This is a genomic window from Arthrobacter sp. YD4, from assembly GCF_030410515.1.
Taxonomy (GTDB): Bacteria; Actinomycetota; Actinomycetes; order Actinomycetales; family Micrococcaceae; genus Arthrobacter.
This window is the reverse complement of sequence record NZ_JAUHHD010000001.1, coordinates 57672-923299: the sequence shown is the minus strand read 5'-3', so window position 1 is coordinate 923299 and position 865628 is coordinate 57672. Positions and strand designations below refer to the sequence as shown.

The window sequence follows — 865628 nt, the reverse complement described above, 5'->3', positions numbered from 1 at the left end:
GGACGAACCTCTGGTGTGTCAGTTGTACTGCCAAGTGCACCGCTGATTAGCTACGTTCGGATGGGATAACCGCTGAAAGCATCTAAGCGGGAAGCTCGCTTCAAGATGAGATTTCCATACACCTTGCGTGTGAGAGGCCCCCAGCCAGACCACTGGGTTGATAGGCCGGATGTGGAAGCGAGGACTAAAGACTCGTGAAGCTGACCGGTACTAATAGGCCGATAACTTACACCACACACCACCCCCGCCAGCATCGACTGGACCACAGCGGGGTGGGTATGAAGAACAAGACTGCTTGCGTCCACTATGTGGTTCCCAACCAACAAACCCACCACCGGGTTGTGTTGCACGGAACCGAACCATAATTGAATACAACACCACCACCTGCCCCAGGGCAGGAGTTGTAACCACAGACTTCCCACCCCAGGAAAAAGCCACCCCACACAGGGGCGGCACGACCAGGGGAGCGGGTAACAGGGTTACGGCGGTCATAGCGTGGGGGAAACGCCCGGTCCCATTCCGAACCCGGAAGCTAAGACCCACAGCGCCGATGGTACTGCACCCGGGAGGGTGTGGGAGAGTAGGTCACCGCCGGAACATCATTTAGGTCGAGAGCCTCCAACCACCAGGTTGGAGGCTCTCCCACTTTAACCACCACCACGGCTGCCTAACCTGCCAGCCAGGATCGGCCGCCCACTCACAACCGGACCCCTCCCGGGAATCCCTTCCGTACATTCGGGTGCTCCCCGGAACTCCCTCCCTCACACCCAGCGGGTATCCGCAGACCAACCACCCAGGCAGCGCCCCAGTATCGCCCTGACCTGGGGGAGCGTCCGGTGGAAACCGGCGGCAGCTGAGGGAGCGCCTGGGGAAAGTGGGCAGTATGTGAGGGAGCGTCTCGGGAAACCGGGGTTGGTCGGCGGGCCGATGACGGCACCGGTGCGCCCTTCCCGCACGCCGTCCCTGCCGGTTCCTCAGTCCTCCAGGGAACCGACTATTGATGCGCCGGTTGGGAGTGATGATGCTGATGCGTCCGCTGAGGGCTGAAATGGGCCGTCTAAACCCCTCCGAAGTCGTGATTTTGACCAAAAAAGCGCGAAAACACGCGGAATTTTGTCTCCTCGCGGGCGCCTAGCTGGTAAGTTTTCGAAGAGTGGCTTGCTCGCGCACTGCGGGCAGGCTTCAGAAATTAGATCAGTCCAGGAGGACATACATGGCTAAGAACCGTAGTGAACTTGTTTCAGAGGTAGCTGGCAAGGCCGGCACCAGCCAGGCAGCCGTCAACTCCGTGCTCGATGCACTGTTCGAGGTTTTCGAGACCTCTGTCGCCGCGGGCGAAAAGATCACCATCCCGGGCTGGCTCGCCGTCGAGCGCACCGACCGCGCTGCCCGCACCGGCCGCAACCCGCAGACCGGCGAGACCATTCAGATCGCCGCCGGCCACAGCGTCAAGCTGACCGCAGGCTCCAAGCTGAAGGCCGCCGTCGCCAAGAAGAAGTAGTCTTCTTCCACGCTTGAAGGAGCGGCAACCCCTCACGGGTTGCCGCTCCTTTGCGTTTAAACCTCGCGCCAGCGGCCGCGGGCCCGTGACGCCGGATTCGGCCCGGCGGCGGCAGTAGCGGACAATGGAACTGTGCCTTTTGCTACGAGAACCCAGAGCCCGGCAGCGTCCTCCCGGCAGGGCGGACCGGCTGGCTCCGGCGCCCCCGGCATCACGCAGCCGTGGCTGTGGGCCGGGCTGGCGGCACTCTTCGCCGCACTGATCACCGGGCTTCTGTTCTCGGGCGCGGCGGGTGCCCGCGCGGTCTCCGACCCCGGTGCCCTGGTCCGCTGGGGCCTGCCGGTCACCAAGGCGCTGCACAACATCTCCATCGCCACCGTCATCGGCGGCCTCATCTTCGCCGTCGGCATCCTGCCGCGGAACTCCACCCGCAAGGCCTCCCGGGACAAAAACGCCCCGGAACACCCGGCCTTCACCCGGGCGCTGTCCGTCACGGCGATCGCCGGCGTCGTCTGGACGCTGTCTGCCGTCGCGGTCTTGGTTCTCAGCTACGCCGACATCGCCGGCCAGACCCTCGCTGGCGACCCGCAGTTCACCAAGTCGCTTGTCTACTACATGACGGACATCGACACCGGCCGGGCCTGGCTCGCCGTCGTCATCATCGCCGCCGTCGTGACCACCGCCCTCTTCGGCATCCGCTCCCGGGGCGCGCTGGCCATCACGCTGGTGATCGCCGCGGGCGGCCTGATCCCGCAGGCGCTGATCGGCCACTCCGCCAGCTCGAACGACCACGAGGGCGCGATCAACTCCCTGGCCCTGCACCTGGCCGGCGTGTCCGCCTGGGTGGGCGGCATCGTCATGCTCGCCCTCCTCTCCCAAATTCTCACCAGCTCCGGCGGCAAGGCCGACATCACCGAGCCCACCCTGCGGAGGTTCTCCGCACTGGCCGGATTCGCCTTCGCCCTGGTCTTCGGCTCCGGCATCATCAACGCCAGCATCCGGGTCTCCAGCTGGGCCGACCTCTTCGGCTCTCCCTACGGGCAGCTGATCATGGCCAAGGCCGCCGCCACCCTGATCCTCGGCGGCGTGGGCTTCATGCACCGGCAGTGGGTGATCCCACAGCTGGGCGCGACGGGCCACGGCAAGACGGCCCGCCGGGTGCTCTGGCAGCTGATCGCCGTAGAACTTCTCATCATGGGCGCCACCTCCGGCCTGGCGGTGGCCCTCGGCCGCTCCGCGCCGCCGCAGCCCACCACGTTCGCCCCCGACGCCTCCCCGGCGTTCATCCTCTCAGGCTACGAGCTGCCGCCCGAGCTGACCCCGGAGCGCTGGCTCACCGAATGGCGCTTCGACTGGCTCTGGGTGGCCGTGGCCGCCGCCGGCCTGGTCTCCTACCTGCTGGGCGTCCGGAAGGTCACCAAGCGGGGAGACTCATGGTCCTGGTTCCGGACGGCGAACTGGATCATCGGCCTGATCGTCCTGACCTACATCACCTCCGGGCCGCCGTCGGTCTACGGCCGGGTGCTGTTCTCCGCGCACATGGTGGACCACATGGCCCTGACCATGGTGGCGCCCATCTTCCTGGTCCTCGGCGCCCCGGTGACCCTCGCGCTGCGCGCCCTCACCGCGCGTCGGGACAGCTCGCGCGGCCCGCGGGAATGGCTGCTGATCTTTGTGCACTCGAAGTTCTCCCAGCTGGTCACGCACCCGCTCTTCGCCGCCGCGAACTTCGCCGGGTCCATCATCCTGTTCTACTTCTCGGATGCGTTCGGCTACGCCATGCGCGACCATGTGGGCCACGAGCTGATGAACCTGCACTTCCTCCTGACCGGCTACATCTTCGTGCTCACCATGATTGGCATTGATCCGCTGCCGCGGCGGGCCGCGTACCCGATGCGCTTGGTGCTGCTGCTGGCCACGATGGGCTTCCACGCCTTCTTCGGCGTCTCCATCATGGGCGGCACCGGGTTGCTCGCCGCGGACTACTTCGGCAACCTCGGCAGGGCCTGGGGACAGTCGGCGCTGCTGGACCAGCAGACCGGCGGGGCCGTGGCCTGGGGCATCGGCGAGGTACCCACACTGCTGGTGGCGATCGGCGTCGCCGTCCAGTGGTCCCGCTCCGACGCACGCGAGTCCAAGCGCACCGACCGCGCGGCGGACAGGAATAACGACGCCGATCTCACCGCTTACAACGATATGTTTGCCAAGCTCGCCGAACGCGACGCGAAGCTGGCCGACCGCAACTCCAAGCTGGAAGGACGCTGATGAGCGAAACAGTACGCACCCACCACCGGGTCCGGGCCTCCGAACTCGTGGGACGCGGCTGGTTGAACACCGGCGGCAAGTCCCTGGACCTCGAATCCCTGCGCGGCAAGATCGTGCTGCTGGATTTCTGGACCTTCTGCTGCATCAACTGCCTGCACGTCCTGGACGAGCTGCGCCCCCTCGAGCAGGAGTACTCGGACGTCCTGGTGACCGTGGGCGTGCACTCGCCCAAGTTCGAGCACGAGGCGGACCCGGTTGCCCTCGCCGCCGCCGTCGAACGCTACGAGATCCGCCACCCGGTCCTGGACGACCCGGAGCTGGAGACCTGGAAGGCGTACACCGCCCGTGCCTGGCCCACCCTGGTGGTGGTCGACCCCGAGGGCTACATCGTGGCGCACCTCTCCGGTGAGGGGCACGCCGACGGCCTGGCCGTGCTGATCCCCGAACTCATCGCCGAACACGAGGCCAAGGGCACCCTGCACCGCGGCGACGGCCCGTACGTGGCGCCGGAACCGACGTCGGGCACCCTCCGCTTCCCCGGCAAGGCCCTCTACCTGCCCGCCGGCCGCGGCTCCGAGGCAGCCGGCGACGCCGGGTCCTGGCTGGTCACCGACACCGGCCACCACCGCCTGGTGGAACTCTCCACTGACTTCGAGACGGTGCTGGGCACGTACGGCTCGGGCGAGAAGGGGTACGCCGACGGCGCCCCCGCCGACGCCCGCTTCAACGAACCCCAGGGCCTGGTGCTGCTGCCCCAGGACGTGGCCGACCAGGCCGGCTACGACGTCGTGATCGCCGACTCGGTCAACCACCGGCTCCGCGGGCTCTCGCTCCGCACCGGAGAGGCCACCACCCTGGCCGGCAACGGCATCCAGCGGCTCCTCGAGACCGGGCCCGCCCGGGTGGACGAGGAAGGTGCCGCCTACGGTGCCCCGCTGGAAGCCGACCCGCTGAAGGTGGCGCTCAGCTCGCCGTGGGATGTCGTCTGGTCCGCCAAGCTCAACGCCGTGGTCGTGGCCATGGCCGGGGTGCACCAGATCTTCGGCTTCGACCCAGCGACCGGGGCCGTCACCATCGTCGCCGGCAACGGCCTCGAGGGGCTCCTTGACGGCCCGGCCGCCGAGGCCTGGTTCGCCCAGTCCTCCGGCCTCGCCGAGGACGCCGACGGCAACATCTGGGTGGCCGACTCCGAGACCTCCGCGCTCCGGAAGCTGGTGATCGGCGAGGACCGCAGCGTCACCGTCGAGTCCGCCGTGGGCAAGGGCCTGTTCGACTTCGGTTTCCGGGACGGACCGGCCGCCGAGGCGCGGCTGCAGCACCCGCTGGGCGTGACCGTGCTTCCCGACGGCTCCGTGGCGATCGCCGATACCTACAACGGCGCGGTCCGCCGCTACGACCCCGCCACCGGTACCGTGTCCACCTTGGCCCGCGGCCTGTCCGAGCCCTCCGACGTGATTGTGGACCACACCCACGTGGCCGGCGAGGAGCCGCTGCTGGTGGTGGTCGAGGCCAACAAGCACCAGCTGGTGTACGTGCCGATCCCCAAGGAAGCCCAGCAGGTGGACGAGGGTGCCGCCCAGACGCAGCGGCCCAAGAGCCCGGTGGCGCCCGGACTGCTGTCCCTGACGGTCCGCTTCACCGCCCCGACCGGGCAGAAGCTGGACGACCGCTGGGGCGACCCGACGCAGCTGAAGATCTCCTCCACCCCGCCGGAGCTGCTGGTGGCCGGTGGCGGGACCTCCGTGGGGCTGCTCCGCACCCTGGAGCTGGCTTCCGACGTTCCCGAGGGCGTCCTGCACATCACGGCCCGCGCGGCCGCCTGTGACGGCCCCGAGGACGCCGACGGCGAGATCCCGGACCACGCGGCCTGCCACCTGTACCAGCAGGACTGGGGCATCCCGGTGAGCCTGCAGCCCGACGGTGACACCGAGCTGTTGCTGGACCTGCGCGGAATGGACTAAGGGCGACCGGGCCGGTCCGGGTCTGACCCGGACCGGCCCTTTTATGCCTCCGCGCGCTGCTGGCAGGCGGTACAAAAACTAACCGGTCAGCTGCGGGGTGAGCTTCACCGAGTCCCCGTCGACGTCCAGGCGGGCCGTGAAGCTGAAGTCGTGGACGGCGTTCAGTTCGGTGACGGCGCCCGTGAACAGGTCTACCTGGCGGGCCTTGATCCGGGCCTTGCCATCCAGCGGAGCCACCACCCAGCGGCCGCCGAAGGGTTCGATGCTGACCACCGGGTAGTCGGTGATGCTCCAGTCGATGGTGCCGTCCACCACCCGGTTGTTGGTGGCGTGGTAGAACGGGCAGTCCGGCTGGAGCTGCTGCTTCTTGTCCGCTTGGTCCGCGCAGGTGTCCAGGAATTCCTTGACCTTGGCCGCGACGGCGCTCTTGAGCCCGTCGGTGGCGCGGGTCAGCAGGTTCAGCGGCGCCGCCGGGGCGTCCTTGCCGGTCAGCGTGGTCCGGGACGGGGGCGCCGCGAAGTACTGGCTGTTCAGGGACGCCTCGTACTGGCCGGGGTAGAACACGGCGAAGCTGTTGCGGCCGTTGGGCATGTTGACCGGAACCCCGTTGAGCGCGGCGTGGTTGGAGTTGACCACGGTGACGTCCAGGACCGGAAGCGTGGTGGGTACGAAGGACCAGTCCCGGAAGAACAGCCACTGCGGGTCCGAGCCCTGGAGCAGGAACTCCGTGCGCTGGCGGCTGCCGTCGATGCTGTAATCGATCGGCACCATCACCCGGTTACCGCCCCGGTCCTCCGCACGGCCCACCGAGACGTCGGAGAGGCGCGCCGCGGCCGCCTTCAACCCGGCGCCGTCCAGCATGGCGGCGTTGCTCTTGGGGACGGACGCGTGCAGTAGGCCCAAGGCTTTGGCGCCCTCACCCTGGCGCAACGCGTCCAGATATTCGCGAACCGGCTGCTGCGGGCTGGCCAGGGAATTATTAACGACGTTGATGGCGACGACGGCGCCTGCCACTGCCAGCATCAGGCCCAGCAGCCACAGGGCTGCGGTTTTGACGACGGCCTGACTCATCTGCACGATTCTTACGTTACCTGCCGCCCCGCCAAATCCCGGTGTCACGACGTCCGCGCATGACGGCCGGACACCCCCAACTAGACCCCAGAGAAGCTGCAGTCGGGCCACGGCGAAGCCACCGCCAGACCCCTTGGGCGTCAGCGGCGCCGGCTCCGGGAGGACGTGCCGAAGACGCCGCGCAGCAGTTCGCGGCCCAACTGGGTGCCCAGGGACCTTGCCATGCTCTTCAGCCCGCCGCCGAGAGCGCCGCCCAGGGCGCCGGCCAGGTCACCGGCCATGCCGCCGCCCTGTTGCGGGGCGGGCGTGGCCTGCGGGGCGCGCCGGGGTTCGGGAGCGGGGGCCGGGCGGCTGCTCGGGCGGCCGAGGATTTCCTCCTCGATCCGCCGCGCGTCGGCGTCGACGTCGGTGGGCGTGCCAGCCGGCGCCGCCCCGGTCTCCGGCGCGGAGCCCGGTCCGGCGGCCTGGCCGGTGGGCGCGGCCGCCTTGCCGGAGAGCTTCTCGTAGGCCGAAACGTTGTCCACGGCGGTGCCATATGCGGCCAGCAACGATGAGGCCGCCACGGTGCTGGCCACCAGGGCGGGCTCGCTGGGACCCATCACGGACTCCGGGGCGCGCAGCCGGGTCAGCGCCACCGGGGTGGGTGCGCCCTTCTCGTTCATGACGGTGATGACGGCCTCGCCGATGCCCGCTGTCGTCAGAGTCTCCTCCAGGTCGTAGTCGCTGACCGGAAAGGTCGAGACGGTGGCCTTGAGGGCCTTCGCGTCCTCCGGGGTGAAGGCCCGCAGCGCGTGCTGCACCCGGTTGGCCAGCTGGCCCAGGACGTCGGCGGGGACATCCTTCGGGGTCTGGGTGACGAAGAAGATGCCGACGCCCTTGGAGCGGATCAGCCGCACGGTGGTGGTGATGGCGTCGAGGAAGGCCTTGGAGGCGCCGTTGAAGAGCAGGTGCGCCTCGTCGAGAAAGAAGACCAGCTTCGGCTTGTCCAGGTCCCCGGCCTCGGGCAGGTCCTCGAACAGGTCCGCCAGCAGCCACATCAGGAAGGTGGAGAACAGCATCGGCTTGGTCTGCAGGGTGGGGAGCTCCAGGCAGGAGACCACGCCGCGGCCGTCGGGGGCGGTGCGGAGCAGTTCGGCGGTGTTGAACTCGGGCTCGCCGAAGAATTTCTCCATGCCCTGGGCCTCGAGGGTGATCAGTTCGCGGAGGATGACGCCGGCCGTGGCCTTGGAGAGCCCGCCGAGGTCCTGGAGGGCTTCCTTGCCCTCGTCAGAGGTCAGGAACTGGATGACCGCGCGGAGGTCCTTGAGGTCGATGAGTTCGAGGTTGTTCTTGTCCGCGAAGTGGAACACCAGCTGCAGGCTGGATTCCTGGGTCTCGTTCAGATCCATGATCCGGGAGAGCAGGATCGGGCCGAAGGAGGTGACCGTGGCGCGGACCGGCACGCCGGCGCCGTCGCCGCCGAGGGCGAGGAATTCCACCGGGAAGGTCTTACCGGACCAGGGCTGGCCGATGCTGTCGGTGCGGGCCTTGAGTTTCTCGGAGCCGGTGGCCGCGGTGGCGAGGCCGGAGAGGTCGCCCTTGATGTCCGCGAGGAACACCGGTACCCCCGCGGTGGAGAGCTGTTCGGCCATCATGTGCAGTGTCACGGTCTTGCCGGTGCCGGTGGCTCCGGCCACCAGGCCGTGCCGGTTCATCATGGCCAGCGGCAGGCGGACCGGTGCTTCCTTGTGCAGCTCGCCGTCGACGATCGCTGCTCCCAGCTCAATCGTGGGACCCTCCAGGGTGTATCCCTTTTGGAGTGCGGCTACTTTATCTGCGGTGGATTTGATCGCCATGCGGCTAGCTTAGCCGGGTCCGGTTGCCCGGACCCGGCGTCGGCCGGAATTACTTTGCGTCGGTGAGCGCCTTGATGACTTCATGGGCCACGTCCGCGCTGGACTGCGGGTTCTGGCCGCTGATCAGGTTGCCGTCCCGGATCACGTGGGAGGTCCAGGCTCCGCCGTTGTCCACGACGGCGCCCTTGTTCTTGAGCTCGTCCTCGACGAACCACGGGGTGTTCTCGCCGGTGCCGCCGCCGAGTTCCTCCTCGTTGGTGAAGACCGTGACGCGGCGGCCGGCGAAGGCGAAGGTGCCGTCGCCGTCGACCGCGCTGAGCAGGCCGGCGGGGCCGTGGCAGAACGGGGCGATGATCTTGCCGTCGTTGTTGGCCTGGGTCAGGAGCTTGCCGAGGGCGGCGTCCTGGTACAGGTCGGCCATCGGGCCGTGGCCGCCGGGCATGACCACGGCGTCGTAGCCGGAGAGGTCGACGTCGGCGAGCACCAGCGGGGAGGAGAGCTCGCCGTCGATCTTGTCCAGGTAGGAGCGGAAGCCGTCCGCGCGCTCCTGGCCGCCGGCCTGGTCCGCCTGCAGGCTGACCTGGTCCACGGTGGGCTTGGCGCCGCCGGGGGTGGCGATGTGGACGGTGTGGCCGGCCTTGATCAGCTCCTGGTGGGAGACGACGAGCTCCTCGGCCCAGAAACCGGTGGGGTGCTGGCTGCCGTCACGCATGGTGAGGGAATCGGCGGCGGATACGACCATCAGGATGTTGGCCATGGTGTGCTCCTGTTCTGCCGGGCGGACCCGGCGGTGGGGTTATGAGGGGGAGGGTGGTCTCTAGCGGGCGTCGTTGAGCTCGGCGAAGGTGGCGTCATCGAGGACGACTCCGGCGGCCGCGAGGTTTTCCTCGAGGTGCTTGACGGAACCGGTGCCGGGGATGGGCATCATCACGGGGGAGCGGCGCAGCAGCCAGGCCAGGGCCACCTGCGAGGTGGTGGCGCCGAGGCGCTTGGCGGCCTCGTCCAGCGGTCCGCCCGGCCGGGCGAGTTCGCCGGCGGAGATGGGGGCCCAGGGAATGAAGCCGATGCCCTTCTCCCCGGCGTAGTCGAGGACATCCTCGGAGCTGCGGTCGGTCAGGTTGTAACGGTTCTGCACGGTGGAAACGGTGAAGTGCTTGCCGGCCTGTTCCAGCTCGGCCACGCTGACCTGCGACAGGCCCAGGGCCTTGACCTTGCCCTCGTCAAGCAACTCGCGGAGCACGCCGAACTGCTCCTCGGCGTCGACCTTGGGGTCGATCCGGTGCAGCTGCAGCAGGTCCAGGGCGTCGACCTTGAGCTTGCGCAGGCTCAGTTCGGTCTGCTGGCGCAGGTACTCCGGACGGCCGACGGGGATCCACTGATCCGGCCCGGTGCGCGTGAAGCCCACCTTGGTGGCGATCTTCAGGCCCGCCGGGTACGGGTGCAGCGCCTCGGCCAGGATTTCCTCGCTGATGTTGGGGCCGTAGGAGTCGGCGGTGTCGATGAAGTCGACGCCGAGCTCGACGGCGCGGCGGACGACGGCGACGGCGGCGGCACGGTCGGCCGGCTCGCCCCACACGCCGTCGCCGACGATGCGCATGGCACCGAAGCCGAGCCGGTGGACGGTTCCGACGCCCGGCAGGTCGATCGTGGCGGATACTTCCTGGTGCTCTGTTGTCTCGTGGCTCATGGCAAGGCCAACACAGTAAGGGTGCTGAGTATTCCGCCGGTGTGGCGGCCGCAACGGAGATTGGCAGAAATAAGACGGGCACCGCCGTCGTTGCCACCTGTAGGCGCCCGGCCGCAGGATGGCCCGGCATTCCTCACACCGCACTTCCCACACTTTCCGCTACGAAAGGCCGGCTTTTCCGTGACTGTTCCGCTTTCCATCCTTGACCTCGCAATCATCGGCAAGGGCCAGACGGCGGCAGAAAGCTTCGCCGGCAGCGTTGCCGTGGCGCAGCGGGCCGAGGAGCTGGGCTACCGCCGCATCTGGTACGCCGAGCACCACAACATGTCCACGATCGCCTCCTCCGCGACCAGCGTCCTGATCGCCCATGTCGCGTCGCAGACCAAGAGCATCCGGCTTGGCGCCGGCGGCGTCATGCTGCCCAACCACTCTCCGCTGACCATCGCCGAGCAGTTCGGCACCCTGGAAACGCTGCACCCGGGCCGGATCGACCTGGGCCTGGGCCGTGCCCCCGGCAGCGACCAGAACACCATGCGGGCGCTGCGCCGCGACCCGATGAGCGCCGACAGCTTCCCGCAGGACGTGCTGGAGCTGCAGGGCTACCTCACCGGCAACAGCCGGATCCAGGGCGTGGAGGCCATCCCGGGCAAGGGCACCAACGTGCCGCTGTACATCCTGGGCTCGTCCCTCTTCGGCGCCCGCCTGGCCGCGCAGCTGGGCCTGCCCTACGCGTTCGCTTCGCACTTCGCGCCGAACGCGCTGCAGGACGCCGTCGCGATCTACCGCCGCGAGTTCCGGCCCTCTGAGCAGCTCGACGCACCGCACGTGATCGCCGCCGTGAACGTGATTGCCGCGGACTCCGCCTCCGACGCGCAGGAGATGTTCCAGGCCACCAAGCGCGCCCGGGTGTCCCTGTTCTTCGGCAACGGCCGGGTCTTCAGCGACGATGAGGCGGACATGATCCTGGACTCCCCGCAGGGCCAGCACATGGCACAGATGATGAAGTACTCCGCCGTCGGTACCTCCGACGCCGTCATGGAGTACCTGGACGGCTTCACGAAGCACGCCGACGCCGACGAGCTGATCGTGGCGCACCAGAGCCCCCGGGTCGAGGACCGGCTGCGGTCCGTGGAACTGCTCGCCGAGGTCGCCGGGCTGGCCCGGGTCTAGCCCTAGGCCTCCTCGAACGCCGGCTCGCGCCGGGCGCCCTCGGCCGCGGTGACCGGGAAGATGTGCGGGGCGGTGAAGCCCGCCTTGTCGAAGGCCTCGAGCACCCCGCGGGCGACGGTCTCGGCGTCGGCGTCCCGGACCAGGGCGATGGCCGCCCCGCCGAACCCGCCGCCGGTCATCCGCGCGCCGATCGCACCGAGGGACTGGGCGGTGGAGACCGCGAGGTCCAGTTCCGGGGTGGAGATCTCGAAGTCGTCCCGCATGGAGACGTGCGAGGCGTTCAGGAACGGGCCGATGGCGGCGGCGCCGTGGCTGCGCAGGGTGGCCACCGTGTCCAGGACCCGCTGGTTCTCGGTGATGATGTGCCGGACCCGGCGGAACGTCACCGGCTCCAGGGTGGCCTCGGCGCGGGGCAGGTCTCCCGGACCCAGGCCGCGCAGGCTGCGTACGCCCATCGCCTCCGCGCCCTCCTCGCAGGAGCGGCGGCGGCTGGCGTAGCCGCCGTCGGAGTGTGAGTGGCTGGTGCGGGTGTCGATGACCAGCAGGCCCACGCCGGCGGACTCGAACCCGAGCGGGACGATCTCGGTCACCATGCTCTGGCAGTCCAGCAGGATGCCGTGGTCCGGTTCGCCCAGCAGCGAGGCGGACTGGTCCATGATGCCGGTGGGTGCACCGACCACGCGGTTCTCCGCGAGCTGGCCGATCCGGGCGAGCTCCTGCCGGTCCAGGCCCGCGTCCCAGAGCTCGTCCAGGGCCAGTGCCACGGAACATTCGACCGCGGCGGAGGAGGAGAGGCCGGCGCCGGCGGGAACGTCGGAGGTGAGCGCAAGGTCCACGCCGGGCAGCTGCGAAACGTCGCGGCCCGCGCTCCTCAGCGCCTCCGCCATGGCCCAGGCGACGCCAAGGGGGTAGCCGGACCAGCCCTGCAGCGCGTCCGGGTCCAGGCCGTCGAGTCCGACGTCGACGACGCCGGGGAAGGAGTCGCTGGCCACCCGCAGCCGCCGGTCCTCCCGGCGGGACGCGGCGACGGCCGCGCGCTTCTCGATCGCGATGGGGAAGGCGAAGCCGTCGTTGTAGTCGGTGTGCTCGCCGATGAGGTTCACGCGGCCCGGGGCGGACCAGATCCCCTCGGGTTGGTGGCCGAACTGGCCGGCGAAGTAGTCGCGTCCCTGCTGGGAGAGTTCAGTCATGGCGGGTGGTTCTTCCTGCTACGTGGTGGGGATGCCGGTGGCGGCGTCGGCGGTGGCGATGGCTTCGCGCAGCCGGGCCGCGGCGGTTTCCGGGGGGATGTCGGCGATGAAGGCGCCCATGGCGGCTTCCGACCCGGCCAGGTACTTCAGCTTGTTCTTCTCCCGCCGGGGCGAGGTCAGCTGCAGCATGAGCCGGATGTCGTCCCGGTGGGCGTTGACCGGGGCCTGGTGCCACGCCGAAATGTACGGGGTGGGGGTGTCGTACAGGGCGTCGACGCCGCGCAGCAGCCGCCCGTAGAGGCCGGCGAATTCGTCCCGTTCGGCGTCGGTGGTGCCGGCGAGGTCCGGGACGTGCCGGTGCGGCAAAATGTGGACCTCCAAGGGCCAGCGCGCCGCGAACGGCACGAACGCTGTCCAGTGCTCACCCTGCAGCAGCACCCGCTCGGAGTTCCGTTCGAAGGCGAGGATGTCCTCGAAGAGGGACCCCTCGTAGTCCGCCAGGGTGCGGATCAGCTGGGAGGTGCGGGGGGTGATGTACGGGTAGGCGTAGATCTGGCCGTGCGGGTGGTGCAGGGTCACGCCGATCGCCTCGCCGCGGTTCTCGAACGGGAAGACCTGTTCGACGCCGGGCAGCGCGGAGAGCGCGGCGGTGCGGTCCGCCCAGGCCTCCACCACGGTCCGCATCCGGGACCGGGACAGGCCGGCGAGGGATCCGGTGTGTTCGGGGGAGAAGCAGACCACCTCGCAGCGGCCCACCGCCTGCCGGCTGCGGCCCAGGCCGATCCGGGCCAGGTCCTCCAACCCATCGGGGGCGTCCGGGCCGGTGAGGTCCGGGCCGAAGGAGGGGGACTTGTTCTCGAAGACGGCGACGTCGTAGCGGCTGGGGATTTCGGAGGGGTTGTCACGCGACGCCGGGGCCAGCGGGTCCCGGTGGGTGGGCGGCAGGACCACGCGGTTCTGCCGGGCCGCCGCGATGGAGATCCACTCGCCGGTCAGCACGTCCTGGCGCATGGTAGCGGTTTCCGGCCGATCCATGGGTTCGCGCAGGTCCGGGCCGCGGTCCGGCGGCAGCGTGGTGTCCGCGTCGTCGAAGTAGATCAGGTCCCGCCCGTCGGAGAGCTTGTAGGCGCGTTTGGTGATCTGTTCCATGCTAGGAGTTCCTTACCGGGGTGCCGCTGTGGGGTGCGCCGCCGCCGGCCCGGCGGACGGACAGGAGCACGCCGTGCTCCGGGTTCAGGACCGGCATCGGCAGGCCCGATCCGGCCAGGAACCGGCCGGTGGCCTCCACGCCGCCGGCCAGCCAGCCCGGCGGTGCGGTCTGGAGGTAGGCGCCGCGGTCCGTCGCGGCGGGGTAGACCGCCTCGACCCGGTACCGGGTGTCCGGGTCCAGGCCCGGCAGGCAGACCCGGCCGGGGATTTCGGCGAACGAGGTGGCCACGGACACCAGGGCGAACAGGGCCTCCCCGCCGTCGTGCGCCACCACCCCGTGCAGCCGCAGCGCCGGGTCCGGTTCGTCCGCCCGGACCATCCGGCCGCTGTGCAGCAGCCCCCGGTACTCCTTGAACAGGGCGATCGCCCCGGCGAGTTCGTCCCGCTCGGCGGATTCGAGGTGCCGGATGTCCCATTCCAGGCCGAAGTGGCCGAATATCGCGGTGACCGCGCGGAAGGACAGGTCGTGGGTGCGGGCCGTGGTGTGGCTGCGGGTGGGTCCGATGTGGGAGCCCACCAGCTCGGGCGGGACCACCATCCCGGTCCAGCGCTGGATGGTCTGGCGCTCCAGGGCGTCGTTGCAGTCCGATCCCCAGACCCGGTCGGTGCGTTCCAGGATGCCCAGGTCCACGCGGGCGCCGCCGGAGGAGCAGCTTTCGATCTCGACGTCCGGGTGGGCCTCGCGCAGGGCGTCCAGCAGCCGGTAGACCGCGCGGGTCTGGGCGTGGACGGAGGGCCGGCCGTCGTGGCCCATCTCGGTCAGGTCCCGGTTCTGGTCCCACTTGAGGTAACTGATCCGGTTCCCGCTCAGCAGGGCGTCGAGCCGGTCGTAGATGTACTGCCAGGCCTCGGGGTTCACCAGGTCCAGGACCTGCTGGTGCCGCCAGCGCTCGGGCAGCCGGCCGGCCGAAGCGGGCCCAGCGGCGGCACCAGCGGCGCCGCCGGTGACGGGTCCTGCGATCCAGTCGGGGTGCGCGCGGGCCAGGTCAGAGTCCTCGTTGACCATTTCCGGTTCCACCCAGAGACCAAATTCCATGCCGTGGCCGGTGACGGCGTCGATCAGCGGGGTCAGACCGTCCGGCCAGAGGTCCTCGTCCACGTACCAGTCGCCCAGGCCCGCGGTGTCGTTCCGGCGGCCGCGGAACCAGCCGTCGTCGAGGACGTAACGTTCAACGCCGAGCGCGGCGGCGGTGGCGGCGAGGTCCAGCAGGGCCGGCAGCCGGTGGTCGAAGTAGACGGCCTCCCAGACGTTGAGCACCACGGGCCGGGGCTTGACGGCGGTGGGGTGCTGCGGGCGGGCGCGGAACCAGGCGTAGAACGCGGCGGTGATGCCGTCCAGGCCGGCGTCCGAGTAGGCGGCGAACAGCCACGGGGTCTCGTAGCTTTCGCCGGGGGCGAGGGTGACCTCGGAGGATCCGAGGAGTTCGGAGGCGCCGATGACGGTGCGGCCGTCGCCGGTGGTGTCCACGAAGCTCTCGTGGTTGCCGCTCCAGCCCAGGTGCACGGCCCAGACCTGCCCGTGCCGGTAGCCGAAGCCGGGGGTGCCGGCGGCCAGGAGCAGCGAGGCGTCGTGGCCGGTGCGGCCGTGCCGGCCGGACCGGACCCAGGTGCCCTGGTGCAGGGGGAGCCGCTGCGGGTGGGATTCCCGGCACCAGCGGCCAGTGAGGTCCAGGACCTCCGCGGCCGCGCGGCCCACGGGCAGCACCGCGGCAAGTTCCTCCACGGTGTAGGGGGAGCCGCCGTCGTTGACCAGGGTGTGGCGCAGCTGCAGCAGCCCGCCGTCGTTGAGCCGGAGTTCGGTGCGCACGGTGATTCCTGCGTCCGGGTCGGCCTGGGTGAGGACCGCGGAGGCGGCGTCGCCGGGATCCGCCTCCACGGAGACCAGCCGCAGCCGGGGCGAGAACGCGGTGCCCCCGCGGTGGCCGCGCAGGCCGGGCCGGCCGCGCCAGCCGGAGGAGGCCTGCGGGACCAGGCCCAGGGTCACCGGAACATCCAGGGCCGAGTGCGGCACCGGGTCGGTCAGGAGCGACAGGTCCGGCAGCTCCGGGCCGAGGTCCGCGCCGAAGTGCAGCAGGGCGGGCTCGCTGGTACGGAAGTCCAGCAGCAAGGCGGTGCCGGAGCGGCGCAGGTACAGCGGCGCGGGCGCCGCCGGAGTGGCCGGGGTCCGGCTCTCCGGGGCAAGGTTCAGGTCCGGGTTGTTCACTGCAGCTCCAGGCGTCGTCAGGTTCGGGGATTCAGAGGGAGGGTAGGGGATGGGGGGAGCGGCTCAGCCGGTGGCCGCGCCCGCGGTGTGCGTGGGGGCCAGCCGCAACCGGCCCACGCGCTCGCCGAGGATGCGCCGGGCCTCGATGCCCAGGAGGTCGTCGCTGATCAGTTCGTCGGCGTCCTCGAGGGCGGCAATGGTGCTGATGCCAAGCGTGCCCCACTTGGTGTGGTCGGCCAGGACCACCACCCGCCGGGCCGCGGCCACGAAGGCCCGGTCCGTTTCGGCTTCCAGCACATTCGGCGTGGTGAACCCGGCATCCGGGTCCACCCCGTGGACGCCCAGGAAGAGCACGTCCAGGTGCAGCTGCCGGAGCGAGGAAGTGGCCAGCGGCCCCACCAGGGCGTCCGAGGGGGTGCGCTGGCCGCCGGTGAGGATCACCGTGGACGGGGAGGAACTCTGGTGGAACGTGTCCGCGATCCGCACCGAATTGGTCACCAGGGTGATCTGCGGCCCGGCCGTGAGCAGCTGCGCCAGCGCCCAGGTGGTGGTGCCGGCGCTGAGGCCCACCGCCATCCCCTCCCGGACCTGGGCCGCCGCCTCCTGGGCGATGGCCATCTTCTCGTCCTTGAGCTGGGTCATCTTCAGCTCGAAGCCCGGCTCGTGGGTGCTGGCCCCGCCGGGGAGCTTCGCGCCGCCGTGGATCTTCTCCACCGCGCCGGCCGCGTCGAGGGCCTCGATGTCCCGCCGCACCGTCATCAGCGAGACACCCAGCATCTTGGCGAGGTCCGCGACGCGGACGATCCGCTCGCGCTGAACCTCGGCGAGGATGGCTGAGTGACGGGCTGCGGCGAGCATCGGGAGTCCTTCTATGCGTTGTCGGGTGAAGTGGCCGGCGGGTGCGGCTACTGCCGGGAGGTGGAACGGACGACGGCGACGCCCCCGGCCGGAAGCCCCAGGCCGCCGTCGAGCCCGGCGTCGGCCAGGACGTCGTAGCCTTCCAGCGGCAGGTGCACGTCCCGGTCCGAGTGGTTGATGCAGAACGTCCAGTGCCTGCCGTCCTTGGCCCGGCGGACCACCTCGACGTCGGCCGGGAGGTCCGGGACCAGGGGAGCGACGCCGGCGTCGGGGCAGACGACGGCGAGCAGTTCCCGCAGCCCCTCGGGGGAGAGGGTGGTGGCGGCGTAGTAGGCCCGTCCCTTGCCGGCGACGTTGCGGGTCACCGCGGGGGATCCGGCCGCCGGGCCGTGGGCGACGGCGGAGAGTACGTCGGCGGTGGTGGCGTGGCCCAGTTCGTTCCAGTACGTGCCGGCGCCGAAGCGGCTGAGCGGGACGCTCTCGCCGGCTCGGAGCGGGAAGAACTCCTCCATCTGCACGCCGAGCAGTTCGCGGAACGCGCCGGGGTAGCCGCCAAGCCTGATGTGGTCATTTTCGTCCACGATACCGGAGAAGTAGGACACCACCAGGTGGCCGCCGGCGCGGACGAAGCCGTCCAGGTTGGCGGCGCCCTCGTCGGTGACCAGGTACTGCATCGGGGCGATGACCAGCCGGTAGCCGGAGAGGTCGTCGGTGCTGCGGACGAAGTCGGTGGGGATCCCGGCCCGGTAGAAGGCGTCGTGCCAGCGGCGGGTCTCGGCGATGTTGGAGGCGTCCACGCTGGGGTGCGAGTCGAGTTCCGAGGCCCAGCGGGCGTCGGTGTCGTGCACGATCGCGACGTCCACCCGGCCGGAGGCTCCGGTGACGGTGGAGCCGGCGATCTCGGCCAGGCTGCGCAGGGCCTGGCCCAGCCGGACCACCTCGCGCCAGACCTTGGTCTCCGTCCCGGCGTGCGGCAGCAGGCCGGAGTGGAACTTTTCGGCCCCGGCGCGGGAGGCTCGCCACTGGAAGAACAGGGCGCCGTCGGAGCCGCGGGCCACGTGCTGCATCGAGTTGCGCAGCATTTCCCCGGGCGCCTTGGCGATGTTGCGCGGCTGCCAGTTGACCGCCGACGTCGAGTGTTCCATCAGCAGCCACGGCTTGCCCTGCGCCCAGCCGCGGGTGAGGTCCGCCGTCGCCGCGAGCTCCTGGTAGTTCCGCACGTCTTCGGCGATCAGGTAGTGGTCGTTGGAGACGACGTCCATCTGCTCGGACCAGCGCCAGTAGTCCACCGGCTGGTGCAGGCCCATGTTGAAGCCCATGAAGTTGGTGGTGACCGGGTGCTCCGAGTGGGAGCGGATGATCTCCGCCTCCGCCTTGTAGCACTCGAGCAGTTCGTCGGAGGAGTACCGGGCGAAGTCCAGCTGCTGGGTGGGGTTGACCCAGGTGCCGGAGGTGCGCGGCGGCAGGATCTCCTCCCAGTCGTAGTAGCGCTGGGACCAGAACGCGGTGCCCCAGGCGGCGTTGAGCCCGTCAAGGGTGCCGTAGCGGTTCTTCAGCCAGACCCGGAAGCCGGCGGCGGCGCCGTCGGAGTAGTCGGGCTGGTTGTGGCAGCCGTACTCGTTATGCACGTGCCACATGACGACGGCGGGGTGGTCCTTGTAGCGGGTGGCGATCTGCTCGGTCAGGGCAGCGGCGGCCCGGCGGTAGTCCGGGCTGGAGGCGGCGAACGCCTGCCGGGAACCGTAGCTGTGCCGCACGCCGTCGGCCGTGACGGGCAGGGACTCCGGGTATTTGTGGCTGAACCACGGCGGCGGGGAGGCAGTGGCGTTGGCCAGGTCCACCCGGATGCCGTTCTCGTGCAGCAGGTCCAGGACCCGGTCCAGCCAGCCGAACTCGTACTCGCCCTCGGAGGGCTCCAGCAGGGACCAGCTGAAGATGCCGACGCTGACCAGGTTCACGCCGGCCTCGCGCATCAGGGCGACGTCCTCGGCCCAGGTCTCCTCCGGCCACTGCTCCGGGTTGTAGTCGCCGCCGAAGGCCAGCTGCGGGGCGCCCTCGGAGCCGAGGCGGGCGGTGATGTAGTCCATCGAGGCCCTGGGGGGCTTGGTGCTGTTGTCCACAATTATCCTTTGCTGGAGCCGAGGGTCAGGCCGGCTACGAAGTGCCGCTGGAGCAGGAGGTAGATCACCAGGGCGGGGATGGCGGTGATCATGGCGCCGGCGGCGATGAGGTTGTAGTTGGAGAGGAACTGGCCCTGCAGGTTGTTCACGGCGGTGGTCAGGGGCAGCCGGTCACCGCTCTGCAGGAACAGCAGCGGCCAGAAGAAGTCGTTGTAGATGAAGATGACTTCCAGGGTGCCCATGGCGGCCAGGGCCGGCCGGCACAGCGGGAGGATGATTTCCCAGTACTGGCGCCAGATGCCGGCGCCGTCCACCAGGGCGGCCTCGGTCAATTCCGGGGACAGGGCCTTCATGTAGTTCGAGAGCACGAAGGTCACGAAGCCGATCTGGAAGGCGGTGTCCACGGCGATCACGCTGATGTAGGTGTTGAGCAGGCTGCCGGAGTCGCTGACGCTGTACGGCAGCGGGAGGAGCTTGAACATCTCGAACAGCGGGGCGGCGAGGACCTGCGGGGGGAGCAGGTTGCCGGCGGTGAACATGATCAGCAGGGTGACGTTGAACTTCCAGCTGACCCGGCTGACCGCGAACGCCATCATGGAGGCGAAGAAGAGCACCAGGATGACGGAGGGGATGGTGATCAGGGCCGAGTTCCAGGCGTACTGGGCGAAGCCGCCCTGGGTCCAGGCCTGGACGAAGTTGTCGAAGTTGAAGGATCCGCCGAAGCTGAAGTAGCCGTACTTGTCCGTGTCCGCCTTCGGCCGGAGTGCGGTGAAGACGGTCCAGGCCAGGGGGATCAGCCACATCACCGCGAGCACGCTCAGGAAGATGTGGAGGCCGAAGCGGGGCTTGTTGCGCTTGCCGGCGCTCTGGCTCCCGGCTCCGGCGGCGGCGCCGCGCCGTGACGGTGCCCGGCCCGCCGGGCGTGCGTCCGTAGGCTGTGCGATGCTCATGCCTCTTTGTCCTTTCCAAAGGCCCGGGACAGGTAGAACGTGATGGGTACCAGCGAGATGACCAGCAGGATGACGGCCAGGGCCGAGCCGACGCCGATCACCTGGCCCTCGCCGACGAGGTTCTGGATCACCAGGGCGCTGATCAGTTCCAGGCCGTTGGTACCGCGGTTGATGACGTAGACGATGTCGAAGGCGCGGAGGGATTCGATCACGGTGATGACGATGATGATGACGTTGACCGGACGCATCGCCGGGAAGATGACCCGGAAGAAGGTCTGCACGGCGTTGGCGCCGTCGATCTGGGCCGCCTCGCGGAGCGTGGGGTCCACACCCTTGAGGCCGGCCAAATAGAGGATCATGACGTAGCCGGCGTGGCGCCAGGTCGCGGCGATCAGCGCGGCCCAGATGTTCACGCCGGAGTCACCGAACCAGTCGACGGCCTGGGGCGTGCCGGCGGTGCCGAGCAGGAAGTTCAACAGACCGTTGTCCCGGTTGTAGAACAGCTGCCAGATGACGCCGATCAGGGCCAGGGAGAGCATCACCGGGGTGAAGAAGATGCTCTGGTAGATCCTGGTGCCGCGGATGTTCTGGTCCAGCAGGATGGCCAGCAGCAGGCCCAGCGGCGTCGCGATCACGGCAAGGAACACCAGCCACAGCACGTTGTGCTGCACGGCCGGCCAGAACGGCGGGTAGTTCTGGGCGATGAAGTCGTAGTTGCTGACGCCCGCCGGCTTGATGTCGTCCAGGCTCAGGCCGTTCCACCGGGTGAAGGACAGGGCCGCCGAAAGCAGCGTGGGGATCCAGACCAGAACCAGCTGGATCAGGGTGGGAAGTCCCACCATGAAGGCCAGGATCCACTTGTCCCGGCCGGAAAGGCGCCGGACCCGCCCCGCCCGGGCAGCGGCTGGACGCCGTGCCCCGGCGGGGCTCGTTTTGGATGGTGTACTCACAAGAACATTTCCTTAGTGCCGATGAAAGGGCCCTGGCAGCGCTACTGCGCGGCGTAGAGGGACTTGGCCTGGGCTTCCAGGTTCTTGACGTCCACGTTGCCGTCCTTAATGAAGGACTGCAGCGCGGGGATCATGACGTTGTTCGCCATGGCCGGGAGCGCGTCACGGTCGAAGAACTGGCTGATGCTCTTGGCGTTGGTGATCACGTCCGCCATCTTCTTGGTCAGCGGCGTGAACTTCGAGGTGTCCGAACCCTTGGCCGTGGCGATGTTGGAGCTGTCCACGGAGGCGTAGACGTCCTGGCCCTCGGGGGTGCCGAGGTAGGCGAGGAAGTCCTTGGCCGACTGGTTCTGGCCGCCCTTCTTGGAGAGCAGGAGGCCGTCGATGGGGGCTTCGACGGCGTCGCGGCCTTCCATCGCCAGTTCCGGGAAGGGGAAGAAGTCGATGTCCGCGGCCACGGTCTTGTCCGTGTACTGCTGGGTGAGGAAGGAGCCGAGCAGGTACATGCCGGACTTCTTGTCGCCCAGGTTCTTGGCGGAGTCCTGCCAGGTCATGCCGAGGGCGTTCGGGTTCTGGAAGGGCAGCATGGCCTTCCAGGTGTCGAAGACGTCGCTGACCTTCTTCTGGTCCCAGGATTCCTTGTGCGCGGTCAGGTCCATGTGGAACTGGTAGCCGTTCAGGCGCATGTTCAGGTAGTCGAAGGTGCCCATGGCCGGCCAGCCGTCCTTGTCGGCGAATTCGATCGGGATGAGCCCGTCCGCCTGCATCTTCTTGCACAGGGCCAGGAGGGCGTCGTACGTGGTGGGGACCTCGTAGCCCTTCTCGGCCCAGAGGCTCTTCCGGTAGAAGAAGCCCCACGGGTAGTTGTAGTTCGGGACGAAGTACATCTTGCCGTCGGCGCCGGTGGAGGCCTTCTTCATGGCGTCCGAGTAGTTGCCGCCGATCTTCTCCCAGACGTCGTCGATCGGGGCGAGCAGGCCCTTGCCGGCGTAGTACTGCATGCGGTAGCCGGCGAACCAGGTGAAGGTGTCGTCCGGGCTGCCCTGCAGGTAGGTGTTGATCTTGTTCTGGAAGTCGTTGTGCGGAACCGTGTTGGTGGTGACGGCGATGCCGGACTTCTTGGTGAACGCGTCGGTGACGGCCTTGTACGCGGCCTTGGGCACCTCGTCGGACGAACCGGAACCGAAGGTGACCGTCTTGTTGCCGCTGGCGGCGGGTCCGCTGCCGCCGGTGCAGGCGCTGAGCAGGGGCGCCCCGGCGAAGGCGACGGCGCCGGCACCGAACGTCTTCAGCAGCGTCCGGCGGTCCCACCCGCCCTGGCTGGAGGCCCGGCGCAGAGCGTCTTCGTGCATGGTCATGATTTCTCCTTTGAAACAGTGCGGGTGGTGTGAAGCAGCTCACATGATTATTCATCATAATCGCACAATAAGGAACGTCAACAGGCAAAAAAGCACATTTTGTTACGCGCTGGGAACATGCTGAAGGTCCGCCCGGGGTAAGCACGGGACGGTGGAGGGTGCGCTACCGGGTTAGCGGCCGAGGTGCCGGACCGACGCGACGGCGCCGAGTTTGTCCGGATTGCGCACCAAATACAGCCCGGTGACGTGCCCGCCGTTGGCCTCGATCACGACGGCGAGGTCCGCGCGGCCGCCGCTGGAGATGACGATCGCGGGCATCGCGTTCAGGAGTGCGGGCTCCACCCGCATGTCCGGGAGCGGCTTGCCTGCGAGGCCGAGCAGGAAGCGGGCAATGTTTTCCGCGCCCACCACCGGGCGGCGGGCGGCCGAGACCTTGCCCCCGCCGTCGGAGAGCAGGACGGCGCCGGGGGCCAGGACGTCCATGAGGGCCTGCACGTCGCCGCCCATCGCGGCGGCGATGAAGCGGTCCGTGACGTCCTTCCGGTCCCGGGCATCGACGTCGTAGCGCGGGGTGCGCCGGGCCACGTGTTCCTTGGCGCGGTGGACCAATTGGCGGACCGCGGCCGGCGTCTTGCCCGTCGCCCCGGCGATCTCCTCGTAAGGAAAGTCGAAGACCTCCCGGAGGATGAAGGCGGCCCGCTGGTCCGGGGAGAGGCTTTCAAGCACCACGAGCATGGCGAAGGAGAGCGAGTCGGCGAGGACGGCGTCGTCCGCGACATCCGGGAGGGTGGCCACCGGCTCCGGCAGCCACGGTCCGACATAGTCCTCGCGCCGCCGCCGCGCGCTCCGCAGGGCGTTCAGCGCCTGGCGGGTGACGATGGTGGCCAGGTACGCCCGGGGGCTGTCGATGCCGTCCGGATCCACGGCGGACCACTTCAGGTAGCTCTCCTGGAGTACGTCCTCGGCATCCGCGGCCGTACCGGTGATCTCGTAGGCGATGGTGAACAGCAGCGGGCGGTGTTCGGCGAAGGTCCGGTGGCTGTCCATGGCGTCACCGCACCCCGGCGGTGTGTTCGGGCAGCGCCGCCTTCGGCCCGCGGGGCCAGCTGAAGGAGCCGGGCCGGCGGGACTCGGCCCGGAGCCAGGACACCGTCATCCGGCACACCTGTTCCTTGGCCAGCGCGGCCAGCGGGCCGCGGAGCACCGGACCGCGGGGGTGGTCCCCGGCGGTGACGGGCTGGATGAGGCCGGCGCCGCGTCCCAGGCTGATGCAGCGGAGCAGAAAGCCGGCGGACGCCGGGGAGGGCCCGCCGCCGTCGAGGTGGGCGGCGATGCCGTCGGCGGCCTGGGCGCCCAGCGGCAGCGCCGACGCGCAGCTCATCCGTAGGTGCAGGCCCTCCGGACCGGCGACCTTGGCGGCGTCGCCGGCGCCGAAGATGCCCGGGTGGTCCGGGCAGGCGAGGGAGGAATCAACCAGGAGCCGGCCGTGCGGGTCGGTGGGCAGGCCGCTGTCCCCCGCCAGGGGCGGCACCGCGAAGCCGGCCGCCCGGACGGTGCAGGCCGAGGGCAGGACCGCGCCGGCGGAGGTGGTGAGGGTGGACTCGTCGCAGGACCGCACGTCGGTATTCTCCACCACCTCGACGTCGAGCCGGGCCAGCCGGGCCCGGACCGCACGCGCGCCGGAGGGCGTCAGGTCCCCGCCCACCACCCCGCGGGTCATCAGGCGCAGGCGCAGGTGCCGGTGGCTTTCGGCGATTTCGGTCACCAGCTCGAGCCCGGTCAGCCCGGCACCCACCACGCTGACGGTGCTGCCGGGGGCCAGACTGCGCAGCCGGGACCGGAGCCGGGCGGCCGAAGGGGCGTCCTGGACACCGAAGCCGCAGCCGGCGTCGTCCCCGGTGCCGGGTGTGGCCGGGGCGTGGCCGCTGCCGACGGCGTACAGCAGCGCGTCGTAGGCCAGGGGAGCCGGGCTGCCGGCCAGGTGCACCAGCCGCCGGGCCGGATCGATCCGCACGGCGCTGTCGACTGTCAGTTCGACCGCCGGGTTCAGGAGGGACCCGAGCGGAACGGCGGCCGAGGCCCTGGTCCGGGCGGCCACTTGGTGGAGCCGGATCCGCTCGATGAAGTCCGCCGCCGGGTTGACCACGGTGACCCGCGCCGCCGGGGAGCGGCCGGCGAGCCGGTTGGCGGCCATGACGCCGGCGTAGCCGGCCCCGAGGATGAGAACGCGCTGTGCTGCCATGTCTAACTCCTGTCCGAAGAACCGCTGTTACACACCAGACACCGCCGGCGCCCCGGGTGTGACAGCCGGGCGGTTATTCGCAGGCGATGCCGTCGCCGTCGCGGTCCAGCTTGCTGCTGTACCCCGGCTGGCCGCGGCGGAGGGGAGCGGCGCCGGCGGCCCGCACGGCCGCGCAGTTGGCGTAGTATGCGGCGGCGGGGGCCGCGGGGACGACGGCGGCGGGGGCCGGTGCGGCGGCGGGCGCCTGCGCGGGAGCTGCCTGCACCGGAGCCGGCTGTGCCGGGGCGGGCTGCGCCGGGGCTGCCTGGGCGGGCGGTGCCGCGGCGGCGGCGGGCGCCTGTTCGTTCGTCGGGGCCAGGGCGCCGGGGCAGTCGCCCAGCACCCGGGCCATGGCGTCGTGCTCGGCCTGGGTGACCCAGAGCGAGTAGGTGGCTTTGACCGAGATCTGCCGGGCCACGTACTCGCAGCGGTAGGCCTTGTTCGGCGGCAGCCAGGTGGCGGCGTCGCCGTCGCTCTTCTTCGTGTTGGTGGGGCCGTCGACGGCGAGGAGGTTCAGCGGGTCATTCGCGAGGGCGAGGCGCTGGGCGGGGCTGAGCTGCTGGGCGCCCTTCTGCCAGGCGTCGCTGAGCGCCACGACGTGGTCGATCTGCACCGCCGAGCTGGTGCTGCTGCCGCGCACGAAGGCGATGGCAGCCGCGGTATAGGGGTCGTTCAGGGTGCCGGAGAGGACCACACAGTCGTGGGTGCCCGGCTTGAGGGCGGTTCCGGTCAGGTCACGGCGGAGGATGTCGTTGCGGGTGTCGCAGCCGTTGCGGTCGACGTCGGCCCAGGCCTGGCCGAACTGGTCGCGGGAGTACCCGGTCTTGGGTGCGCGGCCCTTGACGGGCAGGGTAGCGAGCACGTCCAGGGCCTTGCTGGCGAAGGCGGGCTGTCCGTGCGGTGCCGTGGCCCCTGAGGCGCCGACCGCCGGGACGGTGTCCGGGTCCAGCGGGTTCTCCGGGTCCGCCGACGGCGACGGCGTGGCGGTCGGGGAGGGGGCAGCGCTGGTGGCGGCTGTCGTGTGGACCGCTGCCGGGACGGCGTCGGCGGCCGCAGGGGCGGGCCCGCCGCACGCGGTGGTGGAGACCAGCACCAGGCCCGCGACACCGCAGGCGATCCAGTCGATGACGACGCGGCGTCCCTTGGCTGCGGCGCGTGCGCCGTCGTCGTTCCTGCCCATGATCCTGCTTCCCCCGGTGTGCTGCCTGATGCGTGGCCGCAAAAAGGCCGTCACCAGCCTAGTGGCGGCGGATCCGGCGTCCGGGGTGCCACGCCGCTCAGGCCAGCAGCAGGGCCACCCCGATCATGGCGGGGACGGCCACAACCGTGGTGATCAGCACGGTGTCCTTGGCCACGGTGAGGCCGGTCCGGTAGCGGGTGGCGACGACGAAGACGTTCTGGGCGGTGGGCAGCGCGGAGGTGACGACGACGGCGAACAGTGCCTGGCCGTCCAGCCCGAGGGCGAAGCGGGCGAAGAGGAACGCCATCGCCGGGTGCACAACGAGCTTGAAACAGCTGGCCAGCACCGTGTCCACGCGGCGGCCCGCGGCGGCGTGCAGGGGCCGCGAGCCGTTCAGGCTCATGCCGAAGGCCAGCAGCATGGCGGGGATCGCGGCGCCGCCAATCAGATGGATGGGCTGCAGCACCAGCTCCGGGATCTGCACGCCGGTACCCGCCACCACCAACCCGAGCGCGGACCCGACAATCATCGGGTTGCGCAGGATCATCAGCAGAAAGCTCAGCGGCGTGGTCCGGTGGCCGCTGGTGGTGGCATCCAGCAGGATCAGGAACAGCGGCGTGAAGAACGCGAGCTGGAAGATCAGCAGCGGGGCGACGTACCCGGCGTTGCCGAGGACGAAGACGGCGATGGGGATGCCGAGGTTGGCCGAGTTGGCCAGGGAAGCGCTCATCGAGGAGACCAGGGCCTCCGGCAGCGGCCGCTTGAGCACAAAGCGGACCAGCGCGAAATAGAGTGCCGCGGTGGCGACGGCCCCGACGGCGGTGACCAGCAGCGGGGCGGCGAAGACCTCGTTGAGCCTGGCTTTGCCGAGGGTCTCGAACAGCAGGGCGGGGCTGGCGACGAAGAACGTCAGGGCGCTCAGGACCGAGCGGGCGTTCTCGCCGAGGATGCCGCGGCGGCCGACAACCATGCCGACCAGGACGATCGACCAGACGACGAAGAAGCCGGCCAGGACGCCTAGCATCCGGCCGGTTCCGGGGTCAGGAGGCGGGGCGGTTTCAGCTCAGGGCGGCGTTGTTCAGCGCATGCGGCGGCCGGAGCATCCCGGCGGTGTGGCCTTCTGCGGGGTCGTTGCCGATCTGCACCACACGGTTGTCCCGGTCCACGTGGACCACGGTGGGCGTGAAGGCCTTGGCCTCCTCGGTGGTCATCTGGGCGTAGGTGATGAGGATGACGATGTCGTTCTCGTGCATCAGGTGCGCGGCGGCCCCGTTGATGCCGATGACGCCCGAACCGCGCTCGCCGGCGATGGTGTAGGTCTCCAGCCGCGCGCCGTTGGTGACGTCGACGATGGACACCAGCTCGCCCGGGAGGATGTCCGCCGCTTCCAGCAGGTCCAGGTCCACGGTGACCGAGCCGACGTAGTGAAGGTCCGCGTGGGTGACCGTGGCGCGGTGGATTTTGGACTTGAACATTGTGCGATTCATAACAGCTTCAGTCTAGCGCCGGGGCGCTTGACCCGCTGTGAGCCAGGGAACACCCCCGCGGCCGCCCGGTTCGTATCCGCCGCCGTTCACTCCGCCGGTGAGATCGAGGCCGCCGTCTGCGCCAGCACCTCGCGGGCGGCCAGGATCGCCGGCCGCTTCGCGCTGGAGCGCCGGACCGAGGTGAAGACCGTCCGGTAGGGCCGGCCCGGCAGTTCGATCAGCCGGGCCGTGGTGCCCCGCCCGGTCCAGACCAGGTCCGGCATCAGTGCCACCGCGTTGCCCGACTCGATCAGCCTGATCTGTGCCTGCAGGTCCGCGGTCTCGAAGCGGACGTCGGGTTCGAAGCCGGCGCTGCGGCAGGCCTGCTCCGCCCAGTGCCGGGACGCAGCGCCGCGCGGCTCCATCACCCACGGCATGCCGGCGGTGTCCGCGAGCGAGGCCGCCGTGGGCCGCCCGGGAGCGGCCGGCGGAACGGCCAGCCGGATGGCGTCCCGGGTCAGGCTGACCCGGTCCAGTTCGGCGTAGTGGGGCGCGGCGTGGCCGGGGTACTGCTCGGCAATGACCAGGTCGAAGTCCCGCGCCCAGGTCTCGTGCAGCGCCGTCTCCGGTTCTCGCTGGGTCATCTCGATCCGGACCTCGGGATAGCTCTCGGTCATCCGGGTCAGGGCGTCCGGCATCAGCGCCAGGGCGGCGGACTGGAAAACGGCGATCCGCACGGTGCCGGTCACGGTGGTCAGCGAGGCGGCAAGGTCCGCCTCGGCCTGTTCCAGCGTCTCCAGCAGCTGGGCCGTGTGGGCCACGAGGACCTCCGCCTGCGGCGTCAGCTGGACCCGGCGGCCGGTTTTGCGGAGCAGTTCGACGCCGGCTTCCTTCTCCAGCTGGGCCAGTTGCTGGGAGACCGACGACGGGCTGTACTGCAGCGCTTCGGCCACCTCGGCCAGGGTGCCGCGGATCTGGAGTTCGCGCAGCAGCCGCAGCCGCCGGACATCGAGCATGACAATTCCTTGTGAATTCTAATGTTTATCGGTTAGGAGAAGTCACTTTATCTAATGGGATCCGGCTTGCATACTGGGTCAATCATGTGACCCCCACCACGGACGCCCGCCGCCGGCGGGACGGGGTCCACCCGACGCAGGAGACCGGAATGAGCACCAGCGACCTGACCAGATCGATCATGCGGCGCAAGCCGATCGACGACATCGAGGAAGAAAGCAAGCACAGCGGCCTGTTCAAGAGCCTGGGCCTCTGGCAACTGACAGCCATCGGCGTCGGCGGCATCATCGGCGTCGGCATCTTCTCCCTGGCCGGCCTCGTGGCGCACGGCAGCGAGAGCGAGCCCGGGGTGGGGCCGGCGGTGCTGTTCTCCTTCCTGATCGCGGGCCTTGCCTCGGCGGCGGCGGCCCTGTCCTACGCCGAATTCGCCGGGATGATCCCGCGCGCGGGCTCCGCCTACACCTACGGCTACGTGGCGCTCGGCGAGGTCATCGGCTGGTTCATCGGCTGGGACCTGCTGCTGGAATACATCGCGATCGTGGCCGTGGTGGCGATCGGCATCTCCGGCTACTTCGACGCCTTCCTCTCCGGCATAGGGATCCACATGCCGGTCTGGATGACCTCCACCGTGGACGAGGGCAAGGGCGGCGTGGTGAACATTCCCGCCATCCTGGTCTGCCTGCTGGTGACCTGGATCCTGTCCCGCGGCACCCGGGCCTTCGGACGCTTCGAGCTGATCGCCGTCGCCATCAAGGTGGTCCTGATCCTGTTCATCATCGGACTGGGCATCTTCTACATCAACACCAATAACTACAACCCATTCATGCCCAGCGGCTTCGGCCCCGTGCTGGCCGGGTCCGCCACCGTGTTCTTCGCGGTGTTCGGCTACGACGCAATGAGTACCGCGGCTGAGGAAGCCACAGACGGCAAGAAGCACATGCCCAAGGCGATCGTGCTGTCCCTGATCATCGCCATGCTGCTCTACGTCGCCGCCACCCTGGTCCTGACCGGCATGCAGAACTACAAGGACATCGATCCGAAGGCCGGCTTCGCCTCCGCCTTCAACGGCGTGGGCCTGCCGGTGATCGCCACCATCATCTCCGTCTTCGCCGTGCTCTCGATCCTGACCGTGATGCTCACGTTCCTCCTCGGCGTCACCCGCGTGTGGTTCTCCATGAGCCGCGACGGCCTGCTCCCGGGCTGGTTCGCCAAGACGGACCGGCACGGCACCCCGCAGCGGGTCACCTGGATCGCCGGCGTCGCCTCCGCCCTGCTGGCCGGGGTGTTCCCGATCAAGGCCGTGGCGGACCTGACCAACATCGGCATCCTGGCCGCATTCGTCGTCGTCTGCCTCTCGGTGATCATCTTCCGCTACAAGCGTCCGGACGCCCCGCGCACCTTCCGCCTGCCGTTCATGCCCGTGGTGCCGCTCTTCGGCATGCTGGCCTCGGCCTTCCTGATGGCCCAGCTGCACTGGGAGACCTGGCTGCGCTTCGGCGTCTGGCTGGTGGTGGGCCTGTGCATCTACTTCGGCTACGGCCGGAAGCACTCGCTGATGAACCCGGCGAGCCCGCGGCACCAGGAGGCGGTGGAACAGCACCGGCACGTCGGCTGACCCGCGGCGCCTTCACCTCGCCGCCACACCCGATCCTCCCTCAGATCCGGCGCGCTTCCGGCGAACCCTCCCGCAGTTTCGGCGCGTTGCTGGCTGACGCTCCCTCAGTTCTGGCGGACCCTCCCGCAGTTTCTGCGGGAGGGTTTCGTCGTTTCTCGCGGGAGGTGAGGGAGCGTCGGAACGGGGAGTGCGGGAGGTGAGGGAAGGTCTTAGGAAGGTGCGGTTTTTCTAACCAGTAATCCTCAGAAAACGTCGCTTTATCTTACGTGATACGGATCGCATACTGATGGGAAGAAACGTCCACATCTTGAGAAAGCCCGAGTGCCACCATGACCAACACCTCTACGGAAACCGGCGCCGTCAGCGCCCCCTCGGCCACGACCGTCGCCGAAGCGGCGGCCCTGGCCGATGACTGCATCGCGCTGGTGCGCCGCTGGCTCACCGCCGCCTCCGAGGTTCCCGTCGACGCATCCGCCCAGCAGCTCGCCGGCGTGCTGAAGGACCCGAACGGCCTCGGCTTCACGGTCGGGTTCGTCGACGGCGTCGTCCGCCCCGAGGACCTCCACGTCGCCGCCCGCAACCTCGCCGCCCTGGCCCCCAAGGTCCCCGCCTTCCTGCCCTGGTACATGCGCGCCGCCGTCCGCCTCGGCGGAACCATGGCGCCGGCCCTGCCGCAGGTGGTCATCCCGGTGGCCCGCCGCGTGCTCCGCGAGATGGTCGGCCACCTGATCGTGGACGCCACCGACGCCAAGCTGGGCCCGGCCATCGCCAAGATCCGCAAGGACGGCATCAAGCTCAACGTCAACCTCCTCGGCGAGGCCGTGCTCGGCGAGCACGAGGCCTCCCGCCGGCTCAAGGGCACGCACGCGCTGCTGGCCCGCCCCGACGTCGACTACGTCTCGATCAAGGTCTCCTCCACGGTCGCCCCGCACTCCGCCTGGGCCTTCGACGAGGCCGTCGAGCACGTCGTCGAGAAGCTCACCCCGCTCTTCACCCGCGCCGCGTCCTTCGCGGCCAACGGCGGCAAGGCCAAGTTCATCAACCTGGACATGGAGGAGTACAAGGACCTGGACATGACCATCGCGGTCTTCACCCGGATCCTGGACAAGCCCGAGTTCAAGAACCTCGAGGCCGGCATCGTGCTCCAGGCCTACCTGCCGGATGCCCTCTCCGCCATGATCCGCCTGCAGGACTGGGCCGCCGCGCGCCGCGCCACCGGCGGCGCCCCGATCAAGGTCCGCGTGGTCAAGGGCGCCAACCTGCCGATGGAACAGGTCGAGGCCTCCCTGCACGACTGGCCGCTGGCCACCTGGAACACCAAGCAGGACTCGGACACCAACTACAAGCGCGTCATCAACTACTCCCTGCACCCGGACCGGATCCGCAACGTCCGGATCGGCGTCGCCGGACACAACCTCTTCGACATCGCCTTCGCGTGGCTGCTGGCCAAGAAGCGCGGCCTCGCGGACGCCGGGCACCAGGGCATCGAATTCGAGATGCTGCTCGGCATGGCGCAGGGCCAGGCCGAGGCGGTCAAGAAGGATGTCGGCTCGCTCCTGCTCTACACCCCGGTGGTCCACCCGGCCGAGTTCGACGTCGCAATCGCCTACCTGATCCGCCGGCTCGAGGAGGGCGCCAGCCAGGACAACTTCATGTCCGCCGTGTTCGAACTTTCCGAGAACGAGCAGCTCTTCGAGCGGGAGAAGCAGCGCTTCCTGGCCTCCCTGGCCGCGCTCGACGAGGAGGTCCCGGCCCCGAACCGCCGCCAGAACCGCGCCCTCCCGGCCGAGCCGATGCCGCGCGAGGGTTTCCGGAACACCCCGGACACGGACCCGTCGCTGCCGGCCAACCGCGACTGGGGCCGGGCCATCCTGGGCCGCGTGCCGGGCTCCACCCTGGGCAACGCCGCCGTCGAGGCCGCCACCATCACGGACGAGGCCACGCTCAACGCCGTCATCGACACCGCTGTCGCCAAGGGCAAGGCCTGGGGCGCCCTCTCCGGCGCCGAGCGGGCCGAGATCCTGCACCGCGCCGGCGACGCGCTGGAAGCCCGCCGGGCCGAACTGCTCGAGGTCATGGCCAGCGAGACCGGCAAGACCATCGACCAGGGCGACCCCGAGGTCAGCGAGGCCGTCGACTTCGCCCACTACTACGCCGAATCGGCGCGGAAGCTCGACGACGTCGACGGCGCCACGTTCGTCCCCGCGAAGCTCACCGTCGTGACGCCGCCGTGGAACTTCCCGGTTGCCATCCCCGCCGGCTCCACGCTCGCCGCCCTGGCCGCCGGCTCCGCCGTCGTCATCAAGCCCGCCAAGCAGGCCGCCCGCAGCGGCGCCGTCATGGTCGAGGCGCTCTGGGAGGCCGGCGTCCCCCGCGACGTGCTGACCATGGTGCAGCTGGGCGAACGGGAGCTCGGAACGCAGCTGATCTCCCACCCGGCCGTCGACCGCGTCATCCTTACCGGCGGCTACGAGACGGCCGAACTGTTCCGCTCGTTCCGCAAGGACTTGCCGTTGCTGGCCGAAACCAGCGGCAAGAACGCCATCATCGTCACCCCCAGCGCCGACCTGGATTTGGCCGCCAAGGACGTGGCCTACTCCGCGTTCGGCCACGCCGGCCAAAAGTGTTCGGCCGCGTCGCTGGTTATCCTGGTGGGCTCCGTCGCGACTTCCAAGCGCTTCCACAACCAGCTGATCGACGCCGTCACCTCCCTCAAGGTCGGCTACCCGGAGGACCCCGCCAGCCAGATGGGCCCGATCATCGAACCCGCCGGCGGCAAGCTCTTGAAGGCCCTGACCACGCTCGGCGAGGGTGAGACCTGGGCCGTGGAACCGCGGCAGCTCGACGACTCCGGGAAGCTCTGGAGCCCCGGCGTCCGTTCCGGCGTGCGGCGCGGTTCCTACTTCCACCTCACCGAGTTCTTCGGGCCGGTACTGGGTGTGATGACCGCCGCCACCCTGGAGGAGGCCATCGCCATCCAAAACCAGATCGAGTACGGCCTGACCGCCGGGCTGCACTCGCTCAACTCGGATGAACTGGCCCTGTGGCTGGACACCATCGAGGCGGGCAACCTCTACGTCAACCGCGGCATCACCGGCGCGATCGTGCAGCGCCAGCCCTTCGGCGGCTGGAAGAAGTCGGCCGTCGGTGCAGGCACCAAGGCCGGCGGCCCCAACTACCTCGCCGGGCTGGGCGACTGGACCAGTACGGAGGCCACCGCGGCCCCGGGCCCGCTGAGCCCCGAGGTGGCGCGGATCGAGGACGCCGCCAAGGGCTTCCTCGCCGCCGCCGACGTCGCCCCGTTGCAGCGTGCCCTTGCCTCGGACGCGCAGGCCTGGGCCGACGAGTTCGGCACCGCCAAGGACGTCTCCGGGCTGAGCGCGGAGCGCAACGTCTTCCGCTACCGGCCGCTGCCGGTCCTGGTCCGGCTCTCCGCGGGCAGCCCGCTCGCCGAGCTGGTCCGCGTGGTGGCCGCCGGCGTCCGTGCCGGGTCCACCCTCACGGTGTCCAGCGCCGCGGCGCTGCCCGCCCAGCTGCAGGCCGTGCTCGCCGGGCTGGGAATCGCGGCGACGGTGGAGGACGACGCCGCGTGGCTGGCTTCGGCGGGGCGCCTCGCCGCGGCGCCGAAGCTCGCCGTGCCGCGGATCCGCCTGATCGGCGGCGACCCGGTGGCCCTCGCCGAGGCCACCGGTGGACGCCCGGACCTGGCCGTCTACACCCACCCGGTGACCGAGGCCGGCCGCGTTGAACTGCTGCCGTTCCTGCATGAGCAGGCGGTCAGCATCACCGCGCACCGCTTCGGCACCGCGAACCACCTTTCCGACGGGCTGATCTAGGACGATCCGGCGCCTCCCGGGCGGGCCGGGCGGCGCGTCCGGGGGCGCAACACAGGGGCGGCGCGGGGACCTTTCGGTTCCCGCGCCGCCCCTTTGTGTTTTAGTCCGGGCTTAGCCGAGGTACCAGCCGGGCGGTGCCCAGGACGCGGGAACGGCATGGGCGGAGAAGTCCTCGCAGCCGGAGCAGAAGTAGGTCACCTCGCCGAGCTGGCTGACGGATCCGTCGCGGTGGTGCCGGGGCGGAACGAACGACTCCAGGTGGACGAACTCGTCGGTCCCGCAGCGTTCACAGAACGGAATGCCCACATAGTCGCCGTCTGCACGTGCCGGTGCGGGGTGCGGATCGAGCCGCCCCAGGGCGGGGTGGGTGATTCCCTCCAGCCGTGCCGCTGCCGCAGCGGCGGGGCGGGCCGGGGTGCGGGGGCCGAGCCGGCGCGGGGCCGGCCGCATCGAGGCGTGGGGAGTATTCATGGCTGGCGTCATTGCTGGCCTATCCCGAACGCTGGGTGCCACGGAGGGCCGGGAATACCGGCAGCGACGGCAGGAAGCGTCCGTAGTCTGTGCTCTCTTGACTGAGCGGGGTGGCTGGCCTCTGCTTGACCTGCAAGTAGTGTCAGGATAGGGCAAGTATCCGGCGGGTTCAATGGTTGCGTATCCCTGCCCGGGCGTCCCCCGCATCGGGCAGGTAGTGCGCCCCGGAGGGGCAGGTGCGGCCGGGTATTCCTACGCCGGACGGTGCAGCGCGCGGCCCGTGATGGTGTGGGTCAGCGCCTCGATGACCTCCGTGTTTGCCAGCGGATTCCGGATCAACGTGAAGTCGACGTCGCCCACCGGCGGCAGGTCGAAGCGCCGGGTGATGATCTTCAGATCGTCCGGAACCAGCGACGACGGCATCACGGCGACGCCGATACCCGCCCGCACCGCCGCCAGCACCCCGCTGATCTGCCGCGTGGTGCAGGTGATCCGCCAGGTGCGGCCGGAGGCCTCCAGGGCGTCGATCGCCAGCTTCCTGCTGAGGCTGGGGGCGGGGTAGGCGATCAGCGGCACCGGGTGTCCGGGCGCCAGGGCGGTCTGCTCCAGGCCCACCCAGGCGAAGGAGTCCTGCTGCACCACCGTGCCGTCCTTGGCCCCGGCCACCCACTTCACGAACACCAGGTCCAGCTGCCCGGCGTTGAGCCGTTTGTACAGCTGGTCGCTCTGGCCGACCGTCAGTTCCAGGTTGATCTGCGGGTAGACCTGCCGGAACTCCCGCAGGATCCGGGGCAGTCCCGTAATGGCCAAGTCGTCGGCGGTACCGAACCGCAGGCGGCCGCGCATCGCCGAGCCGGAAAAGTATCGGGCCGCCGAGTCGTGGGCGGAGAGGATGCTGCGGGCAAACCCGGCCATGGCGTCGCCGTTGTCCGTCAGGCGCACGTCCCGGGTGTCCCGGGCGATCAAGGTCCGGCCGGCGGCGGCCTCCAGCTTCCGAACGTGCTGGCTGATTGTGGGCTGGGCAAGCCCCAGCCGTTCCGCCGCACGGGTGAAGCTCAGCGTCTCGGCGACGGCCAGGAAGGACCGGAGCTGGGCGGGCTCAAACACGGGCGTATGTCCCGGACCCGCCGGCAGCCAAGGGGGTGCATTGCATTTCGTGATGGGAGTTATGCATCCAATAACCTTCCATAATCGATTGCGGTCAGCCTAGCGTTAAACCGACTCCCGCAGGCCCACTCTCACGAGGACTTTTCCGTGGCACCCCCACCGCCGTTCCAGGCCGCCGACCCAGACCAGACCCCTACCCGCCGGCCCGCGCCGGACCCGCTGCCGCCGTCGCCGCCCGCCGCCGACGCGGTGGCCCTCCCGCCGTCGTCGCCCGTGACCGAGCCGCTCGCCGTCGTCAGCGAACGGCTGCCCTGGCGGCACACCTTCGTCTCGCTCACGGTCCGGAACTACCGCATTTTCGCGGCCGGGCATTTCATCGCGGTGATCGCCCTGTGGATGCAGCGGATCGCCCAGGACTGGCTGGTGCTGCAGCTTTCGGGTTCGGTCACGGCCGTCGGGGTGACCGTGGCCCTGCAGTTCCTGCCCTCGCTCTTCCTCGGGCCGTGGGCCGGCATGATGGCTGACCGCTTCGCCAAACGCCGGATCCTGATGCTGTGCCAGTCGGTGGCGGCCGTGCTCGCCGCGGCGCTCGCGGTCCTGGCGCTGACGGGCCGGATTGAGGTCTGGCATGTTTACGCGATTGCCCTGGCGCTGGGCCTGGTCACCGTGCTGGACCAGCCCGCGCGCCAGGTGTTCGTCAACGAACTGGTGGGCCCGGTGTACCTCCGGAACGCCATCAGCCTGAACTCCACGATCTTCCAGCTGGGCGGCCTGATCGGGCCGGCCGTCGCCGGGATCCTGCTCGGCGCGGTGGGGGCGGGATGGGCCTTCGCGGGCAACGCCGTCGCATGCTGCTCCACCGTGACCATGCTGCTGGTGCTGCGCAAGGACGAACTGCACACCACGCCTCCCGCCGCCAAGCGCAAGGGCATGCTCAAGGAGGGTCTCCGCTACGCCCTCGCCAAGCCCACGATCTACTGGCCCTGGCTGATGGCCGGGTTCGTGTCCGTCTTCGCCATGAGCCTGCCGGTGCTGCTGGCCGCCTTCGCGGACCACGTATACGACGTCGGCGCCGGCGGGTACGGTCTGCTCAACGCCCTGGTGGCGCTCGGCGCACTGGCCGGGGCCATCACCTCGGCCCGGCGGCGCGAACTGCGGCTGCGCTCGGTCATGCTCGGGGCCGGCATGTACGGGCTGATGCTCTGCCTGGGCGCGGCCGCTCCCTCGATGGTCTGGTTCGGCGCGGCGATGGTGCTGGCCGGATTCTGGTGCCTGATGTTCCTCACCGCCGCCAACCAGCTGGTGCAGGTCAGCGCCAACATGGGGATCCGCGGACGGGTGATGAGCCTGTACATCATGGTGCTGATCGGCGGGCAGGCGATCGGCGGCCCGCTGATGGGGTGGCTGGCCGAGCACGTCAACCCGCACACCGCGATCCTCATCTCCGGCGGGGTCCCGGCACTGGCTGCGGCGTCGGTGGCGGTGCTGCTGGCCCGGCGGGGGCAACTGATGCTCCGGGTGGACCTGCGGAGTCGGCGTCGGCTGCTGCGGATTGTCCGGGTGTAGGTTTTCGCGCCGGAAAAGGACAGCCGCTCCGCGGATCGGCGTAGCGGCTGTCCGAAAAGTGCGCGGTGATCGGCAACCGGCGCGCGACAGCTAGCCGGCCGTGGCCAGGTGGGGATAGTCCGGCTGCCGGTGCTGGAACACCAGGACATCCGGATTCAACACCACGCCTTCGCGGATTTCGATCGCGCGGCGGATGGTCTCATCACCGTCCCACGCCTCCGGACCGGACAGTACCGTGGCCAGGAACGGAAGCAAAGCCTCGCTGATTTCCCAGCTGGCGGAGTTCCAGAGGTACGACGGGCTGTGGTCCACGGCGTAGTAGTCGATGCTGGTGCCGACCGTGAACATCGGCTCGGCAAACGTGGTGGTCCTCGCCCAGCTGAAGCCCATGCCCTCGTCGCAGGAAACGTCGATGATCAGGCTGCCGGGCCGAAACGCGGCCAGGTCCCCGGTGCGCAGGTACGTCAGCGGCGCTGTCGGATCCTGCAGGGTGCAGTTGACCACAATGTCGCTTTCCGCCAGGAACGGGGCCAGCGGCACCCGGCCCCGTTCGGTGATGACCTCACTGAGGAAGGGCGCCTCCGTGTCGTGGTCGAACTGGGCGATCCGCACGGAGTGGATGGGGGAACCCACCGCGGCGACTCCGCGGTTGGTCAGCACCTGCACGTCATGGATGCCATGGGCGTTGAGGGCCGTCACGGCGCCGCGCGCGGTGGCCCCGAAACCGATGACGACGGCGCTCAGCCGCCGGCCGTAGTCCCCGGTGGATCCGGTCAGGGACAGCGCGTGCAGCACCGAGCAGTAGCCTGCCAGCTCGTTGTTCTTGTGGAAGACGTGGAGGCCGAAACCGCCGTCGCTGGCCCAGTGGTTCATGGCCTCGAAGGCGATCAGCGTGAGCTTCTTGTCGATCGCCAGCTGGGTGATCGCCGGGTCTTGGACGCAGTGCGGCCAGCCCCAGAGGACCTGTCCATCCCGGAGCTCGGCCAGATCCTCGGGCTGGGGCTTCGGCAGCAGGACGACGTCGGCCGCGTCCAGTACCTCCGGGCGCGGGGCGACCCGGCCCACCAGCTCCGCCAACCTGTCATCCGTCATGCCGAACCGGCTGCCGTATCCGGCCTCGACGATCATGCGCTCGCGGAGTTCCGGAGCGATGCGCTCAAAATGGCCGGGGTGGACGGGGAGTCGGCGTTCGTCCTGCTTGCGCGTGCTGGCAAGGACACCGAGGGTGAGTCGTTTCGATGACTCAATCACTTTTTCTTGGCGCCCGCGGCCTTGACGGGGGTGCCTTTGTCCAGGGAGCTGGGCGGCGCGGCGGCGGCCCTCTTATCGGCGCGCTTTTCCTTGATGGACTTGGTGGATTTCTTGGATGCTGCTTGACGGGGGGATTTGTCAGCCATGTTCGCTCCTGTAGCGGAACCGAATAGGTTCCAGACTTCGAACGATACAGGTAGCCGCCTAATGGGCCGCGTCGCTTCGTGACGGCGGGAGGGCAGAGGAGGGGGACGTGGAGCGGCTGACGGGAATCGAACCCGCGTATCAAGCTTGGGAAGCTAGCGCTCTACCATTGAGCTACAGCCGCGCAGGGACCGGCCAAAACCCTCGGCTGTGTCCTGCGGAACAACGAGATTCACCTTACCCCAGGCTCGGGAGTTCCCTGAACATCAACGCCCGGTACCGGCTGCATAACTCTTCGGTAAAGACGGGCCGGTGACGGTGCGGCAGCCCCGGCCGCTGGATACCGTGGTGGGGTTAGCTGCGGTCTGAGGGGGAAGCGGGCTACGAGCACCATTAGTCCGACCTTAAGGGAACTTCCGTGGCGTATGCAGAGCACGACGTCGTCATCCAGTACGACGCCATGGGCATCTACGCCTTCCTCCTGGACCCCCGGAATCTGCCCTACTGGCGCGAGGGGATCGAGAGCGTCGCGCTGGTCTCCGGCGCGGTGGGTGCCCCCGGCTCGGTGTACCGGCCGGCGCTTACCGCCGGCAGTTTTCCCCCGGCGGCCGGGGACTTCGAGCTGACGGCCGCCCGCCCCGGCGCGGAGATCCAGTTCCAGGTCATTTCCGGGCGGTCCAGGGTCCACTGCGGGTACTACCTGAGCACCCACGGCGGCAGCACCCACGTCCGCTTCGCCCTGCGCTACCGGCCCGGCGTGGCCTCGTTCCTGCTCTCGGCCAAGATGCGGCGTGACATGAAGGCCCAGGTGGTGCAGCTCGAGCAGCTGAAGATGCTGCTGGAAGCGGAGCAGGCCGCGGCCTGAGCGCCGCCGCCGGATGCTCTGTGACGGAGCCGCCGGCACGGACGCGGGGGAGCCGGGAACCTGCGGTACTTTTGATCCTGTGCTGATCTCTGACCGCGACATTCGTACCGAAATCAACTCCCAGCGGATTGTGCTGGAACCGTTCGACCCCGCCATGGTCCAGCCCTCATCGGTGGACGTGCGGATCGACCGCTTCTTCCGCCTCTTCGACAACCACAAGTACGCGCACATCGACCCGGCCGTGGACCAGCCGGAGCTGACCCGTCTGGTGGAGGTCGACGCAGACGAGCCGTTCATCCTGCACCCCGGCGAGTTCGTCCTGGGCTCCACCTACGAGACGGTCACCCTGCCCGACGACATCGCGGCCCGGCTGGAGGGCAAGTCCTCCCTGGGACGGCTGGGTCTGCTGACGCACTCGACGGCGGGCTTCATCGATCCGGGCTTCTCCGGCCACGTCACGCTGGAACTGTCCAACATGGCGACCCTGCCTATTAAGCTCTGGCCCGGCATGAAGATCGGCCAGCTGTGCTTCTTCCGGCTCAGCTCCGCCGCGGAGCACCCCTACGGCTCCGGCGAGTACGGCAACCGGTACCAGGGCCAGCGCGGACCCACCGCCAGCCGCAGCCACCTGAACTTCCACCGCACCGAGATCACGTCCTAGCCGGCGGCCGGAGCGCTGGGGCGCTTGCGCGGGCTGTCAGTTGACCGGCCGCGCCCGCTGCACCGCGCGCCGGGCCGGCCGCCGGAACGCCCGGACCGCGGGCTCGATGAACTTGGCCGCGAGCGGACCCATGACTGCCATGATCAAGACATAGGCGGTGGCCAGCGCCGCGAGCTCCCGGGGCACCACGCCCGACGCCACCGCCAGGCCTGCGATCACGATGGAGAATTCGCCGCGGGCAATCAGGGCCGCCCCGGCGCGGAACCGGCCCGGGATCGCGATGCCGGCCCGCTTGGCCGCCCAAATGCCGGTCAGCATCTTGGTGGCCGCGGTGAGGATCGCCAGGACCAGCGCCCAACCCAGCACCGGCGGGATGGACGTGGGGTCCGTGTTCAGGCCGAAGACCACGAAGAAGATCGCGGCGAACAGGTCCCGCAGCGGCTCCAGGATGCGGGTGGCGCTGTGGGCCGTGGCGCCGGAAATCGCGATGCCGAGCATGAACGCGCCCACCGCCGCGGAGACCTGCATGGCCGCGGCCAGCCCCGCCACCAACAGCGCCGCGCCGAGGAGGTTGAGCAGGAAGACCTCTGAGTTTTCGCTGTGCACGGCCCGGGAGACGTGGTGGCCGTGCCGCAACGCCACCACCAACACCAGGGTGACGACGGCGAGCGAGATCCCCACGGTCTGCAGCCCCACCAGGAGGCTCACCCCGGTCAGGGTGGCCGTCAGGACGGGAAGGTACACGGCCATGGCCAGGTCCTCGAAGACCAAGATGGACAGGATCACCGGAGTCTCGCGGTTGCCGATCCGGCCCAGGTCCGTGATCACCTTCGCGGCGATCCCGGAGGAGGAAATGTAGGTCACACCGCCCATCACCATGGCCCCCACCACGCCCCAGCCCAGCAGCAGCGCCAGGCCCGCGCCGGGGATGAAGTTCAGAACCAGGTCCAGCACGCCGGCCTGCCAGGATCGGCGCAGCCCGGTGACGAGCTCGGCCGCCGTATATTCCAGGCCGAGCATGAGCAGGAGAAGGATGACGCCGATCTCGCTGGAGAGGTGCGCGAACTCGTGCATGCCCTCGAGCTTGACCAGCCCGCCCGCGCCGAAGAACAGCCCGCCGACCAGGTACAGCGGGATGGGGGACATGCCGATCCGCCCGGCCAGCCTCGCCAGCAGGCCGAGACAGAACACGACGGCCCCCAGCTCGATCAGGGTCACGGCGAGGGCATCCACGGCTTATCCGTTGCGCAGGATGGAGGCCGCCGTGTCCAGGCCCTCCTGGGTGCCGACGGCCACCAGCAGGTCGCCGGGGTGGAGCACGACGTCGGGGCCGGGGGAGGGGAGCACCTCGCCCTCTCGCATGATCGCCACGATTGAGGCGCCGCTGCGGGTCCGGATGCAGGCCTTGCCCATGGGCTGGTTCTGGAACGGCGAATCGGCCGCGATGGAGAACTGCCGGGTGACAATGCCGGGAACCTCGCGGTGGGCTTCTGAGAGCTGCATGGCCAGCCGCTGCCCGCCGAGCAGGTTGCCCAGGGCGGCGGCCTCGTCCGCGGTGAGGGGAATCGAGGCCTGGCAGGTGTCCGGGTCGTCCCAGGTGGAGACGATGAGCTCGGTCTGCCCCTCGCGGTATTCGACGACGCCGATCCGGCGCCCCGAGGCGGTCATGAAATCCTTGCGCCGGCCCAGTCCGGGAAGTTCGGTCTCATCCACGTTCATGCCACCAGCCTAGTGGCCGCGCCCGGTTTTGGGGCCGGGTTCAACGCCTCGGCCGGCGGGACCGCCTAGCGGGAAGGAACGACGGCGATGCCCGTCTTGCCCGGGGCCTTGACCGGCAGCAGCACCAGCAGACCGGCGAGCAGCACCACCATGATCCCGACGATGCCCCAGCGCTGCGCCTGGCCCGGGGCCACAAGGGGCGTGGCGATGGTGATGCAGAGGGTGAACAGGGCCGGGGCGAGGAAGCTCACGGCTCTGCCGGTGGTGGCATAGAGCCCGAACAGCTCACCGGTCTCTCCGGTGGGGGCCAGCCGGGCCAGGTAGGCGCGGGAGGAAGACTGGGCGGGCCCGACGAAGAGGCAGAGGAACAGGCCGAAGACCCAGAAGGTCATGCTGCCGGACCATGATATGCCGAAGAAGGAATATGTCCCGTTGCCCAAGATCAGCAGCGCGGTGCCAGCCACCAGCAGGCCCGTCAGGGAGCCGATGATGACCGCTTTGGGGCCGGCCCGGTCGTCGAGTAGTCCGCCCACGAGTGCGCCGACAGCGGCGACGACGTTGCCGAAGATGGCGAAAAAGATGACCTGCTTGAGGTCGAAGCCGAAGGTGCCGGCGGCGATCACCCCGCCGAAGGTGAACACGGCGGCGAGGCCGTCGCGGAAGATGGCGCTGGCCAGCAGGAAGTAGATGGTGTGCGGGCTGGTTCGGTAGATGGCCTTGATCCGGCGTGCCAGCAGTCCATAGGAGGCGAAGAAGCCCAGTCTGTCCTGCCGCGCGATGGGCACTTCGGGCACGGCGACCATGACCGGGACGGCGAAGACCAGCAGCCAGAGCGCCGAGAAGACGGCGACCAGCCGGATGTTCAGGCTGTCCTCGGTGGAGGCGCCGAACCACTCGATGCTCGGCTGCACGAACAGCTGCAGGACGATCAGCAGCGCCACGATACCGCCGAGGTAGCCGGAGGCCCAGCCGAAGCCACTGATTTTGCCGATGTTGGCCGGCGTCGAGATCTGGGCGAGCATGGCGTTGTAATTGACGCCGGCGAACTCGAAGAAGATATTGCCGAGGGCGATCAGGGTGACCCCCAGCAGCAGGAATTCCGGCCGCGGGAAGACAAAGAAGCACAGCCCGGTGAGCAGCGCAACGGCGGCGGTGTTCACGCCCAGCCAGAGCTTGCGGCGGCCGCCGGCGTCGGACCGCTGTCCGGTGACCGGGGCGAGCACCGCGATGGCGGCGCCGGCGATGGCCAGGGCGGTGCCGAGGACCGCGGAGGCCTCGTCCTCGCCGCCGAAGGCCTTGGACGTCAGGTACACGGTGAAGACGAAGGTCGTCATCACGGCGTTGAACGCGGCAGAGCCCCAGTCCCACGCGGCCCAGGCCAGGATGCGTCCCCTCCCGGCGGGCTGGCGTCCGGAACCAAGTTCTGACGCCGGTGCGGCCTCGGGAGCGGTGGCGGAATTCATAGCCCTGATGTTAGCCGTCCCCGCCGCCCGGACCGGGATGAAACGGGCAGAAAAGAATTTGTACACGCTTGGTAAACTGTTCGGACTGAACCTAACCACATGCGCCGCCTGCTCCAACTTTTTGATAACCGAATTCCTGACGTTGCGGAGATACCAGTGATCACAGTCCTAGCCGTGCACTTCGCTGTGGCTCTTGTGGCGCCGTTTCTCTTCCGCCGGGTTGGCAGGAATGCGTTCTACGCACTGGCGGCGGTCCCCGCGGGCTCGTTCCTCTGGCTGATCCTGCAGCACGACGCCGTGTACGCGGCCCCGGACGCCCCCGCCCTGCTGGTCCCCTGGATTCCCGACCTCGGCCTGGAGCTGGCCTTCCGGATGGATGCCCTGGCCTGGGTGATGTCCCTGCTGATCCTGGGCGTCGGGGCGCTGGTCCTGGTCTACTGCGCCCGGTACTTCAAGAACAAGGACAGCAACCTGGGCGGCTTCGGGGCGCAGCTGCTGGCCTTCGCCGGGGCGATGTTCGGGCTGGTCACCGCGGACGACCTGCTGCTCATGTTCATCTTCTGGGAGCTCACCACCGTCCTGTCCTACCTGCTGATCGGCTACGCCCGGACCCGCCTGGCCGCCCGCCGCTCCGCGCTGCAGGCCCTGATCGTCACCACCGCCGGCGGCCTGGCCATGCTGGTGGGCCTGATCATGCTCGGATCCTTCGCCGGCACGTACCGGATCTCGGCCCTGCTGCAGCAGGCACCGGAGCTGGTGACCGGCCCGGCCGCGCCGGTGGTGGCCACCGCCGTCGTGCTGGTGCTGGTAGGGGCCATCACCAAGTCGGCGCTGGTGCCGTTCCACTTCTGGCTGCCGGGCGCCATGGCGGCCCCCACCCCGGTCAGCGCGTACCTGCACGCCGCGGCGATGGTGAAGGCCGGCATCTACCTGGTGGCACGGCTGGCGCCCGGGTTCGCCGGGACGGACACTTGGCTGCCGGTGGTGCTGGGCCTGGGTCTGGCCACCATGCTGGTGGGCGGCTACCGGGCGCTGCGCCAGACGGACATCAAACTCATCCTCGCCTACGGCACCGTCAGCCAGCTCGGCTTCCTGAGCATGGTGGTGGGCCTCGGGCAGCCCGACGCCGCCCTGGCCGGGATCGCCCTGCTGCTGGCCCACGGGCTCTTCAAGGCCACCCTGTTCCTGGTGGTCGGCATCATCGACCACCAGGCCGGCACCCGCGACATCCGCAAGCTTTCCGGCGTGTTCCAGTCCTCCCGGGCGCTCGGCGTCGTGGCCGTGATCGGCGCCGCCTCGATGGCCGGGGTGCCCCCGCTGGCCGGGTTCGTGGCCAAGGAATCCGTCTTCGAGGCCTTCGTGCACCACGCCGGGACCGGGCCCTGGGGCGTGGTGGTCCTGGCCGGCGTCGTGGTCGGGTCGATCCTGACCTTTGCCTACAGCGCGCGCTTCCTCTGGGGCGCGTTCGCGGTCAAGGACGGCGTCCCGGTGACCCGTTTCAAGGCCATCAAGCCCGCCTTCCTGGCCGCCCCCGCGGTCCTGGCCTTCCTCACGGTGGCCTACGGCCTGTGGCCCGCGCCGGTGGACGGCTGGATCCAGCCGTACGCCGCGCTGTTCGCCGGCGAGGACGCCGCCGACGCCGGGCACCTCGCCCTCTGGCACGGAATCACGCCGGCGCTGGGCCTGACCGCCGTGACCTTCGCCCTCGGACTGGCGATGTACTACGGCCGGGGTGCCGTCGCCCGCGCCCAGGAGCTGGTCCCCGGCTGGATCAACGGCGACCGCGCCTACCAGCAGACCATCGGCGCGCTCGACGACGCCGCCGTATGGGTCACCGGCCGCACCCAGCGCGGTTCGCTCTACTTCTACCTGGCCGTCATCCTCAGCGTCGCCTTCCTGCTCCCGCTGACCGCCATCCTGCTCGCGGGCAAGCCGCTCCCGGCGGACCTCTACGTCATCGACCCGGGGTCCCCGCTGCAACTGGTGGCCGGAGCCGGCATCGTGGTCGGCGCCCTCGCCGCGGTCCGCGCCAACAAGCGGTTCCTGGCCGTCCTGATGGTCTCCGTCACCGGCTACGGCATCGCCCTGATGTTCGCGCTGCAGGGCGCCCCGGACCTCGCACTGACCCAGATGCTGGTGGAAACCATCATCCTGGTGGCGTTCGTGCTGGCCATGCGCAGCCTCCCGGCCGAACTCCGGGACCGCACCGGCGGCCGGTACCGCGTGGTCAGGATCATCATCGGCGCCGGCTTCGGCCTGACCATGATCTTCGTGGCGATCTACGCCCTCGGCGCCCGGGTCGCGACGCCGGTCTCGCTGGACTTCCCGCGGCTGGCCTACGACGGCGGCGGCGGGCTCAACGTCGTCAACGTCACCCTGGTGGACATCCGGGCCTGGGACACCTTCGGCGAGATCTCCGTGCTGGCCCTTGCCGCCACCGGCGTCGCCAGCCTCATCTTCGTCCGCGGCCGTGGCGACCGGATCCGGTCCTCCGGGTCGGTCGACGAGGGCACGGTGGGCCGCCTGGCCGCCCCCGCGCACAGCCGCGACGGCGCCGCGCTGGCCCTGAGCCGCCGGTTCGCGGCGTCCACCAAGGACGCCTGGCTGGTGGCCGGCCGGACCCTCGCCCCCGAGCGGCGTTCCATCATCTTCGAGGTGGTGACCCGCCTGGTGTTCCACTCGATGATCGTCTTCTCGATCTACCTGCTGCTGGCCGGGCACAACCTGCCCGGCGGCGGCTTCGCCGGCGGCCTGATGGCCGGGCTGGCGCTGACCATGCGCTACCTGGCCGGCGGCCGGTTCGAGCTGCGCGAGGCCGCGCCGCTTAGCGCCGGCGCGCTGCTGGGTATCGGCCTGGCGACGGCGGCCGTGTCCGGGGTGGCGCCGCTGCTCCTGGGCGGCGAGGTCTTCCAAAGCGCCATCGTCCAGCTCTGGCTCCCGGTCTTCGGTGACATCAAGTTCGTCACCTCCACCATCTTCGACATCGGCGTCTACATCGTCGTCGTCGGCCTGGCCCTGGACGTGCTCCGCAGCCTCGGCGCCGAAATCGACGAACACTTCGAAGAGCAGTCGGACGCGGCCGCCGGAACCACCCCCGGGGGGAATGCATGAGCGTCAACCTGACCCTGCTGACCGTAATGGGGGTGCTGTACGCCTGCGGCATCTACCTGCTCCTGGAGCGCAGCCTCACCCGGGTACTGCTGGGCCTGATGCTGCTGGCGAACGCCACCAACCTGCTCATCCTCACCACGGGCGGCTACGCCGGCCTGGCCCCGCTATTCGCCAAGGACACCGATCCCGGCGCCTACAGCGACCCGCTGCCGCAGGCGCTGATCCTGACCTCGATCGTGATCTCCTTCGCCGTGACCGCGTTCATGCTCGGCATCATCTACCGCACCTGGGTGCTGGCCCGGCAGGATGAGATCCAGGACGACGCCGAGGACCTCCGCGTCGCCGAGACGCCCAGCTTCGACGCCGAGGACGACGCCGTCATCCCCGAGGAAACCTCCGAATTCCCGTTGCCCGCCGTCGAGCCCGACGCCGGCGGGACCATCCTGGCCGGCGCCCGGCAGATGCCGGCCGGCGAAGCCGCGGCCGAGGAACGGCCCGGCTCCCGCACCACCGCCCCGAACCAGGAAGGAGGGTCCGAGTGAACATCGCCAGCTTTGCCCCGCTCGCCGTCGTCCTCCCCATCCTGGGCGCCGCCCTGACCTTCCTGCTGATCCGGCACTCCCGGGCGCAGCGGACGGTCAGCATCGCGCTGCTCTCCTTGACCCTGCTGCTTGAGTGCTGGCTGCTGGCCTCCGTCTGGGAGGGCGGCACGGCGGCGGTGAGCATCGGCGGCTGGCTGCCGCCGTGGGGGATCGTGCTGGTGGTGGACCAGTTCTCCTCGCTGATGCTGGTGGTCTCCTCCGCCGTGAGCCTGGCCGTGCTGGTCTATGCGACCGGGCAGGGTATGGCCGACGGCGACAGCGATGCCCCGGTCTCGATCTTCCACCCCACCTACCTGATCCTGGTGGCCGGGGTGTCCAACGCCTTCCTCTCCGGAGACTTGTTCAACCTCTACGTGGGCTTCGAGATCCTGCTGACGGCCAGCTACGTGCTGATGACCCTCGGCGGCACCGGCCCCCGGATCCGCGCCGGCGTGACCTATGTGGTGGTCTCCGTGGTCTCCTCGGTGCTGTTCCTGATCGCCATCGCGATGATCTACGGCGCCACCGGCACCATCAACATGGCGGACCTGGCCATGAAGCTGGGGGACCTGGACCAGGGCACCCGGAACCTGCTGCACGTGCTGCTGCTCGTGGCGTTCGGGATCAAGGCCGCCGTCTTCCCGCTCTCCTTCTGGCTGCCGGACTCCTACCCGACCGCCCCCGCCCCGGTCACGGCGGTGTTCGCCGGCCTGCTCACCAAGGTGGGCGTCTACGCGATCGTCCGCACCGAGACGCTGCTCTTCCCCGGCGACACCTTCAACCAGCCGCTGATGGTGGTGGCGCTGCTGACCATGGTGGTGGGGATCCTGGGCGCGCTCGCGCAAAGCGACATCAAACGTTTGCTCTCCTTCACCCTGGTCAGCCACATCGGCTATATGGTGTTCGGGCTGGCGATGTCCTCGGTGGCCGGCCTGGGCGCCGCGGTGTTCTACGTGGCGCACCACATCACCATCCAGACCAGCCTCTTCCTGGTCACCGGGCTGATTGAACGCCGCGCCGGCAGCTCCTCCGTGGACCGGGTGGCCGGCCTGGCCAAGCTCTCCCCGCTGCTGGCCGTGCTGTTCTTCATCCCGGCCATGAACCTCGCCGGGATCCCGCCGCTCTCCGGCTTCCTGGGCAAACTCGGCCTGCTGCAGGCCGGCGTGCTGCTCGGCACCCCGCTGGCGTACGCGCTGGTGGCCGGCGGCGTCCTGACCAGCCTGCTGACCCTGCTGGCCATCGCCCGCGTCTGGAACCGTGCATTCTGGCGCAAGCCCGAGGACGCCGAGCACCCGGACCCGGTGCTGCTCGCCGCCCCGGGCGGTGAGTCCCAGGGAACCGGCGGCGCCGGGACATCCTCCGCACGCCACACGGTGAGCCTGCTGCCGCGCACCATGGTCGGTTCCACTCTGGCGCTGGTCATCCTCGGCGTGGCCCTGACCGTGTTCGCCGGGCCGCTGTTCCGCCTCTCCGGCCAGTCCGCGGCCGAGATGCTGGACCGGTCCTCCTACATCCACGCGGTCCTCGGCGACGAGGTCACGGTCCCGGCCCCGCCGCAGCCCGTGGCCCAGGGAGGCGGCAAATGACCCGCAAACGCATCTCGCTGCGCCAGGAACTGCCGCTGCTGGTCTGGCTGGTGATTGTCTGGGGCGCCCTCTGGCAGGACTTCAGCGCCGGCAACCTGCTCTTCGGGGCGCTGATCGCTGTGTTCGTGGCCCGGTTGTTCTACCTGCCGCCGGTGGAATTGGGCGGACGGTTCAACGTGCTGCGCGCCGTCCCCTTTGGCCTGGTGTTCCTCGGCAAGGTGGTCGCGGCGAGCTTCCAGCTGCTCTACCTCGCCGTGGTGCGCGGGCCCCGGGTGGTCAGCGCCATCGTCGCGGTCCCGCTCCGCAGCCACTCGGATCTCCTGGTCACCGCCACCGGCCACGTCATCTCGCTGATTCCGGGCTCCCTGGTCGTGGAGGTGGACAGGGGTACGTCCACGCTCTATATCCACGGCATCAACGTCCGCGACGCCGAGGACGCCGCCAGGCTCCGCAAGGACGTCCGGGACACTGAGGCCGGCCTGATCCGGATCATGGGCTCCCCGGAGGAAGTTTCCGCCCTCAAACAGGAGGCAGCCGCATGATGCCGATCGTCCTGGCCGTGACCGCCGTGATTCTGTCCCTCGCGGCGGGCGGCGCCATCATCCGGATCGCCCGAGGGCCTTCGCTGCTGGACCGCGTGCTCGCCACCGACGTGCTGCTGGCCATCCTTGGCGCCGCGCTGTGCATCGACATGGCCGTCAACCGGCACCTGAACAACCTGATGCTGCTGGTGGCGATCTCGATCATCGGCTTCGTCGGGTCCGTGACCGTGGCCCGCTTCGTAGCCGACCGCAGGAGGCACCCCCATGAATCCTGAGACCTTCTCCGGGGATACTGTGATCGACGCCGTGTCCGCCGTGTTCATGGTGGTGGGTGCGCTGATGTCCCTCGGTGCCGCGATCGGCCTGCTCCGCTTCCCGGACCTGATGAGCCGGATGCACGCCGCCACCAAGCCGCAGGTCCTGGGCCTGTTCCTGCTGCTGTGCGCCGTGGGCCTGCAGATGCGTACCTGGTGGGTGTGGCCGGTGCTGGTGGTTGCGTGGATCTTCCAGCTGCTGACGGTCCCGGTCTCCGCGCATATGGTGGGCCGCGCCGGCTACCGCACCAAGCACCTCCACCCGGAGTTGCTGAGCGCGGATGAGCTCGAAGCGGTGGTGCAGCAGGCCGCCGGGGAACGCGGCTTCAACGTGGACGGGGAGCCCCGCCGGGACTGATGCCCGGGGGACTCCCCGTCGGAGTGTGGTGCTGGGCGCCTAGACGATGTCTTGGGTCTTGGCGAAGCGGGTGATGGCCCGCTGCGTGCCGCGGTTGGCGAGGACCTGGATGACGGCGCTCACCGAGGCCGAGATCAGTGCGAAGGTCAGGGCCTGGCGCAGCGTGGTGGGGACGTCGTCGTCGTGGCCCTTCGGCGGCTTGTTGCCGGTGGTCTTCTCCCAGACGGTGTCCACGAGCTTGGTGCCGACGAGACCGGCGACCAGGCTGATGCCGGTGCCGAGCAGTTTGATGACAATGTTCATTTCGTGCTCCTTGCGGGTGGAAACAGGACTGCCCCTAGCCTACTGGCACACCGGTCCGGGGCGGACGCCCCTGTCCGCCGCGCGCCGCCTGGCCTACCGTCGGGCATGGACAGAGACCGGAGCGCACCCTGGGCGCCGTTCCAACTGGCGGCCGGCTGCTGCTCGATCGCGTTCGTGGTGCTGCTGGTGCTGGCCCTTGTGCTGGACTTCATCGCGCCGCCGCCGGTCGACGGGGCCGTGCCGACGCTTGAGTTCATCGCCCGCAACAAGCCCGTCTACGTCGCCGAGCAGCTGCTCTGGACGGTCCCCAACATCCTGGCGGTGCCCGTCTTCGCCGCGCTGTTCCTGGCGTGCGCTCCGGCCGCAGAGGGCCTGGCACGGGGCCTGGCGCTGGGCGGCGCCCTGGTGGGCGGGCTGTCCTGGGCGCTGATCATTGCCATTCCGGTCACCAGCCGGGGCTCCCTGGTGCTGGTCTCCCTCAGCGACCGGTACGCCGGGGCGGACGACGACGCCGCGCGGCAGCGGATCAGCGCCGCCGCCGAGGCGGTGATCGCCGAGAACAACACACCCGCCGTCGCCGGGGTGCTTTCCGCGGCGGGCATCCTCCTCATGTCCGTGGCCATGGTGCGGGCAGGGCTCTCCCGGGCGGTGGGCTGGCTGGGCATCGGCGCCGGTGCCCTGGGGCTGCTCGCGGAGGCGCTGCGGTACCTCGTCCCGGCGCTCTACGGCGGCTACGGCCTCCTGATGTGGGCGTGGTTCATGGCGGCCGGGATCGTGCTGATCCGGCTCGGCAGGGAGGGGAGGCGGGCCCCGGCGGCGCGGGTGTAAACTGGGCCAGCCCACACGGGCGACATTCATAACGACAGGGGAGCGCCGCCGTCGGACCCTTCCGGAGGAATCCGGGAACCGTAGGTGGGCGCTGAGAGTGCGGACAGCCGCAGACCCTCGAACCTGATCCGGTTAGTACCGGCGCAAGGGAGTCGAGTTCTCAGGGTGTCCGGAACACGCGGCAGCGGCCGCCGTGGCCGGAATACCCTCCCCTCCTGTACCTCAGGAGGACGACATGACCGATATTTCCACCCCCCGCACCACAGCGGCCGGCAAAAAGAGCTGGCGCGTGGTCGACATTGTCCTGGCGGCGCTGATCGCGATTGCCGGCGGCGTCATCTTCTGGGCCTGGGACCAGGGCTCCAACGTGGTGTCCGTCCCGCTCACCGCCGTCTACCCGCCCCTGACCGGCCTCTACGCCGGCGGCTGGATGATCCCCGCGGTCCTCGGCATGCTGGTGGTCCGCAAGCCCGGCGCCGCGCTGTTCTGCGAGGCCGTCGCCGCCACCGGCGAGCTGATCATGGGCTCCCAGTACGGCACCACCGTGCTGATCTCGGGCATCCTGCAGGGCCTCGGCGCGGAGCTGGTCTTCGCCGCCTTCCGCTACAGCAAGTTCAACCTCCCGGTCTCCCTGCTCGCCGGCGCCGGCGCGGGCCTCTTCTGCGGCCTGAACGACTGCTTCCTGCCCTGGGGCTGGAACATCGCCTTCGAGGCCGGGGACAAGGCCGCCTACATCGTCTTCTGCGCCATCTCCGGTGCCGTGATCGCCGGCGGCCTGGCTTGGATCGCCACCCGCGGCCTGGCCCGGACCGGGGTGCTGGCCTCCTTCGCCTCCCGCAAGGCGGCCACCGAACCCGTCTTCTCCTGACACCCGCGCGCATGAACGCCGACGACGTCCGCCCCGCCGCGGTCACCGCCCGCGGTTGGGGCTGGCGGCACGCCGGACGGTCCCGGCCCGCCATCAGCGGACTGGACCTGGACATCAGCCCGGGCGAACGCGTCCTGCTGCTGGGACCTTCCGGCGCCGGTAAGTCGACCCTGCTGCACGCCCTGGCCGGGGTGCTCGGCGAGGGCGGCGGCGCGGACGCGGACGCCGACGACGCCGACGAGACCGGCAGCCTGCTCATCGACGGGGCCCCACCCCGGGACCGCCGCGGACGCGCCGGGCTGGTGCAGCAGGACCCGGAGACCCAGGTGGTGCTTTCCCGGGTGGGTGACGACGTCGCGTTCGGGGCGGAGAACCTCGCCGTCCCGCCCGCGGAGATCTGGGCCCGGGTAGGGGAGGCGCTCGACGACGTCGGGCTCGGATCCCTGCCCCTGGGCCACCCGACGTCTGCCCTCTCCGGCGGGCAGAAGCAGCGGCTGGCCCTGGCCGGCATCCTCGCGATGCGGCCCGGGCTCCTGCTGCTGGACGAACCCACCGCGAACCTCGACCCCGCCGGTGTGCTGGAGGTCCGCGACGCCGTGGGCCGCTGCCTGGACCGGACCGGCGCCACCCTGGTGGTGGTGGAACACCGGGTTTCCGTGTGGAAGGACCTGGTGGACCGGATCGTGGTGCTGCAGCCCGGCAGCGCGGGCGAATCCGCCGTACTGCTGGACGGGCCGCCGGACCGGGTGCTGGCCGAGGCGCGGGAGATGCTGATCGCCGCCGGGGTCTGGGTCCCGGGCCACGTGCCGGCCACCCGCGCCCGGAGCGCCGGCGACACCGGGCAGGGTCCGGAACCCGGCTTCGAAGCGGGCCGGCTGTTGCTGGCCGCAGAGTCCCTGGCCGTGTCCCGCGACCGTCCCCGCCGGGGCGGCCTGCGGACCCGCTTGCGCGCCGTGCCGCCCGTGCCGGTGCAGGAGGGTATCGCCGCGCAGGTCCGTGCGGGGCGCGCGCTCACCATCACCGGGCCCAACGGCGCCGGGAAATCGACCTTCGCCCTGACCCTCGCCGGGCTGCTGGCCCCGGTGGCCGGGACCGTGTCCGCTACCACCGACCTCAGCGCCGGCGCGGGCATCGACCCCTATGCCTGGAAGGCGCAGCAGCTGATCCCGCGGATCGGCACGGTCTTCCAGGAACCCGAACACCAGTTCGTCACCGGCCGGGTGCTGGACGAGCTGACCTTCGGGCCGCGGCAGCTCGGACGCGGCGCGGACCGGGTGGACGAACTGCTGGAGCGGCTGCGGCTGCGGGACCTGGTGGACGCCAACCCGTACACCCTCTCCGGCGGCGAGAAACGGCGCCTGTCCGTGGCCACCGTGCTGGCCGCTCACCCCCAGGTCCTGGTCCTGGACGAACCCACCTTCGGCCAGGACGCCAACACCTGGGCCGAGCTGGCCTCCTTCCTCTCCGAACTCCTGGACGCCGGCACCGCCGTTGTCTCCGTGACCCACGACGCCGAGTTCAGCGACGTCCTCGGCGGCGACGAACTCAAGCTGCAGGGGGCTGCGGCATGAGGGAGGCCCTGACCCTGGAGGGAAACCGCGCCGTGCTGGCCCGCGCCAACCCGCTGGCCAAGTTCTCCGGCGTCGTGCTGGTCACCGTGGCGCTGGCCCTGTCCATCGACTGGGTCTCCGCGTCCGTGGCGCTGGTCTTCGAGGTGCTGCTCTTCCCGCTGGCCGGGCTCACCCCCGCCCTGCTCTGGCGCCGCGGCTGGCCGTTGATCCTGGCCGCTGCCCTGGGCGGCTGGAGCACCGCCATCCTCGCCCCGGACCGGGGCCGGATCCTGCTGGACGTGGGGATCTGGTCCATCAGCGAGGGATCACTCCAGCTGGGCCTCGGCTTCCTGCTCCGCGGCCTCGCGATCGCGCTGCCGGCCGTGCTGCTCATGAGCTGCACCGACCCCACAGACCTGGCCGACGCCCTCGCGCAGCAGGCGAAGCTGCCGCACCGGTTCGTGCTGGGCACGCTCGCCGCGATGCGGCTGGTGGGACTCATGGCGGAGGAATGGCAGACCATCGGGATGGCCCGGCGGGCCCGCGGCGTGGGCTCGCACGGCAGCCCTGCGCAGCGGGCCCGGGCCATGCTGGGGCAAAGCTTCGGGTTGCTGGTCCAGGCCGTCCGGCGGGCCTCGCGGCTGGCGGTAACCATGGAGGCGCGCGGCTTCGGCGGTGCCCGGCGGACCTGGGCCCGGCAGGCGCGCTTCACCGGGCTGGACGTGTGGGTGGTCCTGGGGGGCGTGGTGATCGCGGCGTCCGCGGTAGCCGCCGCCGTCGCCGCGGGAACCTGGAACATGGTGTTCCTCGGCCAGCAGTGACCGCGATGTATCGCACCGCCCGATTATCGCACCAGCCGACTAGGGGTGTGACGCTACGCGCTTTTGGGTGCATCCGGAGGCGGACGGTAGCTCATCTGTGATATTTCTTGGGTATGACGCTTCCCACTGCAGAACACCTCGGCACGGTCCTCAAGGACGCACGCGGCGAAAAGGGCTGGACCCAGGGCAAGCTTGCCGCAGAGCTTGGCACCAGCCAGAGCGCCGTCGCCCGGATGGAACAGGGCAAGCAGAACCTGAGCCTGAAGATGATCCAGCGCCTTGAGTCCATCTTCGGCCGCACCATCGTCAAGGTGGGCCGGCCCCAGATGACCCACCTGCGCGTGGAGGGCGGCCACACCCTCTCCGGCGCCGTGGACGTCAACAGCAGCAAGAACGCCGGCGTCGCCCTGCTCTGCGCCAGCCTGATCAACCGCGGCACCACGGTACTGCGCCGGCTGGCCCGGATCGAGGAGGTCAACCGGATCGTCGAGGTGCTGACCAGCATCGGCGTCGAGTGCACCTGGCTGAACGCCACCGACCTGCAGATCCGCCGCCCCGCCGTCCTGGACCTCGACGGCATGGACGTCGACGCCGCCCGCCGCACCCGCAGCGTCATCATGCTGCTGGGCCCGCTGCTGGACGAGTCCGCCGAGTACCGGCTCCCCTACGCCGGCGGCTGCGACCTGGGCACCCGGACCGTGGAGCCGCACATGCAGGCGCTGCGCCAGTTCGGCCTCCGCGTGGAGGCCACCTCCGGCTTCTACACCGTCCAGGCGCCGCCCGCCGACGGCGAGAACCGCTCCTTCGTCCTCAGCGAGCGGGGCGACACGGTCACCGAGAACGCCATCATGGCTGCCGCCCACCGCCGCGGCACCACGGTCATCCGCAATGCCAGCCCCAACTACATGGTCCAGGACCTCTGCTTCTATCTGCAGCGCCTGGGTGTGGTGATCGACGGCGTCGGGACCACCACGCTGAAGATCGTCGGCCGGCCCGCGGTGGACATGGACATCGAATACTTCCCCTCCGAGGACCCGATCGAGGCGATGAGCCTGATCACGGCCGGCATCGTGACCAACTCCGAGGTCACCATCCGCCGCGTGCCGATCGAGTTCATGGAGATCGAACTGGCCACGCTGGAGCAGATGGGCCAGCGGCTGGAGGTCTCCGCCGAATACGTGGCGCGCAACGGCCGGACTCGGCTGGTGGATGTCACCACCCGGCCCTCCGAGCTGAAGGCACCCGAGGACAAGATCCACCCCATGCCGTTCCCGGGCCTGAACATCGACAACCTGCCGTTCTTCGCCGTGATCGCCGCCAACGCGCAGGGCCAGACCATGATCCACGACTGGGTCTACGAGAACCGCGCCATCTACCTGACCGAGCTGAACCGGCTGGGCGCGCAGGTGCAGTTGCTGGACCCGCACCGGATCTACGTCAACGGCCCCAGCAAGTGGCGCGCCGCCGAGGTGGGGTGCCCGCCGGCCCTCCGCCCTGCCGCCTGCCTGCTGCTGGCCATGCTGGCCGCCCGGGGCGTGTCCGAGCTGCGCAACATCTACGTGATCGAGCGCGGGTACGAGGATCTGGCCGAGCGGCTGAACACCATCGGCGCGAAGATCGAGTACTTCCAGGACTAAAGACCCCCGGCGCACAATGGGGTATGCGCACCTTCGGCGTCGAAGAGGAACTGCTGATCGTGGACCCCGTCAGCGGGGTGCCGCTGGCGCTCGCGGACGCCATGCTGCGCGGGCTCGTCCGGGACCCGGACACGGGCGACGGCCATTCCGGCTTCAGTTTCGAGCTCAAGCTCGAACAGATCGAGACCCAGACGCTGCCGTGCCGGGAGCATGACGCCCTGCTGCGGCAGATTCGCCGGGCCCGCCGGACCGCCGACGACGCCGCTCGGGTCCACGGCGCCCGGGTCGCGGCGCTGGCCACCTCGCCGCTGGCCGCCCCCACCCACACCACCCCCAAACTGCGCTACGCCACGATGCAGCGGCGGTTCGGCCTCACCGTCCAGGAACAGCTCACCTGCGGGCTGCACGTCCACGCCGCCATCGACTCGCCCGAGGAGGGGGTGGCGGTGATGGACCGGATCCGGGACAAGCTGGCGGTGCTGATCGCCCTCAGCGCCAACTCCCCGTACTGGAACGGGATGGAAACGGGGTTCGAGAGCTACCGCACCCAGGCCTGGAACCGCTGGCCCGCTGCCGGTCCGACGATGGTCTTCGGCAGCCACGCGGCCTACCGCAGGGTGGTGTCGCGGCTGCTGGACAGCGGCGTGCTCTTCGATGAGGGCATGGTGTACTTCGACGCGCGGCTGGCCCGGAACCATCCCACCGTGGAGATCCGGGTGGCGGACGTGTGCCTGCGCGCGGAGGACGCGGCGCTGCTGGCGGTGCTGGTGCGGGCGCTGGTGGAGACCGCCTCGCGCGAGTGGTACGACGGCGTGGACCCGGCGCCGGTGCCGACGGTGCTCCTGCGGATGGCGGCCTGGCAGGCGAGCAACTGCGGGCTGTCCTCCGAGCTGCTGGACTTCGGGACTTTCCGGCCCCGCCCCGCGGCCGAGGTGGTGAACGCCCTGGTGGACTACCTCGCCCCGGTCCTGTCGGACCAGGGCGAGCTCGGCCTGGTGCGCGCCGGGGTGGCCAGGATCCTGGCGGAGGGCACCGGGGCGGAGCTACAGCGCCGTGCCGGCCTCGGCGCCGTCGTCGGCGAGGCGGTGCGGACCACGGTCGGCGGGGACGTGCCCGACGCCGGCACCGCTACCGGGCCGCTTCCGGCGCTGGCGCCCGTCCGCCGCTTCTAGGCGGTACGTTCCAGGCCGCCGCCGGGGATTACTGGATCTGCGCCAGCGCCTGACAGAGGTCCCGGATCAGGTCCTCCGGGTCCTCCAGCCCGACGGAGAGCCGCACCACGCCGTCGCTCAACCCGATAGCGGCCCGTCCCTCCGGACCCATGGCCCGGTGCGTGGTGGTGGCCGGGTGCGTAATCAGAGACTTCGAGTCGCCAAGGTTGTTGGAGATGTCGATGATCCGCAGGCCGTCCAGCAGCGCGAAAGCGGCGTCCTTGGCGGACCGGCCGGCCGGGGGCGCCAGCTCGAAGGTCAGCACGGTCCCGCCGGACTTCATTTGCTTGGCGGCCAGCTCATGCTGCGGGTGGGAGGCCAGGAGCGGGTACTTCACCCAGGTCACGGCCTGCTGCGCCTCGAGCCACTCTGCCAGCCGCAACGCCGAGGCGGAGGCGTGGTTGACCCGCAGCGACATGGTTTCCAGGCCCTTGGTCAGCACCCAGGCGTTGAAGGCGGACAGCGCGGGTCCGGTGTGGCGCATCAGTTGCCGGACCGGGCCCTCGATGAACTCCTTGCTGCCCAGGATCGCGCCGCCCAGCACCCGGCCCTGGCCGTCAATGTGCTTTGTGCCGGAGTAGACCACCACGTCCGCGCCGAAGTCCGTGCAGCGCTGCAGCAGCGGGGTGGCGAAGACGTTGTCCACCACCACGGTGGCGCCGGCGGCGTGCGCCAGCCCGCTCACGGCGGCGATGTCCACGATCTCCTGCATCGGGTTCGACGGCGACTCGAAGAACACGGCGGTGGCCGGCGTCGAGAGCGCGTCACGCCACTGGTCGAGGTCCGGGCCGTCGACGAAGACGGTCTCCACGCCCCAGCGCGGCAGGATCTCGTTCAGGATCACGAAGCAGGACCCGAACAGTGACCGGGCGGCGACCACCCGGTCACCGGCCCCAAGCAGCGCGCCGAGAGCGGTGAACACCGCGGACATGCCCGACGCCGTCGCGAAGCACGCCTCGGTGCCTTCGAGCAGGCGGAGCCGCTCCTGGAAGGTGGCCACCGAGGGGTTGCCGTAGCGGGAGTAGACGAACCGCTCGTCCTCTCCGGTGAAGGCCCGCTCCGCGGCGGCGGCGGATTCGTAGACGAAGCCGGAGTTGAGGAAGATCGGCTCGGTTGTTTCCTGGAAGCCGGTCCGGTCCAGGCCGCCACGGACGGCCTGGGTGTCCGGGCTCCAGTCCGCGGCCTCGGGATTGAAACTCATGCGGTGCGGGTCCCGTCGGTCGGCAGGCCCACGTTCTTCCAGCCGTTGACGCGGCGGACGCCGGCCTCATCCAGCTGGCCCTCGAAGCCGTCCAGCACGTTGTAGACGGTGAATCCCGCCGCCGTCGCAGCCCCTGCCGCCGCGACGGAGCGGGCCCCGGACCGGCAGAGGAAGAGCAGCTCGGCGTCGGCCGGGACGCGCTGCCGGAGCTCGTCCAGGAAGCCCTCGTTCGGCACGCCGCCGGCCCGGGTCCACTCGATGAACACCGGCTCCGCGGCCGCCCCGCCGGTCAACGGGACGCCGATCTGGGCCCACTCGGCCCGGGTGCGGACGTCCACCAGCACCGCGCCGGACTGCAGCCGTTCCCAGGCCGCCTGCGGGGTCAGGTCCCCGGCGTAGCTCATGCCCTCGCCTGCCCTTCGGATTCCAGACGGTCGGATTCCAGGCCGTCGACGGCGCGGGCCACCGCGGCGTCCGCCTCCGCGACGGCGGCCGGCAGCACCAGTGCCTGCGCCACGATCACCGAGGTGCCGTTGAACGTTGCGGCCGGGCTGCCGTGCAGCACATACCCCTCGGCAAGTGCAGCCGAGATCCGCTCGCAGAAGCTGCGGTCGTCGGGGCCGGTCAGCAGCCGGTAGGCCAGCCGCTCCGCGGGCGCTGCGGCCTGCGCGGGAGGGTTGGCCGGGGTGCCGGCTCCGGGGGTGGGGACTGGGGGCGGGGTCGCGTCGGACACGACAAACTCCTTACGTTCACGCTTGCAGCTCGAATGGTCGATTGCCGAGTAGTCACCTGAGGCACCCCGCCGCAAAAGGAGGGTTGCCGACCGGCCAGTCAGGGCTTGGCACCGGTTCTCATTACTCTGCAAAAAACCTAACACCCCGGGGCCCGTGCCCGCGCGTCGGCCCCGTCATGTTCGGTCACGGGAGGCCGCCCGCCGTAGGCCGACCGAGTATCGCGCCGGTCCCGATCGAGTACAAAAAGCCGGTTCCGTCCGCGGTGGCCGAATGCTTTTCGGGTATTGCCTACTCGGGTTTTCCGATAGGGGCGTCACGTTTACTGAAGTGGCAGTCCAAGGTCTCAGCTGGGTCTCCACATACCGCATACGCCTTTCCAGCACCCGCTGCGCGGCCGCTTCCGGCCGTATGCGCAGTGCCGCTGGCGCATGGGTTTTGACGTCTCCGCCGGGATACCGCGGACCGGTTCTTTGACAAGCAATCCTTCCCTCCAGAACCCGGCAGCCTCTGCCGGGCGGGTTGCAGATCCATCATTTTGTCCGGCGCAGCACTGGGGGCGGCCGGCACCTCGAAGAAGAACTGGAAAGATTCATGGTCTCGATTTACGTCTTGATAATCGTCTTGCTGATTGCGCTGCTGGTCGCAGCGGCGGTGGGGAAATCCTGGTTCCACCGCCGCCTGCGCCGTCCCGAACTTCTGCGCCGGATTTCCCTCGCCACCGGCGCGGTGCTGCTGCTGGCCAACGTCGCCGCCTTTGCCCTGGACGCCTCCGAGTTCTGGCAGACCGCTGACCTGACCGCCACCCTGGGCGGACTCACCGCCCTCGCCATCGCGCTGACCGCCCTGCGCACCGGTGGAAGCCCGGCCCGGCAGCCCCGCCGGGTGCTGGCCATCGGCGCCCACCCGGACGACCTGGAGCTGGCCTGCGGCGGAACGCTCGCCAAGTTCGTCGACTCCGGCCACGAGGTGCAGGGGCTGGTGATGAGCGACGGCAAGCGCGGCGGCAACGCCCTGGAGCGGTCGCTGGACGCCCAGCGCGGCGCCACGTTCATGGGCCTGACCGGCATGATCCATCACAACTTCACGGACACCGAGTTGCACCGCCACAGCCAGGAAATGGTGGGCGCCATCGAGCACGCGATCGTGCGCTTCAACCCGGACATCATCCTCACCCACTCCAACCACGACCAGCACCAAGACCACCAGGCGGTGCACCAGGCCACCCTGCGGGCCGCGCGGCAGCACCACTCGATCCTTTGCTACGAGAGCCCCTCCGCCACCCGGGAATTCAATCCCAGCGTCTTCGTGGACATTGACGACTACGTCGACGCCAAGGTCCAGGCGGTGAAGATGCACAGCGACCAGCTCGCCAAGCCGTACATGACGCCCGAACGGGTCCGCGGCATCGCCTCCTTCCGCGGCGGCCAGGCCCGCCGCCGGGTGGCCGAGGCCTATGAACCCGTCCGCCTGCTGAGCACCGAAATGGAGAAGCTGTGAAGCCGCGCGTGCTGGTCACCGGCGTCGGCGGCCCCGCCGGCCGTGCCCTCGCCACGCAACTGACCGAACGAGGCATCCCGGTCCTCGGCACGGACATCCGCGACCTGCCCGAAGTCTCCGGGGTGCCGGTGGTCCGGGTACCCGCGGCCACGGATCCCGAGCTGGTGTCCGCGCTGCGCCGGCTGGTCGGCGCCGAGGGCATCAACCTCGTGATCCCCACGGTCAGTGAGGAACTGCCCCGCCTGGCCGCCTTCCGGGCCGGCTTTGGCCCGGACGTCCGCGTCATCATCGGGCCGCCCGGCGCCGTCGCGCTCGCCGATGACAAGCTCTACACCGCGTGGCAGCTGCATTCCGCCGGCGTTCCGGTTCCCGCCTTCGGGGTACCCCGGGACTTCCGCTGCGCGGAGGAAGCCCTTGAGCTCCTGGGCGGACCCGTCGTCATCAAGCCCCGGGTGTCCCGCGGGGGCCGCGGCGTGACGGTGGTCCGGAGCGGCTCCGACGTCGACTGGGCCGGACTTCCCGGCGGCCTGATCGTCCAGGAATTCATCCCAGGCACCGAGTACGGGCCAATGGTCTTCGGAACCCCGGCGCACAACACCACACCGCCGTTCGCCGTCGTCGTGGAGAAAACCGCGCTCGCGCAGGGCGAGGTCGGCAACGCCCTTAGCACCCGCCGGGTGGAGGCGGGGGAGGCGAACGACGTCGGCAACCTGGCGATGAACGCCGTCCGTGCCCTGTCCCTCACCGGGCCGGTGGACCTCGACGTCCGGCGCCGGGCCGACGGCACCCCGGTGGTGCTCGAAATCAATGCCCGATTCGGGGCGAACAGCCAGCGCGCGCCGGAACTGCTCGACGCCGTCCTCGCCTCGTTCTCCCTCCCGGCCTTCAACCCGGCGTCATTCCGGCAGACGAGGGGAGCGTTCGCCCATGCCCTGGTATGAGAATCTCCTGGCCGGGCTGATGCCCGGCGCCCAGCTGCTGCTGGTGGTGCTCGGCATTCCGGTGCTGGTCTTCGGCCTCCTGAAGCTGCTGGTCCTGCCCTTGGCCCTCTGGTTCCAGGTGCAGGTGACCCGCCGCCGCCGCACCGGCCAGGGGACCCTGCTGAACGAGTGGCCGACCGTCTCGATCATCGTCCCGGCCTATAACGAGGCCACCGTGATCGAGAACTGCGTCCGCTCCATCCAGCTCACCACCTATGACCGGTACGAGGTGGTCCTGGTGGACGACGGGTCCACGGACAACACCCTGGAACTGATGCACGAGCTCGCCGCCGGGGACCCGAGGATCACGGTCCTGACCCAGGAGAACGCCGGTAAGGGCGCCGCGCTGAACCGCGGCCTGAACTACTCGACCGGCGAGGTCCTGATGTTCGTCGACGCCGACGGCATCTTCTCCCGCAGCACGGTCAAGCGGATGCTCCAGGGCTTCACGGACCGCCGGGTGGGCGCCGTCTGCGGCGACGACCGGCCGGTCAACCTCAACCGCGTCCAGACCCGGATGCTCGCGTTCATCAGCCACGTGGGTACCGGCCTGGTCCGGCGGGCACTGACGGTGATCGGCTGCCTGCCGATCGTCTCCGGCAACATCGGCGCGTTCCCGCGCTCGGTCCTGGCCGACGTCGGACCGTTCCGTGAGGACACCGTGGGGGAGGACCTGGAGCTGACCTGGCGGGTGCACCGGGCAGGGTACAACGTGGTGTTCGCGCCGAAGGCCCTGGTCTACGCCGAGTCGCCGTCCACGGTCCACGCCCTCTGGCGGCAGCGGGTCCGGTGGGCCCGCGGGCTGCTGCAGACCATGCGGGTGCACAAGGACATGATCGGAAACCTGCGGCGCGGCCGGTTCGGCGCCTACCTGCTGTTCAATACCGTGACCATGGTGGCGCTGCCGGTCCTGCAGCTGGCCCTGCTGTTGGACCTGCTGCTGCTGGTGGCCGGCGGCCGGAGCCCGCTGGGCGCCGACGCGTGGGCGGTCCTGGGCTGGCTGGGGCTGGTGGTGACGGCGGTCCTGACCCTGTTCGGGCTCTCCCTCAACCGGGCGTGGCCGGACCTGCGGCACGCCTGGACCCTGCCGCTGGTCCCCTTCTACTCCGTGTTCACCGGCCTGACCATGGCGGCGGCGCTGCTGCAGGAGACCCGCGGCAAGCAGGCGCACTGGAACAAGCTGAAGCGCACCGGAGTGGTCAGCGTCCCGACGGCGGCGGCTGTCACCGAGGTCAGGGTGTGAGGCTGCTGGCCGCAACGCTGGCCATGGCACTGCTGGCCCTGTCGGGCTGCTCGAAGCCGGTGCCTCCCCGGGCGGAGGCGCCGGCGCCGGAGCGCACTGTGGGCGTCGGCTACGAAACCGTGGTCGAGGACCCCGGCGGCCTCCCGGCCCTGGCCAAGCGACTCGACGAGGTCAACGCCAACAGCGTCACCATCAGCGTGGGCCGGCTGGACTGGACGGCGTTCCGGTGGGACAAACACCCCGAGATTGAAGCCGCGGGCGGCCGGGACCACGTGGCGGAGGCCATCAAGGCCCTGGGCACCGCGGGCAACGGCAGCAAACGCCGGGTCACGCTCACCATCGACCTGCTGATCCCGGGCTGGATCGCCAAGAACCAGGGCCTGGCCGGAATCAACCTCGACGGCACCCGGTCCAAGGACTTCGCCAGCGTCACCGCCCTGACCACCGGACCCGTGGGCCAGCGGCTGGTGGACTTCGTGGACGAAGTGACCCGCCGCTACCACCCCGACGCCGTGGCGCTGACCGAGCTGATGTTCGACGACAACACCTACGGCGGGGACGACCGCGACTCCTACCTGCGCGCCACCGGCGCGAAGGACTGGCCGCGGACGGCCGACGGCGGGATCGACACCGGGGACGCCAGCATCGGCGCCTGGCGGTCCCAGGCCCTCGCCTCCGTGGTGGCCAAGGCCGCTGCCGCCGCGCACGCCAACGGCGCCAGCCTGGACATGGACGTCCGGGCGCCGTGGCAGGACCCGGCGGGGGACCGGCCGGAAAGCGGGCACGACTACGCCCTGCTGGCCAAGGCGGCGGACCGGCTGGTGCTCTGGAACTACTTCGCGCTCAACGGCAAGGGCCCGGACTACTCGCGGGAACTGGCCGCGGCCATGGCGGCGAGGCCCGGACGATTCGTCATCTCCACCGGGATGTGGGCCCGCTCCGGGACCGTGTCCGCCGCGGACCTGGAGACCGCGCTCGCCGACTCGGTGGCCGGTGGCGCGGACGCCGTCGCGGTCACCCCCTCGAGCATGCTGGACGACGCCGCGTGGGGGGCCCTGCGCAAGGCGTGGGCATGACACCGGCCGCGGGCTGTCCTGGCGGCCGGCAATGTCGTAGGCTCGCGCACAACACGCACCTCTCCACGCTCATCCACAACGTTGGCATCCGCACCGCACTTATTGGCACCGCACGTATCCGCACAATCCTTTGGGGGACAACATGACCACGCACCGCCTCGTACCTTCCGCACTGATCATCGCCGCGGGCCTGGCCCTGGCCGGGTGCTCCGGCGGCGGTTCCTCCGCCGCCCCCTCCACTGGCGCTCAGTCCACCGGCTCCGCGGAAACGACGGCGGCCGGATCCCAGGCAACGTCAGCCGCCTCGTCGTCGGCGCCCAGCCCCAGCGCCAGCCCCAAGGCCTACACCACCGCTGAACTCGGCACCATCCTGGCCGGCCTGAAGGACCGGGAGGGCCACCCCCTGACGGCTGTCCCGGCGGACCAGCTGGAGACGGGCATCGCGGCGGCCAAACAGATGATCTCCGCGGCCGTCATCACACCGCAGGAATGCGCCGCCCTGGTGGACACCAGCGGCCAGATCCCGGCCGGCAGCACCTACACCGGCGGCGTGGCGAAGTCCTCCTCCGGCCAGGCGATGACCACCGTGACCCTGGTGTCCGTCTCGGACCCGTCCGTGCTGTCCAAGGGGGCCGCAGCCGCGAAGGACAACGCCGGCAAGTGCGCCAACTACACCATCGAATTGCAGGGCAAGAAGATCACCGGCAAGACGGAGGTCCTTCCCGTCGAGACCGGCGGGGACGCCTCCTTCGGGTCCCTGACAACGCAGGGACTGCCGGACGGGCAGGCCACCCAGACCGCCGTCGTCACCGGCATCAAGGGTTCCCTGTCCGTCTCCGCCGTGGCGATCGGCCAGGGCGTGGGTGCGGAGTCGGCCGCCACCCTGGCGAAGATCGTCAGCGACGCCCTGGCCCAGGGCTAAGCGGGAACGCGGACGCCCCGGCAGCTACTGGACGGTGGCGAACAGTTCGTTCAGTTCGGCGGTCAGCTGGCGGCGGACGTCGGCGGTGCCGATCTCCTTGCCGTCGATGTGGTTGACCGGCGCCAGCAGCCGGATGCTGGAGATCAGCCACACGGCGTCGGCGTCGTAGAGGTCCTCCGGTACCAGCGGGCCGTAGCCCAGCTCCCAGCCGGCGGCCTTCGCGGCGGCGAACAGGGCGCCCTGCGAGGTGCCGGGGAGGATGCCGCTGTCCAGCTGCGGGGTGATCAGGCGACGTACAGTTCGGGTCCCCCCGTCGCCGTCGTCCGCGGTTTCCAGGTGCGCCAGCAGCACGGTCGACGTCGGGCCCTCCAGCACCCGGCCGTCGGAGGACGTGAAGATGACGTCGTCGGCGCCCTGGTGGTGCGCGTAACGCAATGCGGCCATGTTCACCGCGTAGGAGAGCGTCTTCGCGCCGAGCAGCAGCCACGGCGCGCGCTCGCCCACCTCGCTGTCATAGCCGCGGTCCAGCAGGATCACGTCGATGCCGCTCTCGCGCTGCTCGCGGCCGGCCGCGGGCGGGGTGGAGGCCTGCACCCAGCAGGTCGGAAGGGCGGAGCCCTCGACGCCGCGGGTCGCGATCAGCTTTACCACCACCTCGTCGTCGCCGTCCTCGGGGGCACCCGCACGGAACTCCCGGAGCGCCGTCGCGATGGCCTTCCGCCAGGCGTCCTCCGCCGGAATATCCAGCTCCAGCGTCCGCGCCGAACCGGCCAGTCGGGCCAGGTGCCGCGGCAGTTTGCGGGGCTGGCCGCCCACGGCCAGGAGGGATTCGAAGATGCCGTCGCCGCGGGTGGCTCCCTGGTCCGTGGCCATCAACTGGGGCTTGGAGGAGTCGGCGACGCGGCCGTCCTCGAAAGCGGGATCGAGGAAGACCAGCACCGTGGCGTTGGCGGGAGCGGAGGCGGACGTAGTCATGGCTTCAGCTTAGTGCGGCGCGCCGGGATAGGATTTGGAAATTGCCCGTTCCGGAACTGTTCCGCGGGTCTGGAACTTGAGGGGTTCGCCTGTGCTCTGGCCTTTACCGTTCGTGGGGTCACTCCCGTCCTGGGCGATCCTGATCCTCACGCTGATCGACCTCGCCATCCGGGTGCTGGCGCTGGGCATCATCCCCGGCAACCGCCGCCCCACCACTGCCATGGCGTGGCTGCTCGGCATTTTCTTCGTCCCCTCCGTCGGGCTGGTGCTGTTCCTGCTGTTCGGCAACTTCCGGCTCTCCCGCCGCCGCCGTGCCCAGCAGGAGGCCGTGAACACCCGGATCCGCGCCGGCACCTCGGAACTGGCCGCCGTCGAGAGCCGCTACGACGGCCCGGAATGGGTGGCTTCCGCCGCGGAACTGAACAAGACCCTGGGCTCGCTCCCCATGGTCGACAACAACAGCGTGGAACTGCTGCCCGGCTACCCGGATTCAATCAAGGCGATGGCCGCCGCGGCCCGCGAGGCCAAGAGCTTCATCAACGCCGAGTTCTACATCCTCAGCTCGGACCACGTCACCGATGACCTGCTGACGGCGCTGGAGGAGGCCGCCGAGCGCGGCGTCGAGGTCCGGCTGCTGTTCGACCACCTCGGGACCTTGCGGATCAAGGGCTACAGCAAGCTGATCGCCCGGCTCAAGGCCAGCAAGATCCGCTGGCGGCCGATGCTGCCCCTGCAGCCGGTCCACGGCCAGTGGCGCCGCCCTGACCTGCGCAACCACCGGAAGATCATGGTGATCGACGGCGAGGTGGCCTTCACTGGCTCGCAGAACCTGATCGAGCCGTCCTACAACAACCCGAAGCACCGCAAGGTGGGCCGGGAATGGGTCGAGCTGATGGCCTGCATGCGCGGCCAGATCGTCACCACCCTGAACGTGGTCTTCGCCACCGACTGGCTCAGCGAGACGGACGAGTCGCTTGAGCACCAGCTGGGCCACCGGCCCGAGTCGGTGCCGGGCCACGTCACCGCGCAGGTGGTTCCCAGCGGTCCCGGGTTCATCACGGAGAACAACCTCCGCCTCTTCAACACGCTGATTTACTCCGCGCAGCACAAGCTTTCCATCTGCAGCCCCTACTTCGTTCCGGACGATTCGCTGCTGTACGCGGTGACGACGGCGGCCCAGCGCGGCGTCGACGTCGAGCTCTTCGTCTCCGAGAAGGGCGACCAGTTCCTGGTCCACCACGCCCAGCAGTCCTATTACCAGGCGCTGCTCGAGGCGGGGGTGCGGATCTACCTCTACAAGGCCCCGTTCGTGCTCCACGCCAAACACTTCACCGTGGACAACGAGGTGGCCGTGCTGGGCTCGAGCAACATGGACATGCGCTCCTTCTCGCTGAACCTCGAAGTCTCTGTGATGATGCTCGGCGAGGACATCGTCAGCCGGATCCGCGAGGTCGAGGAGACCTACCGGGGCATCTCCCGCGAGCTGACGCTGGAAGAGTGGATGAAGCGCCCGCGCCGGATCAAGTACATCGACAACGTCGCCCGCCTGACCGCAACCCTGCAGTAAAGGGCTTTCAGCCGGGCTTCAGGAGGGCACCAGGCGGGGCTTCAGCCGGGCGGGAACACCGAACCGAGGGCCGAGAGCACGCCGAAGGCCTTGGTGCGGATCTCCTCGTATTCCTCGGCGGGGTCCGAGTCGGCGGTGATCGCGCCACCGACGCCGAGGCTCAGGGTGGTGCCTGCGGCGCCGTCGTCGTGCATCACCAGGGTGCGGATGGCGACGGCGAGGTCCGTGCCGCCGTCGAGCGAGAAGTAGCCGACGGCGCCGGAGTAGACGCCGCGCGGGGCCGCCTCAAGGTGGTCCAGGATGGCCATGGTGCTGACCTTGGGTGCGCCGGTCATGGAGCCTGCCGGGAAGCACGCCGCCACCGCCTCGGCCCGGGACGCGCCGGGCCGGAGCCGGGCATCGATGGTGCTCACCATCTGGTGCACGGTGGCGTAGCTCTCCACCGCGCAGAGCCGGCTGACGGAGACGGATCCGGGGACGGCGAAGTGGCTGAGGTCGTTGCGCAGCAGGTCCACGATCATGATGTTCTCGGCCCGGTCCTTGGGCGCGGCGGACAGCTCGTCCCGGAGGTCCCGGTCCGCTTCCGGGTCCGCCGACCGGCGGCGCGTGCCCTTGATCGGCTCCGCCCGCATGGCGCCGCCGGCGGTGATCCGCAGGAACCGTTCGGGGGAGGTGCTGGCGACGGTGACGCCGTCCAGGCGCAGGAAGCTGGCGAACGGGGCGGGATTCCGACGCCGCAGCGCCAGGTAGGTCTCCCACGGGTCGACGCCGTCGGCCGGAACCTCGGCGGTGAGGGCGGTGGTGAGGCAGACCTCGTAGCTGTTGCCCTCGGCGATCTGGTGCCCCGCCGCGGCGATCTTGGCCTGGTAGCCGGCCGCGGTGTCCCGGGCGGCGAACACCGGCGGTGTGGCGATTTTCGTGCTGCCCGCATGTTTTAGCACGGGCGTGCCGTCACTGGGTGATCTCGCCGCCTCGTTGATCGCGGTATTTACCGCAGCGCGGGCCATATCCAGCCACCCGGCGGCGTCGGGGTCCTCCAGTGCCAGCAGCCAGACGGCACCCTCCGCATGGTCGAGCACCACGGCCCGGCCGGCGAAAATGAGCGCGGCATCCGGGCTGTCGGCGGCCACGTCACTGCCGCCGGTTTCGCGTTTGAGTTCGTAGCCGAGGTAGCCCAGCCAGCCCAGGGTGAAGCCGCAGCCGTAGTCGTCGGGGGAGCTGAGCGGCCGGCTGTCCCATGCGGTGTCGAGCCAGCGGAAGAAGCCGCCCTCGACGGTGGCCGCGGCGGCGCCCGCGCGGATGCTGGTGCGGCCGGAGCGGTGCAGGACCGACTGGCCATGGCTGCCGCCGTCGTCGGCCAGGATGCTGAAGCGGCCCCGGCCCGCCGGGTCGCTGGTGAGGGAGGAATCGAGCCAGACGGCCCGCTGCGAGCCGCCGTAGAGAGCGTCGAAGAGGCGTGCGGGATCCGGTGCTGCGTCGATCCGCTCGGCGTGCAGGGGCACCGCGTGGCGGGCCTGCCGTTCCGGGTGCAGCAGCGTGGCCAGCGCGGGAAGGTGCAGGAGCGCCTGCAGCACCCGGCCGGGGGCGGCGCCGTCGGCGTGGTTGAGGACCCTGACGTCGGCCCGGGCGGGGACATCGTCGCCGGCCAGCCAGGCCTCTTCCTGCTCGGCCCACTGCTCCCAGTAGGGGGCGTAGGTGTCGCCGTCGCGCTCCAAGGCGCGGTCCTTGCGGGCGCCGTCGGGGGCGTCGGTCCAGATCACGGCGTCGAGGTATGGCGCGGCCTCAGCGGCTGCCGCACCGACACCCTCGACCAGGACGACGTCGGCCGGGCGGGTGATGCGTGCCTCGCCGTCGTAGTGCCGCTCCCAGTCCCAGCTGGTCCAGTGCGCGGTGGCGCCGCGCCGGAGCGGGGCCAAGACGGTGGCGGCGTAGCGGTCGATCCCGGCGGCAAGTCCGTTCCAGCCCGGGTAGATGTCCTCAAGGTGGAAGAGCGAGACCGTGCGGTGGTCCCGCAGCCGGGCCGCGAGTTCAATGGCGAGGGTGGTTTTGCCTGCCCCGGAGCGTCCGTCGATGGCGATGATGACGGGTGCGGGGCTCATGAAATAGAGCGTACCCGCTGCTCCGTGTCGGCTTCTTCCGGGTCCGGGAGGGGCCGGAGGTCGGCGGCGGAGTGGGCCAGCGCGGCCCGGAGGTGGTCGAGGAGGCCGGGCAGGGATGCGTGGATCAGGTCCCAGGTGATGTCGAAGTCGGTGTGGCCGCCGTACCAGGGGTCTTCGATGCCCTGGTCCAGAGGGTCCCTGCCCGCGACGGCGGGATCGAAGCTGCGGAGCATGCGGATTTTTGCCAGGGAAGCGGCGTCGGGAGCCGCCTGCCGCAGCCAGCCGTAGTGGTCAACGTCCATGGCAAGGATGAGATCCCGGGACTGGAACCAGTCGTTGCGCCATTCGCGTGCGATGTGGCCCGCCGAGGGAATCTGGTGGGCGGCGAGCTTGCGGGCTGCCCGCGGATCGATGGGGCGTCCCACCTCGTAGGCGGTGATGCCGGCAGAGTCGACGTCCACGCCGGTCAGCTGCGCCGCGGCCAGGGCCTCGGCCAGCATCAGCTCGGCCATGGGCGACCGGCAAATGTTGCCGGTGCACACCGTGATAATCCGGTACTGGCTCCGCGTTGAGGTCATGACTAAGCATGAGGGATGCGCGGGCCCGTTGACCAGCAAAGGACGCTGTGTGACCGGTCACGCAGACAGAAGTGACGCCGGCCCGCCGGCCGTGTCAGCGGCTGCTGGGAATGGTGATGGATTCGCCGGGCTCGACCGAAAGCACCCCATCCATGCCGCGGATGGAGGCGTTGGCCGCCCGGATGGCGTAGTCGGGGACGCCGAACCGGCTGGTGAGCCCCAGGAAGGAGTCCTCCGGTCGGACGGTGTAGGTTCCGGAGCCGTCGGCCTGCTCGTCAAAAGTCCCGTTGGCGCCCCGCTGCGGCAGGTTCCTGCCCCGGAGATCCAGGACAGCGCCGCTGGCGAGGGTTGCGTCGGGGTTGAAGGCCCGGAGATACGAGGTCTTCATCCCGAAGGCCTGGGCGATCCCGTCCCAGGTATCTCCGTCCGAGCTCGTGTAGCTGATGGGCAGATGGAACCTGTTGGTTTGGGTGGTGCCGCGCAGGGCGGAGGCCGTCGTCGACTGTTGCGGCGTCGCCGACGCCGTTGTCGGCGCTGTTGCCGTTGGCCTATCCGGCGCCGGCGCATAGTCGCAGCCGGTGAGCGCGAACAGGGTTGCGCACGCCGCAGTGATCACACCGAGGGACGCCCGGGCGGCGCCGGAGGTGCGCGTCATTTGCTGCCGGCCGAAGACGGGATCGGGTATTTGAACCCGCGGTGGGATCCCACAAAGCCCAGGCGCTCGTAAAACCGGTGGGCATCTTTGCGGGCCTCGTCCGAGGTGAGCTGCACCAGGGACGCGCCGAGTTCCGGGGCAGCGGTGTCGGTGACCCAGCGCATCATGGCCGTGCCGATGCCTCCCGAACGGGTGTCGCTCCGGACGCGGACGGCTTCCACCAGCAGCCGGGTGGAACCGCGCCGGGCCATGCCGGGGATCCGGGTGAGCTGCATCGTGCCCATCAGCTCACCGCCGTCGTCCGTCACGACGAGCAGCTCGTTGGCGGGGTCCGCGGTGATCTCCAGCAGCGCGGAACGGTAGGCCTCGGTATCCGAGGCGTCGGCCTGGTCGCCTCTTGACGCACTGATCGGGTCGTCGGCGAGGAGCCGCATCAGGGCGGCGAGGTCATTCTCGGTGGCCCTGCGCAGCGTCAGCTCCCGGGCGGAGGTGTGCAGGGTCGCGGGCAGGGTGAGGGACGGGATCACACTGGCAGTCTGCCACGTCGCGGCCCGGCCGGCCCGGTTTCCCTTGGCCGGTGTGGGGCAATTCTTTGCACCCGGTGCGCGCTGCGCAGCCCGGGCAGCCGCCAACAGCCCGGAGCCGCGGTGACTACGGCAGGTCCGGGCCGGACGTGTCTTCCCGTGCGCCGGAGCCGTGGCCGGGATGGGGGTGCGTTCCAAGCGCAACGTCGATAAGAATCTCCGCGGCGGCCCGGGCCTGGCGGGCAGGCTCCGGACTGGCGGAAATGGCTGCCGTCGTCACGGCTCCCTCCGCAAGGATAGCCAGCTGCGGGGCAAGAGTGGCGGGTGCACCGATCTCGGCCGCGACCCGGGCCAGGTAATCTTGGAACTCCGCCTTTTGTGCCCGGACAATGGCGCCGATTCGTCCCGAGGTTCCACTCAACTCGCCAAATGAATTGATGAAGGCGCATCCCCGGAACCCCTCCGTGGTGAACCAGGCGGCCAGGAAATCGAACACGGCCAGCAGGCGGTCACGGGGTACCTGCGCGGATTTCACCTGCGCGACGATGTTTGTCTCCCAGTCCTCCCGCCAGGCAAGCAGGACCTGTTCAATGAGGTCTTCCTTCGAGGGAAAGAGCCGGTAGAGGCGCTTAAGCGAGACGCCGGCAACTGCCCTGACCTCATCCATGCCCACCGTGGTGAAACCGCGCGCGTAAAACAAGGGCCCGACGGCGGTCACGATTCCTGCCCGAACGGCATCCTCTGCCGCCGCCGCCGCTGCGGCGTCGACGGACGACGTCGGCCCTGCGGCAGCTTCTGGCACGGACATGCCTTGGTCCCTTTCGGCTTGCGTGGAAAACGATCGTTCTCTAATGTAAGCGACAGTGGAGAACGAGCGTTCTCCACTGCTTCTTCACCCGGTTGGTAGGGCTCCGGTTTTACCGAGCGGCCACCATCCTCTTGGTTTCACCATACGCTCCTCAACTGCTTCACCGGTGGCCCGCTGGGGGCTGACGCGGACTGACCGAAAAGACATTATGGAGACACTGGACCGCCCGCCATCCGGACAGGATGAAGCCGCAATCTTCCTGGCCGGCTTGTTGGGTGAAGCCGCAGAGGGTAACCACGAGGCCTTTTCCGAGTTTTACCGCCTCACTTCGCCGCGGGTGTTCAGCGTGGTGCGGCGTGTTGTACGGGATCCTGAGCTCAGTGAGGAAGTCATGCAGGAGGTGTTCCTCCTGGTCTGGCAGAATGCGGACAAGTACGACTCTGCACTTGGCAGTCCATATGCATGGCTGGTCACCATAGCGCACCGCAAGGCGGTAGATAAGGTTCGATCGTGGCAGAGCAGCGCCGACCGCGACGCGCGATGGATGACGGCCGAATGGAAGCAGCCATTTGACGAAGTCGGCGAGGTGGTCACGGACAGAATGGAAGTTCGTCAGGTCTCCGAAGCCCTCACGGTTCTTTCACCGCTGCAACGCGAGTCCATTGTCTTGGCCTATTTCGGCAGCCTCACATACCGCGAGGTGGCCGAGAAGCTCGCAGTGCCGCTGCCCACGATCAAATCACGGATCCGCGACGGCTTGAGCCGCCTGCGGACCCAACTCGACGTCGTCTGATCACGCCGAGCTTCGCCGCGGAGCCTCCTGAGCCGTCGGTACGCGCGGGTACGTGCCAGAAGCCACCTGAACCGCCCCCGGAAATACCAGGCCAGGGCGATCCCAAGGACGGCCAACGGGAGTAACTCGGGAGCCAGCGCGAAGGCTCCGAAGAGGATGTCGAAGGCTTCGAATCCGATGGCCGAGCCGGCGGCCAGCCACACCCAGCCGCCGAATGACGTGGCCCGGAGTGCCATGCGGCGGTAAAGCCGGCGGCTCAGGCGATACAGCAAGGCGAGGCGGCGGACGGGGCGGGAACTGAGCGGGCGGTGCGTCGAAGATCTTGGGGGTACGGGGATGTGCGGGGACACGACAATGGACTCCTGGTGGCGGTGGCGAATGACTCGGTGACGAGGTCGCCCAGTGAGCCGCCAGGGAGCAGTCGGCCGAACTGGCTCTGCCGGCGAGGGGTCAGGCCGTGGACTGCTGCTGCTGATGGCTCAGGGGCGATTGCCGTGACCGCCAGGAGCACGGGGGCCCGGACCGCCGGCAGGTGGCGGCCAGGCGGATGAGGCTGGTGGCCGCCTGGGCGGCTTATCGGTAACACCGACGACGGCGCCGCCAATGTAGACAACGAGGCGGTTGAGAAGTGCCTGGAAGGTGTGAGCCATGACGGTGGCCGTCGCAACGACCAGCGCCAAGAGCGCTACGGCCGCGATGGGAGGCAGTCCGGAACCAAGGGTTGCGCGGACCGCGACATCCAGCTGGACAAAACGTTCCAGCAACTCCCAACCCGTCACAGCAGCTCCCCCTAATCGCCCCCACGCTAACATCGGCCGGACGGCCGGACAACGAAGCCTCGGCCAGCAAAAGGTGGCGCTAGCCGAACCTCCTCCAGATTCCCTCGGAGATCACGTCGACGGTGCCGTCGACCACCGAGATGGCAGTCTGCTCGTCGATGGCGTAGGCCGGGGTGCCCAGCTCCTCCGCCCACCGTTCGGCGTCGGCCATGGTGTTGGTCGGGAAGGCGAACAGGTGCGGGAAGATCGCAAAGTCCACCACTCCAAGGGTGCGGTCGTCCGGCGCGGACGGCCAGTGGACGAAGGGCGTTCCGATCCGCGGAGCCATGACCATGCTCCCGGCGCTTACCCCGACCCAGACCGTTTCGGTGAGCGATGGCAGGAGTCCTTCGAGTCCGGACTCGCGGATCCAGTGGGCCAGGTAGCTCGCGTCACCGCCGTCGACCAGGAGCACGTCGGCGTCCCGGACCCATGGGATCCAGCGTTCCTGCCCGATGCTGGGCAGGGCGGTGAGTTCCAGGACGCCGACCGAGGCCCAGCCCAGGCCGGACAGATGTGGCGAGCCTGTCCCTGCGGCTACGAACCGCTGGGCCGATTCCGGGCCGCACGCGGGGTGCCCCCACTGTGCCGTGGGGATGGCCAGCGCGTGGCACTCCTCGATGGGCTTGTCCAGGAGGTCAAGCAGCGCGGAGCGGATGCTCGGATTCGTGACACCGCCTGATGTCAGCAAGAGCTTCAAGAGCTACCTCCGGTAGTAGTGGGTCGAATGATGCGGGAATCGTCGGGCAGTTCACTGCCGGCGGCAGCCTCGGAGGCCAGAGGAAGTCCGTTCGCGCGGGGTAGCCCACGTTCACGCTCACCGAACCCCGACGTGGTCCAGCGCCCTCAGCAGATCGCCGGGATCGGCGACGTCGTAAAAGGCGACGGCCTGGCCCATTCCCAGACCCATGAAGTCGAGACCGGTGTTCTGATACATGCCGACAACGCCCATCAAACCCTGTTGGCCGAACACCACATTCGCATGGCGGCCGTCGCGTGATCGGTCGATCTTGGTGGGCACATTGCCCAGCGGGGAATCCACGACGGTCCGGTCGCCGACGCAGACAATGGCCCTGCGGTCAGTAAGTCCATAGGCTGTGATCCGCTTCCTGCGCCCTTTCACGATGAATCGGCCGAAGATGAAATAAAGGCCCAGCAGGACGAACGGCACACCCCAGATCACGAAGAATGGCTGAGAGGCTGTGCGGATGGCCGTGAATTCCCAAAAGACCGCGAATCCTGCCCACAGAATGCTGAAGGGAATGAGGAATGCATCGGCACCGGTGAAACGAACCTTCGGATCAGGTTGGCTGGCCCACAACAGCTGCTCGCCTTGGCGGAGAAGGGGAAGAATGCGGCTTCGCGGATCGTCCATGCGGGCAGTCTTGCATAGGGACGGCCCGGGTGAAATAGCGGGAGCGGGATATCGAATGCGGATCAGGGCGGGGTCAAAACCCTGCAATACTCTGACGATGGCCGTCACTTTCGAATGCAGGACGCGGACCACCATGCCCCCGGCGGAAATGTTCGATCGTGCGCGCAACATCGACGTCCACATGGATTCCCTGGCGCACTCCCGGGAAGAAGCCATCGGCGGGGTGACCTCGGGCCTCATTTCCCTCGGCGAGGAAGTGACCTGGCGGGCCCACCATTTCGGCATTCCGCTGCACATGACCAGCCGGATTACTGAGATGTACGCGCCTGACTACTTCGTCGACGAGCAGGTGAGGGGTCCGTTCCGGCGGTTCCGGCACGTTCATGAATTCAGGGCGGACGGGGCAGGAACCCTCATGCTGGACCGCATCGAGTTCTCGGCGCCGTTCGGCCCCCTCGGGCGTCTGGTCGAGAAAGCGGTGCTCGCCCGCTACCTCAAACAGCTGATCGAGACGCGCAACCGGCATCTTGCCGGCGGCACGCTCATTGAGTAGCCCGTTTAACCCCACAGCGCCTTCCGGAGCAGGGCCTTCAACTGACCGGACTCCTCGGCGCTGAGCCGGGCCAGGGCGGCGGCCTCGGCCCGCCGGGCGGCCGACGTCGCCTGCCGGAAGACGGCATCGCCGTCGTCGGTGGTGGTGACGGTCTTGGCCCGCCGGTCCTGCTTGCCGGGCGCACGCATTACCAGCCCCCGGCCCTCCAGTTCATCGATCAGGGCCACGATCTGGCTGGGATCCAGGCTGAGGAACTCCGCCATCTCGCGCTGGGTCGGCTCAAGGTCGCTGTTGGCAAGTGCCAGTACCGAATAGGAGCGCTCCTTCAGCCCGAAGTCGGCCAGGGCTCGGTTGTTCAGCACCGAACCGGCGGCATGCAGCTTGGCCAGCAGGAACCCGGCGTCGCCGGCCATGGGCGCGGCCGTGAGCTTCTCCGGTCGGTCCGTGCCCGGTGCGTCTGCGGCTTCGATCGTCATTCCGGCTCCAATGGTCGACAAGATAAATCATTGACTTTCTCAATTATCCATACTTTCATGGATCCAGAACAACGTCCCACGCCGCCGTGCAGGACGCGCGGCAGCTAGCAAAGGAGCGGCAATGAGCCTCGCAGGAAAAGTAGCGATCGTCACCGGCAGCGGTCGGGGGCTGGGCCTGGCCTACGCCCGGGAACTGGCCCGGCAGGGCGCCGCCGTCGTCGTCAACGACGTTGACGAGGCGGTTGCAGCCGACGCCGTCCGCACCATCGAGGCCGACGGCGGCCGCGCCACCGCCGTCGTCGCCCCCGTGGGCAGCTCCGAGGTGGCCAGGCAGCTGGTTCAGGCGGCTGTCGACACGTTCGGCCGGCTGGACATCCTGGTCACCAACGCCGGCATCCTCCGGGACAAGAGCCTGCTCAAGATGACGGACGAGGACTTCGACGCCGTCATCAACGTCCACCTCAAGGGCACCTTCACCTGCGCCCGGGAGGCGTTCGGCTACTTCAAGGAAAATCAGGTTCCCGGCCGCATCATCACCATCGGTTCGCCCACCGGCCAGCGCGGCAACTTCGGCCAGACCAACTACGCCGCCGCCAAGGCCGGGATCGTGGGCATGGTCCGCACCTGGGCGCTGGAGATGAAGAAGGCCGGCGTCACCGCCAACGCCGTCATCCCCGTGGCCGCCACCGCCATGACCAAGACCCTCCCGTACTTCCAGAAGGCCGTCGAAGCGGACGAACGCGGCGATGCCATGCCGGCTTTCTTCCGCCACGAGCTGGGCTTCGGCACCGCCGACGACGTCGCCGGGCTGGTCGCGTTCCTGGCCTCCGACGCCGCGGCCGGGATCACCGGCCAGGCCATCGGCGCCGGCGGCGACCGGCTCCAGCTCTGGACCCACCCGGAGGCCGCCGCCACCGCATACCGCGAGGGCGGCTGGGGCTACCAAGACCTCGTGGAGAACTTCGACTCACTCTTCGGCGACAAGCTGCAGAGCGTGGGCGAGGAGTTCCTGCCGCTGCCGGAGGAGCTGCAGCCCGAGCCGGCCCAGGCCCGCTGAGATGGCCCCGACCCGGTACGAACCCGCCATCGACGCGGCCGCGCTCGACGCGATCGACATGCACGTCCACCTCGAGGTGGACAGCTGCGGCCACAACTCCCTGCCCGAAACCCTCACCGAGGCTTCCGCCAAGTACTTCAAGGCCGAGGACCGGACGCCGTCGCTGGACCGGATCGCCGAGATCTACCGCGAACTGAACATGGCCGCCGTCGTCTTCACCGTGGACGCCCGCACCCAGCTCAAGCACGAACCCAACAGCATTCCCGAGCTGATTGCCGGCGCCGCCCGCAACAATGACGTGCTGATTCCGTTCGGCAGCGTCGACCCGCGCACCGGCCCGGACGCCATCACCGGCGCCCGCCACCAGGCCGTGGACCTGGGCGCCCGCGGCTTCAAGTTCCACCCCAGCCTGCAGGGCTTCGATCCCTCGAGCGAGCAGTTCTACCCGCTCTGGGAGACGCTGCAGGAGCTGGGCCTGCCTGCGATTTTCCACACCGGCCAGAACGGCATGGGCGCGGGGCTGCCGGGCGGCTACGGCATCAAGCTGGCGTACTCCAACCCGCTGCTGCTGGACGCCGTGGCCGCGGACTTCCCGGAACTGCAGATCATCATGGCCCACCCGTCCGTGCCCTGGCAGGACGAGGCGAACTCGATCGCCACACACAAGGCCAACGTCTTCATCGACCTCTCCGGCTGGTCCCCGAAGTACTTCCCGGAGTCGCTGGTGCGGATGTCGAACTCGGTGTTGCAGGACAAGGTCCTCTTCGGCACCGATTTCCCGCTGATCACCCCGCAAAAATGGCTCGGCGCCTTCGCCGACCTGCCGCTCAAGGACGAGGTCCGGCCGAAGATCCTCAAGGCCAACGCCGTCCGCCTGCTCGGGCTCGGTGATTGAGATGGGCGCGGAAACCACGGAACGCCTCTACGGCGTCTGCGACTACTACGACGCCGAGGCGCTGCTCACCGATGCGGAGCGGCGGGTGCTGGGCCGGCTGCGGACCTTCCTCGACGAGCAGGCCAAGCCCCTGCTGGCCGACTACTGGGAACGCGGCGACTTCCCGGACCAGCTGACCGGTCCGCTGATCGACCTGGACCTGATGGAACCGGCCGAGGTGACCGGCCCGCCCGGACCAGGCCACACCCCGGCCCGCGGGATCTACCACGGCTTCCGGATCTTCGAGCTGGCGCGCTCGGACGCCTCGCTGGCCACCTTCTACACCGCCCAGGCCGGCCTCTTCCGGACGGCCGTCACGGTGGGCGCTTCCCCGGAGCAGCGGGCCGAATGGCTGCCGAGGGTGCTGGACTTCTCGCTCAAGGGCGTCTTCTCCCTGACCGAACCGGAGCACGGCTCGGACATCGCCGGCGGCCTGGCCACCAGCGCCCGGCGCGACGGCGGGGACTGGATTCTCAACGGGGCCAAGCGCTGGATCGGGGGAGCCCTGACCGCCGACGTCTTGGCCGTCTTCGCCCGCGACGAGGCCGACGGGCAGGTCAAGGGCTTCCTGGTCGACCGGCAGGCCGAAGGCGTGACCCTGGAGAAAATCCACGGCAAGGCCTCGCTGCGGATGATGCAGAACGCCAACATCACGTTGGCGGATGTCCGAGTGCCCGAGCCGATGCGGCTGCACAACGTCAACTCGTTCCGCGACGTCGCCGCGATGCTGCGGATGATGCGCTCCGACGTCGCCTGGATCGCCACCGGCACGGCCGCCGGAGCGTTCGAGGCGGCCCTCCGCTACGTCACCGAGCGGGAGCAGTTCGGCCGGACGCTGGGCTCGTTCCAGCTGGTCCAGGAAAAGCTCGCCCGGATGCTCGGCAACGTCACCTCCGCCCTCTCGCTGGTGGTCCGGCTGACCGAACAGCAGGACCGCGGCGTCTACCGGGACCAGGACTCGGCGCTGGCCAAGATGCAGACCTCCCTGCTGATGCGCGAGACCGTGGCGCTGGCGCGGGAGGTGGTCGGCGGCAACGGCATCACGCTGGCGGCCGACGTCGCCCGCTTCCACGCCGACGCCGAGGCGATCTATTCCTACGAGGGCACACACGACATCAACGCCCTCATCATCGGCCGCGCCCTCACCGGCCACAGCGCCTTCACCCACTAACCACCCCGTAACCCCAGGAGCCCGCCATGCCCAACCTCGTCGTCGACTTCGACAAGCTGCTCACCCTCGCCGGAACCGACCTCGGCGTTACCGAATACCGCGAAATCACGCAGGAACAGATCAACAAGTTCGCCGACGCCACCGGGGATGACCAGTGGATCCACGTCGACGTCGAACGCGCCAAGGAAGGACCGTTTGGCGCCCCGATCGCGCATGGATTCCTGACCCTGTCCCTGATCATTCCGTTCTGGGGCGAGCTGTTCGACGTCGAGGGCGTCACCACCAAGGTCAACTACGGTTTGGACAAGGTTCGTTTCACTTCCCCGGTGAAAGTGGGCTCGCGCATCCGGATGCAGGCCACCATCGCCGAGGTCACCGAGGTCAAGGGCGGCGCCCAGATCAAGGTGTCCAACACCATCGAGATCGAGGGCCAGGAGCGGCCCGCCGTCGTCGCCGAGTTCCTCGCCCGCTTCTACAAGTAAGCCGCCCACCGGCTCCCCCTCTCGAAAGGACCTGCCGTGGAGAACTTCGGCATCGGCTCATGGCTGCAACGGCGCAGTCCCAAGTCGGGCACCAAAACCGCCGTGATCGCCGGCGAGCGGAACGTGACGTACGCGCAGCTGGCCGAGCGGGCCGCGCGGCTGGCCGACGCCCTGGGCCGCCGCGGCGTCGTCAAAGGCCACCGCGTGGCCTACCTGGGCGAGAACGATCCAGCCTTTCTGGAGACGCTTTTCGCCGCCGGGCTGCTGGGTGCCGTGTTCGTCCCGCTGAACACCCGCCTGGCGCCCCCGGAGATCCAGTTCCAGCTGCAGGACTGCGGCGCCGCCGTCCTGGTCCACGCGGCCAGCCTGGCCGGGCTCGCCGGGCGCGGCGCGGCCGGCACCGGCGTCCGGACCCGCCTGGTGGTCGACGACGGCGGCACGACCGGCGCGGGTACCGGCACCGAACCGGTGTCCGGCACCGAAGCCGGCGGGGGCGGGGGCGCGGGCGCCGCCGTCGAGGACTACGAGCAGGCGCTCGCCGCCGGATCTCCCCAGGCACCGGACGTGCCCGTGACCCTCGACGACGGGGCCATGATCCTCTACACCTCCGGCACCACCGGCAGCCCCAAGGGTGCGCTGCTCACGCACGGCAACATCACCTGGAACTGCCTAAACGTGCTGGTGGACTTCGACTTCTCCTCAGCCGATGTGGCGCTGATGATCTCGCCGATGTTCCACGTCGCCTCCCTGGACATGGGCGTGCTGCCCACGCTGCTGAAGGGCGGCACCGTGGTCCTCGAGGCACGCTTCGACCCGCGCCGGACCTTGGAACTGATCCAGCGGCACCGGGTTACCACCCTCAGCGGGGTGCCCACCACGTTCCAGATGCTCTGCGAACACCCGGACTGGGACACCACGGAGCTGGGTTCGCTGAACAAGCTCACCTGCGGCGGCTCGGCTGTTCCCCTGCGGGTCCTGGACGCCTACGAACGGCGTGGGCTGCACTTCTCCAACGGTTACGGCATGACGGAGACCGCCCCGGGCGCCACCACCCTGCCGGCGGCGCGGTCCCGGGAAAAGGCCGGTTCCTCCGGACTGCCGCACTTCTTCACCGACGTCAGGGTGTCTGACCCGCTGGACCCGGACGCGGGCCCGGCCGCGCCCGGAACGGTGGGGGAGATCCAGATCAAGGGCCCCAACGTCATCCGCGAATACTGGAACCGGCCCGAAGCCACGGCCGAGTCGTACACCCCGGACGGCTGGTTCAAGTCCGGCGACACGGGCTACACGGACGACGACGGCTTCGTCTTCATCTCCGACCGGCTCAAGGACATGATCATCTCCGGCGGGGAGAACATCTACCCCGCCGAGGTCGAGCAGGTGATCGCCGAGCTCGACGCCGTCGGCAGCGTAGCGGTGATCGGCGTCGCCGACGAGAAGTGGGGCGAGGTCCCGCAGGCAGTGGTGTCGCTGCGGGACGGCGCCCGGCTGACCGAGGAGGAGCTGCGCGCGCACCTGGACGGGAAGCTGGCCCGGTACAAGATCCCGAAGTCCGTGGTGTTCGTGGACCAAATGCCCCGGACAGCCAGCGGCAAGATCCGCAAGGCCGAGCTGCGGAAGCTGACCCAGGGCGCGGTCTAAGCCCCTGCCTTAGTGGATGGCGGCCAGCAGCACGCCGACGGCCATGAACAGCACGCCGAAGATGCGGTTGAGGATCCGCTGGCCGCGCGCGTCGTGGGTGAACCGCTGGAAGGTCTTGGCGGCCGCGGCGAAGAAGAACCACATGACCAGGATGTCGATCACGATCACGGTCAGCGACAGCACCAGATACTGCGGCACCAGCGGCTGGTCGGGGCGGATGAACTGCGGCATGAACGCCAGGAAGAAGACGATCGCCTTCGGATTCAGCAGGTTCACCCAGAGGCCGCGGCGGAACATGGACAGCGCCGGCTCGTTCCGCAGGGCCGCGGCTTTCTCCTGGTCCAGGTCCGGCTTGTGGCGGAACTGCTGGATGCCAAGGTACACCAGGTACGCGGCGCCGGCGTAGCGAATGATGTTGAACGCCAGCGGCGAACTGGCCACGAGGACGCCGACGCCGAGGGCCACGATCAGGATGTGCACCACCAGGGCCGCCTGCTGGCCCAGGATGCCCCAGATGGCGCGCCGGAAACCGGAGTTGAGCGAGTTGCTCATGGTGTTGATGGCGCCCGCGCCGGGCGTGAAGCTGATCAGGACGCCGGCGCCGACCAGGGCCAGCCAGAGGGAAAATTGCACCCGCCAAGCTTACGGTTCGCCGCTGCCGGCGCCAGCATCCGGGCCGCTGGTCAGTCCCGGCGCCCGTAACTGAGGATCATGTTGCCTTTGCTGGTCTGCTCGGAGGACTGCAGTTCCAGCCGGCTGAGCGGGTCGCCGTCGTTGAAGAGCTTCCGGCCGCTGCCGGCCACCACCGGGTGGACGATCAGCATCAGGCTGTCCAAAAGCCCGGCGAAGAACAGCTGACGGACCAGGGAGATGCTGCTGAAGACGCCGATGTCGCCGCCGTCGCCCTGCTTGAGGTCTTTCACGAAGTCCTCCAGCGGGCCCTGGATCAGCTTCGAGTTCTGCCAGGCGAGATCCCCGCTGAGGGTTCGGGACGCCACGTACTTGGGCAGTGGGTTGATGAAGGCAGCGAAATCGTCATCGGCCTGGGCGTTGGGCCAGTACTCGGCCCACTGCTGGTAGCCAACCCGGCCCAGCAACCCGGCGTCGATTCGGCCCATCATCTCGCCCATGCCGGCCCCCAGTTCCGCGTCGAAGCTGTCGAACTGCCAGAGGAAGGGGTCCTCCACGACTCCGTCCACCGAGCTGAACAATCCGGCCGTTACCTTGCGCATCCGCTCTCCTCACATCGGGTCAATGCCTGCACCCTAGCGGCACATCCGCGTGGAGGGAATGGGTTCCGGGCGGCCGGGTAGCGTCCGGTAGCCTCCGGCTGCCGGACGGACGGGGTCCCGGGCCTGCGGCCGGGGACCCCGCCGCGTCAGCCGTTGGTGGCGGGAGCGCCGGCGTCGTTATCACCCGTGCCGCCCTGGCCGCCGTCGCCGTCGACGTCACCGGGGCGGCCGTGGCCACCCGGTCCACCCTGCCCCATGTCTTCGGTGCCGGTCACGGTGAAGTTGCCGTCTAGGAGCACCGTCGAGTGGGTGCCGTCGGACTTCGTGATGTGGGCCTCGTAGGTGGCGCCGTCGGCGTCGGTCTCCATCCGCTCGATCGTCGCACCCGGCTGGGCTGCCTTGACCGCTGCCTCCACCTTGGTTGCGGTGTCGCCGGTGAGGACCTCCTCGGTCTTCCCGTTCGCCTGGTGCGGTCCGCTCTGGCCGCCGTTCGATCCGGCGGCCCCGTAGCCGCCCGCCGATGAAGTGCCACTGGTGGAGGTGCTCGAGGTCGTCGATCCGGTGCTGTTCGCAGCCATTGCAGGAACCGCGGCGGCGCCGACCGCGCCGCCGCCGATCACCGCTGCCAGCATGATGGCCGCCGTGGTTTTGTTGATCTTTGCCATGTGTTGCTCCTTTTCTGGAGCCCGGGGTCCGGGCCAGCCGACCTTTGCGGCTTAACCCAGCCTCGCCCGCGCAGATAGGGCAGGACTTTGGCAACACTGTGGCGTTCCTGTGCAGGTGCGGCCGCTCAGGCGCCGGGGGTTCCCTGCGCGCCCTGCGCTCGCGCGGGCGCAGACACACTAGGCGGCAGTTCAGGGAGGGACCCTAGATGGAGGTCTCCGCTTCCTGGTTTCGCTCTGCGTAGTAGGACCTCAGCCCGTGCTTTACGCCCATACGGATGATCCAGTACAAGGCAAAGATGATCACCGCCACCGGCACGACAAATACGACCACGGACACGACGATTGAAAGCATTGTTTCCCCCAGCTAGTTGCTGCAACTCATGTCAGCCTCTCATGGAACTTCCTTGCGGCCGCTGACCACAGTAAGGAGCGAAGTCGCCTGGTGAGGAATCCGGCTTCAGTGACGAGACGAACACTGCACTGAGGCAGGGAGGGCCGATACGGGCAACGAGTACAGCATGACCGAGGACGCCGGCCGGCCCGCGAACCCCTGCATGACTGAGTACGGGTGAGGTATCGACGTCGCCCCCCGCGCAGGTTCAGGACCCAGTGGCCGGCACCGCGGGTCCGGAGTGCGTCGGCGAAGGCAAGGTGTTCTGGGTGGAGCGTCCGAGCCGGTCCTGAGTGGTGATGACGAGGGTGACGCCCCCGACCAGGGCGTCCAGTGCCCGGTCCAACTGAGGTGGCGACGCGTGACCCCGAGACGCCGTGGTCGACAAAAGGGTCATCCCGACGGGCGTCGGATGCCAGACGGTCTGCCTGTTGCCGGTCATTTTGACTGCGGCCGCGCCGAAAAGCGCAGTAGCCGATCAGTCTCGCCTTACCTGACTACAAGGTGTCTCATAACTAACAATGGATACGCCGATTCGCCCAGACAGTTATGTGACGTAGTTATGAGAATCGCGGGCGCCGGGAAGTTTCCTGAGAATCAGCGGAATTAGGGGCATCGCCGTTTCGGGACTGGTCGGCACCGGCGAGACGTCTCGTATCCCATGGGTTTCGAGACTGTTGAGTGTGTAGTGTATAGGGCACCTTCACCGGGCAATTTTGCGGGCGGGGCATACGGGACACCCTGAGCAGGGACCCCGTAACGCCGCAGGTCAGAGGTGGTTTGTCGCAGTAGGGGACCGTCTTACGGGACAGTTAGCGGACGACCCCCTTACGGGACAGCGACGGTCGTTACGTCAGCCGCGCGTACTCTTCAAGATGGGACGACCCCGTGACGGTCCTCCAGCGAACCCGAGGAAAGAGACACCTTCGCAGGTAGGTTTCGGGAAGCTAAAAGTGATCACGAAATATTGGGGGAGGAAATGGGTAGCCGGGGCGGAAACGAATGGCGCTGCGGGACGTGCGGAGAGCCGCATCAAGGGCTGGTTACGGTTTTCGGAGCCCAAGCTCCGGACGTTTGGCTGCAGGCCAGCGCAACTGAACGGAAAGCCGGCGAATTGAGCGGCGACGTATGCGTGCTTGAAGTCGGAGGAGAACGGCATTATTTCCTCAGGGGACACATTGAGATCCCTCTCATTGATTCCCCCGGTGAGGTCTTCAGCTGGTCTGCTTGGGTCTCCCTCAGCCAGGAAAGCACCCAAAAGATTGCTGACAATTGGGATGATCCTGCACGAGCTTCCATGCCCCCGGTGTTCGGTTGGCTATGCAATGAGTTGCCCTACGAGACGCCCACGACCTCAATCGCGACGCACGTGCACAATAGGGTGCCAGGAATGGTTCCCTACATTGAGCTCGACCCCTCCATCGACCACCCCTTAGTTAGAGAACAAGCGTCCGGAATCTCGCTGCATCGGCTGGCCGAAATCAATAAGGCTGTAATGGGCTAGGCCTGACGCTAGTACTGTCCAGGGGCGTCCAGTCAGGGATCCTCAATCGGGCACGTCTGCTTCAGAGCTGAAATTTCACCTCGGCGTTCTCGGACTTGAGTGTCAGCGGAGTGCCTAGATCGAACTGGCCATCTGACGGGAAGGCCAAGTAGACGATCCCTTCGAATGGGCCATCTGAAAGCGAGTTGATATGGGCAGTCATCAAGGTCGTGCCGTGTCCATCTGTCAGCGTAAATCGCTCATGTACCGCTGCAAGAGATGTGGTGGCTCTATGCCTAGATGGAATTCGGGCCTCTGACCGAAGGCAAATGAGGATGTGGGTGTCTGTGGTCTCCACAGTCTGGATCGTGAGATCCATACCGCTCTGACTGACCGCGGTGATTTTGCACGTGAACATGACTGCATACTATGCACGGAGTAATGAGCCGTGGATAGCCCCACAGGCTACTCTTCCACCAGCTTACTGGGAGTACCCCACCAACCCCAATGGCAGGGAAATACTTCACTTGTCCGGTAGAGCATCCGCTTACGGGCCCTTGGACGAGGTGAGTGCTTTAGCGCCGCTTGTGGGTGCGGTGACGTGTAAGGCTCGGCTACTGTCCGGGGCGGTTGATGATGTCGGCGTCCCGTGTCAGGTCTGCTCCCTCATTTAGCGGCAGGGCTTCGATGGCAGGGTCCTGCAGTAGCGCCGCTATGAGTTCCTGGCTGCCCGCGACCACTGTGGAGTCGAAGTCGATTTCGGTCACCATGACCCAGCTTCTGTCCTCCGGCCAGAGGATGTTCGGTGATTGCGGGAAGTGCGGGGAGTGGTGCCAAGGCACATGGTTCACCCACCCGCGGTTGCGGTAGAACTGCGGCGCGGCGTTGAAGAGGTAGTAGGCGCGGCCGGGAAGGCTAAGTGTTCCTCCGTTGATCGCCTCTGCCGGTAACAGGCTCGAGCCGGGGCCCGTGGGCAATGAGGACGAATCGGGAGGAATGTCTGCGGGGATCTTCGTGTCCGTGAATGTGAGTTGGGCGTAGCCGAGGGAACTCGTTAGGCCTCCCCATCCTTCCCAGATGGCGGTCACGCCCTTATTTGGTGTGGACGTATGTTCGCAGAGGCCCGCAGCCAGGGCCGCGAGGATGTTCGGTGCGAGGTTGCCGGTTAGGGGTTCGGAATAGCGCCAGCCCTGATTGTCGAAAATTTCCTGCTGGTCCGGTCGTTGCCCGAGGAGCCGGTGGAATTGGGCTAGCGGGTGCATCTTGGTCCCGAAAGTACTCGCGACGTTAGACCAGCGGACCTGTCGTTCGTCCAGCGGGAAGACGCCACCGCGGTGATGTCCGTGCCAGGCGCCGGTGTCCGTTGGGCGGTCCCGGGTCACCGGATGGAAGATTCTGGCGTAGGCGGGGAAGCCCCGTGGCACCACAACGTGCATGTCACGCCACACAGTGTCCATCAGAGGTTTGAGCCAGTCACCGGGAGCAGTGTTGGGCAACGATTCCATGGCGCCAGCCTAATAGTCGGTACGGGGCTGCCCCGTGAGAGCTTGAGAACCGCGGGTGGAGTGAATCTGGCGTTTCCGAGCGTTGACAGCGTCCGGAAGGGGATCCCCTTACGGACACCGGAACCGGTCACCATCGGTGGATCTATGTGTCTCATAACCTCAGTGCCTCGAAACCCTAGGGTTGTGAGACGGGCTGGCGTTCTTACGGCCGGAGGATAGAAGTGGGGCTCGGCTAAACCGTCCAGAGCCCAGTACCAGAGAGAGCGTCGGGTTACACAGCGCTGGTTGTGTGAGGGTTCCGAAGCTGTTTGTGGATTGCGGGAAGCATTACTTCTACGGCCGCTGTGGTGATCTCCTCGACCCGTTCCTTGGGAAGCCGGCCCCGGGCCGCCAGGGAACTAATGCCCTCCAACATGCCGGTCAGCAAGTAGGGAAGTGGCCCCAGCGCCTGGGGATCCGGCTCCCCTAGGAGGCGTGCCCCGAGGGTGAAGAACCTGGCCGCCGATTGCGCCGCTGCACCACCGCTAGCAGGGTTCAGATCCCGGGAGAACATGAGCTCCATCAACGCTGCGTTGGCTACGGCGAAGTGGACGTGGGTATGGGAATAGACGCTCAACCGCTCGTGCAGATCCGTCGGCACATCGGCCGACACTAAGGCCGCGGTGAGTTCATCAAACCCTTCGGCTGCTATCGCGTCCAACAGCGCCCCCCGATCGGGAAAATGCCGTAGCGGAGCAGCGTGGCTGACCCCGGCGCGCCGTGCCAACTCCCTCAGTGTCACGGCCGCCACGCCCCGCTCCGCCAACAACAGCCGGCCTTCCTCGAGGAGGACCTTACGGAGCGATCCATGGTGGTAGGGCGTTGACATCTTCCCATTCTAGCTTGATGTAGACGTTGACAACAATATTTACAGCGTCTACTTTGGCGCTATGGGACTTCAACGAAATACCGCTCACCTATCCGCGCCCGCAGAGGGACATCGCTCCATGGCCGGGCGGACTGTACTCATCACCGGGGCTACAAGCGGTATCGGGCGTGCCACCGCCACCGCCCTGGCCGCGGCTGGTGCCCGCTTGGTGTTGGCCGTTCGCGATACTGCCAAAGGCGCAGACCTGGCCGACCAATTGGGTGGGAAGCATGTGGTTCGAACGCTGGATCTCTCCGACCTGGCCTCAGTGCGCCGCTTCGCACAGAGCACCACCGAGCCAATCGACACGCTAGTTAACAACGCTGGCGTCGCCTCTTCGACCCTTGAGCGCACCAGCGACGGCTTCGAGCTGCAGTTCGGCACCAACCACCTGGGGCACTTTCTCCTGACCACATTGCTGCTGCCACAAGTCGCCGCCCGGGTCGTTACCGTGGCCTCCCAGGCCGAACGAGCAAGCCGTCTCGATCTGGAGGACCTGAACTGGGATCACCGCGAGTTCCGAGGGGGCCGCGCCTATGCCGATTCAAAGCTGGCCAATCTGCTCTTTACTGCCGAACTGGACCGGAGACTGCGGGATGCGGGCTCACCCGTGCAGGCAATGGCCGCCCACCCCGGGCTGGTCGTCACTGCGATCTACGACGATCCCCAGCGCCGTCGCCGTAATGTCTGGGACCGCCTGCTTCCTCTCGCGGGGCAGCAGCCTGACCAGGGCGCGCTGCCGGTGTTGCTCGCCATTACCGGCGACCTCCCCGATGCGGCGTTCACCGGACCCCGCCACTTCATGCACATGCGCGGTGGCGCCCAAGTGATCGGACGGTCGGCCCGGGCGAAAGACCCGGACCTGGCCCGGCGGCTCTGGACAGCCTCCGAGAAGCTGACCGGGCAAGCTCCTGACAAGTCGGCCTCGACGGTACCGGTGCAAAAGTGACTGGTGATCGGTGCGGCCATGACCCAGCGACACCGGTGATGGGGATTGCCAGTTGGCACCGGCCGCTGATGTGCTTAGCTGCGATCATGGCGGTCTGGGCGATTGTCTCCGTCGTGGGCCTCGCCGCCGACACGCGCACTCTGGGCGGTGATCCACTGTGGGCGAAACCGCTGAAGTTCGCCATTTCCTTCGGTGTTTACGCCCTGACCCTGGCCTGGATGCTCTCCCTTCTCCGCCGTCCGCGGCTCCGTCGCTTCGCTTGGTGGGCCGGTACCGTCGCATCGGCGGCCACTTTGCTGGAAGCAGCTGCCATCAGCGTGCAGGTCGTGCGGGGTACAGGCAGTCACTTCAACGTCGCCACACCACTAGACTCCTCTTTGTACGCCCTCATGGGTGGGGGCGTTGTTCTTATGTACGCGGCAACCGTGGTGATCGGTTCCGGACTGGCTTTCTTCTCGACATTTAGGGATCGAGCACTGTCCGGGGACTGAGGCTAGGCCTGCTCATTGGACTGGCCGGGTTATCGGTAGGTTTCCTGATGGTCAGCCCGCGCGCGCAGCAGCTCGCCGAGTCAGAGCCGCGTGTCCTCGGGTCACACTCCGTTGGTGGGGAGGCCCTCGGCGGGCTACCCCTCGTTGGGTGGAGCACCGTGCAGGGAGACCTCCGGATATCGCACTTCATTGGTATGCACGCCCTTCAAGCTTTGCCTCTGTTGGCAATCCTGCTGGCATCACTCGCCCACGAAAGACTGACTGAGGGAACACGGCTACGAATCACTCTGCTCGTCGCAGCCGAGTGGGCGTCAGTGACTGTACTGACTTTGTGGCAGGCCCTGCGCGGTCAATCGGTGATCCACCCCGATACGCCGACCCTGGTTGCCGCTGGAGCTCTCGTCGCTGCCGGGGTCGTCGCCGCTTTAGGGATATTCCGGCATCACCTTCGCAATGTTCCAAGCCCGGCCACCACAGACCAGCGTAGGAGACGCTGAACGCTCAGACATCTGCGTGAATGCCGTCGGCGGTCCGGCGCCACTAAACAAATCCTCGACGCCGATCTTGACAATTCGATCCCTTTGATGTGATCAACATCGGGGTAGGTATCGCATAACCTTGGCGCCTCAAAACCCTAGGGATTGGAGACACCGGGGAGTGGTTCTGGGAATCCGGAATATTCGAATAATTTTGGGCGTCTCTGCGCCGCAGGGAGAATGAGGTCATGGGTAGTTCTCGAGCAATCACCGCTGTTACTGGGGGTTCCCGCGGGATTGGCGCAGCCATCGTTGATCGACTGGCGGCCGACGGTCACGATGTCCTGATTGGTTTCCATACTGACGAGGCTGCGGCCCTGGAAGTGGCGCAGCGTGTTCGGGCACGAGGCCGGGATGCTGTCATCGCAGCTGTCGATGTCACCGATGAGGCCTCGATCGGCCAATTTTTCCGGGCGGGTCAGGCGCTCGGGGAGCTGACGGGAGTCGTTGCTGCGGCCGGCGCCGTACGCGCAGTGGGTCCACTCGTCGATCTCAACGCGTCTGCTATTCGCCGCGATCTCGAAGTGAACCTTCTCGGCGCCATCCTGACCAGTCATGCGGCGATTGGGTACCTCAGCGTTACGCAGGGCAGCCTCGTCCTCATTGGGTCAGCGGCGTCGACCCTGGGAAGCCCCGGCACGTACGTTCACTATGCCGCGGCGAAAGCAGGGGTCGCCGCCCTCAGCGTGGGTCTCTCCAAAGAGCTCGCCCCTTTGGGCATTCGGGTGAACTGCGTTGAGCCCGGCACCGTCTGGACCGACTTTCACCAGGACCGACAGCGTCCCGCGAAAATCGCAAAATCGGTTCCCTTGGGCCGCGCTGGTGTGCCTGAAGAAATTGCTGGGGCAGTCGCCTGGCTTATCTCTCCGGACGCGGCCTACACGACGGGCGCGACGCTGAGGGTCGCCGGCGGCCAGTAGTTGTCATCTGCCAAGCACAGTTCAGAAGCGTCGGAGACGCCCGCAGCACCGTCCGGTCAGACTGTTGCAAAGCCTTGATCCCCTAAAGCCTGGCCACGACAAGTAGTTTGTCGAGCATGAGATAGCCGTCGCCGGTCCCGGACTCGGTGCTTGGGTGAACGCGTCTGGCGCTGGCGACCTCAGGCGCGGGCGATGATCTCGCCGTTGGGGATCAGGAACCAGCCGTCGTCGGTGGATCCCCAGCGGTGCCAGCCCGCGGAGATCCGGGCCAGGTCCGCGGGTGTGGCGAAGCCGTACTCCACCGCCTGCTCCGCGAAAGAGGAATGCAGCACCCGTTCGCCCCACACCCGGGCCTGCCAACGCCGGGTCTGGCCGGTGGCGTAGAGCCAGTTGCTGCTGGAGGGCGCGACGTCGGTGAAGCCGGCAGACTGCGCCCAGGACACGAGCCGCCGCCCCGCGTCCGGTTCCGCGCCGTTCCGGCGGGCTATCCGCTGGTACAGCTCCATCCATTCGTCGAGTTCCGGGACGGCCGGGTACCAGCTCATGCCGTGGAAATCGGCGTCGCGGGCGGCGACGATGCCCCCGGCCTTGGCCACCCGGCGCATTTCCCGCAGCGCCGCCACCGGGTCGGTGAGGTGCTGCAAGACCTGGTGGGCGTGGACGACGTCGAAGCTTTCATCGTCGAAGTCCAGGTCGTAGAGGTTGCCGGCCACGAAGCGGGCGTTGGCGGTGCCGCGTTCGGCGGCCAGGGCGGAGGCGTGGGCGATCACCTCGGCCGAGCGGTCCAGCCCGGTCACCTCCCCGGGCGCCACCAGTGCGGCAAAGTCGCACGTGATACTGCCCGGGCCGCAGCCGACGTCGAGCACCGAAACGCCCGGGGTCAGGTGCGGGAGTATGAACGCTGCGGAGTTCTCCGCCGTGCGCGACGCGTGGGCGCGGACCACGGATTCGTGGTGGCCGTGTGTGTAGACATCCTCGGGTTGTTCGGCGCTCATGGCCACAGGCTACGCGCTTCCGGCCGCTTCCTCGCCTGCCCGGACCGTGGCGGCGATCATCGCGGTCAGGAACCGGGTGGCCACCTCCAGTTCCTCCGGGGTGAAGCCTTCCATCGCGGCCCCCATGTGGCGGGCCAGCGGCAGGAACATGGCGCCGCCGTCCTCGAAGGCCTTGGCTGTCATCCTCAACTGGACCTGCCGGCGGTCCGTGCCCTGGCGTTCCCGCACCACGTGGCCGGACCGGTCCAGCCGGTCGATGAGGGCTGTGGTGGCGGGGGAGCTGAGGTGCAGTTCCCGGCGCAGCACCCCGGGTGTGACCACCTGGTTCTTGGCGGTGTGCTCCATGATCACGGACAGGGCGTTGAGGTCCGTCCGGTGCATGTCGTTGCGGGCGCCGGCGGCGTCGACGTAGCGGTTGGCCTCCAGGCTGAACTCCTGGAGCAGCCGGACCAGCGGCGACGGCTCCCCGGGGCCGCCCTGCGGTGGAATCTCTGCTGACACTGGCCGCTCACCTCCTCCTGCGTTTCGTCCCCCGGCGCACCTGGCGCCCCACGGAGTTTACTCCAGGGGGCTGGACGGGTCCCGGGCAGGAAATCCGCACCAAGATATCTAGCCAGACACTTATATCCATCATGGAGATAATCTATGATTTACTGAAGTCTACTCCGTACCGCCCCCAGAGAAGGACGCCATGAAATCCAAGCGGCAAAACTCAACCCGTGTACCGTTCTGGCTCCGCTGGCTGGTGCCCGTCCTGCTGGTGGTCACTTGGCTGGCCATCGCCGGCATCGGCGGCCCCACCTTCGGCCGGCTAAGCGAAGTCTCCTCCAACGACCAAGCCTCCTTCCTTCCGGCCGGCGCCGAGGCCACGGAGGCGCAGGATTGGCAGGCCAAGTTCCGCGACTCCAAGGAGATCCCGGCCGTCGTCGTGATCGAAAGCGACGCTGCGTTCACCCCCGCCCAGCTCGGCCAGGCCGCCGCACTCAAGGGCAAGCTGGAGGAGCTGAAGGCCGGCAGCAGCGTGATCGGGCCGATCCCCTCCAAGGACGCCAAGGCTGTGCAGTTCGTGGTCCCGATCGCCTCCTCCGACGAGGTCAAGAACGTGATCAAGGAGGTCCGCGACGAGGTCAAGGCCTCCGCCCCGGAGGGCATGCAGACCTTCGTCACCGGACCGGCGGGTCTCACCGCTGACCTGGTCAGCGCCTTCGGTGGCATCGACGGCATCCTCCTGCTCGTGGCGCTCGGGGCCGTGTTCGTGATCCTCCTGGTGGTCTACCGGTCCCTGCTGCTGCCAATCGCGGTGCTGTTCACGTCCGTGTTCGCCCTCTGCGCCGCCATCCTGCTGGTCTTCGGCATGGCCAAACTGGGCTGGATCCAGCTCAACGGCCAGAGCCAGGGCATCCTGTCCATTCTGGTCATCGGCGCCGCGACGGACTACGCCCTGCTTTACGTGGCACGGTTCCGCGAGGCCCTGACGCACACCACCAACCGCACCGCCGCCGCCCTCACCGCGTGGAAGGCCGCGTGGGAGCCGATCCTGGCCTCCGGCGCCACGGTGATCATCGCCCTCCTGTGCCTGCTCTTCTCCGACCTGAATTCGAACAAGGCCCTGGGCCCGGTGGCGGCCGCGGGCATCCTCTGCTCGCTCTTCGCCGCCCTTACCCTGCTGCCGGCCATGATGGCGCTCCTCGGCCGCACCGCGTTCTGGCCATTCCGGCCTAAGGTGCTCCCCGAGGAGGAGCGCGAGCCGGAATTCGTCACCGGCCTCGAGGGCCAGAAGGGCCTGTGGCGGGCCACCGGCACGCTGGTTTCCCGACGCCCGCGCACCGTCTGGGTGGCTTCGGTCCTGCTGCTGGTGATCGCCGCCGCGGGCGTGCTCCAGCTCAAGGCCAACGGCGTCCCGCAGACCGCCGTCATCCTCTCCGCCTCCAACGCGGTGGACGGCCAGAAGGCTCTGGCGCGCCACTTCGACGCCGGCAGCGGCAGCCCCGCGGTGATCGTCACCGACCAGGCCAAGGCCCAGGACGTGCTGGCCAAGACCAAGGACACCAGCGGCGTCGGCGATGCCTACCTGGTGGCCGACGGGGGCGCCCCGGTGATCCCCGGCGCCCCCGGTGCCGCCACCGAACCGGCGGTCCGTGACGGCCGGGTCCTCATCAACGCCACCCTGAACGACGCGGCCGACTCCAACGAGGCCGAGAACGTCGTCGTCGAGCTCCGCAAGGAACTCAAGACCATCGACAGCGGCGCGCTTGTCGGCGGGGTCACGGCCACGGCGCTGGACACCAACACCACCGCCCAGCGCGACCTCGTCACCATCATCCCGGTGGTCCTGGCCGTCATCCTGGTCATCCTGATGCTACTGCTCCGCTCCGTCCTGGCGCCGGTGCTGCTGGTGGCCTCGGTGGTCCTGTCCTACGGCGCCGCGATGGGGGTCTCCGCGGTCGTGTTCAACCACGTCTTCGGCTTCCCCGGGGCGGACGCCACCGTGCCGCTCTTCGGTTTCGTGTTCCTCGTGGCCCTGGGCGTGGACTACAACATCTTCCTGATGAGTAGGGTCCGCGAGGAGTCCATCAAGCACGGCACCCGGCCGGGCATCCTGCGCGGCCTGGGCGTCACCGGCGGGGTCATCACCTCCGCCGGCGTGGTCCTCGCCGCCACCTTCGCCGCCCTGGGCGTCATCCCCATCATGTTCCTGGTGCAGCTGGCCTTCATCGTGGCCTTCGGCGTGCTGCTGGACACGGTCCTGGTCCGGTCCCTGCTGGTACCCGCCCTGGCGTACGACCTGGGACACCGGATCTGGTGGCCCAGCAAGCTGGGCCGGGCGGAGACGGACCGTGCGGCGCGGGCACAGGTCTCCCAGCCCGAGCCGGAATCCGCAGAGGCGGGAGTCCGCTAAGACCCCCCGGCCGCAGCCGCCGTCTCCGCTCCTGGTTCCCCCCGCCAGGCGGCCGTGGCGGCGGCTGCCTGGTTAAGGGCATCCCCGGCGCAGGGAAACGGCCCTGTCGCCGCCCGGGGTCCCTCGATAGACTGCCCCTGCGCCCGAGCGGGCGCGCACGCCTGCAGGAGGGATCCACCCATGTCTGACAATCACGGTGAGTTTGATCGAACGGCAGCAGAAGAAGCGCGGCATGATGCGGCCGCCCCTGCCGCCGAGGAGACGGGCCTTGAGGCCGACGCCGGCCAGTACGTCGAGGGCGACTACGGCAACGCCGGCGTGACCGGGGAGAACCCGGCCGGCGCCCCGGAGGGCGAATACGCCGAGGGTGACTACGGCAAGGCCGGCGTTGCCACCGGCTCCGCGGTCGGCGCCGAGGAAGGCGACTACCCCGAGGGTGACTACGGCCGCGCCGGCGCCACGGGCCCCGATGCCGTCGCCGGCGTCGAGGGCGAATACGAAGAGGGCGACTACGGCGCAGCGGGCGCCACCGGCCACCGGGCGGCGGGCGAAGCGGCCCGCGGCGACGAGCGTCGCGACGACGAAACCGGACGTTAGGCGCGCAGAAGGACTTTTCAAGCGGGCCCGGCGGGACCGTTCTCGCAGAGCGAAACATCCGCCGGGGCACCCGCCCTGCGCACAGGCGAAATCGCAGTGGCGACGAAATCCGCGGAATCCCGGGGTTTGGCGGGACAAAACCGCCGACCTCAGCGCCGCCGTCGCGGTCGAAATCCGCACCGTTGTTCAAAGTTGAGCGGATGCGACTCAACTTTGGATTGACATCGGAATGAGCCTGCGTAGACTTGAGTGCAGAGCGCTCAACAAGTGGGCGCGCCTCGACAATCGACGGGCTCGATCCCGGGTTCACTCCCGGTCGCCGGGCCTCCGCCCGATGGCCGGGGGCAGCACGTTTCCAAGGAAAGAAGGAAGCCACACATGTCACGAGCAGTAGGTATTGACCTCGGAACCACCAACTCCGTTGTTTCCGTTCTCGAAGGTGGCGAGCCCACCGTCATTGCCAACGCCGAGGGTGGCCGCACCACGCCGTCGGTCGTTGCGTTCTCCAAGTCCGGCGAGGTCCTGGTCGGCGAAATCGCCAAGCGCCAGGCCGTCAACAACATCGACCGCACCATCTCGTCGGTCAAGCGCCACATGGGCACCGACTGGACCATGAGCATCGATGACAAGAAGTACACGGCGCAGGAAATCTCCGCCCGTATCCTCATGAAGCTCAAGAACGACGCCGAGTCCTACCTGGGCGAAAAGGTCACCGACGCGGTCATCACCGTTCCGGCCTACTTCAACGACGCCGAGCGCCAGGCCACCAAGGAAGCCGGCGAGATCGCCGGCCTGAAGGTCCTGCGCATCGTCAACGAGCCCACCGCGGCCGCCCTGGCCTACGGCCTAGACAAGGGCAAGGAAGACGAACTCATCCTCGTCTTCGACCTCGGCGGCGGCACCTTCGACGTCTCCCTGCTCGAAGTTGGCAAGGACGAGGACGACTTCTCCACCATCCAGGTCCGCGCCACCGCCGGTGACAACCGCCTCGGCGGCGACGACTGGGACCAGCGCGTCGTTGACTACCTGCTGAACCAGCTCAAGGTCAAGGGCATCGACCTCTCCAAGGACAAGATCGCCCTGCAGCGCCTCCGCGAGGCTGCCGAGCAGGCCAAGAAGGAACTGTCCTCCTCCTCCAGCACCAACGTCTCCCTCCAGTACCTCTCCGTCACCCCCGACGGCCCGGTCCACCTGGACGAGCAGCTGACCCGCGCCAAGTTCCAGGACCTGACCAAGGACCTGCTTGAGCGCACCAAGAAGCCGTTCCACGACGTCATCAAGGAAGCCGGCATCAAGCTCTCCGACATCGACCACATCGTGCTCGTCGGCGGCTCCACCCGTATGCCCGCCGTCTCCGAGCTGGTCAAGGAACTGGCCGGCGGCAAGGAGCCCAACAAGGGCGTCAACCCGGACGAGGTCGTCGCCGTCGGCGCTGCCCTGCAGGCTGGCGTCCTCAAGGGCGAACGCAAGGACGTGCTGCTGATCGACGTCACCCCGCTCTCCCTCGGTATCGAAACCAAGGGCGGCGTCATGACGCACCTGATCGAGCGCAACACCGCCATCCCCACCAAGCGGTCCGAGACCTTCACCACGGCTGATGACAACCAGCCGTCCGTGGCCATCCAGGTCTTCCAGGGCGAGCGTGAATTCACCCGCGACAACAAGCCGCTGGGCACGTTCGAACTGACCGGCATCGCACCGGCCCCGCGCGGTGTGCCGCAGGTCGAGGTCACCTTCGACATCGACGCCAACGGCATCGTCCACGTCTCCGCCAAGGACAAGGGCACCGGCAAGGAACAGTCGATGACCATCACCGGCGGTTCCAGCCTCTCCAAGGAAGACATCGACCGCATGGTCCGTGACGCCGAGGAGCACGCAGCCGAGGACAAGGCCCGCCGCGAGGCGACCGACACCCGAAACACCGCCGAGCAGCTCGCCTACTCCGTGGACAAGCTGATCGCCGACAACGCGGACAAGCTGCCCGAAGAGGTCAAGACCGAGGTCCAGGGCGACGTCGACGAGCTGAAGAAGGCGCTTGAAGGCACGGACGACGCCGCCGTCAAGGCCGCGTTTGAGAAGCTGCAGGCTTCCCAGACCAAGCTCGGCGAGGCCATCTACGCCCAGGCAGGTGCCGCTGAGGGTGCCGCCGGTGCCGAAGGTGCCCCGGCCGGCGAGAAGGCTTCCGACGAGGACATCGTCGACGCCGAGATCGTTGACGAAGACGAGAAGAAGTAATCATGCCGCACCACGGTAACGAAGCAGAGCACGGCGGCGAGGGCCCGGACGAGAGCCAGAAGCCGGTGGTCCACGACAACCGCAAGGTTGATCCGAAGACCGGCCAGGCCCGGCACCCTGACCAGGAACATGCCGCGGCGGAGTCCGGATCCGGGGACGCCCTGTCCCAGGCCGAGGACATCCTCAACAGCGTGGACGTCCCGGCCGCGGAATCCGTGGCGCAGGGCGTCGACGCCGGGGAGGCGGAGGAACTGAAGAACGACCTCCGCCGCCTGCAGGCCGAGTACGTCAACTACCGCAAGCGCGTCGAACGCGACCGCGCCGTAGCAGGGGAGATGGCCGTCATCGGCGTCCTGAACTCCCTGCTCCCGGTGCTGGACGACGTCGACGCCGCCCGGCAGCACGGCGACCTGGCCGACGGCCCGTTCGCCGCGATCGCCGCGAAGCTGGAGAACGCGCTCAAGACCTACGGTCTGGTGCGCATCGATGAGACCGGCGTGGAGTTCGACCCTACGATCCACGAGGCCCTCATCCAGCAGCCCGGCGCCGACGTCGAAACCGACACGGTCAGCCAGGTCCTCCGCTCGGGCTACAAGTCCGGCGACCGGGTCCTGCGCGCCGCCCAAGTGATCGTGTCCGTCCCGGCGTAGACGCCTCTCCGCGCCTTCGCGGATGAGGGGGCCCGCCCTCTCGTCCGCTGCGGTATCCGCGCCCGCGGTCTTCTCACCTAAGGTGAGGGAACGCACTGCGCGCAGCAGACGATGGGCCCCGGGAGTGGCTTCGGGCCTGTCGGAGCCGGGTGGCTGGGGATCGCAGATCCCCAGCCACCCGGCGAAGGGGCGGGGGCCCATCGTTTGCGAAGCGCACTCTGTACGACTTTTGAAAGGAAACGCCAGTGGCCAGCCAGGACTGGGTCGACAAGGACTTTTACAAGATCCTTGGTGTCGCCAAGGACGCTTCCGACGCCGACATTAAGAAGGCCTACCGGAAGCTCGCCCGGCAGCACCACCCGGACACCAATGCCGGGGATACCGCGTCGGAGAAGAAGTTCAAGGACATCTCCGAGGCCTATTCCGTGCTCTCCGACGCCGACGAGCGCCAGCAGTACGACGCCATCCGCGCGATGGGCGGCGGCGCACGGTTCGCCCCCGGCGGCGCGGGTCAGCCAGGCGGCGGGGCGGGCTTCGAGGACCTCTTCGGCGGCCTCTTCACCGGCGGCGGCGGCCGGCACTCCGGCGGCTACAGCACCGCCGGCGGCATCCCGCCCGAATTCGCCGACCTGTTTGGCGGCGGCGGCTTCGGCGGTGGGCAGTCCTTCCAGCGCGGCCCGCAGAAGGGCGCGGACCGGACCGCCTCCACCAGCATCTCCTTCGCCGGTTCCATCCGCGGCACCACCATCGGCCTGCGCGAACCCGACGGCGAGGTCATCGACGTCCGCATCCCCGCCGGCATCAAGGACGGCCAGAAGGTCCGGGTCCGCGGCAAGGGCCAGTACGGCCCCGCCGGCAACGGCGACCTGATGGTCACCGTCTCGGTCAAGCCGCACGATTTCTACACCCGCGACGGCGACAACCTGCGCATCCACGTCCCGGTCACCTTCCCCGAGGCGGCCCTGGGCGCGGATATTGAGGTTCCGACGCTCGACGGCGACAAGGTCCGGGTCCGGGTTCCCGCGGGAACCCCCACCGGCCGGACGCTCCGGGTCAAGGGCCGCGGCGTCAAGCACAGCAAGGCCACCGGCGACCTGCTCGTCACCATCGACGTCGCCGTCCCCAAGAAGCTGACCAAGGAAGCCGAGGACGCCGTCAAGGCGTTCGCCGCGGCCACCGCCGGCGAGGACGTCCGGGCGGGCCTGGCAGCCAAGGCCCGGCTGTAAGGTCCAGCCATGGACATCGAGTTCGACCAGCCGATCTTCGTGATCTCGGTCGCCGCCGAACTGGCGGACATGCACCCGCAGACGCTGCGCCAGTACGACCGGCTCGGCATCGTCTCGCCCAGCCGCGCCCCCGGGAAGTCCCGCCGGTACTCGCAGCGGGACGTGAACACGCTCCGCGAGGTGCAGCGGCTCTCCCAGGAAGGCGTCTCGCTTGAAGGCATCAAGCGGATCCTGCAGCTGGAGAACCAGGTCGCGGCCCTGCAGCACCGGGTCTCCGAACTCACCGAGGAACTCAGCCGCCGCCGGCAGCCGCTGGATTCCCGGATCTTCGCCGCCGGCGCTGCGGGCGATGTGGTCACGCTCGCCCGCGGCCAGCGGCCCCGCCCCCGCTCGCAGGCCCTCGTCGTCTGGCGCCCCCGCGACAACTCCTGACCCGCCTAGGTAGTCCGCCCGGCGGGACTGAGTAGCCGCCCGCAAAGTCGGGTGGTGAAAAAACAAAGTCGAGTACCGCGACCCCCTGACGGGCCGCTTTCCCTGCCGGTTAGATGGTCTCGGCGGCGCACTGCCGCCACCGGTCGACGCCCTCGGCGGGCCGGTCACGTGCACAAGCCGGGGGGCAGCACCGATGATTCAGCACACCCGTGGTTTAGGGGATTCCACCACTTCCCGACGTATGCCCGCAACGGCGCCGGCGTCCGCACTGAGCGCGGGCCGGCCATGAACTCCGGACTGAACGCCCTGGCCCTCTTCGGCAACTCCCTGCCCGGCCTGCTGCTGCTCACCTTCGGCCAGACGATCGTCGTCGTGTGCGTCTGCACCGACATGGTGCGGGCCGTCTCGGTGCCGCGCTCCCAGCGCCGCTACCTGGCCAACACCGTTTTCCTGACCCTGGTCCCGCCGTCGATCCTGGCCCTGAGCCTGGCCGTGCTGGTGTACGCGGCGTCCGGGGCGTGGGCGCAGACCGCCGGCGGCGTCTTCGTCCTGGTGACGGTGATCTTCCGCTGGCACACGGACCCGGACGAGGACAGCTGGTGGAAGGGCAAGGGCAAGCAGCTCCGCCGCTGGTTCAAGCGGCGGCTGGCCACCGGGCGTATCACCGCGCCGGCCGCCGCCTGAGGCCCTCTCCGGCTAGTCGTCGAAGAGCCCGGCCAGGTCCTCTGCCGTCAGCGCACCGCCGGCCAGCGCGTCGCCCTCCACCACGTCGGCGAACAGCTGAGACTTCTTCGCCTTCAGGGCCATGACCTTCTCCTCGATGGTGTCCTTGGCCACCAGCCGGTAGACCATCACGTTCCGGGCCTGGCCGATCCGGTGCGTCCGGTCCACGGCCTGCGCCTCGGACGCCGGGTTCCACCACGGGTCCAGCAGGAACACGTAGTCCGCCTCGGTCAGGTTCAGGCCGAAGCCGCCGGCCTTGAGGCTGATCAGGAACACCGGGGCGGCGCCGTTCTTGAATTCGCTGACTACGTCCGCGCGGTTCCGGGTGCTGCCATCGAGGTAGCAGAACTCGATGTTCTCCTCGATCAGCCGCTCCCGGACCTTGCCGAGGAAACCGGTGAACTGGCTGAAGATCAGCGCCCGGTGGCCCTCCGCCACGAGGTCCTGGAGCTGTTCGAAGAGCACGTCCAGCTTGCTGGCCCGGATCCCGGACAGGGACGGGTCGATCAGGGACGGGTCCAGGCTGAGCTGCCGGAGCAGGGTGAGGGACTGGAAGATCGTGAAGCGGTTCTTGTTCACGTCCTCGATCAGGCCCAGGATCTTCTGCCGTTCGCGCTGCAGGTGGGTCTGATAGACCTTCTGGTGCCGCGGATTCAGCACCACCTCCAGGACCTGCTCCTGCTTGGGCGGCAGGTCCCGGATCACCTGCTCCTTGGTGCGGCGCAGCATCAGCGGGCGGACCCGGCGGCGCAGCTTGTCCAGCCGTGCCCGGTCCCCGTTCTTCTCCACCGGCCGCTGGTAGTTCTCCGCGAAGCGCTTGGGGCTGGCGAACAGCCCGGGCGCAACGATCGAGGTCAGCGCCCAGAACTCCATCAGGTTGTTCTCCAGCGGCGTGCCGGTCACCGCGAGCTTGAAGTCCGCGGGCAGCTTCCGGGCGCACTGGTAGGCCTTGGACTGGTGGTTCTTCACGAACTGCGCCTCGTCCAGCACCAGGCCGGCCCAGCGGCGCGACGCGTACGCGTCGTAGTCGATGCGGAAGAGCGCGTAGGAGGTGATGACGACGTCGGCGCCGGCCAGCGCGTCGGCGGGATCGGAGCCGCTCTTGGCGAAGGTCTCGCCGATGGCCCGCACGGTCAGGCCGGGGGCAAACCGGGCGGTTTCGGCCAGCCAGTTGCCCACCACGGACGTAGGCGCCACCACCAGGAACGGGGCGCCACCCGCCGCGTCGCCGGAGGCCCCGTCGTCGCCGTCGTTGTCCTCCGCCCCGGGAGAAGCGGCCGCCTCCGCCGCAGCGATCTTCGCCGCGCAGATCAGCGCGAGCGTCTGGACGGTCTTGCCCAGGCCCATGTCGTCGGCCAGCACCCCGCCCAGGCCGTGGCGGTAGAGGAAGCTCAGCCAGTTGAAGCCCTCCAGCTGGTAGGGCCGCAGCTCCGCGTCCAGTGTGCCCGGCAGCGGCAGGCCCTTCACGCCGCCCTCCAGCAGGCCGCCGACGGCATCGCGCCAGGCGGAAGCCTGTTCGTCCACGATCCCCAGCTGCGCCAGCTCGTCCCAGAGCCCGGCCTGGAAGCGGCTGATCTGAAGCGGGGCGTCCTTGTTGTCCTGCAGCTCCCGGGCCTCCTCGATCAGGGCGCGCAGTTGGTGCAGCTCGGGCAGGTCCAGCGAGAAGTAGGCGCCGCTGGGCAGCAGCATCTTCGTCTGGCCGGCAGCGAGGGCGGAGAAGACGGCGGCAAAGGACACCGGCTGGCCCTCCAGCGAGATCTGGATGCCCAGGTCGAACCAGTCCCGCTGCTCGGTGGCCTTGGTGGAGATGGAGACCACCGGGGCCTCCTCCGCCTCGCGGTAGTCGGCGATCTCTCCGGCGGTGTCCACGGTGACCTCGGGCAGCTCGCGTAGCCGGGGGAGGACCTCCTCAGTGAACGCCAGCGTGTCCAGGCCGCTGAGCTCGGCAGAGTCAGCGAGCCGGGGCGTGCCCCAACCGCCGGTGGCCGATTCGCCGAGCTTGGGCACCACCTCCCAGGGCTGTCCCACGGTTTCAAGGATCCGCGCCTCGGCGGTGTCGTCCCGGTAGCCGTGGTCGCCGGGGTGGCGCCAGAGCGGCTGCGCGGTGACCAGGGTGCCGGAGGTGTAATGCCACTCCCAGTGCAGCCGGACCCGGTGGTCCGCGCCGTAGTTTGCCAGCAGGGACAGTGTGGGGACGGCCAGCGTCGGCAGCTCCACCGATTCGTCAGAGGCGGTGACCCGGGCCGTCTGCTTCAGCTTCGGGTAGAAACCGGTGAGGAAGCGGGTCTCGTCCCGGGCCGGGATGTGCAGCGTGGTGCCGGCGGTGACGAACGCCAGCAGTTCCTCGCTCAGCCCGGCCTCGAGCGGCGCGAGCGTGATCGTGGAGCCCTCGGGTGCCAGGCCCGGGAGGGTCCCCGTGTCCCCGGTGACGAAGATGCCGTGCGCGGGGCGGCCGATGGTGCCCACCGCCGCGGGGTCCACCTCGGTGCCCTCGACGGTGATGGTGGGGGCGAGGGCCAGACCGCCGTCGTCGGCGCCGGTTCCGGGGGCGCTGCCAGCGCCATTGTCAGCGCCAGCGCCGGCGGGGGTGCCGAAACGGGTGAGGTTGAGGCCGACGGCGGCGGGGCCGGCCGCCAGGTGCACGGGCGCGTCCGCCTTGCCGTGGACCAGGGCCAGCCCGATCTTGCGGGCCTCCTCCAGCAGGCTCCAGAGGTTCCGGCCGGCGTAGGTGTTCAGGCCCAGCCAGAGCCCGGTCCCGGCGTGCTGGCGGTTCGCCACGGAGGTGTGGGAAGCCAGGAACTCCAGCATCCACTCCACGTGGGCCTCGTTGCACTCCCGGCGGTAGTTCAGGTAGCTCAGGGTGCTCCACGAGACGTCGCCGCGGATCCACTTGCCCTTCGCGCCCATGATGACGGGCCGGGCCTTGAGCTGGCGGACGCTGCGCAGCGGGTCCCGGCGGCCGGTGTAGGAGAAGTGCGGTGCCGGTTCCTCGATCTCGAACTGCAGCGCCAGGGGCACCCCGGCGGTGGGCTGGGTGGACGCCTGCCGGGAGAGCAGCGGGCTGAGGGCCTGCTCCCAGTCCGGCAGGTCCACGGGGGCCGGCTGGCGGGAGAGCCGGGAGGTTTCTGCGGGGGCGAGCAGCTGCACGCGGGTGGCCGGGTTGTCCTCCGCCGCGAAGAGCAGCGCCGCGACGTGCTTGCAGTCCTTGCGGACCGGGCAGCTGCAGACCCCCACGGTGCAGCTCCAGCCCCCGCCCTTGCGGACCAGCTTCGCCGTCGTCGAATACGGCACGGGGGACCCGCCGCGGACCTTGCCCAGCATCAGCCCGGTGGCGGCGTCGAAGGAAATCCCGGAGACGCGGCTCCCCATGGCGTAGGCGAGCCCGGCCGCGAGGGAGCGGTCGTTGATCGCGGGGGTCTGGATCGCCAGTGCCGCATTCTCATCCGGATTCGAAGGCATGGAGGCACTACTTTCGGCAGTTGGTCATCTGATCCATCTTAGCCAGCCGGCGGTGACCCCGGACCGCGGGCGCCCGCGGTCCGGGCCTTGGCCGGGGCGGGGGCCGGCTACATCCGTGCCAGGCGGGCGCGGACGGCCATAAAGATGCCGTAGCAGATCAGTCCGGCGCCGACGGCGGCGAGCATGTACATGCCCAGCGGCTGATCGCGCAGGGCCTTGAGGCCGCCGTCGAGCCCGGTCGATTCGTCCGGGTCCGCCTTGATAGTGGCGATCACGATCAGCATCCCGGTCAGCAGCAGCGCCACGCCCTTGGCCGCGTAGCCGGCGATGCCGGTGATTTTCACGGCCAGGGAGGCGTGCTCGTTGGCGGGCATGCGCAGGTACTTCACGAAGGACTTCCGGAAGCCTCGGATGGCGTAGACGACGCCGGTGACGGCGACGGCGACGCCGATCAGGATCAGCAGCAGGGTCCCGCCGGGGGTGGCCATCAGGTGCAGGGTCAGGTCGCTGGTGGATTGGCGGTGGTCGGCGTGCGCGCCCATGGCCACCGACGCGAGGGTCAGCGCGAAGCCGGTGTAGACGACGGCCTGCAGGGCGGCCTTGAGCTTCTTGGCGACCTTCTTCTTCGTCTCAAGGTGCTCGAAGTCGAACACCGCGTCGCTGGTCTGCCAGATCGCCAGCGCCACGCACGCGGTGAAGGCGCTCCAGAGCAGGTACGGTCCGACGGGCTGCTGGGCCATCTCGGCCACCGCGCCGCTGACGTCCGCCTGGCCCTGGCCGCCCATCGCGAGCCGGATTGCGACCAGGCCGATCAGGAAGTGCAGCAGTCCGGAGACGGCGAACCCGGCGCGGGCGGCGATTTCGAGCGGCCGGGAGTTGGTGACATCCTCCGCAACTTCTGCCGCGTCTTTCAATTCCATGCTGCTGGTCCGTCCTGCACTGTTGAGCTTTGCCGTAATCCTGCCATGCGGACGGCCCCCGCGGCCGCAGGCGATGGGCCCGGATCAGCGGCGCCGGTAGCTGAGGTCGAAGATCAGCCGGCCGGCCTCGTGGGCCTTGTTCTCGAAGCTGGTCAGGATCCGGCCGTCGAACCGCGGCGCCCAGCCGCCGACGTCGTCGACGCCTTCGTTGGGGCCGGTGTGCTCGGTGCTGACCGGGGCCCGGCCCTCCTTGACCGGGGCGCCGCCCACTACGGACTCCACGCCGGATTCCCAGACCTGGGTCAGCGGGCTGTCCGGGCCGCTGCGTTCGCCCTCGTGCAGGTTTTCGAAGTCGGTGGCGCCGGCCATGACCTCCCGGACGTGCACGGCGTAGTTGGACCAGTCCGTGGCGATCCGGAAGATTCCGCCAGGCTTCAGCGCCCGCGCGGCGAGTTCCGCGAACGCCGGCTGGATCAGGCGGCGCTTGTGGTGCCGGGACTTGTGCCACGGGTCCGGGAAGAAGACCCAGAGCTCGGTGACGGAGCCGGCCGGCAGCATGCTGGCCAGGACCTCGGGGGCGTTGGCCTCCACCACGCGGACGTTGGTCAGGCCGCGGCTGTTGATCTTGATCAGCGTGTTGGCCAGGCCGGGGGTGTAGACCTCCACGGCCAGGAAATCGGTGCCCGGGTTCTGTTCGGCCGCGTGGCAGACCGCGTCGCCCAGGCCGGAACCGATCTCCACGATCAGCGGAGCCTTGCGGCCGAACTCTTCCTCGGCGTCGAAGACGTACTCCGGGTGGACGGAGGTGTTGGCGACGTGCCGGGGCACGTCCACGGCCCAGCGGTCCGAATGCTCGTCCCAGGCGGCCTGGCGGCGGCCCTGCAGCCGGGTGCCGCGACGCACGAAGCTCACCGGGCGCCCGCCGTAGGTGCCGAAGGAGGCCTGGCTGCCGGGGGTCACCGGGCGCGGGGAAGGCGCCGGCTGCGGGGATTCTGGGGATTCACTCATCCCCTCCAGAATAGTGGAGCCCCGCACCCAACTGACTCGCAGCTGAGGCCGTTATGAGCGCTCATAACGGCCTCAGCTGCGAGTCAGTCGGGAGATACCGGGGGTGCGCGGCGGCGCCGGGTCCCGGTCAGACGGTGAGGTCCTTGCCCTTGGTCTCCGGGATGGTGAAGACGAACAGGGCCGAGACTGCCAGCAGCGCCACGGCGTAGACGTTGAACAGCTGCGGGGACTGCAGGCTGGTGCCCAGCCACTGCTGCAGGTACGGGGCGGTGCCGCCGAAGAGTGCCACGCAGATCGAGTAGGGCACGCCCACGCCCACCGTGCGGATGCTGGTTGGGAACAGTTCGGCGTAGACGGCCGGGACGATCGCGGCGCTCGCGGCGATGAAGATCAGCATCACGGACATGCTGACGGCCAGCTGCCAGGCGGAATCCTTCAGCAGGGCGGTCATCGGGAAGTGCAGCAGGCCCGCGCCGATCGCGCCGGCCCAGAGCACCTTCTTGCGGCCGACCCGGTCCGCGAGCTTGCCCCAGAACGGCAGCGCGGCGATGAAGACGATGTTGCCCACGACGCCGGCCCAGAGCGCCTCGCCGCGGTCGATCTTCAGGGCGGTGGTGGCGTAGCTGGGGGCGACGACGCCCCAGATGTAGTAGATGACCGTCAGGCCCACGGTCAGGCCGATGACCTGCAGCGCCTGCTTCCGGTGACGGACGATCTGCGGCCAGATCGCGGCCTTCTTCTCGGCCAGCGCCTCACCGGCGAAGACGTCGGTCTCGTGCAGCCGGGACCGCATGATCAGTGCGTACAGGCCCATCGCGGCGCCGATCAGGAACGGGATCCGCCAGCCCCAGGCGTTCATCGCCTCGGTGGAGAGGGCCATGTTCAGGACGGCACCCAGCAGGGTGCCGAACAGGATGCCGACCGTGCCGGAGGTGTAGATCAGGGTGGCCCAGAAGCCGCGGTGTTCCTTCGGCGCCATCTCCGAAAGGTACGTCTGGGAGGAGGGCAGCTCGCCGCCGTGCGCCAGGCCCTGGACCAGCCGGGCCACCAGCAGCATCAGGGACGCGAAGGCACCCACCGCGGCGAAGGTCGGGGCGACGCCGATCATCAGGCTGCCCACCGAGGCCAGGCCAACGGCCAGGGTCATGGATGCTTTGCGGCCGATCCGGTCGCCGATCCAGCCGAAGAGGAAGCCGCCGAAGGGCCGGGCGACGAAGCCGACGGCGAAGATCGCCAGGGTGGAGAGCACCGCCGAGGCGGGGTCAGATTTGCTGAAGAGTTGGCTGGCGATGAACGGGGTAAACGTGGCGTAGATGGCCCAGTCGTACCATTCGACGGCGTTGCCAATGCCGGTGCCGATCAAGGTCTTGCGGGTGGATGTCCGGGGAGCCGTCGGCTGGGACACGGTTGCTGTCATGGGAATCTCCGGGTGGTTCTGGGTGGGATTGCTGCTGGACGGGGGTGCCGGTCAGGGGCGGCCGGCGGGAACGGCGGCCGCGGTGGCTGTGGCGGCCGAGAGGGTGGCGAGCCGGGACAGGGCGAGTTCGGCGTAGAGCGCGGCGCCGTCGGCCAGGACGGCGTCGTCGAACGTGGCGTACGGGGAGTGGTTGAACGCCGACGTCGTGTGGTCGCCGCCGTGCGGGACGGCGGAGAGGCCGATGAAGGTGCCGGGGACCTCGGCCAGGACGCGGGAGAAGTCCTCGGAGCCGCTCAGCGGCGTGGCCCAGCGGGCCAGCCGGCCGTCGCCGAAGAGGTCCCCGATGACGTTTTCCGCGGTGCGCGTCTCGTCCTCGTCGGTGATGGTGAGCGGGTATTCCTGCTGGTAGTCGACGTCGACGTCGAGCCCGTGGGCCGCCGCGATGCCGCGCAGGAGGCGGGGGACGGCGTCCATCATCTTCTGCCGGGACTCCTCCGAGAAGGTCCGCACGGTCGCCTCGATCCGGGCGGATTCGGGGATGATGTTCCGCTTGGTGCCGGCCTGGAGTACGCCCACGGAGAGGACCACCGGGTCGAACATGTTGAACTGGCGGGTGACCATGACCTGCAGGGCCGTGACCATCTCCGCGGCGACCGTGACCGGGTCCTTGGCCGCGTGCGGTGCCGAGCCGTGGCCGCCCGCGCCCAGCACGGTGACGGTGAGCCCGTCGGAGGAGCTGAGCATCACGCCGGGCTTGGTGCAGAAGGTGCCGTGCGGTTCCAGCGCGGAGAACACGTGCATGCCGTAGGCGGCGTCCACGCGCCGGCCCGGGGCATCCAGGACGCCCTCGCGGATCATGTAGCTGGCACCGTCGAAGCCCTCTTCGCCGGGCTGGAACATGAGGACGACGTCGCCGGCCAACCGGTGCCGTTGCTCGGCCAGCAGGGTGGCGGCCCCGGCGAGCATGGAGGTGTGCAGGTCGTGGCCGCAGGCGTGCATGGCCCCGTCTACGGTGGATGAATAGTCGACGCCGGTCTTCTCCTGGACCGGGAGGCCGTCCATGTCGGCGCGCAGGAGCACGGCGGGCCGGCTGGCGGCATCGCTACCAGAGCCGGCGTTCCCCTGGCCGCGGAGCACCGCGGTGACGGAGGTGGTGTCCGTGCCCAGGGTGATCTCGTACCCCAGCCCGTCGAGCTGCTGCAGGACCTTCTCCTGCGTGCGGGGCAGGTCCAGGCCGATCTCCGGCTCGCGGTGCAGGGCGTGGCGGAAACGGGCCAGCTCCGGCTGGAGCTCCCGGGCGTCGTCGGTAATGGTCACAAACTCTCCTGGCGGTTGATTGGGGTGGTGCGTTCGGGTCTATTCTGGAGTGACCTGCGCCACAGAGGCCTGAAGGGCTGGAAATATGCACTCCTAGCCGTGAATCGCAGGATTCATACAGAAGAGGGGAATGGGCCGTGGAGCTGAGCGAGGACGACCTGGCGCTGATCAACGTGCTGCAGATGGCGCCGCGCGTGAGCTGGGGTGACGCCGCGGAGGTCCTGGGCGTCCACGCCACCACGCTGGCAGCACGCTGGGACCGGCTGCGGGCCTCCGGGGTTTCGTGGATCACGGCCCACCTGATCGGTGACCCGCACCAGATGTGCCTGGCCTTCATCGCCGTCGACTGCGAGATGCACCGCCGCGACGAGGTCACCGCGCAGCTGGCCCTGATGCCCGAGGTGGTGACCGTGGAGGAAGCCGCCAGCAAGCGCAACCTGATGCTGACGGTCATCACCCGGTCCTTGGATGACCTGAGCGACCAGGTGATGTCCCGGCTGAAGGAGATCGAGGGCCTGACCAAGTACGAGACCGCCCTGTGCACCCGGCTGCATTCCAGCGGCGGCGCGTGGCGGCTCAACGTGCTGGACCGGGCACAGCAGGCGGCCGTACGGACCCTTGCCGGCGCCGACGCCGGAATGGCGGCGTCCGCGGCGGCGGCTGCGGCGCGGGGGTTGCCGGAGAGTCACCTGGCGCTGCTGCCGTTCCTGGCCCGGGACGGGCGGGCCACGGCCGCGGAGATCGCACGGAGCCTGGGCCGCCACCCGGCCACGGTCCAGCGGCAGCTGAACCGGGTGCTGGCCAGCGGCATGCTGTCCTTCCGCTGCGAGGTGGCCCAGCGCTATTCGTCCTTCCCGGTCACGTGCCAGTGGTTCGTCAACGTCCCCGCCGGCCAGCACGAGGCGGCCGCGGCCGAGCTGAAGACCATGCGCAACGTCCGGCTGAGTGCCTCCACCACGGGGCCCACCAACTTTGTGATCATCATGTGGCTGCAGTCCCTGGCTGACGTGATGACGATCGAACTGGCGCTGCAGCAGAAGGTACCGGGCATCGAGCTGGTCGAAAGCGTGGTGATGCTGCGGACCGTCAAGCGGGTGGGGTGGATGCTCGACGCCGACTCCCGGGCCAGCGGCGCCGTCGTCGTCCCCGCCCAGGGGCTCGCGCCGTAGGCTACAGGTATGTCGAACGCCGCCAGTCCGCGAACCCGCCCGGACCAGGGGCCCGGGGCCGGCGGCATCTTCCAGCGCCGGTACGTCCTGGTGACCCTCGGCGCCTGCGCGCTGGTGTTCCTGGCGGCCTTCGAATCGCTGGCGGTGACCACCATCATGCCGCTGGTCAGCCGCGAACTCGACGGCGCCGGCCTCTACGCCCTGGCCTTCGCCGGGCCGCTGGCCACCGGCGTGATCGGCATGGTGGCCTCCGGCAGCTGGGCCGACCGGAGGGGGCCGGTGGCGCCACTGCTCTCCGCCGTTGGCATGTTCGTCGTGGGGCTGCTGATTGCCGGGACCGCCGCCTCCATGCCGGTCCTGGTCGCCGGGCGGCTGGTGCAGGGTCTCGGTGGCGGTGGCCTGACCGTGGCGCTGTATGTCGTGGTGGCCCGCGTCTACCCGCCGCCGCTGCACCCGAAGATCTTCGCCGCGTTCTCCGCCGCGTGGGTGGTCCCCTCGCTGGTGGGCCCGTTCACCGCCGGGCTGGTGGCGGAGGTGGCGGGCTGGCCGTGGGTCTTCCTGGGCGTGGTGGGCCTGGTGGTGCCGGCGCTGCTGCTGACCGCCCCGGCGTTGCGCGGGCTGCCGAAAAACGAGCCTGCCCCGGACGGAGCGGCCGCACCGGCGGACCCGGCGGGCCAGTCGGAACCTGGCAAGTCGGAACCCGCTCAGGCAGACCGCCAGCCCTCCCGCGTCCCCGGGGCGCTGGCCAAGCTGGGCCTGGCCGCGCTCGCCGCCGCCGCGGTCCTTGCCCTGAACCTCTCCTCGACCCTCCCGGGGATCGGCGGCCTGCTGGCCGGGGCCGCCGTCGCCGTCGCGCTGCTGGCCGTCCGCCCGCTGATGCCGCGCGGCACGCTGACCGCCCGGCGCGGGCTGCCCAGCGTCATCCTCACCCGCGGGCTGGCGTCTGCGGCGTTCTTCGGCGCCGAGGTGTACCTGCCGTATCTGCTGGTGGAGCGGTACGCCTTCGCGCCCACCTTTGCCGGGCTGACTCTTACCGCCGGTGCCGTGGCGTGGGCCTCCGCGTCCGCGGTCCAGGGTCGGCTGGGTCCGCGGCTGGAGCACCGGCGCGCAATCCGGATCGGGGCGGCGATGGTGCTTGTCGCTGTCGTCCTGGCCCTGGCCACCACCGTCCTCGGCTGGCCCGCCGCAGTCGCGATCGCCGGCTGGGTGTTCGCCGGCGCCGGCATGGGCCTGATGTACGCCCGGCTCAGCGTCATGACACTGGCCCTCTCCACCCGCGAAAATGAGGGTTTCAACAGCTCCGCGATGTCCATCTCGGACTCGCTCGGCGGCGCGCTTTCGCTGGCCACCACGGGCATCATCTTCGCTGCGTTCACGACGGCGGGAGCCGGCCCGGCCGGCGCCGCCGCACCGTTCGCCGGGGTCTTCGCGCTCACCGCCGCGATCGGCGTCGCGGGCGTCCTGGTGGCGCCGCGCGTCGCCCGCCGCGGCGCACCCAACTAACTGGCACTTGAAGCCGTTTTGAGCGGCGAAAACGGCCTTAGCTGCGAGTCAGTTGGGATGGGACCTACGGGAGGGTCGGGACCGGCCGGAAACGGGAGGAGGGTCCCGGATGATAGACTGGATGAACTTGATGTGCAGTGATGCCCACTCCTGATCCGGCTGGAAAGCCTCGGCAGACCGCCGGATCGCCCGCGTATTCCTCGGAATGTCCCCGCGGGAGTGGGTTTTTTCATGTGAGAGGCACATCCTGCGTCGATGAACGCGTTCCATTTGGTCCCGGCAATGAGCGGCTACCCGCAGACGGCCCGGTCGACCACCTGACTTTTCTTCGGCGAACCCCTGGTCCAACCGGCGCCGGGGGCCGATATCCGCACGGATACCGCCTGAAAGACCTTTGATACTTATGACTACTTTTGCCGCCCTCGGCACGCCCAAGGCCCTTGCCGACACCCTGACCGCCCAGGGAATCACCGAGCCGTTCCCCATCCAGGTCAAGACCCTCCCGGACACCCTGGCCGGACGCGACGTCCTGGGCCGCGGCCGCACCGGCTCCGGCAAGACCATCGCCTTCGCCATCCCGCTGGTGGCCCGTCTCGCCGAGCGCGAGGCCGCGCATTTCCGCAAGCCCGGCCGCCCCATGGCCCTGGTGCTGGCCCCGACCCGCGAGCTGGCCACCCAGATCAACGCCACGGTGGAGCCGCTGGCCAAGGCCGTCGGCCTGAACACCACCGTGATCTACGGCGGCATCTCCCAGGCCCGCCAGGAAAAGGCCCTCCGCGCCGGCGTCGACATCGTCATCGCCTGCCCCGGCCGCCTGGAGGACCTGATCCGCCAGCGCATCCTGACCCTCGAGTCGGTCGAGATCACCGTCCTGGACGAGGCCGACCACATGGCCGACCTCGGCTTCCTCCCGGTGGTCAAGAAGCTCATGGACATGACCCCCGCCCAGGGCCAGCGCCTGCTCTTCTCCGCCACCCTGGACAACGGCGTGGACAAGATTGTCCAGCGCTACCTCTCCAACCCGCTGACCCACTCCGTGGACGACCCGCAGGCCGCGGTCACCACCATGGAGCACCACGTCCTGGTGGTCAACGACCAGACCGTGAAGAAGCAGCTGATCGTGGAGCTCGCCTCCGGCGCCGGCCGCCGCGTGCTGTTCATGCGCACCAAGCACCACGCCCGCAAGCTGGCCAAGACCCTGACCGATGCCGGCATCCCCGCCGTCGATCTGCACGGCAACCTGTCGCAGAACGCCCGTGACCGCAACCTCGCCGAGTTCTCCTCCGGCGACGTCCGCGTCCTGGTCGCCACCGACGTCGCCGCCCGCGGCGTGCACGTCGACGACGTCGAACTCGTCATCCACGTGGACCCGCCCACCGAGCACAAGGCCTACCTGCACCGTTCGGGCCGTACCGCCCGCGCCGGTTCCGACGGCACCGTTGTCACGCTGACCCTGCCGGAGCAGCAGTCCGACGTGAAGAAGCTCATGAAGGCCGCCGGCGTGGACGTCAGCTTCGAGCGCGTCACCGCCAGTTCGCCGATCGTGGCCGAGCTTGTCGGCGACATTGCCGAGAAGGTCGATCCCCGCACCCGCGCCGCGCTGCTGGCCGCCAAGGCTCCGCAGCAGGGCGGCGGCAGCTCCACCGGCGCCAACGCAGAGCGCAAGCGGGCCCGCCGCCAGGCAGCCCCCACCGCGGGTGGCCGCGGCGGCCGTGGTGGACGCGGAAAGGTGTCCGCCGAGGCTCCCCGCACCGACCTGCCGCGTGCCGAGCGCCGCGCCGTGGCCTACGAGGGCCAGGCCGCTGCCCGCAGCGCCGCCGAGCGGATCGCCGAGCAGAACCAGGACCGGTCCGACGCCGAGCGTTCCGAGCGCCGCAACGCCCGGGGCCGTGGCCGCGCCACCGCTTACGCGCACCACAACGATGTTCCGTCCGCCGGTGGGCGGCCGGCCGCGGGTCGGGGTTCCGACGGCCGTGCAGCCGAGGGCCGGAATGACTCCCGCGGCGGGGCACCCCGTGGCGGATCGGCCGCGGGCCGGGGCGGCGCCCCGCGTACCGGCGGCTCCACCGGCGGCCAGCGCAGCGGACGTCCGGCCACCGGCCAGCGTGCCGCGGCAGGCGCCAAGTCGGGCGGTCGCTCCGGCGGCGGTTCGGCTCCGGTCTGGTCCTCCAACACCGGCGGCACGTCCGGCGGATCCTACGCAGGCGGCGGCAACGGCCGCTCCGGTGAAGGCCGTCCGGCCCGCAGCGGCGGTCCCCGCCGCGCGTCGGCCCCGGCGTCGAACGACCGCCGCAGCCGCTAAGGTTTTCCGCGCGGATTAACGGTCCGCGCTACGGAAACGGAAGGCCGCACCGGGGGTCGCCGGTGCGGCCGCCCGAATCTGCCGCGCCGGTCCGGAACCGGCGCGGATTCCGGATCCTGCCGAGCCGGCAGGTCCTACCAGCCGCGGGCGCGCCACTCCGCAAGGTACGGCCGTTCCGCGCCCAGGGTGGTCGGCTTGCCGTGGCCCGGGTGCACCACCGTGTCGTCCGGGTAGACATCGAACAGCCGCGCGGACACATCGTCCAGCAGCTGGGTGAAGCGTTCCGGATCCTTGTCCGTGTTGCCTACCCCGCCCGGGAACAGCGAGTCGCCGGAGAAGATGTGCGCGGGCCCTGCCGGGTCCTGGTACACCAGCGCCACCGAACCCGGGGTGTGGCCGCGCAGGTGCACCGCCGTCACGTCGAACCCGTCGAAGTTGCCGACGTCGCCGTGGTCCAGCAGCACATCCACGGGCACCGGCAGCGCGGGGGCGTCGTCGGTTCCGGCGGCGGTCTTCGCGCCGGTCGCCTTGACCACCTCGGGCAGCGCACGGACGTGGTCCCAGTGCTGGTGCGTGGTGGCGATCAGCGCCAGCTTCGGCGTCGCCTCGGTGTCCGCGGCGGCGTCGGCCAGCAGCGCCTTGATGGCGGCCGCATCATCGGCCGCATCGATCAGGAGCTGCGCGCCGGAAGCCTTCGCGGTGAGCAGGTACACGTTGTTGTCCATCTCGCTGACCGAAATCCTGCGGATGGTGACGTCGCGGAGCGAATGAATGAGTGAGTCCATGGGCATCAGTCTAGGACCGCCTATTCCCGGCCCTCGGAGACCCAGCCCGGGTTCGCCGCGCGGGAGCCGACGACGGCGTCCGCGGCGGTGTTGAGCCGGTCAAGTTGCGCCGGGCTCAGCTCCAGGGACAGGGCGCCGAGGTTTTCATCGATCCGGGCGGCCTTGCGGGTGCCTGGAATCGGGACGACGGGCAGGCCCAGCGCCTCGCCCCGGGCCAGCAGCCAGGCCAGGGCAACATGCGCCGGCGTGGCGGGACCGTTGGCGGTCTGCAGCTCGGCGGCGACCTCGCGGACCGTAGCCACCACGGCCTGGTTGGCGTCCACGGCATCCGCGGCGAAGCGGGGGATGTTGCGGCGGAAGTCGTTGCTGCCCAGCTTCGAGGCATCCACGGTGCCGGTCAGGAACCCCCGGCCCAGCGGCGAATAGGGCACGAAGCCGACACCCAGTTCGGCGGCCGCGGGCACCACGTTGCGCTCCACGTCCCGGCTCCAGATGGACCATTCGCTCTGGACGGCGGCGATCGGGTGCACGGCATGGGCCTCCCTGAGTTCCGCCGCCGTCACCTCGGACAGGCCCAGGTGCTTGACCTTTCCGGCCTTGACCAGCTCCGCCATGGCCTCCACGGTTTCCACAATCGGAACGCGGAGGTCACGGCGGTGCATGTAATACAGGTCGATGCTGTCGGTGCCGAGGCGGGACAGGCTGCGGTCCACGGCCTCGCGGACGTAGGCGGCGTCGCCCCGGATGTCCGTGTAGCCCTCCGCCGGGTTCCCCACCAGGCCGAACTTCGTGGCCAACTGCACCTCGGAGCGCCGGTCCTTGAGCAATTGGGCGAAGAGTTCTTCATTGCTGCCGCTGCCGTAAATGTCCGCGGTGTCCAGGAAGGTCACCCCGGCGTCGACGGCGTGGTGCAGGGTGGCCAGCGCCTCGGCCGGGTCAACGTCGCCGTAGACCGGGGTCAGGGCCATTCCGCCGAATCCGAGGGGGCTGACGCTGAGGCTGTCGCCGAGCTGAACTGTGGCTGTCATCTGGAGTCTCCTGTCATTGCCGGAACCGCTGTCCCAGCCAAGAACCTCCCGCCCGGTCCCGGTATTCCGGGCGGGTTCCCGGGGGTTGCCAGCGTTCGTCCGGGCCCGGCAGCAAGCCTGCGTGCGATTCTCCCCGGTTACCTCCCGGACCCGGGCCCGCGACACGGCGTGTCCGGCCGGATCGGCGGTTGCCGGTGGGACTAACCGGGCGGGAGCGTACGGGACGACGGCTCGGAAACGGGCGGTTCGGAGTCCTCCGGCCCGCCCGGCAGCAGTTTCAGCCCCGCCGCGCAGCCGACGATCCCCGCTATGAACAGCAGTTTCAGCGGGTTGGCGGCTTCGACGCCGGTGGCCATCGCCCAGCCCACGGTCAGGGCGGCGCCGATTCCTACCCACACGGCATACGCGGTGCCCAACGGGATGCGCCGCACGGCCATGCCCAGTCCGGCCATGCTCAATGCCGCGGCCACGGCGAAGATCAGGGTGGGCAGGGGACGGCTGAACCCGTCGGAGAGGCCCAGGGCCGTGGCCCACACCGCCTCAAGGACGGCCGAGCCGAGCAGGATCAGCCAGGAAGAACCCGATCCGCGGGTGCCGGCGCGCATCACGCCACCAGCTTCAGGCCGGCCACGCACACCACGATCCCGCCGAGCAGCAGGATCCGGGCGGCGCTGGCGGGTTCAACACGGGTGGCCATCGCATAAGCGGAGGTAAGGACGACGCCGACTCCCACCCAGACGGCGTAGGCGGTCCCGGTGGGTATGGTCTGCATGGCGATCGCGAGTCCGCCGGTGCTGGCGAGGACGGAGACCAGGAACAGTGCGCCCGGCAGGAGTCGGCGGCGGCCTGTGGCCTGCGACGTGCGGTGCAACGCGGCGGCCCACACGGCTTCTAGGGATCCGGCGGCAATGAGGATGATCCACGACATGACAACAATCCTTTGGCCAGTCTTGTCGCGTGCCGGGTACTGAACCGTCGTCCGGAGGCCGGGATCCGGCCTTGCCTTCAGCCTAGCAAAATCCGGGGGCTAGGCCTCCGGCTGGACTGGGTTTCCTGAGAGGACGGGTTCACCGAGACGACCGGGGTCAATCAGTCGACAGGGTCGATCGAGACGACGGCAAGGAAGCCGCGGCCCAGGATCTCGGGCGTCGCCGTGTCAGAGCCGACGACGGCGTCGTACCGGCCCAGCGCCTCGCCGTCCGCCGTCGCCTGGCCCTGCAGCAGGATGCCGAACTGCCCCTCGAAGACCGGGTGTGCCCGTTTCTTGGACAGTTCGATGATGGAGGTGAAGCCCTTGAAGGCGCCCCGCCGGCAGATGACATTCAGGTCCCGAATGTCGCCGGTGGGCAGGGCACCGGCCGCGTCGGCGTCGCCGGAGAACCGGAACGGGCGGTACTTTTCCAGCGGGTGCTCGGCGCCGTCGACCGTGAGGAACAGCAGGTCGCCGTTCACCACGGTGAGGACCCGCTCCATCCCGGGGAACGCGGAAAAGTCTCCGGCCTTGCCGACCTCCGCGATGCTTACCCGCCAGTCCCAGCCGCCGTCGGCCGCGTCGAGCGGGAAGCGGGCCAGTTCACGGGTGGTGCCACCGCCGTTGCGCCAGGGGGCGGGTTTGAGGTCGGCGTAACGGATGATGTCCATGGGATCAGCCTAGCCGCGGCGCCGGTGGCCGGGCGCGGGACTTGCTAACGTCGAAGCAACACAGCAACACAGCAACACAGCAGCACAGCGGTGAAAGCGACAATGCGCAGCGGTAGGGAGCCGGAATGTTCGTCAAGGTATGCGGTCTGAGCACCAGCGAGGCCGTCCGGGCCGCCGTCGACGCCGGGGCGGACGCGGTGGGCTTCGTCCTGACCGCCAGCCCCCGTCAGGTGGCGCCGGACCGGGTCCGCGAACTGCTGCCCAGCGTGCCGTCAGGGGTTCCCGCGGTGGGCGTCTTCCGGCACGAACCGGCGGCCGACGCCGTCGCCGCGGCACGGGACGCCGGGCTGGACTGGGTCCAGCTGCACGGCGACCGGACCCGGGAGGACGTCCGGGTGGTCCACGACGCCGGGATGAGGCTGATCCGGGCGATCACGATGTCCGCGGCACCGGAAGCCTTCGCCGACTGGGGCGAGGACCTGCTGCTGGTCGACGCCGCCGTGCCCGGCTCCGGCGAAGCCTGGGACTACGCCTCGGTCCGCGCCCGGGGGCTGGGGGACCGGCACTGGCTGCTGGCCGGCGGGCTGGACCCGGCGAACGTGGCAGACGCTGCCGCGGCGGCCGGTGCGTGGGGTGTGGACGTCTCCTCCGGCGTCGAGGTTTCCCGCGGGGTCAAGGACCCGGCCCGGGTCACGGCCTTCGTCACCGCCGCCAAGGGGCACTGACCGGCCCCATCGGTGCAGGCAAAGGGCCGGGCCACCCAAGGCGCGGTCACCGCGTGATGGTGAAGGTGTCCGTGAAGCTGCCCTCGGCCGGGACCAGTGCGGCGGTCAGCGCGTCCTCTCCCACGGACACCTTCAGCGTGCCGTAGGTGGGCTTGACGTTCTTGCCGGACCACTCCGCGAAGTAGCCGGCCTCGGGATCTTCCTCGCGGACGTCGTGCAGCCCCACCCCGCCGATCCCGACGCCGGCGAACACCGTGCCGCGGCCCTGGTTGAGCGTGCTGCCGGTGCCACCCAGGCACTGTTTCGAGAATTCATCCGGGACCAGGGCGGGGCAGTCCGGACTGTGGCCCAGTTGGTGCGTGCGCTGGTACAGGTGCTGATGGCCGGTGAGGACCAGGTCCACCTTCTTCTCGATCAGCAGGTTGGTGAAGTCCGCGCCGGGCTGGCAGGAGTAGGCGCCCAGGTTGAAACACGGGGTGTGCATGCCCACCACCGTCCAGGGGATGTTCCGTTCCTTCGCCCCGTCCAGCGCGTCCGCGGTCCACTTCCAGCGCTCGCTGCCGCGGCCGTAGTCCAGGGTTTTGCCGTCCCGGAACTTGATCCCGGGGGAGACCATGACGATGCGGACCAGTGGGTTCTCTTGGGGCACGTCGGCGTACCACTGCGTGCCGTACTCACCCACCAGCCCGGGCAGCCGGTTCGGCAGGCACTGGGCGAAGGTGGCGATGTTGCCGTCGTGCCCGTCGCTCTCGTGGTTGCCGGTGACGAGTTCATAGGGGAAGCCGGTGCCCAGGACGCCGGTGACCATGTCGCAGAACTGCTGTTCGAGGCCGGCCTGGTAGCTGAAGTCGCCCAGCGCCAGATTCAGTGCCGGCTTGATCTTCGCGACCGCTTCGAGCACCTTGCGGGCCTTGGAGCCGACGCCGATGTCGCCCTGTGCGGTGAAGACGACGGGTGGCTGAGCAGGAGTGGAGCGGGGCGCCCTGGTCCCGGATGCCGTCCCCGACGGCGTGCCGGACGACGGCGGCTGCGGACTGCCGCCGGTGCAGCCAGCCAGCAGCCCCAGCGCCAGGAGGGCGGAGAGTGCGGCCACGGGGGATCGCCGGCGGCTCACTCCCAGCCACGAACCCACGCGTTCCGCCCTTCAGCAGGCCGTTTCCGGGCAGCAGCCCGGCCTGCCCCTAGGGTAAACCGGGGCACGCGTCCCCGGACAGTGCCCGGCGCCGGCGTCCATACCGGGGCCACGGATTCAGGGGCGGTTCAGGGCCATCCCCGAGGACAGATCCACCGCCGACGGGGGAGAATGGTGCCATGAAGACTCTGCTCAACATCATCTGGCTGCTGTTCGGGGGACTGTGGCTCGCGCTGGGCTACTTCGCGGCCGGCGTCGTCTGCTGCCTGCTGATCGTCACCATCCCCTGGGGCCTGGCCTCCTTCCGGATCGCGTCCTACGCCCTGTGGCCCTTCGGCCGCGCCGTGGTGGACCGGCCCGGCGGCGGCGGTGCCCTGTCCCTGCTGGGCAACGTCATCTGGCTGCTGTTGGCCGGCATCTGGATCGCCGTGGGCCACGTGGTGACCGCGTTCGCCATGGCCGTGACCATCATCGGGATCCCGCTGGCCATCGCCAACCTCAAGCTGATCCCGGTGTCCCTGATGCCATTGGGCAAGCAGATCGTCACGACGGACCGGCCGTTCGCCGGCGTCTACCGCTAGTAAACAGACTCAACCGTCGCCGCAGCGCGGAGGGAGAGGGCAATGCTGGAGAACGCAGAATCCACCGGTGCGGAGGCCGTGCCGGAACAGGACGAGCTCACGCTGGTAATCACCCGCGAGTTCCAGGTGCCCGCCCGTGCAGTCTGGGCGGCGCTGGTCGATCCGGACCAGGCGGCCCTCTGGTGGGGGCCGCGGGGCTTCCGGGCACTGCGCGAAACCATCGACGCGGACCTGGAAATCGGCACCCCGTACCGGGCTTGCCTCCTTGAGGACGCGACCGGCCAGGAACACTGGTTCAGCGGAGTAATCACCGATCTCGAGCCGCCCACACTGTTCGTCTTCACCCATGCCTGGGAAAAGGTGGACGGAACCCGCGGCTTCGAAACCGAGGGCGCCTTCCGGCTCGAGGATATCGACGGCGGCACCCGGCTGGTCTTCACCCAGGGCCCCTTCGATACCGCCGACCACCGGGACGCCCACGGTTCCGGCTGGCGCGAATCCTTCGACCGGCTCGCCGATCATCTCCGCCGCGCAGCCGGCGGGTCCGGGGACCGGTGAGGCGGCCCGGAGCCTAAGCCAGTTCGCCCGCGAGGTTCCGCCGCGCGGTGTCTTCCCAGAGGGACCGCCCGCGCCTGGTGTGGAAGAGCGGCTCCTGTGCCAGCAGTTGCCGGACGACGGCGGCGCGGCCGGCGGCGAAGTCGGCGTCGCCGATGTGCGCGAAGTCTTTCCGCACGGCCGCGAGGTAGCGGGCGTACTCTGCGGGGTCGCTCCCGAGGATGGAGAGGTCGGCGTCGCTGAGGAGGGCCGCGGCGTCGTCGCCCGGCTCGGGCCGGTGGTCCGCCGTCATCCGCACCAGCCGCCCCACCTCCTCCGCCTCGCCGTCGGGCAGGCCGGTGTGGGCCAGCCGTTCCTCGGCCAGGCGCGCGGACTCCTCCTCGTCCTCGCCCGCGATCCCGTGGTAAACCGCGTCATGGAACCAGGCCGCCAGGCGCACCGTCCGGGACGGCAGGCCGGGAGCGGCCAGCCAGTCCAGCGCCTCCAGCACCGCGAGCAGGTGGGTGCGGCCGTGGTAGTTCCGGTGCTCCTCACCCCACCGGTCCAGGAGGTCCAGGAAGAGCGCGTCGTGGCCGGGCAGGGTCTCGTTCCAGCGCGTCAGGAGCGGCAGCTTCAGGGAGCCGTTGCGCCTCCGGGCGGGAATCCGGAGTCCGCTGGCGATCAGCTTGCGCACCAGGACCCGGCCCTCCACCGGGATGGCGCCGGCGGCCACCAGCGCGTCGAAGCGGGCCTCGGCGACGTCGTAGTGGTCGCCGTCGAACGCCCGCTCCGGGATTCCCGCCGCCCCCGCGAACGCGTGCAACTCCTCAAGGGAGCTGTCGGACACCAGGTGCGAGAAGACGGTGCCGTGGGCGGGCCAGAGCGGGGGATCGATGTAGATGGCCATTCCGGCAGTTTACGAGGCGGCCGGCAGGATGTTCTGGTTGCCGCGGAAGACGTTCTCCGGATCGAACTCGCGTTTCACCCGGGCCAGCCGCCCGTAGTTCTCCTCGCCAAAGGCGGCACGGACCCGGTCCCGGCCCTCGTCACCGACGAAGTTCAGCCAGACTCCGCCGTTGGCGTAGGGGGCGATGTCCCGACGGAACTGCTTGACCCAGGCCTTGGCCTCCTCCGCGGCCGCCGCCGACGCCTCCATGCCGTACGGGTGCGTCACCCACTGGGCGCCGCGGTTCTGCAGCGGAGTCTGCGCCGCTGCGGGGCCGGCCACGGCGCCGCCCCACCGGGCCACGAGGTGCTGGGAGTGGGGTCCGGGAAGGCGGCTCGCCGCATCCACGATCACGTCCAGCGCGGCGTCCGGCAACTCGTCGTGGTACTCGGCGCTCCAGTAGTGGTAGAGGTCGGGCGGGTCATCGATCATGCACTGGAAGGCGGTGTAGTCCATGTCGCCCACCAGGTCGACGGCGGGCCCCAGCGCACGGAACGGGGCGGCCTCCTCGGCCCCGGCAGCCGGGTCGCCGGCGTAGAGGTATGCCAGGCCGACGGCGGGTTTGCCCACCATATCCTCGGGAACGAAGGGTTCCGGGGGCGCCGTGAGGAACACCAGTGCCGTGCCGACGGCGTCCGGTGCCTTCAGGGAGATGTCACGGTAGGCGCGGGCCAGGTCGGGTGCGTCTTCGCCACGGAAGAGCATGATGCCGGCGTGCACGGTGGGCCCCAGGTCGTGCAGCCCAAAGGTGAAGCCGGTGGCCACGCCGAAATTGCCGCCGCCCCCGTGCAGGGCCCAGAACAGCTCCGGATTCTCGACGGCGCTCGCCGTGACGCGGTCTCCGTCCGCGGTGACCAGGTCTACCGATTGCAGGTTGTCGCAGGCGAAGCCGTAGGAACGCTCCAGCCATCCCGATCCGCCGCCCAGGGTGAAGCCGGCCACGCCCGTGGTGGAGGCCCGTCCGCCGGTGCTGGCCAGCCCATGCTCCTGGGTGGCCCGGTCGAATTCGCCCCAGGTGACCCCGGCGCCGACCGTGACGGTGCGGTTGTCCGGGTCCACCGTGATGGACTTCATCGGCCGGACGTCCACCACCAGTCCGCCGTCGTTCGTGGACATTCCCGCCACCGAGTGCCCGCCGGCCCGGACGGCGACGTCGAGCCTGTTGGCGCGGGCGTGCGCGAGGGCCTCGGCCACGTCCGCGGCGCCGGCGCATCGGGCGATGACGGCCGGGCGCCGGTCGATCATGGCGTTGAAGAGTTTACGCGTTTCGTCGTAGGCCGTGTCCTCCGGCCGGACCCATTCCATGGCTGTGCTCCTAGCCGACCGGGGCCCACCCCACCCTCCCATGGTAGGCCGGATGGTCCGGCGGAACCATGGTGAGCCGGCGCCCGCGGCGCTTGCCGAAGATCCTCAAATGCGGTCCCAACGCGTCATGGAATCCGCATTTGCGGACTATAGTGGCGGCATGCCTACTTTTCGCGTCTCCGAAGCGGCCCGGTTCCTGGGTGTCAGCGACGACACCGTCCGCCGCTGGACCGAGAGCGGAACCCTGACCCCGCACCGGGACGACGCCGGCCGGCTGGTGGTGGACGGGCTGGAGCTCGCCGGCGTCGCCCGGGACCAGGCCAGGCTCCCCGAGGATCCGTCCCGCGGCGGCAGTTCGGCCCGCAACCGGTTCGTCGGCCTGGTCACCGGCATCACCGCGGACACGGTCATGGCGCAGGTGGAGCTGCAGTGCGGACCATTCCGGGTGGTGTCGCTGATGAGCAGCGAGGCCGTCCGGGACCTCGGGCTGGAACTCGGCTCCGTCGCCACCGCCGTCGTCAAAGCCACCACTGTGATCATCGAGAGCCCGCACGGAAGCGGTCCGCACGACGGCGGCCCGAACGGGAAGACCCAGGCATGAGCCGCCGAACAGCCGCCATCCTCCTGACCGCAGTCCTGGCCGCGGGCACCGCCGGTTGCGGCGCCACCGGCGGCTCCGGCTCCGGGGCACGGGTCCTCACGGTCTTCGCCGCCGCCTCCCTCAAGGCTCCCTTCACGGCGCTAGCCCAGAGCTTCGAAGCCAGCCACCCCGGCACCAGGGTGAGCCTCAGCTTCGCCGGGTCCTCGGACCTCGCCACCCAGCTGGGCCAGGGCGCCCCGGCGGACGTCTTCGCCTCCGCCGATCCCGCGAACATGGCCAAGGTGACCGGCGCCGGGCTCGCCGAGGGCAGCCCGCGGAACTTCGCCACCAACACCCTCACCATCGCGGTGCCGCCAGCCAATCCCGCCGGCATCACGTCCTTCGCGGACCTGGCCAGGCCGGGCACCCGCGTGGTGGTCTGCGCACGGCAGGTGCCGTGCGGCGCGGCCGCAGTGGCCGTCGAAGGCAAGACCGGGATGCGCCTGGCGCCGGTGAGCGAGGAATCCGCCGTCACCGACGTCCTCGGCAAGGTGGCGTCGGGGGAGGCCGACGCCGGACTGGTCTACGTCACGGACGTCCTGGGCGCGGCGGGCAAGGTCAAGGGCGTGCCCTTCCCGGAGGCCGCGTCCGCCGTCAACACCTATCCGATCGCGGCCCTGCGGGGCGGCCGTGAGAAGAACCTGGCGCAGGCCTTCCTCGACGAGGTCACCGGCGCCGAGGGCCAGAAGGTGCTGGCCGACGCCGGGTTCGGGCGTCCGTGAGGCGTCCGGGGGCGAGACGCCACGGCTACAGCGGTATCCCACCCTGGGTGGCGGCGCTCGCCGTCGTCGCCGCCGCGTTCATCCTGCTGCCCCTGGCGGCCGTGGTGGCCCGTGTCGACTGGCCCAACTTCCTGCCGCTGGTGACCTCGGATGCCTCCCTGACGGCGCTGGGCCTGAGCCTGCGGACGGCGGCGGCGAGCACCGTCGTCTGCATCCTCCTGGGGGTGCCGCTGGCGCTGGTGCTGGCCCGCGGCGAGTTCCCTGGGCAGCGGCTGCTCCGGTCCTTCGTGCTGTTGCCCCTGGTGCTGCCGCCGGTGGTGGGCGGCATCGCCCTGCTGTACACCTTCGGCCGGCAGGGGCTGTTGGGCCGCGGCCTGGAGGTGGCGGGCATCCAGATTGCCTTCTCCACGACGGCGGTGGTCCTGGCGCAGACGTTCGTCGCCCTGCCGTTCCTGGTGGTCAGCCTGGAGGGGGCGCTGCGGGCCGGCGGCCAGCGCTACGAGGCCGTGGCCGCGACGCTCGGCGCCCGGCCCGGAACGGTGCTCCGGCGGGTCACGCTGCCGCTGGTGCTGCCGGGCCTGGCCTCCGGGGCGGTCCTCTCCTTCGCCCGCAGCCTGGGCGAGTTCGGCGCCACCCTCACCTTCGCCGGCAGCCTGCAGGGCATCACCCGGACCCTGCCGCTGGAGATCTACCTGCAACGGGAGACCGATGCGGATGCCGCCGTGGCCCTGTCGCTGCTCCTGGTGGCCGTGGCCGTCATCGTCGTCGGGGTCAGCTATCGCGGGCCCGGTACGCCGTCCGCCGCGCCGTCCCGCACCCCGAACGCCGAACCGGCGGAGGCGACGCGATGACGTTCACGCTCGACGCCGTGGTCGCGGACCGCGGCCTGGACGTTTCGCTGACCCTGGGGGTGGGGGAGACCGTGGCCATTCTGGGTCCCAACGGCGCCGGCAAGTCCACTCTGCTCTCCGTCATCGCCGGCCTGGTCCGTCCGGACGCCGGTACCGCCGCGCTCGATGGCCGGCCGCTGTTCCACCTCGACGGCGGCCGCACCGTGTGGACCCCGCCGCACCGCCGCGGGACCGCGTTGCTGGCCCAGGAAGCCCTTCTTTTCCCACACCTGACCGCCCTGGACAACGTCGCCTTCGGCCCCCGCAGCGCCGGCGCCGGACGCGCCGCGGCCCGGGATGCGGCCGCCCGCTGGCTGGCCGAGGTCGAGGCCACGGACCTGGCCGGCCGCCGGCCCGGCGAACTCTCCGGCGGCCAGGCCCAGCGGGTGGCGGTGGCCCGCGCGCTCGCGGCCGACCCGGGCCTCCTGCTGCTGGACGAGCCCATGGCCGCCCTGGATGTCCACGCCGCGCCCCTGCTGCGGCGCCTGCTGAAACGGGTGCTGACCGGCCGCCGCGCCATCATCGTCACCCACGACGTCCTGGACGCCTACATGCTCGCGGACACGGTCGTGGTGCTCGAGGCAGGCCGGATCGTGGAGCAGGGGCCCACCCGCGAGGTGCTCACGCGGCCACGGAGCAGGTTCGCCGCCGGACTGGCCGGGCTCAACCTGATCCCCGGCACCGTGACGGCTGCCGGACTGCTGCCGGACCAGGCCGGCGAAGGGCCGGGAGGCTCGGGTGCCCAGAGTTCCCCGGTGACAGAGCTTGCTGGCCGGCACGAGGACACCCCGATCCCGGGCCAGGCAGGCGTGGCGGCGTTCCCGCCGTCGGCCGTCTCCGTCTTCCCGGACCAGCCGCACGGCAGCCCGCGCAACGCCTTCGCCGTCACCGTCACGGACCTGGAGCCGCACGGTGACCAGATCAGGGTCAGGGCGGGCGACCTCGCCGCGGACATCACCCCCGCCGCGTCGGCGGACCTGTCCCTGGCCCCGGGGGTTCGGGCCTACTTCGTGGTCAAGGCGGCGGCGGTCGCGATCTATCCGGCCTAGGGTGGAGGGAGCCCCACCCGCAACCAGGAGGAATACCGTGCAGCACTCTGAAACAGGCCAAGGACACACCGCGCTGGTGGTCGGCGCCAGCGGGATCGCCGGATCGGCCCTGGTCAACCTCCTCGCCGGCACCGGCTGGGACGTCCTGGCCCTGACCCGCAGCGGTGCCGTCCTCCCCGGTGCCCGCTCCATCGCGGCGGACCTCGGCTCCCCGGAAAGCCTTGCCGCGGCCCTGGCCGGCGAGCGGCCCACCCACGTGTTCTTCACCGCCTGGTCCAGGCAGGACACGGAACAGGACAACATCCGGGTCAACGCCGCGCTGCTGAGGAACCTGCTGGGCGCCGTCGCGCACAGTCCCGTCCGCCACGTTGCCCTCATGACCGGCCTGAAGCACTACCTCGGCCCGTTCGAGGCCTACGGCGAGGGCGACATGCCGGACACGCCGTTCCACGAGGAGGAGCCCCGGCTGCCGGTCGCCAACTTCTACTACAACCAGGAGGACGAGCTCTGGACCGCCGCGGAGCGGCAGGGCTTCACCTGGTCCGTGCACCGCGCCCACACCGTGATCGGCCACGCCGTGGGCAACGCGATGAACATGGGCCTCACCCTCGCCGTGCAGGCCTCGCTCTGCAAGGAACTCGGCAGGCCGTTCATCTTCCCGGGCTCCGAAACGCAGTGGAACAGCCTGACGGACATGACGGACAGCGGCCTGCTGGCCGAGCACATGGTCTGGGCGGCGACCGACGACGGCGCGGCGAACCAGGCGTACAACGTGGTCAACGGCGACGTCTTCCGCTGGCGCTGGATGTGGCCGCGGCTGGCCGCCTACTTCGGCGTCGAACCCGTCGGCTTCGAGGGCGAACCCCGGCCGCTGGAAATCCAGATGCAGGGCATGGAGCAGACCTGGGCGGACCTCGCGGCCCGGAACGTCCTTGCGGAGCCGGACCTGGGCCGGGTCTCGTCCTGGTGGCACACCGACGGCGACCTCGGCCGCAATATCGAGGTGCTGGCGGATATGAGTAAGAGCCGGGTGGCCGGGTTCGCCGGGTACCGCCGCACCCTCGACTCGTTCACGGATCTGTTCGACAGGTTCCGGGCGGACCGGCTGATTCCCTAGCGGGCGCGGACCGGGTGCTGGCTGACGATCGAGACCCGGTTGAAGGCGTTCATGGCGATTGCCAGCCAGCTGATCGCGGAGAACTCGGCCTCGCTAAGCTGCTGCCGGGCCGCCCTCCCCTCGTGCTCCCGGGCCGCCTGGTCCGAAATGTCGGTGATCGCCTCGGCGAGGGTCAGGGCGGCCCGCTCCTTGGCGCTGAACAGATCCGTGTCCCGCCAGGCCGGCAGGACCGCCAGGCGCTGAGCGGTTTCACCGTTCTTGACGGCGTCGTGGACGTGCAGGTCCAGGCAGAACGCACAGCCGTTGATCTGCGAGATCCGCACGTTCAACAGTTCGATCAGCGCCTGGTCCAGGCCGGCCTCGGTGGCGGCCTCCTTGGCCTTCAAACCCAAACCGTTGAGTGCCCGCCACGCGGCCGGGTGCTCCTTGTCCAGAAACAGGCGGCCGGAGGAACTGTTGCGATCGCCGTGCTCTGCGGCGGAAGTCTCATTCATGACCCCAGCGTACCGACACGCCAGACGGACCCGCAGAGCAGCATGTGACAACTTTGTCATATGTGTGACACACTCTGTGTGTAGCACTTATCCGATCCGGTCGTCGGTTCCTTGGGGGAACCGACAGCCGGATCGTTTGCTATGCGGGGGTGGACGGGGAAACGCCAGCCTGCGCGGCACCCGCCGAACCGGCCCTGACCAGTGACGCCCCGGCCGCCACGAGGTCCTTGCCGGTGCTGGCGACAGTGATCCCGGCGAAGTTCTCCGCGTAGGCGCCCAGGTCCTCGTGGAGGGAGCCGACGACGGCGTGGACCGGGGTGGCGCCGCTCCGGGCCAGGATGGCGGCGATGATCTTGCCCTGCCCGGTCTGGGAGTCCAGCCGACCCTCGCCGACCACCAGCGCCTCGCTGGCGGCGGCCAGGGCGTCGAAGCCGAGCAGGTCAAGGACATGGTCCGCGCCGGAGACCAGCCGGGCCCCGTACCGCGCCCACATCCCGCCAGAGAATCCCCCGGCGGCGCCCGTGCGGGCCACGGTCCGCGGGTCGCGGCCCAGGTCCCGGGAGAACCGGTCCGCCAGGGCCTCGAGCCGCAGGGTCAACGCCTCGACCTCGGCCGGTCCGGCTCCTTTCTGGGGCCCGAACACGCGGGCCGCGTCGCCGAAACGGGTGGTCACGTCGCTGAGGACCACCACCTCGGCGCCGTTGAGGCCGCCGCGTTCCTCAATCGCCGCGATGGCACCCGCCCCGCCGTCGGTGGTGGCGGAACCGCCGGCGGCCACCAGCAGGCGCCGCGCCCCGTGCCGGACGGCCTCGGCCATCATCACCCCGGTCCCGTACGTGCTGGCCCGGACGGGATCCCGGTCGCCGGCGGTGGGCAGGTTCAATCCGCTGGCGAACGCGAGTTCGACGACGGCGGTGCCGTCGGAGGCCAGCGCAAAGACCGTCTCGACGTCGTCGCCCCAGGGACCCACGGTGCGGACCCGGACCGGCCGGGCGTCCAGGCTGCGGGCCAGCACCTCGAAGGTTCCCTCGCCGCCGTCGGCCACCGGCAGCTCTACGGCGGTTCCTCCCGCTGAACGGATTCCGGCGGCGATGTGGGCGGCGACCTCGCCGGCGGCGAAGGTGCCCTTGAAGCTGTCCGGGGCGACGAGGATGGCCACGGCCCTAGAATCCGACCTGGTCACGGCCCTTGAGCTGCAGCATCTCACGGGCTTCGTCCGGGGTTGCCACCTCGAAGTTGAGCGCCTCCAGGATCGTGCGGATCCGGGTGACCTGCTCGGCGTTGGACGCGGCGAGCTGGCCGGGGCCGATCCACAGCGAGTCCTCCAGGCCCACGCGGACGTGTGAGCCCATCGCCGCACCGATCGTGGCAAGCGGCATCTGGTTCTTGCCGGCGCCCAGGATGGACCACTGGTAGTCCTCGCCCAGCAGGCGGTCCGCCGTGCGGCGCATGTGCATGAGGTCCTCGGGGTGAGCCCCGATGCCGCCGAGCAGGCCGAATACGGACTGCACGAACAGCGGTCCGCGGGCCAGCCCGCGGGCGTGGAAGTGGGCCAGGTTGTTCAGGTGGGAGATGTCGTAGCACTCGAATTCGAACCGGGTGCCGTTCTCGTTGCCGATGCCGAGGATGGTCTCGATGTCCTGGAAGGTGTTCTTGAAGACCAGGTCGCGGCTCTTCTCAAGACCCTCCCGTTCCCACTCGTGGCCGAACTCGGTGAAACGGTCCAGCATCGGGTAGAGGCCGAAGTTCATCGACCCCATGTTCAGCGAGGCCAGTTCCGGCTTGAACAGCGCGGCCGGCTGCATCCGCTCCTCCACGCTCATGTGGGGCGAGCCGCCGGTGGTGATGTTGATGACGGCGTCGGTGTTGCGCTTGAGCTTGTCCAGGATGGGCGCGAAGTGATCCGGGTCCTGGGAGGGCCGGCCGTCCTTCGGGTCGCGGGCGTGCATGTGCACGATCGCGGCGCCGGCCGCCGCGGCGCCGATCGCGGCGTCGGCGATCTCGTCCGGGGTGACCGGCAGGTGCGGGGACATGGAGGGGGTGTGGATGGCGCCGGTGACGGCGCTGGTGATGATGACTTTGCGTGCAGCAGCCATGGGAATCGCTCCTTCGGGACTCAGTACAGCTTCTCGGTGTTGCCGTCGACCGCGAGGGCCTGGCCGTTGACGTTGCGGGCCAGGTCGCTCGCGGCGAAGGCGGCCATGTTGGCGATGTCCTCGGCCTCGATCAGCCGTCCCAGCGAGGACTGGTTGTGGTACAGCTCGGAGACCTGTTCCTCGGGCAGGTCGAGCATCTGCGCCTTGGCGGCGATGACGGCGTCGATCCTGGGGCCGTTGACGGCGCCCGGGCAGATGGCGTTGACCCGGATCCGGTCCGGGCCCAGCTCGATCGCGAGGGTCTTGGTCAGCCCTACGACGGCCCACTTGGACGCGGAATACGCGCTGCGGCCGGCCATGCCGAGCCGGCCGGCGGCGGAGGAGAGGTTTACGATCGAGGCGTCGGTGCCCTGCCGGAGCAGCGGAAGCGCGTGCTTGATGCAGTAGAACTGGCCGTGGATGTTGACGTCGAAGGTGGCCTTCCACGCGCCGGCGTCGAGGGTCTCCAGCGGGCCGGTGGGCCCGGCGATCCCGGCGTTGTTGACCAGCACGTCCAGGCCGCCGAGTTCCGCGGCCACCGTGTCCATGAGTTCGCGGACCTGCGCTTCGTCGGAGACGTCGCTGACGGCGGCCGAGAGCCCGTTGACCTGCGCTTTCTCGACGGCGTCGGGGTCAATGTCGGTGACGAAGACGCTGGCTCCGAGGTCCTTGAACTTGGTGGCGATGGCCAGGCCGATGCCGTTGGCACCGGCGGTGACCAGAACGCGTTTGGCGGTGAAATCCATGACTTTTTCCTTGCGGTGGGAGTGGGACCGTTCCGCCGGCCCTTGGGGGCGGTACCGGCGGAACGAAGTGTGGGAGGCCGGCTAGTGGGCGGCGGGGACGGTGTCCGGGGTTTCGGTGCCCCGCTTGAGCAGCAGGGACAGGAGCGCCCCGACGATGCACACGGCCACGATGAACCACAGGCCCGAGAGCTTGGAGCCGGTGGCGTCCTGCATGAAGCCCATGACGTAGGGGCCGAGGAACCCGCCGAGCAGGCCGATGGTGTTGACGAAGGCGATGCCGCCGGCCAGGGCGGAGCCGCTGAGGCGGGTTGCCGGGTAAGTGAAGAGGATCGGCTGCAGGGCGAAGAAGTTGAATGCGGCCAGGCAGAAGCCAATCATGCCCAGCAGCGGGCCACCCACGGCGCCGAGGGCGAAGCCGGCGATGATGCCGGTCATGGTCCCGGTGACCAGGAGGCGGGAACGCTTGGCGTCGGTGGCGAACCGGGGCAGCAGCAGGGCTCCGGCGGCGGAGAAGATCCACGGGATGGACGTCAGCAGGCCGATCTGCAGCGGGTTGAGCTTCCCGTAGGTGCCGATGATGGACGGCAGGAAGTAGGACAGGGCATAGACGGCGATCTGGTGGGCGAAGTAGACGCCGACGACCAGCAGGATCTGCTTGTCCTTCATGGCGTCGAGAAGCCGGTGGTTGCCGGAGGCTTCCGCGCCGGCCTTCTCCTCGGCTGCGATCCGGGCCTCGAGGTCGGCGGCTTCTTCGGCGGTGAGGAAGGTGGATTTGCTGGGCCGGTCCGGCAGCTTCTTCCAGACGACGTAGGCGAGGACGCAGGCGGGGAGGCCCTCCACCAGGAACATCCACTGCCAGCCGTGCAGGCCGGCGAAGCCGTCCATGGTCAGGAGCAGGCCGCCGAGCGGGGCGCCCACGATGTTGGCGATCGAGACGCCGAGCAGGAACATGCCGTTGGCCTTGGCGCGGTCCTTGACCACGAACCACTGGGTGAGGAAGTACATGACGCCTGGGAAGAGGCCGGCCTCGGCGATGCCGAGCAGCATCCGCATGATGTAGAACGACCATTCGCCTTGGACGAAGGCCATTCCGGCGGAGATCAGGCCCCAGGTGATCATGATCCGCATGATCCAGAAGCGTGCGCCGACCTTGTGCATGATGAGGTTGGACGGAATCTCGGAGAGGGCGTAAGTCAGGAAGAACAGGCCCGCTCCGATGCCGTACGCGGTGGCGGAGATCCCGAGGTCGATCTCGAGGCGGTCCTTGGCCATGCCGATGTTGGTGCGGTCCAGGAACGCCATGATGTAGGCGCCGATGAGCAGCGGCATGACCCTGCGGAGGATGACGCCGTTGATTTGTTGCGGTGTACGCATCGTCGTTGGTGCGGAAACAACTGACATGGTTCTTCGTCCTTGAATTGGGGTCAGGTTGATGGGACGCCGGGCAGCCGGAAGGCAGCCCGGATACTGGCTGGTGGTGCGGGGTGAACGGGAAGGAAGGTCAGGCGCCTGCCGGTGGGCAGCCGCAGGTGCGGCCGACGTGGAGCCGGTGGGGGCAGACCAGGGAGGTGTAGCTGCGGGACGGGGCATCGATGCGCTGCAGCAGCATGGCGAAGGCCTCCTGCGCCATGTCCTGCTGCGGCTGGACGATGCTGGTGAGGTTGATCAGTCCGGAGCGGCTGTGCGGCAGCCCGTCGCAGCCGGCCACCGCCACATCCTCCGGGATGCGCAGGCCGCGTGCCATCGCGTACTCCATGACGCCAATGGCGAGTTCGTCGCTGCCGCAGACCACGGCGCGCGGCGGGTTGCCGCCGGCGAAGAGCCGTTCGGCGGCCAGTCGGCCGCCTTCGTTGTTGACGCGGGTGCTGATTTTCCGGTCCCCGCTGATGACGACGCCGGCGGTGGCCGCCGTGCGGACGAACGCCTGCTCGCGGGCCAGCGACGCCGTGGAGACGCGCGGCCCGATCACGGTGGCGATTTCCGTGTAGCCGTGGCCCAGCATGTGCTGCATCAGCTCGGTCGCGGCCGCGTCGTCGTCGATGCCGACGAAGTCGGCGTCGAGGAAGTCGGCCCGCCGGGACAGGCAGACGTAGGGGATGCGTGCGGCCCTCAGGGTTCGGAGGGCGCGGGCATCGTCCCGGAGTGAGGCGGCGAGGATGACGCCGTCCACCGCGCGGTTGGCGAGGGTGGCCGTGACCTGGGCCAGGATCTCGGGGTCGTCCTGGGTGGTGGCCACGAAGACTTCATAGCCGGAGTCGGCCGCGGAGGAGATGACCCCCTGGGCCCAGCGCGGGAACATCGGGTTGATGATGTTCGGAAGGATGAGTCCCACCACCCGGCTGCGCTGCAGGTCCGTGGACTGCGAGGACTTACGGGGTCTGAAGCCCAGCTCGTTGGCCACGTGGATGATGTGGCGGCGGGTTTCGGGGGAAACCCCGGCCTTGCCGTTCAAGACGTAGGACACCGACGCGGCGGACACGCCGGCGGCCCTGGCCACCGCCGCCGCGGATACCGGCGAAAGAGGGCGATCCGCGGATGCTGTGAGAGTGCGGTCCTGCATCACGGGCCTCCTTCACTGGTGTTGGCGTGATGTGACGTCAGTTACGCTATTTTGCCGCTTGAGCGTTAAGCAACGTTAAGTTGCCCCCGGCACTCCTCAGCGCCCGGCCTACAAGCCGGGGAGGGTCGTTAGCAGCCCCTCCCGGGCGAAGACCTGCGCACCCTCGGCCGTCAGGCGGATCGAGCGCGGATGGGATCCCCGCCTCAGCCACCCGTGCTCCAGCGCCGTCGTCACCAGGAGGTCGGGCAGGATTCCGGCGGCGTGGTCGAGCCGCTCGGTCCAGTCGAGGCAGGGCCGGACGAGCGGGCGGGACGGGCGTGCCGGGAGTTCGATCCCCAACGAGCGGGCCCACGCGTGTCCGGCGTCCGTGAGATCCCATCCAGTGGGAGTGACCAGCCCCGCGCGCCGCCAGTCCAGGGCCAGCGCAACCCCCAGGGCTCCCGCGAGATGGCCGTAGCAGGTCCGGCCGTGCTGCAGTTCGGCGTCGTTCTTGTGCTCCCGGTAACCCGAGGCGGCCGGGCGGCTCGCCGGGGCCAGGGCGATCAGCGCCTCAATCGACCCGGCGACGGCGGAGTTCTTGAGGCGTACGTAGCGGTGCCTCCCCTGCCGGACCTCCTCGAGCAGGCCGGCGTCCACCAACTGATTGAGGTGCGCCGTGGCCGTGCCCCGGCTGATGCCGGCGCTCGCGGCCATCTCGGCCGCGGTCCGGGCGCGGGTGTCCATCAGGGCCACGAGCATGGTTGCCCGCGACGCGTTTCCCATGGCCTGGGCAATCGACGCGAGATCCTCGGCCCACTGTGACGGCATCCTTCGATCTAATCACGGGCACGGTTTGGCCGGCGGCGAACTGTCCAGCGGTGAGGATTGACCCATGTTCAGCACCATTACGCCCGGCGCCCATTACTTCGGCTCGCTGGTGGCCCTCCTGACCACCGAGAATCCCGACGGCAGCACCAACATCACGCCCATGTCATCGGCGTGGTCGCTGGGGGACCACTTCGTCCTCGGCCTGAGTTCGCTGCACCAGGGGTTCGCCAACCTCATCCGGACGGGCGAGGTGGTTCTGAACCTCCCGGACGAGGCCATGGCCGGCAGCATCGAGCGCATCGCCATGACCACGGGCTCGCCGGAGGTCCCCCGGGAAAAGGCCGGGATGTACCGGTCGGAACCGGATAAGTGGTCCCTGGCAGGGTGGACGCCGATGCCAAGCGAGACAATGGCACCGCAGCGCATCTCCGAAGCCCCCGTCCACATCGAGGCGGGCCTGGAGAACGCCTGGCCGCTGGATGAGGGCCTGCACGCGGTCCAAGTCCGGGTCCGCCGGGTCCATGCCCGGCATGACCTGGTGCTCGATTCCGGCCGCGTCGATGTCGCGGCATGGTCGCCGGTGTTCTATACCTTCCGGCACTACTTCGGGCAGGGCAGACACCTCGGGGAAAACCGCCGGGCCGAGCAGCGGTTTCCCGGCCGGGGCCGCCCCCGCGCGGTAGGCGGGGGTGCGGGGATCCTGCGCCCCTAGACAGCGGTTTCGCCGTGGGCAAACATGGAGCCACAGAGGGTCTGGAAAAAGTTGAGCGGGGTACACTCAACTTAACAATCAGTCCCACCCGGAAGGAGCTCTCTTTGGACGCCAAATTCACCACCAAGAGCCAGGAGGCTCTTTCGGCTGCAGCCATGAACGCCTCGACGGCCGGCAACCCGCAGCTGGAGCCGGCGCACCTGCTCAAGGCCCTCATGGACCAGCGCGAGGGCGTCGCCGTCGCGCTGTTGCGCGCCACCGGCACCGATCCGGATGCCGTCAGCGTCCAGGCGAGCTCCGCCATCAAGGCCCTCCCGTCCACCTCGGGCAGCTCGGTGCAGCAGGCCCAGCTGTCCCGCACCGCCATGCAGGCGATCAAGAACGCGCAGAACGAGGCCGAGCGCCTCGGCGACACCTTTGTCTCCACCGAGCACCTGCTGCTGGGCCTCGCGTCCGGCAACGACGACGTCGGCCGGCTGCTGCGTGAGGCCGGCGCCTCGCACGAGGCGCTGCTCGCCGCCCTGCCCGGGGTCCGCGGCGACCGCAAGGTGGACAACGCCGACCCGGAGAACACCTTCCAGGCCCTGGAGAAGTTCGGCACGGACCTCACCGCCGTCGCCCGCTCCGGCAAGCTGGACCCGGTGATCGGCCGCGACGCCGAGATCCGCCGCATCATCCAGGTCCTCAGCCGACGCACCAAGAACAACCCCGTGATCATCGGCGAGCCCGGCGTCGGCAAGACCGCCGTCGTCGAGGGCCTCGCCCAGCGCATCGTCGCCGGCGACGTGCCCGAAAGCCTGCGCGGCAAGACCCTGATCGCCCTGGACCTGGCCTCCATGGTGGCCGGGGCCAAGTACCGCGGCGAATTCGAGGAACGGCTGAAGGCGGTCCTGGAGGAGATCAAGAATTCCGAGGGCCAGATCGTCACCTTCATCGACGAACTGCACACCGTGGTGGGCGCCGGCGCCTCCGGTGACAGCTCGATGGACGCCGGCAACATGCTCAAGCCCATGCTGGCCCGCGGCGAACTGCGCCTGATCGGCGCCACCACGCTGGACGAATACCGCGAGAACATCGAGAAGGACCCGGCCCTGGAGCGCCGCTTCCAGCAGGTCTTCGTCGGCGAGCCGAGCGTCGAGGACACCATCGGCATCCTCCGCGGCCTCAAGGAACGCTACGAGGCCCACCACAAGGTCTCCATCGCCGACTCCGCGCTGGTGGCCGCCGCGACCCTTTCCAACCGCTACATTTCCGGCCGCCAGCTGCCGGACAAGGCCATCGACCTGGTGGATGAGGCCGCCTCCCGGCTCCGGATGGAGATCGACTCCGCGCCGGAGGAAATCGACCAGCTGCAGCGCCAAGTGGACCGGCTGACCATGGAGGAACTCGCCCTGACCGGCGAGACCGACCCGGCGTCGGTGGAACGGCTCGAGGCCCTCCGGGCGGACATGGCGGACAAGAAGGAAGAGCTCGCCGGCCTCAACGCCCGGTGGGAGTCGGAGAAGGCCGGCCTGAACCGGGTGGGTGACCTGCGCGCCCGGCTCGATGAACTGCGGTCCGCGGCGGACAAGGCCCAGCGCGAGGGCGACCTGGAGGCCGCCTCCCGCATCCTCTACGGCGAGATTCCCGCACTGGAGCGGGAGCTGACCGCCGCCGCCGAGGCCGAGGCCGCCGTGCCGGACAAGTCCGGGCAGATGGTGGCCGACGAGGTCACCGCCGACGACATCGCCGAGGTCATCTCCGCCTGGACCGGCATCCCCGCCGGCCGCATGCTGCAGGGCGAGAGCCAGAAGCTGCTGGAGATGGAACACGTCCTGGGCGAGCGGCTGATCGGCCAGACCAAGGCCGTCACCGCCGTATCCGACGCCGTCCGCCGCGCCCGCGCGGGCATCAGCGACCCCAACCGGCCCACCGGCTCGTTCCTGTTCCTCGGCCCCACCGGGGTCGGCAAGACCGAGCTGGCCAAATCCCTGGCCGACTTCCTCTTCGATGACGAGCGCGCCATGGTCCGGATTGACATGTCCGAGTACTCGGAGAAGCACTCCGTGGCCCGGCTGGTGGGTGCCCCTCCGGGCTACGTCGGCTACGAAGAGGGCGGCCAGCTGACCGAGGCCGTCCGCCGCCGGCCGTATTCCGTGCTCCTCCTCGACGAGGTGGAGAAGGCCCACCCGGAGGTCTTCGACATCCTCCTGCAGGTGCTCGACGACGGCCGCCTCACCGATGGGCAGGGCCGCACCGTGGACTTCCGCAACGTGATTCTGGTGCTGACGTCCAACCTTGGCAGCCAGTTCCTAGTGGACCCGACGCTGGACGCCGCCGCCAAGCGGGACGCCGTCATGGCCACCGTGCACGCCTCCTTCAAGCCGGAGTTCCTGAACCGGCTTGACGAGGTGGTGCTGTTCGACCCGCTGACCGTAGAGGAACTCGCCCACATCGTGGAACTGCAGGTCAAGGAGCTGGGCGAACGGCTCAAGGGCCGCCGCCTGACCCTGGAGGTCTCCGAGGGGGCCCGCGCCTGGCTGGCCGTCACCGGCTACGACCCGGCCTACGGCGCCCGCCCGCTGCGCCGGCTGGTGCAGCGCGAGATCGGCGACCGGCTGGCCAAGGCCATCCTCGCCGGGGAGATCGCCGACGGCGACACCGTGGTGGTGGACACCGCCCCGGACCTGATGGAGCTCACGATGGGCGGCCCGGACGTCTCGGCCCGGCCCGACGGCGGCGCCTCCACCGGCAGCGGGCTCTCGGTCCGCCGCAAGGACTAGCGTCGAAGGACCAACCCGGCCGGACCGCTACGGTAGCAGGGACTCCATGATGACGTTCCCGGCGTCCGAGGCGGCGTAGCAGTCCACCCGCCGGTCTCCCGTACCCCAGCTCGATGAGCTGGGGTACGCGAGTTTGTAGCTCAGGGCGTAGTTGCCGGACTTCTCGGTCAGCTGCGCGGCCTTGCAGGCGTCCAGCGCTTTCTGCTTCAGCACGTCCCGGCCGGGGTAGGCGTCCGAGGCGGCGTAGGACTCGACCTGGATCAGCTGCGCCGAATGCGCGGTGTCGCACGCGACCACGGTGGATTTGGCGGCGTTGGCGTCGAAGTCCTTGAAGCAGTCGCCCAACCGGTAGTCCAGCGGGCTGACATTCTCCAACGGCAGCGCTCCCCGCTCGGCGGTGGGGGAGGAGGAGCTGTCGGCGGGCGCGGGCGCACCCGAGTCCCGGGAGCCGCCCGCCAGTGCGGCGATCCAGCAGATGAGCAGTGCCAGGACGACGGCGGCGGCGACGCCGGCGATCAGCTTCGCCCGGCCGGACCGGCGCACGGCCGCCGTGGCCCGGGCCGCCAGACCGCGGGCCTTGGCGCCGGCGCCCGAGGCACGGAGCTGGCCCATCCGGTCGGCGAGCAGCTGGCCCACCTGGCCCGTGGGGGACGTGCGGCGGGTGCGATTCGTTGCGGTCTGCGGGTCCGGTTCGCCGGAGGGGGAAGCCGCGGGAGGGACCCTTGCGAATGAGGACGTCGGGGGGGCGGCGGGCCGGGGCGGAATGACGGTGCCGAAGGGGGCGCGGGGCGCCTGGGGTTCCCCGTCGCCGTCGGCGTTCACCGGCGGAACCGCGGGGTTACGGGTATTGCCGTCCCCGGCCGTAGCGTCGCTCTCCGGCTTTTCGCTCACTCGGAACCCACCTTTTCAATGCATCTGGCCAGCCTGACGGTCCGGCTGGGCCCCGCTGGTGGGAGGCCCATCAGGAGACTCTATCGAATATGCCACGAAGGTTACGTTCCGGTAACCTCGCGCGTGCGCGGCGGAGAAGGCCGGGGAAGTGCCCTTAGCCTCCGCCGGCAAGCGGTACCTGCCGAAAGCATGTAATCTAGGTGTACGACAAATTGACCAATCATTCCGGGGCCTCACCGATCGCCAAGGTGACCACCTCCGGTCCAAGTACAAAAGGGGGTCACGCCATGGGGCGCGGCCGTCAAAAGGCAAAAGCTACCAAGCAGGCTCGGGACATCAAGTACTACTCCCCGAACACTGACTATTCCGCCCTGCAGCGCGAGCTGACGGGCCCGGGAAGTCGTCCCTCGAGCCACTTCGCGGATGAACCGGTTGAACCGGATTATTCGGCTTACGTGGATAAGTACGCGGACGATGTGGAAGAAGACGACGACGAGGTTGACACCCGTCGCATCGGCTAGTCGTTCCCTTTCCGGCGCGGTCTTTGAGCGCCGGACGTGATTTTCAGCCCGCCGGGCGCACCCTTACTGGGTGTGCCCGGCGGGCTTTCGCATGCCCTCACCGAATCCCGTTGCCGGGACCGTTTGAAAGGAGCCAGCATGGCGTTTCATAAGGCCTACGCCCCGGGCGAGGTGTGCTGGGCGGATCTCCAGACCCCTGACGTCGCGGCGGCCAAGGAGTTCTATGGCGCGCTGTTCGGCTGGCGCTTCGAGGACCTGCCCACCCCGGACGGCCGCAGCTATGCCAAGGCGTTCCTGGGCGGGGACCTGGTGTCCGTGATTGCCCCGCAGAACCCGGCGCAGGGCCAGTCCGGTACCCCGGCCCAGTGGAACGTGTACTTCGCCGTGGACGACGCGGCCGGGCTCGCCGCGGACGTGCCGCACACCGGAGGTGCGGTGGACTTCGGCCCGGAAGCGGTGGGTGACACCGGCACCATGGTCTTCTTCACCCCTCCCGGCGGAGGCGCCACCGGAGCCTGGCAGCCGGGCACGCACATCGGGGCCGCCCGCGCCGGTGAGGCCGGGGCACTGTCCTGGGTGGAGCTCCTCACACCTGAACCGCAGCGCGCCGTCGGGTGCTTCCAGACGCTCTTCGGCCACGAGGTCACCGAGTACCCGCAGGACGACGGCGGCACCTACACCACCCTGATGGTCGACGGCGTCGAGGTGGCCGGAATCGCCACCGTCCCGGCCGCCGAGAAGCACCTGGACCCGGGCTGGCAGGTGTACTTCGGCGTCGACAGCGTCCCCGCGGCCGTGGAAGCGGCCCGCGCCGCCGGCGCCACCGTCCTGGTCGAGCCTGAGGACGTCGAGGAAGCCGGCACCATCGCGACCATCCGGGACCCCCAGGGCGGCGTGATCAGCCTGCTGGAGGTCTAGGCACCTTCCGACGCGGACCTCACGGCCTCCACGCTTAAACGCCGCGGGCGCTCCCCACGATCTTGGGAAGCGCCCGGACGGTGGTTCAGTAACTAGCCGGCGTACGCGTTGACCATCCGCACGGCGCCGCCGTCGACGCCCTTGGCGCCCTGGACGTAATCCGGGCCGGACTTGTCGATCGAGTCGGAGTTCTCCCCGACGGTGCCCATGACCCAGGACGGCAGGCCGCGGGCGTTCAGGTGGGCCACGGCGGCGTCGGCGGCCTCAGGCGAGACGATCGCGACCATGCCGACGCCCACGTTGAGGGTCCGCTCCAGGTCGGCCAGCGGGACGTTGCCCAGCTCGGAGACCAGCTTGAAGATGGCCGGCAGCTGCCAGGTGGAGCGGTCCACGGTGGCCAGCAGGCCCTGCGGGAGGACGCGGGCCAGGTTGGCGGCCAGGCCGCCGCCGGTGACGTGGCTGAAGCCGTGGACACCCTTGGGACCATTGACCGGGAAGGTGCGGGCCAGGTCCAGGCAGTCCGCGGCGTAGACACGGGTGGGCTCCAGCAGTTCCTCACCCAGGGTGCGTTCGAACTCGGAGACCTCGCGGTCCAGCGCCCAGCCGGCGTGGTTGATGACGCGGCGGACCAGGGAGTAGCCGTTGGAGTGCAGGCCGGAGGAGGCCATGCCGATCACCACGTCGCCGGAGCGGACGCGGTCCGGGCCCAGCAGGGAGTCGGCCTCGACCACGCCGGTGGCGGCGCCGGCGACGTCGTATTCGTGCTCGCCCAGCAGGCCCGGGTGCTCGGCGGTTTCGCCGCCCACCAGGGCGGTGCCGGCCACCGAGCAGGCGGCGGCGATGCCGCGGACGATGTCCGCGATGCGCTCGGGGACCACCTTGCCGCAGGCGATGTAGTCGGTCATGTAGAGCGGTTCGGCGCCCACGACGACGATGTCGTCCACCACCATGCCCACCAGGTCGAAGCCGATGGTGTCGTGGATGTCCATGGCCTGGGCGATGGCGACCTTGGTGCCGACGCCGTCGGTGGAGGTGGCCAGCAGGGGACGCTGGTAGGTCAGCAGCCGGGAGACATCGAACAGGCCGGCGAAGCCGCCCACCCCGCCGATCACGGAGGAGTTGTGCGTGGCCTTGACGGCGTCCTTCATGAGTTCGACGGCGCGGTCGCCCGCTTCGACGTCGACGCCGGCGGAGGCGTAGGTGATGCCGGGGGTTCCGGCGTCGTTGGTGTCAGCGGCCGGGGAGGCGGAAGTCATACTGGCTCTTTCTTGTCGGCATCAAGCTGGTCGGCGGGGACGCGGTCGGCGTCGGTGAGCAGTCCTTCGAATTCGGCATCCGGGCCCGGGTCGCAGCCGGTGGCGCCGGCCTTCTCCGCCGGGTCCTCGCCGACCGGGATGGCGGCGTCGGCGTCGGCCGTGGCTCCGGAGGTGGCGCCCGGGGTCCCGGGGGTCGCGGCCATGGCGGGCAGGCTCTTGGCTTCCGTGCGCTCGAGCAGGTTCTTGCCGAGCTTCTCCGCGCCGGGGAGTTCGATCGGGTACTTGCCGGTGAAGCAGGCGGTGCACAGGCGTTCGCGCGGCTGCCGGGTGGCGCCAATCATGCCGTCCTCGGAGATGTAGGCCAGCGAGTCCGCGCCGATGGCCTGGGAAATCTCCTCGATGGTGGCGCCGTTGGCGATCAGCTCGGCGCGGGAGGCGAAGTCGATGCCGTAGAAGCAGGGCCACTTGACCGGCGGGGAGGAGATCTTCACGTGCACGGCGGCGGCGCCGGCCTCGCGGAGCATCCGGACGATCGCGCGCTGGGTATTGCCGCGGACGATCGAGTCGTCCACCACCACCACGCGCTTGCCGCGGATCACGGATTCGAGGGCGTTGAGCTTGAGCCGGATGCCGAGCTGGCGCAGGGTCTGCGACGGCTGGATGAACGTGCGGCCCACGTAGGCGTTCTTGACGAAGCCGTGCGCGAAGGGGATGCCGGATTCCTCGGCGTAGCCGACGGCGGCGGGGGTACCGGATTCCGGCACCGGGATGACGATGTCCGCTTCCTGGGTGTTCTCGCGGGCCAACTGGCGGCCCATCTCCACACGGGATTCGTAGACCGAGCGGCCGGCAATCGCGGCGTCGGGACGGGCCAGGTAGACGTATTCGAAGACGCAACCTGCCGGCGTCGCCTCAGCGAAGCGCTGGGAGCGGACGCCCTGTTCGTCGATGGCGATGAATTCGCCCGGCTCGATCTCGCGGATGAAGCTCGCACCCACCGTGGCGAGGGCGGACTGCTCGGAGGCGACTACCCAGCCGCGTTCCAGCCGGCCGAGGACCAGCGGGCGGATGCCGTAGGTGTCGCGGGCGGCGTAGAGGGTGCCCTCGTCCATGAAGACGAAGCAGAAGCCGCCCTTGATCTTAGGCAGCAGTTCCAGGGCGGTCTCTTCGAGGGACTTGCCCTCCTCACCCTCCAGCAGGGCGGTGACCAGGGCGGTGTCCGAGGTGTTGCCCTGCTTCATCTCACCGGTCAGCTGGCCGCCGTTGCGGTCCATAATCATGGCCTTGAGCTCGGCCGTGTTGGTCAGGTTGCCGTTGTGGGCCAGGGCCACCGTGCCGGTGGCAGTCGCACCCAGGGTGGGCTGGGCGTTGGCCCAGTGGCTCGCGCCGGTGGTGGAGTACCGGCAGTGGCCGACGGCGAGGTGCCCGGTCAGGGTGTTCAGCGTGGTCTCATCGAAGACCTGGGACACGAGGCCCATGTCCTTGTAGACGTTGATCCGCTTGCCGTCGCTGGTCGCAATGCCAGCCGACTCCTGGCCACGGTGCTGCAACGCGTACAGCCCGTAATAGGTGAGTTTTGCTACCTCTTCGCCGGGAGCCCAGACGCCGAAGACGCCACATGCGTCCTGCGGGCCTTTTTCGCCAGAGAGAAGGTCATGAGAAAGTTTTCCGTCGCCGCGTGCCACTGGTCGATTATCTCACGTTGAGTGGGGGTGCCGCTCCGAGGGGATCGAATGTGACCCCTCGGGGGATGAGGGGCCCTTTCGTTGCCTGCCTAGGCGCGGTCTTCGTCATCGGTGTCCGGCACCGAATCGGGGACGGATTCGACGACGGCGCGCTCGGACCGGCGCACGCTGACCCGGTCCAGGATCAGCGCGACGATGGCGCCGACAATCGCTCCGCCGGCGATGCAGAAGGTCAGGAAGAACCCGAAGACGGCGTTGGCGTCGTAGCTCTGGTCGCTGGTGGGGATCCCGTAGGCGATCACCGCGGCCACGACGATGCCCAGCAGGCCGCCCGCGATCAGGAACGGGACGTACTTCGGAGCGCGGCGGACGGTGACGGATCGGCGTTCGGGCGCTACGGGGGTGTCTTCGGGAGCCATGCCTTTAAGCCTACTGTCCTCCGGCCGGTGCGGATCCCGCGCCGATACCGGACCGGCGCGGATTCCGCGACGATATCGGACCTGCGCGGGCCGGCCCCGGGGTGCGCCCGTCCGTTTCCGCAGCGGGAAAAGGGACCCTAGCGTGCGACGGTCCCGGGGAGCAGACTGGTCTGCGGGGGAGGGTGCGGTCCGGACTGTGAGGAAAGCACCATGTCAGTCTCCGCGGAGAACCTCCGGGATCAGCAGCGGGTCATTTGGGACTCCTTCGCCGCCGGGTGGAAAAAGTGGGACGCGGAGGTGCTCGGCTGGCAGGGTCCATTCGGCGACGCCGTCCTCGACGACGCCCGTTTGGGCCCGGACTTTGCGGTGCTGGACGTGGCCGCCGGAACGGGTGAACCCGGCCTGACCGCCGCCTCTCTGGTGCCGCGGGGCACCGTGGCGCTGACGGATATTTCCGCCGGGATGCTGCACGTAGCGGAGGAGAAAGCTGCGGCTGCGCGGCTGGAAAATGTCAGTTTCACGGTCTGCGACGCGGTGGACCTCCCATTTCCGGATGCCTCGTTCGACGCCGTCCTCTGCCGCTTTGGGTTCCTGTACTTCCCGGACCTTCGGGCGGCGCTGGCCCGGATGGTGCGGACGGCCCGGCCCGGTGCCCGGATCAGCGCGGCGGTGTGGGGCCGGGCGGCGCAGAACCCCTGGGCGACTCTGGTCCTGGGGTCCCTCGCCCAGCATGCCGGCCTGATGCCGCCGCCGGTCTGGATGCCCGGAGTGTTCCGCTGCTCGGCGCCGGGATTCCTGCCGGCCCTGTTTCGGGAAGCGGGCCTGGCGGACGTGACGGAGCGGTCCGTCAGCGCCGACCTGATCCACGAGTCCCCGGAGAGCTACTGGCAGTTCATGACGGACATCGCCACCACGGTGTGCCTCGGCCTCGCCCAGGCCGAGCCGGAAGCGCAGTCCCTGATCCGCTCCGACGTCTTCCAGATGCTGGGCCGCTACGAACACGAGGGCGCCATCCGCCTGCGCTCGACCGCGACCATCGTCTCCGGCACCCGGCCCTAGCGGGTGGGTGCCTGATCCCACGGGCGGAGGTGGTGGGTGCCGGGACCGTGGCCGCGGGGTTTTCGGGTTTCCGCTACGGTTCCGGACCGGCGCGTACCGGGTCCGGGGCGCGCCGGTCCGGAATCGGCGCCGCTGTCCGAAACCGCAGCGGATCTGACCCAAGGCGGCGGGTTCATTATTGGCGCGACTTCAGCCTTCTGCGCGGAGCAGGTTCGGCCGCGGGGCGGACCCGAATGCGTCATGGGCCGCACGATCTCATCCTGCGGCGCGGAACCCGTTCTGTGTCGAGGAAGGCTGCAAACCGTTCCGGACTCGCCAGTTCTGTCCAGGTCCAGCGGATGACCCGGCGGCCGGTGGAGCGGATGCGGTCCTCACGCCGCTTCTCCGCGATCACCACCTCCGAGGGGGTCCGGCCCTGCAGGAACTCGGCCCGTTGATACTTCACCGCGCCGTCGAACTCACCGCAGAGGCGCTCCAGCTCCCACTCGAAATCGGTGTAGCCGGCCAATCCGCGGGCGTCCCGGATTTCTGCTTGGAGGACCGGGGCCTGGAAACCCAACCGGTGCATCAGCGCGCGGCTGACCGATTCTCCCGGTGACCCGGACCCGGCATCCGCGAAGTCCACGGCCGCTTTGATTCTTCGCGCGGCCGCTGCCGAGTAGGAATTGCCAATACCCGCCATGAGTTCGTCCTTCGTCAGTGGCGGGAGCTCCGGCCGCGGTGAGAGGACATGGTCGACGACGGTTACCGCCTGTTCGAAGCTCTCGAATGCCGCCAGGTCCAAGACGGTCCGGAGCCGTGAAGTCACCAGCAGCCCGGCCCGCTCCTCCACTTCCAGCCCGTCCGGTTCGACGAAGTGGCGCCTGACGCCGGCCCGCGAACGGCCGCCGCCGCCGTCGAACGTGCACGCGTGCACCACAGCTGAGCGGCCCAGCAGCGGCAGCCCCCACAGGGCCGCGGCCGACTGACGGCAGAACACGGTCCGGGACTGCAGCGTGCTGGCCGCCGCGAAGATCAGCAGCGGATACCGGTCCCAGAACGGCAGGGCATCCCAAACGGACGCCGGAACATAGACACCCTGCCGGATCCGCCGGAGCTCACCGGCACTCGCACGGCGGCCGAGAGTCCGAACATCCCGGCCGAGCCGGGCCGAATCGCTGCTGAGGATGAGGGACGAAGGAGTCATGCGTCCACAGTGCGCCGCCTCCGTCACCGGAGCGACGGAGGCATGCGGCTATGTGGAGAAAGCCGGGGGCGGAGGGCCGCGCCTGGTTTTCGCTATGGTTCCGGACGAGCGCCCGCCGGACCCGGGGTGCGTCCGTCCGAAACCGCAGCGAAAACCGGGATCCCTAGCGGGCGGGAGCCGAACCGCCGCCCCCCGAACCCCGCTAGACCCCCAGTTCGGCCTTCAGCGCGGCGACGTGGCCGTCGGCCTTGACTTGGTACTGCGCCAGCGTGACCTTGCCCTCCGGGTCCAGGACCACGGTGGAGCGGACGATTCCCTCGGTGATCTCGCCGCGAACCAGCTTCTCGCCCCAGGCACCGTAGGCCAGCGCCACGGCGTGGTTCTCGTCGGAGAGCAGCGGGAAGGTCAGGGCGAAGTCGCCGGTGAAGTGGGCCAGGGCGTCCGGGGCGTCGGGGGAAATGCCCAGGACCTCGTAGCCGGAGCCCTGCAGCGAGGCGAGGTTGTCGCGGAAGTCGCAGGCCTCGGTGGTGCATCCGGGGGTCGCCGCCTGCGGGTAGAAGTACACGATGACGTTCTTGCCGCGGTAATCGGCCAGCGAGACGGGCTTTCCCTCGGCGTCGGGCAGGGTGAATTCGGGGGCCGGGGTTCCGGGCTGAAGCTTGACGGGGGCCTGGCTCATGGGAGCTCCTTTGGTCGGGTGGGCCTGATCTGTGGTGCACAACACCGGCCGCCGGGACCCTATTCCGCCGCACCCAACGGCCTCAGGAAGTGGCCCGGTCCGTTTGCCGCAGGGCCCAGTCGAAGGCGGACTCGGCGGGGGCTATGTACTCCAGTCCCACCCGGCCGGTGTAGCCGAGTTCGCGGCTGCGGCCGATCCACCGTTCCAGCGGCAGGTCGCCGGTTCCCGGGGCGCCCCGGCCCGGAGCGTCGGCGATCTGGACGTGGCCGAAGTCCGCCGCGTGCGCCTCGATGACCGCTTCGACGTCGTCGCCGTTGACGGCGAGGTGGTAGAAATCGGCCAGCAGCCGGACGTTTCCGGCCCCGGTTTCCCGCTGCACCCGGCTGATCACGTCCACCGCGTCCGCCGCGCGGCGCAGCGGGTAGTGCGGGGCGTTGCTGACCGGTTCGAGCAGCACGGTCCCGCCGATCCGCCCCACCGCCGCGGCCGCCGCGGCGAGGTTCGAGACCGCCAGCTCGTCCTGGGATTCGGGTGTGTGGCCGTCCTGCCGGTTGCCGTACAACGCGTTGAAGAGCGTGCAGCCGAGCCGCCGGCCGATGCCGGCGACGACGTCGGCGTTGTCCCGGAATTCCGCCTCCCGGCCCGGCCACGAGACCAGGCCCCGGTCCCCGCCGGGCATGTCCCCGGCGTTGAAGTTCAGTCCGGTCAGCTGCACCCCGGCGTCGGTGATGGCGCGTTCAAACCGGGTCACCTCGGCGTCGCCGGGCACGGACGAGGCGAACGGCCACCAGAACTCGACGGCGTCGAAGCCGGCGGCCCGCGCCGCGGCCGGGCGTTCCAGCAGCGGCAGCTCGGTGAGGAGGATCGAGCAGTTCACGGTGAACGTCATGGGGTGCTCCTAGCGGCGCTTGCGCGGGTCGCGGCGCGCGGCCAGGCCCACCAGGGCTCCGACGGCGACGCCGATGAGCAGCCCGGTGAAGGGCTTGTCAGCGGTGGCCACACCGACCGCATAGCCGATGGCCGCACCGATGAGCATCCCGATCCACAGCGACTCGTATTTCACAGGCTCAGGCTAGCAAGCCCGCGGCCGGTGCCCGACGTGTTCCACTGTCGGTGGCCGGGCCTATAGTCGGACCATGGAACAGCGACTCTTGGGCAAGACCGGTAGGAATGTCTCCGTGATCGGGCTGGGGACCTGGCAGCTCGGCGCGGACTGGGGCACCGTGGACGCGGCGGAAGCGCAGGCCATTCTCGGCGCCTCGGCGGAGGCCGGCGTGACGTTCTTCGACACCGCGGACGTCTACGGGGACGGCCGGAGCGAGCAGGCCATCGGCGCCTTCCTCGCCGCGAACCCGGACCTGGACATCACCGTGGCCACCAAGATGGGCCGCCGGGTGGAGCAGCGGCCGGAAAATTACACCTTGGAGAATTTCCGCGCGTGGACGGACCGCTCCCGCCGCAACCTCGGCGTTGACCAGCTGGATCTGGTCCAGCTGCACTGCCCGCCCACGGCCGTCTACAGCAACGCGGAGGTTTACGATGCGCTGGACACGCTCGTGGCGGAGGGCGCCATCCGTCACTACGGCGTCAGCGTGGAGCGGGTGGATGAGGCCATGGAGGCGCTCCGGCACGAGGGCACGGCCACGGTGCAGATCATCCTGAACGCGTTCCGGCTCAAGCCGCTGGACGAGTTGCTGCCGGCGGCGCAGGCGGCGGGCGTAGGCATCATCACCCGCGTGCCGCTCGCCTCCGGGCTGCTCTCGGGCAAGTACACGCCGGAGACCACGTTCGCCCCGGACGATCACCGCAATTACAACCGGAGCGGCTCGGCGTTCGACGTCGGCGAGACGTTCTCCGGCGTGGATTTCGAGGAGGGGCTGAAGGCGGTGGCGGAGTTCGAGCAGTTGGTGCCCGACGGCGTCAGCACCGCCCAGGCGGCGCTCGCCTGGGTGGCGGCGCAGGACGGCGTCAGCACGGTGATCCCGGGTGCCCGCAGCGTGGACCAGGCGCGGGCCAACGCGGAGGCGGCATCCGTCCGGGGCATCGACGCCACGTTCGACGTCGGCGTCCACGAAATTTACGACCGCTACTTCCGGGCGGCGATCCACCCCCGCTGGTAGCGGCTCATCCCGCTGGCACTTCCCATGACGACGCAGCCCATGGCGACGGTGGCGATGACGACGGCGGCGATCCACGGTTTCGTGCGGCGGCTGGCCGCCACGGAACCAGGCCCCGCCTGCAACAACTTCTTCGCCGACACCGTTCCCGCGAACGCCATCCGGCGGCGGAACCTGGAGCTCTACCTGCAGTCGCTGTTGGACCGGCGGCCACCGGTGTTGCTGCTGGGTGAGGCGCCGGGTTTCCGCGGCATGCGGCTCACCGGCGTGCCCTTCACCAACCGGGGCATGTTCACCGGAGCGCCCAACCACTTCGGCCTGTTCGGTAAGGACCAGGCCTACGAACTCCCGCCGGACGCCGCCGGGGTGGCCGCCGAGCCGACCGCCACCGTGATGTGGGAGGTCCTGGCCGAGCTCGACTTCCCGCCCCTGCTCTGGAGCGCCTGCCCCTGGCACACCCACAAGCCGGGTCAGCCGCAGTCCAACCGCACCCCCTCGGCGGCGGAGGCGGCCGCGGGCATTCCCTTCAGGGAGGAACTGATGGCGCTGTTCGGAATCTCCACCGTCGTGGCAGTCGGCAACATCGCCCACCGGAGCCTGCTGCGCAGCGGCGTCCACGCCCCGAAGATCCGTCACCCAGCGCACGGCGGCCGGGCAGGATTCAAGCGCGGGCTGGAGGAATTGTTCGACGCCGGAATGCCCCGGGAGCCGGCCGCCCCGGGGCCCACGGGGCTAGGGTGGTGTAAACGCCAGCCGCGGACGAAAGGCACATCATGAGCGACCCGAACCAGCCCGAAACTGAGCCCGCCGACCTGCGCGGTCCCGGCGACCCGGACGCCGCCCCCAACGAACAGCCGCAGCCGCAGCCGCACCCGGAAGCGGGAACCGCCGGGAACATCCGCGAGGAGCAGATGACCCAGGCCGCGGGCACCGTCCCGGCGGCCTATGTCGGCCCGGAAGACGAGCAAGCGGGAGGCAAGCCCGAAGACGCCGCGGCCGAGGGCACCTGGGACGACGAGGTCTAGCCACGGGGCATCGCGGGTCCACTCACCCGGCCCCGCGCGTGGGCTGGAAGCGCCGCGTTGACGGGCGGCCAAGCTCCAGCCGTTTCATAGCTCCGGCATAGCTTCGAGGGCTAGCTTGTCCCCATGGAAAACAGCACGTCCCGGAAGGGCCGCACCACCACGTCGGCCCGCAGACCCGGGACGCTGCCCTCCCGGACTTTCCGGCTCCGACGGGCTGTCGTCCTGGCGGGCTCGACCCTCCTGCTGGGCGCGCTGCTGACCACCGGCATCCATGCCCTCGCAAACTCCGGCGTGGCGCCGTCGTCGCCCGTGGCTGCGGCCGCCCCGACGGTGAACGCCGCTGCCCCCGCGTCCCCGGCAACGCCGGCCCCCGCGTCCCCCGCCGCTGCTGCTCCGACAGTTGCTCCCACTTCAGCCGCTCCCGCAGCAGCCGCTTCCACTGCCACCCCTGCTGGCACGATCGACGCCGGCCTCGACGCGAAGATCAACGCCATCATCGACGCCAACCCGGAGTACCAAATCGGCGTCGCGCTGCAGGACATCACAGCCGGCGATGCGATGCACCAATACGGCGTGGAGGAGCAGTTCGAAGCCGCCAGCACCGCGAAGGTCCTGGCCGCGGCCGCCTACTACCACCTGGTGGAAACCGGCGAGGCGACCTTGACCGGAACACTTGGCGCCTACTCCGCCGGCTTCCAGCTCCAGGCGATGATCCAGCAAAGCGACAATGACTCGTGGTCGCTGATCATGGACGCGATCGGCCACAGCAACCTCTCCGACTACGCGTCCGCGCTGGGCATCCAGTACACGCCGGAGAGCAACACCCTGGCGCCGGCGGACACGGCACGTATCCTGACCGACCTCTACTCCGGCAAGCTGCTGGACCCCGCGGACACCTCCCAGCTGCTGTCCACCATGCAGGACACCAACGACGAGACCCTCATCCCGGCCGCCGTCCCCGCCGGCATCACCGTGTTCCACAAGTACGGCCTGCTCGGCGGCGAACTGCACGACGCCGGTATCCTCGCCAAGGACGGCCGCGCTTACGCCCTGGTGGTCTACACCAAGGGCGATGACCTGGACAGTGTCCCCACGCGGACCGACATCATCCACCAGATCACCGGCGCGGTGACCGGCGCCCTCTTCTGACTCCAACCTGGGACTTCTTACCGCGCCGGGAACGGAAAGCCGCGGCGGATTCGGACCGGCGCACCCCGGGTCAGGGGCGCCCCGGTCCGAAATCGTCGCGAAATGCGGGAACCGGCGCGGAGAGCCGGAAACTACTTCGCCAGGAAGCCCAGCAGCGCCTCGTTGACCTCGGCGGCGTGGGTCCAGAGCATGCCGTGCGGCGCGCCCTCGATCTCGACGTACTCCGCGCTCGGCAGGGCCTTGGCGAAGCGCCGGCCGGTGGCATCGATCGGCAGGATGTTGTCGGCGGTGCCGTGCACAATCAGGGAAGGCACGTCGATCTTGGCGACGTCGGCGCGGAAGTCTGTCAGCCAGGTCGGCTGGGCGGCGACGGACGCGGTGGGGCTGGCCGAGCTGGCCAGATTCCAGCCGGCACGCATGACCTCCTCGCTGAGCCGCGGGGTGCCCAGGAAGGAGTCGCTGTTATAGAAGTTCTTGAAGAAGTCGGTGAAGAACGCGTACCGGTCCGCGGTGACCGCTTCGAGCAGGCCGTCGAACACAGACTGCGGGACACCGTCGGGGTTGTCGTCCGCCTGCAGCAGGTAGGGCTCCAGCGAGCCGAGGAAAACGGCCTTCGCCACCCGGGAGGAGCCGTAGCGGCCCAGGTACCGGCCTACCTCGCCGGTGCCCATTGAGAAGCCGACCAGGACGGCATCGTTCAGGTCCAGCCCGTTCATCAGGGTGTCCAGATCGGCGGCGAACGTGTCGTAGTCATAGCCGTCGGTGGGCTTGCTGGACTTGCCGAAGCCGCGGCGGTCGTAGGTGATTACACGGTAGCCTGCGGAGAGCAGCGCAGTGGTCTGCTTCTCCCAGGATGAGCCATCCAACGGGTAGCCGTGGATCAGGATGACGGGCTGGCCGCTGCCGTGATCCTCGTAGTAAAGCTCGACGTCGGTGGTGTTCTCGGTGCCAACCTTGATGTAAGCCATGGAGCGGTCCTCTCGGTACTGTCGTGCTCTGATCTGTTCGGTCTGACGTCTCTGCGGGCAGCTGCGCCGCTGAAGGGAAGCGCCCACTGAAGGGAACCAACGACCGGTGGCTGCCGGCCGTTCCGTCACCTTGCAGAAAATACCCCCGGGGGTATACTGAAGCTACGAAGACCATCAACAAGGGAGTAGCGAATGTGCCGTGCAGTGACCTGCAGGAAATGCGGAAAGACCACCTGGGCTGGCTGTGGCCAGCACGTTGACCAGGTGATGCGCGGCGTCAAGGCCGCGGACCGCTGCAAGGGGCACGAGAACGAGCCCAAGACCGGCTTCTTCGCCAAGCTCTTCGGCCGCTGACCTCCCGGTGCGAGCGCCCCTGAATCGAGCGCCCGCACCAGGCAAGTCGCACCCGCCCCTAGCGCCGGAACAGCGCCCCGGTGACCGCCGTCGTCAGTTCGTGGAAGACCTCGATCCGCTCCGGGCTGTCGGCGTCGGATCCGCCCCAGGTGTAGATCGCCACGGCGTAGGCGGCGTTGCCGGAGCTGAGCACGGCGGCGTCGTGCACGAACCCCTCGAGCAGGCCGTACTTGTGGCTGACCGTCACGCCTTCCGGGACCGCGGCGGGGATCAGTTCCTCGTCGTTGGTGTGCTGCATGAAGCCCAGCAGTTCCTCGGTGTGCTCGGGGCTGAGCAACTGCCCGGCGTAAAGCTGCTTGAGCAGTGACGCCATCTCGACGGGGGTTAGCAGGTTCTTTTCCGGGTCGTAGCTGATGCCGATCGATGCCGCGTATTTGATCAGCTCCGGGTAGCCGATGTCGTTCATCAGCAGCAGCCAGGAGTCGTCGCTGCTGGTGTTGACCATCGCCTGGATCTGGAAACCGGCGTCGTAGCTGCCCAGCGGGGTGTCCAGCGAGCGTTTGCCCCGCTCCACCAGCGCGTAGTACGCCACCGCGGTCAGGATTTTGGCGGTGCTGGCGGCGGTGTAATCGGCGGTGTCGCCGAAGCGCTGCGGCTCGCCGCCCCGGGTGTCCTGCACGACGACGCCGATCCGGTAGTCGGGATTCTCGGCCAGAATCCGCTTGATCTCGCCGGAGAGGTCGACGGCGGCGGGCGGCGGCGTGTTGACCTTGACGTCCCGGGCGGGCAGGGGCTGGAGCTGGCTCTTCAGCGTGGCCCAGAAGTCGGTCTTTGGCTCCGGCCCGGTGCGTACCGTTCCCACGGTGATCGCCCCGGCCAGGACCAGGGCCGTCGTGGACCACACCGCCAGGATCCGGCGCCGCGCCCGGACCCGGGGGCTGACCCCAGGGCCGACCCGGCCGTTGCCCGCAGGACCCCCGGTACCCACCCGTGAGCTTTCCGGAGCGGGCTTGCCGGGGGCGGGGGAGTCCATGGTGCGGGGCCTCTCACGTGCTGGCCTGGGCGGCAGGCCGGGGGATGCCTCGAATCTAGGCCCGGGTGGCGGCGAAGTCCACGCCCCACGCGGCCCGGCCGGACAGGTGTGGGCCAACTCCCAGCTTCCCGCCTGGCGGACGCTGCGGGCCGTGGTCGGACCGTACGGTTAGGCTGGCTGCCATGCCTAGGAAAATCACTGTCTCCCTGCCGGATGCCACCCTGCGCGACTACCTCACCCCGGACCCGGACGTCACGGTCCTGGAGTGGGACCTCTCCGGCGAACCGCCCATGCCGCGGCTCGACATTGTGGTGCCGCCGTACATGGGCGGCCCGGCGGTGCTGCGCGGCCTGGAAGGCGTGGAGACGGGGCTGGTGCAGAGCCAGTCGATCGGGTACGACGGCGTGGCGGAGTTCCTGCCGAACGGTCACGTCTTCGCCAACGCCGCCAGCGTGCACGAGACCTCCACCGCGGAACTGACCCTGGCGCTGATCCTGGCCAGCCAGCGCGAGTTCCCCCGCATCCTGAAGAACCAGCGCGAACGCCGCTGGGAGGGTCGGCCCACCGCCAGCCTGGCGGACCAGCGCGTGCTGATCGTGGGCTACGGCGGCGTGGGCAAGGCCATCGAGGACCGGCTCCTGCCCTTTGAGACCATGGTGACCCGCGTGGCCAGCCGCGCCCGGACCGATGACCGTGGACCCATCCACGGCATCGACGCACTCCACGCCCTGCTGCCAGAGCACGACATCGTCATTGTCGGCGTCCCGCTCAGCGACTCCACCCGGCACCTGATTGACGACGCGTTCCTCTCCGCCATGCCCGACGGCGCCCTGCTGGTCAACATCGCCCGTGGCCCGGTGGCTGACACCGACGCGCTGGTCAAGCACACCTCCGCCGGCCGTATCCGCGCCGCCGTCGACGTCACCGATCCCGAACCGCTGCCCGCCGACCACCCGCTCTGGGAGATTCCCGGTGTCATCATCACACCGCATGTGGGCGGTGCCTCCGCCGCGATGCGCCCCCGGATGGGCAAGCTGCTGCAGCGCCAGATCGACCTGATGCTGGCCGGCGAACCGCCCGTCAACGTGGTGCTGAACGGCTAGGCCGCACCGGAGACCGTCAGGAGCCCGCTCCCGGACTCGAAGCGTCCCGCCCGAGCCCGGGTGATGCAGTCTTCGGCCGGGCGCGAACGTGCATCCGCTCGCCCTGCTGGCCGAACAGGCTGATCAACTCGACCGGCCGGCCGTCGGCGCTGGCAAACCAGTGCGGCGTGTGGGTGTCGAACTCGGCGGCCTCGCCTGGGCGCAGTTCGAAGTCTTTGTCGCCCAGGACCAAGCGCAGCCTGCCATTGAGGACATAGAGCCACTCGTAGCCCTCGTGAACGCGCGGATCCGGTTCCTCCCCGCGGGCGTCGCCTTCCAGGACCATCTTGAAGGCCTGCAAACCGCCCGGGCGGCGGGTGAGTGGGACGGCCGTCATCCCGGCGTGGGTAATGGGCTTGAGGTGGATTCTCGGATCCCCGGTGGACGGGGCATCGACCATGTCATCGAGGGGCACCCCGTAGAGCCGCGCGAGGGGGAGCAGGAGCTCCAGATTGGGCCGCCGCTGGCCCGCTTCGAGACGTGACAGGGTGCTGGCGGACACCTCGGAGGCGGCGGCAACCTCGGTGAGGGTGAGGTTTCGTTCGACGCGGAGTGCCTTGAGCCGCGGGCCCACCGCTCCGAGGACGGCGTCGAGGTCGTTTGTCATGCACCCAGTTTGCCAGAATGGCAAACTTCTTTGCCAGTTTATGCGCAGGAGTATCAGGCTGTTGCTATGCCCCGCCCGCGGAGGCGGGGAGATTTAGCGACAGATCGAGAGGCTCAGCAGTATGGAAAACACGCGATGTGATGTTGTGGTTGTGGGCGGCGGCGCAGCCGGTCTCAGCGCGGCCACCACCCTGGCCCGGGCGCTGCGCTCGGTGGTGGTCATTGATTCCGGTGCCCCCCGCAATGCGCCGGCGGCGGGCGTGCACGGGTTCCTCTCCCGGGACGGAATCAGGCCCGGCGAGCTGCTGGCCGCCGGCCGGCGGGAAGTGCTTTCCTACGGGGGTACGCTGATCGACGGCGAGGCGGTCTCGGCCCGGCGCACCCCCGACGGTTTCGATGTGATGACCGGCGACGGGCGCCGGATTTCGGGGCGGCGGCTTCTGGTCACCACCGGCCTGACCGACGAGCTGCCCCCGATCGAAGGGCTCCGGGAGCAGTGGGGCAAGGGCGTGGTGCACTGTCCCTACTGCCACGGCTGGGAAATCCGCGGGCAACGGATCGGGGTGCTGGGCACGGGGCCGCTGTCCATGCATCAGGCCTTGCTGTTCCGCCAGTGGTCGCCGGAAATCACCTTGTTCGTCAACGACACGTTGCAACCCACCGACGAGGAATGGGAAAAGCTGGCGGCACGCTCCATCACGGTGGTGGATGGTGCGGTGGCCTCGGTCGACGCCGCGGACGGCGTCCTGCGGGGCGTCACCCTCCGCTCGGGACACGCCTTCGACCTCCAGGCGTTGGCGGTCGCGTCCCGGCTGGAGGCCCGCTCCCACCTTCTTGAGTCCCTTGGACTGACGTCACAGCCGCACCCGTCGGGGGCAGGCCGGTTCGTGGAGGCCGACCCCATGGGTGGCGCCACAGCCGTCCGCGGCGTGTACGCGGCCGGCAACGTCTCGAACCCGATGGCGCAGGTGGTCACCGCGGCAGCCGATGGGGTCATGAGCGGGGCCCGGATCAACGCGGATCTCATCGACGAAGACACCCGCTGGGCCGTAGAGGGGCGCTTCGGCCCCTTCTCCGCCGCCTCGGAGGACGCAGCCTTCAAGGCCGTGCTGGGGCAGCGGCGCTACGGCTTGGCGGTCCCGAACGGATAGGAATGGGACGACGCCGGGAACCGCCACTGGGGCTGCTACTTCTTCCCGGCCCGGAGGTCGGCCACCACCTTCGCCACCCGGCGCGCCCGCGTCTCCGCGGTCTTCGCGTCGGCCAGCGGCTCCACGTACCGGCGCTGGCTGCTGTAGTTGAGCGTCGCGTAGAACGCCTTCGCCTCCGGGTCCGCCTCCAGCGCGGCGGCCAGGTCCTCCGGGACCTCGACGACGCGGGGCTGGGTATCCACCTCGACGTCGACCTCCACGGTGTCGCCGCCGGCCACGCCCGTCAGGGCCCGGTTGGCGGCGCTGACGCCGATCATGTTTTGCCCGCCCATCACCGCGATGCTGCTGCGGTAGCTGGCGCCGTTGATGGTGACCACCACGGGCGGTTTCCGTCCGGCGCCCAGTGCGTCGACCACTTCCTGCGGCACGACGATGCCTGTCTTGGTGCCGCTGCCCTGGATTGTGGTGGTGAATTTCATGCTCACAGTATGCCCCGGGCGGGCGCCAGCGCGGAGGGAAGTTCGGTCAGAGCCGCCACGGTGATGTCCGGCGCCTCGAAGTGGGCGGGGTAGCCGCCGCCGGACCGGTTCAACCACGCGGTCCGGAGGCCGGCCCGGGCGGCGCCGTGGATGTCCCACGGGTGCACGGCCACCAGCAGCATTTCTCCCGGCTCCACGCCTAACCTGGAGGCCGCGTACTCGTAGGACGCCCGCGCAGGCTTCCAGGCGGGCGCGTCCTCCACCGAGAGCAGCGCCTCGAACGACTCCCGGATCCCGGCGTCGTCCAGCAGTTTCCCGGCGATCCGCGCCGAACCGTTGCTGAGCGTGACCAGCCGGTACCCGGCGTCGGCCAGAGACCGGATCCCGTCGGGGACGTCGGAGTGGACATCCAGGCTGCCGAAACCGTCCATCACGTGTTGCACCGCGTCGTCCAGCGGACGGTTCAACTCAGCACGGGCGAACAACTCGCGGAGGACGGCCGCGCCGATCGCGGCGAAGCCCTGGTTGCTACCGGCCGCGGCCAGTGCGAAGCCGTCGCGCAGCAGGGAGGCAAACCAGAGCTTTGCCAGCTCCACCGGCGCTCCCACCTCCTCGAAGCGACCGCCCATCGGCGACATGTCGGACAGGGTTTCGTTGACGTCAAAGACGATGACGGAAGGCGTTGCGGTCATGCCTGCTCCTCGGTTGCCGGTATCTCCGTTATACGCCCCGCGGCCCGGCGCTTCGCCGTCGACCGGAAGACCGCGGCCGCCTGCTGCGCCGCCGGGCTCAGTCTGCGGTTGGCCAGCTGGGCCAGGAGGATCCGGCGTTTCGGGGCGCCGGCGAGGGGAACGGCGACGACGTCGGGCCGCAGGGCGCTGAGCGCGAGCTGTGGGGCCAGGGCGATTCCGATCCCCGCCGCCACCATGCCCTGGGTCTCCTGGTAGTCGTTGGCGTCGAAGGCGATCCGGGGCTCGAACCCGGCCTCGCGGCAGACGCGCCGGAGCACGTCCGCCACAGGGTGCTCATCCCGGACAATCCACTCCTGGTCCCGCAGGGCCTCGATCCGCACCGACTTCTTCCCGGCCAGGGGGTGGTCGCGCTGCACCAGCAGCATGGTGGGGTCGTTCATCAGCCGGACCAGGGAGAGGTCCTCGTCCGCGATCTCCTGCCACGGGTAGTCCCAGAGCAGGGTCAGCTCGACGTCGCGCCGGCGCAGCGACTCCAGCAGCCCCTCGCGCCGGGCGCTGATCACCGTCACTGCCACGTCCGGGTGCCGGGCCCGGAACGCCAGCACCACATCCGGCATCAGCGAGGCGCCCACCGTGGGGAAGGTGCCCATCCGCAGCTGTCCCCGGCGGAGTCCGGCGAACTCGTCCATTTCCGCCCGGGCCGCCTCAATGGTGCGGTCGATGCTGTCCGCGTAGCCCACGAGCGCCAGCCCTGCCTCGGTCAGGACAACGCCGCGCGGCTGCCGGTCCACCAGGGAGACGCCCACCTCGTGTTCGAGCTTCGCGATCTGCTGCGAGACGGCGGAAGTGGTGAAGGACAGGGCCGCCGCCGCGGAGGTCAGGGACCCGGAACGGTGCACTTCGCGGAGCAGGTGGAGCCGGTGAAGATCAAGCTTTGCCATTCCCTGACTTTAGCAAAAGTGAATAGGTGTGGAATTTATCGTGATTGTGCTGAAGCCTCCGCTGCCGGATCGTAGAGAGGGAAGCGCAGGGATGCGCGATGAACCATCTGCACCACATGAAGGAGAACACCGTGGGACTGCGAGGCCACTGGTATCGGGGCGGGACCAGCAAATGCTGGTTGTTCGACGCGAAAGACGTCGCCCTGTTCGCCACCAACCGGGAAGAGATCCGCGAACTGCTCGCTGACGCGTTCGGCGCGGCGGACGCCCGGCAGCTCGACGGCGTCGGCGGCGGCACCTCCACCACCTCCAAGGCGGCCGTCATCTGGGCCACCCCGGGGGAGGACACGGACCTGGACTACCTGTTCGCCCAAGTGGGGATCGGTGACCGGACAGTGGAGCTCGGCTCCAACTGCGGCAATTGCGCCACCGCTATCGCCCTGTTCGCCGTGCAGACGGGCATCGTCCCCGCCGCGGACGGACTCACCCGGGTCCGGATGCGCAACCTCAACACCGGCGCCGTGCTCAGCGGCACCGTCCCCACCCCGGGCGGGACCGTCCCGAAGTCCGGACTGGCCCGGGTTCCCGGCAGCTCCGCTGTCGGCGTCCCCGTCAGCTTGTCCTTCCACGGCCCCTGGGGCCGCAGCACCGGCGCCGTCCTGCCCACCGACGCCCCGGCGGACAGTATCGACCTCGGCCCACGCTCCGTGGCGGCCACTCTGGTGGACGCCGGTGCCCCCGCGGTCCTGATTCCGGCGGACCAGGCCGGCGTGGACCTCTCCGACATGACCGGCAACCTCGCCGGGCAGCTCGGAACCCTGGTGGCGGCCCGGGCCGCGGCGGGCCTGATGATGGGCCTGCGGAAGCCCGAGGACCCGCCGCAGAACGCCGTACCCAAGGTCGGCGTCGTCGACGAACCGGGCGACTACACCGCCGCGGACGGCACCCTGGTCCCCGCGGACGCGCATGACCTGCGGGTCCGCATGCTGTCCATGCTCGCTCCGCACCCGGCCATCGGCCTCACCTCCGCGGTGGCCGTCTCCCTGGCCACGGCCCTGCCAGGCTCCGTTCCGGCCGGGCTGCTCCGCCAGGCCCCGGAGCTCGCGCCGGGCACCTCCCGTCTGCTGCGCATCGGCACCCCCGCCGGCGTGGTCACCACGGAAGTCGTCGCCGGGGACGACGGCTCCATCACCGAAGTCGCGCTGCACCGCGCGGCCCGGCACCTCGCTACGGCCGATATTGACGTCGCCAGGACATCTGGCATCTCCGCCTAGCACCCGTACCTGTTGCCCTGTCATCATGAGAGGGCCGCATTCAGCAAGGAAGTTGTTCAATGAAGATCAAATCCATCCTCGGGCATCTCTACGTCCAGGTCCTCATCGGCGTCGCCCTCGGCGTCCTGGTGGGCTCCCTCTGGCCGGACCTCGGCGCCGGGCTGAAACCGATCGGCGACGGCTTCGTCAAACTGGTGAAGTTCATGATCGCCCCGATCGTCTTCTGCACGATCGTCGGCGGCATCACCTCCCTGACGGATACCAAGCAGGTCCGGCCCACCCTGCTCCGCTCCCTCGGCCTGTTCTACGCGCTGACCGCGGTGGCCCTGGCCCTGGGCCTCGCCGCGGTGATGATCATCCAGCCCGGCACCGGCATGCACATCAACCCGGCGCACCTGGACTCCTCGGTGGCCGCGAAATACACCAGCCAGCTGCCCAGCAGCAACCCCGTGGACTTCTTCCTGAACATCATCCCCACCACGTTCGTGGGTGCCTTCGCCGACGGTGAGGTGCTGCCCGTCCTGGTCATCGCGATGCTCTGCGGCTTCGCCTTCAGCAAGCTCGGCGCCCCCGGCCAGGTGGCCCTGACCGTGGTGAACAGCTTCAACAAGATGCTCTTCGTGGTCTTCGGCTACATCATGAAGGTCGCCCCGCTGGGTGCCTTCGGTGCCATGGCCTTCACCGTCGGCAAGTACGGCGCGCACTCCATCGGCAACCTGGGCATGCTGATCGTGGCCTTCTACGCCGCCTGCATCGTCTTCGTCGTCGTCGGCCTGGGCCTGCTCGCCCGGATCTCCGGCTTCAGCCTCTGGCAGACCCTGCGCTACTTCAAGGACGAGTTCTTCATCGTCCTGGCCACCTCCTCCAGCGAACCGGTGCTGCCGCGGTTGCTCTCCAAGCTGGAGCGGGTGGGCTGCGACCGCAGCGTCGTGGGCCTGGTGGTCCCCACCGGCTACAGCTTCAACCTCTCCGGCACGGCCATCTACCTGACCCTCGCCTCCATGTTCATAGCCCAGGCGTGCGACATCCAGCTCAGCTGGGGCCAGATCCTGGTGATGCTCGGCATGATGCTCCTGACCTCCAAGGGTGCGGCGGGCGTGACCGGCAGCGGTTTCGTGGCCCTGGTGGCGACCCTGACCGTCATGCCCACCCTCCCGGTGGCCGGCGTGGCCCTGATCGTCGGCATCGACCGCTTCATGAGCGAGGCCCGCGCCCTGACCAGCACGGTCTGCAACATCGTCTCCTGCATCGCCGTCGCCAAGTGGCAGAAGTCGCTGGACACCGTGACCCTGCACCGCGAGCTCAAGGCCGGGTTCGTTCCCACCGAGGCCGACGGCGACGCGGCCGACGCCGGGCACGGCACCGAGGCTCCTGCGGGCGGCAGCGTGGCAGCCGACGCCGGGCACGGCACCGAAGCCCCGGCGGGCGCCGTCGCGACCCCCGCCGCCGGGCACCCGGCGGAGCCGGTCAAGGCGCCGCAGCCGGCACTCGTGCACTAGGACAAATTCCACCCTGCCCGCGCCCAGCCTCCGGTCGTAAACTGACGGTCGGACGCGCGGTTATCGCGGTGCCGGTTGGCCATGACGGCCGGCCGGCACCGTTGCCGTGTGCCCCCGCATGACTGAACGGCCCGGCTCTCCCCACCCGGGCCGCCATCGAGAACTATGGAAAGGCACCCCCATGAAAGCCATCCAGTTTGCAGCCCCCGGCTCCTCCTTCGAGACCGTTGACCGTGACATCCCCGAGGTTCCCCGCGGCCATGTCCTGGTCAAGGTCCACGCCAGCGGTATCTGCCACTCCGACGCCATGGCCGCGGCCGGTTTCGCGTCCTCCTACCCCCGCGTCCCCGGCCACGAGGTTGCCGGTACGGTCGAGTCCGTGGGCGAGGGCGTCACCCGTTGGGAAGCCGGCCAGCGCGTGGGCGTCGGCTGGTTCGGCGGCGCCTGCTTCGAGTGCGATTCCTGCCGCCGCGGCGACTTCATCACCTGCTCGGTGGGCAAGACCACCGGCCTGAGCGCCGACGGCGGCTACGCCGAGTACCTCGTGGCTCCGGCCGACGCCCTGGCCGCCATCCCGGAGGGGCTGAGCTTCGAGGAGGCCGCGCCGCTGATGTGCGCCGGCGTCACCACCTTCAACGGCCTGCGGCACAGCGGCGCCCGCGCGGGCGACGTCGTCGCCGTCCTGGGCCTGGGCGGCCTGGGCCACCTGGGCGTGCAGTTCGCCGCCAAGATGGGCTTCGAGGTCGTCGCGATCGCCCGCGGCTCGGAGAAGGAATCGTTCGCCAAGGAGCTCGGCGCGCACCACTACATCGACAGCACCTCATCCGACGTCGCCGAGGAGCTGAAGAAGCTCGGCGGCGCCAAGGTGGTCCTCGCCACCGTCACGGACGCCGCGGCGATGTCCGGCACCGTCGGCGGCCTCGCCCCGCGCGGCCGCCTGGTGGTCCTGGGCGTCCCGCACGAAAACCTGGAGGTCAGTGCGGCCAGCCTGGTGATGGGCAGCAGCTCCGTCAACGGCCACGCCTCCGGCACCGCGAAGGACTCCGAGGACACCCTCCGCTTCTCCGCCCTCACCGGGGTCCGCCCGATGATCGAGACCTACCCGCTGGAGAAGGCGGCGGAGGGCTTCGACCACATGATGTCCGGCAAGGCCCGCTTCCGCGTGGTTCTCACCACCAACTAGGACGGGCGTCCCCCAGGCTGTCCGCCGTGCCCGGTCTGCGGTGCACGGCGGATAGCCTGAGGGCGGGGAGTGCCAACGCTTCCCCAAGAGACTGGTGACCGGCCCACCCCGCGGGGGTGGGCATGGCCGGAGACAAGGGAGCGACAGTGCTGGAGACCAGGCCGTTCGGCGATACCGGATTGAACGTCTCCATCGTGGGGCTCGGTGCCGGCCAGATCGGGGAATCCGACGTCACCGAGCGCGATGCCGCTGACGTGCTCAACGGGGCACTGGATCTGGGTGTCACGCTGATTGACACGGCGGCCAGTTACGGGCTGAGCGAGGAGCGCATCGGCCGGCACCTTGGCCACCGGCGGGACGAATTCGTGCTCTCCACCAAGGGCGGCCCGAAGATCAACGGCCAACGGGACTGGTCGCCGGGCAGCGTGCGGGAGAGCATTGAACGGTCGCTGCGCCTGACGCAGTCCGAACGCCTGGACATCTTCTACCTGCACTCCTGCCCGCTCGACGTGCTGCGGCGCGGAGACCTGCAGGACACCCTGGACCAGGCCGTCGCGGACGGCAAGATCGGCGTTGCCGGCTACAGCGGAGACAACGAGGCGCTGGCCTTCGCGGCAGAGTCGGGCCGGTTCGGCGCGATCGAAACCAGCGTCAACATCGCCGATCAGTGGAACCTGCGCAACGTCGTGGGCAAGAGGCCCGAACTGGGCGTGATCGCCAAGCGTCCGATCGCGAACGCGCCCTGGCGCTTCCCAGAGCGGCCGGTGGGGAACTACGCCGAGCTCTATTGGGAACGGCTCCGGGCCCTCGAGCTGGACCCCGGGGCCCTGGACTGGGCCGAATTCGCCCTGCGGTTCACGGCGTATGCGCCCGGCGTGCACACTGCCATCGCGGGGACGGCCAAGCTGGAGCACCTGCGCCACAACATCGCGGCGGCGGCCGGCGGCCCCCTGGACGCTGACGCCCTGGCAGCCATCGACCGTGCGTGGCTCGCCGCGGGATCCGACTGGCCGGCTTCAACCTAGGAAGCCCGCCAGGCGCAGGCTACAGCGGGTCGGAGAACTGCGCCGCGACCTTGGACGGATCCAGGCCGGGAACGACGACGGCGGTGACGACCTCGGGTTCGGAAAAGAGTGCTGCGTGGGCGGAAGCCGCCGCCGGGGTTTCCAGCGGAGACGGTGTCTGGGTAGAGGTCATGGTCCTCATGTCTACGCCATCGGGGAGGCTGGGTCGAACCGGCGCGCGGTGGAGGTAGTAATCAGGCTGACGATCGCCTGGCCATCGTGACCATCGCCACAGATTCTGACGCCCGGACCGCGGTCCGGGATGGACAACGCCACGCCCAGGCCACAGCCTTATCTCCAGGGCCGCACACGCCGTCGGCCGCCACCGCAGCGAAGGAGCACCGTGCCGCCCACCACCTCCCCCGGAACCGTGCCCGGAGACAGCATCCGCGCAACCTTGGCCCCCGAGTTGGCCGCCGCCCGCCGGCCCGGCACCACGGACCGGGACTGGAACGACTTCCGGGAGCGGTTCGACGCCGAGTTCCCGCGGCTGGAGTCCCTGTTCCGGCGGATCTACGGCCCGGACGGCGACGCCGAACTGCGGCAGCTGGTCCTCGACGCCGCGGCGTCCTGGCAGGACCGGCCGGCTGACCTGAAGGCGCTGGACGCGGCCCGTGCGGCTGACCCGGACTGGTTCCAGTCCAACGGGATGCTGGGCGGCGTCTGCTACGTGGACCTCTACGCCGGCGACCTCTCCGGCCTGCGCTCCAGGATCCCGTACTTCCGGGAGCTGGGCCTGACCTATCTGCACCTGATGCCGCTGTTCCGCGCCCCGGAGGAGAACTCCGACGGCGGCTACGCCGTCTCCAGCTACCGCGACGTGAACCCCAACCTCGGCACCATGGCCGAGCTGGCCGCCGTCGCCCGCGAACTCCGGGAGAACGGCATCGCCCTGGTGGTGGATTTCATCTTCAACCACACCTCCAACGAACACGACTGGGCGCGCAAGGCCGTGGCCGGGGAACCCGGCTTCGAGGATTTCTACTTGATCTTCCCGGACCGAACCATGCCTGACGCGTACGAGGAGACCGTGCGGGAGATCTTCCCGGACGACCACCCCGGCTCCTTCATCCAGCTGGAGGACGGGCGGTGGATCTGGGCTACTTTCCACTCCTTCCAGTGGGACCTGAACTACCGCAACCCGCGGGTGTTCCGCGCCATGGCCGGGGAAATGCTCTACCTGGCCAACCAGGGCGTGGACATCGTGCGGATGGATGCGGTGGCGTTCATCTGGAAGCAGCTGGGCACCCCGTGCGAGAGCCTGCCGGAGGCGCACCTGCTGCTGCAGGCGTTCAACGCCGTGTGCCGGCTCGCGGCGCCGTCGCTGTTGTTCAAGTCCGAGGCGATCGTGCACCCGGACGAGGTGGTGCAGTACATCAGCCCGGGGGAGTGCCAGCTCAGCTACAACCCGCTGCAGATGGCCCTGATCTGGAACACCCTGGCCACCCGCGAGGTGAACCTGCTGGCCCAGGCCCTGGAACGCCGCCACCACATTCCGGACGGTACCGCCTGGGTGAACTACGTCCGCAGCCACGACGACATCGGCTGGACCTTCTCCGACGAGGACGCGGCGGAATTCGGCATCAACGGCCACGATCACCGCAGCTTCCTCAACGCCTTCTTCGTCAACCGGTTCCCGGGCAGCTTCGCCCGCGGAGTGCCGTTCCAGGACAACCCCCGCACCGGGGACTGCCGCGTCTCGGGCACGACGGCGTCCCTCGCCGGGCTCGAGGCGGGGGACCCGTCCGCCGTCGCACGGATCCTGCTGGCCCACTCGATCGTCCTCAGCACCGGCGGCATCCCGCTGCTGTACCTGGGCGACGAGGTGGGGCAGCTGAACGACTACGCCTACCGCCAGGACCCGGCCAAGGCCGAGGACAGCCGCTGGGTGGGACGTCCGGAGTACCCGGCGGAGCGGTACGCCGAACGGACGGACCCGGCAACGGACGCCGGGAAGATCTTCGCCGGGCTGACCCACCTGATCGACGTACGACGGCGGACCCCCGAGTTCGCGGGCGGCCGCCTGATCCCGTTCCACACCCACAACCCGCACATGCTGGGCTACCAGCGCCCGGGGACTGCCGGCGGCGGGGAATCCACCATCCTGGTGCTCGCCAACTTCGGCGACACCGCCCAGCACCTCGACGCCGCGACGCTCGGCGGGATGCCGGACACGGCCGAGGACCTCATCGGCGGCGGACGGGTCACCCTCCGGGACGGCTTGACCCTGGAGCCGCACGGCCTCCGCTGGCTCCGCGTCTGAGGAGGCGCCCGCATATACTTCGGAGATGCCGACAACGTGCCTGGACAGAGGCTGCCGCGACCTTCCTTCTGACTCTCGACAGCCCGGAAGCGCCCGGTGAGCGGCGGTCTGGTCGCCCTGCTGGACGACATCGCCGCCTTGGCCAGGATCGCCGCCGCCTCGGTGGACGACGTCGCGGCGGGCGCGGCCAAAGCCGGTGCCAAGGCCGCCGGCGTCGTAATTGACGACGCCGCCGTGACCCCGCAGTACGTGTCCGGCGCGGACCCGTCCCGCGAACTGCCGATGATCTGGGAGATTTTCCGGGGTTCGCTGCGCAACAAGCTCCTGATCATCCTGCCGGCCCTGCTGCTCATCAGCGCCTTCATCCCGTGGATCATCCCGTTCATCCTCATGGCTGGCGGCACCTACCTCTGCTACGAGGGAGCCGAGAAGATCTGGCACAAGCTCCGCGGCCAGCACGAGGCGGACGAGGACACCCCGGCGGTGGACCGGGGCCCGGAGGCCGAAGCAAAGGTCACCAAGGGCGCCATCACCACCGACTTCATCCTGTCCTGCGAGATCATGGTCATCGCCATGAACGAGGTAGCGGCCGAATCCCTCTGGGTCCGCGCCGTCGTCCTGGTGGCCGTCGCCATCGCCATCACCGCGGCCGTGTACGGCGCCGTCGCGCTGATCGTCAAGATGGACGACATCGGCCTGCACCTGACCACCAAGGACTCCGCCGGCTCGAAGCGCTTCGGCGAGCTGCTGGTCCGGGGGATGCCGAAGGTGCTGACCACCATCACCGTCATCGGAACGGGCGCCATGCTGTGGGTGGGCGGGCACATCATGCTGCAGGGCGCCCACGACCTCGGCTGGCATGGCCCCTACGACCTGGTCCACGCCCTCGAGCACCCCGTCGCCGGGGTCGCCGTGGTGGGCGGGTTCCTTGCCTGGCTGGTGAACACCCTGTGTTCGGCCGTCCTGGGACTCGCCTGGGGCCTGGTGGTCATGGCCGTGCTGACGCCGCTGCTCAAGGTGCTGCCCTTTGGGAAGAAGCACGACGGCGGCCACGAAGGCCGCGCCGCCGGCGGCCGTCAGCCTGCACAACAGGACGCCGACCCAGCCTCCTAGTCGGTACTTCCGGGCGAGCCTTGCGCGCCGCCGTCGCGGAGGGTCTCCACGTAGGCGCGGTCCCGGCTGATCCGTTGCCGCAGTTGCCCGGCCCCGCCCACCGAGCCGTGCCCGGGGATGACGGCGTCGACATTGTCGGCCACGCCGTCGAACAGCTGCAGCGCTGCGAGGTAGTCGGCGATGGGATCCTCGGCGTTGAGGTCGAGGAACGGCGTCAGGACGTCGGAGAGCATGTCGCCTGCAACCAGGATGCGGCGGTCCTCGATGAGCAGCGCCGCATGGCCCCGGGCGTGGGCCCGGTGCTCGATGATGCGGATGGAGGGCCCGTCCCAGGGAAGGTGCGATGCGTTGTCGGGCAGGCCGGTGATGAGCCCGAACAGCTCCATCGGGATCTCGTCGGCGAACTCCGGCGGCAGGACACCGGCTACGCGGTCCTGCCAGTCCCCCGTGGACAGCAAGGCCTGCAGCGAAGCCGCGCACCGGGCCGTTCCGTAGCGGGGCGCGTCGCCGAAGGCTTCGTGCCAGAGGACGTGGTCCCATTGCGGGTGCGTGGCGAAGCCTGCCACGACGGGCTGGCCCAGCTCACGGACGTCGTGCGCGAGGCCGGCCAGTTCGGTGCGCGTGATGCCGGGGTCGATCAGCAGAACCCCCTCGCGGCCCTGGACGATCACGGAGTTGCTCTGGAGGAACTCGCTCACGTGCACCAGAACGTCCTCCGCGACCTGCTTCAGCATGGAATGCCTCCCGTGTGGTGATGTAACGCTGGTTGGGAGGCTATTCCTGGCCTGCGTGGAGCACAAGCACCCGGAGGCCCTGCTCATTCCACGGGGGCGACGGCGGCTCGCTGATCCGGGCGGTTTCAGCGGTACGTCCGCCCTGAGAGGAACCCGGTTCACGCCCAGCATCCGGACGTAAACTGGCGTTCGAACCAGCGGCGCGTGGGGACGCTGCGAGTGGCGCTTTCAGAAGTGGAGACCGGATGCTCTGGAAACTGCTCGTCCAATACCTTCGGCCGCAGCGCGCGCTGCTGCTCGCCGTCGTCGTCTTCCAGCTGGCCGCCTCCATCGCCTCGCTGTACCTGCCCACCCTGAACGCGGACATCATCGACCAGGGCGTGGCGCGCGGGGACACGGACTACATCCTGCGCACCGGCGGCCAGATGCTGATGATCACGCTGCTGCAGATCGCCTGCACCATCGCCGCCGTCTACTTCGGCGCGAAGGCCGCAATGGCGCTGGGCCGGGACGTGCGCGGGGCGATCTTCACCCGGGTGGCCGAATTCTCCGAACAGGAGGTCACCCGGTTCGGCGCGCCCAGCCTGATCACCCGCTCCACCAACGACGTCCAGCAGGTCCAGCAACTGGTGCTGATGTCCGCCACACTGATGGTCACCGCGCCCATGCTCAGCATCGGCGGCGTCATCATGGCCATCCGGCAGGACGTGCAGCTGTCCTGGCTGATCGCCGTCAGCGTCCCGGTGCTGCTGCTGGCGGTGGGCCTGATCGTGAGCCGGATGGTGCCGCTGTTCCGGCTGATGCAGACCCGGATCGACACGGTGAATCGGGTGCTGCGCGAACAGCTCACCGGCATCCGCGTGGTCCGCGCGTTCGTCCGGGAGGATATCGAGACGGAGCGCTTCGGCCGGGCCAACGCGGACGTCACGGACACCGCCCTGCGCGCCGGCCGGCTGATGGCGCTGGCGTTCCCGTCGGTGATGCTGGTCCTCAACGTCTCTTCCGTGGCGGTGATCTGGTTCGGCGCGTACCGGATTGAGGACGGGTCCATGCAGGTGGGCACCATGATCGCGTTCCTGAGCTACCTCATGCAGATCCTGATGTCGGTCATGATGGCCACGTTCATGGCGGTCATGATCCCGCGCGCCGCCGTCTCCGCGGACCGGATCGGGCAGGTGTTGGGCACCGAATCCAGCGTCCGCCCGCCCGCGCAGCCGGTCAGCCTCGCCGGCAGCGCCCGCGGCGAGCTGGAAATGCGCGACGTCGGGTTCGCCTACCCGGGTGCCGAGGCCCCGGTCCTCTCCGACGTCACTTTCACCGCCCGGGCGGGGCAGACGACGGCAATCATCGGCTCCACTGGTTCGGGCAAGACCACCCTGGTGAACCTGATGCCGCGGCTCTTCGACGCCACCTCCGGCTCGGTCCGGATCGACGGCGTGGACGTCCGCGAGCTGCACCCGGACCTGCTCTGGGGGCACATCGGCCTGGTCCCGCAGAAGCCGTACCTGTTCTCCGGCACGGTCCGCAGCAACCTGCTTTACGGCAAGCCCGACGCCACCGAGGATGAACTCTGGCAGGCGCTGGCCATTGCCCAGGCCGAGGATTTCGTCCGCGAGATGGAGGGCGGCCTGGATGCGCCCATTTCGCAGGGCGGCACCAACGTCTCCGGCGGGCAGCGGCAGCGAATCGCCATCGCGCGGGCGCTGGTGAAACGGCCCGAGCTGTACATCTTTGACGACTCGTTCTCCTCGCTGGATACCGCCACGGACGCGCGGCTGCGGCAGGCGCTCAAGCAGCACACCGCCGGTGCCACCCTGGTGATCATCGCCCAGCGGGTCTCCAGCATCGCGGACGCGGACCGGATCCTGGTGCTCGACGACGGCCGGATCGTCGCGCAGGGCACGCACGAGGAGCTGCTGGAGACCTCGGAGACGTACAACGAGATTGTGAACTCCCAGCTCGCGGCGGAGGAGGCGGTATGAGCAAGGTCGAATCCCAGACCCCGACGGCGGGCGGCGGTGCTGGCGGTCCCGGCGGGTCCGCGGGCGGGCCGGGCCCGGGCGGTCCGCGACCCGGCGGCGCTCCTACCCTCGGCGGTGCCGGAGGAACCGGAGCCGGCAAGGACGCCCCGCTGCGCATTCCCCGCCCCGCCGGCGGCCCCGGCCGCGGCGGCCCCTTCGCCGGAATGAACGTCCCCGCGGAGAAGGCGATGAACTTCGGCCCGTCCGCGAAGCGGCTGCTGGGCGAACTCCGCCCCGAACGACTCTGGCTGGCGCTGGTGCTGCTCCTCGCCGTCGTGAGCGTGACGTTCTCCGTGATCGGGCCCCGGCTCCTGGGCGAGGGCACCAACCTGATCTTCGCCGGCGTCGTCTCCAAGCAGTTGCCCGCCGGGGTGACCAAGGACCAGCTAATCGACCGGCTCCGCGCCGCGGGGGAGAACCAGAAGGCGGACATGCTCGGCGCCATGAACCTGACGCCGGGCACCGGGATTGACTTCACCGCGCTGTCCTCGGTGCTGCTGTGGGCGCTGGCGTTGTACGTGCTGGCGTCCGCGTTCATGTGGATGCAGGCATATATCCTCAACGGCGTGGTGCAGCGGACCGTGTACCGGCTGCGCGAGCGGATCGAGGCGAAGATCAACCGGCTGCCGCTGCGTTACTTCGACACCGTGCAGCGCGGCGAGCTGCTCAGCCGCGTCACCAACGACGTGGACAACATCTCCCAGAGCCTGCAGCAGTCGATCAGCCAGGCGGTGACCTCGCTGCTGACCGTGGCCGGGGTGCTGGTGATGATGGTGATCCTCTCGCCCACGCTGGCGATCATCGCGCTGGTGACCATTCCGCTGACCCTGGTGACGACGGCGCTGATCGCCAAGCGCTCGCAGAAGCTGTTCGTGGCGCAGTGGAAGAACACCGGCGAGCTGAACGGCCAGATCGAGGAGACGTACACGGGGCACGCGCTGGTGAAGGTGTTCGGCCGGCAGCGCGAGGTGGAGGAGACGTTCCGGCAGAAGAACGCGGAGCTGTACCAGGCAAGCTTCGGCGCGCAGTTCATTTCCGGGCTGATCATGCCGACCATGACGTTCATCGGGAACCTGGTCTATGTGGGGATCGCCGTGGTGGGCGGCCTGCAGGTTGCGTCCGGTGCGATGCAGCTGGGGGATGTGCAGGCGTTCATCCAGTACTCGCGGCAGTTCACCCAGCCGCTGGCCCAGCTGGGTTCGATGGCGAACCTGCTGCAGTCCGGCGTAGCGTCGGCCGAGCGGGTGTTTGAGCTGCTGGACACCGAGGAGCAGCTGACCGACCCTGACGCGCCGGTCACGCCGGAGTCGACGCGCGGGCGGCTGGTGTTCGAGGACGTGTCCTTCGCGTACTCGCCGGATAAGCCGCTGATCTCCGACCTGTCGCTGGTGGCCGAGCCGGGGCAGACGGTGGCGATCGTGGGGCCCACCGGGGCGGGCAAGACCACGCTGGTGAACCTGATGATGCGCTTCTATGAGCTCGACGCCGGCCGGATCACCCTGGACGGGGTGGACGTGGCGCTGATGTCCCGGCACGAGCTGCGCTCGCGGATGGGCATGGTGCTGCAGGATACCTGGCTGTTCGGCGGAACCATCCGGGACAACATCGCCTACGGCCGGCCCTCTGCCACGGAGGCCGAGATCCTGGAGGCGGCGAAGGCGACCTACGTGGACCGTTTCGTCCGGTCCCTGCCGCAGGGTTACGACACCGTGCTCGACGACGAGGGTTCTAATGTGTCCGCGGGGGAGAAGCAGCTCCTGACCATCGCCCGGGCGTTCCTGGCCCGGCCGTCGGTACTGATCCTGGACGAGGCGACGTCCTCCGTGGACACCCGCACCGAGGTGCTGGTACAGAAGGCCATGAGCGCGCTGCGGTCCGACCGGACCTCGTTCGTCATCGCCCACCGGCTCTCCACCATCCGCGACGCCGACCTCATCCTGGTGATGGAGGCCGGCCAGATCGTGGAGCAGGGAACCCACGCCTCACTGCTGGAAGCCGGCGGCGCGTATGCCCGGCTGTACGAGGCCCAGTTCGCGGCGCCCGTGGCGGAGGTTTAGAACTGGGCCGGACCAAATAGCATCCATCAAAGACAGCGAACTAAATCGCAACTGCACAGGTGGACTTATCGGCCACTATTGCATCACACATATTTTTGGTGACGGTCAGTTGAGTGGGCGGCTAAGAGACGGTTCGCTTGCTGCCCGCGGCATAGCGATCTTGCGAGAATCCGCCACTAAATAGATCCTCATTGAGCAGTTGGAGAATAATCTTAACGTTTTGTTCGGTCACTTTCAGATCATCTCCTTCCATGAGGTCGGCCAGATCGTAGCCGTGACGCTGGATTTCACCACGAAGCGCATCGGGGGTCATGCTCAAGACATGCGGTCGTTGTTTGACAGCAAGGAACTTCTTCCGAAGGAACTGGTTCTTTTTGAGTGTTGTTTCCAGGGTTTGCGAACTGCCTTGCGTCATCGGTATGGCATCCACCAGTTCCTTGACCCACTCATCTGTCTTGGCCAAAACTGCTTGGGATTCTTTAAACAACCCTTCAAATGCATCCTTGTTAAGGACATACACCTTGTTAGTTGTGATGATCGCATCGTATCGGTCCTCAAAAGCAAAGATCGGAGAGACGACACGGTCTAGATTATCGTTGACCAATAGGGCCACGACGGACTTTCTGGCCAGCTGAATTGGTGAACGCTTCTTGACAAAAATGGTCCTATCTTCGCCATCACCAATGATTACTGCGTGACAAAGGAGCGGTTTCGTTCGAAGCTCATCCTCGGTGGCTAGGGTCAGAGAGGAAGCCTTGGTGAGTTCGCCCAAGAGGCCAGTATCGAACAGTTCATCTAAGGATGCTTCCAGATGGCTGTTGTCTTCCATAGACGTATCCGGAGAGTAACTTGCGCCGTCAGTTAGACTTGCAGCGGCATTCTCAGCGTGACCTCGCAGCGCAGTCTCCACTTCAGCGGCCGTCTTTACGTAACGACCAATCGACGTTTTCCCTGCGGCCCAAACAACTACGAGTTGCAGTGCGCCATTGGTGCTTGGCGTGTCACCTTGAACCAAGTGATCCTCTACTTTCATGTCGGGGAGCGGCTATTCGTTCCTCGCAAGGAGGATATCGTCTGTCATCCTATATGCTTTAACCTTATCTCCAGCGAGCACTCTCTTCCTGGATATCAAGTGACCCAGGAAGCCGCCGCTGATCTCAACCGCGTAGATCCGCCATCCGAAAAGAAACAAAATCGGATTCACTTGGATTATATCGGTCCGTACGTGGACGATTAGCGCAACGAGTAGGAAGAGACCATAGCCTCCGAGGTCGCCCAAGGTAGGGCTCGGTACTGTGACGAAGGGGAGTAAATAACCGGCGAGGTAGCTCGATGCTCCGCTTCCAGCAGGGGCAGCCCGAACAACATTGTGTTCAGGCGCCGGGCCAGACTTCTGAAGCTGTTGAATGATCAGAAAGGCAAAAATTCCCGCTAATCCGAGTGCCAAGCAGGTTAAGCGGAGAACGCTGTCATCGAAGCGAATGGCTAGCATCAAGAAAAGCGGCGCGTACGACGATATGAACATCACAGGCTTGGTCAGCCAACCGGTTCCGTCCCTCATGCCATTACTCTAAGTCTCACCTCCGACATTCCCTAAGGCGGCGCTGATGGCACTTGAGGAGAAGAGTCTTACACGGAACTGCTGGCATGGAGCCCAGACCGTTTCACGCGTGAAAAGCGCCGTTTCCTGCTTCGTAGCGGGGGCGGCCAATCATGTGTGCCTGCCTCATACCCCTTCTTACGTCCTCTAGTACTCGCCCTTGATGACGAAGTACGAGCCGCGGATGGTGCCGGCCAGCTTGGACTTCTGCCGGGCGAACTTGAACTTGTCCGCCAGTTCCTTCGGGACCTCCATGCCGTCCGAGAGCTTGAACCCGACGGCCCGCTTGCCGCCGTCCTCGATGCTGTACATGACGTTGATGGACAGGCCGGATTCGTAAAACACGTAGTCCATCCGCAGCCCGTCCACCTCGAAGCTGGTGGCCTCCAGCGGCCGGGACCCGATGACCAGGTCCCGTTCCTCCTTGAGGATCCGGGCGACCCGGTCCACGGTGTCCTGGGCGTCCTCGGCGGGGCTGACCGTGAAGGCGTGGCCGTACTTGGTGTTGTAGTAGCGGGCCTCGTTGGCGCGCAGCCCGGCCAGTGCCTCCGCCACCGGGGAGGACTCGAGCCCCGCGGTGGACACGTCCTTGAAGTCGACGACGTACGGCATGGGGTTCCTCCCGGGTTTGTCCTGTAGTGGGACTAGGGTAGCGCGAGCAGGCAGGGGTGCGTCGACCACGATGGTCCCGGTGCGACGACCCACGTCGATGTGAGGAAACTCGGCACCATGCCCGACGGCGGCGGGTGGCGCTGCGTCGGCCGGCAACAGGGCGAACAGAACCGGGCAGGAACCCCGCCAAAGCCGCGGAGCCGGCACCGTGACCCGCTGATCGGGACCGCCTATGTCCATACCATCATCGACGACCACTCCAGGGTCGTTTATGCAGAGATCTATGGCGTTTAGACGGCGGCCACCGCTATCCGGGTGCTAAGGCGGGCCGTGTCCTGGTTCGCCGCCCGGGAGGTCACCGTTGAGAGGGTTCTCTTGCCGACAACGGAGCTGCCTACAAAACTCATCTCTGGCGTGACACCCGTCGCGAGATGAACATCAAGGCAATGAAGACCAGGCCTTACCGCCCGCAAACCAACGGAAAGATCGAACGCTTCTACCGGACCCTTGCCGACGGATGGGCATTCAAACGCTTCGACGCCACCGAAGAGCCCGCAGAAACGCCCTCCGGGCATGGCTGCACCACTACAGTCACCACGGGCCCCACATCGCGATCGGAGGCCACACCCCAATCAGCCGCTTAACCCGCGTGCTTGGGCAGCCCAGCTATATCGCGTTGAGCAACGAAACTCACACAATCGGCCAGTCCTCATGGACGGTGCATCAAGAATGACCATAAGGCAGTCCAAAGTCGCAATTCAATTGGCTGTCACTGTTGGCTCTGATTCTTTGCTCAGTCGCTCGGTGAGGCTCGCAAATGCGAAAGCTAGGAGCGGAGCGGAGGGCGCAAGAACTTGCGCGGTCCGAGCAGCCAACGAAACTCCGACGGATCCTTTTGATTCGGCAAGCATTGCGAGTAGGTCTCCGTTCACGGAGTCTAGCGCCTCCATTTCGAATTCTAGATTGTCAGGCCCCGGCCAACAAACCTCTAGAATTTCAGAATCGAAGTTACCTTGTTGAAGGTCGTGTGACGAGGCTTTGGCGAGACCGACAAAACTCCGGAAGCGACGATGACTTGGAAATGATCGATCGTCACAGTCGCATGTCGCGGAAAGCTCATCGACGTGCTTCGTGAACAATTCGGTATTCACATGCGCCAGAAGCCTCCAACTCGAGCACTCATCCGTTTCGCCCAACCCCCACAAGTCTAGGCGTGTCAGGCGGGACCTTCCTGCCGGGCTGTAAACCTTGGCGAGTCCCCTTGCTGAGCCGAACATGCGGAGAAGTCGTTTGCCGATCTCCGGACGTTCGTTGAACAGTTCAAGCCAACCCACATGAAAACTGTCGAAACCCTCGGAAATTGTCTCGGAACTGAAAAATGAGGCTAAGCGATTAGCAATATCTCTGCTTTGTTCAACAGTCATAAACTTTGCAGATGGTGCCTCATCGCGAGAACTATCATCGTTGGATCTTATGACCGCCCCGGCGATGAACAAAGCAAGTGCTTGCATGCATAGGAATTGATCACCCACCTCATGGGTGGGAAGGGTGTCGAGCATCCCCGCCACCGCATCCAGAACCTCATCCAGAGCATCCCCCGAGCGAGGATACGCAAAGAAGAACCGAAGGCCCAGGAGCGTTGCCGGAACACCGTTAGTCTGCTTGCCAATGGGGATGGACCATGAACCAAACGAATCTGAGGCCATGAGGGGCCGCCCAGACGCTAGCTCTGCAAATGTAGGCGCGGCATCCCAAAATTCCTCAGTCGCCAGCCACGCTTCGACATTCCCCAACATGCCGTCTCTGGCCATCGCGGCTAGGGTTCGAAGCCACGCCGTTTTCGCGTCTGCTTGCTGTAGGTAAGCGGCGCGATTCAGGGCGCTTGAATAGCAGGCTGCAAGCGGCCAGGCAGCGTGCTCCAAGAGACGTGCGTCGCCGCTGTCAGCGGCCGCTTCCAAGGCTCCGGCCAGCGTCTGCTCGCTGGGAACGCGCGAGAAGAGGGCCAAGGCGTCTGCCATTGCCCAATTAGACCCTCCCCCGCCAACGCTTTCGAGTTCCTCCCAGTGTGAGGAGTGAGACTGGATGCGTCGAGCCGTAATGTGGAGTTGCCCACAATCCCTAGCTTGGAACATCCCTTCGTCGGGAAAGCCGTCGGGTTCTAGAGCGTGTGCGGCTTTCAGCCACGCAGGTGCTTCCTCCGGAAGCTCCTGCGAAACCGTCTCAAGAAGCTCTCTCGGAAGGTTGATGTCTATAAGTTCCGACGGAGGGACGAGGGGAAGCACTTCCTGAACCGCGCGCGTCAGGGCCGTGTCGGCTCGTATTCTAGCGAGACGCGCGGCGGCTGTAGCGAGCTGCCGGTCCCCTTCAATCAGCGCGGATTTCAGGGCTGCGGAAGCCTGCGTATCGCCTGCATCTGCCAGGCGTGCCAAGACTAGGATCCTGTTCAACTGATAGGACAGGTGAGCTGGCGCCAACGAGAGTGCCTTGTCTCTAATAATCGTTCCGACATGACCCTCTCGCAGTCGCGCAAAGTCTTTCTCACGAACCATCAATGGTCCGTCAAACAGAGCGCATGCGCGCTCCGCAAGTGGCCTCGCGTAGATGGGCTGAGAATGGCAGGAGCCATCGAGGAGAATATCTAACGCGATGTTGCTGCCGGTTCGCAAAATTTGAGCATGGTCGAGTTCCCAATTCAATTGTTCGAGAATCTGCACCGCTTCTGCTTTTAGATGCTCCTTTTCGGCAAATATCCGCCCAAAGGCAAAAAGAACAGTATTGCGCCAGTGGGAGACGGGCGCAATCTCCTTGATGCTGGTTAGAACCCTGGATTCGGGTTGACTTGTAATGAACTCAGCAGCCATAAATTCTTGAATACTTCGAAGTTCGAACCCTATATTTTCCGACTTTACAACCGCGAGAAATACTAGACGCTCGACGACTAGGCGGCTGAAGTCGGCGGTGAGGCGGTCAACTTCTGCAACCTCGTGTTGTTGGTTCGTTAGCCTGCGGCGTATGCACTCATCAAACTCATCCTTCGTGATGTAACTTGAAGTTTCGCCGGCAACCGCACTTCTGCCCTGGAGGATGTAGCCGATTTCCCTGTGGATAAAATGAACGTCAGCTTCAAACTCGCGGAGGAGATCTGAGAGCTCTCCTCCCTTTTCCTGTTCGCGTTGGTATATTACGCGATAGTAATCGGAAAAGAGCCTCCAGCGGTCCCGAGGCACCTGGCCAACTCGCTCAATGAGCACCGTCAAAATTGTCACCTGAAGTGGTGACGAGAACAAACGAGATGTGGTCTCATCCTGCGTTGCCCTCTCGAGGCGCAACATGGTCCGCCTCGACGCTTCTGTACCCTGCCCTGAACGTATGCTTATAAGGCCGCTCGCGTACTCTAAGGCTATTTCTTCCGACAGACGTGCCAGGGTGAAGTGCCGGTGGTACTCAGGAGAAAACTCATCGTTGTAGCCCTGCGGTCTGGTTGTGGCAATCGTCGAGACGTCGCCCTCAGCGGTGGCAACCTCGATTTCAAAGTCTCGAATCGCGGCGAGTACCGCGGCTCGGTTGCTGGACGCCGGGACCTCGTCTAGACCATCTATGAAAACGATCCAAGGAAATGAGCGCAACCAGCGGCGCATAGTCGCTACCCCAATTTTGGCGTCCGCCCTGCGTGAGACGCTTCGAGCTATAAAGCCAAGCAAACTGTCGCACTCACCTCTCTCCAGCGAGTCGGCAAGTTCTGTCAAGATGACGCGCACAGGCCAACGCCTGGCGGATGGGCGGGGTATGCCGAGGTGCTCAAGTCGAGCGTCGAGTGATGCGAGCGCGGATGCAACTTCTGCGGGGCGGGCGCTAGGAGAGTCTCGGATGAATTCGGCTCTATAAACCTGCGCGAGAAACTGCGTTACAGTGCTCTTCCCCTGTCCCGGACCTCCCACTAGGACCGAGCGAATCTGGCTTGAAGTTTCGTCTGATGATCCACCTTGATCATGGTGGTCCGCATTTGCGCGTGCTATCAGTGTCTCAACGATTCGACCGCGGCGAGGGAGCTCCCGCCTTATTTTCCGTGATCCTACCCAAAAACCTCCTTCAACCGGAAGGTCGATGAAGACATCTGCGACACTGATTGGCTTATCCGCTACATTGCCGGCTTGGGTAAGGTTGAGATAGTGATCGTCTATCAGCGACTTAGCCGCATGCGCCCGAAGGGATGTACTGAATTCTTCCTCTGCGTCGAACTGGTCCTTGATGAGGCGAGCAATAAGATCGCCGGGCGTCACCCAGGCGGCGAATGATGAGTAGATCTTATTGTCTTGATCGAGCATGGTTTGAAACTCATCATAATGCCATACTTTAAATGCCTTGATCGGCAGCTTGAGATGATCAATAAGTTCTTTGAGTTTGACATTGACCCGGTCAATTCCTGCTCCAGGTGAAGGGGATAGGCGTACGTTCGTGGATAGAAGCAGATAATCCGGTTTTGTAGCTCTTTTGCTACCCTTCTTTGCCCAGGCGCGTAATTCCTTGCCTATGGTTTGAAGGAACCACCTTTCGTTGTCGACTGGCTTCTGGGACGGATGTTCGCACTTCTTCGCCTGCAAGACTCCGTATCCATTCCACGCTTGCCCATCGCTGAGCGCTGGAGCCGGACCGTTCCATGTTGCCTCTCGACCTCCATCAGGACCGTCCCCAAACACTGAAACCGAGGGCCCAACGTATTTATGAACGAGCGCTTGGCTGAGTCGCTCAAACTGACGGTCACTGAGTGCATCGAGGTTGTATTCCACTCGTGCAGTCTGCAGCATCCTCTGACTCAAACGATGTATGTCGCTCTTTTTCATCCTTGCGCGCGTCACAAAAGTCGACCATCTCGCATCAGCGCTCACGCTTTAGAAGCAGAAATTTCCGTGCATGAAGTACTTCGGTCCCGCTCTCGTTCCAGCCCCCCAAACCGGACGTGCTGAAGCGCGAACCTAGGCCGGACCGATTTCTGGTGGTGTGGTTGGGAGTGGGTGATCTGGCGGTCGGAGTCTGCGCTGTTAGTGCAGGCGTGTCCTTCTAGCTATCCGGTTGACACCCAAGCCCTCGGTGCCAGGTGCAGCTGCGGGCAGCCCTGCTTGGCATAGCCCGAAGGTCCTCCTCGTTTCCAAGCCCTGCGTGTCAACAACGAGCCCAGTGCAGCCTTCCAAGCTGAGGTATGGTGCGCATGTCGAGGGCCCCGCAGTCTTTGGTTCCAAATTCGGCCGTCGGCATAGTGCACCTTGAGCGTTTATGTACAACTACCCCAGCGAGCATCGTCAGACGGGACCCTCGAAAGCCCTCTACAGCCGCTGCGGGTCCTCGGCGTACATCTGTAGGCGGATCTCTAGGGCCTCGGTCATGTGGCGGGCGGCGATGTCGCCCGCCACAGTCGCGTCGCCGGCCTCGATAGCGGCGACCAGCGCCTCGTAGTCTGCCAGCACCGCGTCCCAGCGGCCCGGGTGGGTGAGGGTGGTCAGGGTGTAGCGGCGGACCTGCTGGTCCAGGCCGGTCAGCAGCCGCATCAGCGACGGGCTGTGGGCCGCGGTCCAGATCAGGCCGTGGAACTCCCGGTTCGCCTCTGCCAAGACCGGCCCGTCCGCCGGGTCCAGCGCGCGCATGCTCTGGTACTTCGCCCGCAGCAGTCGGACGTCCAGATCGGTCCGCTTCCGCGCCGCCTTGGCCGCCGCCGCTTCCTCGAGCACAATCCGCGACTCGTAGATGTCCACGATTTCCTCGGCCGTGTGCGTCCGGACCGCCAGGATCTTGCCGCGGCGCTCCAGCAGGCCGTCCTGCTCCAGCCGCTGCAGCGCCTCGCGGACCGGGGTGCGGGAGGCACCGTACCGCTCCGTCAGCTTCACCTCGGTGAGGGTCTCCTCCGGCGTGATCGCCGAGCTCAGGATGTCCTCCCGCAGACGGCTGTAGACCGACTTCTCCAACACCACGCACGCTCCTCACCGGGGCCCGGACCTGACGTCCACGGGCAGCCATCCGGGTTCCCATCACCCAGCTCGCAGTATACATTTGCATTCAATTGCGGCGTCGGAGCCCCGACGGCCGCGCCCGGCAACGAAGAAGGAGCGCCCATGCCCGCCGAGATCCTGCTGGTCCACGGAAGCATGCTCGGCGCCTGGTGCTGGGAAGACACCATCGCCGAACTCGCAAAGCTCGGCACGAAAGCCGTTGCGTTCGACCTTCCCGGCCACGGAGAGGACGCCACCCCGCGCGGCTCGGTGACTGTGGCCGACTACGTGGCCGCCGTCGTCGACCGCCTGGACGCCGCGCCGGAACCCGTGGTCCTCGCCGGGCACAGCATGGCCGGATACCCGATTGCCGCCGCGGCCCTGCAGCGCCCGGACAAGGTCCGGCACCTGGTCTACTTCAGCGCCCAGGCCCGCGAACTCGGCCAGTCTTGGGCGGACACCCTGGACCCCGCCATCCGCGAGACCTACGAGCGGGAAGCCGCCGAGCGCGGGGACGGCAGCTACGTGGTCCCCGCAGACGTGGTGGCCACCCGGTGGCTCTCCTCGCTGGACCCGGAGGACCCCGCGGTCCAGGCCATCCGAGCACGCCTCACCCCGCAGCCCGCCGGGCCGCTTTTCGAACCGTGGGCCCTGCCGGCCGGCGCCCTGGACGGCGTGCCCGTGACCTACATCTGGCCCGAGGAGGACCGGCAGAACACCGAGCGGCGGATGCGGATGTCCCTGTCCAACCTCCCGGGCGCCACCCGGCTGGTCGCCATGAACGGTGACCACTGCGCCATGCTCACCGACCCCGCGGGCACCGCCGCCGCCCTCCACGCCGTCGTCGCCGGGTAGCGAAGCACAAGGAGCCGGATAGAACTTAGGCGATGGATCCGGCCCGCCGGCCGAACACCGCGCCGGCCGCGAGTCCGCTGCCGCCCGGGTAGTTGCCGCTGAAGAGGCCGCCGAGGGCCTCGCCGCAGGCCAGCAGGCCCGGGATGGGCGCGCCGTCGTGATCCAGTACCCGGCCGTAGGTGTCCGTCTTCAGCCCGCCGAACGTGAAGGTCACGCCGCAGGTGACGGGGAAGGCGTAGAAGGGGGCGGTCTTCAGCGCCAGCGCCCAGTTGCTCTTGGGCGGCACCACGGCGGCCGCGCGCCCGTCCTTGACGTTCGGGTCGAACGCCCGGCCGGTGTCGATGCCGGCGTTGAACTCGGCCACGGTGCGTTCCAGCCCCGCCGGGTCGATGCCCGCACGCTCGGCCAGGCTGGCCAGGTCATCGGCCTCGATCACCGAGACGCCGGGCATCTCGTACTCCTCGGCGCGGAGCATGGGCCGGGTGGTGGCGTCGAAGAGCTGGTACGCCACGGCGCCGGGCTGCTGCAGGATGTCCCGGCCGTAGCGGGCGTAGGTGTAGTTGCGGAAGTCCGCGCCCTCGTCCACAAACCGCGCACCCCTGCGGTTCACCACGATCCCGAGCGGGTAGCCGCCGCGGGTGAGCTGGTTGGTCAGCTCATAGTTGCTCTCGTTCTCCGCAAACCCTGCGTCCCAGGCGACGCTGTGGCAGGTGGACCAGTCCCCGCCCTGCGCCGCGCCCGCGTCCAGGGCGGCGCGGATCATCTCGCCGGTGTTCCCCGGGGTGCCGCGGACCTTCGCGTTCTGCCAACCCTCGCCCAGGTAGCGCTGCCGCATCTCCGGATTCGCCTCGAAGCCGCCGGAGGCCAGGATCACGGACTCCGCCCGCACCTCGCCGGTGCCGCCGTCGGCGTCGTTGAACCGCACGCCGGCCACGCGCCCGTCCTCGACGATCAGCCCGGTGACGGCGTGGCCGTAGCGGACGCTGACGCCGGCGCGGCCGGCCGCCGCCGCGTGGTCCGCCATCAGGCCCTTGCCGCCGCCGACGTTGCCGATGTGCAGGCCGCCCCAGAACAGGTACGACCCGTCCGGCTGGCTGTAGGCCTGGCGCTCGTACATCAGCCGGTACTTCAGCCCCTGCCGCTGCAGCCAGCGCAGCGTCCCGTGGCTCTCCTCCACCAGCACCCGGGACAGCTCCGGATCGTTCCGGCCGCCCGAGACCTTCGCCAGGTCAGCGAGGTAATCCTCCTGCGTGTACGGCGGCACCTCCGTGACGGCGTGCCGCTCGTCGGGCTCGACGACGTCGGCCAGGTCTTCCAGCCCGCCGTGCGGGATGCGGGTGGCGCCGGCCGTGTAGTAGCTGTTGCCGCCGGCCCGGTCCTTGTCCGCCTTCTCCAGCAGCAGCACCGAGCGGCCGTTTTCCGCCGCGGCCAGCGCCGCCGTAAACCCGGCGTTGCCGCCGCCCACAACCAGAACGTCTATGTTCTCCACCATTAGCCAAACTCCTCAGTTGATGTTGAATACGAATGTATACAACAGAATGCAATTCGACAAGGGGTGGTGCGAAGTGTTGCGGGGAGGGGTGTTGGAAGCCCGAAATAAAGCAGGGAGCCCGGCCGTGGTCTGGATTTCTCCAGTGCGGCCGGGCTCCCTGCGGATGCGCTGCGCCCGCGAGGGGCGCGCTTGGGTGGTCCTAGTTGGCGTTGCTCTAGTTCGTCTTGGCGATGTAGACGTCGCACGGCGCGTTGTGCGCCACCGTGTTGGCCACGCTGCCCAGGACGCGGCCCAGGCCCTGCATGCGCCGGTTGCCCACCACGATCACCTTCGCCTCGAGGCGCTCGGCCTCGCTGATAAGCACTTCGTGCGGCTTGCCGCGCGCCGCGGTGTAGGTTGTGCTGACGCCGGAGGCGCCGAGCAGGGCCGCCACGCGCTGGGCCACTTTGTGGGCCTGCTCCGAGTCGGAGACTGTCCAGTCCTCGCCCGCGATCTCCACCACCTCGGTCTTGTCGCTGGCGTACGCGGTGACCACGTTGAGGGTGGCGCCCATGGCCTGGGCCAGGTCCGCAGCGGTACGTGCTGCCTTCATGGCTGTTTCTGATCCGTCGACGCCGACGATGACGATGCCTGACACTGGTCGATCTCCTTCGTTAGTTCCTCATGGCTGTGCTCCCGGAGCCCCTCGGGCCCCGGGTGACGTGCGTGGGTGTTACGGCGCAGGGATCTCCTGGGCATCGATGTACATCTCGATGCGGATGTTCTTGGCCACTTCCAGGTGGGCGCTGGCGATCTTGCCGGCGCGTTCCGCGTCCCGGTCCCGGATGGCGGCGACGAGTTCTTCGTGTTCCTTCAGCACCTGGCTCCAGCGGGCCGGCGTGGCCAGCGTGGTACCGGGGTAGCGGATGAAGTGGACCAGGATGCGGTCCAGGAGATCCAGCAGGGCAGCGCTGTGGCTCGCGGCCCAGATGCGCTCGTGAAAGGTGCGGTTCACGGCGGCCAGCTGCGCTGCGGTGGCCTCTTCGAACTTCAGGTCCACCATGCTCTGGTGGGCACGCTCGATCAGCATGAGGTCCATGTCCGTGTGGCGCAGCGCGGCAGTCTTCGCGGCGGCCTCCTCCAGGAAGGAGCGCACCTCATACAGGTCCAGCATCTCCTCGGGCCGGTACTCCCGGACCTGCATGCGTGAGCCGATCCGCTCCACCAGGCCCTCGGTTTCCAGGCGGCGCAGGGCCTCGCGGATGGGGGTGCGGGAGACGTTGTACTTCTTGGCCAGGGCGGTCTCCACCAGCTGGGCCTTGGGCGGGAGCTCCTGGGCAATGATCGCGTTGCGGATCATCAGGTACGGGCTCATCAGGGCCGGATTGCTCATCGCTGGTCTCTTCCTCGTGGCAGCAACGGTGTGAACATCAGGCGGGCCTGATGGAACTCACCATACAGTCGAAGGCCATTTTAACACACGGTATACAGCTGGCTCTTTTCGTGAACAGCAATCCCAGACGACGGCGAGACGCCCGTCACATTTCGGTAGCGGGTGTGTGCCAACACACATTTTTGTTGCTCGCTTCTCGCAAACGGTATACATTCGACCGAAAGCGAGGACAGTTTTTCTAAACTGTACCGAAAGTGCTTCAAAGATCGACCGGTACCAACGACGGTACGCAGGCACCATTGAGGAGACACCATGACCAGCCCCACCGGCACGGTCCAACTGGGGGAATCGGACTCCCCACGAACGTCAGTCATTCAGGTCCCGGCCGCCCTGGTCCGCGGCGGGACGAGCAAGTGCTGGATCTTCCGCCAGAGCGACCTGCCGGCGGACACCGCCGACATCGAACGCCTGTTGATCCGTACCTTCGGCTCCCCGGACCTCCGCCAGATCGACGGCGTCGGCGGCGCGTCCTCCACCACCAGCAAGGCGATCATCGTGGACGACCTCGGCTCGACGGACGGCGTGGTGAACTACCGCTTCGCGCAGGTGGCCATCGATACGCCCTCCGTGGAGTGGGACAGCAACTGTGGCAACTGCGCCACCGGCCTAGGCCTGTACGCGCTGCACGCCCGGCTGGTGCCGCCGGCCGACGGCGTCTCCCGGGTCACGATCGTCAACACGGTCACCGGGCTGAGCCTGGTCTGCGAGGTCCCCACCCCCGGCGGCGAGGTCCCCACCTACGGTTCGCGGCAGATCCCGGGCCAGTACTACCCGGGCGTCCCTGTGGACATCATCTTCGAGAGCAGCAGCTGGACCAGCTTCGAGACGGAAATGCCCACCGGCCATGCCGTCGACGAGGTCACCGTCCAGGGCCGCACCTTCCACGCCACGCTGATCGACGCCGGCGCCCCGGCGGCGATCTTCGATCCACGGGACTTCGGTTTCACCGGCAGTGAAGACGCGGAGGAGCTGGAAGAACTGGTGGCCCTGGCGCCGGAGCTGCGGGCCGCCGCCGCCAAGGTCATGGGCATCCCCAGCCACCTGACCTCCATCCCGAAGGTGGGCATCGTGGGCCCGCCGCCGGCAGGGGAGACCGGCGTCTCCGCGCGGATGATCTCGATGGGCGCCCTGCACCCGGCCATCGGACTCACCAGCGCCGTCGCGATCGCCGCCGCCTCCGGACGCGCCGGCTCCATCGTCGCCAACGCCGCCGTCGGCAACTCCGGCGACGCAGGCCACTCCGGCGACGCCGAAAGCACAAACGACGGAGGGGACACCCTGGCGATCCACCTCCTCAACGGCGCCACCAGGACAGCCCTGGACGCGCCCGTTCCCAGCAAGGTCGCCTTCCAGCGGTCGGCCCGGGTCATCAGCGAAGGAACCGTGCTCGTCCCCGGCGACTGACCGGGCGGCAGGCAAACCACCATTCACAAGGACGTGTCATGAAAATCAGCATCCAGAATTTGCAGCTCAAATACGGTGACTTCGTCGCCATCGAAAACCTCAACCTCGAGATCGGCGACGGCGAGGCCCTGGTCCTGCTGGGCCAGTCCGGCTGCGGCAAGACCAGCACCATGCGCTGCCTCGCCGGGCTGGAGGAGCCCAGCTCCGGCCGGATCATCATCGACGACGTCGTGGTGTTCGACTCGGAAAAGGGCATCAACCTGCCGCCGAACAAACGCAACGTGGGCATGGTCTTCCAGTCCTACGCCGTCTGGCCGCACATGACCGTCTTCCAGAACGTGGCCTACTCCCTGAAGCTGCAGAAGCTCTCCAAGTCCGAAACCCGGGACCGGGTGATGGAGGTCCTGACCCTGGTGGGCCTGGAGAAGTTCGCTGACCGGGGCGCCAGCCTGCTCAGCGGCGGGCAGATGCAGCGCGTGGCCCTGGCCCGCAGCCTGGTGATGCGCCCCAGCGTCCTGATGCTCGACGAGCCGCTCTCCAACCTGGACGCCCGGCTCCGCGACCGGCTCCGCGTGGAACTCCGCGAAATCCAGCTCCGCCTGGGCCTGACCTGCGTCTACGTCACCCACGACCAGCACGAGGCGTTCGCCCTGGCGGACCGGATCGCGCTGCTGCAGGGCGGGAAGATCGTCCAGATCGGCGGCCCGCGGGAGATGTACGAGACCCCCGCCAGCGCCTCGATCGCCCACTTCCTGGGCGTCTCCAACGTCATGGACTGCGAGTCGGTGCCCGCCCCGGACGGCTCCGCCACCGCCAAGGTGACCGACCACGGCCTCACCATCCACTCCGCGCAGCGCGCCGCCACGGCCCCGCAGCAGATGAAGGTCTGCATGCGCGCCGAGGACCTGCAGCTGTCCGCCCAGCCCACCGCGGCCGCCAACGCCTGGAAGGGCAAGGTCCGGGTGGCCGGCTTCCAGGGCAACGACGTCCGCTACGCCGTGGAGCTCGACGGCGGCCTGGAACTGGACGCGCTCGGCACTATCAAGCGCGGCGAACAGCATGAGGTGGGCGACTCCGTGTGGGTCAGCATCGATCCCGCTCAGGTCCAGATCCTCCCGGCGGAGGTGCTGGTATGAGCCTCAAGACCCCGCTGGCGGATCCCGCCGTCGCGGCTTCCCCCGTCCCCGCGTCCTCCCGCGGCACCAAGGCCCTCGGGAACCTGCGCAAGAGCACCCCCGCCATGATCATCATCGCGATCCTGTCCGTCCTGGTGCTTCTGCCGCTGGCCCTGGTGCTGCTCGCGGCGTTCTCCGACGCGGTGCCCCGGCCCGGCAACATCTCCCTGGACGGGCTGACCCTGGACAACCTGATGCTCCTGGCCAGTCCGGAGGCCCTGGGCGCGCTGGGGAACTCGCTCATGGTGGGTGCCGGATCCGCCGTCGTCGCCCTGGTGATCGGCGCGTTCCTGGCGTTCGTCTGCGCCCGCACGGACGCGCCGATGCGCAAGTTCATCTTCTTCATCGGCATGGCCCCCATGTTCATCCCCGCCCTGGTGGGTGCGCTGGCCTGGTCCCTGCTGTCCTCCCCGAGCGCCGGCTACCTGAACATCCTGCTCCGCGACCTCGGCATCGACTTCGTCATCAACATCTACAGCCTGCCCGGCCTGATCTTCGTCCTCGGGATCTTCTACGCCCCGTACGCGTTCCTGCTGATGCACAGCTCGCTGTCGATGATGAACGCCGATCTCGAAGAGGCCGCCACCGTCCACGGCGCCACCCTGAAGACCATGCTCCGCACCGTCACCCTGCCGCTGGCCCTGCCGGCCGTGCTGGGCTCGGCCATCCTGGTCTTCGCCCTGACCATGGAGAACTTCCCAGTGGCGCAGGTGATCGGCAACCCCGCCGGCATCGACACCCTGCCCACCTACATCTACCGCCTGATGAGCGCGACGCCGGCCAAGAGCAACCAGGCCGCCAGCATCGCGATCGTCCTGACCGCGGCCCTGCTGGTCATCACCGTGATCCAGCAGCGCATCATCAACAAGCGCAAGTTCACCACGGTCACCGGCAAGGGCAACCGGCCCCGCCAGGTGCCGCTGCGGAAGCTGCGCTGGCCGTTCACCATCATTGCCCTGGCGTACTTCGCCGTCGCCGTCGTCCTGCCGATGCTCGCGCTGCTGGCCGCCTCCATGCAGGCCACCCCGTTCGTCGCCTCCATCTCCCAGCTCTTCGAGACCGGGGCCATGAGCTTCGCCAAGCTGGCCGACGTCCTCGCCTCGCACGACTTCCAGCTGGCGCTGCGCAACAGCGTGATGGTGGCGCTGCTGGCCGCGATCGCCGGCACCACGCTCAGCTTCATCGCCTCCTACGTCCGCTACCGGACAAAGACCCGCGGCGGCCAGCTGATCGAACTGATCGCCATGACCCCGCTGGCGGTCCCCGCGATCGTCATGGGCATCGGCCTGCTCTGGACCTGGCTGCTGCTGCCGGTCCCGGTCTACGGCACCCTGCTGATCCTGGCGATCGCCTGCGTGGCCGTGTTCCTGCCGCAGGGCTACCGGGGCATCTCGGCGTCGATGCTGCAGATGGACCAGGACCTGGAGGACAGCGCCGTCATGCTCGGCGCCCGCCGCTCCAAGGCGATCGTGAACGTGACCCTGCCGCTGATGCGGGTGGGCATCACGTCCTCCTTCCTGCTCTTCCTGATGCTCTCGATGCGTGAACTGAGCGCCTCGATCTTCCTGTTCACCTCGAACACCCGGATCCTCTCGATCCTGGTCTTCGACAACTTCGACAACGGCCAGAGCCAGTCGGCCGCGGCCGTCAGCGTCCTGTACATCGTCGTGATCGCGGTGCTGGCGGTGATCGCCCAGAAGGTGGGCGCCGACCGCAAGCTCGAGACCAAATAACGCTTCCCGCACCACACCATTTGAAAGGGTCTAAACAATGAAGTTAGCGTCCAAAATCCCCCTGCTCGGCCTCGGCGTCGTCCTCTCCCTGAGCATGGCTGCCTGCGGCGGCGCCGCCGCGAGCAACAGCGTGGTCACCGCCACGGCAGAGGTCAAGACCGACGACGGGCTGGTGATCAACGGCGAGAACATCGCGGACAAGGCCACCTACGACAAGGCCAAGACCCAGACCCTGAGCCTCTACTCCGGCTACACCGAATCCTCCGAGAGCGCCCTGGTGGCCGCCTTCACCAAGGACACCGGTATTAAGGTCAACGTGGTCCGCCTGACCCCGAACAAGCTGGCCGAGCGCGTCCAGTCCGAACAGGGTGCCGGCAAGCTGGGCGCCGACGTCATCCGCACCTCCGACTACCGGATCGCCAAGACCCTGGAGGACGCGAAGGTCTGGAAGGCCTACGACGTGCCGGGCGCCTCGCAGTTCAAGGACGTCTCGGTGGACGGCGGGCAGTTCACCCGCATGTTCAACTCCGTCTACACGCTGGGCTACAACACCCAGCTGGTCAAGGAAGCGGACGCCCCGAAGTCCTGGAACGACGCCGTCAGCGGCAAGTGGCAGGGCAAGCTGGGCATCGTCCAGGGCGGCTCCGGCGGCAGCACCGCCTCGCTCAACCGCTTCATGGAATCGAAGCTGGGCGCCGACTACTTCGCCAAGTACGCCGCGCAGAAGCCCACCATCTACGACTCCCTGGGCGCCGAGGCCACCGCGCTGGCCCGCGGCGAGGTGGCGGTGGGAACCGTGACCATCAGCGGCACCAACATCTCCGCCGTGCAGGACAAGGCACCCGTGAAGTTCATCGTCCCCGACGAGGGCCTGGTGGCGTACGACTACTACCTGGGCATGGCCGGGTCCGCCACGAACGTTGAGGCGGCCAAGGTCTTCATGAACTACAACCTGTCCAAGCAAGGCCAGAAGGTTTTCGCACAGCTGGGCGAATACCCGGCCCGCACCGACGTTGAGCCGCCCACCATCATGGGCATCAAGCTGCCGGCCGCCGACTCCGGCAAGGTCTACCGCATGGCCAACACCGACGCGATCAGCTTCGGCAAGGACGACCTGGCCAAGTGGAACAAGGTCTTCGGCTACAGCAAGTAACCCGCAAGCTGCCCGGGCCTTTCTAGGGGCCCGGGCAACGAACCGCAGTGGGGCGGCGAATGATGGTCACCGGGACCATCGCCTATTCGCAACGTGCGCCGCCCCGCTGCGGCTTCTTTATGCCGTTTTGCTATCCGCTAGGCTCGGCACGTCTGAGCCCCGGCCAACGCCACCCGTCCGTGAAGGAGCCACGATGCCCCGCGAGCACTACAAGGCAGTCCTGTTCGATGTGCAGGGCACCCTCACGGATTTCCGGACCACCCTGCTGGACCGTGGCCGGTCCGTCCTGGGCGGCAGGGCCGCGGCGCTCGACTGGCCGTCCATAGTGGACGAGTGGCGGGCGGTCTACCGGACCACGGTGGCGGAGCTCTCCGGGGCGCGGCAGTGGCGATCAGTCCGTTCCATCTACACCGACGGGCTGGCGGACATCGTTCGTCGGCGCGGGCTGGAGGATGTGGTGGCGGCCGACGAGATCGCTCTCCTCACGGACGGGTGGGAGCAGCTGCGGCCCTGGCCGGACGCGGCCGCGGGACTGCGGAGGTTACGGAAGTCCCACCTCGTGGCGGCCCTGTCCAACGCCGACCTCTCCGCCGTCATCTCAACCTCACGAACCTGCGGCTTCGACTGGGACGCCGTCTTTTCCGCGCAACAGTTCCGCGCCTTCAAACCGCACGGGTCGACCTATCTGGGCGCGGCCGACCTTTTAGGTGTGGACCCGGCAGAGATCCTCATGGTGGCCTCCCACCGCTATGACCTGGACGCCGCCGCGGAATTGGGTCTGGGGACGGCGTTCGTCTCCCGGCCCGACGAATACGGGCCAGACGGGCGCGCGGACCAGGCGTCCGACGGCGACTACGACGTCGTCGTGGATTCGATCGAGGAACTCGCCGGGACGCTCGGGGACTGAGGCTGCTTTTTGCCCTCTAGTACTCGCCCTTGATGACGAAGTACGAGCCGCGGATGGTGCCGGCCAGCTTGGACTTCTGCCGGGCGAACTTGAACTTGTCCGCCAGTTCCTTCGGGACCTCCATGCCGTCCGAGAGCTTGAACCCGACGGCCCGCTTGCCGCCGTCCTCGATGCTGTACATGACGTTGATGGACAGGCCGGATTCGTAAAACACGTAGTCCATCCGCAGCCCGTCCACCTCGAAGCTGGTGGCCTCCAGCGGCCGGGACCCGATGACCAGGTCCCGTTCCTCCTTGAGGATCCGGGCGACCCGGTCCACGGTGTCCTGGGCGTCCTCGGCGGGGCTGACCGTGAAGGCGTGGCCGTACTTGGTGTTGTAGTAGCGGGCCTCGTTGGCGCGCAGCCCGGCCAGTGCCTCCGCCACCGGGGAGGACTCGAGCCCCGCGGTGGACACGTCCTTGAAGTCGACGACGTACGGCATGGGGTTCCTCCCGGGTTTGTCCTGTAGTGGGACTAGGGTAGCGCCGCTTGGTGCCCGGGCGGCAACCCGCTCCGGCTCACCTGCCGAAGTGCCGCTGAAGCAACTGAAGGCGTTCGCAGCTGCGCCGAAGCGCGGCCAGCTCCCGGCGGGCGTACCGGCCTGTCGGCGTAGCAACGGCCCGGCCGAGGGATCGCGGACTACCGCGAAACCAACCTCACGGCAACCCATGCGCCGCACGGCGTCACAAGCCGTCACCGGGGCTCTTCCGTCCCCCGCAGGTCTTGCTATCGTCGCAGGTACGAAGCCGGCTATTTGGCTAAGATAGCTGCCCCCGGCGCCTGGACGAAGGACCACCATGAAGCGCACACGAATTTCCCTCATCGGTCTGATCGCAGCTGCGGGGCTGGCGTTGGCCGGCTGCGGGTCTGCCTCCACGACCCCCGCAGGTTCGGCGCCGGCGGGCGGCGCTGACACCTCGTTGAGTGACGTCAAGAACGCCGGCGTCCTCAAGGTCGGCACCGAGGGCACGTACAAGCCCTTTACCTTCCACGCCAACGGCAACGGTGAGCTGACCGGCTACGACGTCGAGATCATCACCGCCGTCGCCGGCAAGCTTGGCGTCAAGCCGGAGTTCCAGGAGACGCAGTTCGACGCGATCTTCGCCGGCCTCGAAGCCAAGCGGTTCGACGTCGTCGCGAACCAGGTTTCGATCACGGACGAGCGCAAGGCAAAGTACGAATTCTCGACCCCGTACACGGTGAGCACCGGCGTCATCGTCACCAAGTCCGACAATTCCAGCATCACCTCCTTCGACGGGCTCAAGGGCAAAACCACGGCGCAGTCGCTGACCAGCAACTGGTACAAGCTGGCCCAGCAGAGCGGCGCCAACGTGCAGTCGGTGGAGGGTTGGGCGCAGGCGATCACCCTGCTGAAGCAGGGCCGCGTCGACGCGACCATCAACGACAAGCTGACCTACCTGGACCAGCAGAAGACGGCCAAGGACGACGGCATCAAGATCGCGGCCGAGACCACCGATAAGTCCCTGAGCGCGTTCGCCTTCCGCAAGGGCTCCAGCAGCCTCACCGACGCCGTCAACAAGGCCCTGTCCGAGCTCCAGGCCGACGGGACCCTGACGAAGATCTCACAGAAGTACTTCGACGCCGACGTCACCAAGTAACGGCATGGGTACCCTCGGCGTAGATCGGGTCAGGCCATGACTGTGAACTGGGAGCTGGTCTGGAGTTCGCTCGGACCGATCCTCATGGGCGCCGTCACCGGAACAATCCCGGTGGCGCTGGCCTCGTTCGGCCTGGGCCTGGTGCTGGCCCTGCTGGTCGCCTTGATGAGGCTCAGCCGCAACGTGGTCCTCTCATCGATCGCCCGTGTCTACATTTCGGTGATCCGCGGGACCCCGCTGCTGGTCCAGCTCTTCGTCATTTTCTACGGGCTGCCGTCCGTCGGCATCACCATCAGTCCCTGGCCCAGCGCAATCATCGCCTTCTCCCTCAACGTTGGCGGCTACGCGGCGGAGGTCATCCGGGCTGCCATTTTGTCCGTGCCGAAGGGACAGTGGGAGGCCGGTCATACGATCGGCATGTCCCGCCGGCAGGCCCTGGTGCGGATCATCCTGCCGCAGGCGGCAAGGGTCTCGGTCCCGCCCCTGTCCAACACCTTTATTAGCCTGATCAAAGACACCTCCCTGGCGTCGTTGATCCTGGTGACGGAGCTGTTCCGGCAGGCGCAGCAGGTGGCGGCCTTCAGCCAGGAGTTCATGCTGCTGTACCTGGAAGCCGCCGTGATCTACTGGGTCATCTGCCTTGTCCTTGCCGGCGGACAGTCGGCCCTCGAGAAGAGATTGGACCGCTATGTCGCCCACTGAATCCGCACTCCCGGACGACGGCGCCCTCCTGGCGGTCCGCGGACTCCGCAAAGCCTTCGGCCAGCAGGAGGTGCTGAAATCCATTGACCTCACCGTGCGCCGCGGTGAAGTTGTCACGCTGATCGGGCCCTCCGGGTCGGGGAAGACCACCGTGCTGCGCTCCCTCAACGGCCTGGAAATCCCCGACGCCGGGGTCGTGGAGTTCGCCGGCGGTTTGAGCGTGGATTTCTCCGCCCCTGTTTCCAAGAAACAGCTGGCGGCGGTGCGGGATCGAAGCGCGATGGTGTTTCAGCATTACAACCTCTTCCCGCACAAGACCACCCTTGAAAACGTGATCGAGGGCCCGGTCCAGGTTCAGAAGAAGCCCAAGGCCCAAGCGGTTCAGGAGGCGCGGGAACTCCTGGCCCGCGTCGGGCTCGCGGACAAGGAAAACAGCTACCCCTTTGAGCTGTCGGGCGGCCAGCAGCAGCGGGTCGGAATCGTCCGCGCCCTGGCCCTCCGCCCGCAGCTGCTGTTGTTTGACGAGCCGACGTCGGCCCTGGACCCGGAACTGGTCGGCGACGTCCTGACCGTCATTAAGGAACTGGCGGACGAGGGATGGACCATGGTGGTGGTCACCCACGAACTCGCCTTCGCCCGGGAAGTTGCCGACGAGGTGATCTTCATGGAGGGTGGCGTCGTCGTGGAACGGGGACACCCCGACACGGTGCTGCGGGATCCCCGCGAGGAACGCACCCGGCAGTTCGTTAACCGGCTCCTGAACCCGTTTTAGGCCCGGCCGGAGACCGGGTGACGGCGAGGATCATGCCGATGCCGGCGAGGGAGGACACCATCGCGGAACCGCCGTAGGAGATGAACGGCAGCGGCACGCCGATCACCGGGAGCAGGCCGCTGACCATGGCGATGTTGATGACGGCCTGGCCGATGATCCAGGTGACGACACTGCAGGAGAGCGCCCGGGCGAAGGTCCCCTCGGTCCGGGCGATGGTCTTGAAGATGGCGACGGCGAGCACGGCGAAAAGTGCCAGCACCAGCAGGGTGCCGGCGAATCCGAGTTCCTCACCCAGGATGGTGAAGATGAAGTCGTTGTGCGCCTCCGGGATCCAATTCCACTTTTGCCGGCTCTGGCCCAGCCCGGTGCCGAACCAGCTCCCGGAGGCCAGGGCGTACTGGCCGTTCAGCGCCTGATACCCGAGGCCCTGGGAATCGTCGGCGGAGCCGCCGCCCAGCCAGGAGGAGATCCGCCCCATGCGGTTGCCGCTGGTGGCGGCGAGGATCAGCGCCGCGAAGGCGGAGATAGACCCCGTCACCGAGATCACCTTCATGGGCACCCCGCCGTAGAACAGCGTGGCAGCCAGGATGAGCATGACGATCATGGTGGTGCCGAGGTCGTGGCCCAGCGCGACGAGTCCCATAATGATGCCTCCCACGGGCAGCAGGGGGACGACGGCGTGTTTCCACTGGCCGAGGAGCTTCTGCTTGCGGGTCAGGATGTCGGCGGCCCAGACGATGAGGGCGAGCTTGGCGAATTCGGACGGCTGCGCGGTGAAGCCGCCCACGCTGAGCCAGTTGCGGTTGCCGTTGACCGTCATGCCCAGCGGGGTGAAGACCAGGACAAGGGAAACGACGGCGGTGATCAGCATGGGCCAGGCCAGCTTCCGGATGTGTTGCTCCCTGAGCCCGGCCAGGAAGAGCATGAGCACGATCCCGGCCACCGTCCACATACCCTGTTTCAGCGGCAGGTCGTAGGGGTTCGCGCCGGCGGCGACGGATTCCACGGAGGAGGCGGAGGCCACCTCCACCAAACCGATGGCGGCAAGCGTCAGCACCACGGCCAGGATGATGGGCCGTTGCCGATCCGAGGGGTCATCCCCGATCCAGGTACGGATCCGGCCGGGTTCCCGCCGCGCGCGGGCCGGCCGCGGGTGGGGTGTCCTGATGAGGGTGCCCATCGCTGATCTCCTTGATTCATGCCGGCCGTGCGGGTTGTCTGCTGCGTCCGGCGCGTGAGCTCACGGAAGCCGGGCAGGAACGGCAGACTATCCGGCGGCGGCCGCCCGCGATGGCGTACACGCCGTGAAGCGGCTAACTCCCGGGCAATTCACTGCAGGGCACAGCGACCATCTGCCGAGCCCGGCGACCATGTGCCGGGCCCAACGGCGCCCTCTACACCAGCGGCCAGGGGTACCGCATGCCGGTGCGGTCCACCGGCAGGGACCCGGCGAGCATCATCCGCTGGACGCGCCGCTGCAGGGCGGTGACCTCGTCGTCGTCCAGCAGTTCCGCCAGCTCCGGCGGGACGGCCTCCGCCAGCGGGGCGATGTCCGCCAGCAACTCCTCGGGGATCGGTTCGCCGGCGAAGTCCCAGATCACCGTGCGGAGCTTGAACACGGCGGAGAAGCAGAGCCCGTGGTCGATGCCCCAGATGCGGCCGTCGTCGCCTCGGAGTACGTGGCCGCTCTTGCGGTCCGTGTTGTTGGCAACGAAGTCGAACAGGGCCATCCGGGACAGCTCGGGATGCGTCTCCGGGGCGTCCTCGAACAGGGTGAAGTAATGGTGCTGGAAGTCGCACTCGATGAACCATTGCAGCGAGCCGACGCCCAGGGGTGCGTCCTCCCGGATTACGGTGTGCGGGATGAAACCCCAGCCCAGCCACTCGCTCAGCAGGTAGGCGGCGCGCTCCCGCTTGTAGAGCCCGGGGTCGAAGTCGGAGAGCGGCCGCTCGCCGGACTCCGGCTTGTACACCGCGAAGCCCACGTCCTCGCCGAGGGACACCTGCACCAGGAAGGTCTGGTTGCTGCTGCGCGGGATGACCCCCACCAGCTCGATGCTGCCCTCGGTCAGCAGGGTCAGTTCGCGGCCGGCCACGGTTCCACCCGTCCGGAAGCGGCGGTCATTCCGGCCTCAGCCCGCTCAGCGGCTCCGCCGTCGAATTCACCATCAGCACCGCCGGGTCCTGGCCGTCCGTGTAGGAGATCGCGGACACCGACCCCGGGCTGATGTAGATGCGCTGGAACAGGTCCAGCGGGGTACCCAGGGCGTGGGCGACGGCGGCCTTGATGGGGTCCGCGTGCGAGAAGCAGACCACCACCCCGCCGGCGTGGGCGTCCCGGGCCCGCTCCATCGCCCCGACAATCCGGGCCTGCATCTCCGGGAAGCTCTCGCCGTCCGGGAACCGGAACTGCGTCGGGCTGTGCTGCACGGTCTGCCACTCCGGCAGGGCCGCCAGGTCCGAGATCGCCGAGCCGGTCCAGCCGCCGAAGTCGCACTCCAGCAGCCCCTCCTCGTTGGTGACCGCCAGGCCGGTGCGTGCCGCCGTCGGCGCCGCCGTTTCCTGCGCCCGTTCCATCGGCGAGGAGTAGAGGGCGTCCACCCGCAACCCGGCGAGCCGCTCCGCGACGCGTTCGGCCTGTTCCCGGCCGCGGTCAGAGAGGTGCAGTCCCGGCGCCCGGCCGGGAAGGACGCTGCCGGTGGTGGGCGTCTGCCCGTGCCGCACCAGCAGCAGGAGCGTCGCCGGGCGCGCCGGTGCCGGGGGAACGGGGGCGTTGTCTGCTGTTGCGGTAGCCATCGCTACCAACCCTAACTTCCCGGCCCGAGGAAGCGCCGAGGTTTCTCAGGAAATCCCTCGATTACGCCCCGGGTGCAGGTCTACGGTGGAGGAGTGAGTGAACGCCCCGAGATCTACACCGTTGGTGAACTGCGCGCCTCCGGCCACGTCCAGAAGGACCTGCGCCGCGAGATCCGAGACAACCTGCTGGCAGCGCTCGCCGCCGGCCGCGATCCCTGGCCCGGCATGTTCGGGTTCAACCGCACCGTCCTGCCGCAGCTCGAACGCGCCCTGCTGGCCGGGCACGACGTCGTCCTCCTCGGCGAACGCGGCCAGGGCAAGACCCGCCTGCTGCGCACCCTGGCGGGGCTGCTGGACGAGTGGTCGCCGGTGATCGAGGACTCGGAACTGAACGAACACCCCTACGAGCCCATCACCGAGCACTCCCGCGCCCTGGCGCTCACCGAGGGGGACCGGCTGCGGGTGGCGTGGCGGCACCGCTCGGAGCGGTACGTGGAGAAGCTCGCGACGCCGGATACCTCCGTGGCGGACCTGATCGGCGACGTCGACCCGATGCGGGTGGCCGAGGGACGCCGCCTGGGTGACCCGGAAACCATCCACTACGGCCTGATCCCGCGCTCGAACCGCGGCATCATCGCCATCAACGAACTCCCCGACCTGGCCGAACGGATCCAGGTGTCCATGCTCAACGTGATGGAGGAACGGGACATCCAGATCCGCGGCTACGTGCTCCGGCTGCCGCTGGACGTGCTGGTGGTGGCCTCCGCCAACCCGGAGGACTACACCAACCGCGGCCGCATCATCACCCCGCTGCGGGACCGCTTCGGCGCCGAAATCCGCACCCACTACCCGATCGAACTCGAGGATGAGGTGGCCGTGATCGAACAGGAGGGCCACCTGGTGGCGGCCGTCCCGCCTGTGATCCTGGAGATCCTGGCCCGCTACACCCGGGCGCTGCGGGAGTCCCCGGCGGTCAATCAGACCTCCGGCGTCTCGGCCCGGTTCGCGATCGCCGGCGCCGAGACCGTGGCTGCCGCGGCGCTGCGCCGGGCCAGCGTGCGCGGCGAAGACAACGCCGTCGCCCGGATCATCGACCTGGAGGCGGCCGTGGACGTGCTGGCCGGGAAGATCGAGTTTGAGTCCGGCGAGGAGGGCCGGGAGCAGGACATCCTGGACCACCTGCTGCGGATGGCCACGGCAGAGACGGTCCGGGCGCACCTGCACGGCATTGACCTTGGCCCGCTGGTCTCCGCCCTGGACGGGTCCTCCACGGTCACCACCGGGCAGCTGGTCACCGCCCGCGAATTCCTCGAGGGCCTGCCCTCGCTCAACGGCTCGCGGCTGTACGACGAGGTGGGTGAGCGGCTGGGCGCGGAGAATGACGGCCAGCGCGCCGCCGCCGTCGAACTGGCCCTGGAGGGCCTCTACCTCGCCCGCCGGATCTCCAAGGACTCCGACGACGAGGAAACCATTTACGGGTAGCTCCGTCCTGACACGGGAGACCAGATGAGTGCTCACAACCGGTCCCGGTACGGCCGCTACAGCGGCGGGCCGGATCCGCTGGCGCCCCCGGTGGACCTGACCGAGGCCTTGGACGCCGTCGCGGAGGACGTCATGGCCGGGTACTCTCCCCGCCGTGCCCTGCAGGAGTACCTGCGCCGCGGCGGCAGGAACCGGGACGGCCTGGACGAGCTCGCCGGCCGGATCCAGCAGCGGCGCAAGGACCTGCTGGGCCGGCACAAGCTGGACGGGACGCTGGAGGAGGTCCGCAGGCTGCTGGAGACCGCGGTGCTGGAGGAGCGCAAGCAGCTGGCCCGTGACGTCCGGATGGACGACACGGACCGGGCATTCCGCGACATGCAGATGCAGAACCTGCCCAAATCCACGGCCGCCGCCGTTAACGAGCTCTCCTCCTACGACTGGCAGTCCAGCACCGCGAGGGAGGCCTACGAACAGATCAAGGACCTGCTGGGACGGGAGGTGCTGGAGCAACGCTTCGCCGGGATGAAGCAGGCGCTCGAGGGCGCCACGGACGAGGACCGGGCCGCCGTCGCCGCCATGCTGGGCGACCTGAACGAGCTTCTGGACAAGCACCGCCGCGGCGAGGACACGGACCAGGACTTCCAGGACTTCATGGCCAAGCACGGTGACTTCTTCCCGGAGAACCCGCAATCCGTCGAGGAACTGATCGACGCGCTCGCCCAGCGTGCCGCCGCCGCGCAGCGGATGATGCGCTCCATGACCGCCGAGCAGCGCGCCGAACTGATGCAGCTCTCCGCCCAGGCCTTCGGTTCGCCGGAGTTGATGGCACAGCTGGGCCAACTCGACGCTAACCTGCAGGCGCTGCGTCCGGGCGAGGACTGGTCCGGGTCCGAACGCTTCGAGGGCGAGGAGGGACTGGGGCTGGGCGACGGCACCGGGGTGCTGCAGGACCTTGCCGAGCTGGACGAACTGGCCGACCAGCTCTCCCAGTCCTACAGCGGTTCCAGCCTGGACGACGTGGACCTGGACGCCCTGGCCCGGCAGCTGGGGCAGGACGCCGCGGTATCGGCCCGGACGCTGGCGGAGATCGAGAAGGCCATGCACGACGGCGGCTTCCTGCGCCGTGGCGCCGACGGTGACCTCAGCCTCTCGCCGCAGGCGATGCGCCGGCTGGGACGCTCCCTGCTGCGGGACACCGCCAAGCAGCTCTCCGGCCGGCAGGGCCGCCGGGAGACCCGGGCAGCCGGCGCCGCGGGGGAGCAGACCGGGTCCAGCAGGCCCTGGCAGTTCGGCGACGCCGAGCCGTGGGACGTCACCCGGACCATCACCAACGCGACCCGCCGCACGATCGGCGACGGCGGCGACCCGCGCCACGGGCTGCACCTGGCCGTTGACGACATTGAGGTCATCGAGACCGAGGCCCGCACCCAGGCCGCGGTCGCCCTTCTGGTGGATGTTTCCTTCTCGATGGCCGCCGAGGGCCGCTGGGTACCGATGAAGCGCACCGCCCTGGCCCTCCACCACCTGGTTTCCACCCGGTTCCGCGGCGACCGGCTGCAGCTGATCAGCTTCGGCCGGTACGCCCAAACCATGGACATCGGCGAGCTCACCGCCCTGCCGGCGGTGCGCGAACAGGGCACCAACCTGCACCACGGGCTGCTGCTGGCCGGCCGGTTCTTCCGCAAGCACCCCTCCATGCAGCCGGTGCTGCTGGTGGTCACCGACGGCGAGCCCACCGCCCACCTGGAAGCCGACGGCGACTCCTGGTTCAACTGGCCGCCGGACGCCGAAACCATCCGGCTGACCGTGGCGGAGCTGGACCGGCTGGGCCGCGCCGGGGTGCAAGCGACGTTCTTCCGGCTGGGCGACGACCCCGGGCTGGAACGGTTCGTGGCCCGGATGGCCCGCCGGGTGGAGGGCCGCGTGGTGGCGCCGAACACCGGGGACCTGGGTGCCGCCGTCGTCGGCGAATACCTCCGAGCACACTTCCGCGGCCGCCCCTTCAACGAGGAGGACTGGGCCACGTAGGGCCATCACTAAGCGGTGAAAGACATGACTTCCGACGATGTTGCAGGCGACCCGACGCCACGGCGGGCGACGCCGGACGATGCCGCCGCCGTTGCCAGGCTGCTACATGACTTCAATACCGAGTTCTCGGCGCAGACGCCCGGCACCCAGGAGCTGGAATCACGATTGACGCAACTGCTGGCGGGCGACGATGTGGTGGTCCTGCTGACCGGCGAGCCAGCGAGCGGGGTTGCTGTGCTGAGTTTCCGGCCCAACGTCTGGTACCGGGGGCCGGTCGCGATCCTCGACGAGCTCTACGTCCGCCCGGAGCTCCGGGGCCACCGCTTGGGCAGCGCACTCCTGGACGCGGCCCTGGATCTGGTGCGGGGCCGGGGCGGCGAACTCCTTGAGATCAACGTGGATGGCGAGGACACCGATGCGCGCCGTTTTTATGAGACCCACGGGTTCATCAGCACGGAAGCGGGCCGGGCAGACCCAATGCTTTACTACTATCGCGAGCTTTGAAGCGGAAGAAGGGTCTCCAGAATGGCGGTCATGCCACGAGCCACGCTGGACGTGGATGCCGCCGTCGTCCGTTCCCTGCTGCGCGTCCAACGCCCCGACCTCGCGGGCCTTACCCTGGTCCGGAAGGCCCATGGCTGGGACAACGTGACATTCCGACTCGGGGAGGATCTGGCCGTCCGACTGCCCCGCCGTGCCGAAGCCGTACCGCTGATCCTGCATGAGCAGTTGTACCTGCCCGGAATCGCCAAGCGCTCGCCGGTTCCGGTGCCCGTCCCGGTCCACGCCGGCCGGCCGACGGCTGACTTTCCGTGGCCGTGGAGCGTCGTGCCGTGGATTCCCGGTACCCCGGCGGCCGATGCCGGGCCAGCTGATCGCGGACCGGCCGCCGCTGGCCTTGCCGCGTTCCTGCGGTCCCTCCATATTCCGGCCGGCGCCGGAGTCCCGGTGAACCCCGTCCGCGGTGTGCCGCTGATGCACCGCGATACGGCGGTTCGTGAGCGGCTCCGGGACAAGGAACGCTACCCCCGGGCGGCGGAACTGGAAGCAGTCTGGGTAGCGGCCTGCGCGGCCAGCGCATGGGACGGTCCCGCGATGATGCTGCACGGCGACCTTCACCCGGCCAACATCCTCCTTGATGCTTCCGGCTCGCTGGCCGGCGTGATCGATTTTGGCGATGTCGGCGCCGGAGATCCGGCCGTGGATCTTGCCGCCGGGTGGTTGATGTTCGACGCCGGCGCCCGTCGGCGCTTCCGTGAGGCACTTGGCCCGTCCGCTGACAAGGAAATGTGGACGCGGGCGCGTGGCTGGGCCCTCGTGCTGTCCACCGCCATGGTCAGCACGTCAGACGACAATCCGCGCATGTTCTCCGTGGGGGCCTTCGGAATCGAACAGGTCCTGGACGGCTGATTCTGTAGGGCCAAGCTCGGAGCCAGAATTGCGTTGCCGGCTGACGCCGGACAAATATCCGCCCCCTTCCTGTCGAATCGGGGCAGAGTGGTTCGTAGCAAGGGTGAGAGGTCCACGCCGGGTGGGTCCCAACCACAGGAGATGATGCGATATGCAGTATTTGCTTTCCGTGATCCATGACCAGCGTGAACTCGCCCCCTCGGACGAGATGGCGGCCATCGACGAATTCAACGATCGGCTGCAGGCTGACGGCCACTGGGTCTTCGCCGGCGGCCTCGGCTTTCCCGACACCGCCACCGTCATTGACAACCGTGGCGCCGCTCCCGTGGTGACCGACGGTCCGTTCGTCGAAACCAAGGAGTTCCTCGCGGGTTTCTGGATTATCGAGGCCCCAGACCTCGACGCGGCGCTCAAGCTCGCCGCCGAGGGATCCAAGGCCTGCAACCGCAAAGTCGAGGTGCGGCCGTTCCTGTGAACGGAAGCGACGTCGGGGATGCAGTCAACCGGGCTTACCGCGCCGAGTGGGGCCGGCTGGTGGCCGTGCTGGCCCGCCGTTTCGGCGACCTCGACCTCGCGGAGGACGCGGCGGCCGAGGCATTTGCGGCCGCCGTTGAGCGGTGGCCCTCCGACGGCGTACCCGCCAACCCCGGGGCCTGGCTGACCACCACTGCCAAGCGCAAAGCCATTGACCGGCTCCGCCGCGAAAGCAAACGCGCCGGCAAGCACCAGGAGGCGCAGGTGCTGTTCGATGATCAGCCCCCTGAGCCGCTTGGCGCCGTCGAGGACGAACGGCTTCGCCTGATCTTCACCTGCTGCCACCCGGCGCTGGCGATGCCTGCGCGGGTGGCACTGACACTGCGGATGCTGGGCGGACTGACCGTGGCCGATATTGCCCGCGCCTTCCTGATCCAGGAGAGCGCCGCGGCGCAGCGAATCACTCGGGCGAAGACCAAGATCAAGGCCGCCAGGATCCCCTACCGGGTGCCGTCCGAGGAGGACTTCCGGGAGCGGGTCTCCGGCGTGCTCGCCGTGCTTTACCTGATCTTCAACGAGGGGTACCTTTCAACCGGCGTCGGATCGGACCCCGTCCGCTCCGAGCTGACCGACGAGGCAATCCGGCTCACCCGCCTGGCCCACGCCCTAATGCCCGACGACGGGGAAACGGCGGGCCTGCTGGCCCTGATGCTCTTCACCGAGGCCCGCCGGGCGACACGTCTTTCGGCCACCGGTGAGCTCATCACCCTCGAGGAACAGGACCGGGGGAGCTGGAACGCGGCACTGATCACCGAAGGCCGGGCCTTGATGCGTGCCCGCCTGGCCACGGGACAGAAGCCCGGCCCCTATCAGCTCCTTGCCGCCATCAATGCTGTCCATACCTCTGCCCGCGACGTTCGGGACACTGACTGGTCACAGATTCTCGACCTCTACGACATGCTGACCTGCCTCGACCCGTCGCCGGTGATTGCCCTCAACCGTGCCGTGGCAGTGGCCGAAGTGGATGGGCCCGTGGTGGCGCTGGCCGCCGTCGACCGGCTGGCCGAGGACCTGGCCGGTTACCACGCCTACTACGCCACCCGCGCCGAGCTACTTCGGAGACTGGACCGCCACGCCGAGGCGCGTCTCGCGTACGACGAGGCCATCGAACTGGCAGGCAATTCTGCCGAGGCCGCCACGCTGAAACGCCGCCGCGACCTGCTGGCCTCCTGAGCCGGAGCTTCCGTTGGGCCGCGATACTTGACTCTGACACTGTGGAAGGCAGGAGAACTGAGTCATGTTATCCATTGGAGCGTTCGCGCAGATCGGCCAGGTCACCCACCGCATGCTGCGGCACTGGGACACCTCCGGACTGCTCGTTCCCGCGCACGTGGATGAGTTCAGCGGTTACCGCTCCTATGATCCCGCCCAGCTGGAACGGCTGCACCGGATCGTCGCGCTCCGCCAGCTCGGGTTCGGCTTGGCGGACGTTGCCGCCATGCTGGAGGCCGGGGTTGATGCGGAGCGGATGGCCCGGCTGCTGCAGATCCGGCGCGCCGAAGTGGCGGAGGAACAGCGGCTGGCCGCGGCACGGCTCATCGACGTCGAGCGGAGGCTCCACCTGATCGAGAAGGAAAAGCACGTGACCCAGATCGAAATCATCGAAAAGTCCCTCCCCGCCGTCCGTCTCGCGGCCCGCACCGCCGCCGTCGCCGAACAACCGGAGGTGGCCGGCGTCGTCGGCCCGCTGTTCGACGGCGTGGCCGGGGTGATCCGCGCCGCCGGCGGTTCCCTGGAGACCCCGATCGCCCAGTACGAGGCGGGCGAGGACGGCATGCGCATCACCGCCGGGTACGCCGCCACGGGGACCATTCCCGACGGCGTCGAGGCGGTGGAGCTTCCCCGTGTCCCCACGGCGGTCTGCGGTGTCCACCTGGGCGCGATGGACCGCATCGGCGAGAGCTGGCAGGCCGTCCACGCCGAGATTATCGCCCGCGGCTTCACCCCGTCCGGCCCGTGCCGCGAGGTGTACCTGCGGGCCGAATCCGAGGACCAGTCGGACTGGGTGACGGAGTTGCAGCAGCCTGTCACGCGCTAGGCCTGGTGCCGCGGCGCGTCGGGGAACGACGATGGCGGCCTTTCGGAGAGGCAGGAGGGCCGTGCCGGGCGCCTCGGACCTACGCGCGGCCCTTGAGGATCAGGTTCCAGTACACCTGCGGGAAGATGTCGCGGTCCACAATCCAGGACGCGCGGCTCTCCTTCCAGGTCGGCACCTTGGGAATCGTGGGCATGGGCCGGTACTGGGCATCGAATTCGGCGAAGACCACCGTGGAGCGGGACACCGTGAAGGGGCAGACGGAGTAGCTGTCATACCGTTCCGGAAGAGCCTTCCCTTCGCGGGCCGCCATCAGGTTCGCAGCCAACACCTTGGCCTGCTTGCGCAGCGCGCCGCCCGACTTGGAGTTGGCGGTGCCGGCCGCATCCCCCAGCGACCAGACGTCCGGGAACCGCACATGGCGCAGCGTCTCCGGATCCACCTCCACAAACCCGCCGTCGTCGCCGGCCGCAGGCAGATCGGTGGCCTTGAGCCAGTCCGGTGCCGACTGCGGCGGGACAACGTTGAGCACGTCGTAGTGGAGTTCCTCGGCGATTCCGGTGCCGTTGTTCTTGACCAGCACGGTCCGGGCCGAGGGCTCCACCAGGACGACCTCAGTGTTCAGGCGCAGCTCGATGCCGTATTCGGCGATCTTGCGATTGAGCTCCTCGTCCACACCCGGTACGCCGAAGACCGTTGCGGTGGGCTGCACCATAATCACCCGGATGTCCTTCAGGACTCCCTGCTTCCGCCAGTAGTCACAGGCCAGGTACATCGGCTTTTGCGCCGCGCCGCCGCATTTGATGGGCCCGGACGGCATGGTGAAGATGGCTGTCCCCGACCGGAGACCCTTGAGCAGCGTCCAGGCCTTCGTTGCCAGGGACAGCTCGTAGTGGGAGGCGCCCGAGGGTGACTGAACGGCCGCGGCCAGCCCCGGGATACTGTCCCAGTCAAGCTGCAGGCCCGGGCAGACGACCAGCTGGTTGTATCCCAGCGGGCCGCCGTGGTCCAGGGAAACAGTCTTGGTCGCAGCGTCGATGTCCACGGCCCGGTCTTGGATCCAGTGCACCCCGCGCGGTATGACCGAGGACTGCCTCCGGACCGCGGACGCGGCCTTCGCCCGCCCACCGGCAATATGGGAGAACAATGGCTGGTACTGGTGTTCGGCCGCGGGTTCGACCAGGGCCACATCGTTGACTCCGCCGCGCTGAAGGCGAGCGGCCAGCGAGACGCCGGCATTGCCGCCGCCGATCACGACCACGTCGTGATGTTGCCTGGCCGCGGACTCAGGTCCCCCGGGTGTTTCCTTGCTCAGCGACATCGGCACTCCTTGGATGGTGCGAACTGACCTGCAACTGGATCCTCAATGGTAAGCACGGTGAGCTTTCCGCGGAACCGACGGCCCGTGCGCCCAATCCTTCGGAGGGGACGACGACGGCGGCCCGCACCCCGGGTGGGGTGCGGGCCGCCGTCGTGGGTGGGTTTTAGTCCCGGACCGCCGCCATCAGCTCGGCGACGTCCAGGGCGTCCCCGAGCCCGAGGGCCAACGCGGCCACCTGGTCCGTGTCTTCCGAAGTGCGCCGGCCGCCGACGTTGAGGCGGAACTTCTCGGCCAGCTCGTCATCACTCAGCGGGTTTCTCGGGCCGCCGCGATTGAACTCCACCCGCGCCTCATGCCATTCGCCGTCCCGGGTGTTGACACGCAGCACCCCCGGGAACTGGTGCGGGTAGATCTCACTGCTGCGCTCATCGGCGTGGCAGCGGACCAGCCCGGCCAGCCGCAGGGTTTCCGGATCCTTCGCCATCGCGTCGGTGAAGTCGTGATGCCCGACGCCCAGGCCGGAGCCGCCCAGGAGGGCCCGGGCAACGGTGAAGGGGCCGGAGAAGGCGGCGTGGTAGCCCGATTCCGGTTTGGCCTTGGACTCGGCGGGCTCGGCGATGGTCCGCAGCACGGGCGCCGGAACGCCCAGTTCGATGCCGACGATGTCCTCCGGCCGGACGCCGCGGTCGCGGAGCTCGCGGGCGGCGTCGATGCCGGCGTGGGTGAAGTGGTTGCACGGGTAGGGCTTGAAGAAGATGCCCGGGAGTTCCCATTGCTCGCCGAGACCTTCGACCACCTTGGCGGCATCGGCACGGTCCCCGCAGAAGGCGTGCAGGAAACCGAACCTGCCCTCGATGACCGTAGGCGGCCCGGTGAGCCCGTGCCGGGCCAGTTCGGCGGCCGTGATCCCGGAGTGCGCCGCCCAGCCGCAGTGCGTTCGCTTGACGCTCCCGCCGGTCCGGTTTGCCTCGAGCAGGCCCGCCCCGAAGCTGGCGGCGATGCCCATCGCGTCGGCGATGCCCTCGGCGTCGAGCCCGTAGAGCATCGCGGCGGCGGCAGCCGATCCAATAGCGCCGCAGATGGAGGTGGCATGCTGGCCGCGCTCGAAAAACTCCGAGTTTCCCAGGGTCTCGTCATAGCCGCCCATGCCCAGCCGCACCGTGATTTCGATGCCGACGCCGGCCGCGTCCAGGAGTGCCGCCCCGCTGGCGCCGGTGGCTTCCGCCACCGCCAAGGCCGCCGGGATGACGGAGGCGGAAGGGTGCAGGACCGAGGGCAGGTGCGTGTCGTCCGAGTCCATCGAGTGGGCCAGGGTGCCGTTCACCAGGGCCGCCGTCGCCGCGGGGAAACGGCGGCCGGTGCCGATGGCAGTGGCATCCTCGTTTCCGCCCCAGCCGGTGGCGACGCCGATCACGGCGGCCGCGGAGGGCTGGCTGTGGGCGGCCAGCGAGTTGCCCAGCAGGTCAAGCACCCGGCGGGCCACGTCCTTGCGCAGGTCCGGGGCAAGGCCGTCTTTTCGGGTATGGTCCGCCAGGGCGGCGAGCCGGCCGACGACGGTGCCGGTGAAATCGTGCCGGCTCATCGGGTCACCACCGCGACCGGGCGGATCGGGGAGCCGGTGCCGCCGACGATCCGCAGCGGGGCCATGACGAAGGTGAATTCGGTCAGCCCGTGCCGGGAGGCGTCCTCAAGGTTCAGGTGCTCGATGATGTGGATGCCGTTCTCCACCAGCATGATCCGGTGCACCGGCAGCACGCTGTGGCCCTTGCCGGCGGGGATGTGTTCGAAGGCGGTGGTGTCCGCGCCCGCGGCGACAATCCCGGCCGAAGCGAGCCAGCGGGCCGCTTCCACATCGGGACCCGGGACGCCGTCCGTCTGGCCGAGATACCGTGCGGGGTCCTCGAAGTGCCGCGCCCAGCCGGTCCGGATCAGGACCACGTCGCCGGAGCGGGGCGAGACCCCGGCGGCGTCGGCGGCATCCTGCAAATCCTTCGCGGTGATTGCCTGGCCCGCCTCCAGGGCCTCCACCCCGTGCAGTGCGGCGATGTCCAGGAGCAGGCCACGGCGCAGCAGGAACGGGATCTGGTCCGCCCCGAGCTGGGAGAACTTCCCGCCGCGCTGGGCGTCCGCCGCGTCCACGCCGCCGTGCAGCATGCCCTCGTGGCTGACGTGGGAGAGGGCGTCGACGTGTGTTCCCACGTGTCCGCCGGTGACGATGATTTCGTTGGAGGCGGACCCTCCGTCGGGCCGGACCATGTCACCGTGCCGGCGGATCAGGGTCATCCGGAACCCGGGGTGGTTGGGGGAGCAGGGCATGCCGGTGAAGTGCGGGTGGCCGAGTTCGACCACTTCCTGGGTGCTGCCCGTGACGGCGCTGAGCAGGGCATCGGTGGTGGACGTGGTGGCGTTATGCATGGAACTCCTCGTAGGGGACTAGTCGCGGATGGCGAGGTCGAGGACCAGCCGGGCGTTCTCCACGACGGCGGGGTCAATGAAGCGCCCGTCGGAATCGAGAACGGCCGTCTCTCCGGCCTCGGCGGACGATTGGGCGAGGGCAACGACGCCCTCGGCGCGCGCCACTTCCTCCGGAGTGGGAGTGAACGCGGTGTTGACGACGTCGATCTGGCGGGGGTGGATCACGGTGCGGCCGAAGAATCCCTGCCTCCGGCCCTGCAGGCTGCTGCGGCGCAGGCCCTCAAGGTCGGCGACGTTGGTGTAGACACTTTGGACCGGGGAAGCGAGGCCGTGGGAGCGGCTGGCGGTGACAATCCAGCCGCGCGCCCACTCCAGGCCTTCCGGTGAAACCCGCAGGTCAGCGGCGAGGTCGGCCTCGCCGAGCGCCAGTCCGGTGACCCGGGGGTGGGTGCCGGCCAGCAGCGGGGCGTCGCGGAGTGCGGCCGCCGTCTCAACCAGGAGATGAAGCTGGCAGCCCAGGGCGTCGCCGGCCCGGCGGATCGCGGCGGGATCCTCGGCCTTGGCGATTCGGACGCCCGCCGGTTTGCGCTCCGCCCGGCCCAGCGTCTCAAGCTCCTGCGCGGACCACGGCGTGTCCAGCGGGTTGATCCGGATCCAGACCTGGCGCCCGGCCCCGGCCGTTTCGAGGGCACCGACCGCATTCGCCAGGGCCGTGTCCTTGGCCGTGGACGGCACTGCGTCCTCGAGGTCGATGATGACGGCGTCGGCGGCCGACTCCAGCGCCTTGGCAATCCGGTCCTCACGGTGGCCCGGGACGTAGAGCCAGCTGCGCGGAATCATGAGGCGGCCTCCCGGCCGGCGGCCTGGGGGTTGTAACCGAGGTTGCGGGAGACCTTGGCGGCCGCTTCCAGCAACGCTTCCTCGTACCGGGAGCGCTTTTCCTCGGACATCCGGTAGCTCGGCCCGCAGACGGAGATGGAACCAACCACCTGTCCGTCGTCGGAGAAGACGGGGGCGGCCAGCGACGCAGCACCCTCCTGGCGTTCACCCTCGGAATGGCACACGCCCCTCGTCCGTGCGTCCCGGAGGGAAGCGCGCAGCGCCTCGGGGTCGGTCACCGTCGCCGCGGTCTGCCGGGGCAGCGGCCGGGAGAGGATGTCCTCCTGCTCGTCCTCGGACAGGAACGCCAGGATGGCGCGGCCGGAACTGCCGCTGTGCAGGTCGAAGCAGCGGCCGATCTCCACGGTCATCTTGATCTCCTGGGTGCTCTCCACCTGGTCGAGGTAGACCCGGCCGCCCGGGATCCGGGCCGACACCGTTGCGGTTTCGCCGGTCTGCCGCTGGAGTTCCACCAGGGCTTCCCGGGCGGCCCGCCGCAGCGGCGAGGTGTCCAGCGCCCGCGCCCCAAGGGTGACGGCGGCTGGCCCCAGCCGGTACCGGCGGCTGCTTGCCTCATAAGTGAGGAGGCCGCGTTCGACGAACGTGGACACGATGCGGTGCACCACAGCCTTGGACAATCCGGTGGAGCGGGAGATCTCGGAGATCCCGAGGGCACTGTTCCGGCGGCCGAAGGCCACGAGGACGTCGGCCGCACGGGCCGCGGAGGTGGTCCCGCTGGACGTGGTTTCCATAGTTGGCTCCTGAGTGGCTGGCGAAGTCCGGATTGATGACTTTCACCATTTGTACCGCCTAACGGAACGCTTGTCGAGACTCCCGCCAAAGAGAATCCCGCGAATTATCCGAAGTTTCTGAAAAATAACCCTTGCGCACTGGAATGTGATCGGGCAAAGTGTTCCACGACACAGACCAAATATGTTCCGCCAAGCGGAACAGGCAGGGAGGTGAGAATGCCCGAGTACGATTTCGATCTGGCCGTGGCCGGTGCGGGCGGTGGTTTGATCGCCGCGCTGCGTGCCGCGGATCTGGGCCACGACGTCGTCGTCATCGACGCGGATGACCAGTTCCAGCGCGGAAACAACACCTCGATGTGCACCGCCATGATCCCCGCGGCCGGCACCCGCTGGCAGGAAGCCGCCGGAATCGACGACAGCCCCGGCCGTTTCCTCGGAGACATCGACCGAAAGACCGGCGGCAGCGCCGACCGGCGGCTCGCGGAGGCCCTGACCGCGGCGAGCGCCCCCATGGTGACATGGATGGCCGACGAACTCGGGCTGCCGCTTGAACTGGTGACCGACTTCCACTACCCCGGACACAGCGCCGACCGGTGCCACACCATCTCCGGCCGGCACGGATCCACGCTCCTGGCCCACCTCGTGGACCGCGCCCGCCGCCACGAGCGGATCGAACTCATCACCCCCATGACCCTCGAAGAGGTCGAGGTCAGCGGCGGAGCGGTCTCCGGCATCGTCGCCTCCACCCCGGACGGTTCCACGGACCGCCTGTCCGTCCCGGCCGTACTGCTGGCCACCAACGGCTACGGCGGCGCGCCGGAACTGGTGGAGCGGTGGATCCCGGAAATGGCGGGCGTCCACTACCACGGCGGCTTCTACAGCCGCGGGGATGCCCTGCGGATCGGCGCCGGCCTTGGCGCGGACTCGGCCTACCTTGACGCCTACCAGGGGCACGCCGCCCTCTCCGCCTCCAGCCAGACCCTCGTGGGCTGGGCCACCGTCCTCCACGGCGGCCTGATCGTAAACACCGATGGCCGGCGCTTCGCGGACGAGACGACCGGCTACTCGGAGTTCGCGGCGATCCTGGCCGCCCAGCCCGGACAGACCGGCTGGATCATCATCGACCAGCACATCGAACAACAGTGCCTGGCCTTCACGGACTTCCGGCAGGTCGCCGACAGCGGGGCGCTGGTGCGGGCCGGGACCCTGGCCGAGCTGGCGGAGCGCCTCAAGGTTTCCGCGGACGCGCTCGCCGACGACGTCGAGGCTGCCGCGAGGGCAGCCCGGGGTGAGGAGCCCGACCGGCAGGGCCGCAGCGACGAGCGTCACACCCTGACCGGCCCCCTCGCCGCCGTCCGCATCGTTCCCGCACTGTTCCACACCCAGGGCGGCCTGGTGGTCGATGACCACGCCCGCGTGCTGACCCGGGTGGACCAGTCGCCCATCCCCGGCCTCTACGCCTCGGGCGGGGCCGCCACCGGAATCTCCGGCCACGGCGCCGCCGGTTACCTGGCCGGCAACGGCCTGCTCACCGCCTTCGGCCTGGCCTGGCTGGCCGCCGAAGACCTGGGCGCACGCACCTGACCGCGTTCCGCGCGGTCCCACCTTTCCATCACCAGAGCGTCAGGAGTTTTACGTGAGTACCTTCCTCATCAAGAACGGCACCGTTGTGCGGCCCGAGGAGAACGCCCCCGACGACGGCGAATTCTTGGACATCCTCGTCACCGACGGCAAGATCGCCGCGATCGGGCCGAACCTTTCCGCCGACGGCGCCGAGATCGTCGACGCCGCGGGCAAGCTGGTCTTTCCCGGCGTCGTGGACGCCCACCAGCACTGGGGTATCTACAACCCGCTGGGCGAGGACACCGTCACCGAGTCCCGGGCGAGTGCCCAGGGCGGCGTGACCTCCGCGATCACCTACATGCGGACCGGTCAGTACTACCTCAACAAGGGCGGCCCCTACAAGGACTTCTACCCCGAGGTGCTGGCCACCTCCGAGGGCAAGGCCTACATTGACTACGCCTTCCACCTGGCCCCGATGTCCAAGCAGCACATCGAGGAAATCCCGTCGCTGGTCGAGGACCACGGCGTCACGTCCTTCAAGATCTTCATGTTCTACGGCAGCCACGGCCTGCACGGACGCTCCACCTCGCAGAGCGAATTCCTGATGATCCCCGAAGACGAGAACTACAACCTGGCGCACTTCGAATTCGTCATGCGCGGCATCCAGGCCGCCCGGGAGAAGCTGCCCGAGCTCGCCCCGCACATCTCCCTCTCCCTGCACTGCGAGACCGCCGAGATCATGAGCGCGTACACCAAGCTCGTGGAGGAGGAAGGCACCCTCACCGGTCTCGCCGCCTACAGCGCGTCCCGGCCGCAGCACTCCGAGGGCCTGGCCGTCACCATCGCGTCCTTCCTGGCCGACGAGACCGGCCTGCCCAACATCAACCTCCTGCACCTAAGCTCGGCCAAGGCGCTGAAGGCCGCGATGAAGATGGCCGAGGCGTTCCCCCACGTGAACTTCCGCCGCGAGGTGACCATCGGGCACCTGCTGGCCGACATCGACACCGCCCACGGCCTGGGCGGCAAGGTCAACCCGCCGCTGCGCCCCCGCGACGACGTCGAGGCCCTCTGGGAGCACATGCTCGCCGGCAACATCGACTGGGTGGTCTCCGACCACGCGTGCTGCAAGGACGAGCAGAAGTTCGGTGACGACCGCGACGACATCTTCGCCGCCAAGTCCGGCTTCGGCGGCACCGAGTACCTGCTGCCCGGCCTGATCACCGAGGGCCGCAAGCGCGGACTGTCCCTCCGCCGCATTGCCGAGCTGACCTCCTCGAACCCTGCGTCCCGCTACGGCCTGCCCGGCAAGGGCCGGCTGGTGGAAGGCGCCGACGCCGACATCGCGATCGTGGACCCCGACGCCGTCTGGACCGTGCGCGCCGAGGACTCAGAATCCACCCAGGAGTACACGCCGTTCGAGGGCTTCGAACTCGGCGCCAAGGTCACAGACACGTTCGTCCGCGGCCACCGCGTGCTGACCGACGGCGTCATCACCGGCGAACCCGTCGGCCGCTACCTGCAGCGCCCGTACCTGTGAGCGCCAACGCCTTCGGCGCCGTCGCCGAGACCAACCACGGGCCGCTCCGCGGCCTGAAGGTCCTGGATGCCTCGACCATCCTGGCGGGTCCGCTGGCGGCCCAGATCCTCGGTGATTTCGGCGCCAACGTCATCAAGATCGAGCACCCCACCAAGCCGGACGGCATGCGGGGCCACGGGCTGGATAAGGACGGGATCCCGTTGTGGTGGAAAATGGTCAGCCGCAACAAGCAGACCGTGACCCTTCACCTCGGAACCCCGGAGGGCCAGGAGATCTTCCGGGAGCTCGCCGCCACCGCGGACGTCGTCGTCGAGAACTTCCGGCCCGGAACCTTCGAGCGCTGGGGCCTCGGCTATGACGTGCTGTCCAAGGACAACCCCGGCCTGGTGATGCTGCGCGTCAGCGGCTTCGGCCAGCGCGGCCCGTACTCGTCCCGGCCCGCGTTCGGGACCCTGGTCGAGTCGATGAGCGGGTTCGCGCACCTCACCGGCGAACCCGACGGGCCGCCCACCCTGCCCGCGTTCGGGCTCGCGGATTCGATCGCCGGCGTCGCCGGGTCTTCCGCCGTCGCCATGGCCCTGCTGGAACGGGACCGCAACGGCGGTGAGGGCCAGGTGATCGACCTGGACCTGCTCAGCCCGATCATGACCGCCGTCGGACCCGCCGTGATCTACGCGGACCAGCTGGGACTGGACCAGGACCGCACCGGCAACCGCTCCCAGAACAACTCTCCGCGCAACCTGTACCGGACCAAGGACGACCACTGGGTGGCCGTCTCGACCAGTGCGCAGGCGATCGCCGAGCGGGTGCTGCGCCTGGTGGGCCACCCCGAGGTCATCGACGAGCCCTGGTTCGCCACCGGCAGGCAGCGTGCCCAGCACGCCGAGCTGCTCGACGGCTACGTCGGCAGCTGGGTCGAACAGCGCACCCGGGACGAGGTGGTGCAGGAGTTCGAGGCCGCCGGCGCGGCCGTGGCACCGGTCTACCGTCCCAGCGAGCTGCTCGTTGACGAACAAATTGTGGCCACGGAGATGATCACCCGAGTCCCCGACCCAGATCTTGGATCGGTCCGCATGCAGAACGTGATGTGGCGGATGACCAAATCCCCCGGCTCCATTCGGCATACCGGGCGCCCGCTCGGTGCCGACACCGACGAGGTCCTCACCGCCCTCGGACACGATCCCTCCGAACTCCGCGATCTCCGTGAACGCGGCGTCATCTGACCCCTAGGAACCCTATGAAATCGCGTTGGTTTACGCTCTGCATTGTCCTTGGACTGGTGCTGGTCAACTACATCGACCGCAGCGCCATCTCGTTCGCAGCGACGCCGATCCGGGAGCATTTCGGTATCTCCGCCGCCGAATACGGCATTATCAGCTCGGCCTTCTCCGTCGGGTACATGGTCTTCGCACTGCTCTCCGGACCCCTGGTGGACCGGTTCGGCTCCCGCAAGATCCTCATCTGGGGCATGATCGTGTGGGCCGTGTCCTCGGCGCTGACCCCGGCCGCCGGCGGCTTCCTCGGCCTGATCCTGGTCCGGATCGTGCTCGGCGCCGGTGAGGCTCCCTGCTTCCCGGCCGCTACCCGCATCGCCAGCCGGTGGCTCCCGGCCCAGGAGCGCGGCAAGGCACTGGCCCTGGTGGGCGGCGTGGCCGTCTCCGGCAGCCTGCTGATCGGCGGTCCCATCCTCACCCAGCTGGTGAGCCTCACCGGGTGGATGGGCATGTTCTGGATCCTCGCCGCCGCGGGCGTCCTGTGGGTCCTCATCGCGGTTCCGTACCTGAAGAACTCCCCAGCCGAGGCGGCTTTCTGCTCCGAGGAGGAGCGCGCCTACATCAAGAGCGGCCAGACCGAGGGCGAAGCCTCCGGCCGGGAAGAAAAGATGGAGTGGGGACCCATCCTGCGGAACCGCAACCTCTGGATCGTGGGGCTGGGCTACTTCGCCTGGGGCTTCATGTTCTGGGCCTTCATGTACTGGCTGCCGCAGTACCTCCAGGCAGGATTCGGGCTCTCCCTCAAGGCCGTCGGTGCGTTCTCGGTGGCACCGTGGGCTGCCGGCGTCGTCGGCGCGCTGGTCGGCGGCGTGCTGGTGGACCGCATCTACAAGCGCACCCAGCAGGTCCGCTCCCGCTTCACCATCATCGGTGTGGCGCTGCTGCTGGCCGGCGCCTCGCTGGTTCCGCTCCTGGTGATGCCGGTGACCCTGACGCTCGCCCTGGTCTGTATCTCCCTGGGCGTGGGCTTCGGCTTCATCACGGGCGGTATCTGGTGGGTTGCCTCTATTGACGCCGCTCCCAAGCAGCCCGGCACCGCCGCCGGGTTCGCCGATGCGTGCTTCGCGCTCTCCGGCATCATCGCCCCGAGCGTCATGGGCTTCATCGTCTCCGAGTCCGGCAGCTACACCGGCGGCTTCGTGATCATGGCCGTGCTCTGCGTCATCGCCGCCGCAGCGCTCCTGTTCTTCACGAAGGAACCGGCCCGCGTCACGGCCGAGCAGGAGGCGGCTCCGGTGCGTGGCTAGTCTCCCGGAGACGCCCTGAAGGGCCGGGCAGCCGAGGGGCTGCCCGGCCTTTCTGTTGGCATCCGGCTGCCAGCGATGGATGATCGGGGCAGGGCATCCGCCCGCCGTTGCCGCTTCCAACCGACAGGAACCCCATGAGCAGCCAGCACGGACCGTCCTGATCACCGGAACCTCCTCCGGCATCGGGCTGGCCACCGCCGTCGCCGCCGCGCAGGCCGGCTGGACCACCGTCGCCACCATGCGCAACCTCACGAAGGCGGATGCCCTGCGCGCCGCCGCCACGGCGGCAGGGGTGGAGCTGGACATCCGCGAACTGGACGTCACCAGCCAAGCGGCCATCGACCGGGAGATCGCCTACTGCTCCGAGCGCTACGGCCGGCTCGACGCGGTGGTGAACAACGCCGGGAGCGCCACGCTGGGGACCGTGGAAACGCTGACCGTCGACGACATCCGCGCGGCCATGGAGGTCAACTTCTTCGGCGTCGTCGCGCTGACCCGGGCCGCGCTGCCCCTCCTGCGGGCCAGCGGCGGCCGGCTCATCACCATCAGCTCGGTAGGCGGCGTCGTCGGCCAGCCCTTCAACGAGGCCTACTGCGCGGCCAAGTTCGCCGTCGAGGGTTTCCTGGAGAGCCTCCAGCCGCTGGCGGCCTCGGTGGGGGTGGGGGTGCACGTGATCGAACCCGGGCCGGTCTCCAGCGAGTTTGTCGCCAACGCCGGCATCGACCCGAAGACCATGCTCGCCGACGCGGGACCCTACGCCCCGGCCCTGACCGCCTACCTGAACCGGACCACCCAGCAGTTCGGCAGCTCCAATGCGCAGACCCCCGAGGAGGTCGCCGAGGTCATTCTGTCCAGCCTCCGCGACGAGGGCACGCCGTTCCGTGTGCAGACCTCCGACTGGGCACGCACCTTCGTGGGCACCAAGCTCAAGGACCTTGACGGCAGCCAGGTGACCGGGATGACCGCGGGGTGGGTGACCGCCTGAAAACAGGGGCGGCCGCTCCTTGCGTACTGCCGGGGCATCCACGAGGATAAAGCCCTCCCCGCCGCGACAAAGGAGTCAGCGCCATGACCAAATATCTGATCTCGTTTCCGAGCGCAGCCATGGACGTCCCGCTTGAGGAACTTCCCGCCGTCGCCGACGCCGCGCACGCCGTCGTCCGCGAGGCGAAAGCCGCCGGGGTGTGGGTGTTCGGCGGCGGCATCGACGAAAGCGTCCCGCCGGTGGTGGTCGACGGCGGCGGCGAGGCCCGGGCGGGCACCTACCCGCAGACCGCGCACCTGGAGGGCGGCTACTCGATCCTGGACCTGCCCTCCCACGAGGCGGCCATCGAATGGGGCGCCAAATTCGCCACTGCGTGCCGCTGCCCGCAGGAAATCCGCGCCTTCGGCGAAGACGCGGAAGCCTGACCCGCTGTTCGTGGCGGCGATGGACTGCCTGGTGATCTACGTGCCCGCCGCCGACGCCGATGCGGTCCGCCGGGCGATCGGCGACGCCGGCGCGGGACGGCTGGGCAACTACTCGCATTGCTCTTTCAGCACAGCCGGGACGGGCCGGTTTACCCCGCTGCCCGGGGCCGTGCCCGCCGTCGGCGCCGTGGGCACGCCGGAGGAAGTCGCCGAGGTCAGGATCGAGGCCATCTACCCACGGGACCGGCGCGACGCCGTCGTCGCAGCCGCGCTGGCCGTGCACCCGTATGCGACGCCGGCCTTCATGACGTTTCCGGTGGACATCGCCGGGCCCGGGGATCCCTAGCGGCTGCTGACCTTTCCGGACAGCCGGGCCAGCGGCGCCAGCACCAGCGGCCGCGCCGCGAACCAGGCGCCCGCCGTGATGGCCAGGCCCGCCGCGAAGAGCCAGAAGCCCACCCAGTTCACCTCGTCCGTGCCGGCGAACATGTGGTTCAGGTTCCGCAGGGCCCCGGTGGCGAACACCAGGAATACGTGAACCAGGATGAACAGCACGAAGAACAGCATGGTGGGGAAGTGCAGCGCGCGGGCCACCTCCACGGGATAGACCCGGTTCAGGGTGGTGGCGTTCTTGGGCCAGAGTTCGCTCATCCGCACGCCGGTAACCACGGCAAGCGGCGCCGCGATGAATACCACCACGAAGTACATCAGCTGCTGCAGGCTGTTGTAGTTCACCCAGCCGTCCTCCACCGGCCAGTCGAGGGTCAGGTACTGCAGCAGGGCCGACGCCGCGTTGGGGAACACCTCCCAGCTGGTGGGTACGATCCGCAGCCAGTGCCCGGAAGCGAACAGCAGCACCACAAAGATCAGCCCGTTGGCCAGCCACAGGATGTCCAGCGACTGGTGCAGCCAGAGCGTAATGCTGATCTTCTTCCCGCCCCGCGCCGGCGTCCAGTAGGCGGGAGGCTTCTGCTGGGTCCGCACCTGGTAGCCGGAGCGGATGATCAGCACCATCAGGAAGAAGTTCAGGAAGTGCTGCCACTGGGCCCACCAAGGGAAACCGGCCTGCGCGGTGTCCGGCAGCTCGTAAGCGCCGGGGTAGCGGCGGAGGAACTCCGGGACGCCCGGCAGCGTGGTGACGCCGCGGGCGGCGAGAATCAGGATGCCGGCGGCGACGACGGCGCTCACGGCGATGAGCACCACCCGACGGATCCAGCCGGCCAGGGTCCGCGACCCGTAACGACGGGGTTCGGGCTTCGGTGCGGCGGGCTTCTCCTTGGCGGCCGGGGCCGCGACCGGTGCGGGCGCCTCGGCGGCCGCCGGGGCAGGAGCCTGAACAGCGGCCGCCGCGGGAGCCTGGGCCTCGGGCGCCGAGTCGACGACGGGTTCCGGGACCACGGGTTCCGGGGCCACGGGAGCCGCCGGTTCGCCGGCGACAGCGGGAACCGAAACCGGTGCCGCTGAAGTGGCATACCGGGCCGGGGCGGTGCCTGCCGGGGGCCACGGCTCGCCACCGGCAACCCGCGGGAGGCCACGGCGCAGGGGAGTGGTACCGGCCTGAGCGGGGGCCGGAGCCGCGGCGGCGGGTGCCGTTGCCGCGGGAGCAGGAGCCGGGACGGGTGCGGATGTGGCCGCTGCCGGGGCGACCGCTGCGGGGGCCGATGCCTCGGCCGGCGCGCTAGCAGTCGCGGACAGCGTCGTCATTGCGACGGGTGGCCAGGGCTCACCGCCCGGGACGCGGGGGAGGCCTCGCCGAAGCGGCCGGCCACCGCCGGACACAGGGGCAGTTGCCGATGCGGGAACGGGCTCGGCCACGGGAACAGCCGAGGGCGCCGAAACTTCCGGAGCGGACGGGGAAGCCGAGACAGCCACCGATGCAAAGCGCTCCGGGGCCTCGCCCGCGGGAGGCCAGGGCTCGCCGCCCGGCACCCGGGGCAGTCCCCGGCGGAGCGGTCGAGAGGGGGCCGCCACGGCTACTTCTTCCGCGCTTCGAGAGCGCTGATCAGCTGGGGGACCACCGTGAAGACGTCGCCCACCACGCCGAAGTCGGCGATCTCGAAGATCGGTGCGTCGGCGTCCTTGTTCACGGCCACGATCGTCTTCGCGGTCTGCATCCCGGCGCGGTGCTGGATGGCCCCGGAGATGCCGAGCGCCACGTACAGCTGCGCGGACACGGACACCCCGGTCTGGCCCACCTGCTGGGACTGTGCGACGTAGCCGGCGTCCACCGCGGCGCGGGAGGCTCCGACGGCCGCGCCGAGGGTGTCGGCGAGTTCCTCCACCAGGGCGAACTGTTCCTTGGAGGCCAGGCCCCGGCCGCCGGCCACCACCTTGGCGGCGCCGCGGAGTTCGGGCCGGGTTGAGGCCGCCGCCGCGCCCTCGAAGGACTCGATCCTTGCCGCGGGCTTGCCGGAGGCGGTCACCGTGAGGGTCTCCGGGGCCGCGGTCTGCGCCTCGGCGCGGGCCTCGATGGACCCCTGCCGGATGGTGATGACGGGCGGCCCGAAGGTGGCCGTGGCGGTGACGTTGTAGGCGCCGCCGTACACGGAATGGTGCGCCACCACGCCCTCCTCGTCGCGGGAGACCCCCACCGCGTCGACGCAGACGGCGGAGCGGGTCCGGGCGGCGAAGCGGCCGGCCAGGTCGCGGCCGTTGAGGGAATGCGAGATCAGCACGGCGTCCGGCCGGACCAGTTCCACGGCGGCGGCCAGGGCGTCGACGGCCGGGACGCCGAGGGCCTCCCGGTCCGGAGTCTCCGCGACCAGGACACGGGCGGCGCCGAGGGCCGCGGCGTCCGCGGCGGGACCACCGGACGGAGAACCGTCGCCGGGATAGTTCCCGGCTTGCGCAGCGGGCAGCACCAGCGCCACGGGGGTGCCCACGGCGGCAGCCGCGCCGAGCAACCCGGCGGCGGCCTTTTCCAGCGCTCCGGCGGCGGTGGTTTCGAGCGCCACGAGGATGGCGTCAGTGGGAAATTCAGTCATGTCGGTGCTCCCTACGCCAGGCGGTTTTCGATCAAGAAGGCGGCGATCTTCTCGCCCGCGTCGCCGTCGTCGACGATCTTGACGCCGGCCGCACGCGGCGGCCGTTCGGCGACGGACAGCATGATGGACCGCGCCGCTTCCGGATCGTCGGCCGTGACGCCCAGGTCCGCGAGGGTAAGCACCTCCAGTGGCTTCTTCTTAGCCGCCATGATGCCTTTGAAGTTGGGGAACCGCGGCCCGGGCAGCGCCTCGGTAATGGATATGACCGCCGGAAGTTGCGCCGAGACCTGCTGCACGCCGTCGTCCACCGGCCGGGTGCCGGAAACCTGGCCGTTCCCGATTGCGACGGAGGCCAGGCCGGTGGCGTGCGGGACGTCGAGCAGTTCGGCGAGCATCGCGGGGATCATGCCGCCGGTGCCGTCGGTGGAGAGGTTGCCGGTGACCACCAGGTCGAAGCCGGTGCGGCGGATGGCGGCGGCGAGGGTCTCGGCGGTGAGGCCCAGGTCCGCACCGCGGAGCGCCTCGTCGCAGACGTGCACGGCGCTGCCGGCACCCATCGCCAGGCCCTTGCGGAGGGTGGCGGTGGCGGATTCGGGGGCGAGCGAGAGGACGACGACGTCGGTTCCCTCGTGCGCGTCCGCGTGGCTCAGCGCCAGTTCCAGGGCGCGCTCGCCGATCTCGTCGACCACCGCCTCGTTGGCCCCGCGGTCCGCGAGGCCCGTTTCGAGGCTCAGTTTCCGGTCCCCGTAGGTGTCCGGGACTTCCTTGACTAGGACGACAATCTTCATTGATGGCTCTTCCTGTGGCGGGCATGCCGCCGGGAGGGGCACGCCGAATCTCCCTAGAGTCTACGAAACGTGCCGCCGTCCTCAGCGCGCCGAGGCCAGCGCGTCCCAGGCGAAGCTGGCCAGCCAGTGGCTGGACATGAATTCGTCCGTGCTCACCGCGGCCAGGCCGGCCTCCAGCAGCGGACCCGCGGCGCCGTCGAGAACGCCGCGCAGCTCCTCCGTCGAGGACCCGGATGCGGACCCGGACGCGGAGAGGGCGGCGCTGATCCGGATCAGCTGACCGGCCCGGCTGAGGTTCAGGCCGTTCAGATGCGCCAGGTAGCCGTCGGTTTCGTCGGTGACGGTGAACGGCGCCAGGATCCGGGACCCGGGGGCCAGATCCGGCAGGAAGCGGGTGAACCACGCGGCGAAGTCCCCGCCGTCGAGCACGCGGGCCATCAGGTCCGCCTCGCTGAGCCCGGCGGAGAGGAAGTCCTGGCCGCTGAGCTCCCACTCGCCGGGCCAGCCGGCGTCGCCCTTGAACCACCGCAGCGCCGCGTCCTCGCATACGGTGGCGGCCCGGTCCCGTCCCAGCATACGGAAGGCGTCCAGCATCAGCCCCAGGCCGAAGGCGGCATTGGTGTGCAGCCCGTGCCGGACCGGGAACTCGGCCTTGGCGGTCCAGTCCGCCACCAGCGACGCCACGATGTCCACCAGCGGTTCCAGCGCCGCGCCCCACTCCCGCACCTGAGCGTCCTCCGCCGTGATGGCGGTGGCGGCGAGCCGTACCAGCCAGGCCCAGCCGTAGGGACGTTCCCAGCTGGGGTTGGCGCGCAGGTAGGCGCCCTCCGCGGCAAGGTTGTCCGGGGTGAGGTTGGCCGCCAGCACCCGGCGCAGCGCCGCGTCCCGGTCCGGGCTGACGCCGTGCTCCAGCAGGGTCACGCCCAGCCAGGTCATGTGCACGCAGGAGTGCCAGTCGAACGAGGTGTGGAACGCCGGGTGGAGCTCCCGCGGGCTGGGCCGGTCCTCGAGCGACGTCTCCACGTGGTGCGAGGCATACGGGTACGGCCGGGCCAGGTTCTCCAGCACGATGTCCGCGTAGGTGCCGGCCAGCCGGTCCATCTCTTCGGTTGCGGCGGTGACGGCGGTGACGGCGGATGGTGCGGCGGAGTGGCTCATGGTGCCCCTAACGGGTGGTGGCGGACGGGATCAGTTGAAGGCCAGGAAGTACATCAGGCCGATGTTGGCGGCCAGCAGCGGTACGGCGGTGGCCACCTGCGCCCTGATGACGCCATACTTGTTCTTCATCTCCAGCAGTGCCGAGGGCACCAGGTTGAAGTTGGCCGCCATGGGGGTGCAGAGCGTGCCGCAGAACCCGGCCAGCATGCCGATCGCGAAGATGATCGCCGGGGTGCCGTGGAAGCCCTGGACCAGCACCGGCCAGCCGATGGCAGCCGTCATGATCGGGAACGCGGCAAACGCGTTGCCCATCAGCACGGTGAAGAGGAACATGCCCACGGAGTAGACGATCACGGCCGCGATCAGCGACCCCTCCGGCAGGACGCCGGTGGCCAGGGTGCCCACGGCCTTGCCCACACCTGCCTTGGTGAACAGGATGCCCAGGGTGGAGAGCATCTGCGGCAGCAGCGCGGCCCAGCCGATGGATTCGAGGATCCGGCGGCCCTCGAAGATGGGGGTCAGCTTGTTCTTGGGCTTGAGCAGCACGACGGCGACGACGGCGGCCGCGATGGCGCCGACGGCCAGGGCCAGGAGGGTGGTGTTGGCCGGGTCGAACAGCGGCTGGCCGCCGACCTTCAGGACCGGGGCGAGCAGGACGATGATCACGGTGACCACCGGCAGGGTCAGCGCCGGGATGAAGAGCTTGTTGCCGAAGCGGGCCGCGAATGCGGTGCGTTCGGCCTCGCTGGTGGTGCGGGACTTGCCGTCGCCGAGGGGACCGGTGCTGGCCAGGACCACCAGGACCAGGACCGCCACGCCCAGCACCCAGGCCGGGGCGGTGTTCGCCTGCACCCAGGAGCCGTAGAAGAAGCAGAGGCCCAGCAGGCCCCAGAAGGCCGAGCTGCCCCAGCGCTTGGGGTGGGTGGTATCCCGGGAAATCAGGAACGCCCAGGCGATGAACAGAATGCCAATCAGCCAGAAGACGGCTTCAACCTTGATCATGCGGTCTCTCCTACGGTGACGGCGGACTTCTCTTCCTCGACGGCGGCGCGGACGTCCTTGTCCAGCTGGCGGTCCAGCCGCAGCAGCCGGAAGCCGTGGATGAGGAAGGCGATGATGGCGGTGGGGATGGCCCAGACGGCCAGCTCCAGGGGTTCGAGGTGCAGCTTGTAGGTGGTGTCCACGAACGAGGTGATTAGCAGGATGGAGCCGACGGCCACGAAGATGTCCTCACCGAAGAAGACGCCCACGTTGTCCGCCGCGGCGGAGTGGCCCTTGATCTTCTCGCGGACCTTCTCGGGGACGTGGCCGTAGCGGCGCAGCGCGGCGCCCTCGGCCATGGGGAAGACCAGCGGCCGCACGGTCTGGGCGTGGCCGCCGATGCCGGTGAGGCCGACGGCGGCGGTGGCCTGGCGGACCAGCAGGTAGCCCAGCAACACGCGGCCGGCGGTCAGCCTGGCCAGCTTGGCGATCAGCGTCTTGGCCTGCTCCTGCAGCCCGAAACGTTCGATGATGCCGATGACCGGCAGGACCACCACGAAGATCGTCACGGACCGGCTGCTGGCAAAGCCGGAGCCGAACGCGTTGAGGATCTCGAGTGGGGACAGGCCGCCCAACAACGCCGTAACGATGCCGGAAACGGTGACAACAATGAGTGGGTTGAGGCGGACGGCGAAGCCGACGATGACCAGCAAGACCCCGATGAGTACGAGCATATCCATCCATCCCCGCAGGACGCAGCAGTGTTCCGCGGACGAGAGTAGTTAGGGGCATGGCCGGCCCGGCCGCGCTGAAAGGGGTGACTTCCGCAAAGTGATGCCCATCACTGTGATCCACAGCTTATGGTTTTGTTGAACAATGCGCAAGAGGGGTGGCGGGCCGTGCCGTCCGGGCCCCGGCGGCCGCCCCGCTTCCGGTGGGAATCCGGCTTAGTGCTGCTCGTGCGCCATCGCGGCCAGCAGCTGCGCCTCGGCCCGGTTGAGGTAGTCCCGCATCAGCTCCGCCGCCTCGGCGTTGTGGCCGGCGGCAATCAGCTCCAGGACCCGGGCGTTGTCCGCGACATAGGGTTCGTGGAAGGCGGGGTCCGAGCCCATCGAGTGGAACACCAGGCGCATCTCGGCCAGTACCTGCTTCATCAGTGAGTCCAGGCGCTCGCTGCCGGCGCGGGCCACCAGGGCGCGGTGGAACTCCTGGTTGGCGCCCGCCATCCCGGCGATGTCGCCACGGGCGCGGGCATCTTGGGCATCGGCGACGACGGCGCGCAGCTCATCCACCGGCGCGGCCTCGTGCCAGAGGACGGCGGCGGGTTCGACGAAGCGGCGGACCCGGTAGATTTCGCGGATGTCCTCGGCGGCGGGCCGGGCCACGAACACCCCGCGATTGGGGATTCGGGTCACGATGTGCTCGGCATGCAGGGCGGTGAAGGCCTCGCGGAGGGTGTTGCGGCTGACGCCGAGGGCCTCGCCGAGGGCCTCCTCGGAGAGCTTGGTGCCCGGGGTGAGGTCGCCGGCGGCGATCCGCTGGCGCAGCTGGTCCGAGACCCACAGTCCGGTGTGCGAGTGGGTAGACCCCTTCGCCACGCCGCGAAGGGACTCCAGGACCGCTTCAAATGTCATGGCGCCAAGCCTAGTGGAGCGGCCGGGCTGCCCCTTACGGCAGGCGTGACGGGCGCAGGACCGACGCCTCGCCCGCCCGCGACGGGTCCAGTGGCACCGGGCTGACCAGTACAGCCGGACCCCGGTGCAGCACGCCGTCGGACACCACCCGGCAGCGCACGCCGCCCCGCCCGCGCATCGCCTTGTGGGCGCCGGGGGCCAGCATCGAATCCATCCAGGCGCAGGGGTGGGCGGGCCGCCCGGCCTTGAGCCGGACCGTGTCCCCGCCCGACTCCAGCACGAACTCGTGGCCCAGCAGCGGGGCCAGTTCGGCGCCGCGGATGATTACGTTGCGCCGGGTCAGCAGCGGGTTCAGGGGTGGCGTGCCTAGCTCCGCGGCGATCGCTTCCAGGCCCTCGACGGCGAACAGGGTGGCGGCGGCGTCCATGTGTGCGGCCTTGCCGAAGAACCGGTCCCCGGCGATCCCCTTGCCCGCGACGAACTGCGCCTTTTCGGCGTCGTGGGTCGGGACGTCGGCCGCGCCCTCCCTGGCCCGGCCGAAGTAGGCGTGGGCGGGGGAGACCAGCAGGTGCAGGATCTCGACGTCGTAGCGGTAAGCCTCGCTCATGCCTCCACGCTACCGCCGCCGCCTCCGGTCCGGGCCGGCTTCATTATCTTGACGATAACTTCACTATGGCGGAGCATCGAGGCATGGACAATCTTGGCGGCCACCCCGGTCTGACGCTGGAGTCCCCCGGGGTCGAAGACCAGGCCGAGCGGGCGATGACCGCCGTCGGCGCCCTGGTGCTGCACCTGCGCCGCGAGGCCGGCTTCAGCATCGGCGGGCTAGCCGCCGCGGCCGGGTTGAGCCCGGGCCTGCTGAGCCAGATCGAGCGCGGCCAGGGCAACCCCTCGCTGACCACCCTGATCAAGCTCTCCCAAGCGCTCAAGGTGCCGGTGGGGCGCTTCTTCGATACCAAGGAGCAGGGCGGGGCACTGGTCCGCCGCGACGAGCGCCGCCGCCTGGAAGTGGCCGAGGACAACCTGATCTACGAGCTGCTGACCCCGCACATGAACGGGCAGCTGGGCATGCTGCGCGCCCAGATCGCCGCCGGCTGGGACAACAAGGACGCCCCGTTCAAGCATGCCGGCGAAGAGTGTGTGACCGTGGTGCAGGGGCGGCTCTACGTTTGCGTCAACGGCGTGGGATATGAGCTGGAGGAGGGTGATTCGCTGACCTATGACTCCTCCCTGCCGCACTGGTACCGCAACCCCACCGACCAGGATGCAGTGCTGATCGGGGCGATGACGCCGCCATCGTTCTGAGGGGGCGCGCCCCCGGTTTCGTTCAATAAAATGAATAAATACGGCTCAAAGTGTTGACAGGCGTCGTCCGGGGGCCAAATACTGGGGACAGCGGGGCCGTTCGGCCGCCGCCGCGCCGGGCCGGAGACCGCAACCGGACCCCCATGGCGCAGCACTCCAACACCGTTCCGGGGGAATCCACCCATGACGCCTGCCACCTCACCGGCTGCCACGTCTCTGCCTGCCACCTCTCTGCCTGCCACCTCTCTGCCTGCCACCTCCGGGGCCGGAGCGCCCAGCGCCGCGGCCGTTGACTGGTCCGCCACGCTGATCGGCTTCGACACCACCAGCCGCAACTCCAACCTCGAGCTCATCCGGTTCATGGCTGACGAACTCTCCGCCCGCGGCATCACACCGCTGGTGGTCCCCAGCCCCGACGGCCGCAAGGCCAACCTCTTCGGCACCATCCCGGCCGCCGACGGCACCGTCACCGGGGGCATCATGCTCGCCGGGCACACCGACGTCGTCCCCGTCGACGGCCAGGACTGGCACAGCGACCCCTTCGCTGCCGAGATCCGCGAGGGCCGCCTCTACGGCCGCGGCGCCACCGACATGAAGGCTTTCAGCGGCGCCATCCTGGGGTTCCTGCCCGAGTTCCAGTCCCGGCCCCTCGCCGAGCCGCTCCACTTCGCCTGGACCTACGACGAGGAAGTTGGCTGCCACGGCGCCGTCGTCCTGCTCGCCGAACTGGAAGCCCGCGGCATCCGGCCCCGGCTCGGCTTCGTGGGGGAGCCCACCAGCATGCGGCCGGTCTCCGCGCACAAGAGCAGCCAGCTCTTCCGCGTCACCGTCTCCGGCATCGCCGCGCACTCCTCGATGACCTCCACCGGCGTCAACGCGATCGAATACGCCGCCCGGGCGATCGCCGCCATCCGGTCCCACGCCGACGAGCACCGGCTCTCCGGCCCCTTCGACCCGACCTTCGTGGTGCCCTACACCACCGCCAACGTCGGCGTCGTCAGCGGCGGCGCGGCCGTCAACACCGTCGCCGAGCACTGCGCCTTCGAATTCGAATTCCGGACCATCCCCGGCGTCGACCCGGAGGGCGTCATCGCCCGGATCCGGGAAGCCCTCGAGGGGCTCCGGACCGAGATCCAGGCCGAGAAACCCGGCACGGACATCGTCATGGAACAGCTGGGCGCCGTCCCCGGCCTCAGCCCCGAGGGCCCGCGCGCTGCCCTGGACCTCGCCCAGCGGCTGACCGGCAACGCCGTCGAAGAGACAGTTGTCTACGCCACCGAGGCCGGCCTGTTCCAGCGCGCCGGCATCGACACCGTGGTCTGCGGACCCGGGTCCATGGACCAGGGCCACACCGCCAACGAATACATCGAATTGAGCCAGATCGCCGCCTGCGAGGACTTCCTCCGCGCGCTGGCCAACCACCTGACCTCCACCGAGCCCACCGAAGGGACCCCGCAGCCATGAGCCAACCCACCACCACCGGCGTGGCCGCCACGGGAGGCGCAGCCGACGCGGACAGCCAGGCCGCCCCGCGCACCCTCAACGCCGTCGAACGCAGCAACGCCCGCAAGGCCGTCGTCGCCGCCTCGATCGGCAACGGCCTCGAATGGTTCGACCTGATCGTCTACGGCACCTTCGCTGTCACCATCTCCAAGCTCTTCTTCCCCACCACCAGCGACGCCGCCTCCCTGCTGCTGACCTTCGCCTCGTTCGGTGTCTCCTTCATCATGCGGCCCCTCGGCGGCATCCTGATCGGACGCTACGCGGACAAAGCCGGCAGGAAGGCCGGCATGCTGGTCTCCATCCTGGTGATGTTCGTGGGCACCCTGCTGATCGTCGTCGCTCCCACCGCGGCCATGATCGGCGTGACGGCCAGCATCATCGTCCTGGTGGCCCGGCTGCTGCAGGGCTTCGCGACCGGCGGCGAATTCGGCACCGCCACCGCCTACCTGATCGAATACGCCCCTACCCGGAAGGCGTTCTACGGGAGCTGGCAGGTGGCCACCCAGGGTGGCGGCATCCTGCTGGCCGGCATCTTCGGGTTCGTCCTCAACGGCTATCTCAGCACTCAGTCGCTGGAGTCCTGGGGCTGGCGGTTGCCGTTCATCTTCGCCCTCGCGATCGGCCCCGTGGGCTGGTACATCCGCTCCAAGATGGAGGAGACCCCGGAGTTCCTCGCCACGGAAACCTCGACGGCGCCGCTGCGGGAAACCTTCGTCGGCAACGGCGGGCGGCTCTGGGCGATCGTCGGCGTCGTCTCCCTGGGCTCCGTGGGAGTGTACATCGCCCTCTTCATGCCCACCTACGCGATCGTGAACCTGAACATGCCCAAGGCGGTCGCGTTCCTCTCCACCCTGATCTTCGGCATCGTGATGAGCGCGGGCTCCCCGTTCATCGGCATGCTCTCGGACAAGGTGGGCCCGGCCCGGGTGATGACCTGGGCCGCCGGCGGCACCATCGTCGTCGGCATCCCGGCGTTCCTGGCCCTCATCGCCGCCCCGGAACTGCCCACCATGATCGTGGTGGAACTGGTGCTCTCCGTCCTGGCCACCGCCTACTTCGCCCCGCTGCCGGCGATCATGTCCTCGATGTTCCCGGCCCGGATCCGCTCCACCGGCCTGTCGCTGGGCTACAACATCGGCGTCACGGTCTTCGGCGGGTTCGCCCCGTTCATCCTCACCGCGCTGATCGGCAGCACCGGGTCCCTGCTGGTGCCCGGCTACTACCTGGTGGCCATCGCCATCATCGCCGCGGCCAGCCTGACCGTCGCCCGCAAGGTTTACCGGCAGGCGTAGCGCCATTCCACCGCTGAGGGAGCCCGTCCCGGCCGAGTGCCGGGGCGGGCTTCCTTGCTGCGGGGGCATTGTTGTCCAGCGTCCTGGCGCCTCACGCCGCCGGAACCGGCTTGACCCGCAACGGGGCGAGGAACAGCACGATCACCACGGCCGTGATGGCACCCGCGGCCATGATCGAGGCCAGCACCACCACCTGGAACACCCCCGCAGACAGCGGGGAGATACCGCCGAAGATGGCGCCCACGAAGGCGCCGGGCAGGGTGACGAGGCCGGTGGTCTTGCTCTGGTCGGTGGTGGGGACCAGCCCCGCGTGCACCGCCTCGCGGGCCAGCTCGGTGGTGGCCTGGCGCGGCCGGGCGCCCAGGGCCAGCCACCCCTCCACCTCCTCCCACCGGGCCGCGGCGGTCTGTTGGAAGTGCCGGCCGGCCAGGGTGGTGATGGACATGGCGTTGCCGATGACGATGCCGCCGATCGCCAGGGCATAGCGCGGCGAGAACTCGATGGCGCCGGTGGCGAAGACGACGGCGAGGGTGACGGCCACCCCGGCACCCATCGCGGCGCTGACCCGGCCGAACATCCGCCGGTCCCGGCCCAGCCGGCGGGTGGCAGTCCAGGTGGCCACCGTGAACATCACCAGCAGTGCCAGGGCCACCAGGTAGCCATTGGTGATGACGCCGCTGAGGATCAGGCTGATGGCAGCCAGTTGCAGGGCGCCGCGCAGGATCGCCCACGCCGGCGCGAACCGGGCGGGGACGCGGTAGGCCGTGAGCACCGCGAGGGTCACCGCCACCAGCACGGCCACACCGGCCAGCGCCGGCAGCAGATCTGCGGGAGGGGTCATGCGGCCAGCCTATCCGGAGGCAAAGAAAGCGCCGCCCCGCATCAGCCGGGCGGCGCTTCCAACAGGGACGGGGCAGTCGGCGGCCTGCTCAGGAGGGGCTACTTGCCTGAGTTCTCTCCCTTGGAGGTCTCTCCCTGCGCGTCCCCGTCCTGGCCGTCATCCTTCGGGCCGCTGACGGAGGCCACGGACCCGGTCTGCTCATCCAGCAGCACTGTGCCGGGACGCTTGTGCTCGAAGTTAAACATCGCCTTCAGGGAACCCGCCCCGGCGTCCGCGGAGGCGTCGCCGACCTGGCCGGTGTGCCAGTTGTCCTCGATGAAGCGCAGGATCGAGGCCTGGTCCGTCTGCGTGTGGTCCACGAAGTTCTTCTTGGCGTACGGGGAGATGACCACCAGCGGCTGGCGCGGGCCGGGGCCGCAGCGATCGGCGTAGCCGCCGGCCATCGGGACACCGGCGGCCGCGGCGTTCTGGCACCACGCGGCGTCGTCGGCGGTGTTGGAGGAGTTCTTCACCTTCGCGGCGGCGTGGTCGTACCAGCCGTCCGAATCGTCGTAGGCCAGGACGACGGCGGTGTTTTCCCAGTTCTTGGACTTCTGGATCTGGTTGACCGTGGCGGTGACGAACTTCTGCTCATCGATCGGGTCGGAGTAGGCGGCGTGCCCGTCCTGGAACATGCCCGCCTTCAGGAAGGAGACGGCCGGCATGTTGTCCGTGTTGACCACCTTGCCGAAGTCGGTCAGGTCGTACTGGTGGTTGGCCTGGCCGTCGTGGCCGATTTCCGCGTCCGAGGCCGGGGCCAGGTGGTGCGGGTTGGCCGTGGACTTGTAGTACTGGAACGGCTGGTGGTGCGGGGAGTAGTCCACCACGGAGGCGCCGGCGGCGTTGGTGTGGCTGGTCAGGCACGACGCCGGGGCCGTGGCCGTCGCGGGGGTGCTGGGGGTGAAGCCGCCCTGGAACCAGCCCCAGGAGGTGCCCTTGGCGCTGAGCAGGTCACCGATGTTCTTGCCGGTCATGCCCGCCAGGTTGTTGGTCTTGGCGTGGCTGCTGTTGGAGCAGTCGTCGTAGACCGGGTCCGGGTCGTTGATGACCGTGCCCACGCCGTTGGCGTCGGGCTGGCGGACGGTGTAGCTGCCGGCGGCGGGGGTGGCCACGGGCTTGCCGTCCGCGGTGAACTCGGTGGCGCCGTGGGTCTGGCCGGAGACCAGGTTCAGCGCGCCGGGGGTGGAGGGGCCGAAGACGGTGCTGTAGTGGTTGTCGCTCATGGCGTAGTTCTGGGCGTAGTTCCAGATGCCGGTGACGGTGTTGCCGTCGTAGTAGTCCATGGTCAGCCCGTTGCGGCCGTACTGGTTGGGGCCGCATGCGTCCCGGCTGGTGTATTCGACGAACTTATCCATCAGCCCGCCGTTGTAGGCCTTCTGCTCGGCACCGTAGTTGTGGTCCTGGTCGCAGGTGACGGCCTGCTGCGGGGTGAGCCGCTCGGGCTGCTTGGCGTTGGGGTTGTTCGGCGCCAGCAGCCCGGCGGAGGCCAGGGTGTCGATCTTCTTGGGCGTGTTCTTCGCGGCCGTGAAGGTGGCCGCCTGGGCGCCCGAACCCTGCTGGGTCTCGCCGGGGATGTTCGCGGCCTTCGGGTAGGTGGCGAAGTAGTGGTCGAAGGAGACGTTTTCCTGGAAGATCACGACGACGTGCTGGATGGGCGTCGCGGTGCTGCGGTGGTCATCGCCGCCGGCGGAGGCGGGACCGGCACCGACGCCGACCAGGCCTGCGGTGAGGGCCGTGGCGGCCAGAGCGGTGGCACCGGTGGCGGCGGCGATGCGCCTTCGGGTGGAGCGGTGGGCTGGGGGAATCATGATTTTCCGATCGGTTCGGGCCTGCATTGGGGCTGGTGCCGCTAGTTGGCGGCTTTGATGGTTGCTTCGTAGGTGAGGATTTCGGTGCCGTTGCCTTCGTCGCCGTTGTCCGGGGCCACCTTCAGGGTCAGGTGGTCGCCGTCGGCGGTCATTTTGAACGGGTTGCGGGTGGCCACGTGGCCGGCGGTGGACCACTGCTGGAACGGCACATCGCGGGTCACGGCGTGGGACTTCAGGTCGATCATCGCCATCCCGCCGAGTTCGTAGGTTCCGGCTGTCCCGCCGGCGGCGGGCGTCTGCGGGAGGTTGGTGATGCCGCCGCAGAGCATCTTGGAGGACGGGACGTACTGGCAGTCCTGGTAGTCGATGAAGTAGTTCGGGTTCTGCCAGGTGGCGAGCTGCTTACCCTGCAGGTCCCATTCGGCGAAGCGCCGCGATCCCCAGGTGTTTCCCACCAGATGGCCGGTCTGCTTGTCCATGACGATGCCGCCGAAGTGGTCCTTGACCTCGAACTGCTTGTGCACGTCCAGGGTTTTGGCATCCACCCGGTAGATGATCGCGCTGCTGTCCGGGCGGTACTGCGCCACCGGCACCCAGACGTTGGTTCCGTCAAAGTCGATGCCGCCCGGGTGGTACATGTCGCCCTCGCCCAGGGTGATGTCCTTCTGCAGGTTCCCGGCCTTGTCCATGACGAACAGGTGCCCGATGCCCTTGCCGGGGGTCCGGTCGAAGCCGTTCTGCGGGGTGGCGAACTTGGTGGTTGGCTCGGTGATCTGGACGGCCGAGAGGAAGATGTGGTCCCCGCTGAACGCGATGCCCTCCGTGTGGTACGTCGGGAAGTTGAGCTTCAGCTTGGAGGTCTGCTGCCAGGCCGTTCCGCGGTCCACCCGGTTGAACGCGTCCGCCAGAGCACTGTCACGGCCGTCCTGGGCGTGGGAGCCGGGGTCCGATCCACCGCGGTGGTCGTCGTCCGCGGCCTGGGCGACGGCGGTGCCGCCGATCGCGGATGCGGCCAGGACGATGGCTGCGGCGGCGGTAAGGATGCCTCGGGTACGAGTCGCGATCATGGTGAGCCTCTCAGGGGTGGATCTCCGGCTGACCCGGCCAAGCTACCCGCAGGTAATGAACCGGGCGTGGAGCCAAGATGAACGCCCGGGGGGCCGGTTCCGGCCCGCTCCTGACTGCGCACCAGACTGTGATGCAGCTCACGCAAAGTCGACCGTGAGCTTTCCCGTGCCCGCCCCGTCTTCCTAGTGACGGCGCATCAGTGCGCCTCCCTCAACGAACAGGAGTGATAGCAATGACCAACCAGACGCACACCCCCGCAGACGTTCCGGCCAAGACCACGTCCACCGCGGTCGCCACCACCAACCAGCACACCAAGAACGACGGCCGCGGCAACACCACGGTGGCCGACGGCGTCGTCGCCAAGATCGCCGGCATCGCCATCCAGGAGATCGAGGGCGTCCACGCCCTCGGCGGCGGCGCGGCCCGGGCCCTCGGCACCCTGCGCGAAAAGGTTGGCCAAAAGGACCTCACCCAGGGTGTCAGCGTCGAGGTCGGCCAGACCCAGGTTGCCGTCGACGTGACCCTCGTCGTCGAGTACCCCTACCCGCTCCAGCAGGTGGCCGATAACGCCCGCGACGCCGTGTACAACGCCGTCGAGGACCTGGTCGGCATGGAGGTCACCGAGGTCAACATCACCATCACCGACATTCACGTCCCCTCGGATGACCAGGATGACGACGACAACAACGAGCCGAGGGTCGCATGAGCCCGACGGTAGCCGGCGTCGCCGTCGGCGCCGTCCTGGCGGTCGTCGCCTTGGCGTTCGGCTTCTGGGGACTGGTCCTGACCGCCCTGTTCATGGGCATCGGTGCCATCCTCGGCCGCAGCGCCGAGGGGCGGCTGGACCTGGCCGGAGTGCTGGACGCCCTGCGCGGCAAGCGCTCATCGTCATGACCCGCACCGGCCACACCCGGATCACCGGGACGGCCCTGCGGCACACCATCGAAGCGGTCACAGCAGAAGCCTTCGGGGTTCCCCGGGGCAACGTCTCCGCCCAGATGGACGACGACGCCGGCCAGCTGGCCGCCGCGGTGACCGTGCAGCTGGCCGTGCCGCCGCTGCTCGGCCCCCGGTCGGACCAGCCGGTCAGCCTCTTCGACCAATCCCGCGCAGCGCGGCAGGCCATCCTTGATCGCGCCCCGCAGCTGACCGGGATGCAGCTGGGCCGAGTGGACATCCGGCTGAGCGGCGCCAAGACCCCACGCGAGCACCAGGAAAGGAGAGTGGCGTGAACCAGAACCAGGCAACCCGGCGGATTCTCCGGCGGGAAACCCACTCCTCCCGAGCGACAGTCTCGGCCGTGACCGCGATCCTGCTGGCCGTCCTCTTCCTCTGGCTGGCGCTGGAGACCGTGCTGGGACTGCTCGGCGAACCCGCCCTGCTGGCCGCTCCCGGACAGCTGTGGCGCTGGCTGACCGGACTGCCCCAGACCACCATCCCGGCCGGGCTGGCCGCGGCCGGTGCGGGCGTGGCACTGCTGGGCCTGGCCCTGCTCCTCACCGCGCTCGCGGGCGGCCGCCGCTCCCGGCGGGCCCTGGAAAGCGACCGCACCGCCGTCGTGGTGGACGACGAGGTCATCGCGGCCGCCGTCTCCCGGCGGGCACGGCTGGCCGCCGGGCTCACTCCCGGCCAGGTGACCTCCACGGTTTCCTCCCGGTCGGTCACGGTCCAGGTCCGCCCCACCTCCGGTGTGCCAGCGGACCGGGATGCCATCCACGCGGCGGTGGACGGCGAACTCGCGGCCTACCGCCTGGACCGCCGGCTCGCGCCCTCGGTCCGGATCCTCAAGGAAGGAGTGCTGGGACAGTGAGCAACACGAACAGGGCACTGAACCGCATCCTGCTGGCGCTTGCCGGGCTGGTCCTGCTGGCCGCCGGCGCCGTGACGGCCGCGGCCGGGCTGGTCCCGGACATCGCCGCCGCCTGGACCGCCACCGGCACTTTCCTGGCGGACCAGGCCCGGGCCGCACTGGGCTCGGCGCCCCTGCCGGGACGGCCCGGGAGCTGGTGGTCGGTGGCCGCGGTGGCCGTCTTCCTCATCGCAGCCGCGCTTTCCGTGGCCTGGCTCGCCTCCCAGGGCGGCGGCCGGACTCCCCGGCTGGCCCGCGACGACGACGGCGACCGGGGTGCCACCACCATCGACGCCGGTCTCATCGGCACCGCCGTCGGCGAGGCGCTGGACGGCAACCGCCTGGTGGTCGGCAGCAACGTCTCCGCTTGGGAAAACCGGCGCGGCACCGGACTGCGGCTCCGGCTGGAGGCCCGGAAGGGCGCCTCACCGCGGGAACTCGCGGACACCGCCGAGGAACTGGTCCGCGGCATCGACGCGCTGATCGGGCATCCGGTCCCGGTCCTGGTACGAATCACCACCGGAGTACGGTCCCGGGTGGCCGGCGCAGACCGCGCCCGCTGACCGGTACCGGAACAGAGCACCACCCCTCACACGAGCACGACCGATAGGAAAGGAACACGATCATGGGGATCGATGACAAGGCCAACAACGCCGTGACCAACCACCTCGGCGCCGCCAAGGAGGGTGCCGGCAAGCTGACCGGCAACGAACAGCTGGAACGCGAGGGCCAGCAGGACCAGGCCAAAGCCCAGCTGCAGGACGCCGGCGAGAAGATCAAGGACGCCGCGGCCGACGTCGGTGGCAACCTCCGGGAAGCCGCGCGCAAGATCAAAGAAGGCTTCAGCAAGAACTAGTTCCACCGGCCGCACCCGGCCCGGGCCGCCCCCCTGCGGGTACCCGGGCCGGTGCCCGGCCCACTTTTATGGCCCGCTCTCTACGGCCCGCGATGAAAGCGATAGACACGTGACTGGTTCACCCCCGGCGCCGCACCACCTGGACGCCGTCCCGGATGCGCTGCTTGCCGGCCGCGCCGCCGACGGCGACACTGCGGCCTTCGAAACCCTCGCCCGGCGTCACGGGCCCGTGATGCGGGCGGCCGCACGCCGCCTGACCGGCTCCCTCGCCGACGCCGACGACGTCGTGCAGGAAGCGCTGATGCAGGCCTGGCGCCAGATCGATACCCTGCGGGAACCCGGGGCGGTCCGCGGCTGGCTGCTCCGCATCACCGGCAGCCGCAGCATCGACCACCTGCGCCGCCGCCGCTTCCACACCGACGTCGACTCGGTCGAGGAGACCCTCGACGCGGGCATGGCCGGACGGCCCGCCAGCCCGGACCCGGAATCTTCGGCCGTCAGCGGCTCGCGGATTGAAGCACTCAAGCGGGCGCTGGCAGCACTGCCGGAGGAACAGCGCCGCTGTTGGGTGCTCAAGGAATTCAACGACCAAAGCTACGAGGACATCGCGCAGACCCTGAACATCAGCACCGCGAGCGTCCGCGGCAGGCTGGCACGGGCGCGGGTCACCCTGGCGCGCGAAATGGAGGAATGGCGATGAGTACACCCAACGACACCCTCGACTGCGGACATACCCTGGCCGAACTCAGCACGTATCTGGATACCGGCGAGTTCGCCGACCCCGGACACCTCAATCAGTGCCCGGAATGCCAGGCGGGACTGGCGGCGCTGGGCAGCATCTCGGCGCTCGGCACCGACCTGCGCGACGCCGACATCGCGGCGGCGGGATCCGGTACCGACGACTGGATGCAGTCCATCCTGGACAACCTGCGGCTGGAACTCAGGCCCGGGCGGAGCATTCCCGTCCGCGGCGGCCATGCAGACGACATCCTGTCCGAGACGGAAGGCGCCATTTCAGCGGTGATCCGTTCCGTGGCGGATGCGTTACCCGGGACCGCGGCGGGAAAATGCCGGCTGCACGGGGACGTAGGAACCCCGGGGGCGCCGGTGACCGTCTCCGTGGACCTGGCCGTGGTGTACGGCCACCCGTTGGAACAACGGGCGGCCGAGCTCCGCAGCCAGCTGGCGGAAACGCTGTCACAGCAAACCGAATTGAACATCACGTCGATCGACGTCACCATTACCGACATCCTGGCCCCGCCCCCATCGGCGGACAGGACCCGGACCACACCGGAGGAGAAGCCATGACCGAGCCCCTGCGCCCGAGCGCCAGCGCTTCGGACCACGCCCCGGCCGTCGCACCGGACACTGCTGTCAACGGCGTGCCGGACAGTGCCGTGGCAGGCGAACTGCGCCGGGTCCTCGAACAGGTCGACGGCGTCCAGAAGCTGTACCCGGCCCACCCGGTGTGGCAGAACATTGCCGGCGCCGCCCACGCCGCGGTCACCGGCGAGGCTCCCAACCCGGTGGCTGTGGACGCCTCCGGCGACGTCGTCACGGTCAAGGCCCGCATCGGCGTGGCCACCGGACACCGCGCCCCCGACGTCGCACGCGCAGCTGCAGCCGCGGTCCGCGCACGCCTGGAACCGCGCCGCTGTGCGGTGGAGGTTGCCGTCGTCCACATCGCCGGATGAGCGCCCGGCCGGCATTACCGGTCGATGCGCTTCAGGGCGCGAGCGACGGCGGCGGCTGTGGGCCGGCGGGAGGGTTCCGGATCGGTCATCGCATGCAGCAGCACGGACCAGCGTCGCCCGACCGTCGACGGGAGCCGCGGCAGCCGCAGCGTCCGGGCCACCATCGATTCCAGCGCCGGACCTGGGAAGGCCTTGATGCCGGTGAGGCATTCGAAGATCACCAGGCCCAGGGCATAGATGTCGCTGGCGCTGCTGGTCCCGGTGCCGTGGACCGCCTCGGGGCTGAGGTAGTGGGGCGTGCCGGACGTGGCGCTGTTGGCCCGGTGCCGGGCGCTCGTGGCGATGCCGAAGTCTGTCAGCATGGCCCGGCCTCCTGTGCCGGTGTCCCCGGATATGAGGCCGCCCAGGATGATGTTGGCCGGCTTCACGTCGTTGTGCACGATGCCGCGGCGGTGAAGGTGGGCCAGTGCCCCGGCAATGTCGGCCGACCAGACGGTCACCTGCCGGGCGCTGAGGGTGTTGCCGTGCAGGTGGGAGCGCAGGTCGGGGCCGTCAACCAGCTCGGTGACGACGTAGCCGCGGCCGGCCTCCGTTGCGGCGTCGTCGGCCGCCCGGCCGTGGCCCAGCACCCGAACGATCGCGCGGTGCCGCAGGGGGCCGTGGAGGTCCCTTTCGCGGATAAACGGCGAGGCGGCGTCTACGGTCCCGGCGCGGAAGATTTTGACTGCCAGCTCGGGGGCGGAACCCCGGGCTGCCAGGTCGGTGGCCTGGTAGACGTCCGCCTCGGAACCGCGGCCCAACAGGTCCCCGAGGCGGTAGCGGCCATCCAGGAGGCGTTCGCCGGCGCCGGTGCCCGTGGCGGCGGGGGTGCCCGCCGGCCGGCTGACGATGCCGGCAGTGCCCGCGGGGCAGGTCCCGGGCCTGGCGGGGAGCGTCGTGTGTGTTGCTGGAGCTTGGCCGGGCGTCCGACGGTGCAGGGGGCGGGCCGCGCGGTGTTGGTCGCCGAGAAGTTGGGCGAAGGTCACAGTAGGAGCCGGGCGAAGTCGTCGTCGGGCAGTCCGGCAGCCTCGATGAGCTCGGTGCTGGTCGAACCGTTAGCGGCCGCGGCGCGCAGGGCGGACAGCAGTTCGTCCTTCGCAGCGTCCAGCTCCCATTGCAGGCTCTCGACCCGGGCCGCGGCGGTGCGGACAGCGTGCAGCGGTTCTCCGGCGGCGGCCGCGTCCTGCCGGAAGCCGCAGGGGCAGATCCACTCAGCGGAGCCCGGCAGCTGGAAGCCCCAGAGCAGGGAATCCAGCGACGCTTTCCGTTTCACCATGGCCCCACCGCAGTGCTGCGGGGCGGCGTCGACGGGGACTGATGAGGCGGCGGGGGCGGTCACGGCCGGTGCCTCGAATTGGTCGTTGGCCACCTGTTGGGGTTCGAGCACTGCCGTCATGGGATCACCGATCTATTAGCTAGGAGACAACGTAGCTAGTCTAACTAGTATTATTTTTTTGTCCAGTGTCTCCTCGGTACTGGTGCCGGTCCGGGCTAGGATGGATCGACTCATCCGCCGGCCCGGGGAACCGCAGGAAGCGCAGCAGGAGTCCGCAATGTCCAGGAAGGGCGGGATGATCAGATGGTGAGTGACGCACTCTCACGCAACAACGTCCGGGTCACCGGCCCGGAGGGCGCTCCGTTCCTCGTCTTCCTCCACGGCTTCGGCACGGACCAGACGGTGTGGCGGCGGATCCTCCCGTACTTCTCCAACCGCTTCCGGGTGATCCTGATGGACCACGTTGGCTCCGGCGGTTCGGACAAGGCCGCATATGACTCTTCCCGCTACGACTCCCTGGACGCGTACGTGGCGGATCTGGTGGAAGTCTGTGACCGTCTCGGGGTGCGCGATGCCACCCTCGTCGGGCACAGCGTGGGATCCATGATGGCGGTCCGGGCCGCCGCCGAGGATGTCGAGGCCCGGTTTGCCCGCGTCATTCTCCTGACGTCGTCGCCCTGTTACCTCAACGATGACGACCAGGGCTACGTGGGTGGCTTTAGCCGGGCGGACCTCGACGATCTGTTCGAATCCCTGGACGAGAACTACCTGGTCTGGGCGGAGACCATGGCGCCGGTCTACATGAACGCCCCGGACGCGCCGGAGCTCGACCGCGAGGTCCAGGGAAGTTTTAAACGGATCGGGCCCCGCATCGCCCGGGACTTCGCCCGGGTCGCATTCCTCTCCGACGTTCGAGCTTCGCTGCCCGACGTCGGCGTACCAACCCTGGTCCTGCAGGGCACCGACGACATCGTCACGCCGGACCACGTGGGCCATTATCTGTACGAGCGCCTGCCCAACGCCTCGTTGGTGCAGCTCGCCGCGACCGGCCACTTCCCGCAATCCAGCGCTCCGGAGGAAACCGCCGCGGCCATGATGAACTTTCTGGTGGCCCGGTGAGCGCCGCGGAAGGCCTCGATTACCGGTGCCTCTTCCAGTCGGCCCCGGCAGGGTACATCGTGGCCGGCGCGGACGGCGTGATCGTGGCCGCCAACGACACGCTCTGTGGTTGGGCCGGGGTGCCGGAGGGGGCGCTGGACGGGACGCGCCTTCTGGATCTGCTCCCGGCAGGGGACCGATTGATGTTCCGTACGCATGCGCTGCCGAAACTGGAACGGGACGGGCATCTCGCCGAACTCTCGCTCTCGGTCCTGGGAGCCGGAGGTGAGCGCCACGCAGTCCTGCTGACCGTCACTCGGACCCGGGCGGCGGGGCAACTCCGGGACCTGATGATCTTCTTCGCCGCGCCGGAGCGCCGGAGGTATGAGCGGGAGCTGGCCAGCGCGCACCGCCAGCTCGAAGATGCCGGCGCGGAGCGCGCCAGGCTGCTGCGCGAGGCGCATCACCGGGCGTTGCATGATCCGTTGACCGGTTTGCCGAACCGGCGCCACTTGCAGGAGAGCCTGCTCGAAGCGCTGGCGCGGGCCGGGTCTGACGGGCAGCGCGTGGGTTTGTTGTTCTGCGACGTCAATGACTTCAAGCTCGTCAATGACTCGCTGGGCCATGCCGCCGGGGATCAGGTGCTGGAGCACGTGGGCCGGATGCTCTCCGGGGCCGTCCGCGGCGCGGACGTGGTGACACGGTACAGCGGGGACGAATTCGTGATCCTTGTGCCTGGGCTCGAACGGTCGTCCGAGCTTGATGCGGTGGCGGCCCGGGTCCGCGGCTGCCTGGCCGCCGCGGTGACCATCGAGGGCACCCCGCTGCGGCTGGGGATCGCGGTGGGAGCGGCGGACACCGCCGTCCCTGCAGGCGCGGGCGTGGACCAGCGGCAGGACCTGATGCGGTTGCTGCTCACTGACGCGGACCAGGACATGTACCGGGCTAAGACCCGGATGCGGGCCGACGCGGGGTAGGCACCGCGCAGGATGCCGTGAAGCCGCCGCCGGAAAGCGGACGACGACGGCGGGAAGATTCCCGCCGTCGTCGTTTGGCACCGTCGGAGGTTTAGGCGGACGCCGCCTCAAGGTTGCCCGCGCCGTGCTGCACGCTGAGCGTGAAGGTGTTGGGCCCGCTCGCGTGGACGGCGACATTGGACTTGGCGGTGTTGTGCCGGACCGAGTGCTCGTGGACCAGGGCGTCCAGTTCGTGGTGCATCGTGGCACGGTCCCAGAATTTGTGGGTCACGGTGGTGGCAGTTTCAAACGTCATTGTTCAGGCTTCCATTCTTGATCCGGATCTCCGGCTGCCGCACCGATGCGGAGCCGCCGTCAGTCCACACCGGAAACACCCGGGACCAGGGCGGCTGGAAAGCCCACCGGTGTGGCCCCGTTGCGTCCACCAGTATGGATTTCCATGATGCACAGCGGCCGGAAGGGCCCTCAAGCCAGAAGTCGAATATTGCGGGTGAGAATGGTCACATGCCCGGGCGGGACGGCCCGGCGGCTACTTCTTTTCGGTCAGGGCCGAGGCCTTATGGGCCGCGCGGGCTCCGGTCTTGGCCGACTCCACAACGTACTGCGGCTCGTCCTCACTGGCCCGGTGCGTGTTGCCGTCCAGCTCGAAGTCGCTGGTCTTCTTTTCCACGATCTTGCCGTGGGTCTTTCCCTGCGGCGAGTTCCACTCCACGGACATTCCTTTGCGCAGTGACACGGGTGCTCCTTCGGTTGGATGGATCGGGTCGGACGGAAGGGGAAGCCGCGGCCGCTACTTCCCGGACGCGGTGGGGGAGGCCGTCGCCGACGCCGTTGCCGACGGCGACTGCAGCTGGGCTGCCGTGAGCTTGAGCCAAGGGGAGTCCGGGGCGCCCTCGAGCATGGCCTGCGGGCTGTCGCCCTGGCTCCACCACTTGGCCTCGAAGGCGTACCCGTCGAAGAGAATCCGGGTGCCGCGCTGGTACACGGTCGTCGGAGACCAGTCCGGGTAGGTGCCGGCCGGGACCGTGGCGCGGGGGCTGGGGCGGTCGCCGGGCAGAACCGGGCCGATCAGCTTCCACGGCACGGCTGCGCCCTGTTCGACGGGGTTGTCAGGGCTGTCGCCCTGAGTCCACCACTTGGCCTCGTAGACGTTGCCATGCCAGACGATCCGGTCGCCGCTGACGTAGCGGGAGGTCTGGTTCCACACCGGGTACGGGCTGGTGGAGGGGTCGTCGGTGGCAGTGGGGGTCGCGGAGGCCGCCGGGGCGGGCGCGTCGGCGCTGCGGGTCGGGATGACATCGGCACCGAGGACCGTCGAGAAGGAAGCGCTGCCCTGGTTGATGCCGCTGCAGCTGTCCGAGACCTTGGTGACGTCGGGGTAGTTGCTGCCGCAGGTGCGGTCACGGTTCAGGGACCACATGGACACCCGGCCCACGCCCTTGGACTTGGCGTAGGCGTTGAGCGCAGCCGCGTCGTCCAGGGTGAAGATTTCGCCGGAAATGTCGTTCTGGCCGATCATCGGCGTCAGTCCCAGCCGGCGCCAGGTGGTGTCCGTGCCAAGGTCCTCGCCGTTGTCGCGGTACAGGGCCTGGAGCTGCTTGTGTGCGGCGTCGGCGGCGGACGCGGACGCCTGGTACATCGACTGTCCCGGCTGCTTGCTGCCGCCGAAGTCCATCGTCATGATGTTCACGCCGGTCAGCTTCACGCCGGCGCGGAGGGTGCGGGCCACGGCGTCGCGCCCGGCCTCGGTCAGGCCGTTGGGGTCTGCCGGGAGGGTGAGCCAGACGTCGAGGTTCTTGCCGGCGCCCGAGCGCTGCTGCTGGAGGGCGGCGACGGCCTTGCCGCGGCGGTCCAGCGAGGCGGTGTCACTGAGCGCGGCCCCCTCGACGTCGAGGTCGATCGAGGCGAGGTCGTAGCGTTCGACGACGTCGCGGTAGGCGCCGGCGAGCCGGTCCTGGTCGGTGCAGGCGACCGCCAGTTCGTTGTTGGTCAGGCCGCCGAAAGACACGGACACCGTGCCGCCGGCCTGGCGAAGCCGGGCGATGCGGCGGTCCAGGTCAAGGTCCGACTCTGCCTGGGCCAGGCCGTAGGCGGCGCCCCAGGACGGGACGCAGGGGTTCTGCTTGTCCGCGACGATGAAGGACAGCACGGTGCCCTTCGCCTCGGGCGTGGTGGGGGTCTCGAACGCGAACCGCGGCGTGGCCGTCACATCCACGTAGCCCGAGAACACGGACGGGATGGAAGAGGCGGCGTTGGCGTCCTGGAAGGAACGCAGGCCCAGGTAGGAGCCGCCGGCGAGGACCGCCACGACCAGGATCAGGATCCCCAGCCGCAGCTTGGAAAGGCGGCGTCCGGGAAAGCGGTTAGACACAGAATTACCCCAATGCTTGTCGGAGAGCTGTCCGGCAACCCCCTAATGCGGATACGCCGCCAAATCAAGGGTCTCCCGCCGGTAACGATCTTCGGCCGGGGGACTGATAATTCGGGGTCGTGCGCTTAGTATAAGGGCAGATCGCGGTGTGCAATGGCGGACAGCGCGGCCTGACGTGTGTCCGCTGGGGGTACACATCTGCAGATGGGGAAGTATGACTGACGTCCTGGCCACGCCTCGGCCCGAAGACCTGGACGCCGATGACGCGGCGTCGAAAACCCGGAAACGCCAATGGGGTGCGGAACGGCGGTCAGAGCCCCTGGCCATCGTCCACCCCGAGCCGTCGCGCCGGAAAATCATCCTCGGCCGGGTCGGCATCGTCGTCACCGTCCTGGCCTGGCTCGCCTATGTGGTGACCACCGTGCTGCGGCAGCTCATCAACGACCCCACCGCCGGGTTCCGGTTCCGTGCCGAATCCGTCTCCTACGTCGTCGTCGTAACATTCCTGACTTTTTCGGCGCTGATGTACCTGCTGGCCCGCCAGGGCGCGCTCAACCGCTTCCGCGACCACCGCAGGATCCCCCGCGGCGAACTGGACCGCCACTTCGCCGACTACCACTCCTCCGTCACCGTCCTGGTCCCCTCCTACGCCGAGGAGCCGCAGGTGGTCCGGGCCACCCTGTGGTCCGCCGCGCTGCAGGAATTCCCCGACCTTTCCGTGGTGCTGCTGCTCGATGACCCGCCCTTCCCGACCGACCCGGCGGACCAGGAACGGTTGCAGGCCACCCGCGACCTGGCCGCCAACATCACCCGGACGCTGAAGGAACCCGCCACCCGGCTGAACGCGGCACTGGCGGCCTTCGAAGCGGGCGGGGAGCACGGCGACGCCGGCCTGCGCGCGCTCATCGACGAATACGAATACGCCGCCGGCTGGCTCGAAGGCATGGCAGAGGCCGAACGCGTCGAGGACCACGTCGATGAGTTCTTCGTGGACCTGGTCCTCATGGGCCTGGCCCGCGAACTCCGGCTGGTCCTGACCGCCCTGCACGCCGCCCAGGCCCAGGGCGCCGTCCCCGAGCGGCCCCGGATGCGCGAGCTCTACGCCCGCCTGACCTGGATCTTCAATGCCCGCGTCGCCTCCTTCGAGCGCAAGAAGTACGTCAGCCTCTCGCACGAGGCGAACAAGGCGATGAACCTGAACTCCTACCTGAGCCTGATGGGCCACCGCTGGCGGCAGGAACAGACCGCGGACGGGACCGTCCTGCGGCAGGCCACAGAGCCGGCGCCCGGCGATCTGGTCGTGGCCGACAGCACCTACGTTCTGACCCTCGACGCCGACTCGCTGCTGCTGCGCGACTACTGCCTGCGCCTGGTCGCGTTCCTGGAATCCCCGGGCAACGAACGGGTCGCCGTCACCCAGACCCCGTACTCCTCCTTCCGCGGCGCCCCGACCCGCATCGAGCGCGTCGCCGGCGCCTCGACCGACCTCCAGCACATCCAGCACCAGGGCATGACCCGCTACGGCGCGACCTTCTGGGTGGGCGCCAACGCCGTGATCCGCAAGGTGGCGCTTGAGGACATCGTGGAGATCTCCTCCGAGGGCGGCTTCGAGGTGCGGACCTATATCCAGGACCGGACCGTCATCGAGGACACCGAATCCAGCGTGGACCTCGGCCGCGAGGGCTGGGACCTGGTCAACTACCCCGAACGCCTCAGCTACAGCGCCACCCCGCCGGACTTCGGGTCCCTGGTGGTGCAGCGCCGGCGCTGGGCCAACGGCGGCCTGCTGATCCTGCCCAAGCTCTGGGACACCATCCGGCGCCGCCGCGGCACCGACCGGAATGTGCGCGGCCGCGAGGTCATGCTGCGGGTGAACTACATGGCCTCCATCACCTGGGCCAGCTTCGGACTGCTCTTCCTGCTGGCCTACCCCTACGACAGCCGGCTGCTCAGCCCGCTGGTGTTCCTCGCAGCCCTGCCCTACTTCCTGGCGATGGGCAGCGACCTCCGCGATTCCGGCCACCGTTTCAGCGACATCTTCCGGATCTACGGCTTCAACCTGGTGCTCATGCCGGTCAACCTGGCCGGCGTCATCAAGTCGCTGCAGCAGGCGCTGACCGGGGACAAGATCCCGTTCGCCCGCACGCCCAAGGTCAAGGACCGGACCGCCGCCCCCGCGATCTACGTCCTGGCACCGTACGCGATCGTGGCGTTCTCACTCTTCACCGTCTGGCGGGATGTCTCCCTGCAGAACTGGGCCAACGCGGTGTTCGCGGCGTTCAACGCCGTCATGGCCACCTACGCGATCGTGGCCTATATCGGGGTCCGCAACTCCATCGTGGATATCTTCCTGGGCGTGCTGAACTGGCTCTACGTCAGGCCCAAGGCCCCCCGCGCCGAGGCCCCGGCGATCGTGCCGAAGGCTCCCGAGGAGATCGACTGGGAGTCCATTCTGTACCACGGCGACCGCCGGCTGAACCGGGATCTGCGCGGCAAGAAGGACCGCCGCAAGCGTGCCGGCGTCCGCTGACCGGGGTGTTGACACGTTGCCACTGCGCGCCGCGCCTAGAATGGGCCGGATGACGGCCGAAACGATCCTCGCTGCGAACGGGAAAAACTCGCTGACGGTCACTGACGGCATCATCGAGTCCTCGTGGGCGCCGGGCTCGTTCGTGGACATCGCCGACGCGCGGGACGCCCTCAAGGCGACCGCCGCGATCACCGGGAGCGGCCGCATGCCGATGCTCTCGGTGATGACCGACGTCGAAATCAGCGCGGCGGCCCGGTATGAGTTCGCGAAGTCCTCCGACGTCCTGGCCATCGCGGTGCTGGGCTCCAGCGCGGTGGACCGGGTGATCGCCGCGGCCACCAGCCGGGACACCGACTACCCGCACGAGTTCTTCACCTCCCGGGCCGAGGCGCTGGCCTGGCTGCGCGGGTTCCTCGAGGACTCCGAAGGCCCGGAAACCGGCGGCCTGGCCGCCGGAAACCCTGCCCCGGGATACTCTGACGCCGCGAACCGCTGAACTGGTAGCCTCCCCGTAACGGCCGTCGACCCGGACTAGGGGCCCGGCCAGGACGTGACCCGCCGCGCTGTGATCCGCCGCCTGCGGCGGGGCGCCAAGCGAGGGAGTGCCATGGGCGTCGCCGAAATACAGGTTGACCAGCGCGTGATCGGGATCGATTCGCGGCGCTTCGCGTCGGTGGAGAAGGCGCTGGTGGAACTCATCACCAACAGCGACGAAAGCTACGCCCGGATGGAGCGCGCCGGCGCAGCGGTCCCGGGCCGGATCCGGGTCAGCTACGAACGGCACCTTACCGGCGCCGTGCTCACGGTCGCCGACCAGGCGGAGGGCATGAGCTTCGGTCAGGCCCGCAGCATCCTCAGCTATGGCGGCGCGCACAGCCCGCTGGCCCGCGGCGAGGGCAACGGCCGCGGCTACTTCGGCCGGGGCCTGAAGCAGGCCGTCTTCGGGCTGGGCCACGGCTGGCTGGAAACCGTCCAGGACGGGCGCTTCACCCGGATCGACATTTTCCGCGGCGGCAACGGCGGGTACCTGTACGACGACGGCGGCGGGAGCCGCCCGGCCCTCCCCGCGGACTATGCGCGGCTGGGGCTGACGACGGAAGGGCCTTCGGCGGGGCACGGCACCCGGGTGACGATCGTCGTCGAAAACCCCCGCGTGGTGATCAGCCAGCACCACACCCTGCGTCAGTCCCTGGCCAACAACTTCTACCTGCGGGCGGTGCTGGGCCGGCGCACCGTGGAGCTGTCCGCCGGCCACCCCGGCTCCGGCGCGGACAGCCCCGAGCCCGTCGTGTTCACCGAGCCCGCGGCCGAGGTCCTCATCGGACCCGGGCAGACGGGGAGCGTGCCCTTCGAGGGCCGGGACTACCCGTTCACCCAGACCGTGAAGCGGGCTTCCGGGACCGAGCTCATCAGCCGCGGCGACGAACGGACCAACGGGCTGGTGGTGCTCTCCGGCCAGGCCGTCCTGGACTGCCAGCTGTTCGACTTCGAGAACCAAGTGGGCACGGAGTACCTCTTCGGGGAGGTCCGCTGCGATGCCCTGACCGACATGCTGGGCCACGGCCGCGCGGTCATCAGCGACGAGCGGGAAGGCCTCAACGCCCGGGATCCCTTCGTGGCGGCCTTCTCGCGGGCCGTCAGCGCGGCGCTGGCCCCCGCCGTGCTGGCCGAGCGGGAGAAACTCTCGCACCTGGAGCGGGCCACCACCTCGGGCCGGACCGCGGAGATGATCGAGGAGCTGCTGCGGCACATGAACCGCGCCGCCGTCGTCGACCTCGGCCTGCAGACGGAGCCCGAGGCTCATTCCTTGACGCCCGGCACGGGACAGGCCGCCGCCGGCGTCTTCGCCCAAGCCACCCGGGGCGCCGACGCACCCGGCGCGGGCCCGGCGCTGCGGTTCACGACGCCGTTCTACTACCGCCCGCCGGGGCATGCGTTTCACGTGGGACTGCTGCTCGACCCCCTCCTGTTGCCGCCGGGAGCGGACTTCTCCGTCGCGGATCTTTCCGTCGAGGCCGAACTGCCGCCGTCCATCCATCTGGGGGACCGGATCGCCATGGTTCCGGACACTGCGGAGATCGGCCCGGGGCGGCTGGTCTGGACGGTCACCGGGGACCGGGCGGGGGATCGGGGCACCCTCACCGCGAGGGCCGGGGACCACTGGGCCACCTGCGAGATCGTCATCGCCGAGCAGGCGTCCCGGCACGCCGGTGACCAGCCGGCGCACGCCGGGGCCGCGGCCACGCCGGGTGACTCCCGGGGCCGGCAGCGGCCCAACCGGGACCACGGCATGGACCTTTTCACCGGTTACGAGTTCCGAAGCCTGCCCGACGGCGCGGACCGGGCGGTGTACAGCGCCGCGGAGCGCAAGGTCATCATCAACACTGCTGCCCCCACGGTGCGGCTCTACGTTGACGGCCGGGGCCGGTTCCGTGACTCGGCCCGGCTGCTGCTGGCCGAACTGTTCCTTGACGTCATCGCGGACGAACTCGCCCGGCGCCGCGTGGCCCAGCACGGGCACGGCGGCGACCTTGAAGCGTTCCAGACCGCCCGCCGGGACATCATCCGCCGCTACGGCAGCGACGTCCATCGGACTTTCCTGGGCTAATGCCCGCGGGCGTCAGAGGTAGTTGCGGACGCTCGCGCGCAACGCCTCCGTGTGTTCGTAAATCTCCTCCAGTGAGTTTATCGGGACGCGGGTCTCCTCCTTATCGCTCCCGAAGAGGCCGAGGTACTTCTGCGAGCGGTTAAAGTGCAGCCGGGCAATCGGCTTGCGGTTGTTGTCGTCGAGAAGCACCGCAAAGTACGACTTCGCATCACGCTGCGAGACGCGGGCCGGCTTTACCTCGCTGGAGACGATCGCACGCACAATCTGGTAGCCCTCGATTTCCTCCAGCGTCGTCTCGATACCGTCGGCGGCCTCCAGGTCGGCCACAGCAACGGGGGCGCTGGTGACAGTCGCTGCTGCCGCCGGATCCTCGGTCTGCGGGAAGTTAGGGGTTCCGAGCGCCTTCTTCAGACGATCGTTGACCTGGTCGTTCAGGTACTGCTTGGCGGCCTTAGTAACAAGAGCCGTGAATTGTTCCCTCACTTTTTGGGTGTAGGCGCCGCTGTAGACACGGCCCGTCAGGAACTTCACCCACTCGTCCTCCGGCTCCCTGAACTGAGCGGCCAGGGTCCGCTTAATTTCGCCGATGTACTTGAGTTCGCCAGCGGCGTTGATAATGCTGTCGAGGTCAAAGACGTCCTTGGATAGCTTCCTGAGCTCCGGGATGAGTGTCTCGTCGATGTCATTGAGGTCCAGCACCAGGAAGGGCTTGGCATCCATTCGGTTGGGCGCGTCCAGGTCCGTGAAGAACTGGTAGACCTCGCCGTTCGTCAGGATGGCGATGCGTGCGTTTGTCACCGCGAAGTAGCGGAAGAGTTGCGAGGCGTGCTCGATCTTCACAGGCTCCGTCGATTTCTTGCACTCGATCAGCATTTGGACTTCGCCGTCTTTGACTATCGCGTAGTCGATCTTCTCGCCCTTCTTGAGTCCGACGTCGGCGATGAACTCCGGCACAACCTCCAGCGGGTTGAAGACGTCGTAGCCAAGAATCGTTGAAATGAACGGCATCACGAAGGCGTTCTTCGTGGCTTCCTCGGTCTGGATGGCTTCTCTTTGCTGCCGCACCTTTGCCGCGAGCGCCGAAAGTTTCTCTGCAAAATCCATACGTCCCCCTGTATGTGAGTGATTGTGCAGTCAATCAAACGCAGGGCCGTGACAATTTTTCGGATCAGGCCGCCTCTGGGCTGACAGAAACCCTTGACGGTCATAAGGAAGCGGCCTATTCTACAACCAAATGGTTGTAGATCAGTTGAGTGAAGAGGCGGCCGACCGGGTGTTCCAGGCCCTCGCCGACGCCACCCGGCGGGACATCGTGCGGCGGGTGACGGCGTCGGAGTCCTCGGTCTCGGGCCTCGCCGAGCGCTACGCGATGAGCTTCGCCGCCGTCCAAAAGCACGTTGCCGTCCTGGAGCGCGCCACCCTGGTGACCAAGCAGAAACGCGGACGGGAGCAGATCGTGCGGGCCAACCACGACGGACTGCAACGGGTCCGGCGCCTTCTGGACGACTACGAAAACATCTGGAGGCAACGCTCGGACCGGATCGCGGACCTCCTCGCGGAAGGCACGCCGCCCGCGCCGGGGAGTGACTCCACCGGGGACTAACCAGCACCATCAATCGCAGGGAAGGGGACACAATGACCGTCATTAGTTCAGCCCAGGATCCCGGGGCGCTCAGCCTCACCGTGGTCGCGGAGTTCGACGCCGGGGTCGAGCGCGTCTGGCAGATCTGGGAGGATCCGCGGCAACTCGAGCGCTGGTGGGGTCCGCCCACGTGGCCGGCGACCTTCGAAAAGCACGACTTCGTCCCCGGTGGGGAGGCTACCTATTACATGACCGGCCCCGAGGGGGAGAAGGCCCGCGGGTGGTGGCGCTTCGTCTCCCTGGAGGCCCCGCACCGCCTGGTGTTCGATGACGGTTTCGCCGACGACGACGGCGAGCCGGTCGCGGAGATGGGCACCATCCACGGCGTCGTCACCCTGGAAGACCTGGGCGGCCGCACCCGGATGAGCGTGGTCTCAACCTTCGAAACCCAGAAACAGATGGAAAAGATCGTCGCCATGGGCATGGAGGAAGGCATGAAGGGCGCCCTCGGCCAGGTCGACGCGCTCCTTGTCGAACCTGCGCGCGCCTGAGCGACGCGCCCCGAACCGGTCCGCCTGAGCCGGGCCGCCGCCCTCAGTTGTTGAGGGCGGCGTACAGGTTCAGGCTGGCCGAGAAGACCAGCCAGGACAGGTACGGGAGCATCAGGAGTCCGGCCGCGGTGCTGATCGGGCCGAAGCGGAATACCGTGGCGGCGGCCAGGGCAGCGTGCGCCGCGATCAGCCCCAGGGCCAGCCACAGTGCGGCCGACCCCAGCAGCGGATACATGCCGAAGAACATCAGGGGCCACGCCAGGTTCAGCACCAGCAGGCCGCCGTAGGCCAGGAAGGCCGGCCGGCGCGGGAAAAGCCGCTGCCGCCAGACCAGCCAGGCCGCCACGGCCATGCCGGTGTAGAGCAGCAGCCAGATGGTGCTGACGGCCGCGCCCGGGGGTGTCCAGGGAGCCGTGGCCGCCGCCGCGTACCAGCCGTCGGCGTTGATCCGGATGGGGAGGGACCCCACAAAGGAGACCGCGAAGGAGACGACCAGGAAGGCGGCCAGGGCGGCTGCCTGCCGGCCCCGCGGGAGGGCGCCGGGGGCGGACGTGCCCGGAGCGCTTGGTTCGACGTTCAAGAGCACTCAATCACTGTGAACAACACCCGGCGCTCCCGTCAAACCGTGACCCATGTTCCCCCGGCTTCCCCTGCCCTAAGCTGGCGCTGTCAAGGACTGCTGCGTCTGGAAGGACATCATGGGCAACGAAGCTGCATGGCAGGAAAGCATCACCCCCGGCCGGTTCTCGGGGAGGACCGTCATCGTCACCGGGGCCGGCTCGGGCATCGGGCTGGCCACGGCCCTCCGGGTCGCGAAGGAGGGCGGCCGGGTAGTTGCCGCCGACGTGAGCGCGGAGCGCCTCGACGAGTTGGTGGCCGGGCACGGGGAGCTGGAGATCGTTCCCGTCGCGGGGGACATCTCGGCCGAGGAGACCGTCGCCGCCGTCGTCGAGGCCGCTGGCGGCCGCGTCGACGCCCTGGCGAACGTCGCAGGCATCATGGACAACTTCGCCCCGATCCACGAGGTGGACGACGCGGTGTGGGACCGCGTGTTCCGGATCAATGTCACCGGGCTGATGCGGCTGACCCGGGCGGTCCTGCCGCTGATGCTGGAGGCGGGGACGGGCTCGGTCGTCAACGTCTCATCGGAAGCGGGCCTGCGCGGCTCCGCCGCCGGCGCGGCGTACACCGCTTCCAAGCACGCCGTTATCGGGCTGACCAAGAACTCGGCGGTGATGTATGGGCCCAAGGGGCTGCGTTTCAACACGGTTGCCCCCGGTGCGACCATCACCAACATCGTCGCCGAATGGGGTTCGCAACTGGCGGTCGAGCGGCTGGGGCCGCTGATGGGCGCCAACATTCCGACACCCGCCACGGCCGCCCAACTGGCGGCCTCCATCACCTTCCTGCTCAGCGACGACGGCACCAACATCAACGGCGCGGTGCTCGCCTCCGACGGCGGCTGGTCCGCCCTCTGACGCCCTACTGACTACAGCTGAGGCCGTTTTTATGCCCCAAAACGGCCCCAGTTGCCGGTCAGTTGGGGAACCTGCACAACGCAAGAGAATGCCCCGGCCGGATCCGGCCGGGGCATCGCCCTGTGTGGATTGCTTGGTGCTGCTGCCGCGGCTAGGCCGGCTTCAGCGCGGTGCGCCAGACGCCCACGGCCTTGGCCGTGCCGAACGTCCAGGTGGCGGTGCCGGAGGCCCCGGCGTTGGCCTGCGGCGCATCGGCGAGTTCACCGATCTGACCGCCGCTGGATTCCCAGCGTTCGGTCCAGCCGCCCGGCGGGGTGGCGCCCGGGCTGGAGCTGTCAAAGCCGACCCCGCCGATCAGCATGGCCCCGTTGCTGGCGGTGGTAATGCTCGGGGCTGTGATGCTGGTGGCCGAGTACGTGGTGTTGACCGTGGTTGCGACCGAGCTGTCCAGCGGCGTCGTGGTGTTGACGCCGCGGTAGGCGGTCACCCCGGCCCCCCATTTGACGGCTGTGCTCAGTGTCCAGCTGTAGCTGGCCGGGTCCGCGGATCCCACCACATGGTAGTAGCTGAAGACCTTGGCCCCGCTGCTGGCGGAGCTGTTGATGCCCAGCCCGTTGACGATCGGCGTCCAGCCTGCGGGTGCGGTCACGGACGGGCCGAGGTCTGCGGTGATGGCGGCGACCAGGACGTCACCGGCTGCCACCCCGGAGGGCTTGGCCAGGCTGACCGTGGAGCTGGCCGTGGTGGCGACCGCCGTGGACGAGGCGCCCACCGTGATGCCCGACGACGTCGGCGGCGGGGGCGGTGGCGGTGGAGCGGAGCCGACCGTGATCACGGCGCTGGAGGTCGAGGACCCGGCGCTGTTGGTGGCGGTCAGCTTGGCCGTGAACGTTCCCGCCGCGTAGGTGTGGGAGGGATTCTGGGTGGTCGCGGAAGTTCCGTCACCGAAGTCCCACGCCCACGAGGTCGGGGAGCCGGAGGAGGTGTCGGTGAAGGCAACGTTCAGCGGTGCGGTGCCCGACGTCGGCGTCGCCGTGAAGGATGCCACCGGTTTCGGGGCCGGCGGCGGGGTGCTTCCCAGGCCGCGGTAGGCGAACCAGTAGGTTTTGGTGACCATGTTGCTGGCCATGATCGCCATGCCGCTGGTGCTGTTCACGCTTTGCTTCGTGGTGGTGACGTCGTTCATGTTGAATGATGCGCCGTCCTGAATTACCGGGGTGCCGCGGCCCGAACCGAAGACCGGGTTGTCCATCGGGGCGGTCTTCTCGTAGATGGCGCCGGCGACGCCCGAGTACGCGCATCCGGTCACGGTGCTGCCCGGGGCGGTGTGGAAGGCGTGCACCACGTTGTTCTGGGTATCCAGCAGGATCTGCGGCCGCGACACGCAGTCGCCGACGGAGGCGATGGTGGACTGGCTGAAGGACCCGGTGGCCGGCTTGAAGACCAGCAGCAGCAACTGCGGCAGGGTCTTATCCGTGGAGGTGTCGTTCAGGCTGGTCTTGACGGCCGCAAAGACACGGCCGCTGTTGTCCGCCTGCAGGGTCTTGATGTTCAGGTGGTCGTCCGCCTGGCCCTTGCCCTTGATGGCGTCCTGGAAACGCCATGACGATGTAGCGGTCGGATTGGTGCCGTCGGTGCGGATGGCCCAGTGCACGCTGTCCGTGAGCTGGTCACTCCACATCACGCCGATCTTGTTACTGCCGAACGCCACGATCGCGGAGATGTCGTCCGCCGCGGCTGTGGGATTGGCAACCGGGATGACAAAGGGGGTGTTCCAGCTGGTCCCGCCGGGCGCCGAATTGTTGACGTAGACCGTGCTCTTGTAGCCGTTGGTCGAGTCGCCGGTCACCTGCGTCCAGGTCGCCCAGATGGCGCCGGTGGTGTCCTTATCGATCGTCATCGACTCACTGCTCTGGTTGGTGATGGTGGTGGGGAATCCGGCGTCCAGGGTGTACGTGCCGCCCGAGTAGCTGTAGCGGTAGAGCTTGGCCGGCTGCCCGGAGAGGGAGGGCTTCGGCGTGGAGTCCGTGGAGACGGTCACCACGTGCGAGGCGATGTAGAGCTTGCCGCCGTCCCACAGCACGTCAGCCAGGGTGTTCGCCCGGCTGTCGTTGAGCAGCCCCGTGTCCACCCACTTGTTGGTTGGGACGTCCAGCCGGAAGATGTGCCAGCCGCTGCCGGAGGTCCACATGTCAGCCCACCAGGAGCCGTCATTCCACCACAGCTTGCTCTGGGGCTTGTCCGAAGTGGGAGGGTTGCTGACGCCGCTAAAACTGATGCTGGGAGTTCCGTAGCTGTCCGCAGCCGATGCGCTTCCGGCGACCCCCAACATGCCGCCGGCGACGGCCACGGCCACCACTAGGGACCGGCTAAGCCAGTGCGATATTCGTTTCATCATTGGGACCATTTTCTTTGATGCCGCGACAATCATTGGCGCGGGAGGGTTTTGGACGCGGGCCCTCATGCGGGCACAATTGTCCGGTGTTGAATGAGGCCATGGTAGCTACCGGCCGACCGGCTGGATAGATCCTTTTGCTAATTCTTTGTAAACTAATTTAGGCACTCAAACGTTGTCGTCTTAGGGGCGTGAATTGAGGGTCTCGACCGGGAATGCCAGGTGGGCTGTCCGGGCCGGCGTACGCAGGCCGGCGGTCCCGGAAGGGAGTGGCCCGCCCCCGGCCGCGCATGCCGGGCAGTTGCCGGCACGGCTGGCGCCCGGACGGGAGTGATTCCGCGGAAACGGGCCGGCGGTGCGGCTTCAGCCCCGTCATTCCGCTGTTTCCCACGGCCTGGCGGCCGGCCGGGGGCGGCTGAGTAGTCCAGCGCGGAACCTGCCGAGCGGCCCGAGTAGCCAGGTCGGGGGACCCAAGTAGGGGTCCATTGCTACTGCGGATATGAGTACACACGCCCAAGTAACAGCCACTCGTGACACAACTTTAGGTGAACTTTAGGCTTCGGATATGGCCACAGCCCAGTGGCAAAGCTGGGATATGGGTCGGTACAGGTTTGTGAAATTCTCTCCGAATTTGTCCGATAGGTTCTCAATCGCTGGGGGTAATTCCCGGGCGTCTAAATTCATGAAGTGGTGAGGCTTTTGTCAGTTCAAAATTTGGCCCCAAGATCTGTCTCAACAACCGATATTTCCGCGCTCCGGGCGACCGTCAGCGTGGTAATTCCAACCCTCAATGAGGAAATGAATCTGCCCTGGGTGCTGCGGCGCATGCCGTCGTACGTAGACGAGGTGGTGATCGTCGACGGACGCTCGCGGGATCACACCGTCGACGTCGCCCGCGCCCTGCGGGTCGACGTCGTCGTGGTCAAGGAGCCGCGTAAGGGCAAGGGCATCGCGGTCCGGGCCGGCTTCGCCGCCGCCTCCGGGGACATCATCGTGATGCTCGACGCCGACGGCAGCATGGATCCGCAGGAGATCGGCTGGTTCGTCTCTCCGCTCCAGCACGACTACGACTTCGTCAAGGGCTCCCGGTACGTCACCGGCGGAGGCTCGGAGGACCTGACCTGGCTGCGCAACACCGGCAACCGGGTGCTCACCGGCCTCGCCAACACGGTCCTCCGCAGCAACTACTCGGACCTCTGCTACGGCTACATCGCCCTGCGGCGCGAATGCCTGGAGGTACTGCAGCTCGAATCGGACGGCTTCGAAATCGAGACCGAGCTGATCGTCCGGGCGGCCCGCGCCGGCCTGCGGATCGCTGAGGTGCCCAGCTTCGAGCTGGACCGCATCTCCGGGGTTTCGAACCTGCAGACCTTCCGCGACGGCTGGCGCGTACTGCGCACCCTGGCCAAGGAATGCACCAGCTGGGAGGCGCCCTCCGCCGGCGCCCGGCCCGAGGCGCTGCGCCGGGTGAAGTACACCTACCCGGACGTCCGCTTCGCCCGTACACCCACGGATCCGCGCAGTGTGCTCGCGGTGGCGGAAGGGGCTTGAGATGCTCAACCCCAACTTCCGCCCGTCGGTTTCGGTGGTGATCTGCTCCTATACCGAGCAGCGCTGGGACCTGCTGATGCGCGTGATCGATTCCGTCCACGCCCAGACCCTCCGGCCCGAACAGGTGATCGTGGTGGTTGACCACAACGTGGACCTGTACAAGCGGCTCGTGGCGACCGTCCAGGACGTGACCCTCGTCGAGAGCACCGGTCCGAAGGGACTCTCCGGGGCCCGGAACACCGGCGCCGCGCTCGTGACCTCCGACATCGTCGCCTTCCTGGACGACGACGCCGAGGCCGAGCCGACGTGGCTGGAGCGCCTCACGGCCCTCTACGACGACTCGGATGTGCTGGCCGTCGGCGGCCGCGTCGAACCCGTCTGGGAAGGCGGCCGGCCCGGCCACTTCGGTCCCGAGCTGGACTGGATCGTCGGCTGCAGCCACCGCGGCCTGCCCACAGTGGCCTCCGAGGTCCGCAACGTCGTGGGTGCCAACATGTCCTTCCGCCGCGAGATCCTCCAGCACGTGGGCGGCTTCAATGTCAGCCTTGGCCGGCAGGCAACCAAACCGCTGGGCTGCGAGGAAACCGAGATCTGCATCCGTGCGGCCATCGGATCCCCCGGTTCGCGGGTCGTCTACGAACCCGCTGCCGTGGTCCGGCACCACGTCCCGGTCCAGCGGGGCACGTTCCGGTACATGCTGGAGCGCGCCTGGTCCGAGGGCCTCTCAAAGGCCCAGGTCAGCAAGGTCGTGGGCCACAAGCGGGCCTTGGGGCCGGAACGGCGGTATGTCCGCAGCGTCCTGCCCCGGGCGTTCGTCGGGGCCCTGTCGGACTGGGGCCGCGGCAAGGACCCGCAGGGCTTGCAACGAGCCGGCGCCTATGTGGCGGTGCTGGGCGTGACCGCCGCCGGCTACGTCAGCGGCCGCAGGCTTGGCACCGGTGAGGGCTCCCCCCTGGCTGCCGCCGCTCCTGCGGCCCAGCAGCCCTGGCGGGAAGCCACGTGATCGACGTCGCCGCGCCGCGCCGGCCAGATCCGGCCGGCGCGGTCCTCGAGCTGGCACCCGCCATGGGGGCCGAAGGGGCCCCCGACTGGGCCGGTGCCCGCTGGGTCGGAGCCGTGGACCTGGGATCCTTGGGCGGGTGCAGCGAACTGCGGCTGCGGGACGCGCACGGCTACCGGCGGGCGCGTCTGTTGGTCAGGGACGGTGCCGCCGTCCGCGGCTTCGTCGACCTGGAAACGGCCGACGGAGCGCTCTCCCGGACCCGGCTCGAGGAGGCAGCCGCCGCCCTGCCGCGGGTTCCGGCGTCGGTTTCCACCACCACGCCGCCGATCAGCGTCGTCGTCTGCACACGGGACCGGCCGGAGCTGCTCCGGAAGGCCCTGCACGCCATCCTCCGCCTCGACTACCCGGACTTCGACGTCATCGTCGTGGACAACGCCGCCCGGACCAGCGCCACCCGTGACCTGGTCCGGACCGAGTTCTCCGACGCGCGGCTGGTCCTCATCTCCGAGCGGCGCCCCGGACTTTCCAACGCACGCAACGCCGGTCTCCGGCACGCGCGCGGCGACATCGTCGCCTACACCGACGACGACGTCGTGGTGGACCCGGGGTGGCTGAGGGGGATCGCCGCCGGCTTCGAGCAGGCCCCCGACGTCGCCTGTGTTACCGGGCTGGTCCCGGCGGGCGAGCTGCGCTCGCTGGCGCAGGGATACTTCGAGGGGCGGGTGAGCTGGTCCAAGGCCGTGGCGCCCAGGGTCTACTCCCTGGCCGACCCGCCGGCGGACATGCCGGTCTTCCCGTTCTGCGTGGGGGCCTATGGGACGGGAGCGAACTTCGCCCTCGACCGCCGGACGGCCCTGTCGCTCGGCGCCTTCGATCCTGCCCTGGGGGTAGGCACTCGGACCGGCGGGGGCGAGGACCTGGACATGTTCACCCGGGTCATCCTGTCCGGGCGGTCGCTGGTGGTCCAGCCCTCCGCCGTCGTCTGGCATCGGCACCGCGCCGAACTCGACGAGCTGATCGTCCAGGCCCGGGGCTACGGCAACGGCCTGGGAGCATGGCTGACCAAGATCATGCTCAACCCCCGGACCGCGCGGATGGCGCTGGTCCGGGCTCCCCGCGGCGCCGTCTACTTCCTGCGCAACACCCGCGCGCATGCCGACGGCGAGACGGCCGACGACGTCCCGAGGAACCCGGTGATGGCAAAGGCGCTGCGCACCGAGCTCGTCTCGGTGGCCCGCGGCCCGTTCAACTACCTGCTGCAGCGCCGCTCCTGCCGGCGCCGACGAGCCGCGTAGGCAGCCGCAACGCAGCACACGACGCACAGTTTTGAGGGGAATTCGGCGTCACCATGGAACACCGTTTTCCCCTCGCCACTTTTTCAACAAGCGAGGAAGTCAAGTTCATGAGTCTCATTATGGAAAACGAGAAGCCGGCGCCCAGGGCGCCCCTCTCGTCGGTGAACAGGCTCCGTACGGAGCGCCCCCTGGATGTCGGCCTGGCCATTGCCGGAGTCGTCCTGGCAGCACTGATCCTGCTCGGGCTGGGAGGACCCGCGCTGGCCCCGGTGACGCTGCTCGGCTGCCTGATCCTTCCGGGGTGGGTGGTGGTACGGCGGCTCACCGGCGTTGATCCGCTCGCGCGGGCCATCGGCACCCTGGTACTCAGCGCCGCCGTCTACACCATCCTGTCGCTGGCGATGGTGTGGACCCACCTGTGGCAGCCGCGGCCCGTCGCGGCCGCGGTGCTGATCGCTTCCTCCGTCCTGGTGATCGTCCTGCCCGCCCCGGCCACGGACCGGGAGCCGCTGCAATGGCGGCGGCTCCTCAGCCTGGAGGGCCTGCGGAACAGCAGCCCCGCGAGCCACATCCCGTGGGCCGTGCTGGCCGCGGCCATGGTCCTCTGGGGCGTCGCGCTGTCCGTTACCGGCGACGGACTGAAGGGCGACGCCGGCCTGCTCACGACCTTCCCGCCGATCTGGTTCGTGGCCGTCGCCGCCGTCGCTGGGCTTTGTATCTGGGCGGTTGCGGCCCGGGAAATGGCATCCACCCCCTTTCTCGCGGTCTCCCTTACCGGCCTCGTGGCCATGCTCTACGCATCGGCGGCCATGGTGGTCAGCGTTCCCCGGCTCCCGTGGACGTACAAGCACATCGCCGTGACCGACTACATCGGGGCCTCCGGCCAGGTGGACGCCTCGATCGATATCTACAACCGCTGGCCCGGGTTCTTCTCCGCCAGCGCCTTCCTGGGTGACGCGGTGGGTTACCCGGACGCCATCGGCTACGCCTCGCTGGCAGAGTTCAGCTTCGCGGTGCTGGGTGTGGCGCTGGTTCTGGCGATTGTCCGGGCCCTGTCCAGCAACCGCAGGATCCAGTGGACGGCGGCCCTGGTGTTTGCGCTGACCAACTGGGTCAACCAGAACTACTACTCCCCGCAGGCGTTCTCCTACACGCTGTACCTGACGATGTGCCTGATCGCCCTGACCTTCCTGCGCGGCACCCCGGCCCGGTTCGCCGTCGCCTGGGAGGAGAAGCTGAGCCGCCGCCGGGCCGAACGGGCGGCTACGGCACAGGATGAGGCGCAGCCCCGGCCCTTTGCCCAGACCCTGGTGCTGCCGGCGGTGATTGTCCTGCTGGTCCTCCAGGCGGTCTCGGTGGCCAGCCACCAGCTCACTCCCTACCTGGCGAGCCTGGCGCTGTTGCCGCTGTTCGTCTTCGGCTACTTCCGGCCGCGGTGGGCGGGCCCGGTCCTGGCGGTGCTTGCCGTCCTGTACCTGCTGCCCAACCTCGACTTCGTGGCCGGCAAGTACGGACTCTTCGGCTTCGACTTCCTGAAGAACGCCAGCTACGAACCGCCGGACGGCGGGCCCACCGGCCTGCTGGGCCGGGCGCCGGAGGCCTTGTCCATCCTCATCGGCGTGCTGGGCGTGGGCGGTTTCGTCCGCAACCTGCTGCGCGGCAACGTCCGGCAGACGATCATGGTGGCCTGGCTGGCCGTCGCGCCGCTGTTCTGGCTGCTGATCCAGTCCTACGGCGGCGAGGCGAAGTTCCGGGTCTACCTGTTCGCCCTTCCCTGGCTGGCCGTCGGCGCCGCGTGGCTCTTCTGGGCCGGTCCGCTGCGGACCCGCCGGGCGGCCATCGGTACCACCGCGGCGCTGACCGCCATGGCCCTCCTGTTCACCATCACCTACTTCCAGAACGAGGCCAAGTTCCGCGTCCCCAAGGAAGACGTCGCCGCGGCCCAGTGGCTGGATTCGACGGTCAATCCCAAGGACGCCGTGATGGAAACGAACGCCTTCTTCCCGCTGCTGGTGGGCCCGAACTATCCGAGCTACCTGGACGCGGGACGGACGGCGTCGCTGACCAAGTTCATCCAGTCCTCCGGCCACGGCCTGACCTCGGTGGACGTGGCCCGGTACGCGGACCGGAACTTCAAGCCGGACCGGATCTTCGTGGTCTTCTCCGACTCGCAGATCGCGCAGGCGGCCAAGGACAACCTGTTCGATCCCGGCACGCTCCCCACCCTGGAGCGCCAACTGGCCGGATCCTCCAACGTCCAGCGGGTGTTCGAGAACGGCGCCGTCCGGATCTACGAACTCGCCAAGACCGGCTAGCGTGACGAGGAGCGGCATGGTGCTGGTCAGGGTGATCGTCGTCCTGCTCGCCGCAGGGATCACCATGACCATCGCCATGCTGCTCAAACCGTCGCCCCCGGCCACGGCCATGCCGGTGGGGGACCTCCCCGGCTGGAAGCAGACGGGGACGCAGGACTTCACCCGTGCGGCACCGATGGGCACGGTCGGCGACGTGTACGGACCGGACATGCGGGGCTACCACGACCTGCCCGACACATCGGGCCAGGGCGTCTACACCCCGGACAAGGTCCTGTCGGTCAAGGACGGAAAGCTGGACTTCTTCCTCCACAGCTCCGGGGGGAAGCCCAGGGTGGCCAGCGTGCTGCCCTTCGGCTACGACGGGCAGCGCTATGGCCGCTATTCCATCCGGTTCCGGGCCGACACGATGCCCGGGTACAAGATCGCCTTCCTGCTGTGGCCCACTAGCGATAACTGGCTGGACGGGGAGATCGACTGGCCGGAGGGGGAACTCAACGGCCCGTTTTACGGGGTATCCGCCATCAAGGATTCCCCGCTGAAAGGTCCGGACCGCTTCGACCCGACTACCCGGAACACCTCCGCCACGGACGGAACCGGGTGGCACGTGGCGACGACGGAATGGACTCCAGGCAAGGTCAAGTGGTTTTGGGACGGTGAACTCGTGGGGGAAACAACAATGCCGGACGGCGTTCCCAACACCGGCATGAGGTGGACGCTGCAGGCCGAGACTAAGGACGGGGCCGACGCCGGAACGCCGGCGCCGTCGGTCTCCGGCCACATCGAGGTGGACTGGGTGGTGCAGTATGCGTACGCCCCGTAAGGCCACGGCGACGCCGTTCCCGGTCCCTGCCGCCGGCAGAAGCTTCATCGACGCCGTCCTTCGGGGCCACTATGACGAATGGGACCTCGCCAGCCTCGGCCTGGGCAGGGACTGGACCACGGTTTTCATCACCCCGCAGTTCACCACCTCCCGGCACGTCGTCGCCCTCATCTTCGCCCCCGGCGCGCGGCAGCCCTCGCTCGTGGTGAAGGTGCCGCGCTGCCCCGGTGACAACGAGGGGGTGCTCCGGGAGGCGGACATGCTCTGGCAACTCGGAGTCCTCGGCGGGGACCAGGTCGAGGGCGTGCCCCGTGTGGTCGCCGCCCTGGATCTCTCCGGACATACCGTCCTGGTGGAAACCCCGCTGACCGGTCCGGCCCTGGACCCCGACCGGGTGTCTGCTGACCTGCCGGTCGCCGTCGCCCTCGGAGTGGACTTCATTGATTCGCTGCCCTGCACCCGGCCTGCGTCGGGAAACGAGGGCTGGTACGAGCGCACCGTAGAGCGGCCCCTGCAGGCGCTGGAGCTGCTGCTACCGGGCGAGGATGAGCTCGCAGACCTGGTCGGCAGGACCCACGAGGCATTGAAGCCGCTGCGTTCGGCGCAACTGCCGGCAGTGTTCGAACACGCCGACCTCAGCCATCCCAACCTGCTGATCGGTCCGGCCGGGCGGCTCCAGGTGATGGATTGGGAGCGGGCGTCCGCCTACGGGCTGCCCGGACACGACCTGACGTTCTACCTGCAGTACCTCAGCGAGTCCGCCGAGCAGGCGTTCGAACGGCCGGCCCAGCTGGCGGCATTCGACAGCGCCTTCGGCCGGGACGGCTGGGCCCGGGAGCCCCTGCGCCAGCACCTGGTCCGCCGCGACATTGACCCCGCAGTGCTGCCCGCACTGGTGCTGGCCACCTGGGCGCGGTCCGCCTCCACCCTCGCCTTCCGGCTCGCCGCGGAATCGGCAGGGCCCGGGGGACAGGCCCAGGGTGCTGAGGCCGGACGCGGCGGGGCGGTACCGGGGGGACCGGAAGTGCAGGCGGCCCAGCCCGGCGCCGCCGCCGACCAGCCTGCGCACGCCGTCGACGCCGGCGCGGGACCCGTGTCCGCACCCGCCGGACACGCGCCGCGCGGCCCGGCCGAGGTGCGGCGGGCGGTCTTCGGGGACCGGGACTTTTGGCTGTGGCGGCACGCCGCCACCGCCGGGGTGCTCTGACCCGGCGCGGACAACTAACCGCCCCCGGACCTGGCCCCTGACCCGGGAAATTACCTGTCCGCTGACAGTTCACGGCAAGATGTGACCATGCACAACACGGACCCCCGGCCCTGGCTGAAGAACTACCAGCCGGGCGTCCCGGCCGACATCGAGCTGCCCACGGAGTCGCTCGTGTCCATGTTCGAACGGTCCGTGAGCGAGGCCGGTACCGCCCCCGCCATGGAGTTCTTCGGCCGGCGGACCAGCTACACCGAGCTCGGCGAGCAGGTGGACCGGGCAGCCGAGGGGCTGCGCCGCTTGGGCGTGCGCGCCGGCGACCGGGTGGCCCTGATCCTGCCCAACTGCCCCCAGCACGTCGTCGCGTTCTACGCGGTCCTCCGCCTGGGCGCCGTCGTCGTCGAACACAACCCGCTGTATACCTCCCGGGAGCTGCGCCACCAGTTCGAGGACCACCAGGCCCGCGTGGTGATCGCCTGGGACAAGGCCGCCGCCGCCGTCCGCGAGTTCCCGGCCGACATCGAAATCGACCACGTCGTCTCGGTGAACCTCCTCGAGGCGTTCCCGGCCGCCAAACGGCTGGCCCTCTCCCTGCCGGTGAGGAAGCTCCGCCAGACCCGGGAATCGCTCACCGCGCCGGCCCCCGGCACAACGCCGTGGAAGGACCTGCTGGGCCACGGCCGGATCGATCACTCGCACCCCCGCCCGGCGGTTACGGACCTCGCCGCGATCCAGTACACCTCCGGCACCACCGGCCGGCCCAAGGGCGCCATGCTGACGCACTTCAACCTCTACGCCAACGCGCTGCAGGGTGAGGCCTGGATGGCCGGCGCGGAATACCGCAAGGAAATCTTCTACGCGATCCTGCCGATGTTCCACGCCTTCGGCATGACGCTCTACCTGACCTACGGGATCCGCAAGCAGGGCCTGCTGGTGCTCTTCCCCAAGTTCGACCCGGACCTGATCCTGGCCGCCATGAAGAAGTCGCCCGCCACCGTCTACTGCGCCGTTCCGCCAATCTACGAGCGCACCGCCATGGCGGCGAAGGAGAAGGGCATCTCCCTGCGGTCCTGCAAGTACTGCATCTCCGGGGCCATGAACTTGCCAGACCACGTGGTGGAACTCTGGGAATCGGTCTCCGGCGGCCTGCTGGTTGAGGGCTACGGGATGACCGAGTCCTCCCCGGTGGCGCTCGGCAACCCCTTCCACCCCACCCGCCGCACCGGGACCATCGGCGTCCCGTTCCCGTCCACGCTGATGAAAGTGGTCGACGTCGACGATCCCTCCGTGGAGGTCGCCCAGGGGCAGCCCGGGGAGCTGCTGATCAAAGGCCCGCAGGTCTTCCAGGGCTACTGGAACAACCCCGAGGAAACCGCTAAAACCCTGACGGCGGACGGCTGGCTCCGGACCGGCGACGTGGTGACCGTTGATGCCGACGGGTTCACCACCGTGGTGGACCGCGCCAAGGAACTGATCATCACCGGTGGCTTCAATGTCTCGCCCACCGAGGTGGAGGCCGTGCTGCGCCTGCACCCGGACGTCCGCGACGCCGCGGTGGTGGGCAAGCCGCTGGAACGCGGCGGCGAGATGGTGGTGGCCGCCGTTGAACTCGAACCAGGCACCGCCCTGGACGAGGAAGCCCTGCGGACCCACTGCCGGGAGCACCTGGCCGGCTATAAGGTTCCGCGCCGGGTGGTGGCGGTCCCCGACCTGCCCCGGTCCATGCTCGGCAAGATCCTCCGCAAGCAGGTCCGCGAGGACGTCCTGCCGCGGCTCTGATCTTCCGGCGCCGGGCCGGGTTCGCGTTTACGGGTAGCGGCCAAGTACCCGGGCGCCGGCATCCCCGTGCCGCTACTCGTGACAGGCGGGGCGGCCGCTCCTAGGCTGGAAACACATTTTCCGGCGGCGGCAACGCCGTGCCAGCCCCCTGCGGGCTGATTGTCCCCGGGCTGACAGCGGCCGTCTTTGCGGCCGTGGGCGGGAGTCCGCGGGACTGGCCGGATCCGGTCTAGGAGGTCTCGCGGACATGGCACACTCGACGGACGACGGCGGGTGCGCGCCGTGAGCATCCACCCCCAGACTCGCCTCCCGGCCGCCCACCCCACCGTGCTTGAAGCGTTTCGCGCCCTCGAGGACACCGGCCTGCCGTGGGTGCTGCTGCGCGGCGAGGACGACCTGGCCTGCCCTGACGGCGACGTGGACCTGCTGGTGGACGCGCGGATGCTGCCGCAACTGGACGGGCTGATGGCACGGATCGGACTGTGCCGCGTGCACGCCACCGGGCACGGCAGCCACCGGTTCTACTTCGGCTACATGGACGCCGACGAATTCTGGCTCAAACTCGACGTCGTGTCCGAGGTTTCCTTCGGCCGCTTCCAGCAGTGGAGCACACCCTTGGCCGCCGGCTGCCTCGACCGCCGTGTCAGGGAGAACGGCCTGTGGCTCCCCGCACCGGCCGACAAGGCGTGGCTGCACCTGTTGCACCTGGTCCTGGACAAGGGCGGGATAGCGGCGGACCGCCAGGCCGCGGCGCTCGCGTCCGCCGGCGTCGCCTCTGCCGCCGGACCCGTCGCCGAGTACGTGGACCGGCGAAGTGGGGGCGGGGCGGCATCCGCCCTGCTCGACGCCGTCAACGCGGGGAACTTCGACGGCGCCCGCGATCTCGCCGGACGGTGGCGGCGTACCTGGACCCGGACCCAGCCGCTGGCCAGTCGCGGCCGCTGGTTGGGCCACCGCACGCTCCGGCTGATGACCCCGCGGCTCCCCGGCCCCGGCCCGGTGGTGGGCGTCATGGCGCCGGACGGTGCCGGCAAAACCACGCTCCTGCACGGGCTCCGGGCAGACTTTCCCATCCCCACGTCCTATGTCTACATGGGGCTCTGGGGTGCCGGCCCGTGGGACCGGTGGCTCGAGCGGCTGCCCGGCGGCCGGACCGCCAAGAAGATGTTCCGGGTGCTCAAGGGCGGCACTAAGGCCCGCTATCACAGCCTCCGCGGCCGGGTGGTGCTGATGGACCGGGTGGCTTACGACGCGCTCCTGCCGCAGGTCGGCGGCGGCCACACCAGTGCGGGCCTGACCAATACCCTGGCGGTGAAACTGGGACCGGCGCCCGACGTGCTGCTGGTCCTCGATGCCCCGGGCGAGGTGATGTTCGCCCGAAAGGGTGAGCACACGGTGGAGCTGCTGGAGCACTGGCGCAAGTCCTACCTGCAGCTGGCCACTAGGCTGCCCGGCGCCCGCGTGATCGACGCCGGGCTGTCCCGTGAATTGGTCCGCCGCCTGGCCACCGAAACGGTCTGGAACAGCATCTCCTCCCGGACCCTTCCGGCCCCGGAGGCGGATCCGGGCGGACGTCCTGGCCTGACCCTGCACCGCTGGCGGATGCTGGACTGGCGCTTCCTGACCCCCGTGTTGCAGCCCCGCCGCCTGGGATATGGGGGAGCGATTGAACCGGAGCTGCTGGGCGCACTCCAGCTGCTGGACCCGAACGCCCGGCCGGTGGGTGCTCCCACGGGCGCGCCCGGACCACGGTTCGACGTCGTGTTCCTGCGCGAACCCGATGCCGGCCTCTTCGAACGGGCGGCTGCGGACGTGGAACCCGGAGGGTGGGTCTGCGCCCAGGTCCGGCGCACCGGCACCGGGCGCGGACCGCACACGGTGGCGGGCTGGGAGCGGACGTTCCGCACGCACGGCTTCGAAGACATCACCGTGCACTGGAACGTCCCCGGCCTCGACGGCCCGGCCCGGCTGGTGCCGGTCGACTCCCCGGAGGCGGTACGCGGTACCCTGGCGCTCCGGCAGGGGGTCCGCTTCGGCCTGCTGAAGGCCGTCGCGGGGCGGGTGGCGCTGGGGCTGCGGCTGTTCTCGGTCGCCATCCCGGCCGGCACCGTCACGGGCCGCCGGCCGGCCTAGCCGCACTGCCTGCCGCCGGTCATCAACGCGGGCCGGCGTAGCGGTCCCGCCGGACCGCCTCAGCGGGTCCCTAGCCGGTAAGTCCTCCTCCTAGGAGCTGCGGACCATGCCTGCTCCTAGGCGCGGCGGACCATGCCCAGCAACTCGTCATGCAGCGGCCGGTAGGCGAATCGTACGATCGCGTAGACCGCCCCGACCGCCACCACGACCACCAGCACCATGCAGGGCACGGACCCCAGTTCCGGAGCCAGGAGGTTCCCCAGTCCGGTCAGCGCCACCGCGGCGCCGCACACCAGGCCGGGGGCGATGGCGCCCAGCAGTGCACGGGGCCGCAACTGGATGACCTTCGCCGCGACCACCTGCATTCCCACCGCGAACACCACGGCCACCACCAGTTGCGCCACTGCCACGCCCACGATGCCCCAGCGGGTGGCATAGAGCAGGACGGGCAGGAGGATCAGGAGGCGAACCAGGGACACCACGATCGAGAGACCGGGCCGGCCCAGGGCCTTGTAGACATCATTGGCGCCGGCGCCGAGGGATCGGGCCGCGGCGTAGAGGGCCAGGAAGACCAGCGGCAGCACGGCCTCGTCCCACTTGTCGCCGAACACCAGCGGCACCAGCACCGGCGCCACCACGGAGAGGCCTACCCCGGCGGTGACGCCGTAGAGGGACTGGATCCGCACGCTGGTCAGGTAGCCGGCACGGAGCCGTTCGGGTTCGCCGCGGACGCGGGCGTAGAGCGGGAAGAGGACGGTTGAGAGGACGAAGAAGACGTTCAGGATCACCACTTCCGGGAGGCGGAACGCCAGCGTGTAGTAACCGAGGGCCTGGGCGCCCAGGATGATTCCGATGATCAGGTAGTCGATGTCGAAGATCAGCCGGGCGAGCAGGCTGCTGCCGGCCACGGGTGCGCCGTACTTGACGTTGGCCATCAGGGCGGCCTTGCTGATCCGCCAGATCTGCCAGGGTGCCTGCCTCCCAACCAGGTACCAGCAGGTCGCCGCATACGCCACGGATCCGGCGGCGGTGCCCACCGCCAGCGACCAGGCACCGTGGCCGGTGAACGCCAGGGACAGGGTCACCGTCCCCATGGTGACGGCCTTCAGGACCGGGGCGGCGGTGAGCTTCTTGAAGTGCAGGTCCCGTCGCAGCAGTGCCTCGGGGACCGCGCCCAGCGACGTGGCCAGCACCGAGACGCCCAGGATCTGCACCAGGGGGACCACGTCAGGGAGCTGGAACAGATCGGCGATGAGGGGCGCGGCGAAAAAGGCCGTGAGCCCCAGCAGGGAGCCCAGGATCGCGGAGATCATGAGCGCGGACCGGGCGATGATCCCGGTGCGGGGCAGGTATACCAGGGCCTGGGCGACGCCGGCGTCGGCAATCGTCTCCGCGTAGCCCATCAGGACCAGGGCCAGGGCCACCAGGCCGTATTCGTGCGGGGACAGCAGCCGGGCCAGGACCACGGTGGTGATCAGGACGATGATGCGGCCGCCGGCGAAGGCCAGGCCCTGCCACATCGCGCCGCGCACGCCGGTCCGGGCCAGTTCCCCCGGCGGGGCCTGCGTCATGCGGAGGTGCTCCGCGCCGGAAGCCCCGCCCCCGCGGAGCCGATGGCCGACTGCAGCTCCGCCAGGTACTCCAGCGCCGCGGTCTGCCAGGACCGGACCGATCCCGCGGTCTCAGGTCCTGCCGTCCCCGCGCCGGTCCCGCGGTTCTCCAGCGCCTCCACGACCCGCTGGGCGAAAGCCTCCGGGTCCCCGACGACAGTCAGCAGCGGGTGGGCTTCCTGCTCCCGGGCCGCCACGGGCGTTGCCACGACGGGCACACCGGCGGCCAGGGCCTCCCGCACCGAGTTGCGGATCCCGACGCCGTGTTCGTCCGGGAAGGCGGCCACGTCAGAGGCCCGGTAGACGTCAAGGACGGACGGCACGTTGCCGGCGACCTCCACCCGCGGGCCGGCCAGGGCCAGGACGGCGGGGTCCGGCCGGCGCCCGGCGAGGACAAAGGTGGCCCGGGGGACGCTTTCCCAGACCAGCGGGGCGATAGTCCGGACCAGGACCTGGGCGCTGTCGATGTTCGGGCCATAGTTCAGGCTGCCGACGAAACAGACCACGGGGTCATCGCGCCGGGCGGCCGGCTGCGCCGCCTGGTCGGCGCCGTTGGGGATGCTGCGGACAGGGCGGCCCAGGCTGGCGGACCACCGGGCGGCGTCCTTGGCTCCGACGGTGAGCAGGCGGGCCCGGGCGGGGAGCCGGCGTTCGGCCCGCAGGGCCAGGAATTCCCGGGCCCGGTAGGCGGCCTTCAGCCGACCGGCGATGGCGGTGTCCATCTGCGTCCGGACGGACCAGGGGTCAACGGTCTGCAGCACCAGGGGACCCTGGACGTACCGGGAGAGGAACAGTGCGTGGGGTCCGTGAATGAGGGTGGCGTCGGCGCGGGCGGAGAGCGAAGCGGTCAGCTCCGCCGCCTCGCGCGTCGCCCGTTCCTGCCGGCCGGCACCGTTGAGGCCGCCCAGGGAGCGGACGAGGGCGGCCGCACGCGGGCGGGGGGTGAGCATCTGGACCTCCGCGCAGCGCTCGCGGATCTCCTCCGGCAGCCCGACCCGGCCCTCGAAGCTGAGCAGGGTCACGTCGACGTCGCCGGGCAGATTCCGCAGGATTTCGTACGGGATCATGGAGCTGCCATCCCCGTACACGGGGTCGCGGTTGGGCGCACTTTCTGTGATGTACAGAAGCCTCATTGCATGAGTGTACTTGACCCTACCTACCCGTTATCGGGGGCCACATGGCCCTGTTCATAGGGACAAGGAGGGTCTAAGTTTCCGCCTGCGAGATGCAGGGGTTCCGTCGTCGTGGCCCGGCTGGTCATACTGGGAGAAAGGCATCGGACCCGGGAAGGGGTGCAGGTATGGTCGACGGCGGGAACCCGGCATTCCGGCGCCGGGTGGAACGGGCCGCCGAGCTGAGGTCCCTCCGGATCAGCGGCAGTTCGGTCGAGGAACAGGCCGAGTTGGACGCCGCCGAGGAGAACCTGAGGCGGAAGCGCGCCGCAGTGGACGACGCCGCCCGGGCCGAGTACCTGGTCCGGGACGCCATGGCGCAGGGGAAGTTCGACAATCTGAAGTACGCCGGCAAGCCGATTCCGGGCCTGGGCGAGGTGTACGACCCGGACTGGTGGGTCAAGGGGCTGCTGCAGCGTGAGGACCTCAGCGGACTGGGTCCGGCGGCGATCCTGCTGCGGACCGAGGATGCTGCGCTGGACGACCGGCTGGACCAGCAGGTGGCGGAATCCCAGGTGCGGGAGATCATCGCCGACTTCAACGCCCGGGTCATCGAGGCCCGGCGCCAGTTGCAGGGCGGTCCGCCGGTGATTACGAAGACCCGCGACGCCGACGTCGAGGTGGCCAGGTGGCGGGAGCGTCGTGCCGCGGCGGAGCCGGAGGTCCCGGCAACGGAGCCGGACCGCCGGCGCCCGTGGTGGCGCCGGCGGTCCGGGGGATAGCGCCGGAGAGCTCGGCTAGAGGGTGCGGGGCGCCTTGGCCAGGTTCTCGCGCAGTTCCTCGGCGTTTTGGCGGCTGCCGTAGGCAGGGCGGTCGCGTTCCACGCGCCAGCTCTCGGAGAGCGGGCCGATGTTGACGGTGTCGAAACCGAACTCGTCGTACAGCCGGGTGACCAGTTCCGCGGCCTCCGGGTAGTCACTGGCGGTGGCCAGCGCCCGGCGGTTGTCGGTGCCGGCCGGGGTGCCGTCGGTGGTGATCTGGGTGTACATGATGTGGTTGAAGCCCTTGGCCACCTTGGACTGCGGCAGGAGGTCCTGCAGCATGCCGGAGGTGGTGGCCTCGCCGTTATCCAGCGCGGCGATGCGGCCGTCGCGCTCCCAGTAGTAGTTGTTGGTGTCCACCACGATCTTCCCGGCCAGCGGTTCGGCCGGGATGTCGCCGATGTTCTTCAGCGGGACGGTAACGACGGCGAAGTCGCCGGCCGCGGCGGCTTCGGCGGCCGTGGCCGCGCGGGCCTTCGGCCCCAGTTCCGCGACGAGGTCGCCCAGCGTCTCGGGTCCGCGGGAGTTGCTGATGACGACGTCGTAGCCGATTTCGACCGCCTTGCGGGCGACCTGGCTGCCAATGTGACCTGCACCGATGATTCCAATAGTTGTCATAGTGGGGGCAACGGCCCGAGGTCCCGGGATATTTCGTGGTGTGCGGGCCGTTCGCTCTGCGCGGAGCTTTCCGTTCCCGGACGGATCACCAGAAGTCTCACGGCCGGCGCGTCAGAGCCGCAGCCAGTCCTCGTTGAAGTCGGGGTGGTCGACGTAAGGCAGCGCCACCGCCCGCAGCGACCGTTCCATCCAGTCCAGTGACCGGGGCGCCCAGCCGCCGTCCCCGGAGCCCCCATCAACCGATTCGGTGACCATGGCCGTCAGGGCGGATTGCCGGGCGGCCTCCACCACCTGGATCAGCCGCCGTTTGGCCTCGCACTCGAGCAGCAGCCGCTGTTCGTACCATTCGCCAGACTTGGAGAGGGTCCTGTCGGTCAGCAGCGATTTGGCCGCGGCCTCGTCCTCGCCGATCCGTTGGGACAGGAATTCAACGATGTCCACAGCTCCGAGGGTACGCCCGGGTACCACCGGCAGGCACGTGCCGACGCCGGGATCCGTGTGTCCGGATCGTGATCCCCGGCCGCCCCGGCCGGTGCAAGCGAAGCGGTGCCTAGCCCAGCAGGTCGTCCTCGTAGCACCAGCGCCACTCCTCGCCGGGTTCGGCGCTGCGCATCACGGGATGGCCGGTAGAGCGGTAGTGCTTCGTGGCGTGGGTGCCGGGGGAGGAATCGCAACAGGCGACGTTTCCGCACGCCAGGCACATCCTGAGGTGGACCGGCGTCGTGCCCTCCCGCCGGCACTCGGCGCAGAAGGGGTCCTCGGGGACCTCGCGGTCCGGGGCCGACTCCAGGTGCCCGCAGGCGCCGCCGGGCTGCGCGAGGCCCTCGCCGCCGCCGTCGCCGGCCGTGTCCAGCTCGTCGAGGGAGATATCCAGCATCGATTCTTCGACGTCCAGCCGGTCCAGGACCTCGCTGAGCACCTCGTGGGCGTACTCCCCGCCGCGCCTAAGCTCCAGCACTTTGGCCCGTTCCGCCTCCAGCATGGCCAGGCGCAGCTCCGCGTACCGCTGGCTGGGGGTCGCGGCCTCGGAGGTGGGCCGGCCCAACCGCTCCCACGCCGCCAGGCCGCGCTCCTGGGTGCGCCGCTTCAGCATCGCCATCACTTCGGGCGGGTCGTTGTCGGTGCGCAGTTCCTGCAACCGCTCCACGCCCGCCGCCGTCGCCAGCTGCATCAGGGAGGCCTGGTTGAGCGCGTCCTCGCGCCGGTCCGGGCCCTGTACCCGCAGCCACCGCACCAGCGGGGGCAGCGTGAAGCCCTGCAGGGTCAGGGTGCCACCCACCACCACCAAGGCCGCGAGGATCAGCACGGAGCGGTGTTCCAGGTCTGCCGGCAGCACCAGCACCGCGGCGAGGGTCACCACGCCGCGCATGCCCGCCCAGGACACGATTGCGGCGAATTGCCAGGGCGGGGCAGGGTCCTTGCGCTTGATGCTGGGAATCAGCCGCGGCAGGTAGGTTGCGGGGAAGACCCAGACCGGCCGCAGCACCAGCACCGCCAGCAGGATCACGGCGCACCCGGCCCAGATCCGGCCCGCGCCGAGCGAATCGTCCTGGACGCCCTCGATGATGGTCCGGACCTGCAGCCCGATCAGCAGGAAGACGGAGTTCTCCAGCAGGAACTGCACGGTGTTCCAGTTGCTGCGCTGGCTGAGCCGGGCCGCGCCGTTGGGCATGGACGGCGCCTTCATCCCCATCACCAGTCCGGTGACGACGACGGCGAGGACCCCGGAGGCGTGGATGGCCTCGGCCGGCAGGTAGGCGACGAACGGGGCCATCAGCGACGTCGAGGTGTTGATCGCGACGTTGCGGATCCGCTTGCGCAGCATGGTCAGCACGTAGGCCGCGGCCAAGCCCACCACCAGGCCACCGCCTGCGGCGAGCACGAAGCCCCCCGCGATGCCGGCCGCGGAGACGGTTCCGGCGATGGCGGCGATGGCGCTGCGCAGGCAGACCAGGGCGGTGGCGTCGTTGACCAGCGATTCGCCCTCGAGGATGGTCACGATGCGGCGCGGCATGCCCACCTTGCGGGCGATCGCGGTGGCGGCCACGGCGTCCGGCGGGGCGACGACGGCGCCGAGGGCGATCGCCGCCGCGAGCGGGATTTCCGGGAACAGCCACCAGACCACCAGACCCACGGCGATGGTTCCGAAGATCACGTAGCCCACCGAGAGCAGGCCGATGGCGCGGCGGTTGGAACCGAAGTCGAACAGCGAGGTGCGCAGCGCCGCCGCGTAGAGCAGCGGCGGCAGCAGGCCCACCAGAACCATTTCGGGATTCAGCTCTATGTCCGGGACGAAGGGAATGAAGGATCCCGCGACGCCGGCGAGGACCAGCAGCAGCGGGACGGAGATGTCCAGCTTCCGGCCCAGGGCGCTTCCGGCGCAGACAACCGCTACGAGCACCAGCAAACCGAGGGCTATGTCCATAGGCTCATTCTGTCAGGCGCTCACCGCGGCGCGGGCCGGTCCTCAGGCGGCGTTGCCTGCCGTGACGGACTCTTTGACACGACCGTGTTCTTCTGCCGGTTCCCCGGTCCGTTGGTGGTCCGCCGGAGCTGCCGCGTGCACCGGGTGGGGGAGGCCGTGGTGTCCGAACGGGTTGAAGCGGCTGTGTGCCAGGCCGTCGAATTCGTAGGCGGTCTCGGCGTGCTCGGACCGGTCGACACCGGCCACCTCGGCCTCGTGGCTGACCCGGAAACCGATCGTCGTGTGGATGGCCAGGCCGATGACCGCCGTCGCCAGTGCCGAGAGCAGCACGGTGATCAGCACGGCAACCGTCTGGGCGACCAGCTGCTGCAGTCCGCCGCCGTAGAACAGCCCGCCGCCGTGGCCGTCCACGGGCAGGGCGATGAAGCCCAGGGCCAGGGTGCCGATCAGGCCGCCGCCGAGGTGGACGCCGACGACATCGAGCGAGTCATCGAAGCCGAAGCGGAACTTCAGGTCCACGAACACGCAGCAGGCGGCGCCGGCCAGCAGGCCCAGGCCGACGGCGGCGAGCGGGCTGACGTTGGCGCACGACGGCGTGATGGCCACCAGGCCCGCGACGACGCCGGACGCGGCGCCGAGGGAGGTGGGGTGGCCGTGGCGGACCTTCTCGACGGCGAGCCAGCTGAGCATGGCGGCGGCCGGGGCGGCGAGGGTGTTGACCCAGATCAGGCCGGCCTGTTCCACGGTGGTGGCGGCGCCGGCGTTAAAGCCGAACCAGCCGAACCAGAGGATGCCGGCGCCCAGCATGATGAAGGGGATGTTGTGCGGGCGGTGCGAGGGGTCCTTCGCGAAACCGTGGCGGTTGCCGACGATCAGGACCATGACCAGGGCCGCGGTGCCGGAGGCGATCTCGACGACGGTGCCGCCGGCGAAGTCGATGACCTGGCCGAAGATCTTGCTGACGGCCCCGCCGGGGCTCATCAGCCCGCCGCCCCAGACCATGTACGCCAGCGGGCAGTAGACGGCGGTGATCCACACCGGGACGAAGAGGGCCCAGGCGGAGAATTTGGTGCGGTCTGCGATGGCCCCGCTGATGAGGGCGACGGTGATGATGGCGAAGGTGGCGCTGAAACCTGCCTTGATCAGGTCCGGCGAGCCGATCAGCCGGGAGAGCCCCGCGTTGGCGAACGGGTCTCCGAAGATACCCAGCACGCCCTGGCCGGTGGACATCGAGTAGCCCCAGAGGACCCAGACCACGCCGACGATGGCCGCCGAGACGAAGCTCATCATGATCATGTTCAAGGAGGCCTTGGCGCGGGTCATGCCGCCGTAGAACAGGCCCAGGGCCGGGGTCATGAGCAGCGCGAGGGCTGCAGAAATGATGATCCAGACGCTTCCCGCGGTGAGCTGCACCTGCGTGTCCCTTCGTCAACCGTCGTACCGGGACACTTCGCCGCCGGCCCCCAACCGGGTTTAATCCTCGCGTCGGAGTGTTTCAGGCAGTCGGGCTCTGCGTTGCGGGAAAGTTACAGGATTCGGGCTTTCGTGTCAGGGCGTTAACGGTCATGTTTCGGGGATGTTAACGAGGGCTCACGCGGGCCGATTCGACGGTTCCCTGCCGACTCGACGTTTGGAAGCGTTGAAACTGCAGGGAACCGTCGAAACGGGCGGGACAGACTCAGAAGCGGGCGATCTCCGTCAGGTAGCCGTAGTACTTGGCGTCAACGGGCCGGAGCGGGTCGCCGGTGAAGCCGAAGTCCCGGTGCCGGTGGTTGTACGCCTCGACATGGTCCAGGAACTGCTCGCCCACCTCGGCCCCGGAACCATGGCAGGCCCCGTCGCTGATGCAGAGGGCGACGGCGCCGGCCACGGCGGGGCTGGCGAAGCTGGTTCCGTGGTTGATTCCGTAGCCCCCGTTTGCTGTGGAGAGGACGCAGACCCCCGGCGCCGCCACCGTATGGCGGCGCTCCTTGGCGGCTACCGCGTAGTTGGAGAAGAAGGCCGGGGCGTCGTCCTTCTGGCCGAAGATGCCGAAGTCCACCGTCCCGCAGACGGTGCCTGCGAGTCCACCCGGCTGTCCGTCAAAGTCGGCGATCGCGGTGGCCGTGAGGACCTCGTGGTAGCTGGCCGGAACGGTGCCGGCCAGGTTGGAGGACTCGTTTCCTGCGGCCACGGCGTAGGTGACGCCGGCGCGGATCGAGCGGCAGATGGCGTAGTGCATCGGGTCGGTGCCCTTGCCGCAGTTGGCCGTGTCCGAGCCGGGGCCGCCGATGCTGATGTTGGCCACGGAGATGTCGTTTGTAGGGTCGTCGTCGCGGCGGGTGGAGGTGACCCAGTCAATCGCGCAGATGAGGCTCGCCTCGGTGATGACGTCGTCGTCCGTCACTACCCGGACCGACCAGAGCGGGGTGCCGGGCGCCGTGCCGATGATGCCGAGGTTGTTGTTGCGGGCGCCGATGACGCCGGCCACGGCCGTGCCGTGGCCCAGCTTGTCGATGGGGGTGACTGTGACGGGCTGGCCCGAGGTGCAGTCGACGCCGCCGCGGACGTTCAGGTCCGGGTGGTTGCCGTCGATGCCGCTGTCGATCACGGCCACGTTCACGCCGGTGCCTTTGTCGCGGGCCGGGTTGGCCCGGGCCGACTCCTGGGCCTCCTCCGGGTCGCCGCCGATGCGCTGCCACCACGCCGGCGCCACTTGGGACCCGGCCGGTTTCGGTTCGTCCGGCTGGCCGAAGCGCCGGTCCGCGGTGACGAAGTCCACGCGCGGATCCTTGGCCACCTGGGCCGCCTGGGCTTGGGTCATGGTGCCGGCATAGCCGCTGACGGCGTTGCGGTAGACGGTGGCGGCGGTGACTCCGAAGCTGCTCCGGTGCGCGGCCGCGATTGCGCCGGCGTCGCCAGTGCCGTCCTTGAGGACCACGATGAAGCTTTGAGTGGGTGCGGCCGCGGAGGCCGGGGAGCCGCCCAGAGTCGCCGCTCCGAGCGCGACGACGACGGCGGCGGCCGCTGCCCAGGGCCGGGAGCGGCGGGGGCGGCCCGGCGGGGCGGCCACGGACTCCTTCTGCGCCGACGGGAAAAGTGTGCGGACAAAAGTGAACATCGTGGCCTCCATTAAGCGACAGCGCTTCCGGGTGCCCCCCGTCCATTATGGTAGGCCGGTGCCACCGAAAAATCAGGGGCCCTTTGGTCCTTGGCCGCCCCCGTAGAGTGCCGGCCGCCGTCGGGCACCGCGCCAACGAGCGGCGCCTCGGCCGCCCGCGCCGCGTCAATCAAGAGCGCCTCGGCCGCCCGCGCCGCGTCAGCCCTTGTAGCCCTCCACCTGGCTGACCGGGCGGGCCTCGGCCTCATCCGGGTTCTCCCCGTACTGCCGCTTCGCGCGGCGCTGCCGGAGCAGGTCCCAGCACTGGTCCAGGTCCTCCTCGAGCTGCTGGAGGCGGAGACGGTCCGGAGCGTGGTCGTGGTCCGGGCTGGACGCCTCGGCCTGCTCCCGGAGTCCGCGTTCCTCGTCCACCAAGGCGGTGATGCGCTGCAGAATGTCGCGTTCGTCCATGATTGCCTGCTTCCTGCGGTGAGCCCGCGGTTCCGGTGCCGGATTGACCCCGCCAGCGTAGCCACCGCCCGCCCCTGCTGAATAGAGGGCTGGTTCAGAGGGCCGGTGTGCCGGGCGGCGACTCCGGGCGGCTTACACCCATCATATGATCAGCTTGCTTATTATTTTCGAAGTTCCTAGAGTGGGAAAGGCAAGCCACCAATCTTTCTGCGCGGGGCACCGCGGCCGGCAGGCCGCCAGCGACGCGCACCGCTTAGAGGAGGACGTATGTCGGAACACAACATCTCGGGCAAGAAGGTCGCTTTCCTGCTGACGGACGGCGTCGAGCAGGTCGAGCTGACCGGCCCCTGGAACGCGGTCAAGGAAGCCGGCGGCGAGCCCACCCTGGTGTCGCCGAAGAGCGGCACCCTGCAGGGCTACGACGGTACCGACAAGGGTGAGACGTTCACCGTGGACCTGACCGTCGACCAGGCCAACGCCGACGATTTCCACGCGCTGGTCATCCCCGGCGGCGTCGTCAACGCCGACCACCTCCGTGCCGACAAGGGAGCCCAGGCCTTCGCCCGCAGCTTCTTCGAACAGCACAAGCCGGTCGCCTCGATCTGCCACGGCCCGTGGCTGCTGATCGACGCCGGTGTGGCCAACGGTCGCAGCCTCACCTCGTACTACACGCTTGAAACCGACCTCAAGAACGCCGGCGCCAACTGGTCCGACGAGGAGGTCGTGGTTGACCAGGGCCTGGTCACCAGCCGGACCCCGGACGATCTCGAGGCTTTCAACGCGAAGCTGATCGAAGAGATCGCCGAGGGCGAGCACGCCGGCCAGACCGCCTAGCAGGCAGCCCCAGCCGCGCCGCAGGCCGCGTCCCCATCACCGTGGGAACGCGGCCTGCGGCGTTTGGACCCTGTGCAGCGCGACCTCGATCCGGCAGGATGTCACCCAGCGGGAACCGGTCCCTCCGCGGGGTCCGGCACCCGCGGGAAACTGACCAGCAACAGCACCAGACCAGCACCGGGAGGCCGTAACTATGACCACGCTGAACCCCTACCTTGGCTTTCGCGACACCGCCAGGGACGCCATGACGTTCTATCAGTCGGTCTTCGGCGGCGAGCTGACCATGAGTACCTTCGCCGATTTCCATGCCAGCGAGGACCCCGCCGAGCAGGACAAGATCATGCACGCCATGCTGACGTCGGGCTCGGGCATGGTGCTGATGGGCGCGGACACGCCCAACAGCATGGACTTCACGCCCGGCAACAACTTCTCCGTGTCCCTGAGCGGCGCCGACGAGGCCGAGCTGCGCGGCTACTGGGACAAGCTGTCCGACGGCGGATCGGTCACGGTCCCGCTGGACCGGGCGCCGTGGGGCGACATGTTCGGGATGTGCAAGGACAGGTTCGGGGTGGACTGGCTGGTCAACATCGCCCCGCCCGCGACCTAGTCCGGCGTGGTGTCGGTGGTGAGGCCGCGGTCATCCGTCGTCTCGGCATCGTCCTCTTCAGCGGGGCCGGGGACCTTGCGCGAGTCGGGTGTCCCGCCGCCGTCCTGCTGACCGTCCGTCCCAGGCTCGCCGGCGGACCGGCCGTCGGCGTTGCCTTCCTCGTCGCGGGGGACCGGATTGCTGCCCTCCTGCACCCCGTCGCTGACGATCTCTTCGGATTCAACCGGCTTGTCGCTCACGTGTTCCTCCGATGACTCGCATATTTCGATGACTCGCGCGGACCGGCGGACCCGGGCCGTCCTGCCACGCTACAGGGATCCGCCGCGGCGGTACAGGCCCGCGGCCGCGGACCGGCGTGGCTGTTCCGGCGCGGCACCGCGGGGGCGGCCGGGCAGTTAGGCCGTGGTGCCCGGGGCCGTCCGGGGCTACAGTCCGGACATGAACCAGGATCCCGTGGAGACCAACCCCGCCCTCTACCGGGTGGTCTTCGAAAATGAGAGGGTCCGCGTGCTGGAATACGTCGATGCCCCGGGCGACAAGACCGTGGAGCACCGGCACCCGGACTCGGTGATGGTCACCCTCAGCAGCTTCCGGCGCCGCCTCACCGCCAACGGACGGGAGACCGCCGTCGAGCTCCCCGCCGGGCAGGCACGGTGGCTGCCCGCCCAGTCCCACTCCGGTGAGAATATCGGCGCGAGCGCCACGCACGCCCTCTTCGTCGAACTCAAGGAACCGGGTCCGTCCCCGTCCACCGGCCCGGCACCGCTCGGTCCGGCCTAGCCGCGCTGACCGGGACCGCGCGCACCGCTGACCGGCGCCCGCGGCACGTCCCCGATTCGACGGTTCCGCGCCGGATCGACGCTTCCGCGCGTCTTCTGGGCAGGGAACCGTCGAAGCGGCGCCCAGCACCCGCTCAGGTGTAGTCAGTATGCTTACGGGACGCCGAAAGAAACGAGACACCCATGAGCAGGCCCGTGCGCATCGAGGTTGAGGTGGCCGGGCACGTGGGCCACGTGTTCGCCTCCCGCAGGAGCGCGGACACCGACGACGCCGGAGCCACCGCCGGTGCGCCCGGCCGCGACGCCGGAACCAAGGGCTCCGCGGAACCCGCGCAGGGACAGCCCGCCGTCGTCCTGATCCACGGCATCGGCGCCTCGCACCGCTACCTGGAGCGGCTGCACCGGAACCTCGCCGCGACGCTGGACACCTACTCGATCGACCTGCCGGGATTCGGGGCCACGCCGGAACCGGACCACACCCTCAACGCCGCCGAACAGGCCACCTACATCATCGGCGCGCTGGAACGGCTGGGAGTTCTGGACTTCGTCATCGTCGGGCACTCGATGGGCACCCAGTTCGCCACGGAGGTGGCCGTGCAACAGCCCGCCCGGGTCCGCTACGTGGTCCTGATGGGCCCCGTGGTCAACTACCGCAAGCGGACCGTGGCCCGGCAGGCGTTGGCCCTGGGCCGGGACTGCCTGTTCTTCGAGAGCCCGTCCTCAAACGCCGTCGTCCTCACCGACTACCTGCGCTGCGGGCCGTCCTGGTACCTGAAGAACCTCCGGGTCATGATGGACTACCGGCTTGAGGACCGGATCATGGACGTGTCCGCCCCGATCCTGGTGCTGCGCGGCGAGCACGACCCGGTGGCGACGCGGGACTGGTGCCACCGGCTGGCGGCGCGGGCCGCCGCGGGTGCGTTCCTCGAGATCGAGGGCACCGGACACGTGGTCCAGCACAACAAATCCGTGGAGGTGGCGGAGGCGATCCTCCGCTTCGCCGGACGGACCGAAACCGCCTCCGCAACAGAGCCCGCCGCATGAGCAGCCCGCTCCGGGTCGCCGGCTGGTGGGCGCTGGACTACGTGTACGCCGTCGGACGCCAACTGCGCAGCGCCGTCTCCCGGGTCAGCCCGGACGAATTCCTCAGCGGAACAGGGCGACCCGTCCTCATCATCCCCGGCATTTTCGAAGACTGGCGTTTCATGCTGCCGCTGATCCGGACCCTGCACGACGCCGGGCACCCGGTGCACGTGGTGACCGTGCTGCAGCGGAACCGGCTGGCCGTGCCGAAGGCCGCCGAATTGATCGCCGGCTACCTGCGGGACCGGGACCTGACGGACACCCTGATCGTGGCGCACAGCAAGGGCGGACTGATCGGGAAGTTCGCCATGATGGCCCTGGACCCCGAGCGCCGGCTGGTCCGCATGGTGGCCGTCGCCTCGCCCTTCTCCGGCTCGCGCTACGCCGGGTACCTGCTGCTGCCGAGCCTTCGCGCGCTCTCCCCGCGCAGCGCCGTGACCCTCCAGCTCTCCCGCGAGCAGCGGGTCAACGAGCGGATCACCTCCATCTACGGGCTCTTCGACCCGCACATCCCGGAGGGCAGTGTCCTGCCGGGAGCGCGCAACATCCAGCTCGACACCGGCGGCCACTTCCGCATCCTGGCCCACGAACAGACCCTGAAGACCGTCCTCGAGGAGGCGGCCGCCCCGCCGGCCTAGCTGTCGAAGTGCGTCCGCGCCGGGCCCTGGCCGAGCGAATCGACGATGCCGGCCGCGACGGTGTGCAGCTTCACGTTGCGGGTGCTGGAGGCCGCCTTGAGCAGCTCGAACGCCTCCGCCTGGCTGCACCGGTTCTGCGCCATGATGATGCCGACGGCGACGTCGATGCCCGTGCGGGTCTCCAGGGTCGCCTTGAGGTTGCTGGCCTTCTCGCTGTAGTGGGCGAACCGGACCGCGAGCCGCAGCGCCATGGAGGTCTGGTTCACGAAGCCGTGGGCCAGGTCGCGGGCCCGTTCATCGAAGCGGTGCGGGCGGCGTGAATAGAGGTTGAGCGCGGCCCGGGTATCGCCGTCGAGGAGGAACGGGACCGCCAGGATCGAGCGCATGCCGTGTTCCCGGATCCGCGCCGTGCACTGCGGCCACCGGTCATCCGTTTCCAGGTCCTCGATGTGGACGGGGACCTGTTCGCGGGACGCCGTGACGCACGGGCCGTCGCTGAAGCCGTACTGGATCTCGTCCATGGCCTGCGCGGTGGCGCTGCTGCTGGCCACGGTGGCAGCCTTGCGCTCCCGGAGGAGGGTAATGCCGCACAGCACCTCGTCGCCGTCCTCGGAGAGGGTGCGCGCGGAGACCTTCGCCAGTTCGCCGAGGAACTCTTCCATGTCCGCGCTGTTGAGCACGAATTGGTTCAGGTGTTGGCTAATCGAAGCCACAGATGAATCACTTGCCACTGTTCGTTAATGCCGTTTCGCTTGAGGTGTCGATCCGGCGACTGCGCCACCACGGCGAGCAAGTTCACGGTGGTTACGGTGACAGGCCGGACCAAATTCGTCCAACGGCCTTCTGCTAAACCGTACCGAGAAAAAGTATATACAGGACGCCGGACTCTTTTGGCGACGCTCAATTCGGCCGGCCGCCGGCAGCCGACGGCGCCCGCCCCCTGCGGGAAATCCGCCGAATCGCATGACGGGTGCCGGTGCCGGTCGTAGTCTTAGGCCTAACTGGCAGGTACTCGGACGGACAACGCATGTCACAGCTTGAAGTACGGGAGGCCGCCTCCCCGCCGCTGACCATCACCGACGCCGCGCGGCAGGCACCCGACGCCGTCCTGGCCGCCCTCGGCTCCGGGCCGGACGGGCTGTCCCGGGCCGCGGCCGCGGACCGGCTGGACGCGGTGGGTCCCAACGCGGTCCGGACCCACGAGGCCAGCGCCTGGTCCGTGCTGGCGCGGCAGTTCCGCAGCCCCATCCTGATCCTGCTGCTGATCACCGCCGGGCTCTCCCTCTTCCTGGGCGACGCCACCAACTCCGTGGTGATCGGCGTGATCCTACTGGTCAGCGTCGGGCTGGGGTTCAGCAATGAATTCCGCGCCGAGCGTGCCGCCGAGGCCCTGCACTCCCGCGTCACCCACACCGCCGTCGTCGTTCGGGAGGGGACCGCCGCGGAGCTGGACGTCACTGCCCTGGTCCCGGGCGACGTCGTCCGGCTGGGCCTGGGCGCCATCATCCCGGCGGACCTCCGCCTCCTCTCCGCCAAGGACCTGCTCTGCGACGAGAGCATCCTCACCGGCGAGTCCCTGCCGGTGGCCAAGACGCCCCCGCCGGTGACGGAGAAGGCTTCCTTGGGCGACCTGACCTCCTGCCTCTTCATGGGCACCGTCATCCAGTCCGGGAGCTGCACCGGTGTGGTGGTCGCCACCGGCGGCCGCGCCGAATTCGGCCGGATCGCCCTGGGGCTGGGGGAGCGGCAGCCGCAAACCGAATTCCAGTTGGGCCTCAAGCGGTTCTCCTTCCTGCTGCTGGAGGTCGCCATCGGGCTGACCTCGCTGATCTTTGTCGCCAATCTGCTGCTGCAGCGGCCGGTGATCGAGTCGCTGCTGTTCTCCCTCGCCATCGCCGTGGGCATCACCCCCCAACTGCTGCCCGCGGTCGTCAGCACCAGCCTCGCCACCGGAACCCGGCAACTGGCCAAACGGAAAGTCCTGGTCAAACGGCTGGTCTGCATCGAGGACCTCGGCGACATGGACATCCTGGTCACGGACAAGACCGGCACGTTGACGGAGGGCAGGATCAGCTTCACGACGGCACTCCCCGTGGCTGCGGGAACCGGCCCGCTTGAGCTGTTCACCCTGGGGCTCCTGGCCACCGAGGTGGACTACTCCGCGGCGGAGCGCTCCGTCATCGGCCAAAACCCGCTCGATGCGGCCCTCTGGGAATCGCCGCAGGCCGCCGACTTCGATCCTGCGCGGCACGAGCGCCTCGATGTAATCGGCTTCGACCACCTCCGGCGCCGCACCTCCGTGCTGGTCCGCGACGGCTCCGGCACGCCGCGGATCATCACCAAGGGCTCGCCGGAGGATGTCCTGGCCCTCTGCGGACCCGTCACCGCCGAGGTGCAGGCGCTGCTGGACGCCCAGTTCGCCGCCGGTTCCCGCGTCGTGGCGGTAGCCACCCGGGAAGCGCCCGGACTGGCGGACCTGACACCCGCCGATGAGGCCGGGCTCGTCCTGGCCGGGTTTCTGGTCTTCCTCGACCCGCCCAAGGCCAACGCCCGCGAATCACTCGACCGGCTGGAGGCGCTGGGCATCACGGTCAAGATCGCCACCGGGGACAACGCGAAGGTGGCCGAGCGGGTCTGCGACGAACTCGGCGTGCTCTCCGGCGGCACCATCACCGGCGCCGAGGCCGAGGCCATGTCCGACCCGGAGCTGAGCGCCGCCGTCCGCGAGGCCAGCATCTTCGCCCGCGTCTCGCCCGAGCAGAAGGCCCGGATCATCCGGCTGCTGCGCCAGAGCGGCGGGGCCGTGGGATTCATGGGTGACGGCGTCAACGACGCGCTCGCGCTGCACCAGGCGGACATCGGCATCTCCGTGGACAGTGCCACCGACGTGGCCAAGGACGCCGCCGACGTCGTGCTCCTGGACAAGGATCTGGGCGTCCTGGCCGACGGCGTGATGGAGGGCCGCCGGATCTTCGCCAACACCATCAAGTACGTACTGATGGGGACCTCCAGCAACTTCGGCAACATGTTCAGTGCCGCGACGGCCTCGGTGGTGCTGAGCTTCCTGCCGATGCTTCCGGGCCAGATCCTGCTCAACAACCTGCTCTACGACACCGGCCAACTGGCCATCCCCGGCGACCGGGTGGACCGCGAACAGCTGCTGGCCCCGGCGCACTGGAACATCGGCTTCATCCGGCGCTTCATGTTCCTCTTCGGCCCGATCAGCTCCCTCTTCGACTTCGCGACCTTCGGCCTGATGCTGTTCGTCTTCAACGCCGCTCCGGGGGAGTTCCGGGCGGGCTGGTTCATCGAATCGATCGCCACGCAGACGCTGATCATCTTCGCCATCCGCACGCGACGGGTTCCCTTCCTCCGCAGCCGGCCCTCCATGGGACTGCTCGGCGCGTCCCTCGGGGTCGTGGCCCTGGGCATCTTCCTGCCGCTGTCCCCGCTGGCCGGGCTGCTGGGATTCGACCCGCTGCCGGTGCCTTTCTTCCTGGCGCTGCTGGGCATGACCGTGGTGTACCTGGTGCTGGTGGAACTGGCGAAGCAGTGGTTCTTCGCCCGGACCGCCCAGCAGCCCCCGGCGCCGGTCCTGCCCCGCGTCCGGCGCCGCGGCCGGGACCACCGCATGGCCCGCCGCGCAGCCCGCTTCAGCACCCCCGGCGCGGCCCGCCGGGGCCCGCTGGAACCGCGCCGCGGCAGGGCAAACCGGCGCAAACGAAACCGGGTCCAAGGGCCCTCACGCCCCCGAAAGCCGTGAACGATAGTGAGATGAAGCGGCCCGGCCGGGCATCCACAGCCCCCGTGGCCCGCTCCGCCGGCAGCGCCCGGCGGCCGCATGCCTGATCGGAAAGCCGGGACCATGAGCATTTTTGAAGACCGGGTCGACGCCGGGCGGCAGCTGGGGAGGCGCCTCTGGGACCTGCGGGGCAAGGACATTGTGGTGCTGGGACTTCCCCGCGGCGGCGTGCCCGTGGCGGCGGAGGTAGCCGCGGCCCTGGACGCCCCGCTGGATGTGATCGTGGTCCGGAAACTGGGCCTGCCCTACCAGCCGGAACTGGCCATGGGAGCGATCGGGGAGGGCGGGGCCCGGGTCCTCGAAGAACACGTCCTGGCCCAGTCCCGGGTGGGCGAGGACGAGCTCCTTGCCGTCGAGGACCGCGAGCGTGCGGTCCTGGAGAACCGGGTGGCCCGGTTCCGCAAGGGCCGGCGCCGCCAGGACCTGACCGGCCGGATCGCCGTGATCGTCGACGACGGGATCGCCACCGGCTCCACGGCACGGGTCGCCTGCAAAATCGCTCGACAGCTGGGCGCCGCCCGGGTGGTCCTGGCCGTGCCGGTGGCGCCCGCGGACACCCTCGCCCGGCTGGTGGAGCCCGACGAGGTGATCTGTCTGGCCACCCCGCGCCAATTCACCGCCGTCGGCTACCACTACCGGGACTTCTCACCCACCGAGGATGACGAGGTGGTCCAGCTCCTCGACGCCGCAGCCCGCCGGCTCCACGACGCCCCGGCGTATCCGGGCACGGGCGCGGCCGCGGCACCGGAACCGGCGGAGGTCGAGGAAGAAGTGGAGATCCCGGCCCACGGCGTGCGGCTGGCGGGGCAGCTGCACCTTCCGGTGCCGGCGCGCGCCGTCGTCGTCTTTGCGCACGGCAGCGGCAGCAGCCGGCACAGCCCCCGGAACCGCTTCGTGGCCGGGGTGCTGCAGCACGCCGGGCTGGGGACCCTGCTGCTGGACCTGCTGACCCCGGCCGAGGAACGCGACCGGGCGAACGTCTTCGACATCCAGCTGCTCGCCCGCAGGCTTACGGCCGCCACGGAATGGCTGGGTACCCGCAACGACACCGCAGTGTGCGACGTGGGCTACTTCGGGGCCAGCACCGGCGCGGCGGCGGCGCTGTGGTCCGCATCCGAACCCTTCGCCCGGGTCACGGCCGTGGTCTCCCGCGGCGGCCGGCCGGACCTGGCCGGCCCGCGGCTCGCCGCCGTGCGCGCCCCGACGCTGCTGATCGTCGGCGGCCTGGACACCGAGGTCCTGGAGCTGAACCGCCAGGCCAAGGCGCAGCTGCGCTGCCCGAACCAGCTGGCCGTGGTCCAGGGGGCCACGCACCTCTTCGAGGAACCGGGGACCGTTGCCGCCGCGGCCATCCTGGCCAGAGACTGGTTCGGCAAGCACCTCGCGCCCGCGAGGGCCGCCACCGCCAAGGAGTGATGCATGCAGTACACGTACACCGCCGTCGTGCCGGCCAGCTGGGAAGAAGCAGTGGCGAAGACCAAGGCGGCGCTCGCCGCCCAGGGCTTCGGGGTGCTGTCCGAGATCAACGTCCGCGACACCTTCGCGGCAAAACTGGGGGAGGACGCCGCGTCGGCCGTGGGCGACTATGTGATCCTGGGTGCCTGCAACCCGCACCTGGCCAGCAAGGCGCTCGCCGCCGAACCGGAGCTCGGCGCCCTGCTTCCGTGCAACGTGGTGGTCCGCCGCGGGGCGGGGGATCCGGCCACGACGGTCCAGGCGATCGACCCGCAGACCATGGTGCAGCTCAGCGACAGCGATGCGGTGCGTGAGGTGGCGGACGACGCCGGCACCCGGCTCCGTGCAGCCCTCGACGAACTGGTGCAGGGCTCCGACGCCGGCTCATAGGACCGGGGCCGGGCCGGAGTCCCTGCCTGGAAACCGCTACTCGGCGTGCCCTTGGTCCCGGCTCATCTGGCCCTCCGCCGGGGGAGTCTCGCCGGGCGGAACGCCGCCGCCGGGCTCCAGCCCGGTGATGTTTCCCTCCAGCGGGTCCGGGTTCGGGGACGCCGCGGCATCGGGCTGGCCGTCGCCGCGGGCCGCGGCATGCCGGGCCTTCAGCGCCTCCGCGGCCTCCGGGTCCGCCGAGCCGCCGCCGGGCTTGGGCGGGTCCGGGTTGGCCGGGTCATTTTCGGGGTGGTAGCTGCTCATGGTGATGCCTTCCGTCGGGCCTGCTCAGGACGCTTTGATAAGCATGCTGACTATCCTAGCCGCCCGCGGCACCCCCGGACAGCCTTCGCCCGGAACTCCGCCTACGTGCCGTGCCGCCGGTTGCCCCCGTGCCGGTGCGCACGGACCGCGTACGCGAGTAGCGCGACGCCGGCGAGGATCACTACCGCCGGGACGACGACGGCGGACGGTACCAGGACGGCCGCCGCCTGCACCAGGAACAGGATTCCCAGCACGCCCAGCACGGCGGCGGGAGCCAGCGGCCACCGCATCCGGACCGGGGTTCCGCCCTGGGCGGTAGGCGACGCCCCGGACTCCGGTTCCCCGTGGACCGGGACCAGGGCGAGCACGGCGAAGGTCACCGCCAGGCCCAGGAAGAAGACGGCGGCGGTGGTGGCATCCGGGAGGCCTGCCGGCAGGGCCACCACCACCGCCAGGGTCAGCATCACCCCGCACGGAATCAGCGCCCACCAGAAGCCGGGGACCCGCAGGAAGACGGCCGCGAACCCCGCCGCCATGAGGACGAACAGGAAGGCGCCGGCCCGGCCGCCCGCGCCGGCCTGGCCGGCCAGGATCACGGCGGCCAGGCCCAGGAAGACCGAACCGGGTATCGCCGCCCACCAGAAGGCCCGGTCCCGGACGAACAGCACTGCGAAGGCCACGCCCACGGCCGCGAAGATCAGCGGCGGGATCACGACGGCGCCCGCCAGTACCCCGAGGACGTCGAGCAGCCACAGCAGCCCGACGCCCATCAGGGCCAGGCCCGCTACGATGCTGGTTCGTGCCGACTGCATGGGTTGCCTCCCGGGCGTCACGCCGTCCCGGCGGCCCCGGCCTGTGCGGCGTCGTCCTGGCCCACGATCAGGACCGGGCACTTAGCGTGGGCGGCGCAGGCGCCGCTTACCGATCCCATCACCTGGGCGAGGAAGCCGCCGCGGCCCCGGCGGCCCACCACCAACAGCTGGGCGTCGGCGCTTTCGTCGACCAGCACCTTCGCCGGCGGGCCGAACTTCACCTCACGGCTCAGCCGCTCCGGGCGCTCGCTGCCGAAGGCCCGCTCCAGCGTCTCCTCCAGCAGCCGTTTGGCGGTCTCCTCCAGCTCTTCGGTGGACGCGGCGCGCTCCTCCGGCAGGTGGGAGGCGAAGAAGTGGTCGGAACTGCCCAGGCAGGTGACCACGGCCAGGGGGGCACCCAGACCGTCGGCCATGCGCCCCGCGAGACGCAACGCAGTCGTCGAGAATTCCGAGCCATCGACACCCACGACAATCCGCTGATCTGCGCCCATGCCCCCACGATCGCCGCCGCCCCGGCCGCCGCCTAGGGCCGAAAGTCACCGCGGGAGGAGCCGGTGTAGCACTGTCCTCTGGGCGGGCCCTGTGTGCGGCGGGGCCGCGGCCGATCTAGGGTGGAGCCACGGCAGCGTCGCGACCACCGAGGAGAACCGATGAGAATTGCACTAACCGGAGCAAACGGAAAACTGGGACGGCACGTGGTCCGCAGGCTTAGGGCCGACGGCCACCAGGTGACAGCCCTGGACCAGACCGGAGAACGGGACCCCGGCTTCACCCGGGTGGACCTGCGCAACTACGGCCACGTGGTGGACGTGATCCTGGGCCTGGACGACCGGCACGAGGGCTTCGACGCGATCGTGCACCTGGCCGCGATCCCGGCGCCCGGACTGGCCCCGGACGCGGCCACCTTCGAGAACAACATGCTGGCCACCTACAACGTCTTCCAGGCCGCCCGCCGGGCCGGGATCAAAAAAATTGTTTACGCCTCCAGCGAGACCGTGCTGGGCCTGCCCTTCGACATCGACCCGCCCTACATCCCCGTGGACGAGGAATACCCCGCCCGCCCGGAGAGCACCTACTCCCTGGTCAAGCACCTGGAGGAGCAGATGGCCATCCAGCTGACCCGCTGGGACCCCACCCTGAGCATCAGCGCCCTGCGGTTCTCCAACGTCATGGACGCCGAGGACTACGAGGAATTCCCTTCCTTCGATGCCGACGCCCGGCTGCGCAAGTGGAACCTCTGGGGCTACATCGACGGCCGCGACGGCGCACAGGCCGTGGCCCGGGCGCTGGCGTACACCGAGCCCGGCTTCGAGGCCTTCGTGATCGCCAACGCCGACACCGTCATGAGCCGGCCCAGCGCCGAACTCGCCGCGGAGGTCTTCCCCGGTGTGAAGGTGGTCAAGGACCTTGGCGAGCACGAGACGATGCTCTCGATCGACAAGGCCCGCCGCGTCCTCGGTTACGAACCGGAACACAGCTGGCGCGACTACCACTCGCTCGAGACCACCCCCACCGAAGACTGAGGACCCGCATGGACTACCGCACCCTGGGCGCCAGCGGCGCCGTCGTCTCCAACTACGCCCTCGGCACCATGACGTTCGGCGCCGAGGCTACCGAGGAACAGTCGCACGCGATCCTCGACCGGTACGTCGCCGCCGGCGGCAACTTCATCGACACCGCCGACGTGTACTCCGCCGGCGTCTCGGAGGAAATCATCGGCCGCTGGCTCGCAGCCCGTCCGGACGCGCGGGACTCGGTGGTGATCGCCTCCAAGGGCCGCTTCCCGATGGGGGCGGCACCCAACGACGTCGGCACCTCCCGGCGGCACCTGACCCGGGCACTGGACGATTCGCTGCGCCGGCTGGGCGTGGACCACATCGACCTGTACCAGCTGCACGCGTGGGACCCGATCACCCCGCTGGAGGAGTCCCTGCGGTTCCTCGACGATGCCGTGCGCAGCGGCAAGATCGGCTACTACGGCTTCTCGAACTTCCTCGGCTGGCAGTTGACCAAGGCCGTGCACCTGGCCCGCGCCCACGGCTGGAACCCGCCGGTGACCCTGCAGCCGCAGTACAGCCTGCTGGTGCGCGAGATTGAGTCGGAGATCGTGCCGGCCTCCCTCGACGCCGGGATCGGCCTGCTGCCCTGGTCGCCGCTGGGTGGCGGCTGGCTCTCCGGCAAGTATCGGCGCGACCAGGCCCCGCAGGGCGCAACCCGCCTGGGCGAGAACCCGAAGCGCGGCATGGAGGCATGGGAGGCGCGCAACGCGGATCCGCGCACCTGGGAGATCGTCGACGCCGTGCACGCGATCGCGGAAGGGCACAACGTCAGCGACGCCCAGGTGGCGCTGGCGTGGCTGGCGAAGCAGCCGGCGGTCACCTCGCTGATCCTGGGGGCGCGGAGCGTGGAGCAGCTGGAGGACAACCTCGCGGCGGCGGGGCTGGAGCTCTCCGACGACGAGCTGGCGCGGCTCGATGAGGTCAGCGCGCCCCGCGTCGGCGTCTACCCGTATGGGCCGATGGCCCGGGAACAGCGCAGCCGCAAGATCGCCGGCGGCCGCTAGCGCAGGGTTGCCTCCCGGCTTACGGGGCGGCGGCCGTCCCCGGTTGCGGGGCGGCTCCCGGCCCGGGGGCGGCCGCGGCTTCGTCCTTGCCGGCGTTTTGCTGGTGGCTGCTGGACCAGATGTCGCCGATTTCCTCGGTGGACTGCTCCACGATGCGCCGCATGGCGGCGTGGGCGGCGTCCATTTCGCCGCGCTGGATGGCGCTGGCGACGTCGACGTGCAGCTGCAGCGCCTCGTGCTGGGGCAGGTGCGGCATCAGGCCGTGCTCGGTGCGGCCGGTGAGGACCTCGGCCACCAGGTTGTGGAGCTGGGAGAACATCGGGTTGCCCGAGGCCCGGAGCACGGCGGCGTGGAACTCGATGTCCAGGCGGAGGAACTCGTCCTGATTGCCGCGCTGGCCGGCCGCCCAGAGGCGGGCGGCCTGCGCCACCAGGTCGCTGCCGGCCTCCCAGGTGGCCCGCTCCGCGGCTAGCCGCGCCGCCTGCGGTTCGATGGCGCCGCGCAGTTCGTTCAGGGCCCGGAGCTGGTCCACCCGGCGCGACGAGGCCAGGCGCCACCGGATCACCTGCGGGTCGTAGAGGTTCCAGCATTCCTCCGGCCGGACGACGGTGCCGAGCCGGCGGCGGGATTCCAGCATGCCCATGGCCGAGAGCACCCGGGTGGCCTCGCGCACCACGGACCGGGACACCCCGTGCCTGGTCTCGAGTTCATCCAGCCGCAGGATTGAGTGCGGCGCCAGTGTCCCCTCGGCAATGGCGAGGCCCAGCGTCTGGACCAGCACGGAGTGCAGGTCAGCTGAAGACTCCGCCTTTGGGGTTTGCATGAATAAAGCATACGGGTGGGCGCAAGGGGTTGTTTAAGTCTGCTTTATTTCACTAGGATCGCTCCAGAGCAGATGTAAAGATGCATCCGCGCACGGCTGGACCGGGTCCGGCCCTGAAGACAAGGGAGTCGTAATGAAGCGGCGTTCTATGGTGAAATACGCGGCGGTGGCCGCGGCCCTCTCGCTCGGACTGACAGCCTGCGGCGGTGGCAGCGGCAGCAGCGATGCCAAGGCAGCCGGCACCGTCCGGGTCACCCTGGCCAACCACGTGTGGACCGACGGCATCAAGGCCGCGATCCCCGAGTTCGAGAAGGCCACCGGCCTCAAGGTCGAACTCACCCAGCTCGGCGAGGACCAGCTCTCCGACCAGTACAACGTCAAGCTCAATGCCGGCAGCGACGAAATCGACGTCATGATGTACCGCCCGCTCCAGGAGGGCAAGGCGTTCGCCAAGAACGGCTACCTCGCGGACCTGACCTCCAAGGTCACCGGCGACGCCGGCTGGGACTGGAAGGACTACCAGGATGGCCCGGTCAAGGCCTCCACCGTCGACGGCAAGGTGGTCGGCGTCCCGATCATCACCGAGCGAGAGGTCCTCTACTACCGCAAGGACCTGCTGCAGGCCGCCGGCATCGAGGTTCCCAAGACCATGGACGAACTGCAGGCCGCCGCCCAGAAGATCTCGGCCGCCAACCCGGACACCGCCGGCTTCGTGGCCCGCACCGGCAAGTCCGCCGCCGTCACCCAGTTCTCCAGCTTCCTCTACAGCTTCGGCGGCGACTTCATCGACGCCAACGGCAAGTCCGCCATCGGCAGCGACGCGGCCAAGAAGGCCTACTCCTTCTACGGCGGACTGATCAAGAACTCCGGCCCCAAGAACGTCAGCACCGACATGAGCTGGCCCGAGGCGATGGCCATCTTCACCCAGGGCAAGGCCGCCTTCTACACCGAGGCCGACTCGCTCTACAAGAACGCCACCGACCCGGCCAAGTCCAAGGTCGCCGACAAGGTGGGCTTCGCCGCCCTCCCCGCCGGCCCGGCCGGTTCCAAGCCGTACAACATCCCCTCGTGGGGCCTGGCCATCAACAAGGCCTCCAGCAACCAGGACAACGCCTGGAAGTTCATCCAGTGGGCCACCAGCAAGGACCGCACCCTGGCCGCACAGAAGGCCGGCGTCCCCGGCCCGCGCGCCTCGGTCTGGGCCGACCCGGCCGGCACCTCCACCTACCCGAAGGACCTCGCGGACGCGATCGCCGTCAGCGCCAAGAACGGCGTCGGCCACGACCGTCCCGAGGTTGTCACCGTCGGCAAGGCCCGCGAAATCGTCGGTGCCCCGATCGTCGCCACGATCACCGGCGCTGATGCCTCCACCGAGGCCTCCTCGGCGTCGGACGCGTTCCAGAAGTTCCTGGACAGCGAAAAGAAGTAGCGCTCCTTCCTCTGCGGGACGGCCGGTTTCCGGCCGTCCCGCGGGGGACCGCTCCACTCCGGGCCGGAACGCCGGCCCCACCTTCACCCCCTGACTCCTTAGGTGAACCATGTCTGTTCTGAACACCACCCGCAGCGACACGCCGCCGGGGACCGCCGGCCGCGGCCCGGCTCGCTCAGCCGGCCCGCAGCGAAGCTTCTCCGCTTGGGCCAACCGGCACCGCAAGTGGCTCTTCGCCGCCCCGGCGATGATCTTCGTCGGCGTCCTGATCATCTTCCCGCTGGCCTGGACCCTGTACCTGAGCCTGACCGACTCGCAGGGCTCGGTCCGCGCGGCGTCGGAGTTCATCGGCCTGGACAACTACGTCGCGGTGCTCTCCGACGTCGAACGGTTCTGGCCCGCCGTCGGCCGCACGCTCTCCTTCACCGGCGTGGCCCTGATCTGCGAAGTAGTTCTGGGCATGGGCATCGCCCTGCTGCTCTGGCGGCCGTTCCGCGGCGAGAAGTGGGTCCGCGTCGCGATCCTGCTCCCGCTGGTGGCCACCCCCGTGGCGGTCGGCATGATGTGGCGCCTGATCTTCGACCCCAACATCGGCTTCGTCAACCAGCTCCTGGGCATGATCGGCATCCCGCCGCAGCCGTGGCTCTCCGGCCAGGACACCGCCCTGGGCACCACCATCTTCATGGACATCTGGCAGTGGACGCCCATGGTGGTGCTGATCCTCCTCGCCGGCCTGACTTCGCTCTCGGACGAACCCGACGAGGCCGCCCGGATGGACGGCGCCAACTCCTTCCAGCGGTTCTTCTTCATTACCCTGCCGCTGATGATGCCGACCGTGATCGTCGCCATCCTGCTGCGCGGCATCGACGCGCTGAAGACCTTCGACATCCTCTACGCCACCAAGGGCAAGGGCGGCGGCTCCTTCCACGAGGTGGAGACCCTGAACGTCTACGCCTACGGCCTGAGCTTCGACTACAACCAGTACGGGCTCTCCTCCGCGGTGCTGATCCTGTTCTTCATGATCATCATCGGCACCATGTGGCTGCTGACCATGCGCAAGAAAGCGGTAAGCAAATGACCGTCCCCACCCAGACCCCGGCCGGCACCGTCCCCGCCCCGTCCGCGGCGCCCCGTCCCGCCCGCCGCCGCAAGCCGCTGGCCACCCGCGCCTATAAGGTCTTCCGCGTCGTCGCGCTGATTGCCGTCGTGCTCTTCCTGATAGCCCCGCTGATCTGGATGCTGCTGGCCTCCTTCAAGACCAACGTGGACATCTACGACACGGCCAAGTCCTTCGTCTTCACGCCCACCGGCGAGAACTACGCCAACGTGCTGCAGCGGAACAACTACTTCATCTTCATCTTCAACAGCTTCTGGGTGGCCTTCGTCTCCACGGCGCTGTCCCTGGTGCTCGGCGTCCCCGCCGCCTACGCCATGAGCCGGTTCACCATGCACCGCTCGGCCCTGGTGGTCCTGATGGCCCGCGTCATCCCCGGCGTCTCGCTCCTGGTGCCCTGGTACTACGTCTTCTCCAACCTGAAGATGGTGGGCGGCTTCGAGGTGCTGATCCTTAGCCACATGTTCGTCGCGCTGCCGCTGATCGTCTACATCATGATGAGCTACTTCGACTCGCTGCCGCTGGAACTCGAGGAATCCGCGCAGGTGGACGGCCTCACCCCGATCGGGGCGTTCCGCCGGATCACCCTGCCGCTCTCCGTCTCCGGTATCGCCACGGCCGGCATCCTGTCCTTCATCTTCTCGTGGAACAACTTCATGTTCGCCCTGGTGCTCTCCGGCTCGAAGACCAAGACCCTGCCGGTGGCGATCTTCGACTTCGTCTCCTACGCCAGCATCGACTGGGGCGGACTGATGGCCGCCGCCACGGTGGTCACCATCCCGATCATGATCATTGCGCTCTTCACGCAGAAATACATCGTCTCCGGCCTCACCGCCGGGGCCACCAAGGGCTAGGCACGTATGACACGCATCAGCAGAATCGAAACCTTCCTCGTCGCGCCGCGCTGGCTCTTCGTCCGGATCGAGACCGAGAGTGGAATCGTCGGCTGGGGCGAGGCCACCTGCGAGGGCCGCAGCGAAACCGTCCGCACCGCCGTGGACCAGCTCTCCGAGGTCCTGATCGGCCAGGATGCGCTGCGGATCGAGGACCACTGGCAGGTGATGACCAAGGGCTCCTTCTACCGCGGCGGCCCCATCCTGGCCAGCGCCGTCTCCGGCCTGGACCAGGCCCTTTGGGACATCGCAGGCAAGCACTTCAACACCCCCGTGCACCAGCTCCTGGGCGGCCACGTCCGGGACCGGATCCGGATGTACGGCTGGGTGGGCGGTGACGAACCCAACGAGGTGGCGGACCAGATCAGCGCGCAGCTGGAGGTGGGCCTCACCGCGGTGAAGATGAACGCCAGCGGACGGATGAGCCCGCTCGCCTCCGTGGCCGAGCTCGACGGCGTCGTCCGCCGGGTCGCCGCCGCGCGCGAGGTCCTGGGCGAGCACCGCGACGTCGCCGTCGACTTCCACGGCCGCTTCAGCCTGGCCAACGCCCGCCGGGTGGCGCCGCTGCTGGAGCCCTACCGGCCGTTCTTCCTCGAGGAGCCCGTGGTGCCGGAGAACACGCACCTGCTGCGGGAGTTCACCGCCTCCACCACCACCCCGGTCTCCACCGGCGAGCGGCTCTACAGCCGGCAGGAATTCCTGCCCGCCCTGCAGGCCGGCATCGCCGTGGCCCAGCCGGACCTCTCCCACGCCGGCGGCATCACCGAGGTGCGCAAGATCGCCTCGCTGGCCGAAATCTACGAGGTCCAGCTGGCCCCGCACTGCCCCCTGGGGCCGCTGGCCCTGGCCGCCTGCCTGCAAGTGGGGTTCGCGACGCCGAACTTCCTGATACAGGAGCAGAGCATCGGCATCCACTACAACCAGGGCGCCGAGGTCCTGGACTACGTGGTGGACAAGACGCCGCTGAAGTTCGTCGACGGCCACATCGAGCGGCTCACCGGCCCGGGCCTCGGCATCGAGATAGACGAGGCCGTGGTCCGTGCCGCGGACAAGCGCGGCCATGCCTGGCGCGGCCCGGTCTGGCGCCACAACGACGGCGCCTTCGCAGAATGGTAGGAAGCGTGAACACCACCCTCACTTCAGCGGCGCTGCTGGGCGGCATCAGCGCCACCCGCCTGGTCGCCATCGTGCGCGGCAACGACGGCGGAGCAGCCGCCCGCGCGGCCCTCGCCGCCCTCGGGGAGGGCTTCCGCTTCGTCGAGATCGCCCTCACCACCCCCGACGCCCTGGGCGCCATAGCGGCGGTCCGGGCCGCGGCGACCGAGGGCTGCTACGTCGGCGCCGGCACCGTCCTGACCGCCCACGATGTCGCCGACGTTGCCGAGGCCGGCGGACAGTTCATCGTGACCCCCTCGCTGGCTTCCTCCATCGAGGAAGCGGTCCGGCTGGAGCTGCCCGTCCTGGCCGGGGCGTTCACCCCCAGCGAGTCCTACGAGGCGATGAACCGCGGTGCCACGGCCGTGAAACTCTTCCCCGCCTCCGTCGGCGGCCCCGGCTATTTGAAGGCCGTCCGCGACCCGTTCCCCGGCATCCCCTTCATCGCGGTGGGAGGCGTGGGACTGAACGAGGCCGGAAGCTACTGGGATGCGGGCGCCGTGGGCGTGGGCCTGGGCGGTCCGCTGTTTGGCGACGCCGCCTCCGGCGGGGACCTCGAACCCGTCCGGGAACGCGCCCGCGCATTCGTCGAACTAGCCTCCGGCTACGCCGCGGGTCAGCCGTGAGCGTCGACCTGCTCACCCTCGGTGAGGCCATGGTCTCGCTCCGCTCCGCCGGTCCGCTCTCGGCCGGAGGGAGCCTGGGCATGCACGTGGCCGGGGCCGAATCCAACGTGGCGGTCGGCGTCGCCCGGCTGGGCCACCGCGTGGCCTGGGCCGGCGTCGTCGGGGCCGACCCGCACGGCGAATTCATCCTGCGCGGCCTGCGCGGCGAGGGCATCGACGTCCGCCACCGGGTGGAGGACACCCGCGGCACCGGGGTGATGTTCCTCGAACGGCGCACCGCGGACATCAGCCGGGCGTTCTACTACCGGGCCGGGTCCGCCGGCTCCACGCTCAACCGGCACGACGTGGACCGGGCCTTCGCCGCCTCGCCCCGGGCGCTGCACCTGACCGGCATCACCCCGGCCCTCAGCCCGGACGCGCGCCGGGCCGTGGAGTACGCCGCCGCGCGCGGCGCCGCCGAGGGGCTCGCCGTCTCCCTGGACGTGAACTACCGCGCCAAGCTCTGGTCCCGCGACGAGGCACGCGCCGTGCTGACGCCGCTGGCCCGGCATGCCGCGGTGCTGATCGCCTCCGACGACGAACTGGACCTGGTGGCCGACGGCGGCGAGCGCCACCGCCGGGGGACCGGGGTCACCGCCGCCGTTCCGGTTGCCGGTGCCGCTGCCCAAAGCGCCGGCGCGGAGCGGGAGGCGGCCATGGCCGCGGAACTGCTGGGCCGAGGCGTCCTCGACGTCGTGGTCAAACGCGGCGCCGCCGGCGCCGGCGTCTACACCGCCGCAGGGCGCCTGGAGGCCCCCGCCGTCCCCGTCACCAGCATCGACACCGTCGGCGCCGGCGACGCCTTCACCGCCGGCTACCTCTCGGCCCTGCTCGAGGGCCTCGGCACCGCCGAACGCCTGCGCCGCGGCACCCTGGCCGGCGCCTTCGCCGTCAGCTCCGCCGGCGACTGCGAGGGACTGCCCACCGCCGCCGAACTGGCCCTGCTGGGCGCCGTCCCGGACGGCGGCACGCAGCGCTGAGGCGCCCTCATCCTTTGTCACCGTCCGCCGTCACTGTCCGCCGCGAAAGGACCGCTCCACCCATGAAAATCATTGCCGCCGACGTCTTCGTCACCAGCCCGTCCCGGAACTTCGTGACCCTCCGGATCACCACGGAGGACGGGGTGACCGGCATCGGGGACGCCACCCTCAACGGCCGCGAACTGGCCGTCGCCGCGTACTTGAAGGAACACGTCGCCCAGCTGCTGATCGGCAAGGACCCGCACCGGATCGAGGACACCTGGCAGTTCCTCTACCGCAGCTCCTACTGGCGCCGCGGCCCGGTTACCATGGCCGCGATCGCGGCCGTCGACATGGCGCTCTGGGACATCAAGGGCAAGCTCGCCGGGATGCCCGTCTACCAGCTGCTCGGTGGCGCCTCCCGCAACGGGCTCCGCGCCTACGGCCACGCCTCGGGCTCGGACCTGCCCTCCCTGTTCGACTCGGTCCGCGAACACCTGGAGCTGGGCTACAAGTCCATCCGGATCCAGACCGCGGTCCCCGGGATCAAGGCCGTCTATGGGGTGGCCGCGCAGGCCCAGGCCTCGGGCGAGCGGTACGACTACGAACCGGCCGGGCGCGGCGCGTTCCCGCAGGAGGAGGACTGGGACACCCGCGCCTACCTGCGGCACCTCCCGACCGTTTTCGAAGCGGTCCGGAACGAGTTTGGCCCGGAACTGCCGCTGCTGCACGACGGCCACCACCGCATGACGCCCATCCAGGCCGCCAAGCTGGGCAAGGCCCTGGAACCCTACGACCTCTTCTGGCTGGAGGACTGCACCCCGGCGGAGAACCAGGAGGCGCTGCGGCTGGTGCGGCAGCACACCACCACCCCACTGGCGATCGGCGAGGTCTTCAACACCGTTTACGACTTCCAGGCCCTGATCAAGGAACAGCTGATCGACTACGTGCGGGCCGCCTCCACCCACTTCGGCGGCATCAGCCCGTTGAAGAAGGTGATGGACTTCGCCGCCCAGTACCAGGTCAAGTCCGGCTTCCACGGCCCCACGGACATCTCCCCGGTGGGCTTCGCCGCACAGTTGCACGTGGGCCTGGCCATCCACAATTACGGCATCCAGGAGTACATGCAACACTCGGCGGCGACAAACGAGGTCTTCGAACAGTCGATGACCTTCACCGACGGCTACCTGCACCCGGGGGAGGAGCCCGGCCTGGGAGTTGAATTCAATGAGGAAGCCGCTGCCGCGTACCCCTACCAGCAGGCCTACCTGCCCTACAACCGCCTGGTCGACGGGACCGTCCACGACTGGTGACCGGCAGTGCCGGGCACCGAGTGGTGCCTGGCATCCCTGGGTCACACAGGGGCGGGCACGAAGGAGCAGGCACCGCACAGAAGGCCCCGGGCGGCGAGTCGAGGCTCAGCCGGCCGGGGCCTGGTCTGTGGACGGCGCGCCGGTATTCCGGTCTGCGCCGTCGGGCGGGCCTAGTGGATCAGTTCCCGGGTCATGCCGAAGGGGACCTGGTCCGAGAGCGCCGCGGTGTAGTGGCCGGGCTTGTGGCGGGTCAACAGGATGCCGTGGGTGCCGGTGAGCATGGCCACCCGCTGCAGGCCCTGGACCGCGTCGTTGAGCCGCTCGTCCAGCAGCCGCCGGCTGTCCACCTGGATCTCAATGCACTCGTTGGCTGTGGTCATCGGAACTGCCTCTCCCGGAGCGTCCCCTGCGCACCATTTCACCCCGCTGTGTCACCGTGCGGACCACGGCTGAAGTGAGATTAGCCTCTGGGTTAAATGTGAGTCAAATCACCACGCGGGCGGCGCGCCGGAGCATTTTCCCGGCGTCCGGCGCCGTCAAAAGCCCGGCTCCCAGCAAACCGGGATAATCTTCCCTGAACATTAATGGCCACGGAGTGAAAAGGCGGACGCGGGCAATGGCGCAAGACCAATCAGGAGAACGCCCGGGCTGGTGGCGGGTCTTCCACGACAAGTTTGTCGTCGAAGAGCGGTACATGGAGCCCGGGGACCGCCGCAGGCTCTACCGCACCGGCGCCATCCTCATGGTCGTCGGCGCCGCGCTGTTCACCTTCATCCTGATCAGCGTCCTGACCCACACCGGCATCAGCGTGGTGGACGAGCCGATCCGCTCCGGCCTGGTGGCCCTGCGCGGCGAGCCCGCCACCACCATCATGATCATCCTTGCGATCGTTTTCGGCCCGATCGGCCTGCCCATCATCATCCTGGTGGTGACCGTCGCCTGGGGCCTGCTGGCAAAGCACGCCTGGCGCCCCATGGTGCTGGCCGGCGCCATGCTGACAGGCGTCATCCTGGCCCAGCTGATCGGCCACGCCGTCGAACGCCACCGCCCCCCGGTGGACCTGATGCTCTTCGGCGCCGACGCCACCTTCTCCTTCCCCTCCGGCCACGTCCTGGGCGCCTGCGACTTCCTGCTGATCACCAGCTTCCTGGTCTTCTCGCGGCGCCGGAACCCGCGGGCCGCCGTCGTCGGTTTCACCGTCGCCGGGATCGGCATTGTCTTCGCCGCGCTCAGCCGGCTGTACCTGGGGTATCACTGGACCACCGACGCACTGGCCTCGCTGTCCATCTCCTTCGTGATACTGGGCGCGGTCATACTGCTCGATACGTGGCGGACCGTCCGCATCCCGGGCGAGCCGGTCACCGGCGAGCTCTCCAAGAAGGAAGCCGCCGCGGAGTAGGCCCCCGACGGCGCGCCGCTCCTCTAGCGGGCCGCGCGCCGCTGCGCCTCCTTGCGCCGCTCAAGCTCCCGGCGAAGCCCGGCGTTGGCGGCCTCCAGCTCCAGCACCTTGGCGACGCCGGCCAGGTTCAGGCCCTCCGCCAGCAGCTCGCCAATCCGCCGCAGCACGGCAAGATCCGTCTCGCTGTATTGCCGGGTGCCGCCCGCCGTGCGGTCGGGCGTCAGCAGGCCCTTGCGCTCGTACAGCCGGATGTTCTGCTGCCCCGTGCCCACGAGGTCGGCCACCACCGAAATCGCGTAGACCCCCACGTCGTCCCCCCGTTGCGCCATGCTGCCCTCCTTCGGGTCGACGCCGCCGCGGCGCCGGAAAATCCTCTTGCACCACTCTCACGCCGGTGCTATAAAAAAACTATATCCGCCACCATAGATAATCCATAGATGGGAGGGGCGGCGGATAGCCCGAAAACCTGAAGGACTCTCGGATGAAGGAGTGGGAAATGATGTTGATGCGTACGGACCCGTTCCGTGAACTGGACCGGCTGACCCAGCAGGTCTTCGGAACCACGGCGCGGCCTGCCGCGATGCCGATGGACGCCTGGCAGGAGGACGGCGAATTCGTCGCCGCCTTCGATCTCCCCGGCGTCAATGTCGACTCGGTGGACCTCGACATCGAACGGAACGTCCTGACCGTCCGGGCCGAGCGCCGTGACCCGACCCAGCCGAACGTCGAGATGATCGCCTCGGAGCGGCCGCGCGGCGTTTTCAGCCGGCAACTGATCCTGGGCGATTCGCTGGACACGGAAAACATCAAGGCCAGCTACACCGACGGCGTGCTGACCCTGCGCATCCCGGTCCTGGAGAAGGCCAAGGCGCGCAAGATTGAGATCACGCACAGCCAGGACAGCATGCACGAGATCGCCAAGTAGCACCGGCGGCATTGCTGCCGGTTTGGCGTAGGATCCGGTGCCCTCGGGCGCCGGGTCCCCGCCGTTCCCAAGTAGCAGTCGAAAGGAGCCGTCCGAAAGGAGGGGCGGGGCCGTGAACCGTGACCCGCGGGGCCTGTATGCCGCCCTCGGCGTCGGGCCGGATGCCACCGGCGCTGACATCCGGCGCCGGTACCGGGCGCTGTTGCGCCACCTGCACCCCGACGTCGGGGCGCCGGGAGGGGAGGACGTGCGCCGGGTCCTTGAGGCCTTCGCCGTGCTCCGCCACCCGGAATCCCGGGCCAGCTACGACCCGGCCTACGGGCGGACCGATGGCTTCGAGCGCGCCGGCCGGGATATCCCGGTGCGGCGGCATGCGACGCAGCCGCTGGTCCGGGTCACCCCGGTGCGCTGGGAACGCGGACCGGGGTGACCCGCGGCCGCCGGGGCCCCGCACCCCCACCACAGCTGGATGAGAGGAGGGCAGCCATGAGCGCATGGCGGCAATACGATTCACACCTGATCCCCGCTTTCCACGAACGCTTCGAGGAACGCTGGGGCGAGGGCACGGCACCGTTCCTTGACCCGGAGGCGCACGAACTTCCCCTGCCGCGCGCCCAGTGGATCAACGTCGACACCGGCGCGGCGCTGGCCGTGGTGCCGATCTGGGCCGCCGAGGACAGCCAGCACCGCTCGTTCGGGGTCTTCTACCTGCCCCCGGCGGGCGATATCTGGGTCCTGCGCCCCGGCTTCACCGCCTACCTGGAGCCGGCGGCGGACGACGCCGAGCAGTTGCTCACCCTGCGCAATGACGCGTTCAAGAAGGCCGTGGCGCACGCGAAGGAGTTCCTGTTCGGTCCCGAAGGCGTGAACTACTGACCCGGTCCTCCCGGGTCGGCCGGCCGCGGCGCGGCGGCGCGGGCCGGAGGTTTAGGAAGCGCCCCGCTCCGGGCCTAAGATCAATCAATCACCAGCGCAACTGCATAGGGGAACCACCGATGAAAGCTTCCGCCCGCGATCTGGCCGCCATCCTGCCCGCAGGGTTCACCATGGGCGTGGCCACGGCCGCGTTCCAGATCGAAGGCGCGCTGGACGAGGACGGCCGGGGCAAATCCGGCTGGGATGTCTTCGCCGCGGTGCCGGGCGCCATCGTGGACGACCACAGCCCGGTCATGGCCTGCGACCACTACCACCGGATGCCCGAAGACGTCGCGCTGATGAAGGACCTGGGCATCGACTCCTACCGGTTCTCGCTCTCCTGGCCGCGCATCCAGCCCGGCGGCAGCGGCCCGGTCAACCCCAAGGGCCTGGACTTCTATGACCGGCTGATCGACCTGCTGCTGGCCAACGGAATCGCCCCGATGGCCACCCTCTACCACTGGGACACCCCGCTGGAACTGGACGAGGCCGGCGGCTGGATGAACCGTGACACCGCGTACCGCCTGGGCGAATTCGCCGAGATCGCGGCCGCGGCCTACGGCGACCGGGTGGCCCGGTGGGTCACCATCAACGAACCCGCCACGGTCAGCGCCAACGGGTACATGCTGGGCGTCCACGCCCCCGGCGAATCGCACATGCTCAAGGCCCTGCCCAGCGTCCACCACCAGCTCCTCGGCCACGGCCTGGCGCTGCAGGCCCTCCGGGCCGCCAAGGTCCCGGGCGGGATCGGCATGACCAACGTCTATTCGCCGATGGTCCCGGCGTCCATCAACCCCCTGGACAAGGTCAGCGCCGGCATCATGGACATGGGACAGAACCGGCTCTACGCCGATCCCGTCCTGCTGGGCAAATACCCGGACGCCATCCGTGCCGCCACCTTCTTCTCATCCTTCAGCCCCTCCAAGGAGGACATGGAGCTCATCTCGCAGCCCCTGGACTTCTACGGGCTGAACTACTACATGCCCACCCGGGTCGCGGCCGGCCCCGGCGAGGGCACCGTGCCGGAGGGCATGGCTGAGGCTATGGGCAACGACCTGAACGGCGGCGGGGGAGCGACGCCGTTCCACGTCGAGAGCTTCCCGGACACCGAACTCACCGCCTACGGCTGGCCGATCAAGCCCGACTACATGGCCGTGGCGCTGGCCGAGATGGCCGAGCGCTACCCCAACCTGCCGCCGGTCTACATCACCGAGGGCGGCGCCAGCTTCCAGGACCTGGAAATCCACGACGCCGAGGGCCGGCTGATCGTCCCGGACGAGCGCCGCGTGCGCTACCTCGCCGAGCACATCGAGGCGGCCATCGAGGCGACCTCCCCGGGCGGTACGGCGGAATCGATCGACCTGCGCGGCTACTACGTGTGGTCCCTGCTGGATAACTTCGAATGGTCCGCGGGCTACCACCAGCAGTTCGGCCTGCTGCACGTGAACCGGGACAGCATGGAGCGCACGCCCAAGGCCTCGTTCCACTGGCTCCGCGAGGTCATGGCGGCCCGGCGGGCGTCGGCAAGCACGCCGGCCGAAACCAGCACGAAGGAATCCGCACCGGCCGAAGCCGGCCCGGCGGAAACCGCGCCGGCGGCCGGCTAAAGCAGGTCCAGTTCCTGCAGGCGCTTGACCATGCCGGCGCCGTCGGGAGAGTAGATCCACGGCACCCCGGACGCGCTGTGATCGCCGCTGCCCGAGTGGCCGCCGGCCAGCACCGCCTCACCGGCGGAGAGCTGCCGGATCCCGATCGCCGCCACCTGGCTGGCGTGCTCCCGCACGAAGTCCGAGTAGATCTCCTCGTCGTGCTGGCCGTTGTCGCCGAAAAGCAGCCAGCGCATGTTGGGGAACTCGGTGGCCAGCAGTTCCAGGTTCCGGCGCTTGTGGTCCTGGCCGCTGCGGAACCAGCGGTCGTGGGTCAGGCCCCAGTCGGTGAGCAGCAGCGTCCCCTGCGGGTAGAGATTGCGGGTCATGAACCGGGCCAGGGTGGGCGCCGCGTTCCACGGCCCGGTGGACAGGTAGATCACCGGCGCCTCCGGGTACTCCACCATCAGCCGGTCCATCAGCACGGCCATGCCCGGGGTGGCCATCCGGGCGCGTTCGTTCAAAACGAAGGTGTTCCACAGCGCCAGGAACGGGCGGGGGAGGGCGGTGACCATGATCGTGTCGTCGATATCGGAGACGATGCCCAGCGTGGTGTCCGGGGAAATGACATAAATCCGGGCCTCGGCGGGCTCGGTGCCCTCGGCGTGGATCGTGGCGGTGTGCCAGCCCGGTTCGAGCCGCACGGGGATCACGGTGTCCACGATCCCGCCGCGGTCGGCGTGGACCGTCGTCGTGACGCCGCCGATCTCGATCTCCACCTCGACGAACTGGATCGGCACCGAGGTGAACGCGCGCCAGCCGCGGATGTTTTGGTTCCCGTTGAGTGCCACCTGCTCGGCCCGGCTGCCGGGTGCCGGTTTGCTGGTCAGCAGCACCCGGGCCAGGACCCGGACCCATTCGGTGGAGCCGTACCCCTGGTAGGCGATGGTCTGCGGCGAGAATTTCCAGCGGCGCGCCGCCTTCAGGCGCAGGTGGTTTACCGAATCCGAGACCAAGTGCGCGAGCCGCAGCGCCTGGCTGGCTGACGGGGCGGACCTGGGGGCGGGTTGTTGGGGCGCCATTTCCATGACACCACTCTCCCACAGCGTCAGGGCGGCCCCAGCAGATCCCGCAACGTCAGGGCGTTGCGCACCGCGTGCCCGCCGCCGTCGTTGTTGAAGTAGGCGTAGAAGTCCCGCCCGGCGTCCAGCCACTCGCCAATCCGCGCCGCCCACCAGCGGAGGTCATCGTCCGGGTAGGAGCCGGCGTAGAGCCGGTCCGGGTCCGGGCCGTGCAGCCGGACGTAGACGAACGGCGCGGTGGCGCGCAGGATGCAGGGCAGGCCGGCGCCGCTCATCACGCAGTACGCCGCGGCATGGCGCTCCAGCAGGGCGTACACCTCCGGATGGTCCCAGCTGGGGTGCCTGAACTCGACGCTCACCCGGATCCACCCGGGCAGCGCCGCGAGGAAGTACTCCAGCCGCGCGTCGTCGCGTTCCAGGTCCGGGGGCAACTGGACCAGCAGCACACCCCGCCGCTCGCCCAGCTCGTGCCATCCGCGGACGATCCGCTCCGTCCACGCCTCCGGCCCGTAGAGTTTCCTGCCGTGGGTCAGGCCCCGCGGTGCCTTGACGGACAGGACGAACCCTTCCGGGAGCCGCTCCCGCCAGCCGGCGAACGAGCTCTCCCGCGGCCAGTGGTTGAAGCTCGCGTTCAGCTCAACCGTGTCGAGACGGGCGGCGTAGTAGGCCAGCCGCTTGGCCGCGGGCAGCCCGGGCGGGTAGAACACGCCCGCCCAGTGGTCGTAGCTCCAACCGCTGGTCCCGATGTGGGCCGTCCCGCGCGGAGGCCGCGCCTGCCCTGGCTGATCCTCCGGCATGGGAGGGATCCTAGCCCAGGCCCGTATGGCACGCTAAGAGCCATGGCACGCATCGAGGATTATGCAATGGTCGGCGACCTGCACACCGCCGCCCTGATCAGCACCGAGGGTTCGATCGACTGGCTCTGCCTGCCGCAGTTCGACTCGCCGGCCTGCTTCAGCGCCCTGCTGGACACCCCGGAGGCCGGCCGCTGGCTGCTCGCACCGGCCGGGGGCGGCGAATGTACCCGCCGGAAGTACCGCAAGAACACCCTCATCCTCGAGACCGAGTGGGAAACCCCGGAGGGCAAGGCCAAGGTCATCGACTTCATGTCCCCGCGCGACGGCGCCGCGGACATCGTCCGGATCGTGGTGGGCATCCGCGGCAGTGTCCGGATGCGCGGCCAGCTGGCGCTCCGGTTCGACTACGGCAACATCATCCCGTGGGTCCGCCACGACGAGCACGGCATCCACGCGATCGCCGGGCCCGACGCCGCCTACCTCGTCACCGACGCCCCGCTGCGCGGCGAGCACCTGCAGACCGTCTCCGACTTCACCGTGAAGGCCGGCCAGCGGATCCCGTTCGTCCTCACCTGGGCCCCGAGCCACCTGGGACGGCCGCGGAAGGTGGACCCCGAGGCGGTGCTGGAGGCCACCGAATCCTTCTGGCTGCAGTGGGCGGACCGGTGCCGGATCACCGGCCCGTACCGGGAGCCCGTGCTGCGCTCGCTGATCACGCTCAAGGCTCTCACCTTCGCCCCGACCGGCGGGATCGTTGCCGCCGTGACCACGTCCCTGCCGGAGGAACTCGGCGGCGAACGCAACTGGGACTACCGGTACTGCTGGCTGCGGGATGCGACCCTGACGCTGCAGGCGCTGTTGGCGTCCGGCTACTCCGAGGAGGCCGGGGCGTGGCGGGACTGGCTGCTGCGCGCCGTCGCCGGAGACCCCGCGGACCTGCAGATCATGTACGGCCTGCACGGCGAACGCCGGCTGCCGGAACTGACCCTCGACTGGCTGGCCGGTTACGAGAAATCGACGCCGGTCCGGGTCGGCAACGCCGCCGCTGGGCAGCTGCAGCTGGACGTCTGGGGCGAGGTGCTGGACGGGCTGGCGCTGACCCGTTCGGCCCTGCTGCAGCATCCCGACGAGTCCTGGGACGTCCAGGTGGCCCTGATGGAGCACCTGGAGACGGCCTGGAACCAGCCGGACAACGGGCTCTGGGAGATGCGCGGACCCCGCCGGCACTTCACCCACTCCAAGGTGATGGCCTGGGTGGCGGCGGACCGGATGGTCAAGGGCGTGCGCGACTTTCACCTGCCCGGCCCGGCGGACCGCTGGGAAGACCTCCGGGACCGGATCCACGCGGATGTCATGGCCAACGGGTTCGACGCCGAACGCAACACCTTCGTCCAGTCGTACGGCCGGCCGGAACTGGACGCCAGCCTGCTGCTCATCCCGAGGGTGGGGTTCCTGCCGCCGGATGATTCGCGGGTGATCGGCACCATCGAGGCCATCCAGCGGGAACTCACGCACGACGGCTTCGTGCTGCGCTACCGGGTGGAGCAGAGCGACGACGGCGTCGCCGGCGGGGAGGGCGTCTTCCTGGCCTGCTCGTTCTGGCTGGTGGAGGCCCTGCTCGGGGCCGGCCGGCGCCGCGAGGGCGAGGAGCTGTTCAAACGGCTGCTGGCGCTGCGCAACGACGTCGGCCTGCTGAGCGAGGAATGGGGCGTCGAGGAGGCCCGGCAGCTGGGCAACACCCCGCAGGCCTTCAGCCACTTCGCCCTGATCCGCACCGCGCTGCAGTTGGAACCGGAGAAGGGGGAACGCGGCGACTAGTCGCTCCGGCCGCACTCGCGCGCCGCCGGCAGCAGCCCCCGGAATCACGCCGGGGACTTTCCTCCAGAGCTTAGATAAGTATACTTACTAACGTCCCCCACGAGGGGAACAGCACTGAAGGAGTTGGCGATGGCAGGATACTTTGAGCTCGTAGACGCACCCGACGGCGGGTACCGGATCCGGATGATTGACGCCGCAGGGGACCTGATGGCGGTCTCCGTGACCTTCCCGACCAAGCGGGCGGCGGTGGCCGGGATCGCCCAGGCCCGCGAGATCGCAGGGACCGGACTGGTCCGGGACCGCAGCGGCGACGGTCAGACCGCGATCATGGCGTCGATGGCCAAGCGGCGGACGGCTGGTGCGGGGCGTGGATCCTCCCTGACCGGCGGCACACTGGCTGCGACGAAGCGAACCCGTGCCCATCACTGACCACCCGCGCGCGGCCGTCCTCTTCGACGTCGACGGCACGCTGGTCGACTCCTCCTACCTTCACACCCTGGCGTGGTGGCAGTCCTTCCGCCAGGCCGGCCTCGACATGCCGATGGCGAGCATTCACCGCTCGGTTGGCATGGGCGGCGACAAACTGCTGGACCACCTGCTGCCGGACCGGGACCGCGACGGCGACGACGCCCTCACCGCCTCGCAGGCGGCCGTCTTCGCCACGTACTGGCCGGCGCTGCGCCGCACCGACGGGGCCCGCGAACTCCTGGTCCAGTGCCACGACGTCGGGCTCGCCGTCGCCCTCGCCTCCTCCGCCCACGGGCGGGACCTGGAGATGCTGCGCGCCGCGATCGACGCCGACGCCTACCTGCACGCGGCCACCAGCTCGGCCGACGCGGAGGAGAGCAAACCGCAGCCGGACATCCTGGTCGCCGCGCTGGAGGCCGTGGGCGTTGCCGCGGCCGACGCGGTCTACGTCGGCGATTCGGTCTGGGACATCAAGGCCGCCGCCAAACTCGGCATTCCCACGGTCGCCGTGACCTGCGGTGGCACCAGCGAGGCCGAATTGCGCGACGCCGGCGCGGCCGAGGTCTACGAAAACCCGCGCGCCCTGCTCGCCAACCTCGCCGGCAGCGCCATCGGGAAGCTCGCCGCGCGGAGCCGCTGACGCACTGGCACCCGGCGCTGGCCGCCGGTGGAGTGAACCGTGCCCCGCGCCGGTCCCGTCCACAGTTTTCACCCGAAAGATTCGACCCGAGAGAGAGGAATGCACATGCAGGCACTCACATGGCAGGGCAAACGATCCGTGAGTGTGGAAGAGGTCCCGGATCCGGTCATTCAGGAACCGACGGACGCAATTGTGAAAATCACCTCGACCGCCATCTGCGGCTCCGATCTGCACCTATACGAGGTCCTCGGCCCGTACATGCACAAGGGTGACGTGATCGGCCATGAGCCGATGGGCGTCGTCGTCGAGGTAGGCAGCGCCGTCACCAACCTGGCGATTGGCGACCGCGTGGTCATTCCCTTCAACATCTCCTGCGGCAATTGCTTTATGTGCAACATGGGGCTGCAGTCCCAGTGCGAGACCACCCAGGTCAAGGAAAAGGGCTCCGGCGCATCGCTGTTCGGCTTCTCCGAGCTGTACGGCTCGGTGCCCGGCGGCCAGGCCGAATACCTGCGGGTCCCGCATGCAGACTACGGTCCGATCAAGGTGGGCTCGGAACTGCCGGACCAGCGCTACCTCTTCCTCTCGGACATCCTGCCCACCGCGTGGCAGGGCGTGAAGTACGCCGATGTGCCCAAGGGCGGAACCCTGGCCGTAATGGGGCTGGGACCCGTGGGGCAGTTCGCCTCGCGGATCGGCCGGCACCTGGGGCTGCGGGTCATCGCCGTGGATCCAGTGGCCGAGCGGCGTGCCATGGCCGAGCGGCACGGCGTGGAAACCCTCGACTTCTCCAGGGACGTGGCCGAAGAGTTGCGCTCCATGACCCAGGGCCGCGGCGCCGACTCCGTGGTGGACGCCGTCGGCATGGAGGCGCACGATTCGCCGGTTGCCTCCTTCATGCAGCACGCGGCCGGGCTGCTCCCGGACAAGCTGGCGCAGAAGACGTTCGAGAGCGCCGGGGTGGACCGGCTCTCGGCCCTGCATACCGCCCTCGACGCGGTCCGCCGCGGCGGCACCGTCTCCCTAAGCGGCGTCTACGGCGGCGAGGCCTCGCCGATGCCGCTGATGTCCATGTTCGACAAACAGATCCAGCTGCGGATGGGCCAGTGCAACGTCCGCCGGTGGACCGAGGACCTGCTGCCGCTGGTGGAGGACGACGCCGACCCGCTGGGCGTCATGGACCTTGTCACCCACGAGGCCAGTCTGAGCGAGGCCCCGGCCATGTACGAGATGTTCCAGAAGAAGCAGGACGGCTGTATCAAGGTGGTCCTGAAGCCCTAGGCAGCCGACGGGTTTACAGCTTGCGCCGCAGCCTCCGCCAGGACTTGTGGAACTTCTTCTCGGCCGCCGCTGCACGTACGTCCTCCGCGGCGTGCAGCCGGCCGAGGCCGAAGCCGACGGCGGACCCGGCGCCGGCGCCCGGGTCTGATTCCCTGGCCAGCTCAACGAGAACCGACCGGGCCATGACGCTGTCTTGATGCAGGCCCAGGACCTGCTGTACTGTCCGGGCCCCCTTGGCCGCCCGGCGGGCGTACTTCAGCCGCTTGGTCGGCCCGTCCGGGACGGCCTCCAGCATCAGCTCGGCGGAGTACCTCAGCCGCTTGGCGGCCTTGCGCACCGTGTGCAACACGACGTCGTGCTCCGCGCCCCCATTGGCTTCAGCCAGGGCTGCGGCGGTCCGGACCAGCCGCTTTGAGTCCCGGCGCACGGCGCGGTGCACCCTGCGCGCCGGGGCAGCGGCGGCAGGGGCCAGCGGCGGGTCGGCGGCGGCAGGGGCCAGCGGCGGGTCGGCGAGGCAGGTATCGATGGCTGCCAGCAACCGCTCGTAGCGGGCGCCTGTGAGGGCGTCCGCCGCCGCGGCGAGCCCTGCCGCCGCATCGGCGTCCAGCCGCGTCCGGATCAGATCCGCCGCGGGGTCCCCCGCCCAGCGCAGGGCCGCAGGCTCCCGGGCCGCCGCTTCCAGGAGCCGGTCCCGCACCACGCCGGGGTCCCGGGCCGCGCCCAGCACCCCCGAGAGCCAGCGCAGTTCGTCGCGCAGCGGGTCGACCGCACTTCCGTCGAACAGGGAGTGGCAGGAACCCAGGACAGAGCGGAGCCGCCGGACTGCGACCCGCATTTGGTGGATGTCCTCGACCCGGCCTGCCGCGGCGCCGGGCGCCAGGCGGCGCACCTCGGCCACCCGCCGGGCCAGGTAGGCCAGTACGACGTCTCCCGCGGTGGATGCCACGCTTCACTGTACGTCTTCAGCGACCGGCCCCGCCCGGCATAGGCTGGGCTGAACCGCACCCGCCGCCACGCCCCAGGAGAGCCCATGACACACCACCACGCCGGCCCGGTCGCTGTCGTCACAGGAGCGGGATCCGGCATCGGACGGGCCGTGGCCCGGCTCATGCTGGCCGAGGGCTACCGCGTGGTCCTGGCCGGCAGGCGGGAAGAGAAGCTGCTGGAGACCGGTGCCGGGCACGCCCTGGCGCTCCCCGTACCGTGCGACATCAGCCGGCCCGACGACGTCGAACGCCTCTTCGCGGCGACGCTGGAGCGCTGGGGCCGGGTGGACGTGCTGTTCAACAACGCCGGCACCTTCGGGCCGTCGGCGAGCGTGGACGAGCTCAGCCCCGAGGACTGGGAGGCGACGGCGGCGGTGAACATCACCGGGTCCCTGCTCTGTGCCGGTGCCGCGGTCCGGGCGATGAAGGAGCAGACGCCGCAGGGCGGCCGGATCATCAACAACGGCTCCATCTCCGCGCACTCGCCCCGGCCCCGGTCCGTGGCCTACACCGTGACGAAGCACGCCATCACCGGGCTGACCAAGAGCATCGAGCTGGACGGCCGCGGCTTCGGCATCACCTGCGGCCAGATCGACATCGGGAACGCCGCCACCGGGCTGATGGACACGATCGGCGTGGGCGACGGGGCCCTTCAGGCGGACGGGAGCCGGAAGGTGGAGCCGACCTTCCCGGTGGAGGATGCGGCCAGGGCGGTGCTGATGATGGCCGGGATGCCGGCCGCCGCCAGTGTGGGATCGGTGGTCATTACCGCCGCCGGCATGCCCTTCATCGGCCGCGGCTGAGGTTCCCCGCACCGGCGCAGCGGCACTGCGGCGGCCCTGCCGCAGTGGCCGGGCTCAATCGTGGGGGCCGGCCCTTCCGCCCCCGCCCTGACGGGACTAGAGCGGAAGCAGCCGGGACAGGTCCGCCCGGAGGCCCGAGGCGGCCACCTTGCCGGCGTCCACCGCGTCCGCCCAGGCCAGGGAGCCGGTGACCATGGCGAGCCAGGTGGCGGCGTCGCACTCGATCACGTTCGGGGGAGTGCCTCGGGTGTGCCGCGGGCCCTCCACGCACTGGGTGACGCCGAACGGGGGCACCCGGACCTCCACGGAGTTCCCGGGCGCCCGGGCCGTGACTTCCTCCAGGGTGAAGCGGACGGCGGTGGCCACGGTGGCGCGGGGTACCGCCCCGTCCGTGGCTGCACGCCAGGCCGCCAGGGCCGCGCGTCCTTCGTCCACCGGGATCCGGCGCCGTGCCACTGCCATGGCCCTAGTCCAGCAGCGCCGAGACGGCGTGGCCGAGGCGGATCTTGCCCACCGGCCGGCCACCTCCCAGCACCGGGTCGATGACTTTTTCGAGCACGCTGGAGACCTCGGGAATGTCCACGGCGCCGGCGGCGGCCAGCAGGGTCAGCCCCACCAGGGTGGTGGCCCGGATATTTCCGTCGAGGACCTTGATGGCCACGGCGACGCCCTGCGGGGTGGCCATGGCCAGGACGCCTTCGGCGCCGATCTTGGCGATGATGCCGAGGTCGTTCATCACGATGGTGTTGGCCTCGCCGCGGCCCTGGACGGCCCAGGGGTAGTCCAGCATGGAGGTGGCGATGGTGGCGGCCCGGGCGTTGGAGTGATGGTCACCGGGGGCCTTGGCCAGCTGCGAGTAGGCGCGGGCCAAGCCGGTGAGTGAGACGGCGGCCACGGGGGCGCCGCAGCCGTCGATGCCCAGGTGGGCGATCCGTTCCCCGCAGTATTCCTCAATCACGGAGCGGACCCGTTGCTGCAGCGGATGGTTCGGCTCGAGGTAGCTGTGCGTGTCCCAGCCGTTCTCCGTGCAGGCCCAGAGAAACGCGGCATGCTTGCCGGAACAGTTGAAGGCCAGCCGGGACTTGCCGCGCTCGGTCTGCACCAGCCAGGTCCGGGCGGTCTCGTCGGCCGGCCAGTCGGCCGGGCACTGCAGCTGGTCCTCGGTCACGCCGGCGGCCTTGAGCATGCCCTCCACCACGTCCATGTGGTCGAGGGACCCGACGTGGCTGCCGCAGGCGATCGCTACCTGGGCGCCGCGGAGGGGGACGCCGGCCTGCATCGCGGCGAGCGCCTGCAGCGGTTTCAAGGTGGAGCGGGCGAACACCGGGGCGGCGATGTCGCCCAGTTCGGTGACCACCTGGCCGTCGGCGGAGAGCACGACGGCGGACCCGATGTGCCGTGATTCGATGAAGCCGCTGCGCTCCACCACCGCCAGTTCGACGGCGGAATCGACGGAGAAGGTGGCATGCGGGTTCAGAGGCATGCTGCCAGTCTAGGTGCCCGGGCCGCCGTCGCCCGGTTACTCCACGGTGACCATGACGGACTGCCAGCCGGAGGCGCCGTCGGGGACTGGATCGGCCCGCTTGTCCGTCTGCACCTCGCCGGTTCCGTCGGTGGCGCGGACCTTGAGGTAGTGCGGTCCGGGGGTGGCGTCCCACTCATAGGACCACTGCCGCCACGTCACCAGGGACGCCTCGGTGGACAGTTCCACCGGGGTCCAGGGTCCGTTGTCGATCTGGATCTCCACCTTGGTGATGCCGCGGGTCTGCGCCCAGGCGGTGCCGCCCACCGCTACCTTGCCGGCGGGGACCTTGGCGAAGGACTTGGGCACCTCCACCCGGGCCATGGTCTTGATCGGTCCGCGCTCGGACCAGCCGCGCTGGGTCCAGTAGGCCTTGGCGTCCGCGAACCGGGTCACCTCCAGGTCAACCACCCACTTGGTGGCGGAGACGAAGCCGTACAGGCCCGGGACCACCATCCGCACCGGGTAGCCGTGTTCCAGCGGCAGCGCCTCGCCGTTCATGCCGATGGCCAGCATCGCGTCGCGGTCATCCCGCAACACCTCGATCGGGGTGGAGGCGCTGAAACCGTCCACAGAGGTGGAGAGCACCATGTCGGCGCCGTCCTTGGGCCGGGCCATCGCGAGGACGTCCCGGATGGGCATGCCCAGCCACTTGGCGTTGCCGGCCAGGTTGCCGCCCACCGGGTTGGACACGCAGGTCAGGGAGACGTGGGATTCGATCAGCTTCGCGTCCAGGAGATCCTGAAAGCTGAGCCGGACCTCCTGCTCCACCATGCCGTGGACTCGCAGTTCCCAGTCCTGGGCGTTGACCTCGGGCACGCTGAGGGCGGTGTCGATCCGGTAGAAGTCCTTGTTCGGGGTCAGCCACGGCGTGACGCCGGGTACCTTGGACTGCACCCCGGCAGGCACCGGCGCGGCGGCCTTGACCGGGGTGGGCAGGGTCAGGCTCTCGCGGGCCTTGGCCACGTTGCTGCGGGCGGCGCTGAGCAGCCGGCCACCGGTGGCGGCCACGGCGGCCCCGACAGCGGTGATGCCGGTTGCGGCGAAGAAGGCGCGCCGGCTGGTGGCCGGACGGTCCGGTTCCTTGGCGCTGCGCCCGACCTCGGCGTCGGGCCAGGACCGCATCCGCCAGACTTTGCCGATCAGGAACCGCAGCGCCACCAGGCCCGCTGCGGTGCCGATCAGCGAGGGGATCGCATCTAGTGGTTTGACGCTGGCGCGCGTCACTACGCTGGCGACGATCACCGCGCCCATCAGCAGCACGCCGGCGACGCCGAGCGACCAGCGCCGGTAGGCGACGATGCCGAGGACGCAGGCGAGGAGGAAGATGGTCAGGCCCATCCCGGCGAAGAGGGCTGCCTTGTCATTGGTGCCGAACGTGGCGATCGCAAAGTCCTTCATCCACGGCGGGGTGAAGTCGATGAAGGTCGAGCCGAGGGCGATCAGCGGGGTGGCGCGGGCCGTGAAGAAGGCCCCTACGAGTTCCGCGACGGCCAGGACGACGCCGGCGGACACCACCCCGGCCAGGGCGGCCATGACCGTGGGCCCCGAGGGCAGGAAACGCTTCCGCGTCCGCGCGGTGGTGCCGGGCTGGGTGCTGCTGGACGATGTCATATCCCTTATTCGGAGCCGCCGGCCCGGGGGATTGCCGGCCCGACACAGCTTAGGAGCCTGCCGGGTGCACAAAGTACCCTAGGGAACTGTGAAGGTACTCGTCATCGGCCCCGGCGGCCGCGAACACGCCATTGTCCGTTCCCTGCTCGCCGATCCGAATGTCTCCGAGGTCCACGCGGCCCCGGGGAACGCCGGCATCAGCACACTGGTCCCCACTTACGCCATCGACGCCAACGATCCCGACGCCGTCGCCGCCTTGGCGACCCGGCTGGCCGTGGACCTGGTGGTCGTCGGCCCCGAGGCGCCGCTCGCCGCGGGCGTGTCGGACGCCGTCCGTGAAGCCGGGATCCCGGTCTTCGGGCCCAGCAAGGCCGCCGCCCAGCTCGAGGCCTCCAAGGCCTTCGCCAAGGACATCATGGCCGAGGCCGGCGTGCCGACGGCCATGGCCCGCGTGGCCTCCAACGCCGAGGAAGCCGCCGACGCCCTGGACACCTTCGGCGCCCCGTACGTCGTCAAGGACGACGGGCTCGCCGCGGGCAAGGGCGTCGTGGTCACCAACGACCGGGACGAGGCGCTGGCCCATGCGCAGAGCTGCTTCGACGCCGGCGGTTCCGTGGTCATCGAGGAGTTCCTCGACGGCCCCGAGGTCTCGCTCTTCGTCCTCTGCGATGGCAATACCACGGTGGCGCTCTCCCCGGCCCAGGACTTCAAGCGCATTTTCGACAACGACGAGGGCCCCAACACGGGCGGCATGGGCGCGTACACCCCGCTGGAATGGGCGCCGGAAGGCCTCGTGGACGAGGTCCTGGAACGGGTGGCGCAGCCCACTGTCAGCCAGATGGCCCACCGCGGCACCCCGTTCGTCGGAGTGCTCTTCATCGGCCTGGCGCTGACCTCGCGCGGCACCCGGGTGATCGAGTTCAACGTCCGCTTCGGGGACCCGGAGACGCAGGCGGTCCTGGCCCGGCTCAAGACCCCCTTGGGTGGTCTGTTGATGGCGGCCGCGAAGGGCGAACTCGCCGAGGCCCAGCCGCTGCGCTGGTCCAGGGACACCGCGGTGGCCGTCGTCGTCGCCGCCGAAAACTACCCCGGCACCCCGCGCACCGGTGACCGGATCCGCGGGCTCAAGAAGGCCGAGGCCCTGGAGGGCGTCCACGTCATCCACGCCGGCACCCGGCTGGACGACGACGGCAAGGTGGTCTCGGCCGGCGGCCGTGTCCTCGCCGTCGTCGCGCTTGGAACGGATCTGGTCGAGGCCCGGGAACGGGCGTACGACGGCGTCGAGCTGATCCAGTTGGAGGGATCCCAGTACCGCACCGACATCGGTGCCAAGGCCGCCCGCGGTGCGATCACCGTGGCCGGCCCCGCCGCCGCGACGAAAGCGAAGTCCTGACCATGAACGCACACGAACCCCTCGCCGGCGGCCTTCAGACCCAGGCCCCCGAGCTGCCGGGCTGGAAGCACATCTACTCGGGCAAGGTCCGCGACCTCTACGCGCCGGCGGACCCCGCCATCACGGAGCGTGTAGGCCAGGACTGCGTCCTGGTGGTGGCCAGCGACCGGATCAGCGCCTATGACCACGTGCTGGCCAGCGAGATCCCGGACAAGGGCCGCATCCTGACCCAGCTGAGCCTGTGGTGGTTCGAACAGCTCGGCGTCGAACACCACGTCCTTGCCGCCACGGCCGCCGACGGCGTCCCGGCAGAGGTGGAGGGCCGGGCCATGATCTGCAAGAAGCTGGACATGTTCCCGGTCGAATGCATCGCCCGCGGCTACCTCACCGGCTCCGGCCTTGCCGAATACCAGCAGTCCCGCACGGTCTGCAGCATCCCGCTGCCGCCCGGGCTGGTCGACGGCTCCCGGCTGGAGCATGCCATCTTCACCCCCTCCGCGAAGGCCGAGGTGGGCGAGCACGACGAGAACATCACGTACGACGCCGTCGTGGACCTCGTCGGGGCCGATACCGCCGCGCGGCTGCGGGACCTGACCCTGGAGATCTACACCAAGGCCGAGGACATCGCCCGGGGACGCGGGATCATCCTCGCGGACACCAAGGTGGAGTTCGGCGTGGATGCCGCCACCGGCGTGATCACCCTCGGCGACGAGGTGCTGACGCCCGATTCGTCACGGTTCTGGGACGCCGCCACCTACGAGCCGGGCAAGGCGCAGCCCTCCTACGACAAGCAGTACGTCCGAGACTGGCTGACCTCCGCCTCGTCGGGCTGGGATAAGTCCTCCGACACGCCGCCGCCCGCGCTGCCGGACGACGTCGTCGCCCGCACCCGGAGCCGCTACGTGGAGGCCTACGAGCTTCTGACCGGCCGCAGCTTCGCCTGAGGCGCCTCCGCTGCTAACTGCCGGCGGCTAACTGGTGGCCGGCTGCTGACTGCCGGCGGACGCCGCCTCGGCGCGGCGCTGGGCCAGCTTGATCTCCAGGACCGCGTCCAGCGCCTGCTGGACGCGGTCCGAGGCCCCGGCGGCGCTAAAGTCCTTCTGCGCCTCGTCCAAGTAGACCAGCGCCTCCTCCACCTCGCCGGCGGCCTTGAGCGCCTTGCCCAGCAGCAGCGACACCTCACCGGCCGTGTGCCTGGCCAGGAGCGAGCGTTCCACGTGGATCTCGCGCAGTTTCTGCACCGCGCCCATGATGTCCCCGGTGAGGTAAAGCCACCTGGCGCGGATGAACGCGACCTCCAGACGGTCCGTGTCCGTGCCGCCGACGATCGAGAGGGCCAGCTCCGCCCGCTCGATCGCGGACAGGGTTTCCGGCTCGACGATCCCGGAGGAGAGCCGCACCGCGGCGGAGGCCTTGTTGAACCGGGCCCAGAGGTCGATGTCGTAGGCGGGGGAGAGGAGCTTGCCGGCCTCCTCGTGGTACTTGATGCCCTCCGCGTAGTCGTGGCGCATGAAGGCGACGTTGCCCACCACCCAGGCCACCTCGCCGGCCAGCTGCGGCAGCGACTGGCCTTCCATCTCCGCGTTCATCTCCTGGCAGTACTTCCATGCCTCGTCCAGGCGGCCGCTCTCGGCCAGGGCTCCGATCAGGGCGCGCAGGGCACCGATGATCATGGTGGAGCCCTTCGGCAGCTGTGCGCAGAGCCGGACAGCCTCCTGGGCGTAGTCGACGGCGTCCTTCAGCTGGCCCTGGCCCTGGGCGGCGGCGGCGAGCATCTGCCGGGCCCGGACCCCCAGGCCCGCCGATTCGGCGGCCAGCGGGTGGTCCAGGAGGCGCTGGACCATGGCCCGGCACTCGGCCCAGAGGCCCTGCTTGATCAGGCACTCGGCCTGCATGTAGGTCATGTTCCACCAGGCGCTGGTGTTCTTGGACTCCAGGGCGATCTGTGCGGCGGTCGCGGCGTGCTGCGCGGCCAGCGGGTAGTCCCGGAGATCCCAGGCCTGGCGGGCGTAGAGGCCGGCCAGCACGTACTCGGCGTCGCTGATGGAGACCGGCTGGCTCCAGGCCTCCAGGGCCTTCGGGGCCAGGTCCAGGCGGCGGGCCAGTTCCTCGATGACGTCGGCGGTGGGTTCGCGGCGCCCGGTTTCGAGCAGGGAGATGTAGCTGGGCGAGTACAAATCCTTGCCCAGTTCCGCCTGCGTGAGCCCGCGGTCCAACCGCTCCGCGCGGAGTTTTTCGCCAAATCCGTTCCCCACGGATCCCACCTCATTCCGGACAATCGATGTACTAAATGCTTGACAGTCTCTGTGGAAGAAATTTTACAATGTATGTCAACAAGGAAACTACAGACTTGGTAACGACTCCGACTCAAGATTTGAGGATCACCATGGTGAAGAAGATTGCAGCAGGCCTGGCACTCGCAGGGGCCTTGGCCTTCTCCGCAGCGGCTCCCGGCATCATCGCCGCCGGCTCAAGCTCCGATTCCACGCAGGTTACCGCCGTCGGCAACTGGCCCGACCCGATGCGCGTGGCCTCCGCGGTGGGCAACTGGCCGGACCCGATGACCTACTCCACCAACGTCGGCAACTGGCCCGACCCGATGTAATCCCTGATTCGATTTCATAACCGACCGGCAGACTCCACGGCCCCGGCATCCCAGGATGTCGGGGCCGTGACGTGTCTGCCGGAGTTTTGGTCCGGCCGCCCCGAAGCTGCATACCCGGGGAGGGCACAAAAAAGAGGGCCTTCCAGCTGGAAGGCCCTCTTTTGACTGGTCGGGATGACAGGATTTGAACCTGCGACCTCGTCGTCCCGAACGACGCGCGCTACCAAGCTGCGCCACATCCCGATCCGTTGCTGCAAAAGCAACTTCACAAGAGTATCCGATACCGGCCCCGGATGCGAAATCGGGACGGCCGAAACGTCCTGCCGCGGCGGAGCCACCCATCCGGGTGGGCACCGGCGGCTCCGGCTCAGACCAACGAGTCCTTCCAGGCCCCGTGCAGGGTGGCGAAACGGCCGCCCCCGCCGATCAGCTCCGCGGGCGACCCGTCCTCCACCACCCTGCCGTCGTGGACCACCAGCACCCGGTCCGCGGTCTCCACGGTGGAGAGCCGGTGCGCGATGATGAGCGCGGTGCGGCTGCCGACGTGGCCGTTGTCGGGACGGCCGGCCGGAGCGCCGTCCGCAGCGGTTCCATCCGCCGCCCCGGTGCCGCGGAGCAGGCTGGCCAGCCCGGCCTGGACCATGCGCTCGGACGGGATATCCAGGGAGGAGGTGGCCTCGTCCAGGATCAGCACCGCGGGCCGGGCCAGGAACGCGCGGGCGAAGCTGATCAGCTGGCGTTGGCCGGCCGAGACGCGTCCGCCGCGCTTGTTCACGTCTGTGTCGTACCCGTCCGGAAGCTCGGTGATGAACCCGTGCGCGCCGACGGCCTTGGCGGCCGCCTCGATCTCCTCGCGGCTAGCGTCCGGCCGGCCCAGGGCGATGTTGTCCGCCACGGTGCCGCTGAACAGGAAGGCCTCCTGGGTGACCATGACGACGTTGCGGCGCAGGTCCGCCGTCGCGAGCTGCCGGAGGTCGACGCCGTCGAGCGTCAACGACCCGGCCGAGACGTCGTAGAACCGGGCGATCAGCTTGGCCAGCGTGGACTTGCCAGCGCCGGTCTGGCCCACCAGCGCGACCGTCTGGCCGGCAGGGATGTGCAGGTCCAGGGTGGGGATGATGACCGGGCCGTCACCGTAGCGGAATTCCACCTGGTTGAAGTCGATCCGGCCGGTGGCGCGGGGGAGCGCCACCGGGTGTTCCGGCGGGCGGACGGTGGGTACCTCCTCGAGGAGGCCGGAGACCTTCTCGAGGGCAGCCTGGGCGCTCTGGAACGAGTTGTAGAACATCGCCATCTGGTCCACCGGCTGGAAGAAGCGCTTGGTGGAGAGGATCAGGGCCAGTAGCACGCCGACGGCCAAGCCGCCGTCGAGCACCCGGAAGCCGCCCACCAGCAGGACGACCGCGACGCAGATGTTGCCGATCAGCACCAGGCCGGGCTGGAAGACGCCGTTGAGGTTGATCGAACGGACCGTGACCAGTCGGTATTCCTCGGACAGCTCGGCGTAGCGTTCGGCGTTCTGCCGTTCCTTGCGGAAGGCCTTCACGGCACGGATGCCGGTCATAGTCTCCACGAAGTGCACGATCAGCCGGGCCGAGACCACCCGGGACTCCCGGAATGCGATCTGCGAATGCTTCTGGTACCAGCGGGACAGGAAGTACATCGGGACGCCGGCGGCCAGGACCAGCAGGCCGCTGCGCCAGTCCAGGGCGAAGATGGTGATGGCCGTGAAGATCATGAACAGCAGCCCCGACGCGAGCGACGAAACCCCGGAGTCCAGGAGTTCGCGCAGCGCTTCCAGGTCGGAGGTCTGCCGGGCAATGATCCGGCCCGAGGTGTACTTCTCGTGGAACTCCAGGCTCAGCCGCTGCGTCTGTCGGAAGACCCGGACCCGCAAGTCCAGCAGCATTGACTGGCTCAGCCGGGCGGTGGACGTCACGTAGAGGGCGGTCAGTCCCGCCGTCGCGATCGCCGCCGCCAGGTAGGCTGCGCCGGCGAAGACCAGCGGGAAGCTGTCGCCGGAGCGCAGCGCCGGGAGCGCCCGGTCGATACCGAAGGCGATCAGGGCGGGGCCGGCCACGCGTGCGGCCTGGGACAGCACGACGGCGGCGATGGTGAGCCAGAAGCGCAGCCGGACGGGCCGGATCAGCGAGCCCAGCAGGGCCAGGGAGCGGCGCCGCACGGCGCGGCTCTCGGCCTTGGAGAGGTGGGCGTTGTCCTCGTTCGCGGTGCCGAAGGTGGCGGTGCTCATGGCGAAACCTCCTCCGCCTCGAGGGCGGAGAGCTCGGAGTCCAGGTCCCGCGGTTCCGGGTCCAGGCTGGCGATGACGTAGCGGTAGTGGCTGTTCTCCGCCAGCAGTTCGGTGTGGGTGCCCACCGCGGTGATCCGGCCGTCCTGCAGCAGGGCCACCCGGTCCGCGAGGGCAACGGTGGAGGGCCGGTGTGCCACCACCAGGGTGGTGGTGTCCGCGAGGACCTCACGCAGCCGCGTTTCCACCAGTTCCTCGGTATTGACGTCCAGGGCCGAGAGCGGGTCGTCGAGCACCAGCACGGTGGGGTCGGCGGCGACGGCGCGGGCCAGGGCGATGCGCTGGCGCTGGCCGCCGGAGAGGCTGAGGCCCTCCTCGCCGATCAGGGTGTCGAGTCCCTCGGGCAGCGAGTAGGCGAAGTGGGCCTGGGCGGTATCCAGGGCCTCGGCCAGGATCTCCTCCCGGCGCTCCGGGGGGACTGTGTCGGCGACGCCGAGGAGGACGTTGTCCCGGACCGAGTTAGAGAACAGGGTGGTGTCCTCGAAGGCGACGGCCACGGCGCTGCGCAGCCCGGCGACGTCGAACTCGCGCACGTCAACGCCGTCGATCTCCACCGAACCGGCGGTCACGTCGAACAGGCGGGGGACCAGTTGCAGCAGGGCGCTCTTGCCGCTGCCGGTGATGCCCACCAGTGCCATGGTCTCGCCGGGCCTGATGTCCAGGGTGATGTCCTTGAGGATGGGCTTGTCCGGGGCGTCGTCGAAGGCGAAGGTGGCGTGCCGGAAGGACAGCGCCCCCTTCAGGTCGGCCGGGCTGCGGGGCTCCTCGGGGCTGGTGATGGTGTTCACCGCGTCCATCACCTCGAAGTGCCGGTCGATGGCGGTCTTGGCCGTCAGTGCCATGGCCAGGAGCATGCCGCAGACCTCCACGGGGGCGGCGATGACGGCGGCGGTGGCGAAGAAGGCCACCAGGGCGCCGATGCTGAGCTGGCCGTCGGCGGCGAGCAGGACGCCGACGACGAGGCCGGCGCCGAGGGCCAGCTCGGGCAGCAGCGTGACCATCAGGCTAAAGGTGGCCAGGTGCTTGGCCTTATCGATCTCGGTCTGGCGCAGCTCCTCGGCTTGTTCGTTGAAGTTCTCCAGGGCCTCGCGGCTGCGCCCGAACGCCTTGAGCACGCGGATGCCGTGGACCGATTCCTCCACGGTGGTGGCCAGGTCACCGGCCTGGTCCTGGCTGCGGCGGGCCACCTTGGAGTACCGGGTCCGGAACCGGAAGCCGTAGATCATGATCGGAACGGCCGCGGCGAGGAAGATCAGGGCCAGCTGCCAGCTCATGGCGAACATGACCACGACGCCGATCAGCACGGTCAGCGTGGTGACCACCAGCATGATCGCGCCGAAGGCCATCCAGCGGCGGAGGAAGTTCAGGTCCGTCATGGCCCGGGACAGGAGCTGCCCGGACCCCCACCGGTCGTGGAACGCCACGGCGAGGTCCTGCAGGTGATCGTAGAGGGAGACCCGCATCCGGGTTTCCACCGTGGTGGCGGGGTTGATCACGAATTGCCGGCGCAAGGCCACCAGTCCGGCCTCGGCGATGCCGAGCAGCAGGACGATCCCGGCGGAGATCCAGACGGCCTGGCCGCTGCCTCCGGGCTTGAGCGAATCGTTGATCAGTACCCGCAATACCTGCGGGATGGCGAGGGCGACGACGCTGGCCATCAGGGCACTGAGCAGGCCCATGATCAGGCGCGGCAGGATCGGCCGGACGTGGGGATAGAGGCGGTTGATGGAAGTGAAGAACGGGGTCTGTGTAGCCATGCCTGCTTCTTAACTGCAACTGCGAAAGGGTTTACGCAACTGAATGTAGTTTCCGGTAGCAACTACCCTAGGCCATGGCGTGACCACGTTCACAGCATTCTGTGGCCCCCGCGAATCTGGCGCAGAAATTATGTTCCGTAATGACCGGACCGCTGCGGGCCGGTGCGTCTAAGCCTTCGCGGTGAGGGTCAGCAGCACGGCCTCGGGCTTGCAGGCGATGCGGACCGGGGCGAAGCGTGAGGTGCCGATGCCGCCGGAGACGTTGACCGGCGTCGTCCGCCCGTTGCTTTCCCAGTCGTTCAGGCCCTTGGCCCGCCAGGTGGGCAGGTCGCAGTTGGCTACGAGCGCGCCGTAGCCGGGGAGGCAGATCTGACCGCCGTGGGTGTGCCCGGCGAGGATCAGGTCTGCCGCGTCGTCGGTGAAGTGGTCCAGGACGCGCTGGTAGGGGGCATGGGCGACGGCGATCCGCAGGTGCGGTTTGGTGTCCTGGCCGCGGGTGCCGCGGGGCCAGCCGGCGTACTTTTCCAGGCGCAGGTGCGGGTCGTCCACGCCGGAGAAGTCCAGCCGGAGGCCGTCCACCACCAGGGACTGGCAGCGGTTGGTCAGGTCCACCCAGCCGGACATGCCGAATCCGGTGCGCAGCCGGGGCCAGTCGAGGGCCACGGGGGTCTTGGGGGTGGAGGAGGGGCCGGTGAAGTACGACGCGGGGTTCTTGAACCGGGGCGCGTAGTAGTCATTGGATCCCGGCACGAAGACGCCCGGGAACCGAAGCAATGGCCGCAGGGCGTCGAGGACCGGGCCGATGGCCTTGACGTGGCTGACATTGTCGCCGGTGTTGACCACCAGGTCCGGCTCCAGCTCCGCCAGGGAGGCCAGCCAGTCGGCCTTCTTACGCTGCCCGGGAATGAAGTGGATGTCGCTGAGGTGCAGCACGCGCAGCGGGCCGTAGCCCGGGGGCAGGATCGCCAGCGACTCCTCGCGCAGGACGAACTGGTTCTTCTCCCACAGGCCGTAACCCGTGGCGGCGGCACCCGCCGCGGCTCCGACGGCGGTGGTGACGGCAAGGCCGCGCCCGATGCTTCGGACGCGGCTCGCCAGCGTGCTCATGTCGGCCATGTGTTAGCCGTTACCGTTGCCGGGCTTGGTCGGGGCCGGTGCCGGGCTGCTCGGCGCGGGAGCCGGTGCAGCCGGGCTGCTCGGTGCCGGGTTATTCGGTGCCGGCGTCGCCTGGGTGTTCTGCCGGGTGTTGGGCACCGGGCTGGGCGTGTAGCCGTTGAGCAGGTTGGACGGCGGCTCCGGGAACGGATTCGTTCCGTAGCCCGGGGCAACGGCGGACATAAAGTTCGAGAACTGCGGCCCGGCGAGCATGTAGCCGTCGATGCCCTTGTAGAACTGGCCGTTGATCGTGAGGTTCTGGCCGGCTCGGCCCTGGGCGCCCAGCGCGTCACCGAACCAGGAGGCGGTGGCCAGGCCGGTGGTGTGGCCCACCACCCAGGTGGAACCGTTGTTGTTCGAGGTACCCGTCTTCGCGCCGATCGGGAAATCGGTCCGGGTGGAGATCCGCGGCCGGATCAGTGAGCCGGAACCGCGGTTCAAGACCTCCTGCAGCGCGTAGTTCACGCCGCGGGCAACTTCGGGCTTGACCGCGTCCCGGCAGTTGGTGTTCTGGGCTGGCAACTGCGCTCCGTTGGCGTCGGTCACCGAGGTGATGGCGATCGGCTCGCAGTACTTGCCGTCGTTGGCGAAGGTCGCGAAGGCGCTGGCCATGGCCAGCGGCGACGTCTGGGTGGAGCCCAGCAGGTTCCCCGTCGTGAACATGTTGATCTTGGGGTTCGGGTCCGCGATGTTGCCGTTGGCATCAAGGATGATCTTTTGGTCTTTGTCCTTGGCGGGGAGTCCCGAGTGCAGCCCCACGGAATCCACCATCTTCTGGATACCGCAGAAGTCCAACTGGGCTGCGGAAGCGAAGGTCACCGTGTTGATGGAGTTATACAGGCCCTGCAGGACCGTCATGGGCTTGTAGTAGCCGTCCTCGGCATTCTGCAGGTCGTCCGCCGCACCCAGTGCCGACTCCGCCGTGTTGTAGGCGCCGGTGGTCACGCCGCAGGAATTCCTCCACTTGAAGTTGATCGGATATTTCCGGACGGAGCCGTCGACGATGGTGTTCATCGACTTGCCCTCGTTCAGCCACTCCGCAAACGTGAACGGCTTCATGGTCGAGCCGGGCTGCATGCCGCCCACGCCGTTGAGGTCCTGGCCCTTGCTGTCATAGGCGTCGACGTTGAAGTTCAGCTGGGTATCGAACTTGCCGTCGCCGGCCAGGAAGGAAGTGTTCTGGGCCATGTCGATGATCTTGCCGGTGCCGGGCTGGACGGACACCAGCGAGGCTCCCCACTTGTCCGGGTTAGCCCCGGCGGTGGCGTTGACCTGCTCCTGGGCCACGGCTTGGGCCTTCGGGTCCAGGGTGGTCTTGATCGTCAGGCCGCCGCGGAAAATCTTCCGCTGGCGGGCGTCGGCGTCCGCCCCGTAGGCGGGGTTGTTCTGCAGCAGGTGCATCACGTAGTCGCAGAAGTACGGCGCCATGGCGGCGTTCTGGCAACCCTGCTTCGGCTGGGTGACCTTGGTTTCCACCGGGGTGGCGACGGCGGCGTCGTAGTCGGCCTGCTTGATCTTCCCCTGGGTGAGCATGGCCTTGAGGACCAGGTCGCGGCGGACCTTGGCGTTGTCCGGGTGGGTGATCGGGTCGTAGAAGGACGGGCTGTTGACCAGGCCGGCCAGCAGCGCGGCCTGGGGCAGCGTCAGGTCCTTGGCCGAGGTGCTGAAGAAGAACTTCGAGGCCGCCTCGATGCCGTAGGCGTCGCGGTTGAAGAAGACGATGTTGAGGTAGCCCTCGAGGATCTGCTCCTTGGAGAACTTCTTCTCCAGGGCGATCGAGAGCTTCATCTCGCGGAGCTTGTCACCGATGCTCTTGTTGACGCCGTTGAGGAGGACCTGGTCGCTCTTGCCTTCCATCTCGAGGGAGGAGTTGATGACGTTGTTCACGTACTGCTGCGTAATGGTGGAGGCGCCCTGCTTGTTGCCGCGGGCGGTCGCCACAAGGGCGCGGAGGATACCCGTGGTGTCCACGCCGCCGTGCTCATAGAAGCGGCTGTCCTCGATCGCGACCACGGCGTCCTTGACGTACGGGGACATCTGGTCCAGGGCGACGCGGGTGCGGTTCTCCGAGTAGACGCTGGCGATGACGCTGCCGTCGGCGGCGAGGATGGTGGTGGCCTGGCTCGGCGGGTCCACCTGGAGTTCCGCGGGGAGGGCCTCAAAGAATTTGATCGACCCGCTGGCCGTGTTGCCCGAGAGCGCCGCGGCGGGAACAAGCAGCCCCGCAACGAGCACGCCACAGACAACACTCACGCCAAGGAAAAGGATGAGCTTTCCGAGGGTGGTGGCAGTGTCGAATACAGGGTTCTTACCAGTCGCCATGTTTTCCACTTTAGCGGCAAGCACTAGGCTTTCCTTCATGACCAAATGGGAGTACGCCACGATTCCGCTCATTATTCACGCCACCAAGCAGATTCTTGATCAGTGGGGTGACGACGGCTGGGAGCTGGTGCAGGTAGTTCCGGGCCCCGACGGCAACGGCCTGGTGGCCTACCTGAAGCGGGAGAAGCAGTAGCCATGAGCACGTCCGAAGCCACGACGCCGGCAGCTTCAGCGGGTGCCACGTCCGCCGTCGAACAGCGCCTCACCGAACTCGGCCTGACGCTTCCCGAGGTGGCCGCGCCCGTGGCCGCCTACGTGCCCGCCGTCGTCTCCGGCAACCACGTCTACACCTCCGGCCAGCTGCCGTTTGTCGGCGGACGCCTTGAAGAGACCGGCAAGGTCTCCTCCGGCGCCGAGGGTGCCTCCGACGAGGCAACCGTGTCCCCGGAAGACGCCCAGCGCTACGCCGCGATCTGCGCCGTGAACGCCCTCGCCGCGGTCAAGAGCGTCATCGGCGACCTGGACCGGATCACCCGGATCGTCAAGGTGGTCGGCTTCGTCTCCTCCGACCCGTCCTTCACCGGCCAGCCCGGCGTCATCAACGGCGCCTCCGAGCTGCTGGGCAAGGTCCTCGGCGACGCCGGCCAGCACGCCCGCTCCGCCGTCGGTGTCTCCGTCCTGCCGCTCGATTCCCCCGTGGAAGTCGAACTGATCGCAGAATTCGCCTAAGGCCGGTCGCTTTCCTTGCCACACCTCGCACGACGTTTGTTTGACCTTCCCCCGGACCTCGAGGGAGCGGCCCGCAGCTGGCTGGAGCACGGGGAGCGCACCCCGCGCGCCCCGCGTTTCGCCTCCTCCGTGGTGCTGCTCCGGGATTCGCCCACGGGGCTGGAAACCTGGCTCGGCTACCGGCCGGGCACCTCGCCACTGGGGGTACTCGCCTTCCCGGGTGGCTCGCTGGAGACCTCCGACGACGACGCCGTCGGCTGGCTGGGGCCGCCGCCGTCGTACTGGGCCGAGCGGATGGGTACGGCCGACGTCGGACTCGCCCGCCGGCACGTGATCGGCGCGATCCGGGAGCTGTTCGAAGAGACGGGCATCCTGCTCGCCGGCCCGGACCTGTCCTCAACCGTGGAGAACAACACCTCCCCGGAGTGGATGCGGGCCCGCGAGGCCGTCGCGGATCAGGAGAAATCCTTCACCGACGTGCTGGCCAAGCGCGGACTCTCCGTCCGCACCGACCTGCTCAAGCCGCTGGTCAACTGGCTCAGCCCCGACTTCTCGCACCGGCGCTTCAATACCCGCTACTTCGCCGCCACCGTGCCGATGAACCAGCAGCCGTCCATGCTGGCCAGCAAGGGTGTGTGGGCGCGCTGGGTCTGCGTCCGCAAGGTCATTGCCGAGCGGGACACCACCGCGTTGGGTGACGAGGTGGGCCAGCCGAACACCGTGGGTCTCCGCCTCGGCCAGCTCCTGGTTCCCGGCTCGGAGATCATGCTCGAGAAGATGGCCAGCGCCAACGGCTGCATCGCCTACCTCAGCTACAAGCGCAGCGCCCACGTCTACCAGCCGACGCTGGTGGAAGAGGACGGCGTGCTCAGGCTCGAGGTCGAGGCCGCCAAGACCGTCGCCAACGAGCCCCAGCGCGAACGCTAGCCCCGCCCGTCAACTACGCCAAAGGGCCGGCTCCGTTTCACTTGGAGCCGGCCCTTTCGCGTTTGCTGCTGGGGTGCGTTTAGCGGGAGCGCTGGCGGAGGCGCTGCATGTCCAGGATGACGACGGCGCGGGCCTCGAGCCGCAGCCAGCCGCGCTGGACGAATTCTGCCAGGGCCTTGTTGACCGTCTCGCGGGAGGCGCCGACCAGCTGCGCGAGCTCTTCCTGGGTCAGTTCGTGGGCGACCAGCACGCCGTCGGTCGCCGGACGGCCGAAGCGGTCGGCGAGGTCCAGCAGGGCCTTTGCCACGCGGCCCGGGACGTCGGAGAAGACCAGGTCCGAGAGGGAGTCGTTGGTGCGGCGCAGGCGGCGGGCCAGTGCCTGCAGCAGCTGGGCGGACACCTCGGGGCGGCTGCGGAGTAGGGCGTTCAGGCTCTCGTTCTTCAGGCCCGCGAGGCGGGTCTCGGACACCGCCGTCGCGGTGGCGGTGCGGGGGCTCGGGTCGAAGAGGGCCATCTCACCAAACAGCTCGCCCGGTCCGAGGATCGCCAGCAGCGACTCGCGGCCGTCGGGGGAGGTGCGGCCGAGCTTCACCTTGCCGGAGACGATGAAGTAGAGCTGGTCGCCCTGGTCGCCTTCCCGGAAGACCGAGGCACCGCGGGAAAGGTCCACCTCGGTGAGCTCGTCCGTCAGCAGACGGAAGGCCTCGTCGTCGAGCGTGGCAAAAAGGGGTGCGCGGCGCAATACCTCGATATCCATGAAAACTCCTGACTAACTGTGTCGGCTGGGGCGCTTCAGCCATTGTTTCAGAATTTTGCGGCTTCTGTGACGTACTTGGCACCGGGACGCGCCAGAAGACGCGGCGGTGCCGGGCCCGGCGGGTGCCCCGCAGCTGCTCCGGTGACGTTCCGGCGGCTGCCCGTGCCCCGCAAACTGTCAGGGTGCACCGGTAGAATGAGCCTCCTACCAGCCCCTAAGGAGCCCCGTTGTTTGGCTTGACCATCCTGGACCTCGCGTTGATCCTGACGCTGTTGTCCTACCTGATCTACGGCCTGCGCAACGGGTTCCTGGTGACCCTTGGCGGCATCGCCGGGTTCGCCGCCGGAGCCGTGGCCGCGTTCTTCGCGGTGCCCCTCGTCAGCGACCTCGTCGGCGACCCGGGGTGGCGGCTCACGGCCATCATCGCCGCGACCGTGGCCTTGATGATGCTGGGGCACGGGCTCGGCACCATGATCGGCCGGCGCATCCGCAGCGTCGTCAAACCCAGTCCGCTGCGGTTTGTGGACCGGGTGGTCGGCGGCGGCGTCAACGTCGCCGTGTCTGCCCTGGTGATGTCCATGCTGGCCTTCAGCATCAGCGCCCTCGGCGTCCCGCTGGTCTCGCAGCAGCTTGCCGACTCCAAGGTGATCGGCTTCATCGACGGCGTCACCCCCACGCCCGTCAAGGCTTCCCTCGCCCAGCTGCGCTCCGCCGTCATCGGCGACGGTATCCCCACCCTGTTCGAGGGGATCGGTGGCCAGCCGGTCCCCGTCCCGGACGCCAGCACCGACACTCCCGCGCTGAACCGCGCCTCGGCATCGGTCTTGAAGATCGCCGGCACTGCCTACCAGTGCGGCCAGAACCAGACCGGGACCGGGTTCGTCGTCTCAGCCGGGCGCGTGGTGACCAACGCGCACGTCGTGGCGGGCGTGCCCGAACCGGTCGTCGAGGTGCCCGGCGGCGGCGCGCTTCCCGGCCGGGTGGTCTACTTCGACAGCCAGCACGACCTGGCGGTCCTGGCCGTGGATGGCCTCCGCTCCGCACCGCTTCAGTTGAGCTCCAACCTGCCCGCCGGCAGCCAGGCCGCGTTCGCGGGGTACCCGCACGGCGGCCCGTTCCAGTCCAAGCCGGCCGCCATCCGGGACATCGCCACCGTGTTGGTGCCGGACATCTACGGCAACAACGCCGCTCCGGAGGATGTCTACCGGCTGGCGGGCGACGTTCAGCCCGGCAACTCCGGCGGCCCGCTGCTGACCACGGACGGCCAGGTTGCCGGGGTGGTCTTCGCGAAGTCGACGTCGGAGAACTCCCTCGGGTTCGCGATCACCATGAACGACCTGGGACCGGTCGCGGCGAAGGCCTCCGGCCTGGGGGACCCGGTCTCGCCCGGGCAGTGCATCAAGAAGTAGGCCTTAGCCCGTGCCCTCGAGCCATTCCAGGCTCTGGCCGTGGGGCCCGGCCGCGGCCACGGGCACGCCGTCCTCCATCACGAGGAAGCGTCCCCTGAGCCTTGCCTCGTCCATCTCCGGCACCACACTGGACCCGTCCGGCTGCATGATGACCATGTGGCCCTCGTTCGAGATCCAGTGGCAGCCCCGGTCCGCGGCGAGCAGGGCGATGGTGTCCCGGAAGCGTTCCCGCCCGTCCGCGTCCAGGTAGGCCATTACCGCGCTGTGGAAGACCACCAGTGCGGCCTCCGGCGGGGCCTCGGCCGCGAGGCTGACCAGGTGCTCGTTCAGGTCGCCGGCCACGAGCCGCGGCGGCGTGGCGCGGGCGACGGCGATCGCCTGCCGCAGCCGCTCGCGGCGGAAGTCCTGTTCGGGCCAGACCAGCGCCTCCAGCCACGCGACGTCGTCGGGATTGTTGACGTCCAACGGGTTCAGGTCGATCCCCGCCCGCCACGCTACCTTGGGCACCTTGTGGGGCAACGGGACCGGACCCTTGGTGGCACAGCGCAGCACCGGGTAGCTGCCCGGCGCCGCATCCGGCGGGTCCAGCCGCCTCAGGGCGCCGCCGTCGACGAACTCGTACCCGTACCGGTCGGGGAACAGGCTCAGCCCGGCGGATGCGCCGACCTCCAGCAGGGCGAGGGGCCGGTCCTCGGCCTCGGCGATCCTGGCCAGGGAAGGCAACAACGCGGCGCACCGGCCGGCCTCATTGGTCTGGGTGGAGCGCGCCAGGACCGTTCGGGACACCTCGTCCCAGTGTGAGTCCAGGAAGGCCCGGAACTGCGGGTAGGGTCCGGTCGTGGCCCCGGCATAGCGGGCCGCCGCCAGCAGCAGGAGGGGCTGGCGCTTGGCGTGCGGCCACCGGTCGATGCGTTCCAGCAAAGCGGGGTCCTCGGCGATGTGTAAGGACCAGTCGGCGTAGCAGGGGGAGTTGCCCGGGGCGTCGACGGTGCCGAAGTGCCGGTACCAGTCCGCGGTGGTGCCGGTCCCTGCGGCCGGGCTCATGTCAGACCCGGCCCGAGTCCAGGGCCGCCAGGTAGTCCACGGCGAACCGGTAGCCGAGGATGCCTGCGCCCGCGATGACCGCCTTGCTGATGTCCGAGAGGTAGGACGTGTGCCGGAACGGCTCCCTGGCGTGCACGTTCGTGATGTGGACCTCCACGGTGGGGAGCTGGACCGCGCTGATCGCGTCACGGATGGCCACCGAGGTGTGGGTGTAGGCGCCGGCGTTCAGGACAATGCCGATGGCCTTGCCGCGGGCGGCGTGGATGGCGTCCACCAGCGCGCCCTCGTGGTTGGACTGGAAGCACTGCACCGCCAGGCCGTGGGCGGCAGCGGCCTCGGCGGCGAGCCGTTCGACGTCGGCGAGCGTTGCCGTGCCGTACTTCTCCGGTTCCCGGGTCCCCAGCATGTTCAGGTTGGGCCCGTTGAGGACCAGGATGGTGCCGCGCCCGGCGTCGGTGACGGCGCCGTCGGTGGCGGCCCCGGGGGAGATCGCTTCGCTCATGGTTCACAATCTAGCGCGTCGCGGGCCTCCCATGCCGCGAGCCGGTCGATCCGGCGCAGGGCGACGGCGCAGACGAGCAGGTACGGGGGTGCCCACCAGGGGACGGTGAAGGTGACGAGACAGCCGCCGGGGGCGGCGCCGACGCGGTGTCCGGTGGCGGCCACACCTGCCACCTCCCAGGACCAGGCCCGGCCAACCTCAGGGGAACGGCCGTCAAAGGAACCGTCGTCAGAGGCGCCCTCCTCGAAGGAGGTGACGGCGAAGGGCAGGCTCACGCCTACCACGGTCCGGACCCTGCCCCGGCTCCCGGCGCGGAGCAGGTGTTCCCCGCCGCCGGGGCGGTGCCCTGCCAGCTCCGCCCCGGTAATCGAGGGTCCCCAAAGCGGCCAGAACCTGATGTCGGTGAGCAGGCGCCACACCACCGGGGCCGGCGCGGCGATGCGGCGGGAGACGCTCCACCGTCTCCCGCCCACCACCGCAGCAGCCCCGGGCCGAGGCTTTTCTGGCCGCCGGCCGGTCACTTCTTCAGCGAGGCCGCGATCTGTGCCATCACGGTGTTGTCTGCCAGGGTGGTGGCATCTCCCACCTCGCGGCCCTCCGCCACGTCCTTGAGCAGCCTCCGCATGATCTTGCCGGACCGCGTCTTCGGCAGTTCCGGGACGATCAGGATGGTCTTGGGCTTGGCGATCGGGCCGATCTCCTTGCCCACGTGGTTGCGGAGTTCCTGCACCATCGCGTCGCCTGAGTCCACGGCGTCGCCGCGCAGGATGACGAAGGCCACGACGGCCTGGCCGGTGGTCTCGTCAGCGGCGCCAACCACGGCGGCCTCGGCAACCGCCGGGTGGGACACCAGCGCGGACTCGATCTCGGCCGTTGAGAGCCGGTGGCCGGAGATGTTCATGACGTCGTCGACCCGGCCCAGCAGCCAGATGTCGCCGTCGTCGTCTTTCTTTGCGCCGTCGCCGGCGAAGTACATCGTCTCGAACCGGGACCAGTACGTGTCTTTGAACCGCTCCGGGTCACCCCAGATGCCGCGCAGCATGGAGGGCCACGGCTCGCGGATCACCAGGTAGCCACCGGCGCCATTGGGGACGGACTCGCCCGCCTCATCCACCACGTCCACAGCGATGCCGGGCAGCGGCACCTGCGCGGAGCCGGGCTTGGTGGCCGTGACCCCGGGCAGCGGGGCGATCATTTGCGCCCCGGTCTCGGTCTGCCACCAGGTGTCCACGATCGGTGCGGGATTCTCCTTCTTCTCGCCGTTGGCTCCGGCGTTGGCGCCGATGACCTCGCGGTACCACATCCAGGCTTCGGGGTTGATGGGTTCGCCCACGGACCCGAGGACCCGGATGGAGGAGAGGTCGTACTTGCCGGGGATGTCTTTGCCCCACTTCATGAAGGTCCGGATGGCCGTCGGGGCGGTGTAAAGGATGGAGACCTTGTACTTCTGCACGATCTCCCACCAGCGGCCCGGGTGCGGGGAGTCCGGCGTGCCCTCGTACATCACCTGGGTGGCGCCGTTGATCAGCGGCGCGTAGGCAACATAGGAGTGGCCAGTGATCCAGCCGACGTCGGCCGTGCACCAATACACGTCCGTCTCGGGGTGCAGGTCGAACACAGCGCGGTGGGTGTAGGCCGCCTGCGTGAGGTAGCCGCCGGTGGTGTGCAGGATGCCCTTGGGCTTCCCGGTGGTGCCGGAGGTATAGAGGATGAACAGCGGGTGCTCTGAGTCGTGGCCGACGGCGGTGTGCTCGGCGGAGGCGCCATCCACGGTGTCAGACCACCAGTGGTCCCGGCCCTCGTGCCAGTCCACGTCCTGGCCGTTGCGCTTGACCACGACCACGTTCTGGACCGTGTGGCCGGTGCCGTCACCTTCGTGGGCGAGGGCCTCGTCCACGGCGGACTTGAGCGGGCTGGGCTTGCCGCGGCGGTAGGTGCCGTCGGCGGTGACGACGAGTTTGGCCTCGGCGTCGTCGATGCGGGAGCGGAGTGCCTCGGCCGAAAAGCCCCCGAACACCACCGAATGGATGGCGCCGATCCGGGCGCAGGCCAGCAGCGTGATGACCGCCTCGGGGATCATCGGCAGGTAGACGGCGACCCGGTCGCCCTTGACGATGCCGAGGGACTCGAAGGCGTTCGCGGCCTTCTTCACTTCCTCGGTGAGCTGGGCATAGGTGTAGGTCCGGGTGTCGCCGGGCTCGCCCTCGAAGTGGATCGCCACCCGGTCGCCGTTGCCGGCCTTGACGTGCCGGTCCAGGGCGTTGTACGCGGCGTTGACTTCGCCGCCGACGAACCACTTGGCGAAGGGCGGATCGGACCAATCCAGCGTCTGCGTGAAGTCCTTGTTCCAGCTCAGCAGGCTGCGGGCCTGCTTGGCCCAAAACGCCGGCCGGTCGGCGTCGGCCTCCGCGTACTCGGCTTCGGTGACCACGGCATTGGCCGCGAACTCCGCCGAGGGGGCGAACTTCCGGTTTTCCTGCGACAGGTTTTCGAAGGCGTCGCCCTGCCGGGCGGGGACGGTGGACCCGGGGGTCTGCTGGGACATGGTGAACCTCATCATTCATCGATCCGTGCTGCGCGGACGCCGTGCTCAACCGCTCCCGGTGCCGCCTGCGCGGCTCCGGGCACCGGCCGGTCACGGACGTGCCTCGTGTGCTGTTCCGAAATACACCCTAGCGCCCGGCCCTGACAGAACGTGTGCCCCGTCACATCGACCGCCGCGAACGGTGTTTATTTAGCGCCGAGCGGCGCCCCGGTGCCGCGCTCCGCCGGGGGCGGCCGCGCCGTGGGAGCCGCCGCGAAAGACTTCGCAATCTGGTGCTGGAGTGACGGCCGGTCAGCTAGTGATCGGTCCGGCACTTGGTTAGGCTGAGATGAAGTCGTGACATCCGATGGGGGCAAAGGGGACCGCTAAGGGTCCCTTTTTTGCCTGCCGTTAGGCCGCACTGTCCAGGGTGCGGCCACGCTAAGGAGAACAGAATGAACGAGCAAGGCAACGGGCAGCTCCGCGCGCCCAACCGCACCGACGGACCGGCGGAGCAGCAGTCCTCCGTGCAGGCGCCGTCCCACGGCAGGGCGGAGCAGCCGCGTTTCACCGTGGACAAGCCGAACATCAAGAACAACGAGGCTGTTGCCGGCCCGTTCACCGTCCGGGACCTCACCGTCTTCGGGTCCGTCCTGGTGCTCTTCGTCGCCTCCCTGATCCCGATGTTCGCGGTCCGGTACAACCTCTGGAACCTGGGCAGCCTGTTCTTCCTGGGCCTCGGGATCCTCCTGCCGCTGATCGTCGCCGCCCTGTTCGTCGCCCGACGGGTCAGCCCGGGCACCCGGCTCCGGGTCGGATCCCTGTCTGTTGACCAGTTCGGCTCCGTCGTCGCGAGCTTCAGCGTGGCGTTCTTCTTCCTGGCCGCCGCCGGCGCCTTCGTTCCCAGCATGCTGCTGGGCCTCATCGGCGCGATCGGTCTCTTCACCGCCACGGTCCTTGGCCGCCTGATCCCGGCGCTCGCCGGCGACTTCCTGCACCGCGCCGAGGCCCCCGCCCACGTCGTCGCCCGCGAGGCTGCCGCCCCGGTCCGCCGCCCCCGTGCCCCCAAGGCCGCCAAGCCGGCCGCCGAAGGCTCCGCCTCCAAGCCGGGCGCAGCCCTGGCCGGCTGGGCCAAGCGGATGAGCCCCTCCGGCGGCCCCGCTAGCAGCGCGGCCCCCGAACCGGCCCCCCGCGGATACGAAGCGCGCGACGCCGCCCAGGCCGCCCGCCCGGCTGCCGAGCCCGCCACCCAGGCCCACGGCGTCGTCGCGCCGGCCGCCGCCCGTCCCGAAGCGGTCCACGCGCCTGCGGCTCAAGCCGCGGAAGCCACCGCAGCCCACCCAGCCCCGGCCGCAACCGCGGCGGCTGGGTCGGCGGCGGCTGGGTCCTCACCGGCCGGGGCCAGCGCATCCGTCCCCTCCGAATCCGTGGCCCCCGCCGGCAAGCAGGCCGACGCGGCCCCCGCCTCCGAGCAGACCCACGCCGCCGCGGCGCCAGTCCCGCCCGCCGGTCACGACGCCCCGACGGCCCTCACGCCGCAGGTCCGCCAGCAGGAACCCATTGGTGCCACAGTCGACCCGGCCAGCCGTCCCGAGCAGGGGAGTGCCCAGCCCGCCTACGAGGCCTTCTGGTTCGCCGTCGCCCAGCCACGCACCGCCGTCGATGAGCGCACCGGGACCCCGTCCTTCGTGGTCGAGCCCGGCGGCTGGGTGCTGGCGCTCGAAGACCGCGGCCATGAATTCCTCGTCCAGCACACGGACGGACGCGTCGGAGTGCTCCGGGACCTCAGCAACATCGAGCGCGGCTAGGCCCGCCGTGGCCAGCAGGTCGGGGAAGCAGGCGGCGGCCGGGGCGGGCACCGGCGCGGCCGGTGCGCCCCGGGGTGCCTCCGGCGAGAGCATGCTGGCGCTCAAGCGCCGGGCCCGACGCATCAACCGCGCGCTGGCCGAGCAGTACCCCTACGCCCACGCAGAACTGGACTTCCGCAACCCGTTCGAACTCGTGGTCGCGACGGTGCTCTCCGCCCAGACCACGGACGTGACCGTCAACCAGATCACGCCGTTGCTGTTCGCCCGCTACCCGGACGCGCGCAGCCTGGCCGAGGCGGAACCGGCCGAACTGGAAGCGATCATCAAACCCACCGGATTCTTCCGGGCCAAGGCGCGGAGCCTGATGGCGCTGGGCACCAGGCTCGTCGACGAGTTCGACGGCGAGGTGCCCGGCCGGCTCAAGGACCTGGTGACGCTTCCCGGCGTCGGCCGAAAAACCGCCAACGTGGTCCTCGGAAACGCCTTCGGAATCCCCGGAATCACCGTGGATACGCACTTCGGCCGCCTGGCCCGGCGCTTCGGGTGGACCGACTCGGACGACCCCGTCAAGGTCGAATCCGACGTCGCCGAACTGTTCGAACCCCGGGACTGGACCATGCTCTCGCACCGCGTCGTCTTCCACGGCCGGCGCGTCTGCCACTCCCGCAAACCCGCATGCGGTGCCTGCGCGGTGGCCAACTGGTGCCCCAGCTACGGGGCCGGCGAAACGGATCCGGAGAAGGCCCGCAAACTCCTCAAGTACGAGCTGGCACCCGGCCAGGAAGAGCTGCTGGGGAAGCTGCTCGCCGAAACCCACCGGGCCGCGGAAATCCGGATGGAATCGCAGCGGAGGACGCCATGACGGCCCGGCAGGACCTGATCGACCTGGTGGCCGCCGTCGAGGCCGGAACCGCGCCACCGCCGGACCCGCGCTGGCGCGAACTCTCCGTGTCCGCGGGGGAGCGGGTGCGGCGCGCCGCGGTGCTGATGCTGTTCGGGTCCCTCGACGACGTCCCCGCCGCCTCCGTCAAACTGCTGGCCCCCGCCGACCTGGACGTCCTGCTGTTGCAGCGCGCCCAGACCCTGGACGACCACCCGGGCCAGGTGGCCTTCCCCGGCGGCGGCATCGACCCCGGCGAGACGGTGACCGAGGCCGCGCTCCGGGAAGCCGAGGAGGAGACAGGCCTGGATCCCGCCGGCGTCGAGGTCCTGGGCATCATGCCGGAGCTGGCCCTGCCGCGCGGGAACTTCCTGGTCACGCCGGTCCTGGGCTGGTGGGCGTCGCCGTCGCCGGTGCGCGTGGTGGACTATGGCGAGTCGTCCCAGGTGTTCCGGGTGCCGGTGCGGGACCTGCTGGATCCGGACAACCGGATCATGGCCACCGTCAGCCGCGCCGGGCAGACGTTCAAGAGCCCCGCCTTCGCCGTCAACGGCGTGGTGGTCTGGGGATTCACCGGGATGATCCTGAACCAACTCTTCGACCAGCTGGGCTGGTCCGTCCCGTGGGATCGGACCCGCCTGCACGGGGTGGACGCCTAGACAGGCGTGGCGGAATTGTCCACCACCAGTCCGGTGGCGGCGTTTTCCCGCACCGCGGTGATCCCGGCGGCGGCTCCCCGCAGGCTGTGGTACAGCGGCGAAACGGCGACGACGGTGCCGTCCGGCGCCGTCAGCGTGAAGTAATACGACTCGTTTCCGGCCGCCGCGATTTCGAATGTGCCAGCCACGTTGCTGTCCCCTCGTTTCCTGCCTGCATCACTATGTGGTCCCTTCCGCGCGCCCGGCCGGAGGGCCGGGTGTCGACGGGGGACTTTGTGAACGTAACAAGGCCCCGACCGGCGCTGCAACGCTACCGCCGGGTACGTTACGCAGCGGGTCCCGGGGGAGCGGGGCGTTGGCCTGCGGGCGTTACTTGGCGTTGTCGTAGGAGTCGACGACGGCGACGCTCACCGGGAATTCCACCGGGATCGGACCGAACAACAGGTCCTTGGCCGCGGCAGCTGATTCCTCGATGGCACGGGTGCAGGCCTCGACGGCGTCGTCCGGGCAGTGCACCATGACCTCGTCGTGGAGGAAGAAGACCAGTTCCCCCACGGGACCGCCGCCGGCGCGCATGGCGCGCAACCGCCGTCGTAGTTCCGCCAGCCAGCAGGCCGCCCAGTCCGCCGCCGAGCCCTGCACGACGAAGTTGCGGGTGAACCGGCCGCGGGAACGGGCCAGGGACTCGGCGCGGCGCTGCTCCTCCGCGGTGGCCGAGCGTTGGCTGCGCAGCCACCGTTCGGAGGGCGGCGGGCTGCTGCGGCCAAGGCGCGTGGTCACGGTCCGGCCCGCCTCGCCGTCGCGGGCGGCCTGTTCGACGAACCCCACCGCCTGCGGGTAGGTACGGGCCAACTGCGGCATCAACCGTCCCGATTCGCCCGAGGTGGCCCCGTAGATCGCGCCCAGCAGGGCCACCTTCGCCTTGGCGCGGTCGCCGCCGAATCCCTGCGCCGCGATGCCCGCGTAGAGGTCCTTGTCCCGCGCGGCGTCGGCCATCCGGGCGTCCTGGGCGAGCGCCACCAGTACTCGCGGTTCCAGCTGGGAGGCGTCCGCGACGATCAGTTTATGGCCGGGGTCGGCGTGGACGGCGCCGCGGATCTGCCGCGGGATCTGCAGTGCTCCGCCGCCGCGCGAGGCCCAGCGCCCGGAGACGACGCCGCCCACCACATACTCGGGCCGGAAGCGGCTGCCGGAGACCCAGGCGTCCAGCCAGGCCCAGCCGTTCGCCGTGTACAGCCGGGCCAGCTTCTTGTATTCCAGCAGGGGCCCGATCGCCGGGTGCTTCGCCTCCTTCAATTCCCATTGCCGGGTGCTCTTGACCTCGATGCCGTTGCGGTGAAGGGCCCGCATGAGGTCCTGCGGAGAGTCCGGGTTCAGGGCGGGCGACTGCAGGAGGGTGCGCAGTTCGACGGTCAGGGCCTCGAGTTTGGCCGGCCGGTGTCCCGGGGCGGGACGGGGCCCCAGGAAGTCAGCGAGGATCTGTTCGTGCAATTCCTCGCGCCAGGGCACCCCCGCGTGCTGCATTTCCGCGGCGATCATCGCGGCGGCGGATTCGGCCGCGAGGAGGAGCTGCAGGCGCTGTTTCTGCCGGTCGCCGCGGTCCGGGGCACCGGCCAGGGCTTCCTGCTGGGCGGCGTATTCGATTCGAAGCTGCTCGGGGGAATGCCGGGGCGAGGCGGCGGGCAGCAGATCATCGAAGAGGGCGCCCTGATCCGCCGGCGGGGGCGGAGGTTGCAGCATCCGGGGCGGCTGCTGCTCGTCCCCATCCTGGGTGAGTTTTTCGGCCGCCCGCGCATAGGGCGTCCCGGCGGTGAATTCGGCGTGGGCGAGAATGGCCCCGCACAGGGTCAGGTCGTAGCAGCGTTCGACGTCGACACCGGCGGCCAGCAGCGACGGGTACCAGTCCTGGGTGCGGAGCCAGATCCAGCGGGGCCGCTGCCGTTCCAGGGTGCGGACGACGCCGGGCAGATCGGCGGCGGGCACCACGCGGATGTCGGGCGCGGCGGGATCCGGGGCGCCATCCGGGGTAAGGCGTTGGAGGGCTGCGCCGTCGGGGTGGGCGGCGAGCAGCACATGCATGGGATCAATTCTGCCCTGTGGTCGGGCCCGTCCGGTCACGGCGCTTTGGCCGGTCCTCCACATAGCACCCGGTTGTCCACATAAGAGCGTCCGCGGCTCTCCTTCCGCCGCGATGGTGGGGATGGTGGACCCATGAACAGGCATGAGCTGACGAGTGTTTCTCCGGAGCGATCGACGGCCGGGGTGCCGTTTCCCGGCCCGCCGTGGCAGGGCACCGGCGCCGGCGGCCGGAGGGCGGGTCCGGGGGAGCCCCGGTGGCTGCCGGACACCCAAGAGGCCGGTGGCGCCGCCGACACGTTGCTGGTGACCGCGTCCGAGCCACTGCGCCTGGAGGTCGAGCGCATCGTGGCGGTTACCGGGCGGCAGCTGACCTGCGTCGCCGGCGTCGAGGAGGCAGCGGCCTACTGGGCCGTGGCCGGAGCCGTGTTGGTGGGCGGTGACATCACGGAGCTGCCCTACCGGCGGCGCGCACCCGCGGTGGTCGTTGGATTGAGCGGTGACGGGGACGGGCTCTGGCGCCTGGCCGCCGCCGTGGGAGCCGAACGCGTCGCGGTGCTCCCCGAGGGCGGCCCGTGGCTGGCCGAATACCTCAGCCGTTCCGGGAGCGAAGAGCCGGGCGGTCACGTCCTCGGCATCGTCGGCGGCTGCGGCGGCGCTGGCGCGACCACGACGGCGGTCTGGCTGGCCCAGGAAGCCGCTCGCCAGGGCGTCCGGGTACTGCTGGTCGACGGCGACCCCTGGGGCGGTGGTCTGGAGCTGGCGCTGGCCGCCGAGGAGGAACCCGGCCTCCGCTGGCCCGACCTCACGGATGCCAGCGGGAGTATCGACCCGGCCACGCTGCACAGCGCCCTGCCGGTCATTGGGGGTTTCTCCTTCCTGTCGTGGCCCGGGAACCGGCAACCGGGCCCGGCGCTCGGGCCCGCCGCGGCGGCGGTGGTGCTGGACGCGGCCCGGCGCGGCTATGAGCTCGTGGTGGTGGATACCGGCCGCGGACGGGAGGCGCTGCGGGCGTTTGGTTGGGAGTGCGACAGGCTCCTCGTCGTTCTGCCGGCCCAGCTGCGCGCCGCCGTGGCCGCGGCCCGGCTCGTTCCCGAGCTGCCGCCGGTGGAGACCTCCCTGGTGGTCCGCAACCGTCCCGGCGTCGCCGTCGACGAGCAGCTGCTGGCGGAATGCGTCGGGCTGCCGGTGGCGGGCGTGTTGCCCGAAATCCGCGGGATCGCCGCCGCCACCGAGCTCGGCCGGCTGTTGGAGACCGGGAACCGGCGCAGCGTGCAGCGGTTTGCCGCGGCGGCCCTGGATGCTGCGAGCGCGGCGGTCCCGTGAGCGCCCACGCCGCGGCTGGTCCGGTGGACGCGCCAAGCCTTGGACAACGGCGGCAGCGGGAGGTCAGCCCCGGCCCCGATGCGGGGCTGCTCGAAGCCGTCCGGACCTCGGTCCTGGCCGACGCCGGACCGGTCACCGCTTCCCGGGTGGCGGCCGCCGTTCAGGCGAGCGGACGGTTGCTGGGCACCGCCGGCTCGTTGGCCGCCGTGGAAACCATCAGCGCGGAGCTGACCGGGCTCGGCCCGCTGCAACCGCTGGTGAGGGACCCGCTGGTGACCGACATCTTCGTGAACGGGCCGACCTCCGTCTGGTTGGACCGCGGCCGGGGCCTGGAACGCGCACCGGTGACCTTCACTGGCGAGGCACAGGTCCGTGCGCTGGCGGCGCGGCTGGTGGCTGCCGGCGGGCGACGGCTCGATGACAGTTCCCCGTGCGTCGACGTCCGGCTGGAGGGTGGCTTCCGGGTGCACGCGGTTTTGCCGCCCATTTCCACCGGTGGGACGCTGCTCAGTGTGCGGATCCGCCGGGCCACCGTGTTCTCCCTCGACGAACTGGGGCGTGCCGGCCTGTTCGGGCCGCTGCTGCGGACCGTGCTGGAGCGGATCGTGGAGCGGAGGCTTAGCTTCCTGATCAGCGGCGCCACGGGCTCCGGGAAAACGACGCTGCTGGCCACTCTTTTGGGGCTCTGCAGTCCCAGGGAGCGGCTGGTGCTCATCGAGGACGCTGCGGAACTCAACCCGGTGCATCCGCACGTCGTGTGCCTGGAGTCGCGGCATACCAACATTGAGGGCGGCGGTGCCGTGGACCTGGGCGAACTGGTCCGGCAGGCGTTGCGGATGAGGCCCGACCGGCTCATCGTCGGAGAGTGCCGCGGGGCGGAGGTCCGGGAGTTGCTCACGGCCATGAACACCGGCCACACGGGAGCCGGCGGCACCATCCACGCGAATACCGCCGCTGCCGTGCCGGCCAGGCTCACGGCGCTCGGGGCGCTCGCCGGACTCGGCCCGGACGCCGTCCGGCTGCAGGCCGCCAGCGCCCTCGACGCGGTGGTGCACCTGGACCGGACCCGTCACGGACGGCAGGTGGCATCGGTGGGGCTGATGCGGGACGACGGTTCCGGACTCGTGGTGGCCACCGCCCTGGAATCGGCCGACGGCGCCGTGCGGGCCGGCCCGGCGTGGCCGGCGTTGGCCGCCCGGCTCGGGCTGCCGGTCACGGCGGTCACCGGCTCCTTGCCGCCGGGGCTTCCTGATGAGGGTGCGGAGGCGCCGGGGTTCTTCCTGCCCGGAACGACGCCGTGACTGTGTTGCTGGGTGTGGCCTTGGCGCTAGCCGTCGGGGTCCTGAGTGGTTCCGTCCGCCCGTCCCGGCGGCGGATGCGTGTGGCGCTCGCCGATCCATCGGCGCCGCCGGGACCGGGGCATCGACCGGCTGTGCCCGGTACGGATAGTGGCCCGGTCCGGAACGCCCTTCGGCTCCTTCATCGGCGGCGGGACGCCGGTGCCGAGGAGGCCTCCATGACCGTCCTGGTGCAACAACTGTCCGCCCTGCTCAAGGGTGGGCGGTCCGTCGGGCGTGTCTGGGACGAGCTCTGGCTCCTGCACGGGGCACGGTATGACGACGCCGGCTCGGGCGCAGACCACGCGCCCGTTCCGACGGCCCCTCATCCTGGCCCCGCACCCGGCCGCCGGGTGCGCCCGCTGACCGGAGGCCGACCGGGGATGCCCACGCTGAGCGCCGGATCGCTGGAGCTTCTGTCCGCAGCCCGGGCCGCGGCCGGACAAGGGGCTCCCATTGGCGGGGCCATCCGCCGACGGCTGGCCCGCGAGGAGGGAACCGCGGCGGGCCGCCGGCAACCGGCGGGACAGTCTGCGGAGCGGGGCGTCTGGCTGGAACTGGCCGCCTGCTTCGACATTGCCGAAGCCAGCGGATGCCCACTGTCAGACATCCTGACCCGCTACGCCGCACACCTCGAAGCCGGCGACGACGCTGCCGGCGCCCGGCGGACCGCGCTGGCCGGTCCCAAGGCAACCGCTGCCATCCTGACGTGGCTGCCTTTTGCAGGCCTCGCACTCGCCATGCTGCTCGGAGTCGACGCGGCAGGGATATTGCTCGGAACTCCGCTCGGCCTGCTCTGCCTGGCGGCCGGTGCCGGCCTCGCAGCGGCCGGAAGGATCTGGTCGGGCCGCTTGGTCCGCTCCGCCGAGGGGCACCGCTGGTGACCGCGCCCGCCGGGAGCCTTGGCGTAGCCCTGTTGCTCGCCGTGGCCGCCACGGTCCTGCTCCTGGACCGGGCGATGCTGCCGCGGCGGTGGCTCGCCCGGGCGCGGCACGGAGCCGTGGGAGATCCGCTGTGCGGCCGTGATCCGGGCGGCGGGCAGCCTCCGGAACCGACTGGCGGCCTGCGGGATCCCGCCATGATGATGGAGTTGATCGGGGCCATGCTCGACGCCGGTGCCGGCCTCGGCCGGTCCCTGGAGCTTCTGGCCGGCCGAGCCGACCCCGAGTTACGCGTCCATCTGCGGCCGGTGGCTGCGGCTCTGGCCCTCGGTGCCGACTGGGACACTGCCTGGCGGGGTGCGCCGGGGCTTCCGGCGGAGCTGGAGGCCCTGCGGGAGGCGTTGCGGTTCGCGGCGGTCACCGGGGCGCCGTCGTCGGCCATGCTGTACGCGCAGGCGGCCCGGATGCGCCGGCAGCAGTTCAGGGCCGCGGAGCGCCGCGCAGCCGCCCTCGGCGTGCGGTTGGTGGTGCCGCTGGGTCTGTGCTCCCTCCCGGCCTTCGTCTGTCTGGGCATCGTTCCGGTACTGCTGGCCATGCTTCCTTCGGGTCCTTGATGCAGGCACCGGGCCACAGTTCCTCCACAGCCTGAGTTATCCACTTGGACGTATGCGGACCTGTCGAGGGGTTACCGCGGCGGGGAGATTGGAAGCAGCCGGCCGGCGCGCCGGACAACCCGAGAGGACTATCCATGAGCTTTCATCCACAGATCCCCGCAGCCCCGGAGGACTCCTCCGCAGATGCAGCGTCGGCCGAGGTCCGGGAAATCTATCCCGGGGCCCGGCAGGCACCTCCCGTCCGGAGCGTCTCGCCTCGCCGCAGCCGAAGAAGCACCTGGCTCGGTTCGGAGGCGGGAATGGCGACGGCGGAATACGCAATTGCGACCTTGGCCGCCGTCGGTTTCGCCGGGCTCCTGGTCCTGATCATGCGCAGCGACGAGGTGCGCGGATTCCTGCTCAACGTGATCCGGACCGCGCTGGCCCTCCCATGACCCTCGGGCCGGACGGCCGGGCCCCGACGGACCGGAGAGTGCCTGCACCGCCGGGACGTCATGGTCCAGCCGCTGCTCCCGGCGAACGTGGCGCCGTGACGGCCGAATTCGCCGTCGCGTTGCCGGCAGTGCTGCTGGTGCTGGGGCTGCTTTTGACCGGGGCCGCAGCGGGACTGACGCAACTGAGGCTGGAGGAGGCCGCGAGGGCCGGTGCCCGGGCGTTGGCCCGCGGCGAGGACCAGGCGTCCGTGTCCGCCGTGGTCCGCCAGGTGGCCGGAGACTCGGCGAGTGCGGCGGTGGCCTCCGACGGCGGGTGGCTCAGCGTCACGGTGACCGGACCGGTCCGGGGCGCCGCGGGCCGGCTAGTGCCGTGGCCATTGACGGCCCGAGCCTCGGCCCGCCAGGAGACCGGCGACGATGCGGCACTATCGACACCGACGGCCGGGCATCCGCCTGGCACCGCGATCAGCCCCACGGCTCCCTGGCCGCTCACGGCGGGGAGCCCTGCCCTGTCCGATCTGCGTGGCCGGTGGGTTTCGTGACGGAGACGCGCGCCCGGGATTCCGAAGGGCACGGTCGCTCTGTCCGCCGTGTCAGGCCGGTCGTGGCCGTGACTGAGAGGCGCGTCCTAAGGGCCGAGCGGGGCTCCGGTACCGTGCTGGCGCTCGCTTTGGTGTTCGTGCTGCTGGTGGCGGGGACTGCAGTGGGGCTGCTCGCCCAGGCGGGGGTCCTCGCCTCGCGGGCCGCCGCCGCGGCGGACCTCGCCGCCCTCGCGGCCGCCGATGCCGCCCGGGGACTGGCGCCGGGGGAGCCCTGCGCCGTCGCCGCGGAGGTCGCTGCCCGGAACGACGCCCGGATCAGCTCCTGCAGTATCGAGGGCGGGGACACGGTCCAGGTCGGCACCGAACTCCTCGAACGGTCACCGTTCGGCATTGCCACCGGTCTGGCCCGCGCGGGTCCTCCCGCCGGGGAACGCACACCATGAAGCACCAGCGGCGCCTTGGCCGCCCGGTCCTTGAACCAGTCGGTTGCTACTGGACGGCCGGTGCCTGCGGGGCTCCGTCCGGAACCGCCGGAGCGGTGCTGCCCCCGGTATCGGGGGCCATCTGGTCGGTGGCGTCCGACAGCAGCATGCCGAGCAGGCGAACGGCGCCGTCCTTGTCGAGCGGGTTGTTCTTGTTGCCGCACTTGGGCGACTGAACGCAGGACGGGCATCCGGACTCGCATTCGCAGGCCTCGATCGCCTCCTTGGTGGCGGTGAGCCAGACGCGGGCCTTCTCGTAGCCGCGTTCGGCGAAGCCGGCGCCACCCGGGTGGCCGTCGTAGACAAAGATCGTCGGCACTCCGGTGTCGGCATGGATCGCAGTGGAGACCCCGCCGATATCCCACCGGTCGCTGGAAGCCACCAGCGGCAGCAGCCCGATGGCCGCGTGCTCCGCAGCATGCAGCGACCCAGGGAACTGCGGCTCGATGAGCCCGGCCCCGGTCAGGGAGCGGTTGTCCATAACAAACCAGACCGCCTTGGTGAACAGGTCCCGGGCCCCGAGTTCCAGCGGTTCCTCGCCAAGCACCTCATTCGAGATCAGGGCCTTCCGTTGAAAGGAGACCACCTGTGTCGTCACCTTCACATCGCCGAAATGCACCTCGACATCTCCCCAGCGTGTGGTTCGCTGGGTCTCCAGCACCTCGATCTGGGTTATGTCCCGGGCCGTCGTGTAGTAGTCGGGGTTGGCCCGGCGCACCACCACGCAGTGCTCGGCCTCATTCAGGTCCTCGACGACGTAGCTCTCGCCTTGATGGACGTACACCGCCCCTGTGTGCGCCTGGTAGTGCGTCTGCGGCGAATCCATGGTGCCCAGGAGCGAGCCGGTGTCGGCATCAACGATGCTCACAGGTCCGCCGCCGTCGGCCCGCAGGTTCACCATGGCGGCTGCGCTCTGCGGGTGGGTCCAGAACCAGCCGGCGGGACGTTTCCGGAGATAACCCTGTGCCACCAAGCGGTCCAGGAGCCCCTCCGCCGTCGGTCCGAAGAGCGGGACCTCCGCCGGTCCGAGCGGCAGCTCGGCGGCGGCGGCGCACAAATGCGGGCCCAGGACGTAGGGGTTCGACGGGTCGAAGACGGTGGCCTCAACGGAGACGTCAAAGATCGCCTCCGGGTGGTTCACCAGGTAGGTATCAAGCGGGTCATCGCTGGCCACGAACGCGGCGACGGCATCCTGGCCGGCCCGGCCCGCCCTGCCGATCTGCTGGAACAGCGACGCCCTCGTCCCGGGCCAGCCCGCCACCAGGACGGCATCCAGGCCGGAGATGTCGATGCCGAGCTCCAAGGCGGACGTGCTCGAGACGCCCAGCAGCTCACCGGACCTGAGCGACCGCTCGAGGGCGCGCCGCTCCTCCGGAAGGTACCCGGAACGGTAGGCAGCCACGCGCTGCGGAAGGCTGGGATCGACCTCGTCGAGGAGGCGTCTCGTGATGGAGGCGATAGTTTCGGCACCCCGCCGGGACTTGATGAACGCGATCGTCCTGATCCGTGAGGAGACCAGGTTCGCCAGCAGGTCGGAGGTCTCAGCCACGGCGGTCCGCCGTTCCGGGGCCCCGTTCTCGCCGCGCTGTTCCGTCAGCGCCGGTTCCCAGAACGCCACCGTGGTCGCCCCGTGCGGCGAGCAGTCCTCGGCGACCGCTTCGACCGGCGCACCGATCAGCCGGCCGAACGAGGTCCCGGGGTCCGAGGCGGTGGCGGATGCGGCGATGAAGACCGGCCAGGACTGGCCCGTGCCGGCCCCGGCCTCCGCTCCGGAGTTGTAGTAGGCGCAGATCCGGCGGAGCCTGCGCATCAGGTTGGCGACGTGGGAGCCGAAGACCCCGCGGTAGCTGTGCGCCTCGTCCACGATCACGTAGCGGAGGCGGCGGAAGAACCGCGCCCACCAGGCGTGGTTGGGGAGGATACCGAAGTGCAGCATGTCCGGGTTGGCCAGGATCACGTTCGCGTGGTCCCGGATCCAGCGGCGGGAGGACGGGTCCGTGTCCCCGTCATAGGTCTCGGCCCGGACGGTGGAGAGCCCCAGCGACCGGATGGCGGCCAGCTGGTCCGCGGCGAGCGCCTTCGTGGGGGAGAGGTAGAGGGCGACGGCGCCGTCGTCGTGGATCTTTCCGGGATCGGCGCGCACCCGCAGCTCGGACCGGTGCACGGCGTCGAGGGCGGGGAGCTGGTACGCCAACGACTTCCCGGAGGCGGTGCCGGTGGCGATCACCACGTGCCGGCCCCCGTGGGCGAGGTCGGCGGCCCGCACCTGGTGCCGGTACGGCTCGTGGATGCCGAGACGGCCGTAGGCCTCCACCAGATCCGGGTGCGTCCACGCCGGCCACGGCTCGTTGACGGCCTCGCGGGCGGGGATGGTCCGCACGTGCCGGAGCTGCTCCGGGTCCGCGCCGCGGCCCAGCAGCGGGATCAGGGACTCGTGCGGATTCACTCCAACATTGTTTCACCCGGGCTCAAATCGGGTCCCGGGCTCACAAGGGGCTCACCCCACCGAGAGGTCGGCCCCTTCGTTGGACGAGGAGAGCATCAGGACATGGCAGACCGTGGTCCACCCCAGATGTGAGTAGAGCTGCTGGCCGTCCAGGGACGCCAGCAGCAGCCCGGCCTCGACGTCGTGCTCAAACGCCTGCGCGGCGAGGGCCCGCATCACGAAGCTGCCCAGGCCGCGGCGTTGAAAACCGGGTTCGGTCACGATCTTGTCGAAGACGGCGGTGTGGTCGGCGACGAACACGCGCCCGCTGGCCGCGACTCGGTCACCGGCGTAGACGACGGCGTGGTGGACACCGCCCTCCGTCGAGGGAACCCAGCGGAGGTCGTCGTCGGGCAGCCACGGGTCCTCGGCGTCCTGGGTTTCCATGTCCACGATCATCATGGTCTGCGACTGCGAGGTGACGTTCAGCCCGTGCCGGGCGGCCAGCCCGGCGTAACGGTCCACGTCGTTGGTGAGGATGGTGAGGATCCGGGCCGGTGCCTCGGCAGTCTTGGCGGCCAGGACGGAGAACTCATTGTCGGAGGGATCGTGGGCGAAATACTCCCAGTCCCCGGTCGAGTCCGCCCGGAAGACCGAGGGAAAACGGCCCTCCCGTCCGGTCTCGTAGCTACGGCATCCGGCCCAGCCGGCGACCCAGACCTCCAGGAGGTGGGTGGTGTCTTCAACCATCGCGTCCAGACTCATGGGATGAGAGTATTCCAGCCCCGCCGCCAGCAACAGGGTCCGGCCGGGGAGCGGGTGCTTGCTTACGCAATTGTGACCCGGGTGTCGGTCCGGCGCCGCGGCCGCCCCGGTCCCGGGCCTGCTGCCACGCGGATGGGGCTCGCTAATCGGACGGGTCCCGGACCCCCTCCCACGTTGGCCGGGCGCACCTGCCGCCCTCATCACAGGACCCCGTGATGGGGGCCCCGGACCCGCATTACGAGGGCCGCGGGGCCACTGTCACGAGGTGCGTAGACCACGCCCGGCAGGGTGGCCTCACCGCAAAGCCCAGTACGCTTAAAGGCGTGGCTCTGAACAAAATCGTCCTCTTTTACGGCTTCACCCCGGTGCTCGATCCGGAAGCAGTGCGCCTCTGGCAGCGTGCCCTCTGCGAAAAACACGGCCTCACCGGCCGCATCCTGATTTCCAAGGACGGCATCAACGCCACCGTGGGCGGCGAGATCGGGGCGGTCAAGCAGTACGTCAAGACAACCCGTGAGTACCCGGGCTTCCGCGGCATCGACGTGAAGTGGTCCGACGGCGGCGCCGAGGACTTCCCCCGGCTCAGCGTCAAGGTCCGGGACGAGATCGTCTCCTTCGGCGCGCCCGGGGAACTCACGGTGAACGAGGACGGCGTCGTCGGCGGAGGCACGCACCTGGCCCCGGAGGAACTGCACACCCTCGTGGAGGCGAAGAAACAGGCCGGCGAAGACGTGGTCTTCTTCGACGGCAGGAACGGCTTCGAGGCGGAGATCGGCCGCTTCAAGGACGCCGTGGTCCCCGACGTCGCCACCACCCACGACTTCATCCGCGAACTGGACTCCGGCAAGTACGACGCGCTCAAGGACAAGCCCGTGGTCACCTACTGCACCGGCGGGATCCGCTGCGAGGTGCTCTCCAGCCTGATGGTCAACCGCGGGTTCAAGGAGGTCTACCAGCTCGACGGCGGGATCGTCCGCTACGGGGAGGCGTTCAAGGACCGAGGCCTCTGGGAAGGCTCGCTCTACGTCTTCGACAAGCGCATGCACCTGGAATTCAGCGACGAGGCGAAGACCATCGGCCGCTGCGCAAGGTGCGAGGCGCCCACCAGCAAGTTCGAGAACTGCTCCAATCCCAGCTGCCGCACGCTGACCCTGTACTGCGCGGACTGCGCCTCGGATCCGGCCACCCTGCGCTGCCCGGACGGCTGCCCCGCCTGACCGCGGGGCAGCGACGACGAAGAGAGCGCCACGCTGACGGCTACGACGCCGGTGACGGCGCCACTAAGCAGGCGTCACAGCCGCCCCACCCGGTAGGCGAAATTGGCCGGTGCGAGCGCCTCGACCTTGACCGTCAGGACCGAGTCAGCGGCCAGCTGCACCACGGTGACCCGGGAGGAGCCGCAGCGCAGGCTCAGGTCCACCAGCGCGCTCTCCTTGTCGCTGATGGTGAAGGCCACCCGGCGGGTGCTCCGGCACGCCAGCGACAGGGCGTAGGTTCCGGCCGGGAGCCGCTCGGTGGCCTCGGTGCGGTCCGCCCCGGCGTCGAGCAGCCCGGCCCGGGACTGGAAGATCTGCGCGGTGGTGGCCGGCAGGATTTCGCGGGCCCACTGCTCAAGCTCCGCCCCCATCACCGGGCGGTTCAACGCCGGGTCACGGCTGATCGCGCCGCCGGTGGGCGTCACGGGGCCGGTCGCCGTCGTCCGGCTGCCATCGTCGTACTGGTACTCGCAGCCGCTCAGCCCGCAGGCCAGGGCCGCGGCGAGAGCGACGGCGGCGGGGCGGCCACGCGGGCGCCGCTGCGTCGGTGCCGGCGCGGTGGGCATAATCCGACTCTAAGCCCGTGAACGCCCGGCGGCCAGAGCGCGGACGCCACCCGGAAGAACGCGCCCGGAGGCCCTTACCGGGACGCCGCCGCGGAGCACACCCCGGCGATGAACTCCAGTTTCTCCAGCACGGCCGGTGACAGCACAAACGGGTACAGGTCCTCCTCGCCCATGCTCCGGTTGATTTGGTTCAGGGCGATTGCGAGCGGCAACCACTCGGTGTCCACCGTTTCCCGGAAGGACCTGCCGTCGGCCGCGGGGATGAGTCCGTATTCGCGGGCGGTGTCCAGGGTGTCGCTGATGTGCAGATAGTGCGCGAAGGTCTCGGCGAAATCCTCGTAGGGGTGCATGGTGGCGTAGCGGGAGATGAACCGTTCGTTCCACTCCTTTGGTGCGCCCTCGCTGTAGTGCCGGTCGATGGCGGCCTGGTAGTCCTCGGTGTCGTCGCCGAACAGCCGCCGGGCCGCCGCGGTGGTGTCCCGGTCGGCGAAGACCAGCACGGTCTCGAAGTAATGGCCCACCTCGTGCCTGAAGTGGCCCAGCAGGGTCCGGTACGGCTCGTCGAGTTCGTTGCGCATCCGTTCGCGGTAGCCGTCGTCGCTTTCGGCCAGGTTGATGGTGATGACGCCGTCGGCGTGGCCGGTCACCACGTGCTCGTGGGCGCTGGAGAGCAGGTCGAAGGCCAGGCCACCGTCGGGATCATCGCTCCGGGGCACGATCGGCAGCCCCAGGGCGTCGAGTTCGGCCACCAGCTGGCGTTTGGACCGCTCCGCCTTAACGAACTGCGTGAGGCCCTTCGCGTCGTCGTCGTTGGGCCGGGTGCGGGTGAGTCCGCAGCTGAAGCACTCACCGCCGCGCTCTGCGGCGAGCCAGGTGCAGGCCGCCAGCCCGGCGTGGGCGCACGGGAACCAGTGGGTGCCGGCGTCGTCCCGGTATTCGCCCGCCGCGTCGACGGCGACGACGGCGCCGCGGGGCCGGAAGTAGGCCAGCCGGGCGCCGCAGTGCAGGCACTCCTGGTTCTCGACGTACACGGCCGAGCCGCAGGAATCACAGGAGTGTCGTTTCACCTCCCGATCCTACGCTCCGGGCCGGGGCCAGGTGGTCGGGGGCCCGCGGCCGAAGGGCTACTTTCCGGCGGCCGGACCGCGTGCCTGACCGCGGCGCCGGAACGTGCCCGCGATGGAGAGTTTGCCGGAGTACTGGATGGAGCCGTACCGGAACAGGTGCGCGGCCAGGCGCAGGATCAGCACGCCCACCACCAGGAGCTCCACGATGATGATCACCGACTCCAGCGGGCTGAGGGTGCCGAATGCGTTCCGCAGCAGGCCCGTGACCGGGGCGGACATCGGGAAGTAGGTGAAGACCTGCACGATCGGTGCCTGCGGGTCGGAGATGATCAGGCTGATCGCGTAGAACGGCACGAAGATCAGCGCCATCAGCGGCCCGAAGATGGTGCCGGCGTCCTTGGTGGTGGGCATGACGGCTCCGATGGCCACCAGCACGCCGGTGAAGACGGTGAAGCCGCCCAGCAGCAGGAGCGCCCCCACCACCATGGGTCCGGGTTCGAAGGTGATGGTGGACAGGTCCAGGGCCGGGAGCGCCAGCTTGTCGCGGAAGAACAGGAAGCCCACGGCCACCGGCGTCAGCAGCACCAGGATCTGGACCGCGCCCACCATGAACAGCGCGGCCACCTTGCCGATGATCAGGGTGGTGGGGTTCAGGGTGGTCAGGATCATTTCTGTGACCCGGTTTTCCTTCTCCTCCAGGGTGCTGCTGAGCATCTGGTTGGAGAGCAGGATGATCGAGACGTAGAAGATGACCAGGAACATCAGCGGCGGGATCGCGGAGCCGATGCCCCCGGTCAGGCGGCCGTCCTTGAAGGTCTGCGCCTCGGTTTTGACGTCGCCGCTGGCCGCCGCGGTGAGCTGCGGTGAGCCGACGGCGGCCTGCGCCGAGACGGTCAGCAGCTGCTTGGCGACGGCGTCGTACTTGCCGTTCTCGAAGATGCCCCGGTCCGCGCCGTAGATTTTCACGGTCTGGGTGGCCGGTTCGGCGGGGAACGCGAAGTAGGCGTCGCTGCGGCCCTGCTTCACGTCGCGGATGGCCGTCTCCGCGTCCGACGCCTTCGTGCCGCCGATGGCCCGGGCGATGGTGTCCGAGACCAGCCGGGAGTCATCGGTGTAGGTGAAGGAGAAGGATGCGGTCTTCTGCGCGTCGGAGCGGGCCTCGGTGGAGGAGTTGCTCAGGTAGACCAGGGCGAACACGATGGCGATGACCACCGGGATGGCCAGGGTGGCGATCCAGAAGCCGCGCTTCTTCAGCGTCCGGGTGAACTCGAACGCGATCACGGTGCGCAGGTTGTGCCGGGCGAAGGGCCGGCGCGGCGGGACCGGGGCGGGGGCGGCCTTGGCGGGCGCCTCGGGGAGGGTGCTGTGGTGGGTCATCGGGTCCGGGCCTCCGCTAGTTCGGGCTGTTCGCCGTAGACCTTGATGAAGACCTCATCCAGGGACGTCCGGGCGCTGGTGAAGGAGCGGACCGCCACTCCATGGTCGATGAGTTCGCGCAGCACGGCCGCCTCGTCCGTCCCGCCGCGTGGCGAGAGTTCGGCGTTCCCGCCGGCGTCGCTGACGACGTCGTAGCGCGCCGACGCGGGCAGGGTGCCGGAGTAGCTGAGCCGGTAGCGGGTGCCGCCGAACTGCTCCTGGACCTCGGAGACGGTGCCGTAGGCGCGGGCCGTGCCGTCCTTGAGCAGGATGACCCGGTCGCAGAGCCGCTCCACCTCCTCCATCTGGTGGGTGACCATGATGACGGTGGCGCCGGAGAGTTTTTGTTCGTCGATGATGTCCATCAGCAGCCGCCGGTTCACCGGGTCGAAGCCCTTGGTGGGTTCGTCCAGGATCAGCAGTTCGGGGTCGTTCATGATGGTGACGCCCAGCTGGACCTTCTGCTGCTGGCCGCCGGAGAGCTTGTCCAGCCGGGTGGCGGCCTTGTCGCCGAGGTCCACCCGGTCCAGGTACTCGCGGGACCACGTCCTGGCGCGGGACTTGTCCAGGCCCTTGAGCCGGCCGAAGTACACCATGACGTCCAGCACGGATTCCTTTTTATAGAGGCCGCGTTCCTCCGGCAGGTACCCCAGCCGGGCGCCGTCGCGCGGGCTGAAGGGTTTCCCGCCGATGTGCAGGGTGCCGGCGGTGGGCTGATAGATGCCCAGCAGGGCCCGCAGCGTGGTGGTCTTCCCGCTGCCGTTGCTGCCCAGGAAGCCGAATGTTTCCCCGGCCCGGACGTCGAAGGACAGGTCACGGATGACCGTCTTCTCGCCAAAGTCCATGCGGAAGTCTTGAATATGTACCAGCGGCTCCGGTGCCGCGCCCCCCAACGTCATGCGGCCATTTTAGCCGCCGGCAGCCGACGTGAGGTGCCGTGGGTTCCCCCGGCGTGGCCCGCGCAAGCGTTGCAGGCCCAAGCACGGCCGGGCGGCCCGGCCGCCCTAGGGTCAGGCCGGGGGTCAGGCCGCGGGGGTCAGCTGGTACGCGTATATCAGCGGCGCGTCGACGCTGGAGGCGCTGATCGCCACGGTCCCGGCGACCGGGACCTTGATGGTGGCGGTCTCGCGACTGCCGTTGCAGGCCGCTCCAGCCTCCGCCAGCTGTTTGCCGTCCAGGCTGACGGCGAAGAATTCCTTGCCGCCGCCGTCGCAGCTCATGGTCAACGTGTAGGTGCCGGCCCCGAGGGCGGCGCTCTTCACCACGGGGGTGCGGTTGAGGATCTTCCCCGCGTCCGAGAGGACGATCCCGCTGGCGGAGGGCAGTGCCGTGGCCTTCCAGGCGTTCGCATCCGTTGATTCCACCGACGTGACGGGCGCGCAGGCGGAGGCGCCGAGGACGACGGCGGCGCCGGCCGCCGCGGCGTACGCCCCGTGGAGCAGGCGGCGCGGGACAGGCATCGGGGAAGCAGTGGGCATGCTTCCAACTTACCGGGTCCGCAGCAGGGCCGATGGCCGCCGACCGCACCCTTGACCTTGACGCAGCGTCAAGATTTACCCTCGAAGAAACGGCCCGGCAGGGCCGTCGGGAGGGACCAAGTGGAGGGAACCGGCATGGAATGGTCCGTGCAGCAGCTGGCCAGGCTGGCCGGCACCACCAGCAGGGCGCTTCGGCACTACGACGCCGTCGGCCTGCTCAAGCCCAGCCGCACCGGCGGCAACGGCTACCGCTACTACAACCACGCCGCGCTGCTCCGGTTGCAACGGATCCTGCTTCTGCGGGAACTGGGGCTCGGACTGCCGGCGATCGCCGACGCGCTGGCCCACGAACAGCAGGCCGAACGCGCGCTCGCCGGGCATCTGCGCTGGCTGGTCCAGGAACAGGACCGCCTGGCCCGCCAGATCGCCTCGGTCCGGCGCACCCTCGAGGCAGTGACAAAAGGAGAGGACATCATGGCAGAGGCAATGTTTGACGGATTCGATCACACCCGCCACCGGGCCGAGGTTGAGGAACGCTGGGGCAAGGAGGCCTACGCCCGGGCGGACGCCTGGTGGCGGGGGATGGGCGGCACGGACCGGGACGCCTGGAAGCGGGCCGCGGAACAGCTCAGCGCCGACTGGAAGGCCGCGGCGGAGTCCGGCGGGGCGCCGGACAGCCCGGCGGCCCAGGAGTTGGCCGCCCGCCATGTCCGGTGGCTTGCCGCCATCCCCGGAACCCCGGCGGCGGACGGCGGTGACGGGCTGAAGGCCTACATCCTGGGCCTGGGTGAGCTGTACGTGGCGGATCCGCGGTTCGCCGCGAACTACGGCGGTGCTGCCGGCGCGGCCTTCGTCCGGGATGCGCTGCGGGTGTTCGTGGAGGGGCAGCCTTGGCCCGGCCGGGGTTAGCTAAGCCGGAGGCTCCCGGGCCGCGCCTAAACTTGACCGGTGACCTCCTCGACTCTTTTCACGGCCGGCAACACCCCCGATGCCCCGCGCAGCGACCTCCCGGACCTGACCGGGGCCCTCGCCCGCGACCTGCTGGCCATCGGCTACACCGTCGACGGGGTCGCCGCGTTCCTCGGTGAGGCCGCCCACGCCGCCCTGGCCCGGGACCAGCTCATCCCGGCCCTGATCGCCGTCGACGACGCCGTCGCTGCCGACCCGGCCGCCGCCGCGCTCGCCGCCGTCGTCCGCCTCTGGTTGCTGGCCGAACCGCAGACCGCTGCCGCCCTCGACGCCGCCCTGCCCTCGGTGGGCGCCGCCGGCCTCGGCGAACTCGGCCTCGTGGAAGGGGCGGAGGATGACCTGGTCCGGGCCCGTGTGGACCTGCGGCCCTACGGCTGGGACCCGTCGACAGATGAGGAAGGGCAGCCGAACGGGGGCGCCGACCTCTGGGTAGCCAGCGACTTGGCCGCGCACCAGAGCCCCGGCGTGCTACGCCGCGACCATGTGCTCGGAATCGGCCAGGCATCCACCACCCTGGTCCAGGTCACCGCCCGGCGGCACGTGGCCCGGGCCCTGGACCTCGGTACCGGCTGCGGCGTTCAGACTTTCCACCTGCTCCACCACGCCGAGCACGTCACCGCCACAGACATTTCCGACCGTGCCCTGGCCTTCACCCGCTTCAACCTGGTCCTCAATGCCCGGGAGCTGCACCTGGACCCGGAGGACCTCGCCGGCCGCGTCACCCTGCGGCGCGGGTCGCTGCTGGAACCGATCGCCGGGGAGGAGTTCGACTTGGTGGTCTCCAACCCGCCGTTCGTGATCACTCCGCGCACCGCGGGGGAATCGACGGCGGACCAGTTCACCTACCGCGACGGTGGCCTGCCCGGCGACGAGATCGTCGCCGCCCTGGTCCGGGACCTCCCCTCCGTCCTGGCGCCCGGAGGCACCGCACAGATGCTGGGCAACTGGGAAGTCCCGGCCGGCCAGGAGTGGTTCGCCCGGCCGCAGCAGTGGGCCCCGGAGGACGCCGATGTGTGGTTCATCCAGCGCGAGCAGGTGGGTCCCGAGCAGTACGCCGAAACCTGGCTGCAGGATGCCTCCGAGGGCCGGGACCGGGACCTGTACCGCCGTTCCTACGCCGCCTACCTGGACGACTTCGCCTCCCGCGGCGTCACCGCGATCGGCTTCGGCATGATCTTCCTGCGCCGCCCTGCCGCGCAAGCAGGACCGGTGCTGCGCCGCTTCGAGGAGATCACCTACCCGATCGAGCAGCCCGTGGGGCCGCACCTCGGGGCGGCGGTGGAACGGGCCGACTGGCTCGCCGGCCACGACGTCGCGGCGGCGCACCTGCTCGTGGCCGACGACGTCACGGAGGAACGGCACCAGCGCCCCGGCGCCGAGCACCCCGGCGTGATCCTGCTGCGCCAGGGTGCCGGGCTCCGCCGCACCAACCTGCTGAGCACGGAACTGGCCGGCTTCGTCTCAGCGTGCGACGGCGAGCTCACCGCCGGGCAGATCGCCGGGGCGCTCGATGCCCTCCTGGGCGGGCACGAGGGCCACAACAGCGGCACCTTCCGGCAAAGGCTGCTCGACGACGTCGCCAACCTGGTCCGGGACGGCTTCCTGGTCTCTGCCTGATTGGGTCCTGCCTGATTGGGTCCCGACTGATTGTTCCGTGCCCGGGATGCGCAGGACCACCATCGCCACGGCCGCCGCGACCAGCACTCCCGCGGTGCCCGTGGCGAAGAAGCTGGTGCGGACCGGCAGCGCCGCACCAAGGAGGCCGCCGAGGGCCAGTGCCGCTATTGACACTGCCCGCGTCATCCCGCCAAGGATCGCCATCGCCTGACCGCGCCCGGTCTCCGGAATCCGGAGGATGGTGATCGCCCCGAAGCAGGCGTTCAGGACGCCGCAGGCCGCGCCGGTCGCGGTATAGGCGGCAAACAGCCACGCCACCGTGGGCACCAGGGCCGTCGCCCCAAGGAGGGCCGAGGTCAGCACCATCGCCGCCAGCAGCGCCCGGAGCCGGTTCCGTCCGTTCCCGATCCGGCCGGCGAGGGCCGCGCCGGCGGCCATGCCCAGCCCGAATGCCGCGGCCAGCAGCCCGTACTCCGCCTCGCTGGCGCCCAGTTCGCCGCGGGCCAGGAACACCTCGAGGACGTTGGTGGCCTCGCCGGCGACGATGAAGAACATGGCGCCGAGCACCAGCGCCCACACCAGGACGTCCCGCCGGAGCAGGCGCAACCCGTCGAGCAGCGCCGGGGCAGGCCGCCCCGCGCGTTCGGCGGCCGTGCCGCGCCGGGTGCGGATCAGCAGGGCACCGGCTCCCATTGCCAGGTAGCAGCCGCCGGCCACCGCCACCACCAGCCCGGGGCCGCCCCAGCCGGTCAGCAGGCCGCCCGCGGCCGGCCCCGCCATGCCGGCGATCATGGTGGTGGCCTGCATGGTGCCCACGGCCTTGGGCGTGCGCTCCTCGCCAACAATCCGGGGCAATAGGGCCTGCCAAGTGGGGCCCGCCACGGCCTGGGCCGCGTCCAGCACGAAGGTCATGGCAAACAGCAGCGGAAGGTTCAGGGCACCCTCCCGCAGCCCGAAGACCATCCCCGCCACCGCCGCGGCGCTGGCCAGGGATGCCGCCGTCGCCAGCGTGCGTGAATCCCGGGTGTCTGCGAGCCGCCCGGCCCAGGGGGCCAGGAGGACCAGGGGCAGGGCGGAGCAGGCCAGGTAGGCGGCCACCAGCCACGGCCCGGCGCCGGGACCGTTGCCCGCGGACTCCGCCTGGAGCCGAAGCATGACGGTGACGACGACGGCGCCCATGCCGGCGGCGGCGAAGAAGCGGGAGCCACTGGCGAGCAGGAAGTCGTGGTTGCGCCACAAGGGGCCGGCCGGCCCGGAGGCCTTATGAAGTGTTTCTTTCATAACTGGACCATAGGTCCGCGCTGGGTAAGTGTCAAGCATTCCTTTCATAGTTTGGAAACCGTCGCTAGACTGGGGGAGTGAAGACAGAGAACCCGCCGGCGGATTCCGCCGAGGCGCCGGCCGGCAAGCGCAGGCCGCGCCCGGAACAGAAGGTGGAGATCACCGACCCCAAGGCCATCCGGGCCCTGGCCCACGCCGCGCGGCTGGAAGTGATCTCGGAGCTGTACTCCACCCAGGTCAGCCGCACCGCCACGGAGCTTGCGGCACAGACCGGTCTGACCCCCAGCGCCATGAGCTACCACCTGCGGGCCCTGCAGAAGTGGGGGATCGTGGTGCCCGCGGCCACCGCCGGGGACGCACGCGAGCGCCGCTGGAAGGCCGCCGGAACGGACTTCACCATCAAATCCGGCGGCGGACCGGCTAGCCCGGAATTCGCCGTCCTGGATCTGGAACTGGACGCCTACCGCCGACGGGTCAAGGCGCACGCCGAGGCCCGGGATGAGCAGCGGCGGCGCGGCGAATCCGGGGAACCGCCCGCCTCGGTGGTGCTGGCCAGCAACTTGCTCTATCTCACGCCGGCCCAGCGTGCCGAGCTGACGGAGCGCATCTTCGGGCTGCTGCGCGACTACGAACTCGAGGCGCCGGACGCGATCCCGGACGGGGCCGTCCGGATGGCCACCATGTGGTCGATGATTCCCGACGACCGCGGCGGCCCCGCGGCCGTTTGAAAACTCCCTGAAAGCCCCCAACGAACGGAAGAGTGTCCGTGACCGCACCGCTTGCCCCCATCCACGTGGACGAATACCTGCCGCACCCGCCGGCGGCCGTCTGGCGCGCCCTGACCGAGCCGCCCCTGATCGCCGACTGGCTCATGGACAACAATTTCGAACCGGTCGTCGGGCACGACTACATCATGCGCGGGACCCCGGTCCCGGCCGTCGGCTTCAGCGGCCTGGTCGCCAGCCGTGTCCTGGAGCTCCGGGACGGGCGCCTGCTCCGTATCTCATGGCGGGACGCTGAGGCGGGGAACGACCTGCAAAGCACCGTCACCTGGACCCTGGCCCCGGAGGGAACGGGGACGCGGCTGGACCTCGTCCACGAGGGATTCGACCCCGCGGAGCCCAGCCACGCCGTCGCCCACCGCATCATGGCCGGTGGCTGGCAGGGCCACCTGCTGACACGGCTGAAGGAGACCCTCGGCCGCATCGCAGCCTAGCCTCACAGCAGCGTCGGCACGGGTCCGACGCCGCCGCGCATTTGTGCATCAATGCGCGGTATTCCGCAAAATATGGTGAACTAGGCGGATATGGGCGGTTCTGCCCGAGCAACCTTTTTTCTGTAGGAGCACCGTGCCAAGCAAGGCCCCCACCGGCAAGAAACTCGTGATTGTGGAGTCTCCGGCCAAGAGCAAGACCATCGCCAAGTACCTGGGCGAGGGCTTCATTGTCGAGGCCTCCATCGGTCACATCCGTGACCTCCCGCAGCCCTCGGAGCTCCCCGCGGAACTGAAAAAGACTTCGGTGGGCAAGTTCGCCGTCGACGTCGACCACGACTTCAAGCCCTACTACGTGGTCTCCCCGGACAAGAAGAAAAAGGTCGCCGAACTCAAGGCCCAGCTCAAGGGCGCCGACGCGCTCTACCTCGCAACCGATGGGGACCGCGAGGGCGAGGCCATCGCGTGGCACCTGCTGGAGGTCCTCAAGCCCAAGGTCCCGGTGTACCGGATGACCTTCGGTGAAATCACCAAGGAAGCCATCCACCGCGCCATGGACAACCTGCGCGACGTGGACCAGGACCTGGTGGATGCCCAGGAAACCCGCCGCGTGCTGGACCGGCTCTACGGCTACGAGATCTCCCCGGTGCTCTGGCGCAAGGTGGCCCGCGGGCTCTCCGCCGGCCGCGTGCAGTCCGTCGTGACCCGCATGGTGGTGGACCGGGAACGCGAGCGGATGGCCTTCAAGGCCGCCTCCTACTGGGACCTGACCGGCCAGTTCGGCACCGACGCCGGAACGGCTTCCTCGTTCAAAGCAAAGCTCGCGTCCGTGGACGGCTCGAAGGTCGCCAGCGGCCGGGACTTCAACGACGACGGCGAACTCACCGCCCGCGGCGTCGTCCACCTGAACCAGGAACTCGCCCTGTCCCTGGCCTCCGGCCTGCAGGAGGCGGAATTCCGCGTCCGCTCCGTCGACACCAAGCCCTACACCCGCCGCCCCACCGCGCCGTTCACCACCTCCACCCTGCAGCAGGAGGCCGGCCGTAAGCTGCGCTTCTCCTCGAAGAGCACCATGCAGGTGGCCCAGCGGCTGTACGAAAACGGCTACATCACCTATATGCGTACCGACTCGAACGCGCTGAGCAACGAGGCCATCACGGCCGCGCGGCGCCAGGCGTCCGAACTGTACGGCCCCGAGTACGTCCCGGCCTCGCCCCGCGTGTACAGCGGCAAAGCCGCCAACGCCCAGGAGGCGCACGAGGCCATCCGCCCCGCCGGCGACTCCTTCCGCACCCCGGCGCAGGTGGCCAAGCAGCTCTCCGGCGACGAGTTCCGCCTCTACGAGCTGATCTGGAAGCGCACCGTCGCCTCCCAGATGGCCGACGCCAAGGGATCGACGGCGACCATCCGCCTCGGCGCGATCGCCACCGACGGCCGGGATGCCGAATTCTCCGCCTCCGGCACCGTCATCACCTTTCCCGGCTTCCTCGCCGCCTACGAGGAAGGCAAGGACGAGAGCCGCGGCGACGACGACTCGGACGAGGCCCGCCGGTTGCCGAATGTGGCCAAGGACGACGTCCTCACCGCAGCGGACATCACCGCCGTCGGCCACGAGACCTCGCCGCCGCCGCGCTTCACCGAAGCGTCGCTGACTGCCGAGCTGGAGAAGAAGGGCATCGGCCGCCCGTCGACCTACGCCTCCACCATCTCCACCATCCAGGACCGCGGCTACGTCCGGAAGCAGGGCTCCGCGCTGGTTCCGAGCTGGATCGCGTTCTCCGTGGTCCGGCTGCTGGAGCAGCACTTCCATGACTACGTGGACTACGACTTCACCGCCGACATGGAAGCGGACCTGGACAAGATCGCCAACGGCCAGGAGGCCGGCCCGTCGTGGCTGAAGCACTTCTACTTCGGCGCCGACGCCAAGCCGGGCCTGCTGAGCATCGTGAACAACCTCGGCGAGATCGACGCCCGGGAGATCAACTCCATTCCGATCACGGACGGCATCACCCTGCGCGTGGGCAAGTTCGGACCGTACCTGGAGAGCTCCGTCCCCACCGTGGACCCGAAGACCGGCGAGGTCGTCGAGTCGGCCCGGGCCAACGTCCCCGAGGACCTGGCCCCGGATGAGCTCACCGCCGCCAAGGCCGTGGAACTGATGGAGACCGCCGCCCCCGAGGAACGCGTCCTCGGCGTTGACCCGCACACCGGCCACACGGTGGTGGCCAAGAACGGCCGGTACGGCGCCTACGTCACCGAGATCATCCCGGAGATGACCGAGGAACAGCTGGCCAGCCTGCCGGTGGAGTACTACAAGAACGGCAAGCCCAAGCCGCCGAAGAAGCCGGTCAAGGCCAAGCCGCGCACCGGCTCCCTCTTCGCCTCGATGACCGTGGACTCCGTGACCCTGGACGAGGCGCTGCAGCTGATGAGCCTGCCGCGCGTCGTGGGCCAGGACGCCGAGGGCACCCCCATCACGGTGCAGAACGGCCGGTTCGGCCCATACCTGAAGAAGGGCACGGACTCCCGCTCGATCGGCTCCGAGGAGGAGATCTTCACGATCACCCTCGAGCAGGCGCTGGAGATCTACTCCCAGCCCAAGCAGCGCGGCGCCCGTGCCGCGGTGCCGCCGCTGGCCGAGTTCGGCCCGGACCCGGTCTCGGAGAAGAACATCGTGGTGAAGGAAGGCCGGTTCGGCCCGTACATCACCGACGGCGTCACCAACATCACCGTCCCGCGGAGCACCTCCGTCGAGGAGCTCACCCGGGAACAGGCCGTGGAACTGCTGGCCGAGAAGCGCGCCAAGGGCCCGGTCAAGCGCAAGCCCGCCGCCCGCAAGGCACCGGCCCGGAAGGCCGCAGCCAAGAAGTAGGTCCCGGGCGTCGCGTCCGGCGTCCGGCGCGCGGGTTCGGTGCAGGCCCGCCGTCTGGAAACAGCGACGGCGGGCCGAACCCGCGAGCGGAATGCGGGCCCCGGCGGGGCACGCCGGGGCCGTGGCCGCCGTCGTCGGGAATTGCGCCCCGGGCCGCAAAGTGATCGAGTGGGACAATGACTGAACAGCCCACACCCATGGATTCACAGCCGCTCAACGACCTCGAGGAGAAGCTCGCCCGGGGGGAACAGCCGGATGCCAACCCGGTGGATGTCATCCTGTCTTTCCTCAACAATGAGGTCTACATCGTCAGTTCGGACACCCTGGAGGGCCCCGACTCGCAGGTGGAGCCGCTGGTGCTGGCCAACGCCTCCGGCAACCCCGTGCTGGCCGTCTTCTCCCACCCCAGCCGCGTCACGGAGCAGTACCTTGCCGCCGCGCCGAACATCCTGGGAACCCAGGGCGCCGCGATCCTCGGCAACCTCGGCGACGAGCTCGGCATGGTCATCAACCCCGGCGCCGCCTACGGCTTCGAGATCGACCCGGAGGGTGTGGCCAACATTCGCCGCGACTTCAAGCCCGCCGACGAGGACGAGGCCGGCACCGAGGCCTAAGACCCGGCACCCACCAGCGCCCGCGGACCACCAGTGGTCCGCGGGCGCGGCTCTTTAGGCGGCCGGTATCCGCCGGGCAATAATGTGCCTATGCGACTAGGCGTACTCGACATAGGGTCCAACACCGTCCACCTTCTCCTCGTGGACGCCCATCCCGGCGCCCGGCCGGTGGCCTTCGCCTCGCATAAGCGCTCCCTCTCCCTGGTCCAGCATCTGGATGGCGACGGCAACATCAGCGACGACGGCCAGAACGAGCTCGTGGAGTTCGTCCTCGAGGCCTGGGAATTCGCCGCCAAGCACAAGGCCGAGGACCTGCTGGCCTTTTGCACCTCCGCCATCCGCGAGGCCACCAATGGCAGCGAGGTCCTGGCCCGCGTCAAGCACGAGACCACCGTGACGCTGCGCGAACTCAGCGGCAGCGAGGAGGCGTCCATGACCTTCTTCGCCGTGCGCCGCTGGTATGGCTGGGGTGCCGGGCCCATGCTCAACCTGGACATCGGCGGCGGCTCCTTCGAAATGGCCTACGGCGAGGACGAGCTGCCGGAGCTGGCCATGTCCGTCCCGCTCGGCGCCAGCCGGCTGACCCGCGACTGGCTGCCCGAGGATCCGCCCTCCGCCAAGAGCGTCAAGGAACTGCGGAACTACATCCGGGAGACCCTGAAACCCGTCGTCAAGGAGTTCCAGAGCCTGGGCCGGGCCAACCACGTGGCCGGCACCTCCAAGACGTTCCGGTCGCTGGCCCGGATCGCCGGGGCAGCACCGAGCGGCGCCGGTCCCTACGTCAAACGCGAGCTCTACGCCACGGACCTGGGTCTCTGGGCGCAGCGCATCTCGGCCATGGAGATCGAGGACCGCCTGCACCTGCCCGCCGTCTCCGAGGCCCGGGCGCCCCAGTTGCTCGCCGGCGCGCTCGTGGCGGAGGCCGCCCTGGAAATGTTCGAGTTCCCCAGCCTGGAGATCTGCCCCTGGGCGCTGCGCGAGGGCCTGATCCTTCGCCGGCTGGATCAGTTGGTCACCGAGGGGCCCCTGGAGCCACCGCCCCACGTGGCCCTGGCCAGCCAGCCCGCCGAGTTGCAGGCCCCGGACGACGACGAGAAGGACGGGGGCGACGACTCGGACGACGACGACAAGAAGAAGGACGCCGCCAAGAAGGACAAGGATCAAGACGCCGAGCACGACGGCGAGAAGAAGGACGGCCACAAAAAAGGCAACGGCAAGAAGGACAAGAAACACTAGCCGGGCTGTCCCCGCCCGGGAGGGCACCGGGACGCCGTCGTCGAACGCCCCGCTCCGAACCGTTCGTTAACGCGAAAGCACCGGCCGTCGCTCGCGGGAAAATGGGGGAAACCCGCTGCTGACGACCGGTGCCGGGGCAGGCATCCGCATGCCTGCTGCATCACTCGCACCCTCTTGATGAGGTACTAACTACGGTAGGGGCCGAGGATGGGAGCAAGCTGGCCCGGAGTTGTGAGCTGGCTGTGAATCGGGGCCGACTGCAATGATGGGGGCATGAGCAACCGAATCGCCTTCCTGGGCTGTGGGTCAATGAACGAGGCAATCCTGGGCGGACTGATCGCCGGCGGGACCGATCCCGCGGACATCGTCGCCACCGTGCGGAGGGCCGGGCGGGCCGCGGAACTGGCCGAACGGCACACCGGCATCACCGCGATCGCCGGCGAAGAGGAACCCGAGAACAATGTGCAGGCCGCCACCGGTGCCGACGTCGTGATCCTGGGCGTCAAACCCGTGGGAACCGCGGCGCTGGCCCGGGAGATCAGCGGGGCGCTCTCCCCGGACACCCTGGTGGTCAGCGTCGCCGCGGCCGTGTCCCTGGAGCAGCTGGAGGCAGCGCTGCCGGCCGGGCAGCCGGTGATCCGCACCATGCCCAACACGCCCGCCCGCCTGGGCCGCGGCGTCGTCTCCGTCTCCGGCGGGACGCACTGCTCGGCGGAACAGCTGCAGCAGGCCAAGGACATCTTCGCCGCGGTCGGCACCGTCGTCGAGATCCCGGAATCCCAGGTGGACGCGCTCTCCGCGGTCAGCGGCTCCGGCCCGGCGTACGCCTTCTACCTCGCCGAGGCGATGGCCGCCGCCGGCGTCGAGCTCGGCCTGGACCCGGAGCTCTCCAAGCTGCTGGCCAGGGAGACCGTGGCCGGTGCCGGCCTGATGCTTGCCGAACCCGGCGCCGACCCCACCACCCTGCGGATCGCGGTGACCAGCCCGAACGGGACGACCGAACGCGCGATCGCCACCTTCGACGAGCAGGGGCTGCCCGGCATCATCGCCGCCGGCGCCCGGGCCGCCGCGGAGCGCGCCGCCGAGATCACCAAACAGCTGGGCTGACACCCAACCCACCCGCACACGGACAGGACAGCACGCATGGAACTGCACATCACCGGCGACGCCGCCGCGGACAAGCTCCTCAGCGACGACGCCTTCGCCCTGCTCACCGGCATGCTGCTGGACCAGCAGGTGACCATGGAGTCCGCCTTCGCCGGGCCGGAGAAGATCCGCACCCGGATCGGATCGTTGGAGCCCGGCACCATCGCAGGCTACGACCCGCACGGTTTCGTCGAGGTCTTCAAGGAAAAGCCCGCCGTGCACCGGTTCCCCGGCTCCATGGCCGGCCGGGTCCAGGCGCTGGCCGAGACCGTGGACAAGGAGTGGGGCGGGGACGCCACCGCGATCTGGACCCAGGGCGAGCCCGACGGCGCCGAGGTGCTCCGCCGGCTCAAGGCCCTCCCGGGTTTCGGCGAGCAGAAGGCGAAGATCTTCCTGGCGCTGCTGGGCAAGCAATGCGGCCTCAAGGCCGAAGGCTGGCGCGAGGCCGCCGGGCACTACGGTCAGGCGGACGCCTACCTGTCCGTGGCGGACATCGTCGACCCCGACTCCCTGGTCAAGGTTCGGGCCAGCAAGCAGGCCGCGAAGGCCGCGGCGAAGGCGGCCAAGGGCACGGACTGACGGGCGCGCCTCGCCCGTCCCGCCGTCGTCGAATGCCGCCGCAATCGTCCGCCGCCGGCCCTTACGGCCGGGCGGCGAACCGTTCCAGCAGGTCCACGTGGCCGGAGACGATCAGCATGTCCCGGGCGGAAACCTTGGTCTCCGGCCGGGCGTAGGTGAAGTCCTCGCCGGGGGACTTCACGCCCACGATCGTCACGCCGTACTTGGACCGGACCTTGGATTCCTCCAGGGTGAAGCCCACGGTCTCCCGCGGCGGGTACATCTTGACGATCGCGAAGTCGTCGTCGAACTCGATGAAGTCCAGCATCCGGCCGGAGACCAGGTGCGCCGCACGGACGCCGGCGTCGGCCTCCGGGTAGATCACGTGGTTGGCGCCGATCCGGGTGAGGATCTTGCCGTGCGAGGGCGTGATCGCCTTGACCCAGAGGTGCTCGATCCCGAGGTCCACCAGGTTGACGGTGATCAGCACGGACGATTCGATCGAGGTGCCCACGCCGACGACGGCGGAGCTGAACTCCTGCGCGCCGAGCTGGCGGAGGGCGTCGATGTTGGTGGCGTCGGCCTCCACCACGTGGGTGAGGACGCTGGACCACTTCTGCACCAGGGTGCGGTCGCGTTCGATCGCCAGCACCTCGCGGCCCTGCTTGACGAGCTGTTCGGCGGTGGACGCGCCGAAGCGGCCCAGTCCGATCACCAGGACCGGGGCATTGTGGGCGGGGCGGTTGACGGCGCCTGAGGAACTAGCCAATGATCGGTCTCTCTTCCGGGTAGTGGTACAGCTGGCTTCGCTGGCGCAGTGCCAGCCCGGCCGCGAGCGTGACGGTCCCGACGCGGCCGGCGAACATCAGCACGGTGAGGACATAGACGCCGGCCGGCGGCAGTTCGGCGCTGAGGTTGGTGCTCAGGCCCACCGTGGCGAAGGCGGAAATCGTTTCGAACAGGACCCGGTCCAGGGTGGCACCGCTGATCTGCAGCAGCAGGAGTGCGGACACGGCCACCAGGGTGGCGCCGGCGACGATCACCGAGATGGCCACCCGCATGGTGCCCTCCGGGATGGTGCGGCCGTAAATTTTCACGTCGGCGTCGCCGCGGGCCTCGGCCACGATGGCCAGGAACATCACGGCGATGGTGGTGACCTTGATGCCGCCCGCCGTCGACGCCGAGCCGCCGCCGGCGAACATCAGGGCGTCGCTGAGCAGCATGGTGGCCGAATCCATGTGGTTCTGGTCCACCAGGTTGAAGCCGCCGGAGCGGGTCATGACGGAGGCGAACAGCGAGTGCGTGATCTTGTCGCCCACGCTCATGCTGCCGATGGTGCGGACGTTGTTCCACTCCAGCAGGCCCCACAGGACGGCGCCGGCGGCCAGGAGGATCAGCGAGACCTGGATGGTCAGCTTGGTGTGCAGGTTCCATTTCTTCCAGTTCAGGCCGTTCTGCTGGAGCACCATCACCACCGGGAAGCCCAGGCTGCCCAGGAAGACGCCCAGCATCAGCGGAACCAGGATCCACAGGTCCGTCTCGTAGGGCACGATCCCGTCCGAGTGCGGCGTGAACCCGGCGTTGTTGAAGGCGGAAATGGAGTAGAAGATCCCGTGCCAGAGGGACTGTCCGAAGCTCTCGCCCAGGGACAGGAACCGCGGCACCATCGCGGCGGCGAGGACCGCCTCGATCACCACGGAGGTGACGATCACGATCCGCAGCAGGGTGCCCACCTCACCGAGCCGGCCGGCGTTGTTCATGGCCTCCTGGGCGATGAGCTTGCCGCGGACGCCGAGTTTCTTGCTCACCACCAGGGCGAGCAGGGACGCCAGGGTCAGTGTGCCGAGGCCGCCGACGAAGATCCCCACCAGGATCACGAGCTGCCCGAAAAAGGACCAGTGCACGGCCGTGGACACCACGGTCAGGCCGGTCACGCAGACCGCGGAGACGGCCGTGAATAGGGCTTGGTGCAGCGGGGTGGCCTGGCCTGTGGCCGAGGAAACGGGCAGCGAGAGCAGGGCGGTGAAGACGAGGACGACGACGGCGAACGCGGTGACCGCCAGCCGTGCCGGGGACGTGTTCGCGATGTCGTCCACGAAGTCGCGCAGCCGGGTGAGGATCCACAACCCTTCCCGCTCCGGCTGGCCGGGGTGCCAGCTGGCCGGGTGGGGTGACCTCGACTGGCTTTGCTTCATGTGCGGTTTGTCCTCGGTTGAAACGGCGTCCACAGTAGTAAACCACTATATTCCGCGGTCGGACGGGGGAGGGGGTGCGCTCCGGTAGCCTGTGAGGGATGACTTTCCTGCCCGGACTCGCCCAGGCCGCATTACCAACGACGGTGGTGTGGGACTCCGCTATGACGGCGTACAACTTCGGCCACAGTCACCCGATGGCGCCGGAGCGGATGGAACTGACTGCCCGGCTGTCCCGGAGCCTCGGCCTGCTGGACCTCGACCACGTCACGGTGGCCGCCCCGGAGGTCGCCACCGACGCCGAGCTCGCCGCCGTTCACAGTGAGGACTACATCGCCGCCGTCCGCCGCGTCAGCGCCGATCCCGCCACGCCGGATGAGAAGCGCGGCCTCGGAACCGAGGACGACCCCGCCTTCGCCGGGATGCACGAGGCGAGCGCGCGCCTGGCGGGCGGATCGCTGCTGGCGGCCGGCGCCATTCTGGACGGCAGCGCGGTCCGTGCTGTGAACTTCGGCGGCGGCATGCACCACGCGTCCCGTGAGCGGGCCAGCGGCTTCTGCATTTACAACGACGCAGCCCTCGCCATCCAGCGGCTGCTTGACGGCGGCGTGCAACGGGTGGCGTACGTCGACGTCGACGCCCACCACGGCGACGGGACCCAGAGCATCTTCTGGGACGACCCGCGGGTACTCACCATTTCGCTGCACGAGACCGGGCTGACCTTGTTCCCCGGCACCGGGTTCGCCAACGAGATCGGCGGCCCCAACGCCCAGGGCAGCGCCGTGAACGTAGCCCTCCCGGCCGGGACGGGCGACGCCGGCTGGCTGCGCGCCTTCCACGCCGTCGTGCCGCAGCTGGTCGGGGCGTTCGAACCCGAGGTGATCGTCAGCCAGCACGGCTGCGACTCGCACAGGCTGGACCCGCTGACGCACCTGAACATCAGCGTGGACGGCCAGCGGGAGGCGGCCTCCGCCGTCGCCGGCCTCGCCGCCCGCTACTGCGACAATCGGTGGATCGCCACCGGCGGCGGCGGGTACAACGTCATAACCGTGGTGCCCCGTTCTTGGAGCCACCTGGTGGCGATCGCCGCCGGCCGCCCGGTGCCGCTACGCACCCCCGTTCCGGAGGACTGGCGCCAGCACGTCAAGGACACGTACGGGGCGAAGTACGGCGTGGAGCCGCCCACGGTGATGGGCGACGACGTCGATCTCTGGTGGCGCTCCTGGGAGGTCGGCTTCGATCCCAACGACGCCGTGGACCGCACCGTCATGGCCACCCGCAAGGAAGTTTTCCCGCTCTACGGCCTGGACCCCTGGTTCGACTGAACCCGGCCCGCCCGGTGGATGCCATCCGGCGTATATGTCGCTAGGGTGGAGGGCATGGTGACAGACGACGTATTTGCCGTCATTGCAGAGTCCACCCGCCGGGAGATCCTGATGGCCCTCCGCGACGGAGACAAGGCCGTGGGGGAGCTGGTGCAGGAACTCGAGGCCAGCCAGCCCACCATCTCCAAGCACCTCAAGGTTCTGCGCGAGGCTGACCTGGTCAGCATGCGGGCGCAGGGCCAGAAACGCTACTACGCGCTGAACCCCGGGCCGCTCGCCGACGTCGCCTCGTGGCTGGGCACGTTCGACGGCGTCGCTCCCGCCGAACCCGCCGCTACCGCGCCCGCGTTCTCCGCCGCGCCGGTCGATGCCGCGTCCGCCGCGTCGCCGGCCGAGGCACCCGGGACCCTGGCCGAGGCCGTCACCGGAACCCCGGCCAGCAGCGGCCGTCCCACGGAACTCCCCGCGGAGAGCTCGCTGAGCCCCGCCGTCGCGCTCCCGGTCGGCACCCTGCCCGACGGAACACTAGCTCCGGGAGCTGTGGCCGAGGACCGGCGGCCGCAGCAGATCGGCCGGACCGTGGGCCGCGCCGCAACCCGCGCCGCGGACCTGCTGGCCAACCTGCCGAAGTTCGGCCGCAAGAAATAACCCGCGACCGCACGACTCAGGCCGCAAGACTCCGACAGCACGACTCAGGCCGCCATGAATGTTCATGGCGGCCTGATGTGTGTCTCCTCTGGGGGCCGCTCCTACCGCTGCAGCAGGTGCACGTGGTCCGGGGTCAGGTCCGCGATCCGGCTCACGCCCAGGAGCGCCATGGTGCGGCGCATGTCGGTGGCCAGAATCTCGATCGCCCGCTCCACGCCGGCCTGTCCGCCCGCCATCAGCCCGTAGAGGTAGGCCCGTCCGATCAGCGTGAAGTCCGCCCCCATCGCCAGTGCCGCGATGATGTCCGCGCCGCTCATGATGCCGGTGTCCAGGATGACGGCTGCGTCACTGTTGTCGGAACGGAGCGCCGCAGTGACCTCCGGCAGGAGGTGGAAGGGGATCGGGGCGCGGTCCAGCTGCCGGCCGCCGTGGTTGGAGAGCACGACGCCGTCGGCCCCGTGGTCCACGACCTTGCGGGCGTCGTCGACGGTCTGGATGCCCTTTACCACCAGCTTGCCCTTCCAGGTTTCCCGGAGCCAGTCCAGGTCCTCGAAGGTCAGGGTGGGGTCGAACATCGAGTTGATCAGGTCGGCCACCGTGCCGGTGTACCGCGAAAGCGAGGCAAACGTGAGCGGCTCGTGGGTGAGGAAGTTGAACCACCACTCCGGCCGGTAGGAGGCGTCCAAGACCGTCTTCAGCGTCAGGGCTGGCGGGATGGTCATGCCGTTGCGGACGTCGCGCAGCCGGGCCCCGGCGACGGCTGTGTCCACGGTGACCATGAGGGTGTCGTTCCCGGCCTTCGCCGCCCGTTCGATCAGTTCCAGCGAGCGGTCCCGGTCCGTCCAGAGGTAGAGCTGGAACCAGTTGCGGCCCTCCGGTGCGGCGGCCGCCACGTCCTCGATGGAGGCGGTGCCCATGGTGGAGAGGGTGTAGGGAATGCCTGCCGCGGCGGCCGCCCGGGAACCGGCGTACTCGCCCTCGGACTGCATCATCCGGGTGAAGCCGGTGGGGGCGATGCCAAACGGCAGCCGCGAGGCCTTGCCCAGGATGTCCGTGCCCAGGTCAACGGCCGAGACGTTACGGAGAACGCCCGGACGGAACTCTATGTCCTGGAAGGCCTGCCGGGCGCGGTTCAGGGTGATCTCCGCCTCGGCGGCGCCGTCCGTGTAGTCGAACGGGGCCTTGGGCGTCCGCCGCTTGGCGATGGCGCGGAGGTCCCAGATGGTGCTGGCGCGGCGGAGGCGGGCGGCACGGCCGAGTTCCGGCTTCTTGAACTGCATCAGTGGCGCCAGGTCCGCGTACTTCGGGATCCTGCGCCGCAGGGCATCCGGCAGGGCATCCGGCAGGGCGGGTGCCTGGGGGCCCGCCGGCTGGGCGGCCGGTGCGCCGGAGCCCGCGCCAACACCGTCGTGGAAGGTGCCCGAAGCGTCATCCGCTCCGGTGTCCTGCGGGGTGGTCGGCGCCTCGGGGTTGGTGGTCCCTACGGGTTGCGTCATTGCTGCCTCCGGGTCTGTCAGGCTGTGGATTGCGGTGTCGGTCGTTGGAATTCGCTGCATGCCATGGTCCATGGATCACGGGAAGCAGGCCCGGGATCATGTGGTCTAACCACACTGTAGGACAGCGGGGCTTACGGTTCAACCACCGTCCGCCCGGGCGAATGTTACGGGCTGCTTTTGCGGGGAGTCCGGCCGCGGCGCTATGGTCATTGCCATGACTAACCGTTGGTATGCGTATTTTTCGTTGGCTCTGGAGGGGCCCGCGTCTAACTGACACGCATCCAACTTTCCTTCAGAGCCAACAGGGCAGAGATCATTCTCTGCCCTTCGCCATTTCTCCGGCGGGTTCTGATCAGGGCCCGCTCCCCATCCGGAACAGGACCCATCATGAGCATCGAAGCAGCCCCGGCCCGCCAGCAGTCCACCTCTGACCTGCGGATCAACGACTTCACCCCGCTGCCCACCCCGCAGGCGATGATTGCCGACCTGCCGCTCGACGAGCGCTGCGCCGACGTCGTCGCCCGCGGCCGGGACGAGGTACGCGCGGTGATGGACGGCGTCGACGACCGGCTCCTGGTGATCGTGGGCCCCTGCTCGATCCACGACCCCAAGGCCGGCCTGGAATACGCCCGCCGGCTGGTCAGCCAGGCCGAGAAGCACCGCGGGGACCTGCTGATCGTGATGCGCACCTACTTCGAGAAGCCTCGGACCACGGTGGGCTGGAAGGGCCTGATCAACGATCCGGGGCTCGACGGCGGCCACGACATCGCGGGCGGCCTGCGGGCCGCGCGGCAGTTCCTGCGCCAGGTCACCGCCCTGGGACTGCCCACCGCCACGGAGTTCCTGGAGCCGATCAGCCCGCAGTACATGGCCGACCTGGTGTCCTGGGGTGCCATCGGCGCCCGCACCACCGAGAGCCAGATCCACCGCCAGCTCGCCTCGGGCCTGTCCATGCCGATCGGGTTCAAGAACGGCACCGACGGCGGCCTGCAGGTGGCGCTCGACGCGTGCAGCGCGGCCGGTGCCGCCCAGGCGTTCCTCGGCATTGACGGCGAGGGCCGGGCCTCCATGGTCAGCACCGCCGGCAACCCGGACACGCATGTCATTCTGCGCGGCGGCAGCGGCGGCCCGAACTACGCAGCCGCCGACGTCGAGGACGCCTCCGCCAAGCTGGCCGGACGGCAGCTGAACCCGCGCCTGATCGTGGACGCCAGCCACGCCAACAGCGGCAAGAACCACCACCGGCAGGCCGAGGTGGCCCTGGAAATCGGCGCGCAGCTGGAGAATGGCGTGGCGTCCGCGGCGGCGATCGGCGGCGTGATGCTGGAGAGCTTCCTGGTGGGCGGGGCGCAGGCGCTCGACGTCGACGCGCACGCCGCCGGGACCGACGACCTGACCTACGGCCAGAGCGTGACGGACGCCTGCATGGACTGGGACGTCACGGCGTCCGTGCTGGACCAGCTGGCGGCTTCGGCCCGGGCCCGCCGGGACCGGCTTACGGCGGAATAGTCCTGTCCAATTCCTGAGGAACTCTTTCACATTGGCACCAGAAACCCCTAGAGTATCTAGCACATGGTTGTTTGATGGCTCAGCATCGGCACACCGCCATGTCGTTCAGACGGGGCAGCCGTTCGCTTGAGCAAAAGGAATAAGGGAAATGTCTTCGGAGGCCAACTTCTCCAACGCGCGCTTTCTCACTGTGGCCGAGGTCGCGGAGGTCATGCGCGTATCCAAGATGACCGTGTATCGCCTGGTGCACTCCGGTGAAATGCCGGCGGTGCGTTTTGGCCGCTCCTACCGGGTTCCGGAAAGCGCCGTCGAACAGTACCTCAAGGGTGCTGTGGTCGACGGGCACACCGAAACGGCCTGAGCCAGCCGCCGTTCAACCCGGGCCGTGCTTCACCCCTGCCCGGGCCGCGGTCGTGGTGCGGGCCGCGGAGGCGGTACCCTGTTAAGGAACGTTTAACGTCATTGTAAGAACCTGTCAGTTGTTTCAGTCTGCTGCTAAGCCCGCGGACACTTCCCAACGGGCAGGTACTGCATCTAGCCGGTAAGGAACTTTCGTGGGTTCAGTTATTAAGAAGCGTCGCAAGCGTATGGCCAAGAAGAAGCACCGCAAGCTGCTTCGCAAGACCCGCCACCAGCGCCGCAACAAGAAGTAGAGATACTTCGTTCAGCGTGAAATGCCCGTTGCCTTCCGGCAGCGGGCATTTTCTTTGCCCGGATCAGGGTCAGCGTGCTTTGAGGCTTGGGCGCGGAATCCGCGGCGCTCGGGGAAATCCGCACCGATTCCGGACCTGCGCATACCGGACCCGGGGTGCGCCGGTCCGAATCCGCCGCCTCCGTCCGGAACCGTAGCGGAAACGGTGACGCCGGGGCTGTCCCATCCGGGGGAGCGCCGCCTCGGTCCGGAACCGTAGCGGAAACCGGGCCAGCTTAGGCGGTGGGGCCGCGGAAGCGGGAGTAGCTGCGCCAGAGGCCGTAGATGGCGCCGCCGACCGTGGCCGCCTTCAGGCCCAGGGTCGCGGCGCGGCGGCCGGACCGGAAATCGTAGACCGGCCAGTTGTTCTCGCGGGCGTGGCGGCGCAGCCGGGCGTCAGGATTGATCGCCACCGGGTGGCCCACCATGCTCAGCAGGGGAATGTCATTGTGCGAGTCGCTGTAAGCCCAGCAGCGGGACAGGTCCAGGTCCTGCTCCTCGGCGATGCGGCGGACGGCGACGGCCTTGGCCGGACCGTGCAGGATGTCGCCCACCAGCCGCCCGGTGTAGGAGCCCTCGTGGATCTCGCCCACGGTGCCGAGTGCGCCGGTGAGGCCCAGCCGGGTGGAGATCACCGTGGCCACCTCGATCGGCGTCGCGGTGACGAGCCAGACCGGCCGGTCCATCCGCAGGTGCTGTTCGGCGAGGGCCTTGGTGCCGGGCCAGATCCGGGACTCGATCATCTCGTCGTAGACCTCTTCGCCGAGGGCCTCGATGTCCTTGACGGTGAAGCCGGACGCCAGGCTGAGGGCGGTATCGCGGACGGCGTGGACGTCCTCGAGGTTCTCACCGCGGCAGACGAACATCAGCTGTTTCCAGCCAAACCCTGCGGCCTGGCGGAGGGTGAACGCCCCGCGCTGGTGCATTTTGCGTGCCACATGGAAGAGGCTGGCGCCGCGCATCAGCGTGTTGTCGACGTCGAAGAAGGCAGCTTCGCCGTGCTTCGGTGACGCTGCCGTCCGCGCGGCGACGGCGACGATCTTCTCCTCGGGCATGCCACGAGTCTAGTCAATGCGGCAGGCATCCCCGTGATCGGAGCCGTCCGCCGCACCGTAGGACCGGGCCGAAAAGCCGGGTAAACCGGGCCGAGGGGAGGGGCACGGCACCTTCGTCGGGGCCGGACCAGGGCTGCGTCGACGACGGCGGCGGCGCCCGGCTACCGTTAAACCATGGCCAGCACCGACCCGCAGCAGGCGCCCAGTCCCGCCGTCGTCCTCATCACCAAGCCGAACTGCCACCTGTGCGAGGACGCGCGCGACGCCGTGACCCGGGTGACCGCCGCGCTGGGCCTGGAGTGGTCCGAGCAGTCGATCGACGACGACGCGGCCCTGCGTGAGCGTTTCGCCGAGGAGATTCCGGTGGTGCTGGTGGACGGTGTGCAGCGCGACTTCTGGCGGATCGACGAGGCGCGGCTGACGCGGACCCTTACCCGCGCGCTCGGCACCGGCCACTGAGCAGGTCACTCAGCCTGGCACTGATAAGCCGTTCGGCCGCCGCTGCTTTGTGGGCCGAAGTCGCCCGGCCCTAGAGTGGGAAGACAACAGAACTCGATGGAGCAGATAGTGACCTCGCTGGACCCCACACCCGGCGCCCTGGCCGCGGGTGCCGGCGCAGCCGCCAAGCAAATCCCGCCCGCGGCCGTGGCGCGGCTGACACTCTATCTGCGCGCCCTCACCACGCTCCTGTCCGAGGGAGTGGACCGGGTCTCGTCCGAATCGCTCGCCGAGGCCTCCGGGGTCAGCTCCTCCACCCTCCGCAAGGACCTGTCCTACGTCGGCTCCTACGGCACCCGCGGCGTCGGCTATGAGGTGCAGTACCTGAACCAGCACATTGCCGCGGCTCTGGGACTGACCCGGGACTGGAAGGTCGCGATCGTCGGCGCCGGCAACCTGGGCAAGGCGCTGGCCCGGTACGGCGGGTTCGAATCCCGCGGCTTCGACATCGTCGCCATCCTTGACGCCGACCAGATGGTGATCGGCAGCGAGGTGGGCTGGCTGCGGGTCAGCGACGCCGCCGACCTCGAAGCGGTCCTGCACCGCACCGGCGCCAACATGGTGGTCCTGGCGCTGCCCGCCGCCGTCGCCCAAAGCGTCTGTGACCGGGTGGTGGCCGCCGGGGTACGCAGCATTCTCAGCTTCGCCCCGGTGATGCTTCAGGTCCCGGACGGGGTCAACCTGCGGAAGGTGGACATGGCCACCGAACTGCAGATCCTCGCCTATCACGCACAAAGGGCGCAGGACCCGGACGACGCCGACTGATCAGTCGGCGTCGTCCGGGTCCTGCGCCCGGCGCGTGAACGCGGCGTCTAGCGGCCGTACGGGTTCTGGCCGTACGGGTTGGCGAACGGCTGCTGCTTCTTGAAGTACGGGGCGACGGCGGGCATGTACAGGATGACGATGCCGGCGACACCGAGGACCACGGCCAGCGTGCCGAGGCTGAGCGGGAACAGGCTCAGCAGCGACAGGGCCGCCAGTACGGTGCCGAGGATGCGGGCCCAGTTCCGGCCCTTCCGGACGTTCAGGGCCACCAGGGCGTACAGGCCGGCGCTGATCACGGCGAAGACGATGATGCTGACCATCACCGCGCCCTTGATGCTGTCGTAGCTGATGTCCGCGCCGCCGGCGGCCATCTGCTGCTCGACCGTGCTGCGCATCGCGGGGTTGTCCAGGGTACCAAGCGCCAGGAGCAACGAGATCACCCAGACGACGCCGGAGGCCACCAGCAGCCAGAAGGCGGTGTTGAGCAGCTGCGGCTGGCCCGCGGCTGACTGCTGCGGCTGCTCGGACGGGTACCCGTACGGCGAGGGGCCGTCGGTGTACGCCGGGGGCTGCTGGCCATACTGCGGCTGCCCGTACTGAGCGCCGTTCTGGCCGTACTGCGGCGCATTCTGCCCATACTGGGGTGCCTGCTGGCCATACTGCGGCGCGTTCTGGCCGTACTGCGGCTGCTGCCCGTACTGCGGTGCCTGCTGGCCGTACTGGGGAGCGTTCTGGCCGTACTGCGGCGGGTTCTGTCCGTACTGGGGTGTGCCGGACTCGTGCCCGTCAGGGCTGGAGGGCTCGACTGGCGGGTTGGTCATGGCGGTCCTCTGCATTTGAAGGCGAACTGCCGGGATCAGCGCCTAGACCCTGCCCCCAGCGTGGATAGTCCCACCGTACCCCGACCGCGCGCCGTTATGCGGGAACGGATGCCGCGCACTCCCCGTGAAATACGGCGGCCTCAGGTCCGGGACTTGCCGGCGTCGAACCAGGCCTGGGCCGCCGGCAGCCACATCAGCACCGTGGCAGCGAGGCAGATGACGAAACTGGGCCAGCTCCCGCCCCCGGCCAACCCGGTACTGACGGCGGCCAGCAGGAGGCTCACACCGGCGGCGACGGTCAGGGCGTACCGGGCCCACTCCCGGCCCTCCTTCATCTTCATGGCCAGCGTCACCTGGGCCGCCGCGAGGGCGAGGGCGATCAGCACCAGAAGCAGCAGCAGGATGCCGGGACCGGGGGAGACGACGAAGAGGACCAACCCGCCAAAGAGCCCGACGACGCCGGCCAGCAGCCCGAGGAGGCCGCCGGCCACCCAAATCCAGTACGAAATCCTCAGTGGAACAGGCATCGGCGGGACCATGAACATTCCCGCGTAACCGCCCACCGGCAGAACCTCACGGAAGTTCCGGGGATGGTCTGCAGGCCACGCGAACCGGTTGGCGCCTGGCTTGGGTGGCTCGGGAAGGTCGCCGGTGGTGCTCATGAATTTCACTGTAGACGGACCCGCTGACGGTTTCGAGTTGCCACCCGGGGGCCACCTCAATGAGCGAATGCCCCGCACCATCCGAAGAGGTGCGGGGCATTCGAGGGGCCGGCCGCGGTGGCCGGAAGTGCCCGGCGCTGCCGGGGTGTGCAGACTAGGCTGCGGGGGCGATGAAGGCCAGTTCCAGGTTGATGGCAACCTTGTCGCTGACCAGCACGCCGCCGGCTTCAAGCACGGCGTTCCAGGTCAGGCCGAAGTCCTTGCGGCTGATGGTCGTCTCGGCAGTCAGGCCGGCGCGGGTGTTGCCGAAGGGATCGACGGCCACGCCGTTGAGCTCGGTCTCGAGGGTGACGGGGCGGGTGATGCCCTTGATGGTCAGGTCGCCCTGCAGCTCGTAGGCGTCGCCCTTCTCGACAATGCCGTTGGAGACGAAGGAGATCTCCGGGAACTTCTCGACGTCGAAGAAGTCTTCGCCGCGGACGTGGCCGTCGCGGTTGGCGTCGCCGGAGTCGAAGCTGGCGGTCTTGATGGTGGCGTTGACCTTGGAATCGGCGACGTTCTCGGAGAGGTCGAGAGTGGCGTCGGCTTCCTTGAACTGGCCGCGGACCTTGCTGATGCCCGCGTGGCGGACGGTGAAGCCGATCTCGCTGTGCGAGTTGTCGAGGGTCCAGGTGCCGGCGGTGAGGTTAGCGGGAAGTGCCATGGTGGTTCTCCTTGAGTAAGTGATTCGTTCGGATCGTTGTCTGATCGTCGGTCGCGGCCTCATTGGTTGAAGTCTCAACTAACTGCTCACCCAGTATAAACATGCATTTGCATCTTTTATTCCACCTGCGGGGAACATTTCGGAAAAAACTTGAGTTCTACTCCTCGTAGAAGATTTCGTCATTGCCCCTGCCCTTTGAGAAACTGGTACACATGCCCCACGCGACTGTTCATCTGCTCCGCCATGGCGAGGTCCATAATCCCGACGGCGTCCTCTACGGCAGGCTCCCGGAATTCCACCTCTCCCAGCTGGGCCGGGAGATGGCGCAGACCGTCGCGGACCACTTCAGCCGCCGCGTCGCCGAGGGCGCCAACATCGTGCACCTGGCGGCGTCGCCGCTGACCCGGGCGCAGGAGACGGCGCAGCCGATCTCGCAGGCACTGGGCCTGCCGATCGCCACCGAGGGACGCATTATCGAGGCGGCCAACTACTTCGAGGGGATGCAGGTGTCCCGCTCCGAGATCCTCAAGCCCCGGCACTGGCCCATGCTCCGCAACCCGCTCCGCCCCTCCTGGGGAGAGCCATACCAGGAGCAGGCCACCCGCGTCCGCGCCGCCGTCCAGGACGCCCGGCTCAAGGCCATGGAACTCGGCGGTGAGGACGCCCAGGCCATCCTGGTCAGCCACCAGCTGCCCATCTGGGCCACGCGCCTGAGTGCCGAAGGCCGCCGCTTGTGGCACGATCCCCGCAAGCGCGAATGCACCCTGACGTCCGTGACCTCCCTCGTGTTCAACGACGACGGCACGCTGCTGCGCGTGGACTACAGCGAACCCGCCGCCGCCCTGCTTCCGCGCGCGTCCAGCACCCCGGGAGCCTGAGCATGGAGACGACGAACCCCCGCGTCACCCGGCGCGGCCTCCTCGCCGCCGGCGGTGCGGGCCTGGCCGCGGTACTGGGCCTGACCGGCTGCGCCCAGGAAGACGACCTGGCCAAGCAGGCCAAAGCCGGGGACAACAAGAACTACGTTGCCGGCGACGGCTCCGTCACCGAATTCGCAGCCGCGGACCGCAAGAAGCCGGTGGACCTCAAGGGCACCCTCTTCGACGGCACCACCGTCACCGCCGCGCAGTTCCAGGGCAAGGTCACCGTCCTGAACTTCTGGTTCGCCGCCTGCGCCCCCTGCCGGGTGGAGGCACCCTCGCTGGAGGCCCTGCACCAGGAGTTCAAGGACCAGGGCGTGCAATTCTACGGCGTCAACCTCCGCGACGAGAAGGCGACGGCGGACGCGTTCGACAAGACCTTCAACCTGACCTACCCGAGCTTCAACGACAAGGACGGGGCGGTCCTGCTGGCCGTCTCCGGCCTGGTTCCCCCCGGCGCCGTCCCCACCACCCTGGTCCTCGACAAGCAGGGCCGGGTGGCCTCCCGCGTGCTCGGCGAAATCGAGAAGGGCACCCTGAAGTCCCTCATCGCCGCGGCCGTGGCCGAGTGAGCCGGTAGCTGCCGCCGTGAACAGTCCCTTCGCCGAAGCCATCCTCAACGGATCCCTCCTGCTGGCCATCCCGGTGGCCCTGCTGGCCGGGTTCGTGTCATTTCTGTCCCCCTGCGTGCTGCCGCTGGTGCCCGGCTACCTCGGCTACGTGACCGGGCTGACCGGCGTCGACCTGCAGAAACAGCGCCGGGGACGGATGCTGGCCGGGATCGGGCTTTTCGTACTGGGCTTCTCGGTCATCTTTGTCCTGCTCGGCGGGGCGTTCGGCCAGCTCGGCACGCTGATCACCGGATCCCAGAACGGCTGGATCACCCAGCTGCTCGGCATCCTCGTGATCATCATGGGCGTGGTCTTCCTGGGCGGATTCTCCTGGCTGCAGCGTGACGCCAAGATCCACGCCAAACCGCCGGCCGGGCTCTGGGGAGCGCCGCTCCTGGGCGTGACCTTCGGCCTCGGCTGGGCGCCGTGCATCGGCCCCACCTACTCCGCCGTCCAGCTCCTGAGCCTCTCCGGCGGCTCCTCCGCCGCCAAGGGCGCCCTGCTGGCCTTCGTCTACAGCCTGGGCCTGGGCATCCCGTTCCTGCTGATCGCCCTGGCCGTGCGCCGCGGCGTCGGCGTCATGTCCTTTTTCCGCAAGCACCGGCTCGCCATCCAGCGCACCGGGGGCGGCATCCTGATAGCGCTGGGGCTGCTGATGGCCACCGGCGTGTGGGGTGCCTGGGTGTCCGGCCTGCAGTACTGGTTCCAAACCGATGTGAAGTTGCCGATCTGATGAGCGAGCGAGTGAACGAACAAACGAAAACCACGCCGGACGGCAAGAGCGGCACCACCACCAAGCCGCGGAAGAAGGCCGTCTCCTCGGCCAAGTCCGAGGCGGTGCTGCCCACGCTGGGCCCGCTGGGCATGCTCCGCTGGGCCTGGACCCAGCTGACCAGCATGCGCACCGCGCTGTTCCTGCTGCTGCTCCTCGCCGTCGCCGCCGTCCCCGGGTCCCTCTTCCCGCAGCGGCCGGCCAACCCCGCGATCGTCACGCAGTACATCAAGGACCACCCGGACTACGGCAAGCTGCTCGACTCGCTGCAGCTCTACGACGTGTACTCCTCGGCCTGGTTCTCGGCTATCTACCTGCTGCTGTTCATCTCGCTGATCGGTTGCGTGGTGCCGCGCGCCATCGTCCACTACAAGGCGATGCGCTCCCAGCCCCCGCGCACCCCGGCCCGGCTATCCCGGCTGCCCGAATACGGCACCCTGATCATCCCCGCCGACGCCGGGATCCCGGCGTCGCGCGCCATCGAGGATGCCGCGGCGCTCCTGAAGAAGCGCGGCTACCGCGTAGAGGTCAGGGACCGCGACGGCGAACGGCCCTCCGTGGGTGCCGAACGCGGCCTCTTCAAGGAAGTCGGCAACCTGGTCTTCCACACCGCCCTGATCGGCGTGCTGGTTTCCGTCGCGGCCGGCGGCCTCTTCGGCTACAGCGGCCAGCGGATCCTGGTGGAGGGCGATACCTTCGTCAACACCCTGGTGGGCTACGACCAGTTCAGCCCCGGTACCAACTTCCAGTCCAGCCAGCTGCAGCCGTACTCGATCCAGCTGGACAAGTTCCAGATCACCTTCGACCGCGAGTCCAAGGGCAAGTTCGGCCAGCCGATCGACTTCAAGGCCGACGTCACCACCAAGGAAACTCCGGACTCGCCGGCCAAGCAGGAAGTGCTGAAGGTCAACGATCCGCTCAGCCTCGGCGGCACCAGCGTCTACCTCACCGGTAACGGCTACGCCCCCGTGGTCACCGTCCGCGACGGTGCCGGCAACATCGCCATGCAGGGCCCGGTAGTGGCCAAGCTGCAGGGCGACAACTACTACTCCTCCGTGGTCATCAAGGTCCCGGACGCCAAGCCGGACCAGCTCGCGTTCGCCGGGTTCTTCCTGCCCACCGCCTTCATCACCCCCGAGGGCGTCTCCTTCAGCGGGGACCCTGAGCTGTTCAACCCGCAGCTGACGCTGAACTCCTACTACGGCGACCTGGGCCTGAACGACGGCGCCCCGCAGAACGTCTTCGAGCTCGACGTCAAGAAGCTGACCCCGCTGAACGCCCGCAACCTGCCGACCAAGGGCATCGTGCTCACCCCCGGTGCCACGCAGACCCTCCCGGACGGCAAGGGCTCCATCACGTTCGACGGCGTCAAGCGCTACGTCGGCGTCGACATCCACCACAACCCCGGTCAGGCCTCCGCCCTGGCGTTCGCCCTGATCGCCGTCGCCGGCCTGGTGACCTCGCTCTACGTCAACCGGCGCCGGGCCTGGGTCCGCACCGGAACGCACCCGGACGGCCGGACCATGGTCGAATACGGCCTGCTGGCCCGCGGCGAGGACCACCGCTTGGCCGGCGAAGCTGCCGCGATCCGCGCCATGCTCGCCGCCGCCTGGCCGCTGGACGAGGAACCTGACTCCGCGAAGGGTCCCGGCGACGGGGCCACGGCCTCCCAGCCCGCTCCCAGCACCATGGCGGATAATGGCCGGGCGGAGACCGTGCTGCCCGGCGCCGAGGGCGAACAAGCCCCGGAGGACGCCGCCGCAGACGCCACCCAGCCCACACCCGGCTCTACCGAGTCAAAGAAGGATCAGTAATGTTCCCCATCAACGAAACCATGGGCCAGTACAGCGAGCTCTTCATGCTCCTGGCGGCCGGTACGTACACGGTCGCGTTCATCGCCTTCGCCTGGGACCTGGCCAAGAGCAGCAAGATGCTCCGTGCCGTGGACCAGAAAGCGGCCGAGCTGTCCGCTGCCGAGCGCTCAACGGCCGAGTCCGCGCGCGTCCCGGTCGGCGCCGGGGTCGGTGCCGCCGGTGGCAGCTCTGACGCCCCCCGCCTGGCCGGTCCCGCCGACCGGGCGGAGCGGCCGACGTCCTCCGCCGCGGGAGCCGCCGCCGACGGTGCCGGTCTGACCGCCGACGGCGGCATGCGCTACGGCTCCGAGCGCCGGGTGCCCGCCCGCGTCGCCGTCGCCCTGGCCGTGCTCGGTGCAGCCATCCACGCCGCCGGCGTCATCACCCGCGGCTTCGGCGCCGGCCGAGTGCCGTGGGGCAACATGTACGAATTCCTCACCACCGGTGCGTTCGTGGCCGTGGCAGTGTTCCTGCTGGTGCTTATCCGCCGCGACCTGCGCTTCCTGGGTACCTTCGTGATCGGCCTGGCCATCATCATGCTGGTGGCCGCCTCCGTGGCCTTCTGGACCCCCGTGGGACACCTGGTGCCGGCACTGCAGAGCTACTGGCTGCTGATCCACGTGTCCATCGCGGTGCTGTCCTCGGCGCTGTTCACCCTGACCTTCGCGATGTCCGCCCTGCAGCTGGTGCAGTCGCACCGGCAGAAGACCGTGGCGGCCGGCGGCAAGGACAAGCTGGGCTTCATGCGGCTGGTCCCGAACGCCCTTTCCCTGGAGAACCTCTCCTACCGGATCAACGCCATCGCCTTCGTGGGTTGGACCTTCACCCTGATGTTCGGCGCGATCTGGGCCGAGAAGGCCTGGGGCCGGTTCTGGGGCTGGGACACCAAGGAAGTCTGGACCTTCGTGATCTGGGTGGTCTACGCCGGATACCTGCACGCCCGCGCCACCCGCGGCTGGACCGGTACCCGCGCGGCCTGGCTCTCGATCGTTGGCTACCTGTGCGTGGTCTTCAACTTCACCATCGTGAACCAGTTCTTCAACGGCCTGCACTCCTACTCGGGGCTGTAAGGCCGGAGGCCCACTTTCGGGATCTGGTCTCTCAGGACGGTCCGCTGATCCATCCGTTTGCCAGAAATGGCCGCTAAGCCAGAGCGCTTAGCGGCCATTTCTGTCAGATGGGCGGTCTCTCCCCGGACGTGCTCTGCTCCTCGGGGGGGGGTGCGGCGTCCATCCGCGGTCCAGCAGGGCCGCCCGCACGCGGCTGACCGCCGTCGGCTCCAGCCCCGAAGCGAGCGGCGTCAGGTCCCATTGGGTCAGCACCACCACCCCCCAGCCGGCGTCCGGGCCCGCTCGTCCCGGAAGATATCGCTGCGGCGTTGACGGGGTTCGGCATGGTGGCCGCCGTGGTACTGGACCGCCACCTTCTCCCGTTCGTAGGACATGTCAGGGTCCTGTATCCAGCCGCCCGTCTCATCCAGCATCGGGACGTTGATCCCGGGCTCCGGCAGCCCACAGCTGAGCAACAGGAGCCGGAGCTCCGTTTCCTTGGGGGAGTCCGTGCCTTGCCGCATCAGTGCCCTCGCCCGGGTGGCATTCCGGTAGCCGGCCTTCCCGGCCCGCGTCTGCAGGTAGGCGTCCACGGCCTGCAGGGTGGACAGCGGGTTGCGGCGCCTAAGCAGAAAGTCCCCGGCGATCACCAGGTCGTCGAGGCTCAGGCTGCCGGCGAGGTCGAACCAGGTCCGCAGCGGTGAGGTGCAGCGGATGTGCGCGCCCGTGACAATTTCGTCGGGCGTCAGAAGTTGCTGATGGCCTACGACGTTCCTGCGCCGCACTGCCCGACGCCCGGGCTGGCTCGTCAGATGGACGACGGCGGTGTCGGCGGACGCTAACGGCAATGGGAACCCCCACAGGAGCGCCGCCGAGAGATGGCTCACGACGGCGTCGGTGACCGTGGCCAGGGCGCGGGCCCGGCTGAGGAGCGTGTCCCGTTCGGTGCTGTCCGCCCGGACGCCGTGACAGGGGCTGACAAGATCCCGCGCCCGGGTCCGGCCACGGGACACCGCCGCCGCCCGGGCCTCGGCCGTGCTGAAGGGCCGGTGCAGAAGCTGGGGCGGGAGCGTGCTGGGTGGGCGCATGGAGGTCATTCTGCGCCGGTTGGAGCGGGGCAGGTGGGTTGTCCACAGGGGACCCGGGGTGTGGGGGAGGGGTGGTGCGCGTCGGACCGGCCGAAGGGACCCGTAGCAGGACCGGCGGATTCGGGGCCGAGACGCTAGGCCGGAGACGTTCCTGGCGGCGCCGGTTTGCCAGAGATGGCTGTTCTGAGGCTGCTTGAGCGACCGTTTGTGGCAAGTGGCCGCGGCAGGTGGCCCTGGCGGACGTCGGCAAGTTCGTGCGGGGGGCGAGGGGCGGGGTACAGAGGGGGCGATTCAGCGGGGAGGAGCTACTTGACCTCGTCCGTGCCCGAGGCGGGATCACCGCTGCCGTGGGCCTCTCCGGAGCCGGAGTCGCCGCGCAGGTCCCGTTCCCGGGCCTCAAGGTCGTCCTTGAGCTTCTTCAGCCGGTCCGCCTCCGCCTGGTTACGCCGGCGCAGCTCGAGGTGGCGGAGGAACTCGGGGTCGTCATCCGGGGCGGTGGGATGGCGGTACGCCGCGGGAGCCGGCCCGGCGTTGCCGCGGGGACGCCCGATCAGGAACCAGAGCACGGCACCGAGCACCGGCAGGACAATCTGGACTGCGATCCACGCGGGCTTGGAAATACCCTTCACGTCGCGGGCGTCCGTGCGGATCAGGTCGATCAGTCCGTAGACAAAGACCACCAAAACAATGATTGGTACCACCACGCGGAGCATACTTTCAGTCTAGCCGCCGCCCGGCCGTTCGGCGGCGGGGCCAGGGCACGGAGCAATAACACTCTGCCGCGGACCTCCAGTGGAACAACCGGCCGCGGACCGACGGGTCCGGGACGGCTAAACTGGGACCGTGGCTTTCCTGAAATACTCCCTCATCCGCCTGGTGCTGTTCGCACCGCTGTTCGCCCTGTTCCTCTACCTGCGGCTGGGTGTGCTGCTGGCCGCGCTCTGCGCCGGGATGATGGCGTTCGCGATCAGCTTCCTGTTCTTCCAGAAGCAGCGCGACCAGGCCACCGCTTCGCTGCACAACCGGTTCTCCGGCAAGGCCAAGCCGCTGCGCACTGCGGGCGAGGTCGACGACGCCGAGGCCGAGGACCGCCTGGTCGAGGCCCACCCGGACGTCACCGTCCGCACCGAGCGCCGCAAGGACTCCGAAGAGTCCTAACCCCATTGAGCCGGCCCGCAATCCTCGCGAGCGGACCGGTGCCCCAGGGCGTCGCCCCAGTGGCGTCGCCTAGAAACCGTGGCTTAGGACCAGCCCGATGGAGAACAGTGCCGCGTAGCCGAGGTTGATTAGGCCGGTCTGCTTCAGGACCGGGATCAGGCTCTTGCGGCGCCGGCCGGCGATCATCAGCCAGGACGGCATCAGGCTGGCCGGGATCAGCAGCAGCACGATCAGCATCCACGGCTTCGCCGGCGCCAGCACGATCACCAGCAGGATGGCGACGGCCAGCATCAGCACGTAGCTTTCCCGGGCGTGCTTGTCGCCCAGACGCACGGCGAGGGTCTTCTTGCCCGCCACCGTGTCCGTGGGGATGTCCCGGACGTTGTTGGCCATCAGCAGCGCGCAGGCGATCAAGCCGGTGCCGATCGCGCCGATGACCGCCGCGAGGCTGACCTGACCGGCCTGCGTGTACGTGGTGCCGAGGGTGGCCACCAGGCCGAAGAATACGAAGACGAACAGGTCGCCGAGGCCCAGGTACCCGTAGGGGTTCTTGCCGCCGGTGTAGCCCCAGGCGGCGAGGACGCAGCCCACGCCCACCAGGATCAGCCACCATGCCTGCGTGATGATCACCAGCACCAGCCCGAACAGCATGGCCAGGCCGAAGGCCCCGAAGGCCGCCCGCTTCACCAGCGACGGTTCCGCGGCGCCGGATCCCACCAGCCGGAGCGGGCCCACCCGGTCCTCGTCGGTGCCGCGGATGCCATCGGAGTAGTCGTTCGCGAAGTTCACGCCGATCTGCAGGAACAGCGCCACAAGGGCCGCCAGCAGGGCGTTCACCGGACGGAACGCGTCCATCTCGTAGGCGGCGGCCGACCCGATCAGCACCGGCGCGATCGCGGCGGGGAGGGTGCGGGGACGGGCGCCCTGGATCCATTGTGCGGCTGTGGCCACGTTCAGTACCTCGTTGCTTGGGGGGTGGCGGCCTGCTGGGGAACAGGCCTGGTGGAAGCTTTTACTATTTTCCCTGATGCAGGGCGTCCAGCCGAACGGCCATGCCCAGCCGGTCCGGTTTCCCGTTGGGGAGCATCAGCAAGTCATCGGCAAGATGGATGGTCTTGGGTGCCAGCGCGCCGGTCAGCGGACCCGCCGTTCCGGAGCCCAGAAGGGCGCGGAAGTCGGCCGCGGCGTCCTCGGATCCGTCGGTCAGGACCACGTACGCGGCCAGTGCCTGCCCCCATTCGGCGGAGGGCACGCCGGTCACGAACGCGGCGCGCACGCTGTCGAGCCGTTCTAGCTCTGCCTGCACGTGCGCGGCCGAAACCTTGACGCCGCCGGTGATGACGACGTCGTCCGCGCGACCCTGCACCATGAGGGTCCCGTCGGGGGACAGGGTGCCGAGGTCGCTGGTGCGGTACCAGCGGAGGCCGTCGCGTTCGACGAAGGCCGCCGCCGTCAAGTCGGGCTCGCCCAGGTACCCGGCGGCCACCGTGGCGCCGCCGAGCAGGATCCGCCCATCGGCGTCGACCGCCACCTCGACGCCCTCCAGCGGGACGCCGTCGTAGACGCAGCCGCCGCTGGTTTCGGCCGAGCCGTAGGTGGTGACGACGCGGACGCCGGCTTCCCGGGCCGCGGCCAGCAGCTCCGCCGAGGCCGGGGCGCCGCCGAGCAGGACGGCGTTGAAGCGGCGCAGCGCGGCCAGCGTTTCGGCCGACGGATCATCGAGCAGCCGCTGCAGCTGGGTGGGCACCAGGGAGGTGTAACGGAGGGTGTCGGTCAGCTCCCCGGCGGCCGCGGTGAAGGCCTCGGGGGTGAATCCGCCGGAGAGGTCCATGGCCCAGGGCCGGGTCCCGGCGAACAGCGAGCGGACCAGCACCTGCACTCCGGCCACGAACTGCACCGGGAGGGCCAGCAGCCACTGGCCCTCGCCGCGGAGCGCGATCGCCGTCGCCATGGATGAGGCGGCGAGCGCGTCGACGGTCAGGACGGTGGCCTTGGGGGTGCCGGTGGAGCCGGAGGTGCGGACCACGACGGCGGCGCCCTCCACCCCGGGGACGTCCACCGGGCGGGCCACGGGGGAGCCGTCCGGGCCGACCGAGAGTTCGACGGCGGGGCCCTCCCCGCCGAGCGCGGCGGCGAGGGCGGTCAGGACCTGGTCCAGATTTGGCGGGGCGGCTGTCATGGCGGGCCTAGAAGTAGTAGGGGAACTGGGACCAGTCCGGGTCGCGCTTCTCCAGGAAGGCTTCCTTGCCCTCCACGGCCTCGTCGGTCATGTAGGCCAGGCGGGTGGCCTCGCCGGCGAACACCTGCTGGCCGGCCAGGCCGTCGTCGGCCAGGTTGAAGGCGAACTTGAGCATCCGGATGGCCTGCGGGGACTGCCGGGCGATATCCGCCGCGTACTCCAGCGCCACCTCCTCGAGCCGCTCGTGATCCACGGCCTCGTTCACGGCACCCATCCGGACCATGTCCTCGGCTGAGTATTCGCGGGCCAGGAAGAAGATCTCGCGGGCGGCCTTCTGCCCGATCTGGCGCGCCAGCAGTGCCGAACCGTAGCCGGCGTCGAAGCTGCCGACCGTGGCGTCGGTCTGCTTGAACTTGCCGTGCTGGCGGGAGGCGAGGGTGAGGTCGGAGACGACGTGCAGCGAGTGCCCGCCGCCGGCCGCCCAGCCGTTGACGACGGCGATGACCACCTTGGGCATGGTCCGCATCAGCCGCTGGACCTCCAGGATGTGCAGCCGGCCGGCGCGCGCCGGGTCGATGCTCTCCTGGGTCTCGCCGTCGGCTGTGTTCTGTACTACGTACCGGTACCCGTCCCTGCCGCGGATCCGCTGGTCACCGCCGGAGCAGAACGAGTGGCCGCCGTCCTTGGGGGAGGGGCCGTTGCCGGTCAGGAGCACCGTGGCCACGTCCGGGGTCATCCGGGCGTGGTCCATCACGCGGTAGAGCTCGTCGACGGTGCCGGGCCGGAACGCGTTGCGCACCTCAGGCCGGTTGAACGCGATCCGCACCGTCGGGAGGTCCCGGACCACGGTGCCGTCCGCGGCGCGCTCCACCTGCCGGTGGTAGGTCATGTCCTGCAGGTCGAACCCGGACACGGTGCGCCACCGGGAGGGGTCGAAGACGTCGGATACCTTGGCGGGGATTTCGTTGCTCACACACCGAGTCTAGTAATCGGCTCAGCTGATGCAGAACTCGTTCCCCTCGGGGTCCGCCATCGTGTACCAGGAATGCGGTCCCTCGTTGGCGGTCCAGAGGTAGGTGGCGCCGCGGGCCTCGAGGGCGGCGCGGACCTCGTCCTTGTCGCCGCCGGCCAGGTTCACGTCCCAGTGCACGCGGTTCTTGACGGTCTTGGGCTCGGGGGCGGTCTGGAACAGGATTCTCCGAGTGGCCGGTCTGCTGGCCAGGTCCTCGGGAGGCCGGATGGCGGCGCCGGTCCGCCAGACCAGTTTCCCGCCGTGCCGGAGGGTGTCCGCCTCGGTCGCGAAGCCCTGCTCGATCATGGACCGGATGAAGTCCTCGTCCTGCGGCTCCACGGCCCAGTCCAGGGTCTCGGCCCACCAGTCGGCGAGGGCGTGCGGATCCGTGCAGTCGACGGCGATCTGGATGTTCAGTGTCATGGCAGAAACCTACGACGGCGGCCCGCGGGGCGCCAGAGGCTGGTGCCGGCAACCAGTTGGTTACTGCAGCCGGTCCAGGACGTCCGGCGGGATCGCGTAGATGAAGATCACGGCCAGCAGGTTCTTGGCCGCGTGCACGAAGTAGGAGAACATCAGGTTCCGCCCCGTCCAGACGTACACGAACACCAGGACGGCGCCCATCGCGATGTACGGCATCAGCACCGGAAGCGTCAACGCCTCCTGGCCCACGATGTGCAGCCCCGCGAAGAGCACCACGGAGAGCGCGCTGCAGACCCAGATGTTGATCTTGCGGCTGAGTTTGCCGATCAGCAGGTGCCGGAAGATGTACTCCTCCACGAACGGACCCACCACCACCAGTAGCGGAACCATCAGCCAGGCCGGCACCTGCTGCATCAGTGCCTGCAGCCCGGCCTGGTTCGCGGAGGTCTGCGGCGGGCCGGTCAGCGCCACCAGGACGGCGGTCAGAATCATCGCGGCCACAACGGACGCCGGCACCATCAGCAGGGTGAACCACGGCCGGGTGGCCAGGACCTGCAGGTCCCGCCGCACCACGCGGCGTGCTGCGGTCAGCGCCAGCGCACCAATCACGCCGTAGAAGACCAGGTTGATCGCGTATGACGCGGCGGCGGGGTTGGGGGAGAGTTGCAGCACCACCGGCGTCAACAGATCCGCGGCGGTGGCGAAGAACGCGGCAACCGCCACGTAGATGCCCGCGGCGGTGAAATCCAACCGGGAAAACACGTAGAAATCCGGTCGCGGTGCCGGGATGCGGCGGAGATCGGTGCCCATGGAAACAGACTATCCGGCGTCGGCCCGGTGTTGCCCGCGTCACGGCGGGCCCAGCCGAGCTAGTACGATAGATGAGCCGCGCGACGCCGAGCCGCAGCCGGCTCCGGTACCACCGGCTGCCCCGTTCGCCGGGCCGCCCCCGCTGCCGAACGCCCGGAAAACGCCGCCCTGTCCCGGCCAGATCCCCAACCGCAAGGAACAGCTGTGCCTCAAAGTACGTCCACAGACAAGCAAACCGCGGCCGCCCCCACCGCCGTCGACTCCTCCCTCAGCGCCGAGGGCTACAAGAAGTCGCTGAGCGGCCGCCAGGTCACCATGATCGCCATGGGCGGCGCCATCGGCGTCGGCCTCTTCATGGGGGCCGGCGGGCGCCTCGCCTCCACCGGCCCCGCCCTGGTTTTCTCCTACGCCATCGCCGGCGTCATCGCCTACCTGCTGATGCGGGCCCTCGGCGAGCTCATCATGTACCGCCAGACCTCCGGCTCCTTCGTCAGCTACGCGGGCGAGATGTTCGGCCGCAAGGGCGCCTACCTCTCCGGTTGGATGTACTTCATCAACTGGGCCATGACCGGCATCGCCGAGCTGATCGCGATCGGCCTCTACTTCCAGTTCTTCTTCCCCAACGTCCCGGTCGAACTGACCGCGGTGGCCGCGTTGCTCCTCTTGGTGGGCGTCAACCTGCTCAGTGTGAAGGCGTTCGGCGAATTCGAATTCTGGGCCTCCGTCCTGAAGGTCGGGGCCATCGTGATCTTCCTGGCCGTGGGCACCTTCATGGTGGTCACCAATGCCAAGGTGGGCGAGGGCCACGCCTCCGTCACCAACCTCTTCGCCGGCGACGGCGGCATGTTCCCCAAGGGCGCCCTGGTGATGATCCTGGTGCTCAACGCCGTGATCTTCGCCTACAACGCCATCGAACTGGTCGGCATCACCGCCGGCGAGATGGAGGACCCGGCCAAGGAGGTCCCCAAGGCCATCCGCGCCGTTGTCATCCGCATCGTGGTCTTCTACGTCGGCTCCGTGACCCTGCTGGCCATGCTGCTGCCCTCGGACCAGTACAAGGCCGGCACCTCGCCGTTCGTCACCGTCTTCGGCCAGATGGGCCTGCCCTGGATGGGCGACGTGATGAACATGATCGTCATCACCGCTGCGCTCTCGTCCTGCAACTCGGGCCTGTACTCGATCGGCCGGATCTTCCGCACCATGGCCAACAACGGCCACGCCCCGCAGTGGCTGACCCGGATGTCCAAGAGCCACGTGCCCTACGCCGCCATCCTGGCGATCGGCGCGGTTTACCTGGTCGGCATCCTGCTGAACATCTGGCTGGGCGGCTCGCACGCCTTCGATCTGGCCCTGAACACGGCCTCGATCGGCGTCATCTTCACCTGGGGCTCGATCTTCGCCAGCCAGATCGCGCTGCGCAGGATCAAGGGCAACGACGCCTCCTCGCTGCCCATGCCGGGCTCCCCGTGGACCAGCTGGGCCGGCCTGGTGGCGCTGCTGGCCATCACCGTGCTGATCGGCTTCGACACGATGACCAGCAAGACCGGCGAGGTCTTCCAGCTGGGCCTCTGGACGCTGGCCACCATCCCGTTCTTCGCGGTGGTGCTGTGGCTGGGCTGGCAGAAGGTCAAGCACAACGCCCCCAAGAGCGAGCTCTACAGCTAGTTCCTCCTGTTCGGACACGTTCGGTTCGCTGTACAGGGTTCAGCCACCCACGGACGACGGCGGGCACCCGCGCTGCGGCGCGGGTGACCGCCGTCGGCTTTTAAGTCGCCGTCCAGTCCGGTATCGGGCGCGCCCCGTTAGCCCCTCAGGTGCCGGGCGAAGTGGTCCTCGATGCGCCGCCAGGCCTCCGGCGCCGACGTCGGGTCCGGGCCCACGCCCATCACGCGCAGAAGCGGGCGCAGCGGCCGCGGGCCGGCCTCGACGTCATTGAGGAAGGCATGCCCCGCCGTCGGGAACTCCTTCACGTCGTGACTGACGTTGAGCCGCTCCAGCACATCGGCGAGCTTCTCCGCGGCCCCCGGCAGTCCCCGGTCCCGGCCGCCGTAGTTGGCCATGATCGGACACGCCCCGGCCAGCTCCCGTTCCGGGTTGGAGGGCAGCTTGCCGTAGTTCACCGCGGCCGCGTCGAAGCCGTCGTTGGCCAGCAACAGGGCAAAGCCGCCGCCCATGCAGAAGCCGATGACCCCCACCTTCCCGTTGGTCCGGCCCGAGTCGAGCAGCCACCGCCGCGCCGCCTCAAGGTCGGCGAACGCCTTGCCGTGGCCCGAGGCCAGGGAGCGCATGGTGGAGACCAGGCAGCGGCGCGCGCCCCCGTCGCTGAAGAGGTCGACGGCCAGGGTGAGGTAGCCGGCGGCGGCCATCCGGTCCGCGTGGCGGACCGTGATGTCGTCCAGCCCGAAGACCTCGTGGATCATCAGCACCGCCGGGAAGGGGCCCTCCCCGTCCGGGGTGGCCAGGTAGCCCCGAAGCGTCCGGGACCCGTCCCGCCCGGCCGGGCCGAGGTCGACGTTGTGCAGGTCGGTGCTGCCGGCGGTGGGGCGGTTGGCGGTGCTGGCCACGGGGGCTCCTCGGTTCGTCGGGCGGGATGGTGGAGTCGCTGGGTGAGGGGTGAAAAAACGACGCCGGGCACGCCCCCAAAGGAGCGCCCGGCGTCGTCGGCCATCGCGGCGGGGCGGCTAGTCGCGCCGGACCGCATCCTTGACGTTCTCGCCAACCTTCTTGGCATCGGAGACCACCTGGTCCTTCTGGCCTTCGGCCTTCAGACGGTCGTTGCCGGTGGCGGTCCCGGCAGCCTCCTTGGCCTTGCCACCAAGGTGCTGCGCCTCGTGCTGAATCTTGTCGCCGAGACCCATGGGGAACCGCCTTTTTCTCTGGTTGGCTGCTTCGGTCTCAGCATAAGCAAAGCATGCTTACTAGTTCAAGTCTTTTCCGGTCGGCGCTAGGCTCGACGTCATGAAACCCGGCAAGCCCCGAATCACCGCCCCGCGCCTCCCGGACCTCCGGCTGGATGATCTCCAGGAGGACGCGGACCCCGAGTTCCGCCGCGGGGAACGCTACGAGGGCCGCTCCTACCGGCAGGCCATCGCCGACGGGCTGGACCTCGCCGGTACGGACTTCGTCGAGTGCTCGTTCGCCGGGATTTCCTTCCACGAGACGCAGCTGCGCGGCGCCGGGTTCCGGGACTGCGTCCTGTCCGACCCGAACGCCCCCGTGCTTACCGCCGCCCGGGCGGGGCTGACGGAGGTGGAGATCCGCAATCCGCGCTGGGGTTCCGCCGAGCTCTACGAGGGGCGCTGGCAGTCGGTGCGGATCGATGGCGGAAAGCTCGACTACGTCAACCTCCGCGGCGCCACGCTGGTGGACGTACAGATCAGCGACTGCATCATCGGGGAGTTGGACCTCGGCGCGGCTACGGCCACCCGGATGGTCCTGAAGGACTGCACCATCGGCGCCCTGGACTTCACCGGCGCCCGGCTCAAGGACGTGGACCTGCGTGGGAGCGCCTTCCGGGCGGTCAGCGGCCTGGGCAGCGTGTCCGGGCTGGTGGTTGACGAGCGCCAGTTGGACCTGCTCGCCCCGCTGCTTGCCGCGCATCTGGGGGTCACCGTCGCCTGAGCCGTTGGGGATATGCCGGAACGTCCTGCAGGCGTCCCCGGTTGACCCTCTTGACCCGCCGTGTAATCTTTATAGAACGAACGGTCGGTAATTTATTCTGCTGCCGGCCCCCTCTCTGGTGAAGGATGTTCTCATGGTCGAGGCTTTTCTCGTTGGCGGTGCCCGCACCGCGGTTGGCCGGTACGGGGGAGCCCTGTCCGCGGTCCGTCCCGACGACCTGGCGGCGCTGGTGGTCCGTGAGGCCGTCGCCCGCGCCGGCGTCGACCCGGACGCGGTGGAGGAGGTCATCCTCGGCAACGCCAACGGGGCCGGTGAGGAAAACCGCAACGTCGCCCGGATGGCCACGCTGCTGGCCGGCCTGCCGCTGCACATCCCCGGAATCACCGTCAACCGGCTCTGCGCCTCCGGCTTGAGCGCCATCATCATGGCCAGCCACATGATCAAGGCCGGCGCCGCGGACATCGTGATCGCCGGCGGCGTCGAATCCATGAGCCGCGCGCCCTGGGTGCAGGAGAAGCCGCAGACAGCCTTCGCCAAGCCCGGCCAGATCTTCGACACCTCCATTGGCTGGCGCTTCACCAACCCGCTGTTCCAGAAGGGTGAGCTCTCCCGCGACGGGAAGATGACCTACTCCATGCCGGAAACCGCGGAGGAGGTGGCCCGGGTCGACGGGATCACCCGCGACGACGCCGACGCGTTCGCCGTCCGCTCGCACGAGCGGGCGCTCGCCGCGATCGCAGCGGGCCGGTTCGCCGACGAAATCGTCCCCGTGACCGTCAAGACCCGCAAGGGTGAGACCGTGGTGGACACCGACGAGGGCCCCCGCCCCGGCACCACCGCCGAGGTGCTTGCTGGGCTGCGCCCCGTCGTCGCGGGCGGCTCGGTGGTCACCGCCGGCAACTCCTCCACCCTCAACGACGGCGCCTCCGCGATCATCGTCGCCTCCGAGGCGGCCATTCGGAAGCTCGGCCTGACCCCGCGGGCCCGCATCATCGCCGGCGCCTCCGCCGGCTGCGAGCCCGAGATCATGGGCATCGGCCCCGTCCCCGCCACCCGCAAGGCCCTCGAGGCTGCCGGGCTCGGCGTCGGCGACCTCGGCGCCGTCGAGCTCAACGAAGCCTTCGCCACCCAGTCGCTGGCCAGCATGCGCCGGCTGGACCTGGACCCGGAAATCGTGAACCGCGACGGCGGCGCGATCTCCCTGGGCCACCCGCTGGGCTCCTCCGGCTCGCGGATCGCCATCACCCTGCTGGGCCGGATGGAGCGCGAAAACGCCAAGGTGGGCCTCGCCACCATGTGCGTGGGCGTGGGCCAGGGCACCGCGATGCTCCTGGAGCGCGTCTAATGACCGCCGGCGGCCTGGACACTACAGCTTTCGCCACGCTCCTGGTCGAGGAGCGCGCCGACCGGCTGGTGGTGCTGCTCAACCGGCCCGAGGTCCGCAACGCGATCGACCAGCAGATGGTCGACGAGCTTCACCGGGTCTGCGCGTACGTGGAACAGACCCCCAAGGTGCTGATCATCGCCGGTACCAACGGCGTGTTCGCCTCCGGCGCGGACATCGCGCAGCTGCGCGAACGACGCCGCGACGACGCACTGCAGGGCATCAACTCGACGATTTTCGTCCGGATCGCCAAGCTGCCCATGCCTGTCATCGCTGCCCTCGACGGCTTCTGCCTCGGCGGCGGCGCGGAGCTGGCCTACGCCGCCGACTTCCGCATCGGCACCCCCGGGGTCCGGATCGGCAACCCCGAAACCGGCCTGGGCATCCTGGCCGCGGCCGGAGCCAGCTGGCGGCTCAGGGAACTCGTCGGCGAGCCCGTGGCGAAGGAAATCCTGCTGGCCGGGACCGTCCTGCGCGCCGACCGGGCCCTGGACGTCGGCCTCATCACCGAAGTCCACGACGCGGACCGGCTCATGGATGCCGCCCACGATCTCGCGGACCGGATCGGCCGGCAGGACCCGCTGGCGGTTCGGATCACCAAGTCCGTCTTCCACGCCCCCGCCGAGGCGCACCCGCTGATCGACCAGCTGGCCCAGGGCATCCTCTTCGAGTCCCAGGCCAAGTTCGACCGGATGCAGGCGTTCCTGGACAGGAAAAACACCAAAACAACTTCCACACCTCAAGACCAGCACGACGGGACGAAGTAACCATGAGCAATTCCGCACAGTCCGCCACCACGTCCGACGGCGTTCTTCCCCGGTTCGTCGGTGTGCTCGGCGGCGGCCGCATGGGCGCCGGCATCGCCCACGCCTTCCTGATCAAGGGCGCGGATGTGCTGGTGGTCGAACGCGACGAGCAGTCGGCCGAGGCCGCCCGCGAGCGGGTGGAGTCAGCCGCCGCCAAGAGCATCGAGCGCGGCGCCGTCGACGGCAACCTGGACGAGATGGTCTCCCGGCTCGCCGTCTCCGTCGATTACGACGACTTCAAGGACCGTCAGCTCGTGGTCGAGGCCGTTCCCGAGGACTGGGACCTCAAGGTCGCCTCACTGCGCGGCCTCGAGGAGCGCCTGGCCGACGACGCATACCTCGCCTCCAACACCTCCTCGCTCTCCGTAAACGGGCTGGCGCGCGAACTGGGCCGGCCGCAGAATTTCCTGGGCCTGCACTTCTTCAACCCGGTGCCGGCCTCCACCCTGATCGAGGTGGTCCTGGGTGAGCAGACCTCCGACGCGGTGGCCGCCGCGGCGCGCGGCTGGGTCGAGGCGCTCGGCAAGACCGCCGTCGTCGTCAATGACGCCCCCGGTTTCGCATCCTCCCGGCTGGGCGTCGCGATCGCGCTGGAAGCGATGCGCATGGTCGAGGAGGGCGTCGCGTCCGCCGAGGACATCGACAACGCCATGGTTCTGGGCTACAAGCACCCCACCGGCCCGCTCCGGACCACGGACATCGTGGGCCTGGACGTCCGCCTGGGCATCGCCGAGTACCTTGCCTCGACCCTGGGCGACCGCTTCGCACCGCCGCAGATCCTGCGCGACAAGGTGGCCCGGGGCGAGCTCGGCCGGAAGACCGGCAAGGGATTCTTCGACTGGAACGGCTGAACCGGCCCCAGCGGGCCGTCTTCCCGGCCCTCTTGAGGCCGCAGCGCCTAGCCGGAGTGCGTGGCCAGTGAGTCCAGCGTCCGCTTCATCCCGTCCATGGCGGGGTCCGCGAGCTTCTGGAACATGGGCCGGGCGATCGGCTCGGCCAGCTTCATCCATCCCTTGAGCTGGAATTCCGCGGTGTACCGGACCTCGCTGCCGGAGCCCGCGGACCGGACCTCGATGGTGTCCACCGAGATGACGCTCTTGTTTTCGCCGCGGAGCACAATCTCGGAACCGGAGAGCTTGACCACCTCGTAGGTCAGGCTCTGGCGCTTGCCGCGGAACTCCGCCTCCGCGTGGTAGCGGTGGCCCACTGCGACCGGGCCGTCGGTGAGCTTCTTGACCACCGGCGTGCCGGGGTCCCATTCGGGCGTGTGCTCGAAGGCGGAGAGGTAAGCGAAGGCCTTGCCGGCCTCCAGCGGGGTACGGACCGTGCCGGTGACTGTGATCATGGGCCCAGCCTACCCACGGCGTCCAGCCCCCCCCGGATGGGAATGCTCAGGGTCCGCCGCTGCCGCGGGCCTAGGATGGTGCCGTGAACCCCTTCCAGCCGCTCACCCTGACCGGCCGCTACGTTGCCCTCGAACCCCTGGACCACAGCCACCACGACGGGCTGGTGGACGCGGTCCGGGACGGGGAGCTATGGAAGCTCTGGTACACCGCCGTCCCCGCCCCGGAGGCCATGAGCGCCGAGATCGACCGGCGGCTGACGCTGCAGGAGGCCGGCTCCATGCTGCCGTTCACCACCCGGCTGCTTGACCCCGCCACCGGCGAACCCGGCCGGATCATCGGGATGACCACCTACATGAACATCGACGCCGCCGTGCCCCGGATGGAGATCGGCTCCACCTGGAACGCCGCGTCCGCGCACGGCACCGGCAGCAACCCCGACTCCAAGCTGCTGCTGCTCCGGCACGCCTTCGAGGTACTGGGCTGCCCCGCCGTCGAGTTCCGCACGCACTGGCTCAACCACCAGTCCCGCGAAGCGATCGCCCGGCTCGGCGCCAAACAGGACGGGGTGCTGCGCAGCCACACCAGGAGCGCCGACGGCGCCCTGCGGGACACCGTGGTGTTCTCGATCCTGGAACACGAATGGCCCATGGTCCGGAACAACCTCGAATACCGCCTCGCCAGGCAACGGACCGAACGGGAACCTGCCCGATGAGCAGGAACGGAGCCGTGGGCGGAGCGGTCACCTGGGACGGGGCGGTGAACGCCTGGCACGTCGGCGGCGAGGTTTACCGGATGGGCCGCCGCGAGTGGCTCACCGAGACGGGCTGGCGGCAGGCGTACGACGCCGGGATCCGCACCGTTATCGACCTGCGCAACCCGGAGGAGATCCGCCGCCGCGAGACTGATCCGCGGGTGCCGGAGGCGGCCCTGGCGCCGTTCGACGTCGTCCATGCCCCCACCGAGGACCCCGCCAACGAGGAGTTCCGGGCCCTTTGCGTTCCCTACCTGAACGACCCCGCGTCCTACCCGGACAACGTCCGGCTCTTCCCGGACCGGATGGCCCGGGTGTTCCGGGCCATCGCGGCCGCACCCGCCGGCGTCGTGCTGCACTGCTCCGCCGGCCGGGACCGCAGCGGAATGATCGCCGCGATGCTCCAGGACCTCGCCGGGGCGGGGGAGGACGCCATCGCCCTGGCCTACGAACGGGCCATGCGCGGCATCAACGAACACCACCGCGTCTCCCCGGTCAAGCACCCGCACGAGCGCTACCTGACCGAGGCCGAACTGGGGCCGCTGCTCGCCACCCGGCAGGCCAGCCTCCTGGGATTCCTGCGCAACCTCAGGACTTCCACATTTTTGGGCCACAATGGCGTAACGGAAGGGGAGCTGGCGGCCATCCGGGCCAAACTCGGACGCTAAAGTGACCGGGTGAAGATAGCAAAAAGCGTTCCTGCGCTGCGGATGACGGCCGCCGTGGCCGTTGCGCTCGCCGGAGCGTCCCTGGCCGTTCCCGCGCTCGCCGAAACGGGCTCCGTCCAGCCGACACCCGCCGCCACCTCCAGCCCCTCCGCCTCTTCCGGGGCAACGGCCGCGCCGACGACGTCGCCCACGCCGGGCTCGCCCGCGACTGCTTCTCCTTCACCTACGTCGCCCGCCGCGCCCGCCCCCGCCGCCGCCCCGGCCCCCGGCATCAGCGAGGACGGCCTCGCCGAGGCGACCCTCCGCGACCTCGGCATGACCCTCGAGCAGTTCAACGCCGCCGGCGAGCTCGCCCGCCGCGCCGCCGACGCACTGCCTTCCCTGTCCGGACTGCCCGGCTACGTCGGCATCAGCATCAGCAACGGCAGGATCATCGTCGACGGACAGGGCGCCGAGCTGCAGGCCCGGGTGGATGCCCTCAACGCGGCCGGCCTCACGGCCGTGTTCACGCTCGCAGCCCCGGCCGCGCCGGCCCCGGCACCGAGCGCCGCCGACCTCATCGCGGCCAGCACTGACCAGCTCTTCGCCGCCTACGTCCGCGACGTCGGTCCCGCAGGACTGCAGGCCGTGGCCTACGCCGGCGGCCACTTCGTCATCCGGACCGGCGGCGTGACCGCCGCCGAGGAAACCCCCGCCGCCCCCGCCACCCCCGCCCCGGCTCCCGCGGCGACGGCGACGCCCGCTCCCACCGTGGGAGCGACGAACGTCCCGGCGGGCACCAGCCCGGCCCTGACCACGGCCGCCCCCGGCAAGATCTCCCCGGCCGCGTTCGTGGCCCGCTACAAGAACGTCCAGCTGGAGAAGTCCGCCCCGATCACCACCGAGGCCAGCACCGACTACTTCGGCGGCCAGGGCTACGTCACGGATGTGAGCACCATCTGCTCCGCCGGGTTCGGCGCCTATGATCCGACCGGGCTCCCCCTGCTCCTGACCGCCGGCCACTGCGCCGAAGACGGCATCAGCAAGACCACCACCGTGGAGCCGCCCGCCGCGGCGACGGCAGGCGGAGCGACCATGCCCCTTCCGACCACCCGAGACCCGCTGGGCACCTTTGGCTTCAGCCAGTTCGGCGGCCCCGGCAACACCGCCATCACGGGAACGCAGGACAGCCCGGGCAATATCGGCACGGATATCGCCGTTATCCAGGGCCTCGCCGCCGGCGTCACGCCCCGGCCCGCTGCCACCATCTGGGACAACGTGGCCAACCCGGCGCCGTCGTCGGTCAGGATCATCGGCACACTCGCCCCCGTCCAGGGCCAGGCGGTCTGCCACTCGGGCCGGACCAGCGGCTGGAAGTGCGGCACTGTCGACACCGTGGGCATCATGCTCATCCCGGGACGAAACAGCGTGGCTCCCAACGACGACAACGATCTGCGCGCCGTCCGCGCCTTCGACTCGACCACGGTGAAGTCCGCCGGCGGCGACTCGGGCGGGCCTTGGATCAGCGGCAACTTCGCCGTGGGCACCCACACCGGGGCCGAGACCCAGAACGGGACCCAGCTGCGCGCCATCGCCGCCACCCTGCAGGATGCCATGGCCACGGTTCCCAACGTCCAGCTGCAACTCTTCCTGAACGCACCGCAACTGGACGGGACCGCCAGCGGCGCCACCCTCCAACCCGGGACCACGATCCACGGCAAGGTGGCGGCTGCCCCCGCCTCCGCCGTCGCTTCCGGCTCCTCGGTCCGCCTGATCCGCGAGGGCGGGGCCAGCGTCGACCTTCCGGTGCAGTCCGACGGCACCTGGTCCTTCACTCTGCCGGCCACCGAGGGGAAGTACGCGTATACCGCGGCCAGCGTCAACGGTTTCAGCCACTCGGAGACCACCGCGTTCGCCCTCACGGCCTCGGTGCTGAGCGCCCCCGCCATCACCACCCCCGCCGCGGTCCCCACCGCCTCGGCACCTGCCCTGATCGAGGGCACCGGAACGCCGGGCAACACCGTCGCGGTGACCGGCGCCGTCACCGGCTCCGCCACGGTCGCCGCCGACGGCCGCTGGAGCGTTCCGTTCGGGAGCGGCCCGCTGTACGGCAAGCTCGCGGTCTCGGCGGTGCAGACCTCCCCGGGCCATGAGGACGGTCCCGCGGCCACCGCCGTGTACCTGGTCCAGCCGCCGGTCCCCGCCCTGGCACTGTCCCTCGACGGGGCCACGTTCCGGCAGGACGCGCTGCCCAAGACCATCTCGGGCACCGGGGTGGAGGGCGCCTCGGTCAGCGTGAGCATCGACGGCGTCCCGCTGGATGCCGGCCAGGGCGGCGGCCCCGGCGTCGGCGGGAAGGCCGTCTCCGGGTCACTGGCCCTGGCGATCCTCGCCACCGGCGGGCACTGGTCCGTGCCGTTCCCCACGGGCCTGGCCACGGGACAGCACATCCTGACCGTGTCGCAGTCCCTGGACGGCATCGCCTCCGCGCCGCTGTCCTCCACGTTCTCGATCAGCGCACCGGTGGCGGCCGCCGCCGCCGCGGCCGTGTCCCCGGACCGTTCTGCCGGGACTCCCGTCCTCGCCAGCACCGGAGCCGGCGGACTGGTGCCCGCGGCCGGAGCCGCCGCGGCCGCGGTCCTGCTGGGCGCCGGCATGCTGGCCCTGGGCCGCCGCCGAAAGCCGGCAGCGCAGGGATCTGCCCGCTAAATCGGACGGCCAAAGCGCCCCGGCACATCGGACCGGCAAAGCGTTCCGATAGGCAGTCCCCGGAAACGCCAAGCAGGCACAACAAAGCCCGGCGGGACGGGCCCCTTGGAAATTATCCAGGGTCCGGTCCGGCCGGGCTTTGCGTTTAGCCGAAGTTCGCGACGTAGCTTGGCTTGCCCACCTCGGCGGTGGTCACCGGGGCGCCGGTGTCGTTGACCACGTGGTCCAGCGTTCCCGCGCCCAGGTTCACGGTCAGCAGCCCGTGCAGCTTCACGCCCGGGGTGACCGGGACTTCGAAGCCGCGGGTGGCGTGGATCGAGGGATCCACGTTGGTGTAGACGTAGCTGCCGCCGCCCCAGAGTTCGTGGGACCGGACCGAATCGGCCACCTTGTACCCGGCCCAGCCGAGGACGCCGTCGTGCTGCCAGGCGGCCTGATTCGGAGCGTCGTAGGGCAGCTCGTTCTGGAAGAAGACCGTCCGTCCGCGCTCACCGTTCCAGGTCACGTTGTACTTCTGATAATGCTCCACGAACAGGCCGGTGGCGGTGACGTCGTCGCCGTTGATGGTGACGCCGTTGTCCGCCGTGTTGGTGTCCCAGCCCACGCCGTTGCCGTGGTCCGCACGCCAGGCCCAGATGTGGTCGAGGAGCACGCCGTCGCTGTTGACCTCGAGGCTGACGGAGGCCTTGCCCACGTGCGGACCGCCGATGCGGAAGAACACGTCGTGCAGGGCGGTGGGGTTGGCCGGGTCGCCGTGTTTGCCGGAGGCGTCAGTGTGGGAGGCGTTGCCCTTGGCCTTGCCCAGCCGCATCAGCGCCGGGGAGTTCACGGTGCCGGCGTCGATGGTGAGCCCGGCGACCTGGACGCCGGAGACGTCGGCGACCTCCATTGGAACGGCGCCGCCGACGGCGGTCAGGGTGGTCATGCCAAGCCCGAGGACCACGGTGTCCGCACGCTTGACCTCGACGGTGCGGTCGATGTTGTACACGCCCGGGGTTAAGAGCAGGTTCTTGCCGCGGGCCAGCTGGACGTTGATGTCCTTGGCCGAATCGGCGGGCGTGGCCACGTAGAAGTCGGAGAGCGGCACGCTGCGTCCCGCCGTCGGGCCGTTCTCCCAGGTGGTGCCGGAAGAATTCTGCCGCGCGGAGGGAACGAACACGCTGTAGCTGCCGGCGCCGTCGATGGTCAGGTACGGCTTTTCGCGGCTGACCGGGGTGCTGGCCAGCGTGGTGTACGGCGGGTCCGGGAAGGACTGCGCGGGTGCGCCGTTGACGCCGGAGAAGACCTGGTTCCAGACGGCGTTGGACCAGCCGCCGAGGGTGCTGTCACGGACGTAGTACTGCTGCTGGGAGCCGTTGATCACGAACCCGGTCTTGGAGTCGGCGATGAAGCCGCCGCTGGCGTACTGCGGGCCGGCGGTGCAGTAATCCATCAGGGTGAGGTTCCCGCCGGTGACGTTGACCCGCCGCATCGGCGAGGCCTGCGAGGCGGCCCAGAAGTTGGCCGAGGCGCGGCAGCCGTCCAGGCCGGTGACGTTGATGGTGAGGTTGGAGACCGACCGCCAGAAGTTGTTCAGGGCGATGCAGTTGTCCGCGGTCAGGCAGCGGTTGTAGGTGTCCACGTGGCCGTTGATGGTCACGTCGGTGGGGGAGTTGCCCAGGCCCGCCACCTCGGTGGAGTAGCCCACCTGGATGATCAGCGGTGTCTGCGCGGTGCCGTAGGTGCCGGGCTTGAAGAGCAGCGAGTAGCGGTTGGTGCCCATCTCGTCGTCGACCTGCTGGGCGGCGATGGCGTCGACGGTGGCCTGGATCTGCGCCACCGGCATGCTCGGATCGAAGACCCGGACGTTGGGGCCGAACGCGGACGCGGCGCCGGGTGCCGGCTTGCCCACCGCGGCGGGCTGCGCAGGAGCGGACTGCGCAGGAGCGGGCTGCCCAGGAGGGGTGGCGGGGGCTGCCGGGACGACGACGGCGGCTGGCGCGGGGCCGGTCCCGGCGGGTACGGCGGCGGTGGCCGCGGTGCTGCCGGCCAGGGCCGCGGCGAGGGCGACGACGCCCCCGACGATCAGCCGGCCTGCGCCGTTCGGGGAGGTGCGGAGGCCCGGCGGGGACGCCGGGCGGGACGGGAAGTGGGCTAGCGGCATTGCTCGGCCTGCTCTCTGTGGGGGTCTGCGCGGGACAGTGTGGGAGCGCTCCCAACCGGGGAAGCGTAACACCGGGCCCACGACCGGACAAGGGCTCCTCACCGTCGGGGGATCCCGTATTCTCAAGGTGATGAGCGCACAGACCCACCACGGATCCCGGCCGGGAGCGGCCCGTCCCACTCCCACGCTTGAAGACCTGGCGACGGCGGCGGGCGTGTCCCGTTCCACCGCCTCCCGGGCCATCAACGGCGGGTCCAGGGTCAGCCCGGAGGCCAAGGCCGCCGTGGACGCCGCCGTAATCTCCCTGGGCTACAGCCCGAACCGGGCGGCCCGCAGCCTGGTCACCCGCCGGACCTCCTCAATCGCGCTCGTCATCAACGAACCCGATGCCAGGGTCATGATGGACCCGTTCTTCGCCGCCGTCATCACCGGGGTGACCGAGGCGCTGCGGGAGACGGACATGCAGCTGGTCCTGCTGATGTCCCGGGCCGGCGGGGACCCGTCCCGGACGGTCCGCTACCTCCGCGGCGGCCACGTTGACGGCGCCATCGTCGTCTCGCACCATAAGACGGACGGCTGGACGGAGGAACTGGCGGCCTCCGGATTGCCCACCGTCTTCATCGGCCGTCCCTGGGACACCGGCCTGGGCATCCACTACGTCGACGTGGACAGCTTCGAGGGCGCCCGGCAGGCGGCGCTGCACCTGGCCGCCACCGGGCGCCGCCGGTTGGCCACCATCACCGGTCCGCTGGACATGACCGCCGCGGCGGACCGGCTCGAGGGCTGGCGGGCGGGCCTCAAGGACGCCGGGCTACCGGCCAGGCCCGAGGAGCCGGGCGACTTCACGGCGGCCGGCGGCACCGAGGCCGCCGCCCGGCTGCTGGCCCGCGACGGCGGCATCGACGGTATTTTCGCCGCGTCCGACCTGATGGCCCGGGGCGCCATCACGGCCCTGCAGGCGGCCGGCCGCACGGTGCCCGGCGACGTCGCCGTCGTCGGCTTTGACGACCACCTGTCCGGACCGGGGGAGCTGCCCCTCACGACGGTCAACCAGCCCACCGTGGACATGGCCGCGCAGGCCGGGCGCCTGCTGCTGGCCGATATCGAGAACCCCGGGGCCGGCCGGGAGCCGCTGATTTTCCCGGCACGCCTGGTGGTCCGGGCCAGCACGGAGCCGGCCGCCGGCTAGGCGGTTCCCCGGCAAAGGCCGGCTTAGCCCTTCCGGTCCAGCAGCAGGTTGGTGATCCGCAGCGTGCACAGCCGCTCGCCGGCGGCGTTGCTGATGACCACCTCGTGGGTGGTGACGGTGCCGCCCAGGTGGATGGGCGTCGCCGTGATGGTGACCAGGCCCTCCCGGGCGGACTTGTGGTGTGTGGCGGAGACGTCGACGCCGACGGCCGTCTTGCCCAGCGTGCTGGCATGCTTCACCGCGGCCCAGGAGCCGACGGCCTCGCCCACGGCCAGCGAGGCGCCGCCGTGCAGCAGCCCGAACGACTGCCGGTTGCCCTCCACGGGCATGGTGGCCACCACGCGCTGAACCGATTCCTCGACGATCTTCACGCCCATCTTCTCGTCGAGCTCGCCGAGGGTGATCTTCCAGGGCTCGTTGGCGCCGGGCTGGGTGGTCATCGGATCTCCTCAGGGTCGGGACGGGGTGGGGCGGAAGCGGAACGGGACCGGGGCGGGGCCGCAATGGTCCCGCGGTACTAGTGTGCCGCAGGCCTCAGTCATGTACTGTGGTCATATTACCGAACGGCCGGTCAGTAATGTTCCGGACGTGCTGCTCTTGCCCCGCGTTGGAAGGACCCGTCAACGATGACCACCACTGCAACAGCCCCCGCATCCGCCGTGGATACCGCAGAAATCGTCCCCAGCTTCGTCCGGGGTTCCTGGTGGACGCCGGACGCAGCGGCCGCCGCCTCCGCCGCCCCGGTCCTGGACGCCAGCACGGGGGAGCTGCTCGCCAGGGTGAGCACCGAGGGCCTGGACCTCGCCGCCGTCGTCGACTACGGCCGCACCACCGGGCAGGCGGCCCTGGGCCGGCTGACGTTCCACCAGCGCGCCCTCAAGCTCAAGGAACTCGCCCAGTACCTCAACGGCCGCCGGGACGAGTTCTATGCCCTCTCCGCCCAGACCGGCGCCACCAAGGTCGACTCCATGATCGACATCGACGGCGGCATCGGCGTGCTCTTCACCTTCGGTTCCAAGGGCCGCCGCGAACTGCCCAACTCCCAGGTGGTGGTCGACGGGCCGATGGAGATCCTGTCCAAGGACGGTTCCTTCGCCGGCGAACACATCTACACGCGAATTCCCGGCGTCGCCGTGCAGATCAACGCCTTCAACTTCCCGGTCTGGGGCATGCTCGAAAAGCTTGCCCCGGCCTTCATCGCCGGCGTGCCCACCATCGTCAAGCCCGCAACCCCCACCGGCTACGTCGCCGCGGCCGTGGTGAAGGCGATCGACGAGTCCGGCATCCTGCCCGAGGGCTCGCTGCAGCTGGTGTCCGGCTCCGTCCGCACTCTGCTGGACCACCTCGACTACCGCGACCTGGTCGCCTTCACCGGCTCCGCCTCCACCGCGAACACGCTAAAGTCCCACCCCAACGTGGTCAAGGGCGGCGTCCGCTTCACCTCCGAGACGGACTCGCTCAACGCCGCCATCCTCGGCCCCGACGCCGTCAAGGGCACGCCCGAATTCGACGCCTTCATCAAGTCCCTCGTCACCGAGATGACCGCCAAGGCCGGCCAAAAGTGCACCTCGATCCGCCGCGCGATCGTGCCGCAGGAGCTGGTCGCCGACGTCGCCGCCGCCGTGGGGGAGCGGATCAACGAGCGCGTCGTCCTCGGAGACCCGCGCGCCGAGGGCGTCACCATGGGCGCCCTCGCCTCCCTCGAGCAGCTCGCCGACGTGCGCGCCGCCGTCCAGTCCATGCTCGACGCCGGCGGTGAGCTGGCCTACGGCTCCCTCGACGCCCCGAGGGTCACCAGCGCGGACGGGAGCGTCGGCGTCGTCGAAGGGGGCGCGTTCATGTCCCCGGTGCTGCTGCGCTGGGCCGACCCCGAAGCCGAGGAGATCCACTCGCTGGAGGCCTTCGGTCCGGTGTCGTCCGTAATCGGCTACAGCGACATCGCCGACGCCGTCCGCCTCGCCGCCCGCGGCGGCGGCTCCCTGGTCGCCTCGGTCTGCACCAACGACCCCGACGTGGCCCGCGAACTGGTCACCGGCATCGCCGCCCACCACGGCCGCGTGCTGATGCTCAACCGCGAGGACGCCCGCAGCTCCACCGGCCACGGCTCCCCGGTCCCGCACCTGGTCCACGGCGGCCCCGGCCGTGCCGGCGGCGGCGAGGAACTCGGCGGCATCCGCTCGGTGATGCACCACATGCAGCGCACCGCCGTCCAGGGCTCGCCCAACATGCTCACGGCCGTCACCGGCGTCTGGCACACCGGCGCGGACCGGAACTTCACGGTCGAGACCGAGGGGCTGCACCCGTTCCGCAAGCCGCTGGCCACCCTGCGCATAGGCGACGCCGTCCGCTCCGGGCTGCGCGAGGTGACGCTGGAGGACATCACCGCGTTCGCCAACTCCACCGGCGACACCTTCTACGCCCACACCAACAAGGAAGCGGCGGAAGCCAACCCGTTCTTCCCCGGCATCGTGGCGCACGGCTACCTGCTGCTCTCCTGGGGTGCCGGACTGTTCGTGGAACCCGCCCCGGGCCCGGTGCTGGCCAACTACGGCCTGGAGAACCTGCGCTTCATCACGCCGGTGGCCGCCGGGGACTCCATCCGGGTCACCCTCACGGCCAAGAAGATCACCCCGCGCGAGACCGACGAATATGGCGAGGTGGCCTGGGACGCCGTCCTGACCAACCAGAACGACGAGATCGTGGCCACCTACGACGTCCTCACCCTGGTCGAGAAGTAGCCCCACCCTGTCAGCGCTCCCTCAGATGTGGCGCCTTCTTGCCCGACGCTCCCTCAGGTCCGGCGCCTCGTAACCCAACCCTCCCTCACGTCGGGCGCGTCGTAACCCAACCCTCCCTCAGGTCCGGCGTCTCGTAACCCAACCCTCCCTCACGTCGGGCGCGTCATAACCCAACCCTCCCTCCGGATGTGAGGGAGGGTTGGTCGTGGGGCCGCCTGATGTGAGGGAGGGTTGGTCGTAGGGCCGCCAGACGTGAGGGGGCGTCCTTCGTGGGGCCGCCAGATGTGAGGGAGGGTGGGGGCGAAGTGCCCGTCCCTCCAGCCGCTCTCCGGCGTAACATCGTGCCCGTAGGAGGTGGCATCATGTCCCTGGTACTCAACAAAGCCACAACCATCCTGCCCGTCGATGATGCGGCGCGTGCCCGGCACTTCTATGCGGACACCCTGGGACTCCCGCACCGCGGCGTGGCAGCGGACGGCAGTGAAATCTTCGGTTCGGACGGCGGCCCGCTACTGCAGCTCATGCCGGTCACGGACGGAAAGCACTCCGAGCACACCGCTCTCAGCTTTGAGGTCAGCGGCATCGAACGCACGGTTCAGGATATGGAGGCCCGGGGCGTCACGTTCCAGGATTACGACCTTCCCGGACTCAAGACCGAGAACCACATCTGCACTACGGACTCAGAGAAGTGCGCCTGGTTCATGGACACCGAGCACAACGTTCTCTGCATCCACGAGAACCTGCCCGGCCCGGCCGACTACCAGCTCTAAACGGGCCGACGGCGGTGCGGGCACACGCTGGCGGGACGGCGGGACCGGCCCCGGGACGGACGCCGCCGAACGCCCGAAGCGGGACGAGGACCTGGTGGCCCACCACCCGGACCGGGAGGGTGGCCCTCGCCGTCGACGTCGTAATGCTCGGATTCCCGCTCTGGCTGGTCCCGTCCTGGTATCTGGTGACGTACCTCGCCGGCGCCGGGACCCTCTTCGAATCGCCCCGGGCGGTGTTTGCCAACAGCGTGTTCCAGGCCGCCGTCGTGGCCGTCGCCGTGCTCACCAACCTTGCGGCACTGGTCCTGGCGCGGGACCGCTCCGTGGTGCTGGTGATGGCGGTGATCCCGCTGTCCGGCGTGCTGGCCTACATGGGCTGGGTCGCGGCCGTCCGCGGGTTCCCGGGAATCATCCCCGGCTAGGAGGTCCTCGCGGAGGAAGGGCTAGTCCGGGACGTGGAGGCCGTGGAAGACCATGGTGATGACGTCGTCGGCAAGCTTCTCGGGGGAGAGGGAACCACCGGGCTTGTACCACTCGACGATCGAGTTGATGGTGCCGAACAGCAGGCGGGTGACCGTCCGCGGATCGATGTCCTGGCGGAGCGAGCCCTCGTCGCGGGCGGCGGAAATCAGTGCGGCGACCTTGTGGTCGAAGGTGCGGCGGCGGGCCAGGGCGTCCCGTTCGATCTCGGTGTTGCCGCGCAGCCGCAGCAGGAGGGTGACGAACGGCAGCCGTTCCACCAGCACCGAGATGGTCTCGCGGAGTACGAACTCCAGCCGGGCATCCGCGGAACCGGTCTGCGCCTCCGGCCGGTCCAGGATGGCCTCGAGGCCGCCCAGGGCGTGGTCAAGCGCGAGCTTCAGCAGGTCGCCCTTGGAAGGGACGTGGTGGTAGATCGCGGACTTGGAGATGCCCAGGTTCTCGGCGAGGATGCCCATCGACGTGGCGTCGTAGCCGTGACGGTTGAAGACGTCGACGGCGATCATCAGCACGGACTGCTGGTCGTAGCCGGGCCGGCCGCGCTTGGTGGATGCTGTTGTGGGCATACTCGCTAGTTTCTCATGCCGGGCCGGAGTGGTTCGGGCGGTTCTCAGCCCTTGGGGCGCATGTCGTAGATCCGGCGCAGTTTGCCGTTGGAGCGCTCCAGGGAGCCGGGCTCGACGACGTCGACGGCGCAGGAGGACCCGACGTGGATCTTGATCTGCTGCTGCAGAACCTTCGCCGCCGTCGCGCTGCTCTCCACCGAGACGGCGTCGCGTCGTTCGATCTTGACCGTGAGCTGGTCCATCCGCTGGCCCTCGGGACGGGTCAGTTCCAGCTGAAAGTGCGGGCTGAGCTCCGGGATCCGCAGCGCGATTTCTTCGATCTGGGAGGGGAAGAGGTTCACGCCGCGCAGGATGATCATGTCGTCGCTGCGGCCCGTGATCCGGCCCATGCGGCGGTGCGCCGGACGCGCCGTGCCGGGCAGCAGCCGGGTGAGGTCCTTGGTGCGGTAGCGGATGATCGGCAGGGCCTGCTTGGTCAGCGAGGTGAACACCAGTTCGCCGTGCTGGCCGTCGCCCAGCACGGACTCGACGCCAACGGCAGGGTTGAACGGGTCGATGATTTCGGGCCGGAAGTGGTCCTCCCAGATGTGGCTGCCGTCCTGGGTCTCGACGGCCTCGCCGGCGACGCCGGGGCCCATGACCTCGGAGAGGCCGTAGATGTCGCAGGCCTTGAGGTTCATGGTGACCTCGAGTTCGTGCCGCATTTCCTCGGTCCACGGCTCGGCCCCGAGCACCGCGTACTTCAGCGAGGTGGAGGCCGGGTCGATGCCCTGCTTCATCATGGCGTCGGCGATGGTCAGCAGGTAGGTGGGCGTGGCCAGGATGGCGTCCGGCTCGAAGTCCTGGATGAGCTGGATCTGGCGTTCGGTCTGGCCGCCGGAGATCGGGATGACCGTGCAGCCGAGGGCCTCGGCGCCGGCGTGGGCGCCCATGCCGCCGGTGAACAGGCCGTAGCCGTACGCGTTGTGGACCTTCATGCCCGGACGGACGCCGGAGGCGCGGAGCGAGCGGGCCACGAGCTTGGCCCAGTCGGCGAGGTCCTGCTTGGTGTAGCCGACCACCGTGGCACGGCCGGTGGTGCCGGAGCTGGCGTGGATCCGTGCCACCTCGTTTTGCGGCACCGCGAACATGCCGAACGGGTACTCCAGGCGGAGGTCTTCCTTCGTGGTGAACGGGAACTTGCCCAGGTCCGAAAGCTCGCGCAGGTCGGTGGGGTGCACCCCGGCCTCGTCGAACTTCCGCTTGTACAGCGGGACGCGGTCATAGGCGTAGGCCACGGTGTGCTGGAGCCGGGAGAGCTGAAGGGCCTCGAGCTCGTCGCGGGAGATGGTTTCTTCGCGGTCCAGGACGGCGTCGCTGGTGGCGAGGGCGGATTCAGCGGTGGGGGTGGTCATCTGCGTCCTACGTTTCTATTTCTTGGAGATGGTGCGGCTGCGGCCGCGGAACTCGGCGATGAGTTCTCCCGCGCCGGCGGGGATGGTGGTGGATTCAGCGGTGAGGTCGACGGCGTCGGGGTCGGCGGCGTAGATCTGCACGTCGTAGATGCCGCTGCGGCCGGTGCTGGCGCGGCGGTTGGCGACGGCGGTGAGGACCTGGCCGCGGTAGGCGGACTTGATGAAGTTGATGTCGACGCCGGAGGCCACCGTCATGGTCCCCTCGTCATGCGGCCCGGGTTCGGCGGGGTTGCAGGCGAGGGCGAAGGCGGTGTCCCCGAAGGCGAAGATCATTCCGCCGTGGGCCATCCCGAATCCGTTGAGCATTTCCTGGCGCAGCGGCATCCGCAGTGTGGCGTGGCCGTCGGCGAGTTCGAGGACTTCGATGCCCATCCACTCGGAGGCATAGTCGTTGTTCAGGAGCGGGTGGGTCTTCCCCGGAATTGTCAGTTCAGCCATGCGTCGTTGCCTCCAGCTTTATTTACCGAATGTTCATTAGGTAATCCCATCGCGGGCCCCGCTGTCAAGGGGTGTAAGTATGCTGGGACACATGGCCAAGGGAATCTACGTCAGCGCAACCACGCCGGGATCCGGCAAGTCCCTCGTCGCCCTGGGCCTCGCGGACACGCTGCACCGGCACGCGGACCGCATCGGCTTCTTCAAACCCGTCGTCCACGGCCACGCCGACGTCGACCCCATGGTTTCGCTGATGAAGGCCCGCTTCGACCTCGACGACGCCCGGTGCCGGAGCGGGCTGACCTTCGAGGAGGTCCGCAGCCTCCTCGCCGAGGGCAGGCGCGAGGAAATCGACTCCCGCTGCGTCGAGATCTTCGCCGAGATGGGCCGGCACTGCGACGTGATCATCATCGAGGGCACGGACCTCACCGGCCAGGACGCCGCCGTCGAATTCGACCTCAACGCCCGGCTCGCCAACAACCTGTCGGCACCCGTCGTCGCCGTCGTGGGGGCCAAGGGTCGCACCGTGGCGGAGACCGCCGACGCCGTCGAGGTGGCCCGCAAGGAGCTCATTGCCGAGCGCTGCACGCTGCTGGCGATCATGGTCAATCGCGCCGAGCCGGAGGACCTGGAGGGGATCGCGGCCGCGGTCCGGCCCGGCGCGTCCGGCCGCCCGGTCTACGTTTTCCCGGAGCTGGAGGACATCGCCCGGCCCACCACCGGCGAGGTGGCCTCCGCCCTGGGCCTCGGCCAGGTGGCGGGTCTGCCTGACCTGGAGCGGGACGTGCACTCGGTGAAGGTGGCGGCCATGAACGTGGCGAACTTCCTGCACGTGCTCGACGACGGCGCCCTGGTGATCGTCCCGGGCGACCGCGCCGACGTGCTGGTCGCCTGCCTGGCCTCATCGTTCTCGCCCGAGTTCCCGGTCCCGTCCGCGCTCATCCTTACCGGCGGGCTGGCCCCGGACCCCACCATCTACTCGTTGCTGGCGCAGGCGCCGTTCCCGATTTTCGCCGCCCCGGACGACACCTACGTGACCGCCAAGCGTGTCTCGGAGGTCCGCAGCGAGATCTGGTCCGGGCACCGCCGCAAGGTGGCCTCCGCGCTGGGCCTCTGGTCCAAGCAGGTGGACGAGGCCGAACTGCTCGAGCGGCTGCACCTGCCCCGGCCGGAGCGGATGACGCCGCTGCGGTTCCTGCACGACCTGATCGAACGGGCCCGCTCCCAGCGTCGCCATATCGTGCTGCCCGAGGGCAAGGACGTGCGGATCCTGCGGGCCACGGAGATCCTGCACCGCCGCGACGTCTGCGACCTGACCGTGCTGGGCCGCGAAGCCGAGGTCCGCGAGCTCGCCGCCACCCAGGGCATCGACCTGTCCGGGATCAACATCGTGGACCCGGCCACCTCGGAGTTGCGCCAGGGCTTCGCGGAGAAGTACGCCGAGCTGCGCGCGCACAAGGGCGTGGACCTGGCGAAGGCGCTCGAGGTGATGCAGGACGAGAGCTACTTCGGCACCATGATGGTTCAGCTGGGCGTGGTGGACGGCATGGTCTCCGGCGCCGCCCACACCACGGCGCACACCATCCGGCCGGCGCTGGAGTTCGTGAAGACCCGCGAGGGCGTCAAGATCGTCTCCTCCGTGTTCCTGATGCTGATGCCGGACCGGGTCCTGGTCTACGGCGACTGCGCCGTGAACCCGGAGCCGAACGTCGAACAGCTCGCGGACATTGCCCTCGCCTCGGCCGAGACCGCCGCGCAGTTCGGCGTCGAACCGCGGGTGGCGATGCTGTCCTACTCCACCGGCGGCTCCGGGTCCGGCGAGGCGGTGGAGGCCGTCCGGAAGGCCACCGAGCTGGTCCGCGACCGCCGTCCGGACCTGGCCGTCGAAGGCCCCATCCAGTACGATGCCGCCGTCGACGCCTCCATCGCGGCGTCGAAGATGCCGGGTTCCACCGTGGCCGGCCAGGCGACGGTGTTCATCTTCCCGGACCTGAACACCGGCAACAACACCTACAAGGCGGTGCAGCAGTCCTCCGGGGCGGTCGCCGTCGGGCCGGTTCTGCAGGGCCTGCGCAAGCCGGTCAACGACCTCTCGCGCGGCTGCACGGTGGACGACATCCTGAACACCGTCGCGATCACCGCCATCCAGGCCCAGTCCGTGCCGGCAGCCGCATCACACGAAGTGCCCCAGCCCGCTCAGTCCGTCGACGCCCAGGCCTAGGAGGCCCCCCGTGCTCGTGCTCGTCATCAACTCCGGTTCGTCGTCGCTGAAGTACCAGGTCCGTGACGTGGAGGCCGGCAGCGTCCTGGCCGAAGGGCTGGTGGAACGGATCGGCATGGGCAACGGCGGTGGCAGCGACGGCGCCGTCGAGGGTCCCCGGGACCATGCGGAGGCGCTGGAACTGGTCGACGGTGCCATCCACGAGGCGCTGGGGGACCGGGCCCTGGACGCCGTGGGCCACCGCGTGGTGCACGGCGGCGAGCGGTTTGCCGAGCCGGAGCTGATCAACAACGAGATCACCCGTGCCATCGAGCGGCTCAACCCGCTGGCGCCGCTGCACAACCCGGCCAACGTCCTGGGCATCCGGGCCATCGCGAAGAAGTGGCCGGATCTGCCGCAGGTGGCCGTGTTCGACACCGCCTTCCACCGCACCCTGCCGGAGCACGCCTGGCGGTACGCGGTACCTGATGAGCTCTACACCAACCACGGCATCCGGCGGTACGGCTTCCACGGCACCTCGCACGAGTATGTGGCGCACCGTGCCGCGGCCCTGCTGGACGTGCCGGTGGAGGAGTTCGACGCCGTCATCGCCCACCTGGGCAACGGCGCCTCCGTCACCGCGATACACGGCGGAAAGTCGATCGACACTTCGATGGGGTTCACGCCCCTCGAGGGCCTGGTGATGGGCACCCGGTCCGGGGACCTGGACCCCTCGATCCTGGTCTTCCTCGGCCGCGCCGGCTGGTCCGCCGAGGACATCGACTCCATGCTGAACCGTCAGTCCGGGCTGAAGGGCCTGGCCGGGAACAACGACATGCGCTCCGTGGTGGAGGCCGCGGAGGCCGGGGACGCGAAGGCCGCCATGGCGCTCGCGGTGGCCTCCTACCGGCTGGCCAAGTACATCGGCGGTTACCACGTGGCCGTCGGCGGGGCGAGAGCGCTGGTCTTCACCGCCGGGATCGGCGAGAACTCCCACCAGTTCCGGAACCTCGTGGCCGAACGGCTCGGCGCGCTGGGCATCGAACTGGACACCGCCCTGAACCGGGAACGCTCGAAGGAACCGCGGGTGATCTCGACGCCGGAGTCCGCCATCCCGGTGCTGGTGGTCCCCACGGACGAGGAACGCGCCATCGCCGAGGCGACCGCCGCCGTCGTCTCCGCTTCCCGGTAGGTCCGTGGGCGTTTCTCGGCTAGGTCCCGCTGGAACGTTCGCGAAGTGAAGCCGTCGACTTGCCAGAAATGGCCGCTATGGGAGTTCCATAGCGACCATCGCTGGCAATTGGTCCCGGCTCAGCCCCTTACGGCGACGGTGCGGCTGTGCCCGTAGGGGCGGCCGACGTCGCAACCGGGGCGGGTGCGACGGCGTCGCCGGCCGGCTGGCTGGGGTCGGACGAGACCGTGGCATCCGGGACGGTCGTTTCGGCCGGTCCGGGCGCGACCGTCGCACCCGGAGTGGGCTGCTCCGTGGTGCCGGTGGTCGGCGTCAGTGTGGCCTCCGGGGAAGCGGTTGCCGGCGCCGTCGGGGTGCCCGTCCCACCCGGAGAGGCCGTAGCCGTTGCCGTCGCCCCGCGCGGCTTGGCGCTGGGGTCGTTCTGCACCACGTTGATGATCTGCTTCTTGAAGCCCTCCAGCGTCCCCTGGATCTCCGAGAGCGGCACGTTCTGCAGTTTCCGGCCATAGTCGGCGATCTGCTGCCACAACGCGTTCAGTTTGGCCATGCCATCGGAGCTCAGCGGTCCGTCCAGTGTCAGGACCAGCTGGTTCGCGAGGGCGTAGGTGAGGCAGCGGACGCAGTTGTAGTTCGCGGCGGCCGAGAGGTTCTGCGGCACCACCACGTCGGCCTGCCCCACAATCAGGACCACCTGGAAGCCCACCGCCACGGCCGCGCAGTCCTTGCAGCTCGCGAACGCGTAGGCCTCGTTGGTGTTCAGCACGTCCGCGCCGTCGTCGGCCCACACCAAGGCGAAGGCAACGTCGTAGGAAACCGACCCGTCCGTGGTGTTCACGGCGAGGGCCTGGTTCCCGGCGTCGTCGGGGGCGGCCGGCTTATCGAAGGGGAATACCCACGACGGCGCCGCCGCCCCGGACTGGCCGGAGCCGGGAGACGTCGAAGAAGCCCGCGGAACCAACACCATGCTCAGTTGCGGTTCTTCCCGGGTGGGCTTGCGGGCACCCTGCGGCCAGAGCGCCACGGTCCGACCCGCCTGGCCCTGCTTCAGGTCGCGCCCGGTGGTGGTGGGGAAGATGGCGGTGGTGGCGTCGGTCAGCGTCCCGCGTTCGTAGGGCTGGACGGGCCGGTACGTCCCTCCGGCGGGCCACCATGCCCAGGCGAGGCCCGCCGCGACGGCGGCAACCGCGGCGAGGGCCACGCCGCGCTGCCAGGCCTTGCCGCGGGTCTTCTGCCACAGCCCGGTGATGAGCTGCCGGCCCAGCCGGATCAGGATGTAGAGGATGCCGGCCACGGGCAGTGCGATGCAGATCAGTGCGAGGACCCGCACGGCGGCATCCGTGGGGTCGCCGGTGGCCAGGCTGTGGGCGAGTGCGGCCTGCTGTTTGACGCCGTTGTCCCAGGCAGTGCCCACCACGCGGGGAAGCGTGAGGACCATGGTGACCAGGCTGAAGACCAACAACAACGGGACGGTGACGAGGACCCAGATCGTGACGACGGCGCGGGCCCAAGGCTTAAGCAGCTGCGCCTGCGGGTCGGCTTTGCGCCAGGGAATCAGGGCCAGCAGGGTGGGCTTGATCCGCTGGAAGAGGTCCGGCACACCGGTGGCGTCCGCAAGGATGTGATAGCCGTCGAAGCGGACCATGGGCATGAGCTGGCGGACCATCTGCAGGATCTGGGTGACCACCACTAAGAGCAGGGCATCGAAGCCGGTGGCCCACCAAATGCCCATGATGGCCACCGCGACGATGGTGTTGAAGTAGAGGCCGCCGAGGTCGGTGCGGATCCGGCCGGCCCGTCCCAGCCGGTAGGAATCGGTGACGTCGGTGTAGAAGGCCGGCCACATTAGGTACAGCCCGGTGCCCATGGCCCCGGGTGTGGCGCCGCCGCGGCGGGCGGCGGCCGCATGGCCGAACTCGTGGAAGCCCGCGGACAGGACGGTGACCACGAAGATCAGCAGAACCAGCCCGGGGTTGGCGAAGGCCTCGTGCGTGGCCGAGGCGAGGCCCTTGACCATGAGGAGCCACCAGCAGATCGCCAGGAAGGCGGCGGTCACCGCCACGACGATCAGCGGGTTGAAGAGGGTGGCAAAGGGTGCCGTGATCTTCCGGGTGCGTTCGGGGTCCGTCACCGAATAGCGGAACCGCATGCCCAGCAGCGGGTTGGCCTTGCGGACCTCCGGCTGCGAGCCGTCCGCCAGCCGCAACAGCCCCAGCGGCAGCAGTTGCTGATCGACCAGGGTCCGCACGTTGGCAGCGCTGATCGGTTTGCCCGCGGCCGTCCCGGCGTGGGCGGCGATCTCCTCGAGACCGCGTCGGCCGTCCACGGCCTCAAGCACCAGGTAGAGGAGTCTGGTCAGCTGGATGGTCTGGCCGTCGGCACGCCGGACCAGGGAAGGGGCCTGCTTATATCCGGAGCCCTTGGTTTCGCCCAGGAGCTGAACGCCGTCGGCCAGCGCTGGCGGCGGAAGGGTACCGGCGGAAGGGGAAGGGCCGGGGGCAGGAGCCGGCGGGCCGTCCTGGGTGGACGGCCCGCCCTCCACGCTAGTCATGGACCGATTACTGCTTCAGGGTGGACTGCTGCTCGGCCCCGGCCGTGGCATTGCCGTTGATGTCCTGGTTGATGATGGCGTCCTGCTGGGCGACGGCGGTCGCGTTGCTGTCGATCGAGCCGATGTTGGCGGCGACAGCGGCGTCGATCGGGGCGGCGACGTTGGCGTTGGCGGCCACGGCGCCGTTGATCGGCGCGGCGATGCCGGCGTTCGCGTCGAGGTTGACGTCGACGTTGAGCAGGTTGCCGTTCAGGGCGCCGGCCGCGGTCGGGTCGGCCGTCGTGGTGGTGGTCGGATCCGTGGCGGCGGTGGTGCCGGCGGGGTCTGTCGTGCCGGTGGTGTCCGTCGGGGTGGCGGTGCCCTGGTCGATACCGCTGTCCTGGACGGAGTGCGCAGTGGCATCGCCGGTGATGCCCTGGGTGATGAGGGTGCCCTGATCGGCCAGGGCCTGGGACCCGGAGCCGAAGGAGAGGACGTTGGCGGAGGCGGCGGCGTCGATCGGGGCGGCCACGTTGGCGTTCGCCGCGACGCCGAGGTCGATCGGCGCCGCGGCGCTGATGCCAAGGTTGAGGTCGGCATTGAGGTCCAGGACGGAGGCGACTTCCTTGTCAGGCAGCGCGGTGGCGCCCTCGGCCATCAGTTCCTCATCGGACAGTCCGTTGGCGGCAGATTCCATGCTCACGATTGGCTCCATTTCCCGGCGCCGGTTCTGCTGCCCCAGCGGGCAGTGTCCCCAAGGCACCTAACGACGCTCAATAGTAAGCATGGTGATGAATTTTTGCTACCACCCGGCCGGGTTACTTCAGCCCGGCCCCCGGCAGCAGTTCCGTGGCGCCGAGGGAGTCCGCGACGAAGGCGTAGTCCCAGGCCCGTTCCTTCCACTGCACGTACCGGCCGGACGCGCCGCCGTGGCCGCCGTCCATCTCGATCTTCATCACGATCGGCTCACTGCCGGTGTTGACCTCCCGCAGCCGCTGCACCCACTTGGCCGGCTCAACGTAGAGCACCCGGGTGTCGTTGAACGAGGTCACGGCCGCAATCTTCGGGTACGCCGCGGCGTGGACGTTCTCATACGGCGTGTACGACTTCATGTACGCGTACACCTCGGGGTCCGTGATCGGGTTGCCCCACTCCTCCCACTCCAGGGCCGAGAGCGGCAGCTCCGGGTCCAGGATGGTGGTCAGCGCGTCCACGAACGGGACGGCGGCGACGATGGCGGCGTACTTCTCCGGCGCCAGGTTCGCGACGGCGCCCATCAGTAGTCCGCCGGCCGATCCGCCCATCGCCGCGATCCGGGCCGGGTCCACCCAGCCGGAGCCGGCCAGCCAGTCCGTTGCGGCGATGAAGTCCGTGAACGTGTTCTTCTTGTGCAGCTTCTTGCCGTCGTCGTACCAGTGCCGCCCCAGCTCGCCGCCGCCGCGGATGTGCGCAATCACGAACACGATTCCGCGGTCCAGGAGCGAGAGCCGGGCGATCCCGAAGCTGGGGTCCATGCTCATCTCGTAGGAGCCGTAGCCGTACACCAGGCCGGCCGCGCTGGAATCCCTCGCCACGGAGGCGTGCCGCAGCACCGAGAGTGGGATCAGGGTGCCGTCGGAGGCCTCCGCCCATTCCCGGGTGGCGACGTAGTCGGCGGCGGAGTAGCCGCCCAGCACCGGGCTTTCCTTGCGCAGCAGCAGCTCGCCGGCGGGGCGTTCGGGCGTCGGCAGCACGAAATCGTAGACGCGGGACGGGGTGAAGTAGGACGTGTAGCCCATCCGGATCACCGGTGCCTCGTAGTCGGAGCCGGAGACCCCGGCGGTGTAGAGCTCCTCGTCGAAGGCCGGTTCCACGGCGGGCGCCTGCTCCGGCGTACCGAGCCCGGCCAGCGGCACCACCTGAACGCGTTCGATCGTGTCCTTCCGGATCGAGAGCACCAGGTGGGTGGCGGTGACGCCGGCCCCGTTGACGCGGACATCGTCGGAGTGGGCGACGACGGTCTGCCAGTGCTGCTCCGCGACCGGCTTGGCGAGCTGGGCCGGGTCAACCAGGGACACCATGGAGTTGATGGCGTCCTTGTTGTGGGTCAGCAGGATGGTCTCGCGCGGGGCGCCGGAGGCGTCGGCGAGCAGGAACGGCTCGGCCTCGTAGAGGATGCGTTCGTCGCGGGAGATGACGGTGGTGAGGCCGGCGCCGGGGTCATCGAAGCGCAGCAGCCGGGTCTCGCTGAACTCGGAGCAGCCGATGCCCAGGACCAGGTGGCGGCGGTCCGCGGAGAGCTCGAAACCGAGCCACATGGCGACGTCGTCCTCTTGGTAGATCACCTCGTCCTCCGCCACGGGGGTGCCGAGGACGTGGGCCTTGACCTGGTAGGGCCGCCAGGAGGCATCCACCACGGTGTAAAAGATCCGGGTGCCGTCGGGGGAGAAGGAGAGCCCGTAGAAGACATTCTCGATCACGTCCGGCAGCAGTTCGCCGGTCCGCAGGTCCTTGATCCGCAGCGTGAAGCGTTCGTCGCCGGCGTTGTCCACGGCGTAGGCGTAGAGGTTCCCGTCGATGGTCACGGCGGCGCCGCCGATGGAGAAGAACGGCTTGCCCTCGGCCTCGATGTTGCCGTCGAGCAGGACCTCCTCGCCGGGGATGGCGACGCCGACCTCGACGGCGGGCGGCGTCCAGTCCGCCACCGGGTCGCCGCTGTCCTGGGCGCGGACGCGGCACTGGATGCCGTATTCCTTGCCCTCGACCGAGCGGGTGTAGTACCACCAGCCGTCCTTGCGGTTGGGTACTGAGAGGTCCGTCTCCTGGGTCCGGCCCTTGATCTCCTCGAAGATGGCCTGGCGCAGCGGCTCCTGGTGCGCGGTGACGGCCTCCTGGTAGGCGTTTTCGGCCTTCAGCAACTCCACAACCTCGGCGGATTCCTTGTCCCGCAGCCACTCGTAGTTGTCCTCGAACACATCCCCGTGGTGGGTGCGGAGCGTGGGAACCTTCCGGGCGACGGGCGGCTGCGGAGCGGCCTGGGCGGGGGCGGATGGGCTGCCGGCGGCGGGAGTCTCAGTCATGGACCCAATCTACCCGTGACCGGTGTCAGTTCCCGTTCTGTAAACCGTGCGCGGCGATGTAGTCCGGCAGGGTCCCGGCCGCCAGCGCGGCAGCCACCTCGGCGGTGGCCGCCGGGTCCTGCAGCACGATCGACTGCCCGTCCGTGCTGGTGCCTATTCCCGCCGTCGGCAGCGTGAAGAAGGCGGCGTTCCCGGGCGGGGTGCCACGCATGCTGTAGGAGAGCCGTTCCAGGGTTTCCAAGGTAAGTCCCGGGGTGACCGAGACGTGCGGCAGGACGCCCGTGACGAAGGCGCGCGTCGTGGCCCGGTCCGCCAGGTCGCCGCTGCCCACCGCCTTGGCGAGGACCGCCTTGAGGAAGGTCTGCTGGTCCCGGACCCGCTGATAGTCGCCGTCAGCGAAGGCTTTGCGCTCGCGGACAAAGTCCAGGGCCTGCGGGCCGGTGAGGTGGTTGATCCCGGGTGTGAACGTGTGGCCGGATTCCAGGGTGGAGGTGAACGGCAGCGTCACGTCCACGTCGATGCCGCCGACGGCGTCCGCCAGGGCGGCGAACCCTTCGAAGTCGGCCATCACCGTGTGGTCGATGTGGGTCTGCAGCAGGGCCTCGACCGTCCTGGTCTGCAGGGCGATGCCGCCGAGTTCCAGGGCCGCGTTGACCTTGGCCTGGCCGTGGTCCGGGATGTCCACCCAGAGGTCGCGCATGATGGAGATGCTGTAGACGTGCTGCCGGTCCGCGGGCAGGTGGACGAAGATCAGGGCGTCGCCGCGCTGGTCCGACGGCGCGCCCGCGACCGCGTCCGCCCGGGCGTTGACCCGGCTGTCGCTGCCGATGATCAGGAGGTTGAGGTCGGTCGCCGGCGGCTCCGGCGTGGGAGTGGGGGAGGGGGTAGGGCTGGGGGAGGCCGACGGCGACGGCGTGGGGGTCGGCTGCGCGGCGGGCCGGACGGTCTCGGGCTGGGGACGCCCCAACCAGATGGCGGCCACCGCCAGCACCGCCACCAGCAGTGCCGCGCCGCCGATCAGCAGGATGCGCCGCCGTCGAAGAACCGCGCCCGGCCCGGCACCGGCCCCTGTACCCGCGGCAGCCGCGCCGCCAGCCCCACCTGTACTGCCGGCCCAATCTCCCTGTCCGCCCTGAACATCGTCGTTCACGTCGCCCCCTTCCACCGCGGCCCGTTGCCGGTGCCGCGGAGTGGTCCTCACGGCCCGGGCGCACTGCCGGTCCGCGTGGTGCAGACGCTACCACCGGCTCTCGGCCCGGCCCGGAAACACGCCTGCGCCGTGGCGCCCGGTGCTTGACGCGCTCCGAACCTTCCGCATATCCTGAACGAACGGTCGGTAATTATTTATCGGAAACGCATAGGAGCAACCATGGCATCGCAGACCCTGCAGTCAGTGCCCGCCGAGCCTTCGCCGGCACGGCACGATTCACGGCTCGAGAGCCGGCACGAAATGAGCCCCGAGGACGCGGCCCGCCGTGATGCCGAAGGCCAGGCCTACTTCGACAAGGTGATGGCGGACGATTCCCGGATCGAGCCCCGCGACTGGATGCCGGCGGCGTACCGCAAGACCCTGGTGCGGCAGATCTCCCAGCACGCGCACTCCGAAATCATCGGCATGCAGCCGGAGGCGAACTGGATCACCCGCGCCCCCAGCCTGAAGCGCAAGTCCATCCTGATGGCCAAGGTCCAGGACGAGGCCGGCCACGGGCTCTACCTGTACTCCGCCGCCGAGACCCTCGGCCAGCCGCGGGACCAGATGATGCAGGACCTGATGGACGGCAAGGCCAAGTACTCCTCCATCTTCAACTACCCTGCCCGCACCTGGGCGGACATGGGCGCGATCGGCTGGATGGTCGACGGCGCCGCAATCGCCAACCAGGTCCCGCTGTGCCGTGCCTCCTACGGGCCCTACGGCCGCGCCATGGTCCGGGTCTGCAAGGAAGAGTCCTTCCACCAGCGCCAGGGCTTCGAGATCCTGCTGGAACTCTCCCACGGCACCCCCGCGCAGAAGCAGATGGCCCAGGACGCCGTGAACCGCTGGTACGCCCCGGCCTTGATGATGTTCGGCCCGCCGGATGACGACTCGCCCAACTCCAAGCAGTCCATGGCCTGGAACATCAAGCGCTTCAGCAACGACGAGCTCCGCAACCGCTTCGTCGGCATGATGATGGAGCAGGTCAAGGTCCTGGGCCTGACCCTGCCGGACGAGGACATCCGTTTCAACGAGGAAACGAAGAAGTGGGAACACGGCCCGCTGGACTGGGATGAATTCCACGAGGTCATCGCCGGCCGCGGCCAGTGCAACGCCCAGCGCCTGGAACGGCGCCGCGAAGCCCACCAGAACGGCGCCTGGGTGCGCGAGGCCGCAGCGGCCTACGCCGAGAAGCAGGCCAAGAAGAACGCAGCGAAGGAAGTCGCATGACAACCCCCGAACCCCATGCCGGCAATGTCTGGCCGATCTGGGAAGTCTTCGTCCGCTCCAGCCGCGGACTGTCCCACGTCCACGCCGGATCCTTGCACGCCCCGGATGCGGCAATGGCGCTGCGAAACGCCCGCGACCTCTACACCCGCCGCAATGAGGGCGTCTCCATCTGGGTGGTCCCGGCCGAGGCCATCGCCTCCTCCGATCCGGACGCCAAGGGCTCCTTCTTCGAGTCCCCCCAGGGCAAGGACTACCGGCACGCCACCTACTACACCAAGAGCGAGGGCGTGAAGCACCTGTGAGCACCCCCGAAGCAGTCACCACCAACGCCTCGGCGACGGACCATGACGGCGGCCACGGAGAAATCTCCGTCGGCGTCGCGGGTGCGGGCGCGGGCGGCGACGGCATGGCTAGCGCGACCCGCATCACCCCCGGCAACGCGCTCCGCCCCGAGGACATCGCCCTCGCCGTCAGCCGCGGCACCGCCACACCGGACGCGGATGCCGCCGAGCTGGCCTTGCGCCTGGGCGACGACGCCCTGATCCTCGCCCAGCGCCTGAGCCACTGGATCTCCCGCGCTCCCGAGCTGGAAGAGGACATCGCCCTGGGCAACATCGCCCTGGACCAGTTGGGCCACGCCCGTTCCTTCCTGACCTATGCCGGCGGCCTGGACGGCCGCAGCGAGGACGACCTGGCCTACTTCCGCCGCGAGCACGAGTTCCGCTCCGTGCAGCTCTTCGAACAGCCCAACGGCGACTTCGCCGTCACCATCGCCCGGCAGTTCGCCGTCAGCTACTACCAGTTCGAGCTCTACCGCCGGCTCGCCCAGTCCAGCGACGCCATGATCGCCGGCATCGCCGCGAAGGCGGTCAAGGAAGTCGACTACCACCGGGACCACAGCGCCCAGTGGGTGCTGCGCCTGGCCCTCGGCACGGAGGAATCCCGGGCCCGGATGATCCATGGCCTGGCCGTGGTCTGGCCCTACGTTGACGAACTGTTCCGCGACGACGAACTCACCGGCCGGCTCAGCGACGCCGGCGTCGCCGTCCAGCCCTCCAGCCTGCGCGCCGACTTCGACCGGCTGACCGGAGAGGTACTGGCCGAGGCCGAGCTCGAGGTCCCGAAGGTCCAGCCCGCCCCCGGTGGCGGCCGCCGCGGCCTGCACTCCGAACATCTGGGCTACCTGCTCGCCGAGATGCAGGTCCTGGCCCGCGAGCATCCCGGAGCGAGCTGGTAACCATGGCCGAGATGTACCTCAGCCACCCGACGGCGGACGCTGCCCCCAGCCCGAAGTCCGCGGAGCAGAAGGCCTGGGACCTTGCCGCGACCGTCTGCGATCCCGAAATCCCCGTCCTGACCATCGCCGATCTCGGCATCCTCCGGGATGTCGAAGTGGCGAAGGAACCGGACGCGGGCGACGGCGGCATGGTCCCGGCGGTACGGGTCACCATCACGCCCACCTACTCGGGTTGCCCGGCCATGGACACCATCCGTGACGACCTCACCGCGGCCTTCCACGCCGCCGGCTACCCGCGCGTCGACGTGGACCTGGTGCTGTCCCCGGCCTGGACCACCGACTGGATGAGCGAGGAGGGCAAGGCCAAGCTGGAGCAGTATGGCATCGCCCCGCCCTCCGGCCATTCCCGCGCCGGCGGCCACTCCGGCCCGGTCCGGCTGAGCCTGGCCGTGAAATGCCCGCAGTGTTCCTCGCTGCACACCAAGGAACTCACCCGCTTCGGTTCCACCTCCTGCAAGGCGCTCTACGTCTGCCTGGACTGTAAGGAACCGTTCGATTACTTCAAAGTCTTGTAAGGAACAGGTGCAACCATGACCGTTGTCCGCCAGACCGCCGCCGAGACGGCGGCAGCCACCGGCCGCCGTCGTGCGTCCTTCCACCCGCTGACCGTGGACCAGGTCCGCAGGCTCACCGACGACGCGATCGAGGTCACCTTCGCCGTCCCGGCCGAACTCGCCGGCCAGTTCGACTACCTGCCCGGACAGTACGTTGCCCTGCGCACCACACTTCCGGACGCCGCCGGGGAACCGCTCGAGATCCGCCGCAGCTACTCGATCTGCGCGGAGCCGCGCAGCTTCGCGGACGGCAGCAGCGAGATCCGCGTGGCCATCAAGAAGGACTTGGGCGGCCTGTTCTCCACCTGGGCCAATGCCGAGCTCAAGGCCGGGGACGTGCTGGACGTGATGAGCCCGATGGGCGCGTTCGTCTCAAAGCACGGCCGGGACGGCCAAGAACAAAACCTCATGACGTCCATGAACCGTCCGCAGGAGCTGGAAACCGAGCTCGCCGGCGAGGCCGGGAACTTCGTGGCGATCGCCGCCGGCTCCGGCATCACCCCCGTGATCGCTATCGCCCGGACCCTGCTGGCCGCGCACCCGGACACCCGGTTCGACCTGATCTACGCCAACAAGGCGGCCATGGACGTGATGTTCCTGGAGGAACTCGCGGACCTCAAGGACAAGTACCCGTCCCGGCTGGCCCTGCACCACGTGCTCTCCCGCGAGCAGCGGATCGCCCCGCTGCTCAGTGGCCGGATTGATGCCGAGAAGCTCGAGGCGCTGCTGGGCACCGCCATCCACGCCGACGACGTGGACGAATGGTTCCTCTGCGGCCCGTTCGAACTGGTACAGCTGTGCCGCGACACCCTCGCCGCCCGCGGGGTCAAGCCCGAGCACATCCGCTTCGAGCTGTTCACCTCCGGCAAGCCGGACCGTCCTGAGGGCAACATTGGCCGGCCGGTGGTGGCCGACGAATCCCAGGAAACCTACAAGATCACCTTCACCCTCGACGGGCTGCAGGGCGAGGTGGCCAGCCCCACCCACGCCCGGGAGTCCATCCTCAACGCCGCGCTCCGGGTCCGACCGGATGTCCCCTTCGCCTGCGCCGGCGGCGTCTGCGGCACCTGCCGGGCCAAAGTGGTCACGGGGTCCGTCACGATGGACGAGAACTACGCGCTGGAACAGGACGAACTGGATAAGGGGTACGTGCTGACCTGCCAGTCGCACCCCACCACCCCCAGTGTCACCGTCGACTTCGACGTCTAAACCCGCCACATTTCCCCGTCTGCCCTTCCATGCCTAGGAGCCGCATGATTTCCCTGACCATCGCCGACGGCGTCGCCGAGGTCGTCCTGGACGCCCCGCAGAAGCTGAACTCACTCGACGAGCAGGCACTGCGGGACCTGGACCGGGCCTACGACGACGCCGCGGCCGCCGCCGCGCGCGGCGAGGTGCGGGCGCTGCTGCTTCGCGGCGAGGGCCGGGCATTCTGCGCGGGCCGGGACATCGCCGGCGTTACTCCCGCGAACGACGACGCCGAGGCCTATCTCGGCGGCCTGGTGCAGCCGCTGATGGAGAAGATGAGCGCCTTCCCGGCGCCCACCTTCGCCGCAGCGCAGGGCGCCTGCCTGGGGGTGGGACTGGGACTGCTGCTCGCCTCGGACGTGGTGTACGTGGCGGAGAATGCGAAGTTCGGCTCGCCGTTTGCCAAGCTTGGCGCCACGCTGGACTCCGGCGGGCACTGGTACTTCACCGAACGGCTGGGGATGCACCGCACCCTGGACCTGATCTACACCGCCGAGCTGATCTCCGGGACCGAGGCGGTGGCGCAGGGGCTCTTCAGCCGGGCGCTCCCGGCGGAGGAGCTGCTGGAAACCACCCGCGGCATCGTTGCCAAGGTCGCCGCCGGGCCCACCGGCGCCTTCACCGCCAGCAAGGAGCTGGTGGCCCACATCCGCGATCAGCGGCTGGGTCTCTGGCAGTCCATGGCGGAGGAGAATTCCGAGCAGGCCCGGCTCTGCAAGAGCGAGGACTACGCCGAGGGCTTCCTGGCCTTCCAGGAGAAACGAAGCCCGGTTTTCAAGGGCTGACCCGGGCCGCCGGCGATTCCCACCACTTCCTGCGTCAGCGTGTGTCCAGGTCCTCGAAGACCAGGAACGTCTGGGTGTCCAGCACCCCCGGCATGGACTGCAGCTGGTCGAAGATCACCCGGCGCAAATCCACGTTGTCCACGGCCCGCACCAGCAGGATGACGTCGAAGTCCCCGCCAACCAACGCGATGTGGTGAACCTCCGGGATGGCCCGCAGCAGCTCGCGGAGCTCCCGCCAGGAGTGCTGCCGCACCTTGAGCGTCACGTAGGCGGAGGACTTCAGTCCGGCCTTGATGGGGTCCACCAGGGCCGTGAACTTGGTCAGCACGCCCTCGCCGGTCAGGCGGGAGATGCGCGAGTAGGCGTGGGCCCGGGAAATGTGCACGTTTTCGGCCACTTGGGTCACGGACATGCGCCCGTCTCGGGTCAACTCGGCGATGATGCTCCGGTCCACCTCGTCCAGCGGCACCGCCTGCTCAGATTCGGTTCCTGCCATTTGTCTTCAACTCCCGCCGGTAACCCAGCTCACACTTACGATTTGTCTTCAAGAGTAAGCCGTTTGGGATGAAGTCTCCACGATTAAGCCCGGGTGTGGATACGAAAGCGCCCTTGGAAGCATACTTGGTGCGAATAGTGGCTACAGAAGGACGGACCAATGACGATCTCCGCGGACTCCGCTGCACAGGAATCCGAGACCCGGCAGGGCAGCGCCGCCAGCGAGGCGGTACGCAAGTTCGGGATCACGGTCGAGGATTACATGCTGCCCGCCCGGCACCCGATCCAGATGGTGAGCCCGGACGGGACGCCGAACGCGCACACCGAGCAGGGCGCGCAGCCCGGCCACGAATACGGACTCCCCGGCGATGCGGAGCTGCTCGCCGCCTACGAAGAGCTCGTCGTCGGACGCCGGGTCAACGACCAGAACTCCGCCCTGGTCCGGCAGGGCCGGATGGCCGTCTACCCCTCCAGCCACGGCCAGGAAGCCTGCCAGGTGGCAGCCGCCCTCTGCCTCGCCGAGGGCGACTGGATCTTCCCCACCTACCGCGACTCCGTGGCCGTGATGGCCCGCGGCGTGGACCCCGTCCAGACCATGACGCTGTTCCGCGGCGACTGGCACGGCGGCTACGATCCGGCCAGGCACAAGGTCGGGATCCAGTGCACGCCGCTGACCACCCAGTTGCTGCACGCCGTCGGCGTCGCCCACGCGGCCAAGCTGCGCGGCGAGGACACCGTGGTCCTCGCCATGTGCGGCGACGGCGCCACCAGCGAGGGGGACTTCCACGAGGCCCTGAACTTCGCCGCCGTCTTCCACCTTCCGGTGATCTTCTTCGTCCAGAACAACCAGTACGCCATCTCTGTGCCGCTGGCGCACCAGTCGGTGGCGCCATCGCTCGCGCACAAGGCCGTGGGCTACGGCATGGCCGGCGAGCGCGTGGACGGCAACGACCTGGTGGCGCTGCTCGCCGTGCTGGGCCGGGCCGTGAAGCTGGCCCGCGAAGGCTCCGGCCCGCTGCTGGTGGAGGCCCACACCTACCGCATGCAGGCCCACACCAACGCCGACGACGCCACCCGCTACCGCCAGGACAGTGAGGTGGCCGAATGGCTGGCCAAGGACCCGCTCACCCGGATGCGGACCTACCTGACGGAGCGCGAACTGCTTGACGACGCCGGGGCCGCCCGGATCGCCGACCGCGCCGAGGCGGTCGCCGCCCAGCTCCGCGAGGGCCTGGGGGAGGACGTCCCGGTGAACCCGCAGGACCTCTTCTCCTACGTCTTCTCCACCCCCACCCCGCAACTGAAGGAACAGTCCGCGCAGCTCGCCGACGAGCTGGCCCGCGACGCCGCAGCAACCTCCGAGGAGTCCGCACGATGAGCCCCACCGTCACCACCTCCTCCGAGGCCAACGGCAACGTCAGCGCCGCCACCGCCCGCGCCGCCGCGAAGGCCGCGGTTGAAGCGGAGCAGACCGGGCCCCAGCCCCTCACGCTGGCCAAGGCCCTGAACACCGCCATGGCCGACGCCATGCGCGCCGACGACTCCGTTCTGGTCTTCGGCGAGGACGTCGGCATGCTCGGCGGCGTCTTCCGCATCACCGATGGGCTGACGGCCACCTTCGGGCAGAACCGCTGCTTCGACACCCCGCTGGCCGAATCCGGGATCGTGGGCATGGCCGTTGGCATGGCGATGAACGGCATGCGTCCCGTCATCGAGATGCAGTTCGACGCGTTCGCCTACCCGGCCTTTGAGCAGATCGTCAGCCACGTCGCCAAGATGCACAACCGCACCAAGGGTGCCCTGAAGCTGCCCATCGTGATCCGGGTGCCCTACGCCGGCGGCATCGGCGGCGTCGAGCACCACTGCGACTCCTCCGAGGCCTACTACGCCCACACCGCCGGTCTCAAGGTCTACACGCCGGCCACGGTGGCCGACGGGTACCGGATGCTCCGCGAGGCCATCGACTCCGACGACCCGGTCATGTTCATGGAGCCCAAGAAGCTCTACTGGTCCAAGGACCAGGTGGATCTGGGTGCGCTCCGGGCCGAACACGACGCCAACGCCGCACGCGGCACCTCCTCCGAGGGCCGCGCCGCCGTCGCCCGCCCCGGCACCGACGCCACCCTGATTGCCTACGGCCCCTCGGTCCCCACCGCGCTCGCCGCCGCCGCGGCCGCCGCCGAGGAGGGCCGCTCCCTCGAGGTGATCGACGTCCGCTCGATCGTCCCGTTCGACGACGAAACCGTCGCCGCCTCCGTCCGCAAGACCGGCCGCGCCGTCGTCATCGCCGAGGCCCACGGCTTCGCCTCCGTCGCCTCCGAGATCGTGGCCCGGGTCCAGGAACGCTGCTTCCACCACCTCGCCGCCCCGATCCGGCGCGTCACCGGCTTCGACGTGCCCTACCCGGCGCCCAAACTCGAGCACTACTACCTGCCCGGCGTGGACCGCATCCTCGACGCCGTCGACGACCTCCAGTGGGAAGACTGACCATGAGCGAACCGAAAGTATTTCTCCTGCCCGACCTCGGCGAAGGCCTCACCGAAGCCGAACTGGTCCACTGGCTCGTGGCCGTCGGTGACGAAATCCGCGTCGACCAGCCCATCGCCGAGGTGGAGACCGCCAAGTCCATGGTCGAGGTCCCCTCGCCGTACGCCGGCACCGTCGCCGTGCTGCACGGCGAGCCCGGCCAGACGCTCGACGTCGGGAAGCCGCTGATTTCCGTGACTCCCGTGGGTGCTGCTGCTTCGGGTGCTGCTGCTTCCGGGGCCGCTGCTTCCGGTGGGGCCGCTGGTGGGGCCGCCACAGGCAATGCCGCCCCCGCCCCTTCGCCGGACGGCATTGCTGCAAGCAGCATGCCGTCCGGCTCCGGAAGGCCCGATGCCACTCCCGGGGCGGCATTGCCTGCGTCGGCTGGGCCTGCTTCTGACGCACCTTCCGCCGTCGCTGACTCACCTGCTGCTTCAGCCTCACCTTCCGCCGCTGCGGCCGAGGCCTACCGCGAGGAGGAGAAGGCCGGGTCCGGGAACGTGCTCATTGGGTACGGGACGCCGGGCGGGCATGGGGTGGCCCGGCGGACGCGGGCTCCGAAGCGGGCCTCCGGGGCCGAAGCCGGGGCTGTTCAGGTTTCGGAGGCCGAGAAGGCCGCCGATGAGCTGATCCTCATGCGGACCCGGGTGCCCGGGAAGCTGGGGGCAGTGATTTCCCCGCTGGTGCGGCGGATGGCCCGGGACCATGGGGTTGATTTGGGGGGACTCCAAGGTTCCGGGACCAGCGGGATGATCATGCGGCGCGACGTCGAGGCGGCCATCAAGCCTGCGCCGGCCGAGGAGCAAGCCGTGACCGCATCGCAGACCGCACCGGTCTCAACACCGGAAACTACCTCCGCCGGCGGGACCGACTCCCGAACCGGGCTCGGCATCACTGGCCGGACGCCGGTGCGCGGCGTGCGCAAGGCCGTCGCCGCGAACATGAGCCGCAGCCGTTCGGAAATCCCGGAGGCCACCGTCTGGGTGGACGTGGACGCGACCGCGCTGGTCGAGCTGCGCGCCGGCCTCAAGAAGGCCGACCCGCACCACACCCCTGGCCTGCTCGCCTTCATCGCCCGGTTCGTCACCGCCGGGCTCAGGAAGTACCCGGAGCTGAACACCCGGATCGTCACCACCGGCGATGCCGACGGCGGGACAGGCCAGGAGATCGTGGGGTTCGACGGCGTCAACCTTGGGTTCGCCGCGCAGACGGACCGCGGCCTGATGGTCCCGTCCATCCGGAACGCCGACAAGCTCAGCGCCCGTGGGCTGGACGCCGAGATCCGCCGGCTCACCGCCGTCGTGCGCGAGGGCAAGGCGACCCCGGCGGAACTGGGCAGCGGCACCTTCACGCTGAACAACTACGGCGTCTTCGGCGTCGACGGCTCCGCGGCGATCATCAACCACCCCGAGGTGGCGATCCTCGGTGTGGGCCGGATTATCGACAAGCCTTGGGTGGTCAATGGGGAGCTCGCCGTCCGTAAGGTCACCGAGCTCACGCTCACCTTCGACCACCGGGTCTGCGACGGTGGCACCGCGGGCGGCTTCCTGCGCTACGTCGCGGACGCGATCGAAAACCCGGGAGCCGTGCTGGCGGATCTCTAAGCGCCGGTGGGTAGAATCGAGCCCTGAACATCGCACCAACCACGCCGGCCAAGCGTCGGACTACGGAGATTTCATGTCACGATGGCTCGAAGTCGGCCAGGACAACTACGTTCTGACCACCGAAGGATCGCTGCTCAACACGGGTCTGATTGTGGGCACCGAACGTGCCATGGTGATCGATACCGGCGGCGGGCCCCGGCAGGGCCGTGAAATCCTGGACGCCGTCCGTGAAAAGACGGACCTGCCGCTGGTGGTGGTCAACACGCACGCCCACTACGACCACTTCTTCGGCAACGCCGTGTTCGCGGACGACGGCGTGACCGAGTTCTGGGCGCACGAGAACTGCGCGGCCGAGATCGAGGAGAACGGGGACGCCCAGCGCCGGCTCGTCGCGGCCGCTGAACCGGAGATGGCGGCCGCCGAGGGCGGCGCCGTGGAACTGGTGGTGCCGAACGCGATCGTGAAGGACCAGCCCGTTCTGGTGGATCTGGGCGGCCAAAGCGCCACCCTGTTCTTCCTGGGCCGCGGCCACACCGACGGCGACCTGCTGGTGGGCACGTCCACCACCCTCTTCGCGGGCGACCTGGTGGAACAGGGCGCCCACCCGTCCTTCGAGGACTCCTACCCCGAGGAATGGGCGGACGCGCTGCGGCACATCTCGGCCCTGCGGCACCGCTACGAGTTCCTGATCCCGGGCCACGGGGAACCCTGCAGCGACCAGTTCGTGAAGACTATGGCGAACACCATGAGCACCGCGGTGCGGCAGGCTACCCAGGCCACCCGGGAGACTCCCAACGACGCCACCAAGGCCATCCCGATCCTGCCTTACGGCCCCGAACAGTCGCGCTGGTTCATACGCCGGCTGCAGGAAACCCGCGCCCACCACTAGCCTCCGCGGCGCCGGTTTGGGCCGTCCTGCAGTGACGGAAGATAAGGGTGCGCACTACTGCACCTAGACTGGGTCCTTGAAAGAAGTTCCAACACGCGCCGCAACGGTCACCGCTGCGGGTCCTGGGGGAGAAACCAACTTATGCCCGAACCGGTGGAAGACAACTCAGCTGCCACTGCTGAAAACTCAGGACAGCCTGAACTCCGGCGCCGCCGCGACCTTCGTCGCGGCGATAACGACGACTTCGCTGCCCGGACAGGAACCATGCCGGTCATCAACCCCCGCGCCTCCGACGACGCGACCGCGCCGGCCCGCCCGGCGCCGGTCCGGAGCAGCTCCTGGGCCCAGGCCGCCGAAGCCGCCGACGAGCGCTTCGGCAACCCCGCCACCGGCACCAACCCCGTGATCCGGCAGGTCCCGGCCGCCCAGCGGCCCGCCCCGGAACAGCCCGCCCAGCAGCCGGACGCCGCCCAGCCGTCCTTCCGGCGGCTCGCACCCGAACAGCCCGCCCAGCAACCTGCCACGCCCCGCCAGCCCGTCGCGCCACCGTCGTCGGCAGCCCCGGCCGCTGAACCGGCAGAGCTGGACGAGGCGGACGAACTCCACCCCGCCGAAGCCGCCAGGGAATCCGGCACCGTCCCGCCGCCGCCCGCACGGGCCACCCGCGCCGGGCTGCGCGCCGCGGCCTTGAGCGAACCCGCCCCGGACTTCATCAGTTCCCCGGGCCTGTTTGTCCGCGAACAGAAGCCCCGGCCCGTCGGCGGCGTGCGGGGTGCGCTCTACAAGCTCACCGGCGGCAGCCTGAACCTGGGCCCCAGCGCCAAGCAGCGCGAGGAGGACGAGCTTGCCCGCCGCATCTCCCGCCAGCTGCAGGGCAGCTACAACACCGCCGTGCTGAGCCTCAAGGGCGGCATCGGTAAGACCTCCACCACCGTGGGCGTCGGGCTGACGCTGGCCGAATACAGGGGCGATCCGCCCTGTGCCATCGATGCCAACCCGGACTCCGGGGACCTGGTGGAGCGGGCGCTGGGCGAAGGCATCTACCAGCAGCAGACGCCGCGGACCATCAGCGACCTGCTCCGCAATGTCGATTCGATCGATTCGCTGACCGCCCTGGCCCGCTACATGCACCACGCCGGCCGGCTGCACCTGATCGCCGGCGAGCAGGATCCCGAAGTTTCGGATTCGCTCACCGCCGAGGAATACCTGCGGATCCGCAAGCTGATCTCCGGCTACTACTCCGTGGCCCTCACGGACTGCGGCACCGGTGTCACCCACAACGCCATGAGCGGGATCCTGCAGTCCGCGGACAACCTCATCATCGCCGCCGGCTACGCGGTCAGCGGCGCCAAGCGGGCGCGCAGTACCCTGCACTGGCTTGCCGACCATGGCTACGAGGACCTGGCGCGCAACGCCGTCGTGGTCATCACGGACAAGGACGAGGTGTCCTCCCGCGTGGACAAGGACGCCATCGAGGACCACCTCTCCGGTATCTGCCGGCAGCTGATCGCGGTGCCGCACGATCGCGGCGTGGCCGACGGCGACCTGGTCACCCTGGACGCGCTGCGCCCCGAGACCCGCCGTGCGTACCGGGAGATTGCGGCCGCAATCGTGGACGGGTACGTTTAGCCGCTACATTTAGGCCATGAGCAACTACGTCGGGGACGACGCCACCGCCCACCTGCAGGAGCTTGTTGCAGGAACCGAAACCGTCGAGGATTTCCTGGACGGCCTCTCGGAATTCGCTGCGTCGACGCTGACCCACTTCGCCGGCACCGACATCGAATGCGGCGTCACGCTGCAGCGGCGTCGGAAAACCATGACCGTGGCCGGCTCCAGCAGCACCGCCGTCGCCCTCGACCAGATCGAGCAAAGCCTGGGCGACGGACCCTGCATCGAGGCGCTGCGGACCAAGAAGGTCATCTTGCTGGCCGACGTCGTGACGGACCCGCGCTGGCCGGAGTACCAGAAGCAGTTGGCAGCCCACGGCTGCCGCAGCAGCCTGGGCGTCCCCCTCGAAATCGGCGATGACTCCACCGCCGCCCTGAACTTCTTCGCCCCCGCCACCGGCGTCTTCACGGACGAGGTGGTCTCCGAGGCCGCCGGGCTGGCCGACATCGCCGGCCGGGCGCTGCGGCTGGCCGTCCGGATCGGCACCGCCCAGGGGCGGGCCGAGGACCTGCAGGCCGCCATGGAACACCGCACCACCATCGACCTGGCCTGCGGCGTGGTGATGGCGCAGAACCGCTGCTCCCAGGACGAGGCCATGCGGATCCTCACCAGCGTCTCCAGCAACCGCAACCAGAAACTCCGCGTTGTCGCCGCTGACATCCTCGGCAGCGTCACCTCCCACGAGGTCCACACCCACTTCGACGGGTAAAGCGCCCGAGGGCCCGGACACCTTCCATGGCGGATGTCACACACCGCCGGACACCCTCCCGGCCGGTGCCCCGGACCTAGGATGAAGGGGATGACCAGCACAGAGACCGCCCCCTTCAGCCTCCGCAGCATCGCCGTTCCCGCGTTCGGGCCGGCCCTGCTGTTCAGCTTTGGCGAGGGGGCGATCTTGCCGGTGGTGGCCCTCTCCGCCCGCGACCTCGGCGCCTCCGTGGCCGTCGCCGCGCTGATCGTCACGCTGATCGGGTTGGGCTCCTGGTTCTTCAACCTGCCGGCGTCTGTGATCACCCTCCGCTTCGGCGAACGCTGGGCGATCGTCGGCGCCGCTGCCGCCAGCGCCGTCGCCCTCGTCGGGGCCGCCCTGGCCCCGTTCGCGCCGCACGGACTCTGGCTGCTGGCCGCGTCGATGGTGGTGGTCGGGATGGCGGCGAGCGTCTTCAGCCTGGCCCGGCAGAAGTACCTCACCGAGGCCGTCCCGGTGGTCCTCCGCGCCCGCGCCCTGTCGAGCCTGGGCGGCGTGAACCGGATCGGCATCTTCATCGGCCCGTTCATTGGTGCCGCCGTCATGCAGTTCGGCGGCATCCCCGCCGCGTACTGGGCCGGCGTCGTAGGCATGGCCGCCGCGGCAGCCCTGTCACTGACCATCCCCGATCTCGAAACCCCTGCCGCGGACGTCGACGGCGCTCCCGTGCAGGCGGCCACCATGCGCAGCGTCGCGGCCTCGCACGCCGGCGTCTTCCTCACCGTGGGCATGGGTGTGCTGCTGCTCAGCGCGCTGCGGGCCTCCCGGCAGGTGGTGATCCCGCTTTGGTCCGAGCATCTGGGCCTCGATGCGACCCAGGCGTCGCTGATCTACGGCATCTCCGGTGCGATCGACATGCTGGTGTTCTACCCGGCCGGCAAGCTCATGGACCGCAAGGGCCGGCAGTGGGTGGCCATCCCGTCCACGCTCATCATGGGCACCGCGATGCTGCTGATCCCCCTGAGCGCCGGGTTCGTCGGGTTGCTGCTGGCCTCGCTGCTGATCGGCTTCGGCAACGGCATCAGTTCCGGGCTGAACATGACCCTGGGCGCCGACTTCTCGCCCGACAACGGCCGCGGACAGTTTCTGGGGATCTGGCGGTTCCTGGCCGACGCCGGGTCCACCGGCGGCCCCGTGCTGCTCTCCGGCGTCACTGCCCTGGCGTCACTCGGCGCCGGCGTGGCGTCCACGGGCGTGCTGGGCTTCGCCGCCGCCATCGTCTTCGCCATCACCATTCCCCGGCGAAGCACCGCCGGAACTACTGAACGGGCCGCCGTCCCGGCGTGCCCTGATGGCGCGGGCGCAGCCGGAGCGCGGCGTGGCCGAAGAGCCACACGCCCGCCACCGTGGCGAGGTAGCCGGTGATGACAATCAGCGCCGTGCCCGCCCAGAAGTAGTTGGTGGTGCTGCCCTCCTGGCCCGGGCCGGGCGCGATCTTCAACAGCGAGTAGGCCGCCACCACCGCCGAGGCCAGCCCGGCGAGCACCGGCAGGGCGACCCACAGTCGCACCGAGGCCCAGTGCCGGTTGTACCCCTCCCAGCCGTTCCACCTCGCACCCGTCCGCATCACCAGCCAGCCGGCAGGCAGCGTGAACATGCCCACCACCAGGAAGGCGGCCACGACATCGGCCGGGCGGTGCCACTGGTTGATCAGCGTCGAGACCCCGGTGGCGACGGCGAAGGTGCCGCCGAGAAACCCGGCAAGCGGCCGCCAACGCGGCGAGGACATCAGGAACACCGCGGCCGCGGCGGACGCCGCCAGCGTGGTGTGCCCGGACGGCAGCGAATTCAGCTCCAGCGTCTCGATCCCGCGGTAGGGCCGGTCCGGCACCAGGTTCTTGATCAGCTGGGTGGTCAGGTTCGCGCCCACGGCGGCGGCGACGGCGATTCCCGCGGCCGCCCAGCGCCGCTTCACCACGGTGACCACCAGGACCACCAGCGTGGCGATCAGCAGGGAGAGCGCGGGCAGCCAGTCGAGAAACTGCGTGGCCGCCTTTCCGGCGGTGCCGTACAGCTGCACCGCCTCCACGAGGGCGGACTCGTCAATGAACTGCCCGGTGGTGGTGCGCACGAAGAACAGATAGGTGGCCGCCAAGGCCACCGCGCAACCGAGCGTGCCGACGACGAAGAGGGCAGCCGTCAGCGCGTGGCTGGTGCTCCTGTACCGAAAACTCATCGTCATACAGGGTCCCACAGAACCCTTTGACTCCGCTGGACCGATGAGCGGAGGTGCCCGGTGACGCACGGCCCGGGGTGGTGGCCGCCGGTAGAGTACAGCCATGCCCACCAGCGCCCCGGACCCCGCCCCGCTCCCGCTCAACCCCGGCGGGTTCGACGAACTCCTCGCCGCGGCCCGGGTGGTCAGCCTGCCCATGCGGGTGAAGTTCCGCGGGATCACCACCCGTGAGGCCCTGCTGCTCCACGGACCGGCCGGCTGGGCCGAGTTCTCCCCGTTCCCGGAGTACGGCGACGCCGAGTCCTCCCGCTGGCTCGCCGCCGCCATCGAAGCCGGCTGGCACGGCTTCCCGGAGCCGCTGCGGACCAGCATCCCGGTCAACGCCACGGTCCCGGCCATCCCCGCGGCGCGGGTCCCGGAGATCCTGGCCCGCTTCGGCCGCGTGGACGCCGTCAAGATCAAGGTCGCGGAGGCCGGGCAGACGCTCGAGGACGACGCCGCCCGGGTCGCCGCCGTGCGGGATGCCCTGCCGGAGGCCGCGGTCCGGGTCGACGCCAACGGCGGCTGGGACGTCGACGCCGCCGTGGCCGCCTTGACCCGGCTCGCCGGCGTCGGCCTCGAGTACGCCGAGCAGCCCGTCCCCGATATCGCCGGCCTCGCCGAGGTGCGCCGCCGGCTCCGGGCCGCGGGCGTGCCGGTGCCGATCGCCGCCGACGAGAGCGTGCGGAAGGAAGAGGACCCGCTCAAGGTTGCCCGGGCCGGTGCCGCGGACCTGATCGTGGTGAAGGTGGCCCCGCTCGGGGGAGTGCGCCGCGCCCTCGAGATCGTCGCCGCCGCGGGGCTCCCCGCCGTCGTCAGCTCCGCCCTGGACACCTCCGTAGGCATCCGCGCGGGACTGGCGCTCGCCGCCAGCCTCCCCGAGCTTCCCTACGCCTGCGGCCTGGGCACCGTCTCGCTGCTGGCCGCCGACGTCGCCCGGGACTCCCTGGTGCCCGACGACGGCGCGATCGCCCTCCGCGACGTGGCCGCCGACCCGGCCCTGCTGGAGGAGCACGCCGCGTCCCCGGAGCGCCGCGACTGGTGGCTGGACCGCGTCCGCCGGGTGCACGGGGAATTGACCCGCGCCCGGTAGGCTCCCAGCATTCGGTAGGCTCCCAGCTTTCATTGGGGAAGTTCACCGGAATTTCACTGCCGGGCCGCCGGGACGTCGCGTCCCGGTGACAGGGTGGGCGGTACCGCACCCCACCCTCTCGAAAGGTCCGCCATGCCTGAACGTCCCGGACGCCCCTTCCCGCTGCTGCCGATGCTCGGCCACACCAAGGGCAAGCGAAGCCCCGTCACCTGCGCCCTGAAGTGCGACAACGCGTGCTCCGGCGAAGTCTGCAACACCAGCTCCAACGCCTACTTCCGCGACATCGCCTCCGCCACCCTGTCCCGCCGCTCCGCCCTCGGGCTCGGGGCCGCCGGCGCGCTCGCCGTCGTCTTCGGCAACGCCGCCCTCACCGGCACGGAGGGCAACGGTGCCAGTCTGGCCGGCGCCGCGAAGGCAGGCTTCGGGCCCTCGAAACTCCAATTCACCGCCATCGCCCCGGTGGACGCCGCCGTCGATGCCCTCACCGTCCCAGCCGGGTTCACCTGGCAGCCGGTGATCCGCTGGGGTGATCCGCTCTTCGCCGACGCGCCGGACTTCGACGTGGACCACCAAAGCGCCGCGGCCCAGGCCCGACAGTTTGGCTATAACAACGACTACACGGACATCCTGCCCATCGACGCCAAGAACCGCCGGGCCGTGCTCTTCACCAACCACGAGTACACCAACGAAAACATCATGCTCCCCGCCGGTTTCGACCCCGCCGAGGCCCGCGCGATCGGCCGCGCCGCCCACGGCCTCACCGTCGTCGAACTCGAGCGCCAGAACACCACGAAACCCTGGACCTACGTCAAGGGCGCGCCCCGGAACCGCCGCTTCCTGACCGACACGGCGTACACATTGACCGGTCCCGCCGCCGGCTCCGCCCTGGTCCGCACCGCCGCCGACCCCGCCGGACGGACCATCAGGGGAACCCTGGGCAACTGCTCCGGCGGCACCACCCCGTGGGGGACCATCCTCTCCGGCGAGGAGAACTTCAACGGCTACTTCGTCGCCGCGGGAACGTCCGCGGCGGACAAGCGCTACGGCCTGACCAACAAGCCCACGGCCCGCCAGTGGGAACTCGACGACCCGCGCTTCGACACCCGCAACCCCGGGTTCGGGAACGAGGCCAACCGCTTCGGCTGGATCGTCGAGGTGGACCCGCTGGACCCGACGTCGACGCCGCGCAAGCACTCCGCGATGGGCCGCTTCAAGCACGAAGGGGCCAACGTCATCGTCGCCGCCTCGGGCCACGTCGTCGCCTACATGGGCGACGACGAACGCTTCGACTACCTGTACAAGTTCGTCTCCCGGGACACCTACCGCGAGGGGGACCGGGCGCACAACATGACCCTGCTGACCGAGGGTGACCTCTACGTCGCCCGGTTCTCCGGCGACTCGCCCGCGGCGGAGATCGACGGCTCCGGGGCCCTGCCGGCCGACGGCGCCTTCGACGGCGCCGGTGAATGGCTGCCGCTGGTGGTGGGCGGCCAGTCCAAGGTCCCCGGGATGAGCGTGGAAGAGGTCCTCGTCTACACCCGGCTCGCCGCGGACAAGGTGGGCCCCACGAAGATGGACCGCTGCGAGGACGTCCAGCCGAGCCTGCACACGGGCAAGGTCTACGTGGTCTGCACGAACAACACGGACCGCGGAAAGGCCGGCAAGGAAGGCCCCACCGAGGTCAACCCCCGCGCCATCAACCGGGACGGGCACATCGTCGAGATCTCCGAGACCGGGGACCAGGCCTCGACCACCTTCACGTGGAACCTGCTGATGGTCTGCGGTGATCCCGCCAGGAACCCGTCTGCTTACTTCGCCGGCTTCCCGGCCAGCCAGGTCTCACCGATCTCCTGCCCGGACAACGTGGCCTTCGACTCGGTCGGCAACCTGTGGATCTCCACCGACGGCGCCCCCTCCAGCACCGGCTACGCCGACGGCCTGTTCAAGGTCACCCTCGACGGCCCCGAGCGCGGCCGGGTGGAGCAATTCCTCGCGGTGCCCCGGGACGCCGAGACCTGCGGGCCGGTCATCCACGACGACGAACGCCGCGTCTTCGTCGCCGTCCAGCACCCGGGCGAGGAGGGCACCTTCGCGAACCAGCACTCCGCCTTCCCCGACTACGTGCCTGCCGGCGCAGCGCCGAAGCCCGGCCAGGCCCGGATTCCCCGCCCGTCGGTGGTCCAGGTCTTCCGCGGCGGCAACTAGCCCCTCCGCTACTGCCGACGCTCCCTCACGTCCGGCTCTATTCCGGTGGACCCTCCCTCACGTCCGGTTCCCGCGGGTCCGGATGTGAGGGGGCGTTGCAGCTGATAGGGCCGGATGTGAGGGAGCGTCTGGCGCGGGGCGGAACTGATAATTTGAACAGTGTGAATAATCCGGCCGAAATGGTTGTCCCCAGAGTCCAGGCAGCGATTGCCACCGCGTTCGGCGACGAGTTCCGCGGAACGGACCCGGTGATCCGCCCCTCGCAGTTCGCGGACATCCAGATCAACGCCGCCCTGGCCCTGGCCCGGAAGGTCGGACTGCCGCCCCGGGACGCCGCCGCCCGGATCGTCGACGCGCTGGACCTGGACGGGGTCTGCAGCCTGGTCGAGATCTCCGGCCCCGGCTTCATTAACCTCACCTTCGACGGAACCTGGATCGAGGAGCTGCTCAACGCCCCCACCGCACAGGCCGCCGGGGGCGACGGGCACGGCCCGCTGCACCGCGTCGTCGTCGACTACTCCTCCCCGAACGTCGCCAAGGAAATGCACGTCGGCCACCTGCGGACAACGGTGGTGGGCGACAGCCTGGTCCGGGTCATGGAGGCCCTCGGCCACACCGTGATCCGCCAGAACCACATCGGCGACTGGGGCACCCCGTTCGGCATGCTGATCGAACACTGGCTGGAGGTGGGCGAGGACTCACCCGAGGCCGCCCTGCTGGTCGATGACCCCAGCGCCTTCTACCAGGCTGCGCGGGCCAAATTCGACGCGTCCACCGAGGAACCGGACGGCTTCGCCACCCGCGCGCGCCTGCGCGTGGTGGCCCTGCAGGGCGGGGACCCGGAAACTTTCGCCGTCTGGGAACGCCTGGTGGCCCAGTCCAAGCGCTACTTCAACGCCATCTACGCCATGCTGGGCATCAGCCTCACCGACGACCACATCGCCGGCGAAAGCTCCTACGACGCGCATCTGGCACAGCTGTGCCAGGAGCTCGAGGAACGCGGCATCGCCCGGATCAGCGAGGGCGCGCTCTGCACCTTCCCGGCCGGCTTCACCGGCCGCGAGGGCGATCCGCTGCCGCTGATCATCCGCAAGTCCGACGGCGGCTACGGTTACGGCACCACCGATCTGGCCACCATCCGCTACCGGGTCCGCGAGCTGCAGGCGGACCGGGTGCTCTACGTCGTCGGAGCCCCGCAGAACGTGCACCTGCGCATGGTCATGGCCACCGCCCGCGACGCCGGCTGGCTGCCGGACACCGTCGAGGCCACCCACGTCCAGATCGGCAACGTCCTGGGCGAGGACGGCAAGATCCTCAAGTCCCGCGCCGGTAACCCGGTCAAGCTGATGGCGCTGCTGCAGGAGGCCGTGGACCGGGCCCGCGCCGTCATCGACGCCAACCGGCCCGAACTCAGCGATGAGGAGCGCGCCGTCACTGCCCGCCAGGTGGGCATCGGGGCGGTCAAGTACGCAGACCTCTCCACCGGCCACGACACCGAGTATGTCTTCGACTTCGACCGGATGCTGGCCCTCAGCGGGAACACCGGCCCCTACGTCCAGTACGCCGCCGCCCGGATCCGCTCCATCCTCCGCAAGGCCGGGGCGCTGGAGCAGCACGAGGCCGCGGCCGGGACCGCCCCGGCGGCCACCATCGCCGTCGTCGAACCCGCCGAACGGGCCCTGGCCCTGCACCTGCTCGAGTACGACGCCACGCTGCGGAAGGTCGCCGAGCTGCTCGAACCGCACCGGCTCTGCGCCTACCTGTTCGAGCTCGCACAGCTGTTCACCTCCTTCTACGACCAGTGCCCGGTGCTCAAGGCCGAGGACAGCGTGCGGGAATCCCGGCTGGCCCTCTGCGGGCTGGTGCTGCGCCGGCTGAGCGCGGGCCTGGACCTGCTGGGTATCGAGACGCCGGAGAACATGTGAGCCAGGGCGGGGGACTGGGCGCAGTCGAGAGCGCGCGGATGGCCGTTGCCGCCCTGCTCGGGGCCGGCGTCCGCTACGTCGTCGTCGCTCCCGGCTCCCGGTCCGCGCCCATGGCGTACGCGCTGGCCGAGGCGGACACCGCCGGCCGCGTTGAACTGCTGGTCCGGATCGACGAACGCGACGCCGGCTTCACCGCCCTGGGCCTGGCCCTCGCCACCGGCGCCCCCGCCGCCGTCCTCACCACCTCAGGGACCGCCGTCGGCAACCTGCTGCCGGCCGTCATGGAGGCCAACCACGCCGCCGTGCCACTGGTGGTCCTCTCCGCCGACCGGCCCGACGAACTGCGCGGCACCGGCGCGAACCAGACCACCATCCAGCCGGACCTGTTCGGCGAGCACGTCCGCTTCGCCGTCGACGTGGCCGCCGGGGACAACCCGGTCCGCGCGGTGGAGACCGCGCTCAGCGCCGCCACCGGAGCCTTCGAGGACATCCCGCCCGGCCCCGTGCAGCTGAACCTGGCCTTCCGGGACCCGCTGGTCCCCGCCGAGGGGGAAAGCATGGGCGACCCCGCCGCCCGCCGGGTCCACCACGCCCCGCGGACCCCGCTCGCGCTGGACTTCCCCGCCGCCGACGCCGCCCTGCCGGAGCGGCGCACCGTGGTCCTCGCCGGGCACGACGCCGGCCCCGTCGCCGAGGCGTTCGCCCGCGCCCACGGACTGCCGCTGCTTGCCGAACCGTCCTCCAACGCCCGGTTCGGTCCCAACGCCGTTGGCCCCTACCGGCTGCTGCTGGAGCACTTCGGCCCGGACGCGGCCCAGCCCATCGAACGCGTGGTCCTCTTCGGCCGGCCCACCCTGTCCCGGCCGGTCTCGGCGTTGCTGGCCCGCGCCGACGTCCCCTCCGCCCTGTACCAGCCGGTGCCCGTGGCCTGGTACGAACCCGGCCGCCGGACCGAGCTGCCGTTGGAAACCCTCGCGGACCTGGCCGAGTTCGCCGGCCGCGGACCCGCCGCCTGGCTGGACGCCTGGGTGCTGGCCGGGGCTGCCGCACAGCACGCCCTGGACTCCGTTCTCGCCGGCAATGCCGAGGCCACCGGTCCCGCCGTCGGCGCCCAGGTCTGGGAGCACACCTCCGGGCAGCTGGTGCTGGGCTCCTCCAACGGCATACGCGACGTGGACCTTGCCGGTGTCCCGCCGCAGGAACCGCAGGCCACCGTCTTCGCCAACCGCGGCCTCGCCGGGATCGACGGCACCCTGGCCACCGCCACCGGCGTCGCGGTCGGTGGGCGGCAGGAAACCACCGTCCTGCTGGGCGACGTGACGTTCCTGCACGACGCCGGGGGCCTGTTCCTCGGGGCGGGGGAGACGGACCCGGCGCTGCGGATCGTGGTCCTCAACGACGCCGGCGGCGCGATCTTCGGGCTGCTGGAACACGGCGGAATCGACCAGTCCGGCCGCTACGGCACCGCCGTCGAACGCCTCTTCGGCACCCCGCACACAGTTGACCTGTCCGCCCTCGCCACGGCCTACGGCGTGCCGCACAGGGCCGTGACCACGACGGCGGAGCTCGCCGCGGCCCTGGCCGAACCGGTGGAGGGCCGGAGCATCATCGAGGTCCGGACCGACCGGCGGCGCCTGCGGGCCCTGCACGGCAGCATCCGCACCGCGGTGGCCGCCGCCGTCGCCGGCACCCTCGGCGGGTAGCTCCGCGCTGCCCGCCTGGCGACGCGCAAATGACCCTGCGCCCGCGGAATACCCTGTGCGCAGGGTATTTTGCGGGTCGATGGGACCGGGCCGCCGCGAACTGTCCACATAGTGCCTACCCCGGAAACCACGAGCGGCACTAACGAGTCACCCTCGGATCATGAGCGAACTCCCCAGACTGGTTCTTGCCCGTGAACATTTGCAGCTTGGACTGACCCCTAAGCAACTGGCTGCACGCTGCCGGGCAGGTGCCCTCACACGGATCAGGCACGGCGTTTACGTCGACGGACCAGCATGGGCGGCCCTGTCCGAGTGGGAGAAGTACCGGCTGGGCGTGAGTGCGGCGGCGGAGACCTTCGTGGCGCCGACCGTGTTTGCCCGGCACTCGGCAGCATCCGTCTGGGGCATTCCCACGATTGGCTACGGGCGGCCCATATACGCCTTGACGCTGAAGAACGACGGCGGACGGTCCCGCGCCGGGGTGAAGCGGCACTACGCGCGCTTCGCCGGCCTCGACGTCGTGGAACGGGACGGGCTGCTGGTGACGGGGCGGATCCGAACCGTTCTGGATCTTGCGGCCTACACCCCGTTCACCCAGGCGGTTGTGCCCGTAGACCACATCCTGAAGGCGGACACCACCCGCGGGCTGGCGCCGGTTTCGAAGGAAGAACTGCTTTTCGCCGTCGAAGGGAACTACACGGCCGCCGCGGCCCAACGGATCCGGGCTGCCGTGGAGTTCGGAGATCCGAGGTCCGGTTCGGCGGGGGAGTCCTATGGGCGGGCCCTGATGTGGGCTGCCGGCTTCGAGGCTCCGGCGCTGCAGTACGAGATCCGGGACCGCTCCGGGCGGGTGAGCTTCTCTGACTACTTCTGGGCCGAGGGCCGGGTTGCGGGTGAGTTCGACGGGGTCGTGAAGTACATGAAGCCTGAATATTTGAAGGGCCGCACAGCCTCGCAGGCCGTGGTCGACGAGAAACGGAGGGAAGACCGGATGCGGGCCGCCGGTTTCTCCGTGGTGCGGTGGGTGTGGCAGGACCTGATGTCACCCGCGCGGCTGGAGAGTGCGCTGTCGGCGGCAGGCGTTCCCCGCCGTCGTGCTCGGTCCGCCCGTCGGCGACCCGAATAAGTCCCTACGACGCGCAAATGCCCTGCTGCTACCGGAATATCGGCAGCGACAGGGCATTTGCGCGTCGACAGGAAGAGATCCGGACCCTAGAGCACCCGGCTCAGGAACTCCTTGGTGCGGGCGTGCTGCGGGTTGGACAGCACCTCGCGCGGGTCGCCGGATTCGACGACGACGCCGCCGTCCATGAACGTCAGCCGGTCACCGACCTCCCGGGCGAAACCGATCTCGTGGGTCACCACGATCATGGTCATGCCGGACTTGGCGAGGTCCTTCATCACGTTCAGCACGTCGCCCACCAGCTCGGGGTCCAGCGCCGAGGTGGGCTCGTCGAAGAGCATCAGCTCCGGATCCATGGCCAGCGCCCGGGCGATCGCCACACGCTGCTGCTGCCCGCCGGAAAGCTGCGAGGGGTAGTGCCCGGAGCGGTCGGCCAGGCCGACGCGGTCCAGCAGCTCCAGTGCCCGCTTCTTGGCGACGTCCTTCGGCTGGCCCTTGACCTGGACCGGAGCCTCCATCACGTTCTGCAGTGCCGTCTTGTGTGGGAACAGGTTGAAGCGCTGGAAGACCATGCCGATCTCGCGGCGCTGGGCGGCGATCTCCTTGGCCTTCAAATCGTGCAAGCGGCCGTTGACCTCGCGGTAGCCGATCAGCGATCCGCCGACCGAGATCCTGCCGGCGCTGATGGTTTCCAGCAGGTTCACGCAGCGGAGCATGGTGGACTTGCCGGAGCCGGACGGACCGATCACCACGGAGACCTCGCCCTGGTTGACGGTCAGGTCGATGCCGCGCAGCACATGGTGGTGGCCGTAGTACTTGTGCAGCCCCTGGATTTCGACCAGTGGCTTCTCGGCGATGGCCGTCATCGGGCACTCTCCTCGGGGAAGTCCGTTTTCAGTGACCGCTGGGCGTCGGCGCCGGGGGTGCCGGCCGCGGCGGCCTTGGCGGCGGCGGGATTCACCGCGGCGGGTGCCAGGTTGTCCACGCCCTTGCCGTAGTACGCCTCAAGGTAGTGCTGGCCCACCATCAGGATGCTGGTGACCAGCAGGTACCAGAACGCCGCGACGATCAGCAGCGGGATCGGCAGGTAGATCCGGTTGGCTAGGGCGTTGGTGGCGAAGGTCAGGTCCAGGGTGAACGGCACGGCCAGGACCAGAGAGGTGGTCTTGAGCATGCCGATGGTCTCGTTGCCCGTGGGCGGGACGATGATCCGCATGGCCTGCGGCAGGATGATCCGCCACATAATCTTGCCCTTGGACATGCCGAGCGCCTCGGCGGCCTCGGTCTGGCCCCGGTCCACGGACTTCAGGCCGGCCCGGAAGATCTCGGCCAGGTACGCGGACTCGTTCAGGCCCAGGCCCAGGATCGCGGGGATCAGGCCCTTGCTGGGATCCGAGAGCGCGTAGCTGAACAGCTCCGGACCGAACGGGATGCCCAGGGTGATGGCCGGGTAGAGCACGGTGACCAGGCCCCAGAACACCAGCTGGGTGTAGACCGGGGTGCCGCGGAAGAACCAGACCCAGAGCCAGCTGGTGTAGCGCAGCACCGGGTTGTCGGACTGCCGCATGACCGCCAACAGGATGGCCAGGACAATCGCCAGGACCATCGAGGTGACGGTCAGGAGCAGGGTCCAGCCCACGCCCTGGACCACCTTGACGTCCAGGATGTAGGTGGCGACGACGTCCCAGCGGAAGTTGGGGTTGGTCACGAGGCTCTGCAGCAGCAGGACCAGGGCGCCACCGATGATGATGGCGCTGATCCAGCGGCCGGGGTGGCGCACCGGTACCGACTTGTTCAGTACCGGTGCTTCCTCATTCCGGTCCTTCATTGCAGCATCCGAGTGGCCGGTTAGGCTCAAGACGACGCCGCCGGGTTGAGCTCGGACTTGGTGATGGCGCCTTCGGCGTTGCCCCAGCCCTCGAGGATCTTCTTGTAGGACCCGTCAGCGATCAGCTTGGTCATGGTCTTCTGGACGAGGTCCGCGAGGGCCGTGTCCGACTTGGCGACGGCGATGCCCTGCGGAGCGGCGTCGTAGACGTCGCCGAGCTTCTCGAGCTGGCCGTTGGTCTGGGTGAGGGCGTAGCCGATGATCGGGGAATCGGCGGCCATCGCGTCGATGCTGCCGTTGACCAGGCGGGTGGTGACGTCGGTCTGGTTCTTCAGCGTCACGATTTCGATCGGCTTCTTGCCCTCGGCGGTGCACTTCTTGTTGCGGTCGGCGAGGTCCGGGTCTTCCTGCACGGTGCCGGTCTGGACGCCGATGGCCTTGCCGCAGACGTCATCGAGCGAGAAGCTCTTCGGGTTGCCCTTCTTCACTGCCCAGGCGGTGCCGGCGTTGAAGTAGCTGACCATGTTCACCGCGCCGAGGCGCTCCTTGTTGATGGTGAAGGAGGAGATGCCCAGGTCGTACTTCGGGCCGAGCGCCGGGAGGATGCCGGTGAATTCCGCGGTCTGGACCTGGACCTTGAGGCCCAGGGTCGCGCCGATCGCCTTGGCGATGTCGACGTCGTAGCCCACCGGGGTCTGGCCGTCCGGGCCGAGGAATTCGGCCGGGGCGTAGCTGGTGTCGGCGCCGATGGTCAGGGTGCCCTTGGACTTGATGGCCGCGGGGACCATGGCGGCCAGGGAATCGTCCTTCTGCACGGTCGTGGGGTCGAAGCTGGCCTTCGTCGCGCCGGAGGCTGCGGGGCTGCCGGCGCCGGACCCGGTCTCGGAGGCGTTGGTGCAGGCGGACAGTGCCAGAGCACCGACGGCAAGGACGGTGGCGGCCTTGAGCGTGGAGGCGCTCAGGAGCGAACGGGAGATCTGCATTTTTTCTTACCTTTTGTTGCAGGGGAGCCGGGAACTAAATCGGTTCATAGTGTATCGCCGAACAAGAGATGTACGTCACAGAAAACTAAGTTTCACTATTGGATAACTATAGTGAACGCTTTTGCAACCATTACCGCCGGGCAGATGTCTGGAATCCCGGATTCCGGTGTCGCGGCGGACGGCCGCCTGGTGAGCCAGGGATACGACGGCGGTGCGCCGGCCTCCCCTGCACGGCGCCGGTGCGCCGGCTTCCCGCCGCCAGCGGCTAGGCCCGCGTGCGCTCTAAGAACCGGGGCTCAGCTCTCGATGCCGAGGGATTCCAGCATCGGCCGGAATTTCGCCCAGGTCTCGGCCAGCTCCATTTCGGGGACCGAGCCCTCCACCACGCCGCAGCCGGCGTAGAGCCGGACCGTGTCCGGGCCTTCGACCACCGCGCCGCGCAGGGCGATACCCCATTCGCCGTTGCCGGCCGCGTCCAGCCAGCCCACCGGGCCGGCGTACGGGCCGCGGTCCAGGTGCTCGAGCTTGCGGATGAGCGCCCCGGCCACCGTGGTGGGGGTGCCGCAGACGGCCGCGGTGGGGTGCAAGGCATTGATCAGCGCCAGGCAGGTGGGGACGTGGCCCTCCACCTCGGTCAGTTCGGCCTTCACGTCAGAAGCCAGGTGCCAGACGTTGGGCAGTTCGAGGATGAAGGGCTCGCTGTGGGCGTTCATGGCCTCGGAGAACGGCGCCAGCTGGGTGGTCAGCGACGCGATGGCGATGTCGTGCTCGTGGCGCTGCTTCTCGGACCCGGCCAGGACCCGTTCGGCGAAGTCCAGCGGGCTGCCCTCGATCCCGTCGGCGTCCCGCCGGTCCAGGGTCCCGGCCAGCACGCGGGCCTGGGCGGTGCGGCCCTCCACCTGGATCAGCATCTCGGGGGTGGATCCCACCAGCCCGTCCACGCCGTAGGTCCAGCACTCGCGGTACCGGACGGCCAGTTCGCGGAGGATGGCGGCCGCGTGCACGCCGTCGGGCAAAGTGGCCACGATATCCCGGGCCAGCACCAGCTTCTCCAGTGCCCCGGTGCGGATTTCGGCGACGCCTGCGGCGACGGCGGCCATCCAGTCCGTCTCGCTGAGCGCCCCGGTGCTGAGCTTGGCCTCACGGTCGCCCTGCGGCGTCCGCTCCGGCGCGGTGTCCAGCCAGCGGTTCAGGGCGGCGTGCGCGCCCGCCTCGGTGAGATCGACGTCGTCGGCGGTGATCTGGGTCAGCCAGGCCGTCCCGTCGCGCAGCCCCACCACGACCTCGGGGATGATCAGCCGGGATTCGTGCGCGGAAACCTTAGAGAAGGCAAAGGAGCCGAAGGCCACCGGGCCGGTGCCGGGGCACTCCACCGCGTCGGTGACGTCGGCCTCGAGGACCAGGTGGCGCCACCAGATGTCGGCCTCCAGGAACCGCTCCGGACCCGTGGCCGTGAACCGGTCCACCTCCCCGAAGCCCACCAGTCCGGCCTCGCGGCGGGTCCAGCAGAGCACGTCGTCACGGACCAGAAATGACGGCAGCCCCCCGGGGAACGAATCAGCATCGAGGGGGACTGTCAGGGTCCTGATATGTCTGGTGCCGGGCGCGCTCGTCATGATGAGACAACACTACTCCCGCGTGTCCCGCCCTCTGCCCGGTCCGGCGGTTAGGGGGAGGGTGGAAGTTTTGAGACAATGACGGGGTGAACCGAGCATCCTTGGATAAGCGTCCGGACGAAGTAGCCACGATGTTTGATGACGTCGCGCCTAAATACGACGTCGTCAACGATGTGCTGTCGATGGGACAGACCCGGCGCTGGCGCCGGATCGTCGTCGAAGCCATGGATGTGAAGGCCGGCCAGCGGGTGCTGGACCTGGCCGCGGGAACCGGCACCTCCAGCGAGCCGTACGCGGACGCCGGCGTCGACGTCGTCGCCTGCGACTTCTCCCTGGGCATGCTGAAGGTGGGCAAACGCCGCCGCCCGGACATCGACTTCATCGCCGGCGACGCCACCCGGCTGCCGTTCGCCGACAACACCTTCGACGCGAGCACCATCTCCTTCGGCCTGCGCAACGTCAACGAGCCCAAGAAGGCCCTCGCCGAGATGCTCCGGGTCACCAAACCCGGCGGCCGGCTGGTCATCGCCGAGTTCTCCCAGCCCGTGGTGCCGCTCTGGCGGACCATGTACACCGAGTACCTGATGCGCGCGCTGCCCGCGATCGCCGTCAAGGTCTCCTCCAACCCGGACGCCTACGTCTACCTCGCCGAATCCATCCGCGCCTGGCCGGACCAGGACCACCTGGCCGCCTGGCTGCAGGAAGCAGGCTGGGAGTCCGTCAGCTACCGCAACCTCAGTGGCGGCATCGTTGCCGTGCACCGGGCGCAGAAGCCGGCCGGTCCGGCGGACGGCCCCGCCGCCGGTGCGCAGGCCCTGGCCAACCACGCCGGCCCGGTCGCGAAGCTGCGGCGCAACATCACCCGGCCCGGGCGCTAGCCCGGCGATGCCGTGAAAGTACTGATCGTCGGCGCGGGTCCCGCCGGATCCACCGCCGCGTACTACCTGGCGCAGGCCGGCCTCGAGGTTACGGTGCTGGAGAAGACCAGCTTCCCGCGCGAGAAGGTCTGCGGCGACGGCCTCACGCCCCGCGCGGTGCGGGAAATCCAGAAGCTCGGCCTGCCGCACCCCGAAACCGAGGGCTGGCGGCGGAACAAGGGCCTGCGGCTGATCGCGGGCGGCCGCACCATCGAACTGCCCTGGCCCGAGGTCTCCGACTTCCCGCAGTACGGCCTGATCCGGACCCGGCTGGGCTTCGACGAGGAGCTCGCCCGGCACGCCCAGTCCGCGGGCGCCGTCGTGCTCGAACGCCACAGCGTCACCGAAGCACTCCGCGACGACGACGGCCGGGTCACCGGCGTCCGCGCCGCGCTGCTCGATGACGCCGGCCGGAAGACGGGGGAGACCCGGGACTTCACCGCCGACGTCGTCCTCGCCGCCGACGGCAACTCCACCCGCACCGCCGTGTCCCTGGGCCTGCGCAAACGCGACGACCGCCCCCTCGGCGTGGCCGTGCGCACCTACTTCACCAGCCCCCGCCACGAGGACGACTGGATGGAGGGCTGGCTGGAACTGCCCGGCGCCGACGGCAAGCTGCTGCCCGGCTACGGCTGGATCTTCGGCGTCGGTGACGGCACCTCCAACGTGGGCCTGGGCATCCTGAACTCCTCCAAGGAATTCGGCAAGCTCGACTACAAGCAGGTCCTGCGCGAGTGGACCGCCGGGATGCCGCCGGAGTGGGGCTTCACTCCGGAGAACCAGGTGGGCGAGATCCGCGGTGCTGCGTTGCCCATGGGCTTCAACCGCACCCCGCACTACGCTCCCGGCCTGCTGCTGCTCGGTGACGCCGGCGGCATGGTCTCCCCGTTCAACGGCGAGGGCATCTCCTACGCGATGGAGTCCGCCCGCTTCGCCGCCGAATACCTGATCGACACCGCCTCCCGGTCCGCGGCGGCCGGCTGGGACCGGAACGACGCCGACGCGCACCTGTCCGGGTACGCCGGCTACGTCCGGGACCAGTGGGGCTCGCACTTCACCCTGGGCCGCGCCTTCGCCGCCGTGATCGGCAAGCCGGCGGTCATGAAGCTGGCGCTGCGGACTGGCATGCCGCTGCCGCTGCTGATGAAGTTCGTGGTCCGGCTGATGGCCAACCTGACCGACCCCTCCGCCAGGGGCATCGAGGACCGGATGATCCGGGTCCTGGAGGCCCTGGTCCCGGCGACGTCCAATACCGGCACCGTTCCGGCCCCGAATCCGCGGTTTCCGCAACAAAAAGTTAGGGTTAACCCGTGACCAACTCCGCAGACCAAAGCTGGACGCACGCCGGGCACGGCCTGCAGGGCTCCGAGCCCGACCTGAACACCACCGCCATCGCCACCGGGCTGCAGCTTCCGGCAGGGTTTGCGGCGATCGCCGGCGACGCCGAACTGGGCCCCGCGATCACCACCAACCTCGCCCGCGTGGAGAAGAAGCTGCGCGAGGCGATCGCCAACTCCGACCCGCTGGCCGACGCCACCTCCCGCCACCTGGTGGAGGCCGGCGGCAAGCGCATCCGGCCGCTGCTCACCCTGCTCTGCGCGCACCTGGGGGACGCCTCCCGGCCCGCCGTGGTGCAGGCCGCCGTCGTCGTCGAACTGACGCACCTGGCCACGCTGTACCACGACGACGTGATGGACTCCGCGCCGTTCCGCCGCGGGGCCCCCACCGCCCACGAGGTCTGGGGCAACTCCGTGGCCGTCCTCACCGGCGACCTGATCTTCGCCCGCGCCTCGATCCTGGTGTCCGAGCTGGGCTCCCGGGCCCTGGGCATCCAGGCCCGCACCTTCGAACGGCTGTGCCTGGGCCAGCTGCACGAGACCGTCGGGCCGCGCCCCGACGAGGACCCGGTGGAGCACTACCTGTCCGTGATCGCGGACAAGACCGGCTCCCTCGTGGCCGCCTCGGGCCAGCTCGGAGCGATCTTCTCCGGGGCCGACGAGTCCTACGAGGCCCTGCTGGTCGAATACGGCGAGAAGGTGGGCGTTGCCTTCCAGCTGGCCGACGACGTGATCGACGTGACCGGCGTCAAGGTCAAGAGCGGCAAGTCCCCGGGCACCGACCTGCGCGAGGGCGTGCCCACGCTGCCCGTGCTGCTGCTGCGCAAGGCCGCCGCCGACGGCGACCATTCCGCCGTCGACCTGCTGACCCTGATTGACGGGGACCTGAGCTCCGATGAGGCGCTGGCTGCCGCCGTCGCCGGGCTGCGCGAGCACCCTGTCACCGCCCAGTCATGGACCGTTGCGCGGGAGTGGGCCGCCGAGGCGATCGCCGCCCTGGAACCGCTGCCCGAGGGCGTGGTCAAGGATTCGCTGACCAGCTTCGCGCACGCCGTGGTGGAGCGCAGCAGCTAGGTTCCTTGCGGTGCCGTGGCCCCTGTCCGGGCCGGCATCCCTTTGGACGCGGAATGGCCCCGGTCCTCACAACGTTCGAGTCGTCCGTTGTGCGGAACCGGGGCCATTTCTCCGTTCGCATCAGATTCACCGGAGGCATTTAGTGAACCCATGACTAAGCGTATGACAACTCTGTCAAGCTGTCTAGGGTTTCTGTAAATTTGCTGTCACGGTTCTTCGGGCGGGCTCTCCGGCGGAGTTTCCCCACTTTTCACCGACCCCGGCGCCGGATGCCCAGCGAGCCGCGGCGACCCGCCGTCGTCGGTCCGCAAAGGCGGGGAAAATCCGCAGCCGAGGACGAGCCATCTCCAACCCGGTCTTTTCCACATAGGGGATGCGGAGGCTTACGACGTCCGCCTGCCGTCCGGTCTGCTGTGGCCATGGACGTCGTGGGTTACCTGAGGTATGCCGGCTCCGTGGCCAGGCCGCAGACGCTGCTTCGCGGCGGGTGCACGGAGCGGGCTATCCGCAACGCCGTCGCTGCCGGGGACGTCCTCCGGCTGCGACACGGCGTCCTGGCCCTCCCAGGTGCCGCGCCCGACCTAACCGCCGCCGTGATGGCCAATGGGCTGCTGTCTTGCGTCTCCGCGGCCGGTCATCTCGGCCTGTGGCGGCTGCACGAGCCCGACCGGCCGCATCTGCTGTGCCGGCACGGTTCGGCTACCGGGGTGGTGATTCATCGGGGGAGCGTTGTTCCGGCGGAGTTCCCGCTGCCGCTGGCCGGGGTGACCGACTGCCTGCTGCATGCCCTGCGCTGCCGTCCCCCGATCGAGGCCGCGGTGATAGTCGAAAGTGCGCTGCGACAGGGACGGACCACCCCGGACTACCTTCGCCAACGCCTGCCGGGCAACCGCAACGGTGTGGCCCGTGCCGTACTGGAGCTGGTAGACGGAACGGCGGACTCCGCCGTCGAAGTCGTGGCCCGGCTCCTGTTTCGCGCCGAGGGAATCTTCACGCAGACGCAGGTGGCCCTGCCGGGCATCGGGATCGTCGACTTCCTGCTGGAAGGCTTCCTGATCATAGAAATCGATGGCAAGACCCACCTGGAACCCCGGCAGGTGGTCAAGGACCGGCGTCGCAATAATGCCAGCAGCCTGTCCGGCTATGTCGTGCTCCGGTACGGCTACCAGGACGTCGTCTACTACCCAGAACGGGTGGTCGCTGAGGTCTGGCAGGTGCTCCGCGGCCGCGTCATCCGCTGAGATTCCCCGGGTTTGGACCGAAGTTGGCCGTCAACACCGGCCTGGCGGTGCGACACTCCGGCGGGGGCTGCCAAAGGTGGGGAGGTTTGGCAGCCAATGCGCCCCCGTAGGAGCGCCGACGGCGGGAGGCTAGTCCTCGTCGTCGTCGTTGAAGGCCCACTCGAACATGTCGAAGACGAACTCGGAGAAGGTTCCCTCTTCGCTCTTCCACTGTCCGCGGGCGTTGTTGCGGCGGTACACGATGGGATCCGGGACGCTGAGGTCGCCCACGCGGAAGCCCCAGGTGAACTGCTCTTCCTCGTCCTCGAGGAACATCAGGAAGCCCTCGTCGTCGACTTCGAGTTCCTCGGGATCCCAGAAATAGTGGTACGCCTCCATCAGGTCCTCGCAGCCGCCGAGGGCCAGGTAAAACTCGCGGAGAACCAGCGGGATGGTGAACTGGTGCTCGGCCAGTGCCTCGTCCAGCTCCTGCTCGGACAGGCCGTCCGCTTCCTGCCATTCGTCTTCGAGATATTTCGGAACAAGCGCGCGGAACTTCTCGAGGAACATGTCAGTCATGCTTCATATCCTAGCTAATCCGAGGGCCCTCTCCCCGCCCGGCCCAGGCCCAGCCGGTGCCAGCCGCGCACGGCCAGCGGAACCCGCCAGCGACGCCGCCACGCGGTGACCCGGAACGCGAAAACCAGGGCCGCCACCACCGGCCCGGTGACCGGGTTGAAGGAGCCCGTCACGGACAGCGCCACCGTCAGTCCGGCGCCGGCGAACGCGGGCAGGGCGTACAGGTCGCCCGGGTCGAAGAGCTGCGGCACCTCGTTGGCGGTGATGTCGCGCAGCAGGCCGCCGCCCACCGCCGTCGTCACGCCCAGCAGCACCGCGGCCACCGGGTGCATCCCCGCGGCGAGGGCCTTCAGGCTGCCCGTAATGCAAAACAGGGCCAGGCCGCCGGCGTCGAAGAGCACCAGCAGGGAGGTGAACCGCTGGACGCTTGAGTAGAGGAAATACACCAGCACGGTCGCCAGCAGCGGGGGAGCGAGGTAGGCGGGGTTGGTGAACGCCGCCGGGGAGCCATTGTTGATGATGATGTCCCGGATGACGCCGCCGCCCAGGCTCACCACCGAGGCCAGCAGCAGGGAGCCGACAATGTCGAATTCCTTCCGCGCCGCCAGCAGCGATCCGGACACCGCGAAGAAGAAGACACCGGCCAAGTCCAACCACACCAGGACGAGGCTGAAGGAAAAGGTCATGGCGGTCCTGGTTTTTCGGCGGGGCGGAGGGGCGGCTCCAAGGTTACGCTAACGGCTATGGATAGCCCCCTCCTGATCGCCTGCGCCCACGGGACCGCCAACCCCGACGGCGCCGCCGAAGTCAATGCCCTGCGCGCCGCCATCGCCGCCCTGCGCCCCGGACTGGAGGTCCTGGAGGCCTACGTCGACGTCCAGGAGCCCGCCCTGCCCGACGTCGTCGCGGGGCTCCCCGCCGGGCGGAGCGCCGTCGTGGTGCCGCTGCTGCTGAGCATCGGCTACCACGTCAAGGTGGACATCGCCCGCGCCGTGGGCAGCCGCCCCGGCACGGCCGCAGCGGCGCCGCTGGGGCCGGATCCCCGCCTCGCCGCCCTGCTTGACCGGCGGCTGCGGGAGGCGGGGGTGACGGACAACGACGCCGTGATTGTCGCCGCGGCGGGCTCCTCGGACCCCACCGCCGCGGACAACGTCGAAGAACTGGTGGGTCAGCTCCGGGCCCTCCGCTCGAACCGGATCGTCGCCGCCTACGGGGCCTCCGCGAAACCGTCGGTTCCCGAAGCCGTCGCAATGCTGCGCGAGGAGGCGGCCGGGGGAGCGGGGGCCGGGGCGTCAGCCGGCGCCGTCGACCTCGGTGGCCGGGTGGTGATCGCGTCCTACCTGCTGGCGCCCGGGTTCTTCCACAACCAGCTCGCCAAGGCCGGGGCGGACCTGGTCACCGCGCCGCTGCTGCCCTCCCCGGACCTGGCCCGGATCGCCCTGGACCGCTACGACGCCGCGGTGTCCGCGTCCTAAGGTCCGCGTATGACGAATTGTTGCCCACGGTGACCCCGCGTTTCTGACCCGTTGTCGGCCGATTCGGGCCGCCCCTACAGTCGAGCCATGACTGATACAGCTCTAGCCGGAGCGTCCCAGGACCAGACCGCCGGCGGCCGTGCGGCCCGCGCCGCCAGGCCCGGCCGGCCCGCCGCCAAGCCCCACGGGCAGTGGAAGGTGGACGGCACCGCGCCGCTGAACGCCAACGAAACCTGGAAACAGGAAGACAACGGCCTGAACGTGCGGGAGCGGATCGAAACGGTCTACGCCAAGCACGGTTTCGACTCGATCGACGGCACCGACCTGCATGGCCGGTTCCGCTGGTGGGGTCTCTACACGCAGCGCAAGCCCGGGATCGACGGCGGCAAGACCGCCACCCTGGAGCCGCACGAGCTCGAGGACAAGTTCTTCATGCTCCGGGTCAGGATCGACGGGGGCGCCCTCACCACCGAGCAGCTGCGCGTCATCGGCGGCATCTCCGTGGACTTCGCCCGGGACTCGGCCGACCTCACGGACCGGCAGAACATCCAGCTGCACTGGATCCGGGTCGAGGACGTCCCCGAGATCTGGCGCCGCCTCGAGGCGGTGGGGCTGTCCACCACGGAGGCCTGCGGCGACGTGCCCCGCGTGATCCTGGGCTCCCCGGTGGCCGGGATCGCCAAGGACGAGGTCATCGACCCGTCCCCGCTGATCCGGGAGCTCGCCGAGCGCTTCATCGGCGACCCGGAACTGGCCAACCTGCCGCGCAAGTTCAAGACGGCCATCACCGGCCACCCCAGCCAGGACGTGGTCCACGAGATCAACGACGTCGCCCTGGTGGGCCTGGTCCACCCCGAACTCGGCGCCGGCTACGACCTCTGGGTGGGCGGCGCGCTCTCCACTAACCCGATGCTCGGCAAGCGCCTCGGCGCCTTCGTCCGCCCGGACCAGGCCGCCGACGTCTGGCTCGGAGTCACCAGCATCTTCCGCGACTACGGCTACCGGCGCATGCGCACCAAGGCCCGGCTGAAGTTCCTGCTGGCCGATTGGGGTCCGGAGAAGTTCCGCCGAGTCCTCGAGGACGAATACCTCGGCTATACGCTCAGCGACGGCCCGGCCGCGCCCAAGCCGGCAACCCCCGGCGACCACATCGGCGTCCACGAACAAAAGGACGGCAGGTTCTTCATCGGCGCCACCCCGGTGGCCGGCCGCCTCTCCGGTAGCCAGCTCGTGGCCCTCGCCGACACCCTCGAATCCCACGGTTCGCGGCGGCTGCGGACCACCCCGCATCAGAAGCTCGTGGTCCTGGACGTCCCCGGCGGCCAGGTGGAACCGCTCGTGGCTGAGCTCGACGCGCTGGGCCTTTCCGCCCGCCCGTCCGTGTTCCGCCGGGGCACCATCGCCTGCACCGGGATCGAATTCTGCAAGCTCGCGATCGTCGAAACAAAGGCGACGGCGGCGACGGCGGTGGCCGAACTGGAGCGACGCCTCGCCGACCTCGTCGACGCCGGGAAGCTGCCGGAGTCGCTGTCCCTGCACATCAACGGCTGCCCCAATTCCTGCGCCCGCATCCAGACGGCGGACATCGGCCTAAAGGGCATGATGCTTCCCACGCCCGACGGCGACCCGACGCCCGGCTTCCAGGTCCACCTGGGCGGCGGACTCGCCTCCACCGACCGGGAGGAGGCGGGCCTGGGCCGCACCGTCAGGGGCCTCAAGGTCACCGCCGACGAACTGCCCGACTACGTGGAGCGGGTGGTGCGAAAATTCGCCGACACCCGTACCGACGGCCAGAGCTTCGCCGAATGGGCCTTCGCCGCCGACGAAGGGGACCTACAGTGAGCTCCAGCGCCCCTGTTGCCCTCCGCCGCCGCGAGGAGCTCAAGGCCCTCGCCGCGGCCGGGGCCGCCGAACTCGGCTGGGACGCCCCGGCCGGTGACGTGATCGGCTGGGTGGCGCGCACCTTCGAACGGCCCGCCGTCGCCGTCGCCTGCTCCATGGCCGACGCCGTCCTGCCCGCGCTCGTCGCGGAACGGATCCCCGGCGTCGACGTGCTCTTCCTGGACACCGGTTATCACTTCCCGGAAACCTACGCCACGCGCGACGAGGTGGCCGCGAACCTGCGCGTCACCGTCGTGGACGTGTTGCCCGAGACCACCGTGGAGCAGCAGGACCGGCTGCTGGGCAAGGACCTCTTCGCCCGCGACGCCGCCCATTGCTGCGCGCTGCGCAAGGTCGCCCCGCTGCGCCGCACCCTGGCAGGCTACGAACTCTGGTTCACCGGCGTCCGCCGCGACGAGGCCCCCACCCGCACCAACACACCGCTGGTGACCTGGGACGAAGTCAACGGACTGGTCAAGGTCAACCCGGTGGCGGCCTGGACCTTCGACCAACTGGTGGCCTACTCCGACGACAACTTCCTGCCCGTCAACCCGCTCCTTTCACAGGGCTACCCGTCCATCGGCTGCCAGCCCTGCACCCGCCAGGTCGCCCCCGGCGAGGACCCCCGCGCCGGCCGCTGGGCCGGAACCGACAAAACAGAATGCGGACTACACGTATGAGCATCAAGACCACCAACGAAGAACTGCAGCTGGCCGGGCTGGTCCACGGCACGGCTGGGACGCCGATTGCCGCCCCGGGAGTGGCATCGGGCCTGTCGGAGCCGCGCGCTGGGCTGATCGAAGATCAGCCGCGCGGCGCAGGGGCGGGGGCGGCAATCGGCGTCGCGGCCCCGGCACGTCTTTCATCCCTGGACACGCTCGAATCCGAGGCGATCCACATCATCCGGGAGGTCGTTGCCGAGTTTGAGCGGCCCGCGCTGCTGTTTTCCGGCGGCAAGGATTCTGTGGTGATGCTGCACCTGGCCACCAAGGCGTTCTGGCCTGGCAAGGTGCCTTTCCCGGTCCTGCATGTGGATACCGGGCACAACTTCCCGGAGGTGATCGAGTTCCGGGACCGGACCGTGGAGCGGCTGGGGCTCAGGCTCGTGGTGGGTTCCGTGCAGGAGTTCATCGATTCCGGCGAGCTGGCCGAGCGCGCGGACGGCACCCGCAACCCGCTGCAGACCGTCCCGCTGCTGGACGCGATCAGCAGCAACCGGTTCGACGCCGTCTTCGGTGGCGGCCGCCGGGACGAGGACAAGGCCCGGGCCAAGGAACGCATCCTCAGCCTGCGCGACGAGTTCGGCCAGTGGGACCCGCGCAACCAGCGCCCGGAACTCTGGAACCTATACAACGGCCGGCACACCGTGGGTCAACATGTCCGGGCCTTCCCGATCAGCAACTGGACCGAATCGGACGTCTGGCGCTACATCGAACGCGAGAACATCGACCTGCCGGGGCTCTACTACGCCCACGAGCGGGAGGTCTTCGCCCGCGACGGCATGTGGCGCGCCGTCGGGGAGGTCTCGCAACCCCGCACCGACGAGCAGGTCCTCACCAAGACGGTCCGCTACCGCACCGTCGGGGACATGTCCTGCACCGGCGCCGTCGAATCCGACGCCGCCACCGTGCGCGACGTCGTGATTGAAGTTGCCGCCTCCACCATCACCGAACGTGGCGCCACCCGGGCCGATGACCGCATCTCCGAGGCCGCCATGGAAGACCGCAAGAAGGACGGCTATTTCTAATGAGCACCATTCCCGCCACCCAGGATGCCGCCGCCGCAGACCTGGGTCTCGCCTCCGCCTCGCTGTTCCGTTTCGCCACCGCCGGCTCGGTCGACGACGGCAAGTCCACCCTGGTGGGCCGGCTCCTGCACGATTCGAAAGCCATCCTCGCCGACCAGCTCGACGCCGTCGCCCGCACCTCCGCGGACCGCGGCTTCGGCGCGGCGGACGGGGAGTCCGGAGGGCAACGGATCGACCTCGCCCTGCTGACCGACGGGCTGCGCGCCGAGCGGGAACAGGGCATCACCATCGACGTCGCCTACCGCTACTTCGCCACCGACCGGCGCAGCTTCATCCTCGCCGACTGCCCCGGGCACGTGCAGTACACCCGGAACACGGTGACCGGAGCCTCCACCGCCGACGCCGTCGTGGTCCTCATCGATGCCCGCAAGGGCGTCCTGGAACAGACCCGACGGCACCTGTCCGTGCTGCACCTGCTGCGGGTGCCGCACGTGATCGTAGCGGTGAACAAGATCGACCTGGTGGAATTCAGTGAGGACGTCTTCCGCGCCATCGAGGACGAGGTGCAGCACATGGGCCGCGAACTGGGGCTGGGGGACGGGGACGGTTCCGGACTGCTGGTGGTGCCGGTGTCCGCGCTCGACGGCGACAACGTCGTCGACCGGTCCACGCGCACCCCCTGGTACCGCGGACCGGCGCTGCTGGAGATCCTTGAGACCCTCCCGGCCGCCGATGAGATCGAAACCCACCTGGAAAGCTTCCGCTTCCCGGTCCAGCTGGTAGTTCGGCCGCAGGGGGCGCTGGCCCCCGACTCGCTCGCCCGCGGCCTCAACCCCGGCGCGTACCGCGACTACCGGGCCTACGCCGGCCAGATCACCGAGGGCGCGGTCAAGCTCGGCGACCCGGTCAGCGTCCTGACGCCCGGGCAGGCGCCGCGGAACACCACGGTGACCGGAATCGACTTCGCCGGCCGGCAGCTCACGGAGGCTGTGGCGCCGCAGTCGGTGGCGCTGCGGCTGGCGGACGAGTTCGACGTCGCCCGCGGCGACACGATCGCGGCCGCCGGAACGATATCCAAGTCCACCGCCGACCTCTACGCCTCGCTCTGCTGGCTCTCGCCTAAGCCCCTCCGCGAGGGCGCCAAGGTGCTGGTCAAACACGGCACCCGCACGGTCCAGGCCCTGGTCCGGAACGTTACCGGCAGGCTGGACCTCGGCAGCTTCCGGGTGGAACCGGCCTCCACGCTGGAACTCAACGACATCGGCCACGCCCAGCTCCGGCTTGCCGCCGCCTTGCCGCTGGAGAACTACCAGCACCACCGGCGGACCGGTGCGTTCCTGGTGATCGACCCTCGGGACGGCAACACCCTCGCCGCGGGACTGGTCCGGGACCACCCTGGCGACCACGAGGACGAGCGCTACAGCATCTGAGCCGCGATCTGAGCTTCGGCGGAGGCGGCGCCCAACGACCCTAGCCGCCGCCAAACCGGCGGAGGACAATAGGCGCCATGCCGGAGAACACGGCTCCCACCCCGGCCCCAGCGCCGGACCCCGGCCCTGCGCCCGAGCGCGGCCCTGGACCCGAACCCGGCCACGCCGTTGAACCCGCCGGGCCGCCGCCCGCGGTGCGGGCGCAACTGCTCGCCACCGAACACTGGAGCCTGCTGGCCTCCCGAAGCACCACCCAGAGCGAGGTGCTGACCCGGATCAGCATGTTCCTCACGCTGACCTCCGCCGGGCTGCTCAGCCTGGCCCTGGTGGGCCAGGCGACGGGGTTCACCGGGCTGTTCCCGGTGTTCGAGCTCTCGGTCCTTGGCTTCGTAACGCTGGTGGGAGTCCTCACCCAGGTCCGCGTCATGAACGTCGGCATCGAGGACCTGATGTACGTGATCGCCATGAACCGGATCCGGGCCGGGTACCTCGGCCTGGACCCCGGACTGGCGCCGTACCTGATGTCCTCCCCGCACGACGACCGGCCCGGCTCCGAGCAGACCTATTTCTTCTTCCGCAACCGGAGGCACGCCAGCCAGTTCCTGGGCAGCAGCATGGTCTTCATCGCCGCCGTCAACGCCGCGCTCGCGGGCCTCCTGACCGCCGCCGTCGCCGGAACCCTGACCGCCCCGGCGCCGGTCACCGTCGGGCTCGGCGCGCTCGCCGCCGTCGCGTACCTCGCCGTCGCCCTGGTCCGCAGCGGCCGCCGCTACTTCGGCCTCTGGACCCGCTATTCACCGAGCTTCCCTACGCGCCCCGAGGACTGACATCTGCCCGTTGCGACCCCAGTGTGACGCCGCGTGAACCCCCGTGACCCCCGGTTTCCGGACCATTGAACCCGGTTCGGACGGCTCCCTAGGGTGAAGCCATGACAAGCTCACAGCCCGGGACCACCCGGATCGTTGCCGGTGAACCGGGCCCCTCCCGGCACCAAAAGACCAGGCGCCGCCGCGGCCTCGAGGTGGGCCTCGCCGTCGGGCTCGCACTCCTGATCGGTGCCGGGGCCGCCGTCGCCTCCACCGTCAGCCGCGGCCCGGCCCCGGACGCCGGCACGGTCGGCGGCACCCCCGCGGCCGAACTCAAACTCGGCTACTTCGGCAACGTCACCCACGGGGCCGCCCTGATCGGCGTCAGCAAGGGCTTCATCGCCGCAAGCCTCGGCCAGACCAGGCTCAGCACCCAGGTCTTCAACGCCGGCCCCGCCGCCATCGAGGCCCTCAATGCCGGCGCCATCGACGCCACCTACATTGGCCCCAGCCCGGCGATCAACTCCTTCGTCAAGAGCAAGGGCGAATCCATCAGCATCGTCGCCGGTGCCGCCTCCGGTGGCGCCCAACTGGTGGTACGGCCGGACATCAGCTCCCCGGACCAGCTGCGCGGAAAGACGCTCGCCACCCCGCAGCTGGGCGGCACCCAGGACGTGGCGCTCCGGGCCTGGCTCGGCAAACAAGGCTTCCACGTCAGCCCCGACGGCGGCGGCGACGTCACCATCAACCCCACCGAGAACGCCCAGACCCTGAAGCTGTTCCAGGCCGGAAAGCTCGACGGCGCCTGGCTGCCCGAACCCTGGGCGTCCCGACTGGTGCTGCAGGCCGGCGCCAAGGTCCTGGTGGACGAGAAGGATCTTTGGGATGGCTCGCTGTCCGGCGCCCCGGGACAGTTCCCCACCACCGTGCTGATCGTCAACAAGGCCTACGCCGCGGCCCACCCGGACACGGTCAAGGCCCTGCTCAAGGGCCACGTCCAGGCCGTGGACTGGCTGCAGCACGCCCCCGCCGAGGAGAAGGCCGGTGCCCTGAACGCCGCGCTCAAGGACGCCGGCGGTGCCGAGCTGCCCGCCGACGTCGTGGACCGCTCCCTGCGGAACATCGTCTTCACCGTCGACCCGCTCGCCGGCACCTACCCGAAGCTGCTGCAGGACGGGGCGGACGCGGGCATCACCAAACCCGCGGACATCACCGGCATCTTCGACCTGACGGCGCTCAACGCCGTCTCCACCACCCACGTGTCCGCCCGGGGCCTGGGCAAGGACTGACCGCCCCGGCCCCCACCGCAACCAAGGGAGACCTCCTTATGCCGGTACTGCTGGAAAACCTCGGAAAGACTTTCGACGACGGCGCGCCCGTCCTGGAAGGCGTGAACGCCAGCATCGGCGCCGGTGAGTTCGTGGCGCTGCTGGGAGCCTCGGGCTGCGGGAAATCCACCCTGCTGAACGTCATCGCCGGGCTGGAAGCCCCCACCGCCGGCGCCCTCGAGGTGCCCAGCGACGGGGCGGCGTTCATGTTCCAGGACGCGGCCCTGTTTCCCTGGCTCACCGCCCGGGAAAACGTCGAACTGGCCCTCACGCTCCGCGGCGTGGGGAAAGCGGAACGCCGCCGGACGGCCGGGGAACTGCTGGACCTGGTGCATCTCTCCGGCGCGGGCGGCAAACGCCCGCACGAGCTCTCCGGCGGCATGCGCCAACGGGTGGCCCTGGCCCGGGCGCTGGCCCAGGACCGGCCGTTGCTGCTGATGGACGAACCCTTTGCCGCACTCGACGCCATCACCCGGGACCTGCTGCACGACGAACTGGAACGCGTCTGGCACGAAACCGGCCGGACCATCATCTTCGTCACCCACAACGTCGGCGAGGCGGTGCGGCTGGGCCAGCGGGTCCTGCTGCTCTCCTCCCGCCCGGGCCGGGTGGTCCAGGAGTGGCAGGTCACCGCGGAACACCGCACCAACCCCGGACTGGCCGGACAGCTCACCAGCGCCATCACCGCCCGGCTACGCGAGGAGATCCGCCGCCATGCCCACTAGCCACACCGCCGCCCCCGAAGCTGCCACCCTCCCTTCCGCCGCCCAGGAGGAGACTGTCCGTCCCGGCGTCGAGGACCTCCGACAGTTGGAGGCCGGCCTGGACTCGCTGCAGTCCGCCGCTGCCCGGACCGCCCGCATCGACTGGTCACGGGTGCTGCTGCCGATGGCCGCGCTCGCCGTGCTCCTCCTGGCCTGGCAGGCCTACATCTGGCTCGGCATCAAACGCCGCGACCTGGTCCCCGGTCCGCTCGACGTCGCCGGGCAGCTTGGTGCCCTCTGGGGCGAGGCCACCCTGCAACAGGCCGTGGCCACCTCCCTGCAGCGTGGCGCCGCAGGGTTCGTCATCAGCGTGCTCATCGCGACGCCGCTGGGCCTGCTGCTCGCCCAGGTGACCCCGCTCCGGCGCGCCTTCGGTCCGCTGATCTCCGGACTGCAGGTCCTGCCCTCGGTGGCATGGGTGCCGGCGGCCATCATCTGGTTCGGCCTCAGCGACGCCACCGTGTACTTCGTGGTCCTCATGGGCGCCATCCCGTCGATCATCAACGGCCTGATTTCCGGCGTCGACCAGATCCCGCCGCAGTACCGCCGCGTCGGCACCGTCCTTGGCGCCTCCCGGCTGGACCTGACCCTCCGGATCATCCTGCCCGCCGCCCTCCCCGGCTATCTGGGCGGGCTCAAACAGGGCTGGGCCTTCTCCTGGCGCTCGCTGATGGCCGCCGAAATCATCACCGTGGGCGGCAGCATGGGCTTCGGCCTGGGCTCCCTGCTCAACCAGGGCCGCGATCTCGCGGACATGACGGTGGTCCTCGCCGCGATCCTGCTCATCCTCGCCATCGGCATCCTGGTGGAACTGCTGGTCTTCGCCCCGGTGGAGAAGCACCTGCTCCGCCGCCGGGGGCTCCTGGCCGGCAGTACCCGCTGACTCCGCCAGCCCAGAGATGACGGACCAGAGATGACAGCCCAGATGACGCCCCGTGACCTCGCATGAACCGGTGTTTCCCGGCCGCTGGTCGGCCCGCCCGGCCCCGCCCTACCCTCGACGCATGACCATCCAGGACATCTATCCCGCGGCACTGCGCCTGCTCGGCCGCCCGGTACTCGTGGTGGGCGGAGGCCCCGTCGCCGCCCGCCGCGCCAAGGGCCTGCTGGACGCCGGCGCCCGGGTCACGCTCGTCGCCCCCGAGGCCGGGACCGGGGTGCGGGAGCTGGCCGACTCTGGCCTCCTGGCCTGGAAGGCCCGCCCCTACCGCCCCGGCGACGCCGACGGCGCGTGGTTCATCCAGACCGCCACCGGCGACCCGGCCGTCGACGCACAGGTCGCCGCCGACGCCGAGGCGCAGCGGACCTGGTGCGTCAACGCCTCGGACCACGAGGCGTCCGCCGCCTGGACGCCCGCCGTCGCCGTCGTGGACGACGTCAAGATCGCCATCAACGCCGGAGGAGACCCGCGCCGGGCCATGGCGCTGCGGGACGCCGTCGCCACCGCCCTGGAGACCGGCGACCTGCCGCTGCGCCGCCACCGCGTTCAGACGGACGCAGCCAGCGGCTCCGTCGCCCTGGTGGGCGGTGGCCCCGGCGACCCCGGCCTGATCACCGTCCGCGGCCGGCGCCTCCTGGGCCAGGCCGACGTCGTCGTCACCGACCGGCTGGGGCCCCGGCAACTGCTCGACGAACTCGCCCCCGACGTCCGCGTGGTGGAGGTCGGCAAGACCCCCGGCCACCACCCCGTCCCGCAGGCCGAGATCAACCGGATCCTCGTGTCCGAGGCACTGGCCGGCCACCGCGTGGTCCGGCTCAAGGGCGGCGACCCGTACGTCCTGGGCCGGGGCGGCGAGGAAGCCGAATACTGCCGGCAGCACGGCGTGGATGTCGAGCTGGTCCCCGGAGTGACCTCTGCGGTGTCCGTCCCCGCCGCCGCCGGCATCCCGGTCACCCACCGGGGCCTGGCCAGGGGCTTCAGCGTGGTCACCGGCCACGAGGAACTCGCCGAGGTGCCGGCCCGGGCCGACCACACCGTCGTCCTGCTCATGGGTGTCGGGCGGCTGCGCGACTCCGCGGCCACCCTTGCGGCGGCGGGTTTGCCCGCAGCAACGCCGGTTGGCATCGTGGAGAACGGCTATCTGCCGAGCCAGCGGGTCACGATCGGGACGCTAGGGACCATCGCGGACCAGGCGGAGGCCGCCGGGGTGGCGAACCCCGCCGTCGTGGTCATCGGCGACGTCGTCCGGGTCAGCCCCTACGCCCCGCCCCACTTCAAGACCGCGGACTACAGCACCACCACCCCGAACACCCCGCGCGTTCCCGCCCCCTAGGCACGCCCGGAACCAGCCACCGCCCGAACCAAAGGAACACAGCCGTGTCAGCAACCCTCGCCGCAGGAACCCCCGCCCGTCCGCTCCGCGTCGCCGTGATCGGCGCCGGTCCGGCCGGCGTCTACGCCGCGGACATCCTGACCAAGAGCGAGGCCGTCACCAGCGGCGCGCTCACCGTCAGCATCGACCTCTTCGACCGGTACCCGGCGCCCTACGGCCTGATCCGCTACGGCGTGGCCCCGGACCACCCCCGGATCAAGGGGATCGTCAACGCCCTGCACAAGGTCCTGGACCGCGGCGACATCCGCTTCTTCGGCAACGTCGACTTCGGTACGGACCTCACCCTCGCGGACCTGCGCACGCACTACGACGCGGTCATCTTCGCCACCGGTGCGATTAAGGACGCGGACCTGAACATCCCCGGCATCGACCTGGAGGGCTCCTTCGGCGGCGCCGACTTCGTGTCCTGGTACGACGGTCACCCGGACGTGCCACGGGAGTGGCCGTTGGAGGCCAAGGAAATCGCGGTGATCGGCAACGGCAACGTGGCCCTGGACGTGGCCCGGATCCTGTCCAAGCACGCCGACGACCTCCTGGTCACCGAGATCCCGGACAACGTCTACGCCGGGCTCAAGGCCTCCCCGGTCACCGACGTGCACGTCTTCGGCCGTCGCGGGCCCGCCCAGGTGAAGTTCACCCCGCTGGAACTGCGCGAACTCTCCCACTCGAAGGACGTGGACATCGTCCTGTATGCGGAGGACTTCGAGTTCGATGAGGCCTCGGACGAGGCAATCCAGTCCAACAACCAGATCAAGACCATGGTGGGCACGCTGACGAACTGGATCGCCGAGCAGCCCGAGGACCTCTCCGAACTCACGGCGTCCCGCCGGCTGCACCTGCACTTCCTGCACAGCCCGGTGGAAGTGCTCGGAGAGAAAACAGCCGACGCGTCGTCGCCGGGCCGGGTAGCCGGGGTCCGATTCGAACGGACCGAACTCGACGGCACGGGCAACGCCCGCGGCACCGGCGAGTTCGTCGACTACCCGGTCCAGGCCGTCTACCGCGCCATCGGCTACTTCGGCTCTGCCCTCCCCGAGGTGGACTTCGATCACAGCAAGGGAGTGATCCCGAACGACGGCGGCAGGGTGCTGGACGCCGCGGGCACCCACGTGCCGGGCCTCTACGCCACCGGCTGGATCAAGCGCGGCCCGGTGGGCCTGATCGGCCACACCAAGGGCGACGCCCTCGAGACCATTACCCTCCTGCTCGAGGACCGGGAAACCCTGCCGGCCGCCCCGGCACCCGCCCCGGACGCCATCGTTGCCCTGCTGGAAGGCCGCGGCACCGGCTTCACCACCTGGGAGGGATGGCTGGCGCTGGATGCCCACGAGCGGGACCTGGGCGGCCGCGCTGCGGACGTGGGCCTCCGGCGCGAACGCATCAAGGTGGTCCCCCGGGACGAGATGGTGGAGATTTCCCGCGGCGGGGTGGCGGCGCAAGTCTAGGGAACACCGCGGGGAAGTCCACGCGTCGAAAGTGGCGGCATTCGGGCCGGATAGTCAGTAGGCTTACCGTCATGAATGCACACTCGACGCTCGGGCCGCTCCGATGAGGCTCCGCCGCAGCAACGCCTCCGGCCGCGGCTACCGGCGCGTGCCCTCCGGCTCCGGGTTCAGCTACAAGGACCTGGACGGTTCCACCATTCCGCAAGGCGAGCTCCGGGACCGGCTGGAAGGCCTCGGCATCCCGCCGGCCTGGACGGACGTCTGGATCGCCCCGTACGAGAACGGGCACATCCAGGCTACGGGTGTGGATGCCGTCGGCCGCCGGCAGTACATCTACCACCCGACCTGGCGGGAGCGGAAGGACCGGGTGAAGTTCGACCGGTCGCTCCAGCTCGCGGAGACGCTGCCCTCCGCGCGGCGCGGGGTCACCCTGGACCTCCGGTCCGAGGGCCTGACCCGGGAGCGGGTGCTCGCGGCTGCCTTCCGGATGCTCGACAGCGGTTCGCTGCGGGTCGGCTCGGAGCGCTACACGAACGAAAACGGCAGCCACGGCCTCGCCACCCTGCTCTGCGCCCACGTCACCGTCCGCAAGGACGAGCTGCGCCTGACCTTCCCGGCCAAGAGCGGCAAGACCTGGGAGTCCCGCATCGACGACGCCGACCTGGCCGCCGTCGTTCGCTCGCTCAAGCGCCGCGGCGGCAACGCCCGCCTGCTCGCCTACAAGAACGGCCGCAGCTGGCACCCCGTGACGAGCGCCGAAATCAATGACTACGTCAAGGAGCGCACCGGCGGGGACTTCACCGCCAAGGACTTCCGGACTCTCCGGGGCACCGTCGCGGCCGCCGTGAGCCTGGCCAGGAGCGGTCCGCAACCCAAGGTCTCGGCACGGAAGCGGGCGGTGAGTCGGGCCATGGTGGACGCCTCCGCTGTTCTCGGCAACACGCCCTCGATCGCCCGCAAGAGCTACGTCGACCCGCGGCTGCTGGACCACTTCGCCGCGGGGGAGACCATCGACCCCAAGCGGCTGGACTCGGCCGAGTCGGAGATCCGCGCCCTGCTCTACCAGGAGGGCAACGTGGTGCCGCTGCGCTGAGGACCGGCAGCCCGGTCCGGGCTACATCCGCCCGAAGCGGGCCCGGATCAGGGCGAACAGGCCGTAGGCGATGAAGCCGGCGCCGATGGCCAGCAGCAGGAACGGGCCGAACGGATGATGCTGGAGGGCCTTCAGGCTCCCGTCCAGCCCGGTGGAGGAGGCGGGGTCATCGGTGACCTCGGCCATGACGAACAGCAGGCCGGTGAGGATCAGGGCCACGCCCTTCGCGACGTGCCCGGCCACCCCCAGGCCGCTGATCAGGTGGCCGCGGTGGGTGCCCTCGAAGTGCCGCAGCTCCTCCTTGAACTTCTTGCCCAGTCCCTTGACCACGAAGTAAACGCCGATCCCGCCGACGGTCAGGCCCAGACCGATCAGCAACGGACCGCCGAGCGGGCGGCTCATCAGGTCCTCGCTGAAGGCGGCCGTGGAATCACCCGAGTCACTCCGGACCCCGATCGCGAAATTCGCAAAGGTCCAGCCCACGCTGCCGTAGGCCACGGCCAGGAACCCGGAGGAGACCAGCTTGCCCAGGCGCTCCCCGCGCGGCAGGTGCCGTGCCCGCAGGGTGGCCTCGCTGAGCTGCCACAGTGCGAGGCCCGCACAGCCGATAAACCCGGACCACATCACCGCCGGCCCCCACGGGTTGTCGGCAAGCTGCTCGATGGCGCCGGTCGGTTCGGCCTGGCCGGGCGCGCCCAGGACCAGGGCGACGGCGATCGCGCCGATGACGATGTGCAGCAGGGCCATCACCGCGAATCCCCAGCGGGCCACGACGTCGAGCGCCCGGCTGTTGGAGGCCGCCTCCGCGGCGTCGACGGCTCCCTCGAGTCCGCCGTCGGCGTCCGGCTCCGCGCCGCCGCCGCGCACCCCGTCCGCCCGCTGTGTCATGGCCCTGAGTTTACGCGCCGGGAGGGTTCACGCCGGACGCCGGCCCCGGTGGCCGGCCCGCGTCCCGACAGACCCCGCGCCGCCGCCTGTCCCGGACTTCACACTTGTTGGTAAGTGTGCTTACTATGTGCTGGGGCATGGTTGAACCTTGGCCGTGCCGGCCCGGACCCGCAGACAGACGATAGGACAGCTCATCATGGCAGGAAACCTCGTTGCACGCTCCATCCACGACTTGACCGCAGGCGCCTGGTTCGGCGGCTCGCTGATGGGCGCGATCGGACTCAATGGCGCCACCGCGGAGGCCAAGGACCCTTCCGAGCGCACCCGTCTCTCCAGCCTCGGCTGGAAGAAGTGGGCCCCGTACCAGACCGCCGCCTTCGGCGCGCACTTCCTCTCCGGCCTGGCCATCATGTGGGAGAACAAAGGCCGGATGGCCAAGCAGGACGGCGTCACCCGGCTGAGCATCTACAAGTCGATCGTGACCGCCGCCGGTGCGGGCGTCACCCTCTACGCCGGCATGCAGGGCGCCAAGGTGGAGAAGCTCGCCGCCGAAGGTGCCGAGGGTGCCACCGAACCGAAGCCGGGCGCCTCCGAGGAACTCCGCTCCGCACAGCAGCAGCTGAAGATCCTGCAGTGGGCAATCCCGGTCTTCGCCGGCTGGGTGATCGTCCTCGGCGCCAAGCACGGCGAGATGCAGCGGCCGAAGAACGTCCTCAAGGGCCTCGTCCGCTCCTAGTCGCTTAGCAGTACCGTCCTTCCACTGCACCACCACGGCGGGGTCGGAACCGGCCCGGGAACCTTCCCGGCACCGGATCCGGCCCCGCCGTGCTGTGCGGGCAGGCGTCGATCCGGCGGCGTCCGGGCCGGAGAACGGGCCGGACGAACGTGGGCTTTAGCGCGGGTGGCGGGCGCTGAGCCGCTGCACGGCCAGGGCCAGCCAGAGCTGGACCCGGTCCGCGGTCTGGGCCGGGTCGTACCCGGTCAGGTCCGTGATCTGGGCCAGGCGGTAGCGCACCGTGTTCCGGTGCAGGGTCAACTCCTCGGCCACCGCGGCCACGGAGCCGTTGTTATTCAGGTAGCTCTCCAGCGTCGTCATCAGTTCCGCCCCGTGCGCGGCGTCGAACTGCCGGAGCGGGTTGAGCGATTCGTTGGCCATGTCCGCGAGTGGGACGTCCTCACTGGCCAGCAGGAGCGATGTCAGGCTCAGTCGTTCCGGTTCGTTGACGGGAAGGCCGTGGCTGGCAGCCTCGCGGGCCTCGAAGTAGCTCCAGCGCAGCCCGTTCGGCTTGGTGTACGCCCCGCCCAGTCCGATCGTGGCGTGTATACCCGCCTCGGCCAGGTGGTCGCTGAGGTTGCGGGCCAAGGCGCTGGCGCCGCTGCCGTCGTCGGCGACCACCACCACTAGATCCTTGCCCACCACGGCGGTCACGGCGGCGCGCAGCGGCTGCGGGAGCGAGGAGCTTCCCAGCTGCTTGGCGTGGGCAGGCGACTCCGCCAGCAGCACCACGTTTTTGCGGGTGCTGTCGACCCCGATCCCCGCCAGCCGGCGGGCGGCCTCGGTGGGCTCGAGCGTGCCGTGGATGACATCCTCCAGCACCTGCCCGGCGAGGGCCCGCTGCGCCTGCCGCTGCTTGACCATGTTGTTCAGTTCGACGCTGATCAGGTTCTGGGCGTAGCCGATGATCCCGGTGTCCTCGATGGGCTGCTTCACCCACAGGGTGCAGGCGTCCCGGCGCCCGGTGGGGATCGGATAGGACGCCCAGCCGTCGGTGCTGGGGGAGGGGCCGCCCGGGGCACTGTTGTACAGCTCCGCGGTGAACTGGGTCAGGACCAGGTCGGTGCGCAACATCGTCCCGAGGTGCTTGAGGAGTTCGGCCAGGCCGCCGCCGGTGAGCAGCGCCCGGGCCAGGATCTGGTGCCCGGCAATGAGCCGCTCCAGCTTGGCGTAGTGGTCCGCGGACTGGGCGTCCGCCACCAGCTTGCCGATGGCGATGAACGGTGTCTCGTAGGGAACCTCCACCACCGGCAGCCCCCAGCGGTTGGCCTCCGCCACCAGGGCCGGGGGGACCGTCTCGTGCGTGAGGCCGACGCCGAAGCCGATCCCCACCGCGCCGGCCCGCTGCACCTGCCGCACGAAGCGTCGCTGCTCAGGGGCGGACCGGAGCCGCATCCCCGTGGTGAGAACCAGTTCCCCGCCGTTGAGGAAGCGCTGCGGGTCCTCCTGCTCGGTCACCGCCACCCAGTGGATGTCCTGGTGCCAGGTGGTCTCGGCCAGGCCGGCCTTCGTCAGCCGCAGGGACGGAACCCCCAGCAGGGCGGCGAGAGAAATTGCCATGGATTCAGGATAGCCGCGTGCTGGTCAGGCGCACTAAAGTGCCGCCGGGCCGGTGTGCAGCTGCCTATTCCACCCCCAAGCACCCTGGCATAGGCTCGGAGCAGTCACCGATCCCCTCATCCCTGCCTGACCCAGGCCAGCACGAAAGAGGTTGTACACCGTGGTTCAAACCTTGCAGAACTTCATCAACGGCGAGTTCGTCACGCCCGCCGGCACCGGCATGCTGGACATCGTCAACCCCGCCACCGGCGAGGTGGTGGCGAAGTCCCCGATCTCCGTGCAGGCCGACGTCGACGCCGCCATGACCGCCGCGAAGGATGCCTTCGCCAGCTGGAAGCACGTCACCCCGGGCCAGCGGCAGCTGATGCTGCTCAAGCTCGCCGACGCAGTCGAGGCCAACAGCGACGAGCTCGTCGAGGCCCAGCACCGCAATACCGGCCAGGTCCGCTCGCTGATCGCCGCCGAGGAAGTCGCCGCCGGCGCGGACCAGCTCCGGTTCTTCGCCGGGGCTGCAAGGCTCCTCGAGGGCAAGTCCGCCGGCGAGTACCTGGAAGGCCACACCTCCTTTATCCGCCGCGAGCCGATCGGCGTCGTCGCCCAGGTGGCCCCTTGGAACTACCCGTTCCTGATGGCCATCTGGAAGATCGGCCCCGCCCTGGCCGCCGGCAACACCGTGGTACTCAAGCCCTCCGACACCACCCCGGAATCCACCCTGGTCCTGGCCCGCCTGGCCGGGGAGATCCTCCCGGCCGGCGCGCTCAACGTGGTCCTCGGCACCGGTGAGACCGGAGCCATGATGGTCGAGCACAAGGTCCCGGGCCTGGTCTCCATCACCGGCTCCGTCCGGGCCGGCATCGCCGTCGCCTCCGGCGCCGCGAAGGGCCTCAAGCGCGCCCACCTGGAACTCGGCGGCAAGGCCCCCGCGATCGTCTTCAAGGACGCGGACATTAAGAAGAGCGCAGCGGCGATCGCCGAGTTCGCCTTCTTCAACGCCGGCCAGGACTGCACCGCCATCACCCGCGTGCTGGTCGAGGATTCCGTCCACGACGACGTCGTGGCCGCCATGGTGGAGCACACCAAGACCCTGCACACGGGCTCGCAGAACGACGCGGACAATTACTTCGGCCCGCTGAACAACGTCAACCACTTCAACGCGGTCACCTCCGTGGTGGAGAACCTGCCGGAGAACTGCCGGATTGAAACCGGCGGCCACCGCGCCGGGGACAAGGGCTTCTTCTTCGAGCCCACAATCATCACCGGCGCCAAGCAGACCGACGACATCGTGCAGAAGGAAACCTTCGGCCCGGTCATCACCGTGCAGAAGTTCAGCAGCGAGGCCGAGGCGATCGAGCTGGCCAACGACGTCGACTACGCCCTCGCCTCCAGCGTCTGGACCACAGACCACGGCACCGCGATGCGCGTCAGCCGCGACCTGGACTTCGGCGCGGTCTGGATCAACACCCACATCCTGCTCACCGCCGAGATGCCGCACGGCGGTTTCAAGCAGTCCGGCTACGGCAAGGACCTCTCGATGTACGGCGTCGAGGATTACACCCGGATCAAGCACGTCATGAGCGCGCTCGACGCATAACGCTGTCGCATAACGCTTCTGCCTAGCGCTGTCGCATAACGCAGGCTCCTGCCGACCACTTCACCCTGAGAAAGGCCCCGCAATGACCACCACCGCCAACGAACTCACCTACCGCCTGGAGCAGAAGCGCCGCGTGCAGGCCGACTTCCCCGGCCCCAAGTCCGTCGCCCTGACCGAGCGCCGCAAGGCCGTCGTCGCCTCCGGCGTCGCGTCCAGCGTCCCGGTCTACGTCGCCGACGCCGACGGCGGCATCATCCAGGACGTTGACGGCAACTCCTTCATCGACCTCGGTTCCGGCATCGCCGTCACCAGCGTGGGCGCCTCCGACCCCGCCGTCGTCGGCGCTGTGAAGGAGGCCGTGGAGCACTTCACCCACACCTGCTTCATGGTCACCCCCTACGAGGGCTACGTCGCCGTCGCCGAGCAGCTGAACCGGCTCACCCCGGGCGACCACGAGAAGCGCACCGTGCTGTTCAACTCCGGCGCCGAAGCGGTCGAGAACGCCGTCAAGGTGGCCCGCCTCGCGACCGGCCGCGACGCCGTCGTCGCCTTCGACCACGCGTACCACGGCCGCACCAACCTGACCATGGCGCTGACCGCCAAGGCCATGCCGTACAAGACCAACTTCGGCCCGTTCGCGCCCGAGGTTTACCGCATGCCGATGAGCTACCCGTTCCGCGAGGAGAACCCGCAGATCACCGGCGCCGAGGCCGCCAAGCGCGCTATCACCATGATCGAGAAGCAGATCGGCGGCGAGTCCGTGGCCGCGATCATCATCGAGCCGATCCAGGGCGAGGGCGGCTTCATCGTCCCCGCCGAGGGCTTCCTGCCGGCCCTGGCCGCCTGGGCCAAGGACAAGGGCATCGTCTTCATCGCCGATGAGGTCCAGTCCGGCTTCTGCCGCACCGGCGAATGGTTCGCCGTGAACCACGAGGGTGTCGTCCCGGACATCATCACCATGGCCAAGGGCATCGCCGGCGGCATGCCGCTCTCCGCGATCACCGGCCGCGCCGACCTGCTCGACGCCGTCCACCCGGGCGGCCTCGGCGGCACCTACGGCGGCAACCCCGTGGCCTGCGCCGCGGCACTGGCCGCGATCGGCTCGATGGAGCAGTACGACCTGAACGCCCGCGCCCGCCGGATCGAGGAGCTCGCCACCGGCAAGCTGCGCGAGCTCGCCGCCGAACTCGGCGAGGGCTCCGTGGTGGGCGACATCCGCGGCCGCGGCGCCATGCTCGCCGTCGAACTGGTCCAGCAGGGCTCCAAGGAACCCAACCCGGAGCTGACCAAGGCGGTTGCCGCCGCCTGCCTCAAGGAGGGCGTCATCATCCTCACCTGCGGCACCTACGGCAACGTCATCCGCCTGCTGCCGCCGCTCGTCATCAGCGACGAACTGCTCACCGACGGCCTGGAGGTCCTCGCGGCCGCCATCAAGGCGCACGCCTGAGCGCTCAGCCTCAGGTAAATCGGGCGGACGGCCGGCCCGGTTCCTGAGCCGGGCCCGGTAAGCACCCGGCAGCAGTACCCATCCGAGCAGCACCCCCGCATCGCGGGGGTGCTGCTTTTTTGTTTCCCCTCCGTCGCTCCGGCCCCTTGGGCAACACTCACGGGCCCCGCCGGAGGCTGGCCGGGTACTAAAGGCCCTAGCGCGCGTAGCAACAGGTAGTCGGCGGGAAATACCTATGTCAGAGCCGCATTTCGGTCCGCGTAGCCCCGGGCCGCCGACTACTCAGACCGGGGCCGGCGGGGGACCTTTGCCTAGGTAATCACTCGGTCCTTTTTGTAGTACCGGCTACTCGTGTTCGACCTTCGGCCGCCTCCGTACCGTGGAAGTGAAGAAAGGGCCGGCAGCCAATGCTGGCTGGCCCCTATGAGGGGAGTCGCCATTGAAAACCTCATCACAACTCAATCCCCGGCGAGGGACCCGTGTCACGCAGGGGAGACCTCCTGCCTGACACGGCACCCACGGCCCAGGCAACCGGAGCTTAGTCCGGTTCACTCCGCTACCGCGGACCGGCCACCACCCTGCGTTAGCGCGCCCCGCTACCGGAACCCACTCTGTTCCGGCGGGGTATGCACCGTGCGCGGCCACCGCGCCATGGACGTCAACGATGCCGATCCGTGGGGGGGGCCGTGGCACCAACTTTTGCACGAGAGAGGGGACATGCAAATGATTCAGCTTCTACCTACCCAGAGTCCAAAAGACCCGGGAGTCCGGGCATGACCGCCGCCGTTGCCGTGACCACTGCCATCGCGGCGCCCGTGGAGACGACCTTCGGCCGGGACGGGGCGCTGTTCGAGGCTCTGCTGGGCTTCGTCGCGCAGATGAGCCTGGTGCTGTGGGCGCTCGTGATCTTCACCGTCCTGATCCGCTTCGTCGGTATCCGCGTGTACCGCCGTGCCGCCCGGCGCGGTGCCGCACGCCAAGCCGCCGTCGTCGCCCCGGTGGACTCACCGGCGGACCTGCTGCCTCCGGCGGTTACCGCCGTGATCGACGCAGCCGTCGACGCGGCCCAGCCTGCGGTCTCCGCCGTGATCGACGCCGCTGTTGACCTGATCCAGCCGCCCGAAGCGCGCCCGGCCACCGTCGCCGCCAGCGTGGCGCCGGTTGCGGCCGCTCTCCCCGCGGAGGATCCGCGCGGAGTCGGCATGCCGCCCGCCGTGCCGGCGGCCTTCCCCGCCGTTCCCGCCCTGGCAGCGCACGGGGCCGGTCCGGCCATCACGCTGCCTTACAGGAGGCCCCGCGACCGGCACGCCGACCGGCACGCCACGGCCCGCACCGATGAGCATCTCCCCGCCATGTCAGTGAGGGCAGCGAAGCCGTGAGCCTGGATATGCCGCTGCTGACATTCTGGCTCTTCGCCGGCGTCAGCATCCTGTACGTCATGCACTTCGGCCTGTACCTGGTCGGGGCCAACTTCTACGACGTGTGGCAGCAACGCCGCAAGGCCGTCAGGGCCGTCCCCCGCCGCGTCGACTTCGAACCGGAGTGCGCCGCGACCGCCACCTGGACCCGGCGCGCGGCGCCCGAGGTGCCGGGGCTGGTCTCGATCGTCGTTGCCGCGCACAACGAGGAAGCCGTCATCGTCCGGACCCTGGACTCGATCGGACGGAGCCTGTACCGCTCCTTCGAGGTGATCGTGGCGGATGACGCCTCGACCGACCTGACCGGCCGGCTGGTCCGGGACTACCAGGTGCGCCATCCCGGCATGAACCTGCGGATCGTGCGGATGCACCACAACGTCGGCAAGGGCGCCGCGCTGAACGCGGCACTGCGCCGGCACGCCCGCGGCCAGTTCGTCATGACTCTGGACGCGGACTCGATCATCGCCCCGGACGCCATCTCCAACGCCCTGGCCTACTTCGAGGACCCCTACGTGGCCGGTGTTGCCGCCAACGTCAAGATCCTGGAGGAAACCACCGCGTTGGGCATCCTGCAGCGCTTCGAGCACATGATCGGCTACCGCTCCAAGAAGCTGTACTCCCTGATGAACTGTGAGTTCGTTGTCGGGGGAGTGGCCTCCACCTACCGGATGCGGGTGCTGCGGAAGGTGGGCTTCTACGACACGGACACCCTCACGGAGGACATCGGCCTGAGCGAGAAGGTCACCAGCCTGGGCAACCGCCGCTTCCGCCTGGTCTACGGCTCCGACGTCGTGGCCAAGACCGAGGGCGTCATGACCCTCCGGGCGCTGGCGAAGCAGCGCTACCGCTGGAAGTACGGCAGCCTGCAGAACCTGATCAAGTACCGCGGCATGATCTTCAACCCCAGCCGCCGGTACACCCGGACCCTGACCTACTACCGGATGCCGATGGCCCTGCTGAGCGAGTTCACCCTGCTGATCTCCCCGCTGGCGTGGACCTACGCCGTGTACTGGTCCCTGGTGACCCGCACCCCGGCGCTGGTCCTGGGCGCCTACCTCACCATCACCGCCTACACACTGATGACTATCTGGCTCGACGAGAACCTCAGTCCCCGCGAGCAGATCCGGCTCACCATCTACGCGCCCACCGCCTATTTCCTGTTCTACATCATGGACCTGGTCCAGTTGACGGCGGCGGTCCGCTGCATCGTCCGCTCCCGCGGTCTGTTCCGCCGCCCCGCAGTGAACACGTGGAAGTCACCGCAGCGGGCCGGGAGTACGACGGCGGTGGTAGCCCATGGCACGTAGGCGCCCCTGGATCCTGAGGCTGCTGCTGAACCCCCTGGTGGTCATCGCGGCGGTGGTCGCCCTCGTGGCTGCCGGCTGGATGATGTACACGGGCGCGACCAACGGCATCGCCCAGGCCCGCCCGGGTGCGAACCTGCTGCCGACGCTGGCGCGCACTGCGGGCGGCGCCGGATCTGTCTCCGGAACGGCTGCCGCGTTGCCCACCGCTGGCTGGACCGTCAACCACAGCGGGGACGCCAAAACCTCCCTCGAAGTAACCGACGGGCAGGTGATCGGCCAGGCGCTGAAGCTGGACGTCACCAGCTACGCCTCGGGCGACGTCACGCTGACCAGCCCCCGCGTCAACGTGGACCCGGGCAAAACCTACCTGTTCAAGGCGTATGCCAGCAGCGAGGCGGATTTCACCCTGCTGGCCCGGCACCACCACGCCGACGGCTCCGCCACCCTGGAACAGCTGCGCAACCCGCTGCAGAAGCCCGGCAATTCCCCGTTCACCGTCAGCGACGCCTTCGACACCAACGACAAGACCACGGCGGTGGAGTACGTCTTCCGGATGGCCTCCAAAGGCACCCTCCGGGTCGAGGGTGCCTACCTGGAGGCGGCCGACGATGTCCGTGTCCCGCCCGCGTCCCCGGCCGGACCGAACCTGATTCCCCCACCCGGCCCGGCCGGGCCCCAGCCCGGCGACGCCGACGGCTGGGCCCCCTTCACCTACGGGGCGCTGGCCATGCAGTCCGGCCGTGGCGTGGACCAGGACGGCAGCTACTTCTGGACCCGCATCACTAATTACCAGAACGGCGAGGGGAAGTGGCAGTACCCGCCGGTGACGGTGGCCCCGGACCGGTCTTACGAATTCGGGGCGAGCTACCGGGCCGACCGTGAGGTGGACGTCGTGGCGGAGTTCGAACTGGCCGGGGGCGGACGCATATTCCGGAACCTGGCGACCCTGCCGCCGGCCGGGGAATGGACCACGCTCCGGGACGTCGTCCAGGCCCCCGCCGGAGCCGCGTCCGTGATGGTCACGCTGATTTCCCACGCCAACGGGAACACCGCGGTGCGTGGCTACACACTCAAGGACATCACCCGGCCCGGGCCGCTGCGCTGGAGCCAGCCGACGGTTTCCCTGACCTTCGACGACGGCTGGCAGTCGGTGTATGACCGGGCTCTTCCGCTGTTGAACAAGCACAACTTCGTCTCCACGCACTACATCAACGCCAGCTCCATAGAGACGCCGAACTTCATGACCGCGGCCGAACTCCAACAGTTGCACCGCTCCGGGCATGAGATCGCCGCACACAGCTACCAGCACGTCGACCTCACCTCCATCGGTACCGCCCAGCTGGACGAGCAGCTGCGTAAGAGCGAGGACGGGCTGGCCGCGGCCGGCCTCGCCACCGACGACCTTGCCCCTCCGTATGGGCGGATGGATCCACAGGTCCAGTGGTACGCAGGGAAGTACTTCAACGTCATCCGCGGCACCGACGACGGCATCAACACCCGGCAGAACCTCGACCCAGAGGACCTGAAGGTCCTCTACGTCACCGACGAAACCACGCCGGAAACCCTCAAAGAAGCGCTCGCCGAGACCAAACAGCCCAACGGCTGGCTCATCGTGGTCTACCACCAGATCTCGGCTCCCGATTCGTCGGGCACCCAGGAACACACCATCGCGGCGGACCGCAGCACCATCACGAGCGACGCCCTCACCACCCAGCTCCAGATCATCGCCGACAGCGGCATTCCGGTGCAGACGGTAGCGAAGGCGTTCATGCAGCTGCAGGGACCCTGACCGCCGTCCGGCGGTGCGGCCCCGCAGCTGAGGTCACCCAAGAGATACGGAGAAATTCATGACCAGAACCAGATCCGGCTTGGCGCGGGGGCGCGCCTTGCTGATGACCGTCGGGGTGGCGGTGGGGGCCATGGGTGCCGCACTGCTCACGCCCGCCGTGGCTAACGCCGCCGTGGACAACCCCGCGGCGACTCCGCTCGTGTCCTTCACTTTCGACGACAGCATGGCAAGCGCCATCACCCAGGCCGCCCCCACGCTGCAGAAGTACGGGCTCACCGGCACCAGCTACGTGATCACCAACTGTGTCGGAATGACTACGGCTCCCAACACCTGCCGGGCGAACACCGATGTCCCGTACATGACGTGGGACCAGATCACGCAGCTGCAGAATACTTACGGCTGGGAAATCGGTTCGCACACCGTGGACCACCAGTGCCTGGTCAGCGTCGGCAATGACTGCCAGGCCACCAAGCTCACCGCCGCGCAGGTGGAGGCCGAGCTGGCCAACAGCCGCTCCGCCCTAGTGTCGCACGGCTTCAACCCGACCGCGTTCGCGCCGCCCTACGGCGACTACGACATGTCGGCCCTGGCCCGCATCGCCAAGTACTACAGCTCGATGCGCGGCTTCGCGGACACCGGCAACAACCCCTGGCCGCTGGGGGATTACCTGCTCCGTGACGTCCCCGTCCAGGAGGTCACCACCCCGGTCTCGAACCTGAAGGCCCAGGTGGACGCGGCCATCGCCAACAAGACGTGGGTGATCTTCACTTTCCACGACATCCGGCCCTCGCCCAGCCAGGTCCCGGACGACTACCAGTACGGCACCGCCGAACTGGACCAGCTGGCCGCGTACGTGAAGACCAAGGTCTCCGCGGGCCTGATCAAGAACGTCAACGTCAGCAAGGGCCTGGTCAACGGCAGCCCCAACAAGCTGCCCAACGCCTCGTTCAACAACGGCATCGCCGACGGCTGGACCACCGATGCTCCGACCGGCATCACCGCCGACGCCGGTACCAACGGCAACTACCCGGACGCGGCCAAATCGGTGAAGCTGGTCTCCGGCACCACCTCCCGCCACCTCTTCTCGCCCAAGGTTCCGGTCACGCCGGCCACGAATTACATGTTCAAGGCGTACCTCAACGTGGCCGCGATCAGCAGCGGTGAAGTGGGCTTCTACGTCGACGAATACAACTCCGCCGGTCAATGGATCTCCGGGCAGTTCCGTAAACGGGAGAACACCAGGTGGGTGGAGTCGATGAACTTCACCTACACGCCAAGTTCCACCAGCGTCGCCTCCGCCAGCCTCCAGGTGTACGTCACCGGGACCGGCATCACGGCCTACGTGGACAACATGCAGATGTTCGCCCTCGGCGCCGAAACCACCCCGCCGCCTGCCACCAACCTCGTGGCCAACGGCACCTTCGACGCCGGCATCAGCGCTGGCTGGACCACCGACTCGGCCACCACCATCCTGGCCGACGCCGCCAACCACGGCAGCCCCGCCAACCCGGTGAACTCGGTCAAGATGACGGCCACGACGGCGAACAAGCACTTATTCTCGCCGCAGGTCGCCGTCAGCGCCGGAACGTACAAGATCGCCAGCTACCTCAACGTCACTGCACGGACCAGCGGTGAGGTGGGCTTCTACATCGACGAGTACAACTCCGCCGGCCAGTGGATCTCCGGCCAGTACAAACTCGGGGTCACCGCCGGCGGTGTCACCAACGTGGACCTGACCTACTCGCCGAGTACGACGTCGGTCGCCAAGGCGAGCCTCCAGGTCATCGTGCAGGGGAACTCCGCAATCCAGGGGTACTTCGACGACGTGCGCTGGACCAAACCGTAGAGCCTGTGCCCGGTGCACGAGGGCTGCGCGCCGGGCGCAAAGAGAGTAGAAACGAAAGGACGATTGGAGACGCAATGGGCGGGCGCCGGGCATCACGGTTGGTGGTGCTGGCGTCCGTCCTTGCCTTTGCCGCGGGGTGCACGCCGCCCGCCCCGAAACCCGACGTGACCATCGACCTGCTCCGCCAGGACTGGGAGCACACCCCCGGCATCACGGCCGACGGCGGCGCCCTGCAGGTCTCCGCGCTCCAGCGGACCATCGTCGAACAGGACGGCTCCGGTGGCCAGCCCAACCCGCCGGTGAACCTCGCCGGCACCCACCTGGAGGCGGCCGGGGACTTTACCCTCGCCGCCACCTTCACGAACATCGGCACCGACGCGACGTGGACCGTCTACAACCAGCCGCCGATCATCGCCGACGAATTCAGGGTCGAACCGGCCTCCCTCCGGCTCACGCTCCAGGGCACGGCCCTGCACATCGCCGTGTTCGACGGGAAACAAAAGAAGGACGTGACCCGGCCGGCCCCCGTGCACGACGAGACCGTCATGCTCAAGGACCCCGCGGCCGCCCTGACGGTCAACCGGTCGGGGGACACCCTGAAGATCCTCAACGGCCTGGACACCCTCTCCTCCCAGCCGCTGGCGAACATCTTCTCCTCCGGCACCCTCTGGTTCGGGTTCTCCACGGGAGCGGGCAGTTTCGACGTCACCTCGCTTACTGCGACGGCGCCCGCGTCCACCGGGCTGCGGGCCTCCGGCGCCGCGGTGGCCGGCGACGGCTCCGCCACCGGCGGCCTGCAGGCGCTCGCCGCCAAAATCCGGCCAGACTTCCGGATCGGGGCCGCCGTCGCCCTGGGACCGCTGACGGGGGACCCGGACTATGCCCGCGCCTTCGCCGGCAACTTCGGCGCGCTCACCCCGGAAAACGCCATGAAGCCGCAATTCTTGTCCCCGGCGCGCGGGCAGTACACCTTCGAGGAGGCCGACGCGATCCTGGCGATCGCCCAGGGCAAGGGCATGGCCGTGCACGGGCACACCATCACCTTCTCCGAGGCACTGCCGCGCTGGATGCAGGACCTGCCCAGCGGGACCGACGCAGACCGCCGCGCCAGCGCCGCTGCCCTCCTGGACTACGTGAAAACCGTGGTGACCCACTTCAAGGGCAGGCTCGCCTCGCTCGACGTCGTCAATGAACCCTTCGACGTGGACCAGGGCACCAGCATTCAGAAGAACGTCTGGTACCGGGTGCTCGGCGCCAACTACCCGGCCGTCATCTCCAAAGCCGTGTTCGCCGCGGACCCGGACGTCCGCCAGTACCTCAACGAGAACGGCGCCGATGTCCCCGGCCGCCGGCAGGACGCCCTGCTCAAGCTCGCCCTGGACACCAACGCCGCGGGCGGCCACATCTACGGCGTGGGCCTGCAGGCCCACATCTACGATCTAAAAACCGACGCCGTCTCCGCGGCCGACCTCACCAAGACCCTCGGCAAGTTCGCTGACGCCGGGCTGCGGGTACGGATTTCAGAGAATGACGTCACCGACGGCAAGGGCAAGCAGGCCCAGGCCGAGCAATACGCCGCCGTCCTCTCCACCTGCCTGCGCTCGGAGACCTGCGTTTCCTACACGACCTGGGGTGTTGACGACCGCTACGACTGGCGGATCGAGGACGACGGGAGCCTGCAGCAGGGCCACGATTTCCTGTTCGACGGCGGCAAACCCACCCCCGCCTATGACGCGCTCCGCAAGGTCCTGGGCGGCTGAGCCCTAAACCTCCCGCATCCGCGCATTGCTGGGCTAGAGTCGTGCCAACACTGCAGGAATGCAGGCCGGCCAGCGCAGCCCGGAATCCCGGGCGGATGCCCGGTCCTGCCCGGACCCACAAGGGGTACACATGCGATACATCGTCGGCTACACCCCCAACGACCGCGGCGCTGACGCCGTCGCCCTCGCCTCCGCCATGGCCCGGGCCCAGGGCGCCCACCTGGACCTGGTCCACGTGGTGGACCGCAACACCCCGTACGTGGCGCTGAACCCGCAGGGCAACCGCGTCAGCGCGGCGGAACAGTCGGTGCTCACGGCGGAGCGGCAGGGCCTGGCCCTCGTCCCGGAGGGGCTGCAGGCCCGCTTCCACGTCCGGCAGGCGGAGTCCTTCGCCGCCGGACTGATCGACGCCGCGAAGGAATACCGGGCCGGCCTGATCGTGGTGGGCGCCGCCGGCAACGGCCTCTTCAAGAGGTTCAGCATCGGCAGCGTGGCCAACGCCCTGCTGCACGCCTCCCCGGTGCCGGTGGCGCTCGCTCCCCGCGGTTACCGGCGCACCGAACCCGTCAGCCGCCTCACCCTCGCCGTGGGCCAGCGCACCGGCGCGGAGGCGGCGATCGACGTCGCCATCGAATCGGCCGAACGCCGTGGCGTGCCGCTGCGGCTGGTCTCCCTGGTGGAGCTGGACGCCGAGGGCGACGGCGGCGAGAACGTCAACGCGGCCCACGTCCACGCCAACACGGTCCTGAGGGCGGCCGCCGAACGGCTACCGGAGGGTCACCACGTCAGCGTCGAGGTCGCCCACGGCCGGACCATCGAGGAAGCCATCGACGACCTCGAATGGGACGACGCCGAAATCATGATTGTCGGGTCCTCACGGCTGGCGGAGAAGAACAAGCTGTTCCTCGGCAGTACGGCCAACAAGGTCCTGCGCGCCCTGCCGGTTCCGATGGTCGTGGTCCCGCGGGACTACGTCCGGATCGACAGCAGCCCGGAGGACTAGGTCTACTAACAACTAGGCGGCGGCGCGGGCGCGCTTCCGGGTCACTGCATTCCTGCGGGCGGCCCGGAGCATGTCCGCCGTCAGCAGCAGCAACGCCATCCAGACGACGCCGAAGCCAACCCAGCGCTCCGGGGTCATCGCCTCCTTGAAAACCACCAGCGCCACGATGAACTGCAGCACCGGAGCGAAGTACTGCAGCAGCCCGATGGTGGTCATCGGCAGCCGTCGCGCGGAGGCGCCGAAGAAGAGCAGGGGCACGGCAGTGATCACGCCCGAGGCGGCGAGCAGCCAGAAGTGGCCGGAGCCGTTGCTGGTCAGCGTGGCGGCACCCGTGACCGCCAGGACCACCATCGCCACCGCGGCGATCGGGGCCAGGACGAACGTCTCCACGCTGAGGCTGGTGAGGGCGTCAACGCGCGGGCCCACCCGCTTCTTCACGAAGCCGTAGAGGCCGAAGCTGAAGGCCAGGGTCAGCGCGATCCAGGGCAGCTTGCCGTAGGAATACGTCAGGACGCCGACGGCGACGAAGCCCACCGCCACCGCCGCCCACTGCAGCGGCCGCAGCTTCTCCTTCAGGACGAAGACGCCCAGCAGCACCGAGACCAGCGGGTTGATGAAGTACCCCAGCGACGTCTCAACCGCCTGGCCGGTGGTCACGCCGTACGTGTAGGTCACCCAGTTCACCGCGATCAGGCCGGCCGCGAGGGCCAGGGTGCCGAACACTGTGCGGTTGCGGAAGGCGGCGCCGATGGCGGGCCACGCGCGGGACACGGTGATCAGCAGCGCACAGAACAGCAGCGACCAGACGACGCGGTTGGCGACGATCTCCACGGCGCCGGCCGGGTTCAGCACATAGAAATAGAGCGGGAGGAGCCCCCACAGCCCGTACGCGCCGATGCCGAAGAGGATGCCCGTCGTCGTTTCCTTGTCCGCTGCCTTGTCCATGACCGAGCGCGTTGCCGCCGGGCCGGGACCGCTGCCGCGGGCGACGCCGTTCACTGCGGGGGAAGCGTCTCCCGAAGAGGTCAGGGCGGTGGGAGCGGAGGATCCGTCGGAAGTAGGCACAGGAGACATAACATCACCTCCGCGGACCCTATTCCTCCCGCCGGGCCGTGTCCGGGACTCCGCCGCACTGCGACGTCCATCACGCCCGCTCCCGTTTTCCGGGCCGGGAGCGGGCGCGGGCATCTAGAATGGAAGACTGCGCGCCGCATCGTGCCGGCGCATCCGCCAAGAGTCAGAAGGGTTCCCGGTGTCCAACTCGGCCGAATCACCGTCCAATCGTCCCCTCCGCGTCGCCATCATCGGCGCCGGACCGGCCGGCGTCTACGCCGCGGACATCCTGACCAAGTCGAACCAGGTCAAGGACGGGGACCTTGAGGTCAGCATCGACCTCTTCGAGGCTTACCCTGCGCCCTACGGCCTGATCCGCTACGGCGTGGCCCCGGACCACCCCCGGATCAAAGGCATCGTCAACGCCCTGCACAAGGTCCTGGACCGCGGCGACATCCGCTTCCTCGGCAACGTCACCTACGGCCGTGACCTCACCCTCAGCGACTTCCGGGCCTTCTACGACGCCGTCATCTTCGCCACGGGTGCGATCAAGGACGCGGACCTGAACATCCCCGGCATCGACCTGGAGGGCTCCTTCGGCGGCGCCGACTTCGTCTCCTGGTACGACGGGCACCCGGACGTGCCCCGGGAATGGCCGCTGGAGGCCAAGGAAATCGCGGTGATCGGCAACGGCAACGTGGCCCTGGACGTGGCCCGGATCCTCTCCAAGCACGCCGACGACCTCCTGGTCACCGAGATCCCGGACAACGTCTACGCCGGGCTCAAGGCCTCCCCGGTCACCGACGTGCACGTGTTCGGCCGTCGCGGGCCCGCCCAGGTGAAGTTCACCCCGCTTGAGCTGCGCGAACTCTCGCACTCCAAGGACGTGGACATCGTCCTCTACGCGGAGGACTTCGAGTTCGACGAGGCCTCCGACGAAGCAATCCAGTCCAACAACCAGATCAAGACCATGGTGGGCACGCTGACGAACTGGATCGCCGAGCAGCCCGAGGACCTCTCCGAACTCACGGCGTCCCGCCGACTGCACCTGCACTTCCTGCACAGCCCAGTGGAGATCCACGACGACCCCGCCCACCCCGGCAAGGTCACCGGCATGACCTTCGAGCGCATGCAGCTCGACGGCACCGGCAACGCCAAGGGCACCGGCGAGTTCGTCGACTACCCGGTCCAGGCCGTCTACCGCGCCATCGGCTACCACGGCTCGCCCCTGGCCGAACTGGAGTACGACGCCCGCCGCGGCGTCATCCCCAACGAGGGCGGCCGCGTGCTCGACACCGCCGGCAGCCCGGTCCCCGGGATCTACGCCACCGGCTGGATCAAGCGTGGCCCGGTCGGCCTGATTGGCCACACCAAGGGCGACGCCCTGGAGACCATCGGATTCCTGCTGGAGGACCGGCTCACGCTGCCCCCGGCGCAGAACCCGGACCCGCAGGCCATCATCGACCTCCTCGAGGAACGCGGCGTCGAATACACCACCTGGGAAGGCTGGAACAAGCTCGACGCCCACGAGAAGGAACTCGGCGCCGCCTGGACCGCCGCCCACCCGGCCGACGGAATCGAACGCGAACGCGTCAAGGTGGTCCCGCGCGAGGACATGATCCGGATCTCCCGCGACTGACGCCGCGGCAGTCCTGCACTGTCGACGCGCATCATGCCCGCCGCCCCCGGAATAACCCGGGCGGCGGGCATTTTCCGTGTCGCAGGCCACGAACGACGTCGGTCCATCCTCTGGCGGGCGGCGTGCCGCGACCGTAGACTCGACGGGACGAGTTGCAGCGCATCGACGCCGATGCCGGCCAGGGGAGTTCAATGAGGAATCCGCTCCAGCAGCCAGCCCCGCACGGATCCTACGCCGGACCCGACCCGGAGCTGACGCAGCGGTATGCCCGCGCCGGGCACGAACTCCTCGGCACCGCGGGTGACACCGCCGGCCTCCCCGACGGCCCGGTCCCCGGCCTGCGCAGCCTGGTCCAGGAATCGTGGCAGCGCTCCGCACGGTCACGCGCCAACCCGGACAACCCCGAGGCCCCGCTGGCCATGGACCGCGACGAACTCGAGGAATACCGGCGGCAGCACCCCTTGGCCGCCATCATGCCCGTCATCCACAAGCTCCTCATCCTGCCCAGCCACGACAGCGGCATGCTCGTGGCCGTGGGTGACGAGGTGGGCAGGCTGCTGTGGGTGGAGGGCAACCCGGTCCTGCAGCGCCGGGCCGAGTCCATGATGTTTGTCCCCGGGGCGGACTGGTCCGAGGCCACCGTGGGCACCAGCGCGCCGGGGACCGCCCTGGCCCTGGGCCGCGGCATCCAGATCGCCGGCGCCGAACACTACAAGCGCTCCGTCCACCCGTGGAGCTGTACGGCCGTGCCGTTCCATGATCCGGACTCCGGCGCCCTGCTCGGCGTCGTCGACATCACCGGCACGGAGAACGCCGTCGCCCCGCACACCCTGTCCCTCGTCGAGGCGACCGTCGCCGCCGCGCAGGCACACCTGCGGGTGGAACGGTTGCAGCGGGAGGCGGCCCGGCTCGCCCCCGCAGGCCGCCGCCGGACCACCACCTCTCCGACCGGATCCGCCACGGCGGCCGGCGGAGCCGCCGCGACCGCCGCCGGACGGGGCACAGGAAACGCGGGCGGCACTCTCTACCGCAACGGGCTGCAGCTGCTGGGCCGTGACCAGGCCGTGCTCACCCTCAATGGACGGACCGTCACCCTCTCGGCCCGGCACAGCGAGATCCTGGCCCTGCTCAGCTCCCACCCGGAGGGCCTCACGGCGGAGCGGCTCAGTGCCCTGCTCTATCCGGGCAGCGGCTCTCCCACCACGCTCCGGGCCGAAATGGTGCGGCTGCGGAAGGTCTTCCAGCAACTCAACCCCGCCGCCGTACCCGAATCCCGGCCCTACCGCCTGCCGGTGGACCTGGTCCCGGACACCGGACAGGTGCTCGGCTGCCTGCAGCGCGGCGCGCACCGGATCGCGCTGGAACTCTACCGCGGCGCCGTCCTGCCCGGCTCCGAGGCGCCCGGCGTCGTCGAACTCCGCGGCCGGGTCGCGACACTGCTGCGCGAGGCCGTGCTCACCGACGGCAGCGCCGACGCCCTCCTGAAGTACGCCGCCCTGCCCGAGGCCCGGGACGACGTCGAGGTCCGCGCCGCGGCCCTCCGCCTGCTCCCGGCCCGCTCGCCGCGCCGGGCCGCCGTCGTCACCGAACTCGAGCGGCTCGAAGCCGAACTCAGCGCCTGACCGCCCCGCACCCCCGCAGCCGCCACCGGGGACGCAGCTCGAAACGTAATCCGGATCACTCCGATGCAACCTGGCTGCAACCTTCCCGCTCCTACGCTGGGGGCAGCGGCGGCCCGTGATGTCCCGGCCGCGTCCGCCACCGACCTTGCACAGCAAAGGAGCTAGCAATGACTGTTTACGCACAACCCGGTACCGACGGTTCGAAGGTCCAGTTCAAGGACCGCTACGAGAACTGGATCGGCGGGGAGTGGGTGGCCCCGGTGAAGGGCCAATACTTCGAAAACATCACCCCGGTGACCGGCAAGGCGTTCTGCGAGGTCGCCCGCGGCACCGCCGAAGACATCGAGCTCGCCCTGGACGCCGCGCACAAGGCGGCACCCTCCTGGGGCAAGACCTCGGTCGCCGAACGCGCCGCGATCCTGAACAAGATCGCGGACCGGATCGATGAGAACACCGAGCTGCTGGCCGTCGCCGAAACCTGGGACAACGGCAAGCCGATCCGGGAAACCCTCAACGCCGACATCCCGCTCGCGGCCGACCACTTCCGCTACTTCGCCTCCGCCGTCCGCGCCCAGGAGGGCCGGCTCTCCCAGCTCGACGACGACACCACCGCCTACCACTTCCACGAGCCGCTCGGCGTCGTCGGCCAGATCATCCCCTGGAACTTCCCGATCCTGATGGCCGTCTGGAAGCTTGCCCCCGCCCTCGCCGCCGGCAACGCCGTCGTCCTCAAGCCCGCCGAGCAGACCCCCTCCTCGATCCTGGTCCTGATGGAACTGATCAGCGACCTGCTCCCGGCCGGCGTGGTCAACGTGGTCAACGGCTTCGGCGTCGAGGCCGGCAAGCCGCTCGCCTCCAGCCCGCGGATCCGCAAGATCGCCTTCACCGGCGAGACCACCACGGGCCGCCTGATCAGCCAGTACGCCTCCGCGAACCTCATCCCGGTCACCCTGGAGCTCGGCGGCAAGAGCCCGAACATCTTCTTCAACGACGTCGCCGACAGCAACGACGCGTTCTACGACAAGGCCCTGGAGGGCTTCACGCTCTTCGCGTTCAACCAGGGCGAGGTCTGCACCTGCCCCTCCCGCGCCCTGGTGCAGGAAGGCATCTACGACTCGTTCATGGCCGACGCCCTCGCCCGGACCCAGAAGATCATCCAGGGCAACCCGCTGGACACCGACACCCAGCTGGGCGCCCAGGCCTCCAACGACCAGCTGGAGAAGATCCTCTCCTACATCGACATCGGAAAGCAGGAGGGGGCCAAGGCCCTCACCGGCGGCGCCCGCGCAGAGCTCGACGGCGACCTGGCCGGCGGCTACTACGTCCAGCCCACCATCTTCGAGGGCCACAACAAGATGCGCATCTTCCAGGAGGAGATCTTCGGCCCGGTGGTCTCGGTGACCCGGTTCAGCGACTACAACGACGCCATGGGGATCGCCAACGACACCCTCTACGGCCTCGGCGCCGGCGTATGGTCCCGCAACGGCAACGTCGCCTACCGCGCCGGCCGCGAGATCCAGGCCGGCCGGGTCTGGGTGAACAACTACCACGCCTACCCGGCCGGGGCGGCGTTCGGCGGCTACAAGTCCTCCGGCATCGGCCGCGAGAACCACGCCATGATGCTCGACCACTACCAGCAGACCAAGAACCTGCTGGTCAGCTACAACGAGAACAAGCTCGGCTTCTTCTAAGCCGCGGCAGCGGCGGGCGGGCCCCGGATACGGGACCGGCCCGCCGCACCCCCGTTCACCCCGCCCAATTCCAGGAGTCCGCCATGACCCAGCCCGTGCTCGACGCGGCGTCCACCCTCCCCGGCGAGGACTTCTCCAGGGTGGCCCTCACCCCCGAAGCCGTGGAGCTGCTGCGCAAACTGTGGGACCAGCACGGGCCGCTGATGTTCCACCAGTCCGGGGGCTGCTGCGACGGCTCCTCGCCCATGTGCTACCCGGCGGGGGAGTTCATCACCGGCGGCTCCGACGTACTGCTGGGACGCTTCGACATCGCCGCGGACACCGGCGCGGGAGCAGCCCAGCCGATTGAGTTCTGGATGTCCCGCGAGCAGTTCAACTACTGGAGCCACACCCACCTGACGGTGGACGTCGTGCCCGGCCGGGGAAGCGGCTTCTCGGTCGAGGCGCCCGAGGGAAAGCGCTTCCTGATCCGCTCCACGCTGATGGACTGGCCGGTTTAAGACACCCTCACCGTCTCACCATGTGGGATTAAAGCGGCCGTCCAGTGGATGGACACTACTATTAATAGGTCCGTTTTCCCCAGCTATAGAGACCGTGGACCTTCCTATGAACCTTTTCCGGACCAAGTCCGTCGAGCAGTCGATGGCCGACGCCGATGAGCCCGGCCGCAAGCTCAAGCGCTCGCTCAGCACCTGGGACCTGATGATCATGGGCGTCGCCGTCGCTGTCGGCGCCGGGATCTTCTCGGTCGGCGCCAAGGCCGCCGCCAACTTCGCCGGCCCCGCCGTCACCATCTCCTTCGCCATCGCGGCCGTCACCTGTGCCCTGGCCATCATGTGCTACGCCGAGTTCGCCACCGCCATCCCCGTGGCCGGCTCCGCCTACGTCTTCACCTACGCCACCATGGGCGAGGTGCTGGCCTGGATCATCGGCTGGAACCTGATCCTGGAACTGTTCACCGCCGGCGCCGTGATCGCCAAGTACTGGGGCATCTACCTCAGCAAGGTCTTCGCGCTGATGGGGCTCGACGTCCCGCCGTCCATCTCCCTCGGCGGGATCGACCTCTACTGGGGCGCCTTCCTGATCGTGGCCGTCTTCACCGTGCTGCTGGTGCTGGGGACAAAGCTGTCCGCCCGCGTCGGCAATGTCTTCACGCTGATCAAGATCGCCGTCGTCCTCTTCGTCATCGTCGTGGGCTTCACCTACGTGAAGTTTGAAAACTACAGCCCGTTCGTCCCGGCCTCCCAGCCCACCGGCGGCACCGGCACCACCGACGTGCTCAAGCAGTCCTTCTTCGGCTTCCTCACCGGCGCGGCCCCCGCCCAGTACGGCACCCTCGGCATCTTCGCCGGCGCCGCGCTGGTCTTCTTCGCCTTCATCGGCTTCGACGTCGTCGCCACCTCCGCCGAGGAGGTCAAGAATCCGCAGAAGACCCTGCCGCGCGGCATCTTCGGCGGCCTCGCGATCGTCACCGTGCTCTACATCCTGGTCTCGCTCGCTCTCACCGGCATGGTCCCCTACAGCAAGCTCGCGGAGGCAGAGAGCCCCACGCTCACCACCGCCTTCGAGGCCGTGGGCAACAACGACGCCGCCAAGGTGATCGCCTTCGGCTCCCTGGTGGGCCTGACCACGGTGATCATGGTGCTGCTGATGGGCCTGTCCCGAGTGGTCCTCGCGATGAGCCGCGACGGCCTGCTGCCGCGCTCCCTGTCCAAGACCAGCACCATCCGCGCCACCCCGGCCCGGCTGCAGATCATCTGCGGTGCCGCCGTGGCTCTGGTGGCCGGCCTGACCAAGGTGGACCTGCTGGAAGAAATGATCAACATCGGCACGCTGTCCGCCTTCGTGATGGTCAGCCTGGGCATCCTGGTCCTGCGCAGGAAGCGGCCGGACCTCAAGCCGTCCTTCCGCGTGCCGTTCGGCAAGGTGGTTCCGGTGGTCTCCGCCGTGCTCTGCCTCTACCTGATGACCAACCTGGCCGTGGAGACCTGGATCTTCTTCGCCCTCTGGCTCGTGGTGGGCATCATTATCTACTTCTCCTACGGCCGCCGGCACTCCCGGCTGAACGAGAAGTTCGCCGAGGCGCGGGCGTCCGTCAGCGGCCCGGCCGCTGCGGGCACCGGCGAACCCGGCACCGACGAACCCAGCAACGTGGCCTCCGAGAAGGTCTCCCGCCCCTAGCGGGCGGCCTCCCGCAGCACCGCACAGCGGGGTCATTCCGTCCCGTCCGGCACCGCCGGACGGGCCCGGAGTGGCCCCGCTTTGCTGTGCCCGGCGACCTGTCTCAGAGCCGTAACAATGCCCCGGATGTGGTTGACCTCACAGTAGCCTTAGACCAGACTTGATATTTGAACGTTTGTTCGAAAAGCGAACATTGGCGGTGGTGGGGGCGAGTCATTCCCGGGCCGCAGTGCACAAAGGAGTGAACATGTTACGTCGTACCTTCTCCCTGCTGGCGGCCGCGTCCGTCCTGGCCCTCACGGCCTGCGGCAGCGGATCGCCCAGCTCGACGGGCGGCACCGCCCAGGGCGGGGCCGCCGGCGGGGGAGACCTGACCAAGGTCAGCGTCGGCGTTATTCCGATCGTCGACTGTGCGCCGGTCTACCTGGGGAACAAGCTGGGCTTCTTCAAGGACGAGGGACTCCAGTTGGACATCCAGACGGCCACCGGCGGCGCCGCGATCGTTCCCGGCGTCGTCAGCGGCAGTTTCGATTTCGCCTTCTCCAACCTGATCTCCGTGATGGTCGCCAGGGATAAGGGCCTCGACCTGAAGTTCGTCGCCAACGGCGCGTCCACCACCGGTGAGAAGGGCAAGGACGTCGGCGGCGTCGTCGTCCCGGCCGGTTCCCCGATCAAGTCCGCCAAGGACCTGGCCGGCAAGACCGTCTCCGTGAACAACCTGTCCAACATCGGCGACACCAGCATCAAGTCCGCGATCGAGAAGGACGGCGGCGATCCCTCCTCCGTGAAGTTCGTCGAGGTGGCCTTCCCGGACGCGCCGGCGGCCATCGCCAACAAGCAGGTGGACGCGGCCTGGATCCTCGAACCCTTCATGTCCAAGGCCCTGGCCGACGGCGGCACCGTGGTCTCCTGGAACTTTGTGGACGTCAGCCCCAAGCTGGACATCGCCGGGTACTTCACCAAGGCCGACACCATCAAGAACAAGCCGGAGCTGACCCAGAAGTTCACCCGGGCCATGAACAAGTCCCTCGAGTACGCCCAGGCCCACCCGCAGGAAGTCCGGGACATCGTGGGCACCTACACCAAGATCGACGAGGCCGCCCGCTCCAAGATGACCCTCACGCACTGGACGGTCACCTTCGACAAGGACGCCTTCAAGACCCTGGGCGACGCCGCCGCCAAGTACGGCACCCTTTCCAAGGCCCCGAACGCGGGCGACCTGCTGCCGTGAGTGCCGACGCCCTCGCCACCGGCGGCCGCACGACCCGTGCGGGACGCGGCCGCCGTACGGGCAAACGCGCCTTCCCCGGCCAGCGGCTGCTGGGCCTGGCCGGGATCCTCGGATTCCTGGCCACTTGGGAGCTGATTCCTCGGCTCGGCCTGATCGACGCCAAGTACCTGCCGCCGGCCAGTGAGGTGGTGATGGCGCTGGTCCGCGACCTGGGCCTCACCGCGTTCTGGGTCTCGGTGGGGGAGACCATGAAGGCCTGGTTCCTGGGGCTGGTCCTCGCGATCGTCCTCGCCGTCGTGCTGGGCTTTGTGATCGGGTCCAGTACCTTCCTCCGCCGGGCCACCAACTCCACGGTGGAGTTCCTGCGGCCCATCCCGTCGGTGGCGCTGATTCCGCTGGCCGTGCTGCTGTTCGGCGTGAAGCTGGAATCCTCGCTGATGCTGATCACCTACGCCGCCTTCTGGCAGGTCCTGATCCAGGTGCTCTACGGCGTGGCCGACGTCGACATGGTCGCCAACAACACGGCCAAGACCTACGGGCTCGGGCCGCTGGCCCGGATCCGCTACGTCGTCTTCCCGACGGCGCTGCCCTACCTGATGACCGGCGTGCGGCTGGCGGCCACCGTGGCACTGGTCCTGGCCATCACGGCCGAGCTCGTGATCGGTTCCCCGGGCCTGGGCCGGGAGATCGCGCTGGCGCAGTCCGGCGGCGCCATATCCGGGATGTACGCCCTGGTGCTGGCCACCGGCCTGATCGGCGTCGTGATCAACGCCCTGATGCGGCTGATCGAGAAGAAGACGCTGTCCTGGCACTCCTCCGTCCGCTCCGAGGTGATCCTATGAAAGCCCTGAAAACCCTGGGCTACGTGCTGGCGCTGCCGGTGCTGCTCGTCCTGCTTTGGTGGGCCTCCACCCTGGGCGCGGTGAACTTCTTCGTGCCGACGCCCGCGGCGCTGGTGCAGAAGTTCGCCCAGACCTGGTTCGGCCCGCGGTTCTTCTCGGACGTGCTGCCGAGCATCGGCAGGCTCCTGGTGGGCGTCGTCGCGGCGATCGCGATCGGCGTCGTCGGCGGCGTGGTGATCGGCTCCGTCCGGTGGCTGCGCGCCCTGCTGGAACCCACCCTGGAGTTCTTCCGGGCCATTCCGCCGCCGGTGCTGGTCCCGGTGCTGATGCTGCTGATGGGCATCACCGACTCCATGAAAATCGCGGTGATCATCTCCGGCTGCGTCTGGCCGGTGCTGCTGAACACCATCGAGGGTGTCCGCGCCGTCGACGGGGTCCTCTCCGATTCGGCCCACACCTACGGAATTTCCGGCTGGGCCCGGGTCCGGTATCTGGTGCTGCCCTCGGCCAGCCCGCAGATCCTGGCGGGTGTCCGCCAGTCCCTCTCGCTCGGGCTGATCCTGATGGTCATCTCCGAAATGTTCGCCTCGTCCTCCGGGCTTGGCTTCACCATCGTGCAGTTCCAGCGTTCCTTCGCCATCCCGGAAATGTGGTCCGGCATCGTGGTGCTGGGGCTGCTGGGCGTGACGATGTCGTTCATCTTCCAGTGGGCCGAGCGGAACATCCTGCGCTGGTACCACGGCCAGAAAGAGGTAGAAAATGCAGCCTGACACCACCCCCGAGGCGGGGACCATCCGGCCGGAGGCCATGCTCTCGGTCCGCGGACTGAAGAAGGTCTACCAGACCGACGGCGGCGACATCGAAGCCGTCCGCAACCTCACCTTCGACCTGCGCGCCGGGGAACTTGCATGCCTGGTGGGTCCCTCTGGCTCTGGCAAGACCACCCTGCTCAAGTGCATCTCGGGCCTGATGGCGCCCACCGAGGGCGAGGTCCTGCTCGACGGCAAGCGGGTCTCCGGGCCGCCGAAGAAGATGGCGGTGGTCTTCCAGGAGTACGGCCGCTCCCTCTTCCCCTGGATGCGGGTCCGGGACAACGTGGCGCTGCCGCTGAAGAACCAGGGCGTGCCGAAGGCCGAACGTGACCGGCTGGTGGACGAGGCGCTGGAGGCCGTGGGCCTGTCCCACGTGCCGCGGTCCTACCCCTGGCAGCTCTCCGGCGGCATGCAGCAGCGCGTGGCGATCGCCCGGGCCATCGCGTACCAGCCCGAGGTGCTGCTGATGGATGAGCCGTTCGCCGCGGTGGACGCGCAGACCCGCGCCGACCTGGAAGACCTGATCCGGACGATCTGGAAGAAGTTCGGCGTGACCGTCCTCTTCGTCACCCACGACATCGATGAGTCGGTCTACCTGGGCGAACGGGTCATCATCCTCTCCAGCTCGCCCACGGTGGTCCAGGAGGACATCCGGATCGACCTGCCGGTGGAGCGGGACCAGCTGGAGACCCGGTCCCTGCCGCGGTTCACCGAGCTCCGGCACCACGTATACGAGCAGATCCAGCTGGCCAAGAAGGGCCACCGCCCCGCCGCGGCGGAGCCCGCCCAGGCCGGCAGTGCGGCCAAACCCGCCTGAGTCTGTCCCGCCTGAGCCTGACACGGCCGCCACCGGCGACACACAACAGCGCCCCGCCGCGGAAGATCCGCGGCGGGGCGCTGTTGTGTCCTGCTGTGTGTCCGGGGACACTTAGGCCATCTTGTTGGCGGCCTCGGCGTCGGACGGGTTGGCGGCACCGAGGTTGGAGCGCAGCTTGGCGCCGAGCTCGGCGTCGACGTTGGTCCAGTACTGGATGGCGCGTTCCTTGATGTCGGCGTTCTTCACGCCGCCCACGGCGGTGGTGATGGTCTCCAGGAACCGGGCCTTGGCGGCGTCGTCGTAGACCTCGCGGTACATCGTGCCGGCCTGGCCGAAGTCGTCATCCTCGGCGTGCAGGGAGTGCGCGGAGAGGGTGAGTGCGCCGTCGTTCTCCCAGCCGCCGGCCGGGTTCTGCGGCTCGACGGCGGCGGGGCCGCCCAGGGAGTTCGGTGCGTAGACCGGAACGGTGGGCGCGTTGAAGTGGTAGCGGGCCGCGCCGTCCTGGCTGTAGTTGTGCACCTCGTTCTTCGGGGCGTTGACCGGCAGCTGGGCGTGGTTGGTGCCGACGCGGTAGCGGTGCGCGTCCGCGTAGGAGAAGATGCGGGCCTGCAGCATCTTGTCCGGGGAGGCGGCGATGCCCGGGACGAAGTTCGACGGCGCGAAGGTGGCCTGCTCGATCTGCGCGAAGTAGTTCTCCGGGTTCTTGGTCAGCTCCATGGTGCCGACCTTGATCAGGGGGTAGTCGCCGTGCGGCCACACCTTGGTCAGGTCGAACGGGTTGAAGCGGTAGGTCTTCGCGTCCTCGTAGGGCATGACCTGGACGTGCAGGTCCCAGGCGGGGAAGTTCCCGGCGTCGATGTTTTCGCGCAGATCGCGGATGTAGAAGTCCGCGTCGTTGCCGGCCAGTTCCGCCGCCTCGTCGTTGGTCAGGGACTTGACGCCCTGGTTGGACTTGAAGTGGTACTTGACCCAGAAGCGCTCGCCCTCGGCGTTGATCCACTGGTAGGTGTGCGAGCCGTAGCCCTGCATCTCGCGCCAGGTGGCGGGCAGGCCGCGGTCACCCATCAGCCAGGTGACCTGGTGGGCGGACTCGGGGGAGAGGGTCCAGAAGTCCCACTGCATGTCGGCGTCCCGCAGGTGCGAGCCCGGCAGACGCTTCTGGGAGTGGATGAAGTCCGGGAACTTGATGCCGTCGCGGATGAAGAACACCGGGGTGTTGTTGCCCACGAGGTCGTAGTTGCCCTCGGAGGTGTAGAACTTGATCGCGAAGCCGCGCGGGTCGCGCAGGGTGTCGGCCGAGCCGGCCTCGCCCGCGACGGAGGAGAAGCGGATCAGCATGTCCGTCTCGGTGCCCGGCTGGAAGAGGGCTGCCTTGGTGTACTTCGAGACATCCTCGGTGGTCTTGAACGTACCGAAGGCACCGCCGCCCTTGGCGTGCACGACGCGCTCTGGAACCCGCTCGCGGTTGAACTGGGCGAGCTTTTCGATCAGGTAGTGATCGGTCAGGATGATGGCGCCGTCGGCACCGACGGACTGCGAGTGGGCGTCCGACGTGACCGGCGCGCCGGACTGGGTCGTGGACACGGGCGCAGAAATGTTCTGAGTCATCGTTCTCCTCAATTGTTGTTGTGAACCTAGTTGCTGTGGGCGGGCAGTTTTTGGGTGCGCTGGCACTCTTCGCAGATGCCCTGGTACAGGACGTCGGCGATCTGGATGGTCATCGGTGCGGTCCCGGAGCCCCAGTGCGGGGTCAGGCAGGGGGCGTGGCCGACGGCGCACTCGACGTCCTCCACGCGCCCGCACCCGATACAGACGGCGTGGTGGTGGTTGTCGCCCACCCGGGTCTCGTACAGGGCGGGGGAGTGCGGGGGTTCGAAGCGGCGCAGCATTTGCAGCTCGGTGAGGTCGCCAAGGACCACGTAGACCGACTGCGCGGTGAGCTCCGGGAGTTCCTCCCGGGCGGCGGCCAGGATGCGCTCGGCCGGCGAGTGCGGGTGGCGTTCGACGGCGTCGAGCACGGCCAGCCGCTGCTTGGTCACCCGGCGGCCGTGGGCGCGCAGGGCGTCGGCCCATGCGTCGCTGCTGCCCGGGTTAGCGTTCATGGACCCATTCAAGCATCTATTTTGAGCAAGTCGCAATAAGGCTGGACTTAGTTAGCCTTGCCGTCCCAGTAGGGTTGCCGGGTGGGGAAATTCCTGGCTGACATCACGCCGCTACGCGAGAGCCCGGCGTTCCGCCGCCTGTGGCTGGGAACCGCGGCTTCCGCCGTCGGCAGCCAGCTCACCCTGGTGGCCGTGAGCCTGGAGGTGTACCGCCTCACCCAGGACAGCTTCTACGTGGGCCTGCTGAGCATCTTCGCCCTGGTCCCCCTGATTCTCGGCGGGCTGCTGGGCGGATCGATCGCCGACGCCCACGACCGGCGCCGGGTGGCCCTGCTGGCCTCCTCCGTCCTCTGGCTGACCACCGGCTGCCTGGCGCTTCAGGCCTGGCTGCAGGTGGGCAACGTCTGGCTGCTCTACGCCCTAGTGGCGGTCCAAAGCGGCGCCCAGGCCATTAACCAGCCGGCCCGCAGCGCCATCATCCCGGTATTGGTCCGCAAGGAACTGCTGCCTGCCGCGAACGCCCTGTCCATGATGAGCATGGGCCTGTCCATGACCGCCGGGCCGCTGCTGGCCGGCGTCCTGGTGGCCACCATCGGCTTCGCCTGGACCTACACCATCGACGTGGCCAGCTTCGCCTTCGTGGTCTGGGCCCTGGTCAAGCTGCCGGCCATGCCGCCGGACCGGGTGACGCACCGGGCCGGGCTGCGCTCTGTGGTGGAAGGCTTCCGCTTCCTCGGCACCCGACCCAACCTGCGGATGACCTTCGTGATCGACCTGATCGCCATGATCCTCGCCCAGCCGCGGGCCCTGCTGCCGGCCATCGGCGCCCTGATGATCGGCGGCGGTGAGGCCACGGTCGGCATCCTGCTGGCCGCCACCGCCGTCGGCGCCTTCCTGGCCGGGCTGTTCTCCGGTCCGCTGGGCGGCGTCCGCGCCCAGGGGACCGCCGTGGTCTGGTCCGTGATGGGGTGGGGCGCCTCGGTCGCCGGGCTGGGGCTCGTCGTCGTCCTGGCCGGCCGCTCCGGAGGTGCCGGGGTGACGGCCTGGCTGATTCCCGCCGCGCTCTGCTGCGCGCTCGCCGGCATCGCCGACTCGGTCAGCGCCGTCTTCCGCACCACCATCCTGCAGTCCGCAGCGCCCGATCATCTCCGCGGCAGGCTGCAGGGCGTGTTCGTCGTGGTCGTCGCCGGCGGGCCTCGCGTGGGGGACCTGCTGGCCGGCGGCGCAACCAAGCTGCTGAGCGAGGGCTGGGTACTCCTGGCCGGGGGCGTCCTGTGCGCCGTGGCGGCCTGGCTGGTGGCACGGTGGCAGTCCGGTTTCCTGCGCTATGATGCCCGGAACCCGGTGCCGTAGCAGTTCGTTTCCAGAGTGGAACGGGCCCGGCGTTTCCGCGCCGGGGGACGGTTCCGGTTCGGCGTGGGAGGATCTGTGCACAACCATCACAACGGCCTGAAGACGGCCGCCCTGTTCGGTGCCCTGTGGGCGGTGCTGCTGGCACTGGGTGCCCTGATCGCGTCAGGGACCCGCAGCTCGGCCCCGCTGTGGATCATGGCGCTGATCGGCGTCGGCACCACCTTCTACGGCTACTGGAACAGCGACAAGCTCGCCATCCGGGCCATGCAGGCCTTCCCGGTCACAGAGGCCGAGGCGCCGCAGCTGTACCAGATCGTCCGGGAGCTCTCTGCCCGGGCCAACCAGCCGATGCCGCGGATCTACATCTCCCCGACCATGGCGCCGAACGCGTTCGCCACCGGCCGCGATCCGCAGCACGCCGCGGTGTGCTGCACCCAAGGCATCCTGCAGTTGCTGGACCTGCGGGAGCTCCGCGGCGTCCTGGGGCACGAGCTGATGCACGTCTACAACCGCGACATCCTCACCTCCTCGGTCGCGGCCGCCGTCGCGGGCGTGATCACCTCGGTGGGGCAGTTGCTGCTCTTCTTCGGCGGCGGGGACCGCCGGAACGCCAACCCGCTAGCCCTGCTGGCCATGTCCATCCTGGCGCCGTTCGCCGCGTCCCTCATCCAGATGGCGATCTCCCGCACCCGCGAGTACGACGCCGACGAGGACGGCTCGGCGCTGACCGGGGATCCGCTGGCGCTGGCCTCGGCGCTGCGCAAGATCGAACAGGGGGTGCAGCTGGCGCCGTTGCCGCAGGACCAGCGGCTGGTCAACGCCTCGCACCTGATGATCGCCAACCCGTTCCGCGGCGGGGGCATGGCCCGGATGTTCTCCACCCACCCGCCCATGGCCGACCGGATCGACCGGCTGGAGCGGATGGCGGGCCAGCGGCTGGGCTAGGGCCCTTCAGCTCACCGCCCCGCGAGGCTGAAACCGCCCCGCGACACGGAAAAGACCTGCCGCTGCCGGAATACCGGGAGCGACAGGTCTTTTGCGCGTCGAAAACTGTGCGAGGTTAGCTGCGGAAGTTAACGAACTGCAGGTCGGCCTCGTCGAAGTTCTTCAGCAGGGCCATGGTCTCCTGCAGGTCGTCGCGGGACTTCGAGGTCACGCGGAGCTCGTCGCCCTGGATCTGGGACTTCACGGACTTCGGTGCCTCGTCGCGGATCAGCTTGTTGATCTTCTTCGCCAGATCCTGCGCGATGCCTTCCTTGATGCTCGCCTCCAGGCGGAACTCCTTGCCGGAGGGGTAGGGCTCGCCGGTGTCCAGGGACTTCAGCGAGATGCCGCGGCGGATGAGCTTGGACTGCAGGACGTCGAGGACGGCCAGAACGCGCTCCTCGGAGTTGGCCTTCATCAGGATCTTCTCGCCGCTGAAGTCGACCTCGGCGCCGACGCCCTTGAAGTCGTACCGCTGGGCCAGTTCCTTCTGGGCCTGGTTCAGCGCGTTGGCAACTTCCTGCTTGTCGACCTTGCTGACGACGTCGAATGTGGATTCGCCTGCCATGACTGTCCTCCTGCTATTTGTCGGTGATGTTTCGCTGTGCCGGCCCTCGGAAAGGGCGGTACTTCCTGCCATCCAGCCTAATACGGATGGCCCGGACGGAGCGGGTGCGTTCACAGTCGGCTCAAAGCGAAACGCGGGTGGGAACGAAGGTTGGCCCGGCAGGGTTGAAGGCGTTGACAGAGTTTCACGAAAGGCAGGGCCCATGAGCCGCAAAGCCATCCAATACGTCACCGCCACCACCGCTGCGGCCGCCGGTTCACTGACGACGGCGGCCACCTCCATGGCCGCGGCCGCCCTGGCCGCTTCGGTGGTCCTGAGCCCCGCCGCCGGGACGATCGCCCGGCTCGACGGCGTCCACGCCGACCTCGCCCGGGCCGTCCAACTGAACCAGGTCACGTCCGAGCAGGCGGCCCGCTTCGAGGCCAAGCTGGCCGGACGCATCCTCGGCGAATCCTGACCGCAACCCATTTAGCCGCGGCCCGCATCCGCCGCGTACTGCCGCCGTCGTTCGGGCCCTTGAGTGGCCTTCACGGGGAGCTGCGGGGCCGATTCGATTCTTCGGCGGAAGTTCTGTAAAGTTGTCTTGCCCGCGGTTGCCGGACACGGAACGAACTGGAAACAGGACGAACCAGGACGGTGGCGCGAGTGATCTTCTTTTGAAGTTCGGCAGATTACCCGAGCGGCCAAAGGGGGCTGACTGTAAATCAGCTGGCAACGCCTACGGGGGTTCGAATCCCTCATCTGCCACCCTCGGAAAAGCCTCCGGAACCATCACGGTTCCGGAGGCTTTTCTTTTGCCCGGCGTCACATCCGCGCGCGGACCGCGGGCCACCGCACCGATCCGGCGCACCGGGGTTATTCTGGCGCTGGAAAGGATTCGACATGGACATCAGCCTGGCGGCGGGAAAGGGTACGCTCACCCTCGACCGGAGCGGCATTCTGCGTCTGAGCTGGGCAAAGGGTTCCTCCGTTGAAGCCGTTGACGCCATGGAATCCGTGCTGGCGGTTGGCAAGGTCAGCGCCGGGCGGATGCTGCCCCTGCTGATCGACATCAGCGACGTCGATGTCAGCGCCGGCGCGAGGAACCACTATCTGGAGAGCCGCTTCGTGTGCGCCGTCGCCCTCGTGGGAGCCACCAATGTGGACCGCGTGGTGGCGGCGTGGATGCGCCGCGGCAATGACTGCCCCCAGCGGTACTTCACCGACATCGACGACGCCGAGGCGTGGCTCAACGGGCTCGAGCGGCCCTCGGCCTTCGATCACGAGCCTGCCGTCGCAAACGCCGTCGAACCCACCCCGGCCTAACTCCCGCCGCGGACGCGAACCTCCGACGAATCCACCCCGGGGCGGCTCCCGGACATCCCCCCAATCCGGCACCCCACGTCACCCCGCGGCGCGCCGAAAAAGTCATCTTCCGTGCAATCGGTTGGCGGACCCTACCGGGAAGTAGGGTTGTGCCGTTATTCGTGTTGAAGCATAGGAGCTGAAGTGAAGTCGTTTGCATGTGGTGACGTGGTCCCGGGCTGTGAAGCACGCTGGGTCTGCAGCACTGAAGATGAAATCCTGGTCCAGGTCGGTGCGCACGCCGCGTCCGTCCATGGCCTGACTGAACTGCCGCACGAGCTGGTCTCGTCGGTGCAGAAGTCCATCCGTCCGGTCAGTTGAGTCACGGGGCGGGCAGGTCGGGCCCGGAAACCGGCACGGCAACGCCGCCGGACTGGGACGCCCTGCTCGCCGCCGCCTGCCGCGGCGAGGGCCTTGCGACGGCGTATCAGCCGATCGTGGACACCTCCCGCGGGAGCGTCGTCGGGTACGAGGCGCTCGCGCGTTTCCCCGGCTACACAGAGAAAAACCCTGAGGTCTGGTTTGCCGCGGCGCGGACCCACGGCAAGGCCGCCGAACTGGAGGCCGCCGCACTGCGCACAGCCCTGCGGGCGAGGGCGGCCCTGCCTCCCAACTGTTTCCTGACGGTCAATATCTCCCCGGAGCTGCTGACCTCCGAGTGCGTCCGTTCCGTCTGGCGGGACGAGGGGCAGCTGGGCGGCCTGATTGTGGAGCTCACCGAGCAGACTCCGATCGATTCCTATGTCGGCCTCGAGCCGGACCTGAACCAGCTGCGCTCGGCCGGCGCGCTGATCGCCGTCGACGACGCCGGTGCCGGGTACGCGGGCCTGCGCCACCTGCTCGCGCTGCGGCCCTCGATGATCAAGATCGACCGCGAGCTGATCCAGGACGTCGACCGGGACGAGGCGAAGCGGGCCCTGATCGAGATGATGGGCGCCTTCGCAAGCCGCGTCGACGCCTGGATCCTGGCCGAGGGCGTGGAGCGGTCCGAGGAACTCGACGCCCTGGTGGCGTTGGGCGTCCCCCTGGTCCAGGGCTACTACCTTGCCCGGCCCGGGCCGCCTTGGGCCGGAATCGAGCTTGACGTCGCGCACCGGCTGGCCAGCTCGCGCACGGTGGCGGACAAGACGGTCATCCGGGACATCGTGGAGGCGGCTCCTGCCGTCCCGACTGTCGCGGCGGCAGCGGATGCCTTCGAAGCCAACCCGGCCCTGGAGGATGTGGTCCTGCTCGGGGAGCACCTCCGGCCGGTCGCACTCCTGAGTCCGGGGGCGGCAGCGATGGGCGTGGTCAGCCAGGGGATTCGAGTCAATCTCGACACCCCGCTGGACCAGGCCCTGGCCCGGTCCATGACCCGGCCCCGGGAGCAGCGCTACGAGGCCCTCCTCGTCACGGACAACGCCGGCCGCTTCGCCGGGGTCGCACGGATGGAGCGCATGATCCTTGCCCTGGCCGCACCCGGAGCAGATGCGGTGGAAGGATAGGGAAATGCCCCCTCCCGATTCCTTGCTGGCCGCCGACCTGCCGGACGGCGTCGTCATGCGCATCGTTCGGGAGGAAGACGCCGGTGAGCTCGCCGATGCCTACCGCCGCAACAGCGCGCACCTCGCGCCCTGGGAGCCGGTCCGCGGCGAAGAGTTCCTGACCCCAGCCGGCCAGCTCGCCAACACCCGGGGGAAGCTGGGGATGTTCGAGGCGGGAACCGGCGTGCCCTGGATCCTGCTCTCCGGACGCCGGGTGATCGGCGGCATGACCCTGAGCGGCATCGTGCGGGGCCCGTTCCTCAGCGCCAACCTGGGCTACTGGGTGGACCAGGACTTCAACGGCCGCGGGATCTGTTCGGCCGCCGTTGCCCACGTCCTCGAAGCCTCATCCACCACCCTGGGACTGCACCGGATCCAGGCGGCCACCCTGCTCCACAACGACGCCTCGCAGAAGGTGCTGCGGCGCACCGGCTTCGACGAGATCGGCGTCGCCCCGCAGTACCTGAAGATCGCCGGGCGCTGGCAGGACCACCTCCTGTTCCAGCGGCTGCTGTACTAAGCAGCGTCCGCGGGGCTTGCCCCGCCGTCCCGCCACGCTTCGTCATGATTGGCACCATAGTTACCCGCGGGTAACATAGCTGGCATGCACCTGCTGCTCCGCACCCTCTTCCTCCTGATGAACGCGTCCCGGCGCCCTAAGCTGGGCATCTGGGACGCCGCGAGCCTGCCGCTGCGGGTCCTGCCCACGGACATCGACATCGCGATGCATGTCAACAACGGCATGTACTTCTCGCTCATGGACCTCGGCAGGTTCGACCTGATGGCGCGCAGCGGCACCTGGAAGGCCATGCGGCGGCGCGGCTGGACCCCCGTGGTGGCGGGCGAGACCATCGCGTTCCGCTGCTCGCTGCAGCTGTGGCAGCAGTACACCATCGAAACCAAGGTAATCGGCCTGGACTCCAAGGCCATCTACTTCGAGCAGCGGATGGTGGTCGACGGCGAGATTTACGCCCGCGCGCACATCGCCACCCGATTGGTCAGCAAGGGCAAGCCGGTCAGCCAGGAGGACATCCTGCGCGAATTCGGCGAGCCGCCCGCCGGCCTCGAACTGCCCGAATGGCTGCACTCCTGGCGCGAAACCAACGCCCTCCCGGGTGCCCGCCGCCCGGCGCCGCACCTCTGGGGCTGACCGGACGTACTCACCTCCGCGCCCGCCGGGGGACCCGTCCGAGCACGCGTGCGGGGCGGACGGCCGGATGAGCCACGAGCGAAACACCGGCGACTTTCCGGCCCGTCTCGCGTACCGTTGAGAAATGGCAACCGTAGACATTACAGGTGAACAGTTCGCAGCGACCGTCGAGGACAACGATATTGTCCTGGTAGATTTCTGGGCCGAATGGTGCGGCCCGTGCAAGCAGTTCGGCCCCACCTACGCCGCCGTTTCGGAGAAGCACCCCGACGTGGTGTTCTCCAAGGTGGACACCGAGGCCGAGCAGCAGCTGGCCGCGGAGGCCGGCATCACCTCGATCCCCACCCTGATGGCGTTCCGCGAGAAGGTTCTGGTCTTCTCGCAGCCGGGCGCCCTGAACGCCCAGCAGCTGGAACAGGTGGTGGACGCCGTCAAGGCGCTCGACATGGAGGAAGTCCACGCCCACGTCGCCCGCTCGCAGGCCGAAGCCGCCACCAAGCAGGACGGCACGCAGATCCCCGACGCCTAGGCCCCACGGCCGGCGTCACAACCAACGCGGGGCCGCCCCAGCCCCATCCTTCCAAGGACGGCGAGCCTGGAGCGGCCCCGCGTTGTGTCGTTATAGGCGGTGGGCTACCCCGCCGAACGGCTAGACCCGCTCCACCTTCACTGGCTCGGCCAGCAGGGCGCTCAGGGACTCGTTCAGGTCCTGGAGGGCGCTGCCCTTCGCGTGCCGGTCCAGGTCCTCCTGGCTGGCCCACTGCTCGGTCAGGACCAGGCGCTCTTCCGTGGCCTCGGTCAGTTCGTAGCGCAGGCAGCCGGGTTCATTGACCACCTCGTCGATCGCAATCTCGAGGGCAAGCTTCACGCGGAAGAATTCGCCGTCGTTGGGGATGAAAGTGGCTCGCAGATCAATGGGTTCGCTCATGTCCTCCAGCCTAGCTGGCGTCCCCGGGCGGCGCCCCGGGCGGCGCCCCGGGCGACCGAAAGATTTCCTAGGACATCCACGCTTTCCTCTTCTCTTGCCGACGGCGTGTTGGTAGCGTCACATCATGCTTGCGTACACCGCCGGGGACACTGACGTCCCGCTGATCGATGAAACCATTGGCGCGAACTTTGAGCGGATCGCCGCCCGGTTCCCCTACCATGACGCCCTCATCGAGGCCGCCGCCGTCCCGGGCGGTGAAGCCCGGCGCTGGAGCTACGCCAAAATGAACGACGACGTCGACCGGCTGGCCCGCGCGCTGCTCGCCGTCGGCGTCGCCAAGGGGGAGCGGGTGGGAATCTGGAGCCCGAACTGCGCCGAGTGGACCCTGCTGCAATACGCCACCGCCAAGATCGGCGCCATCCTGGTCAACGTCAACCCGGCCTACCGCAGCCACGAACTCGAGTTCGTCGTGAAGCAAAACGGGATGAGGATGCTGGTCACGGCGCCGTCGGACAAGAACAGCGACTACACCGCCATGGCCCGGCAGGCCTTGGCGGAATGCCCGGAACTGAAGGAACTCGTGTTCCTGCCCGCGGGCCAGCCCGGACTCACCGGGGCGGAGCCGGAGAACGACGCCGAGCAGGGCTACGCGGAGCTGCTCCGCCGCGCCGACGACGTCCCCTATGCCGCGCTCAAGGACCGGATGGCGGGTCTGGATCCGCACGACGCCATCAACCTGCAGTACACCTCCGGCACCACGGGCTTCCCCAAGGGCGCGACGCTGACCCACCACAACCTGCTCAACAACGGCTACTCGATCGGTGAGCTGCTGGACTACACCGAACACGACAGGGTGGTCCTGCCGGTGCCCTTCTACCACTGCTTCGGCATGGTGATCGGCAACCTTGCGGCGCTCAGCCACGGCGCGGCCACCATCATCCCCGGCCGCGGCTTCTCGCCGGCCGCCGCGCTGGAAGCCGTCCAGGACTTCGGCGGCACCTCGCTCTACGGCGTCCCCACGATGTTCATCGCGGAGCTGGCGCTGCCGGACTTCGCGTCCTACGACCTCTCCACCCTGCGCACCGGGGTGATGGCCGGTTCCCTGTGCCCTATCGAGGTGATGAATCGGGTGATCGCGGAGATGAATATGCGCGATGTGGCCATCTGCTATGGCATGACGGAGACCTCGCCGGTGTCCACCATGACCCGCAGCGTGGACACCATGGAGCAGCGGACCCAGACCGTAGGCCGGACCATGCCGCAGCTGGAGAGCCGCATCATCGATCCCGTCAGCGGCGAGGTGCTGCAGCGCGGCGAGATCGGCGAACTGTGCACGCGCGGCTACTCGGTGATGCAGGGGTACTGGAACCAGCCGGAGAAGACCGCCGAGGCGATCGACCCCGAAGGCTGGATGCACACCGGCGACCTCGCCCGGATGGACAAGGACGGCTACATCGTGGTGGAGGGCCGGATCAAGGACATGGTGATCCGGGGCGGCGAGAACATCTACCCGCGCGAGATCGAGGAGTTCCTCTACACCCACCCGGACATCCAGGACGTGCAAGTGATCGGCGTTCCCGATGCCACCTATGGGGAGGAACTGATGGCGTGCGTGATCCTCAAGCCGGAGGCCGGCCCGATGGACGCCGAGTCCCTGGCCGGCTTCTGCCGCGGCAAGCTGGCGCACTACAAGATTCCCCGGTACGTGGAGGTCCGCGACAGTTTCCCGATGACCGTGTCCGGCAAGATCCGGAAGGTCGACATGCGGCTGGAGGCCGTGGCGCGCCTGGGCCTCTGACCCGGGTCCCCGGCCGGCGGGTCCTAGTGGTGGCGGTGGTCCTGGATGGTCATCCTTGCGCCGAAGACGGGTTTCCGGAACCCGCTGAGCCCGATCATCCGGACCACCCGCTGGCGGTGCCCGGCCCAGGGCGCCAGCAGCCGGATCATCCCGGCGTCGTCGGTGCGCCGGCCGGTCAGGGCCGCGCCCACGTAGGCGGCGAGGTGGTAGTCGCCCACCGCGATCGAATCGGGACAGCCGTGGGTGCGCTGCACTACCTCGGCCGCTGTCCAGATCCCGACCCCCGGGAGGGTCTGCAGTTTGGTGGCAGCCTCCGCCGAGGGCAGCCCGGCCAGCCGTTCGAGCGCCGCGGCGGAGCGGAGGACGCGCATGGCCGTGTCCGAGCGCTGCGGTCCGACGCCCGCCTTGTGCCACTCCCACGAGGGAATGGCGAGCCACTGCCGGGGCGTGGGCTGGACCATCAGGGTATCCGGGGCCACGGTGCCCGCACCCGGTGCCGGCGTCCCGAAGCGGTAGACCAGGTAGCGGTAGCCGCGGCGGGCCTCGATCACGGTGACCTTTTGTTCCATGATGGTCGGGATCAGGGCGTCGACCATGCGACCGGTGGCGGGCAGCCGGACGGCAGGGTTCCGGTGGCGGGCGTCCCGGACCATGCGGGGGAGCGTGGCGTGGAACGACGGCTCGTCAAAGCCAGTCCAGTCGTCGTCGCCGCCCAGCAGCCGGGGAACGGCCGCGACGGCCTCCTCCGCGCCGGGACCCCATGCCCGGGCATCGACGAAAGGATCCGACGCCGGCCCGTGGGAGACCAAGCGCAAACTGGCCGGACCGGCCGCGGTGGTGAAGGCCAGCCACACGCCGTCGGCGGCGACCTTGACGGCCGGGTCCCCGTGGCCGCGGCGCAGCGGGCTGATGGTCTGCAGCAGGTCGAACGGGCCGCCCGGACGCCAGCGCAGCGAGGCATCCGCGGACGCGGACGCGCCGGCGGACAGTTCTGCGGTGGTCATGCTTCCATGTTCCCACGGAGCTCCGACGCCGAGTCGAACGGCCCTGACCGGCGGCCCGACTCCGGTCCTACAATCCCCCCAGGAGAAGCTGGTCCGGGCCGAAGGTGCGGACCCCGGCGAGGGCAGGAGCGGATCATGGGCGGCGGCGTGGTGCATTTTGAACTTCCCGCGGACGACGAGGACCGGGCACGCGGTTTCTACAAGGCGGTGTTCGGCTGGGCCTTCCAGGTGATGCCGGAAATGGAATACAGCCTGGCGCTGACCACTCCGATGGATGAGCACGGCCGGCCAGCGGTGGCGGGGTCCATCAATGGTGGCATCTTCCGCCGCGGCGAGCTGCGCGCGCCCGTGGTCACCATCGACGTCGAGGACATCGACGCCGCCCTTCGGGACATCGCCGCCCGGGGCGGCGCCGTTCTGCGCGGCAAGATGGAGGTGCCGGGGTCCGGCTGGAATGCCTACTTCACGGACACCGAGGGCAATGTGGTGGGGCTGTGGCAGAACGCCGTTCCCGCCGGGGATGCCGCCGGCGGTTAGGGCAGCGTTCGGTGCCAGGACAGGGTCAGTGCATCCCGCTGGTCAGCCACAGCGCCACGACCGCCAGCGGCAGTGTGAGGACGACGGCCGCGAGGCCCGCCAGGGCGAAGCCGCCCCAACGGATCTCCACATTCAAGGCCCGCAGCCGCTCGTGCCAGAGCAGGGTGGCCAGAGAGGCCCACGGGGTCACCAGCGGACCTAGGTTCACGCCGATCAGCAGGGCCGCCAGCCGCACGGGTGAGCCGCCCACGGGCTCGAGGGCCAGGTAGGCGGGGAGATTGTTGACGACGTTGGCCGCCCCCGCGCCGAGGCCCGCCAGCTGCAGCAGCGCGGGCAGGCTGTCCCCGGACCCAGCGATTCCCGCCAGGGCTCGGGTCAGGCCGTTGGAGTGCAGGGTCTCCACCACCATGAAGAGTCCCACCGTGAGCACCAGCGGGCGCCACGGCACCATGGACCAGCGCAGCGAGGACCGGCGGCGCCAGAGGAAAAGCCCCAGCAGCACCACGGCCGCGATTCCGGCCGGAATGTAGACCGGCAGGCCGGAGACCAGGGCCGGCAGCAGGAGAATCATGACGCCCGATGACGCGTAGAGCAGCACCTTGTCCCGGACCCCGTGCGGGGCCTGGCGGCCGTACCCGCCGCGCAGGTCCTTGCGGAACGCCAGCCACAGCAGCACCAGCGGCAGCAGGATGCCCACCAGCGAGGGAGCCCAGACCAGGCCCGCGAAACCGGCGGGGCTCAGGCCCAGCCGGGACTGGGCCAGCAGGTTGGTCAGGTTCGAGACCGGCAGCAACAGCGAGGCCGTGTTGGCCAGCCAGATGGTGGTCAGGGCGAACGGCAGGGGAGGGATGCGCGCGTGCACCGCCAGCAGGACGACGACGGGCGTGACCAGCACCGCCGTCGTATCCAGTGACAGGAAGATGGTGGAGACCGTGGACAAGCCGATCACCAGCAGCCACAGCAGCAGGACCCGGCCCCGGCCCCACGCCGCCAACCGGTCCGTCACCGCCCGGAACAGGCCGGCGTCGTCCACCAGTTCGGTCACCAGGGACATGGCCACCACGAAGGCCAGCACGGGAACCGTGCGGTCGGCCAGTTCGCCGAACGCCGGCAGCGGCAGCAGGCCCACCGCCAGCGCCAGGACACCGGCCAGCAGCATGCCGCCGGGAACCGCGTAGCTGCGCAGCGCAGGCAGCCAGGAATTTCGCTTCACCGGCTAATCCTCGCACCCGCGCGGGCCCTGCATGGCACGGGAGCGGCCCGGTGACGCGAAGACGGTAACTTGGTAGTCATGAAGTATGCGCCGTCCGTCCTGGACCTCATCGGCAACACGCCCCTCGTCAAGCTCAACCACGTCACCGAAGGCATCGCCGCCACGGTTCTGGTGAAGGTGGAATACCTGAACCCCGGCGGGTCCATCAAGGATCGCATCGCGGCGAAGATGATCGACGAGGCCGAGCGCAGCGGCAAGCTCAAGCCCGGCGGCACCATCGTGGAACCGACCTCCGGCAACACCGGCGTCGGCCTGGCCCTGGTGGCCCAGCAGAAGGGCTACCGCTGCATCTTCGTGGTCCCGGACAAGGTGGGCGAGGACAAGCGCTCCGTGCTGCAGGCCTACGGCGCCGAGGTGGTTGTCACCCCCACCGCCGTCGCCCCGGACAGCCCGCACAGCTACTACGGCGTCTCGGACCGGCTGGTCCGGGAAATCCCCGGCGCGTACAAGCCGGACCAGTTCTCCAACCCCGCCGCCCCCGGCAGCCACTACGAGACCACCGGCCCCGAAATCTGGCGGGACACCGACGGCCGGGTCACCCACTGCGTGATCGGCGCTGGTACCGGCGGCACCATCACCGGCACCGGCCGCTACCTCAAGGAAGTCTCCGCGGACCGTCCCGACGCCGACGGCGGCGTCGTCAAGATCATCGGCGCCGACCCCGCCGGCTCGGTCTACTCCGGCGGCACCGGCCGGCCCTACTTCGTCGAGGGCGTCGGCGAGGACATGTGGCCCGGCAACTACGACAAGGGCGTCCCGGACGAGGTCATCGCCGTCACCGACGCCGACTCCTTCGCCATGACCCGCCGCCTGGCCCGCGAGGAGGGCCTCCTGGTGGGCGGTTCCTCCGGCATGGCCGTGGTCGCCGCGCTGCGGGCCGCTAAGGACCTGCCGGCCGACGCCGTCGTGGTGGTTATCCTGCCCGACTCCGGCCGCGGCTACCTGGCCAAGATCTTCAATGACCAGTGGATGCGCTCCTACGGCTTCCTCGCCAGCGGCGACGAGGCCTCCGTGGAAGAGGTGCTCAAGGCCAAGACCGGGGAACTGCCCGACCTGGTGCACATCCACCCGAACGAGTCCGTCCGCGACGTCATCAACATCATGAACGAGTACGGCGTCTCGCACATCCCGGTCCTCTCGCAGGAACCGCCCGTGGTGATGGGCGAGGTCCTCGGCTCCGTCGACGAACGCACGCTGACCGCCAAGCTGTTCCGCGGCGAGGCGGCCCTCACGGACAAGATCTCCGAACACATGGAGCCCCGCCTGCCCGTGATCGGTTCGCTCGAATCGATCTCGACCGCCCGCGAACTCCTCTCCGACGCGGACACCCTGATGGTGACCTTCGTCGGCGCGCCGGTGGGCATCCTCACCCGCCACGACCTCCTCGCCTACCTCAGCAACTGACATCTCCAAGGAGTCCCATGTCCTCGTCTGACAGCACCCCCGCAGGCTTCAACACCCGTGCGGTCCACGCCGGCCAGGCTTTCGAGCCGCGCACCGGTGCCGTGGTCCCGCCGCTGCACTTCTCCTCCACCTATGCCCAGGACGGCATCGGCGGACTCCGCTCCGGCTACGAGTACGGCCGCGGCGGCAACCCCACCCGCGACGCGCTGCAGGAGCAGCTCGCCGCGCTTGAGGGCGGATCGCACGCTTACTCCTTCGGCTCCGGCCTGGCCGCCGAGGACTCGATGATCCGCGCCCTGACCCGGCCCGGGGACCACATCGTCCTCGGCAACGACGCCTACGGCGGAACCTACCGCCTGATCAGCCGCGTCCTTGGCGAGTGGGGGATCGGCAACACCCCGGTGGACATGTCCGATCTGGACGCCGTCGCCGCCGCGGTCGCCGCCAACCAGACCCGGCTGGTCTGGGTGGAGACCCCGTCCAACCCGATGATGAAGATCACCGACATCGCCGCGCTCGCCACGGTGGCGCACGACGCCGGGGCCCTCCTGGTTGTGGACAACACCTTCGCGTCCCCGTACCTGCAGAACCCGCTGGCGCTGGGCGCCGACGTCGTCGTCCACTCCACCACCAAGTACATCGGCGGCCACTCCGACGTCGTCGGCGGCGCAATCGTGGTCAACGACCCTGAACTGGCCGAGAAGATCGGCTTCGTGCAGTTCGCCGTCGGCGCCGTGTCCGGGCCGATGGACGCCTTCCTGACCACCCGCGGGTTGAAGACCCTCGGCGTGCGGATGGACCGGCACAGCGACAACGCCCAGGCCGTTGCCGAATGGCTGCTGCAGCGCCCCGAGGTGGAAGCCGTGCTCTACCCGGGCCTGCCCTCGCACCCCGGCCACGAACTGGCGAAGAAGCAGATGAAGAAGTTCGGCGGCATGGTCTCCGTGCAGTTCAAGGGCGGCGAGCAGGCTGCCCGCACGGTGGCGGAATCCACCTCCGTGTTCACGTTGGCCGAATCCCTCGGCGGCATCGAGTCGCTGATGAACTACCCCTCGGAGATGACGCACGCCTCCGTCAAGGGCACCGAGCTGGCCGTCCCGGAGAACCTGCTCCGGCTCTCCTGCGGCATCGAGGACGTGGAGGACCTGATCGCGGACCTCGAGCAGGCCTTCTCCCGGCTCCAGCCGGGCAGCTAACGCCGGTGTCCGTTCTCTCCACGCCGGCCCGCACCCCGCTGCGCGGCTGGCTCGCGACGGCGGCCGGTGGGGCCGCCGTCGTCGTTGCGCTAGTGGTCCTCTACACGGCCTACGAGCCGCTCATGAACGACTTCGAGGTCTACTTCTACGGCGGCAACCGCGTGCTGCAGACCGGCGAGACCGGAGTGAACGAACTCTACGCACCCCGGGAAGGGCTGCCGTTCACCTACCCGCCGTTCGCGGCCCTGGTCTTCGCCGCGATGGCCCTGCTGGGGTCCGCCGGCGGCAGCACGGTCTTCACGGCGACGGCGCTGCTGGGCGCCCTTGTAGTCTCCGCCTGGCTTACCCGGCACTACTTCGGACTGGGCCGGTGGCGGGACGCGGCCGCCGACTGGCGGTTCCGCTCCGTGACCCTGGCCGGCACCGCCGCGGTGCTGCTGCTGGGGCCCTGGCGGGATACCTTCGACTTCGGCCAGATCAACATCATCCTGATGGGCCTGATCCTGGCCGACTTCGCCCTCTACGGAAAGTCCCGCGCCGGGGAGCTGCGCTGGCCCGCGGGGCTGCTGATCGGCATTGCGGCCGGCATCAAGCTGACCCCGCTGGCGTTCGGGCTGTACTTCCTGGTCCGCCGCGACTTCAAGGCCCTGGCCTGGATGGCGGCCAGCTTCTTCGGCTCGATCGCCCTGGCCTGGGCGCTGCTGCCCGCCGCCTCGGTCACCTTCTGGACCAAAATCCTCCCGGACACCGGCAGGATCGGCGGCCCGGGCTACGTGGACAACCTCTCGGTCAAGGGCCTGCTGCTGCACCTGGGCCTGCCGGACGCCACCTCCACCACCCTGCTCTGGCTGGTGCTGTCGCTGGCGCTGGCCGCCGTGGCCGCGCTGGTCATCCACTGGGCGCTGGCCGCCGACGAGAACTTCGTGGCCGTCTCCGCCACCGCCGTGCTGATGCTGCTGGTCAGCCCCGTCTCCTGGTCCCACCACTGGGTCTGGATGGCCGTCGCGCTGCCCTGCCTGGGCTTCGCCATCCACCGGGTGCCCTCCCGGAACGGCCGCATGAGGATCGCCGGGTGGGTCATCCTGGCCGCCACCGCCGCCGCGTTCTACCTGACGCCCAAGTACCTGGCGGTCCTGGCCGGGGCGCACGAGTGGGGCAAGGGACCGCACACCCAGTGGCAGCTGACCCTCGCCAGCCTGGGCGTGCTGTGCGGGATCGCGATGCTGGCCTACTGGGCCCTGGCGTACCGGCCGTCCCGCACCGCCCTCCGCTCCCGGGCCTGATCCCGGAAAACTCTGGCTTTCTTGAAAGAAGTCAGCTAGCCTGCCGGTATGGCACTGAGATCCGACTGGTCCGAACGCACCTGCAGCATGGCCCGTGGCCTGGACATCCTCGGCGACCCCTGGGGCGTCCTGGTCCTCCGCGAGATCTTCTTCGGCAATGGCCGGTTCGATGCGATCAAGGACCGGCTGGGCGCCTCCGACTCGGTGCTGACCCGGCGGCTCGCGGCGCTCGTCGACGCCGGGCTGCTCACCCGGCGCCCCTACGACGACGGCGGCCGGAGCCGAGAGGAATACGTGCTCACCGCCAAGGGCCAGGACGCGCTGCCGGTGCTCAACGCCGTCGTCATCTGGGCCGAAAAGCACCTGCCCGCCCCCACCCCGGATGCCCACATGTTCGTGGTCCACACCGGCTGCGGGCAGCGGACCAGCTCCGCCGACACCTGCACCGGCTGCGGCGAGCGGCTGAGCGCCGGCAGCACCAGCTGGCATAGCCTCACCCGGACAGACCGGCCCGTCCCGCTGGCCACAGCCCCCGCTCCGCGGAACGGAGCCGCGGCATGAGCGCCCGGCCCGCCGGTTCTGCGGACGTCGCCGCGTCGACCCGGCCCCCGTCGGGCCGCCGGCACCGGATCCACCCCGCGTGGACGGTGGCGGCCGTCGCGTTCCTGGCCCTGGTGGGCGCGGCAGGATTCAGGGCCGCTCCCGGCGTGCTGATGGTCCCGCTGCAGCAGGAATTCGGCTGGTCCACCACGGTCCTCTCCGCCGCGGTCAGCATTAACCTGGTCCTGTTCGGCCTCACCGCACCCTTCGCTGCGGCCCTGATGGAGCGCTTCGGCATCCGGGCCGTCACCGCCGTCGCCCTGGCGCTGATCGGCGCCGGCAGTGCCCTCACCGTCCTGGTGAACCAGTCCTGGCAGATCCTCCTCACGTGGGGGCTGCTGATCGGGCTCGGCACCGGCTCCATGGCGCTGGTCTTCGCGGCCACCATAGCCAACACCTGGTTCGCCACGAGGCGGGGCCTGGTGACCGGCATCCTCACTGCCGGAAGCGCGGCCGGGCAGCTGGTCTTCCTGCCCTTCATCGCGGCCCTGGCCCAGCACCCCGGCTGGCGGCAGGCCTCCCTGCTGATCGCTGCCGGGGCCCTGGCCGTGGTCCCGCTGGTGCTGAAGTTCCTGAAGAATTCCCCGGCCGACGCCGGCGTCCTGCCCTACGGGGCCGAGACCCCGGAGGCGTCCGAGGCCGGCCCGGCACCCGTCCCGCGCGTCAACGCCGCCGTCCGGGCCCTCCGGGTGCTTCGCCGGGCCAGCAGGATCCGCACCTTCTGGGCCCTCGTGGCCGGCTTCGCCATCTGCGGCGCCACCACCAACGGGCTCATCGGCACCCACTTCATCCCCTCCGCGCACGACCACGGCATGCCGGAGACCACGGCGGCGGGGCTGCTGGCCGTCGTCGGGATCTTCGACATCGTCGGCACCATCGCCTCCGGCTGGCTCACGGACCGCTTCAACCCGCGGGTCTTGCTCGCCGTGTACTACCAGTTCCGCGGTATCGGGCTGCTGGTGCTCCCGCTCCTCCTCGGCGCCGAGGTCCAGCCCAGCATGATCGTCTTCGTTGTCATCTACGGCCTCGACTGGGTGGCCACCGTCCCGCCCACCGCGGCGATCTGCCGCCAGGTGTTCGGCGCCGACGGGGGCGTTGTCTTCGGCTGGGTGTTCGCCGCCCACCAGCTCGGCGCCGCAGCGGCCGCGCTGGCCGCCGGGGCCGTCCGGGACGCAACCGGGCAGTACACCTACGCCTGGTTTGCCGCGGCCGCCATGTGCACGATCGCGGCGGTCATCAGCGCCACCATCCGCAAGGACGCCGGGCGCGACGCCAAGGTCGTGGTGCCGGCCTGAGCACTCGGTAGGATGAACGGCGGGGACGGGCGCAGACGCCGCCGGCGTGCTGTGCCGTCGTCCCGCTGCAGCATCTATTGGGGGATCCACACATGCCACTGCTCGACGCAGACTACCCGCACGCCCCGCCGTCCGCACACCCGGACGCCCCGGCGAGTGTTCCGGGCCGCCGACGCCTCGGCGTTGCTATCGCCGCCACTCTGCTTCCGCTGGGCCTGGCCGCCGTCGCCCTGGCTGTGTGGCACTGGCTGTCCGGCTGGGGTGAGCAGGGCCTGGACTTCAGCGTCTACTGGTACGGCGGGAAGATCCTCAACGACGCGGGCCCGGCGGCGTCGGAGCTCTATCGGGGCAATGTCGACTGGGCCGGAGGACCGGGCCTGCCGTTTACCTACCCGCCCTTCGCCGCCCTCCTCTTCAGCCTGCTGGCCCTGCTGCCCGAGAAGCTCGCCCTGAACCTGTTCAACACCGCCGGCGTGATTACCGCCCTCTGGGTCGCGGTCCGGGCCCTCCGGTACTGGACAGCAAAAGCCGACTGGCGGGCCGTTTTCCGGTCACTGAGCAACTACTTGGCCGCAGCCGTGCTGGTCCTGGCCGTGATCAATCTCGGCCCCTGGCGCGAGACACTGGCCTTCGGGCAAATCAACATCCTGCTGATGGGCATGATGGCGGCGGACCTGCTGGCGCGGAACCCCCGCCGGGCCCACGTTGTCCCTGGCAGCGGGTTCCTGGTGGGGGTCGCAGCGGGCATCAAGCTGACGCCGCTCGTCTTCGGGCTCTACTTCCTGGTTCGCAAGGACTGGCGCGGCCTGCTGAACATGGGCGCGGGATTCCTCACCACCGTGCTGCTCGGAGCGCTGCTGCGCCCGGCCGAGTCCGTGGAGTTCTGGTTCCGGATCCTGCCGGACACCTCGCGGATCGGCGGGGCGGGCTACGTGGACAACCTCTCGCTCAAGGGCGCGCTGTTGCACTTCGGAGTTCCCGAGAACGCCGTGACCGTGCCCTGGCTGGTGCTGAGCCTGCTCGTGGTGGCGCTGGCGGCCGGCATCATCAAGTCCGCGAGCGAACAGGGAGCCCGGGTGGTCGCCATCTCAACGACGGCCCTCACCATGCTCTTGATCAGCCCCGTCTCCTGGTCCCACCACTGGGTGTGGGTCGCCGTCGTCCTGCCGGCCTTCGCCTGGACCCTGCGCGAAACCCCCGACCTCTACCGTGGGACGCGCTGGCTGATGGGTGCGGTGCTGGGCGTCTCCGTCCTGGCGTTCTTCTTCTCGCCGAAGACGATCGGCACGGCGTTCGGCGCGCAGAACCTCGACGTCCAGACGCCGGGGCTCTGGATCATGGCCTCAAGCGCCGGGGTCTTCTGCGCCGTCGCCCTGCTGTTGTGCTGGCGGCTGGCCCTGCGCCGCGGTTCGCTGGCCCACGCCTTCGACGTGCACACCGCGCCAACGCCGGTCCGCGAACCGGCTGCCGCGCGGGCCGCGCTAGGCTGAGGCGCATGACCGCGTCTCCCGCTGCCCCCGACCCCGCCCCGGTTCAGCGCAGGACGGCCATGGTGACCGGCGTCGGGCGGCTCGCGGGCCTCGGGGCCGGCATCGCGCGACGGCTGGCCGCCGACGGCTGGGACCTGGTGCTCACCTACTGGCAGGACTACGACGCCCGGATGCCCTGGGGCGTCCAGCCGGACGACGTCGAACGCCTCACCGCCGAACTGCAGGCCACCGGGGCGGCGGTGGTGGCGGTACCCGCCGACTTCGAGGATCCGCAGGCCGTCGACGTGCTGATGGCCACGGTCGCGGAGGAGGCCGGCACCCTGCACGGACTGGTGCTCAGCCACGCGGAATCCGTGGACTCAGGCATCCTGGACACGTCCCTGGCGAGCTTTGAACGGCACTTCGCCGTCAACACCCGCGCCAGCTGGCAGCTGATCGCGGCGTTTGCCAGGCAGGCGCCGGCCGAAGGCGGCGCGATCGTGGCGCTCACCAGCGACCACACCGCCTTCAACCTGCCCTACGGGGCGTCGAAGGGTGCCCTGGACCGGGTCGTGATAGCCGCGGCGCGGGAGCTGGGACCGCAGGGGATCAGCGCCAACGCGCTCAACCCGGGCCCCGTGGACACCGGCTGGATGGATGCGCAGCTGCGCCAGGACCTGGCCGGGCGGCAGCCCGGCGGACGGCTCGGCACTCCCGCGGATGTTGCCGGGACGGTTGCGTTCCTGCTCTCGCCCGAGGGCCGCTGGGTATCCGGGCAGCTGGTCAAGGCCGACGGCGGTTTCTCCGCCTGACGCCCCGGAGCCGGGGCCCGAACCGCTAGCGGAAGGCCGGGAGACCGGTGATGTGCTGGCCCAGCACCAGGGTGTGCACCTCGTCGGTGCCCTCGTAGGTGCGCACCGATTCGAGGTTGGCCGCGTGCCGTAGCGGTGAGTAGTCCAGGGTGATGCCGTTGCCGCCCAGGATGGTCCTGGCCTCCCGGGCGATCGCGATGGCTTCCCGGACGTTGTTGAGCTTGCCGAGGGAAATCTGCTCGGGCCGCAGTTGCCCGGCGTCCTTGAGCCTGCCCAGCTGCAGGGCCAGCAGCGTCCCCTTCTGGATTTCCAGCAGCATGTTCACCAGCTTCTCCTGCGTCAGCTGGTAGCCGGCCAGCGGTTTGCCGAACTGCAGGCGCTCCTGCGCGTAGCGGAGCGCCGCCTCGTAGGAATCCCGGGCCGCGCCCATGGCACCCCAGGCGATCCCGTAACGGGCCTCGTTCAGGCAGCTGAATGGGCCGCGCAGTCCGCGGGCGGCCGGGAGCAGCGCCTCGGGTCCCAGCCGGACGCCGTCGAAGGTGATGTCGCACTGGATCGAGGCGCGCATCGAGAGCTTCTGCCGGATCGGCGCGGCCGTGACCCCGGCGGTGCCGGCCGGAACAAGGAAGCCGCGCACGCCGTCGTCGGTCATCGCCCAGACCACCATGATGTCCGCCACGGACGCCAGCCCGATCCAGCGCTTGGCGCCGTCCAGAATCCAGCCGGCGTCCTCGCCGCTGCCGTCCCGGCGGGCGAAGGTCTGCATGGCCGCCGGGTCCGAACCGGCGGTGGGTTCGGTCAGGGCGAAGCATCCGATCGCCTCGCCCGCGGCCATGCGCGGCAGCCACTGCTGCTTCTGGTCCTCGGAGCCCCACAGGTGGATGGCGGTCATGGCCAGCGAACCCTGAACCGAGACGAACGTGCGGATGCCGGAGTCCCCGGCCTCCAGCTCCATCGCGGCCAGGCCGTACTCGACGGCGGAACGGCCCGGGCAACCGTAGCCCTCCAGCTGCATGCCCAACACGCCCAGCTCGCCGAGCTCCGGGGCCAGGTCCAGCGGGAACACGCCCTCGTCGAACCACTCGGCAATGCCGGGCCGGATCCGCTGCCGGGTGAAGTCGCGGACCTTCTCCCGGACGGCCAGCTCCTCGGAGCTGAGCAGGGAATCGATGGCGAGGACGTCGGAGACGTCGGACACTTCAGCGGGTCGGCTCATGCGGCCATCCTACGGCCGGGCGCCGTCGACCGCGGGCTCCGTCCGTGCGGGCCGGACGAAAAAGTGCCGCGTGGCGGGGGCGAAGCGGCAGACGGCGGCGAGGACCACACCCAGCGCCAGCAGCGCCACCCCGCTGACGAAGGCCCCGCCGACGCCGAAGATGGTGGTGTTGCCGTACGCCGGGTCCCACATCTGCACTGCGGAGACCACGAACGCCGCCGTCAGCGCCACGGCCCCGACGGCGGGCAGGATCCCTCGGAACCACAGGTTCCGGGCCGAAGCGCGCAGGGTCCCGCGGAAGTACCAGACGCAGGCGAACCCGGTCAGGGCGTAGTAGAAGGCGATGAAGAGGCTGATCGAGCTGATCGAATCGGCCAGCAGGTTCTGGCTCAGGACGCTCATCAGCACGTAGTAACCCACCGCCGCGGCGCCCATCACTTGGGTGGAGAACCCGGGGGTCTGGTTGCGCGGGTGCACGTGGGCGAAGCGCCGGGGGAGCGCGCCGTGCACGCCCATCGAGAGTGTGCCGCGGGCCGTCGGGAGGATGGTGGTCTGGGTCGAGGACAGCACCGAGGCAAGGACCGCGACGACGATCAGCCAGCCCCAGGGGCCGAGCACGGTGTCCTTCATCGCCAGGAAAACGTCGCTGCGGTTGGCCTCGTTGCCCAGCCCGATTCCGTCCGTTCCCACCGAGGCGTACATCATCACCAGCAGCGCCACCGAAACATAGATCGCCACCAGGATCACCGCGGAGAGCACCGCGCCGCGCCCGGGCGTGGTGGCCGGGTGCTCGGTCTCCTCGTTGACCGCCAGGCAGGTGTCCCAGCCCCAGTAGATGAACAGGGCCAGCAGCACCCCGTGCACCGCGGCGCCCGGATCGGTGACGAGCGCAGCCGGATTGAACCAGGCCGGGTCGAACGGCTGGCCCGAGGCTGCGGGGCTGCCGGCGGCGATCTGGACGATCAGGGCCACGGCGAAGATGCCGAGGGACACGTACTGGACGTAGGTCAGGGTGCGCTGGACGTGCTCGCCGAGCCTGATCCCGCGGTAGTTCACCAGGGTCATGAAGACGATGAAGACGACGCCGGTGGCCGTCACCACCAGCGGATTGCCGGCGAGCGACCCGTCGCCGATCAGCAGCCAGAGGTACTGGCCGGCGACCTGGGCGAGGTTGGCCAGCACCACGATCCCTGCCAGCGCCACGCCCCAGCCGCCCAGCCAGCCGGCCCACGGGCCGAAGGCGCTGCGGGCCCAGGTGAAGGTGGTGCCGCAGTCGGGCATGGCGCTATTGAGCTCGCGAAAGGCGTACGCGATGAAGAGGACCGGAATGAAGCCCAGCAGCAGGATCAGCGGCGTCGCGTTCCCGTTGACGGCCACGATCAGGCCCAGGGTGGCGGCGAGGGAGTACACCGGGGCCGTGGAGGCCAGGCCCAGCATGACGGAGTCGCCCAGGTCCAGGATGCCGGCGCGCAGGCCCTTGGCCGGGACCGCGTCCGCGGCTCCGGGCGCCGTCGTGGAGGGGATGGTCATAGCGCGATACCTGCCTTGGTGGAGTTCCGGCCGGCCGGGGGAGCGGGGGCCGGGGCGTCGATGGTGTTGGGGACGAAGCGGCAGAAGTAGTCGGTGACCGGGCCGTCGGATTCGCGGATCCCGCAGCCGACCGATTCGCCGTCGACCACCCACAGCCCCAGCACCGGACGGTTGCCGTCGAAGTCCGGCAGCGCGTGGAACTGCTGGTAGCACCAGCCCTCCCGGCCGTAGTCCCCGGGCTGCTCCAGGCTGAGGCCGTCGGCATGGATCCGGATGTTGTCCCCCTCGCGGCCGTGCAGCGGTTTGGCGACCCATTCCCGCAGCGGGCCCGGGCCGTCCAGGTAGGCCGGAAGCAGGTTGGGGTGGTCCGGGTAAAGGTGCCACAGCGCGGCAAGGAGTGCCTTGTTGGAGAGCAGCATCTTCCACGCCGGTTCCACCCAGCGGGGATTGGAGGCCCGCTGGAAGAGCCGCTGGCCGAACGGTTCCTTAATCATCAGCTCCCACGGGTAGAGCTTGAACATGGTGCTGATCAGGTAGTTGTCGAGGTCCACGAAGCGGTTGAGATTGGGGTCCCAGCCGATGTCCGACATGTTGATCCCGATGGTGCACCAGCCGGCCTGCTCGGCCACGTCGCGCATGTACGCGGCGGTCATCCAGTCCTCGCCGGATTCCTCCTCCTCGGCGTGGGCCACGTGCAGGGTGCTCATCCCGGTCCGGTACTGGAGCTTGCGCCACTGCCGGATCAGGGCCTCGTGAATGCCGTTCCACTGGTCCTTTTCCGGGTGGACGTCCTGCAGCCAGAACCATTGGGCGACGGCGGCCTCGATAAGGCCGGTGGGGGTGTCCGCGTTGTACTCGAGCATCTTCGCCGGGCCGCCGCGCCCGTCGTACACGAAGTCGAAGCGGCCGTAGATGTCCACGTCGCCGGCCTGCAGCGATTCGGCCGCCAGCTCCAGTGCCTGCGGACCGATGCCGATCCCGCCCATCGCCCCGGTGGCCAGGAACTTTGCCGCCTCCAGGCACATGAAGTGCATCTGCTCGGCAGCGGTCTCCAGCGTCTCCACCTCGTCCATGGTGAATTCGTAGTAGGCATCCTCGTGCCAGTACTCGAGTGTCTTCCCGTCGGGAAGCTCGGTGGTGGAGAAGACCAGCCCCTGGGATTCGATCCGCGCCTTCCAGTCCGGGCGGGGTGTTGAGTGCAGCCGTTTCATCCCTAGCCTCCCGTGCTTCCGCCCTTGGCGCTGCCGCCGAAGCCGCCTCGGCTGACCGTTCCGCCCTTGGAGCTGTACCCGGTGGAGGCCTTGGCGCCGGAGGGGACGGTTTTGCTGAAGCTGGGGTAGGCGGAGCGGTTCTGGCCGATGCCGGGGACGTTGGCGCCGCGGGAGTAGAAGTACCAGGCGTAGATACCCGAGCTGCGGCCGGCGGTGCTGCTGTTGCCGCACTGGGAGTCGTCCACGCGCTCGCCGGTCTCGTCGTTGAAGCAGACCTGGGCGTAGTCGGCGTCGTCGCCGCCGCTGGAGACCATGGCGGTTATGGTGCCGGCCAGCAGTGCGGTGACACCGAGGCCGACGACGACGGTGCGGCGCTGGGAGCGCTTCTTCCGCGCCGCTGCGGCGCGCTCGCGGTCCCGCTCGAACGGATCGAACACTGCGGTGGGTCCGGCCTCCGCCGGTCCGTGAGCGGGCCCGGGGGCGGTGCCGGCCTGATCCAGCAGTTCGGGCCGGAGTTCGGGCTGGGGTACCTGCCACGGTGGCGGCTTGGGACCCTTCCCGGGCGTGGTCGCGTCGCCTTGATTGGCAGTCTTGTCAGCGGCCCGGTCGCCTGCCGGCTCCCCGGGCTGGTCCGCGGCGCTGCGCCCGCCGTCGTGCGTGTCCATGCTTCCCCCTGCGTGGTTGCTTCTCCGAATGGCGGGCCTGCGCCGGCCGGGACGGCCCGGCACTCCGGCGGACCGCGGAATTCTGAAAGCCAGCCTAACCGGCAAACAGCCGGTCCGCAGCGGATTCGACCGCTCAAAAACCCGGCCGCGCTGTCCCCGCACCGGCCTACACTGGTGCCATGGAAACCGCATCTGTGCTTGCCGTCTGCGTGGTGCACCAGTTGCTCAGCGATGAGGGACGGCTGGGCGTCACCGCCATCGACAAGCGCCCGGTCCAGGGCCCGGTCAAGGTCCACCGGCTGGGACTGCGCGGCGACGTGCAGGCCGACCGGCTGGACCACGGCGGCGAGGATCAGGCGCTCTACGCCTATTCGCAGGACGACGCCGACTACTGGGCGGAGGAACTGGGCCGGGACATCCCGCCGGGGTACTTCGGCGAGAACCTGCGGGTGGTTGGCCTCTCCGCGACGGATGCGGTGATCGGCGAACGCTGGCGGATCGGGCTGGACCTGGAGGTGGAGGTCACCTCGCCCCGCGTTCCGTGCAGCACGTTCCAGCGCCGGGTGGGGGAGCCGCACTGGGTCAAGCGCTTCACCGAGGCCGGCCGGGTGGGGTCCTACCTGCGCGTGGTCAAGCCCGGCACCATCCAGGCCGGCGACCACATCCACCGGCTCTACGTCCCGGCGCACGGCGTCACAGTCGGCAAGTGGTTTGCCGACCCCACCCCGGAGGACGCGGACGCCCTGCGGGACGCCGAAGCGGACGGCTCCATCCGGCTGCAGCCCGAGTACCACCGGATGTTCGAGAAGCTGCAAGCCGGCCGCATGGCCTGAAGCGGGCCGTGCCCCCTGCGCCCGGCCTGGGCTGGCCTCGGCCCTGGCTGCCGGCCGGTGTGCGCAAGCTCACCGCCGTCGTCGTCGTTCTCCGTTGGCGCCCGTGCGGGGCCATGGCCTACACTTGAAACATCCCCCAATCCGGAAATCCCTAATTCCTGCCCAATTTTTGAGGCAGGACTGGTAAGTGTGGGGGCCCGCCATTGTGAGCGGGCATTTTCATAGGGAGAGCCGGCTAAAGAAAACGCTGTACAGACTGCTGGGATAGCAGCCAAGAGATGCAGCGTGAAGTCCTGCCAGGGATTGCGAAAGCGCCGGACTTCTGTGACCGGCCGGTCAAAGGATGCCCGGCGTTAGTGCGTCACGCGTTCTGCGGCTCCGCTCACCTCGGGTTGTGCCGCTTGGCCCCTATGGATGAGGAAGAATCACCTATGCCCGAAAATCAGGACCACTCCGTCGACACCGAGACCGCCAGCGCGACCGGTATGAACGACGTCGAGACCACCGAAACCACTGCCGCCGGGACTCCGGCCGAGCAGCCCGCTGAGAACGCCGGCCAGGAAGAAGAGGGCGTCAAGTTCGTCGACCTCGGCATCGACGGCCGCGTCCTCGCAGCCCTGCAGGACGTCGGCTACGAGAAGCCGTCCCCGATCCAGGCGGCCACCATCCCGCTGCTGCTTGAGGGCCGTGACGTCGTGGGCCTCGCCCAGACCGGTACCGGTAAGACCGCAGCCTTCGCGGTGCCGGCCCTGTCCAGGCTCGCCGAACTGCACGACCTGAACGGCCCGTCCCGCAAGACCCAGGCACTGGTGCTTGCCCCGACCCGTGAGCTCGCGCTGCAGGTGGCCGAGGCCTTCACCTCCTACGCCAAGCACATCGACGACTTCACCGTCCTGCCGGTCTACGGCGGCTCCGCCTACGGCCCGCAGCTGGCCGGCCTGCGCCGCGGCGCCCAGGTTGTTGTCGGTACCCCCGGCCGCGTGATCGACCACATCGCTAAGGGCTCCCTGGACCTGTCCGAGCTCCAGTACCTGGTGCTGGACGAGGCCGACGAGATGCTGCGCATGGGCTTCGCCGATGACGTGGAGCAGATTTTCCAGCAGACCCCCGAGGGACGCCAGGTTGCCCTGTTCTCCGCCACGATGCCCGGCCAGATCCGCCGGATGTCCAAGCAGTACCTGAACAACCCGGCCGAGGTGCAGGTCAAGTCCAAGACCACCACCGGCGCCAACACCCGCCAGCGCTACCTGCAGGTCATGGGCCCGCACAAGCTCGATGCCATGACCCGCATCCTCGAGGTCGAAGAGTTCGACGGCGTCATCGCCTTCGTGCGCACCAAGATGGCCACCGAGGACCTCGCCGACAAGCTCCGCGCCCGCGGCTTCCAGGCTGCCGCCATCAACGGCGACATCCCGCAGCAGCAGCGCGAACGCACCGTCGACGCGCTCAAGGAAGGCCGGATCGACATCCTGGTCGCCACCGACGTCGCCGCCCGCGGCCTCGACGTCGAGCGCATCAGCCACGTCATCAACTACGACATCCCGCACGACACCGAGTCCTACGTGCACCGGATTGGCCGTACCGGCCGCGCCGGCCGCTCCGGCGAGGCGATCCTGTTCATGACGCCGCGCGAGAAGTACCTGCTGCGCTCGATCGAGAAGGCCACCCGCCAGCCGGTCGAGCAGATGCACCTGCCCACCGCCGAGACGGTCAACACCCTGCGCCTGGGCAAGTTCGCTGACAAGATCACCGAGACCCTCGAGTCCGAGGACGTCGCGGCGTTCCGTGACCTGATCTCCTCCTACGAGGAAGAGCACGGCGTGCCCGCCGCGGAGATCGCCGCGGCGCTGGCCGTCATGGCCCAGGGCGGCCAGCCGCTGCTGGTCAAGGAACTGCCCGCGGCTCCCGAGTACCAGAAGCGCGAACGCTCCAAGGACGGCTTCGGCTCCCGCGGACCGACCCGCACGCTCACCGAGGGCAACGCCACCTACCGGATCGCCGTCGGACGCCGCCAGCGCGTCATGCCGGGCTCGATCGTGGGCGCCATCGCCAACGAGGGCGGCATCTCCTCGGCCCAGATCGGCGGCATCGACATCCGCTCGGACCACTCCCTCGTGGAGCTCCCGGCGGACCTCAGCCCCGAGCAGCTGAAGGCCCTGTCCCGCACCCGGATCGGCGGCGAGCTGATCCACCTGGAGCTGGACAACGGCCGGAAGCCCTCCGGGGACCGCGGCGCAGGCCACAGCGGCCGTGGCGGCTACTCCGGCGGCAGCGGCAACTTCAAGGGCAGCGGCGGCTTCAAGCGCGAGTTCCGCAAGAACGACGGCGGCGAGCGGTCCTCAGCGGATCGCGGCGGCCGCTCCTACAGCGACCGTTCCGAGCGCAGCTTCGGCGACCGCAAGCCGCGGACCGAGGGCGGTTTCAAGCCCCGCAACAAGTGGTAACCACGTGTAGCTAAGCACCACCGGACGGGCCGGCTCATCGCGAGCCGGTCCGTCCTTTTTTATCCCTCCACTTTTGCCGTGTCCGGGCGCGACGTAGCCTTCGTCACATCCGGGCCGGGAGGGGTCCCGCCGTCGTCGTTTTACGTGGCTCGGGGGCTGCTGTATCCCCGTCCTGGCGCGGATTTTGGGGGTAGTGGACCCCTGGTCGCGTCGATTTGTTGGGAGCGGAATCTTCCGGTAGAGTATTTACTCGTTGCCCCCCTAGCTCAGTGGTAGAGCGCGTTCTTGGTAAGAACGAGGTCACCGGATCGATTCCGGTGGGGGGCTCTGAATGAGGGCCTGCGTCAAGGCGGTTTTGACCGGCTTGACGCAGGTTTTTCTCATTCGTGGCGGTGTAGCTCAGTTGGTTAGAGCGCACGACTCATAATCGTGAGGTCGGGAGATCGAGCCTCCCCACCGCTACAGGCAAGGCCCCCGGAATCTCAACAGTTCTGGGGGCCTTTTTTGTGGGGACTCGAGCCTCGTGACGGGCCTCACCCGCACCGGCAACACAGTCCGGAACTTCGCGGTCTCGGTGCCGTCTTTGTGGGTGTGCGACTGAATTTCTCGTAATGTTGACGGTTGTTGCGTGACTGGAGCTGTCGGACTGAACGCTTATACGCGCTCCAGATTAGTTTTTTCCAAGCTAGCAGTTTGTATGGTCGGGTCCGCCCATGGGACGCGGCTACTACCACGGAGCGATGAGGTGTGGGCCTCAAGCTGCGTCGAAAGGAACTATGTCAGTTTCGGTTTCCCGCCCAGGCGGCCTTCCCGCATCGCTCCTTCGACGTGATGTCGTCAGCACTCGGAAACGGGGTTTCAGGACCGATATCCAAGCGCTCCGCGCTCTGGCCGTGGGCCTCGTCGTTCTCAACCACTACTGGGCCCAGCGCGTTCCGGGTGGGTACGTCGGCGTCGACGTGTTTTTCGTTATTTCCGGCTACCTGATCACGGCCCATTTGGCCAAAGAACTGCGGGCAAGTGGCAGGATCCGGCTCGCGGCCTTCTACGCCCGTCGGGTCAGACGCCTTATTCCGGCCGCCCTACTTGTGTTGATTTCATCCGTCCTGCTTGCGGGAGCTTTTCTTCCCTACACGCGCTGGAATGCAACAGTGCAGGAGGTTCTGGGAAGTACGTTCTACGTTGAGAACTGGCTCTTGGCCGCCAAGTCTGTCAATTACTCTGCAATGAACGACTCTGCCACGGTTGCGCAGCACTTCTGGTCGCTTTCTGTGGAGGAACAGTTCTACCTCCTGTGGCCGCTCGGTCTGATGGGTCTCTATGTGGCGGCCCGGAAGGCGTCCAAGTCCCCGGAAGCTGTCCTGAAAGCGGCGGTCGGCGTCGTTGCCGCGGGAGGGCTAATCTGCAGCGTTTATGTTACGGCCGTGGCGCCCAGCGAGGCGTACTTCGTCACTCCTGTCCGGGCGTGGGAGTTCGGAGTCGGGGCGGCCGTCGCTCTGGCTGGTTCCATCCCGACGCTTACGCTGCGGGTTCGCAACCTCGCAGCACTGGCGGGTTTTGCCGTCATTCTGGCCAGTGCCGCTTCATTCGGCCGCAACACCCCGTTCCCGGGATGGACCGTCGCCCTCCCCGTACTAGGAACGGCATTAGTGATTCTTGCTGGATCCGACGGCGCACGGATGTGGCATGCACGAGTGACGGCGAGTTCTCCTGTTCAGTTTCTCGGGACAATTTCTTACTCAATGTATTTGTGGCATTGGCCGCTCATTGTCGTCGCGCCCTTTGTTCTCGGCGCGGAACCAGGTACTGGAGCGAAGCTCGGTGTGCTATTCATTGCGCTCGTGCTGGCTTGGGCCACCAAGCGCGTGGTGGAAGACCGATGGATCGAACCTCAACCGAGCCGGGGGCGCGTCCGAGTCGTCTTCTTGTCCCTGACGGCTGGAATGGTCGCCGTTGCTCTGGCAGCTTTTGGACTGGGCCTTCTGAGTGTGGAGAAGTCGAACGAAGCCAAGGCGCTGGCGGACAGGCTGGCCGCGAATCCCTGTCACGGCCCTTCGGTGATGAACCGACAGGCGGACTGCGGAAATCCCTTCACGATTCCCGTCACGTTGCCCAACATGGGTCCTCAGAATTCCTACGCTCAATTCCCTGATGAGTGCCCTACAAACGACAACACCCTTAAAGACGGACTGCAGGGCCACCCTGCCTCCTGCGATCTGTCCGCCGGGGACCCGAAGGCTGAGACCGTCTGGCTGGTAGGAGACTCCCACGCGCAACAATGGCAAACAGCCGTCTTCGAGTTGGCTAAGAAACGTCACTGGAAGCTGAAGTGGAGCTACTTCGGTGGCTGTCCACTTGTCGACGCCCCTTACGCCGGATACCAAGGCCAAGCAGCCGACCCGGCGAAGAAAGCCAGCTGCGAGAAATGGAGCCAGACCGTAGCCACCGCGGTGGAGCGGGACCGGCCAAGCAAGGTCTTCGTCAGCATGTTTGCTTCCGGAGAGCAGATTGACGATGGCACCGGTAGGAGCCAGCCAGCTCAGTACGCAGACGGGGTAGTCAAATACTGGAAACGATGGCTGGACGCGGGAGCCACAATTTTGCCAATCTTTGATCCTCCCCAGAATGGCGCAGTGCGCAGCCCGGATTGTGTGTCGATCCACGCATCAGACCCCGCGGCTTGTGCAGTGGCCAAGGATCGGGCGCTCCCACCCGACCCGCTCCGAGCAGCAGTCGACAGAATTCAGAGCCCCCACGTGCGTCCCATAGATCTGAACGCTTACTTCTGCGACGACAGCAACTGCTATTCGGCCATCGGAGGGGTGTCTATCTATTACGACCCGGACCATCTCAACAAAGAAGTCCTCTCCGGACTGGCTTCCGCGTTTGCCGATCAGGTCGGCTAGGTCTCCCCGACGTGATATCGCAAAGGGTGCGATGGTCGGCGGGGTGGGACAGAATGGGACGATGACGAAAATTGCGATCATCGGCGGCCACGGCAAAGTGGCCTTGAAACTCTCCAGCATCCTCACCCAGGACGGGTCCCAGGTGACCTCGGTCATCCGCAACCCCGAACACCGGGACGACGTCGCCGCCACCGGCGCCACCCCCCTGGTGCTGGACGTGGAAAACTCGACGACGGCGGAGATCGCCGCGGCGCTGGACGGCCACGACGCCGTCGTCTGGTCCGCCGGAGCCGGCGGCGGAAGCCCGGAACGCACCTACGCCGTCGACCGTGACGCGGCCATCCGCTCCATGGACGCCGCAGACCAGGCGGGCGTGCGCCGCTACGTCATGGTCTCCTACCTCGGCGCCGGGCCGGACCACGGCGTGCCGGAGGACAACAGCTTCCACGCCTACGCCGAGGCCAAGGCGGCGGCGGACGCCCACCTGCGCCAGAGTGGCCTGGACTGGACCATCCTGGGCCCGGGTTCACTGACCGACGGCGAAGGCAACGGCCTGATCGAAGCCAACCCGGCCGACACCTCCGACGGCACCGGCACCGCCCGCGCCAACGTCGCGCTGGTCGCGGCCGCCGTACTGGCCGAGCCGAAGACCGCGGGACACACCATCGAATTCCGTGACGGTTCGGCTCCGGTGGCGGACGCCCTGCAGTCCCTCCTCTAAGCCCTCCCAATCCCCGGACCCGGGGGCGCAGGCGCGCCCCCGGGTAGGGTGGTAGGGGCTCCCGGCCGCGCCGCAATGGCAATTGCGCCGACGGGCCCGGAAGCAATCACCCCGGGGAAAGTGAGCACATGGATCTTTTGGCCCTCATTATTGGACTACTGCTGGCCACCGTCGTGGCCGTGGGTCTGGGGGACCGGCTCCGGTTGCCCTATCCGGTGCTGATGCTGATCCTGGCCGTGGCGCTGACCTTCATCCCCGGCTTCCCGGAGGTGGACATCACCCCGGAGTTGATCCTTCCGGTCTTCCTCCCGCCGCTGCTCTTCGCCACCGCGCAGCGAAGCTCCTGGGCCGTGTTCCGGGTCCGCTGGCGCACCCTGCTCATGCTCGCCGTCGCCTTGGTGGTGGTCTCCACCGCCGTCGTGGCCGGTGCCGCTTGGCTGATGATTCCGAGCATCGGCATCCCCGCTGCCATCGCACTGGGGGCCATGGTGGCACCCCCGGACCCCGTGGCCGTGGATTCCATCGCGGGCCGGGTCCACATGCCCCGCCGGCTGATCACCGTGCTGCAAAGCGAGGGCCTGTTCAACGACGCGGCGGCTATCGTCATCTTCCAGGCCGCCGTCGCCGCCTCCGTTTCGGGCACCAAGCTGGGGCCCGACGTCGTCCTCCAGTTTGCGCTCGGCGCGGCCCTGGCCGTGGGCGTCGGGATCGCCATGGGCTGGCTCACCGGCCTTGTCACCCGGCTGGTGCAGTCCATGGTGGCCCGGAGCGCCGTCACCCTGGTGGTCCCGTTCGCCGCTTACATCCTCGCCGAGGAGCTCCACGCCTCGGGCGTCATCGCCGTCGTCGTCACCGCCCTTGAGGTGCAACGGCACTCACGGCCGCAGGACGCCGCCGAACGCATCACCCGGACCGCATTCTGGGACGTGGTGGAACTGCTGGTCACGGGCCTGGCGTTCGGGCTGGTTGGCCTGGAGATCCGTCAGGTTATCCATGATGAGGGCTCTGCGGTCCTCGGCATGGCCGGGACGGCGGCGGTGATCTGCGTCCTGGTCTTCGCCGTCCGCTTTGGCTGGCTGGCCCTGATGTCCGGGCTGGCCCGCAGCAGCAAGAACACGCTCCGGCCCACCTCCGCCAAGGAAGTGCTGATCCTTACCTGGTGCGGCATGCGCGGCCTGGCCACCCTGGCCCTGGCCCTCGCGCTGCCGCTGACCCTGGAGGACGGCTCACCGTTCCCTGCCCGCAGCGAGCTGCTGGTGATCGCCTGCGCCGTGCTGCTGGCCACGCTGGTGCTTCCCGGGCTGACCCTGCCCTGGCTGATGCGGGTGCTGAAGGCCTCGGAGGACGGGTCCGTGGAGCGGGATGCCGCCCGCCTGCTGGCAGCCCGCGCCCAGCAGGCCGCCGTCGCCGCCCTGAAGGACCACCAGCTGATGAAGGAGCTGCCCCCGGAGAAGGTGGCGCTGGTCAAGGAGAAGATGAACCGTCTGCACGCCGAGCTGCTCGACGGCAGCCTGCGCAACGAAAGCCTGGGCGACAAACGCAAGCGCGGCCGGGAGCTGGCGATCGCGGTTCAGACTATCGCCCTGGACGCGGCCCGCCAGGAAGTCGTGGCTGCCCGGAATGAACCCGACATGGACCCCGAGGTGGCGGACCGGGTGCTGCGGCAGCTGGACCTGCGCACCATGACCATGCCGGAGTAGCTGCGGCCGCTACGGCCTCAGCTGCAGGTCCAAGGCGTTCGCCTCGACGTAATCCAAGGCGTGCCGGACGGCGCCGACCGTCACGATCGCATCCCCGAGCGTTGACACGGTGACGCGCGGGGGAGTGGCGGTCAGGGCCGGCAGGGCGGCGTTAATGCCGGGCAGCAGCGCGCCCGCGGAATCGGCGACGGCGCCCCCGATCACCACCTGCTCGGGGTTGATGAAGCTCGCGATCGCGGCGATCACCCGGGCCATCCGCTCGGCGAGGCGGTCGAGGATCTCCAGCGCGGCAGCGTCCCCGGCCGCGGCGTCGGCGAAGACCCGCCGGGAGCCTGCCTGACCGCCGCCGGTGGGACCCCCGGCCTCCGCCTGCCACGTCCTGGCCAGGCTCGCGATGCCCGCGCTGGAGCCCACGCCCTCCACGAGGGAGAGGAATCCCATCTCCCCGGCACCGCCCGCCCGGCCATGCAGCAGCCGGCCCGATTCCAGCACCCCCGCGCCGAGGCGTTCACTGGCCAGCAGCACCACCAGGTCTGCCACCCCGGCGCCGGTTCCGCGCCAGCGTTCGCCCAGGGCCGCGAGATTGGCGTCGTTCTCAAGCCGCACCGGCCAGCCGTGCCGTTCGTGGAGGGCGGAGCGGAGCCCGACGTCGAACAGGGTCCAGAAGTGCTGGGCGGCGAGGACGGCACCCTCCCGGTCGATCGGGGCGGCGATGCCGGCCGTCACCGCCAGCACCTTCTCCGGGGTCTGGCCGGCCTCCCGGAGTGCGTCCAGGCAGGCCCGGTCCACCACGCTGACGCGCTCCTCCGCCGGGATGTCCGTGGCCCGGAAGGCCGCACTGGCCCGGCCGAGGACGGTGCCGCGCAGGTCCGCGACGGCCGCCGTCGTGGTCCCCGCGCCGATGTCGACGCCGAGGACGACGCCGGCGCGGGCATTCAGCTCAAAGCGCCGCGCGGGCCGGCCCTTGCGCGGTTTGCCGGCGGCGGCGGAGGGGGAGGCGCCTTCGCGGGCCGGGGTGTCCAGCTCCCTTAGCCAGCCGCTCCGGACGAGGTCCTCACACACGGCGATCACGGTGGCACGGGTGAGTCCGGTGGCTGCCATCAGCCCGGTGCCGGTGGCCACCTCCGTGGTCCGGACGGCGGCGAGCACCGCCTGGGCGTTGACCCGGCGGAGGGACTGCGGCGTACCGGCGGCGTGCGGCTGCGGAATCTTGACCTCCCTGTAACGCGGCACCCATAATTGAGCGGTAATAGATTTAGTTTCTATCTAAATTATGCTGTCCAAAGTATCAGACCCGGCTCTCAAAAGGACTTCACTTGTCGAACACCGCCACGCTGGCCACCCTGTCCGGATCCGACGCCGCCGCCGACCCGAACTGGTGGCGCCAGGCGTCCGTCTACCAGATCTACCCGCGCAGCTTCTCCGACTCCAATGGCGACGGCATCGGTGACATCAAGGGCATCACCGCCAAGGTCCCGTACCTGAAGGCCCTCGGCATTGACGCCGTCTGGCTCTCCCCGTTCTACCCGTCCGCCCTCGCCGACGGCGGCTACGACGTCGACGACTACCGCGACGTCGATCCCAAGCTGGGTAACCTCGCCGACTTCGACGAGATGTCCGCCGCGCTGCACGCCGCCGGGATCAAGCTGATCGCCGACATCGTCCCGAACCACTCGTCCAACCGGCACGAATGGTTCAAGGAGGCCCTTGCCTCCCCGCGCGGCTCGGATGCCCGCGAGCGTTACATCTTCCGCGATGGCAAGGGCGAGAACGGCGAGATCCCGCCCTCGGACTGGGAATCCGTCTTCGGCGGCCCCGCCTGGGAGCGCATCACCGAGCCCGACGGCACGCCCGGCCAGTGGTACATGCACATCTTCGCCAAGGAACAGCCGGACCTGAACTGGTCCAACCGCGAGATCCGGGATGACTTCCTGAAGACCCTGCGCTTCTGGTCCGACCGCGGCGTGGACGGCTTCCGCGTCGACGTCGCCCACGCCCTGACCAAGGACCTGACCGAGCCGCTGCTCTCCAAGCTGGAACTCAGCGAGGCCAACACCGGCACCGACGGCTTCATCGACGGCTCGCACCCGTTCTGGGACCGCGACGAGGTGCACGAGATCTACGTCGAGTGGCGCGAGGTCTTCAACGAATACAACCCGCCGCGCACCGCCGTCGCCGAAGCCTGGGTCCACGCGAGCCGCCGCGCCCGTTACGCTAGCCCGCAGGGCCTGGGCCAAGCGTTCAACTTCGACCTGCTGCAGGCCGACTTCGACGCCGACGAGTTCCGCGAGATCATCACCCGTAACCTCGCCGAGGCCACCGAGTCCGGTGCCTCGTCTACGTGGGTGTTCTCCAACCACGACGTCGTCCGGCACGCCACCCGCTACGGCCTCCCGCAGGGCGGCGGCAAGCACGCCAAGGGCCAGGACGGCAAGGGGTGGCTCCTCGCCGGCGCCCCCGCCGAGGAACTCGATATCGAACTCGGCCTGCGCCGCGCCCGGGCCGCCACTCTGCTGATGCTGGCGCTGCCCGGCTCTGCCTACCTGTACCAGGGCGAGGAACTGGGCCTCCAGGAAGTCGGCGAAATCCCGGACTCCGAGCGTCAGGACCCCACGTTCTTCCGCAACAAGGGCGTCGAGATCGGCCGCGACGGCTGCCGTGTCCCGCTGCCCTGGGAAACCGAGGGCAGCTCCTTCGGCTTCGGCGCCGGACGTGCCCACCTGCCCCAGCCCGAATGGTTCGGCCGCTACGCCGTCGCCGCCCAGGACGGCCAAGAGGGCTCGACCCTGGAGTTCTACCGCAAGGCCCTCAAGCTCCGCCGTGAGTTGCAGGCCTCCGAGGAACTGGAATGGGTGGAGAACAGCGACGCGGGTGTCCTGCACTTCCGCCGGCACGACGGCTGGCAGTCGGTGACGAACTTCGGCTCCGACGCCGTCGACCTGCCCGCCGGTGAGGTCCTGATCAGCAGCGGACCCCTCGACGGCGGCCGGCTGCCCGGCAACACCACCGTCTGGCTGCGGTGAGTGCCGAAGAAGTGCCCCCCGTCAAGGAACTGAACCCCGTCCAGGAACTGATTTATGGCTGCATGGGTCTGGGCGGCAGTTGGTCGGCGGAGCCGTACACCTCTGCCGACGTCGATCAGGCGGCGGCCGCGGTTGATGCCGCCCTGGAGGCCGGCATCACCCTGTTCGACCATGCCGACATCTATCGCGGCGGCAAGGCCGAGGCGGTGTTCGGCGAGGTGCTGGCACGGACGCCGGGTTTGCGCGAGCGGATCCGGCTGCAGACCAAGTGCGGGATCCGGCTGGGTGAGAACGGACTCGACGCCTACTACGACCTAAGCGGCGAGGCGATCCGGGAACGGGTCAACGGCAGCCTGGCCCGGCTCAAGACGGACTACGTGGACGTGCTGATGCTGCACCGGCCGGATCCCCTTCTGGATCCGGCCGAGGTGGCCTCCGCCGTCGGCCGCCTCATGGCCGAGGGCAAGGTCCGCTCGGTCGGCGTGTCCAACATGTCCGCGGCGCAGATCGAGCTGCTGCAGGACCGGCTGGAGGCACCCGTCGTGGCCAACCAGTTGGAGATGAGTCTCGGGGCCCGGGCCTGGCTGGAGAGCACGGTCCTGGTGAACCACGCCGACGGGACGGACTACAGCTTTCCGCACGGCACCGTGGAGCACTGCGTCCGCCGTGGCATCGGGCTGCAGGCCTACGGGGCGCTGGCTCAGGGCCGGTATACCGGTGCGGCGGGCGGTGGGGATGCCGCCGCACGCGCGACGGCGGACCTCGTCGCCGCGATGGCGGCGGAGAAGGGCACCACCGGCGAAGCCGTGGTGCTCGGTTGGCTGATGAAGCATCCGGCCGGCATCTCTCCGGTGATCGGCAGCGCGAACCCGGAGCGGATCCGCGCCTGCGCCGGTGCGGCGGACGTGGCCGCGGCCATGACCCGGCCCGAGTGGTACCGGCTCTGGATCACCGCCCGCGGCAGCAACATCCCCTAACCCATCCCACGGGCCGGCAGGCGAGGCTCTTACAAGCCCCATCTGACGGCCCGTGGGCGGCGGGAACGTGATTTTGGTCGTAATGGTCGCCCGGAACCGGGGTATTACTTGGCGGCCGGACGTTCCGGGCGGCTAGCGTAGAGGCATGACCTCTACGACCACCGCCGGGATTGTCCGGCCCCAACGCAATGTCCCGGCCGAGATCGCCCGCTCCTGGCTGCTGGTCAACGCCATGAAGCCGGAGCTGTTCACCGAATCCTCGGAGTCCCGCGCCGACGCGATCATCCTGGACATCGAAGACGCGGTGGACCCCTCCCAGAAGGACCAGGCCCGGCAGCACGTCGTCGACTGGCTGACCGCGGGCGGCAACGCCTGGGTCCGGATCAACGACGCCACCAGCCCGTTCTGGGCCGACGACCTCGCCGGCCTCCGCGGCACCCCCGGACTGCTCGGCGTGATGCTGGCCAAGACCGAGTCCGCGGACCAGGTCACCGAGAGCTTCCACCGCATGGACGGCAAGACCCCCGTCATCCCGCTGGTTGAGTCCGCCGTCGGCATCGAGGAAGCCAACCACATCGCCAAGGCCCAAGGCGCGTTCCGCCTCGCTTTTGGCTCCGGTGACTTCCGCCGCGACACCGGCATGGCCGCCACCCCGGAGGCCATGGCCTACCCGCGCGCCAAGCTCGTCGTCGCCAGCCGCGTCGGCAACCTGCCCGGCCCCATCGACGGCCCCACGGTGGGCACCAACCACCCGATCCTGCGCGAGCAGACCGGCATCACCGTGATGATGGGCATGACCGGCAAGCTGTGCCTGGCCATCGACCAGACCCACGTCATCAACGAGGTCATCAGCCCGACGCCCTCAGACGTCGCCTGGGCCACGGACTTCATGGCCGACTTCGAGGCCAACGGCCGCGTCATCCGCGACGGTTCCGACCTGCCGCGCCTGGGCCGCGCCGAGAAGATCATGAAGCTCGCGGTAGCCTTTGGGGTGCAGCCGGCCCTGTAGCCGCGCCCGACCCGTCAGGAGACCCCGTGATCCATGCCAACGAGCTGGTTCACGGGGTCTTTTGGGATCAACCGGAGAATCCCCGCGCCGCCCTGCGCGTCCAGGACGCCGCGGGCGGCTTCCGGGACGTGGAGCTCGACGCCGGAACCCGGCTCGGGTTCCGGATCTCCGTCCCCGGCAAACACTGCCTGGGCCACCACAGGGTGCACGGCCCGGCCGAGCGGGACCACATCCCCTGCCCACGGAACGCTCACGCCGAGCGCGGAAACCAGTGCGGCCCCTGCTTCGCGGCGGACGATTCCCGCCTGATCCACGACTTCCACCGCGGCGGCCGCGTCCCGCCCGGCCTGCGGGCCTACCTGATGCAGCCGCACTGGCTCTACGTCGCCTCCTTCGCCCACGGCGCCACCAAGGTGGGCACGGCCTCCGCGCTCCGGAAATGGCACCGGCTCGCCGAACAGGGCGCAGTGGCGGCACGGTACATTGCCCGGGCCGACGACGGCCGGATCGTTCGGCTGCTCGAGGACCTGGTCACCCGGGACGCCGGCCTGCCCCAACAGATCCGGTCCGCCGCCAAAGCCGCCGGCCTGGCCGACCCGCGCCCCGCGGCCGAGATCGATGCCCGCAACGCCGAGGAAGCTCAACGGGCCAGGGCGCTGCTGAGTGTGGCCGGCGGCGACGGGTACGAAGTGGTGGACGAACCCTGGACCCGGCCTGCGCTGGCGGACCTGGCCTGCGGCCACAGCCCCCGGCACCCGTACCCGCACCCCCTCGCCGCCGACGCCCACGGCTTCACCATCCGGTCCCTGAGCGGCGGGATCGCCCTCGCCGGCCTGATGGACAACGGGCCGGAGTTCGTCGTCAACCTCGGAGACCTGAAGGGACGCCTGCTGGAAACCGGGGAGCACCACTCCGACGTGCCGGCGGTCCAGGAGTCGCTCTTCTGAGCCGGAGCCTCCAAACCGGGGCCTCCAAACCGGGGCGGGCCGCCCGGTCCGGCCCCGTAGAATGGCAGGGTGCTGAACGAATTCTGGGCCACCGCGCCGACCCGCTACAAGGTGCTCGTCTTCGGAGCCATGGGACTGATCGCCGCCGGCATCATCCTCACCCTGATCGGCAACTCCACCGGTAACCAGGCGCTGTCCTTCACCGCCCTCGGCGTGATCGGCGCCGGCCTCATCCTGCACATCGCCGGCATGGTGGTCCGCGGCCAGGCGATCCGCAAAAAACTCCAGCGGTAGCGGCCGCTAGGCTGGACTCATGACTATTAATCCGGACCTGCAGGGCCGCAGCTACCCTGCCGCAGAGGTGTACGACGTCGGCCGGGAAAAGATCCGCGAATTCGCGCGTGCCGTCAAGGCCACCCACCCCGCCCACTTCGACGTCGAGGCCGCACGGTCGCTGGGCCACGCGGACCTGGTGGCACCGCCCACCTTCGCCATCATCGTCGCCCAGCGCGCCGACGCCCAGCTGATCGCGGACCCGGCCTCCGGCATCGACTTTTCCCGCGTGGTCCACGCGGACCAGCGCTTCGTCCACCACCGCCCCATCACGGCAGGGGACCGGCTGGTCGCCGAACTGCACGTCGACGGCGTCCGCGCCATGGGCGGAGGGGCCATGATCACCACCCGCGCCGAAATCTTCGCCGTCACCGGTGACGTGGCCGGGGCGGATTCCGAGCAGCGCGTCCCGGTCGCCACCACCACCTCGTCCATCCTGGTCCGCGGAGAGGGACAGTAACCATGACCCCCACTTTCACAGAACTCACGGTCGGCCAGGACCTGGGCAGCCGCACCATCGAGGTCACCCGCACGGACCTGGTCAAGTACGCCGGCGCCTCCGGAGACTTCAACCCCATCCACTGGAACGAGGCCTTCGCCACCGGTGTCGGCCTGCCCGGCGTGATCGCGCACGGCATGTTCACCATGGGCGCGGCCGTCCAGCTCGTCACCGACTGGGCCGGCGACCCCGCCGCCGTCGTGGACTTCCAGACCCGCTTCAGCAAGCCCGTCCCCGTCGCGGACACCACCGGAACGCCCGACGCCGGCGCCGTGATCGAGGTCGCTGCCGTCATCGGCGCGCTCGACGCCGAGGCGGGCACCGCACGCGTGGACCTCAACGTCGTCGCGGGCGGCCAGAAGGTCCTGATGAAGGCCCAGGCCGTCGTCAAGGTGGCCTGACCCGATGGCGCTGCCGTGACGGTCGGAACCCCGCAGGCCACCGAGATCACCCGGTGGCGCAACGCAGTCGTCGCGGCGTACGCCTTCAGCGGCGTCGCCTTCGCCAGCTGGGTGTCCCGAATCCCCGCCATCCGTGACGGGCTGGACCTGACTCCCGGCACCGTGGGCCTGCTCCTGCTCTGCATGACGCTGGGGTCCTTCGTCTCCGTGTCCGCGTCCGGGCTGATCGTGCTGCACTTCGGGTCCAAGCAGACCATCCGGATCGGCAGCATCATGGTGGGCATCGGGCTGGTGATCGCCGGCATCGGCACCTCCGTCCTGGTCAGCCCGGTCGCGGTCGCGGCCGGGCTGGTGGTGGTGGGCCTGGGCACCGCCAGCTGGAACACCGCCTCCAACGTCGAGGGGGCCGCCGTCGAGCGGGCTGTGCGCCGGCACATCATGCCGCGCCTGCACGGCGCCTTCAGCCTCGGAACGGTCGCGGGGGCCGGCGCCGGAGCGTGGGCCGCCGGCGCCGGGATCCCGGTCGCCTGGCACCTGGCCGCCGTAGGCGCCGTCGTCGCCGGGTCGGTGGCCACGGCCGCAACCTGGTTCCGCGCCGACGTCACCCCTGTGACCGCCGACGAACCCTTCACCCCCGCCGGCCCCGATAACTTTGAGGACCCGTCCACCGGGCCCATCCCCGTGATCAGCCAGGCCACCCAGGACGCGGCCGCGCCCCTGGACAACAAGCGCCAGATCGCGCAGGCCTGGCGCGACCGCAGGACCCTGCTGCTGGGTGTGCTGGTCCTCGGCCTGGCCCTCGCCGAGGGGGCCGCGGGGGACTGGGTGGCGCTGGCGCTGGCCGACGGCCACGGCCAGACACAGGCCGCCGGGGCCGCCGGGTACGGCTTGTTTGTCACCTTCATGACCGTGGGCCGGTTCGCCGGAACCGTGGCGCTGGACCGCTTTGGCCGGGTCCCGGTGATGCGATGGTGCGCCGCGCTGGCCGTCGCCGGCCTCGCCCTGTTCGTCTTCGCCCCGGTGCCGTGGCTGGCCTACGTGGCCCTCGCGTTCTGGGGACTCGGGGCGTCCCTGGGCTTCCCGGTGGGGATGTCGGCCGCGGCCGACGATCCCGTGCGCGCCGCGGCCCGGGTGTCCGTGGTGTCCACCATCGGCTACGGCGCGTTCCTCTGCGGACCGCCGCTGCTGGGACTGTTGGCCGAGCACGTGGGAATCCTGCACTCCCTGCTGGCCGTGATGGTGATGCTGGTGGTCAGTTTCCTGCTCTCCCCGGTGGCGCGGAAGGCCGCCTGACCCTGGCCGCCGGCCACGCGCAGGACCGAGCCCCAACTCGCATCTCCCGGGCGGGCGCCCCGGCTTTCGGAGGGGCCGCCGAACGCGGCTAGGCTGGAGGGGTGACCCAGACTCTGCTTTCCTCCCTGACCACCGCCGGCGTCGGCGGTCCCGCCGCCCGCTATGTGGAGGCCCGGACCGAGGCGGAGATCATCGACGCCGTCCGCACCGCCGACGCCGCGGGGGAGCAGGTGCTGATCCTCGGCGGCGGCTCGAACCTCCTGGTTGCCGACGGCGGGTTCGCCGGCACGGTGGTGAAGATCGCCTCGGAGGGGTTCACCGTCAACGCCGAGGACTTCTGCGGCGGCGTCGCCGTCGTGGTCCAGGCCGGTCACAACTGGGACGCCCTGGTGGAACACGCCGTCAGGCACGCCTGGTCCGGCATCGAGGCGCTCTCCGGCATCCCCGGCGCCACCGGCGGCACCCCGGTCCAGAACGTCGGCGCCTACGGGGCTGACGTGTCCCAGACCATCGCCGCGGTCCGCACCTGGGACCGGCAGCGGAACGCCGTGCAGACCTTCACCAATTCCGAACTGAAGTTCGGCTACCGCGACTCGATCCTGAAGCAAACCACCGTCGAGGGTTCGCCCCGCTACGTGGTCCTCACGGTCGAATTCCAGCTTCCGTTGGGACGCATGAGCGCCCCCATCCGCTACGCAGAGCTGGCCCGGGCCCTCGGCGTCGAGGTCGGCCAGCGGGCCTACTCCAACGATGTCCGCCGCGAGGTGTTGCGGCTGCGGGCCTCCAAGGGCATGGTCTGGGACGCCGGGGACCGCGATACCTACTCCACCGGTTCATTCTTCACCAACCCGATCGTGCCGGCCGAGACCGCAGACCGGCTGCCGGCCGACGCGCCCCGGTTCCCCGCGGGCGCCGAAGGCATGGTCAAGCTTTCCGCGGCCTGGCTGATCGACCGGGCCGGCTTCGGCAAGGGCTTTGGCCTTGAACCGGACAGCGTGTCCGGCGGCCGGGCATCCCTGTCCACGAAGCACACCCTCGCCATCACCAACCGCGGCGGCGCCAGCACCGATGATGTGCTGGCCATCGCCCGCGAGGTGCGCAACGGCGTCGCAGACCGGTTCGGCATCGAGTTGCATCCCGAACCGCTGCTGATCGGCGTCGACCTCTAGCGCAAAGGAACCGGGGCGGGGTCTTCCCGCCGGGCGCGGGTCTTCAGGGCCGACGCCGCCAGCGCGTGCGCCCAGCACGCCAGCGCCATGGTGGGGTAATAGACGGACGCGGAGAGTGTGCTGGCCCGTATCCCGCCGAAAACATGGTTCAAGCCCAGCACCATGGCGGCGATGGATGCCGCCGTGCCCAGGGCGGTCAGCACCACCAGCACGTGGACCGAACGGGGATTCTCACGCCAGCCGCGCAGCAGCCTAACCTTCCCAGGCGCCGCAGCGACCGCCCGGCCTCCGGCCGAGAGCGAGGCGTACCCGCCGGCCAACCCCAGGATTCCCCAGATGAGATAGGGCTCCGGGTCGCGTCCGCTCGCCTCCTGGCCCAGGGCTCCCGCCGTCGCGGCGGTTCCTGCTGCGACGGCAAGGGTGGCCAGCGACAGCCACAAGAGGCGGACGCGTCCCACCCCGCCAAGTAAACTCCCCACAGTCATCGGACCAGCCTACGGGAGGGGCCGGGCCACGTCAGCAGCGGACTAGTTTCGTCCCCGCCGCGGGACCACCTTGGTGAAGAGCATGAACGTGAAGCCGGAGGCGGCCGCGCCCAGGAGAAACACCTGGCAGAAGGCCACGGACTGCACGCTCGGGCCGCTGCGCAGCATCAGCCCGGCGCAGGCGAACGCCACCGCTCCGGCCAGCAGGGCCAGGGACCCCAGCAGCAGGCTCTGCACCGTGGCGGGGAACGCGGCGCCCGGGTCCAGCTCCAGGTCCCGGCGCTCCTGCTCCCTGGGGGTCCGGCGGGGCTGCAGGGTGGCGGCGGTCGCGAAGCTCACGACGGCGATGGCCATGGCGGCCACGGAGACGGTCTGGAACGTCGTCATCAGGGGGGAGAGGCGGGTGCCGCTGGCGATGGCGACGGCGAGTCCCGCGGCCATGCCCACCGCGCTGGCGGCCCAGCCCAGCAGGGCCAGCCTCCGGCACAGCGGCCGCAGCCGGGGCCACACGTCTCCCAATGTCATTGATCCAGTTTAAGGACTCCGGCTGGGCGGACGCTGGGAGGGCTCCGGGGGTTCCGCATGTTCCCGCGGGCGGACGGGGGGGCGGCCCTAGGATGGGGCCATGGAACGCACCGGTCCGCGCCTGACCCGTCCTTTACTGGGGCGGCTCCGGCTCGTGTCGCAGGGACTGGTCGGGGCGGGTTTCGCTTCGGTTCCTGAGGCGGTGCGGACCATGACGGCGATGCAGGCCCAGGACCTGCCGGCCGCGCTCTGGGCCGTGGGCGTACGGGTCCCCGGGGCTGCGCTGTCCGACGCGCGCGGCGCCCTGGACCGCGGCGAGGTGGTCCGGTCCTGGCCGATGCGCGGCACTCTTCACCTGCTCGCTCCCGAGGACCTGGGCTGGATCCTGCAGATCACCTCCGGCCGGCTGCTCCGGAGCCTGGGCGCACGGCACCGGCAACTGGAGATCACCAGCGCGGACATCGACGCCGCCGCGGACGCCGCGCTGCAGCGGGTGGCCGGGCGTGCCGCGATCAGCCGGGCGGAGCTGTTCGAGGCGTTTGACCAGGCGGGCCAGTCTCCGGCGGGGCAGCGCGGCATCCACCTGCTCGCGGCCCTCTGCCAGCTGCGCCTGCTGGTCCTGGGGCCGCTTGCGGGCAACCAGCAGCTGGTGGTCGCCTTCGATGACTGGATCACGGTGTCGCGGACCCTGGACCGGGCGGAGGGGACGGCCGAATGGCTGCTGCGCTACCTGCGCAGCCACGGCCCGGCCACGGAACGGGATTTCGCCTGGTGGTCCGGGATTCCGCTCACCGAGGCCCGCGCTGCGCTGGCGCAGATTAGGGACCAACTGGCGGAACTGGAGTTCGAGGGAAACCGGTACTGGCTGGCCCCGGAAACCGCGGCGCTGCTGGCCGAGGGTGTGCCCGGCGGCCGCTCCGTGCTGGCCCTGCCGGGGTTCGACGAGTTCGTCCTCGGCTATACGGACCGGTCCGTCGTCCTCCCGGCCGACCATGCTGACAAGATCGTTCCCGGCGGCAACGGTGTCTTCAAGAAGACAATCGTCGCCGGTGGGCAGGTGGTCGGGACGTGGAGCGCCACGGCGAGTCGCGGCCGGAACCAAGGCGTCGACGTCGTCGCCGAACCCTTCGAGACCCGGGACGGACTGCGGCCCGCCGCCCGACAATCGTTCGAGCTGCGGGCCGCGGAGTACCGGCGGTTCCTCGGGCCTTAGCCCCGGGCGTCAGAGGGTGCCGGTGGCGATCTTGAGCATGCGGCGCAACGGTTCGGCCGCGCCCCAGAGAAGCTGGTCACCCACGGTAAAGGCGCTGATGTACTCGGGGCCCATCTCCAGCTTGCGGATCCGTCCCACCGGGATGTTCAGCGTGCCGGACGCCGCCACGGGGGTCAGATCAGCCATGGACGCTTCCTTGGTGTTGGGCACCACAGTGGCCCACTCGTTGTCCGCGTCCAGCAGCTTCTCGATCTCGGCGACGGAGAGATCCTCGCGGAGCTTCAGCGTCAGGGCCTGCGAGTGGGAGCGCATGGCGCCGATCCGGACACAGAGGCCGTCCATGATCACCCGGTCCGCGGCGGAGGTGCCGAGGATCTTGTTGGTCTCTACGCCGGCCTTCCACTCCTCCTTGGACTGGCCGTTGCCCAGGTCCGCGTCGATCCACGGGATCAGCGAGCCTGCCAGCGGCACGCCGAACTGGGTGGCGTCGATGTCGGTGCGCTGGTGGGCCAGGACCTTGCGGTCGATCTCGAGGATGGCCGACGCCGGGTCGTCCAGTTCCGTGCTGACCTCGGCGTTGAGCGTGCCGAATTGGCTGAGCAGTTCGCGCATGTGCCGGGCGCCGCCACCGGAGGCCGCCTGGTAGGTCATGGAGGTTCCCCATTCGACCAGGCCGTTGGTGAACAGCCCGCCCAGGCCCATGAGCATGCAGGAGACGGTGCAGTTTCCGCCGATGAAGTCCTTGACCCCGCCGTCCAGGCCGGCGTCGATGACGTCGCGGTTGATCGGGTCCAGGACGATGATCGAGTCCTCGCTCATCCGCAGGGTGGAGGCGGCGTCGATCCAGAGGCCGTCCCAGCCGCGGCTGCGCAGTTCGCCGTGGACCTGCTTGGTGTATTCACCACCCTGGGCGGTGACGATGATCGGCAGCTTCGCGAGGGTCTCGACGTCGTAGGCGTCCTCCAGCTTTCCGGCAGCGCCGGATGCTGGGCCGGCGATGTCCGGGGCGGCGCCGCCGGCGTTGGAGGTGGAGAAGAAGACCGGGTTGATGGCGGCGAAGTCGCCCTCGTCCTGCATGCGCTGCATCAGGACGGAGCCGACCATGCCGCGCCATCCGACCAGTCCGACGGTCGGGGAAGCTGCTGTAGTCATTGGGCCAGTTTAGACTTCACGCCGCCGGAGCCGCAGTCGGTTACGCCACAGCCGGACGGTTGCGGCGTAACCGACTATTCGGCCGGCCGGGGCAGGTCACGGGCCTTGCGGAGCTTCTCGGCCTTGCGTTCCTTGATGAAGCCGGCCCAGCCGGCAAAGAGCGGAAACAGCACCAATACGTACATCCACCAGATCTCGCCCATGATGTGCCACTGGTCCGTCAGGGCCATCTGGACAACCGCGTAAAGCATCAGCCCGAACAGCGCCGTCATCAGCAGGGACAGGAACAACAGCCCACCGGAGGAGTTCACGGGCTTGATGACGCCGAGGCCGTCGTCCTTGCGGACCCCGTATTCCTCGTCGGTATAGGCGACGATCTCACCATTTTCGGCAAGGCGGTGCCTCACGGGTTCCTTCGGCGCAGGCGACGGCGTGTATCCCGGTTCCTGCGGGACATCCCGGCTACGCCTCGCCACGGGACTCCTCAATGCCGGCCAGCAGCCCGGCGTCGTCCAGCGGGGCGCTCTCTGCAACCTCGTCGGTGGCGAAGTCCGGAACGCCGGTGGCCCAGTCGCTGCCGTCGCGGCGGACCAGCAGGTGCTTCTCCTCCTGCAACGTCTTGAAGACCAGGTAGGCCGTGCCGCCCGGGTGTTCCTCGACGTGCTGGCGGAGCACCCGCAGGATGGCCTCCGCGGAGCCGATGGTGGGATCCTGCGCGAACGCAAACCAGGTCCCCAGGGCGCGAGGCTGCAGCATGAGGGCTACCTCCGGTGCTTCGATAAGCACCACGTTGTCCATGCTGTCCTCGGTCAGGAGGGACATCTCGGTCCAGCGCGTCGCATGGCCCATGGCCGTTGCGACGGCGGCGGCGACGCCCTTGACGCCGACCTGGTCGTCGTCAGAGACGACGGCCAGGTCCCGGGCCAGCAGGGAGGATGCGCCGGCCGTGTTCAGCGTGGAGTCCTCGACGAGTTCCTCGGCGCGGAAGACGCTGACGGAACGGTCACGGGAAGGTCCCTCGAAAACGTTGAGGAGGTAGGCGAGTTCGCCCACCCCGAAACCGATGACGTCGACGCCGAGGCGCGGTTCCTGGGTCGTTTCGTGCTGGACGGTCATCTAGGTCTCCTAATCTCCAAAGCCGAAGAACTTGGCCACGGACTTTCCTGCATTCTTGACGTTGTTGGCGGTGTCGCTGACAAACTTGCCGGGGTCCTTCACGGCATTGACCACACCCTCACCGATGTCCTTACCCACGCTGGTGATCGTGTCCCAGTTCTCGTAGACCGCGATCCCCACGCTGGCCACCTGGCAGACGGTGCCGGCGGGCGGGGGAAGGAAGCAGCCGACGCCGAGAAGGGCTTTGCCGGCGCTTGCCGCACCCCCCTTGATGTCGCCGTCGGCGAACTTGGCGACGGAGTCATACGTGTTGAAGCCGACGCCTGCCCATCCCAGGCCGCGGGCGATGCCGGACTTGCCGAGCCACTCCAGGCTCGTGCCCTTGCCGAGCCAGGGCTTCTCCGCGATGAAACCGCCGAGCTTGTCCAACGGCTTGACGAAGTTGTTGAGGTTCTTCAGCGACGCCGCGTCCGAAGCCCTGTCGATGACGTTGAGGGTGCGGCTGGCCTTGGAAGAATCCTTGAGCAGCCCTTCAAGGGTCTTGTTGCCCGCTGTGGTCTGCCAGAGGTTGCGGATCTCGAAGCCCGGGCCGCCGAGCCGGTGCCTGCCCTTGGTGAAGAGGGCGTTCACCAGTTCGGCGCGCTGGTTCTTCAATACCCAGCCGTACTGCCCGACGGTCTTGGCCAAGGTGAGCGGGATCTTGATATTCTTCTGGATTCCCATGAACGTCTTGAGTCCCGCGGCGCCGCCGGCGAGGATGCCGCCGGCCACAGCCCACGCCCCAGGGCCGGACCCGTGGCCGAGCGGACCCAGCGGGCCGCCGCCGGACCCGGCCTTGGCGTTACTGGCCTTCTCCTGCTCGTCTGCCTGCGTCAGAAGCTGCTTGGACTGCTGCTTGAGCGCCCGGGCGGTCTGCTGGATCAGGGCGCGATGGCTGCCGTTCCACTCCGAGGTGAAGCGCGCGCTGTCCGCACCCTTCCACGACGTGTTGTTGTTGATCGCCGCCGTCAGGGCCGTCGACTGCTGCAGCAGCGTCTCCGAGGTCTGTCCGAAGCTTTGCGCCAGCATGCGCAGCTGGGCGACGTCGGCGCCCCACGCGTTACCTGCCACGATGTACATCCCCCTTTGTCGGGCACCAGCCTACTGTGCCGCTGCCGCACTCCCACGTATTCCCCCGGCCGCTGTCCACCTCAGCGAGGGGACCCGTGAACCGGACCGCCCCAATCTAACCCGGTTGCCGGCAGGCCGCGATGGGGTGCTCTCCCCATCCGGGTCCGCCGGGCGAAGGCGCCCGCTACTCGCCGTCGTCGGCCAGCAGGGCGCTCTTGCGCCGCCGCAGCGCGAACATGGCGCCGAAGGCGAACACCTGGGTGACAATCACGAGCACGATCGCCCCGGCAATCTTGTTGCCGCCCAGGATCATGGTCAGTCCCACGATCGCGGACAGCAGCGCCAGCAGCGGCAGCAACATGTAGCCCAGGACGAACAGGGTTTCGGGTTTACGCAGCATTATTTGGCCTCCGTACGGCGCCAGAGGGTGATCCGGTAGCGGGTGCCGTTGGCGGCGGTCAGCCAGCCGTCGGCCGGGTAATTGGTTTCCGCGCGCCACTCGTAGCCGAGCTCGGGGGCGAAGGTGTCGCCTTCGGCTGCGGTGTCGATGGTGGTGACGACGGCGACGTCGGCCAGGTCCAGGGCCTGCGCGTAGATCTCCCCGCCGCCAATCACCCAGACCATCTCCGGGCCGGGGGCGAACTGGGACTCCAGGAGCGCCTCATCGAGGGATGCCACGGCCAGGGCGCCCTCCGCCTCGGGGGTGTCGCCCCAGCCGTCCTGCCGGGTGATGACGATGTTGGCCCGGCCGGGAAGGGGGCGGAATTTGGCCGGGAAGGACTGCCAGGTCTTCCGGCCCATGATGACCGGGTGTCCGGTGGTGAGCCGGCTGAAGTGCCGCATGTCCTCGGGCAGCTCCCACGGCATGGTGCCGCCCTGGCCGATCACTCCGGTGCTGGTCTGTGCCCAGACCAGGCCCAGGCCGGTGAGGCTGCCGTGCAGCTGGTCGGTAAAGCCGCCGGGCTCGGCGGGGGCGGCCGCCGTGTTGCCCTGCTGGGGATCGGTGCTCATACGGCAATCGGGGCCTTAATCGTGGGGTGGTGCCGGTAGCCGACCACCTCGAAGTCCTCAAGGGTGTAGTCGAAGATCGACGCCGGGGTTCGGGTGAGCTTCAGCGTCGGGTACTCGTACGGTTCGCGTTCCAGCTGGGTGCGGACCTGGTCCACGTGGTTGTCGTAGATGTGCACGTCCCCGCCGGTCCAGACGAATTCACCGGGTTCCAGCCCGGTCTGCTGGGCGACCATCAGGGTCAGCAGGGCGTAGGAGGCGATGTTGAACGGGACACCGAGGAAGAGATCCGCCGAACGCTGGTACAGCTGGCAGGAGAGTTTGCCGTCGGCCACGTAGAACTGGAAGAACGCGTGGCACGGCGGCAGCGCCATGTTCTTCAGCTCCGAGACGTTCCAGGCGGAGACGATGTGCCGGCGGGAGTCCGGGTTGCTCTTGAGGTTGTCAATGAGTTCGGCGATCTGGTCGATGTGGCCGCCCTCGGGCGTGGGCCAGGACCGCCACTGCACGCCATAAACCGGGCCCAGCTCGCCGTCGGCGTCGGCCCATTCGTTCCAGATGGTGACGCCCTGCTCCTGCAGCCACTTCACGTTGCTGTCGCCGCGAAGGAACCAGAGCAGCTCGGCGGCGATCGACTTGAAGTGCACCCGCTTGGTGGTGATCAGCGGGAAGCTGTCGGCGAGGTCGAAGCGCAGCTGTCGGCCGAAGACGCTGCTGGTGCCGGTCCCCGTGCGGTCGGACTTGTGGGTGCCGTGCTCCAGGACGTCGCGAAGCAGGTCTTCGTAGGGCGTTGGGATGCTCACCCCACCAGTCTACTGACCGGAATCCTGCGGCGGTGTCCGGCGGTCAATCCTAGTCGAAGGTGCCGGACAGCCGGCCCCGCATTAGCTCGAGGACTGCCGCATCGTCCAGATGGGCAGAACGGGCAGCGGCGATGAGGCGGTCGGCAGCCTGCTCCACCTCGACGCCGGCGCCTCCCGGGCTGGCCCCCGGTGGCAGTGAGGTTGCCACCGTCGTCCCCTTCCGGCGGCCCGTCTCGACCAGGCCGGCGTGCTCCAATTCCCGGTACGCCCGGGCGACGGTACCCGCGGCGATGCCCAGGTCCGCCGCCAGCCGCCGCACGGTCGGGAGGTGTGCCCCCGGCTCGAGTGCACGGGCGGAGATCAACGCCGCAATTTGCGCCCGGATTTGTTCGAACGGGGGAACTGCCGAGCGGAGATCGATGGAAAGTCCTGCGGTCATGCGGCCGGCTGTGGGGCGGGACGTACGAAACCTCGGTGCGGAAGACGGACGGGCACGATGGCGATGACGATGGCGGCAGCAACGAAGACGCCTCCCGCCAGGGATGCGGGCCACCACTCACCGACGGAGTACCCGAAAGGCACTCCGGTCCCGGCCGGCGCGAAGACCGCAGCCCATGCCGGGGTTTGGGTCATCAGCAAGGCGGCGGTCAACGCGGCGAGGAGCGACGACAGGGTCCTCACGGCCCGGTGCACGGTGACGGCCCGGAGCGCTGCGTCCGGCCCGTTGGGCACGCTTCGCCGGAACCGGGCGAGAAGTGCGACCGGCAGGGAGGCGGCCGCACCGACAGCCGCCAGCCCCGCGATGGGCAGCCAGTCCGCCGCACCGCCGAGTGAACTCTGACCGATGGCCGTGATTGCCAAGGCCAGCAGGAATGCGACGAGCGCCAGGACTGCCGTGGTCAGCATCGCCGGGCCGACGGTCCGGCGTGGCTGGCTGCGGGGGACTCCGGCGTCGCCGTAGTTGTGCCGGAGCACCAGCTCCCCGGCGGCCAGGACGGCCGATGAGGCAACCGCGGCGACGGTGGCGAAGACGGCCCAGCCTAGGTCGAAGGTTTCGGCAGCCGGACCGGAGAGGACGAATGCCCCCACCACCAGCGGCAACCCGGCAGCAGCGGCGTGGAGCGGTCCCAGCGAGGACAGCAGCCGTGCCGCCGGATGCTGGCCGGATCGCAGCCCCTCAACCGGACGGTTATCGGGTCCGAGCAGCGACGCCGCCAGCGTGGGCGGCCGCCAGCAGAACATCACCAGCAACACCGCCATGCCGGCCAGTCCGGCCGGATTGACCCACCCCGTGGAAACGGCGGCCGGATCCGGGTGTGTCGCGTAGTTGCCCGCGATGACGCCCAGGCCCGCGGCGATGGTGGCGACGGTCCTGAGCAGGCGGTTCATGGCGATGCTGCGCAGCGTCGCATTGTCCGCGGCGTCGAGGGCCTCCAGCTGACGGCGGCCGGCGATGAGAAGGAGCACCAGCACAGTGCCGCCGGCCAGGACCACCAGGGCCGCGCCGAGCCAGGCGGCCAGTTCCACTCCGGGGATGCGCCCGTCGCGGCCCCCCAAGAGCAGGGGGACGGATCCGTCGTTCACGGTGACGGCCGGGACGGCGTCGAAGCCCGGCAGCATCGCGACGACGGCGATCAACGCGCCGGCCGCTACGAAAATCCCGCCCGTCACCAGCGCCAGGCGGCGCGGCAGGAAATCCCGGATCCGCCGAACGGAGAGCACCGTCCGCCGTCGCGCCTGCTGGGGCCCGGGGTAGCTGAGCTGGCCCACGGCGTGCACCGCGAGGCAGCCCAGGACCGGCCAGGCCAAGGCTAGAACGACGGCCTCTGTAACCCTGGGATAGGGCGCCGCCGAGGGATTGGCCGGGATGATGCCAAGGTTCATCGCGCCCTGAAGCGAGCTGGCAACCCAGCCGATGATCCCCACCCAGAGCGCATGATTGGACAGCGATGCGGCCGACGTTCCGGTGGCGGGATCGTGGCTCACCCAACGGAGCACGATGTACACCACCATGGCGCCCAGCGAGAGCCCCACCACCAGCATCGATGGCACGTACAGAAGGCCCGGCATAAGATCCCCCAATGATCCGCCTAGTTTGTATCAAGCAGTTGATACAAACTAGCTGGGCGGGGAACCGGGGTCAAGGACCTAGTCGTCGAACGGGCGGAACTGCTCCACGGCGATGACCTTGCCCTTGACCCGCGAGACGTGGCAGACCACGAGTTCGCCCGGCGCAAGATACGGATCCGACTCCGGCAGCAGGGCGCGGAGCCGGGAGTTCATGTGCTTGCCCAGCTGCGCGAACACGGTGGGGAGCGCCGGGCGGTGCGTGCACAGCGCCACCGGCCGTTCCTTGTCGAACAGGCCCTCCACCACGTTGGCAGTCTTGTGCGGGCTGCGGCTGTGCAGGTGTTCGGTGAGCGAATCGTGCAGCTTGACCTTGGCCTCCACGGCCTTGGCGTAGGGCGCGACGGTGGCGACGCAGCGCAGCCACGGGCTGGTGACCACCCGGGAAGGGCGCCACGCCTGCAACAGCCGGCCCACGGCCTGGGCCTGGCGGGTCCCGGTGGCGGCCAGCGGACGGTCGCCCTCAGCCTTGGACCAGGAGGAGCGGGGCTTGGCCTTGGCGTGTCGGATCACCACAAGGGGCCAGGTCTCCAGCTCGTGCCGCTCGTGGGCTGCCACCAGGGCGTCCAGCGGGGCGCGGTCGGAGGGATTGGTGAGCAGGCGGGCGGCCTTCTCCGGCGCGCACCAGAGGACACTGTCCACTTCCTTGCCGTCCGGGTGCAGGGGAGCGCCGTCGACGTCGACCGCCCAGTAGTGCACCACCTTCAGCCCGGCGTTGACCCGGTAGTGGATCGGCGGCAGGGGGATGCCCAGCGGCGCCCGCAGGCCGATTTCCTCGGAGACCTCCCGCGCCGCGCACTCGGGAACCGTTTCGCCCGGATCCAGTTTTCCCTTGGGCCAGGACCAGTCGTCGTAGCGGGGCCGGTGGATCAGCAGGACCTCCAGCTTGTCCTTCTTTACCCGCCAGGGCAGGGCCCCGGCGGCGACGACGGCGATCGTTTCGCCGGCATGCTCGGTCTGGTCGGCTGCCAGCGCGTCGCTGTTCACTACCGGCGGCCCTAGCGCAGGCTCGCCGGGCGCTGCCGGGAACGGGACGCGAGCAGCCAGGATTGGACGTCCTGCAGTTCGGTGCCGTCCTCGGCGAGGTGGTGGCGGGACCATTCGCCGCTGCGGTCCAGGTGCCAGCTTGCCGTCGCGGGATCCATGTACCGGCGGAGCATGTCCAGCACGTAGGTGACGTCGTCGCTGCTGGAGAGCTGGACCAGGGCCTCGACCCGGCGGTCCAGGTTGCGGTGCATCATGTCCGCGGAGCCGATGTAGACCACGGGGTCCCCGGCGTTGGCGAAGGCGAAGACGCGCGAGTGTTCCAGGAACCGGCCCAAAATGGAGCGGACCGTGATGTTCTCGCTCAGGCCCGGGACGCCCGGCCGCAGCGAGCAGATGCCGCGGACGATCACGTCCACCTTCACGCCGGCCTGCGAGGCCCGGTAGAGGGAGTCGATGATGGCCTCGTCGACCATGGAGTTGACCTTGATCTGCACCCGGGAAGCGATGCCGGCCCGGGCGTTGCGGATCTCGGTTTCAATCCGGTCAATCAGGCCGGACCGGACGGACCGCGGCGCCACGAGCAGCCGCTTGAATGTGGACTTGGGAGCGTAGCCGGAGAGCTGGTTGAACAGCCGGGACAGGTCCTCGCCCACCTGCTCGTTGGCGGTCAGCAGGCCCAGGTCCTCGTAGTAGCGGGCGGTGCGGGGGTGGTAGTTGCCAGTGCCGATGTGGCAGTAGCGGCGCAGCCCGTCCACTTCCTGGCGCACCACCAGGGAGAGCTTGCAGTGGGTTTTCAGGCCCACGATGCCGTAAACCACGTGCACGCCGGCCTGCTCGAGCTTCCGGGCCCAGGAGATGTTGGCCTGCTCATCGAAGCGGGCCTTGATCTCTACCAGGGCCAGGACCTGCTTGCCCGCCTCGGCGGCGTCGATCAGGGCGTCGACGATCGGCGAGTCACCGGAGGTGCGGTACAGGGTCTGCTTGATGGCCTGGACCTTGGGGTCCGCGGCGGCCTGCTCCAGGAACGCCTGGACCGAGGTGGAGAACGAGTCGTACGGGTGGTGCAGCAGGATGTCCCGGCGGCGCATCGCCGCGAAGACGTTGGCCGCCTTCGAGGTCTCGGACTCGTTCAGGTAGCGGGAGGTGTGCGGGACGTGCTTGGGGTAGTGCAGGTCCGCCCGGTCGATCCCGGCGACGACGGAGAGGCCGCGCAGGTCCAGCGGCGCGGGCACGGAGTACACCTCGGATTCCTCGACGCCCAGCTCACGGATCAGCAGCGCCCGAATGTTGGGGTTGATGTCGTTGGTGAGTTCCAGCCGGACGGGCGGGCCGAAGCGGCGGCGCAGCAGTTCCTTTTCCAGCGCCTGCAGCAGGTTCTCGGCGTCGTCCTCTTCGACCTCGACGTCCTCGTTGCGGGTCACGCGGAAGGTGTGGTGCTCCAGCACCTCCATGCCGGCGAACAGCTGGTCCAGGTGGACGGCGATGACTTCCTCGAGTGCGATGAAACGGGCCACCCGGCCGGGCACGGACCCGGCGCGCGGGCCATCGATGGAGATCAGTCGCGGCAGCTGGTCGGGGACCTTGACGCGGGCGAAGAGTTCCTTGTCGCTGACCGGGTTGCGGACCACGACGGCGAGGTTCAGGGAGAGCCCGGAAATGTAGGGGAACGGGTGGGCGGGGTCCACGGCCAGCGGCGTCAGGATCGGGAAGACCTTCTCGGCGAACATGGCGCTGAGCTGGTCCTTAGCCTGGTCGTCCAGCTCGTCCCAGTGCATCAGGTGGATGTGCTCGTAGGCCAGGGCCGGGCGGATCTGCTCGGCCCAGACCCGGGCGTGGCGCTGCTGCAGGCGGTGCGCCTCCTCGCCGATCTGTTCCAGGACCTGCATGGGGCTCAGCCCTGCGGGGGACGGCACGGCGAGTCCGGTGGCGATGCGGCGCTTGAGGCCGGCCACCCGGACCATGAAGAACTCGTCCAGGTTGGAGGCGAAGATGGACAGGAAGCTGACCCGCTCCAGCAGGTGCAGGTTCGGATCCTCGGCCAGTTCCAGGACGCGGGCGTTGAAGGCCAGCCAGCTCAGCTCGCGGTCCAGGAATCGGTCCGGGCTGATGTCGCCCTCGGGTTCGAGGTTCGGGGCGAACTCCGGGATGTCGATCCGGTCCTGGGTGGCGCGCGAGGCGGGAACTTCGGAGGAGCCGAACCGGGCCCGCGCCGGCCGGGAGGAGCTGTTCTGCGTTCCGGCCTCAGACGTGGCCGTCCCGGCTTGGTCCCGTTGCATGGTCTCTCCTAATGCTGGCGCGATGTAGCTTCAACCTTACAAGGATTCGCACCCCGGTGAGCCCGTTTGACGCCTGGTCCGGCGGCCGTGGTGCGGCTTAGCCGGCGGTCCGCGGGGCGTACATGACGTCCATGTCCCAGCGGGTGAAGCCGAGCCGGCGGTAGAGCGCGACGGCGGGGATGTTGTCGCCGTCGACGTACAGCATCACCGCGTGCAGGCCCTGACGCTGGAGGTGCCGGATCCCGGCGACGGTGAGGGCCTTGCCCAGTCCGGTGCCCTGGGCCTCCGGGGCGACGCCGACGACGTAGACCTCGCCGATCGCGGGGTGGTCGCCGTGCCGGGGATGGATCTTGGTCCAATGGAAGCCCAACAGCCGCCCGGAGGCGTCCTCGGCGAGCAGGAATCCCTCGGGGCTGAACCAGTCCTCGGCCATCCGGGCGTCCAGGTCGGCCCGGGTCATGGCGCCCTGTTCGGGGTGGTGGGCGAACGCGGCACGGTTCACCGCCAGCCAGGCCTCCTCGTCCCGTCCCGGCTCGAAGCCGCGCAGGGTCACGCCCTCCGGCAGCGGCACATCGGGCAAATCCGAGGCTGCCGTGGCCAGCCGCATCTTCCACAGCTCCCGGACCGGGACGTACCCGTACCGGGCGGCAAGGTCCGCCGCCGCCTCGTGGTTGCCGTGCGACCACGCCTTCAGGCCGTCGAAGCCGCGGACGCGCTGCAGTTCACTGACCAGACGGTCCGCGACGCCCTGGTTGCGGTAGCTGGGGTGCACCGCCACCTCCAGCACCGCGCCGCCGTCCGGTTCCCCGATCACGACGGCGACGCCGGCCAGGTCGTTGCCGTGCGGACCGGCGGGAGTGGCGGCAGTCTGGGGGGCGGCGTCGGCGTCCGTCGCCTTGCCGGAATAGTCGGGGGAGTAGAGCGCCAGGGTCATCACCGAATGCGGCCCGGCGTCCGCGGCGCGCAGGGTGACCAGCGTCTGCTCGGACAGGGGCGGGTTGCCGTCGGATTCCTCCGCGGCGGCCACCAGCGTCCTGACATCGCGCAGCAGCTGCTCATCGACAGCTCCCTGCAGGGTGAGTACGGGCCAGTTTTCCGGGTGCGCGGGACTCATGGTGCAAGGCTATACGTCCCCGGGCCCGGGGAGGGGGTATCCGTCGGATTTGATGCATCGCCGGCGGATGCGTATAGTCGGTAACTCATCCGGCACAGGGATCGATTGATCAGATCGCTGTTCCGGAATGTGAGGGGGATCCACCAGTGGGGTGGCCTCGATACGTTCGACCCGTATGTCCTCCACAAAGCGCCGTACGGCGCATAGGAAGGCCCCGGACCTGATGGTCCGGGGCCTTTCTGTTTTCCGCTTATTGTGATTTGCGGTTTATGTCGGAGAGTCTCTCCGCTACGCCGCCGGGGCTACGCCTCGGAGAGCTCCTCGTCCGGCTGCCGGGCGAGGGTGAGCCGGTAGCCGACGTTGCGTACGGTGCTGATCAGGTTTTCGTGGTCCGCGCCCAGCTTGGCGCGCAGACGCCGGACGTGCACATCGACGGTGCGGGTGCCGCCGTAGTAGTCGTAGCCCCAGACCTCGGTGAGCAGCTGCTGGCGGGTGAACACCCGTCCGGGGTGCTGGGCCAGATACTTCAGCAGTTCGAATTCCTTGAACGTCAGGTTCAGCACGGCGCCGTTGACCCGGGCGGTGTAGCTGGCCTCGTCAATCACGACGCCGGCCGCGCGGATCTCCGTTGGGGTGTCATCCTGGTCCGGCATGGCGCGGGCGATGCCGAGCCGGATCCTGGCCTCCACCTCGGCAGGGCCGGCGGACTCGAGCAGGATGTCGTCGACGGCCCACGCGGAGGACACGGCGGCCATGCCGCCCTCGGTGAGGATCAGCATCAGCGGGGCGCTGAGGCCGGTGGCCTTCAGGAGCTGGGTCAGGGAGCGGGCGCCCACCAGGTCCTTGCGCGCGTCGAGCAGGACGATGTCGCACGGGTCGGTCTCGAGCAGTGCCGTGGGCTCCGCCGGCAGGATGTGGACCCGGTGGTTGAGCAACTCAAGCGCAGGCAGGACGTCCACCGATGAGCCGGTGCTGTTCGTCAATAACAGGATGTGCGACATGGTTCCTCCAAGGGGTGTCCGCGCATCGTTGGGCGTTTGTGCCGGGCTTTCACCGGCCGGTACTGGACTCCCGGTCCGGGCTCCGGTGTGCGGAGCCCTGCTTGAAGTCTGGTGCAACCCTGGGTGGGGCCGGCCGGGGGAGCGTAGCTGAGGCTCTGAGTATACCCAAACGCCCTCCCTCGGGCACGGTTTCGCGGCTTGCCGCGCCCGCCGCTGCGACACAAAACGTTCATATAGGGCAGGATTGACCGGAGAACCGCCGCGGGAAGAACCGCAGTCCACAGAGAGCCAACACGGCAGTCAACAGAGCCGCACGGGGGAGAACCGCATTGGGAAGCAGCGCATGAAGTCCTGGAGCGTCGGTGTTATCGGCCTGGCCGGCCTCGCCGCGATCGTCGCCGGAGCCTACTCCACCCCGGAGGTCCTGCTGGCCGTCGCCGTGCTGACCGCCGCCCTCGTTGGCTTCGGCTGGCCGCACTTCCTGGGCATTCCGGCCAAAAAGACCCTCGCCGCGCTGATCGGCCTGCCGGGGATCGGCTCCGCGGTAGCCGCAACCTACCTGCCCGGTCCGGCCTTCCTGGCCTGGACCCCGGCCTTCGTCGCCGCCGGCGTGATGGCCGTGTTCGTCATGCAGCTGATCCGCGGCACCGGCCAGGCGCAGCGGCTCGAATCGACCCTGGGCTCCTGCGCCGGCGTCCTGCTCTCCTGCCTCGGCGCCGGTTGGATCGCCTGCTCCCGGTTCAACGGGGGCAAGGAGATGCTGCTCATCGCCGCCATCAGCGCGGCGATCGCGCTCGCGGCCGGGCTGATCCGCTGGCCGGACCGGGTGGTGGCGCCCCTGGGCATCGTCGGGGCCGGCCTCGCCGGGCCGCTCGCGGGCCTGGCGATCTCGAACATCGCCGTGGTGCCCGCGGCACTGGTTGGAATAGTCGTCGGCGCCGTGCTGGTCAGCTTCCGCCGCCTCGTGATTATCCGCGGCGAAACCCTGAACCTCGCCGCGGTCCTCGGAATGGGGCTGGGACCGGTCTCCGCCGTCGGATCCCTGGCCTACTTCATCGATAAACTCCTCATCCACTAACGCGTTAGGATGTCATCATGTCCGTACTTGCATTTGAAATCTTCTTCCTTGTCCTGCTTGCCGTGGCCGGCCTGTCCATGGCCTGGTTCGCCGGTTTCGTGGTCTACCGCCTCTTCAAGGGCCAGAAGTAACCACCACCCCGCAACCGCCCGGAAACCGTCGCTTTAGAGGTCAACGCCGTGCCCATTGAGATCCCCACCGATCTGACGCCCGAAATCGTTCCGCTGTCCTGGCTCATTGGTGAGTGGGAAGGCCGCGGCCGGCTCGGCGCCGGCGACGAGGATTCCGAGCACTTCCTGCAGCACGTCTCCTTCACCCACAACGGCCTGCCCTACCTGCAGTACCGGGCCGAATCGTGGCTGACCGACGACGAGGGCACCAAGTTGCGACCGCTGACGGTGGAGACCGGCTTCTGGGCCCTCGACCGGAAGCAGCGCGAGGAGGACGGCGGTCCCGGCCTGATCCCGGCCGACATCGTCCCCGTGTTCAAGAGCGCCGAAGAGGTCGAGGAGCTCCGCAACGCCGACGGCGGGTTCGATATCTCCGTCTCCATCGCCCACCCGGGCGGCATCTCCGAGCTGTACTACGGCCAGATCAAGGGCCCGCAGATCCAGCTCAGCACGGACCTGGTGATGCGCGGCAGCCACTCCAAGGACTACACCGCGGCCACCCGCATCTTCGGGCTGGTGGACGGGAACCTCCTCTGGCGGTGGGACGTTGCAGCCGGCAAGAGCCAGGCCGGCGACGGCGGCAGCGGCCTGGAAGCCCACGCCTCCGCCATTCTCAGCAAGGTCGGCTGACAGCGCAGCTGCCCGGGACCGCTCCCCGCCGCCGGCTTTCCATAAGTCCGCATCGAACGCGGGGAGCAGTGCCAACAAAGGGAGCAGTGCCATGAATGATCCGCAGACCAGCGAAGCCGGCAAGCGCCGCTACGACGACCTCTCCGCCGTCTTCTTCAACGGCACACTGAAGAAGTCGCCCGAGACCTCCAACACGGACGGGCTGATCCAGATCAGCCGCCGGATCATGGAGAAGCAGGGCGTCACCACCCGGGTCATCCGGACCGTCGATCACGACATCGCCAGCGGCGTGTATCCGGACATGCGCGAGCACGGCTGGTCCACCGACGCGTGGCCGGAGCTGTACCCGGCGGTGCGGGACGCGGACATTGTCGTCGTCGCCGGCCCCATCTGGCTGGGCGACAACTCCTCGCAGACCAAGAAACTCATCGAACGCCTCTACGCCCACTCCGGCGAACTGAACTCCCGGGGCCAGTGGGCGTTCTACCCCAAGGTCGGCGGGTGCCTCATCACCGGCAACGAGGACGGCATCAAACATTGCGCCATGAACGTGCTCTACAGCCTGCAGCACATCGGTTTTACCATCCCGCCCCAGGCCGACGCCGGCTGGATCGGCGCCGTGGGTCCCGGTCCCAGCTACCTCGATGAGGGCTCCGGCGGCCCGGAGAACGACTTCACCAACCGCAACGCCACGTTCATGACCTGGAACCTTTTGCACCTGGCCCGGACGCTCAAGGATGCCGGCGGCATCCCGGCCTACGGCAACCTGCCCGAGGCCTGGAAATCGGGCACCCGTTTTGACTTCGAAAATCCGGAATACCGCTGAGGACAGAGGACTTCTACTTCATATGAGCACCAAGAGCCCTTTGCTGTCGCGCCCAGGAGCCGTGGAGGCCGCCGGACCCGACGCCGGCGTGGCCGCCCACTACGGCGAGCCCCTGCGGGAGCAGCGCGCCCTGGCGGCCGGCACCGCCGTCGTCGACCTCTCCCACCGCGGGGTGGTCACGGTCACCGGACCCGACCGCCTGAGCTGGCTCAACACCCTGTCCTCGCAGCAGGTCACGGCCCTGCCCCCGGGCCGGTCCACCGAGCTGCTGCTGCTCAGCGTGCAGGGCCGGATCGAATTCGACGCCCGCGTCGTCGACGACGGCGCCACCACCTGGCTGATCGTCGAGGCCGCGGAGGCCGCCCCGCTGGCGGAGTGGCTGAACCGGATGAAGTTCATGCTCCGGGTGGAGATCGCCGACGTCTCCGCGGACTGGGCCGTGCTGGGCAGCACCCGGGCTGTCCCCGAATGGGACCGTCTGACCGTCTGGGAGGATCCGTGGCCGCACGTCGGCGCCGGAGGGTACTCCTACGCCGTCGTGGCCGAGCAGGAGCACCCCGGGCTGGAGCGGCCGTGGTTCGAATACCTGGTCCCCGCAGTGGACCTGGAAGCCACGGTGGGGGAGCGCCCCCTCGCCGGCACCCTCGCTGCGGAGGCGCTCCGCATCGCCGCCTGGCGTCCGCGCTGGGGTGCTGAGACCGACGAGAAAACCATCCCGCACGAGCTGGACCTGCTCCGCACGGCCGTCCACCTGGCCAAGGGCTGCTACAAAGGCCAGGAAACCGTCGCCCGCGTCCACAACCTCGGCCACCCGCCCCGCCGCCTGGTGTTCCTCCAGCTCGACGGCTCCCAGCACACGCTGCCCGCCGTCGGCAGTGACGTGCTCGCCGGGGACAAGAAGGTCGGCACCGTGACTTCGGTGGGCCAGCACTACGAAATGGGCCCGGTGGCCCTCGCGGTGATCAAGCGCTCCGCCGATCCGGCGCAGGTCCTGACCGTCGCCGATGGTACCGAAACCTACCCCGCGGCCCAGGAACTCGTGGTCGCGCCCGACGCGGGCCAGGTCGTCGGCCGGCAGACCGGATTCCTGAGGAGCCCCCGATGACCGGCGAACAGCATTCAGCCACGCAGGCCCCCGACGCGGACACCGTCGACCTCGCGCACCGGCTTTTCGACGCCGCCCGGGAGGGTGACACGCCGCTTCTGGCGGCGTACCTCTCCGCCGGCGCCCCCGCGACGCTGAGCACCGCCTCCGGGGACTCCCTCCTGATGCTGGCCGCTTACCACGGCCACGCGGAGACGGTGCGGCTGATCCTGAGCCACGGCGGGGAGGCCAACACCGCCAACGACCGCGGCCAGACCCCGCTGGCCGGCGCCGTCTTCAAGGGTTACCGCGACGTGGTCGAGGCACTGGTCGACGCCGGTGCAGACCCCGACGCCGGCAGCCCCTCCGCCCGGGACGCGGCCACCATGTTCGCGCGCAGTGAGATCCTCGCCCTGTTGCGCTGACCTGGCTGTCCCACCCCGGCTGTAGTCTCAACGCTCCACCTTCACCCCGGCAGTAAGCACCTAAAGGAAGAACCGATGGAAAACGTAGCGCGGCCCTGGGCGGCCCTCTGGTCCCTGGTGATTGGGTTCTTCATGATCCTGATCGACACCACCATCGTCTCGGTGGCGAACCCGAAGATCATGGAAGGACTCAACGCCGACATCAACTCGGTGATCTGGGTGACCAGCGCCTACCTGCTGGCCTACGCGGTGCCGCTGCTGATCACCGGACGCCTGGGCGACCGCTTCGGTCCGAAGCGGCTCTACCTCACCGGCCTGGTGGTCTTCACCCTTGCCTCACTCTGGTGCGGGCTTTCCGGCGACATCCAGACTCTGATCGCGGCCCGCGTGCTGCAGGGCCTCGGCGCCGCGCTGATGACGCCGCAGACCATGGCCGTCATCACCAGGATTTTCCCGCCGGACCGCCGCGGTGCCGCCATGGGCATCTGGGGCGCCACCGCCGGCGTCGCCACCCTGGTGGGCCCCATCCTGGGCGGTGTTTTGGTGGACGGGCTTGGCTGGGAATGGATCTTCTTCATCAACATTCCGGTCGGGATCGTCGGCTTCGTGCTGGCACTGCGGTTCGTCCCGGCGCTGGGCACCCACCCGCACAAGTTCGACATTCCCGGCGTCCTGCTCAGCGCCGTCGGCCTGTTCCTGCTGGTGTTCGGCATCCAGGAGGGTGAAACCTTCAACTGGGGCACCATCAGCGGCCCGATCACCGTGTGGGGCCTGATCATCGCCGGCATCATCGTGCTCGTAGGCTTCGTCCTCTGGCAGCACTTCAACAAGGGTGAACCGCTCCTGCCACTTGGCCTGTTCAAGGATCGCAATTTCTCGCTGGCCAATATCGCCATCACCTCGGTTGGCTTTACGGTCACCGGGTTCGGCCTGCCCCTGATCTTCTACTACCAAGTGGTCCGCGGCCTCACGCCCACGCAGTCGGCGCTGATGATGGTGCCCATGGCAGTTATCTCCGGCGGCCTGGCCCCGGTGGTGGGTCGCATCATCGACCGGGTCAACCCGAAGTACATCACGGCCACCGGTCTGGTCCTGATGTCCGTGGCCCTCTTCTGGAACTCCTCGCTGATGCACCCGGACACGCCCATCTGGCTGTTCCTGCTGCCCAGCACCGTCCTCGGCTTCGCCAACGCCGGTATCTGGGCTCCGCTGAGCTCCACCGCCACCCGCAACCTGCCGCCGCGGCAGGCCGGCGCCGGCTCAGGCGTCTACAACACCACCCGACAGATCGGCGCCGTCCTGGGCAGCGCCGCGATTGCCGTGTTGATCCAGTCCCGGCTGGCCGCAGAGCTTCCCGCCGCGCCGGGATCGGCCGGCAACGCCAGCCCGATGGCCTTTGGCGGCGCGCTGCCGCCGCAGCTGCATGGGGGGTTCTCGACGGCGATGGGCCAGTCCATCCTGCTGCCCGCCGTCGTCATCCTGCTCGGTGCAGCCGTGACGCTGTTCTTCGCCAAGCCCCAGGTCACCCAGCCGTGGACGGCTCCGGCAACAGAGTCCAAGCCGACGACGGAGTCTGCGACGGCGGAGCCCGCCAAGGAGGGCCGCGACGCCGTGGCCGACGGCGTGGAAGCCCGGCAGGTCTAAGTCGATTCGCTCCAGGGCCGCTCGACGGGACGCCCCGTCGAGCGGCCCTGAGGGGCCGGGGCCGCAGGGGCTGCTCTAGCCCAGCAGGACGCTGGTCTGGATTCCGCCGGCGGTGAAGCCCAGGCTCCGGGCGAGGGCCAGCGAACCCTTGTTGCTGACATCGGCACGCCACTGCAGGGTCAACCCTGAGGCGAGGGCCTCGTGGGCGGCTATCGAAGCGGCCAGCGTCCCGAGCCCGCGCCGGCGCCACTCCGGTGCCACCAGGACCCCAAGGTGCGCCAAGATGCCCTCCCACTCGCTGTAGGCGCCGCAGGCCACGGGGGAACGGTGGCCGTCCTCGACGTGCATGATGGTGAACCGGTTTTCCAGGTCCGCCAGGCCAACCTCGTTGACATCATCCGGCGGGCACAGGCCCTCGAGCTCGATGGCCTCGGGGTTGCCGTGGGAGACGGTGAGCTCCTCGGCAGGCTGCCTGAGGGGCAGGTCATCGGCGAAGAAGAGGGCTGCGGCGCCGAGGCCGTGGCCGCCCCGGGCACGGGTGATCGTCAGGAGTGTGACGTGCTGGGCCAGCGCCTCGTCGGAGTAGGCTTCGGCGGCTTCCAGCGCCCAACCCGGTCCCACCAAGGCCGAACCGCCGAACAGCCGGACGAACTGCAGCGCCCGGGCGTCGTCGACTACGCGTGTGAGGCGCTGCCCGCCGGAGGCCGCGAACGCGCCGTCGTCGAGCCCCAAACGGCGGGCCCACGCGAGCTGGATGATGTCGGCGGAGCCGGGCGTGAGTGTCATGGTTCAACCCTACCCAGACCGGTAACTGCGCCGGCCCACCCCGGCTGCGGCGGCCTAGCCGAAGAGGACGGCGGCTTCCTCGTAGCGGTGCTGCGGGACGCTCTTGAGGTTGCCCAGGGCGGCCTCGAAACCGACGTGGACGATGTCCGTGCCGTTGAGCGAGACCATGGTGCCCCAGCGCTCCTCCACCACAGAGTCGATGGCCGCCATGCCGAGGCGGGTGGCGAGGACCCGGTCGAAGGCTGTGGGGACGCCGCCGCGTTGGATGTGGCCGAGGACCGTGGCGCGGGTTTCGATGCCGGTGCGGGCCTCAAGTTCGGGGGCCAACAGTTCGGCGATGCCGCCCAGCCGGGGGCGGCCAAAGGTGTCCAGTCCGCGCTCGGAGTGCGGCGATTCCTGGCCCTCGGGGACGAAGCCCTCCGCGACGACCACCAGAGGTGCGCGGCCGCGCTCATGGGCGGAGACCACCCATTCGGTGATCTGCTCCATGGAGGCCTGCTGCTCGGGGATGAGGATGGCGTGGGCGCCGGAGGCCATGCCGGCGTGCAGGGCGATCCAGCCGACGTGCCGGCCCATGACCTCGGCGATCATGGTGCGGTGGTGGGATTCACCGGTGGTCCGCAGCCGGTCGATCGCCTCGGTGGCGATTTCGACGGCAGTGTCGAAGCCGAAGGTGTAGTCCGTGGCGTCGAGGTCGTTGTCGACGGTCTTGGGGACGCCGACGATCTTGAGGCCGGCGTCGGTGAGGCGCTTGGCGGCCGCGAGGGTGCCCTCGCCGCCGATCGCGATGATGGCGTCGATGCCCAGCCGGTCCATATGGGCCTTGATGACCTCGGGGCCGCCGTTGTTTTCAAACGGGTTGGTGCGGGAGGTGCCCAGGATGGTGCCGCCCTGCTTGGCGATGCCGCGGACCATGGTCCGGGGAATCTCGATGATGTCGCCCTCGACGACACCGCGCCAGCCGTCCAGGAATCCCACGAACTCGTGGCCGTGGACCGCGATGCCCTTGAGAACGGCGCCACGGATGACGGCGTTCAGTCCGGGGCAGTCGCCGCCGCTGGTGAGGATTCCAATTTTCATGTCTGGGCTCAAATCCTGGTTTGAAGGTATACGGGCAGAGCGCCACGCTGAGCTCACCAAGAAGTTTAGCCGGGGATGTGGGGCAGGACACAAACCGGTCCCGGAGGCCCGGACGCACGCTGCCCCCGCCACAGGCAGTGGCGGGGGCAGCGTCAGTCATGAGCCGGGGTCAGGGGCGGTTCGCGCGGCGCTCCAGGAACGTCTGGGCGATGATGGCGTTCTGCTGGTCCGGGAGGAGGGCCCAGGCGGCCAGGTAGAACACGAAGGCCGGGCCGGGCAGCAGGGCGAAGAGGAGGAACGCGATCCGGACGTAGGCGACGTCCACGTTGAGCCTGGCCGCGATGCCGCCGCAGACACCGCCGAGCCACCGCTGCGGTCCCCGGCGCAGGCCGAGGCCCCGGACAATACTGAAGAACTTTTCCATGGATTAAGACTTCCTTGTAGTAGTGGCTTTGTCACGCTTGCGGGCGGAGACCAGTCCGCCGATCACGAGGGCCGCTCCGGCCCCGATCATCAGGCCGATCAGGACGTAGGTCCCGTTCAGGACCACCAGGCCCAGGCGGGAAATGATGATCAGGGCGGCGAGGGCCAGCACGATCAACCCCCACACCACCGTCCCCACCCGGGCGCCCTCGCTGGCGGGTGCGTTCTCCGTGACCAACGGGGTGCCGTCCGGGGCGGTTCCCGGGTCGTAGCTGCTCATGTCAGTTCCCTTCCTTCACGGTGATGTTGCTCAGGGTGCCGGAGACCTTGATGACCAGGCGGGACCCGGCGACGTCCGTGTTGTAGTCGCTCTGCTGGCTGGTCATGCCGCCATGGTTGCCGTTGGAGTCGTTGAGGTTTCCCATCGTCAGGTCCGCCCGGATCTGCACGGGGACGTTACGCGGAATCAGCACGGTGATGTTGCTGGCGGTCGCGTCCAGGGGCACCACGACGTCGGAGCCTAACGGTGCGTTCAGGTCCAGCCGGGTCAGGTCCACCGTGCCGCTGCCGCCGGTGATGTCGAAGCCGTCCGCGGCCTGCCCGATGGTGGTGGGCGCCCAGTCGACGTTCTGGAACCGTGCCCGGTCCGCGTTCGGGACCAGGCCGTAGACCGCACCGGTGACCAGCGCCACCACGGCGAAGAAGCTGAGGATGCCGGCGCCGCGGCCGCGCAGGCCGCAGACCAGGATGCCGAGGCCCAGGACGGCGGCCCCCACGGCCCAGACCACGGCGTTGCCGGCGGGCCCCAGAGTGATGGCGTGGACGGCGTCGAGCGCCTTGAGCCCGCCGCCCGCCAGGAGCGCGAGGCCGGTCGTGACGGCGACGGCGGGAGCGCCGGGACCAGCGGACCGGACCTTCGGAGCGGGCACCGTCGCATATGCGGACCGGCCTGCGGTATGGCCCGGCGCGGGGGCCGCGAGGGACGCCGTGTAGTCCGGTCCGGTGGGATAGGTCGTGGTGGGATACGAGGCGGCCGGATAGGTGCCCACGGGCGGGGTGCCACCCGACGGGGAACCCGCCGGGGTGCCGGTCCCGGCCGGTGCCGGACCGGACGATCCCGGGCCGGTTGCAGCAGGGCCGGTTGCAGCAGGGCCGGTTGCAGCAGGTCCGGTTGCCGCCGGGCCCTGCGGCGGGAACCCGGCGCCGTGGGTCTCGGCGGGCCGGCGCGTCCTGCCCCGCTGGGAGAAGTAGTAGAAAGCGTAGATCGCCCCGCCCACCCAGAAGACAGTCCACACGACGGCGCCGAAACCGTACCGGTCCCAGCCCCAGACGCCGTTGCCCAGGCTCGGGAAGCCGATCAGCGTGGTGATCAGCGCGCCGGTCATACCGGTGCTCCACCGTCCGGCGGCCGCCTCCTGGACGTGGATCCGGCCGTCGGGTTCGGGCAGCAAGGCCCAGGCCAGCCCGTACAGCAGGACCCCGACGCCGGCGAAGACCGTCAGGACAATCAAAATGCCACGCACAATCAGTGGATCGACGCCCAACCGCTGGGCGATGCCGCTGGCCACGCCGGCCACCCAGCGCTCGCGGCCCCGGTAAATGCCGTGGCTGCGGATCCAGTCAAAGAAGTTCTGCTGCGACCCGGCCGGCCGGCGGTCGCCGGCGTAGGGAGGGCCCGGGGGCGGGGTGTATGGCGGGGTGCCACCGGGCGGAGGGGTGTAGGGCGGCGGGGCGTACGACGGCGGCGCATACCGGGGCGCGCCGTCCGGTTCCGCCGAAGAGGCCTGCGAGGAGGCCTGCGACGGTCCGGAAGGCGAGGGCGCGGAGGCGTCCGCCGTGCTGTCCGCCGGGTCACTGGCGGGACGGCCGTCCGGCTGGCTGCCGGCGGCCGGGACCTCATCTGGGTCAGGGTGCGTGTTCATAGTTCGATCCTCCCGCCCGCGGGACCGTCCGCTCTACTGGGGAAACCCCTGACCGGTCCCTGACCGGCCCCCGGTTCGGGCCGTGAACCGCCTCCGGAAGGCCCCTGCCGTGCTTGGATGGATCCATGACCACCGCGCCCCTCCGCCCACCGCTGACCCGCGGCGGCGACCGCATGATTGCCGGTGTCTGCGCGGGGCTCGCCCGCCACCTGGGCTGGCCCGTGCAGATGATCCGCGCCGGCATGGTGGTGGCCGCGTTCGCCGGCGGCGCTGGCGTCGCGTTCTACGCCTGGCTCTGGATCATGGTGCCGACGGCGGACGAGAGCGCCCGCCGCAACGCCCGGCGTCCGGCGTCGCCCATCGCCCCCGCCGTGAGCGCCCCCGTGCAATCCCCGGACGCCCAAGGAAACACGGCCACCGCCGGGGAGCCGTGGCGTTTCCGGCTTGCCGGCATGCCCTACGGGAAGGAGATCCTCCTGGGCGTCGGGCTGCTGCTGGCCGCCGGGATCCTGGTGGCGCGGCTGCTGGGACTGGACGTCCCGCTGGGAACCCTGATTCCCGTGGCCGCGATCCTCGGCGGCGCCGCCATCGCCTGGATGCAACTGGATGAGACCCGCCGGACCGGGATCATGGACAAGGCCAAGGCAAACCAGGCCGGCGGCTGGGCACGGCTCGCGGCCGGCCTGGCGCTGGTGGTGGCCGGGGTCCTGGTGATGGTTTCCGGCTCCGGATCCTGGCAGCAGACCTGGCTCGCACTCCTGGCCTCGGTGGCGGTCCTGGGCGGCGTCGCGCTGGTGCTGCTGCCTTGGGGGCTGAAGTTCTGGCGCGACCTCGAGACCGAACGGGAGGGCCGGGTCCGCGCCACGGAACGGGCCGAGATCGCCGCCCACCTGCACGACTCGGTGCTGCAGACCCTCGCGCTGATCCAGCGCCGGGCCGGCAACGAACAGGACGTCATCCGCCTGGCCCGGGCCCAGGAGCGCGAGCTCCGCGGCTGGCTGTACCGCAACGCGGAACGTGACGAGGGGCAGCTCTCGGATGCCCTTCAGGCCGCCGCCGCGGAGGTGGAAGACGCGCTGGGCCAGCCCGTCGACGTCGTCAGCGTCGGGGACAGCGCCATGACCGGACGGCTGGAGGCCCTCGTCATGGCCGCGCGGGAGGCCATGCTCAACGCCGCACGGCACGGCGGCGGCCCCGTCTCCGTGTACCTCGAAGCCACCGGCGGGGCCGCGGAAATCTTCGTCAAGGACCGCGGCCCGGGCTTCGACCCGGCCGCCATCCCCGCAGACCGGCTCGGCGTCAGGGAATCCATCATCGGCCGGATGCGGCGGCACGGCGGAACGGCTGTGATCGTCAGCAACCCGGACGGCACCGAGGTCCGGCTCAGCCTGCCCCTGGCCCCCGACACGGCGACGCCGCCTGCGTCGCCGGCCACACCGGCAACTCCCGCCCAGGCACCGGCACCGACGCCTACGCCGTCGTCCGCCGCCACCCCGCCCGTACCGACTCGGCACACACCCGCCGGCACCACCACGAAGGACATGCCATGACCAGCCAGCCCGACAGCCCCCTGCCCGCGGGAGCCCCCGTCCCCGCCACCCGGGTGGTGATCGTGGACGACCACGCCATCTTCCGCTCCGGCCTGAAGGCTGACCTCGACGCCGGGATCGCCGTCGTGGGGGAGGCCGCCACCGTCGAGGACGCCGTGCGTGTCATCGGCGAGGCCCTTCCGGACGTGGTGCTGCTCGACGTGCACCTGCCGGGCGGAACCGGAGGCGGCGGCCGGGACGTCCTGGCCGGCTGCGCCGCACTGCTGGGCACAACCCGCTTCCTGGCCCTGAGCGTCTCCGATGCCGCCGAGGACGTCGTCTCCGTGATCCGCGCCGGGGCCCGCGGCTACGTCACCAAGTCCATCTCCGGCGCCGAAATCAGCAACGCCGTGCGCCGCGTCGCGGGCGGGGACGCGGTCTTCTCCCCGCGGCTCGCCGGCTTCGTGCTGGACGCCTTCGGGACCTCACCCGCCGACATCGCCGACGACGAGCTGGACCGGCTCTCGGCCCGCGAACTCGAGGTGATGCGGCTGATCGCGCGCGGGTATAGCTACAAGGAGGTGGCCAAGGAACTGTTCATCTCCATCAAGACCGTGGAGACCCACGTCTCGGCCGTGCTCCGCAAGCTCCAGCTCTCCAGCCGGCACGAACTGACCCGCTGGGCCGCCGAACGCCGCCTGCTCTGACCCTCCCTCAGATCTGGTGACATAAAACCCGACGCTCCCTCACGTTCGGCCGGGTTAACACCGACGCTCCCTCACGTTTAGCCGGGTTAAAGCGGACGCTCCCTCACGTCCCGGAAGGATGTGAGGGAGCGTCGCTCGATTCGCTGCCGAAGGTGAGGGAGCGTCGGCTACTTGGCCTTGCCCAGAAATTCCTGCAGGCGTCCGACGCCGGTGGCCAGGTCCTCGTCGCCGAGGGCGTAGGACAGGCGCAGGTAGCCGGAGGGACCGAACGCCTCACCGGGAACCACGGCCACCTCGACCTCGTCGAGGATCAGCGCGGCGAGCTCGGCCGACGTCGACGGCGCCACCGGCCCGTTCGCCGTAGGGAACTCCTTGCCCAGCAGTGCGCGGACGTCCGCGTAGACGTAGAACGCGCCCTTGGGGGTGGGGCAGTCGACGCCCTCGATTGCGTTCAGCCCAGAGACGATCGCCTTGCGGCGGCGGTCGAAGGCCACCTTCATTTCCTCGACGGCGGTCAGCGGACCGGAGACCGCAGCCAGTGCCGCGATCTGCGGAACGTTGGAGACGTTGGAGGTCGCGTGCGACTGCAGGTTGGTGGCGGCCTTGATGACGTCGGCCGGGCCGATCATCCATCCCACCCGCCAGCCGGTCATGGCGTAGGTCTTGGCGACGCCGTTGAGGATGACCACCTTGTCCCCGAGGGCCGGCACGGCCGTGGCGATCGAGGTGAACGGCACGCCGTCGTAGGTCAGGTGCTCGTAGATCTCATCGGTGACCACCCACAGGCCCTTGGCCGCGGCCCACTCGCCGATCGCCGTGACCTGCTCGGGGGAGTAGACGGCGCCCGTGGGGTTGGAGGGGGAGACGAACAGCAGGATCTTGGTGCGGTCCGTGACGGCTGCCTCGAGCTGCTCGACGGTCACCAGGTAACCCTGCTCCGGCCCGGCGAAGACCTCCACCGGCACGCCGCCGGCCAGCCGGATGGCTTCCGGGTAGGTGGTCCAGAAGGGTGCAGGGACAATGACCTCGTCGCCCGGATCCAGCAGCGTGGCGAAGGTGTTGTAGACGGCCTGCTTGCCGCCGTTGGTCACCAGGACCTGTGACGCCTCGCACCTGTAGCCGGAGTCCCGGAAAGTCTTCTCCGCGATCGCCTGCTTCAGCTCGGGGAGCCCGCCGGCGGGGGAGTAGCGGTGGTACTTGGGCTGGCGGGCGGCCTCGATGGCGGCATCCACGATGTAGCCCGGAGTCGGGAAGTCGGGCTCGCCGGCACCGAACCCGATGACCGGACGTCCAGCCGCCTTCAGTGCCTTCGCCTTGGCATCGACGGCCAGGGTGGCGGATTCGGCTATGGCGGAAATGCGCTTGGAAATGCGGGCGGCAGGCATCGCGGGTCCGTTCTTCGCGTCAGCACGGGGCTGGATGTGGGATTCGACGGAATCTACTCTATGCTGTTCACCGGATCCTCCGGGATGCCAGGGAGCCGGTTCGACGTGGACGTAGTTCATGCGTAGAATGGATCTCCGGTGTTGAAAACACGATGATGGCGTGCGCCTCAGGGAAACCTGTTCAGTCCGCCGCCGGCACGGTTTTTAATCCATAGGGTAGTGGCGCAATTGGTAGCGCAGCGGTCTCCAAAACCGCAGGTTGCAGGTTCGAGTCCTGTCTGCCCTGCGCAAGCTGTTCCGGAATGCACCGGAACCAGCGCAGCAACCATGGTTCAGTCCGGAGCCGGGTATCCGACATCGCGAGGATGAGTGAGGGTCAGGTGACCGAAACAGCTGCCAGCAGCTCCAAAGGCCGCCCCGCCAAGAAAGCCCCCAAGGCAGGCTTCTTCGCCCGGATCGCACTCTTCTTCCGCCAGGTCATCGGCGAACTGAAGAAGGTCGTCGCGCCCACCCGCAAGGAACTGGTCAACTACACGCTCGTGGTGCTGGTGTTCGTGGTCATCATGATGGTCGTCGTCACCCTGCTGGACCTGGCCTTCGGGACCGGCGTCGGCTGGGTCTTCGGCGGAACGGGTCCCACGGACCGCTAAGGCGACCGTCCGCAGGCCGCGTGCCGCCCCGGTAAATCGGGGCAGTAACGGGGTGTGCGGAATTGAGTCATTTAAATAGGCATGTTAGGCAATGAGGAAGCAGGAGACCAAGTGTCTGAGCAGGAGCTCGAGGTAACTGAGACTGAGCTGGAGAAGAGCCAGGACGCCGCGGCGGAAGCCGTGGAGGAGTCCGAGGCTCCGGCTGCTGCGCCCCAATTCGACGACGCCGCCGACGCTGACGCGAACGACGCCGAGGACGAGGCTTCCGCCGGCTCCGAGGACGAGGGCGAGGCGGAAGAAGGCGATGCCCTGGCAGCCGCTGCCGCCGCGGCCGAAGCCGACCCCGCCGAGGAATTCAAGGCCAAGCTGCGCCGCCAGGAAGGTGACTGGTACGTCATCCACTCCTACGCCGGCTACGAGAACCGCGTGAAGGCCAACCTCGAGACCCGCATCCAGACCCTGGACATGGAAGATTACATCTTCGAAATCCAGGTCCCGATGGAAGAAGTCGTCGAGATCAAGAACGCCCAGCGCAAGATCATCAACCGCGTCCGGATCCCCGGCTACGTGCTGGTGCGCATGGACCTGACCGACGCCTCATGGGGCGCCGTCCGCCACACCCCCGGCGTGACCGGCTTCGTGGGCAACGCCCACAACCCGGTGCCGCTGCGCCTGGACGAGGTCTTCTCCATGCTGGCCCCCGTCTTCGAGGGCGAGCAGGCCGAGAAGGGCAAGCCGGTTAACAAGCAGAACCAGACCCCGGTTGCCGTGGACTTCGAGGTTGGCGAGTCCGTCATCGTCAAGGAGGGCCCGTTCGAGACCCTGCCCGCCACGATCTCGGAGATCAAGCCCGAATCCCAGACCCTGGTGGTCCTCGTCTCCATCTTCGAGCGCGAAACCCCGGTCACCCTGGCGTTCAACCAGGTCAGCAAGATCTAGCACCGATTACAGAATTCGCTCCAGGCTGCCCGCTTTGCGGCCCCGGAGCGGCCGGCCGCCTCGCCATGGCGGCCAACCACCTGGGACACGCTCCTGTGTCCCAGGACGAAATTGAGAGAAGGACCCTACATTGGCTCCCAAGAAGAAGGTCACCGGCCTCATCAAGCTGCAGATCCAGGCAGGTGCCGCTAACCCGGCCCCGCCGATCGGTCCTGCGCTCGGCCAGCACGGTGTCAACATCATGGAATTCTGCAAGGCGTACAACGCTGCAACGGAAGCCCAGCGCGGCAACGTCATCCCGGTTGAAATCACCGTTTACGAGGACCGCTCGTTCACGTTCATCACCAAGACCCCGCCGGCCGCCGAGCTGATCAAGAAGGCTGCAGGCGTCGCCAAGGGTTCGGCTACCCCGCACACCGTCAAGGTTGCCAAGCTGACCCAGGCCCAGGTCAACGAGATCGCCTCCACCAAGATGGAAGACCTCAACGCCACCAGCCTCGAAGGCGCAGCGAAGATCATCGCCGGCACCGCCCGCTCCATGGGTATCACCGTCGAGGGCTAGCCCCCACCCGCTGGGAGAGCACCGCCGCGGAACACCGCGAACGGCAGTGACCAGCACCCGTCGGGCAACCGGCACCCCCTAATTATCGAAAGATCGGAATCCCGGACACGCCGTCCGGATATATCCGACTGTGGCAGGGCCCAGCGCGGTCCGCAGACCACAACTGCACAAGGAGAAACAGCAGCATGGCAAAGCGCAGCAAAGCATATGAGGCAGCCGCCGCCAAGATCGACGCGGAGAAGTTCTACGCGCCGTTCGAGGCAGTGACCCTCGCCAAGGACACCAACCCGTCCAAGTTCGACGCCACCGTTGAGGTCGCCTTCCGCCTCGGCGTCGATCCCCGTAAGGCCGACCAGATGGTCCGCGGCACGGTCAACCTGCCGCACGGCACCGGTAAGACCGCCCGCGTCCTGGTCTTCGCGACCGGCGACAAGGCCGAGGCCGCGATCGCAGCCGGCGCCGACTTCGTTGGCTCCGACGACCTGATCGAGAAGATCTCCGGCGGCTGGACCGACTTCGACGCCGCCGTCGCCACCCCTGACCTCATGGGTAAGGTTGGCCGTCTCGGTAAGGTCCTGGGTCCGCGTAACCTGATGCCGAACCCGAAGACCGGCACCGTGACCGCTGACGTCACCAAGGCTGTCAACGACATCAAGGGCGGCAAGATCGACTTCCGCGTCGACAAGCACTCAAACCTGCACTTCATCATCGGCAAGGTTTCCTTCGACGCCGTCAAGCTGGCCGAGAACTACGCAGCCGCACTGGAAGAGGTCCTGCGCCTCAAGCCGTCCGCTTCCAAGGGCCGGTACATCCAGAAGGCCACCGTGGCCACCACCTTCGGCCCCGGCATCTCGGTTGACCCGAACGTCACCAAGGTCCTGACCGAAGCGTAAGCTTCCGGACCCCGCGCCCGCGCCGCCCTCGGCGGCAGGCGCCAGCAAAGACCGTCCCGCACCCGCGGGGCGGTCTTTTCTGTTGCCGGCACCGCGGCTAGGCTGTGCGGGTGAATCCAGCACCCCACCGCATCGACGAACTGCGCCTCCCCGCCTCGCTCGACGACGACGCCGACGGCGCCGCGGAGTTCTGGGAGTTCAATGAACTCTGCGACGTGCTGGCACTCGAATCGTGGGGCAACCACGACCGGACGACGGCGGCCCGGGCCCGCCTGCGCTTCTGGCAGGAGACCGGGTACGGCCGGACCCGGCTCTTCGTCGTCCGGTCCGAAGGCCGGATGGTGGCCCGGGCCAGCGTCCGGCTGGGCCTGACTGAAAACCTCGACCGCGCCGGGATCCAGGTCGCGGTGCTGCAGGCCCACACCGGGCGCGGCATCGGACGGGCCCTGCTGGCTCACGCCGAAGCCGCCGCGGCGGCCGAGAACCGGTCTGTGTTCCTCGGCTCCACCCAGCACCGTGCGGATTTCGACGTCGACGGCGGCGCCGTGGTCCGCCCCGCCACCGGCACCGGGGCCCTCCCGGCGGGGGCGCGCAGCGTCCGCTTCGCCACCGCCGCCGGCTACCGGCTCGAACAGGTGGAGCGCTACAGCAGCCTGGACGTTGCGGCCACGGCCCCGGAGTTGGACCGGCTGGAATCCGAGGCCCTGGCGAAGGCCGGCGGCTACGACGTCCTCACCTGGACGAACCACTGCCCGGAGGAGCTGCTGCCGCAGCTGGCCGACCTGATGTCCCGGATGAGCTCCGATGCCCCCAGCGGCGGCATCAGCTACGAGGAGGAGCACTGGGACGCGGCGCGGGTCCGGCACGTGGAGGACACCTGGCGGGAAGCCGGAAATACCTCGCTGGTGGCCGCCGCACGGCACCGGGACACCGGGGACCTCGCCGCCTATTCGGTGCTGGAACTCCCGGCCGGTAAACCCTGGCTGGCCGAGCAGGACGACACCCTCGTCGCCGCCCCGCACCGCGGACACCGCTTGGGCATGCTGGTGAAGATCGCTAACCTCCGCCGGCTCGCCGGGGCCGCCCCGGCCGTCGAACGCGTCACCACCTTCAACGCGGCCGAAAACGGGTACATGCTCGCCATCAACGAGGCCCTGGGCTTCCGTCCCGCGGGCTGGGACGGCGAGTGGCAACGCGTCACCGGGCCGGGCCTGGCGGGGGAGTAGCCCGCGCCGCCCCCGGTCCTACCGGCAGCCAAAAATCCCCGTGGCGGGGCATGGAACGCAGAGGGTTCCGGGCATATGCTGACGCTCAAAGCCTGGCACCAGCGGGGCCAGGCTAAGGCGGCAGAATGGCTGGGAACATGACCGCTCAGGCAGGCGACGTACGGATCGAGCAGCTCTGGATCCCGGATTCGTTGGAGGGGGAGGACGCGGCGGACTTCATCGCCGCCGTCGAGGTGGGACGCAAGGTCCGAATGGCGACCTGGGGCACCGACGACCTGGCCTATGCCCCGCAGGAGAAGCTGCTGGAAATGGCCGACCCGTATGAACGCCAGGTCATCCTGGTGGCCAAGGTGGACGGACGGATCGTGGGGACCGTGGACATCGCCCTGCCGCTCGCGGACAACACGGAACTGGCCGAGTTCACCCTGGACATCCTCCCGGACTTCCAGGGCCACGGCGTTGGGCGCCAGCTGCTCGAGGCCGCCGAGCACTTCGCCCGCGACGAGGGCCGGCGGATCATCCTGATTGACACCAACCACCCCGGCGTCACGCTCGCGGACCAGTCGGCGGGCCAGCTGATCCCCGGGGCGGGCCTGGGGTACGTCCCGCTGAACAGCCGCGAGGTGGAGTTCGCCCGGCTCACCGGCTACACGCTGCAGCATATCGAACAGTTCAGCGCCTGCACCCTGCCGCTGGACAGCCAGCTGGTGGCGGACCTGCAGGCCGAGGCAGAGGAGGCCAATGCCGGGCGCTACCGCCTGCACCACTGGACCGACCGGTGCCCCGACCGCTGGCTGGAGGCCGTCGCCCTGCTGGAGAACCGGGCGGGCGACGGCGGGGTGCCGGAGCAGGAAGAGGACGCGCTGGTGTTCGACGGCGAACTCCTGCGCGAGACCGAGGACGTCGCCATCGCGCAGGGCCGCCGGACCGTGGTCACCGCCGTCGAGGAGATCGCCAGCGGCACGCTGGTGGGGCTGACCACCATCAGTGTCCTGGGACTGCGCCCGGACGTCGTCTTCCAGGACGATACCGTGGTGCTGGCCGAGCACCGCGGCAATAAACTGGGCCTGCTGATCAAACTGGCCAACATGGAACGGCTGTCAGAACAGTTCCCGGACGCGCGGGTGCTGTACACCTGGAACGCCCCGGAAAACCGCTACCTCCTCACGGTGAACCAGAAGCTCGGTTTCACCACGGCCGGTGTCACCGGGCTGTGGCAGAAGGAACTCCCGGACCTGCGGCCCAGCACCAGCTGACCCCGATTTGGTGGGGCCCGCCCCCATCCCGTACCCTAGAAGAACCAAAGACCGTCGGTTGTTGGAAATCCACTCTCCTGAGCACCGCTCACTTCTGCAGTTGTGTGCGGGGGATTCAAGTTGGTTTCCGGACGAAGGCCCCTCAACGCAGGGCGGCCGGCGCAGGTGAACGAAGCAAAGCTCCGCGGCACGCCGCGTCGAGACAAGCCCCGTGCATCTGCGCGGGGCGTTTTTAGTTTTAGCGATCCTGAGGGGACCCGGACACACCGGCATTTATCCCCGGAAGGAGGGTTATGGCAACGCCTAGCAAGGTTTCAGCAGTAGCTGAGATCACTAACGATTTCAAGGAATCGAACGCAGCTGTCCTGACCGAATACCGTGGGCTCACCGTTGCACAGCTCAAGCAGCTGCGTGTTTCTCTCGGCCAGGAAACCAAGTTCTCGGTCGTCAAGAACACCCTGACCGCCATTGCAGCCAAGGAAGCCGGTGTCGAAGCATTCGACGGCCAGCTTGCCGGCCCCACTGCAATCGCGTTCATCAAGGGTGACGCAGTTGCCGCTGCAAAGAGCCTGACGGATTTTGCCAAGGCCAACAAGCAGCTGGTCATCAAGACCGGTTACTTCGAGGGCAAGGCACTGAACGCCACCGAAGTTGTTGCCCTGGCAGCACTCGAGTCCCGCGAGCTCCAGCTCGCCAAGGTCGCAGGCGTCCTCAAGGCCCCTGCTGCCGCAGCCGCTCGTATCATCGACGCTCTGCGCCTCAAGCTTGAAGAAGAGAACGGTGCCCCGGCAGCAGCCGAAGCACCCGCCGCTGAAGAAGCCCCCGCAGCAGAAGCCGAGGCTCCGGCCGAAGCCGCAGCCGCCGAAGAGAACTAACTCTCTCTCACCCAAGACTCCGGTGTGACGGCACGGCCAAGCCCGCCAAGCACCACTATAGGAAGGACGCCAAACCATGGCGAAGCTCAGCAACGAAGAGCTCATTGAAGCTTTCAAGGAACTGACCATCATCGAGCTCTCCGAGTTCGTCAAGCTCTTCGAAGAGACCTTCGAAGTTACCGCAGCTGCTGTTGCTGTCGCCGGCCCCGCCGGTGGCGGTGCCGCTGAGGAAGCCGAAGAGAAGACTGACTTCGACGTCATCCTCGAGGCTGCTGGCGACAAGAAGATCGCGGTGATCAAGGAAGTTCGCGCCATCACCTCCCTGGGCCTCAAGGAAGCCAAGGACCTGGTTGACAGCGCCCCGAAGGCCGTCCTCGAAGGCGCCAACAAGGAAGCTGCCGAGAAGGCCAAGGAGCAGCTCGAGGCTGCCGGCGCCACCGTTACCGTCAAGTAACGACCGGCTCTTCGGAAGGCCTCACGCCTTTCAGCTCCGGGAAACCCCGTCCACTCCGGTGGGCGGGGTTTCCTGCGTTCCGGGGCAGAGAACATCCGGTAAACGCTCGGAAAATGATCGTCTCCTCTCCTTTTCAGCCGAGTGCCGGCGGCCTAGACTGTGGCATTGTGCCAATCGGCCGCCAACCCCGAGGAGTCCATCCATGACCGATCCGAACCCCCACGTGTCCCGCCGCGCGATGCTCGCGGCAGCCTTCGTCGGAGGCAGCGCGGCGGCGGCCGCCGTCGCCGGAGCCCCGGCCGCGCAGGCAGACGCCGGCGGCCAGGGGGCTGCGAAGAAGCAGTTCACCCTGACCGTCCTGGGCACCACCGACCTGCACAACAACGTCTTCAACTGGGACTACTTCAAGAACGCCCCCTACGCGGACACCGCCGGAAACAGAATCGGCATCGCCCAGGCCGCCACCCTCATTAAGGCGGTACGCGCCGAGCGCGGGGCCGCCAACACGCTGACCATCGACTCGGGCGACACCATCCAGGGGACCCCGCTGGCCTACTACTTCGCCAAGGTCAACCCGATCTCCACCGAGGTGAAGCACCCCATGGCGCTGGCCATGAACGCCGTCGGCTACGACGCCGTCGCCCTCGGCAACCACGAATTCAACTACGGCATCCCCCTCCTGCGGACGTGGGAGAAGCAGCTGGACTTCCCGCTCCTGGGCGCCAACGTCCACGACGCCGTCAGCGGCAGCCGGGCGTTCACGCCCTACGTGCTCAAGCGCGTCAAGACGGAGAGCGGCTGGGTCACCGTGGGCCTGGTCGGCTTCGTCACGCCCGGGTGTGCGCTATGGGACCGCGACAACGTCCACGGCAAGCTGGACTTCAACGGCATCGTCGAGGAAGCCAAAACCGTCATCCCCGAGATGAAGGCGGCCGGCGCCGACGTCGTCATCGTCTCCAGCCATTCGGGCGCCACCCCGGGCTCCTCCTACGGTGACGCCCTCCCGTTCCCTGAGAATGCCTCCACCCAGCTGGCCGAGGAGGTCCCGGGCATCGACGCGATCCTCGTCGGCCACGCCCACCTGGAGATCCCGGAGCGTTTCGTGACCAACAAGGCCACCGGCCGCCAGGTGCTGCTGACAGAGCCGCTCAAATGGGGCATGCGCGTCGCCGTCATCGACCTGCAGCTGAGCAAGGAGCAGGGCCGGTGGAGCGTCGCCGCGGCGCACGCCCACCTTCTGGACGCCAAGACCGTCGACGCCGATCCCGCCGTCGTCGGCGCCGTCCAGGCCGGCCACGACGCCACGGTCAAATACGTCAACCAGGTGATCGGCACGTGCACCGCGCCGCTGAGCACCGCGACGGCCTGCTGGTCCGACTCCGCGGCGATCGACGCCATCAACTACGTCCAGGCAAGCACCATCAAGGCCGAGCTCGCCAATGGTCCCTCCGCCGGCCTCCCGGTACTCTCCATCGCCGCGGCGTTCTCCCGGTCGGTGGACGTCAAAGCCGGTCCGCTGACCATCCGGGACGTGGCAGGCCTGTACATCTTCGACAACACCTTGCTCGCCATCAAGGTCACCGGCGCGCAGGTCAAGGACTACCTGGAGTGGTCGGCCCAGTACTTCAAGCCGGCCAGCGGTACCAGTGTGCGGGCGGACCAAATCACCAACGCGGCCACCGCGCTGGCCCCCAACGGCACCCCGGACTACAACTACGACGTTGTCTACGGCCTGGACGCTCCGCTGAACTACGAGATCGACCTCGCCCGGCCGGTGGGGGACCGGATCCGCAACCTCAGCTACGACGGAGCGCCGGTGCCCGCGGGCAAGGAGTTCGCCATGGCGATCAATAACTACCGGCAGAGCGGCGGCGGCAACTTCCCGGCGGTCAAGACCGCCCCGGTGCTCTCGAACAGCCAGCAGGAGATCCGGCAGCGGATCATCGACTACGTGGTGGCGCAGGGAACCCTGGACGCCGCGGTATTCAGCCAGTCGAACTGGCGCCTGACAGTTAACGACCAGCCCCTGACAGTCACCGCCTGACGGCCGCCGCGGCGGTCCGTCCCGGAGCCTAGGGACGACGGACGACGCGGGGCCCCGGCGGCCCGCCCCCGAACCGGGAGCGGGCCGCCGGGGCCCCTTTCCTGTGTTAACCCGGGCCGGCTACTTCGACCGGTGCGGCTAGGACATCGGGTCGGTGATGTCCGTGACGACGGCGCCAAGTGCGGCCAGCAGCGCGTCGGCGTCGACGAAGGCGCTGTAGCCGTGCTCCCCGGCCCCCATCGAGATCCGCCGGCCGGCGACCGTGCTGTCCGCGTAGACCGGCCACGCCGTGGTGCTGCCCAGGGGAGTGATGGTTCCGCGTTCGTAGCCGGTGGCGTCGAGGGCGACGTCGGCACTGGGGAGCGAGAGTTTGTTGACCCCGACGGCCTGGCGCAGCTTGGGCCAGGAGATCTGCCGGTCGCCCGGGACCAGGGCGAAGAGGAAGGTGCCGTCCTTGTGCTTGACCACCAGCGACTTGACGATGTCGGCGGGGGTGATCCCCAGGATGGCGGCCGCCTCCTCGAGGCTGCGCGCCGCCTGCCGCTCCACCAGCTCCACACTGAGGCCCCGGGCCGCGGCGTCGGCCAGGAACCGCCGGCGCCCGGCGCCGCCGACGGGGCCGTCTCCGGCGCCCAGACCGGGGGCCGTGACCTCATCCGGGCCGGTCATCAGTCGCGGTACAGCAGCAGGGCCTCGCCCTGTCCGCCGCCGCCGCAGAGGGACACCGCCGCCTTGCCGGAGCCGCGCCGCTTCAGTTCATGCGCCGCGTGCAGGGCCAGCCGTGCGCCGGAAGCACCGATCGGGTGGCCGAGCGCGATGGCGCCGCCGTGGATGTTGCACTGCTCCAGCGGGTAGTCCAGGTCCTTGAGGGACTGCACCGCCACGGAGCCGAACGCCTCGTTGATCTCGATGAAGTCCAGGTCCGCCGTCGTCCAGCCGGCCCGCTGCAGGGCCTTCTTGATTGCGTTGGAGGGCTGGGAGTGCAGAGAGTTGTCCGGGCCGGCCACCTGGCCCGGCGCGCCCACGACCGCAAGGTACTCCAGGCCGTGCTCCTCGGCGTAGGACCGGGACGTCAGCACCAGGGCGGCTGCACCGTCGGAGAGCGGGGAGGAGTTGCCGGCGGTGATCGTGCCGTCGGTGGCGAAGGCGGCGCGGAGCCCGGCGAGGGACGCCACGGAGGTGTCCGGCCGGACCCCCTCGTCCGTGCTGACCGTCACCGGTTCACCCTTGCGCTGCTTCACGCTGATCGGCGCGATCTCGCCGTCGAACACACCGTCCTTGCCGGCGGCGGCGGCCCGCTGGTGTGATGCGGCGGCGACCTCGTCCTGTGCGGTCCGGTCGATGCCGAGGGTGACGTTCTTGCTCTCGGTGGAGAGGCCCATGGACTGGCCGTCAAACGCATCCGTCAGGCCGTCGTGCGCGGCGGCGTCGAGGGCCTGGATGGAGCCGTAGGTCCAGCCCTGGCGGGAGCCCGGCAGCAGGTGCGGCGCGCGGCTCATCGACTCCTGGCCGCCGGCCACCACCACGGTGGCGTCTCCGCTGCGGATCATCCGGGCGGCGTCGATCACGGCCGTCAGGCCGGAGAGGCAGACTTTGTTGATGGTGACGGTGGGGACATTCCAGCCCACACCGGCGCCGATGGCGCTCTGGCGGGCGGGGTTCTGCCCGGCGCCGGCCTGCAGGACCTGGCCCATGATCACGGCATCCACCTGATCGGTGGCCACCCCGCTGGCGGCGAGGGCCGCTCGGATGGCGTGGGTGCCGAGCTCGACGGCGGTGAAGCTGGACAGCTGTCCGTTCAGCCGGCCCTGCGGGGTGCGGGCGGCGGCGAGGATGACAACATCGTTGTTGTCCGGCGAGTTGTTCATGATGGTCTTTTCCGATCTCTGGGGATAGCCCAAGGTTATCGTGAGCACCATCACGGGGCCATCCGGGGAACCGGCCCGGCCGCCCACCGCGCCGCCAGCCCCTCTCCCGCTCCGGTGACCAGCCCGCCGCCCGGGGGGGGGGGGGGAGGGGCCGGTGTTTGCAATCACGGCGTAAGTGGGGTAGACAAGTAGGTTGCTTTGCCGTATCGTAGATATTTGCGTCTTCCCTGTTTACCTTCAGCCTTCATATAGCGGTGGGCTTAGCCTGACAGCTGTTCCATCAATGTGCCGTCTACAACGTGCACCAGCATGGGCAGTATGGGTCCCGGGTCATATAGCGGAACCGGATTGGTAGCACTGCGGAGTCACTTCGCAGACTGCATGACGGGGGAGATCTGAAAACGCCTGAAGGTCTGTGGAAGGATCCCTCTTGGTCGCCTCGAGCACCTCTAATGAAAACAACGCCGCTATTAATGCCGACAGCACCGATGGTGCCACCCGCCGGCTCTCCTTCGCTAAGATTCACGAACCGCTGGATGTTCCGAATCTGCTTGCCCTGCAAACCGACAGCTTTGACTGGCTCGTCGGCAACGAACGCTGGCAGGCACGCGTAGCGAAGGCAGTCGAAGAAGGTGACCTGAGCGTCGCAACGACGTCCGGTCTGTCCGACATCTTCGAAGAGATCTCCCCGATCGAGGACTTCCAGGGCACCATGTCCCTGAGCTTCTCCGAGCCGGAGTTCGCTGACCCCAAGTACACCATGGCCGAGTGCAAGGACCGGGACGCTACGTACTCGGCTCCGCTGTACGTCAAGGCCGAGTTCATGAACAACAACACGGGCGAAATCAAGCAGCAGACCGTGTTCATGGGTGACTTCCCGCTGATGACCGAGAAGGGCACCTTCGTCGTCAACGGCACCGAGCGTGTCGTCGTCTCCCAGCTGGTCCGTTCGCCGGGCGCCTACTTTGAGCGCACCGCCGACAAGACCAGCGACAAGGACATCTTCACCGCGAAGATCATCCCGTCCCGCGGCGCCTGGTTCGAACTCGAGATCGACAAGCGCGACCAGGTCGGCGTCCGCCTCGACCGCAAGCGCAAGCAGTCCGTCACGGTGCTGCTGAAGGCCCTCGGCTGGACCGAAGGCCAGATCCTCGAGGAGTTCGGCCAGTACGACTCCATGCGTGCCACGCTGGAGAAGGACGCTACCGAAACCCGCGAAGACGCGTTGCTGGACATCTACCGGAAGCTGCGCCCGGGCGAGCCGCCCACCGTCGAGGCTGCCCAGTCGCTGCTGGACAACCTGTACTTCAACTCCAAGCGCTACGATCTGGCCAAGGTTGGCCGTTACAAGATCAACCGCAAGCTGGGCATCGACCGCTCCCTTGGCGACAAGGAAGCCTCGGTCCTGCACGTTGAAGACATCGTCGCCATGATCAAGTTCCTCGTCGCGCTGCACGCCGGCGAGAAGACCATCATGGGCAAGCGCGATGGCCAGGACCACGAGCTGCGCGTCGAGATCGACGACATCGACCACTTCGGCAACCGCCGCATCCGCGCCGTCGGCGAGCTCATCGAGAACCAGGTCCGCACCGGCCTGTCCCGCATGGAGCGCGTTGTCCGCGAACGGATGACCACCCAGGACGTCGAGGCGATCACGCCGCAGACCCTGATCAACATCCGCCCGGTCGTCGCCGCGATCAAGGAGTTCTTCGGAACCTCCCAGCTCTCGCAGTTCATGGACCAGAACAACCCGCTCTCGGGCCTGACCCACAAGCGCCGCCTGTCCGCGCTGGGCCCCGGCGGTCTGTCCCGTGACCGTGCCGGCATGGAAGTCCGTGACGTGCACCCGTCCCACTACGGACGTATGTGCCCCATCGAAACCCCTGAAGGCCCGAACATCGGTCTGATCGGTTCGCTGGCGTCCTACGGCCGGATCAACCCGTTCGGTTTCATCGAGACCCCGTACCGGCTGGTCAAGGACGGCGTCGTCTCCGACGACGTCCAGTACCTGACCGCCGACGACGAGGCCGAGGTGCTCATCGCCCAGGCCAACGCGCCGCTGGACGAGAACAAGAAGTTCGCCGAGGACACGGTCCTGGTCCGCGCCCGCGGCGGTGGGGGCGAGCCCGTGCTGGTCCCGGCCCAGGACGTCGAGTTCATGGACGTTTCCCCGCGCCAGATGGTGTCCGTGGCAACCGCCCTGATCCCGTTCCTCGAGCATGACGATGCAAACCGTGCACTCATGGGTGCCAACATGCAGCGCCAGGCCGTGCCGCTGGTCCGCTCCGAGGCGCCGTTCGTCGGCACCGGCATGGAGCGCGCCGCAGCCGTCGACGCCGGTGACGTGGTCATCGCGAAGAAGGCCGGTGTGGTCACCGAGGTCTCCGCCGAGCTCGTCATCATGCTCAACGACGACGGCACCGAGACGAACTACCGGATCAACAAGTTCGCCCGCTCCAATCAGGGCAACTGCTACAACCACCGTGTCCTGGTCAACGAAGGCCAGCGCCTCGAGGTCGGCGGCATCATCGCCGACGGCCCGGCGACGGACCAGGGTGAACTCGCCCTCGGAAAGAACCTCCTCGTGGCATTCATGTCCTGGGAAGGCCACAACTTCGAGGACGCCATCATCCTCTCCCAACGGATCGTGGCCGAGGATGTCCTGTCCTCGATCCACATCGAGGAGCACGAGATCGATGCCCGCGACACCAAGCTTGGTGCCGAGGAAATCACCCGTGACATCCCGAACGTGTCCGAGGAGGTCCTGGCCGGACTGGACGAGCGCGGCATCATCCACATCGGTGCCGAGGTCGAAGCCGGCGACATCCTGGTCGGCAAGGTCACGCCCAAGGGCGAGACCGAACTGACCCCGGAAGAGCGCCTGCTGCGCGCCATCTTTGGTGAGAAGTCCCGCGAAGTGCGCGACACCTCCCTGAAGGTGCCCCACGGCGAGTCCGGCACCGTCATCGGCGTCCGCGTCTTCGACCGCGACAACGACGACGAGCTGCCCCCGGGCGTGAACCAGCTGGTGCGCGTCTACGTGGCCGCCAAGCGCAAGATCACCGACGGTGACAAGCTCGCCGGCCGTCACGGTAACAAGGGCGTCATCTCCAAGATCCTGCCCGTCGAGGACATGCCGTTCCTCGCGGACGGTACCCCGGTGGACATCGTCCTGAACCCGCTGGGTGTTCCGGGCCGTATGAACGTCGGCCAGGTCCTGGAAACGCACCTGGGCTGGGTTGCCAAGACCGGCTGGAAGATCGAAGGCGAGCCCGAGTGGGTCAAGAACCTGCCGAACCTGCCGCGCGAGAGTGGTTCCACCACCGTCGCAACGCCGGTCTTCGACGGTGCCCGCGAAGAGGAAATCACCGGTCTGCTGGACTCCACCAACGTGACCCGCGACGGTGACCGCCTGATCAACTCCTCCGGCAAGACCCGCCTGTTCGACGGCCGCTCCGGCGAGCCGTTCCCGGATCCGATCTCGGTCGGCTACATGTACATCCTGAAGCTCCACCACCTGGTGGACGACAAGATCCACGCGCGCTCCACCGGCCCGTACTCCATGATCACGCAGCAGCCGCTGGGTGGTAAGGCACAGTTCGGCGGCCAGCGCTTCGGTGAAATGGAAGTGTGGGCGCTCGAAGCTTACGGCGCCGCCTACACGCTCCAGGAACTCCTCACGATCAAGTCCGATGACATCCACGGTCGTGTGAAGGTCTACGAAGCGATCGTCAAGGGCGAGAACATCCCCGAGCCGGGCGTTCCTGAGTCCTTCAAGGTCTTGATCAAGGAAATGCAGTCGCTGTGCCTGAACGTGGAAGTTCTTTCCACGGACGGAACCACAATTGAAATGCGTGACTCTGATGACGCAGTCTTCACGGCTGCGGAAGAACTGGGCATCGATCTGTCTCGTGCAGAGCCCAGTTCCGTAGAAGAGGTCTAGCAGGGAGTCCACGACGGCGGGCTCGGCGCCCGCCGTCGTGGACGACCTCCCTCTTCCCGTAACCAAGACTTCAGAATTTAGAGAACAAGAGAGAACAGGGACCATATGTCCAGCGAATCCTCCTTCGGCCTCATGCAGATCGGCCTCGCCACCGCGGAAGACATCCGCGGCTGGTCTTACGGCGAGGTTAAGAAGCCGGAAACCATCAACTACCGCACGCTCAAGCCCGAGAAGGACGGCCTCTTCTGCGAGAAGATCTTCGGCCCGTCCCGCGACTGGGAGTGCTACTGCGGCAAGTACAAGCGCGTGCGCTTCAAGGGCATCATCTGCGAGCGGTGTGGCGTTGAGGTCACCCGCGCCAAGGTCCGCCGTGAGCGCATGGGCCACATCGAGCTGGCCGCCCCGGTCACGCACATCTGGTACTTCAAGGGTGTTCCGTCCCGCCTGGGCTACCTCCTTGACCTGGCTCCGAAGGACCTCGAAAAGGTCATCTACTTCGCCGCCTACATGATCACCAGCGTCGACACCGATGCCCGCCACGAGGAACTGCCCAACCTGCAGGTTGAGCACGACATCGAGAAGAAGCAGCTGATCGACAACCGCGACGCCGACATCGCCGCGATCGCCCGCGACCTCGAAGGCGAAATCGCACGCCTCGAGGGCGAAGGCGCGAAGGCTGCCGACAAGAAGAAGGCCCGCGACTCCGCCGACCGCCAGATGGCGAACGTGCGCAAGCGTGCCGACGCCGACATCGAGCGCCTCGAGCAGGTCTGGGACCGGTTCAAGAACCTCAAGGTCGCCGACCTCGAAGGCGACGAGGGCCTGTACCGCGAACTGCGTGACCGCTACGGCATGTTCTTCGAGGGCTCCATGGGTGCCGAGGCCATCAAGAAGCGTCTCGAGAGCTTTGACATGCAGGCCGAGTCCGACCTGCTGCGCGACATCATTGCCAACGGCAAGGGCCAGCGCAAGACCCGCGCCCTCAAGCGCCTCAAGGTCGTCAACGCGTTCCTGACCACCAACAACAGCCCCCTGGGCATGGTGCTGGACGCCGTCCCGGTGATCCCGCCGGAACTGCGCCCGATGGTCCAGCTGGACGGTGGCCGCTTCGCGACCTCCGACCTCAACGACCTGTACCGCCGCGTGATCAACCGCAACAACCGCCTCAAGCGGCTCCTGGACCTCGGTGCCCCCGAGATCATCGTCAACAACGAAAAGCGCATGCTTCAGGAAGCCGTTGACAGCCTGTTCGACAACGGCCGCCGCGGCCGTCCGGTCACCGGACCGGGCAACCGCCCGCTGAAGTCCCTGAGCGACATGCTCAAGGGCAAGCAGGGTCGGTTCCGCCAGAACCTCCTCGGCAAGCGCGTCGACTACTCCGGCCGTTCGGTCATCGTCGTCGGCCCGCAGCTGAAGCTGCACCAGTGCGGCCTGCCCAAGCAGATGGCGCTGGAGCTCTTCAAGCCGTTCGTGATGAAGCGCCTGGTTGACCTCAACCACGCCCAGAACATCAAGTCGGCCAAGCGCATGGTTGAGCGTTACCGTCCGCAGGTCTGGGACGTTCTCGAAGAGATCATCACCGAGCACCCGGTGCTGCTGAACCGTGCACCTACCCTGCACCGTCTCGGCATCCAGGCGTTCGAGCCGCAGCTCGTCGAAGGCAAGGCCATCCAGCTTCACCCGCTGGTATGTGGCGCCTTCAACGCCGACTTCGACGGCGACCAGATGGCAGTGCACCTGCCGCTGAGCCCCGAAGCCCAAGCCGAAGCCCGGATCCTGATGCTGTCCTCGAACAACATCCTGAAGCCGTCCGACGGCCGCCCGGTGACCCTGCCGTCGCAGGATATGATCATCGGCCTCTACCACCTGACCACCAAGCGTGTGGGTTCGGCGGGCGAAGGCCGGATCTTCTCCTCGATCTCCGAGGCCATCATGGCGTTCGACCTGCACGAGCTGCACCTGAACTCCAAGATCAAGATCCGTCTTGACGGCTTCGTGCCCTACGCGGGCTGGGAAGCCCCGGAGGGCTGGGAGCAGGGTCAGACCGCACTGGTCGAGACCTCGCTGGGCCAGGTCATCTTCAACCAGACGCTGCCCGCGGACTACCCGTGGGTTGAGGCTGTTGCGGACAAGGGCGAACTGTCCCGGATCGTCAACGACCTCGCCGAGCGCTACCCGAAGGTCGTCACCGCGGCAACGCTGGACAACCTGAAGGATGCCGGTTTCTACTGGGCCACCCGCTCGGGCGTCACCGTCGCCATCTCCGACATCGAGGTTCCGGCCTCCAAGCCGGAGCTGCTGGCCGGTTACGAGACCATGGCCGCGAAGATCCAGGGCCAGTACGACAAGGGCCTGATCGACGACGACGAGCGTCGCCAGGAACTGATCGAGATCTGGAACAAGGCCACGAACGAGATCGCCCAGGCGATGCGTGACAGCCTGTCGCCCATGAACACCATCAACCGCATGGTGTCCTCCGGTGCCCGTGGTAACTGGATGCAGGTCCGTCAGATCGCGGGTATCCGTGGCCTGGTGGCCAACCCGAAGGGTGAGATCATCCCGCGTCCGATCAAGTCCTCCTACCGTGAGGGCCTGTCGGTGCTGGAATACTTCATCGCCACGCACGGTGCCCGTAAGGGTCTGGCCGATACCGCTCTGCGTACCGCCAACTCGGGTTACCTGACCCGTCGACTGGTGGACGTCTCGCAGGACGTCATCGTCCGTGAAGAGGACTGCGGCACCGAACGCGGCCTCGTCACCCCGATCGCCGTGGCTGACGCCAACGGCGAGCTGGTCCTGGACGAGAACGTGGAGAACAGCGCCTACGCCCGCACCCTGGCCGTGGACGTCGTTGACTCCTCGGGCAAGGTCCTGGCGGCTGCCGGCACCGACTGCGGCGACGTGGTCATCGCTGAGCTGTTCGCGGCCGGCATCACCGAGGTCAAGGTCCGCTCCGTACTCACCTGTGAGTCCAGTGTCGGTACCTGCGCCCTGTGCTACGGCCGTTCGCTGGCCACCGGCAAGACCGTTGACATCGGCGAGGCCGTCGGCATCATCGCCGCACAGTCCATCGGTGAGCCCGGTACCCAGCTGACCATGCGTACGTTCCACACCGGTGGTGCTGTGTCCGCCGGCGGCGGTGACGACATCACCCAGGGTCTGCCCCGTATCCAGGAGCTCTTCGAAGCCCGTACCCCGAAGGGTGTCGCACCGATTGCCGAGGCAGCCGGTCGCATCACCATCGAAGAGTCCGAGCGCCAGATGCGTCTGGTCATCACCCCGGATGACGGTTCCGAAGAGATCGCCTACCCGGTGCTGCGCCGTTCCCGTCTCCTGATCGAAGACGGCGACCACGTCAGCGTCGGCCAGAAGCTGATCAACGGTCCGGTCGACCCCAAGCAGGTGCTGCGCATCATGGGTCCCCGTGCCGCGCAGAAGTTCCTGGTGGACGAGGTCCAGGGCGTGTACCGCAGCCAGGGCATCGGTATCCACGACAAGCACGTCGAGGTTATCGTCCGCCAGATGCTGCGCCGCGTCACGGTCATCGAGTCCGGTGAATCCGACCTGCTGCCCGGCGAGCTCGCCGAGCGCAGCCGGTTCGAGGACGCGAACCGCCGCGTGGTCTCCGAGGGCAAGACGCCGGCCTCCGGCCGTCCCGAGCTCATGGGTATCACCAAGGCCTCGCTGGCCACCGAGTCCTGGCTGTCCGCAGCATCCTTCCAAGAGACCACCCGCGTCCTGACGCAGGCGGCCATGGAAGGCAAGAGCGATCCGCTGCTGGGCCTCAAGGAGAACGTCATCATCGGTAAGCTGATCCCGGCCGGCACGGGTCTCCCGCGCTACACCGAGGTCACGGTCGAGCCGACCGAGGAAGCGAAGGCCAACCTCTTCACCGGCCCGAGCGCGTTCAGCGACTTCTCCTACGATTCCCTGGGCGGCGACGGAGCTCCTGAGTTCCACGCCATCCCGCTGGATGACTACGATCTGGGCAGCGACTTCCGCTAACCTGCCGGGCGGCCCGCCGCCCCGGTAACAGGTCACTGAACGGTCCTCCACCTTCACGGTGGGGGACCGTTCCCTTTTAAGCGCGTCGGGCCGTCTGCCGGCGGCCTTTATGTCCGGTCCGGGGGGCCGAATTCCCCGCCGATTAAGGGCCGGGGCCCGCCCGTGGTAGACTGGACACTAATTGTTATTGTGGCAGTGGATGAGTGCGCCGGTTCAGGAACCAGCTTCGTGCTGAGGATGAACCGAGACGACGTTTCCGGTTTGCAGGGTTCTTGTGCAACGTATGCCACATTTTCGCATGCCTAGGGGCACTTCCGGACGCGAGTCCGCCGGCCCCGGTGTGCGGTCCGACTATTAAGGCTTCGCCTCAGCTGCTCTGGAGATCACTTCAAAGCTCGAGCGGCGGGGCGCAGCGACAAGAGAGCGGCCGCCAACGGCCGTTCCGGATAAAACGGAGAACACGAGAGTGCCTACGATTAACCAGCTGGTCCGCAAGGGCCGCACGCCTAAGGTCTCGAAGACCAAGGCTCCCGCGCTTAAGGGCAGCCCGATGCGCCGCGGTGTTTGCACCCGCGTCTACACGACCACCCCGAAGAAGCCGAACTCGGCTCTGCGTAAGGTTGCCCGTGTGCGCCTCAACGGTGGCGTTGAAGTCACCGCTTACATCCCCGGTGTTGGCCACAACCTGCAGGAGCACTCCATTGTGCTCGTCCGCGGCGGCCGTGTGAAGGACCTCCCGGGTGTCCGCTACAAGATCGTCCGTGGCGCCCTCGATACCCAGGGCGTGAAGAACCGTAAGCAGGCCCGCAGCCGCTACGGCGCAAAGATGGAGAAGAAGTAATATGCCTCGCAAGGGTCCGGCCCCCAAGCGGCCGCTAGTACTAGATCCCGTTTACGGCTCCCCGCTGGTCACTCAGCTGATCAACAAGGTGCTGGTTGACGGCAAGAAGTCCACCGCAGAGCGCATCGTCTACGGTGCCCTCGAAGGCGCCCGCGCCAAGTCCGGCGGCGACCCCGTTGCAGCCCTCAAGAAGGCCATGGACAACGTCAAGCCTTCCCTCGAGGTTCGCTCCCGCCGTGTCGGTGGCGCAACCTACCAGGTTCCCGTTGAGGTCAAGCCGGGCCGTTCCACGGCCCTGGCCCTCCGCTGGCTGGTCGGTTACTCCAAGGCCCGCCGCGAGAAGACGATGACCGAGCGCCTCCAGAACGAAATCCTGGATGCCTCGAACGGTCTCGGAGCCGCTGTAAAGCGTCGCGAAGACACCCACAAGATGGCCGAGTCCAACAAGGCCTTCGCACACTACCGCTGGTAATACTTCCCGGACGCCGCCGGCTCAACCGGGCCGGCGGCGAACGTGCAGTCCATCCGAAAGGGAGACACCGTGGCACAGGACGTGCTTACCGACCTTAGCAAGGTCCGCAACATCGGCATCATGGCCCACATTGATGCCGGCAAGACCACTACTACCGAGCGCATCCTGTTCTACACGGGTGTGAACCACAAGATCGGCGAGACCCACGACGGCGCGTCGACCACCGACTGGATGGAACAGGAAAAGGAACGCGGCATCACCATCACGTCTGCCGCCGTGACCTGCTTCTGGGAAAACAACCAGATCAACATCATCGACACCCCCGGCCACGTGGACTTCACGGTTGAGGTTGAGCGCTCCCTGCGCGTCCTCGACGGTGCAGTCGCCGTGTTCGATGGCAAGGAAGGCGTGGAGCCGCAGTCCGAGACTGTCTGGCGCCAGGCCGACAAGTACAACGTTCCGCGTATCTGCTTCGTCAACAAGATGGACAAGCTGGGCGCCGACTTCTACTTCACCGTCGACACCATCGTCAGCCGCCTCGGCGCCAAGCCGCTGGTCATGCAGCTGCCGATCGGTGCCGAGAACGACTTCATCGGCGTCGTCGACCTGCTCTACATGCGCTCCCTGGTGTGGCCCGGCGATGCCAAGGGTGACGTGACCATGGGTGCCAAGTACGAGATCCAGGAGATCCCGGCTGACCTCAAGGAAAAGGCCGAGGAGTACCGCAACGCCCTCGTTGAGACCGTTGCCGAGTCCTCCGAAGAGCTCATGGAAAAGTACCTTGAGGGCGAAGAGATCACGATCGACGAGCTCAAGGCCGGCATCCGCAAGATGACGATCAACTCCGAGCTCTACCCGGTCTTCTGTGGCTCCGCGTTCAAGAACCGCGGCGTCCAGCCGATGCTCGACGCCGTCGTGGACTACCTGCCGAACCCGCTTGACGTCCCGCCGATGGTCGGTCACGACCCGCGCGACGAAGAGAAGGAACTGACCCGTAAGCCTTCCGCTGACGAGCCGTTCTCCGCTCTGGCGTTCAAGATCGCCGCGCACCCCTTCTTCGGTCAGCTGACCTTCATCCGCGTGTACTCCGGTCACGTTGAGGCCGGCGCCCAGGTGGTCAACTCCACCAAGGGCAAGAAGGAGCGCATCGGCAAGCTGTTCCAGATGCACGCCAACAAGGAAATGCCGGTTGACGGCGCTACCGCTGGCCACATCTACGCAGCGATCGGCCTGAAGGACACCACCACGGGCGACACCCTGTGCGACGCGTCCAACCAGATCGTCCTCGAGTCCATGAGCTTCCCGGAGCCCGTGATCTCGGTTGCCATCGAGCCGAACACCAAGGGTGACCAGGAGAAGCTCTCCACGGCCATCCAGAAGCTCTCCGCTGAGGACCCGACCTTCCAGGTCTCCCTCAACGAAGACACCGGCCAGACCATCATCGCCGGCATGGGCGAGCTCCACCTGGACATCCTGGTGGACCGCATGCGCCGCGAATTCAAGGTCGAGGCAAACGTGGGCAAGCCCCAGGTCGCCTACCGCGAAACCATCAAGCGTGCTGTGGAGCGTCACGACTACACGCACAAGAAGCAGACCGGTGGTTCGGGCCAGTTCGCAAAGATCCAGATCGCGATCGAGCCGCTGGACACCGCCGAGGGCGAGATGTACGAGTTCGAGAACAAGGTCACCGGTGGCCGCGTTCCGCGCGAATACATTCCTTCGGTTGACGCCGGCATCCAGGACGCGCTCAACGACGGCGTCCTGGCCGGTTACCCGGTTGTCGGTATCAAGGCCACGCTGATTGACGGCGCTTACCACGATGTTGACTCCTCGGAAATGGCGTTCAAGATCGCCGGCCGGATGGCTTTCAAGGAAGCCGCCCGCAAGGCGAACCCTGTCCTGCTTGAACCGCTGATGGATGTCGAGGTCCGCACCCCTGAGGAATACATGGGTGAAGTTATCGGTGACCTCAACTCCCGCCGTGGCCAGATGCAGTCCATGGAGGATGCCCAGGGCGTCAAGGTCATTCGCGCGCACGTTCCGCTGTCCGGCATGTTCGGTTACATCGGTGACCTGCGTTCGAAGACCCAGGGCCGCGCTGTGTACTCCATGACGTTCAACAGCTACGCGGAGGTCCCGAAGGCAGTCGCCGACGAGATCATCCAGAAGAGCCGCGGCGAGTAGTCTCCGGACTGCACGCAGCTGCGACAAAAACTCGGGTGCGTTTCCTCCAGGGGAGATTCACCTTGTGCTGGCGGCCGGACCCGGTCCGGCCGCCAGCACGAACAGGCTCGAGGCACTAGTATTAGTTCCTGAATCTGCAATTTCACCAATCCAAAGCCCCCCAAGTAGACTTACTGGAGTTTCGGCCGCGACAAGCGCGGGCGAAGGGTAAGTCATTTGAAAACGTTCTAGGAGGAACCTGTGGCAAAGGCAAAGTTCGAGCGGACTAAGCCGCACGTTAACATCGGTACCATTGGTCACGTTGACCACGGTAAGACGACGCTGACGGCCGCCATTTCCAAGGTGCTGTACGACAAGTACCCGACTCTCAACGAGAAGCGTGACTTCGCCTCGATTGACTCTGCTCCCGAAGAGCGTCAGCGCGGCATTACCATCAACATCTCCCACGTTGAGTACCAGACCGAGAAGCGTCACTACGCACACGTTGACGCCCCCGGTCACGCTGACTACATCAAGAACATGATCACCGGTGCTGCCCAGATGGACGGCGCAATCCTCGTGGTTGCCGCTACCGACGGCCCGATGGCTCAGACCCGCGAGCACGTTCTGCTCGCCCGCCAGGTTGGTGTTCCCTACCTGCTGGTCGCCCTGAACAAGGCTGACATGGTCGACGACGAAGAGCTCCTCGACCTCGTCGAAATGGAAGTTCGTGAGCTCCTGAGCTCGCAGGGCTTCGATGGCGACAACGCCCCGGTTGTCCGCGTTTCCGGCCTCAAGGCTCTGGAAGGCGACCCGGAGTGGGTCAAGTCCGTTGAGGACCTGATGGAAGCCGTCGACGAGTCCGTTCCGGACCCGGTTCGTGACCGCGACAAGCCGTTCCTGATGCCGATCGAAGACGTCTTCACCATCACCGGCCGTGGCACCGTTGTTACGGGCCGCGCCGAGCGTGGCACCCTCGCCATCAACTCCGAGGTCGAGATCGTCGGCATCCGTCCGGTCCAGAAGACCACGGTTACCGGTATCGAGATGTTCCACAAGCAGCTCGACGAAGCATGGGCCGGCGAGAACTGTGGCCTGCTGCTCCGTGGCCTCAAGCGCGACGATGTCGAGCGTGGCCAGGTTGTCGTCAAGCCGGGTTCCATCACCCCGCACACCGACTTCGAGGCCAACGTCTACATCCTCTCCAAGGACGAAGGCGGACGCCACAACCCGTTCTACTCGAACTACCGCCCGCAGTTCTACTTCCGTACGACGGACGTTACCGGCGTCATCACCCTGCCGGAAGGCACGGAAATGGTTATGCCCGGCGACAACACTGAGATGACCGTTGCGCTCATCCAGCCGATCGCAATGGAAGAGGGCCTCGGCTTCGCTATCCGTGAAGGCGGCCGCACCGTTGGTTCGGGACGTGTCACCAAGATCATCAAGTAATTTGATGGCCTAGCACGATCGCCACGGCTCCCTTCGGAGCCACGATGATCACAACAGCCCCGCTGCACTGCAGCGGGGCTGTTGGCTTTTAAGAACGGTTGAGGGCTGTCAGACACCCCGGCGGCGGGCCCGGCCGAGGGCGCGGTACCAGTAGTAGGACTCCTTGGGCGTCCGCTCCAGGGTCTCGAAGTCCACGTGGACCAGGCCGAAGCGCTGCGAATAGCCGGCGGCCCACTCGAAGTTGTCCATCAGCGTCCAGACGTAGTACCCGAGGAGTTCGACGTCGTGGGCGATGCCGCCGGGAGCGGTCGCCGCCAGTGCCTGGCCCAGGTGGCCCTCAAGGTAGGCGATGCGGCTGGGATCGGGCAGTGTCCCGTCGACATGGTCCGGCTCCGGGAAGCTGGCGCCGCTCTCGGTGATGAAGAGCGGCGGAAGCGCGGCACCGTAACGGTCCTTGAGTCCGCGCAGCAGCGTGCCGAGGTGCTCCGGCGCCACGGGCCAGCCGAAGCCGGTGGTGGGGTACTCGGGGAAAGCGGCCAGGTGGAAAGGCAGCCGTGCCATCGCCTCCGCGGTCCCGGCGGGACTCTCCGCCGGGCCCCGGCCGGCGGCGGCGCGCACCGGGTAGTAGTAGTTCAGTCCGTAGAAATCCAGCGGCTGGTGGATGGTTTCGAGATCCGCGTCGGACACCCGGGACAGGTGGCGGAACCAGGGCCGGGCCGCCAGAGGGGGTGTGGGGTACCGGCCCAGCAGGATCGGGTCAGCGTAGATCCGGTTGAGGGCGAGATCGAAGACTGTGGCCATCAGCCGGTCCAGGAACGAGCCGCTGGCCGGATGCACGGGGGAGTGCAGGTTGGTGACGCCGACCGCCCCGGGGACGCCGGCGGCGCGGAGGGCCTGCACCGCCAGGCCGTGCGCCAGCAGCTGGTGGTGGACGGAGGGTAGGGCGTTGAACAGCAGGTCGCGGCCGGGGGCGTGCACGCCGAGGGCATAGCCGTTCAGCGTCACAGAGGCCGGTTCGTTCAGGGTCACCCAGTGGGAGACGCGGTCGCCGAACCGGTCGGCCGACGCGGCGGCGTACTCGCCGAAGCGGAGGGCCGTGTCCCGGTTCATCCAGCCGCCGCGGTGCTCCAGTGGCAGGGGGGTGTCCCAGTGGTAGAGGGTGGCCATGGGGGCGATGCCCGCGGCCAGCAGCCGGTCGATCAGCCGGTCGTAAAAGTCCAGGCCGGCCGGATTGACCGGTCCCGTTCCGTCCGGCTGGATCCGCGGCCAGGAGAGCGAGAAGCGGTAGGAGTCGACGCCGAGGTCCCGCATGAGGTCCACGTCGTCGTCCATGCGGTGGTAGTGGTCGCAGGCGACGGCGGGGGAGTGGCCGTCCTGGATGGTCCCGGGTTTCTCGGCGAAGGCATCCCAGCCGGAGGGGCCGCGGCCGCCGGCGGACAGGGCGCCCTCGATCTGGAAGGCCGCGGAGGCCACCCCCAGGAGGAAGCCCTCGGGGAGGCGTTCGGCGAGGTCGCGGACGGCGGCGGAGTCCTGCACGGTCATCACCACATCCTCGTCCGCGCAGGCGCCGAAGGCAACGGATCGGCGGCCGTAAATCCAGCCAATTGGCGTCTGCCCGATATTTCCGGCATACTAGATGAGTTGTTCAAGCGCTCTTTCGCGTCCCGATCCGGATAATGCCGGGTGTCAGGGTCCAGGTAAGAGCCCAAACATAACCCACTCTCCAAGGAATTGCGGACGAGTACGCGCGCACAGCGCGACACGCCCGACCGCGGGGGTCGGTTGCGCCGGCAGGTTGAGGAACCCGGATTCATCCGGATTCAGCTTGTGCGGCGGGTGGTGGTTACGACCTCAAATGCTTCGGCAGCCGCACAACACGTAAGTGAACAGGGCAGCCCTAATCAGGGGAAGCACAGACTGAAAGAGAGTCAGGCGACATGGCGGGACAAAAAATCCGCATCCGGCTGAAGTCATACGACCACGAGGTCATTGACGTTTCAGCACGGAAGATCGTTGAGACGGTCACGCGCGCAGGCGCAACTGTAGTTGGCCCCGTGCCGCTGCCGACGGAGAAGAACGTGTACTGCGTTATCCGCTCTCCGCACAAGTACAAGGACAGCCGCGAGCACTTCGAAATGCGCACGCACAAGCGTCTTATCGACATCATCGACCCCACGCCCAAGGCTGTTGACTCGCTCATGCGTCTCGACCTGCCGGCCGACGTGAACATCGAAATCAAGCTGTAGGGAGGTGCTGAGAGACTATGACCGCAACCCGTAACGTAAAGGGCCTGCTGGGCACGAAGCTCGGCATGACCCAGGTCTGGGACGAGAACAACAAGCTCATCCCCGTCACTGTGGTCCAGGCAGACTCGAACGTCGTCACCCAGCTGCGCAACGCAGAGGCTGATGGCTACGTCGCCGTTCAGATCGGCTACGGCCAGATCGACCCCCGCAAGGTCACCAAGCCGCTGGCTGGTCACTTTGAAAAGGCGGGCGTCACGCCTCGCCGCCACGTCGTCGAACTGCGCACTGCAGATGCCGACTCTTACGAGCTGGGCCAGGAGCTCTCCGTTGAGCTCTTCGAAGCCGGCCAGAAGATCGACGTCGTCGGCACCACCAAGGGTAAGGGCTTCGCCGGTGTTATGAAGCGTCACGGCTTCCACGGCGTTGGAGCTTCCCACGGTGCTCACAAGAACCACCGTAAGCCCGGTTCAATCGGTGGCGCATCCACCCCGAGCCGCGTCTTCAAGGGCATGAAAATGGCCGGCCGCATGGGCGCCGTTCGTCACACCACGCTGAACCTCACGGTCCACGCGGTTGACGTCGAGAAGTCGCTGCTCCTTATCAAGGGTGCCGTTCCCGGCGCCCGCGGCCAGGTCGTCCTCGTACGCACCGCCGTGAAGGGAGCCTAGTTCAATGACTAGCACTGTCAAGGTTGACCTGCCTGCAGAGATCTTCGACGTTCAGACCAACGTGCCGCTGCTGCACCAGGTCGTCGTCGCACAGCTCGCTGCTGCTCGCCAGGGTACCCACAAGACCAAGACCCGCGCCGAGGTTTCCGGTGCCGGTCGCAAGCCGTTCAAGCAGAAGGGCACCGGCCGCGCCCGTCAGGGTTCCATCCGCGCTCCTCACATGACCGGTGGTGGCATCGTCCACGGCCCGACGCCGCGTGACTACAGCCAGCGCACCCCCAAGAAGATGATTGCTGCTGCACTGCGCGGCGCTCTCTCTGACCGCGCCCGCAACGGCCGCGTCCACGTCGTCGCTGAACTGGTTGCCGGCTCCAAGCCGTCCTCCCGTGAAGCACTGGCAACGCTGCGTGGCGTCTCCGAGCGCAAGAACCTGCTCGTCGTCATCGACCGCGCCAACGACGTTGCTGCACTTTCCGTGCGCAACCTCCAGGACGTTCACGTTCTGTACGCAGACCAGCTGAACACCTACGACGTGCTCGTTTCTGACGACGTAGTCTTCACCAAGGCCGCCTACGACGCATTCGTTGCGGACAAGGCTGCAAAGACCGAGGAGGATGCCAAGTGAGCGCAGCCACCATCAAAGACCCGCGCGACGTCGTCCTGGCGCCCGTCGTCTCGGAAAAGAGCTACGGCCTGATCGACGAGGGCAAGTACACCTTCCTGGTGGACCCCCGCTCGAGCAAGACCGAGATCAAGCTGGCCGTGGAGAAGATCTTCTCCGTCAAGGTCGACTCGATCAACACCATCAACCGTGCCGGTAAGCGCAAGCGGACCAAATTCGGATGGGGCACCCGCAAGAGCACCAAGCGTGCGATTGTCAGCCTCAAAGAAGGCACTATCGACATCTTCGGCGGTCCGCTCTCGTAGCGGAGACCACTTTAACGAGGAAATAAATTATGGGAATCCGTAAATACAAGCCGACTACCCCGGGCCGTCGTGGCTCGAGCGTAGCGGACTTCACCGAAATCACGCGGTCGACGCCGGAAAAGTCGTTGGTTCGTCCCCTCCCGAAAAAGGGTGGACGTAACAACACCGGTAAGATCACGACCCGTCACAAGGGTGGTGGACACAAGCGTCAGTACCGTCTGATCGACTTCCGTCGCCACGACAAGGACGGCGTCAACGCCCGCGTTGCCGAAATCGAGTACGATCCGAACCGCACGGCTCGCATCGCCCTCCTGCACTACGTTGATGGCACCAAGCGTTACATCATCGCCCCGAACAAGCTGGCCCAGGGTGACACCGTGGAAGCAGGTGCCGACGCTGACATCAAGCCCGGCAACAACCTGCCGCTGCGCAACATCCCGGTCGGTACCGTGATCCACGCAGTTGAACTGCGTCCGGGTGGCGGCGCCAAGATGGGCCGCTCCGCCGGCGCATCGATCCAGCTCGTCGCCAAGGAAGGCCGTTACGCCCAGCTGCGTCTGCCCTCCGGCGAAATCCGCAACGTTGACGTGCGCTGCCGCGCCACCGTCGGCGAGGTTGGCAACGCCGAGCAGTCGAACATCAACTGGGGCAAGGCCGGCCGTATGCGCTGGAAGGGCGTCCGCCCGACCGTCCGTGGTGTCGCCATGAACCCGGTTGACCACCCGCACGGTGGTGGTGAGGGTAAGACCTCCGGTGGTCGTAACCCCGTCAACCCCAACGGTAAGCGCGAAGGCCGCACCCGCCGTCCCAACAAAGAGAGCGACAAGCTTATTGTTCGTCGCCGTCGTACTGGCAAGAACAAGCGATAGGAGCCTGGACACATGCCACGCAGCCTGAAAAAAGGTCCTTTCGTTGACCAGCACCTCTTTGTGAAGGTAGCCAGGGAAAACGAAAAGGGCACCAAGAACGTCATCAAGACCTGGTCCCGCCGTTCGATGATCGTCCCCGACATGCTCGGCCACACGATCGCCGTGCACGACGGACGCAAGCACATCCCGGTGTTTGTCACTGAGTCGATGGTCGGGCACAAGCTCGGCGAATTCGCTCCCACGCGGACTTTCCGCGGCCATGTCAAGGACGACCGTAAGGGCAAGCGCCGCTAGGCGCCTGCACTTACGTCAAAGACGAGAGAAGGAAAGCAATGGAAGCCAAGGCAATTGCGCGTCACATCCGCGTAACGCCTATGAAGGCCCGGCGCGTCGTCAACCTTGTTCGTGGGAAGCAAGCGAACGAGGCTCTGGCAATTCTGAAGTTTGCCCCGCAGGCAGCTTCTGAGCCGGTATTCAAGGTAGTTCAGTCGGCAATCTCCAACGCCCGGGTCCTCGCGGACCGCGACGGCGTGGCGTTTGACGAAGGTGACCTCATCATCAGCGAAGCGTTTGTTGATGAAGGCCCGACCATGAAGCGGTTCCAGCCGCGCGCCCAGGGTCGTGCATTTCAGATCAAGAAGCGCACGAGCCACATCACCGTGGTAGTCGCTACCCCGGAGAAAGAGGAGGCTCGCTAAGTGGGACAGAAAGTAAACCCGCACGGGTTCCGACTCGGCATCACCACCGATCACGTATCGCACTGGTTCGCCGACAGCACCAAGTCCGGCCAGCGGTACAAGGACTTCGTCCGCGAAGACATCCGTATCCGTCAGCTCATGTCCACGGGCATGGAGCGCGCCGGTATCGCCAAGGTTGAGATCGAGCGCACCCGCGACCGTGTCCGCGTGGATATCCACACGGCTCGTCCGGGCATCGTGATCGGCCGCCGCGGCGCCGAAGCAGACCGCATCCGCGGCGAGCTCGAAAAGCTGACCGGCAAGCAGGTCCAGCTGAACATCCTCGAGGTCAAGAACCCCGAGATGGAAGCCCAGCTTGTTGCCCAGGGCGTTGCTGAGCAGCTGACTTCCCGCGTGGCCTTCCGCCGCGCGATGAAGAAGGCCATGCAGTCCGCGCAGCGTGCCGGTGCCAAGGGCATCCGTATCGCCTGCTCGGGTCGACTGGGTGGCGCTGAAATGTCCCGCTCGGAGTTCTACCGCGAAGGCCGTGTGCCCCTGCACACCCTCCGCGCGAACATCGACTACGGCTTCTACGAGGCCAAGACCACCTTCGGCCGCATCGGCGTGAAGGTCTGGATCTACAAGGGTGACGTCACCGCCAAGGAACTGGCCCAGCAGGCTGCTGCTGCCCCGTCCCGCGGCCGCGCCGGCGACCGTCCGGGCCGTCCCGGTGGCGCCGACCGTGGTGACCGCCGTCGTCGTAACGACCGTCCGGCCGCCGACGCAGCTCCTGCTGCCGAGGCTCCGGCAGAGGCGGCTCCGGCCGCTGCAGAAGGAGGACAGGCTTAAATGCTTATCCCACGTCGAGTCAAGCACCGTAAGCAGCACCACCCGGGTCGTTCCGGCGCTGCCACGGGTGGCACCGAGGTTTCGTTCGGTGAGTGGGGTATCCAGGCTCTGAGCCCGGCATACGTCACGAACCGTCAGATCGAATCCGCCCGTATCGCGATGACCCGCCACATCAAGCGTGGCGGCAAGGTCTGGATCAACATCTACCCGGACCGTCCGCTGACCAAGAAGCCGGCCGAAACCCGCATGGGTTCCGGTAAGGGTTCGCCGGAATGGTGGGTCTCCAACGTCAAGCCGGGCCGGGTTCTCTTCGAACTCTCCGGTGTCAATGAAGAGGTAGCTCGCGAGGCCCTGCGCCTGGCAATCCACAAGCTGCCGTTGAAGGCACGCATTGTGCGTCGCGAAGGTGGTGAATAGAAATGGCAGTAGGGTCGAAGGAACTCGCACCCAAGCAGCTGGACGGTTTCGACAACGAGCGTCTCGTTGAGGAACTCCGCAAGGCGAAGGAAGAGCTGTTCAACCTGCGTTTCCAGTCCGCCACCGGACAGCTGGAGAACCACGGTCGTCTGCGCGCGGTAAAGAAGGACATCGCACGCATCTACACCGTTCTCCGCGAACGCGAGCTGGGCATTCGTGCCGAGGTTGCCGCACCGGTTGTGGAAGCCAAGGAAGAAAAGAAGTCCAAGAAGGCTGCAACCAAGAAGGCTGACAAGGCCGACGAGGTTGAGACCGAGGAGGACGCCAAGTGAGTGAAAAGGACGAGAACGTGACGGAAACTGTTTCCGACGCTGCCAAGGCTGACGAGCGCGGTTACCGCAAGACGAAGCGCGGCTACGTCGTCTCGGACAAGATGGAAAAGACCATCGTTGTCCAGGTCGAAGACCGCGTGAAGCACGCGCTCTACGGCAAGGTCATGCGGCGCAACACCAAGATCAAGGCTCACGACGAAGAGAACAGCGCCGGCATCGGCGACCTGGTTCTCCTCGCCGAGACTCGCCCGCTCTCCGCTACCAAGCGGTGGCGCCTGGTCGAGATCCTCGAAAAGGCCAAGTAGCACCTGCTGCCTCCCCGTCAGGGGAACCGGCTAGGAAACCCCCGTTCCCGTCTGGGAGCGGGGGTTTCGCCGTTCCCGGGGGAGCGGCCGCAACACCGTGGGACGCTCCCTCACTTCTGGTGCGTTTCCGTGGGACGCTCCCTCACTTCTGGTGCGCTCCTGCGGGACGCCCCCGCTTTTGCGGTGCGTTGCTGCAGGACCCCGAGGCGGATGTGAGGGAGCGTCGGGGGAGAGCGCACCGGACGTGAGGGATCGTCGGGGGAGAGCGCGCCGGATGCTTGGGGGAGGCCGTCGGCTGTGATATGGGGATCTGCCGGAATCGTGCTAAGATATTGAGTTTGTATGGCGCCTTTCGTGTGCCATCGTCAACCTCGTAAACAATCGTGCCACGGCATAGTGCATGCCCGCGCCTCAGGGCGCACGGGATGCAACTGCTTTTGGCACGGGCGTTTAGGCCTGGTCTGGCAAAATCCAGGCAGGTCAAGAGACACCCCGATCAACCGTTCCGCAAGGCTCATTCCGTAGCAAGATCACGGCCTGAGAACCGGCGCGACGCAAGGAGTAAATAGTGATTCAGCAGGAGTCGCGACTCAAGGTCGCCGACAACACGGGTGCTAAGGAAATCCTTACCATTCGCGTTCTCGGTGGATCCGGTCGTCGCTACGCAGGCATCGGCGACGTCATCGTCGCCACCGTCAAGGATGCAATCCCGGGCGGCAACGTAAAGAAGGGCGATGTCGTCAAGGCTGTCATCGTCCGCACCAAGAAGGAACGCCGCCGTGCGGATGGTTCCTACATCAAGTTTGACGAGAACGCAGCTGTGATCCTGAAGAACGACGGTGACCCCCGCGGTACCCGTATCTTCGGACCGGTTGGTCGTGAACTGCGCGACAAGAAGTTCATGAAGATCGTTTCTCTGGCTCCGGAGGTGCTCTAGTCCATGGCTAAGATCAAGAAGGGTGACCTCGTTCAGGTCATCACTGGCGCCAAGGCTGAGCGCGGCGGCGACCGCGGCAAGCAGGGCAAGGTCCTGCGCGTGTTCCCCGAGACCAACCGCGTGCTGGTCGAAGGCATAAACCGCGTCACCAAGCACACCAAGGTCGGTCAGTCGCAGCGCGGCACCAAGACCGGTGGCATCGAGGTCGTTGAGGCCCCGATCCACATCTCCAACGTGGCCCTGGTTGACCCCTCCACCAAGAAGCCCACGCGCGTCGGTTTCCGCACCGAGACCGTTGAGCGCGATGGCGTGAAGCGCGAAGTGCGCGTCCGCGTGGCCAAGAGCTCAGGGAAGGACATCTAATGACTGAGACTCTCGAGACTCCGGCTAGCAAGATCGTTCCTCGTCTGAAGACCAAGTACGCCGATTCCATCAAGAGCGCGCTCGTTGAGGAATTCAAGTACGACAACGTCAACCAGGTTCCCCGCCTGGTGAAGGTCGTTGTGAACATGGGTGTTGGAGATGCCGCCAAGGACTCCAAGCTGATCGACGGCGCCGTCCGCGACCTGACCCTGATCACCGGCCAGAAGCCGCAGGTCACCAAGGCCCGCAAGTCGATCGCACAGTTCAAGCTGCGCGAAGGCATGCCGATTGGTGCGCACGCCACCCTCCGTGGCGACCGCATGTGGGAATTCCTGGACCGCCTTGTCACGCTGGCTCTGCCGCGTATCCGGGACTTCCGGGGCCTCAGCGGCAAGCAGTTTGATGGCAACGGCAACTACACCTTCGGTCTGACCGAGCAGGTTATGTTCCACGAGATCGACCAGGATTCCATCGACCGCGTTCGCGGTATGGACATCACCGTCGTGACCACTGCCAAGACCGACGACGAAGGCCGCGCGCTGCTCAAGGCGCTGGGCTTCCCGTTCAAGACCGAAGACTAATCCAGCTACATAAAAGGTCCGCACGCCAGTCACTAGGCCGGCAGCGGAAACCGTTATGAGGAAGGGCAAGAGCCCACCATGACTATGACAGATCCTGTCGCAGATATGCTTACGCGTCTGCGCAACGCAAACTCGGCATACCACGATTCCGTGTCTATGCCTTACAGCAAGCTCAAGGCTCGCGTCGCCGACATCCTTAAGGCAGAAGGCTTCATCGCCGGCTGGAAGGAAGAAGACGCGGAGGTCGGCAAGAAGCTGACCCTCGAGCTCAAGTTCGGTCCGAACCGCGAGCGTTCCATCGCCGGTGTTCGCCGTATCTCCAAGCCGGGTCTCCGCGTTTACGCGAAGTCCACCAACCTGCCGCACGTGCTGGGTGGCCTGGGTATCGCAATCCTGTCCACCTCTTCCGGCCTCCTGACTGACAAGCAGGCCGGCAAGAAGGGCGTGGGCGGCGAAGTCCTCGCGTACGTCTGGTAACGGGAAAGGAAGAGAATAATGTCACGTATTGGACGTCTCCCCATCACCGTTCCTGCCGGCGTTGAGGTCAAGGTTGACGGCTCTGTCGTCTCCGTCAAGGGTTCCAAGGGAGAGCTGAGCCACACCGTGCCCAGCCCGATCGAGGTCGCCCTGGAAGATGGCACCCTGACCGTCAGCCGCCCGAACGACGAGCGCGCCTCCCGTTCGCTGCACGGCCTGACCCGCACCCTGATCGCCAACATGATCCAGGGTGTCACCGCAGGCTACGAGAAGAAGCTTGAGATTGTCGGTACCGGTTACCGCGTCCAGGCCAAGGGTTCTGACCTGGAGTTCGCTCTGGGCTACAGCCACCCGGTCAACGTCTCGGCTCCGAACGGCATCACCTTTGCAGTTGAGACCCCGACGAAGCTCTCTGTTTCAGGTATCTCCAAGCAGCAGGTCGGCGAAGTTGCTGCCAACATTCGCAAGCTGCGGAAGCCCGACCCGTACAAGGGCAAGGGTATCCGCTACGCCGGCGAGGTCATCCGCCGCAAGGTCGGAAAGGCTGGTAAGTAACCATGGCCATCGCAATTAACAAGAAGCGTACGAACAAGAGCAAGTCTGCCCAGCGCAGCCGCCGCCAGCTTCGTATCCGCAAGCGCATTTCCGGTACGGCTGTACGTCCGCGCATGGTCGTCAACCGTTCGGCCCGCCACGTATTCGTCCAGGTTGTCGATGACACCAAGGGCCTGACCGTGGCAAGCGCCTCCACCCTGGAAGCCGACCTGCGCGCGTTCGACGGCGACAAGACCGCCAAGGCCAAGCGCGTCGGCGAGCTCGTTGCCGAGCGTGCCAAGGCTGCCGGCATCGAAGCTGTCGTCTTCGACCGCGGTGGTAACAAGTACCACGGCCGGATCGCCGCCGTCGCTGACGGCGCACGTGAAGGTGGGCTGGCACTGTGACCGAAAATAACGAAAAGGACACTCAGGTGACTGAAGCTGTAGCTGCTCCGGCAACCGAGACCGCTGCGCCTGCTACCACCGACGACCGCCGTGGCGGTGCCCGTCGTGGCGAGCGTGGCGACCGCGGCCAGGGCCGTGGCGACCGTGGTGGCCGTGGTGGCCGCGACGGCGGCCGCGAAGCGGAGAAGAGCCAGTTCGTAGAGCGCGTCGTAACCATCAACCGTGTTTCCAAGGTCGTCAAGGGTGGTCGGCGCTTCAGCTTCACCGCCCTCGTCGTCGTCGGTGACGGCAACGGTATGGTCGGCGTTGGCTACGGCAAGGCCAAGGAAGTTCCCGCCGCCATCGCGAAGGGCGTTGAAGAGGCCAAGAAGTCCTTCTTCCGCGTTCCCCGCATCGGCAGCACCATCCCGCACCGCGTTCAGGGTGAGGCCGCCGCAGGCGTCGTCATGCTGCGCCCGGCGTCGGCTGGTACCGGTGTTATCGCCGGTGGTCCGGTCCGCGCGGTCCTGGAGTGCGTGGGCATCCACGACATCCTCTCCAAGTCGCTCGGTTCCTCCAACGCCATCAACATCGTTCACGCGACCGTTGACGCGCTGAAGCGCCTCGAAGAGCCGGCAGCAGTGGCAGCACGCCGCGGCCTGCCCCTCGACGAGATCGCCACGCCGGCAATGGTGAAGGCGATCATGAACCAGAAGGCAGGTGTCTGAGTCATGGCGAAGAACCTGATTCCGTCCGACGCTCAGTTGGAGATCACCCAGATCAAGTCCGCCATTGGCGGCAAGCAGAACCAGCGCGACACCCTTCGGTCCCTCGGCCTGAAGCGGATCGGACACACCGTTGTCCGCACCGCCGACGCCGTGACCGTTGGCATGCTGAACACGGTTCCGCACCTGGTAAAGGTAGAGGAGGCGAAGTAAATGGCCGAGAAGAACACCGCCGAGAAGGCACAGGGCGCTGCTGAGAAGCAGAACGCGCTGAAGGTTCACCACCTGCGTCCCGCCCCGGGTGCCAAGACCGCCAAGACCCGCGTTGGTCGTGGTGAAGGCTCCAAGGGTAAGACCGCCGGTCGTGGCACCAAGGGCACTGCAGCCCGCTACCAGGTCAAGGCTGGCTTTGCCGGCGGCCAGCTGCCGCTGCACATGCGCCTGCCGAAGCTGCGCGGCTTCAAGAACCCGTTCCGGGTTGAGTTCCAGGTTGTAAACCTGGACAAGCTCAACGAGCTGTTCCCGGAAGGTGGCACTGTCACCGTGGAGAGCCTGGTCGAAAAGGGCGCCGTTCGCAAGAACCAGCCCGTCAAGGTGCTGGGCACCGGCGACATCACCGTCAAGGTTGACGTCACCGCCCACGCATTCTCGGCCAGCGCCGCGGAAAAGATTGCCGCAGCCGGCGGAAGCACCACCGCCCTCTAAGAAGGCGGCGGGGCTGATGCCCGTTGCATAAAACTCCCGGCACCCTGGGGCTCACGCCTCCGGGTGCCGGGAGTTTTTTCACACCCGGACCCCCTGTCGATTGTTCGCAGGGAGCTTCCAACCGCTAGACTCGGTTGTTGGGTTTGTTTGACCTATCTCACACGATTTTACTTATTACACAGGAGGACGCTTGCTTAGCGCATTTGGCCGGGCCTTTCGCACGCCTGATCTGCGACGCAAGTTGTTGTTCACGCTGGGAATCATCACCATCTTCCGCTTGGGTGCCTTCATCCCCTCGCCCGGTGTGAGCTACCAGAATGTCCAGCAATGCTTGCAGAACGGTCAGACCTCGGGCGGGATCTACCAGCTCGTCAACCTGTTCAGCGGCGGTGCACTGCTCCAGGTCTCCATCTTCGCCCTGGGGATCATGCCCTACATCACCTCCAGCATCATTGTGCAGCTGCTCCGCGTGGTCATCCCGCGGTTCCAGCAGCTCTACGAAGAGGGTGCCTCCGGCCAGTCGAAGCTGACCCAGTACACCCGGTACCTGACGATCGCCCTGGGCCTGCTGAACGCCACGACGCTGGTGTCGCTGGCGCGCTCCGGTCAGCTGCTGCCGAACTGCCAGCTGCCGATCATCCCGGACTCAAGCATCATCACCACCATCCTGATCGTCATCACCCTGACGGCCGGCACCGGCCTGATCATGTGGATGGGTGAGCTCGTGACCGAGAAGGGCGTGGGCAACGGCATGTCGCTGCTCATCTTCACCTCGATCGCCGCCGGCTTCCCGACGTCGCTCGGCGCTATCTGGAAGGCCCAGGGGCCTGGCACGTTCTTCCTGGTGCTGCTGATCGGCCTGCTGACAGTGGCCCTGGTGGTCTTCGTCGAGCAGTCCCAGCGCCGCATCCCGGTGCAGTACGCGAAGCGCATGATCGGCCGCCGCACCGTGGGCGGCACCAGCACCTACATCCCGATCAAGGTGAACATGGCCGGCGTCGTGCCCGTCATCTTCGCCTCGTCGATGCTGTACCTGCCGGGCCTGATCGCACAGTTCAACGCGCCCAAGCCGGGCGAGCAGATGGCCCCCTGGGTTGAGTGGATCAACAACAACCTGACCAAGGGCGACCACCCGATCTACATGGCCCTGTACTTCGCCCTGATTGTGTTCTTCACGTACTTCTATGTTGCGATCACTTTCAACCCTGAAGAAGTTTCTGACAACATGAAGAAGTACGGCGGCTTCATTCCGGGCATCCGTGCCGGCAAGCCGACCGCGGACTACCTGCAGTACGTGCTTTCCCGGATCACCTTGCCCGGCGCGATCTACCTGGGCTTCGTTGCCCTGATCCCGCTCATCGCCCTGGTCCTGATCAACGCCAACCAGAACTTCCCGTTCGGTGGCACCTCGATCCTGATCATGGTGGGCGTTGGCTTGGAGACCGTCAAGCAGATTGATGCGCAGCTACAGCAGCGTCACTACGAAGGGCTTTTGCGATGACGAGAATGTTGATTATCGGACCTCCCGGCTCCGGCAAGGGAACGCAGGCGGAACGCATTTCGGAGCGCCTCGGCGTCATTGCGATCTCCACCGGCGACATCTTCCGGGCCAACGTCAAGGGCGAGACGCCGCTCGGCCTCGAAGCCAAGAAGTACATGGACGCCGGCGACTTCGTCCCGGACAGCGTGACCAACAAGATGGTCCGCGACCGTCTCTCCGAGGGCGACGTCGAGGCAGGGTTCCTGCTGGACGGATACCCCCGCACCACCGCCCAGGTGGACTACCTCGACGGGATCCTGGCCGACAACGACCAGAAGCTCGACGTCGTCCTGCAGCTCACTGCCGACGACGAGGAGCTCGTCACCCGGCTCCTGGGCCGCGCCAAGGAAACCGGCCGCAGCGACGACAACGAAGCCGTCATCCGCCACCGGTTGGACCTGTACCACGGCCAGACCGAGGCGGTCGTCAACAAGTACGCCGAACGCGGCATCCTGACCCGCGTGGACGGCATCGGCGGCATTGACGAGGTCACCGACCGCGTCATGCAGGCCATCAAGGCAGCACAGTCCGCCTAGGACCCGCCGCAAACCGTTGAGGCTCCTCCCGCACTGCCGGGAGGGGCCTCAGGCATTTGTCCGCCATCCCGCCAGGGGCGGCGGCACCACCGAGAGGACGCAGAGTATGGCATTCGGCCAGACGCGCATTGAATACAAGACCAACGCCCAGATGCGGACCATGCACGAGGCCGGCCTGGTGCTGAGCCGGGCGCTCGACGCCGCCGTCGCCGCGGCCGTGCCCGGCGTCACCACCAGGGACCTCGACGCCGTCTTTGGCGGCGTCCTCAAGGAAGCCGGGGCCACGTCGAATTTCCTCGGGTACCACGCCTTCCCCGCCACCATCTGCACATCGGTCAATGAGGAAGTCGTGCACGGCATCCCGGGCGACCGGGTGCTGAACGACGGCGACATCATCTCGATCGACGGCGGCGCGATCGTTGACGGCTGGCACTCGGACTCGGCCCGCACCGTGATCGTCGGTACCGCAGACCCCGAGGACCAGCGCCTCTCCGACGTCACCGAGGAAGCCATGTGGCGGGGGATCGCGGCCCTGGCGAAGGGCAAGTTCGTCGGTGACATCGGCAACGCCGTCGACGACTACGTCTCCTCGGTCCCGGGCAAGCCGCTGGGCATCCTCGAGGACTACGTGGGCCACGGCATCGGCTCGGCCATGCATATGCCGCCGGACGTACTGAACTACCGCACCAGCCACCGCGGGCCCAGGATCCGTCCCGGACTGTGCCTGGCGATCGAGCCCATGCTGGTGCGCGGCAGCATCGACACGGCGGTGCTGGAGGACGACTGGACCGTCGTCACCACCGACGGCGCCCGCTCGTGCCAGTGGGAGCACTCCGTGGCCGTGCACGAGAAGGGCATCTGGGTCCTTTCCGCACCCGACGGCGGCGCCGCGAAGCTCGCCCCGCTCGGCGTCGTGCCCGTTCCGATTCCTTAGCGCCCTGTGACTCCGTGACTCCGTGACCCTTGGTGCCGCCGCACGACGCCCCCGGTGACACAGAAAAGCCCTGGTGCTGCGGGGATTCCCGCAGCACCAGGGCTTTTGCGTGTCGCCGTCCGGTGCTAGCTCTTCAGCTTCGGCTTGACGTCCTTGGTGTAGATTCCGTCGAGGGTGGTCTTCAGGTCCGTCATGGTGGCCTTGACGTCGCCCTGCTGGGTGAGGATCTTGGCAGCGGCCTTGGCCATTTCCTGGTCCGCGCCGGGCAGGAATACGCGGGCGTTGTCCTGGACGTGGGTCACGGCGAGCTGGTCCATGGCGGTCTTGATCTGCGGGGTCTTGGCGAGCACCGCGGTCATGTCCGCGGACTTGCGGATCGGCATGTAGCCGGTGGCGGCGGAGAAGGCCGCCGTGCTCTCCGGCTCCGTCATGAACTTCAGGAACGTCGCGGCGGCCATCTGGACTTCCTTGCTGACACCGCTGGGGATGCCCAGGCCGGCACCGCCGGTGGGGCAGACGCCGGTATCCTTCTTCGGGCCGCCCGGCAGGAAGCCGACGCCCACGTTGAACTTGGCGGACTGCAGGACGCCCAGCAGGTCACCGGTGGAAGAGATCGTGGCCGAGGCGATGCCGGCGGCGAAGTCGTCGGCGGCGTTCTTGGACGAGACGCCGGCCCACTTGTCCTTGTAGACGGAGTCCTGGGCCCACTGCAGGGCCGCCACGGACTCGGCGGAGTCGCAGTTGAGGTCCCAGCCGTTGGACCAGCTGCCGCCCCAGCCCCAGAGGTTGTTCTGCAGCGTCCAGCCGGCGTAGCCGGCCAGTGCCGGGTACATGTAGGAGTAGCTGGCGCCGGATGCGGCCTTCAGCTTCGGGGCCCACTCGCCGAATTCCTGCCAGGTTTTCGGTGCCCGGTCCGGCAGGCCCGCGGCCTTGAAGTGGTCCTTGTTGTAGTAGAACAGCGGGGTGGACCGGCCGTAGGGGAGGGCCCACTGCTTGTCGTTGTACTTGTAGTCATCGACCAGCGACTTCTGGAAGTCGTCCATCTTGAAGTCCAGCTGCTTGATCAGGCCGTCGAGCGGGATGATGTTGCCGTTGGTGTAGTAGCGGAACCACCAGACATCGGAGAGGACCACCAGGCCGGGCAGGGCGGACTTGGCCGCCTGGGAGGTCTGGAACTTCTGGGCGATCTCCTCGTAGTTGGCACCGGCGGTGATCAGGTTGACCTTGATGTCCGGGTACTTGGCCTGGAACTTGTCGATGATGGCCTTCTCGACGTCCTGGGACTTGCCCGGGTGGCTGGTCCAGAAGTCGAAGGAGGCGGCCGGCTTGACGCCTGTGAAGTCGATGTCGGACGCGCCGGTAGTGGCGCCTCCGCCGCTGGTGGACGGTCCGCCGCAGGCGGCCAGGGCCGCGGCACCGGCGCTGGCGCCGGTGAGGCCAAGGAAGTGACGGCGGTCGAGATTGGGGGCCATGATGGTTCCTCTCGGGAAAGGTTGACTCGATTGAAGCGTGGTGGAACGGGGAAATCGGGTGTGGGCGGAGGGCAAGCCTGGACGGCTACCCGGTGACGCTGCCCTGGGTGAGGCCGGCGACGATGTACCGCTGCAGCGCGGCGAAGACCAGCAGGATGGGGACGATCACCAGCATGGCGCCGGCCATCAGGATGCCCCAGCCCGCGCCGTTGCCCTCGGAGTTCTGCAGCAGGGTCAGGCCCACCGGCAGGGTCATGGTCTCGGGCCGGTCGGTGATGATCAGCGGCCAGATGTAGTCGTTCCACTCGCTGACGACGGTGACGAGCGCGACGGTGGCGATCGAGGGCAGGGACACCGGGGCGACGACCTGCCAGAGGCGGCGCCAGTGGCCTGCGCCGTCGATCTCCGCGGCCTCAAGGATGGACCCGGGGAGGGTCAGGAAGTGCTGGCGCAGCAGGAACGTGCCGAACGCGGTGCCCAGGCCGGGGAGGATGATGCCCCAAAGGGTGTTCTTCCCGCCGATTCCGGCGATCAGGATGTAGTTCGGCAGGATGGACACCTGCGGCGGCACCATCAGGGCCACGAGGATCACGATGAAGATGACGTTCTTGAACGGGAACCGGACAAACACCAGGGCGTAGGCGGTGAGGATGGCCAGGATGACCTTCACCGTTGAACCGACCGTGGTGACGATCAGGCTGTTGATGAAGAACTGGCCGAACGGCACGGTGGTCATGGCCACCTTGTAGTTCTCCAGGTTGAAGCTCTGCGGCAGGATTTTCAGGTCGGTGGTCACGATCTCGCCGGGAGTCTTGAGCGAGCTGAGCATCATCCACAGCAGCGGGACGACGACGACCAGGGTGGCGAGGATCAGCGGCACGTAGCCGCCGACGATCGTCTGGACCAGGTTGGCGCGGGAGAACGGGCGGTTCCGTTGCGGCGGCAGGTCCTGGTTCGCGCCTGCCGCGGGGGCGGCCCCGGCCGCCGGATCGGGACTGACGGGGGAGAGCGTGCTCATGAGTAGTGCACCTTACGTTCGACGAACCGCACCTGCAGCACGGTGATGATGAGCAGGATCGCGAAGAGGATCACGGAGATGGACGCGGAGTAGCCGGCCCGGTTGTAGGCGCCGAAGGCCTGCAGGTAGGCCTCGTAGATCAGCGTGGAGGTGCCGTTGCCCAGCGGGGTCATGATCCGGATCAGGTCGAACGCCTGCAGGGAGCTGAGCAGCGTGGTGATCAGGAGGAAGAAGGTGGTCGGGGAGAGCAGCGGCACGGACATGCTGACGAATCGGCGGAAACCGTTGGCGCCGTCGAGGGACGCTGCCTCCATGACGTCCTTGGGCAGCGACTGCAGCCCGGCGAGGTACACCACGGCGCAGTAGCCGAGGTTCTTCCAGATGTAGACGATGATGACCATGACCAGCGAGAGCTGCGGGTCGTTAATCCACTGGGGGCTCTGCTGGCCGATGCCGCGCAGCAGCCAGGAGAGCACGCCGTAGCCCGGGTCGAAGATGAACAGCCAGACCAGGCCGACGCCGACGCCGCTAAGGACGTAGGGGGCGAAGACGGCGGAGCGGGCGAAGGTGGTGCCGCGGACCTTGGCGTTCAGGGCCAGGGCCACCAGCAGCCCCAGGATCATCGAGCCGCCGACGGTGACGACCGTGAAGACCGCCGTGGTGCCGAGCACGTTGGGTGCATCGGCGCTGGTTAAGAAGTTGATGTAGTTGTCGAAGCCGACGACTGTCGCCGAGGCGGAGCCAAGCGTCCAGTCCAGCGTCGAGTAGTAGATGTTGTTGATCAGCGGCAGATAGGTGAACACCGCGATCAGGGCCAGGTTGGGCAGTGCCAGCGCGAGAAATACGAAGAAGTCCCGGCGGGTCCTGGCGGACCAGCGTCCCCTGCGCCGGGCCGGTGCGACGGCCGCGGCGGTAGCCGCAGGCCTGTCAGTCAATTGTCTTGTCATGGTGCGTCTCTAACGGATCCAGGCCTGCCACTGGCAGGCGTTCGGGCGGGGGATCAACATACACTTCATCACACACTTGATGGGTGGAACCCCGCACAAGGCCCCGTCAGAGCTTTGTTATGCCAGGCTTCCTTGCCCGTTTACCTTCTGTTGGTTGCAGTATTCCACACCGTTCGCCTGTGGTCAGGGATGCTCGGATTGGCAAACCGGGCACCAATTCCGCCCGGCCCGGCGCACAATGGAGCCATGACGGGGATCACGGATGTACCGGGGATCAAGGTGGGCCATGCGGGCCGCCGGGGCGGGGGCTGGCTGAGCGGGGTGACGGTGGTGCTGCCGCCAACCGGGACCACCGGCTCGGTCGACGTCCGCGGCGGCGGACCCGGCACCCACGAGACCGACGCCTTGGACCCCACCACCCTGACGGCCACGGTCAACGCCGTCGTCCTCACCGGCGGCAGCGCGTTCGGCCTTGCCGCCGCTCACGGTGCGCAGCGGTGGTGCGAGGAGCAGGGGAGGGGATTCGCCGTCCCCGGCGGGGTGGTTCCGATCGTGCCCGCCGCGGCGATCTTCGACCTGGGCCGGGGCGGCGACTTCGGCGCCCGCCCGGACGCGGCCATGGGCTACGCGGCTACCGCGGACGCCGCCGCCCGTCCGGAAGGGCACGACGTCGAACGCGGCAACGTCGGCGCCGGCACCGGAGCCCTGATCGGCCGGGGATCCTACAAAGGGGGAGTTGGCACAGCCTCCATCACCCTGGACAACGGCGTCGTCGTAGGGGCCATAGCCGTAGTAAACGCGCTGGGGTTACCTTTTGGCACATCGCCGACGCGGGTGGAACCCGGCAGCGTGCGTCTAAGCGACGAAGGAGCGAGCACGCAGAGGGTTGCGCCCGTGCCGGCGGAAGCCAGCCACGGCCCGGAGGGCGCGCAAGCGCCGCAGCTGCCGCCCCTCAACACGACCCTCGTCGTCGTCGCCACGAACGCCATCCTGGACAAGGCCGAGTGCAAGCGCACGGCCTCGGCGGCGCATGCCGGTCTGGCACGGGCACTGAACCCGAGCCACACCCTGGCCGACGGGGACACGGTCTTCTGCCTCGCCACGGGCGCCCTCGCGCTGGACCGCGACACCGACGCGGCGCGGCAGCTGAGCCTGATCACGCTGCAGAGCGCGGCGGCGGACGCCGTGCGTCAGGCGATCCTGGACGGGGTCGACGCCGCGGTCGACGAGACCACCCCGGCGGGCCGGTTTCGTGCATACCGGCGCTGAGTGCGCTAGCATGACTGGATTTAACATTCGGCCTTCGATGCCGTAATGTTGACTGTTGGTTGTCTGCCCTGCTGTGCCCTTTTGGGGAGCGGTAGCCGGGAGGCAAGCAAGAAATCACAAACGTTCGCGGCCGCATCTGGTGCAAACCGGGGTGCCGCGGCAACAACAGTTAGCGGAGGGTATGGCCAAGAAGGACGGGGTCATTGAGATCGAGGGCGTTGTGACCGAGGCGCTGCCCAACGCGATGTTTCGCGTTGAGCTCACCAACAAGCACATCGTTCTGGCACACATCTCTGGAAAGATGCGACAGCACTACATTCGGATCCTCCCCGAGGACCGCGTAGTGGTGGAACTGAGCCCTTACGACCTGACACGTGGTCGTATCGTCTACCGCTACAAATAACCACTGGACGGCCGTGGCATCAGCCAGGGTCCGGGCCAGCTGACCACTGCAACACGCAAAGGAACGCCATGAAGGTCAAGCCGAGCGTCAAGCAGATCTGCGAAAAGTGCAAAGTGATCCGCCGTAATGGCCGGGTCATGGTGATCTGCGAGAACCCGCGCCACAAGCAGCGCCAGGGCTAATTCTCCCCTTCGGAGAACCCCGCGTTGCTAACCCACGCAAGTAAATAAAAGGCAGCACAAGCTGATCTGGGACATTGAGCACCAACGAGTCCGGACAGCTAACCCCCGGTCGGAGGCTGGGGCCGCACACACCGTGCGGGTGTACTGCCTACGACCTCCGGTTTATTCAAGGAGTACCGCCACTATGGCTCGTCTCGCTGGCGTAGACATTCCCCGCGAAAAGCGGCTGGAAATTGCGCTTACTTACATCTACGGCGTGGGCAAGACCCGTGCACACGAAACCCTGGCTGCCACCGGCATCAGCGCCGACGTTCGGGTCAAGGACCTGACCGACGCCGAACTGGTTCAGCTGCGTGACTACATCGAAGGCAACTACAAGGTTGAGGGTGACCTTCGCCGCGAGGTAGCCGCCGACATCCGCCGCAAGGTCGAGATCGGCAGCTACGAAGGCCTGCGTCACCGCAAGGGCCTGCCCGTACGCGGTCAGCGTACGAAGACCAACGCTCGTACCCGCAAGGGCCCGAAGCGCACCGTCGCCGGCAAGAAGAAGGCCGGACGCTAAAACCCATGTGCCCCCTGAGATCGCTTCGCGATTGCAGGGAACCAGGCATTTGTGGGCCGACAGCGTTCGCTTCCCCCAAATAACTTTCTGTAGGAGAAATAATGCCCCCGAAGACTCGTGGCGCGGTTCGCAAGCCGCGTAAGAAGGACAAGAAGAATATCGCGCTGGGCCAGGCGCACATCAAGAGCACGTTCAACAACACCATCGTGTCCATCACGGACCCGTCCGGTGCTGTCATCTCCTGGGCCTCGTCCGGTGAGGTTGGATTCAAGGGCTCGCGTAAGTCCACTCCGTTCGCCGCTCAGATGGCCGCCGAGGCCGCTGCCAAGCGCGCCCAGGAGCACGGCATGCGCAAGGTTGACGTTTTCGTCAAGGGACCGGGCTCGGGACGCGAGACCGCCATCCGTTCGCTGCAGGCCGCTGGCCTCGAGGTTGGCTCCATCCAGGACGTCACCCCCAGCGCCCACAACGGCTGCCGCCCGCCGAAGCGCCGCCGCGTCTAATGCTCTGCCGTGCTTGCCCGGACCGTCGCCGGTCCGGGCAAGCGCCGCGGCGTTAAGCCATTAGACCGATCTTTCCACCACCTGTGTTGCGTCATATAGCGGATGCTCGCCGAAAGGAAACCTAAGTGCTCATTGCACAGCGCCCCACCCTCTCCGAAGAGGTCGTCTCCGAAAACCGTTCCCGCTTCATCATCGAACCGCTGGAACCGGGCTTCGGCTACACCCTCGGTAACTCCCTCCGCCGTACCCTGCTCTCCTCCATCCCCGGTGCCTCTGTCACGAGCATCCGGATCGATGGCGTGCTGCACGAGTTCACCACGGTTCCGGGTGTCAAGGAAGATGTCACCGAGATCATCCTGAACATCAAGAACCTGTCGGTTTCCTCCGAGCACGATGAGCCGGTTGTCGCTTACCTGCGCAAGCAGGGCCCGGGAGTCGTCACCGCCGCGGACATCGCTCCGCCGGCCGGCGTCGAATTCCACAACCCGGATCTGCACATCGCCACGCTGAACTCGAAGGGCAAGTTCGAACTCGAACTGACCATCGAGCGCGGCCGCGGCTACGTGTCGGCAGCTCAGAACAAGTCCGGCGACTCCGAGATCGGCCGCATCCCGGTCGACTCGATCTACTCGCCGGTGCTGAAGGTGACCTTCCGCGTGGAAGCTACCCGTGTCGAGCAGCGCACCGACTTCGACAAGCTGATTGTCGACGTCGAGACCAAGCCGGCCATCGCCCCGCGCGATGCCGTTGCCTCGGCCGGTACCACCCTGGTGGAACTGTTCGGTCTGGCCCGCGAGCTGAACACCGCAGCTGAAGGTATCGAGATCGGCCCGTCGCCGACGGACGCCGCCCTGGCAGCGGACATGGCACTGCCGATCGAGGATCTGGACCTCACCGTCCGTTCCTACAACTGCCTCAAGCGTGAGGGCATCCACACCGTGGGTGAACTCGTTGCCCGCTCCGAGGCTGACCTGATGGACATCCGTAACTTCGGTGCGAAGTCCATCGACGAGGTCAAGGCAAAGCTTGTTGAGCTGGGTCTGTCCCTCAAGGACTCCCCTCCCGGTTTCGACCTTGCAGCCCGCGCCGCAGCCATCGAAGAGGACGACGCCGCGTTCAGCGACGACGAGCTCTAAAACAGATCTTGGCCGGCTGGCCGGACGCACCGCAGCGTGCACGGTCCGCAGGCTTCCATATGAGGAGAAATAGTTATGCCTACCCCCACTAAGGGTCCGCGCCTCGGAGGCGGCCCGGCTCACGAGCGCCTCATGCTCGCGAACCTCTCTGCCGCACTGTTCGAGCACAAGCGCATCACCACCACGGTGACCAAGGCCAAGCGCCTGAAGCCGTACGCCGAGCGTCTGGTGACCTTCGCCAAGCGCGGCGACCTGGCTTCCCGCCGTCGCGTGCTGGGCCTGATCAGCAACAAGGGCGTCGTCCACGAGCTGTTCACCGACATCGCGCAGGCGATGGAGAACCGCGACGGCGGCTACACCCGCATCACCAAGATCGGCAACCGTAAGGGCGACAACGCCCCCATGGCTGTCATCGAGCTGGTCCTGGAGCCGGTTTCCGCCAAGCAGGCCGTGGTTGCCGAGGCCACCACCGCCGCCAAGCGCGACGCCGACAAGAAGGACGAGGCTGCTCCGGTTGCCGAGACCGAAGCCGCTGAGACCGAAGAGGCCCCCGAGGCCGAGGCAGCAGCAACCGAAGAGGCTCCGGCCGCCGAGGAAGCTCCCGCCGAGACCGAGAAGGAAGCGAAGTAATTCGCTGACCGCCTTCTTATAGACTTGGGTCTATGAACGAGCACGAACCCGCTGTCCCCCTTACCGGGGACGGCGGGTTTTTGCGTATCCGGCTGGACCTCTCCTACGACGGGGCGCCGTTCAGCGGCTGGGCGCTCCAGCCCGGCCTGCGCACCGTCCAGGGCGTCCTGGAGGAGGCCCTGGCCCTGTTGCTGCGCCGGCCGGTCCGGGTCACCGTGGCCGGACGGACCGACGCCGGCGTGCACGCGCGCGGCCAGGTGGTGCACTTCGACATGGCCGCCGCCGAATGGGCCGGGCTTCCCCGCGGCGCCGGACTGGATCCGGCCGCCGCGTTGCTGCGCCGGCTCCGCGGCGCCCTCCGCCGGGGCATGGGGGAGCTGGCCGGGGCCGTCGAGGTACACCGCGCGGCGGTGGCCCCGGAAGGCTTTGACGCCCGGTTCAGCGCGCTCTGGCGCCGCTACAGCTACCGCATCGCCGACGGACCGGCCCGCTGGGACCCGGTCACCCGGCACGCCACGCTCTGGCACAAGACGGCCCTGGACACCGCACTGTTGAACGAGGGTGCCGCGCCGCTGCTGGGGCTGCAGGACTTCCGTTCCTACTGCAAGCCGCGCGAGGGTGCCACCACCATCCGCGAGCTGCAGCGCTTCGAGTTCACCCGCGGGGCCGACGGCGTCATCGTCGCGACCATCCAGGCGGACGCCTTCTGCCACAACCAGGTCCGGGCCCTCATCGGTTCGGCGCTGTTCGTCGGCGCCGGCGAGCAGCCCCCGGGCTGGCTCTACGAACGGCTGCTGGCCCGGCAGCGGGACGCACGCTCCGTCCTGGCCCCGCCGCACCCGCTAATCCTGGAAGAGGTGGCCTACCCCTCAGCGGAAGGGCTGTTGGCCCGGGCGGAGCTGACCCGCGCCCGGCGCGAGTAGCGCCTTTCCCCGGCGGCCCCCGATCTTCGGTTGGCAGGTCGCGGCTAGAAGGAGCGCGGCGGCCCGTCCGCCGGCAATTCGACGGTGAAGGTGCTGCCGTGGCCCGGGCGGGTGCGGCAGGTGATGGACCCGCCGTGTCCCTCCACGATCGCCTTGGTGATGGACAGTCCCAGCCCGGCCCCGGGGATGGCACCGTCGCGCACCGCCGGGCTGCGGAAGAAGCGGGTGAACACCCTGTCGGCGTCGGCGGCGGTCATCCCGATCCCGGTATCCCGCACCTGGAGGACCACGCGGCCCTCCGCAGCGCAGCCGGAGACCGTCACGGATCCGCCGTCGGGCGAGTACTTGATGGCGTTGGAGACCAGATTGTCCAAGGCCTGGCTGATGCGCAGCGGATCGACGTTCGCCCACAACGGCTCCCGGGCCTCCATCGACAGGGACACCCGGGCCGCCTGCGCGTGGGCCTGGGCGGAGCCGATGCTGGCCTCCACCAGCCCGGCGAGGTCGGTGCGGCGGGGCTGCAGCTGGACGGCGGCGCTGGCGGTAACCAGCAGGTCGGAGACCAGGGCCAGCAGCCGCTCGGCATTGCGCTGGGCCACCTCAATGCGGCGCAGCACGGACGGAGGCAGCTCCTCGCCGAGGACAAGGTCCAGGTTGCCGATGATGGAGGTCAGGGGCGTCCGGAATTCGTGCGAGACGGTGGCGACGACGTCGTCCTTGGCGGCCAGGGCATTCACGAGCCCCGTGACCTCGTTGTAGACCACGACGGCGCCGCCGAAGCCGCCATCGTCGTCGCGCAGCGGCCGGGCGCCGGTGGAGACCACGCGGCCCCCGGGGGCACCGCCGAAGCAGACCAGGTGGTCGGCAAAGGATTCCCCTGCCATGGCACGCCGGATGGGCCGCCGTTCGGGCTGGAGCGGGGTCCGCTGGTCCGCCCCGGTCAGCAGCAGGTGGTCCTCCCAGCCGCGGTGCACGGCGGTGCTGGCCCCGTGCGGCGCGGCGCCCGCCTCGAGCCGGCTCTGCCAGCTGTTGGTGAGCAGCCGCCGCCCCTCGGCGTCGACGGCCACGATCCCCACGTCCACCGTGTCCAGGATGGTGTTCAACAGCCGCTCCCGCTCCCGGCTCTCGGCCAGTAGGGCCTGCAGCTGTGCTTCCTTCGAGTCCACACGGCGCTGCTGGCGGGCAAGCTGGCCCTTGACGAATTCCATGGCCACCGCCACGGCCAGGGTGGTCAGGGACAGCAGGGCGACGGTGGCGATCCGGCCGGGGCTGTCATCGGGGCCGGCGTCGAAGAACCACGGGAGGCCGGCCAGCAGCGGGCCGAAGAAGCTCAGGGCGGCGGTGATGGCGGGGGAGAGCCGGGAAGAGGCGAGCCAGACCACAGGCAGGACGGACAACACCCCGAGGCCCGGCAACTCCTCGGCCGCGGCGACCCGGCTCAGTCCGATGGCGGCGAGATCAAGCACCGGAATCCACAGGGTTGCCAGGGGCGGGAGGCGCTCCCACGGGACCACCAGGCAGGCAAGGAAGAGCGCGGCGTGGGCGGCGACGGCGGCCTGGCCCCAGCCGCTGTAGAGGTGCAGGTCCCACGCCGAGGGCGCCGCAGCGAGGCCGGCGGTGAGCAGCAGGGTGAGGGGAAGCTGAGAGGTCAGGACGCGAACCCGGGTGTGCAGGATGGTCGGGCGGCGGGGCACCCGCACGTCATGAACCAGCCGCCACTCACCCAAAGACCAACGCTCCTCTCACGAAGCTTGAGTTTACAGTTGTGTCAAAATAAATTGACATGAAACATACGAAGATTGCTGAACAAAAATGTGCCGGAGCCCGGGATTCGGTCCCCGGCTGGGTATGGTGGCAGGACGTGCTGCGGGTCTTTGGCGCGGCGGCGCCCCGCCTGGCGGAGGTGCCCCGGGCCGGTGGCGGCGGTGGAAGCGGAACTGCAGCGGATGTGGGGGTGGCATGACAGACCTGGGCGTGGCCGTGGTCGTGGAAGACGACGCCGATGTGCGGAACCTCGTCGAGGCCGTGCTGCGGCAGGCGGGCTTCGAGGTGCATTCCGCCTCGGAGGGCCGCGAAGGCGTGGACGTCGTCCGCCGCGAGGATGCCCAGGTGGTCACCCTGGATGTGGGACTGCCGGACATTGACGGCTTTGAGGTCCTGCGCCGCATCCGTCAGTTCAGCGACGCCTACGTCGTCATGCTCACGGCCCGCACCGACGAACTCGACACCCTGACCGCACTCCACACGGGTGCGGATGATTTCCTTACCAAGCCCTTCCGGCCGCGCGAACTCCGCGCCCGCGTGGCGGCCATGATGCGCCGTCCACGCCGGGACAACGGCGGAGCCGTGGCGGCGCCTGCACCGGCGCCGGACAACGTGCTGCGCCACAACGGGCTGTCGCTGAATCCGGACATGCGCTCCGTGACGGTCGACGGCGAGCCGCTCTCCCTGACCCGCAGCGAATTTGACCTCCTGCATGCGCTCCTCAAGGGCGCCGGCGCGGTCCGGTCCAAGACGGACCTGGTCCGCGTGGTCCGGGGGGAGTACTACCGGGCCGACGCCTACATCAGCGACTCCGACGAGCGCGCCGTCGAGGTCCACATCGGCAACCTGCGCCGGAAACTGGGCGAGGACGCGGTGCAGCCCCGCTGGCTGCAGACAGTCCGCGGTGTGGGCTACCGGCTCGCGCCTGCGCAGCCCTAGCACTCCATCAGGATGTAGCTGAACTGCAGTTCCTGGACGGTTTCCCGGCCCCGGGCGGCGACTTCGCCGAGCCGGGCCTCGGCCTCCGCCAACAGGCCTTCCCTGACCAGGCCTTCCAGTTCCGTGGCCAGGCCGGCCAGGCGCAGGCCGCCGACCATCGAGGACGAGGTCTTCACGCTCAGCACGGCGTCGAGGGCGGCCGTCGCGTCCCGGCGCGTCAGAGAATCAGCCAGGGAGTCGTAGCGCTGCTCCCACATCAGGGCGTAGTCGCGGGCAAAGCCTCGCGCGACCGTCGCACTGTTGAGCTGTTCGCCCAGGTCCTGGAGGGCTCCCGGGTCCATCAGGGGTGCCGCCGCGGGCCCCGGCCGCGCGCCCTCGTCGGACGTGACGGCAGTGGTTGCGGCCCCCGACGCCAAATTTTCGGGGCTGGCATCTGAAAGAGACATGGCACTACGGTACCCGCTTGGCCCGGCGGCCGTCCGGGCGCCCGATGATCCTGCGCAAACCCTGAGGGGAACCTTGTCGGGCCCGAAGGCGCCCGCCACGCGCGGCGTCAGTGGCCGCTGAAGGTGTTGATCGCGTTGATAACCGCGGGGCCCAGGATGGCGATGAAAAGCACCGGAAAGATGAAGAACAGCAGCGGGAACAGGATGGTCACGGGCAGTTTCATGGCCTTCTCCTCGGCCCGTTGCCGGCGCTTGACGCGCATGACCTTCGCCTGGATCCTGAGCACGCGGCTGATGGCGATGCCATAGGTGTCCGCCTGCACCACGGCCTGGACGAAGCTGCGGAGTTCGGGGATGCTGGTGCGCTCGGAGAGGGCCTGATACGACTCGCGGCGGCTGCGACCCACCTGCATGTCCTGCAGAGTGCGGACCAATTCCTCCGCCAGGGGTCCCTTGCCGTTCTCTCCGGCCCGGGCCATGGCGCCCTCGAAGCCCAGGCCCGCCTCGACGGAGATCAGCATCTGGTCCAGCGTGTTGGGCAACTCCAGTTGCATGGCCTTCTGACGCTCCTGGCCCTTGCTGTACAGCAGCAGATCTGGGATGAAGTAGCCCAGCAGTATCACGAAGAGTCCCACGAGCTTGAGCATGGGCGCGGGGGCGCTGGCGAACCACAGCCCCAGCAGGGCACCGACGGCGCCGAGCAGCGGCTTCGCGGCGAGCACCCGGCCCAAGGGCAGCGACGCCGGCCGGCCGGCGAGGGCCAGCAGGTGGTCGAGTTTGCGCACGTAAGCCGGGGGAGTGAGACGGCGACCCAGCCGCTCCAGCACGTCACGTTTGCGCGTCTCGGTGGCCTCTACGGGTGCGGTACCGAGGGCGAGCATCTGGCGGATGGCGCGCTGGGATTTCCGGTCCACCGAGAGCACGGACCAGGACAGGTAGGACAGGGGCAGGCAGATCAGCAGCAGCCCGGCGAGGAGGATGGCGTTCACGGCGGCCTCAGAACTTCAGGTCGATAATCTTGCGCATCCACAGACCGCCGATGGTCATCAGGATGACGGACGCGGCGATCATGCCCCAGCCGAGCGGGTTGGTGAACATGACGTTCATGTAGCCGGGGTTGACCAGCATCAGCATGAGCACGATGCCCACGGGCATGGCCATCAGGATGTAGGCGGAGAATTTGCCTTCGGCGGCGAGGGACTTGATGTGGCCCTTGATCTCGCTGCGCTCGCGGATGGTCTCGTTGACCTGGTCGAGGACTTCCGCCAGGTTGCCGCCGACCTCGCGGTTGATTTGGATGGCCTGGGCGATCCAGACGAAGTCCTCGTTCTGCATCCGGTCCGCGGTGTCGGTCAGGGAGTCGAGCAGGTCACGGCCCAGCGAGGTTTCCGTGATGATCCTGCGCATCTCTTCGGCGGTGGGGCTTTGGGATTCGTTGCCAGCCGCGTCGATGGCCCGCAGGATGCTGTGCCCGGCGCGCAGGCCGCCGGAGAGCAGCTGCAGGGTGTCGCCGAGCTGGTCATCGAACCGGGAACGGCGGCGGCCGGCGAGGAAGGTGAGGACCAGGTGACCCGCCACCGGAGCGAGAAGGACCAGGAGGACCGCCAGGAGGGGGCCGCCCACCAGGAGGCCGGCCAGGGCTCCGACGAGTGCGCCGGAGAGCAGCAGCACGTAGAAGTCCCCCTGTCCCAGGCGGAGACCGGCCTGCTCGAGGGCCTCCCGGTTGAAGAGCCGGACCTTGCGGCGTGCGAAGAAGCCCTCGGCCAGGCCCGCGGCGGATCCGGCGAAGCGGCTGAGGGAGGACTCCGCGGCGACCTGTACCGGCCGCCGTCGGTCCAGGGGTACCCGGGACGCACCGGGGGCCACGACGGCGACGGCGAGGAGCAGGATGGCGGCGACCAGGAGGGCGACGCCGGCGTACAGAGTCACGGTCCGGGTCACCCCCGTCCGGCGGGGGCCAGCGGCGTCGCGAACACGCTCGGCGAGACAAAGATGCCGAGGTCCTCGAAGCGGTCGATGAAGCGGGGGCGGATGCCTGTGGCCACCGGTTTGCCCAGGAAGCGTCCATGGGCGTCGACGCCGGCGGAGTAGTCGAAGACGAAGGCATCCTGGAGGGTGACGATGTCCCCTTCCATGCCCTGGACCTCGGTGACGTGGGTGATGCGCCGGGAGCCGTCACGGAGCCTGGAGATCTGCACGATCAGGTTCACCGCGGAGGCGATTTGTTCGCGGATGGCGCGCAGGGGCAGGTCCATCCCGGCCATCAGGACCAGCGTCTCCAAGCGGGCGACGGCGTCCCTGGGGGAGTTGGAGTGGACGGTGGACAGTGATCCGTCGTGGCCGGTGTTCATGGCCTGGAGCATGTCCAGGGACTCGCCACCGCGGACCTCGCCGACGACGATCCGGTCCGGCCGCATACGCAGCGAGTTGCGGAGCAGGTCGCGGATGGTGACCTCGCCCTTGCCCTCCGTGTTCGGCGGTCGGCTCTCCAACCGGACCACGTGTTCCTGCTGGATTTGCAGTTCCACCGCGTCCTCGATGGTGACGATCCGCTCGTCGTGCGGCAGGAAGGAGGACAGGACGTTCAGCAGGGTGGTCTTGCCGGTACCGGTGCCGCCGGAGACGATGATGTTCAGCTTGGCCCGGACGCAGGCGTTGAGCAGCTCCGCCATCTCGGGGGTGAGCGTGCCGAACTCGATCAGGTTCTGCACGGTGAGGGGAATTTTGCTGAACTTTCGGATGGTGAGCGAGGACCCGCCGACGGCCAGCGGCGGGATGACGGCGTTGACGCGGGAGCCGTCCTCGAGGCGGGCGTCCACCAGGGGCGAGGACTCGTCGATGCGGCGGCCCACCTTGGAAACGATCCGTTCGATCACCTTGCGCAGGTGCTCCTCGGAGCTGAACCGCGAGTCCGTGAGCGTGAGCTGGCCCTTGCGTTCCACGTAGATCTGGTCCATGCGGTTGACCATGATTTCGGTAACGGCCGGGTCGTCCAGGAGCCGTTGGAGCGGCCCGTAGCCGAGGACGTCGTCGGCGACGTCGCGGACCAGCCGGCCGCGTTCCTCGGCGGAGAGGGGGACCTGTTCGGCGTCGACGATGCGGATCAGTTCGTCCCGGGCGGTAGCCCGCAGTTCGTCTTCCTTCAGGGCGGAGTCGCTGAACCGTGTCCCCATCCGTTCGAACAGGGCGGTGGCGGCGCGTTCCTTGAGCGCGGCGAAGGCGTCCACCGGCTGGGCTCCGCGGCCGCCGTCGTGGTGCTCACCGACGGCGTGCGACGACGCCGCTGCGGAGAGGCGGGAGGGACCCTGCGGTGCGGGGGCTTGCGCCGGGACTGCCTGTGCACCGATTTCGGTTGGAAGGAGACCGCCCGGGATGGGGGACAATTGCGGCGCCGGGGGAGCCGGCTGCGGGGCTGCCGGGACGTGGCCGCCCTCTGCCGCCGAGAGGCGTTCGGAGAGTTTCATTTAGACGACCACCCTTCGGTGCAATTTCTTTTGGGCCTTGGCACGCCAGGCCGGATCGAACCGGGCGACCAGCTGCCGCAACCCCTTCACGGCGGGGTCCCGCCTGGCGTCCTGGAGGACGGGGATACCGCGGTTGGTGGAGTAGGCCACGGCCTTGGACCGGGGGATGCTCACGTCCACCGGGGCTCCGATGGTGGCCTCCACGTCCTGGACGCTGAGGCCGGACTTCGCATCGGCCATGTTCAGCACGACGTGCCGGGTCTCGGGCAGCAGGTCCAGCCGGCGGAGGATGTCCAGGCCGGAGCGGAGGCCGCGGATGCTGGGGACGTCCATGGCGCTGACCCAGACGACGTCGGTGCACTGCTCCAGCGCTGCCAGCCCCACCTCCGGCAGCCCGGGCGCCGTGTCGATGACCACGTACTGGAACTGCTCGGCAAGCTGGGCGATCAGGCGGCTGACCTGCTGGGGGGTGATGCTGTCCGCCTCCACCGGGGTCCGCGGAGCGCACAGCGCGTAGATGCTGCTGGGGTGCACGGTGAGGAAGGCCTTGAGGACCAGGGAATCCTGGCTGGCGGAGGCAGAAACGGCGTCCGTGACGGTGTGTTCGGGGTTGAGGTAAAGGCCGGACGCGATGTCGCCGAACTGCAGGTCCAGGTCCACCACCACGACGCTCATCGGCGCGACCTTGCCCAGGCCGATGGCGATGTTCGTGGCGATGGTGGTCTTGCCGACGCCGCCCTTGGGGGAGAAGACTCCGATCACCAGGCCGCGCGGGGCGTCAGGGTTCTGGATCGCGGCGGTGCGGTTGCGGCTGGCGTAGGACTGGCAGGCCCGCTCCAACAGCACCCGGATCTGTGCCGGGTCCGAGGCAGGGCTGAGAATGTCGCGGATGCCGGCACGCATGGCGAGCAGGACGACGTCGGGGTCCGCCTCCCCGACCAGGATGACGCTGAGTTCGGGCAGTTGGACGTCGAAGACCGTCGCCAGGCGGAGCGCGTCCTCGGCGGGGACGTCCGGTCCGATGATCAGTACTTCGGGACGTTCCTGGTCCAGTTTGGCGAAGAGCTCGCCGGGGTTGGCGGGGTCGACGGCGGCGAAGGTCTGGACCCCGCCCGTCAGTCCGCCGCCCACGGCCCGCCGGAGCCGCGCGTCGAAGTCGGTGTTGGGGGAGATGAGGACGAAGCGGCTCACTTGTATACCTCCGGCTTGGTCATGATGCCCGGTCGGCCGCTGTCCGTCGCGTCCAGCGGTTCCTTGCTCAGCCACAGCTTTTCGAACTCCGCGGCGTAGACGATTTTTGTCGCGTCGACGTCGTTGACCGCCACGGTGAGGAGCATTGACCCGGTGGGTAGGGAGGTGTCCTGGGCCGGGGCGGCCGAGCCGTTAGCTGACGGCGCGGGGCTCGGGGTGGCCGTGGGTGCCCGCTGCACGGAGGTCACCAGGACCTTGTGGATGCTGAGCTGGGTGGTTTCCTTCTCTGGCTTGGCATCCAGGCCTCCGCCCTTGATGTTGATGAAGATCCCGATGTGGTCGCCCGCGGCGATGCGTCCGCCGACCACTCGCTGCGGCTCTAGCTGGAAGGAGACTTCCTGGAGACCCTTGGGAACATCGACGGCGCCGCTGGTCTTCAGTTCCTCGGGCTGGATCAGCCGCTCCGCCACCAACTGCTCGCCCGGCAGCAGCTCCGCGGAGGTCACTTTGCCGCCCTGGCCATCAAGATTCTTTAGGGCCGACTTCGAGACGGCCGTGCCGGGCAGCTCCTGGGTTGCGAGGAAGGCCTGCAGACTCGCGGTCGGCGTGCCGGCGGGGACGGTCTTCTGCACTACCAGGACACTGACGGGGTTTAGGTCCTGAACGGCGCGGCTGTCCGCGCCCTGGGCGTAGCTGACAACGAGGACGGCGCCGACAATGGCGAGAACGACTGCCGCGACGCCTGCCAATAAGCGTGACTTCAAAAACTGCTCCTGAACATCGTGAGAACGGGGAAACCTTTTACTGCGTCAGTCGGACGATGGTGGCTCCGTTCGCATCGACCGGGCCGAGGGTGAAGCCATCGGCCAGCGAGACGTACTGAATGAAACTGCCGATGATGCCTCGGCAGTTTCCGTCGCATGCCACGGAGGACGGGACGTTAGAGGTCGTATTTTGGAAGGAATCGGGCAGCGAGTTGTTGCCGCTAAACTTCCAGCCTTTGACCTTGAAAGCAGCGAAGCTGATCAAGCCGTAGACTGCGCCGGAGCCGGTGCCGGAGACCTTGTTGAAGACGGGGAGGAGTACAACGACGTCCTTGCCGGCAGAGATGCTGGCCGCCCAGCTGTTGAGCGTTGCGGTGCAGACAGAGGGGTAGCTGTTGCCCGGGTCGCTGCCGCTTTCGGAGGCGGCGAGATCAATGAGGCCGCCGCAGATGCCGGGGTCGCTGACGAGCCATCCGAAACCACCTTGGACTGCGGCTCCGGAGGGCCCGTAGTTGCAGTCGGCGTTGGCGTTGCTTCCGTGGTTCTGAAGCAGTTGGAGTGTGCCGTCGACGTACCCCTGCACCTGACAGATGGAGAAAGCAACCGGAAATGCGGTGGTGCCTTTGACCGGGCTGCCCCAGGCCACGCTGGCGGAGGCCGAGACTTGAGCGGTGTTGAGGCCAAGAGCGCGGGCAAAAAACAGAGACACCTGGTTCGGCTCCTTGCCGGCCTCCTGGGAGCCGGCGTTCACCGTCACGGTGCGGTTGGCTTTGTCCAACACGATGGACTGGATGTTGCTGAGCCCGTCGTTGGCGTTTCCATTGGCAAGGCCACTGGCGAGTGACGACGTGGTGGCGCAGTCCGTGCCGTTAGGATTTTTTGCGCACTTCTGGGCAACGGCTAGGGCGGCCGAATCGGCCCCGTTACGCAGTTGTGTCCTCTCCGCGTACAGCATGCCGACGTCCACCGCGACGGCCGCGAAGCCGAGCAGCGTCACCATGAGAAGAGCAACGAGTATGGCGATCGCGCCGCGCTCGTCAGAACGGGTCGCCGGGCCGGTCAGCCGCCGCACAACATCACCCCCGTGCCCTCCAAGGGGAACGGCCCAGCGATGCCCGTAAGCGTCGAGAGCGTGTAGCTCACCTTGACCGTCACTTGCGTCCCGGACGTGCAGACGTTGGGCGTGACGGTGATGTTAGTGTCCGTCAACCCAGGTTGGACTGCCACAGCGGCGTTCTTGACTGCCGTCTTGGCCCCGGTGGGATTGTTGGTGATCGCCATGACCCGCACTCCCTCTCGCGCGGCGCTGGAGAGGGAGACCTGGACGTTATAGGCACGCCCGAACTCCATGATGCCGAGTAAGAGCATGACCAAGACGGGGGCGAGGAGGGCGAATTCCACCGCGACGGCTCCCCGTTCGTTCGACTTCGACATGGGAACCGCCTTCCTGGAGAGGAAACCCTGAAATGCCGGTGTGGCGGCGGCAAGAGCCGCCGCCACACCGGCGGTGGACCGGGGCGGTCCTTAGTGCGCGCAGGTCCCGTCGCCGGCGGCCGCGCCGGCGGTGTAGGTGCCGCTGCTTACTGTGCATTGGACCTGGGTGAAGGTGTCCTTCATGGTGCCACCGAGCAGCGTCACCGCGATGATGATGACGACAGCGATGAGCGAGACCATGATGCCGTACTCGACGGCGGTCGCGCCGCGTTCCCCTCTAAGAACGCGGGCTTGAATCTTCTTCGGACGCAAATACATGGGGGCCTCGTTGTCGGCTGGCTGAATCATAAAGACGGACGGGCAATCAGCTGCAGACTCCCGTACCTGCTGTCGTGCCGGCCGTGTACTTGTGAGTGCCCCCGGCGATGTTGCACTGAACCTGGGTGAAGGTGTCCTTCATGGTGCCGCCCAGCAGCGTGACGGCAACGATGATGACGACGGCGATGAGCGAGACCATGATGCCGTACTCAACGGCGGTGGCGCCGCGCTGATCGCGGCGAAGGCGGCTTGCGATGGTGGCGAAGAAGGAACGCATGAGTGACTCCTGAGCGAGGTGGGCGGCTGGCCCTGCACCAGCACTGAGAGGAACTTAGCAACCGCCGACACGCCGAGATCCCCACTTTCCAACTTCCTGTGTGAAGGCTTGACGAACTGTCCCTTTCCTGCCCTTTACCTGCGCCGATACTGCGCCGGAGGCTCCTTACGGGCGGCTACCACAAAGAAGGACCCCCTCGACTCTGGTCCGAGGGGGTCCGGTCTGTGGCCGCCGGCGAGCGGGCCGGCTTACTTCTTAGCGAAGAGGTCCATGATGCTCATCGCAGTCGGTCCAAGCACCACAATGAACAGAGTGGGCAGAATGAAGAAGATGAGCGGAAACAGCATCTTGACCGGCATCTTCATGGCGTGTTCCTCGGCGCGCTGGCGCCGCTTCACCCGCATGTCCTTGGCTTGTGCGTGCAGCACGCCGGCAATGGCGATGCCGTAGCTGTCCGCTTGGACGACGGCGCGAACGAAGCTCCGCAGGTCTGGGACGTCGACGCGCTGCGCCATGGCCAGGTACGCCTCCTTCCGGGACCGTCCCACCTGAATGTCTTGCAGCGTCCGAATGAGTTCGTCGGCAAGCGGACCCTTGCCATTCTGGCCAGCGCGCGCCATGGCAGTTTCGAAGCCGAGCCCCGCCTGAACTGAGATCAGCATCTGGTCCAGCGTGTCCGGCAGCTCCAGCTTGATCTGCTCGCGACGTTTCTGGGCATTGTTCCGGATCAAGATGTCGGGGACGAAGTAAGCAAGCGCCGTGACGCCCACCATCAGGAGGACGTTGGTGATCGTGGGGCTTCCGGCCACCAGCATGGTCCCCAGTACTGCTCCCGTTAGAGCCAACAACGGCTTAACCATGATGACCCGACCCAGGGGCCAGTCCTTCGGCCGCCCTGCACCGGCAAGCTGCTTGTCCAGCCACGCGGCATAGCCCTTGGGGGTGACCCTCCGGCTGAGGGCAGCGAGCTGCCCAGTGGCGGACACCACAGACCCGGCCGTCTCCGGGCGTCGCCCCAGGTTGGTTTGGATGTTTCGCAGGCCGGCCCGGTCGCCGGTAAAGGCGAGCCACGTCATGAGGGACACCGGGGCGATGATGGCCAGGATGGCGGCATAGGCGATGGGATTCATAGTCTTCGTCCTCTCAGAACTTTGGTTTGATGAGGCGGCTGAGCCAGAATCCGCCGGCGGCCAGCAGCACGATGGCGGTGACGATCATCAGGAAGCCGGGAAACGTGGTGAGGAAGACTTTCGAATACAGCGGGTTGAACAGCGTGAGTCCGAAAAACATCACGATCGGCAGAGCCATGAGGACCAACGCCGACATACGCCCTTCCGCGCTGAGAGCCTTCACCTGGCCGCGTAGCTGGGTCCGGTCCCGGATGGTCTCACCCACGTTGTCCAAGACCTGCGCGAGGTCACCGCCTACCTCGCGGTGGATCTCGATGGCCCGGGTGATGGAGGCAAAGTCCTCGTTGGCGGTCCGCCGGGCCATATCGGCCAGCGATTCCCCGAGGTCTCGGCCGATCCGGGTCTCGGTGACCACCCGGCTGAGTTCCTCTTTCATGGGCGACTCGTTTTCCTCCGCGGCGGCGTCCACCGCCCGGAGCAGGCTGTGTCCGGCCCGCAGCCCCCCGGCCAACATCTGCAAGGCGTCCGGTACCTGCTCGGCGAACTTGCGGCGTCGGCGGGAGACCAGGACCTGCAGCAGGAGAACGAGCCCGACCGGCGTGATGACCGCCAGGAGGAAGGCCGGCACCAGCCCGCCCAGCAGGAACCCGATGACCGCGGCGACGAACACTGCGGCTCCGGCGAGCAGGAGGTAATCCCCAGGCTGCTTCCTCAGACCCGCGCTGTCCAGCCGTTCCCGGCTGAGCAGCCCCGGTCCCCGGCCGCGGAGTTGCTGGTTGAGGGCAGTCACGGCTTGGTCGGTCAGCTTCGTCAGGCCGGAGTTGTGGTTGGCCTGCAGCTCCGGACGTCGTCGCGAGAGGGGGACGGTGCGGGATGCGAAGACGACGACGATCACGATGGCCAGGGCGGCGTAGACCAGGAGCAGGCCTCCGACAAACACCAAGGGAGAGAGTTCCACCGTTACCGCCCCCTCATCGCTGCGGCGCCGAAGACCGCCGGCGAGATCGGAATCCCGAGCTCGGCGAAGCGGTCGGTGAAGCGCGGGCGGACACCGGTGGGGATGGTTCGGCCCAGGAAGCGGCCGTTGCCGTCGACACCGGCCGCGTAGTCGAACACGAACGCGTCCTGGAGCGTGACGACGTCGCCCTCCATGCCCTGAACTTCGGTGATGTGCGTGACCCGGCGCGAGCCGTCCCGCAGGCGGGTGATGTGCACAATCAGGTTCACCGCGGAGGCAACCTGTTCGCGGATGGCCCGCAGTGGCAGGTCCATCCCGGCCATCAGTACGAGGGTTTCCAACCGCGCGACGGCGTCCCGCGGCGAGTTGGCGTGGACGGTGGAGATGGACCCGTCGTGGCCGGTGTTCATGGCCTGCAGCATGTCCAGGGACTCGCCGCCGCGGACCTCACCAACGACGATCCGATCCGGCCGCATGCGCAGCGAGTTGCGGACCAGATCGCGGATGGAGATCTCGCCCTTGCCTTCGATGTTGGGCGGACGGCTCTCCAGCCGGACCACGTGATCCTGCTGCAGCTGCAGTTCCACGGCATCCTCGATGGTGACGATCCGGTCCGTGCTCGGGATGAACGAGGAGAGCACGTTCAACAAGGTGGTCTTGCCGGTGCCGGTACCGCCGGAGACGATGATGTTCAGCCGCGCCTGCACGCACGCCTGCAGCAACTCGGCCATCTCGGGCGAGAGGCTGCCCATGGTGACCAGATCGTGCACCGTCAGGGGGTCCCGGCCGAACTTGCGGATGGTCAGGGCCGGACCGTTGACCGCGAGCGGCGGGATGATGGCGTTGACGCGGGACCCGTCGGAGAGCCGGGCGTCCACGAGGGGAGAGGACTCATCAATGCGCCGGCCCACGTTGGAGACGATCCGTTCGATCACCCGGCGCAAGGCCTCGTCGGAGGTGAACTTCGCATCGGTGAGCTGAAGCCGTCCCTGGCGTTCCACGTAGATCTGGTCGAATCGGTTGACCATGACTTCGGTGACGGTCGGGTCGTCCAGGTAGCGCTGGATGGGTCCGTGGCCCAGCACGTCGTCGGTGATGTCCCGGATCAGCCGCTGGCGTTCCGCCGCGGAGAGGGGAATTTGTTCCTCTTCGACGACGGCCTTGAGCTCCTCCTTGACGGACTGGTGCAGCTCGGCCTCGTCCACCGAGGAATCCGTGATGCGGGAGCCGAGCCGTTCGAAGAGGGCTACGCTGGCCCGTTCCTTGAGGGCGTTGAGTGCCTCGCTGGCCACCGTTGCCGTCTGCTGCAGTTCGGCGGCGGGCTGCGCCTCCGCGGCGGTCTTGGCCTCGAGGATCCGGCCGAGGGTGGCCGGCGCGTTGGGAGCGGCGAAGACGTCGTCGTCGGGCTTGTTAGCTTCGGTGGGCCCGGGGACCCCGCGCAGTTGCTGGTACCGGTCCGCGAGGCTCATTGGACTACCGCCCTTCTGTGGAGTTGCTTGTGGGGCCGGGCGTCCCAGTCCGGTTTGAACCGGTCGACCAGGCGCCGCAGGCCCTTGAGTGCCGCGTCCCGGCTGTTGTCCTGGAGGATGGGGACGCCCTTGTTGGTGGAGAACGGCAGGGTCCGTGAGCGGGGGAGGACGACGTCGACCGGAGCGCCGATGGTGGCCTCGACGTCCTTGAGCGAGAGTCCCGCGCGGCGGTCGGCCATGTTGAGGACGATGTGCCGGTGGGCCGGCACCAGGTTCAACTCGTCGAGGATCTGGAAGCCGGTCCGCAGCCCCCGGATGCTGGGGACGTCCATCCCGCAGATCCAGACTGCGTCGGTGGCCTGCTCCAACGTGGCCAGGACGTGCTCGCCCAGGCCCGGTGCGGTGTCGACCACGATGTAGCGGAATTCCTGCCGCAGCTGCTCCAGTAGGTGGCTGACATGGGCCGCGGTGATGCGGTCCATCTCAATCGGCGTCCGAGGGGCGCAGAGCGCGTAGATTCCGGCCGGATGGACCGTGAGGTAGGTCTTGAGGACCATGGAATCCTGGCTGGCCGCTCCCGCCACGGCGTCGGTGATGGTGAACTCAGGCTCGAGCAGCAGTCCGCTGGCCACGTCCCCGAACTGCAGGTCCAGGTCCACCACCACCACGCTCATCGGTGCGCTCTTGCCCAGCCCGACGGCGAGGTTGGTGGCCACGGTCGTCTTGCCGACGCCGCCCTTGGGTGACATCACGGCAATGACGCGGCCGGGGCCGTGGTCTGCGTGCTCAGTGGCCTGCGGACCCAGCCCCCGGCGCCGGCCGGCAGCGGCGAGGCTGGCCCGCTCGAGCATGACGCGGATGGTGTCGGGATCCGCGTCGGGATCGAGGAGATCCCGGACACCGGCGCGCATGGCTTGGACCACGGTTTCGTGTTCTGCAGTGCAAGCCAGCACGACGCTGATTTCGGGATACTGCAGGTCCATCACGGAGGCCAGCTTCAGCGAGTCGGGCACCGGGACGCCCGGTCCCAGGATGAGGACCTCCGGCGGTTCGCCGACCAACTGCTTCAGCATGTCGGCAGGTCCCTCGGGCAGGTAATCCGCCTTGAAGACGTGTAGCTCGCCGTGCATTCCGTTGACGGCCAGACGGACCAGGCGTTCGAAGTCCGAATTCGGGGTGATGAGGACGAAGCGGCTCATTTGAACAGCCCTGCCGCATCCACCGTGCCGGTTCCTGCGTCCGGGGAATCCGAGGGTTCCTTGGACAGGTAGATCTTGCCGAACTCCGCCGCGAAGACGATCCGCTCAGCGTCAGCGCTGTTCCGCGCCAGGGTGATGAGGTAACCGCCGTCGCCGGAGGACTTCGACGACGTCGTCGAGGAAACCTGGCTTGCGCCGCCGCTATCCGAGGCCGTTCCGGACTGCGTCGCCGCGCCGTCACTGTACTGCGCCGCGGTGACCAGGACCTTGTGGAAGGTTTGCTGCGTGCGGCTGAGCTTGGCGCCGTCGGTGCCCGTGGCCGCCGATTCCAGTGAGAGGAAGACGCCGACCGTGTCGCCGGCCTTCAGGATGCCGCCTGCCACGCGTTCGATGGGCAGTTTGAGCGTGATCTCCTGCAACCCGGTGGGCACTTGGACCCGGGACGGGCCGAGGAACGAGGTCTCGTCGACCAGGCGGCTCGAGAGCAACTGCTCACCCGGTTCCAGGGTGACGGCGGTGACTTTCGACCCAAGGGAGGAAAGATCGGTAATGGTGTTGTCCGCCACCGCAAGCTTCGGGACGTCCTTTTTCACCACCATGCCGGCCACCTTGTCCGCCGAGGTTCCGGCGGGAATTGCTTTCTGTACGACATACACGGATTCTGTTTCCGTTCCGGCGACAGCACGTTTATCGGCATTTTGTACATAGGAAACCAATAGGACTGTCCCAATGATGGCAACAAGTAGAGCCGCAATGCCCCCCAGCAGGCGTGTTCTCATTTCAACTCCTTAAAAATACTTATCGTGTGAGCGTTATTTCGACCGTTCCCAGGTCCGTGCCAGTGCCGGGGCCAGTTTGGGTCGAATTAATGGTTTCGAATTTCACAAATTGACCGATGACGCAGCGCGCGTTGCCGGTGGTGCCGCCGTTGCCGCCGCCCCCGCTTCCGCCGTGACCGTTGCCACCGCCGTTGCCCCCGCCGGAGTTCACCGTGGTGCAGGCCAGGGAACTGTTCATCCCGGGGTCGGAGGCCGCGTTGCGGAATTCGTAGGGCGAGCCGTTCCCGAATTTCCAGCCCCAGATCTTGAAAGTGGCGTAGCCGATGATGTGGAAGTAACCGTTTTGGCCTTGGTTCGAGGCGTCATCGAAGACAGGGAAGGTGACCTTGACCTCACCACCGCCGGAGATGGTGTTGATCCATCCGGTCAGGACGGCGGCGCACTCCGTCGGCGGGTTGTTGCCGGGATCCGAACCGATCCGGTTACTGCCCGTCTGGGTGGTGGCGACGCAGGGCGAGCTTTGGTCCAGCCAGCCCCACCCGCCCGGGATTTCCGTACCGGACGGGCCGGTGCAGGTACCTCCCGGCTTGTAGGAGATCTTCTGGACCTGGGCCGTGGCCGCGGCGGTGGATAGGTTGTAGCAGTTGTCCGAGATGGCCAACGGGAAAGCGGAGCCCCCGCGGGGTGGCGTCCACGACGCGGTGGCGCCGGCACGGACGGTTGCCGGGGGAGCATTCAGGGCGCTGGCGAACAACTTAGTGAGGAAGCCCGCGCCGTTGGAGCCCAGGGTAGAGGTAACCACCTTGACCTGTCCGGGGACGGACAGGTCAACCGAATCGACGGCGGACGCGCCGTCGTTTGAGTTCGGTCCTGCAAGTTCCCGGGCCCAAGTGAGCGCCTGTGACACGGTGCAGGTGCCGGCGGAGTGGCACCGTTGCGCTGCGGCGAGGGCTCCCGCGTCTGCGGCGTTCTGCAGCTGTGCACGTTCCGCATAGATCTGTCCGGTGTCCACGGCCAGGGACCCCGCGCCGATCAGGACGATCATCAGCAGCGCCACCATGATGCCAGCCGCGCCGCGTTCCTTGCCGTCCGGGGCCTGCTTGGGCCGCGCTAGCCGTGGCATCGCATGGCCCCCGTCCCGCGGACCGTGACGGAGCCGCCGAAGATCCCGGTCAAAGAGGCTGCCGTGTAGCTGAGCGCCACCTGGGCGTTACCCGTTCCGCCAGTGGGGCAGGCGCCCGTGAAGGTGTAGCTGAAGCCGCCCGGGTTCAGTCCTGGCGCCCCCGCGACGGCGGCTGTCCGGGCGCGGGCCTGGTCGTTGAAGATCGCCATCGTCCGGGCGGCCTCGCGGGCCGCCTGCGTGACGGAGATCTGCAGGTTGTAGGTGTAGGAGAACTCGAGGATCCCGCCCACCAGGGCCAACAGGATCGGTGCTACGAGGGCGAATTCGACGGCGGCCGCCCCGCGTTCACGGCCGGCCCGCCTCGGCGGGCGCGGTGGCTGGTTGCTGCGCTTCATTGGATCCCCCCAGGGAATAGATGCAGCGATGGGATGGACTGTGCCGCGTCCGCGTGGCGCGGACGCGGCACAGAGGTTGGTGCTGAGACCTGTGGTGGTGCGAACCAGGTGTAGCTACCTACTTGTTGGTCCAGCCGCCGACGGTGGTGCCGAGGCCGTTGAACCAGGCGCCGAGCTGCTGCCCGAAGAATGTGACGCCACCGATGATGAGGAAGGCGATGAAGGCCACCAGCAGCGAGTATTCCGTCGCAGTCGCTCCCTTTTCGGATTCGAGCTTGTTCTTGACGCCGGCGATGAAAGAAAGCATTGAGACCATGAGACCAGTCATTGTTTTAATCCTTTTCCAGAGTTTTTTGATATTTATCGAAACTCCGGCAAATCCCCCATTTGGTATTCGGTGGAGCGTCGATGCGACCACCATGGCACGGCAAATATCGGCCCGGCAATGATTTCAACTACTCGACTTCCGCACGTAAAAGAGCGCATTTACGCAGGTATCCGGGGTGCTGTACTCAGTCCCAGACGGCCCCGACGGCAAACTACTTGTTTTGCTAAGCCGGCTTACTTATCCGGGGGTGGCGGAACGCCGTGGGTGGTCCTAGGCGGAGAGCAGGATGACGGCCAGCGCGGCCGCCAGCATAGAGGGCCCGAAGGCAACTTCCTTTGGCGTGTTTCCGCGGTTTTTCAGCACCAGCAGCGCGGCGGCGGCCCCGCCGGCCACAAAGCCCAAGGCGCCCCCGTAGAACAGCTGCGGCCAGCCTAGGTATCCCAAGTACAGCCCGAGGGGCGCGGACAGCTTTACGTCGCCCATTCCGATGCCATTGGGACTGATGAGAGCCAAGATGAAGTAGCAAACGAAGAGGATGACGAGGCCGATGATGCCCCGGAGCAGTGCCGGCCACTCCCCGGAGGTCATTGCGGAGCCTGTCAGGAGCACCAGGCCGACACCCAGGAGCGGGCCCACGAGGCGGTTTGGCAGTATATGGAAAGAGAGATCAATTCGCGTCAATTCCACCGCGGCAATTGCCAGAAATAGATAGGCGGGTAATTCCGGTGCCGGGCCGAGGCGCCAGGCCAGTGCGCCGCAGAGCAGTCCCGCTGCGGCCGCCGTCGGCCATGCCCGGCGAGGTGACGAAACGGCGAACTGGGGGAGCGCGCGTCTGGAGGCGGCACGGCCTGCGACGTCGAGAGCGACGCCGGCAAGGGCGATCGCCAGGATAAAGAGTGCCGCTCCGGCAGCAGGAAGGTGTTCCGCCCCGGTCACGGTGGGAGCGGTCACTGGGCCTCCAGGGATCAAGCGCGGCGATGATGCCGCCCGGTTCTGCGCCACAGCTGGCCTGCGGGTGGCGGACAGTTCATTTTGACCCATGCCCACGGCTTCCGCTAATCTAGGTAGTCGTTGTGCGTGTCCTATCTCGATGGTGCGTGCCCGCAGAGAATCCGGTTGCAGGATAACTACTCCGCGTGCACATTCGAGACCACAGGATGACTGGTTACATAGAGCCCTCACCTCTGTTCCGGTAGCGCATAGATAGTAGGTGCACCCCGGGTGACGCCTAAAACAAGAACGCCAGAACAAGAACGAGGCAAACACCGTGCGTACGTACACCCCGAAGCCCGGCGATATCAACCGCCAGTGGCACGTCATTGACGCCACCGACGTTGTCCTTGGTCGTCTTGCCAGCCAGACCGCAATCCTGCTGCGCGGCAAGCACAAGGCCACCTTTGCGTCCCACATGGACATGGGCGACTTCGTCATCATCATCAACGCTGAGAAGGTTGCCCTCACCGGCGCCAAGCTGGAGCAGAAGCGCGCTTACCGCCACTCCGGCTACCCGGGCGGCCTGACCTCCGTCAACTACGCGGAGCTGCTTGAGACCAACCCGGTCCGCGCCGTGGAGAAGGCCATCAAGGGCATGCTCCCGAAGAACTCCCTCGCTGCACAGCAGCTGGGCAAGCTGAAGGTTTACCGCGGTGCAGAGCACCCGCACGCCGCCCAGCAGCCCAAGACTTTCGAAATCACCCAGGTCGCCCAGTAGTCCTGGCCACCAAACAACTTTATTAATACAAGGAGAACCGTGGCTCAGAACGAAGAGACCACCGAAGCCGTCGAGGCTGAGGAAAACCTGACCAGCTACACCTCTGAGAGCGGCGCTGCTGACGCAGCCGCTCCCAAGAAGGAACGCCCGGCCCTGACCGTTGCCGGCGCAGCTGTTGGCCGCCGCAAGGAAGCCGTCGCACGCGTCCGCGTCGTCCCCGGCTCCGGCAAGTGGACCATCAACGGCCGCGAGCTGGCGAACTACTTCCCGAACAAGCTGCACCAGCAGGACGTCAACGAGCCCTTCAAGATCCTCGATCTGGAAGGCGCCTACGACGTCATCGCCCGCATCCACGGCGGTGGCCCCTCCGGTCAGGCCGGTGCACTGCGTCTCGGCATCGCCCGTTCGCTGAACGAGATCGACGTCGAGAACAACCGCGCCACCCTGAAGAAGGCCGGCTACCTCACCCGTGACGCCCGCGTCATCGAGCGTAAGAAGGCCGGTCTCAAGAAGGCCCGTAAGGCTCAGCAGTACTCCAAGCGCTAAACAGCGCCTGCAGCAGCGCCTCAAAGCGCCTGCTTTGGAAGCCCGTCCCGCATGTGCGGGGCGGGCTTCCGTCGTTAACGGGCCGGGGGACCCGACGTCGTATCCCGGGCCATCGACTAAACTCGGACACGATGTCTAGATTATTTGGAACAGATGGTGTCCGGGGCCTTGCGAATGGCCTGTTGACCGCGGAGCTGGCGATGCAGCTGGCACAGGCCGCCGCCGTCGTGCTCGGGCACGACCGCAACACGGGCCAGGGGCGGCCGCGCGCCGTCGTGGCCCGCGACCCGAGGGCCAGCGGCGAATTCATCGCCGCCGCCGTGGAGGCGGGGCTCTCCAGCTCCGGCATCGACGTCTACGACGCCGGTGTCCTCCCCACCCCGGCGGCCGCCTACCTTGTGGCGGACCTCAACGCCGACTTCGGCGTGATGATCTCCGCCTCGCACAACCCGGCCCCGGACAACGGCATCAAGTTCTTCGCCCGCGGCGGCCAGAAGCTCCCCGACGAGGTCGAGGACGCGATCGAGGCCAGGCTCGGCGAGGAGCCGCTCCGCCCTGTCGGTGCCGACGTTGGCCGCATCCAGCGCTTCTCCGACGCCGAGGACCGCTACATCGTCCATCTGCTCGGCACGCTTCCGCACCGCCTCGAGGGACTCAAGGTTGTCGTGGACTGCGCCCACGGCGCGGCCAGCGGCTGCTCACCCGAGGTGTTCAAGACCGCCGGCGCCGAAGTCATCACCATCGGCGCTGAGCCGGACGGCATCAACATCAACGACGGCGTCGGTTCCACACATCTCTCCCCGCTGAAGGCTGCCGTGGTGGCGCACGGGGCAGACCTCGGCATCGCGCACGACGGCGACGCGGACCGCTGCCTGGCCGTTGACCATGAGGGCACCGAAGTCGACGGCGACCAGATCATGGCCATCCTCGCCCTGGCCCTCAAGGACGCCGGGAAACTCAAGGACGACGTCCTGGTAGCCACGGTCATGAGCAACCTCGGCCTGAAGCTCGCCCTCCGCGGCGCCGGCATCGAACTAAAGGAAACGGGTGTGGGGGACCGATACGTCCTCGAGGCCATGCGCGACGGCGGCTTCAGCCTGGGCGGCGAACAGTCCGGCCACGTCATTTTCGCCGATCACGCCACCACGGGCGACGGCGTCCTCACCGGCCTCCAGCTTGCCGCGCAGGTGGCCCTGACCGGGCGTCCGCTTAAGGACCTCGCCACGGTCATGACCAAGCTTCCCCAGGTGCTCATCAACGTCCGCGACGTGGACCGCAGCCGGGTCAACGGCGACGCGGCCGTTGCCGCCGCCGTGGAAGCGGCCGAGGCCACGCTCGGCGACACCGGCCGGGTTCTGCTGCGGCCCTCGGGTACCGAGCCGGTGGTTCGCGTCATGGTCGAAGCAGGGGACCACGAAACCGCAGAACGGGTGGCCGGGGAACTGGCCGAGGTAGTCCGGACCGAACTCGCATTGGCGCTGGCCCGCGACTAATCGGCGGTCCGTCCGCGATGGACCGCGGGCCTGCCTCGATCAGAGGTAGGCCGGCGCGGATTCCAGGCCGAAGTACTCCTCCAGCGTGGGGACACCCCGGGCGGCCATGTCGCCGGCGGCCTCCACGCCGATGAAGCGCAGATGCCAGGACTCGTAGTAGTAGCCGGTGGTCTCGTGGTACATCCACGGATACCTAACGATGAAGCCGAAGCGGTGGGCGTTCGCCTTCGCCCAGACAGCCGCGGGCTGCTCGGCGAAGCACGGCTGGAAGCTGCAGGCGCCCCCGCCGTCGCCAATATCAAACGACCAGCCCGTCTGGTGCTCTGAGAAGCCCGGCCGGGCCGATGCGGTGTCCGCCTCCGCCTGTCCCCTCGTCGCGACGTAGCCGTTATAGGTCGAGGTCTGGGTGACAAAGGACCGGTACCCGCTGGCCAGGGTCATCACCACGCCGGCCGTTGCGGCCGCGGCGAACATCCGCTCCGCTGCGGCCGCCGTCGTGCTGTTCAGGAGGGCGGCCTCGCCGGACACCGCCAAGCGGACCGCGGGCTGAACCAGGTCCGGCGGGATGAAGGCTGCCGGGGAGAGTGGCCGGTGTTTGTTGACCACCACCCAGGGGCTGGCGGGATCTGTCAGGGAGTGCTGCGGCCCGGGCGCGGAAGCCGCCGGCGACGACGGTGCAGGGGCGGTCGCCGACGGGTTGGCGGGCTCCGGGCTCGCCGAGGGAATCGCCGTCGGCGTCGATTCCGGGGAAGTGCCGGCCGGTGTTGCCGCGGGCGTTGGTGGCACGCCCGTGCCGGACGCCGACGGCGCGGGTCCGACGGAGGGCTCGCAGGCTGTCAGTGCGGCGGCGGTTATTGGGACGGCGGCCGCAGCCAGAAGGCTGCCGAAGCGACGTCGGCTCAGAAACCCCCGCCGTCTGTCCTCGCCCGCGTTGTAGCCCACCCGTGCTAGACCTTGCGGAGCAGCATGCGGCGGATCGAGTGGTCAGCATCCTTCGTGAGCACCAGCTGCGCCCGGCCCCGGGTAGGAAGGACGTTCTCCACCAGGTTCGGCTCATTGATCCGCTTCCAAATCCCGCGGGCCGTTTCCTCGGCCTCGGCGTCGGAGAGCGTAGCGTACCGGTGAAAGTAGGACTCCGGCTGGGCGAACGCGGTGGTGCGCAGCTTGCGGAACCGGTCCACGTACCACTCCTCGATGTAGGAGGTCTTGGCGTCCACGTAGATCGAGAAGTCGAAGAAGTCGCTCAGCGCCAGGCCCTGGCGGCCGTCATAGCGCGGGCGGGCGGGGGCGAGAACGTTCAGGCCCTCCACGATCAGCACGTCCGGTCGGCGGACCACCACTTCCTTGCCGGGGACGATGTCGTAGGTGACGTGCGAGTACCACGGGGCCCGAACCTCCTCGGCGCCGCCCTTGACCTCGCTGACAAAGCGCAGGAGGGCGCGGCGGTCGTAGGACTCCGGAAACCCCTTGCGGTCCAGCAACTGCCGCCCCTTGAGCTCGGCCAGGGGATAGAGGAAGCCGTCCGTGGTGATGAGTTCCACATTGGGGGTGCCGGGCCAGCGGCGCAGCATTTCCCGGAGCACACGGGCGATGGTGGACTTTCCGACGGCCACCGAACCGGCGACGCCGATCACGAAGGGGGTGCGGCGGGTCGTCTCGCCCAGGAATGTGGTGGTGGCGGCGTGCAGCTGATTGGCGGCCTCAACATAGAGGTGGAGCAGCCGGGAGAGCGGGAGGTACACCTCACGGACTTCCCGCATGTCCAGCGGGTCGCCGAGGCCGCGGAGCCGGAGGACGTCCTCTTCGTTGAGGGGCTGCTCCATTTGGGCAGCGAGCCGGGACCAGGTCTGCCGGTCCAGCTCCACGAACGGGGAGACGCCCTCGCCGTTCGCATCATTGCGTTGCGAAGTCACCCTAGAGATTCTGCCCTCGCGGGCGCCCAGAGCGAAATGCGCGCGCCGTGACGGCTGGCGCTCCGGGCGTAGCGATCCTGAGTGCAGCCTTAAAACCAGATAAGCTGGTGCCCATGTGTGGAATCGTTGGATATGTAGGCCGCCCGAGTGGCCAGGTAAGTACCGAGCACCAGGCCCTGGACGTCGTCCTCGAAGGTCTGCGCCGGCTGGAGTACCGCGGATACGACTCCGCGGGTATCGCCGTGGTCGCCGATGGCGCGATCTCCTCGCGGAAGAAGTCCGGCAAGCTCAGCAACCTCATCGCCGAACTTGAAGCCAACCCGCTGCCGGCTGCGACCACCGGCATTGGCCACACCCGGTGGGCCACACACGGCGGTCCGACCGACCAGAACGCACACCCGCACCTGTCCGACGGCGGCAAGCTGGCGCTGATCCACAACGGCATCATCGAGAACTTCGCCGAACTCAAGCAGGAACTGCTGGAGAAGGGCGTGACCTTCCAGTCGGAGACCGATACCGAGGTCGCAGCCGCCCTGCTCGGCGACATCTACCGCAACCAGCTCGGCGGCGACAAAGCCAACGGCGGCCTGACTAAGGCCATGCAGCTCGCCTGCCAGCGGCTCGAGGGCGCCTTCACGCTGCTCGCCGTGCACGCCGACCAGCCCGACGTCGTCGTGGCCGCCCGCCGCAACTCCCCGCTGGTGGTGGGCCTCGGCGAAGGCGAGAACTTCCTGGGCTCCGACGTCTCCGGCTTCATCGACTACACCCGCCGCGCGGTGGAACTCGGCCAGGACCAGATCGTCACCATCACCGCCGAGTCCGTGGAGATCACCGACTTCTTCGGTGCCCCGGCCGAGGGCAAGGAGTACCACGTCAACTGGGACCCGGCCTCCGCGGAGAAGGGCGGCTTCCCGTCCTTCATGGAGAAGGAAATCCACGACCAGCCCGACGCCGTGCTGCAGACCCTGCTGGGCCGCTCCGACGTCGACGGCAAGCTCACCTTGGACGAGCTGCGCATTGACCCCGATCTGCTCAAGAGCGTCGACAAGATCATCGTGCTCGCGTGCGGTACCTCCGCTTACGCCGGCCAGGTCGCGAAATACGCGATCGAGCGCTGGTGCCGGATCCCCACGGAGGTCGAGCTCTCGCACGAGTTCCGCTACCGTGACCCGATCGTGGACGCCCAGACCCTGATCGTCTCGATCTCCCAGTCCGGCGAGACCATGGACACGCTCATGGCGGTCCGCTACGCCAAGGAGCAGGGTGCCAAGACGGTGGCCATTTGCAACACCAACGGCTCCACGATCCCGCGCGAATCCGACGCCGTGCTGTACACGCACGCCGGCCCGGAAATCGCCGTCGCCTCCACCAAGGCCTTCCTGGCCCAGATCACCGCCGCCTACCTGCTGGGCCTCTACCTCGCCCAGCTGCGCGGTAACAAGTTCCAGGGTGAGATCAAGGACATCCTCTCCGACCTGGGCAAGATCCCGGAGAAGGTCCAGTCCATCCTCGACGACGCCGCCCGGATCAAGGAGCTCGGCGAGTCCATGGTCGACGCCAAGTCCGTGCTGTTCCTGGGCCGGCACGTCGGCTTCCCGGTGGCCATGGAGGGTGCGCTCAAGCTCAAGGAGCTTGCCTACATCCATGCCGAGGGCTTTGCCGCCGGCGAGCTCAAGCACGGCCCGATCGCCCTGATCGAGGAGGGCCAGCCGGTGTTCGTGGTGGTCCCATCCCCGCGTGGCCGCGACTCCCTGCACGCCAAGGTTGTCTCCAACATCCAGGAAGTCCGCGCCCGCGGTGCCAAGACGATCGTCATTGCCGAAGAAGGCGACGACGCGGTCAAGGCGTTCGCCGAGCACGTCATCTACATCCCGGAAACCCCCACGCTGCTGGCGCCGCTGCTGACCACCGTGCCGCTACAGATCTTCGCCCTGGCCCTCGCCAGTGCCAAGGGCTACGACGTGGACCAGCCGCGGAACCTCGCCAAGAGCGTGACCGTAGAATAGCCGCATGATCGTAGGCATTGGCGTAGACGTCGTAGACATCGAGCGGTTCGGACGGCAACTGGAGCGCACCCCCGGGTTGCGGGACAGGTTGTTCGTCCCGGCCGAGCGTGAGCTCAATACCCGCTCCCTGGCGGCCCGGTTTGCCGCCAAGGAAGCCGTCGCCAAGGTCCTCGGCGCCCCGGCCGGTATGAACTGGCAGGACTGCTGGATCGGCCTGGACCAGAACGGCCCCACGGTGCAGGTCAAGGGCACCGTGCTGGCCGTGGCCCAGTCCAAGGGCGTCAAGCGCTGGCACCTCTCCATCAGCCACGACGGCGGGATCGCCACCGCCACGGTGATCGCCGAAGGCTAAGCCATGATCAGCGCCCATACCGGAACGCACATCCGGGACGTCGAAAGGCGGTTCCTGGAAGCAGCCGCGGACCCCGGTATGGGCGCTGTTCTCATGCAGCGGGCCGCCTACGGGCTGGCCAACGCCGTGGTGCGGGAATTGCGGGGCGGCGGGCGCCGTCTCTACGGAGGGAGCGTCACCGTCCTCGCGGGCAAGGGGAACAACGGCGGGGACGGCCTCTTCGCCGCGGCTCTGTTGGGCCGCCGCGGCATGATGACGACGGCGATACTCACCGCCGGCGACGCCCACCCGGAGGGCCTGGCCGCCTTCCACGCCTCCGGAGGCAGGTCCATTGCCCTGCCGGACTCCGGCGAGAGCGTTGCCGGGCTGGCGCGCCGGGCCGCCGGCTCCGACATTGTCATCGACGCCATCCTTGGTACCGGCGCCCGCGGGGCCCTCCAGGGCCCGATGGCTCGGCTCCTTGAACTGCTGGCCGGTGAGATCCGGGACCAGCGTGACCGGAGGCAGACTCCCGGCACCGGAGCCCTCGTGGTGGCCTGCGATATCCCCAGCGGCATCGACGCGGACACGGGCGAGGCACCCGGCGTGGTCCTTCCCGCCGACCTGACCGTGACCTTCGGCGCCGCCAAGGCCGGCCTCCTGGCCGACCCCGGCGCGGACCATGCCGGCCGAATCGTGACGGTGCCCATCGGCGTCGAGGACGGCCTTGGCCACCCGTCCGTGCGCCGGCTGCAGGCCCCGGACCTTGCGGCGCTCCTGCCTTACCCGTCCCGCCGGGCACAGAAGTACTCCCGCGGCGTCCTTGGCGTGGTCGCCGGATCTGAGCGGTACCCCGGAGCCGCCGTCCTCGCCTGCCGCGGCGCACTCGCCGCCGGCGTCGGCATGGTCCGCTACGTCGGTCCGCCGGCTGTCGCCGACCTGGTCCGGCGCGCCTGCCCCGAGGTGGTCTGCGGCCAGGATACCGACGTGCGGGTCCAGGCCTGGCTCCTCGGCTCGGGACTCGACGACGGCGCCGGGGAGCAGCTTGACCGTGTCCGGACCGCGGCCGCCGCCGGGCTGCCCGTGGTGGCCGACGCCGGCGCCCTTCCCGTCCTGCCCCATGAGCTGACCGGCCAGACCGTGCTGACGCCCCACGCCGGAGAACTGGCCACCCTCCTGACCCGCTACGGAGCCGGCGGGGAGCGGTCGGCCGTCGAGGCCGCGCCGCTGGCCAGTGCCCGGCACGCGGTGTCCCTGACCGGCGCGACGGTGCTGCTCAAGGGTGCGACCACCCTTGTGGCGGCCCCGTCCGGTGAGGTGTTCAGCCAGGCCGAGGCCACCCCCTGGATGGCCACGGCGGGCAGCGGCGACGTCCTGGGCGGCATCCTGGGCGCCCTGATGGCCCAACTGGCAGACGATCCGGAGCACTTCGCCGCCGGCGGAATCGCGGCCGCGGACCGCTGGGCCGCCGCCGGCGCCATGGCCGCCAGCCTGCACGGCCGGGCCGGGACACTCGCCAGCCGCGGCGGCCCCATCACGGCCGGCGATATCGCCCGCACGCTCCCGGAGGTCATGGCCGCGCTGTAACACAACCGACCCCGCCGCGTCTTGGTAATTTAGTAACCCTGCTTACAAGTAGTCTGTCTAGAGATAGTCCGCATCGCACGAGGAGTACACATGGAAGTTTGGCCCGGAACGGCATACCCGCTGGGAGCCACGTTCGACGGCACCGGCACCAATTTTGCACTGTTCAGCGAACAGGCTGAGCGGGTGGAGCTTTGCCTCCTGGCCGACGACCTCACCGAAACCCGGATCGAACTCACCGAGGTGGACGGCTACGTCTGGCACTGTTACCTGCCCATGGTCCAGCCAGGCCAGCGCTACGGCTTCCGCGTCCACGGGCCATACGACCCGGCCAACGGGAACCGGTTCAACCCGAACAAACTCCTCCTGGATCCGTACGCGAAGGCCATCAAGGGCCAGATCGACTGGGACCCGGCCCTCTTCTCCTACGAGTTCGGCGACCCGGATTCCACCAATGACGCGGACTCCGCGCCGCACACCATGCACGGCGTGGTCATCAACCCCTTCTTCGAATGGGACGGCGACCGCCAGCTGCGCGTGCCCTACCATGAGTCGGTCATCTACGAGGCGCACGTGAAGGGCCTGACCGAGCTGCACCCGGACATCCCCGAGGAGCAGCGCGGCACCTACGCAGGCGTGGCGCACCCCGCCGTCGTCGAACACCTCAAGAAGCTCGGCGTCACCGCCATCGAGCTTATGCCCGTGCACCAGTTCGTCAACGACGGCACCTTGGTGGAGAAGGGCCTGAATAACTACTGGGGCTACAACACCATCGGCTTCTTCGCCCCGCAGAACACCTACAGCTCCGCCGGGGACGGCGGCCTCCAGGTCCAGGAGTTCAAGGCCATGGTCCGGGACCTGCACCGTGCCGGCATCGAGGTCATCCTCGATGTGGTCTACAACCACACCGCCGAGGGCAACCACCTGGGACCCACGCTCTCCTTCAAGGGCATCGACAACCAGGCCTACTACCGCCTGGTGGACGGCGACCTCAAGCACTACATGGACTACACCGGCACCGGTAACTCCCTGAACGTCCGGCACCCGCACTCGCTGCAGCTCCTGATGGACTCGCTGCGCTACTGGGTCACCGAGATGCACGTCGACGGCTTCCGCTTCGACCTCGCCTCCACCCTGGCCCGCGAGTTCTACGACGTGGACAAGCTCTCGACGTTCTTCGAACTCATCCAGCAGGACCCGATCGTCTCCCAGGTCAAGCTCATCGCCGAGCCCTGGGACGTCGGCCCCGGCGGCTACCAGGTGGGCAACTTCCCGCCGCAGTGGACCGAATGGAACGGCAAGTACCGGGACACCGTGCGCGACTTCTGGCGCGGCGAACCCTCCACGCTGGGCGAATTTGCCTCCCGGCTGACCGGCTCCGCGGACCTCTACGAGAGCTCCGCCCGCCGGCCCGTGGCCTCCATCAACTTCGTCACCGCACACGACGGCTTCACCATGCGGGACCTCGTGTCCTACAACGAGAAGCACAACGAGGCCAACGGCGAGGGCAACAACGACGGCGAATCCCACAACCGCTCCTGGAACTGCGGCATCGAGGGCGACACCGACGACGAGACCGTCCTCGCCCTGCGCGCCCGCCAGCAGCGCAACTTCATCGCCACGCTGCTGCTCTCCCAGGGCGTCCCCATGCTGCTGCACGGCGACGAACTCGGCCGCACCCAGCAGGGCAACAACAACACCTATTGCCAGGACTCCGAGCTCAGCTGGGTCCACTGGGAGGCGATGGACCAGCCGCTGGTGGAATTCACCGCCTTCGTGAACAAGCTCCGCCACGACCACCCGACCTTCCGCCGCAGCCGTTTCTTCGACGGCCGCCCGGTGGTACGCGGTGAGGGTGAGAAGCTGCCGGACATCGTCTGGCTCAAGACCGACGGAACGGGCATGCTCCCGGAGGACTGGGGGAGCGGCTTCGGCCGGACCATCGGCGTGTTCCTCAACGGCCACGGCATCCAGGAACAGGACTCCCGAGGCCGGCGGATCACCGACGACAGCTTCCTTTTGGCCTTCAACGCCCACGACGACGGCGTCGACTTCATCCTGCCGCCGGACGAGTACTCCCCGAACTGGGAGGTCCTCATCGACACCGCAGCCCAGGCCGACGACTACGAGCCGCTGAAGGCCGGGACCACCCTGACCCTCGCCGCCAAGTCCATGGTGGTGCTGCGTGCCTACACCGGCCCCGAGGTGGAGGTCGACTACTCGGCCGCCGCGTCGCTGGCCGCCCGCGCCGCCGATGAGGAAGCCCAGGAAGAGATGGTTCAGGCCCAGACCAAGGCCGCCGACGAGAGCGAAGCGAAGGCCACCCAGGCATGAAAACCCCGATCTCCACGTACCGGCTGCAAATCCGGTCCGGCTTCACCCTGCAGGACGCCGCCGCCCAGGTCCCGTACCTGAAGTCGCTCGGCGTCGACTGGATCTACCTCTCACCCATCCTCACCGCGGAGAAGGGATCGGACCACGGCTACGACGTCACCGACCCCTCCACCGTGGACCCCGACCGCGGCGGCCCCGAGGGCCTCGCCGCGGTCGCCCGCGCCGCCCGCGAGGCCGGCATGGGCGTCCTGGTGGACATCGTGCCCAACCACGTCGGCGTCGCCACCCCCATCCAGAACCCGTGGTGGTGGTCCCTGCTCAAGGAAGGCCGCCAGTCGCCCTATGCCCCGGCGTTCGACGTCGACTGGGACTTCGGCGGCGGACGCATCCGCATCCCCGTTCTCGGTGAGGACTCCGACGTCGACGCCCTGGAGGTCCGCGACGGCGAACTGCGCTACTACGACCACCGGTTCCCCCTGGCAGCCGGGACCTACTCCGCCGGGGACGACCCCCGCGCGGTCCACGACCGGCAGCACTACGAACTGGTGGGCTGGCGCCGCGCCGACAACGAACTGAACTACCGCCGGTTCTTCGCGGTCAACACCCTCGCCGGGATCAGGGTCGAGGACCCGAAGGTCTTCGACGAGGCGCACGAGGAGATTGTCCGTTGGTTCCGCGAGGACCTGGTGGACGGCCTCCGCATCGACCACCCGGACGGCCTGGCAGACCCGGAGGGCTACCTGCACCGGCTCCGCGAGGCCACCGGCGGGGCGTACCTGCTGATCGAGAAGATCCTGGAGCCGGGCGAGGAATTGCCTGCCGGGTTCGAAGCCGAGGGCACCACCGGCTACGACGCGCTCGCGGACGTGGACCGGCTCTTCGTCGACCCGGCCGGCCAGGCGGGCCTGGACGCCCTGGACGCGTCGCTGCGTGACGGCCGGGTTCCCGATTACGAGGACATGATCCGCGGCACCAAGCGGCGGATCACCGACGGCATCCTGCACTCCGAGATGCTCCGCCTCGCGCGGCTGGTCCCGGCGGACGCCGGACTGACCGTGGACGCCGCGGCGGACGCCCTCTCCGAGATCATTGCCGCCTTTCCGGTCTACCGCAGCTACCTGCCCGAGGGGGAGGACGTGCTGAGGGAAGCGTGCGATCTCGCCGTCGAGCGCCGGCCGGAGCTCAAGGACGCCGTCACCAGCCTGCTGCCGCTGCTCCTGAAGGCCGGTCCCGACGCCGGTGAGGAACTGGGCCGCCGCTTCCAGCAGACCTCCGGCATGGTGATGGCGAAGGGCGTCGAGGACACGGCCTTCTTCCGCTACACCCGGCTGGGCACCCTCACCGAGGTCGGTGCGGACCCCACCGAATTCGCGGTTTCCGTGGACGACTTCCACACGCGGATGACCCGCCGGCAGGAGCGCCTGCCGCTGTCCATGACGACGCTCAGCACCCACGACACCAAACGCAGCGAGGACACCCGCGCCCGGATCACGGTGCTCGCCGAGTGCCCCGCCGAATGGAGTGCGGCTTTGGGACGGCTGCAGCAGCTCGCCCCGTTGCCCGATGGCCCGCTGGCGAACCTGCTCTGGCAGGCCATCGCCGGAGTCTGGCCGGCGGACAGGGACCGGTTGCAGTCCTACGCGCAGAAGGCCGCCCGGGAAGCGGGAAACTCCACCGACTGGCTGGACCCGAACGAGGAGTTCGAGACCAAGCTGACCGCCGCGGTCGACGCCGCCTTCGACAACCCCGCCGTTCGTGCCGAGCTGGATTCACTGGTCGAATGGCTGGACCCGCGGGGCGCCGTCAACGCGCTCGGCGCCAAGCTCGTCCAGCTCACCATGCCCGGCGTCCCGGACGTCTACCAGGGCACCGAGTTCTGGGACCGGTCGCTGACCGACCCGGACAACCGGCGTCCATTCGACTTCGGCGCCCGCCGGGCCGCCCTGGCGCGGCTGGACGGCGGCGACCTGCCGGACTCCTACCGCGACGACGACGCCAAACTCCTGGTCACCTCCCGAGCGTTACGCCTGCGCCGCGACCGGCAGGACCTCTTCACCGGCTACACGCCGCTGCAGGCCACCGGTCACGCCGCCGGCCACGTCGTCGCCTTCGACCGCGGGCAGGACGCCCCGGGCGCCGTCACCGTCGCCACCCGCCTGCCCCACGGCCTGGAGCAGCGCGGCGGCTGGCAGGACACGGCCCTTGAGCTCGCCGTGCCGATGACCGACCAGCTCACCGGCCGGTCCTTCGAATCCGGCTCCGTGGCGGTGGGGGATCTCCTCCGCCACTTCCCGGTGGCCCTCCTCGCCCCGACCGCATGAGCCCTTCACAGACCCACGCCAACCCAGGGGGAACGGCAATGACACTGCCCACAGACGGATCCGCGCGCTTCGACATCTGGGCGCCGGAGGCCAAGGACGTCGTCCTGCTCGCAGGCGGCCAGCGCTACACCATGACCCGCGCAACCTCAGGCCCCGAGGGCTGGTGGACGGCGGCGGACGCGCCGGCCGGCGACGACGTCGACTACGGCTACCTCCTCGACGGCGACGACAGCCCGCTGCCGGACCCGCGCTCCCGCCGGCAGCCCGAGGGCGTCCACTCCCTCTCCCGGACCTTCGACCCCCGCGGACACCAGTGGGCCGACGGCGGCTGGTCCGGCCGGGAACTGCAAGGCAGCGTCATCTATGAGCTGCACCTGGGCACCTTCACCCCCGAGGGAACCCTCGACGCCGCCGCCGGAAAACTCGACTACCTCGCCGACCTCGGCGTCGACTTCGTCGAACTGCTGCCGGTCAACGGCTTCAACGGCACCCACAACTGGGGCTACGACGGCGTCCTCTGGTACACCGTGCACGAGGGCTACGGCGGCCCGGCCGCCTACCAGCGCTTCGTCGACGCCGCCCACGCCGCCGGGCTGGGCGTCATCCAGGACGTGGTCTACAACCACCTCGGCCCCAGCGGCAACTACCTGCCCCGCTTCGGCCCGTACCTGAAGTCCGGCGAGGGCAACACCTGGGGTGACTCGGTCAACCTCGACGGGCCCGGCTCCGACGTCGTCCGCTCTTACATCCTGGACAACGCCGCCATGTGGCTGCGCGACTACCACGTCGACGGCCTCCGGCTAGACGCCGTGCACGCCTTCAAGGACGAACGCGCCGTCCACCTGCTGGAGGACTTCGGCGCGCTCGCCGACGCCGTCGCCGCCGAAACCGGCCGGCCCGCCACCATGATCGCCGAATCCGACCTGAACAACCCGCGCCTGCTCTACCCCCGGGACGCGAACGGCTACGGGCTGGCCGGACAGTGGAGCGACGACTTCCACCACGCCGTGCACGTCAACGTCAGCGGCGAAACCACCGGCTACTACGAGGACTTCGGGTCCCTCGGCGCACTGGCGAAGGTGCTGGAGAAGGGCTTCTTCCACGACGGGAGCTACTCCAGCTTCCGGGAACGTCACCACGGCCGGCCGATCAACACCGGCCTGGTCCACCCCGCCGCCTTGGTGGTCTGCAATCAGAACCATGACCAGATCGGCAACCGGGCCACAGGCGACCGGCTTTCCCAGACCCTGGGCTACGGGCAGTTGGCCCTCGCCGCCGTCGCCACCCTCACCGCCCCGTTCACCCCGATGCTGTTCATGGGTGAGGAATACGGAGCCAGCACGCCCTGGCAGTTCTTCACCTCCCACCCGGAACCGGACCTGGGCAAGGCCACCGCCGAGGGCCGGATTAAGGAATTCGAACGCATGGGTTGGGACCCCGACGTCGTCCCCGACCCCCAGGACCCGGAGACGTTCACCCGCTCCAAGCTGAACTGGGCCGAGGCCTCCGAGGGAGACCACGCCCGGCTGCTGGACCTCTACCGGGAACTCATCGCCCTGCGACGCTCGACGCCGGACCTCACCGACGGCGGGTTCGCGGACACCGCAGTCGACTTCAGCCAGGACGAAGGCTGGCTGCTGCTGCGCCGCGGCGGCACCGAGGTCGCCCTGAACTTCTCCGCCGAGGCCCGGACAGTGTCCGTCACCGGGTCCTCCCTGGGGCTCGCCACGGACGACGCCGTCGCCCTCGACGGCGGGACGCTGAGCCTGCCCGGCCACAGCGCGGGCATCGTCTCGTCCGGGAAATAACGCCAGAACGGAAGGAAACCCATGACCTACACCGCAGCGGAAAACCGCTACGACACCATGCCCTACCGCCGGGTCGGGCGCAGCGGCCTGAAACTGCCGGCCATCTCACTGGGCCTGTGGCACAACTTCGGCGACGACAAGCCCTTCGAGGTACAGCGGGACATCCTGCGCCGCGCCTTCGACCTGGGCGTCACGCACTTCGACCTTGCCAACAACTACGGCCCGCCCTACGGCAGCGCCGAAACCAACTTCGGCCGGCACTTCCGGGACGACTTTGCCCCCTACCGCGACGAGCTGATCATCTCCAGCAAAGCCGGCTACGACATGTGGCCCGGCCCCTACGGCAACTGGGGCTCCCGCAAGTACCTGCTGGCCAGCCTGGACCAGTCGCTGGGCCGGATGGGCCTGGACTACGTGGACATCTTCTACAGCCACCGCCCGGACCCGGAAACCCCGCTGGAGGAAACCATGGGCGCCCTGGACCAGGCGGTCCGCTCCGGGAAGGCCCTCTACGCCGGCATCTCCTCCTACACCCCGGAACAGACCCTGGAAGCGGCCCGGATCCTGAAGGACCTCGGCACGCCCCTGCTGATCCACCAGCCCAGCTACTCGATGCTGAACCGCTGGACCGAGAACGGCAGCCCGAGCCTGCACGAGGCGCTGGAGCAGGTGGGGGCCGGGTCCATCGCGTTCTCACCCCTGGCCCAGGGCATGCTCACCGACCGCTACCTCAACGGGGTCCCCGAGGACTCCCGTGCCGCCCAGCACAAGTCGCTGGACACGGACATGATTAGTGAGGAGAACCTGGACCGCGTGCGCGGGCTCAACCGGATCGCCGAGGGCCGCGGCCAGACCCTGGCCCAGATGGCCATCGCCTGGATCCTGCGCGACCAGCGCAAGGGCGCCCCGGTCACCTCCGCGCTCGTCGGGGCCTCCAGCGTCCGGCAGCTTGAGGACAGCCTCGCCGCGATCAACAAGCTCGACTTCAGCGCCGAGGAACTGGACGCCATCGACGAGTTCGCCGTCGAGTCCGACATCAACCTCTGGGCCCAGAAGTAACCGGTCCGTTATCGAAACGGTACCGCGGACGGGAACAAACCCCGCCCGCGGCACCGTTGACTAGAATGCAAGGACGCCGCACGGCGTCGTGCCCGCTTCTTCGCCGTCCCCTCGCGGTACGGCCTCGCCGGGCACCTGTTGGTTCTCTAAGGGAGTTTCGTGTCTGCAAATCCGATTCGTGTTGCAATCGTGGGCGTGGGTAACTGCGCCACCTCGCTGGTCCAGGGTGTCGAGTACTACCGGGACGCCGATCCCGAGGCCACGATCCCGGGTCTGATGCACGTCCAGTTCGGCAAGTACCACGTCAACGACGTCCAGTTCGTGGCGGCGTTCGACGTCGACGGCAAGAAGGTGGGCCAGGACCTCTCCGCCGCCATCCTCGCCAGCGAAAACAACACCATCAAGATCGCGGACGTCCCGCCGACCGGTGTCACCGTCCAGCGCGGCCCCACCCTCGACGGCCTCGGCAAGTACTACCTCGAGACCATCGAGCAGTCCCCGGAGGAGCCGGTCGACGTCGTCCAGGCACTCAAGGACGCCCAGGTGGACGTCATGGTCTGCTACCTGCCCGTCGGTTCGCAGGAAGCAGCCGAGTTCTACGCCCAGTGCGCCATCGACGCCGGCGTCGCCTTCGTCAACGCCCTGCCGGTCTTCATCGCCGGAACCAAGAAGTGGGCGGACAAGTTCACCGAGGCCGGCGTCCCGATCGTGGGCGACGACATCAAGAGCCAGATCGGTGCCACCATCACCCACCGCGTGATGGCCAAGCTGTTCGAGGACCGCGGCGTAACCCTGGACCGCACCTACCAGCTGAACGTCGGCGGCAACATGGACTTCAAGAACATGCTGGAACGCGACCGGCTCGAGTCCAAGAAGATCTCCAAGACCCAGGCCGTGACCTCCAACGTCGAGGCCGACCTCGCAGCGCGCGACGTGCACATCGGCCCGTCCGACTACGTGCAGTGGCTGGACGACCGCAAGTGGGCCTTCGTCCGCCTCGAGGGCCGCAACTTCGGCGACGCCCCCGTGTCGCTGGAGTACAAGCTGGAGGTCTGGGACTCGCCCAACTCCGCCGGCGTGATCATCGACGCCGTCCGCGCCGCCAAGATCGGCCTGGACCGCGGCATCGGCGGCCCGCTGCTCTCCGCCTCGAGCTACTTCATGAAGTCCCCGCCGGAGCAGTTCAACGACGATCTCGGCCGTGAGAAGGTCGAGGCCTTCATCCGCGGGGACCTGGAGCGCTAAAACCCTTCCCCGCCTCCGGACGCTCCCTCAGATCCGGCCCGTTCCACCACGACGCTCCCGCACTTCCGGTGCGGGAGCATTGTGGTTTCCTGCCGGAGGGACATTCCTGTCCGCACGCTCCCTCAGGATTGGCGGGTTTCGTTAGGACGCTCCCTCACGATCGGCGGGTTCCGTCGGGACGCTCCCTCACGATCGGCGGGTTCCGTCGGGACGCTCCCTCAAATCGACATCAAAAGCCGGCGGCGGTTGACGGGCTAACGTATGCGCTGCGTAGGACACGTTTGATTTTGGACGTCGCGGCAACGAAACCGTCGGCGAGGTCTTGTTTAGTCAAAAGGATCACTTCCCAGCCAGCGGCTTCGAAGGCCTTATCTCGGCGTCGATCGCTGAAGATTTGGGCGGGCTCCAGGTGATGACCGCCATCGTACTGGATCGCGAGGCGTCGACGCCGGTACCCGAGGTCGGCCGTCGGGGTTGCGGAACTGCCCGGGCGCAGTTCTATTTGAAGCTCCGGTTCAGGAAGCCCGGCGTCGCACATTGCAAGGCGGAGAAGGGTCTCAGGCCCTGAGTCGGCTCCCACGCGCATCAGATCCAGGGCTTCCCGGGCGCGGACGATCCCCTGCAGATTGGGGTGACGGCAAAGCATCAAACGCAGTCCGTCGATGGTCCCGAACGGTTCGCTCCGTCCCTCCAGGTTGAACCGCGGGATCCGAACGAGCTCGTCCCCCATGCAGACCAGCTCAGGCAGGTTCAAGCGTTTGGCCAGGTCGAGCCACGTCCGGGAGCGCGTGCTGATCCGGATGTCATCAACGGTCTCGACCTCGTCGTCGAAGGCAACAACCGTGTGTCCAACAATTCCTTTCCGACGGACTTCCGGGAGCGCGCGGGGCTTGCTCAGGTGTAACTCCTCGGAATCCGAGAGCCACGGGGGCAAGAGTTGGCCGCGAAGCCGAGCGGCCGTGACGTGTGAGATCCACGCCCCGGGGGAGGCCTCGGACAACGCGCGGGCGGCCGACTCCAGCTCGAAGCTCCAACTTGCGGGCCGGTAGAGCCCCCGACTGACGTGCCGGACATCCGGCTGCCGCAACCTGGCTCTCGTCACTCCCAACGACATCGCAGAAGTAAGGGTGAACGGTCTGGCCTCCAACGACTCCGGCAACTCTCTTCGTGCGCTCATGCTGGCATTGTGGACGACTTGGACAAGCTTTGGAGAAGTTATCCACAGCCGTCTAAGAAGCCGCGACGGACGTGAGGGAGCGTTTCGACGATCGGTGCCGGACGTGAGGGAGCGTTTCGTCGGTCGGTGCCGGACGTGCGGGAGCGTTTCGTCGGTCGGTGCCGGACGTGAGGGAGCGTTTCGTCGGTCGGTGCCGGACGTGCGGGAGCGTTTCGTCGGTCGGTGCCGGATGTGAGGGAGGGTCCGGGTTCGGGAGGGCCGGATGTGGGGGAGGGTTTCGTCGATAAGTGCCGGATGTGAGGGGGGGTTAGAAGAGGCCGACCGGGTTGCCGTCGGCGTCGACGTCCATCCGCATTGCCGCCGGGACCTTGGGCAGCCCGGGCATGGTCATCACGGCGCCGGTGAGGGCCACGATGAAGCCCGCTCCGGTCTTGGGGATCAGGTCCCGGACATGCACGGTGAAACCCTTCGGTGCGCCCAGCTTGGTGGCGTCGTCACTGAACGAGTACTGCGTCTTGGCCATGCACACGGGCATCGAGGACCAGCCGTTCTTCTCGATGTCGGCCAGCCGCTTCAGCGCCGGCACGGAGAATTCCACGCCGTCGGCGCCGTAGATTTCCTGGACGATGGTGCGGATCTTGTCCTCCACGGACAGCTCCAGCGGGTACAGCGGGGCGAACCCATGCGGGGCCTCGATTGCTGCGGCAACCTTCGCGGCGAGTTCGTCGCCGCCGTCGCCCCCGCCGCCCCGACCCCAGACGTCGGCGACGGCGGCCTCGACACCCTCCGCCTTGCACCAGGCCAGCAGCCAGTCGAGTTCCTCCTGGCTGTCTGTGCCGAACTTGTTGATCGCCACCACCGGGGTGATGCCGAACTTGCCGATGTTGCGGATGTGCCGCTGCAGGTTCGCGACGCCGGCGGCGAGGGCATCGACGTCGGGCTCCTGGAGCCGGTCCTTGGCCACCCCGCCGTGCATCTTGAGGGCGCGGACGGTGGCGACCACGACGACGGCGGACGGTGCCACATCGCCCACCCGCGACTTGATGTCCATGTACTTCTCCGCGCCCAGGTCGGCGCCGAAGCCGGCCTCGGTGACCACAATGTCCGCCAGGGAGCGGGCCGTCTGCGTGGCGATCAGGGAGTTGCAGCCGTGGGCGATGTTGGCGAAGGGACCGCCGTGGACCAGGGCGGGTGTGCCGGCGATGGTCTGCACCAGGTTGGGCTTGATCGCGTCCTTGAGCAGCATGGTCAGGGCACCCTCGACGCCGAGGTGGGCGACCGTGACCGGCTCCCGGTCGTAGGTGTAGCCGAAGGTGATCCGGCCCAGCCGGGAGCGAAGGTCGTCCAGGTCCGTGGCGAGGCAGAAGACGGCCATGATCTCGGAGGCGACCGTGATGTCGAACCCGTCCTGCCGCGGCACGCCCTGGGTCGGGCCGCCGAGCCCGATCACGACCTCGCGGAGGGCCCGGTCGTTCATGTCCAGGACCCGCTTGAACGTCATGCGCCGAGGGTCGATGTTCAGCGCGTTGCCCTGATAGATGTGGTTGTCCACCAGCGCCATCAGGGCGTTGTTGGCGGAGGTGATGGCGTGGAAGTCGCCGGTGAAGTGCAGGTTGATCTCGTCCATCGGCAGCACCTGGGAGTAGCCTCCGCCGGTGGCGCCGCCCTTCATCCCCAGGATGGGGCCCAGCGAGGGCTCGCGCAGCGCGATCATGACCCGGTGGCCGGCGCGGGCCAGGGAATCGGCCAGGCCGACGGTGGTGGTGGACTTGCCCTCCCCGGCAGGGGTGGGTGACATGGCCGAAACGAGCACCACCTTGCCGCGGGCCGGAGTAGCGGCGCCGGTGAGCCGGGCCGGATCGATCTTGGCCTTGTACCGGCCGTAGTGTTCCAGCGCCTCGGGGTTGATCCCGGCGGCGGCCGCGACCTCGTCGATGGGCCGCATGGTGGCGCGCCGGGCGATCTCGAGGTCGCTGGGAACGGGCGCGGCGGGGGAGGTGGGGGCTGACATCGGCGTCCTTCGGCTCGTGGCGTGGATTCGCTGTGCCGGCGGTCCCGGCCAAGCGTCCGGCGGGGCTCCCGGTCAGGGAGCGGGCACCGCCGTGGTGCTTCGTGTTCCAAAATACTGGACCAGCGCGCCCTGGTAGCTCTCCAGCGTCAGCGCGGCCGTGTGGTGCCAGCCGAATCCCTGGGCATGCACGGACGCCGCGCGGCCCATGTCTTCGCGGGTCAGCGGGTCGTCGTGCAGGGATTCGAGGGCGTCCGCCCAGTCCGAGGCCTTGTGCCCCTCCACCAGCAGCCCGGTCCTGCCGTCGAAGATGGCGCGGGAGAGTCCGCCCACCCGGGTGGCGACCACGGGGGTGCCGCAGGCCTGGGCCTCCAGTGCCACCAGGCCGAAGGATTCGCTGTAGGAGGGCATGACGACGACGTCGGCGGAGCGGTACCAGCCGGCCAGTTTCGGCGCGCTGACCGGCGGGTGGTGGGTGACGACGTCGTCCATCCCTGCGGCGGTGATCAGGGCCTGGAGGTCGAAGTCCTTCGCCCCGCTCACCGCGCCGAGGATGGTGACCTGCAGGTCAATGTCGGGGCGCCGGGCACGCAGCAGGGCCGCGGCCTTGATCAGGATTTGCGGGCCTTTCAGGCGCTGGATCCGGCCGGCGAAGAGCAGGTGGAAACGGCCCGGCGGCACGCCGTGGTCGCTGCGGGCCTTGGCCCGGAACGCCGGGGTGAAGACATCGAGGTCAACCCCGGGCGGGGCGACGTCAATCCGGTCCGGGTCCGCGTCGTAGTGCGAGACCAGTTCCGCAGCCTCCGCCGCGGTGTTCGCGATCAGGCGGGTGGCGCCGTCGACGATCCGGTGTTCGCCCTCTTCGCGGCGCCGCGGCTCGGGCCTTTCACCGGACTCCAGCAGCAGATTCTTGACCTTGGCCATGGTGTGCATTGTGTGGACCAGCGGCACGCCCCAAAGCTCCGACAGCTCCAGCCCCGCGACCCCCGAGACCCAGTAGTGCGAGTGGATCAGGTCGTACCGGCCGCGCGGCTGGTCGGCTTTGATCCGGTCGATCTCCGCGACCATCGTGTGCAGCAGCGCGGGTAGTTCCTCCTTGGGAACTTTCCGCGCCGGCCCGGCGAAGACGTTGTGCACGCACACGCCGGGGGATGGGTGCTCGACGGCGGGCTGGTCCGCCGCGGTGGAGCGGGTGAAAATCTCCACCTCGACGCCGGATTCCGCGAGGGCTGCGGCCAGGGCCCGGATGTAGACGTTCATGCCGCCGGCGTCGCCGGATCCGGGCTGTTCCATGGGGGAGGTGTGCAGCGAGAGGAATGCGACCCGACGGACCAGCGGCATCGTGGTGTCCTTCCTCTCAGGGTGCGGTTCCCGGCGTTCCGGGGACGTGGATTCGGTAAAACACTACTCCTGCGGGGGCTCGGGTTGCCGCCCGGGACCCGGCCGGCCGGCGCCCGCGGGTGCCCCGCCGTGCCCCGTCCGAGCCCCGCTGGTACGGTGGCCGCTGTGAGCACCGTTGACAAGGCCCCGCAGGAAACCGCCGACTGGATCATCAGGGACGCCATGGACCGCGACTGGCCCGGCATCTGGGAAATCCTGGAGCCGGTGATCCGTGCCGGTGAGACCTTCACCTGGGACCGGGACACCACCGAGGACGCTGCGCGGTCCAAGTGGGTCAAGACGGCGCCGGGCCGCACCTTCGTCGCCGTGGGCACAGGCGAGCACGACGGCGTCGTGCTGGGCACGGGGGAGCTGCACGCCAACCAAGGTGGCGGCGGGCGCCACGTGGCGAATGCGGGCTACATGGTGCGGGCCGGGTTTGGTGGCCGCGGCCTGGCCCGCGCGCTCTGCACCTACTCCCTCGACGCCGCCCGCCGGGAGGGCTTCCGGGCCATGCAGTTCAACGCCGTGGTGGAAACCAACGTCAGGGCGGTCGCCGCCTGGCAGGGCATGGGCTTCACCATCCTGGCCACCATTCCCGAAGCCTTCCAGCACCCGGAGCAAGGGTTCGTGGGCCTGCATGTCATGCACCGGATGTTGTAGGTACGTCCGCTCCCACGCAGGCTTTCCCCTCCGCCGGGTTTTTCCTCAACGGCCCGGTGAGTCCTGCCACAGCGCGGCGAGCCGGGGGAAGGCCGCCTCGTACCCGGCCAGCAACCTCGCGGCCAGTACCTCGGAGTCGACCAGCGGGTGGCGGGCGAAGGCGGTCAGCGCGGCTTCCCTTCGTGCCGATCCGGAGATAGCGCTGGAACCGCCGCCGGCGGTGCCGTCGCTCCCCTGAACACCCGACCGTGAGTCCGGCCCCGGCGTCGTGGCCCGGACCACCAGCCGCTCGACCTCTTTCACCCGGCGCATCAGGTCCAGCTGCGCCTGGGCCGGGCGGTCCTGGGCGAGCGGAACGACGCCGTCGGCATTGACGCGGCACGGCACCTCGACGACGGCGTCCGCCGGCAGGCCCGGGATGGCAGGACCCCCGCCTCCGCCGGGCCCTGTGGGCGGCCGGGTGTTGGGGACGTTGAGGATCAACTCCGTCTCCGGGCCGCCGGAGAGCGCCCGCATCAGGGCCAGCGCCACCCTCTCGTACCCGCCCCCGGCGAGATCCTCCTCGTCCCGGTGTTCGCCGCCTGGCCTGGCCTCGGCGAGGTAGCCCTCCTCGCGGGACCGGCGCGCGGCGTCCCACAGCGCGTAGGCCTCCGCCCCCGCCCCGGCCAGCCGCGGGTACAGCCCGGCCTGCTGCCGGTGGATGGACTCGCCGCGGGTCTCCGCCGCGGACCGCATCGCGGCGGCGGCCTGCCCTGCGGCGTAGTAGTAGAAGAGGTACTCGTTCGGCAGGCAGCCCAGCCGGGCCAGAAGTTCCGGGGAAAAAAGGCGGCCCTCCTCGACCCCGGCCAGTTTCCGCGGATCGGCCAGCAGCTCCGGCAGGAGGTCCCGGCCGTCGGCCTCAAGCCGGTACAGCCAGCCGAGATGGTTCAGCCCGTAATAGCCCACCCCCGCCAGAACGCCGTCCGGCAGTGCTACCCCGGCGGCCCGCGCCGCCCGATGGGCCAGGCCGCCGGCGGAATCACAGATCCCGACCACCTTCGGCCCCAGCACCGGGATCAGGGCCTCCGTGACCATCCCTGCCGGGTTGGTGAAGTTCACCAGCCAGGCCCCGGGACACAATCGCCGCATGGCCTCGGCGAGCTCGAGCATCGGGGGGATGCTCCGCAGCGCGTACGAGATCCCACCCGCGCCGGTGGTTTCCTGTCCCAGCAGCCCTAGGCCCTGAGCCACCCGTTCGTCCGCCACTCGTCCCGCGGTTCCGCCGGGGCGGACGGCGGCGAAGACCATGTCCGCCCCGGTGAGGGCCAACTCCAGGGACGTGGATATCCGAACCGCCGGGGCGGGCGCACCGTCCGGAAGCCCGGCCCGGAACGACGCCAGCACCGCCCCGATGGCCTCCAGCCGGTGCGCATCGACGTCGTACAGCACGCACTCGTCCACCAGCCCGGCGTACGGGCCGGTGCAGAGCGCCCGGTAAATGAGCGGCACCCGGAACCCGCCGCCGCCGGCAACCATGAGCCGCATGCCAGCAGTGTAGGCCCGTCCGCCGGCGGCGGGGGAGGGGCGGACCAAAGACGCTACCGGGACCGGGCCGGCGGGCGTACCCTGCGGAGTATGGACGCGATCCCAGCGCCGCGTTTCGATCCGCTTGCCGCCGTCCGCTCCCCGGCGGCCCTGGGATTCGACGTGCTGCTGACGGGCACCGTGTTCCAGGACATCATCTTCACCGGACTGCCGCACGCGCCGCGGCCGGGAACCGAGATCTGGAGCGAGGGCATGGGCAGCTGCCCGGGCGGGGTGGCGAACCAGGCCATCGCCGCGGCCCGGCTGGGCTTGCGGACGGGCCTCGCGGCGGTCTTTGGCGACGACGGGTACGGCGAGGAGAACTGGAAGATCCTGGCCGGGCAGGAGCATGTGGACCTCTCGCTGTCCCGCCGGATTCCCGGCTGGCACTCGCCCGTCACCGTGTCCCTCAGCGTGGAAAAGGACCGGTCCATGATCACCCACGGCCACCCGGCGCCCGTCTCCGCCACCGAACTGATCGGGTCACCGCCGCTCGCGCTCGCCGCCGTCGCCGACCTCGCCGAGGAGATGGAACCGTGGGCCGTGGCCGCGCACCGGGCCGGCGTCCGGCTCTTCGGCGATGTCGGCTGGGACCCCACGGAAACCTGGGCGCGGGCGCGGCTGGAGAACCTGCGCTACTTCCACGCCTTCCTGCCCAACCAGCAGGAGGCGATGGCCTTCACCGGCAAGGACAACCCATGGGCGGCGCTCTACGCGCTCGCGGACCGGGTGCCGGTGGCCGTGGTGACCCTCGGCGCGCAGGGTGCCATGGCGGTGGACTCGGAGAGCGGCGAGGAGGAATGGGTGCCGTCGCTTCCCGTCACCGCCTTTGATCCCACCGGTGCCGGCGACTGTTTTGCCGCGGCGTTCATCGTGGGCTGCCTGGCCGGCTGGCCGCTGGGGGACCGGCTGCGCTTTGCCAATCTCTGCGCCGCCCTGGCCGTGCAGCACGTGGGAGGTTCCCTCGCCGCGCCGGGCTGGGGCGACCTCGCCGACTGGTGGCAGCGGGCCAACGCCCGGAAGGAACGTCAGGGCAGCCAGTGGCTGCGCCGCTACCGTTTCCTCGAGGAGATCGTGCGTGATGTCCCGCCGGCGGCGCAGCGTCGGGCCGCGGCTACCATCGCGCACCTCTCGGACGCGTAGGACGCCTAGGACGGCTAAGACGTGGTGGCGGGAGCACGGACCCCGCCCCGGAATTCAGCCGCGTCCGGGGCCACCCGTAGAATCGTTAGGTGATATCCCCAGCAGCATCAGGTGAGTCCCAGCCGTCCGCGGACGCCGCGCCGGCCCGCGCGGAGGAACGGTCTGCGGTCATCGACCTCGCCGCGGTCCGGCACAATGTCCGGCGGCTCGCCGCCGTCGCGTCCCCGGCGAAGGTGATGGCCGTGGTGAAGGCGGACGCCTACGGCCACGGCGCCATCCCGGTGGCCCGCGCCGCGCTCAGCGCCGGTGCCAGCTGGCTGGGCGTCGCCCACATCTCCGAGGCCCTCGCCCTCCGCGCCGCCGGCATCGACGCGCCGCTGCTGGCCTGGCTGCACACCCCGGACAGCAACTTCGCCGCCGCCGTCGCCGCCGGGATCGACATCGGCTGCTCCGGCTGGGAGCTGGGCCGGATCGTCGCGGCCGCCCGCGAACAGGAACGCCCCGCCCGGGTCCATCTCAAGGTGGACACCGGCCTGGGCCGCAACGGCGTGACCCTCGCGGCCTGGGACTCGCTGCTCGGTGAGGCCCTCGAGTACCAGGACCAGGGCCTGCTGCGCGTGGTCGGGATCTTCTCCCACCTGGCCGTCGCGGACGAGCCCGAGCGGCCGGAAACCGATGCGCAGCTCGCCGTCTTCCGCGACATTCTGGCCATGGCCCAGGACGCCGGCGTCGACCCCGAGGTCCGCCACCTCGCGAACACCCCGGCCACCCTGTCCCGGCCGGACACGCATTTCGACCTGGTCCGGGTGGGACTGGGCATCTACGGCCTTTCGCCGTTCGAGGACCAGGGCGCCGAGGACGTGGGACTCCGCCCGGCCATGACCCTGCGCACGGTGGTGGCCCACTGCAAGGACGTCCCCGCCGGCCAGGGCGTCTCCTATGGTTTGAACTACCGCACTGCCGGCCCCAGCACCCTGGGCCTCATCCCGCTCGGCTACGCCGACGGCGTCCCGCGCATTGCCACCGGCGGACCCGTCCGGGTGGCGGAGCGGACGTACCCGGTGGTGGGCCGGATCGCAATGGACCAGATGGTGATCGACCTGGGGCCGCTGGAGGTCTCGGCGGGCGGGACGTCGCTGCTGGGCGAGGAGGCCGTCCTCTTTGGCGACGGCGCCGACGGCGGGCCCACCGCCGAGGACTGGGCCCGCGCCGCCGGGACCAACAACTATGAGATCGTCACACGGATCAGCACCCGGGTGCCGCGCCGCTACATCAACGAGGCCCCCGACGCCGACGGCGGGGAGTCGCTGTGAGCGCGCCGGTGTGGGAGCGCAGCGTCGAGGTCGCCACCGCCGCCCAGACACAGGCGCTGGCCGCCGCCCTCGGCGCCGAACTGCGGGCCGGGGACCTGCTGGTGCTCACCGGGGAACTCGGCGCCGGCAAGACCACGTTCACCCAGGGCCTGGGTGAGGGGCTCGGTGTGCGCGCCGGCATCATCTCCCCGACGTTCGTGCTGGTCCGGATTCACCCCAACCTGCCGAATGGACCCCGCCCCGGCGGTCCGGACCTGGTCCACGTGGACGCCTACCGGCTGGAGTCCGCCGCCGAGATCGACGACATCGACCTCGAAAACACCATGGACTCCGCGGTGACCGTGGTGGAGTGGGGCCGGGACCGGGTGGAGCACCTGAGCGAGAGCCGCCTGGAAATCGACCTGCACCGCAGGCTGGGAAGCCGCCCCGGCGGGGGCCACCAGCCCGTCCCCGAAGCGGACACCACCTTCGAGGGCGTGCTCGACTTCGAGGACGAGGACGACGACGAGCCCCGCACCGTGGTCTTCCGCGGCTTCGGCCCGCGCTGGGCCGAACCGCCCGCGGCCCTGCCTGCCGGCCCGGACGCTACGCGCACCCAGGAAGAGGACTAAATGCTGATTCTCGCCATCGACACCTCGGCGGTTGCCAGCGCGGCCCTCGTCTCCGACGATTCCCTGGAATCCGTGGTGGGCTGCTTCGCCACCGAGGACACCCGCAGCCACGCCGAGGTCCTCGCTCCCGGCATCGCGAAACTCCTGAGCGGCGCCGGCCTCACCGGCGCCGACCTCGACGCGGTGGTCACCGGCGTCGGCCCCGGACCCTTCACCGGCCTCCGCTCGGGGATCGTCACCGCCCGGACCCTCGCGAACGTCTGGGGCAAGCCGCTGTACGGCATGATGAGTCTGGACGCGATCGCCCTCGAGGTGGCCGAGTCCATCGACAGCGCCGCCGAGTTTCTGGTGGCCACCGACGCCCGGCGCCGCGAGGTGTACTGGGCCCGGTACACCCTGGCCGCCGGGCAGCTGCCGAAGCTCGCGGACGGACCCCATGTCGGCTTCGCCTCCGAGCTGCCGGAGCTGCCGGTCTACGGTGCCGGTGCCGGGCTGTACGCCGACCAGGTACGCGCCGTCGCCGGTTTCGCCGAACGCCAGCCCGAGGCGGTGTCCCTGGGCCAGTTCGCCCTCGCACGCCTGGCCGCCGGGGAAGAACTGCCCGACACCACGCCCCTCTACCTGCGCGAATCCGACGCCCAGGTGCCCGGGCCGCGGAAGCGCGCGCTGTGACCGCCGGGGCACCCGCCGCCGGCTCCGGACCGGCTAGCGGGGGCGTGACCCTGCGGCCCATGACGGCCGCCGACATCCCGGCCGTCCACGCCCTGGAGGTCCGGCTGTTCCCCGTGGACGCGTGGCCGCTACAGATGTTCAGCGACGAGCTCTCGCAGACCGACACCCGCCACTACCTCGTGGCCGAGGCCGACGGCGGGATCGTGGGCTACGCCGGGCTGATGTGCATCGAGCCCATCGCGGACGTCCAGACCATCGCCGTCGTCCCCGAGCAGGAGGGCCGCGGCATCGGCTCGGCCCTGCTGACCCGGCTGATCGCCGAGAGCCGCAGGCGCCGGGCCGCTGACGTGCTGCTCGAGGTCCGGGCCGACAACCCCCGCGCCCAGCAACTCTACCGTCGCTTCGGCTTCGAACAGATCCACATCCGGCCGCGCTACTACCGCGACGGCGTCGACGCCCTGATCATGCGCCTGACGCTGACCGGCCCGGCAACCCCGGGCCACACGCTGGACGATAACCCTGAGGAGACAGGCCAGGCATGAACAACGCTCCGCACAGCCACCAGCCGCTGGTGCTCGGCATCGAATCCTCCTGCGACGAGACCGGCGTCGGCATCGTCCGCGGCACCCGCCTCCTGGCCAACACCGTGTCCTCCTCGATGGAGGAACACGTCCGTTTCGGCGGCGTCATCCCCGAGATCGCCTCCCGCGCCCACCTGGACGCCTTCGTTCCCACGTTGACCGAGGCGCTGGCCGCCGCGGACGTGGCCCTGGACGACATTGACGCGATCGCCGTGACCTCCGGACCCGGCCTGGCCGGGGCCCTGATGGTGGGGGTCTGCGCGGCCAAGGCGCTGGCCGTGGCCACCGGGAAGCCGCTCTACGCGATCAATCACCTGGTGGCGCACGTGGGCGTCGGGCTGCTGGACACGGACGGCGCAGGCGGTCCCGGACAGCCGGCGGCCCTGCCCGACAACCTTGGCGCCCTCCTGGTCTCCGGCGGGCACACCGAGATCCTGCGCATCCGCAGCATCACCGACGACGTGGAACTGCTCGGATCGACGATCGACGATGCCGCCGGTGAGGCCTACGACAAGGTGGCCCGGCTGCTGGGCCTGGGCTACCCCGGAGGCCCGGCCATCGACAAGCTGGCGCGCACGGGCAACCCCAAAGCCATCCGCTTCCCCCGCGGGCTCACCCAGCCCAAGTACATGGGGACCGCGGAGGAGCCCGGCCCGCACCGCTACGACTGGTCGTTCAGTGGCCTGAAAACCGCCGTTGCGCGTTGCGTCGAACAGTTCGAGGCCCGAGGCGAGGAGGTGCCGGTGGCCGATATCGCCGCGGCCTTCCAGGAAGCGGTGGTGGATGTCATCACGGCCAAGGCGGTGCTCGCCTGCCGCGAGCACGGCATCACGGAGCTGCTGCTGGGCGGGGGAGTGGCGGCCAATTCCCGGCTCCGGCAGCTCACCGAGCAGCGCTGCACCTCGGCTGGAATCCGGCTGACCGTGCCGCCGCTGAGCCTCTGCACGGACAACGGTGCCATGGTGGCCGCCCTCGGGGCGCAGCTGGTGATGGCCGGGACGGCGCCCAGCGGGATCGGTTTCGCGCCGGATTCCTCGATGCCGGTCACATCCGTCTCGGTCTGAGCCGGCGGAGGGTTCGAGGCGAAGGGTCCGGCCGGCATCCCGGCCGGACCGCGCCGTAGGGCGGGAGGCGTCAGGCCGCCGGGCCCTGCCGCATCTGCTTGACCAGGTCCAGTACGACGGCGCGCAGGTCGCCGCCGTGTTCGGCGGCGACGCGGCGCTGCCGCTGGTAGCCGGCCCCGCGGTCGATGATTTTGGCGACGTCGCCCAGCTCGGCGGCGCAGCCCAGCTGCTCGGCGATCGGGGCGAGCCGGTCCAGGGTCTCCCGAAGGTGGTCCGTGACGAGCTGTTCGTTCCCCTCGGCGTCGAGGATGATGATCGCGTCCAGGCCGTACCGGGCGGCCCGCCACTTGTTCTCCTGCACGTGCCAGGGCGGCATGGTGGGGATGGTCCCGCCGTTGTCCAGGATGGTGGAGAACTCGTGGACCAGGCACTGGGTCAGGGCCGCGATCGCTCCGACCTCCTCCAAGGTGGCCAGGCCGTCGCAGATGCGCATCTCGATGGTGCCGAGGTTGGGCACGGGCCGGATATCCCAGCGGATCTCGGAGAGCGCGTCGATCACCCCGGTGGTGAACATGTCCTGGACGTAGGACTCGTAGTCCTCCCAGCTGCCGAACTGGAACGGCAGGCCCGCGGTGGGCAATTGCTGGAACATCAGGGCCCGCTGCGAGGCGTAGCCGGTGTCCTCGCCGCCCCAGAACGGGCTGGACGCGGAGAGGGCCTGGAAGTGCGGAAAGTAGTTGACCAGGCCGTCGAGCACGGGCAGGACCTTGTCGCGGCTGTCCAGGCCGATGTGGACATGGACGCCATAGATCACCATCTGCCGGCCCCACCACTGGGTGCGGTCGATCAGCTTGGCGTAGCGTTCCTTGTCCGTCACCGGCTGCAGCTGCGGCGGGCTGAACGGATGGGAGCCGGCGCAGAAGACCTCCACGCCCATCGGGTCCGTGACCTCACGGAGCGCGGAAAGCGATCCCGCCAGGTCCGCCTTGGCCTCGGCCACCGTGGTGCAGATCCCCGTGACCAGCTCCACCGTGTTGAGCAGCAGCTCCTGCTTGATGTGCGGGTGCTCGTCGTCCTCGTTGAGTTCCGGGTGCCGGGCGGCGACGCCGCGCAGCACCTCCTTGGCGACCGAGGCGAGCTCGCCGGTCTCGGCGTCGACGAGGGCCAGCTCCCATTCGACGCCGAGTGTTGACTGCCTGGATGAAGCGAACTCGATCTTCATGCGGTCCCTTCGCTGTAGTGGCGGCGCTCGCCGGTGGTTATGTGCGCCGTCACCGCAGCCGGGGCGGCGAGCGGGGGTATGGCAACAATGTCCCAAGTCTAGTGCAGGGGTAGCATCGAGCTGGTGGTCAAGTTACAGCTGATGCGTGAGAGTCTTCACAACCGGAACCTGTTGCCCGTGACCGCGGCTCTGCTGGCGGGGCTCGTGCTCCCGGCCGCCGGATGCTCCGCCCTGGCCGCCCCAGGCACCGGCTCCGCCGGGAAGTCCGGCCAACCCTCCGCGCAGCCCCTCGGCTGGGGACCCGAGCAGGCCGACGCCGACGCCGCCGCCCGGGCGGTGGCGGGAATGTCCCTGGAGCAGAAGGCGGGCCAGGTCCTGCTGGCCTCCTTCGCCGGGCTCGACGTCGAGGCGCACGGCAAGACGGTGGAACGGCTGCACCTGGCCGGGTCGATCGTGATGGGCGACAACGTTCCCGCGACGGCGACCGGCCAGGTGGACACCACCGCCATGCGCGCCGCCACCGACCGGCTGCAGCGGGCGGCTCGCGCCGACGGCCGTGGCTGGCCCGGCCTGATCGGCGTCGACCAGGAAGGTGGGCTGGTGGCCCGCCTGCGCGCCCCGCTGACCGAATGGCCGGCCCCCATGAGCTTCGGCGCCGCCGGCAGTGACCCGCTGGCCGCCGACGCCGGACGGGCCCTCTCGGCCGAACTGGCAGGGGTGGGCTTCAACGTCGACTTCGCCCCGGCGGCGGACGTGACCATGGGGCCGGCGGATCCCACGATCGGTGCCCGCTCGTTCTCCGGCAGCCCGGATACTGCGGCCGCCGTCGGGACCGCGTTCTCCAAGGGCATGCTGGATGCCGGCGTGCTGCCCGCGGCCAAGCACTTTCCCGGCCATGGGTCCGTCAGCGTCAACTCGCACCAGGGACTTCCGGTCCAGGGCGCCAGCCTGGACCAGCTCCGGGCCCGTGACCTCAAGCCCTTCCAAGCCGCGATTGACGCGGGCCTGCCCATGGTCATGACCGGCCACATCGCGGTGCCCGCCCTCCAGCCCGGAGTCCCCGCCTCCGTCTCGGCCGCCTCCTATGCCGAATTGCGCCGCATGGGGTTCAAGGGCGTGGCGGTCACCGACGCCATGAACATGGGCGCCATTACGGAGCAGTTCCCCAACGATTCGTCCGCGCCCCTGGCGCTCGCGGCGGGGGCGGACTTGATCCTGATGCCCGCCTCGGTGGACACCGCGCACGCCGCGATTGTCTCCGCCGTCCGCAACGGCAGCCTGCCGGCCGCACGCCTGGACGAAGCGGCGCGCCGCGTCGTGACCATGCAGCTCTGGCGCGGACGCAGCCAGCCGGCCCATGCCTCGGCGCCCGGCAGTGGATCGGCCCTCTCCGAGAAGGTCTCGCAGGAGGCCATCACGGTGCTGTCCGGGCCGTGCAAGGGTCCGATCGTGCCCGCGAGCGTCCGGGTGACCGGCGGCACGGAGCAGGACCGGGCCCGCTTCGCTTCCGCCGCCCGGCAGGCCGGCATCGGTGTCGGGTCCGGCCCGGTGGTGGCGCTCATCGGCTATGGCGAGGGCCCCGTGACCGCCGACGTCGCGGTGGCCCTTGACGCGCCCTGGCCGCTGGAGAAGTCCGCTGCCCCGGCCAAAATCGCCCTCTACGGCCGGAGCCGGGAAGCCTTCGAAGCCCTCGCGGCGGTGCTGGCCGGCAAGGCGCCGGCGCCGGGGAAACTGCCGGTGGCCGTGGGCGCGCAGGGCCCGGGGGCCGGCTGCGCCTAGGCGCTGAATCTGGGAGCTGCACCAGAGAGCTGGACATGGCCGCTGTCCCTAGGCAGGGTACGGTCCCGCCCGGTGGCGTTTAATGGAGCGGTGCCTATCCTGAACAAAGACATGACGCTGTGTATCTCGCTCTCGGCCCGCCCGAGCAACAACGGGACGCGCTTCCACAACCACCTGTACGAGCAGCTCGGCCTGAACTGGATCTACAAGGCCTTCGCCCCCACGGACCTGGGCCAGGCGATCGCCGGGGTCCGCGGGCTGGGGATCCGCGGCTGCGCCGTGTCGATGCCGTACAAGGAGGACGTGATCGACCTCGTGGACGTCATGGACCCGTCCGCGAAGGCCATCGACTCGGTCAACACGATCGTCAACGACGGTGGCACCCTCACCGCCTATAACACCGACTACACCGCCATCGAACAGCTCCTGCAGCGCAACGCCGTGCCGGTGGACTACTCCGTCTGGCTCCGCGGTGCCGGCGGCATGGCGAAGGCGACGGCGGCCGCGTTGCGCGACGCCGGGTTCCGGGACGTCACCATCATTGCCCGCAACGAGGACGCCGGCCGGGCGCTCGCCGACCTCTACGGTTTCGCCTGGCGCGCCGACGTTCCGGCCCAAGGCGATGGTGTGGACCCCGCCGCGCTGCTGATCAATGTCACGCCCATCGGCATGGCGGGCGGCGCCGAGGCGGACGCCCTGGCCTACCCGCAGTGGGCGGTGGAGGAAGCCGAGGTGGTATTCGACGTCGTCGCCCTGCCCGCCGAGACGCCGCTGATCAAGGCCGCGCGGACCGCCGGGAAGAAGGTCATCACGGGCGCCGAGGTGGCCACCATCCAGGCGCTGGAACAGTTCGTCCTCTACACCGGCATCCGTCCCAGCGAGGAGCAGGTACGGGCCGCCGAGGAGTTCATGCGCGCCCAGTAAGGTCGCCGCCCGGCGCTACAGAGCCCTACGGGGCGACTGGACGTACCGCGACGGCAACCCGGTCCTCGCCGATCCGGGTGAGGACCAGGGTGGCCTTGTTCTTGGCCTTCTTCGCGGCCCGGCCGCCGGGCAGCAGCTGCCCGCGCAGTTCCTCCGGGGTCACGGCCACGCCGCGCTTCTTGATCTCGAGCACGCCGATACCGTTCTCCCTGACCCAGGCTTTGAGGGCCTTGACGTTGAGCGGCATCACCTCGAGGACCTCATAGGCGCGGGCGAACGGGGTGTCCTGCAGTTCGGGGGCGCAGATGTAGGCGATGTGCTCGTCCACCAGGTGTCCGCCGAGCCGGAGCGCGACGTCGGCCACCAGTCCGGCGCGGATCACGGCCCCGTCGGGTTCGTAGAGGTACCCGGATACCGGGCCGACGGGGGCCGCCGGGCCGCCGTCGAAATCCCCGGCGCTAGTGAGCTCCGCCGCGCCCCGCGGGCCGAGCACCAGCGCGGCGCGGCGGATTCCCGGGCGGCGGACGGCGTTGAACCAGAGGGCGACCTCGGTGACGTCGCCGCCTACCGACACCCACTGTGCCTCGCAGTCCGCGGGAATTGCGGTGTGGGGGATCCCGGGGCCCATCTTCACGCCGACGGCGCGGCCGGAGGCGGCCAGCGACTCGACAAAGGACAACGGCGGGGAAAAGTCTTCCGGGTCCCAGAGCCTGGTGGTGCCCGAGGTGGACGTGGTCCGGCGGGCCGGGTCCAACCAGACCCCGTCGATCCCGTCCAGCGGCACGGATTCCGCGTCGGCGTGCACCACGGTGGCGTTCCGGAACGGGATCAGGTTCATGGTGGCGCAGGCAGCAGTGGTCTCATCCAGCTCCACCGCGGTCACCGTCAGGTCCAGGGACGCCAGGGCCATCGCATCGGCGCCGAGGCCGCAGCCCAGGTCCGCGACGTGGGTGACCCCCGCCTCCGCGAAGCGCTGGGCGTGCCGGGCGGCGACCGTGAGCCGCGTGGCCTGCTCCAGGCCCGCACGGGTAAAGATCATCTGCCGGGCGAATTCGCCGAACTTGGCCTCCGCCTTGGTCCGCAGCCGGGACTGCGTCAAGGCCGCGGAGACCAGATCCGCCGGGTGACCGGCCTTGCGGAGCGCCGCGTTGAGCTGGAACGCCTCCTCCTCGCGGTACGGGCCCAGCGAGGACAGCAGTTCCCACCCCGCCGGATTGAGCAGTGGTGCGATCTGGTCCTGCGGTGTCTCAGCCATGCCATCGATCGTAGTTCAGGCCCGGGAACCCCGCGGCGCCCACTAGGCTTGACGGCATGAACGACAGGAACACGGAAACCGATGGAACGGCGGAGGGGGAGGCCCCGGGCCGCCGGGGATTGGCCCGCTACGCCCGCCCGGCCCTGGTCGCCGGCGTCGTGGTCGCCGTCGTCTGCGCCGCGCTCCTGGTGATCATCTTCCTCCTCGACACCTTCAACGCAACGGTTTACTCGGTGGACGGCAAGGACGTCGCGGACGCCACCGACGAGGCCCGGGCCATCCGCGACACCTACGCCGGGGTCCGGATCGGCAGCATCATCTTCCTGATCGCCGGCCTCCTCGCGGCCCTGGCCGGCGGCTTCCTGCTCTACCGGACGCGCAACGACGCGCCCCGGGTGGACGAGGACGACGACGGGCTGGAGTGGGACTACGACGACCTGGCGGGGGAGTAGCCGGGCTGCTTGCCCATCCGGACATCAGGCGGCCGTTCGCCACAGATGAACTTCTGGCACTCACCTTGACCGAGTGCTAACTCCTTACATAGAGTCGTCATTAGCACTCCCCCTAGGCGGGTGCTAACACCAAAGCATCAGCTGCCAGGCTGCTGCCGGCACCGCGACGACGGTCTGTACGCATGGCACCACCGCTTTGAAGTCCATGAATTTGCTGACGAAAAGGAGAGGTCCGAGTGTCGGTCTCTATTAAGCCTCTTGAGGATCGTATTGTTGTCCGCCCGCTCGAAGCCGAGCAGACCACGGCCTCCGGCCTGGTTATCCCGGACTCCGCACAGGAGAAGCCGCAGGAAGGCGAAGTTGTCGCGGTAGGCCCCGGCCGCTTCGATGACAACGGCAACCGCGTTCCCGTCGACGTTGCCGTTGGCGACGTCGTCATCTACTCCAAGTACGGCGGAACCGAAGTCAAGACCGGCGGTGTCGAGTACCTCGTACTGTCCGCCCGCGACGTTCTGGCGATCGTCGTAAAGTAACTCTCTTGGATCCCCGCGCCGCCGGACCGTCAGTAATGAACGGGACGGCTGCGCGGGGTTCTTTCGTGAAAGGACAACACCATGGCAAAGCAGCTCGCGTTTAACGACGCTGCCCGCCGGTCCCTCGAGGCCGGTATCGATAAGCTCGCCAACACCGTCAAGGTGACGCTCGGCCCCCGCGGCCGCAACGTCGTGCTGGACAAGAAGTGGGGCGCCCCCACGATCACCAACGACGGCGTGACCATCGCCCGCGAGGTTGAGCTGGACGACCCCTACGAGAACCTGGGCGCGCAGCTGGCCAAGGAGGTCGCCACCAAGACCAACGACGTCGCCGGTGACGGCACCACCACCGCAACGGTGCTGGCGCAGGCCCTGGTCAAGGAAGGCCTGCGCAACGTTGCCGCCGGCGCCGCCCCGGGCCAGATCAAGCGCGGCATCGAGGTCTCCGTCGAGGCCATCGCCGCCCGCCTGCTGGAGAACGCCCGTCCGGTTGAGGGCACCCAGGTGGCCAACGTTGCCGCCATCTCCGCGCAGAGCGACGAGGTCGGCGAACTGCTGGCCGAGGCGTTCGGCAAGGTCGGCAAGGATGGTGTGATCACCATCGAGGAGTCCTCCACCACGCAGACCGAACTCGTCCTTACCGAGGGCATGCAGTTCGACAAGGGCTACCTGTCCCCGTACTTCATCACCGACGCGGACCGCCAGGAAGCCGTCCTCGAGGACGCCCTCATCCTGATCAACCAGGGCAAGATCTCTTCGCTGCAGGACTTCCTGCCGCTGCTGGAGAAGGCCCTGCAGGCCTCCAAGCCGCTCTTCATCATTGCCGAGGACGTCGACGGCGAGGCCCTGTCCACGCTGATCGTCAACCGCATCCGCGGCACCCTGAACGTCGTCGCCGTCAAGGCTCCCGGCTTCGGTGACCGCCGCAAGGCCATGCTGCAGGACATCGCGACCCTGACCGGCGCGCAGGTCGTCTCCCCGGAACTGGGCCTCAGCCTGGACACCGTGGGCCTGGAGGTCCTCGGTACCGCGCGGCGTATCACCGTCACCAAGGACAACACCACGATCGTCGACGGTGCCGGTTCTGCCGAGGACGTCGCGGCCCGTGTCGCACAGCTGCGCGCCGAGCTGACCCGCACCGACTCGGACTGGGACAAGGAAAAGCTGCAGGAACGCCTGGCCAAGCTGGCCGGCGGCATCGGCGTGATCAAGGTCGGCGCCGCCACCGAGGTCGAGCTGAAGGAAAAGAAGCACCGCATCGAAGATGCCGTGTCCTCCACGCGCGCCGCGCTGGAAGAGGGCATCGTCTCCGGCGGCGGTTCGGCCCTGGTCCACGCCCTCAAGGCCCTCGACGAGGACCCGACAGTCAAGGCGCTCGACGGCGACGCGGCAGCAGCCGTGGGCATCGTCCGCCGGGCACTGACCCAGCCGCTGCGCTGGATCGCCCAGAACGCCGGCTTCGACGGCTACGTCGTTGCCGCTCGGGTGGCGGACTCGGCCGTCAACCAGGGCTTCAACGCGAAGACCGGTGAGTACGAGGACCTGATCGCCGCCGGCGTGATCGACCCCGTCAAGGTCACCCGCGCCGCCCTTCGGAACGCTGCCTCCATCGCCGCGCTGGTTCTCACCACCGAGACCCTGGTGGCGGAGAAGCCGGCCGACGAAGACGAGCACGCCGGCCACCAGCACTAGGCCACCGTGTAGTTCCGGCTGCACCACATGCACCATCTGCATCAGAGAGAGGACGCCCCGGCATTGCGCCGGCGCGTTCTTTCTGCTTTCCCGGGCTGCGACGGGAGAACATGGCCGGTTCACAAGCTCCTCACAGTCCACCCTGCTTAACTCGCTGGGTGCACCCCGGCGGCTGGCACCCCCGGCGCACCTTCCGTAGAGTGGAACACTTAGGTTTCGGCGGCCCGATGCGGGCCGTCCGTCGTGAGGAATTTTGATGACGCAGCAGGCGGGGCTCCAGGAAGCGGCTCCCACGGGCGTTCCGGCCCGTCCCAACCGGAAACCCGGCTACCGGCCCGAGATCCAGGGGCTGCGGTCGCTGGCTGTCCTGATGGTGATGACCTACCACATCTGGTTTGGCCGGGTCTCCGGCGGTGTGGACGTCTTCCTGCTGGTGTCGGCTTTCCTCATGACCCTGCAGTTCGTGGGACGTTACGACGACGGGCGTCCGACCGCCCTGGTCAAACACTGGCTGCATCTCTTCCGCCGCCTCATCCCGGCGGCCGTCGTCGTGGTGGTCGCCACGCTGGCGGCGACCATCCTGTTCCTTCCCCGGACCCGGTGGCTGGACATCGTCGGCCAGGCCTGGGCATCCCTGGTGTATTCCGAAAACTGGCTGCTGCAGGCCCAGGCCACCGACTACTACGCCTCGGACCACTCCTCGGCCAGCCCCTTCCAGCATTTCTGGTCGCTGTCCATCCAGGGGCAGGTGTTTATCCTGTGGCCCCTGATCTTTGTGGGTGCCGCGCTCCTCGCCAAGCGCTTCCGCCTGAAGTATCGGGCGCTGTTGGCCTACGTTTTCGGGCTCATTTTTGCCGTCTCCCTCGTGTACTCCATCGTCTTCACCGCGGCCAGCCAAACCGAGGCTTACTTCGACACCGGCGCCCGCCTCTGGGAATTCGCGCTCGGATCGCTCGTGGCGCTGGTCCTTCCTCTGCTCCGGATCCCGGCGCCGTGGCGGGTGCGTCTCGGGTGGCTTGGCATCGCCGCGATGTTGAGTTGCGGCTTCCTGCTGGACGTCCAGGCGTCCTTCCCCGGCAGTATCGCGCTGTGGCCCACCCTGGCCGCCGCCTGCGTGATCGTCGCCGGTCAGACCGGTAGCCGGTTCGGGGCGGACCGGATTCTCAGTTCCCGGCCGCTGGTCCGCCTCGGGGACATGTCCTACGCGATGTATCTCTGGCATTGGCCGCTCTTGGTCGTTGCGCTCGCGGTGCAGCAGCGTGGCCACGCCGGTCCAGTCACGGGTTCGGCGATCATCGTAACGACCATAGCGCTGGCCTACCTGACCACCCGGTTCGTGGAGCGCCCGTGGCGGCAGTGGAAGTGGCCGGAGGTGAGGCGGCGCCGGGCGTCGCTCGCGATCGTGGCCGCCCTCACGGTCGCCGCCGTCCCGCTGGCCGGGCTCCAGTTGGCGTTGTACTTCGAGAATCAGGGCATCCTGGCCAAGGCCGCGCGGAATAATCCCGGCGCCCGTGCGCTGCTGCCGGACTTCACAGAGCAGGCCGACGCCGACGCGGCCCTCCTTCCCGCGCCGGAGAACTTGGGCAAGGACTGGGCCAGTTTGCCGCAGCCGTGCAGCGGTACACTCGAGCCCCAGAATGCCACCCTCCGCGGAGTGTGCAACGAAAACACCCAGAACGGGAATTCGGCGAAGAGGGTTCTCGTCCTCGGCGACTCGCACGCAGAACAGTGGCTCCCCGCCCTGAAACCGGTGAGTGATGAGAAGGGATGGCGGCTCTACGCCATGCTGATGGGCGGCTGCAAGCCCGGCACAACTGCGCAGAACGCCAATGCCGATTGCGACAAGTTCAACGCCGCCGTCACCGCGGAGGTCAAGCGCAACCCGCCGGATGCGATCGTGGTGGTGGGCACCGCGGCGTCGCCTTCGTCAAACGGTGAAACGCTGATCCCCGGTCTGGAGTCCAACCTCGATACGTGGACCGGTCTCGGAATCCAGGTGATCCTGCTGCGGGACAACCCGCGGTTCGAATTCAACATGGCCGATTGTGTCGTGACGAAGGGGAAGGACGACACGGCGTGCCTGCCGGCCAAGAGTGGACTCTTCGCCGCAGATAACCCGCTCGACACCCTGGCGGACAGGGCCCCGAACGTCGTCACACTGGATATGACCGACCTCATCTGCCGTGAAAACGACTGCCCCGGCGTCGTGGGCAACACCTTCGTCTACCTGGACGACAACCACCTCAGCCGCACCTATTCGGCGAGCATGGCCCCGATGGTCAAGGACCGGCTGCTCTCCGCTACCGGCTGGGAGTAGCGCTGCTGCGCCCCTGGCGGGGTCGGGCGCCGCGGGGGTGCCGCCGGGTCACCACCCGGTAGAAAAGGAGCACGGCCACCGCGGCCACCACCAGTCCGGCGAGGTTGATGAACAGCTGCACGGCCGAGCCCGCCGCCTTCTGGTACTCGCCCAGCACCAGCGCCACCGCGACGAACCCCGCCGCCGGCACGGTGGTCACCGAGATGAACACACCCACCAGGGCGGTGGAACGGCGGCTGATCACCGACAGCATGCCTGCCACCCCGGCCAGAAGTGCCACGATCAACGAGTACGGTCCCGGGTGGTAGATGAACTCGACGGCGGACCCGGTGTCCAGCGCGGACGTGGGAAAGAGCCCCAGCGGAACGGACAACCACGCGGTGAAGGCCGCCGCGAGCATCGCAACCGGGAATCCGACGCCGAGGGCCAGGGCCGCACTGCGCCCGAGCCGCCACTGCCGCCGCACCAGCGCCACCGCCAGCGCCGCGAGCGGCCCGAATTCCGGACCGACGGCCATCGCTCCGACGATGGCGATGGTGGAGTCGGTGACGATGCCGATCGCCGCCAGCTGGGTGGCGAGAACCAGGAAGGCCAGGAAACTCCAGGTCAGCTTGGCATCGTCCCCGGTCTGCCGGGAGACCTCGTCCCAGATCATCGCGTCCGCGCCCTCGCCCGGCGCCTCAGCGACTGCGCGGTCGGCCCGGTCGGAGAGCAGGAGCTCGGGGGTGGTGACGGAGATGGAGCCCGCGCGCTGCACACCCAGTGACTGAAGCCTCTCCAGCAGCGGATCGACGGCTTCCCGGGCGATCATCACCTGCAGCACGTCACCCTCGGGCACCAGCGAGGTCCCCGGATGCAGCGCCACCTCCGCCACACCTTCCGCATCCGAGCAACACTCGACGACAGCGGAGGTCAGCTCCGCCGGAACGCTTATTCGCACCGTGACGATCACCGGCGGCCTCCTTCGACCTTTTCAGAGTAGCCGGGGGAATGCGGCGGGGTACTCAGCCGCGCGGCCTCAAGGAGTGCATCCTCAGGCGCAGCCGAAATTAGTAAGCACTCTGGCGATTGGCGAACGAAATTACGGTTCGGTAACATTGATGGTTCGGAATCCTGCCCACAATGTCGATGAATCACCCCGAGGGGTCCCGCGTGTCAGAGCTGCGAACCAATCCCACCCGGCCGCATGCGCCGGCCGGGTCTCCGGCGAGCCGTAAAACGGGCTACCGCCCGGAGGTCCAGGGGCTGCGCGCCCTGGCCGTCCTCATGGTCGTGACCTACCACGTCTGGCTGGGCCGGGTCTCGGGAGGCGTGGACATCTTCCTGCTCATCTCGGCCTTCCTCATGACCCTGAGCTTCGCCCGCAAGGTCGAGGCCGGGAAGCCGCTGCGCCTCGTGCACCACTGGCTCCACCTGCTGAAGCGGCTGCTGCCCGCCGTCGTCGTGGTGGTGCTGGCCGTGCTCGCCGGGACCTGGGCGATCCTCCCCGCCAGCCGCTGGCCCGACGTCCTGAGCCAGGCCTGGGCCTCCCTCTTGTACCGGCAGAACTGGCTGCTCGCGGACACCGCCGTCGACTACTACGCCCAGGACCATTCGGGTGTAAGCCCGCTGCAGCACTTCTGGTCCCTCTCCATCCAGGGTCAGGTCTTCGTGCTGTGGCCGCTGATCTTCGCGGGAACGGCGCTGCTCCGCCGGGCACTGAACCGCTGGACGCCGCTGGGGACGAAAGACGTCAGCTACCCGCTGCTGCTCGCGGTGGCCTTCGGTGCGGTCTTTGCCGCGTCACTCGTCTATTCCATCGACCAGACCGCCAGCAACCAGGCCTACGCGTACTTCGATACCCGGGCCCGCCTCTGGGAGTTCGCCCTGGGCTCCCTGCTCGCCCTGGCCCTGCCGCACCTGAAGCCTGGCAAGGCGCTGCGCGTGGTGCTGGGCTGGGCCGGCCTCGTGGCCATGCTCTCCTGCGGACTGCTCCTGACCGTCGACCGGTCTTTCCCCGGCTTCATCGCCCTCTGGCCCACGCTGGCCGCCGCCGCCATCATCGTCGCCGGGCAGAGCGGAAGCCGGTTCGGCGTGGACCGGCTCCTGACCTGGCGGCCGCTGGTGGCCCTTGGCGACAACTCCTATGCGCTGTACCTCTGGCACTGGCCGCTGCTGGTGCTGGCCCTCGCCGGGTGGGGGATCACCGCGCCGGACCTCTGGCAGGGCCTGGCCATCGTCGCCGTCTCCATCGCGCTGGCGGTGCTGACCACCCGTTATGTGGAGAAGCCGCTGCGCGAATGGCACTGGCCGCAGAGCCGGGCCTGGCGCTCCGCCGTCGTGATCGCCGCCTGCGGTGCCCTGCTGGCCGCCCCGATCACCCTCTGGCAGGGACGCATCAGCGCGGACGAGGCTGCCGCCGCCGCCCAGCCGCGGGACCTCACCCCGGGGGCCGCCGTCCTGGCGCCGGAAAACGCCGGCAAACCCACGCCGGAGGCCAAGATTATCCCCGCGCCGCAGGCGATGAAAAACGAATGGGCGGACATCGACGGCCTCTGCACGGACGCCAACGTGCCCAGCAACCCGCTGCTGCAGGGCTGCCTGCAGAACAGCCGCCCCGAGCACGTGACCAAGCGGATCGTGGTGCTCGGCGACTCGCACGCCCAGCAGTACATGGCCGCCCTCGGCCCGGTCGCCAAGAGCCACGGCTGGGAGGTCGTCACCCTGCTCAAGGGCAACTGCCGGTTCGGCGGCCAGTCGGACCAGCGCGACGCCGACTGCAACGCCTTCAACAAGGCCAGCGCCGAATACGTCCTGGAGCATAAGCCGGACGCGGTCTTCACCGTCGCCTCCCTGACCCACAAGGACGCGCCCTACGAGACCGAGGTACCGCAGTACCTCGAGGGCATTAAACCCTTCACCGACGCCGGAATTGACGTCGTCGGTATCCGGGACAACCCCCGCTTCACCCAGAACATGCCCGAATGCGTCCAGAAGAAGGGCGCCGACGCCGCCGCGTGCAACGTCCCGCTCCAGGAGTCCCTGGCCGCCGCCTCGCCGCTGGATGACTACCGCGGCAAGGTGCCCCGGCTGCATCTGATGGACATGAGCGACTTCATCTGCGCCAACGGCACCTGCCCCGCCGTGGTGGGCAACGTCTACGTCTACAAGGACGACAACCACCTGACCAAGACCTACGTGCAGACCATGATCCCGATGTTCGAGGAGCGGCTGCTCGCTGCAACGGGCTGGAGCTAAGCGGCGCCCGCGTGCCGTCCGGGCGCCGCACTCGCGCCGCCGTGCCCTGGCTGGCTCCCCGGATGAAGCGGCTCACACCCGCCGCCCGGAATATGGGGATCGGCGCCAAGGTTCTAGTATTTATTCAACACTTCTGCACAGGCCACGCCCGTAATGACGGGCTGGTCATCTGCTGCAACCCCTACCCGTGAACCCCAGAAACCCAAGGTAAGAGGCGCACTCATGACCCAGCCCGAACACGACCCCTTTGGCTTCGTCGGCCTGACCTACGACGACGTTCTGCTCCTGCCGGGGCACACCAACGTCATCCCCTCCGACGCCGACACCTCCTCCCGGATTTCCAAGCGCATCTCCGTGAAGACCCCGCTGCTCTCGGCCGCGATGGACACGGTCACCGAGTCCCGCATGGCCATCGCCATGGCCCGTCAGGGCGGCCTCGGCGTCGTCCACCGCAACCTCTCGATCGCCGACCAGGCGGACCAGGTGGACCGCGTCAAGCGGAGCGAATCCGGCATGATCACCAACCCGCTGACCATCGGCCCCGAAGCCACCCTGGCCGAGCTCGACGAGATCTGCTCTCACTACCGCGTCTCCGGCCTCCCCGTCGTGGACGAGGGTATGCGCCTGCTCGGCATCGTCACCAACCGCGACACCCGCTTCGTTCCCGAGGCAGACTTCGCGATCCGTCTGGTCAGCGACGTCATGACCAAGATGCCGCTGGTTACCGGCCACGTGGGCATCAGCCGCGAGGAAGCCTCGCACAAGCTGGCCACCAACAAGATCGAAAAGCTCCCGCTGGTCGATGACCAGGGCCGGCTCAAGGGCCTGATCACCACCAAGGACTTCACCAAGGCCGAGCAGTACCCGCTGGCCACCAAGGACGACGAGGGCCGCCTCCGCGTCGGTGCTGCCATCGGATTCTTCGGCGACGGCTGGGAACGCGCCATGGCCCTGATCGACGCCGGCGTCGACGCCCTGTTCGTGGACACCGCCAACGGCCACTCGCAGGGCGTGCTGGACATGATCCGCCGCCTCAAGTCGGACCCGGTCGCCGCGCACGTGGACATCATCGGCGGCCAGGCCGCCACCCGTGAGGGTGCGCAGGCCCTGATCGACGCCGGTGCCGACGGCATCAAGGTCGGCGTGGGCCCGGGCTCCATCTGCACCACCCGCGTCGTCGCCGGCGTCGGTGTCCCGCAGATCACCGCCATCTACGAATCCGCCAAGGCCGCGATTCCCGCCGGCGTGCCGCTGATCGCCGACGGCGGCCTGCAGTACTCCGGCGACATCGGCAAGGCCCTGGTGGCTGGCGCCGACACCGTCATGCTCGGCTCCCTGCTGGCCGGCTGTGACGAGTCCCCGGGCGACCTGATCTTCGTCAACGGCAAGCAGTTCAAGCTCTACCGCGGCATGGGCTCCCTCGGCGCGATGCAGACCCGCGGCAAGAACACCTCCTACTCCAAGGACCGGTACTTCCAGGCCGACGTCTCCGGAGACGACAAGCTCATCCCCGAAGGCATCGAGGGCCGGGTGGCCTACCGTGGCCCGCTCGCCTCCGTGGCCTACCAGCTGGTTGGCGGTCTCCGTCAGACCATGTTCTACACCGGCGCCCCCACGGTCCCCGAGCTCAAGGCCCGCGGGAAGTTCGTCCGGATCACCCCGGCCGGGCTGAAGGAATCCCACCCGCACGACATCCAGATGACGGTCGAAGCGCCCAACTACGGCGCACGCTGACCCGAACAGGTTGCCCGACCGGCACGCGAAAGGGGCCGTTCTGATCACTCAGAACGGCCCCTTTCGCGTGTCCGTGGCGTTGGGCGCGTGACCTAGGCTGAAGCTATGTCCGAACTCCTGCCCGCGCGCGAACCGGCACGGAAGCTCGCCTTGCGGCCCTACGCCCGGGCCGTAGCGCAGGTGCTGCGGGTCAGTTTCCGCGCCTCGCCCGCCGCCGTCGTCATGAAAGTGGCCGGCTCGCTAATCTCGGCGCTGTTGCCGCTGGTCACCACCTACTTCGCCGCGCTGACGACGACCGCGCTGGCCGCGGCCTACGCGGGCAACGCCGCCGCCGGGCAGCAGGCGATCGTCTACGTCATTGTTACCGCCGCCCTTGGCCTGTTCTGGGGCGCGTTCAGCAGCGTGGACCGCTACATTCAACAGCTGATGAGCTTCCGGGTCGGTGCGATCGTGGGCGACCTGATGTACGAGCGGTTCCTGGCCCTGGAGTTCTGGCGCTACGACGACAAGGAGACCGTAGACCTGTACGACCGGGCCAAGCGCTTCTCCGACTCCTACGCCCGGGTCCTGGACCGGATTGCCGCGATTTTCACGCAGCTGGTCTCCGTGGTGCTGGCGATCGGGGCACTTTGGCTGGTCAGCTGGTGGATCGCCGTGATCGTTCTGGTGGCGATCGTGCCCAGCGTTTACCTGCAGTTCAAGCTCTCCCGGGAGCAGATCGCCCACTGGAACACCCAGGTGGATTCGCGCCGGCAGCGGCGGATGATCGAAACCAACCTGCTGCGGCCCCAGCACATCGCCGAGATGCGGCTCTACGGGATCGTCGGCTACCTGATGGGGCTCCGGTCACGGCTCCGCGACGCCGACGAGAAACGGCGGCTGGACTTCCAGAAACGCTACATCCCCCGCCAGCTCGCCGCCGACGCGCTCCAGTACGGCGCCGAGGTGGTGGCGCTGATCTGGGTCGTCGGGCAGATCATCGCCCGGGCCCAGCCGGTCGGCCAGTTCCTCTACGTCCAGCAGATCGTCAGCCGGGCCCTGTCCACGGCGAACAACCTGGTCTCCTCCCTGAGTTCCATCGACGAGGACCTCGCCAACCTCAAGGACTACGAGCTCTTCACGGCGCTGCCGGTGCACTCCGAGCACGCGCCGCCGCTGCTGCAGGCACCCCGCACCGTGGAACTGCGGGATATCCGCTTCACCTATACCGGCAGCGACCTCGAAGTCATCAAGGGCATCTCGCTGACCATCCGGCAGGGCCAGCACGTCGCGATCGTGGGGGAGAATGGCGCCGGCAAGTCCACCCTGATCCGGATCCTCGCCGGGCTGTACCACCCCGACTCGGGCCAGGTGCTGCTGGACGGCGTCGACCTGGCCGCCGTCGACGTCACCTCCTGGCACCGCCACCTGGCGGTGCTCAGCCAGGAGTTCCTGAAGTACGAGTTCGCCACCGCCGCGGAGAACATCCGCTTCGGCGACGTCGACGCCCCGCCGGACGACGCACGGATCCGCCGGGCAGCGGCAGACGCCGAGGCGCTGGACTTCATCCTCAAGCTCCCCAACGGCCTGGACAACCACGTCAGCAACTGGATGGAGGACCCCCGCGGGCGCAAGGGCAGCGGCCTCTCCGGCGGGCAGTGGCAGCGGCTGGCCATGGCCCGGAACTTCTACCGGGACGCCGCCTTCATGGTGATGGACGAACCGACGTCGGCGATCGACGCGCTCGCCGAGCACCGGATTTTCACCCGGCTGTTCGCGGACCGAAGCAGCACCATCATCGCCATCAGCCACCGTCTCGCCACGATCGAGAAAGCCGACGTGGTCTACATGCTTGAGGACGGCCGCGTGGTGGAGCAGGGCACCCACAAGGACCTCGTCGCCCTGCGCGGCCGCTACTTCCGGATGTTCGAATCGCAGTTGAGTGACGCCGACGCCGGCTGACCTCCAGGACGGGAGGATCGCAGGCTGCCCCACCGCACGGCTCAGTCTCCGGAAAGGATCGTGGTGCGGACCGTCGCCACGGCGGGCCGGGCAGGGACGCTGCTGAAGCCGAAGGTTACCGCCGGCCGGATAGGCACCAGCGCGCCTTGGTCTTCGCCGTCCCAGCGGACCCGGGCGTCGGTGATCCGGTGCAGGTCGGTGACGCCGTAGAACTCCCTTCTGCCGTTCCCGGCGGTGCCGGCTGTCCGGGCACCCGGGCTGAAAAGGGCGGCGAGGGGATTGATCGCGGTCAGCCAGGCGGGGTGGACGGCAAGCCGGCGAGGGACCGCACGGAGCCCGACGCCGGTCACCGTGCGGGTGCCGATGCCTGCCTCGATTGCCAGGGTACCGGCGGCGATGGTGAGCCGGCCGCCGTCGAGCCCGGCGTCCACTCCCACAATCCGTACCTCGTCGAACTGATAGGTGGCGGCGACAAACTCCGCCACCGCCGCGGAGGGTGCCAGCAGCAGCCGCCGTCCGGTGGCCTCCTGGACCATCACATCGGCGAAGACGCCCAAGGGGGAGGAATGCCAGATGCCGATCACAGCCCGGAAACCGGACGCGGCGCCAATCCCGGCGATGTGTCCGTCAAAAATCCAGCGCTCGGCCATGATTAGTGCCCGGCCATCGTCAGAGCGGTCCGTAGCCCGCGGCACCGCGTGGGTCGCGCCAGGTAGCCAGGTCTGCCTCCACTGCGGCACGGAGGCGCGGGTCCGAGCCGATCCTGCGGCGGAAGGATTGCCGCCCGCGGCCCAGGACCACGGCGGGGACCAGGATGCAAGCCACCAGGAGCGCGACCAGCAGGACGTAGGCGCCGGCCACCGCGGCCAGCGTTGAGCCGCCCCGGGCAGCGATGCCGGGGGAGACGAACCCCAGGATGGCTCCGAGGACTACGGCCAGCACCGCGACCATCATGATGCCGCCGCGCGCCGACCCCGGGCCGCGGGTGACCAGGCTGGCGCCGGCGTCCGGCAGCGTTGCGCGGACCCGTTTCCAGGCCACGATGCCCGGCACCGCCAACAGCACTCCGGCCGCGCCGAGAGCCAGGACCCAGGCGGGGTTTCCGGACAGGGCCGAGATGAAGGCCCCCGCCAGCAGCAGCACGGGTCCGGCGGCGATGGCAGCGCTCCAGGCCGCGGCCCGGGCCGCCTGCGCGTCGGCTAACTGGCGCAGGCGGGACGGGGCGTTCGGCGGGCTGACCCGGGCCAGTTCCGGCGAGGCCCAGTGGTCGAGGGGATGCGCGGGCCGGTCCCGGGCGAACGTTGACGGGTCGGTCATGCCGGCTGCAGGCCGAGGCCCCTGCGGAGGCTGGAGTCCAGGTCCTCGGGACGGAGGGGGACCGCCTCGCTGCCGTCGTCGCCGGCGCGGAGTTCGAGGGACCCGTCCGGGTCCGCCTTCACGTGCACGGCGTGGGAGGCGCCGTCCGGGAGATGGCGCCGGACGGTGGCCGCGGCAGGCCGCCCGTCCGGCGACGCGCCCAGGTAGAAATTCACCATCTCGACGGCCGTGACAATCATTCCCTCGGCATCGGTGAGCGGGCGCAGTTCGTGCACCCCGTACTTGCTCAGGCTGAGAATCAGGGCGCCGTCGGCGGAGCCGAAGAGGAAGTACACGTGGTCGGCTTGGGGGGTGACCAGCGCGATTTCCAGCCACGCATCGGCACCGGCCAGTGCGGCCGCCACACTGGCGGCCTGCCCGACCGGCACCAGGGCGTCGGCCTCGACGGTCATCAGCCCCCGTTCCAGGAGCGTGCTGACCCCGGCCTGTTCCAGCGGCGCTCCGGCGGCGTGGTCCAGCCGGAACAAGCGCTGGCACTTCAGGGCCGCGTCGGTCCCCGCCAAGGCGACCAGGGCGATCAGTTCGTGCTCGGTGATAAGCAGGGGTGCGTCGTCTTGCGCGGTCATGACTGCCTTTCGGGCGACGGGTCTGGAGGTTGGATGGTAGTTCGGGTCTCGGTCTCTGGTCCCAGTCTAGGGAGAAGGGGGGATGGGCGGCTCAGGTGAGCCAGCCCCACACCTTTTTGGCGCCGTCGGCCACGGCGTCGGCGACATGTGTGGCGCCGTCGCCGATCATTTCGGAGGCTGAGCCGTAGCCCAACTTGCTGGCGAGCAGGCCGGCCCCACCCCATGCGACCCCGGCGACGGCAAAGAAGGGTCCCGCCACCGGAACGAAGCTGCCCGCGGCGAGGATGGTGGAGATGCCGCCGTCGATCTTCATCCCGGTGTTGTCCGTCGCTATTCCCTGCGCCAGTTGCAGGCCGCCGGTGATGATGCCCAACCCGCCGGACAGCCGCCCCAGCAGGGAGGTGCCGTTGAGGAGTTGGGTGCCGCGGACGTAGCCGGCTTCGGCGGCCTGGCCGTACTGGGCGCCGAGCATGGGCCAGTTGGTCAGCTTCGTGACCAGCCCGCCCTTGGCCATGGTGTCCAACAGTTTGTCCGCGTAGAGCCCGGCCGAGGTGACGGCAGCGTTCCCTGCCAACCACGGTGCCCCGCCGGCCCCGGCGATGATCGTCTCGAGGCCGGTTTCCTGCCCGGTGCCACTGGCACTGCCGGAGGGGCTGCCGGCGGGAGTGCCGGGGCGGGAGGTGCCTCCGGTGCCGGGGGTTCCCGCGGTTCCACCCTGCGCGCTGGCCGCCTCCTGCTCGTTGGCCTGGGTGAGGAGGAGCTTCGAGGCCTCCGCCAGCGACTGCGAGGCCCTGCTGAGGAGCGGCTTCAGGGTGCCGCTCCACTCGCTGCGGAACCGGCCGGCATCGGCGCCCTGCCAGGCGGCTCCCGCCACCAGGGAGTTGATCCGGCGCTCGGTGTCGGAGAGCCGCGACCCGGACAGCCCCATGGACTTTGACAAGGACCGCAACTGCTCGACGTCGGCGCCGTAAAGGCCAGGGGCCATGGATGGTCCTCCAGGAAGGGATGAATGGGGGCTGGTGTGACCCCAGCGTAGGGGACAGGCCCGCGGGACCGCCATGGGCAGCGCTGCCCATGGCGGCCGGCCGCAGGCATCCCGGGCCGGGCCTGGGATAACCTAGAGCAGTGACTTACGAGATTGAGATTGGCCGAGGCAAGCGTGGGCGTCGTGCCTACTCCCTGGATGACATTGCGATCGTCCCCAACCGCCGTACGCGTGACCCCAAGGACGTCTCCGTTTCCTGGCAGATCGATGCCTACAAGTTCGACATGCCGGTGATCGCGGCACCCATGGATTCGGCCATGTCGCCGGAAACCGCCATCGCTCTCGGCCGTCTCGGCGGCCTCGGCGTCCTGGACCTCGAAGGCCTGTGGACCCGGTACGAGGATCCGCAGCCGGTGCTGGACCAGCTGGCGGCCCTCGAAGCGGAGGACAGCTCCACCGCCGTCACCCGCCGCATGCAGGAGCTGTACCAGGCGCCGATCCAGCCCGAACTCATCACCTCCCGGCTGGCCGAGATCCGCGCCGCCGGCGTCACCGTCGCCGGGTCCCTGACCCCGCAGCGGACCCAGGAGCACTACAAGACCGTGCTGGCAGCCGGCGTCGACATCTTTGTTATCCGCGGCACCACGGTCTCCGCCGAGCACGTCTCCAAGGACCACGAGCCGCTGAACCTCAAGCAGTTCATCTACGAGCTCGACGTCCCGGTGATCGTCGGCGGGGCCGCCGGCTACACCCCCGCCCTGCACCTGATGCGCACCGGCGCCGCGGGCGTCCTGGTCGGCTTCGGCGGCGGCGCCACCACCACCACGCGGCGCGCCCTGGGCATCCACTCGCCGATGGCCTCCGCCATCTCCGACGTCGCGGCTGCCCGCCGCGACTACATGGACGAATCCGGCGGACGCTACGTCCACGTGATCGCCGACGGCGGCATGGGCACCTCGGGCGACATCGTCAAGGCCATCGCCATGGGCGCCGACGCCGTCATGCTCGGCAGCGCCCTCGCCCGCGCCGAGGAAGCCCCCGGCCGCGGCTGGCACTGGGGCCAGGAAGCCCACCACCTGGAGCTGCCGCGCGGCGACCGGGTCAACGTCGGCACCGTCGGCCCGCTCGAGGAGGTTCTCTTCGGACCTGGCCACCACACCGACGGCACCGCCAACCTGGTCGGCGCCCTGCGCCGCTCGATGGCGACCACCGGCTACTCGGACCTGAAGGAATTCCAGCGCGTCGACGTCGTCGTCTCGCCTTACGCCGGGAACTGAGCCGGCGTAGGGGGTAACCGGTCCGCCGTCCTGCCCCTGCCCATCCGCCGAACTTGGACGTAGTGTGGTGCACTACGAGGTTTGATCCGGATGGAGGCGTGAGATGAACAGTTTTCCCGGTGGTGCTCCCAAGGCCGGAGGCGCGCTTGGACCCGACGAGCGGGAAGCTTCCCTGGCCGCGTTGCGGGCAACCGCGGAGCCCGGCAAGGAACTCGACATCCTCATCGTCGGCGGCGGCATCGTCGGCGCTGGAGCCGCGCTGGACGCGGTCACCCGGGGGCTGAGCGTCGCCATCGTGGAGGCCAACGACTGGGCAGCAGGAACCTCCAGCCGGTCCTCGAAGCTCATCCACGGCGGCCTGCGCTATCTGGAGATGCTCGACTTCGCCCTGGTCAAGGAGGCGCTGCACGAGCGTGGCCTGATCCTTTCGGTCCTGGCCCCGCACCTGGCCCGTCCGGTCCCGTTCCTCTACCCGCTGACCAAACGCTTCGTCGAACGGCCCTACGTCGGCTCCGGCATCGCCCTGTACGACGCCATGTCCATCACCGGCGGGCACAGCCGCGGCGTCCCCTTCCACAAGCACCTGAGCCGGCGGGGAACGCTGCGGGCCGCCCCCAGCCTGAAAAACGACGCCTTCGTCGGCTCCATCCGCTACTACGACGGCCAGGTCGACGACGCCAAGTACGTCGCGAACCTCATCCGGACCGCCGCCTACTACGGCGCGCATGCCGTGAACCAGATGGCCGTTGTGGACTTCCTCCGGGAGGGCGAGCGGGTGGTCGGCGCCAAGGTAGTCGACCACGAGGACGGCTCCAGCTTCAACATCCGCGCCAAGCAGGTCATCAACGCCACCGGGGTGTGGACCGACGAGACCCAGGCCATGGTCACGGACCGCGGCCAGCTGAAGGTCCGCGCGTCCAAGGGCATCCACCTGGTGGTGCCCCGCGACCGGTTCCAGTCCACCGTCGGACTGATCCTGCGGACCGAGAAATCGGTGCTGTTCGTCATTCCCTGGGGCCGGCACTGGATCATCGGCACCACCGACACCGACTGGAACCTGGACAAGGCGCATCCTGCGGCCTCCAGCAAGGACATCGACTACATCCTCGAGCACGTCAACAAGGTGCTGAAGCGCCCGCTGACCCGGGAGGACGTCGAGGGCGTCTACGCCGGCCTGCGGCCCCTGCTGGCGGGGGAGAGCGACTCCACCGCCAAGCTCTCCCGGGAACACATCGTGGCGCACCCGGTACCCGGCCTTGTCGTCGTCGCCGGCGGCAAGTGGACCACCTACCGCGTGATGGCAAAGGACGCCGTGGACGAGGCCACCCGCACCATGGACGAACGCGTCCCGCCGTCGTGCACGGAGTCCATCCCGCTGCTGGGCGCCAGCGGCTTCAAGGCGGCGTGGAACAAGCGCAGCCGGATGGCCGAGGAGACCGGGGTGCACGTGGCCCGGGTCGAACACCTGCTCAACCGGTACGGCTCGATGGCCCCGGAAGTCCTGGCCCTCATAGCAGAGAACCCCGAGCTTGCCGAGCCGCTGCCCGGGGCCGACGACTACCTGGGCGCCGAGGCGGTCTACGCGGCCAAGTTCGAGGGCGCCCGGCACGTGCAGGACGTCCTGACCCGCCGGACCCGGATCTCGATCGAGGCCTGGGACCGCGGTGTGTCAGCCGCGCCGGTAGTCGCTAAACTCATGGGTGAAGTTCTCGGCTGGAGCGATGCGCAGCGCGAGAGCGAAATCAAGCACTACCTGGCCCGGGTGGACGCCGAACGGCTCAGCCAGGAACAGCCGGACGACGAATCCGCCGACGCCGCACGGCTGGGTGTGGAGGACATCGTCCCGTTGCGCTGACCCGGGCGGGAACGGCCCCAGCCGGCCGGCGTGCACGAAGCCAAACCGAAGGGACAGCTCTTGGCGGAACCACTGGACCGGTACGATGCCGACCTCACCACGCCGCAGATGGTGATCCTGGAGCTGGACGCCGCCGACAAGTACGACGCCTCCGCCCAGCTCGCGCAGCGGATGTTCGAGGCGGGCCGGATCTCGGACCTGGAGGGCTTTCTCTCCCATGTCAACGCCCGGGAACACCAGATGGCCACCGGCCTGCCCGGCGGCGTGGGGCTGCCGCACGCCCGCAGCGAGTTCGTTTCCCGCACCTCGATCGCCGTGGGCATCACCAAGTACGGCAAGGCGCTGGACTTCGGCGCCGCCGACGGTCCAGCCACCGTGGTGCTGCTGATCGCGACGCCGGCGAGTTCGTTCTCCGACCACCTTGAGGTCCTCGCCACGCTGGCCCGCTCCCTGTCCAAGGAATCCTTCCGGGAGTCCCTGCGCCGGGCCTACGACCCGGAAGTCATCGCCGAACTGATCAACTCCTCCCTGGTGTTCTTCGACCACTAACAGTGGGGCAGGCCCTTTCGTGTCGACTTCGTCGCCACGCAGGGACCCGGCTGCCCCACTCTAGGGGCAGCCGGGACTCCCAGGCCCGTTTCGGTCTTCTACAGGCGGACGAAGTACGGTTAAGGGGTGTTGAAAACCGCCCTCAAACCCCGCTGGATTGCCGGCCTGGTCTTTGCGCTGGTGATCTCGGGGGTCTTCGTGCTGCTGAGCCAGTGGCAGTTCGGCCGCTCCACGCGGTCCGAGGCGCCGGTTTCCACCGCCACCGAAGACCCGAAACCGCTGACCGCCGTCCTCAAGCCCGGCGAGTTCTTCCCCAGCACCGCGGCCGACCAGGTGGTTACCGCCACCGGCCACTACGACCCGCAGAAGCAGGTCCTGGTCCCCGGACGGGTCAAGGATGGCGCCAAGGGGTACTGGATTGTCACCGGCTTCGCCGTCCAGGGGGCCCCCGTGCTGACGGGTGCCGGCGCGAGCCCCGAAACCTGGCTGGCCGTTGCCCGTGGCTGGGTTGCCGATCCCGCGGACGCGGCCGCGCCGCCCTCGGGCACCATCTCCCTGACCGGGCGGCTGATGCCGTCCGAGGCGCCCGTCCCCAACACCGATCCGGGTCCCGGCCGGGCGACCGCCGTTTCCACGGCCGAGCTGATCAACGTCTGGAATGTCAGCAGCTACCCCGGCTTCGTCGCCGCCAGCGCCGAGCGCGCCGGCGGGGCCGACGTCAGCGTTGCCGCGCCGGCGAAGGCCCTGGACATCGGCCCCCAGCCGCCGCAACAGAGCATCAACTGGCTGAACCTCTTCTACGCCGCCGAATGGGTGGTGTTCGCCGGGTTCGCCCTGTTCATCTGGTGGCGGCTGGTCAAGGACGACTACCGCCGGGACCTCGAGGACGCCCTCGACGAGCAGGAACGCGAGCAGGCCGAACGACAGGACCCGCCGCATCCGGACACCGACACCCCGTCCACCCACACCACCACCGACCCGAGAGTGCAATCATGATTGAGCCCAAACCGGCCATCGACCCGCAGCAGCCCGCCGGACCGGGACGTCCCGCCGGCAAGAAGCGCCGCTTCGGCGGAACCGAGGCCCAGATCCGCTCCGCGCTGAAGTTCTACAAGGTGCTGGCCTACCTCACCGGTTCCATGCTGCTGCTGTTGTGCGCCGAGCTGATCGCCCGCTACGTCTTCGGCCAGTACCTCTTCGCCGGCGGCACCAACGCGGTCACCGGGCAGCCGTTCGGCTTCGGGTTCGCCGACGCCGACCCGGCCGGCGTCATCGGCGGCGTCAACGTCTCGGTCACCGTGCTGATCGTGCACGGCTGGATGTACGTGGTCTACCTGATGTCCAACTTCCGCCTCTGGTCCCTGATGCGTTGGCCCTTCGGCAAGATGATCATCCTTGCCCTCGGCGGCGTCGTGCCGTTCCTCTCGTTCTTCGTGGAGAAGAAGTTCCACGCCGAGGTCGAAGCCGAACTGGCCGCCAACCCGCAGGCACCACAGCGCTACTAAGCCCTTTCTCGGCCCCCGCGCCGCCGCAGACTGTCCGCCTCGGTTCGCCGCTGACCTTCACCGGCCGCGCGTGACGCGGCCGGCCTGTGAGTTCGCTTACCCGCCGCACCGCGAATGTGCGGGGGAGCGGGGGCGCAAAGTAGGCTAGAGGGGTGACCACACCCACTGCATCCCAGACGTCCCAAAGGCCGGTCCTGGTTGTTGACTACGGTGCCCAGTACGCGCAGCTGATTGCCCGCCGCGTCCGGGAAGCGAATGTGTATTCGGAAGTTGTTCCGCATACCTACAGCACCGAGCAGCTGCTGGCCAAGAACCCCGCCGCGATCATCCTCTCCGGTGGCCCGTCCAGCGTTTACGCCGAGGGCGCCCCCGGCGTCGGCGCGGACCTGTTCGACGCCGGCGTCCCGGTCTTCGGCATCTGCTACGGCTTTCAGGCCATGGCGAACGCCCTGGGCGGCAAGGTGGCCCGCACCGGCCTGCGCGAGTACGGCGCCACTGAGACCACCGTCCTGGGTGAGGGCCGTTCCATCCTCGAAGGCATGCCGCAGCACCAGAGCACCTGGATGAGCCACGGTGACTCCGTGCACGAGGCGCCGGAGGGCTTCGAGGTCCTGGCCACGACGGCCGGCGCCGACGTCGCCGCCTTCGCCAACGAGGAGAAGTGCCTCTACGGCGTGCAGTGGCACCCCGAGGTCAAGCACTCCGCCTACGGCCAGCAGGTCCTGGAGAACTTCCTCTTCAAGGGAGCCAAGCTGGAACCGAACTGGACCACCGGCAACATCCTCGAAGAGCAGGTCGCCCGGATCCGCGAGCAGGTCGGCGACGCCCGGGTCATCTGTGGCCTCTCCGGCGGCGTGGATTCCGCCGTCGCGGCCGCCCTGGTCCAGCGCGCCGTCGGCGACCAGCTCACCTGTGTCTTCGTCGACCACGGCCTGCTGCGCGAAGGCGAAGCCGAACAGGTGGAGCGCGACTTCGTCGCCGCCACCGGCGTCAGGCTCTACGTCGCCAATGAGCAGGAACGCTTCCAGGCCGCCCTGGCCGGTGTCAGCGACCCCGAGACCAAGCGCAAGATCATCGGCCGCGAATTCATTCGTGCCTTCGAGGAGGCCGAGCGGGCCATCATCGCCGAGGCAGCTGCGCACGGCGACAAGATCAAGTTCCTGGTCCAGGGCACGCTGTACCCGGACGTTGTCGAATCCGGCGGCGGCGAGGGTGCGGCCAACATCAAGAGCCACCACAACGTCGGCGGCCTGCCCGAGGACCTGCAGTTCGAGCTCGTCGAACCGCTGCGCGCCCTGTTCAAGGACGAGGTGCGCGCCGTTGGCGCCCAGCTCGGCCTGCCGCAGGAAATCGTCGGCCGCCAGCCCTTCCCGGGCCCCGGCCTCGGCATCCGCATCGTCGGTGAAGTAACGAAGGAACGCCTCGACCTGCTGCGCAAGGCCGACGCGATTGCCCGCGCCGAGCTGACCGCCGCCGGCCTCGACAACGAGGTCTGGCAGATGCCCGTGGTACTGCTGGCCGACGTCCGCAGCGTCGGCGTGCAGGGCGACGGCCGCACCTACGGCCACCCGATCGTGCTGCGCCCGGTCTCCTCCGAGGACGCCATGACCGCGGACTGGTCGCGGCTCCCGTACGACCTGCTGGCCCGGATCTCGAACCGGATTACCAACGAGGTCGACGGCGTGAACCGGGTGGTGCTGGATGTGACCAGCAAGCCGCCGGGAACCATCGAGTGGGAATAGCCTTGTAAAGGGCCGGCCTCTCCGGAGGCCGGCCCTTGGCGTTTAATCCTCCGGCCGGTGGAGAGGAATCGACCGCACTATTTTGGCCCCTGCCAGTGTTGCGGCCCCTCCCGGCGGGCCGATCCGGGCTACGCTCGAAGGCATGCCGGTATGGTCCAGGGCGTTCCGCGCGAACACAGAAACCGTGAGCACAGAAAAGAAGGCAGAAGTGTCAGTTGGTCAAGGCCACCCCGAAGGCTCCGAGGAGTTCAGGAAATGGCTGTCGGGACTGAAGCCCGTCACGGGCCCCGACACGATGCTGCGCTTCACAAAGACGCCCGAGGGTTCCATCGACCTGACCCATGCCCACCCGTCGGGCCTGGCGCAGCTGATGGCCGGGCGGCGCACGCGGCTGTCCACCCTCATCCGTGACCGCCAGCAGTACGTCGTGGCGGCGCGCGCCTCCCGGAACCTGCGCTCGAAGATCTTTGAGCTGGCCAACGACCGGGGCATCGACGCGGGGTACCTCTCGGCCGGCACCGTCGTCTGGACCTCGGCCGTCGGCGGGAAGCCGCAGCGGGTCTCCGCTCCGGTCATGCTCACGGCCGTGTCCCTCACGGTCCGTCCCGGCGAAGACGACTACGAGCTGCAACTTACAGAGCAGGCCCGGATCAACCCGGCACTGGTCCGTCACCTGAAGACCATCCACGGCATCGTCTTCGACGTCAACGCCGTGACGCGGATGGCCTACAGCACCGCCCGTTTCGACCCGCTGCCCGTCCTGGACCGGCTCGCGACACTGATCCAGCCGATCCACGGCGCCGAGGTGGAGCACAACCTCCTCGTCTCCACCTTCGCCGATCTCTCCGGCAACCTCGACGACCCGTGGATCAACCCGGAGAACAAGCTCATTGCCGCCCTTGGCCGCGTGGCGGCAGGCGACTCCGTGGAGGTACCCGAGCTCAAGGACGGCCGCTTCGCCAGCACGGACGAGCGGAACCCCGCCGACGAGCTACTGCTCCTCGACGCGGACGCCGACCAGCAGTATGTGGTGGATGCCGTCCGTGCCGGCGACTCCCTGGTGGTCAGCGCCCCTCCGGGAACCGGACAAACCCAGACCGCGATCAACACCATCGGCACCCTCGTCGATGAAGGCAAAAGCGTGCTGGTGGTGGGGGACCGCCGCGCCAGCCTGGGCGAGGTCTCCGCGCAGCTCGAAGCCCTGGGCCTGGACTCGATGCTGGTGCATCTGGCCGGGGGCACTACCCCGCTCCAGCTTAAGGGCCAGCTGGTGCGCGCGATCGTGCGCAACGAGAAGTCCCTCGAGCCGCAGCTGAAGAACCTGCACGCCACCCTGACCGAGCACCGGCACGCGCTGATGGACCACGTGGCCTCCCTGCACAACGTGCGGGAGCGCTGGGGCTGCTCCCCGTACGAGGCGATGCAGTCGCTCGCGGCCCTGACCGCGATCCATCCCGCCCCGGCGACCACCGTCAGGCTCAAGCGCAGCGTCCTGGACAACATCCGGGACCGCGCGGAACTGGCCGAGCGGCTGCGGCGTGCCGCGGAACTGGGCAGCTTCAGCCGGGCCTCGACCCTGAGCCCGTGGCACGGCGCCCGTTTGCTGACCCGCAAGGAAACGCAGGAAGCGCAGCAGGTGGCGCGTTCGGTCGCGGAGAAGCTGCCGCGGCTCCGCGACCGGATGAACGAGGTCGCCGAGCACGCCGAAATCCGGCTGGGGGACACCTTTGCCGAGTGGGGCGACCAGATCGACCTGTTGGTCGCCGTGCGGGGAAGCCTGGACAAATTCACCCCGGACATCTTCGACCGTCCGGTCCACGACCTGATCTCGGCCACCGCTTCCTCGTCGTGGCGGCGGGAGCGCAGCATTGATATGCCCTCGATGCAGCGGTCCCGGCTGCGGCGGGTCGCGAAGGAGTACGTCCGGCCCGGCGTCCACATCGCCGATCTGCACAGTTCGCTGGTCCTGGTGCAGGAACAGCGGGCGGCATGGTCGGGGTACGCCACCACGCAGCGGCACCCCGCGGTGCCGTCCGGGTTGGGCGAGTTGTCGGCGCTGTACCGGGAACTGGACGCCGATCTCAAGGACCTCGGCGAGGCCGTCAGGTATACCCGCGACGGTGGCGACGTGCAGAATACGCCGTACCCGGAGCTGCTCGACCGGCTGACCCGCCTGGTGGCGGATACCGGCACCCTTGAGACCCTGCCCGAACGCACGCTGCTGATTGAAAACATGCGCGAGCACGGCCTGGGTGAGCTGCTGGCGGACCTCGCCGAGCGTGAGGTCTCCGCGGACTCCGTCGCTGCCGAACTCGAGCTCGCCTGGTGGCAGTCCGCGCTGGAGGCAATGATCAGCGGGGATGACTACCTCGCCATGTCCGACGGCGACGCCCTCCGACAACTGGAGGCGGAATACCGTCTCGCGGACAACGCCCACATCGCCAGCGGCGCTGCCCGGCTCCGCTGGAAGCTCGCGGAGCGTTGGCGGGCGGCGCTGGCCGAGCACCCGCGGCAGGCTGAACTGCTGCGGAGCCTGCTCAAGGACGGCCGGGTCACGCCGGCGGCGCTCACCGCCCAGTCTGCCGAACTCATCCCCATGCTCGTGCCCGTCTGGTCCATCAGCCCGTACCTGATGACCAGCCTGCTGCCCGCCGAACAGCACTTCGACGCGGTGGTGATCCTCGACGCCGAGGCGACCTCCCTGCAGGCAGTCCTCCCCGCGGTCGCGCGGTCCCGCCAGGTCATTGCCTTCGGCGATGACAGGATCGCCAGCCCGCGAACCTTTACCGTGGGTGTCGAGCGGCTCGCGGCGGGAGAGAGCTCCCACCACCGCGTCGATAGCGCCTACCAGAGCCTGGCGGCGGTGCTGCCGGTGCGCAGGCTCCGGACCGTCTACCGAGCCGTGGACGAGGATCTGGTCCGGCAGCTGAGTAAGAACTTCTACGGCGGCGAACTCCGGCGGCTGCCCGAGGGGCAGTCCGCAACCGGGCTGGACCGCGCCCTCACGGTCGAATACCTGCCGGACGGAACGGGTCTCCCAAGCGCTGACCAGGACGGCGTCGAGTCCGTCCTGGCCGAAGTGAACCGGGTCGTTGAACTCGTCTTCGACCACGCGAGGCTGCGTCCGAGGACCTCCCTCGCCGTCGTCACCGGCAGCCTGCGGCACGCCGCCCGGATCGGCGAGGCCATCCGACTGCAGCTGCCGAACTACCCGCTGCTGGCGGGCTTCTTCACCGCGGGCACCGAATCGTTCCGCGTCGTCGACCTCGAACGGGCGCAGGGCCTGGTCCGCGACCGGGTGATCTTCTCGCCCGGTTACGGCCGCACGCCGCACGGCCGCGCGCTGCACAGCCTGGGCCCCCTGTCCGTCGACGGCGGCCGCGCCAAGTTCGCCCTCGCGATGACCCGTGCCCGGCGCTCCCTCCACGTCCTGACCTGCTTCCGGCCCGAGGATCTGGACAGCTCCCGGCTGAGCCACGGGGCCGTGGATTTCTACGAGCTGATCGACCGGGAGATTGCCGGCAACTCGGACCTGGGCAGCCCCGCGTCCCGCGCCGCCGCCAGCGAGCAGGCGCTCGGTGCGGACCCGTTGGTCACGGACCTCGGCGACAGGCTCCGCGCCCGCGGCGCCCGCGTCTGGCACCAGTACGACGGAGCCCTGGACATGGTGGCGGCTGCGGATCCACTGCACACGATTGGACAGGACGACGCCGACATCCCGCGTCCGGTGGCCATCGAATCCGACGGAACCGAGCGTTACCGGCGGATGACCGTCCGCGAACGCAGCCGGCTCCGGCCGCAGCTGCTGGAACGCCTGGGCTGGCGCTACATGCCGCTGTGGACCATCGAGGTCTTTACCGATCCCTCCGTGTGCGCGGACCGGATTGGCGGGTACCTTGGATTGGAGAAGCCGGTGGCGTCCTCCCGGATCGGGACCGCTCCGGGCTTCTCGGACGACATGGAAAGTTTCGGGCTCGAGAGCGCCCGGGACGCGTATGCGGCCACCGGCCAGGCGCCCACCGCCTGGGCCGCCGCGGCGCACCAGCAGGAATTTACGAGCAGTACTAAGGAGGCGGACGTGACCAGTCACCAGAGCGCCGCAAACGACAACCGGAACCATCCCGGCGAAGCCCACGGGGAACCCGCCACGGCGGCCACCATCGATACCGACAGGGCAGCCCGGGCCGGGGAGGGCCGGAGTGCCGGTACCCCGGATCAGGACGCGGACCGGACTGCAGCCAGTGCTTCCGGTCAGCCGTCCCGGGCCGAAGGCGCCGCTGCACACAGCGCGTCCCCGGCAGGGATCCTTCCCACCAAGGCCGCGGAGGATGATCCCCGACGCTGGGGCGACGAGCCCGGCGGGTATGACCACGACGCCTGGCTGCAGGAACAGAAGCCGCCGCACTGGGGCTGACACCAGGGGCGGGGCAGCGCCGGCGCGGGACGGTGAGCAACAGCACGCCCGCAGCGTGACTACGGCCCACCGGGACCAACGAGGACAAAAAACAACTTTCCCTGCGTCGACGCGCCGGCAAGCTTCCTGGACTGCTCGGGGTCGGCCGCAACCACCATCAGCCCGTCCGTATCGCCGACGTCGAGCCATTGCCCGGACCTGCCGCCACGGGCGGAGGTCCAGAGCACCGGGACGCGCGCGGCCAGAATCTCCGACGTTGCCGCCTGCTCAAACCCATTGCCGCCGGTCAGCACGATGTTGACCAGCTGACCGGGGGAGACCAGCTGGATCGAGGCGGGATCAGCCATGCGCAACGGTACGGCGGCGGAACCGGGTGGGCTCCCGGTCAAGAGGCCGGGTCCGACAAAGAACGATGAGCTCAGCAACTGCCCCCGGCTCAACGCGATGCCCAGCTGCTGCCCCTCGGCCGTCGACGGGTCAATGGCCGCGTCAGGTAAAACCCCCGGCGGAACCTGGACTGCGTTGAGATCCCCCGGGGCGAGGAGCCGCCCCGCCGGAAGATCCCCGGCCGCGGCCCAGGCCGTGACCGTCGGCGGGGGAGCGGGAGTAAGCTGCTGGACTGCGAGCCCGGCGGCCAGGCACAACAGAAGGGCGGCGATCAGCCTGCGGTTGCGCCCCACCCAGCGACGGAGGCGACGTGGGGAGGACCGGCGGGAGGTAAGTAAGCGTCCTCCCGCGGGCCGGCCCGCAACGGATGGGCCGCGGGCAGTCCCGGTACGAAAGAAGTGAAGCCTTGCTGGTGCCATGGCTTCACGGTAGGAGCCTGAACGCGGCGGGCTTAGCCCCGGTCCGGGCTATGTGGACAAGCTACAGCGGGAAGCTGCAGGTGCCTTAGTTGGCGGCGGCGGTCGGAGCCGCGGCCGGGGTGGCAGCCGGTGCGGCGGGCGCCACGGAGCTGCCTTTGGAATCGCGGGAATCGGTCCGGTAGAAGCCGGAGCCCTTGAAGACGACTCCGACGCTGTTGAACTTCTTGCGCAATGTTCCCTGGCACTCCGGGCAGGTCGTCAGCGATTCATCGGAGAACGACTGCACGGTCTCGAAGGCGTGGTTGCAGTCCTTGCAAGCGTAGGCGTACGTGGGCACTGGGTTCCTCCTCTAGGACAAACGAGCAGGTCCCGTACTGCGTCCCTCCCGTCCGCTCCTTGAGGGGGCGGCTGGCTCGGGGAGCCAGGGGATTAGCAGTCACAGGGCCTGAGTGCTAATTCTATCACCGCGCGAACAAGTGGAAGAATATGCGGCGTCAGCGGCTGGCGACTGTGGGAACAAGGCCGTCGGGCGTGAGTGCGGCCCCGACCTTCCGGTCGAAGACTTCGACGGGGATGGTGCCCGCGGGCAACACTTCATCGGCGTAGACGACGCCGGCAGTCGGCACCGGGTGGCTGCCGTCGTTCCCGGGCAGGGCCGAGAGGGCGGCGAGGAACTTGTCGTAGTAGCCGCCGCCCTGGCCGATCCGGTTTCCGTCGAGGTCCACCGCGGTGGCGGGAACGAAGATTCCGGCTGCCCCCGCCACGGCATCGGTGCCAAGCCGTTCCCCGATTGGTTCCTGAAGCGGCGCGTACCGGCTCCGCGCGTATTCGCTCTGCGGCGTCCACACCACCCAGCTCAGTTCCAGGTCCGGCTCGCAGACGGGAAGCAGCACCCTATGCCCGGCGTCGTGCAGGGCCTCCAACAGGGGAAGAGTCGGCGGCTCCGAGCCGACCCCCAGGTAGGCGGCGAAGGTGCCTGTTCCGCCGTCGGTAAGCGACGCCGCCCACGCGGCGCCGTGCACGGCCAGGGCTGAACCGGCCGCCGAGCGCGCCGCCGGCGTCATTGCCGCCCGACGCTGCCGGTGCCGGGTGCGGATCGCTTCCTTGGTGTCCCTGTCGCGCGCTTCCATGCAGTGGCTCCTTCGCCTCGCCGGCCGGGCAAACACGCCGCAGCCGCACCGTAAGGGCAATTACCTGATGTTTGCCCCCTCGGTTAGATTAGTCGGGTGAAGACACCTAACGCCTCCGTCCGCAAGGCCGTCATCCCCGCAGCGGGCCTCGGCACCCGCTTCCTTCCCGCCACCAAGGCGATGCCGAAGGAGATGCTGCCCGTCGTCGACAAGCCGGCCATCCAGTACGTGGTCGAGGAAGCCGTCAAGGTGGGCCTCAACGACGTCCTGATGATCACCGGGCGCAGCAAGCGGGCCCTGGAAGACCACTTCGACCGGGTCCCCACCCTGGAGGCGACCCTCGAAGCAAAGGGTGACACCGCCAAGCTCGAGTCCATCCAGGCCGCCAGCAACCTCGGCGACATCCACTACGTCCGCCAGGGTGACCCGATGGGCCTCGGCCACGCTGTGCTGCGTGCCAAGCAGCACGTCGGCTACGAGCCGTTCGCCGTCCTGCTCGGTGATGACCTGATCGACGCCCGCGACGAACTGCTGAGCACCATGATCGAGGTGCAGGCCAAGACCGGCGGTTCGGTCGTGGCCCTGATCGAGGTCGACCCTTCGCAGATCAGCGCCTACGGCTGCGCCGACGTCGAGGCCGTCGACGGCGAAGACTACGTGCGCATCAACCACCTCGTGGAGAAGCCCGACGTCGAAGACGCGCCCTCCAACCTGGCGATCATTGGCCGTTACGTCCTGCACCCGGCCGTCTTCGACGTGCTGGAGCGCACCGAGCCCGGCCGCGGCGGCGAGATCCAGCTCACCGACGCCCTGCAGGAACTCGCCGCCGGCGAGGGTGAAGGCTACGGCGTGTACGGCGTCGTCTTCCGCGGCCGCCGCTACGACACCGGCGACAAGCTGAGCTACCTGAAGGCCTGCGTCCAGCTGGCCTGCGATAGCGAAGACCTGGGCCCGGGCCTGCGGGAGTGGCTGCCGGGCTTCACCGCCGGGCTGACGCACTAGTCCCGTGGGGGGCAGCTTCACCTGGCCGGTCACGCTGGAGAGCGGCGACCTGGTCCTGCGGCCGATCCGGTACCGTGACCGCCGCGAGTGGAGCGCCCTCCGCGCCCGGAACGAGCAGTGGCTGGCCCCCTGGGAGGCGTCCAACCCGGCTCCCGGGGGCGGCCTGCCCAACTACCGGCAGATGGTGAGTTCGCTGAAAGCCCAGGCGGCACAGGCGACGGCCCTGCCGTTCGTGATTGCTGCCTGGACGCCGGGACACCGGGAACCCGTCATTGTGGGGCAACTGACCGTCTCCTCGATTGTGTGGGGCTCGGCCATGATGGCCACGCTGGGGTACTGGGTGGACCAGGACCGGGCCGGGCAGGGCATCGCGCCCACCGCGGTGGCCATGGCCACGGACCACTGCTTCCGCACCCTCGGGCTGCACCGGATGGAAATCAACATCCGGCCGGAGAACGGTCCCAGCCTGCGGGTGGTTGAGAAACTCGGCTTCAGGGACGAGGGGTATCGGCCCCGGTACCTGCACATCAACGGCCGCTGGGCGGACCACCGCAGCTTCGCGCTGACGGCCGAGGAGGTCCCCGAGGGCCTGCTGGGCCGGTGGCTCCGGGAGGGCCCGGTACGCCGGCGGGAAACGCCGTCCTGACCTGCGTTTTCGTCACGTTGGGCAGTTTCTCCGGCCGCGCCGCGACACACCGCCGCTAATGCGGTCCGCCACGCCCTCAAGCTCTTACGGTTTTGAGTGTGGACTTCCCTCTCAGCAGCTCAGTGATCCTTGTCGTCGCTGTTGCGCTCTGGATCGTATGGGTGGCTCCCTACATGCTCCGGAACAGCCGCCAGCTTCGGCCGGCTGGAGACTTCCTGATGGACGCCGCGGACGTGGAACGAGCCGACCCCCAAGCCGGAAACGTCGTGGCCATGACGTCACCGCAGGAGAAACCGATGACCAGTACGCAGCGCCCCGCCTCCGCCCCTTCGACGCCGGACTCGGCGTCCGCCCCGGCGTCGATGAAGTCCGCCCGGCCCTCGAGCCTTCCGGCAAACTCCGCGTTCCGCATCCGGTACGGCCGCCTGGCGCTGGCGTTGCTGGCGGTGGTGTCCCTCCTGACCGGTGTCGTGTCCGGCGTGCTCCGCCTCTTCGGTCTGGGCTCCGGCTGGTTGCCGGTCCTGACCCTGCTGGCCGCGGTCGCCGCCGTCGTACTCCTTCGTTCCCTCGCCGTGCGTGACCGTCGCCGCAAAGTTGAGCGCGCGTTCCGGTCGGCCATGGCCCCGCCCCGCCCGGCGCGGCCCGCGCCTGCCGAGCAGCCCACTGCCGTCCCCTCCGACGCTCCGGCAAAGGAGAGCCCCCTGTTCGACGCCGAAGCCGACGGCGCGCGGGTCCGTCCCGTCACGCTGACCGTCGCCGAGCTGCGGCAGGCTGCCCTGGCCGAGGCAGCCGCGTCCGGTGACACCTCCGTCCACCAGGTCGGCGACCCGGCGTCCCCCGAGGGCGCCAGCTGGGAACCGGTCCAGGTGCCCAAGCCGACCTACGTCGAGGCCCCCAAGGCCGAACGTGCGGCCCCGGAACCCCTCGACCTCCCCGCCGCACCGAAGGCCGTCGGCAAGCCGTCGCTGAAGCAGGCCTCCGTGCGCGGCGCCGAGGAGGCTGCCGAGTCCAAACCCCAGGGCAAGGGCCAGAGCGCACTGAGCAACCTCGACGACGTCCTCCAGCGGCGCCGAGCCTGAGTCCACCCAGGAAGCCCCGGATCCACCACCACGGTGAATCCGGGGCTTTTTGGCTTTTCCGGGTGAGGTTGGTGCCCGCGCCGGTGCGTCGGTTGGCGTTGCGGGCAGATACTTTGTAGCCTAAGAACGTTTGGTGGCGCCGTTCCCTTTCGGGAGCGGCGTTGTCACGGGGCTATAGCTCAGTTGGTAGAGCGCTTCGTTCGCATCGAAGAGGTCAGGAGTTCGAATCTCCTTAGCTCCACATTGCCTCCCGCCGCCGGTTCCCCGCGCGGCCCCATCATTCCCCTCGGCCTTCACGCTGGCTATGCTGGGCGGACCACTTCTGCCGCTCCAGTGAAGGATCCCGCCGTGGGTGAAGCCTCGCAAAAAGCCAACCGGGCCGTCTCGGAGGCCAGCTCCGCTGCCAGGGGACCGGTACTCCGGAACCTCGCCCGGGCGGGCTACGTCTTCATCGGCCTGGTCCATATCCTGATCGGTGCCATCGCCCTCCAGATTGACCGCGGGCAGGGCGGCGAGGCGGACCAGTCCGGGGCAATCGGCTCCCTGGCGTCCAAGCCGGGCGGAGCCATCCTATTGTGGGTGGGGTTCGCCGCCTGCGCGGCCTTGGCCGTGTGGATGGTGAGTGAGGCCGTCGTCGCCGGCCGCGCGCAGGGTGAGGCGAAGGACAAGGTCAAGGAAACGGCGTCGGCGGCCGGAAAGGCCGTCATCTTCGGCTTCCTGGCCATCACCTTTGCCGTCTTCGCCGCCGGCGGTTCCAAGAGCTCGAGCCAGTCGGCCAGCGACTTCACCGCCAAGATTCTGGCCGCACCCGCCGGCGTCCTCTTGCTGATCGTTATCGGGGCAGCGATCATCGGCGGCGGGGCCTACTACGTCTACCGGGGTGTCACCCGGAAGTTCATGGAGGACCTCAGCGTTCCCGGGAACCCCCGCACCGCCGTGGAGTGGCTCGGCACCATCGGCTACGCCGCCAAGGGCGTCGTGTTGGGCGTGGTCGGCATCCTCATCATCGTGGCGGCGGCGACGGCGGACCCCTCCAAGTCCTCAGGCCTGGACGGCGGCCTCAAGACCCTGGGGTCCCAGCCGTTTGGCGTGGTGTTGCTCGCCGCGACCGCGGCCGGTCTGGTCTGCTACGGGGTGTATTCGATGGCACGGGCCAAGTACGGCAAGTTCTAGGATCCGCCGGTTCCGGGCGTGCACCGGGGTGACTCCCGGGAAGTGGGGTGGCACAGCAAAGGGCGCCTCCCGTCACGGGAAGCGCCCTTGGCAGTTGTCCAGGATCAGTCCTTCTTGAAGGCGTCCTTGACCTTCTCGCCGGCCTGCTTGAGGTCGCCCTTGGCCTGGTCGGCCTGGCCCTCGGCGCGGAGGCGGTCGTTGCCCGTCGCGTCGCCGGCGGCTTCCTTACCCTTGCCGGTCATCTTCTCGGCAGCGTTCTCGATCTTGTCGCCCAGTCCCATGGTGTTTCCTCCTCTGGTTGGCGGCCGCTCGATACGGCCATGTCCCTATCCTAAGCCTGCTTAGCATCTATCGCGCAAGTAGGAGCGCCGCATCCGGGGCCAAGTCCCAGCCAAACCCCAGCCCCGGCCACGTGCGCCGCGGGAGTTCGTCGCCGTCGGACGCGGGCCGAAGACCAGGAAAATATTCCGCCCACCCCAGAGCGTCGCCAAAGGAGCGGCGGCCGGGCTGGGTACGGTGAGGCTCAGTGGGCCTGCCTGGCCCGGAATCTTGGAGGACATGTGTCATCAGGCCGCCCCACCAAACAGAGCCCTGCCCGCCGTCGTCGGGCCCGGACGCTGGGTGTCGTCGCCGCGGGAGTCGCCGCCCTGCTGGCGGTGGCGGCCTGCGCCGGGACCGCGGCGCCCGGCGCCGGCCTTGAGCGGCTCGCGGACACCACGCCCGCGGCCACGGGATGGCTGCACACCGACGGCGGCACCATCCGGGACTCGAACAACGCCCCGTACATCATCAAGGCGGCCTCCTGGTTCGGGCTCGAGACCCCCGACTGCGTCCCGCACGGACTCTGGGGCACCCTGACCATCGACGAAGCCCTGGCCAACATAAAATCCATGGGGTTCAACACCGTCCGGCTTCCGTTCTCCAACGAGTGCCTGGCCGCCACAACCATCAAGGGCAGCGTCAACTATTGGGCCAACCGGGCCTACAACCTGGAGGGCAAACGCCCGCTGGATGTGATGGACACGGTCATCGCCCGGGCCAAGGCCAACGGCCTGCAGGTCATCTTGGACCGGCACCGCCCTTCCTCGGCAAGCCAGTCGCCCCTCTGGTACACCGCCGCCGTCCCCGAGTCCCGGTGGATCTCGGACTGGCAGATGCTGGCGGTCCGTTACAGGAACGATCCGACCGTGATCGGGGCCGACCTGCACAACGAGCCCGCGGGATCCGCCACCTGGGGCGGACCCGCCGCGACCGACTGGCAGGCGGCGGCGACCCGGGGAGGCAACGCCGTCCTGGCCGCCAACCCGAACCTCCTGATCCTCGTCGAGGGAATCGAGAACCAGGCGACCGCGGGAGGCACCTGGTGGGGTGGTGGCCTGGCGGACGCCGGCGCGAAGCCGGTGTCCCTCGCCGTGCCGCACCGGGTGGTGTATTCGCCGCACGACTACCCGGCGTCCATGTTTGCCCAGAAATGGTTCAGCGACCCCGCCTACCCGGCCAACCTTCCCGCCGTCTGGGACCGCAACTGGGGATACCTGCAGAAGAAGGGAATCGCTCCGGTGTTGCTGGGGGAGTTCGGCACCGCCCTGGCCACCGCCTCCGACAAGGCGTGGATGGCCTCGATTGTCAGCTACCTCCAGGCCAACGGCATGTCCTTTGCCTACTGGTCCTTCAACCCCAACTCGGCCGGTACAGGCGGTCTGGTCCAGTCCGACTGGCGCACGCCGGAACGCGCCAAGCTGGATGCGCTGGCCCCGATTCTGACCAACGCCCCGGGCACGTCCCCAACGCCGACGCCGACGACGTCGCCCGCGCCTACGCCGACGACGTCTCCCTCGCCCACCCCGACGCCGACGGGCGCGCCCACGGCTCCCGCACCGGCACCGAGCACCAGCCCGTTGCCGTCGCCCTCGCCGAGCGCGAGCCCGGGACCGGCCAGCGGGGATGCCCTGTCGGCCACCTGGCGGTTGACCAGTTCCTGGCCCGGCGGCTACGTGGCGAACCTGGACCTTACGGCGCTGCGCGCGGCGCCGTCGTGGTCCGTGTCCTGGAACGACCCCACGGTGACCTCGGTTGCCAACTCCTGGGGGATGAAGTGCACGGTGTTCCCGAAGACGTCCGTCACCTGCACCGGCTCGGACTGGACGGCGAAGCTCGCCGCCGGGCAAAAGGTCACGGTCGGGTTGCAGGTCAACTCCGCAAAGGCGCCCGTCAACCCGGCGCTGACCATCAGGTAGCCGCCACGGCGCCGGTGCTTCCGCCGGTCAGCGTTCCGGTTCCACCACGGTGATATCCAGCGGCATTCGGTGACTCCTGCGGAGCCGGCCGGCCAGGACGTTTCGGGCGCCCCGGGACACCAGCCGGGCCGGGGTGAGGTCCCGGTACGCCGCCGCATCCGACGTGACCAGGCCCAGCAGGGGTTTCGCGGCGGCCTCCGGGGCCCGCCCCCACAGCCCCACCACCACCTGCAGGGCCGAAAGGCGCTTCTCGTAGCCTGACTGGGCCCGGATGCGCCGCAGGAGGTCCGTTTCCACCAGGCCGGGATTCATGCCGTGGACCCGCACGCCGGTGCCGCGCGTTTCCCGGCGCAGGGTCTCGGTGAACTGTCGCACCCACCGTTTGCTGGAGGCATACGCGTTCTGCAGCGGCACCGGCCCGCCGTCGCCCTGGCCGTAGAGGTTCACCAGGTCACCGTGGCCCTGCCCGAGCATCACCGGCAGCGCCACCCGGGAACCGTGGAAGGTGCCCAGGATGTTGGTCCGGACCACCCGCGTGAAGTCGTCCACCGGCGTGGACGCCGTCGGCCCGTACACACCCGAGACGCCGGCGTTATTTACCCAGATGTCCAGCCCGCCGAGGCGCAGGGCCTCGTCGCGCAGGGACTCGACGTCGGCCAGCTCCGCAGTGTCGCAGCCCAGCCCCAACGCCGTGATTCCCGCTGCCCGGAGCCGGGTGGCGGCCGCCTCGGCGTCGGCGGCCGACCGGGACGCGAGGACGACGGCGGCCCCCTCGGCGCCCAGCAGCCCCGCCATCGCAAAGCCCAGGCCTCGGGAGGACCCGGTCACCACCGCTACCCGCCCCTCAAGGAGCCCCTGTCCGGTCTGCATGCTTCCCTCATACCCGCCGACGCCGCCGCGGACAAGGGCCGGGGTGCGCAAAGATGGTGGCATGACCATTGCGCGCACCGTCCTGCTCTTTGCCCTGGCCGCCGTGGCCGAAATCGGCGGGGCCTGGATGATCTGGCAGGCCGTCCGCGAGGGCCGCGCCTGGTGGTGGGCCGGGATCGGGATCGTCGCCCTCGGGCTCTACGGCTTCGTCGCGACACTTCAGCCGGACGCCCACTTCGGCCGGATCCTGGCCGCCTACGGAGGCGTCTTCGTGGCAGGGTCCCTGGCCTGGGGCATGGCGGTGGACGGATTCCGGCCGGACCGCTGGGACGTCATCGGGTCCGTGGTCTGCCTGGCGGGCGTGGCCGTTATCATGTTCGCGCCCCGGGGTCCCTGAGCCCGCCGGTACGCCCCGCACCACTGTTTATCCCCAAGAAATCCGCAGGAATCCCGTTCCCCGCCGTCGCGCCGTCTCCGTCTGAGTAATGTTTTCCCCGGTTGGCTTGGTGACAGGGCCTGCCGGACACCTCTTTGGAACTCTGGAAGGAACACCCCTTGGCAGGAATTTTCACGTGGCTCGGCGCCCTGGGCACCGCAGGCAAGGCAACAGCCGTGGCCGCCGTCGTCGTCACCGGCGGAGCGGGGGCGGCGATGGCCGCCACGGTCAGCGAGATCACCGCGGATCCGACGCCGACCGTCACCGCCACGGCGACCGCCACCGACTTCCCGACGGCCGCCCCCACTGAGACCGCCGAGCCCACGGAACCGGCACCGACCGCTACCGCATCCGCGGAGCCGACCGAGACCGCGGAACCGACGGAGCCCGCCCCGGCCCCCTCAGCCACCGATACCCCGTCCGCTGCCCCGACCGAAACCGGCGAGGCCACGGAACCGGGCGAGTCCACGGAAACGAAGGACAGCGAACCGGAGAAATCCACTCCGGCTGAGGCGGGCAACAGCGCCTGGGCCCACGCGAACGCCGAAGCGCACCGTGCCGCCGGCCAGGCCAAAGCCGAACAGCACCGCGACGAGCACGCGGCCACCCCCGCCGTCCCCAGCTACGGCAACGGCCCGGCCCACGAAGCCGAGCACGACCCGGCTCCCGCGCCGGCCCCGGCAGCCGCTCCCGCGGCCGGCCATGGCAAGTCCGGCCGCTAACGGACCGCACACCCGAAGAGCCCCATACCCCAAGAGCCCCGTCCCGCAACCGCGGTGCGGGGCTCTTCGCATGCCGGGATATTCTGGAAACCACGGGTTCCCTGCGCCACCCGGACTTCCACTCCCGCTTCCCACAGCGGCCGGGCCGCCCACCGTACGGTCCGCCGTCGGGCACGGGCGCCCCGAAAGGACCCCCATGAGCCTGATCCGCCTGAACGACGTCAGCGTCCGCTTCGAGAACACTCCGGTCCTCCGTGAGGTCTTCTTCCGGCTCGAGCCCGGCGACCGGGTGGGGCTGATCGGCAAGAACGGCTCCGGCAAGACCACAGTCCTGAAGCTAGTCCTGGACCAGGTCGCCCCGGAGACCGGAACGGTCAGCGTCGATCCCGGCGTCCGCGTGGGCTACTTCTCCCAGTTCTCCGAACTCAACGGTGCCTCCACCATCACGGAGGTCCTCAACGGACTGTTCGGCACGGTGAAGGCCGTCGAGGCGGAACTTGCCGGGATCGACGCCGCCATCGCCGCCGACCCCGGTGCCGGGGAACTGGACCGCCTGATCACCCGGCAGGCCGCGCTCTTCGAGGAGATGGAACGGCTGGACGGGTGGGACTACCCGCGCCGGATCGACACCGTGCTGACCACCCTCGGCTTCGAGGACGCCCACCGGCACTGCGCCATCGACGAGCTGTCCGGCGGCTGGCGCAACCGGGCCGCGCTGGCGAAGATCCTGCTCGAAAGCCCGGACGTGCTGCTGCTGGACGAGCCGACCAACTTCCTCGACGTCGCCGGGGTGCAGTGGCTGGAGAACTGGTTCCGCGACTTCAAAGGCGCCGCCGTCATCGTCTCGCACGACCGCATGTTCCTGGACGCCGTGGTCACGCGGATCGTCGAAGTGGAGAACTACCACCTGCACGAGTATCCGGGGAACTTCGCCGAATACGTGGTCCAGAAGCAGTTCCGGCTCAAGACCCTGGAACAGCAGTTCGTCCACGAAGCCGAGCTGCTCGCCTTCGAAGCGGAGGGAATTGCCGACCGGCGTGAGGCCGCCAAGGCCGCCAGCCGGGGCCTGGAGAACAAGCTGGCCAAGATCAAGAAGTCGCGAACCCCCCGGCCGGTGGACCAGATCGTCACCGAGATCTACGGCGGCCTGCACGTCAAGGACGTCCTCTGCCGGGTCGAGGGGCTGGAAAAGTCCTACGACGGCCGGACGCTGTTCACGGACCTGGGCTTCGAGATCCGCAAGGGCAACCGGATCGCCGTCCTGGGCGCCAACGGCAGCGGCAAATCCACCCTCCTGCGAGTCCTCACCGGCGAGGAGGCCCCCGACGCCGGCACGGTCGCCTGGGCCAAGGGTCCGGGGTACGTCTCCTACAACGCCATGCTGGCGGCGCTCGACGACGGCGACACCGTCTCGCACGCCGTCAACGCCCTCCCGGACAGCCTGGCCCTGACCGCCACCAGGAAGTCGGTCAACCGCTTCCTCGCGATGTTCCAGTTCTCCGAGGCGGATCTCAAGCAAGAGATCGGCAACCTCTCCGGCGGCCAGAAGGCCCGCGTCGCCATGGCCCAGTGCCTGCTCTCGGGGGCGTCCGTGCTGCTCCTCGACGAACCCACCAACCACCTGGACCTCTCGAGTACCCAGGTGATGGAACGGGCCCTGCTGCACTTCCCGGGCGCCGTCGTGGTGGTCAGCCACGACCGGTTCTTCACGGAGAAAATTGCCACCCGGCTGCTGGTCTTCGGGGCCGACGGCGCCGCCCCCGGCCAGGTGGAGCAGCGCGCCGCCTGACCTGCGGCGGCTTACGGCGCCGACTAAAATGGGGCAATGGCGGAACAACCTCCGGACCAACGTCCGGACCTACCTCCGGAACATGGCCCCGATCCGTGGGAGGAATTCGACCGGCTTGGCCCGGCCCGGGAGGACCGTGTGCGCGGACAGCCGGGCGGCGAGCCCAACGGCTTCGGTTTCCGCACAGGAGTGCGCAGCGCGAAGGTGGCCGTAGGCTTCGCGGTGTACGCGCTGGTCCTTGGCAGCATCCTGGTGGGGGCGGGCGTAGTCTATTTCATCGGCCACCGTGAGTGGCTCTGGCTCGCGCTGATGGCGGCGATCGAGGCGGTGTTCGTCCTAGCCTTTGGCCGGCTGGTGGCGCAGGCACGGCACCGACGCCCCACGCCCTGAGGCAGTCGCGGACAACCAGCTGGATTGAAGCAGGCGGCCCTAGCCGGTCCCGCGCCGCCGGTGCGGCCGCGAGCCGATCGCCAGATAGCCGCCGAGGGCACCAACACCGCCCAGCCCGGCGGTGAACAGGGCCTTGGGCCACCGTTTCCACCGGTCCGGCTGGAAGGACACCAGTTCCCCGACGGCGCCGATCAGCGCAGCGACGATCAGGCCCGCGACGATCCGGTTGCCGGTCTTCTCCGCCCGGTCCATCAGCGCCTGGAGTTCCCCGGCCCGGAAATGCACGTCCACCCCGCCGCGCTCCAGCACCTCCAGCAGCCTCCGGGCCAGTTCCGGTGCCTCGATGCCGAACCTCAGGGCCTCCCACCCGAGCTTCTTCAGCCGCTCAGCCACCGCCTCCGGGGTGAGAGAGGAGAGCACCACACCGCGGGTGAAGGGCCCCAGCTGTTCGGTCAGCTCGAAGCCGGCGTCCAGCTGTTTGCCCAGCCCGTCGGCCATGACCAGCATCTTGACCATCAGGGCCGTCTCCCGCGGCAGGCGGAGCCGGCTGGTCCGCAGCAGCCCCGCCAGCTCGGCCAGGACCGGTACCAGCGGCACCTCCGCCAGTGGCCGGTCGGCGTAGCGGTCCAACAGCCGGCCCAACGCCGCCTGCAGGGTGCCATAGTCGCCGTCGGCGCCGCCGCAGAGCCGCACCACCGCGGTGGTCAGGCTCCGGGGGTCCTTGTCCACAACCGCCAGCAGTACCCGCACCAGGTTCCACCGGGCGCCGTCGTCGATCTTGCCCACCATGCCGAAATCGATGATCCCCAGCCTGCCGTCGGGTTCGACGAAGAAGTTTCCCGGGTGCGGGTCGGCGTGGAAGAACCCGTCTTCGAAGACCATCTTCAGGAGCACGGTGCAGGCGCGGACGGCGAGGTCCCCGGTGTCGATCCCGGCCGCCCGCAGCCCGCCGACGTCGCTGATCTTGATGCCGCGCAGCCGCTCCAGGGTCAGCACCCGCGTGGTGGTGGCGTCCCAGAAGACCCGGGGGATGTGCACGCGCGGGTCACCGGCGAAGTTGGCCGCGAACTGCTCGGCGTTGCGCGCCTCCTGCAGGTAGTCCAGTTCCGCCCGGAGGGTCTGGGCGAACTCGTCCACCAGGGCCGCGACCCGCCAGCCGGCCACGGCCGAGGATGCCTGTTCGGCACGTTTGGCCAGTTCGGCCATGATTTCCAGGTCTTCATTGACCTCCTCGACGACGCCGGGCCGGCGCACCTTGACCACGACGTCGGCCAAGACGCCGCCGTCGGCCGCGCCCCCGCCGGCGAGTGTTGCCTCGTGGGCCTGCCCGATGGAACCGGTGGCGAGCGGTGTGTCCCGCAGCCCGGCCAGCAGTTGGTGCGCGGCCGGCCCGAGCTCCTCGGCGATGACGTCGCGGATTTGTTCGGCCGGGATGGCGGGGGAGGCGTCCTGCAGGGTGGCGAGCTCCGCGGCGTAGTCCGGGGGCAGGATGTCGGTCCGGGTGGAGACGATCTGGCCGAACTTGATGAACACCGTCCCGAGTTCCTCCAGGGCCAGGCGCACCCGCTCCGGGGCAGGCATCCGGGCGCCGGGCAACCCTCCGGGCCGGCCGGGAAGATGCAACCGCTCCAGGTGCAGCCCGCCCACCGCGAATCCCAGCCCGTGCCTGCCCAGGGTCTCCACGATGTGCCGGAACCGCTCCCGCCGCGCGCTCATGCGGCCAGAGTACACGGGGCCCGCGGGACACGGGGCGGTGGGGAAGGCCCGCCCGTGAGCGGGTGCCGGCGTCAGCGGGCTCCGGTCAGAGCCAGCCCTTCCGCTTGAAGATGGCGTACATCAGCGTCGCCGTGGCGGCCATCAGGCCGATCGCCATCGGATACCCGAACGCCCAGTGCAACTCCGGCATGTTCTCGAAGTTCATGCCGTACACCCCGGCCACGAAGGACGGGGCGAAGAAGATCGCGGCCCAGGAGGAGATCTTCTTGACCTGCTCGTTCTGCTCGGCGCTCGCCTCATTCTGGCGGTTGGCGGTCAGCGTGCCGTCCAGGGTCAGCGCGTTCTGCAGCAGGTCCCGGAAGGAGTCCGCGCGGGAAATCAGCCGCTCCACGTGGTCCTCGACATCGCGGAGATTGTGCTGCAGTTCCGAATCCACGCGGTACTTCTCGAAGCCGCTGCGCAGGTGCTGCATCATGGCCGGCAGCGGATGGATGGCCCGCTGGAAGTGGATCACCTCGCGGGCGAGCTCATAGATGCGCCGGGAGACCAGGGGGTCGCCGCTGAAGAGCTGGTCCTCGATCTCGTCGATGTCGTTTTCCAGCCCGGCAACCACCGGCCCGTAGTCGTCCACAACCTGGTCCATCAGCGCGTAGAGCACGGCCTCGGGCCCGTGGCAGAGCAGGTCCGGGCGCAGCTCCAGGCGGCGCCGCACCTGGCCGACGCCGGCGGTCTCGGCGTGCCGCACCGTCACCACGAAGTTGCGGCCGGTGAAGACGTGCAGCTCGCCGAACTCCACGGTCTCGGAGTCGTCCAGGTAGCGGGCGGGCCGGAGCACGGTGAAGAGGTTGTCGTCATAGCGTTCCAGCTTCGGGCGCTGGTGGGCGGAGACGGCGTCCTCCACGGCGAGGCCGTGCAGCCCGAATTCGGCGGCGACGGCGGCCATTTCCTCGGTGGTGGGACGGTAGAGGCCGATCCACGCCATGCCCCCGTGGCGATTCAGGGTCTCGAAGGTCTGTTCCAGGCTCTCGGGCTCGGCCCGGCGGACGCCGTCCACGTAGACGGCGTTGTCGATGATAGTCACCGGGCCATTATCCAGCGTCGGTGCCGTCACCGGCCGCAACGGCCCGGCGCGCTGGCCGCGCAGCGGTTCCGGCGGCGCCCTGAGCCAGCCGGCTGATCAGCGGCTCGGTGCGGTAGGGGATGTGGGTGTGCAGGGCGAGCACCGTCTCGGTCCGGATGACGCCCTTGATCCGCAGGATGGAGCGCAGGGCAGTCTGGAGATTGTGCGTGTCCGTGGCCACCAGCCGGCACCAGACGTCGCCCCGGCCGGAGATTTCGTGCACCTCCAGGACCTGGGGGATGAGGCGCAGCCCGGCGACCACGCCGTCGAGCTCCCGGTGGTTCACCTCGATCGTGACGAACGCGACGACGTCGTACCCCACCGCCTCGAGGTCGATCTCGCGGCCGCCGTCGTGCAGGATCCCCGAACGCAGCATCCGCCGGACCCGGGTCTGCGCCGTGTTCCGCGCGATGCCCAGGGCGTCGCTGAGTTCGCCGATCTGGACCCGGGGATCCTTGACCAGTTCCAGCAGGATCCGCAGGTCGGTGGGGTCGAGGCTGTTCAAATCATCACTCCGGTTCATCCGTGCGGGGCATCATTGATGGTTTTGATCAATCTTGGCATGAAAAGCGATGTGAAAGATCATGCGTGCCGCATTCTGGAGGCATCCATTTCTTTACCGGGTCCGTAGCCTCCCCACCGGGAACGCCCGCGGCACCCCGATGTGCAGGGACACCGTCATGACCGTCTTCAGCGAACTCCGCATGCGCCCGGCCACCGCCGCCCGCTGGGGTTGGGATGCCTCCGTCACCGCCCGGCTGGTGATGGCCGGCGTCGTCATCTTCACGCTCCTGGTGGGAGCCAATCTCGCGACCCCGCTCTACCCGCTGCTGCAGGCCCGGCTGGGCATCTCGGCGCTGGACGTGACGGTGGCGTTCTCCGCCTACGTCCTGGCCCTCGTGGCCACCCTGATCCTTGCGGGGCACTGGTCCGATCACATCGGCCGGCGTGCTGCCCTGGTGCTGGCGGTCCTGACGGGACTGGCCGGCGGACTGGTCTTTGCCTCGGCCGACAGCCTGGCGGCGCTCTGCGCGGGCCGCGCCCTGCAGGGCGCCGCGGTGGCCCTGGCCACCGGGGCGAGCTCCGCGGCGCTGCGGGAATTGCTGCCCAGCCGGCCCGAATGGGCCTCCCGCTTCACGCTGCTCGCCTCGGCCGGCGGGGTGGCGGCCGGGCCGGCGATCGGCGGGCTGCTCTCGGTGTTCCCGGGTCCGACGTCGACGCCGTACTACCTCCACTCGCTGGTCCTGGCGGCGCTCCTGGTCCCGCTGTACCTGCTCAAGGCCCGCCCCGCGATCACCTCCACCGCCGGGCAGCAGCCGCTGAAGGTCCTCGCCCCGCGCAGGCCGTCCGTCTCCAGCGAGGCACGGGGCGCCTTCTGGCTCGCCTCGTCGGTGGGCTTCCTCAGCTTCGCTGTGTTCGGCTTCTGCCTCTCCCTGGCCCCGGGCTATTTCGCGCAGATCGTCCACGCCGACTCGCGTCCGCTGATCGGGGTCCTGGCCGGGCTCACCCTCGCCGCGTCCGCCCTGAGCCAGCTGCTCGCCGTGCGGGGACGGTTCGTGGTCCCGGCGGGGCTCGTGCTGCTCTCCGTCTCGGTGCTGCTGATCGCCGCCGCTGCCGCCTGGAGCAGCACCGGGTTGCTGGTCGCGGCCAGCGTCACCGCGGGCCTGGGTCAGGGCGTGGCGTTCCGGACCGTCTTCAACACCGTCGCCGGCAAGGTCGAGGCGGCCCGCCACGCGCAGATCATCAGCACGGTGTACGTGATCACCTACCTCGGCAGCGCCTTCCCGGTGATCGGGCTCGGCCTGGCCGCGGGCGCCGTCGGGCTGCAGACCGCGGTGGCCGGCTTCGTGGTGCTCTGCGCCGCGCTGGGCGTGGTTCTCGCGGCGGTGTCGCTGCGGCAGGCGCTGCGCGCCTAGTCCCTCGGGTCCGCGGGCGCCGAAGGTCCCTCGCCTCAGTCCGGCAGCGGCCCGTGGTTGCCCTGGATGTGGTCGAAGACCAGAGTGGTTTCCGTGTGGCCCACCACCGGGTCCGTGGCCAGGTTGTCCAGCACCCAGTCACGCAGGTCCTCCGTGGTGGCCACGGCAATGTGCAGCAGGTAGTCCACCGAGCCGGAGGTGTGGAAGGTCGAGAGCACGGCGGGGAGCTTGGGCACGCGGGCGGTGAACCGGTCGATTTGTTCGCGGTCGTGGGCCCGCAGGCGCACCGCGATCAGGGCCTGCACCGACCGGCCGACGGCTGGGAGGCTGAGTTTGGCCTCAAAGCCCTGGATGATGCCGCGGTCGGAGAGCGCCCGGGTGCGCATCAGGGCGGTGGAGGGCGCGATGCCCACCAGCTCGGCCAGCTGCTTGTTGGAGATGCGGGCGTCCGCCACCAGCGCTGCCAGCAGACGCTCGTCGATAGCGTCCAGCGGTTCGCCGGCCCCCGCTCCGGTCCGAACATTCTTCGCAGCACTGCTCACGGGTCCTCCTCCATGTGGTTTAGGTTCATCTTAGGCGGCCATATCCGCCGGTTCCATTCGAAACACCTGTCTCCTTCCGAATATCTGCCGGATACTTTCCCTATTCAATGGCGAATATTCACAAGGAGAATCGTGCTTTCCTTCGACTCCCAGGCCGTCCACGCCGGCCGCCAGGGCCTCACGGACCAGGGCCTGCATGCCGTCCCGATCGACCTGTCCACCACCGCCCCGCTTCCCTCCGTCCACGACGGCGGCCTCGCCTACGAGCATCTGGCCACGGGCGGCACCCCGCAGGAAGGCCAAAGCACGGTCTACCAGCGGCTCTGGAATCCGACGGTGGCACGCTTCGAAGAAGGCGTGGCCCTGCTCGAGGCGATGCCGGAGGCCGTGGGCTTCGCCAGCGGCATGGCGGCGCTGAGTGCCGCACTGCTGGCCGTCGTGGCGACGGGGAGGAAGCACATCGTTGCGGTCCGGCCGCTCTACGGCGGCAGCGACCACCTGCTGGCCTCCGGCGCGCTGGGCACCGAGGTCACCTTCACCACGGCCGGCGGCGTGCGCGGTGCGCTGCGGCCGGACACCGGCCTAGTGATCCTGGAAACGCCGGCGAACCCCAGCCTGGACCTGGTGGACATCGCCGCCGTCGTGGCCGCCGCCGACGGGATCCCGGTGCTGGTGGACAACACCTTCGCCACCCCGGTGCTGCAGCAGCCGGCACGCCACGGAGCGGCCATGGTGCTGCACAGTGCCACCAAATTCATCGGCGGCCACGGGGACGCGATGGGCGGGGTCATTGCGGCCGGCGGCGAGTGGACCGCCCGGCTGCGGCGGGTGCGGGCCATCACCGGCGGAATCCTGACGCCCTGGCCGGCCTACCTACTGCACCGCGGCCTGGCCACCCTGCCGGTCCGGGTCCGGGCCCAACAGGCCGGCGCCCACAAGGTGGCCGTCGCCCTGGCCGGCCACGGGCTGGTCCGCCGCGTCTACTACCCGGGGCTGCCGGACTGCGATCCGCAGGGCCTGGTGGGGACCCAGATGGCCGGCCCGGGATCGCTGTTGGCCTTCGAGCTGGGCAGCCCGGACCATGCCGGGCGGCTTCCCGGGGCCGTGAGGCTGCTCACCCACGCCGTTTCCCTGGGCGGCATCGACTCCCTCATCCAGCATCCCGCCGGCCTGACACACCGGCCCGTTGCGGCCGAGGCGAAGCCGCATGCCGGGCTGTTGCGGGTCTCGGTGGGGCTCGAGGACCCGGCGGACATCATCGCGGACCTGGTTCAGGCCCTGGAAGCCACGCGCTAGGCCTGCGCGGCGCCGGGCGCCCCGGCAGGATGGACGACGGCGGTGACGGCCGCCGTCGTCGCCGCCAGCGCCATCACCCCCAGGGCCAGCGCCGTCCAGCCCAGCGACTGGAACAGCAGGCCCCCCGCCCAGCCCAGGACGCTGGAGCCCAGGTAATACGCGAGGTTGTAGAGCGAGGCGGCCTGGGCCCGGCCGCCGCTGGCGATCACCCCGGTCCAGCCGGAGCCGATGCTGTGGGCGGCGAAGAAACCGCCGGTGAAGATCAGGAGCCCGGCCAGGATCAGGACCAGCTGAGCGGTGAGCGTCAGTGCCAGGCCGCCCACCATCAGCACCGTCCCGGCGATCAGGACGTTCCGCCGGCCATGCCTCGCGGTCAGCCCGGCGGCCCAGCGGGCCGAAACCGTGCCCGAGAGATAGGCCAGGAAGATCAGGCTGATCAGGGTGGCCGGCAGGCCGAACGGTTCTGCGGAGAGCCGGAACCCCAAATAGTTGTAGACGGCCACGAAGCCGCCCATCAACAGGAAGGCCTGCAGGTAGATGGCCAGCAGCCGCGGGTTCCGGCCATGGCGTCCCAGGGTGGCCAACGCGCCGCGCAAGCCCCCGGCGGCGGACGGGGTGAAGTTCCGGGCCGGCGGGACCAGGACCAGGAACAGGACCGCCGCCACCGCGGCCATGGCGGAGACGCACAGGACGGCGGCGCGCCAGCCCCAGAGTTCGCCGACGGGTCCGGCGAGCAACCGGCCCGCCAGCCCGCCCAGGGTGGTGCCGGCAACGTAGGTCCCGGCGGCCAGCGCGGCCTGGGCCTTCGTGATCTCCTCATTCAGGTAGGCCACCGCGATCGCCGGAATCCCGCCCAGTGCCATACCTTCCAGTGCCCGCAGGGCGAGCAACACCGGGAACGTCGGCGCCAGCGGCGCCAGCAGGCCGAACACGGTTGCCGCCGAGATCGCCCAGGCCATGGCCCGGACCCGGCCCACCCGGTCCGCAACAAAAGACCACGGCAGGACCGTGAGGGCCAGCCCGACAGTGGCCAGGGAGATCGTCAGGGCGGCCTCCGCCGCGGTGACCTCCATTCCGCGCGCAATCAGCGGCAGGACGGCCTGGGTGGAATACAGCTGCGCGAAAGTGGCGACGCCGGCGAAGGCCAGGCCGGCAAGAATCCTGCGGTATCCCGCGGAGCCCTTGCGGTGGCCGGCCCACGCTGCCTGCGGGTCCCGTTGCCCGTGGTTCCCCGGGGCTTCAGTGCCGGGGACGGGCGGCGCCACGGGGGAGGGCCGGCCGGTGGCGGGGCTGGAGACGGGGTGGCGGGGCATCTGCCCAGCGTAGACGCCGGCCGGGTATGCTTCCAATGCATCATTACCATCAGATTCATATCCATAATGAAACATTTCTCCCGGCCCGTCGGGAGGTCATCTGCCGAGGAGGTCCCGCGTGGATGTGGAGCACAAACACCTTGTCCAGCTGTTGCCGCTGCTGCCGGTCCTGGCCGAGCTGGGCCGGACCCGGCACGTCACCGCGGCGGCCGAGGCCCTGGGCCTGCCGCAATCCACGGTCAGCCGCGGCATAGCGCGGGCCGGCCGCCTCATCGGCACGGAGCTGCTGCTCCGCGACGGCAGGGGAGTCCGGCTCACCCCTGCGGCGGAGGCGCTGCTGCCGCACATCGAGGCGGCCCTGGCCCAGTTCCAGGCGGGACTGGACGTGGTCCGGCACGAATCGGAGGTGGTCCGCGGCAGGATCGCGGTGTCCTTTCAGCACACCTTCGGCGAGGCGATGCTGCCCCTGCTGATCAGCGCCTTCCACCGGCGGCACCCGCAGCCGGCCTTCCAGCTCAGTCAGGGCTCCCGCGAGGGATGCCTGGCCGAGCTTGCCGCGGGAGAGGCCGACCTGGCGTTGACCGCCCCCGTCGCAGCCCCCAGCCGGGGGATCTCCTCTGCCGCCCTCTACCGGGAACCACTGCGCCTGGTGGTCCACCACAGCCACCGCCTGGCGGGCCGGGCCAGCGTACCGCTGTCCGAACTGCGGGCCGAACCGTTCGTGGCGATGGGCCCCGGGTACGGGCTGCGCTCCCTCTCCGATGCCCTGTTCCGGGAGGCCGGCTTCCGGCCGCGGATCGCCTTCGAAAGTCAGGACTCCCATACGGCCCGGGGCCTGGTCTCGGCCGGGCTTGGCGTCAGCATCCTGCCGCCGGCGGGCCCGTCCCCGGACCGGCAGCAGCCCGGACAGCCGCCCGAACTGGGCTGGGTGGAGCTGGCGCTGGAGTCGGAGCTGGCCTTCCGTGAGATCGGCCTCGCGTGGCGGGAACGGCGCGGCGGGGCGGACGCCGAACCGGACCCGGTGCGCCTGTTCCGGGAGCTGGTGCTCAGCGAGGGCCCCTCCCTGCTGGCGGGCTTCGTCCGCGGCCGCTCCGGCCGCTAAACGGTCGTCTCCGGCGGCCGGCACGCTGCGGCCGGCGCGTTGAGCGAGGCTAGCCCAGGAGCCGCGCCAGCACCCCGGCGGCCGGCCCGGCCTGCGCCTGCCGCCATCCGGTGCCCGCCCACAGGTTCAGCCGTTCCGGATCCCCGGCGGCGGCCGCGGCCGCCCGCAGGGGCGCCGTCAGGTGATGGACCGCGGGGTAGGCCTCCGGCGCGTCCGGGTGCGCGGCGACGAACTCGTTCACCAGGGCCCGGGCGGCACGTCCCGTGAACGCCCGGGTCATGGCCGTTCCGGTGAAGCGCGGGCTGGCCAAGGCATCCTTGTGCAGCTGGCGGGTTCCACTCTCCTCTGTGCGCAGCAGGGCCGTCCCCACCTGCGCGGCGCCGGCCCCCGCGGCGAGGACGCCGGCCACGCCGGCCGCATCCATGATGCCGCCGGCAGCCACCAGGGGAAGTCCGACGGCGGCGCGGACCGCCCGGACCAGGTCCGCCGTCGTTCCCTCCGCCGGGTCCTTTTGCAACGTCCCACGCGATCCCGGCAGGAAGGCCCCGCTGTGCCCGCCGGCGCAGGAGTGCTGCACCACCAAGGCGTCCACCCCCTGCTCCTCCGCCAGCCTCGCCTCGGCCACGCCGGTGACGGTGGCCAGCACCAGGGAACCCGCCCGCTGCAGGCGACGCACTACGTCCGCCCCAGGCAGGCCGAAGGTGAAGCTGACCAGTTCCACCGGGTCGGCGAGCAGCAGCTCGATCTTCTCCTGCCAGCGGTCGTCATCGTCCAGCCGCGGCGCCGGGAGCTCGACGCCATAGCGATCCGCCTCGGGGATCAGCTCCTGCCGGTACGCCTCCAGCGCCGCCGTCACGGCGGGGCCCGGCGGCAGCTGGGCCGGGTCGGGGACGAAGACGTTCATCCCGAACCGGGCGCCGGTGGCCCGCACGGAGCGGATCTCGGCCGCCATCGCGGCGGGGTCCTTGTAGCCGGCGGCGAGGAAGCCCAGCCCGCCGGCCCGGTGCACGGCGGTGACGAAGGACGGGGTCGACGTCCCGCCGGCCATCGGCGCGGCGATGACGCTGGTGCCAAACATCGGGTGCGGCATGGGTACTCCTGACGGGATTTTCGGCGGCCGTTGTCAGTAGGCTTGTCCGGTGACCCATTCTGACACCCCCTCCGTCCCCCCGGCCGCCGTCCCGAGCCCCGACGGGGCCGTGATCGGCCTGGACATCGGCGGAACCAAGACGCGCGGTGTCCGCTTCGAGTCCGGCGTCCCCGTGGCCGACGAGTCCGTCGGCAGCGCCAACGTTCAAAACGTCACCCCCGAGGAGGCGGCCCGGAACCTGGCGGAGCTGTTCTCCCGCATCGGCGGCGGCACCATCGCCCGCGTCTACGCCGGCGCCGGCGGCATCGACACGGACGAGGACGCCGCCGCGCTCGCCGCGCTGATCGCCCCACACGCCCCCGGCGCCCGGGTCACCGTGGTCCATGACTCCCGGCTGTTGCTGGCGGCCGGGGGAGCCGCCACCGGGGTGGCCGTCATCGCCGGCACCGGTTCTGCCGCCTGGGGGCGCAACGCCGAGGGCGCCGAGGCCCGTGCCGGAGGCTGGGGTTACCTCCTCGGCGACGAGGGCAGCGGCTACTGGCTCGGCCGGGAAGCGGTCCGGCACAGCCTGCGCCGGATGAACCAGGGACTGGAACCGGACGAACTGACCCGGGCGCTGCTGGCCTCCTGCGGCACGGACCACCCCAACAAGCTCATTGCGCTCTTCCACTCGCCGGCCACGGGCCGGCGATTCTGGGCCCAGCAGGCGCGTGTGGTGGTCGAGGCCGCCGACGCCGGGCACCCCGCAAGCCAGGCCTTGATCGGACAGGCCGGGCGCGACCTGGCCGACCTTGCCGCCCAGACCCTCCGGCAGCTCGGCATCGCCGGTCCCGTGATTCTGGGCAGCGGGTTGGGAATGAACGTGGTGCGCCTGCAGGACGCCTTCCGCACCGCGCTCGCGGCCGAGGGGATCACCGATGTCCGGGTGCTGCAGCAGGAGCCTGTGTTCGGGGTCCTGCAGCTCGTCGCCGAACAGGACTGAGCCGGCCTACCCGGGCCCGGCCAACCGGCCGTCGTGGTCAGTGCCGCCGGCGCGGACGAAGCGGCACCCCGGGCAGCGGCGGCGCGGGGATCCGCCCGGCTTCCGGGCCGGCGTCGGGTCCATGGCCGGGCACCAGCCCGAAGCGGGCCGACGCGGCGTCGGCGTCCGTGAGTCCGGCCTGCGCCTCCCAGTCCTCCCTCGCCTGTGCCACCTCCTCGTGGCTGCGGCCGACGAAGTTCCACCACATCAGCAGTTCCTCCTCGAACGGTTCCCCGCCCAGTAGCACGAACCGGGTCCCGGGAGAGGCCACCAGTTGCAGCCGGTCCCGGCCGGTGCCGAGGTAGCCCAGCGGTCCGGGCGGCACCTGCTGGCCGTCGAGTTCCACGCTGCCGTCGAGCACCAGGACGGCGTGCTCGAAGTCCGGGTCCAGGGGCAGGTCCAGCGGTCCGTCGCAGCTGATGTCGGCCCCAAGGATCGGCGTGAAGGTGGTGGCGGGCGACGTCGTCCCGGCCAGGCTCCCCACCATGACGGTCGCCGCGAAGCCCTCGCCGCGGACCACGGGCAGGTCCCGGTGCTGTTCGAACGCCGGGGCGCGGTGCCGGTCGCTGTCCGGGAGCGCCACCCACAGCTGCAGGCCGCGCTGCAGCGGCATTTCGGCATCAGGGCCGCCGGGCAGCACCGCGAACTCGGAGTGGGAGACGCCCCATCCGGCCGTCATGATGTTGAGCTCCCCGGGCCGGACGATCACGTCGCTGCCCACGCTGTCGCGGTGCCGGATGGTTCCCGCCAGCGGCCACGTGACGGTCTGCAGTCCCGTGTGCGGGTGCGGGAGCACGGACATGGCGACGCGGTCGGGGCCGAAGCTGTCCAGGAAGCACCACGCGCCCACGGTCGGCAGGCCCCTCTGCGGGAGGGTGCGGGAGACGTTCATGGCCCGGACCCCGCCGAGCGGGACCTCGCGGGCCGGCCAGAGCTGGAGGCACGGACCGCTGGCGGTTCCAGCCACGCTGTGCGCGGCGGGGCAGACTTCTTCGGGGGGCAGGACTTCGAGGTTGGTCACCCTCAAACTCTAGGGCCCGGCCGCCGGATCCGGCAGGGCCGGCGGTGCGCGGTTACGCTGGGACGATGACCCTGCCATTCGACACCCGCCCTGCCGCCTACGGCGTCGTCATCCGCGACGACAACCTTCTGCTCGCGTACTGGAAGCAGGGCGGCCGCGAGGGCTGGACGCTGCCCGGCGGGGGATTGGACCTGGCCGAACACCCCGTGGACGGCTGCCGGCGGGAAATCTTCGAGGAGACCGGCTATGACGCCGCCGTCGGCGCCCTGCTGGGCGTGGACGTCGGGTACTGGCCCGCCGAGTCACGGCTCGACGGCGGCCACCGGGACTTCCAATCGCTCCGGCTCGTCTACGAAGCGGAGATCACCGGGGGAGAGTTGCGCCATGAGGTCGGCGGCAGCACCACGCACGCGGCGTGGATCCCGCTGGCCGAGGTCGCCGGACTGAACCGGGTCTCGCTCGTGGATGTGGCGTTGAGGCTCTACCGGGAACGGCCGGTGGACGGCAGGCTTTCTCCGAACGGTCCCTAGCCAGCGGCGGCGGGGGCGGCTACCCTGAAGACACCGCGCCGTGAACGGCAGCGGGGAACGCGAAAGCTACTGCGGGGGAGGTGAACGTGATGATTGCAACGGACCTGTGCGCGCAGCGCACCACCAGCAGCCGCAGCACACGTTCTGCCCCGGCCGTCCGCGCTTCCTGACCCGACCCCGGCACCTCCTGCCGGGCGGGTTTCCACCGGTCCATTCCGACCGCAGCGGGCGACATGTCCCGGGGCCCAGTACAAAGGGTTCCCATTGAACGCTCATTCGAACGCTCACTCTGCACCATCTCATCATCACCACGGCCCCAGCGGCCCGGAAGCCTACGGTTTCACCGATTCCGTCCGGGACCTGTTTGCCGGACATCCCGTGTCCGGAGGAACCGGCGCCGGCCGCGTGGCGCGCGTCGACCGCACCCGCGTCGTGGTCGCCGCCCACGACGGTCCGCTCCACCTCCCTTATCCCCGCAACGGCGGCCTGCCCGCCACCGGCGACTGGGTGTGGCTCGGCCCCGACAGCGTGGGGGGGACCGCCATCATCGACGTCCTGCCCCGCCGGACGGCACTGACCCGCAAACAGGCCTTCGACGCTTCCTCGGAGGCCCAGGTGCTTGGCGCCAACATGGACGTCGTAGGGGTGGTGGTTCCGGTGGACCGGCCCCTCACCCACAACCGCCTGGAGCGCAGCCTCGTGGCCGCCTGGGATTCCGGCGCCACACCCCTGGTGGTCATCACGAAGGCGGACCTGGCGGGCGTGGCGGACGACGTCGTCGCCACCGTCCTCCACCAGGCCGCCGGCGCCGCGGTGGTCACCACCTCCGCGCAGCAGGGCGACGGACTGGAGGAACTGCTCTCGCACCTGCCCCCGGGAGGCACCATCATGCTGCTGGGACCCTCCGGAGCCGGGAAGTCGACGCTGATCAACGCGCTCGCCGGGGCCGATGTCCAGGACACCGGACCCGTCCGGGCCGGTGACGGCAAGGGCCGCCACACCACCACCGTCCGCGAGCTGGTGCCGCTGCCCGGCGGCGCCGTCCTGATGGACACCCCGGGGGTGCGCGGGTTCGGCCTCTACGACGCCGAGGACGGCATGGGCGAAATGTTCGGCGACCTCGAGGAGCTGTTTGCCGGCTGCCGGTTCGCCGACTGCGCCCACGACCGCGAGCCGGGCTGCGCGATTCAGGCCGCACTCGCCGACGGCACACTGGAGGGCCGCCGCTGGGCCAGCTACCAGAAGATGCAGCGCGAGCTCGCCGCCCTGGGCCGCCGGCACGACGCGGCCGCGCGGCGGGCCTACCAGCGGGAATGGCACCAGAAGGTGTCCGCGGCCAGCCGCGGCCAGCGGGCGGCGGAACGCCTGGGAGAGGGGTACGGGGCCAAACGGGCCGCCGGCTCCGGCGAACCCGGCAGCAGCAGAGGTGGCGGCAGCGGCGGCAAGGCCGGGCGGCGCGGCCGCTAACGAAAAGGTGCGCCCATCCGCCCGGGCAACGGTGCCGAAGACTCCGCGGGGAGAGTTTCGCTCGCCCCGCGGAGGCGGTCCGCCGCCCCCGCGGAGGCGGTCCGCCGCCGCCGCGGGGACGCGGGCGCCGTGGGACGGTTTGATCACTTTTTCGACTCGTTTGATCAACCTGTCTGCGGCGCCCGTTACGCTGGGCTCCTACTCGCTTTACAGTAAAAAATAAGCATGCATATGATCAGTTGGCTGGACCGTCCCATGTTGCCGCCAACAGTTAGGTAAGCCCGTAATGGCAGAGGCCATGATCGAGTTCCAGAGCGTCACGAAGAAGTATCAGGGCGGCCAGGCCGCCGTTGACGATCTGAGCATGTCCATCGACAAGGGCGCGATCACGGTTTTCGTCGGCCCGTCCGGCTGCGGCAAGACCACCTCCCTGCGGATGATCAACCGGATGGTGGAGCCCACCTCGGGCACCCTGACCGTGGACGGCAGGGACGTCACCAGTGTCCCCGCACCCCAGCTGCGCCGCTCCATGGGCTACGTCATGCAGTCTTCCGGACTGATGCCACACCGTACGGTCCTGGACAACATCGCCACCGTCCCGCGGCTCAACGGCGTCTCCAAGGCCGAGTCCCGCAAGCGCGCCGAGGAGCTGCTCGACGTCGTCGGGCTCGCCTCCACCCTCGGGAAGCGCTACCCCTCCCAGCTCTCCGGCGGCCAGCAGCAGCGCGTCGGCGTGGCCCGGGCGCTCGCCGCGGACCCGCCCGTGCTGCTCATGGACGAGCCGTTCAGCGCTGTGGACCCCCTGGTCCGCGACGAGCTGCAGAAGGAACTCCTGCGCCTGCAGCGGGACCTCGCCAAGACCATCGTGTTCGTCACCCACGACATCGACGAGGCCACCGTCCTGGGTGACAAGGTTGCCGTCTTCGCTACCGGTGGAAAGCTCGCCCAGTACGCCGCGCCGGAGGAAATCCTGCGCGCTCCCGCCAACGAGTTCGTGGCGGCCTTCGTGGGCCGGGACCGCGGTTTCCGGCACCTAGCCTTCAGCCCGTCCGACGGCGTCCGCATCCACGCGGCGCAGACCGTCCGGATCCACGAGCTCGGCGCCGGTAACGGCGCCGGAGACTGGCAGCTGGTGGTCGACGACGAGGGCCGTCCCCTGGGCTGGAGCGGTCCCGGGGCAGGAGCGGCCACTGTCCCCGGCGGCTCCCTCTTCCGCAAGGGCGAGACCCTCCGCCGCGCCCTGGACTCGGCGCTGTCCTCGCCCTCGGGTCTGGGCGTCGCCGTCGACGACGACGGCCGTGTCGCCGGGATTCTCAAGGCCGACGAGGTGCTCGCCGTCATCGACGCGGACCGGCGGGCCAGGCAGGGACGACTCTGATGGAATGGTTCCTGGCCAACAGCGGAACCGTCTTCACCCTCGCGGGCCAGCACCTTGTGCTCGCGGTGGTGCCGATGGTCCTGGGCCTGCTGATCGCGATCCCGCTGGCCCAGCTGGCGCGACGCAGCAGCACCCTCCGGGCCGTGGTCCTCACGGCCTCGTCCCTGCTCTACACCATTCCCTCCCTCGCGCTGTTCATCATTCTGCCCACCGTGATCGGCACCAGGATCCTGGACCCGCTCAACGTGATCGTCGCGCTGACTATCTACGCGGTGGCGCTCCTGGTCCGTGCCGCCCTCGACGCCTTCGATTCGGTGGACGATGACCTGCAGCAGGCCGCCGTCGCCATGGGCTTCAAGCCGCTGGCCCGTTTCCTGCAGATCGACCTGCCGCTGTCCCTGCCCGTGATGTTCGCCGGCCTTCGGGTGGTCTCGGTCAGCAACATCTCGCTGGTCAGCGTCGCGGCGCTGCTGGGCATCGGAAACCTCGGCATGCTGTTCACGGCCGGCCTGCAGCGCGACTTCGTCACCGAGGTGATGGTGGGCATCATCGCCATCCTCATCCTCGCGCTCGTAATGGACGCCCTCCTGGTGCTGCTCGAACGCCTCCTGACCCCCTGGGCCCGCGCCGCCGGGGCGAAGCCGGACGGCCCCGGGCGGACAGCCCGCGGCAGCGCGGCCACCGTGGAGGCCAGCGCATGAGCAACGTCTTCTCCGATACTTTCGCGTGGCTGGCAGACCCGGACCACTGGTCCGGCAGCACCGGGATTCCCGTGCGCCTGGCCGAGCACCTGCAATACACCGGCCTGGTCATGCTGATCGCCGTGGCCATCGCCGTGCCCGTGGGCCTGTACGTCGGCCACACCGGACGCGGCCGGGTGGCCGTCGTCGCCCTCGCCGGCGCGCTGCGCGCCCTGCCCACCCTGGGCCTGCTGACGCTTTTTGTCCTGCTGGCGGGAATCGGGCTGATGCCTCCGGTCTGGGCCCTCGTGATCCTGACCGTCCCGCCCCTGCTGGCCGGCACCTATGCCGGCATCTCCAGCGTGGACCGAAACGTGGTTGACGCCGCCCGCGCGATGGGCATGACCGAACTTCAGGTGCTGTTCCGGGCCGAGTTCCCCAACGCCCTGCCCGTCATGTTCGGCGGGTTCCGCACCGGCGTGCTGCAGGTCATCGCCACCGTCTCGGTGGTCGCGTACATCAACCTCGGCGGCCTGGGGCGCTACCTCTTCGACGGGCTGGTGCTTTCCGACTTCCCCCAAATGCTCGGCGGCTCGCTGCTGATCGCCGTCCTGGCGATCGCCGTCGACCTCGTCCTGGCCCTGTTCCAGCGGCTCTTCCTCGTCCGGGGCGCCGCCCGCACACCAAACCGCGGCCAGCAGGCCACGGTTGATCTCACAGACCCCGCGACCGCGGAGCCTGTTCTTCAAGGAGGTACATCATGAAGGAAAACCGCCAACGAGCCCTCGGCAGGCGCGCATTCGGCGCCCTGGCCACCGGTGTCGGCCTGGCCCTGGCGCTGTCCGCCTGCGGCGGCTCGTCCAACCCGCTGTCCTCTGCGCCAGCCAGCGGCGGTTCCACCGGCGGCGCCGGCGGATCCCTGGTGATCGGCTCGGCCGACTTCACCGAGAGCCAGATCATCGCCGAACTGTACGCCGGTGCCCTGAACGCGGCCGGCGTCACCGCCACCACCAAGCCGAACATCGGCTCCCGCGAGGTGTACTTCAAGGCCGTCCAGGACGGCTCGGTGGACGTGGTCCCGGACTACACCGGCAACCTCCTGCTGTACGTAAACAAGGAAGCCACCGAGGTCTCCGCGGACGACATCGCCAAGGCGTTGCCCGGCAAGCTGCCCGACGGCCTGGCCGTGCTGGACGCGTCCAAGGCCGAGGACAAGGACGCCATGGTGGTCACCAAGGCCACCGCGGAGAAGTACAAGCTGAAGTCCATCGAGGACCTGGCCAAGGTCTGCAACGAGATCGTCGTCGGCGCCCCCGCGACGTTCGCCGAGCGCGCCTACGGCCTCCCGGGCCTGAAGAAGAACTACAACTGCGAGCCCAAGAAGCTGGAACCGTTCAGCGACGGCGGCGGCCCCCTGACGGTCAAGGCACTGCTCTCCGACCAGGTCCAGGTAGCCGACATCTACACCACCACCCCCGCCATCGCGGACAACGACCTGGTGGTGCTGGAGGACCCGAAGAACAACTTCATCGCCCAGCAGGTCCTGCCCCTGTACAACAAGGCGAAGATGACGGACAAGGCCAAGGAAGCGCTGAACGCCGTCTCCAAGCAGCTCACCACCGACGACCTGATCAACCTCAACCGGGCGGTCAGCGGCAGCCAGAAGCAGAACCCGAAGGACGCCGCTGCGGCGTGGCTGAAGGACAAGGGCATCGTCAAGTAGACGGCGCCACACTCTGACGACGGCGGCCGCCGGGACCCGGATGACGGGGGCCCGGCGGCCGCTGCCGTTGGTCCGTATGGTCGTGACGGGCTGTGAGGCAAGTCTCAGGGGAAGTCCATCACCCTTATGGCATATTTGATGGATGGCAGAAATCCAGCAGTCCACCAAGCTTCATAATGTCCTCTACGACATCCGTGGACCGATTCTTCAGGCCGCCCAGCAGATGGAGGCAGAGGGTCACCGCATCCTCAAACTGAACATCGGAAACCCGGCCCCGTTTGGTTTCGAAGCGCCGGACGCGATCCTGGTGGACATGATCCGCCATCTGCCGCACGCCCAGGGCTACAGCGATTCCCGCGGCATCTTCTCCGCCCGCACCGCCGTCTCGCAGTACTACCAGACCCGCGGCATCCAGAACATCCACGTGGACGACATCTACCTCGGCAACGGTGTCAGTGAACTGATCACCATGTCCCTGATGGCCCTGCTCGACGACGGCGACGAGGTGCTGATCCCGACGCCGGACTACCCGCTGTGGACCGCCTCCGTCGCCCTCGCCGGCGGCAAGCCCGTCCACTACCTCTGCGACGAGGAGTCCGGCTGGCAGCCGGACCTGGAGGACCTGGAAGCCAAGATCAGCCCGCGCACCAAGGGCATCGTGGTGATCAACCCCAACAACCCCACGGGCGCCGTCTACCCCGAGGAGACGCTGAAGAAGATCGTGGCCCTGGCCGAAAAGCACGGCCTGGTACTCTTCGCCGACGAGATCTACGAGAAGATCCTCTATGAAGACGCCGTCCACGTGAACATGGCCAGCCTCACCGGGGATGACGTGCTCTGCCTGACCTTCAGCGGACTGTCCAAGGCCTACCGCGTCTGCGGGTTCCGAGCCGGCTGGATGGCCATCTCCGGGCCGAAGAAGAACGCCGCGGACTACCTCGAGGGCATCAACCTGCTGGCCAACATGCGGCTCTGCGCCAACGTCCCGGCCCAGCACGCCATCCAGACCGCCCTCGGCGGGTACCAGAGCATCAACGATCTCATCCTGCCCGGCGGCCGGCTGCTGGAACAGCGCAATAAGGCCTACGACATGCTCAACGCCATTCCCGGCGTGAGCACCCAGCAGGCCCGCGGTGCCATGTACCTGTTCCCCAAACTGGACCCCGAGGTTTACCACATCCGGGACGACGAGAAGTTTGTGCTGGACCTGCTCCGGCAGCAGAAGATCCTGGTCTCCCACGGCCGGGCCTTCAACTGGGTGCGCCCGGACCACTTCCGCATGGTCACGCTGCCCAACGTCAAGGACCTGGAGGAAGCCATCAACCGCATGGCGGACTTCCTCAGCCGCTACAAGGGCAACTAGGATTCGGGTCAGCAGCGCCGCCGGACACCCGTCGCGGCGGCCGGCTGCCCGGACCGGAATGAGGCTGTAATGGCATACGCTGTGAACTTTGAGAAACATCCCGCCGAGTTGCTGAGGGCGGGCAAGAAGTTCATTCTGGGCGATGTGGACCCCGGCGCCACCCCCGGGTACAGCGGCGACAAGGCCGCGGGCGAGACCCTGCTCGGCGAACTGGACGGCAAGCTGACCCGGCTCCAGGAGCAGCTCTTCGCGGAGTCACGCGCCGGTGGCAAGAAGCGGGTCCTGCTGGTCCTGCAGGCGATGGACACCGCCGGCAAAGGCGGGATCGTCAACCACGTCATGGGCCAGATGAACCCGCAGGGCGTGCAGTTGAAATCCTTCAAGGCACCCACGCCCGAGGAGCAGTCCTACGATTTTCTGTGGCGGATCGAGAAGGAGGTGCCGGCGGCCGGGATGGTCGGCGTCTTCGACCGTTCCCACTACGAGGACGTCCTGATCCACCGGGTGCACCGCTGGGCCGACGCCGAGGAACTGGACCGCCGCTACCGGGCCATCAACGAATTTGAGGCCCGGCAGGCCGCGGCAGGCACCAAGATCGTCAAGGTGATGCTGCACATCAGCCGGGACGAGCAGCAGCAGCGCCTGCTCGCCCGCCTGGACGATCCGGCCAAGCACTGGAAGTACAGCGGCAACGACCTCAAGGAGCGGGCCTTCTGGGACGACTACATGGACGCCTACCAGGCTGCCTTTGAGCGGACCAGCACCGAGCACGCGCCCTGGCACGTGGTGCCGGCGAACAAGAAGTGGTACGCCCGGATCGCCGTGCAGCAGCTCCTGCTGGACGCGCTGGAGTCCCTGGCCCTGCAGTGGCCCGCCCCGGAGATCGACCTGGACATGGAGCGGGAGCTGGTCCGGCGCTCCTAGCCCTCGTCGGCCGCCTGCTCCTTTGCGGCGGCCAGGCGCTTCCGGGCACCCTCCAGCCACTGCTCGCAGCGCTTGGCCAGTGCCTCGCCGCGTTCCCACAGGGCGAGTGAGTCTTCGAGGCTGACCCCGCCGGCTTCCAGCTTGCCGACGACCGCGACGAGCTGTTCGCGGGCCTCCTCGTAGCTGAGGGCGTCGAGGTCGGTGTGGGTGGTGGGCGTTGCCGCGCTGTCCGCTGCCATGGTGGTTCTCCTGGTGGTCTGTTGGGTTAGTCGTCGGTGGGTTCGGCGCCGCCGGTGGACCGGGCGGTGAATTTTCCGCCGGCCACCCGGATGGCCAGGGCGGTGCCGTCCGGGGCCTCCTCGGGGGAGCGGATGACCTCGTGCCGGGCCCCGGGGTCGACGATGCCGTCGTCCAACTGGACCACGGCATAGCCGCGGTCCAGGGTTTTCTGCGGGGACAGGGCCCGGATTTGCGCTTTGAGATGCACCAGCTGGTCCGCGGCGCGGACCACCGCCGTGGTGATCGCGGAGTGCGAGCGGTTCTTGAGCCGCTCGACGTCGTCGTGGCGGGTGGTGATCATCCCCTCCGGGGCGGAGAGGACGGGCCGGGACCGCAGCGATGCCAGCCGGTCCGTTTCGCGGTCGACCAGCCGGCCGACGCCGCGCCGCAGGTGGTCGCGGGCCTGCCGGACCCGGGCGAGTTCCTCCGCCACATCGGGCACGATCCGCTTGGCGGCGTCGGTGGGGGTGGAGGCGCGCAGGTCGGCGACGTCGTCGAGGATGGGCCGGTCCGCCTCGTGGCCGATCGCGCTGACCACCGGGGTCGACGCCGCGGAGACGGCGCGGATGAGCTCCTCGCTGCTGAACGGCAGGAGATCCTCCAGGGAGCCGCCGCCGCGGGCGATCACGATCACGTCCACCCCCGGATGGGCGTCGAGCTCGCGGAGCGCGCCGAGGACCTGCGCGAGGGCGGTGTTGCCCTGGACGGCGACCTCACGGACTTCGAACTCGACGGCGGGCCAGCGCAACGCCGCGTTGCGGAGCACATCCTTCTTGGCGTCCGAGTCCCGGCCGGTGATCAGCCCGATCCGGTGGGGCAGGAGCGGCAGCCGTTTCTTGCGGGATTCGGCAAAGAGCCCCTCGGCGGCCAGCGCCTGGCGGAGCCGCTCGATCCGCGCCAGCAGGTCACCGAGCCCCACCGGGCGGATGTCTTTGACCGACATGTTCAGCCGGCCGGTCTTCAGCCAGAACTCGGCCTTGATCAGGGCCACGACGCGTGAGCCGCGCTCCAGCGGGGTCGCCTGCCGGTCCAGGACGCTGCTCCAGACCGACGCCGGCAGGGAGATCTCCGCGTCGATGTCCCGGAGGGTCAGGTAGGCGTTGGAGCCGCGGCGGTTCAGTTCGATGACCTGTCCCTCCACCCACGCCGACGGTGCCCGGTCGATGTAGCCCTTCAGCTTCTGGGAGAGCAACTGCAGCGGCCACGGATTGTCCGGGCTGGTACCGGCGGCAGTGGCCGGCAGCGTAGAGGCCTCGGCGGTCTCCTCAGACATGCCGGCGGCTGTCGACGCGGGGTGCCAGGTGCATGGTTGCGGGTCCTTCGGTGGTGGTCGCGGAACGATTCCGGCGGCGGGGCCGGCTTCAACTCTATCCATAGCAATACCAGCGGCGTCCGACTTTATAACGGCAGGCCTCCTAGTGGCGGGGCGCGCGGTGGTTTTACCGTCCGCCCGGGCTCACCCGTAGGATGGCTTCACTCCCAACCCACCAGGAGACTTTCGTGCGCACTTTTGTCTCGGCCATCGCCGTACTGATCGGCCTGGCCTTGTCCGCGGTCGCCGTCCCCGCCCTCTGGGTGGACCGCAACATCGTCCAGGAGGACGGGTTTGTTGCCCTCACCGCTCCGCTGGGCAAGGATCCCGCCTTCCAGCAGGGCCTGGCGACGGCGGCGGTGAACGGCATCGGCACCGGCCAGCAGCAGCTCCCGGACGCGCTCGCCAACCTGATCAAACCGATCCTGACCGACGCGGCGAAGTCCCTCACCACCGCTCCGGGCTACGCGGATGCCTGGGCGGAGACTCTCCGCCGCAGTCACCGGCTGAGCTTTGCGGACCCGTCGACCCTGCCCCCGGAAACCGACGGCGCTACCTCACTGACCCTCGACGTCGCACCGTTGGTGGGTCTGGTGGTGAAACGGATCACCGAGGCTTCCCCGCTGCCCCTAACGCTGAAGGCCCCCGACACGGTCCGGATCAACATCGGGCAATCCAGCCAGCGCCAGATGATCGAACGCGTGTCCGCCTATGCACCGATGGGAACGCCCGTGGCAGTGGGGGCGGCCATCGCCTTCCTCCTGGCTTTTGTCGCTGCCCGCCGCAAGTGGACCGTTCTGGCCGGTATGGGCCTGGGCGCGCTCGTGCTGGCAGCGGTGTGGAAGTTCGGCTCGGACCTGGCCGGGAAGGCTGTCCTGGCGACCTCGGGCGGCAACGACGTCGCGGGCATCTTCAAGCGCGAATTCGTAGACGCCGCCACCGCGAACTTCGGGCAGTGGATCATCGCCGCCCTGGTAGCCGGCGGTGCGCTGCTGGTGGCCGGCATCGTGCTCCGCGTCGTCGCCCCGCGCAGGCGGCCCACGGCCCGGCCGTAGCGAACACCGGTAACATGGGGACATGACGTCCACCGCTGTTTCCATTCCGATGCCCTCCGTTCCGCGCCGGCGGCGTTCGCCGGAGGAAATCCTGGCCGCGGCCCCCGTTTCCGGGCCAAAGCGCGTGCTGCTGGCGGCCCCGCGCGGTTACTGCGCAGGCGTTGACCGCGCCGTGATCGCCGTGGAAAAGGCGCTCGAGCACTACGGGCCGCCGGTCTACGTGCGGAAGCAGATCGTCCACAACGTCCACGTGGTCAGCTCGCTGGAGGAGAAGGGGGCCATCTTCGTCGACGAAACCGACGAGGTCCCCGAGGGCGCCCTGGTGATCTTCTCCGCGCACGGCGTGGCTCCCTCCGTGGTGCAGTCCGCCGAGGACCGCGGCCTTCGCACCATCGATGCGACCTGCCCGCTCGTGACCAAGGTCCACCGCGAGGCCGTGCGCTTTGCCAAGGACGACTTCGACATCCTGCTGATCGGCCACGACGGCCACGAGGAGGTCGAGGGCACCGCCGGCGAGGCCCCCGAACACATTCAGATCATCAACGGCCCGCACGAGGTGGACAAGGTCACCGTCCGGGACCCGGAGAAGGTCATCTGGCTCTCGCAGACCACGCTCAGCGTTGACGAAACCATGGAGACGGTCCGGCTGCTGAAGGAACGCTTCCCGACCCTGCAGGATCCGCCCAGCGACGACATCTGCTACGCCACCACCAACCGGCAGGTGGCGATCAAGAAGATCTCGCCGCAGGCAGACCTGGTGATCGTGGTGGGTTCGGCCAACTCCTCCAACTCTGTCCGGCTGGTGGAGGTGGCCCTGGAGTACGGCGCGAAAGCCTCCTACCGGGTGGACTTCGCCAACGAGGTCGACGAGTCCTGGTTCGAGGGCGTCGCCACCGTCGGCGTCACCTCCGGCGCCTCCGTGCCCGAGGTCCTGGTCCAGGAGGTGCTCCGGCTTCTGGCCGACTACGGCTACGGCACCGTGGAGGAAGTCGTTACCGCGGAGGAAGACCTGCTGTTCTCGTTGCCCAAGGAACTGCGGGCCACGCTCAAGCAGGCCGGCGATGTTTCCCGCGCCCTGGGCGGCCGCGGGTCACGCCCCGCGGCCGGTTCCTAGGGCTTAGCCGAATTCCTAGGCAGCGGACTCTCCCGCTTCGGCCGGTCCGGCTGCGGCCACGGCGGGGGCCTCGTACTGGAGCTCCGGCGCGGCCACGGAGCGCGGTGTCACCTCGACGGTGACCGGTGCGGCGAGCCCGGCGGTGTCCATGGCATTGAGTTTGCGCGCCGTCGGCAGCACCCGGGCCTCAAGGGTTCCCACCATCGAGTTGTAGCGGTCCACGGACGTCTTGAGTGAGGAACCCAGCTTGGAGACGTTCTCGCCCAGGGTGCCCATCCGCTCGTAAAGCTGCTGGGCCAGTTCGAACAGCTCCCGCGCGCTGTCGGTCAGCACGTCCTGCCGCCAGGTGAAGGCCACGGACTTCAGGACGGCCAGCAGCGTGCCGGGGGAGGCCAGCACCACGTTGCGGGACAGGGCGTAGTCCAGCAGGGCCGGATCAGCCGTCAGGGCCGCGGCCAGGATGGATTCGGCCGGCAGGAAACAGATCACCAGTTCCGGGGCGTTGCCGGGGATGTCCCAGTACTTCTTGCCGCTCAGCGCATCCACATGGGACTTCAGCGCCTTGGCGTGCGCCGCCAGCAACGGGCCCTGCCCCGCGGTCCCCGCTGAGGCGTGGCCGGCCCGGCCGGAGGCGCCGAGTTCCTGCGCCTCAAGGTAGGCGGTTAGCGGGACCTTGGCGTCCACCACGAGTTGCTTCGCGCCGGGGAGCTGGACCACGAGGTCCGGCCGGACGGCGGTGTCCGGGCCGCTGCTGTGGACCTGCTCGTGGAAGTCCACGTGCCGCAGCATGCCGGCCGCCTCGACGACGCGGCGCAGCTGCACCTCGCCCCACTGGCCGCGCGCACTGTTCGACCGCAGGGCGGATTCCAGGGCGTGGGTGGAGCGCAGCAGCTGCTCATCCGAGAGCCTGGCTTCCTGCAGCTGCTGGGCGAGCTGGCCATACTGCTCAAGGCGGTCCCGCTCCAGCAGCGAGACCTGCTGCTGCACGGCGGAAAGCTTCTCCGCCACGGGCGCCAGGGCGCGCAGCACACTGCCGTCCTGCGCCCGCGCGTCGCCCAGCTCGCGGTTCTGCGCCGCGAGGAGCCGGCGTTCGGCGTCGGCCGCGGCAAGCAGGGCCGTGGTCTCGGAAAGCCGGGCGGACAGCCCGTCGAAGTCCTGCTCGAGGCCAGCCGAGCGGCGGCGGAGTACGACGAAGGCGAAACCGCCGCCGGCGGCGGCCCCGATGAGCAGCATCAGGAGGGCAAGAATGAGTGCGAAAGCGTCCATGCCTTCACTCTGGCACGCACCTCTGACAGTTTTAGCCAGCGACGCCGGGGAGCCGTTTACCGGTAGAATCAATCCTCGTGGCTCTTACTATTGGCATCGTCGGACTGCCCAACGTCGGCAAATCAACTCTTTTCAACGCACTGACCCGCAACCAGGTGCTCGCGGCGAACTACCCGTTCGCCACCATCGAGCCCAACGTCGGCGTCGTGAACCTGCCGGACCCGCGGCTGGAGAAGCTGGCCGAAATTTTCGGTTCCCAGCGCATCCTGCCGGCCGCAGTGTCCTTCGTTGACATCGCCGGCATCGTCAAGGGCGCGTCCGAGGGCGAAGGCCTGGGCAACCAGTTCCTCGCCAACATCCGTGAGGCCGAGGCCATCGCCCAGGTGGTGCGCGTGTTCGACGACCCCGATGTCATCCACGTCGACGGCAAGGTCGATCCCCGCTCGGACATGGAAACGATCAACACCGAGCTGATCCTCGCTGACCTGCAGACCATCGAGAAGGCCATCCCGCGGATCGAAAAAGAAGTCAAGATCAAGAAGCGCGAGGCTGCCGAGCTGGCAGCCGTCAAGGCGGCCCAGACGGTCCTGGAGCGCGGCGACACCATCTTCTCCTCGATCAAGAGCGACAAGCTGGAAATGGAACACCTGAAGGAGCTGGGCCTGCTGACGGCCAAGCCCTTCATCTACGTCTTCAACGCCGACGAGGGCATCCTCGGCAGCCCCGAGAAGCAGGATGAACTGCGCGCCCTGGTGGCTCCCGCCGATTGCATCTTCCTCGACGCCAAGCTCGAGTCCGACCTCGTCGAACTCGACGAGGCAGAGGCCCGCGAGATGCTGGAAATGAACGGCCAGGACGAGTCCGGCCTGGACCAGTTGGCCCGCGTCGGCTTCCACACCCTGGGGCTGCAGACCTACCTCACGGCCGGTCCCAAGGAGACCCGCGCGTGGACCATCCACCAGGGCGACACCGCCCCGCAGGCCGCCGGCGTCATCCACTCGGACTTCCAGCGCGGCTTCATCAAGGCCGAGGTGGTCTCCTTCGACGACCTGATCGACGCCGGCTCCATGGCCGAGGCCAAGTCCCGCGGCAAGGTCCGGATCGAAGGCAAGGAATACGTCATGGCCGACGGCGACGTGGTGGAATTTAGATTTAATGTGTAGGTTGTGACCTTTTGAAACATAGTGCAATGGCCGTCAGGAACTTAGGTTCTTGGCGGCCATCAGCTTTTGCAGCACTGCTTTGTGAGCATCTGAGTACTGGCTCGATATAGCCAGGCTAGCGATGCGAATCCAGCAATGGAGTAACGTCCTGGGGCCGGGTAAGCCCCCCCGCGGTTAGGGCGTGGAATGGACGGATCAATCGGGAACAATCGTCAAACTAAGGTAGGTCCGTCTCGCCCGTTCGCCGCGGACAAGTTCCAAAGTCCCGCAGATATCGACGATGTTAGATCGCCGTATTCAGGATGCCGGTCCGCCAAGGACGCCGTCGCAGTTTGCGTTATGGGAAGTGGCGCTGGGGTTGGCCAGGGCTGCCTTCAGAACCTCGACCGGCACGGCGAATTGACTCGGTCCGCCGGCATAGACGACGCCGACGAGGCGCCCAGATGCGTCGATGAGGGGACTTCCTGAGCTGCCGTGCTCAATCGGGGCATCGTTCATCAGCATGGGCAAGGACGACCATCCGATCGGGTCTTTCGCGTAAGCAAGGACTTTGCCATGGCTTGTAGTTAGCGGACCGCCGAGCGGATAACCGATAGCAGTCACACTGGCACCAATCGCGGGATTGGCTGCCGCGAGCTGGATCGTTTGGGGCAGCGCCTCTCTCGTCCAAACCAGGGCAAGGTCCGCGAACGTCACCGCCCCGGTGGCCACAACGTCAATGTCATGCCCGTCGTAGGTGCTTACCTGGAGAACCGATGCACCACCAATGACGTGTCTATTGGTAACGAACACATGATCGGCGATAGCGAAGCCTGATCCTCGGGCGACGCCCCCGCACCCGATGTTGCGAACCCTAAGCGCAGCTCGTTCGTAGTCCGAGAACCCTCCGGGTGTTACCGACGGGCCGCCTGCAGGTTGCATGGACGGGACCGAGGCCGGGTTTCCACTTGCTGGAGTCCCGGTGGACGGAGTACCGGGCGAGGGCGGAGCGACTGGGACGCATCCGGCCAGGGTCGCAGCCACGAACATAGGCAGGAGGCCGCGGAGGATAACCCGAGGGGGGAATATCATCCGGCCAGCCGCCTCGACAACGCGTCGCTGTCCGCTCGGGCCTGGTTGCAACCCTTATTGATGGTTTGAGTGTAGTTCGCCAGAGACACGGAATCATAGGATCGGGAGTTGATCAGGTAGCCCTCAAGGGTCTGGAGCGCTGAGATGCATTGATCCATTTCCTGCGTGACCTGGCGTGAAGTTGCTACGAATCCGGTCATTAAGGCGGCCTGATCACCGACTTGGGCCTTTTCGTTGGAGAGGGACCGGATCCTGTCCGTCGTTGCATTGAACTTTGAGGTCATGTCCGCCAGTGAACTCTTGGTCTGGGTCAGCTCGTCGCGCACTCCGCGAAGTTGGTCTCGCTCTTGGGCCGCCGCTGCCAATGCCTCCTTCGTCGAGGCGAGGTCGCTCGCTGCTTGGGCTGCACTATCCCGCCACGCCTGCGCGGAGCTGTTGCTGTACGCGAATCCTGCGCCGGTAAAAGCTGCGACTACTGACAGGAGAATGATCGTCAGGACGAACGGCCAGCGTCGACCTGTGGCCCGTGGATTCTCTAGGCCCGGTGTGCCTTCTTCGAGAGAGCCCTCATCCATTTACCCTCCAAGCAAATAAAGCGTCATGCGTCGTGATGGACACAATATCGCCCGCCAATCATTGTGCAATAGATCGGCACCTTTACAATTAGGGCGGCACTTGGGAATGGCGTGCAGACCCAGTCACCCTGACCGCGGACGGAGCCCGATGGGGGGCGGAGTTCAATGCGCAAAACGGATACCCTCCGGTGGCCTCCGGCCAAGTCGGTGGTCAAAGTTCTCGAGACTAACCCCCATTGGGAACTTGGAATCAGAGTCTCAGCTCGGACTTAACCCCCCTTCCACGCTGACAGGATCGGACTGCGTACCTTCACCCCAGGCCACTCACGGCCCGAAAAGCCAGTCAGATGCCAATCAAAAAGTGGTCGGAGGCGCGAAACTTCACGTCGTCGCTGGGGACAGCGAGGTAGTCTCATTCCATCATTAGGGCCCCAAGGAGGCATGTGTGGTTCGGGCGGAGAACGGGACGCTTGCGGGTGTTCTGGAAGGCAAGAAGCAATATCAGGTTCCGCTCTACCAGCGCGTGTACTCGTGGGGGAAAAAGCAGTTAGACCAACTATGGTCGGACGTCGTCGAGCTGGAGCGCTCTATGGGAGAGGACCCGAAGGCCTCACACTTCATCGGGTCACTGGTACTGGCGAGCAGTCCTGATTTCGGTGCCATCGGCGTCAACAAATTCCTTGTGGTCGACGGGCAGCAGCGCCTGACCACACTGACCCTCCTTCTGGCCGCACTCCGCGACCATCTGGTTGAAGCGGGGCATACCGAACGCGCTAATGGAATCGACGCGCAGTACCTGATCAATGTCTTCGACAACGGAAAGCCGCTCAAAGTCCTGCCAACCCAGACTGACCGGGCACCCTATATGGCGGTACTTAACCGTGCACCATATGCTGGCGGCGAGGATGCCATCGGTGCTGCGTACCGATTCTTCCGTTCCAAGATCGCCGCGGCCGGCGACCCGGAGGACCCACGAAACTTGGAGCTGCTCGAAGCCGCCGTGGTCCGTGGGTTGGCACTAGTAGTCGTCACCGCCGAGCCCTCCGACAACGCGCACCGCATCTTTGAATCGCTGAACAACACTGGCCTCCGCCTCACGCAAAGCGACCTGCTCAAAAACTATGTGTTCATGAGGCTGGGCGATCGTGCAGAGGCGATCTACGAGAACATTTGGCTTCCACTGGAAAGGAAGCTCGACTCTGAGAATCTCGAACTATTGTTCTGGCTCGATCTAGCTCAGCGCGACGACCGGGCAAAGCAATCGGACACCTACATCGGACAACAGCGTCGGCTCGAGAGATTACGAAACGTCGATGAGCTAGAGGCCGAGGTTATCCGTATCGCCAAGCTGGGTGATGTGCTCTCGACGATTCTTGAGCCTTCCGGGGAAAATCATCCTGAGGTCCGCCGTCGTCTTAAGAGGATCAAGGCTTGGGGCTCGACCACGGCGTACCCGGTGGTGATGCAAGTCCTCGCCCGACGAGCTGACGGCACTGCACTTGACGACGACGTCGTGCGGGCTCTGACGTACCTGGAATCATACTTCGTGCGGCGCATCGTCATCGGGCGCGCCACCGCTAACTTGAACCGAACCCTCCTCCAAGCTGTAGGCGCGATCAGTGACGCGGAGCACATCGACGTCGCCCTGCGTGACTACCTTTCCCGCGGCCGCAAACACTTCGCGACCGATTCGGACGTTCGAGAGGCCGCCAAGACAGTCGCGTTTTACTGGCAGGGCCGCGGACCACAGAAGAAGCTCATCCTGCAGTGGCTCGAAGAGGCATACCGCCCGAAGGAGATCGTCGACATCGATCCCCGGCACCTGACAATAGAGCATGTGTTGCCACAAACAATGACGGAGTCGGTGCGCAAGACGTTTGCAGGTGGTTTCAGCGCCGACGCCGACATCGACTACGAACACGAGCGTGTCGTGCATACGCTTGGGAACCTGACCCTGAGCGGGTACAACAGCGAGCTAAGCAACAAACCGTTCGACGAGAAGCGCGAGATGCTGGCCAAGAGTGGTGTCTCGATGAACCAGGCCATCGCCGCAAACGCCTCATGGGGCGTGGGCGAGATCCACGCCCGGAGCGCTGAGCTGGCAGAGAAGATCATCGAGCTGTGGCCGGGGCCGGATGAGAGCATCATCGCCGTCCGTGATGAGCCGTCCGTGCTCCGCAGTCAATTTGCTGCGATCATTGCCGAGATCCCGGCTGGGCGCTGGACGACGTACGGTGACGTCGCGATCGTGGCTGGCACGTGGGCGCAACCACTGGCCGCGATTATCGCGAGCTATCCGATGGCCAACGCTTGGAGGGTCCTGCAGAGCGGCGGGACCGTCTCACCAGGTTTCCGCTGGACCGACCCTGGCCGCAACGATGACCCACGCGTGCTGCTCGAGGAAGAGGGGCTCCGGTTTGATGCACAGGGCCACGCCGATCCGGAGCAATTCATCGGCGCCGAAGAACTCGCTGAAGCGGCCGGGCTTGAAGTTGACGGGGACGCGATCACCGCACGCCGCAACATACTCAAGCCTCAAGCCCGTGCCGGGACCGGGATATCGCTGAGGGACGCCCAGTATGCATTCTTCGAGCGAGTACGGGGCCACGGCGTTGCGACCGCGACCAATATCGACACGTGGCGCAGACCCTACCCGCAAAATTGGTACGAGGTCCGAATAGGGGATCCCCGCGGGCAGATCCTTCTGCAGGTAAACTCTCAGACAAACCGCGTTGCAACGCAGTTCTGGATCGGCGACGACAAGGACCTCTACGCAAAGTTGCGGGCCCAGCGCGGCGCCCTCGAGGCCGACCTCGGTTTCGGCCTCGAGTGGGACGACAGACCCGACCGAAAGGCGTCCAAGCTCACCATCAGCCGTCCCGGCGACTTCCAGAACGAGGCTCAGTCAACGGAGCTCATCGAGTGGCTCGTGGCCACAGCGGACACATTCGCCGGCGTCTTGCGGAAGTACCTGGGGACTCCTGCCAAGCCTGCGCCGGTAAGCCTGGGCGCAACCGTGTGGGATGAAAGGACTATCCGGGCCTGGGTGCAAGAGCACGACCCGGACAATGCCGACCGGCTGGATGTTCTCTTGACGTCAGCACGTTCGGCCGGATTGACATTCTCCAGATCCAGGACGATTTACCCTGCGGGGAGCCTGCCGATCCTGGACCATGGAAAAACGCGTCTGGGAACAGTCTCGCTCTTCTACTTCAGGGGACAGGGAACGTCGGTAGAGCTCAACTTCGGCCGGATGTCGAAGATGTCCGAGGAACAACGGCCCGACGCTGCGGTAATGGATTCGTTTCTCCGTCAGCTGGCAGATACCCCGGGGTTCCAGGACGTCGCGGCGAACCTCCGCACCAGCCGTTTCGCAAGCCGAAAGCCGAACGTGCCATTGTCGGGCCTCTCGACGGACTCCCTCGAACAGGTCGCGGTCGCCCTGGCCACCCTAACCGGCACACGATAACGGGCGCCGACGCCCTGAAGCTGGTTGCGAGGGCTCGATGCTAAGGCCTCCGGTATCTCCTGGGACGAGAGCACTCTTGGCGGTACTTAGGTCAGGGGACCGGGACGAGCCCGACGAGGGTAGCCCCACCCTGCGCGGCTCAACGACGCAGTCGGCAAATGAGGTAAAGGTTATTCGATAACGTAACGTGGTGGAGTTCCGCTTCAACGTCTAGTCCGCCAAGGACCGCAAAGGAATGGCCGCCGGAAACACCTGTTCCCGGCGGCCATCCGCTTTCTTGGGCTTCCGAGCGAAAATGAAGCCGCCTGCCGGCCTCGGCTGAGACGCCTCATTCGGCCAGAGGACCATGTGCCCTGTCTGCCTCCAAACGCTGGCGGGCGGTGTTGAGTCCCGCCCCGACCGGGACGTGGCCGGTCGCTGCTGCCAGCCCGAACACCGGCATGTCGCTGTACATGCTTTCCCTTCCACCCGGGATCGTCTCGTAGGTCTCATGCCAGATTCCGACGTCGCCGGTGCCGGCTGATTCCCGCATGAACCGGCGCCAGGGCTCAAGGTGCGGTGCGGAGCGGTCCGCCGCGAACCGCTGCAGATGCTCGGGGCTCTTCCAGTAGGTGACCATGATCGTGGTCCGGCCGAACCACTGCTGATAGCCCAGCAGCCCGGCCTCCGGCGTCTTGGCCAGGTAGCCAAGCATCGTGGGCATGGACGCCGCCACCTGTGCCACCTTCCCGAGTTTCCACCATCGGTTGGCCCGCATTCCGATCAGGAAGACTGTCACCGGTCCTTCGGGAGCGGCCGTGAAACGCCCTGTGTGAACGTGATCCGCCATGTCTCATTCCTTCCATAACAGTGTTACAGAACAGTGTTATGGAATACTGGTCCCATGGCAAGACCCGTAGTTCATGACGACAACCTGCGGCGGAGGCTGCTCGACGCCGCCGCCTCCCTGATCGCCCGCGACGGCGCCGCGGGCGTATCGCTGCGCGGTCTGGCCGCTGCCGCGGGAACATCGACGACGGCGGTGTATTCACTCTTCGGGGGTAAAGCGGAACTGCTGAGTGCCGTACTCGACGACGGCTTCGCGTCCTTTGCTGCCTCCCAACGGGACGCGGCCCACGGCGGTGTCGAAGCATTAGGGCTGGCCTATCGGGCCTGGGCCTTGGAGCATCCTGTCCTCTACGGCCTGATGTTCGGGGGTTCGCTGACCAGCCAGGTGCCTTGCCGGCCGACACCCGGAGCCGCTGAACCGGCGATGGGGCCGCTGTTCGCCGCAGTCGAGGCTGCGCTGCCCGGAGCCCCGGGGGATGAGATCGCCTCGACGGTGGGCGCGGTGTGGGGCCAAGTCCATGGGATGGTGTCACTGGAACTTGCCGGGGCGCCGGCGGCTGGCTGGACGTGGGACGGGGCCTATGATGCCGCCCTCAGGCAAATTAGCCGCTCGCTGGGACGGTAGGGAAGGACCTTGGCCTCATGCGTTCCGGGACGGAACGTAGCGGACTTCCGTCTCGAAGCGTAGGCCTCGATTTCCAGGACTCCTGAAATGGCCAAGAATGCAGTGATGGCCGGCAGCCGTGGGCTGCCGGCCATCACTGGGTCGGTTATGGATAGGGGTCAGAGACCCGCGACCCCGTTTGGCGTGCCGACGCCGGTGGGTCCGTCCCAGCCGGTGCCGGCGAGGCACCACTGCGTTACCGGGCAGCTGCCCGTGGATCCCGAGGTGACATCGTTGAAGTTGCCGGTGTGTGAATACGGGAGCGAGTTGGCCAACGTGGATGAGTTGCCGGTATTGCCGGAAAGTGCATACATGGCGGCGATCAGCGGCGAGGACAGGCTGGTGCCGCCGTACTGCGCCCAGGACGAGGCGGTGCTGCTGGTCGGCGCGTAGACCGACAACCCCGTCTGCGGATCTGCGACGGCGGAGACGTCGGCAGAGGCGCGCTTGCTGCACCCGGTGCCAAACGCGGCTGCCGCCGGCAGGGCCGCATTGACGGTGGAGCATCCGGAGCCCGCTCCGGACCAGGCAGACTCGCTCCACCCGCGGGCACTCGTAGCCCTGAACAACGACGTGCCACCCACTGCTGTGACGTAACTCGAGGAGGAGGGGTAGGACGACCCGGTGTAGCCATTGTCACCGGTTGATGCCGTCACCGCGATCCCGGGGTGGTTGTAGTAGGCGCCGTAGCTGGAGTCGGCGGAGTCGCCGCCGCCGTAGCTGTTGGAGATTGCAACGACGCCGGGCTGCCTGGCTGCCGTAGCTACGGCCGTGCCGAGATTGGCCATGCTGGGAGTCGACGCCTGGACGACGAGGATCTTGCAGCCCGGGCACGCGGCGGAAACGGCGTCGACGTCCAACGCCGTTTCGTCGGCCCAGCCAGAGTCAAAGCGCGGAAGCTTGCTGCCGCCGTTTTGGTCCATAATTTTGAGACACCCATTGCTGACCGTGCACGCCGGCAGACCAAACTGGGCACGGTACACGCCGAGGTCGCGCTCAAGATTCGGATAACCGTAGGCGTCCACGATTGCCACGGTGCGCCCGCCCGGGTTGAGGCCCGCGATGTTGTAGGCGGCCTGAATGTCAGTGGGGGTCTTGCCGGTTGCCGGAGGCGTGGTGGTCGCGGGCTGGGCACGACCGCCCTGGGCCGGGCTTGCCGCGGCCGCGTCGTCAACGAGCTTTAGCGCGAAGCACGATGCGTAACCGCCAGGGGCGTCGCCACAGACGCGCTGCGCATGCCAGTTGGCGGCCGGGGCCGGCTGTGCGACTGCCGGCGGGGCGAACGATGAAAGGGCGCCAGCCAAGAGCAGGAACGTCCCTGAGACACTAAGAATTTTCTTCACGAAATCTCCCTGAGGATCACCAAGATCCGTGTTGACAAAAACTGTCATCACGTCGTGACAGAGTTTCGCACCCATTTTGACAGTTGTCACTCATGTCCCTCCTGCCTCTTTGGTGTCACAGAGGCGGCAAGGGAGGGGGCCGCCCTTTTTAGGACCGGATCGGGTCGAGGGTGTTGCGGTGAGGGCGGCCCTGCGGGCTCACCTAATCTCCAGGTGCGGATCGGCTGAATTACTCACGAAAGCGGAGTGAACGACGCCGTCGGGTTCGCATAGGATGACGTCACATCCGGGCAAGGTTGGGGGAACCATGATGTCGAGGGCGAAAATTCTTCACAGTCTCGCGGCGGCAGCACTCGTGACGATCCTCCTTGCCGCCTGCGTTCCGGCCGAACCCGGCGCGGATTCCGGTACCCCAAGCTCCGCGACCAGTACGGCCGCCCCGAAAGACTCCGCGGTCAACGCCAAAGGGACGCGGCTCTTTTCACAGGCCGACGTCGAGACGTTGGCAGGCATAGTGGCCGGGCCGGGAGGAGCGACGGGGGAGGTTCTTACCGGCGAACGGCTGTGGGACACCAACCAGTCCCTGCATTTCGGTGCCGGTTCGGCACAGGTCATCCCGGCCGAGTGCTCAGACGTGATCGGTTGGGCCACTCTGATGGCAGAAGGAATACCCTCCGCCGGAACATTCAGCGGAGCCCGTGCCGAACCCGTTTTCATCGCCCTCAGCGCGGACCGGGATGCGGCGTTGGCGTTGGCGTTCCGCTCCATAACCAAGCTGCCGGATTGTTCCCCGGCCACCATGACCCTGGAGGATCAGTCGTTCACCGCGACGTACCAGCGGGCCTCGGCGTTCACCGATGCTGACCAAAGCTTTGCCGTGATAGCCACTATCATCATGGACGGCCGACGGCCGGCCCATTTCCTCCGGGTGGCAGCGAAGAATGGGACTTTGTTTGTCCAGGCGACGATGTCGCTGGCCGACCCGGACAACTACCGCGCCGAGGCGGACCGTCTCACGGGGTACGTCAATCAGGTAGTGCACGGGGAGCAGCAACTCCTGGACGGCGCCCGTCCAAGCCCCGGACAAGGGCCCGACCCCGGGCCGGAGCAAGAACCGCCGAGCGTCACCAAGAGCGCCTGACCAGCCTTCTGCTCGACGGCCTGAACGGTCACCCTCCCCACCGCCGCGCGAGAGGCGGTGGGAAATCCCACGCGATACTAAGTCTGCTGTCGGTATCGTGGGGGATAATCCCGGTAGGAGCCACACCGTGGCTGCGTAGTCCGCGATGACAAGCGCGCCGTCGTCGTCGAATGTCTCCGGCTTGTGGCAGCGGGGCGTACGGCGAAGACGCACGACGAAAGGAACCCCTTGAATCCTGACCAGAGCAAGTCCGCCGACGTGAACGCCAAACTGCCGGTCGAGGACCCGACCGGCCAAGACCCGGCGGCGAACGACCCGGACGCCGAGGCGAAGCTGCAGCTCCAGCTGGCGATCTTCGAGGTCAGTAAGGACTCCAAGGGCAGGAGCCACGACGAGATCATCAAGCGGCTGCGGGCCGCTTTCGCCGACCATGGCGTGGACGAACCGCCCTTCACCTGGCTGGAGTCCGTGGCATCCTCGGCGTATTACGGCGAGCCGTACATCATCGACTTCCCGACGGCGCTGGCAGCGGACGACGCCGTCTCCGCGCCGAATGAGCAGGTCAGGGAGCGTCTGGAGAAGCGCCGCGAACTCCGCGAGGAGAAACTGCCGCCGGGAATTTTCCCCTCAGCTTCAGAATGGAACGTCCCCGAGGTCGCGAGGCGCGGCCTGGAAGCCCCGGCAAGCACGTCCACTCCGGCAACGAGGAACACGATTCTGCTGGCCGTCGCGGCCGTTGTCGGGGCCGCCACGCTGGTGGCTCTGGCCGTTCGTGCATCCAAACGCGGCAGGACCGCGTAGCGGGCCCGCTTGGTAGCGGCGGGGAACTGGCTACCCTTTCCACTCGGGGCATTAGGATCGAGCCATGACGACGCTTGAGGGTGCAGTTGTTCTGGTGCTGGGTGCCACGGGAGGGCTCGGGTCGCGCATCGCCGCCCGGCTGGAGGACGGCGGAGCCGCCGTGGTCCGGTCCTCGCGCTCCGGCGGACAGGATCTGCGCGCGCCCGCCGCGGTCAGGGAAGTGCTTGAGGGCGTGATGGCCCAGCACGGCCGGCTGGACGGGATGGTGGTGGCGTCGGGTGTTGTCGCCTTCGGCGCAGCGGCGGACCTGGACCCGGCAACGGTGGACGAACTCTTCGCCGTGAACACCACCAGTGTCATCGAGTTGATAGCCGGGGCCCAGCCGCACCTGGCGGAGTCGGCGAGGGGGGGGCCGGGACCCGTTCGTGGTCACCCTGAGCGGGATTGTCGCCGAGGCGCCCGTCGCCGGGCTGGCGGCCTATTCGGCGTCAAAGGCCGCGCTCGCAGCCTTCGCGGTGGCCGCCGGCCGCGAGTTCCGCCGCGCCGGGATCCGGATCCTGGACGCGAGGCCGGGCCATACCGGCACCGCGCTGTCCGAGCATCCGATCGCCGGGCAGGCACCCAAATTCGGCGCGGCGCTGGACCCGGACGCGGTGGCCGCCCGCATTGTCACCGCCATCGTTGACGGCGAGAAAGACCTCCCCAGCACGGCCTTCGTGGGCGGCGCGTCCTGACCCACTGAAGACCCGAGGGGCCGGAAGAACCTGGCCCTCCCAGGGGAAATCACATGCCGGGAAGGGTGCAGGTGTGACCGTCGGGGTCCATCGGGTAGCCGCAGAGCGGGCAGGTCGGACGCCCGGCTCCCACGATCTCCCGGGTGCGTTTGGCGAAGGCCCGCGCGGTTCCCACCGGCATGCGCACCAGGAGCATCTCGCGGTCGTCCGCGTCGTCGTCGAACGAATCATCGTCCTCATCGGCGTCGACGTCGGTGATCGGGTAGGCCTCGATGATGATTTGGGCCGTCGTCGGGTCCCAGCCCAGCGTCATGGCACCCGCGCGGAACTGCTCCTGGACGGGTGCCAGCGGATCGTTGTCGACCAGTTCGACCGGTGTGCTGGTCGGCACGCTGAAGGGATTGCCGTCGACGGTGAAGAGCTGGTCGAGGATCTCGTCGATCTTCTCCGCCAGCTGGGCCGACTGCTGCTTCTCGAGGGCGATGCTCACCGTCTGCGACCCGGCGTTCACCTGGAGGTAAAACGTCCGCGCCCCCGGAACGCCGATGGTGCCGACGACCACCCGGTCTGGCCAGTCAAACTCGTGAACACGTGTGGGCATGTCAGTATTCTAGGCGCAAGGGCCGGCCGCTGCCCTTCGGGCCCGCCTATACAGTGGGCCGCCATGGCAAGGAGCATCCAGTGAACCCCAGCTTTACCGGCCTGAGTGCCTTCCCCCTGACGCCGCTGACACGGGACGCGGTTGATGAGGGTGCGTTCGGTGGCCTCGTCCGGCGCTTGGCCGCGGCCGGGGTTGACTCGATCACGGCCCTCGGGTCCACCGGCTCCTACGCCTACCTCAGCCCGGAGGAGCGGGCCGGTGTGGCACGCCTGGCTGTCGCCAACGCCGGCGACGTGCCAGTGTTCGTCGGGGTGGGCGCGCTTCGCACCTCAGACGTCCTCCGCCATATCGACGCCGCCGAAGGCGCCGGCGCCGCAGGAGTCCTGCTCGCCCCGATGACCTACCAGCCACTCACCGCGGACGACGTCTTCGGGCTCTTCGAGACGGTCGCGGGGCACACGGGGCTGCCCGTCATTGTCTACGACAATCCCGGGACCACCCGCTTCACCTTCACCACCGAACTGTACTCGGACATCGCGGCGCTCCCGGGGATCGCTTCGATCAAGATCCCGGCCGTCCCCGCCGGACCGGCGGAGGCCCGAGCGCGGGTCGCGGGGATCCGGGCCGTCATCCCCGCCCATGTCACCATCGGCATCTCCGGGGATGCTTCCGCCGCGGCCGGGCTGGCAGCTGGCTGCGACGCCTGGTACTCCGTGATCGCCGGGACGCTGCCCGGGCCTGCGCTCACCATCACGCGGGCCGTCCAGGAGGGAAGGGCCGCGGACGCGGCGGCGGAGTCCACGCGGCTGGGCCCGCTGTGGGAACTCTTCCAGGAGTTCGGCGGCAGCCTCCGCGTTGTTGCGGCGGTGGCCGAACAGCTGGGCCTCGTCCAAGGGCCGAGCCTTCCGCTGCCCATCCGGGGGCTGGACACGGAGCAGCGGGCCCGCGTCGCCCGCGTCCTCAAGGCCCTGGACCTGGGTTGACTCAGGGCTGAGGCCGGGGACCGCCGCGTGGAGTCCTTTATCGTTGGGTCATGAGCCCCGGCCCGGAACTGCGCCTTGTCCTCCCGCACCAGCTGTTCGACCAGCACCTGGACGCGGCGGCCGGCACCGTGTTCGTACTGATCGAGCACGATCTGATGTTCCGCCAGTACTCGTTCCATGCCCAGAAGCTGGTGTTGCACCGGGCCACGATGACCCGATTCGCCCGCCGGCTGCGCGGCCGCGGCTTCGAGGTGGAGGTCCTGGCCAGCGACGCCGGGCGGCCCTCCGGCGATCAGCTGGCCGAGCTGGTCCGCAGCCGCCGCCCGTCCCGGGTGACGTGGTTCGACGTCGTCGACGACTGGCTGGAGCGGGACCTGGGCGCCGCGCTGAACGACGGCGGCTACCGGCCGCGCGTGGCCGACGTGCTGGAGACCCCGAACTTCCTCACCAGCCGCCGGGACATCGACAACTGGTTTGCCGGGAAAACCGCACGCATGCACGACTTCTATGTGTGGCAGCGCCGCAGGCTGGACCTCCTGATGGAGGGTGGTCGGCCCGTGGGCGGCAAGTGGTCCTTCGACGCGGAGAACCGCAAGAAGCTGCCGCGCGGCTATACCCCCGCCGCGGTGGGCCGGTTCGCCGGCCATCCCGCCGTCGAGCCGCAGGGCAGCTTCGACCTGACGGGACTGGACGGACCCGCGACGGAACAGCTCGACGGGGGCCCGCAGGCCGGCCAGCACCGCGACGTCGCCGACGCGATCGACTGGGTGGCCAGGGAGTTCCCGGACGCCCCAGGGGACCCGAAGCTTTTCGCCTGGCCCACCAGCGCCGGGGAGGCCCGGGACCATCTGCGTGAATTCGTCCGGGACCGGCTGAACGACTTCGGCCCCTACGAGGACGCCATCTCCGCCGGCCACCCGTTCATCGCCCACGGCCTGCTCACCCCGGCCCTGAACATCGGCCTGCTGGACCCACGGGAGGTGGTCGAGGCTGTCCTGGACGGAGCCACAGAGGCTACGCCCCTGGCCTCGGTGGAAGGCTTTATCCGGCAGGTCATCGGCTGGCGCGAATACATGCGCGCCACCTACCGCACCGGCGGCCGTGCCCTGCGCAGCGCAAACCGGCTGGGCCATCGGAATGAACTGGGTGAGGGCTGGTGGGACGCGGGCACCGGCCTGGCGCCGGTGGACCTGGTGATCTCCCGCGTCCTGGCCACCGGCTACGCCCACCACATCGAACGGCTGATGGTCCTCGGCAACGCCATGTCCCTGCTGCGCATCCACCCGGATGCCGTCTACGAGTGGTTCATGGAACTGTTCATCGACGCCTACGACTGGGTGATGGTCCCCAACGTCTACGCCATGAGCCAGTTCGCGGCCGGGGACGCCATCACCACCAAGCCCTACGTCTCCGGCAGTAACTACCTGAAGAAGATGTCGGACCTCCCGCCGGGAGAGTGGGCCGCGGACTGGGACGGGCTGTACTGGTCGTTCATCGCGGACCACCGGGAGGTGTTCGCCGCGAACCCACGGTCGCGGGTGGTCGTCTCGTTGCTGGACGGGATGGATCCGGAGACCCGGGCCCGCCACCGGAGCCGCGCGGAGGCCCTGCTGGCGGGCGGCAATCCGGGGAACCGGCTCACTTCACGGGGAGCCCGGTAATTACCGCTTAACTGGGAGAGCTCGTGCGGGCGCCGTCAAGCGGATTTCTGCCGGGCCGTCAATAGCCCCCGGTAACGTATTCGTCAACGAATTTTCACAAAATTTACACGGCGGAATCATAGTTTGTTACAGCTCGATAACGAACGATAGTGCTGTCCGAATTTCCCACCATTCCGCCCTATCCCGGGTTTACAGTTCATGCCATGTGAGACGAACCACACTGCCGCTGGGGGAGTGTGGGCGTCTGGCCGGTGCCGTTGGCGCAGGTCTCATCCACACCACAGAAACAAGGAGGCGGAATGCGCTTCGGTCGTATTTCCAAAGCGGTGGGGGTGGCAGCGGCAGCTGCACTCGCACTCAGCGCCTGCGCCGGCAACAGCGGCGGGTCAACCCCGTCGTCGTCAGCCGCGGCAGGCAAAACCGGCGGATCGGCAACGGTCGTCGAGGTTAACGCGTTCAACACGTTCAACCCGAACACCGCCGACGGCAACACTGACATCAACTCGAAGGTCAGCTACGCCACCCACTCGGGCTTCTACTACATCGATAACAAGCTGAACGTTGTCCGCAACGAAAAGTTCGGCAAGATGGAGAAGACCTCCGATAACCCGCTGACGGTGAAATACACCATCAACGACGGCGTGAAGTGGTCCGACGGCACCCCCGTCACCACCGCCGACCTCCTGCTGCAGTGGGCGGCCTTCTCCGGCTACTACAACGACGCAGACGCCGATGCGAAGACCGGTACCTCCTACTTCTCCTACGCCGGTGACCCCACCGGCCTGGCGCTCACCGACTTCCCGGAGCTGAGCGACGACGGCAAGTCGATGACCATCAAGTACTCCAAGCCGTTCGCCGACTGGGAAATCGCCCTCGGCGGCCCGGGCATCGACATCCCCGCGCACGTCCTGGCCAAGAAGGCCGGCCTGGCCGACGCCAAGGCGTTCGTGAGCCTGCTCAAGGGCATGCCCCGCGGCGACTCCAAGGCCCCGAAGCCCGCCAATGCGCAGCTCAAGGCCATGTCGGACCTCTGGAACACCGGCTTCGACACCAAGACCCTGCCGGCCGACCCGGAGCTCTTCCTCTCCAATGGCCCGTACGTCGTCAAGACCATCAACCAGGACCAGTCCTTGACCATGGTCAAGAATAAGGACTACAACTGGGGCCCGGACGCCAAGCTGGACGAAATCACCGTCCGCTACATCGGTGACTCCGCCGCCCAGGTCCAGGCGCTGAAGAACGGCGAGGCGGACATCATCGCCCCGCAGGCCTCCGCCGACACGGTGGACCAGCTCAAGGCGCTGCAGAGCCAAGGCGTGACCGTCGACCAGGGCAACCAGCTCTCCTACGATCACATCGACCTGAACTACAGCGGCCCGTTCGCGGACAAGAACGTCCGCGAGGCGTTCATGAAGACCGTCCCGCGCAAGGACATCGTCGACAAGATCGTCAAGAAGCTGGACGACAAGGCCAAGCCGCTTGACTCCCAGCTGTTCGTTCCGGACCAGGCCGCCTACGCCGACTCGGTCAAGAACAACGGCTCCTCCGCGTACCAGGACGTCGACATCGACGGCGCCAAGAAGCTGCTCAACGGTGCCACCCCCGAAGTCCGCATCATGTACAACAAGGACAACCCCAACCGCGTTGACGCCTTCTCCCTGATCCGCGAGTCCGCCGCCAAGGCCGGCTTCAAGATCGTCGACGGCGGTCTCGGCAAGTCCGACTGGGGCAAGGCCCTGGGCAAGGGTGGCTACGACGCCACCATCTTCGGCTGGATCAACCCGGGTGTCGGCGTTTCCGGCGTCCCGCAGATCTTCAAGACCGGCAACGACTCCAACTTCAACAAGTTCTCCGACAAGGATGCTGACAAGTTGATGGACGAGCTGATCGTCACCACCGACAAGAGCAAGCAGGACGGCCTCATCCAGCAGATCGACAAGAAGATCTGGGATTCCGCGTACGGTCTGCCGCTGTTCCAGGCAGTGGGCGTTGACGCCTACTCCGACCGCATCACCGGTGTGAAGTACATGCCGAACCAGACCGGCGTCTGGTGGAACTTCTGGGAGTGGGCTCAGAAGTAGCCGACGACCGCAAGTAACACGTGCTGGCGAAAGGCGTCGGGACCAAGGCTCCACGGTCCCGACGCCTTTCTAGCGGCACCCCACAGAGGTTTGGCCCGCCGTATCCCCGCAGCCGGCGCGAACCCAGCAACCGGTCCCGGCAATCCCAGGACCTGAATACCGAGGTTGTACTCCCATGGTGACTTACGTAGTCCGGCGGCTCATGACGGCCGCCCTCATCCTTCTCGGCGCTTCCTTCCTGGTCTACCTCCTGACGGCGGCGTCCGGAGACCCCCTGGAGGAATTCCGGGTCAATAACTCCCCGCAGAAACAGGCCCTGATGGATGCCCGGACGCAGCTGCTGCAGCTGGACGTCCCCGCCCCGGTGCGCTACTTCCGCTGGCTCGGCGGAGCGGCCCAGTGCCTGGTGCCGTTCGCCAACTCCTGCGACTTGGGCAAGAACATCGCCGGGCAGCCCGTCACGGACGCCCTCGGCCACGCCCTGATCCAGACCCTGACCCTGGTCACCGGTGCCACGATCCTGGCCATCCTGATCGGCATCACACTTGGCATCATCACCGCCCTGCGCCAGTACAGCGCCCTGGACTACGGCGTCACCTTCATGGCGTTCCTGTTCTTCTCGCTGCCGATCTTCTGGGTCGCCGTCCTGCTCAAGGAATTCGGCGCCATCGGCTTCAACAACTTCCTAAGGGACCCCGACGTCCCGCTCCCCGTAGCTTTGGCCATCGGCCTGGTGCTCGGCGTAATCGTCGCCGTCGCCGCCGGCGGCGCACTGCGGCGGCGGCTCACCGTCGGCGCCGTCGTCTTTGCCTTCGTCAGCGCCGTCCTGATCTACTTCTCCGCGACCCTCTGGTTCAAGAACCCGGGCCTCGGACCAGTGGTGATCGCCATCGCGGGCGTCGGCATCGCCTTCGCCGTCACCCTGCTCTCCGCGGGCCTGAAAAACCGCAAGGCGCTGCAATCCTCGCTGATCGCCGTCGCCGTCGGCGTCGTCCTCTACTTCGTGGTCCAGCCGCTGCTGGACCAGGCGACCTTCCTGATGATCGTGCTGCTGGCCGTCGCCGCCGTCCTGGTGGGCCTGGGCATCGGCTACCTGATGGGCGGCTACGACCGCGGCCAGTCCATGCGCGCCGCCGCGATCACCTCGTTCCTGGTCGGCGGAATGATCCTGCTGGACCGGTTCATGCAGGCCTGGCCGAGCTACTTCGACAACAGCCGCGTCCGCGGCCGCCCGATCGCCACGATCGGCGCCGGCACCCCCAACATCGAGGGCGACTTCTGGATCCTGGGCCTTGACTCCTTCACCCACCTGATCCTGCCCACCATGGCCCTGATCCTCATCTCTCTGGCCAGCTACACCCGCTTCACCCGGGCCTCGATGCTGGAAATCATGAACATGGACTACATCCGCACCGCCCGCGCCAAGGGCGTCTCGGAACGGACAGTGGTCATGCGGCACGCCTTCCGGAACGCCCTGATCCCCATCGCCACCATCGTGGCCTTCGACATCGGCGGCCTGATCGGCGGCGCCGTCATCACCGAATCCGTGTTCTCGGTGCGCGGCATGGGCTTCCTGTTCCTGGACGGCATCTCCCACACCGATCCCAACCCGGTCATGGGCGTCTTCGTCTGTGTGGCCATCACGGCCATGGGTTTCAACCTCATTGCGGACCTCGCCTACTCCGCACTTGATCCGCGCGTAAGGGTAAAAGCATGAGCCAGCCAAGCCAGCAAGACGAAATCATGGCCGAGGACGCGGCCCTCAAGGGTGCCCCCGCGGCCGGCATAGAACCCGTCCTCGAGGCCAAGGGCCTGAGCCAGGGCCAGATCGTACGCAAGCGCTTCCTCGGCCACACCGGCGCGATCATCGGCCTGGTGGTCTTCGCCATCATCTTTCTGATGGCCTTCACCTCCGTGGGCTACCTCGGCATCCCGGGCTGGTGGAAGTACAACCACGAGCAGGTCTCCGCCCTGGTCAACGACGGCGCCCCCACCTCCTCGCTCTGGCCGCTGGCTTGGGGCGAGCACCCCTTCGGCCAGGACCGGATCGGCCGCGACCTGTTCGCCATGACCATGCGCGGAGCGCAGCAGTCCATCACCGTCATGGTGGTCATCGGCCTGATCGCCGGCCTGCTCGGCGTCCTGGTCGGGGCGATTTCCGGCTACTTCCGCGGCTGGGCCGAGGCCATCCTGATGCGCCTCACCGACGTCATCATCATCATCCCGGCGCTGCTGCTCGCGGCGGTCATGGCGCAGATGGCCGGCCGGCGTGACTCCGGCAGCTGGTTCGCTTCCTTCGCCAGCAGCAACGGCGTCCTGGCCCTGGGCATCTTCCTCGGCCTGATCAGTTGGGTCAGCCTCGCCCGGCTCATGCGCGGCGAGTTCCTGTCCCTGCGGGAACGCGAATTCGTCGACGCCGCCCGGATCTCCGGTGCCAGCAACGCCCGGATCATCTTCAAGCACATCCTGCCCAACGCCGTCGGCGTCCTGATCGTCAACGTCACCCTGACCATGTCCGCGGCCATCCTCACCGAGACCGCGCTGAGCTTCCTGGGCGTCGGGGTCAAGGCCCCAGACACGTCCCTGGGCCTGCTCATCTCGCAGAACCAGCAGGCCTTCGCCACCCGGCCTTGGCTGTTCTGGTTCCCCGGCCTGTTCATCGTGCTGATCTGCCTGAGCATCAACTTCATCGGCGACGGGCTGCGGGATGCCTTCGACCCGCGGCAGAAGAAGTTCAACGCCAAGAAGGCCCGCGAAGCCGATGCCGCCGCGGGCACCCCCGCCGGTTCTCCCGCTGCAGCGGGTGCCTCGCCGGCAGCGGAAAAGTCCGCGGTCACCGCCTTCGATGGCACCAAGGACGACTAAGGTGACAGCCCCGAACCCGGGCCGCAGGCTAGACGGCGGCGACGGTCCAGACGCTGGCCGCCAGCAGCAGCACGGCGACGGCGATCGCCGCCCACCGCGGGGTCACGGACACCGCGGTGGTGGCGGCCTCGCCGGCGGCCAGGGCGCCGCTCTCCACCAGGGCCTGCCAGCGGCTGCGCACCAGCCGGGCGGCCTGGCCCGAGTCGGTGGTCTTCAGGTCTCCCGGGCGCACCGAGTTGCCCGGGCCGTAGCTGGTGTCCGGCAGCCCGCGCAGGTCCTCGGGGCGGGCGTTGCGGCCGCCCCAGATGCCCGGCGCGGGGGCTGCCCATGCGGCGTAGCTCTTTTGTGCCGTCACGAGCGTCAGGGCGTAGCGGGTGTCCACGTGGACCAGCGCCGCCCACGGCACCTCGACGGACCGGAACGGGTTCTCCAGGGTGACCCCGCCGTCGTGCACCACGACGGCGGGAAGCCAAAAGAACTGCCAGCCCAGGAAGGCCACCAGCAGCAGGGGAGCGGTGCCCAGCAGCCCCGCGGGACCGGCCGAGGCCACCGTCACGACCAGGCCCAGCAGCCCCACACCCCAGGCCAGGCCGGCGAACCATTTGTTGGTCCGGGCCTTGAAGATTTCGACGTTACCGGCATCGGGCACTGTGCTCATGCCCCCCATATTTCAGCATTCCGGCCGAACGCACTAAATTCCCGGTGCGGCGGCCCGGCGGAAGGAACACCCCATCATGACTGACTTCATCACCGTGGACCCGGCGCAGCCCTCCGCCCCCGGCAAGGGCGACGTCGTCCTGGAGGTCCGCGACCTCAGCGTCGACTTCGGCGTGGACAAGAAATGGGTCCCGGCCGCCATCCGGCTGAACTACGAGGTCCGGGCCGGCGAGGTCCTGGCAATCGTCGGCGAGTCCGGCTCCGGCAAGAGCGCCAGCTCCATGGCGCTGCTGGGCCTGCTGCCGAGCAACAGCCGCGTCAGCGGCAGCGTCAAGCTGGCCGGCAAGGAACTCCTCGGCGGCAGCGAGGCCAACATCAGGGCCGTCCGCGGCAAGGACGTCGCCGTCATCTTCCAGGAGCCGATGACCGCACTGAACCCGGTCTACACCGTCGGGGCGCAGATCGTGGAAACCATCCGGCTGCACAACGAGGTCTCCCCGGACCAGGCCAGGGAACGGGCGCTTCGGATGCTCGAGCTGGTGGAGCTGCCGGATCCGGAGAAGGCCTTCCGCTCCTACCCGCACCAGCTCTCCGGCGGCCAGCGGCAACGCGCCATGATCGCCCAATCGCTCTCCTGCGACCCCAAGCTGCTGATCGCCGACGAGCCCACCACGGCCCTCGACGTCACCGTCCAGGCCGAAATCCTGGACCTGATGCGGAACCTCCGTAACAAGCTCGACAGCGCGATCGTCCTGATCACCCACGACATGGGCGTCGTCGCCGACCTCGCGGACCGGATCGCGGTCATGCGCCGCGGCGTGATTGTGGAGACCGGCACGGCGGCGGAGATCTTCCACAACCCGAAGCACGAGTACACCAAGGCGCTCCTGGACGCCGTGCCGCACCTGGGCCAGGGCGGGGAGGCCGACGGTGACGTCGACGTCACCGCGGCCCTCGCCGCCGCCACCCAGGCCGACCTCGAGGCCATCCCGCACGAGGAACTTCTCCGCCGGGAACGGGCCAACGCCGCGGCCCTCGCCGCCGCCGCGGAGACCGCCAAGCCGCAGGGCGACCCGGTCCTGGAACTGACCGACGTCGCGATCGAATACCCCAAGCAGGGCCGGGTGCCGGCCTTCCGCGCGGTGGAGGGCGCCAACCTGGCGATCTACCCGGGCCAGGTCGTCGGCCTGGTGGGGGAGTCGGGCTCCGGCAAGACCACCATCGGACGCGCCGCCGTCGGCCTGCTGCCCGTCGCGGCCGGCACCATGAAGGTGGTGGGGCAGGACATCTCCGCCGCCAAGCGCAACGGCCGGCAGCTGCACGAGATGCGCCGCCACGTGGGCATGGTCTTCCAGGACCCGTCCTCCTCGCTGAACCCCCGCCTGCCCATCGGCGAGAGCATCGGCGAGCCGATGTTCCTGGCCGGCGTCGCGAAGGGTGCCGAGCTGCAAACCCGGATCGAGGCGCTGCTGGACCAGGTGGAGCTGCCGCGCAACTACCGCAACCGCTACCCGCACGAACTCTCGGGCGGCCAGAAGCAGCGCGTCGGCATCGCCCGGGCCCTCTCCCTGAAGCCAAAGCTGATGGTGGCCGACGAACCCACCTCCGCCCTCGACGTCTCGGTCCAGGCCAAGGTGCTGGAGCTGTTCCAGAACCTGCAGAAGGAACTCGGCTTCGCCTGCCTCTTCGTCACCCACGACCTCGCCGTCGTCGATGTCCTCGCCGACCGCATCTGCGTGATGCAGCGGGGCCGGATCGTCGAACAGGGCAGCCGCGACCAGATCCTGAGGAACCCCCAGGAGCCGTACACCCAGCGCCTGCTGGCCGCCGTGCCGCTGCCGGACCCGGAGAAGCAGCGGGAGCGGCGCGAGCTGCGGGCCCAGCTGCTCTCGGGCGCCAGCTAGGAGAGGGGCTCGGAGAGAGGCAACAGGGAGGGAATCCAGGAGGAACGGGAGAAGCGGGCACGTATCCTACCAGCCAGTAATCTGTGACTTGAAATACGTTGCGCTTGACGCTAGCCGTCACAGTGCTGTCGAGTCACGGTTTGGCAACGGAGTTCCATGATCTGGACATCTTGCGGTTAGGCTACTTCCATATGTAGGCCACGTCACAGGGATATCCCTGTGCCCGCGCCTGCCGGGAAGCACAAGTCTCTCCCGCAGAACTCCCACAACTCTTAGGAGGAGGAATGCGTTTTTCGCGCACTTCCAAAGCACTGGGCCTGGTGGCTATCGCTGCCATGACCCTGACCGGTTGCGGCGGCGGCGGTTCCAACACCGCCGGCGGCAGCACCGGTGGCGACACCAGCAAGGTCATCATTGCTGACGGTTCCGAGCCCCAGCGTCCGCTGATGCCCGCCGACACCAATGAAGTTGGCGGCGGCAAGGTCATCGACATGATGTTCTCCGGTCTGGTCAGCTACGACCCCAACGGCAAGCCCGTGAACGAACTGGCTGAGTCCATCGAGGGCAAGGACGGCCAGCACTTCACGATCAAGATCAAGAAGGACCAGAAGTTCACCAACGGCGAGGCCATCACGGCCAAGACCTTCGTTGACTCCTGGAACTTCGGTGCCGCCGCGAAGAACGCACAGCTCAGCGGTGGCTTCTTCGAGTCCATCAAGGGCTACGACGAGGCCAGCAAGGAAGGCTCCACGGTCGAGACCATGTCCGGCCTGAAGGTCGTTGACGACCAGACCTTCACCGTTGAACTCTCCCAGCCGGAATCCGACTGGCCGCTGCGCCTGGGCTACACCGCCTTCGTGCCGGTCCCGTCCGGTGCCCTGAAGGACCCGAAGGGCTTCGGCGAGAAGCCGGTCGGCAACGGCCCGTACAAGATGGCGGACGGCGGCTGGCAGCACAACGTGCAGATCCAGCTGGTCCCGAACCCGGACTACAACGGCCCGCGCAAGGCCAAGAACGCCGGCGTGACGTTCAAGATCTACCAGAACGACGACGCCGCGTACCAGGACCTGCTGTCCAACAACCTGGACATCCTGCAGACCATCCCGACGAGCGCCCTGAAGAACTACAAGTCCGACCTGGGTGACCGCACCATCAACAAGCCGTACGCCGGCAACCAGACCATCGCCATCCCGGAATACCTGCCGGAGTGGAGCGGCGAGGCCGGCAAGCTGCGCCGCCAGGCCATCTCCATGGCGATCAACCGCGATGAGATCACCAAGGTCATCTTCAACGGTGCACGCCAGCCCGCCAAGGACTTCACCGCCCCCGTGCTGGACGGCTACAGCGACTCGATCCCGGGTTCGGACAACCTGAAGTTCGACGCCACCAAGGCCAAGGACGCCTGGGCCAAGGCCGACGCGATCCAGAAGTGGGACGCTGACAAGACCTTCACCATCGCCTACAACGCCGACAAGGGCGGCCACAAGGCATGGGTTGAGGCTGTTGTGAACCAGCTGAAGAACACCCTCGGCATCAAGGTTGAGGGCAAGCCCTACGCCACGTTCAAGGAAGCCCGCAACGACGCCACCGCCAAGACCCTGACCGGTGCCATCCGCGCCGGCTGGCAGGCCGACTACCCGTCGCTGTACAACTTCCTCGGCCCGATCTACAAGACCGGTGCCGGCTCCAACGACGCGAAGTACGCGAACCCGACGTTCGACAAGGCCATCTCCGACGGCCTGAACGCCTCCACCGTCGCCGACGGCAACAAGGCCATGAACAAGGCTCAGGAAATCCTCCTGACCGACCTTCCGGCCATCCCCCTGTGGTACCAGGTTGCCCAGGGCGGCTGGAGCGACAAGGTCACCAACGTTGACTACGGCTGGGACGGCGTCCCGCTGTACTACAACATCAGCGGCAAGTAAATAACTGAACGACGGCGGGGGCTGCCTGGATTGGGGCCTCCGCCGTTGTTCTGCTTCCACTCTGTTTTCCGGACAGATCCCCGCAAGTTCTCCCTGACAGTCCGCCCTGACGGCCACCGCCTCGGGTGAACTCTGCAGCCCGTCCTCCGTGACCGACCCGGCGCCGGGCTGCAGTCCAAAGTGAAAAGGTTCTTCGATGAACAACTCCGCCGCATCCCTGGACCGGATGCCTGCTGACAAGGGTGTGCTTCGCTGATGGCGACCTACATCCTCAAGCGTTTTCTCCAACTGATCCCCGTCTTCCTGGGCGCAACGCTGCTGGTCTACTTCCTGGTCTTCAGCCTCCCCGGTGACCCGATCGTCGCCCTCTTCGGCGACAAGCCGGTCAACGAGGCCGTCGCCGCGAAGCTCCGCGCGCAGTACCACCTGGACCAGCCGTTCTGGATCCAATACCTGCTCTACCTCAAGAGCATCTTCACCTTCGACCTCGGCCAGGACTTCTCCGGCCGTCCCATCGCCGCCGTGCTGGGCGAGGTGTTTCCGGTTACCGCCCGCCTGGCCATCATGGCGCTGATCTTCGAGGCCGTCTTCGGCATCATCTTCGGCCTGATCGCCGGCCTGCGGAAGGGCAAGCTCTTTGACGCGACCGTCCTCGTGGCGTCCCTGATCGTCATCGGCATCCCGATCTTCGTCCTTGGCTTCCTGCTGCAGTTCACCATCGGCGTCCAGCTCGGCTGGGCCAAGCCCACGGTCAGTTCCGCGGCCACGGTGCAGGACCTGATCCTGCCCGCGATCGTGCTGGGTCTGGGCTCCTTCGCGTACGTGCTGCGCCTGACCCGCACCTCGGTGATCGAGAACATGAACGCCGACTACGTGCGCACCGCCACCGCTAAGGGCCTGTCCCGGTTCCGCGTGGTCCGCGTGCACATCCTGCGCAACTCCCTGATCCCCGTCATCACCTTCCTGGGCGCGGACCTGGGCAGCCTGATGGGCGGTGCGATCGTCACCGAAGGCATCTTCAACGTGCCCGGCGTCGGCAACCGGCTCTACCGGGCCGTGCTCTCCGGCGAGGGACCCACGGTGGTCTCGATCGTCACCGTCCTGGTGCTGATCTACTGCCTCTCCAACCTGCTCGTTGACCTGCTCTACGCCTGGCTTGACCCGAGGATCCGCTATGACTCCTGAAACCAATCCCGCACGGCAGGACGCTTCGATGCCCGCCCCGCGCCACATCGAGCACTTCGTCGCCGACTTCTCCGAGACCCCGCTGCAGGCCACGGACAAGGTCAAGGAGGACCAGGCACCCCTGAGCCTCTGGGCCGAGGCTTGGCGCAACCTGCGCAAGCAGCCGCTGTTCCTGATCTCCGCGTTCCTGATCCTGGTGGTCGTGGCCGTGTCCCTCTTCCCGGGACTGTTCTCCGGCATCGACCCCACCTCCGAGGCCTGCCAGCTGGCCAACTCCGACGGCGGCCCCACCGGCGGCCACCCGCTGGGCTTCACCCAGCAGGGCTGCGACGTCTACGCCCGCGTCATCTACGGCACGCGCTCCTCCGTGACCGTCGGCCTGTTCACCACCATCGGTGTCCTGGTCATCGGCGGCATCATGGGCGCCCTGGCCGGCTACTACGGCGGCTGGGTTGACGCGGTCCTGGCCCGCATCAACGACATCTTCTTCGCGCTGCCGCTGATCCTCGGCGCGATCGTCGTCATGCAGCTGCCGATGTTCCGCTCCAACCGCACCGCGTGGACCCTGGTGCTGATCCTGATGGCGTTCGGCTGGCCGCAGATCGCCCGCATCACCCGCGGTGCCGTGATCGAGGTCCGTAACGCCGACTTCGTCACCGCCGCGCGTTCCCTGGGCGTCTCCAAGTTCGGCGCCCTGATGCGTCACGTCATGCCGAACTCGCTGGCCCCGATCATCGTCGTGGCCACCATCTCCCTGGGCACCTTCATCGTGGCCGAATCCACGCTGTCCTTCCTGGGCATCGGCCTCCCGCCCAGCGTGATGTCCTGGGGCAACGACATCCAGGCAGCGCAGGCCTCCCTGCGCTCGAACCCGATGCCGCTGCTTTACCCGGCCATCGCCCTCTCCATCACCGTTCTGAGCTTCATCATGCTGGGCGACGCCCTCCGTGATGCTCTCGATCCCAAAGCGCGCAAGCGATGAAAGGGGAAGCCATGAACACCCCTGTTGAAATCCGTGAAGAGGGAACGGCCGCCGTGCGTCCGCTCCTGGAAATCCGGGACCTGGCGATCACCTTCAAGACCGGCGGCGGCGACGTCAACGCCGTCCGCAACGCCCACCTCACCGTGATGCCGGGCGAAACGGTCGCGATCGTGGGCGAGTCCGGCTCGGGCAAGTCCACGACCGCGCTGGCCGCGATCGGCCTGCTGCCCACCAACGGCCGGGTCTCCGGCGGCCAGATCCTGTTCGACGGCGAGGACATTTCCAACGCCGGCGAGAAGCGCATGATCGAACTGCGCGGCAACAGCATCGGCATGGTCCCGCAGGACCCGATGTCCAACCTCAACCCGGTTTGGAAGATCGGCCAGCAGGTCCGCGAGACGCTCAAGGCCAACGGGCTGCCCGACGGTCCCGACGACGTCGCCAAGGTCCTCTCGCAGGCGGGCCTGCCGGACGCCGCACGGCGCGCCAAGCAGTACCCGCACGAGTTCTCCGGCGGCATGCGCCAGCGCGCGCTGATCGCCATCGGCCTGTCCTGCCAGCCGCGCCTGCTCATCGCCGATGAGCCGACGTCGGCCCTGGACGTGACCGTGCAGCGCCAGATTCTCGACCACCTGGACAAGATGACCACCGAGCTCGGCACCGCCGTGCTACTGATCACCCATGACCTCGGCCTCGCCGCCGAACGCGCCGACAAGGTGGTCGTGATGTACCGCGGCCAGGTGGTGGAATCGGGTCCGTCGCTGGAACTGCTGCGCAACCCGCAGCACCCGTACACGCAGCGCCTGGTCTCCTCCGCGCCGTCGCTGGCGTCCCGCCGGATCCAGGTCGCCAAGGAGCAGGGCGTCGAGTCCGAGGACCTGCTCGCCCCCGCCGAGGAAGGCCTGGTCGAGGCCGCGAAGCCGGACGAGGTGCTCAAGATCGAGAACCTCCGCAAGGTCTTCAAGCTCCGCTCTGGCCTGGGCCGGTCCACCGACTTCACCGCGGTGGACGACGTGTCCTTCAGCGTCAAGCGCGGCACGACGACGGCGATCGTGGGGGAGTCCGGCTCGGGCAAGTCCACGGTGGCGCAGATGGTGCTGAACCTGCTCCAGCCCACCTCCGGCAAGATCGTGTTCGACGGCGTGGACACCTCGACGCTGAACGCCAAGGAAATCTTCGCGTTCCGCCGCCGCGTCCAGCCGATCTTCCAGGACCCGTACGGTTCCCTCGACCCGATGTACAACATCTTCCGGACCATCGAGGAACCGCTGCGGACCCACAAGATCGGGACCAAGGCCAGCCGGGAAAAGAAGGTTCGCGAACTGCTGGACCAGGTGGCCCTGCCGCAGTCCACCATGCAGCGCTACCCGAACGAGCTCTCTGGCGGCCAGCGCCAGCGCGTCGCGATCGCCCGTGCCCTGGCCCTCGATCCCGAGGTCATCATCTGTGACGAAGCCGTCTCCGCACTCGACGTGCTGGTCCAGGCGCAGGTTCTCAACCTGCTCGCGGACCTGCAGTCGCGGCTGGGCCTGACTTACCTCTTCATCACCCACGACCTGGCCGTGGTCCGGCAGATCGCGGACCACGTCTGCGTGATGGAAAAGGGCAAGCTGGTGGAGACCGGTTCGACCGACGACGTCTTCGACGCGCCGCAAATGGAGTACACGAAGGCCCTGCTGAACGCCATCCCCGGCGCCAAGCTGATGCTCCCACCGGACGTCGCCTGACCTCCAGGCAGGACGCCCCTGCGGGCCCTCACTAACAATGGGAGCCGTTGACCACCCCGGGGGGGGGTCACCGGCTCCCTTTGTTTAACTCTTCCCGGTCCTCCGGTACCGCTGCCTAGTTGCCGGGCTCGGTGGTCACGGGCCCGGGCGGGGGCAGTTCGAGGCCCAGATCCTTGAGTTTGCCGGCCAGGATCGTACCGAGCGCGGCGTGGCCGGTGCTGTTCATGTGCACGCCGTCGGCCATCTGCGAGGTCAGGTTGTACTTGGTCAGCCAGTCGCCGGTGCTGATGAACGGGATGGAATGCCGGGCCGCAAGGCCGCCCAGCAACGAATCCACCTGGGTCCGGCGGCCGCCGCCGTAGTTCGCCCCGCGGGCCAGGGTGCCGATCATCGCCAGCCGGGCGGAGGGGTAGCGCTGCTTGAGGGAGGCGATCAGCCGCTCGGCGTTGGCCACGATCTGGGCGTCGGTGGCCCCGCGGGTTGCATCGTTGCCGCCGCCTTCCATCACAATTAGGGCGGGCGCGCCGTAGGGCGGCTTCCAGTCCCCGCGCTGCAGGGCGTCGACGTAGTTGCCGGTCTTCCCGTTCGCCGCGACATAGCCGGTTCCGCCCAGACCGCAGAAGAAGACGTCGTACCCGGCCGCGGAAAGGCCCTGCCGGGGCCACCCATTGGTCGGTTCGGACTGGGAGTCGCCGATCAGGAGCGCGGTCCGGGAGATGTTGGCCACGATGACCTCTTCCCGGCCGTTGGCCGGGTTGCGGTATACCGTGCCCGGGGCCATGGTGGCCGGGTTGGGCAGGGGTGCCAGCAGGGACTTCTGCCCGCCGGCGGCGACCGGTTCGCCGGACGCACCTGCACCCGCACGGGCCGCCGACTTTCCGGGTACGCCGGAGGCGGGGGCGCTGGCGCTGGCGCTGGCCGGTGAGTCCGGGCCGGACGAGGAAGTGGTGGGTGCCTGCCCGCAGCCGGCCAGGAGAACGCCGGTGGCGATCACAGGTGCGGCGTAGCGGGTCAGAGCCGAGGCGATTCGCATCTGGGGTCTCCGGGCTTTGCTTTTCTTTACCACGGCAATAATGCGGTACTTCGCTCCCAAAAGCCAGTGACATTCCTCACGTGGACACGACGCCGACGGGCCACCGCCGCCGTCGCCGGGCGCCGGGCCCGGTGCCCGGGGATCCCCGCGCCGGCGGGCGATTTAGGCCAATAAATGCCCGAGCCGCTAGAATGGATGCAGGTGCCCTGTGCGAACGGGCCATTCCTGTCGTGCGTTCCGGTCGGAAATGTCGCGATACAACAGCTGACTTCACCACTGAATCGAGCAATAACGCATGTCTGAAACCACCACCAACACTGCGGTAGCCACTGCATTGCGCAGTGACCTGCGCAACGTCGCGATTGTGGCCCACGTTGACCACGGCAAGACCACCCTGGTCGATGCCATGCTCAAGCAGACCAACTCCTTTGCCGAGCACAACCACCTCGAAGACCGCGTCATGGACTCCGGTGACCTGGAGCGCGAAAAGGGCATCACCATCCTGGCCAAGAACACCACGGTGGCCTACAACGGACCGTCCTCCAACGGCGAGACCATCACCATCAACGTCATCGACACCCCCGGCCACGCCGACTTCGGCGGTGAGGTCGAGCGCGGCCTGTCCATGGTCGACGGCGTCGTCCTCCTCGTGGACGCTTCCGAAGGCCCGCTGCCGCAGACCCGTTTCGTGCTGCGCAAGGCCCTCGCCGCGCACCTGCCCGTGATCCTGCTGGTCAACAAGACCGACCGTCCCGATGCCCGCATCGAGGAAGTCGTGCACGAGTCCATGGACCTGCTCCTGGGCCTGGCCTCGGATCTCGCGGACGAGGTTCCGGACCTGGATCTGGACAAGATCCTCGAAGTTCCCGTCGTCTACGCCGCCGCCAAGGTCGGCCGTGCCTCCCTCGAGCAGCCCGCCGACGGCACCGCCCCGGAGAACGAGGACCTGGAACCGCTCTTCAAGACCATCATTGAGCACATCCCGGCCCCGACCTACAACCCGGACGGTGTGCTGCAGGCACACGTCACCAACCTGGACGCCTCCCCGTTCCTCGGCCGCCTCGCCCTGCTCCGCATCTACAACGGCACCCTGCGCAAGGGCCAGACCGTGGCATGGGCCCGCGCCAACGGTGAGCTCAAGAACGTCAAGATCACCGAACTGCTGGCCACCAAGGCACTGGACCGCGTCCCGGCCGAGTCCGCCGGACCGGGCGAAATCGTCGCCGTCGCCGGCATCGAGGAAATCACCATCGGTGAGACCCTGACCGACGCCGAGAACCCGCAGCCGCTGCCGCTGATCACCGTCGACGACCCGGCCATCTCGATGACCATCGGTATCAACACCTCCCCGCTGGCTGGCAAGGTCAAGGGCGCCAAGGTCACCGCACGCCAGGTCAAGGACCGCCTCGACAAGGAACTGATCGGTAACGTCTCCATCAAGGTCCTCCCGACCGAGCGTCCCGACGCCTGGGAAGTCCAGGGCCGTGGCGAGCTCGCCCTCGCCATCCTGGTCGAGCAGATGCGCCGCGAAGGCTTCGAGCTGACCGTCGGCAAGCCGCAGGTTGTCACCAAGACCATCGACGGCAAGATCCACGAGCCGATGGAACACATGACCATCGACGTGCCCGAGGAATACCTCGGCGCCGTGACGCAGCTGATGGCCGCCCGCAAGGGCCGCATGACCAACATGGCCAACCACGGCACCGGCTGGTGCCGCATGGAATTCATCGTTCCCGCCCGTGGCCTGATCGGCTTCCGCACCCGGTTCCTCACGGACACCCGCGGTGCCGGCATCGCCGCCTCGATCTCCGAGGGCTACGAGCCGTGGGCCGGCCCGATCGAATACCGCACCAACGGTTCGATGGTTGCCGACCGTGCCGGTGTCGTGACGCCGTTCGCCATGATCAACCTGCAGGAACGTGGCTCCTTCTTCGTGAAGCCCACCTCCGAGGTCTACGAGGGCATGATCGTCGGCGAGAACTCCCGCGCCGATGACATGGACGTCAACATCACCAAGGAAAAGAAGCTCACCAACATGCGTGCCGCTTCCTCGGACTCCTTCGAGAACCTGACCCCGCCGCGCGAGCTGACCCTCGAGGAATCCCTCGAATTCGCCCGCGAGGACGAATGCGTCGAGGTCACCCCGGAAGACATCCGTATCCGCAAGGTGATCCTGGACTCCAACGAGCGGGCCAAGGCCAACCGCGCCCGCGCCAAGGCCTAGGGTCCAGCCCGCCAGGGCATCGGCGCGTCCAGCGCCACCACGAACTGCCGTCGGGCAGGCGGTCCAACCGCCGCCCGGCGGCAGAGCCGTTTAAGCGGCCCTCCCGGTTCTGCCGGTGCCGTGCGGCGCAACGCCGTCCCGGCGCGCCGCGAAGTGATTGACAGCTGTCACCTCTACTGCAAAGCTGACCCGGTGACAGCCCAGAAACCCGCCGACTTCGCCGCGGATTCCGACGTCGGCGGGGACGCTGAGGCACCGGGGGACACTGCCCGGGAGGCCTCGCTCTGGCGTGACGCCAACTTCGGCGTCTTCTGGACCGCCCAGTCCCTTTCGCAGCTCGGCGCCCAGCTCGGACAGCTCGCGTTCCCCGTCCTGGCCGTGACCCTGCTGCGCGCCACCGAGTTCGAGGTGGGCATCCTCAACGCCGCCGGACTCGCCGCCTTCCTGCTGGTTGGGCTGCCTGCCGGCGCCTGGGTGGACCGCTGGCTCAAGCGCCGCACCATGATCCTCGCGGACCTGGTCCGGATGGTCGCGATCAGCGCCGTGCCCCTGCTCTGGTGGGCCGGTGCGCTGCAGGTCTGGCACCTCTACGTCATCTCCGCCGTCGTCGGCGTCGCCACCGTGTTCTTCGACGTTTCCTATCAGAGCTTCGTCCCCCTGCTGGTGCCCGCCCGCCACGTGGGCGAGGCAAACTCCAAACTCGAGGCCACGGCCCAGATCGCCCGGATCGGCGGGCCAGCCGCCGGCGGAGCGCTCCTGGCCGTGGTGACGGCGCCGGTGCTCTTTGTCGGCCAGTCCGTGGGATACCTGCTCTCCGCCGTGTTCCTGACCCGCACCCGCGACCGTGAGGAGCCCCGCCCGGCCCGGGAACACGGTTCGCTGGGCACCGAGATCCGCGAGGGCCTCTCCTTTGTGGTGCGGCACGAACTGATCCGCCGCGTGGTGCTCTGCACCGCCGGCATGAACTTCGCCAGCATGCTGGTGTTCACGCTGCTGCCGGTGCTGGTGCTCCGGCAGCTGGGGCTGGGTCCCCAGGGTATGGGCATCATCATGTCCGTCGGCGCCGCGGGCGGCCTGCTGGGCGCGGTGTCCGGCCCGTGGCTTGCCCGCCGGATCGGCGAGGGCCGGGTCATCCCGGCGGGGGCACTGCTTGGGTCGCTGGCGCTGGTGCTGGTGCCGGTAGCGGCCCTGCAGACCGAACCCGGCAACGCCCTGGTGCTGCTGACCATCTCCGAGTTCGGCACCACCTTCGGCGCGCTGGTCTACAACATCATGCAGCTGACCATGCGGCAGCGGGTCTGTCCGCCGCGGCTGCTGGGCCGGATGAACGCCTCCGTCCGCTGCGTCGTCTGGGGCGTCATGCCGGTGGCGGCCCTGATCGGCGGCTTCCTCGGCGAGTCCATCGGGATGGTGCCGGCCATGTGGCTGGGCGCCGCGCTGAGCCTGCTCTCCGTGGCGCCGGTGCTGTTCTCGCCGCTGATGTCCATGCGGAAGCTCCCGGACAGCGTCGAGGAACCCGCCTCCTAGGCTTCCTCCGGGCCGGCCGCGTCCTGGGATTTCTCCGGCTCAGTAGAGCCCGGCCTCACCCGCGGCGCCCGGCGGGGCGGAGGCGGCGGCACGGCCTTCGCCGCCACCACGGACGCCAGCGTGATGACCGTGTCCTCCCGGCGCGTGCGGACCGTGCACTCGGTACCGTCGCAACCCAGCAGCTCGCCCAGCGCGTCGGTCAGGCCGCCCTCGATGCGGTACCGGACCACCACCCGGGTGCCCGGCGCGGCGGAGGCCAGGAAGTCACGGGGCCGGGAAGGGGAAACGCTCACCGGACCATCCTAGGTCCGCGGGCGGACCGCCTGCCGCGTGCGTCTGTGACGGCCGGGTAGGTTGGCGGGAGCGGGCTGGGGGATAATAGGCTCGGAAGTCAGCAGCCCGGCGCTCAGGCCGGGGCAGAATGCCCGGCGGAAGCCGGAGCCAACGTGGAGAGGCCAGGGTCGTGACGTACGTAATCGCGCAGCCGTGTGTAGATGTTAAGGACAAGGCATGCATTGAGGAGTGCCCCGTCGACTGCATCTACGAGGGTGAGCGTTCCCTGTACATCCACCCGGACGAGTGTGTGGACTGTGGTGCCTGCGAGCCGGTCTGCCCCGTCGAGGCGATCTACTACGAGGACGACACCCCCGAAGAGTGGGCGGACTACTACAAGGCCAACGTGGAGTTCTTCGACGTGCTGGGTTCCCCGGGCGGCGCCGCCAAGATCGGCAACACCCACACCGACCACCCGATGATCGCCGCCCTGCCGCCGCAGAACCAAGACCACTAGGACGGATCCACGGTGACTTCTGCGGTGCGCAGCTTCGGCCTCAGCCTGCCCGACTACCCGTGGGAGGCGATGGCGCCCTACAGCGCCCGCGCCGCCGGGCACCCCGGGGGAGTGGCCAACCTGTCCATCGGCACCCCGGTGGATGACACGCCCGCCCTGGTCCAGGACGCCCTCCGGGCCGCGGCCAACGCTCCCGGCTACCCGACTGTGCACGGCACCCCGGCCCTCCGTGAGGCCATCGCCGCCTGGTTCGAGCGCCGCCGCGGCGTCCCCGGCCTCGACCCGCAGAACGTCATGCCGACCGTCGGGTCCAAGGAACTGGTGGCCTGGCTGCCGTTCCTGCTCGGCCTGAAGCCCGGCGACGTCGTCGTCCGGCCCACCGTCGCGTACCCCACCTACGACATCGGGGCCACGTTCGCCGGCGCGGAGCACGTCGCCGCCGACGACCTCGATGAACTCGACGCCGGCATCCGCTCGCGTGTCCGGCTCGTCTGGGTCAACTCCCCGGCCAACCCCACCGGCAGCGTCCGCGACGCCGACTCCCTGCGCCGGATTGTGGCGCAGGCCCGTGAGCTGGGCGCCGTCGTCGCCTCCGACGAGTGCTACGCCGAACTCGGCTGGGGCGAATGGGACGTCCAGCGAGGCGGCGAACCCGTACCCAGCATCCTCGACCCGCGGGTGGCGGGCGGCTCCCACGAGGGGCTGCTGGCGGTCTACTCGCTGAGCAAACAGTCCAACGTGGCCGGCTACCGGGCCGCCTTCGTCGCCGGCGACGGTGCGCTGATGGCCAACCTGGTGAACAGCCGCAAGCACGCCGGGATGATCGTGCCCTACCCGGTCCAGGAGGCCATGCGCGTTGCACTCGGCGACGACGCCCACGTCACCGCGCAGAAGGACCTGTACCGCGGCCGCCGCGAGCGGATCGTACCCGCGCTTGAGGCCTTCGGCCTGACCATTCACGAGTCCCGCGCCGGCCTCTACCTGTGGGCCACCGCGGGCGAGCCGACCTGGGACACGGTCGGGCGGCTGGCGGACCGCGGGATCGTCGTCGGCCCCGGGGTGTTCTACGGCGACGCCGGCAACGGCTTCGTGCGGGTGGCGCTGACGGCCAGTGACGAGCGGATCGACGCCGCGGCGGAGCGTCTGGCTACGGGACCGTAACGATGCTGTGACGCGGGGCACACAAAGCGCGGAATCGCCGCCTTGAAGGCCCCGCGGATTAGTGCCACCCGCGAACTCCCGGTACTTTTTAACTGACGATCAATGGTGGCTTTCCACAAGAAGGCAGCGCGGCCGTTGGAACCGGCATGCAGATGCGGATTCCGTGGGCGGCTTCACCAGATGTTGGATCAAGCTTTCAACAGGGGCCCAGGGCCTCATGAGGAGAATCCATGACTGAGACCACCAGCGCAACCCTGCGTCATGCAGGCGGCGAGCTTGAGCTCCCGCGCATCAAGGTTGTTGAAGGAAACGAAGGCTACGACGTTTCCAAGCTGCTGAAGCAGACCGGCGCCGTTGCCTTTGACCCCGGTTTCATGAACACGGCGGCCACCACCTCGGCCATCACATACATCGATGGCGACGCCGGTATCCTGCGCTACCGGGGTTACCCGATCGAGCAGCTCGCCGAGCACTCGAGCTTCCTCGAGGTGTCCTACCTGCTGATCTACGGCAACCTGCCGACGCCGGCCGAGCTGGAGGCCTTCGATCAGCGAATCCGCCACCACACCCTGCTGCATGAGGAGCTCAAGGGCTTCTTCAGCGGCTTCCCGCGCGACGCGCACCCGATGCCGGTGCTTTCCTCCGCCGTCTCCGCGCTGTCCACCTTCTACCAGGACTCGCTGGACCCGTTCAACGCCGAGCACGTCGAGGTTTCCACCTACCGCCTGCTGGCCAAGATGCCGGTCATCGCCGCATACGCGCTGAAGAAGTCCATCGGCCAGCCGATGCTCTACCCGGACAACTCCATGAACCTGGTGGAGAACTTCCTGCGCCTGAGCTTCGGCCTCCCCGCCGAGCAGTACGAGGTCGACCCGGTCGTTGCCAAGGCCCTGGACCTGCTGCTCATCCTGCACGCGGACCACGAGCAGAACTGCTCCACCTCCACGGTCCGCCTGGTCGGCTCCTCCAACGCCAACCTCTTCGCCTCCGTCTCCGCCGGCATCAACGCCCTCTTCGGCCCCGCCCACGGCGGCGCCAACGAGGCCGTCCTCAAGATGCTCCGCCAGATCCAGGCCGACGGCATCAAGCCCGAGGACTACATGGAGAAGGTCAAGAACAAGGAAGACGGCGTCCGCCTGATGGGCTTCGGCCACCGGGTCTACAAGAACTACGACCCGCGCGCCAAGATCGTCAAGGCCACGGCCCACGAGATCCTCAGTAAGCTCGGCGGCAACGACGAACTGCTCGAGATCGCCCTCCGCCTCGAAGAGAAGGCGTTGCAGGATGACTACTTCATCCAGCGCAAGCTCTACCCGAACGTGGACTTCTACACCGGCCTGATCTACAAGGCCATGGGCTTCCCGGAGAAGATGTTCACCGTGCTCTTCGCGATCGGCCGCCTCCCCGGCTGGATCGCCCAGTGGCGCGAGATGATCAGCGACCCGAACACCAAGATCGGCCGCCCGCGCCAGCTGTACACGGGAGAGCCGGAACGGAACTACCCGGCCGTCTAGGTCCCATCCGACGGCACTGCACTGCTGTGCACAGCCTGACGGCGGCGGCCGCGTACCCTTCCCGGGGCGCGGCCGCCGCCGTTTTCCGTGCCGGAAGTGCCCGTGGCTGGTACAGGAGTGACGGGTGGGACGGCGTGGTTCGCCGTGGACGGGGCACGTGCGTGCTAAAAAAGAGCAATGCCCAAATTTGTCGACGCTGTTTTGCGGCGCCAAGAAATTGTCGACGCGGTCTTCCGCATTATCGCCACCGACGGCCTGGAACGGGCGTCCCTGCGTGAGGTGGCCGACGAGGCCGGCTTGGCCGTCGGCTCCGTGCGGCACTACTTCGCCAGCAGCGACGAGCTGCTCATCCACTCCTTCAGCGTCGCCGTTGACAGCGTCACCGGCCGGTTGCTCGGCGCCGAGGAGCAGCTCGCCGCGGCAGCGCCCGGCACCCCCGGCCACCGGACCGCCGTGCTGGCGCTGCTGGAGGAACTGCTGCCGCTCGATGAGGAGCGGGCCGTGGACGCCTGCGTCTGGATGGCCTTCAAGGCCGCAGCCCGTACCCGCCCTTTCCTGGTACCGGAGGCGGACCGCAGCCACCGGGCGGTGGCCGCCGTCGTCGGCCGTCTGGTCCTCACCCTCGCCGGAGACGGCGCGGAGCCGGACCAGCAACAGCTGGTCACCGAGGCCGAGCGGCTCCTGGCAACCCTCGACGGGCTGGTCCTGCATGCCTTGCTGCAGCCGGAATGGATGACGGCACAGGTGTGCCGCGACGTCCTGGAGGCGCACCTTGCGACCCTCGACCGGCGGCACCCGGTCCCTGCCTGACCGCCGGGGACCATCACCTGCACCGCCACTAACCTGTGCCCGCCACTAACCTGTGCCCGCCATTAACCTGTGCGGCCAACGGGAATACACTGAAAAAGTACGTCTTGCCAAGGGAGGCACATCGGATGCACCACACAGGCGGGCCCGGCTGGCGGATCACCATGGACACCTCGGGTCCCATGCTGGTCGCGCTGTATATACGGGACGCGGCCGGCCTGGAGACCGTGGGTCATCCGGTCCTCTGCCCGGTCGTTCCCAAGATCCATCCGTCGAACCATTCCCACCTGATCAACGAAGTGGGCGGGATGCCAGCACTGAAGACGGAGTGGGAGGCGTGGTGGTCACAGCTGCTCAAGGCGCACCCGGAGATGGAGCCCGAGCTGGGGCCGCCCGGCTTCCGCGCCTTCGGCAATTCCCCGGCCCTGCGGCGCGTGCTCCAGGCACACTTCGGCGCCGCGCTCAGCTGGGCCCGGGAGCGCCAGGGGGAGTACCGCGCGCTCGAGGCTGAACGGGACGCCAACGGCGCCTCGTCGATCCTGGCCGACATGGTCGAGGACCGCCTGCTGGAGGCCGGCCGGGATGCCCGCGACTTCGAGCTGACCATCATCGAACTGCCGCTGGCCGAGCCGCGGGCCTGGTACCTGGAGCCGGACAAGATCATCATGAGCTCGGCGCTGGCCGCGGACCCGGAGCTGTTCCGCAGCTATGTCCAGCCGGTCATAGAGCTGCTGGCCTGATCGGGCGAACGTCGTCCGCGGCCGCCGGTCTTTGCGGCGTACCGGTCCCGGCTACTTGGCCGGTTCCGCCGCGACCGTGATGCTGACCTGGCCGGCCGGGGCGTCCCCGGGCTGCCAGCCGTTGTGGCCGGACCGGGTCCAGGTCTGGCCGTCGACGGCCACCGCGGTGATGGACAGCGACTTCGCGTTCGCCACCGCCCACTGGGCCACGGCCCACGCCCGGGTGTCCTGCGCCTGCACGGTGAGCGTGCGCCCCTCCGTGCCGGCGTCGAGCGCTCCGAATGCGGACGTCAGCCGCTGCTGCACGGCGGCCGGGTCACCGCCGGCGTCGGGGGCACGCAGCGTGCAGTCCAGGGACTGCGGCGACTGCCCGGTCAGTGCGGAGGCGAAGGCCCGGGCCGTGGGTTCGTGCTGGGCGTAGGCGCCCGGGTAGGCCGAACGCTGGACCTCCTGCGCGGCGGCGGTGATGGGCAGCGACTCATAGCCGGAAATCTTGACCAGCGCATCGTAGAAGGCGTTCGTGGCATGGTACGGGTCCATCACCTCGGCCTCGGTGCCCCAGCCTTGGGAGGGCCGCTGCTGGAAGAGCCCGCGCGAGTCCGGTCCGGCCTCGTCCCCGTGGCCGATGTTGCGGAGCTTGGATTCCTGCAGCGAGGTGGCCAGCGCAATGCTGGCGGCGCGGGCGGGCAGCCCGCGCCGCACCGCGATCGCGCTGATCAGGGCCGCGTACCCGGCCTGGTCGGTGGCGAGGTCCTCGTCCGCGCCGGGGACCTTGCAGCCCTCCGTCACCAGGGTCTCGGAGCGCTGCAGGAAGGCGACGGCGGTGTACACGGCGCCGCCCACCATCGCCAGGACCAGCAACAGCACGATCCTGCGGCGCCAGCCACGTCTGCGTGCCACGTCTATACTCCCTCGGGCCCCGCGGGGCCGGTCGAATCCTGAGCCGTCAGGCTCTCGGCCGGTGCCTAGTTGGCGTGCAGAGCCTCGTTGAGCTCCACGGTCTGTCCCTTGCGGGGCAGTACTTCCACCTGGCCGCTGGTGGAGTTGCGGCGGAACAGCAGGTTCGGGACGCCGGAGAGCTCCACGGCCTTGACGATCCGGGTGGTGTCCTCGCCGTCGGCGTCCTTCGGGCCCACCACGCGGACGCGGGTTCCGGCGGTGACGTACAGGCCGGCCTCCACCACGGAGTCATCGCCGATGCTGATCCCGACGCCGGAGTTCGCGCCCAGGAGGACCCGCTCGCCGAGGGAGATCTGTTCCTTGCCGCCGCCGGAGAGGGTGCCCATGATCGAGGCGCCGCCGCCGACGTCGGTGCCGTTGCCCGCGACGACACCGGCGGAGATCCGGCCCTCCACCATGGAGGTGCCGAGCGTGCCGGCGTTGAAGTTCACGAACCCCTCGTGCATGACCGTGGTGCCCTCGGCCAGGTGCGCGCCGAGGCGGACCCTGTCGGCGTCGGCGATCCGGACGCCGGAGGGAAGGACGTAGTCCACCATGCGCGGGAACTTATCTACGCCGTAGACGGTGACGGCGCCGCGGCGGCGGAGCCGGGCCCGGGTCATTTCGAAGCCCTCCACCGGGGCGGGGCCGAAGTTGGTCCAGACGACGTTGGGCAGCTTGCCGAAGATGCCGTCGAGGTTGATGCTGTTGGGCTTGACCAGGCGGTGCGAGAGCAGATGCAGCCGCAGGTACGCGTCGGCGGTGTCCGCGGGGGCCTCATCCAGGTTGATCTGGGCGAAGATGACCTTCTGCTCGGTGCCGCGGTCGGCATCGTCGCCCGACGCCGCGATGTCCTGTAGCGCCTGGTCCGCGTTGGCGACGTCCCGCAGGCTCTCCGCGGCGGTTCCGAGCGCCGGGGCCGGGAACCAGGCGTCCAGCACGGTGGCCGCGCCGTCGCGGGTGGCGATGGTGGCCACCCCGTAACCGTAGGCGGAGCGGGAGTCGGCGGGCGCGGCGGAGGAAGCGTTGTCAGTCATGCGCCCAAGTCTATCGACGGCCCCCGCCGTCTTCTAAAACGGTGACGGTGCGCGGACGCTACAGTGGGACGGTGACTGAGCAAAGCGCCCCCGCCCGCCTGGACCTGCACCAGGACGTGGCTCTCCTGACCGCAGACATCATCGACATCTTCAGCGTTTCGGGGGAGGAGCGCCGGCTGGCGGACGCCGTTGAGCACGCGCTCCGTGCCATCCCGCAGCTGGAGCTGACCCGCGACGGCGACGCGATCGTTGCCCGAACCTCGCTGGGCCGGCCCGAGCGGGTCATCCTGGCCGGGCACCTGGACACGGTGCCGCTGCCCACCACCGAGGGCTCACTCGGCACCGTCCCCTCCTACTGGGCCTCCGGCGCGCCGGGGGAGGGCATCCTCTACGGCCGCGGCGCCACCGACATGAAGAGCGGCGTCGCCGTGCAGCTGGCCCTGGCGGCCGGGATGTTCGACGGCGGCGCGGCACCGGACAAGGACGTCACCTTCGTCTTCTACGACCACGAGGAGGTCGAGGGCGTCAAGAGCGGCCTGGGCCGGCTGGTGCGCAACCACGGGGACCTCCTCGAGGGCGACTTCGCGATCCTGCTCGAACCCACTGACGGGACCGTCGAGGGCGGCTGCAACGGCACCATCCGCTTCGAGGCCACCACCGTCGGCGAGGCGGCCCACTCCGCGCGGGCCTGGATGGGCAGCAACGCCATCCACGCCGCGGCGCCCATCCTGGAACGCCTGGCGGCGTACGAACCGAAGACGGTCTCCGTCGACGGCCTGGACTACCGGGAGAGCCTGAACGCCGTGCGCGTCCACGGCGGCACGGCCGGCAACGTCATCCCGGACCGTTGCGTGGTGGAGATCAACTACCGCTTCGCTCCCGACAAGAACATGGCGCAGGCCGAGGCGCACGTGCGCGAGCTGCTGGACGGCTTCGACCTGGTCCGCACCGACGGTGCCGCCGGTGCCCGGCCCGGGCTGAACCATCCGGCCGCCGCGTCCTTCGTCGCCGCCGTCGGGGCCGAGCCGAAGCCCAAGTACGGCTGGACAGACGTCGCCCGCTTCAGCGAACTGGGCGTCCCCGCTGTGAACTTCGGCCCCGGGGACGCGCTGCTGGCGCACAAGGACAACGAGCACGTCGACGCCGCGGCCATCCGCGAATGCCTGCGCGCACTGCGCTCCTGGCTGGGACTGCCCGCCGCCGAGTAGGCGCGCGTCGGCACTGAAACGCCCGAAACGCAGAACGGCCCGGAACCTGAGGTTCCGGGCCGTTCTGCGTCGAAGCTGTGTTGCTGGTGTGGCTGCGTAGCTGGTGGGGCTAGGCGTCGGCGGGGACGCTGGCCGCCGGCACCACCGCCACGCCCGGCTTGCGGGAGAGCCGGCGTTCCAGCCACTTCGCGATCGCGGCCAGGATCAGGCACATGCCCACGTACAGCACGGCAGCCACCATGGCGGCCGGGATGATCGGGGAGCCGTACTGGATCTGGCTGCCGAAGTACTTCGCCTGGAACAGGATCTCGTTGTAGGTCACGATGAACCCGAGGGCGGTGTCCTTCAGGATGACCACCAGCTGGGAGATGATGACCGGCAGCATGGACCTGACCGCCTGCGGGAGCAGGATGCTGGTCATGACCTTGCTCTTGGGCAGGCCGATCGCGTAGCCGGCCTCGCTCTGGCCGCGCGGCAGCGATTCGATGCCGGCGCGGAACACCTCGGCCAGGACCGAACCGTTGTACAGCACCAGGCCGGCCACGACGGCGGTGAAGGGCGTGATGCCCTGGATGCCGACGGTGGGCAGGCCGTAGTAGAAGATCATCATCAGGATCAGAAGCGGCACGGCACGGAACAGCTCCGTGAAGCCGTAGCACGGGGCGCTGATCCAGCGGCGGTCCGAGAGCCGGCCGAAGGCCAGCAGGATGCCGAGGATCAGGCTCAGGACGGCCGCGGTGCCGAAGGCCGACAGCGTGGCGCCGACGGACTGGAGGATGGTCTGCTGCACCAGCGGGAAGGTGAACAGCTGCCACTTCTTCGCCTCGAACTGGCCGCTTTCGGCGAACCGGAGCAGGACGAAGCCGATGATCAGCAAGATCACCAGGGCGGTGACGACGCCGAGGATCCGGTAGCGGGCTCGGGACTTGGGGCCGGGGGCGTCAAAGAGGACGGAACTCATCGGGCAACCTTCCACTTCTGTTCAAGCTTTCGCTGCAGGGCGGAAAGGATGAAGACAAGGATGATGAACACCAGGGCAACCCAGAGCAGGCCGGTCAGGGCCGGCTCGCCGCGCTCGGAGAGGTTGGCGCGGATGGCGCCGGCCTCGAAGACCGAGAAGCCCGCAGCCACCGTGGTGTTCTTGAGCAGGGCGATGAAGACGCTGAACATCGGCGGGATCACGGCGCGGAACGCCTGCGGCAGGATCACCAGGGTGAGGGTCTGGGTGAACGGCAGGCCGATGGCGCGGGCGGCTTCGGCCTGGCCCACCGGCACGGTGTTGATACCGGAGCGGACCGCCTCGGCCACGTACGTGGCGGTGTAGAGGCTCAGGCCGATGATCGCGGCGGTGGTGAAGTCGATCGGCACCAGGCCCAGCTTCGGGTAGCCCAAAGCGAAGAAGAACAGCACCAGGGTCAGCGGGGTGTTGCGCACCACGTTGACGTAGAGCGTCGCGGTCGCACGCATGGCGGGGACGGGGGACACCCGCAGGGCGGCGACGACGGTGCCGAGGATCAGGGCGAAGATCGCCGAGAAGAAAAAGAGGATGAGCGTGTTTCGGAACCCCGTAATGAAGAGGTCCGAGTTATTCAGCAGCGTATTCACAGAATCGTCGCTTTCGACAGTGGAAGAGGGGGCGGCCCGGAGGCCGCCCCCTCAACGCAGGTTTTAGTAGTTCTCTACTGCGGGCTGCTGGACCTTCGTGCCGGACTGGCCGAGCGTCTGGTCGTAGATCTTCTGCCAGACGGAACCGCCGTCGGTGAAGGTCTTGTTGATGAACTGGCGCAGGGCGGTGTCACCCTTCTTCAGGCCGACACCGTACTTCTCGGTGGTGAACGGCTGGCCGACAACCTTCAGGCTGTCCGGCTCCTGGGCGGCGTAGCCGAGCAGGATGGCCTGGTCGGTGGTGACAGCGTCAACCTGGCCGCTCTTGAGGGCCTCAACACACTGCGAGTAGGTGTCGAACTCGGTGGTCTTGGTGCCCGGGAAGTTGGCCTTGATGTTCTGGATCGGGGTGGAACCGGTGGCCGAGCAAACGTTCTTGCCGGAGAGGTCCTTCTCGCTGTTGATGCTGGAGTTGTCCTTCTTGACCAGGATGCCCTGGCCGGTGACGAAGTACGGTCCGGCGAAGTCGATCAGCTGCTTGCGCTTGTCCGTGATGGAGTAGGTGCCGACGTAGTAGTCGATGTCGCCGTTGGTGATGGCGGACTCACGGTTGGCGGACGGGATCGGCTTGAACTCGATCTTGTCCTTGCTCATGCCCAGGGACGCGGCAACCCACTTGGCGATCTCGATGTCGAAGCCGGAGTACTCGCCGGTGGCTGCATCCTTGAAGCCGAGGCCGGGCTGGTCCTGCTTGACGCCGATGCGGATCTTGCCGCTGGACTTGATCGCGTCGTAGGTCGGGCTGCCGGTCAGCGAGACGTTGTCCGCAACCTTGTACGGTGCCTGGTCCCCGCCGCCGGCCGGAGCAGCGCCGCCGGTGCTGCCGGAGCCGCCGCAGGCGCTGAGGGAGAGAGCCAGGGCCGCGGTGGCCGCGACGAACAGGGGCTTCTTCCCGTTAAAGAATTTCTTCATCGGATACCTTTCATTGGACGGCCGCCTGGCGGCGGCCGGAGAGAGATGCGGTGTGCTTAGTGGGTCAGGAGCTTGGACAGGAAGTCCTTGGCGCGGCTGCTCTTCGGGTTGGTGAAGAACTCCTCCGGCGTCTCGTCTTCGACGATCTGGCCGTCGGCCATGAAGACCACCCGGTCCGCGGCCTTGCGGGCGAAGCCCATCTCGTGGGTGACCACGATCATGGTCATGCCTTCCTTGGCGAGCTGGACCATGACGTCGAGGACCTCGTTGATCATCTCGGGGTCCAGCGCGGAAGTGGGCTCGTCGAACAGCATGACCTTGGGCTTCATCGCCAGGGCCCGCGCGATCGCCACGCGCTGCTGCTGGCCGCCGGAGAGCTGTGCGGGCAGCTTCGGCGCCTGCTGGCCGACGCCGACGCGCTCCAGCAGCGCCATGGCGTCCTTTTCGGCCTCGGCCTTGGAGGCACCCTTGACCTTGATCGGACCCAGCGTGACGTTCTCCAGGATCGTCTTGTGGGCGAACAGGTTGAAGGACTGGAACACCATGCCGACGTCGGCCCGCAGCTTGGCCAGGCCCTTGCCCTCGGCGGGAAGTTCCTTGCCGTCGATGGTGATGACGCCGTCGTCGATCGTTTCCAGCCGGTTGATGGTGCGGCACAGCGTTGACTTGCCCGAGCCCGAGGGGCCGATGACAACAACGACCTCTCCCTTGCGGACGTTCAGATTGATGTCCTTGAGGACATGCAACTGGCCGTAGTGCTTATTCACGGCCTTCAGGGAGACGAGGGCATCGCCGGGTACTTGAGTAGTCATAGGAAGAATCTAGCGAAGATTAGCCCCTTATGACGCCAATCACTCCCAGTTCGTCCACATCGTGACACAAGAGATACCCGTCACCCGGCGCCCCGGGACGCGCCCGGCGGGCCTCGGACATCCGGTGCCGCCGCGGGGGCTAGCCTTGGGGGCATGAAAAGCGAACCGCAGCCCGTGCCCGAGCAGCCCGCGTCCTCCGGCGGCAGCACCGCCGGCGGTAATGGGGGAGCCGGACGGCGGGAGAATCCGCCGGCCAACGGCATCCGGCACAAGGGCCCCCTGGAGCTGCGGCGCCGGGCGGCGAAGGTCACGATGTCCGACCAGACGCTGCTGGACACCAAGGGCCCCGGGCAGTTCGTGCACACGGATCCCTGGCGGGTGCTGCGGATTCAGAGCGAATTCGTCGAAGGCTTCGGTGCCTTGGCGGACCTGGGCCCGGCGGTCAGCGTCTTCGGCTCGGCCCGCACCCAGCCCGGCAGCCTGAACTACGAACTCGGCGTCGAGGTGGGCCGGAAGCTGGCCGAGGCCGGACTTGCTGTGATCACCGGCGGCGGTCCCGGTTCCATGGAGGCCGCGAACAAGGGCGCCGTCCAGGGCAACGGGGTCTCCGTGGGCCTGGGCATCGAGCTGCCGTTCGAGCAGGGCCTGAACCAGTGGGTGGACCTGGGTATCAACTTCCGTTACTTCTTCGCCCGCAAGACCATGTTCGTCAAGTACGCGCAGGGCTTCATCGTGCTGCCGGGCGGGCTGGGGACCCTGGACGAGTTGTTCGAGGCGATGGTCCTGGTGCAGACCCGCAAGGTGACGTCCTTCCCAATCGTGCTGATCGGCACCGCGTTTTGGAGCCCGATGCTCGAGTGGATCCAGACGACGCTGGTTACCGAGGGCATGATGGCCGAGCAGGACCTGGACCTCGTCCAGGTGGTCGACGATCCGGCGCTCGCCGTCGAACTCATCGTCGAGGGGGCTGCCCGGCACCGCAACCCCAGCGGCAACAACCCCGGTGCGGCGCCCGGCGGGGAGGCCGCGCCGCACGCCTGACCGGCCGCGCCCCGGCTTCTCTGGCACCATGGAGCTGTGAGTTTTTTCCTCGTCTTCCTGGCGGTCGTGCTGGCAGCCGCCGCCATTTTCCTCGGAACGGACCTGGTGCCGCGACTGTTCCGCCGCGGCCGCGGGGTGGGCCGGGCGTTCGACGACGGCTTCGATGAGCCGGTCGCGTCGCTGCCGGCCGTCCTGCTGCCCGAGGACGCGACGACGGCCGATATCGACCGGATCCGGTTCGCCGTGGGAGTCCGCGGCTACCGCATGGACCAGGTGGACCAGGTCCTGGACGAGCTGAAGGCGCAGATTACCCGCAAGGACCGGGAACTGGAGGACCTGAGGTCCCGGACCGGCGCGGAGACCGGGACGGCGCCCGCCGCTGAGCCGGGCCCCTCCACGCATTCCGCCCCGGCCACGCACCCGGCGCCGTGAACGAGCCCCGCCCCGTCCGCGAGGCGGGCCCCGCCGTCGAGTTCCGTCCCTCCGGCCCGGCCGCGCCGGAGGGCGTGAACGGCGCCCTGTGGCGGGTGATCGCAGGCGCGGGCGCCCGCGCCGCCCGGTGGCCCTGGTGGGTCCAGATCTCGGCGCTGTACCTTGCCGCCCGCCTGGTCAGTGCGTGCATCTTCGCCGGCGCAGCACTGCAGCAGGGCGTTAACCCGTGGTTCCCGCCGAAGCCGGACTACTGGAACTTCATCAACATCTGGGATGCCCGCTGGTACGGCGAGGCGCTGCGGAACGGCTATCCGTCCGAACTCCCGGTGGACGCGGCCGGCAACGTCAAGGAGAACGCCTGGGCGTTCTACCCGCTGTTCCCGCTGCTCGGCCGGGTGCTCAGCGGCCTGACGGGACTGGCCCCGGCAACCTCTCTCACCCTGATCGCCTCGGTAGCGGGGCTGGGCGCCGCCCTGGTGATCTACCGCCTGTTTCGGTTTAAGGCCGGTCACCGCACCGCGCTGTGGGGTTCCGTTTTCGTGGCGACCTTCCCCGTGGCTCCCATCCTCCAGGTGCCCTATGCCGAGTCGCTGAACCTGCTCCTGCTGGCGGCGGCGCTGCTGCTGGTGCTGGAGCGGCGGTACCTGTGGGCCATTCCGGTGGTGCTGCTGATGGACCTGTCCCGGCCCACGGGCGTCCCGTTCGCTGCGATGCTCGGGCTGCTGTTCCTGTACCGCCTGTATGGCCGCGTCCGCGCCGGGCGCCGCCACGGCCTACGCGGCCAGGCGGCCGTCGGCGGTCCCGCCGACCATACGCCCGCCGGGCTCTGGACGCTGGCCGCCCTGACCGCCGTCGCGGGCGTCGGTGCCCTGCTCTGGCCCGCGATCGCGTGGGCCGTCACCGGGGACATCCAGGCCTACACGCGGACCGAGACGGTGTGGCGGGGCCACGACTTGGTGCCCTTCAAGCCGTGGTTCGATACCGGTGTCCAGCTGTTCGGCCCGGTCCTGGGGCTGCTGGCACCCTTTGTGTTCGTGGCCCTGTTTGCGCTGCTGATGATGTCCAAGCCGGCGGTCCGGCTGGGGACCGAATTGCGCCTCTGGTGCGTTTGTTACGTGGGGTACCTGCTGGTGTTCCTGCACCCTCAAACCAGCACCTTCCGGATGCTCCTGCCGCTCTTCCCCCTGGCACTCAGCGCGGCCTGGATATCCCGATCCCGGGCCTACCGCGGCGCCGTTGTGGTCATGTTTTTGCTGCTCCAGCTGGTGTGGGTTGTGTGGCTCTGGGCCTGGGCCCAACTGCCCGGCGGCGGGGACTATCCGCCCTGATCTGCCGCTCCCAAGAATCTCCATCGATTAGCTACGCTCAGGTAATTGCGGGATAATGGTGCCCAAGCTAAGGAAAACTGAGTGTCAAACCCCGGCGTCCGCTCGCGGCCGGCGGGCAGCTTAATGGACCAAGCGGACACAGCCCGGCCGGGCTGGAAAGTCACGGGACAATTTGGAGGGGATATTCCGCATGGCTGCTATGAAACCGCGCACCGGCGACGGACCGATGGAAGTGACCAAAGAGGGTCGCAGCCTGATCATGCGGGTCCCGCTGGAGGGCGGGGGCCGGCTGGTGGTCGAACTTAATGCCGCTGAGGCCTCGAACCTCAGGGAATGCCTGGTCGGCGTCACCGAATAGGGCGCGGCCGGCACGGCTGGCAGGACAAGAACAAAGGGACCGGTTGCCGCGAGGCAGCCGGTCCCTTCTGCGTTTGCCGGGATTACTTCTTGACGGCCACCAGGAGTCCGTCGCCGGTGGGCAGCATGGCCGAGGCCAGCCGTTCGTCGTCGCGGATGGCCTTGCCGATCTGGCGCAGCACCACGGTGGTGGCCTCCCGGGCCGCGGGGTTGGCCACCCGGTCCTGGTCCAGGGCGTCGTTGACGATCAGCAGGCCGCCACGCTTGAGCAGCCGGATGGCCTGCTCCACGTAGCGCGGGTAGTTCGGCTTGTCCGCGTCGATGAAAACCAGGTCGTATGCGCTGTCGGTCAGCCGGGGGAGCACGTCGCCGGCGCGGCCGGAGATGGTGCGGGTGCGGTTGGCGGGGTTCCCTGCCTCCTGGAAGGATTCCCGCGCCGCGCGAAGGTGTTCGACGTCGACGTCGATGGTGGTCAGGACCGCCTGCGGGCCCAGGCCGCGGAGGATGCAGACGCCGGAGACGCCGGCCCCGGTGCCGATCTCGACGGCGGTCTGGGCCTTGGACGCGGCGGCCAGCACGGTAAGCACGGCGCCCACCCCCGGACCCACCGGCGTCACACCCAGTTGGAACGACCGCTCACGCGCGTGCAGCAAGACCTCGTCCTCGGCAGGCAGATCTTCTGCGTAGGACCAGCTTGTGGACTTATCGGCGCTCATGGGTATCGCTTTCCGGGCAGGAGGGGAGTGTTCCCTCCAGCGTACTGGGTCCGGCCCCGCGAACCGGCGCGGCATTCCGCCGATGGCGGAAGTCCCCGGGCGGGTCAGGAATTTCCCAGAATTTTTTGAAATGATGGCTATCCGCTCATCCCCACGGTGATCGGCGTCGAACCAGTGGTGCAGGAGCCTGCGGGAGCAGGCGCCACGGAGACGTAAACACCATCTGCGAGGGGAGTGGACAATGTCGGTTCTGGCAAATGTCCCAGTCAGTGATCACGCCCAGCCCGCGGCCGATGCCGAATGGGTCCGGCCGACGTGGGAGGAAGTGGTCACGAATCACTCTGCCAAGGTCTACCGCCTCGCCTACCGGCTGACGGGCAACAAGTACGACGCCGAGGACCTCACCCAGGAGGTCTTCGTCCGTGTCTTCCGGTCGCTCGAGAACTTCAAGCCCGGCACCCTCGACGGCTGGCTGCACCGCATCACCACCAACCTCTTCCTGGACCAGGCCCGCCGCAAGAGCCGGATCCGGTTCGATGCGCTGGCCGAAGACGCCGAATCCCGGATCCCCGGCCGGGAACCGGGCCCGGAGCAGAGCTTCGAGCTGAACAATCTGGACCTGGACGTGCAGGCCGCCCTCGAGGAGCTGCCGCCGGACTTCCGGGCCGCCGTCGTCCTCTGCGACCTGGAGGGCCTCTCCTACGACGAGGTCGCCGCCGCCCTGGACGTCAAGCTCGGCACCGTCCGCTCCCGCATCCACCGCGGCCGGACCTTGCTGCGTGAGAAGCTCGCCCACCGTGACCCCCGTCCGCAGCCCAAGGCCGCCCTGAAGCCCCGCCTGAAGATGCCGCGCATCGCCGGTTTGCTCTGACGGGACGATGGCACAGCTGAGAGTTCTCCTGGGGGGCCTGGCGTGTAAGTTCCTCTCCCGGCAGGCCCGGCGTGACCGGTCGGCCGGGGTGCTGCCCAGTGCGGCGGCCGAGCGCCGCCTCCAACGCCATCTGCAGCGTTGCGCCAGCTGCAGGCGGCGCCAGGCCCACGAGCGGCAGTACCTGCAGCGGCTCCGCAACGCCGCCGTCCCGGAGGCCAGCGGCGACCTGACCGCCCGGTTGCTCGCAAGGACCAGCGAGATGGCGCAGCAACCCGAAATCACGCGCCCGGGTACCGCACAGCCCCATGCCGCATCCCCCGGGGCCGGGACGCCTGCCGCCCGGCCCGTCGCCCCTGCACCGGCCCGCAACGCGCGGGTCCGGCTGGCCGCCGCCGTGACCGGGGGCGTGGCCGCAGCCACCTGCCTGACCGCGGGTACCGCCTACGTCCTCGGTGAAGAAAGCGGGGCTGCCGCCGGCGCGCCTGCCTTCACCGATGCGCTCACCCCGCCCGGAACCGGCCGCTTCGTCTCCGCCCAGATGGCCTCCGTCTCCGGCTGGCGGTTGAGCGGTGAACCGGACATCGCGCCGGCCGAATCGCTCAGCGCCGAGCAACTCTCCGCGCTTCGCGCCCGCGGCTGGGCCTGCCCCGAGTTTCGCGACCTCGGCTACCACCTCGCCTGGGCGCGTGCGGGCGCAGCGGACGGAAAAGACGTCCTGGAGCTGCGCCTGACCGACGGGCAGTCCTTCGCCACGGTGCTGGAACAACACCCGGATCCCAACGGTACCGCCGCTGGCTCCGGGCGCGGCGTCCCCGTCAACGTCCTCACCGGCCACCCGGCCCCGGCCGACGGCTTCGTGCCCGTCACGCTGCACGCTACGGCCGCCGACGCGGCAGGGCACGGGGCACCCGGTGTCCTCTGGGTCAACCGCCAGCCGCCCTACCGGGCCATCTACCGGACCGAACGCGCCACCTTCACCGTGGTCGCCGAGGCTCCGCCGGCCGGGACGGACGACGACGGCGTCGCCGCGGCGCTGCTGCCCGCCCAGCCCTCCACCGCCGGTCCCGGGGCCGATGCTGCCGGTGCCCCGGCAGCGGAGTCCCTGCAGACCCGGCTGGGCCGGGGCCTGCAGCGCGTTGTTGAGCTGCTGGCCCGATGAGCGCCCGCTTTTTCGCCGGCATACGGAGTGCCGGGGGACGTTCCGACGCCGAATCGTCGGCTCCCGGGACGAGAGGGTAATCTTCCTAGAGTGTTTGGAATCAACGGCCCGGAGTTCATTCTGCTGCTGATCATCGGCCTCCTGGTGATCGGTCCCAGCCGCCTCCCCGAATACACCCAGAAACTGGCGAATATCGTCAAGGAAGTCCGGCGGATGGCGTCCGGCGCGCGGGAACAGATCAAGGAAGAAGTCGGCATCGACATCGACGATGTGGACTGGAAGAAGTATGATCCCCGCCAGTACGACCCCCGCCGGATCATCCGCGAGGCCCTGCTGGAGGATGACACCAAGCCGGTCAGCGCCGGTGCTCCCGCGGCCGTAGCCGCCGCGGAGGAGCGGAAGCCCGCCCGGGTGGTGGAACGGCTGCCCGAGGGCGTGCCGGCCCCCTTCGACACCGAAGCCACCTAGGGGCAGCGAACCCCGTCCTAGGCGCCAGGCGCCGGATGCCTTACGCTCAGCGGATCGCTGCCGCCAAGGGGGATACGGATGAACGACGCTGACCCGGCCGCCCAGGAACGATGGGCCGCCGTCGAGCGGGCCGTCAGAGACGTCACCGACCATGGAATTGCCGGCGCCGTCCGGACCTACTACTTGGTGTACCTTCCGGCGGGTCTGCTGTTGCTGGCCGTGGTCGGGGGCGTTCTTGCAGCCCGGATCTTCGCTCTCGGCCCCGCCGACTGGCCTGAGTACATTGGGGCCGGTCTGTCGTTGGCAGCAATCGGCGAATTCATTGGCGGGATGCTCTATTTTCGCGCTCGGGTCAGCCCGCTGGTGCGTCCACGCCGGCGCAGTCCGTTGGCCTTGCTGACCGGCCCGGAACGCGCCCAGGTGCGCAGGGAGATCCTGGGCAAGGAGGAGCCCTCAGGCCATCGCCTGCCGCCGCTAAGGGGTCTGGCCACACAACTCCGACCGGGCCTGGCATTACAGCTACTGTTGGCGCCGGGATATCTATTGCTGTGTGCCAACCAGATGCTGTTGGCGATCTCCCGCTGGGGCCAGCCGGGATTCCTTTGGGTTTGGATCCCCTTGCTGTTACTCTTCGCCGGCCTGGTAGCCTCGGCAGCCTGGCAGTTTCGACGAACCGGGGACTTCCTGCGCCGCACTGCCGGCAGCACAGTTCCGACATCCCCGGACAAGGAGGCTCCTGATGCGGGGCTTCCTGGGGATGGGCTGCCCGGAAGCATCCGCTAAAGGCTGACCGAGAAGCGCCCGATTTTCCCATGGGCTGTTTCGATCTGGTGATCCAGCACCCCGCCGCAGCGTTCGATGGTTCTGATGGAGGCGGTGTTGTCCATCAAGCAGCACAGCTGGACGCGTTCCATTCCTCGGAGCCTCGCAACGCCGAGCATCTGCTGCAGCGCCAGGGCCGCAACCCGGCGTCCGCGGGCGGAAGGCCTCAGTCCGTATCCCACATGCCCGAGCGTCGTCACTGCGGGGTTTGACGAGTGGCGCAGGGCGATTCCTCCGAGCACCTGACCGTCCTCGACGATCCACCGGTAGGTGCAGCCGGCGTCTCCGCAGGCTTCCTCCGCGGCGGACAGCCGGTCAACGAATGCCTCGAAGCCGTGCGGGGAACGGACATCATCGGCCGTCCTCAGGCCGAAACCGTCTTCGTGAAGGCCATCGCCCCACTCGTCATGGGCGTCCAGCCACTCCGCGCGTAAGACCAAGGTCGGACGTACAAGGTGCGGCATGGCATCACGCTAACAGATGCAGTGGAGCAGGGGGACCAGCCTGCTCGGGATGGCTTCGCGGACGCCGCTACGCTGGATCGATGACGGACACTTCCCGCCAAGCTCCCTGGTATCTCTTCGATTATGGAATGGTGGTCTCGACCGCCCCGAGACCCAGCGACTGGGCCACCCTGGAACAGGCAACGGGACTGGACCAAAGGTCGGCAGCGAGCTCCTACTGGGCGAGCCGTGAAGCCTTCGACGCCGGAAAAATAGGCCCGGCGGAGTATTGGGCGGAGGTTTTGGGGCGGCCGGTCCCTCCGGCGGACCTCGACCGACTGGAGCGCCTTGATGCGGCGCAGTGGTCCCACCTGAACCCGCAAACGATCGCTGTTCTCGAGACCTTGCGGAGCCGCCGGGCGAAGGTTGCGCTCCTATCGAACATGCCGCGTGGGATGGCCGAGTGGCATCTGGACGGATCAGGATGGGTGGGATATTGTTCGAGACTCTATTTCAGCGGCAAGCTCGGTATGGCAAAACCTGACCCTCGAATCTTCCGCTATGTGGCTGCTGAGCTTTCCGCCCATCCCGAGGACATCGTCTTCATTGACGACAACGCGACCAACATCGCTGCCGCCCGTGAGCTCGGGTTCAGGACGATACTTCACACTTCCCAAACCGACCTTTACTTCGAGCTGTCCAAGCCCTAAAGAGCCGCTCCCCGGCGGTGCATCGAGGGGGAAGAACGCGATGTGGCTGACCTTCGACTCCTCCGGAGTGATCGTTCCTGTCCACCGCTCCAATGCGAAGCACAGTGCAAGAGCTTGCACCTCGTTCCGTCCACTCAGCGGGGCTGGAGTCCCAGCGGGCGGCCGGCGAGGTTCCGGGGGACGGAGGCGAGCCGGCCCGCGATGGCTTCCAATGCCGCCGCGGCCGGGGTTTCCGGGTGCGCCAGCACCAGTGGGGTGCCGGCGTCGCCGCCCTCGCGCAGCAGGATCTCCAGCGGAATCTGGCCCAGGAGCGGCACATCGGCGCCGACCGTGGCGGAGAGCCGCTCGGTGAGGACCTTGCCACCGCCGCTGCCGAACAGCTCCATCCGGCCGCCGTCGGGCAGCTGCAGGTAGGACATGTTCTCGACGACGCCCGCCACTGTCTGCCCGGTCTGCGCGGCGATGGTGCCGGCACGTTCGGCGACGTCCGCCGCGGCAGCCTGCGGGGTGGTGACCACCAGGAGTTCGGCACCGGGCAGCAGTTGCGCCACGGAGATGGCGATGTCCCCGGTACCCGGCGGCAGGTCCAGGAACAAGACGTCAAGGTCCCCGAAGTAGACGTCCGTCAGGAACTGCTCCAGCGCCCGGTGCAGCATGGGCCCGCGCCAGGCCACCGGCTGGTTCCCGGCGACGAACATGCCGATGGAGATGACCTTCACGCTGTGGGCCACCGGCGGCAGGATCATGTCGTCCACCCGGGTGGGGGCGGCGCTGATGCCCATCAGCGCCGGCACGGAGAAGCCGTGGACGTCGGCGTCGACGATCCCCACCCGCAGACCCTTCGCCGCCAGCGCGGAGGCGAGGTTGACCGTGACGGAGGACTTGCCCACGCCGCCCTTGCCGCTGGCCACGGCGTAGACCTTGGTGAGGGAGCCGGGCTGGTTGAACGGGATGCCGCGGACACCGCCCGGGCCGCGCAGCATCTCCTTGAGCGCGTCCCGCTGTTCCTGCGTCATCACCTTTAGTTCGACGTCGACGGCGGTGACGCCCGGGACGGCGGCCAGCGCCGCCTCGCAGTCGGCGGTGATGGTGCCGCGCAGCGGGCAGCCGGCGATGGTCAGCAACACGCTGATCCGCACCCGGCTGTCGTCGGAGACCTCCACCGCGTCGACCATCCCGAGCTCGGTGATGGGGCGTCGCAGCTCCGGGTCAATGACGGTGGCCAGCGCGGCGCGGACCGCCGTTTCCAGTCCGGGCGCGCCGGAGTGATCCTGCAGGGTGTTCACCAATCAGCTTTCGGGGACCGAGCGGCGGCCCTGGGTCTCGGCGCCGCCGTCGGCGCGGACGCGGGGGATCTGCTGGGTGCGCGGACCGCGCTGCTTGTCCCGGCGTTCCCGGAGGTGCTCCTTGACCTTGTCCCGCGGGTTGTCGGGACCGGCGCCGGGCTCGTCCTGGTTGCGGAGCTCCTCCTGCGCCTCCAGCATGTCCTCCAGCAGGCTGCGCAGTTCCGCGCGGACGTAGTCGCGGGTGGCGACTTCGCGCAGCGCGATGCGGAGGGACGCCAGTTCCCGGGTCAGGTATTCGGTGTCCGAGAGGTTCCGTTCGGCGCGCTGCCGGTCCTGCTGCAGCGAGACGCGGTCCCGGTCGTCCTGGCGGTTTTGGGCCAGCAGCAGCAGGGGAGCGGCGTAGGAGGCCTGGAGCGAGAGCATCAGGGTCAGCAGGGTGAAGCCGAGGTCCTTGGAGTCGAACTGCCAGTCAGTGGGCGCCCAGGTGTTCCAGGCCAGCCAGAAGACACAGAACACGGTCATGTACACCAGGAACTGCGGCGTTCCCATGAAACGGGCGAAGCCCTCGGTGGCGTGGCCGAACGCGTCCGGGTTGGGCGAGAGCTTGGGCAGGATGCGTTGCCGGCCGCTCAGCGGGGTATCGAGGGTGCCGGCGGAGCGGGTGCCGGGACGGACGTTGGAGTTCCGGGGGGTGCTGAGTTCAGCCAATGCGGCCTCCAAGCTTCCTTATCGGGGCGTCGTCCTCGTGGGCGCGCCAGTCGTCGGGCAACAGATGATCAAGCACGTCGTCAACAGTCACCGCCCCGACAAGCCGGCCGTCGTCGTTGACCACGGGAAGCGAGTTGAGGTTGTAGGTGGCCAGGGTGCGGGCCACCTCGCTGATGTGCGCCTGGTCGGAGACGGGCTCCAGATTTTTGTCCACCAGGTTGCCCAGGGGTTCCGGCGGCGGGTAGCGCAGCAGCTGCTGGATGTGGACGACGCCGAGGAATCGCCCGGTGGGGGTCTCCAGCGGCGGCCGGGCGATGAAGATCGACGACGCCAGGGCGGGGGAGAGCTCCTCGCGGCGGACATGTGCCAGGGCCTCGGCCACGGTCGCCTCGGGCGGGAGGATCACCGGGACCGGGGTCATCAGGCCGCCGGCTGTGTCCTCGTCGTACTCAAGCAGGCGCCGGACGTCCTCGGCGCCCTCGGGCTCCATCAGCTGCAGGAGTTCCTCGGCCTGGGCGGAGGGGAGCTCGGCGAGGAGGTCGGCGGCGTCGTCCGGGTCCATCTCTTCCAGCACGTCGGCGGCGCGTTCGACGTCGAGGGCGGACAGGATCTCCACCTGGTCACCCTCGGGCATCTCCTGCAGCACGTCGGCGAGTCGTTCGTCCTGAAGTTCGCTGGCCACCTCGAAACGGCGCTTGTCGCTCATCTCCTGCAGGGCCTCGGCGAAGTCGGCCGGCTTGAGGTCCTCGTGGGTGGCGACGAACTGGGTGGCGGCCTGCGGCTCGGTGCGGGCGCCCTGCTGCGCGTCGGCCCAGTCGATGATCAGGGTTTCGTTGCGGCGCAGCCGGCTCAGCGGCGAGAGCGAGTGGCCGCGGCGGACGAAGAGCTTGCTGACAAACCAGTCACCCGAGCGGTGCCGGTCCATCGCGATGTCCTCGATGGTGGCGTCGCCGCTGCCGTCGGCCAGGGTCACACGCCGGTCGAACATCTCGGCGACCACCAGGGTCTCGGCGCCGCGCTGTTCGAAGCGGCGCAGGTTCACCAGCCCGGTGCAGATCACCTGGGTCTGGTCGATCGAGGTGATGCGGGTCATCGGCACGAAGACGCGCTTCTTGCCAGGGACCTCGACGACGATGCCCACCACGTGGGGGGCGCCGCGGTTGCCGCGGGAGAGCACGACGACATCGCGCAACCGGCCCAAACGGTCGCCCAGGGGGTCGAAGACGTCCAGTCCGAGGAGGCGCGCGACAAATACCCGCGAAAGAGTGGTGCTCACTCCTACAGGCTACCGAGTCTGCTCTCTTTTAGCTGAATTTGCAGGCACCCACCAGCTCGATGGGTGAGAATGGGCCTATGTCAAACATTTTTGGTGGTCCGAAGGCCAACGTTCCGGGCGGGGCGGACGATGCCCGCGCCGTCCCCAAGGGTGACACGGTCGGTTCCTATAGCTCCTACCTGGACGCCCAGAAGGCCGTGGACTACCTCGCGGACCAGCAGTTCCCCGTGCAGCTGGTCTCGATCGTGGGCAACGAGCTGAAGATGGTGGAGCGGGTCACCGGGCGGCTGACGTACCCCCGGGTGGCGCTCTCCGGCGCCCTGAGCGGCATGTGGTTCGGCCTGTTCGTCGGCGTCATGCTCTCGTTCTTCTCCACCTCGGACGGCTACTTTTCCATCATGACTTCGGTGCTGATGGGCGCCGCCTTCTTCATGCTGTTCGGCATCGTCACCTACGCCATGCAGCGCGGTAAGCGTGACTTCACCTCCACCAGCCAGGTGGTGGCCACCAACTACGACGTGGTGGTGGCCTTTGAGGCGTCCCACGAGGCGCGCCGCCTGCTTCAGCAGCTGCCGATGAACCGCTCCGACGCGGCCGGCTACCAGCAGCACACCCCGCAGCAGGGCCCGCAGCCCTGGGGCGGCCACCAGCAGAACGGTCCCCAGCAGAACGGTCCGCAGCAGAATGGTCCGCAGTACGGCGGCCCGCAGCAGGGCCCGCAGCGTCCGGCCGGCTGGACCGACCCCTACGGCCAGCGCTCCCCGGAAGCCGGCCAGCAGCAGCCCGGCCCCCAGCAGGGCCAGTACGGTGCCCCGGCCGGCGAGCAGAACCAGCAGCCCTCCCGCCCCTCCGCCGTCCGCTACCCGGACCTGCCCGACGGCCGGCCGCAGTACGGCATCCGGGTCGGCGACGCGCCGAAGCAGGAGGGCCAGCAGCCCGAGGGCGGCCAGCCGCAGCAGTAGCTGAACCCAAGAGACAAAAAAGAGGACCCCCGGCGCAGCGCCGGGGGTCCTCTTTCGTAGGTGGGGTCTGGAGCCTACTGGGCGTCGACTTCCTGGTAGATGCCCGCCATCCAGGACTCGACGTCGTCGGCCTTGCGCGGCAGGGCGGCGCTGAGGTTGACCGGGCCGTCCTCAGTCATCAGGATGTCGTCCTCGATCCGGACGCCGATGCCGCGGTACTCGGCAGGGATGGCCAGGTCCTCGTCCTTGAAGTACAGGCCCGGTTCGATCGTGAAGACCATGCCGGGGGTGAGGACACCGTCCAGGTACAGCTCACGCTTGGCCTGCGCGCAGTCGTGCACGTCCAGGCCCAGGTGGTGGCTGGTGCCGTGCGGCATCCAGCGCCGGTGCTGCTGGCCCTCGACGCTGATGGCCTCCTCCACGGAAACCGGCAACAGGCCCCAGTCGGACAGGCGCTCGGCCAGGACCGTAGTGGCGGCGGTGTGGATGTCGCGGAACTTGGTGCCGGGCTGGGCCGCGGCGAAACCGGCGTCGGCGGCGTCCAGGACGGCCTCGTACACCTTGCGCTGGATCTCGGAGAAGGTGCCGTTGGCCGGCAGGGTGCGGGTGACGTCGGCGGTGTAGAGCGAGTCCGCCTCGACGCCGGCGTCCAGCAGGAGCAGTTCGCCCGCGTTGACCTTGCCGGTGTTCCGGGTCCAGTGCAGCACCGTGGCGTTGTTGCCGGACGCGGCGATGGTGTCGTAGCCGAGTTCGTTGCCTTCTTCACGGGCGCGGGCGAAGAACGCGCCCTCGACCACGCGCTCGCCGCGGTGGTGGGTGAGTGCGCGCGGAAGGGCCTTGACCACCTCGGTGAAACCTTCCACCGTGGCGGCGACGGCGATTTTCATCTGCTCGATTTCCCACTCGTCCTTGATCAGGCGGAGTTCGGAGAGGGCCTCGCTGAGCTTCTCGTCGAGGGCGTCCAGCACGCCGAGGTCCAGGTTTTCCGGGTCCTTGGCGGTGTTGTAGCGGGCGGTGTCCACGAGGGCGTCGATGTTCTCGTCGACCTTGCGGACCAGGCGGATGGAGATCCCGCCGATCTCGGGCGCCCCGACGTCCTTGGTGATGGCCAGTTCGAGTTCGGCCAGGTCGGCGGTCGCCAGGCCCAGGCGGGCCTTGAACTCGGCGAGGGTCGGGCGGGCGCCGATCCAGAATTCACCGGAGCGGGCGTCGGCGTAGAACTGTTCGGTGTCGCGGCCGGCCAGCGGACGGAAGTACAGCGTCGCGTGGTGGTGGCCGCCGTCGTCGCCCTTGCCCTCATCCGTGGGCTCCAGGATCAGGACGGCGTCGGGCTCGTGGTCCAGGCCGAGGCCGGTCAGGTGCGCGAACCCCGAGTGCGGGCGGAAGCGGTAGTCGCAGTCGTTGGAGCGGACCTTCAACGGGCCGGCCGGGATCACCAGGCGTTCACCCTTGAACTGCTCGGAGATGGCCTTGCGGCGGGAGGCGGCGTGGCCGGCGACGGCGTCCCGTTCCGGCAGCTCTGCCGGGGCGGCCGCCCAGTTGCTGGCCATGAAGGCCTTGAAGGCCTCGGAAGCGGGGCGCTGGGAGCGGTTGTTGACGCGCTCTTCGAGGGGCTGGGAAGCGGAGATCTGGGTGTTATCTGCATCGTTCACGTCCCCATCGTCTCACCAGCGGCGCGGCTTAGGCCAACAGGCCGCCCGGGGCCCGGAGGCACCCCGATCTACTAGGCTGGGCAGGTGAGGATAGACCTGCATGCCCACTCGAATGTTTCCGATGGAACCCAGCCGCCGGCGGAGCTGATCGCCGCCGCCGCGGAGGCCGGACTCGACGTGGTGGCCCTGACCGATCACGACACCACGGACGGCTGGGCCGAGGCCTCCGCCGCGGCCTTGAAGCTGGGGGTGGCCCTGGTCCCGGGCATGGAGGTCTCGTGCCGGACCCGCGAGGGCATCAGCGTGCACCTGCTCAGCTACCTGCACGACCCCGCCCACCCGGGGCTGCTGGAGGAGATCACCAAGTCCAAGGACGCCCGCTTCACCCGGGCCGAGCGGATGGTCAGCCTGCTGGCCGAGGACTACCCGCTCAGCTGGGACGACGTGATCCACCACGTGGCCCCCGGCGCTACCCTGGGCCGCCCGCACATCGCCGACGCGCTCGTGGCCGCCGGCGTCGTCGAGGACCGGAGCGAGGCCTTCGAGACGATCCTGACCTCCCGGTCCCGCTACTGGGTGCAGCACTACGCCCCGGATCCGGCGGCCGCCGTCGAACTCGTCCGGGCCGCCGGCGGGGTCCCGGTCTTCGCCCACCCGGTGGCGTCCTCCCGCGGCCGGATCGTCGGCGAGCACACCTACCGGGAGATGATCGACGCCGGGCTGGCCGGCCTCGAGATCAACCACCGGGACAACCCCGAACAGGGCCGGTCCTTCCTGCGCCGCCTGGCCGCGGAGCACGACCTGCTGGTGACCGGCTCCTCCGACTACCACGGCGCCGGGAAGCCAAACCTGCTGGGTGAGAACACCACCTCCCCGGAGGTGCTGGCACGCATAGAGGAACTCGCCAGCGGCACCGCGGTGGTGCGCTGATGGACTGGATCGACCTGCAGCTGCTGGCCTCGGTGATCGTGACGCTCTTCGTGATCATGGACCCGCCGGGCACGGTGCCCATCTTCATGTCCCTGACGGCGCAGATGAACGCGAAGGAACGCAACCTTTCGGCCCTGCAGGCGCTCGTGGTGGCCACCGGCGTGATTGTCACCTTCGCGATTTTCGGTCAGTCCATCCTGAACTACATGCACATTTCCCTGGCGGCCCTGCAGGGCGCGGGCGGCCTGCTGCTGGTGCTAATCGCGCTGCAGTTGCTGACCGGGTCCACCGGCGGGGAGGAGAGCGCGGCGAAGTACAAGAACGTGGCGTTCGTCCCGCTGGGCACGCCGTTGATGGCCGGACCTGGCGCGATTGTCGCGGTGATGGTGTTTGTCCAGCGCTCCTCGACGGTGCCGCAGTACCTTGCGGTGGGGGTGGGCATCGCCGTGACGCTGGCGTCCCTGTACTTGGCGATGCGGTTCGCCGGGCTGGTGCAGCGGGCGCTGGGGGAGAACGGCGTCGAGCTGGTCACCCGGATTGCCGGCCTGCTGCTTTCGGCGATCGCCGTGCAGATGATCGCCGACGCCGTGCACTCCTTCGTGAAGAGCTGGATGTAGCTCTTCAGGCCGAGTTCTCAGGCAGGCGGCGCGGCCGGGTGGGCGGTGAACTCGGCGGCGCCGGACAGGCGCTTGGCCATGACGTCGATGGCCGCCTGGTTCTGGTCCACGCAGACGAATTTGCGGCCCAGCTTTGAGGCCACGGCGCCTAGCGTCCCGGAGCCGGCGAAGAAGTCCAGGCACCAGTCCCCGGGCCGGCTGGAGGCTGCCACCACGCGGCGGATCAGCCCCTCGGGCTTCTGCGTCGGGTACCCGGTCTTCTCCCGGCCGGTGGGGGAGACGATGGTGTGCCACCAGACGTCGGTGGGCAGCTTGCCGAGCTCCCGCTTGGCCGGCGTGACCAGACCCGGCGCCATATACGGCTCCCGGTCCACCTCGGCGCTGTCGAAGTGGTACTTCGCCGGGTTCTTGACGTACACGAGGATGTTGTCGTGCTTGGTGGGCCAGCGGAACTTCGCGCGGGCGCCGTAGTCGTAGGCCCAGATGATCTCGTTGAGGAAGCACTCGCGGCCGAAGATCGCGTCCAGCATCACCTTGGCGTAGTGCACCTCGCGGTAATCCAGGTGCAAGTAGAGCGTGCCGTCATCCGCCAGCAGCCGCCACGCTTCGACCAGCCGCGGTTCCAGGAAGGACCAGTAGTCGCTGAAGGCGTCGTCGTAGCTGTGCAGGGCGCCCTTGATCGTGTCGTAGGAGCGGCCCTTGAAACCCACCCGGTCGCCCACGCCGTCGGCGTTGAGCACCATCTTCGTTTCCTGGCGCTTCTGGACCCGGCCGGTGTTGAAGGGCGGGTCCACGTAGATGAGGGTGAAGGCGCCGTCCGGCAGCGTCTGGAGGTACTCCGCGTTGTCCGCGTGTACCACCAGGTTGCTGCCGTCCGGCGCCCAGACGGAGTCAGGCATGGTGGGGATTAGGCCTCGGCGCTGCGCGTCGCGGTACCGCCCTGGGCCTCCCCGGAAACCACTTCGCCGTTGTGGCGGCGGGTCCGGGTGCGGCGGCGGGCACGGGTGGCCCGGTCAACCTCGGTGGCGGACGTCGCGGCGGCGGCGCGGCCGGTGGCCTCCACGGGCGCTGCGGCCGTCTCCTGCTCGGGGGCGGTCCGACGACGGCGCGAGCCTTCGCGGGTGCCCTCGCGGGAGCCTTCGCGCGAACCGGAGCGGGAGCCGGAACGTCCGCCCTCGCGGCCGCCTTCGGACGAACCGGCCCGCGAACCCTCGCGGCCGCCGGAGCGTCCGCCTTCACGGGAGCCCGAGCGGCCGCCGTCGCGGGAGCCGGTGCGGGCGCCGTCACGTCCGCTGCTGCGCGGGTTCTTCTTGCCGGTCTCGCCTAGGTCCTCGAGTTCCTCGGCGTCCACGCCGGCCAGGACGCGCTTGTCGCGCGGCAGGCGGCCCTTGGTTCCCTCGGGGATATCCAGGTCCTCAAACAGGTGCGGGGAGGAGGAGTAGGTCTCGATGGGTTCCGGAACGCTCAGGCCGAGGGCCTTGTTGATCAGGCCCCAGCGCGGCATGTCGTCCCAGTCCACGAAGGTCACGGCGGTGCCCTTGTTGCCGGCGCGGCCGGTGCGGCCCACGCGGTGCAAGTAAATCTTCTCGTCCTCGACGCACTGGTAGTTGATCACGTGCGTGACGTCGTCGACGTCGATGCCGCGGGCGGCGACGTCGGTGGCGACAAGGACATCCACCTTGTTGTTGCGGAAGGCGCGCAGCGCCTGTTCGCGGGCGCCCTGGCCGAGGTCACCGTGGATGGCGGCGGCCGCGAACCCGCGGTCCACGAGTTCCTCGGCGACCTTTGCGGCGGTGCGCTTGGTCTTGGTGAAGATGATGGTCCTGCCGCGGCCGCGGGCCTGCAGGATCCGGGCCACCACCTCGACCTTGTCCATGCTGTGGGCGCGGTAGATCAGCTGGCGGATGTCCCGCTTGGTCAGGCCCTCGTCCTCGGGGTCCGCGGCGCGGATGTGGGTGGGCTGGCTCATGTAGCGGCGGGCCATGGCGATGACCGGGCCGGGCATGGTGGCGGAGAACAGCAGGGTCTGGCGCACGGCCGGGGTGGCGGCGATCAGCGTCTCGACGTCGGGCAGGAAGCCCAGGTCCAGCATCTCGTCGGCCTCGTCGAGGATGACCATCTTCACGTTCTTGAGCACCAGGTGCTTCTGCTTGAACAGGTCGATCAGGCGGCCGGGGGTGCCGACGACAACCTCCACGCCCTTCTGCAACGCATCGACCTGCGGCTCGTACGCGCGGCCGCCGTAGATGGTGGCGATCCGGGCGTTGCGCTTGCGGGCGGCGTTCTGCAGGTCGTTGGCGACCTGGACGGCGAGCTCGCGGGTGGGGACGATCACGAGGGCCTGCGGGGCACCCGGTGTCGGGAGGGCGTCGTAGCCGGCGTCGTCGCGGCCGATGACCCGCTGCAGCGCGGGGATGCCGAAGCCGAGGGTCTTGCCGGTGCCGGTCTTGGCCTGGCCGATGATGTCGTGGCCGCCCAGGGCCACCGGCAGGGTCATGGCCTGGATGGGGAACGGGTGGGTGATCCCGGCGTCGGCCAGGGACTCGACGATGTCGGCGCGGACGTTGAAGTCGGCGAACGTCTTTTCCGGAAGGGCGTGGGGCGCCTCGTCGGAGCTGATGGTTTCTTCCGGTTCGATCGATTCCGTGCCGGATTCGTCGGTCAGAAGCTGATGCGTGTGCAATTCACTCACGGGGAGTTTCCTTATTCATTTGGGTTGCGCTGCCTGCTCGACGGGGCGGCGGAGGGCCGTTCCGGAGCACGCTCGGTAGGCGCAAGCAAGTCCAGTGGAGCCGATCGCGGGCTATCTAGATGCTGGCACTGGGACCAGCGGGTGTGTCTCAAGATCGCGTAGGGGCGGGCTTGTTGATTCGAAATTACGAGGAAATCAACGACCGGGCATCCATTACTACCCTTCCAGTCTAGCCGTTCGGCCCCTGCGTCCCCGACGGCGCGGCCGTTGCGGCGCGGTGCGGCCTCAGCCGGCGAGCTCCAGCCGCACTTCGCGGGCGGCGATGTCGGCCGAGACGACGCGTACCCGGACCAGGCTGCCCGACTCCATCTCACCCGGGCATCGGGCGGTCACGGCCGGCTCTGCGATCTGCACGATTCCGGACGGACCGTTGCCGTTGGGTTTTGTCCCGTTCCCGTTGCCGTTGCCGGCCCCCGCGCCGTTACCGTTGGCGGGCTTCGACCCGGAGATGACGACGGCGTCGAACTCCTGGCCGACGTGGTTGACCAGCAGCGCCGCCTCGACCGTGTCCAGGGACATCCGCTCCAGCTTCCCGGCGAGCTGGTCCGAGGCGGCCATGATCGCGGGCAGGGACGGCAGCGCCTCCCGGGCCCAGGCGGGAACTTCGGCGCCGTTCGAGAGCGCCTCGCAGATGACCAGGACGAACCGGTCGATCAGCCGCCGCAGCGGGGCGGTGGAGTGCGCGTACGACGCGCCGATGGCGGATTGGATGGCGTCGTCCGGGACGCTGCCATCGAACGGGGTGTAGCCGGCGCCGCGGAACAGCATCCCGGCCGAGTGCAGGATGGCCAGCTGCTTGGGGTCTGTGGGGTCCAGGGTGCGCAGGTATTCCCCGTAGCTGGTCTGCCCGTCCCACGGCTTGCCGAGCGCTCCGGTCTGCCGGCGGAAGTGGCGCAGGGAGCGTTCGTCCGGCGCGGGCATGGTCCGCAGGATGCCCACCTTGCCCTTGAGCATCAGGCCCGCGGCGGCCATTCCGGTCATCAGCGAGATCTGCGCGTTCCAGTCCTCCACCGGCAGCGGGGGAGCCGCGACGATCCGGTAGCCGCCGTCGGGGAGCTGTTCGATTTCCTGGTCCGGCATGTTCAGGCTCGCTCCGCCGCGCTGCCGCTCGAGCTCCACCCGCTTGCCGCCGACCTCTTTCAGCAGTTCCAGGACGGGGGCGGCCGTGCCGGCGTCGAGGTCCGCCTGCACCCCGGCGTAACTGAGCTTGGCGCGGCTGATGACCCGGGCGCGGCGCACCAGGACCGAGGACACCTCGGCGGCGGCGTCGAGCTCGAACTCCCAGACGAAGGCCGCGCAGAGCTGGCCGGCCAGGAGGCTGCCGGCGGCCTCGCTGATGACCTCGGGGTGGAGCGGGATGCGGCCCTCGGGCGTGTAGAAGGTCTGCCCGCGGCGGCGCGTCTCGGCGTCGAGCGGGCCGCCGGGGGCCACGAAGGACGGGACATCGGCGATCGCGTAGAAGACCTTGTATCCGTCGCCGGAGCGGTCAATGAACAGGGCCTGGTCCAGGTCCGTGGACGACGCCGGGTCGATCGTCACGAACTCCACGTGGGTCAGGTCCAGGCCGGGAAGTTCGTGCCCGGCCACCGCCGCCTCGGCGTCGCGCAGCGCCTCCTCGGGGAACGGCCCGGGCAGTTCCAGGACGGTGCGCAGGGCCTTCAGCGCCTCGGCGAGCTGGTTTTGCTGCTGGCGGACGCTCGGCGTCAGGCGATGGTGAGACACGAAAGTCAGGGTAGCCCGAAATCCGCCGCTAGTCTTGAACGATGAGCACTCCGACGCCGGATTCCGCCCGCGATCACCGCTTTCTCACGGACCTGCTCGGCGTGATGGCCTACAGCGAACTCTCCGCCTTTGAACGGCTCTCCTCCGACGCCCGCTACGCGCCCACCCTCCGGGACCGGGCCGTGCTGGGCCGGCTGGCGGTGCGGGAGTTCGAGCACTACGAACTGGTGTGCGCCCGGCTGCGGGACATGGGCGAGGACGTGGAGGGCGCCATGGTGCCGTTCCAGCGCTCGGTTGACCACTTCCATGAGCGGACGCGGCCGGCCGACTGGTTCGAGTCGCTGATGAAGGCGTATGTCATCGACACCGTCTCCGCCGATTTCTACCGTTCCCTGATCCCGCGGCTGGATCCCGCCACCGCGGCCCTCGTGGAGCAGGTCCAGGCCTCCGAAGAGGCCACCGGGGTGCTGCGTGAACGGCTCAAGCAGGCCCTGGCCGACGATCCCCGGCTGGCCTCCCGGCTGGCGCTGTGGGCACGGCGGCTTCTCGGCGAGGCGCTGACCCAGGCGCAGCGGGTCGCGGCCGACCACGCCTTCCTGGCCGTCCAGGGTTCGGAAGCAGCGGGCAACGGGGCAACGGGCAACGGCGTCCCTGCGGGCACGGATCCGGTCCGGGCGCTGCTGACTTCGCTGGCCACGGCGCACTCCCGCCGGATGACCCTGCTGGGCCTGGCCGGGTAGAGGGCCCGCGGCCGGTGAGGCCGAGGCGACCGGCCGCGCTTACGCACGGCCGCGACTAAGCCCGGGCGTCGAGGGCGGCGAGCAGGGCCTGCGCCGCAGCGGCGGGGTCGTCCGCCTCGGTGATCGCCCGGACCACCACGATCCGCCGGGCCCCGGCGTCGAGGACCTGCTCCACATTTGTCAGGTCGATGCCGCCGATCGCGAACCACGGCACGACGCCGGCTACCTTGCCGCCGTCGCCCGCGGCCTCGGCGCGCTCGATCGCGTCGGCGGCGTAGCGGACCAGGTCCAGGCCGACGGCGGCCCGGCCGGGCTTGGTGGGTGTCGCCCAGACCGGGCCCACGCAGAAGTAGTCCAGCCCGCTCCGGCCCGGCGCGGCGGCGATGGCGGCGTCGACCTGCTCCGGGGTGTGGGTGGACAGGCCGATCACGGTGTCCTTGCCGAGGAAGTCCCGGGCCGCTCCGAACGGAATGTCCTTCTGCCCGATGTGGAACACCGGGGCACCGGCCAGCGAGGCCAGGTCGGCGCGGTCGTTGACGGCCCAGAGCCGGCCGTGGCGCGCCGCGACCGTGTGCAGGACCTCCAGCAGCTCCAGTTCCTCCGCGGCTTCGATGGTCTTGTCCCGGAGCTGGATGATGTCCACGCCCCCGGTAAACGCGGCATCGACAAAGGCTTCAAAGTCTCCGCGGTCCTTGCGGGCATCGGTGCAGAGGTACAAACGGGCGGTGCTGTGGACATCCTGGCTCATGCCCCAAGCGTAGTTCCTCTAAACTGGGCGCATACCGCGGGAGCCCCGCACGCCGTCGACGGCGCAGGGCTGAGAGGGCGTCAGAGCCGACCGCTTGACCTGATCCGGCTAGTACCGGCGTAGGGAAGGAACCCATGAACACCACCCCCAGCCCTAAGGCCCGGCCGCACGGCCCCGGTGCCCGGCCTGACGGCCCCCTCGACGCCGTCGTGATTGGCGGGGGCGTGATCGGCCACGGCATCGCCTGGGAACTCCGGCGCTCCGGGCGCACCGTGGCGCTGGTCGACGACGCCCCCGGGGACGGCGCCAGCTGGGCCGCCGCCGGCATGCTGGCACCCGTCAGCGAACTCCACTACCAGGAGGAGGGCCTCCTGCCCCTGATGCTGGAGTCCTCCCGGCTCTGGCCCGCCTTCGCCGGCAGCCTCGCCGACGGCGGCGACGGGGGAGCCGGCACCGGCTACCTCACGACGCCGACCCTCGCCGTGGGTGCCGACGCCGCGGACCGGCAGGCGCTCGCGGACCTGCGCGCCCTCCAACTGGCCTCCGGCCTGTCCGTCGAACCCCTCACCGTGCGGGAGGCCCGCCGCCGCGAACCGTTGATCAGCCCGGCGATCTCCTGCGCCTTCGAGATCCCCGCCGACCATCAGGTGGACCCGCGCCGCCTGATCACCCGGATCACGGCGCTGCTGGCCGCCGACACCGGGTTCCGGGCCGTCCCGCAACGGGCCGAGGGCCTAATTCAGGCGGACGGGCGGGTCGCCGGCGTGCGGCTCAGCGGGGGAGGGGAGATCCGGTCGGCCGAGACCATCGTGGCCAACGGCCTGGGCGCCGCCGCCCTGCGGGACCTCCCGGCGGGGCTCACCCTGCCGCTGCGGCCGGTCCACGGCGACATCCTCCGGCTCCGGGTGCCCGAACGGCTGCGTCCATTGCTGAGCTCCACCGTGCGCGGACTGGTCCGGGGCGTCCCGGTCTACATTGTTCCGCGCGGGGACGGCACCGTGGTGGTGGGCGCCACCCAGCGCGAGGACCAGGCCCGGGACCGGGCGGTCTCCGCCGGCGGGGTCTACCAGCTGCTGCGCGATGCCCAGCAGCTGGTCCCGGCCGTCGCTGAGCTCGAACTCGACGAGGCCACGGCCAGGGCCCGCCCCGGCACCCCGGACAACGCCCCGCTGCTGGGACGGGTCCGTGCCCCCGGCGGCGGCCACGTCCCGGGCCTGGTGATCGCCACCGGCTTCTTCCGGCACGGGGTGCTGCTGACCCCGGCGGCCGCGGCCATCTGCCGGGAGCTGCTGGACGGCACCCCGGACCCGCGCTGGGACGGGTTCCTCCCGGACCGCTTCGACCGCCCACGCACCGACGCTGAGCACAATCAGTCGACCAGCCAGGCGCACAGCCCTACCAATGCTCTCCACCCCGCGACCCACAGGACAACCGCATGAACATCACCCTCAACGGGAAGCCGCACGCGCTCCCGGACAACGCCACGGTCGGCGCCCTCGTCAGCGGCGTCACCGGCCGGCCCCTGGCGGACAACGGCCAGGCCACGGACGGACGCAAACTTGGCGTCGCCGTCGCGCGCAACGCCGAGGTCGTGCCCCGCAGCCGGTGGCACGCAACAGAACTCATCGAGGGCGACGACGTCGAACTCGTCACCGCGGTACAGGGAGGATGAACGGCATGAACGAAGCAGACACCGCGCAGGAGCCCGCCGTGAAGGCCACGGCGCACCGCGACCCGGTGACCTTCGACGGCGTGGAGCTGGGCTCCCGGCTCATCATGGGCACCGGCGGCGCACCCAGCCTCGACGGCCTCGGCGCCGCACTGGAGGCGTCCGGCACGGAACTGACCACCGTGGCGATGCGCCGCTACTCCCCGGCAGAGAGCGGATCGCTGTTCCAACTGCTGGCCGACCGCAACATCCGGGTGCTGCCCAACACCGCAGGATGCTTCACCGCCCGCGACGCGGTGCTCACCGCAGAACTGGCCCGCGAGGCGCTGGAGACGGACTGGGTGAAGCTCGAAGTGATCGCTGACGAACAGACGCTGCTTCCGGACGCCCTGGAACTGGCTGACGCCACCGAACAGCTGGTGGCGCGCGGGTTCAAGGTCTTCGCCTACACGAACGACGACCCGGTCCTGGCGCTGCGCCTGGAGCACCTCGGTGCCACGGCCGTCATGCCGCTGGGCGCGCCCATCGGCACCGGCCTGGGCATCCTGAACCCGCACAACATTGAACTGATCGTCTCCCGGGCCTCGGTCCCCGTGGTCCTCGACGCCGGCATCGGCACGGCCTCGGATGCGGCGCTGGCCATGGAGCTGGGCTGCGACGCCGTGCTGCTGGCCACCGCGGTGACCCGGGCGCAGAACCCGGTGCTGATGGGGGAGGCGTTCAAACACGCCGTCGCCGCGGGCCGCCTGGCCCGGCTGGCCGGCCGCATCCCGCGCCGCGAGCACGCGCTGGCATCCTCCGGTATGGAAGGCCGCGCCGAGTTCCTCTAGCCGCGGCGCCCGTATGGGTAAAGGACGATATTGGTGGGGTGGGGACCAATCCGTGGGGCGGGTGTTACCGAAGTACTTCTGACAGACCAAGCCGGTCCCTTCGGTTTGATCAGGCCGCGTTCGCGGGCCTGGGCCGGGCTTTTCCCCATTCGTCCTAAGGAGTAGTTCTATGCGCACGTCCATGAAGTCTTTCCTCGGTGTTGCCGCCGCCGGTTCGCTGATGTTCTCCCTGGCTGCCTGCAGCCCGGCCAACAACGCCTCAAGCAGCCCCTCGTCCTCGGCGTCGTCCTCCTCTTCTGCGGCTGCTGCGCCGAAGCCGCTGGCTTCGATCCCGGCCCTGACCGGTGTGTCCACCGCGGTGAAGCTTGATGCTTCCTTCGCGAAGGCCCTGGAGACGTTGAAGCTGACCCCCGGCACGGTGGGCACCGCCCAGCTGACCGACGGTTCGCTGGTCTTCCCGATCACCGGCGGCAAGGTTGATTACTACGACCCGTCCAAGGACTACCGTCCCTACGTCCAGGGCCTGATCAGCCACGCCGGGTCCGGTTTCTCCCTCACTGCCGGAGACACCAAGGTCGAGCTGACGAACTTCACGATTGATCCGGGCACCTCGAAGCTCTACGGTGACGTCTCGGTCAACGGTGAGAGCGCCGCGAAGCAGGCCTACATCTTCAACCTGGACGGTTCGACCCTGAAGCCCCTGCAGACCTCGGGCGACACCGCGGTCCTGGAAGGTACCCGGGTCCTGATCTCCGATACCGCCGCGGGCCTGCTGAACAAGACGTTCAAGACCGACGCCGTGAAGGCCGACATGCTCGTTGGCATCGCGAAGATCACCGTCAACACCAAGTAACCCCCACCCATCGGCGGACGCCGGTGAAGGTACGCGTGAAGGCCACGGACCCAACCCGGTCCGTGGCCTTCGGCTCAGGACAGAGCGGTCTTAAAAATCACGGATTGGTGAAGTGAACCAGAGATGCACAGACTTGACGGCCGCCGGGTCACCGACTTTCTGGCAGCGAAATTTGCCTCTCCGACCCGCAGTACGCGGTTGACGGTCGTCCTGGGCCGATGGCTCGGGATTGCCTTCACGGTCTGCTTCCTCACGGGCCTGTTCAGCCACGGACTGCAGAACCCGCCGGCCTGGATGATCTTCCCGACACGGCCTGTGTGGATCTATCAGCTCAGCCAGGGAATCCACGTGACGGCGGGTATCGCATCGATCCCGCTGCTGCTGGCGAAATTGTGGTCGGTCTATCCGGAGCTGCTGTCATGGCCGCCGGTCCGGTCCGTCGTCCACGGCCTTGAACGGGCCTCGATCGCCCTGTTCGTGGCCGCGTCCCTGCTGCAGGTGACAACGGGTCTGATCAACACCTACAAGTGGTACCCCTGGCCGTTCCCGTTCCGTGAGACCCACTACTGGCTGGCCTGGGTCATCTGGGGTTCGCTGCTGCTCCATATTGCGGTCAAGCTGCCTGCGATCAGTGCGCATTGGCGGCGCCGGCAGGCCGCGGCCGCCGCCAGCAATTCCCCCGTGTCCGGCGCGTCCGACGCGGCCGTGGGGGAGTCCGGGGCCGGAGTGCCTGCGCCCGGCCGCTGGTCCCGGCGGGCAATGCTGACGGCCGTCACGGCCGCCACCGGGGCCGTGGTCGTCACGACGGCGGGACAATCATTCGCCTGGCTGGCGCCGTTGAACCTGTTTGCTCCCCGGAAAATGGGAACCGGCCCGCAGGGGGTTCCCGTAAACCGCACCGCCGCCGACGCCAAGGTCGCCGACGCCGCGATGTCCCCGGCCTGGGCCCTGCTTGTGCGTTCCGGCCCGGTGACGCGATCCTTCACCCTGGAGCAGTTGAGGGCCATGCCCCAGCACAGCCATGAGCTGCCGATCGCCTGTGTCGAAGGATGGAGCCAGCTGGCCAGCTGGCGGGGGGTGCGGGTCCGCGACCTGCTGGCAGCTGTCGATGCTCCCCCGGAATCGGACCTGCACGTCACCAGCCTCGAACCCGAAGGCGCCTACCGCACCATGAGTATGCCCGCGGCATACGCCAGGGACGAGCAGACGCTCGTGGCCCTGGAACTCAACGGTGCGGCGCTCGACCTGGACCACGGTTACCCGGCCCGCATCATCGCGCCAGGCCGCCCCGGGGTCCTCCAGACCAAGTGGTTGCAAAGTGTGGAGGTGCTGTGAGCGCGGGCAAGTCTCGAAGGAACATCCGGCTGGTGCTTGGTGCCGCCGGGGTGGCCGTCCTGGGGTACGGCCTGGTGGGGTTGCCCACCCAGCTCGGGCCGGCACAACTCCTGGGCCTCCTGACGTGGATGGCCGTCGCCGTTCTGCTGCACGACGGCGTCCTGGTGCCGCTGTCCACGGCCGCGGGCTTCGGCCTGACCCGGGCCGGGTCAAAGCTGCAGCCCGCCTCAGCCGCGGTGTTGCGTGGAGCGCTGCTTACCGGTTCCCTAGTGACCCTGCTGACGGCGCTGCTGCTCAAGGCCCAGTCCGTGGCGCGGAAGAGCACCGTCCTGGAAGCTGATTACGCGGTGAACCTGGCCTGCCTCTGGGCGGTCCTGGCCGTGGTCTCGGCCGTCGCCATTCTCCTGCTGGAACGCCGGGGACGGCGGGCCGGAAGCCGGCGGCGCTAGCCGGCTATCCGGGTTCGCCGCGCAGCGGAGCCACGGCAAACTCCCGCATGCCCTCCTCGAAAGCCACAGCCGGGGCCCAGCCCAGTTCGTCCTTGATCCGCTCCGAGGAAGCGGTGATGTGCCTGACGTCCCCGAGCCGGTACTCGCCGGTGACCACCGGTGCCGGCCCGGCGCTGAAAGCGCTCAAGGCAGCCGCCACGTCGCCGATGGTCCGGACCTCGTCCGCCCCCACGTTGTAGGCCCGGAACGGCGGCCTGGTCTCTTCGGCCAGCGCCTCGGCGGCGGCGATGTTGGCCGAGGCGACGTCCCGGACATGAATGAAGCTGCGACGCTGGCCGCCGTCCTCGAACACGCGCGGAGCTTCGCCGCGGGCCAACGCCGACCGGAACAATGACGCCACGCCCGCATACGGGGTGTTCTTCGGCATCCTCGGTCCATAGACGTTGTGGTACCGCAGGGCGATGGCTGAACCGCCGGTGCTGCGGGCCCACGAGGAGGCAAGATGTTCCTGACTCAGTTTCGACGCCGCGTAGACGTTCCGGGGATCCAGCGCCGCGTCTTCCGTGACCATCGCGGGAACCAGGACCGTGCCCTCCTCCGGGTCTCGGGGGTCGTAGACCCCTGCACGTAAATCGGCTTCGGAACGCGGCCCGGGCCGGACCGGCATCCCGGTCCGGGGATCCGCGTAGGCGCCCTCGCCGTAGACGACCATGGACGATGCCAGCACCAGCCGGCCGATGCGGTGCCGTTCCATCGCGGCCAGCAGCACAGCCGTGGCGTAGTCGTTGTTGCGGACATAGTCCGGCGCATCCGCGAAGCTGACGCCGAGGCCCACCTTTGCGCTTTGGTGGCAGACAACATCGACGCCGCGGAGCGCCGCGTCGACCGTGCCCGGGTCGGCGACGTCCCCGACCATCAGATCCACGTCCGGCATGAGGGCCGGGGGAACGGGGTGGAGATCGGGGGCCATCGAATCCAGGATCCTGACACTCCAGCCCTTGGCGAGGGCGGCGTCGACAATGTGCGAGCCGATAAAGCCGGCGCCGCCGGTGACCAGGATCTTCATCGGGCAGCCACCGGGGCCAAGCCGGCGGGCAACGCCATGATCCTGCGTACCGCCTCGGGATCCATCAAGGGCCGGGCCCGGTAGTCCGGGCCGATGGCCGCCACGGCGGCTTCGAGAACGGCCAGCACGTTGGGCTGGGCGTTCCGCAACCGGGCGAAGACGGCGTCGGCGGTCACGGGATCGGAACCGTCGTGTCCGGTGTCCGAATCGGTGATGAAGGCCAGGTTGGCGAAGCCCATGTTGAGTTCTGCGGCCAGCAGCGGTTCGGGGTACTGGGTCATGCTGATGATGTCCGCACCCCCTGCGGCGTACCACCCGGACTCGGCCTTCGTCGAGAACCGTGGTCCGTTGATCACCACGACTGTTGCCGTCGGGGCGAAGGCGAGGGTGTTTTCCTCAAGGGCGGCGGCCAGGTGTGAACGCAGGGTGGGGCAGAACGGTTCCGACGCCGGCAGGTGCTGGACGCCGGCGGCCGGGACGCCCTCGGCGACGGTTCCGTCGAAGAAGGTATCCGCCCGCCCCCACGTCCGGTCGATGATCTGGTCGGTGACCGCAAAGGTGTCGGGTCCGTAACCTGCACGGAGGCCGCCCACCGCCGAGGACGAGAGGACCGCCTCCACACCGAGGCTCTTGAGCGCCCAGATGTTGGCCCGGTAGTTGATGCGCTGCGGCGGCACCGAGTGCTTCCCGCCGTGCCTGGGTAGGAAGGCCACCCGTCGGCCGGCAAAATCCGCCAGGGTGACGGGGGCGGAGGGCGTCCCGTACGGCGTGCTGACCTCGACCGTGTCGATGACTGTTGCAGCCGGGAGCTGGTATGTCCCCGATCCGCCGATGATGCCGATGCGCGCCTGAGCCGTTCCGGTGGTAGGTGTTTCCATAGTCGGTCCTGTCATGTCGTGGGGTGCGGGGAAGCTGTTGGGGACCCGGTCGCGGGCCGGTCACTGTGGAGGCCTGAGTCGGCTGCGAGTCCGCCGAGGGCGGCCAGTCGATGCCGGCGGTTCCGACGCCACAGGGCGCCCGCTACGACGGCGCCGGCGGCGAGGACCAGTGCGGCCTGGTGCAGCGGAAGGCTGAGCGGATCCTCGATGGGGACCATGTAGATGGCATCGAGGGCGAGGATGACGGCGATGTACTCCCAGCGGCGGCTCAAGACGATGAACGGCAGGAGCATCAGGGCGTACCAGGGGTAGTTCGGGCTGACGATCAGCAGGGTCAGTCCGATCATGACGGTCTGCTGTTCCCAGACATTCCCCGGACCGGTCCTGCGGAGCACGTAGACCGCCACGGCAGCCAGGGCCACGGCGCTCAGCACCGGGGGCCAGCCACCCGCGGATGCGAGCTGGGCGAGCCCGAACCTGGTGCCGCCGCTCTGGCTGTAGCCTTCCTCCTTGAGATAGCCGGGGAGGAATCCCAGGACGCCTACTCCGGCCACGGCCAGGTACGGTACGTAGAGCAGGGCGAAGGAGGCCAGCGCGGCGGCGATGAACCGGACGGGGCGCCGGAACAGCAACGCGGGAGCTGCGATCACCGGAATGAGCTTTGTGGCCACGGCAGCGCCGAAGGCGACGCCGGAGCGCAGGGGCTTGCCGCGGGTCAGCAGCATTCCGCTGACCAGGATCAACGCGGCACCCAGAAGGTCCACATGCGCGTTGTTTACCGCCTCGAGCTGGACGAAGGGGCTCCACGCCCAGACGGCGGCGATGTGCGCGGGCAGGCCGCGACGCGCCAGGGCGGAGAGCACCAGGAGTGTGACGCCGACGCTCATCAGGAGACCGGCCAGCTGGAAGGGGAGGTACCCGACCGAGTCGGGAAGGGCTATGCGAACAGCGGCAAAGTAGATTTCGGCAGTTGGCGGATAGATGGTGGGCACGTGCGGCCGGTTAATGGCAGTGCACAAGGGGCTGCCGGAGGGGAAGCCGAAGGCAGGAACCGAGTCCGTTGGGAAAAGATCCTTGGCACAGACGGGCCTGCCGTCGTCGTCGAGGCCGCCGGGGGCGAAGAGCCAGTCCGGCCTGAGTTTGGCGATCGTCTCGTCGACGGGCACGTAGGAATACGGGGAGACGCCCGCCTTTTGAACGATCCCGTCCCAGGCATACCGCGCGGAATCGTTACTGGTCCGCGGAGGTGCGCTCACGGCCACCAGACCGAGCAACACCGTGCCGGCGACGAGGACGCCAGCCAGCCGGTGACGCGGTACCCGGCGGAGGGCAAGGACGGCCCAGGCAACGGCACCCCAGGAGAGCAGGGTTCCGACGATCGGTGCCGATTCGAACGGGTTGTGCGGGACAACCATCCACCACAGCAGAGCTGCGAGCACCAGGAGTGGTGCCGCTACCGCTGCCCATGGTGCGAGCCTTGCGCCGCGCGCTGCCCCTGGACGTACCGGCGGGGCGCTCCCGGCCCTCACACTGCCGTCCTGGACGGCCACGCAGAGGGGGACAGCCGGCAGAAAACACGGTCCTGAACCCGGTGGACCGACGCTACCGTCCATCCGCTGCGCGGCGCCCGGGCAGCGATTCCTCCGGTTCCCGTCCTGGCCCAACGGAACGGAGCACTCCGGTTTCCCGCAGGATCCTCCAGGACGGCGGTGTACACGGTATCCAGCTCATCGTCGGCCTCCACCTCCACCAGGAGCGTCCCCTGGGGGGCAATGAGGTGGCGGCAGCGCCGGAGCAGGGCGGTGATGCCGCCGCCGATGCCGATGTTCCCGTCCAACAGGATCAGCGACTGCCACTGGCCGGTGTGCGGGACGGGATCGAAGATCGACTGTTCGAGCACCCGGACGCCACGGCTCCGCGCCCGCCTGACGGCCTCGGCGCTGGTGTCGATTCCCCAGGCGGTGAGGCCAAGGTTCTGCGCGGCGGACAGGAGTCTTCCCGGGCCGCAGCCGATGTCCAGGAGCGGCCCGTCGAGGCGCTTGAGCACCGACAGCTCGGCCGGGCTTGCCTCCGCGCACCAGCCTTGGACGTCGAAATCAACGGGATCGGCGGTCTGGTCCGTGTCCGGGCGCAGGGTCAATGTTCCTGTCCCCTTCGCCAGCGCCAGTGCATAGGGCTCCGTGAGGCCCTGGCCGAAGTGCATACCCGGTGCAACGGGAGTGGCCGTCACAGTCGGGCCCCCGAGAGAGCGGCCGGGTACTGCGGATTATCTGCGGCGGCATGAACCGCGTGGGCGAACTTCGTGGCGGGGATCAATGATGCGATGGCGACGGCATCGTCGAAGTAATCCATGTCCGTGAGCTCGGTCAGCGTTCCGACGCTGAGGCCCTCCGCCACCAATCGTTCCCGTTGACGCTGTCCGGTCGACTCCGTTGACATCGGCACGCCCCGGACCAGGCGGCCGCTGGGCCGTCGGAGGGCTAGTGCCCAGAAGCCGCCATCCGTGGCGGGACCGATCCAGGCGTCGTGACCGGGCGCGCCGGACCGCCAATCCGCGAGAAGCGGTGCCAGGTGATGGGCAGAGAATTGCGGGGTGTCCATGCCGACCAGGAGAACCGGGCCCGTGACGGCGTCGAAGATCGCGGCGAGCCGTTCGTCCAGCCCCCCGGCCTGTTGCGCGACGACGGTGAACCCCTCCGCGTCGTGCGCCGTGGGCGTCCCGTCCATCACCAGCCAGCGGCTCTTCGCAGGGAGCGTCCGTGCCGTGTCGAGGGTCTGGGTGAGGCTGATCTGCGCGATGGCGGCCGCCGCCTCGGGGCTCAGCGGCGGACTAAGGCGCGTTTTGACCCGGCCCGGCAGGCACTCCTTGGCGATGACCACCACGGTCAGGTCCATGTTGTTGCTCATAGGCGTCATTCGTTGCCGCTTGAGCTGCGGACCGGTCCCTGGGAGGAGGCGGCCGCGGCGGACTTCAGCTGCGCCGACATATCCCGGACGGCCGTGATGGTGCCGCGGAGCGTTCCCGTGACCTTTGATTTGCCGGTGCGTGCGGCGTAGGGGACCGGCACCTCCACAATGTTCCAGCGGCGCAGATGTGCCTTCAGGAACATTTCAAGGGGGTAGCCGCTGCGGCGGTCCTCAAGCCCGAGCGCCAGGAGATCTGTCCTGCGCGCCGCCCTCATGGGGCCCAGATCGGTCACAGGCTCCCCGGTGAGGCTCCGCAGGCGCCAAGCGAGGACGATGTTGGCGATCCTTGCATGGACAGGCCAAGAGCCGCGCTGGGGCTGACGGCTCCCCAGCACCAGGTCCGCATTGCCGTTCGTTACCCGCTCCACGAGGGCCGGCAGCCGGGCCGGGTCCAGTGAACCGTCGCAATCGCAGAACGCGACGACGTCTGCCGTGGCCGCGAGGAGTCCGGCGTGCGCCGCGGCACCGAATCCGCGCCGTCCCTCGTGGACGACCAGGGCGCCGAGGCTGGTGGCGATCCCGGGCGAACCGTCCGTGGATCCGTTGTCCACCACGATGGCTCGATACCCTTCCGGAAGGCGGGACAACACCCAAGGGAGGGCGCCGGACTCGTTCAAGCACGGGAGAACGACGTCCACCATGGCTCCGGTCATAAGAAACAGCCTTTCAGGGCGTGGTCTGGAGCGCTTCGCGCGGAATCTCCAACGGTACCTGGACGGAAGAGAGCCACGGACCGCCAGAGGCGGTCCGTGGCCTTTCCCGCCGGTGCAGACCATACATCCGGCAGGTAATGGGTGGGGGTTACTTGGTGTTGACGGTGATCTTCGCGATGCCGACGAGCATGTCGGCCTTCACGGCGTCGGTCTTGAACGTCTTGTTCAGCAGGCCCGCGGCGGTATCGGAGATCAGGACCCGGGTACCTTCCAGGACCGCGGTGTCGCCCGAGGTCTGCAGGGGCTTCAGGGTCGAACCGTCGAGGTTGAAGATGTAGGCCTGCTTCGCGGCGCTCTCACCGTTGACCGAGACGTCACCGTAGAGCTTCGAGGTGCCCGGATCAATCGTGAAGTTCGTCAGCTCGACCTTGGTGTCTCCGGCAGTGAGGGAGAAACCGGACCCGGCGTGGCTGATCAGGCCCTGGACGTAGGGACGGTAGTCCTTGGACGGGTCGTAGTAATCAACCTTGCCGCCGGTGATCGGGAAGACCAGCGAACCGTCGGTCAGCTGGGCGGTGCCCACCGTGCCGGGGGTCAGCTTCAACGTCTCCAGGGCCTTCGCGAAGGAAGCATCAAGCTTCACCGCGGTGGACACACCGGTCAGGGCCGGGATCGAAGCCAGCGGCTTCGGCGCAGCAGCCGCGGAAGAGGAGGACGACGCCGAGGACGAGGGGCTGCTTGAGGCGTTGTTGGCCGGGCTGCAGGCAGCCAGGGAGAACATCAGCGAACCGGCGGCGGCAACACCGAGGAAAGACTTCATGGACGTGCGCATAGAACTACTCCTTAGGACGAATGGGGAAAAGCCCGGCCCAGGCACGCGAACGCGGCCTGATCAAACCGAAGGGACCGGCTTGGTCTGTCAGAAGTACTTCGGTAACACCCGCCCCACGGATTGGTCCCCACCCCACCAGTATCTGTTTTCTGCGTACGCTGGGCGCATGCAGATGCGCCTAGAAGTGATCCAGGTTCCGGTGGCCGACGTCGACGCGGCCAAGGAGTTCTATTCCGAGCGGCTGGGGTTCGTGCTGGACCACGACGTCGAACACATCCCGGGGATGCGGGTAGTCCAGCTGACCCCGCCCGGCTCCGCGGCGTCGATCGTGATCGGGACGGGAATGACCGGGATGAAGCCCGGCAGCCTCGAGGGGCTGCAACTGGTGACCCCGGACCTGGCCGCGACGCGCGCCGAGCTGGTGGGCCGCGGGGCGGAGGTCAGCGAAATCGAGGACATGGGCGGCGTCCTATTCGCCCACCTCAGCGATCCGGACGGCAACCGCTGGGTGCTGCAGCAGGCGCTGTAGGGGGCTAGGAGCGCAGGATGGCGTTCAGCCGCTCCGTGTCCTGGGCGGTGCGGGACCGGCCCAGGAGCACGACGGCGGCAACCGCGGCGGCCGCGGCGAGCAGCAGCGGCAGGATCCACGGGATCCAGGTCAGGCCCGGCTGATAGCCGAGGCCCGCGGCCTGGAAGATGATCCAGCTGAGCATCCCCACCGTGAGGGCGACACCGGCGGGTACGGCGATGCCGTACTTGGCATGCCGCTTGTCATTGGCCCAGACGACGAAGCCGGCGGCAACGGCCACCATCGCCACCACGATGAGGGAGAGCACAGCGGGTCCTAGAGGGCGCCGAAGCCGACGCGGCGGACCTCTTCGGCGCCGATCTCGACATAGCCGAGGACGCCGGCCGGCACGATCACCTGGCGGCCCTTCTCATCCGTGAGGCGCAGCTCGGTGCCCTTGGCGATGGCCTCGCTGACCAGCGCCGCCACGGCGTCGGCGTCCTGGCCGGACTCCAGGGCGATTTCGCGGCCGATGTTCTGAATGCCGATCTTTACTTCCACAGCAAGGCCTCCCAGCCAATCAAAGTGTTCACGTTCCCCTAAAGGGGGTTTTCTATTTGTAGTCTAGGACTCTTTCGGGAAGCGGCTGATTCCGCGCCAAGCTAAACGGTAGATCAGGTCGCTGGCCACATCGAGGTCCAGGTTGCCGTCCGTTTCCAGCCAGTACCGGGCGCTTACCTGGGCCATGCCGGACAGGCCGCGGCCCAGCAGCTGGGCCTCCAGCAGCGGGAGTTTGGTGTCCTCGGCGATGACCTTGGCGATCGCGTCGGCGAACGTCTTGTTGAAGGTCTCGAGCCGGCGGGCGACGTCGGCGTCGTTCACCAGGTCGGACTCGAACACCAGCCGGTGCGCCTGGTCGTCGTGGGCGATGAACCGGAAGTAGGCCCGCATGACCGCCTGGACGCGTTCGTCGTTGTCGGTCGTGGAGTTCAAGGCCCCCAGCAGCAGCGCGGTGAGAGTGGAAAGGTGGCTGTCCAGCAGCGCCAGGTAAAGCTCACGCTTGGACGGGAAGTGCTGGTAGAGGACCGGCTTGCTCACGTGGGCGGTCTCGGCGATCTCATCCATGGCGGCACCGTGGTAGCCGTTCGCGACGAAGACCTCCTGCGCGGCGGCCAGAAGCTGGGCCCGGCGTTCATCGCGGGGCAGGCGTGCGGAACGCTGCCCACCGGTGCGCGGCTGCGCCGCCGGCTTTCCGGTCTGTCCCCGATCAACCGGTGCCTGATGAACCACTCTGGGCCTTCTTTCCTCGCTGTTGGTTCCACAATACGCGGGGGTAATATGACTGGCGGCAACTTCGGGCATAGATTGAAGTATGGCTTCGAAGTTGACCGAGAACAGTACTTCCGCCGCGGCCGGCCAGGCTCCCGGCCCGCTGGTGGAACCGGCCGCCGACCTCACCGCGGCGGAGGTGGAACGGTATTCCCGCCACCTCATCATTCCCGAGATCGGATCCCTGGGCCAACGCCGCCTGAAGAACGCCAAGGTCCTGGTGATTGGCGCCGGCGGGCTCGGCTCACCCACGCTGCTGTACCTGGCGGCCGCCGGCGTCGGAACGCTCGGGATCATCGACGACGACGACGTCGACCTGAGCAACCTGCAGCGCCAAGTGATCCACAGCGTCGCCGACGTCGGCAGGCCCAAGACCGAGTCGGCGCGGGACGCGATCGCCGCCCTGAACCCCCTCGTTGACGTCCGCCTGCACAACGTCCGGCTCGACGCGTCCAACGCCCTGCAACTGTTCGCCGGCTACGACCTGATCATCGACGGGGCGGACAACTTCGCCACCCGCTACCTGGTCAACGACGCGGCCGCCATCCTGGGCAAGCCCTACGTCTGGGGGTCGATCTTCCGCTTCGACGGCCAGGTCAGCGTGTTCTGGGAGCAGCACGGCCCCACCTACCGCGACCTGTACCCCGAGGCGCCCCCGGCAGGGTCCGTCCCCTCCTGTGGGGAGGGCGGGGTCTTCGGCATGCTGTGCGCCGCCGTCGGCTCCCTGATGGTTTCCGAGGCGGTCAAACTCATCACCGGCGTCGGCCGTTCCCTGCTGGGACGGGTGGCGCTCTTCGACGCCCTGGGCGGCAGCTGGCGCGAAATCAAGGTCTCCCGCGACCCGGACGCGCCCCGGGTCACCGAACTGACCGACTACGAGGCGTTCTGCGGGATCACCCCCGCCGCCGACGCCGGCACGGACACCGGGCACACCATCACCGCCACCCAACTGGCCACCATGCTCGCCTCCCGCAACGCTGGGCTGCGGCAGTTCGAACTGGTGGACGTCCGGGAGAGCGGCGAGTACGACATCGTCCGGATCGAGGGCGCCCGGCTCATCCCGCAGGGCCGGATCCTCGCCGGCGAGGCGTGGGCCGAGCTGCCGCAAGACACGGACATCGTGTTCCACTGCAAGGCCGGCACCCGGTCCGCGGCCGTCCTGGCCGCCGCCCGGGCCGCAGGCTACGAGCGCGTCAGCCACCTCGAGGGCGGCATCCTCGCCTGGGTCCGGGACGTCGAGCCCGGCAAACCCGTCTACTGAAAGGCAGCTCCATGGTCACGGACAACGGCACCACCCCGCAGCACCCCCTCGGCTCCGGATTCGGGCCCCGCACGACCGCGGCCGAAGCGGTCGCGGGAATCGACCTGCACGGCAAGACCGCCGTCGTCACCGGAGGCTATTCCGGGCTGGGCCTCGAAACGGTCCGGGCATTGGCCTCCGCCGGCGCCAAGGTCATGGTCCCGGCCCGTCGGCCAGAACACGCCCGCAAGGTGCTGGACCAGGCCGGCCTCGACGGCGTGGCCGTCGCCGCCCTGGACCTCTCCGACCTGGACAGCGTCAGGAGCTTCGCGGCGGACTTCCTCGCCTCCGGTTTCCTTGGAGAGGCCGGCAGCCTGGACATCCTGATCAACAACGCGGCCATCATGGCCAGCCCGGAAACCCGCGTCGGTCCAGGCTGGGAAGCGCAGTTCGCCACCAACCACCTGGGCCACTTTGCCCTGGCCAACCTGCTGTGGCCCGCCCTGTCCGCCGGGGATGGGGCCCGGGTGGTGGCGTTGTCCTCCACCGGCCACAAGCTCTCGCCGGTCCGGTTCGAGGACCTGAACTTCGACTCCGGCTACGACAAATGGCAGGCCTACGGCCAGGCCAAGACGGCCAACGCGCTCTTCGCCGTCGAACTCGACGCCCTGGGCAAGTCCTCCGGGGTGCGTGCGTTCGCCGTCCACCCCGGCGGCATCATGACCGAACTGCAACGCCACCTGCCCCGCGAGGAAATGATCGCCTCCGGCTGGATGGATGAGGCCGGGAACGTCAACGAACGCTTCAAGACCCCGGAGCAGGGCGCGGCCACCTCGGTCTGGGCCGCCACCTCACCGCGGCTGGCGGGAATGGGCGGGGTCTACTGCGAGGACTGCGACATCGCGGAACCCACCGTCCCGGGCTCCCCGGAGGCCAGGGTCCGCGGCGTTGACGCCCACGCGATCGACCGGGAGGCGGCGGAAAGGCTGTGGCAGAAGTCGGCGGAACTGACCGGCATCAACGCGTTCGCGTAGTCAGCGGCTGCGGGAGGGCCGGGGGGGAGAAACACCGGGGGCCGGTCAGGGGGACAAACGCCAAGCAGGGAGTTCGTCAGGCAGATTCGCTGTGGTCGACCGGGCAGCCGGCCTCCGCGGCCCGCGGTGCCTTGCCGGCGGCAGGCTGGGCGGGCTGTTCGACGGTGATGCCGTAGACGGCCTCGAGGCCTGCGACGTAGTCGGCCTGCTGGCCGTTGGCCGCCAGCTCACGGGCGCGTACCGTCGGGACGTGCAGCAGCTGCTTGACCATGCGGCGGAGGGCGAACTCGACCTCCTCGGCGGCGGCGGTGCAGCCGTGACGGGCGCGGACCTTCTCCATCTCGGCGTCAAGGACGTCCATGGTGTGCCGGCGAAGGGCCACGATGGCGGAGTCCACGGACCGCGCCTCCCGCTCCTGCTCGAAGGCGGTGGCGGCGCCGGCCACGATGCCGCTGGCCTGGGTCAGGGACTCGGCCTGCTCCTGCGGCGCGGCGAGGCGGACCGATTCGAGGGTGAGGAGTTCGACGCCGTCGAGCTCGGCCACGGCAGGGTCGAAGTCGTGGGTGAGCGCCAGGTCGATGGCGATCAGCGGCTGCGGCGAGGCCGAGCGGATGCGGGCGAGCTCGTCCGCCTCGACCCGGCTGTCCGAGCCGCTGCAGCCGATCATGATGTCCGCCGCGGCGACGGCGCCCGGCAGCGAGTCGCTGTCCAGGGCGGTCCCGCCGCGGGTGGCGACGAATCCGGCGGCGCGGCCGGAGGAGGAGAAGACGGAGATGTCGGTGCAGCCGCGTTCCCGCAGCAGGGACATGGTGGCGCCGGCGTAGGCGCCGGTGCCGAAGACCACGACCTTCTTGCCGGCCCAGTCGTTGCTCTCGGAGAGGTCGGTGGCCAGGTCGAGGGCGACGGAGACGATCGAGAGGCCGCGGGAGCCGAGGGCGGTCTGCGCGCCGACGTCCTTGGCGGTCTTCGAGGCGGCCTGGAAGAGCCGGACCAAGCCGGAGCTGGCGGTTCCCTCGTGCTGGGCGGAGATCAAGGCGCGGCGCACCTGGCCGGCGATTTCGCGTTCGCCGACGACGGCGGAATCCAGCCCGGAGCTGACGGCGAAGAGGTGCCGGCTGACGTCCGCGCCGGTACGGGTGTTGAAGGCGCGGGACACCAGCTGCTTGTTCAGGCCGCTGGTGTCGCTGATCCGGGAGATCAGGGCGGCGCGGGCCGCCTCGACGTCGTCGGGGTTCGGTGCCTCGCCGTAGATCTCGAACCGGTTGCAGGTGGAGAGTACGACGGCGCCGGCGACGGCAGGGGATTCTGCTAGGGCTGAAGTGGCAAGGCCGGAGGCACCGGTGCTCAACTGAGCAACGGTCTCGAGATCGATGTCGGCGTGTGTAGCCACCAATGAGAAAAGAACCACAGCACGACCATCATAGCTTTTTCGTCCTCCGGTAGAAGAGTTTCCGGACGTGGGACTGGGCACTCCCGGCTGTGAGCCGCAGCACATCCGCCGCCCGCGGCCGCTGTTTGACAGCCTGTCGTTATCTTTTGGGGCCGGTTTTGGGCAGAATCAAAGGCATGACTTCACGCGCGGCGGCACCCCACGACTCGACACTGGACGGAACGGACGGCACCCCCGGCGCCCAGGGCGGGCTCGACGCCGGCCACCCCCTGATGGACGGCCGCACCTCCGGGTCGCCGCTGATCACCGCCTACCGCGGCGGCACGCCCTCCCGCCGTCCCGTCTGGTTCATGCGCCAGGCCGGCCGCTCGCTGCCCGAATACCTGAAGGTCCGCGAGGGCGTGGCCATGCTGGATTCCTGCCTCCGCCCCGAGCTGGCCTCCGAAATCACCCTGCAGCCGGTCCGCCGGCACGACGTGGACGCGGCGATCTTCTTCTCCGACATCGTCATCCCGCTCAAGCTGGCCGGCGTCGGCGTCGACATTGTCCCCGGCGTCGGACCCGTCCTGGACACCCCGGTCCGCACCGCCGCCGACGTCGCCGCGCTGCCCACCCTGACCTGGGAGGCGCTGGAACCGATCCGCGAGGCCGTCCGGCTGACCGTCGCCGAGCTTGGCACTACCCCGCTGATCGGCTTCGCCGGGGCCCCCTTCACGCTGGCCGCCTACATGGTGGAGGGCCGCCCCTCCCGCGACCACCTGGGACCGCGCACCATGATGCACGCCGACCCGGAGACCTGGACCGCGCTGGCCAACTGGGCCGCCGACGCCTCCGGCATGTTCCTGCGCGCCCAGCTCGAGGCCGGCGCCTCCGCCGCCCAGCTCTTCGACTCCTGGGCCGGCTCCCTCGGCCTGAACGACTACACCCGCTTCGTGGCCCCCGCCTCGGCCCGCGCCCTGGACCACGTCCGCCACCTCGGCGCCCCGCTGATCCACTTCGGCACCGGAACCTCGGAACTGCTGGTCGCCATGCGCGACGTGGGCGTCGACGTCGTCGGCGTCGACTACCGCCTGCCCCTCGACGAGGCGAACCGCCGCCTGGGCGGCACCGTGCCGTTGCAGGGCAACATCGACCCGGCCCTGCTGGCCGCCCCGTGGGAGGTGCTCGAGGCCCACGTCCGCCAGGTCATCGCCGCCGGTGCCGCCGCCCCCGGCCACGTGCTCAACCTGGGCCACGGCGTCCCGCCGGAAACCGACCCGGACGTGCTGACCCGCGTGGTGCAACTGATCCACTCCATCGCCCCCGAGTGAGCCCCGTGGCCCCTGACGACGCCCCCGCCACCGCCGCCCCCACCGCTGTGGTGGTGGGCGGCGGCATCTCCGGACTCCTGGCCGCCCGCCAACTGGCCGGGGCCGGCGTCCGCACCACCGTGCTGGAGGCCACCGGAACCTGGGGCGGCTGCGTCGGCAGCCACGTGGTCGCCGGCCTGACCCTGGACAGCGGCGCCGAATCCTTCGCCACCCGCTCCGACGCCGTCGCCGCGCTGGCCCGTGAACTGGGCCTGGGGCCGCAGATCGCCGCCCCGAACCCGGGCGGGGCCTGGGTTCAGCTGCCCGAAGGCCCGCGCGAACTGCCCAAGACCGGCGTGCTGGGCATCCCCGCAAACCCCTGGGACCCCGAGGTCCGCCGCACCCTGGGCCTGGGCGGCTCCCTCCGAGCCTGGGTCGACACGCTCCTGCCGGCCTCCGTGGGGACCGGGGGCGCCGCCACCAGCGTGGCCGCCCTGGTCCGCGCCCGGATGGGCCGCCGCGTCCTGGACCGGCTGGTCTCGCCGGTGGTGGGCGGCGTGCACTCGGCGGACCCGGCACTGCTCGACGTGGACATGGTGGCCCCCGGCCTGCGCGCCGGCCTGCGCGCCCACGGCTCCCTCGCCGCTGCGGTCAAGGCCCAGCGCCGGGCCTCCACCACCGCCTCTCCTGCGGCCCCGCAGGAGAGCACTGCCCTGCAGGAGAGCACTGCCCCGCAGGAGAGTACTGCCTCGCAGGGGAGCGCCGTCCTGCAGAAGGCGGGCTCCGCCGTCGCCGGCCTCCGCGGCGGCATGCACACGCTGGTCACCGCGCTGCTGGCCGAACTCACGGACCTGGGCGTCACGCTCCGCGCCGGGACCCCTGCCGCCGCGGTCCGGCGGACCCCCACCGGCTGGCAGGTCACCGCCGGGGGAGAGGAGTACGACGCCGGGCGGCTGGTCGTCGCCGTCGAGGGCCCGGCCGCCGTCGGCCTCCTCTCCGGTGTCCTCCCCGAAATCACCGCCCTGCGTCCCGAGGCCGGCCCGGACGTCAAGCTGGTCACCCTGGTGCTGGACCGGTCCGAGCTGGATGCCGCCCCGCGCGGCACGGGCGTGCTGGTGGCCCCGCAAAGCCCCGGCATCCAGGCCAAGGCCCTCACCCACGCCACCGCCAAGTGGGCCTGGCTGGACGAATCCACCGCCCCGGGCCGCCACGTCCTCCGGCTTTCCTACGGCCGGGGCGCCACGCCGGGTGCCCCGGTGAGCGCGACCGCCGGCGCAATGCCGGAACCCGACACCGAGGCGGACCTGCTGGCCGCGGCCCTCCGGGACGCCTCCACGCTGCTGGGCGTGGGACTCTCCCGCGACGACCTCGCCGGGTGGGATGTGGTGCGCTGGGCGGGTGCCCTGCCGTTCGCGTCCCTGGGACACAAACAGCGGGTGGCCCGGGTCCGGGAACTCTGCGCCGCGGAGGGGGACCTCGCCGTCGTCGGCGGCTGGGTCGCCGGCAACGGCCTCGCCGCGATCGTCGCGGACACCCCCCGCCAGATTGCCCCGCTGCTGCCCGCCGTCGCCCGGGATTCCGCACCCTGAACGTGGTCCCGCGGCCTCCTGTGAGGGATCCGGACCTGCCTCCGCTAGCGGCAAAATAACGGTTCGGCAAATTTTCCCCGCCCCCTGACGGGCCGCTACAGTCGATGACCATGGTTACGCACAGGTCCGAAGATTTTAGTTCGTCGGCCGGCCATGGGGGACTCCGGCGCGGCACGGCAGCAGCGGCGCTCGGGGCGGTGCTGGTCCTTACGGCGGGAGTCCCCGCCACCCAGGCTGCAACGCCCACACCCAGCCCCGATGCCCCCACCGCGTCCGTCTCCGTGGGCCTCGGCGGCCTCATCGACGGACTGAGCGGCTCGTGGACCCCGTCACCGTCGCCCACCTCCGACGACGGGTCCAGCCCCACCCCTACCCGGAGCACCGCCCCGCCATCGTCCTCTTCGCCCTCGCCCGGCGGCACCCCCAGCCAGCCCTCCTCACCGTCGGCACCCGCTCCCGCCACCCCCGGAACCCCGGCCCCTGCCACACCCGGAACCCCGGCTCCCGCCGCGCCCGGAACCGTGGCGCCGGTTGTCCCGGCCCCCGCCGTTCCCGCTGCCCCGGCGGCCGGGGCAGGCATCGCACCGGCGCCGGCTCCCACCGAAGCCCCCGCCACTCCGGGCGCCGCCACGGCGACCGCGGCCCCCGGGGCCGCCGGGACGCCCACGCCCGCGGGCAGCCCGACGTCGGCCAGCACCCGGGCAGCCGCGAAGGCCGCCCCGGCCGCGGGCGCCCGGTCCGGCGACAGCATGCAGGCTGCCTCCGACGTGCGGCCCTTCGGCGGCTCCGCGCTGGTGGGCTGGGGCATCTGCCTGGTGGCCGTCTCCCTCGGCGCCGGCGCCGTCTACCTCCGGATGCGCCGGGCCTGACACGCCCGGCCCCGAGGCCGCTTGTGTGACATTCATCACTTCTACCGCTTGTAGAAGTTCCCTGTTTCGACTTCGTCTCGGGGAGGGGGCAGACTGGTACATATGAGCCACACTTCTGCCGAATCTGTCACCAAAACCGAAGAATCAGCCGAGCAGTTCTTTACGCTCTGGACCGTCTTCAAGCGCTCCTCCGATGTCCTCCGCAGCGGCGATGCGGCCGAGGACTTCGAGGCACTCCTCGGCCGGCTTGCCGAGGACGGCGTGATCCACCGCGGCAGCTACGACGTCTCCGCCATGCGCGCTGACGCGGACATCATGGTCTGGCTGCACGGCCCGCAGCCGGAGGCGCTGCAGCGCGCGATCCGCGACATCCGACGCAGCAAGCTCTTCGCCGGCACCGAGATCGCCTGGTCCGCCATGGGCGTCCACCGCGAGGCAGAATTCGCCAAGAACCACACCCCGGCCTTCTCCCGGAACGTGGAACCGGCCGAGTGGCTCTGCGTCTATCCCTTCGTCCGCTCCTACGAGTGGTACCTGCTGCCCGAGGCCGAGCGCGGCGCCATGCTCCGCGACCACGGCCTCCTGGGCCGCGACTTCCCCCAGGTCATCTCCAACACCGTGTCCTCCTTCGCCCTCGGCGACTGGGAATGGATCCTCGGCCTGGAAGCCCCGGAACTGGTGGACCTCGTGGACCTGATGCGCCACCTGCGCGCCACCGAGGCCCGCCACCACGTCCGCGAGGAAGTTCCGTTCTACACCGGCCGCCGCGTCAGCGCCGCCGAGGTCGCGGAAGTCCTCGCATGAGCCCGTTCGATCCCAAGGAAACTGCAATGACGCTGGAGAGCAACGTGACCGCTGAGAACGACCTGACCTCCGTCAACCCCGTCACCGAGGCGGGCCGCATGGCCCCCAAGGACTACGACGCCGTGCTCCTGGCCTCCTTCGGCGGCCCCGAGGGCCAGGACGACGTCATCCCCTTCCTGCGCAACGTCACCCGCGGCCGCGGCATCCCGGACGAGCGCCTCGAAGAGGTCTCCCACCACTACCGCGCCAACGGCGGCATCAGCCCCATCAACGCCCAGAACCGCGAGCTCAAGGCCGCCATGGAGGCCGAGCTGGCCAAGCGCGGCATCGAACTGCCGGTGTTCTGGGGCAACCGCAACTGGGACCCCTACATCCCGCAGACCCTGCAGGAGATCTACGACGCCGGGCACCGCAAGGTCCTGATGATCACCACCAGCGCCTACTCCTGCTACTCCAGCTGCCGCCAGTACCGCGAGGACATCGGCATGGCCCTGACCGAGACCGGCCTGGACGGCAAGCTCGAGGTGGACAAGGTCCGCCAGTACTTCGACCACCCCGGCTTCGTCGAACCGTTCGTCGAGGGCACCGCCGCCGGCCTTGCCGAGGTCCGCGCCCAGCTGTCCGCCGCCGGAACTCCGGACGCCCCGGTGCACATCCTCTTCGCCACCCACTCCATCCCCACCCGCGACGCCGAGGCGTCCGGCCGCTCCGAGGGCGAACCGCGCCGGTTCGAACAGGACTCCGCCTACGCCGCGCAGCACCTGGCCACCGGCGGCGAGGTCATCCGCCGCGTCGAAGCCCAGACCGGTGACACCGCCCCGTGGTCCCTCGTCTACCAGTCCCGCTCCGGCGCCCCGCACGTGCCGTGGCTGGAACCGGATATCAACGACGCCATTGAGGACCTGGCCGGCCAGGGCGTCAAGGGCGTCGTGATCGTGCCGCTCGGCTTCGTCAGCGACCACATGGAAGTCGTCTGGGACCTGGACACCGAGGCCCTCGAGACCTGCGAAAAGCTCGGCGTCGCCGCCACCCGCGTCCCCACCCCGGGCACGCACCGCAAGTTCGTCGCCGGCATCGTGGACCTGATCTCGGAACGGACCAGCTCCAACACCATCACCGAGCGTCCGCACCTGACCAAGCTCGGCCCCTGGTACGACGTCTGCCGCCCCGGCTGCTGCGCCAACTTCCGCGGTGAGAAGCCGACCATCTCCGGTGCCGACACCACCGTCGGCACGGGCCACGATCCCTACCCGGACGCCGCCGCGGCTGCCAAAGTGACCGGGCACGCCGCGCCGTGACCGTCCGGATCGGAACGAGGGCCAGCAAGCTCGCCCTCACCCAGACCCAGCAGACCGCGGACCAGCTGGCGGCCGTCGGCGGGTTCCCCGTGGAGCTGGTGCACATCCGTACCGACGGTGACGTCCTCACCGGCCCGCTGTCCCAGATGGGCGGCACCGGCGTCTTCGTTGCCGCCCTCCGCGACGCCCTGCTCCAGGACGCCTGCGACGTGGCCGTGCACTCGCTCAAGGACCTGCCCGTCGGCCCGGCCCTCGGCCTGAGCCTGGCCGCGACCCCGAAGCGCGTGGACGTCCGCGACGTGCTCTGCGCCCGGGACGGACTCACGCTCGCCCAGCTGCCGGCGGGCGCCACGGTGGGCACCGGCTCACCGCGGCGTGCGGCCCAGCTCCGCGCAGCGCGCCCGGACCTGGACATCCGCGACATCCGCGGCAACGTGGACACCCGCCTGGGCCGCGTGCCCGGGCTGCCGGGTAACGCCACCGACGCCGTGGTGCCGGGCAAGTCCGGCGACCTCGACGCCGTCGTGCTCGCCGCCGCCGGGCTGCACCGCATCGGCCGGCTGGACGCGGTCAGCGAATACCTCGACCCCGACGTGATGCTCCCCGCCGCCGGGCAGGGCTCGCTGGCCATCGAATGCCGCACCGCCGACGCCCCGCGCAAGGCCGGCTCCACCGAGGGCTCCCAGGGCGTCCTCGCCCAGGCCCTCGCGGCGGTGGATGACCCGGACACGCGCCTGGCCGTCACCGCCGAACGGGCCCTGCTGGCCCGGCTCGAGGCCGGCTGCGCCGCCCCGGTGGGCGCCTACGCCTACCGCAAAGGCAGCTTGCTGCACCTGGACGCCGTGGTCTGCGCCGTCGACGGCACCGCCAGCGTCCGGGACAAGAAGGCCACCGACGGGCTGACCGAGGTGGGCGCAACCCTGCTCGGCATCGAGCTCGCCGAGGCACTGCTCGCGGCCGGCGCGGCGGACATCGCCGACCTGACCGCTTCCTGAGGAGGACCACCAGCCTGATGGGACGCCGCAGCGCCACTTCCGGGGCGGACGGCACCGCCGTGCCGCGGCTGCTGGATGGCGCCCGCGTGCTGGTGACCCGCAGCCCGGACCGGGCCGGGGCGCTGGTCTCCGCGCTGCGCGCCACCGGCGCCGAACCGCTGCTGCTGCCGCTGATCGACTTCGAACAGGCCGCCGACCAGCACTCCTTGGGCGTGGCCTTCGACGCCCTCGGCGCCGGCGCCTACACCTGGCTGGTGGTCAGCAGCGTCACCACCGTCCAGGTCCTCCAGGAACTGGCCGCCGAGCGTGGCTCCGCGCTCAACGCCTGGCTTCCCGGCAGCCTGCAGATCGCCGCGATCGGCCCGGCAACCCGCCGCGTCCTCGAAGCATTGGACATCCCCGTCGACCTGTCCCCGGCAGGGCAACAGTCAGGAGCCGGGCTGCTGGACATCTGGCCCGACCGGGCCGGCAGCGTCTTCCTGCCCCAGGCCGACATCGCCGACCCGGCCCTGCGCCGCGGCCTCGCCGCCCGGGGCGCCGCCGTCCAGGCGGTCACCGCCTACCGCACGGTGGACTACCCGGCCGACCCGCGCCGGCGCATCGCCACCACCGCCGCCACAGATGGACCCCCCGCCCGGGAACCCGGCCATGGTGCCCCCGTCCTGACCCCGGCCCAGGCCCGGGACGCGGTGGACGCCGGCACCCTGCACGCCGTCGTCGCCGCCTCCCCGAGCGCCGCCCGGCGGATCCACTCCGGACTCACCCCGCTGGGGGAGTGCCGGCTCGTGGCGATCGGCCGCTCGACGGCGGCCCAGGCCGCGGCGCTCGGCCTGGAGGTCGCCGCCGTCGCCGAGGAACCCACCGCCTCCGGGCTGGTGGCCGCCGTAGTCCACGCCCTGATTCCGAACCACCCGCACACTTCCCCCGACCGCCCACCACAGTGAAGGACCAGCCATGAGCTTCCCGACCCACCGCCCCCGCCGGCTCCGCACCACCCCCGCGATGCGCCGCCTGACGGCAGAACACCGGCTCAACGCGGCCGAACTGATCCTTCCCGCCTTCATCCGCGAGGGCCTCACCGAGCCCAACCCGATCGCGTCGATGCCCGGGGTGCAGCAGCACACCACCGATTCGCTCAAGCGCGCCGCCGCCGAAGCCGTGGAGCTGGGCGTGGGCGGCATCATGCTCTTCGGTATCCCCGCCGAGCGGGACGCCCGGGGCACCGCCTCCCTGGACCCCGAGGGCGTGCTGAACAAGGCCATCCGCGACGTCCGGGCCGAGGTGGGCGACGAGCTGGTGGTGATGAGCGACGTCTGCCTCGACGAATTCACCGACCACGGCCACTGCGGTGTCCTGGACGGCAACGGCTACGTCGACAACGACGCCACCCTGGAGATCTACGGACAGATGGCGGTGGCCCAGGCCGAGGCCGGCGCCCACGTGCTCGGACCCTCCGGCATGATGGACGGCCAGATCGCCGTCATCCGCCAGGCACTGGAACAGGCCGGCCACGCCAACACCGCGGTCGTGGCCTACGCCGCCAAGTACGCCTCCGCGTTCTACGGCCCGTTCCGCGAGGCCGTGGACTCCCAGCTCACCGGCGACCGCCGCACCTACCAGATGGACGCCGCCAACCGGCGCGAGGCCATCCTGGAGGTGGAACTGGACGTCGAGGAGGGCGCCGACATGGTGATGGTCAAGCCCGCCATGAGCTACCTCGACATCCTCGCCGACGTCGCCGCCATGAGCCCCGTGCCGGTGGCCGCCTACCAGATCTCCGGCGAGTACTCGATGATCGAGGCCGCCGCCGCGAACGGCTGGATCGACCGCCGCGCCGCCATCACCGAGTCCGTGCTCGGCATCAAGCGCGCCGGCGCCAACATGGTCCTGACCTACTGGGCCACCGAGCTCGCCGGCTGGCTGAAGGAGACCCGGTGAACCACGCCGTGCAGCCGGACCCCGCGTCCGCCGCGAACCCCACCGCGCCGGTAGGCCCGGAGACCATCCTGCTGGGCCTGAACACCTTCGGCGACGTCGGTGTGTTCCCGGACAGCCAACCGGTGCCGCACGCCCAGGTGTTGCGCCAGCTGCTGGAACAGGCGGAACTCGCCGACGAGGTGGGGCTGCACGCCTTCGGCGTGGGGGAGCACCACCGCCGCGACTTCGCCGTCTCGGCGCCCGAGGTCTTCCTCGCCGCCGCAGCCGCCCGCACCAAGCGGATCCGGCTCGGCTCCGCCGTCACCGTGCTCAGCTCCGATGACCCCATTCGGGTGTTCCAGCGCTTCGCCACCGTGGACGCGATCGCCAACGGCCGCGCCGAGGTCATGCTGGGCCGCGGCTCCTTCATTGAGTCCTTCCCGCTCTTCGGCCTGGACCTGGCCGACTACGAGGTCCTGTTCGAGGAAAAGCTCGAACTCTTCGACAAGGTCCGGGCGCAGAAACCCATCAAGTGGGAGGGCCGCACCCGGGCGCCCATCAACGGGCTGAGCGTCTACCCGCCGCTGGAGCACCACCTGCTGCCGGCCTGGATCGGCGTCGGCGGTACCCCCGAGTCGGTCCTTCGCTGCGCGGAATACGGCTACCCGATCATCTTCGCCATCATCGGCGGGGCGCCCCGGGCCTTCGGGCCGCTGGCGGGGCTGTACCGGGAGGCGATGGAAAAGTACGGCCACTCCCTGCAGCAGGTCGCCACGCACTCGCCCGGGCACATCGCCGCCACCGACGAGGAGGCGCGGGAGGAGTTCTTCCCGCACTGGCTGGCGCAGCGGAACCAGCTGGGTTCCGAACGCGGCTGGGGTCCGGGCAGCCGGGCCGAGTTCGACCAGCTCTGCAGCCCCGAGGGGGCGCTCTATGTCGGCTCACCGGAGACGGTGGCCGCGAAGATCGCCCTGCTCAAGCGGAACCTGGGCGCGGACCGCTTCGACCTCAAATACAGCAACGGCACACTGCCGCACGCCGCCATGATGCGCTCCATCGAGCTGTTCGGCACCGACGTGGCTCCGCGCGTCGCCGCCCTGCTGGCCGGGGAGACCGAGACTGGCAGCCGGACCCCCGGCTCCCGGAACTGAAAGAATAGGATTCATGACTTCCAGCCACCACCGCAATGAGGAACTGTTCGACCGAGCCCGCGGGCTGATGCCCGGCGGCGTGAACTCCCCGGTCCGGGCCTTCGGCTCGGTGGGCGGCACGCCCCGGTTCATGGTCTCCGCCCAGGGCGCATACGTGACCGACGCCGACGGCGACCAGTACGTCGACCTGGTCTGCTCCTGGGGTCCGGCGCTGCTGGGCCACGCCCACCCGGCCGTGCTCACCGCCGTCCACGAGGCCGTCGACCGGGGCCTCTCCTTCGGGGCCTCCACCCCGGACGAGGCGAACCTCGCCGCGCTGGTCCGCGAACGCGTCCCGGCCGCGGAACGGGTCCGGATGGTCTCCACCGGCACGGAGGCCACCATGACCGCCATCCGGCTGGCCCGCGGCTACACCGGCCGCAACCTGGTCATCAAGTTCGCCGGCTGCTACCACGGCCACCTCGACGGCCTGCTCGCCGCCGCCGGCTCCGGCCTGGCCACCCTCGCCCTGCCGGGCTCCGCCGGCGTCACCGCCGCCACGGCCGCGGAAACCCTCGTGCTGCCCTACAACGACCTCGCCGCCGTCGAGGCCGCCTTCGCCGCGCACGGGCCCAACATCGCCGCCGTCATCACCGAGGCCGCACCCGCGAACATGGGCGTGGTGACCCCGGGTGAGGGGTTCAACGCGGGCCTGTCCCGGATCACCCGGGAGCACGGTGCGCTGCTGATCCTGGACGAGGTCCTCACCGGCTTCCGCACCGGCTACGCCGGCTACTGGGGCCTCACCGGCGGGGCGGCCGACGCGGCCGAACCGTGGGCCCCGGACCTGCTGACCTTCGGCAAGGTGATCGGCGGCGGCATGCCGACGGCGGCGCTGGGCGGCCGCGCCGACGTGATGGACTACCTCGCCCCCGTGGGCCCGGTCTACCAGGCCGGCACGCTCTCCGGTAACCCGGTGGCCATGGCCGCCGGCGTCGCGACCCTCACGCACGCAACCGCGGAGGTCTACGACTTCGTCGACGCCCGCTCCCTGGAACTCTCCGGCGCCCTGTCGGAGGCGCTGGACGCCGCCGGCGTCGACCACTCCATCCAGCGGGCGGGGAACCTGTTCTCCGTGGCCTTCGGGACCTCCGCCCGCGGCGTCCACAACTATGACGACGCCCAGGGCCAGGAGGTCTTCCGGTACGCGCCGTTCTTCCACTCCATGCTGGACTCCGGGGTGTACCTGCCGCCGTCCGTCTTCGAGGCCTGGTTCCTCTCCGCCGCGCACGACGACGCCGCCATGAACCGGATCTTCGACGCGCTTCCGGCCGCCGCGAAGGCCGCCGCGGCCGCCACCGCCTGACCGGCGCTTAAACGACTGAAGGCACCCGCCGCGGCGGGTGCCTTCAGTCGTTTAAGGAGGTGCTGCCTAGAGGACGTCCGCCAGGAAGCCGCGGAGCCGTTCGGTCCGCGGGTCGGTGAAGAGCTGCTCCGGGGCGCCGGACTCCACCACCTTGCCGGCGTCCATGAACGTCACGGTGTCCGAGACATTGCGGGAGAAGCCCATCTCGTGGGTCACCACCACCATCGTCATGCCGCCCTTGGCCAGGTCGGCCATGAGTGCCAGGACGCCCTTGACCAGCTCCGGGTCCAGCGCCGAGGTGGCCTCGTCGAAGAACATCACCTCGGGCTTCATGGCCAGCGCCCGGGCGATCGCCACGCGCTGCTGCTGGCCGCCGGAGAGGTTCGCGGGCCGGGAATCGGCCTTGTGTTTCAGGCCCACCAGGTCCAGCTGTGCCAGGGCCTCCTCGCGGGCCTGCTCCTTGGACATGCCGCGGAGCTTGCGCAGGGCCAGGGAGACGTTCTCCTCCACGGTCTTGTGCGGGAAGAGGTTGAACTGCTGGAAGACCATGCCGATGCGGCGGCGCAGCTCATCCGGGTTGTCCTTGAGCACGGACCGGCCGTCGAGCAGAATGTCGCCCTGGTCCGGTTCGATCAGCCGGTTCATCACCCGCAACAGCGTCGACTTGCCGGAGCCGGAAGGGCCGATCACGGAGGCCGTGGTGCCCTTCTCGACGTGCAGGTCGATGCCGCGCAGGACGTGGTTCGACCCAAAGGACAGGTGGATGTTCTTAGCCGTCAGTGATCCGGACGCGAATTCGCTCATGCCTGGGCTCCCTTTCCGACGACGGCGGCAGCCTCGTCCGGTTGCTTCTTTTCCGGCCGGCCGGAGCGCAGCCGGGAATCAATAAAGTTCACCAGGTGAGTGAGTGGAATGGTCATGGCGAGGTAGAAAATAGCCGCTGCCACGTACGGGGACAGATTCCCGCTGCGTGCGGCGGCGTCCTGGCCGATCTGGAACAATTCGCGTTCCGTTGCCAGCAAGCCCAGGGTGAATACCAACGAGGAATCTTTGATCAGAGCGATGAACTGGTTCATCAGGGCAGGAAGCACCCGGCGGATACCTTGCGGCACCAACACCAGGCGCATGGACGGGCCATAACCGAACCCCAAGGCCCGTGACGCCTCAAGCTGACCCTTGTCTACGCTCTGAATGCCGGAGCGGAAGATTTCGCCCGTGTACGCGGCGGCCATGAGCGACAGCGCCGCAACGCCCATGGGGTAGGGGCTGTTGCTACCCGATATCTCGCGGAAAATCGGTCCGAATCCAAGTCCGATGACCAGGATGGTGAGGACGGCCGGGAGTCCACGAAAAACGTCCGTGTACACCCGGGCCGCCCACCGTGCCACGGGATTACGGGATATTCCCATGAGAGCCAGAATCAGACCGAGGAACGCACCGATCAGGCCAGAGGTGATCGCAAGGACCAAGGTGTTGGGCAGGCCAACGGTGAACATGCTTGGCAAGACCTCAGCGATCTTCCCCCAGTCAAAGAAGGTCTCTCCGAGTCGTGTCAGGTAATCCATATGGCGTCGCTATCTCTCCTGGTAGCCGGTGACTATTTCGCGGGGACCTTGACGGCCTTGCTGCCCGGCTTCCACCCCTCGGGGGTCTGCTCGGCGGACGTCGGACGGTCCGTGTACCACTGGGCGGTCAGCTTGGACCAGGTTCCGTCGGCAACCACGGCGTCGAGGGCAGAGTTAAGCGCGTCGAGCAGGGCAGGGTTGTCCTTGGCTACGGCGTAGGCGGTGAAGTTCTGCGTGTTGAGCTTCTTCTCGGCAATCTTGGTACCGTCGCCGGGCTTGACCTGGCCGGTGGCCTGCTGGGACGGAGCCACCCAGGCGTCAACCTGCCCACTCTTGAGGCTGGCGAACACGGTGTTGTAGTCGGGGAAGGAAACAGGCTCAAGCTTGAGGGTGTTCTTGACGTAGTCCTCCTGCACACTGCCGCTGACGACGCCGATGCGAAGACTGCCCTTCAGGTCGGCGAATTTCTGGACCTTGGCGTCCTCTTTAGTCACAAGAGCCATGTAGCCGAAGTCATAACCGTTAGTGAACGCAACCGTTTCGCGGCGCGCGTCCGTGGTGGAAATCGAGGACGAGCCGACGTCGAACTGCTTGTTCTTCACCTGGCTGAGAAGCGCCTGGAACTTTGTGGAGGCGAACTCGATCTTGAGCCCCAGCTTGTCGGCCATGGCCCGCAGCAGCTCGTTGTCGTAGCCGGTGAATTTGCCGGACGGATCGATGAAGATGTTCGGCGGGGCGTCGGAGAGGGTGCCCACGCGCAGGGTGCCCTCGCTGATCAGGCCGAGCTTGGACTTGTCGATCTTGTCCAGGGCCGGGACATCCTTGGTGGTGTACTTGTCCAGGGAGGTCTGGTCGCTGCCCTGGAGGGCGTCAGTCGGGGAGCCCGAGCTCTGGGCGGACCCGCCGCCGCACGCGGCGAGGGAGACCGACAGGGCCACGGCCACCGGAAGGGCGGTGAGCCACTTCAAGGCTTTGCTTTTCATCACGCAATCACTTTCGTCTGAAGTCCTGGGGCGGCGGCGGGACAGCAGGTCCGGCCGCCGGAGGGCATGCCGCACCAGGGCGGCACCGCAAAAGATAATTGTGTCACCGGGGCATTGGGCCGGATCAAATCGAATTTCCGGGCGTCCTGGAGTGGGGGTGAGCGAATAACGCGAGTGTCATGTGGCCTGTGCGGCTTGAGAGCGGCGGCCACCGTCCAATGCACAGAATCCCGTCCGGCGTGGCGGGGCGTCCCGGCTGTGTGGAAGCTGTGTGTGGTCCGTCTCATTCTGCCGATGGGACGCCGAAAAGCAGGGTTCCGGCCGATATCCGGGGCGGACGTGTCGATTTATGACGCCGCAGCCCGGGCGACGGGGTTGCGGCTAGAAACTGCCGCGGCTTGCGTCCTCGGGCGGCAGGACGGGCCAGTCACCCTCGATCACCGCGGCCGGCTTGGTTTTCCGAAGGTAGCTCTGGAAGTCCGCTGCCTGGGCGGTGGCCCATTCCACCTGCAGCTGGTGCAGGTGGGCCGCCGGCATCCGAAGCTTAGGGAACTTTCCGGCCATCGCGTCCAGGACCCGCAGGGTGGCGAGCGCGTCGGCGGCAGAGGTGTGGGCGTTGTCCAGGTCCACGCCGTATTCCTCGCAGAGGGCCGTCAGCGTGCGCTTGCCCTTGCGGTAGCGGTCCACCTGCTTGTTCATGATGTACGGGTCCAGGACCGGGTAACGGTGCAGCTGGGGCACCCCGTAGCGCGCGGATTCCGCCGCGAGGACCGTGAAGTCGTAGCTGGCGTTGAAGGCGATGACGGGAACCCCGGCGTCGAACAGTTCCTGCAGCACCCCGGCGAGTTCCCGGACCACCTCAGCGGCCGGGCGGCCCTCGCTGCGGGCCCGCTCCGTGGTGACGCCGTGGATGTCGCTGGCCTCGGTGGGGATCTCGACGCCGGGATCGGCGAGCCACTCGTGCTCCCTAATGACGGCGCCGTCCCCGTCCACCAGGGTCACCGACGCCGTCACGATCCGCGCCGCGCGGGAATTCCGGCCGGTGGTTTCGAGGTCGAATGCTGCGCGGGGGAGGGTGTGCCAAGTGCTCATGCAATTACGCTACCTGCTGCCACGGACAGTCCTGGGCAGCGACCTGCGGCCGGGGCGCGGAGGCGGCGACGGTACCCTTGATGGCATGCGGATGGAGTACGTGGAGGCGGTGCTGGAGCTCGGTGCGATGGTGCCTGCCGGGACCGCCCTCGCCTATGGCGACGTGTCGGAGTTGCTGGGTTCCGGCGGCCCCCGGCAGGTCGGCGCGGTGCTCAGCCACCACGGCAGCTCGATCCCTTGGTGGCGCATCATCCGGGCCAGTGGCGAGGCGCCACCCGGCCACGAGCGTGACGCGCTCGCCCACTACCTGGCCGAGGGGACACCCCTGCGCGGTGATTTCCTGGACTTCCAGCGCAGCGGCGAGGGCCGGTGGCGGGTGGACCTTGCGGCTGCCCGCTGGGCGCCGACCGACGAGGAATTTGCCGTGATCGACGCCGTAGCGGAGCGGCTGGAGCCCGCCAGCCGGAAAGTGTCGGTGCCCGATGATGAAATGTTTGTGTGAGTAGCCCCAGCCACCGCCCCGCCGGCATCAGCCTTACCGATTCACGCACCACCGTGCCCAACCAGGCCGTGCAAGAAACAGCTGTCCCCGGCACCCCCGTGCCCGGGCTGACGCTGCTGCCGCCTCGGACCCGGCACGCGCAGGCCCCGGAGCTTTCCGCGGACCAGCGCGCCGCCGTCGAACCCGCGCGCGGGAGCGGGCCGGTCCTGGTGCCCGGCGCGCCCGGCACGGGGAAGTCCACGGTCCTGGTCGAGGCCGCGGTGCACCGTGCCCGGCGGGACGGCCTGGACCCCGAACGGATGCTCATCCTGGCCCCGGGGCGGCTCGCCGCCGACGCGCTACGGGACCGCTTCACCGCGCGGCTGGACCGCAGCCTGAGTACGACGCCGGCACGCACCTGGGCGTCCTACGCCTTCGACCTGATCCGGCGGGCCAAAGCCGAGGGGGTGCTGCCCCTGCCGCGGGCGCCGAAGCTGCTCTCCGGCCCCGAACAGGACCTGATCATTAAGGAGCTCCTCGAGGGCCACTCGCGTCCGGGCTTCGAGCTGCCCTGGCCGGAGGACCTCGGCGCCGCCCTGCCCACCCGCGGCTTCCGGCAGGAGGTGCGGCAGCTCTTCGACCGGATCATCGAATCCGGGCGCACCGCCGAGGACCTCGCCGCCCTGGGCCGCCGTTGCGGCAGGCCAGACTGGGAGGCCGCCGCGGCGCTCTACGCCGAGTACCGCGACGTGCTGGACCTGCGGATGCCGGAATCCTTTGACCCCGCCGGCATCATCACCGCCGCCCGCCAGATCTTCCAGGACGCGCCGGACTTCCTGTCCGCCGAACGGGACCGGCTGCAATTGATCCTCGTGGACGACATCCAGGAGGCGAACCCGGCAGTCTTCGAGCTGCTGGCCGACATCGCCTCCGGCAAGGACGCCCTGGTGACCTACTGCCCGGACACCGTCGTGCAGGGCTTCCGCGGTGCGCGGCCTGACCTGGTGGCGGAGCTGCCCCGGCTGCTCGCCCCCGGCGGCGCCGTGCTGGAACGGCCGCTCTGGACGGCGCACCGTCAGGCCCCCGCCGTCGGGCAGGCCTGGCAGGCCGTCGCCGAACGGATCTCGCTCCGCTCCGGCGGCGCCACCGCGCGGCGGCTGGACTACCCGGCACCGGCGGCACCGGAACCCGCCGCCCCAAACCCAGCCGCGCCAAACCTGCCAGTGTCCGGCACCGTAGAGGGGCACCTGCTGCCCTCACCGGTCCACGAACTGCGTTATGTCTCCCAGCGGATCCTCGAGGCTCAGCTGAACGAGGGCCGCGCCCTGGGCGACATCGCCGTCATCGTCCGCAACGGCGGCCAGCTTAGCCAGCTGCAACGGCACCTGGCCGGGCAGGGCATTCCCGTGCGGATTCCCGTGGCCGAGGCCGCCGTCCGGGACGAGGTTGCGGTGCGGCCGCTGCTGGACGCCTACGCCGTCGCCCTGGACCCGGAGGCCCTCACCGCCGAAGCCGCCGTGTCGCTGCTGACCTCCCGCATCGGCGGGGCCAGCTCCATCGAGCTGCGGCGGCTGCGCCAGACGCTGCGGCAGGACGAACTGCTCGGCGGCGGCGGGCGCGCCAGCGATGCCCTGCTGGTCGAGGCGCTGCTGGAACCCGGCGCGCTTGCCGCGACCGGCCTGGAGGGACGCTCGGCGCGGCGGATCGCCCGGATGGTCCACGCCGGACGCGAGGCCGCCGCCGCGCCCGGCGCCAACGCCGAGACCGTGCTGTGGGCGCTGTGGAACGCCACCGGCCTGGCGAAGCGCTGGACCGAGGCCGCCCTCGCCGGCGGTGCCGCCGGCGCAAGGGCGGACCGGGACCTGGACGCCATGATGGCCCTCTTCCACACCGCCGAACGCTACGTGGACCAGTTGCCCGGGTCCGGGCCGGAACAGTTCCTCGAGTACCTGCTCAGCCAGGAACTGCCGATGGACACGCTGGCCGCCCGCGCCCAGCTGGAGGACGCGGTGGAGCTGATGACCCCGGCCAGCGCCGCCGGGCGGGAATGGCCCGTCGTCATCGTGTCCGGACTGCAGGAAGGCGTCTGGCCCAATACCCGGCTGCGCGGCGAGCTGCTGGGCAGCACCCTGTTCGCTGATGCGGTGGAGCACGGGGTGGACTACGCCCTCCGCCTCGATCCGCTCAGCCGGCTCCGGGACATCCGCTACGACGAACTGCGCATGTTTTCCACCGCCGTCTCCCGCGCCCGCGAGGTGCTGATCTGCACCGCCGTCTCCTCCGAGGACGAACAGCCCTCCTCCTTCCTTGACTACGCAGCGCCGCTGTCCCCGGGCCAGGACCGGCGGGGCTACACGCCGGTGGAACGGCCGCTGACGCTGCGGGCCCTGGTCGCGGAACTGCGCCAGCACGCCCAGGCCGGGAGCGCCGAGGGCGAGGAGGCCGCAGCAGTCCTCGGCGCGCTCGCCGCCGCCGAACCGCCCGTGCCCGGCGCCCATCCGGACCAGTGGTGGGGCCTGGCTCCGTTGTCCTCGGCGGAGCCGGTGGTGCCGCCCGGCGGCACGGTCTTCGTCTCGCCCTCCAAGGTCGAGACGGTGCAGAAGTCGCCGCTGGACTGGTTCGTCCAGGCCGCCGGCGGGGAGGCCGCCACCGATTTCGCCCGCAGCCTCGGCACCCTCGTCCACGCCATCGCCCAGGACCTTCCCGAGGCCTCCGGCGGCGAATACGTGGCCGAGCTGGTCAAGCGCTGGCCCACCCTGGGCATGAAGGACAACTGGGAGGGCAAGCTGGACTTCCAGCGGGCCGAGGGCATGGTGCGCAAGCTCGCCCAGTACGTCCTGGTGATGCGCAGTGAGGGCCGCAGCCTGCTCGGGGTCGAGCAGGATTTCGAGGTCAAGTTGGCCGACGTCGTCCCCGCCGGAGCGGCAGACGACGGCGACGGCTGGCCCGCGCGCGCGGCGGTGCTCCGCGGCCAGGTGGACCGGCTGGAGATTGACGGCGATGGCCGCCTGGTGATCGTGGACCTGAAGACCGGCAAACGCCAGCCCGGCAAGGCCGAGCTGGAACGCCACCCGCAGCTCGGCGCCTATCAGGCGGCCGTCCTCGCCGGCGGTTTCGCCGGCCCCGACGACGGGCCGCCGCCCCGGCCCGGCGGCGCCGTCCTCGCCCAGCTGGGGACCACCACCAAGAGCCCTGGCGTGCAGCACCAGCCGCCGCTGGACCCGGACGCCAACTGGGCCCTGGACATGGTGAACGACTCCGCCCGGGTCATGTCCGGCAGCACGTTCGAGGCCCGTCACGACCCGGCCAAGGGCGGCCACGGCGGCCACGGGTGCCGCCTGCCCGAGGTCTGCCCGCTCTGCGCCCGAGGAAAGCAGGTCACCGAATGAGCCTCCCGGATCCACGGTTCAGTCCCGAGGAGCTCTCGGCCATGCTCGGGGAAAAGAACCGCCCCACGGCGGAGCAGTCCCTGATCATCTCCTCGCCGCTGGCACCCCGGCTGGTCATCGCCGGCGCCGGTTCCGGGAAGACCGCCACCATGGCGGACCGGGTGGTCTGGCTGGTCGCCAACGGCTGGGTCAGCCCGGAAGAAGTCCTCGGCGTGACCTTCACCCGCAAGGCTGCCGGCGAGCTGGCCACCCGGATCCGGGCGAAGCTCACCGCCCTGGCCCAGATCGCCGCCGAGGACCGGGACCACTCGGTGTTCCCCGCCGGGCTGCTCAGCACCGAGGCGCTGGAGCCGAAAGTCTCCACCTACCACTCCTACGCCAGCGGGATCGTCTCCGACTACGGCCTCCGGCTCGGCGTCGAACGCGACGTCGTGCTGCTGGGCGCTGCGCAGTCCTTTCAGCTCGCCAGCGAGGTGGTCGAAGCCTACGACGGCGACTACGAGCACTTCCGCGCCGCCAAGTCCACCCTGGTCAAGGCCGTCATCCAGCTCGCGGGGGAGTGCGCCGAACACCTGCAGGAGCCGGCCGGGGTCCGCGCCTGGCTCCTGGACCGGGTCCAGGAGTTCGAGTCCCTGCCGTACCTGGCCACCGCCAGGAAGAACCCCACCCAGGCGGCGGCCGACCTCAGCGCCCTGTTCCGGACCCGCGCCAGCGTGGCGGACATGGTGGGCCGGTATGCGGAGGCCAAGCGGGCCCGCGGCGCCCTCGACTTCGGCGACCTCGTGGCCCTGGCCGCCCGGGTTGCCAGCGAGATCCCGCTGGCCGCGCAAACCGAACGCCAGCGCTACAAGGTGGTGCTGCTGGACGAATTCCAGGACACCTCCCACGCCCAGCTGGTGCTGTTCTCCAGGCTCTTCGGCGGCGGCCACGCCGTCACCGCGGTGGGGGACCCCAACCAGTCCATCTACGGCTTCCGCGGCGCCTCCGCGGGGCAGCTCTTCCACTTCGTGCGGGAGTTCCCGGTACTGGTCGATGAGGCCGGCTCCGGTGCCGGCGGCGACGCCGGCGACGGGGGCACGGACCGCCGCTTCGCCGTGGCGCCGACGTCGTACCTGACCACGGCCTGGCGCAACGGCCGCACCATCCTCGACGCCGCCAACGTCATCTCGGCACCCCTCAGCCGCGCCGCCGGGGAAGCCGGTCCCGCCGGCGCCCGGGACACCGCCCCCGCCGTCGAGGTTCCGCCGCTGCAACCCAGCCCCGCCGCGGTGGAGGGCCGCGTGGTGATGGGCCGGTTCGGCACCGACGAGGAGGAAGCGGCCGCCATCGCCGGCGACGTCCTGACCTACCGCCGGACCGACTTCAGCGGCAGCGCCGGCACAGGGGACTTTGAACCGCCCGCGATGGCCGTGCTCTGCCGGCGCCGCGCCCAGATGGAGTGCATCCGCAAGGAATTCGAGCTCCGCGGCATCCCGTACGAGATCGTCGGCCTCGGCGGTCTGCTGGACACCCCGGAAATCGTCGACCTCGTCGCCACCCTCCGCGTCCTGGCGGATCCGGGCCGGTCGGACTCGCTGATGCGCCTGCTCGCCGGGGCCCGCTGGCGGATCGGACCCGCGGACCTGATGGCCTTCCGCGACTGGTCCAGCTTCCTGGCCCGGCGGCGCGGGGCGCCCGGGGCCGGCGCCGACGAGGACCTCGACGACGCCGACACGGCCGTCATCGAAACGGACCTGACCGACGGTGCCAGCCTGGTCGAGGCGCTGGACTGGCTGCCCCGGCCCGGCTGGACCTCGGCCCACGGACGGCAGCTGGGGACCGAGGCCCTCGGCCGGCTGCAGCGGCTCTCGGCCGAACTCCGGCAGCTGCGCAGCTTCATGGGCGACGACCTGACCACCCTGCTGGGCGAGGTGGAACGGTCCATGCTGCTCGACATCGAGGTGGCCGCCCGGCCCGGGATCAGCATCCACCAGGCCCGCCGCAACCTGGACGCCTTCCAGGACGCGGCCGCCGGGTTCCTGCACACCTCCCAGCGCGTGGACGTCCTGGCCTTCCTGGCCTGGCTCGAGGCGGCCGCAGCCGAGGAGAACGGCCTCGACGCCGCCGCGCCCGAGGCCAACCACGAGGCCGTCCAACTGCTCACGGTGCACGCCTCCAAGGGGCTGGAGTGGGACGTGGTGTTCGTCCCCGGCCTGAACGCCGGCGCGTTCCCGAGCAGCCGCGACTCCCGCTGGAGCAGCGGCTCCGCGGCCCTGCCGTGGCCCCTGCGCGGCGACCGCGCGGACCTGCCGCAGTGGGACCTCGAGCACCCGGACCAGAAGGGCTGGCTGGACGCCGAAAAGGACTTCAAGGCCGACGTCCAGGCCCACGGCGAGGCAGAAGAGCGGCGCCTGGCCTACGTCGCCTACACCCGGGCCAAGCACGTGCTCTGGGTCTCCAGCGCCGCGTGGGTGGGCTCCCGGGCCGGCATCGCCGACATGTCCCCTTTCCTGGCCGAACTGGAGGCCCTGGTGGGCCGGGGGAGTGCCGCGGTCCACCCGCTCTCGGTCTCCGAGGACGCCCTGCCGGAGGAAAGCCCGCTGACCTCGGAGCTCGAGCTGGCCGGGTGGCCCTACGACCCGCTGGAGGGACCGGTCAACCCCCGCACCGGGGCACGGCTGCGCCTGCGGCCGGGTCGCCGCGCGGCCATGGACTCCGCGGCCGCCCTGGTCTTGGACCACCTGCAGCGGCCCGGGGATGGGCACCTGCCGGCGCCGGCGCCGCCGGGGCAGCCGTTGCGCGGACCCGCCGGCGGCTGGGCCCAGGAGGCCGCCACCCTGCTGGACCGCCGCAACCGGCGCACCACCGTCCACGAGGTGCACCTGCCCGGGCACATTTCCGCCTCCACCCTGGTGGACCTGGACGAAGACCCCGGCGCCGTGGTGGCCCGGCTCCGGCGGCCCGTGCCGCGCGAGCCCGGGATGTCCGCCCGCAAGGGCACGGCATTCCACTCCTGGGTGGAGGAGTACTTCGGCACGGCGGGAACGCTGGATTTGGGGGAGGCCCCCGGCTCGGACGGGCACATCGACGAGGCCTACGGCCTGGAGGCCATGGTCGATACCTTCCGGCGCTCCGAATGGGCGGACCGGGCTCCGGCGCACGTGGAGGTTCCGGTGGAGACCAGGATCGGCGACGTGGTGGTGCGCGGCCGCATCGACGCCGTCTTCCGCGACGCCGACGGAGGCTGGGACCTGGTGGACTGGAAGACCGGCCGCCGGCCTTCGGCGCGGCAGCTCACGACGAAGGCGGTCCAGCTGGCCGTGTACCGGCTCGCCTGGTCACGGCTGAAGGGCGTGCCCCTCGAGGACGTCCGGGCGGCGTTCTACTACGTGGCCGACGACGCCGTGGTGCGCCCGCACGACCTGGGCAGCGCGGCGGACCTCGAACGGATCGTCGCCGGTGCACTCGGCCGGCCGGTGGGCGTCCCCGGCAGGTAGGACGGGCTAGTGGCGGTGCAGCGGCACGACGGTCAGCGCTGTCGTGGACGTGTCCTCGCCGCTGGCCGGTGCAGGAGTGCTGGCAACGGCAGGGCTGTCGGAGCCCTTTTCGCTGCGGTCCGCGGCGGAACGGTCCTCCGCGGCGGGGCCGGAAGGTGCGACGTCGGCGTCGTCAGCCTGGGTGGCTCCGCGGCCGGCGTCATCGCCGTTGTCCCCGCCCTTCGCGTCCCGGGAGACCGCGTCCCGGGAGGCACCGTCCTCGCCACCCGAAGACTGCTCGTCGTCCTCGGGGGTGTCGGGGATCGGGGTGACGTGCACGGCGGGAGCCGCGGCGAGCGGGGCGGGCTGCCCCGCGGCGGCCTCCGGCGCGGCCATCCCGGGTGTCTCCGCCTCGGTCTCGATCGGCTGCACCGTGACCGCCGGTGACTGTGCGGGCGCCGGAGCGGGCAGCGGTTCGACGCTGATCGGCTGGCCTCCGTGGGCCGCGACGTCGTCGGCCAGCAGTGCAAGCATCGACTCGCCCTCCGCGACCATCGCGGTGTCCCCGGCAGCCAAGCCACGGACCAGGTACTGGGCCAGCGCGAACTCCGCGGACAGGGCCGCCCGGCGCAACAGGTGCGCATCGGGAGTGTCCCGGCGGGCGGAGGAGTACGCGGCCAGGACGCTGTCCACAAAGTCCTGGTCATTGGAAGCGACCAGCCAGGCCATGTCGTCGGCAGGGTCGCCGATCCGCAGGTCGGTCCAGCCGGTCACGGCGGTGACCCGCTCGCCGTCGACCATGATGTTGTCCTCGTGCAGGTCGCCGTGCACGACGCTGGGATTGAAGCGCCACAGGGTGACGTCCTCCAGCGCGTGTTCCCAGCGGCGCAGGAGCAGCGGCGGGATCTTCCCGGTCGTGGCGGCCTGGTCCAGCTCATTGAGGCGGCGCTGGCGGAACTCGTTTGGGGTGTAGGTGGGCAGGTCGGCGTTGCTCACCAGCGAATGCGGAAGATCGTGGATCGCGGCGAGGGCGGCACCCACCTCCCGGGCCAGCGCGGGCGTCCCGGCACCCAGCTCCTCAACGGAACGGGTGCGTCCCGCGAGGTGGGCGTACACAAACGTGCTCAACTCGCCCTGCCGCACGGTCCCGGCCACGGTGGGCATCAGGAACGGCAGTTCGGCACGGATCCCGGGGGTGAAGGCCCGCAGCACCAGGAACTCGGTCTCCAGCCGTGCGCTGGCCTCCGCATGCCGCGGCGACCGGACGCGCCAGCGCTTCCCCTCGGAATCCAGCAGCAGGGCGGAGTCGAAGTCAGCCGCATCGTCGGGCGCGGAGCACACGGCCGTAGGGGTCAGTCCGGGGACCGCTGCCGTCGCTACCGCTGCCAGTTCGATTGGGTTTCTTCTCACGTTCCCACGGTAGATTGACCGGCGCCCAACACGGCGAGGCAGGGCGGCGAGTCTGAAAGTTAGGCCCGAAAACGCCCCCCGGACCCGGCAGACACGGGCCTCGCGGGGCCGCCGTCGGCCTTCCTGGCAAATGTCAATTGTCAGCGGGGGTGGGTACGGTGGAGATATGAGTCTTCCGGAGCCGTCCGCGTCCACCACCACGACGCCCGCCGCGTCCCGGCAGGGCGGGACCGGACAGCCGGCCAACCACCTCAGGGAGACCGTCCTTCCGGTCCGGCCAGCCCTCATAGACCGGCGCTCCGCCGCACGCGTGCGGCCCGGGATGCTCGACGAACTCCTGGACGCCGACGGCGTGCAGGCCATGGTGCTCTCCCGCCGCCAGGCGCTGGTGGGCGGGGACGGTTTGGTGTTCCTCGACGCCAAGGCGCTCGCGGGCCGACTCAAGGGCACCGATTTCGAACCCCTCCGCGTCGTCTACCTCGGGGCTTCCCTCGACGCGGACAGCGGGAACCCCGCTCCGGCGTCCCGGCCCGGCACCGAGTTCGTGCTGTTCATCCTGCCGGAGCAGTTCGAGGTCCGCGCGGAGCCGTTCGAGCAGCATGTCGACGGGATCCCCGCCGGGGCGCAATGGGCCGGATTCCGCGAGGTGGCGGGACGCCTCGACGCCCCGGACACCGCCCTGTTCATCGAAGCCAGCGCCATCGCCAACTGGCACGCCACCCACACCCACTGCCCGCGCTGCGGGACCGCCACCACCATCGAGGCCGGCGGCTGGGTGCGGCGGTGCCCGGCGGACAACTCCGAGCACTATCCCCGCACCGATCCCGCGATCATCGTCACGGTGGTCGGCCCGGACGGACGGCTCCTGCTCGGCGGCGGCGGACCGCTGGATGCGAAGAACTACTCCACGCTGGCAGGCTTCGTCGAACCGGGCGAATCACTCGAACAAGCCGTCGTCCGCGAGATCGGCGAGGAGGTCGGCGTTCGGGTGACCGCCTCCCAGTACCTGGGATCGCAGTCCTGGCCGTTCCCTGCATCGCTGATGCTCGGCTTCACCGCCACCACCGGGGACACGGAGGCCCGGCCCGACGGCGTCGAGGTCACCCGCGCCCGCTGGTTCAGCCGGGAGGAACTGCAGGCCGCGGTCTCCAGCGGAGAGATCACCATCTCCAGCCGGCTCTCCATTGCCCGGGCCCTGATTGAACACTGGTACGGCGGCGTCATCCAGGACGCCCCCGGCACCCCCTGACCCTCCGATATTTGAGCAGCAGACGTGAACACAGATCTTTTCTCCGCCGGATCATTTCCCGGCACCCCGCCCGCCGAAGGGCTTCCCGCCGCGGATGAGCGTTCCCTGGAGGAACGCATCCTCGGCGGACTCGACGCCGAACAGCGCGAGGTGGCCAGCAACCTGACCGGGCCCATGTGCGTCCTCGCCGGCGCCGGCACCGGCAAGACCCGCGCCATCACACACCGCATCGCCTACGGCGTGCACTCCGGCGTCTACAGCCCGCAGCGGCTGCTGGCCGTCACGTTCACCGCCCGGGCCGCGGCGGAAATGCGCAGCCGGCTCCGTGACCTCGGCGTGGGCAACGTCCAGGCCCGCACCTTCCACGCCGCCGCCCTCCGCCAGCTGCAATTCTTCTGGCCCCAGGCGATCGGCGGTGCCCTGCCGAACCTGCTGGACCACAAGGCCCAGATGATCGCCGAGGCCGCCCGCCGGCTACGGCTCAGCACAGACCGGGCCTCCATCCGCGACCTCGCCTCCGAGATCGAATGGGCCAAGGTCTCCATGCTCACCCCGGCCAACTACCTGGAGAAGGCCCAGGGCCGCGGCACCCCCGGCGGCTTCGACCTGACCGCCGTCGCCCGCGTCTTCCAGTCCTACGAGGACGTCAAGACGGACCGCAACGTCATTGACTTCGAGGACGTCCTGCTGATCACCGTCGGCATCCTGCAGGAGGACCCGAAGGTCGCCGCCACCGTCCGGGAACAGTACCGGCACTTCGTGGTGGACGAATACCAGGACGTCTCGCCGCTGCAGCAGCGGCTCCTTGAACTCTGGCTGGGCGGCCGCGACGACCTCTGCGTCGTGGGCGACGCGAGCCAGACCATCTACTCGTTCACCGGTGCGTCCCCCAAGCACCTCCTGGGCTTCAAGGCCCAGTACCCGGACGCCACCGTGGTGAAACTGGTCCGCGACTACCGGTCCACCCCGCAGGTGGTCCGGCTCGCCAACGACCTGCTCGCCGGCCGGCGCAGCGGCGGCCCCGTCGCGGACGCGGCCTGGGCGACGCCGCTGCAGCTCGTCGCGCAGCGCCCCGCCGGTCCCGTGCCGCACTTCACCGAATGCTCCGACGACGAGGCGGAGGCCGCCACGGCCGCCCAGAACATCAAGGCACTGCTGGAGGCGGGCACGCCGGCCAGCCAGATCGCCGTGCTCTTCCGCACCAACGGACAGTCGGAGGCGTACGAGCAGGCCCTCGCCTCGGCCGGGATCGGCTACCAGCTCCGCGGCGGGGAACGGTTCTTCGCCCGGAAGGAGGTCCGGGACGCCATCCTGCAGTTGCGGGCCGCCACCCGGGCCATCGACGGCGCGGACGGCCCGGAACCGCTGGGCCAGCTGGTCCGGGACATCGTGTCCTCGCTCGGCTACACCGAGGAGGCTCCGCACAACGGCGGCGCCCTGCGGGAACGCTGGGAATCCCTGGCCGCCCTGGTGGCCCTGGCGGACGAGCTCGTCGCGGCCCGGGGGCCGCAGTTCGGCCTCGCCGAGTTCGTCAACGAACTCCAGGAACGCTCCCTCGCCCAGCACGCCCCGACGGTCCAGGGCGTCACCCTCGCCTCGCTGCACGCGGCCAAGGGCCTGGAATGGGAGGCGGTGTTCCTGGTGGGCCTGAGCGAGGGCCTGATGCCCATCTCCTTCGCCGACACCCCCGAAGCCGTCGACGAGGAACGCCGGCTCCTCTACGTCGGCATCACCCGGGCCAAGGAACACCTGTACCTGTCCTGGTCCACCGCGAGGACCCCGGGCGGCCGGGCGAACCGCAAGCCCTCCCGCTTCCTGGACGGGCTGCGGCCGGATTCCGTCGCCTCCTCCAGCGCCCGCGGCAAGGGCCCGGCCCCGCGCCGCAAGGCCGCCGCGCCGGCGTCGTGCCGGGTGTGCGGCAGCATGCTCAGCAGCGGCGCCGAACGCAAGGTGGGCCGGTGCAACCAGTGCCCGCCCAGCTACGAGGAACAGACTTTTGACGCGCTGCGCCAGTGGCGTAAGGCCACCGCGCTGGAATCGGACGTCCCGGCATTCGTGGTCTTCACCGACGCCACCCTGACGGCCATCGCCGAGGCCCGCCCGGCGACCCTCCAGGAGCTCGCGACGCTGCCCGGCGTCGGCGCGTCCAAGCTGGAGAAGTACGGCGAGGCGGTCCTGGCCATCCTCGCGGAAAGCACCACCGCCTGATGCCGGGCAGGGCTGCGGGAACGCCAACGACGACGGCGGACGGCGCGCCGGTAGAGGTGCGGCGCTCGGCCAGGCGCCGACGCACGGTGGCGGCCTTCTGGGAAAACGGCACCGCCGTCGTGGCCATCCCCGCGCACTTCAGCGGCGCCCAGGAACGCGAATGGGTGGAAAGGATGCTGGCCAAGCTCCGCGCCCAGGGAAGCCGGGGGCAGAAGGGGAACGGCCGGCGCCGGCCGGGCAGCGACGCGGCCCTGGCATCCCGGGCGGCGGAGCTCTCCGCCACCTACCTGGGCGGCCGGGCCGAGCCGGTGTCGGTCCGCTGGGTGACCAACCAGAACTCCCGCTGGGGCTCGGCGACGCCGTCGGAGGGCACCATCCGGCTCTCGCACAAGCTGCAGCAGATGCCGCAATGGGTCATCGACTATGTGCTGCTGCACGAACTCGCGCACCTGCTGGTCGCGGCCCACAACGCCGCATTCTGGCGGCTGCTGGCGGCTTACCCCGAGACGGAGCGGGCCAAGGCCTTCCTCGAGGGCGTCTCCTTCGCCACCGCCCGCGGCCTCCCCGCCGACGAGGACGACGTCGAGGAAGCCCCGGCCGACTAAGCCCGGACGCGGGGGCCAAGCGGCACGGCCGCGGGGGAGCCCGGGCCGGTCAGGCCCGGACGCCGTCCGGCGGACTAAGCCTTGGCGGACTAGGCCTGCGGGGAGTCCCCGTCGGTGGCGCCGGCGTCGCCCTTGGCGTCGCCGTCGCCCTTGCCGCTCCCACCTTCGCTCCCGCCGTCGCCGGTGCCGGGCTCGGGCGCCTCGTCGAAGCCGCCGCTGAGCAGCTTCTGCAGCGCGTCGTCGACCTCGGTGTCCGAAGCCTCCGCCAGCTTGCGGCGTTCGCTGAAGCCCTTCGGGTCATCGAGGTCCTCGGCGGTGGGCAGCAGGTCCGGGTGCTGCCAGATGGCGTCCCGGCCCTCCACGCCGCGTTCCTCCTTCAACTGGGCCCACAGCGTCGCTGCCTCGCGCAGCCGGCGCGGCCGCAACTCCAAGCCCACCAGGGACGAGAAGGCGTGTTCGGCCGGTCCGCCGGTGGCACGGCGGCGGCGGACCGTCTCGCGCAGGGCCGCCGCAGAAGGCAGCAGCTTCTCGGTGGCGGCGGCGGTCAGCTCGTCCACCCACCCCTCCACCAGGGCGAGCGCGGTCTCGAGCTTCTCCAGTGCCTGGTCCTGGGCGGGGGTGCGCTGCGGCATGAAGACACCCTGGGAGAGTGCCTCCTGGATGCCTTCGGGGTTGCTGGGGTCCAGCTCCCGGGCGAGGTCCTCGATCTTGGAGGTGTCGATGTGGATGCCCCGGGCGTAGGCCTCGATGGCGCCCAGCAGGTGGCCCCGCAGCCAAGGAACTTGGACGAAGAGTCGGGCGTGGGCGGCCTCGCGGACGGCCAGGAAGAGCCGGATGTCGTTCTCGGGAAGGCTGAGGCCCTCACCGAACTTGGCCACGTTGGCGGGGAGAAGCGCCATCTCCAGGTCGGCCAGCGGGACGCCGATGTCGGTGGAGCTGACCACCTCTGCGGAGAGTGCACCGATCGCCTGGCCCAGCTGCATGCCGAAGATCGCGCCGCCCATGTTCTGCAGCATCGAGGAGGCGCCGCCCATCATGGACTTCATTTCCTCGGGCATCTGTTCGGTCATCGCGGTGGAGAGTGCGTTGGCGATGCTGTTGGCCACCGGCTCGGTCAGCCGCTTCCAGGTGCCCAGGGTTTCCTCGACCCACTCGGCCCGGGACCAGGCACGGCCGATCAGCCCCGTGGAGGGAAGCTCGGTGACCTGGTCCAGCCACAGCTCGGCCAGCCGGAGCGCCTCGTCCACCTCGCGGGTCTGGGCCGCGGTGACGGAGGGGTCGGACCCGCTGGCCGCGACCCGGCGGGCGTTCTCGTGCGCCAGCTGCCAGTTGACGGGCCCGTCGGAGGAGGCACTCATCATGGCCTGGACCTGCGAGAACATCTGCGCCAGCAGGTTGGGGTCATCGGGCAGGCCCGCGGCCTTGGCCAGTTCGGCCGGATCGATGTTCCCCATGCCCTTGCCGCCCATCAGGTTCTGCAGCATTTCCGCCAGCGGATCCTTGGGCTCGTCGTCCCCGTTGGACGGTTGGTGTGGGTTAGAGGTCATGATCCCGCCGATCGTCGGTGTGACTGGTACTCAACTTCACGCTACCCCTCCCGCTCAGCGGCTGTCTTGCAGAAACCGGCGCCGTTCGCTGTCGGCAAAGCACTCCGGCACCCCGCGAGCGCGTAGTGTGGGGCTCTGGAATATTTGCATGGCTGACGCGCCGTTTCCGGGCGCCGGCCCAGCGTCCGGACCACCCCCGGCAGGGGTGCCGGACGCCGGCACGAGAGGTCCTTCAGTGACGTTTACCCAGGACGGGCAGCCCGGTAACGGCCCCTTGGCCGACAGCACCGCCAACGGCACGGTCGAAAGCCCCGCCGCCGACGGCGACGGCGCCGACCACGCGGGCCTCTGGCCGCGACGCGGAGCGCGCGCCGGCCGGCAGGGCGGCACAGGGGGAGGAGGCCGCCGGCCCTCGGCCATGGTGGTCTCCGGCCTGCTCTCGATCGGACTCGGCGTCGCAGCGCTCAGCCTGCCCGTTCCCTACGTGATTGAATCCCCGGGCCCCACCTTCAACACCCTGGGCACGGACAACGGCAAGCCGGTCATCACCGTCACCGGGCACGAGTCCTACCCGGCCAAGGGCAACCTGGACCTCACCACGGTGTACGTCGACGGCGGCCCCAACGGACCCGTGAGCGTCTTCGAGGCCCTCACCGCCTGGCTGAACCCCGCCAAGGCCGTCTACCCGCAGGAACTGATCTTCCCCAGCGGCGTCACCAAGGAACAGTCGCAGCAGGAAAGCGCCGTGGCCATGACCACCTCCCAGGAGAACGCCGTCGCGGCCGCCCTGAAGGAACTCGGCATCCCGTTCGGGCAGAAGCTCCAGGTGGCCAGCATCCCCGACGACTCTGCGTCCAAGGGCAAGATCCAGGAGGGCGACCTGCTGGTCTCCATCGGCGGCAAGCCGATCTCCGCGCTGAGCGTCATCCAGTCCGAGCTAGCCGCCGGCAACGGCAAACCGGTCCCCGTGGTGGTGGACCGCGGCGGCAGCCAGCAGACGCTGACCATCACGCCGGCCAAGTCCGAGAACGGCCGCTACCTCCTCGGCGTGGTGCTGCAGTACAAGTTCACCTTCCCCTTCGACGTGAAAATCTCCCTGGACAAGGTGGGTGGCCCCAGCGCCGGCATGATGTTCGCCCTTGGGATCGTGGACACGGTGACCCCGGGCGACCTCACCGGCGGCAAGCACATCGCGGGCACCGGAACCATCACCCCCGACGGCGCCGTCGGGCCGATCGGCGGCATCGACCAGAAGATGGTCGGCGCCCGCTCCGGCGGGGCCACCCTGTTCCTCGCGCCGGCGGCCAACTGCGACGAAGTCGTCGGCCACATCCCGGCCGGCCTGCAGGTGGTGAAGGTCGAGACCCTGGCCGACGCACGGCACGCCGTCGAGCTCTCCGCGTCAGGCGGCGACACGGCCGAGCTTCCCGCTTGCACCAGGAACTAGACTGACCCCGGAACTAAGCCTCCGTGCCGCTCGTGGCACAAGAGACAACTGAAAAAACAGCAGCACCGACGACCAGCTATGAGGTATCGAGTTTGTCCCGTCCCAGCACCGTCCCACCCGGAAGGCAACAGCAGCGGCGAGGCGCCCTGACGCCCACGCTGATTATTGTGGCCCTTCTCGTCGTGGGCTTCATCTTCTTCGCCAATGTGTGGACGGACGTCCTCTGGTACCAGCAACTGGGCTACTTCGAAGTCTTCGTGACCGAGAACGTGTCCCGGATCCTGATCTTCCTGGCGGGCTTCGCGGTGATGTTCGCGGCCATGTTCTTCGCCATCCGCATCGCCTACACCGCCCGCCCGGTCTACGCCCCGGACTCCGAGATCCGGGACAACCTCAACCGCTACCAGGCCCAGCTCGAGCCGATTCGCCGCGTGGTCATGATCGGCCTGCCCGTCCTGTTCGGCCTCTTCGCCGGCAGCGCGGCCGCCAGCCAGTGGCAGAAGGTGCTGCTGTTCCTGCACCAGAAGCCGTTCGGCCAGAATGATCCGCAGTTCAACCTGGACATCAGCTTCTACATGATGACCCTGCCGTTCCTGGGCTTCGTCACCGGCTTCCTGATCAGCGTCGCCGTCGTCGCCGGCATCGCGGGGATCCTCACCCACTACCTCTACGGCAGCATCCGCCTGATGGAACGCGGCGTCTTCACCAGCCGCGCCGCCCAGATCCACCTGGCCGTCACCGGCGCGGCCTTCCTGCTGCTGCTGGGCGTGAACTTCTGGCTGGACCGCTACTCGGCCGTGCTGAACAACAGCGGCCGCTGGGCCGGCGCCCTCTACACGGACGTCAACGCCGTGATCCCCACCAAGGCGATCCTCGCCGTCGCCGCCGCGCTGGTGGCCGTGCTCTTCATCGTCGCGGCCGTGATCGGCAAGTGGCGCCTCCCCGTCATCGGCACCGCCATGCTGGTCATCACCTCCATCCTGGCCGGCGGCGTCTACCCGTGGGTCATCCAGCAGTTCCAGGTCCGCCCCTCCGAGCAGACCCTGGAAAAGACCTACATCGAGCGCAACATCGCCATGACCCGGGCTGCCTATGGCCTGGATAAGATCCAGGAGAAGCGCTATGAGGCCACCACCAACGCCACCACCGGCGCGCTGGCCCCGGACGCCCAGACGACGGCGAACATCCGCCTGCTGGACCCGAACCTGATCTCCGACGCGTTCTCGCAGCTTGAGCAATACCGGCCGTACTACCAGTTTCCCAGCACCCTGAACGTGGACCGGTATGAGGTCAACGGCAAGATCCAGGACACCGTGATCGCGGTCCGCGAGCTGAACCCGAGCGGCCTGGCCAGCAACCAGCAGTCGTGGCTGAACAAGCACGTCGTCTACACCCACGGCTACGGCGTCGTCGCGGCCAAGGGCAACAAGTTCACCGCGGACGGCAAGCCCGACTTCCTGCAGTCCGGCATCCCGTCGACCGGCGTCCTCGGCACCGACACCACTTACCAGCCGCGGATCTACTTCGGCGAAAACTCCCCGGACTACTCGATCGTCGGCGCCCCGGACGGCGCGCCGCACCGTGAGCAGGACCGCCCCGCCGCCAAGGAGGGCGACGCCGGCACGCAGTACACCTTCACCGGCAACGGCGGCCCGAACGTGGGCAGCTTCTTCAATAAGATCCTGTACGCGGTGAAGTTCCAGTCCTCCGACCTCCTGCTTTCCGACGGCGTCAACGCCGATTCGCAGATCCTCTACGACCGCAGCCCCAAGGACCGCGTGGAGAAGGTGGCCCCGTACCTGACGGTCGACGGCAACGCCTATCCCGCCGTCGTGGACGGCCGCGTGAAGTGGATCGTGGACGGCTACACCACCAGCCCGTACTTCCCGTACTCCCAGCAGGAGCAGCTCTCGGACGCCACCCGGGACTCGCAGACCTCCGCGGGCCGGACCGCCGCGCTGCCCAGCAGCTCGGTGAACTACATCCGGAACTCGGTCAAGGCCACGGTGGACGCCTACGACGGCTCCGTCACCCTCTACGCCTGGGATGACCAGGATCCGGTCCTGAAGGCCTGGCAGAGCATCTTCCCGTCCACGCTGAAGCCGTACTCGGAGATGTCGGGTGCGCTGATGAGCCACGTCCGGTACCCGGAGGACCTCTTCAAGGTCCAGCGTGAGCTGCTGGGCCGGTACCACGTGACCAACCCGGACAACTTCTTCACCAACAACGACGCGTGGAGCGTCCCGAACGACCCCACGGTGAAGGACGACGGCGTCAAGCAGCCTCCGTTCTACATGTCGCTGCAGATGCCGGACCAGGACAAGCCGGCCTTCCAGCTGACCTCCTCGTTCATCCCGCAGGTGGTCAACGGCAACGCCCGAAACGTCCTCTACGGCTTCCTCGCCGCGGACTCCGACGCCGGTAACCAGAAGGGCGTTAAGGCGGACAGCTACGGCCAGCTGCGGCTGCTACAGATCCCGCCGGAGGCCAACGTCCCCGGCCCGGGCCAGGCGCAGAACAAGTTCAACTCGGACCCCACGGTGTCCCAGGCGCTGAACCTGCTCCGGCAGGGCGCGTCCGCGGTGCTCAACGGCAACCTGCTGACGCTGCCGGTGGGCGGCGGCCTGCTCTACGTCCAGCCGGTCTACCTGAAGTCGACGGGCGAGACCTCCTACCCGACGCTGCAGCGTGTGCTGGTGGCCTTCGGCGACAAGATCGGCTTCGCGCCGACCTTGGACGAGGCGCTGAACCAGCTCTTCGGCGGCAGCTCCGGCGCCACGGCGGGCGACGCGGCGAACAACGGCCAGACACCGGCGACGCCGGGCCCGGGCACCGGAACCACCCCGCCCACCGGCGGCTCGAACGCCAACGCTGACCTCAAGGCGGCACTCGATGACGCGAACAGCGCCATCAAGGCTGGCCAGGAGGCCCTGGCCAAGGGCGACTTCGCAGCCTACGGCGACCAGCAGAAGAAGCTCTCCGCCGCCCTGCAGCGGGCGATCGACGCCGAGGGGAAGCTGACGCCGCCTGCCAGCGGCGGCAGCCCCTCGCCCACGGCGTCGCCGACGGCGACAGCCTCGCCCTCGCCCACCAAGTAGCCGCGGGCCTCGTGGCCGGCCTCCCGTGACGGGGCGCCGGCCACTCTGGGAACGGGGCGGTGCGATGCAGATCACGCCGCCCCGATTTGGCCCCGCGTTCACCGGCAGGTAATGTTGTTGGTGCGACGCGGGGTGGAGCAGTTCGGTAGCTCGCTGGGCTCATAACCCAGAGGTCACAGGTTCAAATCCTGTCCCCGCAACTGGAGAGAAGTCCGGAACAGAAATGTTCCGGACTTCTTGCTTTAACCGGCCTCGCGGATTCCGGGCCCGGGCTTGGAACTGCGGACCGGGACTCCGGATTTCGGCGGGGACGCCGAGGGGGGAATCCGGCCCGGTGGTCGGGGGCGGGCCGAACATGGGGTAGGCTTGATCATGCGACGCGGGGTGGAGCAGTTCGGTAGCTCGCTGGGCTCATAACCCAGAGGTCACAGGTTCAAATCCTGTCCCCGCAACAAAGGAAAGGCCCGGATCCATTGAGGATCCGGGCCTTTCGCGTTCCAGCGGCCCCGCGGCCAGGTGCGCTGTTCCGGGCCGGGGCCGGGCCAAACCCGCCCGGGCCCGCGGGTTCGTTCAGCCGTCCTTGAGCTTCTGGTACGTCTCCAGCGCCCGGGCGCGGGACTCGGGCAGCCCCACCACCGGCTCCGGATAGCCCCCGGCGCCGTCCGCGGCCTTCCAGGGCTCGTGGATGGTTTTGTCGTCCAGGTCGGCCAGCTCGGGCAGGTAGGCGCGCAGGTAGCGTCCCGCGGCGTCGAATTTCTTGCTCTGCGTCACCGGATTGAAGATCCGGAAGTAGGGGGAGGCGTCCGCGCCGGAGCCGGCAACCCACTGCCAGTTGGCGGGGTTGGAGGCGGAATCGGCGTCCACCAGGGTGTCCCAGAACCATTCCTCGCCGGTGCGCCAGTCCGCCAGGAGGTTCTTCACCAGGAACGAGGCCGCCGCCATCCGGACGCGGTTGTGCATCCAGCCGGTCTGCCAGAGCTGCCGCATGCCGGCGTCCACCAGCGGATACCCGGTCCGGCCCTGCTGCCAGGCCCGGAGGTCCGCCGCGGAGGGCTTGTCCCAGGCGAAGTCGTCGAACTCGGGCCGGAAGTTGCGGGTGGCCAGCTGCGGGTTCTCGTACAGCAGCTGCCAGCAGAACTCCCGCCAGCCGATCTCGGAGCGGAACACGCCGACGTCGGCGGGGGCGTGGTGCGGGAAGCGGGCGCGCAGGGCGTGCCAGACCCGGAACGGGCTGATCTCGCCGAAGCGCAGGTGCGGGGAGAGCCTGCTGGTGCCCTCGACGCCGGGCCGGTCCCGCCCGGTCCCGTACTCGGTCACGGGGCCGTCCAGGAAGGTCTCCAGCCGCTCGTGGGCGCCCGCCTCGCCGGGGGTCCACTCCTTAGCCAGGCCCTCGCTCCAGTCCGGCCGCTGGGGGAGGAGCTCCCAGTCGGACAGGGTGTCGGTGGCCGGCAGCCGGCGCTCACCGGTTTTGGCGGGGGCAGGGAGCTGCTGCGGGGCGTCCAGCGGCTGCCGGGGGTCCTGGGAGTCCAGACAGGCCTTCCAGAACGGGGTGAAGACCTTGTAGGGGCCACCGGAGCCGTTCCGGACGGTCCACGGCTCGAACAGGAGGTTGGCCTGGAAGCTCTCGGCCTCGAGGCCCTCCTTGGCGGCCCAGTCCTTGAGGCCCGCGTCGACGGCCCGCTCCGGGCCGCCGTAGCGTCGGTTCCACAGCACGCGGGCCGCGCCGGTTTCCTTGACCAGGTCGCGGATGATCCGGTTGGCCCGGCCGCGGCGCAGCACCAGCCGGTTGCCGGCCTCCTTGAGGTCCGCGGCCAGGGACTCCAGCGAGTGGTGCAGCCACCACTTCGTGGCGCCGCCCAGGGGCCGGATGCCGGGGGACTCTTCGTCCAGGACGTAGACCACCGTCAGTGGCCCGTCGGCGGCGGCCCCCTCCGCCAGGGCCGGGTTGTCATCCAGGCGCAGATCGTCGCGAAGCCAAACCAAAGTCGAAGACATGGCTCAACGCTACTGGATGCGGCCCCGCAGTAAGCGCACCGCAGGAAGCACAAGGCACTAGGACCATGACGAGGGGCGGGCAGGAAACGCCCCGGGTACGGCAAGGGCCGGGTTCCGCAGCGGAACCCGGCCCTCGCCGTCGTCGTCCGGCGGCGCGTCACGCGCCGGCGTGGACCTTGATCAGAGCTTGTCGAAGTCGGCCTCGTCCACGGTGGAGCCGGTGTGGGAACCGTTGCCGGCGCCGAGGGCCTGCTGGCTGCCGCCGGACTTCAGCGCGGCCAGCCGGGCCTCGATCTCGGTCTGCTCGCCGAGGTCCTCGAGGGCGTTGAACTGGGCGTCCAGGCTGGAGGCGGCGAGCTCCTGCTGGCCGCGGACCTTGGCCTCCTCGCGGCGGATCTTCTCTTCGAAGCGGCCCACCTCGGAGGTCGGGTCCATGATGTCAATGCTCTTGAGCGCGTCGTGGACCTGGCTCTGCGCGGCGGCGGTCTTGGACCGGGCCACCAGTTCGTTGCGCTTGCTGGTCAGCTCGTTGAGCTTGTTCTTCATCTGGTCCAGGCCCTGCTTGAGCTTATCCACCACCTCGGTCTGGGAGGCGATGCTCGGCTCGGCGGACTTGGCCTCGTTCTCCGCGGTGATCTGGCGCTGCAGCGCCACCTTGGCCAGGTTGTCGAACTTCTCGGCGTCCACGGAGTCGCCCTTGGCCCGGTATTCGTCGGCCTTGCGGGAGGCGGCGAGGGCCTTGTTGCCCCAGTCCTGGGCGTTCTTGAGGTCCTCGTTGTAGTCATCCTGCAGCATCCGCAGGTTGCCGATGGTCTGGGCGACGGCGGACTCCGCCTCGGCGATGTTGTTGGTGTAGTCGCGGACCATCTGGTCCAGCATCTTCTGCGGATCCTCGGCCTGGTCCAGCAGCGAGTTGATGTTCGCCTTCGCCAGCTGTGCCATGCGGCCGAAAATGGACTGCTTAACCATGGTGCTACCTCTCGTCCTCTCCAGTGGGGTCACTGGAATCGGTGATCTGTGGATGTACTGCCTCTACCCGCCGGCCGGACCGGGTCCGCCGGCGCTAGTCTCTGTGAGCGTGGTCCCGTCCGCTCAGAAGCTGCCGGAGTCGCCGCCGCCGAAATCGCCGCCGCCACCGAAGTCGCCGCCTCCGCCGCCACCCCAGCCTCCGCCGGAGTCACCGCCGCCCCAGCCGCCGCCTCCGCCACCCCAGCCGCCTCCGCCGCCGCCGCCGTGCAGGATGGAGTTGATCAGGATGCCGCCGAGGATGGCGCCGCCCAGGCCGCCGCCTCCACCGCCGCCGCCAAACATGCCGCCCCGGCCGTAGCCCTGGTTAGCGTAGCCGCCGAACTGGTCGACGTCGGCCTGGGCCTGCTGGGCGGCCTGCGCCGCGAGGGCGTGGGCCTGCTGGGCGTACTGCAGGGCCGTGACCGCGTCCGTCCGGGAGATGGACAGGGCGTAGTCGAGGTTGCGCTGGGCCTCCGCCAGCCGGGTCCGCGCCTCGGTGCCGACGCCGCCGCGGCGGGCCGTGATGTAGTCCGAGGTGGCGCTGATCTGGGCCTGCGCGGACATGATGCTCTGCTGCAGCGAGGCCTGGGCCCGGCGGGTCTGTTCCTGCTGGTCGCGGATGCCGGCCAGGGCCGCGTCCAGGCTCTGGTGGGCGGTCTCGACCCGTTCCAGGGTGGCGATCGGATCGATCTTGCCGGCCTGGATCTCGGCCTTGACCTGGGCCAGGGCCGCCTCGACCCCGGCCACGGGGCCGGCGAGTTCCGGGTGCGCGCCGGACTGGATCATGGCGCGGGCCTGGGCGAGGTCCTGGGAGGTGTCCACGACGGCGGTTTCCAGCCCGTTGCGGGCCTCGTCGAGGTTGGCGGCCACCTTGGTGATGGCGCCGAGCAGGACGTTGGTCTGGTGCAGGCTTTCCTCGGCGGCCCGGACCGCCACGGCGGCCATGCTGGTGTCGCCGGCGTCGAGCTTGTCCTGCGCCGTGGAGGAGGCGTTCTGGACGAAGGCCAGCCGCTCCTTCGCCTGGGTGATGTTGTCCGCCACGGCGGTGAGGGCGCTGTCCGCGTACCGGGCGCGCAGGTCCGTGAGGGACTGGTCGGCCGCGGCGATTTTCGTCTCTGCCTCGCGGGCCCCGGTTCCGACAACGGCGAGGGCCTGGGGCGCGTTCTTCTCCAGCTCGCGCAGGGAGTCGAAGTCGGCTTTCTGCTCCTGCAGGGATGCCAAGGCCGCCTCCGAGCGGCGGATGATCTCGCCGTACCAGGAGCGCTGCTGTGCCTCGGTGTCGGGAATGTGGTCATCGAGCTGCTGCTGGAGCTTGAAGGATTCGGTCATGTGCGCCTTGGCGTCGTGCAGCGCCTTGGTGAAGTTGCCGACGGCGGCGTCGCCGTACTGGGCCTGGGCGAAGCCGAGTTCCTGTTCGCTGGACTTGATCGCGTCGTCCGCCTCGATCAGCAGCGAGCCGCTCTTGCGGCGCAGCTCGTCCACGCTGAGGCCGGCCAGCGGATCGAGTTCGGCCTGCTGGCCCTCCCCGGCGGTGCCTGCCGTAACGGCCTTCTTCCGGCGGTTGCGCAGGTAAAGGTAGGTTCCCGCGCCACCGAGTGCGACGACGCCGACGCCCACCAGCACGCCGGAGCCGGCTCCCGCGCCGGAGGGCACGGTGCCGCTGCCGCCGCCGGCCGCGTCGCCCACGGCCGCCGCGGTATCGATGGCCGCCTGGGCGAAGTCACGCTTGCCGGCGCCGAGGTTGGCGGCAATGGCGTTCTGGGTGATGGTGCTCTTCTTGGAGTAAATGGCGCTGGCCGAGTTCGGCGAGAAGTAGTACTTGCCGTCGTCGGACATGGTGAGGATGACGTCCGCCCGGCCCATGCCCTTCTTCGTGGCAACCGCCTGCGCCCAACCCTCAGGGGAGGTGGGGTTTTCGAAGGTTTTCACGGTCACGACGTACAGGTTGTACTTGTGGTCCTTGAGCAGTTTCTGGACCGCGTCCTGGACCTCACCCTTGCGGCTTCCCAGCACGTTGGCGTCGTCCACGACGTTCTGGCCGGAGGGGATGGTGACCGGGTCCTCGGCCAGGGCCGGGGCGGCGGGCAGGACCAGCAGGCCGGCGACCCCAACCCCCGCGAGGAAACGTTTCATCATTGACCGCATCTGCAAACCCTTCAGCGCCTCGGTGGCCGGCACGGTCCGTGCCGGTCGTCCCAGAACTGCGGCAGCGCCCCCACGCAGGTGTGAAGCCGCAGGTCGCTGTGGCAATTCCATTTGATTCTATGGTGCCCCCCGGGGGCAGTCCATCGCCGGGAATATGCCACCAGCGAAAAGCCGGGGCGTTCAGGAACCTCCCAGCGAATGTCCGCAGTTGTACCAGTCTGAGCGACCATAGTTAATGGCAGACACGGATGAAAGGAAGTTCCATGACTGAGAACCCACTGCAGGGCGGCTCGCCGGATCCAGCACAGCCGGAGCGGGAGCCGCGCGAGGGCACGGACCGGTACGGCGCACCGGCGCAGGGTTCCGGCCAGGAGAACCCCACGATGCGGATTGACCAGCCGGGCCAGGACGCCCCGCGACCGGTCTACCCGCAGCACCAGCCGGCCTACGGCCAGAACCCGTCGGCCCAGAACCCGTCCCCGCAGACGCAGCAGTTCGGCGCTCCGGGACAGCCGTCAGGCCCCTATGGGGAGCACCAGCACGGCCACTTTGCCGGCTGGAACGGCCAGCCCGGCACCCACCAGAACCAGGGCCAGCAAGCTCCCGGTTCCTCGTTTAACCACCCGAACAACGCACCGCGGCGCAAGGCCGCCTTCGGCGTCCCGGTGCTGATCGCCAGCATGCTGGCGGCCGGCCTGGTGGGCGGCGGCGTCGTGGCCGGCAGCAGCGCCCTGATCGGCGGCCGGCAGGTCTCTTCCACCGGCAGCAGCACCCAGCCCGGCACGGTGATCGTCAATAACAAGGACGACGTCAACGCCATCACCGCCGCGGCGCAGAAGGCGTCGCCCAGCGTGGTGACCATCAAGGCCACCAGCGGCTCCGAGGGCGGCACCGGTTCCGGCATCATCCTCGACGGCGAGGGCCACATCCTGACCAATACCCACGTCGTCACCCTGGACGGCAAGACCGCCAAGGCCGCCGTCGAGGTCCGCCTCAACGACGGCAAGGTCTACAGCGCGAAGATCGTCGGCACGGATCCGCTCTCGGACCTCGCCGTGATCAAGGTGGACAACGCCAGCGGCCTGGTCCCGGCCAGCCTGGGTGACTCCAGCAAGCTGAACGTCGGCGACACGGCCGTCGCGATCGGCTCCCCGCTGGGCCTGACCGGAACCGTGACGGACGGCATCGTCTCCACCCTGAACCGCACCATCAGCGTCGCGTCCTCCGCCGCCCCCAAGGACGGCGCGGACAACTCCCAGGGCGGTGACCAGGGCTTCCAGTTCGCCCCTCCGGGCGGCGGCCAGGCGCCCAGCACCAGCAACCAGGGCAGCATCTCGATCAACGTGATCCAGACCGACGCGGCCATCAACCCGGGCAACTCCGGCGGCGCCCTGGTCAACAGCAAGGGCGAAATCATCGGCGTCAACGTGGCCATCGCCTCGGCCGGCGGTGACTCCAGCAGCGGCAGCAGCAACGGCAACATCGGCGTCGGCTTCAGCATCCCGATCAATAACGCCAAGCGCGTGGCCCAGGAGATCATCAGCAACGGCAAGGCCAGCCACGGCCAACTGGGCGTCAGCGTCAAGGCCAAGCCCTCCGGCTCCTCCGCCTCCGGCTTCTCGGTGGGCGCGGACGTTGCGACGGTGGAGCCCGGTTCCGCCGCGGACAAGGCCGGCATCAAGGTCGGCGACGTCGTGACCAAGTTCCAGGACCTGGTCATCAGCGACCCCAACCAGCTCACCGCAGCCGTGCGCGAACAGGCCGCCGGCGCCACCGTCAAGGTCACCGTCCTCCGCGGCGGCCAGGAGAAGCAGGTGGACGTCACCCTGGGCGCCGCAGCCGACCAGTAACACCGGCACAGCCCGGCCGCAGCGACGGCCGGGACCCGCGCCAGGAGGGGGCCGCCCGGAACCGCAAGGTACCGGGCGGCCCCTTCCTGACATCCGGCTTAACCCCGGCCGGAAATGGCCGCCGCTATATGGTTAGCTAGGAAGACCCGGCGGCGCCGGGAACCGCTCCCAGGCCACCACCCACCCGGCTGGCTGCCCCCGCACGGAAGGCTGCTGTAGACACAGTGGAAGAACCCTTGAAGATCATTGTGCTGGTCAAGCACGTACCGGACGCCCAGTTCGACCGACACCTCAGCGGCCCGGACAACACCCTGGACCGGTCCGAAAGCATCCTCTCGGAGCTGGACGAGTACGCCCTCGAGGCGGCCCTGCAGCTGATCGAGGCCCGCGGCGGCGAGGCCGCCGGGAACAGGGTCATCGCGCTCAGCATGGGACCCGCGGGGGCCGTCAATGCCATCAAGAAATCCCTCCAGATCGGCGCCTCCGAGGGCGTGCACCTCTCCGACGACGCCCTGGCCGGCTCCGACGCGGCCGCCACCTCCCTGGCCCTCGCCGCTGCCGTCCGACACCTCGGCGCCGACGCGCCCGCGGACCTCGTCATCACCGGCATGGCCTCCACCGACGGGGAGACCTCGTTGGTCCCCGCGCAGCTGGCCGAACGGCTGGGACTGCCTCAGGTCACCTTCGCGGCCAGCCTGGAGATCAACGGCGGCACCCTCACCGCCCGCCGCGAGGGGGACACCTCCGCGCTCACCGTCGAGGCGGACCTTCCCGCCGTCGTCTCGGTCACGGACCAGATCAACGACCCCCGCTACCCGAACTTCAAGGGCATCATGGCGGCGAAGAAGAAGACCATCACCACCCTGTCCCTCGCGGACATCGGCGTCGACCCGGCACAGGTGGGACGCTCCGGCTCGTGGACCGCCGTCGAGACCGCCGAGGCCCGCCCGCCGCGCACCGCCGGGACCATCATCACCGACGAGGGCGACGCCGGCATCCGGCTGGTCGACTTCCTCGCCGCCCAGAAGCTGCTCTAAGGGGATCATCCATGGCACACGTACTGGTTTTCATTGACAACCCGGGCGAGGCGCTGAAGAAGTCCAGCCTGGAACTGCTCACCCTCGCCCGGAGCCTGGGCGAGGCCTCCGCCGCCGTCACCGGCGAGCTGCACGACGGCGCCGCCGCCACGCTCGGCGACTACGGCGTCCACGCCCTTTACCGGCCCTCCGCCGCGGACCTGGAGGACTACCTCGTCGCCCCGAAGGCCGCCTTCCTAGCCGCAGCGGTCCGGGAGAGCGGGGCCACCACCGTGGTGCTGGACAACACCGCCGAAAGCCGCGAGATCGCGGCCCGCGCCGGGATCAAGCTTGAGGCCGGGGTCATCACCGACGTCGTCGCCGTCGATCCGGACGGCACCGCGCACAAGCCGGTCCTCGCCGGGTCCTACACCACCACTGCCCGCGCCACCACCGCCGTGGCGCTGCTGACCGTCAAGGCCAACAGCATCACCGCCGAACCCGCCGCCGAGGCCACGGCGCCGCAGACCGCCACCGTCGAGGTACCGGCCGACGCCGGCGCCGCGGCCCGCGTGGTCTCCCGCAGCGCCAAGGCCGCCAGCGGCCGTCCCGACCTGACCGAGGCCCGGGTGGTCGTGGCCGGCGGCCGCGGCGTCGAGGGGAACTTCGGCCCGCTCGAGGAGCTCGCGGACGCCCTGGGCGGGGCCGTCGGTGCCTCCCGCGCCGCCACGGATGCGGGCTGGATCGGCCACGACGCCCAGATCGGGCAGACCGGCAAGACCGTCTCCCCGCAGCTCTACATCTCCGCCGGGATCTCCGGCGCCATCCAGCAGAAGGCCGGCATGCAGACCGCCCAGGTGATCGTGGCGGTGAACAAGGACGCCGAATCGCCGGTGTTCGAGATCGCCGACTTCGGCATCATCGGAGACCTGTTCCAGGTCCTGCCGCAGGCCACCGAAGAGATCAACAAACGCAAGGGCTAGGCATTTGAACACCACCGCCACATCGGCACAAAGCCCGTTCGACCCGGCGCAGCACCGGATCGGGCGGGTGCTTTGTTTCACCGCGCACCCGGACGACATCGACTTTGGCGCCGCCGGGACCATCGCGGGCTGGACCGCGGCCGGGGTCGAGGTCAGCTACTGCATCATGACCGACGGCGACGCCGGCGGCTTCGACCCGGACACCCGTGATGAGATCGTGCGCCAGCGGATCGAGGAGCAGCAGCGCGCCGCCGGCCTCGTCGGGGTCACCGACATCCACTACCTGCACCAGCGCGACGGCTATCTCGAACCCACCCACGAGGTGATCCGGGATGTGGTCCGGCTGATCCGCACGGTCCGGCCCGACGTCGTGCTCGCCATGCACCCGGAACGGAACTGGACCCGGATCCAGAAGAGCCACCCGGACCACCTGGCCGTGGGGGAGGCCGTTACCCGGGCGGTCTACCCGGCCGTGGAGAACCCGTTCGCGTACCCGGAGCTGGCCGCCGCCGGCCTGGAGGCCTATAAGCTGCCCTGGCTGTGGCTCATCGCCGGTCCGGAGGAGCGCGAGAACCACTTCGTCGACGTCACCGGCCAGGTGGAGCAGAAGCTCGCCGCCATCCACGTCCACGTCAGCCAGCACCCCGACGTCGACGCCATGGACCGCACCGTCCGCGGGCTCCTGCAGTCCACCGCGCAGCGCGGCGGACTGCCGGCCGGCCGCAGCGCCGAGGCGTTCCACGTCGTGGCGGTCAACGGGCCGGAGACCATCGCCGGGTTCTAGTGTTTGTTTGCCCGCCCCCACTGCCATATGCTGACCATGTTTAAATCATATTTATGGAAGGCAGACTTTAATGGCGAAGACTGCGCAGCACCCCGTCCTTGTCATCATGGGCGTCTCCGGATCCGGTAAATCCACCGTCGCGGGCCTGCTGGCCGGGCGTCTCGGCTGGGATCTGGCCGAGGGCGATGACCTGCACCCGGAGTCCAACGTCGCCAAGATGCACTCGGGCCAGCCACTGACCGATGAGGACCGGTGGCCCTGGCTCGAACGCATCGCGGAATGGATCCGGGACCACACCGACTCCGGCCGGCCCGGCGTCGTGACCTGCTCGGCCCTGAAGAAGCGGTACCGCGACGTGCTCCGCGGGGAGGGCGTCACCTTCGTCTTCCTCGAGGGCAGCAAGGACCGCATCTCGGACCGGCTCGCCTCCCGGCACGGACACTTCATGCCGCCGGCGCTGCTGGACTCCCAGTTCGACGCGCTGGAAAAGCCCGCCGCGGACGAGAACGCCATCACCCTCTCGGTCGGCGCGACGCCCGCCGAAGAGGCCCAGGAAATCATCGACCGGCTCCACCTTGAGGCCGCCGGCACCGCCGCGCTCTGACCTTTCCGGCCACCCCCTCCCTTTAGGAATACCCTGTGAAATCACTTGCCCTGCAGCTTCCCGCTGCCGTCGAGGCCTGGTCCGGCCACGACACCCAACTCCTGGTGGTCGCCGCCGTGGGCATCGCGCTCATCGTCGTCCTGATCGCCAAATTCAAGCTCCACCCGTTCCTGGCCCTGGTCCTCGGCTCCGCGTTCGTGGGCCTGGCCTCCGGCGTCGAACTGGCCAAGATCATCAGCAACTTCGAGGACGGCGTTGGGGGCGTCCTCAAGGAAGTCGGCCTGCTGATCGCCCTCGGCGCCATGCTCGGCAAGCTGCTGGCCGACTCCGGCGGCGCCAACCGCGTCGTGGACACGCTGCTGGCCAAGGCCACCGGCAACCGCGTGGTCTGGTCCATCACCCTGGTGGCCGTCATCATCGGCCTGCCGATGTTCTTCGAAATCGGCCTGGTGCTGCTGCTGCCGGTGATCGTCCTGGTCACCCAGCGGTCCAAGATGCCGCTGATGCGCATCGCCATCCCCGCCCTGGCGGGCCTGTCCGTGCTGCACGGCCTCGTGCCGCCGCACCCCGGACCCCTGATCGCGATCAGCGCCGTCAAGGCCGAACTGGGCACCACCCTGGCCCTGGGCCTGCTGGTGGCCGTCCCCACCGTCATCATCTGCGGTCCGCTGTTCGCCCGGCTCGCCGCCCGCTGGGTGCCGGTGGGTGCCCCCGAGGTTGCCGGCGGCATCGACACCCGGCACGGGGCCGACCTGGAGGGCGTCAAGCGCCAGCCCAGCTTCCTGGTGACCCTGCTGACCATCATCTTCCCGGTGGTCCTGATGCTGCTCAAGGCCGTCGTGGACATCGTCTGGCCGGACCCCAAGACCGCCCCCGCGGCGCGGGTGTTCTTCGACTTCGTCGGCCAGCCGCTCGTGGCCATGACCCTGGCGGTACTGCTGGCCATCGTGACCTTCGGCTACGCCGTCGGCTTCACCGGCAACAAGATCACCACCAAGATCGGCGCGAGCCTGGGCCCGATTGCCGCGATCCTGCTGATCGTCGGCGCCGGCGGCGGCTTCAAGCAGACCCTGATCGGCGCCGGCGTCGGCGACGCGGTCAAGAAGTGGGCCGAGGGCGCCAACATGTCCGTCCTGGTTCTGGGCTTCATCGTGGCCGTGGCGCTGCGCCTGGCCACCGGCTCGGCAACCGTGGCCACGGTGACCGCGGCCGGTATCGTCGGTCCGCTGGCCAGCTCGCTGTCCCCCACCCACGCCGCCCTGCTGGCCCTGGCGATCGGTGCCGGCTCGCTGTTCCTCTCGCACGTCAACGATGCCGGCTTCTGGCTGGTCAAGGAACTGTTCGGCCTGAGCGTGGGGCAGACCTTCAAGACCTGGTCCGTGATGGAGACGCTGATCTCCGTGGTGGGCTTCGGCTTCGTGATGCTGCTCTCGCTGGTGATTTAGCACCGTTCAACTGATACAAGAAAGCCGCGCCGGTCCCGGAATTCCGGGGTCGGCGCGGCTTTTGTCGTTGTAGAGATTGTTCGCGCGGCCGCTCAGGCTCCCAACGAGGCCGCCGCCACCGTGGGCATGGTGGGTGTCTTGGACCCTCCCACCGGTTCCACCGTGATGCCCAGCGCCGCCGCGGAGCCGATGCCGGTGACCACGGCGGGCTTGGACAGCGCCTCGGCGTCCATCAGCCCCTTGGAGACCGGGGCCGACCCGTCCTTGGGGATCAGCCACATCTGGTAGACCTTGCCGGACGGGGGAGCGGGCACGCCGTTCATCTTGACCACGACGGCGTCCTTGGACGATGACAGCGTCAGCGACGCCGTGCCGCCGCCGATCACGTCGATGGTTTCCTTCTTCACGTCACCGGCCTGCAGCACCTGGGCCATCGGGTCGTTCTGGTTGGCGATGTAGGCACCCACGCCCACCCCGCCGACGGCGACGGCGGCCGCCGCTGCGACGCCGATCAGCCAGGTACGCATGCCCTGCGGGCGGCGGCGCTGCTCCCGGCGCTCCCGGGCCGCGGCAAGGTCGTCGGAGCCGGTTGCCTGGGCCGCGTCCCGGACGGGCCGGGCGACCACCGGGGCGGAGGCGCCCGGGAGGGCTACGACGGGTGCCCCGGACTCCGGTGTCCCCGGTTCCGGGGTCGCAGGGGTCGACGCCGAAGCGGCCGTGGGCAGCGCGGCGGAGATCTTGTCGAACAGCCCGGCGGGTGGTTCCTCCTCGGCGGTGAAGCTCATGGCCAGGGTCTCCCGGGCCTGACGCACGCGTTCCTCGAACTCGGCCCGCTCGGCGGCGGGGGCGGAGGACAGATAGCGGTCGACGGCGTCGCGTTCGCCGTCGTCGAGGGCGTGCAGCGCGTACACCTCGGCCAAGTCGACGGCGCGGCCGGAGGCGAGATCGGTGGCGATGTCGGCGGAGAAACCGCCGGCGGGTCGCCCGCCGTTCAGCGGATTAATGTCGTTCATCTCAACTCACCCCCAGGCAGTTCTTCAGTCGGATCAGGCCGTCGCGGATGCGGGACTTGATGGTGGGCACGGCGGCGTTCAATTTCTCCGCCACCTCACGATAGGTAAGCCCGCCGTAGTAGGCGAGCCTGACGGATTCCTGCTGCGTATCCGTCAGCGTTTCCAGGCACCGGACCACCGCCTCGGCCTCGAGCCGGCCGCCGACCTCGTCGGACACGGAGTCGTGGTCGATGTCCTGGCTGCTGGCACCGTAGCGGGCCTCCCGGTCGCTGGCGGACTGGGTCGAGCGGACCTTGTCCACGGCGCGCCGGTGCGAGATGGTCATCAGCCAGGCCAGCGGGCTGCCGGCGGCGGAGTCGAACTTTGCCGCGTTCTGCCAGACCTGGAGGAAGACCTCCTGGGTGGTGTCCTCGCTCAGCTCGGGATCGATCAGGACCCTGCGGGCCATGCCGAAGACACGGCGGGAGGTGAGCTCATAGAACTCGGCAAAGGCGGTCTGGCTGCCGCCGGCGATCTGTTCGAGCAGCACACCGAGCCGGTGGTTCACATCGGCGGGGCTCGACGGGGGAGCGGCCTCGCGGTTCGGGGCGTTCGGAGTTTCCATCACCTTCAAGCATAGGCCGCCGCCGCCCGCGCGGAGGTCAGGCCGGGCCCGCAGGGGGTGCCCCGTTCGGTGCGATCCGCCGGACCTGTGTACCTGGAGTGTGCTCACGGGCCGCTCCTCGCTCCTTTCCTTGGCTGGCGTATGTGGTGTCCATGAAGGATTCGGCGCCGCGCCGGAGTTGGATGGGAGGGACTTAAACGGGGCCGTTCAGAGCTTGGCGCCGGCGAAACCATTCTGCCGCCACGCCTCGTAGACGGCGATCGAGGCGGCATTGGCCAGGTTCAGCGAACGAAGCGCCGGAAGCATGGGTAGCCGGACCCGTGCGGTGACGTGCGGGTCGTGCTTGGCCTCCTCGGACAGGCCCACGGATTCCCTGCCGAACATCAGCACGTCCCCCGGGCGGTAGGCGACGTCGGTGTAGGAGGTGTCGCCGTCGGAGGTGAAGGCGAAGACCCGTTCCGGTTGGAGGGCCTCCCACGCCGTGGCCAGGTCCGGGTGCACGGTCACGACGGCGAGGTCGTGGTAGTCCAGGCCCGCGCGCCGAAGCTTGGCGTCGGAGAAGTCGAAACCCAGCGGCTCCACCAGGTGCAGCTGCGCCCCGGTGATGGCCGCGAGGCGGATGGCGTTGCCGGTATTACCCGGAATTTCGGGGCTGTCGAAGAGGATGCGGAACACGTTCCCATCCTAGCCAGCGGCCCCGGCGGCTAGTGCATCCCGCGCAGCAGCCGGGCCAGGACCGGCACCAGGACCGTGTTGGGGGCAGGACCTGAGCCGAGGAACTGTTTCAGTCCCCGGGCCAGGCCGGCGGCATTGACCACCTGGACGGTCTCCAAGGCGTCCTCCCCGCCCCGCCGGCGTCCGGGCCGGTCAATCACGGGCTCGTGCAGGTTGCCGTCGGTGCTGTGCACCACGGTCCAGCCGGTGACGTTGAGTTCGGGGAAGATGTCCTGCATCCGACGGACCACGTGGGCCAGTTGCGGCGGGGCGACCGAGCGGCCGCCGTGGTTCAGGGTGCGTCCGTCCCAAGCGTACGCGCCCGGGGGCAGCAGCATGGAGCCGATGATCGCCATCCGGTAACCGGAGAGCAGCACGTGATCGATGTGGCTGTTGTCCGCCGGGGACTGCAGCCCGTTGATCAGCCGGGCGGCCGGGATGCCGGGGAGGACCTGCCGGGAGAGCAGCTGCACCGTCCGCAGTTCGCGCTGGATCCGGGCCTCGGCACCGAAGATGCCCCGGCGGCGGGGCATCCCGTGGACCTGCTGGCGCGCCGTCGACGGCGGGATCAGCGGCACCTCGCCGTCCGCCGCCAACTCCTCGAAGGAGGGGACGTACACGGGTGCGTCCGCGGCGGTGCTGCGCGGTGTGTTGGGCCGGCGCACGTGGGCCGAGGCGCGGCTGCCGGCGGCCGGGGCGTCGAAGTGCGCGCCCTCGTCCTCCGGGGGAATCCGGCTGGCGGCCGAGGTCCCGCTGCCGTAGGAACGGTCGTAGTCGGCCCGGCGACGGGCGTCGATGAGGGTCTCGTAGGCCAGGGTGACGCGACGGAACGTGGCCGGGTCCCCGCCGTGGTCAGGGTGGGCGGTGCGTGCGGCCTTCCGGTACGCCACCTTGATGTCCTTCTCCGTCGCCGTGACCGGAATCCGAAGGACCTGGTAATGCGAACTGCTGCCCTGCGTCACGCACCGTTCCTTTGCCTCGAGGGGACTTCCCGCCGGCGGCTCCGGCGTCGCCAGTTTAACCGGCTTGAGGGGAACAACGAGCGCGGAGCCGTGGAAGGTTCCCCGGCGGCTGGCATAATTCAGGCCATGAAGATCGCCCTCGCCGTGAACCCCCGCGCCTCGTTCGGCCGCGGCCGGCACGCCGGCGGAGCGGCGGCGGAGTGTTTCCGGGCTGCCGGCGCGGAGGTGGAGCTGCTCTGCGAGGACAGCTATGCCGCCCTCGCCGCGCGGGTGGCCGACGCCGTCGCTGGCGGAGTGGACGCCCTGGTGGTGGTCGGCGGCGACGGCATGGTCCACCTGGGCGTCAATGCGCTCGCCGCCGTGCCCGCCGTCGCCTGGGCCGACGGCGGCGCCCCCTCGGCCGGCGCAGGGACCGCCGCCGGGACCCCGCTGGGCATCATCCCCACCGGCACGGGCAACGACCTGGCCCGGATGCTGGAGCTGCCGCGGCATGACATTCCTGCCGCGGTGGAGCGCGTCCTCGAGGCCCTCGGCTCCGGCGGACGGCGGATCGACGCCGGCCGCGCGGTGTCTGCCGGCCGGACGCACTGGTTCGCCGGCGTCCTCTCCGCGGGCTTCGACGCGGCCGTCAACGAACGCGCCAACGGCTGGCGCTGGCCGCGGGGCCAGTCCCGCTACAACCTGGCCATGCTCCGCGAACTGGCCGGATTCACCGCCATCGACTACACCCTGACCATCGACGGCGAGCGCCGCCGGCAGGGCGCCATGCTGGTCTCGGTCGCCAACGGCCGCTCCATGGGCGGCGGCATGGCGATCGCTCCGGAGGCGAGCCTGGAGGACGGCCTCCTGGACCTGTTCGTGGTGCACCCGCTCTCCCGCGCCGCACTCCTGGCCGTCTTCCCGAAGGTCTTCACCGGCCGGCACGTCGGCCACCCCGCCGTGGAACTGCGCCGGGTGCGCCGGGTGGTGCTGGAGGCCGACGGCGTCGTCGCCTACGCGGACGGTGAGCGGCTGGGACCGCTGCCCCTGACCATCGACGTGGTGCCCGGGGCCCTCCGGGTGCTGGCCTAGGAGTCCAATGCCCGTCTCCTCGTTCCGCCGCGCCCCGGCCGCGGCCCTGCCCTTACTTGGGGTCCTGCTGCTGGCCGTGTCCGGATGCAGCGTCGGCGTGCCCGACCCGGCCGCCCCGGCGCCCGCCACCTCCACCGGCGTGCCGGCCCCCGCCACCCCTACCGTCACCCCGGGCCACGACGCGGACGCCGTCGCCGCCCGCGACCTGCCGTTCAGTGCGGGGGAAAGCCTCGCCGCCGGGGTCCCCGTCCAACTCTCCGACGGGCTCAAGGACGCCCCGGGCTGGTCCGCCGGGGGGCAGGGCACGGCCGGGGCCAGCATCTACAAGAAGGCCGACGGCTGCCAGGCGGCGGCCCGGGTGAGCACCAACCAGGGGCCGCTGGCGGTTCCCGGAAACGACAAGGCCTCCACGGAGGCTCTGTTCCACTACCTGGACCCCAGCATCCTGCCCGGCTACCTCGCCACCGACACCCTTCGCTGGGGCGGCGACGCGGACAAGCCCGGCCCCCGCGTGGAGGTACTGGTCTACGACGGCGGCGCGGCCGGCACGCGGGCGGCCGTCAGCTACGCCCGGATGTTCGCGAAGGCAGGCTCGTCGGTCTACGTGTCCGTGGCGTGCCCGGACCGGGGCTCGCTGGCCGCGGCCCGCGCCGACGTCGCCGCGCGCCTGGCCGTGCTGCCGCCGTCGTCCTGACGGGCGGGGGACGCCGAAGAGGCCGTAGCCGGGGCCGCTGTGAGCGGCAGGGCCCGGGGCTGGCCCCTTAGCCCGGTCAGCAGCACCCCGGCGATGACCAGGATCCCGCCGAGGATCTGCACCACCGTCAGCGCCGTGCCCAGCGCCACGGTGATCGCGGCGGTGAACACCACCATCAGGTTCAGGTAGTTCCCGGCCGTCCCGGGCGGGGTGGTCCGCAGGGCAAGGTTCCAGAACAGGTAGGCGCCGAGTGAGGGGAACACGGCGATGTAGGCCAGCGACCAGGCCTCGGCCGGGGTGTCCGGCAGCCGGGCGTGGAAGGCCAGCGCCAGCGGGGCCAGGGTCACGGAGGCCATGGCCACCTGCACCGCCGTGGCGGCGATCGGCGGCAGCGCCAGCCGGCGGGCGATGATCGTGTAGCAGCCCCAGACCACGATCGCGCCGATCATCAGCAGCTCACCGGTGTTGATGGACAGGCTCAGGATCCGCTCCAGCCGGCCCTGGGTCAGGACCAGCAGCACCCCCAGCAGCCCCAGGCCGATGCCCAGCCAGCCCAGCCGGGTGGTGCGCTCGCCCAGGAACAGCACCGCCAGCACCACGATCAGGGCCGGGTTCGCCGCGGTGATGAGGGAGGCGTTCACCGCGGAGGTGAAGGCCAGTGCCCCGTACAGCAGGAGGGTGTAGCAGCTCATCCCCAACGCGCTGAGCAGGAGCAGCACCGGCCAGCGGCGCAGCACCGCGCGCCAGTCCGGCTTCTCCACGACGTGGGCCAATGCCAAAAGCGGCAGCGCGGCCAGGGTCCAGCGCCAGAAGGTCAGGTCCAGCGGCGACATGGACGCCACGGCGGCCTGCCCGACGACGAAGTTTCCGGACCAGAACAGGGTGGCCAGGACCAGGTACAGGGGCGCTTTCACCGCTCGAATGTACACCAGCGCGCCGGGACCGGACCGGCAACCGTTTCGACGTCGTTCCGCAGTGGATTCAGTAGCGGCCCCGCGGGCGGCCACCGACGGCGGGACAGGCCGCCGGTAGAATTGGAGGGTGCCTGCCTACCTCGACCATGCCGCCACCACCCCGCTCGCCGCGGAGGCGCTCGCCGCCCTGACCCGGGAGCTTGCCCGCACCGGCAACCCATCCTCGTTGCACGGCTCCGGCCGCCGGGCCCGCCGCGCCGTCGAGGACGCCCGCGAGGCGCTCGCCGCGGCCGCCGGGGCGCACCCCTCCGAGATCATCTTCACCTCGGGCGGCACGGAAGCGGACAACCTGGCCGTCAAGGGTCTCTACTGGGCCCGCCGAGCCCAGGATTCCCGCCGTACCCGGATCCTGTGCTCCAC

Annotated in this window: 809 protein-coding genes, 9 tRNA genes, 2 rRNA genes, 4 pseudogenes and 4 riboswitches (1 of these 828 only partly in view); of the genes and pseudogenes, 490 read left to right on the top strand and 334 right to left on the bottom strand. The window is 69.0% G+C overall.

Annotated elements, in window-relative coordinates:
* The 5 genes from QWJ39_RS04325 to QWJ39_RS04305 form a co-directional block, all read left to right on the top strand.
* Positions 1–235 (top strand): 23S ribosomal RNA (locus QWJ39_RS04325); the annotation flags it as partial.
* 245 nt (positions 236–480) lie between these two features.
* A 5S ribosomal RNA gene (gene rrf / locus QWJ39_RS04320) occupies positions 481–597 on the top strand.
* A 616-nt stretch (positions 598–1213) separates the two neighbouring features.
* Positions 1214–1501: an HU family DNA-binding protein gene (locus tag QWJ39_RS04315; protein ID WP_056341443.1), complete on the top strand. Its 288-nt coding sequence runs from the start codon at positions 1214–1216 to the stop codon at positions 1499–1501.
* 210 nt (positions 1502–1711) lie between these two features.
* A complete protein-coding gene (locus QWJ39_RS04310; protein WP_290256496.1) occupies positions 1712–3766 on the top strand; it encodes a cytochrome c oxidase assembly protein in 2055 nt (684 codons plus the stop codon).
* A complete protein-coding gene (locus QWJ39_RS04305) occupies positions 3766–5727 on the top strand; it encodes an NHL domain-containing thioredoxin family protein (RefSeq protein WP_290256454.1) in 1962 nt (653 codons plus the stop codon). The genes QWJ39_RS04310 and QWJ39_RS04305 overlap by 1 nt, the downstream gene beginning before the upstream one ends.
* A 78-nt stretch (positions 5728–5805) precedes the next feature.
* Here QWJ39_RS04305 and QWJ39_RS04300 read toward each other — a convergent pair whose 3' ends face one another.
* From QWJ39_RS04300 to QWJ39_RS04285, 4 genes are all read right to left on the bottom strand, one after another.
* Positions 5806–6798, bottom strand: coding sequence for a hypothetical protein (locus QWJ39_RS04300; protein ID WP_290256495.1), 993 nt, complete (start codon positions 6796–6798; stop codon positions 5806–5808).
* Between the two features lie 140 nt (positions 6799–6938).
* On the bottom strand, positions 6939–8633 hold the full coding sequence (locus QWJ39_RS04295) for a helicase HerA-like domain-containing protein (protein ID WP_290256453.1): 1695 nt from the start codon (positions 8631–8633) through the stop codon (positions 6939–6941).
* Positions 8634–8682: 49 nt separating this feature from the next.
* Positions 8683–9390 carry a type 1 glutamine amidotransferase domain-containing protein gene (locus QWJ39_RS04290; RefSeq protein ID WP_290256452.1) on the bottom strand — a complete coding sequence of 236 codons (708 nt, stop codon included), beginning with the start codon at positions 9388–9390 and terminating at the stop codon, positions 8683–8685.
* Positions 9391–9450: 60 nt separating this feature from the next.
* Positions 9451–10320 carry an aldo/keto reductase gene (locus QWJ39_RS04285; RefSeq protein ID WP_290256451.1) on the bottom strand — a complete coding sequence of 290 codons (870 nt, stop codon included), beginning with the start codon at positions 10318–10320 and terminating at the stop codon, positions 9451–9453.
* Positions 10321–10500: 180 nt separating this feature from the next.
* Between QWJ39_RS04285 and QWJ39_RS04280 the strand changes: the two genes are divergently transcribed.
* Positions 10501–11490 carry an LLM class flavin-dependent oxidoreductase gene (locus QWJ39_RS04280; protein ID WP_290256450.1) on the top strand — a complete coding sequence of 330 codons (990 nt, stop codon included), beginning with the start codon at positions 10501–10503 and terminating at the stop codon, positions 11488–11490.
* 2 nt (positions 11491–11492) lie between these two features.
* On the opposite strand, the gene galK is transcribed toward QWJ39_RS04280, so the two are convergent.
* The 14 genes from galK to QWJ39_RS04210 all read right to left on the bottom strand — a co-directional run bounded on the left by galK (position 11493) and on the right by QWJ39_RS04210 (position 28271).
* Positions 11493–12680, bottom strand: a complete 1188-nt coding sequence (gene galK, locus QWJ39_RS04275) for a galactokinase (protein ID WP_290256449.1) — start codon at positions 12678–12680, stop codon at positions 11493–11495.
* An 18-nt stretch (positions 12681–12698) separates the two neighbouring features.
* Positions 12699–13829, bottom strand: coding sequence for a galactose-1-phosphate uridylyltransferase (gene galT, locus QWJ39_RS04270; protein ID WP_290256448.1), 1131 nt, complete (start codon positions 13827–13829; stop codon positions 12699–12701).
* 1 nt (position 13830) lies between these two features.
* Positions 13831–16077, bottom strand: a complete 2247-nt coding sequence (locus tag QWJ39_RS04265; protein WP_290256494.1) for an alpha-galactosidase — start codon at positions 16075–16077, stop codon at positions 13831–13833.
* 78 nt (positions 16078–16155) lie between these two features.
* Complete coding sequence (locus QWJ39_RS04260) at positions 16156–16950, bottom strand: DeoR/GlpR family DNA-binding transcription regulator (protein ID WP_290256447.1); 795 nt, start codon at positions 16948–16950, stop codon at positions 16156–16158.
* A 47-nt stretch (positions 16951–16997) separates the two neighbouring features.
* Positions 16998–19070, bottom strand: coding sequence for a beta-galactosidase (locus QWJ39_RS04255; RefSeq protein WP_290256446.1), 2073 nt, complete (start codon positions 19068–19070; stop codon positions 16998–17000).
* A gap of 2 nt (positions 19071–19072) precedes the next feature.
* Positions 19073–20020, bottom strand: a complete 948-nt coding sequence (locus tag QWJ39_RS04250) for a carbohydrate ABC transporter permease (protein ID WP_290256445.1) — start codon at positions 20018–20020, stop codon at positions 19073–19075.
* Positions 20017–20970: a sugar ABC transporter permease gene (locus QWJ39_RS04245; RefSeq protein ID WP_290256444.1), complete on the bottom strand. Its 954-nt coding sequence runs from the start codon at positions 20968–20970 to the stop codon at positions 20017–20019. Before QWJ39_RS04245 ends, QWJ39_RS04250 begins: the two co-directional genes overlap by 4 nt.
* 41 nt (positions 20971–21011) lie before the next feature.
* Complete coding sequence (locus QWJ39_RS04240) at positions 21012–22328, bottom strand: ABC transporter substrate-binding protein (protein WP_290256443.1); 1317 nt, start codon at positions 22326–22328, stop codon at positions 21012–21014.
* A gap of 171 nt (positions 22329–22499) precedes the next feature.
* On the bottom strand, positions 22500–23375 hold the full coding sequence (locus QWJ39_RS04235) for an RNA polymerase sigma-70 factor (protein WP_290256442.1): 876 nt from the start codon (positions 23373–23375) through the stop codon (positions 22500–22502).
* A 4-nt stretch (positions 23376–23379) separates the two neighbouring features.
* The gene (locus QWJ39_RS04230; protein ID WP_290256441.1) at positions 23380–24570 is read right to left on the bottom strand and encodes an FAD-dependent oxidoreductase; all 1191 of its coding nucleotides are present in this window, start codon (positions 24568–24570) and stop codon (positions 23380–23382) included.
* Between the two features lie 73 nt (positions 24571–24643).
* Positions 24644–25789, bottom strand: coding sequence for a DUF1524 domain-containing protein (locus QWJ39_RS04225; protein WP_290256440.1), 1146 nt, complete (start codon positions 25787–25789; stop codon positions 24644–24646).
* A gap of 97 nt (positions 25790–25886) precedes the next feature.
* A complete protein-coding gene (locus QWJ39_RS04220; RefSeq protein ID WP_290256439.1) occupies positions 25887–26813 on the bottom strand; it encodes an AEC family transporter in 927 nt (308 codons plus the stop codon).
* Positions 26814–26847: 34 nt separating this feature from the next.
* Positions 26848–27276, bottom strand: a complete 429-nt coding sequence (panD, locus tag QWJ39_RS04215; RefSeq protein ID WP_290256438.1) for an aspartate 1-decarboxylase — start codon at positions 27274–27276, stop codon at positions 26848–26850.
* Between the two features lie 86 nt (positions 27277–27362).
* Positions 27363–28271 (bottom strand): LysR family transcriptional regulator, encoded by a 909-nt coding sequence (locus QWJ39_RS04210; RefSeq protein WP_290256437.1) that lies wholly within the window; start codon positions 28269–28271, stop codon positions 27363–27365.
* 149 nt (positions 28272–28420) lie between these two features.
* On the opposite strand from QWJ39_RS04210, the gene QWJ39_RS04205 reads away from it, so the two are divergent.
* Positions 28421–29884: an amino acid permease gene (locus tag QWJ39_RS04205; RefSeq protein WP_290256436.1), complete on the top strand. Its 1464-nt coding sequence runs from the start codon at positions 28421–28423 to the stop codon at positions 29882–29884.
* 329 nt (positions 29885–30213) lie between these two features.
* Entirely contained in the window at positions 30214–33720 is a 3507-nt protein-coding gene (locus QWJ39_RS04200; RefSeq protein ID WP_290256435.1) for a bifunctional proline dehydrogenase/L-glutamate gamma-semialdehyde dehydrogenase, read from the top strand.
* 111 nt (positions 33721–33831) lie between these two features.
* On the opposite strand, the gene QWJ39_RS04195 is transcribed toward QWJ39_RS04200, so the two are convergent.
* The gene (locus tag QWJ39_RS04195) at positions 33832–34191 is read right to left on the bottom strand and encodes a hypothetical protein (RefSeq protein WP_290256434.1); all 360 of its coding nucleotides are present in this window, start codon (positions 34189–34191) and stop codon (positions 33832–33834) included.
* Between the two features lie 252 nt (positions 34192–34443).
* Positions 34444–35298: a LysR substrate-binding domain-containing protein gene (locus QWJ39_RS04190; RefSeq protein ID WP_290256433.1), complete on the bottom strand. Its 855-nt coding sequence runs from the start codon at positions 35296–35298 to the stop codon at positions 34444–34446.
* Positions 35299–35517: 219 nt separating this feature from the next.
* On the opposite strand from QWJ39_RS04190, the gene QWJ39_RS04185 reads away from it, so the two are divergent.
* On the top strand, positions 35518–36864 hold the full coding sequence (locus tag QWJ39_RS04185; protein WP_290256493.1) for an MFS transporter: 1347 nt from the start codon (positions 35518–35520) through the stop codon (positions 36862–36864).
* A 90-nt stretch (positions 36865–36954) separates the two neighbouring features.
* Here QWJ39_RS04185 and QWJ39_RS04180 read toward each other — a convergent pair whose 3' ends face one another.
* The 3 genes from QWJ39_RS04180 to QWJ39_RS04170 form a co-directional block, all read right to left on the bottom strand.
* On the bottom strand, positions 36955–38115 hold the full coding sequence (locus tag QWJ39_RS04180) for a N(5)-(carboxyethyl)ornithine synthase (RefSeq protein ID WP_290256432.1): 1161 nt from the start codon (positions 38113–38115) through the stop codon (positions 36955–36957).
* Entirely contained in the window at positions 38112–38261 is a 150-nt protein-coding gene (locus QWJ39_RS04175) for a hypothetical protein (protein WP_290256431.1), read from the bottom strand. Before QWJ39_RS04175 ends, QWJ39_RS04180 begins: the two co-directional genes overlap by 4 nt.
* A gap of 108 nt (positions 38262–38369) precedes the next feature.
* A tRNA-Gly gene (locus QWJ39_RS04170) sits at positions 38370–38443 on the bottom strand.
* Between the two features lie 234 nt (positions 38444–38677).
* Between QWJ39_RS04170 and QWJ39_RS04165 the strand changes: the two genes are divergently transcribed.
* Together QWJ39_RS04165 and dcd are read left to right on the top strand one after the other, a co-directional pair.
* Entirely contained in the window at positions 38678–39124 is a 447-nt protein-coding gene (locus tag QWJ39_RS04165; RefSeq protein WP_290256430.1) for a hypothetical protein, read from the top strand.
* Between the two features lie 79 nt (positions 39125–39203).
* Complete coding sequence (dcd, locus tag QWJ39_RS04160; protein WP_290256429.1) at positions 39204–39785, top strand: dCTP deaminase; 582 nt, start codon at positions 39204–39206, stop codon at positions 39783–39785.
* 36 nt (positions 39786–39821) lie between these two features.
* Here dcd and QWJ39_RS04155 read toward each other — a convergent pair whose 3' ends face one another.
* The 3 genes from QWJ39_RS04155 to QWJ39_RS04145 form a co-directional block, all read right to left on the bottom strand.
* A complete protein-coding gene (locus tag QWJ39_RS04155) occupies positions 39822–41018 on the bottom strand; it encodes a cation:proton antiporter (RefSeq protein ID WP_290256428.1) in 1197 nt (398 codons plus the stop codon).
* Positions 41019–41021: 3 nt separating this feature from the next.
* Positions 41022–41504 (bottom strand): cation:proton antiporter regulatory subunit, encoded by a 483-nt coding sequence (locus QWJ39_RS04150; protein ID WP_290256427.1) that lies wholly within the window; start codon positions 41502–41504, stop codon positions 41022–41024.
* A gap of 65 nt (positions 41505–41569) precedes the next feature.
* A complete protein-coding gene (locus tag QWJ39_RS04145; protein ID WP_290256426.1) occupies positions 41570–42967 on the bottom strand; it encodes an MFS transporter in 1398 nt (465 codons plus the stop codon).
* Positions 42968–43123: 156 nt separating this feature from the next.
* Between QWJ39_RS04145 and QWJ39_RS04140 the strand changes: the two genes are divergently transcribed.
* The 6 genes from QWJ39_RS04140 to mnhG are packed head-to-tail and all read left to right on the top strand — an operon-like array spanning position 43124 to position 49459.
* On the top strand, positions 43124–46078 hold the full coding sequence (locus QWJ39_RS04140; RefSeq protein WP_290256425.1) for a Na+/H+ antiporter subunit A: 2955 nt from the start codon (positions 43124–43126) through the stop codon (positions 46076–46078).
* On the top strand, positions 46075–46620 hold the full coding sequence (locus QWJ39_RS04135) for a Na(+)/H(+) antiporter subunit C (RefSeq protein WP_290256424.1): 546 nt from the start codon (positions 46075–46077) through the stop codon (positions 46618–46620). The genes QWJ39_RS04140 and QWJ39_RS04135 overlap by 4 nt, the downstream gene beginning before the upstream one ends.
* Positions 46617–48245: a Na+/H+ antiporter subunit D gene (locus QWJ39_RS04130; RefSeq protein ID WP_290256423.1), complete on the top strand. Its 1629-nt coding sequence runs from the start codon at positions 46617–46619 to the stop codon at positions 48243–48245. Before QWJ39_RS04135 ends, QWJ39_RS04130 begins: the two co-directional genes overlap by 4 nt.
* The gene (locus tag QWJ39_RS04125) at positions 48242–48787 is read left to right on the top strand and encodes a Na+/H+ antiporter subunit E (RefSeq protein ID WP_290256422.1); all 546 of its coding nucleotides are present in this window, start codon (positions 48242–48244) and stop codon (positions 48785–48787) included. The genes QWJ39_RS04130 and QWJ39_RS04125 overlap by 4 nt, the downstream gene beginning before the upstream one ends.
* On the top strand, positions 48784–49062 hold the full coding sequence (locus tag QWJ39_RS04120; RefSeq protein WP_290256421.1) for a monovalent cation/H+ antiporter complex subunit F: 279 nt from the start codon (positions 48784–48786) through the stop codon (positions 49060–49062). The genes QWJ39_RS04125 and QWJ39_RS04120 overlap by 4 nt, the downstream gene beginning before the upstream one ends.
* Positions 49052–49459: a monovalent cation/H(+) antiporter subunit G gene (gene mnhG, locus QWJ39_RS04115; RefSeq protein WP_290256420.1), complete on the top strand. Its 408-nt coding sequence runs from the start codon at positions 49052–49054 to the stop codon at positions 49457–49459. The genes QWJ39_RS04120 and mnhG overlap by 11 nt, the downstream gene beginning before the upstream one ends.
* A gap of 39 nt (positions 49460–49498) precedes the next feature.
* Here mnhG and QWJ39_RS04110 read toward each other — a convergent pair whose 3' ends face one another.
* Complete coding sequence (locus QWJ39_RS04110) at positions 49499–49762, bottom strand: DUF4235 domain-containing protein (RefSeq protein ID WP_290256419.1); 264 nt, start codon at positions 49760–49762, stop codon at positions 49499–49501.
* A 105-nt stretch (positions 49763–49867) separates the two neighbouring features.
* Here QWJ39_RS04110 and QWJ39_RS04105 point away from each other — a divergent pair, with 105 nt between their 5' ends.
* The 6 genes from QWJ39_RS04105 (at position 49868) to QWJ39_RS04080 (ending at position 56638) form a co-directional block, all read left to right on the top strand.
* A complete protein-coding gene (locus tag QWJ39_RS04105; protein ID WP_290256418.1) occupies positions 49868–50590 on the top strand; it encodes a DUF4386 family protein in 723 nt (240 codons plus the stop codon).
* Between the two features lie 26 nt (positions 50591–50616).
* Positions 50617–50758, top strand: a riboswitch (TPP riboswitch).
* Between the two features lie 67 nt (positions 50759–50825).
* Complete coding sequence (locus QWJ39_RS04100) at positions 50826–51458, top strand: ECF transporter S component (RefSeq protein WP_290256417.1); 633 nt, start codon at positions 50826–50828, stop codon at positions 51456–51458.
* An 11-nt stretch (positions 51459–51469) separates the two neighbouring features.
* Entirely contained in the window at positions 51470–53029 is a 1560-nt protein-coding gene (locus tag QWJ39_RS04095) for an ABC transporter ATP-binding protein (RefSeq protein WP_290256416.1), read from the top strand.
* Positions 53026–53829 carry an energy-coupling factor transporter transmembrane component T gene (locus QWJ39_RS04090; RefSeq protein WP_290256415.1) on the top strand — a complete coding sequence of 268 codons (804 nt, stop codon included), beginning with the start codon at positions 53026–53028 and terminating at the stop codon, positions 53827–53829. Before QWJ39_RS04095 ends, QWJ39_RS04090 begins: the two co-directional genes overlap by 4 nt.
* Positions 53830–53942: 113 nt before the next feature.
* Complete coding sequence (locus QWJ39_RS04085) at positions 53943–55466, top strand: UDP-N-acetylglucosamine 1-carboxyvinyltransferase (protein ID WP_290256414.1); 1524 nt, start codon at positions 53943–53945, stop codon at positions 55464–55466.
* Positions 55467–55489: 23 nt separating this feature from the next.
* A complete protein-coding gene (locus QWJ39_RS04080) occupies positions 55490–56638 on the top strand; it encodes a glutamate--cysteine ligase (protein ID WP_290256413.1) in 1149 nt (382 codons plus the stop codon).
* A gap of 28 nt (positions 56639–56666) precedes the next feature.
* Here QWJ39_RS04080 and QWJ39_RS04075 read toward each other — a convergent pair whose 3' ends face one another.
* The 3 genes from QWJ39_RS04075 to QWJ39_RS04065 are packed head-to-tail and all read right to left on the bottom strand — an operon-like array spanning position 56667 to position 58521.
* Positions 56667–57878, bottom strand: coding sequence for an O-succinylhomoserine sulfhydrylase (locus QWJ39_RS04075; protein ID WP_290256412.1), 1212 nt, complete (start codon positions 57876–57878; stop codon positions 56667–56669).
* A complete protein-coding gene (locus tag QWJ39_RS04070; protein WP_290256411.1) occupies positions 57875–58282 on the bottom strand; it encodes a rhodanese-like domain-containing protein in 408 nt (135 codons plus the stop codon). Before QWJ39_RS04070 ends, QWJ39_RS04075 begins: the two co-directional genes overlap by 4 nt.
* Complete coding sequence (locus tag QWJ39_RS04065; RefSeq protein ID WP_290256492.1) at positions 58279–58521, bottom strand: DUF1737 domain-containing protein; 243 nt, start codon at positions 58519–58521, stop codon at positions 58279–58281. Before QWJ39_RS04065 ends, QWJ39_RS04070 begins: the two co-directional genes overlap by 4 nt.
* 103 nt (positions 58522–58624) lie before the next feature.
* Positions 58625–58737, bottom strand: a riboswitch (SAM riboswitch).
* Positions 58738–59203: 466 nt separating this feature from the next.
* Between QWJ39_RS04065 and QWJ39_RS04060 the strand changes: the two genes are divergently transcribed.
* The 5 genes from QWJ39_RS04060 to QWJ39_RS04040 all read left to right on the top strand — a co-directional run bounded on the left by QWJ39_RS04060 (position 59204) and on the right by QWJ39_RS04040 (position 64330).
* Entirely contained in the window at positions 59204–60109 is a 906-nt protein-coding gene (locus tag QWJ39_RS04060; protein WP_290256410.1) for a PIG-L deacetylase family protein, read from the top strand.
* Positions 60106–61050 carry an ATP-grasp domain-containing protein gene (locus tag QWJ39_RS04055; protein ID WP_290256409.1) on the top strand — a complete coding sequence of 315 codons (945 nt, stop codon included), beginning with the start codon at positions 60106–60108 and terminating at the stop codon, positions 61048–61050. Before QWJ39_RS04060 ends, QWJ39_RS04055 begins: the two co-directional genes overlap by 4 nt.
* Complete coding sequence (locus tag QWJ39_RS04050; RefSeq protein WP_290256408.1) at positions 61037–62332, top strand: glycosyltransferase family 2 protein; 1296 nt, start codon at positions 61037–61039, stop codon at positions 62330–62332. Before QWJ39_RS04055 ends, QWJ39_RS04050 begins: the two co-directional genes overlap by 14 nt.
* Entirely contained in the window at positions 62329–63408 is a 1080-nt protein-coding gene (locus tag QWJ39_RS04045; RefSeq protein ID WP_290256407.1) for a hypothetical protein, read from the top strand. Before QWJ39_RS04050 ends, QWJ39_RS04045 begins: the two co-directional genes overlap by 4 nt.
* Positions 63409–63550: 142 nt before the next feature.
* Positions 63551–64330 (top strand): hypothetical protein, encoded by a 780-nt coding sequence (locus QWJ39_RS04040; RefSeq protein WP_290256406.1) that lies wholly within the window; start codon positions 63551–63553, stop codon positions 64328–64330.
* A gap of 24 nt (positions 64331–64354) precedes the next feature.
* Here QWJ39_RS04040 and QWJ39_RS04035 read toward each other — a convergent pair whose 3' ends face one another.
* Positions 64355–65305, bottom strand: a complete 951-nt coding sequence (locus QWJ39_RS04035) for an aminodeoxychorismate lyase (RefSeq protein WP_290256405.1) — start codon at positions 65303–65305, stop codon at positions 64355–64357.
* Between the two features lie 91 nt (positions 65306–65396).
* Here QWJ39_RS04035 and cls point away from each other — a divergent pair, with 91 nt between their 5' ends.
* A complete protein-coding gene (cls, locus tag QWJ39_RS04030; RefSeq protein ID WP_290256404.1) occupies positions 65397–66872 on the top strand; it encodes a cardiolipin synthase in 1476 nt (491 codons plus the stop codon).
* 41 nt (positions 66873–66913) lie between these two features.
* Here cls and pabB read toward each other — a convergent pair whose 3' ends face one another.
* From pabB to QWJ39_RS04005, 5 genes are all read right to left on the bottom strand, one after another.
* A complete protein-coding gene (pabB, locus tag QWJ39_RS04025; RefSeq protein WP_290256403.1) occupies positions 66914–68971 on the bottom strand; it encodes an aminodeoxychorismate synthase component I in 2058 nt (685 codons plus the stop codon).
* The gene (locus QWJ39_RS04020; protein ID WP_290256401.1) at positions 68968–69549 is read right to left on the bottom strand and encodes a low molecular weight protein-tyrosine-phosphatase; all 582 of its coding nucleotides are present in this window, start codon (positions 69547–69549) and stop codon (positions 68968–68970) included. Before QWJ39_RS04020 ends, pabB begins: the two co-directional genes overlap by 4 nt.
* 94 nt (positions 69550–69643) lie before the next feature.
* Positions 69644–70204 carry a LysM peptidoglycan-binding domain-containing protein gene (locus QWJ39_RS04015; protein WP_290256400.1) on the bottom strand — a complete coding sequence of 187 codons (561 nt, stop codon included), beginning with the start codon at positions 70202–70204 and terminating at the stop codon, positions 69644–69646.
* Positions 70201–70731 carry a GNAT family N-acetyltransferase gene (locus QWJ39_RS04010; RefSeq protein WP_290256399.1) on the bottom strand — a complete coding sequence of 177 codons (531 nt, stop codon included), beginning with the start codon at positions 70729–70731 and terminating at the stop codon, positions 70201–70203. Before QWJ39_RS04010 ends, QWJ39_RS04015 begins: the two co-directional genes overlap by 4 nt.
* A 124-nt stretch (positions 70732–70855) precedes the next feature.
* Positions 70856–71530 carry a TetR/AcrR family transcriptional regulator gene (locus QWJ39_RS04005; RefSeq protein ID WP_290256398.1) on the bottom strand — a complete coding sequence of 225 codons (675 nt, stop codon included), beginning with the start codon at positions 71528–71530 and terminating at the stop codon, positions 70856–70858.
* Between the two features lie 214 nt (positions 71531–71744).
* Between QWJ39_RS04005 and sigK the strand changes: the two genes are divergently transcribed.
* Positions 71745–72329: an ECF RNA polymerase sigma factor SigK gene (sigK, locus tag QWJ39_RS04000; RefSeq protein WP_290256397.1), complete on the top strand. Its 585-nt coding sequence runs from the start codon at positions 71745–71747 to the stop codon at positions 72327–72329.
* An 858-nt stretch (positions 72330–73187) separates the two neighbouring features.
* On the opposite strand, the gene QWJ39_RS03995 is transcribed toward sigK, so the two are convergent.
* Together QWJ39_RS03995 and QWJ39_RS03990 are read right to left on the bottom strand one after the other, a co-directional pair.
* Entirely contained in the window at positions 73188–73847 is a 660-nt protein-coding gene (locus QWJ39_RS03995; RefSeq protein WP_290256396.1) for a Type 1 glutamine amidotransferase-like domain-containing protein, read from the bottom strand.
* Positions 73848–73964: 117 nt separating this feature from the next.
* Positions 73965–74522 carry a hypothetical protein gene (locus QWJ39_RS03990; RefSeq protein ID WP_290256395.1) on the bottom strand — a complete coding sequence of 186 codons (558 nt, stop codon included), beginning with the start codon at positions 74520–74522 and terminating at the stop codon, positions 73965–73967.
* Positions 74523–74619: 97 nt separating this feature from the next.
* Between QWJ39_RS03990 and QWJ39_RS03985 the strand changes: the two genes are divergently transcribed.
* Positions 74620–75075, top strand: a complete 456-nt coding sequence (locus tag QWJ39_RS03985) for an SRPBCC family protein (protein ID WP_290256394.1) — start codon at positions 74620–74622, stop codon at positions 75073–75075.
* A gap of 5 nt (positions 75076–75080) precedes the next feature.
* Here the strand turns inward: QWJ39_RS03985 and QWJ39_RS03980 are convergent, their stop codons facing one another.
* A complete protein-coding gene (locus QWJ39_RS03980; protein WP_290256393.1) occupies positions 75081–75551 on the bottom strand; it encodes a MarR family transcriptional regulator in 471 nt (156 codons plus the stop codon).
* 121 nt (positions 75552–75672) lie between these two features.
* Between QWJ39_RS03980 and QWJ39_RS03975 the strand changes: the two genes are divergently transcribed.
* Genes QWJ39_RS03975 through QWJ39_RS03955 form a run of 5 tightly spaced genes read left to right on the top strand, consistent with a single transcriptional unit; the run spans position 75673 to position 80836 of the window.
* Positions 75673–76608, top strand: coding sequence for an SDR family NAD(P)-dependent oxidoreductase (locus tag QWJ39_RS03975; protein WP_290256392.1), 936 nt, complete (start codon positions 75673–75675; stop codon positions 76606–76608).
* Between the two features lies 1 nt (position 76609).
* Positions 76610–77503: an amidohydrolase family protein gene (locus tag QWJ39_RS03970; protein WP_290256391.1), complete on the top strand. Its 894-nt coding sequence runs from the start codon at positions 76610–76612 to the stop codon at positions 77501–77503.
* A gap of 1 nt (position 77504) precedes the next feature.
* Positions 77505–78713: an acyl-CoA dehydrogenase family protein gene (locus QWJ39_RS03965; protein ID WP_290256390.1), complete on the top strand. Its 1209-nt coding sequence runs from the start codon at positions 77505–77507 to the stop codon at positions 78711–78713.
* A gap of 26 nt (positions 78714–78739) precedes the next feature.
* Positions 78740–79195 (top strand): MaoC family dehydratase, encoded by a 456-nt coding sequence (locus tag QWJ39_RS03960; protein WP_290256389.1) that lies wholly within the window; start codon positions 78740–78742, stop codon positions 79193–79195.
* Positions 79196–79231: 36 nt separating this feature from the next.
* Positions 79232–80836 (top strand): long-chain fatty acid--CoA ligase, encoded by a 1605-nt coding sequence (locus tag QWJ39_RS03955; protein WP_290256388.1) that lies wholly within the window; start codon positions 79232–79234, stop codon positions 80834–80836.
* Between the two features lie 9 nt (positions 80837–80845).
* Here the strand turns inward: QWJ39_RS03955 and rhtB are convergent, their stop codons facing one another.
* From rhtB to QWJ39_RS03935, 4 genes are all read right to left on the bottom strand, one after another.
* The gene (gene rhtB, locus QWJ39_RS03950; protein ID WP_290256387.1) at positions 80846–81469 is read right to left on the bottom strand and encodes a homoserine/homoserine lactone efflux protein; all 624 of its coding nucleotides are present in this window, start codon (positions 81467–81469) and stop codon (positions 80846–80848) included.
* 50 nt (positions 81470–81519) lie between these two features.
* Positions 81520–82068, bottom strand: coding sequence for a dihydrofolate reductase family protein (locus QWJ39_RS03945; RefSeq protein WP_290256386.1), 549 nt, complete (start codon positions 82066–82068; stop codon positions 81520–81522).
* Between the two features lie 146 nt (positions 82069–82214).
* A complete protein-coding gene (locus QWJ39_RS03940) occupies positions 82215–82733 on the bottom strand; it encodes a hypothetical protein (RefSeq protein ID WP_290256385.1) in 519 nt (172 codons plus the stop codon).
* 202 nt (positions 82734–82935) lie between these two features.
* Entirely contained in the window at positions 82936–83064 is a 129-nt protein-coding gene (locus QWJ39_RS03935) for a hypothetical protein (RefSeq protein ID WP_290256384.1), read from the bottom strand.
* Between the two features lie 1039 nt (positions 83065–84103).
* Here QWJ39_RS03935 and QWJ39_RS16255 point away from each other — a divergent pair.
* Positions 84104–84628 (top strand): DUF2199 domain-containing protein, encoded by a 525-nt coding sequence (locus QWJ39_RS16255; RefSeq protein ID WP_356902718.1) that lies wholly within the window; start codon positions 84104–84106, stop codon positions 84626–84628.
* A gap of 593 nt (positions 84629–85221) precedes the next feature.
* Here the strand turns inward: QWJ39_RS16255 and QWJ39_RS03925 are convergent.
* Together QWJ39_RS03925 and QWJ39_RS03920 are read right to left on the bottom strand one after the other, a co-directional pair.
* The gene (locus QWJ39_RS03925) at positions 85222–86112 is read right to left on the bottom strand and encodes a hypothetical protein (RefSeq protein ID WP_290256383.1); all 891 of its coding nucleotides are present in this window, start codon (positions 86110–86112) and stop codon (positions 85222–85224) included.
* A gap of 271 nt (positions 86113–86383) precedes the next feature.
* Complete coding sequence (locus QWJ39_RS03920; RefSeq protein WP_290256382.1) at positions 86384–86980, bottom strand: TetR/AcrR family transcriptional regulator; 597 nt, start codon at positions 86978–86980, stop codon at positions 86384–86386.
* A 118-nt stretch (positions 86981–87098) separates the two neighbouring features.
* Between QWJ39_RS03920 and QWJ39_RS03915 the strand changes: the two genes are divergently transcribed.
* The 3 genes from QWJ39_RS03915 (at position 87099) to QWJ39_RS03905 (ending at position 89915) form a co-directional block, all read left to right on the top strand.
* Positions 87099–87968, top strand: coding sequence for an SDR family NAD(P)-dependent oxidoreductase (locus tag QWJ39_RS03915; RefSeq protein ID WP_290256381.1), 870 nt, complete (start codon positions 87099–87101; stop codon positions 87966–87968).
* A 38-nt stretch (positions 87969–88006) separates the two neighbouring features.
* Positions 88007–88459 (top strand): hypothetical protein, encoded by a 453-nt coding sequence (locus QWJ39_RS03910; RefSeq protein WP_290256380.1) that lies wholly within the window; start codon positions 88007–88009, stop codon positions 88457–88459.
* 724 nt (positions 88460–89183) lie between these two features.
* Positions 89184–89915 (top strand): SDR family oxidoreductase, encoded by a 732-nt coding sequence (locus QWJ39_RS03905; RefSeq protein WP_290256379.1) that lies wholly within the window; start codon positions 89184–89186, stop codon positions 89913–89915.
* 179 nt (positions 89916–90094) lie between these two features.
* Here QWJ39_RS03905 and QWJ39_RS03900 read toward each other — a convergent pair whose 3' ends face one another.
* Positions 90095–90910, bottom strand: a complete 816-nt coding sequence (locus QWJ39_RS03900; protein WP_290256378.1) for a methyltransferase domain-containing protein — start codon at positions 90908–90910, stop codon at positions 90095–90097.
* Between the two features lie 9 nt (positions 90911–90919).
* Complete coding sequence (locus QWJ39_RS03895; RefSeq protein ID WP_290256377.1) at positions 90920–91411, bottom strand: MarR family transcriptional regulator; 492 nt, start codon at positions 91409–91411, stop codon at positions 90920–90922.
* Positions 91412–91601: 190 nt separating this feature from the next.
* On the opposite strand from QWJ39_RS03895, the gene QWJ39_RS03890 reads away from it, so the two are divergent.
* From QWJ39_RS03890 to QWJ39_RS03860, 7 genes are all read left to right on the top strand, one after another.
* Complete coding sequence (locus QWJ39_RS03890; protein WP_290256376.1) at positions 91602–93809, top strand: MMPL family transporter; 2208 nt, start codon at positions 91602–91604, stop codon at positions 93807–93809.
* Positions 93810–93989: 180 nt separating this feature from the next.
* Complete coding sequence (locus QWJ39_RS03885) at positions 93990–94406, top strand: hypothetical protein (RefSeq protein WP_290256375.1); 417 nt, start codon at positions 93990–93992, stop codon at positions 94404–94406.
* A gap of 378 nt (positions 94407–94784) precedes the next feature.
* On the top strand, positions 94785–96641 hold the full coding sequence (gene dnaK / locus QWJ39_RS03880; RefSeq protein WP_290256374.1) for a molecular chaperone DnaK: 1857 nt from the start codon (positions 94785–94787) through the stop codon (positions 96639–96641).
* Positions 96642–96643: 2 nt separating this feature from the next.
* Positions 96644–97291 (top strand): nucleotide exchange factor GrpE, encoded by a 648-nt coding sequence (locus QWJ39_RS03875; protein WP_290256373.1) that lies wholly within the window; start codon positions 96644–96646, stop codon positions 97289–97291.
* Between the two features lie 245 nt (positions 97292–97536).
* Positions 97537–98517, top strand: coding sequence for a DnaJ C-terminal domain-containing protein (locus tag QWJ39_RS03870; protein WP_290256372.1), 981 nt, complete (start codon positions 97537–97539; stop codon positions 98515–98517).
* A gap of 9 nt (positions 98518–98526) precedes the next feature.
* On the top strand, positions 98527–98949 hold the full coding sequence (locus QWJ39_RS03865; RefSeq protein WP_290256371.1) for a helix-turn-helix transcriptional regulator: 423 nt from the start codon (positions 98527–98529) through the stop codon (positions 98947–98949).
* Between the two features lie 285 nt (positions 98950–99234).
* The gene (locus QWJ39_RS03860; protein WP_290256370.1) at positions 99235–99633 is read left to right on the top strand and encodes a hypothetical protein; all 399 of its coding nucleotides are present in this window, start codon (positions 99235–99237) and stop codon (positions 99631–99633) included.
* A 12-nt stretch (positions 99634–99645) separates the two neighbouring features.
* Here the strand turns inward: QWJ39_RS03860 and QWJ39_RS03855 are convergent, their stop codons facing one another.
* From QWJ39_RS03855 to QWJ39_RS03835, 5 genes are all read right to left on the bottom strand, one after another.
* The gene (locus tag QWJ39_RS03855; RefSeq protein WP_290256368.1) at positions 99646–103131 is read right to left on the bottom strand and encodes a DEAD/DEAH box helicase; all 3486 of its coding nucleotides are present in this window, start codon (positions 103129–103131) and stop codon (positions 99646–99648) included.
* 107 nt (positions 103132–103238) lie between these two features.
* On the bottom strand, positions 103239–104045 hold the full coding sequence (locus tag QWJ39_RS03850) for a DUF1206 domain-containing protein (protein ID WP_290256491.1): 807 nt from the start codon (positions 104043–104045) through the stop codon (positions 103239–103241).
* A 90-nt stretch (positions 104046–104135) separates the two neighbouring features.
* The gene (gene trmB, locus QWJ39_RS03845; protein WP_290256367.1) at positions 104136–105059 is read right to left on the bottom strand and encodes a tRNA (guanosine(46)-N7)-methyltransferase TrmB; all 924 of its coding nucleotides are present in this window, start codon (positions 105057–105059) and stop codon (positions 104136–104138) included.
* A 127-nt stretch (positions 105060–105186) separates the two neighbouring features.
* On the bottom strand, positions 105187–106476 hold the full coding sequence (locus QWJ39_RS03840) for an MFS transporter (protein ID WP_290256366.1): 1290 nt from the start codon (positions 106474–106476) through the stop codon (positions 105187–105189).
* Positions 106477–106527: 51 nt separating this feature from the next.
* Entirely contained in the window at positions 106528–107793 is a 1266-nt protein-coding gene (locus QWJ39_RS03835; protein ID WP_290256365.1) for a M20 family metallopeptidase, read from the bottom strand.
* A 137-nt stretch (positions 107794–107930) separates the two neighbouring features.
* Here QWJ39_RS03835 and QWJ39_RS03830 point away from each other — a divergent pair, with 137 nt between their 5' ends.
* The 3 genes from QWJ39_RS03830 (at position 107931) to QWJ39_RS03820 (ending at position 112767) form a co-directional block, all read left to right on the top strand.
* On the top strand, positions 107931–108962 hold the full coding sequence (locus QWJ39_RS03830) for an Lrp/AsnC family transcriptional regulator (RefSeq protein ID WP_290256364.1): 1032 nt from the start codon (positions 107931–107933) through the stop codon (positions 108960–108962).
* A gap of 9 nt (positions 108963–108971) precedes the next feature.
* Positions 108972–110465, top strand: a complete 1494-nt coding sequence (locus tag QWJ39_RS03825; RefSeq protein ID WP_290256363.1) for an MFS transporter — start codon at positions 108972–108974, stop codon at positions 110463–110465.
* Positions 110466–110868: 403 nt separating this feature from the next.
* On the top strand, positions 110869–112767 hold the full coding sequence (locus tag QWJ39_RS03820; RefSeq protein WP_290256362.1) for a DEAD/DEAH box helicase: 1899 nt from the start codon (positions 110869–110871) through the stop codon (positions 112765–112767).
* 134 nt (positions 112768–112901) lie between these two features.
* On the opposite strand, the gene QWJ39_RS03815 is transcribed toward QWJ39_RS03820, so the two are convergent.
* The 5 genes from QWJ39_RS03815 to QWJ39_RS03795 all read right to left on the bottom strand — a co-directional run bounded on the left by QWJ39_RS03815 (position 112902) and on the right by QWJ39_RS03795 (position 116221).
* The gene (locus QWJ39_RS03815; RefSeq protein WP_290256361.1) at positions 112902–113552 is read right to left on the bottom strand and encodes an MBL fold metallo-hydrolase; all 651 of its coding nucleotides are present in this window, start codon (positions 113550–113552) and stop codon (positions 112902–112904) included.
* A 20-nt stretch (positions 113553–113572) separates the two neighbouring features.
* Positions 113573–114580 carry an aldo/keto reductase gene (locus QWJ39_RS03810; protein ID WP_290256360.1) on the bottom strand — a complete coding sequence of 336 codons (1008 nt, stop codon included), beginning with the start codon at positions 114578–114580 and terminating at the stop codon, positions 113573–113575.
* Positions 114581–114780: 200 nt separating this feature from the next.
* Positions 114781–115185 carry a multidrug efflux SMR transporter gene (locus tag QWJ39_RS03805; protein ID WP_290256490.1) on the bottom strand — a complete coding sequence of 135 codons (405 nt, stop codon included), beginning with the start codon at positions 115183–115185 and terminating at the stop codon, positions 114781–114783.
* Positions 115185–115508 (bottom strand): SMR family transporter, encoded by a 324-nt coding sequence (locus QWJ39_RS03800; RefSeq protein ID WP_290256359.1) that lies wholly within the window; start codon positions 115506–115508, stop codon positions 115185–115187. Before QWJ39_RS03800 ends, QWJ39_RS03805 begins: the two co-directional genes overlap by 1 nt.
* Positions 115509–115519: 11 nt before the next feature.
* Positions 115520–115583: riboswitch (guanidine-III (ykkC-III) riboswitch) on the bottom strand.
* An 86-nt stretch (positions 115584–115669) separates the two neighbouring features.
* Positions 115670–116221, bottom strand: coding sequence for a HutD family protein (locus QWJ39_RS03795; RefSeq protein WP_290256358.1), 552 nt, complete (start codon positions 116219–116221; stop codon positions 115670–115672).
* Positions 116222–116346: 125 nt separating this feature from the next.
* Here QWJ39_RS03795 and QWJ39_RS03790 point away from each other — a divergent pair, with 125 nt between their 5' ends.
* Positions 116347–116946 (top strand): phosphoribosylanthranilate isomerase, encoded by a 600-nt coding sequence (locus QWJ39_RS03790; RefSeq protein WP_290256357.1) that lies wholly within the window; start codon positions 116347–116349, stop codon positions 116944–116946.
* A 46-nt stretch (positions 116947–116992) separates the two neighbouring features.
* On the opposite strand, the gene QWJ39_RS03785 is transcribed toward QWJ39_RS03790, so the two are convergent.
* On the bottom strand, positions 116993–118078 hold the full coding sequence (locus tag QWJ39_RS03785) for a metallophosphoesterase (RefSeq protein WP_290256356.1): 1086 nt from the start codon (positions 118076–118078) through the stop codon (positions 116993–116995).
* A gap of 179 nt (positions 118079–118257) precedes the next feature.
* Here QWJ39_RS03785 and QWJ39_RS03780 point away from each other — a divergent pair, with 179 nt between their 5' ends.
* Positions 118258–118659, top strand: a complete 402-nt coding sequence (locus tag QWJ39_RS03780; protein WP_290256355.1) for a YccF domain-containing protein — start codon at positions 118258–118260, stop codon at positions 118657–118659.
* A gap of 42 nt (positions 118660–118701) precedes the next feature.
* Positions 118702–119217 carry an SRPBCC domain-containing protein gene (locus QWJ39_RS03775; RefSeq protein WP_290256354.1) on the top strand — a complete coding sequence of 172 codons (516 nt, stop codon included), beginning with the start codon at positions 118702–118704 and terminating at the stop codon, positions 119215–119217.
* A 13-nt stretch (positions 119218–119230) separates the two neighbouring features.
* Here the strand turns inward: QWJ39_RS03775 and QWJ39_RS03770 are convergent, their stop codons facing one another.
* Complete coding sequence (locus QWJ39_RS03770) at positions 119231–120100, bottom strand: DUF4031 domain-containing protein (protein ID WP_290256353.1); 870 nt, start codon at positions 120098–120100, stop codon at positions 119231–119233.
* A 9-nt stretch (positions 120101–120109) separates the two neighbouring features.
* On the bottom strand, positions 120110–121444 hold the full coding sequence (locus QWJ39_RS03765; protein ID WP_290256352.1) for an FAD-binding oxidoreductase: 1335 nt from the start codon (positions 121442–121444) through the stop codon (positions 120110–120112).
* 160 nt (positions 121445–121604) lie between these two features.
* On the opposite strand from QWJ39_RS03765, the gene QWJ39_RS03760 reads away from it, so the two are divergent.
* From QWJ39_RS03760 to QWJ39_RS03740, 5 genes are read left to right on the top strand one after another with little or no spacing between them, the layout of a single operon-like run.
* Positions 121605–122045 (top strand): TOBE domain-containing protein, encoded by a 441-nt coding sequence (locus QWJ39_RS03760; protein ID WP_290256351.1) that lies wholly within the window; start codon positions 121605–121607, stop codon positions 122043–122045.
* On the top strand, positions 122042–122806 hold the full coding sequence (gene modA, locus QWJ39_RS03755; protein ID WP_290256350.1) for a molybdate ABC transporter substrate-binding protein: 765 nt from the start codon (positions 122042–122044) through the stop codon (positions 122804–122806). Before QWJ39_RS03760 ends, modA begins: the two co-directional genes overlap by 4 nt.
* Positions 122803–123657, top strand: a complete 855-nt coding sequence (locus QWJ39_RS03750) for an ABC transporter permease (protein ID WP_290256349.1) — start codon at positions 122803–122805, stop codon at positions 123655–123657. The genes modA and QWJ39_RS03750 overlap by 4 nt, the downstream gene beginning before the upstream one ends.
* Positions 123654–124745 carry an ABC transporter ATP-binding protein gene (locus tag QWJ39_RS03745; protein WP_290256348.1) on the top strand — a complete coding sequence of 364 codons (1092 nt, stop codon included), beginning with the start codon at positions 123654–123656 and terminating at the stop codon, positions 124743–124745. Before QWJ39_RS03750 ends, QWJ39_RS03745 begins: the two co-directional genes overlap by 4 nt.
* Before the next feature lie 37 nt (positions 124746–124782).
* On the top strand, positions 124783–125862 hold the full coding sequence (locus QWJ39_RS03740) for an SDR family oxidoreductase (RefSeq protein WP_290256347.1): 1080 nt from the start codon (positions 124783–124785) through the stop codon (positions 125860–125862).
* On the opposite strand, the gene QWJ39_RS03735 is transcribed toward QWJ39_RS03740, so the two are convergent.
* From QWJ39_RS03735 to QWJ39_RS03705, 7 genes are all read right to left on the bottom strand, one after another.
* On the bottom strand, positions 125859–126356 hold the full coding sequence (locus QWJ39_RS03735) for a carboxymuconolactone decarboxylase family protein (protein WP_290256346.1): 498 nt from the start codon (positions 126354–126356) through the stop codon (positions 125859–125861). The two genes, QWJ39_RS03740 and QWJ39_RS03735, sit on opposite strands and share 4 nt — an antisense overlap.
* A gap of 139 nt (positions 126357–126495) precedes the next feature.
* Positions 126496–127515 carry a glycerate kinase gene (locus tag QWJ39_RS03730; RefSeq protein WP_290256345.1) on the bottom strand — a complete coding sequence of 340 codons (1020 nt, stop codon included), beginning with the start codon at positions 127513–127515 and terminating at the stop codon, positions 126496–126498.
* A 4-nt stretch (positions 127516–127519) separates the two neighbouring features.
* Positions 127520–128452 carry a 3-keto-5-aminohexanoate cleavage protein gene (locus QWJ39_RS03725; RefSeq protein ID WP_290256344.1) on the bottom strand — a complete coding sequence of 311 codons (933 nt, stop codon included), beginning with the start codon at positions 128450–128452 and terminating at the stop codon, positions 127520–127522.
* 20 nt (positions 128453–128472) lie between these two features.
* Positions 128473–129237, bottom strand: a complete 765-nt coding sequence (locus QWJ39_RS03720; protein WP_290256343.1) for an SDR family oxidoreductase — start codon at positions 129235–129237, stop codon at positions 128473–128475.
* 81 nt (positions 129238–129318) lie between these two features.
* Positions 129319–130638 (bottom strand): MFS transporter, encoded by a 1320-nt coding sequence (locus QWJ39_RS03715; protein ID WP_290256342.1) that lies wholly within the window; start codon positions 130636–130638, stop codon positions 129319–129321.
* Between the two features lie 100 nt (positions 130639–130738).
* Entirely contained in the window at positions 130739–131797 is a 1059-nt protein-coding gene (locus QWJ39_RS03710; RefSeq protein ID WP_290256341.1) for a LacI family DNA-binding transcriptional regulator, read from the bottom strand.
* A 108-nt stretch (positions 131798–131905) separates the two neighbouring features.
* Entirely contained in the window at positions 131906–132604 is a 699-nt protein-coding gene (locus QWJ39_RS03705; protein ID WP_290256340.1) for a winged helix-turn-helix domain-containing protein, read from the bottom strand.
* A gap of 64 nt (positions 132605–132668) precedes the next feature.
* On the opposite strand from QWJ39_RS03705, the gene QWJ39_RS03700 reads away from it, so the two are divergent.
* Both QWJ39_RS03700 and clpB read left to right on the top strand, forming a co-directional pair.
* The gene (locus QWJ39_RS03700) at positions 132669–133316 is read left to right on the top strand and encodes a flavin reductase (RefSeq protein ID WP_290256339.1); all 648 of its coding nucleotides are present in this window, start codon (positions 132669–132671) and stop codon (positions 133314–133316) included.
* Positions 133317–133420: 104 nt separating this feature from the next.
* On the top strand, positions 133421–136078 hold the full coding sequence (gene clpB, locus QWJ39_RS03695) for an ATP-dependent chaperone ClpB (protein ID WP_290256338.1): 2658 nt from the start codon (positions 133421–133423) through the stop codon (positions 136076–136078).
* Between the two features lie 27 nt (positions 136079–136105).
* Here clpB and QWJ39_RS03690 read toward each other — a convergent pair whose 3' ends face one another.
* Positions 136106–136969: a septum formation family protein gene (locus QWJ39_RS03690; protein ID WP_290256337.1), complete on the bottom strand. Its 864-nt coding sequence runs from the start codon at positions 136967–136969 to the stop codon at positions 136106–136108.
* Positions 136970–137256: 287 nt separating this feature from the next.
* On the opposite strand from QWJ39_RS03690, the gene QWJ39_RS03685 reads away from it, so the two are divergent.
* Entirely contained in the window at positions 137257–137490 is a 234-nt protein-coding gene (locus QWJ39_RS03685; RefSeq protein WP_290256489.1) for a DUF3073 domain-containing protein, read from the top strand.
* A 138-nt stretch (positions 137491–137628) separates the two neighbouring features.
* Entirely contained in the window at positions 137629–138408 is a 780-nt protein-coding gene (locus QWJ39_RS03680) for a VOC family protein (protein ID WP_290256336.1), read from the top strand.
* A 92-nt stretch (positions 138409–138500) separates the two neighbouring features.
* On the opposite strand, the gene purM is transcribed toward QWJ39_RS03680, so the two are convergent.
* From purM to QWJ39_RS03665, 3 genes are all read right to left on the bottom strand, one after another.
* A complete protein-coding gene (purM, locus tag QWJ39_RS03675; protein WP_290256335.1) occupies positions 138501–139664 on the bottom strand; it encodes a phosphoribosylformylglycinamidine cyclo-ligase in 1164 nt (387 codons plus the stop codon).
* Positions 139661–141349: an amidophosphoribosyltransferase gene (gene purF, locus QWJ39_RS03670; protein WP_290256334.1), complete on the bottom strand. Its 1689-nt coding sequence runs from the start codon at positions 141347–141349 to the stop codon at positions 139661–139663. The genes purM and purF overlap by 4 nt, the downstream gene beginning before the upstream one ends.
* An 89-nt stretch (positions 141350–141438) precedes the next feature.
* Complete coding sequence (locus QWJ39_RS03665) at positions 141439–141768, bottom strand: hypothetical protein (RefSeq protein ID WP_290256333.1); 330 nt, start codon at positions 141766–141768, stop codon at positions 141439–141441.
* Between the two features lie 210 nt (positions 141769–141978).
* Here QWJ39_RS03665 and QWJ39_RS03660 point away from each other — a divergent pair, with 210 nt between their 5' ends.
* Positions 141979–142827, top strand: coding sequence for a methyltransferase domain-containing protein (locus tag QWJ39_RS03660; RefSeq protein ID WP_290256332.1), 849 nt, complete (start codon positions 141979–141981; stop codon positions 142825–142827).
* 238 nt (positions 142828–143065) lie between these two features.
* Here QWJ39_RS03660 and QWJ39_RS03655 read toward each other — a convergent pair whose 3' ends face one another.
* The 4 genes from QWJ39_RS03655 to QWJ39_RS03640 all read right to left on the bottom strand — a co-directional run bounded on the left by QWJ39_RS03655 (position 143066) and on the right by QWJ39_RS03640 (position 145755).
* Positions 143066–144013 (bottom strand): hypothetical protein, encoded by a 948-nt coding sequence (locus QWJ39_RS03655; protein WP_290256331.1) that lies wholly within the window; start codon positions 144011–144013, stop codon positions 143066–143068.
* A 202-nt stretch (positions 144014–144215) separates the two neighbouring features.
* Entirely contained in the window at positions 144216–144692 is a 477-nt protein-coding gene (gene bcp / locus QWJ39_RS03650) for a thioredoxin-dependent thiol peroxidase (RefSeq protein WP_290256330.1), read from the bottom strand.
* 82 nt (positions 144693–144774) lie between these two features.
* A complete protein-coding gene (locus QWJ39_RS03645) occupies positions 144775–145581 on the bottom strand; it encodes a TIM barrel protein (RefSeq protein WP_290256329.1) in 807 nt (268 codons plus the stop codon).
* Positions 145582–145590: 9 nt separating this feature from the next.
* Positions 145591–145755, bottom strand: a complete 165-nt coding sequence (locus QWJ39_RS03640) for a glycine zipper domain-containing protein (protein ID WP_290256328.1) — start codon at positions 145753–145755, stop codon at positions 145591–145593.
* 73 nt (positions 145756–145828) lie between these two features.
* Between QWJ39_RS03640 and QWJ39_RS03635 the strand changes: the two genes are divergently transcribed.
* The 4 genes from QWJ39_RS03635 (at position 145829) to QWJ39_RS03620 (ending at position 148983) form a co-directional block, all read left to right on the top strand.
* Positions 145829–146812, top strand: a complete 984-nt coding sequence (locus QWJ39_RS03635) for an aldo/keto reductase (protein WP_290256327.1) — start codon at positions 145829–145831, stop codon at positions 146810–146812.
* A gap of 54 nt (positions 146813–146866) precedes the next feature.
* Positions 146867–147586, top strand: a complete 720-nt coding sequence (locus QWJ39_RS03630; RefSeq protein ID WP_290256488.1) for a uracil-DNA glycosylase — start codon at positions 146867–146869, stop codon at positions 147584–147586.
* Positions 147583–147834, top strand: a complete 252-nt coding sequence (locus QWJ39_RS03625; protein ID WP_290256326.1) for a hypothetical protein — start codon at positions 147583–147585, stop codon at positions 147832–147834. The genes QWJ39_RS03630 and QWJ39_RS03625 overlap by 4 nt, the downstream gene beginning before the upstream one ends.
* A gap of 123 nt (positions 147835–147957) precedes the next feature.
* Positions 147958–148983: a serine hydrolase gene (locus QWJ39_RS03620; RefSeq protein ID WP_290256325.1), complete on the top strand. Its 1026-nt coding sequence runs from the start codon at positions 147958–147960 to the stop codon at positions 148981–148983.
* Between the two features lie 131 nt (positions 148984–149114).
* Here QWJ39_RS03620 and QWJ39_RS03615 read toward each other — a convergent pair whose 3' ends face one another.
* Positions 149115–149951, bottom strand: coding sequence for an alpha/beta hydrolase (locus tag QWJ39_RS03615; RefSeq protein ID WP_290256324.1), 837 nt, complete (start codon positions 149949–149951; stop codon positions 149115–149117).
* Between the two features lie 204 nt (positions 149952–150155).
* Here QWJ39_RS03615 and QWJ39_RS03610 point away from each other — a divergent pair, with 204 nt between their 5' ends.
* On the top strand, positions 150156–150305 hold the full coding sequence (locus tag QWJ39_RS03610; protein ID WP_290256497.1) for a hypothetical protein: 150 nt from the start codon (positions 150156–150158) through the stop codon (positions 150303–150305).
* Between the two features lie 58 nt (positions 150306–150363).
* Here the strand turns inward: QWJ39_RS03610 and QWJ39_RS03605 are convergent, their stop codons facing one another.
* A complete protein-coding gene (locus QWJ39_RS03605; protein WP_290256323.1) occupies positions 150364–151338 on the bottom strand; it encodes a serine hydrolase in 975 nt (324 codons plus the stop codon).
* Between the two features lie 182 nt (positions 151339–151520).
* Here QWJ39_RS03605 and QWJ39_RS03600 point away from each other — a divergent pair, with 182 nt between their 5' ends.
* The gene (locus tag QWJ39_RS03600) at positions 151521–152441 is read left to right on the top strand and encodes a 2-hydroxyacid dehydrogenase (protein WP_290256322.1); all 921 of its coding nucleotides are present in this window, start codon (positions 151521–151523) and stop codon (positions 152439–152441) included.
* Positions 152442–152457: 16 nt separating this feature from the next.
* On the opposite strand, the gene QWJ39_RS03595 is transcribed toward QWJ39_RS03600, so the two are convergent.
* The gene (locus tag QWJ39_RS03595) at positions 152458–153087 is read right to left on the bottom strand and encodes an XRE family transcriptional regulator (protein WP_290256321.1); all 630 of its coding nucleotides are present in this window, start codon (positions 153085–153087) and stop codon (positions 152458–152460) included.
* A 121-nt stretch (positions 153088–153208) separates the two neighbouring features.
* Between QWJ39_RS03595 and QWJ39_RS03590 the strand changes: the two genes are divergently transcribed.
* A complete protein-coding gene (locus QWJ39_RS03590; protein WP_290256320.1) occupies positions 153209–154237 on the top strand; it encodes an NAD(P)/FAD-dependent oxidoreductase in 1029 nt (342 codons plus the stop codon).
* A 35-nt stretch (positions 154238–154272) separates the two neighbouring features.
* On the opposite strand, the gene QWJ39_RS03585 is transcribed toward QWJ39_RS03590, so the two are convergent.
* The 3 genes from QWJ39_RS03585 to QWJ39_RS03575 are packed head-to-tail and all read right to left on the bottom strand — an operon-like array spanning position 154273 to position 156349.
* On the bottom strand, positions 154273–154716 hold the full coding sequence (locus QWJ39_RS03585; RefSeq protein ID WP_290256319.1) for a YdeI/OmpD-associated family protein: 444 nt from the start codon (positions 154714–154716) through the stop codon (positions 154273–154275).
* Positions 154717–154718: 2 nt separating this feature from the next.
* Entirely contained in the window at positions 154719–155408 is a 690-nt protein-coding gene (locus QWJ39_RS03580; protein WP_290256318.1) for a haloacid dehalogenase type II, read from the bottom strand.
* The gene (locus QWJ39_RS03575; RefSeq protein WP_290256317.1) at positions 155405–156349 is read right to left on the bottom strand and encodes a LysR family transcriptional regulator; all 945 of its coding nucleotides are present in this window, start codon (positions 156347–156349) and stop codon (positions 155405–155407) included. The genes QWJ39_RS03580 and QWJ39_RS03575 overlap by 4 nt, the downstream gene beginning before the upstream one ends.
* 98 nt (positions 156350–156447) lie before the next feature.
* Here QWJ39_RS03575 and QWJ39_RS03570 point away from each other — a divergent pair, with 98 nt between their 5' ends.
* From QWJ39_RS03570 to QWJ39_RS03555, 4 genes are all read left to right on the top strand, one after another.
* Positions 156448–157623 (top strand): PrpF domain-containing protein, encoded by a 1176-nt coding sequence (locus QWJ39_RS03570; RefSeq protein ID WP_290256316.1) that lies wholly within the window; start codon positions 156448–156450, stop codon positions 157621–157623.
* A gap of 59 nt (positions 157624–157682) precedes the next feature.
* Complete coding sequence (gene dctA, locus QWJ39_RS03565) at positions 157683–159122, top strand: C4-dicarboxylate transporter DctA (RefSeq protein WP_290256315.1); 1440 nt, start codon at positions 157683–157685, stop codon at positions 159120–159122.
* Between the two features lie 181 nt (positions 159123–159303).
* On the top strand, positions 159304–160305 hold the full coding sequence (locus QWJ39_RS03560; RefSeq protein ID WP_290256314.1) for an alcohol dehydrogenase: 1002 nt from the start codon (positions 159304–159306) through the stop codon (positions 160303–160305).
* A 146-nt stretch (positions 160306–160451) separates the two neighbouring features.
* On the top strand, positions 160452–161330 hold the full coding sequence (locus QWJ39_RS03555) for an aldo/keto reductase (protein WP_290256313.1): 879 nt from the start codon (positions 160452–160454) through the stop codon (positions 161328–161330).
* A 19-nt stretch (positions 161331–161349) separates the two neighbouring features.
* On the opposite strand, the gene QWJ39_RS03550 is transcribed toward QWJ39_RS03555, so the two are convergent.
* A complete protein-coding gene (locus QWJ39_RS03550; protein ID WP_290256312.1) occupies positions 161350–161502 on the bottom strand; it encodes a hypothetical protein in 153 nt (50 codons plus the stop codon).
* A gap of 276 nt (positions 161503–161778) precedes the next feature.
* Between QWJ39_RS03550 and QWJ39_RS03545 the strand changes: the two genes are divergently transcribed.
* Both QWJ39_RS03545 and QWJ39_RS03540 read left to right on the top strand, forming a co-directional pair.
* Positions 161779–163632: an amylosucrase gene (locus tag QWJ39_RS03545; protein ID WP_290256487.1), complete on the top strand. Its 1854-nt coding sequence runs from the start codon at positions 161779–161781 to the stop codon at positions 163630–163632.
* 96 nt (positions 163633–163728) lie between these two features.
* Positions 163729–164745, top strand: a complete 1017-nt coding sequence (locus QWJ39_RS03540; protein ID WP_290256311.1) for a DUF808 domain-containing protein — start codon at positions 163729–163731, stop codon at positions 164743–164745.
* Here QWJ39_RS03540 and QWJ39_RS03535 read toward each other — a convergent pair.
* A complete protein-coding gene (locus QWJ39_RS03535) occupies positions 164742–165479 on the bottom strand; it encodes an MBL fold metallo-hydrolase (protein ID WP_290256310.1) in 738 nt (245 codons plus the stop codon). The two genes, QWJ39_RS03540 and QWJ39_RS03535, sit on opposite strands and share 4 nt — an antisense overlap.
* Positions 165480–165724: 245 nt before the next feature.
* Between QWJ39_RS03535 and QWJ39_RS03530 the strand changes: the two genes are divergently transcribed.
* Entirely contained in the window at positions 165725–167461 is a 1737-nt protein-coding gene (locus tag QWJ39_RS03530) for an ABC transporter ATP-binding protein (RefSeq protein WP_290256309.1), read from the top strand.
* Positions 167458–169557: an ABC transporter ATP-binding protein gene (locus QWJ39_RS03525; protein WP_290256308.1), complete on the top strand. Its 2100-nt coding sequence runs from the start codon at positions 167458–167460 to the stop codon at positions 169555–169557. Before QWJ39_RS03530 ends, QWJ39_RS03525 begins: the two co-directional genes overlap by 4 nt.
* A gap of 121 nt (positions 169558–169678) precedes the next feature.
* Here the strand turns inward: QWJ39_RS03525 and QWJ39_RS03520 are convergent, their stop codons facing one another.
* From QWJ39_RS03520 to QWJ39_RS03510, 3 genes are all read right to left on the bottom strand, one after another.
* Positions 169679–170590, bottom strand: coding sequence for a Kiwa anti-phage protein KwaB-like domain-containing protein (locus tag QWJ39_RS03520; RefSeq protein ID WP_290256307.1), 912 nt, complete (start codon positions 170588–170590; stop codon positions 169679–169681).
* A 12-nt stretch (positions 170591–170602) separates the two neighbouring features.
* Complete coding sequence (locus tag QWJ39_RS03515; RefSeq protein ID WP_290256306.1) at positions 170603–171118, bottom strand: hypothetical protein; 516 nt, start codon at positions 171116–171118, stop codon at positions 170603–170605.
* 186 nt (positions 171119–171304) lie between these two features.
* Positions 171305–171769: a phage tail protein gene (locus QWJ39_RS03510; RefSeq protein ID WP_290256294.1), complete on the bottom strand. Its 465-nt coding sequence runs from the start codon at positions 171767–171769 to the stop codon at positions 171305–171307.
* A gap of 63 nt (positions 171770–171832) precedes the next feature.
* Here QWJ39_RS03510 and QWJ39_RS03505 point away from each other — a divergent pair.
* Positions 171833–172442 (top strand): annotated as a pseudogene (locus QWJ39_RS03505) (integrase core domain-containing protein); the annotation flags it as partial.
* Between the two features lie 85 nt (positions 172443–172527).
* Here the strand turns inward: QWJ39_RS03505 and QWJ39_RS03500 are convergent.
* The gene (locus QWJ39_RS03500) at positions 172528–176556 is read right to left on the bottom strand and encodes a hypothetical protein (RefSeq protein WP_290256305.1); all 4029 of its coding nucleotides are present in this window, start codon (positions 176554–176556) and stop codon (positions 172528–172530) included.
* A gap of 534 nt (positions 176557–177090) precedes the next feature.
* Entirely contained in the window at positions 177091–177732 is a 642-nt protein-coding gene (locus tag QWJ39_RS03495; protein WP_290256304.1) for a GntR family transcriptional regulator, read from the bottom strand.
* 141 nt (positions 177733–177873) lie between these two features.
* On the opposite strand from QWJ39_RS03495, the gene QWJ39_RS03490 reads away from it, so the two are divergent.
* The gene (locus tag QWJ39_RS03490; RefSeq protein WP_290256303.1) at positions 177874–178605 is read left to right on the top strand and encodes an alpha/beta hydrolase; all 732 of its coding nucleotides are present in this window, start codon (positions 177874–177876) and stop codon (positions 178603–178605) included.
* 25 nt (positions 178606–178630) lie between these two features.
* Here the strand turns inward: QWJ39_RS03490 and tcuA are convergent, their stop codons facing one another.
* The 3 genes from tcuA to QWJ39_RS03475 form a co-directional block, all read right to left on the bottom strand.
* The gene (gene tcuA / locus QWJ39_RS03485) at positions 178631–180097 is read right to left on the bottom strand and encodes an FAD-dependent tricarballylate dehydrogenase TcuA (protein WP_290256302.1); all 1467 of its coding nucleotides are present in this window, start codon (positions 180095–180097) and stop codon (positions 178631–178633) included.
* Between the two features lie 214 nt (positions 180098–180311).
* Positions 180312–180734 carry a universal stress protein gene (locus QWJ39_RS03480; RefSeq protein WP_290256301.1) on the bottom strand — a complete coding sequence of 141 codons (423 nt, stop codon included), beginning with the start codon at positions 180732–180734 and terminating at the stop codon, positions 180312–180314.
* Between the two features lie 75 nt (positions 180735–180809).
* Positions 180810–181469: a GntR family transcriptional regulator gene (locus QWJ39_RS03475; protein ID WP_290256300.1), complete on the bottom strand. Its 660-nt coding sequence runs from the start codon at positions 181467–181469 to the stop codon at positions 180810–180812.
* A 312-nt stretch (positions 181470–181781) separates the two neighbouring features.
* Here QWJ39_RS03475 and QWJ39_RS03470 point away from each other — a divergent pair, with 312 nt between their 5' ends.
* The 5 genes from QWJ39_RS03470 (at position 181782) to QWJ39_RS03450 (ending at position 187901) form a co-directional block, all read left to right on the top strand.
* A complete protein-coding gene (locus QWJ39_RS03470) occupies positions 181782–182933 on the top strand; it encodes a PrpF domain-containing protein (RefSeq protein ID WP_290256299.1) in 1152 nt (383 codons plus the stop codon).
* A 38-nt stretch (positions 182934–182971) separates the two neighbouring features.
* Positions 182972–184069 carry an ABC transporter ATP-binding protein gene (locus tag QWJ39_RS03465; protein WP_290256298.1) on the top strand — a complete coding sequence of 366 codons (1098 nt, stop codon included), beginning with the start codon at positions 182972–182974 and terminating at the stop codon, positions 184067–184069.
* Positions 184066–185841, top strand: a complete 1776-nt coding sequence (locus QWJ39_RS03460; RefSeq protein WP_290256297.1) for an iron ABC transporter permease — start codon at positions 184066–184068, stop codon at positions 185839–185841. The genes QWJ39_RS03465 and QWJ39_RS03460 overlap by 4 nt, the downstream gene beginning before the upstream one ends.
* Before the next feature lie 37 nt (positions 185842–185878).
* On the top strand, positions 185879–186994 hold the full coding sequence (locus QWJ39_RS03455; protein WP_290256296.1) for an extracellular solute-binding protein: 1116 nt from the start codon (positions 185879–185881) through the stop codon (positions 186992–186994).
* Between the two features lie 193 nt (positions 186995–187187).
* The gene (locus QWJ39_RS03450; protein WP_290256295.1) at positions 187188–187901 is read left to right on the top strand and encodes a haloacid dehalogenase type II; all 714 of its coding nucleotides are present in this window, start codon (positions 187188–187190) and stop codon (positions 187899–187901) included.
* A 16-nt stretch (positions 187902–187917) separates the two neighbouring features.
* Here the strand turns inward: QWJ39_RS03450 and QWJ39_RS03445 are convergent, their stop codons facing one another.
* Entirely contained in the window at positions 187918–188382 is a 465-nt protein-coding gene (locus tag QWJ39_RS03445) for a phage tail protein (RefSeq protein ID WP_290256294.1), read from the bottom strand.
* Between the two features lie 355 nt (positions 188383–188737).
* Here QWJ39_RS03445 and QWJ39_RS03440 point away from each other — a divergent pair, with 355 nt between their 5' ends.
* From QWJ39_RS03440 to QWJ39_RS03430, 3 genes are read left to right on the top strand one after another with little or no spacing between them, the layout of a single operon-like run.
* The gene (locus QWJ39_RS03440; protein ID WP_290256293.1) at positions 188738–189559 is read left to right on the top strand and encodes an amino acid ABC transporter substrate-binding protein; all 822 of its coding nucleotides are present in this window, start codon (positions 188738–188740) and stop codon (positions 189557–189559) included.
* 42 nt (positions 189560–189601) lie between these two features.
* A complete protein-coding gene (locus tag QWJ39_RS03435; RefSeq protein ID WP_290256486.1) occupies positions 189602–190261 on the top strand; it encodes an amino acid ABC transporter permease in 660 nt (219 codons plus the stop codon).
* On the top strand, positions 190248–191033 hold the full coding sequence (locus QWJ39_RS03430; protein ID WP_290256292.1) for an amino acid ABC transporter ATP-binding protein: 786 nt from the start codon (positions 190248–190250) through the stop codon (positions 191031–191033). Before QWJ39_RS03435 ends, QWJ39_RS03430 begins: the two co-directional genes overlap by 14 nt.
* Here QWJ39_RS03430 and ftsW read toward each other — a convergent pair.
* From ftsW to QWJ39_RS03415, 3 genes are all read right to left on the bottom strand, one after another.
* Positions 191008–192213 carry a putative lipid II flippase FtsW gene (ftsW, locus tag QWJ39_RS03425; protein WP_290256291.1) on the bottom strand — a complete coding sequence of 402 codons (1206 nt, stop codon included), beginning with the start codon at positions 192211–192213 and terminating at the stop codon, positions 191008–191010. The genes QWJ39_RS03430 and ftsW overlap by 26 nt on opposite strands.
* 214 nt (positions 192214–192427) lie before the next feature.
* The gene (locus tag QWJ39_RS03420; RefSeq protein WP_290256290.1) at positions 192428–193129 is read right to left on the bottom strand and encodes an SCO1664 family protein; all 702 of its coding nucleotides are present in this window, start codon (positions 193127–193129) and stop codon (positions 192428–192430) included.
* 25 nt (positions 193130–193154) lie between these two features.
* Entirely contained in the window at positions 193155–193829 is a 675-nt protein-coding gene (locus QWJ39_RS03415; protein ID WP_290256289.1) for an MSMEG_4193 family putative phosphomutase, read from the bottom strand.
* A 93-nt stretch (positions 193830–193922) separates the two neighbouring features.
* On the opposite strand from QWJ39_RS03415, the gene QWJ39_RS03410 reads away from it, so the two are divergent.
* The 7 genes from QWJ39_RS03410 (at position 193923) to QWJ39_RS03380 (ending at position 201321) form a co-directional block, all read left to right on the top strand.
* Positions 193923–195311, top strand: coding sequence for a sigma 54-interacting transcriptional regulator (locus tag QWJ39_RS03410; protein WP_290256288.1), 1389 nt, complete (start codon positions 193923–193925; stop codon positions 195309–195311).
* Positions 195312–195335: 24 nt separating this feature from the next.
* On the top strand, positions 195336–197339 hold the full coding sequence (locus tag QWJ39_RS03405; protein WP_290256287.1) for a VWA domain-containing protein: 2004 nt from the start codon (positions 195336–195338) through the stop codon (positions 197337–197339).
* A gap of 24 nt (positions 197340–197363) precedes the next feature.
* Positions 197364–197843 carry a GNAT family N-acetyltransferase gene (locus QWJ39_RS03400; protein WP_290256286.1) on the top strand — a complete coding sequence of 160 codons (480 nt, stop codon included), beginning with the start codon at positions 197364–197366 and terminating at the stop codon, positions 197841–197843.
* Positions 197844–197894: 51 nt separating this feature from the next.
* Entirely contained in the window at positions 197895–198749 is an 855-nt protein-coding gene (locus QWJ39_RS03395) for an aminoglycoside phosphotransferase family protein (protein WP_356902682.1), read from the top strand.
* 151 nt (positions 198750–198900) lie between these two features.
* Complete coding sequence (locus tag QWJ39_RS03390) at positions 198901–199224, top strand: YciI family protein (protein ID WP_290256284.1); 324 nt, start codon at positions 198901–198903, stop codon at positions 199222–199224.
* Positions 199221–200456, top strand: a complete 1236-nt coding sequence (locus QWJ39_RS03385) for a sigma-70 family RNA polymerase sigma factor (protein ID WP_290256283.1) — start codon at positions 199221–199223, stop codon at positions 200454–200456. Before QWJ39_RS03390 ends, QWJ39_RS03385 begins: the two co-directional genes overlap by 4 nt.
* A gap of 64 nt (positions 200457–200520) precedes the next feature.
* Positions 200521–201321, top strand: coding sequence for a MerR family transcriptional regulator (locus tag QWJ39_RS03380; protein WP_290256282.1), 801 nt, complete (start codon positions 200521–200523; stop codon positions 201319–201321).
* 79 nt (positions 201322–201400) lie between these two features.
* Here the strand turns inward: QWJ39_RS03380 and QWJ39_RS03375 are convergent, their stop codons facing one another.
* The 5 genes from QWJ39_RS03375 to QWJ39_RS03355 all read right to left on the bottom strand — a co-directional run bounded on the left by QWJ39_RS03375 (position 201401) and on the right by QWJ39_RS03355 (position 206685).
* A complete protein-coding gene (locus QWJ39_RS03375) occupies positions 201401–202639 on the bottom strand; it encodes an FAD/NAD(P)-binding oxidoreductase (RefSeq protein ID WP_290256281.1) in 1239 nt (412 codons plus the stop codon).
* Positions 202640–202802: 163 nt separating this feature from the next.
* Positions 202803–204221: an MmgE/PrpD family protein gene (locus QWJ39_RS03370; RefSeq protein WP_290256280.1), complete on the bottom strand. Its 1419-nt coding sequence runs from the start codon at positions 204219–204221 to the stop codon at positions 202803–202805.
* Positions 204218–205054, bottom strand: a complete 837-nt coding sequence (locus QWJ39_RS03365) for a cyclase family protein (protein WP_290256279.1) — start codon at positions 205052–205054, stop codon at positions 204218–204220. Before QWJ39_RS03365 ends, QWJ39_RS03370 begins: the two co-directional genes overlap by 4 nt.
* An 18-nt stretch (positions 205055–205072) precedes the next feature.
* Positions 205073–205894 (bottom strand): CoA ester lyase, encoded by an 822-nt coding sequence (locus QWJ39_RS03360; protein WP_290256278.1) that lies wholly within the window; start codon positions 205892–205894, stop codon positions 205073–205075.
* The gene (locus QWJ39_RS03355; protein ID WP_290256277.1) at positions 205891–206685 is read right to left on the bottom strand and encodes an IclR family transcriptional regulator; all 795 of its coding nucleotides are present in this window, start codon (positions 206683–206685) and stop codon (positions 205891–205893) included. The genes QWJ39_RS03360 and QWJ39_RS03355 overlap by 4 nt, the downstream gene beginning before the upstream one ends.
* Positions 206686–206901: 216 nt before the next feature.
* On the opposite strand from QWJ39_RS03355, the gene QWJ39_RS03350 reads away from it, so the two are divergent.
* From QWJ39_RS03350 to QWJ39_RS03320, 7 genes are all read left to right on the top strand, one after another.
* Positions 206902–208269: an FAD-binding protein gene (locus QWJ39_RS03350; protein WP_290256276.1), complete on the top strand. Its 1368-nt coding sequence runs from the start codon at positions 206902–206904 to the stop codon at positions 208267–208269.
* Between the two features lie 52 nt (positions 208270–208321).
* Positions 208322–209785, top strand: coding sequence for a dihydroorotase family protein (locus QWJ39_RS03345; protein WP_290256275.1), 1464 nt, complete (start codon positions 208322–208324; stop codon positions 209783–209785).
* On the top strand, positions 209782–211008 hold the full coding sequence (locus QWJ39_RS03340; protein ID WP_290256274.1) for a CoA transferase: 1227 nt from the start codon (positions 209782–209784) through the stop codon (positions 211006–211008). The genes QWJ39_RS03345 and QWJ39_RS03340 overlap by 4 nt, the downstream gene beginning before the upstream one ends.
* A gap of 14 nt (positions 211009–211022) precedes the next feature.
* Positions 211023–212306, top strand: coding sequence for an MFS transporter (locus QWJ39_RS03335; RefSeq protein WP_290256273.1), 1284 nt, complete (start codon positions 211023–211025; stop codon positions 212304–212306).
* Positions 212307–212385: 79 nt separating this feature from the next.
* On the top strand, positions 212386–213291 hold the full coding sequence (locus tag QWJ39_RS03330) for an SDR family NAD(P)-dependent oxidoreductase (protein WP_290256272.1): 906 nt from the start codon (positions 212386–212388) through the stop codon (positions 213289–213291).
* 83 nt (positions 213292–213374) lie between these two features.
* The gene (locus tag QWJ39_RS03325) at positions 213375–213716 is read left to right on the top strand and encodes a YciI family protein (RefSeq protein WP_290256271.1); all 342 of its coding nucleotides are present in this window, start codon (positions 213375–213377) and stop codon (positions 213714–213716) included.
* A gap of 19 nt (positions 213717–213735) precedes the next feature.
* Complete coding sequence (locus QWJ39_RS03320) at positions 213736–214062, top strand: hypothetical protein (protein WP_290256485.1); 327 nt, start codon at positions 213736–213738, stop codon at positions 214060–214062.
* Here QWJ39_RS03320 and QWJ39_RS03315 read toward each other — a convergent pair.
* The 8 genes from QWJ39_RS03315 to QWJ39_RS03280 all read right to left on the bottom strand — a co-directional run bounded on the left by QWJ39_RS03315 (position 214059) and on the right by QWJ39_RS03280 (position 221868).
* Positions 214059–215129, bottom strand: a complete 1071-nt coding sequence (locus tag QWJ39_RS03315) for a cytochrome b/b6 domain-containing protein (RefSeq protein ID WP_356902675.1) — start codon at positions 215127–215129, stop codon at positions 214059–214061. The genes QWJ39_RS03320 and QWJ39_RS03315 overlap by 4 nt on opposite strands.
* Before the next feature lie 560 nt (positions 215130–215689).
* Positions 215690–216700, bottom strand: a complete 1011-nt coding sequence (locus tag QWJ39_RS03310) for an electron transfer flavoprotein subunit alpha/FixB family protein (RefSeq protein ID WP_290256269.1) — start codon at positions 216698–216700, stop codon at positions 215690–215692.
* An 11-nt stretch (positions 216701–216711) separates the two neighbouring features.
* Positions 216712–217488, bottom strand: a complete 777-nt coding sequence (locus QWJ39_RS03305) for an electron transfer flavoprotein subunit beta/FixA family protein (protein WP_290256268.1) — start codon at positions 217486–217488, stop codon at positions 216712–216714.
* 81 nt (positions 217489–217569) lie between these two features.
* On the bottom strand, positions 217570–218646 hold the full coding sequence (locus tag QWJ39_RS03300) for a DUF2891 family protein (RefSeq protein ID WP_290256267.1): 1077 nt from the start codon (positions 218644–218646) through the stop codon (positions 217570–217572).
* Between the two features lie 30 nt (positions 218647–218676).
* Positions 218677–219648, bottom strand: coding sequence for a DUF979 domain-containing protein (locus QWJ39_RS03295; protein ID WP_290256266.1), 972 nt, complete (start codon positions 219646–219648; stop codon positions 218677–218679).
* Positions 219645–220361, bottom strand: coding sequence for a DUF969 domain-containing protein (locus QWJ39_RS03290; RefSeq protein WP_290256265.1), 717 nt, complete (start codon positions 220359–220361; stop codon positions 219645–219647). The genes QWJ39_RS03295 and QWJ39_RS03290 overlap by 4 nt, the downstream gene beginning before the upstream one ends.
* Before the next feature lie 213 nt (positions 220362–220574).
* On the bottom strand, positions 220575–221261 hold the full coding sequence (locus QWJ39_RS03285) for a GntR family transcriptional regulator (RefSeq protein WP_290256264.1): 687 nt from the start codon (positions 221259–221261) through the stop codon (positions 220575–220577).
* A 34-nt stretch (positions 221262–221295) separates the two neighbouring features.
* The gene (locus QWJ39_RS03280) at positions 221296–221868 is read right to left on the bottom strand and encodes an MOSC domain-containing protein (RefSeq protein ID WP_290256263.1); all 573 of its coding nucleotides are present in this window, start codon (positions 221866–221868) and stop codon (positions 221296–221298) included.
* An 83-nt stretch (positions 221869–221951) separates the two neighbouring features.
* Here QWJ39_RS03280 and QWJ39_RS03275 point away from each other — a divergent pair, with 83 nt between their 5' ends.
* The 3 genes from QWJ39_RS03275 to QWJ39_RS03265 all read left to right on the top strand — a co-directional run bounded on the left by QWJ39_RS03275 (position 221952) and on the right by QWJ39_RS03265 (position 225361).
* A complete protein-coding gene (locus QWJ39_RS03275; protein WP_290256262.1) occupies positions 221952–222566 on the top strand; it encodes an XRE family transcriptional regulator in 615 nt (204 codons plus the stop codon).
* A gap of 183 nt (positions 222567–222749) precedes the next feature.
* A complete protein-coding gene (gene argE, locus QWJ39_RS03270) occupies positions 222750–224030 on the top strand; it encodes an acetylornithine deacetylase (protein WP_290256261.1) in 1281 nt (426 codons plus the stop codon).
* On the top strand, positions 224027–225361 hold the full coding sequence (locus QWJ39_RS03265) for an MFS transporter (protein WP_290256260.1): 1335 nt from the start codon (positions 224027–224029) through the stop codon (positions 225359–225361). Before argE ends, QWJ39_RS03265 begins: the two co-directional genes overlap by 4 nt.
* Positions 225362–225452: 91 nt before the next feature.
* On the opposite strand, the gene QWJ39_RS03260 is transcribed toward QWJ39_RS03265, so the two are convergent.
* From QWJ39_RS03260 to QWJ39_RS03250, 3 genes are all read right to left on the bottom strand, one after another.
* Positions 225453–226202 carry an ABC transporter permease gene (locus QWJ39_RS03260; RefSeq protein WP_290256259.1) on the bottom strand — a complete coding sequence of 250 codons (750 nt, stop codon included), beginning with the start codon at positions 226200–226202 and terminating at the stop codon, positions 225453–225455.
* A gap of 98 nt (positions 226203–226300) precedes the next feature.
* The gene (locus QWJ39_RS03255; protein WP_290256258.1) at positions 226301–228049 is read right to left on the bottom strand and encodes an alkaline phosphatase family protein; all 1749 of its coding nucleotides are present in this window, start codon (positions 228047–228049) and stop codon (positions 226301–226303) included.
* A 41-nt stretch (positions 228050–228090) separates the two neighbouring features.
* Positions 228091–229116, bottom strand: a complete 1026-nt coding sequence (locus QWJ39_RS03250; protein WP_290256257.1) for a DUF6454 family protein — start codon at positions 229114–229116, stop codon at positions 228091–228093.
* Between the two features lie 233 nt (positions 229117–229349).
* On the opposite strand from QWJ39_RS03250, the gene QWJ39_RS03245 reads away from it, so the two are divergent.
* The 9 genes from QWJ39_RS03245 (at position 229350) to QWJ39_RS03205 (ending at position 233516) form a co-directional block, all read left to right on the top strand.
* Entirely contained in the window at positions 229350–229823 is a 474-nt protein-coding gene (locus QWJ39_RS03245; RefSeq protein WP_290256256.1) for an Asp23/Gls24 family envelope stress response protein, read from the top strand.
* Positions 229820–230011 (top strand): DUF2273 domain-containing protein, encoded by a 192-nt coding sequence (locus tag QWJ39_RS03240; protein ID WP_290256255.1) that lies wholly within the window; start codon positions 229820–229822, stop codon positions 230009–230011. The genes QWJ39_RS03245 and QWJ39_RS03240 overlap by 4 nt, the downstream gene beginning before the upstream one ends.
* The gene (locus tag QWJ39_RS03235; RefSeq protein ID WP_290256254.1) at positions 230008–230349 is read left to right on the top strand and encodes a hypothetical protein; all 342 of its coding nucleotides are present in this window, start codon (positions 230008–230010) and stop codon (positions 230347–230349) included. The genes QWJ39_RS03240 and QWJ39_RS03235 overlap by 4 nt, the downstream gene beginning before the upstream one ends.
* A complete protein-coding gene (locus tag QWJ39_RS03230) occupies positions 230346–230927 on the top strand; it encodes a DUF6286 domain-containing protein (RefSeq protein WP_290256253.1) in 582 nt (193 codons plus the stop codon). Before QWJ39_RS03235 ends, QWJ39_RS03230 begins: the two co-directional genes overlap by 4 nt.
* Complete coding sequence (locus QWJ39_RS03225; RefSeq protein ID WP_290256252.1) at positions 230924–231529, top strand: hypothetical protein; 606 nt, start codon at positions 230924–230926, stop codon at positions 231527–231529. Before QWJ39_RS03230 ends, QWJ39_RS03225 begins: the two co-directional genes overlap by 4 nt.
* Positions 231530–231591: 62 nt before the next feature.
* Positions 231592–231822, top strand: coding sequence for a CsbD family protein (locus tag QWJ39_RS03220; RefSeq protein ID WP_290256251.1), 231 nt, complete (start codon positions 231592–231594; stop codon positions 231820–231822).
* 109 nt (positions 231823–231931) lie between these two features.
* Complete coding sequence (locus QWJ39_RS03215) at positions 231932–232522, top strand: RNA polymerase sigma factor (protein WP_290256250.1); 591 nt, start codon at positions 231932–231934, stop codon at positions 232520–232522.
* Positions 232519–233130 carry an Asp23/Gls24 family envelope stress response protein gene (locus tag QWJ39_RS03210; protein WP_290256249.1) on the top strand — a complete coding sequence of 204 codons (612 nt, stop codon included), beginning with the start codon at positions 232519–232521 and terminating at the stop codon, positions 233128–233130. The genes QWJ39_RS03215 and QWJ39_RS03210 overlap by 4 nt, the downstream gene beginning before the upstream one ends.
* Entirely contained in the window at positions 233127–233516 is a 390-nt protein-coding gene (locus QWJ39_RS03205) for a hypothetical protein (RefSeq protein WP_290256248.1), read from the top strand. Before QWJ39_RS03210 ends, QWJ39_RS03205 begins: the two co-directional genes overlap by 4 nt.
* A 14-nt stretch (positions 233517–233530) precedes the next feature.
* On the opposite strand, the gene QWJ39_RS03200 is transcribed toward QWJ39_RS03205, so the two are convergent.
* On the bottom strand, positions 233531–234541 hold the full coding sequence (locus tag QWJ39_RS03200; RefSeq protein WP_290256247.1) for a serine/threonine-protein kinase: 1011 nt from the start codon (positions 234539–234541) through the stop codon (positions 233531–233533).
* Entirely contained in the window at positions 234538–234951 is a 414-nt protein-coding gene (locus QWJ39_RS03195) for a hypothetical protein (protein ID WP_290256246.1), read from the bottom strand. Before QWJ39_RS03195 ends, QWJ39_RS03200 begins: the two co-directional genes overlap by 4 nt.
* Before the next feature lie 186 nt (positions 234952–235137).
* Here QWJ39_RS03195 and QWJ39_RS03190 point away from each other — a divergent pair, with 186 nt between their 5' ends.
* Together QWJ39_RS03190 and QWJ39_RS03185 are read left to right on the top strand one after the other, a co-directional pair.
* The gene (locus QWJ39_RS03190) at positions 235138–235950 is read left to right on the top strand and encodes an alpha/beta hydrolase (RefSeq protein ID WP_290256245.1); all 813 of its coding nucleotides are present in this window, start codon (positions 235138–235140) and stop codon (positions 235948–235950) included.
* Complete coding sequence (locus tag QWJ39_RS03185) at positions 235947–236906, top strand: sensor domain-containing diguanylate cyclase (RefSeq protein ID WP_290256244.1); 960 nt, start codon at positions 235947–235949, stop codon at positions 236904–236906. The genes QWJ39_RS03190 and QWJ39_RS03185 overlap by 4 nt, the downstream gene beginning before the upstream one ends.
* A 91-nt stretch (positions 236907–236997) precedes the next feature.
* Here QWJ39_RS03185 and QWJ39_RS03180 read toward each other — a convergent pair whose 3' ends face one another.
* The 3 genes from QWJ39_RS03180 to QWJ39_RS03170 all read right to left on the bottom strand — a co-directional run bounded on the left by QWJ39_RS03180 (position 236998) and on the right by QWJ39_RS03170 (position 239277).
* Positions 236998–237201, bottom strand: a complete 204-nt coding sequence (locus tag QWJ39_RS03180; protein ID WP_290256243.1) for a hypothetical protein — start codon at positions 237199–237201, stop codon at positions 236998–237000.
* A 234-nt stretch (positions 237202–237435) separates the two neighbouring features.
* Entirely contained in the window at positions 237436–237642 is a 207-nt protein-coding gene (locus QWJ39_RS03175; protein ID WP_290256242.1) for a DUF2945 domain-containing protein, read from the bottom strand.
* A 54-nt stretch (positions 237643–237696) separates the two neighbouring features.
* Positions 237697–239277 (bottom strand): carbohydrate-binding protein, encoded by a 1581-nt coding sequence (locus tag QWJ39_RS03170; RefSeq protein ID WP_290256241.1) that lies wholly within the window; start codon positions 239275–239277, stop codon positions 237697–237699.
* A gap of 214 nt (positions 239278–239491) precedes the next feature.
* Between QWJ39_RS03170 and QWJ39_RS03165 the strand changes: the two genes are divergently transcribed.
* From QWJ39_RS03165 to QWJ39_RS03155, 3 genes are all read left to right on the top strand, one after another.
* Positions 239492–241807: a glycosyltransferase family 2 protein gene (locus tag QWJ39_RS03165; RefSeq protein ID WP_290256240.1), complete on the top strand. Its 2316-nt coding sequence runs from the start codon at positions 239492–239494 to the stop codon at positions 241805–241807.
* A gap of 49 nt (positions 241808–241856) precedes the next feature.
* Positions 241857–242303 (top strand): STAS/SEC14 domain-containing protein, encoded by a 447-nt coding sequence (locus tag QWJ39_RS03160; RefSeq protein WP_290256239.1) that lies wholly within the window; start codon positions 241857–241859, stop codon positions 242301–242303.
* A gap of 111 nt (positions 242304–242414) precedes the next feature.
* On the top strand, positions 242415–244415 hold the full coding sequence (locus QWJ39_RS03155; protein WP_290256238.1) for an ATP-binding protein: 2001 nt from the start codon (positions 242415–242417) through the stop codon (positions 244413–244415).
* Between the two features lie 12 nt (positions 244416–244427).
* Here QWJ39_RS03155 and QWJ39_RS03150 read toward each other — a convergent pair whose 3' ends face one another.
* Positions 244428–245519, bottom strand: coding sequence for a type I restriction endonuclease (locus tag QWJ39_RS03150; RefSeq protein ID WP_290256237.1), 1092 nt, complete (start codon positions 245517–245519; stop codon positions 244428–244430).
* Positions 245520–245649: 130 nt separating this feature from the next.
* On the opposite strand from QWJ39_RS03150, the gene QWJ39_RS03145 reads away from it, so the two are divergent.
* Positions 245650–246018 carry a metalloregulator ArsR/SmtB family transcription factor gene (locus tag QWJ39_RS03145; protein WP_290256236.1) on the top strand — a complete coding sequence of 123 codons (369 nt, stop codon included), beginning with the start codon at positions 245650–245652 and terminating at the stop codon, positions 246016–246018.
* A 32-nt stretch (positions 246019–246050) separates the two neighbouring features.
* Positions 246051–246548, top strand: a complete 498-nt coding sequence (locus QWJ39_RS03140; RefSeq protein WP_290256235.1) for an SRPBCC domain-containing protein — start codon at positions 246051–246053, stop codon at positions 246546–246548.
* A gap of 43 nt (positions 246549–246591) precedes the next feature.
* On the opposite strand, the gene QWJ39_RS03135 is transcribed toward QWJ39_RS03140, so the two are convergent.
* A complete protein-coding gene (locus tag QWJ39_RS03135; RefSeq protein WP_290256234.1) occupies positions 246592–247134 on the bottom strand; it encodes a TspO/MBR family protein in 543 nt (180 codons plus the stop codon).
* Between the two features lie 112 nt (positions 247135–247246).
* Here QWJ39_RS03135 and QWJ39_RS03130 point away from each other — a divergent pair, with 112 nt between their 5' ends.
* Positions 247247–248026 (top strand): SDR family NAD(P)-dependent oxidoreductase, encoded by a 780-nt coding sequence (locus QWJ39_RS03130; RefSeq protein WP_290256233.1) that lies wholly within the window; start codon positions 247247–247249, stop codon positions 248024–248026.
* Positions 248027–248177: 151 nt separating this feature from the next.
* Here the strand turns inward: QWJ39_RS03130 and QWJ39_RS03125 are convergent, their stop codons facing one another.
* On the bottom strand, positions 248178–250424 hold the full coding sequence (locus QWJ39_RS03125) for a PKD domain-containing protein (RefSeq protein ID WP_290256232.1): 2247 nt from the start codon (positions 250422–250424) through the stop codon (positions 248178–248180).
* A 768-nt stretch (positions 250425–251192) separates the two neighbouring features.
* Between QWJ39_RS03125 and QWJ39_RS03120 the strand changes: the two genes are divergently transcribed.
* From QWJ39_RS03120 to QWJ39_RS03085, 8 genes are all read left to right on the top strand, one after another.
* Positions 251193–251972, top strand: coding sequence for a glycosyltransferase family 2 protein (locus QWJ39_RS03120; protein ID WP_290256231.1), 780 nt, complete (start codon positions 251193–251195; stop codon positions 251970–251972).
* Between the two features lies 1 nt (position 251973).
* Complete coding sequence (locus tag QWJ39_RS03115; protein ID WP_290256230.1) at positions 251974–252975, top strand: glycosyltransferase family 2 protein; 1002 nt, start codon at positions 251974–251976, stop codon at positions 252973–252975.
* Entirely contained in the window at positions 252972–254270 is a 1299-nt protein-coding gene (locus QWJ39_RS03110) for a glycosyltransferase family 2 protein (RefSeq protein WP_290256229.1), read from the top strand. Before QWJ39_RS03115 ends, QWJ39_RS03110 begins: the two co-directional genes overlap by 4 nt.
* A 107-nt stretch (positions 254271–254377) precedes the next feature.
* Positions 254378–256585: a hypothetical protein gene (locus QWJ39_RS03105; RefSeq protein WP_290256227.1), complete on the top strand. Its 2208-nt coding sequence runs from the start codon at positions 254378–254380 to the stop codon at positions 256583–256585.
* A 1-nt stretch (position 256586) separates the two neighbouring features.
* A complete protein-coding gene (locus QWJ39_RS03100) occupies positions 256587–257405 on the top strand; it encodes a glycoside hydrolase family 16 protein (protein WP_290256226.1) in 819 nt (272 codons plus the stop codon).
* Positions 257389–258612 carry a phosphotransferase gene (locus QWJ39_RS03095; protein ID WP_290256225.1) on the top strand — a complete coding sequence of 408 codons (1224 nt, stop codon included), beginning with the start codon at positions 257389–257391 and terminating at the stop codon, positions 258610–258612. Before QWJ39_RS03100 ends, QWJ39_RS03095 begins: the two co-directional genes overlap by 17 nt.
* Positions 258613–258699: 87 nt before the next feature.
* A complete protein-coding gene (locus tag QWJ39_RS03090) occupies positions 258700–260388 on the top strand; it encodes a long-chain-fatty-acid--CoA ligase (RefSeq protein ID WP_290256224.1) in 1689 nt (562 codons plus the stop codon).
* 282 nt (positions 260389–260670) lie between these two features.
* Positions 260671–262521 carry a hypothetical protein gene (locus tag QWJ39_RS03085; RefSeq protein WP_290256223.1) on the top strand — a complete coding sequence of 617 codons (1851 nt, stop codon included), beginning with the start codon at positions 260671–260673 and terminating at the stop codon, positions 262519–262521.
* Positions 262522–262637: 116 nt separating this feature from the next.
* Here the strand turns inward: QWJ39_RS03085 and QWJ39_RS03080 are convergent, their stop codons facing one another.
* Both QWJ39_RS03080 and QWJ39_RS03075 read right to left on the bottom strand, forming a co-directional pair.
* Entirely contained in the window at positions 262638–264092 is a 1455-nt protein-coding gene (locus QWJ39_RS03080) for a lipopolysaccharide biosynthesis protein (protein ID WP_290256222.1), read from the bottom strand.
* Positions 264089–265264 carry a glycosyltransferase gene (locus QWJ39_RS03075; RefSeq protein ID WP_290256221.1) on the bottom strand — a complete coding sequence of 392 codons (1176 nt, stop codon included), beginning with the start codon at positions 265262–265264 and terminating at the stop codon, positions 264089–264091. The genes QWJ39_RS03080 and QWJ39_RS03075 overlap by 4 nt, the downstream gene beginning before the upstream one ends.
* Before the next feature lie 167 nt (positions 265265–265431).
* Here QWJ39_RS03075 and QWJ39_RS03070 point away from each other — a divergent pair, with 167 nt between their 5' ends.
* Entirely contained in the window at positions 265432–266025 is a 594-nt protein-coding gene (locus QWJ39_RS03070) for a DUF1992 domain-containing protein (protein ID WP_290256220.1), read from the top strand.
* 15 nt (positions 266026–266040) lie between these two features.
* On the opposite strand, the gene QWJ39_RS03065 is transcribed toward QWJ39_RS03070, so the two are convergent.
* From QWJ39_RS03065 to QWJ39_RS03040, 6 genes are all read right to left on the bottom strand, one after another.
* Positions 266041–266682 carry an NAD(P)-binding domain-containing protein gene (locus QWJ39_RS03065; RefSeq protein ID WP_290256219.1) on the bottom strand — a complete coding sequence of 214 codons (642 nt, stop codon included), beginning with the start codon at positions 266680–266682 and terminating at the stop codon, positions 266041–266043.
* Positions 266683–266793: 111 nt separating this feature from the next.
* Positions 266794–267123, bottom strand: coding sequence for a DUF6221 family protein (locus QWJ39_RS03060; protein WP_290256218.1), 330 nt, complete (start codon positions 267121–267123; stop codon positions 266794–266796).
* A 109-nt stretch (positions 267124–267232) separates the two neighbouring features.
* Positions 267233–269107 (bottom strand): Na+/H+ antiporter, encoded by a 1875-nt coding sequence (locus QWJ39_RS03055; protein WP_290256217.1) that lies wholly within the window; start codon positions 269105–269107, stop codon positions 267233–267235.
* Between the two features lie 42 nt (positions 269108–269149).
* The gene (locus QWJ39_RS03050) at positions 269150–270520 is read right to left on the bottom strand and encodes an ammonium transporter (RefSeq protein WP_290256216.1); all 1371 of its coding nucleotides are present in this window, start codon (positions 270518–270520) and stop codon (positions 269150–269152) included.
* Positions 270521–270785: 265 nt separating this feature from the next.
* Entirely contained in the window at positions 270786–272207 is a 1422-nt protein-coding gene (locus tag QWJ39_RS03045; protein WP_290256215.1) for a S8 family serine peptidase, read from the bottom strand.
* 198 nt (positions 272208–272405) lie between these two features.
* Positions 272406–272657 (bottom strand): DUF2630 family protein, encoded by a 252-nt coding sequence (locus QWJ39_RS03040; protein ID WP_290256214.1) that lies wholly within the window; start codon positions 272655–272657, stop codon positions 272406–272408.
* A 267-nt stretch (positions 272658–272924) separates the two neighbouring features.
* Between QWJ39_RS03040 and QWJ39_RS03035 the strand changes: the two genes are divergently transcribed.
* A complete protein-coding gene (locus QWJ39_RS03035; protein ID WP_290256213.1) occupies positions 272925–273491 on the top strand; it encodes a type 1 glutamine amidotransferase domain-containing protein in 567 nt (188 codons plus the stop codon).
* Between the two features lie 193 nt (positions 273492–273684).
* The gene (locus tag QWJ39_RS03030) at positions 273685–274098 is read left to right on the top strand and encodes a VOC family protein (RefSeq protein ID WP_290256212.1); all 414 of its coding nucleotides are present in this window, start codon (positions 273685–273687) and stop codon (positions 274096–274098) included.
* Here QWJ39_RS03030 and QWJ39_RS03025 read toward each other — a convergent pair.
* On the bottom strand, positions 274095–274337 hold the full coding sequence (locus tag QWJ39_RS03025; protein ID WP_290256211.1) for a hypothetical protein: 243 nt from the start codon (positions 274335–274337) through the stop codon (positions 274095–274097). The two genes, QWJ39_RS03030 and QWJ39_RS03025, sit on opposite strands and share 4 nt — an antisense overlap.
* A 199-nt stretch (positions 274338–274536) precedes the next feature.
* Here QWJ39_RS03025 and QWJ39_RS03020 point away from each other — a divergent pair, with 199 nt between their 5' ends.
* From QWJ39_RS03020 to QWJ39_RS03010, 3 genes are all read left to right on the top strand, one after another.
* Positions 274537–274878: a cytoplasmic protein gene (locus QWJ39_RS03020; protein WP_290256210.1), complete on the top strand. Its 342-nt coding sequence runs from the start codon at positions 274537–274539 to the stop codon at positions 274876–274878.
* Positions 274879–275060: 182 nt separating this feature from the next.
* Positions 275061–275921 carry an alpha/beta hydrolase gene (locus tag QWJ39_RS03015; RefSeq protein WP_290256209.1) on the top strand — a complete coding sequence of 287 codons (861 nt, stop codon included), beginning with the start codon at positions 275061–275063 and terminating at the stop codon, positions 275919–275921.
* The gene (locus tag QWJ39_RS03010) at positions 275918–276598 is read left to right on the top strand and encodes an alpha/beta hydrolase (protein ID WP_290256208.1); all 681 of its coding nucleotides are present in this window, start codon (positions 275918–275920) and stop codon (positions 276596–276598) included. The genes QWJ39_RS03015 and QWJ39_RS03010 overlap by 4 nt, the downstream gene beginning before the upstream one ends.
* On the opposite strand, the gene QWJ39_RS03005 is transcribed toward QWJ39_RS03010, so the two are convergent.
* Positions 276595–277329 (bottom strand): GAF and ANTAR domain-containing protein, encoded by a 735-nt coding sequence (locus QWJ39_RS03005; protein ID WP_290256207.1) that lies wholly within the window; start codon positions 277327–277329, stop codon positions 276595–276597. The two genes, QWJ39_RS03010 and QWJ39_RS03005, sit on opposite strands and share 4 nt — an antisense overlap.
* Before the next feature lie 296 nt (positions 277330–277625).
* Between QWJ39_RS03005 and mgtA the strand changes: the two genes are divergently transcribed.
* The 3 genes from mgtA (at position 277626) to QWJ39_RS02990 (ending at position 282245) form a co-directional block, all read left to right on the top strand.
* A complete protein-coding gene (gene mgtA, locus QWJ39_RS03000; protein ID WP_290256206.1) occupies positions 277626–280361 on the top strand; it encodes a magnesium-translocating P-type ATPase in 2736 nt (911 codons plus the stop codon).
* Positions 280362–280463: 102 nt separating this feature from the next.
* Positions 280464–281816: a phosphoribosyltransferase family protein gene (locus tag QWJ39_RS02995; protein ID WP_290256205.1), complete on the top strand. Its 1353-nt coding sequence runs from the start codon at positions 280464–280466 to the stop codon at positions 281814–281816.
* A gap of 3 nt (positions 281817–281819) precedes the next feature.
* On the top strand, positions 281820–282245 hold the full coding sequence (locus tag QWJ39_RS02990; RefSeq protein ID WP_290256204.1) for a DUF302 domain-containing protein: 426 nt from the start codon (positions 281820–281822) through the stop codon (positions 282243–282245).
* 36 nt (positions 282246–282281) lie between these two features.
* Here QWJ39_RS02990 and QWJ39_RS02985 read toward each other — a convergent pair whose 3' ends face one another.
* The 3 genes from QWJ39_RS02985 to QWJ39_RS02975 all read right to left on the bottom strand — a co-directional run bounded on the left by QWJ39_RS02985 (position 282282) and on the right by QWJ39_RS02975 (position 283851).
* Positions 282282–282548 carry a DUF6480 family protein gene (locus QWJ39_RS02985; protein ID WP_290256203.1) on the bottom strand — a complete coding sequence of 89 codons (267 nt, stop codon included), beginning with the start codon at positions 282546–282548 and terminating at the stop codon, positions 282282–282284.
* 101 nt (positions 282549–282649) lie between these two features.
* Positions 282650–283360 carry a hypothetical protein gene (locus tag QWJ39_RS02980; RefSeq protein WP_290256202.1) on the bottom strand — a complete coding sequence of 237 codons (711 nt, stop codon included), beginning with the start codon at positions 283358–283360 and terminating at the stop codon, positions 282650–282652.
* Positions 283361–283377: 17 nt separating this feature from the next.
* A complete protein-coding gene (locus tag QWJ39_RS02975) occupies positions 283378–283851 on the bottom strand; it encodes a universal stress protein (RefSeq protein ID WP_290256201.1) in 474 nt (157 codons plus the stop codon).
* A 159-nt stretch (positions 283852–284010) separates the two neighbouring features.
* Here QWJ39_RS02975 and QWJ39_RS02970 point away from each other — a divergent pair, with 159 nt between their 5' ends.
* Positions 284011–284883, top strand: a complete 873-nt coding sequence (locus tag QWJ39_RS02970; protein ID WP_290256200.1) for an NAD(P)-dependent oxidoreductase — start codon at positions 284011–284013, stop codon at positions 284881–284883.
* Between the two features lie 8 nt (positions 284884–284891).
* On the top strand, positions 284892–285923 hold the full coding sequence (locus QWJ39_RS02965) for an aldo/keto reductase (RefSeq protein ID WP_290256199.1): 1032 nt from the start codon (positions 284892–284894) through the stop codon (positions 285921–285923).
* A gap of 19 nt (positions 285924–285942) precedes the next feature.
* On the opposite strand, the gene QWJ39_RS02960 is transcribed toward QWJ39_RS02965, so the two are convergent.
* A complete protein-coding gene (locus QWJ39_RS02960) occupies positions 285943–286746 on the bottom strand; it encodes an FCD domain-containing protein (protein ID WP_290256198.1) in 804 nt (267 codons plus the stop codon).
* 133 nt (positions 286747–286879) lie between these two features.
* Here QWJ39_RS02960 and QWJ39_RS02955 point away from each other — a divergent pair, with 133 nt between their 5' ends.
* From QWJ39_RS02955 to manD, 7 genes are all read left to right on the top strand, one after another.
* Positions 286880–288175: a sugar ABC transporter substrate-binding protein gene (locus tag QWJ39_RS02955; RefSeq protein WP_290256197.1), complete on the top strand. Its 1296-nt coding sequence runs from the start codon at positions 286880–286882 to the stop codon at positions 288173–288175.
* A 109-nt stretch (positions 288176–288284) separates the two neighbouring features.
* Positions 288285–289253: a sugar ABC transporter permease gene (locus QWJ39_RS02950; RefSeq protein WP_290256196.1), complete on the top strand. Its 969-nt coding sequence runs from the start codon at positions 288285–288287 to the stop codon at positions 289251–289253.
* Positions 289250–290143, top strand: coding sequence for a carbohydrate ABC transporter permease (locus QWJ39_RS02945; protein ID WP_290256195.1), 894 nt, complete (start codon positions 289250–289252; stop codon positions 290141–290143). Before QWJ39_RS02950 ends, QWJ39_RS02945 begins: the two co-directional genes overlap by 4 nt.
* Positions 290144–290149: 6 nt before the next feature.
* Complete coding sequence (gene dgoD / locus QWJ39_RS02940; protein ID WP_290256194.1) at positions 290150–291298, top strand: galactonate dehydratase; 1149 nt, start codon at positions 290150–290152, stop codon at positions 291296–291298.
* Positions 291299–291303: 5 nt separating this feature from the next.
* On the top strand, positions 291304–291963 hold the full coding sequence (locus QWJ39_RS02935; RefSeq protein WP_290256193.1) for a bifunctional 4-hydroxy-2-oxoglutarate aldolase/2-dehydro-3-deoxy-phosphogluconate aldolase: 660 nt from the start codon (positions 291304–291306) through the stop codon (positions 291961–291963).
* On the top strand, positions 291960–292982 hold the full coding sequence (locus QWJ39_RS02930) for a sugar kinase (protein ID WP_290256192.1): 1023 nt from the start codon (positions 291960–291962) through the stop codon (positions 292980–292982). The genes QWJ39_RS02935 and QWJ39_RS02930 overlap by 4 nt, the downstream gene beginning before the upstream one ends.
* Positions 292983–293044: 62 nt before the next feature.
* Positions 293045–294274: a D-mannonate dehydratase ManD gene (gene manD, locus QWJ39_RS02925; protein ID WP_290256191.1), complete on the top strand. Its 1230-nt coding sequence runs from the start codon at positions 293045–293047 to the stop codon at positions 294272–294274.
* A 170-nt stretch (positions 294275–294444) separates the two neighbouring features.
* Here manD and QWJ39_RS02920 read toward each other — a convergent pair whose 3' ends face one another.
* On the bottom strand, positions 294445–294654 hold the full coding sequence (locus QWJ39_RS02920; protein WP_290256190.1) for a hypothetical protein: 210 nt from the start codon (positions 294652–294654) through the stop codon (positions 294445–294447).
* A 236-nt stretch (positions 294655–294890) separates the two neighbouring features.
* On the opposite strand from QWJ39_RS02920, the gene QWJ39_RS02915 reads away from it, so the two are divergent.
* On the top strand, positions 294891–295673 hold the full coding sequence (locus QWJ39_RS02915) for a phosphatase PAP2 family protein (RefSeq protein WP_290256189.1): 783 nt from the start codon (positions 294891–294893) through the stop codon (positions 295671–295673).
* Positions 295674–295696: 23 nt separating this feature from the next.
* On the opposite strand, the gene QWJ39_RS02910 is transcribed toward QWJ39_RS02915, so the two are convergent.
* On the bottom strand, positions 295697–296002 hold the full coding sequence (locus QWJ39_RS02910) for a MerR family transcriptional regulator (protein WP_290256188.1): 306 nt from the start codon (positions 296000–296002) through the stop codon (positions 295697–295699).
* Positions 296003–296172: 170 nt separating this feature from the next.
* Here QWJ39_RS02910 and QWJ39_RS02905 point away from each other — a divergent pair, with 170 nt between their 5' ends.
* From QWJ39_RS02905 to QWJ39_RS02890, 4 genes are all read left to right on the top strand, one after another.
* The gene (locus QWJ39_RS02905; RefSeq protein ID WP_290256484.1) at positions 296173–296598 is read left to right on the top strand and encodes an Hsp20 family protein; all 426 of its coding nucleotides are present in this window, start codon (positions 296173–296175) and stop codon (positions 296596–296598) included.
* 112 nt (positions 296599–296710) lie between these two features.
* Positions 296711–297028: a J domain-containing protein gene (locus tag QWJ39_RS02900; RefSeq protein WP_290256187.1), complete on the top strand. Its 318-nt coding sequence runs from the start codon at positions 296711–296713 to the stop codon at positions 297026–297028.
* A 56-nt stretch (positions 297029–297084) separates the two neighbouring features.
* On the top strand, positions 297085–297474 hold the full coding sequence (locus tag QWJ39_RS02895) for a hypothetical protein (protein WP_290256186.1): 390 nt from the start codon (positions 297085–297087) through the stop codon (positions 297472–297474).
* A 119-nt stretch (positions 297475–297593) separates the two neighbouring features.
* The gene (locus QWJ39_RS02890) at positions 297594–299120 is read left to right on the top strand and encodes a GH1 family beta-glucosidase (protein ID WP_290256185.1); all 1527 of its coding nucleotides are present in this window, start codon (positions 297594–297596) and stop codon (positions 299118–299120) included.
* On the opposite strand, the gene QWJ39_RS02885 is transcribed toward QWJ39_RS02890, so the two are convergent.
* Both QWJ39_RS02885 and QWJ39_RS02880 read right to left on the bottom strand, forming a co-directional pair.
* The gene (locus QWJ39_RS02885) at positions 299117–300187 is read right to left on the bottom strand and encodes a phosphatase domain-containing protein (RefSeq protein WP_290256184.1); all 1071 of its coding nucleotides are present in this window, start codon (positions 300185–300187) and stop codon (positions 299117–299119) included. The two genes, QWJ39_RS02890 and QWJ39_RS02885, sit on opposite strands and share 4 nt — an antisense overlap.
* A gap of 20 nt (positions 300188–300207) precedes the next feature.
* Positions 300208–300978 carry a DUF72 domain-containing protein gene (locus tag QWJ39_RS02880; protein WP_290256183.1) on the bottom strand — a complete coding sequence of 257 codons (771 nt, stop codon included), beginning with the start codon at positions 300976–300978 and terminating at the stop codon, positions 300208–300210.
* Positions 300979–301020: 42 nt separating this feature from the next.
* Between QWJ39_RS02880 and QWJ39_RS02875 the strand changes: the two genes are divergently transcribed.
* The 4 genes from QWJ39_RS02875 to QWJ39_RS02860 all read left to right on the top strand — a co-directional run bounded on the left by QWJ39_RS02875 (position 301021) and on the right by QWJ39_RS02860 (position 305185).
* Positions 301021–302796: a glycoside hydrolase family 15 protein gene (locus QWJ39_RS02875; RefSeq protein WP_290256182.1), complete on the top strand. Its 1776-nt coding sequence runs from the start codon at positions 301021–301023 to the stop codon at positions 302794–302796.
* 129 nt (positions 302797–302925) lie between these two features.
* A complete protein-coding gene (locus QWJ39_RS02870) occupies positions 302926–303225 on the top strand; it encodes a hypothetical protein (protein ID WP_290256181.1) in 300 nt (99 codons plus the stop codon).
* Positions 303212–303904, top strand: a complete 693-nt coding sequence (locus QWJ39_RS02865; protein WP_290256180.1) for an HAD family hydrolase — start codon at positions 303212–303214, stop codon at positions 303902–303904. The genes QWJ39_RS02870 and QWJ39_RS02865 overlap by 14 nt, the downstream gene beginning before the upstream one ends.
* A gap of 105 nt (positions 303905–304009) precedes the next feature.
* Positions 304010–305185, top strand: a complete 1176-nt coding sequence (locus tag QWJ39_RS02860) for a zinc-dependent alcohol dehydrogenase (protein WP_290256179.1) — start codon at positions 304010–304012, stop codon at positions 305183–305185.
* 13 nt (positions 305186–305198) lie between these two features.
* Here QWJ39_RS02860 and QWJ39_RS02855 read toward each other — a convergent pair whose 3' ends face one another.
* Positions 305199–306131 carry a CHAD domain-containing protein gene (locus QWJ39_RS02855; protein WP_290256178.1) on the bottom strand — a complete coding sequence of 311 codons (933 nt, stop codon included), beginning with the start codon at positions 306129–306131 and terminating at the stop codon, positions 305199–305201.
* Positions 306132–306215: 84 nt separating this feature from the next.
* Here QWJ39_RS02855 and QWJ39_RS02850 point away from each other — a divergent pair, with 84 nt between their 5' ends.
* Positions 306216–306974: an SDR family oxidoreductase gene (locus tag QWJ39_RS02850; RefSeq protein ID WP_290256177.1), complete on the top strand. Its 759-nt coding sequence runs from the start codon at positions 306216–306218 to the stop codon at positions 306972–306974.
* A 96-nt stretch (positions 306975–307070) separates the two neighbouring features.
* Here QWJ39_RS02850 and QWJ39_RS02845 read toward each other — a convergent pair whose 3' ends face one another.
* The 3 genes from QWJ39_RS02845 to QWJ39_RS02835 are packed head-to-tail and all read right to left on the bottom strand — an operon-like array spanning position 307071 to position 310032.
* Positions 307071–307436, bottom strand: coding sequence for a sterol carrier family protein (locus QWJ39_RS02845; protein WP_290256176.1), 366 nt, complete (start codon positions 307434–307436; stop codon positions 307071–307073).
* A gap of 4 nt (positions 307437–307440) precedes the next feature.
* Positions 307441–308457, bottom strand: a complete 1017-nt coding sequence (locus QWJ39_RS02840) for an asparaginase (RefSeq protein WP_290256175.1) — start codon at positions 308455–308457, stop codon at positions 307441–307443.
* Positions 308458–308493: 36 nt separating this feature from the next.
* Positions 308494–310032: a molybdopterin-dependent oxidoreductase gene (locus QWJ39_RS02835; RefSeq protein WP_290256483.1), complete on the bottom strand. Its 1539-nt coding sequence runs from the start codon at positions 310030–310032 to the stop codon at positions 308494–308496.
* Positions 310033–310198: 166 nt separating this feature from the next.
* Here QWJ39_RS02835 and purD point away from each other — a divergent pair, with 166 nt between their 5' ends.
* Positions 310199–311503, top strand: coding sequence for a phosphoribosylamine--glycine ligase (gene purD / locus QWJ39_RS02830; RefSeq protein ID WP_290256174.1), 1305 nt, complete (start codon positions 310199–310201; stop codon positions 311501–311503).
* A 2-nt stretch (positions 311504–311505) separates the two neighbouring features.
* Positions 311506–312447 (top strand): phosphoribosylaminoimidazolesuccinocarboxamide synthase, encoded by a 942-nt coding sequence (locus tag QWJ39_RS02825; RefSeq protein ID WP_290256173.1) that lies wholly within the window; start codon positions 311506–311508, stop codon positions 312445–312447.
* 27 nt (positions 312448–312474) lie between these two features.
* Here QWJ39_RS02825 and QWJ39_RS02820 read toward each other — a convergent pair whose 3' ends face one another.
* Complete coding sequence (locus QWJ39_RS02820) at positions 312475–313758, bottom strand: helix-turn-helix transcriptional regulator (RefSeq protein ID WP_290256172.1); 1284 nt, start codon at positions 313756–313758, stop codon at positions 312475–312477.
* Between the two features lie 131 nt (positions 313759–313889).
* Between QWJ39_RS02820 and QWJ39_RS02815 the strand changes: the two genes are divergently transcribed.
* The gene (locus QWJ39_RS02815; protein ID WP_290256171.1) at positions 313890–314108 is read left to right on the top strand and encodes a hypothetical protein; all 219 of its coding nucleotides are present in this window, start codon (positions 313890–313892) and stop codon (positions 314106–314108) included.
* A 166-nt stretch (positions 314109–314274) separates the two neighbouring features.
* Here the strand turns inward: QWJ39_RS02815 and QWJ39_RS02810 are convergent.
* The 5 genes from QWJ39_RS02810 to QWJ39_RS02790 all read right to left on the bottom strand — a co-directional run bounded on the left by QWJ39_RS02810 (position 314275) and on the right by QWJ39_RS02790 (position 321650).
* A tRNA-Pro gene (locus tag QWJ39_RS02810) sits at positions 314275–314351 on the bottom strand.
* A gap of 124 nt (positions 314352–314475) precedes the next feature.
* Positions 314476–316359, bottom strand: coding sequence for an ABC transporter ATP-binding protein (locus QWJ39_RS02805; protein WP_290256170.1), 1884 nt, complete (start codon positions 316357–316359; stop codon positions 314476–314478).
* Complete coding sequence (locus QWJ39_RS02800; protein ID WP_290256169.1) at positions 316356–318173, bottom strand: ABC transporter ATP-binding protein; 1818 nt, start codon at positions 318171–318173, stop codon at positions 316356–316358. Before QWJ39_RS02800 ends, QWJ39_RS02805 begins: the two co-directional genes overlap by 4 nt.
* A 168-nt stretch (positions 318174–318341) precedes the next feature.
* Complete coding sequence (locus QWJ39_RS02795) at positions 318342–319289, bottom strand: metallophosphoesterase (protein WP_290256168.1); 948 nt, start codon at positions 319287–319289, stop codon at positions 318342–318344.
* 3 nt (positions 319290–319292) lie between these two features.
* Positions 319293–321650: a transglycosylase domain-containing protein gene (locus tag QWJ39_RS02790; protein WP_290256167.1), complete on the bottom strand. Its 2358-nt coding sequence runs from the start codon at positions 321648–321650 to the stop codon at positions 319293–319295.
* Between the two features lie 37 nt (positions 321651–321687).
* On the opposite strand from QWJ39_RS02790, the gene QWJ39_RS02785 reads away from it, so the two are divergent.
* From QWJ39_RS02785 to QWJ39_RS02775, 3 genes are read left to right on the top strand one after another with little or no spacing between them, the layout of a single operon-like run.
* Positions 321688–321843 carry a DUF4177 domain-containing protein gene (locus QWJ39_RS02785; protein WP_003797879.1) on the top strand — a complete coding sequence of 52 codons (156 nt, stop codon included), beginning with the start codon at positions 321688–321690 and terminating at the stop codon, positions 321841–321843.
* Positions 321844–321845: 2 nt separating this feature from the next.
* Positions 321846–322379 (top strand): RidA family protein, encoded by a 534-nt coding sequence (locus tag QWJ39_RS02780; RefSeq protein ID WP_290256166.1) that lies wholly within the window; start codon positions 321846–321848, stop codon positions 322377–322379.
* Positions 322380–322394: 15 nt separating this feature from the next.
* Positions 322395–323306 (top strand): NUDIX hydrolase, encoded by a 912-nt coding sequence (locus QWJ39_RS02775; protein WP_290256165.1) that lies wholly within the window; start codon positions 322395–322397, stop codon positions 323304–323306.
* A gap of 79 nt (positions 323307–323385) precedes the next feature.
* On the opposite strand, the gene QWJ39_RS02770 is transcribed toward QWJ39_RS02775, so the two are convergent.
* On the bottom strand, positions 323386–324063 hold the full coding sequence (locus QWJ39_RS02770; protein WP_290256164.1) for a Crp/Fnr family transcriptional regulator: 678 nt from the start codon (positions 324061–324063) through the stop codon (positions 323386–323388).
* A gap of 227 nt (positions 324064–324290) precedes the next feature.
* Here QWJ39_RS02770 and QWJ39_RS02765 point away from each other — a divergent pair, with 227 nt between their 5' ends.
* The gene (locus QWJ39_RS02765; RefSeq protein WP_290256163.1) at positions 324291–325472 is read left to right on the top strand and encodes a MarP family serine protease; all 1182 of its coding nucleotides are present in this window, start codon (positions 324291–324293) and stop codon (positions 325470–325472) included.
* Positions 325473–325475: 3 nt separating this feature from the next.
* On the opposite strand, the gene QWJ39_RS02760 is transcribed toward QWJ39_RS02765, so the two are convergent.
* Genes QWJ39_RS02760 through acs form a run of 4 tightly spaced genes read right to left on the bottom strand, consistent with a single transcriptional unit; the run spans position 325476 to position 329563 of the window.
* Positions 325476–326516, bottom strand: coding sequence for a DUF2332 domain-containing protein (locus QWJ39_RS02760; RefSeq protein ID WP_290256162.1), 1041 nt, complete (start codon positions 326514–326516; stop codon positions 325476–325478).
* Position 326517: 1 nt separating this feature from the next.
* A complete protein-coding gene (gene aroQ / locus QWJ39_RS02755; RefSeq protein WP_290256161.1) occupies positions 326518–327018 on the bottom strand; it encodes a type II 3-dehydroquinate dehydratase in 501 nt (166 codons plus the stop codon).
* Entirely contained in the window at positions 327015–327491 is a 477-nt protein-coding gene (locus QWJ39_RS02750) for an SRPBCC family protein (protein WP_290256160.1), read from the bottom strand. Before QWJ39_RS02750 ends, aroQ begins: the two co-directional genes overlap by 4 nt.
* 44 nt (positions 327492–327535) lie before the next feature.
* Complete coding sequence (gene acs, locus QWJ39_RS02745) at positions 327536–329563, bottom strand: acetate--CoA ligase (protein ID WP_290256159.1); 2028 nt, start codon at positions 329561–329563, stop codon at positions 327536–327538.
* A 434-nt stretch (positions 329564–329997) separates the two neighbouring features.
* Here acs and QWJ39_RS02740 point away from each other — a divergent pair, with 434 nt between their 5' ends.
* The 3 genes from QWJ39_RS02740 to QWJ39_RS02730 all read left to right on the top strand — a co-directional run bounded on the left by QWJ39_RS02740 (position 329998) and on the right by QWJ39_RS02730 (position 332889).
* Positions 329998–331350, top strand: a complete 1353-nt coding sequence (locus QWJ39_RS02740; RefSeq protein WP_290256158.1) for a hypothetical protein — start codon at positions 329998–330000, stop codon at positions 331348–331350.
* Between the two features lie 91 nt (positions 331351–331441).
* Positions 331442–332212 (top strand): endonuclease III, encoded by a 771-nt coding sequence (nth, locus tag QWJ39_RS02735; protein ID WP_290256482.1) that lies wholly within the window; start codon positions 331442–331444, stop codon positions 332210–332212.
* Positions 332209–332889, top strand: coding sequence for a CoA pyrophosphatase (locus QWJ39_RS02730; RefSeq protein ID WP_290256157.1), 681 nt, complete (start codon positions 332209–332211; stop codon positions 332887–332889). Before nth ends, QWJ39_RS02730 begins: the two co-directional genes overlap by 4 nt.
* On the opposite strand, the gene QWJ39_RS02725 is transcribed toward QWJ39_RS02730, so the two are convergent.
* Positions 332886–333077: a YegP family protein gene (locus tag QWJ39_RS02725; protein WP_290256156.1), complete on the bottom strand. Its 192-nt coding sequence runs from the start codon at positions 333075–333077 to the stop codon at positions 332886–332888. The genes QWJ39_RS02730 and QWJ39_RS02725 overlap by 4 nt on opposite strands.
* A 181-nt stretch (positions 333078–333258) precedes the next feature.
* Positions 333259–334968: a bifunctional 3'-5' exonuclease/DNA polymerase gene (locus tag QWJ39_RS02720; protein ID WP_290256155.1), complete on the bottom strand. Its 1710-nt coding sequence runs from the start codon at positions 334966–334968 to the stop codon at positions 333259–333261.
* 132 nt (positions 334969–335100) lie between these two features.
* Here QWJ39_RS02720 and ssd point away from each other — a divergent pair, with 132 nt between their 5' ends.
* From ssd to QWJ39_RS02685, 7 genes are all read left to right on the top strand, one after another.
* Positions 335101–336291: a septum site-determining protein Ssd gene (gene ssd, locus QWJ39_RS02715; RefSeq protein ID WP_290256154.1), complete on the top strand. Its 1191-nt coding sequence runs from the start codon at positions 335101–335103 to the stop codon at positions 336289–336291.
* A 23-nt stretch (positions 336292–336314) separates the two neighbouring features.
* Positions 336315–337592, top strand: a complete 1278-nt coding sequence (locus QWJ39_RS02710; protein WP_290256481.1) for a TadA family conjugal transfer-associated ATPase — start codon at positions 336315–336317, stop codon at positions 337590–337592.
* 215 nt (positions 337593–337807) lie between these two features.
* Positions 337808–338512: a hypothetical protein gene (locus QWJ39_RS02705; RefSeq protein WP_290256153.1), complete on the top strand. Its 705-nt coding sequence runs from the start codon at positions 337808–337810 to the stop codon at positions 338510–338512.
* Entirely contained in the window at positions 338509–339123 is a 615-nt protein-coding gene (locus tag QWJ39_RS02700; protein WP_290256152.1) for a type II secretion system F family protein, read from the top strand. The genes QWJ39_RS02705 and QWJ39_RS02700 overlap by 4 nt, the downstream gene beginning before the upstream one ends.
* 134 nt (positions 339124–339257) lie before the next feature.
* The gene (locus tag QWJ39_RS02695) at positions 339258–339557 is read left to right on the top strand and encodes a DUF4244 domain-containing protein (RefSeq protein WP_290256151.1); all 300 of its coding nucleotides are present in this window, start codon (positions 339258–339260) and stop codon (positions 339555–339557) included.
* Between the two features lie 95 nt (positions 339558–339652).
* Complete coding sequence (locus tag QWJ39_RS02690; RefSeq protein WP_290256150.1) at positions 339653–340099, top strand: TadE family type IV pilus minor pilin; 447 nt, start codon at positions 339653–339655, stop codon at positions 340097–340099.
* Positions 340100–340167: 68 nt separating this feature from the next.
* Positions 340168–340542 carry an Rv3654c family TadE-like protein gene (locus QWJ39_RS02685; protein ID WP_290256149.1) on the top strand — a complete coding sequence of 125 codons (375 nt, stop codon included), beginning with the start codon at positions 340168–340170 and terminating at the stop codon, positions 340540–340542.
* 46 nt (positions 340543–340588) lie between these two features.
* On the opposite strand, the gene QWJ39_RS02680 is transcribed toward QWJ39_RS02685, so the two are convergent.
* Both QWJ39_RS02680 and QWJ39_RS02675 read right to left on the bottom strand, forming a co-directional pair.
* Positions 340589–343027 carry a DEAD/DEAH box helicase gene (locus tag QWJ39_RS02680; RefSeq protein ID WP_290256148.1) on the bottom strand — a complete coding sequence of 813 codons (2439 nt, stop codon included), beginning with the start codon at positions 343025–343027 and terminating at the stop codon, positions 340589–340591.
* Between the two features lie 51 nt (positions 343028–343078).
* Positions 343079–343771, bottom strand: coding sequence for a GNAT family N-acetyltransferase (locus tag QWJ39_RS02675; protein WP_290256147.1), 693 nt, complete (start codon positions 343769–343771; stop codon positions 343079–343081).
* A gap of 323 nt (positions 343772–344094) precedes the next feature.
* Here QWJ39_RS02675 and QWJ39_RS02670 point away from each other — a divergent pair, with 323 nt between their 5' ends.
* Complete coding sequence (locus tag QWJ39_RS02670) at positions 344095–344988, top strand: rhodanese-related sulfurtransferase (protein ID WP_290256146.1); 894 nt, start codon at positions 344095–344097, stop codon at positions 344986–344988.
* Between the two features lie 74 nt (positions 344989–345062).
* Here the strand turns inward: QWJ39_RS02670 and QWJ39_RS02665 are convergent, their stop codons facing one another.
* The 5 genes from QWJ39_RS02665 to QWJ39_RS02645 all read right to left on the bottom strand — a co-directional run bounded on the left by QWJ39_RS02665 (position 345063) and on the right by QWJ39_RS02645 (position 349554).
* Positions 345063–345593, bottom strand: a complete 531-nt coding sequence (locus QWJ39_RS02665; protein ID WP_290256145.1) for a hypothetical protein — start codon at positions 345591–345593, stop codon at positions 345063–345065.
* 74 nt (positions 345594–345667) lie between these two features.
* On the bottom strand, positions 345668–346660 hold the full coding sequence (locus tag QWJ39_RS02660) for a putative zinc-binding metallopeptidase (RefSeq protein ID WP_290256144.1): 993 nt from the start codon (positions 346658–346660) through the stop codon (positions 345668–345670).
* Positions 346661–346717: 57 nt separating this feature from the next.
* Positions 346718–348037, bottom strand: coding sequence for an ABC transporter permease (locus QWJ39_RS02655; protein ID WP_290256143.1), 1320 nt, complete (start codon positions 348035–348037; stop codon positions 346718–346720).
* Positions 348034–348975, bottom strand: a complete 942-nt coding sequence (locus QWJ39_RS02650) for an ATP-binding cassette domain-containing protein (RefSeq protein WP_290256142.1) — start codon at positions 348973–348975, stop codon at positions 348034–348036. The genes QWJ39_RS02655 and QWJ39_RS02650 overlap by 4 nt, the downstream gene beginning before the upstream one ends.
* A 123-nt stretch (positions 348976–349098) precedes the next feature.
* Positions 349099–349554 carry a hypothetical protein gene (locus tag QWJ39_RS02645; RefSeq protein ID WP_290256141.1) on the bottom strand — a complete coding sequence of 152 codons (456 nt, stop codon included), beginning with the start codon at positions 349552–349554 and terminating at the stop codon, positions 349099–349101.
* A gap of 135 nt (positions 349555–349689) precedes the next feature.
* On the opposite strand from QWJ39_RS02645, the gene QWJ39_RS02640 reads away from it, so the two are divergent.
* Positions 349690–350463 (top strand): TipAS antibiotic-recognition domain-containing protein, encoded by a 774-nt coding sequence (locus QWJ39_RS02640; protein WP_290256140.1) that lies wholly within the window; start codon positions 349690–349692, stop codon positions 350461–350463.
* A 39-nt stretch (positions 350464–350502) separates the two neighbouring features.
* Positions 350503–352140, top strand: a complete 1638-nt coding sequence (locus QWJ39_RS02635) for a methyltransferase (protein WP_290256139.1) — start codon at positions 350503–350505, stop codon at positions 352138–352140.
* A 33-nt stretch (positions 352141–352173) separates the two neighbouring features.
* Here QWJ39_RS02635 and QWJ39_RS02630 read toward each other — a convergent pair.
* Positions 352174–353421: pseudogene (locus QWJ39_RS02630) on the bottom strand (MFS transporter); the annotation flags it as partial.
* 77 nt (positions 353422–353498) lie between these two features.
* Between QWJ39_RS02630 and QWJ39_RS02625 the strand changes: the two are divergent.
* The 7 genes from QWJ39_RS02625 (at position 353499) to QWJ39_RS02595 (ending at position 361081) form a co-directional block, all read left to right on the top strand.
* Entirely contained in the window at positions 353499–354149 is a 651-nt protein-coding gene (locus tag QWJ39_RS02625; RefSeq protein WP_290256138.1) for a winged helix-turn-helix domain-containing protein, read from the top strand.
* A gap of 38 nt (positions 354150–354187) precedes the next feature.
* Positions 354188–354637, top strand: coding sequence for an SRPBCC domain-containing protein (locus tag QWJ39_RS02620; RefSeq protein WP_290256137.1), 450 nt, complete (start codon positions 354188–354190; stop codon positions 354635–354637).
* 133 nt (positions 354638–354770) lie between these two features.
* Positions 354771–357506 (top strand): type I DNA topoisomerase, encoded by a 2736-nt coding sequence (gene topA, locus QWJ39_RS02615; protein WP_290256136.1) that lies wholly within the window; start codon positions 354771–354773, stop codon positions 357504–357506.
* A 176-nt stretch (positions 357507–357682) separates the two neighbouring features.
* Complete coding sequence (locus tag QWJ39_RS02610) at positions 357683–358120, top strand: SseB family protein (protein WP_290256135.1); 438 nt, start codon at positions 357683–357685, stop codon at positions 358118–358120.
* Between the two features lie 90 nt (positions 358121–358210).
* Positions 358211–359356, top strand: coding sequence for a Ppx/GppA phosphatase family protein (locus tag QWJ39_RS02605; protein ID WP_290256133.1), 1146 nt, complete (start codon positions 358211–358213; stop codon positions 359354–359356).
* Positions 359357–359629: 273 nt separating this feature from the next.
* Complete coding sequence (gene proC / locus QWJ39_RS02600) at positions 359630–360463, top strand: pyrroline-5-carboxylate reductase (protein WP_290256132.1); 834 nt, start codon at positions 359630–359632, stop codon at positions 360461–360463.
* 36 nt (positions 360464–360499) lie between these two features.
* Positions 360500–361081 carry an HhH-GPD-type base excision DNA repair protein gene (locus QWJ39_RS02595; RefSeq protein WP_290256131.1) on the top strand — a complete coding sequence of 194 codons (582 nt, stop codon included), beginning with the start codon at positions 360500–360502 and terminating at the stop codon, positions 361079–361081.
* A gap of 61 nt (positions 361082–361142) precedes the next feature.
* On the opposite strand, the gene QWJ39_RS02590 is transcribed toward QWJ39_RS02595, so the two are convergent.
* Positions 361143–361829, bottom strand: coding sequence for a TrkA family potassium uptake protein (locus tag QWJ39_RS02590; protein ID WP_290256130.1), 687 nt, complete (start codon positions 361827–361829; stop codon positions 361143–361145).
* On the bottom strand, positions 361822–363255 hold the full coding sequence (locus QWJ39_RS02585; protein ID WP_290256129.1) for a potassium transporter TrkG: 1434 nt from the start codon (positions 363253–363255) through the stop codon (positions 361822–361824). The genes QWJ39_RS02590 and QWJ39_RS02585 overlap by 8 nt, the downstream gene beginning before the upstream one ends.
* 98 nt (positions 363256–363353) lie before the next feature.
* On the opposite strand from QWJ39_RS02585, the gene QWJ39_RS02580 reads away from it, so the two are divergent.
* Together QWJ39_RS02580 and QWJ39_RS02575 are read left to right on the top strand one after the other, a co-directional pair.
* Positions 363354–364577 (top strand): acetoin utilization protein AcuC, encoded by a 1224-nt coding sequence (locus tag QWJ39_RS02580; protein WP_290256128.1) that lies wholly within the window; start codon positions 363354–363356, stop codon positions 364575–364577.
* 54 nt (positions 364578–364631) lie between these two features.
* Complete coding sequence (locus QWJ39_RS02575; RefSeq protein ID WP_290256127.1) at positions 364632–365225, top strand: metalloregulator ArsR/SmtB family transcription factor; 594 nt, start codon at positions 364632–364634, stop codon at positions 365223–365225.
* A 101-nt stretch (positions 365226–365326) separates the two neighbouring features.
* Here QWJ39_RS02575 and QWJ39_RS02570 read toward each other — a convergent pair whose 3' ends face one another.
* Positions 365327–366721 (bottom strand): alpha-hydroxy-acid oxidizing protein, encoded by a 1395-nt coding sequence (locus QWJ39_RS02570; RefSeq protein ID WP_290256126.1) that lies wholly within the window; start codon positions 366719–366721, stop codon positions 365327–365329.
* A gap of 387 nt (positions 366722–367108) precedes the next feature.
* Here QWJ39_RS02570 and QWJ39_RS02565 point away from each other — a divergent pair, with 387 nt between their 5' ends.
* From QWJ39_RS02565 to QWJ39_RS02555, 3 genes are all read left to right on the top strand, one after another.
* Positions 367109–368230 (top strand): 3-deoxy-7-phosphoheptulonate synthase, encoded by a 1122-nt coding sequence (locus tag QWJ39_RS02565; RefSeq protein WP_290256125.1) that lies wholly within the window; start codon positions 367109–367111, stop codon positions 368228–368230.
* A gap of 148 nt (positions 368231–368378) precedes the next feature.
* On the top strand, positions 368379–368591 hold the full coding sequence (locus QWJ39_RS02560) for a helix-turn-helix domain-containing protein (RefSeq protein ID WP_290256124.1): 213 nt from the start codon (positions 368379–368381) through the stop codon (positions 368589–368591).
* A gap of 193 nt (positions 368592–368784) precedes the next feature.
* Entirely contained in the window at positions 368785–368883 is a 99-nt protein-coding gene (locus QWJ39_RS02555; RefSeq protein WP_003792170.1) for an AURKAIP1/COX24 domain-containing protein, read from the top strand.
* A 274-nt stretch (positions 368884–369157) separates the two neighbouring features.
* On the opposite strand, the gene QWJ39_RS02550 is transcribed toward QWJ39_RS02555, so the two are convergent.
* Positions 369158–369976: an HAD-IB family hydrolase gene (locus tag QWJ39_RS02550; protein WP_290256123.1), complete on the bottom strand. Its 819-nt coding sequence runs from the start codon at positions 369974–369976 to the stop codon at positions 369158–369160.
* Between the two features lie 174 nt (positions 369977–370150).
* Between QWJ39_RS02550 and QWJ39_RS02545 the strand changes: the two genes are divergently transcribed.
* The gene (locus tag QWJ39_RS02545; RefSeq protein WP_290256122.1) at positions 370151–370435 is read left to right on the top strand and encodes a glutaredoxin family protein; all 285 of its coding nucleotides are present in this window, start codon (positions 370151–370153) and stop codon (positions 370433–370435) included.
* A 96-nt stretch (positions 370436–370531) separates the two neighbouring features.
* Complete coding sequence (locus QWJ39_RS02540) at positions 370532–371239, top strand: redox-sensing transcriptional repressor Rex (protein WP_290256121.1); 708 nt, start codon at positions 370532–370534, stop codon at positions 371237–371239.
* Between the two features lie 47 nt (positions 371240–371286).
* Here QWJ39_RS02540 and QWJ39_RS02535 read toward each other — a convergent pair whose 3' ends face one another.
* From QWJ39_RS02535 to QWJ39_RS02525, 3 genes are all read right to left on the bottom strand, one after another.
* Positions 371287–372060: a hypothetical protein gene (locus tag QWJ39_RS02535; RefSeq protein WP_290256120.1), complete on the bottom strand. Its 774-nt coding sequence runs from the start codon at positions 372058–372060 to the stop codon at positions 371287–371289.
* 140 nt (positions 372061–372200) lie between these two features.
* A complete protein-coding gene (locus QWJ39_RS02530; RefSeq protein WP_290256119.1) occupies positions 372201–372722 on the bottom strand; it encodes a hypothetical protein in 522 nt (173 codons plus the stop codon).
* A 154-nt stretch (positions 372723–372876) separates the two neighbouring features.
* Positions 372877–373425, bottom strand: coding sequence for a YceI family protein (locus tag QWJ39_RS02525; protein ID WP_290256118.1), 549 nt, complete (start codon positions 373423–373425; stop codon positions 372877–372879).
* Positions 373426–373637: 212 nt separating this feature from the next.
* Here QWJ39_RS02525 and QWJ39_RS02520 point away from each other — a divergent pair, with 212 nt between their 5' ends.
* Genes QWJ39_RS02520 through ccsB form a run of 5 tightly spaced genes read left to right on the top strand, consistent with a single transcriptional unit; the run spans position 373638 to position 378651 of the window.
* A complete protein-coding gene (locus QWJ39_RS02520; protein WP_290256117.1) occupies positions 373638–374303 on the top strand; it encodes a histidine phosphatase family protein in 666 nt (221 codons plus the stop codon).
* 2 nt (positions 374304–374305) lie between these two features.
* The gene (locus QWJ39_RS02515) at positions 374306–374917 is read left to right on the top strand and encodes a TlpA disulfide reductase family protein (RefSeq protein WP_290256116.1); all 612 of its coding nucleotides are present in this window, start codon (positions 374306–374308) and stop codon (positions 374915–374917) included.
* A 16-nt stretch (positions 374918–374933) separates the two neighbouring features.
* Positions 374934–375689, top strand: a complete 756-nt coding sequence (locus QWJ39_RS02510) for a cytochrome c biogenesis protein CcdA (RefSeq protein ID WP_290256115.1) — start codon at positions 374934–374936, stop codon at positions 375687–375689.
* The gene (locus tag QWJ39_RS02505) at positions 375689–377542 is read left to right on the top strand and encodes a cytochrome c biogenesis protein ResB (protein WP_290256114.1); all 1854 of its coding nucleotides are present in this window, start codon (positions 375689–375691) and stop codon (positions 377540–377542) included. The genes QWJ39_RS02510 and QWJ39_RS02505 overlap by 1 nt, the downstream gene beginning before the upstream one ends.
* On the top strand, positions 377542–378651 hold the full coding sequence (ccsB, locus tag QWJ39_RS02500) for a c-type cytochrome biogenesis protein CcsB (protein WP_290256113.1): 1110 nt from the start codon (positions 377542–377544) through the stop codon (positions 378649–378651). The genes QWJ39_RS02505 and ccsB overlap by 1 nt, the downstream gene beginning before the upstream one ends.
* A gap of 245 nt (positions 378652–378896) precedes the next feature.
* Here ccsB and QWJ39_RS02495 read toward each other — a convergent pair whose 3' ends face one another.
* Together QWJ39_RS02495 and QWJ39_RS02490 are read right to left on the bottom strand one after the other, a co-directional pair.
* Complete coding sequence (locus QWJ39_RS02495; RefSeq protein WP_290256112.1) at positions 378897–379718, bottom strand: hypothetical protein; 822 nt, start codon at positions 379716–379718, stop codon at positions 378897–378899.
* Positions 379719–380023: 305 nt separating this feature from the next.
* Positions 380024–380431, bottom strand: coding sequence for a PLD nuclease N-terminal domain-containing protein (locus tag QWJ39_RS02490; RefSeq protein WP_290256111.1), 408 nt, complete (start codon positions 380429–380431; stop codon positions 380024–380026).
* 130 nt (positions 380432–380561) lie between these two features.
* Between QWJ39_RS02490 and QWJ39_RS02485 the strand changes: the two genes are divergently transcribed.
* The gene (locus QWJ39_RS02485) at positions 380562–380876 is read left to right on the top strand and encodes a DUF4229 domain-containing protein (RefSeq protein ID WP_290256110.1); all 315 of its coding nucleotides are present in this window, start codon (positions 380562–380564) and stop codon (positions 380874–380876) included.
* Between the two features lie 69 nt (positions 380877–380945).
* Here QWJ39_RS02485 and QWJ39_RS02480 read toward each other — a convergent pair whose 3' ends face one another.
* From QWJ39_RS02480 to QWJ39_RS02460, 5 genes are all read right to left on the bottom strand, one after another.
* Positions 380946–381827 (bottom strand): 1,4-dihydroxy-2-naphthoate polyprenyltransferase, encoded by an 882-nt coding sequence (locus QWJ39_RS02480; RefSeq protein ID WP_290256109.1) that lies wholly within the window; start codon positions 381825–381827, stop codon positions 380946–380948.
* A 64-nt stretch (positions 381828–381891) separates the two neighbouring features.
* Entirely contained in the window at positions 381892–383055 is a 1164-nt protein-coding gene (locus QWJ39_RS02475) for an AMP-binding protein (RefSeq protein WP_290256108.1), read from the bottom strand.
* Between the two features lie 7 nt (positions 383056–383062).
* Positions 383063–384028, bottom strand: coding sequence for a 1,4-dihydroxy-2-naphthoyl-CoA synthase (locus QWJ39_RS02470; RefSeq protein WP_290256107.1), 966 nt, complete (start codon positions 384026–384028; stop codon positions 383063–383065).
* A gap of 21 nt (positions 384029–384049) precedes the next feature.
* Positions 384050–384490 carry a VOC family protein gene (locus QWJ39_RS02465; protein ID WP_290256106.1) on the bottom strand — a complete coding sequence of 147 codons (441 nt, stop codon included), beginning with the start codon at positions 384488–384490 and terminating at the stop codon, positions 384050–384052.
* 60 nt (positions 384491–384550) lie between these two features.
* A complete protein-coding gene (locus QWJ39_RS02460; protein ID WP_290256105.1) occupies positions 384551–385300 on the bottom strand; it encodes a CPBP family intramembrane glutamic endopeptidase in 750 nt (249 codons plus the stop codon).
* Positions 385301–385504: 204 nt separating this feature from the next.
* Here QWJ39_RS02460 and QWJ39_RS02455 point away from each other — a divergent pair, with 204 nt between their 5' ends.
* Positions 385505–386965, top strand: a complete 1461-nt coding sequence (locus QWJ39_RS02455) for an amino acid permease (protein WP_290256104.1) — start codon at positions 385505–385507, stop codon at positions 386963–386965.
* A 137-nt stretch (positions 386966–387102) separates the two neighbouring features.
* Here QWJ39_RS02455 and QWJ39_RS02450 read toward each other — a convergent pair whose 3' ends face one another.
* Positions 387103–387822 (bottom strand): dienelactone hydrolase family protein, encoded by a 720-nt coding sequence (locus QWJ39_RS02450; protein WP_290256480.1) that lies wholly within the window; start codon positions 387820–387822, stop codon positions 387103–387105.
* Positions 387823–387981: 159 nt separating this feature from the next.
* Positions 387982–388158, bottom strand: a complete 177-nt coding sequence (locus tag QWJ39_RS02445; RefSeq protein ID WP_290256103.1) for a CsbD family protein — start codon at positions 388156–388158, stop codon at positions 387982–387984.
* Positions 388159–388258: 100 nt separating this feature from the next.
* On the opposite strand from QWJ39_RS02445, the gene QWJ39_RS02440 reads away from it, so the two are divergent.
* The 4 genes from QWJ39_RS02440 to QWJ39_RS02425 all read left to right on the top strand — a co-directional run bounded on the left by QWJ39_RS02440 (position 388259) and on the right by QWJ39_RS02425 (position 391962).
* Positions 388259–388921 carry a pentapeptide repeat-containing protein gene (locus QWJ39_RS02440; RefSeq protein ID WP_290256102.1) on the top strand — a complete coding sequence of 221 codons (663 nt, stop codon included), beginning with the start codon at positions 388259–388261 and terminating at the stop codon, positions 388919–388921.
* Between the two features lie 133 nt (positions 388922–389054).
* Positions 389055–390266, top strand: a complete 1212-nt coding sequence (locus QWJ39_RS02435) for an acetyl-CoA C-acyltransferase (RefSeq protein ID WP_290256101.1) — start codon at positions 389055–389057, stop codon at positions 390264–390266.
* Positions 390266–391072, top strand: coding sequence for an enoyl-CoA hydratase/isomerase family protein (locus QWJ39_RS02430; protein WP_290256100.1), 807 nt, complete (start codon positions 390266–390268; stop codon positions 391070–391072). Before QWJ39_RS02435 ends, QWJ39_RS02430 begins: the two co-directional genes overlap by 1 nt.
* 2 nt (positions 391073–391074) lie before the next feature.
* Positions 391075–391962, top strand: coding sequence for a 3-hydroxyacyl-CoA dehydrogenase family protein (locus QWJ39_RS02425; RefSeq protein ID WP_290256099.1), 888 nt, complete (start codon positions 391075–391077; stop codon positions 391960–391962).
* A gap of 47 nt (positions 391963–392009) precedes the next feature.
* On the opposite strand, the gene QWJ39_RS02420 is transcribed toward QWJ39_RS02425, so the two are convergent.
* Positions 392010–392456, bottom strand: coding sequence for an SRPBCC family protein (locus QWJ39_RS02420; protein WP_290256098.1), 447 nt, complete (start codon positions 392454–392456; stop codon positions 392010–392012).
* 83 nt (positions 392457–392539) lie between these two features.
* Between QWJ39_RS02420 and QWJ39_RS02415 the strand changes: the two genes are divergently transcribed.
* The 3 genes from QWJ39_RS02415 to QWJ39_RS02405 are packed head-to-tail and all read left to right on the top strand — an operon-like array spanning position 392540 to position 396564.
* Entirely contained in the window at positions 392540–393169 is a 630-nt protein-coding gene (locus QWJ39_RS02415; protein ID WP_290256097.1) for a GNAT family protein, read from the top strand.
* Positions 393166–393876 carry a tyrosine-protein phosphatase gene (locus QWJ39_RS02410; protein WP_290256096.1) on the top strand — a complete coding sequence of 237 codons (711 nt, stop codon included), beginning with the start codon at positions 393166–393168 and terminating at the stop codon, positions 393874–393876. Before QWJ39_RS02415 ends, QWJ39_RS02410 begins: the two co-directional genes overlap by 4 nt.
* A gap of 9 nt (positions 393877–393885) precedes the next feature.
* Positions 393886–396564 (top strand): S1 family peptidase, encoded by a 2679-nt coding sequence (locus tag QWJ39_RS02405; RefSeq protein ID WP_290256095.1) that lies wholly within the window; start codon positions 393886–393888, stop codon positions 396562–396564.
* 145 nt (positions 396565–396709) lie between these two features.
* Here the strand turns inward: QWJ39_RS02405 and QWJ39_RS02400 are convergent, their stop codons facing one another.
* Positions 396710–398707: an adenylyl cyclase gene (locus tag QWJ39_RS02400; protein ID WP_290256094.1), complete on the bottom strand. Its 1998-nt coding sequence runs from the start codon at positions 398705–398707 to the stop codon at positions 396710–396712.
* Positions 398708–398837: 130 nt separating this feature from the next.
* Here QWJ39_RS02400 and QWJ39_RS02395 point away from each other — a divergent pair, with 130 nt between their 5' ends.
* Positions 398838–399896 carry a LacI family DNA-binding transcriptional regulator gene (locus QWJ39_RS02395; protein ID WP_290256093.1) on the top strand — a complete coding sequence of 353 codons (1059 nt, stop codon included), beginning with the start codon at positions 398838–398840 and terminating at the stop codon, positions 399894–399896.
* Positions 399897–399919: 23 nt separating this feature from the next.
* On the opposite strand, the gene QWJ39_RS02390 is transcribed toward QWJ39_RS02395, so the two are convergent.
* A complete protein-coding gene (locus QWJ39_RS02390) occupies positions 399920–400336 on the bottom strand; it encodes a hotdog fold thioesterase (protein ID WP_290256092.1) in 417 nt (138 codons plus the stop codon).
* A gap of 186 nt (positions 400337–400522) precedes the next feature.
* Between QWJ39_RS02390 and paaZ the strand changes: the two genes are divergently transcribed.
* From paaZ to QWJ39_RS02375, 3 genes are all read left to right on the top strand, one after another.
* Positions 400523–402634, top strand: a complete 2112-nt coding sequence (gene paaZ / locus QWJ39_RS02385; protein ID WP_290256091.1) for a phenylacetic acid degradation bifunctional protein PaaZ — start codon at positions 400523–400525, stop codon at positions 402632–402634.
* Between the two features lie 362 nt (positions 402635–402996).
* On the top strand, positions 402997–403404 hold the full coding sequence (locus tag QWJ39_RS02380) for a VOC family protein (protein WP_290256090.1): 408 nt from the start codon (positions 402997–402999) through the stop codon (positions 403402–403404).
* A 119-nt stretch (positions 403405–403523) separates the two neighbouring features.
* Positions 403524–403826: a hypothetical protein gene (locus QWJ39_RS02375; RefSeq protein ID WP_290256089.1), complete on the top strand. Its 303-nt coding sequence runs from the start codon at positions 403524–403526 to the stop codon at positions 403824–403826.
* 21 nt (positions 403827–403847) lie between these two features.
* Here the strand turns inward: QWJ39_RS02375 and QWJ39_RS02370 are convergent, their stop codons facing one another.
* The 3 genes from QWJ39_RS02370 to QWJ39_RS02360 are packed head-to-tail and all read right to left on the bottom strand — an operon-like array spanning position 403848 to position 406342.
* On the bottom strand, positions 403848–404450 hold the full coding sequence (locus tag QWJ39_RS02370) for a TetR/AcrR family transcriptional regulator (RefSeq protein ID WP_290256088.1): 603 nt from the start codon (positions 404448–404450) through the stop codon (positions 403848–403850).
* 44 nt (positions 404451–404494) lie between these two features.
* Positions 404495–405844 carry a phenylacetate--CoA ligase PaaK gene (gene paaK / locus QWJ39_RS02365; RefSeq protein ID WP_290256087.1) on the bottom strand — a complete coding sequence of 450 codons (1350 nt, stop codon included), beginning with the start codon at positions 405842–405844 and terminating at the stop codon, positions 404495–404497.
* A 15-nt stretch (positions 405845–405859) separates the two neighbouring features.
* Positions 405860–406342: a hotdog fold thioesterase gene (locus QWJ39_RS02360; protein ID WP_290256086.1), complete on the bottom strand. Its 483-nt coding sequence runs from the start codon at positions 406340–406342 to the stop codon at positions 405860–405862.
* 91 nt (positions 406343–406433) lie between these two features.
* Here QWJ39_RS02360 and pta point away from each other — a divergent pair, with 91 nt between their 5' ends.
* Both pta and QWJ39_RS02350 read left to right on the top strand, forming a co-directional pair.
* On the top strand, positions 406434–408560 hold the full coding sequence (gene pta / locus QWJ39_RS02355; protein ID WP_290256085.1) for a phosphate acetyltransferase: 2127 nt from the start codon (positions 406434–406436) through the stop codon (positions 408558–408560).
* A gap of 10 nt (positions 408561–408570) precedes the next feature.
* The gene (locus QWJ39_RS02350; RefSeq protein ID WP_290256084.1) at positions 408571–409731 is read left to right on the top strand and encodes an acetate kinase; all 1161 of its coding nucleotides are present in this window, start codon (positions 408571–408573) and stop codon (positions 409729–409731) included.
* A 127-nt stretch (positions 409732–409858) separates the two neighbouring features.
* On the opposite strand, the gene QWJ39_RS02345 is transcribed toward QWJ39_RS02350, so the two are convergent.
* The 4 genes from QWJ39_RS02345 to QWJ39_RS02330 form a co-directional block, all read right to left on the bottom strand.
* Positions 409859–412279, bottom strand: coding sequence for a hypothetical protein (locus QWJ39_RS02345; protein WP_290256083.1), 2421 nt, complete (start codon positions 412277–412279; stop codon positions 409859–409861).
* Between the two features lie 7 nt (positions 412280–412286).
* On the bottom strand, positions 412287–412955 hold the full coding sequence (locus tag QWJ39_RS02340; protein ID WP_290256479.1) for a peptidoglycan-binding protein: 669 nt from the start codon (positions 412953–412955) through the stop codon (positions 412287–412289).
* Between the two features lie 121 nt (positions 412956–413076).
* Positions 413077–415317 (bottom strand): S9 family peptidase, encoded by a 2241-nt coding sequence (locus QWJ39_RS02335; protein ID WP_290256082.1) that lies wholly within the window; start codon positions 415315–415317, stop codon positions 413077–413079.
* A gap of 25 nt (positions 415318–415342) precedes the next feature.
* Entirely contained in the window at positions 415343–416467 is a 1125-nt protein-coding gene (locus QWJ39_RS02330; protein ID WP_290256081.1) for an LCP family protein, read from the bottom strand.
* 219 nt (positions 416468–416686) lie between these two features.
* On the opposite strand from QWJ39_RS02330, the gene paaA reads away from it, so the two are divergent.
* The 6 genes from paaA to QWJ39_RS02300 are packed head-to-tail and all read left to right on the top strand — an operon-like array spanning position 416687 to position 421623.
* Positions 416687–417739: a 1,2-phenylacetyl-CoA epoxidase subunit PaaA gene (gene paaA / locus QWJ39_RS02325; protein ID WP_290256080.1), complete on the top strand. Its 1053-nt coding sequence runs from the start codon at positions 416687–416689 to the stop codon at positions 417737–417739.
* Positions 417736–418041 (top strand): 1,2-phenylacetyl-CoA epoxidase subunit PaaB, encoded by a 306-nt coding sequence (paaB, locus tag QWJ39_RS02320; protein WP_290256078.1) that lies wholly within the window; start codon positions 417736–417738, stop codon positions 418039–418041. The genes paaA and paaB overlap by 4 nt, the downstream gene beginning before the upstream one ends.
* Entirely contained in the window at positions 418038–418976 is a 939-nt protein-coding gene (gene paaC, locus QWJ39_RS02315) for a 1,2-phenylacetyl-CoA epoxidase subunit PaaC (RefSeq protein ID WP_290256077.1), read from the top strand. Before paaB ends, paaC begins: the two co-directional genes overlap by 4 nt.
* Before the next feature lie 2 nt (positions 418977–418978).
* Positions 418979–419551 (top strand): 1,2-phenylacetyl-CoA epoxidase subunit PaaD, encoded by a 573-nt coding sequence (gene paaD / locus QWJ39_RS02310; protein WP_290256076.1) that lies wholly within the window; start codon positions 418979–418981, stop codon positions 419549–419551.
* A gap of 15 nt (positions 419552–419566) precedes the next feature.
* Positions 419567–420799 carry a 1,2-phenylacetyl-CoA epoxidase subunit PaaE gene (paaE, locus tag QWJ39_RS02305; RefSeq protein ID WP_290256075.1) on the top strand — a complete coding sequence of 411 codons (1233 nt, stop codon included), beginning with the start codon at positions 419567–419569 and terminating at the stop codon, positions 420797–420799.
* 44 nt (positions 420800–420843) lie between these two features.
* A complete protein-coding gene (locus tag QWJ39_RS02300) occupies positions 420844–421623 on the top strand; it encodes an enoyl-CoA hydratase/isomerase family protein (protein WP_290256074.1) in 780 nt (259 codons plus the stop codon).
* A gap of 34 nt (positions 421624–421657) precedes the next feature.
* On the opposite strand, the gene QWJ39_RS02295 is transcribed toward QWJ39_RS02300, so the two are convergent.
* The gene (locus QWJ39_RS02295) at positions 421658–422119 is read right to left on the bottom strand and encodes an Lrp/AsnC family transcriptional regulator (protein ID WP_290256073.1); all 462 of its coding nucleotides are present in this window, start codon (positions 422117–422119) and stop codon (positions 421658–421660) included.
* 159 nt (positions 422120–422278) lie between these two features.
* Between QWJ39_RS02295 and pdhA the strand changes: the two genes are divergently transcribed.
* From pdhA to QWJ39_RS02260, 7 genes and pseudogenes are all read left to right on the top strand, one after another.
* Positions 422279–423496 carry a pyruvate dehydrogenase (acetyl-transferring) E1 component subunit alpha gene (gene pdhA, locus QWJ39_RS02290; protein ID WP_290256072.1) on the top strand — a complete coding sequence of 406 codons (1218 nt, stop codon included), beginning with the start codon at positions 422279–422281 and terminating at the stop codon, positions 423494–423496.
* Positions 423493–424605, top strand: coding sequence for an alpha-ketoacid dehydrogenase subunit beta (locus QWJ39_RS02285; protein WP_290256071.1), 1113 nt, complete (start codon positions 423493–423495; stop codon positions 424603–424605). The genes pdhA and QWJ39_RS02285 overlap by 4 nt, the downstream gene beginning before the upstream one ends.
* Before the next feature lie 2 nt (positions 424606–424607).
* On the top strand, positions 424608–426248 hold the full coding sequence (locus tag QWJ39_RS02280; RefSeq protein WP_290256070.1) for a dihydrolipoamide acetyltransferase family protein: 1641 nt from the start codon (positions 424608–424610) through the stop codon (positions 426246–426248).
* A 73-nt stretch (positions 426249–426321) separates the two neighbouring features.
* Positions 426322–427137 (top strand): MBL fold metallo-hydrolase, encoded by an 816-nt coding sequence (locus QWJ39_RS02275; RefSeq protein ID WP_290256069.1) that lies wholly within the window; start codon positions 426322–426324, stop codon positions 427135–427137.
* Between the two features lie 264 nt (positions 427138–427401).
* The gene (locus tag QWJ39_RS02270) at positions 427402–428766 is read left to right on the top strand and encodes a MinD/ParA family protein (RefSeq protein WP_290256068.1); all 1365 of its coding nucleotides are present in this window, start codon (positions 427402–427404) and stop codon (positions 428764–428766) included.
* A gap of 16 nt (positions 428767–428782) precedes the next feature.
* Positions 428783–429517, top strand: a complete 735-nt coding sequence (locus tag QWJ39_RS02265; RefSeq protein WP_290256067.1) for a GAF and ANTAR domain-containing protein — start codon at positions 428783–428785, stop codon at positions 429515–429517.
* 90 nt (positions 429518–429607) lie between these two features.
* Positions 429608–430821, top strand: a pseudogene (locus tag QWJ39_RS02260) (MFS transporter).
* Here the strand turns inward: QWJ39_RS02260 and QWJ39_RS02255 are convergent.
* Positions 430815–431738 carry a phosphatase PAP2 family protein gene (locus tag QWJ39_RS02255; RefSeq protein WP_290256066.1) on the bottom strand — a complete coding sequence of 308 codons (924 nt, stop codon included), beginning with the start codon at positions 431736–431738 and terminating at the stop codon, positions 430815–430817. The pseudogene QWJ39_RS02260 and the gene QWJ39_RS02255 overlap by 7 nt on opposite strands.
* A gap of 97 nt (positions 431739–431835) precedes the next feature.
* Between QWJ39_RS02255 and QWJ39_RS02250 the strand changes: the two genes are divergently transcribed.
* From QWJ39_RS02250 to QWJ39_RS02230, 5 genes are all read left to right on the top strand, one after another.
* Positions 431836–432864: an o-succinylbenzoate synthase gene (locus QWJ39_RS02250; protein ID WP_290256065.1), complete on the top strand. Its 1029-nt coding sequence runs from the start codon at positions 431836–431838 to the stop codon at positions 432862–432864.
* A 132-nt stretch (positions 432865–432996) separates the two neighbouring features.
* On the top strand, positions 432997–435069 hold the full coding sequence (locus QWJ39_RS02245) for a PhoX family phosphatase (RefSeq protein ID WP_290256064.1): 2073 nt from the start codon (positions 432997–432999) through the stop codon (positions 435067–435069).
* 179 nt (positions 435070–435248) lie between these two features.
* Positions 435249–436994 (top strand): arginine--tRNA ligase, encoded by a 1746-nt coding sequence (gene argS, locus QWJ39_RS02240; protein ID WP_290256063.1) that lies wholly within the window; start codon positions 435249–435251, stop codon positions 436992–436994.
* Between the two features lie 38 nt (positions 436995–437032).
* Positions 437033–438697, top strand: coding sequence for a 2-succinyl-5-enolpyruvyl-6-hydroxy-3-cyclohexene-1-carboxylic-acid synthase (gene menD, locus QWJ39_RS02235; RefSeq protein ID WP_290256062.1), 1665 nt, complete (start codon positions 437033–437035; stop codon positions 438695–438697).
* A 160-nt stretch (positions 438698–438857) separates the two neighbouring features.
* Positions 438858–439823, top strand: coding sequence for a type IV toxin-antitoxin system AbiEi family antitoxin domain-containing protein (locus QWJ39_RS02230; RefSeq protein WP_290256061.1), 966 nt, complete (start codon positions 438858–438860; stop codon positions 439821–439823).
* An 86-nt stretch (positions 439824–439909) separates the two neighbouring features.
* On the opposite strand, the gene QWJ39_RS02225 is transcribed toward QWJ39_RS02230, so the two are convergent.
* The 4 genes from QWJ39_RS02225 to QWJ39_RS02210 all read right to left on the bottom strand — a co-directional run bounded on the left by QWJ39_RS02225 (position 439910) and on the right by QWJ39_RS02210 (position 444247).
* Positions 439910–440686: an amino acid ABC transporter ATP-binding protein gene (locus QWJ39_RS02225; RefSeq protein WP_290256060.1), complete on the bottom strand. Its 777-nt coding sequence runs from the start codon at positions 440684–440686 to the stop codon at positions 439910–439912.
* On the bottom strand, positions 440683–441648 hold the full coding sequence (locus QWJ39_RS02220) for an amino acid ABC transporter permease (protein WP_290256059.1): 966 nt from the start codon (positions 441646–441648) through the stop codon (positions 440683–440685). Before QWJ39_RS02220 ends, QWJ39_RS02225 begins: the two co-directional genes overlap by 4 nt.
* Positions 441649–441674: 26 nt before the next feature.
* Positions 441675–442631 carry an ABC transporter substrate-binding protein gene (locus tag QWJ39_RS02215; RefSeq protein WP_290256058.1) on the bottom strand — a complete coding sequence of 319 codons (957 nt, stop codon included), beginning with the start codon at positions 442629–442631 and terminating at the stop codon, positions 441675–441677.
* Between the two features lie 296 nt (positions 442632–442927).
* Complete coding sequence (locus QWJ39_RS02210) at positions 442928–444247, bottom strand: isochorismate synthase (protein WP_290256057.1); 1320 nt, start codon at positions 444245–444247, stop codon at positions 442928–442930.
* A gap of 86 nt (positions 444248–444333) precedes the next feature.
* Here QWJ39_RS02210 and QWJ39_RS02205 point away from each other — a divergent pair, with 86 nt between their 5' ends.
* From QWJ39_RS02205 to QWJ39_RS02190, 4 genes are all read left to right on the top strand, one after another.
* Positions 444334–445125: a demethylmenaquinone methyltransferase gene (locus QWJ39_RS02205; protein WP_290256056.1), complete on the top strand. Its 792-nt coding sequence runs from the start codon at positions 444334–444336 to the stop codon at positions 445123–445125.
* 12 nt (positions 445126–445137) lie between these two features.
* Positions 445138–446478, top strand: coding sequence for a geranylgeranyl reductase family protein (locus QWJ39_RS02200; RefSeq protein WP_290256055.1), 1341 nt, complete (start codon positions 445138–445140; stop codon positions 446476–446478).
* Entirely contained in the window at positions 446475–447575 is a 1101-nt protein-coding gene (locus QWJ39_RS02195) for a polyprenyl synthetase family protein (protein WP_290256054.1), read from the top strand. Before QWJ39_RS02200 ends, QWJ39_RS02195 begins: the two co-directional genes overlap by 4 nt.
* A gap of 419 nt (positions 447576–447994) precedes the next feature.
* Positions 447995–448816, top strand: a complete 822-nt coding sequence (locus QWJ39_RS02190) for a DUF559 domain-containing protein (RefSeq protein WP_290256053.1) — start codon at positions 447995–447997, stop codon at positions 448814–448816.
* A 129-nt stretch (positions 448817–448945) separates the two neighbouring features.
* Here QWJ39_RS02190 and QWJ39_RS02185 read toward each other — a convergent pair whose 3' ends face one another.
* Both QWJ39_RS02185 and QWJ39_RS02180 read right to left on the bottom strand, forming a co-directional pair.
* Positions 448946–449374: a hypothetical protein gene (locus tag QWJ39_RS02185; protein ID WP_290256052.1), complete on the bottom strand. Its 429-nt coding sequence runs from the start codon at positions 449372–449374 to the stop codon at positions 448946–448948.
* A 14-nt stretch (positions 449375–449388) separates the two neighbouring features.
* Positions 449389–450060, bottom strand: coding sequence for a trimeric intracellular cation channel family protein (locus QWJ39_RS02180; protein ID WP_290256051.1), 672 nt, complete (start codon positions 450058–450060; stop codon positions 449389–449391).
* Between the two features lie 57 nt (positions 450061–450117).
* On the opposite strand from QWJ39_RS02180, the gene QWJ39_RS02175 reads away from it, so the two are divergent.
* From QWJ39_RS02175 to QWJ39_RS02120, 12 genes are all read left to right on the top strand, one after another.
* Positions 450118–450849, top strand: a complete 732-nt coding sequence (locus QWJ39_RS02175) for a CbiX/SirB N-terminal domain-containing protein (RefSeq protein ID WP_290256050.1) — start codon at positions 450118–450120, stop codon at positions 450847–450849.
* An 87-nt stretch (positions 450850–450936) separates the two neighbouring features.
* Positions 450937–452691: a nitrite/sulfite reductase gene (locus QWJ39_RS02170; RefSeq protein WP_290256049.1), complete on the top strand. Its 1755-nt coding sequence runs from the start codon at positions 450937–450939 to the stop codon at positions 452689–452691.
* A complete protein-coding gene (locus QWJ39_RS02165) occupies positions 452688–453410 on the top strand; it encodes a phosphoadenylyl-sulfate reductase (RefSeq protein ID WP_290256048.1) in 723 nt (240 codons plus the stop codon). The genes QWJ39_RS02170 and QWJ39_RS02165 overlap by 4 nt, the downstream gene beginning before the upstream one ends.
* Entirely contained in the window at positions 453407–454477 is a 1071-nt protein-coding gene (gene cysD / locus QWJ39_RS02160) for a sulfate adenylyltransferase subunit CysD (RefSeq protein ID WP_290256047.1), read from the top strand. The genes QWJ39_RS02165 and cysD overlap by 4 nt, the downstream gene beginning before the upstream one ends.
* Positions 454477–455907, top strand: coding sequence for a GTP-binding protein (locus tag QWJ39_RS02155; protein ID WP_290256046.1), 1431 nt, complete (start codon positions 454477–454479; stop codon positions 455905–455907). Before cysD ends, QWJ39_RS02155 begins: the two co-directional genes overlap by 1 nt.
* A 77-nt stretch (positions 455908–455984) precedes the next feature.
* On the top strand, positions 455985–456734 hold the full coding sequence (locus QWJ39_RS02150; RefSeq protein WP_290256045.1) for a hypothetical protein: 750 nt from the start codon (positions 455985–455987) through the stop codon (positions 456732–456734).
* Between the two features lie 101 nt (positions 456735–456835).
* Positions 456836–458002, top strand: a complete 1167-nt coding sequence (locus QWJ39_RS02145; protein ID WP_290256044.1) for an ABC transporter substrate-binding protein — start codon at positions 456836–456838, stop codon at positions 458000–458002.
* A 38-nt stretch (positions 458003–458040) separates the two neighbouring features.
* On the top strand, positions 458041–458766 hold the full coding sequence (locus QWJ39_RS02140; protein ID WP_290256043.1) for an ABC transporter ATP-binding protein: 726 nt from the start codon (positions 458041–458043) through the stop codon (positions 458764–458766).
* Positions 458756–459688 (top strand): ABC transporter permease, encoded by a 933-nt coding sequence (locus tag QWJ39_RS02135; RefSeq protein ID WP_290256042.1) that lies wholly within the window; start codon positions 458756–458758, stop codon positions 459686–459688. The genes QWJ39_RS02140 and QWJ39_RS02135 overlap by 11 nt, the downstream gene beginning before the upstream one ends.
* 121 nt (positions 459689–459809) lie before the next feature.
* Positions 459810–461078, top strand: coding sequence for a uroporphyrinogen-III C-methyltransferase (cobA, locus tag QWJ39_RS02130; RefSeq protein ID WP_290256041.1), 1269 nt, complete (start codon positions 459810–459812; stop codon positions 461076–461078).
* Positions 461079–461122: 44 nt separating this feature from the next.
* The gene (locus QWJ39_RS02125) at positions 461123–462583 is read left to right on the top strand and encodes an FAD-dependent oxidoreductase (RefSeq protein ID WP_290256040.1); all 1461 of its coding nucleotides are present in this window, start codon (positions 461123–461125) and stop codon (positions 462581–462583) included.
* A gap of 103 nt (positions 462584–462686) precedes the next feature.
* The gene (locus QWJ39_RS02120) at positions 462687–463676 is read left to right on the top strand and encodes a DNA topoisomerase IB (protein ID WP_290256039.1); all 990 of its coding nucleotides are present in this window, start codon (positions 462687–462689) and stop codon (positions 463674–463676) included.
* 21 nt (positions 463677–463697) lie between these two features.
* Here QWJ39_RS02120 and QWJ39_RS02115 read toward each other — a convergent pair whose 3' ends face one another.
* On the bottom strand, positions 463698–464564 hold the full coding sequence (locus QWJ39_RS02115) for a DUF1206 domain-containing protein (RefSeq protein WP_290256038.1): 867 nt from the start codon (positions 464562–464564) through the stop codon (positions 463698–463700).
* Between the two features lie 196 nt (positions 464565–464760).
* Here QWJ39_RS02115 and QWJ39_RS02110 point away from each other — a divergent pair, with 196 nt between their 5' ends.
* The gene (locus tag QWJ39_RS02110) at positions 464761–465300 is read left to right on the top strand and encodes a hypothetical protein (RefSeq protein ID WP_290256037.1); all 540 of its coding nucleotides are present in this window, start codon (positions 464761–464763) and stop codon (positions 465298–465300) included.
* 156 nt (positions 465301–465456) lie between these two features.
* Here QWJ39_RS02110 and QWJ39_RS02105 read toward each other — a convergent pair whose 3' ends face one another.
* Positions 465457–466899: a PucR family transcriptional regulator gene (locus QWJ39_RS02105; protein WP_290256036.1), complete on the bottom strand. Its 1443-nt coding sequence runs from the start codon at positions 466897–466899 to the stop codon at positions 465457–465459.
* 160 nt (positions 466900–467059) lie between these two features.
* Here QWJ39_RS02105 and QWJ39_RS02100 point away from each other — a divergent pair, with 160 nt between their 5' ends.
* The 8 genes from QWJ39_RS02100 to QWJ39_RS02065 all read left to right on the top strand — a co-directional run bounded on the left by QWJ39_RS02100 (position 467060) and on the right by QWJ39_RS02065 (position 479060).
* On the top strand, positions 467060–468490 hold the full coding sequence (locus tag QWJ39_RS02100) for a gamma-aminobutyraldehyde dehydrogenase (protein ID WP_290256035.1): 1431 nt from the start codon (positions 467060–467062) through the stop codon (positions 468488–468490).
* Positions 468491–468572: 82 nt separating this feature from the next.
* On the top strand, positions 468573–469937 hold the full coding sequence (gene gabT / locus QWJ39_RS02095; RefSeq protein ID WP_290256034.1) for a 4-aminobutyrate--2-oxoglutarate transaminase: 1365 nt from the start codon (positions 468573–468575) through the stop codon (positions 469935–469937).
* Positions 469938–470710: 773 nt separating this feature from the next.
* Positions 470711–471316 carry a hypothetical protein gene (locus QWJ39_RS02090; RefSeq protein ID WP_290256033.1) on the top strand — a complete coding sequence of 202 codons (606 nt, stop codon included), beginning with the start codon at positions 470711–470713 and terminating at the stop codon, positions 471314–471316.
* Complete coding sequence (locus QWJ39_RS02085; RefSeq protein WP_290256032.1) at positions 471313–472662, top strand: glycosyltransferase; 1350 nt, start codon at positions 471313–471315, stop codon at positions 472660–472662. The genes QWJ39_RS02090 and QWJ39_RS02085 overlap by 4 nt, the downstream gene beginning before the upstream one ends.
* Entirely contained in the window at positions 472652–474451 is a 1800-nt protein-coding gene (locus QWJ39_RS02080) for a polysaccharide deacetylase family protein (protein ID WP_290256031.1), read from the top strand. Before QWJ39_RS02085 ends, QWJ39_RS02080 begins: the two co-directional genes overlap by 11 nt.
* A gap of 58 nt (positions 474452–474509) precedes the next feature.
* Positions 474510–476297, top strand: coding sequence for a polysaccharide deacetylase family protein (locus QWJ39_RS02075; protein ID WP_290256030.1), 1788 nt, complete (start codon positions 474510–474512; stop codon positions 476295–476297).
* Positions 476298–476371: 74 nt separating this feature from the next.
* Positions 476372–478057 carry an endo-1,4-beta-xylanase gene (locus QWJ39_RS02070; protein ID WP_290256029.1) on the top strand — a complete coding sequence of 562 codons (1686 nt, stop codon included), beginning with the start codon at positions 476372–476374 and terminating at the stop codon, positions 478055–478057.
* A gap of 130 nt (positions 478058–478187) precedes the next feature.
* Positions 478188–479060, top strand: a complete 873-nt coding sequence (locus QWJ39_RS02065; RefSeq protein WP_290256028.1) for a universal stress protein — start codon at positions 478188–478190, stop codon at positions 479058–479060.
* A gap of 12 nt (positions 479061–479072) precedes the next feature.
* On the opposite strand, the gene rarD is transcribed toward QWJ39_RS02065, so the two are convergent.
* Positions 479073–480005, bottom strand: coding sequence for an EamA family transporter RarD (rarD, locus tag QWJ39_RS02060; protein WP_290256478.1), 933 nt, complete (start codon positions 480003–480005; stop codon positions 479073–479075).
* Positions 480006–480312: 307 nt separating this feature from the next.
* Here rarD and QWJ39_RS02055 point away from each other — a divergent pair, with 307 nt between their 5' ends.
* The 9 genes from QWJ39_RS02055 to QWJ39_RS02015 all read left to right on the top strand — a co-directional run bounded on the left by QWJ39_RS02055 (position 480313) and on the right by QWJ39_RS02015 (position 490948).
* Positions 480313–481752, top strand: coding sequence for an FAD-dependent oxidoreductase (locus QWJ39_RS02055; protein ID WP_290256027.1), 1440 nt, complete (start codon positions 480313–480315; stop codon positions 481750–481752).
* Between the two features lie 191 nt (positions 481753–481943).
* A complete protein-coding gene (locus tag QWJ39_RS02050; RefSeq protein WP_290256026.1) occupies positions 481944–483374 on the top strand; it encodes a helix-turn-helix domain-containing protein in 1431 nt (476 codons plus the stop codon).
* Positions 483375–483541: 167 nt separating this feature from the next.
* Positions 483542–485065, top strand: a complete 1524-nt coding sequence (locus tag QWJ39_RS02045; RefSeq protein WP_290256025.1) for an aldehyde dehydrogenase family protein — start codon at positions 483542–483544, stop codon at positions 485063–485065.
* Between the two features lie 83 nt (positions 485066–485148).
* A complete protein-coding gene (locus QWJ39_RS02040; protein ID WP_290256024.1) occupies positions 485149–485565 on the top strand; it encodes a DUF779 domain-containing protein in 417 nt (138 codons plus the stop codon).
* Positions 485566–485671: 106 nt separating this feature from the next.
* Entirely contained in the window at positions 485672–487246 is a 1575-nt protein-coding gene (locus QWJ39_RS02035) for an amino acid permease (RefSeq protein ID WP_290256023.1), read from the top strand.
* Positions 487247–487493: 247 nt separating this feature from the next.
* Positions 487494–488477, top strand: a complete 984-nt coding sequence (locus tag QWJ39_RS02030) for an ABC transporter substrate-binding protein (RefSeq protein WP_290256022.1) — start codon at positions 487494–487496, stop codon at positions 488475–488477.
* A gap of 86 nt (positions 488478–488563) precedes the next feature.
* On the top strand, positions 488564–489319 hold the full coding sequence (locus tag QWJ39_RS02025) for an ABC transporter permease (RefSeq protein WP_290256477.1): 756 nt from the start codon (positions 488564–488566) through the stop codon (positions 489317–489319).
* Positions 489316–490089 carry an ABC transporter permease gene (locus tag QWJ39_RS02020; RefSeq protein WP_290256021.1) on the top strand — a complete coding sequence of 258 codons (774 nt, stop codon included), beginning with the start codon at positions 489316–489318 and terminating at the stop codon, positions 490087–490089. Before QWJ39_RS02025 ends, QWJ39_RS02020 begins: the two co-directional genes overlap by 4 nt.
* Positions 490079–490948: an ABC transporter ATP-binding protein gene (locus QWJ39_RS02015; protein ID WP_290256020.1), complete on the top strand. Its 870-nt coding sequence runs from the start codon at positions 490079–490081 to the stop codon at positions 490946–490948. The genes QWJ39_RS02020 and QWJ39_RS02015 overlap by 11 nt, the downstream gene beginning before the upstream one ends.
* A gap of 111 nt (positions 490949–491059) precedes the next feature.
* Here the strand turns inward: QWJ39_RS02015 and QWJ39_RS02010 are convergent, their stop codons facing one another.
* Together QWJ39_RS02010 and QWJ39_RS02005 are read right to left on the bottom strand one after the other, a co-directional pair.
* Positions 491060–492556, bottom strand: a complete 1497-nt coding sequence (locus QWJ39_RS02010; protein WP_290256019.1) for a catalase — start codon at positions 492554–492556, stop codon at positions 491060–491062.
* A gap of 26 nt (positions 492557–492582) precedes the next feature.
* A complete protein-coding gene (locus QWJ39_RS02005) occupies positions 492583–493050 on the bottom strand; it encodes a Fur family transcriptional regulator (RefSeq protein ID WP_290256018.1) in 468 nt (155 codons plus the stop codon).
* An 81-nt stretch (positions 493051–493131) separates the two neighbouring features.
* Here QWJ39_RS02005 and QWJ39_RS02000 point away from each other — a divergent pair, with 81 nt between their 5' ends.
* Together QWJ39_RS02000 and htpX are read left to right on the top strand one after the other, a co-directional pair.
* The gene (locus QWJ39_RS02000; RefSeq protein ID WP_290256017.1) at positions 493132–494403 is read left to right on the top strand and encodes an MFS transporter; all 1272 of its coding nucleotides are present in this window, start codon (positions 493132–493134) and stop codon (positions 494401–494403) included.
* Between the two features lie 75 nt (positions 494404–494478).
* Positions 494479–495348: a zinc metalloprotease HtpX gene (gene htpX / locus QWJ39_RS01995; RefSeq protein WP_290256016.1), complete on the top strand. Its 870-nt coding sequence runs from the start codon at positions 494479–494481 to the stop codon at positions 495346–495348.
* Positions 495349–495463: 115 nt separating this feature from the next.
* On the opposite strand, the gene QWJ39_RS01990 is transcribed toward htpX, so the two are convergent.
* A complete protein-coding gene (locus QWJ39_RS01990) occupies positions 495464–495955 on the bottom strand; it encodes a YajQ family cyclic di-GMP-binding protein (RefSeq protein WP_290256015.1) in 492 nt (163 codons plus the stop codon).
* A 202-nt stretch (positions 495956–496157) separates the two neighbouring features.
* Here QWJ39_RS01990 and QWJ39_RS01985 point away from each other — a divergent pair, with 202 nt between their 5' ends.
* From QWJ39_RS01985 to trxA, 8 genes are all read left to right on the top strand, one after another.
* Positions 496158–496412 carry a hypothetical protein gene (locus tag QWJ39_RS01985; protein WP_290256014.1) on the top strand — a complete coding sequence of 85 codons (255 nt, stop codon included), beginning with the start codon at positions 496158–496160 and terminating at the stop codon, positions 496410–496412.
* 208 nt (positions 496413–496620) lie between these two features.
* Positions 496621–496702 (top strand) — tRNA-Tyr (locus QWJ39_RS01980).
* A gap of 135 nt (positions 496703–496837) precedes the next feature.
* Positions 496838–497260: an STAS/SEC14 domain-containing protein gene (locus tag QWJ39_RS01975; RefSeq protein ID WP_290256013.1), complete on the top strand. Its 423-nt coding sequence runs from the start codon at positions 496838–496840 to the stop codon at positions 497258–497260.
* Between the two features lie 183 nt (positions 497261–497443).
* Entirely contained in the window at positions 497444–497620 is a 177-nt protein-coding gene (locus QWJ39_RS01970; protein ID WP_290256012.1) for a DUF1059 domain-containing protein, read from the top strand.
* Positions 497617–498783, top strand: coding sequence for an EAL domain-containing protein (locus QWJ39_RS01965; RefSeq protein WP_290256011.1), 1167 nt, complete (start codon positions 497617–497619; stop codon positions 498781–498783). The genes QWJ39_RS01970 and QWJ39_RS01965 overlap by 4 nt, the downstream gene beginning before the upstream one ends.
* Before the next feature lie 4 nt (positions 498784–498787).
* Positions 498788–499342 carry a GNAT family N-acetyltransferase gene (locus QWJ39_RS01960; protein ID WP_290256010.1) on the top strand — a complete coding sequence of 185 codons (555 nt, stop codon included), beginning with the start codon at positions 498788–498790 and terminating at the stop codon, positions 499340–499342.
* Positions 499343–499426: 84 nt separating this feature from the next.
* Complete coding sequence (locus QWJ39_RS01955; RefSeq protein ID WP_290256009.1) at positions 499427–499972, top strand: acyl-CoA thioesterase; 546 nt, start codon at positions 499427–499429, stop codon at positions 499970–499972.
* A 124-nt stretch (positions 499973–500096) separates the two neighbouring features.
* Complete coding sequence (gene trxA, locus QWJ39_RS01950) at positions 500097–500501, top strand: thioredoxin (protein WP_290256008.1); 405 nt, start codon at positions 500097–500099, stop codon at positions 500499–500501.
* Positions 500502–500621: 120 nt separating this feature from the next.
* Here trxA and QWJ39_RS01945 read toward each other — a convergent pair whose 3' ends face one another.
* Positions 500622–500900, bottom strand: coding sequence for an antibiotic biosynthesis monooxygenase (locus QWJ39_RS01945; RefSeq protein ID WP_290256007.1), 279 nt, complete (start codon positions 500898–500900; stop codon positions 500622–500624).
* Between the two features lie 124 nt (positions 500901–501024).
* Here QWJ39_RS01945 and QWJ39_RS01940 point away from each other — a divergent pair, with 124 nt between their 5' ends.
* The gene (locus QWJ39_RS01940) at positions 501025–502698 is read left to right on the top strand and encodes an AMP-binding protein (RefSeq protein WP_290256006.1); all 1674 of its coding nucleotides are present in this window, start codon (positions 501025–501027) and stop codon (positions 502696–502698) included.
* 23 nt (positions 502699–502721) lie between these two features.
* On the opposite strand, the gene QWJ39_RS01935 is transcribed toward QWJ39_RS01940, so the two are convergent.
* Positions 502722–503702, bottom strand: a complete 981-nt coding sequence (locus QWJ39_RS01935) for a 3-methyladenine DNA glycosylase (protein ID WP_290256005.1) — start codon at positions 503700–503702, stop codon at positions 502722–502724.
* Positions 503703–503837: 135 nt separating this feature from the next.
* Here QWJ39_RS01935 and QWJ39_RS01930 point away from each other — a divergent pair, with 135 nt between their 5' ends.
* On the top strand, positions 503838–504239 hold the full coding sequence (locus QWJ39_RS01930; RefSeq protein ID WP_290256004.1) for a VOC family protein: 402 nt from the start codon (positions 503838–503840) through the stop codon (positions 504237–504239).
* Between the two features lie 25 nt (positions 504240–504264).
* On the opposite strand, the gene QWJ39_RS01925 is transcribed toward QWJ39_RS01930, so the two are convergent.
* Positions 504265–505452, bottom strand: a complete 1188-nt coding sequence (locus tag QWJ39_RS01925) for an SLC13 family permease (protein ID WP_290256003.1) — start codon at positions 505450–505452, stop codon at positions 504265–504267.
* A gap of 78 nt (positions 505453–505530) precedes the next feature.
* Between QWJ39_RS01925 and QWJ39_RS01920 the strand changes: the two genes are divergently transcribed.
* The 7 genes from QWJ39_RS01920 to QWJ39_RS01890 all read left to right on the top strand — a co-directional run bounded on the left by QWJ39_RS01920 (position 505531) and on the right by QWJ39_RS01890 (position 513571).
* Positions 505531–506916 carry a cystathionine beta-synthase gene (locus QWJ39_RS01920; protein ID WP_290256002.1) on the top strand — a complete coding sequence of 462 codons (1386 nt, stop codon included), beginning with the start codon at positions 505531–505533 and terminating at the stop codon, positions 506914–506916.
* Positions 506917–506933: 17 nt separating this feature from the next.
* Entirely contained in the window at positions 506934–508112 is a 1179-nt protein-coding gene (locus QWJ39_RS01915; protein WP_290256001.1) for a cystathionine gamma-synthase, read from the top strand.
* Positions 508113–508117: 5 nt separating this feature from the next.
* Positions 508118–509395, top strand: a complete 1278-nt coding sequence (locus QWJ39_RS01910) for a glycosyltransferase 87 family protein (protein ID WP_290256000.1) — start codon at positions 508118–508120, stop codon at positions 509393–509395.
* 48 nt (positions 509396–509443) lie between these two features.
* Positions 509444–509956, top strand: a complete 513-nt coding sequence (locus QWJ39_RS01905) for a helix-turn-helix domain-containing protein (RefSeq protein WP_290255999.1) — start codon at positions 509444–509446, stop codon at positions 509954–509956.
* Positions 509953–511290, top strand: coding sequence for an MFS transporter (locus QWJ39_RS01900; RefSeq protein WP_290255998.1), 1338 nt, complete (start codon positions 509953–509955; stop codon positions 511288–511290). Before QWJ39_RS01905 ends, QWJ39_RS01900 begins: the two co-directional genes overlap by 4 nt.
* Positions 511291–511382: 92 nt before the next feature.
* Positions 511383–512780 (top strand): glycosyltransferase 87 family protein, encoded by a 1398-nt coding sequence (locus QWJ39_RS01895; RefSeq protein WP_290255997.1) that lies wholly within the window; start codon positions 511383–511385, stop codon positions 512778–512780.
* Between the two features lie 5 nt (positions 512781–512785).
* The gene (locus QWJ39_RS01890; protein WP_290255996.1) at positions 512786–513571 is read left to right on the top strand and encodes an SDR family oxidoreductase; all 786 of its coding nucleotides are present in this window, start codon (positions 512786–512788) and stop codon (positions 513569–513571) included.
* A gap of 25 nt (positions 513572–513596) precedes the next feature.
* On the opposite strand, the gene QWJ39_RS01885 is transcribed toward QWJ39_RS01890, so the two are convergent.
* From QWJ39_RS01885 to QWJ39_RS01870, 4 genes are read right to left on the bottom strand one after another with little or no spacing between them, the layout of a single operon-like run.
* Complete coding sequence (locus tag QWJ39_RS01885; protein WP_290255995.1) at positions 513597–514787, bottom strand: acyl-CoA dehydrogenase family protein; 1191 nt, start codon at positions 514785–514787, stop codon at positions 513597–513599.
* A 9-nt stretch (positions 514788–514796) separates the two neighbouring features.
* Positions 514797–516317, bottom strand: coding sequence for an APC family permease (locus tag QWJ39_RS01880; RefSeq protein WP_290255994.1), 1521 nt, complete (start codon positions 516315–516317; stop codon positions 514797–514799).
* Complete coding sequence (locus tag QWJ39_RS01875; RefSeq protein ID WP_290255993.1) at positions 516314–517528, bottom strand: glutathionylspermidine synthase family protein; 1215 nt, start codon at positions 517526–517528, stop codon at positions 516314–516316. Before QWJ39_RS01875 ends, QWJ39_RS01880 begins: the two co-directional genes overlap by 4 nt.
* Positions 517529–517530: 2 nt before the next feature.
* A complete protein-coding gene (locus QWJ39_RS01870; protein ID WP_290255992.1) occupies positions 517531–518193 on the bottom strand; it encodes a Tat pathway signal protein in 663 nt (220 codons plus the stop codon).
* Positions 518194–518372: 179 nt separating this feature from the next.
* Between QWJ39_RS01870 and QWJ39_RS01865 the strand changes: the two genes are divergently transcribed.
* From QWJ39_RS01865 to QWJ39_RS01835, 7 genes are all read left to right on the top strand, one after another.
* Positions 518373–519026 (top strand): MOSC domain-containing protein, encoded by a 654-nt coding sequence (locus tag QWJ39_RS01865; protein WP_290255991.1) that lies wholly within the window; start codon positions 518373–518375, stop codon positions 519024–519026.
* A 431-nt stretch (positions 519027–519457) separates the two neighbouring features.
* On the top strand, positions 519458–521470 hold the full coding sequence (locus QWJ39_RS01860) for a DEAD/DEAH box helicase (RefSeq protein WP_290255990.1): 2013 nt from the start codon (positions 519458–519460) through the stop codon (positions 521468–521470).
* 255 nt (positions 521471–521725) lie between these two features.
* Positions 521726–521797, top strand: a tRNA-Thr gene (locus QWJ39_RS01855).
* A gap of 61 nt (positions 521798–521858) precedes the next feature.
* Positions 521859–521932 (top strand) — tRNA-Met (locus tag QWJ39_RS01850).
* 251 nt (positions 521933–522183) lie between these two features.
* Positions 522184–524376 carry an acyltransferase family protein gene (locus QWJ39_RS01845; protein ID WP_356902558.1) on the top strand — a complete coding sequence of 731 codons (2193 nt, stop codon included), beginning with the start codon at positions 522184–522186 and terminating at the stop codon, positions 524374–524376.
* Positions 524377–524437: 61 nt separating this feature from the next.
* A complete protein-coding gene (locus QWJ39_RS01840) occupies positions 524438–525097 on the top strand; it encodes an NAD(P)H-binding protein (protein ID WP_290255988.1) in 660 nt (219 codons plus the stop codon).
* A gap of 128 nt (positions 525098–525225) precedes the next feature.
* Positions 525226–526797, top strand: a complete 1572-nt coding sequence (locus QWJ39_RS01835) for a Na+/H+ antiporter (protein WP_290255987.1) — start codon at positions 525226–525228, stop codon at positions 526795–526797.
* 9 nt (positions 526798–526806) lie between these two features.
* Here the strand turns inward: QWJ39_RS01835 and QWJ39_RS01830 are convergent, their stop codons facing one another.
* Positions 526807–528030 (bottom strand): ROK family protein, encoded by a 1224-nt coding sequence (locus QWJ39_RS01830; RefSeq protein WP_290255986.1) that lies wholly within the window; start codon positions 528028–528030, stop codon positions 526807–526809.
* Positions 528031–528113: 83 nt separating this feature from the next.
* Between QWJ39_RS01830 and QWJ39_RS01825 the strand changes: the two genes are divergently transcribed.
* The 9 genes from QWJ39_RS01825 (at position 528114) to QWJ39_RS01785 (ending at position 536448) form a co-directional block, all read left to right on the top strand.
* Complete coding sequence (locus tag QWJ39_RS01825) at positions 528114–529820, top strand: glycoside hydrolase family 13 protein (RefSeq protein WP_290255985.1); 1707 nt, start codon at positions 528114–528116, stop codon at positions 529818–529820.
* 11 nt (positions 529821–529831) lie between these two features.
* The gene (locus QWJ39_RS01820) at positions 529832–530797 is read left to right on the top strand and encodes an aldo/keto reductase (protein ID WP_290255984.1); all 966 of its coding nucleotides are present in this window, start codon (positions 529832–529834) and stop codon (positions 530795–530797) included.
* Positions 530798–530942: 145 nt separating this feature from the next.
* Entirely contained in the window at positions 530943–531806 is an 864-nt protein-coding gene (locus QWJ39_RS01815; protein WP_290255983.1) for a CoA ester lyase, read from the top strand.
* Between the two features lie 92 nt (positions 531807–531898).
* On the top strand, positions 531899–532753 hold the full coding sequence (locus tag QWJ39_RS01810) for a DUF2797 domain-containing protein (protein WP_290256476.1): 855 nt from the start codon (positions 531899–531901) through the stop codon (positions 532751–532753).
* Between the two features lie 69 nt (positions 532754–532822).
* Positions 532823–533047: a DUF3188 domain-containing protein gene (locus QWJ39_RS01805; RefSeq protein WP_290255982.1), complete on the top strand. Its 225-nt coding sequence runs from the start codon at positions 532823–532825 to the stop codon at positions 533045–533047.
* Positions 533048–533066: 19 nt separating this feature from the next.
* A complete protein-coding gene (locus QWJ39_RS01800; protein ID WP_290255981.1) occupies positions 533067–533546 on the top strand; it encodes a MaoC family dehydratase N-terminal domain-containing protein in 480 nt (159 codons plus the stop codon).
* A gap of 2 nt (positions 533547–533548) precedes the next feature.
* Positions 533549–533986, top strand: a complete 438-nt coding sequence (locus QWJ39_RS01795) for a MaoC family dehydratase (protein WP_290255980.1) — start codon at positions 533549–533551, stop codon at positions 533984–533986.
* 15 nt (positions 533987–534001) lie between these two features.
* Positions 534002–535279 (top strand): MFS transporter, encoded by a 1278-nt coding sequence (locus QWJ39_RS01790; RefSeq protein WP_290255979.1) that lies wholly within the window; start codon positions 534002–534004, stop codon positions 535277–535279.
* A gap of 101 nt (positions 535280–535380) precedes the next feature.
* Complete coding sequence (locus QWJ39_RS01785) at positions 535381–536448, top strand: UDP-N-acetylmuramate dehydrogenase (protein ID WP_290255978.1); 1068 nt, start codon at positions 535381–535383, stop codon at positions 536446–536448.
* Here QWJ39_RS01785 and QWJ39_RS01780 read toward each other — a convergent pair.
* Positions 536445–536906: a hypothetical protein gene (locus tag QWJ39_RS01780; RefSeq protein ID WP_290255977.1), complete on the bottom strand. Its 462-nt coding sequence runs from the start codon at positions 536904–536906 to the stop codon at positions 536445–536447. The two genes, QWJ39_RS01785 and QWJ39_RS01780, sit on opposite strands and share 4 nt — an antisense overlap.
* A 69-nt stretch (positions 536907–536975) precedes the next feature.
* A complete protein-coding gene (locus QWJ39_RS01775) occupies positions 536976–537458 on the bottom strand; it encodes a hypothetical protein (RefSeq protein WP_290255976.1) in 483 nt (160 codons plus the stop codon).
* A gap of 100 nt (positions 537459–537558) precedes the next feature.
* Between QWJ39_RS01775 and QWJ39_RS01770 the strand changes: the two genes are divergently transcribed.
* Positions 537559–538671 (top strand): winged helix DNA-binding domain-containing protein, encoded by a 1113-nt coding sequence (locus tag QWJ39_RS01770; RefSeq protein WP_290255975.1) that lies wholly within the window; start codon positions 537559–537561, stop codon positions 538669–538671.
* Between the two features lie 9 nt (positions 538672–538680).
* On the opposite strand, the gene asd is transcribed toward QWJ39_RS01770, so the two are convergent.
* The 13 genes from asd to QWJ39_RS01705 form a co-directional block, all read right to left on the bottom strand.
* Positions 538681–539823 (bottom strand): aspartate-semialdehyde dehydrogenase, encoded by a 1143-nt coding sequence (gene asd / locus QWJ39_RS01765; RefSeq protein WP_290255974.1) that lies wholly within the window; start codon positions 539821–539823, stop codon positions 538681–538683.
* A 74-nt stretch (positions 539824–539897) separates the two neighbouring features.
* Positions 539898–540230, bottom strand: a complete 333-nt coding sequence (locus QWJ39_RS01760; RefSeq protein ID WP_290255973.1) for a hypothetical protein — start codon at positions 540228–540230, stop codon at positions 539898–539900.
* A gap of 55 nt (positions 540231–540285) precedes the next feature.
* Positions 540286–540939: a hypothetical protein gene (locus tag QWJ39_RS01755; protein ID WP_290255972.1), complete on the bottom strand. Its 654-nt coding sequence runs from the start codon at positions 540937–540939 to the stop codon at positions 540286–540288.
* Positions 540940–540948: 9 nt separating this feature from the next.
* Positions 540949–542049: a WXG100 family type VII secretion target gene (locus QWJ39_RS01750; RefSeq protein ID WP_290255971.1), complete on the bottom strand. Its 1101-nt coding sequence runs from the start codon at positions 542047–542049 to the stop codon at positions 540949–540951.
* A 184-nt stretch (positions 542050–542233) separates the two neighbouring features.
* A complete protein-coding gene (locus QWJ39_RS01745) occupies positions 542234–542449 on the bottom strand; it encodes an NF038396 family protein (protein WP_290255970.1) in 216 nt (71 codons plus the stop codon).
* The gene (locus QWJ39_RS01740; protein ID WP_290255969.1) at positions 542449–543060 is read right to left on the bottom strand and encodes a dihydrofolate reductase; all 612 of its coding nucleotides are present in this window, start codon (positions 543058–543060) and stop codon (positions 542449–542451) included. The genes QWJ39_RS01745 and QWJ39_RS01740 overlap by 1 nt, the downstream gene beginning before the upstream one ends.
* Entirely contained in the window at positions 543057–543860 is an 804-nt protein-coding gene (locus QWJ39_RS01735; protein ID WP_290255968.1) for a thymidylate synthase, read from the bottom strand. The genes QWJ39_RS01740 and QWJ39_RS01735 overlap by 4 nt, the downstream gene beginning before the upstream one ends.
* Before the next feature lie 49 nt (positions 543861–543909).
* Positions 543910–544299 carry a GntR family transcriptional regulator gene (locus tag QWJ39_RS01730; RefSeq protein ID WP_290255967.1) on the bottom strand — a complete coding sequence of 130 codons (390 nt, stop codon included), beginning with the start codon at positions 544297–544299 and terminating at the stop codon, positions 543910–543912.
* Positions 544296–545930 (bottom strand): hypothetical protein, encoded by a 1635-nt coding sequence (locus QWJ39_RS01725; protein ID WP_290255966.1) that lies wholly within the window; start codon positions 545928–545930, stop codon positions 544296–544298. Before QWJ39_RS01725 ends, QWJ39_RS01730 begins: the two co-directional genes overlap by 4 nt.
* A gap of 78 nt (positions 545931–546008) precedes the next feature.
* Complete coding sequence (locus QWJ39_RS01720) at positions 546009–546974, bottom strand: NUDIX hydrolase (protein ID WP_290255965.1); 966 nt, start codon at positions 546972–546974, stop codon at positions 546009–546011.
* Positions 546975–546985: 11 nt separating this feature from the next.
* Complete coding sequence (locus QWJ39_RS01715; RefSeq protein ID WP_290255964.1) at positions 546986–549250, bottom strand: RNA degradosome polyphosphate kinase; 2265 nt, start codon at positions 549248–549250, stop codon at positions 546986–546988.
* Between the two features lie 97 nt (positions 549251–549347).
* Positions 549348–550364, bottom strand: coding sequence for a mycothiol synthase (mshD, locus tag QWJ39_RS01710; RefSeq protein WP_290255963.1), 1017 nt, complete (start codon positions 550362–550364; stop codon positions 549348–549350).
* A gap of 302 nt (positions 550365–550666) precedes the next feature.
* The gene (locus QWJ39_RS01705; protein WP_290255962.1) at positions 550667–551365 is read right to left on the bottom strand and encodes a response regulator transcription factor; all 699 of its coding nucleotides are present in this window, start codon (positions 551363–551365) and stop codon (positions 550667–550669) included.
* A 343-nt stretch (positions 551366–551708) separates the two neighbouring features.
* On the opposite strand from QWJ39_RS01705, the gene QWJ39_RS01700 reads away from it, so the two are divergent.
* The 6 genes from QWJ39_RS01700 (at position 551709) to QWJ39_RS01675 (ending at position 557222) form a co-directional block, all read left to right on the top strand.
* Positions 551709–552443: a permease gene (locus tag QWJ39_RS01700; protein ID WP_290255961.1), complete on the top strand. Its 735-nt coding sequence runs from the start codon at positions 551709–551711 to the stop codon at positions 552441–552443.
* 179 nt (positions 552444–552622) lie between these two features.
* On the top strand, positions 552623–553243 hold the full coding sequence (locus QWJ39_RS01695) for an FABP family protein (RefSeq protein ID WP_290255960.1): 621 nt from the start codon (positions 552623–552625) through the stop codon (positions 553241–553243).
* Positions 553244–553334: 91 nt separating this feature from the next.
* A complete protein-coding gene (locus QWJ39_RS01690) occupies positions 553335–554069 on the top strand; it encodes a flavodoxin family protein (RefSeq protein ID WP_290255959.1) in 735 nt (244 codons plus the stop codon).
* 22 nt (positions 554070–554091) lie between these two features.
* The gene (locus QWJ39_RS01685) at positions 554092–555174 is read left to right on the top strand and encodes a folate-binding protein (RefSeq protein WP_290255958.1); all 1083 of its coding nucleotides are present in this window, start codon (positions 554092–554094) and stop codon (positions 555172–555174) included.
* Complete coding sequence (locus QWJ39_RS01680) at positions 555171–555578, top strand: ankyrin repeat domain-containing protein (protein WP_290255957.1); 408 nt, start codon at positions 555171–555173, stop codon at positions 555576–555578. The genes QWJ39_RS01685 and QWJ39_RS01680 overlap by 4 nt, the downstream gene beginning before the upstream one ends.
* 75 nt (positions 555579–555653) lie before the next feature.
* A complete protein-coding gene (locus QWJ39_RS01675; protein WP_290255956.1) occupies positions 555654–557222 on the top strand; it encodes a DHA2 family efflux MFS transporter permease subunit in 1569 nt (522 codons plus the stop codon).
* Between the two features lie 75 nt (positions 557223–557297).
* Here QWJ39_RS01675 and QWJ39_RS01670 read toward each other — a convergent pair whose 3' ends face one another.
* From QWJ39_RS01670 to QWJ39_RS01650, 5 genes are all read right to left on the bottom strand, one after another.
* Positions 557298–558008, bottom strand: coding sequence for a GNAT family N-acetyltransferase (locus QWJ39_RS01670; RefSeq protein ID WP_290255955.1), 711 nt, complete (start codon positions 558006–558008; stop codon positions 557298–557300).
* Positions 558009–558062: 54 nt separating this feature from the next.
* Complete coding sequence (locus QWJ39_RS01665; protein WP_290255954.1) at positions 558063–559088, bottom strand: 6-phosphofructokinase; 1026 nt, start codon at positions 559086–559088, stop codon at positions 558063–558065.
* A gap of 169 nt (positions 559089–559257) precedes the next feature.
* Positions 559258–559512: a PspC domain-containing protein gene (locus QWJ39_RS01660; protein ID WP_290255953.1), complete on the bottom strand. Its 255-nt coding sequence runs from the start codon at positions 559510–559512 to the stop codon at positions 559258–559260.
* A gap of 3 nt (positions 559513–559515) precedes the next feature.
* Positions 559516–559791, bottom strand: a complete 276-nt coding sequence (locus tag QWJ39_RS01655) for a hypothetical protein (RefSeq protein WP_290255952.1) — start codon at positions 559789–559791, stop codon at positions 559516–559518.
* A 1-nt stretch (position 559792) separates the two neighbouring features.
* Positions 559793–561433, bottom strand: coding sequence for a PspC domain-containing protein (locus QWJ39_RS01650; RefSeq protein WP_290255951.1), 1641 nt, complete (start codon positions 561431–561433; stop codon positions 559793–559795).
* Positions 561434–561558: 125 nt separating this feature from the next.
* On the opposite strand from QWJ39_RS01650, the gene QWJ39_RS01645 reads away from it, so the two are divergent.
* Positions 561559–562983, top strand: a complete 1425-nt coding sequence (locus QWJ39_RS01645) for an ATP-binding protein (RefSeq protein ID WP_290255950.1) — start codon at positions 561559–561561, stop codon at positions 562981–562983.
* On the top strand, positions 562980–563669 hold the full coding sequence (locus tag QWJ39_RS01640; protein ID WP_290255949.1) for a response regulator transcription factor: 690 nt from the start codon (positions 562980–562982) through the stop codon (positions 563667–563669). Before QWJ39_RS01645 ends, QWJ39_RS01640 begins: the two co-directional genes overlap by 4 nt.
* 167 nt (positions 563670–563836) lie before the next feature.
* Here QWJ39_RS01640 and QWJ39_RS01635 read toward each other — a convergent pair whose 3' ends face one another.
* Positions 563837–565054 (bottom strand): pyridoxal phosphate-dependent aminotransferase, encoded by a 1218-nt coding sequence (locus QWJ39_RS01635; RefSeq protein WP_290256475.1) that lies wholly within the window; start codon positions 565052–565054, stop codon positions 563837–563839.
* 213 nt (positions 565055–565267) lie between these two features.
* Here QWJ39_RS01635 and QWJ39_RS01630 point away from each other — a divergent pair.
* The 10 genes from QWJ39_RS01630 to QWJ39_RS01585 all read left to right on the top strand — a co-directional run bounded on the left by QWJ39_RS01630 (position 565268) and on the right by QWJ39_RS01585 (position 573953).
* Positions 565268–565340 (top strand) — tRNA-Trp (locus tag QWJ39_RS01630).
* 79 nt (positions 565341–565419) lie between these two features.
* Positions 565420–565704 carry a preprotein translocase subunit SecE gene (secE, locus tag QWJ39_RS01625; RefSeq protein ID WP_290255948.1) on the top strand — a complete coding sequence of 95 codons (285 nt, stop codon included), beginning with the start codon at positions 565420–565422 and terminating at the stop codon, positions 565702–565704.
* A 111-nt stretch (positions 565705–565815) separates the two neighbouring features.
* Complete coding sequence (gene nusG, locus QWJ39_RS01620) at positions 565816–566643, top strand: transcription termination/antitermination protein NusG (RefSeq protein WP_290255947.1); 828 nt, start codon at positions 565816–565818, stop codon at positions 566641–566643.
* Between the two features lie 130 nt (positions 566644–566773).
* Positions 566774–567205, top strand: a complete 432-nt coding sequence (rplK, locus tag QWJ39_RS01615; RefSeq protein WP_003803853.1) for a 50S ribosomal protein L11 — start codon at positions 566774–566776, stop codon at positions 567203–567205.
* 185 nt (positions 567206–567390) lie between these two features.
* Positions 567391–568098, top strand: coding sequence for a 50S ribosomal protein L1 (gene rplA, locus QWJ39_RS01610; protein WP_290255946.1), 708 nt, complete (start codon positions 567391–567393; stop codon positions 568096–568098).
* A gap of 110 nt (positions 568099–568208) precedes the next feature.
* On the top strand, positions 568209–569324 hold the full coding sequence (locus QWJ39_RS01605; RefSeq protein WP_290255945.1) for a GNAT family N-acetyltransferase: 1116 nt from the start codon (positions 568209–568211) through the stop codon (positions 569322–569324).
* A gap of 137 nt (positions 569325–569461) precedes the next feature.
* Positions 569462–570580, top strand: coding sequence for a GNAT family N-acetyltransferase (locus QWJ39_RS01600; RefSeq protein ID WP_290255944.1), 1119 nt, complete (start codon positions 569462–569464; stop codon positions 570578–570580).
* Between the two features lie 293 nt (positions 570581–570873).
* The gene (rplJ, locus tag QWJ39_RS01595; RefSeq protein ID WP_290255943.1) at positions 570874–571455 is read left to right on the top strand and encodes a 50S ribosomal protein L10; all 582 of its coding nucleotides are present in this window, start codon (positions 570874–570876) and stop codon (positions 571453–571455) included.
* Positions 571456–571531: 76 nt separating this feature from the next.
* Positions 571532–571909: a 50S ribosomal protein L7/L12 gene (gene rplL, locus QWJ39_RS01590; protein ID WP_290255942.1), complete on the top strand. Its 378-nt coding sequence runs from the start codon at positions 571532–571534 to the stop codon at positions 571907–571909.
* A 202-nt stretch (positions 571910–572111) separates the two neighbouring features.
* Positions 572112–573953: a 5'-nucleotidase C-terminal domain-containing protein gene (locus QWJ39_RS01585; protein WP_290255941.1), complete on the top strand. Its 1842-nt coding sequence runs from the start codon at positions 572112–572114 to the stop codon at positions 573951–573953.
* Positions 573954–574091: 138 nt separating this feature from the next.
* On the opposite strand, the gene QWJ39_RS01580 is transcribed toward QWJ39_RS01585, so the two are convergent.
* Both QWJ39_RS01580 and QWJ39_RS01575 read right to left on the bottom strand, forming a co-directional pair.
* Entirely contained in the window at positions 574092–574622 is a 531-nt protein-coding gene (locus tag QWJ39_RS01580; RefSeq protein ID WP_290255940.1) for a YbaK/EbsC family protein, read from the bottom strand.
* Positions 574622–575821, bottom strand: coding sequence for an acetyl-CoA C-acetyltransferase (locus QWJ39_RS01575; protein WP_290255939.1), 1200 nt, complete (start codon positions 575819–575821; stop codon positions 574622–574624). The genes QWJ39_RS01580 and QWJ39_RS01575 overlap by 1 nt, the downstream gene beginning before the upstream one ends.
* Positions 575822–576251: 430 nt before the next feature.
* On the opposite strand from QWJ39_RS01575, the gene rpoB reads away from it, so the two are divergent.
* From rpoB to tuf, 6 genes are all read left to right on the top strand, one after another.
* Positions 576252–579764, top strand: a complete 3513-nt coding sequence (rpoB, locus tag QWJ39_RS01570; RefSeq protein ID WP_290255938.1) for a DNA-directed RNA polymerase subunit beta — start codon at positions 576252–576254, stop codon at positions 579762–579764.
* A 105-nt stretch (positions 579765–579869) separates the two neighbouring features.
* Positions 579870–583769: a DNA-directed RNA polymerase subunit beta' gene (locus tag QWJ39_RS01565; protein WP_290255937.1), complete on the top strand. Its 3900-nt coding sequence runs from the start codon at positions 579870–579872 to the stop codon at positions 583767–583769.
* A 466-nt stretch (positions 583770–584235) separates the two neighbouring features.
* The gene (gene rpsL / locus QWJ39_RS01560; protein ID WP_009358312.1) at positions 584236–584610 is read left to right on the top strand and encodes a 30S ribosomal protein S12; all 375 of its coding nucleotides are present in this window, start codon (positions 584236–584238) and stop codon (positions 584608–584610) included.
* A gap of 1 nt (position 584611) precedes the next feature.
* Positions 584612–585082 (top strand): 30S ribosomal protein S7, encoded by a 471-nt coding sequence (rpsG, locus tag QWJ39_RS01555; protein WP_026531948.1) that lies wholly within the window; start codon positions 584612–584614, stop codon positions 585080–585082.
* A gap of 69 nt (positions 585083–585151) precedes the next feature.
* Positions 585152–587266 carry an elongation factor G gene (gene fusA, locus QWJ39_RS01550; protein ID WP_290255935.1) on the top strand — a complete coding sequence of 705 codons (2115 nt, stop codon included), beginning with the start codon at positions 585152–585154 and terminating at the stop codon, positions 587264–587266.
* A gap of 240 nt (positions 587267–587506) precedes the next feature.
* Positions 587507–588697, top strand: coding sequence for an elongation factor Tu (gene tuf / locus QWJ39_RS01545; RefSeq protein WP_290255934.1), 1191 nt, complete (start codon positions 587507–587509; stop codon positions 588695–588697).
* Positions 588698–588805: 108 nt separating this feature from the next.
* Here the strand turns inward: tuf and QWJ39_RS01540 are convergent, their stop codons facing one another.
* Positions 588806–590239, bottom strand: coding sequence for a GH1 family beta-glucosidase (locus QWJ39_RS01540; protein WP_290255933.1), 1434 nt, complete (start codon positions 590237–590239; stop codon positions 588806–588808).
* A gap of 395 nt (positions 590240–590634) precedes the next feature.
* On the opposite strand from QWJ39_RS01540, the gene rpsJ reads away from it, so the two are divergent.
* From rpsJ to map, 23 genes are all read left to right on the top strand, one after another.
* On the top strand, positions 590635–590943 hold the full coding sequence (gene rpsJ, locus QWJ39_RS01535) for a 30S ribosomal protein S10 (RefSeq protein ID WP_003803825.1): 309 nt from the start codon (positions 590635–590637) through the stop codon (positions 590941–590943).
* A 17-nt stretch (positions 590944–590960) separates the two neighbouring features.
* Complete coding sequence (rplC, locus tag QWJ39_RS01530) at positions 590961–591611, top strand: 50S ribosomal protein L3 (protein WP_290255932.1); 651 nt, start codon at positions 590961–590963, stop codon at positions 591609–591611.
* Positions 591612–591615: 4 nt separating this feature from the next.
* Entirely contained in the window at positions 591616–592236 is a 621-nt protein-coding gene (gene rplD / locus QWJ39_RS01525; protein ID WP_290255931.1) for a 50S ribosomal protein L4, read from the top strand.
* Entirely contained in the window at positions 592233–592538 is a 306-nt protein-coding gene (rplW, locus tag QWJ39_RS01520; RefSeq protein ID WP_290255930.1) for a 50S ribosomal protein L23, read from the top strand. Before rplD ends, rplW begins: the two co-directional genes overlap by 4 nt.
* Positions 592539–592567: 29 nt before the next feature.
* Entirely contained in the window at positions 592568–593407 is an 840-nt protein-coding gene (gene rplB / locus QWJ39_RS01515) for a 50S ribosomal protein L2 (RefSeq protein ID WP_290255929.1), read from the top strand.
* Positions 593408–593419: 12 nt separating this feature from the next.
* Positions 593420–593701 (top strand): 30S ribosomal protein S19, encoded by a 282-nt coding sequence (gene rpsS, locus QWJ39_RS01510; RefSeq protein WP_018773666.1) that lies wholly within the window; start codon positions 593420–593422, stop codon positions 593699–593701.
* A 38-nt stretch (positions 593702–593739) separates the two neighbouring features.
* On the top strand, positions 593740–594105 hold the full coding sequence (gene rplV / locus QWJ39_RS01505; protein ID WP_003803798.1) for a 50S ribosomal protein L22: 366 nt from the start codon (positions 593740–593742) through the stop codon (positions 594103–594105).
* On the top strand, positions 594106–594933 hold the full coding sequence (gene rpsC / locus QWJ39_RS01500) for a 30S ribosomal protein S3 (RefSeq protein WP_290255928.1): 828 nt from the start codon (positions 594106–594108) through the stop codon (positions 594931–594933).
* Positions 594934–595350, top strand: a complete 417-nt coding sequence (gene rplP / locus QWJ39_RS01495; protein ID WP_056737809.1) for a 50S ribosomal protein L16 — start codon at positions 594934–594936, stop codon at positions 595348–595350.
* Positions 595351–595352: 2 nt separating this feature from the next.
* Entirely contained in the window at positions 595353–595682 is a 330-nt protein-coding gene (gene rpmC / locus QWJ39_RS01490; protein WP_290255927.1) for a 50S ribosomal protein L29, read from the top strand.
* The gene (gene rpsQ, locus QWJ39_RS01485) at positions 595679–595987 is read left to right on the top strand and encodes a 30S ribosomal protein S17 (RefSeq protein ID WP_056737811.1); all 309 of its coding nucleotides are present in this window, start codon (positions 595679–595681) and stop codon (positions 595985–595987) included. Before rpmC ends, rpsQ begins: the two co-directional genes overlap by 4 nt.
* 568 nt (positions 595988–596555) lie before the next feature.
* Positions 596556–596924 (top strand): 50S ribosomal protein L14, encoded by a 369-nt coding sequence (gene rplN, locus QWJ39_RS01480; protein ID WP_003803789.1) that lies wholly within the window; start codon positions 596556–596558, stop codon positions 596922–596924.
* Positions 596925–596927: 3 nt separating this feature from the next.
* Positions 596928–597287: a 50S ribosomal protein L24 gene (gene rplX / locus QWJ39_RS01475; RefSeq protein ID WP_290255926.1), complete on the top strand. Its 360-nt coding sequence runs from the start codon at positions 596928–596930 to the stop codon at positions 597285–597287.
* Entirely contained in the window at positions 597287–597868 is a 582-nt protein-coding gene (gene rplE / locus QWJ39_RS01470) for a 50S ribosomal protein L5 (protein ID WP_290255925.1), read from the top strand. Before rplX ends, rplE begins: the two co-directional genes overlap by 1 nt.
* A gap of 78 nt (positions 597869–597946) precedes the next feature.
* Positions 597947–598345 carry a 30S ribosomal protein S8 gene (rpsH, locus tag QWJ39_RS01465; RefSeq protein WP_018769139.1) on the top strand — a complete coding sequence of 133 codons (399 nt, stop codon included), beginning with the start codon at positions 597947–597949 and terminating at the stop codon, positions 598343–598345.
* Positions 598346–598363: 18 nt separating this feature from the next.
* Positions 598364–598900: a 50S ribosomal protein L6 gene (rplF, locus tag QWJ39_RS01460; RefSeq protein WP_290255924.1), complete on the top strand. Its 537-nt coding sequence runs from the start codon at positions 598364–598366 to the stop codon at positions 598898–598900.
* Between the two features lie 2 nt (positions 598901–598902).
* Positions 598903–599286: a 50S ribosomal protein L18 gene (gene rplR / locus QWJ39_RS01455; RefSeq protein WP_290255923.1), complete on the top strand. Its 384-nt coding sequence runs from the start codon at positions 598903–598905 to the stop codon at positions 599284–599286.
* 26 nt (positions 599287–599312) lie between these two features.
* Positions 599313–599993 carry a 30S ribosomal protein S5 gene (gene rpsE / locus QWJ39_RS01450; protein WP_290255922.1) on the top strand — a complete coding sequence of 227 codons (681 nt, stop codon included), beginning with the start codon at positions 599313–599315 and terminating at the stop codon, positions 599991–599993.
* A 3-nt stretch (positions 599994–599996) separates the two neighbouring features.
* Positions 599997–600203 carry a 50S ribosomal protein L30 gene (gene rpmD / locus QWJ39_RS01445; RefSeq protein ID WP_056626615.1) on the top strand — a complete coding sequence of 69 codons (207 nt, stop codon included), beginning with the start codon at positions 599997–599999 and terminating at the stop codon, positions 600201–600203.
* Positions 600204–600695 carry a 50S ribosomal protein L15 gene (gene rplO / locus QWJ39_RS01440; RefSeq protein WP_290255921.1) on the top strand — a complete coding sequence of 164 codons (492 nt, stop codon included), beginning with the start codon at positions 600204–600206 and terminating at the stop codon, positions 600693–600695.
* 190 nt (positions 600696–600885) lie between these two features.
* Entirely contained in the window at positions 600886–602196 is a 1311-nt protein-coding gene (gene secY, locus QWJ39_RS01435; protein WP_290255920.1) for a preprotein translocase subunit SecY, read from the top strand.
* 5 nt (positions 602197–602201) lie between these two features.
* Positions 602202–602771, top strand: coding sequence for an adenylate kinase (locus tag QWJ39_RS01430; protein ID WP_290255919.1), 570 nt, complete (start codon positions 602202–602204; stop codon positions 602769–602771).
* A gap of 106 nt (positions 602772–602877) precedes the next feature.
* On the top strand, positions 602878–603705 hold the full coding sequence (gene map / locus QWJ39_RS01425; RefSeq protein WP_290255918.1) for a type I methionyl aminopeptidase: 828 nt from the start codon (positions 602878–602880) through the stop codon (positions 603703–603705).
* A gap of 125 nt (positions 603706–603830) precedes the next feature.
* On the opposite strand, the gene QWJ39_RS01420 is transcribed toward map, so the two are convergent.
* From QWJ39_RS01420 to QWJ39_RS01410, 3 genes are all read right to left on the bottom strand, one after another.
* Positions 603831–605177, bottom strand: coding sequence for an ABC transporter substrate-binding protein (locus QWJ39_RS01420; protein WP_290255917.1), 1347 nt, complete (start codon positions 605175–605177; stop codon positions 603831–603833).
* Between the two features lie 85 nt (positions 605178–605262).
* Positions 605263–606195 carry a carbohydrate ABC transporter permease gene (locus QWJ39_RS01415; protein WP_290255916.1) on the bottom strand — a complete coding sequence of 311 codons (933 nt, stop codon included), beginning with the start codon at positions 606193–606195 and terminating at the stop codon, positions 605263–605265.
* Positions 606192–607142 carry a sugar ABC transporter permease gene (locus QWJ39_RS01410; RefSeq protein ID WP_290255915.1) on the bottom strand — a complete coding sequence of 317 codons (951 nt, stop codon included), beginning with the start codon at positions 607140–607142 and terminating at the stop codon, positions 606192–606194. Before QWJ39_RS01410 ends, QWJ39_RS01415 begins: the two co-directional genes overlap by 4 nt.
* Before the next feature lie 246 nt (positions 607143–607388).
* Here QWJ39_RS01410 and QWJ39_RS01405 point away from each other — a divergent pair, with 246 nt between their 5' ends.
* The 8 genes from QWJ39_RS01405 (at position 607389) to QWJ39_RS01370 (ending at position 612750) form a co-directional block, all read left to right on the top strand.
* Positions 607389–608411, top strand: a complete 1023-nt coding sequence (locus QWJ39_RS01405; protein ID WP_290255914.1) for a P1 family peptidase — start codon at positions 607389–607391, stop codon at positions 608409–608411.
* A gap of 181 nt (positions 608412–608592) precedes the next feature.
* Positions 608593–608814, top strand: coding sequence for a translation initiation factor IF-1 (gene infA, locus QWJ39_RS01400; RefSeq protein ID WP_009358723.1), 222 nt, complete (start codon positions 608593–608595; stop codon positions 608812–608814).
* A gap of 68 nt (positions 608815–608882) precedes the next feature.
* The gene (gene rpmJ / locus QWJ39_RS01395; RefSeq protein WP_009358722.1) at positions 608883–608996 is read left to right on the top strand and encodes a 50S ribosomal protein L36; all 114 of its coding nucleotides are present in this window, start codon (positions 608883–608885) and stop codon (positions 608994–608996) included.
* 184 nt (positions 608997–609180) lie between these two features.
* On the top strand, positions 609181–609558 hold the full coding sequence (gene rpsM, locus QWJ39_RS01390; protein WP_011775569.1) for a 30S ribosomal protein S13: 378 nt from the start codon (positions 609181–609183) through the stop codon (positions 609556–609558).
* A 101-nt stretch (positions 609559–609659) separates the two neighbouring features.
* Complete coding sequence (gene rpsK, locus QWJ39_RS01385; protein WP_066436904.1) at positions 609660–610061, top strand: 30S ribosomal protein S11; 402 nt, start codon at positions 609660–609662, stop codon at positions 610059–610061.
* A gap of 125 nt (positions 610062–610186) precedes the next feature.
* A complete protein-coding gene (locus QWJ39_RS01380) occupies positions 610187–611197 on the top strand; it encodes a DNA-directed RNA polymerase subunit alpha (RefSeq protein ID WP_290255912.1) in 1011 nt (336 codons plus the stop codon).
* 75 nt (positions 611198–611272) lie between these two features.
* On the top strand, positions 611273–611827 hold the full coding sequence (gene rplQ / locus QWJ39_RS01375) for a 50S ribosomal protein L17 (RefSeq protein ID WP_290255911.1): 555 nt from the start codon (positions 611273–611275) through the stop codon (positions 611825–611827).
* 32 nt (positions 611828–611859) lie between these two features.
* The gene (locus QWJ39_RS01370) at positions 611860–612750 is read left to right on the top strand and encodes a tRNA pseudouridine synthase A (protein ID WP_290255910.1); all 891 of its coding nucleotides are present in this window, start codon (positions 611860–611862) and stop codon (positions 612748–612750) included.
* A 44-nt stretch (positions 612751–612794) separates the two neighbouring features.
* On the opposite strand, the gene QWJ39_RS01365 is transcribed toward QWJ39_RS01370, so the two are convergent.
* On the bottom strand, positions 612795–614477 hold the full coding sequence (locus tag QWJ39_RS01365) for a PAS domain-containing sensor histidine kinase (protein WP_290255909.1): 1683 nt from the start codon (positions 614475–614477) through the stop codon (positions 612795–612797).
* Between the two features lie 232 nt (positions 614478–614709).
* Here QWJ39_RS01365 and QWJ39_RS01360 point away from each other — a divergent pair, with 232 nt between their 5' ends.
* Positions 614710–615453, top strand: coding sequence for a response regulator transcription factor (locus QWJ39_RS01360; protein WP_290255908.1), 744 nt, complete (start codon positions 614710–614712; stop codon positions 615451–615453).
* Here QWJ39_RS01360 and QWJ39_RS01355 read toward each other — a convergent pair.
* The 19 genes from QWJ39_RS01355 to QWJ39_RS01265 form a co-directional block, all read right to left on the bottom strand.
* Positions 615450–615899 (bottom strand): Hpt domain-containing protein, encoded by a 450-nt coding sequence (locus QWJ39_RS01355; RefSeq protein ID WP_290255907.1) that lies wholly within the window; start codon positions 615897–615899, stop codon positions 615450–615452. The genes QWJ39_RS01360 and QWJ39_RS01355 overlap by 4 nt on opposite strands.
* A gap of 107 nt (positions 615900–616006) precedes the next feature.
* On the bottom strand, positions 616007–616888 hold the full coding sequence (locus tag QWJ39_RS01350; protein ID WP_290255905.1) for a type II secretion system F family protein: 882 nt from the start codon (positions 616886–616888) through the stop codon (positions 616007–616009).
* Positions 616889–616895: 7 nt separating this feature from the next.
* Positions 616896–617828, bottom strand: a complete 933-nt coding sequence (locus QWJ39_RS01345) for a type II secretion system F family protein (protein ID WP_290255904.1) — start codon at positions 617826–617828, stop codon at positions 616896–616898.
* A gap of 8 nt (positions 617829–617836) precedes the next feature.
* Positions 617837–619363 carry a CpaF family protein gene (locus QWJ39_RS01340; RefSeq protein ID WP_290255903.1) on the bottom strand — a complete coding sequence of 509 codons (1527 nt, stop codon included), beginning with the start codon at positions 619361–619363 and terminating at the stop codon, positions 617837–617839.
* Positions 619364–620554 (bottom strand): AAA family ATPase, encoded by a 1191-nt coding sequence (locus QWJ39_RS01335; RefSeq protein WP_290255902.1) that lies wholly within the window; start codon positions 620552–620554, stop codon positions 619364–619366.
* Entirely contained in the window at positions 620551–621318 is a 768-nt protein-coding gene (locus QWJ39_RS01330; protein WP_290255901.1) for an RcpC/CpaB family pilus assembly protein, read from the bottom strand. The genes QWJ39_RS01335 and QWJ39_RS01330 overlap by 4 nt, the downstream gene beginning before the upstream one ends.
* A gap of 37 nt (positions 621319–621355) precedes the next feature.
* Complete coding sequence (locus QWJ39_RS01325; protein ID WP_290255900.1) at positions 621356–622390, bottom strand: TadE/TadG family type IV pilus assembly protein; 1035 nt, start codon at positions 622388–622390, stop codon at positions 621356–621358.
* Entirely contained in the window at positions 622378–622752 is a 375-nt protein-coding gene (locus QWJ39_RS01320) for a TadE/TadG family type IV pilus assembly protein (protein ID WP_290255899.1), read from the bottom strand. Before QWJ39_RS01320 ends, QWJ39_RS01325 begins: the two co-directional genes overlap by 13 nt.
* Before the next feature lie 90 nt (positions 622753–622842).
* Positions 622843–623070, bottom strand: a complete 228-nt coding sequence (locus QWJ39_RS01315; RefSeq protein ID WP_290255898.1) for a Flp family type IVb pilin — start codon at positions 623068–623070, stop codon at positions 622843–622845.
* 46 nt (positions 623071–623116) lie between these two features.
* Positions 623117–623347: a Flp family type IVb pilin gene (locus QWJ39_RS01310; protein WP_290255897.1), complete on the bottom strand. Its 231-nt coding sequence runs from the start codon at positions 623345–623347 to the stop codon at positions 623117–623119.
* A 248-nt stretch (positions 623348–623595) separates the two neighbouring features.
* Positions 623596–624477 carry a type II secretion system F family protein gene (locus QWJ39_RS01305; protein WP_290255896.1) on the bottom strand — a complete coding sequence of 294 codons (882 nt, stop codon included), beginning with the start codon at positions 624475–624477 and terminating at the stop codon, positions 623596–623598.
* A 13-nt stretch (positions 624478–624490) separates the two neighbouring features.
* The gene (locus tag QWJ39_RS01300) at positions 624491–625417 is read right to left on the bottom strand and encodes a type II secretion system F family protein (protein WP_356902754.1); all 927 of its coding nucleotides are present in this window, start codon (positions 625415–625417) and stop codon (positions 624491–624493) included.
* A 20-nt stretch (positions 625418–625437) separates the two neighbouring features.
* Positions 625438–626904 carry a CpaF family protein gene (locus QWJ39_RS01295; protein ID WP_290255894.1) on the bottom strand — a complete coding sequence of 489 codons (1467 nt, stop codon included), beginning with the start codon at positions 626902–626904 and terminating at the stop codon, positions 625438–625440.
* Positions 626901–628103 (bottom strand): AAA family ATPase, encoded by a 1203-nt coding sequence (locus QWJ39_RS01290; protein ID WP_290255893.1) that lies wholly within the window; start codon positions 628101–628103, stop codon positions 626901–626903. Before QWJ39_RS01290 ends, QWJ39_RS01295 begins: the two co-directional genes overlap by 4 nt.
* The gene (locus tag QWJ39_RS01285) at positions 628100–628882 is read right to left on the bottom strand and encodes an RcpC/CpaB family pilus assembly protein (protein ID WP_290255892.1); all 783 of its coding nucleotides are present in this window, start codon (positions 628880–628882) and stop codon (positions 628100–628102) included. The genes QWJ39_RS01290 and QWJ39_RS01285 overlap by 4 nt, the downstream gene beginning before the upstream one ends.
* 19 nt (positions 628883–628901) lie before the next feature.
* Entirely contained in the window at positions 628902–630005 is a 1104-nt protein-coding gene (locus tag QWJ39_RS01280) for a pilus assembly protein TadG-related protein (RefSeq protein ID WP_290255891.1), read from the bottom strand.
* A complete protein-coding gene (locus QWJ39_RS01275) occupies positions 629993–630400 on the bottom strand; it encodes a TadE/TadG family type IV pilus assembly protein (protein ID WP_290255890.1) in 408 nt (135 codons plus the stop codon). The genes QWJ39_RS01280 and QWJ39_RS01275 overlap by 13 nt, the downstream gene beginning before the upstream one ends.
* Positions 630401–630518: 118 nt before the next feature.
* Positions 630519–630728, bottom strand: coding sequence for a Flp family type IVb pilin (locus tag QWJ39_RS01270; protein WP_290255889.1), 210 nt, complete (start codon positions 630726–630728; stop codon positions 630519–630521).
* Positions 630729–630998: 270 nt separating this feature from the next.
* Positions 630999–631679, bottom strand: a complete 681-nt coding sequence (locus tag QWJ39_RS01265; protein WP_290255888.1) for a prepilin peptidase — start codon at positions 631677–631679, stop codon at positions 630999–631001.
* Between the two features lie 316 nt (positions 631680–631995).
* Here QWJ39_RS01265 and rplM point away from each other — a divergent pair, with 316 nt between their 5' ends.
* The 3 genes from rplM to glmM all read left to right on the top strand — a co-directional run bounded on the left by rplM (position 631996) and on the right by glmM (position 634478).
* Positions 631996–632439: a 50S ribosomal protein L13 gene (rplM, locus tag QWJ39_RS01260; protein ID WP_043454696.1), complete on the top strand. Its 444-nt coding sequence runs from the start codon at positions 631996–631998 to the stop codon at positions 632437–632439.
* Positions 632440–632478: 39 nt separating this feature from the next.
* Positions 632479–632985, top strand: coding sequence for a 30S ribosomal protein S9 (gene rpsI / locus QWJ39_RS01255; RefSeq protein WP_290255887.1), 507 nt, complete (start codon positions 632479–632481; stop codon positions 632983–632985).
* Positions 632986–633116: 131 nt separating this feature from the next.
* Positions 633117–634478: a phosphoglucosamine mutase gene (gene glmM / locus QWJ39_RS01250; RefSeq protein WP_290255886.1), complete on the top strand. Its 1362-nt coding sequence runs from the start codon at positions 633117–633119 to the stop codon at positions 634476–634478.
* A 39-nt stretch (positions 634479–634517) separates the two neighbouring features.
* Here the strand turns inward: glmM and QWJ39_RS01245 are convergent, their stop codons facing one another.
* Positions 634518–635333, bottom strand: a complete 816-nt coding sequence (locus QWJ39_RS01245) for a D-alanyl-D-alanine carboxypeptidase family protein (RefSeq protein WP_290256474.1) — start codon at positions 635331–635333, stop codon at positions 634518–634520.
* 92 nt (positions 635334–635425) lie between these two features.
* Positions 635426–636391, bottom strand: coding sequence for a type I pantothenate kinase (gene coaA, locus QWJ39_RS01240; RefSeq protein ID WP_290255885.1), 966 nt, complete (start codon positions 636389–636391; stop codon positions 635426–635428).
* Positions 636392–636504: 113 nt separating this feature from the next.
* Here coaA and glmS point away from each other — a divergent pair, with 113 nt between their 5' ends.
* The 8 genes from glmS (at position 636505) to QWJ39_RS01200 (ending at position 649079) form a co-directional block, all read left to right on the top strand.
* Positions 636505–638397 carry a glutamine--fructose-6-phosphate transaminase (isomerizing) gene (gene glmS, locus QWJ39_RS01235; protein WP_290255884.1) on the top strand — a complete coding sequence of 631 codons (1893 nt, stop codon included), beginning with the start codon at positions 636505–636507 and terminating at the stop codon, positions 638395–638397.
* A gap of 4 nt (positions 638398–638401) precedes the next feature.
* Positions 638402–638749: a holo-ACP synthase gene (locus tag QWJ39_RS01230; RefSeq protein WP_290255883.1), complete on the top strand. Its 348-nt coding sequence runs from the start codon at positions 638402–638404 to the stop codon at positions 638747–638749.
* A gap of 3 nt (positions 638750–638752) precedes the next feature.
* Positions 638753–640315, top strand: a complete 1563-nt coding sequence (locus tag QWJ39_RS01225; RefSeq protein WP_290255882.1) for an NAD(P)H-hydrate epimerase — start codon at positions 638753–638755, stop codon at positions 640313–640315.
* Between the two features lie 90 nt (positions 640316–640405).
* Positions 640406–642646 carry a glycogen debranching protein GlgX gene (gene glgX, locus QWJ39_RS01220; protein WP_290255881.1) on the top strand — a complete coding sequence of 747 codons (2241 nt, stop codon included), beginning with the start codon at positions 640406–640408 and terminating at the stop codon, positions 642644–642646.
* Positions 642643–644967 (top strand): malto-oligosyltrehalose synthase, encoded by a 2325-nt coding sequence (gene treY / locus QWJ39_RS01215; protein ID WP_290255880.1) that lies wholly within the window; start codon positions 642643–642645, stop codon positions 644965–644967. The genes glgX and treY overlap by 4 nt, the downstream gene beginning before the upstream one ends.
* A gap of 38 nt (positions 644968–645005) precedes the next feature.
* Positions 645006–646775, top strand: a complete 1770-nt coding sequence (gene treZ / locus QWJ39_RS01210) for a malto-oligosyltrehalose trehalohydrolase (protein WP_290255879.1) — start codon at positions 645006–645008, stop codon at positions 646773–646775.
* A 21-nt stretch (positions 646776–646796) separates the two neighbouring features.
* Positions 646797–647834, top strand: a complete 1038-nt coding sequence (mgrA, locus tag QWJ39_RS01205; protein ID WP_290255878.1) for an L-glyceraldehyde 3-phosphate reductase — start codon at positions 646797–646799, stop codon at positions 647832–647834.
* A gap of 159 nt (positions 647835–647993) precedes the next feature.
* A complete protein-coding gene (locus tag QWJ39_RS01200; protein WP_290255877.1) occupies positions 647994–649079 on the top strand; it encodes an inositol-3-phosphate synthase in 1086 nt (361 codons plus the stop codon).
* 229 nt (positions 649080–649308) lie between these two features.
* On the opposite strand, the gene QWJ39_RS01195 is transcribed toward QWJ39_RS01200, so the two are convergent.
* From QWJ39_RS01195 to mshA, 3 genes are all read right to left on the bottom strand, one after another.
* A complete protein-coding gene (locus QWJ39_RS01195; RefSeq protein ID WP_290255876.1) occupies positions 649309–650256 on the bottom strand; it encodes a hypothetical protein in 948 nt (315 codons plus the stop codon).
* A gap of 307 nt (positions 650257–650563) precedes the next feature.
* The gene (locus tag QWJ39_RS01190) at positions 650564–652267 is read right to left on the bottom strand and encodes a formate--tetrahydrofolate ligase (protein WP_290255875.1); all 1704 of its coding nucleotides are present in this window, start codon (positions 652265–652267) and stop codon (positions 650564–650566) included.
* A 72-nt stretch (positions 652268–652339) separates the two neighbouring features.
* Positions 652340–653605 (bottom strand): D-inositol-3-phosphate glycosyltransferase, encoded by a 1266-nt coding sequence (gene mshA / locus QWJ39_RS01185; protein WP_290255874.1) that lies wholly within the window; start codon positions 653603–653605, stop codon positions 652340–652342.
* Between the two features lie 222 nt (positions 653606–653827).
* Here mshA and QWJ39_RS01180 point away from each other — a divergent pair, with 222 nt between their 5' ends.
* Positions 653828–654307 carry a GNAT family N-acetyltransferase gene (locus QWJ39_RS01180; protein WP_290256473.1) on the top strand — a complete coding sequence of 160 codons (480 nt, stop codon included), beginning with the start codon at positions 653828–653830 and terminating at the stop codon, positions 654305–654307.
* 45 nt (positions 654308–654352) lie between these two features.
* Here QWJ39_RS01180 and QWJ39_RS01175 read toward each other — a convergent pair whose 3' ends face one another.
* Positions 654353–655831: a 6-phospho-beta-glucosidase gene (locus tag QWJ39_RS01175; protein WP_290255872.1), complete on the bottom strand. Its 1479-nt coding sequence runs from the start codon at positions 655829–655831 to the stop codon at positions 654353–654355.
* A gap of 90 nt (positions 655832–655921) precedes the next feature.
* On the opposite strand from QWJ39_RS01175, the gene QWJ39_RS01170 reads away from it, so the two are divergent.
* From QWJ39_RS01170 to tsaD, 6 genes are all read left to right on the top strand, one after another.
* Entirely contained in the window at positions 655922–657013 is a 1092-nt protein-coding gene (locus QWJ39_RS01170) for a carbohydrate kinase family protein (RefSeq protein ID WP_290255871.1), read from the top strand.
* Positions 657014–657102: 89 nt separating this feature from the next.
* Positions 657103–658326: an alanine racemase gene (gene alr / locus QWJ39_RS01165; RefSeq protein WP_290255870.1), complete on the top strand. Its 1224-nt coding sequence runs from the start codon at positions 657103–657105 to the stop codon at positions 658324–658326.
* Complete coding sequence (gene tsaE / locus QWJ39_RS01160) at positions 658323–658937, top strand: tRNA (adenosine(37)-N6)-threonylcarbamoyltransferase complex ATPase subunit type 1 TsaE (protein WP_290255869.1); 615 nt, start codon at positions 658323–658325, stop codon at positions 658935–658937. The genes alr and tsaE overlap by 4 nt, the downstream gene beginning before the upstream one ends.
* Positions 658938–659609: a tRNA (adenosine(37)-N6)-threonylcarbamoyltransferase complex dimerization subunit type 1 TsaB gene (gene tsaB, locus QWJ39_RS01155; RefSeq protein WP_290255868.1), complete on the top strand. Its 672-nt coding sequence runs from the start codon at positions 658938–658940 to the stop codon at positions 659607–659609.
* Positions 659606–660151, top strand: coding sequence for a ribosomal protein S18-alanine N-acetyltransferase (gene rimI, locus QWJ39_RS01150; RefSeq protein ID WP_356902508.1), 546 nt, complete (start codon positions 659606–659608; stop codon positions 660149–660151). Before tsaB ends, rimI begins: the two co-directional genes overlap by 4 nt.
* A complete protein-coding gene (tsaD, locus tag QWJ39_RS01145; protein WP_290255866.1) occupies positions 660148–661254 on the top strand; it encodes a tRNA (adenosine(37)-N6)-threonylcarbamoyltransferase complex transferase subunit TsaD in 1107 nt (368 codons plus the stop codon). The genes rimI and tsaD overlap by 4 nt, the downstream gene beginning before the upstream one ends.
* 70 nt (positions 661255–661324) lie before the next feature.
* Here the strand turns inward: tsaD and QWJ39_RS01140 are convergent, their stop codons facing one another.
* On the bottom strand, positions 661325–662476 hold the full coding sequence (locus QWJ39_RS01140; RefSeq protein WP_290255865.1) for a glutamate--cysteine ligase: 1152 nt from the start codon (positions 662474–662476) through the stop codon (positions 661325–661327).
* A 141-nt stretch (positions 662477–662617) separates the two neighbouring features.
* On the opposite strand from QWJ39_RS01140, the gene QWJ39_RS01135 reads away from it, so the two are divergent.
* Complete coding sequence (locus QWJ39_RS01135) at positions 662618–664255, top strand: glycoside hydrolase family 3 N-terminal domain-containing protein (protein WP_356902505.1); 1638 nt, start codon at positions 662618–662620, stop codon at positions 664253–664255.
* A 90-nt stretch (positions 664256–664345) separates the two neighbouring features.
* On the top strand, positions 664346–665179 hold the full coding sequence (locus tag QWJ39_RS01130) for a shikimate 5-dehydrogenase (RefSeq protein ID WP_290255864.1): 834 nt from the start codon (positions 664346–664348) through the stop codon (positions 665177–665179).
* Between the two features lie 25 nt (positions 665180–665204).
* Here QWJ39_RS01130 and QWJ39_RS01125 read toward each other — a convergent pair whose 3' ends face one another.
* Positions 665205–666434, bottom strand: coding sequence for a class I SAM-dependent methyltransferase (locus tag QWJ39_RS01125; protein ID WP_290255863.1), 1230 nt, complete (start codon positions 666432–666434; stop codon positions 665205–665207).
* Between the two features lie 56 nt (positions 666435–666490).
* Here QWJ39_RS01125 and QWJ39_RS01120 point away from each other — a divergent pair, with 56 nt between their 5' ends.
* The 4 genes from QWJ39_RS01120 (at position 666491) to QWJ39_RS01105 (ending at position 671428) form a co-directional block, all read left to right on the top strand.
* Positions 666491–666886: a hypothetical protein gene (locus QWJ39_RS01120; protein WP_290255862.1), complete on the top strand. Its 396-nt coding sequence runs from the start codon at positions 666491–666493 to the stop codon at positions 666884–666886.
* 236 nt (positions 666887–667122) lie between these two features.
* The gene (gene groES, locus QWJ39_RS01115; RefSeq protein ID WP_056737866.1) at positions 667123–667419 is read left to right on the top strand and encodes a co-chaperone GroES; all 297 of its coding nucleotides are present in this window, start codon (positions 667123–667125) and stop codon (positions 667417–667419) included.
* 81 nt (positions 667420–667500) lie between these two features.
* Entirely contained in the window at positions 667501–669111 is a 1611-nt protein-coding gene (gene groL, locus QWJ39_RS01110) for a chaperonin GroEL (protein ID WP_290255861.1), read from the top strand.
* Positions 669112–669367: 256 nt separating this feature from the next.
* Positions 669368–671428, top strand: a complete 2061-nt coding sequence (locus QWJ39_RS01105; protein ID WP_290255860.1) for an acyltransferase family protein — start codon at positions 669368–669370, stop codon at positions 671426–671428.
* On the opposite strand, the gene QWJ39_RS01100 is transcribed toward QWJ39_RS01105, so the two are convergent.
* On the bottom strand, positions 671412–672293 hold the full coding sequence (locus QWJ39_RS01100) for a DUF389 domain-containing protein (RefSeq protein WP_290255859.1): 882 nt from the start codon (positions 672291–672293) through the stop codon (positions 671412–671414). The genes QWJ39_RS01105 and QWJ39_RS01100 overlap by 17 nt on opposite strands.
* A gap of 296 nt (positions 672294–672589) precedes the next feature.
* Here QWJ39_RS01100 and QWJ39_RS01095 point away from each other — a divergent pair, with 296 nt between their 5' ends.
* The 3 genes from QWJ39_RS01095 to QWJ39_RS01085 all read left to right on the top strand — a co-directional run bounded on the left by QWJ39_RS01095 (position 672590) and on the right by QWJ39_RS01085 (position 678340).
* Positions 672590–674665, top strand: coding sequence for an acyltransferase family protein (locus tag QWJ39_RS01095; protein ID WP_290256471.1), 2076 nt, complete (start codon positions 672590–672592; stop codon positions 674663–674665).
* Positions 674666–674887: 222 nt separating this feature from the next.
* Positions 674888–676399 (top strand): IMP dehydrogenase, encoded by a 1512-nt coding sequence (guaB, locus tag QWJ39_RS01090; protein ID WP_290255858.1) that lies wholly within the window; start codon positions 674888–674890, stop codon positions 676397–676399.
* A gap of 105 nt (positions 676400–676504) precedes the next feature.
* Entirely contained in the window at positions 676505–678340 is a 1836-nt protein-coding gene (locus tag QWJ39_RS01085) for an ABC transporter ATP-binding protein (protein ID WP_290255857.1), read from the top strand.
* Positions 678341–678381: 41 nt separating this feature from the next.
* Here the strand turns inward: QWJ39_RS01085 and QWJ39_RS01080 are convergent, their stop codons facing one another.
* From QWJ39_RS01080 to QWJ39_RS01065, 4 genes are all read right to left on the bottom strand, one after another.
* Positions 678382–678990 (bottom strand): hypothetical protein, encoded by a 609-nt coding sequence (locus QWJ39_RS01080; RefSeq protein ID WP_290255856.1) that lies wholly within the window; start codon positions 678988–678990, stop codon positions 678382–678384.
* Between the two features lie 19 nt (positions 678991–679009).
* Positions 679010–679657, bottom strand: coding sequence for a hypothetical protein (locus QWJ39_RS01075; RefSeq protein ID WP_290255855.1), 648 nt, complete (start codon positions 679655–679657; stop codon positions 679010–679012).
* A complete protein-coding gene (locus QWJ39_RS01070) occupies positions 679654–680283 on the bottom strand; it encodes a hypothetical protein (protein ID WP_290255854.1) in 630 nt (209 codons plus the stop codon). Before QWJ39_RS01070 ends, QWJ39_RS01075 begins: the two co-directional genes overlap by 4 nt.
* Positions 680284–680374: 91 nt before the next feature.
* On the bottom strand, positions 680375–681268 hold the full coding sequence (locus QWJ39_RS01065) for a hypothetical protein (RefSeq protein ID WP_290255853.1): 894 nt from the start codon (positions 681266–681268) through the stop codon (positions 680375–680377).
* Positions 681269–681408: 140 nt separating this feature from the next.
* Between QWJ39_RS01065 and QWJ39_RS01060 the strand changes: the two genes are divergently transcribed.
* The 7 genes from QWJ39_RS01060 to QWJ39_RS01030 all read left to right on the top strand — a co-directional run bounded on the left by QWJ39_RS01060 (position 681409) and on the right by QWJ39_RS01030 (position 692610).
* Complete coding sequence (locus QWJ39_RS01060; protein WP_290255852.1) at positions 681409–682545, top strand: GuaB3 family IMP dehydrogenase-related protein; 1137 nt, start codon at positions 681409–681411, stop codon at positions 682543–682545.
* A 103-nt stretch (positions 682546–682648) separates the two neighbouring features.
* On the top strand, positions 682649–684400 hold the full coding sequence (locus tag QWJ39_RS01055) for a glycerol-3-phosphate dehydrogenase/oxidase (protein WP_290255851.1): 1752 nt from the start codon (positions 682649–682651) through the stop codon (positions 684398–684400).
* Positions 684401–684460: 60 nt separating this feature from the next.
* Positions 684461–684949 (top strand): PTS sugar transporter subunit IIA, encoded by a 489-nt coding sequence (locus QWJ39_RS01050; RefSeq protein ID WP_290255850.1) that lies wholly within the window; start codon positions 684461–684463, stop codon positions 684947–684949.
* 126 nt (positions 684950–685075) lie between these two features.
* Positions 685076–685945 (top strand): SURF1 family protein, encoded by an 870-nt coding sequence (locus QWJ39_RS01045; RefSeq protein ID WP_290255849.1) that lies wholly within the window; start codon positions 685076–685078, stop codon positions 685943–685945.
* The gene (locus QWJ39_RS01040; protein ID WP_290255848.1) at positions 685942–686454 is read left to right on the top strand and encodes a DUF3817 domain-containing protein; all 513 of its coding nucleotides are present in this window, start codon (positions 685942–685944) and stop codon (positions 686452–686454) included. The genes QWJ39_RS01045 and QWJ39_RS01040 overlap by 4 nt, the downstream gene beginning before the upstream one ends.
* Positions 686455–686606: 152 nt before the next feature.
* Positions 686607–688196 carry a glutamine-hydrolyzing GMP synthase gene (gene guaA, locus QWJ39_RS01035; RefSeq protein ID WP_290255847.1) on the top strand — a complete coding sequence of 530 codons (1590 nt, stop codon included), beginning with the start codon at positions 686607–686609 and terminating at the stop codon, positions 688194–688196.
* A gap of 208 nt (positions 688197–688404) precedes the next feature.
* Positions 688405–692610 carry a DUF4011 domain-containing protein gene (locus tag QWJ39_RS01030; RefSeq protein ID WP_290255846.1) on the top strand — a complete coding sequence of 1402 codons (4206 nt, stop codon included), beginning with the start codon at positions 688405–688407 and terminating at the stop codon, positions 692608–692610.
* Positions 692611–692669: 59 nt separating this feature from the next.
* On the opposite strand, the gene QWJ39_RS01025 is transcribed toward QWJ39_RS01030, so the two are convergent.
* The 3 genes from QWJ39_RS01025 to QWJ39_RS01015 all read right to left on the bottom strand — a co-directional run bounded on the left by QWJ39_RS01025 (position 692670) and on the right by QWJ39_RS01015 (position 694546).
* Positions 692670–692957 carry an RcpC/CpaB family pilus assembly protein gene (locus QWJ39_RS01025; RefSeq protein ID WP_290255845.1) on the bottom strand — a complete coding sequence of 96 codons (288 nt, stop codon included), beginning with the start codon at positions 692955–692957 and terminating at the stop codon, positions 692670–692672.
* A 544-nt stretch (positions 692958–693501) separates the two neighbouring features.
* Entirely contained in the window at positions 693502–693753 is a 252-nt protein-coding gene (locus QWJ39_RS01020) for an FmdB family zinc ribbon protein (protein WP_290255844.1), read from the bottom strand.
* A 157-nt stretch (positions 693754–693910) separates the two neighbouring features.
* Positions 693911–694546, bottom strand: a complete 636-nt coding sequence (locus QWJ39_RS01015) for a 5-formyltetrahydrofolate cyclo-ligase (RefSeq protein ID WP_290255843.1) — start codon at positions 694544–694546, stop codon at positions 693911–693913.
* Between the two features lie 96 nt (positions 694547–694642).
* Between QWJ39_RS01015 and galU the strand changes: the two genes are divergently transcribed.
* From galU to QWJ39_RS00990, 5 genes are all read left to right on the top strand, one after another.
* Positions 694643–695548 carry a UTP--glucose-1-phosphate uridylyltransferase GalU gene (gene galU / locus QWJ39_RS01010; RefSeq protein WP_290255842.1) on the top strand — a complete coding sequence of 302 codons (906 nt, stop codon included), beginning with the start codon at positions 694643–694645 and terminating at the stop codon, positions 695546–695548.
* 4 nt (positions 695549–695552) lie between these two features.
* The gene (locus tag QWJ39_RS01005; RefSeq protein ID WP_290255841.1) at positions 695553–696194 is read left to right on the top strand and encodes a GNAT family protein; all 642 of its coding nucleotides are present in this window, start codon (positions 695553–695555) and stop codon (positions 696192–696194) included.
* Between the two features lie 98 nt (positions 696195–696292).
* The gene (locus QWJ39_RS01000) at positions 696293–697273 is read left to right on the top strand and encodes a hypothetical protein (RefSeq protein WP_290255840.1); all 981 of its coding nucleotides are present in this window, start codon (positions 696293–696295) and stop codon (positions 697271–697273) included.
* A gap of 168 nt (positions 697274–697441) precedes the next feature.
* Positions 697442–697514, top strand: a tRNA-Ala gene (locus QWJ39_RS00995).
* A 107-nt stretch (positions 697515–697621) separates the two neighbouring features.
* Complete coding sequence (locus tag QWJ39_RS00990; RefSeq protein WP_290255839.1) at positions 697622–698446, top strand: DUF1206 domain-containing protein; 825 nt, start codon at positions 697622–697624, stop codon at positions 698444–698446.
* A 104-nt stretch (positions 698447–698550) separates the two neighbouring features.
* On the opposite strand, the gene QWJ39_RS00985 is transcribed toward QWJ39_RS00990, so the two are convergent.
* On the bottom strand, positions 698551–698727 hold the full coding sequence (locus tag QWJ39_RS00985) for a CsbD family protein (protein WP_290255838.1): 177 nt from the start codon (positions 698725–698727) through the stop codon (positions 698551–698553).
* A gap of 279 nt (positions 698728–699006) precedes the next feature.
* Between QWJ39_RS00985 and QWJ39_RS00980 the strand changes: the two genes are divergently transcribed.
* Complete coding sequence (locus QWJ39_RS00980; RefSeq protein WP_290255837.1) at positions 699007–700683, top strand: cellulase family glycosylhydrolase; 1677 nt, start codon at positions 699007–699009, stop codon at positions 700681–700683.
* A gap of 27 nt (positions 700684–700710) precedes the next feature.
* Here the strand turns inward: QWJ39_RS00980 and QWJ39_RS00975 are convergent, their stop codons facing one another.
* Positions 700711–701553: an SDR family NAD(P)-dependent oxidoreductase gene (locus QWJ39_RS00975; protein WP_290255836.1), complete on the bottom strand. Its 843-nt coding sequence runs from the start codon at positions 701551–701553 to the stop codon at positions 700711–700713.
* 61 nt (positions 701554–701614) lie between these two features.
* Here QWJ39_RS00975 and QWJ39_RS00970 point away from each other — a divergent pair, with 61 nt between their 5' ends.
* From QWJ39_RS00970 to QWJ39_RS00955, 4 genes are all read left to right on the top strand, one after another.
* A complete protein-coding gene (locus QWJ39_RS00970) occupies positions 701615–701950 on the top strand; it encodes a YnfA family protein (protein ID WP_290255835.1) in 336 nt (111 codons plus the stop codon).
* A 158-nt stretch (positions 701951–702108) separates the two neighbouring features.
* Positions 702109–702711 (top strand): hypothetical protein, encoded by a 603-nt coding sequence (locus tag QWJ39_RS00965; protein ID WP_290255834.1) that lies wholly within the window; start codon positions 702109–702111, stop codon positions 702709–702711.
* Positions 702712–702907: 196 nt separating this feature from the next.
* Positions 702908–704500: an ABC-F family ATP-binding cassette domain-containing protein gene (locus tag QWJ39_RS00960; RefSeq protein WP_290255833.1), complete on the top strand. Its 1593-nt coding sequence runs from the start codon at positions 702908–702910 to the stop codon at positions 704498–704500.
* 36 nt (positions 704501–704536) lie between these two features.
* Complete coding sequence (locus QWJ39_RS00955) at positions 704537–704890, top strand: hypothetical protein (protein ID WP_290255832.1); 354 nt, start codon at positions 704537–704539, stop codon at positions 704888–704890.
* Between the two features lie 39 nt (positions 704891–704929).
* On the opposite strand, the gene QWJ39_RS00950 is transcribed toward QWJ39_RS00955, so the two are convergent.
* The 3 genes from QWJ39_RS00950 to QWJ39_RS00940 all read right to left on the bottom strand — a co-directional run bounded on the left by QWJ39_RS00950 (position 704930) and on the right by QWJ39_RS00940 (position 708231).
* Positions 704930–706606 carry an AarF/UbiB family protein gene (locus QWJ39_RS00950; RefSeq protein WP_290255831.1) on the bottom strand — a complete coding sequence of 559 codons (1677 nt, stop codon included), beginning with the start codon at positions 706604–706606 and terminating at the stop codon, positions 704930–704932.
* Between the two features lie 85 nt (positions 706607–706691).
* A complete protein-coding gene (corA, locus tag QWJ39_RS00945) occupies positions 706692–707687 on the bottom strand; it encodes a magnesium/cobalt transporter CorA (RefSeq protein ID WP_290255830.1) in 996 nt (331 codons plus the stop codon).
* Between the two features lie 7 nt (positions 707688–707694).
* A complete protein-coding gene (locus tag QWJ39_RS00940; protein ID WP_290255829.1) occupies positions 707695–708231 on the bottom strand; it encodes an Lrp/AsnC family transcriptional regulator in 537 nt (178 codons plus the stop codon).
* Between the two features lie 175 nt (positions 708232–708406).
* Here QWJ39_RS00940 and QWJ39_RS00935 point away from each other — a divergent pair, with 175 nt between their 5' ends.
* Entirely contained in the window at positions 708407–709642 is a 1236-nt protein-coding gene (locus tag QWJ39_RS00935; protein ID WP_290255828.1) for an MFS transporter, read from the top strand.
* Positions 709643–709677: 35 nt separating this feature from the next.
* On the opposite strand, the gene QWJ39_RS00930 is transcribed toward QWJ39_RS00935, so the two are convergent.
* Entirely contained in the window at positions 709678–710184 is a 507-nt protein-coding gene (locus QWJ39_RS00930) for an Lrp/AsnC family transcriptional regulator (protein ID WP_290255827.1), read from the bottom strand.
* Positions 710185–710316: 132 nt separating this feature from the next.
* On the opposite strand from QWJ39_RS00930, the gene QWJ39_RS00925 reads away from it, so the two are divergent.
* On the top strand, positions 710317–711480 hold the full coding sequence (locus QWJ39_RS00925) for a PLP-dependent aspartate aminotransferase family protein (RefSeq protein WP_290255826.1): 1164 nt from the start codon (positions 710317–710319) through the stop codon (positions 711478–711480).
* Here QWJ39_RS00925 and QWJ39_RS00920 read toward each other — a convergent pair.
* Positions 711477–712793 (bottom strand): MFS transporter, encoded by a 1317-nt coding sequence (locus tag QWJ39_RS00920; RefSeq protein ID WP_290255825.1) that lies wholly within the window; start codon positions 712791–712793, stop codon positions 711477–711479. The two genes, QWJ39_RS00925 and QWJ39_RS00920, sit on opposite strands and share 4 nt — an antisense overlap.
* Before the next feature lie 118 nt (positions 712794–712911).
* On the opposite strand from QWJ39_RS00920, the gene QWJ39_RS00915 reads away from it, so the two are divergent.
* The gene (locus tag QWJ39_RS00915; protein WP_290255824.1) at positions 712912–713895 is read left to right on the top strand and encodes a LysR family transcriptional regulator; all 984 of its coding nucleotides are present in this window, start codon (positions 712912–712914) and stop codon (positions 713893–713895) included.
* A 49-nt stretch (positions 713896–713944) separates the two neighbouring features.
* Here QWJ39_RS00915 and QWJ39_RS00910 read toward each other — a convergent pair whose 3' ends face one another.
* The gene (locus tag QWJ39_RS00910) at positions 713945–714985 is read right to left on the bottom strand and encodes a nitronate monooxygenase (protein ID WP_290255823.1); all 1041 of its coding nucleotides are present in this window, start codon (positions 714983–714985) and stop codon (positions 713945–713947) included.
* Positions 714986–715034: 49 nt separating this feature from the next.
* Here QWJ39_RS00910 and QWJ39_RS00905 point away from each other — a divergent pair, with 49 nt between their 5' ends.
* Positions 715035–715967: a BadF/BadG/BcrA/BcrD ATPase family protein gene (locus QWJ39_RS00905; RefSeq protein WP_290255822.1), complete on the top strand. Its 933-nt coding sequence runs from the start codon at positions 715035–715037 to the stop codon at positions 715965–715967.
* 37 nt (positions 715968–716004) lie between these two features.
* Here the strand turns inward: QWJ39_RS00905 and QWJ39_RS00900 are convergent, their stop codons facing one another.
* On the bottom strand, positions 716005–717027 hold the full coding sequence (locus QWJ39_RS00900; RefSeq protein ID WP_290255821.1) for a pirin family protein: 1023 nt from the start codon (positions 717025–717027) through the stop codon (positions 716005–716007).
* 65 nt (positions 717028–717092) lie between these two features.
* On the opposite strand from QWJ39_RS00900, the gene QWJ39_RS00895 reads away from it, so the two are divergent.
* The 8 genes from QWJ39_RS00895 to QWJ39_RS00860 all read left to right on the top strand — a co-directional run bounded on the left by QWJ39_RS00895 (position 717093) and on the right by QWJ39_RS00860 (position 725092).
* Positions 717093–717557: an NUDIX hydrolase gene (locus QWJ39_RS00895; RefSeq protein ID WP_290255820.1), complete on the top strand. Its 465-nt coding sequence runs from the start codon at positions 717093–717095 to the stop codon at positions 717555–717557.
* Positions 717558–717917: 360 nt separating this feature from the next.
* Positions 717918–719024 carry a ribosome small subunit-dependent GTPase A gene (rsgA, locus tag QWJ39_RS00890; protein ID WP_290256470.1) on the top strand — a complete coding sequence of 369 codons (1107 nt, stop codon included), beginning with the start codon at positions 717918–717920 and terminating at the stop codon, positions 719022–719024.
* Between the two features lie 286 nt (positions 719025–719310).
* The gene (locus QWJ39_RS00885; protein WP_290255819.1) at positions 719311–720402 is read left to right on the top strand and encodes an ABC transporter ATP-binding protein; all 1092 of its coding nucleotides are present in this window, start codon (positions 719311–719313) and stop codon (positions 720400–720402) included.
* Complete coding sequence (locus tag QWJ39_RS00880; protein ID WP_290255818.1) at positions 720402–721103, top strand: ABC transporter permease; 702 nt, start codon at positions 720402–720404, stop codon at positions 721101–721103. Before QWJ39_RS00885 ends, QWJ39_RS00880 begins: the two co-directional genes overlap by 1 nt.
* Positions 721100–721846, top strand: a complete 747-nt coding sequence (locus QWJ39_RS00875) for an ABC transporter permease (protein WP_290255817.1) — start codon at positions 721100–721102, stop codon at positions 721844–721846. The genes QWJ39_RS00880 and QWJ39_RS00875 overlap by 4 nt, the downstream gene beginning before the upstream one ends.
* Positions 721843–722805 carry an ABC transporter substrate-binding protein gene (locus QWJ39_RS00870; protein WP_290255816.1) on the top strand — a complete coding sequence of 321 codons (963 nt, stop codon included), beginning with the start codon at positions 721843–721845 and terminating at the stop codon, positions 722803–722805. Before QWJ39_RS00875 ends, QWJ39_RS00870 begins: the two co-directional genes overlap by 4 nt.
* Positions 722806–722947: 142 nt before the next feature.
* Positions 722948–724168, top strand: coding sequence for a pyridoxal phosphate-dependent aminotransferase (locus QWJ39_RS00865; RefSeq protein ID WP_290255815.1), 1221 nt, complete (start codon positions 722948–722950; stop codon positions 724166–724168).
* A 69-nt stretch (positions 724169–724237) separates the two neighbouring features.
* Positions 724238–725092 (top strand): polyphosphate kinase 2 family protein, encoded by an 855-nt coding sequence (locus QWJ39_RS00860; protein WP_290255814.1) that lies wholly within the window; start codon positions 724238–724240, stop codon positions 725090–725092.
* Here QWJ39_RS00860 and QWJ39_RS00855 read toward each other — a convergent pair.
* Both QWJ39_RS00855 and xseA read right to left on the bottom strand, forming a co-directional pair.
* Positions 725089–725331: an exodeoxyribonuclease VII small subunit gene (locus tag QWJ39_RS00855; protein ID WP_290255813.1), complete on the bottom strand. Its 243-nt coding sequence runs from the start codon at positions 725329–725331 to the stop codon at positions 725089–725091. The genes QWJ39_RS00860 and QWJ39_RS00855 overlap by 4 nt on opposite strands.
* A 26-nt stretch (positions 725332–725357) precedes the next feature.
* Complete coding sequence (gene xseA / locus QWJ39_RS00850) at positions 725358–726644, bottom strand: exodeoxyribonuclease VII large subunit (protein WP_290255812.1); 1287 nt, start codon at positions 726642–726644, stop codon at positions 725358–725360.
* Between the two features lie 227 nt (positions 726645–726871).
* Between xseA and QWJ39_RS00845 the strand changes: the two genes are divergently transcribed.
* The gene (locus QWJ39_RS00845; protein ID WP_290255811.1) at positions 726872–727738 is read left to right on the top strand and encodes a hypothetical protein; all 867 of its coding nucleotides are present in this window, start codon (positions 726872–726874) and stop codon (positions 727736–727738) included.
* Between the two features lie 22 nt (positions 727739–727760).
* Positions 727761–728852, top strand: coding sequence for a 4-hydroxy-3-methylbut-2-enyl diphosphate reductase (locus QWJ39_RS00840; protein ID WP_290255810.1), 1092 nt, complete (start codon positions 727761–727763; stop codon positions 728850–728852).
* Between the two features lie 15 nt (positions 728853–728867).
* Here QWJ39_RS00840 and QWJ39_RS00835 read toward each other — a convergent pair whose 3' ends face one another.
* Positions 728868–730118 carry a DNA recombination protein RmuC gene (locus QWJ39_RS00835; RefSeq protein ID WP_290255809.1) on the bottom strand — a complete coding sequence of 417 codons (1251 nt, stop codon included), beginning with the start codon at positions 730116–730118 and terminating at the stop codon, positions 728868–728870.
* 77 nt (positions 730119–730195) lie between these two features.
* Between QWJ39_RS00835 and ychF the strand changes: the two genes are divergently transcribed.
* Positions 730196–731281: a redox-regulated ATPase YchF gene (gene ychF / locus QWJ39_RS00830; RefSeq protein ID WP_290255808.1), complete on the top strand. Its 1086-nt coding sequence runs from the start codon at positions 730196–730198 to the stop codon at positions 731279–731281.
* Positions 731282–731578: 297 nt separating this feature from the next.
* Here the strand turns inward: ychF and QWJ39_RS00825 are convergent, their stop codons facing one another.
* Positions 731579–732202, bottom strand: coding sequence for a serine protease (locus QWJ39_RS00825; RefSeq protein WP_290255807.1), 624 nt, complete (start codon positions 732200–732202; stop codon positions 731579–731581).
* A gap of 146 nt (positions 732203–732348) precedes the next feature.
* A complete protein-coding gene (locus QWJ39_RS00820) occupies positions 732349–732927 on the bottom strand; it encodes a hypothetical protein (RefSeq protein ID WP_290255806.1) in 579 nt (192 codons plus the stop codon).
* A 445-nt stretch (positions 732928–733372) separates the two neighbouring features.
* On the opposite strand from QWJ39_RS00820, the gene QWJ39_RS00815 reads away from it, so the two are divergent.
* Complete coding sequence (locus QWJ39_RS00815; protein WP_290255805.1) at positions 733373–736396, top strand: DUF4268 domain-containing protein; 3024 nt, start codon at positions 733373–733375, stop codon at positions 736394–736396.
* 328 nt (positions 736397–736724) lie between these two features.
* Here QWJ39_RS00815 and QWJ39_RS00810 read toward each other — a convergent pair whose 3' ends face one another.
* Entirely contained in the window at positions 736725–737174 is a 450-nt protein-coding gene (locus QWJ39_RS00810; protein WP_356902479.1) for a DUF4188 domain-containing protein, read from the bottom strand.
* Positions 737175–737279: 105 nt separating this feature from the next.
* Between QWJ39_RS00810 and QWJ39_RS00805 the strand changes: the two genes are divergently transcribed.
* Positions 737280–737849, top strand: a complete 570-nt coding sequence (locus QWJ39_RS00805; RefSeq protein ID WP_290255803.1) for a TetR/AcrR family transcriptional regulator — start codon at positions 737280–737282, stop codon at positions 737847–737849.
* Positions 737850–738007: 158 nt separating this feature from the next.
* On the opposite strand, the gene QWJ39_RS00800 is transcribed toward QWJ39_RS00805, so the two are convergent.
* Positions 738008–739321, bottom strand: a complete 1314-nt coding sequence (locus QWJ39_RS00800; protein WP_290255802.1) for a hypothetical protein — start codon at positions 739319–739321, stop codon at positions 738008–738010.
* A 217-nt stretch (positions 739322–739538) separates the two neighbouring features.
* Between QWJ39_RS00800 and QWJ39_RS00795 the strand changes: the two genes are divergently transcribed.
* The 4 genes and pseudogenes from QWJ39_RS00795 to QWJ39_RS00785 all read left to right on the top strand — a co-directional run bounded on the left by QWJ39_RS00795 (position 739539) and on the right by QWJ39_RS00785 (position 741907).
* Positions 739539–740372: a hypothetical protein gene (locus QWJ39_RS00795; protein ID WP_290255801.1), complete on the top strand. Its 834-nt coding sequence runs from the start codon at positions 739539–739541 to the stop codon at positions 740370–740372.
* A gap of 228 nt (positions 740373–740600) precedes the next feature.
* Positions 740601–741173, top strand: coding sequence for a hypothetical protein (locus QWJ39_RS00790; RefSeq protein WP_290255800.1), 573 nt, complete (start codon positions 740601–740603; stop codon positions 741171–741173).
* 64 nt (positions 741174–741237) lie between these two features.
* Positions 741238–741522, top strand: a pseudogene (locus QWJ39_RS16250) (SDR family NAD(P)-dependent oxidoreductase); the annotation flags it as partial.
* Between the two features lie 76 nt (positions 741523–741598).
* On the top strand, positions 741599–741907 hold the full coding sequence (locus tag QWJ39_RS00785; protein ID WP_290255799.1) for an SDR family NAD(P)-dependent oxidoreductase: 309 nt from the start codon (positions 741599–741601) through the stop codon (positions 741905–741907).
* 49 nt (positions 741908–741956) lie between these two features.
* Here the strand turns inward: QWJ39_RS00785 and QWJ39_RS00780 are convergent, their stop codons facing one another.
* The gene (locus QWJ39_RS00780; RefSeq protein WP_290255798.1) at positions 741957–742508 is read right to left on the bottom strand and encodes a DUF3090 domain-containing protein; all 552 of its coding nucleotides are present in this window, start codon (positions 742506–742508) and stop codon (positions 741957–741959) included.
* Between the two features lie 80 nt (positions 742509–742588).
* Between QWJ39_RS00780 and QWJ39_RS00775 the strand changes: the two genes are divergently transcribed.
* From QWJ39_RS00775 to QWJ39_RS00755, 5 genes are all read left to right on the top strand, one after another.
* Positions 742589–743491, top strand: coding sequence for a dihydrodipicolinate synthase family protein (locus QWJ39_RS00775; protein ID WP_290255797.1), 903 nt, complete (start codon positions 742589–742591; stop codon positions 743489–743491).
* Positions 743492–743541: 50 nt separating this feature from the next.
* Positions 743542–745152 carry a cryptochrome/photolyase family protein gene (locus tag QWJ39_RS00770; RefSeq protein ID WP_290255796.1) on the top strand — a complete coding sequence of 537 codons (1611 nt, stop codon included), beginning with the start codon at positions 743542–743544 and terminating at the stop codon, positions 745150–745152.
* Positions 745153–745451: 299 nt separating this feature from the next.
* The gene (locus QWJ39_RS00765; RefSeq protein WP_290255795.1) at positions 745452–747233 is read left to right on the top strand and encodes an ABC transporter family substrate-binding protein; all 1782 of its coding nucleotides are present in this window, start codon (positions 745452–745454) and stop codon (positions 747231–747233) included.
* 175 nt (positions 747234–747408) lie between these two features.
* On the top strand, positions 747409–748950 hold the full coding sequence (locus QWJ39_RS00760; RefSeq protein WP_290255794.1) for an ABC transporter permease: 1542 nt from the start codon (positions 747409–747411) through the stop codon (positions 748948–748950).
* A 26-nt stretch (positions 748951–748976) separates the two neighbouring features.
* The gene (locus QWJ39_RS00755; protein ID WP_290256469.1) at positions 748977–750098 is read left to right on the top strand and encodes an ABC transporter permease; all 1122 of its coding nucleotides are present in this window, start codon (positions 748977–748979) and stop codon (positions 750096–750098) included.
* 28 nt (positions 750099–750126) lie between these two features.
* Here QWJ39_RS00755 and QWJ39_RS00750 read toward each other — a convergent pair whose 3' ends face one another.
* Positions 750127–750756, bottom strand: a complete 630-nt coding sequence (locus QWJ39_RS00750) for a PH domain-containing protein (RefSeq protein ID WP_290255793.1) — start codon at positions 750754–750756, stop codon at positions 750127–750129.
* A gap of 76 nt (positions 750757–750832) precedes the next feature.
* Between QWJ39_RS00750 and QWJ39_RS00745 the strand changes: the two genes are divergently transcribed.
* From QWJ39_RS00745 to QWJ39_RS00725, 5 genes are all read left to right on the top strand, one after another.
* Complete coding sequence (locus tag QWJ39_RS00745) at positions 750833–752659, top strand: ABC transporter ATP-binding protein (protein ID WP_290255792.1); 1827 nt, start codon at positions 750833–750835, stop codon at positions 752657–752659.
* 284 nt (positions 752660–752943) lie between these two features.
* Positions 752944–754584, top strand: coding sequence for an ABC transporter substrate-binding protein (locus QWJ39_RS00740; RefSeq protein ID WP_290255791.1), 1641 nt, complete (start codon positions 752944–752946; stop codon positions 754582–754584).
* 255 nt (positions 754585–754839) lie between these two features.
* Entirely contained in the window at positions 754840–755769 is a 930-nt protein-coding gene (locus QWJ39_RS00735) for an ABC transporter permease (RefSeq protein ID WP_290255790.1), read from the top strand.
* The gene (locus QWJ39_RS00730) at positions 755759–756751 is read left to right on the top strand and encodes an ABC transporter permease (RefSeq protein ID WP_290255789.1); all 993 of its coding nucleotides are present in this window, start codon (positions 755759–755761) and stop codon (positions 756749–756751) included. Before QWJ39_RS00735 ends, QWJ39_RS00730 begins: the two co-directional genes overlap by 11 nt.
* Before the next feature lie 11 nt (positions 756752–756762).
* On the top strand, positions 756763–758478 hold the full coding sequence (locus QWJ39_RS00725) for an ABC transporter ATP-binding protein (RefSeq protein WP_290255788.1): 1716 nt from the start codon (positions 756763–756765) through the stop codon (positions 758476–758478).
* A 115-nt stretch (positions 758479–758593) separates the two neighbouring features.
* Here the strand turns inward: QWJ39_RS00725 and QWJ39_RS00720 are convergent, their stop codons facing one another.
* Positions 758594–759511 (bottom strand): SGNH/GDSL hydrolase family protein, encoded by a 918-nt coding sequence (locus tag QWJ39_RS00720; protein WP_290255787.1) that lies wholly within the window; start codon positions 759509–759511, stop codon positions 758594–758596.
* 295 nt (positions 759512–759806) lie between these two features.
* Between QWJ39_RS00720 and typA the strand changes: the two genes are divergently transcribed.
* The gene (typA, locus tag QWJ39_RS00715) at positions 759807–761735 is read left to right on the top strand and encodes a translational GTPase TypA (RefSeq protein WP_290255786.1); all 1929 of its coding nucleotides are present in this window, start codon (positions 759807–759809) and stop codon (positions 761733–761735) included.
* 192 nt (positions 761736–761927) lie between these two features.
* The gene (locus QWJ39_RS00710; RefSeq protein WP_290255785.1) at positions 761928–763262 is read left to right on the top strand and encodes an MFS transporter; all 1335 of its coding nucleotides are present in this window, start codon (positions 761928–761930) and stop codon (positions 763260–763262) included.
* On the opposite strand, the gene QWJ39_RS00705 is transcribed toward QWJ39_RS00710, so the two are convergent.
* Positions 763259–763555 carry a hypothetical protein gene (locus tag QWJ39_RS00705; RefSeq protein WP_290255784.1) on the bottom strand — a complete coding sequence of 99 codons (297 nt, stop codon included), beginning with the start codon at positions 763553–763555 and terminating at the stop codon, positions 763259–763261. The genes QWJ39_RS00710 and QWJ39_RS00705 overlap by 4 nt on opposite strands.
* 170 nt (positions 763556–763725) lie before the next feature.
* On the opposite strand from QWJ39_RS00705, the gene fdxA reads away from it, so the two are divergent.
* From fdxA to QWJ39_RS00680, 5 genes are all read left to right on the top strand, one after another.
* Complete coding sequence (gene fdxA / locus QWJ39_RS00700) at positions 763726–764052, top strand: ferredoxin (protein WP_290255783.1); 327 nt, start codon at positions 763726–763728, stop codon at positions 764050–764052.
* A gap of 12 nt (positions 764053–764064) precedes the next feature.
* Positions 764065–765213 carry a succinyldiaminopimelate transaminase gene (gene dapC / locus QWJ39_RS00695; protein ID WP_290255782.1) on the top strand — a complete coding sequence of 383 codons (1149 nt, stop codon included), beginning with the start codon at positions 764065–764067 and terminating at the stop codon, positions 765211–765213.
* A gap of 230 nt (positions 765214–765443) precedes the next feature.
* Positions 765444–766727 (top strand): citrate synthase, encoded by a 1284-nt coding sequence (locus QWJ39_RS00690; protein WP_290255781.1) that lies wholly within the window; start codon positions 765444–765446, stop codon positions 766725–766727.
* 177 nt (positions 766728–766904) lie between these two features.
* On the top strand, positions 766905–767537 hold the full coding sequence (locus tag QWJ39_RS00685; protein WP_290255780.1) for a TetR family transcriptional regulator C-terminal domain-containing protein: 633 nt from the start codon (positions 766905–766907) through the stop codon (positions 767535–767537).
* Positions 767538–767662: 125 nt separating this feature from the next.
* On the top strand, positions 767663–768274 hold the full coding sequence (locus tag QWJ39_RS00680; protein WP_290255779.1) for a hypothetical protein: 612 nt from the start codon (positions 767663–767665) through the stop codon (positions 768272–768274).
* Positions 768275–768325: 51 nt separating this feature from the next.
* On the opposite strand, the gene QWJ39_RS00675 is transcribed toward QWJ39_RS00680, so the two are convergent.
* Positions 768326–769120 carry a hypothetical protein gene (locus tag QWJ39_RS00675; protein WP_290256468.1) on the bottom strand — a complete coding sequence of 265 codons (795 nt, stop codon included), beginning with the start codon at positions 769118–769120 and terminating at the stop codon, positions 768326–768328.
* A 119-nt stretch (positions 769121–769239) separates the two neighbouring features.
* Positions 769240–770250 (bottom strand): 2,3,4,5-tetrahydropyridine-2,6-dicarboxylate N-succinyltransferase, encoded by a 1011-nt coding sequence (gene dapD / locus QWJ39_RS00670; RefSeq protein ID WP_290255778.1) that lies wholly within the window; start codon positions 770248–770250, stop codon positions 769240–769242.
* A gap of 71 nt (positions 770251–770321) precedes the next feature.
* Here dapD and dapE point away from each other — a divergent pair, with 71 nt between their 5' ends.
* A complete protein-coding gene (gene dapE / locus QWJ39_RS00665) occupies positions 770322–771458 on the top strand; it encodes a succinyl-diaminopimelate desuccinylase (RefSeq protein ID WP_290255777.1) in 1137 nt (378 codons plus the stop codon).
* 109 nt (positions 771459–771567) lie between these two features.
* On the opposite strand, the gene QWJ39_RS00660 is transcribed toward dapE, so the two are convergent.
* The 4 genes from QWJ39_RS00660 to QWJ39_RS00645 all read right to left on the bottom strand — a co-directional run bounded on the left by QWJ39_RS00660 (position 771568) and on the right by QWJ39_RS00645 (position 774847).
* Positions 771568–772419 carry an amino acid ABC transporter permease gene (locus QWJ39_RS00660; RefSeq protein WP_290255776.1) on the bottom strand — a complete coding sequence of 284 codons (852 nt, stop codon included), beginning with the start codon at positions 772417–772419 and terminating at the stop codon, positions 771568–771570.
* On the bottom strand, positions 772416–773063 hold the full coding sequence (locus tag QWJ39_RS00655) for an amino acid ABC transporter permease (RefSeq protein WP_290255775.1): 648 nt from the start codon (positions 773061–773063) through the stop codon (positions 772416–772418). The genes QWJ39_RS00660 and QWJ39_RS00655 overlap by 4 nt, the downstream gene beginning before the upstream one ends.
* 63 nt (positions 773064–773126) lie before the next feature.
* Positions 773127–774035, bottom strand: coding sequence for a glutamate ABC transporter substrate-binding protein (locus tag QWJ39_RS00650; RefSeq protein WP_290255774.1), 909 nt, complete (start codon positions 774033–774035; stop codon positions 773127–773129).
* A 56-nt stretch (positions 774036–774091) separates the two neighbouring features.
* Positions 774092–774847, bottom strand: coding sequence for an amino acid ABC transporter ATP-binding protein (locus tag QWJ39_RS00645; RefSeq protein WP_290255773.1), 756 nt, complete (start codon positions 774845–774847; stop codon positions 774092–774094).
* 153 nt (positions 774848–775000) lie between these two features.
* Between QWJ39_RS00645 and QWJ39_RS00640 the strand changes: the two genes are divergently transcribed.
* From QWJ39_RS00640 to QWJ39_RS00625, 4 genes are all read left to right on the top strand, one after another.
* Complete coding sequence (locus QWJ39_RS00640; protein WP_290255772.1) at positions 775001–775888, top strand: TIGR00730 family Rossman fold protein; 888 nt, start codon at positions 775001–775003, stop codon at positions 775886–775888.
* Positions 775889–775924: 36 nt separating this feature from the next.
* Positions 775925–776320: a DivIVA domain-containing protein gene (locus tag QWJ39_RS00635; RefSeq protein ID WP_290255771.1), complete on the top strand. Its 396-nt coding sequence runs from the start codon at positions 775925–775927 to the stop codon at positions 776318–776320.
* Positions 776321–776394: 74 nt separating this feature from the next.
* Positions 776395–777648, top strand: coding sequence for a hypothetical protein (locus QWJ39_RS00630; RefSeq protein ID WP_290256467.1), 1254 nt, complete (start codon positions 776395–776397; stop codon positions 777646–777648).
* Between the two features lie 190 nt (positions 777649–777838).
* On the top strand, positions 777839–778006 hold the full coding sequence (locus QWJ39_RS00625) for a DUF3117 domain-containing protein (protein ID WP_290255770.1): 168 nt from the start codon (positions 777839–777841) through the stop codon (positions 778004–778006).
* Positions 778007–778088: 82 nt separating this feature from the next.
* Here QWJ39_RS00625 and QWJ39_RS00620 read toward each other — a convergent pair whose 3' ends face one another.
* On the bottom strand, positions 778089–778721 hold the full coding sequence (locus QWJ39_RS00620; RefSeq protein ID WP_290255769.1) for an O-methyltransferase: 633 nt from the start codon (positions 778719–778721) through the stop codon (positions 778089–778091).
* Between the two features lie 241 nt (positions 778722–778962).
* Between QWJ39_RS00620 and sigE the strand changes: the two genes are divergently transcribed.
* The 4 genes from sigE (at position 778963) to QWJ39_RS00600 (ending at position 782002) form a co-directional block, all read left to right on the top strand.
* Entirely contained in the window at positions 778963–779592 is a 630-nt protein-coding gene (gene sigE / locus QWJ39_RS00615) for an RNA polymerase sigma factor SigE (RefSeq protein WP_290255768.1), read from the top strand.
* 7 nt (positions 779593–779599) lie between these two features.
* Positions 779600–780751, top strand: a complete 1152-nt coding sequence (locus tag QWJ39_RS00610; protein ID WP_290255767.1) for a hypothetical protein — start codon at positions 779600–779602, stop codon at positions 780749–780751.
* A 90-nt stretch (positions 780752–780841) separates the two neighbouring features.
* On the top strand, positions 780842–781219 hold the full coding sequence (locus QWJ39_RS00605) for a twin-arginine translocase TatA/TatE family subunit (protein ID WP_290255766.1): 378 nt from the start codon (positions 780842–780844) through the stop codon (positions 781217–781219).
* Positions 781220–781297: 78 nt separating this feature from the next.
* A complete protein-coding gene (locus QWJ39_RS00600) occupies positions 781298–782002 on the top strand; it encodes a hypothetical protein (protein ID WP_290255765.1) in 705 nt (234 codons plus the stop codon).
* Here the strand turns inward: QWJ39_RS00600 and QWJ39_RS00595 are convergent.
* Positions 781999–782505, bottom strand: a complete 507-nt coding sequence (locus QWJ39_RS00595) for a GNAT family N-acetyltransferase (RefSeq protein ID WP_290255764.1) — start codon at positions 782503–782505, stop codon at positions 781999–782001. The genes QWJ39_RS00600 and QWJ39_RS00595 overlap by 4 nt on opposite strands.
* 80 nt (positions 782506–782585) lie before the next feature.
* On the opposite strand from QWJ39_RS00595, the gene QWJ39_RS00590 reads away from it, so the two are divergent.
* The gene (locus QWJ39_RS00590) at positions 782586–783194 is read left to right on the top strand and encodes an HAD family phosphatase (protein WP_290255763.1); all 609 of its coding nucleotides are present in this window, start codon (positions 782586–782588) and stop codon (positions 783192–783194) included.
* A 134-nt stretch (positions 783195–783328) separates the two neighbouring features.
* On the opposite strand, the gene QWJ39_RS00585 is transcribed toward QWJ39_RS00590, so the two are convergent.
* From QWJ39_RS00585 to QWJ39_RS00575, 3 genes are read right to left on the bottom strand one after another with little or no spacing between them, the layout of a single operon-like run.
* On the bottom strand, positions 783329–784471 hold the full coding sequence (locus tag QWJ39_RS00585) for an Mrp/NBP35 family ATP-binding protein (protein WP_290256466.1): 1143 nt from the start codon (positions 784469–784471) through the stop codon (positions 783329–783331).
* A 12-nt stretch (positions 784472–784483) separates the two neighbouring features.
* Positions 784484–785200, bottom strand: coding sequence for a DUF1003 domain-containing protein (locus QWJ39_RS00580; RefSeq protein WP_290255762.1), 717 nt, complete (start codon positions 785198–785200; stop codon positions 784484–784486).
* Positions 785181–786464: a CBS domain-containing protein gene (locus QWJ39_RS00575; protein ID WP_290255761.1), complete on the bottom strand. Its 1284-nt coding sequence runs from the start codon at positions 786462–786464 to the stop codon at positions 785181–785183. Before QWJ39_RS00575 ends, QWJ39_RS00580 begins: the two co-directional genes overlap by 20 nt.
* Before the next feature lie 77 nt (positions 786465–786541).
* On the opposite strand from QWJ39_RS00575, the gene QWJ39_RS00570 reads away from it, so the two are divergent.
* Complete coding sequence (locus QWJ39_RS00570; protein ID WP_290255760.1) at positions 786542–787426, top strand: proline-rich domain-containing protein; 885 nt, start codon at positions 786542–786544, stop codon at positions 787424–787426.
* 74 nt (positions 787427–787500) lie between these two features.
* Here QWJ39_RS00570 and QWJ39_RS00565 read toward each other — a convergent pair whose 3' ends face one another.
* The gene (locus QWJ39_RS00565; protein ID WP_290255759.1) at positions 787501–789078 is read right to left on the bottom strand and encodes an aminopeptidase P family protein; all 1578 of its coding nucleotides are present in this window, start codon (positions 789076–789078) and stop codon (positions 787501–787503) included.
* An 84-nt stretch (positions 789079–789162) separates the two neighbouring features.
* Between QWJ39_RS00565 and QWJ39_RS00560 the strand changes: the two genes are divergently transcribed.
* The gene (locus tag QWJ39_RS00560) at positions 789163–790008 is read left to right on the top strand and encodes a PHP domain-containing protein (RefSeq protein ID WP_290255758.1); all 846 of its coding nucleotides are present in this window, start codon (positions 789163–789165) and stop codon (positions 790006–790008) included.
* A gap of 8 nt (positions 790009–790016) precedes the next feature.
* Positions 790017–790625 (top strand): MarC family protein, encoded by a 609-nt coding sequence (locus QWJ39_RS00555; RefSeq protein ID WP_290256465.1) that lies wholly within the window; start codon positions 790017–790019, stop codon positions 790623–790625.
* 17 nt (positions 790626–790642) lie between these two features.
* Here the strand turns inward: QWJ39_RS00555 and QWJ39_RS00550 are convergent, their stop codons facing one another.
* From QWJ39_RS00550 to QWJ39_RS00540, 3 genes are all read right to left on the bottom strand, one after another.
* Positions 790643–791524 (bottom strand): site-specific DNA-methyltransferase, encoded by an 882-nt coding sequence (locus QWJ39_RS00550; protein WP_290255757.1) that lies wholly within the window; start codon positions 791522–791524, stop codon positions 790643–790645.
* An 8-nt stretch (positions 791525–791532) separates the two neighbouring features.
* A complete protein-coding gene (locus QWJ39_RS00545; protein ID WP_290255756.1) occupies positions 791533–793317 on the bottom strand; it encodes a DEAD/DEAH box helicase in 1785 nt (594 codons plus the stop codon).
* 285 nt (positions 793318–793602) lie between these two features.
* Positions 793603–795099, bottom strand: a complete 1497-nt coding sequence (locus tag QWJ39_RS00540) for an RNB domain-containing ribonuclease (RefSeq protein ID WP_290255755.1) — start codon at positions 795097–795099, stop codon at positions 793603–793605.
* 41 nt (positions 795100–795140) lie between these two features.
* Here QWJ39_RS00540 and QWJ39_RS00535 point away from each other — a divergent pair, with 41 nt between their 5' ends.
* On the top strand, positions 795141–795839 hold the full coding sequence (locus QWJ39_RS00535; RefSeq protein WP_290255754.1) for a ferritin-like fold-containing protein: 699 nt from the start codon (positions 795141–795143) through the stop codon (positions 795837–795839).
* Positions 795840–795894: 55 nt separating this feature from the next.
* Here the strand turns inward: QWJ39_RS00535 and thiE are convergent, their stop codons facing one another.
* Positions 795895–796587: a thiamine phosphate synthase gene (gene thiE / locus QWJ39_RS00530; RefSeq protein ID WP_290255753.1), complete on the bottom strand. Its 693-nt coding sequence runs from the start codon at positions 796585–796587 to the stop codon at positions 795895–795897.
* Between the two features lie 26 nt (positions 796588–796613).
* A riboswitch (TPP riboswitch) is annotated at positions 796614–796731 on the top strand.
* Here thiE and thiO point away from each other — a divergent pair.
* From thiO to QWJ39_RS00500, 6 genes are all read left to right on the top strand, one after another.
* Complete coding sequence (thiO, locus tag QWJ39_RS00525; protein ID WP_290255752.1) at positions 796722–798026, top strand: glycine oxidase ThiO; 1305 nt, start codon at positions 796722–796724, stop codon at positions 798024–798026. It overlaps the preceding riboswitch by 10 nt.
* The gene (gene thiS, locus QWJ39_RS00520; RefSeq protein ID WP_290255751.1) at positions 798023–798259 is read left to right on the top strand and encodes a sulfur carrier protein ThiS; all 237 of its coding nucleotides are present in this window, start codon (positions 798023–798025) and stop codon (positions 798257–798259) included. Before thiO ends, thiS begins: the two co-directional genes overlap by 4 nt.
* 5 nt (positions 798260–798264) lie before the next feature.
* Positions 798265–799086, top strand: coding sequence for a thiazole synthase (locus QWJ39_RS00515; RefSeq protein WP_290255750.1), 822 nt, complete (start codon positions 798265–798267; stop codon positions 799084–799086).
* 169 nt (positions 799087–799255) lie between these two features.
* Positions 799256–799939, top strand: a complete 684-nt coding sequence (locus QWJ39_RS00510; RefSeq protein ID WP_290255741.1) for a hypothetical protein — start codon at positions 799256–799258, stop codon at positions 799937–799939.
* Between the two features lie 123 nt (positions 799940–800062).
* Entirely contained in the window at positions 800063–801274 is a 1212-nt protein-coding gene (locus tag QWJ39_RS00505) for a molybdopterin-dependent oxidoreductase (protein ID WP_290255749.1), read from the top strand.
* Positions 801271–801723: a hypothetical protein gene (locus QWJ39_RS00500; RefSeq protein WP_290255748.1), complete on the top strand. Its 453-nt coding sequence runs from the start codon at positions 801271–801273 to the stop codon at positions 801721–801723. The genes QWJ39_RS00505 and QWJ39_RS00500 overlap by 4 nt, the downstream gene beginning before the upstream one ends.
* A 4-nt stretch (positions 801724–801727) precedes the next feature.
* On the opposite strand, the gene QWJ39_RS00495 is transcribed toward QWJ39_RS00500, so the two are convergent.
* From QWJ39_RS00495 to QWJ39_RS00465, 7 genes are all read right to left on the bottom strand, one after another.
* On the bottom strand, positions 801728–802789 hold the full coding sequence (locus QWJ39_RS00495) for an NAD-dependent epimerase/dehydratase family protein (protein WP_290255747.1): 1062 nt from the start codon (positions 802787–802789) through the stop codon (positions 801728–801730).
* The gene (locus QWJ39_RS00490) at positions 802786–803667 is read right to left on the bottom strand and encodes an MTAP family purine nucleoside phosphorylase (RefSeq protein WP_290255746.1); all 882 of its coding nucleotides are present in this window, start codon (positions 803665–803667) and stop codon (positions 802786–802788) included. The genes QWJ39_RS00495 and QWJ39_RS00490 overlap by 4 nt, the downstream gene beginning before the upstream one ends.
* Before the next feature lie 11 nt (positions 803668–803678).
* Complete coding sequence (locus QWJ39_RS00485) at positions 803679–805082, bottom strand: glycosyltransferase family 87 protein (RefSeq protein ID WP_290255745.1); 1404 nt, start codon at positions 805080–805082, stop codon at positions 803679–803681.
* A gap of 110 nt (positions 805083–805192) precedes the next feature.
* A complete protein-coding gene (locus tag QWJ39_RS00480; RefSeq protein WP_290255744.1) occupies positions 805193–805897 on the bottom strand; it encodes a class I SAM-dependent methyltransferase in 705 nt (234 codons plus the stop codon).
* Complete coding sequence (locus QWJ39_RS00475) at positions 805894–806574, bottom strand: DUF2064 domain-containing protein (protein WP_290255743.1); 681 nt, start codon at positions 806572–806574, stop codon at positions 805894–805896. The genes QWJ39_RS00480 and QWJ39_RS00475 overlap by 4 nt, the downstream gene beginning before the upstream one ends.
* A gap of 5 nt (positions 806575–806579) precedes the next feature.
* Positions 806580–807275, bottom strand: a complete 696-nt coding sequence (locus QWJ39_RS00470; RefSeq protein WP_356902748.1) for a glycosyltransferase family 2 protein — start codon at positions 807273–807275, stop codon at positions 806580–806582.
* A 160-nt stretch (positions 807276–807435) separates the two neighbouring features.
* Positions 807436–808119 carry a hypothetical protein gene (locus QWJ39_RS00465; RefSeq protein WP_290255741.1) on the bottom strand — a complete coding sequence of 228 codons (684 nt, stop codon included), beginning with the start codon at positions 808117–808119 and terminating at the stop codon, positions 807436–807438.
* A gap of 166 nt (positions 808120–808285) precedes the next feature.
* Here QWJ39_RS00465 and QWJ39_RS00460 point away from each other — a divergent pair, with 166 nt between their 5' ends.
* Positions 808286–808648 carry a VOC family protein gene (locus QWJ39_RS00460; protein ID WP_290255740.1) on the top strand — a complete coding sequence of 121 codons (363 nt, stop codon included), beginning with the start codon at positions 808286–808288 and terminating at the stop codon, positions 808646–808648.
* A gap of 4 nt (positions 808649–808652) precedes the next feature.
* Here QWJ39_RS00460 and QWJ39_RS00455 read toward each other — a convergent pair whose 3' ends face one another.
* The 3 genes from QWJ39_RS00455 to QWJ39_RS00445 all read right to left on the bottom strand — a co-directional run bounded on the left by QWJ39_RS00455 (position 808653) and on the right by QWJ39_RS00445 (position 809917).
* Positions 808653–808955: a hypothetical protein gene (locus tag QWJ39_RS00455; protein ID WP_290255739.1), complete on the bottom strand. Its 303-nt coding sequence runs from the start codon at positions 808953–808955 to the stop codon at positions 808653–808655.
* An 8-nt stretch (positions 808956–808963) separates the two neighbouring features.
* Positions 808964–809188 (bottom strand): DUF3107 domain-containing protein, encoded by a 225-nt coding sequence (locus QWJ39_RS00450; RefSeq protein ID WP_290255738.1) that lies wholly within the window; start codon positions 809186–809188, stop codon positions 808964–808966.
* A gap of 63 nt (positions 809189–809251) precedes the next feature.
* The gene (locus QWJ39_RS00445; RefSeq protein WP_290255737.1) at positions 809252–809917 is read right to left on the bottom strand and encodes a TetR/AcrR family transcriptional regulator; all 666 of its coding nucleotides are present in this window, start codon (positions 809915–809917) and stop codon (positions 809252–809254) included.
* An 82-nt stretch (positions 809918–809999) separates the two neighbouring features.
* Here QWJ39_RS00445 and moeB point away from each other — a divergent pair, with 82 nt between their 5' ends.
* A complete protein-coding gene (gene moeB, locus QWJ39_RS00440) occupies positions 810000–811217 on the top strand; it encodes a molybdopterin-synthase adenylyltransferase MoeB (protein WP_290255736.1) in 1218 nt (405 codons plus the stop codon).
* Positions 811218–811228: 11 nt separating this feature from the next.
* Positions 811229–812230: an SDR family NAD(P)-dependent oxidoreductase gene (locus tag QWJ39_RS00435; protein WP_290255735.1), complete on the top strand. Its 1002-nt coding sequence runs from the start codon at positions 811229–811231 to the stop codon at positions 812228–812230.
* A gap of 76 nt (positions 812231–812306) precedes the next feature.
* On the opposite strand, the gene QWJ39_RS00430 is transcribed toward QWJ39_RS00435, so the two are convergent.
* Positions 812307–813638 carry a glutamyl-tRNA reductase gene (locus tag QWJ39_RS00430; RefSeq protein ID WP_290255734.1) on the bottom strand — a complete coding sequence of 444 codons (1332 nt, stop codon included), beginning with the start codon at positions 813636–813638 and terminating at the stop codon, positions 812307–812309.
* 254 nt (positions 813639–813892) lie between these two features.
* Between QWJ39_RS00430 and hemE the strand changes: the two genes are divergently transcribed.
* The 10 genes from hemE (at position 813893) to hemL (ending at position 824877) form a co-directional block, all read left to right on the top strand.
* Entirely contained in the window at positions 813893–814930 is a 1038-nt protein-coding gene (gene hemE / locus QWJ39_RS00425) for a uroporphyrinogen decarboxylase (protein ID WP_290256464.1), read from the top strand.
* Positions 814931–814935: 5 nt separating this feature from the next.
* Positions 814936–816498 (top strand): protoporphyrinogen oxidase, encoded by a 1563-nt coding sequence (gene hemG / locus QWJ39_RS00420; protein WP_290255733.1) that lies wholly within the window; start codon positions 814936–814938, stop codon positions 816496–816498.
* A gap of 110 nt (positions 816499–816608) precedes the next feature.
* Entirely contained in the window at positions 816609–817367 is a 759-nt protein-coding gene (locus tag QWJ39_RS00415; RefSeq protein ID WP_290255732.1) for a hypothetical protein, read from the top strand.
* A 102-nt stretch (positions 817368–817469) separates the two neighbouring features.
* Positions 817470–818171, top strand: a complete 702-nt coding sequence (hemQ, locus tag QWJ39_RS00410; protein ID WP_290255731.1) for a hydrogen peroxide-dependent heme synthase — start codon at positions 817470–817472, stop codon at positions 818169–818171.
* 26 nt (positions 818172–818197) lie between these two features.
* Entirely contained in the window at positions 818198–819469 is a 1272-nt protein-coding gene (locus QWJ39_RS00405; RefSeq protein ID WP_290255730.1) for a ferrochelatase, read from the top strand.
* Positions 819466–820464: a hydroxymethylbilane synthase gene (gene hemC / locus QWJ39_RS00400; protein WP_290255729.1), complete on the top strand. Its 999-nt coding sequence runs from the start codon at positions 819466–819468 to the stop codon at positions 820462–820464. Before QWJ39_RS00405 ends, hemC begins: the two co-directional genes overlap by 4 nt.
* Positions 820465–820481: 17 nt before the next feature.
* The gene (locus QWJ39_RS00395; protein ID WP_290255728.1) at positions 820482–821408 is read left to right on the top strand and encodes a uroporphyrinogen-III synthase; all 927 of its coding nucleotides are present in this window, start codon (positions 820482–820484) and stop codon (positions 821406–821408) included.
* Positions 821409–821418: 10 nt separating this feature from the next.
* Positions 821419–822402 (top strand): porphobilinogen synthase, encoded by a 984-nt coding sequence (hemB, locus tag QWJ39_RS00390; protein WP_290255727.1) that lies wholly within the window; start codon positions 821419–821421, stop codon positions 822400–822402.
* Positions 822399–823532, top strand: coding sequence for an LLM class flavin-dependent oxidoreductase (locus QWJ39_RS00385; RefSeq protein ID WP_290255726.1), 1134 nt, complete (start codon positions 822399–822401; stop codon positions 823530–823532). Before hemB ends, QWJ39_RS00385 begins: the two co-directional genes overlap by 4 nt.
* A 13-nt stretch (positions 823533–823545) precedes the next feature.
* Positions 823546–824877 carry a glutamate-1-semialdehyde 2,1-aminomutase gene (hemL, locus tag QWJ39_RS00380; protein WP_290255725.1) on the top strand — a complete coding sequence of 444 codons (1332 nt, stop codon included), beginning with the start codon at positions 823546–823548 and terminating at the stop codon, positions 824875–824877.
* A 66-nt stretch (positions 824878–824943) separates the two neighbouring features.
* Here the strand turns inward: hemL and QWJ39_RS00375 are convergent, their stop codons facing one another.
* The 4 genes from QWJ39_RS00375 to QWJ39_RS00360 form a co-directional block, all read right to left on the bottom strand.
* Positions 824944–825681 (bottom strand): amino acid ABC transporter ATP-binding protein, encoded by a 738-nt coding sequence (locus QWJ39_RS00375; RefSeq protein ID WP_290255724.1) that lies wholly within the window; start codon positions 825679–825681, stop codon positions 824944–824946.
* Positions 825678–826442 (bottom strand): amino acid ABC transporter permease, encoded by a 765-nt coding sequence (locus QWJ39_RS00370; RefSeq protein WP_290255723.1) that lies wholly within the window; start codon positions 826440–826442, stop codon positions 825678–825680. Before QWJ39_RS00370 ends, QWJ39_RS00375 begins: the two co-directional genes overlap by 4 nt.
* Positions 826443–826474: 32 nt before the next feature.
* Positions 826475–827425, bottom strand: a complete 951-nt coding sequence (locus QWJ39_RS00365) for an ABC transporter substrate-binding protein (protein ID WP_290256463.1) — start codon at positions 827423–827425, stop codon at positions 826475–826477.
* 381 nt (positions 827426–827806) lie between these two features.
* Positions 827807–828517, bottom strand: a complete 711-nt coding sequence (locus QWJ39_RS00360) for a 3'-5' exonuclease (protein WP_290255722.1) — start codon at positions 828515–828517, stop codon at positions 827807–827809.
* 85 nt (positions 828518–828602) lie between these two features.
* On the opposite strand from QWJ39_RS00360, the gene QWJ39_RS00355 reads away from it, so the two are divergent.
* From QWJ39_RS00355 to QWJ39_RS00345, 3 genes are all read left to right on the top strand, one after another.
* Positions 828603–829019: an MGMT family protein gene (locus tag QWJ39_RS00355; protein ID WP_290256462.1), complete on the top strand. Its 417-nt coding sequence runs from the start codon at positions 828603–828605 to the stop codon at positions 829017–829019.
* 68 nt (positions 829020–829087) lie between these two features.
* Complete coding sequence (locus QWJ39_RS00350; protein ID WP_290256461.1) at positions 829088–832387, top strand: ATP-dependent DNA helicase; 3300 nt, start codon at positions 829088–829090, stop codon at positions 832385–832387.
* Entirely contained in the window at positions 832384–835863 is a 3480-nt protein-coding gene (locus QWJ39_RS00345) for an ATP-dependent DNA helicase (RefSeq protein WP_290255721.1), read from the top strand. The genes QWJ39_RS00350 and QWJ39_RS00345 overlap by 4 nt, the downstream gene beginning before the upstream one ends.
* Before the next feature lie 6 nt (positions 835864–835869).
* Here the strand turns inward: QWJ39_RS00345 and QWJ39_RS00340 are convergent, their stop codons facing one another.
* Positions 835870–837252: a phosphotransferase gene (locus QWJ39_RS00340; protein ID WP_290255720.1), complete on the bottom strand. Its 1383-nt coding sequence runs from the start codon at positions 837250–837252 to the stop codon at positions 835870–835872.
* A 166-nt stretch (positions 837253–837418) separates the two neighbouring features.
* On the opposite strand from QWJ39_RS00340, the gene nudC reads away from it, so the two are divergent.
* From nudC to QWJ39_RS00325, 3 genes are all read left to right on the top strand, one after another.
* Positions 837419–838501, top strand: coding sequence for an NAD(+) diphosphatase (nudC, locus tag QWJ39_RS00335; protein ID WP_290255719.1), 1083 nt, complete (start codon positions 837419–837421; stop codon positions 838499–838501).
* 105 nt (positions 838502–838606) lie between these two features.
* Entirely contained in the window at positions 838607–840709 is a 2103-nt protein-coding gene (locus QWJ39_RS00330; RefSeq protein ID WP_290256460.1) for an ATP-dependent DNA helicase UvrD2, read from the top strand.
* Entirely contained in the window at positions 840709–841314 is a 606-nt protein-coding gene (locus tag QWJ39_RS00325) for a M48 family metallopeptidase (protein ID WP_290255718.1), read from the top strand. Before QWJ39_RS00330 ends, QWJ39_RS00325 begins: the two co-directional genes overlap by 1 nt.
* A gap of 89 nt (positions 841315–841403) precedes the next feature.
* Here QWJ39_RS00325 and QWJ39_RS00320 read toward each other — a convergent pair whose 3' ends face one another.
* On the bottom strand, positions 841404–842861 hold the full coding sequence (locus tag QWJ39_RS00320; protein WP_290255717.1) for a zinc-dependent metalloprotease: 1458 nt from the start codon (positions 842859–842861) through the stop codon (positions 841404–841406).
* A gap of 418 nt (positions 842862–843279) precedes the next feature.
* Here QWJ39_RS00320 and QWJ39_RS00315 point away from each other — a divergent pair, with 418 nt between their 5' ends.
* The 4 genes from QWJ39_RS00315 to QWJ39_RS00300 all read left to right on the top strand — a co-directional run bounded on the left by QWJ39_RS00315 (position 843280) and on the right by QWJ39_RS00300 (position 847858).
* Complete coding sequence (locus QWJ39_RS00315) at positions 843280–844308, top strand: S16 family serine protease (protein ID WP_290256459.1); 1029 nt, start codon at positions 843280–843282, stop codon at positions 844306–844308.
* Positions 844309–844400: 92 nt separating this feature from the next.
* Positions 844401–847406, top strand: coding sequence for a UPF0182 family protein (locus QWJ39_RS00310; RefSeq protein ID WP_290255716.1), 3006 nt, complete (start codon positions 844401–844403; stop codon positions 847404–847406).
* Positions 847407–847532: 126 nt separating this feature from the next.
* Positions 847533–847606: transfer RNA gene (locus tag QWJ39_RS00305), tRNA-Met, on the top strand.
* Between the two features lie 178 nt (positions 847607–847784).
* Positions 847785–847858, top strand: a tRNA-Met gene (locus QWJ39_RS00300).
* A 118-nt stretch (positions 847859–847976) separates the two neighbouring features.
* Here the strand turns inward: QWJ39_RS00300 and QWJ39_RS00295 are convergent.
* The 3 genes from QWJ39_RS00295 to QWJ39_RS00285 all read right to left on the bottom strand — a co-directional run bounded on the left by QWJ39_RS00295 (position 847977) and on the right by QWJ39_RS00285 (position 852554).
* Positions 847977–849401: a deoxyribodipyrimidine photo-lyase gene (locus QWJ39_RS00295; RefSeq protein WP_290255715.1), complete on the bottom strand. Its 1425-nt coding sequence runs from the start codon at positions 849399–849401 to the stop codon at positions 847977–847979.
* A gap of 180 nt (positions 849402–849581) precedes the next feature.
* Positions 849582–850370: a PspA/IM30 family protein gene (locus QWJ39_RS00290; RefSeq protein WP_290255714.1), complete on the bottom strand. Its 789-nt coding sequence runs from the start codon at positions 850368–850370 to the stop codon at positions 849582–849584.
* Between the two features lie 123 nt (positions 850371–850493).
* Positions 850494–852554 carry a TPM domain-containing protein gene (locus QWJ39_RS00285; RefSeq protein WP_290255713.1) on the bottom strand — a complete coding sequence of 687 codons (2061 nt, stop codon included), beginning with the start codon at positions 852552–852554 and terminating at the stop codon, positions 850494–850496.
* Between the two features lie 263 nt (positions 852555–852817).
* Between QWJ39_RS00285 and QWJ39_RS00280 the strand changes: the two genes are divergently transcribed.
* From QWJ39_RS00280 to QWJ39_RS00255, 6 genes are all read left to right on the top strand, one after another.
* Positions 852818–854404 carry a trypsin-like peptidase domain-containing protein gene (locus tag QWJ39_RS00280; RefSeq protein ID WP_290255712.1) on the top strand — a complete coding sequence of 529 codons (1587 nt, stop codon included), beginning with the start codon at positions 852818–852820 and terminating at the stop codon, positions 854402–854404.
* A gap of 236 nt (positions 854405–854640) precedes the next feature.
* Positions 854641–855441 carry an electron transfer flavoprotein subunit beta/FixA family protein gene (locus tag QWJ39_RS00275; protein ID WP_290255711.1) on the top strand — a complete coding sequence of 267 codons (801 nt, stop codon included), beginning with the start codon at positions 854641–854643 and terminating at the stop codon, positions 855439–855441.
* An 11-nt stretch (positions 855442–855452) separates the two neighbouring features.
* The gene (locus QWJ39_RS00270; protein ID WP_290255710.1) at positions 855453–856403 is read left to right on the top strand and encodes an electron transfer flavoprotein subunit alpha/FixB family protein; all 951 of its coding nucleotides are present in this window, start codon (positions 855453–855455) and stop codon (positions 856401–856403) included.
* 4 nt (positions 856404–856407) lie between these two features.
* Positions 856408–857187 carry a PIG-L deacetylase family protein gene (locus tag QWJ39_RS00265; protein ID WP_290255709.1) on the top strand — a complete coding sequence of 260 codons (780 nt, stop codon included), beginning with the start codon at positions 856408–856410 and terminating at the stop codon, positions 857185–857187.
* A 70-nt stretch (positions 857188–857257) separates the two neighbouring features.
* Positions 857258–857791 (top strand): gluconokinase, encoded by a 534-nt coding sequence (locus QWJ39_RS00260; protein WP_290255708.1) that lies wholly within the window; start codon positions 857258–857260, stop codon positions 857789–857791.
* A 35-nt stretch (positions 857792–857826) separates the two neighbouring features.
* On the top strand, positions 857827–859236 hold the full coding sequence (locus QWJ39_RS00255) for a gluconate:H+ symporter (RefSeq protein ID WP_290255707.1): 1410 nt from the start codon (positions 857827–857829) through the stop codon (positions 859234–859236).
* A 92-nt stretch (positions 859237–859328) separates the two neighbouring features.
* On the opposite strand, the gene QWJ39_RS00250 is transcribed toward QWJ39_RS00255, so the two are convergent.
* The 4 genes from QWJ39_RS00250 to QWJ39_RS00235 all read right to left on the bottom strand — a co-directional run bounded on the left by QWJ39_RS00250 (position 859329) and on the right by QWJ39_RS00235 (position 862529).
* Positions 859329–860249, bottom strand: a complete 921-nt coding sequence (locus QWJ39_RS00250; RefSeq protein ID WP_290255706.1) for an anti-sigma factor — start codon at positions 860247–860249, stop codon at positions 859329–859331.
* Between the two features lies 1 nt (position 860250).
* Positions 860251–860853, bottom strand: a complete 603-nt coding sequence (locus QWJ39_RS00245) for a sigma-70 family RNA polymerase sigma factor (RefSeq protein ID WP_290255705.1) — start codon at positions 860851–860853, stop codon at positions 860251–860253.
* A 207-nt stretch (positions 860854–861060) separates the two neighbouring features.
* Positions 861061–861528, bottom strand: coding sequence for a tRNA (cytidine(34)-2'-O)-methyltransferase (locus QWJ39_RS00240; RefSeq protein ID WP_290255704.1), 468 nt, complete (start codon positions 861526–861528; stop codon positions 861061–861063).
* A gap of 29 nt (positions 861529–861557) precedes the next feature.
* Complete coding sequence (locus QWJ39_RS00235; protein WP_290255703.1) at positions 861558–862529, bottom strand: DnaJ domain-containing protein; 972 nt, start codon at positions 862527–862529, stop codon at positions 861558–861560.
* Positions 862530–862655: 126 nt separating this feature from the next.
* Between QWJ39_RS00235 and QWJ39_RS00230 the strand changes: the two genes are divergently transcribed.
* Positions 862656–863600 carry a diacylglycerol kinase family protein gene (locus QWJ39_RS00230; RefSeq protein ID WP_290255702.1) on the top strand — a complete coding sequence of 315 codons (945 nt, stop codon included), beginning with the start codon at positions 862656–862658 and terminating at the stop codon, positions 863598–863600.
* A 7-nt stretch (positions 863601–863607) separates the two neighbouring features.
* Entirely contained in the window at positions 863608–864294 is a 687-nt protein-coding gene (locus QWJ39_RS00225) for a hypothetical protein (RefSeq protein WP_290255701.1), read from the top strand.
* On the opposite strand, the gene QWJ39_RS00220 is transcribed toward QWJ39_RS00225, so the two are convergent.
* Positions 864201–865208, bottom strand: coding sequence for a DMT family transporter (locus QWJ39_RS00220; RefSeq protein ID WP_290255700.1), 1008 nt, complete (start codon positions 865206–865208; stop codon positions 864201–864203). The genes QWJ39_RS00225 and QWJ39_RS00220 overlap by 94 nt on opposite strands.
* A 127-nt stretch (positions 865209–865335) precedes the next feature.
* Between QWJ39_RS00220 and QWJ39_RS00215 the strand changes: the two genes are divergently transcribed.
* On the top strand, positions 865336–865628 hold the start of the coding sequence (locus QWJ39_RS00215) for a cysteine desulfurase family protein (protein WP_290255699.1). It continues 934 nt past the right edge of the window; 293 of the gene's 1227 nt are visible here — the first part of the coding sequence; the start codon lies at positions 865336–865338; the stop codon falls past the right edge of the window.

Excerpts from the sequence above, each read along its gene's own strand:
- QWJ39_RS04315 (WP_056341443.1), top strand. The coding sequence starts at position 1,214 with ATGGCTAAGAACCGTAGTGAACTTGTTTCAGAGGTAGCTGGCAAGGCC.
- QWJ39_RS04305 (WP_290256454.1), top strand. The coding sequence starts at position 3,766 with ATGAGCGAAACAGTACGCACCCACCACCGGGTCCGGGCCTCCGAACTC.
- QWJ39_RS04300 (WP_290256495.1), bottom strand. The coding sequence starts at position 6,798 with ATGAGTCAGGCCGTCGTCAAAACCGCAGCCCTGTGGCTGCTGGGCCTG.
- QWJ39_RS04295 (WP_290256453.1), bottom strand. The coding sequence starts at position 8,633 with ATGGCGATCAAATCCACCGCAGATAAAGTAGCCGCACTCCAAAAGGGA.
- QWJ39_RS04290 (WP_290256452.1), bottom strand. The coding sequence starts at position 9,390 with ATGGCCAACATCCTGATGGTCGTATCCGCCGCCGATTCCCTCACCATG.
- QWJ39_RS04285 (WP_290256451.1), bottom strand. The coding sequence starts at position 10,320 with ATGAGCCACGAGACAACAGAGCACCAGGAAGTATCCGCCACGATCGAC.
- galK (WP_290256449.1), bottom strand. The coding sequence starts at position 12,680 with ATGACTGAACTCTCCCAGCAGGGACGCGACTACTTCGCCGGCCAGTTC.
- galT (WP_290256448.1), bottom strand. The coding sequence starts at position 13,829 with ATGGAACAGATCACCAAACGCGCCTACAAGCTCTCCGACGGGCGGGAC.
- QWJ39_RS04260 (WP_290256447.1), bottom strand. The coding sequence starts at position 16,950 with ATGCTCGCCGCAGCCCGTCACTCAGCCATCCTCGCCGAGGTTCAGCGC.
- QWJ39_RS04250 (WP_290256445.1), bottom strand. The coding sequence starts at position 20,020 with ATGAGCATCGCACAGCCTACGGACGCACGCCCGGCGGGCCGGGCACCG.
- QWJ39_RS04240 (WP_290256443.1), bottom strand. The coding sequence starts at position 22,328 with ATGACCATGCACGAAGACGCTCTGCGCCGGGCCTCCAGCCAGGGCGGG.
- QWJ39_RS04235 (WP_290256442.1), bottom strand. The coding sequence starts at position 23,375 with ATGGACAGCCACCGGACCTTCGCCGAACACCGCCCGCTGCTGTTCACC.
- QWJ39_RS04230 (WP_290256441.1), bottom strand. The coding sequence starts at position 24,570 with ATGGCAGCACAGCGCGTTCTCATCCTCGGGGCCGGCTACGCCGGCGTC.
- QWJ39_RS04225 (WP_290256440.1), bottom strand. The coding sequence starts at position 25,789 with ATGGGCAGGAACGACGACGGCGCACGCGCCGCAGCCAAGGGACGCCGC.
- QWJ39_RS04220 (WP_290256439.1), bottom strand. The coding sequence starts at position 26,813 with ATGCTAGGCGTCCTGGCCGGCTTCTTCGTCGTCTGGTCGATCGTCCTG.
- panD (WP_290256438.1), bottom strand. The coding sequence starts at position 27,276 with ATGAATCGCACAATGTTCAAGTCCAAAATCCACCGCGCCACGGTCACC.
- QWJ39_RS04210 (WP_290256437.1), bottom strand. The coding sequence starts at position 28,271 with ATGCTCGATGTCCGGCGGCTGCGGCTGCTGCGCGAACTCCAGATCCGC.
- QWJ39_RS04205 (WP_290256436.1), top strand. The coding sequence starts at position 28,421 with ATGAGCACCAGCGACCTGACCAGATCGATCATGCGGCGCAAGCCGATC.
- QWJ39_RS04200 (WP_290256435.1), top strand. The coding sequence starts at position 30,214 with ATGACCAACACCTCTACGGAAACCGGCGCCGTCAGCGCCCCCTCGGCC.
- QWJ39_RS04195 (WP_290256434.1), bottom strand. The coding sequence starts at position 34,191 with ATGAATACTCCCCACGCCTCGATGCGGCCGGCCCCGCGCCGGCTCGGC.
- QWJ39_RS04175 (WP_290256431.1), bottom strand. The coding sequence starts at position 38,261 with ATGGCTGACAAATCCCCCCGTCAAGCAGCATCCAAGAAATCCACCAAG.
- QWJ39_RS04150 (WP_290256427.1), bottom strand. The coding sequence starts at position 41,504 with ATGAACGTGGATGAGACCGAACTTCCCGGACTGGGCCGGCGCAAGGAT.
- QWJ39_RS04145 (WP_290256426.1), bottom strand. The coding sequence starts at position 42,967 with ATGAATTCCGCCACCGCTCCCGAGGCCGCACCGGCGTCAGAACTTGGT.
- QWJ39_RS04135 (WP_290256424.1), top strand. The coding sequence starts at position 46,075 with ATGAGCGTCAACCTGACCCTGCTGACCGTAATGGGGGTGCTGTACGCC.
- QWJ39_RS04125 (WP_290256422.1), top strand. The coding sequence starts at position 48,242 with ATGACCCGCAAACGCATCTCGCTGCGCCAGGAACTGCCGCTGCTGGTC.
- QWJ39_RS04120 (WP_290256421.1), top strand. The coding sequence starts at position 48,784 with ATGATGCCGATCGTCCTGGCCGTGACCGCCGTGATTCTGTCCCTCGCG.
- mnhG (WP_290256420.1), top strand. The coding sequence starts at position 49,052 with ATGAATCCTGAGACCTTCTCCGGGGATACTGTGATCGACGCCGTGTCC.
- QWJ39_RS04110 (WP_290256419.1), bottom strand. The coding sequence starts at position 49,762 with ATGAACATTGTCATCAAACTGCTCGGCACCGGCATCAGCCTGGTCGCC.
- QWJ39_RS04105 (WP_290256418.1), top strand. The coding sequence starts at position 49,868 with ATGGACAGAGACCGGAGCGCACCCTGGGCGCCGTTCCAACTGGCGGCC.
- QWJ39_RS04100 (WP_290256417.1), top strand. The coding sequence starts at position 50,826 with ATGACCGATATTTCCACCCCCCGCACCACAGCGGCCGGCAAAAAGAGC.
- QWJ39_RS04095 (WP_290256416.1), top strand. The coding sequence starts at position 51,470 with ATGAACGCCGACGACGTCCGCCCCGCCGCGGTCACCGCCCGCGGTTGG.
- QWJ39_RS04090 (WP_290256415.1), top strand. The coding sequence starts at position 53,026 with ATGAGGGAGGCCCTGACCCTGGAGGGAAACCGCGCCGTGCTGGCCCGC.
- QWJ39_RS04085 (WP_290256414.1), top strand. The coding sequence starts at position 53,943 with ATGACGCTTCCCACTGCAGAACACCTCGGCACGGTCCTCAAGGACGCA.
- QWJ39_RS04080 (WP_290256413.1), top strand. The coding sequence starts at position 55,490 with ATGCGCACCTTCGGCGTCGAAGAGGAACTGCTGATCGTGGACCCCGTC.
- QWJ39_RS04075 (WP_290256412.1), bottom strand. The coding sequence starts at position 57,878 with ATGAGTTTCAATCCCGAGGCCGCGGACTGGAGCCCGGACACCCAGGCC.
- QWJ39_RS04070 (WP_290256411.1), bottom strand. The coding sequence starts at position 58,282 with ATGAGCTACGCCGGGGACCTGACCCCGCAGGCGGCCTGGGAACGGCTG.
- QWJ39_RS04060 (WP_290256410.1), top strand. The coding sequence starts at position 59,204 with ATGGTCTCGATTTACGTCTTGATAATCGTCTTGCTGATTGCGCTGCTG.
- QWJ39_RS04050 (WP_290256408.1), top strand. The coding sequence starts at position 61,037 with ATGCCCTGGTATGAGAATCTCCTGGCCGGGCTGATGCCCGGCGCCCAG.
- QWJ39_RS04040 (WP_290256406.1), top strand. The coding sequence starts at position 63,551 with ATGACCACGCACCGCCTCGTACCTTCCGCACTGATCATCGCCGCGGGC.
- QWJ39_RS04035 (WP_290256405.1), bottom strand. The coding sequence starts at position 65,305 with ATGACTACGTCCGCCTCCGCTCCCGCCAACGCCACGGTGCTGGTCTTC.
- pabB (WP_290256403.1), bottom strand. The coding sequence starts at position 68,971 with ATGAGCCCCGCACCCGTCATCATCGCCATCGACGGACGCTCCGGGGCA.
- QWJ39_RS04020 (WP_290256401.1), bottom strand. The coding sequence starts at position 69,549 with ATGACCTCAACGCGGAGCCAGTACCGGATTATCACGGTGTGCACCGGC.
- QWJ39_RS04015 (WP_290256400.1), bottom strand. The coding sequence starts at position 70,204 with ATGACGCGCACCTCCGGCGCCGCCCGGGCGTCCCTCGGTGTGATCACT.
- sigK (WP_290256397.1), top strand. The coding sequence starts at position 71,745 with ATGGAGACACTGGACCGCCCGCCATCCGGACAGGATGAAGCCGCAATC.
- QWJ39_RS03990 (WP_290256395.1), bottom strand. The coding sequence starts at position 74,522 with ATGGACGATCCGCGAAGCCGCATTCTTCCCCTTCTCCGCCAAGGCGAG.
- QWJ39_RS03985 (WP_290256394.1), top strand. The coding sequence starts at position 74,620 with ATGGCCGTCACTTTCGAATGCAGGACGCGGACCACCATGCCCCCGGCG.
- QWJ39_RS03980 (WP_290256393.1), bottom strand. The coding sequence starts at position 75,551 with ATGACGATCGAAGCCGCAGACGCACCGGGCACGGACCGACCGGAGAAG.
- QWJ39_RS03975 (WP_290256392.1), top strand. The coding sequence starts at position 75,673 with ATGAGCCTCGCAGGAAAAGTAGCGATCGTCACCGGCAGCGGTCGGGGG.
- QWJ39_RS03970 (WP_290256391.1), top strand. The coding sequence starts at position 76,610 with ATGGCCCCGACCCGGTACGAACCCGCCATCGACGCGGCCGCGCTCGAC.
- QWJ39_RS03965 (WP_290256390.1), top strand. The coding sequence starts at position 77,505 with ATGGGCGCGGAAACCACGGAACGCCTCTACGGCGTCTGCGACTACTAC.
- QWJ39_RS03960 (WP_290256389.1), top strand. The coding sequence starts at position 78,740 with ATGCCCAACCTCGTCGTCGACTTCGACAAGCTGCTCACCCTCGCCGGA.
- QWJ39_RS03945 (WP_290256386.1), bottom strand. The coding sequence starts at position 82,068 with ATGCGCAAGGTAACGGCCGGATTGTTCAGCTCGGTGGACGGAGTCGTG.
- QWJ39_RS03940 (WP_290256385.1), bottom strand. The coding sequence starts at position 82,733 with ATGGCAAAGATCAACAAAACCACGGCGGCCATCATGCTGGCAGCGGTG.
- QWJ39_RS16255 (WP_356902718.1), top strand. The coding sequence starts at position 84,104 with ATGGGTAGCCGGGGCGGAAACGAATGGCGCTGCGGGACGTGCGGAGAG.
- QWJ39_RS03925 (WP_290256383.1), bottom strand. The coding sequence starts at position 86,112 with ATGGAATCGTTGCCCAACACTGCTCCCGGTGACTGGCTCAAACCTCTG.
- QWJ39_RS03920 (WP_290256382.1), bottom strand. The coding sequence starts at position 86,980 with ATGTCAACGCCCTACCACCATGGATCGCTCCGTAAGGTCCTCCTCGAG.
- QWJ39_RS03915 (WP_290256381.1), top strand. The coding sequence starts at position 87,099 with ATGGCCGGGCGGACTGTACTCATCACCGGGGCTACAAGCGGTATCGGG.
- QWJ39_RS03910 (WP_290256380.1), top strand. The coding sequence starts at position 88,007 with ATGGGGATTGCCAGTTGGCACCGGCCGCTGATGTGCTTAGCTGCGATC.
- QWJ39_RS03905 (WP_290256379.1), top strand. The coding sequence starts at position 89,184 with ATGGGTAGTTCTCGAGCAATCACCGCTGTTACTGGGGGTTCCCGCGGG.
- QWJ39_RS03900 (WP_290256378.1), bottom strand. The coding sequence starts at position 90,910 with ATGAGCGCCGAACAACCCGAGGATGTCTACACACACGGCCACCACGAA.
- QWJ39_RS03890 (WP_290256376.1), top strand. The coding sequence starts at position 91,602 with ATGAAATCCAAGCGGCAAAACTCAACCCGTGTACCGTTCTGGCTCCGC.
- QWJ39_RS03885 (WP_290256375.1), top strand. The coding sequence starts at position 93,990 with ATGTCTGACAATCACGGTGAGTTTGATCGAACGGCAGCAGAAGAAGCG.
- dnaK (WP_290256374.1), top strand. The coding sequence starts at position 94,785 with ATGTCACGAGCAGTAGGTATTGACCTCGGAACCACCAACTCCGTTGTT.
- QWJ39_RS03875 (WP_290256373.1), top strand. The coding sequence starts at position 96,644 with ATGCCGCACCACGGTAACGAAGCAGAGCACGGCGGCGAGGGCCCGGAC.
- QWJ39_RS03865 (WP_290256371.1), top strand. The coding sequence starts at position 98,527 with ATGGACATCGAGTTCGACCAGCCGATCTTCGTGATCTCGGTCGCCGCC.
- QWJ39_RS03860 (WP_290256370.1), top strand. The coding sequence starts at position 99,235 with ATGAACTCCGGACTGAACGCCCTGGCCCTCTTCGGCAACTCCCTGCCC.
- QWJ39_RS03855 (WP_290256368.1), bottom strand. The coding sequence starts at position 103,131 with ATGCCTTCGAATCCGGATGAGAATGCGGCACTGGCGATCCAGACCCCC.
- trmB (WP_290256367.1), bottom strand. The coding sequence starts at position 105,059 with ATGAGTGAATCCCCAGAATCCCCGCAGCCGGCGCCTTCCCCGCGCCCG.
- QWJ39_RS03840 (WP_290256366.1), bottom strand. The coding sequence starts at position 106,476 with ATGACAGCAACCGTGTCCCAGCCGACGGCTCCCCGGACATCCACCCGC.
- QWJ39_RS03825 (WP_290256363.1), top strand. The coding sequence starts at position 108,972 with ATGTCGAACGCCGCCAGTCCGCGAACCCGCCCGGACCAGGGGCCCGGG.
- QWJ39_RS03820 (WP_290256362.1), top strand. The coding sequence starts at position 110,869 with ATGACTACTTTTGCCGCCCTCGGCACGCCCAAGGCCCTTGCCGACACC.
- QWJ39_RS03815 (WP_290256361.1), bottom strand. The coding sequence starts at position 113,552 with ATGGACTCACTCATTCATTCGCTCCGCGACGTCACCATCCGCAGGATT.
- QWJ39_RS03810 (WP_290256360.1), bottom strand. The coding sequence starts at position 114,580 with ATGACAGCCACAGTTCAGCTCGGCGACAGCCTCAGCGTCAGCCCCCTC.
- QWJ39_RS03805 (WP_290256490.1), bottom strand. The coding sequence starts at position 115,185 with ATGCGCGCCGGCACCCGCGGATCGGGTTCTTCCTGGCTGATCCTGCTC.
- QWJ39_RS03800 (WP_290256359.1), bottom strand. The coding sequence starts at position 115,508 with ATGTCGTGGATCATCCTCATTGCCGCCGGATCCCTAGAAGCCGTGTGG.
- QWJ39_RS03795 (WP_290256358.1), bottom strand. The coding sequence starts at position 116,221 with ATGGACATCATCCGTTACGCCGACCTCAAACCCGCCCCCTGGCGCAAC.
- QWJ39_RS03790 (WP_290256357.1), top strand. The coding sequence starts at position 116,347 with ATGTTCGTCAAGGTATGCGGTCTGAGCACCAGCGAGGCCGTCCGGGCC.
- QWJ39_RS03780 (WP_290256355.1), top strand. The coding sequence starts at position 118,258 with ATGAAGACTCTGCTCAACATCATCTGGCTGCTGTTCGGGGGACTGTGG.
- QWJ39_RS03775 (WP_290256354.1), top strand. The coding sequence starts at position 118,702 with ATGCTGGAGAACGCAGAATCCACCGGTGCGGAGGCCGTGCCGGAACAG.
- QWJ39_RS03770 (WP_290256353.1), bottom strand. The coding sequence starts at position 120,100 with ATGGCCATCTACATCGATCCCCCGCTCTGGCCCGCCCACGGCACCGTC.
- QWJ39_RS03765 (WP_290256352.1), bottom strand. The coding sequence starts at position 121,444 with ATGGAATGGGTCCGGCCGGAGGACACGGCCTACGACGAAACGCGTAAA.
- QWJ39_RS03760 (WP_290256351.1), top strand. The coding sequence starts at position 121,605 with ATGCCTACTTTTCGCGTCTCCGAAGCGGCCCGGTTCCTGGGTGTCAGC.
- modA (WP_290256350.1), top strand. The coding sequence starts at position 122,042 with ATGAGCCGCCGAACAGCCGCCATCCTCCTGACCGCAGTCCTGGCCGCG.
- QWJ39_RS03745 (WP_290256348.1), top strand. The coding sequence starts at position 123,654 with ATGACGTTCACGCTCGACGCCGTGGTCGCGGACCGCGGCCTGGACGTT.
- QWJ39_RS03735 (WP_290256346.1), bottom strand. The coding sequence starts at position 126,356 with ATGAATGAGACTTCCGCCGCAGAGCACGGCGATCGCAACAGTTCCTCC.
- QWJ39_RS03725 (WP_290256344.1), bottom strand. The coding sequence starts at position 128,452 with ATGGCTGCTGCACGCAAAGTCATCATCACCAGCGCCGTCACCGGCGCC.
- QWJ39_RS03720 (WP_290256343.1), bottom strand. The coding sequence starts at position 129,237 with ATGGATTTCACCGCCAAACGCGTTCTGGTCACCGCCGGTGCCAACGGC.
- QWJ39_RS03715 (WP_290256342.1), bottom strand. The coding sequence starts at position 130,638 with ATGTCAGTTGTTTCCGCACCAACGACGATGCGTACACCGCAACAAATC.
- QWJ39_RS03710 (WP_290256341.1), bottom strand. The coding sequence starts at position 131,797 with ATGCAGGACCGCACTCTCACAGCATCCGCGGATCGCCCTCTTTCGCCG.
- QWJ39_RS03705 (WP_290256340.1), bottom strand. The coding sequence starts at position 132,604 with ATGCCGTCACAGTGGGCCGAGGATCTCGCGTCGATTGCCCAGGCCATG.
- QWJ39_RS03700 (WP_290256339.1), top strand. The coding sequence starts at position 132,669 with ATGTTCAGCACCATTACGCCCGGCGCCCATTACTTCGGCTCGCTGGTG.
- QWJ39_RS03685 (WP_290256489.1), top strand. The coding sequence starts at position 137,257 with ATGGGGCGCGGCCGTCAAAAGGCAAAAGCTACCAAGCAGGCTCGGGAC.
- QWJ39_RS03680 (WP_290256336.1), top strand. The coding sequence starts at position 137,629 with ATGGCGTTTCATAAGGCCTACGCCCCGGGCGAGGTGTGCTGGGCGGAT.
- purM (WP_290256335.1), bottom strand. The coding sequence starts at position 139,664 with ATGACTTCCGCCTCCCCGGCCGCTGACACCAACGACGCCGGAACCCCC.
- QWJ39_RS03665 (WP_290256333.1), bottom strand. The coding sequence starts at position 141,768 with ATGGCTCCCGAAGACACCCCCGTAGCGCCCGAACGCCGATCCGTCACC.
- QWJ39_RS03660 (WP_290256332.1), top strand. The coding sequence starts at position 141,979 with ATGTCAGTCTCCGCGGAGAACCTCCGGGATCAGCAGCGGGTCATTTGG.
- QWJ39_RS03655 (WP_290256331.1), bottom strand. The coding sequence starts at position 144,013 with ATGACTCCTTCGTCCCTCATCCTCAGCAGCGATTCGGCCCGGCTCGGC.
- bcp (WP_290256330.1), bottom strand. The coding sequence starts at position 144,692 with ATGAGCCAGGCCCCCGTCAAGCTTCAGCCCGGAACCCCGGCCCCCGAA.
- QWJ39_RS03645 (WP_290256329.1), bottom strand. The coding sequence starts at position 145,581 with ATGACGTTCACCGTGAACTGCTCGATCCTCCTCACCGAGCTGCCGCTG.
- QWJ39_RS03635 (WP_290256327.1), top strand. The coding sequence starts at position 145,829 with ATGGAACAGCGACTCTTGGGCAAGACCGGTAGGAATGTCTCCGTGATC.
- QWJ39_RS03630 (WP_290256488.1), top strand. The coding sequence starts at position 146,867 with ATGACGACGGCGGCGATCCACGGTTTCGTGCGGCGGCTGGCCGCCACG.
- QWJ39_RS03625 (WP_290256326.1), top strand. The coding sequence starts at position 147,583 with ATGAGCGACCCGAACCAGCCCGAAACTGAGCCCGCCGACCTGCGCGGT.
- QWJ39_RS03620 (WP_290256325.1), top strand. The coding sequence starts at position 147,958 with ATGGAAAACAGCACGTCCCGGAAGGGCCGCACCACCACGTCGGCCCGC.
- QWJ39_RS03615 (WP_290256324.1), bottom strand. The coding sequence starts at position 149,951 with ATGGCTTACATCAAGGTTGGCACCGAGAACACCACCGACGTCGAGCTT.
- QWJ39_RS03605 (WP_290256323.1), bottom strand. The coding sequence starts at position 151,338 with ATGGACTCCCCCGCCCCCGGCAAGCCCGCTCCGGAAAGCTCACGGGTG.
- QWJ39_RS03600 (WP_290256322.1), top strand. The coding sequence starts at position 151,521 with ATGCCTAGGAAAATCACTGTCTCCCTGCCGGATGCCACCCTGCGCGAC.
- QWJ39_RS03595 (WP_290256321.1), bottom strand. The coding sequence starts at position 153,087 with ATGACAAACGACCTCGACGCCGTCCTCGGAGCGGTGGGCCCGCGGCTC.
- QWJ39_RS03590 (WP_290256320.1), top strand. The coding sequence starts at position 153,209 with ATGGAAAACACGCGATGTGATGTTGTGGTTGTGGGCGGCGGCGCAGCC.
- QWJ39_RS03585 (WP_290256319.1), bottom strand. The coding sequence starts at position 154,716 with ATGAAATTCACCACCACAATCCAGGGCAGCGGCACCAAGACAGGCATC.
- QWJ39_RS03580 (WP_290256318.1), bottom strand. The coding sequence starts at position 155,408 with ATGACCGCAACGCCTTCCGTCATCGTCTTTGACGTCAACGAAACCCTG.
- QWJ39_RS03575 (WP_290256317.1), bottom strand. The coding sequence starts at position 156,349 with ATGGCAAAGCTTGATCTTCACCGGCTCCACCTGCTCCGCGAAGTGCAC.
- QWJ39_RS03570 (WP_290256316.1), top strand. The coding sequence starts at position 156,448 with ATGAACCATCTGCACCACATGAAGGAGAACACCGTGGGACTGCGAGGC.
- dctA (WP_290256315.1), top strand. The coding sequence starts at position 157,683 with ATGAAGATCAAATCCATCCTCGGGCATCTCTACGTCCAGGTCCTCATC.
- QWJ39_RS03560 (WP_290256314.1), top strand. The coding sequence starts at position 159,304 with ATGAAAGCCATCCAGTTTGCAGCCCCCGGCTCCTCCTTCGAGACCGTT.
- QWJ39_RS03550 (WP_290256312.1), bottom strand. The coding sequence starts at position 161,502 with ATGACCTCTACCCAGACACCGTCTCCGCTGGAAACCCCGGCGGCGGCT.
- QWJ39_RS03535 (WP_290256310.1), bottom strand. The coding sequence starts at position 165,479 with ATGCTGAAGCAGGTCGCGGAGGACGTTCTGGTGCACGTGAGCGAGTTC.
- QWJ39_RS03530 (WP_290256309.1), top strand. The coding sequence starts at position 165,725 with ATGCTCTGGAAACTGCTCGTCCAATACCTTCGGCCGCAGCGCGCGCTG.
- QWJ39_RS03525 (WP_290256308.1), top strand. The coding sequence starts at position 167,458 with ATGAGCAAGGTCGAATCCCAGACCCCGACGGCGGGCGGCGGTGCTGGC.
- QWJ39_RS03520 (WP_290256307.1), bottom strand. The coding sequence starts at position 170,590 with ATGAAAGTAGAGGATCACTTGGTTCAAGGTGACACGCCAAGCACCAAT.
- QWJ39_RS03515 (WP_290256306.1), bottom strand. The coding sequence starts at position 171,118 with ATGAGGGACGGAACCGGTTGGCTGACCAAGCCTGTGATGTTCATATCG.
- QWJ39_RS03510 (WP_290256294.1), bottom strand. The coding sequence starts at position 171,769 with ATGCCGTACGTCGTCGACTTCAAGGACGTGTCCACCGCGGGGCTCGAG.
- QWJ39_RS03490 (WP_290256303.1), top strand. The coding sequence starts at position 177,874 with ATGCCCGCCGAGATCCTGCTGGTCCACGGAAGCATGCTCGGCGCCTGG.
- tcuA (WP_290256302.1), bottom strand. The coding sequence starts at position 180,097 with ATGGTGGAGAACATAGACGTTCTGGTTGTGGGCGGCGGCAACGCCGGG.
- QWJ39_RS03475 (WP_290256300.1), bottom strand. The coding sequence starts at position 181,469 with ATGAGCAATCCGGCCCTGATGAGCCCGTACCTGATGATCCGCAACGCG.
- QWJ39_RS03470 (WP_290256299.1), top strand. The coding sequence starts at position 181,782 with ATGACCAGCCCCACCGGCACGGTCCAACTGGGGGAATCGGACTCCCCA.
- QWJ39_RS03465 (WP_290256298.1), top strand. The coding sequence starts at position 182,972 with ATGAAAATCAGCATCCAGAATTTGCAGCTCAAATACGGTGACTTCGTC.
- QWJ39_RS03460 (WP_290256297.1), top strand. The coding sequence starts at position 184,066 with ATGAGCCTCAAGACCCCGCTGGCGGATCCCGCCGTCGCGGCTTCCCCC.
- QWJ39_RS03455 (WP_290256296.1), top strand. The coding sequence starts at position 185,879 with ATGAAGTTAGCGTCCAAAATCCCCCTGCTCGGCCTCGGCGTCGTCCTC.
- QWJ39_RS03450 (WP_290256295.1), top strand. The coding sequence starts at position 187,188 with ATGCCCCGCGAGCACTACAAGGCAGTCCTGTTCGATGTGCAGGGCACC.
- QWJ39_RS03445 (WP_290256294.1), bottom strand. The coding sequence starts at position 188,382 with ATGCCGTACGTCGTCGACTTCAAGGACGTGTCCACCGCGGGGCTCGAG.
- QWJ39_RS03440 (WP_290256293.1), top strand. The coding sequence starts at position 188,738 with ATGAAGCGCACACGAATTTCCCTCATCGGTCTGATCGCAGCTGCGGGG.
- QWJ39_RS03430 (WP_290256292.1), top strand. The coding sequence starts at position 190,248 with ATGTCGCCCACTGAATCCGCACTCCCGGACGACGGCGCCCTCCTGGCG.
- ftsW (WP_290256291.1), bottom strand. The coding sequence starts at position 192,213 with ATGGGCACCCTCATCAGGACACCCCACCCGCGGCCGGCCCGCGCGCGG.
- QWJ39_RS03415 (WP_290256289.1), bottom strand. The coding sequence starts at position 193,829 with ATGGCTACCGCAACAGCAGACAACGCCCCCGTTCCCCCGGCACCGGCG.
- QWJ39_RS03405 (WP_290256287.1), top strand. The coding sequence starts at position 195,336 with ATGAGTGCTCACAACCGGTCCCGGTACGGCCGCTACAGCGGCGGGCCG.
- QWJ39_RS03400 (WP_290256286.1), top strand. The coding sequence starts at position 197,364 with ATGACTTCCGACGATGTTGCAGGCGACCCGACGCCACGGCGGGCGACG.
- QWJ39_RS03390 (WP_290256284.1), top strand. The coding sequence starts at position 198,901 with ATGCAGTATTTGCTTTCCGTGATCCATGACCAGCGTGAACTCGCCCCC.
- QWJ39_RS03380 (WP_290256282.1), top strand. The coding sequence starts at position 200,521 with ATGTTATCCATTGGAGCGTTCGCGCAGATCGGCCAGGTCACCCACCGC.
- QWJ39_RS03375 (WP_290256281.1), bottom strand. The coding sequence starts at position 202,639 with ATGTCGCTGAGCAAGGAAACACCCGGGGGACCTGAGTCCGCGGCCAGG.
- QWJ39_RS03370 (WP_290256280.1), bottom strand. The coding sequence starts at position 204,221 with ATGAGCCGGCACGATTTCACCGGCACCGTCGTCGGCCGGCTCGCCGCC.
- QWJ39_RS03365 (WP_290256279.1), bottom strand. The coding sequence starts at position 205,054 with ATGCATAACGCCACCACGTCCACCACCGATGCCCTGCTCAGCGCCGTC.
- QWJ39_RS03360 (WP_290256278.1), bottom strand. The coding sequence starts at position 205,894 with ATGATTCCGCGCAGCTGGCTCTACGTCCCGGGCCACCGTGAGGACCGG.
- QWJ39_RS03355 (WP_290256277.1), bottom strand. The coding sequence starts at position 206,685 with ATGGAAACCACGTCCAGCGGGACCACCTCCGCGGCCCGTGCGGCCGAC.
- QWJ39_RS03350 (WP_290256276.1), top strand. The coding sequence starts at position 206,902 with ATGCCCGAGTACGATTTCGATCTGGCCGTGGCCGGTGCGGGCGGTGGT.
- QWJ39_RS03335 (WP_290256273.1), top strand. The coding sequence starts at position 211,023 with ATGAAATCGCGTTGGTTTACGCTCTGCATTGTCCTTGGACTGGTGCTG.
- QWJ39_RS03330 (WP_290256272.1), top strand. The coding sequence starts at position 212,386 with ATGATCGGGGCAGGGCATCCGCCCGCCGTTGCCGCTTCCAACCGACAG.
- QWJ39_RS03325 (WP_290256271.1), top strand. The coding sequence starts at position 213,375 with ATGACCAAATATCTGATCTCGTTTCCGAGCGCAGCCATGGACGTCCCG.
- QWJ39_RS03320 (WP_290256485.1), top strand. The coding sequence starts at position 213,736 with ATGGACTGCCTGGTGATCTACGTGCCCGCCGCCGACGCCGATGCGGTC.
- QWJ39_RS03310 (WP_290256269.1), bottom strand. The coding sequence starts at position 216,700 with ATGACTGAATTTCCCACTGACGCCATCCTCGTGGCGCTCGAAACCACC.
- QWJ39_RS03305 (WP_290256268.1), bottom strand. The coding sequence starts at position 217,488 with ATGAAGATTGTCGTCCTAGTCAAGGAAGTCCCGGACACCTACGGGGAC.
- QWJ39_RS03300 (WP_290256267.1), bottom strand. The coding sequence starts at position 218,646 with ATGAGCCACTCCGCCGCACCATCCGCCGTCACCGCCGTCACCGCCGCA.
- QWJ39_RS03295 (WP_290256266.1), bottom strand. The coding sequence starts at position 219,648 with ATGATCAAGGTTGAAGCCGTCTTCTGGCTGATTGGCATTCTGTTCATC.
- QWJ39_RS03290 (WP_290256265.1), bottom strand. The coding sequence starts at position 220,361 with ATGCTCGTACTCATCGGGGTCTTGCTGGTCATCGTCGGCTTCGCCGTC.
- QWJ39_RS03285 (WP_290256264.1), bottom strand. The coding sequence starts at position 221,261 with ATGACATTTGAAGCGGTCCTGGAGTCCCTTCGCGGCGTGGCGAAGGGG.
- QWJ39_RS03280 (WP_290256263.1), bottom strand. The coding sequence starts at position 221,868 with ATGAGCGAGGCTTACCGCTACGACGTCGAGATCCTGCACCTGCTGGTC.
- QWJ39_RS03275 (WP_290256262.1), top strand. The coding sequence starts at position 221,952 with ATGGACAATCTTGGCGGCCACCCCGGTCTGACGCTGGAGTCCCCCGGG.
- argE (WP_290256261.1), top strand. The coding sequence starts at position 222,750 with ATGACGCCTGCCACCTCACCGGCTGCCACGTCTCTGCCTGCCACCTCT.
- QWJ39_RS03265 (WP_290256260.1), top strand. The coding sequence starts at position 224,027 with ATGAGCCAACCCACCACCACCGGCGTGGCCGCCACGGGAGGCGCAGCC.
- QWJ39_RS03260 (WP_290256259.1), bottom strand. The coding sequence starts at position 226,202 with ATGACCCCTCCCGCAGATCTGCTGCCGGCGCTGGCCGGTGTGGCCGTG.
- QWJ39_RS03255 (WP_290256258.1), bottom strand. The coding sequence starts at position 228,049 with ATGATTCCCCCAGCCCACCGCTCCACCCGAAGGCGCATCGCCGCCGCC.
- QWJ39_RS03250 (WP_290256257.1), bottom strand. The coding sequence starts at position 229,116 with ATGATCGCGACTCGTACCCGAGGCATCCTTACCGCCGCCGCAGCCATC.
- QWJ39_RS03245 (WP_290256256.1), top strand. The coding sequence starts at position 229,350 with ATGACCAACCAGACGCACACCCCCGCAGACGTTCCGGCCAAGACCACG.
- QWJ39_RS03240 (WP_290256255.1), top strand. The coding sequence starts at position 229,820 with ATGAGCCCGACGGTAGCCGGCGTCGCCGTCGGCGCCGTCCTGGCGGTC.
- QWJ39_RS03235 (WP_290256254.1), top strand. The coding sequence starts at position 230,008 with ATGACCCGCACCGGCCACACCCGGATCACCGGGACGGCCCTGCGGCAC.
- QWJ39_RS03220 (WP_290256251.1), top strand. The coding sequence starts at position 231,592 with ATGGGGATCGATGACAAGGCCAACAACGCCGTGACCAACCACCTCGGC.
- QWJ39_RS03210 (WP_290256249.1), top strand. The coding sequence starts at position 232,519 with ATGAGTACACCCAACGACACCCTCGACTGCGGACATACCCTGGCCGAA.
- QWJ39_RS03205 (WP_290256248.1), top strand. The coding sequence starts at position 233,127 with ATGACCGAGCCCCTGCGCCCGAGCGCCAGCGCTTCGGACCACGCCCCG.
- QWJ39_RS03195 (WP_290256246.1), bottom strand. The coding sequence starts at position 234,951 with ATGACGGCAGTGCTCGAACCCCAACAGGTGGCCAACGACCAATTCGAG.
- QWJ39_RS03180 (WP_290256243.1), bottom strand. The coding sequence starts at position 237,201 with ATGACGTTTGAAACTGCCACCACCGTGACCCACAAATTCTGGGACCGT.
- QWJ39_RS03165 (WP_290256240.1), top strand. The coding sequence starts at position 239,492 with ATGACTGACGTCCTGGCCACGCCTCGGCCCGAAGACCTGGACGCCGAT.
- QWJ39_RS03160 (WP_290256239.1), top strand. The coding sequence starts at position 241,857 with ATGACGGCCGAAACGATCCTCGCTGCGAACGGGAAAAACTCGCTGACG.
- QWJ39_RS03155 (WP_290256238.1), top strand. The coding sequence starts at position 242,415 with ATGGGCGTCGCCGAAATACAGGTTGACCAGCGCGTGATCGGGATCGAT.
- QWJ39_RS03150 (WP_290256237.1), bottom strand. The coding sequence starts at position 245,519 with ATGGATTTTGCAGAGAAACTTTCGGCGCTCGCGGCAAAGGTGCGGCAG.
- QWJ39_RS03145 (WP_290256236.1), top strand. The coding sequence starts at position 245,650 with ATGGTTGTAGATCAGTTGAGTGAAGAGGCGGCCGACCGGGTGTTCCAG.
- QWJ39_RS03140 (WP_290256235.1), top strand. The coding sequence starts at position 246,051 with ATGACCGTCATTAGTTCAGCCCAGGATCCCGGGGCGCTCAGCCTCACC.
- QWJ39_RS03130 (WP_290256233.1), top strand. The coding sequence starts at position 247,247 with ATGGGCAACGAAGCTGCATGGCAGGAAAGCATCACCCCCGGCCGGTTC.
- QWJ39_RS03125 (WP_290256232.1), bottom strand. The coding sequence starts at position 250,424 with ATGATGAAACGAATATCGCACTGGCTTAGCCGGTCCCTAGTGGTGGCC.
- QWJ39_RS03115 (WP_290256230.1), top strand. The coding sequence starts at position 251,974 with ATGCTCAACCCCAACTTCCGCCCGTCGGTTTCGGTGGTGATCTGCTCC.
- QWJ39_RS03105 (WP_290256227.1), top strand. The coding sequence starts at position 254,378 with ATGAGTCTCATTATGGAAAACGAGAAGCCGGCGCCCAGGGCGCCCCTC.
- QWJ39_RS03095 (WP_290256225.1), top strand. The coding sequence starts at position 257,389 with ATGCGTACGCCCCGTAAGGCCACGGCGACGCCGTTCCCGGTCCCTGCC.
- QWJ39_RS03090 (WP_290256224.1), top strand. The coding sequence starts at position 258,700 with ATGCACAACACGGACCCCCGGCCCTGGCTGAAGAACTACCAGCCGGGC.
- QWJ39_RS03080 (WP_290256222.1), bottom strand. The coding sequence starts at position 264,092 with ATGACGCAGGCCCCGCCGGGGGAACTGGCCCGGACCGGCGTGCGCGGC.
- QWJ39_RS03075 (WP_290256221.1), bottom strand. The coding sequence starts at position 265,264 with ATGAGGCTTCTGTACATCACAGAAAGTGCGCCCAACCGCGACCCCGTG.
- QWJ39_RS03070 (WP_290256220.1), top strand. The coding sequence starts at position 265,432 with ATGGTCGACGGCGGGAACCCGGCATTCCGGCGCCGGGTGGAACGGGCC.
- QWJ39_RS03065 (WP_290256219.1), bottom strand. The coding sequence starts at position 266,682 with ATGACAACTATTGGAATCATCGGTGCAGGTCACATTGGCAGCCAGGTC.
- QWJ39_RS03055 (WP_290256217.1), bottom strand. The coding sequence starts at position 269,107 with ATGGACATAGCCCTCGGTTTGCTGGTGCTCGTAGCGGTTGTCTGCGCC.
- QWJ39_RS03045 (WP_290256215.1), bottom strand. The coding sequence starts at position 272,207 with ATGTTCACTTTTGTCCGCACACTTTTCCCGTCGGCGCAGAAGGAGTCC.
- QWJ39_RS03040 (WP_290256214.1), bottom strand. The coding sequence starts at position 272,657 with ATGGACGAACGCGACATTCTGCAGCGCATCACCGCCTTGGTGGACGAG.
- QWJ39_RS03035 (WP_290256213.1), top strand. The coding sequence starts at position 272,925 with ATGTCGGAACACAACATCTCGGGCAAGAAGGTCGCTTTCCTGCTGACG.
- QWJ39_RS03030 (WP_290256212.1), top strand. The coding sequence starts at position 273,685 with ATGACCACGCTGAACCCCTACCTTGGCTTTCGCGACACCGCCAGGGAC.
- QWJ39_RS03020 (WP_290256210.1), top strand. The coding sequence starts at position 274,537 with ATGAACCAGGATCCCGTGGAGACCAACCCCGCCCTCTACCGGGTGGTC.
- QWJ39_RS03015 (WP_290256209.1), top strand. The coding sequence starts at position 275,061 with ATGAGCAGGCCCGTGCGCATCGAGGTTGAGGTGGCCGGGCACGTGGGC.
- QWJ39_RS03010 (WP_290256208.1), top strand. The coding sequence starts at position 275,918 with ATGAGCAGCCCGCTCCGGGTCGCCGGCTGGTGGGCGCTGGACTACGTG.
- mgtA (WP_290256206.1), top strand. The coding sequence starts at position 277,626 with ATGTCACAGCTTGAAGTACGGGAGGCCGCCTCCCCGCCGCTGACCATC.
- QWJ39_RS02995 (WP_290256205.1), top strand. The coding sequence starts at position 280,464 with ATGAGCATTTTTGAAGACCGGGTCGACGCCGGGCGGCAGCTGGGGAGG.
- QWJ39_RS02990 (WP_290256204.1), top strand. The coding sequence starts at position 281,820 with ATGCAGTACACGTACACCGCCGTCGTGCCGGCCAGCTGGGAAGAAGCA.
- QWJ39_RS02985 (WP_290256203.1), bottom strand. The coding sequence starts at position 282,548 with ATGAGCAGCTACCACCCCGAAAATGACCCGGCCAACCCGGACCCGCCC.
- QWJ39_RS02980 (WP_290256202.1), bottom strand. The coding sequence starts at position 283,360 with ATGCAGTCGGCACGAACCAGCATCGTAGCGGGCCTGGCCCTGATGGGC.
- QWJ39_RS02975 (WP_290256201.1), bottom strand. The coding sequence starts at position 283,851 with ATGGGCGCAGATCAGCGGATTGTCGTGGGTGTCGATGGCTCGGAATTC.
- QWJ39_RS02970 (WP_290256200.1), top strand. The coding sequence starts at position 284,011 with ATGAGAATTGCACTAACCGGAGCAAACGGAAAACTGGGACGGCACGTG.
- QWJ39_RS02965 (WP_290256199.1), top strand. The coding sequence starts at position 284,892 with ATGGACTACCGCACCCTGGGCGCCAGCGGCGCCGTCGTCTCCAACTAC.
- QWJ39_RS02960 (WP_290256198.1), bottom strand. The coding sequence starts at position 286,746 with ATGCAAACCCCAAAGGCGGAGTCTTCAGCTGACCTGCACTCCGTGCTG.
- QWJ39_RS02955 (WP_290256197.1), top strand. The coding sequence starts at position 286,880 with ATGAAGCGGCGTTCTATGGTGAAATACGCGGCGGTGGCCGCGGCCCTC.
- QWJ39_RS02950 (WP_290256196.1), top strand. The coding sequence starts at position 288,285 with ATGTCTGTTCTGAACACCACCCGCAGCGACACGCCGCCGGGGACCGCC.
- QWJ39_RS02945 (WP_290256195.1), top strand. The coding sequence starts at position 289,250 with ATGACCGTCCCCACCCAGACCCCGGCCGGCACCGTCCCCGCCCCGTCC.
- dgoD (WP_290256194.1), top strand. The coding sequence starts at position 290,150 with ATGACACGCATCAGCAGAATCGAAACCTTCCTCGTCGCGCCGCGCTGG.
- manD (WP_290256191.1), top strand. The coding sequence starts at position 293,045 with ATGAAAATCATTGCCGCCGACGTCTTCGTCACCAGCCCGTCCCGGAAC.
- QWJ39_RS02920 (WP_290256190.1), bottom strand. The coding sequence starts at position 294,654 with ATGACCACAGCCAACGAGTGCATTGAGATCCAGGTGGACAGCCGGCGG.
- QWJ39_RS02915 (WP_290256189.1), top strand. The coding sequence starts at position 294,891 with ATGGCGCAAGACCAATCAGGAGAACGCCCGGGCTGGTGGCGGGTCTTC.
- QWJ39_RS02910 (WP_290256188.1), bottom strand. The coding sequence starts at position 296,002 with ATGGCGCAACGGGGGGACGACGTGGGGGTCTACGCGATTTCGGTGGTG.
- QWJ39_RS02905 (WP_290256484.1), top strand. The coding sequence starts at position 296,173 with ATGTTGATGCGTACGGACCCGTTCCGTGAACTGGACCGGCTGACCCAG.
- QWJ39_RS02895 (WP_290256186.1), top strand. The coding sequence starts at position 297,085 with ATGAGCGCATGGCGGCAATACGATTCACACCTGATCCCCGCTTTCCAC.
- QWJ39_RS02890 (WP_290256185.1), top strand. The coding sequence starts at position 297,594 with ATGAAAGCTTCCGCCCGCGATCTGGCCGCCATCCTGCCCGCAGGGTTC.
- QWJ39_RS02885 (WP_290256184.1), bottom strand. The coding sequence starts at position 300,187 with ATGGAAATGGCGCCCCAACAACCCGCCCCCAGGTCCGCCCCGTCAGCC.
- QWJ39_RS02880 (WP_290256183.1), bottom strand. The coding sequence starts at position 300,978 with ATGCCGGAGGATCAGCCAGGGCAGGCGCGGCCTCCGCGCGGGACGGCC.
- QWJ39_RS02875 (WP_290256182.1), top strand. The coding sequence starts at position 301,021 with ATGGCACGCATCGAGGATTATGCAATGGTCGGCGACCTGCACACCGCC.
- QWJ39_RS02870 (WP_290256181.1), top strand. The coding sequence starts at position 302,926 with ATGGCAGGATACTTTGAGCTCGTAGACGCACCCGACGGCGGGTACCGG.
- QWJ39_RS02860 (WP_290256179.1), top strand. The coding sequence starts at position 304,010 with ATGCAGGCACTCACATGGCAGGGCAAACGATCCGTGAGTGTGGAAGAG.
- QWJ39_RS02850 (WP_290256177.1), top strand. The coding sequence starts at position 306,216 with ATGACACACCACCACGCCGGCCCGGTCGCTGTCGTCACAGGAGCGGGA.
- QWJ39_RS02845 (WP_290256176.1), bottom strand. The coding sequence starts at position 307,436 with ATGGCAGTGGCACGGCGCCGGATCCCGGTGGACGAAGGACGCGCGGCC.
- QWJ39_RS02840 (WP_290256175.1), bottom strand. The coding sequence starts at position 308,457 with ATGCCTCTGAACCCGCATGCCACCTTCTCCGTCGATTCCGCCGTCGAA.
- QWJ39_RS02835 (WP_290256483.1), bottom strand. The coding sequence starts at position 310,032 with ATGGCCGCCCTGGCCGGGGTGGTGTCCGCCGGCGTCGTCCTGGCCGTC.
- QWJ39_RS02825 (WP_290256173.1), top strand. The coding sequence starts at position 311,506 with ATGAACGCACACGAACCCCTCGCCGGCGGCCTTCAGACCCAGGCCCCC.
- QWJ39_RS02815 (WP_290256171.1), top strand. The coding sequence starts at position 313,890 with ATGGTGAAGAAGATTGCAGCAGGCCTGGCACTCGCAGGGGCCTTGGCC.
- QWJ39_RS02805 (WP_290256170.1), bottom strand. The coding sequence starts at position 316,359 with ATGAGCACCGCCACCTTCGGCACCGCGAACGAGGACAACGCCCACCTC.
- QWJ39_RS02800 (WP_290256169.1), bottom strand. The coding sequence starts at position 318,173 with ATGGCTACACAGACCCCGTTCTTCACTTCCATCAACCGCCTCTATCCC.
- QWJ39_RS02795 (WP_290256168.1), bottom strand. The coding sequence starts at position 319,289 with ATGGCCGACATGAGCACGCTGGCGAGCCGCGTCCGAAGCATCGGGCGC.
- QWJ39_RS02790 (WP_290256167.1), bottom strand. The coding sequence starts at position 321,650 with ATGGCGACTGGTAAGAACCCTGTATTCGACACTGCCACCACCCTCGGA.
- QWJ39_RS02785 (WP_003797879.1), top strand. The coding sequence starts at position 321,688 with ATGACCAAATGGGAGTACGCCACGATTCCGCTCATTATTCACGCCACC.
- QWJ39_RS02780 (WP_290256166.1), top strand. The coding sequence starts at position 321,846 with ATGAGCACGTCCGAAGCCACGACGCCGGCAGCTTCAGCGGGTGCCACG.
- QWJ39_RS02770 (WP_290256164.1), bottom strand. The coding sequence starts at position 324,063 with ATGGATATCGAGGTATTGCGCCGCGCACCCCTTTTTGCCACGCTCGAC.
- QWJ39_RS02760 (WP_290256162.1), bottom strand. The coding sequence starts at position 326,516 with ATGAGCCCGGCCGCAGGGACCGGCACCACCGCGGACTGGTACCGGCAC.
- aroQ (WP_290256161.1), bottom strand. The coding sequence starts at position 327,018 with ATGAGCGAAGCGATCTCCCCCGGGGCCGCCACCGACGGCGCCGTCACC.
- acs (WP_290256159.1), bottom strand. The coding sequence starts at position 329,563 with ATGTCCCAGCAGACCCCCGGGTCCACCGTCCCCGCCCGGCAGGGCGAC.
- QWJ39_RS02740 (WP_290256158.1), top strand. The coding sequence starts at position 329,998 with ATGAACGAGCAAGGCAACGGGCAGCTCCGCGCGCCCAACCGCACCGAC.
- nth (WP_290256482.1), top strand. The coding sequence starts at position 331,442 with ATGCTGGCGCTCAAGCGCCGGGCCCGACGCATCAACCGCGCGCTGGCC.
- QWJ39_RS02730 (WP_290256157.1), top strand. The coding sequence starts at position 332,209 with ATGACGGCCCGGCAGGACCTGATCGACCTGGTGGCCGCCGTCGAGGCC.
- QWJ39_RS02720 (WP_290256155.1), bottom strand. The coding sequence starts at position 334,968 with ATGCATGTGCTGCTCGCCGCCCACCCCGACGGCGCAGCCCTCCAACGC.
- ssd (WP_290256154.1), top strand. The coding sequence starts at position 335,101 with ATGAACAGGCATGAGCTGACGAGTGTTTCTCCGGAGCGATCGACGGCC.
- QWJ39_RS02705 (WP_290256153.1), top strand. The coding sequence starts at position 337,808 with ATGACCGTCCTGGTGCAACAACTGTCCGCCCTGCTCAAGGGTGGGCGG.
- QWJ39_RS02695 (WP_290256151.1), top strand. The coding sequence starts at position 339,258 with ATGAGCTTTCATCCACAGATCCCCGCAGCCCCGGAGGACTCCTCCGCA.
- QWJ39_RS02675 (WP_290256147.1), bottom strand. The coding sequence starts at position 343,771 with ATGAGTCTGGACGCGATGGTTGAAGACACCACCCACCTCCTGGAGGTC.
- QWJ39_RS02665 (WP_290256145.1), bottom strand. The coding sequence starts at position 345,593 with ATGCCCACCGCGCCGGCACCGACGCAGCGGCGCCCGCGTGGCCGCCCC.
- QWJ39_RS02655 (WP_290256143.1), bottom strand. The coding sequence starts at position 348,037 with ATGACCCACCACAGCACCCTCCCCGAGGCGCCCGCCAAGGCCGCCCCC.
- QWJ39_RS02650 (WP_290256142.1), bottom strand. The coding sequence starts at position 348,975 with ATGACGTTGGGGGGCGCGGCACCGGAGCCGCTGGTACATATTCAAGAC.
- QWJ39_RS02645 (WP_290256141.1), bottom strand. The coding sequence starts at position 349,554 with ATGCCCACTGCTTCCCCGATGCCTGTCCCGCGCCGCCTGCTCCACGGG.
- QWJ39_RS02640 (WP_290256140.1), top strand. The coding sequence starts at position 349,690 with ATGGAATGGTCCGTGCAGCAGCTGGCCAGGCTGGCCGGCACCACCAGC.
- QWJ39_RS02610 (WP_290256135.1), top strand. The coding sequence starts at position 357,683 with ATGACTGAACAGCCCACACCCATGGATTCACAGCCGCTCAACGACCTC.
- QWJ39_RS02605 (WP_290256133.1), top strand. The coding sequence starts at position 358,211 with ATGCGACTAGGCGTACTCGACATAGGGTCCAACACCGTCCACCTTCTC.
- proC (WP_290256132.1), top strand. The coding sequence starts at position 359,630 with ATGAGCAACCGAATCGCCTTCCTGGGCTGTGGGTCAATGAACGAGGCA.
- QWJ39_RS02595 (WP_290256131.1), top strand. The coding sequence starts at position 360,500 with ATGGAACTGCACATCACCGGCGACGCCGCCGCGGACAAGCTCCTCAGC.
- QWJ39_RS02585 (WP_290256129.1), bottom strand. The coding sequence starts at position 363,255 with ATGAAGCAAAGCCAGTCGAGGTCACCCCACCCGGCCAGCTGGCACCCC.
- QWJ39_RS02580 (WP_290256128.1), top strand. The coding sequence starts at position 363,354 with ATGACTTTCCTGCCCGGACTCGCCCAGGCCGCATTACCAACGACGGTG.
- QWJ39_RS02575 (WP_290256127.1), top strand. The coding sequence starts at position 364,632 with ATGGTGACAGACGACGTATTTGCCGTCATTGCAGAGTCCACCCGCCGG.
- QWJ39_RS02570 (WP_290256126.1), bottom strand. The coding sequence starts at position 366,721 with ATGACGCAACCCGTAGGGACCACCAACCCCGAGGCGCCGACCACCCCG.
- QWJ39_RS02565 (WP_290256125.1), top strand. The coding sequence starts at position 367,109 with ATGAGCATCGAAGCAGCCCCGGCCCGCCAGCAGTCCACCTCTGACCTG.
- QWJ39_RS02560 (WP_290256124.1), top strand. The coding sequence starts at position 368,379 with ATGTCTTCGGAGGCCAACTTCTCCAACGCGCGCTTTCTCACTGTGGCC.
- QWJ39_RS02550 (WP_290256123.1), bottom strand. The coding sequence starts at position 369,976 with ATGCCCGAGGAGAAGATCGTCGCCGTCGCCGCGCGGACGGCAGCGTCA.
- QWJ39_RS02545 (WP_290256122.1), top strand. The coding sequence starts at position 370,151 with ATGGCCAGCACCGACCCGCAGCAGGCGCCCAGTCCCGCCGTCGTCCTC.
- QWJ39_RS02540 (WP_290256121.1), top strand. The coding sequence starts at position 370,532 with ATGGAGCAGATAGTGACCTCGCTGGACCCCACACCCGGCGCCCTGGCC.
- QWJ39_RS02535 (WP_290256120.1), bottom strand. The coding sequence starts at position 372,060 with ATGACCAACCCGCCAGTCGAGCCCTCCAGCCCTGACGGGCACGAGTCC.
- QWJ39_RS02530 (WP_290256119.1), bottom strand. The coding sequence starts at position 372,722 with ATGAGCACCACCGGCGACCTTCCCGAGCCACCCAAGCCAGGCGCCAAC.
- QWJ39_RS02525 (WP_290256118.1), bottom strand. The coding sequence starts at position 373,425 with ATGGCACTTCCCGCTAACCTCACCGCCGGCACCTGGACCCTCGACAAC.
- QWJ39_RS02520 (WP_290256117.1), top strand. The coding sequence starts at position 373,638 with ATGCCCCACGCGACTGTTCATCTGCTCCGCCATGGCGAGGTCCATAAT.
- QWJ39_RS02515 (WP_290256116.1), top strand. The coding sequence starts at position 374,306 with ATGGAGACGACGAACCCCCGCGTCACCCGGCGCGGCCTCCTCGCCGCC.
- QWJ39_RS02505 (WP_290256114.1), top strand. The coding sequence starts at position 375,689 with ATGAGCGAGCGAGTGAACGAACAAACGAAAACCACGCCGGACGGCAAG.
- ccsB (WP_290256113.1), top strand. The coding sequence starts at position 377,542 with ATGTTCCCCATCAACGAAACCATGGGCCAGTACAGCGAGCTCTTCATG.
- QWJ39_RS02495 (WP_290256112.1), bottom strand. The coding sequence starts at position 379,718 with ATGCGCCCACCCAGCACGCTCCCGCCCCAGCTTCTGCACCGGCCCTTC.
- QWJ39_RS02490 (WP_290256111.1), bottom strand. The coding sequence starts at position 380,431 with ATGCTCCGCGTGGTGGTACCAATCATTGTTTTGGTGGTCTTTGTCTAC.
- QWJ39_RS02475 (WP_290256108.1), bottom strand. The coding sequence starts at position 383,055 with ATGACAGCCGCCCCGCCAAATCTGGACCAGGTCCTGACCGCCCTCGCC.
- QWJ39_RS02465 (WP_290256106.1), bottom strand. The coding sequence starts at position 384,490 with ATGACACTGAACATCCAGATCGCCGTCGACTGCACGGATCCGCACGCC.
- QWJ39_RS02460 (WP_290256105.1), bottom strand. The coding sequence starts at position 385,300 with ATGGGCACCGATCTCCGCCGCATCCCGGCACCGCGACCGGATTTCTAC.
- QWJ39_RS02445 (WP_290256103.1), bottom strand. The coding sequence starts at position 388,158 with ATGGGTCTCGGCGACAAGATTCAGCACGAGGCGCAGCACCTTGGTGGC.
- QWJ39_RS02440 (WP_290256102.1), top strand. The coding sequence starts at position 388,259 with ATGAAACCCGGCAAGCCCCGAATCACCGCCCCGCGCCTCCCGGACCTC.
- QWJ39_RS02435 (WP_290256101.1), top strand. The coding sequence starts at position 389,055 with ATGGTCGAGGCTTTTCTCGTTGGCGGTGCCCGCACCGCGGTTGGCCGG.
- QWJ39_RS02430 (WP_290256100.1), top strand. The coding sequence starts at position 390,266 with ATGACCGCCGGCGGCCTGGACACTACAGCTTTCGCCACGCTCCTGGTC.
- QWJ39_RS02425 (WP_290256099.1), top strand. The coding sequence starts at position 391,075 with ATGAGCAATTCCGCACAGTCCGCCACCACGTCCGACGGCGTTCTTCCC.
- QWJ39_RS02420 (WP_290256098.1), bottom strand. The coding sequence starts at position 392,456 with ATGATCACAGTCACCGGCACGGTCCGTACCCCGCTGGAGGCCGGCAAG.
- QWJ39_RS02410 (WP_290256096.1), top strand. The coding sequence starts at position 393,166 with ATGAGCAGGAACGGAGCCGTGGGCGGAGCGGTCACCTGGGACGGGGCG.
- QWJ39_RS02400 (WP_290256094.1), bottom strand. The coding sequence starts at position 398,707 with ATGCCGCTAGCCCACTTCCCGTCCCGCCCGGCGTCCCCGCCGGGCCTC.
- QWJ39_RS02395 (WP_290256093.1), top strand. The coding sequence starts at position 398,838 with ATGAGCGCACAGACCCACCACGGATCCCGGCCGGGAGCGGCCCGTCCC.
- QWJ39_RS02390 (WP_290256092.1), bottom strand. The coding sequence starts at position 400,336 with ATGACCACCCAGCCCGGCGCCAACGAGCCCTGGAAGATCACCCTCGGC.
- paaZ (WP_290256091.1), top strand. The coding sequence starts at position 400,523 with ATGACCACCACTGCAACAGCCCCCGCATCCGCCGTGGATACCGCAGAA.
- QWJ39_RS02380 (WP_290256090.1), top strand. The coding sequence starts at position 402,997 with ATGTCCCTGGTACTCAACAAAGCCACAACCATCCTGCCCGTCGATGAT.
- QWJ39_RS02370 (WP_290256088.1), bottom strand. The coding sequence starts at position 404,450 with ATGCCCACAACAGCATCCACCAAGCGCGGCCGGCCCGGCTACGACCAG.
- paaK (WP_290256087.1), bottom strand. The coding sequence starts at position 405,844 with ATGACCACCCCCACCGCTGAATCCGCCCTCGCCACCAGCGACGCCGTC.
- QWJ39_RS02360 (WP_290256086.1), bottom strand. The coding sequence starts at position 406,342 with ATGGCTGAACTGACAATTCCGGGGAAGACCCACCCGCTCCTGAACAAC.
- pta (WP_290256085.1), top strand. The coding sequence starts at position 406,434 with ATGGCCAAGGGAATCTACGTCAGCGCAACCACGCCGGGATCCGGCAAG.
- QWJ39_RS02345 (WP_290256083.1), bottom strand. The coding sequence starts at position 412,279 with ATGACTAGCGTGGAGGGCGGGCCGTCCACCCAGGACGGCCCGCCGGCT.
- QWJ39_RS02340 (WP_290256479.1), bottom strand. The coding sequence starts at position 412,955 with ATGGAATCTGCCGCCAACGGACTGTCCGATGAGGAACTGATGGCCGAG.
- QWJ39_RS02335 (WP_290256082.1), bottom strand. The coding sequence starts at position 415,317 with ATGACTGAGACTCCCGCCGCCGGCAGCCCATCCGCCCCCGCCCAGGCC.
- paaA (WP_290256080.1), top strand. The coding sequence starts at position 416,687 with ATGGCATCGCAGACCCTGCAGTCAGTGCCCGCCGAGCCTTCGCCGGCA.
- paaB (WP_290256078.1), top strand. The coding sequence starts at position 417,736 with ATGACAACCCCCGAACCCCATGCCGGCAATGTCTGGCCGATCTGGGAA.
- paaD (WP_290256076.1), top strand. The coding sequence starts at position 418,979 with ATGGCCGAGATGTACCTCAGCCACCCGACGGCGGACGCTGCCCCCAGC.
- paaE (WP_290256075.1), top strand. The coding sequence starts at position 419,567 with ATGACCGTTGTCCGCCAGACCGCCGCCGAGACGGCGGCAGCCACCGGC.
- QWJ39_RS02300 (WP_290256074.1), top strand. The coding sequence starts at position 420,844 with ATGATTTCCCTGACCATCGCCGACGGCGTCGCCGAGGTCGTCCTGGAC.
- QWJ39_RS02295 (WP_290256073.1), bottom strand. The coding sequence starts at position 422,119 with ATGGCAGGAACCGAATCTGAGCAGGCGGTGCCGCTGGACGAGGTGGAC.
- pdhA (WP_290256072.1), top strand. The coding sequence starts at position 422,279 with ATGACGATCTCCGCGGACTCCGCTGCACAGGAATCCGAGACCCGGCAG.
- QWJ39_RS02285 (WP_290256071.1), top strand. The coding sequence starts at position 423,493 with ATGAGCCCCACCGTCACCACCTCCTCCGAGGCCAACGGCAACGTCAGC.
- QWJ39_RS02280 (WP_290256070.1), top strand. The coding sequence starts at position 424,608 with ATGAGCGAACCGAAAGTATTTCTCCTGCCCGACCTCGGCGAAGGCCTC.
- QWJ39_RS02275 (WP_290256069.1), top strand. The coding sequence starts at position 426,322 with ATGTCACGATGGCTCGAAGTCGGCCAGGACAACTACGTTCTGACCACC.
- QWJ39_RS02270 (WP_290256068.1), top strand. The coding sequence starts at position 427,402 with ATGCCGGTCATCAACCCCCGCGCCTCCGACGACGCGACCGCGCCGGCC.
- QWJ39_RS02265 (WP_290256067.1), top strand. The coding sequence starts at position 428,783 with ATGAGCAACTACGTCGGGGACGACGCCACCGCCCACCTGCAGGAGCTT.
- QWJ39_RS02255 (WP_290256066.1), bottom strand. The coding sequence starts at position 431,738 with ATGACGATGAGTTTTCGGTACAGGAGCACCAGCCACGCGCTGACGGCT.
- QWJ39_RS02250 (WP_290256065.1), top strand. The coding sequence starts at position 431,836 with ATGCCCACCAGCGCCCCGGACCCCGCCCCGCTCCCGCTCAACCCCGGC.
- QWJ39_RS02245 (WP_290256064.1), top strand. The coding sequence starts at position 432,997 with ATGCCTGAACGTCCCGGACGCCCCTTCCCGCTGCTGCCGATGCTCGGC.
- argS (WP_290256063.1), top strand. The coding sequence starts at position 435,249 with ATGGTTGTCCCCAGAGTCCAGGCAGCGATTGCCACCGCGTTCGGCGAC.
- menD (WP_290256062.1), top strand. The coding sequence starts at position 437,033 with ATGGCCGTTGCCGCCCTGCTCGGGGCCGGCGTCCGCTACGTCGTCGTC.
- QWJ39_RS02230 (WP_290256061.1), top strand. The coding sequence starts at position 438,858 with ATGAGCGAACTCCCCAGACTGGTTCTTGCCCGTGAACATTTGCAGCTT.
- QWJ39_RS02225 (WP_290256060.1), bottom strand. The coding sequence starts at position 440,686 with ATGACGGCCATCGCCGAGAAGCCACTGGTCGAAATCCAGGGGCTGCAC.
- QWJ39_RS02220 (WP_290256059.1), bottom strand. The coding sequence starts at position 441,648 with ATGAAGGACCGGAATGAGGAAGCACCGGTACTGAACAAGTCGGTACCG.
- QWJ39_RS02215 (WP_290256058.1), bottom strand. The coding sequence starts at position 442,631 with ATGCAGATCTCCCGTTCGCTCCTGAGCGCCTCCACGCTCAAGGCCGCC.
- QWJ39_RS02210 (WP_290256057.1), bottom strand. The coding sequence starts at position 444,247 with ATGACGAGCGCGCCCGGCACCAGACATATCAGGACCCTGACAGTCCCC.
- QWJ39_RS02190 (WP_290256053.1), top strand. The coding sequence starts at position 447,995 with ATGGACGTCGTGGGTTACCTGAGGTATGCCGGCTCCGTGGCCAGGCCG.
- QWJ39_RS02185 (WP_290256052.1), bottom strand. The coding sequence starts at position 449,374 with ATGACTGACATGTTCCTCGAGAAGTTCCGCGCGCTTGTTCCGAAATAT.
- QWJ39_RS02180 (WP_290256051.1), bottom strand. The coding sequence starts at position 450,060 with ATGACCTTTTCCTTCAGCCTCGTCCTGGTGTGGTTGGACTTGGCCGGT.
- QWJ39_RS02175 (WP_290256050.1), top strand. The coding sequence starts at position 450,118 with ATGGATAGCCCCCTCCTGATCGCCTGCGCCCACGGGACCGCCAACCCC.
- QWJ39_RS02170 (WP_290256049.1), top strand. The coding sequence starts at position 450,937 with ATGACTGATACAGCTCTAGCCGGAGCGTCCCAGGACCAGACCGCCGGC.
- cysD (WP_290256047.1), top strand. The coding sequence starts at position 453,407 with ATGAGCATCAAGACCACCAACGAAGAACTGCAGCTGGCCGGGCTGGTC.
- QWJ39_RS02155 (WP_290256046.1), top strand. The coding sequence starts at position 454,477 with ATGAGCACCATTCCCGCCACCCAGGATGCCGCCGCCGCAGACCTGGGT.
- QWJ39_RS02150 (WP_290256045.1), top strand. The coding sequence starts at position 455,985 with ATGCCGGAGAACACGGCTCCCACCCCGGCCCCAGCGCCGGACCCCGGC.
- QWJ39_RS02145 (WP_290256044.1), top strand. The coding sequence starts at position 456,836 with ATGACAAGCTCACAGCCCGGGACCACCCGGATCGTTGCCGGTGAACCG.
- QWJ39_RS02140 (WP_290256043.1), top strand. The coding sequence starts at position 458,041 with ATGCCGGTACTGCTGGAAAACCTCGGAAAGACTTTCGACGACGGCGCG.
- QWJ39_RS02135 (WP_290256042.1), top strand. The coding sequence starts at position 458,756 with ATGCCCACTAGCCACACCGCCGCCCCCGAAGCTGCCACCCTCCCTTCC.
- cobA (WP_290256041.1), top strand. The coding sequence starts at position 459,810 with ATGACCATCCAGGACATCTATCCCGCGGCACTGCGCCTGCTCGGCCGC.
- QWJ39_RS02120 (WP_290256039.1), top strand. The coding sequence starts at position 462,687 with ATGAGGCTCCGCCGCAGCAACGCCTCCGGCCGCGGCTACCGGCGCGTG.
- QWJ39_RS02115 (WP_290256038.1), bottom strand. The coding sequence starts at position 464,564 with ATGACACAGCGGGCGGACGGGGTGCGCGGCGGCGGCGCGGAGCCGGAC.
- QWJ39_RS02110 (WP_290256037.1), top strand. The coding sequence starts at position 464,761 with ATGGCAGGAAACCTCGTTGCACGCTCCATCCACGACTTGACCGCAGGC.
- QWJ39_RS02105 (WP_290256036.1), bottom strand. The coding sequence starts at position 466,899 with ATGGCAATTTCTCTCGCCGCCCTGCTGGGGGTTCCGTCCCTGCGGCTG.
- gabT (WP_290256034.1), top strand. The coding sequence starts at position 468,573 with ATGACCACCACCGCCAACGAACTCACCTACCGCCTGGAGCAGAAGCGC.
- QWJ39_RS02090 (WP_290256033.1), top strand. The coding sequence starts at position 470,711 with ATGACCGCCGCCGTTGCCGTGACCACTGCCATCGCGGCGCCCGTGGAG.
- QWJ39_RS02080 (WP_290256031.1), top strand. The coding sequence starts at position 472,652 with ATGGCACGTAGGCGCCCCTGGATCCTGAGGCTGCTGCTGAACCCCCTG.
- QWJ39_RS02075 (WP_290256030.1), top strand. The coding sequence starts at position 474,510 with ATGACCAGAACCAGATCCGGCTTGGCGCGGGGGCGCGCCTTGCTGATG.
- QWJ39_RS02070 (WP_290256029.1), top strand. The coding sequence starts at position 476,372 with ATGGGCGGGCGCCGGGCATCACGGTTGGTGGTGCTGGCGTCCGTCCTT.
- QWJ39_RS02065 (WP_290256028.1), top strand. The coding sequence starts at position 478,188 with ATGCGATACATCGTCGGCTACACCCCCAACGACCGCGGCGCTGACGCC.
- rarD (WP_290256478.1), bottom strand. The coding sequence starts at position 480,005 with ATGGACAAGGCAGCGGACAAGGAAACGACGACGGGCATCCTCTTCGGC.
- QWJ39_RS02050 (WP_290256026.1), top strand. The coding sequence starts at position 481,944 with ATGAGGAATCCGCTCCAGCAGCCAGCCCCGCACGGATCCTACGCCGGA.
- QWJ39_RS02045 (WP_290256025.1), top strand. The coding sequence starts at position 483,542 with ATGACTGTTTACGCACAACCCGGTACCGACGGTTCGAAGGTCCAGTTC.
- QWJ39_RS02040 (WP_290256024.1), top strand. The coding sequence starts at position 485,149 with ATGACCCAGCCCGTGCTCGACGCGGCGTCCACCCTCCCCGGCGAGGAC.
- QWJ39_RS02035 (WP_290256023.1), top strand. The coding sequence starts at position 485,672 with ATGAACCTTTTCCGGACCAAGTCCGTCGAGCAGTCGATGGCCGACGCC.
- QWJ39_RS02030 (WP_290256022.1), top strand. The coding sequence starts at position 487,494 with ATGTTACGTCGTACCTTCTCCCTGCTGGCGGCCGCGTCCGTCCTGGCC.
- QWJ39_RS02020 (WP_290256021.1), top strand. The coding sequence starts at position 489,316 with ATGAAAGCCCTGAAAACCCTGGGCTACGTGCTGGCGCTGCCGGTGCTG.
- QWJ39_RS02015 (WP_290256020.1), top strand. The coding sequence starts at position 490,079 with ATGCAGCCTGACACCACCCCCGAGGCGGGGACCATCCGGCCGGAGGCC.
- QWJ39_RS02010 (WP_290256019.1), bottom strand. The coding sequence starts at position 492,556 with ATGACTCAGAACATTTCTGCGCCCGTGTCCACGACCCAGTCCGGCGCG.
- QWJ39_RS02005 (WP_290256018.1), bottom strand. The coding sequence starts at position 493,050 with ATGAACGCTAACCCGGGCAGCAGCGACGCATGGGCCGACGCCCTGCGC.
- QWJ39_RS01990 (WP_290256015.1), bottom strand. The coding sequence starts at position 495,955 with ATGGCAGGCGAATCCACATTCGACGTCGTCAGCAAGGTCGACAAGCAG.
- QWJ39_RS01985 (WP_290256014.1), top strand. The coding sequence starts at position 496,158 with ATGAGCCGCAAAGCCATCCAATACGTCACCGCCACCACCGCTGCGGCC.
- QWJ39_RS01975 (WP_290256013.1), top strand. The coding sequence starts at position 496,838 with ATGGACATCAGCCTGGCGGCGGGAAAGGGTACGCTCACCCTCGACCGG.
- QWJ39_RS01960 (WP_290256010.1), top strand. The coding sequence starts at position 498,788 with ATGCCCCCTCCCGATTCCTTGCTGGCCGCCGACCTGCCGGACGGCGTC.
- QWJ39_RS01955 (WP_290256009.1), top strand. The coding sequence starts at position 499,427 with ATGCACCTGCTGCTCCGCACCCTCTTCCTCCTGATGAACGCGTCCCGG.
- trxA (WP_290256008.1), top strand. The coding sequence starts at position 500,097 with ATGGCAACCGTAGACATTACAGGTGAACAGTTCGCAGCGACCGTCGAG.
- QWJ39_RS01945 (WP_290256007.1), bottom strand. The coding sequence starts at position 500,900 with ATGAGCGAACCCATTGATCTGCGAGCCACTTTCATCCCCAACGACGGC.
- QWJ39_RS01940 (WP_290256006.1), top strand. The coding sequence starts at position 501,025 with ATGCTTGCGTACACCGCCGGGGACACTGACGTCCCGCTGATCGATGAA.
- QWJ39_RS01935 (WP_290256005.1), bottom strand. The coding sequence starts at position 503,702 with ATGACCACCGCAGAACTGTCCGCCGGCGCGTCCGCGTCCGCGGATGCC.
- QWJ39_RS01930 (WP_290256004.1), top strand. The coding sequence starts at position 503,838 with ATGGGCGGCGGCGTGGTGCATTTTGAACTTCCCGCGGACGACGAGGAC.
- QWJ39_RS01920 (WP_290256002.1), top strand. The coding sequence starts at position 505,531 with ATGAAGTATGCGCCGTCCGTCCTGGACCTCATCGGCAACACGCCCCTC.
- QWJ39_RS01915 (WP_290256001.1), top strand. The coding sequence starts at position 506,934 with ATGTCCTCGTCTGACAGCACCCCCGCAGGCTTCAACACCCGTGCGGTC.
- QWJ39_RS01905 (WP_290255999.1), top strand. The coding sequence starts at position 509,444 with ATGGCACTGAGATCCGACTGGTCCGAACGCACCTGCAGCATGGCCCGT.
- QWJ39_RS01900 (WP_290255998.1), top strand. The coding sequence starts at position 509,953 with ATGAGCGCCCGGCCCGCCGGTTCTGCGGACGTCGCCGCGTCGACCCGG.
- QWJ39_RS01895 (WP_290255997.1), top strand. The coding sequence starts at position 511,383 with ATGCCACTGCTCGACGCAGACTACCCGCACGCCCCGCCGTCCGCACAC.
- QWJ39_RS01890 (WP_290255996.1), top strand. The coding sequence starts at position 512,786 with ATGACCGCGTCTCCCGCTGCCCCCGACCCCGCCCCGGTTCAGCGCAGG.
- QWJ39_RS01885 (WP_290255995.1), bottom strand. The coding sequence starts at position 514,787 with ATGAGCCGACCCGCTGAAGTGTCCGACGTCTCCGACGTCCTCGCCATC.
- QWJ39_RS01880 (WP_290255994.1), bottom strand. The coding sequence starts at position 516,317 with ATGACCATCCCCTCCACGACGGCGCCCGGAGCCGCGGACGCGGTCCCG.
- QWJ39_RS01875 (WP_290255993.1), bottom strand. The coding sequence starts at position 517,528 with ATGAAACGGCTGCACTCAACACCCCGCCCGGACTGGAAGGCGCGGATC.
- QWJ39_RS01870 (WP_290255992.1), bottom strand. The coding sequence starts at position 518,193 with ATGGACACGCACGACGGCGGGCGCAGCGCCGCGGACCAGCCCGGGGAG.
- QWJ39_RS01865 (WP_290255991.1), top strand. The coding sequence starts at position 518,373 with ATGGAAACCGCATCTGTGCTTGCCGTCTGCGTGGTGCACCAGTTGCTC.
- QWJ39_RS01860 (WP_290255990.1), top strand. The coding sequence starts at position 519,458 with ATGCCCGAAAATCAGGACCACTCCGTCGACACCGAGACCGCCAGCGCG.
- QWJ39_RS01845 (WP_356902558.1), top strand. The coding sequence starts at position 522,184 with ATGGGACGCGGCTACTACCACGGAGCGATGAGGTGTGGGCCTCAAGCT.
- QWJ39_RS01840 (WP_290255988.1), top strand. The coding sequence starts at position 524,438 with ATGACGAAAATTGCGATCATCGGCGGCCACGGCAAAGTGGCCTTGAAA.
- QWJ39_RS01835 (WP_290255987.1), top strand. The coding sequence starts at position 525,226 with ATGGATCTTTTGGCCCTCATTATTGGACTACTGCTGGCCACCGTCGTG.
- QWJ39_RS01815 (WP_290255983.1), top strand. The coding sequence starts at position 530,943 with ATGACCTCTACGACCACCGCCGGGATTGTCCGGCCCCAACGCAATGTC.
- QWJ39_RS01800 (WP_290255981.1), top strand. The coding sequence starts at position 533,067 with ATGACTATTAATCCGGACCTGCAGGGCCGCAGCTACCCTGCCGCAGAG.
- QWJ39_RS01795 (WP_290255980.1), top strand. The coding sequence starts at position 533,549 with ATGACCCCCACTTTCACAGAACTCACGGTCGGCCAGGACCTGGGCAGC.
- QWJ39_RS01775 (WP_290255976.1), bottom strand. The coding sequence starts at position 537,458 with ATGACATTGGGAGACGTGTGGCCCCGGCTGCGGCCGCTGTGCCGGAGG.
- QWJ39_RS01770 (WP_290255975.1), top strand. The coding sequence starts at position 537,559 with ATGGAACGCACCGGTCCGCGCCTGACCCGTCCTTTACTGGGGCGGCTC.
- asd (WP_290255974.1), bottom strand. The coding sequence starts at position 539,823 with ATGACTACAGCAGCTTCCCCGACCGTCGGACTGGTCGGATGGCGCGGC.
- QWJ39_RS01755 (WP_290255972.1), bottom strand. The coding sequence starts at position 540,939 with ATGACCGTCCAGCACGAAACGACCCAGGAACCGCGCCTCGGCGTCGAC.
- QWJ39_RS01745 (WP_290255970.1), bottom strand. The coding sequence starts at position 542,449 with ATGCTGCGTAAACCCGAAACCCTGTTCGTCCTGGGCTACATGTTGCTG.
- QWJ39_RS01740 (WP_290255969.1), bottom strand. The coding sequence starts at position 543,060 with ATGAGCACCGATCCCCAGCAGGGCAACACGGCGGCCGCCCCCGCCGAG.
- QWJ39_RS01730 (WP_290255967.1), bottom strand. The coding sequence starts at position 544,299 with ATGACCGCAGGACTTTCCATCGATCTCCGCTCGGCAGTTCCCCCGTTC.
- QWJ39_RS01725 (WP_290255966.1), bottom strand. The coding sequence starts at position 545,930 with ATGCCGGGCCTTCTGTACGTGCCATCGATGCTGGTGGTGGGGCTCTCG.
- QWJ39_RS01715 (WP_290255964.1), bottom strand. The coding sequence starts at position 549,250 with ATGCAACGGGACCAAGCCGGGACGGCCACGTCTGAGGCCGGAACGCAG.
- mshD (WP_290255963.1), bottom strand. The coding sequence starts at position 550,364 with ATGAGTCCCGCGCACCCGGAAAACTGGCCCGTACTCACCCTGCAGGGA.
- QWJ39_RS01705 (WP_290255962.1), bottom strand. The coding sequence starts at position 551,365 with ATGTCGCACATCCTGTTATTGACGAACAGCACCGGCTCATCGGTGGAC.
- QWJ39_RS01700 (WP_290255961.1), top strand. The coding sequence starts at position 551,709 with ATGAAGTCCTGGAGCGTCGGTGTTATCGGCCTGGCCGGCCTCGCCGCG.
- QWJ39_RS01690 (WP_290255959.1), top strand. The coding sequence starts at position 553,335 with ATGAATGATCCGCAGACCAGCGAAGCCGGCAAGCGCCGCTACGACGAC.
- QWJ39_RS01685 (WP_290255958.1), top strand. The coding sequence starts at position 554,092 with ATGAGCACCAAGAGCCCTTTGCTGTCGCGCCCAGGAGCCGTGGAGGCC.
- QWJ39_RS01680 (WP_290255957.1), top strand. The coding sequence starts at position 555,171 with ATGACCGGCGAACAGCATTCAGCCACGCAGGCCCCCGACGCGGACACC.
- QWJ39_RS01675 (WP_290255956.1), top strand. The coding sequence starts at position 555,654 with ATGGAAAACGTAGCGCGGCCCTGGGCGGCCCTCTGGTCCCTGGTGATT.
- QWJ39_RS01670 (WP_290255955.1), bottom strand. The coding sequence starts at position 558,008 with ATGACACTCACGCCCGGCTCCGCCGACATCATCCAGCTCGCGTGGGCC.
- QWJ39_RS01665 (WP_290255954.1), bottom strand. The coding sequence starts at position 559,088 with ATGAAAATTGGAATCCTCACCAGCGGCGGCGACTGCCCCGGACTGAAC.
- QWJ39_RS01660 (WP_290255953.1), bottom strand. The coding sequence starts at position 559,512 with ATGGAAAAGTTCTTCAGTATTGTCCGGGGCCTCGGCCTGCGCCGGGGA.
- QWJ39_RS01655 (WP_290255952.1), bottom strand. The coding sequence starts at position 559,791 with ATGAGCAGCTACGACCCGGGAACCGCCCCGGACGGCACCCCGTTGGTC.
- QWJ39_RS01650 (WP_290255951.1), bottom strand. The coding sequence starts at position 561,433 with ATGAACACGCACCCTGACCCAGATGAGGTCCCGGCCGCCGGCAGCCAG.
- QWJ39_RS01645 (WP_290255950.1), top strand. The coding sequence starts at position 561,559 with ATGACCACCGCGCCCCTCCGCCCACCGCTGACCCGCGGCGGCGACCGC.
- QWJ39_RS01640 (WP_290255949.1), top strand. The coding sequence starts at position 562,980 with ATGACCAGCCAGCCCGACAGCCCCCTGCCCGCGGGAGCCCCCGTCCCC.
- QWJ39_RS01635 (WP_290256475.1), bottom strand. The coding sequence starts at position 565,054 with ATGCCTGCCGCCCGCATTTCCAAGCGCATTTCCGCCATAGCCGAATCC.
- secE (WP_290255948.1), top strand. The coding sequence starts at position 565,420 with ATGAGTGAGGGTCAGGTGACCGAAACAGCTGCCAGCAGCTCCAAAGGC.
- rplA (WP_290255946.1), top strand. The coding sequence starts at position 567,391 with ATGGCAAAGCGCAGCAAAGCATATGAGGCAGCCGCCGCCAAGATCGAC.
- QWJ39_RS01600 (WP_290255944.1), top strand. The coding sequence starts at position 569,462 with ATGACCGCTCAGGCAGGCGACGTACGGATCGAGCAGCTCTGGATCCCG.
- rplJ (WP_290255943.1), top strand. The coding sequence starts at position 570,874 with ATGGCAACGCCTAGCAAGGTTTCAGCAGTAGCTGAGATCACTAACGAT.
- rplL (WP_290255942.1), top strand. The coding sequence starts at position 571,532 with ATGGCGAAGCTCAGCAACGAAGAGCTCATTGAAGCTTTCAAGGAACTG.
- QWJ39_RS01585 (WP_290255941.1), top strand. The coding sequence starts at position 572,112 with ATGACCGATCCGAACCCCCACGTGTCCCGCCGCGCGATGCTCGCGGCA.
- QWJ39_RS01580 (WP_290255940.1), bottom strand. The coding sequence starts at position 574,622 with ATGACCGGCCCGGATGAGGTCACGGCCCCCGGTCTGGGCGCCGGAGAC.
- QWJ39_RS01575 (WP_290255939.1), bottom strand. The coding sequence starts at position 575,821 with ATGAACAACTCGCCGGACAACAACGATGTTGTCATCCTCGCCGCCGCC.
- QWJ39_RS01565 (WP_290255937.1), top strand. The coding sequence starts at position 579,870 with ATGTCCAGCGAATCCTCCTTCGGCCTCATGCAGATCGGCCTCGCCACC.
- rpsG (WP_026531948.1), top strand. The coding sequence starts at position 584,612 with ATGCCTCGCAAGGGTCCGGCCCCCAAGCGGCCGCTAGTACTAGATCCC.
- QWJ39_RS01540 (WP_290255933.1), bottom strand. The coding sequence starts at position 590,239 with ATGACCGTGCAGGACTCCGCCGCCGTCCGCGACCTCGCCGAACGCCTC.
- rpsJ (WP_003803825.1), top strand. The coding sequence starts at position 590,635 with ATGGCGGGACAAAAAATCCGCATCCGGCTGAAGTCATACGACCACGAG.
- rplC (WP_290255932.1), top strand. The coding sequence starts at position 590,961 with ATGACCGCAACCCGTAACGTAAAGGGCCTGCTGGGCACGAAGCTCGGC.
- rplD (WP_290255931.1), top strand. The coding sequence starts at position 591,616 with ATGACTAGCACTGTCAAGGTTGACCTGCCTGCAGAGATCTTCGACGTT.
- rplB (WP_290255929.1), top strand. The coding sequence starts at position 592,568 with ATGGGAATCCGTAAATACAAGCCGACTACCCCGGGCCGTCGTGGCTCG.
- rpsS (WP_018773666.1), top strand. The coding sequence starts at position 593,420 with ATGCCACGCAGCCTGAAAAAAGGTCCTTTCGTTGACCAGCACCTCTTT.
- rplV (WP_003803798.1), top strand. The coding sequence starts at position 593,740 with ATGGAAGCCAAGGCAATTGCGCGTCACATCCGCGTAACGCCTATGAAG.
- rplP (WP_056737809.1), top strand. The coding sequence starts at position 594,934 with ATGCTTATCCCACGTCGAGTCAAGCACCGTAAGCAGCACCACCCGGGT.
- rpmC (WP_290255927.1), top strand. The coding sequence starts at position 595,353 with ATGGCAGTAGGGTCGAAGGAACTCGCACCCAAGCAGCTGGACGGTTTC.
- rplX (WP_290255926.1), top strand. The coding sequence starts at position 596,928 with ATGGCTAAGATCAAGAAGGGTGACCTCGTTCAGGTCATCACTGGCGCC.
- rplE (WP_290255925.1), top strand. The coding sequence starts at position 597,287 with ATGACTGAGACTCTCGAGACTCCGGCTAGCAAGATCGTTCCTCGTCTG.
- rpsH (WP_018769139.1), top strand. The coding sequence starts at position 597,947 with ATGACTATGACAGATCCTGTCGCAGATATGCTTACGCGTCTGCGCAAC.
- rplF (WP_290255924.1), top strand. The coding sequence starts at position 598,364 with ATGTCACGTATTGGACGTCTCCCCATCACCGTTCCTGCCGGCGTTGAG.
- rplR (WP_290255923.1), top strand. The coding sequence starts at position 598,903 with ATGGCCATCGCAATTAACAAGAAGCGTACGAACAAGAGCAAGTCTGCC.
- rpmD (WP_056626615.1), top strand. The coding sequence starts at position 599,997 with ATGGCGAAGAACCTGATTCCGTCCGACGCTCAGTTGGAGATCACCCAG.
- rplO (WP_290255921.1), top strand. The coding sequence starts at position 600,204 with ATGGCCGAGAAGAACACCGCCGAGAAGGCACAGGGCGCTGCTGAGAAG.
- QWJ39_RS01430 (WP_290255919.1), top strand. The coding sequence starts at position 602,202 with ATGTTGATTATCGGACCTCCCGGCTCCGGCAAGGGAACGCAGGCGGAA.
- map (WP_290255918.1), top strand. The coding sequence starts at position 602,878 with ATGGCATTCGGCCAGACGCGCATTGAATACAAGACCAACGCCCAGATG.
- QWJ39_RS01420 (WP_290255917.1), bottom strand. The coding sequence starts at position 605,177 with ATGGCCCCCAATCTCGACCGCCGTCACTTCCTTGGCCTCACCGGCGCC.
- QWJ39_RS01415 (WP_290255916.1), bottom strand. The coding sequence starts at position 606,195 with ATGAGCACGCTCTCCCCCGTCAGTCCCGATCCGGCGGCCGGGGCCGCC.
- QWJ39_RS01410 (WP_290255915.1), bottom strand. The coding sequence starts at position 607,142 with ATGACAAGACAATTGACTGACAGGCCTGCGGCTACCGCCGCGGCCGTC.
- QWJ39_RS01405 (WP_290255914.1), top strand. The coding sequence starts at position 607,389 with ATGACGGGGATCACGGATGTACCGGGGATCAAGGTGGGCCATGCGGGC.
- infA (WP_009358723.1), top strand. The coding sequence starts at position 608,593 with ATGGCCAAGAAGGACGGGGTCATTGAGATCGAGGGCGTTGTGACCGAG.
- rpmJ (WP_009358722.1), top strand. The coding sequence starts at position 608,883 with ATGAAGGTCAAGCCGAGCGTCAAGCAGATCTGCGAAAAGTGCAAAGTG.
- rpsM (WP_011775569.1), top strand. The coding sequence starts at position 609,181 with ATGGCTCGTCTCGCTGGCGTAGACATTCCCCGCGAAAAGCGGCTGGAA.
- rpsK (WP_066436904.1), top strand. The coding sequence starts at position 609,660 with ATGCCCCCGAAGACTCGTGGCGCGGTTCGCAAGCCGCGTAAGAAGGAC.
- rplQ (WP_290255911.1), top strand. The coding sequence starts at position 611,273 with ATGCCTACCCCCACTAAGGGTCCGCGCCTCGGAGGCGGCCCGGCTCAC.
- QWJ39_RS01370 (WP_290255910.1), top strand. The coding sequence starts at position 611,860 with ATGAACGAGCACGAACCCGCTGTCCCCCTTACCGGGGACGGCGGGTTT.
- QWJ39_RS01360 (WP_290255908.1), top strand. The coding sequence starts at position 614,710 with ATGACAGACCTGGGCGTGGCCGTGGTCGTGGAAGACGACGCCGATGTG.
- QWJ39_RS01355 (WP_290255907.1), bottom strand. The coding sequence starts at position 615,899 with ATGTCTCTTTCAGATGCCAGCCCCGAAAATTTGGCGTCGGGGGCCGCA.
- QWJ39_RS01340 (WP_290255903.1), bottom strand. The coding sequence starts at position 619,363 with ATGAAACTCTCCGAACGCCTCTCGGCGGCAGAGGGCGGCCACGTCCCG.
- QWJ39_RS01320 (WP_290255899.1), bottom strand. The coding sequence starts at position 622,752 with ATGTCGAAGTCGAACGAACGGGGAGCCGTCGCGGTGGAATTCGCCCTC.
- QWJ39_RS01315 (WP_290255898.1), bottom strand. The coding sequence starts at position 623,070 with ATGTATTTGCGTCCGAAGAAGATTCAAGCCCGCGTTCTTAGAGGGGAA.
- QWJ39_RS01310 (WP_290255897.1), bottom strand. The coding sequence starts at position 623,347 with ATGCGTTCCTTCTTCGCCACCATCGCAAGCCGCCTTCGCCGCGATCAG.
- QWJ39_RS01305 (WP_290255896.1), bottom strand. The coding sequence starts at position 624,477 with ATGAATCCCATCGCCTATGCCGCCATCCTGGCCATCATCGCCCCGGTG.
- QWJ39_RS01295 (WP_290255894.1), bottom strand. The coding sequence starts at position 626,904 with ATGAGCCTCGCGGACCGGTACCAGCAACTGCGCGGGGTCCCCGGGCCC.
- QWJ39_RS01290 (WP_290255893.1), bottom strand. The coding sequence starts at position 628,103 with ATGAGCCGCTTCGTCCTCATCACCCCGAATTCGGACTTCGAACGCCTG.
- QWJ39_RS01285 (WP_290255892.1), bottom strand. The coding sequence starts at position 628,882 with ATGAGAACACGCCTGCTGGGGGGCATTGCGGCTCTACTTGTTGCCATC.
- QWJ39_RS01280 (WP_290255891.1), bottom strand. The coding sequence starts at position 630,005 with ATGCCACGGCTAGCGCGGCCCAAGCAGGCCCCGGACGGCAAGGAACGC.
- QWJ39_RS01275 (WP_290255890.1), bottom strand. The coding sequence starts at position 630,400 with ATGAAGCGCAGCAACCAGCCACCGCGCCCGCCGAGGCGGGCCGGCCGT.
- QWJ39_RS01270 (WP_290255889.1), bottom strand. The coding sequence starts at position 630,728 with ATGACTGGTCTCATGGTCTCAATGCTTTCTTTCATCGCCGGCGTCAAG.
- glmM (WP_290255886.1), top strand. The coding sequence starts at position 633,117 with ATGTCTAGATTATTTGGAACAGATGGTGTCCGGGGCCTTGCGAATGGC.
- glmS (WP_290255884.1), top strand. The coding sequence starts at position 636,505 with ATGTGTGGAATCGTTGGATATGTAGGCCGCCCGAGTGGCCAGGTAAGT.
- QWJ39_RS01230 (WP_290255883.1), top strand. The coding sequence starts at position 638,402 with ATGATCGTAGGCATTGGCGTAGACGTCGTAGACATCGAGCGGTTCGGA.
- QWJ39_RS01225 (WP_290255882.1), top strand. The coding sequence starts at position 638,753 with ATGATCAGCGCCCATACCGGAACGCACATCCGGGACGTCGAAAGGCGG.
- glgX (WP_290255881.1), top strand. The coding sequence starts at position 640,406 with ATGGAAGTTTGGCCCGGAACGGCATACCCGCTGGGAGCCACGTTCGAC.
- treY (WP_290255880.1), top strand. The coding sequence starts at position 642,643 with ATGAAAACCCCGATCTCCACGTACCGGCTGCAAATCCGGTCCGGCTTC.
- treZ (WP_290255879.1), top strand. The coding sequence starts at position 645,006 with ATGACACTGCCCACAGACGGATCCGCGCGCTTCGACATCTGGGCGCCG.
- mgrA (WP_290255878.1), top strand. The coding sequence starts at position 646,797 with ATGACCTACACCGCAGCGGAAAACCGCTACGACACCATGCCCTACCGC.
- QWJ39_RS01195 (WP_290255876.1), bottom strand. The coding sequence starts at position 650,256 with ATGAGCGCACGAAGAGAGTTGCCGGAGTCGTTGGAGGCCAGACCGTTC.
- QWJ39_RS01190 (WP_290255875.1), bottom strand. The coding sequence starts at position 652,267 with ATGTCAGCCCCCACCTCCCCCGCCGCGCCCGTTCCCAGCGACCTCGAG.
- mshA (WP_290255874.1), bottom strand. The coding sequence starts at position 653,605 with ATGCCGCTGGTCCGTCGGGTCGCATTCCTCTCGCTGCACACCTCCCCC.
- QWJ39_RS01180 (WP_290256473.1), top strand. The coding sequence starts at position 653,828 with ATGGACCGCGACTGGCCCGGCATCTGGGAAATCCTGGAGCCGGTGATC.
- QWJ39_RS01175 (WP_290255872.1), bottom strand. The coding sequence starts at position 655,831 with ATGCGGCTCATGGTTGCCGGCGGCGGCGGGTTCCGGGTGCCGCTCATT.
- QWJ39_RS01170 (WP_290255871.1), top strand. The coding sequence starts at position 655,922 with ATGGACGCGATCCCAGCGCCGCGTTTCGATCCGCTTGCCGCCGTCCGC.
- tsaB (WP_290255868.1), top strand. The coding sequence starts at position 658,938 with ATGCTGATTCTCGCCATCGACACCTCGGCGGTTGCCAGCGCGGCCCTC.
- tsaD (WP_290255866.1), top strand. The coding sequence starts at position 660,148 with ATGAACAACGCTCCGCACAGCCACCAGCCGCTGGTGCTCGGCATCGAA.
- QWJ39_RS01140 (WP_290255865.1), bottom strand. The coding sequence starts at position 662,476 with ATGAAGATCGAGTTCGCTTCATCCAGGCAGTCAACACTCGGCGTCGAA.
- QWJ39_RS01135 (WP_356902505.1), top strand. The coding sequence starts at position 662,618 with ATGCGTGAGAGTCTTCACAACCGGAACCTGTTGCCCGTGACCGCGGCT.
- QWJ39_RS01125 (WP_290255863.1), bottom strand. The coding sequence starts at position 666,434 with ATGGCTGAGACACCGCAGGACCAGATCGCACCACTGCTCAATCCGGCG.
- QWJ39_RS01120 (WP_290255862.1), top strand. The coding sequence starts at position 666,491 with ATGAACGACAGGAACACGGAAACCGATGGAACGGCGGAGGGGGAGGCC.
- groL (WP_290255861.1), top strand. The coding sequence starts at position 667,501 with ATGGCAAAGCAGCTCGCGTTTAACGACGCTGCCCGCCGGTCCCTCGAG.
- QWJ39_RS01105 (WP_290255860.1), top strand. The coding sequence starts at position 669,368 with ATGACGCAGCAGGCGGGGCTCCAGGAAGCGGCTCCCACGGGCGTTCCG.
- guaB (WP_290255858.1), top strand. The coding sequence starts at position 674,888 with ATGACCCAGCCCGAACACGACCCCTTTGGCTTCGTCGGCCTGACCTAC.
- QWJ39_RS01085 (WP_290255857.1), top strand. The coding sequence starts at position 676,505 with ATGTCCGAACTCCTGCCCGCGCGCGAACCGGCACGGAAGCTCGCCTTG.
- QWJ39_RS01080 (WP_290255856.1), bottom strand. The coding sequence starts at position 678,990 with ATGGCCGAGCGCTGGATTTTTGACGGACACATCGCCGGGATTGGCGCC.
- QWJ39_RS01075 (WP_290255855.1), bottom strand. The coding sequence starts at position 679,657 with ATGACCGACCCGTCAACGTTCGCCCGGGACCGGCCCGCGCATCCCCTC.
- QWJ39_RS01070 (WP_290255854.1), bottom strand. The coding sequence starts at position 680,283 with ATGACCGCGCAAGACGACGCACCCCTGCTTATCACCGAGCACGAACTG.
- QWJ39_RS01065 (WP_290255853.1), bottom strand. The coding sequence starts at position 681,268 with ATGGCCCCTGGCCTTTACGGCGCCGACGTCGAGCAGTTGCGGTCCTTG.
- QWJ39_RS01055 (WP_290255851.1), top strand. The coding sequence starts at position 682,649 with ATGAACAGTTTTCCCGGTGGTGCTCCCAAGGCCGGAGGCGCGCTTGGA.
- QWJ39_RS01040 (WP_290255848.1), top strand. The coding sequence starts at position 685,942 with ATGATTGAGCCCAAACCGGCCATCGACCCGCAGCAGCCCGCCGGACCG.
- QWJ39_RS01025 (WP_290255845.1), bottom strand. The coding sequence starts at position 692,957 with ATGGCTGATCCCGCCTCGATCCAGCTGGTCTCCCCCGGTCAGCTGGTC.
- QWJ39_RS01015 (WP_290255843.1), bottom strand. The coding sequence starts at position 694,546 with ATGGAAGCGCGCGACAGGGACACCAAGGAAGCGATCCGCACCCGGCAC.
- QWJ39_RS00985 (WP_290255838.1), bottom strand. The coding sequence starts at position 698,727 with ATGGGACTGGGCGACAAGATCGAGAACGCTGCCGAGAAGATGACCGGC.
- QWJ39_RS00975 (WP_290255836.1), bottom strand. The coding sequence starts at position 701,553 with ATGCAGACCGGACAGGGGCTCCTTGAGGGGCGGGTAGCGGTGGTGACC.
- QWJ39_RS00970 (WP_290255835.1), top strand. The coding sequence starts at position 701,615 with ATGACCATTGCGCGCACCGTCCTGCTCTTTGCCCTGGCCGCCGTGGCC.
- QWJ39_RS00960 (WP_290255833.1), top strand. The coding sequence starts at position 702,908 with ATGAGCCTGATCCGCCTGAACGACGTCAGCGTCCGCTTCGAGAACACT.
- QWJ39_RS00955 (WP_290255832.1), top strand. The coding sequence starts at position 704,537 with ATGGCGGAACAACCTCCGGACCAACGTCCGGACCTACCTCCGGAACAT.
- QWJ39_RS00950 (WP_290255831.1), bottom strand. The coding sequence starts at position 706,606 with ATGAGCGCGCGGCGGGAGCGGTTCCGGCACATCGTGGAGACCCTGGGC.
- QWJ39_RS00935 (WP_290255828.1), top strand. The coding sequence starts at position 708,407 with ATGACCGTCTTCAGCGAACTCCGCATGCGCCCGGCCACCGCCGCCCGC.
- QWJ39_RS00920 (WP_290255825.1), bottom strand. The coding sequence starts at position 712,793 with ATGCCCCGCCACCCCGTCTCCAGCCCCGCCACCGGCCGGCCCTCCCCC.
- QWJ39_RS00910 (WP_290255823.1), bottom strand. The coding sequence starts at position 714,985 with ATGCCGCACCCGATGTTTGGCACCAGCGTCATCGCCGCGCCGATGGCC.
- QWJ39_RS00895 (WP_290255820.1), top strand. The coding sequence starts at position 717,093 with ATGACCCTGCCATTCGACACCCGCCCTGCCGCCTACGGCGTCGTCATC.
- QWJ39_RS00885 (WP_290255819.1), top strand. The coding sequence starts at position 719,311 with ATGGCAGAGGCCATGATCGAGTTCCAGAGCGTCACGAAGAAGTATCAG.
- QWJ39_RS00880 (WP_290255818.1), top strand. The coding sequence starts at position 720,402 with ATGGAATGGTTCCTGGCCAACAGCGGAACCGTCTTCACCCTCGCGGGC.
- QWJ39_RS00875 (WP_290255817.1), top strand. The coding sequence starts at position 721,100 with ATGAGCAACGTCTTCTCCGATACTTTCGCGTGGCTGGCAGACCCGGAC.
- QWJ39_RS00870 (WP_290255816.1), top strand. The coding sequence starts at position 721,843 with ATGAAGGAAAACCGCCAACGAGCCCTCGGCAGGCGCGCATTCGGCGCC.
- QWJ39_RS00865 (WP_290255815.1), top strand. The coding sequence starts at position 722,948 with ATGGCAGAAATCCAGCAGTCCACCAAGCTTCATAATGTCCTCTACGAC.
- QWJ39_RS00860 (WP_290255814.1), top strand. The coding sequence starts at position 724,238 with ATGGCATACGCTGTGAACTTTGAGAAACATCCCGCCGAGTTGCTGAGG.
- QWJ39_RS00855 (WP_290255813.1), bottom strand. The coding sequence starts at position 725,331 with ATGGCAGCGGACAGCGCGGCAACGCCCACCACCCACACCGACCTCGAC.
- xseA (WP_290255812.1), bottom strand. The coding sequence starts at position 726,644 with ATGTCTGAGGAGACCGCCGAGGCCTCTACGCTGCCGGCCACTGCCGCC.
- QWJ39_RS00840 (WP_290255810.1), top strand. The coding sequence starts at position 727,761 with ATGACGTCCACCGCTGTTTCCATTCCGATGCCCTCCGTTCCGCGCCGG.
- QWJ39_RS00835 (WP_290255809.1), bottom strand. The coding sequence starts at position 730,118 with ATGGACGCTTTCGCACTCATTCTTGCCCTCCTGATGCTGCTCATCGGG.
- QWJ39_RS00825 (WP_290255807.1), bottom strand. The coding sequence starts at position 732,202 with ATGCAACCTGCAGGCGGCCCGTCGGTAACACCCGGAGGGTTCTCGGAC.
- QWJ39_RS00820 (WP_290255806.1), bottom strand. The coding sequence starts at position 732,927 with ATGGATGAGGGCTCTCTCGAAGAAGGCACACCGGGCCTAGAGAATCCA.
- QWJ39_RS00805 (WP_290255803.1), top strand. The coding sequence starts at position 737,280 with ATGGCAAGACCCGTAGTTCATGACGACAACCTGCGGCGGAGGCTGCTC.
- QWJ39_RS00795 (WP_290255801.1), top strand. The coding sequence starts at position 739,539 with ATGATGTCGAGGGCGAAAATTCTTCACAGTCTCGCGGCGGCAGCACTC.
- QWJ39_RS00780 (WP_290255798.1), bottom strand. The coding sequence starts at position 742,508 with ATGCCCACACGTGTTCACGAGTTTGACTGGCCAGACCGGGTGGTCGTC.
- QWJ39_RS00770 (WP_290255796.1), top strand. The coding sequence starts at position 743,542 with ATGAGCCCCGGCCCGGAACTGCGCCTTGTCCTCCCGCACCAGCTGTTC.
- QWJ39_RS00765 (WP_290255795.1), top strand. The coding sequence starts at position 745,452 with ATGCGCTTCGGTCGTATTTCCAAAGCGGTGGGGGTGGCAGCGGCAGCT.
- QWJ39_RS00760 (WP_290255794.1), top strand. The coding sequence starts at position 747,409 with ATGGTGACTTACGTAGTCCGGCGGCTCATGACGGCCGCCCTCATCCTT.
- QWJ39_RS00755 (WP_290256469.1), top strand. The coding sequence starts at position 748,977 with ATGGCCGAGGACGCGGCCCTCAAGGGTGCCCCCGCGGCCGGCATAGAA.
- QWJ39_RS00750 (WP_290255793.1), bottom strand. The coding sequence starts at position 750,756 with ATGAGCACAGTGCCCGATGCCGGTAACGTCGAAATCTTCAAGGCCCGG.
- QWJ39_RS00745 (WP_290255792.1), top strand. The coding sequence starts at position 750,833 with ATGACTGACTTCATCACCGTGGACCCGGCGCAGCCCTCCGCCCCCGGC.
- QWJ39_RS00740 (WP_290255791.1), top strand. The coding sequence starts at position 752,944 with ATGCGTTTTTCGCGCACTTCCAAAGCACTGGGCCTGGTGGCTATCGCT.
- QWJ39_RS00735 (WP_290255790.1), top strand. The coding sequence starts at position 754,840 with ATGGCGACCTACATCCTCAAGCGTTTTCTCCAACTGATCCCCGTCTTC.
- QWJ39_RS00730 (WP_290255789.1), top strand. The coding sequence starts at position 755,759 with ATGACTCCTGAAACCAATCCCGCACGGCAGGACGCTTCGATGCCCGCC.
- QWJ39_RS00725 (WP_290255788.1), top strand. The coding sequence starts at position 756,763 with ATGAACACCCCTGTTGAAATCCGTGAAGAGGGAACGGCCGCCGTGCGT.
- QWJ39_RS00720 (WP_290255787.1), bottom strand. The coding sequence starts at position 759,511 with ATGCGAATCGCCTCGGCTCTGACCCGCTACGCCGCACCTGTGATCGCC.
- typA (WP_290255786.1), top strand. The coding sequence starts at position 759,807 with ATGTCTGAAACCACCACCAACACTGCGGTAGCCACTGCATTGCGCAGT.
- QWJ39_RS00690 (WP_290255781.1), top strand. The coding sequence starts at position 765,444 with ATGACTGAGACCACCAGCGCAACCCTGCGTCATGCAGGCGGCGAGCTT.
- QWJ39_RS00685 (WP_290255780.1), top strand. The coding sequence starts at position 766,905 with ATGCCCAAATTTGTCGACGCTGTTTTGCGGCGCCAAGAAATTGTCGAC.
- QWJ39_RS00680 (WP_290255779.1), top strand. The coding sequence starts at position 767,663 with ATGCACCACACAGGCGGGCCCGGCTGGCGGATCACCATGGACACCTCG.
- QWJ39_RS00675 (WP_290256468.1), bottom strand. The coding sequence starts at position 769,120 with ATGGTGGGCGGCGCCGTGTACACCGCCGTCGCCTTCCTGCAGCGCTCC.
- dapD (WP_290255778.1), bottom strand. The coding sequence starts at position 770,250 with ATGACTGACAACGCTTCCTCCGCCGCGCCCGCCGACTCCCGCTCCGCC.
- QWJ39_RS00660 (WP_290255776.1), bottom strand. The coding sequence starts at position 772,419 with ATGAGTTCCGTCCTCTTTGACGCCCCCGGCCCCAAGTCCCGAGCCCGC.
- QWJ39_RS00650 (WP_290255774.1), bottom strand. The coding sequence starts at position 774,035 with ATGAAGAAATTCTTTAACGGGAAGAAGCCCCTGTTCGTCGCGGCCACC.
- QWJ39_RS00645 (WP_290255773.1), bottom strand. The coding sequence starts at position 774,847 with ATGACTACTCAAGTACCCGGCGATGCCCTCGTCTCCCTGAAGGCCGTG.
- QWJ39_RS00640 (WP_290255772.1), top strand. The coding sequence starts at position 775,001 with ATGAAAAGCGAACCGCAGCCCGTGCCCGAGCAGCCCGCGTCCTCCGGC.
- QWJ39_RS00625 (WP_290255770.1), top strand. The coding sequence starts at position 777,839 with ATGGCTGCTATGAAACCGCGCACCGGCGACGGACCGATGGAAGTGACC.
- QWJ39_RS00620 (WP_290255769.1), bottom strand. The coding sequence starts at position 778,721 with ATGAGCGCCGATAAGTCCACAAGCTGGTCCTACGCAGAAGATCTGCCT.
- sigE (WP_290255768.1), top strand. The coding sequence starts at position 778,963 with ATGTCGGTTCTGGCAAATGTCCCAGTCAGTGATCACGCCCAGCCCGCG.
- QWJ39_RS00610 (WP_290255767.1), top strand. The coding sequence starts at position 779,600 with ATGGCACAGCTGAGAGTTCTCCTGGGGGGCCTGGCGTGTAAGTTCCTC.
- QWJ39_RS00600 (WP_290255765.1), top strand. The coding sequence starts at position 781,298 with ATGAACGACGCTGACCCGGCCGCCCAGGAACGATGGGCCGCCGTCGAG.
- QWJ39_RS00595 (WP_290255764.1), bottom strand. The coding sequence starts at position 782,505 with ATGCCGCACCTTGTACGTCCGACCTTGGTCTTACGCGCGGAGTGGCTG.
- QWJ39_RS00590 (WP_290255763.1), top strand. The coding sequence starts at position 782,586 with ATGACGGACACTTCCCGCCAAGCTCCCTGGTATCTCTTCGATTATGGA.
- QWJ39_RS00570 (WP_290255760.1), top strand. The coding sequence starts at position 786,542 with ATGTCAAACATTTTTGGTGGTCCGAAGGCCAACGTTCCGGGCGGGGCG.
- QWJ39_RS00550 (WP_290255757.1), bottom strand. The coding sequence starts at position 791,524 with ATGCCTGACTCCGTCTGGGCGCCGGACGGCAGCAACCTGGTGGTACAC.
- QWJ39_RS00535 (WP_290255754.1), top strand. The coding sequence starts at position 795,141 with ATGAGCACTCCGACGCCGGATTCCGCCCGCGATCACCGCTTTCTCACG.
- thiE (WP_290255753.1), bottom strand. The coding sequence starts at position 796,587 with ATGAGCCAGGATGTCCACAGCACCGCCCGTTTGTACCTCTGCACCGAT.
- thiO (WP_290255752.1), top strand. The coding sequence starts at position 796,722 with ATGAACACCACCCCCAGCCCTAAGGCCCGGCCGCACGGCCCCGGTGCC.
- thiS (WP_290255751.1), top strand. The coding sequence starts at position 798,023 with ATGAACATCACCCTCAACGGGAAGCCGCACGCGCTCCCGGACAACGCC.
- QWJ39_RS00515 (WP_290255750.1), top strand. The coding sequence starts at position 798,265 with ATGAACGAAGCAGACACCGCGCAGGAGCCCGCCGTGAAGGCCACGGCG.
- QWJ39_RS00510 (WP_290255741.1), top strand. The coding sequence starts at position 799,256 with ATGCGCACGTCCATGAAGTCTTTCCTCGGTGTTGCCGCCGCCGGTTCG.
- QWJ39_RS00505 (WP_290255749.1), top strand. The coding sequence starts at position 800,063 with ATGCACAGACTTGACGGCCGCCGGGTCACCGACTTTCTGGCAGCGAAA.
- QWJ39_RS00495 (WP_290255747.1), bottom strand. The coding sequence starts at position 802,789 with ATGAAGATCCTGGTCACCGGCGGCGCCGGCTTTATCGGCTCGCACATT.
- QWJ39_RS00490 (WP_290255746.1), bottom strand. The coding sequence starts at position 803,667 with ATGGAAACACCTACCACCGGAACGGCTCAGGCGCGCATCGGCATCATC.
- QWJ39_RS00485 (WP_290255745.1), bottom strand. The coding sequence starts at position 805,082 with ATGGTTGTCCCGCACAACCCGTTCGAATCGGCACCGATCGTCGGAACC.
- QWJ39_RS00475 (WP_290255743.1), bottom strand. The coding sequence starts at position 806,574 with ATGAGCAACAACATGGACCTGACCGTGGTGGTCATCGCCAAGGAGTGC.
- QWJ39_RS00470 (WP_356902748.1), bottom strand. The coding sequence starts at position 807,275 with ATGGTGGACGTCGTTCTCCCGTGCTTGAACGAGTCCGGCGCCCTCCCT.
- QWJ39_RS00465 (WP_290255741.1), bottom strand. The coding sequence starts at position 808,119 with ATGCGCACGTCCATGAAGTCTTTCCTCGGTGTTGCCGCCGCCGGTTCG.
- QWJ39_RS00460 (WP_290255740.1), top strand. The coding sequence starts at position 808,286 with ATGCAGATGCGCCTAGAAGTGATCCAGGTTCCGGTGGCCGACGTCGAC.
- moeB (WP_290255736.1), top strand. The coding sequence starts at position 810,000 with ATGGCTTCGAAGTTGACCGAGAACAGTACTTCCGCCGCGGCCGGCCAG.
- QWJ39_RS00435 (WP_290255735.1), top strand. The coding sequence starts at position 811,229 with ATGGTCACGGACAACGGCACCACCCCGCAGCACCCCCTCGGCTCCGGA.
- hemE (WP_290256464.1), top strand. The coding sequence starts at position 813,893 with ATGGACGGCCGCACCTCCGGGTCGCCGCTGATCACCGCCTACCGCGGC.
- QWJ39_RS00415 (WP_290255732.1), top strand. The coding sequence starts at position 816,609 with ATGGTTACGCACAGGTCCGAAGATTTTAGTTCGTCGGCCGGCCATGGG.
- hemQ (WP_290255731.1), top strand. The coding sequence starts at position 817,470 with ATGAGCCACACTTCTGCCGAATCTGTCACCAAAACCGAAGAATCAGCC.
- QWJ39_RS00405 (WP_290255730.1), top strand. The coding sequence starts at position 818,198 with ATGACGCTGGAGAGCAACGTGACCGCTGAGAACGACCTGACCTCCGTC.
- QWJ39_RS00395 (WP_290255728.1), top strand. The coding sequence starts at position 820,482 with ATGGGACGCCGCAGCGCCACTTCCGGGGCGGACGGCACCGCCGTGCCG.
- hemB (WP_290255727.1), top strand. The coding sequence starts at position 821,419 with ATGAGCTTCCCGACCCACCGCCCCCGCCGGCTCCGCACCACCCCCGCG.
- hemL (WP_290255725.1), top strand. The coding sequence starts at position 823,546 with ATGACTTCCAGCCACCACCGCAATGAGGAACTGTTCGACCGAGCCCGC.
- QWJ39_RS00375 (WP_290255724.1), bottom strand. The coding sequence starts at position 825,681 with ATGAGCGAATTCGCGTCCGGATCACTGACGGCTAAGAACATCCACCTG.
- QWJ39_RS00370 (WP_290255723.1), bottom strand. The coding sequence starts at position 826,442 with ATGGATTACCTGACACGACTCGGAGAGACCTTCTTTGACTGGGGGAAG.
- QWJ39_RS00365 (WP_290256463.1), bottom strand. The coding sequence starts at position 827,425 with ATGAAAAGCAAAGCCTTGAAGTGGCTCACCGCCCTTCCGGTGGCCGTG.
- QWJ39_RS00360 (WP_290255722.1), bottom strand. The coding sequence starts at position 828,517 with ATGAGCACTTGGCACACCCTCCCCCGCGCAGCATTCGACCTCGAAACC.
- QWJ39_RS00355 (WP_290256462.1), top strand. The coding sequence starts at position 828,603 with ATGCGGATGGAGTACGTGGAGGCGGTGCTGGAGCTCGGTGCGATGGTG.
- QWJ39_RS00345 (WP_290255721.1), top strand. The coding sequence starts at position 832,384 with ATGAGCCTCCCGGATCCACGGTTCAGTCCCGAGGAGCTCTCGGCCATG.
- nudC (WP_290255719.1), top strand. The coding sequence starts at position 837,419 with ATGAGTCTTCCGGAGCCGTCCGCGTCCACCACCACGACGCCCGCCGCG.
- QWJ39_RS00325 (WP_290255718.1), top strand. The coding sequence starts at position 840,709 with ATGCCGGGCAGGGCTGCGGGAACGCCAACGACGACGGCGGACGGCGCG.
- QWJ39_RS00320 (WP_290255717.1), bottom strand. The coding sequence starts at position 842,861 with ATGACCTCTAACCCACACCAACCGTCCAACGGGGACGACGAGCCCAAG.
- QWJ39_RS00315 (WP_290256459.1), top strand. The coding sequence starts at position 843,280 with ATGGTGGTCTCCGGCCTGCTCTCGATCGGACTCGGCGTCGCAGCGCTC.
- QWJ39_RS00295 (WP_290255715.1), bottom strand. The coding sequence starts at position 849,401 with ATGTCTTCGACTTTGGTTTGGCTTCGCGACGATCTGCGCCTGGATGAC.
- QWJ39_RS00290 (WP_290255714.1), bottom strand. The coding sequence starts at position 850,370 with ATGGTTAAGCAGTCCATTTTCGGCCGCATGGCACAGCTGGCGAAGGCG.
- QWJ39_RS00285 (WP_290255713.1), bottom strand. The coding sequence starts at position 852,554 with ATGCGGTCAATGATGAAACGTTTCCTCGCGGGGGTTGGGGTCGCCGGC.
- QWJ39_RS00280 (WP_290255712.1), top strand. The coding sequence starts at position 852,818 with ATGACTGAGAACCCACTGCAGGGCGGCTCGCCGGATCCAGCACAGCCG.
- QWJ39_RS00270 (WP_290255710.1), top strand. The coding sequence starts at position 855,453 with ATGGCACACGTACTGGTTTTCATTGACAACCCGGGCGAGGCGCTGAAG.
- QWJ39_RS00260 (WP_290255708.1), top strand. The coding sequence starts at position 857,258 with ATGGCGAAGACTGCGCAGCACCCCGTCCTTGTCATCATGGGCGTCTCC.
- QWJ39_RS00250 (WP_290255706.1), bottom strand. The coding sequence starts at position 860,249 with ATGAACGACATTAATCCGCTGAACGGCGGGCGACCCGCCGGCGGTTTC.
- QWJ39_RS00245 (WP_290255705.1), bottom strand. The coding sequence starts at position 860,853 with ATGGAAACTCCGAACGCCCCGAACCGCGAGGCCGCTCCCCCGTCGAGC.
- QWJ39_RS00230 (WP_290255702.1), top strand. The coding sequence starts at position 862,656 with ATGAAGATCGCCCTCGCCGTGAACCCCCGCGCCTCGTTCGGCCGCGGC.
- QWJ39_RS00225 (WP_290255701.1), top strand. The coding sequence starts at position 863,608 with ATGCCCGTCTCCTCGTTCCGCCGCGCCCCGGCCGCGGCCCTGCCCTTA.